Here is a 922,746-nt window from a genome sequence, read left to right on the forward strand (position 1 = left end):
CCAAACCGAAGCCCCGGTAAACGGCGGCCGTAACTATAACGGTCCTAAGGTAGCGAAATTCCTTGTCGGGTAAGTTCCGACCTGCATGAATGGCGTAACGACTGGGCCGCTGTCTCGGGGAGGGACCCGGCGAACTTAAGCAACCGGTGAAGACGCCGGTTACCCGCAGCTAGACGGAAAGACCCCGTGCACCTTTACTACAGCTTGGCAGTGAGTTCTGGCAATACATGTGTAGGATAGGTGGGAGGCTATGAAGCAGGAACGCCAGTTCCTGTGGAGCCGTCGGTGAAATACCACCCTTGTGTTGTTGGGGCTCTAACCGTGAGCCGTTATCCGGTTCCGGGACACTGCCTGGCGGGTAGTTTGACTGGGGCGGTCGCCTCCTAAAGAGTAACGGAGGCGTCCAAAGGTCTCCTCAGGCTGGACGGAAACCAGCCGTTGAGTGCAAAGGCATAAGGAGGCTTGACTGTGAGGCTGACAAGCCGAGCAGGGGGGAAACCCGGGCTTAGTGATCCGGTGGCTCTGTGTGGAAGGGCCATCGCTCAACGGATAAAAGGTACGCCGGGGATAACAGGCTGATCGGTCCCAAGAGTTCATATCGACGGACCGGTTTGGCACCTCGATGTCGACTCATCGCATCCTGGGGCTGAAGTAGGTCCCAAGGGTTGGGCTGTTCGCCCATTAAAGCGGTACGTGAGTTGGGTTCAGAACGTCGTGAGACAGTTCGGTCCCTATCTGCTGTGGGCGCAGGAGACTTGAGGGAGGCTGCCCCTAGTACGAGAGGACCGGGGTGGGCGGACCTCTGGTGTTCCAGTTGTCGCACCAGCGGCAATGCTGGGTAGCTATGTCCGCAAGGGATAACCGCTGAAGGCATCTAAGCGGGAAGCCCATCCCAAGATTAGGTCTCCCGTCCTGAGGAAACTCAGGACCTAAAGGCTCCTGGTAGACTACCAGGTTGATAGGCTGGAGGTGTAAGCATCGTGAGGTGTTTAGCCTACCAGTACTAATAGGCCGTGAGTCTTGACTTACTCTTTTATTTCTTCTTGTCAAAAAATATTTTATAGAAAGAGGAAGGGTTAATTCCCTTTCTCTTTTTTATTTATTTTTTTATTTAAATTATTAAAAAGGGGTTGAATTTTTTTAAAAAATTAGTAAGATTGAAATATAAAATATTTTATAGAGGATTAATATGAAGGAAAGAGATATTTTTGAAGAAATTGTAAATCTTGGCAAAAAAAGGGGAAAACTCACATATGATGAAATTAATGAAGCCCTGCCGTCAGAATACTATTCTCCTGAGGAGATTGAGGACCTAATAGATGTTTTAAGTGATATGGGAGTGAGAGTAGTTGATGAAGACGAAGAAGAAGTATTTTTAGAAGAAGAGGAAGAAATTGAAGAGGAAGAACATGTAGAGGATTTAGTTCAAGCATATTTTAATTCAATGGGAGATATTCCAATACTTACCAAAGAAGAGGAAGTAGAACTTGCTAAAAAACTTCAGGAAGGAAAAAGTATAATTAAAGAGACGGTGATGGGACTATCTCTTTATCAAAAAATTTTAGAAGAAATAAATAAGGAGGAAGATTCTGAAACTTTAACTGAAGAAGATAAAGCTGAAGAAGCATTAAGCAGAACAATTATTCGTTTAGAAAATTTAATAAATGATATTGAAAAGATAGAACAAAAAATCAAAGAGTATGGTTCTTTAAAAGAGTTGCGTAAACAAATAAATGAGAAAAAGAGAGTAGGTGAAAATACAAAACAATTAGAAAATCTTTATAAAGAAATTCATGCAGAGATTAAAAAAATTGAAAATGAATCAGGACTTAAGATAGATGAATTAAAAAATATTTGGCAAAAGATATATAAAGCTAAATGCCTTGTTGAAGATACAAAAAATGAATTAATTACGAGAAATTTAAGACTTGTTGTGAATATTGCAAAAAACTATGTTGGAAGGGGACTTCCTCTTCTTGATTTGATAGAGGAAGGCAATATAGGACTTATGAAAGCTGTTGATAAATTTAAGTATGAAAAAGGATTTAAGTTTTCTACTTATGCAACTTGGTGGATTAGACAGGCTATTACGAGAGCTTTAATTGACCAAACTAAGACAATAAGGGTGCCTGTTCATATGATGGAGTTCTATAATAGAGTTACTAAAGCTTCCCGTGAACTTACTCAACAACTTGGTAGAGAACCAAATAATGAGGAAATTGCTGAAAAACTCGGAGTTCCTGTAAGAAAAGTAGAAGAAGTTTTCAGAGCTATACAGGATCCTATAGGACTTCAAACGCCTATAGGAGACGAAGATACAGAGTTAGAAGATTTTATTGGAGATAAAACATCCCCTTCTCCTGTTTCAGAAGCTGAAAGAACAGAGCTTAGTGAGCATATTCAGCGAATTTTGAAAACTCTAACCCCAAAAGAAGAAAAAGTAATAAAAATGAGATTCGGAATTGGTGAAGATAGAGATCATACACTTGAAGAAGTTGGAAGATATTTATCTATTACAAGAGAAAGAGTGCGGCAAATTGAGACAAAAGCTTTGAGAAAACTTAAACATCCAAGTAGAATGAGACTTCTTAAGATGTTAACAAGTGATATTGTAGAAAACAAAAAGTGAGTTATCTAACAGAAATAGCAAAGCTTTTAAGGTATTATATTCTCAAATCAACAACTCAGGCAGGTTCAGGACATCCCACAACCTGCCTTTCATCAGTAGAACTCATGGCAAGCCTCCTTTTCGGAGGCTTTTTTCATTTTGATGCAGACAATCCTGATGCTCCAAACAATGATAGACTAATATTTTCAAAGGGACATGCTGCGCCACTTCTTTATTCTCTCTGGACAGTGGCTGGTAAACTCACAGAGGAAGAGCTTCTTACCCTGAGAAAATTCGGCTCTCCCCTTGAGGGGCATCCTGTAAGAGCATTTCCATATTCAGAGGCTGCAACAGGCTCACTTGGACAGGGACTTTCAATCGGAGTTGGAATGGCAATAAATGGAAAATACATTGATAGACTTCCTTATAGAGTATTTGTTTTGCTTGGTGATAGTGAAATGGCTGAAGGCTCTGTATGGGAGGCAATTCAGCTTGCCGCGTACTATCAGCTTGACAATCTCATTGGAATAATTGATGTAAACAGGCTTGGTCAGCGCGGTGAGACAATGTATGGACATGACCTTGATGCCTATGCAAAGAGAATTTCTGCATTTGGATGGAAAACAATATGCATTGATGGACATGAGTTTAATGAGATTTTTAAAGCCTATGAGGAAGCATTAAAAAGCGATGCTCCTACAATGATTATAGCTAAAACAATAAAGGGTAAAGGAGTCTCTTTTCTTGAAGATAAAGAAGGCAGACACGGAGTGGCACTGACTGAGGCGGAGTTTAAAGAAGCTATAAAAGAACTCGGTGAAGTAAAGAAAGTTACAGCTTTAATAAAAAAGCCTGAGGAGTTGAATCCTAATCCTAAACCCATAGAAATAAAGGAATTCAGCAAAAGATACAGTTTCGGTGAAATGGTTGCAACGAGACGTGCCTATGGTGAGGCTCTGGTTAAGATATTTCCTGAGTTTCCAGATATAGTTGTTTTAGATGCAGAGGTAAGTAACTCAACATATGCAGAGATATTTAAAAAATATTATCCTGAAAGATTTTTTGAATGCTTTGTGGCAGAGCAGAACATGGTAGGTATGGCTGTAGGGCTTGCGTTGAGAGGAAAAATTCCCTTTGTCTCAACCTTTGCAGCTTTTCTTGCCCGTGCCTTTGACCATATTAGAATGGCTCAATACAGTGAGGCAAATATTAAGTTTGTTGGCTCTCACGCTGGTGTCTCAATTGGCCAGGACGGACCAAGCCAGATGGGGCTTGAGGACATAGCAATGATGCGAAGCATTTTAAATAGTGTGGTGCTTTATCCAAGTGATGCAGTATCAACAGAAAAGCTTGTAAGAGAGGCTGCTAAACACAATGGAATTGTTTACATTAGAACTACACGCTCTGCCACACCTGTGATTTACAGTTATGATGAAGAATTTCCTATCGGAGGGTCAAAAGTTTTGAAAGCATCAGATAAAGATTTATTTACAGTTGTAGGAGCAGGAATCACACTACATGAGGCATTGAAGGCTTATGAAGAATTAAAAAACAAAGGGATTTACATTAGAGTAATTGACCTTTACAGTGTAAAACCATTGGATACTAAGACTCTGAAAAAAGCACTTTCTGAAACAAAGGCGATAATAACAGTTGAAGACCACTATCCAGCAGGTGGAATCGGAGAGGCTGTAAAAGCTGAGATAGGCTCTGACAGAGTTTATAGCCTTGCTTGTAGGAAAACCCCAAAAAGTGGTACACCCGAAGAACTTCTTGATTATGAAGAAATTTCAGCAAAAGCGATAGTGAGCAAAGTTCTTGAGCTTACGAATAAGATTTCTTAAATTTGGTAATTCTATAGGGCTTTCTTCTATATCTTCCATAAGTAATTTTATTGCTTGAGGAATGAATTTGAGGAAGTTTCTTTTGCCTCTCTTTAGGGATAAAAAGCCGTAAGCACCAAGTGCTTGCATGTGTCTTTGGATTCTGCACAGGGAGAGTTCCTCAAGAAAGGCTAAAGGCGGAAGGTTGGCTAAAGAATTAAAAGCTCTCTCAATGTAGTAATTTACAAGTTCCTGCCTTATCTTATCATTTAACTCTACATAAGGGTCCCAAAGCAAAGAGGCTATATCATATGCTGCTGGTCCACATCGGGCTGATTGATAGTCAACAAAGTAGACTTCATAATTGAGAGAAGATTTCTCGGCACTTTGTGCCTCGGAATGACAGGAATTGAGTGACTTAAGCATAATGTTTTGGCTTTGCAAGTCTCTGTGAAGGATTACTTTTTTTGCTTTTGAGAGTTTTTCTGCGATGAGATGTAGTTCTTGCTGTAAGTCAGCCAGATATGTGTCTCCAATGGTTGATAAATTGAGTTTAAAAACTCCCTCCACGCATTCTTTCAAAAAATACTCACTTTCCCATATGAAATAGGTATAGTCAAACTCTGGCAGATTTGCTTTTAATTCTGATGCTTCAAAAGAGATTTTCCAGTGCAAATTTGCGACGTGTTCAATTATTTTTTTGTATACATTGAGTATTTCTTTTATATTTCTCTTACACTGTAACCAACTGTAAAGGGTTAGGTCTCCTAAGTCTTCAAAGATAATTAATTTTTGTTCTTTACTTACATTAATTATTTCAGCAACAGGAAAGCCTTTTTGTTTTAGGAACTTTCCAATGGTAACGGTTTTATCAAACTCTTGATTTATCTCATTCCATTGGCAAAAGACATTATCATTTTCTCTAAAATAATTTCTCGTAGAGCCTCCATGAGTGAGTATCTCTTTTTTACCCTGCCAGTTAGAGATGGAAAGCATAAAATCTTTACCTACTATGCAGTTTGAAATCAGGGTAGTTTCAGGTGAAAAATCTGTCTCAGGCAGAATGATAATGTTTTTACCTATAAAAGATTTTTTGATTCTTACATTTCTTTCAATTACTATGTTTCCCTGAGGTTCTATAAGTTCACATCCAGTTGAAGTAGGATGAACATAGAGGGATGTAAAATTTCTCTTTAATTTATCAAAGACTGCACGGGCAAACCCTTTCGGAGTGCCTATGTCATACCAGAAGCTATATTTTGCTGGAAAGACTTTTACTTTCAATCCCTGAGCCTTAGCTTTTAACCATAAATCAATGACTGATGAATGACCCTCTGGCAGAAGTTCTAAAACTTCAGGATTGTATATAGCCACTCCTGTGAAGGCAAAAAGAGACTGAAGGCTGAAGGCTGAAGAGTTAATTCCAATTAAATTGTCTTCTTCATCAACAATTAGTTTGTTGTCTGGTGGACAGTTATGCACTAAGAGAGTAATACTATTCCCTGAATCTATATGCCACTTTATTGCCTCTTTTAGATTTCCATCCCAGTAAATATCACCATTGTGAACGAGGAAAGGGCTGTCTTTGAGAAAATTCCTTGCATTATAAAGTGCTCCACCTGTGTTTAAAATTTCTTTTTCATGAAAAACTGTAAGAGAAAAGCCTCGTTCTTTTATGTCTTTTATGTATTGTTCAATCTCTTTCGCTTTATAGTGAAGATTTATCCCTATGCGTTCTATACCTGAAGATTTCAAAAAATTGTAAACATAATCAAGTAAAACCTCACCTGCGATGGGGAGAAGTGGTTTTGGAATATGCTCTGTGATTGGTCTTAGTCTTTTTGAAAATCCAGCAGCAAGAATGAAGCCCTTTATGCTTTGAGTTAAGAATTCGCTGTCTTTCGCTCCTGAGATATCTTTTGACATTTCTAAACTCGCTCCGCTACAGCCGCAAAACTTGCCTTTCAGGCTCAAACAGTTGTGACTGTTTTACACTCCTCTCGTTAAGAAATGTTACCAAAAAATATCTAAACTCTATCAATCCAGCTCATCCTCAAATCTAAAGTTATTCATAAAGCAAATATCTATTCCTAACTTTTTCAAAGGCTAATACTTCCTCGTTCCACCAGTCTTCTATATCTTTCAATGGCGTTCCTTTTTCAATATTTTTTCTTAATCTATCAGAGCCAGAAAGTATGTCAAAGGGAAGCTTTTCAAATTCATACTCATAGGGAGGTTGTCTCCATAAATTCACTTCTGGATAAAGTTCATGTATGGCAAGCAAAATCGCAACAGCGGTTTTAAAAGGTTTAAACTTTTCTCTATCAATAACATGTATTTGCGCACCTCCACAGAGTTCACCTGAAAATTTATTGAAAGTAGGAGTAAAGTAAAGGGGTCTAAAGATTACACCTTTTAGTTTAAAATCTTTAAGCCTTTTTACAAGTTTTTCAGGCTCAATAAAAGATGCACCGAATATTTCAAAGGGTCTTGTTGTTCCTCTTCCCTCACTGATTATTGTTCCTTCAAAAAGGCACATTCCGGGATAAACTGTTGCTGTATCCAAAGTTGGCATATTTGGTGAGGGCATTACCCACGGAAGTCCTGTTTGATCAAACCATTGATTGCGTTTCCAACCTTTAAGGGGTATAACAGTGAGGTCAAGCTTTGGATAGAAATTGTCCTTAAAATACAAAGCAATCTCGCCAATTGTCATTCCGTGCCTCACTGGCAGATGATGAAGTCCAACAAAGGATGAAAAATCTGGCTTGAGCACAGGTCCTTCAGTGAGATGCCCCCCAATTGGATTTACTCTGTCAAGAACTACTAAGGGTTTTTCAGCTTCCTCACAAGCTTCCATGCATAAAGCCATTGTCCAGATAAAAGTATAGTATCGAGCTCCTACATCTTGAAGGTCTATTATGAAAATTTCAATATCTTTAAGCATTTCAGCAGTAGGTTTCCTTGTTTTTCCATAAAGACTATAAACAGGTATTTTTGTGTTTTTATCAACAAATCCTTCCCACTCAATCATGTTGTCCTGAGTATTACCGAATATTCCATGTTGTGGTCCGAATAAGGCTGTTATTCTTACTTTTTTGCTTTCAAGCAAAATATTCTTTGTATGAACAAGTTTTTTATTTACAGAAGCAGGGTGGATTAGCAGACCCGCCCTGAGTCCATAAAATCTTTTAGGAAGTATATTTTTAAATCTGTCTATTCCTGATTTAATCTTTTCTATTCTCATTTTGAGCAGTATGGAAGATATCCTATAGTCAATGGCTTTTGAATTAATCCGTCTTGACTTATAAGATATATTTCTTTTTTGCCTCTTCTATCTGACATGATTGTTAAAAAATTGCCATCAGGACAAAAAGAAGGTTGTTCATTATTCCCTTCTTTTGTTATTTGATTTTGTGTTCCTGATAGTAAATCAAGAATATAAATTTGGAAACCTCCTACGAGAGAGGAAAAGGCAAGCTTGCTTCCATCAGGGCTTATTGAAGGCTCAGTATTATATCTTCCTTGAAAAGTTATTCTTCTTGCTCCTGCTCCCTCAACGGCTTGATAAATCTGGGGAGAGCCTGCTCTGTTTGAAACAAAAAATATCTGGGATGCGTGCCATCGCGGAGAAGACTCAATCCAACGGGAAGAAGCAACGGTTCTGCTTTTCCCTGAAAGATCAGTTATCTTTATTTGTGATATTTCTCCATCATTTTCAAGATAGATAAACTGAGAATCTCCAATTACATCTCCAAGTTGAAGTAATGCCTTGCTTTTTATTATTTCTTTGTTTAATCTTGTTGAAAGGTCATAAATTTCTATATGCCAAAACTTTCCTTCAAGGGATGAATAAAAAATTTTATTTCCTCTCAGTACAACTCTTGAAATTATATCCCTTCTAATTCCTGTATCATGAATAGTTTTTCCATTCCAATTACTTATAAATATTCCCATTGATTTAGAAAATTTTTTTATAAAGATAAAACGATTAAAAAAAGGTGCTTTTTTGCCTGTCAATAGCTTGTATATATCAGAAGAAATGAGATTTCCTGTATATTCATTGTCATTCAGAGGATATTCTTTTGCGAAGATTGGTGAGGAGGCGGTAACCGTAAACACTTGAATTGAAATTTTATTTAAAGTTTCTGCCCTGACAACAATTTCAACATCAGAAGATTTCCATAAAGAAGGATCAAATCCTTCCCCTTTATACGGGAAAGGTCCGTAAATTCTGAAATACTCGGTAAATTCAAGATTTTCCTTCACTGTATTAAATAAAACAGGAACTTTTTCAAATCCTTCCATTGCTAAAGTAAGTTTTTTTATGCTAGGCTGTGTTATGTCAAGATAAATTTTTTCTGCAAATACTGGACCAATAAAAACAATTGAAATAATAAGAAATAGAGTTGCTATCAATCTTAATTTCATGGTTTAAACCTCAATCCAACCACTACTTCACCCTTAGGAGGAGGAAGCGGTGAAGAGTTTTTAAGAGCTTTGATTACGGAAGAATCAAATAATGTATTTCCTGAACTTTTTTCAAACCCTTCAATAACAATTTGTCCATTTAGAAGAATTCTGACTGAAATCACTGCTTCAAGATTTTTAGGAATAGTATCAGGAATGTTCCAGTGATGCCTTATTAAGCTTGAAATTACTGTTAAATAACTTGATGAAATGCCTTCACCTTTAATATTTTGTTGACCCTTTAATTCAATAGAACCTGATTGAATTTTATCAAGAATTTTCTTTTTAGCTTTAAGGGCATCAAGTCTTTCTTTAAGGAGTTGTTCATCTTCTTTTGTTATTTTCCGTGTTTTTTCAGTAGAGTTCTCTGAAAATGTTTTTTGTTTTATCTGTGCAATGTTTTCTAAGGAGTTTTTTTCATCTGTTGAGGAAACTGTCTGCAATGTATTGTTTGTTTCTTCAATTAAAGTTACGTAGGTTAGATTTTTAAAATCCTTAACTGAGTTTCTTATGCCGAATATTAATAATAAAATAAATAAGCCATGAAAAAAAATTGATAAAAAAAGAGAGGAATAAATCTTATTTGTCATCGAGTTTCTTTTGGTTCTGTTACCATTCCTATTTTTTCTATACCTGAAGCTTTAATTTCTCCCATAACTTCAGCTACAATCCCATATGGAACATCTTTATCAGCTCTTAAAAGTACAGCAGCATTAGTTTCCTTGTATGTGGAAAGCAATCCAGGCAGGTCATCCTTATGGATTATTTTATCATTTAAAAATATCTTCCCTTCTTTGTTGATAACAATATTGATTTTTTCAGTTTCTTCCAAGCTTTTTCCTTTTGCTTTTGGAAGATTAACATCGATACCTTGTTTTAAAAGAGGAGCTGTAATCATAAAGATAATGAGCAATACAAGCATTACATCAACTAAAGGAGTAACATTAATGTCTGCTATTGATGACCTTCTGCGTGGTGTTAATCCTGCCATGGGTATTTTAAAAGAGTTTCAGAAAAGTCTTGAACTTCATTTATTATTTTGTTTGCCTGTGATGTAAAGTAATTATAGGCAATTACTGCCGGTATCGCTGCAAAAAGACCAGCAGCGGTGGTAATTAGTGCCTCTGCGATGCCTGGCGCAACAGTTGCAATAGAGGCAGAGCCTTTGATCCCTATACTTCTGAAGGCATCCATGATTCCCCACACAGTGCCAAAAAGTCCTATAAAAGGAGTTGTTGAACCAGTTGTTGCAAGAAAGCCGAGATAACTTTCAATTTTATTTGCTTCATCAGAGGAATATTTTTTTACTATAGCGTCAAGATTAACGGAATTCCTACCTTGCGTTTCAGCAAAGACTGCTCTATAAAGAGATGCTATAGGACTTAATTCAAATCTTTTAGCTAAAGAAAAAAGTTCCTTTGTTCCATTAGAATTAATAAAAGCATCAAAGAATTTTTGATTTTCTTTTTTCATGTTTTTGAATATTTTCCATTTATAGAATATAATAGCCCAAGAAAATATAGAAAAGAAAAGAAGAATCAGTAAAACAGATTTTGCAATAAAGCCAGTTTGCTTTATAAGGTCAATTACTGTAGGTTCCATAAACAAAATATTAGAACATCCAAATCATAAAAGTCAAATATAGCTGGCAAACAGTTTAAATCTTTGACTTCTCCTTGTTTTTTATGTTAATTTTTAAAAAGAAGGAATTTAAAAATTAAGCTTTTAAGGGGGGTGTATATATGCATACATTGAAAACTCTTGTTTTAATGGTTTTTCTTTCTGTATTCTTTATCTTTGTAGGTTCACTGATTGGAGGTAAACAGGGGGCTACTTTTGCTTTAATTATGGCTCTTGGAATGAACTTTTTTGCTTATTTCTTCAGTCATAAAATAGTGCTTGCTATGTATGGTGCAAAAGAAGTTTCAGAAGCTGAAGCCCCTGAACTTTACAACATTGTAAGAAGACTTGCACAAAAGGCAGAACTTCCTATGCCAAAAGTTTACATAATAGATTCTGAACAGCCAAATGCTTTTGCAACAGGACGTTCACCAAAGCATGGAGTTGTTGCAGTTACAACAGGCATTATGAGAATACTCTCTCGTGAAGAACTTGAAGGAGTTATTGGTCATGAGCTTGCCCATATTAAGCATAGAGATATACTAATAAGCACAATTGCTGCTACTATTGCAGGAGCTATTTCATATCTTGCACAGATGGCAATGTGGGCAAATATTTTTGGCGGAAGACATGATGACGAGGAAGGTGGAGGGCATCCAATCGTTGCGCTATTAATGATGATAATAGCTCCATTAATTGCTATGATAATACAGCTTGCAATAAGCAGGTCAAGAGAATACGCCGCAGACGAGGACGGTGCAAGGATTGCAGGAAATCCACTTTATTTATCAAATGCTTTACGTAAACTTCATTATGCATCTCAGGCAATACCTATGGATGCAAATCCAGGCACTGCACATATGTTTATTGTGAATCCTCTTTCTGGAAAAACATTGATGAAGCTTTTCAGCACCCATCCACCGATTGATGAAAGAATTGCTCGTCTTGAGGCTATGGCAAGGAGATACTAATGGCAAAAGTATTGATTTTAATGGGTAGTGACAGTGATTACGATATAATGAAAAAAGCTGTAAAGGTTTTTAAAGAGATGGATATCTCATTTGAAATTGATATATGTTCTGCCCATAGAACACCAGACAGAGCTAAAAAGTATGCTGAAGAAGCTGAAGAAAAAGGCATTGAGGTAATCATAGCAGCTGCTGGCATGGCTGCACATCTTGCAGGGTTCATTGCAGCTCATACAGTTATTCCTGTTATTGGCGTTCCTGTTGCAAGTGGTGCATTAAACGGGTTTGATGCATTGCTTTCAACTGTACAAATGCCTCCGGGAATACCTGTGGCAACAGTGGGAATAAATGGTGCTGAAAACGCAGCATATCTTGCATGTGAGATTTTATCTTTGAAATATCCAGAAATAAGAGAAAGAGTTAAACTGAAAAGAAAAGAAATGTATGATAAAGTTCTTGAGAAATCCGAAAAAATAAGAAAAGATTTAACAAATATTTAAGCTCTCTAAATTCAATATTTTCTTATCTTTTATCGTCATACACATAAAAAATCCATAGAAAATCTATAAAAAATCTCATTAATTTAATCCAATATAACTTATTTATATTTTTAAAATTTAATAAAAAAATATTGACAAAGTTTTATTTTTTATTTAAAATTAGACTATTAAAACTTTATTAAAATAATAAAACAAGGAGTTTAAGATGAGCATTCTATTACTTGGAGGAATGGACAGACTTGAAAGACACTATTTAAATGAAGCAAACCAGAGAGGTATTAATCTCAAAGTGTTCACAAAACCGACAAAAGAGATAGGCAGGAAGATTGGCAAGGTTGATGCAATAGTCATATTTACTGATAAGGTATCGCACTCCATTAAACATGAAATTATAAGTTTTGCCCGGGCAAAAGGAATACCTTTTTTTATGTATCACAGTTGTGGACTTTGCACCCTCAGAAAATGTCTTGATTCCATTAAAAATCTAAAACAAAAGGGAGGATTGGCATGAGAAGTTTAAGGTATGTTTTTGCAGTTTTTTGTATTTTATTTGTTCCTTTTAACTCTTATGCAGTAGACATCACGGACAAGCTATCTATTTCAGGGGCAGCAACGGGAGTTTACCAATGGTTAAACAAAGCTCAAGGGGATGTGCATAACAAAGACCGTGGTTCAGCAGTAATTGATTTTAATGTATCATTCAAACCAACTGAAAATGATGAATTTTTCCTAAGGGCAAGCTTTGCAAAAGGAAGCGGATTTCATTCAGAAAACTCAGGATATCCCTTTAAATTATCGCCAAATGCTGATGACCTTTTTGTTGACTTACGAAACATGAATGGGCACTCAAGAGACCATCTACAGGAGCTATGGTATTCCCATAAGTTCCCTATTCAGAAAGATATCTCACTAAAGCTTACTGCAGGAATAATTGACTCTACAACCTTAATTGATGACAATGCCTATGCAGCAGATGAAATAACTCAATTCATGAATGAAGCATTGGTTCACAATCCTCTTGCAAATCTTCCAAGCTATGATGGAGGTGTTGCAGCAGAGTTTGAGTGGGACAAGTTTCATGTGAGATTAGTTGGTATGCGTTCAAAAAATGACAATGAAGACATGGATGTAAGGCACTACAACTGGTTTGGAGCGCAGGTGGGATACAAACTTGAGACTCCTATTGGAGAAGGAAATTACAGAGTTTATGCATATACAACGAACAAAAGATTTGAAAACTGGGATACTGATGCATACAAGGCACTAAAAGGCATTGGAGTATCCTTTGACCAGCAATTGATAAAGGATATATTGGGAGCTTTTTTCAGGGCAGGATGGCAGGATGACTCTGCAAAAGTAAATTATAACAGAATGTATTCAATTGGATTAAATCTCAATGGAAGTGTATGGGGAAGGAAAGATGATGAAGTAGGAGTTGGTTATGCCTATCTTAAGAGTCCATCAAAGAATGAAGAACTCAACAACAGTCAGGTTTTTGAGGGATATATTAAATTCAAGCTATTCAGTTATAAATCTCTTAGTTCAGACATAACCTTTGATTATCAATATATCCGTGACAAAGATAGAGACTCCGAAAACACAAAAGCAGGCAATGTATACGGTGTTAGATTAAACTTTAACTTTTAATGGAGGAGGTAAAAAAATGATGCCACTTGCTTTAGTAGCTGATGGTGAAAAGGTGGAAATTGTTGATTTTATAAAAAAGGGGAAATCTTTATTTTGTCATCTAAGAGACATAGGACTAATTACTGGAAAGGTTGTTGAAGTAGTAAAAAATCAAAAACACGGTCCTATACTTTTAAGGATTGATGAATCAAGATTAGCCATTGGCAGAGGAGTAGCTATGAAAATCATGGTAAGGAGGATAAAGTGAAACTAAGTGAGTTAAAGGTAGGTCAGAAAGCCAGAATATTATCCATAAACACGAAAGGTGTTATCAGAAGAAGACTTATGGATATGGGTGTTCTCAGTGGAGAAATTCTGAGGGTTGAAAAGATTGCTCCCCTTGGTGACCCGATTGATATAGTGATCAAAAATTATCATCTATCATTGAGAAAAAACGAATCAGAAGGAATTGAGGTGGAGGTGTTAGATTGAGAAAAGTAACAGTAGCAGTTACAGGAAATCCAAATTCAGGAAAGTCAACTTTAATAAATGCCATTGCAGGCATAAGCCTTCAGATTGGTAACTGGCCTGGAGTGACTGTAGAGAAAAAGACAGCCACTCTTAAAATTGATGAACTTATGGTAAACCTTGTTGACCTTCCTGGAACATACAGTTTAAGCCCCTACACACAGGAAGAGGTTATTGCAAGGGATTTTCTTGTACAGGAAAAGCCTGACCTGATAATTGATGTTGTTGACTCCACAAATCTTGAAAGAAACCTCTATCTTACGGTCCAACTTCTTGAGCTTGGGATACCTATTGTTGTTACACTTAATATTTTTGATGAGGCAAAGAAAAAAGGTTATGAATTTGATATTGAAAAACTCGAGCAACTTCTTGGAGTGAAGGTTATTCCTACAGTAGCAACCAAGAAAGAAGGCGTAAAAGAGATTCTCAATTACATAAAGGAGTTTGCCAATGGAAACTATGCTGTGGTACAGCAAAAAATTAATTACGGAGAGGACATAGAGAATTCAATAAAAATAATAGAGGATGAATTGAGGGTAAAAAATCCAGCATTGCTCAATGAATATCCTTCAAGATGGCTTGCTATAAAGCTCCTTGAAGAAGACGAGCTTGTTCTCAAAGAGACAGGAATAAAAAAAGATGAGTCTTTTTTAAAAAAGGCAAAACAGCATTTTGTCAGTGCTCATAATAAAGATATTGAATCCATCCTTGCTGACATAAGATACGGAATAGCGAGTGGAGTTACGAGAGATGTTTTCAGAAAAAGGGAGGTCAGGAGGCTTGACCTCACTGAGAAAATTGATAGCGTGGTGCTTAACAGATATCTGGGAATACCGATTTTTCTTCTTGCCATGTGGCTTGTCTTTAAGATCGCCTTTGATTTTTCAACGCCTCTAAGTGACTGGATTGATTCAACAGTAAGCGGTCCCGTTACAAAGTGGAGTAATTTTGTCCTTAAGAGTGTTGGAAGTCCAGAGTGGCTTGTATCCCTATTTACAGAGGGGGTCATTGCAGGTGTTGGCGCAGTTTTGGTATTCGTGCCTGTAATTGCAATGATAATGTTAATTATCACTCTTCTTGAAGGAAGTGGTTACATGGCAAGGGTTGCCTTTGTGATGGATAGGCTGATGCACTCTATAGGGCTTCATGGTAAATCATTCATACCCATGCTTTTAGGCTTTGGATGCAATGTGCCCTCTATTTATGCTACCCGTGTTCTTGAAACAGAAAGAGACAGAAAGCTTACAGCCATGCTTGTGCCACTTATGTCATGCGGTGCGAGACTTCCCGTTTATGTGATATTTATTGGTGCTTTCTTTACTCAGAATGCTCCTACGGTGTTGTGGTCCCTCTATGTGCTCGGAATATTCATGGCGGTGTTACTTGGATTTGTCCTAAAGAAAACTTTCTTTAAAGGTTTTGCACCTGTTTTCATAATGGAACTTCCTCCCTACAGAGTTCCAGTTTTCCGAGACCTGATGGTTCATACATGGCAAAAACTCAAACATTTTGTAATAAAGGCTGGAACCTATATTTTTGCTGCATCAGTTATAATGTGGTTTATGCTAAACACTCCCTATGGAGTTGAAAAAGAAAACTCTGTGCTTGGTAGAGTTGGAAAAACAATAAGTCCTGTCTTTGCACCTCTCGGATTTGGTACTTGGGAAGCTTCATCAAGCCTTGTTGCAGGCTTGATTGCAAAAGAGGTCGTGGTAAGCACAATGGCACAGATATATGTGGGAGAAAATGAGGGAGAAAAGAAAAAAGCTTTAGAAGAAGGCACTTCTGAGACTCCTCAAAAGGAAGAGGCAAAAGGATTTTTTGAAGATTTGAAAGATACTGTGATGTCCTTTGCAGTTTCAATTAAAGATGCTTTTTTGAGTTTGTTTTCAGGATTTGGTATACAGAGTTTGTCAACTGTAGAAGGTGAGGAACAAAGACCGCTTCAGTCAAAGCTGCAAGGAATTTTTACCCCTCTTACTGCCTATGCTTTTCTGGTGTTTGTTCTTCTTTACTGGCCCTGCGTGGTTGTGGGAATTGCCATGAAGCATGAGTTTGGAAGTTGGAAGCTATATGGACAAGCATTACTTATTCATTCAGTGATGGCTTGGTTTGTTGCTTTCATTATCTATCATGGAGGAAAAATTCTTGGTTTTTAGGTTTTTTAATGAAAAAAGGAATTTGATTTCTAAAGGTTACTATGAGGCTAAAGCAAGGGGTCTTTCCCTGTTGAACGTGGAGGAGACTCAAAGAGAGCAAAATGGTATGGAACAGAGGTCTTTTTTGTTTACGAGAGCAAGCAACCCTTCCAACCTAAAAAACTCAAGTCTCCTCCTATTGAGATTTATGGAAATTCCTTACTCTGCTTACGCTCTGTTCGGAATGACAGTAAAAAAGGAAGAATAGTCTTAATAAAAAATAGGAGGAGGGAAGAAATGCCTTTAACTGATATCTTACTGGCTGTCATTATTTTCGGAGGAGCAGTATATCTTCTTTACCGTTCCATCTGGAAGAAGAAAGGGCACTGCTCTGGCTGCAGGAGTACATATTGTAAAATAAAGGGAAAAATTTTGTTATAATTTAATGTGACTGATGAAATAAAGTTAGAGTTGACTGAAAATCTGGAAGATTATTTATATGATATTTTTGAGATTTTAAAAACTGCTCCTATTGTCCGTATAAAGGATATTGCAAAGAGAAGAAATGTTAAGCTTTCAAGCGTAGTTGTTGCTGCTAAAAGTCTTGCAGATAAGGGTCTTATAAATTATCAAAAATATGGCTATATAACCTTAACTGAAAAAGGACTTGAAACAGCAAAAAATATAGAGGTAAAGAAAAATATACTATATAAATTTTTAACTGAAATCCTGAGGGTAAGTCATGAATCAGCTCAAAAAGATGTCCATAAAATGGAACATGATCTTTCAGAAGAAACAATAAAAAAAGTAATTGAATTTACTCAATCCTTTGGTAAATCTGCTTAATTTAGAAGTCTAAAAATTAAAAATCATATTACGGTGGGCATTTACTGCATATTGATGCAAAAAGAGAAGTTGAAAGGTATCTATCTCCTCTGTCAGGCAATATTACAACAATAACGCCACTTCTTATTTCACTTGCTTTTTTAAGTGCTATATGCATTGCAGCACCTGATGACATTCCAACAAAGACACCTTCTTTAAATGCTAATTTTCTTGTTGTATCAAATGCTTCTTCATCATTTACATAAATTCTTTCATCCAGCTTTGAAGGGTCAAAAATTTTAGGCACTATTGACTCAGACATATTTTTTAATCCCTGAATTCTGTGCCCGGGAACAGGCTCAACTCCGATTATTTGAATGTTACTATTAAATTCTTTAAGACGCTTGCTAACTCCCATAACTGTTCCTGTTGTTCCCATTCCTGCTACAAAGTGTGTTACTTCACCTTTTGTTTGTTCTATAATTTCTTTAGCTGTTGTTTCATAATGAGCTATCACATTTGCTTCATTATCAAACTGATTTGGCATAAAATAAAGTTCAGGCGCATCCTCATAAATTTGGTGTGCAAGCCTTATTGCTCCATCTGTGCTTTCTTCCGCAGGAGTAAGAATAAGTTCTGCACTTAAAGCTTCAAGAACTCTTCTACGTTCAACACTGACACATTTGGGCATAACAAGTTTTATTCTGTATCCCTTAGCTGCAGCAATCATTGCAAGTCCGATTCCAGTGTTTCCAGATGTAGGTTCAAGTATTATTTTATCTTTAGTAAGAAATCCTTTTTCTTCAGCTTCTTTTATTAAGTAAAGAGCTGTTCTGTCTTTGATTGACCCTCCAGGATTTGCTCCTTCAAACTTTCCATAGAGTATAACTTTTGGATTAGGATTAATTCTGTCAAGTCTGATTAAAGGCGTATTACCTATAATATCTATAACACTCATAAATTTAATTATATCACAGGCTTTTAAATTTTTTCCTTACTTTCTCAATTTCTCCGCAACTGAATTTTCCCTCAGGACATTTTCCTGTTATACAGGCTGGTCCAGCATTTTTAAAAAGTCTTGGTGCAATTTTTTTTACAAGCTTTAACATCTCTGTTGCAAGTTCTCTTATTTCCCACTGGGCACGATTGCAACATCTTACTTTAAAAAAATGCAGTAACTCTCTTGCATTCATTGTTATCACTATTTTTGTCTCTGCGGCATTTGGAAGAACAAATCTTGCATCCTGTCTTGCAAGTTCTCCTTTAAGTCCTTGCTTTTCCAGTGCGTGAAGGATTTTACAATAATATTCATGGGACTTTTTCATCGCTTCAATAAATAAAGATTGTATTTCACTATCTTTTTTAATTGTATCAGGGATTATATAATCAAATCCTTTTTCTTCACTTACATATCTTTGAGACTGCTGACTATAAGAAGCTATTCTGTGCCTTACAAGTTGGTGAGAGCATGCACGTGAAATTCCTTCTACTGCAAATGTAAAGGATGCATGTTCAAAGGGACTCAAATGTCCGCTGTTAATAAGAAGGTTTATTAGATTATCTTTATCATTGTCAGATAGCTTCTCTTTCAATTCTTCTATCCCGACAGGACTGTAACATAGTCTTGCAGAAAGAGCAACCACATTTTCAGGTTCTGGAGTATGGGTAAGAATTGAGACTTTTAAAGAAGCCTCTTTCATATCACTCCCTTTGTAGAAGGAAGTTGTTGTCCATAAATCCGAGATGCATCACTTAGTGCTTTTGCAAAAGCCTTAAAAACTGCTTCTATTATGTGATGTAAGTCTTTCCCATAGAGGACATTGATATGAAGGGCGATTTTTCCATGATTAGAGACTGCTCTAAAAAATTCTTCAAACAGAGAAATATCAATATCTTTAATATATCCATCAAATTTAACATTATAAATAAGAAATTCTCTTCCTCCGATGTCTATTGAAACCTGTGCAAGAGCTTCGTCCATTGGAATGGACGCAAACCCATATCTTTTTATTCCATTTCTATCTAATAAAGTTTTATCAATTGCTTTACCCAAAACAATTCCTAAATCTTCAATTAGATGATGATAATCTACATGTATATCTCCTTTTGCTTTAAGCTTTATATCAAAGTTTCCATGAAATGCTAAAAGTTCAAACATGTGATCTAAAAAGCCTACTGAGGTATTAATATCACTGTTACCAGTGCCATCTAAATTAAACTCCAACTTAATATCTGTTTCTTTTGTTTTTCGGCTTACTGAGGCTTTTCTCAAAACTATCCTCCCAATATGTTATTTAATACTTTTAAAAACTCTTTATTTTCTTCCTTGGTGCCTACAGTAACCCTCAGTGCATTTTTGATAGTTGAAGACATATCTCTTATCAAGATCCCCGATTTTATCAATTTGGTATAGACATTTTGACTGTTTTTTACTTTAAAAAGAATAAAATTAGCTTCTGAAGGAAAAACTGTCACACCTTTTATTTTTGAAAGTTCTTTTTGTAGCCTAATTCTCTCTTTAACTATTTCAGTTATAAAATTTTTTATCTGAGCATAGAACTTACTGAGGGCTGCTGTTGCAATATATTGAGTAAGAACATCAACATTATAAGGAAGTCTTACTTTGTTGGCTTCACTTAGTAAATTTTCATTCCCGATAAGATATCCTACTCTTAATCCAGCAAGTCCGATTTTACTCAAAGTTCTAAGTATAGCTAAATTATCAAAATCTTTTAAAAATGGTAAAAAGCCTCTATCACTACAGAAAGGCTGATAAGCTTCATCAATAACTACAATTGAAGGATTTTTTCTTGCTGTATCAATGATTTTTAAAATTTTATCAGTAGAAAAAGTATTGCCTGTAGGGTTATTTGGAGAACTAATAAAAATTAAACGAGGTTTTTCTGTTTTTATTAGATTTATCATTTCTTCCTCGTTTATGTCAAAATCGCTGTCAAGCTTAGATTCAAATTTTTTGACTCCGACTGATTGAGCTATTATTCCATACATTGCAAAAGTAGGTATAGGATAAAGAACAGGACCTCCAAAAGTAAGTATTAAGTAGTATATTAATTCATCTGAGCCATTGCCTATCATTATGTTTGTATAGGAAATTTTCATTTTTTTTGCTAAAGCTTTTCTTAATTTTAAAGCCTCAGGGTCAGGATATCTGTTAAGAGGAATATTAACTTCTGAAATAAAATCAGATAATTTTACAGGAAACGGTGATTCATTAGCATCAAGTTTAATTTTGCAGGGAATTTCTTTAGCCTGATATGGACTTAGTTTTTTTATGTTTTCTCTCACAATAAATGCAGGATTAAACTTATTCATAGATTTTTATCATAATTGGTTATTAAAAGATTGTCAACTCTGATATTTTAAGGGTATAATAATGCCTTATGGATATAGAATTTATAAGAAATATTGGACATGAGTTGTTTAAAAAGATTTCCACTGTAAGACCTCAATTAAATAAAACATCTTTAGGGCAAGGGGCTTCAGGAGATATAACTTATCCAGTTGATAGATTAGTAGAAGATATGATAATTGATTTTTTTGAAAAAGAAGGCATTAATGTAAACATCATAACAGAAGAAAAAGGCGTAAAAACAATAGATGCTAACCTTCTTACTCTCATAATTGATCCAATTGATGGGAGTAAAAATGCTATTTCAGGTATTCCATTTTTTTCTACGTCAATTGCAATAGCTGATGGTAAAACATTAAAGAGTCTTCAACTTGGTTACATCATTAATCTTGTGAATGGAGATGAGTTCTGGACAAAAAGAGGTGAGGGTGCTTTTTTTAATGGAAAGAAAATCAAAACTGATAAAAAAAGTAAACCCTTAATAATTGGTTTTGAAGCATCAAATCCATATATAGCTATAAAAAATATTCTACCTTTGTTTAAAATGGCAAATAGGGTAAGATGTTTTGGAAGCACGGCTTTAGACCTTGCATATCTTTCCATAGGAGCTTTGAGTATTTTTGTTACTCCTACTCCTTCAAGAATTTTTGATTTTTCAGCAGGAATTTTAATTGCAAAAGAATCAGAAGCAACTATAACTGACATTAAAGGTAATTCAATTGAGGAGCTACCAATTGCTTTTGATACAAAGACAACCCTTGTGGTATCTGCAAGTGAACTGCTTCATAAAAAAGTATTGGAATTAATTGATAGAGAATAAGTAATGGAGTATTCATCTACAAAAAAACTGACTCTCACACTCGGTATAACTTTTTTTATATTTATAGCTGAGCTTATAGGTGGCATCATCAGCAATAGTCTTGCCTTACTAAGTGATGCAGGACATGTTTTTACAGATTCTTTCGCAATAATTTTAAGCTTGCTTGCATCAATTATTGTAAGAAAACCTTCAGGTAAAAAAGCTACTTATGGGTATCATAAAATTGGGATTCTTGCAGCTTTTATAAATGGAGTAAGCCTCATTGTGATTGCGGGACTAATATTTTTTGAAGGATATAGAAGACTGATAAATCCTCCTCATATTGATTTTAATATAATGCTTCCTGTGGCTTTTTTTGGTTTTATTGGCAATCTTGTAATGGCTTGGATTTTAGGACATAAACATGAAGATTTAAATATTAAAAGCGCTTGGCTTCATGTTCTTGGAGATACAGTTTCCTCTGCAGGAGTAATTATAGCTGGTTTAATAATAAAATTTACAGGATGGCTTATAGTTGACCCTTTAATAAGCTGGTTTGTAGGTTTTATTATCATTTTGGGTGGAATAAGAGTTGTTAAAGATTCACTCTGGATTTTTCTTGACTTTGTTCCAAAGGGTTTTGATATAGAAACCATATCAGATGAAATTAGAAAAATCAAAGGGATTATTGATATCCATGATGTTCATATATGGTCAATTGGATATGGAGTTACTGCATTTTCAGCTCATGTAGTGGTGGATAACTGCCTCCTAAGTGAAGCTGATATAATAAGAAAACAGATTGAGAATAAACTTACAAATATCGGAATTAAGCACAGTGTTATTCAGATAGAATGTATTAGATGTGAAAATAGTTCAATTTACTGTGATCATAAAAAATCAATGAATCACGGTCACCACTAATTTGTTTAAGTATCTGTTCAAGTCTGAACTGTAATTGGAGATGTAGCCCTTCAAGTTCTCTCAGTCTTTTCAATTTTTCTAAGGGTATTTTTTCTTTTATTTTATCGCATATAAAATTAATACAAAAAGCATCTCTTGCAAAAAGAACGCATCCTGAAGTTGTAAGGAAAAAACACATATCAGGAAATTCTGGTTCATCAGGGAACTTTGTTCCTAATAAAATATTTATCAGAAGAAGTTCATCCGTATATTTAAATTCTATTGCACTGCCACAACAGGCTTTACCCTCTTTGCCACATTTAGCGCATATTTCAGTCATTCCAGAGAGTAATCTTTCTTTATCTTCTTGAATTATAAACTCTTTTAGTTGTTTAAGTAATTCTTCTATCCTGGATAAGATGCCTTTTTTTTCTAATTCTTTAACTCTATCTTTAAGGATATCTATTTTTTCATTCATTAAATGCATAATTAATTTTAAACCTTGTGGTTAAAAAGTTGTGATAAAATATTTAAATGAGAAATTTAATTTTAATTATTTTGTTTCTCCTTATTCCCACTCTGCTTTCCGCTAGTGAATCAGCCTATGTTTTTGTTATTGATGAAAATTCAAATCCTTTTCAGGGTTATAGACTTCTTGAAACTCAAAGGGATGATATTTATATGACAAAAATACAGCCTATAAAAAAGTGGATTACTGTTCCACGTTCTCAGTTAATTGTTGTGCAGGATGGATATGTTTATCCTGTAAAGGATTCTATAATTATTGATAAACTAAAAGGGATTGCGTTGTTATTAATTGATTTTTCTCAGAGAAAATCTCTTTATTTTAATCCAGAAGAAATATTGATAGATAAAGATATAAAATTGCTTATTGAAAATAAGAAAAGAATTCTTCCAAAGGTTAAAGAACTTTTTCCATCTGAATTTAAAAAAATAGAGATTAAACAAGAAAAAATCCTTTTATCTGATTATGTTGCATTAGCTGAGCAATATGAAAAAAATGCGCAGTGGAGTAAGGCGTTATCAATTTATGAAGAATTGCTCAAACAGGAACCAAAAAACAAAAAAATTATAAACAAAATTGGACTTATTTACTACTATCTCAGTGATTTTAAGAAAGCAAAGGAATATTTTGAGATGCTACCAAAAGACGAAGAACAGACAATCATAAAGCTTGTTGGAATTTATATCATTGAAAAGAATTTTGAAGGAGCATTGAGAGTTATTAATAACTCAGGATTGAATTCTCCATATTTGCATTATCTTAAAGGTGTAGTTTACTATTTAACAAATAGAAAAGAAGAAGCTTATAAACAAGTCTCAATATTATTTTATATGGACAATAATCTTGCTCAAAATTTGAGAGATCTTTTGAGATAGTCTAATCAATAATCCTTACATCTATGATTTTTTCAACATTAAAATGTCTTTCCTGGTTTCTTAACATGCAGAATGCCTTTAAACCAAGAAATGTTTTATTTGCATATTCCATATCTCCAATGTAAACAGGCTTAATTAATCTTTTTGTCTTTATATCAGTTGATTTCAGGTAAACTATTTCAATTTCTTTCCCCTCATTTATTGCCGTTTCAATTATTGAAATTTTTTCTTGGAGTGGGAGATTTTTTTCTGAATGGTTATATTGAAATTCTGTAAGAAATTTTACTATTCTTCTGTCAAGAAGGACATTTTTCGGATAGACAGGCTTTTTTAATATCAATCCTTCAAGTGAACGACATCTTGAAAGAGCTACATATAGCTGTCCATGAGAAAATGTCCCTCTTCCAATGTCAAGTAATACTTTATCAAATGTAAGTCCCTGACTTTTGTGGATTGTGATAGCCCATGCAAGTTTTAAAGGATACTGCGTGAACCGACCAATGACGTCAGTTAAAATTTTTTTTCTATTTTTGTCATAGTAAAATTCATACATCTCCCATGTAAATGGAGTGACTTCAACAATTTCTCCATTTGTAAGTTCAACCAGTATTACATCAGGTTCAGCTTTTTTTGTGTTTATCTCAACAATTTTACCAATATCTCCATTTATCCACCTTCCTTTTGAATCATTATTAAGAAGCATTACCTGCGCGTCAACCTTGAGTATAAGTTCCTGAGAAGTTGGAAGGTCTTGTTCACTAAATTCTCCATCAACAAATCCGTAATATTTAAATTCTTTATTTTTAATTCTTGAAAGTTTATCAAAGTTTACTTCTTCTGCCATTTTATTGGTTGTTGTAAGATAAATATAAAAGTCATCTTCCGGAGGATTAAAATCAGGGTTGACTTTTTGATTCAATTTTTCAATAATCTCATCTGTAACAGTATTATTCCTTATTGAATTAAGAATTTCAAGGAAAGCACTATCTGACTGTCTGTAAACCTTTTCAAGTTCAATAAATTCAAAATCGCATTTTTGAAAAACATTAGAGCTAAAAAAATATGGAGTTTTATAGAGTTCTTTGAATACCCCCTTTTCTTTGGATGTAACAACAGGAGGAAGTTGATATAAATCACCGATAAATATCATCTGAATACCACCAAAGGATTTCTTTTTATTTGGTCCATGAATTTTTAAAAAACTATCAATACAGTCAAGAATATCAGCCCTTACCATTGATATTTCATCAATAACAATGCAGTCAAGTTTTTTATAAAGATTTGGATTTTTGGGTTTAATTTCTTTTACTTTATACAAAGTAATATCAGGTTTAAAATTAAAAAAAGAATGAATTGTCTGTCCCTTAACATTTACTGCTGCTACGCCTGTTGGTGCAATTACTGCAATATTCTTTGTTGTATTTTCTCTGAAGTAATTTAAAAATGTTGATTTTCCTGTCCCTGCTTTTCCAGTTATAAATAAGTTCTTCTCTGTATTTTCAGCTAAATGGAAAGCTTTAACGAATTCTTCATTTAAATCAAGCTCTATCATGGTAGAATTTCTATTGGGGTTCCATCAGGTACAAGCTTCCATATTTCATCCATCTCTTCATTTGTTACAGCAATACAGCCTTCTGTCCAGTCATCAATTATGTGATATTTACCAAGATATTCAACATGTTTTGAAAGTCCATGTATCATAATTCCACCACCAGGATTTACATGTAACTTTATTGCTTGTTCAATATCTTGTTCATTTGGATATGATATTTTTAGGGCTTTATAAAAATTACTGTTTGGATTTCTTCCTATTATGTAATATCTTCCTTCAGGTGTTTTGCCATCTCCTTGCGAAACCTTTTTCCCTACAGGAGTTTTGCCAAGCGCAACTTTATAAGCTTTAACTATTTTCCCTTCTTTCATTAGAAACATAGCTCTTTTTGATTTAATAACAACTACTAAATCAACAGTTTCATACGCTAAAGAGGTATTAACAGAAAAAATAAAAATTAAAATGCTAAAAAGAAGCATTCTTGAGAGCATGTTTGCAGAGACATTTCCTTTCTTCAGGTAATTTTTTTATGGTTTCTTTTATAAGGAAACCAACTGCATCAAGTGAATCCTCCATCGTTTCAATAACTTCTTTAACTGTAAGAGGAAATTTTGATATTCCTGCAGCATAATTGGCAACAACAGCCACTGCTGCATAACAAATTTCAACTTCTCGTGCTAAGGAAGCCTCGGGCATAATTGTCATACCAATAATATCAGCACCAATATTTTTAAAGAATTTTATTTCAGCAGCGGTCTCAAGTCTTGGTCCATTGACACATATATATGTAGCATGAGAGATTACATTAATGCCGATTTTCCTGGCTGTTTCTAATAAATAATGTCTTATTTCACTGCAGAATGGTTCTGTAAAATCTATGTGAACAACCTTTTTCTCTTCATAGAAAGTATTAGCTCTCATTCCTTGAGTAAAATCTATAATTTGATTGGGTATTACAATGCTGCCAGGTGGTATGTTTTCAGTTAGTGAGCCTGTAGCAAAAACTCCAAATATTCTTTCAATTCCAAAATTTTTAAATCCGTAAATATTGGCTCTATAATTAACTTTATGGGGTGGTATGCTGTGTTTTTGTCCATGTCGTCTGAGAAATAAAACTTCTATATCATCAATTTTTTCTATTTCATAAGGGCAGGAAGGTTCACCATAAGGTGTTTTTATGGTAATAATTTCTTTTTTTGCCTCTGATTCACTGAGTCCGCTGCCGCCAATTATTCCTATTTTCACCTGTTGTTTGTTATGCATTTTTCCCAAATGCGCCCAGGAGGATTTGAACCCCCGACCTACGGATTCGTAGTCCGCCGCTCTATCCTACTGAGCTATGGGCGCTAAAAATATTATAACATAGTTTATTTACACTCAGAGGAAACTTTTATTATAGTTTTCACATTCCCTCTTGGATTAAAATCACCTATTACTTCTAAATTTCTTGGCTTAAGAAGATTATGTAGATCCTCATAAATTTTATTTGTAACAGCTTCATGAGAAATATATTTGTCCCTATAAGAATTAAGATAAAGCTTTAAAGATTTAAGTTCAACAATTTTTTTATCAGGAATATAGCTTATTTTTATTGTTGCGAAATCAGGATATCCAGACCTTGGACATAAACAGGTAAACTCAGGAAAACTTATTTCAATCTTATAATCTCTATCAGGGTATGGATTGTCCCATGCTTCAAGTAATGCTTCTTTTATGGCTTTTTCCCCATATAACATTAATTTTCCCCCTTATACAGATTCTAATACAAGATTTTTTAGAGCTTCAATAAATTTCGGTGAAGTATTCAATGAATCAACTCTATGGAGTTGTATTCCAAAATCATTTGCCTTTTTTTTATAAACAATATCAATTTCATATAAAGTTTCTATATGGTCAGAAACAAAACTCACTGGAACAACTAATACTTTTTTATTTCCATTTTTAGCCAGTTCTTCAATTATTTCTTCAGTTGATGGTTTAACCCATTTAACAGGTCCTGTTCTACTTTGATAACCTATTTTAAATTGTTGTAACTTCATTTTATTGGCAATAGCTTTGACGCTTCTTTCAACTTCCAAAATATAAGGGTCTCCTTTTTTATAAAGTGAAAGAGGGATACCATGAGCACTAAAGAGAACAAAGCAGTCGTTTCCAAATTTTTCAAAGGATTTTTCAATCTGCTCAATCCATGCATCAATAAATAAAGGATAATCACACCATGAACTAATAATTTTGAACTCAAAATATCCATTTGCACATTGTTTAAATTTTTCAACTACAGATGATGTTGTGGCACTGCAAAATTGTGGATAAAGCGAAAGTGCAATAATCTTTTTTATATCTGATTTTTTTAATTCATTTAGAGATTCTTCAATAAACGGGTGCCAATAACGCATTCCAGGAAGAACTTTGAAATTGTTACCCAGAGCTTTTTCAACTGCTATTGCTTGGGCAGTTGTGATTTCTTTTAATGGAGATTTTCCTTTAATTTTTTGATATGCTTTTTTTACTTTCTCGGCTCTGAAGAAAGAAATGAACCATGCCAGTGGTTTCTGCATAAAACCAAAGTTTGCTATGTATGGATCACTGAAAAGATTATAAAGAAAAGGCTTTACTGCTGTAAGACTATCAGGTCCTCCCATGTTGAGTAATAATACCCCAATTTTATCCATTCCATCTCCTGTAAAGATTATTCTCAATTTCTATGCAATCAAGAAGTTTACCAACAACAAAGTTGACTATATCATCAATACTTTCTGGATTATTATAAAATGCAGGAATTGGGGGTGCTACAATAACACCAATTCTTGCAAGTTTAAGTAGATTTTCAAGATGAATTATACCAAGAGGCATTTCTCTTGGTGAAATAATAAGTTTTCTACCTTCTTTAATTGTTACATCAGCAGCCCTTGTAATTAGATTATCTGCGTAACCGTGAGCAATTGCTGAGACAGTCTTCATAGAGCACGGAACGATAAACATGCCACGAGTTTTGTAAGAGCCGCTTGCTATAGGAGCATCAATTTGGTTTTCAGAATAAAATTTTATTTTAGGATTATTGAACCTTTCTTTAAACTCATGAAAATTTTTAATTTCTGTTTCCAGTTTCATCACATATAAGGCTGAATTAGATAAAATTAAAGATATTTCAAAATTTTTAATAAGTTCTTCAAGAAGTCTGATTCCGTAAATTATACCTGAAGCTCCTGTTATTGCTAAAATAAATTTCTCCATTATTTTATATAGTAACATATTGATGTAATGTCATAAAGATGGATTAAAATAGGAAAAAATTTTTGTAGGAGGATAAATGATGAAAATAGGTTTTATAGGACTTGGAAATCTTGGAAAGGCTATGGCAAAAAGGTTAATTTCAGAAGGTGTTGAATTGATTGTCTGGAATAGAACTATTGACAAAGCAAAGGAATTAGGATGTCTTATAGCTAATACTCCGTCGGAGCTTATATCTCAAGTAGATATGCTTATTCTTAATCTAAAAGACAGTATTGCTGTAAAGGATGTGCTAATCAATCAAAATGGGCTTATTTATGGTAATTGTGAAAATAAAATAGTTATTGATACCACAACAAATCATTTTGAGGAAGTTTTAGAATTTTATAGTCTTCTAAAGGAGAAACGTGCTTATTATCTTGAATCTCCTGTATTGGGAAGTGTAATTCCAGCTTCTCAAGGACTTTTAACAGTACTTGTCAGTGGTGATAAAACTGCTTTTGAAAGAGCAAAGTTCATACTGGAGAAAATTGGTAAAAGTATATTTTATCTTGAAAAAGAGGGAGTTGCAACAAAAATGAAGCTGATAAATAACCTTGTTCTTGGCAGTTTTATGGCAACTCTGGCAGAAGCTATTGTATTTGCTGAAGAATCGGGTATAGATAAAGAGAGGGCAATTGAAATATTACTTTCAGGTGCGGGAAATTCTATGGTTCTCAATGTAAAGAAACAAAAGATTATTGATGAAGATTTTACACCACATTTTACAAACGCTTTGATTTACAAAGATTTAGACTATATTCATGATTTAGCAAAACTCCTGAAAAGACCATTATTCACTGGAAGCATTCTCAAGGAGATTTATGCTACAGCTCTATTAAAAGGAGTTGAAAATGAAGACTTCTCCAGCATTTATAAAATTTTTAAAAACTTCTAAAAGTAACTGAAACTAATAAAACTTTCCGATAAGGCTTTTAATCTTTTCAAACGCAAGTTTTTGCTCAACAAGAGGCTTTTCCTTAATCACAGGAATTTGTTCTTCAAATACAGGTCTTGATGTTTTATAAACAACTCCTATAGGGATACTATCACCCCATTCAAGGGATTTTTCAAAGGCTTTAGCTCTGTCAAAAGGATCATAATTTTCAGAAAGCCTGTATACTCTCTGTCTGTACCATTCAAAGGTGTTTATTTTATTAAAGCTAACACATGGCTGAAGAATGTCAATTAGACTAAATCCCCTGTGAGTTACTGCTTCTTTGATTAGTGCTTTTAAATGCTCCATATCACCGGCAAAACCTCTTGCAACAAAACTACAATTAAGCGCAACTGCCATTGCCAATGGATTAAACTGCTCTGAAAAAACCCCAAAAGGCTGAGTTTTTGTAATCATTCCTTTCATAGAGGTGGGTGATGCCTGTCCCTTAGTAAGTCCATAAATCTGATTGTTATGGATAAAAAGTTTCACATCTATATTACGCCTTATGGCATGAATAAGATGATTTCCTCCTTCACCATAGCAGTCACCATCACCTGCCACAGCAAATACCTTCAATTTATGATTGGCAAGCTTAATTCCTGTTGCAACAGGTAGTGTTCTTCCATGAAGTCCATTGAAGGTATTACATCTCGTATAATGCGGAAATTTTCCAGCCTGTCCAATGCCTGAGACTATTACAAATTCATGAGGGTTCAGTCCAAGTTCTGCCATTGCCTCATTGAAAGCTTTAAGTATTGAAAAATTACCACATCCTGGACACCAGGCAGGTTTCTGTCCACTATAATCTTGTAAGGTAGACATAAACTTTCTCCTTTAGTTCCTCTACTGTAAAGGGTCTTCCATCATAGCGATTTATGTGATTTTGAATGCTAAATCCTGTTTCCATTCTTACGAGTCTTGCAAATTGACTCGTAGCATTTTGCTCAATACCTATTGATAACTTTGCATTTTTTAGCACATTTATCCAGTTTTGTTGTTCAGGAAAAGGATATATCTCACTGAAATGAAGCATAGCAATTTTAAATTTATCAGAGAGTTCATCAACGACTTCCTTTGCAATTCCATACATTGAGCCCCAACAAACAATTACAATATCTGGAGATTGAATTCCATAAAGTTGGGGTGGAGCAATTTCTTCCCTGATAAGAGGCATTTTTCTAAAAAGTCTCTTTTCAACCATCTTTACTCTGGTCTCTGCATCCTCAATAATATGTCCTTCCTCATCATGCTCATCACTGTCTGTTACCACAAGATGAGAGGAACGTCCAGGAATCCCTAAGGGTGAAATCCCTGTTTCTGTAAAGGTATGACGCTTGTATTCTTTTAGCTTTTGAAATTCTTCTCTAATTCTATAATCAGTATATTTCAAACTTGTAAGGTCAAAGTCTTTATAGCTCCATTGACTGTCTGCAAGATATTGATCTGTGAGAATTATGACAGTAATCTGATACTTTTCAGCCAAGTCAAAAGCTTTATTAGTAAGATAAAACGCTTCTTCAGGACTTCCCGGCGCAAATATGACTTTTGGAAACTCTCCATGTCCTGCAAAGAGAGCATACAGTAAATCAGCCTGTTCAGTTCTTGTAGGCAATCCAGTTGCAGGACCAGGTCTCTGAGCGAGGGCTATTACAAGAGGAGTCTCAGTCATCGCTGCAAGAGATACTCCCTCAACCATCAAAGCGAAGCCACCCCCTGAAGTTCCAGTCATTGCCCTTACTCCAGCAAAGGATGCACCTATTGCCATATTTATGGCAGCAATTTCATCCTCAGCCTGCTCAACCACTATGCTGAAATCTTTTACGTTTTCTGCAATAAAATTAAAAATTCCCGTTGATGGAGTCATTGGATAGGCTGAATAAAAATTTAATCCTGACGCAATTGCACCGGCGCCAATTGCTTCATTGCCTGTAATCAGCATTTTGGAAGTCTCCAACCCTGATATCACGAATGAACAGGTAAGGCATCGCTCCTTTGCAAATTTATAACCTGCTTCTGCTGTCTTTAAATTTGCTGATATAACATCATCACCCTTTTTCTTGAAAGTTTTCTTTATAAGTTCATACATAATCTCAGGAGACATTCCAAGCATTCCAATTACTGCACCAACTGCAACGGTATTTGCCATTATTTTGCTTCCACCATAAGTTACTGCTAATTCAGATAGTGGAATATCAAGAAAATTAGATTTCTCAAATTTTTGTCTTAAAAATGAGGAATCATAAAGGACATGTCCATTTGGTTTTAATTCTCTTTCATGCTGGGTTATGCTTTCATTGTCAAGGGCAACGAGAATGTCAATGACACTTTTTGAGGCAGTTACGGGATTATTGGATATTCTAATCTGATAAAAATTGTGTCCACCTCTTATGCGGGATTCATAGTCCTGATGGGTGAAAACATAGTAACCTGCCCGAGCAAATATGCGGGACAGGGTCTCACCTATTGTCTGGATTCCCTGTCCCGCTTCACCACCTATTTTTATTGAATAATCCATTATGTAGGAGTTACGCCATATTTGACGATGTTAATTAAATTGTCATCAGGCTTTGGAAGACCTGCAATTTTCCATGCAACAATCGGGTCTATTAGTTTTTCTGCAATGCAATCCTTTGGTTGATTAATGTTTTTACAGACATGGCTTAAAACAGGGAAATAATTGTAAATTTTATAGTACTCATGAATGAATTTAACTATATCAAGTTGCTCTTTTGTGAGAGTTCCCACGCCTTCTTTTATTGCAATCATCTGAGCTACTTTTTCATTCCAATCATTGATGTTTTTTAGGTATCCTCCTTCATCAAGGGCGACTGTCTTCTCAATTGCTTTGTACTGAGCCACTTCTTCAGGTTTTTCCCTTTCAAATCGTTCCTTTTCGGTGAAGTTTTTAATGAACTGTCCAATCTGCACTCCAAGATAAACACATTTTACATTATTCATGCAATCGTCTGCATCTTGCTTATCAAGATGGGTTATTAGTTCAGATGTTCCCTTTTGAAATCTAATTATGTAGGATTGTTTTTCTTCACTGTAATAAATGTTAACGTTGAAACTCTGTTGTTTTACTTCCGGGTACATCTCAAATATTTTATTTTTTAAATCTTCAATTGTGTAAGCCATTTTTAGCTCCTATCTAATTCTTTTTTCTACTTCTTTCCAGTTTATGTTTTTAAAGAAGGCTTCAATGTAATCTGCTCTTTTTAGTCCATAATCAATCATGAATGCATGTTCAAAAACGTCCATTATTAGAAGGGGATTGCAGCCAGCTGGATGCCCTACATCATGTTCATTAATCCAGAAATTAATTAATTTTCCTGAGAGGATATCCTGATATAGAATTATCCAGCCTATACCACGCATTGTGCCTGTGGCTTTAAAATCCTTAAGCCAGTTTTCAAAACTTCCGAAGTTTTCATTGATAAGTTTTGCTAATTTCCCATCCTTTGGAAATACTCCATCTCCACCAAGATTTTCAAAGTAGTACTCATGAAGTCTAACACCATTCCATTCCCAGCCAAGCCTTCTTTTAAGTTCTGCATACTCGGGTATGGTTGTTTTGCCTTCCTTTAACATTGTTTCAAGAATCTCAAGAACTTTATTTGTGTTTGTAACATATCCCTGGTATAGTGTGAAGTGATTTTTAAGAAGTGTCTCACTAAAACCTGGCATGCCAATCAGTTTTGAATAATCCTTTGCCTCATATGGCATAATTACCTCCTAAATTATAGATTTGAGACTGTTCAAAAACTTGTAATTTATTGAAAATCAACAAATTACAAGTTCTAAAATTTTTCAATTACCTCCACTGTCATTCCGAGCCGAGCGAAGCGAGCCCTGAGCTGCAGGCGAAGGGTCTGCGAGGAATCCTCAGATTCCGATTTAAGGAGGAGATCCTTAGGCTTCGCTTCAGGATGACCCTTTGGGTCAGATTCCTCGCGCCCATTGAGGGTGCTCGGAATGACCTTTAGTAATTAAACAGCCTCTGTAAATTTTATAATCAATATTAACAAATAAAATTTTAATTGTCAATATCTCTTCTCTCTAAGGTTAAGAGACAGTATCCGGAGATGAAAAATTTTTTTATTGAATAATATGATGGATTAAAAAATTCTTTAGAATCTCAGCTGTATTTAAAACTTTTTCACTCATTGGTTTGCCAAAATTGGTATTTTCAGGCTGAATACCGATTATGAGAACTTTACCTTTGATTCTTGATTTTATATATTTTATACACATTTTAAGATTAGTCTGATGACTTGAAATTTTAATGTTTTGTAAATCTTCTTCTTTTAGAAAAGCTACAGAGCCTGGTTCTTGTTGCATATGGAAAGCATCAATAAAAATAACAGTGTCTGGCTGTTTCTGAATTATTTTTTCAATAAATCTTTCAGGTTGTTCTTCGCAATCAATTAAAATTGCATTTGTTTTCCTATTGCTAAGTTCTTTAACGATATATGAGCCAACAGCGTCATCTCCTCTAAGAGGATTACCTATTCCTGCAATTAAAACTTTTCCCCTAATGTTATTTAAAAATTCATTTAATTCCAATTTGTTCAGCTACGAGAGGCTTTATTTTCTTTTTTGATATACCAAGTGCTTGGGCAATTCCAAAAAGAATTGCTTCAGGACGTGGAGGACATCCTGGTATGTATAGATGAACAGGTATTATTTTATCAACTCCGCCAACTACATTGTAACTGTCAAACCATATTCCGCCTGCTGTGGCACATGAGCCAAGAGCAATAACAATTTTTGGTTCAGGAGTTGCCTCATAGACTGATTTAACAAATTCTACAGTAGGTCTTGTTACAGGACCTGAAATAACCAATGCATCTGCATGTCTTGGTGAACTGACCGCTTTCATCCCAAACCTTTCAATGTCATAATAAGGTGTGAGTACATCAAGAAGTTCTATATCGCAGCCATTACATGCTCCAGTATTAACATGAAATATCCATACTGATTTTTTGAGTGCTTTCTCAGCTAATTTTTTAAGCAAGGACATTTTAGCCCCCTTAGTCTATAATTTTAATAATCCCCCTTGTTGCACTGTCAATTATAGGATAAATAATTTCTGGATATATTCCAAAAATTATTAGCAATACAACAAATAATCCAGTACAAAATATCATCAGAAATGGTACTGAACTATTAGAAACTTTACTTTTGTCATTTTTCTGCCAGAATATTGATATAGCAGTTTTTAAAAGAATGACAACACTTAAAAACTCTGAAACAATTAACAATATAGATACTAATAAAAATCCTTCATTTGTAAGCGCCAAAAATATTGTAATTGAACTTAAAAAGCTTGCAAAGAGAGGCATCCCTCCTACTGCTAAGGTTCCTATAAAAAATGATATTGTAATCGCAGGCATTTTGATTATTAATGTTTTTATTTCTTCAATCTTTCTGCTTCCACATGTATAAATTATTGCACCTGTAGCAAAAAATAATGCTCCTTTCATGAGAGTGTGATTGATAAGATGAAATACTCCTCCGAATATTCCTTCATATGTTTTTAAAACTAAAGCCGATGCAATAAATCCCATTTCACTGATACTTACATATGCTATAAGTTTTTTGATATCTTTTTGATTAAATGCAAGAATAGCTCCAAATAACATACTCAATGATGAAAGAGTTATTACCAAAATCTTTATCTCTTCATAGTTAAACGAGAATATTGTTACTGTACGAACCAATCCATAAAATCCGAGTTTTGTTACAGCTCCGGTTAAAAATACTGTAACTGCTGAAGGAGATTCTGCATATGAGTCAGGTAGCCATAGATGGAATGGTATCAAGCCTACTTTTGTAAAAAATCCTATAATAAATAAAAATGCTGACAACAAAGCAATATTTCTGGGTAAGCTTTTAATAACTTCTCCAATATTGGTTATCATTACAGGATTTCCAGCCATATAGAAAAGTAAAATAATCCCCAACAAGCTAAAAAGAATTCCTACATTAATTAAAATAAGATATTTAAATCCTGCTTTCAGTGATTCTTTATTTAAATTAAAGACAATAAGATAAACCGAAAGAATGCTACCGAGTTCAAGTGTAATATACAACCAGAAAAGATTATTCAAACTGAATGTGAGATTCATAAATCCTGTTGAAAGAAGTATAACACTATAGTAAATATGAAAGTTTTCTTTTCTATGGCTGTATGCTTTGGAAATATAAGCTGATGAATATAAAATTACCATTAGAGCAACAAACTCAACCATTAATTGCATAATTATACTGAATCCATCTATATAAAATGTTTGAGTAAGCAACAACGCCTTTTTATCTGATAGATTTAAGGCATTCCAGCATGAAGCTGTAGAGAATATAGCTAAACTTATTGATAAAATTGAAATTAACTCTTTTATAAATCTTTTTTTACCGAAAAGAAAAACTATCAAAGATGCCAAAGAAGGAGCTATGAAACTAAAGAAATATATCAACCATTCAAAGCTCATAGTTGACTCCTTTGAGAGTTTGATTCTTTAAATTTTTTAATCTCTTCTTTAACAAATACTTCATTTAGTCTGATAATAAGATAAACAAAAAATAGTATAGCTATAATGAAATTAAAAGTTAGAGAAATCTCAATAAATTTTGGCATATGTGGAATCATGCTTATTATTAAAAAATGGATGCCGTTTTCAATAATAAAAAAGCTTATTATCATTTTTACAATGTCTCTTTTAGACATAAAGAGACAAAAACCATAAATAAAAAGAGTCAATCCACATGAAAAGCTTGAAATTACATAAGGGAGATAGAATGATTTAAATATTTCAACAAAATGATAACCAACAGAAAGCACAACTATTGATAAAGCTATAGAAAGAGGATGAGATATTGATGGTTTTGTTTCTATTTCAAGTCTATTTTTTAGACATTTAAGTAAAAGAATTGGCATTAAAATGGCTCTTACAACTAAATCTAATATTCCTATGAGATAAAGAGATGATATTTCATTGATGTATCCGATAGTAAAAACTGCAATAACAATAAACAGAGAATGAGGGACAAGACTTAAAACTGAAAATTTTAAATTTTTAGCTTCGCCTGTAAGAAAAGTAAAAAATAAAATTGCGATGTAGATTATTTCCATATTACACTCCTAATAGAGCTAAAAGTATAGATGTTAATGAAAAAAGAGCAAGAGTTAAATTATATTTCAATGCTTGGTCAATCCTGAGTCTTGGATTTAAAGCCTCAATAAGTGTACTTATAAAAATAATTGCTGTGACTTTTACTAATGCAATTAATATATTCAGTAAATCGTTTTCTAAAAAGGGCCAAGGAACAAAAATTTGTGTAAATACAAGGCAGAAAAGAACCTGTCTTGACATGTTTGCCCATTTAACGCACGCATACTTAGGACCACTTAATTCAATTAAAACACCTTCTGCGATTTCCTGTTCAGCTTCAGATATATCAAAAGGAATTTTACCAATCAGTGCCTGAAGTGAAAGAAATACGCATACTGTTGACAAAAGCATTGAAACATTTGGACCATTTGAATAATACCATAAGACTATATCTCCAATTTTAAAAGAACCAGCGTTTATAGCACCTGTTATAAGAGCAATTGCGAGAATTGGTTCAACTGAAAGATGAAGCATCATTTTTCTTGAAGCTCCGATATAAGCAAAGGGATTTTCTGAGGCAGAGGCTGTAATAATTATTGCAATTCCAACAACTGTGATTATATAAATAAAAAGAAATATATCGCCCCAGAAGTTTAATGGTGGAGTTAATTCTGTTATGGGGATTAAAAGAGATGCCATACCGATACTTATAATTGAAAGATATGGTGAAAGTCTGAAAAGCGGATTTATTGTTGACTTTAAATCTTCTTTGCCCATTAATTTGATAATATCGTAGTAAGATTGAAGGGGAGGAGGTCCGATTCTGCTTTGTATTAATGCTCTTACTTTTCTTGTAAATCCATCAAAAAATGGGGATAAAATTAAAACAATTAATATATTCACAATGGATGAAAAAATTACAAATTCAGGATTCATTACCTTCCTCCTGAAAAATAAAAAAGTAAAATAAAAATGAAGATGCTACCAAATATTAGCCATATAATATATTTTTCTGTTATTGAATTATAAATCTGAGCTAAAAATTCAAAAAATTTTGTCAGTTTATCTACAATGGGATAGTAAAGCCATTCATCAACTCGAAGAATTTTTAAAAAGCTTTCTGGTACCGAAAATTTAATTGCTGGAATTCCAACTGGATAAAATCCTTTAAATTGAATCTTTCCTATTTTGAAGCTCACGAGATCTTTAAATGGCTGATAAAAACTATGCCCCTTGTATACCACTTCTTCAGGAGCATGTTCTTTACCGCCATACCATGTTTCTACATCTCTCTTTGGTGCTTTAGCATATCGTTCAAAAGAAAAAATTAAAATAGTCAGAATTATTAAAGGAATCATGATAAAAATAGGAAACCAGGCACCTTGGGAATAATTTTCAACAAAATTGATACCAACTCCTAACATATTACCAACAAATACTGAGGAAAATTTTGGTAATGAACCAGATGAAGCAATTACCGCGTTATAAATAATTTTTAAAGGAATAAAAGGAAATAGCCCTGCTAAAAGGCAAATAAATGCAAGTATTATTTGAGATAAAACCATACTCCATGGTAGATTCCTTTTTTCATCAATTGTACCTTGAAGCTTTCCCATAAAAGCTGAGTTTACAAATTTAAGAAAAGATGCTAAGGTTACGGCAGAGATAAAAACAGAGATAATTCCAAAAACTATAAATGCTCCCCTTATCAAGAAGAATACTTCTGACTGTTTTGCTGACCAGATTGATGATTCAAAAATCAGCAGTTTTGATATAAAACCATTAAAAGGTGGAACTCCCGCTATTGATAAAGAACCAATCAGCGCGGTGATTGCTGTAAGAGGCATTACTTTCATCAATCCTGAGACCTTATTCAGGTCAGTAGTTCCTGTTTTATAAAAAATAGAGCCAGCATTGAGAAACAAGAGACTTTTATAGATAGAATTATTAAAAACATGAAATAATCCTCCAACTAATGCAATAGAAGCAAGAAAAGGATTAATTCTTATAAAATAAAGTCCTACTCCTATCCCAAGGAACATATATCCAACCTGTCCAATGGCATGAAATGACATAAGTCTCTTAGCTTCATCCTGTGTTAGAGCAGCAATTGTTCCCACAAAGATTGAAAAAACTCCGAAAGATGCGATTATAAATCCCCATATTTGAGTATGAAATGAAAAAGGTATTACTGAGCAGAAAAATCTAAAAAGTGCATAAACTGCAAGCTTTGACATTACTCCACCAAAAAAAGAAGAAGCTGATGATGGAGGTTGAGGATATGTATTTGGTAACCAGAATCCAAAAGGAAGAACACCAGCTTTTGTCACAAAAGCTATGAAAATACAGAATAAAATAAAATGAGATAGATAAGGTTGATTTTTTATTATTAATGAAAAACTTTTATTGATTTCTTTAAAAGAAAAATCATTGCTATATGAATAAAGTATTACAGAAGCAAGAATTAAAAAAGCTGTTGTCACATGTGTTGCAATAAAGTATTGAAGTCCTCCTTTAAGTGCTGATTTCTTTTCTCTTTCAAAAATAACAAGAAACCATGAACTTAGTGTCATCAACTCCCAGAACACTATGAAAAAGAGAAAATCTTTTACAGAGACTACTCCAATAGAGGCAATAAAAAGTAGTATTAAAAATGGATAAAATCTTTTTGGCGAGTTCGTTTTATATACATCAAGATATTTCCATGAAAATAAAGATACACAAAAAGAAACCAGAGATATTATCAACAGAAATAAAGCAGAGAGAGAATCAATACTTATAGTAAAAGAAGAGTTCAGTAGTGGTTTAAGTGAAAAGATTTCCTGTTCAATAAATTTGTTTTCAATTATTACATCTAAGGAAAAATAAAAAATACAAAATGAAGAAAAAATCATCATAATTAATGTTATAAATCCAGAAAAATTTTTATTTTTAATAAAAGATGTTAAAACCATCCCTGAGATTAGAGCTAAAAAGGAAACATCAATATATTGCATTTAATATCCTCCTAATAATGCTTTAATAAAAGGATAGCCAATTATAGGAGATACAATGTTCAGAACTAAAAGACATATTAAGCTAAGTTTCATAGATAAAGGGATTTTATCAGCAGCGTTCAATACCTTTTGTGATGCTTCACCGAAAAAGACTTTGTGTCCGACAAAAATATACCAGCAAAAAGCAAGAATGCTTTCAAAAATAGCAATTAAACCAAAGAGATTTGTAGTCACATTTTTAAGCTCAAAAGCTCCCGTAAAAATCATAAATTTACTCCAGAATCCTGAAAAAGGTGGAATCCCAATTATCGCAAACATTCCTGTAAGAAAACATGCCGTAAAAAGAGGAAATCTTTTTGAGACTCCTTGAAGTTCTCTAATACTTTTTGAGCCAGTGGCATAGGCAATTGCACCAACTGAGAGAAAAAGTAATCCTTTAGCAAACCCATGATTTATTATATGAAAAATTCCTCCTATTCCCCCTGTTTTTGAACCATAAATTCCGAGAGATATACCAAAAAGAATATATCCAAGATGACCGATTGTTGAATAAGCAAGCAGTTTTTTTAAGTCATCCTGGAAATAATATAAAATCACTGAAACCATCATTGTTGAAATAGCAATTATTCCTATGACAAAAGCTTCACTTTCTGCCAAAGAAGCATTTGAAAGATAAATTCTTGCCATTAAATAAACTCCTGCCTTAACCATTGCTGCTGCATGAAGATAAGCACTTACAGGTGTTGGTGCAACCATTGCATCTGGTAGCCATGTAAAAAGAGGTATTTGAGCAGATTTTGCTGATGCTGCAAAAAATAAAAGGATAAAAACAAGAGACTTAGTAGATAATGACCCGATTACAGAAAAATCAAATGATTTTGCTTCAGAATACATTAAAGCAAGAGCAATCAAGAAACTAAGTCCTCCAATATGAGTCATTATAAAGGCTTTTAATCCAGAAAAGAGAGCTTTTTGTTCTTTTGTATATGAAATTAATGCCCACGAACAAAGAGTTGTTATTTCCCAAAAGAAAAATAGCTGTAAAAAATTAACTGCTGTAACAATTCCAACCATTGCACCTATAAAAAGAAGCATGAAGAAATAATAATTTCCGAGGGGTTTATAAAATTGATGATCAGCATTTAAAGGAGACATATATCCAGCGGAATATAAAATGACCAAAAAGCCAATTACAATTATAAGAATAAGCAAAATTGATGTTAAAGGGTCACAAATAAGTCCGAAATTTATTTCACTATTTAACCATTTAAAGAGTGAAAAATTGTAATAAATCTTAATTTTTGAAATAGAAATCTCAAAAAAATTGAACAGTCCAAATAAAAGCGTAATTAAAGAAAAAATAGAAGCCATAAATCCAGCTTTATTTTTGCATATGTAAGCAAAAAATGCTCCTATAAATGGTGTAATTAGTGTTAATATAAGAAAATCCATAGATAATCCTTAAACATTTCCTTTTCTTTTACATTCAGCACATATTTTAAGTTTGTTAATCTGCTCTTCACTTTTATCTTGAAGTCTTTCTATTTGTTTATTCAACATATTCAATGAAGTAAACGGCTTGCCACAAACAATGCATTTAACCATTTTTATTTTTATAGTAATCTCAAGATCTTTTTTATTATCAGTTGCAAGTTCATACTCATGGGTAATACAAATTGCTTTTTCAGGACAGGCAGCAGCGCATCTTCCGCAATATATACATCTTCCTGACGAAAACATTACTATTCTTTCATCTTTGTAATTTTCAATAGTTATTAATCTTGAAGGACATGTTCTCACGCAATTGCCACATCCTATGCATTTATTAGGGTCAACCTCAAGCCTTCCTCTTAGATTTTCCGGTGGAGTAACCGGAACAAATGGATAGGGTCTTGTGATTTTTTTATGTCTTGATGATAGTAAAAGTGCTTTTATCTTGCTTTTAAACATTTTTTAATTCCTCTGCTGTATAGACCTTTATAGAATTTGTTTTTAAATCAACAATTTCATATCTTTCAGTGCAGGAAAAACACGGGTCAATGCTTCCAATAATTAAAGGAGCATCAGCTATTGAAGCCCCTTTAAGCATAACTGAGAGAGCCTGATAATTTTGATATGATGGAGCTCTTACGCTCCATCGGTAAGGTCTTCCCTCTGGTCCTGTCATGACATAATGAAAAAGTTGTCCTCTTGGTGCTTCAATATATGAGACTGCCTCTTTCCATGGCTCAATTTTTGAGATTTTTATTGAAGTTGGTCCCTCTGGAATATTCTCAAGAATCTGTCTGATAATATTTATTGAAATTAAAATTTCCTCTAACCTTACGATGGTTCTTGCCCATACATCTCCTGATTTGTTCAAAGGAATTCTAATATTTAACATCGGATAAGCAGCATATGGGAAATTAGTTCTCATATCAATATTTATTCCTGAACCTCTTGCAACAGGACCGCATACACAGTACTTTTTAGCATCATCGTATTTTAAGACCCCTACATTTTTAAATCTTAATTGTATTACCTCATCATCAAGAATAATTTCTCTGAGTTCTCTTACTTCCTTTTCAATTTGAGAGATTACCTTGTCTATATCTTTTAAGTGCTGGTTATGAACATCTATTGTCACTCCTCCAACAATATTTATGCCATAAGTTTTTCTATTTCCTGTAATAATTTCACAGATATACATTACTGGTTCACGAATTCTCCAAGCCTGCATAAAAAGCGTATCAAAACCAACAATATGAGCTGCTAAACCTACCCATAAAAGATGACTATGGAGTCTCTCAAGTTCGAGAAAAAGGCTACGAATAAATTTCGCTCTTAAAGGAATCTCAATACCAGCAGCTTTTTCAACTGCTTGACAGTAAGCACATGAATGAACGAATCCGCAGATACCACAAATTCTTTCTGCAAGAAACGGAATCTGTTGATAATTCAAAACACTCTCAGCAAGTTTTTCAATACCTCTATGCACATAAAAACCTCTGTAGTCAAAATCAGCAATTTCTTCTCCATCCACAATCAATCTAAAGTAAGCGGGTTCTTCAAGTGATGGATAAAATGGTCCAATTGGAATAACTGTTTTACCTTCTTCAGGTTTTTTAAGTGGAGCAGGTTGTTTTGATTCAGGTGGTTTACTGTTGTAAGAAAAATTTTTTCTTAATGGATGAACTTCTTGGGGCCAATTATCTGGTAGAACAAGTCTTCTTGGATCAGGATGACCTTCAAAATTTATACCAAATAAATCATTACATTCTCTCTCAGACCATATAACTGCAGGAATTATTTCGGAGATTGAGGATATTGAAAGTTCTGAGGCTTCCAGAGGAATTTTTACAATAACATTCATGCTGTCATCAATAAGTGAAAAAAAGTAGTTAAGTTCAATTTGATTTTTTTGATTAATGAAATCAATTGCTGTAAGATGAGCAAATCTTGCTCCTTGCATTACAAGCAGTTTTGCAACTTCTTTTATTTGGGAAGGCTTTGAGTATACAATAAGGTTCTCATCTGTCGTTTCAACCTTATCGGTTATATTTACTATAGTTTCCCTGATTTCACTCATAATAAAAGATTATATATAAAAAAGTAAATTAGATTCAAATAATAATTACTAATACTCAAATAATATTTTTTTGCTATAATTTGAATATGTGGAAAAATTATGAGGCTGTTCAATTACTGAAGGTCATTCCGAGCACCCTCAATGGGCGCGAGGAATCTGACCCAAAGGGTCATCCTGAAGCAAAGCCTAAGGATCTCCCATTAAATCGGAATCTGAGGATTCCTTGCAGACCCTTTGCCTGCGGCTCAGGGCTCGCTTCGCTCGGCTCGGAATGACAGAGGGAGGTAATTGAAAAAATTTAGGACTTGTAATTTATTTAATTTCAATAGGTTACAAGTTTTTGAATAGTCTCAAAATTATTCGTAGGAGGAGGTATTATGGAAATAGATGCAAGAGGTCTTGAATGTCCTAAACCCATTATACTTGCTGAGAATGCATTATCAAAAATTGAAGAAGGGGTATTAACTATAATTGTTGACAATGAAGGGTCTTTAGAAAACTTAAAAAAATATGCTACAAGATTCGGATATTACTATGAAGTTGAAAAAAATGAAAATTACTGGAAGCTAAAAATAGTTAAAGGTTATACATGCCAGCTCAATAACATATCTGAAAAAGCAATTAAAAAAAATTTACTTGTTATTATTTCATCAGATGTGATAGGAAAAGACGAAAATCTCGGAAGGATTCTTATGAAAGCCTTTTTTGATACAATGATAGTAACTGGGCAGTTACCTCAAATGATTTTTTTAATGAATACAGCTGTCAAGTTATCAACCATAGATGAAGAATTTATATCCATTCTTAAAAAAGTTGAACAAATGGGAACGGAAATATTTACATGTGGAACATGTCTTAAATATTACAATCTTGAGGATAGTTTAAAAGTTGGATATAGAGGTACAACAAATCATTTTGTTGAAGGAATGTTTGATTTTCACAAAACTGTGTGGATTGGTTAACCATTGTTGAAATAAAAATATAAAACAAAATAAAATTTAAATATGCCTCAACAATTAAATAAAAATTTAAAATTTATAAGAAGAAAAAAGCATGATATTGCTATTTCCAAATATACAAAAATCATAGAAAAAGAACCTGATAATTATCAAGCATATAAAGAAAGAGGAAATGCATACTACAGAAAAAAACTTTATCATCTTGCAATAGCAGACTATACCAAAGCTATAGAGTTAAATCCTGAATATTTTCTTGCATACAATAATCGCGGAATAGTTTATTCTGTTCTTGGACTTTATGAATTAGCTATTGCTGATTATAATAAAGCTATTGAATTAAAACCCCATAATGGTATGCCGTATAACAATAGAGGATTTACTTATTTATTAATGGGTAAGATTGAAGAAGCTGAAAAAGATATAAAGAAATCAGTGGAGCTTAATCCTAATAATATATATGCATTAAATAGCATGGCAGAGCTTTTTGCTATAAAAGGAATGCCTGAGGAAGCTTGTAAGTGGTTAAAAAAAGCAATCACAAAAGGCTATAATAATTGGAAATATCTTAAAACATCAAAAACATATGATTCTATAAGAAACCATCCATGCTTTCAAGCTATTCTTGAAAAAAGTTTTTAATATCTTCCCACACAGAAATATTTAAACCCTAACTGTTTTATTTTCTGCGGATCATAGATATTTCTGAAATCAAAAAAGAGATTACCATTCATAAGATTTTTTATTTTTTCAATATCCAGGTTCCTAAATTGATTCCACTCTGTAACAATTACTAATGCATCAGCATTTTTTGCAACGGAGTAGGGATCGGAACAGTAGATTATATCAGGAAAAATATTTTTAGTATTTTCCATTGCTGCAGGATCATAAACTTTTAGTAATGCTTTTTTGTTTAAAAGAGTGTGAATTATGTATAGTGCTGGAGATTCTCTAATATCATCAGTATTTGGTTTGAATGATAAACCAAGTATACCTACTGTTTTCCCTTGGATATTGTTATCAAATGCATTTATTATTTTTGCAGTTAATCTTTCTTTTTGTCTCTGATTAGCCTCAATTGCAGCCTTAACAATACTGAGTTCAACTCCTTTTTCCTCAGCAATTTTAACAAGTGCCATTGTATCCTTTGGTAAGCATGAACCTCCAAAACCTATACCTGCATGAAGAAATTTAGAACCAATTCTTCCATCAAGTCCCATTGCCTTAGCAACAGTATTTACATTTGCTCCAACTGCTTCACATAATGCTGATATTTCATTGATAAAAGATATCTTAGTGGCGAGAAAACTGTTAGTAGCATATTTTATTAATTCAGATGTTGCTATGTCTGTAATTACAAAGGGAGTTTCAATTAAATATAGGGGTCTATACAGATCTTTCATTATTGCAATTGCCTGTTCACTTTCTGCTCCGATTACAACTCTATTGGGACGCATAAAGTCTTCAACAGCCGAGCCTTCTCTTAAAAACTCAGGATTTGAAACAATATCAAATTCAACAGGTTTTTCAAGATTTTTTTTGATAATTTCTTTTATCATTAATCCTGTTCCAACAGGAACTGTGCTTTTTGTAACAATAACTTTATAACTTTTCATATTTTTTGCGATTTCTTTTGCAACTTCTTCAACATATTCAAGATTTGCAGAGCCATCTCCACGAGGTGGTGTTCCTACAGCAATAAATACTACAAGAGATTCATTAATAGCTTCATCAATACGAGTTGTAAATTTTAATCTATTTTCCTTTAAATTTCTTTTTACAATATCTTCAAGTCCTGGCTCAAAAAATGGGATAATTCCTTTTTTAAGTTTCTTAATTTTTTCATGATCTTTATCTACGCAAGTTACAAAAACTCCGAATTCAGCAAAACATGCACCTGTAACAAGTCCAACATACCCTGTCCCAATTATAGCTATATGCATGAATAATCCCCCTTGTTATATAAATTTTGTATTTAATATTATACCTTATCTATATATTCTGTCTGAAATTACTAAAAAATATTATTTCCCAGAATTGTTGTTCCTTTCTAAATAAAGCATGTCTTTGAATGACTTCTTCAAAATTAGTTTTAAGTTGAAATTGACTTTATAAAAATTTTAATTTAAAATAATTCTAATTTAGAATGATTATTAAACAATAAAGGAGGGATGTAAAAATGGCAACTTTTAAATGTAGTAACTGCGGAACAACGAAAGAGGGGAAATGTAAACCGAAAAAATGTCCAAAATGTGGTAAAACAGGTACAATGGAAAAAGTTTAAAAAATTAAAAATGCATGCCCTATTTGTAAATTTAAAAAACCTGGCTTCTACGCTGTAAAATAAAAAAGCCGTGGCATAAACCACGGCTTTTTTATACGTCCCCAAGGGGATTTGAACCCCTGTTACCGCCTTGAAAGGGCGATGTCCTAGGCCTGGCTAGACGATGGGGACATTAAAATGAGCCGCGTTGGATTCGAACCAACGACACCCGCCTTAAAAGGGCGGTGCTCTGCCTGCTGAGCTAGCGGCCCATTAAATACTTTAATAATCTAAACTTTTAAAGAAATTTTTGTCAAATATCATTAGAGTTTTACATTTTAAATGGGCAGGGACGGAATTGAACCGCCGACACGGGGCTTTTCAGGCCCCTGCTCTACCGACTGAGCTACCTGCCCATTTAAAGCAACGAAGATTATTTAAAAATAATACATTTTGCCCTAAAAAGTCAAATAAATTCCTCTTTCTCGTGGAGAGGGATGGTGGGAATTGAACCCACTGCACGAAATCTTCGTGCATCACTGGTTTTGCAGACCAGGAGAGACACCAGTCTCGCATCCCTCCTGATAACTTTAAAATAAATATTTCCGAAAAGTAAAATAGATTTTTCCTATTAAAACCACATTAGTTTATCAAAATCATATGGGGGAATGTGAATTTTTATAAAACCAATAATTGGAGCGCGATCAATTAAATAACAATTTTTAAAAATCTCTATAAAAAGATATATATTTTCTTCCTGTTTTATATCTATAATTTCAAAAGGCAGTTCTATTTCAAATATTTCATTAAAAACAACACTTTCAATTTCTTTCTTTTTTATCCATATTTCATTTTCTTGAAAAAATACTTCTGCTAATTGAGCTTTTATATTGTCACAAACTATCTTTATTCTCTTGGGTTCAATAATTTGTATGTGTAATTTTAAATCTTCAAAATCTTTAAGCGAAGAAAAAGGGTCAAGCCTAAGAAAAAGACTCTGTCTATTAAATCCGTAATAAAGATATGAAAACAGGCTTTCTGCCCTATGCATGCTTCCACCCATTCTTTGTAAGTTAAACCTTCCTGCCTCAAGCCATTCAAAATAACCTGTTATTTTTCCATCAATTTTTGGATATATAAATCCCTTCGGCTCTATTTCTGGCTTAATCTCTCTCATTTTTTTACTTATAGGAATATAGAGAAAAGATGGAGGTTCTTTGCCAATTTTTAAATATACACTCATTAGATGATGTCTATAAATATCATCAAAAACATCTTTTGTTTCTGTATAATGTTCATCACCATACCACCAGTTCCAATCACTTCCTTCTGAAATGTATATTTCTTCCCATGCCTGAGATGTATTTTTATTAGGATTTTCTTTTTGATAAGAAAGTAGTTCCTGCCTCACTTTATAAAGATAATCCCATGAGAGATTGTCTTCTTCATGTCCTATCCATATTGAAAAATTTGCATTAATCCAAGAGCCAGGGAAAATTTTTTTTAATGTTGTTGCATAAGGATTTTGTCTAAGATAATCTGAAAATGTAATAGTTTTTATATCTTTACTTTTTTGTAGACTTCCGTATAGTTTTTCAAGAAAAATATTTCCATCATTTTCATAATATTCCCAGGCATTTTCTCCATCCAGAATTACAGAAACTATTCCAGAGGTCGTTGAGGAACGAACTCTTTTTAAAAAATCATCTACTGCTTTCTGAGCATCCCAGCTTGAATAAACAAATCCTATTAAATCTGAAAGAATTCTATCTCTAAAAAAAATTTTTACTCCTTCAAATTCATACATCTGATAAAGCATTGAGGGATTAATTAAATTTTCACCAACTCTAAATTTCTCATTTATTGATTTGCTCAAGATTTCTTCATCTGTTGCTATCCATTTAATTCCTGCTTGTGCAATCAATTTTATTATTTCTTCACTTACTGAGCCTTCAGATGGCCACATTCCATAAGGTTTAAAGCCAAATATTTCCTCAAAATAGGAAATGGCTTTATTTATTTGAGTCTGAGCATCTTCAGGTGCTTTGAAATTATACTGAGGTAATAATGCATAAGGCATACATTCTTTTGCTTTATAGTTATCATAAATTAAAGGAAGTATAGGATGATAAAATGGAGATACTGAAAGTTCAATCTGTCCTGATTTAGCCATTTCTTTATAAGATGGAATTATCTGTTTGATAATTTCAATATGTTTGTCAAGAAGGAGTTTTTTTTCTTCTTCTGTGAAATTGGCTTCTTTGTTCTGTAATTCTTTTAGAAAAAAATCTTTTTCTCTATGTAAAGGGTCTATCCATACAAGATTAAAAAGAACTTGAATATCTCTAAATTCCTGAGGTGTAAATTTCTTTGATATTTTTAAAGGATCACCATAAATTTTCCCCCTTTTTTCAAGTAATTCTCTGTATCTTTTAAATGGATATATCATGTTTTTCCAGTTTGCAAGGAAGAAATTTTCAAGAATAAAAACTTTTTGCTCTTCATTGAGTTCTTCTGCAGGAATAATAGTGTGTTCAAAGAATATGTCAGTTGCTCCATTTTCATACTCTTTAAGTTGTTTTAATAAAGAAGGCACTAAATTAAAGGTAATCTTTAATTCAGGAAATTTTTTTAAAATAAGAAGCATATCAAGATAATCTTTTGTTGCATGAAGCCTTACCCATGGAAGCATAAATTTATTCTTCAATGGGTCATAATAGTATGGTTGATGCATATGCCAGAGAATTGCTAAATTAATGCTCATTTTTCTTCTTTTTGGAATTGAAAAACCATTTCTCCCGGCTTTACAAGCCCAAAATTTTCTCTGGCATATTTTTCTAAATAAGAACGATCATTTTTTAAAAGTTCTATTTCATTTTTAAGAAGCTTATTTTCTGTTGAAATTTCATTAATTTCTTTCAGAATTTTCTGTTCATTCTTTTTTAATTGTCTATATTTTAAATAGCCCATATCTCCAAAGAAAAAACTATAACCAAGAAAGAGAATAATCAATAAAAACAGGAAAAAGAATATTTTATCTTTTTTCTTTCTCTCTCTTAAAAGTTGTTCCTTAAGAGAATATTTTTTCATCTTAAAAGCCAAGATTATAAAAAGCTGAAAGCCCCTTGAACTGAGCTACATCATTTAGCTCTTCTTCTATCTGTAGAAGCCTATTATATTTAGCAATTCTCTCACCCCTTGAAAGAGAACCTGTTTTTATGAAGCCTGTATTACATGACACTGAAAGGTCTGCTATTATTGTATCTTCTGTTTCACCAGAACGGTGGGACACAACCGCGGTGTATTTATTATTCTTTGTAAGTTCAATGGCTTCCAGAGTTTCAGAAACTGTTCCAATCTGATTAAGTTTAATAAGGATTGAGTTTGCAATTCCTCTTTTCATTGCTTCTTTAATTATTTTGGGATTTGTAACAACAAGATCATCTGCCACAATTTGAATTTTATTTTTAAGTCTCTGACTTATTAATTCCCATCCTTCCCAGTCTGCCTCACTCATTCCATCTTCTATTGAAATTATTGGATATTTATCAACCAGAGCTTCATAATAATCAACCATGTCTTTTGAATCAATCTTTTTACCTTCAACAGTATAAAATCCTTCAGCAAAAAATTCTGATGCAGCAGGATCTAAAGCTATATAAATATCTTTTCCAGGTTCATATCCAGCCTCTTTTATTGCATCAATAATTAGTTTAATTGCATCTTCATTTTTTTCAAGCATTGGAGAAAATCCGCCTTCGTCACCAACTGCTGTGTTTAGTCTTTTCTTTTTGAGAATTCCCTTTAAACTATGGAAAACTTCAACCCCTGCTCTTAGGGCTTGAGAAAACTTTACAAAACCAGCAGGAACAATCATGAACTCCTGAATATCAAGATTGTTATCTGCATGAATTCCGCCATTTATTATATTCATCATTGGAACAGGTAAAACCTTTGCATTAGTACCACCGAGATATCTATAAAGTGGAAGTCCAACTTCTTCTGCAGAAGCTTTGCAAACAGCCATTGATACTGCTAAAATCGCATTTGCACCGAGTTTACTTTTATTTTCTGTCCCGTCAAGTTCTATAAGAAATCTGTCAATGCCTTCTTGATCAAGAGATTCCATACCAATGATATTTGGTGCAATTTCATTTATTATGTTGTCAATAGCCTTTTGCACTCCCTTACCAAAATATCTCTTTTTATCACCATCTCTTAACTCAAGAGCCTCTCTTGTTCCTGTAGAGGCTCCTGAGGGTACGGTAGCTCTTCCCATAACTCCGCTATCAAGGTAGATATCTACCTGAACTGTTGGATTTCCTCTTGAGTCAAGTACCTCTCTTGCGATTATATCAATAATTTCTCCCATAATAAAACCTCCTTTTAGATAAAGTTTAACTATAATATCTCAAAATGGCAAATTCAATCAACGCAGTAAAGAATAGAATTACACACCCTGGAATAATTTTTTTATAAATTCCCAACATATCTGCTTTGAAATACTCTCTTGTAAGGATTAAACAAAGATGAAGTGGAGAAATAAGAACACCTACATATCCTGAAACAAAGGCAATAGAGATTTCATAAGCCAATGTTTCTTTTAAATGTAAAAGCAGAGGGAAAGTGCTTCCTACAAATCCTACACTTATTCCTGTAATAAGTCCAATAAATAAAGGGAGTGTTATAAAAATAACTAAGTAAGGAATCCCCGATTGTGTAATTGTTTTAGCTATCCCATCTACAGCACCTGAAATTTGAAGCATTTCTTTAAAAATAATTACTCCAGCTACAAGGATAAAAACATCTGATGTAAAACCATATCTTATGATTGATAAAATTTCTCTAAGGTTCTTTTTATGATATAAGCATACTATTAGAATATTTATAATAAGAGCGATGTAAAGTTCAATTTTAAAGATTATTACAGTCAAAAGAACAAGCAATATTGGTGTAAAGCTGAATAAATTTTTCATATGATTTTTGGTTTTATCAAATTTTTGTTCATTTTTTAAATTATGCATACTTAAAATAAAACCTGTAATGAAGAGTATTAAGGCAATAGGAAGATTTAATAATATTAGTTTTCTTAAAGAAACACCACAGATTGCTGATGCAAGAATTATCCCAGGATAAAGTGGTAAAATAAGTTCCCATGGATGTCTATACCAGTAGTTTATAAATGCTTTTTCCTCTTTTGATATATTTAGATTTCGCGTAGCTGAATCAACCATTGGTGCTGAAAGATATGCTCCACCAAGAGAAGGTAACATACCAATTATCAAAGGCATTGATACTATTGAAAGCTTTTTATTATTAAGCATTGACTGAGAGGTTTCTGTCATTTTCTGCATTAATTCTGTTTTTCTTAGAGCATACTCAAAAGATTTAATTAAAGTAAGAGATAAAAAAAGATTTATTGAGGTATGTGAACTAATACTTTTTAAAAGCGTTAATGATAAATTTTGAAAATCAAACCGATAAAAAATCAAGAATATTACAGAACTTGCAAAAAGAGCATATCCCACATTTACTTTTTTACGAAGTAAAAATAGGATAAAAATAAAGATAAAACAAACTTTGACAATATCAATCATTTTATTTTGTGAATTGCTTCACCAGATATGTCTTTAATTGCTTCTCCTATACACTCAGAAAGAGTAGGATGGGAATGAATTAATTCTTTTAAATCATTTATCTTTATCTTAAATTTTACAGCCATTGCAAGTTCATGGATAAGTTCAGAAGCATCTGCACCAACTACATGAGCACCAACTATAATGTCAGAGTCTTTATCTGCAATTACTTTTATAAAGCCTTCAATCTCTCCAACTACGTGAGCTTTGCCAATCGCTCTAAAAGGAAAAATTCCTTTTTTAACGTTAAATCCTTTCTGTATAGCATCAGCTTCTTTTAATCCAACTGAGGCAACTTCAGTTACTGTAAAAATTGTTGAAGGGATAACAGTATAATCCATCTTTTTGTTATCTCCCATGGCATTTTTTGCTGCTATTTCTCCTTCTTTGTAGGCAACATGAGCAAGTAACCAATTTCCTATAACATCACCTGCTGCAAAGATATTTTCAATATTTGTTTGCATTCTTTCATTTACAATAATTTCTTTTTTATTGCCAAGCTTGATTTCAGAAGTTTTAATACAGTCAGTATTGAAAGCTCTGCCAACAGATACAAGAACAATCTCAGATGTTAATATTTTTTCATTTGAAAGAGTTATCTGAACTGAATTATCAAAAATTTTTAAGTCCTGTATTCTGACTCCGGTATAAAACTGTATTTTTCTTTTTTTGAAAAGTTTTTCTACTTCTTTTGAGATATCTTCCTCTTCCATTGGTAAAATTTTGGGCATTAATTCTATTAAAGTTACTTTACTTCCTAAAAGATGGAATATCCATGCGAACTCACATCCAATAGCTCCTGCTCCAATAATTGTAATTGATTCAGGTATTTTTTTTAGATTCCATAAGTCATCGCTTGAAAGAATTTTTTTACCATCAAAACTAAGCATTGGAAGTTTAGCAGGTTTTGAACCTGTAGCAATGATTATTCTATCAGCCTGAATTTTTTCTGAAGTTTCTTTTAAAAATACTGTTTGTGGATTAATCAATTCTGCTTCTGATTTAATAATTTTTACCCCCGAATGTTTTAAAAGCATCAGTAGTCCCTTTTTTTGAGTATCTACCACATTATCTTTTTTTTGCATCAAAGTTTGTAAATCAACTGAAATGTTGGGATAATTTATCTCATTAATGATTTTTTGATTTTTAATCTTTTCCAGTAATCCAAGAGAATGAATTATTGTTTTTGTAGGAATGCATCCTTTATTAAGACAGGTGCCACCAAGTTCTTCTCGTTCAATTAATAATACCTCTGCACCTAATCTTTTCAAGGAAAGAGCAGCAACGTAACCCGCAGGACCCCCACCAATTACAACTGCTTTCATTCTCTTTCTTCTTCAAGGTAACTTTCATAATCCTCATAATCCATTAAGTCTTCTAATTCACGAGGATTATCCATCTCAATCACAGCAATCCAGCCTTTTCCATAGGGGTCTTCATTAATAATCTCTGGGTGGTCAATTAATTCTTCGTTGATTTCAACAATTGTGCCACTAACAGGAGCTATTACAGGTGAGGAAGTTTTTGTTGACTCAATTTCTGCCATTTCTGTATCTGCTTCAACATGGTTATCAATCTCAGGCAGTTCAATATAAATAATATCTCCAAGAGATTCCTGGGCGTAATCAGAGATTCCAACTTTTACTTTTTTAGTTTTACCTGAGATTTTTACCCAGGTATGCTCTTTGTGAAATTTGTAATTTTCTAAACTCATTTTTCCTCCATTTTTAAAAAGTTTTTCATTTTGATTATTTAATTTGATAGAAAACAATTTGTCAAGTAAAAAACAAAAATTATTGTTTTTTCTCAAATAAATTTTTATTTTTTGAGGATTTATTTTATTCTTTGTATCCTTGCACCAAGTTGAATAAGTTTTTTATCAAGTTCTTCATATCCGCGGTCAAGATGGTAAATTCTATCAATCAGTGTTTCTTCTTCAGCAATTAATCCAGCAATTACAAGGGATGCTGATGCTCTTAAATCAGTTGCCATAACTGGTGCGCCTTTTAATTTTTTTACTCCTCTAATAGTAGCAGTATTTCCTTCTACTGTTATATCTGCTCCCATTCTTCTAAGTTCAGCTACATGCATAAATCTGTTTTCAAAAATTGTTTCTTTTATTACACTTGTTCCATTTGCTACAGTCATCATTGCCATAAATTGTGCCTGCATATCTGTTGGAAATCCAGGATAGGGCATTGTTTTTATATCAACTGCTTGAAGTCTCTTAGGACCGATAACCCTTATTCCGTTTTCTATTTCTTTAAAACTTATTCCTGCATCCTTCATTTTTAAAATTATAGCATCAATATGGTCAATTCTGCACCCTTTTAAACTTATATCACCCCCACATGCACCAGCAATTGCTATAAATGTCCCTGTTTCTATCCTATCAGGTATAATTTCATATTCTTGAGGAGGCTTAAGTTCATCTACTCCTTCTACTTTAATAATACTTGTTCCAGCACCTTCAATTTTTGCGCCCATCAATATTAAATAATTTGCAAGGTCAACAATTTCAGGTTCTTTTGCAGCATTTTCAATAATTGTAGTTCCCTTTGCTAAGGTTGCAGCCATCATTAAATTTTCCGTTCCTGTTACAGTTGGAATATCAAAATATATTTTAGTTCCCATAAGTCGTGAAGCTTTTGCAATTATATAACCTTCCTGAAGAGATATTTTAGCGCCCATTTTTTGAAGTCCGTTAATATGAAGATTTACAGGTCTTGCACCAATAGCACACCCACCTGGCAAAGATACTTTTGCTCTACCAAATCTTGCTACAAGTGGACCAAGCACTAAAATTGATGCTCGCATTGTTTTAACAAGGTCATATGATGCTTCAAATTTATTTATCTTTATAGTATTGATTTTGCATAATTCATTAAATTCAACTATGCCTCCCATTCTTTTTATAAGTTCAGTCATTGTAAAAACATCTCTTAATTTTGGAATTCTTTTAAAGATATGCACCCCTTGAGCCAGGAGAGTAGATGCCATAATTGGAAGGGCTGCATTTTTAGCTCCGCTTATTGTAACTTCACCTTTTAAGGGTAATCCTCCAAAAATAAGTAGCTTATCCATGTTAAATATATTAAACTAAAATAAGAGGATAAGGAAATATGCTTACAATAGAAAATGTAATAGAAAAGGTTTTGCAATATAGGCCCAATGCCAATGTTGAGCTGATAAAAAAGGCTTATATTTTTTCAAGAGAAGCTCATTGTGCACAAAAAAGAAAAGAAGGTATTCCATACATATATCATCCTTTAGCTGTTGCAGCAATACTTGCAGATATGAAACTTGATTCCACTACCATAGCAGCAGGGCTTCTTCATGACACAGTAGAAGATGCTGAAATGACAATTGATGACATTGGTGAAATATTTACTCCAGATGTTGCCTTTCTTGTAGATGCTGTGACTAAATTAAGCAAACTTCAGTTTTCAACTGTTGAAGAAGCACAGGCAGAGAGTTTCAGAAAAATGTTTCTCGCTATGTCAAAAGATATAAGAGTTATTTTAATAAAATTCGCTGATAGGCTTCATAATATGAGAACAATTGAGTTTCTTCCTCCGGATAAACAAAAAAGAATAGCAAAAGAGACTCTTGAAATATATGCTCCACTTGCAAATAGACTTGGAATTGGATGGATGCGTTCAGAGTTTGAAGACCTCTCATTTAAAGTACTTTACCCTGATGAATATGATGACCTTGTCAAAAAAGTGGCAAAAAGAAAAGAAGACCAGCAGGCATATATTGATAATGTAATAAATATCCTTTCTGAAAAAATTTCAGCAATGAATATTCCATTCAAGATATATGGGAGAGTGAAACACTATTATGGAATATATCAGAAACTTATTAAACAAAAAATTCCTTTTGAACAGGTTTACGATGTTATAGGAATAAGAATTATTACAGACACAGTTCCACATTGTTACGATATTCTTGGGATTATTCATTCATTATGGACACTGATACCGGGTAGATTTAAAGATTTTATAAGCCTTCCAAAATCAAATTATTATCAATCACTTCATACAACTGTTATAGGACCTGGTGGTGAAAGGGTAGAATTCCAGATTAGAACAGAAGAAATGGATATAATTGCAGAAGAGGGTATTGCTGCACATTGGAGATATAAAGAAAGAAAAGATTTAACTGAAAGAGAAGCAAAAATTGTTTCAAGGCTTAGAGACCTTATTAAAGAAATATCTGATCCTAAAGAATTACTTGATGCTGTAAAAGCAGAAGTTGTGCCTGATACAATTTATATTTTTACTCCTAAGGGAGATGTAAAAGAACTTCCAGTAAATTCTACTCCAGTAGATTTCGCATATGCTATACACTCTGAAGTAGGAGCAAGATGCGCTGGTGCAAAAGTTAATGGTAGAATAGTTCCTCTTAATTATCAACTCCAAAGTGGTGATGTAGTTGAAATAATAACAAGCCCTCATCAGAAACCCAGAAAAGACTGGTTACAGTTTGTTGTTACTCAGAGAGCAAGAAATAGAATAAAACATTTTCTCAGACAGGAAGAAAGACAGCAGGGAATTGATATAGGAAAACAATTGCTTGAAGCAGAATTACGTAAACAGGGCATTCAATCATCTATTCTTAAAACTGAAAAAATGGAAGAAATTTTACAAGCTTTTTCTGTTCAATCTATTGAGGATTTATATCTTCTTATCGGACATGGGAAAATATCTGTTCATCAGGTTGTGAATAGACTTTCTCCTGAAATTCCGCAGGATGAAATAGTTGTCCCCAAAAAAGTCATTCCCAGAAAAGAGCATAAGCAGTTTATTTCTCTTAAAGGAGTTGATGAGGTTCTATATCATATAGCAAAATGCTGCATGCCTGTGCCAGGAGATGAAATCATAGGCTTTATCACAAGAGGGAAGGGCATATCAGTACACAGAAAGGATTGTTTAAACATTCAACATTTGGAACATGATAGATTAATAGAGGTTTTTTGGACAGCCGATGATAACTCAAAAGTTCAAACAAAGATAAGCATAGAATGTATTGATGCACCCGGGATTCTTGCAACTATCACAGCTCTTTTGTCAGCAAATCAGGTTAACATTACTGCAGTAAAGGCTAATTCAACATCAGATAAAAGGGCATTAATTGATTTCACTATTGAAGTAAAGGACAGAACGCATCTTTCAGATATCATCAATAAAATTTCCCAAATTGGTGAAGTTATATCAGTAAAAAGATAAATCAACCTCTATAGCACCTTTTCTTATTAATTGAGGAGGATCAACAGTAGCATCAACTATTGTTGAAGGTATTCCAGGAAGCTTTCCTCCATCAATTAATAAATCAATAAATGAATCTTTGAAGTATTTCATTACAGTTTCAATGCAATCTGCAGCAGGATAGCCTGATATATTTGCAGAAGTTGCGGTAATCGGAAACTGAGATAGTTGAATCAGCTTCAAAGCAAATGATTCTCCAGGCATTCTCACTGCTATTTTATTGTCTTTTGTTATTCTTTTAGGCAGATTTTTTTTTGCAGGAAGAAGTAAAGTTAAAGGTCCAGGCCAGTATTTTTCTATAAACTTTTTTGCTATAGAAGGTATAAATTCAGTAATTAAGTCAAGATGTTGTAAATTTACAATCAGTGGAAAGCTTTTTTCTTCAGGACGTTTTTTTATTTCAAATAGTTTTCTAAGAAGTTTTTTGCTGTCATATTTTACACCTATTCCATAAAGAGTTTCAGTAGGATAAATTATTATTCCATCATTTTCAAGTATTTTTAACACTTCTATTATATCTATTTCTTCAGCTTTTACGATTTTCATCTAATTCTTCAAGTAATGCATGAAGTTTTTTTAACTCTTGTTTTCCAATTTCTTTATCTTTAAAATAAATTTCTTGATATTCTTTAATAAAGCTTTCTGCTTTTTGTTTTAAGGTTGAATCATTTATTATTGAAATAAACTCTTCCAATCCTTGATATTTTTTTCTTTCAAATCCGTATTTTTTCATTATACTAAAAAATCTGTTTAAAGGGCTTCTCTTTTCTTTAACATAACAATAAATTTTAAAAGATACATACAAAATAATTAAAAATAATGGAATAAAAAAAGTTTTTATATCAAATTTAATCGCTGGGATTTTTATAGATTTTGCTAATTTAAGCTGGGCTTTTATATCATAATCAAGCACAATACTATTCCATAGATAATCAATAAGGTGAAAAATAACAGGCTCTATATCACGAGATATTTTACCTGACGGATCAAATCTAAGCCATTTTCCATCAATCCATGCTTCAACCCATAAATGAGCATCAGAAGCCCTTACAATGTAATAGCCCCCAAAAGAATTATATGTTCCTCCTTTAAATCCGCCAACAACTCTTGACGGTATACCCTTAATTCTCAACATCAAAGCCATAGCGGTTGCAAAATATTCACAGTTTCCTTTCTTTTTTTTGAATAGAAAATCTTCAATTGAATTTTCACCTGTGGGCAGATCTCTAAGAGAATACTGATAGTTACTTAAAAATTTTAATATTCTGTCTATAATTTCTTTTTTATCTGATGCTTGAAAGGTAATTTCTTTTGTAAGCATTTCAATTTTTTTTGAAGTATCAGGAGGAACTGTAATATAAATAGATGAAGGGTTATCTTCCTTAAGTTGGTAGTTTATAAAAGAAGTGGCAGAATATTTTATGTTTTTTTCTAATGGAAAACCTATCCTGTAAGTTCCAGGATATTCATATAAAACATTTTTTAAAGAAACATTCAAGGGATAATCAAGAGTTGGCAGATACTGTTCTGTTAAAGGCTCAAGGGTTATAGTATAATTTATTTTTTCTCCATAAATATTTGATTTATCTGCTCCAGAAACTTTTTTTTGCCATACCTTGCCATTAAATGTATCAAATGTAATAACTCTCCAGTAAAGTTCTTTTTCTGGTAATTTATTCATTTTTATTCTCATTACTATTGTTCTGTCTTCTTCTATATCCCTGATAGAACCAAGATTTACAGTTGATGAAAAACCAGTTTTAGTTTTAGTAAAACCTACGTCCATTAAGGGAACAGGAGTTCTCGGTAAAATAATAAAAAAGAACGCACTTAAGGGGATTGCTGCAATTGAAATAAAAATTGCAATCTTCATAAGATTTAAGAGTCTTTCAAAATTTATAGATTCCTCTTTTATTTCTTTGATGTATGTAAGCAATAATATTGCAAAAATCGTAAAAATAAGCATTAAAAGAAGTCTTAAAAGAAATATCCACGAAAAATTAAAAAGTGAAGAACTCCCAAGCAAAAGCAATGAAAGGAGATAAATTTGAAAATATTCTCTTGAACTTTTTTTACTCAGAAATCTTACAGAAAGAATTAATGTTAAAGATTCTATTGATGGCAAAAGAATATCTTCTGGAGAGGAAATCATAAATGGCATAATAATCAGAACAACAGAAATAATATTTAGAATCCATACTGGTAAAAAAATTTTTCTGATATGTAGCAATATAGAACTGATAATTATTAAAACAAATATAAAATTTACATAATAAGAAATATAAGGGAAAATTGCAGTAAAAGGTATTACTGCAATCAAAATACTCAAGGCAAAGATACTATTCTGAACTTTACTCAGGGTTATAAATTGCAAGAGCATAAAGCATTCTCCTTAGATGAGGTTGTCCTGTATCTGGAGGATAAAAGTCTTTACCAAGTTTTAATCCTATAGGATTTCCCATTTTTGAAAATTCAATCAGTGCATAAACTGTTTTGCTAATCTTTTCTTCAATGTTTCCGTGGAAGTCATTCAAGCTGATAATAATAGGACTTCCCTGTGGAGGTGAAAACTCTTTTGTTTTGAGAGAAGATGTTTTTGCTGTTGCTTTCCAGTGGACATATTTTAAAGGGTCCCCCTGGACATAGGTTCTTACTCCTGTAACTTCACCATCATAAGATTTTCCTCTTGAAATACTTGATTCTTTAAGAGTTTTACCTTCTAATGTTAAAAATGATAAATCACACTTTAAGGGATGTGGAAGCACTATTATTTCAAAATTTATTGGGATAGTGGTTGATCTTTTAAAAAAATAAAAAGGAAAGAAAGATGAAATTATTATTTCTTCAAGAATATATTTGCCTCTCTTAGGAAATATTAGATTTATATAAAAGATGCCTTCACCTTTCAGGTAGGGTATGACTATTTCATTCTGAAGTGCTTTAATTCTTAAAAGAAAAAGTCCAAAAAAATATTTATTTTTTGCTTTAATTTTTAACTTCGCAGGTTTTAATGCAAAAATATCTTGTGATTTCATAATTGAAATTTCAATATTTTTTAGATTAAAAAATGAAACAATGCCACTTAAAGTCATAATACTTAAAAGGAAAGACACCATCAGAAACAATAAATTGTTTCCTGTATTTACTGCTCCGAAGCCTATTAAAAGAGTAATTGCTATATATATCCACCCAGTATTTGTAATTTTTACGGAGGAGTGGAAATAGTTTGAAGGATTGATGATATCACCTCTTCTTTTGATACAATTTCTTCTTTAAGTATTATGCGATGGGGAACAACAAAAGGAATCATTTCTTTAACATCCTCTGGAATTACGTAATCTCTTCCACGAAATTTTGCATAAGCTTTAGCAGTGTATGTAATTGCAAGTCCTCCTCTTGTAGAAAGACCCAATAAAATACGGCTGTCTTGCCTTGTAATATTTATAAAATCAAGTATCCAGTTAATAATTTTATCCGATAAATAAACCTGTTTTATTTCATCTTGAAGCCTGATTATTTCCTCTTTATCCATTACAGCGGTGAGTTTATACAGTTTTTCTCTTGAACTTCCTTCTTGAAGTATCTTTTTCTCAGCTTCTTTTTCAGGATATCCTATACTTATTTTCATCATAAATCTATCAAGCTGACTTTCTGGTAACGGAAATGTTCCATAAATTTCAATCGGATTCTGGGTTGCTATCACAAAAAAAGGCTTTGGAAGTTTATATGTTTTTCCATCTACTGTAACCTGTTCTTCTGCCATTGCTTCCAGAAGAGCAGACTGTGTCTTAGGAGTTGCTCTGTTTATTTCATCAACAAGCACTATATTGTTTAAGAGAGGACCTGCTTTGAACTCAAATTCACCTGTATTTTTATTGTATATTGAAAGTCCTGTAATATCGGTTGGCAGCAAATCATTTGTGCATTGGATTCTTCCAAAGCTTAAATTAAGTGCTTTTGATAAAGAAATTGCAAGAGATGTTTTACCAAGTCCTGGAAAGTCTTCAATTAGGAGATGCCCCTTTGAAAATATGGAAATAAGAGAAAGAATTATTGCTGTTTCTTTACCCTGAAGATACTCTCCAAGACAGTTGATAATCTGAAGTATTTTTTGATTTTTTATCTTTTCAATCATAAAGAGGGGGACAATGCCCCCTCTTTTATTTTAACCTTCTAAATAAACCTTTTCAACAGGTGGTGCTACTTGTTTCTTACGGGACAATACTCCAGGTAACCAAACAGAAGGACCTGATACTTTTACATTAAAGGCTTTTTCAATTTTTGAAGCATCTCCTGAATAGAAAAGTTCGGTGCCTTCCTTTACTATGTCTGTTGCCATAAAAATAACCATGTCATAGCCTTTGCTACTCTTTAAATCATTGAGATATTTAACAAATTCATCTTTTCTTTCATAGACTTCTTCAATATCAACAACTTCTGTCTGTCCAATACCAACTTTTAGTCCTTTGAAGTCATAGTCTTTGAAGTCAACATGAACAACATCGGCAATTGGTTTTCCTTTGATGCTTGCTTTAGCTTTTTTGAGGTCAACGCCGAATTTTGTTATATCAGAAATCCCAGCAACTTGGGCAAGCTCTGCAGCAATTTTTTTGTCTTCTTCTGTTGTGGTAGGAGATTTAAATATTACTGTATCAGAAAGAATTGCAGAAAGAAGCAAACCAGCATATGCTTTATTTGCTTTTACTTCATTAGAGAACATTTTTGCAAGAATTGTTGCTGTGCTTCCTACTGGTTCAACATGAATGAAAATAGGGTCAGGATAGTTAAAGTTCATTTTGTGGTGGTCAATAATTGCGAGTATTTTCTCTGCTCCGTCAACTCTTTGTTTTTCTTCGTTGTGGTCAACAAGAACAAGTGTTTTCCCTGCAGCGTTCTCTAAAATTTCAGGGGCTGGAACACCGAACTGTTTAAGTGCGAATTCTGTTTCCTCATTAATTGGACCTGCTGTTGCTGCTTTGTACCCCTTAATGCCAGCATAAACAATTGCTGAACAGACTGTGTCTGTGTCTGGTGCCTTATGGCCGATTACATAAATATCGCTCATCTTTTCCCTCCTAAAAAAATTTTTTTAAAATTGTAAAATTTTGACAATTTCATACTTAAAATGTCAAGGAAAGAGCCATTAAAATTTAAAATAGAGTTATTAAAGCTTTTCAAGTAATTTTCTTACTGATATTTTTAGTTCTGGATGAACAAAATCAGGTGCAATTTCGCAAAGAGGTTTTAATACAAAATCTCTTTCATGCATCAGTGGATGGGGTATGGTTAGTTCATCACTTTTGAAAATCAAGTCATCATAGAATATTATGTCAATATCTATAATTCTGGGTCCATATCTCACAGTTTTCTTTCTCCCAATCTTCTTCTCTATTTTTTTTATCTCTTTTAACAATTCAAGAGGCTCCAAAGAAGTCAGGCATTCAAGTGCCTGATTTAAAAACTCAGGCTGTTCAGTATATCCCCAGGGCGAAGTATTATACAGAGAAGACTTTTTTGAAATCATTAACCCGCAGGCTTTCAGTTCATTTATAGCATTATCAATATTTTTTCCCCTGTTCCCTAAATTTGAACCAAGCAAAAGATAAACCTTATGCATAAAAGATATTTTAATGGTATAATTAGAAAAATTCTATAGTAATTTAATTGATAATTAAAGGGACAAAAAAACTTTAAATATTAATTAATAATTTATGCCACTTGAAATTGAATTTAGCAAACATTCATTATTAAAAATAGATATACTGAAATCTCATGGGATTGAGATAACTAAAGAAAAAATTGAAGAAATTATCAAAACTCCTGATAAAATAGAATTAGGATATAAGGAAAGACTAATAGCTCAGAAGGTTATTGATGAAATCCATGTTCTCAGAGTTGTTTATGAATCCAGTTCAGAAAAGATTTATGTAGTAACAGTTTATCCGGGAAGGAGGTTAAGGTATGAGAAAGATTAGGTACAGTAAAGATGTTGACGCTCTTTTGATAGAACTTTCTGATAAACCTATAGACTATGCAGAAGAAGAAGGACAAATAATTATTCATTTTTCAAAAGATGGAGAACCAGTTCTTTTGGAAATACTTGATGCAAAAGATTTTATTCTGAATTCTCTTTCAAGCGTTGTAAAAGAAAAAGTAATAGCTATTCCATAAGAAAATAGACCATTAAGAATTTGTTGTGGTATATACAAAATGAAAAGATCACTGATGCTGCTCAATTAATAACGGTCAGATTCCTCGCCTTCGGCTTGGAATGACATATAGAGGTAATTGAAAAATTTTAGGGCTTGTAATTTATTGAATTTCAATAGGTTACAAGTTTTTGAGGAAGTCTCATAACCAAAAAGGAGGTTTTCATGCTTAAGGCAAAGGTAAAATGGACTGGTGGTTTACAGTTTGTGGGACAGTCTGGAACAGGTCATGCAATTGTTATGGATGGAAGTCCTGATTATGGTGGTGAAAACTCTGGAATGCGTCCAATGGAGCTTTTGCTTGTGGGTTTGGGTGGTTGCAGTGGTATGGATATTGCTTCAATTCTTGCAAAGAAAAAGCAGGATGTAAGAGGCATAGAGATAAATGTAAATGGCAAGCAGCCTGATGAATATCCAAAAAGATTTACAGAAATAGAAATAGAGTTTATTGTGAAGGGGAAAAATTTATCAGAAGAGGCAGTAAAAAGGGCTATTCAGCTTTCAATGGAAAAATACTGTTCTGTTAAGGCAACGCTTGAACATTCAGCAAAAATTATTCATTCATACAAGATAGTTGAGGTGGATTAACTGCGTCCGTATTTGTAATAGGCTGCGCAGCTTCCTTCAGAACTTACCATACAGGCGCCAACAGGATTTTCCGGAGTGCATATTTTCGCAAATAAGGGGCATTCGGTTGGTAGTTTAACACCTCTTAAAACAAGCCCACATTTACATCCCTGTGGTTCTCTTACTTTAATCCCTGAAATACTGAATATTTTTTGAGCATCTCTATAAGCATATTTTTCTTTTAGCTTAAGCCCGCTTTTTGGGATTATTCCAATGCCACGCCAGTTACTGTCAGCAGGTTCAAAGTATCTGTTTATAAATTCAATTGCTTTAGGATTTCCATCTGGTTTCACCGCATCCTTGTATTGTATCTCAACCTTTGGTTCATTATCCGAGATTTGTTTTAATAGCATTGCGATTGCATGAAGAATATCGTCAGCATCAAATCCTGTAATTACGCATGCTTTTTTATACTGTAAAGGAATGAACTCATAAACTTTGCTACCGATTATTGTGCTTACATGCCCTGGAAGAATAAAACCATCAAGTTTAAGCTCCTCTGTATTTACAAGGACTTCTAATGCTGGAGGAACTAACTTATGCACAGAATAAATATAGAAATTTTCAATGTTTTTCCTGTCTGCCTCAAAAAGAGTACCAGCAATAAGTGGAGAAGTAGTTTCAAATCCTACAGCAAAAAAAACAATTCTTTTATTTTTATTGTTTTCAGCTATTTTTAAAGCATCAAGAGGGGAATAAACCATTCTTATATCAGCTCCTTCAGCTTTGGCTTTATACAGAGAACCATTACTTCCAGGGACTCTCATCATATCTCCAAAAGTTGTAAGAATAACATCAGGTTGTTTTGATATATAGAGCATTCTATCAACATCTTCAATCGGAGTTACGCATACAGGACATCCTGGTCCACTTAGTAGTTTTATATTTGAAGGTATCAGGCTTCTAATGCCATGCCTAAAAATTGAGACAGTATGAGTCCCACATACTTCCATTAAATTTATCTGTCTTTGGATTTTTTTTGAAAGTTTTTCAATGACTCCTATAAACTCTTTCAATTCATTCCTCCCTCTTCAAATATTTTATCTGTTAAATTTTTAACTTCTTTAAATCCGTATATATTAAAAGTATTTAATATCTTTTCAAGATTGTTTTTCCATTTATTAAATTCATTGACTCTTATTTCTTCTATCTTTTGCCAATCATTTAATATCAATGCTTTTTCAATTTGATGCATAGTAATTTTCAAAATTTTTTTCTGATATACTCCCTGTGACAGAATATATAATCCAAGAAGCTTTCTATCCTTTTCAATAAATGCTCTATGAACAGGTCCATTTTCAGATAAATCAGCAACAAAATCTTTAATTCCTCTCAGAATATGTTCGGTTTTAGAGGTGTCACAATATTTTATAATTTCATTCCACTGAAGAGTATTTTCTTTTTGTTCTGCAATCTCATGATAAAGCACGATTTTAGAATATTTATCAACAATATTTTTAAACTTTTCAAAGGGATATTTCCATTCATTGGGATTACCAAATTCTGATAAAATAATTTCGTATATCACTCCTTTTTTACTAACCCAACTCTGTAAATTTTCCCATAACCTGTATTTTATATCAGTTAATCTTATAAAAATATTTTCCCCAATACTCATTCCGGGTGATGAGAAGATATCTCTTACAACTTCCTTATCAATAAAATAGACATTATAACCATCAATCTTTTCAAATCTATGTATTGAACCAATAAAAAAGCTCGGTTTCATAAATAAAGCATATCCTGCGCCATAAACAAAACCATTTTTTACAGTAATACTATTTATACTATCAATATCAAAGGGAGAGTAAAAATTGCCATTAATTTTAATTGGGATTAATTTAGCATTCTCAAGCTCTTTCCATCTTTTTTCTTTTTTTTCAATCCAGGGGAATATTTCCTCATTTTTTATATTTTCCCATGGTTCAAGCTCTCTTTCAATTTTAAAGAGTTCTCTAAGACGCAAAAGTAACGTACAGATTGAAAAGTATCCCCAATAATTAGCATCTGAAACATCACAATTATATTTAACAGTATTAAAAAATTCAGGATTTAACATAGTTTTATCATATCATATTAGCAGGTTTTTCTTGAACAAATAGGTTACTGTGGTTTAACATACAAATATGGTTAAAATTTTAGAGAAAATTTTTGGCACAAAAAATGAGAGGGAGCTTAAGAGGTACTTTACAATTGTTGAAGACATAAACAGATTGGAGAGTCAGATATCCTCTCTTTCAGATGAAAAACTAAAGCAAAAAACAGATGAATTCAGAGAAAGACTTGCCAAAGGTGAAAGCCTTGATGACATTTTAAAAGAAGCTTTTGCAGTTGTTCGTGAAGTTGCAAAGAGAACTCTTGGAATGCGACATTTTGATGTTCAACTTGTTGGTGGACTGGTTTTGCATGAAGGCAAAATTGCTGAGATGAAGACAGGTGAAGGTAAAACCCTCGTTGCAACTCTTGCTGCCTATTTAAATGCCTTAGAAGGCAAGGGTGTACATATTGTAACTGTAAATGATTATCTTGCCAGAAGAGATGTTCAATGGATGGGAGCAATATACAATTTTCTTGGATTAAGTGTTGGTGTAATTCAGCCGGATGCTTCATTTCTTTATGATCCTAATTACAGATTACCTGATAGACGTTTTGATAGACTTCGTCCTTGCAGTAAAAAAGAAGCTTATCTTGCAGATATAACTTATGGAACGAATAATGAATTTGGATTTGACTATCTCAGAGATAATATGCGATACAGCATAGATGAACTATGTCAGAGAGAACTTAATTATGCAATTGTTGATGAGGTTGACAGCATTCTTATAGATGAAGCAAGGACACCCCTTATTATCTCAGGTCCATCAGAAGAATCAACAGATATTTATTATGCTGTAAACAGAATTATTAAATATTTAAAGCCTGAAAATGACTTCAAGCTTGACGAAAAACTTAAAACAGTTGTATTGACTGAGCAAGGCTCTCAAAAGGCTGAAAAACTTCTCGGAATAGATAATTTATATAATCCTTCAAATATACAGGTTGTTCATCATATAAATCAGGCAATTAGAGCTCACTATTTCTTTAAAAAAGAGGTTGATTACGTTGTTAAGGATGGAAAGATCGTCATAGTTGATGAATTCACAGGAAGACTTTTAGAGGGAAGACGCTGGTCTGATGGACTGCATCAGGCAATAGAAGCAAAAGAAGGCTTAAAAATAGAAGCAGAGAATCAAACCCTTGCAACCATAACATTTCAGAATTATTTCAGAATGTATAAAAAACTTGCAGGAATGACAGGAACTGCTGATACTGAAGCATCAGAGTTTGCAGAGATATATAATCTTGAAGTTGTTGTTATTCCAACGCATAAACCAATGATAAGAGAGGATTATCCAGATGCAGTATATAAAACAGAAAAAGCAAAATATGAGGCTGTTGTAAAAGAGATTGAAGAATGTTATAAAGTTGGGAGACCTGTACTTGTTGGAACAACGTCAATTGAGAAATCTGAATTAATAAGTAAAATGCTCAAGAAAAAAGGAGTTCCTCATAATGTTCTCAATGCCAAATACCATGATAAAGAAGCCGAAATAGTAGCTCAGGCAGGAAGAATTGGTGCTGTGACAATTGCTACAAACATGGCAGGTAGAGGAACAGATATACTTCTTGGTGGAAACCCGGAATTTCTTGCAAGAGAAATGCTTGCGGGAAAGGACTATACAGAAGAGGAATATAAAAAAGCTTTAGAAAAAGCGAAAGAAATCTGTAAAGAAGAACATGACAAAGTTGTATCCCTTGGAGGATTGCATATTATTGGAACAGAAAGACATGAATCCCGTAGAATTGACAATCAGCTAAGGGGTAGGGCAGGTAGACAGGGTGACCCTGGTTCATCAAGGTTTTATCTTTCTCTTGAAGATGAACTATTAAGGCTTTTTGGAGGAGAAAGACTTCAGAGTCTTATGCATTTTTTAAAGATTGAAGATGATACTCCCATTGAAAATAAAATGGTTTCAAAAGCCATTGAGAACGCTCAAAAAAGAGTTGAGGCTCACAACTTTGATATAAGAAAACATTTACTTAAATATGATGATGTAATGAATAGTCAAAGGAATGAGATTTATTCTTTTCGTAAAGAAGTATTAGAAAGTGATTCTTTAAAAGATAAAGTTTTTGAACTTCTTGAGATAGAAATTGATGAAATGGTTGATTTTTATTTAGCTCAAGAAAGTGAAGGAGTTGAAAAATTAAAAGAACAGCTAAGTGCAAGATTTGATATAGAAGTTGATTTAAGCAACAAATCAAAGGATGAGATAAAGGAATATTTACTTGAAAAACTTAGAGAAGCTTATGAAAAGAAAGAGCAAAAAATTGGACAAGAACTTATGCGTGATGTGGAAAAGATGATTTTCCTTCATGTAATAGATACAAAATGGAAGGACCATCTCTTAGGAATAGACCATATAAAAGAAGGAATAGGTTTAAGAGGATATGCTCAAAGGGATCCTCTTGTAGAATATAAAAAAGAGGCATTTGAACTTTTTGAGGAAATGTCAAGAAATATTATATCAGACATCCTTACAAGGCTGTTTAAGATTCAGATAAAAGAGGAATCTCAGGTCAAAGTAGCAAGGGCTCAAAAAATTCAGAGAAGTGACGGAGATGGTGCACGCCGTCCTGTAGAAAAACCTAAAAAAATTGGACGCAATGACCCATGTCCTTGTGGAAGCGGGAAAAAATATAAAAAATGCTGCGGTAAAAATAGTTAATCTTTAATTTCCACTGGTTTATCTCTTTCTTTATCAACAATACATAAAAATCCAAAAGGTTCTTTATAGGGATTTAAAAGTTGATGAATTTCATTTGGTGCAATATAGGCTATATCAAGATATTTTAAAACTTTATATTTATTTCCTAATCTAATCTTACCCTTACCCTTAAGGCATATAACAACATGAGCATGCTTATGATACTCCAAAGAAGAGCATCCTCCTTGAGCTATTTCAAAATATCTCACCTCAAACTTAATTGCATTGCTTGCTATAAGGGGAAATCTTTCAATTAAAGCCCAGTTTCCAGATTTATCTTTATAAGGAATGCTTTTTATCGTATTCCATTGATTGTTTTTAAATCGTATAATTTTATTTTTTGATAAATTTTTTTTATTTTGAATATCACAAAAATTGTTTTGCTTTTTTATCTTTTCCATGTTATATAATTATAATCCAAAATTGAAAATAATAAAAATTCTAAAATAAAAAGGAGGGGATTATGTTTGAAAAGCTGGTGAATTTTTTTAATTCTTTCTCGTTGAGTAAAAAAGTCTTTATTCTTGCTGTTATCTCAATCCTTATTGTTTATTCTATTGTGGCATTGGTTATTTATCTTCAAACAAAATCCAAAATTGAGTATTATAATATTCAAGCACTAAAGAGAGAAGTAGCACTTATTAAAGAGCAGATTAGTTGTTTTGATGAAACTGCAAAGGATTCAGCGGAAAAATTTATGAAGATTTTCCAAAGCATGGCTCCAGGCATTAAACCTAATAATGATGTATGTGATAAATTCACTTCATTGACAGGTGGTTCAGTAGCAACAATTTTTGAGAAAAAAGGAGATGACTTTTTAAGAATTGCTACATCTCTTAAAAAAGAAGATGGAACAAGAGCGGTAGGAACAACACTTGATAGAAATCATCCTGCTTATCCTTTGCTTCTTAAAGGTGAAACTTATGTTGGGAAAGCAACTCTTTTTGGTAAAGATTACATGACCAAGTATGTGCCTGTTAAAGATTCTTCAGGTAATGTAGTGGGTGTATATTTTATAGGATTTGATATATCAAAGACAATGAAGCATCTAAAAGATTTTATTCGCTCTATCAAAGTTGGTAAAACAGGATATATGTATGTTATTGATACATCTGAAAAAAATAAAGGTACACTAATTGTTCATCCTGCTTTAGAAGGGAAGAATATTATTGATAGCAAAGATGCCAAAGGAAAAGAGTTTATAAAAGAAATGATACAAAAGAAAGAAGGTTTAATTTATTATCCATGGAAAAATCCAAATGAAATATTTGCAAAGGAAAAAGTTGTTGCTTATACTCATTATCCTGCATGGAACTGGTTAATTGGTTCAGGGACATATGTAGATGAAATAGCAAGCGAAGTCGCGACTGTAAGAAATATAATGTTAGCAGTAAATATTCTTGGTGCTATTTTAGTATCCTTACTTATATTATTTGTCACGCAGAGGTCTTTAAAACCATTACCTGATATGGCATATAAGCTTGAGGATGTAGCAAGAGGAGACTTTAGTAAAATAGGTTTTGGAAAAGGCTACAGAAACAGAAAAGACGAGATAGGACTTATTGCAAGAAGTATAATTAAAGTTCAAGAATTTACTCAGGCATTGGTTAAAGAAATAAAAAATTCAGCTACAATGGTCAATAGTGTTATAGGATCCTTAGAGCAAAACATTGATAATGTAAAGACTAAGACAGATGAACAGACAGCTCAGGCACATCAGATTGCTACCGCTGCTGAGGAGATGAGTCAGACAATTACTGATATTGCTAAAAATGCAGCCAGTGCTTCTGACCTTGCAAATGAGTCAAGAAATGTTTCAAATGAGGGTGTTGCCCTTTCTGATAGTGCCATGAAAACAGTTCAATCTGCAAATAAATCAACAGTACAGTTAAAAAAGACAATGGATGCTTTAAATAGCAGAGTTGAAGAGATTGGTGATATCGTAACAGTTATTAAAGACATAGCAGACCAGACAAATCTTCTCGCCTTAAATGCAGCAATTGAAGCAGCAAGAGCAGGGGAGCAGGGTAGGGGCTTTGCAGTTGTTGCTGATGAGGTAAGAAAACTTGCTGAAAGAACAATCAAAGCAACAGATGAAATAACAGAAAAAATTACAGCTGTTCAGAACGAATCCCGTGAATCCCTTAAAAGCATGGATATTACTGCAAAGGAAGTTGCAGAGGCTTTAAAGTCTTTAAATGAAGTGAAAAAATCTCTCAACAAAATTGCTGATTTTTCCCAAAAAGTTAAAGACTCTATTACACAGATTGCAACGGCAACTGAAGAACAATCCTCAGCCAGTGAAGAGGTAGCGCGTTATGCAGAACGTTCAAGTGCACTTGCACAGGAAGTTAAAGGAACAACAGACATGGTGGTTCAGGAAGTTGAAAATCTCAATGATGTGATACGGAAACTTACAGATTCAATAAAAGGTGTGAAAATATAATTGCGAGTAGCAAAACTTTATAAATTTGGAGATATAAGAATAGAAGAAATACCCTTACCAGAACCTTCACCAAAAGAGGCTCTGGTAAGGGTAAAAGCATGCGGAATATGCTCTGGTGATGTAATGCCTTGGTATATTGAAAAGAAAGCACCTTTAGTTTTAGGACATGAGATTTCAGGAGAGATTATAAAAATTGGAGATAAAATTAAATCAGAAATATCTTTGAAAGAAGGAGACAGAGTAGCGGTTCATCATCATGCGCCGTGTATGAGCTGTTTTTTCTGCAAAAGAGGTGACTTTGTTCAGTGCGAAACATGGAAAAAATCAAAGATTATTCCTGGAGGACTCGCTGAATACATAGTTGTTCCAGAAGTTAATTTAAAAAATGACACTTTAAGGCTTCCAGATTCAGTATCCTTTGAAGAAGGAGCACTTGTTGAACCAGTTGCATGTGTTGTTAAGTCTTTAAAAAGAGCAAACATAAAAAAAGGTGATACTATAGTTGTAATCGGGCTTGGCGTAATGGGACAGATACATATAATGCTTGCTAAAGAATTCGGTGCTGAGAGAGTTATTGGTGCAGATATGGTAAGTTTTAGGCTTAAAAAAGCTTTACAAGCTGGTGCTGATTATGTAATTGATGTTTCACAGAAAAATATTTATGAAGAAATAAAAAAAATAACAGATGGACTAATGGCTCAAGAAGTAATTGTTGGTCCAGGAAATGTAAATTTAATTACGGATTCTTTGAAACTTGTTTCACGGGGTGGTACGCTTTTAATATTTACTCCAACACCACCTGAAGAAAAATTAAGTTTCTTTGTAAATGATATTTACTTTAATGATATAACTATTACCACAAGTTATTCATGTGGCTCTGATGATATGAAAAGAGCATTAAATTTTATAGAAACTGGTATAGTGCGTTCTAATTTGCTTATTACTCACAGATTCAAGCTTAACGAAACTAAAAAAGCATATGATATTACATCACTTGCCAAAGATTCCCTAAAATGCATGATATTATTTTAATTAATTGAATTTTTGTCTGTTAATTATATTGCTAAACTGTATTGCTGAATGTCTTTTAAATAGTTTTGCCTGTAATTTTGAATTATATTTTTATTTCCGTAATATTTGCCATTAATTGTTATAAAATGCTTTGCTCTTTTTATTACAACTCCAAGATTTTTCAATCCATCAAGTGTTAACATTGTATTTTTTCTTTCTTTTAAAATTCTTTTTGCAGAAGTAGGTCCTATTCCTGGAACTCTCAGAAGTGTTTCAAAAGAAGCTTTTTGAATTTCAATAGGAAATAAATTAATATTTTTTAATGCCCAATCAAGTTTGGGGTCTATTTTTTCATCTAAATAAGGCTTTTCATCTGAAACTATTTCTTCTGTATGAAATCCATAATATCTTATGAGCCAGTCAGCTTGATAGAGTCTATGTTCTTTAAGAAGTGGCGGTTTTGAAATTTGAGGAAGTCTCGGATCATCATTTACTGGAATATATGCTGAGTAATAAACTCTTTTAAGTCTACTGTTATTTCTATAAAGATTTTCAGATAGTTTAAGAATTTGATAATCTGTATCTGGAGTGACTCCAACAATTAATTGAGTTGTCTGACTTTTTGCACCTATGGGCTTACTTTCAATAATTTTATTAATCTTTTCAATTGCATTGACAATAGAAAGCAATCTTTTTTCAGGAGCAATTAATGAAAGAGATTTTTCAGTTGGCAATTCTAAATTTATGCTTACTCTATCTGCTAATGTGATTGCTTCAGTGATGGCTGTTTCATCAGAATCTGGAATAATTTTTAAATGAATATACCCCTTAAATTGATATTTTGTTCTTAAAATTTTAACTGTATCTACCATCATTTCCATTGTTTTATTGGGATTACCAATTATTCCAGAACTTAAAAAAACTCCTTCAATCTGTTTTTTCCTATAAAATTCATAAGCAATTTTTGCAAATTCTTCAGGTTTTAGAACTGTTCTTGGAATATCGTTTCTTTTTCTATTTATGCAATAAGCACAATCATTTACACAAAAATTTGTAAGTAATACTTTAAGAAGAGCTACACATCTTCCATCAGATGTCCATGTGTTATGTATTCCAAATTTAGAAAAACTTTCTTTTTTTGAAAAATTTTTTCTATCAAATGATGGTGAACAAGAAACATCAAATTTTGCACCAGTTGCAAGAAGGGATAATCTCTCGTAGATATCAGGAATTTTTTTTACAATCATTTCAATTTATATATTAACATTTTTTAGGTTTTTTATTGACTAAAATAATCTTTTGCTGGTAAAGTATTTATTAAAATTCTAAAAAGAGAGGAGGGGAGAAACTGGATGCCCTCTGTAAATGTTAGGGATATGGATTCATTTGAGGCAGCGCTGAAAATGTTTAAAAAGCAGTGCGAAAGAGAAGGAATACTTTCTGAAATTAAAAAAAGAGAACATTATGAAAAGCCAAGTGTTAAAAGAAAGAAAAAAGTTCTTGCTGCCAGAAAAAAATTAGCAAAAAAAATGAAAATGTTATCAAGGTAATTTCTGTCTACTAATATGCGGGAGATTCTGTGAAAGCAGAATCTCCTCAATTTTATTTGATAACCAGGAGGATTCATGAAACTGATAGAGCTATATAAAAAAGCCATTCAAACAGGAATTGAAAATGATCCAAGAGGTAAAGAAGAAGTTTTAAAAGAACTTGAAAAAAGAAAAAAGGATTATGAGGGAATTCCTGATAAGAAAAAAGAATTTTTTGATACAGAATCTCTTGAAAATCCTTATAGCGATTCAAGAATTCTCTTTGGTACAGGTGATGAAGAGATAAAGACAATAATTGCTGGAATAGATATGGAAGTAGGGGAATTGGTTTTAGCGGATTCTTTAAGGAAAAATGGCACTCAGGTAGATTTAGTTCTCTCACATCATCCCGAAGGCGGAGCTTATGCACGACTTTTTTCTGTAATGTATATGCAGGCAGATATTCTTGGAAGATTTGGTGTCCCAATAAATATAGCTGAAAGCCTAATGGAAGGTAGAATAAAGGAAGTAGAAAGAAGATTAATGCCTGTTAATCATACAAGAGCTGTGGATGCAGCAAGATTACTCAATATACCTTTTATGTGTCTGCATACACCAGCAGATAATATGGTTGCTACATATTTACAAAAACTTTTTGATGAAAAGAAACCTTATACATTGGACGATGTTATAGAATTACTTTTAGAGATTCCTGAATACAGAGATGCAGAAAAAAATAATGCAGGACCTAAAATTCTCATTGGAAGTAAAGAAAGAAAAGCAGGAAAAATATTTGTAGATATGACAGGTGGAACAGAGGGCTCAAAAGATATCTTCCAGAGTATGGCTTTAAGTGGTATAAATACAGTAGTTGCTATGCATTTAAGTGAAGACCATCGTAAAGAAGCAGAAAAAAATCATATAAATGTAGTTATTGCTGGACATATAGCCAGTGACACTGTTGGACTAAATTTACTTCTTGATAAAATAACTGAAGGGGAAGATATCAAAATTTTAGAATGTTCTGGATTTAAACGTATTAAAAGGCATTAAGCCTTTGGAATGGATTATCAGAAAGTTTTAGAAGAAATAAAACACAGATTAGATATAGTAGAACTTATTTCCGAATACATAGATTTAAAAAAAACAGGTCAAAATTATAAGTCTCTTTGTCCTTTTCATTCAGAAAAAACTCCTTCATTTTTTGTAAACCCTTCAAAACAAATTTTCCATTGTTTCGGATGCGGAAAAGGTGGCGATATTGTCACTTTTGTGATGGAATATGAAAAAGTAAGCTTTCTTGAAGCTATCTCAATTCTTGCCCAAAAAACAGGTTTAGAATTTGAATCTGTAAAAAAAAGTATATCTCATATTTCCAAAGAAAGGCTTTATGCAATATACGAGAGTGCTACACGTTATTATATGGAACAGTTGAACAATTCTGAAAACGCCAAGCAATATCTTATAAAAAGAGGAATTAATCAAAAAACTATAGAAATTTTTCAAATTGGATATGCTCCTGCAGAAAAAAATTCTTTATATAATTTTTTAAAAGAGAAAAATTTTGATGATATCTTAATTAACTCATCCAGACTGGTTAGCAACTCTTATGATTTTTTCAGAAACAGAATTATTATCCCAATTCATGATTTAACAGGTAGAGTTATAGGATTCGGAGGAAGACTGATAGATTCATCATCTGAACTCCCAAAGTATATTAATTCTCCAGATACGCCGATATTTAAAAAAGGAGAAAATCTTTTTGGATTATGGCATTCAAAACAACACATTAGAGAAAAAGGATATGTAATTGTAGTGGAAGGATATATGGATGTAATCCTCTGTCATCAATATGGATTTAAAAATGTAGTTGCTCCTTTGGGAACTGCTCTTACCCAAGAACAGTTAGAAAAAACAAAAAGAATTTTGAATAATTTAAAAAAATTCACCAATAAAATATTATTAATATTTGATGGAGACGAAGCCGGAATTCATGCCGCACAAAGATCATTATTACCACTTTTTTATGGTGGTTTTATAGCCAAGATAGTTTTATTACCTGAAAAAGAAGACCCAGCCAGTTTTTTACAAAAATATGGAGATAAAGCATTCAAAAATTATATTTCAAAAGCTCTGTCTCCTATTGATTTAATTATAAAAACCTATCCAAAAAATAAATTGAATGAAGGAATTCACAGTTTTCTTAATAGTTTAAGCTATCTCAAAGACCTAATTTATAGGGATGAGCTTTTAAAAGAACTTTCAGAAAAAACGGGCATTAATGAAAAGACCCTCAGAGATGAACTTAAGCAAATTGTTCATAATAAAAACTTTAAAAAAGAAAAAATTAATATTAAAAATTATTTAGTCTCTAAAGAAGAAGAAATTCTTCTTCGTATAGCATTATCTTATCCTGAAAAAATCAATTATATATTGCAAAAAATTAATATTGAAGATTTTGAAGTGACGATAATAAGGAATATTTTTTCTAAAATAGAAGAGTTACAAAAACATGGTCAATTTTCATTGAATAAACTTTTAAATATAATTGATGAAGAAGAAAAGACATTTATTTCAAAATTGATTATGACTTCTGAAATTGATGAAGAGTTAATAATGCAAAATATGAATGATTGTCTTAAAAGTCTTGCTATTAAATCTATTGATAAAAAAATCAAAAAAATTGCAAAATCAGGAGATGAAAAAACTCTTCAGGAACTAATTAGAATGAAAAAAAATATTATAAAAAATCACAATGGATAAAAGTAAGAATTTTTCAGAGGAACTTGCAGAAAAAGATCAAATAGTGAATAAAACTTCACCAACCTATGATTCTTTAAACCTTTATTTTAAGTGTATTAGTTCATTTCCGGTTTTGTCAAAACAGGAAGAAAAAAATCTTGCCAAAACTATAACTGATAAAAAAATGGAGCTCATAAAAGAACTGCTTCATATACCTTTTGTTCAGAAAAAAATTTATGAATTAAGTAATGTCTTTTCAAAAAATCCTGAAAAAGCTAAAGAAATGCTGGATGATGAAGAAGAGATTGATATTGAACAAATTAAGGAAAGATTTATTAAAGTTTCAGAAAACATAAAAAAAATTATGAGAAGGAAAAAAACTACAAAAGAATTTTTGAAAAAAATTTTTGATATTCCCTTAAGAGATGAGTTAACAAATATGTTTGTAGAAGAACTTGATAAATTCAGAAGAGAAATTATAAAAGGTGAGAATTTACAGCCTATTACAGGGATGACAAATGAAGAATTTCTTGATCATTTTATGACTATAAAAAAGATATTCAATGAATTTACTGAGGCTAAAAATAAGATGATAGAATCAAATCTTAAACTTGTTGTAAGCATTGCTAAAAAGTATACAGGAAGAGGATTAAATCTTGAGGATTTAATTCAGGAAGGGAATATAGGACTTATGAAAGCAGTTGAAAAATTTGAATATAAAAAAGGATTTAAATTCAGCACATACTCAACATGGTGGATAAGACAATCAATCAATAGAGCAATTGCAGAACATTCAAAAACAATTAGAATTCCTGTGCATGTCATAGATAACATATGCAAAATAAATAAAATATATCGTGAGTTATATCAAAATTCTGAAAATGAACCCGATATTGAAGAAATCTCATTAAATTTAAATATACCGAGCGATAAAATTGCAGATTTTCTTGCAATAAGTAAAGAACCTGTATCAATAGACATGTCACTCAGAGATGATGATTCTTTGCTAAAAGAGTTTATAGAAGATATGAATTCTCCGAATCCCTATGAAGAAGCATTACATGATGATCTAAAACATTTAATTGAAAAAGTTTTTTCTTTATTGAGTAAAAGAGAAAAAGAAATATTGATGAGAAGATACGGAATAAATGAAGAAAAACCAAAAAGTCTTGATGAAGTTGGTAAGGAATTCTCAGTATCAAGGGAACGTATAAGACAGATTGAATTAAGAGCAATGAGAAAATTAAAACGGTTATGCAGGCTCAAATGGTTGCGGGAGTTTATTAGAGAATCTTGACTAATCTGCCTTTGTAAGGTTATAGTAATTTTGTAGCAAGTATTTAAAGGGCCCATAGCTCAGCTGGCCAGAGCTACCGGCTCATAACCGGTTGGTCCCAGGTTCGAATCCTGGTGGGCCCATATTTTATAAGGAGAAATGCAACGTGAGTGAGGAATTAAACACTCTTATAAAGTTACAAAAAATTGATTCTCTTATCATTTCTTTAAAACAAAAACTTGAAATAATTCCTCTGGAAATTAAAAAACTTGAAGAAAAAATACAAGAAATTGATAAACAGTTTGAAAATGAAAAGAAAAAAATTATAAATTTAGAAAAAAATAAAAAAGAAAAGGAAAGAGAAATAGAGGATATAAATGAAAAAATAAAGAAACTAAAAGAAAAAACATCACAAATAAAAACAAATAAAGAATACCAAGCACTATTAAAAGAAATTGAATTGATTGAGGAAAATTTAAAAAAAGAAGAGGAAAACCTTCTTTTAATTCTTTATAATCTTGATGAAACCCAGAAAAATCTTAATGAAGTTAAATCAAATCTTGAATTAAAGAAAAAAGAGATAGATGAACAGAAAAAAGAATTGGAAAAAGAAAGAAATATTATTAATCAAAAAATTGAAGCCCTTAAAGAAGATAGAAAAAAATTAATAAATGAATTGCCCCCAGAATTTTATGAAGAATATAGAGAATTGATGAAAAAACATAAAGGACTGGCAGTTGTTGAGGTAAAAAACTTCATCTGTCAAGGTTGTTTTCTTCATATACCCCCCCAGCTTTATGTAGAAATAAAAATAAATCAATCCATTTATCACTGTCCTCAATGTGGACGATTTCTTTACTACAAACCTGAAGAAAAATTAGAGGAAGCTCAGGTTCAGTCTTAAATGAAAGCAAAGATTTACTGCGACGGTGCCTCGCGAGGAAATCCTGGAGATGCTGGTATCGGGTGTGTAATTATTTTTGATAACAAAAAAGTAGAAATCTCAGAATATATTGGTAAAACTACCAATAATGTAGCAGAATACACAGCATTAATTAAAGGACTGGAAGAAGCATTAAGACAAAAGGCACAGGAAATAGAGATTTTTTCAGATAGCGAACTTCTTGTCCATCAAATAAATGGAATTTATAAAGTTAGAAACAAAAATTTGGTTCCACTTTATGAAAAAGCTAAAAAACTTCTGAGTAACTTTAAAAAATATCAGATATTTCATATCTATAGAGAAAATAATTTTATAGCAGACAAACTTGCTAAAGAAGCTTCATGGAAATCAAAAAAATAAGATGTAATTTCTGCGGATTTTTAAAGAAAGGACTTGTTTTAAAACACTATAATTTAAAAGTCTGCTTAGAATGTTTTCCTGCTTTTTTTAAAAAAAGAGTTCAAGAAACAATAGAAAAATTCAAAATGTTTAGTAAAAAAGATAGTATTTTAATTGCTGTTTCAGGTGGAAAAGATAGTATGAGCATTCTTAAAGCACTAAAAGATATGGAATATAATATAAAGGCATTGCACATAGATGTTGGAATAGGAGAAGTTTCCAAAAAATCAAAAGAGTTTGTTCAAGAATTCTGTGAAAAAGAAGATATTTCATTAAAAACTATAAAATTACAGGAAGAAATTCAGTTACCACTTAAAGAACTATCAAAAATATCAAAAAGGCCTATTTGTGCAGTATGCGGAATGCTCAGAAGATATATTTTAAACAGGGAATCCTCAGGTCAAACAATTGTAACAGGTCATACTCTTAATGACGAAGTCGCTTTTATTTTGAAAAACATGATTTTTTGGAACGATGAACTTCTTGCAAGAATCTATCCTGTTTTGCATGAAAAAGAAGGTTTTAGTAGAAAAGTTAAACCCCTTTGCCTTATTACAGAAGAAGAAACCAGATTTTTTTGTGAAACTTTATCTATAAAATATATTGACGAACCATGTCCATATAAATCAGAAGTTTATGAATTATTTAAAAAAGTTGTTTATGAAATAAATTATGACTTTCCAGGTTCAATTATAGGATTTTATAAAGGCTATTTAAAAAGAGCAAAAAGATTCTATCCAGAGAATATAAACAATATATCTCTTCAGTCATGTAAAAATTGTGGATATATGACAATTTCTGAACTGTGTAGCATTTGCAGACTTAAAGAAAAGTTGTTACAATATAAACATGGATGAAGTTTTAAAGGCAGTAAAAGAGAGAAGAAGCGTCAGATCTTTTCTTAAAAAAGATATCTCCGAAGATTTAGTCAAAAAGCTCATTGAAGCCTTAATATGGGCACCTTCTGCTGGTAATCTTCAGGCAAGGAAGTTCTATTTTGTAAAGAATAAAGAAATGAAAATTAAGCTCGCTCAGGCAGCATTAAGTCAGATGTTCATTGCAGATGCTCCTCTTGTTATTGTTGGATGCATAGACAAAGAAAAAATCTATCCAAGATATGGAGAAAGAGGTGTAAATCTTTATGCAATTCAAGATGTTGCCTGTAGTATTACAAATGCTATGCTTGTAGCACATGAAAATGGTCTTGGTACTGTATGGGTAGGAGCTTTCAGAGAAGAAGAAGTTTCAAAAATTTTAGAATTACCAAAACATTTAAGACCTGTCGTAATTATGCCTGTTGGTTATCCAGGTTATGTACCTTCAGTTCCTCCAAGAGTTTCAATTCATGAGGCTATAGAGTTTATTGAATGAAAAATTTTCTTTTAGTTGCTATAGAAGCTGCAAAACAAGCAGAAAGTGTTATTAAAAATAGAATTGGCACAATTTCAAAGGAAGAAATAACACAAAAGAGCATTTCAGACTATGTCACAAAAGTTGATGTTCAATCAGAAAAAATAATAGTTGAGTGCATAAAAAAACAGTTTCCAACACATCAGATAATGTCTGAAGAATCATCAAATGACTATAAAAAAGCAGAATACCTATGGATAGTTGATCCTCTTGATGGAACAACAAATTTTATTCATGGATTTCCTGTCTTTGCAATATCTATTGCTCTAATGTATAAAGGAGAACTTGTTTTAGGAGTTGTTCATGACCCGATAAAAAATGAGACTTTTTATGCTGAAAAAGGCAGTGGTGCATTTTTAAATGAACAAAAAATTAAAGTATCATCAATGAAAGAGCCTGCTCTGAGTCTTATTGCCACAGGGTTTCCTTTCAGACATAAACAATACATTGATACCTATATAAAAATATTTCGAGAACTACTTTACTCGGTCAGCGATCTTAGAAGAGCTGGTGCTGCGGCAATTGACCTTGCCTATGTTGCATGCGGAAGAGTTGATGGATTTTTTGAATTTGCACTGAGTCCTTGGGATATTGCAGCAGGTGTAATCTTAATAAAAGAAGCTGGTGGAGTGGTTTCAGATTTTAAAGGAGAAAATGATTATTTAAAAACAGGGCATATAATTGCTGGTAATAGAGAAATTCATTTATTTTTGGTTGAAAAAATAAAAAAAGTTTTAGATTTTAAGTAAAATTTTTAATAAATTCTAAAACTTTTCTAACTCTTTCAGGAATATCAATATCTGGATTTTTTTCTTTTATTTTGAGCCATTTCCATAATCCAATAGGGCAGATTGTAGCAAAGCTTATTTTGAAATTCCGGCACACATCAGGACGGCTTTCATAAATTTTGCAAAATGCTTCTGTCCATTGATTTCCATTTTTTGATATGTTAACCAAATATGGACATTCTTGATTTTCTGCTTTCTTTTTTCCATCAGGAAGAGGTACAGCCCATTGATAACAACACTCAGCGCATCTAAGACATATAAAATTTTGTTCAACTGTCCCAAGAATTTCATTCAGTAATTTATCATTCAGACTCATATCTGTCCTCCAAAATGTTTAAAATATATTGAATGTCATCAGGCAAGGAAGCCTCAAACTGAAGAAGTTTTTCAGTTATTGGATGTATTAGTTCAATTTTATGAGCATGAAGCATCTGTCTTGACACAGGTATTTTTTTATTTCCTATTTCAATATATGTTTTTCTTCCATAAGTTTTATCTCCTATAACAGGATGTCCGATTGATGAAAAGTGAACTCTTATCTGATGAGTTCTACCTGTAAGAATTTTTACTTTCAAAAAAGTATAGTTTTTAAAATTTTTTATCACTTCCCACTCAGTTATTGCTTCTTTAGCTTTTTTTGATTTTATAGACATTTTTTTTCTATCATAAATTGCTCTTCCTACTGGAGTTGTTATTTTACCTGAACCTCTTAGTTGTCCATATACAAGAGCAAGATATTCTTTTTTTATTTCTCTTTTTTTAAAGGCTTCCACTAATTTATAATAAGTTTCATCATCCAATGCAACAACCATTACGCCTGATGTATCCTTATCAAGTCTATGAACAATTCCAGGTCTAAAAGGAGCACCAACATTTGCAAGCTTCTTTACATGATAAGCTAATGCGTTCATAAGTGTTCCATCAGGATGCCCTGCGCAAGGATAAACAACCATTCCAGCAGGTTTTGATAAGACAATTAAGTAATCATCTTTATAAATAACTTGAATTGGTATATTTTGTGGAATTAGTTTTTCAGAGTTTTCTAATTTCAGAGAAAATTCATCTGAAACTTCAATTAAATCATTAAATTTTATCTTATAACTCTTTGTTTTAACATAATTATTAACTTTTACAAACTTCTTTTCAATTGCTTCTTGAGCTTTTGCTCTACTTATATTTAATTTGTCAGAAATAAAAATATCAAGTCTTTTACCTTCATCAGCTTTTTCAGTCTGTAACAAAATGCTCATAACCCTAATTTTTCTTTTAAAAATTTTCCAGTATATGAATTTGGATTCAAAGCCACCTCTTCAGGAGTTCCTTTTGCTATTAGATAGCCTCCTGATGAACCACCCTCAGGTCCGAGGTCTATTATATAATCTGCACATTTTATTATTTCAAGGTCATGTTCAATAACTATAACAGTGTTTCCCATATCAACAAGCCTTTGAAGTATATTAAGCAGTCTTTCTATATCAACCATGTGTAGTCCAGTTGTAGGTTCATCAAGTATGTAAAGAGTCTTTCCTGTTGGCTTTTTACTCAGTTCTTTAGCAAGCTTAACTCTTTGGGCTTCTCCTCCTGAAAGTGTTGTTGCTGGCTGTCCAAGTGTTATATATCCAAGTCCTATATCTTCCATTATTTGGAGTTTTTGATTAAGCTTTGGTACAGCAGAGAAAAATTCAAGAGCTTCACTTACTGTCATTTGAAGCACTTCACTTATATTTTTCCCTTTATACTTAATTTGAAGTGTTTCTTCATTGTATCTTTTTCCTTTACAGTTGTCACAAACAACATAAACATCTGGTAGCAGATGCATCTTTATTTTTTTTATTCCATCACCTTGACAGGACTCACATCTTCCACCCAGAAGATTGAAGCTAAAGCGAGATTTTGAATATCCACGAACTCTTGCGTCTGGAAGAAGTGAAAAAAGTTCTCTAATTTCAGTCATAACTTGAGTATATGTAGCAGGTGTTGAACGAGATGTTCTTCCAATTGGAGATTGATCAACGCATACAACTTTGTCTATCTGTTCAATCCCCTCAATTGCTTTATAGTTACCAGGATAAACATTTGCATTATAAAGTTTTTTTACTAAAGCCTTATATAAAATTTCAAATATTAATGTGCTTTTACCAGAACCTGCAACACCTGTAACACATACAAATACTCCAAGAGGAATTTCAACATTTATATTTTTAAGATTGTAGGCTTGTGCTCCGATAATTTTTATAAATTTCTGAGATTTTCTTCTTTCTTCGGGTATTGAAATCTTGCTTGAACCTGTTAAATACTGAGCAGTAATTGAATTTCTACTTTTTAAGAGCTTATCAGGAGGGTATACTCCAGTTAGATATCCTCCATCTCTTCCTCCTCCTGGACCAAGTTCAACTACTAAATCAGCATTCATTATTGTACTTTCATCATGCTCAACAACAATAAGAGTATTTCCTCTTATTGAAAGTTCTTTCATGCTTTCTATGAGTTTTAAGCAATCTCTTGGATGAAGTCCTATGCTTGGCTCATCAAGAACATAAAGAACTCCACTTAAATGTGATCCGAGCTGGGTTGCAAGTCTTATTCTTTGGGCCTCCCCACCTGAAAGACTAAATGAAGGCCTATTTAAGCTTAAATACCCAACTCCAATTTTTTGGAGAAAATCAATTTTTATAAAAATTTCTTTTAGTATTCTTTCCGCGATTGGAGCGTTATAAGAAGAAAATTTTAATCCATATAAAAAATTTTTTAATTCATCAATTGAAAAGGTTGATAGCTCTGCTATGTTTTTTCCATTAATTTTTATTGCAAGACTTTCTTCCCTGAGTCTTGTGCCTTCGCAAAGTTTACAAGGAATTAAACTTAAAACATCTATTTCCTCCTCTTCTTCAATATTTTCATAACCCAATCCTTTACATCTCGGGCAAGCACCGTATTTGCTATTAAAAGAGAAAAGTCGTGGGTCAATGTCCGGTAAACTTATTCCACAATTGGGACAGGCAAGCACACTGCTAAAAATAATATCTCTATTTTCATTAACAATATTTACAACAACTGTCTGTGTATATTTCATTGCAAGTTCTAATGCTCTTTTTATTTGATTTTTGTATTTTTCTTTAACAATAATTCTATCAACAATGAGTTCAATCGTATGCCTTACATGTTTTTTTAGAGAAAATTCCTGTGTAAGTTCAACAATATTTCCATCAATTCTTGCCCTTATAAATCCTTCAGCTTTTGCTCTATCAAAAATTTCCTTATGTTCTCCTTTTTTTTCAATAACCACAGGTGCAAGAATCTGAATTTTAGTTCCTTCAGTCAAACTTAATATAAAATCAAGCATTTTATTTATATCCTGAGAAATAAGTCTTCTGCCGCATCTTGGACAGTAAGGTATTCCAATTTTAGCGTAAAGAAGTCTCAAATAATCGTAAATTTCGGTAATTGTTCCCACTGTTGAACGAGGACTTTTTGATATTGTTTTTTGGTCAACAGAGATTCCTGGTGAAAGTCCCTCAATAAAGTCAACATCTGGTTTTTGTAACTGATCAAAAATTGTTCTTAATTCTATTGGAAGACTTTGAAGGTATCTTCTATGGGCTTCTGCAAAAATCGTATCCATAGCAAGAGATGATTTTCCAGAGCCAGAAGGTCCTGTAATGACAATAATCTTATTTCTTGGAAGTATTAAATCAATATTTTTAAGATTGTGTTGTCTTGCTTTTTTTATTACAATGTTTTGCTGCATAGTTATTCTTTTTTGTATTCTTTTAACTCAGCAGTCACTCTTCCAACAGGAACTTTTGTCTCAATTTTTAGTGGAATTTTACTGTCATCTTTGCTGAGCCAGATAATAATGTCTCCTTTTCTTTTGAAAAGTCCTTCTGTATCAAGCAAAGGTTTTATAACAATTGCATCAATTTCTTTTTTATTTGATAATTCTATCTTTTCTTCTTTAATTGGTTGAACCTGGACAGTCGTAAACTTATTACTATCAAAAATATCTACTGATACAGGTTCTTTCAGGCTTATTGGTAATGTTCTAAGATAAAAAAATCCTGAAAGAACATCCATGAATACTTTATCTATTCCCTTGTGATATGTTGTATTATTTTTAAGGTGATTAATAAAGATTATTTCCTTCTGATTATAATCAAATATGGTTTCTTTATTGCCTCTATATTTACCTTCTACTTGAACTAATTTAAAGTGTTTCGGTTTACCATATTCTATTTTACTTTCCGCATGGTCATTTACATAGTAAAAATTTGAAATAAAGCTCGCTGATTTAACCATAGAAGTTATCGTAACCTCACTTGAATCTCCCTTAACAGAAACAATTGCTGAACCGACATAAATTCCCATCCAGTATATATCAAATTTCATTGACTCATTAATAAACCGATTAAAAGGATTATTTTTTATTTCAGATTGTATTTTTTCATTTTCTTGACTAAATTCGGTCTGAGAAGATTCTTCTGTATTTTTTGTAAAATTTTCAGGTTTAACATTTTCAGAAACTTTTTCATTATTATTTTCTTTTTTATCTAAGTTTTTTAATTGTTCTGTATTGGGAATAATTTTATGCTTCTCGCTTTCTTTTTTGCTTTCAAAGATATATGTATCTATAAAATCTGTAAAAGATAGATTCAACTGAATTTTACCAAGAGCCATCATTATACTTATATGAACAATTATTGAAATTAATATTCCTGCTATAATCCATTTGGGTTTCATAAAAATAGTATAACACTTAGTTGACCAATAGATTAAAACATATATAGAATGAAAAGATTATAAAGGAGGCTATGTTTTGAAAAAAAAGATTTTAATATTGCTGATAATTTCAGCTCTTATAATTTTTTTTATTATCGGCAAAGCTGATGTTTCCTCTATTTTTCTTAAACCAGCTATTAATGAGCTTAAAGATATACTTGGAATGGAAGTATCAATTGATAAAGTTTATATACATTTTATACCTCTTTATTTTGAATTTAAAAATGTCACTACATTTAATTCGGTAACAGATGAAAAAGATAATTTTAAGTTTAAAAAAGTAAAACTTTATATAGGTTTAACCAAAATTTTCAATAAAGAAATAGAAATAAGAAAAGCAGTTCTGTATTCAGCTGATTTTTCAGTAAAATACTCAACATTAAACAGATATATAGAAAATATTTCTGAATACTTGAAAAAGCCTTCAAAGTTTCCATTAAAAGTGAAGATTAATTCTCTTGAAATAGAAAACTTTTCTGGTTCAATTTATGACAGTGATTTAAAATTAAATCTGAAAGATCTTTATGGAAGAGTAATTCTAAAGGGAGAACCTGACATCTCAGTCCTTTCCAACATAAAACTTATCTCATTTAAATATCCTAATATTGATACTAATCTAAAAGCATCTTTTAAAATTAAAAATCAAGAAGTAATTCTTGAAGAACTTAAATTTTTTGATATTAACTCTTTGTTAAAAGCTTCTGGAAGAATAAACTACAGCAATTTCTTAGGAGAGTTTGTTGTTTCAAGTAAGATATTTTTTAAATCTCTCATGAAAATTTTTGGTATAGATAGAGAAGGTTATGGAGAAGTTAACATTGATGGGAAGTTAATATTTGATAAAGGTAAAAAATGGCAAGATAGAATAAGGTTAAATTTAACATTCAATAGTTCATTTTTTCTTGAAGAATTAATGCAGATTTTGAAAGTTTCTGAAAAACTAAGTGGATTCACTGAATCTGAAGGAAAAGTAGAAGGCACAATTTCTTCGCCTCAAATTTCTGCCAAAGCAAGTCTAAAAAAAGGAAACATTCTTGGAGTGAAAGTAGATGAGATAAATACTCAAGCTTTTTACAAAGATGGAATATTAGAGTTTAAAAATGGGAAAGTAAGGCTTTACGGAGGAGTTGCACAGGCGTATGTCTGGATAACTCTTCCTAAAGTAATAAAACACTATGTTTTTATAGACATGGATAATGTATCAAGTAATGGAATTTTTGAAGTTATTCATTGGAACCCTAACATTGCAGAAGGAACAGTAAAAGGATGGTTGATATCCGAGGGAGAAAATTTTTCTCCCAAAGGTTCATTTGTTTATTTAAGAAAATCTCAAAAACCTGATGATTTAAGAGGGAAAATTGAATGGATAAAGGGTGATTTTAGCTCAATAAATGAAATTTATAAATTTAGTTCATTAGAGATTGCTTTATCTAAAACTATGGCAAAAGCAAGTGGATATATAGATGTGCATAATAATCATCTTAACATTGAGTTTATTGCATTCAGTAAAGATATAAATGAACTTTTAATCCCATATCAAAAGGGTATCTATGGAGATATGAATATTAAAGGTAGGCTGTATGGAAATACTGAAAATCCAGAAATAGCTATTAACTTTTCATCAGAAAAAATTCATATCCTGGCACATGAAATTGAAAAATCTATTCCAGAACATCCAGTTACATTTGACCATCTTAAAGGCGACATTGTCTATAAAAAGAATCTTTTACTAATAAATAACATTGCGGGAAAGGATATTTCCATAAAAGGAAAAATTTTATTTCCTCAGGCAAAAAATATGTTTGAGATAACAAATCCTATATATGATATTTTATTTTCAGCAAAAAACATACCTATCCGAAATTTATATATAGAAGGTATTGATAAAGAAGTTAATACTTACATATCCGTGGATGGTTCCATAAAAGATAAAGGGAATATTACAGGAAAAATTATTTTTAGTCCGATATTTTTTAGAGATAATAAAATTATTGATAAACTTACTGCATTGATTGTATTTGATAGAAATTTTATTTTTATAAAAAATCTGGATATTAATAATAATGGAAATATATTAAATGCATCAGGGTATGTAGATTTACGCGGGGAACTAAATATTTCAGGCAAATCAAAAGCTTTTGATATAACAAATATAACAAAAGATTATGTCAAAAAATTAGGTATACACTACATGGAAAAAATGAATCTAACTAATTTGCATTTTAATATTTTGGGTTCAATAAAAAAACCAACAGTCACTGTAAATACAGGACTAATAACAAAACTTAAAAATGGTAAAAAAATAGATGGATTAATTAGTCTTAATTATGAAAAAAATCATTTGATTGCTAAGGCTAATATTACAAAGGGTATTTTGTTTAGCCTTGAAGGTTTTACAGATAAAAAAGAATGGAATATAGCAGGTAATTTTAGTTCAGCAAGAGTAGACCCATTAGTTGGACTTTTCATTAATAATCTTCCAGAGGATTTAGTAATCTTAATTGATGGAAAAATAAAAGCTTCATTGGTCAATCAAAATCTAAATGCTCAGATTGATTTAAAACAAATATTTACAAGACTCTATGGAATAGGACTTAATAATAAAAATCCTGTAAACATAAATATAGAAAAGGGAAATGTATATTTTAATCCTATAACTCTTTTAGGACAATCTACAGAACTAACAATAAAAGGTAAAATAGTTGATTACTTTGACATCCTCATTGAGGGCTCTACTGATTTGAGACCCCTTAAAGCTTTATTTAAAGTTGATGACATAAAAGGCAGAGCATCAATGCAAGTTTATATTTATGAGAGCAGAAAAAATCCTGAAATAGCAGGAGAAGTTGATATAGACAATGCATCAATCACTTTAAGGAAGGATATTCCCAGTTTAAATAATTTGAATGCTATTGTATCTTTCAATGAGAATAAAGTTGTGATAGAAAAAGCTTATGGCACATTTTCAGAAGGTAATATTCAGATGGACGGAACTGTATATCTTGAAAAGTTTGCTATAAAACAGCTTGCTCTTTCAGGAAAAATTTCTCAAGTTAGATGGATTTTTGCTCCCAGATGTTGGGCATATCTTAATGGACAGATTTATCTTTCAGGCTCTTATAATCAACCTTTTTTATCAGGTCAGGTAAATATTCAAAATGGTGTCTATACAGAAAGATTTGATTGGACAAAACTGGCTCTTAAATCAAGTTCTTCAAAAACAGTTGTAACAAAAGACAGCTGGTTTAACAATTTAAGATTTAATTTGCGTGTCCAGACCAACAATTTTTTTGTTAATAATAATCTTGCTACGGTAAACCTTAATAGCGATATGGTTTTAAAAGGAAGCATTCCTGAACCTTCTTTAATTGGTTGGATAAATGCCAAAGATGGATGGATTTATTTTAGAGGGAATAAATTTGAGATTTCAAAGCTTTTTATCCAGTTCAATGATCCTACTTCAATAAAACCATATCTCAATATTTCCGCAAGAACAAGCATATCTCAATACAATATAAATTTGAATATTAATGGATATATTGACCAATTTAATCTTATACTCAGCTCAAATCCACCTCTTTCAGAATCAGAACTACTTAATATGTTGGTATTGGGACAAAATGGCGTAACAGGCAAAGGAATTCCAGGAGCTTCCGAAGCTGCTTCATTTATTACAGGACAAATGCAAGAAGTCATAGAAGAAAGAGTTAGAGGACTAACAGGGCTTGATGTTATGACAGTTGAACCAGGGATATCAAAAACAACAGGTTCTATCGGTCCAAGGGTAACAGTTGGTAAGAAACTTATGGATGGGAGAATGACAGTTACTTATTCAACCACAACAGGAACCACAGCTGAACAAATTATAAAAATAGAATATTTAGTGAAAAAGGGTATTTCTCTTGTAGGAACAAAGGATGAAATTGGAGGGCTTTCAGGTGCAATTAAGTTTCGTTTTGAGTTTCATTAGTATTTTTTTAATCTTATTTAATGTTGCTTACGCAGAAGAGATTATAAAAAAAATTGAAATTGAAGGTTTAAAATCTATATCAAAAGAAGAGTTCCTTTATCTTTTCGGAATAAAAGAAAATGAACCCTTTACTCAGGATCAAATAACTCAGGGAATCAAAAGAGTTTTTTTAAAAAATTTATTTGATGATATCATTGTTGAGCATAAAGAGCAAATAATAAAAATTTTAATTAAAGAAAAAATCGTGATCAATAAAATAGAAATACAAGGTAATGAACATTTTTCAGAGAGCTTTTTTAGAAAACTACTTACTTTCAAAAAAGGTGATAGATTAAAAGAACTGGAGATTAAAAAAACAAAGGATAACATAGAAAAAGAACTCAAAAAACATGGATTTACAAACTCCAGTGTCCAGATAAATAAAAACTTTAATGAAAACCATGTCAATATAGTAATTTATATACATGAAGGGGAACCTTTGAAAATAAAAAATATAAAATGGGAAGGATATTTTGAAGATTACATTACAAATTTTCTCTCTTTGAATGTTGGAGAACCTTTTGATGAAGTGTTACTTGAAGATTTTATTAATAAAGTAAAAAAATACTTTACTAAACAAGGGTTAATTGGCTCAGACATTACATATTCCTTTAAAGATGGAGAACTCATTTTAAAAATTAAAGAAGGTAAAAAACTAAATATAGAATTTAAAGGAGTTAATTCTTTAAATGAAAAAGACTTAAAAGATATAACAATAGCTCATTTTCAGGATAAAATAAATGAGAACATTATAAAAGATAGTATAAATAGTTTAATCACTTTTTATAAAATAAACGGCTTTCTTGAAATAAAAGTCATTCCTCTTATAGAAGAATCAGAAAAGGAATGGAAAATAACATACTTTATAAATGAAGGTGACAGGAAGTTTATTGAAAAAATTGGAATAGACACAGAATTTCCTAAAGAAGAATTGAAAAATATTCTTGTAAACAAAGAAGGGTTACCATTTAATCCAGAAGAGTTAGATAATGATAGACAGAGAATAGAAGAATATCTTAAAACAAAAGGATATTTTTATGCTAAAGTGTTTCCTCCTCAACTAAAAGATGAAGATAACAAAATAAACATTTTATTTAAAATTCAAGAAGGTAAGCAAGTTAAAATAAAACTAATAAATATTGAAGTAAAAGATAATTTATTAAAATCAGAAGTATCAGAAGTATTAAAAACATATAAAGATTATCCATTTAGCGAGACAATTTTTCTTGAAATAAAAAGAAAAATCAGAGAAATATATATCAAAAATGGATATTCTGATGTGTATATTGAAGGGAAGTATGAAATTAAAGAAGCTGATGCATATATAAATTTTAAAATTGACGCAGGTAATAAAAAATATTTTGGTAAATCAATTATTCTTGGTAACGAAAAAACAAAAACTAAATTTATTTATAAAAGACTCCTACCAAAAGAAGGCAAACCTTATAATCCATATACCTTAGAAGAAGAAAGACAGATGCTTTATAAAACAGGACTTTTTTCACGAATAGAACTTCAACCTGAATCTAAGGATGAATCAATAGATTTAATTTATAACTTTGAAGAAATGCCAGCAGGAGCGTTTGAGTTTGGACTTGGATATGGAGAATATGAGAAAGCAAAAGGTTTTATAGACTTATCTTATATAAATCTCTTCGGTATGAATAAACAAATATTTTCAAGAATTGAATTAAGTACTCTTGAAAATAGAGCTTACATAACCTATGTTGACCCTTGGTTATGGAAAGATCTGACATTTAAATCATCTTTGCTTTTTGAGAAAATGGATGTTAAAAACATTGATACTAAAGATATTATTTATAAAATAAGGAGATATAATGCTTCTGCAGGTTTTGAAAAAAAGTTTTTTGAATCTTTTAAGGCTGAACTTCTTTATGAAGCAACTTATTCAAAAACATGGGATGTTATGCCTGAAGTCGTTATTTCTGATCAAGATATTGGAGAATTATTCATAAGTGGAATAAAAGCCTCATTAATTTATGATAACAGGGACAACCCTTTTGATCCAACAAAAGGATGGCTTGCTGGAGTTACATCAAAACTTAGCAATGAGTTCTTAGGTTCTGATATTAATTTTATAAAATCATCATTCTACATTAATAAATATACAGAAATAACAAAAGGACTGGTTTTAGCAACATCTTTGAGAGGAGGGTGGGCATGGCTTTATGGAGGTACAGACAATTTACCAATATCTGAAAGATATTTTCTTGGTGGAAGAGATACTGTCAGGGGTTATGCTCAAAATACACTCGGTCCAAAACAGAATAATCAACCGACTGGTGGAAATGCTTTTTTTATGGGAAACTTTGAGTTTAGAACTTACTTAGGCAAAAACTTTTTTATAGTTAATTTTCTTGATTTTGGTAATGTATGGAAAAGGGTAGGAGATATAGATATTTCAAACCTTAAATATACCACAGGAGCTGGGTTAAGATATAAAACCCCTGTTGGTCCAATAAGAATAGATTATGGATACAAATTAAATAGACAGGCAGGTGAATCACATGGTGAAATTCATTTTAGTATTGGTCATGCTTTTTAATATAGTTGTTGTTTCATCAGTTTTTCCTGAAACTATAGATAGAGTAATTGCTTATGTAGATTCCAATGCAATAACACTCAGGGATTTTGAAAAAGTAGCTTCTAAGATGAAAGAAAAAATCCCACAAATTAAAAATGAAGAAATATTAGAAACGATGATTAACAGGGTTCTTCTTCTTAGGAAAGCTAAGGAACTTTTTATTGAAGGGAAAGATGAGGAATTGATTAATAACTATGTTGATTTAAAAATAAAATCAGGCATTATAATTCCAGAAAACAAAATAAGAGAATATTACGAAGAAAATAAAATTAAATTTAAAGATACACCCTATATATACATAAGAGATGAGATAGAAAAATATTTGTTTGAAAAAGAGTTTAATCAAAAACTTAAAGAATATATTGAAGAATTAAGACAGAATACAGAGATTAAAATAATTTTTATACCTTAAATTCATAAATAAGAGCTACTTCGTCACATTCTGGGAATTTTGGACATCTTATGCAATCACCCCAAATTTTTTGTGGAAGCTTTGATTTATCCAATTCCATAAATCCTGTTTTTTTAAAAAATTCTGGAATGTATGTCAAAACAAAAACTTTATTAACACCAAGTTTTTTAGCTTCATTAAGACATTTTTTAACAAGAAGACTTCCGATTCCCTTTTTCTGTGACTCTTTTTTTACAGCAAGAGATCTTATTTCAGCAAGGTCCTCCCATAATATATGTAAAGCACATACTCCTTTTATTTCATTGTCCTGTTCAGCAATTAAAAAATCTCTAATATTTTCATAGAGTTCATTCAAAGAACGAGGAAGCATTTCACCTTTTTTGGCAAATTCATTGATTAGTTTGTGGATCAATTTTATATCAGATACTGTTGCTTTTCTAATCTTCAATAATGGAAAAACCTCTTAATATAAGATTTTTATTTATTTCAATCATTGTTTTTCTTTTGGCAGGAATTATTTCTTCAATGGTTTCAATGATTTTTTCAATGTTTAGTATTTTAGATATTTTTATAAAAGCTCCAAGAAGAATCATATTAGCAAGTTTTGGATTTGCAATTAAAGAGGCTTCCTTAGAAGCTTCAATCGGATACACATTAATATTATTCTGATATTTAGAATCTTTTATTATTGACGCATCATAAATAAGACAACCATTTTTTGCCACTCTATTAATAAATTTATTATAAGAAGCTTCATTCAAAACTATAAGATAATCAGCATTTTTGACTATTGGTGAACCTATAAGCTCATCAGAAATAACAACTATACAATTAGCTGTTCCTCCGCGCATTTCTGCACCATATGAAGGAAACCATGTTACTTCTTTATTTTCCTTCATAGCAGCATGGGCAATGACCTTGCCTAAAAAAAGAATCCCTTGTCCACCAGAACCTGCTATTATTATGCGTTGCTCCATTTATCCTTAAATATTCCTAATTTAAATTCATTCATCATATTTTCTCTAAGCCATTTTAAAGCTTCTTCAGGTGACATACCCCAATCAGTAGGGCAGGGTGAAAGCATCTCAACAAGGCTAAATCCTTTTCCTTCAATCTGATATTTAAAAGCTTTTTCAATATATTTTTTAGCCATAACAATATTTTTATAACTGTCAAGAGCTCCTCTCGCGACAAAAGCTGTGCCTTCAAGGACAGCAAGAAGTTCTGATACATGAATTGGATATCCTGCAACCTTAGGATCTCTACCCAATGGAGTGGTTGTAGTTTTTTGTCCTTTAAGAGTTGTAGGAGCCATTTGTCCGCCTGTCATTCCATAGTTTGCATTATTTATAAAAAATATTGTTATATTCTCTCCACGATTAGCAGCATGAATTATTTCAGCAGTTCCAATTGCAGCAAGATCGCCGTCTCCTTGGTAGGCAAATATCACTTTATCAGGACATGCTCTTTTCATGCCAGTTGCTGCTGCTGGCGGTCTTCCATGAGGAATTTCAAGTATATCTATATCAAAATAGTCATAGGCAAAGACAGCACATCCAACTGGTGCTATTCCAATTGTTATCTCTTTTATTCTGAGTTTATCAATAACTTCTGCAATAAGTCTGTGAGCAATACTATGTCCGCAACCAGGGCAGTATCTAAAAGGAACATTTTTTAGTGATTCAGGTCTTGAAAAGATTTTTTTCATAACAAATCATTATAGCAGAAATTCTTATATTTTTTCATTATTCCCTCAAGAATTCCATTTTCACTTATGATCACTTTATCTATATTCAAATATTCTATAATTTGTCTTAAAATAAGCAATCCAGAACATATTATGTCTGCTCTATTAGATGGTATTCCTTTAATTTTTTTTCGTTCTTCCAGAGAAATAGATAGTAATTTTTTAAGTATTTCTTTAATTTTATCAGTACCAATTTCGCTCATATGAGTTTTTTCAGGGCAATAGTTAGATAATTCCATATTAATCATACCAAGAGTTGAAGCTGTTCCACCTATTGCTATAAACTTGTCACTTTTTATTTTGGGTAAAGATTTTTCTATTTCTTTTTTTATGAATTCTTCCGCTTTAGATATAGATTCGTGAGAATAGGGGTCTATATTTAAAAATTTCTCTTTGATTTTTAATGCGCCTAAAAGTAAAGAGCCACTATTAACACTTTGCTTTTTCCAGTAAACCCATTCTGTACTTCCTCCTCCTATATCAAGTAGAAAAATAGAATCTTCTTTGTTAAATTTTTCATCCATAACTCCACATAGAGTATAATATGCCTCTTCTTTTCCGGAAATTATATGGATATTAATTCCCATGAGTTTTTTTATAGTTTCACAAAAATCTTTACTATTTTTTGCTTCTCTTAAAGCGCTTGTTCCAATGGCAATAATGCACGAAACATTGAATTTTTCAGATATTTTTTTGAATTTTTTTAAAGTATTAATTGATTTTTTTGATGATTCAGCTGAAAGAAGTCCACTTTTAATAATATTCTTGCCCAGACGAGTTACTACTCTATCAGAATAAAGCTTATTAATTTTATTTTCTTTTAAATTTCCTATTAACAGTCTTAAAGTATTACTTCCAATATCTATAACTGCAATATTTTCAATATGTTTCATAATAGCTGTTGACTATTTCAACAACTGCTTTATTCACAGAAACTTTTTTAGTTTCTTTTGTCCTTCTTTTTTTGATTTCCACTTTATTTTCTTTCAATCCCTTTTTTCCTATTACAATTTGAATCGGTATTCCGATTAAATCAGCATCTTTAAATTTAACTCCTGGTCGTTCATCTCTATCATCAATTAAAACTTCCATATGTCTGTCTGCAAAACTATTATATATTTCAGTAACTTTTTCATATAATTCTTCTGCTATACTAACGGTTTTTTCATCATCCATATTGAGAGGAATAATCTCAATGTCAAAAGGAGATATGCTTTTAGGCCATATTATTCCATCACTGTCATGATTCTGTTCTATTGCAGCTGCAGCAACCCTTGCTGGTCCTATTCCGTAACTTCCCATGATAATTGGTTTTTCCTTTCCATCTTTATCTAAAAAATAAGCATGCAAAGGCTCAGTATATTTTGTGCCAAGTTTAAAGATATTTCCAACTTCAATTGCTTTCTCAATTTTTAAAGAGTTGCCACATTTAGGACATCTGTCTTCTTCTTTAACTCTTCTTATATCCGCCCATTGAGCATCAAAGTGAATCCCTGGAATAATTCCCTGTAGATGATAATTCTTTTTATTTGCTCCTGAAATATAGGAAATTTCCTTTTGAATTGAAAAATCTGCTATTTTTTTGATTTTATGTCCTACAGGTCCGACAAATCCAAGTTCTACACCAAGTATTTCTAATGCCTGTTCTGATGTGGCAAAGCTGAATTCTCCAATAATTCTTGCAAGCTTTTTTTCATTTAACTCTTGGTCTCCTCTAAGCATAACCAATACAGGACCGTTTTTTTCAGATATAACTATAAGAGTTTTTATAAAATATTTTTCACTTAATCCTAAAAAATCCGATACTTCTTTTACTGACTTTTTCTCTGGAGTGTATATTTCTTTGTATTCAAAATTTAAAGAAGGTAGGGTAGGTAATTCAGATTTAGCTACTTCTATATTGGCAGAATATCCGCAGCTATCACATAAAACAATTTCATCTTCACCAGCTGGAGTTGGAGCCATAAACTCATGAGATTCCATGTCACCCATTATTCCAGGATCTGATTCAACTTGATAGTATTTTAACCCACATTTTGTAAAAATTCTATGATATGCTTCTGCATGAAGATTATAACTTTTATCCAGTCCTTCCCAGTCAATATCAAAACTGTAACTGTCCTTCATGATAAATTCTCTTGTCCTTAAAACACCCCCGCGCGGTCTTGCTTCATCTCTTAATTTTGTTTGAATTTGATACCATATTTGAGGTAGTTGTCTATAGGACTTTATTTCTTTAGAAGCTATCCATGTCATAATTTCTTCATGAGTCATTCCAAGACACATATCTCTACCAGTTCTATCTTTGAGTCTGAACATTTCCTCTTTTATGGTATACCATCTACCTGTTTCTTGCCATATCTCTGCTGGATGGAGAATGGGCATTGAAATTTCTTGTGCACCAATTCGTTCCATTTCTTCTTTCAATATCATGTTTATTTTATTTAAAACACGCCAACCAAGTGGCAAAAAAATGAACAATCCTGCAGCAAGCTGCCTTACATATCCAGCCTTAAGCATTAAAATATGAGATATTGCATTGATTCCAGAAGGAATTTCTCTCATTGTAGGAATAAACAACTTAGAATATCTCATCAAATCCTCCCATACATTAAAGTAATAAATAAGTATAGCACATTTTTAAAAACAACAACAGCATAAACCAGAATTTATCTACAAAATTATAAAATTTAACATAATATACATTATCAGACATAATTTCAATAATAAAAATTGTTGAAAAGTTGTCAGTATTTTTGTGTGAAAAATTCAAAAGTTAATAAATTTTTTGGAAAAATCTTAAATTGAGTATTAGTTAGGCAAATTGATTTTTTAGATGTTATCTATTCTTAATTAAACTTGTTAAAGCATATTCTCCTTTAATATTATTTACAATGACTTTAAAAATATTTCCAGCGACAAGTTTCTTATTATCAACAAAACATTTTATGTAATTATCAGAAGTTCCTGAGAAAAACCCATTTTTCTTATTTTCAATAATAACTTCAAGCTCAGAACCTATAAATTTTTTAATATATTCTAATTTTTTTCTTTTCCCCACTTCTATCAAGCAGTCAGCTCTTTGTCTTTTTATATTCTCAGGAATTTGTTCAGTCATTTCGGATGCTTTTGTAAAAGGTCGTTTTGAATATGGAAAGACATGTAAATATGAAAAGCCTATCTTTTCAATTAGTTGCAATGTTCTTTTAAAATCATCTTCAGTCTCTGAAGGAAAACCTACCATAACATCAGTTCCAATTGAAATATCAGGATAAAGTTTAAAAATTTTTTCTATTATTTGACTAAATTGAAAAGCATCATATCGTCTATTCATTAACCCCAAAATTCTATCACTACCATGCTGAAGCGGAATATGAAGATGCTTACAAATTCTATTATCAGATATTATTTCAAGAAATTCCTGATCAATATGATTAATTTCAATAGAACTTAATCTTATTCTAAACCCAGAGGTTTCTTTAAGTATTGCTTTAAGAAGTTTATTTAAACTTATTTTATTCTCATAATCTATTCCATATAATCCTATGTTAATTCCGCTTAACACAACTTCTTTAATTCCAATTGATTGATAATCTTTTATTTCTTTCATAATTTGTTCAATTTTATAACTTCTTGGTTTTCTTCTCAAATATGGAACAATGCAATAACTACAATACTGATTACATCCATCTTGAACCTTAATAATAGCTCTATGCCTTGATATTTTTAAGGTGTCACTTTTATTTAAATTTTCAAAGTTATTGATTATACTGTCTTTTTCAAAATTTGAAAAAACTTTTAAATTTTCTGAATTTTCAATTCTACAAAGCTCTACATAGCAACCCGTAACAAAAGCTTTTTTACCAAGTTTTTTCGCTTTATTTATTATATGTCTTGACTGAACTTCTGCTTTGTGCGTAACAGCACAGGTATTTATAATCCAAAGACTTGCTTCTTCTGGATTGCTGGTAACAACATATCCCTTAGTTGTCAAAAGTTTTTCCAATCTCTGAGCCTCTGCCTGATTAACTCTGCATCCATAAGTGATAAAACATACTTTCATGTGCTGATAATGTCTCCCTCTAAGGAGTGTCTGTGAGTTTTTGCAATTTTAACATTAACAATTTCACCAGCTTTAATATCTGAATAAATTTTTACAACTTTATTTGTTCTTGTTTTACCTGTTGTAAATCCTTCTTCATCTTTCCCTTCAACCAGAACTTCTTGGATTTTTCCTTCTAATCTTTTGTTTTTTCTTTCAGTTATTTCATCCTGAAGCTTTAAAACCTCTATAAGTCTTGCGGCTTTAACTTCTTCTGAAATATGCCCATCAAGTTTTGCAGCAGCAGTTCCAAGTCTTGGTGAAAATTTGAAAGCAAAAATGCCATCAAATCTAATTTCTTTTAAAGCATTAATTGTTTTTTCAAAATCTTCATGCTGTTCTTGAGGAAATCCGACGATAATATCTGAAGTAATTGCAATATCTGGAATTGCCTCACGAAGCCAGCAGATTTTTTCAAAATATTCTTCATATGTATATTTTCTGTTCATAAGTTTAAGAATTTTGTTTGAACCTGCTTGAAGTGGAAGATGAATATGTTCGCATATCTTTTTATAATCTTTCATTACATCAACAAGTTCTTTTGATAAATCCTTAGGATGTGAGGTTATAAAACGAATTCTTTTAATACCTTCAATTTTTTCAACTTTTTCAAGTAATAAAGGGAAATTAGTATTTCCATCTTTATAAGAATTTACATTTTGTCCAAGAAGTGTGACTTCCTTGTATCCTTGTTCTGCAAGAAGACTGATCTCTTTAATAATATCATCTACAGGTCTGCTTCTTTCTTTTCCTCTGGTATATGGAACAACACAGTAGGTACAGTAGTTATTGCATCCATAAATTATATTCACCCATGCTTTTACACAGTCTTTTCTTTTCACCGGTAGATTAATGTTAGCTACTTCAGGATTTTCATCAGTAAATATTCTATGCGAAACTTGATTTTCAATAATATTTTCAATAACATGAAGATTGTCAGGTCCTATAATATAATCAATATATGGTAATTTATTTAAAAGTTTTTCACCTTGAAGTTGAGCTGAACATCCTGCTACTATAATCTTTAATTGAGGATTTTTCTTTTTAAGATGTTTTACTCTTCCAAGACTGCTAAAAAATTTTTGTTCAGCTTTATGTCTTATTGCACAGGTATTAAAAATAACAATATCTGCTTTTTTAGGTTCATCAACTTCAATAAATCCTTTAGTCCCAAGAATACCAAGCATTCTCTCACTATCATGTTCATTCATTTGACAGCCAAATGTTTTTATATAAACTGCCCTACCCTTCATGTTTTATTATAACAGGCAAGAATACTACGTTTTCAAACTCTGAATATTTGAATGATTTTTCATACTTAAAGCATAATATAAAAATGATTTATGAATTCTTACAAGCCATACTTATTATCTTCGGTATTTCTGGTGTAATTATTTATATTCTTAGACAACTTAAAATCCCTTCCATTGTAGGATTTTTAATAGCAGGAACAGTTATAGGTCCTTATGGTATGGGATTAATAAAAGATCCTAATGAAGTAGAAATAATCGCAGAAATAGGCGTAATTCTACTTATGTTTACTATAGGTATTGAATTCTCTATCCCAAGACTTATGGCATTAAAAAAAGAAGTCTTTTTATTAGGAAGTCTTCAAGTTGCATTAACCATAATTGTTATAAGCATTATAAGTGAATTGGTATTGAATGTTTCTTTAAATAACTCAATTTTTTATGGGTTTATAATTGCTTTGAGCAGTACTGCCATTGTTATGAAACTTCTCTCTGACAAAGGAGAATTAAATTCTCCTCATGGTAAAATCTGTCTTGGAATCCTTCTTTTTCAAGATATTTGTGTTGTCCCACTTATGCTTTTTACTCAATTGCTTGCTGGACAAGGAGAAAGCTATTATAACTTTTTTACGGTCATTTTAAAAGCATCTATAATACTTTCAATAGTTTTTATATTTTCCAGGTTAGCTGTGCCTTATATTCTTCATGAAATTGTTAAAACAAAAAGCAGAGAACTTTTTATAATCACAACCATTTTTATATGTCTTGGAACTGCTTATTTTACCTCTAAATTAGGGCTTTCCCTTGCTCTTGGAGCTTTCTTAGCTGGAATAGTCATATCAGAGTCTGAATACTCAGCTCAGGCTGTATCAGACATATTGCCCTTTAAAGAAACTTTTTCAGGGATATTTTTTATCTCTGTTGGAATGCTTTTGAATATTGATTATATAAAAGCTCATCTATTAGAAGAAGTTATTCTTGTCGGTAGCATTTTCTTTTTTAAAGCCTTGGTCATTATTGTTATTGCTTACATTTTTATTCACTCATTAAGAGTATCGTTAAAATCTGCTCTATCATTATCTCAAATAGGTGAATTTTCATTTATACTGGCATTCACAGGAAAATCCTTAGGTCTTTTAAATGAAAATGCTTACCAAAGCTTTATTTCTGCTTCTGTAGTTACCATGTTATTTACTCCTTTGATAATTAAATATTCTCCAAAATTAATTGATTATTTAGTTCAGATGAAACCATTTAAAAGTCTTGAAAAGACGAGGAAAATAAAAGAATCAGATATAATTGTAAAAAAATCAAATCATGTTATTATTATTGGTTTTGGATTAAATGGAAGGAATCTTGCAAGAGTTCTTAAAGAAACTAATATACCTTACATAATTTTAGAGCTTAATCCTGATACAGTAAGAAAAATGAAAAAGAAAGGTGAGCCAATATATTATGGAGACGGAACAAGTCAGGAAATATTACATAAACTTGGTATTAAAAGAGCAAATGTCCTTGTTATTGCCATATCCGATCCTTCTGCGACAAGAAAGATAGTTCAACTTGCAAAGACTGAAAATCCTAAAATACATATAATTGTCAGAACTCGTTTTATTGCTGAAATTGAAGAATTGAAAAAATTAGGTGCAGATGAAGTTATACCAGAAGAGTTTGAAACATCACTGGAGATTTTTGCAAGAGTATTACATCATTTTGGGATACCCAGAAATCAAATATTACAAATGATAGAAAAAATTAGAGCTGAAGGCTATGAAATTTTAAGAATTACTGATATACCAAAAACCAGGGCTGGGGTTGAATGCGTAATATTTGAAGGTCTTGATATGGATAGTTTTTTAGTAAAAAAAGGCTCGTGGCTAATTGGACATTCTCTTAAATCTCTGGATATAAGACACAAAGCCAAAGTTACAGTAATTGCTGTTCAAAGGGGGGAAGAGACGATTCTAAACCCTTCTGCTGATTTTGTTCTAAAAGAGGGAGATATAATAATTTATGTGGGTAGCAAGAAACAATTAATTGATGCATTTAATTTTTTCCAGAAAAAAGATTAAATCCTCTCCCAAAAGTTATCGTATAAAATTAGTGAATATTTTAGCCTCTCTTTCAGGATTTATTATTTTGTCTTTTCCATTTTCAACAAGTTTTAATGTCCATGCCATATTTTTTCCAAATATTCTCATTATCTGCATTCCTTCCTCATCCTTTAAAACCTCTCCTGGATTCATTCCGTATATGACGTTCCAGTAATTAGAAGATGGAACAATCATTTCTGCATAATGTAGATAATGTAAAAGTTGATCAAAGGTTGTTACACCTCCAGAACGTCTATCAGCTACAACCGCTGCTCCAACTTTGTGTCTGAATAGTCCATCATTAACAGATGCAACCAAAAAAGCTCTATCTAAAAAGCATTTAAATGTACCTGCGATTCCTGAAAAGTAAACTGGAGAACCTAATATTATGCCATCAGATTCTTTTATTTTTTGAATCCATTCATTAACTTCATCATTAATACTACATTTCTCATTTTTATTTTTAGCACATTTATAACAAGCTATGCATCCTCTTATTCTTTTATTTCCCACTTGAATTATTTCTACTTTTATATTTTCTTTTTTAAGTTCTTCAGCTACAACTTTAATAGCATGATAGGTATTGCCATTTTTTCTTGGACTTCCATTAAAAGCTACTACTTTCATTTTGCCCTCCTACTTCATTTTTTTATTAATATATTAAATTTATCCTACTTTTGTCACTCAGCACTTTTGCAGGGAATTTATTTTAATACAGTCTTTTTAATTTATTTTTTCAACAAATCAATAACAGTAATCTCTGGTGGAGCAAATATTCTTACTGGTGGTCCCCATGTGCCTGTGCCTCTACTTATATAAAGATAAACATCTTTGTTAATTTTTGTTAATCCAGAATCATTATTATTGTAGTGTAGCTTTGTTGCTATACTAAAAGGAAAAAACTGCCCTTTATGAGTATGCCCTGAAAGTTGCAAATCAAAATATTCTATTAATTCTTTATCAATCAATGGTCTATGTTTAAGAAGTATAGTAAAACCTTTATTTTTGAAATAGTTTAAAAGAGAGACTTTATCTTGATTTACCTTTAAACCATATCTTTCAGATTCTGTATCATCTAATCCTGCTATATTAATGTTTAACTCCTTTATTTTCGCTCCAGCATTCCTTAAGACCTTGAATCCAGCTTTTTCAGTGAAAAAAAGAGCCTTATTTAAGCCAGCGTAAAACTCATGATTTCCTGTAATTGCAAATTTTCCATAGGGGGTTTTTATCTCTTTTAATAGTTCCGCTATATGATTCATTCTATCTATCTGCGCATCAACAAGATCGCCAGTTGAAACAAGAATATCAGGATTAACTTCTTTAATTTTTTCAACAATCTTTTTAATTCTTCCCTCTCTCACGATTAAACCAATATGCACATCTGATATCTGAACAATTCTTACATTTTTTGTTATTTTGTCAGATTTGATATAAAATCTCTCAACTCGTATATTCATTGCTTCCAAATAACCATAGATTAGAAAAATAACTGATAAACCTAAGGGGAATAAAAAGTACACTGTTTTAGGAATTTTTTGTAATATAATAAATAAATTCTTTCCTGATATTTTTGATATTACAAGCATTGATAATCTTCCAAAATCAGTTAGAATTCCAAAAAATAAAAATAGAACAACAAAAGCCATCCATAGATACCCAATCCATGAAAGCCCTATTGCAAAAGTCTCATAACCATTTTTTTCAGATACTCTAATAATTAATGGAGAAAATATCATCAGTAATAAAAAAACGCTTATAATTAGCTGAAATTGCCATCCAAAATTTAAAATTGATTTCAGTTTAACAAAAAAATAGAAATTAATTATTCCATAAATAGTAAAAAATATTATGAAAAACATCCTTCTTTAACTCCTCTGTTAAAAAAATGTTAGTTCAAAACTTTTATTTTTCATTATAACAATTATTTAGTTGGAGATAAATTTTTAATTTTCTATTGACTTTTATCTTTTATTAAATTATAATAATTATAAAATAAATTTTGGAGGTGGATTTATGGAAACAAAAATGCCTTTATTAGGAGAAAAAGTGGATGACAGAAAAATTAAAACTACTCACGGTATCATCAATTTCCCTTCTGATTATAAGGGGAAATGGGTAATTCTTTTCAGTCACCCTGCAGATTTTACTCCTGTTTGCACAACTGAATTTGTAGCTTTTCAGAAAAGAATTGATGAATTTAAATCGTTAAATTGTGAGTTAATTGGACTATCTATTGATCAAGTTTTTTCTCACATCAAATGGGTTGAGTGGATTAAGGAAAAACTTGGAGTAGAGATTACTTTTCCAATTATTTCTGATGATATGGGAGAGATTGCAAAATCATTTGGGATGATAAGTCCAGCTAAGGGAACTAATACAATAAGAGCAGTATTTGTTATTGATCCAAATGGAATATTGAGAGTTATTCTCTATTATCCACAGGAAATTGGAAGAAATATTGATGAAATCGTAAGAACTGTAAAAGCATTGCAGATTTCGGATGCAAATAAGGTAGCTATTCCAGCTGGTTGGCCTAATAATGAACTAATCGGAGACAAAGTTATAGTTCCTCCTGCATCAGATGTAAAGACAGCACAGGAAAGACCGAAGCAATTTGAATGCTTTGATTGGTGGTTTTGTTATAAAAAACTATAATATTTTTTAAGAGAGCTCGTTTATCGGGCTCTCTTATTTTTCATGAATAAGAATTCTTCGGAGAGACACCGTAAATCTTCCAGATAAAAAACGGAGAGGGAGGGATTTGAACCCTCGGTGGAGCTTTTAGACCCCACACGCGATTTCCAGTCGCGCCCGTTCGGCCACTCCGGCACCTCTCCACAGATTTTTTTATTTTAGCATTTAGAGGGTTATATTTTCAAAGAATTTTAAGAGTTTTTCTTCATTTTTCTTTAAGAACTGTTCAAGTTCTTCCTTTGTAAGAGGAGAACACTCATCTGGATTTTCTTTGTTTAGTTTAACTAACATTATTCTTTTAATTTTTCCATTAAGTACAGCAACACACATAACAATATCATCTATTAAAAATTCAATTTCTTCAAACTCTTCTATTTTCTCAGGAATGTTTTGACAACAGATTGAAAGACTTTTTAAGAATTCAGGATTTTGAATATATTCTAATTTAAAAGGTTTACCAATAAACTTTTTGAATTTTTCCATTCATTCATTCTCCATAAAAAAGCCGGGAATTTCATTTCCCGGCTTTTTTAAGCATATTAAGACAATATTATCCTTTCTTATGACATTCATTACATTTTGTTGGAGCAGCTTTACCTTCCTCAACCGCTTTTTTATGGCAGTCTATACAATTTTTGTGATAAGCGTCCATAGCTTTTGATGCTCCATTTTTAGCTTCTGCAGGATCATGACAATCAGTGCATTTTTGGACTTTTACCTTAGGGTCAGCTTCTTTGTGATGGCATACTTTACAGTCTACTTTATAATCTGTGGAATGTTTAGCATGTGAAAATTTTACAGGTGGAAATTTTGCACCTTCAAGCTTTAAATCGTATACATCCTGAGGTTGAGCATATACAAAAGAAATTGCAAACAGAAAAGTGACAGCAATAAGAACTATCAAACCTTTTTTAGATTTCACTTTTTTCACCTCCTTTCATTTATTTTTATATATCAATGCTCTTCATGTTCCTCTTCATAACCTGTAAACATGGCTTTAATATGAGCCATAGGGGTATGTCCTAATGTAGCAAGATAGAAATGCACTATTATAAAAGCACTGAAAAATATCCACAATCCTGTATGAATAAGAGTAGCAATCTGAATTCCTCCAATTAAACTGATTATTGAGCTAAATAATTGAGGATCCCAAAGCATTAATCCAGTAATAATTTGTAGAGGAATAAGAAGAACCATAATCATTAAATAAGATATCTGCTGCATTGGATTAAATTTATGCTCTGGCGTTGGATGATGAGGATTCTTATCGCCAACCATTATTCCATATCCGTAATATTTTGCCTGTCTGATTGAATTCTTAATAAATTCTACAGGCCTCCAAAATGGTGGAATATATATTTTGAAAAGTTTACCTGTAAAAAGATAGTAAAGAAGCCATATAAAATAGTTAGCAAGAAGAATAAATCCAAGCCAACTATGAACATCTACCGCTGTTTCAAAACTCATAATTCCCATGTTCTCAGCAAATCTAATTTGTGCTCCTGTTATTATTAAAATTATAAATCCTAATGCATTTATCCAGTGCCATATTCTAACTGGCAACGGATGAAGATAAATCTTTTTCATTATTTGCCCTCCCTTCTCTTTCTTCTAATTGGAGCTGTTAAAATTCTGAGCGTTAAATGTCCCACAGGAACTGCCACACCGCCTAATAAAGCTATGAAGAATAAAATATCAAGTATTTTTATTTTTGTCAGTCCTAATACATAAAAATCTTTAATATTTGGAATTGCATAGGCTGAGTTTATTGCACTTCTTTCCAAATCAAATTTAACAGCCTTTCCCCCTTCCCTATTAATTTCAATCTTTGCTGCAAAAGAAGCTGAAGGATCGTGACAGGCTGCACAGTCTTTAATAGCTTTAGATTTTGGTTCAATTTTATGAGCATCATTAGAATTTATAACATCAATTCTTCCAGAAAGATTTGCCTTTGCTTTTGCCTTAACTGAAGACATAAACTGCCAGAGTTCTTGTTCTTGAATTTTCCCGTCATTATTGTAATCAATTTTACCTTTAACCTCTTTTGGATCAACACCAAAAATTTTAGCAACTTCAGATTCTGTTAATGGTTTTTTCTTAGCTCTATCAAAAAGTGTAAGATAAATAGCTTTATTAACTGTGGTATGACATGCAGCACAGGATGCTGAATTAAAGTGAGCATCTACAAATGTAGTGAGTTTTACAGGAGGATTCCAGAGCCATTTGTTATGGCTTGTTTTGACATCTTTATGGCATTTAACACATGAATTACCAAGTTGAGCAATATTTGCTGCAAGAACATCGTGAGAATTATGGCAGGATGCACAGGTTGGAGCATTCTGCTTACCATCATTTATGGCTTTCTGATGAACGCTTTCTTTAAATGCCCGTCCTGACTCATTGTGACATTTTACACAAAGCTCTGAGCTTGCAGATTTATCTTTAGTGATTAATACAACTTTATGATAATCATGACATTTTAGGCAATCTGGTGATTGTTGATTTCCTTTCTTAAGAGCTTCAGCATGAATGCTAATATCGTATTTTTTAACTGCATCTTGATGGCAGTTGTTGCAAACATCTTTTGCCTTTGCTCTGTAATTCGCCACAGACTCAAAGCTTCTCACCGGATGTTGCGTTGTAGAAAATTCTTTATGACATTCCGTACATTTAAGTTTCTTATGAACCGAATTTAAAATATCTGTCTCTTTTACCTGAACTGATAATGTTTCTCCATTTTTCATTTTCATTGAAATAGGTCTGCTATGGCAGTTTAAGCAATATTGATTTTCTGGAAGTGTCTTGGCAACCTTAGTTGGCTTTACACCGTGATAGCCATGACATTCAATACAGGATGTTGTCTTAGTAAGAGCATAATGAGCTGGATTTTTCTGTAATTCTTTGTCTGTATGACATTTTGTGCATATTCTTGTCATTTCTTTTCTGTATTGATTTTTATCTTTATAATTATATATAGGATGGTTTACCTTTGAAAAATCATCGTGGCAGACAAGACATTGAAACTTGGCATGGACTGATTTTTTAATTTCGGACTCATTAACTTTAAGAGAAATCTTTTCTTTGCTTGGCAAAGTTTTAGTAATGTTAGACTGATGACATGTTAGACAATATTCAGAAAAACTTGCTTTCTTTTTCCAATCCTTCATTGAAGTTATGTAATGTGAACCATGACATTCAGAACAGAAAACTTCACCTTTTTTCACTACTTCTCCATGAACTTTAGGTTTCATTAATGAATCTTGAGGGTGACAGTTCAAACAGTTTTTAGAAAATTCTTTAATATATACCTTCCTGTCAGTTATTTTTTTGGGTTTTGGATGATTTTTTAATGTGATATCTGGATGACAGGATGAACAATCCATCGCGCCATGAACAGATTTTTCAAATTTGTTACCATCAATATAAAGGGAAAGGGATCCACCACTATCTAACGCTTTCTGTAATGTTTTCATTCCATGACATCGTAAACAAGCTTTAGTATCATCCGAAATTGCATCATTTAAAGGAACTAAGTAGGAGATTAAGAAACACAATATTACTACCCCACTAATAACAATTGCCCTCATCCCTCACTCCTTATGTATAGATTTTAAATTAAATTGCAAAATTATAACACAAATGAGTGAAAGAATATCAATGTATTTTAATGAGAAGAGCTATAAAAATTTTTTAAAGAATTAATTAATACTTTTTATAAAAAAGAGGGTCTTCGCAGGTCTTTTTAAGGCATGATTTTAAAATTAGTTCAATTTTTGAAGCAATTTCCTCATTAAACCCAACAAAACTTTTGTCGCCTATGAAAGTAACAGGTACTCCTGTTGGACTTATACCATAAGACCTTGACATTGTCATTAAAAGTTCTCTGGGAGCTTGATTATGTATAACCTCATAATCTTTTATTTCAAGTCTTGGATATTTCTTTTTTAGGGTAGTCAAAAAAATTTTTTCCTTCGCACAGTAAGGGCAACCCTCACCCCAGAAAAAATAAAGAATTACAGATTTTTTGTTTTCAGCAAAAGAGAGATTAGAGGAAAAAGTCAATAAAAATACGAATGTTAATATTAAAACATACCAACTTTTGACCTTAATCATAGAAAAATATAGCATATATATGATAAATTAATCAATTCATAGTCTTTCACAACTATTGTATTTAGGAGGCTTTAATGTCAAAAATTGATAGATGGAATGAAAAGATTTGGAATTTCTTCGCATCAGTTGATCTTGCCATAGCTTTGTTTATTATTATCTCAATTGGTGCAGCAATCGGAACAATCATCCCACAACAAACAGACCCTGAAGCAATAGTAAGGTTTTTTTCTAAATTTCTTCCTCCTGTAAGTGCTATGAAAGCTTATGAGATAGTAAACCTTTTAGATTTGAATAATCTTTATCACAGTTGGTGGTTTACTTTTTTACTTTTTATGTTTGCTTTAAACTTAATTGTTTGCTCTACGGACAGACTGCCTTCACTTTTAAAATCATTTAAAACCTCTTCCCATCCTCTGCCGGCTCAAGTTTTAGAGAAAATGCCAATAAAGAAAAAAATAGATAATATTCAACCTAATATTTTGGATAAAATTAATGGAATATTAAAAAATAAAGGTTTTTCAATACATGTTTTTGAAACCCAAGAAGGGATACAAATTCAAGCTCAAAAATGGAGTAAAACAAGATTAGCTGTATATTTAACTCATTTGAGCATCCTTATTATACTTGTCGGAACTCTCATGGGAACTTTTTGGGGTTTTAGAGGCTCTATGAATATAGTAGAGGGAACAGGATTAAACTTTGCAATTTCTGATAGTGGCAAAGCAATTCCTTTAGATTTTGAAGTTAGATGCGATAAATTTGAAGCTGAATACTATGAAAATTCTTCTATACCAAAGGCTTATAGAAGTTACATAAGAATTTTAGAAAATGGACAAGTTATAAAATTTGATAATAAAGAAAATGTTATAATTGAAGTTAATCAACCATTTTCATATAAAGGAATCACTTTTTATCAGGCAAGTTATGGTTTTCAACCTTCAGAACATGCTGAATTTAGATTCACCTATTTTGATAAAACAGGTAAAGAACATAAAATAAATGCCCGCTTTGAAGAGAAATTTAATATTCCTGGTACATCTGCTATCGCTTCTGTTATTGATTTTTCACCTGCATTAGGGATTGATGAACAGGGAAAACTTTTCAATATGGATACAAATATGATAAATCCTGCTGTTTTAGTGCAATTTGATGACAAAGGCAAGAAAACTGAACAATGGATACTAACAAGAATTCCTGAAACATGGGTAACCCCTTATGGAAAACTAAAGTTTAATGAACTATGGGGAGCACAATTTACAGGACTTCAGATAAGAAAAGACCCTGGAATTCCTTTAATTTATATAGGTTCAATCTTTCTGTGTATAGGTCTTTTTATTTCTCTTTTTTTACGACCTATTACATTATTTGTAACCATAAGTAAAGATAATTTAATATTTTATTGTCCATCTTCAAAAACTTCTTTAATAATTGAAAAACAGATTAATGAAATTATCAACAAACTGAAAGGAGAAAATATATGAGCTATCAAACAATCTCAATTGCGGGATTACTTTACATACTTGCAATGCCTATTTATATTGTTTACGTTCTAACTAAAAATAATAAAGTTGGATACATTGCAACTGCTACATTGTCTTTTGGCGCTTTAATTCATATTTATGGATTTATTCAAAGATTTAAGGAAATGTATGCAATAAATCATTCAATTATGAGAAGCATTCCTATTACAAATCTCTACGAAAGTTTGATTTTCTTTGTTTTGTGTTTAATAGTGGGATATTTATTTATTGAGTGGAAATATAAAAAGAAAAGTTTTGGAGTTTTTATCTCTATAGTAGCAGGAATTACAATTGGACTTACAGACCTTCTTGGAATTTCAAAAGAAGTTCAACCTTTAGTGCCTGCATTAAAAAGTAATTGGCTTCTTGCACATGTAACGCTCAGTTTTATATCCTATGCTGCCTTTGGAATAAGTTTTATAACAGGACTGCTTCATGTTATTATGGAATCGCAGGATAAAAAATCCTTTAAATATATCTTCTCAACAACTTTGCTTGGATTTATGCTGTTTATGTTTATATCTGTGATAATTGATATCATTACTGCATCAAATCCAAAAACTGTTAAAATTTTTCATTCTACAATTGGCAATCCGTCAGTTTTCATATCAATAATAAGCTGGATGATATTAATATTTTTGATTTTTATTACATGGAAATTTGGTCATATATTAAATAAAATTCTCAATAGTTTCAAAATAGATTCAAATTTTCTTGAAGATATAACCTATAAAGGAATAGCTTTCGGCTTTCCTATATTTACTATTGGTGGACTTGTTTTTGGAGCAATATGGGCTGATCAGGCATGGGGAAGATACTGGGGATGGGACCCAAAGGAAACATGGTCTTTGATTACATGGTTTGTCTACGCCTTTTATTTTCATGCAAAATTTATCAGAGGATGGCGGGGAACAAAAACTTCAATGATTGCTGTAGTCGGATTTATTGTTACAATATTCACATATCTTGGAGTAAATTTATTTTTAAGCGGACTCCACTCTTACGGAAGCATGTAGACCCATGCTTATACTTGGAATTGACACATCTTGTGATGATACTTCTGTCGCAGTACTTGAAAATAGAAATATCTTGAGTAATATTGTTTCATCACAGATAAAATTTCATAGCAAATACGGAGGAATTGTCCCAGAGATTGCCTCACGAAAGCATATTGAATGGATATGGGATGTGACAGAAAAAGCTCTATCAGAGGCAAAGACTGATTTAAAAGATATTGATTTGATTGCAGTTTGTTATGGTCCTGGACTTATTGGTTCGCTTTTAGTAGGGCTTTGTTTTGCAAAATCTTTAAGTTATGCTTCAGGAAAACCATTAGTTGGAGTAAATCACATTGAAGGGCATATTCAGGCAATCTTTCTTGAAAAATCTTATCCAGAATATCCATTCCTTTGCCTGATTGTTTCAGGTGGACATACAAGTCTGTACAGAGTGAATGATTTCGGTGCTTATAAAGAACTTGGAAGAACCCGTGATGATGCTGCTGGTGAAGCCTATGACAAAGTAGCAAAAATGCTTGGACTTGGATATCCAGGAGGACCTGTAATTGATGCATTAGCAAAGGAAGGTTGTAATGAAAAATTTAATCTTCCAAGACCGTATCTTCATGGAAGTTTGGATTTTAGCTTTAGTGGTTTAAAAACAGCTATTAAAGTTCTTTTAAAAAATCTTGGATATAAAGAAGGTAATGTCCCAGATGAAATAAAAAAAGATATTGCAGCATCATTTCAAACTTCAGTTGTTGATGTATTGATTGAAAAAATAAAATGGGCGATATCTTCAGAAAAGTTAAATAGAGTTGTTATCACAGGAGGAGTTGCTGCAAATAGTGAATTACGAAGACGTGCTGAAATGTTAAAAGACAAAGGAATAAATGTTTATCTTCCTTCTAAATCTTTGTGTACAGACAATGCTGCCATGATAGCTATTACTGGATATAATAAATTTTTAAAGGGTGAAATTTCTGATCTTTTTCTTAATGCCAGAGCTTATTTACCTTTATAAGAAGCTGTTCAATTACTAACTATCATTCCGAAGGGATGATGCCCCGAGGAATCTGACCCTAAAGGGTTATCCCAAGGGCATTGCCCGAAGGATCTCCTTTGTTGAAAAATGAAGGAGATTTCTCGCTTTCGCTCGGAATGACAAATGGAGGTAAATAACAAACATTATGAGTTAAAATATTAAATACGTTGTAATTCATTGATTTATAAGAAGTTGTAAATTTTTGAACAGGCTCATATAAAAAATTAGGAGGGTAAAATATGAAAATTATTCTTGCATATTCAGGAGGTCTTGATACCTCTGTTGCAATTAAATGGTTAAAAGAAAAATATGGTGCAGATGTTATTGCTTTCTGTGCAGATATTGGACAGGAAGAAAACTTTCAAGAAATTGCTGAAAAGGCTATTAAAACAGGTGCTTCTAATGTATATATAGAGGATCTTAAAGAAGAATTTATCCGGAATTTTGTGTTTCCAATGTTGAGAGCAAATGCAGTATATGAAACAGGATATCTTATGGGAACATCTATTGCCAGACCTCTTATTGCAAAAACACAGATTGATATAGCTATAAAAGAGAAAGCTGAAGCAGTTGCTCATGGCGCTACGGGAAAAGGAAATGATCAGGTAAGATTTGAATTAACTTATTATGCTCTGAAACCTGACATAAAAGTAATTGCACCATGGCGTGAATGGGAGTTTGACTCACGAAGCTCTCTTATTGAATATGCTCAAAAACATAATATACCCGTGCAGGCAACAAAGGAAAAACCTTATAGTATAGACAGAAATCTTTTTCATATAAGCTATGAAGGTGGAATTCTTGAAGACCCATGGAATGAACCACCCCAGGACATGTATACAATGGTAATACCACCTGAGAAAGCTCCAGATAAACCTGTTTATATTGAAATAACATATGAAAGCGGTAATCCTGTAGTATTAAATGGTGAAAAACTTTCAAGTGTAGAATTGTTTAATAAATTAAATAAAATTGCAGGAGAAAATGGGATTGGAAGAGTAGATATTGTGGAAAATCGTTATGTTGGAATAAAATCAAGAGGAGTATATGAAACTCCTGCCGGGACGGTTCTTCATATTGCTCATAAAGCAATTGAATCAATAACAATGGATAGAGAATTAATGCATTTAAGAGATAGCCTTATTCCACGATATTCTGAACTAATCTATTATGGATACTGGTTTTCACCTGAAAGAGAAGCTTTGCAGAAGTTAATTGACGAAACTCAAAAAAATGTAACAGGAACTGTAAGGCTCAAACTTTACAAAGGTAATTGTATTGTTGTCGGAAGAAAATCCCCCTACTCTCTTTATAGTATAGAGCATGCGACCTTTGAAAAAGACAGGGTTTATAATCAGAAAGACGCTGAAGGATTTATAAAAATTAATGCATTAAGATTAAGGATGTTAAAAAAGAGTAATGATTAGTGAAGAAATAAGATATTGTCTTGCTTTAAATGAGATAAAAGACATAGGTCCTGTTCTTCTAAAAAGGCTTTTTTCAAGGTTTGGTTTAGCAAAACAGATTTTTAATGCAACCATTGATGAACTTGCTTATGTTGAAGGAATAGGTATAGAAAAAGCAAAAAGAATAAAAAATTTTGACAAATGGAATGTTATAGAAAAATTAATAAAACTCTGCGAAAATAGAGATATAGCAATTTATTCATTTAGTGATGAGAAATATCCCAAGCTTTTAAGAGAAATCTATGATCCACCTGTAGTTTTATTCTGCAGAGGGGAACTAATATCAGAGAATGATGCTGCCCTATCCATTGTTGGTTCAAGAAGACTAAGCGAATATGGCAGAAGAATAACAGAAAGATTAGCATATGACCTTGCATGTCTTGGGATAACCATAGTAAGCGGGCTTGCAAGAGGAATTGACTCAGTTGCTCATAACTCCACTCTTTCAGCAGGAGGAAGAACTATCGCTATTCTTGGAAGCGGAGTTTCATGTATATATCCTCCTGAAAATAAAATGCTTGCAGAAAAAATTATAAAAAATGGTGCCATTATAAGTGAATTTTATCCAGATGAAGGACCAAGAAAAGAGAATTTTCCAAGAAGAAATAGAATAATAAGTGGATTATCATTCGGAACTCTTGTTACAGAAGCTACGATAAATTCTGGTGCATTAATAACAGCATCTTTTGCTTTGGAACAGGGTAGAGAAGTTTTTGCAGTTCCTGGAAACATTACTTCAAAAAACTCTGAAGGAACAAATTATTTAATACAAAAAGGAGCAAAACTTGTAACAAAAGTAGAAGATATACTTGAGGAGATTGAACAATTTATTCCATTATTAAAAAAAATAACAACTGAGTTATCAAACGAAACAACTAAAACTGACAGGCTTGATAATGATGAAAAAATAGTATTTAATATATTGAATGAGCCTTTGTATCTGGATGAAATAATATTAAAAACAGGCATGAATACAGCTAAGGTTCTTGAAATACTTCTCAGCCTTGAAATAGATGGATTAATCAATAAAATAGAAGGCAAATATGTAAGGAGGATATGAATGAAGCTTCTTGATTTTCTGAGAGTTCTTGCAAGAGAGCTTATTGATAACGATTATAACGATGAAACATTAAAAGATTTCTCTCTTCTGGACATTGATTTACATCAGATTAAAGAAGAACTGAATTTCATTGAAGGAAGCGAACTTCTTGACCGTGAAGAAATTGATATGATTAGAGCACTGCTTGTTTATTTACTCATGAGGGAAACAGAACTTCATGATGATGACATATATAGTTTCATTTTTAGTAAAGGGAAACAGATAGTATGGAATTGAAAGGAAAAAATCTCATAATTGTTGAATCACCTGCAAAAGCAAAAACAATTAATAAAATCGTTGGGAAAGATTTTCAGGTGAAAGCATCTATTGGACATATAAAAGACCTCCCAGAAGACAGACTTGGTGTTGATATAGAAAAAGGATTTCAGCCTGACTATATCATAATTCCAGGTAAAGAAAAAATTGTAAAAGAACTCAAAGATTCAGCAAAGAATGCTCAAAAAATTTTTATTGCTACTGACCCTGATAGAGAAGGCGAAGCAATAGCCTATCATATTGCAGAAGAAATAAAAGTGCCAGAAAATAAAGTTTATAGAGCCATTTTTCATGAAATAACTCCAAATGCTGTGAAAGCAGCGATAGCAAATCCCTCAAAAATAGATATAAACAAAGTATATTCACAGCAAGCAAGAAGAATTCTGGACAGACTTGTAGGTTATAATCTAAGCCCATTTCTATGGAAAAAGGTAAAAAAAGGACTTTCTGCTGGAAGAGTTCAGTCTGTTGCCTTAAGAATGGTTGTTGAGAGAGAAAAAGAGATTCTTATATTTCAGCCAGAAAATTACTGGACCATTGTTGGTAATTTTAAAAATGATGAAAATCTAAAAGAACTTCGTGCAAATCTTTATAAATATAAAGGTAAACTGATTATTGACCGTAAAGAAGAAAAAGCAAAATTTTTAATTACTGATGAAGAAACTGCTCAAAAAATTATTGAAGAACTTAAAAAATTAAATTATATACTTACAAAAGTAGAAAAAAAGAAGAAAAAGAAAAATCCACCAGAACCTTTCAGAACAGCAACACTGCAAGCACAGGCTTCTTCAACTTTGGGTTTTTCTCCTAAAAAAACCATGATGCTTGCACAACAGCTTTATGAAGGCATAGATATAGAAGGTACAAGGATCGGTCTTATCACGTACATGAGAACTGACTCAACAAGAGTTGCTGAAGAAGCAAAAAAATGGGCAAAAAATATCATAGAAAAAAATTTCGGCAAAGAGTTTGTTGGTAATCATAAAATCCACGAAACAAAAAAACAGAAAACTCCAATACAAGATGCTCACGAATGTATAAGACCTACTTATCCTGATAAATCGCCTGAAAGCATTAAAAAATATCTTACAAAGGAGCAGTATAGTCTTTATAAGCTTATATGGGATAGGTTTCTGGCAAGCCAGATGTCGCCAGCTGAAGTAGAGCAAACTACATATATAATTGAAGATTTGGATAGTATTGCTCAATTTAGAGTAACTGGCTCTGTAATTACATTTCCAGGTTTTCTAATTATCTATAAAGACGAAGAATCCGAAGAAGATACTGTTTTACCTCAATTGAATGAAAAAACTTCACTCAAAATTTCAGAACTTGAAGCTCAAAAACATACAACAGAGCCACCTCCAAGATATACAGAAGCAACTCTTGTTAAAGCACTTGAAGAAAAGGGAATCGGAAGACCATCCACTTACGCGACTATATTAAGCACTATTCAGGAAAGAGGATATGTAAAAAAAGTTAAACAAAAGCTTCAGCCCACCTACTTAGGCTTTGTTGTTAATGACCTTCTTGAAGAAAAATTTCCAGAACTGATGGATTATAGCTTCACTGCAAAGATGGAAGAAGATCTTGATAAAATTTCATTAAATGAAGCAAAGTGGAATAAAGTAATAGAGGAATTTTATAAAGAATTTGAAAATGACCTTGACCAAGCATCCAAAATATCAAAAGTAATAAAACCAAAGGAAATAAAAACCTCTTTTAAATGTGAAAAATGCGGCAAAGACATGGTTATAAGATGGAGTAAGGGAGTGCCATTTTTAGCATGTTCTGGATATCCTGAATGTAAAAATACCAGATCTTTAAATAATAATGAAAATGGATCTACAAAGAAAACCTTAGATAAAAAGTGTCCTCAATGCGGAGCTCAACTTGTAGTTAGAAATGGTAAAAGAGGAGAATTTATCGCATGTTCAAACTATCCTAAATGTAAATTCACCCAATCAATAACTGCACAAGTAAAATGTCCCCAATGTGGAGGTGATATTTTAAAAAAACAAACTAAAAAAGGTAGAACTTTCTGGGCATGTGCAAATTATCCAAAATGTAAATTTACACTTTCAAATGAACCAGTTCCTGCAGAATGTCCTAAATGTAAGTCTTCATATATGTTAAAAAAGAAAGATAGAAATGGAACTGAATTTTTAATTTGCCATAATAAAGCATGTAAAGGTAAAATAGAAATAAAAGAACATTCAACTGGGACCGACCCTGCGCAACAGAAGGATGCAAACCCCGCCAGGTCCGGAAGGAAGCAACGGTAAGCATTTAATTCTGTGTGCCGCAGTAAGTCGGTCCCTTTATTAAAGGAAACAATATGGAATATCTTGGACTTGCAAGAAAATATAGACCACAAAAATTTTCAGACCTTACAGGACAAGATGTTGTTATAAAAATTCTTCAAAACTCATTGCAAACTGGTAAAATTTCTCATGCCTATGTTTTTTCAGGACCAAAAGGTGTTGGTAAAACATCAACAGCAAGAATTCTTGCAAAAGCTTTAAACTGCATAGACTCCCAAAATAAGCCATGTGATAAATGTCCTTCATGTGTTGCAATAAAAGAAGGTAGAGCAATGAGTGTTATAGAAATAGATGCCGCATCCCATACTTCTGTAGAAAACATAAGAGATTTAAGAGAAAATATTCGTTATGCTTCTGCGGAAGGATTTTATAAAGTTTATATAATTGATGAAGCTCATATGCTCAGCCAATCAGCTTTTAATGCCTTTCTTAAAACCCTTGAAGAGCCTCCTCCACATGTAGTATTTGTTTTAGCAACAACTGAACCAAGAAAAATTCCCCTTACTGTGTTAAGTCGTTGTCAACATTTACAATTTAAAAGAATTCCGATTAATTTAATAAAACAAAGACTTCAATTTATCTGCAATCAGGAAAATATAAATGCTACAGAAGAAGCACTTTATACTATAGCTTCAAATTCTGAAGGAAGTATGAGAGATGCATTGACAATGCTTGATCAAGTTACATCATTTACAGAAAATGTAACACAGGATAATGTAAATTTATTAATTGGTGGCACAGATGTGAATGTGCTTTATGAACTTACAGAATGTTTAATTGATGGTAATAGAGAAAAAATTATTCTAAAAGTAGAAGAACTTAATAATTTTGGAACAGATTTCAAACGACTTGTAGGTGACCTAATCAACTTTATAAGAAATACTCTTATTAGTAAAATTACAAAAAGTTTTAAACTTTACATAAGCGAATCAGAGGCATCTTTGATAGAAAAGTTGAATAAAAAAACATCTGAGGAGCATTTAGTTGTTCTTTTAAAAGAATTGATTAATTCAGAATTTGCAATCAGGAGTTCATTTTTTCCCAGAGTTATTTTTGAAATAACTCTACTCAAACTCAGTTTTCTTGCTCATTTTAAAAATATAGATGATATTATAGAGGAAGCGAAAAAAAAATCACCATTACAGCCTCCTTCTCTCCCTTTAAATAATAATGATGATATATCTTTATCTCAAAATTGGTTTAAATTTCTTGAAAAACTTGAAGCTCAAAATCATTTACTTGCTATGAAAATCAAACATGCTAAAGTTAACTTTGCAGACAAAGAAATCCAACTTATTTATAATGGAGGAGCGTCATTTTATGCTGAATCAATAAAGGAAAATTTATCAGAAATTCAAAACATATTGAAAGAATTTATTTCTGATGTTAAGATAACTATACATTCTTATGAGGATATGAGCTCAAAGGATTCAAAACAGACAGAAAATTTAAAACAGGAGGCAATTAACCATCCAATTGTAAAAAAAACATTACAACTTTTTGAAGGAAGAATTTTCAATATAATACCTAAAAAAGGAGGCAATAATGTCTAAAAAAATGTTTGGTGAAATAATGAGACAGGCTCAGAAAATTCAAGAAGAAATTCAGAAAAAACAAGAAGAAGTAAAAAAAATGACTGTTGAAGCAACATCAGGTGGTGGCATGGTTACTGTTCAAGCAAATGGTGCTGGAGAGATAGTTTCAATAAAAATTGATAGAGAAGTTGTAAACCCTGATGATATTGAAATGCTTGAAGATTTAGTTCTTGCTGCTGTAAATGAAGCAATAAAAAGAGCTCATGAACTCGCCCAAAGTGAAATGGCTAAGGTTTCCATGCCATTTAATCTTCCTGGCATGCCTGATTTAAGCAGTCTTTTTGGCAAACTATGAGCAATCCCTTAGAAAATCTTATTGAAAACCTGTGTAAATTGCCAGGCATTGGCAGAAAAACTGCTCAAAGACTGGCATTTTTTATAATGAATATGCCTGAAAACGAAGCTCTTGAAATTGCTGAGGCAATTATAAATTTGAAAAAGAAAGCCAAATTTTGCTCTGTTTGTTTTAATATAACTGAAAATGAAAAATGTAACATATGCAGTAATTCTATAAGAGACCATTCAATTATCTGCGTGGTAGAAGAACCGAGCAATATAATTTTATTTGAAAAAACAGGTTATAAAGGTGTATATCATGTTCTTGGTGGAAATATATCACCTGTTGATGGATTAACTCCTGATAAACTAAAAATAAAAGAACTGGAAGAAAGAGTTAAAACAGGACAAATCCGTGAAGTAATTATTTCAACAAGTCCAAACACCAAAGGAGAACTTACAGCTCAATGGATTGCTGATTTATTAAAAAAATACAATGTAAAAATTTCAAGAATTGCTTATGGACTTCCAATAGGTATTGACATTGAATTTGCAGATGAAGTAACATTGTCAAAGGCTTTGGAAGGAAGGAAGCCAGTTAATGTATGAAGAATTAAAAAAAAGAAGATTAGAGCTTAAAAAAACATTAGAAGAAATTGCTGAAAAAACAAAAATAAAAAAACATTGTCTACAGTTAATAGAAGAAGGTAAATTTGATGAATTACCAATTGAAGTTTACACAAGAGCATATATTAAAACATATGCTGAAAGCATCGGAATTGATCCATCTATTATCTTAAAAGACTATGAAGAATACCTTAAAACAAAAAAACAAAATGTGCAACAAATTGAACTTAAACCTAAATTTGAATCTGAACCTGAACCTAAACCTGAAATTTTAAAAAAATCCTCAGATAAAAAAATTTTTTCTCTTAAAAAATTTCCTGCTTGGGCAATGACTGCGGGGATTATTTTTGCTGTTATTTTTGTTATAATTTTTCTTATTCAATTTGACAAAAAAGAATATGAAATACCTCCACCTCCCTCTATAAAACAAGAAGTAATATCAGAAAATACGAAAGTTCAAGAAAAAATAGATAAAAATGAACAAAAACAAGAAATATCTGTACATCAACAAAGTCTTAAAATTGAAGCTATTGATAAGGTATGGATGAGAATTACAATAGATGATAAAGAAAAAAAGGAGTTTCTCCTCAATCCAGGACAAAAAATAGAACTTCAAGCGGATAAATCTTTTAAACTCCATATAGGAAATGCTGGAGGCGTCAAAATCTTATTTAATGACAAAGATTTGGGAAAACTTGGAGAAACAGGACAGGTAGTATACCTTAATCTTCCACAGGACAAAAATTGAAACCCGAAGAAGTTTTAGATTTCATAAAAAAATCTGGAAGACCTTTGAGTTTTAGAGAAATATCAGAGTCCTTTGGTCTTAAAGCCTCGGAAAGAAAAAAACTGAAACGTATGCTTAAAGAACTTCTCTCGCAGGGAAAAATTTTAAGAAATAGAAAAGGACTCTATCTAACCATTAAAGAAGCAAAATTAATAACAGGATTTTTTGAGGCTCACAAAAATGGATTTGGTTTTGTCATTCCTGATTCTCCCAAAGAAACGGACATATTTATCCCTCCTCATGCAACTATGGGAGCAATGCATGGAGACAGAGTAGTAGCGAGGGTAGAACAGAGAAAAAAAAGAGAAGGGAGAATAGTAAGAATTCTTGAAAGAGCTACAAGAAGAGTTGTTGGGATAGTTGAAAAATCAGGTCCTATTTTTTACATTCAACCCCGGAAAAAAAATATAAATCAGCAAATAGTTATTGCTTCAGGAGATATTAAAGTAAATCCAGGAAGTCTGGTACTTGCTGAAATAGTTACATATCAAGCAGTAAATAAACCTCTTGTTGCAAAGATATTGAAAGTTTTTGAAAAACCTAAAACTCCTAAAGAGGACATTGAAATATTAACATATGAATATGAATTACCCAAAAAATTCTCTAAGGAAGTTTCAAATTTTTCTGAAGAACTTTCTCTTAAAGGCATTTCCAAAAAACAGTTTAAAAATAGAGTTGACTTGAGAGAACTGCCAACTGTAACCATAGATGGAGAAAATGCAAAAGATTTTGACGATGCTGTATCAATTAAAAAAATACGAAATGGGTTCATTCTTTGGGTTCATATTGCAGATGTAAGTCACTATATAAAATGGAATTCTACAATAGATGGCGAAGCAAGACATAGAGGAACAAGTGTTTATCTTCCAGACAGAGTGATACCAATGCTTCCTCCTGAATTAAGTGAAAATCTTTGTAGTTTACTTCCAAAAATCCCAAGACTTACCTTTACAGTTGAAATGCATTTTAGTAATTCAGGAGAAAGAAAAGAATCTCTTTTTTATCCGAGTATCATTCAAACAGCTGAAAGAATGACCTATACTTCAGTAAAAAAAATATTAATAGATAAAGACAAAGAGGAAATTAAAAGATACAAACCACTTGTACCTTACTTTGAAAAAATGGCTGAACTCTGTGAAATTCTTAAAAACAAAAGAAAAAAAAGAGGTAGCCTTGACTTTGATTTACCTGAACCTGAAGTTTTACTTGATATAAAAGGAGATCCTCATGCAATCATCAAAGCTGAAAGAAATCTTGCTCATTTTATAATAGAAGAATTCATGATAGCAGCTAATGAAGCAGTAGCAGAGTTTTTATACTCAAATAACATCCCATCTCTTTATCGCGTCCATGAAGAACCGGAAACTAATAAAATTCAGTATATCACACGAATTGTAAAGAATCTCGGAATTTTGAAGCAAGATTTAAAACCATCTGATTTTCATGAATTTATTGAAATAATTAAAGGAACACCTTATGAAGAAATAGTAAACTATCTAATTTTAAGAAGTCTAAAACAGGCACGTTACAGTTCAGAAAATGTTGGACACTTTGGACTGGCTTCTGAATGTTATACTCATTTTACCTCTCCAATAAGAAGATATCCTGATCTTGTTGTTCACAGAATTTTAAAAGAGTTTTTACAAAAAGGAAAAATAACAAAGGAAAGACAAAAAGAGCTTAAAGAAATTTTGCCTCATATCGCAATACACAGTTCAAGAATGGAAAGAAGAGCTGATGAGGTTGAAAGGGACGCTATTCAGATAATGAGAGTTTGGTTTATGAAAGATAAAGTTGGTGAAGAATTTGAAGGTAGGGTTACAATGGTTACTCCTGAAGGCTTGCGAGTAAGACTTGAAGAATATTATATTGAAGGATTTCTACATCTTTCTCACATGATTGATGATTTTTATCAATTTGATGAGAAGAGATACTGTTTAATAGGACTAAAAAAGAAAAGAAAATTCACAATAGGAACCAAGCTTAATGTAAGAGTTTCAAAGGTTAGCCTTGAGGAAAGAGAGATAATTTTTGACCTTCTATAAATAAAACTTCATAGGTAGCATAAATTCCCTCATGATTACCAAAAAGTCTTTTATATGTATCGCAAAAATTTTTAAATGAATTTTTTCCTGAAAATTTACTATTTTTCGTATAATTTGTGCCCGTGAGCTTATGTGTAAGAAGCAAATCTGTAGGAGAATCATAAACTTCTCTGTAAGTTTTTATTTTATAATCAAAATGAAATCCTGTTTTTTGAATTATTTTCAAATAAAAATCTGCTTCTTTTAAAGGATATACTGAACCAAATCGTGTAATTTCTGAAACTTCTTTAAGTTCTTTCAAAGTACCTGAAGTAAAAATTGAAAAATGAAATTTTCCATTTTTTTTAAGAACATCAAAAAGTTTGATAAAATTTTTTTCAGGATTTTGAATCCAGTGAAGTGTTGATGAACTTATCAATAAATCTGCCAAACTATCTTTAATTGGCATAGCCTCAGCACAGGCATTTATAAAAAAATGTTTGTTTATTGAATTTGTTTTCAGTCTTTTAAGGAATTCAAAAGATATATCAACATGTATAAATTTTTCAAATGAGAGAGTCTCTGAGAGAGGAATAGTTAAAAATCCTCTTCCGCTTCCAATTTCAATAATAGTTGAATAATGTTTTTTCTCAATTTTTTTTAAAACTTCCTCAGCTACTTTTTTTTGTATTTTGCCTGCTTTCTCATAAGTTTCTACTGCTCTGTCAAAGTAATATTTAAGAGGTTTCATTTTTAATTTTAACACAGCCTAACCTTTATGAGTTTTAACAATGTTTAAAAGACTTTCACTTTTGAGTGAATCTATTGAATGATATGTTGCTTGAAGCCATTCTGCAATCTCAATTGCTAAATCCATTTTCATAAATTTGTCCTTTTTTTCTGTATCAATAACAATGAAATCTGTTAACGGAAAATCTTTTAACATAAAACAAACACTTTTAAGTTCTTCCAAAACAGGTTTATCACTCAAGGATACATTTGGTTTTCCATCTGTAATAATCAAAATTAATAATCTATTTTCAGGATACTTAAAATGTGTTATTTTCATTAATTTATAAGCCTCCATAAGTCCAGCTGAAAGAGGAGTTTTACCTCCAGTCGGAATCTCTCTCAGACGTTTTAACGCGAGTTCCACTGAAGATGTAAGCGGAAGTAATATCTCAGCTTTATCTTTTCTGAAAACAATCATAGCCACTTTATCACGCTTTTTATAGCAATCTATAAGCAACGAAAGCACTGCTCCTTTTGTTGCCTTCATTCTCTGCTCTACACCCATAGAACCTGAACCATCAACAACAAAAATTACATTATGGCTCATTCTTCTCTCTTTTTCTTTGTATCTAAGGTCATCATCAAAAATTACTACATTATCCTTCATTGCTCTGAGTTTTTGAAAAGGTGCTGCGGCTCTCAGAGTTGCATCAATTGCAATATCTGGTCTTTTTTGCATAAGACTTCTTACATATCTACCTCCCCTACCCTTTGTTTTAGTCTTTGTTCTTCTTCCTGTTGTTTGCCTTACTATTCTATCTTTCTTGAAAATAAATCTCTTTACTTTAAATTTTTCACCAATTGGGAAAATTTCCTCTTTTTCAGAAGAAGGAATACTCTGAGATTTACCATCATGGGATTCTTGGCTTTGGGAAAGAGGAGTTTTTTGTTCTCTGTCTTTTTGCTCTTGTCTGTTTTCTGAATTATTTGAACTGTCGGTTTCATGTTCTTGTTCGTGTTTCTTTTCTTCAGGCTCTGGTTCAATAGCTCTTCTTCTATGATTTAAAACAAGGTGTGCCACTGCTTTAACATGCTCCTCAGTAACAGTCTCCTCTTCCCTGTATGCAGCAAAGGCTTTAGAGGCATAGTAAAGATAAATATCTCCTCTATGCCCAGAAACAGCTTCATTTAAAATCAAATTTGCAATAAATTCTTTTATCTCATCTGAAACTTTAACTTTTTTTATAAACTCTTTGTATTTTAATATTTTTCTAAATAATTGATGTTGCTCTGTAAAATGGCATTCATCTAAAGCATTTAACTTCAATATTTCGACTTTTTTATCTTTATCCCTTACTTCATCCATAATCACGCACATGCCGAATCTGTCAAGAAAGTGAGATGAAAAATCAGCCTCTTCAGGATTCATGGTTGCAATAATCTGAAACTGAGCAGGCTCTCTCAAAGTAATTCCTTCTCTTTCAATGATATTTTCTTCTCTTGCCTGAACTTCAAAAACAATTGAGAGAATATCCTGTGGAAAAAGATTAATATCTTCAACGATAAGAAAACCTCTGTTTGCCCTTGAAAGAAGTCCTTTCTGAAAAACTCTTTTCCCAGTTTTTATAGTTTCTTCAATATCAATTCCACCCAAAACCGCCTCTTCAGTAGAATTCATTGGAAGTAGAACAGAGGGAATTTTCAGCTGTCTCAACATATCGCAAAATGCTCTAAGAAGAGTTGATTTTCCTGTGCCTCTTTTTCCAGCCAGTAAAACACCGCCAGATTTTGGCTCAATTAAATTAAGTAAGAGAGCAAGTTTGGCATTTTCCTGATTTACGAAGTTAAAAAAGTTTATTTTATATTCTTTCAAGGATTGCATGAAGTTTCTCTGCCTCTTGCGAGATATCCTCAAAGGGAAGCCTTTTAAGTCTGTGTCTCAGAGCAAGCGGAGCAATCTTTTTTATATCTTCCTGGGTTATTTCAGCTCTTCCACTGAATGCAGCAAAAGCTCTTGCAGCCTTAAGCATGACTATGTCTGCCCTGTGACCATCAAGGTTTAGCTCCGCGGTGATATCCACAACAGCTGAGACTGATTCTTCATTGATAGTTACATCTTTAAGTCTTTCTTTTGCATTGATTATCTTTTCTGCAAGCTCTGCCTGAGCATTCTGCCACTTTTTATGGAATCCCTCGTGGTCATCATCAAACTCTGCTTTTCTTTTTAAAATTTCAACCCTTAGTGCTTTATCCCTTATTGAATTAACCTGAACACAGAGACCAAATCTGTCAAGAAGCTGAGGTCTCAGCTCTCCTTCCTCAGGATTCATAGTGCCTACAAGAATAAATCTTGCAGGATGAACAAAGGAAACACCTTCTCTTTCAACTGTATTAATTCCCATAGCAGCAGAGTCAAGCAAAAGGTCAACAATATGGTCTTCAAGCAAATTTACCTCATCAACATAGAGAAAATTTCTGTTTGCATCAGCAAGAATTCCTGGCTCAAAGCGTTTCTCACCTCTTTTTATGGCATGTTCAATATCAAGGCTGCCTACAACTCTGTCTTCTGTAACACCCAAAGGAAGCTCCACAACCCGCATTTTTTTCTTTTCATTCTCTAAGGCTTGATTTTTTTCAATCTTATCCAAACAATCACTACAAAAAGGTCCCTGAGGTGAGCAACAGAATCTACATCCTTTAACAGCATCAATTTCAGGAAGTAAATCAGCCAAAGCACGCACTGTTGTTGATTTAGCTGTGCCTTTCTCTCCCATTATTAAAACACCACCAATACTTGGGTCAATAACATTCAAAATAAGAGCAAGCTTCATCTCCTCCTGGTCAACAATAGCAGTAAAGGGAAAAATCATTTCATTACCTCCTTCATCTTGTCTCTCCAGAACTGAACTTCCTCTGCTGTTACTATATCAATACTTCCTCCTTGAAAACTTCCCTTTGTCTCACCTATTTTCTCCTCAATCCAGCCTTCAATCTCAAGATAAATTGCTTTCAATGCCTCTTTTACATCCTCTGCAGGGGTCCACAGTTCTCTTTCCATTGCCTCAATAAGTCTCCGGGCAATCTCCTCCATTGCCCATGGATTATGCTCTTCAAAGAATTTTCTGTTTTCCTCATTCATCATGAATGTTCTTGCTATGTCATCAAAAATCCAGTCATCAACCTCCTGTGTTGTTGCCTCCCATCCGTAGACTCTACCGATTCTTTTTGAGATATCTCCAGCACCTTTGTATCCATGTCTTTTCATCCCCTCAATCCATTTTGGATTTAAAAGCTTTGTTCTTACAACTCTTCTTATTTCGTCAGCAAGGTCCCTTACCTCTACATTATCTGGATTTCTTGTATCTCCGTAATAGGTTTTTACCTCTTTACCGCTTAAATGCCTTGCAGCAGCAGTCATTCCTCCGTGTGTGCCAAAATAGCAGCAACATCCAAAAAGGTCGTATTCATCGGAGACAACTTTGTTATAAGTAATGTCAACACTTTTAAGAATATCTGCAAATTCTTTATGTTTGCTTTCGCCCCATATGCCTTTTCCGTAAGCATAACCGTTCCAGTAAAGAAAAACCTCTGCAAGGTCTTTTTCTTCCTTCCAAGCAGAAGCATAAACTGCAAGCTGAGTTCCAGCCTGATATGTTCCAGGCATAGAGCAAAATATTCTCAATGTGGCAGCCCGCATATCAGCACCATTCTGAGCCATTTGCTCTAAGGCATGTTTCCGAATAAAGTTCAATTCTTCTGGCTCATCAAGGGCTGCAACTTGCTGCACTGCTTCATCAATAAGCTCAATACACATAGGAAAATTATCTCTTGTAATACCAGAAACCCTTATTGTAACATCAATTCTGGGTCTTCCAAGTTCACTAAGTGGAATTATTTCAAAGCCCTTCACCCTTCCATTTGAAAGCCATTTGGGTTTTACACCAAGAAGATACATAATCTGACCCATTCCCTCTCCATCTGCCCACATTATGTCCGTGCATTGCCAGTATACCGCCACATTTTCAGGGTATCTACCCTCTTCAGAAAGATGCTTTTCAATCAGCTTCTGAGCAAGCCTTTTGCCTATCTCAAAGGCAGTTCGTGTGGGAACTCTATAGGGGTCAAGACTGTAAAAATTCCTTCCTGTAGGCAAAACATCATCTCTTCCTCTTGTTATAAGTCCTGATGGACCTGGGGGAATGTAACTACCATAAAAACCGCTAAGAAGTGAATCAATTTCTTTTGATTCTTCAATCTTTCTGTTAAGCTCAAGAATCTTTTCTTTTATTGCTTTCCATTTTGGGTCCTGCCAGTTTATTCTGTCCAGAATTTTCATACTGAGACCTCCATTAATACTTTCTTTACAAGTTCTTTGCCGATTTTATCTATCTCTTCAGAAATGGCTCCAAAGGCTTTACCAGTGAGAGGGTCAATTTTTTGAGAATTTGCCAAAATTTCTTCCCAATCATATCCAAGCAGTTTTGCTATCTCCTTTCTAAGGGAAAGCTCCTGTCCAGCATCATATCGCATTATTGAGTATATAAAATCTACTCTTCTGTCACCTTCAGGCAGTTTTCCAAATATATGCATCCCATCCTGAATCTGGGAGTTTCTTATTAGAGAAAGCTTTATGTGGGTTTCTTCAACTATTTTTTCAAAGGGAATCTGATGTAGCTCCTCATGACTTAGCTCAGAAAGACACACTTTTTTACCATGCCAGAGGATTTTTATCTCCTTGTCAAGCTTTGCTTTAGCTATTGCATGGATTATCATATGCTCAAGCGTATGAAGTCTTGCAGGCTCTTTTCTTTTCGCCTCCTCATATTCACCAAGAAGCCTGTCAAGCTCCATTAACTCATCATAAAGCCCCCCTTCAGTAAGCACTGTCTGCATGTGATTAACAAGCACTGCATAACTACGCCTCTTTGCAATAGTGCCTTCTGGAGGATTATCAGCATTGTAAATATAAAGATGAGGCATGGTATCTATGGTAATATCAGGAAAGCAGGCTGAACTTAAACCAACACCTTTCCCCGGCAAAAATTCTAAGTTTCCATGTGTTCCTACATGCACAACTGCATGGGCTTTAAACTCACGACTTAGCCACTTATATGTTGCAACATACTGATGTGGTGGAGGAGTGTCAGGGTCATGGAGAATTCTACATACTTGACCATCACATCTTGCTCCTGCACAACCGCGTTTTGGCTGAACCATTATGAGCACATTTCCGAATCTTAATCCAGTTATCACAATCTTGCCATTATAAACCATTGCAGGAGGTATTCCGTTTTTATGCTCCCCAGGAGGTTCACCCCATGAATCAATCATACGTAAACGGGTTTTTTCAGGAATTTCGTTAAACCACTCCATGTATTTTTCTTTATCAATAAAAGCTATGGCACCACCTTTTTCAACGATTTCTTCCACTGTTGTCCATCTGAACTCTGATATTGCCTTTTTGTTCATTATCTCATCAATCAGTGCTTTGCCACTTTCAGGAGGGTCTACAATGTATCCAACCTCTTTCATTTTCTTCATAATTTCAGCAACGCTTTCAAGGCTGTCAAGATGGGCTGCAGAGCCAACTGTTGCCTCCACAGAAGCACAGGGATTGTTATGGAGGACGAAAGCAACCTTTCTTTCATTAACCGGGGTTCTTTTAAGTTCAATCCATCGGCAGATTCTATCAACAAATTTGTTTACTCTTTCCCTAATAGGCATTTTTCTTCTTTCAGACTCTTCTCCTTCAACCTGTGCTGATACTATTACTGGCTCAATAACTCCCTCAAACTCTGGCAAAGCAATACTCCAGCCTATGTCAAGATTGAGTTCCTCTTTTTCCCACTCATCAATAGTTTTGTAATAGGAACTTACAGGACAAAAAACAGGCACATTAAGCCTCTTGAGTATCTCAACTCCGTCAGAGGCTACATCGGTGTTGTCCATTCTTTTCTCTCTGCTTGTTCCAAGAAAGAATGAGATTAACTTAATAAATCCATCTATTCTTGGTTTTCCTTTTCTGTCAATAAACCACTCAAGCACAACTTCTCCGCTTCCCTTTGTGCCAAGAGCATTATCTTTTACAGAGTAAGCAAATGCAGCAATTACATTGAATCCCCTTTCCTCAAGCTCTTTAATCAATAAATCTTCAACCTCTGTGTTTCCATTTATCCAGTAATGTCTGGAAAAGAGAATGCCAATTGTAGGTCTCTCAGTTAGTAGTGAGTCAGCATCTTGACCCTTAGGATAAGACGAAAGAATGTCATTCCGAGACACTTTAGTGCCGAGGAATCTCCTACTTCCATACCATTCTAAGTATTCATCAACATTAGTAAAAATTCTATCTGCATCAGGATGATAAAGTCCTTCCCAGGGAATTTGTTCAGGCTCTTCGTAGGAAATATCATTATCTAACAGCTTATTTACAAGAAATCTGAACATGTTGGTAATGTTTTTTTCACCATTTATAACAAGATAGCTGTATGCCTTACTCAGAAGTTCAGGCTCTACATTTGAGAGCATCCAGTATGATGGGTCATGTCCGAGACAGACAACTTTTGCCTTTGTCTGTTCGCTCTTTATTCTTTTCTCAATCTCTTCCCATACTGCCTCATTTGAGCGATAAAGAAAGATAATCTCAGCCTCTTCCATATCTTTGAAAACTTCTTCAAGCCTTTCAGGTTCAGCATCCAGAACTCTTGCTGAGTATACTTTCAGAGATAAATCTTTTATATTTTTTGATACCTGAAGAACAATATTGTAATAACTCTGCCATATAACTGCTAAAATTTTAAGCATCTGTTACCTCCATTGAATATTTTGAAAAATGGCTTAATTTCGTTATAATATTTTCAAAAAGGGAGGTGTTTTGATGAAGAAATATTCTTTCCCTGTAATCATTGAAACAGATGAAGATGGTTTTTTTATAGTAAGCTGTCCTTTGTTTAAAGGTTGTCATTCTTACGGAAAAACAATTGATGAAGCGCTTAAAAACATAAGAGAAGCTATAGAGCTTTGTTTGGAAGAGGCAAAAGAAGAAGACCTTAAAAGATACATAGGCACAGAAACCATAGAAATACCTGTTAATGCATAAACTTCCAGCTATTACAGGCAAAGATTTAATAAAATTTCTTGAATCAATTGGATTTAAGGTTATTCGTATAAAAGGTTCACATGTAAGGCTAAAAAATGAGGAAGGTAAAGCCACCACAGTGCCTTTGCATGGCAGTGAAGCTTTACCTAAAGGACTTTTAAGAAAAATAATAAGAGAAGATTTAGAAATGTCACTTGAAGAATTCCTTATCTTATTCAATAAATTCAAATGTTAAACCTCCTAAATCACAGGGCATATTATGCCCTGTCCATTAATGTTGCTTTTTATTACTTCTATATCATAGACCTTTCGTATGAGCTCCTCTGAAATAATCTCATCGGGGTTACCTTCTGCTATCTTTGTTCCAGAATTTATAACCACCACCTTATCAGAAAAAAGCCCGGCAAGATTTGGGTCATGAAGGGTCATTACAACTACTAAAGCCCGATTTTTCGCAATCTCTTTAATCTTCTTAAGCACATTTATCTGATTTCTAAAATCAAGGTGACTTGTTGGTTCATCAAGTAACATCACAGGTGTATCCTGAGCAAGTGCTCTTGCAATCAAAGTGAGTTGACGCTCTCCACCACTAATTTTTGTATAGGGGATATCCTGCAAATGTTCAATTCCAACTATTGTCAAAGCCTCTTTAACTTTTTCATAATCCCTCTTTCCAGGAGATGAAAAAACTCCCACATAGCTTGCCCTTCCCATTAATACAACATCAAATACTGAGTATGGAAATGGAGGTTCGTGTTCCTGTGGAACCATGGAAAATACTTTTGCTCTTTTTCTGAATGAGAGTTTATCAATCGGGTTTGCATCAAAGAAAATCTCACCCTGGTGATATTTCCATAACCCCGCAATACATTTAAAAAGTGTTGTTTTCCCTGAACCATTAGGTCCGAGAATTGTGGTAATAGAGCCCCTTTCCGCATTAAAGCTAATACCTTTAAGAACATCGTCTTTTTTATCTTTATGCCTAAAATATATATTTCTTACACTAACCATAATTTATTCCTTTTATACCCTCTTCCCTTTTTCTGTCATTCCGAGCAAAGCGAGGAATCTCCTCCCTCGCTCCGAGTGATAGAAGAAAATATCTACTTCCCCCATGCCTCTTTACCGCCACGCTTCATGAGATATATAAAAAAGGGTGCACCTGTAAGTGCGGTGATTATTCCTACGGGTATATCAAAAGTTGTAAGTGTCCTTGAAACCGTATCTGCAGCAATCATAAAGGCTGCTCCTGCTGCAATACTTAAAGGAACAAGGCTTTTATGGTCCGGTCCTGTAAGCATCCTTACAAGATGGGGAACCATAAGCCCCACCCATCCAATTATTCCACAAAGGGAGGTAGCCACTGCTACCGCAAAAGTTGAAAAGCCTATGAAAAGCAATCTCTCCCGTCTTATATTCACCCCCAATGCCTTTGCCTCCTCTTCTCCCATGCTCATTACATTAAGCCTCCATCGCATAAGAAAAATGGGTACAACTCCAGCTAAAACTCCAGCTCCAGCTATTTTTACTGCTCTCCAGTCTGCAAGGCTAAAGCTTCCCATGAGCCAGTAAACAATGCTTTGAAGCTTATGGGGGTCAACAAGAAACTTTACTATTGAAACCATAGCTGTGAAAAAGGCAGATACAATCACTCCTGATAAAATCAAGGGAAGACGGGAGACTTCTCCCTGAGTTCTTGCAACACCATAGGCAACCATTACAGCAACTGTAGCAAAAACAAAAGCTGTAATCTGAAGGGGTAAAAAGCTCAAAAAACCTATTGTTATAGCACATCCGAATGCTGCACCTGCTGAAATACCAAGTATGAATGGGTCAACAAGGGGGTTTCGGAAAATTCCCTGAAGCGTAACTCCAGCCGAAGACAATGCTGCACCTACAAGCCCTGCAAGAATCACTCTTGGAAGCCTTATGTCAATGATTATCGCTTTCTCAGGTATATCTCCGATATCAAAGATGTGAAGAGTTTCATTCAAGAGTATTTTTATCACCATAGTGGGTGTTACTCCATATGCACCAAGAAAAAGAGATGCCCATGTGATAAATACCGGCGAGATAAAAATTAATATACTCCTAAAACCCTTCATACTGTCTCACTTTATAATAAGATATTCCGAATACTTTTTTATAAAAATCATCTATTACCTTTTCAAAATTAATATCCCTAAATACTTCAGGATAAATCTTCATTGCCATATAAAGAGCAATTGGTGCAAGACGGGGTGACCATGTAGACCACTTTGGAAGCTTATAAACTTGCTTTGTCTGCACAGCCTTGATAAACCTCCATTGACTGTTATTGTATAACCAAGACTCATCATATCCAGCAGAACCCCAGATAAAAATAAGGTCTGGATTCCATTGAACTATTTTTTCTACGGATACATCAATATTCCTTTGCATAATTGTTTCAGCCGGATTAATAGCACCTGCTATCTTTATAATATCATTTGTAACTCCCAGAGCTGCTGAAACCCTTGTTGGTGCTCCTCCAAGATGAATAACCTTTTTTCTTTTTTGTGGAGGTATTTTACTAACTTTCTCACTGATGAGCTTAAATATTTTCTCCATCTCTCTGATTACTTCTTCCACTCTTTTTTCTTTTCCGAAAATAATTCCATGCATTCTCATGTCTTTGTATAGCTCAGCGAGACTTTCAGGATACATTCCGATTACTTTTATTCCCTTTTCTTCAAGGAATTTTATCGTATCTGGGTTGTATGTCCAAGTAATTACTAAATCAGGATTTAGCTTCATTACAGCTTCTACATTAACATCGCTTCCTGTGCCTACCAATGGTTTTCTTAAATTTTTATTATCAGTCACGATTGCCTTGTAAAGTCCACAGTTTTCCTCTGCCCAGCGAGAAACTCCTGAAACCTGACTCCATAAATTTAATGCAGGTATTAACTCGTATGAGATAACAACAACAGCTCTTTTAACAGGCACATTGAGAGACACTTTTCTTCCAAGTTTGTCAGTTATAGTGATGGTAGAGGCAGAGGCTACCCCCACCATCACCAAACTCAGTAAAATTACTAAAACTTTAATGTAAGCTCTGTAAACCATGACCTACCCGGTGCTTTGTAGTATTGATAGTATTTTCTGTCAAAGATGTTATCAACTGAAAAACTGAGCTTTGCAAACTTTGTAAATTGATAGCCAATTTTTCCATCTACAACAAAATAAGGATCGTAGGAACCATAGACATTGTTTGCATAATCTCTGTTCCTATCATCAGCATACATTTTACCGACATATCTTCCTACTATATAGGCTGAAAAACCTGATTTTTCAAATTCTGCACCAATATTTGCTTTCCAGAGAGGATTATAAGTAAGTCTTTTCCCCACAGAAAGAGGTTCTGCTGTATTTTCTTTGATTTCAGAATCTGTATAAGTAAAATTAGAAAAAAGCCTCAACCATTTTTCTAATCTCTGCTCAATTTCAAACTCAACTCCTCTGGATTCTGCTTTTCCAACATTGATGTAGTCCCTGTTTGTGCCTGTAGATTTTCTGTATATTAAATCATTCATATGGTTTTCAAAATAGGTTAATGAAGCTTTTGCATCTTTCCATAACTTTTGCTCAATCCCCAAGTCCCATGACACAGCAGTTTCAGGATCTAAATAAGGATTGGGAAGATATATGGTTCCTGTAGAAGATCTCCATGTTCTATAAAGTTCATAAACCGTGGGTGGTCTGAAAGCTTTTCCAATAGAACCACGAAGAGTCGTCGTGTCAAAAGGCTTATAAACTATTGCAAACTTTGGGCTGAAAGAAGACTTGGATTTTGAAGGATAGGATTCTATTTTTGTTGGAGTCTGGGTTGTATCATAAGCATATCCTTCATAGGTCTTCCACCAGTCCTCTCTAAAACCTACATAGACTGTTAAATTGTTAAGAAACATTATTTCATCCTGAATAAAAACAGAGTAAATTCTGCCTTTACCTTTTGATTCACTTCTTAGAACTCCTGTCTTTGAATCCTCATCTTTCCAGTTACTAAGATATTCATCTTTTGTCTTTGCATAATCGTGCTTAAAGGAGCCACCAAATGTTAGAATCTGGTTATTAAAAATCGGAATCGTAAATTGTATATCTCCCATATATGACTCTGCAGGTGTATTTGTTACATAGCTACATGTTGAACCCGGAGTTGTACATCCCCAGATTTTAGCAGAAGTAGAAGGAGTTACATACCAGTCTTTTTCTATATCAAGATATGAAAGATTAAGTTTCATTTTCATGTCTTTGTAAAGATTTGTCTCAAACCCTAAGGCATAGGTATTCTGGGTTCTACCACCTGCACCATTGAGAAAAGTATACTCACTTGTGCCTAAATAATAAGGGTTTCCAGAGGCATCTTTTAAGTAAGTATGTGGGTTATCATAATTATATTCATAACGATTTCTCATGAATGAAAGATTTATTTTTGTATCTTTTGTAAACTCATACTGTGCTTTAAATGTTATTCCATCATCCCACCAGCGATTGTCTCCTTTATCACCCACAAGGTAGCCAGTACTTACTCCATAGGTGGAACTATAATAAGTAACATATTCTCCCCCAGTATATGTGCCTGAAGGCTTTGATGATCTTATATTCAAATCATTTGGATAACCATTAGTTCCCTGCCAGCCGTAGCTTAAGAAGATGCTTAGTTTATCCCAGAGTTTGTCTCCATAGGATGTATAAGTTCTCCGTAAGTCATCCATTGCCTCGCCTCTGTTCCAGCTTGAGCCATAGCCTGTTTTAAAAGTGAACTCTCTTTTTTCAGGCATCTTCGTAATAAAGTTCACTACTCCACCCATTGCATATCCACCATAAAGAGAGGAAAAGGGACCTTTTACAACTTCCACTCTTTCAAGGTCTTCTGGATAGTATCCCCCCATTCTTACATTTCCAGTATATGGATTATTTAAAACAATTCCATCCATAAGAATTAGTGTTCTTTTTTGATCTGGTATCCCTCTTAAGGTTATTGCTGAGAGCGTATCCATTAATCCCTTACCTCTTCTTACAAATACACCTGAAACATCATTCAATGCCTGATCAATTGTTTTAGGTGCTTTAAGTTCAATTTTTTCTTTTGTAATAACACTCACACTTGCAGGTGCTGACTCAATAGGCGTCTCAGTTCTCGTTGCTGTCACAACAATTTCCTCAAGCTTTACTTCCTCCTTTTGCTCTGCCTTAGCAGGACTGAAAAAATATAGAACACAAAATAACATAAATACCATTAAATAAATCATCTCAACCCCTCCACAATTCAGTTTTCATGAATTTCATCCTGTCATTCTGAGTCTGCGAAGCAAGCGAGGAATCTCCTCCTTTTTATTAAACTTCGGAAGAGACCCTTCGGGGCTACATCCCTCAGGATGACAGTTTTTGCTCCCTTCAGAGAGGTTTGAGACCCTTCATGAGCCTAATTCATAAAAAAAGCCGTGGTAAGGCTTCCGCCTTCCACGGCCTTCATGACCAGTTTTACCCTTCGTGGGTAGAAAAATTAAAACAAAAAATGGTAGGTTATGTCAACTATTCTCTTTCAAATCCGTACTTATCAGCATTCTTTAATAATTCCTGATAATAAATGTAGAATTTTAAAATATCCTCAAAATGTTGATTTATAACTGTGTATAATTCTTCAGGAGTTACTTCCCAGTAAATATGAACAAGCCTGTTACGATATCCAGCAAGATTTTTATTTTTTTCAGCAAAATCTACTGGAATAAGTCCATGTTTGCCAAGACTTACTATTATATCCTGATAATCTTTTGTTCTTGCTCCCAATCTTGAAAGAAAGTGACTCCCTACTGTCAGTATACCTTCAAGTGCTCTTCTTAGATAGTATTCTGCAATAATGTAATTTTTTTTATTCTTGACAAATTCATCTATATCCATAGTTTTAAAAGATTCCATTTCTTTTAATGCCTCTTCAATCTGGAAAAGTATGCTTCTTATCTTAGAAATATTTATCGGCTTTTTTTTAATCATTTGCAATTAAAGCCTCATTAAATATGTTTTCAAAGTATTTGAAATCAAGATATTGCATTACAATTTTGTCTTTGTATTCGTAGAAAAATTCTATATCAGAACAAAAAAGCAATTTTCCTTCTGTAACTGCATTAAATTGAAGACTCAGAGGCGATTCATGTAAATAGACTATATCAATCTTGCCTTTAAAATTTTCCGAAAGTTCATCATAAATTTCTCCATATATTTTGACTGGATCTTTTAATATTACAGTTTTGTCTTTAAATAACACAGCAAAATCAATATCGCTTCCTTTATGAAATGTGCCATCTATTACAGAGCCAAAAATTAGTATGGCAACCACTCCAAGAGATTCGAGCTTTTCTTCATCAAACTTTGGTTTTTTCTTCAAATGCATAACATATTATAACAAATAGCCTGATTTTATTTTTTTATGCTTCTATGATAGCAAATTGAGATTAAATATTAAGAGGATAAATCATATTTCTTGATATAAAGCTTTAACTTATGGATTTATTCCTTTTTACTAAAAGCAGAAAGGTTTTATATCAAGAACAGGTGTTCCATCATACATATCAAGCCTTTTAACTTTAATTACATTGTCTATCACATCCAATACCTCAAGAACTGATAGCCCGATAGGATTGGGTCTATGAGGTGAGCAGGTGCTGAAGACTCCTTTTGTTTCATTTAAGTGAGGTGGTTTCTGAATGAGTTTATCAGAAGTAAAAGGAGGAGACTTATGAAACACAAAAAGCACTACAATTTTATCTCCTGTCTTAATATCTCTTATTCCAAGCTTGTATTCAGGCTTAATTACAATCTCGCCTTCCACATCAGAAACACTCCAGTGTCTGGGGAGATCTTTAGCCTCTGTTCTTACATATCCTATTGGCTTAAATTTATACTCTTCCATATATTTTCTCCATAAAATTTTCAACTTCCTTAAAGGCAATCAGAATTTTTAAGGCTTTTACCCTTAACAGATGCCTTTCTCTATAAATAATAATTTTTTAATGAAATATTCTACCAGAAATTTAAGACAAATGGGGCATGAAGACTGGAACAAAGTTTGAGTTTTGATTATTGATTTTCAATAAAAAATATGCTATTATTTGGGAAATCCTATTTGCAAGTTTACAGAGGTTGAAATGGAAAAAGTGATGAAGGGGAATTCTAATTTATATCGGAGATAAGTGTGAGACTAATTCTTACACTAAATTCAAAGAAAGAAATAATCTTACCTTTATACTACAATGAAATCCTGCAGGGATTGATTTACAAAAATATTGAAAAAAGCATTGCAGAGGAAATTCACAACAGAGGATTCCTTTTTGAGAAAAGAAACTTCAAACTCTTTACCTTTTCAAGACTCATTGGAAAAACAAAGATTGAAAAAAGCTTTTTTAAAATCTTTACACCTTCTAAACTTATAATTTCATCACCATATAATGAAATGCTCCAAAGCCTTGCAGAGAATCTTATAAAATGGCATGAACTTAAACTTGGCAACAATACACTTTACATTGAAAGTATCAGCATTCACTATACTCCTGAAATAAAGGAAACTGCATTTATTAGAATGCTCTCTCCAATAACCATATATAGTACTCTTAACACTCCCGATGGAAGGAAGAAAACCTACTACTACAATCCAAAGGAAAAGGAGTTTTCAGAACTTATCAGAGAGAACATTATCAAAAAATACATAGCCTTTTACAGAAAAACTCCTCTTTCTAAGGAGTTTACAATAGAGCCATTGAAAGTAACAAGGGAAGACGAAAAGATTGTATCCTACAAGGGATTTATCATAAAGGGATGGATGGGAAAATACAGACTGAATGGCTCTAAAGAGTTGCTTCAGCTTGCCTATGATGGAGGCATAGGAGCAAAAAATTCTCAGGGATTTGGATGTTTTGAGGTAGAGGGATGAAGTGTGAGGAGTTTTATAAGAATTACTTTGGTATTGAGAGCCCTTATGAATATCAGGTTAAGGTGTGGGATGGTATTTATAGTTTAAAATATCCTTTACTTATTAAAGCTCCTACTGGTTCTGGTAAAACCGAGGCAGTTCTTGCACCATTTTTGTCACAATTTATTAATAATAGCTTCTCTATTGCTCCAAGGCTTATCTATTTATTACCCATGAGGGTATTGGTTAATAATGTAGCTCAAAGAATTAAAAAATACTGTGAAAAAGTCTCTCCATATATTTCTGTTGAAATTCAGCATGGTGATTTACCCAGTGCACCTTTTTTCATTGCAGACATAATTGTAACAACCCTTGATCAGTTTCTTTATGGCTTTGCAAGAGCAAGCAAACAGGTTGGAAGGCATATTGATGTACCAGCAGGTGCTATTGCTTCTTCAATGGTTGTATTTGACGAAGCCCATATGTACAGAGATGAATTCACCTTTTCCATAACGCGCGCCTTAATGGAGATATTGTATAAGAGCAATATCCCCTTTGTAGTTATGACTGCTACCATGCCTGAAAGTTTAGATAAAAATCTGTTCGAGAATATCTCAATGGATAGCGAAAGAAGAATCTTTGGGGATATAGACTTAAAATCCCATTTAGAGATAACCATAAAAGAGGAACCCCTTATCAAGAATAACGAAGTAAACATCTCAGATGAGATATTAGAAGAAATCAAACACAAAAAGACCCTTATAGTTTTAAACCAGGTTGGAAGAGCTCAAAGGGTTTATGAGGAGATTAAAAATAGGCTTGATTTAAATAATGGTAAAATTGTTTTACTTCATTCCAGATTTACAAAGTCAGATAGAGAGAGGCATGAAAAAGAGGCAGTCTCTATTATTCCTCATAAGGAAGATGGAATGATTATAAGACCAGAAAAAAGAGGTATAGTCGTTTCAACTCAGGTGCTTGAAGCTGGTATAGACTTTTCATCAGAGCTTTTGCTTACAGAATTAGCACCAGCAGACTGTCTTGTCCAGAGGGCAGGAAGGTGTGCAAGATATGAAGGTGAAAATGGGAAAATGATTATCTTCCCAGTAGAGGATGATAAAGGACATTTACCCTATAAAAAAGAACATCTGGAGAAAGCACTTGAATGGCTAAAAATTAATTCTGTTTTTAATATTAAAGATTTTAATCAAGTGTGTTTCTTTGCTGATCAAACACTTGATTATCAAGCCAATGACTATGAGGCAAGGGATACATTGATAGACCTTTATGAATGTGTTTTGTATGCAGATGAAAAGCCAGAAAATATTCAGTTAAGGGAAGGTAAGCCAATAACACTGGTAATTATTGATTTGTCAATAGGTGAAGGTAGGAAAAAGGAAGACAGAATTAGAAATGTTCTACAAAAAACAAATATCAGAGCTAATTCTATAAGTGTAGATTTTAAAGTGGGATGGAAATTGTTAAAAGATGGGATTTTGAAATACAGATTGACTTTTGATGCAGAAAAAGGCTTATGGGACTTTGTAGAAACACAAGATATATCACCTTTTAATTACTATCTGCTTGAAAAGGATAACTACGATCCATATAAAGGGGTAATACCAGATGCCAGCAGTTTCATTATATAGTGCTCCAGAAGAAGGGTATTCAGAACACATTCAAAGATGTAAAGAAAAATTTGAATATCTTTTTCCGTTATTTGAATCTTCAATTTCCAGAGTTATGCAAATGGATAACTTAAAAGATGCTGCTTTAAGCATGATATTATTTCACGATCTTGGAAAACTCACTAAAAAATGGCAGGATAATGTGAGAACAAATAAAAAACTTCCATCACATGCCACTATTGGTGCAGCATATATTTTTAAAATTTTACCTGAAGGTCTGCGGGAGCCAATAAGTTTTGCTATTGCAATTCATCACACAGATAGAGGACTGCTTGGTGAAAATATAGAAAGACCTGATGTACAGGCAATATTAGAGGGTATAGTTGATTATGATGGAAAAATAATCTGGCATGAAGAGGCATATAAATTAGCAGATGATTTATTTCCAGAGAAAGCAAGAACTCTAACTGTTAATGACTTAAAAGAGATGGCAAGAGGCTTAAGGATATGGGCAAGGGGATGTGGTTTATTAGAACAGCATCAAAGAAGAATGCAAGCGTCCTTAACCCATCATATTCTAAAGCTTTGTGATATCTCAGCAGCCACAGATAGAAAGGAATACCACAAAAAAGATGACCAGGATTATTACGGCGGATGGCTAATGGTGAAGAATATAAGAGATTATGTGGAAAATATTAAAAAAAGAGGTGAGAAACATGAATGAAAGTCTGCTTCTATTAAAATTAATTACTCCCATTTGGACTGGTGATATTGATTTAAAAAGTGATTTTATTCGATCCACCGGGATTATAGGTTCTTTAAGATTGTGGACGGAAGTAATTTTGCGAGGAATGGATTATTATATATGTGATCCAACAAGTGATAACCGTTGCCCTGAGAAAATTAATAATGACCTTGCATATTGTCCTGCTTGCCTCATTTTCGGAGCAACTGGGATAAGGAGACTCTTCAGAATGGAAATTAATGGAATAGATATAAAAAAAGTCTTTGAGGGTGAAGTAATAAACATCAGACCATCTGGACGAAATAGGGGTTGGTATTTGGGAAATGGGCTAATTGGGAATGCAGCATTGAGGGTAACTACTTTAGACAGAGAGGGTGATGATATTCTTTTGATACTACCACTATCAATTGCTGCTAAATGGGGTGCTATAGGAGCAAAAACACAACATGGCTATGGTGTTGTTAGCTTGGTAAATGAGCAACAATTAAATATTGAGACTTTTATAAATTCATTAGAGAAAATTCTTGGAGAAGAAAGACTAAAAAGATTAAATATTGAAAAAAAAAGAAGAAGCACAGACAATAATACACTACCAAATCTTAGGGAGATGTTTTTTGCAAAGGTTCAATTTAGCGTAAATGAGGCAAATTGGTGGGAGGAAATAGATGGAATAAAACAGGCATTAGAGCCTAAAAATAAAAAGGGAGAAATTGACCAGAAGTTGAAAGAAAAAAATTACCAGATATTAAAAGCTTGGTACAATTCAGGTTCTGTCCCAATTGCTCCTGCAATAAAGAACTGGTTGAGATATGGGGATGGAAGAACACTTTGGCAAACTCAAAATAATATTATAAACCACCACATAGAGAATTGGCTCTTTGGCACAGCAAGGGATAAAAAATCTGTTTCTAAAATAAATATCTCCTGTGCCTATCTAAAAAACGATAATCAGTGGGAATTTCGTATTTGGGGATGGATTCCGTCTCAGGAGAATCCATCAGGTTTTAATAAGCAGAGTTTCTTGGAAAACCTTAAAAACTCACTAAATGGAAAGGGTTCAATAAATATACCATGGACAAATCTTTTAGGTAATCATATAGGAGAACATAAACTATTGGATTGGCATGAATATAATTCTCCAAAAGATACTAAAACACCCAATGAAAGCAATTTAAAAAAATTCCTTCAAAGCCTTTTAGAAGGATAGATAGGGAGGCATTTATGAGTTATGATTTCTTCGTGGATTTTAGGATAGAGAAGAAAGAAGATGTTGATGAGCTTACCTCATGTTCTGGAAAATATACTGAAGTTAAAGAGCCAATGGCAAGAATACTACTCTTAAATACTGCTTTTGCCACTAATGAAGAGCTGATGGTTTATGCGAAAGTTGGTGAAAGAAATACACCTGCTGGGCTAAAAGCTATTATCCATTCAAATGGAAACTATAACGATTCTATGGTATGCAAGTTATCAATGCTTGATTTTTTAAAAATAAATTACTCTATAGATATATCTAATTTGCCTAAGGGAAGTTGGCTTCTTGAATTTCAGCTCACTCTCAAACATCCCTTCATATCAAGAGATGATATTCCATTTTATATTATTGAAAACCCTATGAGGAAGGATAAGGTCTTCGGGATTCCCGTAACATCAGCAATGGCATGGAAGGGTAATTTGAGATGGACAATGATGAAGGTTCATTTGGAACCCGAAGTTAATAATCCAGAAGATTTTGCTAATGTTCGTTATCAACATACTTTATTGTTTGGAACAGAAAAAGGAATGGAAGAAATGGCAAAAGGATGGACAAAATATTTAGATGAGATCTGTCCTCGTGCAAAAGCAATTTACAGAAATAAAGTTATGGAAAGATTTAGAAGTCATGAAATCCCTTCCTTAACAGGCATGCTTTATTTTTATCCTACTTTCTGGGATAGGATTGATATGGAAGTCATTAATCCACATGATAGAAAAACAAAAACTGGCAAAAATCCGATTTATTATGAGGTTGTTCCAAGAGGCGCAAAAGGAATTTTTAAGCTTCTTTATATTCCATTTTATTATATTAATGAGAGAGATATCAAATCTAAAGTCTTGGATGATCTTGCTAATGTTGCAACAGCCCTTAAAAAAATGATGCTCAATTATGGTTTTTCAGCAAAGAAATCTTCAGGGTATGGAGTAATTGAAGAAAATTGGGATAAAACAGCGAGTAATCTTCTAATAATTAATGAAATACAAAAAAACATCAAATTTATAAATTTTGAAGAATTAGAAATCGCGATTAAAGATTTGCAGGAGGAGAATAAATGAACTCTCTCCTTGAAAAATTGAAAAACAATAGAACAGCTATACTATTAGCAGAAATAGGAGCATATCTGCATCTCTTAGGAAGATTCTCAAAGGAGTTCATTTATAGCAATGCAGAAGATGCGGATCCAAATTGTGACAATTTTGATTATCAGAATATATGTAATGATAACAGATTCTTTGGAAATTTTAGCCTTAAGGATCTATTGCAAAATGATATTTGGAAAACTTATTTGAACAAATTTATAAGTGATAAAGATTTAAAAGATTTGAAGCAAAATCTAACTACTTTTTGTGACTTTATTAAAAAACACACATGGACTCAAACTCCACAAGGACTTTGTAAAATTCTTGCTGATGCACATGGGATAGTCTCGGGTATAGACAAAGCTTTAGCAGGAAGAGGGAAAGGTGGAAAGCAAAGGAAAAGGTATACTTTTAAAACAAGTGCTTTTGGTTATGGAGAAAAAATAGAACTCTTGGAAAATAATAAATTAAAGGAAGAATTTTTCAATGCATTGGGAGAAGTATTAGAAAAGATCAAGAATGGTCTGCCAGACATTTCTTATGAGGATTATAGAAACTTCATTAGCCTTATCATGAATTATTATTCTAAAACAATAGGTGAAACACGAAGACCAATCAATGAAATTTCTCTATTTGATTACGCCCACATGATTGCTTCTCTCCTGAAATCAAACCTTGTAAAAATTATTGGATGTGGCTGGTATGAACCAAGGGGTAACTCCAAATGGAGAGTTATGAGAATAAATATTGATGTAATTGGTCTCATATCCAAAGGTCTAAAGATAGGTGATATTAGCGGGTATAAAAATGAACTGGATAGTGTATATGATAAACTTAAGAAAATTATTGAATATATATATCCTCTTGGGAATGAAATATATAGAGATTCAACAGGAATATATTTTTCCTCTCCAGATATGGATATTTCAGAAGTCATATCGAAATTAAGGGAAGATTTAACTTGCGTTGATTTTGAGCTTCAAATTTCTCAATCTCATAGCAGCAGGAGTTTGGTGAGTTTGGCAAGTGAAAGAGAAAAATCTTTAAGTGAGATTGTATTTCCCCATATAAGCAAAACAAAAGTTAGTGCGTCTATGGATCATGAAGGAAAGGATATTTGTCCTGTGTGCAGAATAAGATTAAAAGAAGAGAGTAAAGATAGGTGTATAAGATGTCAAGAAAGGTATGAAAAAAGAGCCAGAAGCTGGTTAGATAAAAATGAAAGGAGTAAAGAAACTATTTGGATAGATGAGGTGGCAGACCATAATGATCGCGTTGCATTGATTTTTGGACAATTTGATTTAAGAAAATGGCTTTCTGGAGAGTATTTGGATACTTTTATCTCCCAGACTTTTGAGAGCTGGAGAAACGAAAATAATAGTATATGTAGTAAGCTTTCAATAAATAAAATTGAAGATTTAGAGAAACAGTTTGAATCTATGTTTTTTAAAACGATTAATGATAATCAAAAAGAATTATGCAAATCATTTATTGGAATAAAACCAGAAAATTTCACTAAAAACTTCTGGGAACCAATAGCTGAAAGGGATGCTACTGGGCAGGCTATGAATCTTACCAATAATCCAGATAAGGCTAAGTATCTGATTAAACTCTTGTTTAGAAAACATCCGTCACCAGCCCGTATCAGGCGAATCTGGAATACTACCGAAGATTTTATCAAGAATACCCTAATAAACAATATTCTCAGTAAACATTCTTATGGAGAAGCTTCATCTCATGTAAATCTCAGAAATAAAAGAATCCAGTTAATTATCTCGCCATCACCAAACATTCCTATAGGTTCAACAATTGATATAGATATTGATGGGGTTAGATTGAGCCCAGTATGTGTTGATAAATCCAAAGGTATCTTCATAACTACCACTAATCTTCAGATTTTATCCATTAAAGGTAAAACTCCAGAAGAGATTTCTTTATGGATGAAAGAAAAACCAATAAAAGTAAAGAAAGAAGGAGATGTTCAATGGGTTGGAGGCTATCGTATAACCAATGTTATTCCTCCTAATGAAGCTTTTCAGGATTATTATCCTTATATACCGATATATAATTATCCAGACCAGTTTATGTTACTTATCCCAGCCTATGATGCCCTAAATATTGCACAAAAAATATTTGAACAGTATGAGGTTCAATTTTCAAAAGTGATGGACAGGCTACCATTTCATTTAGGCATCATTGCATTTCATAGAAGGACTCCTCTTTATATTGCAATGGATGCAGCAAAAAGATTGATCAAGGCATTTAACACAAAGACTAAAACAATAAAAGCAAAGGTGGAGTCAATTGAGGATACTCCAGAAAATAAACATAGAAAACTTACAATAACTCCAGATCAAGATTTTTCTTCAGTTCCATTAGAATGGCAAATATCTTATTCCACAGGTGACCCAAATCAAGAGGATGAATGGCATCCATATATCAGAATAGAAAACAAGCCTTCGCATACAGGTGGTTATTTCTTTGATTATGACGGCATGGGTAATTATGTAGTGCACGTTAAAGGGCTTAAATCTAACGATTGTATAAAAATTGAAACCTCATATTTTAAACTTGTTTTTTTAGAAAGTGCATCAGATAGATTCAGGATTGATGATAACCTTAGAGCACTTGATGATATTAAACGAATTGATGATCTCTGGAATGATATTCAGAATTTGGTTAGGAATAGAAATATCGGTCTTGCCCAAGTATATGCTTTCTGGCAAGAAACTAAGAAACGATATGAAGATTATAATGGAGATTCTATATGGAAGAAATTTGTGAGCTCATCTCTTATAAATATTTTTAAACTCTCTCCTACAAGAGATAGAGATTTATTTAAAAAATTCTTTCAAGCCACAAAAGATGGCTTATTGGATATTTGTATACACTGGAATCTTAAGGTTAGGAAACAAAAACCTTAAAGGGGGTTAAAATATGAGTGAATTTGAATTCAAAAAATACTGCGCAATAGCTCTTGATCCAATTCATATTGGTTCAGGTGGCTCAAGACTTGGAAGGGTAGACCTGCCAATAGTTAGAGAGCCTGGGATAAATCTTCCTAAAATTCCTGGCACAAGCATCAGTGGACCAGCACGAGCATATACCGCACTACAAACAAACAAATATTTATGGAAACATGGTGAACAAGAATTTTCCTGTGCTGGTCGTGGTGGAGATGGAGGAGAGAAACACTGTGGAAAGATAAATCCAGCTTGTCCTGTCTGTATTCCCTATGGCTTTTCTAAAGGAACTGGGAATAGTATACATGGGCTTGCTCAGTTCTTTGATGCTCATATTGTCTTCTTTCCTGTTGCTTCAATGATAGGACCTGTATGGATCACTTCTCCTATGGCTTTAGAAGGTTTAGGTCTACAAAGAAATTTTGCTGTCAATGATAATAGTTTTTATCCATTAGGGACTCAAATCCAAAGTGATAAATTAAATTTCGGATGGCTTATGTTGAAAAAAGATAATAGCGGGCAAGGAAACTTAAACAATTTGTCTCCAGAAATATCTTCTGATATTATAAAGCAGAGAGCCGTTCTTGTTTCAGACAGACTTTTTAGTCATGTTGTAAACAGGAATCTTGAAGTAAGAACCTCTGTAAGCATTGATCCACAAACAGGAACCGCGGAAGAAAAAGCACTTTTTACCTATGAAGCCATTCCAAGAGGTACTGTATTAGCTTTTGATATTATCTATAATTCTGGCAAAGCACTCAGGATTGGCGGGAGAGAACTCAAAACAGAAGGAAATGCAGATGTGGGCACAGCTTGGGTTAAAGCACAAGTTGAAAAAGGATTGAAATTATTTGAGATACTCGGAATTGGGGGGATGGGGACAAGAGGGATGGGTAGAATTAAAATATTGAACATATAAAAATGGAGGTCTGATATGGAAAATTTAGATAGACTCTGTGCTGAATATGGATTTAGATTCGCAGAACAAATAACAGAAGCTTTTAATGATGCAAAAAAGGCAGAGTCATTGATAACTAAAGCATTGAATGTTTTACAGGAACAAGGTCTTTATGCCTTTGCACTTTTTTGTGAATCAAGGGGGGAAAAGGAGAAAGTAGGAGCAAATAAATTAGAAGAAATCACTAAGGAATTATTGAAAGAGGGTTTACAGGTCATTCAAGGAGATGAGCTACTTGAAGAGATTCGCAAGGAAGATGGGCTTGCATCAGATCTTGATAGGTTGATATTCAGTATAGAAGTTATCGAAAGTTCTCTTATATATGCCCGATATCATGCAAAAGCACTTTCAAAAGAGAGTGAAAATCAAAAAACAGATGATATATCCATAAGTTAATAAGGAGAGGCTATGGAATGGCGTTTATATAAATGTATTTTTCGTTTGAAATCCTCACTTTACATAGGATTTCATAAAATTTTCCATTTTTATAGAACAAGGTACTATGTGCCAGGAAAGATTATCTGGGCTTCTTTAACTTATAAATTAAATGGTTTACTCGGAATCAATCATTATAATAAAATAGGTGAGTTTTTAAAAAAGGCAATGAGGTTTGGCTATCTTTATCTATATGTTGATAATCAGTTGTATCTTCCGTCCTATACCAAAGAGGGGCTTAAATTAGGTCAAAACCTCCAATATGAATTTGAGAAAAAATTTATCAGTTCGCAGGCATTTGCAACAATAGATCCCCACTCTTTCACTGCAGAAGAGGGAATGCTCCATGAAGTAGAGTTTATAAAACCATATACAATTAATGAAGGAAAACCTGTTTTTTTAAAAGGACTGATATGGATTAGGAATATCTACGAAGAAAACCTAAAAATTTTCATAGAAAACAATACTCTGAAAATTAAGGCAGGGGAAAAGGAGATAGATTTTAGGAAACAATTGATAAATTATCTCCAGCTCGGAGGAGAAAGAAAATATGGATTTGGGCTAATTGAAATAAACAACTTTGAAGAGATTTCTGATATGGTCTCGGAAGGATTTTATGGTAAGTGGGCGGTGAAAAATGAAGATATTATAATTTATTTACCTAAAGATATGCCTATCTTTGCTCATGTGAAATATTCTGATTCTTTAGAATTAAAAGGTGATATAGAATTACTGGTTGAAAGAGAGTGGGATTTAGAAAAGGGTGCTGGTAGAAACATAAGGTCACATGGTCTATGCTGGGTTCCTGGCTCTCTCTTGAAAGAAGACGAAAAATTCAAAATTACTGAATTCGGGATCTGGGGAAAAAAATGCTAACCCTCTACACACCTGCCACCGGTTTTCCTGATTTGGATGTAAAGATTGCCTACGGGCTGACGAGGGTAGGGATTGAGGCATTTGGAATTGAAAGTGTCGCTATACATTATGAAGGTGGTTTCTACAGGGTTACTTTTGATATAGATAAAAATGATTTTGAAAAGTTGAACAAAATGTTCAATCTACTTTGTCAAAGATTGCTTTTTTCAACATATATCCCTTTTAGTACCCCTGGAATTGCTGGCAGAAGCGCAGAGAGTGTAACCGTTAATGAAAATGAATCATTCTCATTGGACTTCTATAAATCATTTACAATTATTGCTAAAAATAAAAAAGGAGAAAATGTTTGCAGGCATGAATTTGACCATATAGGAAATGTCATAGGTTTTACAGTGGCTACTTCCTTTCACAATAAAAGAGATGGAGTAGATATACAGTTACAATATAAAAATCCCAAAGACAAAAATTCTCCCAAATTACCAAGAAGGCCAACAAATCCAAAAAATATCTGCAAAACTTGCGGGTTACTTGCCTTACTTGGTATATGGTATACCTCTTTTATTTTTAATGTAGCACGCAAAGAAGTTATAGTTATTCCAATCCCTAAAGGCAATGTCAGTGGCAGGAAACTTCAAGAAATTTTTGCCTTACAGCATCAGATAAGAAAGGAGTGGTTTAATCAAGACATCCCTCAGGTATTAATCCCTTTGGTGTTCCTTTCTAAAATCCCCTCCTCTGCTGATATTCTGAAAGGCTTTGATTTATTTATTGCAATTTTAAGCCGAAAACAGGGATACCATGTTGACAGGATTTTTTTAATACCAATTGAGAATTACTTAAAATTTATAAGAGGGACACCTTATAATATTGCAACGATAGATAATATATTAACCCAAAAAGCGTATGCTGCCCTTCAAGAATTAAACAATACTATTTATAATCTAAATAAGACTTCTATCCTAAAATTTGCCCGTCTTTATGTTCAAGAAACATCACCTAAAAAGGGTGATTGGGTAAATCTTTTATACCCAGAAACAGTAAGATATCTTTTAAAGGAGGTGGCTATGATAAGTCTTGAGATTATTGAAAACCCTGCATTAGGTAGCCTTGCAAGAACATTGAGATACTTCATTAGAGAAAAAAAATACGGATATGCCGATGATATAAGAAATGCAAGAAAAGAATCAAGAGATTTTGAGGAAACAATAGCAAAGATGTTGAGAGAGGGCAGGTTGAGGCTTGAACAAAAAGAACAAATTCATCTTCCAACAGATGAGGAAGTAAAGAAAGTCTTCAGGCTTGCAAATGAAGACTTTGAATCCACAAAATTAGCCCTTGTTATGCTTGCCTTTTCATTCCCATCAAGGACTGAAGAAACCATGGAAACATTAGAGGAGATACAAGGTGTCAAATGAAATGACAGAAATACTTAAGAGCCATGTGAATGAAATAAAAAAACGCTTTCATGTTAAAGAGATCGGAATATTTGGCTCACATATAAAAATAAAGGCAAAAATAGAAGCAATATTGATATACTTGTTGAATTTGAGAAGGGGAAGAAAACTTTTAATAATTATATGGAACTTAAGTTTTATTTTGAGAAGTTATTTCATTGTAAGATTGACCTTGTGCTGAAGAATGCCTTAAAAGAAGAATTTAAGCTATACATTCTGTCAGAGGTTGTTTATGTCTGAAAGAAGCATTGAGGTTTTAAATGAAAAAATTAAATCTGGAGGTGTAAGGTGCTTAAATTTATAACATTTTCAGTAAAAGTGCAATTAAATGTCCATGATCTCAATAATGAGGCAGTGGCGGGTAATGTAACTGATATAAGGATTATGGAGTTTCTTGATGAAATGGGTGGAAAAGTTGAAGCAACAGCAGTATCAGGCAGGATGCTCAAGCACTGGCATTATGAGGGAATGAGAAAGTTAGGCTCAGCACAAGGCTTACCTTTCTGTGATGCCTGTAAAATTGGTGAACCTGTAAGACCAGCAAAATTGGAAAACAATATCCTTTCTCATAAAAATGCTGTTGCTGAAGGACAGGTAGCTGTTATTCAGAAATGTGCTATTTGCGATATTCACGGGTATCTTGCAGCAATTGCAGGAGAAGGAAGAGGTGGAAGAAGAACATCTGAAGAAGGTGAGGAAGAGCAAGAAGGTGTTTCTGAAAGAAGGAGTTCAAGAGTTATGTTCTCATGGCTTATGCCCGTTTTAGGTGGCGAATTCTCTTCAAGACAAGTGATTCATTCAAGGGTCAAGAGCGGGATTAGTTTTGATGACAAAAATCTTACTTCTCAAATGCCATTCCACAAATCCTATGGCTCTGGTATTTATGCATTTGTATCTGCCCTTGATATTGATAGAATTGGGCTTGTGGAATTAAATCTTGGAAGCCCGAATCCTTATGCTGTTGATGACAACTCCGGCCGTAAACAACGAATCAAGGTTGCCCTTGAAGCATATCGCTTGATGCTTTCAGGCCAATTAGGCGCAAGCCTCTCTCATGCTGTTCCTCACGTAAATCCTTTAGAGATTCTTGTTGCGTATTCTGAAACAGGACCACTACCCTTCCCTGTATCGCCCATATATCCAGACTATATTTCAAAAACAGTGGGGCTAATGCCTGAGAATACAACTCTTCTTTACTTGGGAAGCGAAACGCCAACAGGGGTTGTAAAGAAGAACACTATTAACGAAGTCTTTGATGAAATTCTAAGTAAAGTAGCCTGAGAATGAAAGCTCTGGTATTTCACATAAGGCTGAATTCCCTTTACTCTATAAGAATTCCCTTTACTTGGCAGTCTGCTTTGACTTATCCTGTGCCACCTCCTTCTGCAGTGATTGGAATGCTCGCTAATGCCCTGCAGCGATATAAAAATGATAGGCATCCTTTGCAATATCTTGAAAAAATTGAAAATGAATTAATCTGGGCTGGCTCAAAACTTCTTTCTCCTTGTATTATCAAAAGTTATACAACTTCTGCGATTGTTAAATGGGACGATACTATGCCATGGAAGTTTACAAATGCAATTGGTAGGCAGTTTGCCTATGCACAGCAAATTCAGATAGCCACAATATTTAAAGATGAAAGCATTGTAAATGAAATTGTCAAAGCCCTTAAGATATCACCTCTTACCTGTGGTGATAGTGAGTCTCCCATAACAATTGAAGACGAAGTTTTTATAAAGAATGTATATGAAATTGATAAAGAAACTATTACAACAGGCTATCCTTTACCTTTCAGTAAAGATACAAAAATAAAAGATGGCAATGGCCGGGTTTATCTAATGCATGAAAGGTGTAAAAAAAGGCACATCAGTTTATATTTAAGAACATATCTTATACCAATTGTAGAAATACAGGGAATATGCCATCCCTCCACTATTAAGATAGAGAGAACTAACGAGAAATTTTTTAAAATTGACGAGATAGATTTTGTAGTTGCTTACGATTCATCATCAGAAAGTAGATTAGAGAAAAAAACTAACAAAAAGAGGAAAAAATGAATTTTAATCTAAAACCCTCCCCTACCCTTATCTGGTATTACTTCATATGCGAGCGTGAAGTATGGCTTCTGTCAAGACAGCTTGAGCCCTATCAAGCAAATCCTTTTATTGAGATTGGAAGGCTCATTTCAGAGGAAACTTATAAAAGACAGTTAAAGGAAATCCATCTTGAAAACATGGTCATAGACCTTTTAAAAACAGAGGGGAAAGACATAGTAGTGGCTGAAGTGAAGAAAAGTTCAAAATACGAAAAAGCCGCAAGGATGCAACTTGCTTATTATCTTTTAAGGCTTAAAGCCATGGGAATAGAAGCAAAAGGCGAGCTTTTATTTCCTGTAGAAAAAAGGAAAATAACTGTTGAGCTTACACCTGAAATACAGGATGAACTTAAAGAGGCTCAGGATAAAATAAAGCAGATAATATTACACGAGACAGCTCCTCTTCCTAAAAAAATAAAATTTTGCAACAAATGCGGTTATCAAGAACTATGTTGGGCTTAATAGGCTGAAAAATTATGAAAAAATCATTATACATAATCTCTGATGGAGAGCTAAAAAGAAAAGATAACACACTTTATTTTGAAACCAGTGAAGAAAGAAAATATATTCCTGTTGAAAATACACGGGAAATATTGATATTTGGTGAAGTATCAATGAATAAGCGTCTTTTGGAGTTTCTTACAGAAAGTGAAATTATTATTCATTTCTTTAACTACTATGGCTACTACATAGGTTCTTTTTATCCAAGGGAACATTTAAATTCAGGTTATATGATACTTAAGCAAGCAGAGCATTATTTGGATACAGGAAAACGACTTAATCTTGCTGAGAAATTTGTATCAGGAGCCATTGAAAACATTAAAAAGGTTTTAATCTATTATCACAATAGAGGTAAGGAGCTTTCAGAAATAATTAGCAAAATACAAGAGATTGCAACAAACATTCCCGACTGTTCAACTACCGATGAACTAATGGCAATAGAGGGAAATATTCGTGATTACTATTATCAATCATTTGACATAATTTTAGACAATGAACACTTTATCTTTGAAACAAGAACAAAGAGACCGCCAAAAAACAGAATCAATGCTCTTATAAGTTTTGCCAACTCTCTTGTTTATACAACCTGTCTAAGTGAAATTTATCAGACTCATCTTGACCCAAGAATTGGATATCTTCATGCCACCAATTTCAGAAGATTTACTCTTAATCTTGATGTTGCGGAGATATTCAAACCAATAATAGCAGACAGAGCAATCTTCAGCATTGTAAACAAACGAATTGTAAAGCCGCAACACTTTGAAAAGAAGCTTGATGGTATTGTGCTTAATGATAAAGGAAAACAGATTCTACTCCAAGAGATGGATGAAAGACTTAGGAGTACTATACAACATAAAAAGCTTGGCAGACATGTATCTTATCGGCAACTCATAAGGCTTGAATTGTATAAAATTCAGAAACATCTCATGGAAGAGGAAGAATATAAACCTTTTGTAACAGGCTGGTAATTCGAAAAAAGTTATTTTCTGTAATTCTGAAGAACTATTTTTCCATCCTGAGCACCCTTTCCCCATTCTGTCATTCTGAGCACCTCTAATGAGTGCGAAGAATCTCTTCAAAATTTTAATAAAAACTCAACTCCATTTCCCCATACAGGCATATCCCTGAAAATTCTCACGAGAACTGACCCAGATTTCTCATGAAAATTTTCAATTCCCATGATATTGTTATTTCTGAAACTCAAGATTCTGATTTATCATAACAACGAACACTACCTTTGTCTTATATTTTTGATTATTTTTATTACTCAAAAAACGAAATAAAAAGAGAGCCTTTCATGACCACATTAGGTAAATTAGAGCAATTCATCCAAGTCAACGAAAAATGATAAAATAACATATCTCGAACAAATCGAAGGCATAAAATTTATGCAGATTAATGCAAACAATAAATTAAATATCACCTCAAGCTATACCTAGGGGCATATGTCTTAGCAATCGGACAATAAATGAGAGTTATACTCGTATACGATATTAATGAGAAAAGAGTAGCCAAAGTACTTAAAACATGCAGGAAATATCTCCACTGGGTACAAAATTCTGTATTTGAAGGAGAAATTTCTGAGGCAAAACTCGAAAAATTGAAGATAGAGCTGAAAAAAATAATTAATCCAGAAGAAGACTCTATAATCATATACACATTTCGCAGTGAATGGTATACCAGAAGAGAAATAATAGGAATTGAGAGAGGAGGAGAAGAGATAATAATTTAATTTTTTACATTTCTCTTTATTCTCGTCAACCTTCAATGGTGCAAAAAACTCCAGCCTTAGACGACTGAAATTATATTGAAAAATTAAAGATTTTTTGTTAAAATTCAAAAAATAACCAATGATCTTTGACAAGCGGATCAGATTGATTTTTTCACATTTTAAACGGGTTTTGAGCCTACCTATGAGGAATTGAAACTTGTTTTGCCAAATTGATATTTCCAACCAGTTCCTCCGTTTTGAGCCTACCTATGAGGAATTGAAACTTGTATTCAGACAATAATTCTGTTCCTTCAAGCTTTGTTTTGAGCCTACCTATGAGGAATTGAAACAATAATCAAAATTATCAAGATTATCAGAGTTGTTATTGTTTTGAGCCTACCTATGAGGAATTGAAACGTTTTTTGGTGCATTTTCAAGACTTTTTATTGTTAGTTTTGAGCCTACCTATGAGGAATTGAAACGGTAAGTTATGTTCAGCCTTATGACCTTGTTAGAACGTTTTGAGCCTACCTATGAGGAATTGAAACTTGTATTCTTCTTTAAAAATCACATAGCCATTTATGTTTTGAGCCTACCTATGAGGAATTGAAACGTATCAGCTGTTGCATCTGCTGTTACAACAAACTGCGTTTTGAGCCTACCTATGAGGAATTGAAACGTTTGATACAGCTGCAGGATAGCCATTGACCTCTCGTTTTGAGCCTACCTATGAGGAATTGAAACTTAAAACTTCTCCATCTCTGGCTACGGTTCTAAGAAGTTTTGAGCCTACCTATGAGGAATTGAAACAACTATTTGTGGAGCAAGATATGCAGACAGCACTGCTACGTTTTGAGCCTACCTATGAGGAATTGAAACTTCAACTTCAACCCCGTATCTTGGAGTTGTTTCAGGTTTTGAGCCTACCTATGAGGAATTGAAACCGCATTTACTTATAACAATTATCATTTCATTTCCTTGTTTTGAGCCTACCTATGAGGAATTGAAACCATTTAAGCCCCACCAATAAGCATAGAATAAATAAAGTTTTGAGCCTACCTATGAGGAATTGAAACAAGCTCTCAGAGATAACATATGATGCAGTCGTCGGGTTTTGAGCCTACCTATGAGGAATTGAAACCGAGGCTCAAACAGGTGGAATACTTCAAACACAAGGGGTTTTGAGCCTACCTATGAGGAATTGAAACACTGTATTCTGTTTTTGTATCATTGAAGTGTGAAAGTTTTGAGCCTACCTATGAGGAATTGAAACATTTCTCTCTTAAAATACCTTTTAAAAATTTTTTTTGGTTTTGAGCCTACCTATGAGGAATTGAAACCTTTACACTCCATTGCAACTTCATAAACCATATTATTGTTTTGAGCCTACCTATGAGGAATTGAAACACATTTTGCCTGAACAGATATGTTTGCTCTAAGATGAGTTTTGAGCCTACCTATGAGGAATTGAAACTATCTATACCTTAACTCTCTCATACCTACCCTCTTTGTTTTGAGCCTACCTATGAGGAATTGAAACCCATGACGGCTTCAACACATCTTCAATTCTCGTTAAACCGTTTTGAGCCTACCTATGAGGAATTGAAACTTCAATTTCTAATTTTTTATTGTGTTCCATTTTTCTCCGTTTTGAGCCTACCTATGAGGAATTGAAACCTTGAAAAAACTTTTTTAAATCAATAACTTCATTATCCCGCGTTTTGAGCCTACCTATGAGGAATTGAAACTATTCTATAACTTTACCACCCTCATCCACACACACGTTTTGAGCCTACCTATGAGGAATTGAAACACTTTAATACTTCAAATTTCCTTTTACCTTTAGACAGTTTTGAGCCTACCTATGAGGAATTGAAACGTATTATTTGACATACCGCAAGCAAGCAAGAGATAGAGTTTTGAGCCTACCTATGAGGAATTGAAACTTTTATAACGCTCCCACACCATCTCCGCACTCGTCGTTTTGAGCCTACCTATGAGGAATTGAAACAACAAAATCGAACGAGGTTTAACGCTTTCATCAAACTCGTTTTGAGCCTACCTATGAGGAATTGAAACCCATACAAACCACCTTGCCCCAAAACATCGCATGGGTTTTGAGCCTACCTATGAGGAATTGAAACCTTTGTCAAGAACAAGCTCTTTCCATACTTTTGCACATTGTTTTGAGCCTACCTATGAGGAATTGAAACACAACAAACTCATACATTTGAAGTGCTCCCTGAGCCCGTTTTGAGCCTACCTATGAGGAATTGAAACAGAGAAGTTCATGCCTGAAAATTTTTCACTCCACACCCCATACAAAAAATGTATGATAAAATAATTAATGAACTTCCTTTCAAATCAGCCGTCTAATATTAATACTGCTTTATTAGAAGAAGTAAAAAAAATCACCTCCCTCATCAAAACTAACAATGAAATTTATAACCTTTCTATAACCTCCTTTTCATTATTTATTTGTTTTTATAAAAACAACTTTATAGTATTTGAAGAAAATGAAGACCAAGCAGCTAAACTTTACGCGGCTTTTAAAACTTTTTCATCTTTTTTCAATACTACTGATGAAATAGTTTTCTTACCATCTAAGGGCACAGAAAGAATGATTGCAATATTTAAAATTCTGAATGAGAGAAATAAAAAAATAATAACAACAGTTGATTCTGCTAAAATTCCTCCCCATATTGAAACCATTAATATAAAAAAGGGAGGGACTATTGAAAGAGAATTTCTGGCAAAAAATCTTATTAACTTAGGATACAGTAAAGTTGAATTAGTTACACAGGAAGGAGAATTTTCTGAACATGGATGGGTATTTGATATATGGGGAATTGGAGAGGAATATCCTGCGAGAATTGAATTCTTTGGAGATGAAATAGAAGAGATAAAGTTATTTTATCCAGATACGCAACGCTCATTTAAAGATAAAAATGAGATATGGATAATACAGGCAGAAGAAAAAGAAATAAACAACATAGAGTTACTTGAATTATTTGAATTCGATAATATTTTTACGGTTGACAAAAATTTCACCAACAAAAAGTTCAATATAGTGAAAATATCACATTTACCTGTTAAATTTTCCACCAAATCAGTTGATGCAGGAGATAAAACATTTTATGGATTGGGAATATTGCCAAATGAAAGAAGCTCTATTTTAGATTTTCCCAGAAATTTAAAAAAACTGGGAATTCCTATAATCTTTTCTATAAGTTCTCGGGGAAAAGCTGAAACAATAAAAGAAGTTCTTTTTAACCACGATATCATCGCTCCATTAATTCATAAAAACGAGATTGGAACATATTCAGGCAAATATGCAATAACGATATCAGATCTTCAGGAGGGATTTTATAGAGAAAATCTTATGATAATTACAGATTTTGAACTATTTGGCGAGAAAACCCTTAAGAAGAAAAAACTTGCCATCCAGAAATTACCTATTGATGGACTTGAAATAAATGAAGGTGATTATATAGTTCATAAAGAGCATGGAATAGGGATTTTTCGTGGTATAAAAAGACAGAAATACGAAGGGACTGAAGAAGATGTGCTTGTTTTGGAATATAAAGATGGAGATATTCTTTACGTCCCTACTTGGAATATTGGAAAAATCTATAGATATTCTGCAAAAGAAGGTTTTATTCCACCGATTGATAAACTGGGAAGTAATAGGTGGCAGAAAGCAAAAGAAAGAGAAAGAAAAAGAATACATGATATAGCTGATAAACTTATTAAGCTTTATGCTCAGAGAAAAACTGAGCGAGGATTTATTTATTCAGAAGATACTGAAATTCATAAAAATTTTGATGACTTTTTCCCCTATGAAGAAACTGAAGACCAGCAAAAGGCTATTGATGCAATACTAAAAAAAATGAGGGAACCTTTCCCTATGGAGGTGCTTCTTTGTGGGGATGCTGGATATGGGAAGACAGAAGTTGCTATGAGAGCTTCATTCAGAGCGGTTTATGATGGGAAACAAGTTGCAGTTTTGGTGCCAACAACTCTTTTATGTGAACAACATTACAGGACATTTAAAAAAAGATTTGAAGCATTTCCTGTAAAAATTGAATATTTAAGCCGATTTCGTTCAGAAAAGGAAATTAAAAAAGTTATTGAAGATACAAAATTGGGGAAAGTTGATATTCTCATTGGCACTCATATAATTATTTTGAAAGAAGTTGATTTTTTTGACCTCGGGCTTTTGATTATTGATGAAGAACAGAAGTTCGGGGTAATTCATAAAGAGAAAATAAAAGAAAAATATCCAAAAGTTGATCTCATTACAATAACTGCTACTCCTATACCAAGAACTCTTCAAATAGGATTAAGCGGACTGTGGGATATATTCGTAATACAGACTCCACCTAAGGAAAGACTTGCTGTTAAAACATTTGTCATTCAGGAAAATGAATTAATAATTAAAGAGGCAATTGAAAAAGAAATTCAAAGAGGAGGACAGATTTATTTTCTTCATAATAGAATCCACGATATAGAATTAGTAAAATCAAAAATTCAAAAACTTGTTCCTATGGCACGAATTGGAGTTGCGCATGGTAGAATGAAAGAAAAAATGCTTGACAAAATAATGCTTGATTTTATTTATGGGAAAATTGATATCTTACTATGTACATCTATTATAGCCTCAGGACTTGATATTCCAAATGTAAATACAATTATTATTGATCAGGCTCAAACTTTTGGATTAAGCGATCTTTATCAAATAAGAGGAAGAGTTGGCAGGTCATACAGGCAGGCAAATGCTTATTTAGTCATTCCTCCTGAAGAAATTCTTAGTGAAGATGCAAAAAAAAGAATAAAAGCTATTCAAGAAATGAGCTATCTCGGAGCAGGTTTTCATATTGCTTTAAGAGACCTTGAAATAAGAGGTGCAGGAGAGCTTCTTGGTGTTGAACAATCAGGAGTAAACAGATTAGGTTTTGATCTTTATATAGAAATGTTAAATGAAGCTGTCAAAGAAATAAAAGGCGAAGTTTTGCCAGCACTGAAACTACCAGAAATTAAATTTTCTATACCAGCTTTTATCCCCGAAGAATACATAAAAGAGACTCCTATGAGAATAAGAATTTATAGAAAATTGAGTCAAATTTCAGAAGACTCTGAGATAGAAAAACTTTATGATGAAATTATTGATAGATTTGGAATGCCTCCAAAGGAGGTTGAAAATATCTTCAAAATCGCTCGCATAAGACTCCTTGTTTCAAAAATTAAAGCCTCAGAGGTTAAACAAAAAAAGAATACATTTAAATTTAAAATGGAGGAAAATCTTGATACAGGTTTTGTAAACCGCTTATTACATATATTAACAGGATTTAAAAACAGGGGCATAATAAAAAATCTGAAATTTTATCAAGATGGCTTTGAAGTTAATATTGAAGAACTTGACGGTTTAATTTTATTTCTTAAAAGACTTATTGCAAAGGTTGAAGATAAAAAATGATATACTATAAAACTATGAGGTCCAAATTTCTGGGAGTCTTGATTGCTTTTATTGTTATTGCATGCACATCTGAAGAAAGAATCAGACAGATGAACGAATCTGATTTTCATAAAGAAATTGGATTTGCTTACTATATTGAAAAAAACTACCAGCTCGCATACTCAGAGTTTCATAAGGCTCTTCAAATTGACCCTGATAATAAAGACGCACTTCATGGGTTGGCTCTTGTTCATATGGAATTTCAAGAATATGAGATGGCAAAAGATTTGTTTTTAAGAACACTTTCTCTTGATAACAACTATGCTGATGCATGGTTTAATCTCGGAGTATGCTATCAAAAACTCAATATGCATAAAGAAGCCATTGATGCTTTCCAAAAAGCATTGAATAATCCTTTATTTGTTACTCAAGATAAAGCTTATTTTGGGCAGGGACTTTCTTTATACAGAGTTGGGCAATATGAAGAAGCTAAAAATGCCTTTGACAAGGCAATAAAAAGAAACGTATTACTTATTCCAGCCCATCTTTATCTTGCTCTCACATATCAAAAGCTTAATCAATATTCAGAAGCAGTAAAAACATTGAAAAATTCCATTAAACTTGATCAGTCCTTTAAAGGAGATATAGATAAATTTATAAAAAATCTTGTAGATGATTTAAAAAAAGGACAGACTAACATGCCTAAGGAAGACATTCTTGACCTTCTTGAAATTCTAAAATACTAAAATGGCAAAAAGTAAAATAGTTAAAGCTGCTGGAGCTATCTCATTAGCTACTACATTTAGTAGAATTCTTGGATATATAAAAGACATGATTCTTGCCAAATATTTTGGTGCAACTGGCATAAGTGATGTATTTTTCGTTGCCTTTCGTATTCCTAATCTGTTAAGAGAACTTTTTGCAGAAGGCTCAATGTCTTCGGCTGTTATTCCTGTGTTGAAAGAATCCCAGATAAAAAATGGTCAAGAAGAAACCCAAAAAATTGTAAAGAGTTTATTTACATTCATAATGATAGTTGTAGGAATTATTACTATTTTAGGAATAATTTTTAGCCCTCTTATTGTAAAACTAATTGCCCCAGGATTTGTTGAAAATCCTCAAAAATTTGACTTAACAGTGTTACTGACAAGAATAATGTTTCCATTTCTACTCTTTATCAGTCTTGCAGCACTTACAATGGGTACTCTCAATACAAATAATATTTTTTTTATACCAGCTCTTGCTCCATGTTTTTTAAACATTGCAATAATTATTTTTATAGTTGGATTTAGCTCATTATTTTTCAATCCAATAATATCTGTTGCAGTAGGTGTAACTGTAGGAGGTGCTCTTCAATGGCTTGTTCAAACACCTACTTTTTATAAAAATGGCTTCAAATTTGGAATAGCGCCATTTCATTCTGCTTTGAAAAAAATTGCTATTCTTGTAATTCCGACAACAATAGCAATGGCAGTAAACCAGATAAATATATTTGTAAGCACAATTATTGCGAGTTTCCTTCCCGAAGGAAGTGTTACATATCTTTATTATTCAATGAGACTTATTCAGCTTCCAATTGGTATTTTCGGTGTAGCTGTTGGAATGGCTGTACTTCCAACCCTTTCTCAACATGTAGCTGAAGGTAAAAAAGATATCTTTACAAAAGACTTTACATTTTCCCTTAAATTCTTATTCTTTCTAACTATTCCTTCTACATTAGGATTGATGATGTTAAAAGAACCAATAATAAACACTCTTTTTCAAAGAGGTGTTTTTGATATAACAGCTACAATAAATACTGCTCAAGCTTTACTATTTTATAGCATAGGAATCATTGGTACAGTTGGGTCAAGAACAATCACTGCTACTTTTTATTCTATTCAAGATACAAAAACACCTGTAATATGCGCTGCTACAGCAATGTTGACAAATGTGATAGTTTCTATTGCTCTTATGAATTCAATGCAACACAAGGGACTGGCACTTGCTTATTCAGTGGCTGCTACTGTCCAGTTTTTTATGTTAGGATATTTTATAAAAAGAAAAATTCCTCAGATTTCCTTCAATTCAATAATTTCATCTTTTTTAAAAAGCTTTGTAGCTGCGTTTATTAGTGTAAGCATAGCTAAACTTATTTGTGAGATTAACCCTTCCTTGTGGTTACATAGTGAAAAAATGTTTCTAAAATTTATATGGCTTGCCTGTGCAATTTCTGTCGCTGCATTTTTCTATTTAGTTCTATGCTATTTGCTCAAACATGAAGAACTGGGTTATATTTTAAAAAAGATACGGAGGCAAGGATGAAAATAAAAAAATTTGAAGTTGGACCACTATTTGTAAACTGTTACATTATATATGACGAAAGGACAAAGGAAGCAGTTGTAATTGACCCTGGCGATGAACCTGATTTAATTCTTGATTTCATAAAAGAAGAAAATCTCAATCTTAAATATATACTTTGCACACATGGACATTTTGACCACATAGGCTCAGTCAAAGAATTAAGGGATGAAACAGGCGCAAAAGTTGTTTTACATGAGAAAGACATTGAAATATATAGGAATTCTCCTCAAATAGCCATGCAATTTTTTGGCATAGAAATAGAACCTCAACCTGAACCAGATATTCTTATTAAAAATGGCGAAATATTAAATACCGGAAATATTCAGCTAACAGTAATACATACCTCCGGGCATTCTCCTGGAAGTGTATGCTTTTATACTGACGGATATATATTCACAGGAGATACGCTTTTTGCAGGCTCTGTTGGAAGGACAGACATTATTGGAGGCAGTATGAATGAACTGCTTAATTCGCTCAAAAAGATAGCTTCTTTACCTGATGAAACCATAGTTTTCCCAGGTCATGGACCTAAAACTAAAATAGGAATTGAAAAGAAAACAAATCCCTTTTATCATGAAGTTATTTAAATTCTTATTAATTGTATTTCTTTTAATCTCCTTATCTTGTAGCAAAAGTTCAAAAAATGAAAATGCAAAAACTTCATCTCAATATTCAGAAGGGACATCTATTATTATTGGTGTTTTACCTGAAGAATCTCCAAAAGTAATATATGAAAAACTTTATCCTTTGAAAAAATTCCTAAGTGAAAATTTTAAAAGACCTGTCTTAATTGATATTGCAAGAGATTTTAAAGATTTAGAAAAGAAAATAAAAGAAGACAAAATTAATTTAATCATTGTTGACCCTGCTACTTACTGTGAACTTAAATGGAATATGAAAAATAAAATATTTCCTTTGATTAAACCAGAAGGTGGTATAGCTGAAACAAGAAGTGTTTTTGTAACAAAACAAGGTAATAATATTGAAAAAATTTTTGATTCTCTTGGGAAAAAACTTGCGCTTGGTGAAGAAAAATCTTCATTTAGCTATCTTATTCCTCTGTCAATGCTTAGAGATGTTGACATTTCAATAAAAGATTTCAAATCCGTTGATATGTTACAAAAGGAACAAAGGATTGCCCTTTCCATATTAATCGGAAACCATGACATAGGAGCTATGAGCGAAATAACTGCAAACAAATATCTTAAAGACGGGCTTAAAATAATAAGATATTCTGAACCCACTCCAAGATTTTTAATAGCATACATTAATAATTTAAAAAAAGATGAAGTGGAAACTATTAAAAATAGCATCTTAACCAGAGCAGATAGAGAACTTCTTGAAGCCATAGGTGTTGAAAAATTCAGTCTGGCTGAAGATAGAGATTTTGATTATATCAGAGTACTAATTAAAAATCTCAAAGGCAAAGATTATATTGATTACGGATCAAAAACAATAAAAGTAGCCATATTACCCTTATACAGTCCTCTTACAATCTATAAAAGATATGACCCTCTAATGAGATATCTTTCTGAAAAAACGGGTTATGAGTTTAAACTTGTAATACCTAAAAATTTTGAAGAATTTATAAACATTGTTAGTCAAGGTAAAGTTCATTTTTCATATCAAAATCCCTATGTATTTTCCATCGTTTCTAAAAGGTATTCAATAAGACCTCTTGCAATAACAGTTGGCGAAGATTGCACCACAGACGAAGGTATTTGCGGTAATGAAAAATTCAGAGGTCTAATAATAACAAGAAAAGACAGCAATATACATAAACTCACTGACCTTAAAGGAAAAAAAATAATGATTGTATCTCCTACATCAGCAGGAGGATATTTGTCTCAGAAGCTTTATCTTGAGAAAAAAGGTTTTAATTTACAAAGAGATTTTAAACTTATAGATGCAAAAAGGCAGGAAAAAGTTATTATAGGGGTTTATAAAGGTGAAGCAGATGTAGGATTCATAAGAGAAGCTGCTTTAAGTGTCTGGTCCAACGAAGTAGATATCTCAAAAATAAAAATTCTTGATTACGGAGACTATCTACCAAACTGGCCATTTGCCGTTGTGAATAATCAAAATAAAGAATTAACAGAAAAGGTCAAGAAATTAATTACTAACATAGATAACCCTTTAATACTTAAAAAAGCTAAGATTAAAGCATTCAAAGAGGCAACAGATGAAGATTTTAAAATACTTAAAATACTTAGTAACTGAAAGAATTATCAAAAAACTTCAAAGAACAAGCATCGGAATAAAAATATTTCTATCATTTTTACTTCTATTTTTAATCATTATGATTTCAATTAATCTGTTAATTCTTAACTATCAGAAAAGCTCTCTAAAAAATCAGATTAACACAAATATTACGGTCCTGCTTGAGAATGTTTCAAAGGATGTTATAGACCATCTTGTCTTTTTTGATCCCTTAGCTATTGATGAAAAAATCTCTATTGTTATGAACAATCCAGGAATTGATTACATAATGCTTGCTGATAAAAATGGCAAAATTGTTGGGCATAGTGATAAAAGTCAGCTTGGCAGTTATATAAAAATGGAACCGTCAATTTATAAAAGATGGCAAAAATCAGACACAGATGGAATTAATCATATAAATTTACCAGTTATTGTTGGCGATAGCTATTTTGGAATCTTAAGGGTTGGTATATCTGAAGACAAAATAAATGCTTACATTGAACAGTCCACCAGAAATTTGAAAAATTATATTTATATTTTAAGTTTAATATTTTTTCTTTTAACTGTTATTATGGCATTTATGCTTTCAAAAACACTTATAAAACCTTTGCAAAGACTTAAAAATAAAATGTCAAGTATTCAGGCAGATAAACTTGAAATATGTGAAAATCCATCAACTGTTTTTTGTAAAGATATCTTTAACTGTGAAAAAAGTGACTGCCCTGCCTATGGCAAAGAAAGATGCTGGTTTATAACTGAAGCAAAGGAAAACTGTAAAAAATGCCATAACATTGATTGCAAGGATTGTTATGTTTATAAAATTTCTTGTGGTGATGAAATCGGATATCTAATTGAAACATTCAATGAGATGATATTAAAACTTAAGCATTCACTTGAAGAACTTGATAGAACAACAAAAGAAAAACTAAGACTTGAAAAATCCTCTGCGATGGCAGAGATGGCAATGACCGTTGCCCATGAGATAAAAAATCCTCTTAATGCAATAAAGGCTTCTACCTCTTATTTAAAGGCAAATTTTCAGGGAGAGGTTTTAAAAGAGTTTCTTTCAATTATTGATAAAGAAACAGAGAGATTAAATGAATTGATAACAAGTTTTCTATCTTATGCAAGACCTGTACCCCTTAAATATGAAAAGGGAAACATCAACAATGCACTAAAAGATGTGATAAAACTCGTGGAAACAGAAATCAAAGAGGAGAATAAAATTCTTCAAACTGACTTTGACCCCTCAATACCTGAATTTTATTTTGACCATCATCAAATAAAACAAGCTGTGCTGAATCTTTTAGTAAATGCTACAGACGCCACTGAAAAGGGAGACACAATAATGATCAAAACAGAGAGAATTGATGGAAAGATAAAAATTACAATAAAGGATTCAGGAACTGGAATCCCTGAAGAACTTATGGGTAAAATATTTGAGCCCTTTTTTACCACAAAGACTACAGGTTCAGGTCTTGGACTTGCCTGTGTTGAAAGAATAATAAAGGACCATGAAGGCAATATAAAGGTTACGAGTAAACTTAATGAAGGAACCGAATTTACAATAGAGTTGCCAATTAAAGAGGGTTAAATATGGCAAATATTCTATACATAGATGATGAGATAAGTGCCTTGAAAGCTATTTCAGCAATTCTTAGGAAAGAAGGATATACTGTTTTCACCTCAACTACTGCTGAAGAGGGAATGGAAGTTCTTAAAACTACCACTATTGAGTGTATTCTTCTTGACTACAGATTGCCCGGAATGGATGGAATAGATTTATTAAGATGGCTCAAACACTGTGAAATGTCAATTCCAACTGTAATGCTTACAGCCTATGGAACAATTGAAAAAGCAGTAGAAGCAATGAAACTTGGTGCTTATCATTATTTGATAAAACCAGTAGACACAGAGTTGCTTTTAAATGTGATAAAAGAAGCCATTGAAAAATCAAAGGGAATTCAAAAATTAGAAAAAATAGAAACCCCCTTTCCAGAAATAATTGGTAAAAGTAAAACAATACAGGAAATATTTTATATAATGCAGATGGTTGCAGAAAGTAACGCCAATGTACTTATTACAGGCGAATCAGGCACAGGTAAAGAACTTGTAGCAAGGGCAATACACAAAAATTCTCTTAGAAAATCTAAACCCTTTATTATAGTTGACTGTACCACAATACCTGAAAATCTACTTGAGAGTGAGCTTTTTGGACACGAAAAGGGAGCTTTTACAGGAGCTACTGAGAGAAAAACAGGACTTATTGAACTTGCCAATGAAGGCACTGTTTTTCTTGATGAGATCGGGGAATTACCAATGCTTTTACAAAAAAAACTTTTAAGATTTCTTCAGGAAAAAGAGATACAGAGAATTGGAAGCACACAAAGAATCAAAGTGGATGTAAGAGTAATCTCAGCTACAAACAAAGACCTTGAAAAAGCTATTAAGGAAGGTTCATTCAGAGAAGACCTTTACTGGAGATTGAATGTTGTGAGAATAAATCTACCTCCACTAAGAGAAAGAAAGGAAGATATTCCTTTGCTTGTGAATCATTTTCTAAATAAATTTTCAAAGGAAAACAACAAACCTATCCCTCAACTTGAGCCAGAAGTTATGAATGCTCTTATAAACTATTATTGGCCTGGAAACATAAGAGAACTGGCAAATGTCATAGAGAGAGCTGTTGTGCTCTCACCTTCAGGATTAATTTCTATAAAACATCTACCAAGAAGAATACAGGAAAACACTGGATGGACTATTATTAAAGAAAATACCTTCAATCTTCTTGAAGTTGAGAAGGCTTTGATTCTTAAAGCATTAAATTCCACAGGATGGAATCAAACAAAAGCTGCTGAAATACTTGGCATTTCAAGAAAACAACTTCGCACTAAGATGAAACATCACGGATTTCTCACACAATCTGAAGAAGAATAAAAATTAATAAGGGCTTGGAAATCCTATATCCAAGCCCTTATTAAAGGAGGGTGGGGTGTGGGATGAGAGGTTTACTCAAACTTTAAAATATTCAACGCTCTCATCAAGAGCTTTTGTCTCTGCAGACAATTTAGTAGTAATATCTCTTACAAATTCAATCATTTTTACTGTATTATTAATGTTTTCCCTTATAGTATCCATATTTTGTGCAATTTCCTCACTTGTTGCAGACAACTCTTCTGTAGCAACTGCAATTCTCTGTATCATATCCATTGCCTTTTCTGTAGCAGATACAATCTCATCAAGAGCGCGCATTGCATCATTTGCTAAAGCGACTCCTCCTTCTGCCTGAGAACTGCTTGCATTCATTGCATTTACAGAAGCGTCTGACTTTGACTGAATATTTCTAATCTTGTCAGCAATCTCCTCTGTTGCTTTCGCAGTGCGTTCTGCAAGCTTGCGAACTTCATCGGCAACAACCGCAAAGCCCCTTCCCTGCTCACCTGCTCTTGCTGCTTCAATTGCTGCATTTAAAGCAAGAAGATTAGTCTGATCAGCAATGTCCTTTATGGTAAGCACAATCTCGCCAATTTCCTGTGAACTTTGTCCAAGTTCTTCAATTGTGCCAGCAGCTGCTTTGATTGAGTTAGCTATATCTATCATAGCCTTTACTGCTTTATCCACTGCAGTCTTGCCTTTTTCAGCAGTTTCATTTGCCTGTTTTGCTGAATCAGAAGCATGAGCTGCATTTTTAGCTACATCAATTATTGTCTGCGATATCTCTGTAGAGGCAGATGCCATCTGGTCTATACGCGATAACTGTTCTCGAGAGTTTTTCTCTAAATCATCTGTCTCTTTTGAAAGAGAGGCAACCATGGTATTGGTATTTTTTACCACTTCTCTGATTTTACCTATTGTTGCCCTTAAACTTTTTGTAATTCTCTGATATATATCTCCAATTAAATCACAGGCTTGTGTTTTTTCCTCCCTAAGGTCTCCCTGTTCAAGTCTATTAAAACATCCTAAAGCTGAGGACATATTTTTTTCATAGGATTTATATGAATAATAAAGCATTCCACTCAAGCCTGCAAGAGAAATAAAAAGAACAATTGAATAAATTATCGCATTTCTTTTTCTTACCTCTGAAATTTCTTTGTTAGTTTTTTCAAATTCTTTCTGATGAGTATCTGTTATTTTGAAAATCATATCCTTTATTTCTCTCCATACCTTTGTCTCTTCAACTATCTTCTTAACTGCCTCATCCTTTTTACCTTGTTCTGCTAATTGTTGAATTTCCATTTTCATAGAGTGATCTTTCTGCCACATTTGTTGGATTGTTTTCAATTGTTCCTGCATTTCTCCTTTTGTTAATTTTATAGCTGCTTCATTTGATTTCATAAATTCCTGATGCGCCTTTTGATAGTTTTTCTTTGCCTGCTCATCCTTTGGATTAATAAAAACATTTCTTGTTGCCTGACCTGTCTGAAGTCCCTGGGCATACATATCATTTAAAGCAACAAGGAGCATTATGTCCTTTTTTGTTAATTTTTCAACTCTTTCCTGAAATCCCTTCTCATTAAAATAAGACAGAATAAAAAGTCCAGCAAGAACAAGCAAAATCATAATATTAATAAATTGAAGCAATCTTTTTACATTCATTTTATCCCCTCCATTTCTTTATACTATTTAAAAAATTAATAACAGATTTGGGAAAAGTCCCAAAAAAATTAACAATAAAGCTCCTGATAATGCCATGCTGTTATTCAGAGGATGATTATAAATATCTATAACTAAAGAATCTTTATAAAGATAAAAAACTGGTCTTAAATAGTAAAAAGCGGAAAATATGCTCATTAGTAATGCAAAAAAAACTAATGAACCGTATCCATAAGAAAGAAGATTTTTAAAAAGATTAAATTTTACAATAAAACCTGCGGTAGGAGGTACTCCTGTAAGAGAAAACATTATCACTATAATGCAGAAAGAAAGAAGAGGATTTTTTCTTCCCACTCCTAAATAATTCTGAATACTTTCACCATTTTTTATGTTCATAATAAAAGCAAAAGCGCTGAGATTCATAAAAACATATACAATCAAATAGGGGATCAGTGATATTAGAAGTTCTTTCTCTGGAAGTAAAAATGCCATAAACATATAACCAGCATGAGCAATTGAGGAATACGCAAGCATTCTTTTTAAATTATTCTGCCTTAAAGCAAGAACATTACCAACTAACATTGAAAGAGCTGATATGATAACTATCAAATCTTGAATGTTAAGTTTTAAATTAATTGAAAGAAAAATATTAATTAAAGCTCCAAAAACTGCTACTTTAGGTGCTGTTGATAAAAATGCTGTTACAGCAGTGGGTGCTCCTTGATATACATCTGGTGCCCATGCATGGAAAGGTGCAAGAGACAGTTTAAAGGCAAATGCAGAGATTAAAAAAACAACACCCAATAGGATATTTAAATTCTCTGTCTTCAATAATTTAAAAGTTTCATAAGATGTGCTTCCTGTTTGAGCATAAAAGAAAACAATTGAACCAAGAAGAATAATTGAAGACAGAGTTCCAAGAATAAAATATTTCATACCAGCCTCAATACTTAGACTTTCCTTTCTGTAAAAGCCTGCAAGAATATAAAGAGATAGGGAAAAAGTCTCAAGAGCAAGATAAAGAATAAGAAGATCATTAGCAACTATCATTAGATTCATTCCAAATAGTGATAAAAGAAGCAGAAAAACATACTCTACCGATTTACTACTTTTTAATTTAAGGTCACTGTAGGATAATCCAATGATAAAAACTCCTATAAACAAGACTAAAATCCTTAAGGTCTGTCTGTACAAGTCAATTTTTATTAATTCCGAAGTAAATTCCTTTTGTCCAAAATTAAATACCGATAATATTATAGCTGTAAGTATGCTTAAAAAACTCAAAATATAGGTTGTTCTATAATTTCTACTGATAAATCCATAAAAAAAGGAAATTATTGCTAAGATTAGCAGGCTTATTTCTGGTATCAAAACCTTGTACTGAATCATCCCTTACCTCCAAAGCTTACGATTTCATTTACTCCAGAAAGCACATAATCTGGATTTAATCCGAGGTAGATGGATATAAGTAGAAGTATTGCCAAAAAAAATAATTCCCAGGAGATTACATCCCTTACATAGGTAGAAAGCTCTGCTCCTGGCTTTCTAAGATATACTCTATAAAAGAACCAGGATAGATAAACTACTCCCAGAGCAACACCGAATACACCAATAAAACCAAGAAATAAATTTTCCCTAAATATACCACTAAGGAGTAATAACTCTCCATTAAAGTAATTAAGTCCGGGAAATCCACCCATTGCCATGATTAATGAAAAAGTGAAAAAAGTTAAAGCCGGAACCCTTTTTGAAAGAGCTCCGAATTTTTCCAAATCAAAACTTTTTGTCTCTCTATTTAAAAGTTCAGCTACATAAAAAAGGGCTGCTGCAAGAATGCCATGATTTATACTCTGAAGAAGAACTCCCTGGTATCCCTGTAGATTACCCGTAAAAGCTCCTGCTGTAATTATTCCCACATGACTGAGGCTCATATATGCAAAAAGAACTTTAATGTTTTTAGAGTTTAAGGCAAGAAAAGCAGAGTATACAAAAGAAATAAGGCAAGTAAGAATTATCCACTGATTCACGACTGATAAAATATCATTAAAATAAGGTATTACCCTCAGGATTCCATAAATTCCCATTTTCCCAAGCACTGCGGACAAGAATATTGTAACTGGCATAGCTGCCTCATAGTAGGCATCCTTTAGCCATCCATGAAGGGGAACTATGGGAATTTTAACAAAGAAGGCAAGTATAAAACCAAAAAGGAGCAATAGTTTTGCAGTCTCGCTTATTTTTAAATTTTCAAGAGATGTAAAAGAGAAGCTTCCTCCGTAATAGTAAGTAGCTATGATTGCAAGAAATAGAAATATACTAAAACCGAAAGTATATATCAAAAATTTAATAGAAGCCTGAAAGGAATTCTCACCACCCCATCGCTGAATAAGTAAAACTGCCGGGATTAACATAGCTTCATAGAAAAAAAAGAACTGCAAGAAATTGGTTGACATGAAAAAAGCATTAACTGAGACAGAGAGTAATAATAAAAGACTCATAAAAGATGAAATTTTATCTTTTATTGTCTTAGTTGCTAAAAGTATAATCGCCAAAGTTATAAAGGTAGTAAGCAAAACAAAGGGAGAATTTATATGGTCAAAACCAAGAGTAAAATTAAGTTGCCATGCAGATATCCATTCGTAGGAAGTTAAAAATTGAAAACCTTTCTTTGTTCTGTCAAAATTAAGGTAATAAATTAGAGCCATTATGAACGACAGCGAGGATGACATTAGGGCAATTAAGTTAACAATTTTTCTGATACCTATTTTCCAAATTAAAAAGGCACCAAGCAAAGGAAATATTAGTATTAATTCAATTCCTACCATATTACTCTCCTAAAACAAAAGATATATCAAAAGCACAAGCCCTATAAAACTTAACATATAAAAAGCATAGTCCTGAATCTTACCAGTATGAAAAATTGCTAATCCATCACTCATAGTCTTTGCTAAATTGGACATAAAAGTAGGTATCCCATTCATTTTTCTGTCTTCATAAGCCATAATTTTGGATGAAAGAGGTAAAATTATTCGGTCTATTAACCATCTCCATATTTTGTTTATAAATCCATACTCTGCAGGGACAACAGTTTTATTTAGAGATTTTAATGAGTATTTTGCCCCCACCCTATAGAACCAATCTATGTCAAGATTGATATATGATTTTGGCTTAAGTGTCTTAAGAAACATGGCAAAAACAAGCCCTGTAAAACTGAATATTCCCAATGTGTCAAGAATATGCTGGACTGTATAAGGCTCATAATCTATTGGATATGGCAAGAAATTGTAGAAGAACTGTGGGAAAATTCCAATTAATATACATAGTGCTGATGTTGTGAGCATAGCAATCTTCATATTTAAAGGAATCTCTTTGACCTGATAGTCTGCCTTTTTCTCTGAAAAGAAAGTATAGTATCCCATTTTACAGATAATGCTTATAATAGTTCCGCATGTTGCCACATTGAGCATAATGTAGGCAAAGGCATTTTTGAGTTCACCTGCGGCAGAGATGATTGGTGATTTTCCAATAAATCCGTTAGTAAGCGGAAATCCAGCAATTGAAAAAGCACCTACAAAAAAGCTTATGGCAGTAAGTGGTGCATATTTTCCAAAATCACCAAGTTCTGTCATCTTTTCCTTTCCTGTGGCATAAATTACTGCTCCTGCAGACATGAAAAGAAGGCATTTATAAAGTATGTGGTTGAATGCATGTGAAGCTGAACCATTAAGCCCCAAAGTAATGGTACCGAGTCCTACTCCAGCAACCATATAGCCAACCTGACTTACTATGTGGTATGAAAGTAGTCTTCTTAGATTATTCTCAAGTAACGCATATATGACACCATAAACTGCCATAACAGAGCCAAGGTATATCAGTATCTCTGCTCCAGGAAATCCTCTTATTAAAGCGTAAACTGCTGCTTTGGTAGTAAATGGATTAAGGAAAACACTTCCATAAATTGTTGCAGATGGATAGGCATCTGGTAGCCACGCATGCAAGGGTGGTACCGCAGCGCAAAGTATAAAGCCAATAAGAGTAAGCCACCAGAAAAGCTCTCCAGAGTAGCTCATAAAGGAGTCAAACTGAAAACTTCCTGTTTGAGAGATATAGATCATTATGCCTGCAAAAAGGGAAAGACCACCCGCTACATGAACAAGAATGTATCTGTAGCCTGCCTCTGTTGCCTCTTTTGTTCTCTGAGACCAGATAAGTAAAACCGCGCAAAAAGACAACATCTCCCAGAAAAGATAGAAGCTTAAAATATCTGCTGCAAAGCTAACGCCTACTGATGCACCTGTATAGAAAAGTCCAGCCAACTGTTGAATCCAATCATCTATATGATAGCAATAGATTATCCCAATCAAACCAATAAAACTAAATATATAGGCAAAAAGAAGGCTCAGTTTGTCCACCCTAACAAGAGGCGATATATCCATACCAAACAAACTCATATAACCATAAAATCCCTGCTCGGCTATTAATGTAAGGAAAAAGCCTACTGTAGCGATGAGAACACTGTAGGGTCCTCTCATATTCTTGGGTAATGCTGGCAACAAAAGAGCTCCGAAGATCAGAACCACTCCCGGATGAATAAAATCAGTCATAGTAGTCCTCCTTCTTTGTTACTACTTTACTTAATGACTTAGCAACAATGATGATAAAGAGAGTCCCTAAAAGACCTACCAATGCACCAAAGGCAGGAAGTTCTTCAAATTCAAAATAGCCGTGTCCAAGATGCATCACCTTTAGAAATAATACCTCTAAAATAACCACAACAAGACATGCAATATAGAGAGCTTTTTTATAATTCATTGCATCACTCTCCTTATAATTTCCATGAGAAAATCTGGATATACTCCAAGAATAATCGTAAATAAAGCAGTAATGAGCAAAGGTATGGCACAGAAGTAGTTTTCCTTAACATTTTGCCATCTGTTTTCCTGTAATGGTTTTCTAAAGAAAGCTTTATAGGAAATCGGAAGAAAATAGACTGCATTAAGAAATGAACTGGCAATAAAAATTCCAAGAAGTTCGGGTCTGCCTATCTGCAAAGCTCCCATCGCAAGATTATATTTGCTTATAAAGCCTGCAAAAAGAGGTATTCCTATCATGCTCAAAGTAGCAAGAAAAAAGGAAAACATGGTAATTGGCATAACCTTACCTATTCCATCAAGTTCGCTTATTCTCTTTACATGAGTTGATACATAAACAGAGCCTGCCACAAAGAACATGGTTATTTTAGAGAAAGCATGCATACTTATATGAATAAGTCCTCCCATTATTCCTAAAGGCGAAAACATGGCAACTCCGATAATTATGTATGAAAGATTTGCCACTGTTGAAAAAGCAAGTCTTGCTTTGAAATCATCTCTTGTAAGAGCAATAAGTGAGCCCATTATTATAGTAAAGCCTGTGAGGAAAAATATTAAATCCTGCATTCCGATTGCCTTTATCGTTGCTTCTCCATAGATATTAAGCAAAACTCTTGAAACAGTGAATACACCTGCTTTAACAACAGCAACAGCGTGAAGCAATGCACTAACAGGAGTAGGAGCTACCATTGCTGCAGGCAGCCAACTATGAAGAGGCATCACAGCAGATTTATTAAACCCATAGATGAAAAGTATAAGCAATATTTGTAGAATAAGTTTATTTTCTTCAACGATTTCAGGCGCAAAGATTCCACCTTTTCTAAAATCAAGTGTTCCTGTAAGAATATAAGTGATAACTATGGCAGCAAATAGGAAAATTTTCGCTGTACCTAAGAGATACACAATATACTGTCTACCACCCTCAAGTCCTTCTCTGTCTTCGTGATGGGCTACAAGAGGATAGGTTACAATAGTTAATGCTTCATAAAAGATAAACATTGTAAATAGATTTGCAGCAAAGGCAATACCTATTGCAGAACTTAGAGAAAGGGCAAAACAGGTAAAATATCTTGTCTGAGCATGCTCTCTAAGAGTTCGCATATAGCCGATTGAGTAAAAAGTTGTTAAAATCCATAGGAATGAAGCGCCGAAGGCAAAAAGTAAACCCAATCCATCAACCCTGAAGGAAAGCTCTATTCCAGGTAAAATTGTAGCAATTTTTAATCCTATAGTTTCCCCTCTTAAAAAAGGAGGAATAAGCATACAGACAAAGGAAAACTTTAAAACTCCTGCTATTACAGATGTGGCTTCTCTCAGGTTTGGATTCCTCTCTCCAATTAGAACAATTATTACAGCTCCTATAGCAGATACTAATATAGCTAAAAGCGGTAGTAGCTCTATCATTCTTTACTCCTCTTTAAGTTCTCTTATTTCTTCTGTGTCCACACTTTTTTTCAGATTAAAGTGAGCGATAAGGAGAGAAAGTCCTACAGCAACAGAACCTGCAGCAACAGCTATTGTAAATATTGCCAGCACTTGTCCTCTAATGTCATTCATGTAGTGAGAGAGTGCAACCAAGGCAAGATTAACTCCTGCAAGCATCACTTCAAGCGATACGAAAACAATTATTAGATTTCTGTTTATAAGGAGATTGATCAATCCCATACTAAAAATTAATCCAGCAAGTATGAGATAAGCTTCAAGAGGTATCATCTTTTCTCCTCCATGCTAATACCGAGACCGCAATCATCGGAATGAGTAAAATAACTCCAAGAATGAGCACAGCCAGAGAATATTCATTAAAAAGCATTGCACCGATGGCTTTTGTGTTACCCACATCATGAACGTATTTTATTGTATATTTTCCACTGTATTCAGCTTTAATAGATGAAAAAACAGCTAATAGCGTAGCAGTTATAGAAAGTCCAATAAGTAATCTTCCTTCAAGTATTGATGTATATCTTTTATGCTTTGGAAGTTGCCTCGCTCCAAGTAAAAACAAGGTAAAAAGAAACATAACCAGTATAGCACCTGCATAAACAATAACCTGAACCATAGCTAAAAATTCTGCATTAAGAAACAAGTATATAACTGCCACATGAAGAAAAAGAAGCAAAAGCCAGAGCACTGCATGGACAGGATTTTTTCTTGTAAGTGACATTATGGAAATGCCTAAAGTAGCAAGACAAAAATATGCAAATATAAAATATATCATAATGCAAACCTCTTGAATATAGCGATTATTATAATATTCAAAATTCCCGCAGGAATTAGCACTTTCCAGCCAATGTTTAACAGCTGGTCAAACCTGTATCTTGGAAATGTTGCTCTAACCCAGATGTATAGGAATATGAAGGCATACACCTTTATAGCAAACCAGATTATTCCTGGAACTTTATCTAAGAATGGAAGTATATCAGTAATGAATTTTGGAATTGTCCATCCACCAAGGAAACAGAGGGCACATAGAGAAGCCATAATGTACATGGCAACATACTCAGCAAGGAAGAATAGAGCATATCTAAAGGCACTGTATTCCGTAAGATATCCTGCTACAAGCTCTGTCTCTGCCTCTGGTAAGTCAAAGGGTGCACGGTTAGTCTCTGCAAAGGCAGCAATGACGAAGACAACAAAACCAATTATCTGCGGAATTGCATAGACTCCTAAGGCTGTATTGTGTTGGGCTATAACTATATCTCTTAAATTGAGGGAGCCTGCGGCAAGAACAACTCCAGCAAGGCTTAGTCCAAGAGCTATCTCATAGGAAAGAACCTGACTTGCCGAACGAAGTCCACCAAGGAAGGAGTACTTGCTATTCGATGACCATCCAGCAAGTATTATTCCGTAAACAGAGACTGAAGCAGAGGCTAATATAAAAAGTAAGCCCACATTTAAATCGGCAAGGATAAAGTTAGAAGTAAAAGGGATAACTGTAAGATTAATCATTGTGAAGATTAAAACAATAAGGGGTGCAATTTGGAATATAAACTTTTCAGCATTTATAGGAACTATGTCCTCTTTAAAGAATATTTTTATGAAGTCGGCAATTGGCTGAAGCAGTCCATGAGGTCCTACTTCCATAGGTCCCATTCTTGCCTGTGCTCTGCCGATTATCTTTCTTTCTGCATAGGTTGTGTAAGCAACATGGGTAAGAACTATTCCAAAGACCACTGTTGTTTTAATTACCATTATGAGAAGCTCAATCATTTATTCTCCTCCACTGAAGAACTTTCAATAATCTCTCTAAAGCCTCTCCAAAGCTCTTTACCCTTAAGGGGATAATCTTTCCTTAGTGGATATCCATTCCAATCCTCAGGCATAAGTATTCTTCTAAGGTCTGGATGCCCAATAAATCTTATTCCGAACATGTCAAAGCATTCTCTTTCATGCCAGTTTGCACCTTCCCATAAATCTGTAACTGAATCTAATTCTGGAGTCTCTTCGTTAACCTTTGCTCTAACTCTTATATGAAGCCTTCTCCAAATGCTATAGAGATTGTAGACTATCTCAAACCTTGGTTTTTCAGGAGAATAATCAACACCGCATAGGTCTTGAAGATGATTGAATCCCTGTTGATTTTTTAAATATTTTAAAATCTCTTTAATTTTATTTGACTTTACAATTACAGAAACCTGTCCTCTGAACTCTTTTATTTCGATTACTTCCTCTGGAAATTGCTCTTTCAACTTATATGCAATCTTAAGAGATTCCTCGGTCGCTCTCGCTCCCTCGGAATGACACGAAGAAAAAGTGCTTGGCTCAGATACTAAGGGCTCTTCCTCTAAAACTCTCTCTATTTCCTGTGCCATGTGAGTGCTCCCATAAAGATTTCATAGATATATCCAATAAAAATCAGCAAGATAAATATAATCATCATCCAAAATCCCTCAAGGGATATGGCGTCAAAGGCAACTGCCCAAGGATAGAGAAAAATGACTTCCACATCAAAGACCACAAAGAGAATGGCAAGAAGGAAAAAGCCAATATAAAACCTCTCCTTTGGTTCACCACTTGGTGGGTTTCCAGATTCATAGGCAATAAACTTGATAGGATTAAATTTCCTTGGAGCGACAATCTTATTAACAATAAGTCCTCCTAAGCCAAAGACCGTGGCAAATATCATGGCAATTAGAACAGGTAGATATTTGTAAGGTATGTATGAACCTGGCTCCATTATTGACTTTCCTCCCTTCCAATGATTGGATTGGGCTGTCTTTTACCAACGGGAAGTCTCTCTCTACCAATTCCAGGCAAATGCCAGAATTTATTCAGATATTCCTTTCTCTCATACTGTCCAATAAATTCATCCCAGTTAATAAGAAGTCTATCTCTGTTAAAGTAGTTTTCCTCTCTTGTGTAAGAGGCATACTCAAAATACTCAGTAAGAACAATTGCATTTACAGGACAGACTTCTTCGCAGTATCCGCAGAAGATACATCTTAGTGCATCTATCTCATACTTCGTTAAAACTCTTGCTCCTGTTTCAGGGTTTATTGAATAGTCAATGTATATGCACTGGCTTGGGCATACCTGAGCACACTTTGTACAGGCAACACAACGCTCCTTCCCTGTTTCAGGATCACGAACAAAGGCATGCCTTCCCCTGAAACCATCTTCAAGAGGTCTTTTCTGTTTTGGATATCTTATTGTTACAGGTGTTGTGAAAATTGTCTTGAAAGTAATTAATAATCCCTTAATTAGGTCAATGAAGAGTATCTTTTTCAGTAAATTGTTCATCGGTCAGCCTCTCCCATAACTATGTCCAGAGTTCCAATTATTGCTATTACATCTGCAAGAAGATGTCCCTCACAAAGCTTTGGAATTGCAGATATGTGAATAAATGAAGGCGCTCTAACTCTCATTCTGTAAGGTCTTCCTGAACCGTCACTCACTATATAAAAGCCAAGCTCACCTTTCGGTGCTTCTATGGCTGAATAGATTTCTCCTTTGGGCATTATTTCCTGTTTTTCCTCTGAAAATGCAATAAATCCATTCCAGAGAGAATCCCCTGGTTCAATCTTTCTTTTTGCCTGATGGGGCAAATCAATATCAGGAGATTTATCTGATAAAATTTTTCCTTCTGGCATCTTTTCAATACATTGTTTTACAATCAGTACAGACTGTCTCATTTCCCTTATTCTGCATAAATACCTATCATAAGTATCCCCTTTTTCTCCAAGAGGTACTTCAAAATCAATTTCGCTGTATGCATCATATGGTATTTGTTTTCTTATATCGTAGTAAACTCCAGAACCTCTCAAAGCAGGACCTGTAAGTCCTAATAGAACTGCATCCTCTGGTGCGATGACTCCAACCCCTCGAGTTCTCGCAATCCAGATACGGTTTTCTGTAAGAAGTGTTTCATATTCATCAACTCTGATGAGCATTAAATCCATAAACTTATAAATCTCATCAAGAACATGCTCTTTTATATCAACCCTTACCCCTCCAATTCTTGGATAGCTAACCGTAAGTCGGGCACCACATATTTTTTCAAAAAACTGCAATATCTGCTCTCTCTCTCTGAATGCATAAAGAAACACGGTCATTGCACCGATGTCTAAGGCATGGGTAGCAAGCCAGAGAAGATGACTACTTAATCTGGTCATTTCAGATACCATTGTTCTTATAAATTTTGCCCGTGGTGGTGGTTCTATTCCCATAAGTCTCTCAACGGCAAGACAGTAACCAATATTGTTGGTCATACTTGAGATGTAATCAAGCCTGTCTGTAAGAGTCATTGCACCTGGATAGGTCTTACTTTCAGAGAGTTTTTCCACACCTCTATGTAAATAACCAACATCTGGCTTTATATTGATTACCCTTTCACCCTCAAACTCACAGAGAAGTTTCAGCACCCCATGAGTAGCAGGATGATGTGGTCCCATCTGAAGAACAAAGGTTGTGTCACTTACTTTTTCTATTTCAGTCTCCCCCATCTTCCTTCTTCCCTCATAATTTTTTCTTTCAATTTAAGCACACCATACATCAATGCTTCAGGTCTTGGTGGACAACCAGGAACATAGACATCTACAGGTAAAAACTGGTCAGCACCTTGAACAGTGCTGTAGGTATTAAATATTCCACCTGTGCATGCACAACTTCCCATTGCTATGACATACTTTGGTTCTGGCATCTGGTCATAAACCCTTTTAACAATAGGTGCCATTTTGTATGTAACTGTTCCAGCTATGATTATTACATCTGCCTGACGTGGTGAGGCTCTAAAGAGTATTCCAAAACGGTCAAGGTCTAAATGGGATGCGCCTGCTGCCATCATCTCGATGGCGCAGCAGGCAAGACCAAAAGTGAGGGGCCAAAGAGAGTTTGACCTACCCCAGTTTACGACTTTGTCAAGAGTAGTAATTATGACATTGCTACCCTTGATTATCTTTGTTCCTTCTTCTACCTCAATAAGCTGTTTATCATTAGTAGAGGGAAGCATAGGTATCCTTCACAAACCTCTCTCTCTTGAGTTTTGAAGCCTCATCAGCAGAGACAAACTTCAATGCCTTTGTTGTGCACTTTGTAACACAAGCAGGCTTCAAACCCTGGTCTACCCTGTCCTTACAGTAATCACACTTTACAACTTTGCCAGTCTCAGGATTCCACTGAGGTACTCCCCATGGGCAAGCCGTAATGCAAGATTTACAGCCAACGCAAAGAGACTGCTCAACAAAAACTATTCCATCCTTTGAACGCTTCTGCATTGCACCTGTGGGACAGGCTTTTACACACCAGGGGTCTTCACAGTGAAAACAGGGCATAAAGACAAATCTTTGTCTTGGAAGTCCTCCGATTAGTTTTATATCTGTTTCAATTATTCTACAAAGTCTCGGTCCTACGGGAAGTTCATTTTTTGTTTTACAGTGCACCTCACAGGCATAACAACCTATGCAACGGTCATGGTCTTGATATATATAGTAGATGCTCATATCTGTCCTCCCTTAAGCCTTCTTCACTCTTACAAAGTTTTCAAAAAGCGCACCTGTGTGGCTTCCATGTGCCATTTTGTCAAAAGCTCCGCTAAGAAGTCTACCTTCATTTAGTCCTTTACCGAAGGAACGGGTCTTCCAGGGCACTTCATTCTCAAATCCTCTATACATAAACACAGCCTCTGGGTGAATAAACGGAGTAACTTTAGCTCTAATTTTCCCAGAAAAATCTCCAGAAGATACCTCTACCCAGTCACCATTCTTTATTCCAAGTTTTGCTGCAGCTTTATCGTTTATCCAGAGTTCGTTTTCAGGAACAATCTCATTGAGATATCTGTTGTTATGGGTCTGCACATGGGTGTGCACTGCCATTCTTCCAAAGACAAGTCTGAACTCGCCCTCTTCAATGTTAGGCTTTGCAGGTGTTTGATGTTCATAGAAGAATGGAACTTCTCTTTCAGCCATCTTGCTTGAGAGAATTTCTACTTTACCTGAAGGAGTCTTGAATTTGAGCTCATCTCTTGAATACATTTTAGCATCTTTACAGAGAGCAACCTGTCCAGATTTATCGAAGTCCTCAATCTTAACTCCTGTTCCTTCAAGCTGATAATTCCAAAGATCTTCAATGGTTTCAAAGGGCATGTACTGTCCAACACCATAGGCATATAGAAGTCCCTTTGTTATCTCCCATTTACCCTTTGTATCATAGATTGGCTTAATTGCCTTTCTTCTCATTATGAATGCAGGCTTTGCACCTCTCTGAAGCCCTATCATGTCATCTCTTTCAAGATAGGTTGACTCTGGCAATACAACGTCGGCATACCAAGCCGTTGATGAATAGTTGGTGTCTATTGCCACTAACAGGTCAAGTCCATCAAGGACTTCTTTAATATCTTTTAGGGTAATTCCTGCAAAGGGATCGTAACGAACTACAAAGAGAGCCTTCACAGGATAGGGCTCGCCCTTTTTAATTGCTCTGTAAAGATGGAGAATGTGTCCTGCTCCATCGTAGAGAAATCCTTTACCTGCCTCAGCCTCAACTCTTTTTTCCTCAGGTGCAGGAATTTTTTCAAGTAGGCTGTTTAACCCTTTTGCTCCCACTTCCTTTGGTGTCTTTGCAAGAATCAAACCACCCTTCTGCTCTATGCTACCAAGTAGTGCATTAAGAATAATTACAGAACGGGCAAAATAGAAGGCATCCATATACCTTGCAGAAAACCAACCGGGATAGAGTATTACTCTTGGTTTTGCAGCACTCAAAGCCTTTGCTAAGTTAACTATTTCATAGGCAGGAATTCCTGTTTCCTTTTCAGCCCACTCAGGAGTGCAGTTTTTTACAAAGTTTTCAAGTTCTACAGTTCCATCAAAGAATTTATCAACAAAGTCTTTGTCGTAAAGATTTTCTTTTAAAATTACATGAATTAAAGCAAGATTGAAGGCATAGTCAGTGCCTGGTCTTATCTGATAGAACCTTGTTGCCTTTGTTGCAGTCTTTGATACTCTCACATCTAAATATGTGAGATCTGCTCCGTTTTCAAGAGCCTTAACAATATTGTTAACCTCTCTAACACCTAAGGCTTCAATGGCATTTCTGCCATAGAATACCATGTGTTTAGTATTGGCAAAGTCATATCCTACCTCCGGTCTACCGTAGCCAAGCAGAGTTTGATAGGCAAGGTCAACATTTTTTCTGCAGAAGTCGTCATGACTAAAGTAATTGGGAGAACCCATTCCTCTTACAATCAATCTCTGCATTTCTCCGAAAAGACCAGCTCCTCTGTCTAAAAGGGCTACGGTTCTTTTACCATACTTTGCCTGTATATCCTTGACTTTGTCTGCCACGTATTTGAAGGCCTCTTCCCAGCTTACCCTTTTAAACTGGCCCGAGCCTCTTTCGCCAGTTCTAATCATTGGATACTGAAGCCTTTCGGAGTCATAAAGAAGGGCAATTCCAGCAGAGCCCCTGGCACAGAGGCTTCCCTCCATGCCAGGAACGTAAGGATTCCCCTCTATCCATTTAACTCTACCGTCTTCTACTTCAACCCGAATGGGGCATCTTACGGAGCACATTCCACAGTTGCTGAATACTGAGTTCTTCATGTTAAACCCCTTTTAAAATACGCCAAGCAATTGTAAGGCTAATATTAAGAGACCGACGCAAGCAACCCTTTTTACCATTACAGGATTGAGTTTCTTTGCAATCTTAGGTCCTATATAACCACCAAGAATTGCCGCAGGAAACATTATTAAGAAGAATATTAAGTCAAAGTTTCCAAAGCCATAATGTCTAAACGTTCCCATAAGGGTATTGAAGAATATGGCAAGCAAAGAGCTACCCACGATAACATACATGGGAAGTCTTAAACCAACTGCCATGAGAGGAACCATAAATGGCCCACCACCAAAGCCAAACATAGATGATGCAATTGCTATAAGAAATGCACCTGGAATACCTATTGCAAGATTTACTTTAAATTCCTGTCCCCAAAATTCTATTTTCATAGTTATTTACCTCCTTCTGCCTTTTTCTTTGCTTCTTCTTCTGCTCTCTTTCTAAACTCTTTAAGAATTGCCTGTTCTTTCTTGTTTTTCTCTAAGTATCTTGGAGTTGTCTGCCAGAACATAAGAAGTGAAAGTATTATAAGAACCCATCCAAAAAGGAATTTATACTGGTCAAGGGTTATAAGCTCCGTCAGTTTTGGACCAATAAATCCTCCGGCAAGCATGGCAAGCCCGAGAGTAACTCCAAGCTTCCAGTTGATAAATTTAATTTTTGAGTAGTTGTAAATTCCTGTGCCTTGGGAGAAAAGAACTGTTGGCATGACTGTTCCTGCTACAACTGTATGAGGAAGTCCAAACATTACAAGTATCGGGTTAAGAATAAATCCACCACCAGCACCCATCAAAACTCCAAAAGTTGTAATTGCCGCAGTAAGAAGGAATGGCCATATTACATTAACAGTCCTACCAGCATTTGGTAAATATACACTGGGAAATGTAACTGAGTTTTCAACTACAACCGGTTCACTCTTTATATCCTTGTCAACCTTTGCAACGACAAAATATTTTCCAGGAGCAGTGTTTGCTGGAAGTTCAATTGTAGCCTTAAATGTGCCATCTTCTGCTATTTTTAAGTTTGAAGAAAATACGTTACCAACGCTACGAAATCTTGCTTTAAGTAGCTGCATAGACCTGCGCTTATTCTCTTTTTCATCCATTGGTTCAAGCTTTGTTCCTCTTGAACCAATTATGCTTGCCCACAAAGACGTCTGATACCTATCAATTTTCAACTTTGCAGGATAACCGTAAACAGCATCGGCACCGGCATTTTTTATAACTTCAGAAACACTCCACTTTCCACCCTTTGCCTTAGCATCCTCTAAAACGGGCTTATATTTTTCAGGAACAATTAATCTGTAAAAGGCGGGCATATCATCAGTCATATAAAATATGTATGGCCTCTTACCAGTTTTGGGATCTGGGTCTGCGTCAAGCCTTGCAGCTCTTACAGTTTTTTCAGCCCAGACTTCAATGTATACATCTTTGCCAGCTGGTACTTTACCAGTGATTGTAAGTTTACCTCCGCCTGAAAGATTTGTTTTATCAACGCTTACTGTAACAGTCTCTGCTGACTGTGCTTCCTTCGGAGCTTCAACGGCTTTCTGTTCAGCAGGCTTCTGAGCAAAACCAGTAGAGACAAAAACCGTTAAAACAAGAATTACTGTAAAAAGAGTTAAAAATCGCTTCATACAATTATCCTCCTCCTATTATCTAATTATCAAAACTGATTGAGTAGCATTTGCTGCCACTTTTTGTGTGACACTTCCAAAAAGTGTTCTTTCTGTTGCATCCTTACCTTTTGAACCAATAACAATTAAATCATAGCCATTTTTGGCATAATCAACAATTACATCAGCAGGCGAACCTTCAAGAATTATTGTCTCTCCTTTCACCCCCTTTTCATTTAAAATTTCCTGTGCTTTTTTGAGGTTTCCCTCAAATTCTGCCTTAAAAATCCCCTCAACTGTTGCACAGTCTACCCCAATCTCTAAAAAACAAACTTTCGGAACAACCGAGATAACAGTTATCTGAGAACCAAATTTTTGTGCCAGCTTGATAGCTTCGTTCAAAGCTTTTTTCGACCACTCTGAGCCATCAAAACATACTAAAATTTTTTGCATGGTAAACCTCCTACGAATAATTTTTCAAAAAAGAAGTAATTGCAAAATATTTGCCAAAAGATAAGTTATTGAAAATATTAGAAAATGGACAGATTAAGGTGTGCCATTAGGGACAAAAGTGACAAACTGCTGTCCCATTTGGGACAGCAGTTCTAAGTCACTGGATTACCTTTTTTCTTACATAAGGAAGAAGTCCGCCACTTAGGAGAAGGTCTCTTTCTCTTTCATTTAAGTTCGAATAAACCTTAAAAGAGTTCTTTTTCGATAAGTTTATAACTTCATATTGCTGTTCACTTTTAATTGCTTCAATCAAGCCATTGAGTTTTAAAATATCTCCCTGCTCTACTTTTTCATAATCCTCTGGATTTGTAAAAATTAGAGGCATGATTCCAAAGTTGATTAGATTGGCTCGATGAATTCTCGCAAAAGACTTTGCTATGACAGCTTTTATTCCAAGATACATTGGTGCTATTGCTGCATGTTCACGGGATGAACCCTGTCCGTAGTTTTCACCACCCACAATAATACCGCCGCCTTTATTTTTCGCATTCATAGCTCTTTCATAAAAGGTTTCGTCGAGATTTTTAAATGTGAACTTGGAAATCTCTGGAATATTAGACCTGTAAGGCAATACCTGCGTTCCTGCCGGCAAAATATCATCTGTTGTTATATTGTCACCAAGTTTTAGCAAAACTTCTGCCTCAATGCTCTCCTCAAGGGGGGCTTTTACGGGGACTTCTTTTATGTTCGGTCCCTTAATTATTTTTGCCTCCTTTTCTTTGCGGGGCGGAATAAGCATATTATCATTTATTAAAAATGTCTCCGGATCGCTAACTTCATTTATTCCTAAGTCTGTCTCTAAGGGATTTACTATCTCTCCATTTAATGCTGCAAGAGCACATACTACCGGTGATGCAAGATATACAAAGGCATCCTTTGTTCCTGAACGACCTTTAAAATTACGATTGTAGGAGCGAATTGAAACTTGGCCGCTACCAGGAGCTCCGCCCATTCCAATGCAGGGACCACAGGCAGATTCAAGTATTCTTGCACCTGCTGAAATCATTGCCTCAATATCGCCTTCCCGAGCAAGCATCTGATATACCTGCTTTGAGCCGGGATTTATAAAAAGAGTAACCTCCTCATTTACAGTCTTTCCTTTAAGAATAGATGCAACTGTTTTCATCATCTTGTAGGAAGAGTTTGTGCATGAACCAATGCAGACCTGATTAACCTTCATACCTTTAAGTTCTCTTACAGCAACCACATTGTCAGGGCTATGAGGTTGGGCTATCATTGGTTCAATCTCTGAAAGGTCAAGCTCGATTATCTCAGCATATTCAGCATCCTCATCGGCCTCAAGGGGAATCCATTGATAATCTCTTCCCTGAGCTTTGAGAAATTTTAGTGTGTTTTCGTCGCTTGGGAAAATTGATGTTGTTGCACCAAGCTCTGCTCCCATGTTTGTAATTGTTGCCCTGTCAGTGACAGAGAGGTCTTTTACACCCTCACCACCATATTCAAATATCTTTCCCACACCTCCCTTAACAGTGAGCATTTTAAGGAGAGTAAGTATAACATCCATCGCTGTCACATAAGGTCTTCTGAGCTTCCCATAGAGATTTATTTTTACCACTTTCGGCATGGTAAACTCAAAGGGCATTCCTGCCATAACAGAGGCTGCTTCAAGTCCACCAACTCCGATTGCAATCATTCCCATGCCTCCGCCCGTAGGAGTATGGCTGTCTGTTCCGAGGGCAATTAGTCCAGGTGCAGCAAATCTCTCAAGATGAACTTGATGACATATTCCATTGCCTGGCCTTGAAAAATAAGCTCCAAAGCGGGCTGCAGCGGTTCTCAGAAAGAGATGGTCATCGGCGTTCATAAAATTGCTCTGAAGCATGTTATGGTCAACATATGAGACAGCAAGAGGCACTCTTACCTTATCCAAACCAATAGCCTCGAATTCAAGCCATGCCATTGTGCCAGTTGCATCTTGTGTGTAAACTTGGTCAACTCTTACGCCAATCAGTTCTCCTTCTTTTACTTTTCCAGATACAATATGAGCTTCCAGTATTTTCTCTACAATATTCTTACCCATTGACTCCTCCTTGTAATAAATAGAAACTGTTTAAAAACTTGTAATTTATTGAAAATCAATAAACTACAGAACAGCCTCTTTCCAATATAAAGAATCGCCTTCAGCCATGCCTCAGGATAACTCAAAAAAGGATTGTTCCTTACTTTATTAAAAATTAGTATAATATTATATCTTATAAAAATTCAAAAGGAGGATACTGTGCACTTTTTCAGCCACAAAAAAGGAGAACTTTATGCAGAAGATGTGCCAGTAAAGGAGTTAATCAATAAATTTGGAACTCCTCTTTATATTTACAGTTATGGCACTTTAATAAGACACATAAGAGCCTATGAGGAAGCTTTCTGTGAAGTTCCGCATATTATATGCTATGCTGTTAAGGCAAATTCTAACCTTGCCATCTTGAGAATTTTTGCTGAACTTGGTATTGGTGCAGATATTGTATCGGGGGGAGAACTTTTTAAAGCATTGAAAGCAGGAATAAAACCATACAAGATTGTTTTTGCAGGTGTTGGTAAAACAGATGAAGAGATAGAATATGCTTTGAAAAATAACATACTTATGTTCAATGTAGAATCTGAAGCAGAACTTCATAAAATTAATGAGAAAGCTAAAAACCTTAAAAAAGTAGCTTCAGTTGCCTTAAGAGTGAATCCTGACATAGACCCAAAAACTCACAAATACATTGCTACAGGACTAAAAAGCAGCAAATTTGGAATCCCTATTGAAAAAGCTCTTGATTATTATAAACTCGCTAAATCAATGAAAAATATAAAAGTTATAGGAATTCACAAACACATCGGTTCTCAAATTACAGAAACTTCTGCATATGTGGAGGCTTTGAACAAAATTCTTTCTCTCTATGACCAGCTCGCAAACTATGACATGGAAATTGAATACATTGATATTGGAGGCGGACTGGGAATAACCTACAGAGACGAAGAACCTCCTCATCCAAAGGAACTGGCAGATGTATTAATACCTCTGGTAAAAAATAAAAAAGGCAAACTAATAATTGAGCCTGGAAGATCAATTGTAGGAAATGCAGGAATCCTTGTTACAAAGGTTCTTTATACCAAAGAGACAGAGCAGAAAAACTTTATCATAGTAGATGCAGGTATGAATGACCTCATAAGACCAACTCTTTATGGCTCTTATCATGAAATTCAACCTGTAACTCCCGGGAAAAAAGAGAAAATAGTAGCAGATATTGTTGGACCTATATGTGAATCAGGTGATTTTCTTGCAAAAGACAGAGAAATTGAGAAAGTATCTGCTGGAGAGTATCTTGCAGTTATGAGCGCAGGTGCCTATGGATTCAGTATGTCCTCTAACTATAATAGTCGTCCAAGAGTTGCAGAAGTTCTTGTTAAAGGTGACCAATATGCACTTATAAGAAAACGTGAAACCTATAAAGATTTAATAAGGAATGAAATTGTACCGGAGGAGTTACTCTAATGGAAAAGATCAATTTTGTAAAAATGCATGGACTTGGTAATGACTTTATATTGATTGATTGTCTTAAAAATGATTTGCCAAAACCTCAAGAATTCGCAATTCATTACTGTAATCGTCGTTTTGGCATTGGTGCAGATCAACTCCTGCTTTTGTATCCATCTCAGATAGCAGATTTTAAGATGAAAATTTTTAATGCCGACGGCTCTGAAGTTGAAATGTGCGGAAATGGTATAAGATGTTTTGCAAAGTACATATGGGACAGAGGACTATCAAATAAAGATGTTCTTGAGGTGGAAACTCTTGCCGGAATTATTAAGCCAAAGAAAGTTGGAGAACTTGTTCAGGTTGATATGGGAAAGCCAGAGTTTCATCCTAATAAAATTCCAGTTGATGTAGAAGGAGACTCTGCCTTTGATTTAATGCTTGAAGTATCTGGATGGCATGCAAGAATAAACTGTGTAAGTATGGGAAACCCCCATGCTGTGATATTCCTTGATGAAGAGCCTAAAAACTTTGCTGTTACAAAATACGGACCACTGATTGAAAACCATCCAATTTTTCCCAAAAGAACAAATGTTGAATTTGCTTATGTAAAAAACTCTTCTGAGATTGTGATGCGTGTCTGGGAAAGAGGAGCAGGAGAAACTCTTGCCTGCGGGACAGGAGCCTGTGCTACTGCAGTAGCCGCTATGGTTAAGGAATTTACAAACAAAAAAGTCACTGTACATCTGCTTGGTGGAGACCTTTTAATTGAATGGGCTGCTGATGGACATGTTTATATGACAGGACCAGCTCAGGAGGTTTTTGAAGGAGTTGTAAAAGTTCCACAAATTGGCTGAAAATCACAAAATTTACATTTATTTTTAAAATCAGAGGTTGGTTCAAAAGGTGTATTTTTATCTTTAATCTCATTAAGCAAGGTTTGCAAAATAATTGAAACAATTTTTATACCTTCTTCTTGATCTATCTGAGTAAACGGATCAAATCTAACTTTTTCATCATTTATTAAAGATTTTCCAAGTAAAAAATAATGCCCCTTCAAATTAAGAGGATTAATGCTATATTTTCTTGAATATAGAAGCATGTATATAGGAATTTGAAGACTGCCAATATATTTTGACCAACTTTGTCTATCTGATATATCAAGTTTATCAAATTTTATTTTATAGTTATTTTCATTTCCTGATGTTTTATAATCAACAATTATAATAGAGCTATCAATGTTTTCAACCAAGTCTATCCTGTATTTAAAGCTTGTGTCAAATAGGCTTTCTTCTATAAGTTCTTCCACTTCAAGAATTTTCAATTGATGTTCTTTAGCCATTTTTCTGTAGTATTCTATTAATTCAGATAGTCTTTGAAGTATCTGAAATTTTATTAAATAGAGATTGCCTGTTATTTTACTACCATACTTTTTCAAAAATATATCGTTGACAATTAGTTCAATATCATTTCCAAAATCTCCTGGATGAAGTTTTTTCCCTTTTCTTAATTTAAAATATTGTTTAAGTGATTCATGGACAATTATGCCGATATCAGAATGTTCAATCTCTGTAGAAATATCTTTTTTCTTTATTAACTTAAGTATGTAAAAGTAGTAAAACTTTAACCCACAATCAAGATAGACATCAATGGCTGATGGTGAGAGACAAAGACTGTTTATAATTGTCATTATTTGTTCTGTTTTATAAATTTCTGAAGGTCTTTTTGCTGCCAGATTTACTGACCATGAAATTGATTTTATTGGTATATTAAGTTTCTCGGAAACACTTTTTTCTATTTCCCATATAATTTTTTCAATAAATCTTGACCTTTCATTTTTATCATTCTTTATGTAACAAAGATGCACCTCTTCTGCATTATTAACTAAAAGGGAAAAGTAGTAATAAATAAGCTTTTCTCTATCTTGATAGACAGGTAAGTCAATAATTTTTCTTACGCTATAAGGTAGTAGATAATCTTCAGAAAGATCTGGGAAAACACCTTCATTTAAATCAAGGAAAATAACTTTTTTAAATTTGATATTCCTCGTCTCAAGAAATCCTAATATTTGCAACCCTTTTAATGGTGTTCCATGGAAAGGGACATTTTCAAATATTACAAGATTTTTAAAAAAATTGAAATAAGACTCTATATGTTCAAATTGAAAAGATTTTATTGTAGAGTTAGCTATTTTTTCAAATTGAGCAATAAAAAATTCAACATAAGGATAAAATAAATAATGAAATCTTGCTGTAGTTTTCTCATAAATAAAAAGCAAAACATCCTTGCAGTTATTTATAAATTCTTCAATGTTTCTAATTATTATAAATTTCTTTATTGTATTGTTATGAATTAGCTTGATATGCTCTTTTATATCATCAACTGTAAGATTAAAATCTTTCAAATTTGCTGATATTATTTCAGGCACTTCTTTTTCTAACCATTCAAGCTCAACAAATGGAGGAATTTCTTCAGATCTGAATAAATCTTCTATTTGATGAAAAATTATTCTGCTTAGTTCAGCGCTGTTTTTCACAAGAACATTTTTTGTATATGGATGGAGTACAAACTTAAAATAAGCTGGAACGTAAATTTGATTATTTTCCATTGAGTTTACTGCTTCAAAAAGATTATTAAAAAAACCATAAATTGGAGTTCTTGATAAAGGATATCCCATTGATATGTTATAATCCTCATCTTTTAAAAATGTAATACCCTGTCTTAATAAGGGGAAAAGTGTATCAGATTTTGGTAAAACTATCACTGTTTTTTCATCAATTGGAAAGTTTTCTATAAGGTGTCCAACTACTTTGACTTCTGCATGAGTATCAGGACAGCTATATAAATTGATCTTATCAAAAAGTTTTTTATTAAATTTCACTTCTTCTTGGAAAAGAAAATAGAAATTTTTTAAAGTCGCTAATTTTTGTAATATTTTTTTTTCAGAAGCTGTAAAAGCAAAAAAACCAGCATAAATTAAGTTGTTAAATTTTAAATAACTTTCTAAATCATCACTATCTGCTAATTTTCTATATCTTAATGCTCTTGTGCATAGATTTCTATCTATTAATTCCTTATAAAAGTCTTCATAAACAATAGATAGAAATCGTAATTTTTCCTGAGATTTAGCTGGAATATCAATAAGCGTTTCTACTTCTTTAAGTTGATGTATAGAGATTCCCTCTATATATAGTTCTTCAAAAAGATTAAAAAGCTTAAATCCAAAGGAAATAAAATTGTCAAATTTTCTAAAAAATGTTGTCAATAAATCATGTCTTAAACAAATTTCGTAAATAATTCCAACAGCTTCAACTGCTTCAATAAAACAGGCATTGCTTATTTTCTTAAATAAAAAGTTTACAAATTCATCTGCTGAAAAAATCAAAGGTGGAATAAAAGAGTGGTTTAGTCTCTGAGCAAGGGCTTTTTTTAAATAATATGAAGGTCTCTTACCAGGGAAAACAACGAGATTTTTAGAATAGTCATAGTTTTGAAATTCAAGCATTTCTATAACTTTTTGAATTAAATCATCAGAATGACCAACTACAACAATTTGTTCATCTTTCAGGAAACTTAGTTTCAATGTATTACTCAATCTGTTTAACCTCTCTTAAATCAAGATAGTAAAGATATCCATTGATTTTTTTATCTTTGAAAATTTCTGATAGTATATTCATATAAAGTTTTACTTGTAAAAAATGCTCCTTCTGAGGATGACCTGTTTTGTAATCAATTACAGTAACACTTTCTTTATCCTCAACAACTCTGTCAACTCTGTGAATGACACCGTTTTTGTCTATAATTTCAAATTCATTCAAGACTTTTTCATGCATTAAACTGAAAAATTTTTTTATATCAGGATGATTTATCATATCAATTATCAATTCCTTTATCTCTGAAGCTGAAAAATTACCATAAAACTCTTTATTCAATATTTCTATCTGACTATTTAGTTTTTCCAAAACTTCTTCGTTAGCATATTCTATTTGTTCAAGAATTTTGTGTATAAACTCGCCTCTATTCTTTTCAGCGAAATGAACTATCTCATTTGACACGGAAAAATCAAATAATACTGGATAATGACTAGCCCGAATTTCTAAAGATTTAGGTAGTATTACTGATTCATCTTTAAATAATTTATTACCGATGTTACTATTAAGGTATTCTGAAAGAATATCAAATGGAAATTTATCTTCATTATCAGTCCTGCATAAAATATATAATTCATCTTCTGCTCTTGTAAATGCAACATAAAGAGTATTCAACATCTCTGCAAGTTCTGATTTTTTCAAATCCTCTTTTATCTGTAAAAGAAATTCATTTTTCTCTGCCATCTTATCAGTAACTTTTAAAATATGTATGCCCTCTTCTACGTCATGGAGAACATATCTATTTTTTGGAGTATGTTCATTCTTTAAATAGACAAAAACAATGGGGAAGCCTAATCCTTTGGCTTTATGGATAGTCATAACCTGTATAGCATTTATATCTGTTCCAAGATTTATGTTCCATATAGTTTCGTCATCCCCGGGACTTTCAAAAAAGTCTATCAATGCTTTAATATTGCTGTATCCTTTTTCTTCAAAATTTTTGATAAGCTCAAGTAGTTTAAGAAACGTTGCCTCTTCATCTGGCATAGTCTCAAACACTTTAAAAGTACTTAACGCAACAGAAAGTAAATCATAAACTGGCAAATATCCTGAAAAACGAAAGAGGTCTTTAAAATATCTGCCCCAAATATGAGGAAAATCTTTTTCAAAAAATTTATAAAGTGGAGATTTATCCCTATATTTTAAGAGAAATTCATCAGGGCAGAAATCTATTCCTTCATTGTTAATTAAATTTTTGAATATATCACTCAACAAAAAAGCTGAAAAAGAAAAATCATCTATCGGAGAATCAAGAAATTGAAGAAAGCTTAAAATCTCTGAAGTAACTTTCCTTTTTCTAACATCAAGACTGCTGTAAGATATAAATGGTAATTGTAAATCATTTAACCATTGTGTTATGTTAACAACCTGTTCATTTTTAAAAGCAAGAATTGCTATATCTTTGAAAAGATAACCCCTATTAGTGACATCATATATGGTTTCAACAAGATATTTTTTTATATTGGTTTCTTCCTCTTCATCTTCACTGAATGTTTTAAGCTCAACATAGCCTTTTTCAAAAAATTTCTCTTCTGCAATCTGCTCACACTCATGAAGTCCTGTATATCTGGCAGGTTCACTATAAATAGGATGGTTTGAAATTTTATCTTTAAAAATTTTCATTATAAAATCAATAATTACTTTCTTGCTTCTATAATTTTTATCAAGTGTTTTAACTATCTTGTTTGCTGATGGGAACACTTCATTTTGCTCCAATGTTTTCATTATTTTATAATCTGCACCCCGAAAATTATATATAGCCTGCTTTGTATCACCAACAACAAAAAGACTTCCATTTTCAGCAAGTGCATTTTCAATTAAAAATTTTATGTTATTCCACTGCAATGGAGATGTATCCTGATATTCATCTATAAAAAAATGATGTATTTTTTCTCCGAGTCTAAAATATATATCAGGAACAATTAAGTTATTAAGATATTTAGAAAGCATTTTATTGATATCTTCAATAAAAATCTTAAACTCTTTTTGTTTTATTTGACTCAGTAAATTTTCAAATCCTTTGTAAACTTCAAGATATGGTAAATAAAAAGTTAATGCATAATAAAAAGCATATTTACTTAGAATATCAATAAAATCGCTCCACAAGTTAACGATTTTTTCATATTTCGGTAATAGAGTTGAATTTTTAGGTTTATTTACAGGTGCTTTCTTAATCCCCCTTTCTAAAAGTTCTCTAAAATTTTTATTTTCAATTATTCTATCAAAATCATCCAGAATCTTAGTTGAACGGGTTAGTTCAAGCCCTGAATCATTAATTTCTTTCTTCAGAAGTTGCATCATTTTTGTGAGTTCAACCTCAATATTATTTTTCATTTCTATATATTCCCCGGCAACTATAAACTCCTTGTCAGTACTATAAATTTTGGAATGTAATCCTTTAATTTCATTAAAAATTGCATCCGCTGGGTTCCAGAGGTATGTTTTACTGTTTAAACTTATAATTTTTATAACCTTTTCAAAAAAATCGGCTTTAATAGAATTTTCTTCAATATCCTTTAAAAACAAATCATAACTGTATTGCATGAGAGATTGATTATTCATAAGAATTTCAAAATCTGGATTATAATCAAAATCAATTGCTGAAGCTTTAAAAACTGAAGTCATAAAACTATCAATAGTTTTTACTTGAAAATCTGAATAATTGTTGAGTATTTCATCAAGTATTTGTCCAGCTTTAAGGGAAAGTTCTTCAGGAGATAGACTTAGAAGTTCTGACAATCTATTTAAAGAATTTTCTTCTTTGCAATATAAATTCTTGAGCCATTCTATTATTCTATCTTTCATTTCATAGGAAGCATTGTTAGAAAAAGTTATGGCAAGAATATTTTTTAATGAATTATTTGGAATATCATCTGAAAGCAAAAAATATACAAATCTTTCGGTCAGGGCTGTGGTTTTTCCCGAACCAGCAGATGCTTTCAGAATAATATAATGTGGAAATTGGAGCTCTAAGCTCTTTGTCATTAATTTAGTTTAATACATTACAAATCCCTTAATCTATTAAGAACTAAACTGAAGCTCTTATAACTTCCCTCCCTTTTTCTTTTAATTTTGCATGTGCTGCTGCAAGTTTAGCTATTGGAACTCTATAAGGAGAGCAACTCACATAATTAAGACCGATTTTATGACAAAATTCAATTGATGCAGGGTCTCCTCCATGTTCTCCACAAATACCAAGCTTGAGATTTTTATTCGTTTTTCTTCCCCTTTTAACCGCGATTTCCATAATCTGGCCAACACCCTCAGTATCTATTGATATAAATGGGTCTTCATCAATTATTTTATGGTCAATATAAAAAGGCAAAAATTTACCTGCATCATCTCTTGATAGTCCATAAACAGACTGGGTTAAATCATTAGTTCCGAAAGAGAAAAACTCCGCTTCCTGAGCAATCTGGTCAGCTGTTATAGCAGCACGGGCAAGTTCTATCATGGTACCTACAGAATATTTGATTTTGACATTATAAGCTTTCATAACTTCTTCAGCTGTTCTTACTGTTAAATCTTTCATTATTTTGAGTTCATTGACATGGGCAACAAGAGGAATCATTATTTCTGGAATTACTTTTATCTTTTTCTTTGCCAATTCGCAGGCTGCCTCCATTATTGCTCTTACCTGCATTTCATAAACTTCTGGATAAGTTATTCCAAGACGACAGCCTCTATGTCCAAGCATAGGATTGAATTCTTCAAGAGATTTAATCTTTGCTTTTATTCTTCTTACAGAAACTCCCATATCATTTGAAAGCCCTTCTATTTCTTCTTCTGTTTTTGGTAAAAATTCATGAAGTGGTGGATCAAGAAGTCTTATTGTTACAGGCAATCCCTTCATCTCCTTGAAAATACCAATGAAATCTTCTTTCTGATAAGGTTTGATTTTATCAAGAGCTTTTCTTCTCTGTTCAACAGTATCTGAAACAATCATCTCTCTGAATGCTTTAATTCTTTCTGCATCAAAAAACATATGTTCAGTTCTACAAAGCCCTATTCCTGTAGCACCAAAATCTCTTGCAACACGAGCATCCTTTGGAGTATCAGCATTTGCCCTTACCTGAAGTCTGCTAATTTCTTCAGACCATTTCATGATTGTATAAAACTCCTGTGGAAGTTTAGGCATTACAAGAGGTGCTTCACCAAGAATAACCTCTCCTGTTGTTCCGTTTAATGTTATATAATCACCTTCTTTAACTTTAATATCTGAAACTGTAAAATATTTTTCTTCTTCATTAATATTGATCGCTCCACAACCAACAACACAGCATTTCCCCATTCCTCTTCCTACAACTGCTGCATGAGATGTCATACCTCCCCGTGCTGTTAAAATCCCTTGAGCTGCAGCCATTCCTCCAATATCTTCTGGGGAAGTCTCATTTCTAACGAGAATAACTCTCTCTCCTTTTTCTGCCCACTCTTCAGCATCCTGCGCAGAGAAAACAACCCTACCAACTGCTGCTCCAGGGCTTGCTGGTAAACCTTTAGCAATTACTTTAACATTTGCTGTTGAATCAATTGTAGGATGAAGAAGTTGATTCAACTGTTCAGGTTCAATTCTTAAAAGAGCTGTTTTTTTATCAATAAGTTTCTCATTAACCATATCTACAGCAATTTTTATAGCTGCTGCTGCTGTTCTTTTTCCAACTCTTGTCTGAAGCATGTAGAGTTTTCCTTCTTGAATAGTAAACTCTATATCAAGCATATCCCTATAATGTTTTTCAAGCTTCTCGCATATTTTTTCAAGTTGTGCATAAATTTTAGGCATTCTTTTCTTAAGTTCTTCAATTTTAAGAGGCGTTCTGATTCCTGCTACAACATCCTCACCCTGTGCATTAGGTAGAAACTCTGCAAAAAATCTCTTTTCACCTGTAGATGGATTTCTTGTGAAACCTACACCTGTTCCAGAATTTTCACCCATATTACCATAAACCATTGCAACTATATTACAGGCTGTGCCAAGATCATCTGGTATTCCATGAAGTTTTCTATATGTAACAGCTCTGTCACCATACCATGAATCAAAAACTGCTTTAATTGCCATTTTAAGCTGTTCATAGGGGTCTGATGGAAATTCTTTGCCTGTTTCCTTTTTATACAGCTCTTTATATTTTTTTACAATTGCTTTAAAATCTTTTGCATCAAGCTCTGTATCTAATTTGACACCTTTTTTCTCTTTAACTTTATCAAGTAAATCTTCAAATTTCTTCCTATCTATATCAGTAACAATACTTCCAAACATTGTTATAAATCGTCTATAGGTATCATAAGCAAATCTTTCATTATTGGTTTTATCTATAAGCCCCTTTAAAGTATCATCATTAAGTCCAAGATTGAGGACAGTATCCATCATTCCAGGCATTGAAAATTTTGCACCTGATCTTACTGATACAAGCAGAGGATTTTTGGGATCGCCAAATTTACATCCCATAGATTTTTCAACTCTTTTAAGATGAGTTAAAACCTCCTCCCACATTCCATTGGGAAATCTTTTTCCCTGCTTGAAATATTCGCGACAAGCTTCGGTAGTGATAGTAAATCCTGAAGGAACAGGAATGCCTAAATTGGTCATCTCTGCAAGTCCAGCTCCTTTACCTCCTAATAAATCTTTCATCTGAGCTGTTCCTTCTGCTTTCCCATCTCCGAAGTAGTAAACATATTTTTTGTTAATCTTTGATTGTTTGGTTTTTGAAACTTTTTTTAGAGGCTTTGTTTGTTTTTTAGTCTTTGATGCCATTTGTAAAGTCCTCCTAAGTGAAAATTATTTATGTAGCTATTCATATTACAATGATAAAGAAATTTTTTTCAAGAAAATCTTGACTTTTTTAAAAAACTATTTTCAAACTAAGCTTCATGGAAAAAATATTTGTTAAGCCTTTAAAAAGACACGGTAGTTTATGGATCTATCAAAATGAAATTTTGTCAGATATTACACATATCAATGCTGGTAGTTTGGTAAAAGTATTTGAAGAAAAAACAAATAAAATCATAGGCACAGGTTACATAAATCCTCAATCAGTTATAGCAGTAAGGCTTCTCAGCTTCGGAGATGAACAAATTAATAAGAATTTTCTACGTGAAAGAATTCAAAAGAGCCATAAATACAGAGAAGACTTTTTGGGTTTAAAGGAAAGCTATAGATTAATCTTTAGTGAATCCGACTTTTTACCAGGATTAATAGTTGATAAATACGGTAAATGCCTTGTCATTCAGATATTAACTGCAGGAATGGAAAGATTGAAGGATTTAATTGTAGAAATACTTGATAAATTGCTTGTTCCTGAAGTAATTATCTTAAGGAATGACGCTCAACCAAGAGTCAAAGAAGGATTAAAGGTTGAAAAAATGGTTATAAAGGGTTGTGTTGATAACCTAATAATGACCAAAGAAGACGATTTAAAATTTTATTTTGACCCTTTGCATGGGCAAAAAACAGGTTTTTTTCTTGACCAGCGAGAAAATAGACTCTATCTTAAAAGCCTCATAAGTTCAGGCGAAGGACTTGATTTATTCTGTTATGTAGGTGCATGGAGTATACATTTAGCTAAAAGGGGAGCAAACATAACAGGCATTGACAGTTCTGAAAAAGCAATTGAAATTGCAAAACAGAATGCAATGCTGAACAATGTGCAAGATAAATGCAGATTCATAAAAGCTGATGTCTTTGATTATCTCAGATGGGAAGCAAAAAAGGGTAAAAAATATGATTTCATCGTGGTAGACCCACCTGCCTTTGTTAAATCAAGACAGGAAAAGAAAGATGCTATTGAAGGTTATGTTAATCTAAACAGGATGGCTTTAAAGCTGTTGAGAAAAAACGGTATTTTAGCGACTTCTTCTTGTTCTCAACATATTTCTGAGACTGATTTCTTAGAAATAATTAAAAAGACGTTTAAAGCTTCTAAAAAAACAGGAATACTTCTGTATAAAGGAACACAAAGCAAAGACCACCCGATTCTTCTTACAATGCCCGAGACATCCTACCTAAAGTGTTTAATGCTTAGAGTATTTTAGAAGGGGCTCAGAACCATTTATTTATAACGCTGAAAACCAATTTCTGAACAGTATCCCATTAGAAATAGTAAAAAATTATAATTGAAAAATTTTATATAGATTAAAACTATTGGACATATTAAATTTTCCTTTTTTAAAATTTCCGAAAAACTGGAGGAATAACCATGTCCAAAGACTACACGACATTATGGAAAGAAATAGGATTGAATTTAGGTAAACATGACGGGCTTCTCTCAGTTCTTTCCGATGCCTATAAAAACATTTATCTCTCCCAGAAAAACAGACCTGAGGGAATGAAGTATTTTGATTTTGTCATATCTGAAGTTCATGGATTAAGAATTGAAGAGCTCTATGAAGCAAAGAAAGAAAAAAGAAAAGTAATCGGCACATTTTGCGTATATGTCCCTGAAGAACTTGTTCTCGCAGTAGATGGAGTTTTTGTAGGGCTTTGTGCAGGTGCAGAAGTTGGATTTGAGGAGGCGGAAAAATATGTTCCGAGAAACACTTGTGCTCTAATCAAGGCATTTATGGGATTTAAGCTTTCAGGACTCTGTCCCTATGTGGAGCTAACTGATTTAATTGTGGGAGAGACGACCTGCGATGGAAAAAAGAAAGCCTATGAAATATTTGATGAAATTACAAGAAAGATGTACGTTATGGAAATCCCTAATATGAAAAATGACTCTGATAGAAAACTTTGGCTTGAGGAAGTAAGAAAATTTAAAGATAAAATTGAAGAAATCTCGGGCAAAGAGATAACGCTTAACCTTCTTAAAAAAGCGACAGAAATTGTTAACCAAAAAAGACTTGCCCTGCAAAGGCTTAGCAAACTAAGGGCATATGACCCTTCTCCAATTTCAGGACTTGATGCATTGCTTGTAAATCAGATTGCCTTTTACGATGACCCTGTAAGATTTACCATGAAAGTAAATGAACTCTGCGACGAACTTGAAGAGAGGGTCAGGAAAGGTAATGGTATCGCGCCAAAAGGAACACCGCGAATTCTTATATCAGGTAGTCCATTTGCAATACCTAACTGGAAACTTCATGCAATAGTGGAAAACAGCGGTGCTGTTGTTGTCGGTGAGGAGTCCTGTGTGGGAAGCAGAAATTTTAGAGAGTTGACCGATGAAAACTTTAACTCCCTTGAAGAAGGATTGGAAAAAATTGCAATGAGATATATGGGAATTGATTGTGCCTGTTTTACTCCAAACAAAGAGAGAATTGACAATGTTAAAAGTCTCTTCAAAGAACTCAAGGCAGATGGTGTGATTCACTGTGCCCTTCAGTTCTGCACTCCCTATATGATGGAAGCATTCAAAATTGAGAAAAAGATTGATTTTCCCTACATGCGTATTGAAACAGACTACAGCATGGAAGATTTTGGCCAACTTAAAACAAGAGTTGAAGCTTTTATTGAGACGCTCAGATGAGCTTTCTTGGTATAGACATTGGTTCAAGATACATTAAAGCTGTTCTAATTGAAAAAGGGACGGTTATAGATTGGTTTAAAATTGAAACATCCTACGAACCTCTAAAGAGAAGTTTAGAAATTTTAAAAAAATACAGTCCAATTAAAGCTGTTGCCACAGGTTATGGGAGACATCTTTTGAGTTTCAATGGAAATATTCCAACAATCACAGAAATTAAAGCCTTTGCAATTGGTGCAAGGGCTTTAATGCCTTCTTGCAGAACCATAATTGACATAGGAGGACAGGATACAAAAATAATAAGTCTTGATGAAAGGGGAAATATAAAGAAATTTGAGATGAATGACAAATGCTCAGCAGGAACAGGTAGATTTCTTGAGATAATGGCATCGGCATTGGCATACTCAATTGACGAATTTGGGAAAATAGAAGGAGAAATTGAAAGTCCCTTACAAATTAGCAGTATGTGCACTGTTTTTGCTGAATCAGAGGTTATTTCTCTTATATCAAAGGGGATATCCCGTGAAGAAATTGCCATAGCAATTCATAGAGCCATAGCAAAAAGGGTCATATCAATGCTTAAAAAGATATCCTTAGAGGAAGATATTGTCTTTGCGGGAGGATGTGCAGGAAATAGACTTCTTAAAAAACTTATTGAAATTGATATCGGAAAGAGAATACTAATTCATGAAAAACATCATTTTGCCGGTGCTTTAGGCGCTGCAATTTATGCAGAAAAAAGCCTTATAGAAGAAGGAGGAGAGAAGGAGAATGAAAAGGTTTATTGTTAAAATTTTTATCTTACTATCAATAAGTTTCATGGGCTTCAATTTTTCACAGGCTTCTGAACAGTTTGATATTAATGACTCAATAATCAATGATAAATTCGAAGTTCCCCAAATATCTACAAATGAAATGAAAAAAGCATTAAAGAATGGTGCATTAATCATTGATAACAGACCATACTTTGAATGGGCAGTAAGTCATATTCCAAGTGCAGTAACAGTATCACCAAAGCCCGGTATTAGTAAAGCTCTATATACCTCTGACAAAGAGGAGATAAAGAAATTAGCAAATAATGACAAAAGTAAACTAATCATCTTGTATTGCGATGGCATATACTGTGGAAAAACAAAGCGAGTTTCAAAAGAACTCGTCCAAGAAGGATTTAAAAATGTTTACAGATATCAACTTGGTATTCCTGTATGGAGAGCTCTCGGCAATCTTACACAGTGCGAGATTGAGGGCATAAGGTATATTTATGAAAAAGACGGAACAGCATATTTCATTGATAGCAGAAAAGAAGAGGAATTCAAATTTAAAGCTCTAAAGAACTCCAAAAACATACCTTTTGATAAAGTGATTGAAGGAAAGGATGTGGGTGAAATTTTCAAGGCAAAGGAAGATGGTAGATTACCTGTTGAAGACAGAAACGCAAGAATAGTAGTTTTTGGTAAAGATTTAAAACAAACTCTTAAAGTTGCTGAGGGATTGACAAAAGAGGCATTTCATAATGTTTGTTACTATACCGGAAACCTTGAGGATATTTTAAAAATTGAGGGAAATAAGAATTAAAAACTTATAAAAGTCCTTTGTTATCAACTAAAAAAAGAAAAAGGAGGAGCATTATGAAGTATGGAGCAAGAAACGCAATCAATGCAAAGGTAAAGTCAGTGAAGAAAGGAGATGTAATGAGTCTGGTTAAATATGAGATTTTGGTTCCTGCTGAGATGGCATCTGTTCTTACAACTGAATCCTGCGAAGAACTAAACCTTCAACCAGGAGACAATGTAAAACTAATCATAAAAGCCATACACGTGTTACCTGTAAAAGAGTAGACTTTTATTAAACTTTATGATTATAAGACCTTTAGATACAAAAAGGGAGGATTTTAAAAACAAAAGATTCTAAAATTTGACTAAAACTTCTTTTTTTAATTAAACTGTTTAATTATGCCTAAGAAATTTATTGTTGCCAACTGGAAGATGCATAAAACAGTGAGAGAAGCTCTTGCATTTCTGGACGAATTTATTCCAATTACTAAGGGGTTAAACGGCAGAGAGATAGGTATCGCACCAACTTTTATTTGTATTGAAAGCGTTGGCAAAGTTTTGATAAATACCAGCATAAAACTCTGTGCACAAAATGCTTTCTATGAAAACAAAGGAGCCTACACAGGTGAAGTATCTCCGGCAATGCTAAAGGATTGTGGTGTTGAATATGTAATAATCGGACATTCGGAAAGAAGAAAGTATTTTTATGAAAATGATGACATTATTAATAAAAAGATTCATGCTTGTATTAAAGAAGGATTGAAAGTGATTTTCTGTATTGGTGAAACCTTTGAAGATAGACAGAACAATAAAACAATGGAAATTTTAAAAACTCAAATCAGAAATGGACTGTTGGAAATAAATTCTCCAGAAGCCCTTACAATTGCCTATGAGCCTGTATGGGCAATTGGAACAGGCGTTGTAGCCACTGAAGAGCAAATAAAACAATCACACTTGTTCATAAGGAATCAGCTTAAGGAAATCTATGGTGAAAGAGCTAATGAGGTTAGGATTCTTTACGGGGGGAGTGTGACTCCAGAAAACATCAAGTCTATTATGGCAATTGATAATGTTGAAGGAGTTCTGGTTGGTGGTGCAAGTTTAGATCCTTTAAAGTTTGCAAAAATTGTAAAGTATTAATTATAAATTAAGGAGGATGTGATGAAAACCTTACTTTTAATATTTCACATAATACTTTGTTTTGTAATGATTGCAGTAGTGTTACTTCACAGAGGTAAAGGAGCTGAACTTGGTCCTGCATTTGGTGGAGGGTCTTCACAGACACTGTTTGGACCAAGAGGTGCTGCCACATTTCTTAACAAGGTTGCAACCATAGTGGCTGTTTTATTTATGCTTTCATCATTCTTTCTGACCTACATCACTACAAGAAGTAAATCAGTCGTATCCGATGTAAATGTTCCTGTTCAAACTCAGCCAGTTCAACCAGCACAGCAACCAGTAGGAGAACAGCCTCAACAAAAATAAATGTTAAGAAAATATGTTGGCTTTTTTCTGCTTCTAACATTATTTACAGTTTCATGTGAAAAAGCTCCTGATGTAAAAGAACCCTTTTGTCTGACAGGAGCTTCCTCTGCTGATGCCAAAAGGCTTCTTCCACTATTTGCTTCTGATAGCGCAAGTGCTGATATTAGTGGAAGAATTTTTAATGGACTTACAAAGTATGACAAAGATTTAAACATAGTTGGTGACCTTGCTGAAAGCTGGACAATATCAAAGAATGGTAAAGAAATAATTTTTCATTTACGAAAAGGAATAAAATGGCATGATGGTGTTGATTTCACCTCAGATGATGTTGTTTTCACATATAAAGCAGTCACAGACCCTAAAAATCCAACACCTTACAGCAGCAATTACGGTCCTGTAAAAGAAGTAAAAACAATTGATAAATATACGATAAAGGTAGTTTATGATAAGCCTTTTGCTCCTGCTCTTGAGTCATGGGGAATAGGTATACTACCCAAACATTTACTTGAAGGCAGGGAGTTATTCTCGTCTCCTCTTAATAGAAATCCGATTGGAACAGGTCCATATAAAATGAAAGAATGGATTACAGGACAAAGGATTATTCTTCAAAAAAATGAGGATTATTATGAAGGTGCGCCTTTTTTTGAAAAATTTATCTCACGAATTATCCCGGATCCTTCCACAATGTTTCTTGAATTAAGATTTGGTGGAATAGATTTTATGGGACTTAATCCTGCCCAATATAAATATTACGGTGAAAAGTCATATTTTAAAAAATATTTTAATGTTTATAGATATCCTTCTTTTGGATATACATATATTGGATACAATCTTAAAAATCCTCTATTTTCTGAAAAAAAAATCCGTCAGGCAATTGCTCATGCAATAAACAAAAAAGAAATAATTGAAGGAGTTTTACTTGGTTATGGAACTCCATGCACAGGTCCTTTTCCTCCAACTTCATGGGCATTTAATCCTGATGTAAGAGATTTTGAATACAATCCTGAAAAAGCAAAAAAAATTCTTTTTGAACTTGGCTGGAAACAGGATACAGATGGAATATTAACAAAAGATGGCAGAAAATTTTCGTTTATTTTGCTTGTTAATCAGGGAAATGAGGCAAGGCTGAAAACAGCCCAGATTATCAAGGAACAGCTTAAAAAAATAGGAATTGAACTTAATATAAGAGTTCTTGAATGGCAAAGCTTTCTTGAACTTGTTACAAAAAGGCAGTTTCAGGCAGTCTTGCTTGGATGGTCACTTTCTCGTGATCCTGATTTATATGATATTTTCCATTCATCTAAAACTAAGCCAGGAGAGTTTAATTTTGTAGGTTATAGTAATCCTCAGGTGGATAGACTTATTGAAAGAGCAAGAGAGATTCTTAGTAGAGAAGAAAGAAAAAAACTTTACAGAAAAGTTCATGAACTTATTACTGAAGACCAGCCTTATACATTCCTTTATGTTCCAGATACAATAATTGCTGTTAATAAGAGGATAAAAGGTATTGAATTAGCTCCTGCGGGAATCTGGTATAACTATATCCACTGGTATGTGCCAAAAAATCGTCTGGACTGGTATAATTAAAAATATGAAAATTCTATTGATAAATTTATTTATTTTTCTATTTGCTAATCTTGTCTTTGCTCAGGATAACGCAATTACAAAGCTCAATAATGCTTACAAAAATATAAACGATGCAAGTGGAACTTTTATTCAAACAAGCTACATCAAAGACTTAGATAAAACTCAAAAATTTAAAGGGAAATTTTTTATAAAAGCTGATAGAATCAGATGGCAGTATGAAGGACAATTTCCTCAGATTATTTATCTTAATAAAGAAACTCTCATTGTATACGACAAAATAAGAAAACAGGCAATACAGAGCAGTTTTTCAGAAGAAAAATATGGACAACTTCCTCTTGCTCTTTTATCACGAATGGCTGACATTGAAAAAGATTTTGAAATTACAGAAAAATCAGAAAACACTTTAATCCTCATCCCTAAAACTAAAATGGGGAATATCAAAAAAATTGAACTTATCATTCATGAAGAAGACTTTCCAATAAAATCTCTCAAAATTACTGATAATGCATCAAATACAGTGAAGATAGACTTTTATTCAGTAAAAATAAATATCAATCTTAAAGATTCTATTTTTAAATTCGTTCCCAAAAAAGATGACACAGTTCTAAAATATTAACAATTCTATCAATTTCTTGGAGGTAAAAATGGCTAAAAAAAGAATTGCTATTACAATGGGAGACCCTGCAGGAGTTGGACCTGAAATAATTGTTAAGGCATTTGCACAGGAAGATATATATAAAATTTGTAATCCTATTGTAATAGGAGATAAAGCCGTTATTAAAGAATTGATAAAGGTAATTGGAATGGATTTTGATTTAGATAACATTGAGATGTTAAATCTAAATGAAATCAAAAATCCATCAAAATTATTAAAAGGGACTCCTTCTGAAGAATCAGGAAGAGCTTGTTTTTCTTATATAAGAAAAGCTGTAGAACTATACAGACTCGGAGTAGTACAGGCAATTGTAACATGTCCAATTACAAAAGTAGCTTTAAAAATGGCAGGACTTCCATGGCTTGGGCATACAGATATGCTTGCAGAACTAACAGATACAGAAGATTATGCAATGGCTTTTTATAGTGAACATCTAAAAGTAATTCTTGTAACAATTCATGTGCCTCTGAAAGAAGTTCCCTATTTAATAAAGAAAGAAAATGTAATAAAATCAATCTGTTTTGCAAAAAAAGCCTGCGATATGCTTCGTATAGAAAATCCTCGTATTGCAGTATGTGGACTTAATCCCCATGCAGGAGAAGAAGGGATTATTGGAAGAGAAGAAATTGAAGAAATCACTCCAGCAATAAAAGAAACAAAAGCTTTAGGCATAAATGTTTCAGGACCTTATCCATCTGACTCTCTTTTCTGGCGAGCTTACAAAGGAGAGTTTGATATGGTTGTTGCTATGTATCATGACCAAGCACTTGCACCTTTTAAACTTGTTGCCTTTGACAAAGGAGTAAATTTCACAGTAGGTCTTCCATTTATCAGAACATCTCCTGACCATGGAACAGCTTATGATATAGCATGGCAGGGAAAGGCTGAGCCAACAAGCCTCCTTGAGGCTATTAAACTTGCAGTAAGGATGGAGGTTTAATGAAACTTTTTTCTCCTTTTGAGATTAAAACAATTAAAATGAAAAACAGAATTGTTCGTTCAGCAACCTATGAAAAAATGGCTGATGAAGATGGTTTTGTAACTGAACAGTTGATAAATTTTTATGTGAATCTTGCTAAAGGCGGTGCTGGACTCATAATTACAGGGAATGCTCTTGTACATGTATCTGGCAGAAGTGCTCCTAAAATGCTCTGCATTCATAATGATTTTTATATTGATGGCTTTAAAAAACTCACTTCTTCGGTTCATGAAGTAGGCGGTAAAATTGTAATTCAACTTAGTCACGGTGGAAGACAGTGTGCATCTATTTTTCTCTATGGAAATCCTCCTGTAGCACCATCAGCAGTCTATGAACCTGTGTATAAAGTGATGCCGAGAGAGCTTACTCAAGAAGAAATATGGGAAATAATTGAATCTTTTGGTAAAGCTGCAAGAAGAGCAAAAGAGGCAGGATTTGACGGAGTTCAAATTCATGGAGCTCATGGATATCTTATTAATCAGTTTCTTTCTCCATACACAAACAGAAGAAATGACTACTGGGGAGGAGATGAAGAAAGGAGATTTCACTTTCTTGAAGAAGTATACAATAGCATAAGAGACAACGTTGGATATGACTATCCTGTCATGATAAAACTCAATGCCTGTGATTTTGTAAAAAATGGACTCACTCTCGAAGAAAGCCTAAGAATAGCAAAACGTCTTGAAAATATGGGAATTGACGCAATTGAAGTAAGTGGAGGAATTGTAGAATCAAAAATAGAAGAAAGACCTGTGAGAATGAAGATTGACTCACCTGAAAAAGAAGCTTACTTCAGAGAGTTCTCAAAAGAATTCAAAAAAAATCTAAAGGTTCCTATAATGCTTGTAGGAGGGATACGCTCTCGTCAAGTAGCAGAAGATATTTTGCAGAAAAATGACGCGGATTTAATATCTCTTTCAAGACCATTAATCCGTGAACCTGATTTACCAAATAAATGGATGAAAGGTAAAGAAAAATCTGATTGTATTTCTTGTAATGAATGTATGCGATTTATAAAATTAGACTATGTAAAATGCACCCAACTTGAAAAAAAGAGATAAAATGCTTTAATTTAGTTGTTAAATTTAGCAATGGTCATTTTGAGGGAGGAAGTCCAGAGAAATCTGTGCTAAAAGGGATATATTGAGCAAAAGCGAAGGGTTTCCTTATTTTTTTGTCATTCCAAGCACCCTCAATATGTGCAAGGAATTTCGCTTTTGTTCAACAGAAAAAAATAGATGGGATTCTTCGACTGATTATGCAGCCTCGGAATGACACTTTTACTGTCACCCCGAGCTTTAGCGAGGGGTCTCCTGTAAAAAAGGAGGGGATTCCTCACTTCGTTCGGAATGACAGAAAGAAAGTAGAATAACAGAAGAGAAACGCTTCTCGGAACAATAGAAGAGCATTGAAAGACGAAGAAAGGTTTTGAATGATAACAGGAAAAGCAAGAAATGACAGCACGTAAGGCAAAGTGGCAGATAAAGGTAATTGAAAAATAAGAGGACTTGTAGTTTATTGATTTTCAATAAATTTTAAGTTTTTGGATGGTATCTCATAAAAGAAGAAGGAGGTAAATTTTGGAACTGAACAAATTGAAATTGACAGAGCTTGTCCCGTTAATCTCCAAGGGAGAAGTGAGACCACACGAAATAATAATAGATGTTTTCAAAAGAGTTCAGGAAGTTGAAGGTAAAGTTAAAGCTTATATCACTCTTACTGTTGAAAAAGCCTATGATATGGCAAGAGAGGCTGAAAATGCAATTTTTTCTGGAAAAAAAAGTTTACTAACAGGAATTCCCATAGCAGTTAAAGACAATATCTGCACAAAAGGTATCCTTACTACCTGTGCCTCAAAAATACTTTACAATTTCTATCCTCCCTATGAAAGCACTGTAACCTCAAAACTTTTGAATAATAAATATATCCTTATAGGCAAAACTAACATGGATGAATTTGCCATGGGTTCTTCCACCGAAAATTCAGGATTTCATGTTACAAAAAATCCCTGGGATTTAGAAAGGGTCCCTGGTGGAAGTTCTGGTGGTAGTGCTGCTGCAGTAGCAGCTGATGAATGTATTGCTGCACTTGGCTCTGATACAGGTGGCTCAATAAGGCAACCTGCTTCATTCTGCGGAGTTGTGGGATTAAAACCAACATACGGAAGAGTTTCCAGATTTGGACTTGTTGCGTTTGCATCATCACTTGACCAAATAGGACCAATTACAAAATGTGTAGCTGATGCTGCTTTGTTAATGAATGTGATATCAGGACATGACCCTATGGATTCAACATCTGCTCCTATTGAATCATCTGATTTTACAGAATATCTTGGCAAAGAAGTAAAGGGAATCAAAATAGGAATTCCTAAGGAATATTTTATAGAAGGGATGGATAAAGAGGTTGAAGAAAGGATAAAAGATGCAATTAAGGAACTTGAATCTCTTGGTTGCATACCTGTTGAGATTTCATTGCCTCATACAGAATATGCTGTAGCAACCTATTACATTATAGCTACATCTGAAGCTTCCTCTAATCTCGCCAGATATGATGGTGTAAAATATGGGCTAAGAGTACAGGGTAAAGATTTACTTGAAATGTATATGAAAACTCGCAGTAGAGGTTTTGGAACAGAGGTTAAAAGAAGAATCATGCTTGGAACTTATTCACTTTCAGCTGGATATTATGAAGCATACTATAAAAAAGCCCAGCAAGTAAGGACTCTAATCAAAAATGATTTTGAGAAAGCCTTTGAAAAAGTTGATTTTATTGTAACTCCAACAGCACCATCTCCTGCATTTAAAATTGGTGAAAAAATAGATGATCCACTTCAGATGTATCTTTCTGATATTTTTACAATTTCTGTAAATCTTGCAGGAGTGCCTGCAATATCCCTACCCTGTGGATTTAGTGAAAAGGGATTACCAGTAGGACTACAAATAATAGGAAAACCATTTGATGAAGCAGGGATTTTACAATTAGCCTATGCCTATGAACAATCAACACCATGGCATAAAATGAAACCTCTTTTATAAAGGAGAGAAAATGCAATACGAAGCAGTGATTGGATTAGAAGTCCATGCTCAACTTTTAACTGAAAGTAAAATATTCTGTGGTTGCTCCACCCAGTTTGGAGCAGAACCAAATACACAGGTATGCCCTGTATGTCTGGGAATGCCAGGGGTGCTTCCTGTGCTTAATAAAAAAGCTGTAGAATACACGGTGAAAACAGGACTGGCTATGAACTGCAAAATTGCTCCTTACAGCAGATTTGCAAGAAAAAACTACTTTTATCCTGACCTTCCAAAAGGTTATCAGATAAGTCAGTATGAGTTACCTCTTTGCGAAGATGGATATCTTGAAATAATGCTTAATGGTACAAAAAGAAAAATTCGCATAAAAAGAATCCATCTTGAAGAAGATGCTGGTAAAAATATACATGACCCATCTGGATACAGTTTTGTTGATTTCAATAGAACAGGAGTGCCTTTAATGGAAATAGTTTCTGAGCCTGATATTCGTTCACCTAAGGAAGCTGCTTTGTATATGAAAAAATTAAGAGCGATACTTAGATATCTCGGAGTCTGTGATGGAAATCTTGAACAGGGCTCTCTTCGTTGCGATGCAAATGTCTCTGTCAGACCCGTTGGCTCAACCGAGTTTGGAGTAAAAACAGAGATTAAAAACATTAATTCCTTTAGATTTGTTGAAAAAGCACTTGAGTATGAAATTAAAAGGCAGATAAAGCTTATAGAAAATGGTGAAAAAATTATACAGGAAACAAGACTTTGGGATTCTCAAACAGGCACAACTCAGTCTATGCGTTCAAAAGAGGAAGCACATGATTATAGATATTTCCCTGAACCAGACCTTGTTCCTGTTGTAGTTTCAGAAGATTGGATTGAAAAAATAAAAAAAGATATGCCTGAACTTCCAGACCAAAAAATTGAAAGATTCATTAAGGAATACGGATTACCTCAATATGATTCAGAGATATTAACCGAGGAAAAAGCACTTTCCGAATGGTTTGAAGAAGCAGTAAAACTTGGTGGAAAGCCTAAGGAAGTAGCTAACTGGATAATGGTTGAACTGTTAAGATTACTCAATGAAGAAGGAAAAGATATAAACGAATGTTCATTAAAACCTATACAACTTGTTGAATTAATTGAGTTAATTAATAAAGGCACAATAAACAGAAATACTGCTAAAGAAGTTTTTGAAGAAATGTATAAAACAGGTAAAACAGCTGAAGCCATTGTCAGGGAAAAAGGACTTACTCAAATATCAGATGATAGTGTTATAATTGAGGCTATAAAAGAAGTTATGAATAAAAATCCTAAAGAAGTTGAAAGATTCAGAAATGGAGAGGAAAAATTGATAGGATTTTTTGTAGGACAAGTGATGAAAATTACCAAGGGGAAAGCAAATCCGAAACTTGTTAATGAACTTATTTTTAAAATTTTAAAAGAATAAAATAATGAAAACTATTATAGCGATTTTAATTACAACCTTGATTTTATCAAATAATGCCTTTGCATTAAAGTGTGATAAATGTCATAAGGATGACAAATCTATTGAAAATATGTTGAATCAACGTGGTATCAAAACAAAACAGGAATTAATAAACACATTACGTAATGGTCCCAAAGCAAAACTCCATAAAAACTTAACAAATGAAGATATTGAAGAAGCAGGAAAACAGTTAAATCTAAAATAGATTTTTAAACAAAATCCAGCCAGCGTTGATATTTAGAATTTTTACCTTTAACGATATCAAAAAATAAATTTTGAATTTTTTCAGTTATTGGTCCCCGACTTCCAATTCCTATTGTTCTATCATCAACCTCTCTGATTGGAGTAATTTCAGCAGCAGTCCCTGTAAAAAATGCCTCATCTGAAATATAAAGTTCATCTCTTGTAAATCTTTCCTCTTTTGTCTCTATACTTAAATCTTTAGCAATAGTTAGAACTGTATCTCTTGTTATTCCTTCAAGAATTGAAGTCAAAGGTGTTGTTTTTAAAATCCCTTTTCTAACAATGAAAATGTTTTCACCACTTCCTTCAGATACATATCCTTCTGTATCAAGCAATACAGCCTCATCATATCCACATGAAATTGCTTCAATTTTTGCAAGTTGACTGTTAACATAGTAACCTGCCACCTTACCTCTTGACAGATTGGAATTAACATGGTTTCTGATAAAAGATGAGGTTTTTACTCTGATCCCCTTTTGAAGTCCTTCTTCACCAAGATAAGCACCCCAACTCCAAACAGCTATCGCAACCTGAATAGGATTATTTTTAGGATAAACCCCCATATTACCGTAACCAACAAAAACTATTGGTCTGATATAACAAGAGTTAATTTTGTTAACTCTAATAGTTTCCTTAACAGCTTCAAAAATTTCTTCTTCTGTAAATGGAATCTTAAGAGTAAAAATATGGGCAGACTTAAAAAGTCTTTCAATATGATCTTTTAATCTAAAAACTGCAGGTCCCTGTTCAGTATTGTAACACCTTATTCCTTCAAACACTGCTAAGCCGTAATGAAGTGAATGGGTTAGAACATGAACCTTTGCATCATCCCAATTTACAAACTTACCATCCATCCATATCTTGTCTGTCTTAGGAAACATAGGTTATATTAAACCTCATTTTAAATTTATAAGTCAAGTTTTAAATTAAGTTCAGCTTAAACGATTTTAGAAATATCAAGAAATTAAAGTATTTTGTAAATAGAAAATTTTAAAGGGAGGGTGAAATTCCCTCCCTTTTTATTCATTAACAACCTTCAACAGCTTTCTTTTTCTTTGAGCCAGAAGTTCCTTCTTTACCTTTATCTTTTGTTACAACACCATCCTTAACTGTAACTTTGTCTCCAACCTTAATCCCTTTTACATCTTTTACCTCAACTGTAACTTCTTTACCATCAGCCTGTTTGATGGTAAGTTTTTTACCTTCAATCTTTGTAACCGTTCCTTTTACTTCAGATGCTTTTTTAGCCTCAGCAGCAAAGGAAACAAAAGCAACTCCTAAAAGAAATGTCAATACAACAATTAATGCAATAGCCTTCTTCATCATATCACCTCCTTTCTCTTATGAGAGACTGTTCAAAAACTTGTAGTTTATTGAAAATCAATAAACTACAAGCCCTGCTATTTTTCTATACCCCTAACTGTCCCGAAGGGTTACAGCAAAAATTGTCATTCCGAACGAAGTGAGGAATCTCCTCTGTTTTTAAGAGAACCCTCGGGCAATGACTCTTTGAGTCAGATTCCTCAGGCTCATTGAGACCCTTCGGAATGATAGTTAGTCAATTGTTTACAATTATATCAATATGGTGACAGTTTTGTTAACTGTCCTGCATAAACTATTGCTGCTCTTAAAATCAGTGTTCCGGCAAGAACAAGCACTGCTGCAAAATTCATTCTAAAAATCTGAGCCTTAGTAAACTCTCCATGAAATCCGTCTTCAAACTCTTTTAGTTCACCAAGTTTGATTCTTAATGCAAGAGGTAATAGTAGAAATATAGCTATCAGCGCTATGCTAAAAATAAAATGTTCACTTGTTAGTGAAAAGAAAGGCTCAATTGCTTTCTTGTATGGTGCTGTTGATGTATAAAGTCCATAAAAGAAAAGAAGTATAACCACAAGCTCTGCAACGATTAACCATATATCAATCTTTGTAAAAAGAAACTTTATTTCTGGCTTTTTTGCAATAATAACTATCATAGCTGCACCAGAAGAAAGAGCAGAGACTAAAAAGAGAATTGGTAGTGTTGCATTATTCCAAAGAGGGATCGCTGCAAAAGAGCTTAAAAGCACACCTGTATAAATTCCAAGAAATATTCCAAGAGCAAAATTCAATTTTGCAATTGTCCTCATTTTTGGAGCAAACTTTTCTGCAAGTTTTATTAAAAATGGTAATTTTAAGCGATGCCTTTGTTCCTTAGGAATTACAGCTAAGATATAAAGTGCATTTCCCAATAAAACAGCTGGAACTCCCCATGTACCCCAAGACATGAGAGAAAGAGGTTGAAACGTTAAAAAACCCCAGATAAGACTTTGAGGTTTACCGAGGTCTATCATTATGAACTGAGCACCAATAGCAAGAGTTATAAAAGCAATAAGAGGAGCTCTCACACACTGGGCAAGCTCTTCCACAGGTTGTTTTGGAATTCTTAAGTTAGCAATTGAACACATAACAAGCATTCCTGCAGAAAGTCCACCAAGAAATAAATATATTACTATTCTCCAATCCCAAACCTCTAAATGGGGAAAGGTTATTGCATTTGTTCCAGTTATACTTAGTTCTATCATCATAGACCTCCTGCAAATTTCTTTTTAATGTAAAAAACTCTGGGGCGCGTTCCAGCAAACTCAAGTCTCACAGATGAATCATATTTTCTTAACAATTCCGCTACTTCACTGTTTGAGTCTTCAAGATCTCCAAATATTCTTGACTTTCCAAGACATGTTTCAACACAGGCAGGTTTTTTGCCTTCCTTAAGTCTATGTTCACAGAAGGAGCATTTATCTGCATATCCCTTAGGATGAGAATATCTTGCATCATAAGGACACGCTAAAATACAGGCTTTACAGCCTATACATTTTTTTCTGTCTATCTGAACTGTTCCATCCTTTGCCCTGTGAGATGCTCTCGTTGGACAAGCATCTATGCATGGAGCTTCTTCACAATGATTACAGAGTTCACTTCTTAATTCCATTCTAAGACTCGGGAATTCTCCTCTTACTTCTTCTACAACGCGGGTTCTGAAATGCTCTTCAGGCACATTGTTTTCTTTTTTACAGGCAATTACACAAGCCATGCATCCAATACATTTTTCCACGTCTATTACCATGACATACCTTGGCATATTAGACCTCCTTAGTAATCTTCACAAAGTTCACCCTCATACCTACACTTCCAGAAATTGGGTCAATTGCATATTTTGTTATCAACTGCTGATCATCAGCACCTCTTAAATATGCTCTGTGAAGAAGTTTTGATGTTGAACAAAATCCATGAACAAGATAAATGCAGTCTGGTCTAATTCTTTCTGTCACCTTTGCTCTAACTTTGTTACTTTTTACTCCATCCTGATTTACCAAAACAATGTAATCTCCATGCTTCAGTCCCATTCTTTTTGCAACTTTTGCATTTATCCAAGCTACATTTTCTTCCATAAGTTCCCAAAGTGAAGGATTATTTGTTGTTCGTGAAAATGTATGAACTGGTGCTCTTCCATATATGAGCCTAAACCACCCTTCAGAAGGTTGTTCATGTTTTGTATATTTTGGAATAGGATCAAAGCCATGTTTTTTCAATTCATTACTGTAAAGTTCAATTTTGCCTGAAGGCGTTTTAAATTTATAATCCTCTCCTTGAGAAAGATAGGGTTTAGCACTCTCTGGGAAGTCAATATATCCCTTTTGGCCAAGTTCAGCGTAATCAATTCCCCAAGCTTCAGCTTTTGCTTTCAAAAAGTCATCAAAGGTATTCCATGGAAAGTATTCTTCAAGACCAAGCCTTTTACCAAGCTCTTTTGCTATCCACCAGCCAGGTTTTGTATCATACATTGGCTGAACCACAGGCTGACGGAAAGATATTCCAAAACTTCTTTCTTTCACTGTAAAAAAGTCATCATGTCTTTCCAGATAGGTGCACTCAGGAAGGACCACATCAGCAAGCATGACTCCGTCATAAGGCATCATGTCAACTGCCACAAGCAAGTCAAGCCTTTGGACAGCATTCAGAGTATCCCTTTGATTTGGCATAGCCTTCATTATGTTTGTTCCCGTTATAAACCATGCTTTTATTGGATAGGGATCCTCTGTAAGAGTTGCCTTTACAATAGCATGTGTTACTCCCTCTTCTCCTGCAAAAGGATAGTTTCCCTTATTTATCGCTGGTTTTTGTGGCTCAGGATAATCTTTGTCTGAAAGAAATACAGGTTCAAGTTTTTTCTTTGGATTTAGATATATGCCTCCAGGTCTTCCATAGGCTCCAAGAATTGCTGTCAAAATAGCAACAGCACGTTGTCTCTGAACATTATCAGAATACCAAGCAGTGTGTCTACCCGGATGTATTAAAACATTGGGTTTATTTTTACCTAATACTCTCGCGGTCTCAACAATACGTCCCGCAGGAATTTCTGTCTCTTTTTCTGCCCATTCTGGAGTATATTCCTTTACTGCTTGCGAGACTTCATTAAAGCCTGTGGTGTATTTTGCTACATAATCTTTATCATAGAGTCCTTCATTTATGATTATATTAATCCATGCAAGTAAAATTGCTAAATCAGTTGTAGGTTTTATTGGTAACCAGTATTTTGCCTTACCTGCTGCAGTTGAAAATCTTGGGTCAAGAACAATAACTGTAGCACCTTTTCCTACAGCTTCAGCAAATTCTTGACATTGAGAATTGTGGGCATTTTCACCAAGATGACTTCCTATGAGAACAATTGCTTTGCTATTTTGTAGGTCAAGTCTTTCCGGATTTCCTACATCCTCTCCAAAGGTAAGTTCAAAAGCAACACCTCTTGCACCTCTACAGAGAGCAAATGAAGGCATGGCAAAATTTGGTGAGCCAAAAGCCTGAAGTAAATGCATAAAATATGTTGATACAGTTCCATGAGTTAGTAATCCTACTGATTCTGCTCCGTATTTTTCTTTAATTTTCTGCATCCTGTCAGCCACATATCCTAAGGCTTCATCCCATGATGCTTTTTTAAATTTAGCCTCACCTCTTGAGCCTGTATTAATTAGCGGAGTTTTTAGCCTGTCAGAATCATAAAGAAGTCCTATACCGCCATGTCCTCTTGCGCAAAGCTTTCCACGAGAGTTTGGATGTAGAGGATTGCCATCAAGTTTAACAACTTTGCCATCCACAACCTTGGCTATCACGCCACAGCGCCAAAAACACATTTCACAGGTAGTAGGAACATACTGGGGCAAAGAAACAGGTTTTTTGCCAAGAGCTAATACAGATTTTACAACTGGGGTGCTTGCTGCCGCGACACCGCCTGTTACAGCTGCAATTTTGAGAAAATCTCTCCTGGTAATACTCATACCCTCACCCCCTTATATTTGTTATACTAATAGTTAAATACTACATAAAAATTTTTATTTTGTCAATAGTTTTTCAAATAGGCTATGGGGGTATAATATAAGTGTGATAATTGATAAAGAAAAAATGGATATAAAAAGAAGGTTCTTTCTAAAGAAAATGCTAAAACTATTTTTTACTTTTGTAGCATTAATATTTTCTTTTTTAGGGCTATCACTCTTAAAACCTGCAAATCCTAAAAAAAAGGAATACAGTTACTATGAAATACCAGAGGATAAGATTCCGAAAGAAGGAGTAAAAAAAATTAATATAGAAATTGGAAACTTGCAAAAATCCTTAAAAATCTATCTTGTAAATGACGGAGATTCAATAATTGCTCTTTCTCCTGTATGCACCCATCTCGGCTGTTTTGTAAATTTTGATAAAAATTCCAATGAATTTATATGTCCATGCCATGGTGGAAAATATGACAGTGAAGGGAAAGTCTTGAAATGTCCACCCAAAGAGCCTCTTCAAAGACTTCCTGTTAAAATAGAAAATAAAAAGATTTTTGTGGGAATAAAAATATGAACCTCATTGATTGGTTTCTTGATAGATTCAGACTTAAATCTACTCATAGAGGCATTTTTGATAGAGACATCCCTGAAGGAATCAATTATTTTTACTGTTTCGGTGGTATTGCCTTTACTGCCTTTCTTATATGTCTCGTATCAGGGTTATTCCTTTCCTTTCATTATATTCCTTCTGAAAAAGAAGCCTATCAAAGCATTTTAAGAATTCATGAAGAGGTTTTCTTAGGAAAACTTCTCAGAGGAATTCACAAGTGGTCTGCCAATGTCTTGATTGTAAGCATAATTATTCATTCAATTAGGGTTTTTGTAACTAAAAGCTATCGTCCACCAAGAGAGCTTAATTGGATTGTGGGTTTAATTACCTTTGTTATTGTAATGCTTGAGGGCTTTACAGGATATCTACTACCATGGGATCAAAAGGCATATTGGGCTACAGTGGTTGGAACAAACATAGTAGGTAGTATTCCTTTTGTTGGTCAAGCTTTGCTACTGATTGTAAGAGGAGATTATGAGGTATCAGGTGCTACTCTTTCAAGATTTTATAGTCTTCATGTGCTGTGGTTTCCAGGTCTCATCATTCTTCTGCTTTGGGCACATTTTCATATGATTAAAAAACTCGGAATATCAAAGCCTCTATGAAAAAGAAATTTTATCCCGATTACTTGATTGAGATTTTGTTTGTTGCCATTCTGACTTTTGAGTTAATACTGATTCTCACTTTTCTTTTTACACCCCTAATAGGTAGAGAGATTGATTTTATTGCTGCCTATCAGCCAAGACCAGAATGGTATTATCTATGGCTTTTCTGGCTATTAAGATTCTTCTCTACTGATACAGTTTTTATAGGTGGCGTTTTATTACCATTAGGCATACTATCATTTTTAATCTTGATTCCCTGGATTGATAAAAAGATAGGCTGGAAATTGACAGCTTTGATAGCTTTTGCTTTTTTGTTGATATTTTTAATAACCACCATTATTGAAGCTATTTCCTAATAGCCCTAAGGGGTATAAAAAATTTAGTAAAGGATTTAACAGGACTCTCATCCTTTTTAGGAGAAACAATAAAGTTAGTTGGAGTAGGTTTTACCTATCTGTCAACTCTTATATTTGGCCTTTTTCTGGTTATCTATCTTACGAAAACAGTAAAATATTGGAATCAAGTAAAAGCAGAATTCCACCATCCCGTTAAATCAAACTTCTTTCCAACAATATCTATCTCTCTTCTGTTGTTGTCCATTGCATATGATTCAATAAATCAAAGCGTGGCATACTCTATGTGGATTGTCGGTGTGATTTTATACTTTGTTTTTCTTATAAGAATTCTAACTTACAGGGTTATTTTTCTATAAATTTTTAACATCTTTAGCTTTGATACTGACAACTTTAGTAATTGGAGTTGTAAGCATTAGGACAATTTATGCTATATCAAAGAGAGAGATTTGTGTAGAGGAGTCTTAGCTGTAAAGTTTTTTAATGAGAATCAATCTTTCAAAGTGATTCACTATGGGTTTATGGTAAGGCAGTCTGTGGGTTAAAGGATCATGTAGCATAAAACTTGGTAGTTTCTTTAGTGAGGGTAAATACTTCTTTATAAATTTGCAGTCAGGATCAAATTTTTTAGCTTGAATTATAGGATTAAAGATTCTTAAAGGTTTAGGATCTGGACCTACAGAGGCATTCCACTGCCAATTTCCTACATTTACCACTTCATCATAATCAATGAGATGCTCCATAAAAAAGCTTTCTCCCCATCTCCAATCAATCATTAAATCCTTAGTTAAGAAGGATGCGACTATCATTCTTGCTCTGTTATGCATCCAGTTTTCCTGCTTTAGCTGAATAATTGCTGCATCAATCAAGGGATAACCTGTTTTTGCCTCAATAAAGGCTTTGTAAAGTTTTTCATCGTTTTGCCATCTTATCTTTCTTCTTTTTTCCTGAAACTCTAAGTTTTTAAATTGAGGGAAATTTAGCTTTATATGATACCAAAACTCTCTCCAAGCCAGCTCCTTTATGAATTGACAATCCTGCCCAGCAGCCTCTGAGGCTACTCTGTAGATTTTTCTTAAGGAGATTAATCCAAATCTTATATAGGGTGAAAGCTTTGATGTTCCATCAATATCCAATCTATCGCGCAACTCTTCATATCTGTTAAAATCAAATTCCTTAAGTCTTCTTATCCCAAAATCTGGCTTCCACACTATGTTTTTTTCATGGCTTATCTCAGAGGCTACTATATCAATCTCTGGTTCATTAAGCTTAGGTGTATTAATTCTTTCTGGAGAGGATACCTCTGTGAGCCTAAGATTCTGTTCCCAGTATCTGTAAAATTTTGAATATATTTTCCTGTAAGGAATCTTATCTATTTCAGCAAGAAAGTTATCATTAAAGGTTACAAAATCAACACCTTCATTTAAACAGAGTTTTTTTACTGTTTCCTCTACTTCTTCCCCACTCCAGGAGAAAGCCCTATTTGTAAAAATAGCCTGAATTCCATATTTTCTTATTAAAGTAAGAAAAACCCTTTGTGGTTCATCATGAAAGCAGTACAATCTTCCACCCTTCTTCTCTATCTCTTTGCTTAAGTGTTTGAGGGATTCTATTAGAAATCCAGTTCTTCTATCATAACTTTTAAATCTTTCAAGTATGCTCGGGATAAAAATAAATACAGGTATTACCTCAAATGAGTTCTGACATGCTTCAAAGAGGGCTCTGTTGTCATCAATCCGTAAGTCTCTTTTAAACCAGAAGATGACTCTCCTATACACTTAAATCCTCTGGAAAAGGCTCAAGGTATTTCTGAAGTAGAATGTAATCATTTTCAAATCTGTAGGCAAAGTTTCTGAGAAGCTCAATAAGAACTCTTCGTTTAATCATGTTTTTTCTATATTTTTCCATAAGCTCTAAAAAGTGTGCACGTTCTCTCTGACTTAGATATCTTGATATATGCCCAAAAATATGGGTAAGTGTGTTTATATGTCTTGCTTTTGTTGGCTTTTTTCTAAAAACCTCAATAAATACTTCACCATACTTAGAAATTTTTTCAGTTATATTGATTTTTCCATCCGCAACAATTCTTCCAAGAATTTTCAGATGTTGTTGGCTATATGTCATAAGAAGATATTTGTATTTCGTATGAAATCTCACCAAATCTGACTCTTTAAGATTTTTACTAAGAGCTTTAAATTCACAGAGAGCAAAAATTCTTGTTAAGAAATGATTTCTTATGTTTTCATCTCTTAGTCTTCCCTCATCCTCTATTGGAAGTAATGGAAAGGCTTTTTTTAGGCTTTCAGCAAGAAATCCGTCTGTTTTACCTATAACTACACCATCTCTGTAAAGTTTTGTTGATGAGACTCCACAGGAAGGAGACTTTGCCTTCAGGACAGCGCCATCTATTTTGTTTAATTGTTTAATTACATTTTCAACATAACTAATCATTTTATCGGTTAAATCTAATCCAGTTTCCTGTTGGATTAATCTCTTTTCATTGTTATTTTGTATAATGATTACAGGAACTCTTGGCACACCAAGTCCTATCTCAACCTCAGGACATAAATATACACAGTCAACATATCTCTTTAAATTTTCAACAAACTCATCAACAACCAGTCCACTATTGTATCTTACAGGCTCAAAAAAACATCTGCTGAATAGAATTTTTGGCTTTAGCATAATTTATATTATAATGATTGGAAATGTTTGAACAAAAAATTCAAGCAATATCTCCAATTATACTTGCTCTAATTGCAGGTATTTTTACTTGGTTTATGACTGCTCTGGGTGCTTCAATGGTTCTGATGATAAAGAGAGTGAATCAAAAGATTTTTGATTTAGCACTGGGTTTTGCAGCAGGAGTTATGATTGCTGCAAGTTTCTGGTCACTCCTTCAGCCTGCAATTGAAATGTCTGAGAAATTAAACATAGTTTCTTGGTTACCACCTGCTGTAGGATTTATTCTGGGTGCTATTTTCCTTAGATTATTTGATATGATTATTCCTCATCTTCATCTCCAATCACCAATTCATGAAGCAGAGGGACTAAAAGTATCTTTAAGAAGAAGCACTCTTTTGGTTTTAGCAGTTACCCTACATAATATTCCTGAAGGATTGGCTATCGGTGTTTCATTTGGAGCTCATGCATTAAAACCAGAGGATGTAAGTTTAATCTCATCTGTTGTACTTGCCTTTGGAATAGGTATTCAAAATATTCCTGAGGGATTTGCCATTTCAATTCCATTAAGAGCTGAAGGTTTTTCAAGACTAAAAAGCTTCTCTGTTGGTCAAATCTCAGGAATAGTTGAACCAATATTTGCAGTAGTAGGAGTTCTGATGGTTGAAGTCATGCAAAATCTCCTACCCTATGCCTTGGGATTTGCTGCTGGAGCAATGATTTTTATCACAGCAGAGGAGTTGATTCCAGAATCACAGAAAAAGGGAAATTCCGATATTGCAACAGCAGGACTCATTATAGGATTTACACTTATGATGATTCTTGATGTTGCCTTTAAGTGATTAGGTGCTTTTAAGCCTTTTTGCTATCTCTGTAAGTCTTCTTCCAAAAGCTTTACAAATATTTGCCTCATTCTGATCAATCTCTCTTTTATTTTCAGCCTCTGCAATATGTCCTGGTCCATAAGGAGATCCTCCTCCCTTTGTTAGATATAAATCAGAAACTGAATAAGGAACTCCAACAATGATACAACCAAGATGAAGCAAAACAGTCATAAAAGTAAGAATTGTAGTTTCTTGACCTCCATGAAGTGTACCTGTTGAAACAAAAACTCCTGCTGGCTTCCCTTCAAAAACTCTCTGTATCCATAAAGGACCGAGTTGATCAATAACATTCTTAAGTTGCGCAGACACATTTCCAAACCTCGTGGGCGTTCCAAAGGCGTATCCATCCGCTTGTTTAAAATCTTCAAGAGTTACCAAAGGAACATCTTTCTGCATCTCTGCCCCTGCTTTCATGTCTGGCCTTGACTCTATAATATTTTCAGGAATTAATTCTGGGCATCTTCTTATTATAGGCTCTCCACCAGCTTCTTTAACACCATCTGCTATCAGTTGTGCCATCTTGTAAGTATTCCCAAAAGTGCTGTAATAAACTATAAGAATTTTCATCTTTGCACCTCGTTTAAAAGTAGTTATCTAAATTATATCAAAATCAAGCTAAAACTTATGCTCAGGATTATGCAAAAGAATCTGTCTCAGTGTTTTCAATTCCTTATCACTAAATCTGCCTTTAAGTCTTTCAAGTTTTACAAGATTTTTTTTGTAAAGCCTCTCATACTCTTTATACTTTTTCTTATCAAATCTAATACTAAAATCTCCGGGGATAAACCATTTATCAGTTAGATAGAGCCATGAGGCAAACTGAGATAGCTCAAAGCCCTTCAATACCTTTATCTTACTGTGCCAGAAATCCTTTAATCTTAACCCTTTTTCATCGGCAACTATTTTATATCCTCCTTTAAATGGTTCTGCTCCCTGAATGTCTTCATACTGCCATGTTGAAACAGAAGTTTGAATGCTACTGTGGCAACTTTTACAGTCCCTTGCTTTTCCAAATGGATGTGCTACTTCCTCAATTTGTAACCAAAGCAGATGTTTATCTCCTGAAGGAAGTCCATCAAAGGTACCGATAATTGCATACATATCCCTTGTTTCACCATTGGACCATCTAAATTTTATCTCTGTTGGTGCTACATCTTTCTTAATATTACTTACACTATGGGGAAAAATCTTAACGGGAAACCATATGCCTTTTTGGTCTTTCATTAATATAAGAGGCTTTTGAATTCCGTAATAGAGAGAGTATTTTTTAAACGGATTAGGCTTTTCACCTATGTATCCCTTACCCCAGACTGTTATCTGATATCCACCTGCCTCTGTTACATGACAGGCTGTACAGGTGAGATTCCTATGAACTGAGTTTGTAAGGGCTTTCTCTATCTCAATATGACAGTCTCCACAGGTTGCCTTACGTTGCATATCACCCATTCCTTTTTTACCTGTTTGGTGACAGTCTACACAGTGAATTCCCTTTGTAAAATGAATATCTGGCTTTCTTCCTTGAGGAATTGAATAAAACTTCCCTATATAGGTTTCTCCTCTTCTTGAGTGCCCTGAGCCGGTATGGCAGACTGAATTTCCTCTTCCTCTTCCCATGCAACTCAATGAATCTGGAACTTTTATGAAGGCATGAGTGCCTCTTTCTCTGCTTGGTGCATAGTGGCAGTCAACACATCCAGCATGGCATACATTGCAAAGTCTCTGTTTTGCAATTGCTTGTTCGGTAGTAAATGAAACATTTATTTCCTTTCTTATCTTTTCAGTATTTGTGAAATCAAACTCTGCGATTTTAAGTATTTCCTCTGGAGGTAAATCTGCAAAGGATGGACCACAGTTGTGTGGTCCATAGGGTTCAAGCCATGTCTGCATAGTTCTTTGACGATAGTTTGTCGCCATTGTTGTGCTTCTGAATTGTTTTAACTCTTCTTGGTGACAACCTCTCTTTCCACATGTTTTTTCAGCTATTTTAGGATCAAAATTAAAAGTATAAGGATTTCTATCATGCCAGAGAATATTTCGCACCTCAGGATGAAGAGATACTCCATCATTTTCTCTCTTTTTTGGAAGAAGCTCAAAAAGAGCATTTCCCCCCATTGGAAATATTTTGTTTAGCTCTATCTCTTCCTTGCTGTAAACTTTGCTTCTCTCCACTGGTTCCGCACTTTCATTGACAAAGATTGCTTTTAACATTCCCTTATGTGCTTCATCTTTATCGTGAGCTCTTCCGTTACCTAAGTGACAGTCCCTACATTGAACTGTTTTATGTCCTGTCTGTTTTCTTACTTCTCCAAGTGTAACATAAAATTGAGGATATCCAAGCTCAGCCATTTTTTCCTTTGAACTGTGGCAATTTATACAACTTTCAGATGAATCCATGTAGTATCCATAGCCTAAAAAGCCAACTATAAGTAGAAACTGAAGAAAAAAAACTGTTACAGTAAAAGGAGTAGCGAGATCACTTATTTTACCAAGTTTGAAGGACATTTAAAATTATAGCAGAGAAAGGGAGCAGGTTGCTCCCTCCTCTTGTAATTTTTAGTTTTCTGTTATTTTATATTTGCCGCCTTTTTTAATCTGAATGGTTGCATCAAGGAATTTTACATTGTATCCTGCTTCTTTAAGTATGTTGTAAGCCATTTCTGCTCTCATTCCAGTTGCACAGTGAACAACTATTTCTTTATCCTTTGGTAGTTCATTAAGCCTATCCTTAAGCTCGTTTACTGGTATGTTTTTAGCCCCTTTTATAATACCCATCTGTGTTTCCTCAGGATCTCTTACATCAAGTATAATCACATTGGCTGGAATTTTTCCTATAATCTTCTTGAATTCCTCTATACCAATTGTCCCGTGTTTTGGCTTTGGAATATATACAATCTCTTTCTTTAACTGTCCGGATAAAACCTCTCCACCAGCTTTCTTCCATGCTTCTATCCCACCTTCAAGATAAGAGGTATTTACATATCCCCATTTTCTTATAATGTCAAAAGCTTTAAGTGAAAGTTTATCCTGTGTGCAATAAATTATAATCGGTGCATTTTTCTGTTTAGGGAATAATTTTTTTGCCTTGTCAAGTTCCGCGAGAGATATATTAATAGCACCCTTTATATGTTCCTTTTCTGCTTGCTCTCTTGGTCTTACATCAACCAATACATGAGGAATGTCTTTACTGATAAGTTCTTGTAAATACTTGACTGTTGAGGCAACAGGATAACCTTGTTTTTTCCACTCAGGAAGTCCATCTACAAATTGCTTTACATTGGTGTAACCTAATGCTTCTGCTCTCCGAGCAGATGAAGGCGTAAGAGCTCAAGTAGGACCTTGACAGTAGTATACAATTGAACTATTTTTATCCTTCGGTAATTTATCAATATGTTTATCAAACTCTGCAAACCAGATGTTAATTGCACCAGGTATATGTCCCTCATTATATCTACCAGCAGGTCTACAATCAATTATGAGTGCACTTTTTGCATCATAAATTTTTTTCATTTCATTAACTTTTATAACCTTTGAAGGGTCCACGGCAACTGGCGGTTTTACATTAATTAAAGTGGCGTAGAATTCGCCATTTTTCTCTACATAAGTAATAGCAATCTCTTTTTCTTTTGGTAATTTATTAAGGGGTTGATTCCAATTCTTTAGTTTGGTATTTTCGTCAAATTTGACAGTCCATAAAGCACCTGTATCAATTTGAATCATCGCAGCTTTTCCAGAGACAGTCTTCAAATTACCCCAAAGTTCTCCTTGCTTTGCAGTGTGACAACCAGGCAAAGAACATCCCTTAGCTATGATAGGCTTTTGTTGAGATATACCCTGAGAGGCTAAAAAAGCTAAACATAAAGCAAAAATCAAACAAGTCAAAATCAAAGTTCGCCCTTTTTTACTCATAAAACACCTCCTTTTTTCTATAAGTGTAACTTTATTTATAGATTTTGTCAATATATACCCATAAGCCCTTAAAGCTATACTATATTTAACTTGACATTAAATCACTTTATTGTTTATACTCCCTTAGAGTATCCTGCTTTGCAGGAAATAATTCTGTAAGATGGAGGGGTTCCCATGAAAAGATGGAGCAAGATTCTAATTGTAATCAGCCTTGTATTAATGTTAAGTAACTTTACTTTTGCAGCTACCCCATTAAGCGATGAGAGAGTTAAAGAAGCTAAACAATGTGGAATTCAGGAAGTTGATGTAAATTCCGCTAAAGAGTTGATTAAAAAAGGTGCAGTGATTTTAGATGTTAGGGAATATACTGAGTATGTTGCAGGTCATATTCCAGGTGCAATTTGGGCTCCAAGAGGATTATTAGATTTTCAGGCTTATGATTGGTTGCCAGATAAAGAAAAAACATATTTAGTTTATTGTAAGACAGGAGGAAGAGGAGCGGTTTCAAGTTGTGATCTTAAAAAACTTGGATATAAAAATGTCTACAATTTAAAAGGGGGATTTAATGCCTGGTCAAATTCTGGAGAGCCTGTAGAAAAAGGAGAGCCTCAAGGAATGGGTAAAGGTATAAAAAAATAGGAAGGTGTTAAAATGAAAGTCTTATTAGCAACTTTAGTAACTGTCTTATTGTTTACCTTATCGGCTTTTGCTTATGATGTAGAGATGGCAAAAAAATTTGATGTCATGTTTTCTCAGATGACCCCAGAAGTTCTCGCAATGAGACCTTGTCAGATAACAACAAAAGATATACTTGAAATGATCAAAAAGAAAGAAGATTTTGTAATTCTTGACATAAGAACACCTGCAGAACAAAAACTTATAGCTCCTGTATGGAAAGACTCTCTTCTAATCCCAATGCATGAACTTTTTAAACCTGAAAACCTTGCAAAACTTCCAAAGAACAAAAAAATTGCAGTGCTGTGTCACACAGGGGATAGAGCTGCTGCTGCCACAATTGCCTTAAGAGCAGTTGGATTTTCCAATGCCTTCCAATTCAAAGGTGGAATAGCTGAATTTGCTAAAGAAGTAGGCAGGCTTGCAACAGAATATGTGAAAGAATAAAGAAAAGAGGGGCACTGTCCCCTCTTTTGTCTCTCACGCAATATGATTAATAAAAAACCATTAAGTTTTTTTATCTTTCCTTGACAAAATATAATATTTTAAGTTAATTTAAATTGTTGATGGGCCTATAGCTCAGCTCGGTTAGAGCGCACCCCTGATAAGGGTGAGGTGGTTGGTTCGATTCCAACTAGGCCCATGTAAAATGTGGGGGTGTAGCTCAGTTGGGAGAGCGCCTGCTTTGCACGCAGGAGGTCGTGGGTTCGAATCCCTTCACCTCCACTTTATTTTTCAGATTTGTTAAAAATTATGATATTCTTTCAAGATTCTCTTCAATTAAATCTTTAATTACATAAACTAATTTTTTACTTTTTCCCAATGGGTTTGTGCATAAAACTTCAAGTTGTGGATAAAGTTTTTTTATATTTTCAATAATCTTAGGAATATCAAAAGAAACATGACTTCCTGAAGATAAAAAAAATGGATGTATTATTATTCTTTTTGCGCCTTCTTCTACGCATTTAGTTATAGCCTCATCCACTGAGGGGCTACCATATTTAAGATAAGCATATTTGATATCTTCAACCTTTTTGCCGAGAACAATTGCTAAGTCTTCAACCATAGAGTCTAAATTATTTATCTCTTTTTTAGGGCTTCCATGAGCTATGATAATTATTTTATCCATGTTTTTGCCTTATTTGTCATTTCTTCAATTCCTTCTATGATTCTTGGACTTAAATGATAAATTTTATCACTTATATAGTAAACTTTACCATTTTTTACTGCATTAGTGTCTTTTAGTTTTAAAATCAAATTCTCTGATACAGAGGATTTGTGTCCGACACCAAAAAAAATAATATCTGGATTCATTTTAATTATTCTTTCTATGTTAATTGATGAAAACTCGGCAATGTTTGTAAGCCCTAATAGATTCATGACTTCATTTATATGAGATGTCTTGCCTGCAACAGTGAGTGGATCAGCCCATATTATAAATAACGCCTTTTGCCCTTTAAAAACCTTCCTTATTTTTCTTAGTTTTTTTTGAAATTCATAGGCGATACTTTTTGCTTCCTTTTCTTTGCCAATGACAATTCCAAGTCTTATTAATTCATTAGATATATCTTCAAGACTTTTAGGAGCATAGACATGTACCTTGATGCCGAGTTCTATTAGTCTGTTGTAAACTTCCTTAGGAGTAACATCTTTTGAAATTACTACAAGATCTGGTTTTAAAACTAATATTTTTTCATATGATGGATTGATCATACCTCCTACTTTCGTTTTGTTTTTAATTTCCTCGGGCCATTTACAATAGTTTGATACAGCAACCAATCTGTCAGTGGCATTTAGATAATAAATTGCTTCTGTAACTGACGGTGCAAGGGAAATAATTCTTTGAACCTCAGCAAAAGATGATGTGGAAAAGAATAAAAATATTAGAAAAAATACCAGAATCTTCACTTTATTCTCAAAGGCACTCCAGCAACCATTAAATAAGCTCTATCGCATATATCCATTACTTTATGATTGACAGTCCCTGCAAGGTCAACAAATTTTCTTCCAAGCTCATTTTCAGGAATTATGCCCAAACCAACTTCATTTGCCACAATAAATAAATGAATTTCATCTCTATATTTCCTCAATAAATCAAAAAATGCTTCTACAAATTCACAAAAATCATAGCCTTCAACAAGAAGATTTGTAAGCCATGTAGTTAAGCAATCAATTACCACAGATGAGTTCTGAGTAATTTTCATAATAGCCTCATTTAAGTTTATTGGCTCTTCTATAGTAATCCAGTGACTGCCTCTTTCTTTCTTATGCCTTTCTATGCGTTCCTTCATCTCCTCATCAATAACTCTTGCCGTTGCAATATAATAAAAATTTCTGTTTCCTGTTTTTTCTCCCTCTTTGAGTGCAAAATTGCTTTTTCCGCTTTTTATTCCACCGATTATAAATGTAATCATGTCAACTCTCCAAAAACTTTTTTAGTTCTTTGAAAAATATTTCATTTTCAAATCTGGTTTTTACTGAAACCCTTATAAAATTTTCATTGAGTCCATAGAAATTTGAACAATCTCTAATAAGAATTCCTCTTGCTAACATATATTGGAAAATACCTTTTTTGTGAATTTCAATAAGATAAAAATTTGCCACAGATGGAAAATATCTGAGTTTGAGTTTATTCAATGAATATTCAAAAAAATCTTTTTCCATAAGGAAAAAATCATGACTCTGCTTTTTAAACTCTTCATCTTTGATTATTTCTTCTGCTATACACTGCGATAAACTATTTATACTCCATGGCTGTCTATATCTCTTTATTCTTTCAATAGTTTTAAAAAAAGCAACAGCATAGCCGAATCTAAGTCCTGCAAGTCCGTAAAACTTTGTGAGAGAGCGTAAAACAATAATATTTGATGATATTGAATCTCTGAGCAGAGTTTCATCGGGAGCAAAATCTATAAAAGCTTCATCTAATACAAAAGTTGAATCCTCATAATGATTAGCCAGTTCCAAAATTTCTTTTTTATCTATTAACCATCCTGTTGGATTATTGGGATTGCAGATGAAAATCATCTCATACTTTCTTTTTTGCATTTTTTTGTTAATCATTTCAAAAATTTCTTCTTTATTCAAAGTAAAAACTTTTTCTACATCATCTATCTCATTTACTCTACAAGCTTTCTCATATTCAATAAATGTGGGTTCTAAAATCAAAACAGAGTTAGGTTTTAATGCCTTTACTATTAGATAAATCAGTTCTGTTGAGCCATTTCCACAAACTATATTTTCAGGTGGAATTCTATAAAGTTCTGAAAAAGTTTTTATGAAAGCTCTTGCTTCAGTATCAGGATATTTATGTAGAAGTGGAAACCTTTCAAGAGCTTTTCTTTTTATTTTTTCTGGTAAATGTAGAGGATTAACAGAGGAGCTCATGTCTATAATTTCACAAATGGCTTTGCCTGTAATTTCTGAAGCAGTATAAATATCACCTCCGTGTCTCACCTATTTACCTCCTCCACCGAAATAACCTCATATAATAGCCTCTCTAATTATGATTGATAACAAAACAAAGATAAAACTACTTAAAATCACAAATTTAATGCAAAGATGAACATGATTTGATTTCACAATTTCTAAATCATCTCCAATATAGGGCTTTTTAAAAAGTACGCCTCCATAATAATTAGGACCTCCTATTCTTACTCCAACAGCTCCTGACATTGCTGCTTCAGGTATTCCACTGTTTGGACTGCTGTGATTTTTTCCATCTCTCAGCATAATTTTCAATGCCCTCTTCCCAGATGAAAAACCAAGCATTATAAAGGCGATTAAAACAATCAGGAGTCCTGTTATTCTTGCCGGAATATAGTTAAAAATATCATCCATTTTAGCTGAAAACCACCCAAACTTCCTATATATTTCATTTTTATAACCAACCATTGAATCAAGGGTATTTACAGTTTTATAGAGAAGTAGAAATGGAAAGCCTCCTATTAAAAAATAAAACAACGGTGCAATAACTCCGTCAGATAGATTCTCAGCAAGACTTTCAATAATTGCGATTCTTATTTTGTCTGCTGAAAGATTATCCGTATCCCTTCCAACGAGGGCTTTCAATGAAATTCTTGCCTGCTCCAAACTTTCTTCATTTAAAAGCCTATTTATCCTTTTAGCCTCCTCAATTAGCCCTCGTAAAGCAATAAATAAGCTTCCAGCTACTGCTAAAAGAATACATGAAAATAACCATGTTATCTCTGATAGACTGCTCAGCTTATTTAGAAAATATACGAATATAACGGAAAATAAAAAAACAGAGACTGCAACGAATAAAAAGAGCAAAAAACCACCAAATCTACCATTGAGTTTTCTTTTTCTTAAAAAATTTTCAGTTTTTTCAATAAGTTTGCCTATTGTCTTGACAGGATGATATTTTTTGGGATCTCCAATCAAAAAATCAATTAAAAATGCTGAAACTATTATCCAACTGTCAACAAATAATATCTTCATAGTCCAGCTATTTCCCATACTCTATTTATATCCAGATTTTTTTCAATAGTGTTTGCAAGAGTATCTATAAATGATTCTTTGAGTTTCTTCCATGAAAAACTATAATCAATTGGATTTAATCCCTTTTTAACTCTGTGTCTATTTATAAGCCATCTTCTAAGACTGTCACTCTCAAATATTCCATGAATATATGTTCCCCAGACATTCCCACAGACTATTCCATCAAATAAAGTCTGATTCATTGAAGTCCTTGTTATTTTAAAAAGCCCGAGATGTCCGTAAGTTATTCCTTTATGAATTTCATAACCTGTAATTTTTATTGAAGGTTCTGAACATAAACAGCCTTCAACCTGAGTTGTTATTTTTTCAGGATAAAATAATGTTTCAACAGGAAGTAAACCTATTCCATCAAACTCTCTGAGTGAACTTTCAACCATATAGGGATCTATTAACTTTTCACCAAGCATCTGAAATCCACCACATATTCCAATGATTTCAACTCCGTTCTTAGCAAGCTCTCTTAATGTTTGGTCAATCTTAAGCTCTCTCAAAAGTTTTAAGTCTTCAAATGTTTTCTTTGAACCAGGAATTATTATTATATCAGCACTCAGCAGATCTTCTTTTTTTAATGAATACATCAACTCAGTATCAGGCTCAAATCTCAAGGGCTCAAAATCATTGAAATTTGAAATATATCTTAGTCTGAGAACAACAATCTTAACTGGTGCATTAACTTTTTGGGCAAAAAAGTTGATTAGTCTCATAGAAACTCCATCTTCATCAGAAATTCCTGTTTCATCTAAATATGGAACAACTCCTAAACAGGGCTTGTTTATCAATTCTTCAAGTTTTTTAATTCCAGGCGAAAGAATATCCACATGGCCTCTGAATTTATTAATTATGAAACCTTTAAAAAGACTGTCATATTTTTCAAGAAGCTTCACAGTTCCATAAAGAGAGGCAAAAACCCCTCCCCTGTCAATATCACCTACAAGAATAACTGGTGCTTTCAGATACTCTGCTACAGCCATATTCACTATGTCTTTTTCAAGAAGATTTATCTCAGCAGGGCTTCCAGCTCCTTCAATTATTAAAAAATCATGTTCTTTAAGTAAATAATTCAATGAATCTGTGACATTTTCCCAGAGTTTCTTTTTTTCAGAGTAAAAATCAATTGAGTTCAAGGTCTTATAAAGCTTCCCATGAACAACTATCTGAATACCCTGTTGCCCTGAAGGTTTAAGCAAAACAGGATTCATATGAACATTAGGAACTACACCCGCTGCCTCTGCCTGAATTGCCTGAGCCAGACCTATTTCTCCTCCATCTTCTGTAATAAAACTCTGAAGGCTCATATTTTGAGCCTTAAAAGGCGCAACTTTTATACCCCTGTTTTTAGTGATTCTACACAAAGCAGTAACAATTAAACTTTTCCCACAGTTTGAAGATGTCCCTTGTATCATTAATAACTTAGCCATAATTTTTCACCTAATAAAAAACAAATGAGAAAAACTATCTCTGTTATTTCAACGGTTGCTCCAAGATGATCTCCTGTTATTCCGTTAAACTTTCTTTCAAAAAATTTTTTCAAAATATAAGAAATAAAAAAGAGAAAAAGCGCAATTAAAGGCAAAAAAATAAAATTTTTTTCAATAGTAAAATAAACCAGCAAAAAAATAGGTAAAACAGTAGAAATAATAACTTGCCATGAACTAATTTTCCCTATAAACAAAACCCCAAGTCCTGTAGTTCTTGCAGGTTTTCCATAATACATTAATGGAATTACTATCCATCTTGAAAAGCAAAACATAAATAAAAATATCAAAAATTGATTAATATCAATAAGTTCTTTTACAAAAGCAAATCTACAAAGTACATCTAAAACTAAGGCAACTGCTCCAGCAACTCCTATTACGCTGTCTTTCATTATTTGTAGTCTTTGCTGGAGGTCTTTTTCCTTCTGTCCCGTTCCTTTATAAAAAAGAGCATCAAAAGTATCTGAAAGCCCGTCAATGTGAAATATTCCTCTCACTGAAAATAAAAATACCAGTAAAATAATTGAAATAACTGAAGATGAAAAAATTTGTTTGAAGATGTTCACTAAAAAAATACAAAAAACTCCTTCTAAAAAACCTATAAAAGGGAAAAAAATAATAGAGCGAATAAGCTCTTTTTCGTTTATTTCTTTGAATTTCAGAGGTAAAACTGTCAAAAACGAAAGAGCTATCAAAAATCTATTTATCATTTTTAGATACACCCGCTTCCTCAAAAGTTGACATTTCACGATAAATTTTAAGGCTTGCTTCAATAACTGTCATTGCAAGAGTTGCGCCAGTTCCCTCCCCGAGCCTGAGATTTAGATCAAGCAAAGGCTTAAGTCCCATAAAATCAAGAGCTTTTTTATGTCCTTTTTCAACAGAATTATGGGAAGCAAAAATATAATCTTTAACAAGTGGATTTATGCAATAAGCAATCAGAGCTCCTGCAGTAGAAATAAAACCATCAACTATAACTGGAACTCTCAACGATGCACAACCTAAAACAACCCCTGCTATTGCACCTATCTCAGGACCTCCAACCTTTGCTAAAACATCAATGGGATCTGATGCATCAGGTTTATTTATTTCAATTGCTCTTTTGATTACTTCAACTTTTCTTTTAAAAGTCGTTTCATCTATCCCTGTTCCTCTACCTGTGACTTCTTCAACATCTGAATTTGTAAGAACGCTTACAACAGCAGATGAAACAGTTGTATTCCCAATTCCCATCTCTCCTGTGGCAAAGAGATTATAGCCTCTGGAATAGCATTCTCTCACTAATTCAATTCCGATGTCTACAGATTTTATTGCATCATCACGACTAAGTGCATAGCCTTTTGCAATATTTCCTGAACCTTTTACAACTTTTTTTTTGATTAATCCATTAATCTCACTAAAATCATAATCAACACCAACATCAACAACTAAAACATCTGCTCCTGCATGCCTTGCTAAAACATTTATTCCTGCTCCACCTCTTAAAAAATTAAAGACCATCTGAGCAGTAACTTCCTTTGGATAGGCGGATACATTCTCTTCTGTGACTCCATGGTCAGAAGCAAAAACAAGCACAGCTTTTTTCTTTATTTCAGGCATAGCATCTTCATAGATAGCAACAACCCGCGATGCAATTTCCTCAAGCCTTCCAAGACTTCCCTGAGGTTTTGTTAGATTATTTAACCTTTTCCACGCAATATCAATAAATTCTTTTTTTAATGGCTCTATTTTAAGATTTAACATAGTCTACATTCCTCCTTCTATAAATTTATTGGCACTCCTTTAGTTATCCTTATAAGTCATCCAGGATTTCTCTATTCTGTCATTCCGAGGAGCATTAGCACTGAAAAATCTTCTCGTTTTCAAATCATAGAGATTTCTCAGAGGGCTTGATAAGCCACTTGGGATAACAATAAAGGAGGAGACCCTTCGGGCAAAGCCCTCAGGGTGACAGAAAAAGATGTAATTCCATCCCTTTCTATAATTCCACTCCATTCTATCATTCCAAATCAAGCGAAGTGAGCCCTGAGCTGTAGACGAAAGGTCTGCGAGCAATACCATTCGCTTTCTCCCATCCCTGTCATTCCGAGGAGCATTAGCGACGAGGAATCTCATCTCTTTACTCCCTTTCAATCTTGAGAAACCATTTTCCATCCTTAATAACCCTATCAACTATACGAAACTTAACTGCTTTCTTAAAAATAGGACCATCATAGACAAAGGTATGATACTCACCTTTTTCACCACAGATATCTATGTTACCTAAGTTTTTTAAATCTTTAATGAAATCATCATCTATCTGCCTACCCAACCATTCCTTACCCAAAAATTCAGAATTTGTTGAACAGACTATAGCTTTAAAACCTAAATCAATAAATTCTTTGAGAAGTTTTTCTCTTGCTTCATTCCATAATGGCAATATTGCTTTTATTCCTGTCTCTCTGCATACCCTCTCAACCCAGTCTCTGTGCTCCTGAAGATCAATATCTCCAAATACGCCTGCCTTAATATCTTCTTTTTTCAGTTGCAAGATAGTATTCTTAAACTCTTTTTCATAGCTTTCCCATGTGGTTTTTCTTTGAATAATAGGGATTCCAATTGCTTCAGCCTGTAATCTCAGTAATTCTGAACCTATCCCGTGAGATCGTGAATAAATCCCATCTTCTGAAAGCATATTGACAAGACAAACAACTTGCCCACCCTTTGTCATTGCTCTATAACAGGCTAACGAGCTTTCCTTCCCTCCACTCCATGAGATAAAAGCCTTTAAAATATCCATTTAAGTCCTCCTATGATTGTTCTTCTTGGCATTGGATAATACAGAACATACTCATACCCTTTATCAAATAAATTTTCTATGGATATTGTCAGTTCACAATTTTTTAATGGTCTGTATGAACCTTTGAGGTTTACAACAGTAAAATCATTTTTAGTAATCACCTTCCCATAGTTTGAAGACGAAGGATTCCAGTCAACAACTTTTTCATCTCCAGCATAATTTGCAATCAATCTTAAATCCCATTTATCTTTTCCTGCTTTTATTCCAAAAGCAGCAGTGGACTTTGGAATATATTGAAGAGTTTTTCCATACTTTTGTATCTCACTTTCATCTTTACTTGAATATCTTGTATGATAGGTAAAGTTTAAAAAAGGTTCAAGAGAAAAATTTAAACCAACAAATAACCCAATATCATATGAAAAATTTCCTTCTATACCCTGAATTATAGCTCCTTCAACATTTTTAAAAGTCTGAGCTTTAAGGGTGCTATCGTAATAACTCAAGATTTTATCTTTGAATATTGAGTGAAAAAATGTAAGTTCACTCTTGAATAAATCCTTTGTACATGCAACTCCTACATCATATGATTTACTTTTTTCCGGTTTTAAATCTGAATTTCCTATGTAACGGGTTCCCCATGAAGAAACATAATCAGTTGCAAGCTCATCAGGAGCAGGAGCTCTGAATGCAGTTCCAGCATTGCTCTTTATGGAAAGATTATCTGTAAGTTTGTATATAATGCCTCCTCTTACAGTGACATGGTCAAGATTCTCCTTTCTTGGCTTTAAGCTTGTGATACCCTCTGTAGGCAGTATTTTATCTTCAAAATAGTCATAGCGAACCCCCGCATTTACTAAAAGTTTTTTATTGAATAAACTTAATCTTCCTTCAGAAAACAAACCATAACTATCATACTCCGAGTTTGGATTATAAGGAGCACCTGTGCTTCTTGAGCTTTTAACCTCTATCCTATCCCATTGCGCTCCAATAATAATTCTTTGTTCATTCATTGAAAATATTTTCTGAAGGCTTAAACCCTGTGTAGTTGTTTTTTTCAATGTAAGTTCCGAATTCCCTGTACTTCCTTCATGGTCTTCATCACTTATTTTCGTGAAATAATATCCTCCTTTAAAAGTCTCTGTTTTATACTCCAGATCAAATCTATTTCTTTCAATATCTTTGTAATCATCAAGATCTGGTGAGTATCTTGCTCCGGGAGAACCAATATCCCATCCCATCCAGTGTTGAAATCCGAAAGATATATATTGCTTATCAAAAAAACTGTATCCAAAACGAGCTGACACAGTTTCATCATTATATCCTGTGTTTTTTATTTTTCCATAATCTCTGGTAGAATATTCATCCATTGAAGACCTGTTGGCTGAAACATAAAAATCAAACACACCTTTTTTACCATTCAAGTCACCTTTTGTTTTCCAGTATTTCCATGAACCTGCTTCACTTCCAATTGAACCATATATACCCTCTTGTTTCCCCTGCTTTGTAATTATGTTTATTACACCACCCATTGCTGAAGAACCATAAAGCACTGAAGCTGGTCCTTTGACAATTTCAATTCGCTCAATATCATCCACAGGAATTGTTGCAAGATTTACTGTTCCAGCTCTGTTCCCATTTATAAGTATTAGAACTCTGCTTTTAAGGTCATCAAAAAGGTCCGTTCTAAATCCTCTCAATCCAATACTGCTTGTAGATAATCCGGGATATTTGTGAACATGACCAATTGATGATTCCACAATTAAATCCCCTGCATTTTTAGCGGTGGAATTTTTAATATCTTCCTGGGTTATAACCTGAATAGAATAAGGTACATCTTTTTTCGGTTCTTCAACTCTTGTTGCTGTTACAATGATTTCTTCAAGTTGGGATTCTTCTGCTAAGGCTGAATTGACAAGAAATATAAGACAGAAAAATAGAATAAAGAAAACCATTTTCCCCTCCCGCGAGGTTTTCTGGAAGTCTAAGACTTCCAACTGGATAGGTCTTCCGGCTTTGGGCTTCCTTTACCTACTTGCCCGCCTTCCCATCATGGTCTTACCCATAACAGTGGCTTATGCTTCAAATTCTCCGAATGCTTTGAGACATCTGAAGCTCGGGCTTTCGTTCCCTACACGGCTGCGGGGCAGCGGGGGATTCTCACCCCTCTTCCCTTAATCCAGTTAGGTTAAAGTATAACAAATTATATCCAGAGGTTTCAAAATGACTATTGCTTTGATTTCAAGGAAATTGCCCGTAGTGAATATTTTTTAGAAAAAACTCAGGTATATAACTGCTTTAATATTGTCTATTTTGATTCTTGTCTCCCTATAGTTTGCTTCTGTTTATATCAGAGATTCAGTATTTTTTAGAACTTTGTAAAATTAAGGATAGAGTTTTTGAAAGAAAAATAATTGATTTTCAAGGTTTTTTTGGGAGGCAGCGGGAATCGAACCCGCTGAAAGAGGGGATAACTTATTGAATTTATTGGATTTTATTTTTGAATCGGATAGAGTTCGGAGAGAGTTGCAAGAATTTAATTTGTAAAATATTGCATAAATTCAATCTTAAAAATGCGAAAGGGAAAAAACATGACAGAAAAAATAAATTGAAGAAGTTTTTCCGATTAGATAAAATAGAAAAAGATAAATTTTATACTTTAAAGCTAAATATTAGGTAAAATGAGCAAAAAAGTTAAAACATTAAAAGAAATTAGGACAATCTTAGAAAACCTTAAACCTGAATTAGTAAAAAAGTACAAAATTAAAGAGATTGGAGTGTTTGGTTCTTGGGTTCGCGGAGAACAAAAGAAAAATAGCGATATTGATATTCTTGTTGAGTTTGAGGAAAATGCAGGAATTAGCCTTTTTGACTTTATTGAAATAGAGGATTATTTAAGAAAAAAAGTGGGCATAAAAGTGGATTTGGTTGAAAAAAAAGCATTAAAACCTTATATAGGTAAGAATATATTAAGGGAAGTAATCTATTTATGAAAAGAGAGATAAAAGATTATTTGAATGACATTGTGGACGCAATGGACAAGTCAATAACCTTCATATCTGAAATGAATTATGAGGAATTTGTCAAAGATACAAAAACTGTTTATGCGGTTATCAGGGCTCTTGAGATAATAGGCGAGGCTGTTAAAAAAATCCCTGGAAATATAAGAAAAAAATATTCTCAAATTCCATGGCAAAAAATGGCTGGGATGAGAGATAAACTAATTCATGAATATTTTGGTGTGATTTATGAAAGAGTCTGGGAAACAGTTAAAAGAGACATTCCTCAAGTAAAACCTTTAATTGAAGAAATTTTAGATATTATGAAGAAAAATAAATAGGAAAAGGGCATAGGACTTAATAACCAACACATTTGTAGATTAGTTTGATAAAGATAATTTCAACATTTTTCTGAAATTCAATTATCTATTCGAATTAACAAAAAATTTGATAGACTATATTGCGTAGTGGCTAAGCATTTTAAAAATGAAGGATTTTTAATAACAGCTTACCCCACAGATAAAGTAAAGGAAGATGATGTAATATGGGCAAAGTAGTAGTGTACTACAACAAAGATTCAGATACACTTGACATCTGGTTTGGAAATCATGAAGATGAGGTAATCTGCGAAGAAGCAGGAGAAAAAATAATTTTTAAGAAAGATAAAGAAGGAAAAGTAATCGGTATTGAAAAACTCTATGTTAGTAAAACTCTATGCATCAGTAAATCAATTTCTGTTGAGGTAGTGGTAGCCTAAAAATTTAGATTTATCTTATCTTTTCTTGGCAATCCATCTAACGATATCTACCAATGATTTAGTGAATCTGAAAGCCAATCCTAAAAGCCCCAGTGCAAAAAGTAATTTTCTCATAAAATATAATAACACTTTTTAAAATGCAATTAGCGCCTGATATCGTTGCTCTGGCTTCAATGGAAATCAAAGTAAATCTGTTGGGTTATGGTGTTTAACTTACGAAAAGAAACAAAAATTTCTTAGCAATAAGAGTGTTGCTATCAATGAAAACTTTATGCACTCTTTCCCATTTTTTTGATTATCTTTTTCTCTCTACGAGATTATTTTTATTTTCTTTGGAGTGTGAGATATTTTAGAATATTTTTATGAAAAAGATTAAATCTATACCAAATTTTGATAGACCGCGTGAAAAGATGGAAAAGAAAGGTGCGAAGGCATTATCTGATCTTGAATTACTGGCTGTCTTGCTTGGGAGTGGAATAAAAGGCAAGGATGTCTTTGAAGTAGCAAGGGATATTTTAAAGTTGACTCAGGAAGACTTCAATAACTTGAATTTAGATAATCTGAAAAATATAGAAGGTGTTGGACTTGCAAAGGCATGTCAGATTATGGCAGCCATAGAATTTTCAAAGAGATTTCTGCTAAAAGAGGGAATAAAGATTAAAAATGTTGATGATGTCCTTAAAATAACTGAAGAATTAAAGGATAAAAAGCAGGAGTATTTCCTCAGTCTTACTTTAGATGGTGCATCTAATCTAATACAGAAAAGGACTGTTTTTATAGGCACATTAAACCATAGTATTGTTCACCCAAGAGAGATATTTGCTGATGCTATAAGCGACAGGGCTGCAGGGATTATATTTGTTCATAATCATCCCTCTGGTGACTCTGAGCCAAGCAAACAGGATATTGAAATAACAAAGAGATTGGTTGAAATCGGTAAAATGTTAGGAATAGAAGTAATTGACCATATTATAATTAGTAAGAATGGTTACTACAGTTTTCAGGCTGAGGGGATGTTAAAAAAGGAATGATTTAAAGGGAAATTAGATAATTAATAAGGCATGAGTAAGCTATGCACAAAATTTATCTTGATACCAACGTTTATAATCGTCCTTTTGATGATCAAGCACAAGTAAGAATTAGACTGGAAACGATAGCTATCTTTTCTATATTACAGAGTATCAAAAATAGAGAATATTCTCTTTTGTGGTCTTTTATGATTGACTATGAAAATAGTTTGAATCCTCATAATGATATTAGAGAAGAAATAGAAATGCTTTTTTTTCTTGCTGAAGAATTTATTTCACCAGATGATTTTATTTTTAATAAGGCAAAGGAATTTGAAGCTACTGGTATAAAACCAAGAGATGCTATTCATCTTGCCTGTGCATTGAAAGGTGGAGCTAACTATTTTTTGACTTGTGATGATAAACTAATAAAGAAGACATCTGAACTCAAAATAAATCTTAGGGTAATAAACCCTTTAAAATTTATTGAAGAGATGGAGGTGAAATAAAATGGCTGAAATGGCAAGTGATTTGGAAATAAGAAAGAAAGGATTGAGTATTTTATTCAAGACTCTTGGAGAGGTAGATGCTTTGAGATTTCTTTCTCTGATTACCTATGAAAAGAGAGATTATTTGAAAATTCAGGATGAATTGTTTGCAGGAATGACAGTGGAAGAAATATATAAAAAAGCAAAAGAGCATTTTGAGAAAAAGTAAAATTTCTCAAGTGTAAATGAAGAAAAACTATAGGATAAAATCATGCCAAATTTGACAGATTATGACATTCAATTTCTCATAGAAAAACTCCAAAAAGGTGAACCGATACCTGAAGATTATAAGTATAAGCTTTTTCCTATAAAGCAAAAGGAATATGAGCTTGTATATGCTGGCAAGATGCGGAAGGAAGATGTTCTTGCTAATGAGGATGGTGTTTTCCCAGTTCCATTGCAGGTTGAAAAGGTCTTCAATAGTGATGAGCATCCAGCAGGTGATAAAGAATGGCGTAATATGATAGTTTTTGGTGATAATCTTCAATTCTTAAAAACCGTCTACGAAAATAAAGATCCTCTGATTAAGGATAGGGTAAAAGGTAAGGTAAAGCTTATTTATATTGACCCACCTTTTGGGACAGGTGATGAATATGATGCAAATAGAGGGCAGAAGGCATACAGTGCGAGGGCAAAAGGCGCTGAGTTTGTGGAGTTTCTTCGAAGACGCTTAATACTTGCAAGAGAGATATTGGCAGATGATGGAAGCATATTTGTTAGGCAGGATTATCACTTTGGGCATTATGTGAAAGTGATAATGGATGAGGTTTTTGGTAAGGAAAACTTTCTTAATGAAATTATTGTAGCAAGAATTACAAAAAAAGGATTTGGAGCTAATAGATATCCAACCGCAAATGATTATCTGTTTTGGTATTCTAAAACATCCGATTATTTCTTCAAACCTTATAGAAAACCACTAAATTCTAAAAAAGAAAAATGGCATTCTATGGACTCAATGTCAGGAGGTAGAAAGACTGGGGAACCCCGATTTATATTAGGTGAGATGCGATATCCTCCCAAGGGACGCGTTTGGACTTTTAGTCAAGAACGAATATTTGAAATGGAAAAAGAAGGGTTAATAAAATTGAATTCGAAAGGGCGACCAATATATAAAGTACTTACACAAGAAGGAGAACCTTTGGATTCAAACTGGACAGACATACCTGGCTATTCTTTCACCACTGATTACCCCACTGAAAACTCCGAACAACTTCTTGAAAGAATTATTAAATCAACTACCCAACCCAATGACCTCGTCCTTGATTTCTTTGCTGGTTCTGGCACAACTGCTGCTGTAGCAGAAAAACTTGGCAGGCGTTGGATTGTCTGTGATATTGGGAAGCTCGCCTTTTACACTATGCAGAAAAGGATTCTTACTATTCAGGATAGCAAAGATTTAGAGAATCCAAAGAAGAAGTACGGGAAGAAGGCAAGGAGTTTTATAACTGTCAACACAGGACTTTATGATCTCAAAAAAGTCTTTGAACTTAAAAAAGATGATTATATTAAATTTGTTATGAATCTCTTTGAGGTTGAGCCCATAGAGAAAAAAATCGCTGGTATTAAGATAGATGGTCAAAAAAAGGATGGTTATTATGTCCTAATATATCCCTACTGGCAGTTCAAGGATGCAGCAGTGGATGAAGAGTACATTGAAGATCTCCATTCACATATTGGCAAAAGGATTGGTGGTAGGCTTTATATCATAGCGCCTGCAAATTACGTGGACTTTATAAGTGATTATCATGAGATAGAAAAGACAAGATATTACTTTCTTAAGGTGCCTTATCAAATTATAAAGGAACTTCATAAGGTGCAGTTTAAGAAATTCAGACAACCTCAGAGTAAAAGAAATGTCAATGACCTTGATGATGCTATTGGTTTTCATTTTATTAGACAGCCAGATGTTGAATCAAAAGTAATAAAGAAAAATGGCAAACTTGAAATCAACATAACCAAATTCTTATCAAACTATCTTGAAGAAGAAACAGGAAATGAGTTGAAAAACTTTGAATCTCTTGCTATGGTGCTTATTGATAAAGATTATAATGACAAAGAATTTGTAATGGATGAGTTTTATTTTGCTGAAGATCTCCTATCAGAAAAAAAAGAGGATGAGACAGAAGATGAAATAAAAGAAGAGTTATCACATCAGGAAAAAATAGTCATTCCACTAAATAAAGATGAGTGCGGTGACACGATTATGGTCATCTATATTGACATCTACGGTAATGAATTTAAAGAAGTATTTCAACTGAGGGAATAATCATGATTGAGATAAAGACATACAAGACTAAAGACCTTGTATTAGAAGTAAGCAAATCCTATGACCCAATAAAACTTGACCTTTCAAGATGGGATAGGTTTATTGATGTGCTTTGCGGTGATAGGCAGTATCAAAAAGAGGCTATTGAGAATGCAATTGTATATCTTGCATCGGGTAGGTATAAATCAATTGAGGACTTAGTGGAAGAAAACTGGGAAAAAAATCCTGAGCTACATACGAGATATAGAAGCCTTGATGAATATTTTCATCACATTCAATTGCCTCACAAACTTTCAGCAACCATAGACCTTGCCACAGGCACAGGAAAGAGTTATGTAATCTACGGTATTGCTCAGATAATGCTTGGATTAGGACTTGTTGATAAGGTGCTTGTTCTGTGTCCATCACTTACTATTGAAAAGGGCTTAATGGAAAAATTTATCTCATTGAGTGGTGATAGCAAACTCAAACAGACACTTCCACCTGATGCAGTATATAAAAATCCCCGTATAATTGATGCAAATAGCACAATCAAAGATGGTGACATCTGCATTGAAAATATCCATGCTGTTTATGAAAAGACAGGCTCATCAATAAAGGATAGCTTGATAGGTAATGGTGAGAGAGTGCTGATTTTAAACGATGAGGTGCATCATGCTTATAACAAAGTAACAGGAAGGGATAAAGAGAGTCAATCAATAAAAAAGTGGAAAGATTTTCTCTTAAATCCTGATTATAACTTTAAATACATGCTTGGTTTTACAGGCACAGCCTATGTTGAAGATGAATATTTTAACGATGTTATCTATAGATACTCTTTAAGGCAAGCAGTTGATGATAAGGTAGTAAAGATGGTTGATTATGTAAGTAAAGACGAAAGTATTGACCAGTATGAAAAATTTCAAAAAATATATGACAATCACGTAGAAAATCAGAATAAATATAGAAGAATTAAACCTCTTACCATCCTCATTACAAAGGATATAACTAATGCAAAAAGGCTCACAGAAAATCTTAAAGAGTTCTTATCTAAAAAAGAAGGTCTTCCTATGGAAGAAATAGAAAAAAAGGTTTTAATAGTAACCTCTGCTCAGGAACACAAGGCAAATGTAGCAAGACTTAAAGATGTAGATGACAAAGAAGACCCTATTGAATGGATTGTATCTGTATCAATGCTTACGGAGGGCTGGGATGTAAAAAATGTCTTTCAGATTGTTCCATGGGAAGATAGGGCATTTAATTCAAAACTTCTTATTGCACAAGTTTTAGGAAGAGGGCTTAGAGTGCCTCCAGAATATCAATCCCCTCAACCAAGGGTAAAGGTTTTTAACCACGATGCATGGAGTAGAAATATAAAAGGACTTGTGGATGAGATTCTTGAAATAGAGATGAAGCTTGTAAGCTCTGTTTTAAAAGAAGGAGAGAGGGCAAAATATAACTTTACCCTTTATAACATTAATTATGATAAAGAGCCTCAGGAAAAGGAAGCTAAAAAGGAGACCGAAGTTTTTGATTATACAAAGGGATATATTGAACTCATATCCCAGGTAGAAGATATTGAAAAAGGCACTGAATATGCAAGTCTTGCCGGTGAGGTTTATTCTAAAAACACTCTAATTGAATATAACACTTATACAGTAGATGAAATTGTAAACAAGATTTATGAAGAATTCAAAACAAGGGATTGGGAAGGCAGAATCCTCCAGCTACTTGATGGTGAATATACCAAAAATAATCTTCCACCTAAGGATATTATAAAAAGCATCATAAGAAAATCTATGGATAGAAGGGGGATTAAAGGCGATAGGCTTGTTGAAAAGAATAGACAAAGGATACTTCAGGCATTTGGAACATTACTAAGGAAAAAAGGGAAAACCGTAGTTAATGTTAGAAAGGTTAGTGAGCCGATACCAATTAATACAGATAGTATGGACAGAGAGTCTCTTGCTGTAGGTAATTTAAGACACGGAGCAACAGTTTTTTACACAGATAATTTTGAAAATGAAATTAGTGGTGAGGTAAAAGATATTCTTATAGAAGTTAAGAAAGATGAGAGTCTTCCTAAGAGTGCTGAAAAAGAGATTAATCAATTCTTGTTCAAGACGCCTCTTGATCTTGTATTAACCAAAGGGGAGCCTGAGAGAAAGTTTGTTGAACAATTGGTCAAACGAGAAAATGCTGAAAAGATTGATGCTTGGATAAAATCGCGAGACCAGGGTTTTTACAGTATTGAATACTCATGGCGTAAAGGAGAACATCCTCAGAAGAATCAGTTTTTTAATCCAGACTTTTTTATAAAAATTAAAAAGGAAGACACAGAACATATTATTGTTGTTGAAGTTAAAACAGATGGTGATGATTCCATTGAAAATAAGGCAAAACTTAGATGGGCAAAACAGCACTTCTCAGATTTGAACAAAGAGTTAGAGAATGCAGATATTAGGCAAAAGTATATATTTCATTTTTTAAGTCCCATTAGTTATGAAGAATTTTTCCAGTATTTAAGAGATGGAAGACTGATTGCAGGAATGTTCAGGAGTGATATTGAAGATAAACTTGAAAGGAATGGACAGAATGAATAGCCTTTTTGGTGGAGGCGGCGGGAATCGAACCCGCGTCCGAAGGTGCTACTTCTAAGCATCTACATGCTTAGTGGAAGTTTTAGGATTCGGAAGTTAGCTCGCCCTTCCACAGGCTCTCTAAGCTCCTACAACCCTTAGCTCTCCCTAAGGCATCGGGTTTGTGCCTTAGGATAGCTCTGATTTATGACGCCTTGCCCAAGCCTCAGAGCAGAACTTGGGAAGACGGCTGCTTTTAATTAAGCAGCGAGTGCCAATTCGTTGTTGGCAGTTGTGTTTTCCCTACCTGTTTTACGTGGTGGCAGGAACCACGGCATGCAGCTTAGCCCTCACTACCTCCGTCGAGTCCTTTCGCCCCCTTGTTAAAGATCATTTGTTTTTTAGGGCACGCTCAATTTCTCTTTGAGCTTCTTTCTTTTTAATTATATCTCTTTTTTCGTATTTCTTTCTACCCCTTGCAAGAGCTATTTCAACTTTTACATATGGTCCTTTGAAATATATCTTAAGCGGAATCAGTGTATAGCCCTGCTGCTGAATTTTGCCTCTCAATCTTTCTATTTCTTTTTTATGTAAAAGCAGTTTTCTTGTTCTCAAAGGGTCATGATTGAAAATATTTCCGTGACTGTAAGGACTTATGTGACAGTTGAGGAGCCATGCCTCATTGTCTTTAATTATGACGTAACTGTCTTTAAGATTTGCTTTGCCCTGTCTTAGAGATTTTACCTCTGTTCCTGTAAGAACTATTCCTGCTTCAATTGTTTCATCAATGAAGTAATCAGCATAAGCTTTTTTATTCTGGCAGACTATTTTTATGGACATTTTTGATTTACTCTGCTTACAGCAGAGGATTTCTTCTTCAGGCGATTACTCTGCTTTGCTGTAATATACACTTTTCAGTTACAACACCATTGGGAGTGAATATCTCAAACTTCCCATCCTCAATCATATCAACGACTTTTAGAGCATGAAGTATTTCCAATAATGTTTGCTGTATTTTCTCTACAGGTATTTCTTTAAATTCTATTTCTAATTTTGCTTTCATAAAAAATATTATATCAGAAGAATACCTTTTTCAAGAATTTTTATCTCTTCATTTTTATCAGTGAGCCCAAAAACTGTTGGTTCAAAGAAAATAAAATCCTGATGAAATGGAGTTCTCACTTTTCCTCCAAAAGAAGAATTATCACCCAAAGCGATATGAACTGTGCCGAGTATTTTTTCTGATTCAAGTATGTTGTCTGGCTTGCTTGCTTTATCATTTGTACCTATTCCCAGTTCGGCAATATTTTTATTTTCTTCTCTCTCATTAAGTTTCTTTTCAAGCTCTTCTTTATAAGGCTCTGTTCCTTCAATGGAAGCAACTTTTCCCTTTTTCACACTCATAATCAAAGGGCTTTCAAGTTTTCTTGTTGGTGCCCACTCTACTACAAGTGTCCCTTCAGCAGTATTTTCAATTGGTGCAAGAAATACCTCTCCTGCAGGGAGGTTACCAAAAGAGCCTTTACGGGTTAAAATTCCTGAATCCACATGAACTTTTCTATTTCCTTTTTCAAAGGTTATATTCGTTCCATTCGGAGTTTCTATCCTTATTTTTTTTACTCTGTCAAGAAATTTCTTTATTTCTTCAGATCTTTTATGAACTTCTTTCCAGTCTGCTTTCATAGCACCATCAAGCATTGAAGGGTCAAAAAGAGGCATGCTTGCATATCTTGTTCCGCAACATTTTGTTAAAAGGTCTCTAAAGTTTGTATGGCTTGTGGAAAAATTAGAAAGTGCGATTACAGCATTTACAGCATCGGCTTTATGTTGCCTTATAACTCTTTTAACTTCAGAAAGTTCCCTTTTTGATATCTTCTTTAAAATCAGTTTATTAAAAAGCCCTTTATCATTAAGTTTATCTATAATTTTCTTTCCAAAAGCAAGATTCCACAACTCTTTAGGCGGTTCAATTCCATGAGAGCCTGTGGCTGGATACTCAAAATAAACTATTTTTTTGCAGAAATTGTTCCCTATATCTTTCAACTTTAGAGCAATATCCCTGAGAGCTTTTCTTCTATCTTTTTCATATCCGGAAAGAGTTTCATCGCATCTTATCAGGTCTGTAAACAGAAGAACTTTTTCATGGGATTTCACTTTTAAATTTATCCTGAATATATTTTCAAGAGGTTCAAGATTCATTCAAAAAGCTCCAGTTGACTGACTTTTTTAGATTGGAACTCAATTGGATATTTGCAGTTAAAACAGGCCATGCAGTAAATATCAGAATTAGGAATTACCTTTCTTAATCCTTCAATACTTAGATAACCAAGAGAGTCCGCTGTTGTGTATTTTCTTATTTCTTCAATTTTATGAGATGAAGCTATCAGTTCCTGTCTTGTTGGAGTATCTATTCCGTAAAAACAAGGACCTATTGTAGGAGGAGAGCTAATTCTCATATGAACTTCTTTCGCACCCCCAAGTTCTCTAAGCATTTTTACTATTTTTTTTGAAGTTGTTCCTCTAACAATTGAGTCATCTATAACTATAACTCTCTTACCCCTCAAAGCATCTCTCACTGGATTAAGTTTTACTTTAACTCCAAAATGTCTAATGCTTTGTTTTGGCTCTATGAATGTTCTTCCAACATAGTGATTTCTTATTAATCCAAACTCAAAGGGAATTCCGCTTTCTTCAGCATATCCCAAAGCTGCCGGTACACCTGAATCAGGAACAGGAATAACCAGATCAGCTTCAACCGCATGTTCTCTTGCAAGCTGCCTACCAAGTTCTTTTCTTACTGTGTTTACACATATATGATCAAAAATATAACTATCTGGTCTGGCAAAATATATAAATTCAAAAACACAGTGAGCTGGTTTAACAGAATTAAATATCTTGATTGAGTTTAATCCATTTTCATTGATTATCAGCATCTCCCCTGGATTAATGTCTCTTATATAATTTGCTCCAATTAAATCAAAAGCACAAGTTTCAGAAGCAACCACATAAGAATCTTTAATTTGCCCTAAGGCTAAAGGTCTAATTCCATAAGGATCTCTAATAGCAATTAATTCTGTTTCAGTCATGAGCAAAAGGGAAAAAGCTCCTGATATTTGTCTTACTGCATTTGCAATCCTTTCTCTTGGCTCACCGCTTTTAGCTCGTGCAATAAGATGAAGAATTATCTCGCTATCAGATGTGCTCTGGAATATAGCTCCGTCTCGTTCAAGCCTTTGTTTCAGAGGGTCAATATCAATCAAATTTCCATTATGGGCAATTGCAATACTTCCAAGACTATATGTAGCCATTAGCGGCTGAACATTTTCTATAGTGCTTGAACCTGTTGTAGAGTATCTATTGTGACCTATTGCAATGTGTCCAGGTAGTTTTTTTATAACCTTCTCATTAAAAATATCCGCAACAAGTCCTAAGGATTTTTCAAGAAAAAGCTTCGTTCCATCAGAAGAGCATATGCCAGCTCCTTCTTGTCCTCTGTGCTGAAGCGCATAGAGTCCAAGATAAGTTAAATTGGCAGCTTCAGGATGTCCAAAGATGCCAAATACACCACATTCTTCATGGATATTGTGAAAAAGGTTATCGTTATTCATTTTATAAAAAACCTTTTATTAAATTTTAACATACAAGAACTTTTGATTCCTATAAATTTTTGATATAATTAAATGGAAATGAAACAGGTCATCTGGAGAGAGCTTGAAAAAATAAGCAGTATTTTTTCTTCCTATCCTGGAGTTCTGAAAAATGCCGTAAATTTAATTGAAAAATTAAAGCATTCAACTTATTCTCTTACAATAGCACAGGAAATAGAAAATCATTATATAAAATACGCAGGCTTTTATTTAAAAAATTCTCATGGATATGAGGCAACTTGCACATTAATTAATTATTTAATTCAGGGTTTTCAACAAAGTGATGAAAAACAAGCATTTTTAAAGGCTATTTTGAAAATTATCATGAAACTTCTTGAAGAAGAAGAGGTGGTTAAAAACTGCTCTTACAGAAAAATTATTTCAGATATTTTTGAATATTTAAACACCATTGAACTCTACCATTATATCCCTCAACTTGGAGTTTTGAAAAATATAGGCAAAGAAATCATAAAAAAAGAAATCAAAGATTCTCAATTAATGAATTCCTTTATAAAACTTTATCAAAAGTATATTCAGACATTTTATTCATTGTGTCTGTCAATTCCTTCCCCTGATGAGTATTTTAAAAAATTCTCTATTGAAGGAATAGATTTAATAAAGCCATTCTGTGAGTCTTTATTTAAGGAAATTAAAACAACAGTTGAAGAAATTTCAAAAATTACTGACATTAATAGACTTCTTAGTCTTCCTTCTGATAAAGAAATTTTCAACAAATTCAGAGAAATTCCTAAAAAACTTTCAGATTCTGGTAATTCTTGGCTTAATCTGAAAGTTACAGCCTATTACTTACTATGGATAATGGAAAATCAACAGTTAAGAGAAATTCACGAGTTTTCTCTTAGAGAACTTGGAAGAATTATAAAAAATTTCTTACTACAGTCACAAAAACTTGATATTAAAAAATTTCTTACTTTTTTTGATATTGTTTTTTCTCAATTTGATAAATTTTTCTATATATTTCCCGATGCTGTAATGTTTTCACTTGAAGATATAGGCGATGCTGTTTATAAATCAAACAATAAAGAAATTCTAAATTCTTATATAGAACATCTGATATTACTCGGATTTCATGCCCCTCAATTTAAAGGCTTTTATAACAATTACACGATAAATGTTAATCGTTATCATTTAATTAATTTAAAATTATGGTTTAATTTAATTTCAAAAAATCCTGTAGACTCAAAAGACCTCATATCAGCCCTGTGTATTTATTTATTTTTTGGAGGTATTCATGTAAAGGATACAGATCTTTTCCAAAGAGAAATAACAAAATTTCTTAATTCAGATATCTCTCAGATATTTTATTTAGTCAAACCACTTTTAAAAAAAATTCCTGTTTATTTTAATGAAATAAATGCAGAAGGACACTTAAGAACAGTTTCTACACAGGTTGATGAAATTTTTAAAAGAAAAGATCCTCTTATGCATTTTATAAGAAAACAAATTCATGTAGAAAGCAGTCCTTTGCTGGTTGATGTAATGGAAAAAATAATAGAATTCTGGATTACAGGTGAAAGAAAAATTTTGGTAGACTATATTCCAGAAGAAGTTTTAAGAGAGCTTGATTTTATAGATGAGCATTTCAAGGAACTTCAGCATTTATTTGAAAGGCTTTTGAATTCAAAAGAATTTGGGTCTATAGAGAAAATTCTTTCAACTTCAATAGATGTAATAGTCAATAAAATAGAATCTTATCCTGTCACAGATATCATTAAAACTAAAGCAGTTTTAGCGATAAGGCTATATCAGCTACTTTATGCAAAATATAAAACAGACTGCAAAGAAGTTGAAAGTTTCTTAAAAGAAGCTTTTTATCATGGATTACCTGATGCGAGTTTTTTAATTGAAGTTTTATCAGAACATTCTTTATTCAAAAAAGTGGAATCTACTGTAACATATCTTGAAATCCTGAAAAATATTATAGTTTCACCTGAAAAATATGAAGCCTTTGAAGACATAACCCACAAAAGACATATAGTTGCAGGAATCCCTTCTGTATCAGGAAGATATAGCGAAAGAAAATTTAATGCTCTATCTGTTTATTTACGACTTGAAAGCTTGCTTAATACACTCCTTGATGAGCTTGAACAGTCTATAGACCTTAGCTTCATTACAAGAGCGACTCTTTTCAGAATAGAAAAATATCTTAAACTTTTCGGAAAAATTCTTGAACTTAATGGGATTTCTTCTCAAAAATACATTAATACTCTTTCAATGCTTTCCGTAGCTCTGGAGATAAGGAGATTCACATTTTCGCAATATATGGACATTTTTAGAAATTTTACAGAATCAGTAAGCGACATAGTCAATACTTACTGCACCGCGCCCTATAAAAAATGGCTTAAAAAAATAGTGATAAAAATTTCAAAAAATATTAAAAAAACTGAACTTGAAGAGTTTGAGCTAATAAATGCTCTTTCAGAAAAATTTTTAAGAGAAATGGTGGTCCAGTATCCTGGTTTAAGCCAGCTTGACAGACTTATCAGTAGAATTATAAAAGCTTCATACAATCAGGCAGAAAAACTTGAATACAAAGACCTTGACCTTTTAATGACTTATGACCCTAAAAAAATTCTGTGTGACATTTATCATCCGAGAGAAGAAATTAATGATAGAATTCATCTCGGCAACAAAGGACATAACTTAATTAAACTTGCATCTAAGGGAATCTCTGTGCCACCAGGATTTATTCTAACAACAGAAGTTTTCAGATGCAAGGAAGCAATAAATAATTTTGAACCCGTTAAAGAACATTTAAATAAAGAAATTCACTCAGCAATTAAAAGACTGGAGGCATTTACGAAAAAAACTTTTGGTGAAGCATCAAATCCATTATTGGTCTCTGTAAGAAGTGGTGGAGCAATATCAATGCCTGGAATGATGAACTCTTTCTTAAATGTTGGAATTAATGAAAAAATCATAGAAGGACTTATAAAGCAAACAGGTAAACCGTGGTTTGCCTGGGATAGTTATAGAAGATTTTTGCAGTGCTGGGGAATGTCTTTTGGATTGGATAGAGATGAATTTGACAGTATAATCAATGAGTTCAAGAAAAAATATAAAGCAGAACTTAAAATTCAATTTGCTCCTTTGCAGATGAAAGAAGTTGCCATAGCATATAGAGACTTTATTTTATCTAAGGGTATTTACATAGAGGAAGACCCATGGAAGCAGCTTAAAATAGCAATTTCTCAGGTTTTTAACTCATGGTATTCAAATAAGGCTAAAGCTTATAGAGAAATTCTTGGGATTTCTGAAGACTGGGGAACAGCTGTTGTAGTTCAAAAAATGGTATTTGGCAATCTTGATATAAACGCAGGCTCAGGTGTTTTGTTTACAAGAAATCCAAAAGAATCCATGGATAGACTTGTATTATGGGGAGATTATACTACAGGAGCTCAAGGTGAAGATATTGTTTCAGGACTGGTGAAAACTTATCCGATTTCAATAGAACAAAAAATAATTGAAGGAAGAATAAATGAAAAATCCCTTGAAGAAGCTTTCCCTGAAATTTATGAATCTTTAATAGAGATTGCGGAAAGACTGATTTATAAAGAAAGATGGGATCATCAGGAAATAGAGTTTACCTTTGAGGGAAGAGGTAAAAATGATTTATATATTCTTCAAACAAGAGAGATGAGTTATGCTAAAAGAGAGCTTATGACAGTGTTTATTCCGACAGAATCGCTGAATGAAAACAGACTTGGAACAGGGATAGGCGTAAGTGGTGGAGCAACATCTGGAAGAATTGTTTTTGATGTGGATGATATAAAAGAGTTTAAACAACAGGATGCGCAAACTCCTGTTATTCTTGTAAGAGCAGATACTGTTCCTGATGATATAGTGCATATTGCTTCTGCTGATGGAATACTTACAGCCAGAGGAGGTTCCACATCCCATGCGTCTATAATAGCTACAAAACTTGGCAAAACATGTGTGGTTGGTTTTTCAAAAATGACAGTATATCAGAGTGATAAAAAGTGTAGAATTGGCAAGAGAATACTTAAAAAGGGAGATTTTATAAGTATTGACGGTAGAAATGGTATGGTTTATCTTGGTAAACATTTAACACAAACCATTTATCTTTCATCTGAGTATTTTTAAATTAAACAAGGAGGTTTAAAATGACTGAATCTATTCTGGGTATTAATGGATTGGGACGAATTGGTAAACTTACCCTATGGCATCATATTGGTAGAAAGCATTTCTCTCAGATTGTTGTTAATCTTGGTAGAAAGGTTGGTAAATCATTGCAGGATGTGGCTTTCTATATTGAGCATGACTCTACATATGGCAGGCTTCATAACTATCTTTATGGCTATCATTCAAAATCAGTTATAGAAAAAGTAGATGAAGCAAATTCCATAATTGTTATTGATGGAGTTCCAGTAAAGATTCTTACAGAGAATAGAAATCCAAAGGATATAGGATGGGGGAAATACGGCGTAAGACTTGTGGTTGATACAACAGGAAAATTTCTTGATCCTACGCTGCCATCGGATTTAAAGGAAGGTTCTGTAAGAGGACATCTTGAGTCAGGAGCATATAAAGTATTGGTTAGCGCACCTTTTAAAATAAAAGATAAAGCTAAGGAAATTCCAGATGATGCAGTAACAGTAATAATGGGAATAAATGAAGAAATGTATGAAAGTAAAAAACATTTAATCATCTCAGGTGCTTCTTGTACAACAACATGCCTTGCCCATATGATGAAACCACTTCTTGACTATTTCGGTGCAGAAAGAATTCTCAGTGTTTCAATGGCAACAGTTCATGCAGTAACAGCATCTCAGCAGGTGCTTGATAGGGTACCTAAAACTGATGCAAAGGATTTAAGAAAAATACGTTCTGCTATGAACAACATAATACTTACAAGCACTGGTGCAGCAAAAACGCTTGCACTTGTTTTACCTGAGATGAAAAATATTGGTTTTATAGCTCAATCAGTGAGAGTTCCTGTTGTGACAGGTTCATTGATAATACTCGTTGTAGCTTTTAGAGATGAAGAAAGCAATATTATTGATGGAGACCTGATAAATAAAATCTATCAGGAGGCTGCTGAAAGAGAAAAAAGAGGATATCTGCTTTTCACTGATGATCAGAAAGTATCCACGGACATAATTGGATTTTTCGGACCAGCAGCAATAATTGAAGGTAGCGAAACACACACAAGAACCGCCATGATTACACTTGATATATCAAAAATGTGTAACATTGGCTCACCTGTTACTGATAAATTACAAATTCCTGTAACCCAGGCAGTGATATATGGCTGGTATGACAATGAACTTGGTAGTTATACAAACATGCTTGGGGACTTAACAGTAAAAGTTTCTGGAGATGTTTATTAGGAATATGTTAAAGTTCTAAAGGAGGTAAAAAATGATTGCACAATTTAGTATAATTCCTTTAGGAGTTGGGGTAAGTGTCAGTCAATATGTAGCAAAAGTTATAAAAGTAGTTGATGAAAGCGGACTTCCCTACAGACTTCATGCAATGGGAACAATTATTGAGGGAGAATGGGATGAAGTAATAGGACTGATAAAAAAATGTCGGGATATATTAATGAATGAAGTGGAAAGAGTGGTTATTGATATAAAGATTGATGATAGAAAAGGTGCTAAAGGAAGAATTGAAGCAAAAATTAAGTCAGTTGAAGAAAAGCTTGGGAAGCCTTTGAAAACATGAATATAGAAAGAATTTATGTTGCCATAGATTTTAAATCAGCTACACCTCTGGTGCTTTCGCATGCAGTATGGCTTTCTCAAACTTTTGATTGCAGGAATCTCTGCCTTTTTCATATTATGGAATATACACTGACTCCACCAGCATATTTAACACCTTACATTAATAAAGAAAAGAAAAAAATAGAAGAAAAATTAAAAAAACTGGCAGAACAACTTGTTCCATATATAACTAATATTGACGTCAAAGTTGTTTTTGGCAGACTAATTGAAAGCATTAAGGAAGTCATAAAGAATGAAAACAGTTTTGCTGTAATAGGGTTTAAAACACATATTACAAGACCTTCTACTTCTGAAAGAATTCTTAAAGGACTTAAAGTGCCTGTTCTTATTGTAAAAGGAGAAGATTTTAAAGAAATAAATCCAGAATATATCAAAATAAAAAAGATTCTATGTCCTATTGATTTTTCTGAACATTCTTTAAGAGCCTTAACTATCGCTCAAACTATAGCGAAAAAATGGCATAGTGAATTGAGAGTTTTACATGTTGTGCCTGAACAAAAAGTTAAAGGCATTATTGAAGAACCTGAAGAAATAGAAAAATATATTGATTACTTAAAAGAAAACGCTCAGGAACAATTTAAAAAAGTAAACAAAACTTTAAATTATGAAATTCTTTCAGGAATTCCTGCAGATGAAATAATCAAGAAATCCAAAGATGTAGACCTTGTTGTAATAGGTTCAAAGGGAAGGTCTTATACTGAAGCAATTATAATCGGAAGTGTAGCTGAGTCAGTTATAAAGAATTCACTAAAACCTGTTTTGCTTATTCATTAGTTGATATTTTATAATTGTGATATGTCTGCAAAAGTAGTCTCAATAAACATCAGCCAAACAAAAGGCACAACAAAAAAGCCTATTGGAGAAGCCATAGTTGTTGAAAACTATGGAATAAAGGAAGATGCCCATGCAGGCTCTCACTGGCATAGACAGATAAGCCTTTTATCTCAGGAAAGTATCCAAAAAATGAAGGATAAGGGCTTAAATCTTAATTATGGAGACTTTGCCGAAAACATTACCACCGAAGGTATTGATTTATCAACTCTTCCAGTGGGAACAAAACTCAAGATTGGTGAGATAATTTTAGAGATAACTCAGCATGGCAAAAAATGCCACAGCAAATGTGAGATTTTTAAAATAGTGGGAGATTGCATTATGCCAAGAGAAGGAGTATTTGCCAAAGTAATAAAAGGTGGGAAAATTAAAGTGGGAGATGAAATAATAAAACTATGAAATACAAAGTTGCAATTATAACTGTTTCTGACAAAAGTTCAAAAGGACAAAGAGAAGACTTAAGCGGGAAAGTTATTGAAGACATGGTTTCATCATGGGCAGAAGTTATTTCCTACAAAATTGTTCCTGATGAGAAAGATTTAATAAAAAAGGCAATAATTGATGAGCTTGATAAAGTAGACCTCATATTAACTAATGGTGGAACAGGGTTACATCCACGAGATGTTACACCTGATGCAACTCTTGAGATTATTGAGAAAGAAGTTCCAGGTATTGCTGAGGCAATGAGATTGGTGGGGCTTGCTAAAACAAAAACTGCCATGCTTTCAAGAGCAGTAGCAGGAATTAAAGGAAAAACTTTGGTAATAAATCTTCCGGGTAGTCCAAAGGCTGTTAGAGAATGCCTTGAAGTTATCATAGATGCCCTTCCCCATGCCATTGACAAACTTAAGGGAGACCCATCTGAGTGTAGTAGATGAATGAAGTAACTTTTACAGCTGCTTTCTTAGGTGGCATTATAAGCTTTTTTTCTCCCTGTATTCTCCCATTACTTCCTGTTTACATTTCACTTTTTTCAGGACTTTCTACAGCTGAATTGTCAGTGGGCAATTCTCGTTTGCGTATTTTTATTTATACTCTAATATTCATTGCTGGTTTTTCTACAGTTTATCTTGCTCTTGGAGTCGGAAGTTCTTTCATTGGAACACTTTTTTTTGATTATCAGGATTACTTAAGAATAATAGGTGGAGTTTTTCTTATTTTATTTGGATTAGTTCTCATAGGTCTAATAAAGTCAGGTTTTTTTGTGAGAGAATTCAGATTAAATGTTAAAGCGCAGAAATTTGGTACTCCCGTAGGAGCATTTCTTATAGGAGTAGGATTTGCCGCTGGTTGGTCTCCCTGCATTGGTCCTGTGCTTGGCAGCATTCTTATTTATTCAAGCATGAGTGGCAGTATTGTGTCAGGAATAAAAATGCTGGGAGCTTACTCTATGGGAATAGCCATACCTTTCCTGATTTCTTCATTATTAATTGATACAGTCATGCGATATCTAAGAAAATTCATGAAAATTTTTAGGTGGATTAATTATCTCATAGGAGTCTCTCTGATAATTCTTGGATTATTAATGATTTCAGGTATCTTCACTGTTTGAATTTTTGTGATTTTTCTCTATATAATACTGCAAATAATACATTTATGGAGGTGTGATGAACCAGAATTACGATTTCAAAAATATAGAGACTAAATGGCAGAATGAATGGCTAAAAAATAAACTTTTTGAAGTAAATGAAGATAGCTCAAAACAAAAATTCTACTGCCTTGAGATGTTTCCTTATCCATCAGGAAGAATTCACATGGGACACGTTCGTAACTATGCAATTGGTGATGTTATTGCAAGATACAAGAGAATGAAAGGCTTAAAAGTGCTTCATCCGATGGGATGGGATGCTTTCGGACTTCCTGCAGAAAATGCTGCAATAAAACATGGAGTGCATCCTGCGAAGTGGACATATGAAAACATAGATTATATGAAAAACCAGCTCATAAAACTTGGCTTAAGCTATGACTGGAGGCGTGAGGTTACTACTTGCAGTCCTGAATACTATAAGTGGAATCAATGGATATTCCTTAAACTTTATGAACGAGGTCTTGCATATAGAAAATCATCCTTTGTTAACTGGTGTCCTTCTTGTGCAACTGTGCTTGCTAATGAGCAAGTGATTGATGGCGCTTGCTGGAGATGTGAAACTCAGGTTGAGCAAAAGGAACTTGAGCAGTGGTTTCTGAAAATCACGGCCTATGCTGAAGAACTTCTTAAAGACTGTGATAGACTTACTGGTTGGCCCGAAAAAGTGCTTACCATGCAGCGTAACTGGATTGGGAAAAGTGAGGGAGTTGAAGTTGATTTTCCAATTGAAGGCTTGAATGAGGCTTTAAGAATCTTTACAACAAGACCAGATACAATTTTTGGTGTAACATTCATGTGTCTGTCTCCAGAGCATCCTTTGGCTGATAGACTCTGTGAAGATAAAGAGGCATTAAGAAGAATAAGGCAGTTACAGCGCGAGCCAGAGATAAAAGAAGGAATTTTTACAGGTAAATACGCTATAAATCCTCTAAATGGAGAGAGAGTCCCCATCTGGATTGCCAATTTTGTTCTTATGGAATACGGAACAGGAGCAATAATGAGTGTTCCAGCCCATGATCAGAGAGACTTTGAGTTTGCTGTAAGATATGGAATTCCAATAAAAGTTGTCATAAAACCTAAGGATTCTGAACTTTCAGAGCCTCTTAACGAAGCATTTGAAGATGAAGGTGTAATGGTTAATTCAGGAGAGTTTTCAGGGCTTCCATCCTCTGAAGGCAAAAAAGCAGTTGCAGATTACATTGAGAAAAAAGGGCTTGGTAAAAAAACTATTAATTACAGACTTCGTGACTGGGGAATTTCAAGACAGCGATATTGGGGTACCCCTATCCCCATAATTTATTGCGAAAAATGCGGAATAGTTCCAGTGCCTGAAAAAGACCTGCCAGTGATTTTGCCAGAGAATATAAGCTTAACAGGTAAAGGTGAGTCTCCTCTTAAGTATGTTGAGGAGTTTTATAAAACTAAATGCCCCCGTTGTGGTAAAGAGGCAAGAAGAGAAACTGACACTATGGATACATTTGTTGATTCCTCATGGTATTTTGTAAGATACTGCTCCCTGCAAAATGAAGATGCATTTCACAAAGAAAAAATAAAATACTGGATGCCTGTTGACCAATACATTGGTGGAATTGAGCATGCAGTGCTTCATCTACTTTATGCAAGATTTTTTACAAAGGTGCTCAGAGACATTGGTATTGTTCCTTTTGATGAACCATTTGAAAGACTTCTTACACAGGGAATGGTTTGCATGGAAAGTTACCGTTGTCCTGAGCATGATTATCTCTTTCCAAAGGAAGTAAAAGATGGAAAATGCATTCATTGTGGAAGTTCTGTCACAGTTGGAAGAGTTGAGAAAATGTCCAAATCAAAGAAAAACATTATTGACCCTGATGAAATGATTGAGCAGTATGGAACAGATACAGTAAGGGTCTTTACCCTCTTTGCAGCACCTCCTGAAAAAGACCTTGAATGGTCTTCTCAGGGAGTTGAAGGTGCTCACAGATTTTTAAAAAGAGTGTATGCTCTTATTTTTAAACACAATAAATGGATAAGAGAGATACATATAAGTGAGTCAGAGGCAAGCTCCATCGGAATGACAGAGGAAGGTCATGCTGAACCTGCTTTTTATTGTCATTCCGAGCCCAAACGTAGTGAGAGCGAGGAATCCCCTATCTCACCTATTATCAGCCTAATCCACCGAACAATTAAGCGTGTTACTCTTGACATAGAAAAGGAATACCAATTCAACACAGCAATCGCTCGTCTGATGGAATTTGTAAATGAAGTTTATGGATATGAACCAAAAACTGAGGAAGAACGCAAAGTATTCAAGTTCGCCATAAGAAACTTTCTTATACTTTTAAGTCCCTTCGCTCCTCATATTGCAGAGGAACTCTGGAGAGAAATTGGTGAGGAGGGTTTTATTTTAAATGAACCCTGGCCCACATATGATGAAGCACTTGCCCGTGAACAGATGATAGAGCTTGTGGTTCAGATAAACGGCAAAGTTCGTTCAAAAATAATGATTCCTCAAGGTATGAGCGATGAGGAAATAGTGAAAATAGCCCTTGATGACGAAAAAGTAAAACAGTGGGTTAATGGAAAAGAAATCCTCAAAGTCATCCCTGTAAAAGGCAAGCTTGTAAACATCGTGGTAGCAAATTGAAAATTCAATATTCCAAACACGCTCTTGCCAAAATAGAGGAGAGAAAAATTGATAAAACTTTAATTGAGAGAGTTTTGATTAATGCAGAGCTAACCTTTTATGATATTGTAAATCGTACTTTCGTAGGCATCTCAAAGGTTAAAATTCAGGAATTTGAAACTAATCTTGTAGTAGTTTATACTAAAAGTGAAGAGAATTTTAAAATAGTTACTGTTTATCCTTGTAAAAACATAGAGAAAGAGATAAAAGCTAAGGAGAAAAACAGATGGATAAGAATATAAAAATATGGTTTGATGAACAAGAGGATATTCTTTATTTATCCCTGAAAGAGGGAATTGCAATAGATTCTGAAGAAGTAGCCGAAAATATCAGAATTGAGTATGATGAGAAAGGTAGTATGATAGGTATTGAAATTTTAAATATTTCACGAATGTTAGCAACTTCTATTGCGAAACATCTCAAAGACATTATAATAATTAAAGCTGAAAATCCTGTTTGATTTTATGAAGCTCATTAATGAAATCGCAGAAAAATATAAAATTTCCTTGATTTATCTTTTCGGTTCACAGGCTGAATTAGGTGAGAGATATCTTCATGGTGAAGATATAAAACCTGAGCCTTATTCTGACCTTGACATAGCAGTGCTTTTTGAAGAAATTCCTGAAAACATTATAAAAACCTACGGTGAACTCTATCGTGACCTTTGCTTTGTCTTTGAACCCTTTGAGATAGACCTTGTTTTTATGCATGAACAGGATTCACTTTTTCAGTATGAAATTATAAAGGGCGTACGCATCTATGCAAAAGATGAAGATTTTGCCGATGAGTATGAGGAGCTTGTAATGAAAAAGGCTTCTGATTTAAGTTTTAAACAAAAAGAATTCATAAAAGATGTATTAGAGGCAATTGAAGATGGTTATTTCCAGTTTGAATATAAAGCGAATAGTTGATTTAATTGGCTTTATAGAGGAATGTCTTAATGAATTGAAAATTTTTCAAAGCATTTCAGAAGAGGAATTTCTCTCTGATAAAAGAAACCCGGCTTATGTAGAGAGCTATTTAAGGCGAACCCTTGAGGCTATGTTTGACATTAGCAGACATATCCTTGCTAAAACTTATGGATATAAAGAGCTTGAATACAAAAAAATCGCCAAAGAATTAGGCAACAAAGGAGTAGTTAATCAGGAACTGTCAGAAAAACTTTTCTTGATGGCAGGTTATCGTAATAGAATGGTACATTTTTATAGAGAGATTACTCCATCTGAACTGTTTAATATTGTAAGGAATAATTTAACTGATGTGGAAGAATTTATAAGACAGATAAAACATTTTATAGAGTCATACAGCAAGGAGATTAAATTATGAAAAAAATTTTTATCACGGCATTACTATTTTTAAATCTTTTAACACTAAGTTGCGGATATACCATTCACACAAAAGCTGACCTGCCTTTTCAGGAAATATATCTGAGAAAAGTTGACAATCTCACCCTTGAGCCAGGGTTACAGGATAAAATGAGAAAGATTGCTTATCAGGCACTTGTTGACAATGGTTTTACAATCACTTCTTCCGCTGACAGAGTGCTTGACATCCAGATAAAAAATTATCGTCTGGTTACTCTTTCAGAGATAGGGCTTAATACAGTTGAATATCAGATTATAATTGATGTTAAAGCAATTCTTTACGAAGGAAAGGAGATAAAGAAAGAATTTGCACCGGCTTCACCATTTACAACATTCTTCAGAACAACAAGAGACTTACAAAGCATCATTGCAGACAGAGACCTTGCAATTGAGTCTTTAATAAGGGATATATGCGATGATATGGTAAGAAAACTTATTTTTGAGACAGAGGAAAACAAAAAAGAAGAAAATCTTCAAGAAATTCAATAAAAATTATGCTTGAAATAGAAAAACTTGAACAGGAAATAAAAGAAAAACTCCCAAAAAGAATGTATTTTTGCTATGCTCAGGATACTTTTCTTCTGTTTGAGGTTACAAGGCTTGTCCGTAAAAACTTTGACCCAGTAGTAATTGAGACCTATGAATCTCCTGAAGAACTTGATATCACATCTTTCGCCTCACCATCTTTATTTTCTTCAAAAACAGTTCTGCTAATTTACAACTTTGAAAAAATAAAAAAGACTGAAAAAAGAATTGAATGGCTCAAAAAAATTACATCACAGGTGCATAGCTCTATCAGTCTTATTCTTCTTTGTAATGCTTCATATAAAGAAATATCTGATGAGATAGCCTATTTAAAAAAAGATAAAAACTCTCTCCTTTATAATCTTGATCTAAAGAAAGAAGATTTACCAACATGGATAGCGTATAAGGCAAGTCAGAATGGCATCACGCTAAAGCAGGATGCAATTTACTATTTGATAGACATAACAGGAGGGCAGCCGGGTTTAATTTCGTCTGAGATAGAAAAAATATCGCTTTTGACAGATAAATCTCACATTGGGCTTTTTGATATTAAAGATATTTTGACAGAACTTGGTGAATTCACAGCCTTTGATCTTATTGATGCAATAAAGAAAAAAGACAAAGAAAGAGCATACAGGTTGATTGATAAACTCCAAAATACAGAGCCAGATATGATTTTGGGTGCATTAAACTGGTATTATACAAACAGAGTTAATGCAGACCCAAGTGTTTATAATCTGCTTTACAGAACAAATCTTTCATTAAGGCAGGCTCGCTCTTGCAGCCTTGAGATGCTTTTATATGAGTTGCTTAAAGATTAAGATTTATGCTACTTTAACACATGGAAATGGAAGCAAAATTAAAAAAAGCGTTTATAAATTTAGAAAACTACCATGATAAACTTCAAATAGAATTCGCCTATTTATTCGGCTCTTATGCTGAAGGTAATTATGCTCCAACAAGTGACATTGATCTGGCAGTTTATTTTGTTTCAAATCCTTCCTTGGATGAAGAGCTTTCCTTACATGTTTTTTTAACAAAGCAGCTTAAAACTGACAAAATTGACCTTTTAGTATTAAATCGGACAAAAAATTTGATTCTTCTTGAAGAAATTATAAGAAAGGGTAAAGTTATTTATGACAGAATTTCAGAATTACGAAAAATGTTTGAATGTAAAGTTATTCACAATTCAATTGATTTTAAAATCCAGAGAAAAGTTTTTGCAGGAAGATGAGAGAATCAATCAGAGTCAAGATTGAAAGAATAGAACGTTCTTCAAAATGACACTTCATTTTGTCATTCTGAGGGGGCTCAACGCCTCCGAAGAATCTCTGATTTACTCCGTTATAGAAAAAAGAAAAGATTCCTCGGCACGGATGTGCCTCGGAATGACCAAAAAACATAATGATTAGGAAAAAGGAGAGATTCCTCTTTCCGCGGTCACTCTATTAGGAATGCCCCCTCTTGTCACCCCCAGCGATAGAGAGGGGTCTCCTCATTGGAAACGATGTGGATTTTGCGCTCCGTTCGGAATAAGAATTTGTGAAGAAATTCTTAAAAAGCTTCCTGATGTAAATAAATATTTAACTTATATTAAAGACTTTATGAATTTCTGATTCTCTCAGCCCACCAGATAGCTTTGTCAATCAGTTCATCCTCATCAATAAACTGATGCCTTCCGTTAAGGATTACTAGAATACCATTAACAAAGACATCTTCAATGTCTGAAGCTTTTGCAGAGTAAATTATTGTGGAATATATATCATAAACTGGCTGCAAATGAGGTTTTCTAAGATTCATAAGCACCAAATCCGCCCTTTTACCAGTTTCTATGCTTCCAATTTCTTTTTCAACTCCCAGTGATTCTGCTGCCCATATTGTGAGCATTTTCATGCAGGTTTTTACATCAAGCACAGTCGGGTCTGCTGTTATTCCCTTTTGCACCTTTGCAGCTATTGAGATTTCTTCAAGGAGGTCAAGGTTGTTATTGCTTGCTGCACCATCTGTCCCCATGCTAACTTTCACACCTTTTTTAATCATTTTTGCCACAGGTGCTATCCCACTTGAAAGCTTAAGATTGCTTTCTATGCAGTGGGAAACTCCTATATTTCTCTCTGCCATAATGTCAATCTCCTCATCATCAAGCCACACTGAATGGGCTGCGGTTATTCTGCCTTCAAGAAATCCTATATTCTTCAGATATTTGACAGGTCTTTTACCATTATTTTTAAGGCATTCTTCAACTTCATGAAATGTTTCACTTAAATGAATATGAATGGGCACATTATTTTTCAATGCAAGTTCTTTTGATTTAAGAAGTGTTTCCCTGCTACACGTATAAATGGCATGAGGTGCAACTGCTGGCAGTATGAGTTCATCACTTTTGTATTTTTCAATGAATTCCTTTGCCTTGGCAAGATAATCATCAGCACCTTTGCCTGAGGCTGTGGGAAAATCAAGAACCCCCTGCCCTACAACAGCTCTTATTCCAAGCTTTTTTGCTGCCTGAGCAATTGCCTCAGTGAAGAAATACATATCATTGAAAGTTGTTGTTCCACTTTTTAGCATTTCAATGCATGCCAACGATGTTCCATCATGGACAAACTCAGGACTTAGAAATTTTGCCTCCTTAGGCCATATATGCTCTGTAAGCCACTGCTTAAGAGGCAGGTCATCGGCAATCCCTCTGAATAAAACCATAGCAGCATGGGTGTGGGTGTTTATAAATCCTGGCATCAGTGCTGAATAGGAATTGCCATAAACAGGAATTGAAGGGTCTTTATATTTCTTTAAAATTTCTGTAAACTCACCAACATCCTTAATTCTTCCATCTTCAACAACCAAAGCACCATTTTCAATTACTTCATCTTTCTTATTCATAGTAAGCAGATACTGTGCTCTGACTATAAAGGTTTTTCCCACACCAACCTCCTAAATTTTTATCAGAATAGCCATTGCAGTAAAGATGAATACAGTTATGCTTATATAGCCATTCATGTTAAAAAAGGCTATGTCAAGTTTTGAAATATCATGCGGCTTTACAAGAGAATGCTCACGAATAAACAAAAGGGCAACTAAAGCCATTCCAATCCAGTAAAATATGTTAAGCTTAAAAATTAAACCTGTTATAGCGAGAAAACCCCACGCAATAAAATGAAATAGCCTTGCAAAGTATATCGCCTTTTTAACACCAAAAATTCGGGGAATTGAATATATCCCGTATTTTTTATCAAACTCCACATCCCAGAGTGCATAAAGAGTATCAAATCCTGCAAGCCAGAATATTACTGTAAGCACCATTGAAATAATTTCCCAGTCAAAACTTCCCTTTATGGCAATCCATGCTCCAAGAGGAGCAAGTGCAAGAGCCAAGCCTAAAACAAAATGGCATGCCCATGTAAATCTTTTTGTATAGGAATAAATAAAAAGTATAAAGATTGCTACAGGTGAAAGTTTAAAACACAGGGGATTAAGCATCCATGCAGAATATATAAAAACTGCAAGACTGACAACAGTGAATAAAAAAGCCTCCCAGAGTTTAATTTTTCCTGCTGGAATTTCTCTCTGAGCAGTTCTTGGATTGAGGGCATCAATTTTTCTGTCAATTATCCTGTTAAATCCAAAGGCAGATGCCCTTGCTGTAACCATTGCCACAGTAATCCAGAGAACTTTTTCAAGTTCTGGAATTCCTCCTGCAGCAAGCAACGCACCTGCAAAAGCAAATGGAAGGGCAAAAACACTGTGCTCAATTTTTATCATTCTTAGATATAAAACAGCCTTATTTAGCATTGACATAAATAAATTATAACATGATTTATTTTTTACCACTCACCCACTTTTCCAGTAATGGAACAACTCAGAGATTCTGAGGGGTCATTGAGACCCCTCAGAATGACAAAAAGAGAATCCTTCCGTCTTCTTTTGTCATCCTGTTAATGCCCCTCCCGCGCATTATTCTGAGTGCATCCAATTTCCTATTATTCCGCCTGTTCCTGTTATTCCGAGGAACCCTTTTTCTGTCATTGCAAAGAGCGTTCCCTTTTCTGTCATTCCAAGGATTGTTTTTTCTTGTCATTCCGAACGGAGTGAGGAATCTCCTCCTCTATGTCTCTATAATTCAACAAAGTGTATTCAAAAGGATACATTCAACCAGAACAAAAATCCTTAAAATTCAATACTCGCCCTCTGGCAGAAAAATTGCATAGTACATTAATGTTGTTCTTTAACAGTTTTTTCTGTCATTCCGAGGCACGAAGTGCCGAGGAATCTCCTCCCTCTGAGCAGAAGAGACTCCTCGCTATCGCTCGGAGTGACAAAATGCGCTGTCATTCCGAGGAGCGACAGCGACGAGGAATCCCCTCTTGACAGGGGAGGAGAAGTGTGATAAACTATTCAAAAACTTACTCAAAAAGGAGGTGAGAGGTAAACACGGTGCAAGCAGTAGGGAGACTCTTCGGGACGATGTCCCTCAGAGTGACAGAAAATAGAGTAATTCCGAAATGAGTTACCTATCCTGTCATTCCGAGGAACGACGAGGAATCTCCTGCAGGAGTCATCCCGAGCGATAGCGAGGGAACTCCTAAGCGTCCTTGTGAGACGATAGGCAGTTTGTCATTCCTAGGGCTTTAGCCCGAGGAATCTCTTGTCTTACCACCGTCTTTGACGGTGTAACTGAACTAACCGATGGAGGTTAGGAAGTGAAAAAATATGCAAGTATTTTAGCTGTATTGGTTCTTATTCTTGGCTTTGCAGCCATTTCTTACTCTGCACCAGCAGAAATTCCCTCAGACACAACAGCAGTAATCGCAAAAGGCAAAACCCAGATAACCCTCGGCGGTGAGTTGAGATTCAGAGGAATGTATGGAAGCAATTTAGCAGTTGTTGATGACAAAGAGGCAAAAGAAGGGACAGGTACAAAGAATGGTGTTGAAACAGGCAACACTTCTTACTATGATTACCGCGTAAGACTCAATCTTGAAGCAAAGGTATCTCCTAATACAACAGGATATGTAGAAATTGAAAGTAACAGAACATCAGATAACAAGAGTGAAAATGTTAATTGGGGTTCTGGAGCTAATGGACCAAGGGGTGTTTATGGTGTTGGTAACTGGCATGATGAAAGCAATCTCTACATTCGTCAGGCATGGATTCAGTATCAGGGTAGTGGACTTCTTGGTGTTCCAGCCGGTGTAAAGGTCGGAAAACAGCTCATTAAGCTTGGTTATGGACTCTTCTTTGACCACACCTACTATGGTGACGACGCTATTCTTGCATTCGTTCAGCCAGTAAAAGAGCTCACCATTGCCGCTCACACAATAAAATTTAAAGAAGGAACAATCAACTATAATGATGATGCCACTGCATATGGAATTCTTGCAGCCTATGCAGGAAAAGGCTGGGGCTTAAGCGCTGATATTACCTACATTGATCATCAACAGTACGGAAATACTCTTAGTTCTCCGAGTGATAATACCCCACTTCATCTATGGAATTTTGGTTTAAGAGGAAACTATGATGATATTGCAGGAACAGGTCTTGGCTTCAGAGCAGATGTTGAGTTTCAGACCGGTAAAGTTGATTATCCTACAGTAGATGATACAAAACTCAAAGGCTGGGCAGCATTAGCAGGTCTTGACTACAAATTCAAGAGTATTCCATTAACTCTTACAGCTGAGTACGCAATTGGTAGTGGTGATAAGAAGGAAGGTAGCAATGATAATAAAAATCAAGCATTCATCACAGCACTCGGACCAGAACAGCACTACACATTTGTTTACGAATATTTAACTCCATCAGCATGTAATTTTGGTTCTTCTTATAGTAAGTTAAATGGTCTCTGCAATACTCAGTATGTAAAACTTGGCGGTGCCTATGACATTACAAAGGACCTCAAAGCTGAGCTTTATGGTTACTGGTTAAGAGCTCATAAGGCAGTTGCTATCAATGGAGCAACTGACGCAAGTGGTAACGCTCTTACAGACAAAGATCTTGGCTGGGAAGTTGATGCAAAGGTAACCTATAAGATTGACAAAGGTCTCACTTACTGGGTAGAAGGTGGATACTTCTGGGCTGGTGATGCTTACAAGCTCGGCACAGGTGGAAACAACAGAGACGCTGATGATGCCTGGGCAGTAAGACACGGTATCCAGCTCAACTTCTAATTGACTTAAAGAGGGGCTTCCCTCTTTAAGTCATCCCGAGGCGTAAGCCGAGGGATCTCAAACACTGCACCGTGTTTGCCAACCATAAAGGCGGGGAATTCACCCCGCCTTTTTTATTTGCTCTTTTTCCTTTTTCATTCCAGTCACTTATTTTTTGTCATTCCGAGGGGCTCAATGCCCTGTACTGCACCCCATTTTTGAGGACACTTTTTAGTCTTCCAATTTATAGAGCCTCATGCAACATTTCTCTGCTGCTCCCTGTAGTATTTTAACTCATACTCCTCTGGTGATAAATATCCTAAAGCACTGTGCACATAAAGCCTGTTGTAACAATTCTTTATCCAATACTTTATTATTTTTCTTGCTTAATCAAGGCTTCTAAACTCATTTAGCCATATCAATTCCTCTTTTATCGTCCTTATTACCCTCTCAGTGTCAGCATTCCCTTTAGGATTGTCATAAGATGTAAATATTTGCTCTATTCCAAGCACTGCCATTTCCTTCATAAATGCTCGGCTTGTTGGTTGACTGCCATTATCACTAACAAGCTTTAATCCTCTGCTTCTTACCCCGTCTTGAAATTCAGCCTGTAATGCCTTATCCAATGCAGCCATCCATTCAGCCGTCCTTCCCCTTAATGATACTTCCCAACCCACTATTTTCTTCGTATACCAGTCAAGCACCACTACTAAATATGCCCGTCCAATACAAGGTATCATAAATTTGGTCATGTCAATTCCCCAGATTTCTTTCGGTCTTTGAGCTCTGGGCTTTCTTCCCTCAGATTTCCTTTTAGCTTTATGAACTGTCTGGCTTGCAAGTAATCCATGCTCCTTCATTATCTTGCTTACTGTCTTATGATTAATCAGAACTCCTTCCCTGTGCCTTAACCATGCTGTCACTCTCCTGTATCCCCAAAATGGATGCTCACTTTTTATAGCTTTTATTTCCTCTAATATCTCTAACTCATTTATTTTATTAGATTTTTCAATCTCTCTGAGATTAATAAAACTATAATACCTGCTTCTTGATAATCCCGATGCTTTACAAGACTCTTTCACTGTATAGCCTTCTTTGAGTAATTGCTTAACCAATTCTATTTTCTCCCTAACAGTTCTTCTGTTTTTTTTAATATCTCTATCTGGATTGCCTGTTTCCCTATGATTCTCTGAAGCTTGTCTATCTCTGCTCTGTAAATGCTTTCATCAGCACTACCACTGTTAAGAGCTTTTTTTCCACCTTCCAAAAATTTGTCTCTCCAGCGATAATAAAGTCCTTGACTTATTTTGTGCTCCATGCAGATGTCAGCTACAGATTTGACTCCTTTAATTCCTTCCAAAACTATCGCCATTTTTTCTTCTGCTGTCCACTTCCTTTGTTTCATTTATACTGCCCCCCTATAAAGTCTTTTCTTTCTGCTTATGCAGAAAGTTTAACCTCTACTAATTGACCGTGTCCACTTTTGAAGGGGTTCAGTATATGTAATTCAGCATAGACCCACCCAGAGGCATCATCAACCATCGCTACAAGCCACCAAGGCTCACTTACTCCCTCAATCCAACGGTGTTGTGATGAATCCATCTGGACAAGCATTCCCTCTCTTGGCATCCTTCTACGTCTCCTGTACATCCTCTTTCTCTTGTTCTCTTCATGTAATCCTGCATCAATCAGTATCTTCCTTACTGTCTCATAACTTAGGTCAATTTCATGATTCTCCTTAAGTTTATCCTTAAAGTGGAGTATGTTAAAGTCCCAATAGAGTTTCTCTCTCAAATTCAGAATACTTTGTCTTAGTTCCCCAGTAACTTTAAGAGCATTTGCATGAGGAGTACTCTTACGAAATAGTCCTTCAAATCCTTCATTCTGAAATCTCTCCTTCAATCTCAAACATTGTCTGTAACTAAGTCCAAGAATCTCTGATGCTTGCCTAAGAGTGATACAGCCTCTTAGAGCTTGAGTTAAAACTTCATATCTTTTCAACTCTTCCTCCGAGATTAAATAATACTTTTTCACTTTTTCTTCCTCCTTTAGTGTCAAATCCTAAAAGAGGAAGAATAACACTAATGTGACATTTTAATTTAGTAATAACGTGTGACATTTTATTATTGTAACCACAATGACAGAGAAAAAGGTTGACAAAATAAAGAGAAAACAGTTATATTGCAAAAGTTTTAGGCGCGTAGCTCAGTGGGAGAGCGCTTCCTTGACGCGGAAGAGGTCGTGGGTTCGATCCCCTCCGCGCCTACTCAGTAAAATAAAAGCTTCCTCTGTTCTCTCAGAATTTAACAGCTTTTATGTGCAAAAATTGAAATCCTCTCCAAGTTTACAAATTGAGAAATTTCAATGGTATATCGGATGAGATTCCTCACTTTGTTCGGAATGACACCCCCTTTCTGTAACCCAAAACAATAGCAAGGGGGACTACTAAAAGGAGTAAATTCCTCGCTGCATATTGGAATGAGAAGAAAGGCGTCGCCCCGTATTACATAGCAATATCACTGCTCTCTGAACTATTCACCCCTGAAAATTTTAAACACACCTTTAGCATATTGAACCACAAAAGAATTTGCTTAAAATTTTTGTTTAATGTTAAATTAAAGAAATTTTTGAAAGGAGAAGAAGCATGAAGTATTTAAAAATTTTTGTTATCTTTACAATTTTTTCACTTTTTTTTGCATGCAGTAAAAGTGATGAAGTAGTTGTAAAAGCAGGCTCATCAAAACTTACAAAAAAAGAACTTCAGGAAGATATTAAAAGTCTTCCACCACAGACAAAAGCATTTCTTGCCTCACCTGAAGGCGTTAATCGTCTGAAAGACGAACTGATTAAAAGAGAAGTTTTATATGAAGAAGCAAAGAAAAAAAATCTGGCCAAATCAGAAGAATTTAAAAGAAGAATGGAAGAATTCAAAAAGATTACATTAATCAATATGTTACTTGAGCAGGAAATTAAAACACTCCAGCAGGTCACTGAACAGGATGCTAAGGAATACTATGAAAAAAATAAAGACATGTTTATTAAGCCGGTTGAAGTCAGATTAAGTCAAATTGTAGTAAAAAATGAAGATGAAGCTAAGAAAGTTTATGAAAGAATAGATAAAGGTGAAGAATTTAGCAAAATAGCAAAAGAACTTTCAAGAGATGAGAAAACAAAAGCATCTGGTGGAGATATTGGATTTTTTAAAAAAGGTCAACTTAATCCCCAGATTGAAAATGTTGCATTCAGCCTAAGAAAAGGACAGGTCAGCATGCCTCTTACTTTCAAGGGAGAGCTTTATATTTTTAAAATTACAGATGTCAAGGGTAATCCAATTGATTTTGAACAAATAAAAGGACAACTCATTGAACAACTTAAAGCAAAAAAACAGCAGGATTGGTTTAACACTTATATTGATGATTTGAAAAAGAAACATAAAGTAGAGATTAATGAAAAAGCTTTACAAGAAATACTTAATCAGTCCTTAATTGGAGGGAAATCTATACAACCACAGCAAAATAAATAATTATTTTCCAATGCAAAACTCACTAAAAATTAAATTTAGAATTTCTTCAGTAGTAACAACTCCAATAATCTGACCCAGAAAGCCAAGAGCCTCTCTGAGAAACATAGCAGTAATCTCAAGAGGCTCTTTATTTTTAAAACTTTGAAATGCGTTTTCTAAAGCATTCAATGCACTATCAAGGGCTAATTTGTGCCTTAGTTTTGTTACCACTAATCCCTCTTGCTCATACTTGCCTGAAATGGTTGTCTTAAAAATAAGCTCTTTTAATTCTTCTATTCCTTCTCCTTTTAAAGCAGAAATTTCCACAGTTGGCTTATTTTTAAGAAAATCAGGCAATTGAAACTCTTTGTTTTTTATGTCTTTTTTGTTTATTACAACAATTAATCTTTTTTGAGTAATCCTGCTTATTATCTCTTCATCAAGACTATCAATAGGTCTACTTGCATCAAGAACAAGCAAAACAAGCTCAGCTAACTCAACGGCTCTTAATGTTCTTTTAATTCCTTCAGCCTCTACAAGGTCATGAGCTTGCCTTATACCTGCTGTATCAACAATCTTGAGCGGCATTCCTTTAATATTCACATATTCTTCAATAATATCCCTCGTTGTTCCAGGAACCTCTGTCACAATTGCTCTGTCTTTCATTAAAAGAGCATTTAAAAGCGATGATTTACCAACATTGGGTTTCCCAACAATTGCAGTTGTAAGTCCTTCTCTATAAATCTTACCTTCTTCATATCCTTCAATAAGTTTTTTTATCTCATCTTTTATATGGGTTATTTCCTTTATAATTTCTTCTTCTGTGAATCCATCAATATCTTCTTCCGGAAAATCAATGTATGCTTCAATATGCGCACAAACTCTCATGAGAGCATCTCTCAACTCATTTATTTTTATTGAAAGTCTTCCACTAAGATGTTCCAGTGCAATCTTTTGTGCCTGTTCAGTTTTAGCTCTAATGAGGTCAATCACAGATTCAGCCTGACTTAAATCTATTCTGCCTCTTAAAAAAGCTCGTTTTGTAAATTCACCTGGTTCAGCAAGTCTTGCACCTTCATATAAAACTATGTCAAGAATTCTTTTTAATGTAATATATCCTGCATGACAGTTTATCTCTACAATATCTTCTCTTGTGTAAGTATTTGGGGCTCGCATAACAGTAACCAGTACTTCATCAACTCTTTCTTGGGTAGAAGGATCAATTATGAAACCGTAATGAATTGTATGTGTTTTTACATTTTGCAAATTGATTCCTTTAGGAGAATGAAAAATTTTGCTTGCAATTGAAATAGCCTGTCTGCCACTTATGCGAATTATTCCAATACCTCCTTCTCCTAAAGGAGTGCTTATAGCAGCAATTGTGTCAAATTCAGATGAGATCACACGGATTTTTTGATTTTTTTATTAATGTAAAACTGTTGAGCAATTCCAAACAAGTTATTTATAAGCCAGTAAAGAACAAGTCCTGAAGGAAAGCTCAGGAATAAAAATGTAAATACTACTGGCAAAAGTAACATTATCTTTTGCTGCGTAGGATCTGCAGTTGATGGAGTCATTTTTTGTTGAATCAACATTGTAGCACCCATAATAATAGGAAGCACATAATAAGGGTCTTTTGCTGAAAGGTCATGTATCCAGAACATAAAAGGTGCTTGCCTTAATTCTATAGCTATTGTGAGAATCTTATATAAAGCAAAAAATACAGGAATCTGAAGAAGCATTGGGAGACATCCGCTCATTGGATTAATTTTGTATTTTTTATAAAGCTCCATCATCTCTTTTTGAAGTCGCTGAGGGTCATTCTTGTATTGTTCTTTTAACTGCATTAATTTTGGTTGAAGTTCGCTAAGTTTTTGCATTGACTTCTGCCCACGATTCACTATAGGTATAAAAGGAATTCTTACAAGAATTGTAAGTATTATTATTGCTATACCATAATTCCCTATCAAGCTATATAAAAGTTTTAGAAACCAGAAAAGAGGACGAGCAATAATTGAAAAAAATCCAAAATCAACTATATGTTCAAGCCCTACATTAAATTTTTTGAGATAATCGTACTCCTTTGGAGCGGCAAATACTCTATAGCTATTAATACCATCATTAAATTCTACTCCTGTAAGAGCATCGCCATTATAAGGCAAAACAACAAATTGATTTGCCTTGGTTACAGGCACAATAGCTGAAAAGAAGTATTTATCTTCTTGGGCAATCCATTTTACACCTTCTTTGTATGTGTTAGTTTCTTTTATTTTTGAAGGATTCAACTCAATCCTGTCAGCTTCTTTCAAAATTACAGGTCCCCAGTGAGGTGAGTCTTCTTTTTCAAAAATTCCAAAATCTTTCCCAAGTGTCACATAGTAACTGCCAAAGCCTTTAACTTCCTCCTTTATGTCTATTACATAATCAGTTTTGTTAAAAAAGAACGTTCTTTTTAAAAAAATATTGCTGTCATTATAGGTGAATACAACAACCGCCTGATTAGAGTTTTTAAAAGAGACATTTGAATCATCTATATTAAACATGACTTTTGAATAATTGAACTTACCATCTTTTGAAATTGAAAGTGGAAGAATATCAGATGAAGTTAAAATAATAGGTTTACCACTGTTGTCTTTATATTTCTTAAGTTCTACAGATTTGATGGTTGCGCCCTCATTTGAAAGAATTACTTTAAAAACATCATTTTCAATAGAAACTTCTCTATATTTTATATCCTTAGAAATCTGCTTTGGTTCTTCTTTTTTTAAAGGCTCAGGTTGGACTGATTGAGGAATTTGTTTCTTATCTTCTTTTTTTACTTCCACAGGTTGTTGTTGAACTTCTGAAGGTTTGTAGTACTTTGTATATAAATACTGACTACCAAATAAAATAGCCATACTTAAAATAACTGCTAAAAATGCTCTTAATCCTGTTTTTTCCATAACCTCACCTTAATGGATCATATCCTCCTGGATGAAAAGGATGACATTTAAGTATTCGTTTTATTGCAAGAAAAATACCCTTTATCCCATATTTTTTTATAGCTTGTTCAGCATAATCTGAACATGTTGGAATAAATCTACATGTAGGAGGCATAAATGGAGAGACAAACCTCCTGTATATTTTTATCAGAATTAATAAAATTTTAGAGATTATGGAGTTAATCTCCATCTACCCTTTGCTCTTCTTCTTTTTATAACTCTTCTTCCACCCGGAGTGCTCATTCTTTTAAGAAAACCATGTGTTCTTTTCTTTTTAAGCTTATGTGGATGATAAGTTGTATACGCTCCCAATTTTTACCTCCTGTTAAAACTTATATGGAATAAGCATTCTTATTGCCTTATATTGAGTCTCATCAACTTGAGCAATCTGTCTTAAATGTCTTGTTCTTTTTGAAGGCTTCCCTGTAAGCAAGTGACTTTTATTGGCTCTTCTTCGCATAATTTTTCCTGTTCCTGTAACTTTAAATCTTTTCGCTGCTCCTCTGTGAGTTTTAAGTTTTGGCATAAATAACCCCCTTCACAAGTTTAGACAACTATTTTAATAAATTTTATCCAAAATTATCAATCTTTACCGGGAGCTATAATCATACTCATACTGTTGCCTTCAAGACGGGGCTCTTGTTCAATTTTATGTGCAAATCCTACAAGAAGGGCTTTTATTTTATCAAAAACTTTCATTCCCATTTCAGAGTGAACAATTTCTCTGCCTCTGAAAAAAAGAGTTATCCTTGCTTTATCCCCATCTTCAAGAAATCTTTTAATATGTTTGACTTTAAGCTGAAGATCATGGTCTGAAATCTGAGGTCTTATTTTTATTTCCTTTACAGTAGAAGGCTTTTTAGAAGAACCTTTTTTTTCAAGTTGATACTTATATTTTCCATAATCCATTATTCTGCAAACTGGAGGACTTACATTTGGTGCTACTTCTACAAGATCATAACCTCTTTCACGAGCTATTTGAATAGCTTCTTTTGTATTTACTACTCCTATTTGCTTACCATTTTCATCAACAAGTCTTACTTCCTTTGCCTTAATTGCTTCATTTACTCTGATATCCTTTGTTGCTATTTTCCCACCTCCTTGAATTATTTTTTATCTTTTATATCGTTAACAAGAAACTCTATAAATTTTTCAAATTTTATAAGTTCAAAATTTTCTCCATCTCTTTTACGAACAGTTATAGCATTATTTTCAATTTCTTTATCGCCAATTATTACCATATAAGGAACTTTGTTCAAGGTTGCATTTCTTATCTTGTATCCTATTTTTTCATTGTCAATATTTAACTTAACTCTGAAATCATTATTTATCAGTTGTCTATAAACTCTGGCTGCATAATCAGCATGTTTTTCAGAAATAGACATCACTTCAATCTGCACAGGAGCAAGCCATAGGGGGAAAGCACCCGCATAGTGCTCAATCAACACTCCCATAAATCTTTCAAGTGAGCCCATCAGAGCTCTATGTATCATAATTGGCCTGTGTTCTTTGCCATCTTTTCCTCTATATGTGATGTCAAATCTTTCTGGAATATTAAAATCAACTTGAATTGTGCTACATTGCCATGACCTATTAAGAACATCTTTTATTTTTATATCAATTTTGGGTCCATAAAAAACTCCTTCACCTGGGTCAATCTGATATGGAAGATTTCTTGTTTTAAGTGCTTCTTCTAAAGCAAATGTTGCTTTTTCCCAATTCTCAATGCTTCCAACATATTTTTCAGGTCTTGTGGAAATATATATATCATAAGCAGTGAAACCAAATGTTGAAAGAATGAACACAGTAAAATCAAGAACTTTTTGAATCTCTTCTTCCAGCTGTTCTTCTGTACAGAATATATGAGCATCGTCTTGTGTAAAACCTCTCACTCTTAAAAGTCCATGAAGAACTCCTGACCTTTCATATCTGTAAACTGTTCCAAGTTCTGCAAATCTTAATGGAAGTTCTCTATAACTCCGAAGTTCGGATTTATAAACCTGAATATGAAATGGGCAATTCATAGGCTTAAGCTGATACGCAATTTCGTCAATTTCCATAGGTGAATACATGTTTTCTCTATAAAAATCTAAATGTCCACTTTTTCTCCATAAATCAAGCCTTGCAATATGTGGGGTATAAAGAAGTTGATATCCTGCTTTTAAATGTTCGTCCTTCCAGAAATCCTCTATTATCTTTCTAACGATTGCTCCATTAGGAAGCCAGATTATAAGACCAGGACCAACTTCTTCACTTATTTCAAAAAGTCTGAGTTGTTTACCAAGTCTTCTATGGTCTCTCTTTTTAACTTCCTCAAGAAAATTAAGATAGTCCTGTAACTCTTCTTTAGTGGGAAAAGCAGTGCCATATATCCTCTGAAGCATCTTGTTTCTTTCATCCCCTCTCCAGTAAGCTCCAGCAACACTTAAAAGCTTGAATGCCTTAACAATACCTGTATGAGGGATATGAGGACCTCTACATAAATCTATGAATCCACCTTCTTCATATATGGAAACTTTCTCATCCTCTATTTCATTTATTATTTCAATTTTATAAGATTCACCAAGACTTTCAAAAAGCTTTATTGCTTCATCTTTTGATATTTCTTTTCTTATAAATGGCTGCCTTGATTTAATTATTTCATGCATTCTTTTTTCTATTTTTTGAAGGTCTTCTTCTGTAAAAGGAGTATCTCTATCAAAATCATAATAAAATCCATCTTCAATTGCTGGTCCTATGGTAACTTTCACATCTGGGAATAAATCTTTTACAGCATGAGCCATTATGTGAGCTACCGAATGTCTAAGTATTTCAAGCCCTTCTTTGCTTTGAGGAGTAATTATTTCAATTTCTTCATCTTCATTAAGAGAAGATATGAATGATAGATCTTTTATTTCTCTATTTATTTTGAGGGCTATTGCCTGATTTTCTTTCAATAGTTTCTTTAGTTCTTCAGGCATCAACTCAACAATATTGTCTTTAATTTTTACTTTTATGCCTAACCTCCTTAAAATTTTAAATCTATATTAATCTAAAAGCAATACAATAATCAATATCTTATACTAAAACTCCATCAATCATTCTCAGTTTTCTTGTGCATTGCTGTGCAAGAGATTCATTATGAGTAACAATTATAAAAGTTGTGCCAATTTCTGAATTAATTTTTTTAAAAAGCTCAAAAAGTTCCTTGGCAGAGCTTGAATCAAGATTTCCTGTGGGCTCATCAGTAAGTATAAGAGGAGGATTTTTAAATAAAGCTCTTGCAATTGCAACTCTTTGCTGCTCTCCTCCTGAGAGTTCACCTGGACGATGAAAAGCTCTTTCTGCTATCCCTAATTTTTTTAGTATTTCAAGAGCCTTTTCCTTGAGTGATTCATAAGTTTGTCTCGCCCTTTTATGTTCATTTGCAATTAATTCAGGCATTACAATATTTTCAATAACATTAAATTCAGGTAAAAGATAGTGAAACTGAAATACAAAACCAATATTTCTATTACGAAACTCTGAAAGGGCATCTCTTGAAAGATTGAAAGGATTTATTTCACCATCAAATTTATACAAAATTTCACCTGATGTTGGAATATCAAGAGTGCCAATTACATGAAGAAATGTGCTTTTGCCAACTCCACTTGCTCCTGTAATTGCAACAATTTCACCATGATAGGCTATAAAATCAATTCCCTTTAATACTTCTATTGAGCCAGCCTTTGTCCAGTAAGTTTTTTTAAGGTTTTTTGTTATTAGTATCTCTTTTTTCATCACGAAAAGGTTTTCCAAACTCTTCTATTTTCTTCAATATAAATTGATGAATACTGTCTGCTTTATCTGCAGCATAGTGAAATCCTTTTTTAACAATTCCTGTTGTTTTATCTCCAGCTTGTCTAATTTTTTCTCCACCAAAAAACAATGCTACAACAAAAAAAATAATAAAAACAATTATACTCAGACATCCGATATTTCTTATGAATTTAAACACCTATTCATACCTCAAAATCTCAACAGGATTTATTTTTGAAGCTCTGTGAGCAGGATATATAGTGGAGACAAGGCTGATAAATAAAGCACTTGCACATATCAAAACAATATCAAGAACCTTAACCTTAACAGGTAATTTACTCAGATAGTAAACATCTGCTGGAAGTTTAACAATATCATAAGACCTAACAATTTCGCATAAAATAAGACCTCCTGTTAAACCCACCAAAATTCCAATTAACCCAATAATAAGTCCCTGACACATGAAAATTAGTTTTATCAACCTGTCGGTTGCACCCATTGATTTAAGTATAGCAATATCTCTCTGTTTTTCAGTTACATTTACCATTAACATGCTTATTATATTAAATGAAGCAACAAGAACAATCAATATTAGAATAATGAACATTGCGAACTTTTCAAGTTTAAGAGCAGAAAAAAGATTTTTATTCATCTGCATCCAATCTTTAACATAAAACTCTCCATCAAGCTCCTTAGTAATAGCCTGACTGATAAAGTTTGCTTTGTAAACATCTTTAAGTCTAAGCTGAATACCTGTTACTTTGTTTCCATATTCAAAAAAATCTTGGGCTATCTTCAGGTCTGTTATAACAAGATTCATATCATATTCAAACATTCCTATCTCAAAAATCCCAGTAACAATAAATTTTTTAACCTTAGGAATTATGCCAAGCGGACCCATTGTTCCCATTGGAGATATAACTGTAATTGTATCGCCAGGCAATACTCCGAGCATGTTAGCAAGCTCTTTGCCTATTATTATCCATGGTAACTCTGTATAATTTTCGTATTTATATTTGATATATTTGAATATTTCTGTAGTCTTTCTATCATATTCTGGAATAATACCCCTAAGATAAACTCCATGAGCCCTTTTACCTGATGAAATCAATACCTGTCCCATTATAAAGGGAGAGCATGCTTGAATTTCATTTTTTTTTGATAAAAAATCCATCATAGTTTTATAATCACTGATACCTCCAGAGTAACTCAAAAGCACAGCATGCGCTTGGGTGCCAAGAATTTTTTTCTGTAAATCCTCATGGAATCCACTTACTACAGATATAACAACTATCAGAGCCATAACACCAAGCGCAATCCCGCTTATAGAAATTACTGCCCCGAATGAAAGCCCTTTTTTTCTACTTTTCAAATATCTTAAAGCAATAAAAAAGGGAAGTCTCATTTTGTCTCTGGTCTTAAAAGAGGAAAGAGAATAACATCTCTTATTGATTGATTGTTAGTCAAAATCATGACAAGTCTATCTATTCCAATGCCTTCACCTGCTGCTGGAGGCATACCAATTTCAAGTGCTCTTACAAAATCTTCATCCATTTCTGGAACTTCTTCATCACCCTTAAGTCTTTCTTCAAGTTGGCGTAGAAATCTCTCTTTTTGGTCAAGAGGATCATTCAACTCTGAGAAGGCATTAGCCATTTCTCTGCCTGCGATAAAAAGTTCAAATCTTTCAACAAGTTCTGGATTATCCTTTTTCCTCTTTGCCAATGGCGAAAGCTCAACAGGATAATCAATAATAAATGTTGGTTGAATCAACTCTGGTTCAACGACTTCCTTAAATATCTCATCAAGCACCTTACTAAGACTACTTCCTTCAGGAATCTCTATACCTTTTGCCTTAGCCCATTTAAAAGCAAGATTGCAATCTTTCATCACTTCTTCAGGTACACCTTTATTCTTCAATGCATCAAACATGGTAATTCTTTTAAAGGGCGGAGTAAAATCAATTATATAATCTCCATATTTTACCTGAAGACTTCCACAAACTTTCTGAGTAATGTAACTTAAAAGTTTTTCTGTAAAATCCATAAGCCAGTTGTAATCTTTATAGGCTACATAAAACTCTATCATTGTGAATTCAGGATTATGTTTTGTTGAGATTCCCTCATTACGAAAGTTTTTTCCTATTTCAAAAACTCTTTCAAAGCCTCCAACCAAGAGTCTCTTCAAATAAAGTTCAGGAGCGATTCTTAAATAAAGCTCCATATCAAGAGCTTCATGATATGTTTTAAAAGGCTTTGCTCTTGCTCCACCAGCTATTGTATGCATCATAGGAGTTTCAACCTCAAGAAAACCCTCATTTTCAAGGAACTCTCTTAAATACTTTATAATTAGCTGTCTCTTTACAAATGTTTCTTTTACTGATGGATTTACAATAAGGTCAACATATCTTTGCCTGTACCGTGCCTCAATATCTTTAAGACCATGCCATTTTTCTGGAAGAGGTCTCAAAGACTTGCTTAAAAATACAAAATTATGAACTTCTATGGTTAATTCATTAGTTTTTGTTCTAAAAAGCCTTCCTTCAACTCCTACAATATCTCCAATATCAAGATTTTTAATTAATGAAAACTTTTCTCCTAATATATCTTTTCTTAAATAAATCTGAATTTTCCCCTTTGAATCCTGAACATGAGCAAAAGCTGCTTTACCAAAATCTCTTAACAGAATTACTCTTCCAGCAACTGATATGGTTATATTTTCATTTTCTAAATGTTCTTTCTCAAATTCTCCAAATTTTTTAAAAATATCTTCAGTGCTATCTGAAGGTTCAAATGTTCCATTATAAGGCTCTATACCAAGACTTCTTAATGCGGTAAGTTTTTTAATCCTCTGTTGAATCAACTCTGAAAGCGGCGTTTCCTGCATAGTTATAAGTTATACCCCCTTCAATTTTTATTTCATTAAAAAATCGGGGCGAGCCGATTTGAACGGCCGACCACTCGCACCCCAAGCGAGTGCGCTAACCAGGCTGCGCTACGCCCCGATTCAGGAAAGCATCCTCAAAATCTCTTTAAGCTTATATCTTATTTTTTCTATTATATCTTCCCTTGAAAATCTTTCACAGGGAATTAATCTATTTCCCAATTTCTGTCTTACACCTTCTACTGTGTATCTATCTTCATAAAGCATCTTTTTTATTAACAAAATAATTTCAATATCTTTTTTAGTATACAATCTTTGTCCAGTCTTTGTCTTCTTAGGCTTTAAAAAAGGAAATTCTGTTTCCCAATATCTTAAAACATAAGGCTCTACACCAACAATTCTACTTGTCTCGCCAATTTTATAAAAAATTTTAAAAGGTAATTCTTTTTGTAATGCTTCCCCCATTTCAGCTTATGTTTTTCTGAATGGACTGCTTCAACTGTTCACTTGGTCTAAAAGTCACTACCTTTCTGGGCTTGATCTCAACAATCTGCATAGTTTTTGGATTTCTACCTATCCTACTTCCTTTCCTTCTTACTGTAAAAACCCCAAAACCTGATATTTTTACTACCTCTTCTTCCTGTAAAGCCTCCTTCATTGTCTCAAACACTGTTTCCACAATCTTGTGTATCTCTGTTCTCGGCAATCCCACTCTTTCAAAAATAAAATTAACAAGGTCTGCTTTGGTCATTACTGCCTCCTGTCTACTTGTAATTCATTGAATTTTATCCTATTATATTGCAATATTGTCAAGTTATTATAGGTTCTTCTGAAAATCAAAAAACTAAAGAGTTGTTATATTAACCAACAAAAGTGAAATGCTATATTTATTTAAAAGAGCTTAAAAGTTTTATAGAAAAATTTTTCAAAATCGTGTATAATTTAATGATTTTAGGTTTATAATCTCTCACTATGGAAAAAGAACTTCTCAATGAACAGGAAATAGAAAGAATCCTTAACAGGATTACCCACGAAATATTAGAAAGGAACAAGGGAGCTGAAAATATATGTTTGATAGGTATTGTAACAGGTGGTGTATATCTTGCTGAAAGAATCAAAAAAAAGATAGAACAAATAGAAAGTATGAATGTTCCATTAGGAAGCCTTGATATATCTTTTTACAGAGATGATATAAATCTTTCAAAAAAGCGTAAGGCAATAAAACCTACTCATATTCCTTTTAGTATTGATGAAAAGAAGGTCATACTTGTAGATGATGTTCTCTATACAGGGAGGTCAACCAGAGCTGCAATGGATGCATTGATGGATTTTGGAAGACCAGCCGAAATTCAACTTGCTGTTTTAATTGACAGAGGGCACAGAGAATTACCAATAATGGCTAACTATACAGGTAAATACATACCTACCTCAAGAAATGAGAAAATTAAAGTATATCTCAAAGAAATTAAGGGGAAGGATTCAGTAGTTTTGATTACACAATGAAAGACCTTATTGGAATAAAAGAGCTTTCAAGGCAGAATATTGAGGAAATTCTCAATACAGCTAAAGCTTTTAAAGAAGTTCTTAGCAGAGATATCAAAAAAGTTCCTACACTACGTGGAAAAACAGCCATTAATCTTTTCTTTGAACCATCAACAAGAACAAGAACATCCTTTGAACTTGCTGAAAAACGTCTTAGCCTTGATGTGCTTAATTTCTCAATAAGTACAAGCAGTGTTGTAAAAGGAGAAACTCTTTATGATACCCTGAAAACCATTGAGGCATATAATGTTGACTATATTGTAATTAGACATTCCTCTTCAGGAGCAGCCAAGTTTGTTGCAGAACATACGCCTGCTTCTGTCATAAATGCTGGAGATGGCACAAATGAACATCCAACTCAAGCTTTGCTTGATGCTTTCAGTATTCTTGAAGTAAAGGGCAGACTTGATGGGCTTAAAATAGCTATTGTAGGAGATATAATTCATAGTAGAGTTGCTCGTTCAAATCTCTATCTTTTAAGCAAATTTGATACTGATATAAGATTTGTAGGTCCACCTACTCTTCTACCAGAAGATGCACCTGATAATGTGAAAATTTTTTATGACCTAAAAAAAGGTATTAAAGATGCTGATGTAGTAATGCTTCTTAGAATTCAACTTGAAAGGCAAAAAGGTGCTTTTATTCCCTCCTTAAAAGAGTATTTTCATGTTTGGGGGTTGAAGAAAGAAGCATTCTCCTATTTAAAAAATGATGTAATTATAATGCATCCAGGACCTATGAATAGAGGGGTGGAAATTTCAACAGAGGTTGCAGATAGTTCTCGTTCAATAATCCTCAGACAGGTAACAAATGGCATTGCTACAAGAATGGCTGTAATTTATCTTTTAACACCAAAGGAGGCTTAGTTGTTTATAAAAATTTACAATGCATATATAATTGACCCTTTTACAAATAAAGAAGGCATTGCTGACATATTTATTGATGACGGCATTATTTCAAAAGTTAAGTTCAAAAGGAAAATCACACCTATTGCCTTAAGTCTTCAACCTTCAGTCTCTATTTTAGAGATAGATGCGTCTGGACTCTATGTGTTCCCAGGTCTTATAGATATGCATACTCATTTGAGAGAACCTGGATATGAATATAAAGAAACTATTCGCACAGGAACACTCGCTGCAGTAAGAGGCGGATTTACTTCAGTTTGTTGCATGGCAAATACAAATCCTGTAAATGACAACCCTGAGGTCACATATTACATTCTTGCAAAAGCCAAAGAAGAAGGTAGTTGCGATGTATATCCAATAGGAGCTATTACAAAAGGGCTTAAAGGTGAGGAACTTTCAGAAATGGCAATGTTAAGGGAAGCAGGATGTGTTGCCTTTTCAGATGATGGAATGCCAGTTATGAATTCTCTAATTATGAGAAGAGCCCTTGAGTATTCAAAAGCAGTTGGTGCACCGATTATATCCCATTGTGAAGATCTCTCATTAAGCGAAGATGGAGTAATGAATGAAGGGAAGCTCTCTTTCTATCTTGGCTTAAAAGGAATTCCTAAAGCATCAGAAGAAGTAATGGTTTCAAGAGATGTGATACTGAGTAAACATTTTAAAACATCCGTTCATATTGCCCATGTATCAACAAAAGGTTCAGTAGAAATAATAAAAAAAGCAAAGGAAGAAGGAGTATCTGTCACAGCTGAAACTTGTCCACACTATTTTACACTTACAGAAGAAGCGGTTTCAGGCTATAACACAAATGCGAAGGTAAATCCTCCTTTGCGATCTGAAGAAGACCGTGAAGCTATCAAAAATGCTTTGAGCGATGGAATAATTGATGTTATTGCGACAGATCACGCGCCCCACCACATTGATGAGAAAAAAGTTCCGTTTCAGGAAGCTCTAAATGGAATTTCAGGACTTGAAACAGCCTTTGCCATTAGTCTTAAACTTGTGCATGATAAAATCTTAAATTTAAGGAAACTCATTGAAAAATTAACACTTAATCCTTCAAAAATACTAAACCTCAAAAAAGAGGGAATAAAAGAAGGTGCTCAGGGTGACTTAATTCTTGTGGATATAAATAAAAATTGGACAGTAAAAAAAGATAAATTTGTATCACTTGGTAAAAATACACCTTTTGATGGCTGGAAACTAAAAGGAAAAGTCTTATTTACAGTTAAAGGTAAGAAAATTTTTGATATGAGGGATCAGTAATGAAAAAAGCTATTTTAGTTCTTAAAGACGGAACTGTCTTTGAAGGTTTTTCCTTTGGAGCAGAAGGAGAGTCCATAGGAGAAGTAGTATTTAATACCTCAATTACTGGATATCAGGAAATATTGACAGACCCTTCATATAAGGGACAAATTGTTGTTATGACCTATACACAGATGGGAAACTATGGAGTAAATGAAGAAGATGTTGAATCTTTCGGCGGACCCAAGGTAGAAGGATTCATTGTAAAGGAATATAAAAACTATCCAAGCAATTGGCGATCAAAAGGAAGTCTCGGAGATTATCTAAAAAATTATGGAATTGTTGGCATACATGGTATTGACACCCGTGCACTTACAAAACATTTAAGAGATAAGGGAGCTCAGATGGGAATTATTTCTACCTTAAACCATGACCCTGTAAGTTTACATAAAAAAGTTCTTGCCCATCCAGATATTTCAGAGATAGATCATGTGAGCGATATGATGTGTAAGGAGCCTTATTGGTATCACAATGGAAAAGATTTACCACTATGCATAGTCTATGACTATGGTGTTAAATTAAACATTTTAAGAAATCTTAAAAGAGTCGGATTTTCAGTCTATGTTGTTCCTGGCAAAACACCCGCTGAGAGTTTGCTTGAGATGAATCCTTCGTGTATAATGCTTAGTAATGGTCCTGGTGACCCTCAGATTTTAAATTATGCAGTGAAAAACATTAAAAAGCTTATTGGTAAAAAACCTCTTTTTGGAATATGTCTTGGGCATCAACTCTTAGGACTTGCCTTAGGAGGAAAAACATATAAACTTAAATTTGGACATCACGGAGGTAATCATCCTGTTAAGGACTTAAAAACAGGAAGGATTTCAATTACAGCACAGAACCATAACTATTGTGTTGATATTTCATCTCTTAAAGGACAAGTAAGGCTTACCCATAAAAACCTTTATGATGGAACAGAAGAAGGAATGGAACATGTAGAGTATCCAATTTTTTCAGTTCAACATCATCCAGAGGCAGGACCAGGTCCTAATGATGCTTTAGATGTTTTTGAGAGATTTAGAGAAATTGTTAGGGAATATGAAAATGTTTGATCTTTCTATTAACTTAAAGCGCTGAAATAACGAAAAGGTTGGAGGTAGTTGAATGGCTATAACTTACGATGAAGTATGGATATCTACAATGAGAGAGATAAATATCTGCAAGGATTACATTAGGAATTATGAAAAAAAGATTCTGTCTCTTGAGAAGGAGCTTGGAATCAAGGCTTCTCAATTGAATGAGGATATGTTGAAAGATAAAAAAATAAGAAAACTTTATGAGACTAAACTTGCCCTTGAAAGAGAACAAGAAAGACTTAAAGGATTGGAGGAACTTTTAAAATAGTATGCCAAAGAGAACTGATATTAAAAAAATACTCATTATAGGCTCAGGACCCATAATTATTGGTCAGGCTTGTGAGTTTGACTATTCAGGAGCACAGGCTTGTAAAGCTTTAAAACAGGAAGGTTACCAGGTTGTTTTAGTCAATTCTAATCCCGCCACTATCATGACAGATCCATCAATGGCAGATAGTACTTATATTGAACCTCTAACTGCAGAGATTCTTGAACTTATCATAAAAAAAGAAAGACCAGATGCGCTACTTCCTACACTTGGTGGACAGACTGCTTTAAATCTTGCTGTCCAGCTCGGTGAGGCAGGTATTCTTGATAGGTACTCCGTTGAACTTATTGGAGCGAACCTCCACGCTATAAAAAAAGCGGAAGATAGAGAGCTTTTTAAACAGGCAATGACAAAAATAGGACTTGAAGTCCCTCGTTCAGCTGCAGTTCATAGTCTAAAAGAAGGACTTGAAGCAATTGATTATATTGGCTTTCCTGCGATTCTGAGACCTGCCTTTACCTTAGGAGGAACAGGAGGGGGTGTAGCATATAACATTGAAGAATTTAAAGAACTTCTTGAAAGAGGACTTAAACTAAGCCCTGTAAGTCAAGTTCTTATAGAAGAAAGTCTTCTTGGATGGAAAGAGTTTGAGCTTGAAGTAATGAGAGATAAATCAGACAATGTTGTTATTGTTTGTTCAATTGAAAATTTTGATCCTATGGGTGTTCATACAGGAGACTCTATTACAGTTGCACCAGTTCAAACTCTTACAGACAGAGAATATCAAATTATGCGTGATAACGCAATCAAAGCAATCAGAGAAATTGGTGTTGATACAGGTGGAAGTAACATTCAGTTTGCTGTAAATCCTAAAAATGGACGTATGGTTATAATAGAAATGAATCCAAGAGTATCCAGAAGTTCAGCTTTAGCAAGTAAAGCTACAGGATTTCCTATAGCAAAGATAGCTGCAAAACTTGCTGTTGGATACACCCTTGAAGAGATTCCTAATGACATAACAAAGGTAACACCTGCAAGTTTTGAACCCACTCTTGATTATGTTGTGATTAAAATTCCTCGTTTCACTTTTGAGAAATTTCCTGAAGCTAATCCAATTCTTACCACTCAAATGAAGTCTGTGGGAGAGGTTATGGCTATAGGAAGAACTTTCAAAGAAGCTCTTGGTAAGGCAATTCGTTCTCTTGAGATAGGTTCTTACGGACTTGAAGAAATCAATGCAAGCGAAGATGACATAAGATGGCATATTAAAAATCCAACTGCTGAAAGACTTTGGTATATTGCGGAAGCGTTCCGTAAAGGTTTCACTATAGAAGAAATATATGAATTAAGCGGGATAGACCCATGGTTTTTAAATAATATAAAAGAAATTATTGAAATTGAGGAAAATCTCAGATTTGCACAAAACTTAAAACTAAAAGACAAAGAACTTAAAGAAATTATTTTCAATGCAAAACAGAATGGCTTTTCAGACAGAAGAATTGGTATTCTTCTTAAGAAAAAAGAGGAAGAAATAAGAAGTCTAAGGAACAAGTTAAATATTAAGCCTGTCTATAAACTTGTTGATACATGTGCAGCTGAATTTATTGCCTACACTCCTTATATGTATTCTTGCTATGAAAGGGAATTCTATGTGTTGGAAGGTTCTTCTTTGTTTCAGAATGAAAAATCAGATATTAAAACTTCAGCCTTAAGCCTTCAGCCTAAACCCTGTTGGGACTCTGATGCTCCACCTACTGAAAATAAAAATAAGGTTATTATTCTTGGCTCTGGACCAAACAGAATAGGTCAAGGAATTGAGTTTGATTATTGTTGTGTGCATTCAGTCTTTGGTTTGAGAGAACTTGGCTATGAAACAATTATGATAAACTGTAATCCTGAAACAGTAAGTACAGATTATGACACATCAGACAGACTATATTTTGAACCACTTACCCTTGAAGATGTCTTACACATTGTAGAAAGAGAAAAGCCTCTTGGAGTGATACTGCAGTTTGGAGGACAAACACCTCTAAAACTTGCAAAAGCTTTGGAGTCTCATGGAGTAAACATTCTTGGGACCAGTGCAGATGCTATTGACAGAGCAGAAGACAGAAAACGATTCAAAGAATTAGTAGACAAGCTAAACCTGAAACAGCCTCCAAGCGAAACAGCCACATCACTTGAAGAAGCATTGAAAATAGCTGATACTCTTGGCTATCCAATTCTTGTAAGACCTTCCTATGTTCTTGGTGGAAGGGCTATGGAGATTGTTTACGATGAAGAATCTTTGCGTAGATATATGAGAGAGGCAGTCAAAGCCTCTGAAGACCATCCTGTGCTAATTGACAGATATCTTGAGGATGCGATAGAAGTTGATGTTGATGCAATCTCTGATGGTGCAGATGTAGTTGTTGCAGGTATCATGCAGCATATTGAGGAAGCAGGAATTCATTCAGGAGACTCCGCTTGTTCTTTACCACCCTATTCCCTTTCACAGGAAATAATTCAAAAAATTAAGGAAGAAACAATATCAATTGCGAAAGAGCTTAAAGTTAAAGGACTGATGAATGTTCAATATGCTGTAAAAGACTCTGAGATTTATGTTCTTGAGGTAAATCCTCGTGCATCAAGAACCATTCCCTATGTTAGTAAAAGCATAGGAGTACCTTTAGCTCAGATGGCATCAAAGATTATGGTAGGAAAAACTTTAAAAGAACTTGGATTAACAAATAACATAAAACTACCATATGTTACAGTTAAAGAAGCCATCTTCCCGTTTGATAAATTTCCTGAAGTAGATGTGATACTTGGTCCAGAAATGAAATCAACAGGTGAAGTAATGGGCATAGATGAAGATTTTGGGCTTGCCTATGCTAAAGCACAAATGAGTGCAATGGGTAAAATTCCATTAAGTGGAAAGGTTTTTATAAGTGTGAAAGATAAAGACAAAGCCCATGTGTTTCCAATTGCAAAAGAGTTTATAGACCTTGGATTTACGATTATAGCTACACGTGGAACCGCAAAATATTTAATAGAACATGGCTTAAATGTAGAAATAGTTAACAAACTTCAGGAAGGAAGACCAAATGTCCTTGATTTAATCAAAAATAAACAGGTTAGCTTTATAATAAATACAGTATTTGGCAAAAGAGCGCAAAGAGACTCCATGTACATAAGAAGAGGAGCATTGCATTACAAAATTCCTTACACAACAACTATTTCAGGAGCAAATGCTATTGTTAAGGCTATAAGAAGACTAAAAGAAATGCCTTTAAAAATTAAATCTATTCAAGAATACCATAGGGAGGTGTCAGGGTGATAAAAAGAGCATTAATAAGTGTATCGGATAAAAGAGGTTTGGTGGATTTTGCAAAAGAGCTTGATAAATTGGGTGTTGAGATTCTTTCAACAGGTGGAACTGCAAAAACATTAAGAGATTCAGGAATTAAGGTAATAGATGTATCCCAGTATACGGGTTTCCCTGAAATTATGGATGGTAGAGTAAAAACTCTTCATCCTCTAATACATGGAGGAATTCTTGCAAGAAGGGATAATAAAGAGGATATTGAGGCAATGGAAAGACTTGGAATAAAACCTATTGACATGGTGGTAGTTAATCTCTATCCCTTTGAGTCTGTTGCAAAAAAACATTTATCTCAAATTCTTCAACCTTCAGACCTCAACCTTCAGGCTTTCTTAGAAGAAGCTATTGAAAACATTGATATTGGTGGACCTACACTTTTAAGAGCCTCGGCAAAAAACTATAAAGATGTAATTGTAATTGTTGATCCTGATGATTATTCTTCTATAATTGAAGATATTAAGAAAGGTAGCGTATCCATTGAAAAAAAATTTGAACTCGCAAAAAAAGTTTTTTCTCATACCGCAAGATATGATGCATTAATTGCAGATTATTTTGAAAAAATCAGTCCTTCAGGCTTTAAAAAAGATTGGACATTGCCTTTAAAGATGACAAGAACACTGAGATATGGAGAAAATCCTCATCAGAAAGCAGCACTTTATGCTCTCAATGAAAGCCCTTCTTTAATAGATGCAGATGTGCTTCAAGGAAAAGAGATGTCCTTCAACAACTATCTTGATACCCACTCTGCTGTTCTTCTGGCAACTGAATTCAGCGAGCCTGTATGCGTAATTGTAAAACACAATAATCCATGCGGGGTTGCCATAGGAGAAAATATTCATACTGCCTATAAAAAAGCCTTTGAATGTGATCCTGTAAGCGCATTCGGTGGAATAATTGCATTTAACAGAGTTGTTGATAAAGAAACAGCTTCGGAGATTATCAATACTTTTTATGAAGTAATTGTCGCACCAGATTTTGACAAAGATGCACTTGAGGTTTTTGAAACAAAGAAAAATCTCAGACTGTTGAGATTCCCCTCTCTATCTGATAAAATTCAACCGTCAGGATTTGATCTGAAAAGAATTCTTGGAGGGTTTATAGTGCAGGAGTGGGATAAGGTTGATAATGAATTTTCTCAAGCAAAAGTGGTAACCAAAAGACAACCAACAGATGAGGAATGGAAGGCTTTGAAGTTTGCATGGAAGGTTTGCAAACATATAAAATCAAATGCCGTAGTTTATGCTAAAGAAGACAGAACAGTAGGACTTGGCATTGGTCAAACAAGCAGAGTATTTTCAGCAAAAATAGGTGCAATGCATGCATTAAGTTCGCTAAAGGGCACTGTTGTAGCATCTGATGGATTTTTCCCATTCAGAGATAACATTGATGTTCTTGCTCAAAATGGAGTGACTTCTATTATTCAGCCAGGTGGTTCTGTTAGGGACCAGGAAGTAATAGATGCGGCAAATCAGTATAATATAGCTATGGTATTTACAGGAATAAGGCATTTCAGACATTAAAATGAGACCATTTAAAGAAATAAAGGCAAATTATTATTTTACAAAAGAAGATGAAGCAAGACTTATAGAGCTTAAACCTCTTATGGAAAAAAGAGCTGAGAAAGTAGTAGGAGCTCTTTATCAATGGATCATTCAAACAGAGTCGGCAAAAAGAGTTTTTAAGAACGAATCATTAATAAAGCATGTAATGAGACTTGTAAGAACATGGTTTATAGCTCTTTTTTCAGGTAAATATGATAACTACTTTTATGATTTTCTTATTAGAATTGGGCAAAGACATGAAAGAGTCGGAGTTGACCCTCATTTTATGACAAGAGCAATAAATATTATAAGAAATGCTTGTGTTGACATACTTTGCGAGGAAATAGAAAAAGACAGAGAAAAATATATAATTTCCATAAATAAAATACTTGATATAAATCTTGATATTATAACCTCCTCCTATCTTGAGGAAGAAATAAAAGGTTATTCCCCAGCCTATAGAATAAAAATCCAACTTGTAAGATACGGTGAAATATTTTCTCAGCTTGTAAGCCTTGTCCTTATAGTTGGATTAAGCATTCTTACTTTTGCTGTAATTTATCTTTGCGGAAAAGATATATATGAAATATTATCAGGTAAACTTGAACAGACAATTGTAACTGCCCTTGGTTCAGTACTTATTCTGTGGGTTATGCTTGAACTTTTAAATACTGAGATTGCCCATCTTAAGGGAGGAAAATTCAGAATAAGCGTTTTTGTTGGAGTTGCTCTTGTTACTGTAATAAGAGAGACTATGATAGCAACACTAAAACATGAAACAATTGATTTTATAATCTCACTTATAGCTGCCATTCTCATAATTGGTATAGTATACTGGTTGGTTAAAAGAACAGAGGAGGAAAAAAGATGAAAGTTCTTGTTATAGGTTCAGGAGGAAGAGAACATGCTATTGTATGGAAACTTGCTCAATCAAAAGTGGTAGACAAAATTTATTGTGCTCCTGGAAATGCAGGAATTTCTGAAATTGCTGAATGTGTAGAAGTTGAAAGCAAGAATTTCTCTGCTCTTTTAGACTTTGTAAAATACGAATGGATTGATCTCACAGTTGTAGGACCGGAAGAGCCTCTTGCTAAAGGAATTGTTGATATATTTCAGAAAGAGGGAAGAAAAATAATAGGTCCTACAAAAGCTGGGGCACAAATTGAAAGCAGTAAAGTATTTGCAAAGGATTTCATGAAAAGACATAAAATTCCGACATCAGAATATAAAGTTTTCACATCTTATACACATGCAGAAGAATATATCAGGTTAAAAGGAACACCCATTGTAATCAAAGCAGATGGACTTGCTGCAGGCAAAGGAGTTTTTGTGTGCCAAAGTTATGACGAAGCGGTTGATGCTCTAAAACTAATTATGAAAGAAAAAGCTTTTGGCTCTGCTGGAGACAGAGTTGTAATTGAAGAGTGTCTTCAAGGTAAAGAAGTTTCCTATCTTGTTTTTACTGATGGCAAAACCATTATACCAATGGTTACATCTAAGGATCATAAAAGACTTTTAGATAACGATGAAGGTCCAAATACTGGCGGCATGGGAACATTCAGCCCTAACCCAATAATTACTCCAGAACTTGAATATGAAATTCTTGAAACTGTAATAAAGCCAACTATTAAAGGATTAAAGCAAGAAGGAATAGTTTACAAAGGAATTCTCTATGCAGGGCTTATGATTATTAACAACAAACCCTATGTGCTTGAATTTAACTGTAGATTTGGAGATCCTGAAACTCAGGTAATTCTTCCAAGACTTGAAACTGATATTATGGACATCTTTATGGCAATAGCAGAACAAAAATTAAATAAAGTAGATGTGAAATGGAAAAATGAAGCCTCTCTATGTGTTATTCTGGCATCAGAGGGATATCCAGGAAAGTATAAAAAAGGGATACCTATTTATGGACTTGAAATGTTCAAAGGATTAAAGGATATTACAGTATTTCATGCAGGCACTAAATTTGATGATGATGGAAAAATTGTAACTAATGGCGGAAGAGTTTTAGGAATAACGGCTTTGGGCAAAGATATAAAAGAAGCAAGGCAAAAAGCGTACTCTGCTGTTGAGTTTATAAAATTTGAAGGAATGCAATATAGAAAAGACATTGGATTGAATCTTTAAAATTCTTTTAAAATAAAATATTGCGAGAGTGGCGGAATGGCAGACGCGCTGGACTTAGAATCCAGTGGGGAGACCCGTGAGGGTTCAAATCCCTCCTCTCGCATTTGAGTTTTCTTGCAGGATTTCAAAAACAGGGAAATATATTTCAAAAGTTGTGCCTTTTTGCAGTTCACTATAGACATTTATATAGCCATTATGTTGTTGGACTATATTGTATACAACCGATAAACCAAGTCCTGTTCCTTTATCTCCCTTTGTTGTAAAAAATGGTTCAAATATTCTCTGTTTGACCTCTTCATCCATACCATGACCTGTATCACTAATTGAAAGTAGCACATACCTACCTGGTTTACCATAGCCATGTGTATTAACGAATGTTTCATCAATTTCTATTAATGATGTTGATATCTTTAAAATCCCACCTTCTGGCATAGCGTCTTTCGCATTAGTTACAAGATTCATTATTACCTGTTCAATCAAGTTTTTATCAGCAAAAATTTGAATAGTGCCAACATTTAAATCTGTTATTATTTTAATATCCTTTCGCAGAATAGGATGAATAAATTCTAAAAAATCTTTCAGTAAATCATCCAAATACAAAGGTTTAAATTCAGTAGTATCTTTTCTACTGAAAGAAAGAAGTCTTTTTATAAGCTCTTTTGCTTTCTCTGCGGATGAATGGATATGTTCAACATAAGGATACAAAGGATGATTTGCGCCAAGCTTAGATTCAACTAATCCTGAAAAACCTAAGATTGGAGTCAATAAATTATTAAAGTCATGAGCAATTCCATTGGCTAACAAAGCTGCTGCTTCTATCTTCTGCGCTTGAATTAATTGTTCCTCTGTTTTTTTTCTGTTTTGTAACATCTCTGATTAAAACCATAACCTTTGAAACCTTATGATATTCATCAAATATGGGCACAGCTCTTATGTTGAAAATTGATCCTGAAAGATAAGTTATAGTTTCCTCTACAAGACAAACATTTTCAAAGGCTTTCTTTACAGGACATACTTCGCAGATAACATTTTTTTTATAAAAAATCTCATAACAGTGCATATTAATTCCTTCATGAATTTTTTTATCCAACAGTTTTTCAACTACTGTATTCATCCATAAAATTTTAAAATCCTGTGAAATAATAACAATGCCATCTGGTATTAATTGGATAAAGGAATTGAGCTCACTATAAAGTTCTTTTATTCTTCTCTGAGAGTTTATTAACTTCCACGTGTATCCCTTTATCAAGAAATAAAGTAATAATCCTGTGATAGAAACATAAAACCATCCTTTATAGGTCTGAAATTTGGTCAATTCAGAAACATCTTTGATAAAATATGAAAGTATCGTATCGGAAAATAGTATCCACATACTTCCAATAAACAGATAAATCAAAACTATGCCTGAAATTCCTTTAATTATCACGCTGATAAATTATAGCAAAAAAAATTCACGCTCATTCAAATTTTTTATAATTTCAAATAACTTTAAGTAAAAATCACAAAACATAACGTTTCTTTAACAAAATAAACGGAAATGGAGCGAGAACAAATAGATAAATAACAATCACTATTAAATCATAAATAAAACTATATGGAATCTTCCCATAGCAAAATGCCCTTGAAATATTTACAAGATGCATCAAGGGATTTGCCTGAGATAGTTTAATTACAATCTCAGGCATGTCTTCAAGAGGGAAAAAAATTCCTGAAAATAAAAAAAGAGGAGTCAGAATAAGAGTATAAAAGTAATTAAACGAATCAATTCCTGGAACTATAGCTGTTGCAATTAAAGATAAACTGGCAAATATTAAGCCACACATAAGAATTAATGGAATAAGAAAAACTACATAAGAAGATTTGACCAGTCCAAACAATGAAATAACAAGAATTATAACAGTACCATAAATCAGGCTTTTTGTTGCTCCCCATAGGAGTTCTCCAAGTATAAGTTCATTAAAAGTTATTGGAGTTGCTAAGATTGCGTCAAATGTTTTTTGATAAACCATTCTAACATAAGTTCCGTAAGTGCATTCATAACAAGCAGCAAACATGGCTGAAGACATTATAATTCCAGGAGCAATAAACTCAATATATGTCATTCCATTTATCTCTTTTATAAATCCTCCAAGCCCGTAACCAAGAGCGATTAAATAAAGCATAGGTTCAAAAAAATTAAGTGTAAGACTTGAACGATAAAGTTTTTTATAAACTGTTGCATTCCTTTGCCATACCCTAAATGCTCTTTTAAAGTCCATTTTATCCCTCAGTCATATTTAAATAAACATGCTCAAGATTTCCACCAAATTTAATTGAAAGGTTCTGGGGGGTATCAATAATCAATATTTTACCTTTGTCCATAATTGCAAGCCTGTCACAGAGTTTTTCAGCTTCTTCCATGTAATGAGTTGTAAGGATAAGTGTTTTACCAGAATGCTTTAAAACTTCAATTTTATCCCATATCTGTCTTCTGCTACGAGGGTCAAGACCTGTTGTGGGTTCATCAAGAATTATTATGTCTGGGTCATTTATTAAACCTCTTGCAAATATAAGCTTTCTTTGCATCCCTCCTGAAAGTTTCCTAACATTGATTTTGCTCCATTCCTCAAGTTTTACAAATTTAAGAAGTTCCTTGGCTCTTCTAATAGCTTCGTTCTTAGATATATCAAAGTATCTTGCATAAACGATCAGATTTTCAAGGACATTGAGATCAGGGTCAAGATTGTTGTCCTGAGGAATAACTCCAATTCTTCTTTTAAGTTTTGGAAGGGTTTTTTCGTCTATTTTTATACCAAATATTTTTATCTCCCCTTCAGACAGAGTAATAAACCCGTAAATCATTCCCATTATTGTTGTTTTTCCAGCACCATTTGGACCAAGAAATCCGAAGCATTCACCTTCTTTTATCTCAAAATTGGCTGAATCAAGGGCTTTAAATTTTTTGTAATATTTTGTTAAATTTTTTCCTACAACTACATCCACAATTTTTAGTATAATATTTTTTATGAAGTTGACTAAAATATTAATATTTTTAACACTGCTTATTATGCCGATAAATCTGCAAGCAGAGGTATCTCTTAAGCAATGCAATGAGGCAGATATAAAGGGAGTCTTTAACTTAATTATTTACTCAAATTCATTTATAAATGATCCTGAAACATTCATCATTCTTGATAAAGTTGATGATAAAATCAAAATAGTTCCCTATGCACCAGCTTTTAAATACAGAATAATTGAAAATTTGAATGAAAAAGAAGCACTAAAAATTGTAAATGAGATTTTAAGGAACCCTTCATTTGTTAGTTCTATAAAATGTTCTGTGATAGATGAGGGAGAAAATATTCTGGGTTACGAGCTAAAACCATTATATTTTCCATGGATATTTGGAATTTTAGAGCCTGTTGAAACTGTTTATAAAAAAGAGGGCAATTCCATTATTATTTTTATAAGACTTAATCCTATGGTGGAAAGGCAGCTTAATTCTGGAGGAGATTCAAATAAAGAGGATTAGGTTCTAACAAACTCACCGCTTTTACCTCCTGCTTTATAAACAAGCTTTATATCTCCAATTATCATTTCTTTATCAACAGCCTTGCACATGTCATATACTGTAAGAGATGCCAAAGATGTTGCAACCATTGCTTCCATTTCAACTCCTGTTTGAGCAGTTGTCTTTACAGTAGTTTTTATTTTTACCTGAGAGTTATCTTCATCTGGTTCAAAATCAATTTCAATAGACGTAATTGGAAGAGGATGGCAAAGTGGAATAAGATGAGGTGTCATTTTTGCAGCCATAATTCCAGCAAGGCGGGCAACCTGAAAAACATCGCCCTTTACAATTTTTTTGTTTAAAATCATTTTCAAAGTTTCTGGTTTCATTTTTACAATACCTTCAGCAATAGCAATCCTTTCTGTTACAGGTTTGCCTGTAACATCAACCATCCTTGCCTGTCCTTTTTCATCAAAATGAGTAAACATTTTCTTGAAAACCTCCTTAGACATCAAAATTATCTTTCCTGTTCTGTTGGTCTTATAAGCAATTCATTTATAGAAACATGCTCAGGTTGAGTTACAACATAGTATATTGCCTCTGCAACATCTTCAGCCTTTAAAGCTTTCATTGCACCCCTACTTTTTATCCATTCTTCAGGCATATTTTCGCCCCACTGTGTTGCCACGACTCCTGGCTCTATTACTGTAACACGGATATTGTATTTTATCAATTCTTTGCGAATTGATTCAGAAAATCCTACAACTGCCCATTTTGTAGCACAGTAAACTGACCATCCTGGAATTCCAACCCTTCCAGCTACTGAAGAAATATTAACAATATGACCACTTCTTTGCAAAATCATCATTTTTGCAGCTAAATGGGTACAGTGAATAAGTCCTGTAAGATTTAAATCAATAACCTCTTTCCACTCTTTTGATGAACCGTTCTCAATATAGTTAAAAATTCCTCTTCCTGCATTATTAACTAAAATATCAAGTTTACCAAAATGAGATTTCAATGTTTCAAATACTCTTTCAACTTCGTCAGTTTTGGAAATGTCAGCAGGTATACTTAAAACATTCACGCCAAACTGCTTTTTAATTTTCTCCGCAATGCTGTTTAATAATTCTTCAGACCTTGATACAAGAGCAAGTTGAGCTCCTTGATTTGCGAATTTCTGAGCAGTTGCTAATCCTATACCTTTTGATGCACCTGTTATAAGTGCAATCTTTCCTTTAATGGACTGCACCAGCATTTCCTCCTTTCTTTTTATAAATCGGCTTACGGAAAAACATGATGGTCACAATCATTGAAATCATTGCAATACTTAAAATCCAGAATGCTTCATTAAAAGCTATTGTCTGAGCCTGCCTTATAAGTTCTCTGTATATCGGGTTTTCTGGTGGAAGAAATGTCCTTATAGATAAATATTCATTTAATTTTTCAATTATAATCTGATAAGGAATGTCATAGGGAGTAAGATTTTCTACAAGTCTTGCCTGATGAAACTGTGTTCTCTGCGATACAATCGTTGTAACTATCGCTGTGCCAACAGAGCCTCCAATGTTTCTTATAACACCATTTAATGGAGTAGCGTCCTGCATTTTTTCTTTTGGAATATACGCTACTGTCATTGCCGCTAAAGGAGTTATAACAAAAGCCATACCAAGAGCTAAAACTGCTCTCGGATAAACAAAATCCCAGAATCCTGCTTGAAGATTAAATAAACTCATAAGATGAGTTGAATATGCACACATTATGATACCGAATGCAAGAGGTATTTTAGGATTTATCCTATCAACTATTTTACCACTTATGGGAAAAGCTATAAACTGAACAATTCCAGCAGGACCAAGAACTAATCCTGCCAAAAATGCTGTGTATCCCATTAAATTCTGAACATAGATTGGTAAGAGAATAATACTTCCAAAAAGATTAACAAAAGTAAAAAACATCACAAGATTACCAAAAAAGAAATTTCTATCTTTAAAAAGCCTGAAATTAACAATTGGATGTTCTGCTCGCTTTAGTTCCCACCATAAAAGAGTTGCAAGGCTTAAAATGCTTATGACAAAAAGAGTTATTATAAACTTTGATTCAAACCAATCTTCCCTCTCGCCCTTATCCAGCATTATTTGAAGACATCCGATACCTAAGGCTAAAAAAATTATTCCCGGATAATCAATGCGTAGTTTTTCTCTCTTTAAATAGTGAGGGTCCTCTATAATAAGATAAGTCATTAAAATAGATATGATTCCAACTGGGATATTTATGTAGTATATCCATCTCCACGAGAAATTATCAGCAATCCATCCTCCAACTATCGGACCAAGTATTGGTGCCATAATTATACCCATTCCATAAATTGCCATTGCTGTGCCATACTTTTCTTTTGGAAATGTCTCAAGAAGTATACTCTGACTTAAAGGCTGTAACCCTCCTCCCCCAATTCCTTGAAGAACTCTGAAAAATATCAAAGATGTAAGACTCCAAGCCATACCACATAAAAAGGAAGAAATTGTAAAAACTGTTATAGAAAAAATTAAATAATTTTTTCTCCCAAAAATCTTGCTCAACCATCCAGCCATTGGAATTACTATGGCATTTGAAACAAGATAAGAAGTAATAATCCATGTTGATTCATCAACTCCTGCTGAAAGACTTCCCTGAATATGTCTCAATGCAACATTATTTATGGTTGTATCAAGAATCTCAATAAAAGTAGGAAGCATTACAGTTAAAACAATCCAGAACCGTTTCATTCAAATATTATATAAAAAATAAAGTGTAAGTTAGCAATAACTTTATTAATAGAGCCTTAAAAATAAAAAAGAGTTCAGGTATTGTCCTGAACTCTTTTTAGCTAAAAAGAAGCAGATAACAGATTAAATTAGTTCATAGAACTTGAAGAAATTAAAACAGTATTAGCTTTTTTGGTCAATCTTGATATTTTTCTGGATGCTGTATTTTTATGAATAATCCCTTTTGATGCAGCTTTGCTGATCACTTTTATTGCCTCATTTAATACTGCTTGAATTGAATCTTTATTATTTTGGGCAATAGTTTCTTCAACTTTTTTTATACATGTCTTTATTTTTGTTTTCCATGCCTGATTTCTTAATCTTCTTTTTGCATCCTGCCTTATTCTTTTTAATACTGATTTACTTCTTTTTTTTACTGTTGATCTTTTAGTTGCCAACTTTATTCCCTCCTATATAAAAGTATTCATTTTTAAGCCTACTCAAAAACTTACAATTTATTGAAAATCAATGAATTACAAATTAATTTAATTTTCAATCACTACAAATATATCTCAAAACCTTAGTTTTTTAAATTAGCATAGTTTCCATAAATGTTTCAATATCTGGTAAAATTATTTCTATGTTAAAGTTTGGAATATCTCCATGTCCCAATGATATATTCATATTTTTTGGAATAATAGAAAAAAAGATAAAAACTGAAGGATTGGACTTTGATTTTGTCATTGAAGATGTAGAAACTCTAAATAATCTGTGCATGGAAAAGGCTCTTGATATCTCAAAAATTTCAGCTCATGCCTTTTATTATCTTCAAAATGATTATATTATGCTGTCCTCAGGTGGAGCTTTATCAGAATATGGACCTGTGGTGATAACAAAAAACTTAGAAAAACTTAAAAATCTTTCAAATATTAAAATTGCTCTACCTGGCAGATTAACAACCGCTTCTGCTCTCATGTGGTTTTACTGGCAAAAAAATTTCCCCAATAAAAAATATATAGTTGAGTTTATGCCTTTTTATAAAATTATTGATAAGATTATTAAAGAAGAGGCAGATATAGGAGTCGTTATTCACGAGGGAAGGTTTATATATTCCTTAAAAGGACTTGAATTAGTTGAAGATCTTGGGAAATTTTGGATACAAGAAACTTCATTGCCAATTCCTCTCGGTTTAATCATATCCCAAAAATCATTGAATATAAAAAAAGCTCTTGAAAAAATTATCCAAGAAAGTCTCAATTATGCCTATTCTCACTTTGATGAAGCCATGAAGTTTATTAAAAAATATTCTCAGGAACTTGATGAAGATGTTATAAAATCCCATATTCAATGCTATGTAAATAAATTTACTTTTGATATGGGTGAAAAAGGTATACAGGCAATAGATGAATTAATCAAGAGGATAGAGAGGCATGCCATATGGTCATAGATGAATTTATTAAAGAGCCAAGAATTGCTTACTTTTCAATGGAAATAGGAATAATACCAGAAATGCACACATATAGTGGTGGACTTGGTATTTTAGCTGGAGATACTTTAAAATCAGCAGCTGATTTAAGAATTCCAATGATTGGTATTACACTAATTCATAGAATGGGATACTTTAGACAGGAACTTGATCCATTTGGAAGACAGATTGAACATCCAGATCCATGGGACATTGAAAAATATTTAAATAAACTTGATGTAATGGTTGAAGTAAAAATAGAAAATAAACCTGTTTATGTAACTGCTTGGCTATATGTTATACAGAGCACAACAGGCGGGAAACTTCCTATCTTATTTCTTGATACAGACATTCCGGAAAATGATCCTCAATATAGAACTCTTACTCACTATCTTTATGGCGGAGATTTAGAATATCGTCTTAAGCAAGAAATTGTTCTTGGTATTGGAGGCATAAAAATTCTTAATGAACTTGGTTTTGAAATCAAAAAATATCATATGAATGAAGGACATTCAAGTTTTTTAACTCTGGAACTTCTTCAGAGATTTAAAAGACCAATTGAAGAAGTCTGGTCTGAGGAACTTGTATGGAATATTGAAAAAGTAAAAAATTTATGTGTTTTTACAACTCATACTCCAGTTGCTGCAGGACATGACAGATTTCCATATGAACTTATTCAAAAAATAGCTGGAGAAATAGTTCCACTATGGCTTTTAAAAAAGCTCGCTGGAGACGGAATGTTAAATATGACTTTGCTGGGATTTAATTTGAGCGAATTTATCAATGGAGTCTCTAAAAAACATGAGGAAGTCTCTGAAAAAATGTTTCCTGGTTATGAAATACATGCAATAACAAATGGAATACACTCCTATACATGGGTATCAGAGCCTTTCAAAACTCTTTATAATAAATATCTACCAGGATGGGCAAATGAGCCTGAAATATTTGTAAGAGCATGGAGAATTCCTGAGGATGAACTCTGGGATGCACATATTCAGGCAAAGAAACATTTAATTGACTTTGTTAACAGAATAACGGGTGCTAATTTAAACTATGATACCTTCACAATAGGTTTTGCAAGAAGAGCAACTCCTTATAAAAGAGCAGATTTATTGATTTCGGATATTGAAAGACTTGCGATGATTGGAGAAGGAAAAATTCAAATAATATATGCTGGTAAGGCTCATCCAAGAGATGAAGGTGGGAAAAAACTTATTCAGAAAATTTTTGAAGTCAAAGAAAAATTAAAAAATAAGGTCAAAATAGTTTATTTACCAAATTATGACATGGCAATGGCAATGAAACTTGTTGCAGGAGTTGATATCTGGCTTAATAATCCTCTAAAACCATATGAGGCATCAGGTACATCTGGAATGAAAGCCTCTCATAATGGTGTCCCTAATTTAAGCGTTCTTGATGGATGGTGGATAGAAGGATGGATTGAAGGTTATACAGGCTGGGCTATTGGAACTCTTGAAGAAACTTCAGATCCCAAGAAAGATGCGGAAGACCTCTATTATAAACTTTCAAGTGAAATCTTACCTTTATTTTATGAAAACCGTCATATATGGATAAAAATAATGAAAAATGCCATAGCAATGAATGCCTATTATTTCAACACTCATAGAATGGTCAGATTTTATGTAACTGAAGCTTATATAAGATAATTTCTATCCAAAATACCAATTCAATATTTTTTCACCTAAAAATAAACATATCAAGGCACCAATTGAAAGAAACGGACCAAATGGGATCTTGCGGTTTCCTGTTTTTTTAAAAATTATAATACCAACTATTGAACCTATTAAACTTCCTATAAAAATTGTGAGTAAAGCTGCTTTCCATCCAAGAAATGCCCCAACCGCTGCATTCAATTTTATATCTCCTCCTCCCATGCCTCCTTTGCTTATTATTGAAACAATCAAAAGACTTCCTCCACCAACAACTATGCCAATCAAAGATTCTTTAAAATCTGAGACAAACCCTGTATAACCATGTGAAAACAGAGAAAAAATAAAACCGATAAAAATCAAAGGGACTGAAATTTGATCAGGAATAATTTGAAAATCAATGTCAATAAATGAAACAACTATCATGGCTGAAATAAAAATTAGAATGAATAACAAATATGGTGTTAAACCAAAACTTAAATATGCTAAAACATAAAGAATACCATTTAATATCTCAACAAATGGATATCTGAATGAAATTCTCGAGCCACAGTAAGCGCATTTGCCTTTAAGCAATATAAAGCTTAAAACTGGAATATTATGCCATAGTTTAATTGAATTTCCACAGCCAGGACAAAATGATGCAGGCTTGATTATAGAGATTTTTCTTGGGATTCTATAAATACACACATTAAGAAATGAGCCAACAATTAGACCAAGAACAAGAAATATCAGAACTTCCACTGACTCATATCCTCAAGTTCTTTAAATTTATTTCTTTTGTCTTCTATTTCTATTTCTATTTCTCTTATCTGTCTTACTAAACTTGATATTTTTTCATTTTCTTTAACTTCTAAATCTCTGTCCCATGAATCATATATTTCTTTGCCAATAGATTTAAGAAGTTCATCTTTTTTTAGATTAAGTTTATTCATTTCTCTGATAAGTTTTAAAACATTTATCTCAATCTTGATTCTTTCAGAAATAACTGTAGACCAGAATTTAAAAGTTTTAAGCCCTTGCAAAAAATCTCTTTTAATTATTTCAAGCATTTACCCAACCTCATCAAGATGTCTTACTTTAAACTTAACACCCAATGAATTGGCAATCTCCTCACACTTTTTAATATCAACTTCTTTAAGATTAACCACTGTTATCTGCACAAAGGGAACATATTTTTTAGCATCCTTGATAAATTCTATAACTGCCTCAAAGGCATTTGGCTTAACAGGATTACAAATTTTGTTGTAGGTTTCACTATCATGTGCATTAAGACTTATTGACATTGAATCAATGAGTCCAGCAAGTTCTGGAAGTATCTTTCTTTCATGAATTAGATTTCCCTGTCCATTTGTGTTGACTCTCACCCTACCACCTTGTTCTTTTATCCATTTTGCCACTTCTTTAATTAAATCAAGTCTTAGAAAGGGTTCTCCATAACCACAAAAAACAATCTCTTTATAATTTTTAGGATCGCCTATTGTTTGTATTAAATCCTCTGCCGAAGGTTCTTTTTCAAGCCTTAAATTATGTCCTTTAACATAATCAGTATGAAATCTAACACAGAATCTGCATACATTTGTGCATCTATTTGTTACATTTAAATAAAGAGTATCCCTGATTTTATAAGCAATCTCACCTTTTGGAAGGTCCCCAATACGAAAAAGCCTATTTACATTTACAGTAGTTATTCTATCAATGTCTTCAATAGTTACCCCCCTTAAGTCTGCTAAAGCCTTAGCTGTGTAAATTAAAAAAGAAGGCTCATTTCTTTTACCCCGCATTGGTTCAGGTGCAAGATATGGAGCATCTGTCTCAATCATCAAATATTCATCTGGAACAAACCGAGCAACTTCTTTAATAGTTTTTGCATTTTTGAATGTAACAACGCCTGATATTGATATAAAAAATCCAAGTTCAATAGCTTTCTTTGCCTGAGATAAGTTTCCGCTGAAACAATGCATAACTCCTTTATGAACATTTTGTTCTTTTAGAATTTTTATTGTATCATCAAAGGCTTCTCTTGAATGAATAACTACTGGCAGTCCTATATCACGGGCAAGTTTAAGTTGTAAGGCAAAAGCTTCACGCTGAACTTCTTTCGGTGAATGTTCATAATGATAGTCAAGTCCTATCTCACCTATACCAACTACTTTTGGATGTCTACTCAGTTCAAAAAGCTTTTTTAATACCTCGCTGTTTAACTCCTTTACATCATGCGGATGGATACCAACAGTTGCATAAACCATCGGATATTGCTCAGTTATTTTCATGATTTCATCAATACTTGCAATATCTGAGCTAATTGTGATAATAGTACTTATTCCTGCATCATAGGCACGTTTTAATACTTCTGAAATTTCTTCTTCAAACATTTCAAGATGACAGTGGCTATCAATCATGCCCCAAACTTCCTTAATCTCAAAGTATTTGCCAGAACAAGTGGCATAATTGATGTAGCATGAATTATTCCAAGTTCTCCCTTAAGACACTCCCTTTCTGTGAAGGAATTAACCGTAGCACCAAAAACATAGGGTGATTTAATAAGCAATGGAACAGGATGCCAGCTATGTGTTTTAAGAAGACATGGAGTGCTGTGGTCACCTGTAATAACCAATGTATCAGGATTTAATGAAAGAATCTCTGGTATAAAACTATCAAATTCTTCAATTTTTTTTATTTTACCTTCAAAATTCCCGTCTTCACCAAAGGAATCAATCTTTTTTATGTGAAGAAAAACAAAATCATAATCTTTGTAAACCTTTTTAAGTAACTCCATTTCCTCTTTAATATCACCCTCTACAGGCAATATATCCATACCAAGTAATTTTGTAATACCACGATACATTGGATATACTGCTATGGAACATGCTTTAAGACCATATTTCTGCTCAAAAGAAGGTATATCTGGTAACGCAGAAAAACCCCTTAAAAGAACATAATTGGCTTTTTCCTCATTTTTTAAGATTTCTTCTGCTTTTTTAATAAATTTTTTAGCTATTTCTGCAACCTCAATAGACTCCTTATTTAAAGCAATGGGCTCAGCAGGTGGTTTTCCTTCTTTTTGAGGGTCTGTATCTGTAACCATCGCCTGTTTTTCTGTAATATTTTTTGAAAATCTCATTACAAGACAAAATCTGTGTTCCTTTCCAGGTTTCAGAATAATTTTTACTCCGTCAATCTCCTTTATATTTTCTGAAAGCATATTGGTAAGCTCTATATTTTTTTCTGTAGGTATTCTTCCTGCTCTTCTATCAACTATCAAACCATTTTTAATAGTGGCATAGTTACACCTTAAAGCTACATCAGTTTTTTGAAGTTCTATATCAAGCCCTAATGCCTCAAGAACACCTCTACCAATCTCATACTGAAGAGGATCATATCCAAAGACTCCAAAATGACCAGGTCCGCTTCCTGGCGTAATCCCATAATCTACAGGAATATGCAATCCACATGCTGATACTCTTGCAAGACTGTCAAGATTTGGTTTATTTGCCATCTCAAGCTCTGTTTTTCCATTAATAGGAAGCCCACCAAGTCCATCAAGAATTACAAAAATTATTTTTGTATTATTTTTTTGAATCAAAGAAGACAAATCCATAAATGCACCTCTTAAAATCAGAATAAGTGAATAATAAACAATTAAATAATAACAAAAAAACATTTAAAAATAGAACAATAATTGATAAATTGAAATTTTTATGGATAAAATATAATTTATGCAAATAATTGATTTTCATACTCATGCTTTCCCAGATGAAATTGCAGAAAGAGCAATAAAGAAACTGGAAGAAAAAAGTCAGGTCAAAGCTTGTCTTAATGGAACACTTGATAATCTCCTTCGTTCAATGGACAAAAGTCAGATTGCAAAGTCTGTATTATGCAATATTGCGACAAAACCAGAACAGTTTAACTCAATTATTAAATGGAGTGATAAAATCCGCTCTGAAAGAATTATTCCTTTACCATCAGTCCATCCTGATGATAAAGAGGCCAAAGAACATATTAAATTGATTAAAAAATCAGGTTTTTATGGGATAAAAATGCATCCATTCTATCAAGATTTTTCAATTGATGATGAAAAGATTTACCCAATATATGAAGCACTTATTGAAAATGATATGCTGATTGTTATGCACTGTGGCTATGATATAGCCTTCCCTGAGTGGGATATTGCTTCCCCCAAAAGAATAATAAATGTCATAAATAGGTTTCCAGAGCTCAAGTTTATTGCAACTCATCTTGGGGCATGGAAAGAGTGGGATAAGGTAGAACAATTAATGATCGGTAAAAATATTTTTATGGAAATATCTTTTTCATTTGGATGGATGCCCGATGAAAAAATTAAAGAACTAATTCTTAAACATCCATCAGACTATATTCTTTTTGGAACTGACTCTCCATGGGCAGACCAAGGCAAGGAAATAGAAAACCTTAAAAAACTTGGTCTTTCAGGAGATTTTATGGAAAAAATATTTCATCGTAATGCAGAAAAGTTGCTCCGATGCTCATAAAGCTTCCGAAGGCTTTTATTATAAGTTTAAAAGATTTTTATAATGATGAAGGAGTTTTTTTAAGCTCTTCACTTGCCTTTTTTTCAATTTTATCAATTATTCCCCTGAGCATGTTTATTGTTAACATTCTGATGAATATACTACAAGAAGAAAGAGTTGTAAAATTTGTATATTCAAAATTAATCACATTTTTTCCTGCAATAGAACTACATATGATTAAAGAACTCCGAAAAATTTTGGCATCAAAAGAAATAAGCAGTATTTCATTAATTCTTTATGGTGTCTTTTCTTTACAACTTTTTACAGCAATTGAATTTTCACTTAACAAAATTTTTAAAACTGCAAAAAAGAGACATTTTATAATGTCACTTCTGATGTCATTTTTTATAATTCTTCTTATAACATTTACAGTAGCAGCCTCATTTGCTTTTACCTATCTTATAAGAATTTTTCAACCCATGATATTTTCTGAACTAAGTATTCTATTAGGCTTTTTTCTGAAGTATCTTCTGCCTTTTGTATTGATGTTTGTTATTACAACCTTGCTTTATAAAATTTTACCAAACAAAAAAATTAAACTTAGTTCAATTTTAATAGGAGCTTTAATTACAACAGTACTAATTGAGATTGCCAAATATGTTTTTGCTTTTTATGTTGTCAAAATAATCAAAATAAATACTCTTTATGGTTCTTTATCAACCTTTCTTGCGCTTCTTATGTGGCTTTTTTATGGTTGGGCAGTTTTTATTTACGGAGCAGAATTAATAAAAAATATTGAAAAAAAATGAAAATAGCTTTAACTATAGGAGCCTCAGACCCAACATCTGGAGCAGGAATCCAGATGGATTTAAAAGTTTTTCATTCTTTAGAAGTCTATGGATTAAGTATTCTAACTGCTGTTACTGCTCAAAGTACAATAGAATTTTCCTCTGTTTTCCCTCTACCAGAAGAAATTATAAATAGTCAGTTTGAAACTCTCTTAAAAGATTTAAAACCTCATGGAACAAAAATAGGTATGATTTACAGTAAAGAGGCTTTTCAGTGTGTAATCAGCAATATTAAAAACTTAAATATAAAAAACCTTGTGATTGACCCTGTAATGACTTCTACATTAGGAGCTAAATTATTAGAAAATAATGCCCTAAAAACTCTAAAAGAAGAACTTATTCCTCTTTCAATGGCTGTTACAGCAAATATTCCTGAAGCAGAAGCACTCACAGAACTAAAGATTGAAAGAATTGAAGACTTATATGAAGCTTCAAAGCAACTCTATCAGATGGGAACAAAGTTTGCTATAATTAAAGGTGGACATTTTGAAAAAAAAGCAATTGATATACTTTATGATGGGAAAAATTTTTACAAAATAGATGGGAAAAAAATTCCTGGACAATTTCATGGAACAGGATGCGCTTTTTCATCAGCTTTTGTTTGTTTTTTATGTAAAGGATATAATCCATTGGAGGCATTTAAGGCATCTAAGGACTTTGTAAGAAAAGCAATTGAAAATTCTTTAAAATTAGGGCAAGGAATAAATCTATTAATAATTTAAGGGAGGAGACACGTGAAAAATGTGGTTCTTGAAACAAATCTTAAAGGAGTAAAACTCCTCAGAAGAGGTAAGGTCAGAGATATTTATGAAATTGAAGACTATTTACTCATTGTTGCAACAGATAGAGTTTCTGCTTTTGATGTTGTATTGCCAACAGGAATTCCTGAAAAAGGAAAAATACTAACTCAGATATCTTTATTCTGGTTTGATAAAGTAAAAGATATTGTTGAAAACCATCTTGTTTCAGCAAATGCAGACGAATTTCCTGAGCCTTTACCTGCTTATAAAGAAATTCTTGAAGGAAGAAGTATGCTTGTAAAAAAAGCTAAACCTCTTCCTGTTGAATGCATTGTTCGTGGATATCTAAGTGGTTCAGGATGGAAAGATTATCAAAAAACAGGAATGATTTGCGGAATAAAACTTCCTGAAGGACTTGTTGAATCTGCCAAACTGCCAGAACCTGTTTTCACCCCAAGCACAAAAGCAGAACAAGGACATGATATAAATATAAGTTTTGAAGAAACTATTCAAATTCTCGGAGAAGAAACTGCTCAAAAAGTTAAAGAGCTTTCATTATCTATTTACAAAAAAGCTGCTCAGATTGCTGAAAAAAAAGGTATTATAATTGCTGACACAAAAATGGAATTTGGATTTTACAATGGAAAACTTATTCTTATTGATGAGTTATTAACGCCGGATTCTTCTCGTTTCTGGTCATTAGAAAATTATAGGATAGGCTATCCTCAAGACAGCTATGATAAGCAGATTGTAAGAGATTATCTCCTTTCAATAAAATGGGATAAAAAACCACCAGCACCACAACTACCTGAAGATATAGTTAATAAAACTGCTGAAAGATATAAAGAAATCTTCAGGATTCTAACTTCTTAAGAATTTCTCTTACAGCAGTAAGATTTTTTATATCATCTTGAGGAGATTTTTTTGGGGTCTCAAGAATTAATGGGACATGGGATATCTCTTTTATTTTAAAAAAATTTTCAAATCCTTTAATGCCAATATTTCCTCTACCTATATGCTCATGTCTGTCTATTCCTGAGCCAACAGATGCCTTTGAATCATTTAAATGAATGAGTTTTATGAGATTAAAATCTCCAAAATTTTTAACTTCTTCAATAAATTCTGAAATTACCTTTTCATTAGAAATATCGTAACCCGCGGCAAACAAGTGACAGGTATCAATACAAACTCCACTAACATTTTCTGTATTAATATTTTTAAATGTGTCAAAAAGATCTGAAATTCTGGCAGTTATTTTGCTTTTTGCTGTATTTTCAATAAGAATTTTACATTTTTGAAGTTTTCCAATTTTACTGAAAGCTTCTCTGACTTTGTCAAAAATTTCTTCATTTTGCATTTCCCGATTATCCTTTAAGTGGATTACATAATAATCAGCACCAAGCAAATCTGACATTAAAACTTCTCTTTTAAGAAGATATTTTGAGGAGTTTATAGTTTTTGGATTAGATGAAATAAGATTTATTAGATAAGACGCATGAACAACAAAAGGACTGAGGTTGTTTTCCTGAATCTTTTTTTTAAATTTTTCAATAATCTCTTCTTCAAATTCAGGAATCTTCCATATTCTTGGACTATGAAGAAAAATTTGGAATGTTTCACATTGAAGATTTTTTGCCTCTTCAATTGCATTAAGAATACTTTCTTTTATTGAAGTATGAACACCTAATGGCCTCATTTTCCTCTCGGATTGAGTTTGATTTTTTTATTATTCTGAAAAGCGATGCGAAAAATTTGTTCATTTTTATTATGAATATATCGTTCTAAGATACTCAATTAACAGAAAGAATCTTTGAATTTTGATAAAAGTTAAGGGAGAAAATATCTATAAACCTATTACAAAAGGCGACGGCCGGATTCGAACCGGCGAATGGCGGTTTTGCAGACCGCTCCCTTAGCCACTTGGGTACGTCGCCAATAAAAAAGCGGGCGACGGGATTTGAACCCGCGACCCCAACCTTGGCAAGGTTGTGCTCTACCAGCTGAGCTACACCCGCATTAATTGATTCTTTTCTTAGGATCAAGTGAATCTACAACTTTCTCAAAGACCGCCAATTGCTCTTCCATATAATTTATTTTTAATTCTAACTCTTTTATCCTTCTATTTGCAAATTCCTCAAGTACCTCTGCCCTTTTTAATAAATTTTCACGCATTTCTTCAAAATCTTTTATTAGTTTATTAAATTTTTTTAATTGTCTTTTCTTTCTCCATTTTCTTAAAAATGACAACATGTAAAAAATTATCATAAAAGCTTTATACATGTCAATCTTTAGACCTTTTCTATTCAAGACAGATTGAGCTACATTAGAGATTTGGAATTTTCAACTCTTCAGAAAACAATTGAAGTGATGTTATATTAAATACATGTCTAAAATTAAGAAAATAAAGATAAGCTCTTTGTTTTATCTATCTGGTTTCTTATTTATATTAGCTGAAACCATTCTTCATATTTATGGGAAAAGTGTTTGCTCAACCGAAGGATGCAAAGTTGTAGAAAGCTTCGTCAAAGGTGGAAATCTTGTCCTTCTTATTGCAGGCTTAATTTTATTCGGAACACTGTTTTTTATTTCATTTCATAAATTTTCTGAATCATTAATTAGTTTTGTTGAAAAAGTTCATTCAGGCATTCTTATTATAGCTTTATCAATAGAAGGTTATTTATTAGGATTCCAGACTTTCATAATAAAAGAATTTTGTGTTTTTTGCTTTACTGTATTTGGAATCCTCTTTCTAAGTAGTTTATTTAGAATTTTTGAGAGGCGATTTGAAATAATTCTTGCATTTGCTGGTTTTATCTCTGTATTTTTCATGACTTATATTATAAATCCTGAAATTAATCAAATACCTTCTAACCAGTATGTCCTTGTTTACTCTAAAGGATGTCCTCACTGTGAGGAAGTAATTCAATTTTGCAAAAGTCATTCAATTTCAATTCAGACTGTTGAAGCAAAAAAACTTGCAGGTATTCTTAAGTCTTTGAAAATAGAACATGTTCCAATTTTAGTCTGTGATGAAGGTGAAACAAAAAAATTTATTATTGGTCAGGATAATATAAAAGAATATTTGCTCACAAAAGCTTCAACAACAAATACCGAACAAGGGGTTTGCCCTATTTTTGAGAAGGAGAAATGTCAGTGAGCAGTTCTTTAAGTTTTAATGCATTTTTTACAGCATATCCCATATAGTCGTTGTCAAAGTAAATATATGCAGGTTTATTCCATATTTTAAGTTTTTGAACCCATTCACTGAGTTCTTTATCTGTATACTCTGAAGCATAAAGCCTCTGTGAACCGTGAAGTCTCACATAAACAAAATCTGCTGTAATTACCTCGTAATAAGGAAATCTTCCAGCAGAGTCTGCTATGCAAAAAGCAATATTATTCAATTTCAGAATCTCAAAGAAAATATCATTAATGAATGTTTTATTCCTCGCTTCAACTGTATATCTATATGTTTTATCTAACATGGAAATAAAATTATCAACCACCACCTTGTCAAATTTTAGTCCTGGTGGAAGTTGAATTAGTATAACTCCGAGTTTTCCTTTCAAAGTTGAATACTTATTAATAAAATAATCAATTGTAGCTTTATCAATTTTGAGTTTCTTAAAATGTGTTATCTGTCTTGAAAGTTTTACTGAAAATAAAAAATCTTCTGGTGTTAGATTATACCATTTTTGAAATGTTGAAGGTTTTACATCTCTGTAAAAAGTTACATTTATTTCAACTGTAGAAAAATGTTTACAGTAATAAGAAAGCCACTCTGAATATTTTAATTTTTCAGGATAAAAAATACCTTTCCAATGCCCATACTGCCATCCAGATGTGCCAATATGATAATCTAATCCTCTTTGTATAGCCTGCTCCATAAGTCTTCATAATAAAACAACTTCTTAAAAAGCCACGTTCTATTATTCAAATTCCACTCTATTGTAGATTTTAAACCTGATTCAAATTTTGTTGTAGGTGACCAGCCTGTAGTACTTTTTATTTTTTCACTACTAATAGCAAACCTTTTTTCATGTCCCGGACGGTCAGAAACAAATTTTATCAGATTTTCAGGCTTGTCAAGAATTTTCAATATTTGTTTTACAATATCAATTACTTTAAATCTTTCTCCACTACCTACATTGTATACCTCACCCGGTTTTCCTTTCTCAAGAAGAGCAAAAACTGCTCTAATACAGTCGCACAAATAAAGCCATTCTCTTATTATGTCGCCTGTTCCATGAATTGGAATCATTTCATTTCGTAAAGCTTTCAGGATTGTCATTGGAATAAGTCTTTCAGGATTTTGCCAAGGTCCGTAAATACTGCATAACCTGACAGTAATAACAGGAAGCTTTAAAGCTCTCCAATAAACCTGCCCAAGCATATCAGCAGAAGCCTTGCTCACAGCATAGGGTGAGCGAGGATTTAAAGGACAGTCTTCGTCTCTTTCTCCCTCTTTAATATCTCCATATTCTTCATAAGATGTGATATTTATAAACTTTTCCACCCCAAGCTCCTTAGCAAGTTCAAGAAGATATATTGTTCCTATAATATTTGTTTCCATAAAAACGCTTGGTTCTATAACTGACCTATCTATGTTTGTTTCAGCTGCGAAATGTAACACAGCCTCTGGTTTTTGTTTTTCAAATATTTTTCTTAATTCTTCTTTATCAAGGATATCAACATTATAAAAATCCAGTCTGTCTTGAATTGGTTTAAGTCTTTCCATATCGCCTGCATATGTCAATTTATCAACAACTGTAACCTTCCAGCCTTTTCTTGCAGCTAATCTCACAAAATCACTTCCTATAAAACCGGCTCCACCTGTAACAAGAACTTTCATTTTTGAAGCCTCCTAAAAAATTTTTTACTTAATTATACCAAAAATAAAGAATGATGTTTTAAAATAAAATTTATTAATATATTTAGGTTAAGGGGGTGCATTAGAAATGCCAATTTATGAGTATGAATGTATGCAATGTCACAAAATTCACGAAGTTATTCAGAGATTCACTGAAGAACCCCTAAAAAACTGCCCTGTTTGTGGGGGAGAGGTTAAAAAACTTATCTCTCAGTCTTCCTTTATTTTAAAAGGCAGTGGTTGGTATGTAACTGACTATGCAAGAAAAAATAACTCAGGCAATAGTTCATCTAACTCAAACAAAACATCTAAAAAAGTAGAAGGAAAATCAACATAGATGGTAAAGTCTCATATCCATGTGCCATATGATAAAATCTATGACTATATAGATATTATTACAAGGGAGAGATTCAATCTTGAAATATATTTTAACTCTCAAACTCTTGATAATATCTCAAAAAAAGACATAGAAAAACTTAAGAAGGCTTTTTTCAATGAAACTTCCTTATCTTTTCATGCACCATTTATGGATTTATCCCCCGGTGCAATTGATTCAAGAGTAAGAGAAGTAACAATTGAAAGATTTAATCAAATTTTTGATATTGCTACTTTATTAAATCCCAAATCAATAGTTTTTCATTCAGGCTATGAAAAATGGAAATATGCTTTTAAAGTAGATATATGGCTTGAAGCAAGTCTTAAAACATGGGAAAGAATTTTGCCAAGAGCTGAGCAGTTGAAAATTAAAATCGCAATAGAAAATATTTTTGAGGAAGAACCTGAAAGTTTAAGAATGCTTGTAGAAAAAATTTCCTCTCCATATTTTGGAATATGTTTTGATACAGGGCATTTTAATCTTTTCTCAAAAAAGAGCATTGAAGAATGGATGTTCTGTCTGAATGATTATATTGTTGAAATTCACCTACATGACAATAATAAAAACTTTGATGAACATCTTGCTATAGGAAGCGGTTGTTTTGATTTTGAAAAATTTTTTGAATTATTTAAAAATAAAAATTGTATCTATACAATTGAGGCTCATTCACCTGAAAACGTATTTAAAAGCCTAAAAATGTTGGACAAATTGATTAAATAAAAATTATTATGGTATTTTATTGTTTAAAATTTATAATATAAGGGTATAGCCATGGCAAAGATGAAAGGTGCGGAAATTTTGATTGAATGTTTAAAAAGGGAGGGGGTAAAACATATTTTCGGATACCCCGGTGGAGTAATTCTTGACATTTTTGACCTTCTTTATGATGACCCAGATATAAAACTAATTCTCACCAGACATGAACAAGGAGCAACGCATGCAGCTGATGGATATGCAAGGGTCAGTGGCAAACCAGGTGTTGTTCTTGTAACAAGCGGACCTGGTGCAACAAATACTGTAACAGGAATCGCAAATGCATATATGGATTCTGTTCCACTGGTTGTCTTTACAGGACAGGTTCCAACATTTCTTATTGGAAATGATGCTTTCCAAGAGGCAGATATAGTAGGAATTACAAGACCATGCACTAAATATAACATTCTTGTTAAAGATGTTAAAGACTTAGCAAAACAAGTAAGAGAAGCTTTTTATATTGCAACTACTGGTAGACCAGGACCTGTTCTTATAGACCTTCCAAAGGATGTTACACAGGGAAAAACAGAGTTCATTTGGCCTGAAAAAATTCATATAAGAAGCTATAATCCTACTTATGAAGGCAATGTTTATATGATAAAAAAAGCAGCACAGGAAATAGCAAAAGCAAAAAAACCTGTTATTATTGCTGGTGGTGGTTGCATTATCTCCAATGCTCATGAATATTTAAAAGAACTTGCAGAGTTTACACAGATTCCTGTTGCAAATACTCTCATGGGATTGGGAAGTTTTCCAGGCACACATGAACTTTCACTTGGAATGCTCGGTATGCATGGAACATACTATGCAAATATGGCAGTTCAAAATTCAGATTTGATAGTTGCAATTGGAATGAGATTTGATGACAGAGTTACAGGCAAAACAGATGCTTTTGCACCTAATGCTAAAATTATTCATATTGATATTGACCCTACGTCTATTCGTAAAAATGTGAGAGTAGATATCCCTATAGTTGGTGATGTAAGTAGAGTTTTACAGGTCTTAAATAAAATCTTAAAAGAAGAAGTTAAACCTCAATGGAAAGAAATAAGACAAGCATGGCTAAAACAGATAAATCAGTGGAAAAAAGAAAGACCTTTAACTTATGAATTTGACGAAGCAGTAATCAAGCCGCAATATGTTATTGAAAAAATATATGAAGTTACAAAAGGTGATGCTATTATTACAACAGAAGTTGGGCAAAATCAAATGTGGGCAGCACAGTTTTATAAATTTGACAAACCCCGCAGATTAGTAACATCAGGAGGGCTTGGGACAATGGGTTATGGATTTCCTGCTGCAATTGGTGCTCAGCTTGCTTTTCCTGACATGACTGTTATTGATATTGCAGGAGATGGAAGTATTCAAATGAACATACAAGAACTCGCTACTGCTGTGATTTATAATCTGCCAGTAAAGGTTGCTATAATTAACAACAGTTATCTTGGAATGGTAAGGCAGTGGCAGGAAATCTTTTATGGGGAAAGATATTCACATACTTACTTAAGCACTGCTCCTGATTTTGTAAAAGTTGCAGAATCTTACGGAGCAGTTGGGTTAAGAGCTACAAAACCGAGTGAAGTTGAACCAGTTATAAAGGAGGCTCTATCAATAAGAAAACCAGTATTTATGGATTTCGTTGTTGACTGGAAAGAAAAAGTCTATCCCATGGTTCCACCAGGAGCTCCTATTGACCAGATGATTTTTGAAGAGAAGAAAAAAGAGCGTAAACTCAAAGCAGTGAAATAGGAGGCAACTGTGAGACATACAATCTCTGTGCTTGTAGAAAATAAATTCGGTGTTTTAGCAAGAATAGCAGGTTTATTCAGTGGTAGAGGCTATAACATAGAAAGTCTATCAGTTGGTGAAACCATAGACCCTAATATTTCAATAATGACAATTGTTACAACAGGCGATGACAGAGTTATTGAACAAATTACAAAGCAACTCAATAGATTGGTTGATGTAATTAAAGTTGTTGATTTAACTGAAATAGACCATGTGGAAAGAGAAATGGTATTAATTAAGGTTGCACCAAGAAAAGAAAATAGATTGGAGCTATTGAAAACAGTAGAAATATTCAGAGGTAGAGTAGTTGATTCAGGTCCAACAACTTATACAATAGAAGTTACAGGAGATGAGAAAAAAATTCAGGCTTTTATTGAACTAATGAAGCCTTTGGGAATAAAAGAGTTCGTTAGAACAGGCAAAGTAGCTATTCCACGAGAAATATCTCAAAAAAAACAATAAAAAATTATTCGTAGGAGGAATAAATGATAACTAAAGGTAAAGTATATCTTATTGATGTAACAAATAGAGATGGCGTTCAGACTTCAAGAATATTACTTCCAAAGCTTTCAAAAACTCTACTCAATCTATACCTTGATGAAATGGGAGTGTATCAAAGTGAAATTGGTTTCCCAACATTAAAGCACGAAGTTAATTACATCAATGCTAATTTAGAACTTGTTGAACTTGGTGCATTCAAAAGAATTCATCTTGAAGGATGGGCAAGAGCAATTCCTGAGGATGTTGAACTGGCTTTTAAAAATTGTCCAAAAATAAAACATCTTAATCTTTCAGTTTCTACATCTGAGATAATGATACAGGGGAAATTTCAGGGAAGAAAAACATGGGATGACATTGTAAAAGGAATGTATAATGCTGTAAAACTTGCCAAAGAACTGGGAGCGGAAACAGTTGGATTTAATGCAGAAGATGCTTCTCGCACAGAATTAAGCAGATTAATTGAATTTATTTTAGCAGGAAAAGAAGCAGGGGGAGATAGATTCCGCTACTGTGATACACTTGGCTGTGAAGACCCGATTACCATTTATGAAAGAATCCATACTCTTGCGCTGGCAACAAGATTTCCGATTGAAATGCATTGCCATAATGACCTTGGAATGGCAGAAGCAGTTTCTGTTGCAGGAGCACAGGGAACAATAGAAGCAGGAGTTGACAGTTATATAAATACAACAGTTAATGGATATGGTGAAAGAGCAGGAAATGCTGATTTGGTTTCAACAATTCTGGCATTAAAATTTTCTCATGGTTTAAAAGAAAAATGCCCTCTTGACGAACATGTTAATCTAAAAATGGCATGGAAAATAGCAAAATATGCATCATATGCTTTCAATATTCCTATTCCTATAAATCAACCAGGTGTTGGTGCAAATGCTTTTGCTCATGAATCGGGAATTCATGCTGATGGGGTTCTTAAAGACAGAGCTAACTATGAGCTTTATTCTCCTGAAGATGTAGGACGTGGTGAGCCTGAACTTCTTGAGACAGGCAGAATTATAACAACAGGAGAATATGGTGGAATTAAAGGCTTCAGATATGTATACAGCAAACTTGGAATAGAATTTCACGATGATAATGAAGCAAGAAATATACTTGAGCTTGTTCAGTATGCTAACCTTCACACTCAGAAGCCTCTTACCGATGACGAATTAAAATTCATTGCAACCTATCCTGACATTGTCAGGCAGATTCTAACAGTAACACCCTAAGGAGGACATAACTAATGTATAATATTACCCTAATTCCTGGAGACGGAATAGGTCCTGAAATTTCAGAAGCAATGAAAAAAGTTGTTGAAGCCACAGGAGTTCAAATTCAATGGGAAATTCAAAACGCAGGTGAAGAGGTATATTTAAAAGAAGGTAATCCTCTCCCTGAAAGAGTTATTGAATCAATAAAAAAAAATAAAATTGCTATAAAAGGACCTGTAACAACTCCTGTTGGAACAGGGTTCAGAAGTGTTAATGTATCATTAAGACAGGCTCTGGATCTTTATGCATGTGTCAGACCATGTAAGAGCTTTAAAGGTGCAAGAACATTATATGATAATATTGATTTAGTCATTGTAAGGGAAAACACAGAAGATCTATATGCAGGCATAGAGTTCAAAAAGAACGAGCCTGAAACACTTGATTTAATTAGATTTATTGAAGAAAAATCAGGCAAAAAAATTAGAGAGGATTCAGGAATAAGTATTAAGCCAATTTCAGTTTTTGGAAGCGAAAGGATTGTCAGATTCGCTTTTGAGTATGCAAGAAAAAATGGCAGAAAAAAAGTTACAGCAGTTCATAAGGCAAACATTATGAAACACAGTGATGGACTTTTCCTTGAAGTTGCAAGACAAGTTGCCACACATTATCCTGATATTGAGTTTGAAGACAAAATTGTTGACAATATGTGTATGCAGCTTGTTCAGAAGCCTGAATTATATGATGTTTTAGTTTTGCCAAATCTTTATGGAGATATCATCAGTGACCTTGCAGCAGGACTTATTGGTGGACTCGGATTGGCACCGGGTGCAAATATAGGAGATGAATATGCAGTTTTTGAACCAACTCATGGAAGCGCTCCAAAATATAAGGGATTGAATAAAGTAAATCCTTTTGCAATAATATTAAGTGCAGTAATGATGCTAAAACATGTAGGAGAAGAAAAAGCTGCAAATAAAATAGAAAAGGCAGTAGCTGAAATAATAGAAGAAGGTAAATTTGTTACCTATGATATGAAATCACCTGATAACCCGGTTCCCCCTGTTGGAACACAAGAGGTGGCAGAGGCATTGGTAAAAAAGATAAAAAGTTATTAAAATGTTTAGTGTGCAAAATAAGCCTCTGCAAAATCTCCTATGTCAAATTGACAAGAAAAGTATTTTTAGGTATTCTATGACAACATCTGAGATGAGGGATTATAATTTTATCCTCTTTTTATTAATATGAATGAAATTTTTTTAATAATTTTTCTCATCATTTTAAATGGTTTTTTTGCTGCAGCTGAAATTGGAGTAGTTACATTAAGAAAAACAAGACTTAAACAGCTAATAGAAGAAAAAAGACCGAATGCTGAAATAGTTCAGAAATTTAAGGAAAACCCAGATAAATTTCTTGCAACAATCCAGGTTGGGATCACTCTCATAGGAAGTCTTGCTTCAGCATTAGCAGGTGCATATGCAGTAAAAAATATAAAACCCTTGATTGAGATTTTGCCATTTAGTTTTTTAAAAATTTCTGCGGAAGTAATATCTATAGCAATAGTTGTAATATTGGTAACGTACTTTTCAGTTGTAGCTGGTGAACTAATTCCCAAATCCATTGCACTGTCTCATCCTGACTGGATAAGCTTAAAAACAGCAAAATTTATTGATAGATTTTCAAAATTAACCTTCATTTTTGTAAAAATTCTTACTATTAGCACAAACTTTCTTCTTAAACCTTTCGGACTCAGAGCATTTTCACAGAGAGGTTTCATTTCTCAGGAGGAATTAAAACTTTTAATTGAAGAGGGAGAAGAAAAAGGAATATTTGAACCCGATGAAAGACAACTTATTCATAGTGCATTCAGTTTCGCTGAAATAACCGTTAAAGAAATAATGGTGCCTGCACCTCAAATGGTTACTGTTAGCATTTATATGAGTGTTAATGAAATTAAAGAAATTATAATGGATGAAAAATTTTCAAGATATCCTGCCTTAGGCAAGGACCTGAATGATATTAGAGGAATACTTCATGCAAAAGACTTCTATAATGCACTCATTAAAAATCCTGACTTATTGGATATAAAAAGACTTCTTAAGCCTCCAATGTTTGTTCCTGAAACAATGAAAATAAATATACTTCTTAAAGAGATGCAGAAAAAAAGAGTCCATATGGCAATAGTTGTTGATGAATATGGTGTTGTAACAGGACTTGTAACCCTTGAAGATATTCTTGAGGAACTTGTAGGCGAAATCAGAGATGAGTATGACATTGAAATGCCTGTAATTACACTTCCTGATGGTTCAATGATAATTGATGCTACAATCTCCATAAGAGATTTAAAGGAAGACTACGGAATAGAAATTGAAGAATCAGAAGAGTATGATACTTTGGGAGGATTTATTCTTACATCACTTCAGAGAATACCGCATGTCGGTGATACTGTAGATATGGATGGAAAAATTTTCAAAGTAATAGAAATGGTAGGACAAAGGATATCAAAAATAAAGTATGAAGCTATAGATGTTAAGAAAGAATAGGCATTCTTCTTACAATAAATCTGTAAAATAGTATTATCAAAACTACAACTCCTAATGAGAGAGCAATTTCCATCCATGTAGGATAATACTTTTCTGAAAATGGAATATACCAGTTGTATGCAATTAAACTTACATTGAATCTATTAATTATAACTCCCAATGCTATAAAGAAAGCCATAATCCGCACCAATTTAGCAAATTTTATTTTTATTGCATAAATTAAAATAATTGCAGGAGCAAAAACAAAACCAATATTTTCAAAAAGATACCATAATCCATAATCAGTAGTTAAATAATGCCAGTTGTCATAATGAGTAAGATCAAAAATTTTAAGAATTAAGTATATAAAAAGGGCTAAAACAAGCACTTTAGCAAGTCCTATGGTTTTACTATCAAAATCTTCTTGATCAAAGTTTTTGATTCTGTCTCTGAAAAATTTATGTGATATCGTGCTTTCTATTATTACCATTGATATCCCAGCAAAAATTGCGGAAATAAGGAAAAACAGTGGAAGTAATGCTGAATACCAAAGTGGATGCACTTTGGTAGGAGCGACAAGGAAAAGCCCTCCAAGTGCCGATTGGTGTCCACCAGCTATAATAACTCCAAAAACTGTTGCCCATATACCAAGTTTTGAAAAAAATTCTCTTAACTTTTCTCTACCAAGCCATTCAAAAAATGAAGGAAACATCTCAATAAAGCAAATAATAATATATAAAAAGAAATGCCATGCGATCAGAAAAAGTATTGAATTTAAGCCCCAAGACCAGCCAATTACATAGACAACACGATAGTATCTACCGAGGTCAAACATTAAAGCAAAGACTGCAAATACATAGCCAAGAAGGCTTGAAAGAATTGCTGGTTTAGCAAAGTGTTTGTAATCCTTTATTCCAAAAAGGTAAACCGCAGTTCCTACTGCAAGTCCTGGTGCAGCAAGAGCAATTCCTGCAAGGATGTCAAAACTAATCCATAATCCCCATGGATAGGTATCTGAGAGATTTGTTGCAGGTCCGAGTCCGTAAATAAGCCTGTATATCATTGAGTAAAAAGATGCAATGAGCACAATTAAAGCAATAATATTCCAGAAAGTTGTTCTGCTTAATATATATTCTTTAAATGTCATACCTAAAAGAATTTTTTCTCTGAACCAGCTATTCTTTCTCATGGCTTTTATCTTTACTTTTTTTGTTTTTTGAAATCATATAGTAAGCTCCCCAGACAAGTGGAGCAGCAGCAACTATTTCAAAAACTTTGACAGTGAAAAGAAAACTTTTACTAACCTTTGGAATCAGAGTTTTATCAAGTTTTGGAAATCCAAGCTTTTCAAAGGATGTTCCTGAAATATAAAGCCAGCTTGTTCCTCCAGCTTCATGTTCTCCATAAACATGAGGAATGTATCTCTGAGGATTATTATTTATTGTTTCATAAGCAAGTTTAAGCATTTCACTCCTTAATCCGAATTTCATAACATCAGCTGAACATATTTCAATACAGGCAGGGAGTTTGCCCACTGTGATTCTATCAAAACACATTGTGCATTTTGTAATCTGTGGAGTAATAGGATCATAATATTCATAGGCTGGAATATCAAAGGGACATGCAATCATGCAGTAACGACAGCCTACACAAAGTGATGGATTATAAAGAACAGCACCTTGTTCAGTTTTCTTAAATGCGTCAACAAAACAGGCAGACTGACAGGCAGCATCAATACAATGCATGCATTGTTTTTTAACGTATACAGGAGCATTGTTTTCATAAAATCTATTAACTACTGTAAATGAACCAGCAGTAGGTCTCCGAACTTTATCAAAAACTGAAGGCTTTTTATCTTTTGATTCCTCAAACTCTTTAATAGGGCTATTAGGATTTTTATTCCATTCGTTGCATGCCCATTCGCATCTACGACAACCAATACATTTTGTTAGGTCAACTAAAACAGCATAGGGTTCTTTTTGTAATACACCTGCTTTTTTTACTTCCTCATACTTTTCCCAGTTTTTTCTGTTTGCCAGATTTCCTGTAGAGTAAGTAGAAGAATCTGTACCAAAAGCATTTTTGCCTATAAGAGTTAATCCTGTAATCGTAAAAGCTTTTTTTATGAACTCTCTCCTATTCATAATATCCTCTAATACTTTTTCTTTTCTCTAATCATGTTACAAATTACTATAAAAGCAAATATTGAAATTATAGCAACTAAATATTCATATCCATGATGTGAAAAAAGTTGCTCAATTATGGGCATTTCCTTTGCTCCCTTTTCTTTCATGACATTCATGACATTTTCTTGGTTTTTCAAGTCCCATATTTTCATGACATTTTATGCACATACTGTGATATGCTGATTGAAGTCTCGGTCTTCCCAAAGCCTTTGAATCAAAAGAAATGCTATGACAACTTGCACATAGAGGAGGCTTGTTTTTTTGAGCTTCAGCATCTTCTTTGCTTTTATGATGGCATCCCTTACACATAGTCTGTATATCTTTATGAAAGTATGTTGCCATAGAACTTTTGTTTGATATATCAGTAAGCTTTTTAACCATTTTATAATGAGGGATTTTTGCAGGTTCAAACTCCTTTTCAATATGTTTGATTATTACCTCTTCTTTTACTTTATCTGATGAAACAGTAAATGATTTTATTTCTTCAGGTTCTTTTTTCCCTGTATGACAACGATTACAAATTTCTCTGTTACCCACTTCTGTTTTAATTGGTGCAATAAAGTAATGGCAACCTGAACACTCTTTTTTTGAAGTCATCTGTTTATGACATCCCTGACAACTTATTTCTGAATTAAGTGAATGGAAAGCTGTAAGAGTATTTACAAATCCACCTTCTTCTTTACCTTGTAAACTATGGCAATCTCTACAAGCCTTTAATGTCTCATGGTGACAGACTCTACATGTTTTATTATTTTTCTCATGGAAGTTATGTTTAAAAGCAACACCTTTCATTCTCCCTTCTTCAACATTAAGGAATACTTTATCTGGTTGATCTCTTTCAGGTCTTGAAACTTCTTTAAGCTCCTCAGTTGTTTTATATTTTCCTGTATGACACTTTGAGCACTCTAAAGGACCTGCGTTTAATCCCTGTAGTTTATTTTGCATATGACAGTTTAAACAAAGTTTATGGCAAGAATTTTCCATATTTAAATTCTTTTCTTTTGCTACTTTGACTATTTTTGACAGTTCAGGACCTCTTTTTTTAGTAAAATCATGGCAGTAATAACATGACTGCTCAGTTCCTTTCTCATATACAAGTGCAAGTTCCTTATTTTTTTCTTCCATGTCATAGATATGATGACAGAGGCTACAGTCTTTTTCATGTTTTTTAACATGCTTGTCATGAAGGTAAAAATCAAACTCAAATATAGGATATTTTACTTCAAATTTCTCATTTACCTTTTTATGACAATCCCTGCAGGAAAGAATTTCAGGACCTGTTTTTTTACCTTGAGCACTTATTTTTTGATGACAGATAAGGCACTTACTATGATAGGCATTTTTAAGATTTTCAGGATTTTTTATGTTTTCTTGAAAAGAAAAAACAAAATCATTATATTTATCCTTTAAGTGACATTCCTGACAGACTAATTCTTGAGGTTTATTAAGTATTTTTGCCATAGAATCAACATGTTTTTGATGTTCAAATATTACTTTACCATACTGAAGAATGCCAAACACCTCTTTATGGGCTATTTCTACACGATTTTCAGGCTCTTTTAACACTACTTGACTTTTAGAGTAAATTGTCATAGCCAGAAAAATAAATACTGATAAAACTAAAAGAAACATTTTTTTCATGGTTTCATCTCTTCTGGAATCTCTATTACTTCAGCGATAATATCAGTTAAAAATTTAACATGCACTCCAAGTTTATAGTAGTCATTTAAATCTTCAATTCCTTTGTGACAGGTATGACACGGAGCTATCACTATTTTTGCACCTGTATCTTTTATCTGTTCTGCTTTTATTTTTCCCCCTTCAATCCTTGCCATCTTCCATGGAGGTCCTGCATCTATCATCCCTCCACCTGCGGAACAGCAGTAGTTATATTCATATCCAGGATTTATATCAATAAAGTTTTCACATGTGGCTTTTACTATATATCTAATCATATCTCCCAATCCTCTATATCTTACGATATTACAAGGATCCTGAACTGTAACCGGTTCTTCAATTTTTTTTGCGATTTTAATTTTTCCATATCTGATTAGTTCATAGAAAAACTCAACACCGTGAATGTAAGGAATGGGAGAATCTTTCCAGCCAAGAAATCTTACTCCCTCATAAACTCCAGTTCTAAATGCATGTCCACACTCACCCATTACAATCTTTTTCACATTTAATTTAAAGGCAAGCTCATAATGTCTTCTTACAACCATACCCATTGTTTCTGAATCCTGAGCATAAAAAGCTTTATTTGTATAGTCCCATCCATCAGTATCCGGCATGGTCCAGTCAACTCCTGCAACATTCATTATTTTTGCCATGTTTGTAAGAAGTCCTGTCATATATTTTGCTTCAAGTCCATGAGCAAGATAAAGAATTTCAGCATTTTTCTTACCAAGAGGAATTCTTGCATTTTTAATTTCTGCCCTTAATTCATCTTCAAGCCACTGGACCGTATCAAGCCATTCATCCTGTCTAAACCAGAGCATATTTGTTGTTTGCATATGGCTCAATGCCTGATCCTGTATATACTGCGGCACTGCTCCAATAAGGCAGCATATCCTTCTTACAAGAGAGATTAAATAAGCAATGTCTATACCAAAAGGACAAAACTGTACACATCTCCGACAAAGATTACATTCGGAAAAAGCAATTCTGGCATACTTTTTAATATCATCCTTGCTAACATTTCCATTTTTATTAAGCATATCCCAGACTGTCTGTTTTACTTTAGCTGCAGGAGCATAGGTAGGATCATTATTATGAGCAAGATAGTGATGACAAGAATTTGTGCACATTCCGCATCTCATGCAGGTTTCAACAAAAATCTTAAGTCTTGCAGATGCTTCATTTTTTAAAACTTTATCAATAGCTTTCTTTATTTCTGCTTCAGAGATATTTTCTAATGTTTTATCTATGCCTATATCTGTAACTGGCTTTCTATTAAAGGGAAAAATCTTTTCAGCCATATTAGTAATCCTTTGAATGTCTTACAGCACCAAATTCAGAGCCCGTATGAGCTCTTGTTAACCAGAATAAAAACATATGGCTTAACCTTGTGAAAGGAATTGAAATGAGCATAATCTCTCCAGCAATAAAATGAATTACAAGCATAACTTTATATTCAAATAAAAGCTCATAATGGGCAAGAAATCCTGTTATAAAAGGCAAGGAAACAATGAATAGAGATAGATAATCGGCTTTGCCTGACAGAAATTTTACATCTGGCTGTAGCATTCTGCGTATCAGGAGTAAGAGCACACAAACTATAACAATGATTGTCATCGCATCCGCTAAACCTTGAGGTAGACTCCACCAACTAATTTTCCATGACTCATACCATAATTCAATATGTCCTATTAAAAAAATCGGAGTAATAATAAGGCATATATGAAAAATAAATGTAATCATTGTAAACCATGGATGTTTTTTCATGCTTATACTTCCATAAGGCATAAGCCAGTGAATAACAGAACGAAGGGTGTATTTTAAGCTTAGATAGGGATAAATAACTCTTTCTTTTTTTGCAAGCTGGAGAAATTTCCATATCCGATAAAACATTCCAATAAAAAACACTGCAAAAGCAAACCATACAAGAGGACCTCTTGCCAATGTATAAATTGAAGGATCTTTAAAAAACTGTTCCATTACCTTAAAATCTCTCCAATTGTTAAAATTTTTCTGTAATACCTGCCATTTTTAATACATCTTACAAGAATTTTTTCACCATCAGGGCTAAATTGAGGTTCCCACAGTATATCAAAGGTATCTTTTCCTATTTCTCCATCTAAAACTATAAAATAGACTCCTTCTTTCTCTGCCTTTGTTATAATATGAGAACTGTCAGGACTAAATTGAGGTGACCAGACTCTCTCAAATCCTCGTTTCCATGGTATCCCATCAACAGCTACAGTCCACTGATTATTTTCCCTTACAACCGCAGCCACTTTTTTCCCGTCAGGACTGAATTGAGGAGGTAAAACAGCCTGAGAAAATGTCCTATTCCACGGTATCCCATCAACTGCAATAGTCCATTTTCCAAAATCCGTGGCAACTACCGCAGCAATTTTTTTCTTATCTGTACTTACTCTTTGATTCCAAAGTTGAACAAAGTATTTATCCCAAATTGTTTTACCATTCATTGCAAGTGTAAAACCTTTTTGAGTTTTCACTGGCACACAAATATGATTTTCATCTACAAACAACGGTTCCCAAGCATAAGGAAAAATTTCATTCCATATTTCACCATTAGCAGCAACAGAAAATTCCTGCTGTGAAAGCCTTACTGTTGCTGAAACTTTTTCACTATCCGGACTAAAATTGCATCCGTAAACTGAAATAAAATTTTTATCCCATGCAACGCCATCAACTACTACAGTCCATACACCTTCTTTAAAAGTGAATATATCAAGAACCTGAGGATTCTTTGTTCTGACATAAGATGCGGTTTTTTTACCATCAGGAGAAATAAATAAATCTCTTGTATCAAAAAATAAGTTCTCCCATACTTTACCATTTATACAAACTCCGTAAGAGTCTCCTTTTTTTATGTTGAATGCTATTGTTGAAGCATCTTTACTAAACTGAAGATTCCATGCATAATCAAAAGTTTCTTCTAAAAGGTTTTCCTCTACTGCCAATGTCCATTCATAGTTTTGTAAAACAAGACAAGCAATGGAATTGTCAGGAAGAAAATTTAGAAAGCAAATCCTTTCATATGAACTATTCCATGTTTTTCCATTTATACATGGTGTAACCTTTTTATCTTCTATCTCAACTGTTGCAGCTAATTTTTCTCCATCTGGGCTTGCAAGCAACTCATGGACAAAAGAGAACTTCTTTTTATATTCATTAACATCACAGATAAATTTTTCTTTAGTTTCCCAATCCCAGTTGAACATGTTAATCGTTATCTATTAAATAACAGACTAAAAAAAAAGTCAAGTATTCGCCTTTACTCAAAAATAATCTCTCTAAAAACGCATTGTTTACACATAATTGACAAAGGAGGCAAACATCCATTATCTCCTACTATTTTGGCAATGAATAAAAAAGTTAGGAAGATATATTGCTGGTTACCACATGTCTAAAGAAGTACACACTATAAAGGACAGATTAGTCTATACTGAACCTTTAAAGAGTGGACATGGTGTACATCAGGGAGTTGTTGCTAAAATAAAACCCCAAAAAACAATCAGTCTTGATGAAGCTTTAAAAAATATCTGCATATAAAAATGAACCTGCTTTTTTTCTTATTCTTGATTTAATTGAAGATCCTCAAAACTTTGGAGCAATTCTGAGAATTGCTGATGCAGCAGGTGTTCATGCAGTTATATATAAAAAAAACAAGGATTAAAATATTTGCTGCAAAGACTCAAGGAAAATATATTTTTTGTAAAACTGATTTTTACTCAACTTTTAGCTATAATATTTAGCTCTGAGAAAAAAGGGATAAGATAAACATTAATACCTTTCTGTGATGAAATTATTCAAATTGCAATGAAAGGCAAGATAAATTCTTTAAATATAGCTGTAGCCACATCTTTACTTGTTTATGAAGTTTTAAGTCAGAGAAAATTATCTAAATAATGAGATTAATATTTTTAATGTGAAAATTACCTTGACATGTGATTTTTTAACTGATATACTTTGTCTAAAAGCTTCAATGCAGAATCGCCATTAATTTTAAGGAGATGAATTAATGGAAAAAATGCTTAACTTAAATGATATTCATCTTTTTTCTATTAGAGATGAGCATTTTCTACTTGATGTTGAAGGCAATAAAATTTTCTCCATCAGTCCTGAAGCATATGAAATAGCTCTTTCGTTAATGTCAGGTAATAAATCAACAAATAAACTTTCTCTACGATATATTCGCGCTGAACGCGAACTTCGTAAAATATTTGATTCTTTTGAGCCATTAAATTCTGAAGAAATAGAGCATAGAAGCAAATTACTTGAAGAGAAACCTTATAAATTGAATGGATTATGGCTTGGACTTGCTCATGCGTGTAACTTGGGCTGTTCTTACTGTTTTGCTAATACTCCCAATTATCTTCAGAATCATCGTCCTTTTATGTCTGAAGAAACTGCTAAAAGAGCTATTGATTTTCTTATAAACCAATCACCTGATATTGAAGAGTATGACATTATTTTCTTTGGTGGAGAACCTCTTTTGAAATTTGATTTACTTCAAAAAGTTGTAGACTACGCTTCATCTTTTCTAATTAATGGTAAAAAGTTTGAATATTCTATTACAACAAATGGAACTCTTTTGACACCTGATGTGTTTAGTTACCTTGTAAAAAATCAAGTATCTATTATGGTTAGCATAGACGGAACCAAGGAAATGCATAACAAGAATAGACCTTACAAGAATGGAAGACCATCTTGGGATGATATAGTTAAGAATATTTCAAGTATTCAGGATGTTGGAAACTGGATTATGGCAAGGGTTACCATAACTTCAACAGATATTCCTCTTATTGAAATTTATAAAACTATGCGTTGTCTTGGATTTATTGATATTGCACTTGTTGAAGTATGTCCGAATTCTGGTGAAATGCCAGTTTTTCCATCAGAAATCATTCCTATATGGAAAGAACAATATCTTGAGCTTGCTGAGCATATTATTGAGACAGAACCAGATGCTTATGAAAGAGGACTTAAATGTCTCACAGTTAACATGCAGGCTTTGAGAGAACGAAGACGTTCTTTTTACTGTTGCTCTACAGGAATCACTTCTTTATATTTAACTCCTGATGAAGAATTTTATCCCTGCATGAGATTAATAACAGAAAAAGGTGAAAATCGTATGGGGGATCTTAAATCAGGCATTGATATGATGAAAGTTAGTCACTTTATTCAAAATCATATTTTTAATAAACGCTGTAAAGAATGTTGGGCAAGATATCTATGTGGAGGAGGCTGTTACGGAGATTCCTTTGCTTATGCAAAGGATATAAGAGCAACAATAGACACATACTGTATTATGACCAAACATAAAATTCATGTTGCCGCATATGTTTTAAAAAAGTTAAAAGACAGAAAACTAATTCCTAAAAATAATACAAAAATCTCAGGTATTCTTACAAAAATTCGGCGTTTCGCCGGATTGTAAGGATTTTAGAAAATAAAGTTGGAAAGGAGGTGAAAAATAATGAATGATGATCGTCGTTCTTTTCTGAAAAAATTAGGATTTATTGCTTTAGGTGCTGTTGCTTCCATGATTTCTATTGGTTCAAATCGTAATGTAAATTTATTGAGCCTTGCTGATGAAGTTCATGCTCAGGACCCTGATAATATGCCAGACCGTTGTCGCTCTGGTTCAAAAGGTTTGACCCGTTGTAGAAATCATTGGGGTGCCTGCGATGGTGAATGGCATGCCTGCAGTGGGCATCAAAGTGGTGGTCGCGGTAGTGGATGTAAAAAAACAGTCCAGTGTAGAGATCATAATTTTAACCGGGGACCAAATCGTTAAGTTAAATGCCTTGTCTAATAAGGTGTTCATTACAGAGATGAACACCTTATTTAATTTAATACTGAATGTTAAAATAAAAGTGGTTAATCCCAAACACTGCATAAATCCATAATAATAGTTGAAGGATTAGATTGTTTTTTTCTTGACATTTTATTTAAATTTACGTAAATACGTTATACTATGACTCATTCTGAATAGGCATTAAAGCATAAAAGAAAAGAAACCGAGATAAGGTTCCTAAATGGCACTTACTATCCATATGGAGTGACCAATAAATGTAATTCTCAAAAAAAAGACACAAATAAACTCTGTTGTTGAAAGGTATTCTTAAAATGTTTTATTATTAACAATGATTTTTAATTAATTTTGGAGGTAGCAGTGAAAACATTAGTTAATATAGATAATGGGAAAAAAGTCAGAATTTTAAAAATTTCAGGAGGCAGAGGTGTTCGCCAACATCTTCAATGTCTTGGATTACATGTTGGTGATATTGTAACTTTAAAAAAAAGCTCCTTTTTAGGCGGGCCTGTGCTTTTAGAGGTTAATGGCTATGATGTAGCAATTGGTAAAGGAGTGGCTTCAAAGATAGAGGTTGAAGAAGTAGAATGAAAATTGCTTTTATAGGACAACCAAATGCTGGTAAAAGCACAATATTCAATGGTCTTGCAGGATACAAAACAGTAACAGCCAACTTTCCTGGACAAACAGTCCACTATACAGTAAGCAAAGTAAAAGTCGGAAACGAAACTTTTGAAATAGTTGATTTACCAGGTATTTATTCCCTTACAGCCATTGACATGGCTGAACTGGAATCAAGAAAATACATTTTATCTGGACAGGCAGATGTTGTTATAAATGTAATTGATGCTTCTACTCTTTCAAGAAGTTTGGAACTAACGCTTCAACTTGCGGAACTACAGGTTCCAATGGTTATCTGTTTGAATATGATAGATGAGGCTCGTAGAAAAGGCGTTGAAATAAGCCAAGAAAAACTTTCTCAAATTTTTGGAGTGCCTGTTATTGAAACTGTTGCAAATAAAGGAATTGGTCTTGATAAAATTTTTAGTTCTGCAAAACAGGCATATTATGAAAAACTTATTCCAAAAATTCAATTTTTTCACAAAGATATAGAAGAAAAAATTGAAGAAATTGAAAAAATTATTCCTTATGAATTCTTAAAAAACATTCCCAGAAGATATATAGCTATAAAATTATTAGAAGGAGATAAAGAACTTTTTGAGATAATTGGAAAATATCCTGAAATCTTAAAAAAAATTAATGATTTGAGAGAAGAAATTAAAACAACACATGGAAGACACGCTGATACTGTTATATCATCTGAAAGGCATGCCCTTGCAATGAATTTATTTGAAGATGTAGCAAAGGTTGGAGAGCCCTTGAAATCATTTAGAGAAAAGGTTGACGATCTTCTTACAAATAAATATCTCGGTTATCCTCTATTGTTTTTAATTCTATTTGGAATATTTTTTATAGTATTTGAAGTTGGAAAAATTATAGAAGAACCTCTCACAGAAATCTTCAATTCTTTAATTAAAAGACTTCCAGAATTTGTTCAGGAAAACTCTCTACTATTTTTTATTTTTAAAGGATTGCTTGAAGGCTTCTCAGGAGGCTTAGGAGTTGCTATTCCCTATTTAATCCCATTTTTTATAGGGCTAACTATTCTTGAAGACATAGGATATCTACCAAGAATGGCTTTTTTAATGGATACAGTAATGCATAGAATTGGTTTGCATGGTAAAAGCATCCTTCCTTTTGTTATTTCCTATGGATGCAATGTTCCAGGAGTTATGGCAACAAGAATACTTGAGTCTCCAAGAGACCGTTTTATTACTGCAACACTTTCTGTTTTAATTCCATGTGCAGCACGAACAACAGTAATATTCGGATTGATTGGAGCATATATCGGAGGATTTGCTGCAGCAGGGCTTTATCTTTTTAATATGTTTGTAATCATGATTTTAGGTGCAATATTAACAAAATTTATTCCAGAAACAGCAGGATTAATAATGGAAATTCCACCATTGAGAATTCCAGCAATAAAAAATGTTTTTATGAAAACATGGCTTAGATTAAAAGATTTTATGGTTGTTGCCTGGCCTCTGCTCATTATAAGCAGCATTATTCTCAGTTTTCTTGAGTATTTAGAGCTTGATCTAATTCTGAATAAAATTTTTTCTCCAGTAGTTAGTTGGCTACTTGGGTTACCAGAACAAACTGGTATAACGCTTCTTTTTGGTATTCTCAGAAAAGAACTCTCAATGATAATGCTTTTTCAGGCAATGCACACAACTCAGTTAAATACTGTTATGTCAAATTTGCAATTGATTGTTTATACAATATTCACGATATTTTATATACCCTGCGTTGGAACAATGGGAGCATTGCTCAAAGAATTAGGCTTTAAAAGAATGATTTTAATAACTATTTTAACCATTGCTTTGGCATTAATACTGGCTTTGACTTCAAGAATAGCTCTGTCTATTATCATTTGAGAAAAAGTTTAAAATTTTGATATCCTTAAATTAAGGAGGCAAATCAAAATAGCTAAAGTTTACGGTAATACAACAGGATTAAAAAAAAGTATAATTAATACATTAGAAAGACTTTATAGAAAAAGACAATCCTCTGAATTCTTTATAACTCCAGAATTGGCAAAATCTTTATGCTCTATATCCTACGAACTCAACAGGCAAATTGGAGTATTAATTGATAGGTCAGGCAATATAACTCATGTCATAATAGGAACTGCTCACTCAATTTTTATTCCTCCACTGGAAGATTTTCCTATCGGAAAAAAGCAATTAAGAGGTTTAAGATACATCCATACTCACTTAAACAAAGAGATGCCTGACAGAGAAGATATAACTGACCTAAGACTTCTCAGATTTGATCTTGTTGCTGTTTTAACACATGAGAAAGGAATACCTGAAACTGTTCATATTGTTCATCTTTTACCTTATGGAAAACAAAACCAATTTGAAATCATTTCATCAAATCTTTATTCTCTTAAACACAATTTTAAAGAATTCATAGATAATCTTGAAGCAGAAATGGATAGAGCAAGAGTTATTGATATGCAAGACCCTCGAGAAAAAGCTATTCTTATCAGTGTATCTACTGCTCCAAAATATATTCTTGAGGAACATATGGAAGAATTAAAAGACCTTGCAGAATCAGCAGACCTGATTGTAATAGATAAAATTATTCAAAGAGTAAAACAGATAAATCCAAAATATCTTCTTGGTGAAGGAAAACTCAGAGAATTAATTATTAAAGCAATGGATATGGGAGCAACACTTTTGGTATTTGACCAGAATTTAACTCCATCTCAGATAAGAGCAATAACTGATATGACAGAGTTAAAAGTAATAGACCGTAGCCAGCTTATACTTGATATTTTTGCTAAAAGAGCTCATACAATGGATGGAAAAGTTCAGGTAGAACTTGCTCAACTCCGTTACATGCTTCCAAGACTTACAGGTAAAGGAACTGCTATGTCAAGACTTGCAGGAGGCATTGGAGGAAGAGGACCTGGAGAAACAAAGCTTGAATTAGATCGCAGAAGAATAAATAAAAGAATCCATCATCTTGAAAACGAACTTGAAAAACTCACGCTGGCAAGAATTGAAAGAAAAAAACGCAGAAAAGAACTTTCAATCCCTATTGTCTCAATTATAGGATATACAAATGCTGGTAAATCCACACTTCTTAATGCTCTTACAAAAAGTTCAGTCTTTGTTGAGGATAAAATGTTTGCAACCCTTGATACATCCTCAAGAAGACTGAAATTTCCTGAAGAAAAAGAGCTTATAATTACTGATACAGTAGGTTTTATCAGAGACCTCCCCGATGACCTTGTAGCAGCATTTAAAGCTACATTGGAGGAACTACAAGACGCATCTTTGCTTATTCATCTTGTTGATATTTCTAATCCTCAATTTGAAAATCATATTGAGTCTGTAAATAGAATTTTAAGTCAATTAGGGCTTGATATAAAACCTGTTATTCTAGTATTTAACAAAATTGATAAACTCTCATCATTGGAAACAAAGCAAATTTGTAATAGATACAATGCAATCGGAATCTCTGCAATAGATAAAAAAACTCTTATCCCACTAATAGATGAAATAAAAAATAGACTCTGGGAAGAAAAAGTTACTTGTAACGCTCCACTTTGAATCTGTAAATTTCCACATCAGAATCATACGGGTCAATACCTGCTTTTAGTTTAGCAATTCTTAGTTGTTCATCTACTGTATTAACACCTTCTATATCTGGAAGCAATAATCCCCTTTGCCATCCCTTTACAACAATTACTCCGTATTTTTTAGGGTCAAGTTCATCAAGACTTTTAACAGGTTCAGGTGGGCTGAGTATATCAACTGAATATTCCAATTCTTGAAGTTCCTGAGGATGAACAGGAGGAAAGCGAGGATCTTCTGTTGCTGAAGCTATAGCATTTCTAACTATTTCTGTGTATATATTTTCAGTGGTAGGAACAAATGTTCCTATACAGCCACGAAGTTGACCTTTTTTCTTAATTGAAACAAATACCCCTGCTTTTTTATTCATCTCAGGGGGAATCTTATCAGGGATTGTGGGTATTTTTCCGGTTTTTACATATTCTTCCACAGTCTTCTTAGCAAGTTCTACAAATGGATGCATAGTAAAGTATACACTAAATTATTCATACAAATCCAATAAAACATCTGGAAAAGTTTGACAATTTAAACATTTTTGTGATATATCTTTAAAAGATTGGGGAGTCGTCTAACGGCAGGACGGCAGACTCTGGATCTGCTTGTAGGGGTTCGAATCCTCTCTCCCCAGTATTTTTAAAGGTCCCATCGTCTAGCCAGGTCTAGGACGTAGCCCTCTCAAGGCTAAAACACGGGTTCGAATCCCGTTGGGACCGTTTTAATTTAGACAATAAATTTGACATATGAAAAAATGTTTTTATTTAACAATTATATGTTTCATATTGCTGAATTTTAATATCTCTTCTGGTGAGACATTTTCGGTCTCACAGGATACAACAATTATTGGAAAACTCCAAACTCATATATTAAAAAACAAAGAATCACTTATAGAAATCGCAAGACATTACGATTTAGGTTATAATGAAATCGTAGATGCCAATCCTAATTTGGATCCTTTTGTGCCCGGAGATGGAAACAAAGCAATAATTCCCACTTTCTGGATTCTACCTGATAGAGTGAACAACTTTCAGGGAATTATCATAAATCTTTCTGAAATGAGACTTTATTATTTTCATAAAAAATCCAAGGAACAATTAGTTACAACATTTCCAATTGGTATAGGTGATGATGGAGTTGAAACTCCAATGGGTAAATTTAAAATATCTCATAAAATTGTTAATCCTCCATGGTATGTTCCAGAGTCAATAAAACAGGAAAGACCTGAACTTCCAGCAGTTGTTCCACCAGGTCCGGAAAATCCACTGGGAACACATGCAATGAGACTTTCTGGTTTAAGCTATCTGATTCATGGGACAAACAGACCATGGGCTGTTGGCAGAAAGGTTACTCATGGTTGTATAAGACTTTATCCAGAAGACATTCCAAAACTATTTGATATAGTTCCTGTTGGCACAGAAGTAATAATTGTAAGACAACCTGTAAAGGTTGGTAGAGTCGGCAATGAGGTTTACATTGAAGTCCACAGAGATGACCAATTAAAAGACTATGATTATCTTAAAAACGCAATAGAACAGCTTGCTAAGAAAGGACTTTTAAAACATGTGGATACTTTCAAACTTTACTATGTAATAAAACAAAAAAGTGGAATTCCCACCTCTGTAAGCATCAAAAATAAAGAGCCACAAATCCTGCCTTCGGATTCGTGGCTCTAAAAAAATCTAAACTACTTCTTCTGCTGAAGCTCAAATGCTTTTCCTGCTTTTTGTGAAGCAGCTTCTGCTCTCTTTGCTGCATCCTCTGCTCTCTGAGCAGCAGCTTCTGCTTTCTTTGCTGCTTCATCAGCCTTTGTGCAGCAGTCATCAACCTTCTTATCAATAGCGTTAACTTTTGATTCAAGATTATTTACTTTGCTTTCAAGTTTTCCTATTCTGTCAACCAGAGGGTCAATTTCCTGTTTAACATAGTCCTTTGTTGCGCAACCAAAAGCAAAAATAAACATAGCAGATACTACAACTAATAAAAACTTCTTCATCCTTTCTCACCTCCTTTCTTGAAAAAATTCCAATTAATACAACTTTAGCTCAAAATTAAAATTTTTTCAACCCTTTTAAATATCCTTCTATAAAAATATCTCCTCCAAACATTCTTATTTTTAAATCTTTGATTTCAAAAGCTTCATCAAGATTTTTATAAATATTACCTCCAATGCTTGGATAAGATTGTGCACCGCCTATTATCTTTGGTGCAATAAAAATCATCAGTTTATCAACTATCCCGCTCCATAAAGCATAACTATTTAGTGATGAACCTCCTTCTATCATTAAAGAAGTTATCTGTCTTTTTCCTAATTCTTCCATAAGCCATTGAAGGTCTACTTTTTCTGAAGAAAAAGATACAATTTCTATCCCTCTATGTATAAGATGTTTTATATTTTTATCATTTAATTTTTTCTCATGCACTACAGCTATGGTATTTGGAGGAGGATTATAGACATGATAATTGAGAGGAATCTTGAGTTCTGGGTCTATTATAACTCTCAAAGGATTTTTTCCACCTTTTATTCTTGATGTAAACATCGGATTGTCTTTCAACACGGTTCCGTAAGCAGAAAGCAAAGCATCAACTCTTGAACGTATCAAATGCACAAATTTTCTTGATTTTTCTGATGTAATCCACTTAGACTCACCTAAGGGAGTGGCAATTTTGCCATCAAGAGTCATTGCTATTTTAAGAATTACAAAAGGACGGCTGGTTGTTATGTATTTTATATAAAACTCATTTAGTTTCTTGACTTCTTCTTCCAGCACTCCTTCTATAACTTTAATTCCATGATTATTTAAAATTTCTACACCCTTTCCTGATACCTTCGGATTAGGGTCCCTCATACCAATAACAACTCTATTAATTCCTGAGTTTATTATAGCGTCTGTGCATGGAGGTGTTTTTTTATCTTTATGACAGCATGGCTCAAGAGTCACATAAAGAGTTGCACCTTTTAAAGATTCATTTGCATTCCTTATAGCTTCAGCTTCAGCATGGGGTAAACCTGCTTTTTTATGATAGCCTTCTGAAATAATTTTTCCATTTTTGACAATCACAGCACCAACCATTGGATTTGGAGACGTTCTCCAGTTTGCCTTTTTTGCCAAAAGCAATGCTTTTTTCATAAAAAATTTATCGTCTAATATATTGCTTTGCATTGTTTAATTGTAACATATTTAAACCATTTGTAAGCATTAGAGGTATGGTAATTAATAAATAAAAATTGATTTTTTTAATCTGATTCTGTATAATATGGAAGCTATGAATCTCTTCAATAAAAAAGAACAAATAAAGGGAATTATAGAATCTTTATTGTTCATTGCTGAAAAACCTATTTCTACAAAAATCCTGCTTACAATACTAAATATATCTGAATCGCATCTTAAAGAAATTATCTTTGAACTTATGGAAGAATATAAATTAAGGAATTCAGGGATTATCATTATTAAAATTGAAGATTCTTATCAAATGGTTACAAATCCTGAATATGCGGAATGGATAAAAATATTTCAAAAAATACATACACATAATAAACTTTCTGAACAGGCACTTGAAACACTCGCTATCATAGCTTATAGACAACCTATTACCAAGGCAGAAATAGAAAAAATAAGAGGTATAAACTCAGATTATGCAATAAAAAGCTTAATAGAAAAAAAACTTATAAAAATTGTAGGTAAAAAAGAATTACCTGGTAGGCCTTTTCTTTATGGAACAACAAAGGAATTTTTAAAACTTTTTGGTATTTCAAGTTTAAACGAATTACCGGGGTTGACTGATTTTCAAAAGATAAATGCTGCATAAGGAGGTGATTTATATGGGTAAAATATTTATTTTTTTAATTAGTTTAATGATTTTTCCCTGTCTTGTGTTTGCTCAGACATATACAGTAAAAAAAGGTGACAATATCTGGCAGATTTCAAAAAAATTTAATGTTTCAATTAGTGATATTAAAAAAGCAAATAATTTGAAAAATAATAAATTGCAAGTAGGTATGAAATTAGAAATCCCTCAAAAAAATGAAAAAATTACAAAACAATCAAAATCAAATGAAGCAGAATATCACATTGTCAAAAAAGGCGATACACTATTCAGAATTGCAAAGAAATACAATATATCAGTAGAAGAACTGAAAAATCTTAACGGTTTAAATAGTAATAAACTTAGCAAAGGACAAAAACTTATTGTAAAAGCTCCAGAAAAACCTAAAGAAAATATCTCCATAAGAGAGAATGAAAAAGTTCCTGTTTTAGCTTCGGCAAAATTAGATATAGATGAAAAAGCAGAAGAAATAGAAGAGATTAAAGCATCAGAAGATCTTTCCCAAATGAGTCTCACAGAAAGGCTGCTTTTATTTGCAAAAAAAATGCTTCATCTCCCATATAGATTTGGTGGAAACAGTTTTAACGGACTTGATTGTTCCTTTTTTGTCAAAAAAGTATATTCAATGGTTGGTATAGAACTGCCAAGAAGTGCAAGAGAACAGTTTACAATGGGAATTCCAGTTAAGAAAGACGAACTTCAGCCAGGTGACCTTGTATTTTTCAGAACCTATGCAAAATTTCCATCGCATGTAGGAATTTATCTTGGAGACAATCTATTTATTCATGCATCAACAAGATCAAAAAAAGTAACGATTGATAGTTTAGAAGCTCCCTATTATCTGAGCAGATTTATTGGTGCAAAAAGGATTCTGGGTATTGATAAAGAAACCATTGAAAAAGCTATTGAAGAGCTTAAAAATAATCAAAGCTAATTAGAATAAAATATTTTCCCCATATCTGTAGTATCATAACCACCGAGTTTTTCAACTGCTTTTCTAAATTCTTTGTCTTCCTGTATTACCCTTAAAACTGCTTGAATTATTTTAAGCTCAAGAAATTCATAGGGAATCAAAATATCGTATCTTTCCTTAGCTACTGGTATAAAATCAAGATCAAGTGCCTGTGCAGCAGCAAGAATACCCAACCCTACATCAGCTCTACCTGTAAGCACAGCTGAAGCAATTCCCATGTGAGTATATTCATCTGTATCATAGCCTTTTATCTGAGATGGTGATATTCCCAGTTCTTTTAAATGTTTATCAAGTAATAGCCGTGTTCCTGAACCTGCCTGCCTATTTATGAAAACTACATTTTCATTTGTAAGGTCATTAAATCCTCTAATGTTTTTAGGATTTCCCTTTTTCACAATAAATCCCTGTATTCTATAAACAAGATTTATAAGAACAACTTTTTTATCAGGCATAAGTTTTTTTATAAATGGAATATTATACTCACCAGTTACTTCATCAAGAAGATGAGTGCCTGCCATATGGGCTTCTCCTTTTTTAATTGCAACAAGACCACCCATTGAACCAACATGAGCAGAGGAAAGAGTAACGTCAGGATAACTTTTTCTTAAAAAATTGTATAAAACATCAAGCGTATTATCATGACTACCAATGCATACCACAGTATTGTCAATTTCTTCTTTATTTCGCCATAAGTTAACTTTTACTTCCGCCCCTTGTGAAAATCCTTCAGAACCTTTGGGAATAACAATATATCCATCAGCTCTTACAACAGACATTAAAAGTCCTGCTCCTCTTCCCATGGGCGTTACTGTATATTTTCCCCCTACCCTACCTACTTTTACTCTAACAAACTCATCAACTCCCATATTTGAAGAAATTTGTCTTGACAGTATTGCTTTAAGTTTTTCTTCCTTTTTTACAGATATACCTAAAAAAAGTTCAATTAAGGGTTTAACAAAAAGGTCAAAACATAGAAATGCTGATACAGGATATCCAGGAATTCCTAATATGGGTTTATTTTTGATAAATCCTGCAATAAAAGGTTTACCAGGTTTTATTGCTACACCATTTATAATGACATTGCCAAGCTCATTAATGACTTTATATGTAAAATCTTCCTTTCCGTATCCAGAACCTGCATTTAAAAGCACTATATCACATTCTTTGATAGCATTTAAAATAGCATTCTTTATTTCCTTTTCTTCATCTGGAACTATTGGATAAACCTTTGGCTCTGCTATAGCCTCTTTAATCAAATTTTCTAAAACAGCTGAGTTATATTCAATCAGTTCTGGTGGTTGTGGCATTCTTTCTTTAAGTTTTTCTGGCTGAATTAATTCTGAACCTGTAGGAATAATCCCTATAATAGGCTTCTTTCTCACCTTTATTTCAATAATTCCACTTGCTAAAATAGCTCCAATATCAACAGCTCTGACTACATGGCTTTCGGGAATTATAAGTTCTGTTGCAACAATGTCTTCTCCAATTGGTCTTACATCATTATAGGGAGGTACAGAGGAATAAATCTCTATAAATCCATCTCTAAGTGTTACATCCTCAACAGGGATAACAGCATCAAAGCCATCAGGGAGAGGGTCTCCTGTTTCAATCCATTGAGCATCAACACCTATTTGAAGTCTTACAGGCTCTCGTTCTGTTGCTAAGAATGTTTTTTGGGATTTAACTGCATATCCATCCATTGCAGCTGAATGGAAATAAGGAGAAGAAAATTTTGCTAAAACAGGCTCTGCTGTAATTCTTCCTAATGCGTTTTTAACTAAAATAGTTTCAGATTCAGTAGGAACAGGTATTATTTTTTTTAAGTTGTTAAAAAGTTTTTCCTTTGCTTCATCAAGTGATATAAGCTCGTGAAAAACCTTTTTCCCCATTACTTTATTACTCTTAACCCAATAAAATTAGGAGATCTTCTTATATATCCTTTTTTTTGAGCTACTATGTCAAGAGGTAAACTAATCAGGTCAATCAAAAATGGATCTCTGTATTTAATATAGTGATTTTCTCTGAAACTTTTTATATAAGTGTTACATTCAAGACAAACTTCTGCTCTTATTTCTTCATCATCAAGAAGTATTTCAATTTTACTTGAATCCTTATTAAAGCAATAAGGACATCCTATTCTGAAAAAGCTTCCACCATGTTCACAAAGTGGACAAATCATTATTTTTTCATTATTCTCTGTAATCATAGCAAGAGATGAATCTGTTCCACAAACAGGACATTTACCTGTATCCATAAATGATGCCTGTTGTCCTTCCTTCCTCAGAAATACAAAAAAAGGTTTACTCAATATAAAAAGCATCCTTTCCAGTTCTTCTTTTGAAAGTTCCTCACTTTGTATGGGAAGAAACCAGAGACTATCAGGCTCTTTTATTATGTCTTTGCCAGATTTTATAATTTCATCCTTTAGAAAAGATATGGATTCAAAAGGAATATTAAAAATAGAGGAAAAATTTTTAAGAACAATATCAATCAAGGCAATATCATTGTCAAGTTTCACTCTTTCTTTTTCTTGTTTACATTGCTCTGTTAAATTTTTTATTTTTTCATAAAGCTCAAGTGGGCTCTGTAAATGAGGCTTCTCTTTTATTATTTCTTCAATTTTCATAAATCCTCCTCAATAGAAATACTTATGGAATATCAGGTGGTTTTATTTTTAAATCTTCGCCACTCAGGGCTTCAACAAGAAATGTTTTTAAAACTTTTTTCTCTTCTTCAGTCAAGTTAAGAGGTTTCAAAACTTTATTACCTTCTCCTCCACCCTTATTAAAAAAGTCTATAACTTCATCAAGACTCTTGAATATACCATTATGCATATATGGAGCAGTTTTTGCAACCTCTCTCAATGTAGGTGTTTTAAACGCTTTATAATCTTTTTGTTTTTTGGTTTTGAAATATCTCCCGAGGTCTTCCTTGATATTCATGTAGTCTGGATATTTATTTATCTTTGCTACATATCTTCTTGTAACAATAAATTTGTCTTCATTAGCATATTTTGGATTTTCAGGAACCATAAGCGCATGAAATTCCTGATCACTTAAGTAATAACCATAATGACAATCTATGCATTTTCCTTTACCTGTAAATATTTCAAGTCCTTTTTTAGCTTCAGAAGATAATGCGTTTTTATCTCCTTTGAGGTATCTGTCAATAGGTGCATTTTTTGAAATTAGAGTTCTTTCAAAAGCAGCAATAGCCTTTGCAATCAATTTAATATTTACATCCTGCCCAAAAATCCTCTTAAATGCTTCCCTGTATTCAGGCACTATTCTAATTTCTTCCTCTACAAAATCAAGATTTTGATTCATTTCAAAAGGTGACATAATGGGAAACTCTGCCTGTTCTTCTAATGTTTTAGCTCGTCCATCCCAGAAAAGATGTTTAGCATAAGCAGAATTCATAAGAGTCGGAGCATTCCTAAAGTTTCTTGTGGTGGGATAACTTAGAGATATCTCAGAGGCATCTGTAAATGCCTTCTCAGGGTCATGACAGCTTGCACAACTTGTTGTTCCATCGCCTGAAAGTCTTCTGTCAAAAAACAGCTTTTTACCAAGTTCTATTTTTTCCTGAGTCATTGGGTTATTCTCAGGAACAGGCACCGCTGGCAAAGGCTGAATTTTCTTTTTCTTTTTTTCAGAAGCAAAGCCTTCAATATTAAAAAACAAGGCAATCAAGCATAAAAAAATTAAAATACTATTTCTTCTTAACATTTTTAAGTTCTCTGAAAATTATCTCTTTAAAGTATTCGCTGTCTCTAACACCAAGCACTTTTATACCGTTAATATAAAAAGCCGGTGTTACATAAAGATCAAGCTCTTTTGCAAGCTTTAAATCTTTATCAATTATTGATGCACCTTCCTGATTATCTATTGCTTTTATAAATTTTTCTACGTCCATATTCAGCTTCTTTGCGTAATTTATAAGTGATTCTCTGTCAAGTCTTGGAGAGTTTTTTATTAATAAATCATGCATTTCAGTGAACTTTCCCTGTTTCCAAGCCTCTACTGCTGCTTCAGCTGCAATCCTTGAATAATCTCTATACCGATAAGGGAAAAATTTTATAACAAGCTTAACCTTGCCTTCCAGTTCTTTTACCAATCTATCTATGGTCGGACCGACCTCCACGCAGTGTGGTCACTGATAATCAATAAATTCTATAATTGTAACAGGTGCATCCTTATTACCAATGACAGGAGAGTTTTCAATAGATAGATTATATCTCTGGTCAGCAGCTATAGCAAAAGAATAAAAATAGAAAATAAAAAAAAGCATCACAAAAATTCTAAATTTTTTCATAATCTATTCCCTTTAAAGTTATTTTGAAACAATTATAACAGAATTAAGATGAAATAAAAAAGGAACAGAATAAAAAAATTTAAAAATAAATGCCCCCTGCAGGGATCGAACCTGCGACACCAGGTTTAGGAAACCTGTGCTCTATCCTACTGAGCTAAGGGGGCTTAAAAAATTATAGCAAAAAATTAAATCAAAATGCCAAGTCTATACTTTGTATTTATAAGCACTTGACAAAATTTTTAAAAGTGGATAAAATTAGTCAACAATAAAATTTAGGAGGGAAGTATGGACACAGTTTTATTAAGCAGGCTACAGTTTGCTGCAACTGCAGCCTTTCATTTTATCTTTGTTCCTCTTACTCTCGGACTATCCATTCTTGTAGCCTACATGGAAACAAAGTATGTAAGAACTGGAGACAAAGACTACTTAAGAATGGCAAAGTTCTGGGGGAGGCTTTTTGTTATTAATTTTGCCTTAGGGGTTGTTACGGGAATTACTATGGAGTTTCAGTTTGGAATGAACTGGGCAGAATACTCCCGCTATGTAGGCGATATTTTTGGTTCACCACTTGCGATTGAAGCAACTGTTGCCTTCTTTCTTGAGTCCACTTTCCTTGGTGTCTGGATTTTTGGCTGGAATAAAATATCTCCAAAACTTCATGCCCTTTCCATCTGGCTTGTGGCTTTAGCTACCAATCTGTCTGCTTTATGGATTTTGATTGCCAATGGCTGGATGCAGCATCCTGTGGGATATGTAATAAATAATAACCGTGCTGAGATGGTTGATTTCTGGGCAGTTGTAACAAATGCCTACGGGCTTCTTAAATTTGCCCACACTGTTCTTTCAGGCTGGGTAGTAGCAGGATTTTTTGTGCTTGGAATCTCAGCCTACCATCTGCTCAATAAAAATGAAACCGAATTTTTCAAAAAGTGTCTAAAAATTGGTGCTATATTCGCTCTTGTAAGCTCCATATTGGTTGCTGCAGTTGGTGATTTTCATGCAAAGGAAGTAGCACATACTCAGCCAACAAAGCTTGCAGCAATGGAATCTCTTTGGAACACCACTACGAACGCACCTATGTATTTACTCCTTATCCCAGACCCTGAAAATGAAAAAAACTCAGTTGAGGCAATAGGAATACCTTCAATGTTAAGTATACTTGCTGGAAAAAAGGAAATCAAAGGCTTAAAAGAGTTTTCACCCTCTGAAAGACCTCCTGTTACTCTTACTTTTGTGAGCTTTAGACTAATGGTTGGATTAGGTTTTCTCTTTATTCTGCTTACTCTTTTGGTTTTGATAAAGTTTAGATATATTGAAAACAGTACAATTTTTTTAAAATTACTTCTTTGGTCAATTCCTCTTCCCTATATTGCAGGTCAGCTTGGCTGGATTGTGGCAGAAGTAGGGAGACAGCCATGGATTGTTTATGGACTTCTAAAAACAACTGATGCTGTATCAAAAGCTGTTGAGCCCTCACAGGTTTTAGCATCCTTAATTGGCTTTACAGTCTTTTATGGTGCATTAGGCATAATTGATATATACCTTCTTGCAAAATATGCAAGAAAAGGTCCTGAACCAAAGGAGGTGTAATCATGGAGTTTCAAATTATATGGTTTATTTTATGGGGATTGCTCTGGGCGGTATATTTTGCTCTTGATGGATTTGACTTTGGAGCTGGTATTCTTTATCCATTTATTGCAAAAGATGAGATGGATAAAAAAGCAGTAATTCATGCAATAGGACCTGTATGGAATGGTAATGAAGTATGGCTTATAACTGCTGGAGGTGCAACTTTTGCTGCATTCCCTACTACCTATGCCTATATGTTTAGTTATCTTTATACGCCGCTCCTTATAATCCTTTTTGCTTTAATTTTACGGGGTGTTGCTGTAGAGTTCAGACCAAAAGCCGTAACAGACACACAAAAAAAACTGTGGGATATTGGTATTTTCTTAGGAAGTCTCATTCCCTCTTTACTTTTCGGTGTTGCCTTTGGAAATATATTTATGGGGCTAAAATTTGATGATTCTGGTTACTATGGAACACTATTTAGCCTTCTTAATCCCTATGGATTACTTGTAGGTTTGTTATTTCTTTTCACATTCATAGTTCATGGAGGATTATGGATATCTCTCAAAGTTCAAGATACCTTAGCAGAAAAAGCAATGGCAAGAGCCAAAAAATTCTGGTATCTACAGGCTATATGCGCTGTCTTATTTCTTATTCTTACAGCAGTATTTACAAATCTTTACGATAACTTCCTCAAACTTCCCTTTTGGTTTGCTGTGCCTGCATTGGCTGTAACATGTCTGCTTGTAACAGGCTTTTATATAATGAAAAACAAAAGAGGTAGAGCTTTCATTTCATCAGCCTTGTTCATTATATCTCTTGTATTTAGCGGTGTCATAGGGCTTTATCCAAATCTTATTCCTTCTTCAATTGACTCTAAATACAGTCTTACGCTATTTAACTCTTCCTCAAGCCCTTACACTTTGAAAATAATGACAATTGTTATTATAATTTTTGTTCCGATTGTTCTTTTTTATCAGGCATGGACATATAAAACATTTATGTATAAAATTACAGAAAAAGAGCTTAAGGAGGAAGGCTATTAAAGGACTACAGATTACAAGGGAAACAGATTATGCAATTAGAACTGTGCTTTATCTTTCAGGTAAAAAAGATTACTCTGCACGGGCAGAGGAGATATCACAACAGATGCAAATTCCAAAAAGCTTTTTAAGGAAAATACTGAAACAGCTTGAAAAAGTAGGATTAGTTCAACTTAAAAGAGGGGTAAGCGGTGGCATAAAACTTTTAAGAGAGCCTGTAGAGATAACACTGTTTGATGTAATAGTTGCAATGGAAAAAGCAGTAGCTTTAAACAGATGTGTAATAAATGACAAAATCTGTGGACTAATCTCTCACTGTCCTGTACATCCTGTCTGGTTTAAAGTTAGAGAAAGGCTTATTCAGGCTTTACAGGAAATTAAATTTCAAGAATTAGCTAAGGGGGCTGCTTCATAAGGCAGTCCCTTCAAACATATTAATCCATTCCTTAAAAATTCTGACCTTTTCTTCACCGTATCTTGAAAGGTCTTTGATAATCTCATCAACTGTTCTTACTCTTACTGAACCATCAGATTCTTTTGAGAAAAATTTATCTGCATAGGCAATTATTTTTTCCTCTAATGTAATGGGGATCATGTCTCTTTGAGGTAAAGGAAGATTTTTTTTAACTATTTCTTCCTTTGTTATTCCTACGCCAGTGTGTCTCTCGCAAACAAGAGCATGATTAGGATATCCCTCCTTTTCAAGTATTTCTTTTCCAAGATAACCATGAGCTAAATAGGGATATTTGCCATGACAATCAAATTTCGGAGTATTTGTCATAAAAATTCCTATGTCATGCAACATTGCTGCCTCATAGATAAACTGTTTATCTGCATTTAAATTTTCCGCTATTTTTACTGCTTTTTCTGCAACTTTCTGTGAATGATTAACAAGAATAATAAATGCCAAACTTTGAGGACTATAGTATTTTTTTATGACTTCTAATGGATCCATTTTTTCATTATATCATGAAATTCTAATACGAGTTGCAGGTAAAATTTTAAGAAAAATAATTCCTCCAGCTAAACATATTAAAGAATAAAGTTCAAGCACTGGGTTAACGCCAAATCTGTCAACAAGAATTCCCGCAAGTAAATTCCCAATTGGAGTAAATCCTAAAAAAACAAACGCAAAAAAACTCATTATTCTTCCTCTGAGTCTTTGTTCTGTCTGATGCTGAATAAAGCTGTTACTCACAATAAAAAAATTAACTAAGGCAAAACCTATTATAAAAGCAAATGAAATTGTAATGTAAAATTCATTGAAAAATGCAATTCCGAAAATAGCAACAGGAAATAAAAGCGATGCTCTAAAAATGTGATTTAGCTTTTCTTTAATATCTTTTTTTAATGCTATGAGAATGCCAGCTAAAAGTGAACCTGCTCCTATAGATGAGACAATTATACCAAAACCCTTAGCTCCAACATTTAAAACCTCTCCAGCTATTATAGGCAGTATTGTCATAAAGGAAAGGCCAAATAATGTAAAAATTCCCACTGCACAAATTGTATACAAAATTTGTTCATTTTTAAGAAGAAACCTAAATCCTTCTTTCAAACTTTTTCTGAAAGACCTATTTTCTGAAGCACTTAAAGGAAAGTCTGGTTTAATGCTCAGAAGAATTAAAATAAGAGGTATAAAACTCAATGCATTAAGGTAAAAACACATATAAAAACTCAAATGAGTCACAATAAATCCTGCAAAAACAGGTCCTGCAATTCTTGCGATATTAAAAGATATTGATTGCATTGCTACAGCAGTAGTAATCATCTCATGAGATACTATTTCAGTTATAAAAGCCTGCCGAGCCGGCATATCAAAAGCAGTAGCTACTCCAAGAATGAAAGATGCTGCGGCAATATGCCAGATATTTATAACATTTAAGTGAATAAGGATACCAAGAATCACAGCAGGTAAACATGATAAACACTGGGTTACAATTAAAATATTTCTCCTTGGATATCTGTCAGCTATTACACCTCCAAATAATGTGAAAAGAAGCGCAGGGAATGAAGCAAGAAAAGAAATCAATCCGAGATAAAAAGCGGATTTAGTAAGAACATAAACAAGCCAACTCTGTGCTATTTGCTGCATCCATGTGCCACTTAAAGAAATTATCTGACCTATCCAGTAAGCTCTGAATTCCTTAATTTTCAATGGATGGGACATCTTTTATTATATCATTTTATGTTCTTTTGACTTGCCTTATAGTATGAAGAACTTTTTATTTTTGAGTTAAAAAACATTTATGAGAGCTTTATTCAAGTTCTTGTTTAATTATTTCAATAGTTTCCATGACTTCATCAACCGTTGTAAATTTTCCTGTGCTTATTCTTATTGAGGAGAGAGCATCTTCAGGAGAAACACCCATTGCAAGCAAAACATGGCTTGGTTTCCTTGTTCCTGCATGGCAAGCAGAACCTGATGAAATTGCGACTTTGCCAGATAACCTCTCAACGAATTCATCTGCCAATATACCTTTGATTGAAATATTTATTGTGTTTGGAAGTCTTGGAGCTTTCTTTCCGTTAAACTTAACATTATGAATCTCAAGAAGTCCGTTAAGTAATGGCTCTGTAACATGATGAAGATGTTCGGTTATTTGAGAAAACTCTTGAGAGATTATTTCACTTGCTTTTCCTAATCCTGCAATATAAGCAGTATTTTCAGTCCCTGGTCTTAAGCCTTTTTCATGAGATGCGCCCAAAAGCACAGGCTTTATAATAAAATTTTTTCTTATATAAAGCGCTCCAATTCCTTTAGGTGCATAAAATTTATGCCCTGCTAAACTAAGCATTGTAACAGGAAGTTCATTTACAGAAACAGGAACTTTTCCAATACTCTGAGCGCAATCTGTATGAAAAGGTATTTCTTTTTCAAGAAGAATCTCTCCAATTTCTTTAATTGGCTGAATTATACCTGTTTCATTATTTGAGTGCATTATAGTTACAAGAATCGTATCCTTTTTTATTGCTTTCTTTACATCTTCTGGATCAACAATGCCTCCAGGACTTACAGGAAGAAAAGTTACATCATATCCCATGCGAAGAAGTTGTCTGCATGGATTAAGCACTGAAGGATGTTCAATTGAAGATGTTATTATATGCCCTTTGCTAAAACATAAAGCTCTTCCAAATATTGCAAGATTGTTTGACTCTGTGCCTCCTGAAGTAAAAATTATCTCTTCAGGTTCTGCTTCAATAAGTTCTGCTACTTTCTTTCTTGCAGTTTCAATGATTTTTCTTGCGTTTTTACCATAGCTATGAGAGCTTGAAGGATTTCCGAACTCCTCAAAAGTTCTTATTATTTCTTCTTTTACTCTTGGTTCTAAAGGAGTTGTTGCATTGTAATCAAGGTAAATCATGTTATATAAATTTATCAAAAAATATATTTTTTATGCTATTATTTATTTCATGAAAATTCAGTTTTTCGGAGCAACAAAAACTGTCACAGGTTCATGTTTCCTCCTTGAAATAGAAAAACAAAATATTCTCATTGAGTGTGGACTTTTTCAGGAAAATGATAAAGAATTCCTAAATTATGAACCTTTCCCATTCAATCCAAGAAAAATAGACCTCGTTATTCTTACTCATGCTCATCTTGATCACTCTGCTCTTATTCCAAAGCTTGTCAAAGAAGGACTAAGATGCAGAATTATCACAACTCCTGCCACAAAAGACCTTCTTGAAATAATGCTCTTTGATGCATTAAAAGTACAAAAAAATGAGAATCATAAACAACTTCTTTATGATGAAGAAAATATATACAAAGCTTTGAAACAGATAGAAACTTTACCCTATCAAAAAACATTAAATTTTAATGGAATAAGCATAAGATTCCTTGATGCCGGACATATTCTTGGCTCAGCAACTGTTGAAATAAAAATTAATAATAAAACGATTGTATTCTCAGGAGATATTGGAAGAACAGGGAATCCGATTTTAAAGGATCCTATCCCTCCAACTGAAGCAGACTACCTTGTTTTAGAGTCAACCTATGGAAACAGACTTCATAAAAATCTTGAAGAAAGTATTAAGGAGCTTATTCAAGCGATAAAAGATACATTTAAAAAAGAAGGGAATGTTATAATACCAGCTTTTGCTGTTGGAAGAACCCAAGATTTGCTTTATATTCTCAATAAATCTGTAAGGCAGGGAATTTTAGAACCAATAGATGTCTATCTTGACAGTCCTCTTGCAGAAGAAGCCACAAGAATATATCTTTCACATCCAGAACTTTTTGATGATGAAGCCTTAAGAGAAATGAGACACCCGAATCGCTCATCCATAAAGCTTCATTTTATAAAAAGTGTTGAAGAATCAAAAAAACTTAATACAATTAACTCAAAGGCTGTTATTATTGCTGGAAGCGGAATGTGTCAGGGTGGAAGAATAATATATCACCTTTATCATAATATTTACAGAGAACAATGTAGCATTATCTTCGCAGGATTTCAGGCTAAAGGCACACTTGGAAGAAAAATTGTTGATGGAGAAAAAGAGGTTTTGATACTTGGTAAAATGCTTCCAGTAAAAGCTAAAATTTACACTATTGGAGGTTTTTCAGCACATGCTGACAGAGATGAACTTCTTGAATGGCTTAAAGCTATCAAAACAAAGCCTGAAATTTTTATTGTGCATGGTGAACCAGAAGTCATTGATATTTTTAAAAAATCAATAGAAGAAAGATTCAACTTTAGATGTCATTGTCCAGAAAGGCTTTCCACTTATGAAATTGGGTAAGTATTATCTCAATGAAAAAATCTTTATAAAACTAATTGAGTTTCCTGCACTTTATAATATAAAAACAGATGAAATTTACTGTATTGATAAAAGGGCATTAAAAATACTCAGTGACATATCAGAAAGTAATGCTCTACCCAATACACTCAATAAAGGGGAAAAAGATGACAAAAAATTCATTGAATACTGCTTAAATGAAGGAATTTTAACTAAAATCCCTCAAAAAAGAATTAAAACTGCAATAGAGCAATCACCAATTCCATCTCTAAGATATCTTGAGCTTCAGATTACAAATCGTTGCAATCTAAGATGCAAACATTGCTTTGTAAATTCAGGTACATGTCAGAAGAAAAAATTTTCGCATTTTGTAGATATAGACAAGTCTCAGGAACTTTCTTTTGAAAAAATAAAAAAAACTCTCAAAGAGTTTGAAAAAATGCAAGGATTAAGAGTTCTGATTACAGGTGGAGAACCTTTATTACATTCAGAATTTAAAAAAATTAATAATTTTATAAAAGACCTCGCTATAAGGAAAATTCTTTTTACAAATGGACTATTACTCAATGATAACATATTAAAAAATCTAAATTTTGAAGAAATCCAGATAAGCCTTGACGGAATGAAAAGAGGACACGAAATATTAAGAGGACAGGGAACATTTGATAAAACTTTAAAAGCAATTAAAAAATCCATTGATTACGGATTTCAAGTAAGTATCGCAACAGTTATTCATAAAGAAAACATAGAAGAGTTTGATGAACTTGAAAACCTTATCAAAACTTTAAAAATAAGGGAATGGACCATTGATGCCCTTACAATTACAGGAAATTTGAAATTAAATAAAGAACTCTGGGTTTCTCCAGAAAAAACCTACACAATCATGCAGAAATATGGGTTTTCCGTAGAAGACCATCCAAGAGCAGAAGGATATGGATGTGGTGCCCATCTTATGGCAATCCTTGCAACAGGTTCAGTTGCTTTTTGTTCTTTCTATGAAAATGAACCTATTGGACAAATTGATGAAGGGTTAGAAAATCTATGGAAAAAGAAAAAACAGATTATTTTAAAAGAACTTGAATGTTCTGAAATAAACTGCGCATTTCTTCAGGAATGTAGAGGCGGTTGCAGATTTAGAGCCAGAACTTTAAGTGGAAATGAAAAATCTCCTGACCTATTTAAATGTTATCAGTTTGGCAGGCTATAGCTATTGCTTTTTCGTACTCCTTCCACAAAGCCTCTTTGCTTAATCCTTCATGTTCAATAAAATCCCATGGGAGATAATCATTAAATGATTTTATTTCATAAAGGCTATCCTGTATTTCATCAAAAAAATGCCAAAAATTTTCTCCCTTTGAAAGTCTCTCAATCACTGAAATTGCTTTTCTTGGAGCCTTTGCAAAATAACCTTCCATGTAAGAATACTTCGGGACTTCATGAACAAGTTTAAATCCTTTAATCTGCAATGTGTCTTTTTTTAGTTTTTTCAGTTTCTCTTTAACTATTTCATATTTCTCCATTCTATGCCATTGAAACGGAGTAAAAGGCTTTGGAACAAATATACTGACACTTGCTGTTATCTTGCGTTGAAAAACACTCCGAATTTTTTTAATAAGATTAACTATTTCATCAATCTCTTCGTCCTTTTCAAAAGGAAGACCTATCATGAAATAAAGCTTGAGAATTTCAAGTTCTGTTTCATTAAGCTCTTGAGCAATAAGCAATAAATCATTTTCACTTATTTCCTTTTTTATTATCCTTCTGAGTCTGTCAGTCCCTGCTTCAGGAGCTAAAGTGACGGTTTTACGTAATGCGAGAGTTTTTAAAATTTCAATAGTAGATTTATCCGCCCTTAAGGAAGTAAAAGACAATTCAACATCAGAAATTTTTAATAATTCTTTTAGTTCCTTATAAGCTGTAATTGAGGGAGCTATTAAACCTGCCTGAAAAGGTTTAAGTTCCTCAATTTTTGATTTTAAATCTTCAATGTTAGCCTTTCTGACAGGTTTATATACATGTCCTACAAGACAAAATCTACAACTAAAAGGACATCCACGCATGGTTTCAACAAGAAACATATTAGAAAATACAGCTTCTTGTGTTATTATTTGAGAAAAACTAAATTTTTTTGTAAATTCTTTACAGTAAACTCTTTTTATCTTTTCAGAAGCATTGTTCCAGACGGGTTGTCTTCCAATCAATTTTCCATGTGCATCATGTATTTCCTCATAAGCCTCTGGAACATAAAATCCATCAAGTTTTAAAACTTCTCGTTTAAGATTTTCTTTAAAATCCTCTTCATAGGAATTATTCTTAACAAACTTATAAACTTCAATAAATTTATCAATAAGTCCTTCAGCCTCACCAATGAAAATAATATCAAAAATTTGAGCTACAGGTTCGGGATTAGTAAAACATAAAACTCCACCTGCTATTACCAAAGGATGATTAAAATTCCTTTGAAAACTATAGTAAGGAACCTTACCGAGTTCAAGGATTTTTAAAATGGATGGATAATCATTTTCAAAACAAAGACTGAAAGCCAATATATCAAATGCATAAATAGGAGTTTTTGATTCAAATGAAACAAGGGGATATTTTTTATAATCCTCTATATCTTTTGGAAGAAAAACTCTCTCACAGACAATATCTTTTCTTTGATTAAAAAGCCTGTAAACAGTTTGAAATCCTAAATTTGATATTCCAATCGGATATAAATTTGGATATATAAGACATATTCTTATTCTGCCACCATGTTCTTTAAAAATTGTGCCCTTTTCTTTCTCTAATAGAGCATTAATCTTTTCAAATATTTTTCTCATTCAGTATTTTATGTTTCTTTCTTAAATAAGCTGGAATATCAATTTCATCTTCAATCTCTGGAGGAATATCTTTGGAAGGTTCTTTAAGAAAGATAACTGAATTTTCATGTTCTACAGGCTCTGTTTTTTGTTTTTCATCAGTAGGCTCTAATTTTGTTTCAGAATGTTTAGTATTTTCTTGAGCTGAGACTGAAGATACTAAATGCTCATCTGTTTCTTTTTTCAAAGAAGTTTCTGATGCGGTCATATCTAAATCTGACTGTTTACTGGAAAAATTTGAAACTGAATCAAGACTTAATGAAGAAAGAGATTGAATATCTTTTGAAATAATTCTCTTTGTTTCTTTCAAAGAAATGCTGCTACTTTTAGGCATCCATTTCTCAGTGGAGCTTAAAGTTATCTCTTCAGATTTATCCTCAAAACCTGTTGCAATGACCGTGACAAATATCTCATTTTCTATTTCAGATTTTATTACAGTTCCAAATATTATATTTGCGTCTTCATGGGCAATATCATATACAGTCCCAGCAATTTCTTGAACTTCATCAAGAGTAAGATCAAATCCTCCAGTGATATTTATGAGAATTCTTTTAGCACCTTCTATGGATGTTTCTTCAAGCAGTGGATTATTAATTGCCCGGCGAGCTGCCTCAGTTGCTCCTTCCTGTTTTGTGCATGTTCCAAGTCCTATCACAGCCTTACCAGAGTTTTCAATAATAGTCCTTACATCTGCAAAATCTCTATTTATAAAGCCTGGACTTAAAATAAGATCTGAAATTCCCTGAACAGCCTGCCTTAAAATATCATTAGCAATTGCGAAAGATTTCACAAGAGGAGTTCCTTTTTCAACAACCATGTAAATTCTATCATTAGGAATAACAATTATAGTATCTACATATTTTTTAAGCTCTTTTATTCCAACAACTGCATTATGAAGCCTTTTTTTACCCTCAAAATAAAAGGGCTTAGTAACAACTGCTACTGTCAGTATTCCAAGTTCTTTTGCTAAAGAAGCAATCACAGGTGCAGCACCAGTTCCTGTTCCTCCACCCATTCCAGCAGTTATAAAAATCAAATCAGAACCTTCTATGCAAGAAAGAAGTGTATCCTTGTCTTCAAATGCTGATTTCTTGCCAAGTTCTGGATCAGAACCTGCACCAAGACCTTTTGTAAGCTCTTTTCCAATCTGCACTTTAACAGGAGCTAAGGAAATTTCAAGATGTTGTATATCTGTATTTACTGCTATAAATTCAACTCCATAAATACCAGAAGAAATCATTGTATTTACAGCATTCGTGCCTGCTCCTCCAACTCCTATCACCTTTATCTTTGCTACAGGTCTCTCTACTTCTTCAATTTCAAACATTTTGCTCCTCCTCCCTTCTAATTTTATTTAAACTTTCTTAAGGTTTTTTCCATTATCCATGTTCCAATTTTACTAAATAATTTCGCTAAACCAGAGTATGACTCACTAAAACCTCTTGTTTTAATTGCATAAATTATTGTTCCTATGGTTGAAGCAAATTCGGGAGTAAAAATTTCTTCAAATTCCTCTTTCTGCTCCATTATACTTTCATCTAAACCAAACTCGGAACAAACTGTCATGAGTCCTGTATCTGGTTTTCCTATTCTTGCAGGTATTGATAAAAATCCTTCAGCTAAGGAGATAAAACCCTGCATCAATGATGTCCCACCTGTAAAAACTACTGAAGATATAGAAATATCCTGAGGGATAGAGGTAAATTCCTTTTTTAAGACTTCCAGTATTTCTTCACATCTTGCATAGATTATCTCTTTTATCACATTAAGAGGAATTTTAATAGAATGCTTATCCAGTCCAACAATTTCTATATCTTTTTCATTTTCTTTGAACTTCAAACTACCAAATCTGATATCAGGCAATGCAACTCCGAATTGCGTTTTTATTCTCTCTGCTTCATGGAATGGAATTTTTAATCCTATTGCTAAATCATTTGTAATGTGATTACCTCCGATACCATATGTTGCAACATGTCTTAAATAACCATCATAAAATACTGCCATGTCTATGCTTCCTCCACCTATATCAACAACCAGTGTTCCCATTTCTTTATCATGTTCTGAAAGTGTAGCCTCCGAAGAAGCCACACTCTGAAGCACAATGTCTTCAACTTCAATGCCCGCTTTATTACAACATGTAATAAGATTCTGAATATGTGACGATGAAGCAGTTATAATATAAACCTTAGACTCAAGCCTTAATGCCTTCATTCCAACAGGATCTTTTATCCCGTTTACTCCATCCACAACAAATTCAACAGGTAGAATATGAACTGCCTGTCTATCATAAGGAATCTGCATAGCAGTTGCTGCTTCAATTGCTAAATCAACATCCTGTTCTGTTACTTCTCTCTTCTTTACTTTTACTGCTGCATTACTACATATACCTTCAATATCACTTCCAGAGGAACAAACAAAAGCTTTTTTCAATCTTATTCCTAAGGTGCTCTCTATATCCTGTAAAGATTTCTTAATAGATGAAATCATTGCTTCCATGTCAACTATTTTGCCTCTTTTTAAACCAGCAGATGGATAACTCTTTAAAAAATCAATTACTAATTTTCCACTTTCAATTTTTGCTCCTGCAAATGATATTTTTGTTGTTCCAATATCAATTACTTTAATCATTTCACTCATTTTTAAAATCCTCTATTCAACAGGTTTTACTATCACTCTATCGGGAACTCTTAGGTCAATGTATTGAACATTTAAACCTCTTTTTTGAATCTCGCCATTAACTACAAGATATTTCGCAAATTTTGCTTCAAGCTCTCCTTTGCCTACAATAATTGGGAAATTATTTATATAAAGAGTCAGGTCATCTGGATTATTGCCTGTTATTATTATTTTATCATCAGCTTTTACAAAACCTTTATGATTAATGAAATTGAGTAGTTTGACGGCTTCATTAAGAGTTTCTTTGTTTTTGAATGGATCAATATTTTTTATGATAGGTAAAAAAATGGTTGGGTTTGTTTCTTTGGTGTCTACTTCAGAAACATGCTTATCCTTTTGAATCTTTTCAGTGAAATTCTCAAGAACCTGAGCTTCGTAATCAACCAAATAATAATTTTCATTAAACATAGCAATAGCAACCGGAGTGGATTCCTTTATATAAATTGTCATTGTTCCGTTTAAATCTTTTCTTATAATTGCATCTTTTATCCATGGCGTTTTTTTTAGTCTTTCATATAAAGTCTTTGATGACGGATAAATGATAGAATTCCCTTCTTTTATTGACAGGATTGCTCTGATTTCTTTATCAGTTAGATGTTTATTACCAATAATAACAACATTCCTTACAGTAAATTCCTCAAAAGCCAAAAAACCAACTAATACAACAAAAAAAACGCATATTAAAATTATCCATTTCTTACTTTTCATTATTTTTAAGTGAAAGTTCCAGAATCTCTTTAACTAAACCTTTAAAATCATAACCAGCAAGTGAAGCTATTTTAGGTAAAAGAGATGTTTCTGTCATGCCAGGAATTGTATTTACTTCAAGAACATAAGGATTACCTTGTTGATCAACTATCATATCAACCCTTGTACCCCCTTTACAATTTAGCGACTTATGAGCTTTGAGTCCAAGTTCTTTGAGTTTCTCATAAAGAGCATTATCTATCTCAGGAGGCAGTATATATTCAGTCAAACCTTTTGTATACTTTGCTTCATAGCTGTAAAAACCTTTTTTAGGTCTTACTTCAACTCCTCCAAGAGCTTTATCTCCTAATACTCCAATATGTATTTCTCTGCCTTCAATAAATTTCTCTATAATTACTCGTTTCCCAAATTGGAATGCTTCATTAATTGCATTCTTAAACTCTCTCTCATTTTTAACAATGTTTACTCCTATAGATGATCCTTCCTCTGCAGGTTTTACAACACAGGGAAAACTAAAAGATGATAGACTAACGGCTGAACTTATATAATCTTTTTTATTAAGCACTTTAAAAGGAGGAACAGGAATACCGTGATAAAGAAATATCTTCTTTGATGCTTCCTTATCCATTGCCAGAGCAGAAGCAAGAACTCCTGAACCAGTATATGGAATACCCATAACTTCAAGCATCCCCTGAACTGCTCCATTTTCTCCCCATCCACCATGAAGAACAAGAAAAGCTATATCAATTTTTTCTATTTTTATCTTCTCACAAAGGTCTATTCCTGCATCTATAAATACCACATCATATCCAAGTTCTTTTAAGGCATTGAAGACCGCCTGTCCACTCCTAAGAGAGACTTCTCTCTCTGAGGAAATTCCTCCCGCGATTACTCCAACTTTCATATTAAGCCTCCAAAATTTTTATCTCAGGCACCAATTCTATTGAAAAAAGCTTGAATACCTTTTCCTTAACAATATCCATTAACTTTAAAAAATCATTTGCCTTACCTTTACCAACATTAATGAAATAGTTAGCATGGAGATGACTTATAAGTATATCTCCAACTCTGAATCCTTTTAGTCCTGCTTTTTCTATTAAATAACCTGCTGATTGTCCTTCTGGATTTTTAAATACGCATCCTGCAGAATACTCTCTTAAAGGTTGAGTCTGTTTTTTTCTTTGGAGAAACTGTTTCATCCTGTTAAAAGCCTCTCCATCATCTTCCTTTAAACTAAAGGTTGCAGATTTTATAAGCCATGTTTCAACCAAATTTGAGCTACGATATTGAAAAGTAATATCTTGTTTTTTTAGAATTTTAGTTTCCAGTTTATCGGTTATAATTTCAACTTCTGCAAGGCAATCACTAATTTCATATCCAAAAGAGCCTGCATTGCCTTTTATTGCACCTCCAACTGTTCCTGGTATACCAATAAGACCTTCTATTCCTGAAAGCTTTATTTTTAAAACAAAAGCAAGAAGTCTTGGCAACATTACGCCAGCTGAAGTCCTTATGGTAAATCCTTCAAGATTTATTCTCTTCATTTGCTTTGTATTGATTATCACTCCCTTAAATCCTTCATCATGCACAACTAAATTACTGCCTCCTCCTATAACATAGTATGCTGTTCCTTCATTTCTTATAATTTCAAGCAATTTTAAAACAGAGTCTTCATCTGGAAATACAACAAAGTCTGCATATCCTCCAATTCTAAGAGTTGTATATTTAGCCAAAGACTCATATTTTTTATAAGGTATCCTATTTTCTTTTAAGAAAATTTCAATATTTTTCATAACTTCTCTTTAATGCTTTCCCCAACTTTGTATACATCTCCTGCTCCAATCGTAAAAACAAGGTCTCCTTCTTTTAATTCTCTTAAAATATCAATTTTTATATCTTCTTTGTCAGGATTGAATATCACATTAACTCCTACATTTTTCAATTTTTCATATAAAATCTCTGCACTTACTCCTTCAATAGGAGGTTCACTTGCGGCATATATATCCATGAGAAATAAAACATCATTTTTTCTTAATGTTGTCTTAAAAACCTGAATAAACTGTTCCATCAAATCTCTTGTTCTTGTATATCTGTGAGGCTGAAAAATTACGCAGAGCCTTTGTGGTTTTAGCCATAAAGCAGTTTTTATTACAGCCTTTATCTCTGTTGGATGATGTCCATAGTCATCATAAAATTTTACACCATTTTTCTCACCTTTAAACTCAAATCTTCTGCTAATGCCTGTAAAATTCTCAAGGGATTCTCTTACTTTTTCAATAGGTATGGAAAGCTCCTTTGCCACAGCTATAGTTGCAAGAGCATTTAATACATTGTGATTTCCCGGAACAGTAATTGCAAATCTTCCAAGAAACTTATTTCTAAAAAAAGCGTCAAATAAGACTTTTGAGGATGAATATTCAATATTTTTCGCGCAAAAATCAGATGCCTCATCAAAACCATAGGTTACATATCTTCTTGTTAGATGAGGAATTAAATCTCTTATATGTCTGCACTCTCTGCAAAGAACTGAAACACCATAAAAAGGAACTTTATTTGCAAACTCAAGAAAAGCTTTTTTAATTCTTTTAAGATTTTTGAAATAATCAAGATGTTCTCTGTCAATGTTTGTAATAACAGAAACAGCAGGTGAAAGTTTAAGAAAACTTCCATCACTTTCATCAGCCTCTGCCACAAGAAATTCACCCTGACCTAATTTTGCATTTGTTCCTATAGATTTAAGTTTCCCTCCAATAACAATTGTAGGATCAAATCCAGCATCACTTAAAATAGTGGCAATAAATGAAGTGGTTGTTGTCTTACCATGTGCACCTGCAACTAAAATGGAATATTTAAGTCTACAAAGTTCAGCAAGCATCTCAGCTCTTGGAATGACTGGAATTCCAAGTGATCTTGCTTTAATAATTTCAGGATTATCAGGTTTTACCGCAGAAGAAAAAACCACCACTTCTGTGTTATCAATATTATCACTGCTATGTCCTATGAATACTTTTATCCCAAGTTTTTTTAATCTTCTTACAGTGTCAGACTCTTTTATATCAGAGCCTGAAACTGTATAACCCATGTTATGAAGAACTTCCGCTATACCGCTCATTCCAATTCCGCCAATTCCAACAAAATGAATTCTTTTGTATTGATACATTTATCTTTTCCTCCTGAGCAAACTTTCTGCAATTTCTATAATTTTCTCTCCTGCATAAGGTTTTCCAAAAGCAAGTGATGCCATTTCCATCTCTTTCATAATTTCTGGTTTATTTAAAATTTTATTAATCTTTTTTGCAAGAACCTCCCCATTTAACTCCCTGTCAAGAATAAGTTCACATGCACCTCTGCTAAGAAGTCTTCTTGCATTCATTTCCTGATGATTATATGCAGCATATGGATATGGAATAAGAATTGATGCCTTACCAATAGCTGTGAGCTCTGCAACAGTGGATGCACCCGCCCTTGAAATAACTAAATCTGCTACTGAGTAAGCTTCTACCATATCATATATAAATGGCAATACAGTTGCTCTAAATGATAAGTTTCTATACTCATTGTAAACCCAGTTATAGTCAGCCTCACCTGTTTGATGAATTATCTGTATCCTGTTTTTTAAAGGAAGCAAATATGAAAGTCCTTCTGTCATAGCCTTGTTTATCTTTCTTGCTCCAAGACTACCTCCCAAAATCAGTATTGTAATTCTTCCTTCTTCAATATCAAAAAGTTTTTTTGCCTTTTCCTTATTTCCTTCTAAAATTTTCTTTCTAATTGGAGTTCCTGTTAAATATGTCTTCTCCCTTGAGAAATACTCTATTGTCTCTGGATATGTTATCGCAACAGCAGAAGCAATTTTGCCAAGTAATTTATTCGCAAGCCCTGGAACAGTATTTTGTTCAAGAATAATCGTAGGAATTTTTTTCAAAAAAGCTGCTAAAACAACTGGAAACGATGCATATCCTCCAACTCCGAAAACAATATCTGGAGCAAATGAATTTATAATATTTTTTGATTCAAACATGGATTTTAAAAGACTCTTCAGCGATTTTGCCTTTTCACTAAAAGACTTTCCAACAAATCCCTGAATTGAAATAAAACTTAACTCATAGCCTGTTTTAGGTATTACCTTTGCCTCCAGTCCTTTTGGAGTTCCCACAAAGATAATTTGAGCCTCTGGATATTTACCTATCAAACTCTCTGCAAGAGCAATGCCAGGGAAAAGATGTCCCCCTGTTCCTCCACCTGCAATAATAACTCTCATGAAAATTTTCTTCCTTTGTAGTAATATCTATATGTTCTTAATTTATTTTTTTTCTGTAATGTTAATTCTGTAAAATCTGCCTTATAATCAAATCTTGAAAGATTAAGCAAAACTCCCACTGCTATAAGATTGACAACAAGGGAAGAACCACCGTAACTAATAAAAGGCAAGGGAAGTCCTTTTGTTGGTGCCAGACCTGTTACAACTGCAAAGTTTATTAATGCCTGAATTGAAATCATGATTGTAATTCCCGAAGCAAGAAAATAACAAAAAGGGTCAATCTGCTTTGCTGCAATATTTAGTCCTCTCATACATATGAAAAAGAAAAGAATAACAACTACGCAAACACCAATAAATCCCATTTCTTCACCGATGTGAGCAAATATAAAATCTGTGTGTATCTCAGGTAAAAAAGCAAGTTTCTGCTTTCCTTCGCCAAGACCTTGTCCTGTAAGCCCTCCGCTTCCAAGTGCAATAAGTGACTGAACAAGCTGAAAACCGCTTCCCTGAGGATCTGACCAAGGGTCAAGAAATGAAGTTATTCTTTTCCATCTATAAGGTTCTTTTGCAAGATAAAATAAAACAGGAATTGCAAGCAAAATAGTAAGTCCCAAAAATCTTAAACTTACACCTCCGATAAAAAGCATCACAAAGGTGATTATTCCAAGTGTCATAACTGCACCAAAATCTGGTTGTTTAAGAAAAATTATCTGAAATACTCCCATTAAACTTATCGGAATTACAAAATCCTTGATACTTTCTTTATTATAACTTTCTCTGCTCATATACCATGCAAGGAAAAAAACCATTGCAAGCTTTACAAGTTCAGAAGGTTGAAAAACACTGGGCCACAGTCTGAGCCATCTTCTTGCACCTCCTGCACTTACTCCTAATGGACTAAAAACAGCAATAAGCATTATAAAAGAAATAATAAGCAGAGGAAAAACAAGTTTTTTTAATTTTGTAACAGGTAAAAATATAAATACAACTATGAAAAAAAAGCCTATAATCAATGTAAATAGTTGCTTCTGTAAGTAAATCATTCCACCTTTATCAGCATATTTTGCCTTAACAGAAGCTAAAACAGAAGTAGAACTATAAACTGCAATTAATCCAATTATTACAAGAATAGTTACAGCTATTATAAGAGTTTTATCAATAGAACCTTTTTTCATAAAGAGTTCACAATATCTTTAAATACTTCTCCTCTATGTTCAAAGTTTTTGAACATATCAAAACTTGCGCATCCAGGAGAAAGAAGCACTACATCACCAGCACGAGCAATTTCCTTTGCTTTAATCACAGCAGACTTCATATCACTTTCTAAATAGCATGGAACCAAATCTCCAAGAGCATCTGCTATCTTATGCTTTGCCTCACCGATAAGTAGTAAAGCCTTTACTTTTTCTTTTACAATACTTTTCAAAGCAGAAAAATCTCCATCTTTATCTCTTCCACCAGCAATCAATATCACATTACCGGGAAAACTTTCAAGAGATTTCTTAACTGCGTCAACATTAGTGCCCTTTGAGTCATTTATATAGATTACTCCATCTATTTCTCTGACAGGCTCCATTCTATGTGGAAGACCTGGAAATTGCTGAACAACGTCTTTTATACTTTGCCCCTTGCATCCAGAACATAAAGCAAGTAAAGATGCTGCCATTATATTTTCAACATTATGAATACCCTTTATTTTAAATGTGGAAACAGAAAGAACCGTGTTTTCCATCTCTTTCTTTATGTCATCAGAGACTTCTTCTCTGGCATTAAAATAAATAGAATCATTCTTTAAATAGGCACCATAGACATTTTGAACCCTGCTAAAATAAAAAACATGAGGAAGTTTACCTTTTTTTAAATATACATTTCTTAAATATTCAATAGCTGATATAGTATTTTCATCATCCATGTTAAGAATTAAATAATCATCTCCGTTTTGATTCTGAAAAATTTTTGCCTTTGCCTCAATATATTCTTTCATGTCTGAATATCTATCCATATGGTCTGGAGTAATATTCAGAATTGCTGCAAAATCAGGTTTAAAAGTTTTGATTCCTTCAAGTTGAAAGCTGGAAAGTTCCAGCACAAGATATTCCATATCAATTTCTTTATTTAAAAGTTTTAAAACAACTTCTGCCATAGGATATCCAATATTTCCTGCAAGTTGAACCTTTTTACCATCTCTTTTTAAAAATTCATATGTAAGCGTTGAAGTAGTAGACTTTCCATTTGCACCTGTAATACCTATTATTTTTACATTCTCTTTTATTAAACTCAGAATCTGCCAACTAAGTTCTATCTCACCAATAACTGGTATGCCTTTATAAACTGCTGAAACAATTGAAGGTGTGCTTAATGGAACTCCTGGACTTACAACAACAATATCAGCATTTTCAAGGGCTTCTGGTGGATGCCCCTCTCCTATGATTCGTTCTATTTTCCCGTTTACTGTTATTAAATCCTTTAAAATTTCCTCTTTGCTTTTTTTATCATTTATTATCAATTTTGCGCCAAGACTGCAAAGTAACTTAGATGCTGCTATACCACTTTTACCAAGACCAACAACTGCTACTGTTTTATTCTCCAGTTCAGATAGTTCTTTTATTATTTTTTGCATTCGCTGCCCTCTTTGTTTTTGAGATTTTCTTTACTTTCTTTTTATCTGTTTTAACTTTTTTATTCAATTTCTGATTTTTCTTATAGGAAACAGGCATTACTGATTTTTCTTCTGAAAGCTTAACAACAGGTTCATCTTTGCCTGTAAGAACATATTCTGCCTTTTCTACTAATTGTTGAGTATCTTTCCAAAGTTGCTCTCTATTTGTATCTCCTAAGATTGCTGTATAAACAAGTCTTCCATTAACTTTATAGGCACTTACAAAACAATGTCTTGCTCGCCTTGTATATCCTGTTTTGCCTCCTATCATATTATCTTCTGCCCATAAAAGCTGATTTGTATTCTGAATAAAATGCTCTTTTCCATTTTCAGACCTGATTAAATAAACACGAGTATGCACAGCCTCTTTTATTAATGGATAAGCAAGAGCATGAGACATTATTTTTGTTAAATCGTAGACTGTTGTATATTGACCTGCTCCAGGTAAACCTGATGCATTTATAAATCTTGTATCTTTTGCTCCAATTTTCTGCACTTTATCGTTCATAAGCTTTACAAAATTCTCCTCCCTTCCTGCAGTAGCTTCTGCAAGAGCAACTGCTGCGGAATTTACAGATCGCATTAATGCAAGATAAACAAGGTCACGGACTTTATAAACTTCTCCTTCCACCAACTTTGGTGAAACACTCGGAGTTCTTGCTGCTTTTCTTGATATGGTTACTTTATGTTCAGGATCAAGTTTCTCAAGAGCAACCATCACTGTTACAAGTTTTGTTGTGCTTGCTGGAGGAAGTTTTATATGCGGATTCTTGCCGTATAAAACCTTCCCTGTCTGAGCATCAACTGCAACAGCACTTGGAGCATCAATATCAACTTGTTTTTTAGTTTCCTGAGCTAAAGCTTCAGGAGAGTAAACTAAGACATAAATAAACAAAATAAAACACATAAAACGCATTCCTTTACATGTAAAACGAGTGAAACTGTTAAAATATCCTGTCATAATATCACCTCAGTTTTAATGTTAAAAGACTCAAAAGGGCAAGTATAATTCCTATTATCCAAAATCTAACAATAACCTTAGGTTCGGGCCATTTTTTTAATTCAAAATGATGGTGAAGCGGTGCCATTCTAAAAATTCTTTTTCCATTTGTTAATTTGAAATATCCTACTTGAAGGATAACAGAAAGAGCCTCTACAACAAATATGCCTCCAACAAGAGCTAAAACTATTTCATGCTTTGTAATAACCGCAAGACTACCGAGTGCTCCACCAAGACTTAAAGAACCAACATCTCCCATAAAAACCTCAGCAGGATAGGAATTATACCATAAAAAGCCAAGACATGCACCAAGCATTGCACCGCAAAAAACAGCTAATTCTCCTGTTCCGGGGATATAAAGAACATAAAGATATTTAGCAAATACAGCATGCCCTGATATATAGAGAAGAACAGCATTTACAATAGATGCAATACCTACAAGACCTGCTGCAAGTCCATCCATTCCATCTGTAAGATTTACAGCATTTGAACTACCTACAATCACAAAAATAGCAAAAGGCAGATAAAATATTCCTAAATCAATAAGCCACTGTTTGAAAAATGGAATACTTAAAACAGTTGTATAAGGGTCCTTTGGGTTGAAATAAAGAAAAAGAGTTACAGAAGAAGCAAGTAATAACTGAGCAAACAATTTATATCTACCTGGTAATCCTTTGTAATTTTTTCTTGTAATTTTTAGATAATCATCTATAAATCCTATTAAGCCAAAACCTAAGAAACTAATTATCATAATCCACATATAGTGATTCTTTAAATTTCCCCACATAAGCACGGCAACTAAGACTGAAGCAGTTATTATTATACCGCCCATTGTAGGTGTGCCTTCTTTTTTAAGATGTGTTTTAGGACCATCATCTCTTATATGCTGTGTAAGACTTAATTTTTTAAGCCATCTTATGCATGGTGGAGCAATGATGAATGTAAAAAAGAAAGATGTAAGGATAGCAAGCATTGTTCTGAAAGTAATATATTTGAAAACATTTAATCCAGAAATATAGTCACTTAAACTGTAAAGAATCTCATAAAGCATTACTATCTCCCTTCTTTCAAAATCTCAAGAATCTTCTCCAGCTTCATAGCCCTTGAACCTTTGATTAAAACAATTTCAGAACCCTTGAGTTCTTTTTTTAAAAACTCTGCCGCCTGTATAGGATCGTTAAAAACATATCCATTAACATATCTTAATGCATTTTTTATAAACTTTCCCACTCCAATAAAAATATCTATCCCCATCTCATTTACCCATTTACCAACTTCTTCATGAGCTAAATCTGTAAATTCTCCAAGTTCGAGCATATCTCCTAAAACAGCAACTGTCCGTCTACCTTTTTTCCTTCTTGTAAGCTCCTGCAATGCGACTTTCATTGAAGAAGGATTGGCATTGTAAGCATCAAAAAATATTTCAACTCCATTAATTTTGATTATTTCTCCACGCATCTTCACAGAAGTGAAACTTTCTGTAATCTGTTGTATAGAACATTTAGATATACCTAAAAAAGTAGCAACAGCAATCGCTCCTGTAAGATTGTAAATATTATAAATCCCCACTAAAGGAGTTTTAACTGCAAAGGCTGCAATATCACTATAAAAATCAAATTCAACATGATCATTATAAAAATTAATGTTTTCAGCTCTAAAATCACATTCTTTGCTCATTCCGAATGTCAAAATTTGTCCGCTGTATCTTTTAAGCCCATCCATTAGGAATTTATCATCTCCATTGGCAAAAACTGTTTTAACATAAGGAAGTATTTCTAATTCTCCCTCTCTTACTCCTTGAATTGAACCAAAGCCTTCAATATGTTCATATCCAATATTTGTAATCAATGCATAATCTGGATATACTATATCGCAAAGCTCTTTTATATCACCAGGTCTATTTGTTCCAAGCTCAAGAACCATAATTTCAGTATTGTTTTCAATCCTGCTGATGCAGAGCGGAACTCCGATGTTATTATTAAAATTTCCCTCAGTTTTAAGAATTTTGTATTTTTTTGATAAAAAACTGGCAATCAATTCCTTTGTTGTTGTCTTACCATTGCTTCCTACAACTGCGATAATCTTTCCCTTAAATTTTTTTCTTAAATATCCTGCTAAATTTTGTAAAGACTTAAGAGTGTCATCCACTATAACTACTGTTTTATTTTTAAAATCCATGCCTTCATTTTTTGAAACTACTGCACCAGAAGCCTTAATCAAAGCTTCATCTACAAATTCATGTCCATCTTTTTTTGAACCTTTCAATGCAAAAAAAAGATCATTCTTGCCAATTGTTCTTGTATCAATTGATGCTTCTTTAAATATCTCATTTCCTTTTGAAACTAATTTTCCTCCTGTAGCTATCAATAAATCGTCAAGGGTAAACATAATGAATTACCTCAACTCTCTTAAGGCTTTTACAAGAATTTCTCTATCGCTGAAAGGATATCTTTTCCCTTTTATTTCCTGATAATCTTCATGTCCTTTGCCAGCAACAATTAGAATGTCTCCCTTTTTACATATCTTTGTTCCTATATATAAACTCATGGTTCTGTCAGGAACAACAATGTAGTTGTCTTTTAAAATACCTTCTTCAATTTCTTTGATTATTTCTCTTGGTTCTTCCCATCTCGGATTGTCTGAGGTAAGAATTACATAATCACTTAATTCAGTAGCAATTTTACCCATCTGGGGTCTTTTTCCTCTATCCCGATTTCCACCACAACCGAAAACTGTTACTATCTTTCCATTTTTTGATATCTCTTCTTTAAGTTTTCTTACACTTATAAGCAATCTTTCAAGAGCATCTGGTGAATGAGCATAATCAACAAAAACAAGAAAATCCTGTCCTTCATCAACTCTCTCAAATCTTCCATCTGGAGAATGAGCATCTGAAATCGCAGATTCAATAATATCAAAGGGAATATTCAAAGCTACAGCAACTGATACTGCGGAAATAACATTATAAATATTAGGAATACCTAAAAGATGAGTTTTTACAACTAATTCCTTTTCCTTCTTAATATGAAGATTAATCTCTGTCTCTTTAAAGTTTAGTCTGTAGTTTTTAACATAAATATCTGCCTGAGGATTTTCTATTGAGTAAGTAATTTTTTTAGTGTTCAACTGTTCTGCCAACCTTCTTCCATAGACATCATCAAAATTGATAACCGCAACTCCTTCGTTTTTAAGCAACTCAGTAAATAGCCTTTTTTTAGCATTGAAGTAATCTTCCATATCTTTATGAAAATCAAGATGGTCCCTTGAAAGATTTGTAAATACTGCGATATCAAATTTTGTGTAATCAACTCTCTTTAAAGCAAGAGCATGCGAAGACACCTCTGTAATGACATATTCTACGCCTTTGACGAGCATTTCATGGAGAAGCTCTTGAAACTCAGGAGCTTCTGGAGTTGTGTGAACAGCAACTTTCTCCTCATTGTCAATCAAATATTTTATTGTTCCAATAACTCCGGTTTTTTTGTCATATCTTTTGAGTATTTCTCTTATAAGATATGATGTTGTTGTTTTTCCATTTGTGCCTGTTATTCCAATAATTTTAAGTCTTTCAGATGGATTTCCATAAAATTTTGAACTAATCCATGAAAGAGCGTCTCTTGAATCATTAACACCTATCCATGTAACATCTGCATACTCGGAAGGCATAAAGTGTCCTGTCTCATAAACAACAGCTTTTGCTCCTTTTTTTATTGCTTCCTCAATAAAAAAATGCCCATCTGCTTTCTGTCCTGATACTGCAAAAAAAAGACTTGCTTCTTTTACATCCTTAGAATTATAGGTTATGTAATCTATATTTTTGTTTATATCTCCCTTAACATTAAAATCACTCCTTAAAAGTTCTTTTAAAATCATTCTTTTGCTACCACAACCTTTCTATTGGTTTCATTTTCAAATGTAACAACAAGTCCTTTTTCTTTAGCATCATCTCTTGGAATATTAAGATAAGCCATAGCTTCATCAGAAATTGCTTTAAATACTGGTGCAGCAACAACTCCTCCATAATGAGCTCCCTTAGGGTCATGAATAACAACTATCATTGCTATACGGGGATTATCTGCTGGAATAAATCCGACAAAAGAGCTTACAAATCTATCTTTTGAATATCTACCTGTTTTAGGGTCATACTTCTGAGCTGTTCCTGTTTTCCCTGCAACATTATTACCATCAAGCTTTGCTTGAGTTGCTGTTCCGCCTTCTTCTGTAACTTTTTTCAATATATCTCTCATTATCTTTGCTGTTTTTTCAGATACTATTTTTTCTCTCTGTATAACAGCCTTATACAGAATATTTCCTTCTGACGAACGAATTTCAGAAACTACAAATGGCTTTACAAGATAACCACCATTTGCAATAACAGAATAAGCTCTCAAAACCTGAATGGCTGTAACTGCCACTTCCTGCCCGATTGGAATAGCTCCTATTGATGTGCCTGACCATTTTTGAGTAGGTCTTATATAACCTGCCATTTCTCCAGGAAGGTCTATCCCTGTCTTTTCACCAAAACCAAATTTCTTTATATATTGATAAAGCTTTTCCTTACCAAGCATCATCGCAATTTTTATTGTACCAACATTTGAAGACTTTTGAATAACTTCTTCAAAAGTAAGAACTCCGTGTCTGTGGGCATCTTTTATTTTTTTACCCCATACTTCTATATATCCCTGAGAGCAATCAAATTTAGTGTATGGCTTTACAATACCTTCTTCTAATGCTGCGGTTGCTGTAACTATCTTAAAGGTTGAACCTGGTTCATATAAATCTGTTAATGCACGATTTCTTATTATACCAATATTTTTTATGAATTTTAAATTATTTGGATCATATGTTGGTCTGTTTGCTAAGGCAAGAATCTCTCCTGTAAATGGATCCATCATTATGGCAATTCCTGAAGAAGCTTGCCATTTTTTTACTGCTTCCTCAAGATATTTTTCAACAATGTATTGCAATCCTTCATCAATGGTTACAAAAATATCATTTCCTTTTATATCTTTCAAGCTTCCATCAGAAAGTTTTTTTCCTCTGGCATCTACTGAAACTACTTTTGAGGATTTTTCTGCTTTAAGATATTTGTCATACTGCCTTTCTAATCCTTCCATGCCTTGTTCATCAATATTGACAAAACCAATAACATGAGAAGCTAAAAATCCATTAGGATAAAACCTTGCTCCTTCAGGAACAGAACCAACTCCTTCAATCTTTAAAGCTTTAATTTTCTCTGCCACAGCATGATCAACTTTTCTTTCAAGCCATAGAAATCTTATATTTTTTTCTGATTGAGTTTTTATCTGTTCAGCATTAACTTTTATATAACTTTTTAAAATATTTATTGTTTCATCTGACTTTAAAGATGAAGGGTCAATGAATAAAGATTCTTTTTCTAAAGAAACCGCTAATTCCCGTCCCATTCTATCATATATATTCCCTCTTTTTGGAATGATTTCTTCCTTTTTTATTTGTTGAATTTTTGCTCTTGAGAAATAAACCTGATGTTCAACAAACATGATTAAACCAAGACGAAAAATAATAGAAGCGAAGCAGACTAAGAGCATTATTTTCAGTAAAATAACTCTCTTTTGCATTTTAATTCTTTTTATTGAAACTTACTGCTTTTACTAAACTCTCAGGGTTTCCAGATATATAAACAATCTTTCTTCTATCAGGAAATACGAGAAAATGCCCATCAGCATTATTAATTCTTACGAATGAAGTTAAAGATGCCTTTTCAGCAAGTAAAAGCCTTCTTTCATTAAGCATTTCCTTTTTTTTCTCTTCAAGACTACTTAATCTGTACTCTACAGAAATTACATTTGACCTTACCCATAAAATTGCAAAAATTGCGAATAAACTGAAAACTATTAAAACAATCTGCTTCATATTTTTTCACCCCCTCTTAGCCTTGCGCTTCTTGCTGATGGATTTTTAGCAACTTCTTCAAGAGATGGTAAAAGAGGTTTTTTAGTAAGAATACGCAGATTTCCTTTTTGTTCTTCCTCTCTGAAAAAATTTTTTACAACTCTGTCTTCACCTGAATGATAAGAGATTACACAAATTCTTCCACCAGAGTTTAATAATTCAACTGCCTGCAACAATCCTTGTCTAAGTTCTTCAAATTCCCTGTTTACTTCAATTCTTATTGCTTGAAAAATCTGAGTGGCAGGATGAAGCCTCCCATGTCTTGGAACAGTTTTTTTTACTAAATCTGCAAGCTCTTTACATGTATCAATAGTTTTTTTGCCTCTCTGTCTTATAATTTCTCTTGCTATTCTCCTTGCAAAAGGCTCATCACCATAATCTCTAAAAATTTGAGTTAACTTTTGCTCAGGATATTTGTTTACAACATCCCATGCTGTCAATGGTTCTGTCTGATCCATTCTCATATCAAGTCTTTCCTCAGAATGAAAACTAAATCCTCTTTCAAAATCCTTAAGTTGAAGCATTGAAACACCAAGATCAAAAATTATCCCGTCAATTTTTTCAATATTTAACTCTGACAAAACTTCTTTAAGATGAGAAAAGCTTGCTTTTCTTAAAATCACCCTTGAATCATCCAGAATTCTATTAGCATAAAAAATAGCAGACTCATCCCTGTCAATGCCGATTAATCTGCCATCTGGGCTAAGCCTTTTAAGTATCGCTAAAGAATGCCCACCACAGCCTAAGGTGGCATCAACATATATACCTCCGTAAGGATTCAGAAGTTGAATAACTTCCTTAACCATTACAGGAATGTGTATTTTTTTATAATCCATACTTAGCAAGAGCATCTTGTATCCTCTTTATATCTACCTTTGTGGGATCAGTAATGCTATCCCAAGTAGCCTTATCCCATATTTCAATTCTTTCAATCTGACCAACAATAACAACTGCAGAGTTAATACCAGCATCTTGTCTATGTTCATAAGGAATCAATATTCTTCCTTGTTTATCAAGTTCACATGGTATTGCAGAAGCGATAACTCTCCTTAAAAAATACATTACAGATTCATCAGACTTAGGTAGCCCTCTTATTTTTTCTTCAAGTTTCAACCATTCCTCAAGAGGATAAAGATGTAAGGCTTTATCAAAAGGAGCATTCGTAAGATAGAGTTCGCCCGAAGAATATTTATTTGTCAGAACCTCCCTAAGGGAGGCTGGCATTATAACTCTTCCCTTTTGATCAAGATTATGGTAATATTTTCCTATGAAAGATATCATATTCCACTTTCTACCACTATTTACCACCAATATTATACGAATACGAAAATTTTGTCAAGGGGTATTTTGAATGTCTGAAAAATTTTTTGAAATTTTTGAAAAAAAGCTTGAAAAACTTAAAGAACAAAATCTTTACCGTTCAGTAAAAGATATGGAATCAAGGCATGGAATGGAAATTACAATTCAAGGTAAAAAATACATAAATTTTGCATCAAATGACTATCTTGGACTAAGTCAACATCCACTGGTCAAAGAAGCTGGTATAGATGCAATCAAAACATTTGGCGCTGGGGGAGGAGCTTCAAGACTTTTAAGTGGAGGCACTATTTTACATAGAAAACTTGAAGAACTTTTATCCGAATTTAAAAACACAGAAAGCTGCCTTATTCTTAATTCTGGCTATACAGCTAATACTTCTTTAATTCCTGCATTAGCAGGAGAAAATGATATTATTTTCAGCGATGAACTTAATCATGCAAGCATAATAGACGGTTGCCGACTAAGCAGAGCAGAAAAAATTATCTACAAACATGCCGATATTGAGGATTTAAAAAAATTAATTAGAAATATATCTTGCAAAGGCAAGAAAGTAATCATAACAGACACAGTTTTCAGTATGGATGGAGACATAGCGCCAATCAGAGAACTTTATGAATTATGCAAAGCTGAAGGGGCTTTACTTTATATTGATGATGCTCATGGAACTGGAGTATTGGGTAATGGTTACGGCATATTGAAACATCTGGGACTACAGACAGAGGCTTTTGTAATTCAGATGGGAACACTTTCTAAAGCAATCGGAGTTTTTGGAGCATTTGTCTGCGGCGATTCATCCATTATTGACTGGTTTATAAACTCTGCAAGAGGTTTTATTTTTTCAACTTCTTTACCTCCAAGCACTGTTGCTTCTGCTTATGCTTCTTTAAAAATTATTATGGAAGACAAAGAATTGATTAAAAGGCTCTGGCAGAATATTGAAAAAGTTATGGAGATAATAAAAAATCTTGAACTTAAAACAACAAAAACACAAACTCCGATTATTCCCATTCTTTTTGAAAACATTGAACAAGCAATAAAGGCTTCAAGGATTCTATATGATTCAGGTATTTATGCACCTGTTATCAGACCTCCTACTGTAAAAACTCCAAGAATCAGAATAACAATAACTGCAGGGCATTCTGATAATGATATTGAAAAACTATCTGGAGCATTAACTTTATTAAATTCAATTTTTTGAATTAGTTGAATCTTTGAATCTCTTTAATTCATAATATGCAGTTGTATGGAAAATTTAATGAATTTAATCATAGCAAGGCTTGATGGTGAAAAAATAAATGATTCCCTATACACACACTATATTGAAAAACTTGTTAAAGAAGGAATTGCAGGTTTCATAGTTTTTGGTGGAGACTATGATGAAATAAAAAATTTCATTGACTATCTTCAAAGCATAGCATCAGAACCATTAATCATTGCTTCAGACATTGAAAGAGGTGTTGGACAGCAGATAAAAGGTGGAAGTTTGATTCCCTCACAGATGGGAATTGCCGCAGGATTTGATTTGAAGGAAAACAGACAGGAACTTGAATCTCTGTATTCAATTGTAATAAAAGAAGCATTGGATGTGGGAATAAATCTTGCACTTATTCCTGTTTTGGATGTGAATAGAGAGCCTAAAAATCCAATAATATGCACAAGAGCTTTTTCAGATAATCCTGAAATTGTTTCGGAATATGGCAAATTTGTTATAAAACTCTTTGAATCTTACGGATTATCAACATGCGGAAAACATTTTCCAGGTCATGGTGGAACACAAATAGACTCTCATCTGGAACTTCCTTATCTTATATATGAAATTGAAATACATCTTAAACCATTTAAGGAAGCAATTAAAGCTAAGGTTTCTTCAATTATGGTTGGTCATATAGTTGCTGATGATATGAAACCTGCGTCTCTTTCGGAAAATGTGATCAATAAATTGCTAAAACAGAACATGTGTTTTAATGGAGCAGTTCTTACAGATGCGATGAATATGAGAGCTTTAATAGATTATGAAAATCCTCATGCTTTAGCTCTTATAGCAGGAGCAGATATAATTCTACATCCAGAACAACCATATACTGCTTTAGAAGAGATAAAAAAAGCTTATATGCAGGGCTTAATTAGTGACAGAAGAATAAAAGAAGCTTACAGAAGAATTAAGAGGTTAAAAAAGCTCAAAACAAAAAAAACGATTATTAATAATGAAGATATTTCCTTAATTCATAAAGCATTTAAAAAAACAGTTACAGTTATAAAAAATGAAATAAATGATTTGAATTCTAAGAAAATCGTCCCTTATCTTACAGGAGTCTATACTGAGGAAATAAAAAAAGTATTTCAGAACTATTTTGGTTCTGCCTATGATTTACAGGATTATAGAAAATCAAATGCAATACCTTTAATTGCAGCATTCACAAATATTAAGGCTGCTGGAAAGGAATACGTATTAAAATCGCAACAAAACATGATAATTAAGGAAATCATATCAAATACAGATGCAATTGTTGTATCTTTCGGTAATCCCTATGTTTTAAGACCTTTTAAGAAAGCAAAGGCTATAATTTCACTTTATGATTCCCATGAACACGCTGTGCTTGCTTTTCTGGATGTATTCAATGAAGGGTTCAAAAATACGGGCAGACTCCCTATCAAAATAGAATGGCTTGATGACTAAAAGAACAAAGGATATAGCAGTTGTAACAGTTCTTGGTTTTGCTTCTGGACTGCCTTTTCCACTTATAGGTGGGACACTACAGGCATGGCTTACAACTGAAGGAATTGATATAAAAACAATAGGCATTTTCACAGTTCTTACCTTTCCATACAGTTTTAAATTTCTCTGGTCTGCTATATTTGACAGATTCAATATTGTAGGACTTGGAAGAAGACGTGGTTGGATTATCATTTGTCAAATTTTAATTCTATTTGGCACCTTTTTAATGATAACATTTACTCCTGAGCATCTTTTAATTTTCAGTATATTAGCAGCAATGATTGCTTTTTTTTCAGCATCTCAGGACATCTCAATTGATGCTTATAGAACAGAAATACTCAGACCAGAAGACAGAGGAATCGGAGCAGCATTTTCAGTAACTGCATACAGAATTGCATTGATTGTTGCAGGCGGTCTTTGTCTTTTGCTTGCAGACTATCTTGGATGGCAGATTGCTTTAACAATAATAACTTCACTTTTAGTTTTAGGAATAATTACCACTTTCTGGGCAGATGAACCAAAGGGAATAAAAAAACCGACTACATTTAAAGAGTCATTTATTGAACCCTTTAGAGATTTACTTAAAAGAGAAAAAAGCATTATTTTGCTATTATTTATTGTTTTATATAAAATTGGCGACGCCTATGCAAGCTCTCTCAGTACAGCCTTTTTTATTAGAGGCATAGGATTTTCCCTTACTGAGGTGGGTACAGTTAATAAAATTGGCGGGCTTATTTCAGCAATTGCAGGTTCAATATTAGGAGGATTTTTACTCAGAAAAATAAGCCTTTATAAAGCATTAATTTCATTTGGCATACTTCAGGCAGTATCAAATATTATGTTTATGGTTTTAGCAATAGAAGGAAAAAACTTTTCATTGTTTGTATCCACCGTAGTCATTGAAAATCTAACAGGTGGAATGGGAACCACGGCATTTTTAGCTCTTTTAATGGGATTATGCAACCGTAGTTTTGCTGCAACTCAGTATGCGCTGCTTTCATCATTAGCATCTCTTGGAAGAGTAATTATAAGTCCAACAGCAGGTTTTATTGTTGAAAGCATTGGCTGGGCAGCTTTTTATTTTCTCACTTTCCTTGTGGCAATTCCAGGGCTTTTTTTAATCATTAGTTTAAAGAAAATCATATTTAATGTTTCTGAAAAGTAACATCTTAAGCTATTCAAGTAAGTGTTTGCTTAAATTTTTAAAAATTCAAAGTTTTTGAAAAATCTGAGAATAAAAGAGGGGGAATAGTCCCCCTCTGAATTAAAATGGTGGATGTTTTGTAGTTTTATTAATTTTCCCATCAAAATGACAAGTTCCACATTCCATATTCCCTTTTGTATTATTGAGAGCATCCTTTTTATCATGACAGTCCATACATGTTTTAGTTTTTGCCTTAATAGGATAAGCTCCTTTAAAACTTCCCTTATATTCAGCTTCTAATAACTTAAGAGCATAAAGAACACAATCAGCGGTAATTCTTGCACATCTCTCATCTCGTTCCTTTGAAGCAGCTTTAAATTTAGTTACTGCACACCATTTTGAAACAGAGATATGACAAATTGGTGAATTGGCAACAGTAGCTTTCATCTGCATGTTTAATTTTGGTTTTTCAGGAATATACTTAGGGAGTGCTTCTTGTTCATAGAAACGAAACACATCCTGTATAATTTTATAGGCTCTATCCTGCTTTTCTTTGTCTACACCACCTGTAAGAAGAAAAATAGCACCAGCAACTCCTATTAGAGCTCCACAAGTAGAACCAGTTTCAGCTATCCCGCTTCTACCAAAAACAAAAAGTTCTGTTGGGATTCCAGTAAAAGGAAATCCAACTTCATCTTGAAGAGTTCCTATAATGGCATCAAATGCTCCGTAACAGCACCTACCTTTGTAAAAACCAAAGTAAGCTCTTTCAGCAGCTTTTTTAGGATCAATAGATTTGTAAGTCCATGGAAGTTGAGGAAGCTTATTGGGCTGAGAAGCATTTAAGTTATCAGCTATCCAGCTACTGCTCGTCAAAAGTAAACCTCCACCTAAGATTCCTCCAAAAATTTTTAATGCATCTCTTCTTTTCACAACTCCTTCCTCCTTTAAAGAAAATTTTTTTAAACCCTGTCTTATTAAGAATTAAAATCAATAAAAAGCAAAGTTTATGCCAGAGAAATTGAGTATTTATAAAAAGAGGAGATCACTCAACTGTTTATGCAGCCAAGGAATGGCAGGAAGTTTTTAAACAGGCTCAAAAAATACATCGGAGACGAAAAACAACTTAATTTTATATCAGGAATTTTAAAATGTTACTTGGCATTCACATTTTTGAAAAATATGTTACCCAATCGTAACAACTAAAAATTCATATGAAAATCTGATTATTTGTCTTATTTTATCTTCCTTTCACAGGAATTCTTATTATAAATGTGCTACCTTTTCCGGGTTCACTTTCAACTGAAATAAAACCTTTATAATACTGAACAATTGTAAGAGCTACAGATAACCCAAGCCCTGGTCCGTATACCTTTGAGGTAAAAAATGGATCAAATATTTTCTTAATCAGTTCTTTTGGAATTCCTTTACCTGTATCAGAAATTCTTATCTCTATCTCATTTTTCACTTGTTCAAGAGAAATTTTTAACAGACGTTTTTCGGATTTTTCCATTGCTTCTATTGCATTCTTAATAATATTGCGAAGAACAATTTTAAAATGTTCCTTATCTATATAAAAAGATGGCACATCTTTAAAGTCTGTTTCCACCTCTATTGCTTTATCTTCTATCTCCTTTTCAAGTTCTTCTAAAATCTCTTCTATGGCAATTTTAGGATTAACATTTTCCAAAAAACCTATGGCAATCATTTTAAGATTTAAAATTTCTTTTAAAAGTCTCTCAAGTCTTTCTGCCTCCTGAAGTATGGTCATTAGATATGGTTTATTTGGATCACCAGGTGGTAAATTGTCATATACTTTTTTTGTAAATCCTGCGATACTCACAATGGGATTTCTTATTTCATGAGAAAGACTGTCAATAAGTTTTCTTACTGACTCAGTTTTCTCTTCTTCTATTACTTTCTCTGCTGTTTCTTTTCTTGTAATCAGAGAACGAACTCTTGCTGAAAGTTCTCTATAATCAAAAGGTTTCGGGACATAATCATCAGCGCCAATGTCAAATCCTTTAACTTTACTTTCCACATCAGATTTAGCTGTAAGCATAATTATAGGAATAAATTTTGTTCTATCATCTGTTTTGAGTCTTTGACAAACTTCATAGCCGTCCATTTTAGGCATCATTACATCAAGAATTATTAAGTCTGGGTAAACTTCATATACTTTCTTTAAAGCTTCTTCACCATCATAGGCTTCTTCCGTATTGTAGCCTTCAGCTTTCAGTCTTTTTCTCAAAAGTTCCACTGTATCTATGTTATCATCAACAATTAAAATTGTCTGATTTGAGTTATTCATTTTTCCTTTAAATAAATCTTTATCTGTTCTGGGAACTCTCTGACATTAATTGGTTTTGATATATAACCATTACATCCAGCCTGAAGAGCTTTTTCCTGATCTCCTCTCATAGCATGGGCAGTAAAAGCTATTATAGGAGTATCTTTGAAATCGGGTCTCTCTTTTAATCTTCGTGTAGCTTCATAGCCATCAATCTTTGGGATTGAAATGTCCATAAGAATTAAGTCTGGTCTATATGCTAAAGCCTTTGCTATAGCATCTTCTCCATCAACTGCTTCTATTACTTCATATCCGTGTTTTTTTAATATCTTTTTCACAAGCTCTCTTGAATCTTCATTATCATCAACAACAAGGATTGTTTTCACACTTAACCTCCTATTTTCTTCAAACTATTTTTAAGTTCTGTTATAAGTTCTTCTTCTGAAAAGAGAGCCTTGTTTATTATATCTTTTATTCTACCATTTAATGCTTCCTTTTCTTGCTCACTCAATTCTTTATTTGTAAGAGCAATAATTGGAATATCCCTTAATTCAGCAGATGTTTTAATAAAATCTATAAAATCAAAAGCGCTGCTGTCTGGGTCTGTAATATTAACAATTAGCAAATCTGGTTTTTCACTCTTGACCAATTCCATTGCCTGTTTACTACTATTAGTTGCATAAACTTCGTAACCGCTTTCTTTAAGTATTTTTGAAATATCATAATTAGTTCTTTCATCTCTTTCAAGCAAAAACACTTTTTTTATTGGACGATGAATGCCTATATTTTTAATTCTTCTTAATAAAGAATATCCATCAAGCGGCTTTACAAAATAGTCAGCTGCACCAAGACTAAAAGCTAAAGTCTTATTTTCAATAATAGAAACAATAATAACAGGAATATTCTTGGTTTCTTCATCTTCTTTAAGCTCTTTTAATACCTGCCAACCATCTTTCTTAGGCATCATTATATCAAGTGTTATTGCAACCGGTTTTATTTCCTTAGCTTTTTTAACAGCCTCCTCACTGCTAAGTATTCCTATAACCTTGTAATCTTTTTCAAGATATTTTTTTATTAAATCAATAGCATCAGGATTATCATCAATTGCTAAAACAACTTTCTCCTTTTCAGAAATCTTTGATATATCTGGAGATAAAGGTTCTTTATGTAAAACAAGGTCTCTTACAACTTCGCATAGTTTACATGCATCTGCTTTTTCTGGATAAGACCCTATTTTCATGCCTTTACAATGTGTTCCTACAACAAGCCAGCATCTTTTCTCTGGAGAACCATACTCAGGGCAGTTTACATGACCACACTGAGTATAATCCCAGCATCTTACCAATTTACCTTCATAAGATGGGTCTTGTAAAAAAACTTCCTTCGGTACTTCAAAATATTCTCCAAGTGCTTCAGCCATCTCTTCTTCTATAACAGGACCTGTCTGCTCAAAAACTTCCTTTTTAAAAGGTAACAAAACATAGAAAGTGCTTCCTTTTCCTACCTCACTTTCAGCCCATACCATGCCTTTGTGTAAAGCTACAAGCCCTCTTACAATGCTTAAACCAAGACCTGTTCCTTCATACTGTCTTGTGGTAGATACATCAGCTTGGGCAAATTTATCAAAAATCTTATCAAGGTCTTCCCTCTTTATTCCTATTCCAGTATCACTTACTGAAATTTCTATAAATTGAGGACTTCCGTCTTTGGCTTTACCTCTTTCTGAAACTTTTGCCTTTATTGTTATTCCACCCTGATGTGTAAATTTTACAGCATTGGATATTAAATTTATTAAAATCTGTTTTGTTTTATCCTCATCAACATAAAGCTTTTCAGCTCCTGACTCAATATTTAGAGTAAAACTTAAACCCTTTTTAGCAATTAATGGTTCAAATGTAACCATTATTCCGTCTATTAGTTCTTTTAAATCTATTTCTCTTGGATGAAGTTCAATCTTTCCTGATTCAATCTTAGATATATCAAGAACATCATTTATTAATTGCAATAGATGCCTTGCATTTGCAGCCACTTTTTTTAATGAAGTCTTCTGGTCATCATTTAAAGGACCATCAACTTCATCAAGTAATAAATCAGTATAACCAATTATTGCATTCATTGGTGTTCTTAGTTCGTGAGACATATTTGCTATAAATGCAGATTTAAGCGTATCAAGTTCTTTTAACTGTTTATTTGCCTTCTGAAGCAATGCCACAAGCTCGTCTCTTTCTTCAAGAAGTTTTGCTCTACGAGTAAGTTCTTTTTCAAGTTCCATTTTTGACTTAGCAACTTCATTAACCATGTAGTTAAATGTTTCTGTAAGGGTGCCTATCTCATCAGGAGGATATTTTATTATTGTACTCATCTCGCCTTTTGCAAATCTATGTGTAGCATCAACAAGATTACTTAGAGGTTTTCTTATGAATTTGCTTACAACAAGATTTGTTATAAAAATTGCGAGTAATGAAGCAAAAGCTGTCAAAGCAAGGGACCTATTTCTTTGAGCAATCACTGTTTTATAAACGTCCTCAACATCTGTTTTCATAATCAAAGCACCAAGAATTTTTCTTGATGAACCATGACAATGAAAACACTCAGGTGCATTTTTTATAGGAAGAACTGAGATAAGATTTCGCCTTTCTTTAATATTAAAAACTAATGATTTATACTCATCTCCATTCCCCTTAAAGCTTTCATTAAGATTATCAATAAAATCTTTATTATTTATTATCTGGTCTATCTTTGTATTTATCACTTTTTTATCTGTAGAAAAAGAGATATCTCTATTGAAATCGCAGAGATAAACACTTATATTTTTATATTTCTGCCCAATTTCGTCTAAATCTCTATGAATTGTATCACTATCTCCAACTGTCAAAGGATGTTTCATTGTTGCATAGATAGTATCCATTACCTCTTTGTTGCCCATTTCTGCAATTCTAAGTCTGTCCTGCACTCCAAAATAAATTCTAAATGTCATTTCAATAATCATCACAACCAAAATAATTCCAATAAATGTAAGCATCAACTTGTTTCCAATTTTATTGGTTATGAATTTAAACATTAATGAGCACCTCCGTAAAGCAGAGGTTTAAATCTGAATGCTTTTATTCTTTCTTCTGTATGACATGGTTCACACACTTGAAGTGTGAATTTTCTTTTGATATATTTTTTGTCTATGGTTTCTACATGTTTTTTCCCGGGACCATGGCAAACTTCGCATCCTGTATTTTTCAAATATGGTGTTTTTTCTATAGAAACAAAACCACCTGCTTTACCATACCCTGTTGTATGGCAGTAGTAACAGCTTTTTAATTCCTCGGGAGTTATTTTATTTTTCATCTTTTCCACTGCTTCAAAAGAGCGAGACATTCTTGAATATTTAATAAAATTCTCATATTGTTTAGGATGGCATTTTTTACAGGTTTCTGTTCCGACATATTCAGAAAAAACTACGAAAGGATAAAATAATATCAGGAGAATTATAAAAAAAGATTTCATATTAAAAGATTATCAGAAAAAAGAATATTTGTAAACTGATACAAGAATAAAAAATTTTTTGGAAACTATAAAAAATTCTAAATCTAACTTTGGCTAAGCATTAATCTTTCTATTTTTTTTGCCAGTCCTGTGGAAGACTCCACTTCAATATAAACTGCTGATAGGATAGAAGGTCTTGCAGGAACATCAAATTTCTTGGGCAATTGATAAAGAAATTTTTCTATAACTTCATCTTCTCTAAATCCAATAACAGAATGTTCGGGACCAGTCATCCCTACATCAGTTATATAGGCAGTGCCTTTTGGTAAAATTTTTTCATCTGCTGTCTGAACATGGGTATGAGTTCCTATTATTGCACTTACCTGACCATCTAAATAAATGGCAAATGCTATTTTTTCTGATGTAGCCTCTGCGTGAAAATCTATTAAAATTACATTAGTCTCCTTTTTGATTCTTTCAACCTCTTTTTTTGTGATTCTAAAGGGACAATCAAGAACATTCATAAAAATTCTACCAGAAACATTGATTATACCAACAAGATTATTTTTTCTTGTTTTCATTAAAAGACTTCCTGTTCCAGGAACACCCTCAGGATAATTTACAGGTCTCAGTATTCTTGATTCTTTTGCAATATAAGGAATGGCTTCCTTTTTATCCCATACATGATTACCTGTTGTAATTATATCTATACCATAAGAAAAAAGTTCCTCTGCAACTCTTTCTGTTATTCCAAATCCTCCTGCTGCATTTTCTCCATTTGCTATGACTAACTCAACTTTATATTGATCAATTAATTTTGGAAGAAGTGATTTGACAATCTGTCTTCCTGCTTTACCAACAATATCTCCTATAAAGAGAAAATTAACTGTATCATTACTTTGCATATTCTATGAATCTTGACTCTCTTATTACAGTTACTTTAATCTGTCCAGGATAACTTAACTCCTTTTCTATCCTTCTACTTAATTCTCTTGCAATAAAAGCACATTCTTCATCAGTTACAATATCAGGTCTTACAATAAGTCTAACTTCTCTTCCTGCCTGAATTGCATAACAGTTTTGAACTCCCTGAAAAGACATGGCAAGTTCTTCAAGTTTTGTAAGTCTCTTAATATAACTTTCTATGGTTTCTCTTCTTACCCCAGGACGAGCTGCAGAAAGAGCATCTGCTGCCGCAACCAATGCGGACTCAACACAACTAAACTCCACATCTTCATGATGACTGAGAATTGCATTTATAACTTCTTCGCCTTCACCATATTTTTTTGCAAGCATAGCACCTATTTCCTGATGAGAGCCTTCCATTTCATGGTCAACTGCTTTTCCTATATCATGCAGAAGTCCTGCTCTCTTGGCAAGCTTTACATTAACTCTGAGTTCACCTGCCATAATTCCACTAAGCCATGCTACTTCTTTTGAGTGTTGTAAAACATTCTGTCCGTAAGAGGTTCTATATTTTAACCTGCCTATAAGTTTTATAATCTCTGGGTGAATTCCGCTCAGTCCAAGTTCAAATACTGCTTTTTCTCCTTCATCCCTTATGGCAATATCTACATCTCTACGAGCCTTTTCCACAACTTCTTCTATTCTTGCTGGATGAATTCTTCCATCAACAATTAATCTTTCCAGTGCCATTCTTGCAATCTCTCTCTTTATTGGATCAAAAGAGGAAAGAATAACAAGTTCTGGTGTATCATCAACAACAAGGTCAACACCTGTTAATGATTCAAAAGCTCTTATGTTTCTGCCCTCTCTGCCTATTATTCTTCCTTTCATTTCATCATTTGGAAGACTTACCGCTGTAACAGTAGCATCAACAACATAATCACTTGCATATCTCTGTACTGCCAAACTTAGTATTTCTTTCGCTTTTTTGTCTGCTTCCTGTTTAACCTCATCTTCTATCCTTTTAATAAGTCTGGCCGCCTCAAAACGAGTTTCCTGTTCTACTTTTTTGAAAAGTTCCTGTTTTGCTTCTTCTTCTTTCATTCCTGCTATTTTTTCAAGAAGCTGTTGTTGTTCCGAAATAAGCTTATTATAATGATTTTCTTTTTCCTGTAAAATTCTTTCCTTTGAAACTATCTCTTTTTCTCTTTTATTTAGTTCAATCTCCCTTTTTTCTACCTGCTCAATTTTTCGGTCTAAAAGCTCTTCCTTCTGTCTTAGCCTTTTTTCCTGATAATTAATCTCCTTTGTTTTTTCCTTTATTTCTTTTTCTGCTTCAAATTTTAATTGGTATATGACTTCTTTTGCTGAAAGATGTGCTTCTTTTTTTACTGTCTCTGCTTCCTTTTTTGCATCTTCAAGAATTTTTTGAGCTTCTTCATGAATTTTTATCTTTTCCTCTTTAAGCCTGCTCCTATGGAAAAGATAAACTCCATATCCAGCAACAGCACCGAAGATAATTGCAATAAAAATATATAAAAACTCCATTAAGATACCTCCAAGAAATTTATTTAAAAGGCTTGCTGGGGTTATGATGATGTGGATAGAGACAGTTTTTTATAAAAAAGTTTATGAAAGTGCTATTTTAAAAATTAAACTATTTTTACATCTATCTCAAAAATCTACAACATCATCATAACCCCGCCCTGCCGTGTGATAAGGAAAGTTAGATCCCCCTCGGACAGGTGGGTGCCTTGTAGGCAGGTTAGGCTTCCTCCGAAGAGGCATGCACACCGCTACCTACGCTGGCTCCCTAACGGACCTAACTGCCGGATCCCCTTTCCCTTCCATCACGGACAGGGCAGGAAGCCTGTCTAATTATTTTATAACAAAAATAGGAATGGATATGCAATCTTTATTTTTATGTATAATTATATAAAGATGTTATTTTATCTATTGGACATAGATGATTCTCAAGAAGGCATTCTTCTTTTCGGAATATTAGAAAATGGAAAATGTGAAAAATTTATAGATTCTTCATATAGACCTTATTTTTTTGTGCTTCCCATAGATAAAAAAAAGGCTATCAAAGAAATTGAGGAAATTGTAAAGAAAAATTCCCTTCCAGTTACTGAAATAACAGAAGACAGGCGCATACTTCATGGCGAAGAGAAAGAGTTTATAAAAATTTATGCAAAAAGACATCAGGATATGCAGAAAATAAGGGATGCAATAAAAGTTCTTGAAGAAAAAAGAGGAGGCTCTGGTTCTATAATTGATGAGTTTGAGTATCAAATTTCTGCATATAGAACCTATCTTGCAGAAAAGGGACTGTCCTGTCTTAATTGGTTTGAAATAGAAACCAAAGGGAATCAAATTAAATCAATTAAAAAAGTTGAAATACCTCCACCAAAACTTAAAATTCTCGCCTTTGATATGGAAGTTCTTGAGGTTCAGAGAGGAACTCCTTCAATTGTCATGATTTCAGTGTTTGGAGAAGGATTATCAAAAGTAATCACTTATCAGGAAGCAAAATATACTGTTGACTCTAATGTTGTCAATGACGAAAAAGAACTTATAAAAAGCTTTCTTGAGATTGTTCAAGACTATGACCCTGATATAATTGCTGGTTATAACACAGATCTCTATGATATGCCTATTTTGAGAGAAAGAGCAAAACAACTTAAAGTTGACATCAGTATTCTTTCAAGGGATAACTCTGGAATAACTCTCTCAAAAAGAGCAAGATTTACAACTGCAAGACTCATTGGTAGAGTTCATATTGATATATTTAACTTTGTCTTCAATATTCTTTCACCTATGCTTCAGAGTGAACAACTGACATTGAAAAATGTATCACATGAACTTCTTGGAGATACAAAACTTGACATGGAATATGAAGACATACTTCAAGCATGGGATAAAGGTCATGAACTTGACAAACTTGCAAGATACTGTCTAAAAGACAGTGAACTTGTCTATGAACTTACGAAGATGCTTTTGCCAGATATTGAAGAACTGACAAAAATTACAGGACAATCACTTTTTGATACATCAAGGATGCCTTACAGTCAGCTTGTTGAATGGTATTACATTAAAAAGTCCAAACAGCAAAACAGGGTGATTCCAAATCAACCAAAGTTTGATGAGATAAAAGAACGGCAAAAAGCTACATATGAAGGAGGATTTGTAAAAGAACCAGAGGTAGGACTTCATAAAGGAATTGTTGTTGTTGACTTCGCATCTCTTTATCCATCAATAATTGCAACATACAACATCTCAATTGAGACTCTCAACTGTAGTTGCTGTAAAGATAATGGATATAAAATTCCAGAATTTCCTTACTGGTTTTGTAAAAATAAAAAAGGTTTTGAATCTCAAGCAATTGAAGAACTTTTAATTGAAAGACTTAAACTTAAAAAGGAGTTAAAAAAACTTGATCCACTATCTCATGAATATATCCTTCTTGATACAAAACAAAGAGCTCTGAAAACAATTATAAATGCTTCCTATGGTTATTATGCATATCCTGCAAGCAGATGGTATTCAAAGGAATGTGCTGAGTCGATTACAGCACTCGGAAGATACTGGATTAAAGAAGTCTTAAAAAAAGCTGAGCAAAAAGGATTTCATGCAATATATGGAGATACAGATTCAGCCTTTTTGAAAATTGGAGACAAGAAAGAAGAAATTAAACAGTTTATTAAAGAAATAAATCAGAGTTTACCAGGTCTTATGAGGCTTGACCTTGAAGATTTTTATGTTAAAGGACTTTTTGTTCCAAGAGAAGCAGGTGGAGTTGCCAAAAAAAGATATGCTCTACTTGATGAAAATGGAAGGCTTAAAATAAGAGGGCTTGAAATTGTAAGAAGAGATTTATGCAGATATGCAAGACAGACACAACAAGAAATACTGAAGTTCTGTCTAATTGATGAAAACATTGAAGGAGCTTTTAAACATCTTAATGAAAGAATTAAAGCTTTACAGGAAAACAACTACGACTTTAAAGACCTTGTTGTGTATGAACAGCTTTCAAAGCCTATTTCAGAGTATAAATTAATCTCACCCCATGTGATAGCTGCTAAAAAACTTATTGAAAAAGGAATTCCTGTAGGTGAAGGAAGTGTTATAGGTTATATAATTCAAAAAGGTTCTGGCTCTATAAGTGAAAGAGCATATCCTGTAGAACTTGCTGATGCATCAAAAATTGATATTAATTATTATATTGAAAATCAGGTAATTCCAACTGCAATGAGAATTTTAAGAATTTTCAAAAAGGAACATACGTTATTTTAGCTTTTTTAAAATTTCCTTTTTTATTTTGTCTATTCTGTCCTTATGAGTTCCGTGCCAGTAAATTTTGCCACAGGCTTTACAAATCATAAACTCCTGATTGGAAAACGCAACATAATCAGGTATTTCTCCTTTAAGTTTTTCTTTCATAATACTTTCTGTTTCTCCATTACAAACAGGACATCTTGGTCTAAGACTCAATAAATCAAATGAAATCGGAATTGTAGATAGCACTTCTTTAATCTGTTCCTTAATAGTTTCGGATTGAATTAGTAAAACTTTTTTTAATAATCTTGACATAGCAAGAGCATTATCTCTGGTCAATACTATTCTATCTTCCTGTAGAGAGATTTTTATTAATTCCCTGTCTGTAAAATCATTTCTGTATAGAGTATCAAAACCAAAAAGCCTGAGCCATCGGCTCAGGCTTCCAAGCATTACATCTGCTACAAAACGCGGAAGAATACTCAATTTTCTTCAATACTTTCTTCGCTGAAATGCTCTATCTGCATACTGTAAAACTCACCTTTTATCAATGTATCTTTATATACTGGAGAACCTGTTCCAGCTGGAATAATTCTTCCCATTATCACATTCTCTTTTAATCCTCTTAATTCATCAATCCTTGCCTCAATTGCTGCATCAGTAAGAACCCTTGTAGTTTCCTGGAATGAAGCTGCCGATACCCAAGATTCAGTTGAAAGAGCTGCCTTAGTAATTCCAAGTAAAAGAGGTCTTGCCTGAGCAGGTCTACCTCCACGAGCTATAACTTTCTCATTTTCCTCAATAAATATAAATCTATCAACCTCATCACCTATCAGAAAAGATGTATCACCAGGGTCTTCTATTCTTACTTTTTTCATCATTTGTCTGACAATAACCTCAATATGTTTATCATGTATTGAAACTCCCTGAAGTCTGTAAACTTTCTGAATTTCATCCACAAGATATCTTTGTAGTTCTGTCGGACCTAATATCTCAAGTATACTGTGCGGATTAATAGAACCATCTATCAAAGGTTCGCCTGCTTTCACCCAATCTCCATCATGAACTATGACATGTTTACCTTTTGGAATAAGATACTCTCTTGTTTCATCAGCTCCTCTAACAACTATAACTCTTGAGCCCTTCTGGCTTCCTTTAAACTCAACTATTCCATCTATTTCACTGACAATAGCTGCTTCTCTGGGTCTTCTTGCTTCAAAAAGTTCTGCTACTCTTGGAAGTCCACCTGTTATATCCTTTGTTTTAATTGTTTCTCTTGGGATTTTTGCTAAAATATCTCCTGGTTCTACAATATCTCCTTTATCAACTACCAAAATTGCACCTGCTGGCAGAAGATATCTTGCAGCTGTTCCTGAAGGAAGTTTTGCTGTTTTACCATCCTTATCTTTTATCGTAACACGGGGTCTATAAGTTGCTGGATAATCAATTATTATTTTGTGTGAAAGACCCGTTGTTGGATCAGTTTCTTCCTTAAATGTTACTCCTTCTACCATATCACCAAGAGCTATTTTACCACCTATTTCAGTAATAATCGGTGTTGTATAAGCATCCCACTCAGCCAGTCTCTGACCTGATTCAACAATCTGTCCTTCTTTAACAATAATTTTAGCTCCGTATACGAGATTATATTTTTCCCTCTCCCTTCCAGAAGAATCTGTGATAACAATCATAGCATTTCTATTAAGAACAACAAGAGAACCATCTTTTCTTTCTACATAATGGATATTTTTAAATCTTACTGTTCCTGAACCCTTAGCCTCAAGCACAGCCTGTTCAACTATCTTTGTAGCTGCTCCTCCGATATGAAATGTTCTCATTGTGAGCTGTGTACCTGGTTCTCCAATAGACTGCGCAGCAATAACTCCAATTGCTTCTCCTATTTCAACAGGTTCACTTCTGGCAAGATCCATTCCATAACATTTTGAGCAAACACCAAATTTTGTTCTACATGTAAGCACTGAACGAATTTTTAATCTATCAATTCCTGAATCTACAATCTTCTTAGCAAGTGCCTGGTCTATTACAGTATCCCTTTTTGCGATTATTTCGCCTGTAAGTGGATCTTTTATGTCTTCTGCCAGTGTTCTTCCATATATCCTTTCTTCAAGAGGCATTACTATTTCTCCACCTTCTATAAGGGCTGTAATATATATCCCGTCTTTTGTTCCACAATCATGTTCTATAAGAAATATGTCCTGTGCAACATCAACAAGTCTTCTTGTTAGATATCCAGCATTTGCTGTTTTTAAAGCTGTATCTGCCAGACCTTTTCGGGCACCATGTGTGGATATAAAGTATTGCAGTGGAGTAAGTCCTTCTCTAAAATTAGCTGTAATTGGGGTTTCTATAATTTCGCCAGATGGCTTTGCCATAAGTCCTCTCATACCAGCAAGCTGTCTAATCTGTGCAATACTACCACGAGCACCAGAGTCAGCCATCATAAATATGCTATTAAAAGACCTTCTCTCTGCAAGTTCTTCTGGAGTAAACTCTTTACCTCTTTCTGCTCCAAGTTCTTTCATCATCTCATCAGCAACTCTTTCTGTCACATTTGCCCAGATATCTATGACTTTATTGTATCTTTCACCCTGTGTAATCAATCCTTCAGCATACTGTCTCTGGACTTCCATTACTTGAGCTTCTGCTTCTTTAATCAATTCAGTCTTCTTTGAAGGTATATGCATATCATCAATACATATGGAAATACCTGACTGGGTAGCAACTTCAAAACCTAACTTTTCAAGTTTATTCAAAAATAAAACTGTATCTCTTTTTCCAAAATTATAATGAATATATTCAATCAGTTTGCCAAGTTCTTTTTTTGTCAGTTCTTTATTAATCATCTGAAATGGAACACCTTCTGGAACAATTTCTCTGAATAAAATTCTTCCTACTGTAGTATTTACAAACTCTCCGTTCAGCTTGACCTTTATAGGAGCATGTTTTTCTACAGCTTTGCACTGATAGGCAAGAATAACTTCTTCAGGGTCTGAAAAAACTTTGCCCGCTCCCTTTGCATCGTGCTTTTCTTTTGTAAGATAGTAAATTCCAAGAACCATATCCTGTGTTGGAACAACTATCGGTTTTCCATTAGCAGGAGAGAGAAGATTTCCAACAGACATCATCAATACTCTTGCTTCAACTTGAGCTTCATATGAAAGAGGAACATGAACCGCCATCTGATCACCATCAAAATCTGCATTAAAGGCTGTGCATACAAGAGGATGAAGTTTTATTGCTTTTCCTTCTACAAGAACAGGGTCAAAAGCTTGAATTCCAAGCCTATGAAGAGTTGGTGCACGGTTAAGCAAAACAGGATGTTCCTGAATTACTTCTTCAAGGGCATCCCAGACTTCTGAACGTTCTTGTTCAACAAGTCTTTTTGCCTGTTTTATTGTTGTTGCATATCCTTTTTCTTCAAGCTTATTAAAAACAAATGGTTTAAATAGTTCCAGTGCCATAGACTTAGGCAATCCACATTGATGCATATCAAGTTCAGGACCAACTACAATAACTGACCTACCAGAATAATCAACCCTTTTACCAAGAAGATTCTGTCTGAACCTTCCCTGCTTACCCTTTATCATGTCGCTTAAAGATTTAAGGGGTCTGCGAGTTCCTGCTTTTAAAGCTTTGGAACGTTTTGTATTATCAAAAAGCGTGTCAACTGATTCCTGAAGCATTCTTTTTTCATTTCTGATAATTACACTTGGAGCTTTAAGTTCCATGAGTCTTTTAAGTCTGTTATTTCTGTTTATAACTCTTCTGTAAAGGTCATTTAAATCCGAAGAAGCAAATCTTCCGCCATCAAGGGGAACAAGAGGTCTTAGTTCTGGTGGAAGAACTGGAACAATATCAAGAATCATCCATTCAGGACGATTTCCTGAATTTTTAAATGCTTCAATAACTTTAAGTCTTTTTGTAAGCTTTCTTTTAATACCTGTGGAAGTTGCAGCTTCTATTTTTTCTTTAAGTTCTTGTGCAACTATATCAAGATCAATTTTTTTAAGAAGTTCTCTTACAGCTTCTGCTCCCATGCCTGCTTTGAATTTGTTTCCGTACTGAGAAATACATTTCTTGTATTCATCTTCTGTGAGAATATCTTTTTCCTTTAAAGGTGTATCTCCTGGGTCTATAACAATATAGTCTTCATAGTAAATAACTCTCTCAAGCTGTCTAACAGAAAGGTCAAGCAGTAATCCCATTTTACTTGGGACTCCTCTGACAAACCATATATGTGCTACCGGTGCAGCAAGTTCAATATGCCCCATTCTTTCTCTTCTTACTTTACTCTGAATTACCTCAACTCCGCATTTGTCACATATAACACCTTTATGCTTCATTCGTTTATATTTACCACACAAACATTCCCAATCTTTTATAGGACCAAAAATTTTAGCACAAAAAAGCCCTTCTGGTTCTGGCTTAAATGTTCTATAATTGATTGTTTCAGGCTTCTTTACTTCTCCATATGACCATTCCCTTATCTTTTCAGGCGAAGCAAGCTTTATTCTTATAGCATCAAAATCTCTCGGATTTTTAGGTTTTTGAAAAAGTGAATAAATATCTTCTGTCAAGGCTTATACCCCCTATTTTAAAATATTAAAATCATTGAAACCGTTCAACTTTTTTCTTTTTCTCCAGAAGATCTACATCAAGACATAAACTCTGGAGCTCTTTTATTAAAACATTAAATGATTCAGGAACTCCTGGCTCCAATACAGGATGTCCTTTAACAATAGCTTCATACATACGTGTTCTACCTGTTATATCATCACTTTTTACAGTTAAAAATTCCTGAAGCGTATATGCTGCTCCATATGCTTCCAATGCCCATACTTCCATCTCACCAAGCCTCTGTCCTCCAAACTGTGCCTTTCCTCCAAGAGGTTGCTGGGTTACCAAGGAATAAGGACCTATGGAACGAGCATGAATTTTGTCTGCCACAAGATGATGTAACTTAAGCATATACATATATCCGACTGTAACAGGTCTTTCAAAGGGTTCTCCTGTTTTTCCATCATAAAGCGTTACCTGTCCTGTTGTTGGGTAGCCAACTTTTCTGAACATTTCCTTTATTTCATCCTCTTTTGCACCTTCAAAAACAGGGCTTGCAACATAAAGACCAAGAGCCTTTGCAGCAAGACCTAAATGAGTCTCAAGAATCTGTCCCACATTCATTCTTGAAGGAACTCCAAGAGGATTAAGTACTATATCAACAGGTGTTCCATCTTCAAGATACGGCATGTCCTCTTCAGGTAGAATCATGGAAACAACGCCCTTATTTCCGTGTCTGCCTGCCATTTTGTCTCCAACTTGTATTTTTCTTTTCATAGCAATGTAAACTTTAACTATTTGATTAACACCTGGTGGAAGTTCATCGCCTTTTTTAATTCTTTCAATTTTTTCATTGTATTTTGCATAAATCTGTTTTATATTCTGTTCCACCTCCTTGTTAACTCTGCTTACTTCCGCTTTAACATCAGGGTCTTCTACTTTAAGTTTGAGCAGTTGATTTACATCAAGGAGATTAACAACTTTTTCTGTAAGTGCTTTTCCTTTAGGACATATTATCTTTTCACCTTTTTTTACATCTTCAAGTATAATCTTACCTTTAAGAATTTTTCTGATTCTACTTGCCTTTGTCTCTTTAAGAATCCTGATTTCATCTTCTCTATCTCTTTCTATTCTTTTTATTTCTTCTTCTTCTATAGCATTTGCTCTTCTGGATTTTTCTTTACCCTTTCTTGTTAGAATTTTTACATCAATAACAACTCCCTCAATACCTGGTGGAACATAAAGACAGCTTTCCTTAACATCTTCTGCCTTCTCACCAAATATTGCATATAAAAGTTTTTCTTCAGGAGTAAGAACCCTTTCTCCTTTAGGTGTTACTTTTCCAACAAGAATATCTCCAGCTTTTACCTTTGCACCTATTCTTATAATTCCATCTTCATCAAGATTTTTTAACAGTTCTTCATTAACATTTGGAATTTCTCTTGTAATCTCCTCTGGACCGAGTTTTGTATCTCTGCATTCAATCTCAAATTCGTCTATGTGAATGGAAGTATAAACATCCTCTTTGACAAGTCTCTCACTGACCAGTATAGCATCCTCAAAGTTATATCCACCCCATGGCATAAAAGCAACAAGAACATTTCTGCCAAGAGCCAATTCACCATTGTCCATGCAAGGACCATCAGCAAGGATTGTTCCTCTTTCTACTGTCTGTCCCACTTTAACAATAGGCTTTTGAGTCATGCATGTGCCTTGATTGGATTTATGAAACTTCACAAGATTGTATATATCAACTCCTCCACCTTCTTCAGTAACTCTTATAACAATTCTTCTTGAATCAACATTTTCTACTATTCCTGCTCTCTTTGCAACCACAAGCCAACCTGAGTCTCTTGCTGCATACAATTCCATTCCTGTTCCAACTATAGGAGCTTCTGTATGAATTAAAGGGACAGCCTGTCTCTGCATATTTGATCCCATTAAAGCTCTGTTTGCATCATCGTTTTCAAGAAATGGAATTAAAGAAGCAGATAAGCTAACTATCTGTTTCGGAGATACATCCATGTATTCTACTTCCTCGCGGGATACCATTTTAAAATCACCCTTAACCCGTGCTGAAACAGTCTCTCCGATAATATTTCCCTCTTCATCAACAGGAGTTGTTGCTTCTGCAATAACATAGTTTTCACTTTCAAGAGCGCTTAAAAAATGCACATCATTTGTCACTTTTCCATTAACAACTTTTCTGTAAGGAGATTCTATAAAACCAAAATCATTGATTCTTGCATAAGTTGCAAGAGAAGTTATTAGACCGATATTGGGTCCTTCTGGAGTCTCAATAGGACATATTCTTCCATAATGAGTTGGATGAACGTCTCTGACCTCAAATCCTGCTCTTTCGCGGGTAAGTCCTCCTGGTCCAAGAGCACTCAATCTTCTTTTGTGTGTAATTTCGCTTAGTGGATTAGTCTGATCCATAAATTGACTTAACTGGCTGGTGCTGAAAAACTCTTTGACAGCTGCCATTACAGGTTTTGTATTTATTACATCATGGGGCATTGCTGTCTCAACATCTGTTATGGTCATTTTCTCTCTGATTGCCCTTTCCATTCTTACTAATCCGATGCGGAACTGGTTTTCTAAGAGTTCACCAACTCCTCTTACTCTTCTGTTCCCAAGATGATCAATATCATCAACCTCTCCCTTGCCTGTTCTGAGATTGAGTAAATATTTAACAATTTCAATAATATCTTTGTCAGTAAGAACCCTAACATCAAGAGGAATATCAAGTCCTAATTTTTGATTTAATTTAAGTCTTCCTACAGAAGAAAGGTCATATCTTTTAGGATCAAAAAACAAACCATAAAAAAGTTCTTCAGCTGCTTCTTCAGTAGCTGGTTCTCCAGGCCTCAATTTCTTATATATTTCTCTTAAGGCATGCTTTTTATTCTCAACTTTGTCAGTTAGCAATGTTTCACGTAAAGATGGAAGATAGTTAATATTATCTATGAAAAGCAGTTCTAATTTTTGAATTCTGGCAGATATAATTCTATGAAAGGATTCTTCTGTAATCTCTTTATTACTATCAACTATTACTTCACCTGTTTCAGGGTCAACAATATCTGAAAGAGTTATCCTGCCTATTATTTCACTTTTAGAAATTGGTATTTCCTGAATTCCAAGTTCTTTCATTTTCTTTAGTGAGTATCTTGTAATCTTACTTCCTTCTTTTACTATGATATCTTTCCCATCAGCACTGCAGATGTCAACTTTTGTTCTAACTCCTGTCAATATATCACTCACAACTCTTGTATAGGTGGTTTCATCTTTAATTCTTATTTCTTCTATGGGATAGAAAATTCTTAATAAATCTTCATTTGTATATCCAAGTGCCTTAAGAACAATTGTGGCTGGAAGTTTTTTCCTTTTATCAATTCTTACATAAAGAAGGTCTTTTGAATCAAACTCAAAATCAAGCCATGAGCCTCTAACAGGTATAATCCTTGCTGAATAAAGAAATCTTCCACTTATTCTGCTTTTACTTCTATCAGGTGCAAAATAAACACCAGGGGATCTGTGCAACTGACTTACAATAACTCTTTCAACTCCATTTATTATAAAGCTCCCTGTCTCAGTCATCATGGGAAGGTCGCCAAGAAAAACTTCTTGTTCTCTGGATTCTTTAAGAAACTTTCTCCCTTCTTCATCTTTGTCCCATATATTTAACCGAACTTTCATTTTTATTGGGACTGAATAAGTAAGACCCTTAACCATGCATTCATAGGGAGTTAATTTTGGTTCTCCAACTGAGTATGAAATAAATTCTATTGTAGTTGTTCCGTTGTAATCACTTATAGGAAAAACACTGTTTAAAGCAGACTGAAGACCCTCATCGGCTCTTTCCTCTGGTGGAATATCTTTTTGAAGAAACTTATCAAAAGATTTTCTCTGAAACTCTAAAAGATAAGGCACCTCCACAAGTGGAGGCACCTTTCCAAAGTTTATTCTCTCTCTTAAAGGCTTTATCATAGTTCTCCTTCTCTATTAAAATTATTTTATTTTTACTGTATTTCTACTGTAGCACCTTCTGCTTCAAGTTTTGACTTAATTGTATCAGCTTCCTCTTTAGACACGCCTGTCTTCACTGGTTTTGGCGCACCATCAACTAAGTCTTTAGCCTCTTTAAGTCCAAGTCCTGTGAGTTCTCTTACTACTTTAATGACCTGAATCTTCTTATCTCCTGCTGCCTTTAAGATTACATCAAAACTTGTTTTCTCTTCTGCTGCTGGTGCTGCCTGAGCTGCTGGTGCTCCTGGTGCTGCTGCAACTGCTACAGGAGCGGCTGCTGTTACACCATATCTTTCTTCAAATTCTTTAATAAATTGACTCAGTTCTAAGATTGTAAGATTATCAAAAAACTGAAAAACCTCTTCTTTTGTAATTGCCATAACTTTTCCTCCTTTTATTAAGCTTTTTTATTTTTTAATGCTTCTAATGCGTAAAGAAGTTTAAGATTTACTGCCTGAAGTGCACATGCCATCTTTGACAATGGAGAACTCATGCCACCAACAAGCATTCCAAGTAAAACATGCTTTGAAGGTAGTTTTGAAATCTCTTTAAGTTCTGCTGGTGAATAAACCTTGCCTTCAACAACACCTTGTTTTAATTTAAATTTTTCATTTTTTTCAGAATACTCAATTGCCCTTTTAACTGTCACAACAGGGTCATCATAACCAAAAACCACACCAGTACATCCTTTTAAAGAGCTTTCCAGTTGTTCTTTAAAAGCAGCATCTCCCAATGCTATCCTGAAAAGAGTATTTTTACAAACCTTATACTCTGCTCCAGAGTCTTTCATTGTTTGTCTTAACTCTGAAATTTCAGCTACAGTAAGCCCCTGAAAATTAGTCAAAATAAAAGACTTGGACTTAGATAGCCTTTCAACAAGCTCTTCAACCCTTTTTTTCTTTGTTTCTTTTGTAGTGCTCAGATTATACCTCCTTTCTTGGACAGCAGTGCAATATGATAGTTTATATTGTTCAATCCGTTCAATCTCGGCAGGCGAACAATCATTAAGCCATCTGGCACCTGCTGTCTCAGATTATTAATAACAGGCAAAGCCTGTTTTAAAATTTCAGCTTTGATATATCTATTTTCAAACCAGGTCCCATTGTAGAAGATATAGATACTTTCTTAATATATTTTCCTTTTGATGTCGGTGGTTTTGCCTTTATAACTGATTTAAGAACTGCTATAGCATTTTCAATGAGCTTTTCTCTGTCAAAAGAAAGTTTGCCTATTGGAACATGAACAACTCCACCTTTATCGTTTCTATATTCAATTTTACCTGCTTTTGCTTCTTTAACTGCTTTACCTATGTCAAAAGTCACTGTACCAAGCTTAGGATTAGGCATTAACCCTCTCGGTCCGAGGATTTTACCAAGCTTACCAACTTGTCCCATCATGTCAGGCGTTGCAATGGCTCTATCAAATTCAAGCCAACCTTGCTGAATTTTCTCAATCAAATCTTCAGCTCCAACATAGTCAGCTCCTGCCTCTCTTGCCTCCTTTTCTTTTTCCCCCTTAGCAAAAACTAAAACTCTCACTTCCTTACCTGTTCCATGAGGAAGAACAACGGTGTTTCTCACAACTTGATCAGATTTTCTGGGATCAATTCCTAAATTTATTGACATTTCCACTGTTTCATCAAACTTTGTGAAACTATTTTCTTTTAAAATATCTATCGCTTCATCAAAGGTGTATTCTTTTTGAAGATCAATTTTTTCTTTTACTGCAACCAATTTCTTTCCCATTTATTTTACCCCCTTATCTCCACACCCATGCTTTTTGCTGTACCAATTATCATTTTCATAGCAGCTTCCAGCGATTTTGTATTTAAATCAGGCAATTTTGTTTTTGCTATCTCTTCTACCTGCTTCATTGTAAGAGAACCTACTTTTTCCTTGCCTGTTGCACCAGAACCTTTTATTATTCCAGCAGCTTTTTTAATAAGTTCAGATGCTGGAGGAGTTTTAAGTATAAAAGTGAATGACCTATCCTTATAGATAGTTAATACAACAGGGATAAGAGTATCTCCCATATTTTGTGTCTGAGCATTAAATTGCTTACAAAATTCCATAATATTAATGCCGTGCGGACCAAGTGCAGGACCTACAGGTGGTGCAGGATTTGCTTTACCTGCTGGTATAACAAGTTTTACTTGTGCTGTTACTTCTTTTTTTGCCATATTTTATTCCTCCTTTAAACCTTTTCAACCTGTGAAAAAGCCAGTTCTACAGGCGTTTGTCTGCCAAAGATACTTACCATAACTTTAACTCTTTCATGTTCAGAGTCTACTTCATCAATATATCCTGTAAAATTAGTAAATGGACCATCAGTAATTCTAACAGTCTCTCCTTTTTCAAAATGAGCTTTTATTTGAGGAGCTCTGCCTTTTTCCAGTTGCTGAAGAATCATCTCAACCTCTTCTTGAGGGATAGGTGCAGGTTTTTTACCGCCAACAAACCCTGTCACCCGTTGAGTCGTGCTTATTAAATGCCATGTATCGTCATTAAGTTCCATTTCTACAAGAATATATCCAGGATAAAATTTCTTTTCTTGTTCTTTTTTCTTTTTACCTTTGACTTCAATTATCTTTTCAGTTGGAATCAAAATTCTTGAAATTTTATCTTCAAGTCCTTTTGTCTTAACTCTTTCTTCAATTGAAGCCTTTACTTTTTCTTCAAAACCTGACATCGTATGCACAACATACCATTGTTTTGCCATATTTTTCACCCAATAAATGCACTTATAATTCTTGATAGTACAAGGTCTATTAAACCGAGAAAAAATGAAATTAAAACTACTGTAACAATAACTACCCATGTAGAAGCTATTACTTCATCTTTTTTAGGATAGTTAACTTTTTTTGCTTCTATTTTTACTTCATTAAAAAAATTTTTAAGCCTTGCTATCATTGTTCACCTCAAAAAACATAATGAACAGGCCAGGAGGGATTTGAACCCCCATCCCCCGGATTTGGAGTCCGGTGCTCTATCCGTTAGAGCTACTGGCCTATTCTTATGCTTTTGTTTCTTTATGTAATGTATGTCTTCTACAGTGCCTGCAATATTTTTTTAACTGCAATTTATCAGGCGTAGTTTTCTTATTCTTGGTTGTTGAATAATTCTTACTTTTACACTCAGTACACTGAAGCAGTATTATATCTCTCATCTTTTACTCCAGCACCTCTGTAACAACACCTGCACCTACTGTTCTTCCACCTTCTCTTATCGCAAATCTTAATCCCTCTTCCATCGCTATCGGTGCTATCAACTCTACACTTAAATTCACATTGTCACCTGGCATTACCATCTCTACTCCATCTGGTAACTTTATCACTCCTGTCACATCCGTTGTCCTAAAATAAAACTGTGGCCTGTATCCATTGAAAAATGGTGTATGCCTTCCTCCCTCTTCCTTTGTCAATACGTATACTTCTGCCTTAAACTTCGTATGCGGGGTTATGCTCCCAGGCTTTGCTAATACCATCCCTCTCTCTACTTCATCTTTGCCTATTCCCCTTAATAACACTCCTATGTTGTCTCCTGCTCTTCCTTCATCCAGTATCTTACGAAACATCTCTACTCCTGTCGCTACTGTCTTACGGGTCTCCCTTAATCCCACTATCTCTACTTCGTCTCCTACTTTGATTATTCCTCTTTCTACTCTCCCTGTTACTACTGTTCCTCTACCTGATATTGTAAATACATCTTCTATAGGCATTAAAAATGGCTTGTCTATTGGCCTTTCAGGCTCTGGTATGTAGCTGTCTAATGCATCCAATAATTCCTGTATCGGCTTATACTCTTCTGCATTGGGGTCTTTGCTGCTACTTTCTAATGCTTTCAATGCTGACCCCTTTATGATTGGTATCTCATCACCTGGAAATCCATACTTGCTCAATAATTCCCTTACTTCAAGCTCTACTAAGTCCAATAACTCTGGATCATCTACCATGTCTGTCTTGTTCATAAATACTACTATGTATGGCACTCCTACCTGCCTCGCAAGCAGTATGTGCTCTCTTGTCTGTGGCATGGGTCCATCATTCGCTGCTACTACTAATATTGAACCATCCATTTGCGCTGCTCCTGTTATCATGTTCTTTATATAGTCTGCATGACCAGGACAGTCTACATGCGCATAATGCCTCTTGTCTGTCTCATACTCTACATGCGCTGTGTTTATCGTTATCCCCCTCGCCTTCTCCTCAGGTGCATTGTCTATCTGATCATAACTCCTATACTGCGCCATACCCTTCAATTCCAAATACTTCGTTATCGCTGCTGTAAGCGTGGTCTTGCCATGATCAATATGCCCTATCGTCCCTACATTTACATGCGGCTTCTTCCTCTCAAATTTTGCCTTTCCCATTATCTTCCTCCTTAAAATTCTCCTTAAACTTTTATTGTTCTTTCATCTAAAGCCCATGACCGGGATCGAACCGGTGGCCTCGTCCTTACCAAGGACGTGCTCTGCCGACTGAGCTACATGGGCATAAAAAAGCGGGAAACGGGATTTGAACCCGCGACCCTCAGCTTGGAAGGCTGACGCTCTACCGCTGAGCTATTCCCGCATATATGGAGGGGGAAGGATTCGAACCTTCGAAGGCTGACGCCAACAGGTTTACAGCCTGTCCCCTTTGGCCACTCGGGTACCCCTCCGCTTCAATATTATATCTTTTTATTTTCAAGCAATGCAAGCCACCGAAGGGACTCGAACCCCCGACCCGCTGATTACAAATCAGCTGCTCTACCCGCTGAGCTACGGTGGCATCTATAACTTATAATATAAGAATTTTATAAAAGGATTGTCAACTTTCTAAGAAAACTGTATAATATTTTAACAAAAAACCAATATTTGGAGGAAAAAAAATGAATACTAAAGTAAAAGAAATAATGAATACCAAACTTGAAACAATAAAACCAGAGGCAACTGTTTATGACGCTATTGAAAAACTTGTTGACAAGAGAATGAGGTCTTTAATTGTAATCCCTAAAGATGAAAAAGATGTATATGGTGTAATAACAGTTAGAGATATTGTATTTAAAGTGGTTGCTCAACATTTAGACCCCCACAAAATTAAAGTAGAAGAAATAGCTTCTAAACCTGTTATCAGCATAGACAAGGAAACAGAACTGGAGCATCTTATTAAGCTTATGGAAAAATTTAATATTGCAAGAGTCTTTGTTCATGAAGGAAAAGAAATTGTAGGAGTTGTGTCTCTTCTGGATGTAATGAGTGCTTCTTTGATAGAAAGGGCAAGGAGAGGCTAAATGCTGAATAAAATTATTTCTGGTGGAAAATTAGAAAAAAAAGTAATAGAAAATATAAAGATTCATTTAAAAATTTTATGTTCAGCAACTGAATGCTTTAAAAATGCTATAACAACTGGTAACAAAGAATCAACATTCTGTGTGGCAGACCTTGAAAGAGAAGCAGATTCTATCAGAAGACAAATAATATCTACAATACATGAAGGAGCTTTTTTACCATTCATAAGGCCAAATATTTGCAGATTTGTAGAGATGGTAGACGAAGCCTTTGATATTCTTGAAGATGCCGCATTTGAATTCAGATATCTTAATAACGAAATCTATAAACTTATTGAAAATGAATGTGCAAAAATAGCAAAGATTAACTCAGAAATATGTGAACTTCTTTCAATAGCTTTTGATAGTCTGCTAACTAAAGGAGACCTTAAAGAAAAAAATCTTGCCATAAGAATATATGAAAAGCAGGTAGATGATCTTAAGTTTGATATTACAGAAAAATTAAGGAAAATAGATATAAAAAACTTCTGGGATGGTAAGATTATAACTGATTTTGTGTATTATCTAACAAACCTGAGTGATTTAATAGAGGATGCAAGCGATTATCTTTATATTATTGAAGTAAGCCTTAAATAATAGCTCTGCACTAAAATTAATAAATTAAGGAGAACAATGGTTGAAGTTGCTGTTGTAGCAAGTCTTCTTATCGCTTTTGGAATAGGCTCAAATGATGCATCAAATGCTCTTGGTATCTGTATAGGAGCAGGAATAATAAAACTAAAAAGAGCAATATTTTTATTTGGAATTCTTGTGTTTCTTGGCATTCTTCTGCAGGGGCAAAAAGTCATGAAGACAGTTGGTAAAAATATAGTTGATGTAAATATGTCAATTGTTATAGTAGTGCTCGCCATATCTGCCATATTAATAATAATTTCTAACTGGAGAAGACTTCCTCTATCTACTCATCAGGTTATTATAGGAAGTCTCATAGGTGCTGCTGTTGCATCTGATAGCGCAGTGAATATTGTATCTATCATAAAAATAGTAGTTTCTTGGATAATATCACCTTTTGTGGCAATGGGTTTTTCTTTTCTTTTATATAAAACTCTTGAAAAAACCATCTCAAAGTTCCCATTCTTTCAGATTGAAAAACTTTTAAGAGCATTCCTAATTTTTAGTGGCATGTTAATCTCTTATAACACTGGTGCCAATGAACTTGCCACCGTGCTCGGTCCTTTGATGCATTCAGGTATAGAAATTAATAAAATTCTTTTATTTTCAATTGCTTCAGTTATGGTTTTCTCTGGCGCTATTCTTCTAAGTCATAGAGTTATTGAAACTGTGGGAAAAGGAATCACTACATTAGACCCTTACTCTGGCTTTGCTGCTCAATTTGGAGCAGGTGGATGTGTTTTATTTTTTACTTTTCTTGGTATGCCTATATCAACAACTTACTGCATTATTGGGGGAATAAGCGGAGTTGGACTAACAAAGGGCATTAGTACAGTCAAATTTGGACTTTTGAAAAAAATTGCAATTAATTTTGCAGTTACTCCTTCTTTGGCTTTTTTATTTGGATATCTTGCTCTTAAATTAATTTATTCCTAAGTATTCCTTTATTTTTGACACAGCCTTTGGAATTGCGTCCTCAACAGAAGGGCTACACTGTCTGCTTAATGTTTCCACATCTTCTACTTCTACGCCGATGATTTTAATCTCCTTAGGCATTTCCTCAGGAAACACTGAGTATCCGATTCTTATTATTTCAAATATGGAAAAATTATGAGTCCCGCTGGCATAAACATCTCCCCAAAACTCAGCATTAAATTCAATAATGCTTCCAGGCTCTTTCCCTGTTTTTACTCCATCTACAATTACTGCTTTATCATATCCTAATAATGAATCTATAAGATTAAAACCAATATTTAAAAGCGTGACAGTATCCACTACTCCTTCAAAATATTCAACTATTTTTAAACCAACTCCATCATCTTTAAAATTAGGATTTCCGATACCAATAATTACGCTTCTCATTTTTCCCCACTGAAATAATTAAATTTAGAAGGCGGGGCAATAATCACCCCGCCTTATGGAAATGCTTTTAGGATAATTCGTAGTTTCTGAGGCTTTTTACAAGTTCGCCATGATGGTCTATTATATCAATCCTCACAGGAATTCTTCCAGGTAATGTATGAGTTGAACATGCAAAGCATAGGTCATATGGACGATAGGCAATTTCAACAAGATTAAGAATTCCCTCATCCACCTTTCCATTCTTAATGAAACTCTGTGCTGCTCTCTTTACTGCTATGTTCATTGGACCTTTATTGTGAGTTGTTGCAACAATGAGATTAGCATCTGTAACAATACCTTTATCATCGGTTTTATAATGATGAATCAGTACACCTCTCGCAGCTTCAACAATTCCTACACCTTCACCAACTGGAGTGCCAAGTTCCTGACGAACGTTAGGGTCTGTAATGCTTTCATCGGAAGCAATCTTCTTAACTGTTTCTGCAGCATGCATTAACTCTATTGCTCTTGTCCAATGATATGCCAATGTGTGGTGAACTGGTTTTCCACCAAAAGCTGCAAGCATCTTTTCATAGGCTTCCTGTGCAAGGGGTGTATCAAATCCGCTTCCCACATTAAATCTTGCAAGTGGTCCTACGCTATAAATGCTTGTGCCATCACCATCAACAAGACCATTCCAACCAAGCTTCTTTAAATAGGGTGCTTTCTGATAGCTCCATGGTAATGTTCTTTCAGCAATATAATCTAAATACTGGATTCCCTTGAATCTGCCTAATTCATTTCCTTTTGTATCAACAATTTTCTGTGTTCCATCGTAATATGTAACCTTATCATTCTCATCAACTGTTCCTATATAATTTGTTACTACTTTGTATACATCTCCAGTTACAAGAGCCATGTATTCTTTGTTCTGTAATACAACTTTATCAAAAACATCTAAGGTTAATTTTGCAAGCTCTATGCAGTCATCAGCACAGGCAAGAATTTCTTTTCTTTCTTCCTCTGTAATTCTCTTTGACCATCCACCTGGCAATGCAGCAACTGGATGACTTGGCCTCCCAGAGGTTAGTTCAAAAATTTTAACTGCTGAATATCTTTTCTTTAGGACAAGCTTTCCAACATCTGCTCCGACTTTAAGAACAAGACCTACGAGATTTCTCTCAGCAGGTGATGCAGTGGGACCACATACAAAATCTGGAAAACCAAGTGCATAAAGAATACCTGTATGGTCTTCTACATAATGAGCATTATAGAAAAGTTCTCTAATTTTCTTAGCTGTTGGTGTGGGTTCTACACCGTAAACTGCATCGGCAGCCTTCACTGAGGCTGTATAATGCACACCCCTTCAAACTCCGCATATGGTGCTTACAGTTCGGGGAACCTCTTCAATAGGCATTCCTATCAGAAACTTTTCATAACCCATGAATTCAACAACCTGCATAAATGCATTATCAACATTTCCCTGTTCATCAAGGAAGATTGTTATTTTTCCATGGCCCTCAAGCCTTGTCATCGGATTAATCTCAATTTTCTTCATTCCCTTTCCCCCCTTCTGGGTTATTTTTTTTATTATATCTATCAAACTCATTTTTTAGCCCTTTAATCTTTTATAAGGAAAAGAACTTGGCAGCGTGTATCTGTAAAAGAGATGAACCGGGTCAGGAATCTGGTCAACAAGTTCTTCATTATCAAGCATACTTGCAATAGCACTGATTGCACGTAAGCTATAATCTTTAACTCCAGGAATTGGTCCACCACAACCTCTACAAGGTATGTTTGCTGCTGGGCATTTAGCTCCACAGTCTCCCTGTGTTACAGGACCTAAACAGAGATATCCCTCCTCAAGAAGGCAACCATCTTCACTTGGTGCGCCATCAATTGTTCTTTTCACTTCAGTTGCCAGTTTCTTTGGTTTACCTTTCAATACAGGGTTTCTATCACAGACTTCGCATACAGCTTTACCCATTGTAATCCATGAACCAGGAGGAGGAAGCTGTCCAGAAAGTAATGCTGTGAATGCTGCTTTTACGTGTTCATAATGAGGTGGACAGCCGCCAATATAGTAGTCAACCTTGACTACTTCATCAAGAGGTCTTGCATACATCAAAGTTGGAAGAGTTAACTCATACTTCCCGTCTACAACACAGGTTGTTTGAGGTAATTCCTTGTTAGGATTGTCAGTGCTGAATGTATTCACATAAGCCTTGTCAAGAAGTTCATCTGTTGTATGCAAGTTAACAAGTCCTTTTATACCACCACATGCAGCGCAGATTCCAAAAGCTATTAAAACTTTACATTTATTTCTCAAAACCTTTGCAATGTGCTCATGCTCTGAGTTTCTAACATTTCCTGTAAAAAGTCCTACATCAATTGAGCCATCTGGCATGGCTTCTAAGTCTTTATATTTAACATCCGCCACTGTCGGTGCCCAAAATACGATATCTACGGCAAGGGCAACATCTACCAGCATTTCTGATATATCTACTACTGCTATATCACAGCCTCCGCAGCCGCCGGCTAAATAATATGCAAGCTTAGGTTTGCTCATTGTGCCCCTCCTTTCATTGGATTTGGTCCAAGTTCTCTAATTCTGGCATCAAAAGCGGTCATAGACTCAGCAAACTTTTTACCTTCACTTCCAGAAATCCATTCAAGCTGAACTCTATCTGGCTCAACTCCCAGGTCAGTAAGAACTCTTTTTAGAAGTTTAAATCTTCTTATTGCCTTGTAATTACCTTCTTTATAGTGACAATCACCAAAGTGGCATCCACCAACAAATACTCCATCAGCTCCTCTTTTAAGGGCTTCTGCAATAAATTCAGGTTCAACTCTTCCGCTACAGGGCACTCTCACTATATGCACCGTGGGCGGATAGGAATAACGCAAGCTTCCTGCCAGGTCTGCTCCTGCATAAGTACACCAATGGCAGGCAATAACAATGAGTCTTGGCTCCCATGCCATATTAATTCCCTCCTTTTATCTTAGTTATTACTCCATTCAATGGAATTGATGCCATTGCTGTGGCTTTTTCCACATCTGCACCTAAAGCAATTGCTGTAATTTGAGCAAGATGAAGAGCAGGAATCTTATAATTTAATTTCTTCTGCTCAACTAAAAGTGCCTGTCCTGCATCAAACTGAAGAAGACAGGAACTACAGCCAATTACTGTAACATCTGGGTCTATTTCTTCTTTTATTACATCAAGTTTCTTTTTAAACAAAGCAAGAGATTTTTCAGATGCTGTTGACCTTAATGCACCCATTCCACAGCAATCTGTTATGGTGCTATAATGAGGTGCAACCCCGCCCATGGCTTCACATAGTTGTCTTAGTCTTGTTGGGAAAAAGGTGTTATCTTCATTAGTTGGATATGCTCTGCTTGGCCAAAGATTGTGACATCCTGTCTGTACAGCACATTTTAATCCATTGAGATTATATTTTATCTTAGACTTAAGATTATCAGGTCCTACATCTTCATAAAGTAAATTAATAAAATTCCATACTTTTGTTGTACCCTTATATTCTTTGCCTACTTTGGCAAGAATTTTATTAACCTGTTCCTTTATTTCTGGATGTTTTTCCATATGATATCTTGCTTCATTTAGGGAACCGTAACAGGAACCACAACCTGTAACTATGTCAACCCCTTTTTCCTCTGCAATGGTCAGATTCCATGCTGATGCCGCTGCCCAGCCTACTAAATCAAGTGATGGCATTGTTCCAAAAGCAGGACAGCAGGTAGCTCCTTCAAGCTCTACTATTTCATATCCGAGCTCATTGAGAAGAAATCTTGCAGAGTATTCTACATCTGGTCTATTAAAAGGTATATTACATCCAAGAAAAAATCCTATCTTTTTCATTCTTATCCTCCTTAGTCAAGCGGAAATGGTGCTATTTCTTCCAGGATTGTATTTCTAAGTACTTCCTGGAACTTTTTTCTTAACTCTTCATTACTAATAGCTGTTGGTGGTTTCTCTGGCAAACCCGCTTTCTTTCTTCTTTCCTCATATCCTTTTGGATACACTGCATGTCCAAATCTATAAAGATTTCTTAAACCTTCATATGTATTTGCTGGACATGATTCAACCTTCACTGCTGCTCTTCTAACTGCTTGAATGACTTCATAGGGTTTTATATCCATTGGGCAAACTTCTACACAACGATTGCAAGACTGACATCCCCATACAGATGAGTCTTCAAGAAGAATATCTCTTAAGCCAAGATTGGCTGCATGAATTATTCTTTTGATGAAAAATTCTAAACCAGCTAAAGCCATTGGACATGTGGATGCACATTTTCCGCACTGTATGCACTCTCTAAGTTCATCTGCTCCTAATCCTTCAAGCTCTTTTACAAAACTTTCATCTGCTTGGGTAAGGTCAATTACATTTACGCCACCCTCTTCCATTTTTTCCTCCTTTTATTTTTTATGCCTCTGTTAATGCATCAATCTGTGCCATTATTTGTTCAGTTGTAAAGCCGTTGAATTTAATAGCTCTTGATGGACATGCACTGGCACAGACTCCACAACCTGCACAGAGTGCTGGTTCAATATATGCCTTTTCTTTGCCTTTGTATTCTTCAATTCTTATAGCGCTGTATGGACAAAGTGGTACACAAACACCGCAGCTACTACATTTATCTCTATCAACCTCAGAAACTATTGCTTCAAATTTAATTTTACCAGGAATTATTAAAGCTGCTGTCGCTGCCGCAGCTGCTCTGGACTGAGCAATTGATTCAGGAATATCTTTCGGTCCCTGTACACATCCTGCAATAAATACACCCCTTGCTGAAGTCTCAACAGGATAGAGTTTTGTATGGACTTCCCTTAGGAATCCTTCTCTACCGCAAGTTGCACTGAACATTCTTCCAAGTTCATCAACACCATCAGGAGGTTCAATAGCAGTTGCAAGAACAACTAAATCAGCATCAACTTCAACAGGCGAACAAAGATCAACATCAAAGCCTCTTACTCTGAGTTTTCCATTAGGTTTCACATCAACTGCTGATACTCTTCCACCTCTTATAATTTTTGCTCCAAGTTCTCTTGTATAAACATAGAACTCTTCAAAATCTTTACCTGCTGTTCTAACATCAATAAAGAAAAGATAAAGTTTTATATCAGGATACTTTTCTTTAAGAATTCTTGCGTGTTTAAGCATGTACATACAGCATACTTTTGAACAGTATCTATGATATCTTTCATCTCTACTTCCTACACAGGAGATCATTGCAATTGTCTTGGGTTTTGTGCCATCTGATGGTCTCTTTAATTCACCACCTGTTGGTCCTGTTGCAGAGAGTATTCTTTCAAATTCCATAGAGGTTATAACATCTGGACAGTGAGGTGAGTATTCTTTAAAGTGAACCTTAGACATTGGCTTGAAGCCTGTAGCAATGATAACTGCTCCAACTTTAAGATTTATATATTCATCCTTGTCATCAAATTTTATTGCATCAGCTGGGCATCCCTGTATTCCCTTTGGTGGAATACCTTTTTTACATATTTCACAAGCGGGTTTACCTGTTTTTTTCATTGATTTGAAGTATAAGCAATTTGGCTCATCTATAACTGCTTTTTTGGGAACAGCCTGAGGATATTCAATATAAGCTGCTCTTCTCTGATTTAATCCCATATTATATTCATTCGGGACTCTTGATGGACAAATTTCTGTGCAAACACCGCAACCTATGCATTTATCCCAATCAATATATTTTGCTTTTTTCTTTATGCGAATATCAAAATTACCAACATATCCTTTAACATCATCTACTTCTGCATAGGTAATAAGCTCTATATTTGGATGCTGGGCGACCTCGCCCGTCTTAGGTGTGAGTATTCAAGCCGAACAATCCATCGTAGGGAAGGTTTTATCAATTTTTGACATATTACCGCCAATTGACGGCTGTCTTTCTACAAGATAGACCTTCAGCCCCATATTCGCAAGGTCAAGGGCTGCGAACATTCCTGCTATTCCACCACCAATGACCAAAACGGATTTTTCCATATCTCCATAGCGATCTTCAAGAGGCTCATTAAGTCTTACTTTAGCAACAGCGCTTCTTATAAGTCTTTTTGCTTTTTCAAGAGCACCTTCTTTATTATGCCAGTGTGGCCAGCTATCTTGGTCTCTGATATTAGCCATTTCCAAAAGATAGCCATTAAGTCCTGCGTCTTCAACTGCTTTTTTAAAGATAGGACCGTGTGTTCTTGGTGTACATGCTGCAACCACTACACGGTCTACTGCTCCACTTTTAATATCTTGTTTAATTAAATCCTGCCCTGGATCAGAACACATAAAAACATAATTTCTAACTAATGCAACATCTGGAAGTGTTTCAACATACTTTTTCAGTGCTTCAATGTCAATGGCGCCTTTGATGTTCTCTCCACAGTGGCACAGATAAACCCCTACTTTTGCCATTTTAAGCCCTCCTTTGAATGGATTTTTATTGTGGTTTACCCTTTTTACCATTTTTTGCAAAATTTGTCAAGAGGTATTTTTGAGCATTTGCAACCTGTTGATTTTTTTTAATTTTTTATGCTATCGTTTCTTTATTGCCGGTGTGGTGGAACGGCAGACGCGGCGGACTCAAAATCCGCTGGGAGCAATCCCGTGTGGGTTCAAATCCCACCACCGGCATATTACTTTAAATTTTCATAAAACTTCAGGTAAAATTATTTATGAAGATAATTCAATCCTTATATATAGGTTGGATAGCTGGGTTTGCAATTCACTATTATAACAAGCTAAAATTTTATTTACCCCCCCCCCCCCCCGAATGTAGTATTTTCGGGCTTTTTGATATTTTTTAATAGAAAATTAATTTCTCCTCCATGGAAAAACTAAATTTTAAATTAATAGAAAAAGCTCTCCCTTTTATTTTTGATAACATTGAACACAATCTCTCTATTATGGATAAAGATTTAAATGTTCTCTGGAGCAACAAAGCTTATATTGAAAGAATGGGTATGAATGCCGATGATATTCTTGGCAAAAAATGCTATGCTTTATGGCATAAAAGGACTATTCCCTGTGAAGGCTGTCCCTGTGTTAAAGCTTTAAAAACAGGCAATATTGAAACAGGAGAAAAAATATCAGATGAAGGAAGACATTATGTTCTAACAGGAATTCCTTTTAAAGAGAATGAAGAAATTAAAGCTGTGTTTGAAATTGGAAAAGAAATCACAGAGAAAAAAATAGTTGATGAAAAATTTAAAGAAGTTATAAAACTTGAAGCAGCTTATGAAATTATTGATAATCTTGCACATCAATTTAATAATATATTTAATGGAATTTATGGATTTGCACAGCTAATAAAAGAACGAACAGAAAACAAAGATACTTTAATTTTTATTGAGAAATTAATTGAATCCGTTGAAAAAGGTTCTAAGTTTATTAAAGCTTTACTTGAATTAAAAACATCTCCTTCTGCAATGAAAGTTTTTGATTTGAATTTCTTACTCATTTCAATGAAAGAAATGCTCAAAGACATAGCAGGTGAAAAAATAAAGCTTGAATTTTCTCTTTCTAAGGAAAATCTATTGATTAAAGGTGACCCATTGCAATTAAAAGAGGTTTTAAGTGAGCTTTTACAGAATGCAAAAAATGCAATATTAGACAATGGAGTCATTTTAATCTCAACTGAAAAAATAAAAAGGGAGTCAGAAGAAAAAATTCTTCTTACAATTTCTGATACAGGACATGGAATGGATGAAGAAACAATGAAGAAATGTTTTGAACCTTTATTTACCCATGATCCAAGAAAATTTGGATTAGGACTTTCAATAGTAAAAAATATAGTTCAAAAACATAACAGTGTTATTGAAATAAAAAGTTCTCCAAACGCAGGGACAACAGTAAAAATATTTTTCCCTTCAACTACTTTACAACAAGAACTGGACACTTAGAATATTCAACGACCTTGGCAGATACGCTTCCAATTAGAAATTTTTTTGTTCCATGTTTTCCATGAGAGCCTGTAACAATTAAATCAACCTTCATTTTATGAGCAGTCTCAAGAATTTTTTCAGCTGGGTCTCCTTCTCTTACAAGAAACTTAATCTCAATAGGTTTTCCTGAAAGAGATTTTCTTATTCTTTCCATATTGTCTTCTGTTTCTCTTTTAAGTACTTCTGTAATCCTCTGTCTGTCTGCATCAGAAAGTTCTGTAAGATAAAGTTCTGGAACAACCGCAAGCACAGTAAGTGATGAATTCATGCTTAAAGCAATCTCCAATGCTTTTCTTAATGCTTTGTCAGATGCCTTTGAGCCATCATGGGCTACCAAAATTCTCTGCATTCCCTTCCTCCTTTATATCTTTATGTCCTTTAATAAGTCTCTATTTTCTTTAAACCACTCAACTGTTATTCTGATACCTTCCTCTATTGAGATTTTTGGAGACCATCCTATGTATTGTTTTGCTTCAGAGATGTCTGCCCATGTTGCATAAATGTCTGCTGGATGTCTTGGTTGCCACTGGATTTTTGCTTTTTTGCCAATGAGCTCCTCTATTAAATTTATGACATAAATAAGCTCAACAGGTCTGTCATTGCCAAAATTCATAATTTTATATCCTTCAAGATTCAAACATAATACTGTTGCCTCTGCTATATCTTCAACAAATGTAAAATCTCTTTTCTGCTTTCCATCTCCGTATACAGTTATTGGCTCACCGTCATTTATTTTCTTAATAAATCTGAAAATACTCATATCAGGTCTTCCAAAAGGTCCATATACTGTAAAATATCTTGGAATTATTGTATTTATACCATAAAGATAGTGGTAGCTATAGCAAAAAAGCTCTGCAGATTTTTTTGAAGCAGGATAAGGAGCAAGAGGTTTATCTGTAATATCAGAAACCTTAAAAGGCATCTTTTCTGTATCACCATAAACGCTTGATGTTGAAGCAAGAACAAAATTTTTAATTGCATACTCTTTGACGCATTCAAGCAGATTGATCGTTCCCCTAACATTTGTATCAAGATATCCCCAGGGATTTTCAACCGATGCTCTTACACCAGCTCGTGCAGCAAGATTTATAACACCATCTATTTTATAACTCTTAAAAATGTTTTTCAGATTTTCAAAATCCTCAATATCTGCTTTATAAAAAATAAAGTTCTGAAATTTTTTTAGATCCTGCAGTCTTAGTTCTTTAATCTTGGGGTCATAGTAGTCATTTATGTTATCAATTCCTATAACTGTAAAACCTTTATTTAAAAGTAGTTTGCATGTCGCCCATCCAATAAAACCAGCACTTCCTGTTACAAAAATTGTTTGCATAGTTTTTTATTTTAACATAAAAAATTATTTTCTTTGTTTGATTTTTATGTTTATTGGAGAAAATTTAAAGTGAAATGTTTCCCTCAGAAGTTTTTCAATAAATTTGATATGATGTTGCTTGACTGCTGATTGGTCATTGACAAAAACAACAAATGTGGGAGGTGCTACATTAACCTGAGTTATATAATAAAATTTTAATTCCTTGCCATGAGAAGACATTATCACATCTTTTAGTTTTTCACTAAAAAGTCTATTCAATTCAGATGTTGATACTCTTTTGGAGTACTCTTCTAAAATCTGGTCAATGAGAGGAAATATTTTGGTAAGTCTCGTTTTATCTATAGCGGAAACAGTCAAATATGGTGCATAATCTACAAACCATAGTTTATGTTTTATTTCATCTGTAAAAAATTTTGCTTTTTTGTCTCTTTCATTCGCTGGAATCAAATCCCATTTATTAATTAAAATTATCAATCCTTTCTTCTGTTCCGCAACAATTCCTGCAATTTTCTGGTCCTGATTGACAATTCCTTCAAGGGCATCTATAACCAGAATAGCCACATCAGCTCTTTCAATGCTTCTTAATGCTTTAAAATATGCAAGTCTTTCTACATAAATTTCCTGAGATATCTCTTTTTTATAATAAGAAAGTCTTTTTATTCCTGCTGTGTCAATCAGCAAATATTTCTTTCCGTAATATGTGCAGATAGCATCAATTGTATCCCTTGTTGTTCCAGGGATAGGGCTAACAATCATTCTTTTTTTACCAAGTAAAGCATTGATAATTGTTGATTTACCAACATTGGGACGACCTACAACAGCTATCTTTGGTAAGTTCTGTTGTTCTAAGTTTACTGGTTGAGTATCAGGGATTTTTTCAATAATTTTATCAATAAGTTCATCAAAGCCATATCCTGTAATTCCTGAAATTGGTATAAGTTCTTCAGTGCCTATGCTATAAAAATCATATATTCTACTGAGCTTTGAAGGATCATCTATTTTATTAACAACCCACAAAATATCTTTACCTGTTTGTCTTAACTGCCTTGCTGTTTCAATATCATCTGGAAGTAATCCTTCTTTACTGTCAAGAAGATGAATTATCAAATCTGCATCAGATATTGCCATCTCTATTTGTTCCAGCATCTGTTTCTGAATTATGTCTTCTATCTTTTCTTCAGGGAAAAAGCCTCCTGTATCAACCACTATAAATTCTTTATCATCCCATTTCGCAACTCCATAGTTTATATCTCTTGTTACTCCTGGAAATTTGTCTGTAATTGCTTTAATTTTCTCATCAGATTTAATCATTCTATTAAAAAGTGTTGATTTTCCAACATTTGGTCGCCCTACAATAACTACAGTAAACATTCTAAACTCCTTTTAATTTTCTGAAAATTCTTTTGGAAGAGTTATTCCGAGAGATTTGATTTTCTTATAAAGATTGCTTCTTTCTATTCCTATAATTTCTGCTGTTTTTGTCATGTTCCAATTATTTTCTTTGAGTTTTTTCAAAATAAAATCCCTTTCAAAAGCATCCCTTGCTTCTCTTAATGTGGTATAAGAAAAATAAGATTCTTCTTTTAATCTATTTCTTATTATTCCTGTGTTTTCAATATCTAAAGCTTCTATTGTTTCTTGTGGAATCATTATCATTAATCTTTCTACAGCATTCTTCAATTCTCTTACATTTCCGGGCCAGTCATAATTCTTAAGAATCCGCATCGCATCATCGCTAATCTTTTTTCTTCTCCATCCTTTTTCTCTGCTAAATTCATCCATAAAGTAGTTTACAAGCTCTGGAATGTCCTCTTTTCTTTCTCTTAAGGGAGATATATAAACTGGAACAACATTAAGCCTGTAATAAAGATCTTCACGGAAGTTACCTTTTTTAATCTCTTCGGTAAGGTCTTTATTTGTTGCTGAAATAATTCTAACATTGACTGTTATATCCCGTGTTCCTCCAACTCTTTGAAATTTCTGGGTTTCAATTACTCTTAAAAGTTTTGCCTGAGTAAGTAATGACATATCTCCAATCTCATCAAGGAAAAGAGTTCCTTCATTTGCAAGCTCAAACTTACCAATTTTTTTATCTATTGCTCCGGTAAAAGCACCCTTTTCATGACCGAATAATTCACTTTCTATAAGCTCCTGAGGGATCGCTGCACAGTTTACCTCAATAAAAGGAGCATTCGCTCTTGGGCTCAATGAATGAATCATTCTTGCTACAAGTTCTTTGCCTGTTCCACTTTCGCCTAATATTAAAACTCTTGAATCACCTCTGGCAATCATTTCAATCTGAGATTTGATTTTTTTCATTGCCTGAGAATTTCCAACAAGCTCATATTTTTTTAGTATGCTACTACGAAGTTTTATATTTTCTTTTTCAAGACTCTTAAACTGTAATGCTCTTTCTGCAGTGAGTATTATTCGTTCCATTGACAGAGGTTTTTCAAGAAAATCAAATGCTCCAAGTTTAACAGCCTGAACCGCTACTTCAACATTTCCATGCCCTGAAATCATAATAACTGGAATATGAAAATCTTTTTCCTTTATTTTTTTTATTGCTTCAATTCCACTCATTTTAGGAAGCCAGACATCAAGAAAAACTAAATCTACATCTTCTTTATCAAGAATCTCAATTGCAGTCTCAGCATCCTTTGCTGTAAGCGTTGTATATCCTTCATCTTCCAAAATTCCAGAAACTGTATCAAGTATTCCAACTTCGTCATCAATAATAAGAATTTTACCTTTCAAGCAGGCACCTCTATTTTAAAAATTGTTCCTGAAGGTTTATTATCCATAACAAATATCCTCCCATCATGTTCAGTAATAATTTTCCTTGCAATCGTCAATCCAAGCCCTGTCCCTTCCTTTGTCTTTGAAAAATAAGGTAAAAAAAGTTTTTCTTTTATTTCATCATCAACCCCTGGACCTGTATCAGCAATTTCAATCTGAAGACTATTATTTAGTTTAACAGATATTGTTATTTCACCTTTAGCATTCATTGCCTTTATAGCATTGTCAATTATATTTATCAAAACTCTTTTAAACTCATGATAATCAAGTAAAACAGGCTTAATTTCTCCATCAGATATAAAATTTATCTTAACATCCTTGTATCCTCTGTAAAGCTCTATCACATCTTGTATTAAATCTACTGGATTTACAGGTTCTTTTTTAATCTCAGGGAGTTTGCCCAGTTTCTGGAAAGCATCAATGAGATTTTTAAGAGACTCAACTTCTGAAATAATTCTCTGGGTTGACTTTTCAAATACTTTATCAAATTCTTCATCTTTATTTTTCCATTTTTTAACAAGCCTCTCAGTAGCGAGTTTGATAGGTGTAAGAGGATTTTTTATCTCATGCGCAAGTCTTCTGGCTACTTCTTCCCATGCAACTGCCTGCTGAGCTTTAACAATATCTGTGATATCATCAAATACTACAAGAATTCCTGTAGCTTCACTTTCCTCAAATTCTCTTAATGAGACAATTCTTGCTTTTATCATTTTATTTCTACCTTTTATTTTAATATTCAAATCTTTGGAAATCTCATAAATTCGCTCTTGAGAGAGTTTTTTTATAAACTCTTTTAATTCATCAGATTCAACAAATTCCAGAATTTCTGAATAATGTCTACCTTGAAGCTTATCTGCTGAAATTTGCAGTATCTCCTCCCCTGCTTTATTTATTTTTAATATTTTACCGCTGTTCCCAACAAAAATAATTCCTGAAGTTATATTGGAAAATATTCTTTCAAGCAAAATATGTCTTTCCGATAACTCAATATAGGCTTTGTCAAGCTTGCTTATCATTTCATTAAACGAATTTACAAGTATTCCAATTTCATCAGAACTCTTAGTAAGAATTTTTACCTTAAGATCACCTTCAGCAACTCTCTGAGTTGCCTGAACAAGTTCTTTTAAAGGATTCGTAATTTCCTGAGAAATTTTTAAGGATGCCCAGAGTGCAAGAAATATTATAATAAGACTTAAAAAACCAAGAAACATAAAGTAGTTTGATTTAACAGCCTTTCTAAAAGAACCCATTTTAAGATACTCTTCATGATATGCTTTAACTTCTTCAACTTTTTTGGTTACATAAGAAGGAATGCTCATTTTTAAAACAATAACTCCTTGTTTTTCAGGTAATGCAGCTATAATTACATCTCCATCTGAAGAAGATATAACCTGTGTTGATTTTTTACCCTGAAAAGCATCCCGTATTGATTCTGGCATATCTTCCTGAGGATTTTTGAGTCTCTCAACAGAAATCCCATCTGGAAGCCCTTTTATTTTACCTTCATTGAAATCTTCAGCAAATTTAAGCAGTCTTGCTTTTTCAAAATCATAAAAAGACTTAACTGTATCTATTGTTTTTGAGATAACTTCTCTATTTGATTTGGAAAAAATTCTCTCTATTGAACTTTCAAGAACCCCGCTGAAAGCAATAAATAAAAGTGCTGAAGGAATGAGCACCAATCCTACAAAAATAGTGACTATTTTTATCCTGAATCTATAACCAGGAACTTCTCTATGTTTTTCAAGATAAAGCCTGAATATACTTCTTATAACAAAAAATCCTAAGGTTATAATGGAAATTATATTTATTACAAAGAGTGAGACAATTATGAATCTTGTAGGAATCTGCTCAGGAGGTAGTCTTAAAAGATAAATTTCAAATCCAAGCACAATAAAAAGCAAGACTGTAAGGAAAATAGGGAAAAAATATTTTTTCATTTTCTCTTTCATGGCAATCTAAAGTATTCTGATTCCTTTGTTATCTTTTTCTCATATGTTGGTATAAAAAACAAGATGTGCTCAAGAACAGAAGGAAGCTTTTTTATATTTGATTCAACTGTAATTTTTATATAGTATTTTCCTCTATCCACATTATTAATATTTGCTATTTTTATAGGCTCTGTCTTTAATGCCCAATCTAATGCCTCCTGCCAGTTTTTAAATCTCTTCTCTGTTAGTTTATCTCCTTCTAAGGTTTTTATAATAAATTCATCTTTTATAGGATCAGGAATCAAAATCCTCTGTATTTGAACTCCACTTATAAACTCATCAGGAATAATTGACCATCTTCGGTAAAGTTCCACAAGTATAAGAATGTTTTTACTTAAACCATTTTTAAAATCATCAATAAACTCCTGAGAGGGAATAATATGAGCTTTAACTGTCAAAAAAGAATTGTTTTTCTGGATTTCCATGTTAATATTTTCAATTGCATGTGCATAAAACGCATGAAAAAGCAAAAATCCAGCAGTAAATAACATATTTCTTGCAAACTTTTTCATCAGTTTTATTATATTATTTTTGCTTTACTTTTTATTAATCTTTATGATAAAAACAAAATTAAAATCTTGTGGAGGTGCACCATGAAAAGATTTTTAATTATTACAGGAGCAATTTTTGTTTTTCTCACTGGTTGCGCAACAAAAGAATATGTTAAAGAACAAACTGACCCTATCAATCAAAAACTTGAGAGAATTGAAAAACAACTTGAGAATATGAACAAAGATATTTCTTCTCTTAGAACAGACATCAAAGCTGTTAGCTCAAATGTAGAGTCTGTTAACTGGACAGCAAAGGAAGCATTAAAAAAATCCGAAGAAGCAGTTAAAGAATCTAAGGCTGCAGTAATGCAAGCACAGGATGCAGCAAGAAAAGCTCAGGCTGCAGCGGAAACTTCTAAAAAGGCTTTTGAACTACAACAGAAAAAGTAATTTGACATTTTAGATTGATAAATATTAAATTTTCTGATTATGAAAAGCCGATTTATTCATTCTCTATGGATTGGGCTTGTAGCAGGTTGTTTTGGCGGTCTTGTTGGGCTTGGTGGCGGTGTAGTCATGATTCCTCTTATGGTAGCTGTTCTCAAAATTACTCAACATAGAGCTCACGGAACAAGTCTATTTGCTCTTGTATTTACAGGAATTACAGGTGCAATTACATATGGAATGAAAGGCTCTGTTGATTTTATCGCATCTTTGATTCTCGCTGTCACAGCAATTTTTACAGCAAGAATAGGCGCTAAATTTGCACATAGTCTGCCAGAGTGGAAACTTAAAAGAGCTTTTGGTGCTTTTTTAATTTTCGCTGCCTTAATTTTAATAGCAAAACCTTACCTTGCTGAGTTATATCATTTTGAATTTGGAGGCACTGCAAAAATTATTACCCTTCTTGTAATAGGCATATTTGCAGGTTTTCTTGCTGGAATGATGGGTATAGGTGGTGGAACTGTTATGGTTCCAGCGCTTGTTCTTATATTAAACTATGGACAACATATAGCACAGGGAACATCTCTATTATGTATGGTTCCTGCAGGTGCTGTAGGTGCATATACACATCTGAAACTTGGAAATGTCATAAAAGAATTGCTTCCAGGATTGATTGTTGGAATAATTTTAGGAACATATATTGGCTCTAATATTGCACATGCTCTTGCAGATGCTTATCTAAGGGTTATATTTGCTTTTATTATTATATGGACAGGAATAAGATTCTTAAAAACACCAAATCCTGCTAAATGATAAAAAAAACAGTTTTTTTAATATTTTTAATCTTATCGGTCAATGTTAATGCACAAGATAATCTCCATAAAATAGTTATAAAATATGGGAAACATCAAGATTTTCATAGATTTGTTTTTATATGTGAGAAACCTGAGATTGCCTATTCAATAAATGTAAATTTATTAAAAGATGGAAAAATAAAGCTGAGTTTTATAAGCCCATTTGAAATTGAATTTGATGGAAAAATCTTATCAGCACAGGACAGTATAAAAGATTTAAAAATTTTAAAAGAAGATAAAAATCTTATTATCGGAACTTCAAACATTGATAGAATAAAAGTTTCAAGATATGAATCTCCTTCAAGGCTTGTTATAGATGCCTATTTAGAAGAAACAGCCCTTGAAGAAAAAACTAAAACTGTTTCAGTATTAATTGATCCAGGACACGGAGGAGAAGATTACGGTTTACAAGGGAAAGACAATAATGAAAAAAATATGGACTTGTATATCTCAAAAGAAATAGCATCAAGACTTGCACAAAAGGGTATAAAAACATCTCTAACAAGAGGGATTGATGAATATCTATCATTGAAAAAAAGATTAAAACTGGAAAACAAACTAAAGCCCTCTTTATTTCTGAGTATTCATTTATCAACCGGAGACTATTTTGTCATCTATACATCTCCTATAAAGAAAAATATATCAAAGGATGATCCTTCAAAAGTTTTCTTCACTGAAGATAACTTAGTAAAAAGTTTTACAAACAAATTAAAGGAGAAATTTTCAGAACCTCTTTATACTGAAAAATTGCCTGCAACTCTTTTGAAAGAAGCTTACACACCTGCATTGATGATTGAAATTCCTAAACGAGTTTTGTTTTCTGATAAAAACTATACAAACAAGCTTATAGATGTAATGGTTCAAGTAATTTTAGAAAATTTTAAATCAAAAATCAAACCGGAAAAGGCTAAAAATGAATAAAAAACTTATTATAGTTTCCTTCATATTGATAGCTATAATAGCAGGAATTATAATTTATTTTTCTTTCCTAAAATACGATAAAAAGGCATTTTCTGAAAAATTCAAAACTGAAGAAGCTATTGAAACCTTTAAAATATATATACCTTCTTCTACTTCTTTGGTAACAAAAGAAATATACTTACAAAAAGACGAATTAGAGTTAAAAAATCTTGAAAAAATTTTGGAAATTTTTTTAGTAGAGCTACCATCCCCCTTAAAAGAAACAAAAATTCTTGGAATATATAGAGATAAAGAAAACATAATTTATTTAGATTTATCAAAAAATTTTGCTGCACCTCAGAGTATGCGGGAAGAATATTTTGTAATTAAATCACTTTATAAAACTTTGAAAGAAAACTTCACATGGATAAAAGATATTAAGATTCTCATAGAGAGCAAAGAAATTGAAACTCTCTCAGGTCATATATCAATTGACTCATCTTTAAAGGAGGTAATGGAGGAAAGTTAATGAGAGAAAAACCTGTAGGCATTTTTGACTCCGGAGTTGGAGGATTAACTGTTTTAAAAGAAATAGCGAAATTGCTTCCTAATGAAGAATTGATCTATCTTGGAGACACAGCAAGAGTTCCTTATGGAATCCGTTCTGCTGAAACAGTTATTAAATATTCTATTGAATGTGCGAGTTTTCTTTTTAAAAAAGGAATTAAAATCCTTGTTGTAGCCTGCAATACATCTTCATCTGTAAGCCTTGAAGTTTTAAAAGAAAAGCTACCAATAGCTGTTATTGGTGTTATTGAACCAGGTGTCAGAGCAGCATTAAAAGCTACAAAAAATGGGAAAATCGGCATTATTGGAACAGAAGCAACTATTCAGAGTGGAGCCTATCCAAAAAAAATTAAATCAATAGAACCAGAAATAGAAGTCATTTCAAAAGCCTGCCCGTTATTTGTGCCATTAGTTGAAGAAGGAATTTTAGAAGGCAGTATTGCTGAACTAATAGTTGAAAGGTATCTAAAAGAATTAAAAAATAGCGGGATTGATACTTTAATTCTTGGATGCACACACTATCCTCTGCTGAAAAAGACTATTCAGAAATATATGGAAGGAATTCAACTTGTTGATTCTGCTGAAGAAATATCTCGTGAAGTAAAAGAAATGCTTTCTTATCAGGGACTTATAAATGAAAAAACAAATTCAGGAGGAAAAACATTCTATGTAACTGATTCTCCTGACAGATTTAAAAAAATTGGTGAAATATTTTTAGATTGTAAAATAGATAACATTTTTAAAGTTTCTCTTGAGGAGGGAAAAATTAAATGAGGCCAGATGGAAGAAAAAATGATGAACTTAGACCAATAAAAATTGAAAAAAACTTCATAAAAAATGCAGATGGGTCAGTTTTAATAGAACTTGGCAATACACGTGTAATATGTACAGCTTCAATAGAAAACAAAGTGCCTCCCTTTTTAAAGGACCAAAAAAAGGGATGGATCACAGCAGAATACGGTATGCTTCCTCGTTCAACTCCTGTTAGAATGCTTAGAGAATCAACATCAGGGAGAGTTGGGGGTAGAACACATGAAATTCAACGACTTATTGGAAGAACATTAAGAGCGGTTGTTGATCTTGAAAAACTCGGTGAAAGAACTATATGGATTGATTGCGATGTAATTGAAGCAGATGGTGGAACTCGTACAGCATCAATAACAGGAGGCTATATTGCATTAGTTGAAGCAGTAAAAAAAGCAATGAATGCTGGAATGATTACAGAAAATCCTATAAAAGACAGTATCGCAGCAATAAGTGTTGGCATTGTATTAGGAGAACCAAGACTTGACCTATGCTATGCAGAAGATTCCCAAGCAGAGGTTGATATGAATATAGTAATGACAGGTTCAGGAAAATTTATTGAAATTCAAGGAACAGCTGAGATTTACCCTTTTTCAAAAGAAAATTTACTTCAACTTTTATCTTTAGCAGAAAAAGGTATAAGGGAGATAATAAGGGTTATAAACAATCTTGATTGAGTATGTATCATGTATTAGTTTTACATTTTGATGATACATACATTTATCAAGAAAAATTATAGATGTTTATGGAGAACCAGATTTGATATGGAAAAACTGAAAAAAGTGAAAGATTAACCTTTCTATCATAGAGTGGATAACAACATTAAACATCAGAAAGTCTGCATAATTAATTTACTAAAATAATTCTAATTATATATAATACTCAACATGAAGATTGCAATTGGTGCTGATCATGCAGGTTTTGAATTAAAAGAACTAATTTCCCAAATTGTTGAAGATGCAGGGTATGAAGTTATTGATATGGGAACTGGTTCATCCTGTTCTGTTGATTATCCAGACTATGCAGAAGCAGTTGCACAGGCAGTATCTGATGAAAAAGCTGAAAGAGGCATTTTAATATGCGGCACAGGAATAGGAATGTCAATAGTTGCAAATAAATTTAAGAATGTAAGAGCAGCCTTATGTAATGACCTGTTTACTGCAAAAATGTCAAGACTTCATAATGATGCTAATATTCTTTGTATGGGCGCAAGAGTCATTGGAAAAGGACTTGCAATAGAGATAGTCAAAACATGGCTTAGCACACCCTTTGAAGCTGAAAGACATTTAAAAAGGGTTGAAAAAATAAATATTATAGAAAGGAAGGTTATTAATAAATGAAGATGAAATCTTTAAGAGAAGTGGATGCTGAAATTTATTCTTTGATACTTCAAGAGAAGAAAAGAGAGACGAATAAAATTCTAATGATAGCCTCTGAAAACTATGCAAGTAGAGCTGTTATGGAAGCTCAGGGTTCACTATTTACCAATAAATATGCTGAAGGTTATCCTGGTAGAAGATATTATGGTGGTTGTGAGTATGCTGATGAAGTAGAAAGACTTGCCCAGGAAAGAGCAAAACAACTTTTTAATGTTGAACATGTAAATGTACAGCCACATTCTGGAACACAGGCAAATATGGCTGTTTATTTTGCAATGCTACAGCCAGGAGATACAATAATGGGAATGAGTCTAACTCATGGTGGACATTTATCACATGGCTCACCTGTCAACTTTACAGGCAAGTTATATAAAACTGTATTTTATGGAGTAAATAAAGAAACAGGCTATATTGACATGGATGAAGTAAGGAGACTTGCACAGGAACACAAACCCAAAATAATTATTACAGGAGCAAGTGCCTATCCAAGAACTATTGATTTTAAAGCATTTAGTGAGATAGCAAAAGAAGTTGGTGCTTATTTAATGGCAGACATTGCACATATTGCTGGCTTAATTGCAACAAGTATGCATCCAAGCCCTGTCCCTTACTCAGATTTTATTACTACCACAACCCATAAAACCCTTAGGGGTCCAAGAGGTGGTGTAGTAATGTGCAAAGCTCAGTATGCAAAAGCCATTGATAAAACAGTTTTCCCTGGGATTCAGGGTGGACCTCTTGTCCATGTAATAGCAGCTAAAGCTGTTGCCTTTAAAGAAGCGCTTTCAGAAGATTTCAAAGAATATCAAAAAAAAGTTATAAAAAATGCGAAAACACTCGCTGAAGCATTAAAAAAGAAAGGTTTTAAACTTGTATCTGATGGAACAGATAATCACCTCATGCTTGTTGACCTTACTAATTTTAATATAACAGGGAAGGAAGCAGAGGAAGCTCTTGACAAAGCTGGAATAACAGTTAATAAAAATACTATTCCCTTTGATACAAAACCTCCTACAGTTACATCTGGTATAAGAATTGGAACTCCTTCTGTAACAACTCGTGGAATGGGTGAAGAGGAGATGGAAAAAATTGCTGAAATAATTGAAAGGGTTATAAAGAATATCTCAAATGATTCAGTTATAAAAGATATGCAAAAAAAAGTTCAAGAACTCTGTAAGAAATTTCCAATCTATTAATCTTCTCTTAATTCTTTAAAAAATCTTTTTAAAATTACACGGCATTCTTCCTCAAGAATGCCGTTTGTTATTTCAACTTGATGATTAAGCCTTTTATCATTAAGAATATTATAAAGACTTACTACTGCTCCACCTTTTGGGTCATTACAACCATAAACCAATCTTTTTATTCTTGAATTAACTATAGCACCGGAGCACATTATACAAGGCTCTTTTGTTACATACAAAGTAGCATCTGTAAGTCTCCATGCACCAAGAATCCTTGCAGCTTCTCTTATTGCAAGTATTTCAGCATGAGCTGTTGGATCAAAAGTTGTCTCTTTAATATTATGAGCCTTTGATATTATTTCACCATTTACAACTATTAGAGCACCAACCGGAATCTCTCCTTTTTCGTATGCTTTCTCAGCTTCCTTAAGTGCTTCTTTCATGAAATATTCGTCATAAGCCAGTTGGTCCACTCATCAATTCCCTGCCCGGTTTTACATGATACTTCAAATATTTTTATTTTGGGATTTAAAAATTGAGCATCTTTTTTTATTTTATCCACGCTTACATCAAGTAAATCTTTAAGGTCAATTTTGTTAATAATTAATACAGAAGATTCCTGAAACATTAAAGGATACTTAAGGGGCTTATCATCTCCTTCAGTTAAACTTAATATCATCACTTTAACATCTTCACCAACTTTAAATTCCGCTGGACATACAAGATTACCCACATTTTCTATAAATAAAAGGTCCAAATCTTTTAAGGGTAAATCTTTTGCTGCATCAGCTATCATATTTGCATCAAGATGACATGCTCCTTCTGTGTTTATCTGAACTACAGGAACTCCGAGACGGTCAATTCTTTCAGCATCATTAGTTCCAGTTATGTCTCCCTCAATAACGCCTACTTTAACTTTGTCTTTGATAACACTGATTGTTTTTTCAAGAAGAGAAGTTTTTCCTGCTCCAGGAGAACTCATAAGATTTATTACATAAACTCCAGCTTCTTTAAACATTTTTTTGTTTTCTTCTGCTATTCTTTCATTTGCATCAAGAATTTTTGTTGTTAATTTAACTTTCATTGACTGACCTCCATTTCGGTAATATTAAGTTCTTTTCCAGAAATTATATTTACTGAAAAGCTTCCACAGCTTGGGCATTCAAAAATAAGATAGTTTTCATTACTTTCAAACTCTTTGCCGCAATCTTTACAGACTCCTCTAACAGGAATTTCTTCAATTATTAAATTCGCTTCCTTAGCAAGAGTGTCTTCTTTTAAAACATTAAATGCAAAAAGCAGGGCATCTGTCATGACTCCAGTTGCCCTGCCAACTATAACTTTTATTGAGTCTATTTTTGTATAACCGTTTTTAGAACATTCATCAGAAGCTATTCTAAGGAGTTCCGTAACAATGGACGCTTCATGCATTAAGCTTCTTGCTCCTTCTCTTTAGAGACTTCTTTTTCGTAAGCCTCTTTACCTGCCTCAACAGCTTTAGTAATAGCTGATTTTTTCTCTTCTAATGTTTCTTTGGCTTTATCAAGAGTTGATGAAATTTTTTCTTTAGCTTCTTTTATATAGCTTTCAGCTTTTTCTTTTACATCCTCTGCTGTTTCTTTAATCCTTGCTCTTGTTTCCTTTCCTGCTTGTGGAGCTAAAAGTAATGCTAAACCAGCACCTACTATTCCACCTAATAAAAATGAAATAAATACTGACTTTGCACTAAATCCTCTTTCCTCATCCATTTTTACTTACCTCCTTTCTTTATGTTTTCTAAAAAAACATTTGCTGCAACAGTTATGGCTGTTTTTAAAGCACTACTTTTTAGTGAAAGCGAGCTTTTTACTTTTTCAACAGTTGTGACAAGTTCAGATACAATAAAGTTTAATTTTTCCACAGTTTTTGAAAGTTCTCTTATTTTATAAGTTACTTCATTCACATCCTCAACTGACTCTCTAACTCCATGAATAACCTTTTCAGCTTCATTAATAGTAGGATCTAATTTTGTCTTTGTAACATTAAGAAACTCTTTAAAAGCATTAATGCCTCTTCTTAACTCAATTGCTACAACAATAAGAAAAATTAAAGCAGCTATTAAACTGAGTGTGGCAAGAAAATAACCAATGCTTAAGATAATTATCCATGTCTCATTCATATAAGCCTCCTTCTTTAAAAAAGGATAACATTTTAAATCTTATTGATGCAAATTATTGAACTGTTTTTTGGCATGGAAAATTCTCTGAATTACAGTAGCCCAACTGAGAATTGTAAGAACTAATAATATCGGGAACAAAAGACCTGTTAAACACCCAAAGGCAAGAAAAATCAGCCGTTCAGGTCTCTCTATTATTCCCACATTACAGGATATTCCCAATCCTTCTGCCCTTGCTCTAACATAGGAAATCAAAAAAGAGGCTATCATACATAAAATTGTTAAATAAAGAGCAATATCATCATTGATATTAAAAAAGTGCCATGCTATACCAAGAAAAATAAATCCATCTGCAATTCTGTCAAGAGTTGAATCAAAAAGAGCTCCAAATTTTGTTGTCCTGCCATTAACCCTTGCAACTATTCCATCTATTAAATCAAATACACCACCTGCAAGGATAAGAATACCACCTAAAAAGAGATTGAAAGGGATTACAAAACCTGAAGAGGAAGTTATAATCATTCCGATAAAAGTAATAATATTTGGATTTACAGGAAAGGCTTTTGCTAAAGGTGAAAGGGGTTTATCTAAAAAATGGCTGAATTTCTCACTTAGCAAGTTATCTTTCCCTCTTGCCTTCTATAAACTCCTCCACCATATTTCTTGCCACTTCATCTGGATACTGAACTCTTGGATGCTTCATAAAATAGGCTGAAGGTGATATAAGTAATCCACCTATACCTCTATCAAGAGCTAATTTACAGCATCTTATAGCATCAATAACAACACCTGCGCTATTAGGAGAATCCTCTACAGAAAGTCTGAGTTCAAGATTAATTGGAATGTTTCCAAAAATTTCACCCTCTATTCTTAAAAAGCATACTTTGTTATCATTCATCCATGGAATATAATCAGAAGGACCTATATGAATATGATCAGCAGTAATATCATGAGAAATTTGACTTGTTACTGCTTCTGTTTTAGAAATCTTTTTTGAAGCAAGTCTGCTACGATTTAGCATATTGAGAAAATCAGTATTTCCACCTACATTAAGCTGATAAGTATTTGTTATCCTTACCCCTCTATCCATACAAAGTTTTGTAAGAACTCTATGAACAATTGTGGCACCAATTTGGCTTTTTATATCATCTCCTATTATTGGAATATTTTTTTCTTCAAATTTCTTTATCCATTCATCATTTGATGCTATAAAGACAGGAATACAGTTAATAAATGCAACTCCTGCATCAAGGGCAGCCTGAGCATAAAAGCGAGTTGCCTCTTCTGAGCCAACAGGAAGATAGCTAATCATTATTTCTGCACCTGATTTTTTTAGGATATCTACTACATCTACAGGTTTGGCATCGGATGGGATAAACCTCTTATCATCAGGGTAATCCCTCATATGTTCTGCAACTCCATCAAGTACAGGACCCATTGACACTCTGACAGAATAATCTGGCAGTTCTGAAAAAAATACTTTTGTGCAGTTAGGTTTAGCAAAGACAGCTTCTTTTAAAGGTTTATTTACTTTTCTTTTGTCTATATCAAAGGCAGCTACGATTTCTATATCTCCTGGTAGATATCCTCCAAGATTAAAATGCATTAAACCAGGAACCTGTTCTGGTGAATTATGCTTTTTATAATACTCAATTCCCTGGATGAGAGCACTTGCACAATTTCCTATACCAACAATAGCAAGCTTTATTTTCCCCATTAGCAACTCCTTGTTTTTTATCTGAAAAAATGCTAAAACAAAATTTTATAAACTAATAAATGCCTTTATGTCAAGCACTTTGATTTATTTTTAGTCAAATCAAAGTGTTATAAAATGGAGTCAAGTTACGATAATGATAGATTTTTTATATGAATTTGGAAGCTAAAATTAAAGAAAATGCTCCCAAACTCTGTCCAGAGTATAAACGAAGGAGAAGTGAAAGGTCTGCAAAGAATTTCCACCGTTCTGAGAAGAAGACTCATCGGCTTTGCTTAGGGTGGCAGCAAAACTGTCATTCCGAACCGAGCGAAGCGAGCCCTGAGCCGTAGGCGAAGGGTCTGCGAGGAATCTCCACTTTCCGGAATGGAATAGTAGTAGAGATTCCTCGCACCCATTGAGGGTGCTCAGAATGACAGCGAAAGGCTGAAAAGGAGCAATGCCCTCGGAAAAACCCTTTCGGGACAGATTACAAGGGGTTTTAATCTCCTCTCGGAATTACAGTTAGTGATTAAAGAACCTTTGTAATTTCAAAATAAATTTCTCTTGTTGATTAAATTTAGCTATTGATTTTACAATATTTTTTGAGCATGACAAATACTCAATTTTATATAACCAATTTTTTAAATCACATAAAGCTCCAGAAAGGGGATTCTTCTCATACTCTTAGAGCATATAAAAATGATCTGGAAGAGTTTTTCAATTTTGCTAAAGTTGAGCCTGAAAAAGTTGAGCCTATAGTTATCAGAGGGTTTATTTCAGAGCAAATCCTAAAAGGCAAATCAAAAACAACAGTAGCGAGAAAACTTTCCACTTTAAGGTCTTTTTTTTCCTATCTTTATTCAGAAGGATTTATAAAAATCAATCCTGCAAGAGTAGTGTCTTCTGTGAAGATAAAAAGAGCCCTACCCAAATTTCTTACTGTTGATGATGCTTTTAAACTTGTGGAAGCACCTTCTGAAGATAAATTTACTGTTCAAAGAGACAAAGCAATTCTTGAACTTTTTTATAGCAGTGGTATTAGAGTAAGTGAACTTTGCGGATTAAATCTTGAAGATTTAGATTTAAAGGAAGGACTAATAAAAGTAAGAGGAAAGGGTAAAAAAGAAAGAATTGTTCCAGTAGGGCAAAAAGCAAAGGAAGCTTTAAAGAAATATCTTGCCATAAGGCAAATACTCAGGATTAAAAAAAAGCTTTCCTTAGATGAAACTCCTCTGTTTATAAATAATAGAGGTCAGAGAATTTCTGATAGACAGGTAAGAAGGATTGTTGAAAAATATGCAAAATTTATAGGAGTTCTTGAGAAAATAGGCCCTCACACTCTCAGACACACCTTTGCAAGTCATCTTCTTATGGAAGGAGCTGATTTGAGAGTTATTCAGGAACTGCTCGGACATGCATCTCTTTCAACAACTCAAATTTACACACATGTTGATTTAAAACATTTAATAGAAGTTTATGATAAATCTCACCCACTTTCAAAGGAGGATGAATAATGGATTTTCATGGTACAACTGTTTTATGCGTAAAAAGAAATGATTCAGTGATAATAGCCTCTGATGGGCAGGTTACAATGGGAAATACAGTTCTTAAACATAACGCAAAAAAAATAAGAAAACTTTATAATGGTCAAGTGCTTACAGGTTTTGCTGGTTCTACAGCAGATGCTTTTACACTTTTTGAAAGATTTGAAGGAAAACTTGAAACTTACAAAGGGAATCTATTAAGAGCTGCTGTTGAACTTGCCAAAGACTGGAGAACTGACAAAATTTTAAGAAGACTTGAAGCATTGCTGATTGTTGCAGATAAAGAACATATTTTAATTATTTCTGGAAATGGTGATGTTATTGAACCTGAAGACCAGGTTGCTGCAATAGGTTCAGGAGGACCTTTTGCCTTTGCAGCAGCAAAAGCATTATATGATAATACTGAACTTCCAGCAAAAGAAATCGCTATAAAAGCAATGGAAATAGCATCAAAAATATGTATCTACACAAATAACATAATAATTACGGAGGAATTAAGCTGATGGAAAATCTTACTCCCAAGAAAATTGTTGAAGAACTTGATAAATTCATCATAGGTCAAGAAAGTGCTAAAAAAGCTGTTGCAATAGCTTTAAGAAACAGATTTCGTAGACAACTTCTTCCAAAGGAACTAAGAGATGAGATACTTCCCAAGAATATATTAATGATAGGTCCGACAGGAGTTGGAAAAACAGAAATCGCAAGAAGGCTTGCAAGACTTGTAAATGCACCTTTTGTCAAGGTTGAAGCATCAAAATTTACAGAAGTGGGATATGTGGGCAGGGATGTAGAATCCATAATAAGAGACCTTACAGAAGTTGCAATGAATATGGTTAAACAGGAACATACTGAAAGAGTTCAGGAAAAGGCAAGACAGCTTGCTGAAGAAAGAGTTCTTGACATACTTCTACCTCAACCAAGATATACAAGGGATATGAATGAAGCAGAGGAAAGAACACGATATAAAGAAACAAGAGAGAAACTCAGAAAACAACTCAGAGAAGGCATACTTGATGAAAGATACATTGAGATTGATTTAAAGGAAAAAGTTGTGCCTTTTGGCATTATCTCTAATGTAGCAATGGAAGAAATAGAGATAAATCTTAAAGAAATGCTTGGAAGTTTTTTGCCAGAAAAAGTAAAAAGAAAAAAAGTAAAAATTCCAGAGGCTATTCAGTTATTTACACAAGAAGAAGCAAATAAATTGATTGATATGGAAAAGGTAACAAAAGAAGCCATTGAGAGAGTAGAGCAAACAGGAATTGTTTTCATAGATGAGATTGATAAAATTGCATCTCGTGGTAGTTCCTACGGACCTGATGTATCTCGTGAAGGAGTTCAAAGAGACTTACTTCCAATTGTAGAGGGTTCAACTGTTACAACAAAGTATGGTCCTGTAAAAACAGACCATATTCTTTTTATTGCTGCAGGAGCTTTCCATGTGGCAAAACCTTCTGATTTGATACCTGAGCTTCAGGGTAGATTTCCTATTAGAGTTGAACTTAATTCTCTTGGCAAGGAAGAATTTGTAAGAATTCTTACAGAACCTGACAATGCACTCATAAAGCAGTATATTGCTCTTTTAGCAACAGAAGATGTTTATCTTGAGTTCACACAGGATGGAATAGAAGAGATTGCGGATATATCTCAACAGGTAAATGAAAAAACAGAAAACATTGGTGCAAGAAGGCTACACACAGTAATGGAAAAACTTCTTGAAGACATCTCATTTAATGCTTCAGAGTTAAAGGGGCAGAAAATAACAATTGATGCTAAGTTTGTAAGAGAAAAATTGAGCGAAATAATAAAAAGTGAAGACCTTAGCAGATACATTCTTTAGACTTGAGGCTAAAGGTGTAAGGCTTAAGATAATTAGCTTATGTATGTTGCTGATAATTTCCTGTGCTCCTGTAAAAAAACCTCCTTCAGTTGAATATGCTCCGACAGAAGCACGGAAAGGTGTTGCTTCATGGTATGGACCCGATTTTCATGGAAGACCAACAGCCTCAGGAGAAATTTACAACATGTATGATTATACCTGTGCTCACAGAGAATATCCTTTTGGAACCAAACTAAAAGTTGTGAATCTTCAAAATGGTAAGAATGTTACATGCACAGTAAATGACAGAGGACCATTTGTCTCTGGAAGAGACCTTGATTTATCATATGCCTCAGCAAAAAAGATTGATTTAATAGGTCCAGGAACAGCAGAGGTTTTAATGGAACCAGTTGGAAGGGATATGAATTATGTAAAATATGTAAGATATACTCCTCTATCTGGAGCATTAACAATACAGGTAGGTGCTTTTAAAGAAATTGACAATGCATTACGATTAAAACAAGCTTTAAGTTTTAAATATCAGAATGTTTACATAAATAAATCAAATATAAAAGGAGAGATTTTTTACAGAGTTAGAGTTGGAAAGTTTACAAACTATGACGAAGCCTTCAATTTAGCTAAATCAATGGGACAGGAAGGATACAAAGTAATAATTACAAATTTTGTTGGAGGGAAAGATGAAATTTAGTTTTGAAGATGTCATAAAGTTTCATGGTCATAGTTGTCCTGGTCTTGCACTTGGTTATAAAGTTGCAGTAACAGCGATTGAAGAACTCGGATTGAATGAAAGAGCTCATGATGAAGAACTTGTATGTATTGTTGAAAATGACTCATGTGCTGTAGATGCTATTCAGGTGATCACAGGATGCACCTTTGGCAAGGGAAATTTGATATTCAGGGATTATGGTAAACAGGTATACACATTTTTTAATAGAAAAGACAATAAAGTAGTAAGACTTTCAGTTGACTTTGAGTTTAAAGAATCTGAGAAAGAAAAAACACTGTGGCAAAGATTTATGCAAGGAGATAGATCACGAGAGATTGTTGAATTTATAGAAAAAAGAAAGGCTCAAAAAATAAACCAGATATTAAAAGCTAAAAAAGATGAAATTTTAAAGATAACCTATCCCCAAATAATACCACCAAAAGAAGCAAGAATATTTAAAAGTCTCAAATGTGAAAACTGCGGAGAAAAAGTAGCAGAAGTAAAAGCACGTTTACTAAAAGGTAAAATACTATGCATTCCTTGTTTTGAGGAACTTCTATGAGTGAAATTGAAATTACCCTTACAGGAATTGCCCATCTTGGTGAGGCTATTGGGAAACATAATGGTAAAGTAGTCTTTGTGCCATATGCTATCCCTGGTGAAACGGTTAAAGCAAAAATAATAAAAGACGAAAAAGATTACTGCAGAGCAGAAATATTAGATATTATTGAGCCTTCCTTTTTTAGAGAAAATCCCTCTTGTAAATTATTTGGTATTTGTGGTGGATGCAGCTTTCAACATGTTGCATATAGTTATCAAATAAAGCTCAAAGAAATAGTTGTTATGGAGCAACTAAAAAGAATTGGAGGTTTTGAAAATCCTGAAGACTTCACAAATCTTACCTTAAAAGCTGAAAGCCCTTATAACTATCGTAACAGAGCAGATTTTTCAATAAACAGACAAAATCTTTTAGGATTTAAAATCAGAGGTACTCATAAATTTCTTCATGTAGAATGCTGTCACATAATGCATGATAAGATAAATAAAATGCTTTCACTTCTTCAAGGCAAAAAGCCAAAAAGAAAAAGCCACAACATAACAATAAGATACGGGATAAATACAGGCACATGGCTAATTCAACCAGAAATGGATACAGTAGAAATAGAAACAGGTCAAAAATTTTATTATGAAAGACTTCTTGGAAAAGATTTTATAATATCTGCACCTTCATTTTTTCAGGTTAATACTTATCAGGCAGAAAAACTAATTCAAACTGTCTTAAACTACATAACACAAGAAGATAAAACAGTTATAGATGCCTATGCAGGAGTAGGAACATTTACAGTATTTTTAGCTCAAAAAGCAGAAAAGGTAATTGCAATTGAAGAAAGCCGCTCTGCATACAAAGATGCGCAGATAAATATAAAAAATTTTGATAACATCACCTATTTATGCAAAAAAACAGAAGAAGCACTTTTTGAATCAAAAATAAATGGTGATGCAATAGTCATTGACCCACCAAGAGTAGGCTGTATGAAAGAAGTTTTGCAGGCAATAGCAGAAAAAAAGATTAAAAAAGTAATTTATGTTTCCTGTGAGCCTTCAACACTTGCAAGAGACTTAAAATATCTAAAGGAAATGGGATATAAACTCAAAGAAATTCAACCTGTTGATATGTTTCCCCAGACATATCATATTGAAAATGTAGCTTTAATGATACTTGAATAAAAAAGGAGGGCAAAAATGGCATTAAAAATCAATTTAAACGAAGTTCAGATGAAACCACATCCTAAATTTGAAGGAGTTAAGGTTGGTTATGTTATTACAAAAGAAAAACATCCTGAATTAAGTATTATAATTCTTGAGCTTGACTCAGGAGTTGAAATCCCTTTACATACTCATGAAAAAGAAGTTGACAGCATATTTATAATTGAAGGTGAAGGAGAAATGTATATGGCAGACAGCTGGCAAACAGTAAAAAAAGATGATATTATAGCCATCGCAAGCAAAGAACTTCATGGATTAAAAGCAAAAAAACCTCTAAAATGCTATGTAGTTCATGCCCCGGCTTTATGGTAAAAACTATGGAAACTTGAAAATTTGTAAGATAACATCTTTAATTTTTCAAAAAGTCCTGAATTACCATATTACTACATCTTTTTTTCTCACTTTAAATAATACTTACAGCTTACAATATTCTGAGGCGGAGGGGATTTATCGCTCCGTTCTGAATGATAGAAAAGGAAGACAAGAAATAACAGATAAAGATAAATGAAAAATATCAGACTTGTAGTTTATTAATTTACAAGAAATTATTTGAGCAGTCTTATATATTATTGAAAAAGTTCAAATTTATAGCCTGCACCGTATACAGAATATATCACTTCTTTTTCAGGACTTATTTCTTTAATTTTTTTCCGTAACTTTTTTATATGACTATCAATTGTTCTGTCACTTACAATTCTGTTATCGGGGTACATTATATCCATAAGTTGACTGCGAGTAAAAACTCTACCAGGATTAGAAATAAGAATTTTTAAGAGCCTAAATTCAACAGTTGTAAGATGAAGTTCTTGACCATTAAGAAAGGCTTTTAAACTATTCTCATCAAGGTAAAACCCTGAAGGAAAGCTGATTGCTTTGTCATCTTTAAAATTCATACGGCGGAATATAGCTTTTACTCTTGCAATTAATTCTCTCGGACTGAAAGGCTTACATATATAATCATCAGCACCTAATTCAAGACCAACAATTCTATCCACTTCCTCAATTCTTGCTGTTACCATAATAATAGGGATAGTAGAAAATGAACGTATTTCCCTGCATATTTCAAATCCGTCTTTGTTAGGAAGCATGACATCAAGAATAATCAGATCAGGGCAGTTTTCCTTTGTCCATTGTATAACTCTTGCACCATCATCAAGCCAAAAAGCTTCAAATCCTGAGGCTTTTAAATAGTCTATTAAAAGATTTGCAAGCTTAGGCTCATCTTCTACAACTAAGATTTTCTTTTTCATAGTTCATTCTGAGGCAGTATTATTTTTATTAAAACTCCACCTATAGAGGAAGGAAAAGCTGAAATTGTTCCACCATGTGCCTCAACAATATTTTTACAGATAGCAAGACCAAGTCCAGAACCCCCTGTTTTTCTACTGCGGGAGGTTTCTACTCTATAAAATCTTTCAAAAATTTTATTCAATTCTTCTTCACGTATTCCTGGTTCAGAATCCTCAAATTCAATAGTTGTTTGTTTTTTATCTGAAACTAGACGGATTATCAATTGCCCTCCAGAATTTGTATATTTTAAAGAGTTATCAAATAAATTGGATAAAAGTTGTTGCATTCTTTCTTTATCAGCATATATATTGACAGGCTCTTGCGCTACCTCTATTCTTATTTTAATATTCTTTTTGTTGAACTCTTGGAAATAAGTTTGCACAGACTTTATAAGTAAATTTTTCAAATCAATCTTTTCTTTATGGTAATTTAATGTTCCAATATCTGAAATGGCAAGTTGATAAAGGTCTTCTACAAGTCTGTTAAGTCTTAAAATTTCGTTATGGATTGAGTTAATAGTTTCAAGATTAAGGGGTCTGATACCGTCTATTATAGCTTCCACTTCTCCTCTTAGAATGGTTACAGGAGTTCTTATTTCATGAGAAATATCAGCTATCCATTGTCTTCTCGCCTTTTCATTCTTTTCAAGTGCCAGAGCCATCTCATTAAAATTTTTGGCTAATTTTCCTATCTCATCAGCAGAGGATACAGAAACTCTTGCAGAGTAATTGCCTGCAGTAATCTTATTTGTCGCTTTAGCCATTTCCTTTAAAGGATATATCAAATATTTAGAAATAGATATTGAAAATATTCCTACAAATAATAATACAGAGGCAACTATAATCAATAAAGCGGTTTTTTGTTTTTTTAGAAAATCTATTTGAGGTGGCGATAAAAAATGCTTTGGTGATCTTATCCCTATATAACCAATTATTTCCTGTTCATAAAAAATTGGCTTGCATTTCAAATTTTTAATGTCAGAACTATCTCCAACGACAGGATTTTTATCCATATCTAAGACCACAAAAGGGGGAAACGGAAGATGAGGACGTGGAGGAAATTGCAGAGATGGCTGGTTATTGTTGATATTCTCTAAAAGTTGATAAAACATTTCAGGGCTATCTTTTAGAAATTGCCAGTTTTTGCTTTGAGCATATAGAGTTGAAAGTCTCATTCCTAATTGCTCAAGCCTGCTTTGTTCAATTTGATTTAAATATTCAAAAAAACCGTAATTAATACTCCAATAGACAAAAAAGAAAACTGATAAAAGAGCCATTGCCGTTGCACCAAAGATTGAAAGAAATAATTTCTGTCTTAAAGAAAGCTTCATAGTCTTATTTTACAACCAAAATATTATTAAATGTTTATTTTCAAAATATTTCCTTATTTTATTCACATTTTTTACACAGACAGAGGCGATATTTCTATATAGAGATAAATAAAAAACAGGAGGTGATGTATTATGAGGGTTTAAAGTAAGGTAAAAAAATTTTTGAATAGAAAAATTAACAAGGAGGGACAAAATGGAAATCAATTTAAGCAGTATCGGAAATTATGCCTATATTATGAATTCGCAATCAAGGCAGAAAAGTTTTGATGGATTGTTTTCTAAAATTGACACTAATTCTGACAACACAGTTGATGAAACAGAACTTTCTTCATTCTTAGAAGATATTTCAACTATTTCGGGTAAATCATTCGATATCAAGGATATTCTTTCAACTTATGATGCAGATGAAAATGGCTCATTAAGCAAAGATGAACTTCAGAGTTTTATGAAGGAAAATGTCCCACCACCTCCACATATGAAACAAAGAGAAGATATTTTCAGTAAAATAGATACCAATGGGGATGACAGCATTGATGAAACTGAGTTTGAAGAATTTACAAGTAAGATGTCTGAAATTACGGGTAAATCCACTGATACAGATTCCTTCTCTCTTTATGACACAGATGGAGATGGAGTATTAAGTAAAGATGAATTGAACAATTTTATGAAAGAAAATTTTCAGCCACCACCGCCACCACATAATATGAACTCAGCTGCCTCTGCTTACTCTTCAGTAAATGAAAGTGACCAGATTAGTTCTGCGATTGATTCATTAATCAATCAGTTAAGTAGCAATGGCTCTGATTCCTCCTTTAGTTCTACATTGTTAAAGCTATTTTCTACATGGAATTCACAACGAGAAAGCGGATATAGCAATTTGCTAAACATTGAGGTATAAACTAATGCAGAGAGGGAAGGTAGCAGTATAATCCCTCTCTGCATTTTGTAAAATTCATATTTATTTCAAATTTGTTTCAAATTTTTATGTCATATTTTAATCTATGATATTTTTTAGAGATTCCTTTACTTTCAAGATAATTTTTATCCTTTGCTATTTTTTTATTTTCCTTTTACTTTATGGCTGTTTTCCAATGGAGAAAAACCATATTAGTCCTGAGATTTCATTTTCTAATGAATGGAATAATAATAAAATGATTGATATGCAAATTAACAATGATACAGAAAATTTAGCTAAATGGTGGGAATCTTTTAATGACAAAACATTATCCCAACTCATTGAAATTGCTATAAAAAATAATCTTGACCTTAAGCAGGCTCAGGCAAGAATAAAAGAAGCAAAAGCCAGAAGAGAAGTTGCAGGAGCTAAGTTATTTCCATCAATTGATGCAAAAAGTTCAGCCAGTTACAGTAAAACAAGAGGGACTAAGATAGAGGATAATACAGTAGAACATCTTTACTCAGCAGGTATTGATGCAAGCTGGGAGGCTGATATTTTTGGAGGAAAAAGAAAATCACTGGAAGCATATCAGGCAGAATTTGAAGCTTCTCAATGGGATTTTAAAGCGACAATTGTTTCATTAATCTCTGAAGTAGCACTAAATTATATAGAGTTAAAAACATACCAGAATAGGATTGAGATAGCTGAAAAAAATTTAAATTCCCAAACTGAGACTTACAATTTAACAAAGTGGAAATATATGGCTGGACTTAATGATGCTATAGATGTTACACAGGCTGAATACTCAATGGAAAATACAAGAGCTCAGCTTCCCTCTTTGCGAACAGCTATAGAGGAAAAAATTAATACAATAGCAGTTTTACTTGGAAAGCAACCTCAACAAATAAGTGAAGAATTGAAAAAATCACATACAAAACCCCTAATCTCTGAAAAAATCTCTTTAAGAATTCCTGCAGATGTTTTAAAAATGAGACCAGACATAAGAAAAGCTGAAAGACAGCTTGCTGCACAGTCTGCAAGAGTGGATGAAGCCATAGCTGGATTTTATCCTAAATTTACTCTGAGCGGTTCATTTGGGATAGAAGCTCTTTCTCTGAATTCACTTGTAAAAGCTGCTACTAAAATTATAACAGGTGATTTTCTGATAAGCCTTCCAATTTTTCATGCTGATGAAATACGACAGAATGTAGAGATTCAAACAGCACTGCAGGAACAGGCTTTACTTAATTATGAAGCGACGGTTTTAAATGCTATAAAAGAAGTTGAAAATGCCCTTGTTGCTTATGCTGAGGAACAAAAAAGAAAGCAGGCACTGGAAAAAGCAGTTGAAGCATCACAGTTGAGCTTTGCATTGGCATTGCAGAAATATGAAGTAGGATTGACTGATTTTAGCACAGTTCTTGAAACACAAAGGTCTCTTTTAAATCTTCAAGATCAGCTGGAACAAAGCAAAGGAAATATTTTTATCTATTTGATAAAACTTTATAAAGCATTCGGGGGAGGATGGGAAAGTTTTGCCAATGAAGAAGAAAATTAAGGAGGAAACTGTGGAGGCAAATAAGGAAAAAAAATTAAACATAGAAAAAATCAAGCAAATAGGAGGAACTTTCATAGGCAAGAAAACCATGCTCATGATAGCAGGGATAATTATTCTTGTATTGATTATAATGGTAGTTTTATTTTCCAGAGATTCATCCGCCATAAAATATAAAACCGAAGAGATAAAGAAAGGGAATTTAACAGTAATGGTTACAGCTACAGGAACACTTGAAGCGAAAAAAACAGTGACTGTGGGAAGTGAACTGTCAGGAATTATAAAAACAGTATATGTTACTTATAATGACAGAGTAAAGGCAGGACAGATTCTTGCAAAGATTGATACATCAAAACTGGAAGCACAACTCGCTCAGGCTGAAGCTTCCCTTGAATCTGCCAAAGCAAAGCAATTACAGGCACAGGCAACAGTGGATGAAGCTCTGTTAAAACTTAAACAGCTTCAGAAGGTTAAGGAATTGAGTGGAGGCAAAATGCCATCTCAAACAGAGATGGATTCAGCAGAGGCTTCTTACAGAAGAGCTCTGGCAGAACTTGCATCAGCAAAGGCTTCTATAATGGAAGCACAGGCAAAAATAAAAGAGTATAAAACAGAGATATCAAAATCTTTTATACGGTCACCAATTAGAGGGATAGTACTCAAAAGAAATGTTGAGCCTGGTCAGACCGTGGCAGCAACTCTTGAAGCACCTGAACTCTTTACGATTGCTGAAGATTTAACAAAGATGGAACTACATCTTAATATAGATGAAGCTGATGTTGGCAAAATAAAAGAGGGACAAAGGGCAACTTTTAAAGTTGATGCATATCCAGAACAAACCTTTGATGGGAAAGTTATTCAGGTAAGATATGCATCAAAAACTGTATCAAATGTAGTGACCTATACAGCCATTCTTGAAGTCAGCAATCCAGAACTTCTATTAAGACCCGGTATGACAGCCACTGCCGATATTCTGGTAAAGGAAATTAAAGATACTCTCTTAATTCCTTCATCTGCTCTGAAATTTACTCCTTATACTGAAAACCAAGAGAAATCCGAAAATGGATTTATTAGTAAACTATTACCAGGACCACCTCGCTCTATTACTCAGAAACAAGAAAGTTTCTCCAAGACAGAGAAAAAAATATGGATTTTAAAAGATGGGAAAGCCTATCCTGTTATTCTTACTATAGGCGAGACAAGTAATGGCTGGACTCAGGTAATAAACGGTGATATAAAGTCTGGAATGAAGGTAATAGTAGAGGCTGTTACTAAGGGTAAATAATGAACAATTTTTCTGAGTACTTAATAGAACTTACAGGAATAAAAAAAAATTATGGCAAACCTCCCGCTCTTATTCAGGCACTCAGAGGAATAGACCTCAAGGTAAGAGAGGGAGAATTTGTTGCCATAATGGGACCAAGTGGATCAGGAAAAACAACCTGTCTTAGCATAATAGGCTTGCTTGACACTCCCACTGAAGGGAAATACTTTTTCAATGGAGTTGAGATAGGAGAACTTAATCGTTTACAACGCGCTTTGTTAAGAAGATATTATATTGGTTTTGTATTCCAAAGCTTTAATTTATTGAAACGAGCAACAGCTCTGGAAAATGTGGAACTCCCATTGATTTATCATGGAATTTCTACAAAAGAAAGAAAACATCGTGCGCTGAAAGCTTTAGAAATTGTAGGATTGAAGGGAAGAGAAAGCCATACTCCAGGTGAACTTTCTGGTGGACAGCAGCAGAGAGTAGCAATTGCACGTGCGCTTGTAACAAATCCTTCTGCAATACTTGCAGACGAACCAACAGGAAATCTTGATACAGCCATGAGTCAGGAAATAATGAATTTGTTAACAACGCTTAATCAAACTCAAGGTATAACAATAATAATGATTACTCATGAGCCAGATATAGCATCATATGCAGAGAGAATAATAAATTTCAGAGATGGACTTATTGTGTCAGAGACCATTAACAGGAGACAATAAAATGCTATGGAACATGATTAATGTTGCATTACGAGAAATAAAAAGAAATCTTTTAAGGTCAATCCTAACAGTGCTTGGTATTGTAATTGGTGTATCTTCTGTCATAACAATGGTGACAGTTGGTAATGGAGCTACAGAACAGGTAAAACAGCAGATTGCCAGCATGGGAAGCAATATATTAATGATAACACCAGGGAAAAGATTCGGTCCTGGGCAAGCAGGTGGAACAATTCAGTTTAAAGAAATAGACATGCAAGCAATAAAGAATGAAATCTTATCAGTTGAAAATGTTACTCCAGTTACAAATGATTCTTTAATAGCTGTATATGGCAATCAAAACTGGACAACGCAGGTTACAGGAACAGACAACAACTATTTCAAGGTTTCAAACAGAATCATTAAAGAGGGAAGACTTTTCAGTGATAGTGAAATTAGGAGTGGAACATCAGTTTGCATAATTGGAGAAACTGTTAAAATAAAACTTTTTGGAGGGCAGAATGCACTGGGAGAAAGAATTCGGATTGGGAAACTCTCCTGCGAAGTCATTGGGCTACTTGAGGCAAAAGGACAGTCAGCAATGGGAACTGATCAGGATGATATTATTATTATCCCCCTAAGAACTTTTCAGAGACGGATATCAGGTAGTCAGGATATAGCGATGATAATGGTCTCAATAAAAAAGGATATCTCCACAGAAAAAGCTCAACAGGATATAAGAGAACTAATGAGAGAAAGAAGACATCTTTCTCAAAATGAAGATGACAACTTTACAATTATGGACATGAAGGAAATATCAAAAATGCTTACCGAAACTACAAGACTTCTAACAGCTTTACTTGGAGCTGTGGCTGCTGTAAGTCTTCTTGTAGGTGGCATAGGCATAATGAATATCATGCTTGTCTCTGTAACTGAAAGAACAAGAGAAATAGGCATAAGGCTTGCAATTGGAGCAATTGAAAGAGATATTCTTATACAATTTCTGGTGGAAGCAACAGTTTTATCATCTTCAGGTGGATTGTTAGGAATTTTTATTGCTTTAATAGCATCTTTTTTAGTTTGCAATTTTATACAAGTTCCATTTAATTTTAATGTTGGAATAAATTTAATATCTTTCCTTTTTTCAGCATTTGTGGGAATAGTATTTGGCTTTTTCCCGGCAAAAAAAGCAGCAAGGCTTGATCCTATGATAGCACTAAGGAATGAGTAAAATTGTAAAAAAACTTTTTAGTATTCTTAATTAAAAAAAAATCTTATAATACTAAGCTTACTTACAATATTAGAAATTGAGATGAGAACTGCCAGAAAAATATTCAAACATAAAAAAACAAGCAAAACAACTAATCATTACAGTCATCTTATCCTGTTCATCAAAAACAACCAGTATTTATCTTTAAATTCATAAAAATAATGATCAATGGAGGTTTTTTAGGAGTGTGTCACTTAATGGAAAGCCTTGACAATTCTGGATGGGCGATGAGGGATTTGAACCCACGACCTCTTCCGTGTGAAGGAAGCGCTCTCCCCCTGAGCTAATCGCCCGAACTTTTTGAAATATAACTATTTTTATCCTTCCATGTCAATTCATAAGTAAAAATTTATGGTTGCAATGGCTTGAAATACTTTTATTACAATTGCTATTATAAAATATATTCGTTGACTATACAGTCCTGAAATCTCAAACAGGGATTGAACACGAATTCAATAATCTTGATTTCTTTAAGTTTTTTAATGTAATTTTTATATCTTTTGTTCCTTGAAAATTTTGTTTCTCAAAATGGTATTTTAGAAGCAGAGGAAATCCGCCTGCTGGGACATCCTCTGCTTTCAAGGGCGGAATAAAAATAACCCAGCCTACAGGCTTAAATGCCTGAGTTAGGAGGGATTTATGCATGAAAGCCCCAAAATATCCATTGATATGGCTACTCTGATTGCATACCTTCCTGAAATTGTAAAGTGTCTTCATTCACCATCTGAAGATTTTCAAAATTGTCAGACATGCCAATTCAAACAGGAATGTATGATTATTTCGGCAGTAGGCTTTATGGTTACAAGATTTATAAATGGAGAAAAAGTAAATTTTGGTTCTGAGAAGTTGAATTAAAATAAGTAATAAAGGGGCTCGTTTGAGCCCCTATTTTTTAAAAAGGATTTTTAATGCTTTCTTTAGAAGAAAAAGAGTATATTAAAACATATGCCTACATACCTGAACATCTTCCAGATTATGTTGTCAGTATCTCTCAATCTGAGCCTTTTTTATTTGATGAATATATATTCTACTTTAAAAATTCACATCTAATTTTTATTGGATACCCTCTTGGAAAAATTCACCATAAAGAACAGACACAGAAAATTTTAGATTTAATTATTGAACAATTTAGACCTAAAAGTGTTGCTGTGATAGTTCCTTTCTCTTTAATGTCCCAAGAAAAATTCCTTCAAAAAAGCTCAGATTTTTATTACCAGCTTGACCTATCTAATTTTATGCTTAATTCTTCTTTAAAAAACAGTATTAAAAGAGCTCTTAAAGAAGTAAACACCGAACAAAATAAAGTTATAACAGAAGAACATATTGAGTTAATAGATGAATTTATAAAAATACATGAGATTGATGAATATACTCAATTTATTTTTAAAAAAATTCCAGATTATGTGCATTCATCAAAGACCGCGATGGTATTTAATGCAAGGGATAAAAAAGGTAGTCTCTCAGGATTTAGTGTGGCAGATTATGGAGCTAATAACTATGCTTTTTATATGTTTAATTTTCCATCTCGTAAATATTATGTTCCAGGAGTCTCTGATCTTTTGCTATATGAAATTGTTAAAGTATCAATAGATAAGGGGAAATTATATATAAATCTTGGTTTGGGAATTAATAAAGGTATAGAGTTTTTCAAAAAAAAGTGGTCAGGTAAGCCTTTTTTGCAATACGAATTTTGTTTTTACAAAATTTCATACAAAACTTCTATTCTGAAAATTTTAAAAAAATTATTTATTCAATGATATGAAATCCATCTTTAATAGCTCTATCTATAATTCCGGCTATATGTGTAATTCCTACAAGAATAAGGGAATCACCTCGCTCTAAGAATGGATACATTCTTTCATATAAAACAGGATCACGTTTATTAATTATAGATTCACATCTTGTTGGAAATTCCTGAGTATGACTGATCAGGTTATTCAGGTCTCCTTTTAAATATATTTTCTCATAGTTTTTTATATAACTTTCCCAAAAATCTATTTTTTTGATGAAGTTAACAGTTTTAATCAGTGGAATGCTTTCTAAAGCCTCTATCTGTTCATCTATTTTTTCAAGATAATAAACCTTTTTTTTAAGTTTATGAGCTATTTTAAATGCATCTAAATCCATAGAATACTTCCAATCCATAAGATTTAAAAAGAGATACCACAAACTGAAAAAAGCCATCCAGTGTCTATAATTTTTCAAAATATCTTTGATTGATGTATTATAATAAGCTCTCAAATAAGGCTCTGAAAATTCTCTTATAGAGGGAATAACCTTTTCTAAGGAAATATTTATAAACTTTGTAATCATAAGTTCTACAGTTTGTTCATCAAGAATATCATGGAGAGATGACTCTGAACTTTGTATCCCTGTTTTTACAACCTTTTCCATTTCTTCTTTATCAAGCGGTCCTTCTATTACTACCGATTCAGTTTTAGAAATATGGTATTCTAAGAAATCTCTAAAACTATGTGAAAATATATGGGATGTACCAATTAAATAGGATGTTTTACCTTTTCCCTTAATTCCCCATATCATTTTTAGTTTTTTTCTTTTAAATAGCATGTGAAACCCTAAAATTATGGATTTATTAAGAAATAATCTAAAAAATTAACTCTACTATATTCATATGTCCTATACTTTAAAAATGGAATACCTCCCCATTTCTCCTTAAATCTTCTAATTCCTTCATTGACTCCTATACCTAAATTAATATACTTTTTCCCTTCTTTTTGAGAGATTTTTATTAACTCATACATTAAGAGATCTGAAGAGTATGAAACATAATTTATTTTTGAATTACACCCAATCAAGTAAGCTGAAAACTGCTCAGCTTCCATTTCAATGATATAATAAGCTGTAAGTCGTCCTTCTTTGGTATAAGTGCTTAATAAAAAAGTGGTTTCTGATTTTTTAAGATATTCTGGCAATTTAATATATAATTGCCTTACATTTTTGGATACCTCTCTGGTTTTTAAAAATTCATTTGTAAGGTCTTTATGCTGCTCTGTATATATCTTCTCTACTACAACTTTAAGTTTATCGGAAGCTTTTTCCACAACTTTTATCAGTTTTTTATTAATAACCAAATTTTTTATATCAAGTTTATAATAGTAATCATCCTCTAACTTTTTAAACTTTTCTTGTAGAAAGTCAGGAATTTCATCTGTTAAAAGCCATAAAGTTTCAGGTTTGAATTTTTTTAAAACTTGCTGAATACTATTTCCAAACTCATTAATATCAAAGTTTCTGTCTAAAGGATAACCAATAAAGATAAGCCAGTTTTCCCCTTTAAAATACAGATAATTTTTATTCAAAAGTGCAGGATCTCCTCCTGACAAAAAACTCATTAGCTTAGGTATATGTTCAGGAACATATGCTGCTGACAGAATATATTTTTCATCCAACATCTCTATTTAATTTTAACAAAAATAAAAATCTATAAATATCAGTTAATTAAAAGGAGTTTTTATGATAAAATTAAAAAAATGGTTAGCAGGAGAAAAAAATGAAAGAAATGAAAATTTTTATTGAAGGAATGAGTTGTGCTCATTGTATTAAGAGGGTTTCCCATGCACTTGAAGAAGCTGGAGTTACAGAAGCAGATGTAAAAATTGGAGAAGCTAACATTATCTTTGATGAAACTAAAACAAACCTTGACAAAATTGCAAAAGCTCTTGAAGAAGCAGGTTATAAACTAAAAAATTAGATTCTGAGGGCAGCTCCAGTTTCAGCTATAATTTTTCCAATCAAATTATTGTGAATATTTTCAACTTCCTCTGCTGTTAATGTTCTGTCAGATGCTCTATAGGTTATTCTGAATGCAATACTTTTTTTGCCCTCAGGAATTCCTTTACCTTGATAGACATCAAAAATAAAAACATTCTCAATAAGTTCGTTATCAAAGGACTTTATAATATCAAATATTCTCTGAGATTCAAAATCAATAGGCAGTATCAGGGCTGTGTCTCTCTTAACAGCAGGATATGTTGAAAATGGTTTATATTTTATTTCTGCCTCAGCAAAACTAAACAATCTATTAAGATCAATTTCTGCCATGCATATAAATGGTTTTGTTTTAAAATCAAGCTTTGAGAGAACTTCTGGTGATATAACTCCAATAAAACCTATTTTTTCTCCTTTGATTAAAATATCTGCTGACTGCCCAGGATGCAGGAATACTTCATTAGACCTTATATAACGGATATTGTTTATTTTAAAATGTCTGAAAACTCCCTCTATCAATCCTTTTAACGCATAAAAATCATATGGGTCATCCTTAAATGAAGATTTAATTTCTTCCTTTTTTGTAATTATGCCAAGATGAACAATTTCCTGTGGAAGAGAAGCTCCTTCTTGGGCTATAAATACTTTCCCTATTTCAAAAAGTCTTAAATTTTCTATACCACGTGCAGTATTTTTTTCAGTATTTTTTAGCAGACTTGGCAATAGCATTGTTCTCATTATTGATTCTTCCTGCCTTAAAGGGTTAACAAGAGAAATATAATGCCTTCTTATATCATTTTCTGATATACCGAATACATTAAGATCATCTGGAGACATAAAGCTGAAATTAACAGCTTCACTATAACCCAGTGAAATTAAATAGTCTCTTATAAGATTTAAAAATTTTCTTTTTTTGGTAAGTTCATGATTTTCAGTAACATATTTAAATGCTGAAGGCATCTGAGCAGGAATTGTATCATAGCCATAAATTCTTGCAACTTCTTCTGCAATATCTTCTTCTATTGCCAGGTCTTGTCTGTGTGTGGGTATACTTGCAATATAAAATTTTTCATCTTTCTTTGTAACATTTATTTCAAGAAGTTCAAGAATTCTCAAAACTTCTTTATCCTTCAAAGTAACTCCGATAAACTTACATATCTTTTCCATGCTGAATAAAATTTTCTTCTCTGGAATTTTCACAGGATACACATCTATAGCCTCATAGACAGTCCCACCTGTAAGCTCCTGAATAAGAAATGCTGCTCTGTCAAGAGCTTCCTTAAGAGTTTCTATGTCTGTTCCCCTTTCAAACCTGTAAGAAGCTTCTGTTGATATTCCAAGTCTTTTGGATGTTTTTCTTATTCGCTCTGGTTTAAAATAAGCACTCTCAATTAAAATATTTGTAGTCTTATCAGTAACCTCTGTATTCGCTCCTCCCATAATTCCAGCAACTGCAACAGGTTTTACTCCATCCCATATTAAAAGGTCATCATGGTTTATTTTTCTTTTTACTCCGTCAAGCGTTACAATCTCTTCTATGCTTTTCCTAAAAGCTTCTGGAGTTCCTACTCTGATCTGATATCCTTCAAGACGGTCAAGATCAAAAGCATGAAGAGGATGCCCATATTCAAGCAAAACATAGTTAGTTATATCAACTACATTGTTTATTGAACGAATACCTGATGCCTCAAGTCTTTTTTTAAGCCATTGAGGAGATGGAGAAATTTTTACATCTCTTACAATTCTTCCTGCGTAGCGATAGCAAAGCTCAGGATTTGCAATAGAAATGGTAAACTTATTATCTTTTAATTCTTTCTTAATTTTAAAGGAAGGTTTTTTAAGTTTTAGTCCAAATATTGCTTTAATTTCTCTTGCTATGCCAATAATACTTAGGCAATCTGCTCTATTGGGAGTTATTTCAAGGTCAAGAACTGTATCACTATCAAACTCTTCAATCGCTCCTACTTCAAGCCCTGCCATTGTAAGAGCATCAGAAGTTCTTTTTAGTTCTATCTCACCTTCAATATATTCCGTTAACCAACTGAAAGGAACTTTCATCAGAATTGCCTCAAAAATCTTATATCATTTTCAAAGAATAGTCTGATATCATCTATCCCATATTTAAGCATCGTAAGTCTTTCAACTCCCATTCCAAAAGCAAATCCTGTGTACCTACCCTCTGGATACCCAGCAAATTTGAAAACATTTGGATGAACCATCCCAGCGCCAAGAACTTCAAGCCATCCTGTGCCTTTACAGACTCTACATCCATTCCCGCCACAAATAATACATCCTATATCTATCTCAGTTGATGGTTCTGTAAAAGGAAAAAAACTTGGTCTAAATCTTACAGGAATATCTCCAAAAAGTCTCCTCAAAAAATAGACAAGCACACCTTTTAAATGTGAAAATGAAACATCTTCATCAACCATCAATCCTTCAACCTGATGAAACATTGGCGTATGAGAAACATCTGAATCGCAGCGATAAACCTTACCAGGAGAAATAAATCTTAAAGGAGGCTTTTTATTTTCCATAACTCTTACTTGAACAGGTGAAGTATGTGTTCTTAAAACAACGTCTTCACTCACATAAAAAGTGTCCTGCATATCTCTTGCAGGATGGTCCTTAGGTATGTTTAATGCTTCAAAATTATAGTAATCAAGCTCTACTTCAGGTCCTTCTTCAACTGTAAAGCCGAGTTCTCTAAAAATGTCTATAATTTCCAGAAGAGTCTTATTTACGGGATGACTACCACCAAAATAGAAATCTTTTCCAGGTAAGGTTATATCAATAAACTCTTTTTTTAAAATCTCTGAGATTTCTTTCTGTTTTAGTTCTTCTTCTTTATTTTTAATAGTTTCTTCAATGAAACCTTTTAGTTCATTAAGAATTTTCCCTTGCGACCTTCTTTCTTCAGGTGTTAGTCTCCCTAAATTTTTAATTTTCTCTGTTATGATTCCCTTTTTACCAATGTATTTAGCTTTCAGATTAACAAGTTCCTGAATAGAACTGATATCATTTATATCTTTGAGAAAAGACTGTTTTAAAGGGTCTTGCATTTATGCTGCTTTTACAAAAGGTTTTACCTTTTCAACCAACTCTCCGAACACATTTATATCATTGTATGCGATATCAGCAAGAGCCTTTCTGTTAAGAGAGATATTCGCTTTTTTCAATCCATCAATAAACTGATTATATGTGAGTCCAAACATTCTTACAGCTGCATTTATTCTTGTTATCCAGAGTGACCTAAGATCTCTTTTCTTAAGTCTTCTATCTCTATAAGAATGTTCAAGTGCCTTTTCTACTGCTTTAGCTGCAACTTTATAACAGCGACGTCTTCCACTGTAGTAGCCCTTTGCCATTGAAAGAATTTTTTTATGATACCTTCTTGTTTTAAATCCACCCTTTGCTCTTGGCATCTATTCCTCCCTCTTTTATCATCCTGAGGATGCGAAGCATCCGAAGGAACCATTGTCATAAAAAATTTAAACTCCTGGGGAGGGATTCGAACCCCCGACCAAGTGGTTAACAGCCACCCGCTCTGCCGGCTGAGCTACCCAGGAACTAATTAAAATTATCAAATTTAAAAGATTTCTGTCAAACTAATTTGCTTTTTTCTCTTCTTTATCGCTTTCTTTTTCAGGCTTTGCGTAGTCAACAAACTCAAGAATTGCTTTAGGAGCACTGTCTTTTATCCTGAATCCAGTTTTAATAACCCTTACATATCCTCCGTTTCTATCGCTAAAACGAGGAGCAATCTCATTAAAAAGTTTTTTTACAAGTTCTCTATCAGGTAGATAAGAAAGCGCAATTCTTCTTGAATGAAGATCCCCTTTCTTACCGAAAGTAACAAGTCTGTCAGCAAGCTCTTTAACTGCTTTTGCCTTTGCAACAGTTGTTTCAATTCTTTCATATTTAATAAGAGAAGCTAAAAGCCCTCTTAAAAGTGCTTTCCTCTGGTTAGCTGTTCTTCCAAAGTGTCTTCCAGAAACTCTATGTCTCATTCATTACCCCCTGTGAGCTTTTTCCTTAAATTTTTCAAGCAATTCAGGATTTATTCTCATTCCTAACTTTAAGCCCATATTTGTAAGCACTTCCTTTATTTCCTCTAATGAACGTCTGCCAAAATTCTTTGTTTTCATAAGTTCTCCTTCAGTTCTCTGAACAAGTTCCGCAATTGTGTTTATTCCAGCACTTTTCAAACAATTATATGCCCTAACAGATAATTCAAGGTCTTCAATAGGTTTTAAAATATTTTCGTTCAACAAATCAAAATTTAAATCTTCTTCAGGGTTAGGAACAGTTTCATGAATTTCTTTATTCTGAAGTTCGGCTTCTTTGAAAAATATTAGATATTCAAAATGTTTGATCAATATACTGGAAGCATCGCTGATTGCTCTTTCAGGGGTTATGCTACCATCTGTCCATATCTCTAAAATTAATCTATCATAGTCAGTAAGTTCTCCAACTCTTGTCTTTTCAACTCTGAAATTCACCTTTTTAACTGGGCTGAATATAGCATCAACAGTAATTGCATCCACGGGTAACTCATCATCCTTAATTGCCTCTGAAGGAACATATCCTCTTCCTTTTCTTATGTAAAGCACCATTTCCATTTGAGCATCCTGATCCAGGGAACAAATATACTGTGATTTATTCAAAACCTCGTAAGTTCCATCTGTCTGAATAGATTCTGCTGTAACATCAGCTGGTCCTTTTATTTTAATTGTAGCTATTTTTTTATCAGAGTCCTGCGCATAGTATTTAAATCTTAATTTTTTAACATTTAAGATAATATCTAAAATGTCTTCCTTTACTCCTTTTATTGAGCTAAACTCATGTAAAGCATCGTTTATTCTTATTGCATAAACTGCTACTCCATCAAGAGAAGAAAGCAATACCCTTCTTAATGAATTGCCAAGCGTTATTCCGTATCCTCTTTCAAGAGGTTCTATTACAAGTTTTCCATATGTATCTGTTAAACTTTCTTGGTCAAATTCAACTTTTTTTGGCATCTGAAATTCTTTATATAAATTCATTTACTGCCTCCCAATTTTATCACTTTATAAATTATTTTGAATAAAACTCTACAATCAACTGCTCCTGAACCGGAAGCTGCATCTCTTCTCTCTCTGGAAGTCTAACAAATTTTCCTTTCATTTCTTCAGCATTGACCTCTAACCATACTGGGAAACCTCTCTGTTCAGCTAAAGCAAGGCTTTCTTTAATTATCTCTAATTCTTTGCCTGATTGAACAATCTCAATTATATCTCCAGGCCTTACTAAATAAGATGGAATATCCACTTTTTTACCATTAACCGTGAAATATCCATGTCTTACTAATTGTCTTGCTTGCCTTCTATTCATAGCAAATCCCATTCTATAAATAACATTATCAAGTCTTCTTTCAAGTAACTTAAGCAAATTTTCACCTGTTACGCCCTTCATTTTTGTAGCCTTTTCAAAATAATTCTTAAACTGTCTTTCCATAACACCATAAATTCTTTTAACTTTTTGTTTTTCTCTTAGCTGTAGTCCGTAATCAGATAATTTACCCCTGTTATGTCCATGTTGTCCCGGAGGATATTTTCTTCTTTCAAAAGCACATTTCTCTGTATAGCATCTTGTGCCTTTGAGGAACATTTTCATGCTCTCTCTTCTACATAATCTACAAAGTGAACCCGTATATCTTGCCATTTAAACCCTCCTTCTCTTCGGAGGTCTGCACCCATTGTGAGGCACAGGTGTTACATCTTTAATTAAATTAATTTCAAGACCTGCTGCCTGCAGAGCCCTTATTGCTGTTTCTCTTCCTGCTCCCGGTCCTTTAACCAAAACATCTATTTGCTTCATTCCCATGTCTATAACTCTCTTTGCAACAGCCTCTGCTGCTATCTGAGCTGCATAAGGAGTTCCTTTCCTTGAACCCTTAAAACCACAACTTCCTGAAGATGCCCATGCTACAACATTACCATTTGGGTCTGTTATAGTTATTATTGTATTATTAAAACTTGTCTGAACATGAGCCACTCCATAAGGAATATTTTTTTTAACCTTTTTTATGCCTTTTCTTTTCTGTGCCATTAATCTATATAACCTCCTTCCAAATTTTTATTTTTTCTTCATAATCTTTCTTCTCGGACCCTTACGAGTTCTTGAATTTGTCCTTGTTCTCTGTCCTCTTACAGGCAAATTAGCCATATGTCTCAACCCTCTATAACAACCTATATCCATTAATCTTTTTATATTCATGGATATTTCTTTTCTTAGTTCACCTTCAACTTTGTAATTTTTTTCTATCTCGCTTCTTATTTTTACTATTTCGTCATCTGTAAGGTCTTTTACTCTTTTATTTGGTTCTACGCCTGTTTCTTTCAATATTTTATTTGATAGACTTCTGCCTATGCCAAAAATTCTTGTTAGCCCTATCTCAACTCTTTCATTTTTAGGTATATCAACACCTGCTATTCTTGCCATATTATACTCCTTTCTTAGCCTTGTCTTTGTTTATGCTTTGGATTTTCACAAATAACTCTAATAACTCCTTTTCTTTTAATTATCTTACACTTTGCACAAATCTTCTTTACTGAGGCTCTTACTTTCAATGAACACCTCCTATTTAAATCTGTAAATTATTCTACCCTTAGTAAGGTCATAGGGAGATATTTCAACCAGAACTTTATCGCCCGGTAAAATTTTTATAAAATGCATTCTCATTTTCCCAGAAACATAAGCAAGGATAACATGACCATTTTCCAACTTTACTCTAAACATAGCATTAGGTAAAGCTTCCTCAATAGTACCCTGCATCTCTATATGTTCTTCTTTCGGCATATAACTTGTTAATATATCTATAATTTCATAATTTAGTCAAGATTTCAGGTTCACCTTCAGTAATTGCAATAGTATGCTCAAAATGAGCAGAAAGGGAACCATCCTTAGTAACCGCTGTCCATCCATCAGAAAGAATTTTTACATCGTGTTTTCCTGTGTTAACCATAGGTTCAATTGCCAGTGTCATACCTTTTTTTAACATTGGACCGATTCCTTTTGTTCCAAAATTAGGAATTTGAGGTTCTTCATGAAGTGACCTTCCTATTCCGTGCCCCACAAATGCTCGCACAACTGAAAATCCGTTGTTTTCAACGTGCATCTGTATAGCATGAGAGATATCACCAATTCTTTTGCCTTCCATTGCCTCAGCAATCCCTTTATATAAGGCTTCTTCTGTAATTTTGAGTAATTTTTCAGCTTCCTTACTAATTTTGCCAATAGGGTATGTATATGCAGCATCTCCATAAAAATGTTCACAAAGAACACCAACATCAACACTTACTAAATCTCCTTCTTTAATAAAAACTTTTTCTGATGGTATTCCATGAACAACTTGCTCATTGATAGATATACAAACACTTGCAGGATAACCTCTATAACCTTTGAATGCCGGAATTCCTCCCATTTTTATTATCAGATTCTCAACAAATTGCTCTATCTGTTTTGTTGTCAATCCTTCTTTTATGTATGTTTTAAGCTCTTTAAGAACCTTTGCCACTATCTGGCAGGATTTTCTCATTTTTTTTAATTCTTCAGGACTCTTTAATATAATCACTACTTAATTAGTCCTTCCTGCCCTTTATTCTGAACTTTTTGAAGAATCCTTCATAAGACCTGCTTATCATGTGGGTTTCAATCTGAGAAACTGTATCAAGAGCTACGCCTACAGCAATAAGGAGGGATGTGCCACCAAAATAAAAAGGAACTTTAAATTTAGCAATAAGAATTTCCGGCAAAACGCACACCGCACTTAGATAAAGAGCTCCAATAAATGTAAGACGGGAAAGAACTCTGTAAATATACTCAGATGTTTTCTGCCCTGGTCTTATTCCTGTAATATATCCTCCATTTTTCTGAAGATTTTCAGCTATTTCCACAGGATTGTAAATAACAGCAGTGTAAAAATATGTAAAAAAGATTATTAAACCAACGTAGAGTATAACGTGAAGAAAACTCCCAGGAGACATCTGTTTAGCCAGTGCTTGAACCCATGGAACAGCTATAAATCCAGCAACTGTCGCAGGAAACATCAATACTGAAGAAGCAAAAATTGGTGGAATAACCCCTGCTGAATTAATTTTCAAAGGAAGATATGTTGTGTATCCGCCATACATTTTTTTCCCAACAACTCTTTTTGCATATTGAATAGGAATTCTTCTCTGACCTCTCTCAATGAATATAATACCTGCCACTACACCAACCATGACAACAATTAAAATTAACACAAAGAATATTGATAACTCACCTGTTCTAACAAGATTATATGTATAAAAAATAGCATTCGGAAATCTTGCAACAATTCCTGCAAATATTATTAAAGAGATACCATTACCAATTCCTTTTTCAGTTATCTGCTCTCCAAGCCACATTAGAAAAGCTGTTCCAGCTGTAAGAGTTATCATTGTTATTATTCTAAATGACCAGCCTGGCTCTTGAATAAACTGGCCTCCTCCCATACTTTCAAGCCCAACAGCTATTCCAAATCCCTGAATTGCTGCTATGACTATGGTTGCATACCTGGTATATCTCGTAATTTTTTTTCTACCTTCTTCTCCTTCTTTTGCAAGTTTTTGCAAAGAAGGAATAACAACAGTTAAAAGCTGAAAAATAATAGATGCACTTATATAAGGCATTACACCAAGAGCAAAGATAGTAACCTTGGAAAGTGCTCCACCTGTAAAAATATCAAAAAAGCCCATAACAGCACCACCACGCTCAAGCAAAAACTTGCTCAATGCTTCACCGTCTATACCTGGCGTGGGTATATGTGCTCCAATTCTAAATACAGCAAGCATTGCAAGAGTGAATAAAACCCTTGCCCTCAACTCAGGTATTTTAAGAATATTTCTGAAGGCTGTTACAAGTCCCACTATATAACCTCTACCTTACCACCTACAGACTGAATTTTTTGCAGTGCGGATTTACTTATGGCATTGGTTTTGACTGTGATAGATTTTTTTATTTCTCCATTGCCAAGAATTTTTAATCCATCTTTTAGGTCTTTTACAATACCTTTTTGTAAAAGAGTTTCGGGAGTAATAATATCAACTTCATCAATAATTTTATTTAGGTCTTCAAGATTCACTATTGCGTATTCTTTTTTAAAAGGTGCATTTGAAAAACCACGTTTTGGAACTCTTCTCTGCAGAGGCATTTGTCCACCTTCAAATCCTGCTCCTTTAGCACCTCCTGAACGAGATTTCTGCCCCTTGAGCCCTTTTGTTGCATATCTGCCATGCCCAGAACCTAATCCTCTTCCGATTCTCTTTGCTTTCTTCTTACTTCCTGGAGCTGGTTTTAAATCATTTATTTTCATAAAACCTTTTCCTCCTCACTTACTGTCTGATTTTCTTCAGATGATTCTATCTCCGAAGGCTTTGTTCTGAGTTTAGCAACAGAAGAAGGCTCTTTTAATCTATTCAATGCTCCTATTGTTGCTTTTACTGAATTGAAAGGATTATGACTTCCAAGAACTTTTGCAACAATATCCTGAACTCCTGCAACTTCAAAAACCGCTCTTGCTGGACCACCAGCTATTATTCCTGTTCCTTTTGGTGCAGGGTTTATTACTATCTTTGTAGCTCCGTATTTATACTCTACACGATGAGGAATTGTAGTATCTTTTAAAGGAAAAACTATAAGATTTTTTTTAGCTTTATCTATTGCCTTTCTTATTGCATCAGGCACTTCTGCTGCTTTTCCCTTGCCTACGCCAACAATACCAGCTTCATTTCCTACAACAACCAAAGCACTGAAAGAAAATCTTCTGCCACCCTTTACAACCTTGGCAACTCTATTTATATAGACTACTTTATCTTTTAAACTCAATTCATTAGCATTTATTCTTTCCTGCTTCATTACTCCTCCCTAAAATTGTAGTCCCCTTTCTCTTGCAGCATCTGCAAGAGCCTTAACACATCCATGATATTTATATCCTGCTCTATCAAAAACAACTTTTGTTATACCAAGTTTAATTGCCCTTTCTGCAATCAATTCTCCAACTTTTTTAGCAAATTCTTTATTACCTTTATGTCCTTTTAAATCCTTTAACTCTTTATCAAGAGTAGAAGCAGCTACAAGTGTGTGTCCCTTTGTGTCATCAATAATCTGGGCATATATATGATTAAGACTCCTGAATATACAAAGCCTTGGTCTTTCAGAAGTTCCAAAAACCTTTTTTCTAATTCTTTGACGTCTTCTGTCTCTTAACTCTGTTTTGTCTCGCAAAGTTTAACCTCCTTATTTCTTTCCGGTCTTTCCAGGTTTTAATTTTAAAACTTCATCAGTATATCTAATTCCTTTACCTTTATATGCATCTGGAGGTCTAATAGCTCTTAAATTAGCAGCTATCTGTCCAACAAGTTGTTTATCTATGCCATGCAGTGTAATAGTTGTCTGCTTTTCATCAACAGTAGCTTTAATGCCTTCTGGAAGAACAAACTCCACAGGATGTGAGTATCCAATGTTAAGTATGATTTTATTTCCGCTTACCTGAGCTCTGTAGCCAACTCCGTAAATTTGAAGAGCTTTTGTAAATCCCTGAGACACACCTGTAACCATATTTGATATTAGACTTCTTGCAAGTCCATGTAAAGCTCTTTGTTTAGAAAGGTCAGACTCTCTTGTAATTAGCATTGTTTTATTATCAATTGTTATTCCTATTCCTTCAGGCAGACTATAACTTAACTGACCCTTTGGTCCTTTCACAATTATCTGTCTGTTTTCTACTGTTACGTTTACATTGTCTGGTATTTGAATTGGCTTTCTTCCTATTCTTGACATCCTATCACCTCTTACCATATATAACATATTACTTCTCCACCGACTCCCTTATGTCGGCATTCTTTGTCAGTCATGACACCCTGAGATGTGGTTAATATAGCTACTCCAAGTCCTCCCATTACATGCGGAATTTCATCTTTACTAACATATACTCTTCTACCGGGTTTACTAATCCTTTGCAAGTTTGAAATTACAGAATCTCCTTCTGATGTATACTTAAGATTTATTCTTATAATACCTTGCTTTTTATCTTTAATAATCTTATAAGACTTAATAAAACCCTCTTCTTTAAGTATTTTGGAAATCTCAATCTTCATTCTTGAAGCAGGAATGTCAACCTTATCTGCTTTTACTTTTATTGCATTTCTGATTCGAGTTAGCATATCTGAAATTGGATCAGTTATCATTCTGTCACCCCTTTACCAGCTTGCTTTTACAACTCCAGGGATTTTCCCTGAGTTGGCTAAAAATCTAAAACAAATTCTACAAAGACCAAAATCTCTCAAGTATCCTCTTGAACGTCCACACATTTTACAACGATTTCTTACCCGGACTTTAAATTTTGCTGGATACTTTGCTCTTTCTATTTTACTTTTTCTTGCCACAACCCCTCCTTATTTTCTGTATGGCATTCCAAATTCTTTTAATAAAGCTAAAGCCTCTTCATCTGTTTTCGCTGTTGTACAGATAGTTATATCAAGCCCGTGTATCATTTCAACTTTATCATAATCTATTTCAGGAAATATAAACTGTTCTTTTATTCCAAAAGAATAATTTCCCCTTCCATCAAAAGATTTTGGAGAAATTCCTCTAAAATCTCTTATTCTTGGTAAAGCAAGAGAAATTAATTTATCTAAAAATTCATACATTCTTTCCTTCCTTAAAGTAACCTTACAACCCAAAGGCATACCTTTTTTTAATTTAAAAGCTGCCAGAGCTCTTTTAGCCTTTGTAACCAGAGGTTTCTGCCCGGTTATTAAAGCTAATTGCTTCTCTGCAGCATCAAGAAGTTTTATATTCTGGATAGCCTCTCCTAAGGTAACATGCACAACTATTTTTTCAAGTCTCGGAACTTCCATTATATTCTTATAATTAAACTTCTTCATTAATGCGGGGATTATCTCCCTATCATATTTATTTTTAAGACGAGGCACGTATTTACTATCAACTTTCGCAGTCATCAGTCAATAACCTCCTTACACTTCTTGCAAACCCTGACTTTTCTGCCATCCTCTAAAATTCTCGCACCTATTCTCGTAGGTTTATCACACTTAGGACACACAAGCATTACCTTTGAGATATAAATCGGAAATTCTTTTTCAATAATTCCACCTTGTGGATATTTACGAGAGGGTTTCTGATGTTTTTTTACAATATTAACCCCCTCTACAACAAGTTTTTCTTTTTTAGGCATAATCACAAGAACTCTTCCCTTTTTATCCTTGTCTTTGCCTGATAAAACCATAACTGTATCACCTTTTTTAATCCTTAAACTCACTTTATTCCTCCACCTAAATAACTTCTGGTGCAAGTGAAACTATTTTTGTAAACTCTTTCCACCTCAGTTCCCTTGCAACAGGACCAAATATTCTTGTACCAATTGGTTCAAGTTGATTATTAACCAGCACGACTGCATTCTGATCAAATCTTATATAAGAACCATCATTTCTTCTAACACTTCTGCGTAATCTAACAATAACAGCCTTAGCTACAGAACCTTTTTTTATGTTGCTGTCAGGTAAAGCCTCTTTGACGCTTACTATGATAACATCTCCTAAACTTGCATATTTTCTGTTAGAACCCCCAAGTACTCTTATGCACTGCACTCTTTTTGCGCCTGAATTATCAGCAACCTCAAGAATGCTTCTTGGCTGAATCATTGAGTATCACCCTCCTTAACAATTCTTAAAACCTTCCATCTTTTGGTTTTACTTATTGGACTGCTTTCAATTATTTCTACCATGTCACCAAGCTGACAAATATTTTCTTCATCATGTGCTTTGTACTTCTTTCTTGTTTTAATAGTCTTTTTGTAAAGAGGATGCTGAAAAACTCTCTCAACTGAAACAACCACTGTTTTGTCCATTTTATCACTTACAACTGTGCCCTTTAATATCTTTTTCGGCATATCCTTAACTCCTTATACCTCTTTCTTTTAATTCTTGTGGGCTTCGCCCTTAGAAGACATCATAGTTTTTTCTGTAATTATAGTTAATATTCTTGCAATATCTTTCTTAACCGCTTTCATTCTTTTTACATTCTGTAGCTCACCTTTAGCAAGTTGAAATCTTAAATTGAACAATTCTCTGCGTAATTCTTTCTCTTTTTTCCTTAGTTCTTCTATTGAAAAATTTCTTAATTCTGTAGCCTTCATACAAAACTCTCCTGCCTCTTTACAAATTTTGTTTTCACTGGAAGCTTATGAGATGCAAGCTCAAATGCTTCTTTTGCAATTTCTTCTGAAACTCCTGACAGTTCAAAAAGAATTCTACCAGGTTTAACAACAGCAACCCAAAACTCAGGATTTCCTTTTCCTTTACCCATTCTGGTTTCAGCAGGCTTACGAGTAATAGGTTTATCAGGGAAAATCCTTATCCAGAGCTTACAACCTTTTTTAGCATGTCTCATTATCGCTACTCTTGCTGCCTCAATCTGTCTTGCTGTAATCCATGCAGGCTCAAGAACCTTAAGTCCATATTCCCCAAATGATACAGTACTACCTCTGTAAGCAATACCGTTCATTCTGCCTTTTTGCATTTTACGAAATTTAACTTTTTTAGGAGCTAACATAATTTATTCCTCTCCGCAAATTAATAGTTATAATTTATATATTGCCCTGGCTGAACTTCACCCTTAAATATCCAGACCTTGACACCAATTATTCCATATGTAGTCTTTGCCTCTGCAAAGCCGTAATCAATATCTGCTCTAAACGTGCTTAAAGGCACTCTTCCTTCCCTGTACCATTCAGTTCTTGCTATTTCTGCTCCTGCCAATCTTCCAGCACATGATACTTTAATACCTTTAGCTCCAAATCTCATTGAAGACGCCACAGCCCTTTTCATTGCTCTACGATAAGCAACTCTTTTTTCTATCTGAAGTGCTACATTCTCAGCAACTAATTGAGCATCAAGCTCAGGTCTTCTTACTTCCTTTATTTCAATATTTGCCTGTTTACCTGTTTTTTCTTCTACTTCTTTTTTCAATCTTTCAACTTCCGCGCCCTTTTTACCAATAATTATTCCTGGTCTGGCTGCAAATATTAAAACTCTAACTTTTTCTCCAACTCTTTCTATCTCAATCTTGGATATTCCAGCATGATAAAGTTTGTCTTTCAACATTTTTCTAAGTTTAAGGTCCTCTATTAACTGATCCGCATATCCTTTTTTAGCAAACCATCTACTTTCCCATGTCCTGATTATTCCTAATCTGTTGCCTATCGGATTTGTTTTTTGACCCAACTCAACACCCCCGCTTTAATTTTCTTCAATACCAACATATATTGTAATATGTGAAGTTTTCTTTTTAATAATATTCGCTCTTCCCATAGCTCTATGCTCAATTCTTTTCATCATCGGACCCTGATCAACACAGGCTTTGACTATTTTTAAATTATCAATATCCAATCTTGGATTTTTTTGCTCAGCATTTGCTAAAGCAGATCTTAAAACTTTTTCAATTATACGAGCGCCTTTATGAGGCATGTACTTCAAAGTCAATAAAGCCTCACCTGCTTTTTTCCCGCGAATTAAATTCATAACTCTTCTTGCCTTAGTTGGAGTTATACGAGCATATCTTAATATAGCCCTTGCTTCCATTTTCTATTTCCCCTTAGCCTTTTTCTTTTCTTCGGAGCCTGCATGACCTTTAAAAGTTCTTGTAGGTGCAAATTCTCCGAGTTTATGTCCAATCATATTTTCAGTCACATATACAGGAATAAACTTTCTTCCATTATGAACTGCAAACGTAAGTCCAATAAATTCTGGAATAATTGTTGACCTTCTTGACCAAGTCTTTATAGGCTTTTTATCTCCTGACTCCAGAGCTTTTTTTACTTTTTCCATAAGTTTAACATCCACAAACGGACCTTTTTTAAGCGATCTTGGCACCTTTAACCCCCTTTACTTCCGCCTCTTTATTATAAACTTATCAGTTCTCTTATTTTTTCTTGTTTTCACTCCTTCAGGTTTACCCCATGGTGTACATGCAGCTCTTCCTCCTGAAGATTTACCTTCACCGCCTCCTAAAGGATGATCAATTGGATTCATTGCAACTCCTCTAACTGAAGGACGCCTGCCCATATGTCTTGTTCTTCCAGCTTTTCCTATTATTACATTCTCGTGTTCAAGATTGCTTACCTGTCCTATAGTGGCAAAACAATTCACATTTATCAATCTTACCTCTCCTGAGGGCAGTTTTACGTGAGCATATTTACCCTCTTTAGCCATTAGCTGAGCTGCTGTCCCAGCACTTCTTACAAGCTTACCTCCTCCATTTGGGAAAAGTTCTATATTGTGTATCATCGTTCCCAGAGGTATTTCCTTAAGAGGCAAAGCATTTCCAACCTTTATGTCTATACCAGAACCGCTCATTATTGTATCCCCCACCTTTAATCCATCTGGCGCAAGAATATATCTATATTCTCCATCCATATACTTCAAAAGAGCTATTCTGGCTGATCTGTTGGGATCGTACTGTATGCTTTCTATTTTTGCTGGAATGCCATGTTTATTTCTTTTAAAGTCTATAATTCTGTAAAGCTTCCTATTCCCTCCGCCTTTTAACCAAGAGGTTATTCTACCCTGATTATTTCTACCTTTTCTCTTTTTGATACATGTAGTTAATGGCTTATAGGGCTCATCTTTTGTTATTTCACTAAAATCATGATACGTTACAAATCTTCTGCCTGCTGATGTTGGTTTACATCTTCTTATACCCATTTATACACCCTCTATCAAATCTAATTTCTCCCCTGCTTTCAGGGTAACTATTGCTTTTTTTGTTTTTTTTGTCTTCGTGAAATGAAGTCCAACTCTTTTTATTTTCGGCTTCACATTAATAATGCTCACACTGTCAACCTTAACTTTAAATATCTCCTCAAAAGCTTTCTTAACCTGAACCTTGTTTACATCAGGATGAACCTCTATAACAACCTTATTTTGACTTTCTTTGAGATTCAAAGCTTTTTCTGTAAAAACAGGTTTTTTTATTATGCTGTAAATATCCATCAAGAAACCCCCTTAATACTGAGCAACTTATCAAGTCCTGCAACTGTAAATACTACCTTATCAAACATTGCTACATGATAAGCATTCAGATCTTCTGCTCTTACAACACCTATATATGGAATATTTCTTGCTGAAAGAAGCACTTTTTCATCCTTCTCTGGAAGAGCTATCAGGACAGAGCTTTCTTCAAGCTGTAAATTCTTTAAAATTTCTACCATATCCTTTGTTTTTATCCTATTGAGAGATAAATTATCAAGCAACAAAATCTCATTATCTCTATATTTCATTGTAAGCGCCTTAAATAATGCCGTATCCTTCATCTGCTTAGGAAGTTGAATATAGTAATCTCTTGGCTTAGGTCCGAATACTATTCCGCCTTTTCTCCACAAAGGTGATCTAATGCTTCCATGTCTTGCTCTTCCTGTATGCTTCTGCCTCCATGGCTTTTTACCTCCGCCTGAAACTTCAGACCTTGTCTTTGTACAATGTGTCCCCTGCCTCTGATTTGCCATATAGGCAACCACTGCTGTATGAACCACAGATTCAGAAGCGGAATTATTGAAAACAATATCAGGAACTTCTTTTTTACCAACTATGTTGTTATTAATATCTCTTATCTCAATCTCTATCATGCTTCTACCTTCCATATTTGTAGAATTCCATTTTCACCACCCGGAACAGCGCCTTTCACAAGAAGCAAATTCTGTTCCGGAATAACATCAACAATTGTTAAATTTTTCACTGTGACCCTTTCATTTCCCATATGACCAGCCATACCCTTACCCTTCCATACTCTTGACGGGAAAGAACTTGCACCAATAGAACCAGGTGCTCTGTTAAACATAGAGCCATGCGTGTCAGGACCACCTGCAAAATTATGCCTTTTCATGACACCTTGGTATCCCTTTCCTTTTGAAATACCAGCTATACTTACCACATCACCCTTTGTAAATATCTCTACAGTAACCTTATCACCCACATTAAATCCTGTCATTTTAAATTCCTTTAAAACCCTACATGGAGGAATTCCTGCTTTTTTAAAAATTCCAAGCAAGGGTTTGGGTACATTTTTTTCTTTCTTGATCTCCTGAAAACCAAGCTGAACTGCTTCGTAACCATTCTTTTCCTTACTTCTTACCTGCACAATCCAGCACGGGCCTGCTTCTATTACTGTCACAGGAATAATTCTACCTTCTTCATCAAATATTTGAGTCATTCCTATTTTTTTACCTAAAATTGCCTTCATAGCTTTATCTCCACATCTACCCCTGCAGAAAGCTCCAACTTCATAAGAGCCTCCACTGTTTCGGGGGTGGGATCATGTATATCTATCAATCTTTTATGCACTCTTATTTCAAATTGTTCTCTTGATTTTTTATCCTGATTTGTTGACCTTAAAACAGTATACTTACTTATTTTTGTTGGCAAAGGCACAGGACCTGAAATCCTCGCACCTGTTTTTTTGACAGTATCCACTATCTCCTTAACAGACTGATCCAGAACCCTGTTGTCATAAGCTCTTAATTTTATTCTAATCTTTTGGTCCATTTTACTCCAGCACCTCTGTAACAACACCTGCACCTACTGTTCTTCCACCTTCTCTTATCGCAAATCTTAATCCCTCTTCCATCGCTATCGGTGCTATCAACTCTACACTTAAATTCACATTATCACCTGGCATTACCATCTCTACTCCATCTGGTAACTTTATCACTCCTGTCACATCCGTTGTCCTAAAATAAAACTGAGGCCTGTATCCATTGAAAAAGGGTGTATGCCTTCCTCCCTCTTCCTTTGTCAATACGTATACTTCTGCCTTAAACTTCGTATGCGGGGTTATGCTCCCAGGCTTCGCTAATACCATCCCCCTCTCTACTTCATCTTTGCCTATTCCCCTTAGTAACACTCCTATGTTGTCTCCTGCCCTTCCTTCATCCAGTATCTTACGAAACATCTCTACTCCTGTCGCTACTGTCTTACGGGTCTCCCTTAATCCCACTATCTCTACTTCATCTCCTACTTTGATTATTCCTCTCTCTACTCTCCCTGTTACTACTGTTCCTCTACCTGATATTGTGAATACATCTTCTATAGGCATTAAAAAGGGCTTGTCTATTGGCCTCTCAGGCTCTGGTATGTAGCTGTCTAATGCATCCAATAGCTCCTGTATCGGCTTATACTCTTCTGCATTGGGGTCTTTGCTGCTACTTTCTAATGCCTTCAATGCTGACCCCTTTATGATTGGTATCTCATCACCTGGAAATCCATACTTGCTCAATAATTCTCTCACTTCAAGTTCTACTAAGTCCAATAACTCTGGATCATCTACCATGTCTGTCTTGTTCATAAATACTACTATGTATGGTACTCCTACCTGCCTCGCAAGCAGTATGTGCTCTCTTGTCTGTGGCATAGGTCCATCATTCGCTGCTACTACTAATATTGAACCATCCATCTGTGCTGCTCCTGTTATCATGTTCTTTATATAGTCTGCATGACCAGGACAGTCTACATGCGCATAATGCCTCTTGTCTGTCTCATACTCTACATGCGCTGTGTTTATCGTTATCCCCCTCGCCTTCTCCTCAGGTGCATTGTCTATCTGATCATAACTCCTATACTGCGCCATACCCTTCAATTCCAAATACTTCGTTATCGCTGCTGTAAGTGTGGTCTTACCATGATCAATATGCCCTATCGTCCCTACATTTACATGCGGCTTCTTCCTCTCAAATTTTGCCTTTCCCATTATCTTCCTCCTTAAAATTCTCCTTAAACTTTTATTTATTATTTCCTTTTATCTTAGCAATTATCTGCTCTGTAAGATTCTTGGGGACCTCGTCATAATGTGAAAACTGCATTGTGTATGTACCTCTACCCTGCGTTTTTGATCTTAAATCAGTCGCATATCCGAACATTTCTGCTAATGGAACCATTGCCCTAATAACTTGGGCTTTTCCTCTTTTTTCCATAGATTGAATCTTTCCACGCCTTGAATTTATGTCTCCTATTACCTCACCCATATAATCTTCAGGAACAACAACTTCCACATCCATAATTGGTTCCAGCAAAACAATTTCACCTTTTTTACAAGCATCTTTAAATGCCATTGAAGCAGCAATTTTGAATGCAAGCTCTGAAGAATCAACCTCATGATATGAACCATCAAAAAGTGTTACTCTAACATCAACCACTGGATATCCAGCAAGAACTCCTCCTTCCATTGCTTCAACAATTCCTTTTTCAACAGCTGGAATAAACTCCCTTGGAATGGTTCCGCCAACAATTTTATTTACAAATTCAAAACCCTTGCCTCTCTCTAATGGCTCTATCTCAATCCAGACATGTCCATACTGACCACGTCCACCTGTCTGCCTGATAAACTTACCCTCTGCTTTGGCAGGCAGTTTAATTGTTTCTTTATAAGCAACCTGTGGTTTGCCGACATTTGCTCCAACTTTAAACTCTCTTGTAAGCCTATCAACAATTATCTCAAGATGCAGTTCTCCCATTCCTGAAATAATTGTCTGTCCAGTCTCTTCATTAAAACTCACCCTAAAAGAAGGGTCTTCCTGAGAAATCTTTTGCAATGAAAGAGATAATTTTTCCTGATCAGCTTTTGTTTTAGGTTCTATAGCAACAGAGATAACAGGCTCAGGAAATTCTATAGCCTCAAGAACAACAGGATTACTCTCATCGCAAAGAGTATCTCCAGTTAAAGTATTTTTCAAACCTACAATCGCAGCAATATCTCCTGCGCAAATTTCTTTTATTTCTTCTCTACGGTTTGAATGCATTCTAAAAATTCTTGCGACTCTTTCTTTTATATTTCTTGTAGAATTATATATATAACTACCAGATGTTAAAACACCAGAGTAGACTCTTACATAGGTAAGACTACCCATGTATGGATCTGCCATAATTTTAAATGCTAAAGCTGTCAATGGCTCATCTACTGAAGGCTTCCTTTCCACTTCAGTCCCATCTAAAGGATTCACTCCTCTTACAGGAGGAACATCAAGAGGAGAAGGTAAATAATAAACAATAGCATCAAGAAGCATCTGAACCCCTTTGTTTTTAAATGCAGAACCACAGAGAATAGGAGTAATTTTCATTTCCACTGTACCTTTTCTTATTGCAGCCCTTATTTCATCAGATGAAATAGGTTCGCCAGAAAGATATTTTTCCATAATCCTGTCATCTATATCACAAAGCGTCTCTATCATTTTGTCTCTGTATTTTTTTGCCTCTTCAATATATTCAGAAGGAATTTCATCTTCTACAAATTTAGCTCCAAGAGTTTCATCATCAAAATAATAAGCTTTCATTTCAACTAAATCTATAGGACCTCTGAATGTATCTTCTTTACCTATCGGAATCTGAACAGCAACAGGATTTGCACCGAGTTTTTCTATCATGCTTTCTACAGACATGAAAAAATCTGCTCCTATTTTATCCATCTTGTTCATAAAGGCTATTCTTGGCACTTTATATTTGTCTGCCTGTCTCCATACAGTTTCACTCTGAGGCTCAACTCCTGCTGAGGCATCAAATACAGCAATAGCACCATCAAGAACCCTTAAAGATCTCTCAACTTCAATTGTAAAGTCAACATGTCCTGGAGTATCTATTATATTAATTTTATGTTCCTTCCACATACAGCTTGTAGATGCCGCAGTTATTGTTATACCACGTTCCTGTTCCTGAGGCATCCAGTCCATTACCGCTGTGCCTTCATGGACCTCTCCTATTTTATATGTAACGCCGGTATAATACAGAATTCGCTCAGTAGTTGTTGTTTTACCGGCATCAATATGCGCCATAATACCAATATTTCTCGTTTTTTCAAGTGGGAATCTTTCCATATACTCCTCTAAATTACCACCTATAATGAGCAAATGCCCTATTGGCTTCTGCCATCTTGTGGGTTTCTTCTCTCTTTTTTATTGAAGAACCTACATTATTGTAGGCATCTAATATTTCGCCAGCAAGCCTTTCTTTCATAGTTTTTTCTTTTCGCTGTCTGGCATATGTTGTAAGCCATCTCAAAGCAAGACTTAATCTTCTATTAGGTCTTACCTCCATTGGAACCTGATATGTAGCACCTCCGACTCTGCGAGGCCTTACTTCAAGAACAGGCTTAATATTTTCAATTGCCTGCTTAAAGACCTTTAAAGGGTCCTGACCTGTTTTTTCTTTAATTATCTCAAATGCACCATAACATATTTTCTCACTAATGGATTTCTTTCCATCTTCCATAATTACATTTATTAATTTTGATACAAGTTTACTCTGATATTTTGGATCAGGCAAAACTTCTCTTTTTGGTACATAACCTCTTCTTGGCATCTTATACTCCTACTTATTTTGGTCTTTTAGTGCCGTATTTTGAACGACTCTGTCTTCTATTATTAACGCCTGCACAATCTAAGGTTCCCCTTACAATATGATATCTAACACCTGGTAAATCCTTCACTCTTCCACCTCTTACAAGAACTATTGAATGCTCCTGTAAATTATGTCCTTCTCCAGGTATGTAAGCTATTACCTCAACTCCATTTGTAAGCCTAACTTTTGCAACCTTTCTTAAAGCTGAATTAGGCTTTTTAGGAGTTGTAGTGTATACTCTTACGCACACCCCTCTTTTTTGAGGACATGACTGCAAAGCAGGTGATTTTGTTTTCTTTTCAACCTTTTCCCTGCCTTTTTTTACTAATTGCGAAATTGTCGGCACCTTTTCACCTCATATAATATACTTAAATTTACTTTAACAAAGTTTTAACATTTGCAGACAAGACTTTTTAGTTTATCAAAAAATAAAAACTCTGTCAAGTAAATAAATAGCCTAAAAATTGAAATATGTAAAAAATAATTTAACTAATTTTCCTTTAAAAAAGCAACTGGAAAATATCTAATAAAAAATGAGCTGACACTTAAAAGTTTTTGAACAGTCTTATTTAATTGTTTGGAGGAAGATTAATTATTTTTGAATGCTCTGTATTATTTAATAATTCTATCATTGCAGATAAAGATTTAAAATGCAATGATTCAAATAATTCTACATTTTTCAACTCTCCAGTATTAAAGGCTGAAAGAAATATTAAAGATTTGTAAATTTTTGTGCTTGTTTTTAAAGACAAAAATGATTGTGCAACAGCTTGTTCAAAAAATTTTTCGCTTATCTTTTTAACTTTTTTATTGATGGACATAATTTGAATCCAGTAATATCTATCAATAACTCTGTCTGCTTTGAGCTCAAACAATGCATGTTGAAGAGTTGTCAAATTTTTAATATCATTATGAAGCACAGCATCAGCAGCTAAATGCGTTAAATATCCGTAGGCAAAGGATTTTTCCTCTGGTGTTTTTGCTTCATTAAGAAGACAAAGCCCTGTTTTCCATGAATGAGGATTTTTATCCTCTGGTAAATATTTTTTGCCAAATACAGTATCTGGAATAATATTACCGTACATAAAATATTCTTTATAAAGTTTGATTATTGTTAATACTCCTGCAGGAACTAATCCTGAAAAAGAAAATATTTGCCCTGAAAGATACGCATGAGTCAGTGGTCCCCATGCATAGGAATTTTCTGGAAATATAAAAATTATAAAAAACAACAAAAACCAGACCATCCTCACAACCTGTTATAAATATTCATGGCTTTATTCACACCTTCATTAATTATAACAACAATTGACTCTACTGCCTCAGAAATTTTTTCTTGAATTTTAGCTCTTTGTTCTGATGTAAATGGACTCAAAACATATTCTGAAACATCTTGATAAGGGTTTTTGCCAATTCCTATCTTTATTCTTATAAAATCTTTAGTTCCGAGACTATCAATGATTGACTGAACTCCTTTATGCCCTCCTGAAGAACCATTTTTCTTTATTTTTATCTTCCCTAAAGGCATGTCCACATCATCATGAATTACAATTAAAGATTCAGGCAAATTCTTCAGAATCTTTTCATTTACAACCTTTTTTACAGCAGTTCCACTTAAATTCATATATGTAGTCGGTTTTATAATAGTAATATCCTTATTTTCTAATCTCCACTCTGTGATATAGTAATCATTTTTTTCTTTAAATACCAATCCATATTTTCTTGCTAACTCATCAACAACCATGAAACCCACATTATGTCTTGTTTTTGCGTATTTTCTACCGGGATTGCCAAGTCCAACAATTACAATCATTCAGTTGTTTATTTTTCTTCCTCTTCTTCAGCTTTTTTACCTTTCTTTATAACTTCGGGTTCAACAGTTTCTTCTATAGAAGGAGCAACTTCTGCCTCCTCTTCTTCCACAGTCACTGTGGCAATAACCTCTTCAGGATTGGATATAACTTTTATTCCTTCTTCAAATTTAATGTCACTTACATGAACCGCATCTCCAACCTCTAAGTGAGAAACATCAACTTCAATATGACCAGGTATTTTCTCGGGAATTGCCTCAATTTCAATCTCTGAAATTCCGTGCTGAAGAACTCCTTTATCCTGTTTAACTCCTATAGGTTCACCAATAAGAACAACAGGAATGGTAACTCTAATTTTTTCAGTTGCGCTTACTTCCATAAAATCAACATGCAAAAGTTTTCCAGTTACTGGATCAACTTGATAATCCTGAAGTATTGCCTGTTTTTCTTGCCCATCCAGTTTAAGAGTGACAAATAATTTTTCCCTCGTAGCAATATTCATAAATGTGTAAAGTTCCTTTGTAGGTATCTGAACAGGAGTTGATTGTCCATTTTTATAAATCACGCAGGGTATAATTCCTTTACTTCTTAACTGTCTTGCAATACCTTTTCCTGTTCTTTCTCTTTTTTCTACATTTAGAATAAATTTTTCCATCCTACCTCTCCTCCTTATACAAATAATGAACTTATTGAAGTTTCTTCATGTATTCTTTTTATTGCTTCACCTAAAAGATGAGCAACAGTAAGAACTTTTATTTTTGGACATTTATCTTTTTTATCATAAACAGGAATTGTATCAGTAACTATAACTTCTTCAAGCACAGAATTATTAAGCCTTTCAATTGCTGGACCCGAAAGCACTGCATGAGTACATGCAGCAAATACTCTTTGCGCACCTTTTTCTTTCAAGGCATTTGCAGCCTGGACCAATGTTCCACCTGTATCAATCATGTCATCAATTATTAGAGCATCTCTATCTTTAACTTCTCCAATAACATGCATCACCTTTGAAACATTTGGAGCATCTCGTCTTTTATCTATTATTGCAAGAGGTGCGTTAATTTTTTTAGCAAAAGCTCTTGCTCTTTCTGTTCCACCTGCATCAGGCGAAACAACAGTAATGTTGTTTAAAAGATTGTTTTTCTTTAAATAATCTAAAATTACTGGAATCGCAAAAAGATGGTCAACAGGAATATCAAAAAATCCCTGAATCTGACCTGCGTGTAAATCAATAGATAAAACTCTGTTTGCTCCAGCAACTGTGATTAAGTTTGCAATCAACTTTGCTGATATAGGAACTCTAGGCTGAACTTTTCTATCCTGTCTTGCATATCCATAATAGGGAATAACAGCGGTAATTCTTCCAGCAGATGCTCTCTTTAATGCATCAATAATTAAAAGTAACTCCATAATATTGTGATTGACAGGAGTACAAGTAGGCTGTATAACAAATGCATCAGAGCCTCTAATATTCTCTTTGATCTGGACCATTATTTCACCATCGCTGAAAGTGCTAACCATGGTTTCAGTTAAAGGAATTTGCAAGTAATCACTAACCTTTTTTGCAAGCTCAGGATTTGCATTTCCTGTTATCAACTTGATACCATCAGGCATTCTCAACTCCTTAAAAATAAAATTACCCTCTTTCTGAGGGTTTATCTACTGGGGAGGCAGGATTCGAACCTGCGGATGGCGGATCCAAAATCCGCTGCCTTGCCACTTGGCGACTCCCCAAATTAAAATATTTCAATATTATTCATCTCATTTCAAGGGTTCAACAAGGGTCTGAACTACCCTGCACCAGTATCCTTCAAAAAATTTTAAAGCTTTTTGAGCATCTGTTTTATTGTTAAATAAACCAAATACTGTAGAGCCACTTCCACTCAAGAGACTGCTTTTCGCTCCAGCTTCTATTAGTTTTCTTTTAATTTTATCTATTTCAGGATATTTCTCTAAAACAGATTTTTCTAAATCATTCCATAAATAAAAATTATCAACATCTCCACTGTAGAGATGATTATATAATTGCCAAATATTATTATTTATTTTTTCATATTCTGTTGTCAATTCAGTTTTTAAATCTAAAGTTTTATATGCCCATTCTGTAGAAATACTGAAATCAGGTTTAACTAATAAAAGTGTATAAGATTTTGAAATTTTTAAAGGTTTAACTACATCACCCCTTCCTTCAACAATACAGATTGGAAGATAAAAGAAAAAAGGTATATCACTGCCAATTGAAGCACCTATTTCATGTAATGTTTTTATATCCAGATTAAGTTGCCATAACTCATTTAAAGCTTTTAAAGTAGTAGCTGCATCAGAACTCCCTCCTCCAAGACCTGCTCCTAAAGGAATTTCTTTTTTAAGAATAACAGTTACTCCTTTTTTTATTCCCGTATAATTCTGCAAAGCTTTAATTGCTTTGTATACTAAATTGTTTTCTTTTTTTATAAGTAAATCTGTTTCAATTTCTATCTTCTGAGAAGATTTAAAAATCAGAGTATCATGCAAATCAATGGCTTGCATTAGTGAAATAATATCGTGATATCCATCGTCTCTTTTTTTTAGGACTGAGATTGCCCAGTTTATTTTTGCAAATGCCTTGCAGGTGAGCATTATTTTTTTATGAGTGCTTGGACTTCCTTTATCTTTTTTTCCAATCTTTCTTTTAAACCTTCTTCTTTTTCATGATACTTCATAGCTTCTTGCCATGTCTGTAAAGCCTCTTTATAATTACCAAGCTCTTTATATATATCTCCAAGATGTTCAAGAATAACAGGGTCATCTTTTACATATTTTATCGCTTCAAGAAGATATTGCAAAGCATTTTTTTTATCACCAAGTTTGAAATAAACCCATCCAAGACTGTCAAGATAATATCCATTGTTTGGTTTTAATTGAACTGCTTTTTGTATCAGAGATAGTGCTTCTTTAAGATTAATACCTCTATCAGCATAACTATAACCAAGATAATTAAGAGCTTCTGCATGGTCAGGTTTTAAAGACAAAGTTTTTTTCATTAATTTTTCAGTTTCCTCAAACTTTCCAAGTTTATCAAACACAACTCCTGCTATAAAATTTACATCTGGATTTTCAGGAAACCTTGACAAAGCATTTTCAATATATTGTCTTGCCCGTTGATAATCTTTTAAATCCATAGCAGTCTCTGTAGCATAAATATAAATTTCAGGTACATCACCAGCAAACTGAAGAATCTCATCGTATATATTTAAAGCCTCTATAAGTTTTTTCTGTTTTAAATAAACTGTAGCAAGATTCAGAAAAGCATTAACCTGTTTTGGATTTATTGAAATAATCTGTTTTAATAAATGTTCTGCTTCACTTAATTTCCCTGTTTCAATATAGATTAAAGATAGATAATACATAAGATTCAAATCTTTTGGATGTTTTGAAAGAAGATATTCAAGCTCTTCAGTAGCTTTATCATACTGCTTTATTTGCAAATAAAGCAGTGCAAGTTTTTCATGAATCTGTTCTGACTCTGATTTTTGTTCTTTTAGTGTTTCAAGTTCTTTTATCGCTTCTTTATATGACTTCTGAGAAAGATACAGGTTTATTAAACGTTCTCTTGCAAAAAGATTTTCAGGATTTAGTTCTAATGCTTTCTTAAAATACAGTTCTGCGTCTTTCAAGTTACCCGCAAGTTCTTCAACTGCTCCGAGATTTGTATATGCAGGTTCATAATCAGGATTAAGCTTAAGAATTGTCTTAAAACTTTCACGTGCTGATTTAAAATCCTTTTTTTCAATATAAATTATCCCAAGAAAATGCAGAGCCATTATGTTTTCTGAGTCTTCTTTCAGTATTTTTTTAAATGTTTCAATGGCTTTATCATACATACCTGAGATAAGATATAAATTTCCAATTTTTGAAAGCATTTCAATTTTATTTGGTGATTGTTGAAGAATCTTTTCATAAACTTCAATAGCTTCTTTAACTTTCTTTTCTTTTACATAAACAGAAGCAAGCACCTGTAAAGCGTCTATATTTTCGGTATCTTCTTTTAATACATCAGTAATATAGTTTTTTGCTGTTTCCAGTTCATCAATTTTTAAATAAGTATCAGCTAAAATTATTTTTAGAAATTTTGATTGAGGATTTTCTTTTAATGCTTCTTTGTAAAAGACAATTGCTTTATTTAAATCTCCATTTATACTGGCATAATATCCAGCCATAAAATTAAAATAGACATTTTCTTCTTCAGCAGTTGCTGAAAAAGGCATAAAAAAAAATGAAATAAAAACAAACAATAAAATATAACGCATAAAATATTATGGCACACTCTGGAATAATAAAGAAAGGGGGAGAAATTCTCCCCCTTTTCAATTAGCAGGAACCTTTGCACTTACAGGTAGGCATTGGCTTCCCTGAAACTTTCTTAATCATCTTCAGCACCTCCCTTTCATAGGGATTTAAACCCCTTCATGAGGTTTTTTTTCAGAGCTTCATGCTCCAATTGAATTATATCAATTTTTTTACAAAAAAATGGAGATTTTTTATGACAGTCATTTTGAGAGTGCGTCCTATGAAAAATGGAGGATATTCCTCGGCTGCTTACGCAGCCTCGGAATGACAGGCATGGCAGGGAAAAGTTCAGACTCACAGATGGAGATAAATAAAAAATTGTTCAATAAAACATTGAGGGAACTTTTTTATAACCCCCTTGAAAATCAATAAACTGAAGAATTCAATTAGAACTTAAACAGGCTTTCTATCAAAGAAAATATTTTTACCCTTTATACTTAAAGGAATACCAAGTATTATTTGAGCATCCATAAGTCCAAGTTTTTTAGCAGTAGCACCTATAGAATACATTACTCTATTGTCAACTCCGAGTTCTTTGGCAACAGAAACCAGTGAACCTATTGCAATTCCTAAATCTATTGCTCTTATTGTGCATATAGGTCCTGAATATTCAACTTTAAATGTTTTTTGCTTAAGAATTGTATTACAGTCATAGCCACATGCTCCACAGTTTACTCCTGCAGGTTTTGTAAAATTAAGTCCAATAAGTATTACTGCTTCAGCATCCCTTACATTTTGAGCATCTCTTTTGAAAAATTTATGAGTTTCCTTTTGCCCAATTAATTCCATCTCCTGAGCAATTGCTTCTTTTTCTTCTTGGGATACAATTCCTGTAACAATTTCATCATCTCCCTTTGCTTTAGGTGCTGTCCTTGCTGAAATAAGCATTAATTTTGCGACAGTTTCAATTGCTTCTTTTTCTGGATTAAGCTTCATTATTACACCTCCTCAAACAATATTGATTTAATATTTTATCATACAGTTAGAATAAAAGATGCACAATAGCAGAAAAGAAGACTATCTCATAATAAAAGGAGCCAGACAAAATAACTTAAAGAATATAGACGTTATCATTCCTCATAACAAATTAACTGTAATAACTGGAATCTCTGGTTCTGGCAAATCATCTCTTGCTTTTGATACGATTTATGCTGAAGGACAGTGGCGATTTATTGAATGTATGTCAAGTTATGCAAGGGTTTTCATTGAAAAACTTCCAAGACCTGATGTTGATCTGATTGATAACTTAAGACCTACAATAGCACTTGAGCAGAGAAATCCGATTAAAGGCTCAAGGGCAACTGTTGGAACTCATACTGAAATTTATGATTATCTGAGAATAATTTTTTCAAAAGTAGCAAAACCTGTTTGCCCTAAATGTAATGAAGAAATAAAATCATGGAATTCCTCAAAACTTACCCAGGAACTTTTAGAAAAATATGCTGGCAAAAGAGCATTCATAGTATTTGAAACTGACGAATCTAAAGAAAAACTTATTCAACTTGGATTTTCAAGAGTTTTGATATTTGAAAATAACAATCCCATAGTAAAAGAACTCACAAAATCTGATGAAAAATTGAAAATGGTAATCGTTGATAGATTAGTCCTCAGCAATGCTTCAAGACTCAATGACTCACTTGAGATAGCATTCAGGATGGGTCAAGTAAAGATTTATATTGTTGAAGATGCTAATTTGCTTCACTTTTTTTCTGAACCAATATGTCCTTATTGCGGAATGAAAACCTCAGAACCCTCTCCTCTTCTTTTTTCATTCAATCATCCGCATGGAGCATGCCCTCAGTGTAAAGGATTTGGTTATCTCTTAAAATACGATGAAAGCATCATTGTTCCTGACAAAGAGCTTTCACTTGCTGAAGGAGCTATTGAGATATGGGAAAAACCAACACTTAAATGGTGGAAACAGCAACTTCTAAAAGGAGCAAAGCTTTCAGGTATAAATGTAAATATTCCTTATAGAATGCTGTCTCAAGAGCAAAAAAATCTCATCTTTACAGGAAATCAATATTTCTATGGAGTGAACGATTTTCTTGAAGAACTTGAAAAGAAGAGATATAAGGTTCATGTAAGAGTTTTCCTTTCAAGAATTAGGAAACCTGTTGTGTGTCCTCATTGTAAAGGCAAGCGACTTAAAGATACCGCACTGATGTTTAAAATAAATGGATTGGACATTGGAGATATAAATTTTATGTCCATAAGCCAACTAAAAGAATGGATTCAATCATTAAAGCTTTCTCAGGAAGAAGCAAAAATTTCAGAAGAACCTTTAAGGCAGATTTCTGAAAAACTTGAGTTTCTTGAAAGAGTAGGACTGAGTTACTTAACATTGGATAGGCAAATTAAAACTCTTTCTGGCGGTGAATATCAAAGGCTTAATATATCAAATCAGCTTTCAAATAGGCTTACAGCAACTCTTTATGTTCTTGATGAACCAACTGTAGGACTTCATCCAAAAGATACAGACAGAATTATTGCAGTTTTAAAGGATCTTACAGAGTATGGAAATACAGTTGTAGTGGTTGAGCATGATAAAGATGTAATCAAAAATGCAGACTGGTTAATTGAACTTGGACCTGGGGGTGGTAGTCTTGGAGGCGAAGTGGTTTATTCTGGAGAATTAAAAAAGTTTTTAAATCTTGATACTGTTACGGCTAATTACCTGAAAAAATCTGAATGCCTTGCAATTAAAAATTATAAAAATTTATTTAAAAATTTCATCACTTTGAAAAATGCTCATGGACACAACCTTAAAAATATAACAGTTCATTTTCCAATGAATGCCCTTACAGTAGTAACAGGAATTTCTGGTTCTGGCAAAAGTTCACTTGTAGTTGATACGTTTTATAAAGCGGTGGCAAATCAGCTCGGAATAGATACTCAAAAAGCTCTTGCTTTTGAAGACATTGAAGGTGTAAAAAATATTAAAGCAATAAAACTCATTGATCAGTCTCCTATTGGAAGAACACCAAAATCCATGCCCGTTACATATCTTGGACTTTATGGTAAGATTAGGGATATTTTTGCCTCTCAAAAAGAAGCTAAACTAAGAGGATTTTCTTCAGGAGCTTTTTCTGTAAACAGTCCACAGGGTTATTGCCCTCAGTGTAAGGGAGAAGGTTATATAAGAGTTCAGATGTTTTTTTTTGAGGACCTTTTTTTGCCCTGTGAAGACTGTGAAGGCAAAAGATTTAGGAAAGAAGTGCTGGAAGTAAAATATAAAGATAAAAACATACATGAAGTTCTGTCAATGAGTTTTGATGAAGCTTATGAATTCTTTTATGAGGATAACATTTTAAGAGAAAAAATAAATCTTATCAGAGAATTAGGTCTTGGTTATCTCAGATTAGGGCAGCCTGCAACAACTCTTTCTGGAGGAGAAGCACAGAGAATTAAAATCTGTGAAGAAATTCTTAGTTCTATCACAGGAAAAAAATCAACTCTTAAAGGGGTTGTTTATATACTTGATGAACCTACTGTTGGACTACACTATGAAGATATTAAAAAATTTCTTAACATCGTAAAAAGATTGCTTGATAAATCAGCAACAGTAATCATAATTGAACATAATCTTCAGGTAATTTCAGAGGCTCAGTGGATAATTGACCTTGGACCTGAAGGTGGAGATAAAGGAGGCCACCTTCTTTATGAAGGCGACCTCACTGAATTTTTAAAACTTGAAAACTCCTATACTGCTAAATATTTACGAGAATATTTAAAATCTTAAAAAAGCTCCTATACCACCATATTCAAGAAGTCTTTGTCTGTCTTTTTCATCTTTTATAACTTCAACTAAAGCAGACTGCTCAATTGCCATCTCTGTAGCTTTTTCTACAAGGTTATCGTTTTTCATAACACAACCTCCACATTCCATGCAGCATTCAACATTTTGAGTTGTTGCAAATCCACAATTCTGACAGATAAAACCTTCTACTATGTAATTTTTTGCGATAACGAGTTTCATAACTCTTCTATCTCTCAGATATTTAAATACATCATCAATTCCCATAACTGCATTATTATTTTTCAATGACCTTGTAATAAGCTCAGAAACTGTTTCTTTTTCTTTAGACCTTTCATATTCTTCAACGATTGGAATTACTTTTTCTAAAACCTCTTCTTTTGAAGCATATTTTTCAATGTTTGCTCTTCCCACTATTTTGAGCTTTATTTCATCATTGAGTATATTCATTAATTCAGAAATCGCCTCGTCAGGCCCTGCAACAATAAGTCTTCTGATATTTTTATCCTTAAGAAAGCTATCAAACTTATCAACTGCATCCTTTAGATGCATCTTTACATGATAATCAATATGTCTTTCATATCTTTTTTCTGCAAGAGCAAACCATCCACCTTTTTTGTGCTTTCCCGGGACATCTTCATGTTGAACCATTCCGTATTCCTCAATATCACCCAGAAAAACTAAAAATACTCTGGCTGCGCGTTTATCAACAAGAAGAACGCCATATTTCTGATAATTATCAAGTAAATCAAAAAGAGGGCTTGTACAAGGAGTTCTATCAACAACTAAATCATCCTTAAGCTCTACATTTAAATCATATCTTATCCAAAGGTTTTTAGCCGTGCAACTGTAAATAACAATAGATTTTTTAAAAGATTCTCTTTCACTTTGTAAAAAAGCTTCCATCTTGCCAAGATCATCTTTGCAAGCATTCTGAATATTTTCTGGTAAACTCTTTACAAGATTTTTAAACTTTGATAAGTAAGCCTGTTTTTTCCTTTCATTTGGAGAAACATTAAGAAAAAGGCTTACAACATAAGCATCGTTAAAATTAAATTTTTCAAGTTTTTCTAAATCCTTCCTTTCAAACATTTTCACTACCTCCTATAAAGTTCTTTAAAATTTCTAAGAATGAGACAAAAAGGCTAAAAACAAGAGGTCCAATTATAAAACCAATAAGTCCAAAAATTTTAATTCCACCAAGAACAGAAAGAAATATAAATATAAGGGGCAATTTAACTTTGCCTTTTATAATTAGAGGCTTCAAAACATTATCAATAAGGCTTATTATAAATGCTCCTACCATTGCAAGAATCAACCCCTTTATAATTAATCCCTTAGCCAGTAAATAAATAGAAGCCGGTCCCCATACAGCAAAAGCTCCTAAAACAGGTATGAAGGACGCAACCGCAGTTGCAAAGCCCCAGAGTGTTGATGAAGGCATATCAAGAAAATAAAAAGTTATTCCAAGAATTGTTCCCTGAAGCATGGCTATCAAAATACCACCATAAAAAGTTGTATAAATTATATTTCTAATTTGATTTCTGATAGAAGTTTTATCAACTTCCGCGAAAGGCAAGAATTCTTCAATTTTTTTTACAAAATGATGTCCATCTTTCAGAAAGAAAAAAGCAATAAAAAAAGTCAGTATCAAATTAAGAAAAAGGCTCAGTATATCACCAAATCCATGAGCAATTCTAAGTGCCCCTTCTTTCAATAATCCGCTGAGTTCATTTTTAATTATAATCTCAAGTGATGCAATGTCACCTCCTGTAATAAAACTTAATTTCTCAAGAATTTTTGAAAGTAATGGGTGAGACATTATTTCATTTATAAGCTCAGGAAGATTAACGCCTTTTATGAGTTCTCCTGCTTCAAGAATGATCTGATAAGAAACATAGACAAAGGGGAAAAGAAAAAGAACTATTACTAAAATTATCGTTACTACAGCTGTAAGTCCTCTGTATTTTAGAAATTTTTTTAAATAATCAAAAACAGGATGAAACACTAAAGCAATCACTATAGCCCACCCTGCAGAAGCAAAAAAAGATTTAAGTATTTGATAATTAAGATAACCCAGAATGCCAATAAAAAGTAGTAAAATCCAGATGTAAAAGCTTCTTTCAAGAGAAATTCTATATTTTTTGGATGGACTCATATTCTATTTTATCTTTTTTGCAAAACTCTTCCAAAGGTTTAAAGAAATTTCTCCCATGTGTCTTTCTGGATGCCATTGGACCCCGACAAAAAAAGGATGTTCTTTAAGATAAACACCTTCTATAACTTCATCCCTTGCCATGCAAAATATTTCAAGTCCATTGCCTAAAATTTTAATAGCCTGATGATGAGAACTATTTACAATATACTGCCCTTTTTCAAATAAAAAATTATCAGTTACTTGAATTTCATGATTATCTGAACTATGTTTTATCTGTGTCTCAATATTCTGGTAAAGATTCCCACCTAAAAATATATTCATAAGTTGCATTCCATAACATATTCCTAAAATTGGTTTCCCTGTTTCAATAAATGCTTTGAGAAGTTTCATTTCTGATAAAACTCTTTCATCAGGCACAAGATTTTTACAGGCTTTATTTTTTTCTCCATAAAAATTAGGATTTATATCTCCTCCTCCAGAAATTATCAAGGCTGAGATTTTATTAATATGAGTTAGTATTTTTTCTATCATATCAGGCGAGATTATTAGTGGAATAAAACCAAGATTAATAATAACTGTGGTATAATCCCTGTTTAGATAAAGTTTTTTTTCATCAATGCTACATGTGATTCCAACAATTTTCATAAAAGAACTCTTCCGTTTCTTCTCCCTGTCATTGAGCCTTCCAATACAGCAATTTCTCCGTTTACAATAACATATTTAATTCCCTTTGAAACATTGAATGGTTTTTCAAAACTGGCTCTGTCTTCAATCTCGGCTGGGTCAAAGATAACAATATCTGCAAAATAGCCTTCTTTTATAACTCCTCTTTTTTCAATCCTGAAGGTTCGTGCTGGTAAAGATGTTATTTTTCTTATTGCTTCCTCAAGTTTTAATAATCCCTTGTCTAAAATATATTTTTTTATAAATCTCGGGAAACTACCAAATCCTCTTGGATGTGGTTTACCATTTCTGGTAATTCCGCTTGTACATCTGGCAGAACTATCAGTGCCTATCATAACATAAGGTTGAGATAAAATTTTTTCAAGATTTTCTTCACTCATTCCAAAATATATTACTCCTACCATAAGATTTGAATGAATCAATAAATCACATGTAAATTGAGCAGCATTTTCAAGGGTAACAATTTCTCCTAATCTTTTACCTTCTAATGATTTATATTTATCAGAGGCAATATCAGAAATCAAAAGACTGTTTAGAAAATCTTCTCCTCGCTCTTTAAAATATTTTTTAATTTTGAGTCTTACATTTTTGTTTTTTAGTCTTTCTATAATATCCTCTCTGTTTCCTTCAATTATCCATGAGGGCAAGAAAGCATCAAGGTCTGTTTGAGAAGCAATATAGGGATATCTGTCCGCTGTTATTTGTATCCCTTTATTTTGTGCGTCTTTTATTATTTTTAAAATTACATCAATCTTCCACCAGTTGTCTCTACCAGATGTCTTGAGATGGGAAATATGAACAGGTATTTTTGCTTTCTTCCCAATTAAAATAGTTTCTTCTAAAGCTCCGATCACTCTATCACCTTCGCTTCTCATGTGAGTTGTGTAAATACCTTTGAATTGTCTTAAAGTCTTTGCAAGTTCAATAATCTCTTCTGTATCAGCAAAAATTCCTGGGGATATATTAATCCTGTTGAAAGCCCCTTTACATTATAAGAAAGCATTGTTTTTAAAAGTTCTTTCATTTTGTTTATTTCTTTTTTCCGCGATTTTACATCTTTATAACCAACCACAGCCCCTCTCAGATTTCCATGACCCAACATGGTAGCAAAGTTGATTGCAGGCTTAGCTTTTTTCAATAATTTTATATATTCCTGACAGGTATTCCAAGGACTAAGTCCAAGACTTTTTAGCTCAGGCAGCCTTCTTTCAAAAGCTTCACCAAGCATTGGAAAGCCTGATATTCCGCAGTTTCCATTTATTTCAGTAGTAATACCCTGGGTGATTTTTCCTTCTGCATTTGGGTCTGCAAGAATTGTAAAATCAGAATGAGAGTGTGTATCAATAAAACCTGGCGTGAGTACTAACTCCTTTGCATTTATCTTTTTTGTTGCACGGAATTTTTCCTTGCCAATGTATATAATTTTATCCTTTTGTATGCCTATATTGGCTTTAAATGGAGAATTACCAAGCCCGTCAAATATAAAAGCATTCTCTATGAATAAATCCATTTATAGATTCGCCTTCTGTCGCGTATTTTTGACTTTTTTGATATTTACTTTATTTGTTGTAGAGTTATTTTTTGTATATTTCACTTTCTTAATCTGCTCTGTTTTAAGAAAATAATTTTTGATTCCATCAACAATTGATTGGGCTATTTCCATTCTGTATGATTCTTGATTAAGAAGTCTTTCCTCTTCAGGATTACTTATATAAGAAACTTCAAGCAAGCATGATGGCATCTGAGCACCAACTAAAACATAAAAAAGAGCCTGTTTTACTCCATTGTCATGTCTTAAAAAAGAGTTTTTTAAACTGCCTGTCATAGAATTATGGACATATCCTGCGAGTCTGACAGAACTATCTCTTTTTGCTTCCCTTTCTAATGAAGCAAGCATAAAGCCAAGTTCTCCCTTTAACTGTTTCATCTTTTTTATAGAAATTGCATTTTCTCTTGCTGCAACTCTTATTGCTTCTTCATCATCTGTCCAGTTCAAAATATATGTTTCTATACCCCGAGCATATGAGTTTGGAGAAGCATTTGCATGAATTGAAATGAAAAGGTCAGCACCAACTCGGTTTGCAATTTCTGTTCTTTCGTTCAGTGGTATAAAGATATCTTTGTCTCTTGTTAAAATTATTTCAAAGGAGGGATCAGTTTTTAAAATTTCTCTAACTTTTAGAGCAATATCAAGTGTGACATCTTTTTCTTTTAATCCTGACGGACCTATTGCACCGGGGTCTTTACCTCCATGTCCTGGATCAATAACAATTTTCCGCTTCAGTGTAATTTTTGTTTCCTTTTCTTCAAGATTTTTTGATGATTTAAGGCTTCCCTGTGAATATATATCAATCACTATTCTAAAAGGATCTTCAAGTTGAATAATTTTGAACTCATAGCCAGACTTTTTAAGATCAAAGACAATTCTTACTGTATTAATATCAAACTGTCCAATTCGGATTTTATTTACAATAGGGTCATTTACTAAATATTCTTTTTTTATCTCCTTGTTGAGTGTAGCATTTTTTATATCAAAAAAAAGTCTTTCTGGGTTTTTAAGTTCTCCCTTTATAAATTCAGTAACTCCACTTGTTTCAATTACTACTCTTAATCCTTGAGAGAGTTCATAATATCTTATATCCTTAATTTGAATTTTATCTTCTGCCCATGTTAAAGACAAAGAAGACAAAATTAAAGGAAACAGAAAGTTAAATAAAATGATTAAAAATTTAAACATTACCTTAAACAGCTACAACTTCTTTAACCTCTGGAATTTCACTTTTTAGTGTCTTTTCAACCCAGTTTTTAAGTGTTAGAGTCGCCATCGGACATGTTCCACAGGCTCCCTTTAACTTCACATAAACTATATTATCTTTAATATCAACAAGGTCAATATTACCTCCATCTGCCATAAGACCAACTCTAATTTTACCTAAAACCTGCTCAACTTTGGCTTTTTCAATCATCAATATCCTCCTGCTGTTTTTAAATTAATTATACATCATTTAGATTTTATTTTCTCAAGAGTGTTGATATTTGCCAAAAAAATACTGATTTTGATATATTAGTATTGTTCGGCGGCGTAGCTCAGTTGGTCAGAGCAGACGGCTCATATCCGTCGTGTCAGGGGTTCAAATCCCTTCGCCGCCATTTTTTATTTTATAATGGGCTCCATCTCTAAAGCAGGATGCTCTATTCGGCTAAGATAATCAAGAAGGCATTCAATATCTTCACAAACTGTTTCATCAGCAATTTTTTCAATTAGTTCAGGAATTCCTTCTTCCTCTGCTCTTTTCTGAAAACTCTCTTTTATTCTTTCCTTAAGTTCCTTCGGCATCCAGACAATTCTTCTGATACCTCCGTCACCTTTAAGAAACTTCCTTGAAGTAATATAGTTTACACCAACTCCCATAAATCCAGGAGTCTGAATACCTCCCCCTATCATTCCTGCAATGGTAGAAAACTTCATCCCAATCGGAGTCATTCCACTGTAGCCTCTGTTTACAATTAAAACCCCATTTGCCTCGGGAACAACTGCTACAATGCATTCAAAACAACCGCAGGAAGTCATAGGATTTTCCATAATTGAGTAAAGATTTATTGTTTCTATTTCTCCTCCTGAGTGTTTCTTTACATATTCATCAACTCCGCTATATCTTCCATAAATTGGGTCAAATAATTCACCTTTTTGAACAGGCTGATTTCCACCCGTTGGCTCAATCTCGTATGCTGCTTTTGCATCAAGCCATGTAAATGCACCACAAAGTCCTGGACGTTCTGGTGTAATTACGCATACATGCTTCGGTGCAAAACTTTGGCAGAGAAGACATGAATAAAACTCTTTAACCTCCTCATCTGTTAGTGTAGCGAGCCTTAAATCTCTCTGTCTGTATTCTTTCCTTGCCTGTTCCCTTAATTCTAAAACTTCTTTTTCATCAACATAAAGATAAACCTCTACTTTATCAACAATGCTACGAAATTTTGACTTAATCATGCTTGATATTATTATTCCCAAATGGTTGAGGGTTATGCCTGACTCTTTTGCTTTTTTGCTAATTCTTATCCAGTTTATATCTCTCTGCCCTATATGCCAAAGACCTTCTGCCTCATTTATGAAAGTATGAATCTGTCGCTCAATAACAGGCTCAAAATCCTTCTGCATCTTTTTCCCTGCAACATTTACAACGATTCCAAGAGGCATTTTCCCACCTGCCTCATATTTTGCTTGCCAATCAGCACCCACTATCTCAACTTTTTCATCCTCAAGCTCTTGTATCTCCTTCATTCTAACCCATTCAAAAGCTGGTGTTTTTTGCCCTCCAAACTCTATAAAAGTATCCTCTTTTCTTACTCTTTCACCTTCAAAAGCCGGTCCATAAGCTACAGGAATTGGTGGTTTTTCAACAATTATTTTTAATCCTCTTGTCTCAATTGCTTTTTTAACAATCTTTTCGTAATTAGGTTCTGATACAATAAGGGGATATGCAGCAATTTCAGGGATTGAAATTTCTGGAAGACTCTGATCTGTTATAACAGGAATTGCAAATACTGCTGCACCCAGTGCTACTGCTACTGCCTTTTCATCAATGCTTCCAAAAGCGATAGCAAAGGTATTTACTCTCTTTCTTACATAATCAATTATCGCATTTTTATCTCCAGCTGTCTGTCCTCCGAAAATTAGAGATGCTCTTACTGCCCAGTCAATGACATAGACTGTCTCTTCTATTTTTGTACCTACAGGAACTACATAAGCTTCAAAACCTTGTCTTTCACCTGTTTTTATAAACTCTTCTGCCAGAGGACCTATAAGAAAAGCAAGAATTCTTTTTTCCTGAAGTTCTTTTATAATTGGCAAAAGCTTTTCTTGCTCAATTTTCCCAACTAAAACTGCTACAGCAGGGATTCTACCATCAACAAGCTGAACTCCGAGAGTTCTCTGAATTGTGTCACTGAGAAAGCCATAAAAAGGAGATTCCTCGTTTCGCTCGGAATGACAAAACAGCAAAGCAAGATAAATCTCTGCAAGATAAAGGTAGTTTAATGCAAGATTCATCGCATCAAGGGACTGAGAAAATTTGTCTTTTATCGTTTCATAAAACTTTTCAAGCTCTGAAAGTTCTGTTATTTTTAATCCCTCAAGGGCATAAATCAGAGGAAGACCATAGGCTGTATCTGGAAGCTCAAAAGAAAAAGTCTTACCTTTTTCTGATATTGTGTTATTTAAAAGTGCCTCTGTTTCCTTTAACAATTCTTCTGATGCTTTTTTTGTAAATTCTACTAATTTTTCTATCATTTTTTACTCCTTACATAGTTTCTTAAGAATGCTGGAATTCCACTTGCCTCCTTTGTCCCCACTATTACCTTCCAGCCAGGAAGTTTATCTTCAACTGCTCCTTTAAGCATCGCAACATATCCTGGAATTATAAGCTCTTTATGATTAAGCTTTTCTTCTATCCCACTTTCTTTTATAAACTGAGCAATCTTGCTTGCAGAAAACTTTCCAGCTGCCCAAGCAGTCAAGACACTCAGTCCATCGCAATCCATAATAGCAAGCCATGCAGGGACTTTGCTGTTTTCAATCTCCCCTTTTACAAGAAAATAAGTCAAAGCAAAATTAGTAGTAACTATTATTGGACTATTTTCATCAGGCTCTCCAACTTTGTATATATCCTGCTTTACCTGCATAGGAACCTGCGGATCTGAGTAGATATTTTGTTTCAATGTGAAAAGCACAAGATTTTTCCATTTGGGAATGCTACTTAATACAACAATTGAAGAATATTTTAAAATTGCTAAAGAAGCAATAACAGTTTCATAAAAATTATCATCCCTATTTGCAAATGTTATTATTGGATATCCCAATAATCTGATGCCTTTTTTAAGTGATGCTCTTCTTATTAATGTGTTATCCATAAGAAGTTCTTTAGCACTGTTTGGCTGAGTATCAATTACTAAATCCTGAACACCCACTGAATGAGCAATTTCTACAAGTTTTAGAACTTTTTCTATCCCTTTATCACTTATAATCAGAGGAACGTTGTATTTTTTGGCTATTTCAGACATTTCATTAATATTTTCAGGGGTTGCTCCTGAAAGTATTGGTCTGCTTTCTTTCAGCTTTTCAAGTGCCTTAGCTGCTACTTCAGGCTTTGATATCCCAAGAATAAGAGGTAAATCAAAAGCTTTATTTATTATTTTATCTAACACCTGATTGAATATTTCAGAATTCTCTGATTCGTTCTTTAAAAATATTGCATCAACTTTAAGTATTTGACCAACTCTTTCAATGGAAGACTCCAAAACTTCATTTATAAATCCATCTATGTTTGATTCTGTATCTTTAATTTCAAGGGCTAAAACAGTAGGATTGAAAAACTTTTTTTCATGTCTGAATAAAACTGTTTCTTCTCCGATTTTAATTTTTGTATTTTTTGAGCCAAAAACAAATCCACGAATAGGAGGCGTAGCTGCTTCCTTAAGTTTTGCTTTAACTTCCTCAGATGCTTCAGGACATTGTTCAATATCTGCTTGTCCTTGTGCAACCTTCATAGCAAAAGCAAGACATGTTGGAAATCCGCATTTTTTACAATTCGTCTTTGGAAGAAGCTTAAAAATTTCTATTCCTGTAATTGCCATTTTTCACTCCCTTTAGGAAAATAAATCACCGATAAATCTTTTGACAGTATTTATAGCTTCAGGATGTCTCATTATCAATAGTTCTGCCCCTGAAAGCAAAAATGAACAGGCTGTTACTGCTTCCCACATAACAGCTCTTTCATGTAAGCTTCCCCACTCAGGAATATCAGATTCAGATGCCTGTGATTCCTTTGTTTTCCAGACATAAAAACCAACATCAGCAACCATTGGAACACAAAGCATGTTATCTCCCTGAATTTGCCCTGCAATTCTGATTCTTTCCATTACTGAATAGGTATATTCAAAGCCGTATCCCAGAGCAGAGCACATAGGGTCTATGATTATTTTTTCTCTTGGAAAATCCATCTGGGTAATTAAAATATTAAGCTGCTTTGCAAGATTTACATCAAGTTCAGACATTGCAATAAGACTATGACCTCCAGCCATTGCAGAAGCAGTAATAGTTTTATAATTGCCTTCCTGAGCTTTTCCAATTATACAGTTATATCCCCTTGAAGCATCTGATACCACAGGAAGAACCTCAGCATCCTTCTCAGAATGATTACTTCCCAAGATTATCAGAGGTAAATCTATTTCAGAGAGAATTTTTTTTACTTTATCAGCAGCCTCTTCTGGTTTGGAATCTTTGCTATCTGGGTGTGTACTCATAAGCCGTAAAGCAATTGCTTCTGCACCAAGAGTTTCGCAAAATTTTGCCCATTTTACTGGACTATCCCACACTGAAGAATAAACCTTCGCAAGTTCTTCTGGATAATCTTCAGGAATATCATCCTGAATCTCAAAAGCAATCAAGGGCTTATGTGGAAATTCTCCCTCAAAAAAATGGAAAGGTAGCGCAGATTCCCCCCCAAAATAAGCCTTTTTCTCTTTTCCAAAAACAATTTCAGGAATTTTTCCTGTATATGTTTCTTTTGGTATTGAAAATTTCATTTTTTAACCCCTAAATTTCAAGATAGGAATGAGCATAAAGAGTTTTGCCATTGATTATACTAATTGTTTTCACTACTTCTATTATCTCAGCAGGATTTGCAATTGCAGCGTTGAGCCCTTCATACATTAAAAGAGCAAAAAAATATTTATTTAAAATAGGTCTTAAATGCTTTGGACATCCATTTGAAATATTACTCAGTCCAACTATTGTTTTCATAGGAGGATCATTGAGTTGCTGAAAAAGTTTTATGGCACGCAAAACCTCCTTAGCCTGCTCTTGAGAAGTTGATATTTGAAGCACCAGTGGGTCAAGGTATACATCTTCAAGTGACACTCCAAATTCTACAGCCTTTTCAATGAGCTGAACAGCTATTTCAACCCTTTCTTCAGCATCTCTTGGAAGTCCACTTTTACCAACAGTAAGTGCAATGATTGGAACACTATATTTTGCTGAAAGTTCAAACATAACAAATCGTTCAGGATCAAGAGAAGTTGAATTAATTAAAGGTTTGCCCCATTGATTATTATGCACTTTCAGTCCTGCTTCCATTGCCTTAGAATTTGTTGTATCAAGTGATACCGGAAGAGGAACAACTTCTTGAATAGTTGTTACCATCCACTCCATTACTCCCTCTCCATCATCCTCTGCAGGACCAATGTTTGCCTCTATCATATGAGCACCAGCCTTCCACTGCTCAGTAGCTATCTCATGAATTGGCTTTTTGTCTTTTTTTAAAATGGCTTCACGAACTTTTCTTGAAACAACACTTAAACGCTCGCCAATAATAAGCATAAGTTCCTCCGGTAGAAGTTTAATAAAAAATTTTAACATAATTTATTAATTTCCTAAAATTTTTCAGTAATTTTGATTGCAGTTGGATGTGAGTTTAAAAAATCTCTATTTACTAAAAAGATTGCAAAATAAACAATATTCATTTAAAATTATAAATAAGCAAAATATGAAAGAATCTGTTCAATTTTTTCTGTCATTCCGAAGGGTCTCAATGACCCGAGGAATCTCTAATTTGTTCCAGTATGGAAACAGAGGAGATTCCTTGTCGCTAACGCTCCTTAGAATGACAGTTCTATTGTCACCCCGAGGCAAAGCCGAGGGGTTCTCCTCTGGAGGCTATGGGATTCCTCGCAGACCCTTCGCCTACGGCTCAGGGCTCGCTTCGCTCGGCTCGGAATGACAGAGGAAAAGGCGAATGACATTTATCTCTGTCACCCGAGCGTAAGATAAGGGTCTCCTACATTGGAGGCGAGGAATGACAAAAAGAAAGGCGGAATAACATGAAAAAGCCTTGGTAGATAGATGGGTAATTAAAAAATAACAGAACAAAGACTCTAATAAAAAATAAAAAGGAGGGTTAAATCATGTTTAAGAACCTTACAATTGGTAAAAAACTCATGGTAGGGTTTGGAACTATTATCTTTCTTTTAGTAATTCTTTCAGCCTATACTCTGTACTCTATAATTTCATCAGCTACAAAAGTTCATGACCTTGAAGAAAGATTTGATAAACTTCTTTATGCTGCTGAAATCCAAAGAGAAGTAAATGCCATACATCTAAAAGCAAGAAAAATGTTTTTGATTAATGACATATCAAAGAAACAAGAGATAATGAAAGAAATTGAAGAACATAGGAAATATTACAGAAAAAGAATGGAAGAATTAGGAAAAATTACCCGTAATCAGGAAGGAAAACAAAAACTTCAAAACCTTATAAATGCCTCTAATGAAACAAGAGATGCTAATAATAAAGCATTTCAACTTGCTCTTGCTGGTAAAAATCAGGAGGCTATAGAACTTTATCTCAAGGAAGTTGAATCAAAGGCAGGTAATAGAGAAAAGGCTTTGAATGAGTTAGTGAATTATTATCATAAAACTGCAACCAAAACAACAGTTGATATCAATCAGTCTTTTAATTATGAATTAATCATTTCAATAATTCTGTCAGTTATAAGTATAGCTATCGGAATTTTCTTTGCTCTCTTCATCTCCCGTTCAGTCAAGAAACCTGTAACAGAGCTTAAGGGAGTTTTAGGGAAAGTAGCACAGGGAGACCTCTCAGTTGATATAAAAGTAGAAAGCAAAGATGAACTTGGAATGATTGCACAATCAGTGCATGAAGCAATAACAAGCATAAAGCGCCTTATAGCAGAATCAAAAACCATCTCAAGCTCCCTTGCATCATCTTCTGAAGAACTTTCAGCAACAACAGAGGAGATATCAAGGAATCTCAAATCCCAGACAGAAAGAGCAAGCCAGATAGCATCTGCAGCAGAAGAAATGAGCCAGACAGTAGTAGACATAGCAAAGAACGCATCAAACATAGCAGAAGTAAGTGTAACAACAGCCAGTGTTGCAAAAGAAGGAAAAGACATGACGATGAACACAGCACAAGAGATAAAAGTAATTGAAGGAGCAATAGGGAAACTTTCAGAAGTAATCAATGTATTAGGAGACCGTTCTCGTCAGATAGGAGAGATAGTCACAGTAATAAAAGACATAGCAGACCAGACAAATCTACTTGCATTGAATGCAGCAATAGAGGCAGCTCGGGCAGGAGAGCAAGGAAGAGGCTTTGCAGTAGTTGCAGATGAAGTAAGGAAACTTGCAGAGAGGACAACAAAGGCAACAGATGAGATAGCAGAGATGATAAGAGGAATACAGACAGAGGTAGATGTAGCAGAGGGTTCAATGGAAGATGCAACGAAGAAAGTGGCAAGTGGAGTTGAGCTAAGCAACAAGTCAGCAGAGATACTTGGGCAGATACTGAGCAAAGCACAAGAACTTCAGTCAATGATACAGCAGATAGCATCTGCAACAGAACAGATGTCTTCAGTAACAGACCATATAACACAGGATATAGGAAGCATAGCAGAGGGTTCAAAGGAGATATCCCTTGCAGTGGATCAGTCAGCCCAGACAGCAAGTGATATAGCAAGATTGGGTGGAGAACTAAAAACAGCCATTGATAAATTTAAAGTATAAATCTGAAAGAATTACAAAATAATTTTGTAGCAATGCAAATTAGATAAGTAAAAGGAGGAGTTTATGTTTTTTGAAACATCGCTTTTAACTTTAATTGTAATTATTTTTTTAGCTGTTTACATTCTTAGCAGCGCAATTAAAATTCTGAAAGAATACGAAAGAGGAGTTGTTTTTAGACTGGGTAGAGTTATTCCAGTTAAAGGACCAGGACTTGTTCTTATATGGCCAGTGATTGACAAAATGGTCAAAGTAAGCCTGAGAATTGTTACAATGGATGTTCCTGCTCAAGACATAATTACCAAAGATAATGTCTCAGTAAAAGTCAACGCTGTTGTTTATTTCAGACCAATTGATCCAATCAAGGCAGTAACAGCAGTTGAAGACTTTTATTATGCTACAAGCCAGATTGCCCAAACAACCCTTAGAAGCATTCTTGGACAGAGCGAACTTCAGGATTTGCTCACAAACCGTGAACAGATTAATGCTGAATTGCAGCAGGTTATTGATTCACAAACCGAACCATGGGGAATTAAAGTCACAGCAGTTGAGGTTAAAAATGTTGACCTTCCACAGGAAATGTTAAGAGCAATGGCAAGACAGGCTGAGGCTGAAAGAGAAAGAAGAGCTAAAATTATTCATGCAGAAGGTGAACTTCAGGCTGCGGAAAAGCTTACAGAAGCAGCAAGAATTATATCATCTGAACCAGCAGCTCTTCAATTAAGATATTTGCAAACATTAAAAGAAATCGCCTCTGAAAAAAATTCAACAATTCTCTTTCCGCTACCAATAGATTTAATAACTCCATTCATGGAGCTCATATCTCGTGACAAAAAATAAACTAACCTTTAAAGCACTGCTAAGATTTTCTGCTTTAGCAGTGCTTATTGCTTTATCTGTATTTTTAGCTTATGAATTTGGAATTATTGAATTATTCCTGAATGAAGAAAAACTTAAGAATTTTATTAAATCCCTCGGACCTTTCGGTGTTGTGGGATTTGTTCTTTTACAGGCTTTTCAGGTTGTTGCAGCTCCTATTCCTGGTGAAGTTACAGGATTGCTCGGTGGATATTTGTATGGAACATTTTGGGGAGTAGTTCTTTCAACAGCAGGACTTACACTTGGTTCAGTAATTGCATTTATTCTTGGAAGAATTTTCGGAAAACCCTTTGTTGAAAGAGTTGTTGATCCAATGGTATTAAATAAGTTTGATTATTTACTTCATCATAAAGGTGCTTTTTTAGTATTTTTTCTTTTTCTTATCCCAGGTTTTCCAAAGGACTATTTGAGCTATTTTCTCGGATTAAGCAGACTTTCTTTGTTGGAATTTACAGTAATTGCAGGAGTTGGAAGACTTCTCGGAACTATTCTGCTTTCTTTTGGCGGAGATTACCTCAGACACCATGAGTATGGAAAATTTTTAGGACTTGCCGGTATAGCAGCAGTAATAATGGTGATAGTTTGGTTATTTAAAGATAAAATTGAACGATTACTTAGAATCTGGCATATAAGTAGATACAGAAAAAATAAGCAGAAAAAGTAGCTACCACTTTATCAAAGATGCACCCCATGTAAGTCCTGCACCAAATGCAGCAAGCATTACATAATCACCTCTCTTGATTTTACCCTGCTCATTTGCTTCATCTAATGCAATGGGAATTGATGCTGCAGAGGTATTACCGTATTTATTGATATTTACCATCACTTTTTCCATCGGTAGAGAAAGTCTCTTAGCCATTGCCTGAATAATTCTTATGTTTGCCTGATGAGGAACTAAAAGGCTAAGTTCCGAAGATGTAATACCAGCTTTTTTTAATGTAGCATCCACAACTTCTTCAAGAGTTTTTACTGCAACTTTGAATGTTTCATTGCCTCTCATCTTTATAAAATTAAGTCTCTTTTTAATTACATCTTCTGTAACAGGCATCTGTGACCCACCTGCAGGCATGTGAATAAAATCCCACATTGTCCCATCTGAAAAAATATCTATTATCTGAATTCCTTCATCTTTTTTTGTTGGCTCAACTATGACTGCTCCAGCACCATCAGCAAGTAAAACACAGGTGCTTCTGTCAGTCCAGTCTGTAAATCGTGAAAGCATTTCAGCACCTATAACAAGAGCTCTTTTTGACGCACCTGTTTTTATAAATTTTTCTGCAACAGATAAAGCATAAATAAAGCCTGTGCATGCACCATTAATATCAAAAGCTACTGCATTACTTGCTCCGAGTTTCATCTGAAGAATACAGGCAGCAGATGGAACAAGCATATCAGGAGAGACTGTTGCTACAATTATCAAATCAATATCCTTTGCAGTTAAGTTAGCGTTTTTCAATGCTTTTATTGAAGCCTCAAAGGCAAGGTCACTTGTTGCCTGCTCAGGTGCTGCTATTCTTCTTTCTTTTATTCCTGTTCTCTCAGTTATCCATTCATCTGATGTTTCAACCATTTTTTCAAGGTCATGGTTTGTTAAAATTTTTTCAGGAACATAAGAGCCTGTTGACACTATTCTGGCTTTCATCTCTCTCCTCCGTCTGGTTTAAGCTTTCTGAAATTCTTGTATATATCTGTTTTTTTACCATTTCTGTAGCTACTTTTATTGCATTTTTTATTGCTTTTGCTGAAGACCTTCCATGACATATTATGCTTGTGCCATTAATGCCAAGTAATAAAGCACCACCATATTCAGAGTAGTCTACTTTTTTACGGAAACTTTTTATTGCAGGCTTTATCATCATATAGCCAAGCTTTCCTGTTATTATATCTGCAATTTCTCTTTTAAGCATCTTCATCAATGCTTCAGCAAGTCCTTCACCGACTTTTAGCACAATGTTTCCAACAAATCCATCACATACCACCACATCAGCCTGTCCGAAGAAAATATCTTTTCCTTCAATATTTCCAACAAAATTTAACCTTGAAGACTTGAGGAGTTTAAAGGCTTCTTTTGTAAGTTCATTTCCCTTTGAACCTTCTTCTCCTATGCTTAAAAGAGCTATCTTGGGGGATTGTGAATTAAAAAGTGCTTTATGATAAGCTTCTCCCATGAAAGCAAATTGAACTAAATGTTCAGGTTTGCAATCAACATTTGCTCCTGCATCAAGTAAAATAAAATGTCCCTTTAGACAGGGCATTACAGTAGCTATTGCAGGACGTTCCACATTTGGAAGTTTTCCGAGTAAAAGAAAACTTAAAGCCATCATAGCACCTGAATGTCCAGCACTTATAACAGCATCTGCTTTGCCTGCTTTTACCAGTTCCACAGCTTTTCTCATTGAGGTATTTTTTCTTCTAAGTGCTGAAGATATATTTTCATCCATTTGGATTACATCATCAGCTGGAATAACAGATATGATACCTTTTGTTTCTTTCTTTTCGGGCAAGAAACTTTTTATTTTTTTTTCATCCCCAACAAGAATAATCTCAACTTCAATATCCTGCACTACTTCATAGGCACCTAAGATATTTACTTCAGGGGCGAAATCGCCCCCCATTGCATCAACAGCAATTTTTAACATTTTTAGAATTACTCTTCAACCTCTAAAATTTTTCTGCCTTTATAGGTGCCACAATTAGGACATACCCTGTGTGGAAGCTTGGGCTCCTTACATTCAGGGCATAAAGCAAGATTGGGAGCTGTTGCCTTCCAGTTAGCTCTTCTTTTATCCCTTCTTGAAGGGGTATGACGATGTCTTGGATTAGCCATTTTTCTTCATCCTCCTTAAAAGTGATTGTAATACTGCCATTCTTGGGTCTATTTCTTTAACTATACAGCCACAGTTAATTTCATTTAAATCTGTACCACAGACAGGACATATTCCCTTACAATCTTCAGAACATAAAGGCTTCATAGGTATACTGAGCAAAATCTGGTCACGAATTATGTCTTCTGTATCAATTAATCCCTCTCTGTAGAAATCTACCTCCATCTCATCTCGTTTTAGTTCAACGAGTTCTTCTTTATTCAATTCTTCTATAGGATGATAGCTCAATTCTGTTAAACTTCTAATTGGCATTTTATAGTCCTTCAAACATCTACTGCATTGAAGTTCAACTTCTCCACTGATAACTCCTTTTACAAATACTTCTTGCCCGTTTTTCTCTATTCTTAAAACAGCTTTGAATGGCTGGGTGATTTTCACACCGTCTATTTTTGGAGTTTCCTCCAGCTCAATATTTAGTCCTTCTTCAGGTATTTCAAAGACCTCAATTTTCATCTAAAAACCTCAAAAATAAAATTCTCCCTTACGGGAGTTAAACTATTTTAACAAAAAATTAAACTTTCTTTATAGTCTCTATGCTGCTTTTTTCATTTTTTCCATTATTTTCCAGCTCTTTAAAATATCAATAGCTCTTTGCAGTTGGGTATCTTCCTTTTCATCAACTTCCTGTGGAACTTTTTCCTGGGGTTCAACTTTTTCTCCCTTCAAATGTTGTTCAAGGTCTTTTTCTCTAATTACAGGAACTTCTTTGCCATTTTTAGTTTCAAGTTTTACAACTATATCAGGCATTATTCCAACTGCATGAATGCTTCTTCCTTTGGGTGTGTAATATTTTGCTGTTGTAAGTTTTAATGCTGAACCGTCACTTAAAGGAATAAGACTTTGAACAGAACCTTTACCAAAAGTTTGAACTCCAAGAATTAAAGCTCTTCCCCAATCCTGTAACGCTCCTGCAACAATTTCTGAGGCTGAAGCAGAACCCTGATTTACAAGAACAATCATAGGAATCTCAGTATATGAAGGTCTCAATTGTTCTGTATAATACTGCATTTTTTCCCCAACTCTTCCCTGTATTGATACAACAAGATGCTTTGGAGGTAAAAACTGCTCAGAAACATCAACAGCACTTTGAAGAAGTCCTCCAGGATTATTTCTTAAATCAAGAATAAGACTACGCATTCCTGAATCTTTAAGGTTCTGTAATGCATTTGCAAGGTCTTGTGCTGTTCCTTCCTGGAATTGAACCAGTTTTACATAGCCGATTTCCTTATCAATCATTTTATATTTTACGCTCTTGATTTTAATGATATCTCTAACAATGGTTATGTCCCTCGGCTCTTTCCACTCATCTCTCTGAATTGTGAGAATAACAGATTTTCCTTTAGGTCCTCGCATCTTTGATACAGCATCATTTATATTCATATCCTTTGTTGATTGCCCATCAATTTTTATTATTTTATCACCCGCTTTGATTCCTGCTTTCCATGCAGGAGTATCCTCAATTGGAGCAATCACTGTTAAAATCCCCTCTTTTATTCCTATTTGTATTCCAATCCCACCAAATTCTCCTTTTGTTTCAGTCTGAAACTCTTTGTAAGCCTCTGGGGTTAAATATGCAGAATGCGGGTCCAAAGAATTAATCATTCCTTTTATTGCTGAACGAATAAGTTCTCTTGGATTAATATCCTCTACATAACTCTTCTTGACTGTGGTAAAAACCTCAGTAAATGTTCGTAAATCCTCATAAACAGAATCTGTATTCTGAGCTGCTGACCATCTTCCTATTATTATTCCCATAAAGGCAATAATCAAAATCAATGCTGAAATCGTAATTTTTTTCTTCATTTTTTTATTTTTTCCTCCCTTTTATCTTCTTAACCACTGTTCTGGATTGAGTGGTTTTCCTCTATATCTTATTTCAAAATAAACTGCTGTTGTATCTATACTGGATTTTTCTCCAACATTACCTAAAATCTGTCCTGTTTTTACATAAGCTCCTTCTTTTACTCCTATAGAACCAAGATTTCCATATACTGTATAATATCCATCTCCATGACTTATTATAACAAGGTTTTCATATCCTTTAAAATATTTCGCATAAACAACCTTGCCTTCAGCAGATGCTTTCACTTGTGTGCCAGGTGATGCCTGAATATAAATTCCACTTCTAAACATAGGAACATTAAAAACAGGGTCTTTCTGACTACCATAATGTGCAATAACAGGACCGCTTACAGGCCATACAAGAGTTCCCTTTCTTTTTGTAAACTCTCCTTCAGGTAGAGAAATTCCTGGTTTCCCAGTTCTTTTTTCTTTCTTTTCAGTTTCCTGAAGAAGCCTTGCAAGTCTTTTTGCATTTTCTTCAAGTTCTTTTATTTTTTTCTCATATATAGCTTTATTTTGTCTAACTTTAGCAAGTAAAATTTCCTTTTCTTTTTTCTTTTGTTTTTGAGTCTCTTCTGCTGTTTTAAGAGCTTCTTCTTCTTGTTTTAATGACGCGTAAAGCTTTTTCAGTTCTGCCTGTTGAACAATTAGAATATTAAGTTCTGCTTTGTATTGCTGGATAAGTTTTTTGTCAACATTCATAATTTTCTGAGTATTTCTCATAAGGCGAAATGCTTTTGTAGTATCTTCTTCCATTAAAATTATTAAAACAGGATCAGGTTGATTGTTTAATCTCTGGATTCCTTTTATTCTACTTATAAGATAATTTTTTCTTGTTTCAAGCTGATTACTATAAGTTTTTATCCCTTTTTCTGTTTGACTAATTTTTATTTGCAGATTTTTTATTTTCATACGATGACTCTTTATTTTTGTTTCTATCTCATCAAGTTCTTTTGAAACTTTTTTTAAATCTTCAAGAACATTCTGTTCAACTTTTTTGGTTTCTCTCAGCTTTTTTTTATGAATATCAAGCTGTTTTTTTATCTGTTGTAATTCCTCTTTTGGCTGAGCAGCTAAAGTGGGAAAACTTAAAGCAATAAAAAATAGAATTATTATAATCCTTATTTTTTTTAGCATTTTTATTGATACTTTATCTTACCAAGTGCAAAAAATGAAGAAATTATACCAAGAAACATACCCAAAACAGGTAATAGCCCAAAAATCTCAACAGGAAACTCTATCTGAGTAACTGCAGGTAAAAATTCTGAAAAACTTTTTGAATGTAAAACAAAGTATACCAAACAGATTAAAATACCTGCGAAAATAGTTCCTCCGAGTCCTATAATTCCACCTTCAACTAAAAATGGAAATCTTATATAGGAAGGAGTTGCACCAAGAAGTTTTAAAATCTCAATTTCCTCAGTTTTTTTCCAGTAAAAACTTTTTACAGTGGCATAGATTATAAACAAAATTGCAATTGAAATAAGACAGAATCCTGCAATAGCAAGATTCCATAAAGTTACTCTTATTGTTTTTAAACCCACTATAATTTTAGCAGGATAATAAACATCATCAACAATTTGCATTTTTTTTATATTTTTCGTAATCTGTTCAATATTTTGAAGACTTTCCTCTTTTATAAAAGCTTCTATTGTATCAGATAGAGGATTATATCCGATAAGCTCTATAAGTGCAGGATCAATAAGATTTTTCATTTCTTTTATAGCTTCATCCTTTGAAATATATTGAATACGAGAAAAAACTCCCATTTTTTTAAGTTGTTCAATCATTGAAGAAATTTCAGTTCTGCCCGTGTCATCTTTTAAATAAATAACTATAGCAGCTTTTGTTGAGAGCTTTTTTGTAAAAATTTCAACATTATACAGGAGCAAAAAAAATCCTGTAAAAATAAAAAAACATATGCCTATACTGATTATGGATAAAAGAGTTGACCATCTATTAAACCATAGTCCTTTAATTGCTGAATGAAGATGCATCTTCATGGATTTTTCCCTCTTTCAAAGTTAAAACTCTATATTGTTTATTTCTAAAAAAATCTGAATTATGGGTTGCAATTACAACAGTGCATCCTTTGGTATTTATTCTTTTAAAAAGAGCAATAACATCCTGTGATGCTTCGGGGTCCAGATTTCCAGTGGGTTCATCCGCAAGGACAATCTGAGGATTTGTTATAATCGCTCTTGCTATCGCAATTTTTTGCTGTTCTCCACCTGAAAGGGTTTTAACAATGCTGTCTGCTTTGTGCCTGAGAGCAACATCTTTGAGTGCATCCATAACTTTTTGTTTTATATCTTTTTCCTTCTCTCCAATAACTCTCAAAGGAAGAGCTACATTATCAAATACTGTTAAATCCTGTCTTAATCTAAAATCCTGAAAAACAAAGGTAACAGCTCTTCTTAACTGTGGTATTTCTCTTTGCTTTATGTTAGAGAGTTCAAAATTTGCAACTTTTATTTCACCTTCATCTGGAAATTCACTTCCAAAAATTAATTTAAGAAGTGTGGTTTTTCCAGCTCCAGAAGGGCCTGTTATGAATACCAGTTGCCCTTTTTCTATATTAAACGAAACATTTTGTAGGACTGCTATGCCACTGTAATATTTATAAACTCCCTGAAATGTTATCATTTTTTAAAAAATTCTCTGACTGTATGAATGATATTTTCAGATGTAAGTCCATAAAATTTAAGCAATTCTTTCCAAGAACCTGAACAACCAAATGTATCTTTTATCCCGATTCTTTTTATAGGAACAGGATGATTTTCACAGACAAATTCAGCCACAGCAGAACCAAGTCCGCCAATTATAGAATGTTCTTCTGCTGTCACAATCAATTTTGAAGATTTAGCAATTTTCAATAATGCTTCTACATCAATAGGCTTCACTGAAGAAAAATTTGCAACCCCAGCATCAATTCCTTCTTTATTTAAAATCTCTGAAGCTTTTAATGCTTCTGCAACCATTAATCCATTGGCTATTATATTGACATCTTTGCCAAGTTTGAAAATATGAGCCTTACCAATCTCAAACCTATAGTCTTCAGGCATTACTGGTGAAACTTTTGCTCTTCCGAGCCTGATATAAACAGGTCCATAATATTCTGTAGCCGAAACTATGACCTGTGCAGTCTCATATGCGTCTGCCGGAACAATAACAGTCATGCCAGGTATAACTCTCATAAGTGCAACATCCTCAAGTGCCTGATGTGTTGCTCCATCCTCTCCTACTGTAATCCCTCCATGTGTAGCAACAATTTTTACATTAGCATTTGAATAGCAAACAGTCTGTCTAATCTGTTCCCATGCTCTTCCTGTAGCAAATATTGCAAATGTTGATGCAAACGGAATTTTACCTGTAAGAGCCAATCCTGCAGCTACACCAATCATATCCTGCTCAGAAATTCCCATATTGAAAAACCTATCTGGAAAAGTTTTTGCAAACTTTGCGGTTTTTGTGGAACAGCTTAAGTCCGCATCAAGAACAACAATATCAGGATTTTTCTTTCCCATTTCAACAAGTGTGATACCATAAACATCTCTTGTTGCCATTTCTTTTGAATAGAATTCAGACAGTTCATTTAATGCGCATGTGCATTCAATTTTTCCCATTTTTTAACTCCTTAAGAGCGATTTCAAGCTCCTCCTGTGTTGGAGCAACTCCATGATATTGAACTTTTCCTTCAAATATTGAAACCCCTTTACCTTTAACAGTGTTTGCTATAATCATTGTTGGTTTTCCTTTTGTTTTTTCAGCTGCCTCAAGAGCATCAACAATTTCCTGCATATTGTGACCATCAATTGTAAACACATTCCAACCAAAAGCAATAAATTTATCTTCTATTGGCTTAATATTCATTACATCAGAGCAATGTCCATCAATCTGCAGATTATTATGGTCTACTACTGCACATAGATTATCTATTTTATAGTGAGAAGCTGTCATCGCAGCTTCCCAAACTTGTCCTTCTTGAAGTTCTCCATCTCCTAAAAGGCAGTAAACTCTTGAGTTTATCCCGCTAAGTCTTAGCCCTAAAGCCATTCCACATGCAACAGATAGTCCCTGTCCAAGTGAACCTGTAGAAACCTCAACACCTGGTAAATTCTTACAACAGGGATGTCCCTGTAAAGGTGAGCCAAGTTTTCTTAAGCTATTAAGCAAGGATTTATCAAAATAACCAGAAAGAGCCAATGCTGCATAAAGAACAGGTGCAGCATGTCCTTTTGAAAGAACAAATCTATCGCGTTCTTTCCATTGAGGATTTTTTGGATTGTGCTTCATCTTGTAAAAATATAGAGCAGTTACAATATCCGTAGCTGAGAGACTTCCTCCTGTATGTCCAGAACCTGCATTCGTCAACATTTTAACAATTTCAATTCTTATTTGTCTTGCTTTCTCTTCTAAAAATTCTATATCTACCACCATTCCACCTCAAATTTTTAATTAATTTTTTAATTATAAATCAAAATCATAAAAAAAGACATCTCGTATGGTATTCTAAAAATATGCATGAAATTTATTTAGTTGATGGAAGCTGTTTTATTTACAGAGCCTATCATGCCATAAAAGGATTAAGCACATCTCGGGGTATTCCAACGAATGCTATTTATGGATTTACAAGGATGCTTCTTAAACTTCTCAGGGAAAAAAATGTCAAATATATACTATGCGCCTTTGACAGCCCTCATCCAACAAAAAGACACAAAATCTATGAAGAATACAAAATAACAAGACCCGAGACACCCAAGGACTTGCCAGTTCAGATTGATTATATAAAACAGATTATTGATGCTCTTGGTATTACAAGAATAGAGGTTCCAGGATATGAAGCAGATGATATAATAGCTACCGCAGTTGGGGTTATTAATCAGTTTGCACCTTTGAACTTTATAATAATTAGCATTGACAAGGATATGCTTCAGCTTGTTTCTGATAATGTAAAGATTTATGACCCTATTAATGAACTTATTATTGATAGAGAATATGTGATAAAAAAATATGGAGTTCCACCTGAAAAACTTAATGATTTTATGGCTCTGGTTGGTGACGCAATTGATAACATACCAGGAGTCAAAGGAATCGGAGAGAAAACAGCTGCAAATCTTATAAAAAGATACGGCTCTATTGAAAATATATTAAAAAATCTTGATATTATAAAACCTTTAAAAGTATCGGACATTATAAAGAAAAATATTAAATCTCTTCAGCTTAGTAAGGAACTTGTAATATTGAGAAAGGATACGCCGATTGAGATTAAACTTGATGATTTGAAAATAAAACAACAGGATAGAGAAAAACTTGTTCAGATTTTCAGAGAGCTTGAATTTAACACGCTTCTAAAGCAGATAATAAAAGATTTTCCAAACCATTCGTCTTGTTCAGTCCTTCAACTCAACTTGGCGTCAGAAAATAGAAGAAATACTATTGAACTAATTGAAAAAATAAAGGAATATGGAAAATTTTCAGTAACATTTAATAAAGACAGCATAATTGCAGGCGTTAATGGAACTCTTTACGAGATAGCTTTTAATGATACAAGAGTTAATGAGATTTTATCCTCTGAAATATTAAAAATTATATATAATGCAAAGGAGGCATTAAAAAAGCTTAAGAATTCGGGACTTAAACTTTCACCTCCTTACTTTGATCTTATGATAGTTGCATATCTTATAAATCCAAATAGAGGCAAATATAATATTGATGAACTTATCCTTGAATACACTGGAAAGTTTTACGAAAACGCTGAAAATATAAATTTTTACATGTTTGAACTTTATGAGAAATTAAATAAAGAACTAAAAGAAAAAGAGCTTGAAAATCTTTATTTTGATATTGAAATGCCTCTCATAGAAGTCCTTTTTGATATGGAGGAAACAGGTATAAAGGTTAATATTGAAAAACTTGAAACTCTTACCAAACATATATCTATGGAACTTGATAAAATTAAAGAAAAAATTTACACAATTGCAGGCACAGAATTCAACATTAACTCACCAAAACAGCTTGCAGAAGTTTTATATGACAGACTGGGACTTAAAACCAGAAAAAGAGGTAAAAAAGCCCGTTCAACAGAAATGGAAGTACTTGAAGAACTTGCTATTCAACATGAACTGCCTCATGAAGTAATTAATTATCGGACTCTTAATAAACTTTTAACAGGTTATTTGATTCCACTAAGAGACTATATAAATCCTGAAACCAAAAGAATTCATACAAAATGGTCTCAAACTGTAGCAGGAACAGGAAGAATAGTAAGCAGTGAGCCAAACTTACAGAATATCCCTGTAAAAGGTGAATGGGCAGAGTTTTTAAGAGAAGTTTTTATTCCTGAAAATGGATATATGTTTCTCAGCGCTGATTATTCTCAAATAGAGTTAAGACTTTTAGCACACATGAGTGAAGACCCTGCTTTAATCAAAGCATTTTTGGATGGGAAAGATATTCATACTGCTACAGCATCTGAAATTTTTTCAATACCTGAGAACGCTGTTACAGATGAACATAGAAGAATTGCAAAAACTGTAAACTTTGGTATCTCTTATGGAATAAGTCCATTCGGACTTTCTGAGTCAATTAAAATTCCATATGAGAAAGCCGAAGAACTAATTGAACTTTATTTTTTAAGATATCCAATGGTTAGGAAATTCATTGAGGAAACAATCAGTTTTGCCCAAAAAAATGGTTATGTAAGAACACTTTTTGGAAGAATTCGTCCCCTTCCAGAAATTAACAGTCCAAATCAATTCCTGAGAATGCAGTCAGAAAGAATGGCAGTAAATGCAAGAGTTCAAGGAACAGCAGCAGATATTATAAAAATTGCAATGATAAGAATATATAATCGCTTAAAAAAAGAAAAACTAAATGCAAAAATCATACTTCAGATTCATGATGAAATTGTGCTTGAAGTTGAACAAAAAGTTATTGAAAAAGTAAGTGAAATTGTTCAAAATGAAATGAAAGATTTTTCCCTTTCAGTTCCTCTTGAAGTTAATGTATTCTCAGGCAATAGTTTGAATTTATAAAAATGTAAAATTTCAATCTTTTCCTACAACTACAACAATATATGAGTCAGTATTGAGAATTCTTCGGGCAACCTTTTTAATATCTTCCATTGTTACTTTTTCAATATATTCCGAATATTTATTTATATAGTCATCTCCAAGTCCGTAAAAATCTATAACTGGTAGAAATTCACTTATTTTTTTCATCGTATCAATTCTCAATGGAAAACTTCCTGAAAGAAATGCTTTTGCCTCTTTCATTTCCTCAGAAGTTACTGCCTTTTCTTTCATTTTTTTTAGTTCTTCCATAATCAATTTTATGACATTCTGAGTATTCTCATTTTTTGTTTTTACTTCTATATAAAAAGCTCCAGGGAAAAGATATGGATAAAATGTACTGTAAATTGAATAAGCAAGCCCTCGTTCCTCTCTAACCTGTTTTGCAAGTCTTGATGTAAGCCCTCCTCCGCCAAGAATGTAGTTCATTATACTTAAGGCATAAAAATCAGTATCCTTTCTTGAAATTCCTTCAAATCCAAGAACTATGGTTGATTGAGTTAAATCATCTCTTTTTATAAAAATTTTTAAAGGCTCATTCCTTTTAACAAATAAAGGAGGATTTATATTTCGTGTTATCGTATTACCATGCCACATTGTAATAGGATTTTCAATTAAATTTTTCAATTCATTTTCATCTATATATCCAACAACTGAAAAAATCATATTGTTAGGACTGTAGTATTTGTTATAGAAATTCAATATATCCTGCCTTGTTATATTTTTGAGTCCCTCAGGTTCGCCTTCAACTGCTCTTCCATAAGGATGCTGCCCAAAAAGTTCCTTAAGAAAAGTTTTATGAGCTATGAACGAAGGGTCTTGTTCCATCTGTTTTAATGATTTTTCAACTCTGGAAACCTCTTTTTTTATTTCTTCCTCAGGGAACACAGGATTTATAAGAATATCAAAAAATAGATTTAACGCTTCTTTTAAGTGCCTCTTGGTAGTGCTCAGAGTTAGTATTGTATAGTCATGAGTAACTTTTTTATCAATTGATATTGCTAAAAAATCAATCTCATCTTCAATCTGCGTTGCAGTGCGTGTTTTTGTTCCATGAGTAAGCAAATGAGCTGTAAGATAAGCAATTGAAGGTTTTGCTTCATCAAGAGGAGAAGCAGGAATTAAAACAGACACATAGACAATGGGAATATTATCACGATAAAGATATTTAATTTTTGCTCCGTTTTGTAATTTAAATGTTTTAAAATCCATCCTCTCAGCTCCTGCAATAGAATTAAAAAATAAAACAATGAAACAAAAAACTGCAAAGAAAATATTCACTCTGTTCATTTTGGTAGAAGTTCTCCTACTGTTAAATTATCAAAATTAAAGTATTTTTTAGCTACTTTCTGAACATCATCTGCTGTCACTTTCATTATATCTTCTCTGTATCTGTCAATCATTTTCCAACTTCCAAGAATCTCAAATTTGCCTATATAAAGAGCATGTCCAAAAACAGAATCCTGACTAAAAAGGAAAGAAGCCTCTACCTGATTTCTTGCTTTTTCAATTTCTATGTCAGAAGGAGCTTCGTTTTTTATTTTTTCAATCTCTTCTTTTACAATTTTTTCCACTTCATTAATTTTACCCACGTCTTTTACTGATACAACAATAAAAAATAAAAATCCATCCCTGCTTAATGCTGAATTACCTGTTGAGACATCAACTGCTAAAGCAGTTTCATTTACAAGCTTTCTGTAAAGTCTTGAGCTTTTACCTTCTCCAAGTATTGTGCTCAAAACCTCAAGATAAAGACTATCTCTATTAGGATAAGCAGGAACCTTATAAGCCATTACAAGCATTGGCAGATGAGTTTGTCTTTTCAGGATAACTCTCTTTTCTCCGTATTGCTTTGGTTCATAAAGAATCTTTCTGGAAGGAACATCACAAGAAGAAATATTTTCAAATTTTTCTTTTATTTTTTCTCTGACTTCGGTTACTTTTATATCTCCTGCAACAATAATAAATGCATTATGAGGGCAGTAATATTTATGATAATAATTTTTTATGTCATTAAGAGTAATAGTTTGAATGTCCTCGCTCCAGCCAATCACAGGCTTGCGATATGGATGTTGTTTGAAGGCTATTCCAAGAACTTCTTCAATTATAAGGCTTTCAGGATCATCTTCATATCGCTGTCTGCGTTCTTCAAGAACAATCTTTTTTTCAAGTTCAAAATCTTCAAGATTAAATAGCAAATTTGCCATTCTGTCAGATTCAAGGTCAATTGATGTTTGAAGCTTTGAAGGAGAAAGTTTTTGAAAATAAACAGTATAATCCTTTGTTGTAAAGGCATTATCAATTCCACCCTGTGATTGAACTATTTTTGAGAAAACATTGCCTGGGTAATTTTTACTTCCCCTGAACATTAAATGTTCAAGAAGATGACTTATCCCTGATTTGCCTTCTGGCTCATCTATAGCTCCAACTTTATACCATACCTGAAAAGTTGCAACAGGCGATGAATGGTCTTCAATATATATCACCTTCAGACCATTGTTTAAGACTTCTTCCTTAATCTCAGAGAATCCCATAAATGGAAATATTAAAATAAAAATCAAAGATAATACAAGATGTTTCATTTTATTCCAAATTTTTCTGCAATTTCTTTAATCGTCTCCTTCAAAGGAGTCAAATCAGATGATTTAACAACATAGGCATCTGATGCCCATATGGAAAAATCATCTCTGTAATCATAAGCAGTAAGCATTATTACAGGAATATTAGGATTTTTCTGCTTTAACTGTCTTAGAACTTGAATTCCATCAATGTCTGGCATCATTATATCAAGTGTTACTATATCTGGATTCTGAGTTTCAAAAAGTTCAATAGCTTCTTTGCCTGAGTTTGCTGTAATAACTTCATATCCTTCATCTTCAAGCTCAGCTTTATAAAGCATCAATATGTTTTTTTCATCATCAACCACCAAAATCTTCATTCTCTCCTCCTTCTTTATGTAATGGCAAATAAACTCTGAATATTGTTCCTTTATTAATTTCGCTTTCTACTTTGATTATACCACCATGCTCCTCAACAATTCTTTTTGAGATAGCAAGCCCTAATCCTGTTCCACTAATTTTTGTTGTAAAAAATGGGTCAAAAATTCTTTTCAGATTTTCTTTCTGTATTCCGCATCCTGTATCTTCAACTTCAATTAAAAGATACTCTTTTTGGATATCGGGTATTTCTACTGGTAGTTTATCTGCTTTTTCTATTTTTAGTGTTATTAATCCATCTTTTGTTGCTTCATTTGCATTAGAAATCAAGTTCAAAAGCACTTCTTTCAATTTATCATAATTACCAGGCACTGAAAAATCTTCTTTAACTATGACTTTAAATTCGTTATTATTCTCTTTTAAGGTGGACTCAACAAAATTAATTACATTATCCACAAGTCCCTTAATCTTAAATGATTCCTTGCCGATTGGATAAGGTTTTACAAAGCTTAAAATTTCATTTAAAATTCTTTCAAGTCTTTTTACCTCCTCAATTATGACTTTTATATACTCCTTAGACTTTTCCTCTTTCAAGTCTTTATCAAGTCTTTTTGCAAAACCACCAATTGCAAGCAAAGGATTTCTTATCTCATGAGCAACCTTTGCTGCCATTTCTCCAAGAGCTGCCATTTTCTCCATTGATATGATTTTTTCTTTTAAGTTTCTGAGTTCTGTTATATTTTTTGCTACATTGATGGTTCCTATAACATTATTGTTTTTATCAAATATTGGAGAGCTTGATATGAGATAAACCCCTTCAAGATAATTTTCTTCAAGTTCTCCAACCTGAGGTCTGCCTGTTTCAATGGCTTTTCTATGTGGACACTCCTGTAATGGGGAATTAGTTCTGTGAATGAGTTTAAAACATTTCTTGCCAACTACTTCATTTTCCTTTAGTCCAATTGCATTTAGAAATGAGTGATTTACTTTTTTGATTGTATAATTTTCGTCAGTGTAATAAATTAGGTCTGTTATTGAATTGAAAAGCATTTCAAGCTCTTTTTCTGCCTTTTCTATTTTGTCAAATATCCAAGCATTCTCTATTGCACCTGCTACTTGGTCAGCAAATCCCTTTAAAAAATGAATATCCTGTTCAGTAATCGGTTTTCTTGTATACAAATTGTCAACCCAGACCGCTCCTATTGCTTTGTCCTTTGAAAAAAGCGGGATTACAGCATAAGCAAAACTTCCAAGTTGCTGAATTATCACTGGGTCTGCTTCTTCTTTGTGAACATCTTTGATATTAAAAATTTTCCCTTCTTTTACAGCTCTCACAATTGGCGTGTTGTCACTCAAAGGAATTGAAATATTCCTGCAAAGTCTTTCAAGGAAACTATCTTGTTCAAACTCTCTTTTATTCAATTCATCAAGAACTTCAAAGAGAGTTTTCTTTTCCCTTGCCATACTTGACCATATCTGCCATGCTTCTTCGTAACTTGAAGGACCTACAGCCATAATTCCTTTTAAAACATTATTTTCCTCATCTACAAGAAAAAGAACTGCCCTGTTAAAGCCGAGTCCTTCACCCATTGTAATTACTGTAAGTATCATTCTTAAAAGTTTATTGAGGTCTAAGGTGCTTCTTACAGCAGAGCTTATAAAAAGAATTTTTGTAAGTTCTTCATTTCTTCTTATTAAGTCTCTTTCAAGTCTTTTCTTTTCTGTAATATCTCTTATTATTCGGCTGACACCTATTATTTCTCCATTTGAGCTTTTTATAGGCGACATAGTAAGGCTTACCTCTACGAGTTTGCCCTCTTTGGTTACCATTATTGTTTCTATGTCTTTTAAGATTTCATCATTCTTAATCCTTTCAAAATATATTTTTTCCATTTCTCGTAAAAAATCAGGGATAATAGGCAGAGGTTTTTCAATAACTTCTTCATTTGTATAACCAAAAATATTCTCTGCACCTTTATTCCACGCTGTTACAATATTATCCATATCAGTAGCTATAATAGCATCAGCAGAACTCTGAATAAGGCTCTCAAGATAACTTTTGAGTTCCTCAATTTGAGCCATTACTTTCATAGTGTGAATTTCTCTTTCTCTTAACTCATTAAATTTTAAAGATTTAAGAATGATTAGAGAGGCAATTGCTGAAAAAAGTTCTCCAATTGCTACGTCTTCTTCATCAAATTCACCAAAATTTTTTTCAGAAACAGTTAAATTCTTTGTAACTGTGTCATCAGAAAAATATTTTTGCATTTTATTGTAAACAGCAATTGTTCCAATATTTTCTTCTTTTATCTTTAATGGAATACATATTGCTGAATAAGCAGGAATGTCAAGTTGTTTTCCTTCAAGTTGAGCTTTATTAAATGTTTTTACTTTACCTTCTTTTAAAACTTCGCCACATATTCCTTCATCAGATTTCAGGATAGTTTTGTCTGAGCTAATGTTATAGGTGGCAGTAATATGTAAATATCCGTTTTTGATAAGTCTTATAATCCCTCCCTGAGCATTCATTAATTCACAAACATAATAGATAAGTCTTTCAAGCAGAATATCAATATCTTCATATATCTCAAGGAGTTTTAATAATTCAAATAGTGCCTGTCTTTCTTTCTCTTTCACCTATCAGTCCTCTGTATAGTTCAATATATTTTTTGCTGGAATTACTCCAGGAAAAATCTCTTTTCATAGCTTCACGAATCATCTCCAAAAATTTCTGTTTATTGTTATATATTTCAATAAAACGAGAAATTGCATGAGTTAAAGCACTACTACTGTATTCACTAAAAAGAAAACCTGTTACCTTGTCTTCAACTGTGTCTGAAAGACCACCTGTTTTTCTGCATATAGGAATAGTTCCATATCGCATGGCAATAAGTTGGCTCAAACCACATGGCTCATATCTTGATGGAACAAGTAAGCTATCTGCACCTGCATATATTTTATGAGCTAAAGCTTCATCAAATCCAATAAATGCAAATACCTTTGAAGGATAACTGTTTTGAAGTTCTCTAATTTTGTGCTCATAATAACTCTCTCCAGTTCCTTCAAATATAAAACTTATTCCATTTTTAATTAAATTCGGCATTGCATCAACAACTATATCTATGCCCTTTTGATAAACCATTCGCCCTATAAATGCAATGATGGGATCTTGTAAAGAAGAGTTTATCCCTGCAAGGGCTATCAAATCTTCTTTATTTTTCTGTTTATCATTGATGTTTTGTAAACCATACTTTTTAGCAATAAACGGATCTTCTTCAGGATTCCATATTTTATAATCAATGCCATTTATTATACCTACAAGATTTTCTTTTCTTTTCCGCAAGACTCCATCAAGTCCTGCTCCATAATCTGGAGTTAATATTTCCTTTGCATAGGTAGGACTTACAGTAGTAATAATGTCTGCATTGAAAAGACCCCCTTTAAGAAAATTTACCATCCCATAAAATTCAAGTCCGTCTATATGAAACATCTCCTGTCCAAAACCTGTCAGTTCAAGTTTCTCGCGAGGGAATATCCCCTGATATCCAAGATTATGAACTGTAAGGACGGTTTTTGTTTTTTCAAAGCATGAACATTCTCTGTAAAGCGTTTTTAAATAAAGAGGAATTAAAGCTGTATGCCAGTCATGGCAATGAATAACATCAAAATTTAAATTCATAATTTTGCATATTTCAAGAACTGCTCTTGAAAAAAATACAAATCTTTCAGCATTATCAAGATACTCACCATGGTTTGTTCCATAAAGTTCGTTTCTATCAAAAAAATTATTATGTTCAATAAAAAATAAGTTTCCTTTTTTGGAAGGCTCAATAATTAAATTATCATCAGAGTCAACAGAAACCTTTGCAACTCTTACAGCACCAAAAAGAGTGTTCAAACCGATAGGAGCGCCATAAACTATTTCAGCATTTACTACGGAATTGGAAAAATTATCTCTTGTTATTTTATAAAATGGAAGAAAAAGGGTAACATCAATACCTGCTTTAATAAACTCTTTAAAGAGTGAACCCACTACATCACCAAGTCCTCCTGTTTTTGAAAAAGGATAGGCTTCTGCAGAAACAAGAGCTAATTTCATATTTTAGCCTCCCGCATAAACTTAGCAGCTTCTTCGGGCGGAGTTGGATTTATAAAAAATCCTGAACCCCATTCAAATCCTGCTGTCTTTGTAAGCTTTGGAATTATCTCAATATGCCAGTGATAGTATTCATTTATCTCATCCTGAAAGGGAGAAGTGTGAATTACATAGTTATATGGAGGAGTTTCAAGAACTGCATCCAGCTTTTTAAGAGTTGTCTGAAGGGTTTCTGCAAGAAGGCTAAAGCTTTTTTCTCTTGGTTCAAAACGGGATTCGTGTCTTTTGGGTAATATCCATGTTTCAAATGGTTCTCTTGGTGCAAATGGTGCTAAAACAATATAAGCATCATTTTGATAAATTATTCTTTTTTCAAACTCAAGTTCCTGCGCTATTATGTCACAGAATATACATCTGTCTCTTAATTCAAAATATCTTTTAGCTGAATTCATTTCATCTTTTACAATATGAGGAATAATTGGTAAAGCAATTAACTGGCTATGAGTATGTTCAATTGATGCACCTGCTGCTTCACCTTCATTTTTAAAAACAAGAACATATTTAAAACGAACATCTTTTTTAAGGTCTGTAATTCTAAAATAGTAAGCCCATAAAACATCTTCAACTGCTTTAAGTGACATTGTAGAAAGAGACAAAAGATGGTCAGGTGTTTCTATAATTACCTCATGAGCACCGATACCGTTCATCTTATCATAAATCCCTTCACCTCTTTTGTTAAGTTCTCCATGAATCTGCAATGCAGGAAATTTATTCGGAACCACCCTTAATGTCCAGCCAGGTGTATTTGGAGCTGTATTTGGTGGTCTGAAAGCAATTATTTCCTGTGGTGCTGTATATTCATTACCTGGACAAAAAGGACAGAATCCTTTAATTTTTCTTTTTTGACTTACGGATGCAAAATCAGAAGGTCTTTTACCTCTTTCAACTGCAATAATAACCCATCTTCCAGATATAGGATCTCTTCTCAGTTCTGACATGTTGTCCTCCAAATTAATAAAATCTATAGTTAATTTTGTATAATTATACCATTGTGGCAAGACTTTTTCATTATAGAGTTATAAACAATGCCTTTGGAGACCCTTGTGTTTTTTTGCGACTTCTTAGAGAAAGAAGAGCCTTCCTGTTTGATGTAGGAGATATAAGAAAAATTCCATTTAATGAAATTCTTAAAGTAAGTGATATCTTCGTTACCCATACTCATATTGACCACTTCATAGGATTTGACCAAGTTATACGAGCTGTTTTAAGAAGACAGGAACCTCTTAGAGTTTTTGGACCTAAAAACCTCATTGAATGCGTTCATGGAAAGCTTAAAGGATATACATGGAATCTTGTTGCTGATTATCCCCTTCAGATTGAAGCCTATGCTATTACAGAAAATAGGCTTAAAAGAGCAAAATTTGTAGCTTCAAATAGTTTTAAAATTGAAAAACTAAAAGATTTGTCAATAAAAGATAATATAATAGTTCAAGAGCCTTTGTTTAAAGTTAAAGCAATTGAGCTTTCTCATGGCATACCTGTTATTGCCTATTCCATAGAAGAAGATTTTCATATAAATATCAACAAAGTAGAACTTCAAAATTCAGGATTTCAGATAGGACCATGGCTTGGAGAGTTAAAAAAATTAATAAAACAGAATTATGAATATGAACCAATAAAAATGCTTGAACCCAAAAATAAATCTTCAAATATCATAGTAGAAACTCCAAAGGGAAAGTTTAAAATTGAAGAACTTTTTTCTCTTTTAAAAATTACAAAGGGTGAGAAAATTTCCTATGTCATGGATGTCTCTCCCACAGAAGAAAATATTGAAAAAATAGTTGAATTTGTAAAAGGCTCTGATATCCTTTTCTGTGAAGCATATTTCCTTAATAAAGACAAAGACAGAGCACTTGAAAGAAATCATCTAACAGCAGCAGTTGCAGGAACAATTGCCAGAGAAGCAAAGGTTGAAGAGCTTGTAATACTTCATATTTCTCCCAAATATATTGAAAATCCTCAAGAGATTTATAAAGAGGTGGAACTATCAAGATCAGGCGTTTTACTGTAAAAGCATTGATTTTAATTATTGTTCTGCTTTCCTCCGCAAGCCTTATTATAAGCGGATATCTTCTATATAAAAATGCACATAAAGCCACAGAAGAAGCACTTAAGATGCAGGCATTGGGGATAACTATAACTCTAAATAGCTTAATACAGAATTTAAGTATGGAAAAATTACAGATTGAAGGAAGCCTAATAATGTCTCAAATACTTCTTGACGAAAGATGGCAGGGTGTAGCTTTTCTTTCCCTTTATGATAAAAAAGGGAAAATTGTTCTTCATTCAAATCCCAATCTTATTGGAAGCAAGATTAATGGAATAGAGGATTTATTCAATAAAGAAAGTCCATACTATCACAAAGTTATACTTGGGACAGGAGAAGAAGTTTTTTTATCTGATACAAAAATCAATATAAATAAGAATCAATACATATTAAGAGTTGCCCTTCATCTTTATCCAGCAGAAACCCTTTTGAGAGCCTCAAAAATACATCTTATTTTTATATTCTTGTCCGCATTTATTGTAATTTTTGCAGGCATAACCACAATATTCATATTTAAGAAGATTGAAAAAATGCAAATTAAAATGAGAGAACTTGAAAATCTTTCACTTCTTTCAAAAGTTTTAGCTCATGAGATAAGAAATCCTCTTGGAAGCATAAAAGGTTTTGCTCAGTATCTTTTTAAAAAAATTCCAGATATTTCCTTAAAGGAATACTTAGATATCATCATTAAAGAAAGTATGCGACTTGAGAGGTTGACAAATGAACTTTCAATATATGCTAACCCAGAAAATGTCAATCTAAAAGAAGTTAATCTCAAGGAGATTATTCATGAAGTTATCTTGCCCTTTATAAATCAGCATGAAGAAATAAAATTTATACAGCAGACAGACAACATTTATTTTAAAACAGACATTGATAAAATGAAACAGATTCTTAGCAATATTATTCAAAATTCCGTTGATGCATTGACAGATACAAAGGACAAAATAATTACTATCAGGGCATATAAAACCAATGGTAAAATAAAAATTGAGATTGAAGACAGCGGAATCGGGATGGATGAACAAACATTGAAGAGGGCATTAGAGCCATTCTTTACAACAAAACCAAAAGGAACAGGGCTTGGTCTTGCAATAGTAGAGAGACTTTGCGAAGTTTTAAAGATTGATTTACAGATAAAAAGCAAAAAGGGGCAGGGAACAAAAACATGCTTAATCATCTCCGAGTAGCCATAGTTGAAGATGATACTTCTTTTGCTTCTTTCTTAAGGACTATTCTTGAAGAAGAAGGTTACGATGTAGCAGTATTTCATGACCCTGAAACTGCTTTAAAAAACATACTAAATTTTTCCCCCATTCTTATAATCACAGATTTGAAAATGCCTAAAATGGATGGGATAAAGTTTATTGAAAAAGCAAAGGAAATTCTTCCTCACACTGAGTTTATAGTAATTACAGCTTTTGGAAGTATTCCATCCGCAGTTGAAGCAATTAAGAAAGGGGCTATAGATTACATTACAAAACCTCTTCCTTCACCAGAAGATTTGTTAGAACGTGTGAAAAAATTTTTAACTAAAAAAGCTACGCCATACTATACTGAACATCCTGACCTACCTCCATATGAAATCCTATTTGCAGGGATTGAAGATGTTTACAAAGCAATCAAGGAAGTCGCAAAAACTGATACAACCTTAATACTTTATGGAGAAACAGGCACAGGAAAATCAGCAATTGCTAAGGCAATTCATATTATGAGTGCTAAAAAAGGTGCTTTTGTTGAGATAAACTGTGCTTCAATTCCAGAAAGCTTAATAGAAAGCGAACTTTTTGGATATGAAAAAGGTGCCTTTTCAGGAGCGATAAAACAGAAACCAGGTAAAATAGAGCTTGCTCATAATGGAACCCTTTTTCTTGATGAAATTGGAGAGCTTACTGCCAATGTTCAGACAAAATTTTTAAAAGTTTTACAGGACAAAAGCTTTGAGCGTCTTGGCGGACTTGAAGTTATTAAAACAAATGCAAGATTTATAACTGCTACCAATAAAGATTTAAAACAGATGGTCAGAGAGGGTAAATTCAGAGAGGATTTATACTTCAGACTCAATGTTTTCCCAATCACTATTCCTCCATTACGTGAAAGAAGGCATCATATAGTTAGAATTGCAGAATACTTGATAGAGAGAATTTCTGCTAAACTTGGAAAGCCAGTTAAAAAACTTAGCAAAGACTCCATAGAAACAATAATAAATTATCAATTTCCAGGGAATATTAGAGAGCTTGAAAATATCTTAGAAAGAAGCATCATTATGTCTAACTCAGAGGAGATAGAAGTAAAAATTGAAGAAAATTTTACTGAAAATGAAGATTTAAAAAGCATAGAAAAAAAGGCAATAATAGAGGCATTGAAAAAAACAGGAGGAAACAAGAAACAGGCTTCTCAACTTCTGGGAATTTCTCTGAGAACTCTTTACTATAAAATTAAAGAATTCGGTATTGAGTAGTCACTCCTCTTTCCATCCATATTTACCAATTAATGGAACAAAGGCTACAGGAATAAGGTAATGTCTTTCAAGTTCTTTACCTTTCTTAATTGCTTTGAGCATATACTGAGAGTATCTTTCTCCAACAGGAGCAACAATAATCCCACCTTCTTTAAGCTGCTCAATCAATGGTTCGGGTATATCAGGAGTTGCTGCTGTTATTATTATTCTATCAAAGGGAGCTTCCTCTGGTATCCCTTCTGTACCATCTCTGACATAAACTTTTATGTTTTTAATACTAAGTTTTTCAAATTTTTTCTCTGCTTCCTTTGCAAGAGGCTCTACCCTCTCTATTGTGTGAACTTCTTTTGCAAGTTCGGCAAGAATTGCAGCCTGATATCCTGAGCCTGTCCCTATTTCAAGAACCTTTTCATCGCCTTTAAGTTCAAGAAGTTCTGTCATCAGAGCAACAATATAGGGTTGAGAAATTGTCTGTCCATAGCCAATTGGAAGAGCTCTATCATCATAAGCATCATCCATAATGTTTTCAGGGACAAAAAGATGTCTCGGGATTTTCTTCATCACTTTAATCACTCTTTCATCCCTTATACCTCTTTCAACAATCTGAGTATCAACCATCCATTCTCTTAGTTTTTTATATTTATCTATCATCTTAACTCCCGTTTTAATATCTCTCTTGCTACAAGAATACCAGATACAGAAGCTTGAATCAAGCCCCTACTTACTCCTGCTCCATCTCCTGCTGCAAAAAGGTTTTCTATTTCTGTCTCCAGATTTTTGGTAAGCTTAAGTCTCATACTGTAAAGCTTAACCTCAACTCCATACAAAAGGGTATGATTAGAATTAATCCCAGGCATTACACTGTCAAGAGTTTCAAGCATTTCAACAATGTTAACAAGATAACGATAAGGTAAAACAAAGCTTAAATCTCCTGGAGTTGCATCCTTAAGGGTTGGCTGAATAGGATTTCTTATAATTCTTTCTTCAGTTGACCTTCTGCCTTTTTTAAGGTCTCCGAGTCTCTGTATTAAAACTCCCTGACCGAGATAATTCGCAAGTTTTGCAATGCTCTGTCCATAAAGAATTGGTTCACGGAATGGTTCTGTAAAGTATGTACTTGAAAGAATCGCAAAATTTGTGTTATTTGTTTTGTGATCGTAATAACTGTGCCCATTTACAGTCCATATCCCATTTATATTTTCTCTTACCACTTCTCCATAAGGATTTACGCAGAAAGTCCTTACTGTATCATCAAAGGTTTTTGAATAATAAATAAACTTTGGTTCATAGCAAACTCTGGTAAGCTCCTCACAAACTATTGCAGGAACTTCAACTCTGACACCTATATCAACAGGATTGAGTTCTGTAGTTAATTTAAGTCTTTTCGCTTCTTTACTTAGCCAGCTACTTCCAGCTCTTCCAGGTGCAATAACAATATATTTTCCATAAATTTTTCTTCTATCATTTAGTTCAACTCCTGAAACTTTGCCTCTGTTTACAATAATTTTTTCTACTGAAACATCAAAAAGTATATCAATTTTTTTTGACAAGTCATCTTTTAATGTTTTAAGCACCTGTGCACATCTTTCTGTGCCAATATGTCTTATCTTTGACGGAATAAATAAAAGTCCATTTTTTGCAGCCTGAGCTTTTATTTTTTCAACCATTTTATAGTCAGGTTCGTAAACTTTATCTGGAGCACCATATCTAAGATAAATTTTATCAACATAATCAATAAGCTCAATAAGTTTGTCTCTATTTACATATTTATCTAAAAAACCGCCTATTTGAGGAGATAAATTTAGTTTTCCATCGCTGAAAGCACCCGCTCCTCCCCAGCCACTTAGAATATCACACACAGAGCAGTTGAGACATCTTTTATGGTGTTCCATTGGGCAGACTCTTTTTTCAATGTCTTTGCCTTTTTCAATAATTAAAACTGTTAGGGATGAACTCTGAACTATCTCTAAGGCTGTAAATATACCTGCGGGTCCTGCACCAACAATAACAATATCATATTTATTCTTCAATACCATGTTTTCTTAGATAGTCTAATGCCTGATAGTTTGTCAAATCAATATGAAGGGGAGTTACTGATGCGCAGTTTTCCATTATTGCCTGAATATCTGTTCCCTCCATTTTTTGCCATGATACAACTCCTCCTCCAATCCAGTATTGTTTCTCTCCCCAAGGGGAGAAAATTTCATGGATTGAGTTTTCGTAGGACCTCTTTCCCTGTTTTGTTATTTTTATTCCTTTGATCTCCTGTAAAGGTTTATTGGGCAGATTAACATTTAAAAGTGTATCTGGGGGGAGTCCTTTTTCAAGAATAAATTTAGCAATTTTAATTGCATAATAACTTGCTGTTTCATATCTGAAAGGTCTTTCTCCAACAAGGGAAATTGCAAAAGATGGTACACCAAGAATTGTTCCTTCAATTGCTGCTGAAACAGTTCCAGAATATGTAATGTCTTCGCCAAGATTTGCACCCTTATTTATGCCAGATACAATCAAATCAGGCTCACGGGGTAAAAGCTTTTTAACTCCTACAACAACGCAATCTGTTGGAGTGCCATTAACACTGTAACAATTTTCTCTTATCAAATCTACACGCAAAGGTCTATGCATAGTTAAAGCATGACTTACTGCAGAGCGGTCTCTGTCTGGTGCAACAATATAAACTTCACCGAGTTCTTTTAAAGCTTCTGCCAGATATTGAATTCCTTTTGAGAAAAAACCATCATCATTTGTCACCAAAACAAGTGCCACTATTTACTCCTTAGAAGAATATAATCTGCGATTCTAAAAAGTCTTTGTCTGGCATCTGAGTCTGGAAATATTTCAAGTGCTTTTTTTGCTTTATCTACATAGTTTTTCACTATTTCCATGGATGATTCAATACAATTGTATTGTCTTAGATAGTTTAAAATTTTCAAAAGATTTTCTTCTGAAAAGCCATCAGATTTTATTGTATTAATGATTTCTTCTTTTCCCTGAGTTTTTTTAATCAGTTCAATTAGTGGAAGAGTGATTTTCCCTTCCATTAAATCTTTGCCGAGTTTTTTACCAAGCTCGGATTCATCTGCAACATAGTCAAGAATATCATCTATCATCTGGAAGGCAACTCCAATATTATGTCCAAAATCTGTTAAAGCCTGTATTTTTTCTTCTGATAGCTTTGCCAGAATTCCTGCTATTCTGCAAGCAGCTCTAATTAAACCTGCTGTTTTCCCTGTTATAATTTTTATGTATTCATTAAAAGTTATTGTCGGATCTCCTGCTTTCATCAATTGAAGAATCTCTCCTTCAGCCATCTGAGATGTTGCCCAAGAAAGAGCCTCCATTATCTGAAGACTTTCCTGTGCAACAGAAACATGCAGCGCCTTTGCATATAGATAATCACCAAGCAAAACTGTAACCTGATTCCCCCATATTCTGTTTGCAGAAACCTGACCTCTTCTTAGTTCTGCTTCATCAACAACATCATCATGTAAAAGACTTGCTGTATGAAGTGCCTCAATTACCGCAGCCATAATAACTCTTTTATATTCCCTGTAACCAGCAAGGTCTGCACTGATGAGTAAAAATAAGGGGCGAAGCCTTTTCCCACCTGAATTTATAATATATGCTCCGATTGTTGGTATAAGTGTTGCGTCTGATTTAAATATATTTATAAGTTCTTTTTCTACCTCTCTTAATTCAGCTTCATATGTTTTGAATATATCCTGAAAATTCACTGTCTGAGCCTCAAGTGCTTTATCTCTGAAGGTTTAAAAATACCTTTTTCTGTAATTATTGCTGTTACATACTTTGCGGGTGTTACATCAAAGGCAAAGTTTATCACTTTAATTCCTTCAGGAGCAATTTTAACGCCTTTGATTGTGGTAACTTCTTCAAAGCTTCTTTCTTCAATAGGAATCATATCTCCTGAAGGAATGCTTAAATCAATGCTTGAAGTAGGTGCTGCAACATAAAAAGGAACATTGTTTTCTTTGCAAAGAACAGAAAGAGAATATGTTCCAATCTTATTTGCTACATCTCCATTTCTTACAGTTCTGTCTGTCCCAACAATTGCAAAATCAATCATTCCCTTTCTAAGCAGTGCTCCAGCAGTATTGTCACATATAAGTGTAACATCTATACCTGCTTTCATAAGTTCAAAAGCTGTAATACGAGCACCCTGTAAAACAGGTCTTGTTTCGCAGGCAATGACTTTGAACTTTATTCCTTTTTCTTTTGCAAGATACATTGGTGCAGTGGCTGTTCCATAACCTCCTGTTGCTAATGCTCCAGCATTACAATAAGTTATAACAGTGCATCCTTCTTTAAAAAATGCTAAAGCATATTCACCTATTCGTTTATTTACCTGTATATCTTCATTGTGGATTCTTATTGCTTCATTCAGTATCATATCTTTAAGTTCTGAAACAGGGAGAGAAAGATTATTTTTAATTAAATTTTGCATTCTATCAATAGCCCATTTTATATTTATAGCCGTAGGTCTTGTATTGATAAGTCTCTGGAAAACAGGATTTAAATCTGAAAAAAGCTCCTCAGAAGATGATGCATTTAAACTCATTGAAGCAACTGCCACTGCCCATGCTGTCGCAATTCCTATTGCAGGTGCGCCTCTTATTGATAGATTTTCAATTGCTCCTGCTATCTGTTCATAGTGAGTACATTTCAAATATTCAACTTTATCTGGCAGCAATCTCTGGTCAAGTATATAAACAGTATTATTTTCCCACTTTATAGATTGAAGCATAGGCATATTATAACAATTTTTTACATGCTAAATCTTTATGAGGTTGTTCACTTAATAACTCTCATTCTGATTAGACTGATGCCTGGAAGAATCTGAACTGAAAGGTCTCCTCCTCTCTCTTTCATTCCGAACACCCTCAATTGGTGGGAGGAATTTCTCTATTCCTTTGGAGAAAAAAGATGAGATTCCTCACTCCGCTTCGCTCCGTTCAGAATGACAACTCTCTGTCACCCTGAATGCCCATACTGTCACCCTGAGCTTAAGCGAAGGGTCTCCTCCTTTTAATCGGAAGAGATTCCTCGCCTTCGGCTCGGGATGACAGAATAAGAGCGCTCATCGGAATGAAAAAAAGAAGCTCCGTTTGGAATGACAAAAAAGCATTGGAAGACAAAGAAAGGGTCGTAATTACCACAAAATGATGTCTTATAAAAATTTGAAAATGCTTGAAAAAAAGGACTTTTTTATTATATAAAAATTTATGTTACCTCGTATAAAAAATCAGGGATTTACTCTTATTGAACTTGCTATTGTTCTCATAGTAATTGGTTTACTTATCGGGCTTGGGGCAAGCCTTATAGGTCCACTTACAAAAAGAGCAAAAGTAACAGAAACAAGAGAGGCTGTAAAACAGGCAAAAGAAGCAGTGTTAGGTTATGTTGTGAAGAACGGTTATCTGCCTTCAACTCTTGAAGAAGCAGGAGCAAGAAAACTTGATGCATGGGCAAGGGATATTCAGTATTTTAAAGCTTCTGAAATAGTTTCTGGTGATATATGTGGTAAAAATACAACTTCTATTCAAATAAATGAATGCACAAACACAAATTGTTCAGTATATCTCACAAAATCTAATATTGCTTTTATAATCTATAGCACAGGCGAAGATGGAAATGGTAGTTGCACAGGAACTTCTTCTCCTTTTTATGTGAGAGAACAGGGTATGCCGTATAATCCTCCATGTAGTTATACCTTAACTAATCCTCAATATAATTATGATGATATTGTAGCTTATGTTTCCCTTGATGAAATAAGAGCATTAAGAGGATGCCCACAGCCTCTAACAATTGTCTCACCTACTGTATTACCTGAAGGACAGGAAGATTCCTTTTATTCCTATTCATTGCAGGCAATTGGAGGAAAACCCCCATATACATGGACAGGTTCAGTTGGTAACGGATTAACCATTTCACAATCAGGATTAATCTCAGGAACTATAAATGTTAATAATCAACCTCCAAATACAGGAGAACTTACAGATTGTTCTTCTTCTCTAACCATAAATGCCACAGTAAATGATTCAGCTGGTTCACAATCTCAAACCTATACAGGCACAATACCTGTTAAACCAAAGCCTTTAAAGATAATAACAGAAAATTTACCAACAGGATATATGGGGACTACCTATAATGTTTCACTTTCAGGTTCAGGAGGGCGAAGTAACTATATATGGAGTTTATATAGTGGAAGTCTACCAAGTGGATTAAATCTTTCAACAAATGGAATAATTTCTGGTTCAATTAGCAATCCTTCTACAGGTTGTGACTCCTCTTATATATCAAATTTTGTTGTTAAACTGGATGATAACTGCGGACAACCTACTTATAAAGCTTTTTCTATAACTGTAAATGACTCAGATTGTGGGGGTGGCAGTGGAGGAGGCGGCGGTGGTGGCGGAGGTGGTGGCTGTGCCTCATATTCTCTCAGTATTTCCAATCAAGGAAATGAAAAATCTTTTAGAATTGATTCAGGAACATGTATAAATTTAGAAAATGGGGGAAGTAGTTATTTGGGAGGTCTAAGCGGAGGAAGTATATTAACGATATACAGAAATTCCTGGTGCTGGGATACTATTTTATTACAAGGCACAATACAGAGTCTTGACTCTAACGGAAATTGTATTGTTAATGTATCATGTTCAGGTAGTAGTTGCACTGCTAATTAATAGAAGGCTATTTAATTATTAAGGGTCATCTGAGGTGTCCGATGCCCTGAGGAATTTGACACGAAAGGGTCAGATTCTTCGCAGATCCTTCGCCTACAGTTCAGGGCTCGTTTCGCTCGGCTTGGAATGACAGTCTTATTCTGTCACCCCGAGCGTAAGCGAGGGGTCTCCTCCTTAGGAGGCAAGGAGATTCCTCGTCGCTTATTCTCCTCGGAATGACAAGAAGAAGGACGACAGACGGAGGTAATTGAAAAATTATAGAACTTGTAATTTATTGAGTTTCAGTAAATTGCAAGTTTTTGAACAGTCTCTAATAAAATTAGGAGGATAGAGGAGATAAATGTTATCCAAAACTAAAAAGGATATACCGCCAGGTCTTATAGCAACCATAAGAACAGAAAAGAGTTCAAAAAAAACCCTCCTTTTAATGGGGGCTTCAGCATTGATTGTTGCTATAGGCTTTGTTGCTGTTTTTGTTTATAACTATTACCTAATACCAGAATTTAAAAAATCTAATAAACCTGTCCAGCAAAATTCAATGGCACAGATTGAAAAAACTCAGCAAACAGAACCTGTTCAAGCTAAGATGGAACAAACCTCAACACAGGTAAAATCTGTAGAACCAGAGGTTCCTGAGCAAACTACTAAAACAAAGCTTACCGAACCACCTACCAAAAATGTAAAAAACCCTATAGAAAAACATGAAACTTCAACTCAAGAAAAATCATTAAAACAAACTGCTTCAGAAAAAAAAGCAAATAAACCTGCTGAAATTCCATTGGAACAGTTTAATACAGAAACAGTCCGGGCAGCAGATTATCTTTACAGAGCTCAAGATTTGGAAACAAAAGGGAATTATAGTGAAGCAATCTCTGAGTATAAAGAATATCTTAAAGTCACAGGCAAACAAGAACCTAAAATTTTAAACAAAATTGCAACGCTTTATCTTTTAATTGGTAATCTCACAGAAGCGTCTCATTATGCTGAGATAGCTTTACAGCAAGCCCCTGATAGCTTAGCAGTGCTCCTTAATTATGGAGTAATTCATGCTAAAATGGGAAATCTATTAAAGGCAGAAGAATGTTTTAGAAAAGTTCTTTCTGTCTCTCCTGAAAATAAAATTGCACTTTATAATCTTGCCCTTTTAAAAGAAAAGAAAAAAGAATATAAAGAAGCATTAAAACTATACGAAAAACTATATCAGCTTGGCGATTCTCAGGCAGCAGAAGCAATTGAAAGAGTAAGGTCATATATAAAATAATTTAGAAAACATTGTTTAAATTATATTAAGTGCTGCTTGGGGAATTAATTTTATAATGTCTGAGATCTGAGTTGAAGGGTCTGGATTGGCAAGTTTACCAGCAATTCTGTTAATTTTTGAAGCAAATACGCATGCTGTCTGTATCTCGTAGCCAGAATCAATTAAAGCAGATACAATACCTGTTATGCTGTCTCCTGTGCCTCCAATAGGCTCAAGTGCTTCTATAACAGGCTCTGATACCATATCTACAACTTCCCCTTTTTTTACGATGTAATCTGTTTTCCCTTTAACAAGAAGATATTCTGGCGCATTTTCATACTCATAAGCTCGCCTAATAAGTTCTTCAACTCTGCTTTCATCTTGGAGAAGAAAACCTCTTGTATAAAAAGGATGAGGTGCTTCTTCATCAGCCAGAAAAGCAAGCTCTCCGGTGTCTGGTGTAAAAAGGTTAAAATATTTAGCGTTTCCGCTCATCTTTGCTGCATACATAAAACCTGCATCAGCAATTAAAAAAGGATGTTTATGCAATTCCTCAATAACAAGCAAAATTTTATTACACCAGTCAGCATCAGGCATAAGATAGTGAAAGGTAAGTGTTTGAAATTCTCTTTGTCTTATATCCTTGATAAAATATTCATAAAGCTTCTTACTGCCTGTTCCTTTTCCGATGTCTCCTGCGAGATATACATAGGGATAATCTTTTTTTAAAACTTCAAAGATTTTACATGCAGAAGCAACAAGAGCTGGTGTTCCTCTTTGGACTGGGACTCTTTTGCTATCAATAAATAAAAAATCGTTTTCTAACTTGGCTTTTCCGAAAGTAATGGGAAAATCTTCCTCTGGCACAGTTCCTATGATTGCAAGCATAATTCTTTTATTTTATCATAGGCTAACTGAAGAGCATATCCACATAAAGTATGCCCAATTTCATTGGGCTCTGGAACTTCATAAATATTTTTACCAACTAACATGGCAGCTAAATAAGGAACATCCGGGCAACCACCACCTGAAACATTGACAATTGTCAAGCTGCCTTTATGAACAGTTATTTTCATATTAGCTGCCCTGACCATTATAAATCTTCCAAAATCTTTTATATGAAAAAGGTCAACAGGCTTTAAATTACCATCGTTTAAAGGCATATAATCAATCGGTGACAATTCGTAATTTTTAAGAAGCTTTAAAATTCCTACGGTCTCAACGATTGGAAAATCTATTGCAAGGTCACAGCCTTTTCTTACATGTGGAGGTGGTCCAACAACTTTAATCTCATATCCATGCTTTTTAAGAATGTTTTCTGCTCTTATTACCTCAGAGGTATTTTCAAAAATGAGAATTCCTCTATTATAGGAAAGTTTTTTATTATTTCTGAATAATTTTTTAAAAAATTTCATCTAATCCTGCCTGAATATTTGTCATTATAAATTGTTTCTTTTTAATCTTTGCTTATTTTAACCCTATACCATGCCTCTTCCTGTTGAACTTCAACGATTTGCCAGCCCATTGATTGAGCTGCACGGGATACATTTTCTCTTGAAGTATCGGTATCAACAAGAATCTCTATCTCACCCTTACCAAGTTTTTTTATTGTTTCAAGAGTTAAAAGCACAGGCTCAGGACATGAAAGTCCTCTTGCGTCAACAATTTCAGCCATTTTTACCTCCTTCTCATTGTTAATCCAATAATTACACAGACTATTAACCCTATTATTGTTGCCACTGCCCCATTTGGACCTATACCAGCTGGTGAGCTCGCAAGACCAAAGTTATGAGCAATTCCTGCACCGACAATCATACCAGATGCAAAAACAGCAGCATCTGCATCACCTTCTCCAGACATAAAAAGCTGTCTACCAGGACAACCACCCGCCAGAGTGAATGCTAAACCCGCAAGTGTCATACCCAGAAAATTCCAGAGCTGCATTGTATGAGCAATTGGTTGTTTCTCAAATCCTGGATGAAATTGACCAAGTATTAGATTTGTTATCAATGCTGCTATAAAAAATGCTGCCACACCTGAAAATAAATGCCCTTGTTTGAAAAGTAAAAGGTCTCTGAAAGCTCCCATAGTGCAAAATCTGCTCCTTTGAGCAAGAACACCTATTAATAAACCCACAACAAGTGATATAAATAAAGGTGCATGCTGAGCCCCTGGTCCTTTTAAACTATAAAAAAGTAACATTCCCCTTCCTTCTCCTTCTGGTTGAGGATCAATAAATAGAAGAATAAGAAATCCGAGCATCAAAAGAGGAAAGGCAAGCCCTGCTGCCTTTGACGGAGCTGTTTGAGTTCTTCCCAGAGAGTAACCAGCCTTTAAAAATCTTGTTCCAACCCATATACCAAAAATAAGACCGAGCAAACCAAAGATTGCATTTCCGTCTCCACCAGCAAGCCTAAGGAGAGTTCTCCATGGACAGCCCAAAAACACTAACGCACCTATCATTGCAAAAACACCTAAAATGAATCTTATAAATGGTGCAGAGCCTCCGCGAGGTCTATATTCCTTAAATGCCAATGCAGACAAAAATGCTCCGAGCACAAACCCGAGTATTTCAGGTCTCATATACTGAACAACTGCTGCTCTGTGAAGTCCCAATGAGCCAGCAATATCCCTTTCCATACAGGCAACACATATACCCATATTAGGTGGATTTCCAAGATTCTGAAGCACAGGAGCAAGAACCCCAATAACTAAACCAACAAAAATAATACCTCCCCGCGTGGCAAGAAAATTTTTAAAACCCTCCATACCCTCCTCCAGAATTTTTTGAATATTTTACTTAGATATCGCCAATATGTAAAATTGTTTTTTTCAATAAATGATTTAAACTTTCATAGATTTTCCCGATTGCCATTCCAAGCCTTTTCCCCTGTCATTCCGATAGCCGTTCCTTTTCTGTCATTGCAAACGGAGCATTCCTATCCTGCCATTCCGAGGCTGCGTAGGCAGTAGAGGAATCTCCTCAGATTTAAAATGAGGAGACCCCTCCTAACGCTCGGGGTGACAGAATAGGACTGTCATCCGAGCCTTTTATCTATCATTCCGAACGAAGTGAGGAATCTCCTCCTTTTTTTCTGAAACAGCAAGAGAAATTCCTCGGCACATCACGCCCCCTGAATGACAGAAAGAAAGTGAACAACCTTTCTGGAAAATTTCTAAAATTGACAGTTTTTTTTGCTATTCTATAGAATTTAAAATTATGCGAAAAAAAATTCTGAAAAATGCAAAATGTAAATATTGCAAAAACACAGTTTTAATATTTTTTTATTGAAGTAGAGTTGTGCTCTGCTGTAGTGAATGCGGAGCAGAATTCAAAGTGTCTGAATATCTTGAGGATATTGATGAAGAAACATGGGAGATTATTTCAAGACGTTCCTGTGACAGAACTTAGGATACAGACAGTAGGAATCTCTCAAAGTTATCCCAAATAATTTTTCCCCACTTGAATAACCTTTAACTGCTCTGCAAGATTGTTCTTTTTTTCCTCAGCAAGTTCTCTAAGGTAATTAAGAAGAGCACCTATTGCCTGTAATTCTTCAAGATTAAGAGTTGACATATCTTCAACGCTTATCCCTGACAACATAGCAAGGGCTTCCTCAAAGCGATTTTCTTTAAGAGCAAGTTCTGCTTGTATGAGCAGGCTCCTTATCTTAGACTGCTCCTGCAAAGGTTCTCTTTGGTTCATTCTGTTTTTCCTTTAACTGATTTCTTACATCTTCCCATGCTGATTTAATGTTATTCAGAATTTCTATAGATTTTGAAATAATTTCCGTATCGTTAAAAAGATTCGCCTTTACGAGCTCACCTGCAAGAGTTGTATATATGAGGCTTAGATTTTCTGCAATCTGTCCACCTCTTTGTTTATCAAGGATATCATTCAGATAATATAAAATATCAGTTGCTCTGCTTAGTTCTACAGCTTTTTTCTTAACAAGTTCTGGGTCATCAAGTCCTTTCATTATTGAATCTTTAGCAATATTGAGAGAAACAATTGCCCTGTCATAGAGCATTGTTATCAACTCAACTCCATCTGCGCCCATAACTTTGCTCTGCAGATAGGAATCTACATAGGTCATTTCTATTTACCTCCTGATGTCATTTTTGAAAGTGAAGTCATAAAATCTTCAAGCCTTGAACTGATTTGGTTCATCTCATTTATAAATGATTCAAGCTGAGCATATTCTTTACGAAGTTGTTCTTCATATTTGGTAAGATATTCCTGAAGATTTGTTATCTTATTATTAATATTTGTAATTTGGTTCTCGCCAATTTTTTTATAGGTATTTATAGCACCTGTCCAACCATTGAGTTGATTAGTAAAAGAGTCTTTTAAGGTTGTCAATATTTCATTCAATTTTTCAGGATTTGATGATTTAAGTGAACTCAATGTATCACTGTTTATAGAGATTGTTCCGTCTGTATCAGAATAGTTAATTAATCCTGCATTAATTAATGGATTAAGCATTCTTACCATACCTGTCTTAATCGTAGTAATTGTACTATCACCCTGAAACTGTGCTCCCTTGCCTGTCATTGAGTTTATCAGAGATATGATAGAATTATAGTTTGATACAAAGCTATTGAGTGTACTGTCTATCTGGGAGTAATCCTCGCTTATGGTCACTGTCGCAGAACCTGTATCCTTTACAGTTATATCAAGTCCTGTTACGATATTGCTAAAAGTATTTGAGGCAGATGTAACAGGCGTGGTTGAACTACCAATAGTTAATGAAGCATTTTGAGCATTTTGAAGGGTTTCAAGGCTATTAAGCTCTGTGGGCAATCCGCTTGCTTCAATAACATAGGAAGAACTTGCTGTATCAGTCTCTTTGGTTGAATTTGAAGCATCTGATTCTGTTAAAAGCAGGCGATAACTTGTACCTGTATAGTAAATTGATGCTTTAATATCATTCTGTGCTGAATTTATACTGTTTACAAGGTCTTGGAGAGTCTGCCCTGCTGAGTAATTTACATCGTAAGTAACAAAGTTTGAATTGTCTTTCCAGTATTTAAGTGTTATTGTTCCAGAGGATGTAAATGTATCTGTAAGGGATGACATCCCATCTGTACTTGCTCTCATCTCTGTCTGAGCAAGTTTATTAACAGTAAGGCTCATTGTAAGATTTGGTGTATCAGAAGTTGCTGTTGCTGTAAGAACTGATGTATTTGATGAAGTTGCTTTCTTTGTTGAGAAAATACTACTTATATTAAGATTAGTAAAAAAGCTCTGCATTCCATTGAGAGCACTGTAAAGATTAGTCAGGCTTGAAACTTTTGCCTGTGTTAAAGCTTTTTGCTGTGTAAGTTGCGTTAAAGGCTGTTGTTTTATCTTTAAAAGATTGCTTATTATGGTCTCTGTATCTAATGCTCCAGTAAGTCCTGACACATAAAGATCAGCCATGATCAAACCTCCTCATAATAAAAAACGCCCTTTAATTCTTCCATTCTTTTTAAAATATCAACAAGCCATTCTGGAGGAATCTGCCGAATTACTTCTTCTGTTCTCATATCAATAATCTTTGAAATAGGCATTTTTAGCTCTGCATCAATGTCTATTTTAAGATATTTTTCAAGCATGCTAAATTTATGTTTTATCTCATCCATTATTCTGTTAAGTTCTTCCTGAGACATTGTTATTTTTCCAAAATTATCTGAATTCTCTTGTAACAGATTTTTCTGATTGTTCAAATTACTTGAACTTTCTTTCTGGAGGGACTGAGGGTATATAATATCTGACTTAGCCTGTCTGTAAGGATTTATCATTATAACTTCTTTTTCTATCCCGTCCAGCTTCATTTTCTATTCTCCTAAAAAATTTTTGGGGAGGGTAGACCCTCCCCTTTCTTATTAACGAAGAAGCTGAAGCACAAGCTGAGGTAAGGCATTTGCCTGAGCAAGCATTGCAACACCTGCCTGCATTCTAATCTGCATTGTGGTAAATGTGCTCATTTCAGCTGCGAAGTCTGTGTTACGAATGACGTTTTCAGCTTCCTTTGTATTGTCATAAGATGTTTTTTGTCCATCATATATAGCCTGTAGGTTATTGATTACAGAACCAATCTGAGTCCTGACCTTATCAACCTTCTTTATTGCAGTATTAACAATATCTATAGCCAACTCCGCTCCTGAATTATCTGTAACATCAATACTATAAAGATTATAGAAATTTCCTGAACCAGTAGCTGCTACCCCGAGTCCTGCTGATGCAGTGCTTATTCCTGTAAAATCATAGTTATATGAGTCTGTTCCTGTTACTATAAGATTGCCGACTTTAACAGCGGAACCTGTATTACCAACTGCTACAGTACCTGTCGCACCCTGGAGAAACTGTGCCATATTAACAGCCACAGCACCTGTAGCAGATGCAATTTCAAGTCCTATAGTTTCACCTTCTGTTGTAAGAGCAAGCTTATTCCCTGAATTTGTTGCTGTTATATTGAGAGATTTTGTGGATGCCTGTGTATTAATCTGAGAAACTAACTCATCAAGAGTAAGGGTTTCTCCTGCAGCCACTGTAATAGAAATAGCACTTGCAGAAGCTGTAGATGAACCAACATAAAATTTTATAGTAACCGCAGCTGTCCCTGAACTATTGTCAATATTACTCCATTCAGTAGTTGCTGTGCTGGTATTTACAGCTCTTGCTGAAATACCAACTCCCTGTAATGTAGCGTTATTGTTTATTGCATCTGCAATTGATTTTGCATCAACTGCTCCTGTTACACTTGAAAGCGCGCTATAATTCTTTAAATTAACTCCAGCAACTGTCACTGTATCAGAAGCAGAATTATACTGCCAGTCTCCAGCAATCAATGATGTATAGGCTGATGTAGCACTTGATGTAACCTGTCCACTTCCCTGAACAACAAATGCACCAATATTTGTTGCTTTTACATTGCCTATACTTGTTGTAATTGTCTGGTCTGCTCTTGCTCCGTAATGAATAACCTTGTTTGCGAATGTTCCATCAAGAAGCTTAATTCCATTATATTCTGTGTCTGTCCCAAGTTTTTGAATTGCATCAACAAGATTTGCAATATCTCTCTGTAAAGCTGCACGGGCATTCGGGTCATTGATGTCATTTGCTGCAGATTGAGCTTTTGTGTAGATTGTCTGAAGTTTGTCAAAAATCTGTCCTACATTTGTTTCTGCAATCTGGAGAGCACTGATACCGGTCTGAATATTACGATTACCTTGGTCAAGTGCTGCTCCAACTGTTGCAAGCTGGTCTGCAATAAAAAGACCTGCTGCATCGTCAGCTGCTGAAAGAATTCTCTGCCCTGTTGAAATTCTTAAAAGGGACTTGTTCATTGCCTTCTCGTTTCTGAGAAGGGCTGTGTGTGTTGTTGCGGCTTCTGCGTTAAAATTAACTCTTAATGCCATGGTTTAAACCTCCATGTTTTTTATTAAGGATGCCTCCTGCATCCAGACAGCACTGGATGAATATCTGGACTCTTTCACCTCCTTCCCATCCTGCTGTCTTAATTATGTAAATCGGTGGATTCCATAAAAAGTTTAGTGAAAAAAATCAGAGTTCAGGCAAATTGTTGATTTTATTGAGGCATTTGGAGAAACAACCCCCTATGATGTCATCGCGAGCATCCGAAGGTGAGAGACAATCCTAATATCTTATACCTTTTTTACCAATTAGGCAAGTAAAATCTCACTTTTAAATTACCAACAGATAATAATTTATCCTGTTGCCCATCTTTGCTTGGGAAATTTGGGTAGTATAACGTCTATTGACCTAAATATCAATTTTTTGTATCTTATATAAAACTTATTTAAGGAGAATTAGCCTAAAAATGGTGGGTAAATATGATGTAGGACAAATTATTAAATACAAAGAAGGCTCTAATTTAAGATTTGGGCTCATAATTTCAAAACCTACTAAAACAAGTTATATTACTGCCTCTGTGGAAACAAAATCTGATTATAATGACATAGATTTTTTCTTTGAAATTTTAGCGGATGACATGATTGCAGGTATTCTTAATGAACCTCTTATCGCAAAAATTGACGAAATTAAGACAATTAAGAGAGCAGAGATTGTTGAGACAGTAGGACTTCTTAAGCCTCAAAAGATAGGCTTAATTCTTAAATATTGGGGAAAAATGCTTGCAAAAACTTACTATGAAACAATTCATGTTCCAATGCAATCGCATTTTCCTACTGACAAGATAAAGATAAACTACGGTGGAAGAGTTTTTAATGAGCAAGAGATTTCTAATTTAGTTGATAGTGCTCTTGATTTCTGGTTGACTGCTGGAAAATATGCTCAAGCTTTTGAGCATAAATTTGCTCAGTTTTTGGGAGTAAAATATTGTAGCCTTGTTAACTCAGGTTCATCAGCAAATCTTTTAGCTTTCATGACACTCACTTCATCAAAACTGGGAGGAAGAAAAATAAACAGAGGAGATGAAATCATTACTGTTGCTGCGTCTTTTCCAACAACAGTGTCACCCATAATTCAGTATGGTGCTATCCCTGTTTTTGTTGATATAACACTTCCCACATATAATATTGATTGCTCAATGCTTGAAAAAGCTATTTCTCCAAAAACAAAGGCTTTAATGCTTGCTGACACAATGGGAAATCCCTTTGATATTGAAAAGGTCAAGGCTTTTTGCGAAAAATACAACCTCTAGCTCATTGAGGATAACTGTGACTCTCTTGGAGCAAAATACTGAAATGAGAAAGACGGTAAAGAGTATAGAGTTGTAGGAGACCTCAAATGGACAGATAAAACAATGAAAGATACTTTTTGGGTTGGAGTATATCCTGGGATTACTGAAGAAATGATTGATTACATGGTTGAAAAAATTAAAGAATCTGTAAAAAACAAAAAATAAGACGATATAAAAGGTGAAACTATGAAAAAACTATGTTTTGCAATTCCTACATGGAACAGGGCAAAAAAGCTTGAGATATGTGTAAGAGAAATGGCACGGCAGATCATTGAACTTGGCAAACAGGATGAAATTGGAATATTTGTTTCTGATAATTGTTCCGATGATGATACTCCAAAAGTGCTTGCAAAACTGAAAAAAGAGTATCCTTTTCTGGATTATTGCAGATTGGAAAAACATGTTGATTCCGCTGACAGCATTGAAGCTGTAATGCGTCGTGCAGAAGGAGAATATTTATGGCTTTTTGGCGATGATGATATTTTATTAAAAGACGGATTAAGAATTGTCTGGCACAATGTAAATACAAAACCAGCAACTGTAATTCATGCTGGAAACGGCTGGCTAAAGCCTCACAGTCACAAAATTTATGAAGGAAATGTCTTGGAATTTGCTAATAAAATGGGATTCAATCAATTTATTGGGTGGGCAACTTCAGTAATATTAAAAAAGGAAAAAATTAATGAAATGGTTGAACTGCCTAATTATACTAAATATAAAGAAGCCGCATATACACATGTTCTCGGCATCCTTCATGTAGCTTATCATGAACCTGCTGTTGTTATTGACTTTCCCATCTGTCAGCCTATGGAGACTCAAACAACAGAAGATATTAAAAGATGGGAAATGGAAAACATTGGATGGAGATATTTCATTACTGTGGAGGGATTACAGATACTTTTTCAACTTGGCATACTGAAGGAGAAACTGAAACCTATGTTTTTTAAGTATCTTACCTATTATTTGTGGGATAGATTCATTACCAATATGATAGCTCAGGAACTAATAGGAAAACCTTTTCCTTCAAAGGGATGGGATCTTATACTTGCTATGGCAGATATGATTGATGACCCTGACATGGCAAAAAGAATCAGAAGTAATACAATCTCTGCCTATCAACTCTGCGCTACAAGAAATACTCTTATTAATCAGATTACAGCAATAAATACGATTCTGAATGGTATAATTAATGAAACAAATAAACAAATATTTGAGATGGGCTGGGCAGGAGGACAAAAATGAAGGCTGTAATCCTTGCAGGAGGGCTTGGGACAAGAATAGCTGAAGAAACTCACCTTAAGCCAAAACCAATGATTGAAATCGGTGGTAAGCCAATCCTCTGGCATATTATGAAAATATACTCTGCTCATGGAGTTAATGATTTTATTATCTGCTGTGGATACAGGGGATACATGATTAAAGAATACTTTGCAAACTACTTTCTTTACATGGCAGATGTTACGTTTGATATGAAATTTAACCAAATGATTGTTCACAACTGCGAAGCAGAACCATGGAAAGTTACTGTTGTAGATACAGGAGAACACACTCAGACAGGGGGAAGGCTCAAAAGAGTTGCAAAATATCTTGAAGGAGAGGAACTGTTTTGCTTTACATATGGTGATGGAGTAAGTGATGTAAATATCAAGGACGAAATAACCTTTCATCAAGCTCATGGAAAACTGGCAACAGTTCTTGCTGTTCAACCGCCTGGAAGATTTGGTGCTCTCGTTACTGATGGAGACTATGTCAGGGATTTTATGGAAAAGCCCTCTGGAGACGGTGGATGGATAAACGGAGGATTTTTTGTTCTTTCACCAAAAGTAATAGAGCTTATTGAAGGAGACCATATGAGCTGGGAAAGTAAACCTATGCAAACACTGGCTGAAAAAGGAGAGCTTGTTGCTTATAAACACACAGGTTTCTGGCATCCCATGGATACTTTAAGAGATAAAAACTATCTTGAAGAACTATGGAAAAGTGGCAAGGCACCATGGAAAGTATGGTAAATAAATCTTTCTGGATTGACAGACCCACCTTTGTCACAGGTGGGACAGGACTTCTTGGAAGCTGGCTTGTAAAGAAGCTTTTAGAGTTAAAAGCAGATGTTGTCTGTCTTGTGAGAGACTGGGTACCTCAAAGTGAGTTAGTGCTTTCAAAAACTATAGAAAAAGTTAAAATAGTCAGAGGTGATATAAGGGATGAAACCCTGCTTGAAAGAGTCCTGGGAGAATATGAAATAGACACAGTTTTTCATCTTGCAGCTCAGACAATTGTCACAATTGCAAATCGCAATCCTATCTCAACACTTGAGACAAATATACAGGGAACATGGGCTTTACTTGAGGCATGCAGGCGTTCTCCCACTGTAAAACAAATTATTATTGCATCCTCTGATAAAGCTTACGGAGAACAGGGAGTGTTACCCTATGATGAAAATACACCCCTACAGGGCAGACATCCCTATGATGTGAGTAAATCTTGCGCTGATTTAATTTCTCAGATGTATGCCTATACATTCAACCTTCCAGTTGTAATAACAAGATGTGGAAACCTCTATGGTGGAGGAGACCTAAACTGGAATAGGATTGTTCCTGGAACAATCCGCTCAGTGTTAAAGGGAGAAAATCCCATTATTCGCTCTGATGGAACTCTCGTGAGAGACTACTTTTATGTGGAGGATGCGGTATTAGCATACATAATGCTTGCTGAAAAATTAGCAGAAGACAGAAAACTCACCGGTGAGGCTTTTAACTTTTCCAATGAAGAACCGCTAAGTGTATTGGAAATTACAGAGAGAATTTTAAGGCTTATGAAGTCAGAATTAAAACCTGTGATACTAAATGAGGTTTGCTATGAGATACCAAAACAGTATTTGAATGCAAAAAAAGCAAGGGAAATTCTTGGGTGGAAGCCGATTTATAGCCTTGATGAAGGACTAACTCTTACAATAAAATGGTATAAAAAAATGGGGTGCATTAATGAAAGAAATTTTAAATTGTAAGTGTAGAATATGCGGTTCAAAAAGATTATACGAAGTTATTACCTTAGAAAAAATGCCATTGACAGATGAATTTATTACACAAGATGATTTTGGGAAAGAATTTTTATCAGATATAGTTATTGGAATATGTAGTAATTGCGGGATAACTCAAAATTGTAATGATCTGAATATGTCACTATACTATGATAAATATGAATATTCTGTTGGATATTCTCCATTATTTAATCATTTTATGGAAAAATTGGTTGAAAAAACAATAAAATTTTTTTCTAAAAAAAACTTACAATCTGTTAAAGTATTAGAAATTGGTTCAGGTAGTGGTGAACTGTTAGAGAAGTTTAAAAGATGTGGGGTTTCTGTTTTGGGAATTGAGCCTTCTTCATCCTTATGTAAATTTGCCAATAAAAAAGGTATTCCAACTTTAAACAGCTTTTTTTGTTACGATATGGTAGAAAATATCCCTGCAGATTTCAAAACTGTTGATTGTATCATTTCATGTTACACATTTGATCACTTGCCAGATATTAATGATGCACTCCAAGCATGTAGAAAAATACTCAATAAAAATGGCAAACTCATTATAGAAATTCACGATTTAGACCTAATAATAAAACGTAAAGAATTCTGTTTGTTTGAACATGAGCATTACTTTTATTTAAATAAAGAAACAGCTGAGTTTGTATTTAATAAAAATGGGTTTAACATAATTGATTTTAATTTACTAAGAAATGAAGAAAGAAGGGCTAATTCACTTCTTATTGTAGCTGAACCAAAATATGATGATAATTATATTAATCTAAACCTTGAAATTGAATTAAAGAAAGTTTCAGGATTAAAAGAGAATATTACTGAACTGATTAATAAAATTGATGCCTGGCTTCTTAATAATTCTAAGTATAAAATAGTTGCCTATGGTGCTGGTGGACGGGGAGTTATGACCATTGCAGCATTAAAAAATTATAAATATTTCAATGTAATTATTGATAAAAATCCTAAAGGTGACAATATTTATTTACCAAAAACTCATATTCCTATAAAAAAACCTGAATTTTTAATCAATACCAGAGTTGATTATATTTTTGTTTTTAGTTATGGTTATTTTAAAGAGATTATTCAAGAACTATCTAAATACGGTTACAGTAAAAAACAATTTGTTTCGTTACTGGATTTTTCATGAATCCCAAAATTATTATACATGGTGCCAGTAGTTTTTTAGGCAAAAATTTTACAAAATCATTAATAGAGAACGGATATGAAATTTTTATTTTATCACGGCCTTCTTCAAATCTTTCATTTTTGCCCAATAAAAAAGAAATTAAAATATTTAGATATAACCATATTGAAGAAATATTACAGAAAAAAATATTGAGCAACCTAAATTATAATATTTTTTTTGAATTTTCCTGGTATGGTGTTTTTAATGATAAAAGAAATGATCCACAACAGCTTACTATTAATATACCCTTAATCATAAATTCAATCAAAATAGCAAAACATTTACATTCAAAACATTGGATAGGATTTGGTTCACAAGCCGAGTATGGTATTCATAACTATAAAATTTCAGAAGAAACACCCTGTAATCCAACAACACTTTATGGAAAAGCAAAATATATTTGTTCACAAATTGCTAATATACTTTGTACTGCATATGGAATTGAATATACTTGGTTAAGAATATTTTCACTTTATGGTCCCAATGATAATCATAAATGGTTTATCAATTATTTAATTGAGAAATTATTGTTAAATGAAGAAATTGATATGACCTTAGGAGAACAAAAGTGGGATTACTTATATATTGATGACGCAGTTGATGCGTTGATGAAATTAATCACCGTTGAAAAGGGTTTAGGAATAATCAATCTAGCATCTGGTAATAGTATTAGACTAAAGGATCTTGTTTTATTGGCGAAAAAATTGACACAATCGGATTCTAAAATTAATTTCGGCAAAATACCTTACAGAGAAGACCAAGTAATGAATATGGAAGCGGATATTTCAAAAATATCTCAACTATTAGGTTGGAAACCTAAATATGATTATTGGCAAGGATTACTTAAAATGATAAATGAGTATAAGAAAGAATGGAACTTGAGCAAATAGCCCGAAACATAAGACGAGAGATAGTTATTATGCATGCTCGTGCAAATGCATCTCATATCGGTTCAGCACTTTCAATAGTTGACATTTTAACTATTTTGTATTTCAAAGTAATGAATATTGATCCTAAGAATCCCAATTTTAAAAATAGAGACAAATTTATTTTAAGTAAAGGACACGCCAGTTCTGCATTATATGCAACATTAGCTGAAAGAGGTTTTTTTGCCAAAGCTTTATTAGAGAGTTTTTATATGGATCATGGGCAATTGCCAGGGCACTTGGATAAAGAAAGTGTGCCAGGTATAGAAGTTTCTTCAGGTTCTTTGGGACATGGTTTATCAATTGGGGTTGGTTTTTCAATTGCAAATAAAATTGATAATCTTGACAGTCATGTTTATGTATTATGTGGTGACGGAGAATTAAACGAAGGCTCTGTCTGGGAAGCAATCATGTTTGCTTCTCATAAAAAGTTAAATAACCTAACTTTAATAGTGGATTATAATAAACTCCAAGCTTTTGGAAAAACAAATGAAGTTGTTAATTTAGAACCTTTGAAAGATAAATTTTTAGCATTTAACTGGTACGCAATTGAAATTAATGGTCATGATTTTAAAGAAATAGAAAAAGCATTACTCATAAAACTTGATAAACCAAAGGCAATTATAGCTCATACTATAAAAGGGAAAGGAGTTAGTTTTATGGAGAATAAATTAGAATGGCATTATAAATCCCCTAATAAAGAACAATTACAACAAGCATTATATGAACTTAATGATAAGTAAATATATTTTCAGTGAGGAGTAATTGAGAGATACATTCATTAAAACTTTAATTAAATTAGCTGAAAAAAATGAAAAAATATTTTTACTAACACCAGATTTGGGTTTTTCAGTTTTAGAAGAGTTTGAAAAAAAATTTCCGGATAGGTTTTTAAATGTAGGAATAGCAGAAGCAAATGCAATAGGTATTGCCGCGGGTTTAGCCTTGAGTGGCAAAATAGTATATGTATACAGCATAATACCTTTTGTTACAATGAGACCGTTTGAACAAATTAGAGTAGATGTGGCGTATATGAACACTAATGTTAGACTTGTAGGTGTAGGTGCTGGTTTAACTTATGGTGCTCAAGGAGCAACACATCATGCTATTGAAGATATTGCTATCATGCGAGCTTTACCTAATATGACAGTTTTATGTCCTTCAGACCCTTATGAAGTGGAAAAATTAACCATCCAAACCATTGAGCATAAAGGTCCTATTTATATGAGATTGGCAAAAAAAGGCGAGCCTATTATAAGTAATATTTCCAATAAAATAAAAATTGGTAAGGCAAATTATATTCAAAAGAATAAAAATAGTAATATAGCAATTTTATTCACAAGTAACGCTTCTGATATTGCTATAGAAGTAAATAAAAAACTTAAAAAATCCGCTTTCGAATCAGATTTAATTAGTATGCATACTATAAAACCGTTTGATTATAAAACCTTAGAAACTATTATTTCTACCAAAAAATACGTATTTACAATAGAAGAACATAGTAGTATCGGTGGATTAGGTAGCATTGTATCTGAATATATTGCAGAATCTAAATATAAACCCATTTTTAAAAAATTTTCTTTACCTGATGAATATTCCCATTATATTGGAACTCAATACCATATTAGAGATAAATTTGACTTAAATTCTGAATTTATTTTTAACACGATATTAAATTTTTTAAGTAAAAATAAATTATAATACTAAGTTAAGTAAAAATAAATTATAATACTAAGTCAATCAATTCCTTTTATTCTCTTATTTCTTCAAAGTTTAAAATATCCATGTAATCCCAATTTCTCCAGCCCATTACATAGATGCCCTGTTTGCTTGCATATTTGATCACTTCTTCTGGAAAAGTTATGCTTCCCAATATTAAATAAAGCTTTTTAGTCTTAAATTCAGGGAAAAATTCAAAAAATCTCTGGCTTTTCTCTTTTATTTCATCTATATACTGTATTCTTGGTGTAGACCTTACCTCTATCATAAATACCTTGTCCTTGCATGCTGCTATTGCATCTACTTCATAGTTTTCTCCCTTCTTCCTTCTCAGCATTCTCTGCCCTTCAAGTATTGCTTCACAATTGAAGTACTTGGAAAGCACTGAATCAAGAGCAGGTGCGATAAGGTCTTCATAGAGGGTACCAAGCTTTTTTGCAAGATTGCTCCATTCTTTATTTTTGCGTCTGTTTTCCTCTTCCTGATTTTTCTTAAATTCAAGCATTTCATCCTTGAAGGCTCTCATCTCTTCCTTAAAGGCTTTCATTTCATCCTTGAAGGCTCTCATCTCTTCCTTGAAAGCTCTCATCTCAGCCTCAGTGCGCATCTGAGAATTATATAGTTTATTAAACTCTATACCAACACTTAATATAAAGTCTTCAAGCACTTTTTCTAATCTGTAAACTCTTTCTTCAACAGTTTGCATTTTTCCCTCCAAAACATTTCTCTTTTTTAGAATATCAAAACATTCTCAGCATGTCAACCAAAAGGCATTATAAATGAATTGCTTATTTAGTCTATTAAAATAATAAGAAAACACACCATCTCTTAAAGAAATTTATCAACTTTCAATTTCTATTGTAAAATTTTCAGCAATTTTTACATAATAAATAACACTTAACTTTATATCGGAGGCATAAATATGCTAATTGTTCAAAAATATGGTGGCACTTCTGTTGCAAATATTGAAAGAATAAAGGCTGTTGCTGAAAGAGTTTCAAAAACAGCAAAAGAAGGAAACAAAGTAGTAGTTGTTGTCTCTGCAATGGCTGGAGAAACTGATAAACTTATAGGTCTTGCCCATCAGGTATGTTCAGACCCACCAGAAAGAGAAATGGACCTTCTTCTTTCTTCAGGAGAAAGAGTTACAGCTGCATTGACTGCAATGGCTTTGTATGGACTTGGACATAAAGCTATTGCTCTTACTGGAAGGCAGATGGGAATAATTACAGATGCAGTACATACGAAGGCAAGAATTGAGAAAATTATTGCAACAAGAGCAGTCAAAGCTCTTGAAGAAGGATATATTGTTGTGGTTGCAGGATTTCAGGGTATTACAGAAGATGAAGATGTAACTACACTTGGAAGAGGCGGTTCAGATTTAACAGCCGTAGCAATAGCAGCAGCATTAAATGCTGATTTATGTGAAATTTACACAGATGTTGATGGCGTATTTACAGCTGACCCTAATATTGCTCCAAATGCTCGGAAACTTGAGAAAATTTCCTATGAAGAAATGCTTGAGCTTGCTTCTCTTGGAGCAAAGGTTTTACAGACTCGTTCTGTTGAATTTGCTATGAAATACAATGTTCCTGTAGTAGTTCGTTCAAGTTTTAACTGGAATCCTGGAACATTAGTTACAAAGGAGGATAAAGATATGGAAAAAGTTGTAGTTTCAGGCATTGCCCATGACAAAAATCAGGCAAAGATTACAATTCTTAAAGTCCCTGACAGACCTGGAATAGCAGCAAAACTTTTCAAAGCGGTTGCAGATGCCAATATTGTTGTTGATATGATTGTTCAGAATATAAGTAGTGATGGCAAAGCAACTGATATTTCTTTCACTGTTCCAAAAACAGATGCTAAAAAGGCTTTAGAACTTACTGAAAAAATTTCTAAAGAACTGGGAGCTGAAGGTGTTCTTTTGAATGAAGACATAGCAAAAATTTCCATTGTAGGAGTCGGAATGAGAACTCACTCAGGTGTTGCAGCACAAATGTTTGAAGCTCTTGCAAATCATGGGATAAACATAATGGCAATAAGCACATCAGAGATAAAGATTTCATGTCTTATCAATGCTAAATATACTGAACTTGCTATAAGAGTGCTTCATGATACCTTTAAATTGGGTGAACAGTAATGGATATTGTTTCACCAAAGGGTTTTTTGTATTCAATAGCAAAAGCTCAAATTAAATATCCTGATAGATATGATATTGCATTAATTTATTCTAAAAAACCCGCTCAGATAGCAGGAGTTTTTACTACAAACCAAATCAAAGCTGCTCCTGTAAAAATTTGCATGAAAAGAATACGTTCAGGAATCGCTCAGGCAGTGGTTTTAAACAGTGGAAATGCCAATGCATGCACAGGCAAAAAAGGAATTGAGGATGCCTTAAAAATAACAGATTATTTAGCTGAAAAACTTAACATCAATACACATTACATATTCCCTCTTTCTACAGGAGTTATTGGAATGCCCATGCCAGTTGATAGAATACTTAACGCATTGAATGACCTTATAAAAAATCTTGGTAATGCCCAACCAATGCAGGTTGCAGAGGCAATAATGACCACTGATACTTTTCCAAAGATTACATTCAGGCAAATTCAAACACCATCACCAATAACAATTCTTGGGATATGTAAAGGCGCAGGAATGATTTCTCCAAATATGGCAACAATGTTATGCACAGTTTTAACCGATGCAAAAATCAGTTCAGATTTAATGAAAGAAGCATTAAAAGATGCTGTGGCACAGAGTTTTAACTCAATCACAGTTGATGGAGATATGTCAACCAATGATACAGTGCTAATGCTTGCAAATGGAGAATCTGATATCAAGATAGAAAGGAAAACTGCTTTATGGAAACAGTTCAAAAGTGCTCTTAGCGACCTATGTAGTGAGCTTTCTAAGATGATAGTAAAAGACGGAGAAGGAGCAACAAAGTTTGTGACCATTATTGTCAAAGAGGCTAAAACAACTCAAGAAGCAAGAAGAGTGGCAAGAGCAGTAGCTAACTCTCTTCTTGTTAAAACAGCTCTTTACGGGAATGACCCCAACTGGGGAAGAATAATTGCTGCAGTTGGATACTCTGGAGTTCCTGTGAAAGAAGAAAGAATTGAAATTTATATAAATGGCATATGCCTTTTTCAGAAAGGACTGCCAACAATGAAAGAAGAAGAATTAAAAGAATCTTTAAAACAAAAAGAGATTGAAGTTTTGATAAACCTGAATTCAGGGAAAGGACAGACAAAAATATTTACAACTGATTTATCAGAAGAATATGTCAGAATAAACTCAGCATACAGAACATAAACTGATACATATGGAAGAAAAAATCTTCTTTGATGAAAAAGAAGAAATTTCAATTGACAGACCAGAACTCTACAGAGTTTATCTTCTAAATGATGATTACACTACAATGGATTTTGTTGTGTATGTTTTAATGACAATTTTTGATAAATCAAAAGTAGAAGCCACTGCAATTATGCTTCATGTTCACAAACACGGAAAAGGTCTTGCAGGTATATATCCAAAGGAGATCGCAGAGACAAAGGTATATCAGGTTGAAAGCCTTGCAAGAGCAAAAGGTTTTCCGTTAAAATGCAGTATAGAAAGAAATGATCAATAAAGATTTACAAATCATAATATCAGCTACTGTTGAAGATGCCATTGAAAGAGGACACCAATATCTTACAGTTGAACATCTTCTTTATGCTATTCTTCATGATGAATTTGGTATAGAAATCATTAAAAACTGTGGTGGAGATCCTGAGCAAATTAAAAGAAATCTTGAAAGATTTCTTGAAGAACAGATTCCTAAGAGAAAAAATAAAGGACAGACACATCCAACAGTAAGTTTTCAAAGGGTAATGGAAAGAACACTGAATCATATAAAAAGTGCAGAAAAAAAAGAAGCTGATGCAGGAGATTTTCTTGCTTCCATGTTCCTTGAAGAAGATGCATATGCTGTAAATCTTCTTAAATCATATGGCATAACAAGAATTGACATTTTAAATTACATTTCTCATGGAATTCCTAAAACAGGATTTGAAGAATCTCTTAAAAAAGAGGATAAAAAAGAAGACCCTCTTAAAACCTTTACGATAGAACTTGTAGAAAAAGCACGCAAGGGTGAAATTGACCCAATAATTGGAAGACATCTTGAACTTGAAAGAGTTATTCAAGTTTTAAGTAGAAGAAGGAAAAATAACGTTGTTCTGGTTGGAGAACCCGGAGTTGGCAAAACAGCAATTGTAGAAGGACTTGCTCTAAAAGTCGCTGATGGAGATGTTCCATCACATCTTAAAAATATCAAAATCTTTGCACTTGATATGGGTTCTTTGCTTGCCGGGACAAAATACAGAGGAGATTTTGAGGCAAGAATGAAGGCTTTAATAAACTCTCTTTACAAAATCAAAGACTGTATACTTTTTATAGATGAAATTCACACAATTGTTGGTGCAGGTTCCGCAAGTGGAAGCACAATTGATGCATCCAATCTTTTAAAACCTGTTTTGATTGAGGGTAAAATTCGTTGCATTGGAGCTACAACTTATGAAGAATACAGAAACTACTTTGAAAAAGACAGAGCCCTTTCAAGAAGATTTCAAAAAATAGATATTTCTGAACCATCAGAAGAAGAAACATTTGAAATTCTTAAAGGACTTAAATCTTACTATGAAGAGTATCATGAAGTTAAATATACTGATGAAGCATTACGCTCAGCAGCGCATCTTTCAGCAAAATATATAAATGAAAGGTTTTTACCTGATAAAGCAATTGATGTTATTGATGAAGCAGGTGCGGTTGTAAGACTCTATCACAATGAGAATCCCGTGGTTGATGAGAAAATAATTGAGCAAGTAATTGCAAAAATAGCAAGAATACCCTCTCAAGAGGTAACTTCAAATGAAGTTGAGCGTTTAAAAAATCTTGAATCTGAATTAAAGTCTGTAATTTTTGGACAGGATGAAGCAGTCAAAGCAGTTGTAAGGGTAATTAAACTTGCCAAAGCTGGACTAAAAGAACCTCAGCGACCAATAGGTTGTTTTCTTTTTACAGGTCCAACAGGTGTTGGTAAAACAGAACTGGCACGTCAACTTGCAAAGATACTTGGCATTGGTTTTATAAGATTTGATATGAGTGAGTATATGGAAAAACATTCCGTTGCAAAGCTTATAGGTGCTCCGCCAGGATATATTGGTTTTGAACAAGGTGGGCTTCTTACAGAACAAATCAGGAAAAATCCTCACTGTGTGCTTTTGCTTGATGAGATAGAAAAAGCTCATGAAGAAATATTCAATATATTACTTCAGGTTATGGATTACGGAACCCTAACAGATAACACAGGAAGAAAAGCAGATATGAGAAATGTTATCCTTATTATGACTTCAAATGTTGGAGCAAGAGAAATGGAAAAAGCTGTAATAGGCTTTGGAGATAGAACTTCTGAGCAACTTCAAAAAACTAAAGATGCAATAGAAAGACTTTTTAGTCCTGAATTTCGTAATAGATTGGATGCAGTAGTGACATTCAATTCATTGCCTGAAGAGACTGTTTTAAAAATAGTTGACAAGTTTATAAATGAACTTAATGAGCAGCTTTTATCAAAAAATATTTATGTTGAAATTACTGACGAAACGCGAAAGTGGCTTGCTCAAAAAGGATTTGACATAAAATTTGGAGCAAGACCTCTTCAAAGACTTATACAAAAAGAGATAAAAGCACCTTTGGTTGAAGAGATTCTGTTTGGAAAACTTAAAAATGGTGGTAAAGTTCTTGTAAATATCCATGAAGACAGGCTTTTCTTTGAGATAGATGACAGCATATTTGCTTCATGATGAATTAATTTTTCCTCATCCAGAATACGCAGACCCTGATGGATTGCTTGCAATTGGAGGAGACCTCAGTCCCGACAGACTTATACTTGCATACAAATCAGGAATTTTCCCATGGTATAATCACAAACCAATTCTCTGGTGGTCACCCTCTAAAAGGCCACTGATATTTCCGAGACTCTTTAAGATGTCAAGAAGTCTTTATCAGACTTTAAAAAAAGATATTTATAGAGTAAGCTTTGATAAAGACTTTGTCACTGTTATTAAAGGATGCGCCACTGCTCCAAGAAAAGATTCAACAGGAACATGGATTACAGAGGAAATGATAGAAGCTTATACACTACTTCACAAGCTTGGATTTGCACATTCAGTAGAAGTGTGGTTTAATGATAAAATTGTTGGAGGACTTTACGGAATCTCTATTGGAAGAGCCTTTTTTGGAGAGTCAATGTTTACACTCATGAAAGATGCTTCAAAGGTTGCTATCTCATGTCTTGTTGAGCATTTGATTTTAAATAATTTTTATTTTATTGACTGCCAGATTACAAATAAACATCTCATTCGGCTTGGAGCTTACGAAATACCTCGTTCAGTTTTTCTCATTTTGCTGAAAGAGGCGGTCCAGAAGGAAACCCTTACAAACAAATGGGATAGAGATTTTGAATTTACATCAAAAACAGCAAAGTTTTTAAAAGAAAAACTTATACCGAGGTAAAATATGAAGCTAATTCTTTTTGATATTGATGGCACTTTAATTAGCGCTGGTGGCGCTGGAACGCGTTCGCTTAATAAAGCCTTTGAAGAAATTTTAGGAATTAAAGACGCGTTCAAAAACTTTGAAATGGCAGGCAAAACTGATATCCAGATAATAAAAGAAGGGCTCATGTTTGCAGGAATTGAACCTTCCATGTCTTTGGTTAATGAACTAATTGAGAGCTATCTTAATAATCTCAAAGTTGAAATTAATAACAACTCAAAACACCTAAAACCTGGAGTAAAAGAATTTATAGAGTTTATTTATTACGAATTAAATTATCCATTAGGACTTCTTACAGGCAACCTTGAAAAAGGAGCGAGAATCAAACTTGAACCATTCGGACTTAATTTATTTTTCCCTGTGGGTGCCTTTGGAAGTGATCATGAAGATAGAAATCAGCTTTTACCTATAGCAATTGACAGATTTTCAAAAAAATTTAAATATTCCATAGATTTTCATCAATGTATTGTTATCGGCGATACCCCAAGAGATGTAGCCTGTGCAAAGCCATACGGAGCAAAGGTGATAGCTGTTGCTACAGGTCCTTATAGTGTAAAAGATTTACAAACAACAGATGCAGACATTGTGGTTGAAAGCCTATCGGAAACCACTAAAATTTTAACACTGCTTTCTTAAAATGGGGAAATTTCCTGTAACTGAAAAAAAAGAAAAAGAGCTTTTAGAAGAAATGCAAAAGCTGGGCATAAAGGAATCAGATATTGAAGAGAAATTTATCAAATGTTCAGGACATGGAGGGCAGAAACTTAATAAAACATCAACAGGAGTTTATTTAAAACACATACCCTCTGCCATTGAAGTAAAATGCACAAAAGAAAGATCGCAGGGATTAAATCGTTTTTTTGCGCGCAGAATGTTGGTGGAAAAAATAAAAGAATTCATAGGGATTCCTACAAAAAAGCAAATAGAAATAGAAAAAATAAGGAAGAAGAAAGTTAAAAAGCAAAGAAATTCACAACTGTAGCTAAAAGTCTTAGCCCTTTAAATAAAAAGGGGGATTCCTCAGGCTTTCAATAAAAAAGGGGAGCAAATTTGCTCCCCTCTGCAAAAAATAAGAAAAATTACTTTACAAAAGGATTTGCATAGAAGGTAATAAGAACAAATACGAGAACATAAATAACCAGAGACTCAATTAATGCAAGACCTACGATAAAGAGTGTCATGAGCTTTCCTGTGACTCCAGGATTTCTTGCAGAACCCTCAAGAATACCTCTAAGACCCTGTCCCATTCCAGCTCCACCACCACCAGCTGCTGCACCAAGTCCAATCAATGCACCGGCTGTAGCATATCCATAATAGTTAAGCTTTGCAGGATCAGAATCAGCTGCAAATACTGCTGAGGCTGTTAAAACAACCACAAGAGCTACCATAAGAATTACGAAAAATTTTCTCATTGCTTCTTCCCTCCTTTCTTTTTATTATTTAGTGAGCTTCTTCAACTGCACCTGCTATATAAACAGCGGTTAATAACATGAAAACATATGCCTGAAGTACGCTAACCAGTGTTCCCAAACACAGAAAAGCAACTGGCACTATCAATGGAGCAAGAATTCCCAGTACCATTAACAGTAGATGTTTTCCAAACATGTTACCAAAAAGTCGGACACCCAGTGTAAGAGGTCTTGCTAAATGGGTGATCCACTCAACAACAAACATAAACAACATAAATGGAATAGCATAAATACTTCTTATTGGACCAAAGAAAAATTCTAAATAACGAATGCCATGTACTTTAAATCCCATATACTGATAAATAAAAAATACAGGAATAGCCATTGAAAAAGTAACATTAACATTAGAAGTCGGAGACTCAAATCCAGGAATAAGACCAAAAAGATTGCCGACTAAAATATAAATAAAAAGAGTCCCCAAAAGAGGTAAAAATTTGTCTCCCCAATGATGTCCTATGCTTGTTCTTGCCTGTCCTTGAAGAAATTCTACCAGAACTTCCATCAAATTCTGCAGACCTGCTGGAACCATTTTAAGATTACTTCTAACAATTAAAGACACAATAATAATTAATATAATTGCTAACCATGAATAACTAACAAAGGGAGGAATTGAGGGTATTAACATTCCTAAAAAAGTTGGTGCTTCCCTTTAAGCCTCCTTTCTTATTTTTTGATTAAGTTATAATACATAAAAATTTTTCAAATGTCAAGCATAAAATAAGACTTCTTTTATTTATTTGATTTTCTTATTCTTCGGCTTCATCTCGAGAAAATTCTTCAAATTCTGTTACAATTTTTTATGGATCCTGTTACACATACTCTTTCTGGATTTGTCTTGAGTAAAACTATAACTAAAAATAAAACCATTCTTGCCATCATTCTTGTTACTTCATTAATTCCTGATTTAGATATCCTTTTAAGATTACATAGTAAAGAGCTTTTTCTAATGCATCATAGAGGAATTACTCACGGAATTGGAGCTTTATTTTTATTTCCTCTTTTACCTGCAATAATTTTTCGCAGAAAGTTAGGTTTTTTTAAAGCATATATCACCTCTTTCATAGCTTATGCACTTCATATCTTTTTTGACCTTACAAATCAATATGGAACAAAAATTCTTTCTCCCTTTGATTGGAACTCTTATAATCTTTCTTTAACTTTCATAATTGACCCTTATGTTTTATTGCCTCTTTTATTAGCAGTTGTATTTTCAATCAAATTCAAAAAGCAGGCAAAATTTCTGTATATATTCTCAATGATATTTATTACCGTATACATAGGAACTAAGGCATATCTTAAAACAGAGGCAAAAGATTTTCTGAAACAAAAAATAGAAGCCCATCAATACAGAGTTTATCCTCTTCCAAATGATTTTTTAAGATGGTGGTTTATAGCAAGACATTCAGATGAATATATAACAGGATTTGTTGACTTGTTTACAAAAAAAGTGTATTTTGATGAAAGATATAAAATTAAGAATGACCCTGCAATTGTAAAATCAAAAGAATCCGAATCTGTAAAAGCATTGCTTTCCTTTGCAAAACATCCAGTGGCAGAAATTAAACATGAAGGAGATGTGACTGTAGTGCTTTGGCGAGAGCTATCCTATGGATTTTTACCTGATGACAGATTTACTGCTAAGGTCTGGCTGAAAGAATCTCCACAAGGTTATAAAATAATAAATGCTAACCTAAGAATATGAAAGTCTGCGAAATCTTTACAAGTATTCAGGGAGAGAGTTCTCTTGCTGGAATTCCAATGGTTTTTGTAAGGCTGACTGGATGCAATCTCAGATGTAGTTACTGTGATACAAAATATGCCTATTATGAAGGAGAAGAACTTTCAATAAATAAAGTTTTAGAGAAAATTCACTCTTTTCCCTTTCAATATGTTGAAATCACGGGAGGAGAACCTCTTTTACAGGATGAAACATACAAGCTCATAAATGAACTTGTAAAAAGTCATAATGTCCTTATTGAAACAAATGGTTCTATCCCTATTGAAAAAGTCAATCCTGAAGTAAAAATAATTATGGATATAAAAACTCCAGGAAGCGGAATGAGTGAAAAAAATTACATTGAAAATTTGAGATTTCTTAAAAAAATTGATGAAGTTAAGTTTGTCTTAACAAACAGGGATGACTATGAATGGGCAAAGAATTTTATAAAAAATCACGAAATAAAAGCTAATGAAATTCTATTTTCTCCTGCTTATGGAATACTCAATCCAGCAGAGCTTGCAAAATGGCTAATTAATGACGGAATTTCAGTAAGGTTAAATCTTCAGATTCATAAATACATTTTTGGTAATATAAGAGGTGTTTAGGGTTTGTAATATTTTTTCTTTTCAGGAAGATAATTCTGTTCTACATATCCTCCATAATCATGTGGATATTTATAACCTTTCCCATGACCGAGCTTTTTAGCTCCTGGGTAATGAGCATCCTTAAGATGTTCTGGAACAGCAAATGTCCGTTCTTTTTCTACATCCTTTAGAGCTTCTTCAATTGCTCTGTAACAGGCATTGCTTTTAGGTGCTAAAGCAACATAAATTGCTGCATGAGAGAGAATTATTTTTGCCTCTGGCATTCCAACAATTTCAACAGCTCTTGCAGCAGAGGTTGCCAAAATCAAAGCCATAGGGTCAGCATTTCCAACATCTTCACTTGCTGCAATTATTATTCTCCTTGCAATAAAACGGGGGTCTTCTCCAGCATATATCATCTTTGCAAGCCAGTAGACTGTTGCATCAGGATCACTGCCTCTCATACTCTTGATGAATGCTGAAGCAGTATCATAATGTTCATCTCCTGCTCTATCATAAACAATATGTTTTTTCTGAATGCTTTCTTCAGCAACCTTAATATCAATTCTGATAACACCCTCTTTATCAGGCTCAGTAGTCAATACAGCAATCTCAAGAGCTGAAAGAGCTTTTCTTGCATCACCATCTGAAGATTTTGCAAGATGTGATAGAGCTTCAGATGTAATTTCAACTTTTAAGCTTCCAAATCCACGCTCTGTATCAACTATAGCTCTTTTGAGAATCGTAATAATTTCTTGCTCAGTCAAAGGTTTAAGCTCAAATACGTGGCTACGTGATAGCAAAGCTGAATTAAGATAGAAAAAAGGATTTTCAATTGTTGCTCCAATAAGTATAATAGTGCCCTCTTCAATATCTGGAAGTAAAGCATCCTGAGAAATCCTGTTAAGCCTATGAATCTCATCAATAAAAAGAATTGTTTTTTCACCTCTACTAAGTCTCTGTTTTGCCAGTGAAACTTGCTTTCTTATTTCCTCAATATTCAGTGTTGTTGCATTTAGCCATTGAAAATATGCTTTTGTTTTATTAGCGATTATTCTTGCAAGTGCTGTTTTTCCAGTTCCTGGAGGTCCGTATAGAATAAGCGATGTTATTTTATCCGAATCAATTGCTCTACGAAGAAGCTTTCCTTCTGAAATAATATGAGACTGCCCAACATACTCGTCAAGATTTCTTGGTGCCATTCTATAAGCAAGAGGCTCTGTTTTGTAAGTCTCTGAAGGACTATCAAATAAATCACTCATTTTATTTTACCAAGCATTTTTATAAAAGTTTTTAAAAGTTCAGGGTCATGGTCTCCTTTTTCTCTGACAACTATAGAGAGTGCAAAATAGGGAGTTAATGCAGGTTTATATGGTCTCTTGGTTGTTAAAGCATCATAACAGTCTGCGATTGCTGTAATCCTTCCCAAAAGCTTTATCTCTTCTGCCTTCAACCCAAAAGGATATCCTCTACCTGAAAGCTTTTCATGATGTTGAAGCACTGCTGGCAATGATTCTGTAGGAAATTCTTTTTGTTTCTCAAGAAGTTCATGACCTAATACAACATGCTGTTTTATAATGTTGTATTCTGTATCGGTCAATTTACCCTGTTTATTGAGTATTTCATGAGGAATCTGGGATTTTCCTATATCATGCAACATCGCACCAATTCCCAATTTATATAAATTATCTCTGTCCATGCCTATCTGTATTCCAAGTCCTATTGATAAAACTCCCACATTAACAGAGTGAATATAGGTATAATAATCATAGTTTTTCAAATTTAAAAGATTATAAATTGAATCAGGCTTATTAAGCATAATTTCTATAACACTATTTACAACTTCACCTACTTTTTTTATATTTTCTCCGCTTCTTGGCTCATTTAAAACTTCGGTCATCAAAATTTTTGCAGATTCTCTTATTACTACGTGTCTGATTTCTTCATCATTTTCTTCAGCTATCTTATCAAGCTTTTTACTTAAAAATTCAATGTATTCCTTATATAAAGGCAAGTCCTTTTTTTCAATTAAAATATCGCCTTCTTCAGGAATTGTATCTTCATAAATCATAAACAGTTTTTCTGGTGAAGCATCAACAATCTTGGTAATTTTAAAATTTTTTAATAGGTAAATAGAAAAATCAACTTCCATCCCTGGTATTAGAAACATTCTCTCTATCTGATATAGATTTTCTTTATAGAAAGAATAATTTTTAAAATCTATAGGTGATTCTAAGGCTGTTTCAGATAATAATTTTGACGAGTAAGCTTTTAATTGTTTTTTCTCTGACTCATATATATAAACACTGTCTATATTCTTTTCTTTCAGTATCTCAAGAAAAATATTTGAAAATACAATCCCTTTATTAAAAAATTTTTTATATGTCCCTGATTCCTGGATATAAACATCAAATGGAAGGGGTTTATTTAATTGTAATCTGTTAACATCAATTTTAAACAACTCTTTTTCAGGAACTTCTATTATTTTTGATTTATATGCCACTATCTAATTATTTCAAAAAATGCCTATAAAATGGAATATGTTTTTATTAACTATGTATAATAAGACATGATAGAACATCCAGAAATATTTAAAGGGCATCAAATAGAGGCTTTCTTCACAAAAAAGATAAAAGAATTTGAAGATTTTAAAAAGCTCTTATCCTTTAAATTTTATATACCAATTCAAAAACATACTGACAATATACAAATCCTTAATAATTATACCGAGCCCGTTATAGCAGATGCTGTAATTACAGATAAAAGAAATTTATTTATAGCTATAAAAACCGCAGATTGTTTACCTGTATTGATTTTTGATCCTATAAATAAAGTGATTGGAGCAGTTCATGCTGGCTGGAGAGGAACAGCCAGAGGAATTTTAAAAAAAACAATTAACAAGATGAAGGAAATTTACAGATGTGATTCTAAAAATCTATTAATTGCTTTTGGACCTCACATTAAAGGATGCTGTTATGAAGTTGGTGATGAAGTAATTGAAGAAATAAAAAAAGAAACCCCTGAGGAAGAATATATTTTTAGAATAAATGGTAAAAAACATATTGATATTGGTATAGCAAATTTTATTCAGGCTCTATCAGCAGGAGTAAAAAAAGAAAATATATGGATTTCAAAAGACTGCACTTACTGCAAACATGATGAATATGCCTCTTACAGATTTCATGGTAAAAAAGCAGGAAGACAATACGGAATAATAGGAATGTTATAATAAAAAAAACGGGGTGTAGCGCAGTTTGGTAGCGCGCACGGTTCGGGACCGTGGTGTCGGAGGTTCAAATCCTCTCACCCCGATAGGAATCAAAAAGGGAGATTGAATGCCACACAAAAATTATTATTTCTGTTTTAGCTTTTACTTTAACTAATCTGCCTCTGGCAGTTTAGTCTGGCTTAAATATTTCAAGGCAGACAACACAGGGGCGGATTTAGCCTCTGTATTGTCTGCCTTTTTATTTGAAACCATTGATAATAAAAAAACTGGAGGTTTTAAGATGGTAATTGTAATGAAACCAGAAGCAACAGCAGAGCAGCTTCAAGAAGTAATATCCAAAATTGAGGAACTTGGGTATAAACCCCATGTAATCTATGGCACTACAAGAAGTGTAATTGGAGCTGTAGGCGATGAAAGAGGCAAGTTTGTTCTTCAAAGCCTTGAAGTTATGGACGGAGTTGAATCTGTTATCCCCATATTAAAGCCGTACAAATTAGCCTCAAAGGAAGTAAAAAAGGAAAAAAGTATTATCAAAGTTGGAAATGTATCAATAGGCGGAAAAGAACTTATTATAATTGCCGGTCCATGTGCTATTGAAAATGAAGAACAGATTATTAATACTGCAAAAGCTGTAAAATCAATGGGTGCACATATTTTAAGAGGTGGTGCATACAAACCAAGAACCTCTCCCTATACCTTCCAGGGACTTGGAGAAGAAGGGCTAAAACTTCTTAAAAAAGCAGGAGAGATAGCTAATATGCCTGTGGTGACAGAAGTCGTAAACCCTGAACATGTTGATCTTGTTTGTGAATATGTTGATATTCTTCAGATAGGAACACGTAATTCTCAAAATTTTGAGCTTCTAAAAAGAGTTGGACAGACGGATAAACCTGTTATTTTAAAAAGAGGAATGTCAATGACTATTAAAGAATGGCTTATGAGTGCTGAATATATCCTAAGCGAAGGCAATAGAAATGTTATTTTGTGCGAAAGAGGAATCAGAACTTTTGAGACTGCAACAAGAAATACTCTTGATTTATCAGCAATTGCTGTACTTAAAGAAGAAACACATCTTCCTGTAATTGTTGATCCATCTCATGCAACAGGTTTTGCAAAATATGTTCCTTGTATGGCTTATGCTGCGGTTGCTGCTGGAACAGATGGATTAATGATTGAGGTTCATCCACAACCTGAGAAAGCTTTTTCAGATGGTCCACAATCTTTGAATTTTAACTCTTTCGGTAAAATGGTTGAAAAGTTAAGGCAGTTTGCCTCAATAGCAGAAAAGATTTAGCCATAACGGATTTTCATAAAAATAATTAAAAAAATTAAAATTAAAGAAATTAGGTTTGCTAAAATTACGGGAATCTCTTTAATCAAAACTCCGTAGAAAAACCAAAGTGTTATTCCTATTGCCATAAAAATAAACATTGCAAGAGAAACATCTCTGGCAGATTTTGTTTTATAAATTTTTAATGCCTGCGGAATAAGAGCAGAAGTTGTAATAGCTCCTGCTATGATTCCAATTAAATTATTTAAATCTATTGAAAACTCCATAGTTTATATTGTATTATTTAGAATAATTTTAAAGCAAGAAATAACAATGAATTCATCAACTCATGACATAAGAATTGATATTCAAAAACTCAAAAAACTTCCAACGCTTTCTTATACTGCTGAAAAAATAATTAATCTCACTTCAAAAGAACTTACACATCTTGACGAGCTTGTAAATATTATTGAAAAAGACCCACCAATCATGTCAAAAGTTTTAGGAGTTGCCAATATAGTTTATCTTGGGCTATATAAACCTATTACAACTGTTAAAGATGCGCTGTTAAAAATAGGGTTCAAAACTTTAAAAAATATTGCTTTAAGTGTGTCAATATTTAGCCTCTTTAAATCATCTGAAGAAAAAGAAAAAAGTTACATGAACCTTTTTAAACACTCTATTGCTACAGGAACAATATCTCAGATTATTTCGGAAAAATTTTTGAAAGAACCTTCAGATGAAAATTTTACAACTGGAGTTCTTCATGATATAGGTCTTTTTGCCCTTCATTATGCTTTCTACGACCAATTTAAAAAAATTGAAGAAACTCTTACAGAAGAACATTCTTTAAAAAAAGCAGAAGAGAAAATTTTGGGAACAACTCATTCAGAAATAGGAAAATGGCTTGCTGAGATATGGGGGTTACCTGAGATAGTATGTGATGTTATTTTTTACCATAATGATTTCCCTCAGAAATCTATAAAATATTCAAAAACTGTTGCATTGGTTCATCTTTCAAATTTTATTGCTAACCAACTTGATTATTATCCTTTGGAGGTTAAGATTGAGTGTCCATTCTATAAAGAAAGAGTTTACAAAATTTTAAATCTGCCAGATGTGGATGAGCTCATTTTAGAATTTAAAGAAATTATCAAAGAAGTAGACAAGCTATGAGAGATTTACTATTAAAAATTGGTAATGTTTTAGAACTTAAAAATCTTGAAAAATTTGATGATGAGCAATTGAGCAATTTAATATTACAACATATTACAAAAAGACTTATTCTTGAAAAATCTCTTTTTCAATTAAGTGAAGATTTTTCTTGCGGTGCTGAACTCTCAATAAGAATTATGTCTTCTATTAATCGCATTATTGACAGAATTTATACTGAGAAAGATATCTATAGTTTTATCTCATACTGTTTTGATGAGTTTATAAAACTTCTTCCAGCTGAAAATATATCATTCATGGAAAAACATCCTGAATGGAACTGGCTTATTTTAAAGGTTGCTTCAGGTAAAATTAAACTAAAAGATTTTAAAAGTAAATTATTTAATATTAACAACACACTTGCAGGAGAGGTTTTTAAAGAAGGAAATTTTATTTATATCCCTGATATAACAAAAGATAAAAAATATAATTCAAAGCTATCTACATTAGTTTCAATAAGGTCAGTTCTTGCAGTTCCTGTAAAAATACAAAATAAAATCATTGGAGTAATAAACTTTTCCCATCCAGAAGTTAATGCCTTTGATGAATTTTGTATTTTCTTTTTTGTTTCAATGGTTCAATTATTCTCTGCCATAATAACGCTTTTTAAGCTTTATCATGAAAACTCAACATTTAATGAACAACTACAAAAAGAAGTGAACAGAAAGACATTGGAGTTGCAAAAAATAAACAAAAAACTTTATAAAGCCTCTATAACAGATTCTCTTACAGGAATATACAACAGAAGATTCTTTTTCCAACGGCTTGAGGAAGAATATGCAAGGACTTTAAGATATGGAAACAGTTTCTGCCTTATTCTCTTTGATCTTGATAATCTCAAAAAAATCAATGATACATTCGGACATCCTGAAGGAGATAGACTTATCAAGCTTTTTGCTAAGATTTTAAAGACCAATAAAAGAAAAGAGGATATTGCTGCAAGAATCGGTGGAGATGAATTTGGATGCATCTTTATTGGAGCTTCTCTGGAAGGAGCAAAAAAAACTGCGGAAAGAATAAAAGAAGAACTTAAAAAAAGATATAAAAAAGCTCCTGTTAGTGTTAGCGGTGCTTTATGCTGTATTGGTAAGGGCGAGCTTTTCAAGTTCTATAAAAACTATAAAGACTTCTTTAAAGAATTAGATAAAGGGCTCTTTAAAGCAAAAAAAATCAGAGACACAATAGAAATAATTGAAACAAAATAAAAAAATATGATAAATTTTAAACTTAATGTAAAGAGTCTTTGACTCTTATAAAACACACGCCTTAAAAATTCTCCGATGGTCCTTTTAGGGTTAAGGAGAAAAGGCGGAGGAAAAACCATTTTGGGAGGTTTTTATGTCAGTAGTCACAATGAAAGAGCTTCTTGAAGCAGGTGCTCATTTCGGACATCAGGTCAAACGATGGAATCCGAAAATGAAAAAGTATATTTTTGCAGAGAGAAATGGTATTCACATTATTGACCTTCAAAAAACTGTTAAAGGCATTGAGGAGGCTTATGAATTTTTAAAAACTGTTTCAGCAGAAGGAGGAAGCATTCTTTTTGTTGGCACAAAAAAACAGGCTCAAGACGCAATTCAGGAGGAAGCTAAAAGAGCTGGAGTTTTTTATGTAAATCATCGCTGGCTTGGAGGAATGCTTACTAATTTTGCCACAGTAAGAAAAAGTGTTGAAAAATGGCAAAGAATTGAACAGATGAAAGAAGACGGGACATTATATTTACACACTAAAAAAGAGATTGCAAAATATGAGAAAGAAAGACAGAAACTTGAATTAAACCTGATCGGAATTAAAGACATGATGGAGATTCCAAAGGCAATCTTTATTGTAGACATAAAAAAAGAAAAAATAGCTGTTGAAGAAGCAATAAAACTTGGAATTCCCATAGCTGCAATAGTTGATACAAACTGTGACCCTGATCTTGTTGATTATGTAATACCTGGCAATGATGATGCGATCAGAGCAATAAAGCTCATTACATCAAAGATGGCTGATGCTATATTGGAGGGCAAAGAAATTTTTATGAAGAAACTTGAAGAAGAAGCTGAAAAAGCAGCAATAAAAGAAAAGATACTTCAGGAAGAGGAGTATCAAAAATCAATGGATGAATACATTGAAGAATAAAGGAGGAATTATATGGCAATAACTGCTCAGATGGTAAAAGAACTCAGAGAAAAAACAGGTGCTGGAATGATGGAATGTAAAAAAGCACTTGAAACCTCAGGAGGAGATTTTAATAAAGCAATTGACATTTTAAGACAAAAAGGGCTTGCAACTGCGCAGAAAAAAGCATCAAGAGAAGCTAAGGAAGGAATCATAACTTCTTATATTCATATGGATAAAATTGGGGTAATGCTTGAACTTAACTGTGAGACAGATTTTGTTGCAAGAAATGAGGAATTTCGTCAACTTGCTAAAGATATTGCAATGCAAATAGCAGCATCAAATCCTCAATATATACAGAGAGAAGATATCCCTCAAGAGGTCATAGAAAAAGAAAAAGAGATTTATAAATCTCAAATAAAAGGCAATAAACCACCCCAGGTTATTGAAAAAATTGTTGAAGGAAAACTTGAAAAATTCTTTGAAGAAATGTGCCTTCTTGACCAACCTTTTATCAAGGAACCTGAAAAAAAGATAAAAGACCTTATTACTGAAAAAGTTGCCAAATTTGGTGAAAATATCATGGTAAGAAGATTTGTAAGATTTCAAGTAGGACAAACACAGGATGAATAAACCTTTCTACAAGAGAGTGCTTTTAAAACTCAGTGGAGAAGCCCTTATGGGAGAAAAGGGATATGGTATTGATCCCTTTACTGTAAACTACATGGCAGAAGAGATAAAAAAAGCTTATCAACTGGGAGTTGAAATAGCTGTTGTAATAGGTGGAGGAAATATTTGGAGAGGCTCTGAAGCTCAGGCACAGGGAATTGAAAGAGCAACAGCAGACTATATGGGAATGCTTGCAACAGTAATCAATGCACTGGCACTTCAAAATGCTCTTGAAAAGCAGGAAGTTGATACCCGAGTTCAGTCAGCAATTGAGATGCGAGAGCTTGCTGAACCCTACATAAGAAGAAAAGCTATCAGACATCTTGAAAAAGGTAGAGTAGTAATATTTGCTGCAGGCACAGGCAATCCTTATTTTACAACTGATACAGCAGCTGCCCTAAGAGCAATTGAAATCGGTGCGGACGTTATTATGAAGGGAACAAAGGTAGATGGCATTTATTCATCAGATCCTGTCAAGAATTCTAAGGCAAAAAAATTTGATATACTTACTTATATGGATGTAATAAGAAATTCTCTTAAAGTGATGGATTCTACAGCAATTACCCTTTGCATGGATAATAATCTTCCTATTATTGTATTTAATATCCGAAAATCAGACAATTTAAAGAAAATAATTTTAGGGCAAAAAATAGGGAGTATTGTTTTAAAAGAGGTGAAAAATGATACAGGAATTCAAGAAGAAAGCTAATGAAAAAATGAATCAAGCATTGGAAGTATTTAAAAAAGATTTATCTACATTTAGAACAGGAAGGGCTTCCTTAGGAATTCTTGACAACATTAAAGTTGAATATTATGGCAGTACAGTACCACTTAATCAGGTTGCAACGCTTGGAATTCCTGAACCAAGAATGATTACAATTCAGCCATGGGAACAAAAAATGATATCTGAGATAGAAAGAGCTATAATGAAATCAGATCTTGGACTTACACCAATTAATGATGGAAAAATGATTAAAATAGTTATTCCGCCCTTAACAGAAGAAAGGAGAAAACAGCTTGTTAAAGTTGTCCGCAAGAGAACTGAAGAAGCCAGAGTAGCTATACGAAATATTCGTAGAGACATAATTGAAGAAATAAAAAAAGCTGAAAAAGAAAAAAAATTGAGTGAGGATGAGTCTCGCAGAATACAGGAAGAGATACAGAAAATAACAAACTCCTTTATTGAAAAGATTGACCATGCTCTTGAACAGAAAGAGAAAGAAATTATGGAGGTTTAAATGAATATAGAACAGGAAAGAAAAAATAGACTTAAAAAGATGCTCAATCAAATGAAAGAACAGATTCTGAAAGAAGCCCGTGAAGAGATAAAAAAATTTCAGACAGGAGAAAAAAGACAAATTGTGGAAGCTGTGATGGATGATGCTGATTTAAGCGTAATTGATCTTTCAGAAGATATAAGTTTAAAACAACTAAGTACGCACAGAGATATTCTTAAAAAAATTGAAGAAGCTTTAAGAAAGCTTGAGGAAGGCACATATGGAATATGCGAGATGTGCGGAGATGAGATTCCCGAAGAAAGGCTGAAAATTCTTCCCTTTGCAATATATTGTAGGGATTGTCAGGAAAAGATAGAGATGATAGAAAAATTTGAAAGTGAAGAAGGTTAATAAATTACTTTCTCTAAGAAAAGACCATTTGAAGGGGCTGTCTGCATAGTAGATGGCCTCTTTCCTGACTCAAAAGCCTCTTGAATTGATTCAATCCTTAATTTTCCTTTTCCAATTTCAATAATACATCCAACTAAGTTTCTTACCATGTATCTTAAAAATCCATCTGCTTCTATGCGAAATTTGATAAAATTACCATTCAGACACATATCCATAAAGCAAAGCTTGGTAAGTAGTTGCATTGTAAAATCATGCACAGTTCTTATTTTATTTTTAACATCAGTGCTACCTGAAAAAGCTGTGAAATCCTTTGTCCCTGTAAATAAACTCAAAGCCTCCTCCATTAAAGACAAATCCAATTTCCAGGGATAATGCCATACATATCTTTGGATAAAACAGGAACATTCTTCATCAAAGCATAAGTAGTAAATATAAGACTTTCTTTTTACTGAATGCTGAGGATGGAAACTGTCTTCAACGTTCTCAAGTTTTATTATTTTTATATCATTAGGCAACAAAGAATTTAAAACCTTTTTAAGAATATCCAATGACATTTTAAGCTCAGCTTTAAATGTAGCAACCTGTCCTAAAGCATGAACTCCTGCATCTGTTCTTCCAGCACCGCGAATTTTAATCTCTCTTTGAAAAATTTTTCTTAAACATTCTTCTATAGTCGCCTGAATAGTCCGACCTTTTCTTTGCCTCTGCCATCCAAAATAGTTAGTTCCATCATACTGAATGGTCATCTTAATGTTTACCATAGTTTAAAATTATAACATCAATTTTTAATGCTAATTAAGGCACTCTCAGGTTAAACAGTTTTAAAAAGCTGTTCAATTGCTGACTGTTACTGTCATCTGGAGGTGTTGATGCCATGAAAAATCTGCCCCATAAGAGTCACTCTGAGGCTGTTAGAGATACAAAAGTTTAATAAGTTATAATTAAATAATGTATAAAACTGGCGTTGCAAATCTTCCCCTTCATAGTGGAAAAGCTCCTCAGTGGCTTTTTAAACGAATGATTGCACTGTCAAGAGCTATTATGGAATTAATGGTTATTGAACTTGGAAAAGAAGAAGTTTTAAGAAGACTTTCAGACCCTTTCTGGTTTCAGGCTTTTGGATGTATTTTAGGGTTTGACTGGCATAGTAGCGGAGTTACTACAACTGTAACTGGTGCTATAAAAGAGGGATTGCGCGGCATTGAACACGAATTAGGTTTATTTGTTGCTGGAGGAAAAGCAAAAAGAGCACTCAACACACCTCATGAGATAATGCAATATGCTGAAAAAATTGGCTTTAATCCTGATAGTTTCATTTATGCAAGCAGACTCTCTGCAAAAGTAGATAATGTAGCTGTGCAGGATGGATTTAATTTATATCATCATACAATCATCTTCACTCAAGAAGGACACTGGTGTGTTATTCAGCAGGGAATGAATGAAAATCTTTCAACAGCAAGAAGATATCACTGGTTAAGTTTTTCTCTTAGAAGTTTTGTTGAAGAGCCTCATGAAGCAGTTTGCTGTGACATAAAAACTAAAACATTAAACTTTACAGCAAAGGAAGCATCAGAACTTAGAAAAACCTCAGTGATGGTTTCGCAAGAAAATCCTGAAAAAATAATAAGAGAAATTAAAAAGTTCAGAGAACTTAAACTCCCGCGAAGACATTCTATAATAATCAATGATGTAAACCCAGAAAATTTCTATAAGATTTTTTTAAGGACTTATGAAAAACAACCTGCTAATTTTGAAGAACTCCTTGAAATCAAAGGACTTGGAGCAAAGGCTTTGAGAGCAATTGCACTAACATCAGAACTTATATATGGAACTCCTATCACCTTTAAAGACCCTGCCAGATACAGTTTTGCTCATGGTGGTAAAGACAAAATTCCATATCCAGTTAACAGAAAACTTTACGACAAAACAATTGATGTAATGAAAAAAGCTATTGAAGATGCAAAGATTGGCAGAATAGAAAAACTCTCAGCATTGAGAAGAATATCAAAAATTACACCATTCCACTCATAATTCTATTGTTGATAGTATTTTTATCACTTCTTCAGGTTTTATATCAAAAAGACAGTTGCTTATTTTAGTTCCTTTACAGCCATCCTGTCCACATGGAATGCACTGCCAGTCTCTCTGGATAACTATGTTTTTACCAAATTTCTGGATTCCATTTCTTTCTGGGTACGCATCCTTTTCAGCACTATTATCCCATGGACCCCAATGAAATGCTCCACTTGGGCCAAAAAGAGCAACTACTGGTTTTCCCAATGCTGCTGCTATATGCATTGGTGCGGTGTCTATCCCAAAATACATGTCACAGACAGATGAGACTGCTATTAGTTGTCTTAATGTTAATTTGCCTGCAAGGTTGATTAAAAAAGGAAACTCCTTACTACACTCAAAATGACATAGGTTATCTTGGGTGTTCACTATTTGAGAGTTATTACAGGAATTGAACTCAGTAGATGTCCTCAAAAAATTAAGTATAGAATTAACTTTATTTATCTCTTTTTCAGCGTGAGCAGAGGTGATTACCACGTTAAAGCCTTTATCCATAAACCATCTTATAACCTCAGCCATGTATTCATCTTTCCAGCATTTAAAAAGCCATCGGGATGTGGGATGAATATGAACAACTTTTTTTATATAGGGAGATTTTTCGGTATTAAGTTTGCTTGGAACAGGCTGAATATATGTCTCAGAATGACAAGAAAAAATCAATTCTCTTGCCCATTTTTTCTCATTTTCTGTAACATTAAGAATAACTTCAGGTCTTGTAGTTTTTATTCCAATCCTTGCAAGTACTTCAAGATTCTGTAATACAGTATGTTTACATCCATCTATCTCAAAAAGTTTAGTATAAAAATATTGTTTACCTAAAAACCCTCTGGATTTTATACCGATTCTTATTTTAGCACCTGATAAATATGATATCACTGCTGCTCTATCCCCTCCTGTAAGGTCTATGCTGGTATCAAATCCCATTTTCCGTATTTTCCTTAAAAATTTTACTTCCTCTAAATACCTTTTAAAAGCTGGTAATTCTTTTATGCTTCTATCATAGGTAATAATTTCATCTAAATAAGGATTATTTTCAAGCACATCCTCTGTTCCTTTGTTTACAAGAGTGGCAACAAATGAATCAGGGAAGTTTTCTTTTAAGGCTTTGAAAACCGGAGTTGTGAGCAAAACATCTCCTATATGACGAAGTTTTATTACAAGAATCTTTTTATACACTCCATAAACTCCTCTGTAGCTCTTTCAATTGGAAATTGTTCTGCCTTTTTTCTTGCAAAATCTCCCATTCTTTCAATATCCTTTAAAGCGAGATTTATCTTATCTGCAAGTTCTAAATGGTTAAATGGATCTTCCAGACTGAACCCTTCTTTACCTTCTTCAATTAATTCTGAAGCACCATTATTTTTCGTTGTAATAACAGGAAGTCCTGTTGCCATTGCCTCAAGAGTTGCATTGCTAAAAGGATCATAAATTGTGGGAAGTATGAATAAATCAGCTAATGCATAAAAGTTTTCAATATCTTTTCTAATACCCAAAAATAACACTTTTTTTTCAATATCAAGATTTTTACACATTTTTAAATATTGTTTTATATCACCTTTTCCTATAACAATAAGAAAAATTTCCTGATCTTTCAAAATTGTCAAAGCTTTAAGAAGAGTATCAACTCCTTTTCTTTTAAATCCTGAGCCAACAAAAAGTAGAATCCTTGATTTAAGTGGTAAATTAAATTTTTGCTTAAAATAGTCCTGTTTTTTTCTATTTTTTGGTGAAAAATTCTCAACATCAACCCCATTATAAATTACTGTAATTTTCTCTGGAGAAACACCATAATAATTAATTATTTCATTTTTTACCATGCTGGAGTTTGCAATAATTATGGGAGTTTTCTCAAAAATTTCTTTTTCAAGTTTGAGATAGTATCTGTGTAAGGGATTTATCTTCAATGAAATCCGTTTAAACATAGGTTCAATCTTAGAGCGTAATTCAAGCCATCTGATATGACAGCCCTCCCCAGCTCTATAAATATGTTGAGATGTTGTTCTTTCAAAACTTATTACACAGTCAAAATCCTTAAAATTAACTTTTTTAAGATTATGGTTAAATGTATAAGCCTTTAATAAAGAACCAAATTGTAAAATTGGCACTTTATGAAATACAATCTCCTCATTTTTTATCCACTTATTTGAATAAATATGAATTTCGCATTTCTTTTTTTTTAAAGAGTTTATAAGTGTAGCAAGATATCTCTCTGCACCACCATGATATGAAAAGTTTCTTTTTATGAAAGCTATTTTCATCAAAATCTTATTTTAGAATATATTTTTGTAAGCAGTGAAGAGTTGTATATCATTAACTTCTTATTGAGCCATCTTCTACCTTTACATTTTACAGCTAATCTTTTTATATGAAATGTGTCATATACATTAGCTCCTCTCTGAGTTGTATAAAGAGCCTTAAATCCAAGTTTTACTGCAATTCTCATTACTTTATCATTATAAACGCCTTTAGGCCATGCAAGATGAAGAGGTTGCTTATTGAGATACTTCATTAAAAACTCTTGCCCCAAAAATAAATCATTTTCAACTGCTGCATAATTCGCTTTTTCTATAAAATCAGGAATTTTATGAGTGTGTCCGTGACTCTGTATATCAAAAACTCCTTCAGATTCCATCTCTTTAAGTTCATTCCATGTGCACATAACCTCATAGTTTCTTTCTGAAAAAGCAATTTTCCACATTTGTTTGTGAGGCATTGCTATAAAATTTTCTCGTTTAATGTCTAAGTCAGTTATAAAATCAGTTGCTATAAAAAGTAGTGCTTTCATTTTATATTTCTTAAGAATTGGATATGCATAAAGATAGTTGTCCACAAACCCATCATCAAATGTTAAAAGAACGCATTTTTTTCTTGATTCTTTTGGATTTTGCAGGAAATATAAAAACTCTTTACTGTCAAGTGTTTTCCAGCCATTTGTTTTTAATCCACTCAACTGTTCTTCAAAAAGCTCTGGAGTAATATTGAGTGAACTTGTAACAGGCATTACGTGATGATACATTAAAACAGGTATAGAGTCGTAGAGAATCAATTTATTTGGTTATATCTTCTATGTTTTTTTCTTCAGTCTCTACGAATTCATCTGAATGGGTATAAATCTCTATTCCAAGCTTTTCTGCCACAGGTTTAGCACGAGGATCTACCATAGGTGAAATTACTATAACTCTATCAACTTTTCTTTGATGTTTCCTCTCGTAAAACTCCTTTTCCCGCCATAAAGTATACATATCAGATTTGCTCATAGAAGATTTGATCTCGCATGCAATTACCATTCCGTTTCTTATTATTAAATCAAGCTCTATTTGATCAGGATGACCGAAAACTTCACCCGTATGATCATAATCAATGTATCTCATAACTTCTATACGGAAAGACTCCTCAATGATTGCTTTAAGTCCGTTGCGGAAGGACTCTTCTGAGTAAAGTCCCCATCTTGCACCAAGTGCCCCAATTGTATAGAGATGTCTTCTATCAATTTTTTCCAGTCTCAGTAAAATTTGATTAATTGTTTTTTGGTTCTCTTCCCATTTTCTATTCCATTCTGCTTGTGTCTCTTCCCATCTCTTCTGACTCTCTTCCCATTTTCTATTCCACTCTGCTTGTGTCTCTTCCCATCTCTTCTGACTCTCTTCCCATTTTCTATTCCACTCTGCTTGTGTCTCTTCCCATCTCTTCTGACTCTCTTCCCATTTTCTATTCCACTCTGCTTGTGTCTCTTCCCATCTCTTGCTCCACTCTTCCCATTTTTTCTCAAATCTTTCTTCAACCTGCAAGATTTGCTGATAAATCTGTTCTATTCTGTCTTCTGTTTTTTTCTTGGGAGGATAATACAGTTTTGTTACTTGCAGAATATACCTGCGGAAAGAGGGATCACTCTTTAAAATTTTAGGCAACTCATTCTTAATTATTTTTTTGACTTCTTCAATGTTCATCTCAACCATAAACTTATAATATCATACAATTCTGTCAGCTTCCAATCTTTTTTGCAAACTCTATCTCTTCTTCCTTTGATAAAAGTCTTCCCTGAAGTTTTTCTCTTAGTATACTTTCTAAAATTTTTCTATAAACTGGTCCTGGTTGAATTCCAAGTTTTTTTAAATCTTCTCCTGTTATTAAAGGTTTTATGTCTTTAAGTTTTGTTAAATAATTGAAAATTGCTTTTTTTTGCCACTCCTTCGCATAAATCATCATCAAAATAATTGTTTCTATATTCAAAGGCTTTAAAAGATTATATATCTGCACATTAAACTCCTGAGAGTTCTCTGCAGTAAACAATTGCAAAGCTTTCTGAGCAGAACTAATATTTTCAATAAGTTCTCTCTTAATATTAACAGGTGCGCATATTCTATGAAGGAGTTCTTCTCTTTCAGATAAGTTAAGATTCCAAAGAATAACCATTAGATAAATAAATTCTTTCCTGTATTCTTCTTTTAAGAAAAGAAGTTCTATGCCTTGTATTGTTTCATAAGCCTTCGCAAGATCATTATAAATTGTTCTTTCTTCAATAGCTGGATGGATTAATTTAAGCAAACCATAATCTCCGAGTCTCTTTATTGAATGATGCGGTAAAGTTTCTTTTAATAATAAAATAAGCTCTTCATAAAGTCTTGGTCCTTTAAGCTTTTCAAAAATGTTCATTTTAACCGCAAGTTTTATAAGATTTTCAGTATGTTTTGATATTTTAAATCCTAATTTCTCTGAAAATCTTATAGCTCTTATAGCTCTGGTGGGATCTTCAACAAAACTCAAATTGTGAAGCACTCTTATTTTTTTATCTTTTATGTCTCTCTGCCCTCCAAAAAAATCTATGAGCAATCCAAAATCTTTTGTATTGAGTTTAACTGCGAGAGCATTTATTGTGAAATCTCTTCTGTATAAATCCTTTTTTATTGATGATGTTTCAACTTTTGGCAAAGCCGCTGGTGATTCATAGTATTCTGTTCTTGCAGTTGCAATGTCTATATAAAATCTTTTTATTTCACCATCTTTTTTTATTTCCTTTAAAATTTTTGCTGTAGCAAATCTTGGATGTGGAGTCACCTTGCCATCTATTTTTTTTGCAAGTTCATGCGCAAAAGCTATTCCATCTCCTTCAACTACAATATCTATATCTGGACTGGGTCTTCTCATAAGGAGATCTCTTACTGTTCCACCTACTAAATAAGCTCCAGATCCCATCTCTTCAGCAAGATTTCCAGCAATGCGCAGGATTTCATAAACTTCCTCAGATAAAAATTCTTTCATTAAATTCGCCACATTTCTTCTGGATTCTTCAGATTCTTCCTTAGGCTTTGAAATCTTAAATTTTCTTATAAGTTCTTCATATAAATTTCGTAATATATCAGTTCTTGTAATCACTCCAACTACTTTTTGTTCTTTTAAAATTGGAACAAATCTCTGATTGAGTTCAACCATATTTTTTTCTATTTCCCACAAAGGTGTATCCTCTTCCGCTGTATAAGCATCTGTTGTAGCAAAATCTACAACCTTTGAATTTTTAAGTCCATGAAATATAGCTTTTTCAACCACTCCTCTGGTTATTACTCCAATAAAACTTTCTCCTTTAAGCACAGGTATAGCATTTATCCCGTATTTTGTCATCATTTCTTCAACTTCTTTTATTGTTCTGTTCCATTGCACAGATATTACAGGAGTTGTCATCAAATCTCTGGCAATGCTCTGAGGTTTTATATATCCCTTTATAAATTTCAAAAGTTCCTCAATCAATAAAGTTACAGGCATCTCTTTCAAAGTAGCACTACCAGCAGCCCAATGTCCTCCACCGCCAAACTGACTCAGTATCAGACCAACATCAACCTGAGGGGTATTACTTCTTCCAATTATTAAGATTTTATCCTGCATCTCAATGATAAGAAAAAGAGCTTCTGTGTCAATAATATCCATTACTTTGTGTGCAATATGAGAAATATCCTGAGGCTCTTCCTGAACACCATATCCTATATTAATTCTTACTCCATTGATTAGATGCTCCTGTAAAGAGTTGAGTAATTCATTAAGTAAGAATATTTCTTCTCTTGAAAGTTCTTCTTTAAGAAATTGAGAAACAATATTTAAATTTGCTCCTCTTTTAAGTAAATATGCCACCGCTTCTACATCTCTTGATGTTGTAGACGGGAAAAGAAGGCAACCTGTCTCCTCATATATTCCAAGACATAAAAGTGTTGCCTCAAGAGGTGTTATTGATATATTTTTTTTCCGAAAAATCTCTGTAAAAAGTGATGCAAGCGCTCCGATTTGCTCTGTTATTTCAAAGTCTGCTTTTATATCATCCTCACCCCTTGGATGATGGTCATAAAGATGAACCTTTACTCCTTTTTTTAAAAACTGAGAGAGTTCTCCAATTCTCTGAATACTTCTTGTATCAACAACTATCAGAGTTTTAACTTTATCTGGCTCAATCTCTTTAATTTTTTTTATTTCAAAGGGATGGAAACTTTCAAAAAAAAGCTTTACTCTCCTTTCCATTGAACCGGGCAGTACAACAACTGCCTCTGGATAAAGTTTTTTAGCTGACATACAGGATGCGATAGCATCAAAGTCTGCATTAAGATGAGTAGTAATTATCTGCATCTATTTAAATTTTTCTAAAACTTCTTCAAAAACAACAAGTTCTCTACAATCATAAAGAACTGAAATAGCAGTTGTATATGTCTGAATATTATTCTCTTCAATTGCAGCAATTGGATTAAGTCCTCCAACAACTATAATACCTACTCTATCCATTCCTACAGGGATATCAAGTAGAGGCTGATTTGGTTCGCCAAACATCATTATTCCCTGAAAGCCTCTTTTTTGCATAATTGAGTAAATCTCTTTCACTTTATCAAGACATACAATCGGCACCTCTCTGAAACTTGCAAGGACTCGACCAAAACCATTTTTTATAGTTCCTAAAACATCTGTCATCTTACCTCTTATAAATATTTCAAGAGGGTCTAATGAAGTACCATCATAACTTATAAGTGCTCCGAATCTATATGATTCACCTTCTCTTATTTCAAGTACCCCTCCAAATCTTGATATTATAGGAATGCCATGTTTTAATAAAATAGCATTTAAAGTTACACTACAAACAGTACCAATGCATACATGGTCCTCTGGCACAAGTATGTTTTCGCTGTCTTTCTCAAGAACAAGAATTCTATCACTCATAACATAAGGAGAAGTAAAAACATTCTCCATTGCTTTAAGAGCTTTTCTAAATTTATTTTTATGTATATATGTGATATTTAAAATAAGACGGCCTTTCATAGCATTTATATCAAAATCTGAAAGATAGCTTAAGGTCTCAATTTTATTTATTATAAAACCAACTTTTTCAACTGTACTTGCTGTTTCAAGTTCCTTTCTGCCTCTCTCAGTAATTCTTCTTCCTTCTTTTCCATAAACTTTTGTTAGTCCTCTTTCATCAAGAATTTTTAAATGATACCTTACTGTCCTTTCTGATAAATTTACCCCATACATTTTAAGTTTTTTGGCAATTTCCTTTGAACCAATAATTTTATTTTCTTTTGAAAGGATTTTTAAAATAGAAAGCAGTGTACGATTCATAATTCCTCCCTTTTATACTTATCTAAAATTATAACATGGGTTGATTTTTATTATAAAAAATTGTTTAAAATATCACGTTTTTTAATTTCTCAAAACTTTTCTGGAGTCAACTATGAAAAATGCACCTCCTTACATACATGGTGAAGGCAAATGAGAAACTTTAAAGGTTGTTTTCTTCTTAAGCATAGCATAGATTACTCTCAAAAGCTTATGAGCAACAGCAAGGATTGCCTTCTTGTAAGGAAGTCCCTGTTGCCTTCTACGGTTAAAGTACTCCCTGAAGTAACTGTTATACATCACTACAGAGACAGCCATAAGCCAGAGCACTCTTCTGAGATGTCTATTCCCTCTTTTAGAAAGTCTGCTACTACCTTTGAACTTTCCAGATTCATAAACCGTGGGGTCAACTCCACAGTAGGCAATCAGTTTCTTCGGAGAGCTAAATCTATTGATATTTTCAATTTCAGCAATAAAATGCATTGCAGTAGTGTCACCTATTCCTTTGATAGATTTAAGAATTTCAATATCCTGACAGAGGGCTGCTTCCTCACAGGAACGTTTAAGTTGCTCAGTAATTACCTCAAGCTGCTCTTCAAGGAAGAAAAGCTCTTTAATCTTACTCTGAAGAAGTATCTCTCTTACAGGGAAGAACTGAGCAATAGAGTCTTGAGCCCATTGTTTAATCTGTTGAGCAGTAACACTCAGTGCTCTACCCCTCTTAAAGCAAAGGAGTCTTTCTATATCAGAGGTTTTAGCAGCTTTAAGTGCCCATGCAGAAGGATATTTTTCAAGAAGCCTCAGGATGCCTTCAGTGTAGATATTTACTCTTCTTTCAAGCTCAGGGAAGAGGACAACCAGAGCTTTTTCGATATCATTTTTAAGCCTTGCAATCTGCTGAGAGAGTCTTTCTCTTTCACGAGCAAGCTCACGAAACTCATGAGACAGGAAGGACTTCTGAGGAAGGCTATGTTGAGCAGTATAAAGAGCAAAGGCAATTCTACGGGCATCGGAGCGGTCAGTCTTGGTTTTTCTGATTTCCATACTCTGAACACCTTTAACGATAAGAGGATTAAGAACAACGCAACTGAAACCTTTGTTACTGAGGTAGACAAAGAGATTCACATAGTAGCAGCCAGAGGATTCTTTACCGATAAGAATAGACTCCTTAGGGAAAGCACTAAGTTTGCGGATAAAAGCCTTAAATCCGTGGGAGTCCATAGGGAATTTTTCTTCAAAGATGATTTCCTCTGGGGAGTGGATAGCACAGGCAGAGAAACTTTCTTTGGAGATATCAATACCGACAAAAACTTTAAAATTGCTCATATGGGCACCTCCAATTTAAGTAATAAAGCAGAGAAGGGCATCTGCCTACCAATCCTCCATGATGACGAGGGCTACAAAGCCCAACCAACTTATCATGATTTAGGCAGAGAGGCAACAAACTCCCGAAAGGACTTAAAAGTCCAGGTGAAATGGAGCTGTCCTTCTCTGCCAGCATCTTATCTGGGTAAAACCCATACATATAAAGTTTATAACAAAAATTATTCGTAGGAGGTTAAAATGGATTTCTTTTTATCGCTTTTCCCGATTCTTGTTGTTCTGATCGGTATGCTTGTTTTTTATCGTTCAGGCAGTTTTGTTTCTGTTATTGGATGGATTCTTGCTGTAATTGTAGCTGCTTACTACTTTAAAACTCCATGGAATGTTATAATGGGTGCCACACTAACAGGAATTGTTAAAGCATTTGGAATCTCTCTTGCTGTTGTTTTTACAATGTTTCTTATATTTTTAATGAGAGAAACAGGAGCATTAAAGAAAATTATTGAATACGTAAAAGGAATTGCCCGAAACAAAGAAGAGCAGACTCTTTTCATTGGTATGGGATTTGGTTCTTTAAGTACATCATTGGGTATGGTAACTCCTGCAATGTTTCCACCAATTTTTTTATTGCTAGGATTCTCTCCTATTGCAGCCATTGGTGTAAGCATACTCTGTTATGACCCTCTTACTTCATTTGCTCTTTTTACAATTCCTTTAACATTACCTTCAAAAGTTGCAATGGCATTTGGCATTAAACCTCCAGGAATAGAAAATTTAAATGAATTTATTTGGGATTATACTTTTAAAGTAACGGTTCTTTTACCTGTTATATCCATAATATTTGCTTTTTTAATGTTGAAAGTTGTTGGCGGGAAACAAGCTATAAAGAAAAACTGGAAAGCAGCATTGATTTCAGGGCTTGTGTTATCAGGTTCTGCTTTAGTAATTGCTGGTTTCAGAATTCTTCCTGTAGAGATAATAGGAATTATATCAGGATTAATCACCATGATTACAGTTTATTTTATTTATCGCAAGCATAATAATAGAGCAACAGATACCAATCTTCCTTTTAATAAAGAAATGTTCAAAGCTTGCCTACCATTTATTTTGCTAATAATAATATCTCTCATTGTGAATATCCCTTCTTTAAAAATGAATCTTGAAAACATTTTAGGTCAGACAGAAGTAATCAGAATCATAGCAGATAAAAAGGAAGACTTGAATATTCTCGGAAATGTATGGTTCTGGATAATGGTTGTTTCATTTATTTCAATATTTATATTGAAACCAACAGGCAAACAATTAGGCAATGTTTTCAAACTTTGGATAACAAGAATATGGGGACCTTTTCTTGCATACTCTCTTTTCTTTGCTGTAGCATTTATTATGGCATGGTCTGCAATGGAGGTGGTTAATGGAAAACTTGTTCCATCACAGTATTTTGCCCAATATAACATGGATAGAATAATAGGAATAACACTTGCAAATATTTTTGGTCCTGCCTATCCCTTTATAGCTCCGTTTTTGGGATTGTTTGGAGCCTTTGTTGGTGGAAGTGAGACAGCTTCAAATGTTCTTTTTGCAAAGATTCAATGGGAAGCAACTCTTTCAACAGTTGGAGCAAATGCTTTTATGTGGATTTATGCTGCTCATGCAGTAGGTGGAGGTATAGCATCCGCTATAACACCGTCCAAAATAACAAATGCTGCTGCAACAATAGGAGTAGGTGGAAAAGAAGAAGCGCAGTTTATCAAAGCAGTTTTAGTACCTGTCTTGCTCATGTGTGTTATTACAGGAGCTATGCTTATGGTAATTGTCTATTTATAACAGGTATAAAAGAGGCTCATACATCTTAAAAAAATAGATTGCTCACCTTTTTCAGAGCTTCAGAATAACAAACAGAGGTGGACGATTACTCACGGAATTCATTCTGAGCATTTAACCATGCTCAGAATGACTATTTATTTAAATGAAAATACTTATGACATCTACTTTTAATTTCAAAGGAGAGAAAACTAAAAGGTTTTCCAAGTTTTGTAAAAAGTAAATAAAATAAATTATCATTAACTCATGAAGCCAAAATTAAAAAGAGTTTTTCAATGCCAAAGTTGCGGATATATTTCACCTAAATGGATAGGCAAATGCCCTGATTGCGGAGCATGGAACAGTTTTGTTGAAGAAGTTATAGAAGCTGAAAGCATAAGTAAGAAAGCAGAAACAGCGAGATTGAAAACTTTAGAAGATATTCAACCTGTTCCTATTAGTTCAATCAAAATCACTCTCTCAGACAGACTATCAACAGGCATTTCAGAACTTGACAGAGTTCTTGGAGGAGGAGTTGTAAGAGGTTCTCTTGTTTTAATTGGCGGAGATCCTGGAATTGGAAAATCCACTCTACTGCTACAAGCAACTGATAATCTTGCGAAAAAATATGGTAGGGTTCTTTATGTATCAGGAGAGGAATCTCTCACACAAATTAAATTAAGGGCTGAAAGACTTGGAGCTATTTCAGAAAATATTCTTCTTCTCAGTGAAACCCTTGTGGAAAAAATTCTTGATTGGGCTTCAGAAGAAGAATTGAATGCTTTAGTAGTTGATTCAATTCAGACAGTTTATACAGAAGAGGCTATGTCAGCACCGGGTTCAGTGAGTCAGATAAGGGAGTCTGCTACAAAATTCATAAATTTTGCTAAACAGAAAGGTATTCCTGTTTTTCTTATAGGACATGTAACAAAAGAAGGAGCAATTGCAGGTCCGAGAGTGCTTGAGCATCTTGTAGATACAGTTCTTTATTTTGAAGGGGACAGAGGATATGCATACAGAATTTTAAGAAGCGTAAAAAACAGATTCGGACCAACAAATGAAATAGGTGTATTTGAGATGACAGGAACAGGATTAATTGAGGTGGAAAATCCTTCACTAATTTTTCTTTCCGAGCATTCTCAAAACAGTGGTTCTGCTATCACAGCAACTATAGAAGGAACAAGAGCAATTCTTACAGAAATACAGGCACTTGTTGCTCCGTCAAACTTTGGTATGCCAAGAAGAAATTTTATTGGAGTTGATTATCAGAGAGTTAATCTACTTGTAGCTGTTTTAGAAAAAAGGGGCAGAATTAATCTCGCAGGAGCAGACATATTTGTAAATGTTGTCGGTGGACTTAAAATTACAGAACCGTCTTCTGATTTAGCTGTTATTTCAGCAATTGTTTCTTCTTTCAGAGATATTCCTTTACATGAAGGAATGGTTATTTTTGGTGAGGTTGGATTAAGTGGAGAGATTAGAGCAATCTCTCAAACAGAAATGAGACTAAAAGAAGCCTCACGAATAGGAATGAAACATGCCATAATACCTAAGAGTAATCTTGAAAGACTTAAAGAAAAATTCAATTTAAAAATAAAAGGTGTAGGGTCAATAAATGAACTTATTGAAATTATTGGCAGTTAGCCTGATTATCTTTCTATTTTGGGGCTGTGCTGAAAAAAAGCCTATTACAGTCAAGGAATTTTATGCTGAAAATATTGCAGATTTCATTAAAAAAATGCAGATTTATGATTCTCTTGAGGGAGTATTAAATCTTCAGTATGAAACAAAAAACAGTGTGTTAAATGGGGATGCCTCATTAAGGATTTCAAAGAATGAGCTTCTGCTAAGAGTTTACTATATGGGGTTTCCAGCAGGTGAGATTTATGAAGAAAATGGAGAAGTTTCATCAAATCTTCTGATTGAAAAAGACCGATTAAAGCAACTCGCAATTGGAATCAGAAAAGGCTTTATATGGTGGAATGGTAATTTTACAGTAAGTGAAGACTCTGAAAACTTTTTTTTAAAGGATGGAGAAAGAATTATTATTTTAAAAAAAGATGGCTTTATGCCTTTAAAACAAACCCTTACTGTTGATAATCAGACAATATTAATCATCTATAATGAATATAAAAAAATTCAAACTGAAGATGGCACTACACTTAATATGCCTTCAAGCATATCTGTTTATTACAAAAATAGAACTCTCAAAATAAAAATAGAGAAAATAAAGATCAAAAATGCATAAAACTATAAGCAAGAAAAAACCAAAACTTGGACAGCATTTTTTAAGAAATGCTGAGATTCTTGAAAAAATAGTAAAAGTTTCAGAAATCAATAGCAATGACAAAGTTGTTGAAATTGGAGCTGGAATGGGAGATTTAACAGAAATTCTATTAAAAAATGCTAAAGAAGTAATTGCAATAGAAATTGACCCTGTTCTTTATAAAATTCTTAAAGAGAGATTTTATGGAAAAGAGAATCTTGTGCTTATCAATGAGAATGCTTTAAAATTCCCATACGAAGAAATTGGACAATTTAAAGTTGTTGCTAACATCCCTTATTACATTACAAAACCTATAATTTTCAAACTTCTAAAACTAAAGAATCTAATATCTATGACTCTTACCATTCAGAAAGAAGTCGCAGAGAGATTGGCAGCAAAACCATCTACAAAAGCTTACTCTGCTTTAAGCATAATAGCTCAGTATTATACACAGGCTGAGATAAAGTTTTATATTCCTGCAAGTTTTTTTAATCCTCCTCCTGAGGTTGAATCTGCTGTAATAAAAATGGACAGAAGAGATAAATCACCTGTTGAAGTGATAGATGAAAAACTTTTTTTCAAAATTATAAAATCAGCTTTTGGGCAAAGAAGAAAAATGATATCCAACTCTTTGAAATCAATTATTGATGAACCTAAGGAGTTTTTAATAAAAATTGGAATAAACCCAATAAAAAGACCCGAAGAACTTTCAATTGAGGATTTTGCTTTTATTTCCAATGAGCTTTGCAAAATTTGCAAAAAATAATGCAATTTTTGCAAAAATAAAGTCTTCTCTATACTAATAATTTTAAAAATCCTTTTAAATTCAAAGCATTTCAATTCTGGCATATAAATTGTTATTTAATAAATAAAAAAAATTCATGAAAGGAGGTGAAGGATGATGAAAAAAACACTTACAATGATAATGGTGGTCGCATTTATAGTTGCACTGATAGGTGGAGCAGCTTACGCATGGAAAGGTGCTGGGTATAGTGGATATGGTTGTCCTGCTTATACGTCAGTTGATCCTCAAAAAGCTCAAAATTTTTATAATGATACGCTCCCTCTCAGACAGAAGCAGCTCCAATTAAGAGGAGAGTTGATGCAGCTTTATGCACAGCCAAATCCTGACTGGAATGCTATATCTCAGAAAAAACAGGAAATGGCAAAAGTTATGACAGAGTTTCAGAAGAAAGCACAGGAATACGGAATTGGATATGGACCAGGATTTGGTAGAATGCACGGATTTGGAAATTGTGGTAAATGTTGGTAAAATAAGAGGGGCTTTGCCCCTCTATTAAAAATTTAAGGAGGCTTAAAGATGAAAAAGTTTTTAACAGTATTTACACTAATGGCTATATTAACAGTATTTGCAGTTGGTGTATCCTTTGCTCAGAAAGGAATGATGGGACCTCAGTATCCTCCTGGCATTGACTCTGCTAAAGCACAGCAATATTGCAAGGAAGTTCAACCACTTTATCAGAAAGACTTACAACTAAGAGGAGAGCTTTTAACCCTCTGGGCACAGCCAAATCCTGATTGGAATGCTATCAAGCAAAAAGAGCAAGAAAGAGCAAACTTAAGAGTTGAAATGCACAAAAAGGCTTATGAAATGGGTCTCCCATATGCACCCGGTGGTAAAAAAGGCTTAAATATCAGAAGAATCTGTGGATGGTAAAAATAAAGGGGGCATAAAGCCCCCTTTTAAAGGGCTAAAATGATGAGATGGAGTATATTCATAATGTTTTTCTTAATAACCATAGGAAAATTTGCAATGGCTCAGCAATTTGAGGAAAGTTATGATCTAAATACAGAAATAACTATTAAAGGTAAAATTGCTGAAGTTATTCAAAGACAGCATGGACCTATAGTGATAGGTATTTTAAAGCAAGATAAAATATATCATGTTTTGACAGCTCCAGGCTGGTATATTGCGCAGGAAAAAATAGAACTTAAACTTGGTGATGAAGTAGTAGTGCATGGTGCAAAGTTTTTTTCAAAAAATGGAGAACTTTTTCTCATCGCAAGGTCAATTCATAACATATCAAACGGGAAAATATATTCTTTCCGTGACGAATTTATGAAACCATGCTGGCGAGGCAAAGGAAATAGAAAATTTATCCCTCAATAGCCGCTTTTTCTGTAGCCTCAACCATTCCTTCAGTTTCTTCTTTGCCAATAAGTTTATCCATATCAAGCAATATGATAAGCCTGTCTTCAAGTTTTGCAATACCCCATATAAATTCTGAACTTACAGAATAAGTCATCGGAGGTGGTGGCTCAACTATATCAGTTGATATTCTTAAAACTTCAGAAACTGAGTCAACAATAAGTCCGATAGTTATACCCTGAATATCCATTATCATAATTCTCTGTTTTGAAGTTTCTTCTTCTTCAGGCAATCCAAATTTTTTTCTTAAGCTAATAACAGGAATAACTTTACCTCTAAGATTAATCACTCCTTCAACATAGTATGGAGCATTTGGAACTCTTGTTATTTCTTTCATTCTGTTTATTTCCTGAACTTTAAGGATATCAACAGCATATTCTTCACCACCAAGAGTAAAAGTGACAAGTTGAAGAATTTTTGTATCTCCGCCTGTTTTTTTCTCGCTTACTACTAATGCTGTATCCATAATGCCCTCCTTAAAATTTATAAAGCAATTTATAATGAAGTGTAACCTATTTTTTAATAAGAGTTCAATACTTTCTTGACATAATCAATTTTTTTCTGATAAACTGAACATTAGTTCACATGAACAGATGTTCAGTTGTATGAGTACAAAATGAAGAACTAAAATTTTTGAAATAAATGAGGATGTTCAATTACTAATGATCATTCCGAGCACCCTCAATGGGTGCGAGGAATCTGACCCTTAGGGTCACCCTGAGCGAAGCGAAGGGTCTCCTCCTTAAATCGGAAAGAGGAGATTCCTCGTCGCTAACGCTCCTCGGAATGACAGATGGAGGTAAATGAAAAATATTAAATTCTAATTCCTTGATTTATAAGAAACTGGGAAATTTTGAACAGTCTCATATAAGAAAGGAGGGCTGAAATATGGAAAGCAAAATAGCAAAGGCTTTAAAAATGGAATTAAATCCTGTGGCAATCATATGGTCAGATAAAAGACCAGAAAATGCCTTGCAATTTAAAGAAGGTAAATGGGGATGCGTTATGTGGTTGTTTGCAAATGCTGTAAAAGGTAAAATAGTTGTTTTTGATAGAAACACGTACGGTTGCTGGGGTGGAGGCGTTGGTCTTGGTTTTGGTAATACATATTTAGATATGGTTGGAGGAATAGAATGTTTTTATTATTTCCTTTCATCAGGTAACAAAGAATGGGAGATTGGGAAAAATGTAGCTGAACAAATTAAACCCCATGTAACTAAAGAATTCTATGAGGAGTTTCTTGAAGGAGAGAGATATTTAAAAACTCCTGAACATGTTAAAAAATTTGTTGAACAGTTACCTATCATTGAGATTCCTACAAAATATGTTATTTTTAAACCTTTAAAGGAAGTAAATTTAGACGAAGAGGAGCCAATAGTTATAGTATTTCCTGTAAATCCTCCTCAGCTTTCTGCCCTCGTTGTTCTTGCAAGTTATGGAAGAGAAAGTTTTGAGAATGTAATAGTTCCATGGGGTGCAGGCTGTCAAACAATGGGAATATACGCATATAGAGAGGCAAAATCAGATTTCCAGAGAGCGGTTATTGGTCTTACAGACCTTTCAGCAAGAACACATGTAAAAAAACAGCTTGGAGATAATCTCCTTACTTTTACTGTTCCTTTTAAAATGTTTCTTGAGATGGAAGAAAATGTTGAGGGAAGTTTTTTTGAAAGAAATGTATGGCAATATCTTATAAAAGAAATCTAAAAAGTAATTTTTAAAATTGGAGGTAGTTAACATAAGCAGGCGTTCAGGATATCAATCAAAGAAAAGAATAATTGATGCAGCCATAAAAGTATTCTCCCAGTATGGCTACAGTGGTGCTACTATGAGAATGATTGCAAAGGAAGCAGAAATAAGTGTTGGAGGAGTTTACCTTTATTTTAGGAATAAGGAAGAACTTTTCCTGTTTTTAATGAGAGAAAAAATAAAAGATTTAGAATTAAAGCTCTCTTCTATTTTGAACAGAGTAAGAAGTTCTAAAGAAGCACTTAAAGAGTATGTCAAAAGTGTTATTGCGCATGCAACAGAAAATAGAGAATTAATACTTATACATACCAGAGAACTGGGTTTTACCTTCGGAATGGAAATTAAAAAGGAGTTTTTTGAGAAACAAAAAAAATTACTAAAAGGTGTAATTGAGAAAGGTGTTCAGTTAGATGAGTTTAAAGAATATAACTCAGAGGAGGCTGCAAAGCTGATAATGCATATCATAAGAGGATATGTATTGTCAGTGGTTGAAGATCCTGAAAATCTCATTGACCCCGATGAATGCGTAAAGATTATTTTCAATGGGTTGCTGAAAGTAAAAGGGGATTCTTCGCCCTCGCTTTGCTCGCGCTCAGAATGACATGAGGAAAATAAAAAGCTATGCTGAGAATGGCAGAAAAAGTTGAAGCTTAAATAAAGAGGTGTTAGAATGCGGATAAAGTTAATGTTAATTTTGTTTCCACTTTTGTTTGCCTTATTTCTTTTAGGATGTGAAAAGAAAAAGCCCATGCCTCAGATACCTGAAGTATCGGTTATTAAAATAGACACAGAGGAGATTCTTCTTACCACAGAGCTTCCTGGAAGGACGTCTCCCTATAAGATTGCTGAGATTAGGCCTCAGGTAAGCGGCATAATTCTTAAAAGATACTTTACTGAAGGAAGCAATGTTAAGGCTGGAGAGGTTCTATATCAGATTGACCCTGCTCAATACAAAGCAGCCTATGACAATGCCAAAGCAGCACTCTCACGGGCAGAGGCAAATCTTCAATCAGTCAAGGCAAAATATGAGCGTTATCAGGAACTCATAAAGGTAAATGCCATAAGCAAGCAGGAGTTTGATGATGTTAAAGCTCAGTATGAGCAGACCCTTTCTGAGATTGAGGCATTGAAAGCACAGGTAAGAAACGCTCAGATTAATCTCGGATATACAAAGATAACTGCTCCTATATCAGGAAGAATCGGCAAATCAAATGTTACAGAAGGTGCTCTTGTCACTGCCTATCAGGCACAGGAACTCACGAGGATTCAGCAACTTGACCCAATTTACGTTGACATTCCTCAGTCAACAAAAGAACTAAGAGAGCTTGAGAAAAGGCTTGAGCAAGGAAGGCTTAAATATGCTGGCAAAGAGCAGAATAAAGTTAAGCTCATTCTTGAAGATGGAACAGACTATCCTCTTGAAGGAACATTGCAGTTTAAGGATGTAACTGTTGACCCGACAACAGGCTCGGTTACTCTGAGGGCAATATTTCCAAATCCAAAGGGTATTTTGCTTCCTGGAATGTTTGTAAGGGCAGTTATACGGGAAGGTATTAACAAAAAAGCTATTCTTGTCCCTCAGCAAGTTGTTTTTCGTGATACAAAGGGTAATCCCTTTGTGTATATAGTTGACAAAGAAAACAAGGTTCAGATAAGGCCAATTCAGGTTGACCGTACTATAGGTGACAGATGGCTTGTCTCAGAGGGACTTGAGGTGGGTGAGCAGGTTGTTATTGAGGGAGTTCAAAGAATAATGCCTGGTGCACAAGTTAAACCTGTGCCTTATACCGAACAAAAGAAGGAGCAGAGCAGATAATGCTATCTAAATTCTTCCTTGAAAGACCAGTCTTTGCATGGGTTATTGCCATTGCTATTATGGGTGCTGGTTGCCTTGCCATTTACAATCTTCCTATTGCCCAGTATCCATCCTTAGCTCCTCCGTCTATTTATATCCAGGCAACCTATCCTGGTGCTTCTGCTGAAACAGTTGAAAACAGTGTCACGCAGATTATTGAAGAGAAAATGACAGGACTTGACAGACTCCTCTATATGTCTGCTGTGAGTGACTCTTCAGGTTCTTGTCGAATAGAGCTTACCTTTGAACCAGGCACAGACCCAGACCTTGCATGGGCAAAAGTTCAGAACAAGCTTCAGCTTGCTATGCCAAGCCTGCCAGAGGCTGTTCAGAAAACAGGAATAAGTGTAGGTAAGGCAACAAGAAACTATCTTTTGATTGTCTCACTCATTTCAGAGGATGGAAGGCTTGATGCCTATGACCTGAGAGACTATCTTAAATCCAATGTAGAAAAAGTTCTTGCAAGAATAGAGGGTGTTGGAGAGGTTGAAACTTTTGGATTTCCCTATGCAATGCGAATATGGATAGAGCCTCACAAACTTGTGAGCTATGGGCTTACAATAAGCGATGTAATTTCAGCAATAAAAGCTTACAATGTGGAGGTTTCAGGCGGACAGCTCGGAGGTGCGCCAGCAAAGGAAGGGCAGAGACTTAATGCTCCTATAATCGTTCAGAGCATGCTTAAAGAGCCCGATGAGTTTGCATCAATTCCTGTAAGAATTAATCCAGATGGTTCATCAGTAAAGATAAAGGACGTTGCAAGAGTTGAGCTCGGCACAGACTATTACGATATAGAGGCTTTTTACAATGGTAAACCCGCTGCTGCCTTAGCTGTAAGACCACTTCCAGGAGCAAATGCCCTTGATGTGGCTGATAAAGTAAAGAACAAGATAAATGAATTAAGCAGAAATTTTCCAGCGGGTGTAAAGGTTGTCTATCCCTATGATACAACGCCTTTCACAAAGGTTGCTATAAATGAAGTTGTAAAGACACTCATAGAAGCGATAGTTCTTGTTTTTCTCATAATGTGGCTTTTCTTGGGAAGCCTGAGAGCCACCCTCATACCTACAATTACTGTTCCTGTTGTGCTTCTTGGCACTTTTGCCGTCCTTGGATTAGCGGGCTATTCAATAAATATGCTTACCATGTTTGCCATGGTGCTGGCAATTGGGCTTCTTGTTGATGACGCTATAGTTGTAGTGGAAAATGTGGAGAGAATAATGCGTGAGGAGAAGCTTCCTGTAAGGCAGGCTGTCATAAAATCAATGGAACAGATTACCAGTGCCTTGATAGGAATAGGTGTGGTTCTTTCTGCTGTTTTTGCACCAATGGCATTTTTTACAGGTTCAACAGGCATAATTTACAGACAGTTTGCCATAACCATTATCTCTGCTATGTTGCTTTCTGTTTTTGTTGCTCTTACCCTTGCACCAGTGCTTTGTGTTACCTTTCTTAGACCTCACAGTGAAAAGCAGAGGGAAAGAAAAAATATTTTCTACTACTTTAACTTGATTTATGAAAAATTTTATGGCTTCTTCTTCAAATCCCGATTTGTTTATACAAAGGTAGTTGAAAACTCCTTCAGAAAAGTGCCTGTCTATATCTGTGTTTACATTATCATTGTTGTGGCGTTAGGGATTATTCTAATGAAGCTTCCTACTTCCTATTTGCCTGAGGAAGACCAAGGGATGATGCTTGCACAGGTCATTCTGCCTTCTGGTTCAACTCTTGAGCAAACAGAAGAGATTTTGTCTGAAGTGAAGGATTATTTTCTACAAAAAGAAAAAGATGCAGTAGATTCAATAATTACACTCGCTGGTATGAGTTTTTCAGGCAGGGCACAGTCTGCAGGGATGGCATTTATAAAGCTTAAAGACTGGCATTTAAGAGATAGTTCAACTCTGAGGGTTAAGGCTATTCAGGCAAGGGCAATGATGCATTTTTCACAGAATAAGAAAGCTATGATATTTGTTTTCCCTCCTCCTTCAATTATAGAGCTTGGTAATGCAACAGGTTTTGACCTTCAACTTATGGATATGGGAGGGCTTGGACATCAGAAACTGATGGAAGCACGAAATCAGTTCTTGTATCTTGCCAATCAGGACAGAAGACTTAAAAATGTAAGACCCAATGGTATGGATGATATCCCCGAGTATAAGGTTGATATAGACTGGCAGAAGGCTGGAGCACTTGGCGTGCCTATTAATTCAATCAATAACACCATATCCGCAGCCTTTGGAAGCAGCTATGTTAACGACTTTATAAAAGGTGGGAGAGTTAAAAGAGTTTATGTGCAGGCAGATACTCCTTACAGGATGCTACCAGAAGATATGAACCGCCTTTATGTGCGTAATAACGATGGGAAAATGGTTCCCTTTTCCTCCTTTGCCTCGGGCAAATGGATCTATGGTTCACCGAGACTTGAAAGATACAACGGCTTTCCCTCTATGAATATATGGGGTGAGCCTGCTACAGGGACAAGTTCAGGAGAGGCAATGAAAGCAGTGGAAGAGATCGTCTCAAAACTTCCAAAGGGAGTAGGTTATGCATGGACAGGTTCATCCTATCAGGAAAGACTTGCCACAGGACAGGCACCAATTCTCTATGGTTTCTCAGTTTTTGTCATTTTCCTATGCCTTGCAGCCCTTTATGAGTCATGGACAATTCCTATTACAAACTTAATACTGCTTCCTCTTGGTATATTTGGTTCTGCAGTAGCAACATGGCTTATGGGACTTTATAACGACGTTTATTTTCAGATAGGATTTCTTGTAACAATGGGGCTTTCGTCAAAAAATGCAATTCTTATTATTCAGTTTGCAAGAGATAGAATCAAGCAGGGAGAGGAATTTCAGAGAGCAACAGTTGAGGCAGCAACAATAAGATATAGACCGGTAATAATGACCTCCCTTGCACTTTTCTTTGGAATTCTTCCACTTGCCATAGCAAGAGGCGCAGGTTCAGGAGCGATGAATGCAATCGGAGTTGCCATTGAAGGTGGAGTTCTTGCAGGAACCTTCGTAAGCATAGTGTTTGTTCCCCTTTTCTTCGTGCTTATTTTGAAGCTCTTCAAAGTAAGGACAGTGAAATGAAGTTAAGAAAGATTAAGGAAAAGATTCTTCGACTGCTTTGCAGGCTCAGAATGACAAAACAAGCCTTAATTTTAATGCTATCCCTGTTGCTTCTTTCCTGCACAATGATTCCCGAATACAAAAGACCTGATGCACCTGTGCCTAAAGAATGGCCTCAAGGTGATGCTTACAGTTCCATTAATTATGAAAAATCACCAAAAGCAACAGAAATTAAATGGAATGAATTTCTCACTGAAACAAAACTTCAGAAAATAATTGAAAAAGCTTTATCTAACAATAGAGACCTTCGACTTTCAGCCCTTAATGTTGAGAGAGCCGCTGCCTACTATGGTATTCAAAGAGCAGAGCTTCTTCCAGCAGTGGATGCAATAGGCACGGGTTATAGAGAGAGAACCCCTGCAGACCTTTCACGGACAGGCAGGGCAGAGACAACTTCTAAATACAGTGTAAGTCTTGGGATTACCTCTTGGGAGATTGATTTATTTGGAAGGCTTCGGAGTCTAAAAGAAATGGCACTTGAGCAGTATCTTGCCCAAGAACAAACTCACAGGGCAGCAAGACTCTCTCTTATTTCTGCTGTTGCTACTGCCTATTATACCTATGCAACAGATAAAGAGAATCTCAAACTGGCAAAAGAAACCCTTAAAAATCAGCAGGAATACTATGAATTAATGAAAAAACGATATGAAGTTGGAGTAATCTCAGAAATAGACCTTCACAGAGTGAGGACACAGGTAGATACAGCCCGTGAAGCTGTAGCACGATATACTCAGGCACTGGCTCAGGATAAAAACACCCTTGACCTTCTTGCTGGTGAGATACTAACTGAAGAACTTTTGCCAGAAGGACTTGAGGTCTTAACCTCTCCAAAGGATATTTCACCAGGGCTTTCTTCTGATATACTCCTTAATCGTCCTGATATTATGGCAGCAGAGCACACACTTAAGGCATACAATGCTCAGATAGGTGCAGCAAGAGCAGCTTTTTTCCCGAGGATTTCACTTACGACGCTTTTTGGAACAGCATCAGCTGAGCTTTCAGGATTGTTTGAATCAGGCTCTAAGGCATGGAGTATTCAGCCCCAGGCAATAATGCCAATCTTTGATGCAAGAGTATGGGCAGCCCATGAAGCTGCAAAGGTCGAAAGACAACTTGCTCTTGTTAATTATGAAAAGACCATTCAGACAGCTTTCAAAGAAGTATCCGATGCCTTAGCAGTGAAAGGCACAGTAGATGAACAGCTACAGGCAATTGAATCTCTTGTGCACTCTCTAAGGGAGACCTACAGGCTTGCAAAAATAAGATATGAAAATGGAATTGACAGCTACATGAGTGTTCTTGATGCGCAGAGGTCTTTGTTTCAGGCACAACAGCAGCTTAACAGCCTTAAGCTTCAAAAATATGCAAATCTATTAACCTTATATAAAGTTATTGGAGGAGGAGAATAAAAATGAAAAAATGTTTTTTTGAAAAAATTTTACTTCCTGTGGACAGAAGTGAGCATTCAAGAAGAGCAGTTAATTTTGCTGGATTATTACTTTCAAAAATGGAAAATATTCTCCCTGAAGTAACTCTTTTTCATGTCATTACAGGTCAACATTTAAGTGAAATTTTAAAAAGTATACATTTGAAAGAAAAGGATATTAAGGATTATGAATTTTTTAAAAAAAGCAAAGAAAAATATATTAAAGAATTCATTGAGCCTTTTTTAAATGAATATGCAGAAATATTAAAAGAAGCAGGTTTTAAAGGAGAAATAAAACAAGAAATAGAAGAAGGAGATGCAGGAAACAAAATAATTGAAATTACAAAGGAACAAAAATTCTCTGCTATCATGATGTCCCGAAGGGGTATGTCAGAAATAAAAAGTCTTATTCTTGGCGGTGTTTCAAACAAAGTTATCTGCAGTCTAAAAAATCAAAATATATATATCGTAGGACAAAAAATTTATGAAGAAAATCATTGCCCAGTTCCTTATATCCTTATTCCTGTTGATGGCTCGGAATATTCTATGAAAGCAGTTGAGCATGGTGCATGTCTTGCAAAATTTGTTAAAGGAATAAAAAAAATTACCATTTTACGAGTAGTCAATATTTCTTTATATCTTGAAAGAATACGACAGGGTATAGACCCAGAGGAAGAAGCAAAAGATATTCTCATAAAAGCCCAAAATGTTTTTCTTAAAGAAGGTATCTCTCCTGAATTGATTAAAACTAAAATCCTCGTTGGATTACCTGCTGAAGAAATCGTCAGAGATATACAGGAACATAATTACAATCTTGTAATCATGGGAAGAAAAGGTCGCTCTGCATTAAAAAGTTTAATTTTTGGCGGCGTAAGTTCAGCAGTGATAAATAGATGTCTTGAGCCGACAGTTGCAATTATAAATATGTAAACAATAAGACAGTCATGAACACAATAATTGTAATTGGCTTAATTGGGAAAGAAGGTTCAGGAACAGTTTGCATAAATTTTTTAAATATTTTTTAAATCTGGTATGATTATCTCATACCAGAAGGGAGGTGTTATGTGCCAAAAGTAGTAAAAAAAAACGATTTCTCTTCCATTTGATTTAGCAAAGGAAGTTGAAAAAAAGGTATCTTTCTTGAGAGTAATTTTTGATGCAAATATTTACATTTCAGCTTTTGTTATTCCAGGCAGTTTAGCAGAAAAAGTTATTTTAAAAATATTAAGAGAAAATTACACACTTTTTATTTCTAAGGAGATTATTGATGAGATTCTTTCGGTTCTTTCAAAAAAATTTGATTATCATAAAGAAATTTTGAGTAGAACTGCACTTTTTCTTACAGAGATAGCAGAAATAATTCATTCCAATAAAAAGATTAATATTTTACAAGATGAAGCAGACAATAAAATTATTGAATGTGCTATTTTAGCGAAAGCAAATATGATTGTTTCAGGTGATAAAGAATTGTTATCACTTAGAGAATATGAGGGTATCAGAATAATAACTTTAAGAGAATTTTTAGAAAGCACTTAATTTTACTTAGCAAAGGTTTTTCTGAAACGGTAAACGGAAAAACCAAATAGAATAACACCAAGAAATACAATTCCCACTATATCATGCCAAACATATTTTATTCCGTTTCCCTTAAAAAGCACACTGTAGCCGAAATCAATAAAATATCTCATTGGAGAAACAAGGCTTAAATACTGCATAATAGGCTGCATTGACTCTGGAGGTGTCCATGCACCTGAGAGCATAAGCATTGGTGTAAGAATTACAAGCATAAGCATCATTGACTGAGCAAGATTTCTCGCAACAGTTGCAATGGCTATACCTAAGGATGACATGGTGAAAACATAAAAAAGCATCACAGGATAAAACAAAAATAAACTACCTCTTATTGGAACTTTAAAAATTCCTTTAATCACGAAAAAAATGCTTAAAAAAGACAGAACCCCCACTGCAAAGATTGTAGGAGTTATCTTTGCAAAAAATATCTCCCATGTCCTGGCAGGTGTTACAAGAAGCTGCTCAATGGTTCCGTATTCCTTTTCTCTTACAAGGGCTGCTGCAGTTACAAGAAGGGAAACCATAGTGGTTACATTAAAGAATTCAAGAAGGCTCATAAACCATGCCGTTAAAATATTTGGGTTAAAATGAACCCTTGTTCTTTCATCTATAAATGGAATTTCATTGAAGAATCTATTAGTTATTCCCATTTTTCTTTCAAAAACCTCTATGGCATAGTTATATGTTATTGATGATACATAACCAACAGCCATAGTTGCTGACATAGACATAGTTCCATCAATAATTACCTGAATTTTTGCTCCTCCACTGTCAATCTTTCTTTTAAAATCAGGTGGAATTACAACAGCCATGGAGGCTTTCCCGCTGTCAAGCCAATCAATGATTTCTCTGTCAGTCTGGACAAAGGCAAGGATTTTAAAATAGGGTTTTTGAAACCTGCTAATCAGTTCTCTACTTTCAGGACTATGGCTCATGTCATAAACAATTGTTGGAAAATTTCTTACTTCCATTGATACTCCATGCCCCGCAGTATATATCATGCCTGTGAATCCCCATAGAAGAATAAAAAGTAAAACCTTATCACGCATAAGATGGGTCATCTCTTTTTTTATAAGTGAAAGAAGTCTCATCCTATTCTTTTCCTGAAAAATAGAATTGTTAAAGAATATACAAAAACAGCATAGAGAAAAAGTGACAGAAGATTAGGCAGATAGTAACTGAACCCAAGTCCTTTAAGATATACCCCTCTTACAACTCCGATAAAGTATGTTGCAGTAATAAATTTGCTCATTATTTGACCTGTAAGTGGCATGCTTGTAACTGGTGAGAAAAATCCTGAATACATAAATGAAGGTGTAATTGTGCCCAAGAATGCAATAAGCATTGCTGAAATCTGAGTCTTTGCTATCATTGATATAAATATCCCGATTCCGATTGTGCATGAAAGATAAAGCAGAGTAGCAAGGGTAAGTAAGAAAAAGTTTCCAATAAATTTTGCTTTAAAAAAAACAACTGTGATAATGAAAAGTATGATATATGTGAGAAAAGATACAGTTATGTAAGGAATTGCTTTACCAAAGACAACCTCCCATTTTTTTACAGGTGAACAGTAAAGATTAAAAATACTGCCTGACTCCTTTTCCCTAACAACAACCAATGAGGCAATCAAGACAGGGTAATACATAAGAGTTATGACAAGCATTCCAGGAAGTATAAAGTTTTTACTTTCAAGTGCTGGATTATACCAGGCTCTCATTTCAGTTTCTATTGGAAAACTTATTGACATTCCCTTCATTGAAGTATAATTTTCAAGAATTTTTTGATTGAACTGATTGTTAATTGCAGATACATATCCTTTTATTACTTCTGCACGAGATGGGAATGAGCCATCAATGAGAAACTGCACCTGAGTTTTCTGTCCGCTATAAAGTTTCCTTGAAAAATCAGGAGGTATCACTACAACAACTCTGCATTTACCTGATTGAATTAACTCATAAGCTTCATCATAACTATCTATAAGAGCATAAAACCTGAAATACTCCGAGTTTGTAAATGAGTATCTATAATCCCTGCTTAAAGCTGAACGATCAAAATCAAGAAATGTCACAGGAATGTTCTTTACATCAAGAATCAATCCATATCCCATCAGTAACATGATTACTACAGGCACAAAAAGAGCCAAACTAAGATAAAGAGGGTCACGAAGTAATTCCCTGAACTCTTTCTTAAGTATGGCAAGCAGACGTTTGGGCATTTTCATAGGTTTTAGAGTAATGAATTTTGATATAATAAATCAATTTAAATACATGAAATCCCATACTAAAATAATCATCGGGGACAGTAGAAGGATGTTTGAAATTGAGGACAGCAGTATTGATTTAGTTGGCTTATGATATACTTTAAATATGAATGCTTCAGACAGGGAAAAATTTGAGGAACTGGCAAAAAAATTCAGAATCCATTTTATCCTGCTTTTTGGCTCAAAGGCTGAAGGCAAAGATACATCTGAAAGCGACACTGATATAGCTGTATATGCAGATCATGTGCTTTCTGAGGATGAAAAAATAAATATCATCTTTGAACTTTCCTCTATCCTAAGGACTGAAAACATTGATCTTGTTGATTTAAAAACTGCTTCACCATTACTTAAAAAGAAAATTTTTGATAATTATAATGTCCTGTTTGTAAAAGATAGTTTTCTACTATATCAAGCTGAACTGTCCACTTTACATGAATATGAGGAAAGTAAAATACTCCGTGAAATATTGAATGAAAGACTTAAAGAGTTTGCCCGTGATTGATAAGGAGTTCATAAAAACAAAACTTTTTCTGATTAAATCATATTACGAGGAGCTTGAACAGATACTTTCCTTCTCTGATTCAGAAATAAAAGAGGATTTTATAAAATTGAGAGCTATAGAAAGAGTAATTCAGCTCATTGTAGATGAAATTATTGATATTAATAATCATATTGTGAGATATCACCCATTAAAATTACCCAATGACTTTCAAAGTAGTTTCTTGATTCTTGCCGAAAATAATATTCTTCCAGAGTCTTTCGCAAAAAAAATCGCACCAGTTGTTGGATTGAGAAACAGGCTTGTTCACAGATACGAAAAAATTGATCTGGATCTCCTCTTGAATTTAATCAGAAAAAATAAAGACGACTTTATTGAATATGTCAAACATATTCTGGATTTTATTCAAAAATCCTAATCTTTTTCACTCTCCTTTATATAATCAACAAAGGCTTCTTGAAGGGGAACATGACTAAGGGTGGTTTCAAACTGTTTAATCCCTGCATTTTTTAATGTCTCATTGATCTTTTGTTGGGTAACCTCAGGTTCAAAGCTTCTTATGAATATTTTACTACCATAGATTGAGATTTCTTTAAAATTTTTCGTGAGTAAATCATACACTTCCATAAATCTTTCACTCTTTATCTGAATAAGGCTTCCAGAGATTTTTTCAGAGTTTTTCTTTATTTCTTCAGGGCTTCCTTCTGCTATTACTCTTCCCCGATGCATAAGACAGAGGCTATCACAGTTTTCAGCTTCATCCATGTAGTGAGTTGAAACAATCACTGTTACATTTTTGTCTCTTGAAAGCTTAAAAATAATCTTCCAGAAACTTCTCCTTGCAACTGGGTCAACTCCGCTTGTTGGTTCATCAAGAAATAATACAGGTGGTTCATGTAAAAGTGCACAGGCAAGAGTAACTCTCTGCCTTATTCCAAGTGGTAGGTCTTTGGTTAGTCTTTCCTCAAATCCTTTCAGTCCAAGCATTTCAATTACTCCGCTGAAGTCATTATTTTTTACACTGTAAAGTCCTGCATAAAGCCTCATGTTTTCCTTTACTGTAAGGTCTCTGTAAAGAGAGAATCTCTGAGACATATAGCCGATAATACCCCAGACTTTGCTTCTGTCCTTTTTTACATCATAGCCAGCAATTTTAATTTCTCCCTCTGTTGGCTCAAGTAGTCCACACATCATCTTTATTAGAGTTGTTTTGCCTGCACCATTTGGTCCAAGAAGTCCAAGTATCTCTCCCTGCCCTACTTCTAAGTTAACTGAGTCAACCGCCTTAAACTTTCCAAATGTTTTTGTTACTGAATGGCATGAAATGATAATTTTTCCACCCTCTATGGAGATTCCTCGCAGACCCTTCGCCTGCGGCTCAGGGCTACGCTTCGCTTCGGCTCGGAATGATGAAGGATAACTAATATTCAGTTCAGCCTTTTGCTTTGCTTCTGCTACTTTCTCTATGAAAACCTTTTCCAGATTACCCAGTTCCTCAGGTCTGTCCTGAAGAAGTATCCTTCCTTCATGCATTAAAGCAATCCTGTGGCATCTCTCTGCCTCATCCATGTAGGATGTGGAAAGCAAAACAGTCACACCTCTTTGTCTTACAAGTCCGTGAATAATATTCCAGAAATCCTGCCTTGAAAGGGGGTCAACTCCTGTTGTTGGTTCATCAAGAAGAATTATGTCTGGTAGATGTAGCAGAGTACATACAAGGGCAAGCTTTTGTCTCATTCCACCAGAAAGTGCCTTTGCCTGTCTTTGAAGAAATAGAGTTAGCCTTGTTATTTCAAGTAATGTTTTTTTGTTTTTTTCAAATACCTCATCAGGAATTAGTCTAAGTCCTCTGAAAAACTCAATATTTTCCTCAATTGAAAGGGAGTCATATAGATTAAGTCCCAATCCCTGAGGCATGTAGCCGATAAGAGCTTTAACTTTCTCAGGATTTTTGGTAACATCTATGTCATTGACAAAGGCTTTGCCACCATCTGCCTTAAGCACCCCCGCTAAAATCTGTATTATTGAGGTTTTTCCAGCACCATCTGGACCAATAAGACCAAAAACTTCGCCTTTGTTAACAGAAAAAGAAACATTATCAACTGCTTTGATTTTTTTATAGCTTTTACAGAGATTTTCAACTTTTATGACAAAATTTTTCTCAATCATGTGCCACTTTTTTATTATTCTTATGGCATGAAAAACTTAAAGGATGCTCTTTTTTTGTTAGAGATTCCTCGGGACATTTAGTCCCTCGGAATGACAAAAAAGGATGTGGACATTTGCTTTTGATAAATATTATCGTGGCTTTATCCAAGGTGCGTCATCTTTCCACTTTATTACAACATCAGCAGGCATTCCTGGCTTAAGCAATCCTTCAGGATTTTCAACTGAAACTTCAACTCCAAAAACAAGTTTCACTCGCTCTTCTTTTGTTTCAACATTTTTCGGAGTAAACTCTGCTTGCTCATAAATTTTTGTGATTTTGCCATTGAAATATTTGTCAGGATAGGCATCTATATACACTCTTGCTGGTAGCCCTATCTTTAGCTTTCCTATTTCTGGTTCAGGAATATAAACCTTGACATAAAGCTTGTTTAGGTCAACCATTACATAAAGCACAGTCCCTGGATTTACAACCTCGCCAACCTCTACAGGTCTACTTAAAATCACTCCTCCAGCTGGTGAGTAAATCTTTGTCTCATTCAAATCAGCCTGAGCTTCCTTTATTCTTTGTTCAGCTGCTCTGTAGCTTGACTCTGCTTGAGTTATAGCTTTAACTGCTGCCTCAACTTCAGCCTGTGCTGATTCATACTGCATTTTAACTCTATCAAAATCGCTTTTTGAAACAAGTTCCTCTTTAAGAAGGCTACTGTAACGGTCATAATCCTTCTTTGCCTTCTCATAAGAAGCCTGAGCCTTTATAAGATTTGCTCGAGCCTGAGCAATTGAAGAATAATAAGCCTGAGCCGTCTCAACCGCATTTCTATATCTTGCTGTAAGTTGTTCGGAGTCAATCTCGCAAAGAAGTTCTTCCTGTCTGGCAGTATCTCCTTCATCTTTGTAAAGTTTAGTAATTCTACCCTGAATTTTTGGGGATATATTTGTTTCTCTGCCTTCTATTCGTCCACTTAGGATAATAAGTCCTTCTGGAAATTTGGTTGTTTTTGTTATGACTATGTAAACTAAAGAAAAAATAAAAATCAAAATAACAAAAACTATTAAGAGTTTTTTGAGATTAATTTTCACTGTTTTTATTATATAGATTGTTTTTTCGGAAATTCAATCTGATTTGACATTTATAGAGTTTTTTCTGGCATCATAAAATATGATGAATATATTTGAAAAAATTGCTGAAGAAAAAATTCGTGAAGCAATGGAACAGGGGCTATTTGATGACCTTCCAAATAAAGGAAAGCCCCTGAAATTTGAAGACATGAGCTTTGTTCCTGAAGACTTAAGACTCGCATATAAAATCCTTAAAAATGCAGGATGCATACCTCCTGAGATGGAGATAAGAAAAGAGATAATAGACTTAAAAGATTTACTCAAAACAATAGATAACGATGAGGAGAGAATTAAAAAAATCAGAGAACTCAATTTTAAACTACTCAAATTCAATATAGGCAGAAAGCGTCCCTTTTATCTTGAGGATTTTCCAGAATACGAAGACAAAATACTTCAAAAATTTATCGGATAACGGAGAGGGAGGGATTCGAACCCTCGGTGAGGTTACCCCCACAGCGGTTTTCGAGACCGCCCCAATCGTCCACTCTGGCACCTCTCCAGAAAGTTTATAATAAATTATATCACCAAAAGCTGACTTATGGAAAAAGTTCTATTAGCAATGAGTGGAGGCATTGATTCATCCGTAGCAGCCTATTTACTGAGAGAAAAGGGAATGGCTGTGGAGGGAGTTTTTTTTATTCTCTTTGATGAACCTGCAAATATTGAACTCGCAAAGCAGACAGCTAATTTCCTCAATATAAAGCTTCATATAGAGGATTTAAGAGAAAAGTTTAAAGCTGATGTAATTACACCTTTTTTTGAAGGCTATAAAAAAGGAATTACACCAAATCCCTGTGTGATATGCAATAAAAAGATAAAATTTCCCCTGCTGAAATTCTTAGCAGAAAAAGTTAAGGCGAATTACATAGCAACAGGTCATTATGCAAGAATTGTAAGAATAAACAATATTCCCCTTTTAATGAAGGGAATTGACCCCAAAAAAGACCAGTCCTATTTTCTCTATGGAATTGAAAGGACTTTGTTATCTCATATTATCTTTCCTTTGGGAGAATACACGAAATATAAGATAAGAGAAATAGCAGAAAAAGTGGGGATTCCATCAAAGGTAGCAGAAGAAAGCACAGAGGTATGCTTCCTTAGAGATAAAAGGTACTACGAAAGTATCAGACCTACAAAAGGAGGCCCAATAATTGAAATGTCTACGGGAAAAATCATAGGGCAACACAGGGGAATTCATCTCTATACTATTGGGCAAAGAAAAAGATTAGGTATTGCCTCACCCCATCCTCTTTACGTTGTCAAGATAGAGCCTTCTGAAAATGCCGTTTATGTGGATTCTAAGGAAAAGGCTTTTATGAGAGAGTTTGTTGTAAATGAGCTTAACTGGCTTTGTGATATAGAAAAAGAAGAATTTAGCTGCCAAGTAAAAATTCGCTATGCAATGAATCCAGAAAAAGCTACAGTTACCCTAATTAATAAAGACAGAGCCAATGTTGTTTTTGAAAAACCTCAATTTGCACCTACCCCTGGTCAGAGTGCAGTTTTTTATAATGGGGATATTGTTTTAGGGGGAGGAGTAATTAAGGAGATAATGCAAGGTTTTTAAGGGCTTTTGTCTCATCAATTCCGAACATGATATTCATGTTTTGAACTGCCTGCCCTGAAGCCCCTTTTACAAGGTTATCTATCGCAGAGATAAGAATTATTCTTCCTGTTCTTTGATTAACAACAACGCCTATGTAGCAGTAATTCGTGCCTTTTACATATTTTATAGCAGGAACCTGTCCCTCTGGCATAATTTTAATAAAGGGCTCATTTTGATAGGCTTCTTCCAATACTTCTATGGCTTCTTTGGTTGTGATATTTTTGTTTAATTTTCCGTAGATAGTTGATAAAATTCCTCTGTTTAATGGTAAAAGATGGGTGGTAAAATCTATTGTTATGTCTTTGCCAGAGGCAAAGCTTAACTCTTGTTCAATTTCAGGAGTGTGTCTGTGTTTTGCCACATTGTAAGCTCTAAAATCCTCATTTACTTCGCAGTAGCTTAAAGTTACCTCCGTTTTTCTCCCAGCCCCAGAAGTTCCAGATTTTGAATCCACCACTATTGTATCTAAGTTAATCAGCTCTTTTTTCAAAAAAGGATAAAGGGGTAAAATTGCGCTTGTAGGATAACAGCCAGGATTGGCAATAAGTCTCGCTTTTTTTATTTTATCCCTGTATATTTCTGGTAATCCATACACTGCTTCTTTAAGGAGTTCAGAATAGGAATGGGAAGTTTTATACCATTGTTCATAAACCTTTGAATCTTTTATCCTAAAGTCAGCAGAAAGGTCTATGACTCTTTTGTTAGCCTCTACAAGTAATGCTCCTACTTCCTGAGATTTTCCATGAGGAAGAGCAAGAAAGTAAACGTCAGCTCTATCTTTTATTTTTTCAATATGAAGGTTTTCAAATTTAAGGTTCTTATAGATAAAAAAAGCAGGGAAAAGCTCTGAAACGCTTAACCCTGCTGATTTTTCACTTGTAACACCTACTATTTCAACTTCATCATGTCCTGCAAGAATTCTCAGGAGTTCACTTCCTGTATAACCACTTCCACCACATATGAAAGCTTTAAGCATTTTATCTCTTGGAGAACTGGAATCTCTTTCTTGCCTTTGGTTGACCGTATTTCTTTCTCTCTACCTCTCTTGGGTCTCTTGTAAGAAGTCCTTCCTTTTTAAGTTTTGGCTTGAGGTCTGGATTAAGATTAACAAGAGCTCTTGCAATGCCATGCCTTATAGCACCTGCTTGCCCACTCAAACCACCACCACTTACATTAACCACTACATCATATTTACCTGTTACACCAGCTACATGAAATGGTTGATAAAGAAGCATTCTTAATGTTTCTCTTGAAAAATACTCTTCAATTGGCTTGTTATTTACTGTAATTTTACCTGAGCCTGGTAATAAAATAACTCTGGCAACTGACCTTTTTCTTCTTCCTGTGGCTAAATTCTCAGACATTCCTATCACCTCAAACTTTAACTTAATTTAAGAGGTTCAGGTTTTTGAGCAATATGAGGATGTTCCGAACCTCTGTAAACTTTTAGTTTTTTTATCATTTTTCTACCCAATCTTGTTTTAGGAAGCATACCCCAGACAGCATCAACTATAACTTCTTCAGGTTCTTTTTCAAGTCTTTCCTTTAGAGTTTCTGCTTTCAAATTACCCATGTAACCGGTATGATGATAATAAATCTTATCGGTAAGTTTTTTCCCTGTTACTTTAATTTTTTCTGCATTGATAACCACTACAAAATCACCATTGTCTACATTTGGAGTGTAGGTTGGCTTATTTTTACCCATTAAAACCTTTGCAATTCTTGAGGCAAATCTTCCCAGCGTTTGCCCATTAGCATCAAAAATAAACCAACGTCTGTTTACTTCTTCCTTTTTTACAAAAACTGTCTTCATATTTATCCCTCTCTTCAGAAAAATTATTAACCAAGACTTAAAATTATAAATTACCTTAAAAAATATTTATTTGTCAAATTTAGAACTCTTTTGTCCTTGTTTCAAGGAAAATAGCTATCTATTTGTCTAAGCCGCAGACATATTCAATTATGGAATTGTTTCAATAAAAGCATATTTTGGTTCATGAAGAGGGATTAATATATCCGCCAGTTCCTTAGTTTTCAATAAGATATCATAGGCTTCATAGGAATTCACCAGAGTTCCAGGAGGTATTACCTCCATACCCATCCCGAGTATTTTAGGTGGTGGATTAAGATTTTCCTCAATTACACAAAATCCTGTTATTAATGCCTTACCTTTTTCAGTATCTATAAGAATGGACATTCCACCTGGAGTATGGGCGGGTGCTTGAATCATTTTTATTCCAGGAAGAATCTCTGCATCTTCTTTTAAAGCAATAATCTGCTCATTGTTTTCAACTTCTGATATAAAGTCTTCGTTATATCTAAAATCAAGAGCATGAGGATTATGAATTTGTTCTAATTCTTTTTCGTGAACATAAAATCTGGCATTAATGCACTTTGAGTCATTCTCACAATGGTCATTATGTAGATGGGTATGAAGCACAATGTCAATATCTTCAGGCTTTAAGCCATATTTTGCAAGCCCTTCTTCAAAGGTGTAAACTTTGCCAATAGCTTTTTCAATTTCAGTAGAACTTCTGGGCGCGAACTCTCCTGTATCAATCAAAATATTTTTATCGCCACCCTCTATATACCATGAAAATATAGGTATTACAAAAGGTTTTCCATAATCATGCTGATAAGTCATCATACCCTTATCAAATATCTTTGCACCCATAACAATTGGATGTATTTTATAAATCATGTTTTTATACTAAATAGTTTTGATAGAATTATGTCAAGCTATTTTATACCTCAAACGACCATTGAGCTTGTTAATCTGAATTGAGTTATTTTTAAAGTTTATTTTGTCTTTTATAAAAGTTTGAAACATAGCTTAACTTTTATATCGGTAATTTTAAATTGAAAGCTATCTGATTTGTGAGGTATAATTTTAATTTAAACTTCTGTGCAGAGCTTTATCTGCCAAAAATTGGAGGTGCTAATGAGGATTATCGTATGTATTAAACAAGTTCCAGATGTTACGGAAGTAAAAATTGATCCAAAAACAAATACCCTTATAAGAGAAGGCGTTCCAAGTATTATGAATCCCTATGATTTGCATGCTATTGAAGCCGCATTAGAGCTTAAAGAAGCCACAGCTGGTAAAGTCACAGCAATAACAATGGGACCTCCTCAGGCTGAAGAGGTGCTGAGAGAAGCAATATCTATGGGTGTTGATGATGCTATTTTACTTACAGATAGAAGATTTGCGGGAGCAGATACATGGGCAACTGCTTATACCCTTTCAATGGCAGCACGAAAAATTGGTTTTGATTTAATAATATGTGGCAAACAGGCAATTGACGGTGATACTGCTCAAGTAGGACCTGAAATGGCTGAATTTCTCAATATCCCTCATGTCTCTTATGTAAGAAAGATTCATAACGTCTCCTCTCAAGAAATGATCATTGAAAGACTTATGGATGACTGTTACGAAAAAATACAGGTCTGTTTACCAGCATTGATAACAGTAGTAAAAGAATTAAACAATCCCCGCCCACCCTCAATAAGAGGTAAAATGGCAGCTAAAAAAGCTGTAATCCCAAGATGGAATGCTGATGACATTAATGCAGAGGAAGAAAAAATCGGACTTAAAGGCTCTCCCACAATGGTTAAAAATATCTTTGCTCCACCACCGAGAGGTGAGAGAAGAATTTTAGAAGGTTCTCCTGAAGAACAAGTTGATATACTTCTCAAAGAACTAAGGAGGTTAGGATGCTTATAAAAATTAACATAGAAAAATGCACAGGTTGTGCAACATGTGTAAATGTATGTCCTTTCGGAGCAATAATAATTAAAGAAGATAAAGCTTTTATTACAGAAAGCTGTACACTTTGCGGTGCCTGTGTTGAGTCATGTTCTGAAGGAGCAATTATAGATGCAAGAGATAAAGAAGTTGAAAAGCCTAAGGATTTTAAAGGTGTCTGGATATTTGCTGAACAATCACAGGGCAAGATTGCATCTGTAGCTTATGAACTTCTTGGAATAGGAAGAAAGCTTGCTGATGAACTAAAATCAGAACTCTGTGCCGTGCTTTTCGGTAATTCAGATGAAGTCCAGGAACTTATTAAATGGGGAGCAGATAAAGTTTACTATGTTAACTCTCCAGACTATATATGTCTTGATGATGAACTTTATTCAAAAACACTTGTAAAACTTGTTAATGATTATAAACCAGAAATAATGCTTGCTGGTGCCACTGCTATAGGTCGTTCATTTATTCCAAGAGTTGCAGCAAAACTAAGAGTTGGCTTAACAGCAGACTGCACAGGGCTTGAAATTGACAAAGAAACAGGGAACTTGCTCCAGATTCGTCCTGCCTTTGGCGGAAATATTATGGCAACAATTGTTTCTCCTAATAGTCGTCCTCAAATAGCAACTGTAAGACCACGAGTCATGAAACGCGGTGAGTATAATCCAGAGCGTAAAGGAGAAATAATAGAAGTAGAGCCTTTGAAACCTTCTGGAAGGATTAAAATTCTTGAAAGAGTTGAAGACACTTCTTTTTGTAAAGTTAATCTTCAGGATGCAAAAGTCATTGTCTCAGGTGGTAGAGGTATCGGTGGTCCTGAAGGATTTAAAGCACTATGGGAGCTTGCAAATCTACTTGGTGGAACAGTTGGAGCATCTCGTGCAGCGGTTGATGAAGGATGGATACCCTATGCTCATCAGGTTGGGCAAACAGGAAAAACTGTCTGTCCAAAGCTTTATATTGCCTGCGGTATTTCAGGTGCTGTTCAACATCTTGTAGGAATGCAATCCTCTGATATAATCGTAGCAATCAATAAGGACCCAAATGCTCCTATATTCAATATTGCTACCTACGGAATAGTTGGTGATGTTAAAATTATCCTGCCACTTTTGATCAAAAAGATTCAGGAAGGAGTGTCACTGTGATAGCTTTTGTTTTTCCTGGACAGGGTTCACAGTATGTTGGAATGGGGAAGGAACTTATTTCAATAGCAAAAGACTTATTTGATAAAGCAAGTGAGTTTGCTGGATTTGATATTTACAAACTCTGCAATGAAGGACCGGCTGAAGAGTTACAAAAGACAGAAAATACTCAACCAGCAATTCTTACGGTTTCATATACTTTGTTAAGAGAAACATTAAGATTTGGTATCAATCCACAGTATGTAGCAGGGCATTCTCTTGGAGAATATACAGCAGCAGTTGCAGCAAATGTTTTAGATTTTGGTGACGCAGTAAAAATTGTAAGGCAGAGAGGCTTACTGATGGCACAAGCTCAACCTGAAGGCAAAGGAGCAATGGCGGCTGTTTTAGGACTTGACAATAATATTGTTAAAGAAATTTGTAAAAATGTTACCGCAGGATATGTTGATGTAGCAAATTTTAACTGTCCAGGACAGGTTGTTATCTCAGGTGAATCAGAAGCGGTTAAAAAGGCTTCTGAGGTAGCTAAACAAAAGGGTGCAAAGAGAGTAATCATGTTGGGAGTAAGCGTGCCAAGTCATTGTTTACTTATGAAGGAAGCTTCTGAGAAATTGAAAGAGTTTATTTCCCAATTTAAATTCAATGATGCAAAAATTCCAGTTGTCACCAATGTTGATGCAAAAGAAAAATCCGGTGCTTCAGAAATTGTTGATGCTCTTATAAAACAACTTTATAGCCCTGTTTACTGGCAGGACTCTGTAAAATATATGATTTCAAAGGGAGTTAATACCTTTATAGAGATTGGACCAGGAAAAGTTTTGGCAGGACTTATAAGAAGAATTGATGAGACTGTTAAAGTTTTCAACGTAGAAAATATGAATGATTTGGAAAAAATCTTGAACAATGTTGAATTATAATAATGCGGGAGGACTAAAATGAGAAAAAAATTAGGGATTGTAGGAGCTGGCAATGTTGGTGCAACTCTTGCACTTTTTGCTGTAAATAGCGGATTAGCAGATGTTGTTCTTTATGACATTGTTGAAGGAATGCCTCAGGGTAAAGCTCTTGATATCCTGCAAAATACTGCTGTAATTGGAATCAAGGCAAATATTTCAGGGACGAACAATCTTGATGACCTTGCAGGCTCTGATATTGTTGTAATTACTGCAGGGCTTGCAAGAAAACCCGGGATGAGAAGAAAAGACCTTCTCATGGCAAATGCTGAAATTGTTGGGAATATTGTAAATAAACTTGCTCCAATCTGTCCTGATACAAATTACATAGTTGTTACTAATCCGATGGATGTAATGGCTTACGTAACAATGGTAATATCAGGCACAAAAAGACAAAAAGTTCTTGGAATGGGAGGAATTCTTGATTCATCAAGATTCAAAACATTTATCTCAATGGAATTGGGAGTATCTCCTAAGGATATAGAAACAACTGTTCTTGGAGGACATGGACTTTACATGGTTCCACTTGTAAGATTTACCACTGTAAAAGGAATTCCTCTCTCAAAATGGCTTCCACAGGACAAGATTGAATCACTTGTTCAGAGAACCCGTGAAGGAGGTGCTGAAATTGTTTCTCTTCTTAAAACAGGCTCAGCCTATTATGCTCCTGCTCAGTCCACATTTGAGATGGTCAAGGCTATATTACTTGATGAAAAAAGAATTTTGCCATGCTCAGTCTATCTTGATGGAGAATATGGTGCAAAAGATGTATTTAACGGAGTTCCTGTTGTGCTTGGCAAACAGGGACTTGAAAAAATAGTTGAGTTAGAGCTTACAGAAGAAGAAAAACAAGCCTTTGAAAACTCTACTGAAGAAGTGAAAAATATGATAAAAATTCTTAAAGAGGAGGGCAGAATATAATGGAAAAAACTCTTGTTATTATCAAACCAGATGCTGTCAAGAAAAATCTTATTGGAGAAATAATCTCAAGATTTGAAAAAAACGGATTAAGGGTTGCAGCAGTTAAAAAGATAAAAATGACAAAAGAAGAGGCAAAAGGCTTTTATATTGTTCATAAAGATAGACCATTTTACGAATCCTTAACTGATTTTATGTCTGAAGGACCGATTGTTGTAATGGTCTTGGAAGGCGAAAATGCCATAACAAAAGTAAGAAAAATTATGGGAGCAACGAATCCTGCTCAGGCAGAAGAAGGGACAATTAGGAAAGATTTTGCAGAAAACATTGAAAGAAATGCTGTGCATGGTTCTGACTCCCAACAGTCAGCAGCCTATGAGATTCCCTATTTCTTTTCTGCCTTAGAAATTCTTTAAAAAATTCGGGTCTCCTGAGAATAAGGGAGACCCTGTCAATTCCTTCAACGAATTGCTAAACCAGAAAGGCATGAATCCATAAATTGAAAGATACCTCAAAAATTCATATTTGAAGTTATCACTAAAAAAATCAAAATTCAACAATTGCTGCATTTTCTCAATGCTCCAGAAGGCAATCTCCTCAATCTCATTTTTATTGAAACTAAAAGGTCCTTCATGAACTGTGCAGTAAGTATAAACCAATTCACTTTCGTAATTGTTTGAATGAATATATGTATAAAGAAAATGAAGATTTTCTGAAACAATACCCAATTCTTCAAGCATTTCTCGTTTTGCTGCAGTGAGAATATCCTCTCCAGGCATTATATGCCCACCAACAGATGTATCCCATTTGCCTGGTGCAACATCTTTATGAGATGCCCTTTTTTGAAGAAGTAACTCGCCTTTTGAATTAAATACAAGCACATGAACTACTTTATGAAGCATTGATGGATTACCATGAATAATACTTCTTGGAGCTATAGATATAATTCTGCCGTCTCTATCAACAACTTCAAGAAATTCTTCCATCATGCTCCTTTTAAGGCATATCAATATTACAACATGCGAATATTTTACATATTGTTTGCATATTTTTCAATGTTTATTTTAAAAAATTTGAAATCGGGTGGCTGTTGAATCCACCCAATTTCTCCAACGTTATTCTGATAGATATTTTGTAGGCGCATCTTTCATAAATGTCTCTTCTGTCTCCTTAATTAATGGAGTTCTACCACTCAGGATACCTATCCATACTCTTACAGAATCTGCAACAATCAATACAACCATTACAATCATCACTGCAGAGATTACAGCAAGCAGATAGTTATTCTTCGGAAGATAATTATTTACAATATTTTGATAACCAGCAACAATCGTAGTCACAAGGAGAAATACCATAGGTACCATTGTTACCCAAATATATTTTGCTTTGCCCATCCTCAAAAGAAATGTTGTTGCTATTGCTAAAGCCATGCCTCCAAGAAGCTGGTTATTTACACCAAAAAGAGGCCAAATTGTGGATATTGTTCCTGTATAAAGGAGATATCCCCAACAAAATGTGAATATTCCACTTGTTGCAATTACTCCGGGCCACCATTTATAATCTCTAAGTTTTGGATAAAAAGCTCCACCTATTTCCTGCATAAGATATCTCCCAACTCTTGTGCCAGCATCAATAAGAGTAAGAATAAATAAAGCTTCAAACATGATTGCGAAATGATACCAGTAACTCATTAAATGCCTTAATCCACCAATTCTTGAGAAAATATCAGCCATACCAACTGCCAGAGAAACTGCACCACCGGGACGACCTGCAAGTTCTTCACCTACAAGTGCAGAAAGATATGGAAGGTCTTGAACCTGCATACCAAGTTTCTGAAACACAGCAGGCGGACTATTAATAGCAAAATAGTCTGCTGTAGGCAACACTGTTGCTGCTATTAATGCCATAAGTGCTACAAAACTTTCTGTAAGCATAGCACCATAGCCAATTGTTCTTATATCTTTTTCGTTTGATACCATCTTTGGTGTTGTTCCTGATGACACAAGAGAGTGAAAACCTGATATAGCACCACATGCAATTGTAATAAACATAAATGGCCAAACCTTACCTGGTATCACAGGACCTCCACCAGAAATAAACTGCGTTGCAGCAGGCATCTGAAGCACAGGATTAACAAGAATTACACCAATAGCAAGTAAAAACATCGTTCCGAATTTCATATATGAACTAAGATAGTCTCTTGGGACAAGAAGTAACCATACAGGTAAAACAGCTGCAAAAAAGCCATAAACAGGAATTAATACTGAAAGCTCTTTTTTACTGAATGTAAAATAAGGTGCAAGGGCTGATTCTTTAATGACAGGACCAAGAACAACGGCAAGAATAATAAGTGCTACACCAATAATACTACCTTCAACAATTTTACCAGGTCTTAACCATTTAAGATAAGCTCCTATGAAAATCGCTATTGGTATCGTTACACCAACCGTAAAAGCTCCCCATGGACTGTTAAAAAGTGCATTTACAACAGCAATAGAAGCGCCAGCAAGAACAATAATCAACAAAAACAAAGTTGCTACAAGAACAAGCCAGTAAGACACAGGTCCTATCTGAGCCTTGGCAACTTCAGCAAGAGATTTACCATTATGTCTTACAGATGCAAATAGAACAACCATATCATGTACAGCACCAGCAAGAACTCCTCCAATCAAAATCCATAGAAAACCAGGGAGATAACCAAACTGAGCTGCAAGGACAGGTCCTATTAACGGTCCTGCACCGGCTATTGCTGCAAAATGATGCCCAAAAATAAGCCATTTATTAGTTGGAACATAGTCTCGTCCATCATTAAGTCTCACTGCAGGAGTTGGACGATTAGGATCAAGGGCAAGAACTTTTGCAGCAATAAAGGCGCTGTAAAACCTGTAGGCAAGCACAAAAACGCACGCTGCTATGATTACCAGCACCAATGCATGCATAAAAATACACCTCCTTTTTTATTTTTGAGACTGTTCAAAAACTTGTAACCTATTGAAATTCAATAAATTACAAGCCCTAAAATTTTTCAATTACCTCCATCTGTCATTCCGAGGAGCGTTAGCGACGAGGAATCTCCTCTTTCCGATTTAAGGAGGAGACCCTTCGCTTACGCTCAGGGTGACCCTAAGGGTCAGATTCCTCGCACCCATTGAGGGTGCTCGGAATGACCTTCAGTAATTGAACAGCCTCTATTTTTATGAAATAATTCTATAGGCAAATGAAGCTATCAACAATAAAAAATTGATGAATAGAAATAATTTCGGGATGAACTGAATATATTTAGGTTGAATAGAAATTAACTGCTAAATTTTATTCCAAGAACTTCTTTGAGTTCTTTAATAATTGATTTGCTTACAGGGAGTTGGATTTTTTTGCCTTCAATCACAAGCCAGTATGTCCCTTTAAACCATGGTAATACTGCCTCAATTCTTTTTAAATTTACAATATAGCTTTTATGCACTCTCATAAATCCCTCTTCTTTGAGCCTCATTTCAAGCTCTGAAAGAGTTCCATCAAAATAATACTCATCTTTTAATGTAAAAATTTTTACTCCTCCTTCGTATGCCTCACAGTAAAGAATGTCCACATAAGGAATGAAACTGATAACACCTGCCTTTTGTTGAACAGGAAGTTTTTTAAAAACTTTTTTCTTTCCAAGAAACTGAGAAAGCTTATTTACAGCGTTATTCCATTCAGTCTGATTATTTTTAAGATTTTCTATTCTCATAATTGTTTTAGCAATTCTTTTTTCTTCAAAGGGTTTGAGAATATAATCAATTGCTCCAAGTTCAAAAGCTTCTATGGCATAATCATCATAAGCTGTTGCAAATACAATCAAAGGAGGTTCATTAAAAGTTGAAAGCATGTTTGCAATTTCAAGTCCTGACATATCAGGCATTTCAATATCAAGAAAAACTACATCTGATTTAACCTTTGAATATAAAAATATACAATCTTTTGCGCTACCAGCCTCTCCAATTATCTGGCATGTAGGAAAATGGGAAAGAATATATATTAATTCTTCCCTTGCATATGGTTCGTCATCAACTACTATGGCTGAAAACAACATCTTTTAGAATAGATTTTTTAGGGATTTTAAATGTCACCTTTGTGCCTAAATTGGGATAACTTTCTATATGAAGCATGCTTTCTTCTCCATAAAACTTTTTAAGTCTCTCATTTACAAGATATAATCCTAATCCAGAATCTTTTTTATCTGGCATTCTATTTGGATGAGTATTTATTCCTATACCATTGTCTTCAACTGAAATTACTGTGCTATCCTCATCATCCAGAATATTAATTAAAATCTCACCACCTTCAAGTTTGGGTTTTAATCCATGCTTTATAGCATTTTCCACAAGGGGTTGAATTGTAAATGGTGGTAAGGTTACATTAAGATCTACTGTGGGTTCTATATAATAATTAACTGTCAATTTATCCCTGTAACGAGCCTGTTCTATTGCAAGATATGATTCTACGTATGAAAGTTCCTCTCTCAACGGAATTTCTTTTTCTTTTTTTAAACTATATCTTAAAAATGTCGCCAAATTAAGAAGTAAATCCTTAGCTTTCAGAGAGTCAATTCTTATAAGAGATATAATTGTATTCAAAGCATTAAATATAAAATGTGGATGAATTTGTGCCTGAAGTGATTTCAACTCTGCCTCTGTCTTAAGTCTTGCAAGGGTTTCAAGTTCAACTATTTCAAGCTGAGTTGAAAATATATGAGCAAGTCCTCTCGCTACCTCAAGATTAACAGTGGTGATACTGTTTTCTCTGTCATGATAAAGTTTTAATGTGCCTATAACTTCGTCCCTTCTTTTCAGAGGAACAATAACAGCGGAGCTTAATTTACATTTGGAATTTCTACAGCCAATTTCTTCTTTTTTATTTGCAATCTGTATTTCCCCTAAACTAATCGCATTCAATGTTGCTTTAGTAAGTAAAGGAGTTCCGGCATGATGATGGTCACTACCTATTCCAACATGGGCAAGTATTTTTTTCTTGTCAGTTATTGCCACAGCTACTACACCAAGACTGTCCATTATAATTGTTGCAATCTTGTTTGCAGAGTATTCATTCAATCCTTGTCTTAAATGTGGTAAGATAAGATTGGTAATATTCAAAGTAGCTCTTGCCTGATTTGCTGCCACTCTTTCCTGATGTTCAACAGCGGATTTTATGATTAGCATAAATATTCCCACTCCTATAGAGTTGACTGTAATCATAGGTAAAGCTATAATTTTTACAAGCTCTAAAGCTTCTGAAAAAGGTTTTGAAAAAGTAAGAATAATAAGCATTTGAACAATTTCACCCACAAAACCTGCTAACCATGCAACATGCCATGGAATCAAACCTTTTTTCCAGTATCTGTAAACAACTCCTCCTAAAAAACCTTCAACAACCGCTGCTAAACCACAGGAAAAAGCTGTAAATCCTCCTATAAAATATCTGTGAATACCTGCTATCAATCCAGCTCCAGCACCTACAACAGGACCACCAAGCAGCCCTCCTACCATAACACCAACAACTCTTGAATTAGCAAGTGCTCCATGAATCTCCACTGCTCCAAAAGTTCCAAGAATGCCAAGACCGCCACAAACAAATGTAAGAATGAATTTATCTTTAATGGTAGGTTTTCTTGATAAAACTCTTCCAAATACAGGCATTCTTGAAACAATAAAAGCCACTGTAGCTATAATGCCAAGCCTTTGTGACAAAATTAACGTTAACTCAAGAATATCCATTTTTTTAAGTATAAAATAAATCTGAAATTGACAGCCACTGTTTCATTCATTATATTTTTTCATTAAAATTGAACCAATAAGAAAAAAGCAAAAACAGTAAAACACTATAACAAACAAGGAAACTATTGCCTCCATATCCAAAAAATTTTTCCTTATTAGAATGTTTGTATGTGTTAAAGGCATTACATAAATAATTGGTTTAAATATCATCGGAATTCTATCAATAGAAAAAAAAGTTCCGCTGAAAAAAGCCATTGGCATTATAAAAAAATTAGAATAGGTAGCAGTATCTTCATGTGATTTTGTTATCATTCCTGTTATCACACCAAGACTGGCAAACATAAAACAGTTTAAAAGTAAAGTTATGACAAAAATCAGAGTTATTGCAAAACTTGATGGAACTACGAAACCTACAGCAATTATAAGCAAAGATGCAAAAAGTCCCTTTACCATACCAGCCATAACCTCTCCTATCATTATTGAAGAAGGTTTTATCGGTGACTGAATATAAACCTGAAATGTCTTAAAATAGAGCCTGCTAAGATTGAGCGAGCTTGCAACCCAAGAATATGAATTATTCATTGAACTCATAGCAACAAGCCCTGGCAGAAGAAATGTTAAATAATCAATCCCTTCACTCAATCTTACTGTTCTTCCTAAACCAAGTCCGAATGTAACAAGATAAATAATCGGTGACATCATTGCTGAGAAAATATATCCTAATCTCAGCAGTTTTCGTTTAAACTGAAGCATCTCTTTGAGGAAAACAGGATACCAGTTTATCATTGTTCTTCCTTAATCTCCTTAATCCTTTCTCCTGTTAGCTTCACAAACACATCTTCAAGATTGGATTTTCTAATCATCACTCCATCACTTCTCTGTCTTGCAATCTCATATGCCTGTTCTCTACTATGACATATTTCACTAATTAGCCTTCCTTCTTTATCAATAAACTCTACAACATATTCGCCAACATCTTTTTTAAGTTCTGCAGGGGTCCCGAGAGCAATTAATTTTCCGTGCGACAGAATCCCTACTCTATCGCACAGTGCTTCTGCTTCTTCAATGTAGTGTGTTGTAAGAAGCACTGTTCTGCCTTCAGTTTTTATTTTTCTTATGATCTGCCAGAGTTCCCTTCTTATATGAGGGTCAAGTCCTATAGATGGCTCATCAAGAAACAATACCTTTGGTTCAGGCAATAAAGCTCTTGCAAGAAGAGTTCTTCTTTGAAGTCCTCCTGAAAGAGTTGATACCACAGAGTACTTTTTCTCTGTAAGTTCCATAATCTTAAGTATTTCATCTATTTTCCTTTTCAAATCCCTGACTTTGTGAAGCATTCCGTAAATTAAAAGATTTTCATAGACCGTAAGTTCCCTTTCAAGATTGTTTTCCTGTGGCACAACCCCTATGATTTTTTTTATCTCAAAAGGGTTATTGATAACATCTACCTCATCAATAAAGCATGTTCCTTTATCAGGCTTTGTAAGAGTGGTGAGAATTTTTACAGTAGTAGTCTTACCTGCACCATTGGGTCCGAGAAGTCCAAATATTTCACCTCTTTTTATATCAAAACTCAGTAAATCCAGTGCCTTTACTTTTCCATAACTTTTTGAGATACTGTCAATCTTTATCATACTGCATCATGAAGTTTTGTTATTCTTGGTGCTCTTCCTTTAACTTCGCAGCATTCTGCAAGATGAGCATCGCTTATTTTAAGAAGTGTTCCCCTTTTTGAGCCATATCTGAATATCGTAATTCCTTTAAGCCCCTTTTTATAGGCAAGAATAAATATTCTTGCGACATCTTCTTTTCTTGTTCTTTGAGAAAGATTGATTGTTTTTGATACGGCATTATCTGTATATTTCTGAAATGATGCTTGCATCTGAATATGCTCTTCAGGAGTGATTTCAAGGGCTGTTTTAAAAAGTCTTTTTATTCTTAAAGGAACTTCTTTCATACCTCTAAGAGTTCCTTTTTGTCTGAGTTGATTTATAAAATCTTCACTGTAAAAGCCTTGTTTTTGTGCAATCTCTATAAGATATTTATTTATTATCTCAAACTCTGTATCAAGTATTCTCTGTTTGTAAGCAAGTAAAAAATATGGTTCTATTCCGCTTGAACAGTCTGCAATTATTGATATTGTTCCTGTTGGAGCAATCGTTGTTGTGGTAGCATTTCTCATTGGGATACCTTTTTTCTCCCATACAGAACCCTTAAAATTAGGAAAAACACCTCTTTCTTGAGCAAGTTCCTGAGATGCTTTGTGAGACTTTTCACTGATAAATTGCATTACTTGTTCAGCTAAGGCAAGGGCTTTTTTATGATTATATGGGATTCCAAGCTCAACAAGGCAATCTGCCCAACCCATTATTCCAAGCCCTATTTTTCTGTTTCCTTTGTGCATTTTTTCAACTTCAGGTACAGGATAATGAGTAACATCAATTGCGTCATCAAGAAATCTCGTAGCTGTTTTTACATCATGCTCAAGCCTTTCAAAATCAATCTTACCTTCTTTAACATACTTTGATAAATTAAGTGAACCAAGAATGCATGCCTCATAGGGAAGTAGAGGCTGCTCTCCACAAGGATTTGTGCTATCTATCTGACCAATATGCGGAGTTGGATTAGACCTGTTTATGGTATCTATAAAAATAACTCCTGGGTCCCCTGTTTCCCATGCAGACTCAACAATTTCATCAAAAATATCTTTTGCTTTCACCTTTCTTACAACTTCTTTAGTTCGTGGATTTATCAACGGAAAATAATCATTTTTAAACAAAGCTTCCATAAATGAATCTGTAACAGCAACAGATATATTAAAGTTGCTAAGACTTTCTATCCTTTTAATTCTTATAAATTCAAAAATATCAGGGTGGTCAACTCTTAAAACTCCCATATTTGCTCCTCTTCTTGCTCCACCCTGCTTTATTATGTCTGAAGCCTTATCAAATATCTTCATAAATGAAACAGGACCGCTTGCAACTCCACCTGTGGAACGAACAACATCACCCTTAGGCCTTAAACTGGAAAAATTAAATCCTGTTCCACCACCGCTTTGAAGAATTAATGCAGCATCCTTAAGTGTCTTAAAAATGGACTCTATTGAATCTTCTATGGGAAGGACAAAGCATGCAGCAAGCTGAGCTTTTGGTTTGCCTGCATTCATTAATGCAGGAGAATTAGGCAAAAATCTCAAGGAACTTATAAGTTCATGAAACTTTTCTTCCCACTCAAAAGAATTTTTTTTATAAATCTTTTCTGCCTGAGCAATATAACTTGAGACTCTCTGAAAAAGTTGTTCAGGATTTTCAATAGGTTCTCCTTTTTCATTTTTTAAGAGATACCTGATTTCAAGAACTGTTTTTGCTCTATCTGTAAAAATCATTTATTATAGTCTATCATATTAAGTTGCAACTTTAGGATATGAAAAATTAAAATTAAACATGAAAATTAAATGTCCTGTATGTGGAAAAGCTGTAGAATATGAAAACAATCCATGGAGACCTTTCTGTTCAAAAAATTGTAAAATTATTGACTTATGGAATTGGTTTCATGAGCACTATTCAATAAAAGTTGAGGAAGTTGATGAAAAAATAAATACAGAGGAGGAAAAAGATGATAAAAATAGCAGTATGTGGCGCAGCAGGAAGAATGGGCAGTAGAATAGTTGCCCTTTCAAGGGATTACCCTGAATTAAAACTCACTGGAGCTATAGAATCAAAAACAAATCCCAAGATAGGCACAGACGCCGGAATAATAGCTGGAATAGGAGAAATAGGTGTAAAAATAGATGATAGATTAGAAAAAGCTATTGACAATGCCGATGTAGTTATTAATTTCACATCTCCTGAAGCTACATTAGAGCATCTGGAAATAGTTAAAAAATTCAAAAAATCAATGGTCATAGGAACAACTGGTTTTAGCAATGAACAGCTTTCTATTATTCAGAAAGCATCAAAGAAAATTCCTATAGTCTTATCTCCTAATATGAGCATAGGAGTGAATCTTTTATTCAAAATCCTAAAAGATGTGGCAAAAGTTCTCGGAGACGACTATGATATTGAAATTGTTGAAGCGCATCACAGAATGAAAAAAGATGCACCAAGTGGAACTGCTATAAAAATGGCAAAAGTTATTGCTGAAGCATTGAATAGAAATTTTGATGAGGTGGCTGTATATGCAAGGAAAGGAATTATCGGAGAAAGAACAAAAAAAGAAATTGGAATCCAGACAGTCAGAGCAGGAGATATTGTTGGTGAACATACAGTTATTTTTGGAGGATTAGGAGAAAGAATTGAGATAATTCATAAAGCATCCAGCAGAGATACTTTCGCAAGAGGTGCTTTAAGAGCCGTTATATGGCTTTATGGAAAACCTGCAGGGTTTTATGACATGGGAGATGTTCTGGGAATTAAATAAAAGGGAGGGTTGTCCCCTCCCAAATTTAGCCTTCAACAATTGAAAACTCTTTCCACATGAACCAATTGCCTGTATCCTTAAGGAAATTGTAGGTTTCAGAAAAAATCTTGTGATGTTGTTCTTCCTCAAAAATTAATCTTTCAAAAAGCTTTTTTTCTTTTTCCGTATTAACTTCCTTCTGAACTTTTTTATAAAACTCTATCCCTTCCTTTTCCATCTCCATTGCAATTTTGAATGCTTCAAGGTCATCGCTCTGAGCTTTAATTCTTTCCATCATTTTGTCTTTCATATCTTCAAATATTGTTTTGACTGTTTTTATTGGATTAGCCTCTTTTATCGTAAGATCAAGTCCTTTAATAACTTCTTCAATCATTTTTATATGATTCTTCTCATCCTCTGCGATTGTAAGAAACATTTTTTTGCCAACAGGATGGGAAACTTTTTCAGATGCCTCTGTATAAAATTTTACGGCGTCTGTTTCCATCTTTAAGGCAATTTCAATGGATTTCATGATATCCTCCTAAATTATTCCTCTGGCTCAAACATATCTTTGGTAGCTCCACAAACTGGACAACTCCATGTATCTGGTAAATTTTCAAAAGCTGTTCCCGGAGCCACTCCATTGTCAGGATCACCCTGAGCCGGGTCATAAACATAACCACATACACTACATTTGTACTTTTTCATAATATCCTCCCTCTTTAATTAAAATTAAATTAGAATTATTATAAATTATTTCGCATCAATTTATCAAAAACTTCATCATGTTATAATATAATTTATGAAACTTAAGATAATCATAATTACCGTAATTGTAATGATTGCTTTTCTTGCGGGTGCAGGTTTTGCATTATTCAGAGATATTCCTTCAATAAAAGATTTTGATAAAGTAAAAACTCCTCATGGAACAAAGGTTTATGCTGAAGATGGAACTTTAATTGGAGAGTTTAAAATTCAAAAAGGCATTTATATTCCCATAAAACAAATACCAAAACATTTAATAGATGCGGTTATAGCAGTAGAAGACTCACGTTTTTGGAAACACAAAGGAATTGACTACATCGGAATAGGCAGAGCTCTAATTACTGATGTTCTTCATATGCAACTTAAAGAAGGAGGAAGCACTATTACTCAGCAGCTTGCTAAAATAATGTTCCTCACTCCAGAGAAAACTATTTCAAGGAAAATTAAAGAAGCCTATTTAGCAATGAAAATAGAAAAAGAGCTTAGCAAAGAAAAAATACTTGAACTTTATCTTAATAACGTTTATTTTGGGCATGGAGCTTACGGAGTTGAAATGGCATCAAGAATTTATTTTGGTAAATCTATAACTCATATAACTCTTCCAGAGGCAGCTTTACTTGCAGGTTTAATAAGAGCTCCTAATTCATACTCTCCTTATAATGATTTAGTTAAAGCAAAACAGAGACAGGAAATTGTTCTTGAAAGAATGGAAAAAGAAGAATTAATTACTCCTCAGGAAAGAAAAAGAGCTTCCTTACAAGCAATTCATTTAAGTTCGTTAAGGATTTCAACTGAAAACTATAACTACTTCCTTGAATATGTAAGAAAACAGCTTGAAGAAACCTTTGACATAGAAAAAATTTATAAAGGCAACTTAAGAGTTTACACTACTCTTGATACCCATGCTCAGGTATCTGCACAAAGAGCATTACAGGAAGGGCTTAGAGATGTTGATAAAAGAAATGGGTGGAGAGGTCCTGTTGGGAAAATATCAATCAAAAATGAAGAAAAAGAAGAAAAAGTATCCTTTACTCCATCACAAGGAGATATTGCAAAAGGTGTGGTTTTATCGGTAACACCTAATCAAGCAATTATTAAGGCAAGAGGGTTAAAAGGTAAATTAAACTTACAAGATGCTCAATGGGCAAATAAGGTAGTTGATTCTTCAGGTAAAATTAAAACATTCAAAAATTTTAAGCTTTCTGATATTCTGTCACCCGGTGATGTAATAATGGTCAGATTTAAATCTGTTGGTAAAGAAATCTTATTTTCTCTTGAACAGGAGCCCGAAATAGAAGGAGCATTGGTTGCAGTAGATCCTCAAACAGGTTATATAAGAGCAATGGTTGGTGGATATAGTTTTCAAAGAGGAGAGTTCAACAGAGCAATTTATGCTAAAAGACAACCCGGAAGTTCTTTTAAACCTTTTGTATATGCCACAGCCATTGAAAAAGGATTTAAACCAGAGGATACTATAGTTGATGAGCCAATTAGTTATAAAACAGGACTTAAAGAATGGTCACCATCAAACTACGATGGAGAATTCTGGGGAGAAATAACTTTAAGAAGAGCATTAGCTTTCTCAAGAAATGTTCCTACTGTAAGATTAGCTGAAATGATAGGAGTTGATTCAATAATAAATCTTGCCAAAAGAGCAGGGATAACATCAGAAATGCCAGCAGACCTAACTATAGCGCTTGGTAGTCTAAGTGTATCACCATTGGAACTAACCTCGGCATTTGCCATATTCGCAAATGGAGGCAAAAAAATAAAACCTATAGCAATAAAATATGTAACTGATGCTTCAGGAAAGATTTTGCTTCAAAATGAACCTGAACTTCAGGATGTAATTTCACCTGAGGTTTCTTATACAGTCACTGATATGCTTAAAGATGTTATTAGTTACGGTACAGGAGCAAGAGCAAACATCGGAAGACCTGTAGCGGGAAAAACTGGAACGAGCAATGATTTTAAAGATGCATGGTTTATTGGTTATACTCCTCAACTTGTCGCAGGAGTCTGGGTTGGCTATGATGATATGAGAAAAAGTCTCGGACATGGAGAAGCAGGGGGAAGAGTATCTGCGCCAATATGGGCACAGTTTATGAAAGAAGCTCTCTCAAACAAAGAACCTCAGAATTTTACTTTATCGCCAGGCTCTGAAGAACCAAAAAATAATTTAAAAACTCCTGAATCATCTAAAAATCCTTCTAATCAAACGATTAATCCTATTGATAAAAGGAATTGAATATGAAAATACTGATTTTTGGATTGGGTGCATTAGGAACAGTTTTTGCCACTTCACTAAAGGCATCAGGCGAAACTGTTTTTGGAATAACAAAAGATAAATACATCGGAAAAATTAACAATAAAACATTAGAAATAAAAGGACTCTTCGGAGAAAAAAGAGCACAACTGGATAATATTTTTACAAGCTCTGAACAAATTCAAGATAGAGATTTAGACCTCATCATTGTTTCAGTTAAAGCCTACGATACTGAGACTGTTATAAATCAAATTAAACACTTACTTGGGCAAAATACTCTTGTTTTACTTGCACAGAATGGGTATGGAAATTATGAAATAGCAAGCTCAGTTATAGGTAAAGAAAGAGTTATACTTTCAAGAATAATATTCGGTGCAAAAATAGTTGAACCTGCAATAGCTGAAGTAACTGTTTTTGCTGATGATATTGTCATTGGACAACCTGACAATATGATTTCAGAAAAAAAATTAAATGAAATTGCTGATATCTTCAATAAAGCAGGACTTCCTACAAGGGTATCTAAGGAGGTTTATGCAATACTTTGGGATAAAATTCTCTATAATTCAGCATTAAATCCCTTAGGAGCAATTCTTGAATGCAATTATGGTACACTTGCCAAACATGAAGAGACAAGAAAAATAATGAATAAAATAGTTGAAGAAATTTTCAATGTTGCAAAATTTAAGAAAATAAAACTTAACTGGGCAGATTATAAAGAATATCTTAATTACTTCTATGAGAAACTTGTTCCCCCAACAGCAAAACATTTTCCTTCAATGTATTATGATATAAAAAACGGTAAAAAAACAGAGATAGATGCATTCAACGGAGCAATTGTAAAACTTGCAAAACAATGCAATTTATCCGTGCCTGTAAATGAAACAATTACAAACCTTGTAAAGGTAAAAGAAAATCTTATATAAAAATAAATAAATTTTCTTTCCATCAAACCTTTTTTTGTGATAGATTATTATATGATTGATTTTATTTTTAATCCATCCTCCATTGCTGTAGTTGGCGCTTCACAAGAAGAAAAAAAAGTGGGCAATGCTGTCCTTAAAAATCTTATTAATGGTTATACAGGCAAAATATATCCTGTAAATCCTGGAAGAACTGAAATACTTTCTCTACCCTGCTACCCTTCTGTATCAGCAATCCCTGACAGAGTAGACCTCGCTATAATAGTAATTCCAGCTAAAGCTGTTGCAGACTCTTTAAAAGATTGTGCAAAAGCAGGAGTAAAAGGTGTTGTTGTTATTACAGCAGGTTTCAAAGAAGTCGGTGGAGACGGAGTTGCAAGAGAAAAAGAAATTGTAGAGATTGTAAGAAGTGCAGGAATAAAAATGGTTGGACCAAACTGTCTTGGTGTTATGAATACAAAAAACAAGATGAATGCTTCTTTTGCTGCTGAGTTACCTCCTGAAGGGAGAGTTGCTTTCTTTTCTCAATCAGGAGCTTTAGGTGTTGCAATCATAGACTGGGCAATAGAGAACAACTTTGGTTTTTCAAAATTTGTAAGCTTCGGAAATAAAGCTGACTTAAATGAAACAGATTTCCTTGAATACTTTGCAAAAGACCCAGACACTGATGTAATTCTGGGATATATTGAAGATGTTATAGATGGCAAAAGATTTATTGAAATAGCTAAAGAAGTTACAAAAATAAAACCTGTAATATTAATCAAATCTGGTGCAACAGAAGCAGGTGCAAGAGCTGCCTCTTCACATACAGGCGCGCTTGCAGGGTCTGATAGAGCTTTTACAGAAGCTTTTAGAAAAACAGGAATAATCAGAACTTCAGGTATTCAAGAACTATTTGATACAGCAGAAATGTTTATTTCAAGAAAAACCCCAAAGGGCAGAAAACTTCTCATTATTACAAATGCTGGTGGTCCTGGAATTATTGCAGCGGATACAGCAGATAGACTCGGGATAAAACTTGATCCAATGACCAGAACATCAATAGATACAATAGCTGAAAAACTTCCTTCAACTGCTTCTCTTTATAATCCTGTTGATATAATTGGAGATGCTACCTCAGAAAGATATAAAATTGTTCTTGATCAAGCTATAAAAGATAATTCTGTAGAAGGAATCTGTGTAATTCTTACTCCTCAGGCAGTAACAGATGTTGATAATATTGCAGATGTTGTAATTTCTTCAGCAAATAATACAGATAAACCCGTTTTTGCAACCTTTATTGGTGGTCAGAGAGTAAGAAATGCGATAAACAAACTTAAAGGGTTTAGAATTCCATGTTTTACTGACCCTTCTATTGCAATTCATGCCTATAGAAAACTTGTTGATTTTGTCCAACTTAAAAGCAAAGAAATATCTGACGAACTTCAGATAAAAATACCTGAACAAAATATTGAAGAAGTGAAAAAGATTATTCAAAGTTTGCAATCCCAGGGAGTTTCTGAAATTGGTGGAGAAGAGGCAATGCAAATACTCTCTCTTTATGGTTTTTCTTTCCCAGAAAGAGCATTGGCAAAAACACCAATGGAAGCTGTGGCAATTGCAGAAAGAATTGGCTATCCAGTAGTCATGAAGGTTTCATCACCTCATATTCTTCATAAAACAGATGTTGGTGGAGTTAAGCTTAATCTTAACAACGATAAAGCTGTTTACAATGCTTTTGTAGAAATAACAACAAATGTCAAAAGAGTTATGCCAGATGCATACATAGAAGGTATAATGATTTATGAAATGGTTACAGGTGGCAAAGAAGTTATTTTTGGAGTAAGTTATGATAGAACATTTGGACACATGATTATGTTTGGACTTGGAGGAATTTATGTGGAAGTTCTGAAAGATGTTTCTTTCAGAATAGTTCCTGTATCAGAACAGGAAGCACTTGAAATGATAACTGAAATTAAAGGTAGCAAAATACTTGATGGAGTAAGAGGTGAAAAACCTTACGATAAAACTGATATAGCTAACTGTATAAGAAAACTTTCCAAGTTGGTTATGGATTTCCCTATAATTAAAGAGATTGATATTAATCCTTATATGGTATTCAATAATGGTGGGATAGGACTTGATGCAAGAATAATAATTTAGTAGCAAAAACAGGGAGGACAAACATGATACCCATTTTTATAATATCAAATCGAGCCTTTACAGGAAAAAACTTTTTTGCTTTAGGACTATCTCTCACTCTTCAAGAACGAGGTTATAAAACAGGTTATATAAGACCACTCGGAAGAATTCCTTTAAAAAAAGGTGAAGAAATATTTGATGAAGAAGCTGTTTTTATAAAGGAGTTATTAGGACTTGAAGAACCATTAAGTGTAATATCTCCTTTCGTTTTTACTTATGAAACACAGTATAAACTTCTTGAAGGCACTGATTTAAAAATAAAAGAAAAAGTTATTAACTCCTTTTCACAGCAAAGTAATAAAGATTTTGTAATAGTTGTCGGACCTAACAACATATTTGAAGGATTTACACTTGGAATTGATGTTATAAGCTTACTACAGGAGACAAATGGAAAGGTTATAGCTATTCAACACTGGGATAGCGAACTTGCAATGGATGACATATTCGGTATAAGACAGTTAAGCAGTGAAAAATTTATAGGTGCAGTTATAAATAAAGTTCCTCCTGAACAGTTTCATTATGTAAAAGAAAAGGTAGTTCCATTTATTGAAGGAAGGGGAATAAAAGTCTTGGGAGTTTTCAAAAAAGATAAATTTCTGGAAGCTGTTACAGTAAGAAGGCTTATGGAAGCAGTAAATGGTGGGCTTGTCTGCTGTGAAGACAAACTTGATGAATTTGTTGATAATCTATCCATCGGAGCAATGGATCCTGAAACAGCACTTTCCTATTTCTTAAGAATTCCGAACAAAGCGGTTATAACAGGCATTCACAGAACAGATATCCAGATAGTTGCAATGGAAACTTCCACAAAGTGTTTAATACTTACTGGCGGAATGCATGTTAATGAAACTGTAACAGGAATTGCTAAAGCAAAAGGTATTCCAATTATTGTTACTGGTATGGATACATTTACAGCAGTTGATAAAATGGAAAAACTTATGGGCAAGGCTGTCATAAGAGAAAAGGATAAAGCATTAAAAGCAAAAGAAGTTGTTAGCACTGCATTTGATATAGAAGAGTTTCTGAGAAGAACTAAATGAATGAAATAGAACAAACACTTCTTGAAAAGGCAAATATCCTTGTTGAAGCACTTCCGTATATAAGAAAATTCTATGGAAAAACCTTTGTAATAAAGTATGGAGGCGCCGCTCAAAAAGACCCTTCTCTTAAAGATGCCTTCGCTCAGGATATTGTTTTGCTCAATTTTATAGGCATAAAACCTATTGTTGTACATGGAGGAGGACCAAAAATTACAGAATTTATGAAAAAACTTGATAAAGAGCCTCAGTTTATTCATGGGCACAGGGTAACTGATAAAGAAACAATGGAGATTGTTGAGATGGTTCTTGGTGGAGTAATAAACAAAGAAATTGTTCAACTTATTAATTCTCATGGTGGAAAAGCTGTTGGACTTACAGGAAAAGATGGAAATCTCCTGAAAACAAAAAAGAAATATTTAAAAATCAATAATGAAGAAACAGATATCGGATTTGTTGGTGAAATAGAAGAAGTCTGTGTAGATGTGTTGGAGAGTTTGCAGGATAAAGGCTTTATTCCTGTTGTTGCACCCATAGGATTTGACAAAAAAGGTCAAAGTTATAACATAAATGCTGATACAGTAGCCTCTGCAATTGCTGTAGCAGTAAAAGCTGAAAAACTTATACTTCTTACTGATGTTAAAGGAATAACCGATGAAAACAACAATCATATTCCTACTCTTAAAAATGAGGAAGCTTTAAAATTGATAGAACAACAAATTATTAGCGGAGGGATGATTCCGAAGGTTTATGCCTGCCTTAATGCACTTAAAGGAGAGGTCAGAAAAACTCACATAATAGATGGAAGGATTCCTCATAGTTTACTTCTTGAAATTTTCACTCAAAAAGGTATTGGCACTGAACTAATTTTCTAATGAGTCAAATAAGACTTTGTGTTCAACACTGTGAATTTTTTCCAGGGAAAATTTTAGAACTTTCAAATGAAGACAGAAAATATCTTTTCAATGTTTTAAGATGCCATCCAGGAGATACTCTCTCAATTTTTAATGGTAAAGGAAAAAGCTTTCATGCAAAAATAATTGACTTAAAAACTATAGAGATTCTTCAGGAAGAAGAACTTCATACAGAAGATGTATTTTCAATAACTTTATGTCAAGCTCTACTTAAAGGTGAAAAAATGGATATGATTATACAAAAAGCAACAGAGCTTGGTGTAAAAAAAATTATCCCATTTGTTAGTGACAGATGTATTGTAAGACATACTCGTAAAATTGGAAGATGGGAAAAGATTGCTAAAGAAGCTTCAGAACAATCACATAGAAGCATCGTTCCTGAGATAAGCAATGTGATTAATTTCTCTGAATTGATTAAAAACATAGACAATGGAATTCTTTTCTGGGAAAAGGCTACATCACCTTTAATTCAAACAATATCTGAAGTAAATCATGATAAAAACATATTTTTATTGATAGGACCCGAAGGAGGATTCAGTCAGGAAGAAGTAAGCCAAGCAGAGAAAATGAATATAAAAACAGCTTCCTTAGGCAAAAGAATTTTAAAAGCTGAAACAGCTTCTATAGTCTCAGTTGCATTAGTGAGTTTTTTGCTTCAATGGAAATTGTAATTTTTGAAATTCAATAAATTATGATATAATTAAAACAATGGATTCAAAAGAAAAGGCTTTAAAAACAGCAGAATTCCTTCATGACAAAAAAGCGCAGGATATAAAAATTCTTGAGCTGAAAGAGCTTACCATAATAACTGATTACTTTGTAATCTGTTCTGCTGAAAGCACAACCCAAGTGAAAGCACTGGCAGAATATTTACAAGAAACAATGCAACAGGAAGGGTATAAGCTTTACGGAATAGAAGGTTTTTCACATGCTCACTGGGTTTTAATGGATTATGGTGATGTGATTGTTCATATATTTCTTGAAGAAACAAGACGTTACTATGACCTTGAAAGATTATGGCTTGATGCACCAAGAATTCAAATTGAAAAGATTACCTCAGATAAAAGCCGTGCAGTGTATAGATAAAATGTCCTGTTATTGTAAGAGTATTTTTCTGCCAGTCATCAGGTAATGGCCAGAATGGTTCAGCATCTTTCAGTGCTTTAATTGCTGCATCATCAAGCATTCTATAGCCGGATGTTCTCAAAAGTTCTACAGAAACGAGTTTGCCTTTTTTATCAATTGTAAATCTCAAATAAAGGTCACCATATATACCTCTCTGAGCAGCCTGAGGAGGATACTGCCAGACTCTTTCTATTTTCTCCTTAAGTCTTTCAAGGTATCCCCAATCATTGAATTCTTTTGCAGAAAAACTTAAACCGCGTGATGTTTCTAACTCTTGCTTCTCCTTTGATTTTCTTGAAAGTCGGGCAATTACATCTTTATCAAAAATATTAGGAGACTGCTTAGGAGTTAATTCTGTAAAATGTTTCTCTGTTTTTAAATTCCCTGTGGAAGCAGTTTCTTTCTGTTTATCTTCTTTCTGCCCTTGATTTCCTTTTGGAATAGCACTTAAATATTTTGGTTGTTTTGATTCTCTTATAGGAGGAAGTTTTTCTAATGTCTTAGGTGGAAGAGCTTTTACAGAAGGTGGCATTTTAGGCATCTGCGGAGCTATAGGTACAATTATAATTGAAACAGGCTCTGAAGGTTGTTGAGACTTAAAATAATCCTGTAAAAGCAGCATAAAAATAAATAGTAAAATATGGAAAATACAAGAATAAATTAAAGCTTTTTTCACAATTTTATTTTATCTTAAATGTAGCGATTCTTGAAATAAGACTTCCAAAAGCTTTTAAATAAAGAGGAATAAGTTTACTACCATGTTCTTTCCTCAGCCATAAAGCCATCGCAAGTTCCTGAATAGCAGGATTTCTGTGAATATTAAGCCAGTTGTCTATTCTTTCATCATTGCCAAACATGTAATCCTGAAATTTTTTCATTATGCTAAATTGCTTTAGAAAATTTTCATCCCATAATTTTTTGTAAAGATTTAAATCTTTTTGCACTATTGCTTCAGAGGCAAATTGAGCAGATTTCATAGAATAATATATCCCTTCAAATGAAATAGGCATCACCGTTCCAAGAGTATCACCACAAAAAATAACATTTTCTTTAAAAAAACTTCTTCTTCCCCATTTTGGTATTTTATAAGCTCTTAGCTTGAAAGAATTAATATTTAACTTACCTGCAAACCTTTTTTCAACAAAGTTATCAATAAGAGTTTTTAGTTTTTTAATATCTTCTGCTCCTGTTCCCACTGAAAAATAGTCTACACCGGGGAAAACCCATGAATAAAAAAATGAAGCATGAGAATTACCAAACCAGAATTCGCATGTATCTTTTGTATCTATAAAGTTTTCAAGGACATGTAGACTAACTGTCCAGTAGTATTCAGGTTTTGACCACCCTTTAATAGAGCATACTCTTGAGTTAACTCCATCAGCAGCAATGATATATTTAGAATAAATTTCCAGAACTTCACCAGTTTTTTTTCTAACTGTTAATTTACTATTTTCTATATTTATTAGTTCTGCCTCAATAATTTTTACTCCACTTTTCTCAGCTAACTTTCTCATAAATGAATCAAAGCTCTGGCGATTAAAAATCAGTATTTCTCCACCTTGTAGTGAAACCTCTATTGGTTCTGAAAAAGGAGGGAATATTTTCACCTTTGTTACTATGTTAAAAGGTATCTGATTTTGAAGTTTATTTAAAATATTAAATTCTTTCAGCCCCGCAGACGGAATCCCTCCTCCACAGGGCTTGTTAAATGTAAGGTCTTTTTCAATTAAAACTGTTTCTATTCCCTTTTCTGCAAGTAATCTTGCAGCAGTGCTACCAGCAGGTCCACCACCAACAACTAAAACTTCACACTGCATTCTTACTATTTTTTAGTTACAACAAGAACAGGACAAGGAGCATTTCTTATAACTCTTTGTGTTGTACTTCCAACAAAAAATCTTTCTACTCCACTTCTTGGAAGTGTTCCAATAATAATCAAATCAATACTATTTTCTTTAGCAAACTTTATAATTTCCTCATAAGGAATTCCTCTTAAAACAGCTGTTTCAACATTTTTGAAATCTTCACGAATATCAATACCAAAAGAATCAAGATTTCTTTTGGCATGAGATTCTAAGTCCTTATAAAGTTCGGTTATTGACGGATGAGGAATATGAAGATTTGATGCTTTTTCAATATCATAGATAACATGAAGAAGATATAATTTTGCATTAAACATTTTCGCAAAATCTACAGCATAAGAAAGAGCGTACAAAGACTCATCTGAAAAATCTGTTGGTAAAAGAATCTTCTGAAATTTCATAACACCCTCCTAATTTTTAATGTTTTTTAAGTATATCAATCTCATACCCTCAATTACAAGATATTTATTCAATAAATGTTTTTTATGCATGTATTTTGATAATAACTTAGAATATCCACCCGTTAAAAGAATTATAAGGTCACGGTTTATTTTTTTCTCAATTTCGCTTATTATTCCTTCAACTGCATAAATTGTTCCTAAAACTATTCCACTTAGAATTGCTGAATGAGTATCTTTGCCAAGTACTTCAACATCCTTATTTAAATCAATCAGTGGCAAACTTGATGTTTTTTCATTAAGAGCATAATTCATTGTGCCTATTCCTGGCATTATTGCTCCACCAACAATCTCTTTTTCACTGGTAACGACTGTGATTGTAGTAGCTGTTCCAGCATCTACAACCGCGATATTTTCTTTGAATAATTCATAGGCAGCCACAGAAGCAACAAGTCTGTCAACTCCAAAACTTTCTGGTTTATTAAGATTAAGCTTTAATCCTGAAGGAGTTTTGTAATCTATAACAATTGTTCTATGAGAGATATTTGTAAAAAAATCCAGAAATTTCTCTGTAATTTCAGGTACAACAGAACATATTATACAGTCAAAATTATAATTATCACTGAGAAATGGACAATTAAGGAGTTTCTGATTATCAGTCCAGCTTGATACTTCCTGTGTATCAAATGAAACAATTCTAAAATCAGATTGATAGGGATCTTTGAAAAAAGCAAGATTAATAGTGGAATTTCCTATTTTAACAGCAACAAGCATTATTTTGCTCGGAGTAAAGTAACATCCCCTGCGCAGATTTTTTCATATGTTCCGTCAGTTAGCTTTACAATTAGCCTACCTTCCTCATCTATAGCTTCAGCTGTAGCAATAAGCTCTCTGTCAGATAAAACAATTTTAACTTGCCTTCCTATGGTGCCACTCAACTGCATCCATCGGTCAATAATTGTTTTTCTCTGCCTCTTTTCAAGTAATTGATACCACTTATCAAATTCTTTGATTATTTCCACAGCAAGAAGACTTCTTGAAAAATCTTCTCCTTTACATATCTTAAGAGAAGAGGCTATTTCTTTAATCTCTTCTGGCATATCTTCTTCTGTCATATTTACATTAATACCAATGCCTACTACAGCAGACTTTATTTTTTCTCCTTCAATCTTCATTTCTGTAAGAATTCCACCAACTTTTTTATCATCCACAAGCATATCATTAGGCCATTTAATCAATACAGGCACATCTGCATATCTTCTCAAAGCTGTTGTGCATGCTACAACACTGGTTAAAGTAAGTAATGTAGCATATTTTGGAGGAATAGTCGGTTTTATACCAATGCTCATGTAAAGATTTTTCCCTGAAGGCGAAATCCATTTTCTGCCCAATCTGCCTTTGCCTTTTATTTGTCTATCTGCTACAACAACTGTTCCTGAGGGATATCCCTGTTTTAAAAGTTCATTTGCCTTGCTGTTAGTTGATTCAACCTCATCATAAACTACAATTTCTTTACCAATTTCCTGAATTTTTGAAGACAATAACTTTTTTAACTCTTCTCCTGTAAATTCCATAGTTTACCTCTCTGGTTGAAGTATTATAACATCTATTTTGCCCTTGAGTTTTTCAGCAAAATACTGAGCATCCTTTTCAGAACCAACAATGCTTCCATAATGCATTGGAATTGCTATCTTAGGATTAATATCCAACGCAGCCTGAACTGCTTCTTCAGCAGTCATTACATAAGTTCCTGAAACTGGAAGCAAAGCAATATCAATATCTTTAAAAGACTTCATTTCTGGAATATAATCAGTGTCTCCTGCAATATAAATTCTTTTCCCCATTACTTTGAAAATATATCCAACCCAACCTTTCTCCTTTGGATGAAACTTTTTGTTCAAATTATAAGATGGAACAACCTCTATCTCCACACCTTCTATATTAATTTTATCTCCTGGTTTAACAATAACTTCTTTTGCCTTAATCTTGCCTGAACAATCCTTTGGAAGAGCAATAACTGTGTGAGGAGCTAAAAGTTTTTTTATATCATCAGGACTGAAATGGTCATAATGCTCATGAGTAACAAGAATAATATCAGCCTTATCAGGCTTTTTAATTTGAAAGGGATCCGTATAGATAACTTTTTCTCCTGTAATTTTAAAGCTGTCATGCCCAAACCATTTAATATTTTCTAACATAATACACCTCCGGAAAGGTATTTGATATATAATACTAAATTTTAAGCACAGATAACAATTTGACTTTTTTCAAGGATTTCTATTAGATTAAAATTTATCGGGGCGTAGCGCAGCTTGGATAGCGCACCTGCCTTGGGAGCAGGGGGTCGGTGGTTCAAATCCACTCGCCCCGATAAGTATTTTCAAGGGGTTACAGAGTTTCACTCCTGTGTAAGAGTCTCCAACGATAATAAGTGGACTAATTTTGTGCTATCTGCAAATGTCAGCTACAGATTTACCGCATTTAATTCCTTCCAAAACTATTGCCACTTTTTCTTCTGCGGTCTGTTTGATACTTTCGGACATCCTCCCCAGGAAAATGCTTTGCATTGTTTTGTTTTATTTATACTGCCCCTATAAAATTTTTTCTTCCTGCTTATGCAGAAAGTTTAACCTCTACTAATTGACCGTGTCCACTCTCTATTGAATAAGGTTTATTCTTTTATTTTTTCAACTTTCAATTGAAAAAATTTATGTTAATCATTATACTTGAGGGAAAAGGAGAAACTTGAGGTTAAAGTGATAGAAAGGAAAATTTTTTTATTTTCAACTCTTTTCTTTTTACTAATCGCTTTTTATTGCAACTCGTCAGCTCAATCACCCATTGAAGAAAAAAACAAATTTAATCTTTTCGCTCAAGAAACAATAGATTTTAATGAACTCATGCAAAAATATAAGGAATCTATAATTACTATTGATGAAGCTAATATAAAAACTGAAGAAATTTTAGGAATTCCCGTTATTACATCAAGACCTGCCGACACCCCGGAGAAGGAAATTAAGAGGCGGAGAGATATATTAAATATGCAGTATGGACAGGCAAAACAAAGGTTTGAAGATTTAGAAAACCAGGAAGAAGAACCTCAAATCGTAGAAGCTATTCCAGTTGAAGGTTATATAGTAATTAACGGAGGAGAAAAAAGGTTTTATGACAGTAGTCATATAGAAAAAGAACTATTTTACCGAATTAAAGAGACCTTTGTAGGTAATATATTAGTTGTTCGCAAATATAATACTTATAAAAAAGAGTTTGAGAAAAATAAAGAATATGAACTTGATAGCCTTTCAACAAACATAAAAGTGGAGAATTTTTATGGAAAAACCTGTATAAAATGGAGTTATTTTGTGCCAAAATTTTGCACAAGATATGCAAATTTTATTCACTACGAAATCAATAAAGGAGAAATTTATCCTAATTTCTACTCGGGAGTGGTGGACATAGATCAATTAGAGAAAGACCAATTAGAGATAGTAGCCAATACTCCAGAAATAATATTCTATACAAAAGATGGACTTCATTATTCAGACTCTACCAAAGTAGGTTGCACAAGTGGAAGGTGGAAATTAACTAATCATGAACTTGAAAAATTATTAAACATAGGTAGCTTTAAAATAACTAAAAATATCGGAAATGTTGACAAATCGTCAAGCTGCATAACTGGTTCCACCATCACTCTGTATCTCAAAGTCAAAAAGGATGAACCTGAAAAATGCAAAGAACCCAAAAGCGTTAATATAGAAATATTATCCCCTTCAGAGGGAGAAAGGTATATTTTTACAGAACAAAATCCAGGAACTCTTACCCTTGAACTTAGAGCAAAAACTACTCCTGTTAAATATGAAGAATCAATAGAGTGGGAAATTCCTGAGATGGAAGGCTCACATAAGGTATTTCAACCATCTTCGGGTTTGTCCAAACCAAAAGGTCCGACTGTAAAGGTAACATATAACGGATTACCAACACACAGTGAATCCTTCGGTAAACAGAAAGTTAAAGCTCGTCTGAATATTGACGGATGCTCACTTGAGAAGACAAGGGAGATTCTAATTTTTTATCCTCGTGACGAAAAAAACAATCCTCAAGGCAGATATCCCAACTGGTTTTATTACTGGAAGCAGACTCCTGCAGCAATGCCCTTTGGACAAAATGTGAGATTGGCATTTCATTGTGATAGTATTCCAATTGATAAATGCGTTTGTTTGCATGGAGGAGTGGTAGGACAATATAATCCCTATTACTCTGAGCATAAAACAATAAATGTCTGCGATTTAAATAAAAATCTTGAACCTCAAGACAGGCAGAATTTTACTATTAGACTACCAGCGATAAAACTCTCAATTCCATCAACATTAACCAGTAGAAATTTTCTCACATATACGCACATAGATACCTTTGCAGTGATAATCATGCATGAGTTTACCCATTTCAACAATGCACTAACTTTCTGGACAGATGGATACAATCCCGAAAAGGACAAAGATGGAGATACTCTACCTGATCATATTGAAGCTGAACTGGGACTTAATCCTGAGGAGAAACTTTCTCATTGGAAAGATACTCTCCAAGGAACTGACGATGAAGAACTTTTAACTCTTGAAGCCACCTATGACTATCCTTCTGGTAAGTTTGATAAATATGACTGGGGAAAACCAGGAAAAAACTGGAAATAAAATGCCCTCGTTTCCTTTTTTGAATCACAAGCCTGATTTTCAGACCAAAATCCCTGACAGACTAATGCCTACTTTTTTGTTGATTCAAAGCAGCAATTTATACACAAAAAAGTGATATAATATGTGTATAAAAGAGGCTGTTCAATTACTGAAGGTCATCGTATATTAAATAATGGAGGTTAAAGATCGTGGTGATGGTTTACAATTATAGAGGAGGAGTAAAAGTGAAGGAGAGGAAGAGCGAGTTGTCATTGGTCATGCAAGACCGTTCGGAATGTTGCTCCCTCTCCTTGCGCTTCCTGAACCTGAACGGGAACATCAGGTCTGGAACCTGTATTACTTACCACGATGATAGGTTAAAGGAAGTCCTCCGAAAAAATCAATATACTAATAAGGAGGGGTTTATAATGAGCACTTACAAAGTTTTCATAGGTATTGATGTATCAAAGAAGTATCTTAATGCAGCGATACTCAATGGAGACACTACAGTAACGTTTAAGAGCTTATATTGTCCAGAGGAATTTGAGAAGGAATTGAATAGGCATTTGAAAGAGATAGAAAAATCGGAGTTACTAATTGTTATGGAGCATACAGGGGTCTATCATCTAAGATTGGCTCATTATCTGTATGAGAGCGGATATAATGTAGGAGTGATTAATCCTTATTCAATGAGGAAATTTTTTGAGGCAAAGGGCAAGAGAGCAAAGACAGACAAAGTAGACTCCATAGTGATAGCTGAGTATGGGAGGCAATTTTTTGATGGGAAGCTATATAGACCTAAGACAGAGGCTCAGAAGCAAATAGAAACCCGGTTGAGGTTACTTGATGATTTTCAGAGGCAGATAAACATGGTTAAGAACCAGAGGGAAGCATTGAGCCATGTTCCTATGGAAGGCATCAAGAAAGTGCTAAGGTATTATGATGGGATAATAAAGGCACTGAGCAGTAGCATGAAAAAGGTAGAGAAAGAAATACAGAAGCTTTGCAGGGAAAAATTTAAGAAGCAGAGGGAATTACTTGAGAGCATACCTGGGATAAGTGACAGAGCGATAAGTGTAGTAGTATCAATGCTTAGGGGATTTGAGGGGTTTAGCAGAGCGAAGGAAGTAGGGAGTTTTGTAGGGATATGTCCCTCGCCGTATGAGAGTGGAGATACAGTGAGGGGGAGGGGAAGCATAATGAAGAGGGGCAACAGTTATGTGAGGAAGGTTTTTTATATGTGTACACTGTCAGCGATAAGGGTGAATGTATATTGCAAGGGATTATATGAGAGATTATTGAAAAAAGGGAAGTCAAAGAAGTTGGCATTGGTGGCAGTGGGGCATAAGTTGCTCAGGCAGTGTTTTGGAGTATTGAGAAGTGGGAAAGAATTCAATCCCAGTTTGGTAAAAAGCACTTGACAAAAGAACACGGAACATTCCGAGTACCCTCAATGGGTGTGAGGAATCTGACCCTTAGGGTCACCCTGAGCGTAAGCGAAGGGTCTCCTCCTTAAATCGGAAAGAGGAGATTCCTCGTCGCTAACGCTCCTCGGAATGACAGATGGAGGTAAATGAAAAATATTAAATTCTAATTCCTTGATTTATAAGAAACTGGGAAATTTTGAACAGTCTCATATAAGAAAGGAGGGCTGAAATATGGAAAGCAAAATAGCAAAGGCTTTAAAAATGGAATTAAATCCTGTGGCAATCATATGGTCAGATAAAAGACCAGAAAATGCCTTGCAATTTAAAGAAGGTAAATGGGGATGCGTTATGTGGTTGTTTGCAAATGCTGTAAAAGGTAAAATAGTTGTTTTTGATAGAAACACGTACGGTTGCTGGGGTGGAGGCGTTGGTCTTGGTTTTGGTAATACATATTTAGATATGGTTGGAGGAATAGAATGTTTTTATTATTTCCTTTCATCAGGTAACAAAGAATGGGAGATTGGGAAAAATGTAGCTGAACAAATTAAACCCCATGTAACTAAAGAATTCTATGAGGAGTTTCTTGAAGGAGAGAGATATTTAAAAACTCCTGAACATGTTAAAAAATTTGTTGAACAGTTACCTATCATTGAGATTCCTACAAAATATGTTATTTTTAAACCTTTAAAGGAAGTAAATTTAGACGAAGAGGAGCCAATAGTTATAGTATTTCCTGTAAATCCTCCTCAGCTTTCTGCCCTCGTTGTTCTTGCAAGTTATGGAAGAGAAAGTTTTGAGAATGTAATAGTTCCATGGGGTGCAGGCTGTCAAACAATGGGAATATACGCATATAGAGAGGCAAAATCAGATTTCCAGAGAGCGGTTATTGGTCTTACAGACCTTTCAGCAAGAACACATGTAAAAAAACAGCTTGGAGATAATCTCCTTACTTTTACTGTTCCTTTTAAAATGTTTCTTGAGATGGAAGAAAATGTTGAGGGAAGTTTTTTTGAAAGAAATGTATGGCAATATCTTATAAAAGAAATCTAAAAAGTAATTTTTAAAATTGGAGGTAGTTAACATAAGCAGGCGTTCAGGATATCAATCAAAGAAAAGAATAATTGATGCAGCCATAAAAGTATTCTCCCAGTATGGCTACAGTGGTGCTACTATGAGAATGATTGCAAAGGAAGCAGAAATAAGTGTTGGAGGAGTTTACCTTTATTTTAGGAATAAGGAAGAACTTTTCCTGTTTTTAATGAGAGAAAAAATAAAAGATTTAGAATTAAAGCTCTCTTCTATTTTGAACAGAGTAAGAAGTTCTAAAGAAGCACTTAAAGAGTATGTCAAAAGTGTTATTGCGCATGCAACAGAAAATAGAGAATTAATACTTATACATACCAGAGAACTGGGTTTTACCTTCGGAATGGAAATTAAAAAGGAGTTTTTTGAGAAACAAAAAAAATTACTAAAAGGTGTAATTGAGAAAGGTGTTCAGTTAGATGAGTTTAAAGAATATAACTCAGAGGAGGCTGCAAAGCTGATAATGCATATCATAAGAGGATATGTATTGTCAGTGGTTGAAGATCCTGAAAATCTCATTGACCCCGATGAATGCGTAAAGATTATTTTCAATGGGTTGCTGAAAGTAAAAGGGGATTCTTCGCCCTCGCTTTGCTCGCGCTCAGAATGACATGAGGAAAATAAAAAGCTATGCTGAGAATGGCAGAAAAAGTTGAAGCTTAAATAAAGAGGTGTTAGAATGCGGATAAAGTTAATGTTAATTTTGTTTCCACTTTTGTTTGCCTTATTTCTTTTAGGATGTGAAAAGAAAAAGCCCATGCCTCAGATACCTGAAGTATCGGTTATTAAAATAGACACAGAGGAGATTCTTCTTACCACAGAGCTTCCTGGAAGGACGTCTCCCTATAAGATTGCTGAGATTAGGCCTCAGGTAAGCGGCATAATTCTTAAAAGATACTTTACTGAAGGAAGCAATGTTAAGGCTGGAGAGGTTCTATATCAGATTGACCCTGCTCAATACAAAGCAGCCTATGACAATGCCAAAGCAGCACTCTCACGGGCAGAGGCAAATCTTCAATCAGTCAAGGCAAAATATGAGCGTTATCAGGAACTCATAAAGGTAAATGCCATAAGCAAGCAGGAGTTTGATGATGTTAAAGCTCAGTATGAGCAGACCCTTTCTGAGATTGAGGCATTGAAAGCACAGGTAAGAAACGCTCAGATTAATCTCGGATATACAAAGATAACTGCTCCTATATCAGGAAGAATCGGCAAATCAAATGTTACAGAAGGTGCTCTTGTCACTGCCTATCAGGCACAGGAACTCACGAGGATTCAGCAACTTGACCCAATTTACGTTGACATTCCTCAGTCAACAAAAGAACTAAGAGAGCTTGAGAAAAGGCTTGAGCAAGGAAGGCTTAAATATGCTGGCAAAGAGCAGAATAAAGTTAAGCTCATTCTTGAAGATGGAACAGACTATCCTCTTGAAGGAACATTGCAGTTTAAGGATGTAACTGTTGACCCGACAACAGGCTCGGTTACTCTGAGGGCAATATTTCCAAATCCAAAGGGTATTTTGCTTCCTGGAATGTTTGTAAGGGCAGTTATACGGGAAGGTATTAACAAAAAAGCTATTCTTGTCCCTCAGCAAGTTGTTTTTCGTGATACAAAGGGTAATCCCTTTGTGTATATAGTTGACAAAGAAAACAAGGTTCAGATAAGGCCAATTCAGGTTGACCGTACTATAGGTGACAGATGGCTTGTCTCAGAGGGACTTGAGGTGGGTGAGCAGGTTGTTATTGAGGGAGTTCAAAGAATAATGCCTGGTGCACAAGTTAAACCTGTGCCTTATACCGAACAAAAGAAGGAGCAGAGCAGATAATGCTATCTAAATTCTTCCTTGAAAGACCAGTCTTTGCATGGGTTATTGCCATTGCTATTATGGGTGCTGGTTGCCTTGCCATTTACAATCTTCCTATTGCCCAGTATCCATCCTTAGCTCCTCCGTCTATTTATATCCAGGCAACCTATCCTGGTGCTTCTGCTGAAACAGTTGAAAACAGTGTCACGCAGATTATTGAAGAGAAAATGACAGGACTTGACAGACTCCTCTATATGTCTGCTGTGAGTGACTCTTCAGGTTCTTGTCGAATAGAGCTTACCTTTGAACCAGGCACAGACCCAGACCTTGCATGGGCAAAAGTTCAGAACAAGCTTCAGCTTGCTATGCCAAGCCTGCCAGAGGCTGTTCAGAAAACAGGAATAAGTGTAGGTAAGGCAACAAGAAACTATCTTTTGATTGTCTCACTCATTTCAGAGGATGGAAGGCTTGATGCCTATGACCTGAGAGACTATCTTAAATCCAATGTAGAAAAAGTTCTTGCAAGAATAGAGGGTGTTGGAGAGGTTGAAACTTTTGGATTTCCCTATGCAATGCGAATATGGATAGAGCCTCACAAACTTGTGAGCTATGGGCTTACAATAAGCGATGTAATTTCAGCAATAAAAGCTTACAATGTGGAGGTTTCAGGCGGACAGCTCGGAGGTGCGCCAGCAAAGGAAGGGCAGAGACTTAATGCTCCTATAATCGTTCAGAGCATGCTTAAAGAGCCCGATGAGTTTGCATCAATTCCTGTAAGAATTAATCCAGATGGTTCATCAGTAAAGATAAAGGACGTTGCAAGAGTTGAGCTCGGCACAGACTATTACGATATAGAGGCTTTTTACAATGGTAAACCCGCTGCTGCCTTAGCTGTAAGACCACTTCCAGGAGCAAATGCCCTTGATGTGGCTGATAAAGTAAAGAACAAGATAAATGAATTAAGCAGAAATTTTCCAGCGGGTGTAAAGGTTGTCTATCCCTATGATACAACGCCTTTCACAAAGGTTGCTATAAATGAAGTTGTAAAGACACTCATAGAAGCGATAGTTCTTGTTTTTCTCATAATGTGGCTTTTCTTGGGAAGCCTGAGAGCCACCCTCATACCTACAATTACTGTTCCTGTTGTGCTTCTTGGCACTTTTGCCGTCCTTGGATTAGCGGGCTATTCAATAAATATGCTTACCATGTTTGCCATGGTGCTGGCAATTGGGCTTCTTGTTGATGACGCTATAGTTGTAGTGGAAAATGTGGAGAGAATAATGCGTGAGGAGAAGCTTCCTGTAAGGCAGGCTGTCATAAAATCAATGGAACAGATTACCAGTGCCTTGATAGGAATAGGTGTGGTTCTTTCTGCTGTTTTTGCACCAATGGCATTTTTTACAGGTTCAACAGGCATAATTTACAGACAGTTTGCCATAACCATTATCTCTGCTATGTTGCTTTCTGTTTTTGTTGCTCTTACCCTTGCACCAGTGCTTTGTGTTACCTTTCTTAGACCTCACAGTGAAAAGCAGAGGGAAAGAAAAAATATTTTCTACTACTTTAACTTGATTTATGAAAAATTTTATGGCTTCTTCTTCAAATCCCGATTTGTTTATACAAAGGTAGTTGAAAACTCCTTCAGAAAAGTGCCTGTCTATATCTGTGTTTACATTATCATTGTTGTGGCGTTAGGGATTATTCTAATGAAGCTTCCTACTTCCTATTTGCCTGAGGAAGACCAAGGGATGATGCTTGCACAGGTCATTCTGCCTTCTGGTTCAACTCTTGAGCAAACAGAAGAGATTTTGTCTGAAGTGAAGGATTATTTTCTACAAAAAGAAAAAGATGCAGTAGATTCAATAATTACACTCGCTGGTATGAGTTTTTCAGGCAGGGCACAGTCTGCAGGGATGGCATTTATAAAGCTTAAAGACTGGCATTTAAGAGATAGTTCAACTCTGAGGGTTAAGGCTATTCAGGCAAGGGCAATGATGCATTTTTCACAGAATAAGAAAGCTATGATATTTGTTTTCCCTCCTCCTTCAATTATAGAGCTTGGTAATGCAACAGGTTTTGACCTTCAACTTATGGATATGGGAGGGCTTGGACATCAGAAACTGATGGAAGCACGAAATCAGTTCTTGTATCTTGCCAATCAGGACAGAAGACTTAAAAATGTAAGACCCAATGGTATGGATGATATCCCCGAGTATAAGGTTGATATAGACTGGCAGAAGGCTGGAGCACTTGGCGTGCCTATTAATTCAATCAATAACACCATATCCGCAGCCTTTGGAAGCAGCTATGTTAACGACTTTATAAAAGGTGGGAGAGTTAAAAGAGTTTATGTGCAGGCAGATACTCCTTACAGGATGCTACCAGAAGATATGAACCGCCTTTATGTGCGTAATAACGATGGGAAAATGGTTCCCTTTTCCTCCTTTGCCTCGGGCAAATGGATCTATGGTTCACCGAGACTTGAAAGATACAACGGCTTTCCCTCTATGAATATATGGGGTGAGCCTGCTACAGGGACAAGTTCAGGAGAGGCAATGAAAGCAGTGGAAGAGATCGTCTCAAAACTTCCAAAGGGAGTAGGTTATGCATGGACAGGTTCATCCTATCAGGAAAGACTTGCCACAGGACAGGCACCAATTCTCTATGGTTTCTCAGTTTTTGTCATTTTCCTATGCCTTGCAGCCCTTTATGAGTCATGGACAATTCCTATTACAAACTTAATACTGCTTCCTCTTGGTATATTTGGTTCTGCAGTAGCAACATGGCTTATGGGACTTTATAACGACGTTTATTTTCAGATAGGATTTCTTGTAACAATGGGGCTTTCGTCAAAAAATGCAATTCTTATTATTCAGTTTGCAAGAGATAGAATCAAGCAGGGAGAGGAATTTCAGAGAGCAACAGTTGAGGCAGCAACAATAAGATATAGACCGGTAATAATGACCTCCCTTGCACTTTTCTTTGGAATTCTTCCACTTGCCATAGCAAGAGGCGCAGGTTCAGGAGCGATGAATGCAATCGGAGTTGCCATTGAAGGTGGAGTTCTTGCAGGAACCTTCGTAAGCATAGTGTTTGTTCCCCTTTTCTTCGTGCTTATTTTGAAGCTCTTCAAAGTAAGGACAGTGAAATGAAGTTAAGAAAGATTAAGGAAAAGATTCTTCGACTGCTTTGCAGGCTCAGAATGACAAAACAAGCCTTAATTTTAATGCTATCCCTGTTGCTTCTTTCCTGCACAATGATTCCCGAATACAAAAGACCTGATGCACCTGTGCCTAAAGAATGGCCTCAAGGTGATGCTTACAGTTCCATTAATTATGAAAAATCACCAAAAGCAACAGAAATTAAATGGAATGAATTTCTCACTGAAACAAAACTTCAGAAAATAATTGAAAAAGCTTTATCTAACAATAGAGACCTTCGACTTTCAGCCCTTAATGTTGAGAGAGCCGCTGCCTACTATGGTATTCAAAGAGCAGAGCTTCTTCCAGCAGTGGATGCAATAGGCACGGGTTATAGAGAGAGAACCCCTGCAGACCTTTCACGGACAGGCAGGGCAGAGACAACTTCTAAATACAGTGTAAGTCTTGGGATTACCTCTTGGGAGATTGATTTATTTGGAAGGCTTCGGAGTCTAAAAGAAATGGCACTTGAGCAGTATCTTGCCCAAGAACAAACTCACAGGGCAGCAAGACTCTCTCTTATTTCTGCTGTTGCTACTGCCTATTATACCTATGCAACAGATAAAGAGAATCTCAAACTGGCAAAAGAAACCCTTAAAAATCAGCAGGAATACTATGAATTAATGAAAAAACGATATGAAGTTGGAGTAATCTCAGAAATAGACCTTCACAGAGTGAGGACACAGGTAGATACAGCCCGTGAAGCTGTAGCACGATATACTCAGGCACTGGCTCAGGATAAAAACACCCTTGACCTTCTTGCTGGTGAGATACTAACTGAAGAACTTTTGCCAGAAGGACTTGAGGTCTTAACCTCTCCAAAGGATATTTCACCAGGGCTTTCTTCTGATATACTCCTTAATCGTCCTGATATTATGGCAGCAGAGCACACACTTAAGGCATACAATGCTCAGATAGGTGCAGCAAGAGCAGCTTTTTTCCCGAGGATTTCACTTACGACGCTTTTTGGAACAGCATCAGCTGAGCTTTCAGGATTGTTTGAATCAGGCTCTAAGGCATGGAGTATTCAGCCCCAGGCAATAATGCCAATCTTTGATGCAAGAGTATGGGCAGCCCATGAAGCTGCAAAGGTCGAAAGACAACTTGCTCTTGTTAATTATGAAAAGACCATTCAGACAGCTTTCAAAGAAGTATCCGATGCCTTAGCAGTGAAAGGCACAGTAGATGAACAGCTACAGGCAATTGAATCTCTTGTGCACTCTCTAAGGGAGACCTACAGGCTTGCAAAAATAAGATATGAAAATGGAATTGACAGCTACATGAGTGTTCTTGATGCGCAGAGGTCTTTGTTTCAGGCACAACAGCAGCTTAACAGCCTTAAGCTTCAAAAATATGCAAATCTATTAACCTTATATAAAGTTATTGGAGGAGGAGAATAAAAATGAAAAAATGTTTTTTTGAAAAAATTTTACTTCCTGTGGACAGAAGTGAGCATTCAAGAAGAGCAGTTAATTTTGCTGGATTATTACTTTCAAAAATGGAAAATATTCTCCCTGAAGTAACTCTTTTTCATGTCATTACAGGTCAACATTTAAGTGAAATTTTAAAAAGTATACATTTGAAAGAAAAGGATATTAAGGATTATGAATTTTTTAAAAAAAGCAAAGAAAAATATATTAAAGAATTCATTGAGCCTTTTTTAAATGAATATGCAGAAATATTAAAAGAAGCAGGTTTTAAAGGAGAAATAAAACAAGAAATAGAAGAAGGAGATGCAGGAAACAAAATAATTGAAATTACAAAGGAACAAAAATTCTCTGCTATCATGATGTCCCGAAGGGGTATGTCAGAAATAAAAAGTCTTATTCTTGGCGGTGTTTCAAACAAAGTTATCTGCAGTCTAAAAAATCAAAATATATATATCGTAGGACAAAAAATTTATGAAGAAAATCATTGCCCAGTTCCTTATATCCTTATTCCTGTTGATGGCTCGGAATATTCTATGAAAGCAGTTGAGCATGGTGCATGTCTTGCAAAATTTGTTAAAGGAATAAAAAAAATTACCATTTTACGAGTAGTCAATATTTCTTTATATCTTGAAAGAATACGACAGGGTATAGACCCAGAGGAAGAAGCAAAAGATATTCTCATAAAAGCCCAAAATGTTTTTCTTAAAGAAGGTATCTCTCCTGAATTGATTAAAACTAAAATCCTCGTTGGATTACCTGCTGAAGAAATCGTCAGAGATATACAGGAACATAATTACAATCTTGTAATCATGGGAAGAAAAGGTCGCTCTGCATTAAAAAGTTTAATTTTTGGCGGCGTAAGTTCAGCAGTGATAAATAGATGTCTTGAGCCGACAGTTGCAATTATAAATATGTAAACAATAAGACAGTCATGAACACAATAATTGTAATTGGCTTAATTGGGAAAGAAGGTTCAGGAACAGTTTGCATAAATTTTTTAAATATTTTTTAAATCTGGTATGATTATCTCATACCAGAAGGGAGGTGTTATGTGCCAAAAGTAGTAAAAAAAAACGATTTCTCTTCCATTTGATTTAGCAAAGGAAGTTGAAAAAAAGGTATCTTTCTTGAGAGTAATTTTTGATGCAAATATTTACATTTCAGCTTTTGTTATTCCAGGCAGTTTAGCAGAAAAAGTTATTTTAAAAATATTAAGAGAAAATTACACACTTTTTATTTCTAAGGAGATTATTGATGAGATTCTTTCGGTTCTTTCAAAAAAATTTGATTATCATAAAGAAATTTTGAGTAGAACTGCACTTTTTCTTACAGAGATAGCAGAAATAATTCATTCCAATAAAAAGATTAATATTTTACAAGATGAAGCAGACAATAAAATTATTGAATGTGCTATTTTAGCGAAAGCAAATATGATTGTTTCAGGTGATAAAGAATTGTTATCACTTAGAGAATATGAGGGTATCAGAATAATAACTTTAAGAGAATTTTTAGAAAGCACTTAATTTTACTTAGCAAAGGTTTTTCTGAAACGGTAAACGGAAAAACCAAATAGAATAACACCAAGAAATACAATTCCCACTATATCATGCCAAACATATTTTATTCCGTTTCCCTTAAAAAGCACACTGTAGCCGAAATCAATAAAATATCTCATTGGAGAAACAAGGCTTAAATACTGCATAATAGGCTGCATTGACTCTGGAGGTGTCCATGCACCTGAGAGCATAAGCATTGGTGTAAGAATTACAAGCATAAGCATCATTGACTGAGCAAGATTTCTCGCAACAGTTGCAATGGCTATACCTAAGGATGACATGGTGAAAACATAAAAAAGCATCACAGGATAAAACAAAAATAAACTACCTCTTATTGGAACTTTAAAAATTCCTTTAATCACGAAAAAAATGCTTAAAAAAGACAGAACCCCCACTGCAAAGATTGTAGGAGTTATCTTTGCAAAAAATATCTCCCATGTCCTGGCAGGTGTTACAAGAAGCTGCTCAATGGTTCCGTATTCCTTTTCTCTTACAAGGGCTGCTGCAGTTACAAGAAGGGAAACCATAGTGGTTACATTAAAGAATTCAAGAAGGCTCATAAACCATGCCGTTAAAATATTTGGGTTAAAATGAACCCTTGTTCTTTCATCTATAAATGGAATTTCATTGAAGAATCTATTAGTTATTCCCATTTTTCTTTCAAAAACCTCTATGGCATAGTTATATGTTATTGATGATACATAACCAACAGCCATAGTTGCTGACATAGACATAGTTCCATCAATAATTACCTGAATTTTTGCTCCTCCACTGTCAATCTTTCTTTTAAAATCAGGTGGAATTACAACAGCCATGGAGGCTTTCCCGCTGTCAAGCCAATCAATGATTTCTCTGTCAGTCTGGACAAAGGCAAGGATTTTAAAATAGGGTTTTTGAAACCTGCTAATCAGTTCTCTACTTTCAGGACTATGGCTCATGTCATAAACAATTGTTGGAAAATTTCTTACTTCCATTGATACTCCATGCCCCGCAGTATATATCATGCCTGTGAATCCCCATAGAAGAATAAAAAGTAAAACCTTATCACGCATAAGATGGGTCATCTCTTTTTTTATAAGTGAAAGAAGTCTCATCCTATTCTTTTCCTGAAAAATAGAATTGTTAAAGAATATACAAAAACAGCATAGAGAAAAAGTGACAGAAGATTAGGCAGATAGTAACTGAACCCAAGTCCTTTAAGATATACCCCTCTTACAACTCCGATAAAGTATGTTGCAGTAATAAATTTGCTCATTATTTGACCTGTAAGTGGCATGCTTGTAACTGGTGAGAAAAATCCTGAATACATAAATGAAGGTGTAATTGTGCCCAAGAATGCAATAAGCATTGCTGAAATCTGAGTCTTTGCTATCATTGATATAAATATCCCGATTCCGATTGTGCATGAAAGATAAAGCAGAGTAGCAAGGGTAAGTAAGAAAAAGTTTCCAATAAATTTTGCTTTAAAAAAAACAACTGTGATAATGAAAAGTATGATATATGTGAGAAAAGATACAGTTATGTAAGGAATTGCTTTACCAAAGACAACCTCCCATTTTTTTACAGGTGAACAGTAAAGATTAAAAATACTGCCTGACTCCTTTTCCCTAACAACAACCAATGAGGCAATCAAGACAGGGTAATACATAAGAGTTATGACAAGCATTCCAGGAAGTATAAAGTTTTTACTTTCAAGTGCTGGATTATACCAGGCTCTCATTTCAGTTTCTATTGGAAAACTTATTGACATTCCCTTCATTGAAGTATAATTTTCAAGAATTTTTTGATTGAACTGATTGTTAATTGCAGATACATATCCTTTTATTACTTCTGCACGAGATGGGAATGAGCCATCAATGAGAAACTGCACCTGAGTTTTCTGTCCGCTATAAAGTTTCCTTGAAAAATCAGGAGGTATCACTACAACAACTCTGCATTTACCTGATTGAATTAACTCATAAGCTTCATCATAACTATCTATAAGAGCATAAAACCTGAAATACTCCGAGTTTGTAAATGAGTATCTATAATCCCTGCTTAAAGCTGAACGATCAAAATCAAGAAATGTCACAGGAATGTTCTTTACATCAAGAATCAATCCATATCCCATCAGTAACATGATTACTACAGGCACAAAAAGAGCCAAACTAAGATAAAGAGGGTCACGAAGTAATTCCCTGAACTCTTTCTTAAGTATGGCAAGCAGACGTTTGGGCATTTTCATAGGTTTTAGAGTAATGAATTTTGATATAATAAATCAATTTAAATACATGAAATCCCATACTAAAATAATCATCGGGGACAGTAGAAGGATGTTTGAAATTGAGGACAGCAGTATTGATTTAGTTGGCTTATGATATACTTTAAATATGAATGCTTCAGACAGGGAAAAATTTGAGGAACTGGCAAAAAAATTCAGAATCCATTTTATCCTGCTTTTTGGCTCAAAGGCTGAAGGCAAAGATACATCTGAAAGCGACACTGATATAGCTGTATATGCAGATCATGTGCTTTCTGAGGATGAAAAAATAAATATCATCTTTGAACTTTCCTCTATCCTAAGGACTGAAAACATTGATCTTGTTGATTTAAAAACTGCTTCACCATTACTTAAAAAGAAAATTTTTGATAATTATAATGTCCTGTTTGTAAAAGATAGTTTTCTACTATATCAAGCTGAACTGTCCACTTTACATGAATATGAGGAAAGTAAAATACTCCGTGAAATATTGAATGAAAGACTTAAAGAGTTTGCCCGTGATTGATAAGGAGTTCATAAAAACAAAACTTTTTCTGATTAAATCATATTACGAGGAGCTTGAACAGATACTTTCCTTCTCTGATTCAGAAATAAAAGAGGATTTTATAAAATTGAGAGCTATAGAAAGAGTAATTCAGCTCATTGTAGATGAAATTATTGATATTAATAATCATATTGTGAGATATCACCCATTAAAATTACCCAATGACTTTCAAAGTAGTTTCTTGATTCTTGCCGAAAATAATATTCTTCCAGAGTCTTTCGCAAAAAAAATCGCACCAGTTGTTGGATTGAGAAACAGGCTTGTTCACAGATACGAAAAAATTGATCTGGATCTCCTCTTGAATTTAATCAGAAAAAATAAAGACGACTTTATTGAATATGTCAAACATATTCTGGATTTTATTCAAAAATCCTAATCTTTTTCACTCTCCTTTATATAATCAACAAAGGCTTCTTGAAGGGGAACATGACTAAGGGTGGTTTCAAACTGTTTAATCCCTGCATTTTTTAATGTCTCATTGATCTTTTGTTGGGTAACCTCAGGTTCAAAGCTTCTTATGAATATTTTACTACCATAGATTGAGATTTCTTTAAAATTTTTCGTGAGTAAATCATACACTTCCATAAATCTTTCACTCTTTATCTGAATAAGGCTTCCAGAGATTTTTTCAGAGTTTTTCTTTATTTCTTCAGGGCTTCCTTCTGCTATTACTCTTCCCCGATGCATAAGACAGAGGCTATCACAGTTTTCAGCTTCATCCATGTAGTGAGTTGAAACAATCACTGTTACATTTTTGTCTCTTGAAAGCTTAAAAATAATCTTCCAGAAACTTCTCCTTGCAACTGGGTCAACTCCGCTTGTTGGTTCATCAAGAAATAATACAGGTGGTTCATGTAAAAGTGCACAGGCAAGAGTAACTCTCTGCCTTATTCCAAGTGGTAGGTCTTTGGTTAGTCTTTCCTCAAATCCTTTCAGTCCAAGCATTTCAATTACTCCGCTGAAGTCATTATTTTTTACACTGTAAAGTCCTGCATAAAGCCTCATGTTTTCCTTTACTGTAAGGTCTCTGTAAAGAGAGAATCTCTGAGACATATAGCCGATAATACCCCAGACTTTGCTTCTGTCCTTTTTTACATCATAGCCAGCAATTTTAATTTCTCCCTCTGTTGGCTCAAGTAGTCCACACATCATCTTTATTAGAGTTGTTTTGCCTGCACCATTTGGTCCAAGAAGTCCAAGTATCTCTCCCTGCCCTACTTCTAAGTTAACTGAGTCAACCGCCTTAAACTTTCCAAATGTTTTTGTTACTGAATGGCATGAAATGATAATTTTTCCACCCTCTATGGAGATTCCTCGCAGACCCTTCGCCTGCGGCTCAGGGCTACGCTTCGCTTCGGCTCGGAATGATGAAGGATAACTAATATTCAGTTCAGCCTTTTGCTTTGCTTCTGCTACTTTCTCTATGAAAACCTTTTCCAGATTACCCAGTTCCTCAGGTCTGTCCTGAAGAAGTATCCTTCCTTCATGCATTAAAGCAATCCTGTGGCATCTCTCTGCCTCATCCATGTAGGATGTGGAAAGCAAAACAGTCACACCTCTTTGTCTTACAAGTCCGTGAATAATATTCCAGAAATCCTGCCTTGAAAGGGGGTCAACTCCTGTTGTTGGTTCATCAAGAAGAATTATGTCTGGTAGATGTAGCAGAGTACATACAAGGGCAAGCTTTTGTCTCATTCCACCAGAAAGTGCCTTTGCCTGTCTTTGAAGAAATAGAGTTAGCCTTGTTATTTCAAGTAATGTTTTTTTGTTTTTTTCAAATACCTCATCAGGAATTAGTCTAAGTCCTCTGAAAAACTCAATATTTTCCTCAATTGAAAGGGAGTCATATAGATTAAGTCCCAATCCCTGAGGCATGTAGCCGATAAGAGCTTTAACTTTCTCAGGATTTTTGGTAACATCTATGTCATTGACAAAGGCTTTGCCACCATCTGCCTTAAGCACCCCCGCTAAAATCTGTATTATTGAGGTTTTTCCAGCACCATCTGGACCAATAAGACCAAAAACTTCGCCTTTGTTAACAGAAAAAGAAACATTATCAACTGCTTTGATTTTTTTATAGCTTTTACAGAGATTTTCAACTTTTATGACAAAATTTTTCTCAATCATGTGCCACTTTTTTATTATTCTTATGGCATGAAAAACTTAAAGGATGCTCTTTTTTTGTTAGAGATTCCTCGGGACATTTAGTCCCTCGGAATGACAAAAAAGGATGTGGACATTTGCTTTTGATAAATATTATCGTGGCTTTATCCAAGGTGCGTCATCTTTCCACTTTATTACAACATCAGCAGGCATTCCTGGCTTAAGCAATCCTTCAGGATTTTCAACTGAAACTTCAACTCCAAAAACAAGTTTCACTCGCTCTTCTTTTGTTTCAACATTTTTCGGAGTAAACTCTGCTTGCTCATAAATTTTTGTGATTTTGCCATTGAAATATTTGTCAGGATAGGCATCTATATACACTCTTGCTGGTAGCCCTATCTTTAGCTTTCCTATTTCTGGTTCAGGAATATAAACCTTGACATAAAGCTTGTTTAGGTCAACCATTACATAAAGCACAGTCCCTGGATTTACAACCTCGCCAACCTCTACAGGTCTACTTAAAATCACTCCTCCAGCTGGTGAGTAAATCTTTGTCTCATTCAAATCAGCCTGAGCTTCCTTTATTCTTTGTTCAGCTGCTCTGTAGCTTGACTCTGCTTGAGTTATAGCTTTAACTGCTGCCTCAACTTCAGCCTGTGCTGATTCATACTGCATTTTAACTCTATCAAAATCGCTTTTTGAAACAAGTTCCTCTTTAAGAAGGCTACTGTAACGGTCATAATCCTTCTTTGCCTTCTCATAAGAAGCCTGAGCCTTTATAAGATTTGCTCGAGCCTGAGCAATTGAAGAATAATAAGCCTGAGCCGTCTCAACCGCATTTCTATATCTTGCTGTAAGTTGTTCGGAGTCAATCTCGCAAAGAAGTTCTTCCTGTCTGGCAGTATCTCCTTCATCTTTGTAAAGTTTAGTAATTCTACCCTGAATTTTTGGGGATATATTTGTTTCTCTGCCTTCTATTCGTCCACTTAGGATAATAAGTCCTTCTGGAAATTTGGTTGTTTTTGTTATGACTATGTAAACTAAAGAAAAAATAAAAATCAAAATAACAAAAACTATTAAGAGTTTTTTGAGATTAATTTTCACTGTTTTTATTATATAGATTGTTTTTTCGGAAATTCAATCTGATTTGACATTTATAGAGTTTTTTCTGGCATCATAAAATATGATGAATATATTTGAAAAAATTGCTGAAGAAAAAATTCGTGAAGCAATGGAACAGGGGCTATTTGATGACCTTCCAAATAAAGGAAAGCCCCTGAAATTTGAAGACATGAGCTTTGTTCCTGAAGACTTAAGACTCGCATATAAAATCCTTAAAAATGCAGGATGCATACCTCCTGAGATGGAGATAAGAAAAGAGATAATAGACTTAAAAGATTTACTCAAAACAATAGATAACGATGAGGAGAGAATTAAAAAAATCAGAGAACTCAATTTTAAACTACTCAAATTCAATATAGGCAGAAAGCGTCCCTTTTATCTTGAGGATTTTCCAGAATACGAAGACAAAATACTTCAAAAATTTATCGGATAACGGAGAGGGAGGGATTCGAACCCTCGGTGAGGTTACCCCCACAGCGGTTTTCGAGACCGCCCCAATCGTCCACTCTGGCACCTCTCCAGAAAGTTTATAATAAATTATATCACCAAAAGCTGACTTATGGAAAAAGTTCTATTAGCAATGAGTGGAGGCATTGATTCATCCGTAGCAGCCTATTTACTGAGAGAAAAGGGAATGGCTGTGGAGGGAGTTTTTTTTATTCTCTTTGATGAACCTGCAAATATTGAACTCGCAAAGCAGACAGCTAATTTCCTCAATATAAAGCTTCATATAGAGGATTTAAGAGAAAAGTTTAAAGCTGATGTAATTACACCTTTTTTTGAAGGCTATAAAAAAGGAATTACACCAAATCCCTGTGTGATATGCAATAAAAAGATAAAATTTCCCCTGCTGAAATTCTTAGCAGAAAAAGTTAAGGCGAATTACATAGCAACAGGTCATTATGCAAGAATTGTAAGAATAAACAATATTCCCCTTTTAATGAAGGGAATTGACCCCAAAAAAGACCAGTCCTATTTTCTCTATGGAATTGAAAGGACTTTGTTATCTCATATTATCTTTCCTTTGGGAGAATACACGAAATATAAGATAAGAGAAATAGCAGAAAAAGTGGGGATTCCATCAAAGGTAGCAGAAGAAAGCACAGAGGTATGCTTCCTTAGAGATAAAAGGTACTACGAAAGTATCAGACCTACAAAAGGAGGCCCAATAATTGAAATGTCTACGGGAAAAATCATAGGGCAACACAGGGGAATTCATCTCTATACTATTGGGCAAAGAAAAAGATTAGGTATTGCCTCACCCCATCCTCTTTACGTTGTCAAGATAGAGCCTTCTGAAAATGCCGTTTATGTGGATTCTAAGGAAAAGGCTTTTATGAGAGAGTTTGTTGTAAATGAGCTTAACTGGCTTTGTGATATAGAAAAAGAAGAATTTAGCTGCCAAGTAAAAATTCGCTATGCAATGAATCCAGAAAAAGCTACAGTTACCCTAATTAATAAAGACAGAGCCAATGTTGTTTTTGAAAAACCTCAATTTGCACCTACCCCTGGTCAGAGTGCAGTTTTTTATAATGGGGATATTGTTTTAGGGGGAGGAGTAATTAAGGAGATAATGCAAGGTTTTTAAGGGCTTTTGTCTCATCAATTCCGAACATGATATTCATGTTTTGAACTGCCTGCCCTGAAGCCCCTTTTACAAGGTTATCTATCGCAGAGATAAGAATTATTCTTCCTGTTCTTTGATTAACAACAACGCCTATGTAGCAGTAATTCGTGCCTTTTACATATTTTATAGCAGGAACCTGTCCCTCTGGCATAATTTTAATAAAGGGCTCATTTTGATAGGCTTCTTCCAATACTTCTATGGCTTCTTTGGTTGTGATATTTTTGTTTAATTTTCCGTAGATAGTTGATAAAATTCCTCTGTTTAATGGTAAAAGATGGGTGGTAAAATCTATTGTTATGTCTTTGCCAGAGGCAAAGCTTAACTCTTGTTCAATTTCAGGAGTGTGTCTGTGTTTTGCCACATTGTAAGCTCTAAAATCCTCATTTACTTCGCAGTAGCTTAAAGTTACCTCCGTTTTTCTCCCAGCCCCAGAAGTTCCAGATTTTGAATCCACCACTATTGTATCTAAGTTAATCAGCTCTTTTTTCAAAAAAGGATAAAGGGGTAAAATTGCGCTTGTAGGATAACAGCCAGGATTGGCAATAAGTCTCGCTTTTTTTATTTTATCCCTGTATATTTCTGGTAATCCATACACTGCTTCTTTAAGGAGTTCAGAATAGGAATGGGAAGTTTTATACCATTGTTCATAAACCTTTGAATCTTTTATCCTAAAGTCAGCAGAAAGGTCTATGACTCTTTTGTTAGCCTCTACAAGTAATGCTCCTACTTCCTGAGATTTTCCATGAGGAAGAGCAAGAAAGTAAACGTCAGCTCTATCTTTTATTTTTTCAATATGAAGGTTTTCAAATTTAAGGTTCTTATAGATAAAAAAAGCAGGGAAAAGCTCTGAAACGCTTAACCCTGCTGATTTTTCACTTGTAACACCTACTATTTCAACTTCATCATGTCCTGCAAGAATTCTCAGGAGTTCACTTCCTGTATAACCACTTCCACCACATATGAAAGCTTTAAGCATTTTATCTCTTGGAGAACTGGAATCTCTTTCTTGCCTTTGGTTGACCGTATTTCTTTCTCTCTACCTCTCTTGGGTCTCTTGTAAGAAGTCCTTCCTTTTTAAGTTTTGGCTTGAGGTCTGGATTAAGATTAACAAGAGCTCTTGCAATGCCATGCCTTATAGCACCTGCTTGCCCACTCAAACCACCACCACTTACATTAACCACTACATCATATTTACCTGTTACACCAGCTACATGAAATGGTTGATAAAGAAGCATTCTTAATGTTTCTCTTGAAAAATACTCTTCAATTGGCTTGTTATTTACTGTAATTTTACCTGAGCCTGGTAATAAAATAACTCTGGCAACTGACCTTTTTCTTCTTCCTGTGGCTAAATTCTCAGACATTCCTATCACCTCAAACTTTAACTTAATTTAAGAGGTTCAGGTTTTTGAGCAATATGAGGATGTTCCGAACCTCTGTAAACTTTTAGTTTTTTTATCATTTTTCTACCCAATCTTGTTTTAGGAAGCATACCCCAGACAGCATCAACTATAACTTCTTCAGGTTCTTTTTCAAGTCTTTCCTTTAGAGTTTCTGCTTTCAAATTACCCATGTAACCGGTATGATGATAATAAATCTTATCGGTAAGTTTTTTCCCTGTTACTTTAATTTTTTCTGCATTGATAACCACTACAAAATCACCATTGTCTACATTTGGAGTGTAGGTTGGCTTATTTTTACCCATTAAAACCTTTGCAATTCTTGAGGCAAATCTTCCCAGCGTTTGCCCATTAGCATCAAAAATAAACCAACGTCTGTTTACTTCTTCCTTTTTTACAAAAACTGTCTTCATATTTATCCCTCTCTTCAGAAAAATTATTAACCAAGACTTAAAATTATAAATTACCTTAAAAAATATTTATTTGTCAAATTTAGAACTCTTTTGTCCTTGTTTCAAGGAAAATAGCTATCTATTTGTCTAAGCCGCAGACATATTCAATTATGGAATTGTTTCAATAAAAGCATATTTTGGTTCATGAAGAGGGATTAATATATCCGCCAGTTCCTTAGTTTTCAATAAGATATCATAGGCTTCATAGGAATTCACCAGAGTTCCAGGAGGTATTACCTCCATACCCATCCCGAGTATTTTAGGTGGTGGATTAAGATTTTCCTCAATTACACAAAATCCTGTTATTAATGCCTTACCTTTTTCAGTATCTATAAGAATGGACATTCCACCTGGAGTATGGGCGGGTGCTTGAATCATTTTTATTCCAGGAAGAATCTCTGCATCTTCTTTTAAAGCAATAATCTGCTCATTGTTTTCAACTTCTGATATAAAGTCTTCGTTATATCTAAAATCAAGAGCATGAGGATTATGAATTTGTTCTAATTCTTTTTCGTGAACATAAAATCTGGCATTAATGCACTTTGAGTCATTCTCACAATGGTCATTATGTAGATGGGTATGAAGCACAATGTCAATATCTTCAGGCTTTAAGCCATATTTTGCAAGCCCTTCTTCAAAGGTGTAAACTTTGCCAATAGCTTTTTCAATTTCAGTAGAACTTCTGGGCGCGAACTCTCCTGTATCAATCAAAATATTTTTATCGCCACCCTCTATATACCATGAAAATATAGGTATTACAAAAGGTTTTCCATAATCATGCTGATAAGTCATCATACCCTTATCAAATATCTTTGCACCCATAACAATTGGATGTATTTTATAAATCATGTTTTTATACTAAATAGTTTTGATAGAATTATGTCAAGCTATTTTATACCTCAAACGACCATTGAGCTTGTTAATCTGAATTGAGTTATTTTTAAAGTTTATTTTGTCTTTTATAAAAGTTTGAAACATAGCTTAACTTTTATATCGGTAATTTTAAATTGAAAGCTATCTGATTTGTGAGGTATAATTTTAATTTAAACTTCTGTGCAGAGCTTTATCTGCCAAAAATTGGAGGTGCTAATGAGGATTATCGTATGTATTAAACAAGTTCCAGATGTTACGGAAGTAAAAATTGATCCAAAAACAAATACCCTTATAAGAGAAGGCGTTCCAAGTATTATGAATCCCTATGATTTGCATGCTATTGAAGCCGCATTAGAGCTTAAAGAAGCCACAGCTGGTAAAGTCACAGCAATAACAATGGGACCTCCTCAGGCTGAAGAGGTGCTGAGAGAAGCAATATCTATGGGTGTTGATGATGCTATTTTACTTACAGATAGAAGATTTGCGGGAGCAGATACATGGGCAACTGCTTATACCCTTTCAATGGCAGCACGAAAAATTGGTTTTGATTTAATAATATGTGGCAAACAGGCAATTGACGGTGATACTGCTCAAGTAGGACCTGAAATGGCTGAATTTCTCAATATCCCTCATGTCTCTTATGTAAGAAAGATTCATAACGTCTCCTCTCAAGAAATGATCATTGAAAGACTTATGGATGACTGTTACGAAAAAATACAGGTCTGTTTACCAGCATTGATAACAGTAGTAAAAGAATTAAACAATCCCCGCCCACCCTCAATAAGAGGTAAAATGGCAGCTAAAAAAGCTGTAATCCCAAGATGGAATGCTGATGACATTAATGCAGAGGAAGAAAAAATCGGACTTAAAGGCTCTCCCACAATGGTTAAAAATATCTTTGCTCCACCACCGAGAGGTGAGAGAAGAATTTTAGAAGGTTCTCCTGAAGAACAAGTTGATATACTTCTCAAAGAACTAAGGAGGTTAGGATGCTTATAAAAATTAACATAGAAAAATGCACAGGTTGTGCAACATGTGTAAATGTATGTCCTTTCGGAGCAATAATAATTAAAGAAGATAAAGCTTTTATTACAGAAAGCTGTACACTTTGCGGTGCCTGTGTTGAGTCATGTTCTGAAGGAGCAATTATAGATGCAAGAGATAAAGAAGTTGAAAAGCCTAAGGATTTTAAAGGTGTCTGGATATTTGCTGAACAATCACAGGGCAAGATTGCATCTGTAGCTTATGAACTTCTTGGAATAGGAAGAAAGCTTGCTGATGAACTAAAATCAGAACTCTGTGCCGTGCTTTTCGGTAATTCAGATGAAGTCCAGGAACTTATTAAATGGGGAGCAGATAAAGTTTACTATGTTAACTCTCCAGACTATATATGTCTTGATGATGAACTTTATTCAAAAACACTTGTAAAACTTGTTAATGATTATAAACCAGAAATAATGCTTGCTGGTGCCACTGCTATAGGTCGTTCATTTATTCCAAGAGTTGCAGCAAAACTAAGAGTTGGCTTAACAGCAGACTGCACAGGGCTTGAAATTGACAAAGAAACAGGGAACTTGCTCCAGATTCGTCCTGCCTTTGGCGGAAATATTATGGCAACAATTGTTTCTCCTAATAGTCGTCCTCAAATAGCAACTGTAAGACCACGAGTCATGAAACGCGGTGAGTATAATCCAGAGCGTAAAGGAGAAATAATAGAAGTAGAGCCTTTGAAACCTTCTGGAAGGATTAAAATTCTTGAAAGAGTTGAAGACACTTCTTTTTGTAAAGTTAATCTTCAGGATGCAAAAGTCATTGTCTCAGGTGGTAGAGGTATCGGTGGTCCTGAAGGATTTAAAGCACTATGGGAGCTTGCAAATCTACTTGGTGGAACAGTTGGAGCATCTCGTGCAGCGGTTGATGAAGGATGGATACCCTATGCTCATCAGGTTGGGCAAACAGGAAAAACTGTCTGTCCAAAGCTTTATATTGCCTGCGGTATTTCAGGTGCTGTTCAACATCTTGTAGGAATGCAATCCTCTGATATAATCGTAGCAATCAATAAGGACCCAAATGCTCCTATATTCAATATTGCTACCTACGGAATAGTTGGTGATGTTAAAATTATCCTGCCACTTTTGATCAAAAAGATTCAGGAAGGAGTGTCACTGTGATAGCTTTTGTTTTTCCTGGACAGGGTTCACAGTATGTTGGAATGGGGAAGGAACTTATTTCAATAGCAAAAGACTTATTTGATAAAGCAAGTGAGTTTGCTGGATTTGATATTTACAAACTCTGCAATGAAGGACCGGCTGAAGAGTTACAAAAGACAGAAAATACTCAACCAGCAATTCTTACGGTTTCATATACTTTGTTAAGAGAAACATTAAGATTTGGTATCAATCCACAGTATGTAGCAGGGCATTCTCTTGGAGAATATACAGCAGCAGTTGCAGCAAATGTTTTAGATTTTGGTGACGCAGTAAAAATTGTAAGGCAGAGAGGCTTACTGATGGCACAAGCTCAACCTGAAGGCAAAGGAGCAATGGCGGCTGTTTTAGGACTTGACAATAATATTGTTAAAGAAATTTGTAAAAATGTTACCGCAGGATATGTTGATGTAGCAAATTTTAACTGTCCAGGACAGGTTGTTATCTCAGGTGAATCAGAAGCGGTTAAAAAGGCTTCTGAGGTAGCTAAACAAAAGGGTGCAAAGAGAGTAATCATGTTGGGAGTAAGCGTGCCAAGTCATTGTTTACTTATGAAGGAAGCTTCTGAGAAATTGAAAGAGTTTATTTCCCAATTTAAATTCAATGATGCAAAAATTCCAGTTGTCACCAATGTTGATGCAAAAGAAAAATCCGGTGCTTCAGAAATTGTTGATGCTCTTATAAAACAACTTTATAGCCCTGTTTACTGGCAGGACTCTGTAAAATATATGATTTCAAAGGGAGTTAATACCTTTATAGAGATTGGACCAGGAAAAGTTTTGGCAGGACTTATAAGAAGAATTGATGAGACTGTTAAAGTTTTCAACGTAGAAAATATGAATGATTTGGAAAAAATCTTGAACAATGTTGAATTATAATAATGCGGGAGGACTAAAATGAGAAAAAAATTAGGGATTGTAGGAGCTGGCAATGTTGGTGCAACTCTTGCACTTTTTGCTGTAAATAGCGGATTAGCAGATGTTGTTCTTTATGACATTGTTGAAGGAATGCCTCAGGGTAAAGCTCTTGATATCCTGCAAAATACTGCTGTAATTGGAATCAAGGCAAATATTTCAGGGACGAACAATCTTGATGACCTTGCAGGCTCTGATATTGTTGTAATTACTGCAGGGCTTGCAAGAAAACCCGGGATGAGAAGAAAAGACCTTCTCATGGCAAATGCTGAAATTGTTGGGAATATTGTAAATAAACTTGCTCCAATCTGTCCTGATACAAATTACATAGTTGTTACTAATCCGATGGATGTAATGGCTTACGTAACAATGGTAATATCAGGCACAAAAAGACAAAAAGTTCTTGGAATGGGAGGAATTCTTGATTCATCAAGATTCAAAACATTTATCTCAATGGAATTGGGAGTATCTCCTAAGGATATAGAAACAACTGTTCTTGGAGGACATGGACTTTACATGGTTCCACTTGTAAGATTTACCACTGTAAAAGGAATTCCTCTCTCAAAATGGCTTCCACAGGACAAGATTGAATCACTTGTTCAGAGAACCCGTGAAGGAGGTGCTGAAATTGTTTCTCTTCTTAAAACAGGCTCAGCCTATTATGCTCCTGCTCAGTCCACATTTGAGATGGTCAAGGCTATATTACTTGATGAAAAAAGAATTTTGCCATGCTCAGTCTATCTTGATGGAGAATATGGTGCAAAAGATGTATTTAACGGAGTTCCTGTTGTGCTTGGCAAACAGGGACTTGAAAAAATAGTTGAGTTAGAGCTTACAGAAGAAGAAAAACAAGCCTTTGAAAACTCTACTGAAGAAGTGAAAAATATGATAAAAATTCTTAAAGAGGAGGGCAGAATATAATGGAAAAAACTCTTGTTATTATCAAACCAGATGCTGTCAAGAAAAATCTTATTGGAGAAATAATCTCAAGATTTGAAAAAAACGGATTAAGGGTTGCAGCAGTTAAAAAGATAAAAATGACAAAAGAAGAGGCAAAAGGCTTTTATATTGTTCATAAAGATAGACCATTTTACGAATCCTTAACTGATTTTATGTCTGAAGGACCGATTGTTGTAATGGTCTTGGAAGGCGAAAATGCCATAACAAAAGTAAGAAAAATTATGGGAGCAACGAATCCTGCTCAGGCAGAAGAAGGGACAATTAGGAAAGATTTTGCAGAAAACATTGAAAGAAATGCTGTGCATGGTTCTGACTCCCAACAGTCAGCAGCCTATGAGATTCCCTATTTCTTTTCTGCCTTAGAAATTCTTTAAAAAATTCGGGTCTCCTGAGAATAAGGGAGACCCTGTCAATTCCTTCAACGAATTGCTAAACCAGAAAGGCATGAATCCATAAATTGAAAGATACCTCAAAAATTCATATTTGAAGTTATCACTAAAAAAATCAAAATTCAACAATTGCTGCATTTTCTCAATGCTCCAGAAGGCAATCTCCTCAATCTCATTTTTATTGAAACTAAAAGGTCCTTCATGAACTGTGCAGTAAGTATAAACCAATTCACTTTCGTAATTGTTTGAATGAATATATGTATAAAGAAAATGAAGATTTTCTGAAACAATACCCAATTCTTCAAGCATTTCTCGTTTTGCTGCAGTGAGAATATCCTCTCCAGGCATTATATGCCCACCAACAGATGTATCCCATTTGCCTGGTGCAACATCTTTATGAGATGCCCTTTTTTGAAGAAGTAACTCGCCTTTTGAATTAAATACAAGCACATGAACTACTTTATGAAGCATTGATGGATTACCATGAATAATACTTCTTGGAGCTATAGATATAATTCTGCCGTCTCTATCAACAACTTCAAGAAATTCTTCCATCATGCTCCTTTTAAGGCATATCAATATTACAACATGCGAATATTTTACATATTGTTTGCATATTTTTCAATGTTTATTTTAAAAAATTTGAAATCGGGTGGCTGTTGAATCCACCCAATTTCTCCAACGTTATTCTGATAGATATTTTGTAGGCGCATCTTTCATAAATGTCTCTTCTGTCTCCTTAATTAATGGAGTTCTACCACTCAGGATACCTATCCATACTCTTACAGAATCTGCAACAATCAATACAACCATTACAATCATCACTGCAGAGATTACAGCAAGCAGATAGTTATTCTTCGGAAGATAATTATTTACAATATTTTGATAACCAGCAACAATCGTAGTCACAAGGAGAAATACCATAGGTACCATTGTTACCCAAATATATTTTGCTTTGCCCATCCTCAAAAGAAATGTTGTTGCTATTGCTAAAGCCATGCCTCCAAGAAGCTGGTTATTTACACCAAAAAGAGGCCAAATTGTGGATATTGTTCCTGTATAAAGGAGATATCCCCAACAAAATGTGAATATTCCACTTGTTGCAATTACTCCGGGCCACCATTTATAATCTCTAAGTTTTGGATAAAAAGCTCCACCTATTTCCTGCATAAGATATCTCCCAACTCTTGTGCCAGCATCAATAAGAGTAAGAATAAATAAAGCTTCAAACATGATTGCGAAATGATACCAGTAACTCATTAAATGCCTTAATCCACCAATTCTTGAGAAAATATCAGCCATACCAACTGCCAGAGAAACTGCACCACCGGGACGACCTGCAAGTTCTTCACCTACAAGTGCAGAAAGATATGGAAGGTCTTGAACCTGCATACCAAGTTTCTGAAACACAGCAGGCGGACTATTAATAGCAAAATAGTCTGCTGTAGGCAACACTGTTGCTGCTATTAATGCCATAAGTGCTACAAAACTTTCTGTAAGCATAGCACCATAGCCAATTGTTCTTATATCTTTTTCGTTTGATACCATCTTTGGTGTTGTTCCTGATGACACAAGAGAGTGAAAACCTGATATAGCACCACATGCAATTGTAATAAACATAAATGGCCAAACCTTACCTGGTATCACAGGACCTCCACCAGAAATAAACTGCGTTGCAGCAGGCATCTGAAGCACAGGATTAACAAGAATTACACCAATAGCAAGTAAAAACATCGTTCCGAATTTCATATATGAACTAAGATAGTCTCTTGGGACAAGAAGTAACCATACAGGTAAAACAGCTGCAAAAAAGCCATAAACAGGAATTAATACTGAAAGCTCTTTTTTACTGAATGTAAAATAAGGTGCAAGGGCTGATTCTTTAATGACAGGACCAAGAACAACGGCAAGAATAATAAGTGCTACACCAATAATACTACCTTCAACAATTTTACCAGGTCTTAACCATTTAAGATAAGCTCCTATGAAAATCGCTATTGGTATCGTTACACCAACCGTAAAAGCTCCCCATGGACTGTTAAAAAGTGCATTTACAACAGCAATAGAAGCGCCAGCAAGAACAATAATCAACAAAAACAAAGTTGCTACAAGAACAAGCCAGTAAGACACAGGTCCTATCTGAGCCTTGGCAACTTCAGCAAGAGATTTACCATTATGTCTTACAGATGCAAATAGAACAACCATATCATGTACAGCACCAGCAAGAACTCCTCCAATCAAAATCCATAGAAAACCAGGGAGATAACCAAACTGAGCTGCAAGGACAGGTCCTATTAACGGTCCTGCACCGGCTATTGCTGCAAAATGATGCCCAAAAATAAGCCATTTATTAGTTGGAACATAGTCTCGTCCATCATTAAGTCTCACTGCAGGAGTTGGACGATTAGGATCAAGGGCAAGAACTTTTGCAGCAATAAAGGCGCTGTAAAACCTGTAGGCAAGCACAAAAACGCACGCTGCTATGATTACCAGCACCAATGCATGCATAAAAATACACCTCCTTTTTTATTTTTGAGACTGTTCAAAAACTTGTAACCTATTGAAATTCAATAAATTACAAGCCCTAAAATTTTTCAATTACCTCCATCTGTCATTCCGAGGAGCGTTAGCGACGAGGAATCTCCTCTTTCCGATTTAAGGAGGAGACCCTTCGCTTACGCTCAGGGTGACCCTAAGGGTCAGATTCCTCGCACCCATTGAGGGTGCTCGGAATGACCTTCAGTAATTGAACAGCCTCTATTTTTATGAAATAATTCTATAGGCAAATGAAGCTATCAACAATAAAAAATTGATGAATAGAAATAATTTCGGGATGAACTGAATATATTTAGGTTGAATAGAAATTAACTGCTAAATTTTATTCCAAGAACTTCTTTGAGTTCTTTAATAATTGATTTGCTTACAGGGAGTTGGATTTTTTTGCCTTCAATCACAAGCCAGTATGTCCCTTTAAACCATGGTAATACTGCCTCAATTCTTTTTAAATTTACAATATAGCTTTTATGCACTCTCATAAATCCCTCTTCTTTGAGCCTCATTTCAAGCTCTGAAAGAGTTCCATCAAAATAATACTCATCTTTTAATGTAAAAATTTTTACTCCTCCTTCGTATGCCTCACAGTAAAGAATGTCCACATAAGGAATGAAACTGATAACACCTGCCTTTTGTTGAACAGGAAGTTTTTTAAAAACTTTTTTCTTTCCAAGAAACTGAGAAAGCTTATTTACAGCGTTATTCCATTCAGTCTGATTATTTTTAAGATTTTCTATTCTCATAATTGTTTTAGCAATTCTTTTTTCTTCAAAGGGTTTGAGAATATAATCAATTGCTCCAAGTTCAAAAGCTTCTATGGCATAATCATCATAAGCTGTTGCAAATACAATCAAAGGAGGTTCATTAAAAGTTGAAAGCATGTTTGCAATTTCAAGTCCTGACATATCAGGCATTTCAATATCAAGAAAAACTACATCTGATTTAACCTTTGAATATAAAAATATACAATCTTTTGCGCTACCAGCCTCTCCAATTATCTGGCATGTAGGAAAATGGGAAAGAATATATATTAATTCTTCCCTTGCATATGGTTCGTCATCAACTACTATGGCTGAAAACAACATCTTTTAGAATAGATTTTTTAGGGATTTTAAATGTCACCTTTGTGCCTAAATTGGGATAACTTTCTATATGAAGCATGCTTTCTTCTCCATAAAACTTTTTAAGTCTCTCATTTACAAGATATAATCCTAATCCAGAATCTTTTTTATCTGGCATTCTATTTGGATGAGTATTTATTCCTATACCATTGTCTTCAACTGAAATTACTGTGCTATCCTCATCATCCAGAATATTAATTAAAATCTCACCACCTTCAAGTTTGGGTTTTAATCCATGCTTTATAGCATTTTCCACAAGGGGTTGAATTGTAAATGGTGGTAAGGTTACATTAAGATCTACTGTGGGTTCTATATAATAATTAACTGTCAATTTATCCCTGTAACGAGCCTGTTCTATTGCAAGATATGATTCTACGTATGAAAGTTCCTCTCTCAACGGAATTTCTTTTTCTTTTTTTAAACTATATCTTAAAAATGTCGCCAAATTAAGAAGTAAATCCTTAGCTTTCAGAGAGTCAATTCTTATAAGAGATATAATTGTATTCAAAGCATTAAATATAAAATGTGGATGAATTTGTGCCTGAAGTGATTTCAACTCTGCCTCTGTCTTAAGTCTTGCAAGGGTTTCAAGTTCAACTATTTCAAGCTGAGTTGAAAATATATGAGCAAGTCCTCTCGCTACCTCAAGATTAACAGTGGTGATACTGTTTTCTCTGTCATGATAAAGTTTTAATGTGCCTATAACTTCGTCCCTTCTTTTCAGAGGAACAATAACAGCGGAGCTTAATTTACATTTGGAATTTCTACAGCCAATTTCTTCTTTTTTATTTGCAATCTGTATTTCCCCTAAACTAATCGCATTCAATGTTGCTTTAGTAAGTAAAGGAGTTCCGGCATGATGATGGTCACTACCTATTCCAACATGGGCAAGTATTTTTTTCTTGTCAGTTATTGCCACAGCTACTACACCAAGACTGTCCATTATAATTGTTGCAATCTTGTTTGCAGAGTATTCATTCAATCCTTGTCTTAAATGTGGTAAGATAAGATTGGTAATATTCAAAGTAGCTCTTGCCTGATTTGCTGCCACTCTTTCCTGATGTTCAACAGCGGATTTTATGATTAGCATAAATATTCCCACTCCTATAGAGTTGACTGTAATCATAGGTAAAGCTATAATTTTTACAAGCTCTAAAGCTTCTGAAAAAGGTTTTGAAAAAGTAAGAATAATAAGCATTTGAACAATTTCACCCACAAAACCTGCTAACCATGCAACATGCCATGGAATCAAACCTTTTTTCCAGTATCTGTAAACAACTCCTCCTAAAAAACCTTCAACAACCGCTGCTAAACCACAGGAAAAAGCTGTAAATCCTCCTATAAAATATCTGTGAATACCTGCTATCAATCCAGCTCCAGCACCTACAACAGGACCACCAAGCAGCCCTCCTACCATAACACCAACAACTCTTGAATTAGCAAGTGCTCCATGAATCTCCACTGCTCCAAAAGTTCCAAGAATGCCAAGACCGCCACAAACAAATGTAAGAATGAATTTATCTTTAATGGTAGGTTTTCTTGATAAAACTCTTCCAAATACAGGCATTCTTGAAACAATAAAAGCCACTGTAGCTATAATGCCAAGCCTTTGTGACAAAATTAACGTTAACTCAAGAATATCCATTTTTTTAAGTATAAAATAAATCTGAAATTGACAGCCACTGTTTCATTCATTATATTTTTTCATTAAAATTGAACCAATAAGAAAAAAGCAAAAACAGTAAAACACTATAACAAACAAGGAAACTATTGCCTCCATATCCAAAAAATTTTTCCTTATTAGAATGTTTGTATGTGTTAAAGGCATTACATAAATAATTGGTTTAAATATCATCGGAATTCTATCAATAGAAAAAAAAGTTCCGCTGAAAAAAGCCATTGGCATTATAAAAAAATTAGAATAGGTAGCAGTATCTTCATGTGATTTTGTTATCATTCCTGTTATCACACCAAGACTGGCAAACATAAAACAGTTTAAAAGTAAAGTTATGACAAAAATCAGAGTTATTGCAAAACTTGATGGAACTACGAAACCTACAGCAATTATAAGCAAAGATGCAAAAAGTCCCTTTACCATACCAGCCATAACCTCTCCTATCATTATTGAAGAAGGTTTTATCGGTGACTGAATATAAACCTGAAATGTCTTAAAATAGAGCCTGCTAAGATTGAGCGAGCTTGCAACCCAAGAATATGAATTATTCATTGAACTCATAGCAACAAGCCCTGGCAGAAGAAATGTTAAATAATCAATCCCTTCACTCAATCTTACTGTTCTTCCTAAACCAAGTCCGAATGTAACAAGATAAATAATCGGTGACATCATTGCTGAGAAAATATATCCTAATCTCAGCAGTTTTCGTTTAAACTGAAGCATCTCTTTGAGGAAAACAGGATACCAGTTTATCATTGTTCTTCCTTAATCTCCTTAATCCTTTCTCCTGTTAGCTTCACAAACACATCTTCAAGATTGGATTTTCTAATCATCACTCCATCACTTCTCTGTCTTGCAATCTCATATGCCTGTTCTCTACTATGACATATTTCACTAATTAGCCTTCCTTCTTTATCAATAAACTCTACAACATATTCGCCAACATCTTTTTTAAGTTCTGCAGGGGTCCCGAGAGCAATTAATTTTCCGTGCGACAGAATCCCTACTCTATCGCACAGTGCTTCTGCTTCTTCAATGTAGTGTGTTGTAAGAAGCACTGTTCTGCCTTCAGTTTTTATTTTTCTTATGATCTGCCAGAGTTCCCTTCTTATATGAGGGTCAAGTCCTATAGATGGCTCATCAAGAAACAATACCTTTGGTTCAGGCAATAAAGCTCTTGCAAGAAGAGTTCTTCTTTGAAGTCCTCCTGAAAGAGTTGATACCACAGAGTACTTTTTCTCTGTAAGTTCCATAATCTTAAGTATTTCATCTATTTTCCTTTTCAAATCCCTGACTTTGTGAAGCATTCCGTAAATTAAAAGATTTTCATAGACCGTAAGTTCCCTTTCAAGATTGTTTTCCTGTGGCACAACCCCTATGATTTTTTTTATCTCAAAAGGGTTATTGATAACATCTACCTCATCAATAAAGCATGTTCCTTTATCAGGCTTTGTAAGAGTGGTGAGAATTTTTACAGTAGTAGTCTTACCTGCACCATTGGGTCCGAGAAGTCCAAATATTTCACCTCTTTTTATATCAAAACTCAGTAAATCCAGTGCCTTTACTTTTCCATAACTTTTTGAGATACTGTCAATCTTTATCATACTGCATCATGAAGTTTTGTTATTCTTGGTGCTCTTCCTTTAACTTCGCAGCATTCTGCAAGATGAGCATCGCTTATTTTAAGAAGTGTTCCCCTTTTTGAGCCATATCTGAATATCGTAATTCCTTTAAGCCCCTTTTTATAGGCAAGAATAAATATTCTTGCGACATCTTCTTTTCTTGTTCTTTGAGAAAGATTGATTGTTTTTGATACGGCATTATCTGTATATTTCTGAAATGATGCTTGCATCTGAATATGCTCTTCAGGAGTGATTTCAAGGGCTGTTTTAAAAAGTCTTTTTATTCTTAAAGGAACTTCTTTCATACCTCTAAGAGTTCCTTTTTGTCTGAGTTGATTTATAAAATCTTCACTGTAAAAGCCTTGTTTTTGTGCAATCTCTATAAGATATTTATTTATTATCTCAAACTCTGTATCAAGTATTCTCTGTTTGTAAGCAAGTAAAAAATATGGTTCTATTCCGCTTGAACAGTCTGCAATTATTGATATTGTTCCTGTTGGAGCAATCGTTGTTGTGGTAGCATTTCTCATTGGGATACCTTTTTTCTCCCATACAGAACCCTTAAAATTAGGAAAAACACCTCTTTCTTGAGCAAGTTCCTGAGATGCTTTGTGAGACTTTTCACTGATAAATTGCATTACTTGTTCAGCTAAGGCAAGGGCTTTTTTATGATTATATGGGATTCCAAGCTCAACAAGGCAATCTGCCCAACCCATTATTCCAAGCCCTATTTTTCTGTTTCCTTTGTGCATTTTTTCAACTTCAGGTACAGGATAATGAGTAACATCAATTGCGTCATCAAGAAATCTCGTAGCTGTTTTTACATCATGCTCAAGCCTTTCAAAATCAATCTTACCTTCTTTAACATACTTTGATAAATTAAGTGAACCAAGAATGCATGCCTCATAGGGAAGTAGAGGCTGCTCTCCACAAGGATTTGTGCTATCTATCTGACCAATATGCGGAGTTGGATTAGACCTGTTTATGGTATCTATAAAAATAACTCCTGGGTCCCCTGTTTCCCATGCAGACTCAACAATTTCATCAAAAATATCTTTTGCTTTCACCTTTCTTACAACTTCTTTAGTTCGTGGATTTATCAACGGAAAATAATCATTTTTAAACAAAGCTTCCATAAATGAATCTGTAACAGCAACAGATATATTAAAGTTGCTAAGACTTTCTATCCTTTTAATTCTTATAAATTCAAAAATATCAGGGTGGTCAACTCTTAAAACTCCCATATTTGCTCCTCTTCTTGCTCCACCCTGCTTTATTATGTCTGAAGCCTTATCAAATATCTTCATAAATGAAACAGGACCGCTTGCAACTCCACCTGTGGAACGAACAACATCACCCTTAGGCCTTAAACTGGAAAAATTAAATCCTGTTCCACCACCGCTTTGAAGAATTAATGCAGCATCCTTAAGTGTCTTAAAAATGGACTCTATTGAATCTTCTATGGGAAGGACAAAGCATGCAGCAAGCTGAGCTTTTGGTTTGCCTGCATTCATTAATGCAGGAGAATTAGGCAAAAATCTCAAGGAACTTATAAGTTCATGAAACTTTTCTTCCCACTCAAAAGAATTTTTTTTATAAATCTTTTCTGCCTGAGCAATATAACTTGAGACTCTCTGAAAAAGTTGTTCAGGATTTTCAATAGGTTCTCCTTTTTCATTTTTTAAGAGATACCTGATTTCAAGAACTGTTTTTGCTCTATCTGTAAAAATCATTTATTATAGTCTATCATATTAAGTTGCAACTTTAGGATATGAAAAATTAAAATTAAACATGAAAATTAAATGTCCTGTATGTGGAAAAGCTGTAGAATATGAAAACAATCCATGGAGACCTTTCTGTTCAAAAAATTGTAAAATTATTGACTTATGGAATTGGTTTCATGAGCACTATTCAATAAAAGTTGAGGAAGTTGATGAAAAAATAAATACAGAGGAGGAAAAAGATGATAAAAATAGCAGTATGTGGCGCAGCAGGAAGAATGGGCAGTAGAATAGTTGCCCTTTCAAGGGATTACCCTGAATTAAAACTCACTGGAGCTATAGAATCAAAAACAAATCCCAAGATAGGCACAGACGCCGGAATAATAGCTGGAATAGGAGAAATAGGTGTAAAAATAGATGATAGATTAGAAAAAGCTATTGACAATGCCGATGTAGTTATTAATTTCACATCTCCTGAAGCTACATTAGAGCATCTGGAAATAGTTAAAAAATTCAAAAAATCAATGGTCATAGGAACAACTGGTTTTAGCAATGAACAGCTTTCTATTATTCAGAAAGCATCAAAGAAAATTCCTATAGTCTTATCTCCTAATATGAGCATAGGAGTGAATCTTTTATTCAAAATCCTAAAAGATGTGGCAAAAGTTCTCGGAGACGACTATGATATTGAAATTGTTGAAGCGCATCACAGAATGAAAAAAGATGCACCAAGTGGAACTGCTATAAAAATGGCAAAAGTTATTGCTGAAGCATTGAATAGAAATTTTGATGAGGTGGCTGTATATGCAAGGAAAGGAATTATCGGAGAAAGAACAAAAAAAGAAATTGGAATCCAGACAGTCAGAGCAGGAGATATTGTTGGTGAACATACAGTTATTTTTGGAGGATTAGGAGAAAGAATTGAGATAATTCATAAAGCATCCAGCAGAGATACTTTCGCAAGAGGTGCTTTAAGAGCCGTTATATGGCTTTATGGAAAACCTGCAGGGTTTTATGACATGGGAGATGTTCTGGGAATTAAATAAAAGGGAGGGTTGTCCCCTCCCAAATTTAGCCTTCAACAATTGAAAACTCTTTCCACATGAACCAATTGCCTGTATCCTTAAGGAAATTGTAGGTTTCAGAAAAAATCTTGTGATGTTGTTCTTCCTCAAAAATTAATCTTTCAAAAAGCTTTTTTTCTTTTTCCGTATTAACTTCCTTCTGAACTTTTTTATAAAACTCTATCCCTTCCTTTTCCATCTCCATTGCAATTTTGAATGCTTCAAGGTCATCGCTCTGAGCTTTAATTCTTTCCATCATTTTGTCTTTCATATCTTCAAATATTGTTTTGACTGTTTTTATTGGATTAGCCTCTTTTATCGTAAGATCAAGTCCTTTAATAACTTCTTCAATCATTTTTATATGATTCTTCTCATCCTCTGCGATTGTAAGAAACATTTTTTTGCCAACAGGATGGGAAACTTTTTCAGATGCCTCTGTATAAAATTTTACGGCGTCTGTTTCCATCTTTAAGGCAATTTCAATGGATTTCATGATATCCTCCTAAATTATTCCTCTGGCTCAAACATATCTTTGGTAGCTCCACAAACTGGACAACTCCATGTATCTGGTAAATTTTCAAAAGCTGTTCCCGGAGCCACTCCATTGTCAGGATCACCCTGAGCCGGGTCATAAACATAACCACATACACTACATTTGTACTTTTTCATAATATCCTCCCTCTTTAATTAAAATTAAATTAGAATTATTATAAATTATTTCGCATCAATTTATCAAAAACTTCATCATGTTATAATATAATTTATGAAACTTAAGATAATCATAATTACCGTAATTGTAATGATTGCTTTTCTTGCGGGTGCAGGTTTTGCATTATTCAGAGATATTCCTTCAATAAAAGATTTTGATAAAGTAAAAACTCCTCATGGAACAAAGGTTTATGCTGAAGATGGAACTTTAATTGGAGAGTTTAAAATTCAAAAAGGCATTTATATTCCCATAAAACAAATACCAAAACATTTAATAGATGCGGTTATAGCAGTAGAAGACTCACGTTTTTGGAAACACAAAGGAATTGACTACATCGGAATAGGCAGAGCTCTAATTACTGATGTTCTTCATATGCAACTTAAAGAAGGAGGAAGCACTATTACTCAGCAGCTTGCTAAAATAATGTTCCTCACTCCAGAGAAAACTATTTCAAGGAAAATTAAAGAAGCCTATTTAGCAATGAAAATAGAAAAAGAGCTTAGCAAAGAAAAAATACTTGAACTTTATCTTAATAACGTTTATTTTGGGCATGGAGCTTACGGAGTTGAAATGGCATCAAGAATTTATTTTGGTAAATCTATAACTCATATAACTCTTCCAGAGGCAGCTTTACTTGCAGGTTTAATAAGAGCTCCTAATTCATACTCTCCTTATAATGATTTAGTTAAAGCAAAACAGAGACAGGAAATTGTTCTTGAAAGAATGGAAAAAGAAGAATTAATTACTCCTCAGGAAAGAAAAAGAGCTTCCTTACAAGCAATTCATTTAAGTTCGTTAAGGATTTCAACTGAAAACTATAACTACTTCCTTGAATATGTAAGAAAACAGCTTGAAGAAACCTTTGACATAGAAAAAATTTATAAAGGCAACTTAAGAGTTTACACTACTCTTGATACCCATGCTCAGGTATCTGCACAAAGAGCATTACAGGAAGGGCTTAGAGATGTTGATAAAAGAAATGGGTGGAGAGGTCCTGTTGGGAAAATATCAATCAAAAATGAAGAAAAAGAAGAAAAAGTATCCTTTACTCCATCACAAGGAGATATTGCAAAAGGTGTGGTTTTATCGGTAACACCTAATCAAGCAATTATTAAGGCAAGAGGGTTAAAAGGTAAATTAAACTTACAAGATGCTCAATGGGCAAATAAGGTAGTTGATTCTTCAGGTAAAATTAAAACATTCAAAAATTTTAAGCTTTCTGATATTCTGTCACCCGGTGATGTAATAATGGTCAGATTTAAATCTGTTGGTAAAGAAATCTTATTTTCTCTTGAACAGGAGCCCGAAATAGAAGGAGCATTGGTTGCAGTAGATCCTCAAACAGGTTATATAAGAGCAATGGTTGGTGGATATAGTTTTCAAAGAGGAGAGTTCAACAGAGCAATTTATGCTAAAAGACAACCCGGAAGTTCTTTTAAACCTTTTGTATATGCCACAGCCATTGAAAAAGGATTTAAACCAGAGGATACTATAGTTGATGAGCCAATTAGTTATAAAACAGGACTTAAAGAATGGTCACCATCAAACTACGATGGAGAATTCTGGGGAGAAATAACTTTAAGAAGAGCATTAGCTTTCTCAAGAAATGTTCCTACTGTAAGATTAGCTGAAATGATAGGAGTTGATTCAATAATAAATCTTGCCAAAAGAGCAGGGATAACATCAGAAATGCCAGCAGACCTAACTATAGCGCTTGGTAGTCTAAGTGTATCACCATTGGAACTAACCTCGGCATTTGCCATATTCGCAAATGGAGGCAAAAAAATAAAACCTATAGCAATAAAATATGTAACTGATGCTTCAGGAAAGATTTTGCTTCAAAATGAACCTGAACTTCAGGATGTAATTTCACCTGAGGTTTCTTATACAGTCACTGATATGCTTAAAGATGTTATTAGTTACGGTACAGGAGCAAGAGCAAACATCGGAAGACCTGTAGCGGGAAAAACTGGAACGAGCAATGATTTTAAAGATGCATGGTTTATTGGTTATACTCCTCAACTTGTCGCAGGAGTCTGGGTTGGCTATGATGATATGAGAAAAAGTCTCGGACATGGAGAAGCAGGGGGAAGAGTATCTGCGCCAATATGGGCACAGTTTATGAAAGAAGCTCTCTCAAACAAAGAACCTCAGAATTTTACTTTATCGCCAGGCTCTGAAGAACCAAAAAATAATTTAAAAACTCCTGAATCATCTAAAAATCCTTCTAATCAAACGATTAATCCTATTGATAAAAGGAATTGAATATGAAAATACTGATTTTTGGATTGGGTGCATTAGGAACAGTTTTTGCCACTTCACTAAAGGCATCAGGCGAAACTGTTTTTGGAATAACAAAAGATAAATACATCGGAAAAATTAACAATAAAACATTAGAAATAAAAGGACTCTTCGGAGAAAAAAGAGCACAACTGGATAATATTTTTACAAGCTCTGAACAAATTCAAGATAGAGATTTAGACCTCATCATTGTTTCAGTTAAAGCCTACGATACTGAGACTGTTATAAATCAAATTAAACACTTACTTGGGCAAAATACTCTTGTTTTACTTGCACAGAATGGGTATGGAAATTATGAAATAGCAAGCTCAGTTATAGGTAAAGAAAGAGTTATACTTTCAAGAATAATATTCGGTGCAAAAATAGTTGAACCTGCAATAGCTGAAGTAACTGTTTTTGCTGATGATATTGTCATTGGACAACCTGACAATATGATTTCAGAAAAAAAATTAAATGAAATTGCTGATATCTTCAATAAAGCAGGACTTCCTACAAGGGTATCTAAGGAGGTTTATGCAATACTTTGGGATAAAATTCTCTATAATTCAGCATTAAATCCCTTAGGAGCAATTCTTGAATGCAATTATGGTACACTTGCCAAACATGAAGAGACAAGAAAAATAATGAATAAAATAGTTGAAGAAATTTTCAATGTTGCAAAATTTAAGAAAATAAAACTTAACTGGGCAGATTATAAAGAATATCTTAATTACTTCTATGAGAAACTTGTTCCCCCAACAGCAAAACATTTTCCTTCAATGTATTATGATATAAAAAACGGTAAAAAAACAGAGATAGATGCATTCAACGGAGCAATTGTAAAACTTGCAAAACAATGCAATTTATCCGTGCCTGTAAATGAAACAATTACAAACCTTGTAAAGGTAAAAGAAAATCTTATATAAAAATAAATAAATTTTCTTTCCATCAAACCTTTTTTTGTGATAGATTATTATATGATTGATTTTATTTTTAATCCATCCTCCATTGCTGTAGTTGGCGCTTCACAAGAAGAAAAAAAAGTGGGCAATGCTGTCCTTAAAAATCTTATTAATGGTTATACAGGCAAAATATATCCTGTAAATCCTGGAAGAACTGAAATACTTTCTCTACCCTGCTACCCTTCTGTATCAGCAATCCCTGACAGAGTAGACCTCGCTATAATAGTAATTCCAGCTAAAGCTGTTGCAGACTCTTTAAAAGATTGTGCAAAAGCAGGAGTAAAAGGTGTTGTTGTTATTACAGCAGGTTTCAAAGAAGTCGGTGGAGACGGAGTTGCAAGAGAAAAAGAAATTGTAGAGATTGTAAGAAGTGCAGGAATAAAAATGGTTGGACCAAACTGTCTTGGTGTTATGAATACAAAAAACAAGATGAATGCTTCTTTTGCTGCTGAGTTACCTCCTGAAGGGAGAGTTGCTTTCTTTTCTCAATCAGGAGCTTTAGGTGTTGCAATCATAGACTGGGCAATAGAGAACAACTTTGGTTTTTCAAAATTTGTAAGCTTCGGAAATAAAGCTGACTTAAATGAAACAGATTTCCTTGAATACTTTGCAAAAGACCCAGACACTGATGTAATTCTGGGATATATTGAAGATGTTATAGATGGCAAAAGATTTATTGAAATAGCTAAAGAAGTTACAAAAATAAAACCTGTAATATTAATCAAATCTGGTGCAACAGAAGCAGGTGCAAGAGCTGCCTCTTCACATACAGGCGCGCTTGCAGGGTCTGATAGAGCTTTTACAGAAGCTTTTAGAAAAACAGGAATAATCAGAACTTCAGGTATTCAAGAACTATTTGATACAGCAGAAATGTTTATTTCAAGAAAAACCCCAAAGGGCAGAAAACTTCTCATTATTACAAATGCTGGTGGTCCTGGAATTATTGCAGCGGATACAGCAGATAGACTCGGGATAAAACTTGATCCAATGACCAGAACATCAATAGATACAATAGCTGAAAAACTTCCTTCAACTGCTTCTCTTTATAATCCTGTTGATATAATTGGAGATGCTACCTCAGAAAGATATAAAATTGTTCTTGATCAAGCTATAAAAGATAATTCTGTAGAAGGAATCTGTGTAATTCTTACTCCTCAGGCAGTAACAGATGTTGATAATATTGCAGATGTTGTAATTTCTTCAGCAAATAATACAGATAAACCCGTTTTTGCAACCTTTATTGGTGGTCAGAGAGTAAGAAATGCGATAAACAAACTTAAAGGGTTTAGAATTCCATGTTTTACTGACCCTTCTATTGCAATTCATGCCTATAGAAAACTTGTTGATTTTGTCCAACTTAAAAGCAAAGAAATATCTGACGAACTTCAGATAAAAATACCTGAACAAAATATTGAAGAAGTGAAAAAGATTATTCAAAGTTTGCAATCCCAGGGAGTTTCTGAAATTGGTGGAGAAGAGGCAATGCAAATACTCTCTCTTTATGGTTTTTCTTTCCCAGAAAGAGCATTGGCAAAAACACCAATGGAAGCTGTGGCAATTGCAGAAAGAATTGGCTATCCAGTAGTCATGAAGGTTTCATCACCTCATATTCTTCATAAAACAGATGTTGGTGGAGTTAAGCTTAATCTTAACAACGATAAAGCTGTTTACAATGCTTTTGTAGAAATAACAACAAATGTCAAAAGAGTTATGCCAGATGCATACATAGAAGGTATAATGATTTATGAAATGGTTACAGGTGGCAAAGAAGTTATTTTTGGAGTAAGTTATGATAGAACATTTGGACACATGATTATGTTTGGACTTGGAGGAATTTATGTGGAAGTTCTGAAAGATGTTTCTTTCAGAATAGTTCCTGTATCAGAACAGGAAGCACTTGAAATGATAACTGAAATTAAAGGTAGCAAAATACTTGATGGAGTAAGAGGTGAAAAACCTTACGATAAAACTGATATAGCTAACTGTATAAGAAAACTTTCCAAGTTGGTTATGGATTTCCCTATAATTAAAGAGATTGATATTAATCCTTATATGGTATTCAATAATGGTGGGATAGGACTTGATGCAAGAATAATAATTTAGTAGCAAAAACAGGGAGGACAAACATGATACCCATTTTTATAATATCAAATCGAGCCTTTACAGGAAAAAACTTTTTTGCTTTAGGACTATCTCTCACTCTTCAAGAACGAGGTTATAAAACAGGTTATATAAGACCACTCGGAAGAATTCCTTTAAAAAAAGGTGAAGAAATATTTGATGAAGAAGCTGTTTTTATAAAGGAGTTATTAGGACTTGAAGAACCATTAAGTGTAATATCTCCTTTCGTTTTTACTTATGAAACACAGTATAAACTTCTTGAAGGCACTGATTTAAAAATAAAAGAAAAAGTTATTAACTCCTTTTCACAGCAAAGTAATAAAGATTTTGTAATAGTTGTCGGACCTAACAACATATTTGAAGGATTTACACTTGGAATTGATGTTATAAGCTTACTACAGGAGACAAATGGAAAGGTTATAGCTATTCAACACTGGGATAGCGAACTTGCAATGGATGACATATTCGGTATAAGACAGTTAAGCAGTGAAAAATTTATAGGTGCAGTTATAAATAAAGTTCCTCCTGAACAGTTTCATTATGTAAAAGAAAAGGTAGTTCCATTTATTGAAGGAAGGGGAATAAAAGTCTTGGGAGTTTTCAAAAAAGATAAATTTCTGGAAGCTGTTACAGTAAGAAGGCTTATGGAAGCAGTAAATGGTGGGCTTGTCTGCTGTGAAGACAAACTTGATGAATTTGTTGATAATCTATCCATCGGAGCAATGGATCCTGAAACAGCACTTTCCTATTTCTTAAGAATTCCGAACAAAGCGGTTATAACAGGCATTCACAGAACAGATATCCAGATAGTTGCAATGGAAACTTCCACAAAGTGTTTAATACTTACTGGCGGAATGCATGTTAATGAAACTGTAACAGGAATTGCTAAAGCAAAAGGTATTCCAATTATTGTTACTGGTATGGATACATTTACAGCAGTTGATAAAATGGAAAAACTTATGGGCAAGGCTGTCATAAGAGAAAAGGATAAAGCATTAAAAGCAAAAGAAGTTGTTAGCACTGCATTTGATATAGAAGAGTTTCTGAGAAGAACTAAATGAATGAAATAGAACAAACACTTCTTGAAAAGGCAAATATCCTTGTTGAAGCACTTCCGTATATAAGAAAATTCTATGGAAAAACCTTTGTAATAAAGTATGGAGGCGCCGCTCAAAAAGACCCTTCTCTTAAAGATGCCTTCGCTCAGGATATTGTTTTGCTCAATTTTATAGGCATAAAACCTATTGTTGTACATGGAGGAGGACCAAAAATTACAGAATTTATGAAAAAACTTGATAAAGAGCCTCAGTTTATTCATGGGCACAGGGTAACTGATAAAGAAACAATGGAGATTGTTGAGATGGTTCTTGGTGGAGTAATAAACAAAGAAATTGTTCAACTTATTAATTCTCATGGTGGAAAAGCTGTTGGACTTACAGGAAAAGATGGAAATCTCCTGAAAACAAAAAAGAAATATTTAAAAATCAATAATGAAGAAACAGATATCGGATTTGTTGGTGAAATAGAAGAAGTCTGTGTAGATGTGTTGGAGAGTTTGCAGGATAAAGGCTTTATTCCTGTTGTTGCACCCATAGGATTTGACAAAAAAGGTCAAAGTTATAACATAAATGCTGATACAGTAGCCTCTGCAATTGCTGTAGCAGTAAAAGCTGAAAAACTTATACTTCTTACTGATGTTAAAGGAATAACCGATGAAAACAACAATCATATTCCTACTCTTAAAAATGAGGAAGCTTTAAAATTGATAGAACAACAAATTATTAGCGGAGGGATGATTCCGAAGGTTTATGCCTGCCTTAATGCACTTAAAGGAGAGGTCAGAAAAACTCACATAATAGATGGAAGGATTCCTCATAGTTTACTTCTTGAAATTTTCACTCAAAAAGGTATTGGCACTGAACTAATTTTCTAATGAGTCAAATAAGACTTTGTGTTCAACACTGTGAATTTTTTCCAGGGAAAATTTTAGAACTTTCAAATGAAGACAGAAAATATCTTTTCAATGTTTTAAGATGCCATCCAGGAGATACTCTCTCAATTTTTAATGGTAAAGGAAAAAGCTTTCATGCAAAAATAATTGACTTAAAAACTATAGAGATTCTTCAGGAAGAAGAACTTCATACAGAAGATGTATTTTCAATAACTTTATGTCAAGCTCTACTTAAAGGTGAAAAAATGGATATGATTATACAAAAAGCAACAGAGCTTGGTGTAAAAAAAATTATCCCATTTGTTAGTGACAGATGTATTGTAAGACATACTCGTAAAATTGGAAGATGGGAAAAGATTGCTAAAGAAGCTTCAGAACAATCACATAGAAGCATCGTTCCTGAGATAAGCAATGTGATTAATTTCTCTGAATTGATTAAAAACATAGACAATGGAATTCTTTTCTGGGAAAAGGCTACATCACCTTTAATTCAAACAATATCTGAAGTAAATCATGATAAAAACATATTTTTATTGATAGGACCCGAAGGAGGATTCAGTCAGGAAGAAGTAAGCCAAGCAGAGAAAATGAATATAAAAACAGCTTCCTTAGGCAAAAGAATTTTAAAAGCTGAAACAGCTTCTATAGTCTCAGTTGCATTAGTGAGTTTTTTGCTTCAATGGAAATTGTAATTTTTGAAATTCAATAAATTATGATATAATTAAAACAATGGATTCAAAAGAAAAGGCTTTAAAAACAGCAGAATTCCTTCATGACAAAAAAGCGCAGGATATAAAAATTCTTGAGCTGAAAGAGCTTACCATAATAACTGATTACTTTGTAATCTGTTCTGCTGAAAGCACAACCCAAGTGAAAGCACTGGCAGAATATTTACAAGAAACAATGCAACAGGAAGGGTATAAGCTTTACGGAATAGAAGGTTTTTCACATGCTCACTGGGTTTTAATGGATTATGGTGATGTGATTGTTCATATATTTCTTGAAGAAACAAGACGTTACTATGACCTTGAAAGATTATGGCTTGATGCACCAAGAATTCAAATTGAAAAGATTACCTCAGATAAAAGCCGTGCAGTGTATAGATAAAATGTCCTGTTATTGTAAGAGTATTTTTCTGCCAGTCATCAGGTAATGGCCAGAATGGTTCAGCATCTTTCAGTGCTTTAATTGCTGCATCATCAAGCATTCTATAGCCGGATGTTCTCAAAAGTTCTACAGAAACGAGTTTGCCTTTTTTATCAATTGTAAATCTCAAATAAAGGTCACCATATATACCTCTCTGAGCAGCCTGAGGAGGATACTGCCAGACTCTTTCTATTTTCTCCTTAAGTCTTTCAAGGTATCCCCAATCATTGAATTCTTTTGCAGAAAAACTTAAACCGCGTGATGTTTCTAACTCTTGCTTCTCCTTTGATTTTCTTGAAAGTCGGGCAATTACATCTTTATCAAAAATATTAGGAGACTGCTTAGGAGTTAATTCTGTAAAATGTTTCTCTGTTTTTAAATTCCCTGTGGAAGCAGTTTCTTTCTGTTTATCTTCTTTCTGCCCTTGATTTCCTTTTGGAATAGCACTTAAATATTTTGGTTGTTTTGATTCTCTTATAGGAGGAAGTTTTTCTAATGTCTTAGGTGGAAGAGCTTTTACAGAAGGTGGCATTTTAGGCATCTGCGGAGCTATAGGTACAATTATAATTGAAACAGGCTCTGAAGGTTGTTGAGACTTAAAATAATCCTGTAAAAGCAGCATAAAAATAAATAGTAAAATATGGAAAATACAAGAATAAATTAAAGCTTTTTTCACAATTTTATTTTATCTTAAATGTAGCGATTCTTGAAATAAGACTTCCAAAAGCTTTTAAATAAAGAGGAATAAGTTTACTACCATGTTCTTTCCTCAGCCATAAAGCCATCGCAAGTTCCTGAATAGCAGGATTTCTGTGAATATTAAGCCAGTTGTCTATTCTTTCATCATTGCCAAACATGTAATCCTGAAATTTTTTCATTATGCTAAATTGCTTTAGAAAATTTTCATCCCATAATTTTTTGTAAAGATTTAAATCTTTTTGCACTATTGCTTCAGAGGCAAATTGAGCAGATTTCATAGAATAATATATCCCTTCAAATGAAATAGGCATCACCGTTCCAAGAGTATCACCACAAAAAATAACATTTTCTTTAAAAAAACTTCTTCTTCCCCATTTTGGTATTTTATAAGCTCTTAGCTTGAAAGAATTAATATTTAACTTACCTGCAAACCTTTTTTCAACAAAGTTATCAATAAGAGTTTTTAGTTTTTTAATATCTTCTGCTCCTGTTCCCACTGAAAAATAGTCTACACCGGGGAAAACCCATGAATAAAAAAATGAAGCATGAGAATTACCAAACCAGAATTCGCATGTATCTTTTGTATCTATAAAGTTTTCAAGGACATGTAGACTAACTGTCCAGTAGTATTCAGGTTTTGACCACCCTTTAATAGAGCATACTCTTGAGTTAACTCCATCAGCAGCAATGATATATTTAGAATAAATTTCCAGAACTTCACCAGTTTTTTTTCTAACTGTTAATTTACTATTTTCTATATTTATTAGTTCTGCCTCAATAATTTTTACTCCACTTTTCTCAGCTAACTTTCTCATAAATGAATCAAAGCTCTGGCGATTAAAAATCAGTATTTCTCCACCTTGTAGTGAAACCTCTATTGGTTCTGAAAAAGGAGGGAATATTTTCACCTTTGTTACTATGTTAAAAGGTATCTGATTTTGAAGTTTATTTAAAATATTAAATTCTTTCAGCCCCGCAGACGGAATCCCTCCTCCACAGGGCTTGTTAAATGTAAGGTCTTTTTCAATTAAAACTGTTTCTATTCCCTTTTCTGCAAGTAATCTTGCAGCAGTGCTACCAGCAGGTCCACCACCAACAACTAAAACTTCACACTGCATTCTTACTATTTTTTAGTTACAACAAGAACAGGACAAGGAGCATTTCTTATAACTCTTTGTGTTGTACTTCCAACAAAAAATCTTTCTACTCCACTTCTTGGAAGTGTTCCAATAATAATCAAATCAATACTATTTTCTTTAGCAAACTTTATAATTTCCTCATAAGGAATTCCTCTTAAAACAGCTGTTTCAACATTTTTGAAATCTTCACGAATATCAATACCAAAAGAATCAAGATTTCTTTTGGCATGAGATTCTAAGTCCTTATAAAGTTCGGTTATTGACGGATGAGGAATATGAAGATTTGATGCTTTTTCAATATCATAGATAACATGAAGAAGATATAATTTTGCATTAAACATTTTCGCAAAATCTACAGCATAAGAAAGAGCGTACAAAGACTCATCTGAAAAATCTGTTGGTAAAAGAATCTTCTGAAATTTCATAACACCCTCCTAATTTTTAATGTTTTTTAAGTATATCAATCTCATACCCTCAATTACAAGATATTTATTCAATAAATGTTTTTTATGCATGTATTTTGATAATAACTTAGAATATCCACCCGTTAAAAGAATTATAAGGTCACGGTTTATTTTTTTCTCAATTTCGCTTATTATTCCTTCAACTGCATAAATTGTTCCTAAAACTATTCCACTTAGAATTGCTGAATGAGTATCTTTGCCAAGTACTTCAACATCCTTATTTAAATCAATCAGTGGCAAACTTGATGTTTTTTCATTAAGAGCATAATTCATTGTGCCTATTCCTGGCATTATTGCTCCACCAACAATCTCTTTTTCACTGGTAACGACTGTGATTGTAGTAGCTGTTCCAGCATCTACAACCGCGATATTTTCTTTGAATAATTCATAGGCAGCCACAGAAGCAACAAGTCTGTCAACTCCAAAACTTTCTGGTTTATTAAGATTAAGCTTTAATCCTGAAGGAGTTTTGTAATCTATAACAATTGTTCTATGAGAGATATTTGTAAAAAAATCCAGAAATTTCTCTGTAATTTCAGGTACAACAGAACATATTATACAGTCAAAATTATAATTATCACTGAGAAATGGACAATTAAGGAGTTTCTGATTATCAGTCCAGCTTGATACTTCCTGTGTATCAAATGAAACAATTCTAAAATCAGATTGATAGGGATCTTTGAAAAAAGCAAGATTAATAGTGGAATTTCCTATTTTAACAGCAACAAGCATTATTTTGCTCGGAGTAAAGTAACATCCCCTGCGCAGATTTTTTCATATGTTCCGTCAGTTAGCTTTACAATTAGCCTACCTTCCTCATCTATAGCTTCAGCTGTAGCAATAAGCTCTCTGTCAGATAAAACAATTTTAACTTGCCTTCCTATGGTGCCACTCAACTGCATCCATCGGTCAATAATTGTTTTTCTCTGCCTCTTTTCAAGTAATTGATACCACTTATCAAATTCTTTGATTATTTCCACAGCAAGAAGACTTCTTGAAAAATCTTCTCCTTTACATATCTTAAGAGAAGAGGCTATTTCTTTAATCTCTTCTGGCATATCTTCTTCTGTCATATTTACATTAATACCAATGCCTACTACAGCAGACTTTATTTTTTCTCCTTCAATCTTCATTTCTGTAAGAATTCCACCAACTTTTTTATCATCCACAAGCATATCATTAGGCCATTTAATCAATACAGGCACATCTGCATATCTTCTCAAAGCTGTTGTGCATGCTACAACACTGGTTAAAGTAAGTAATGTAGCATATTTTGGAGGAATAGTCGGTTTTATACCAATGCTCATGTAAAGATTTTTCCCTGAAGGCGAAATCCATTTTCTGCCCAATCTGCCTTTGCCTTTTATTTGTCTATCTGCTACAACAACTGTTCCTGAGGGATATCCCTGTTTTAAAAGTTCATTTGCCTTGCTGTTAGTTGATTCAACCTCATCATAAACTACAATTTCTTTACCAATTTCCTGAATTTTTGAAGACAATAACTTTTTTAACTCTTCTCCTGTAAATTCCATAGTTTACCTCTCTGGTTGAAGTATTATAACATCTATTTTGCCCTTGAGTTTTTCAGCAAAATACTGAGCATCCTTTTCAGAACCAACAATGCTTCCATAATGCATTGGAATTGCTATCTTAGGATTAATATCCAACGCAGCCTGAACTGCTTCTTCAGCAGTCATTACATAAGTTCCTGAAACTGGAAGCAAAGCAATATCAATATCTTTAAAAGACTTCATTTCTGGAATATAATCAGTGTCTCCTGCAATATAAATTCTTTTCCCCATTACTTTGAAAATATATCCAACCCAACCTTTCTCCTTTGGATGAAACTTTTTGTTCAAATTATAAGATGGAACAACCTCTATCTCCACACCTTCTATATTAATTTTATCTCCTGGTTTAACAATAACTTCTTTTGCCTTAATCTTGCCTGAACAATCCTTTGGAAGAGCAATAACTGTGTGAGGAGCTAAAAGTTTTTTTATATCATCAGGACTGAAATGGTCATAATGCTCATGAGTAACAAGAATAATATCAGCCTTATCAGGCTTTTTAATTTGAAAGGGATCCGTATAGATAACTTTTTCTCCTGTAATTTTAAAGCTGTCATGCCCAAACCATTTAATATTTTCTAACATAATACACCTCCGGAAAGGTATTTGATATATAATACTAAATTTTAAGCACAGATAACAATTTGACTTTTTTCAAGGATTTCTATTAGATTAAAATTTATCGGGGCGTAGCGCAGCTTGGATAGCGCACCTGCCTTGGGAGCAGGGGGTCGGTGGTTCAAATCCACTCGCCCCGATAAGTATTTTCAAGGGGTTACAGAGTTTCACTCCTGTGTAAGAGTCTCCAACGATAATAAGTGGACTAATTTTGTGCTATCTGCAAATGTCAGCTACAGATTTACCGCATTTAATTCCTTCCAAAACTATTGCCACTTTTTCTTCTGCGGTCTGTTTGATACTTTCGGACATCCTCCCCAGGAAAATGCTTTGCATTGTTTTGTTTTATTTATACTGCCCCTATAAAATTTTTTCTTCCTGCTTATGCAGAAAGTTTAACCTCTACTAATTGACCGTGTCCACTCTCTATTGAATAAGGTTTATTCTTTTATTTTTTCAACTTTCAATTGAAAAAATTTATGTTAATCATTATACTTGAGGGAAAAGGAGAAACTTGAGGTTAAAGTGATAGAAAGGAAAATTTTTTTATTTTCAACTCTTTTCTTTTTACTAATCGCTTTTTATTGCAACTCGTCAGCTCAATCACCCATTGAAGAAAAAAACAAATTTAATCTTTTCGCTCAAGAAACAATAGATTTTAATGAACTCATGCAAAAATATAAGGAATCTATAATTACTATTGATGAAGCTAATATAAAAACTGAAGAAATTTTAGGAATTCCCGTTATTACATCAAGACCTGCCGACACCCCGGAGAAGGAAATTAAGAGGCGGAGAGATATATTAAATATGCAGTATGGACAGGCAAAACAAAGGTTTGAAGATTTAGAAAACCAGGAAGAAGAACCTCAAATCGTAGAAGCTATTCCAGTTGAAGGTTATATAGTAATTAACGGAGGAGAAAAAAGGTTTTATGACAGTAGTCATATAGAAAAAGAACTATTTTACCGAATTAAAGAGACCTTTGTAGGTAATATATTAGTTGTTCGCAAATATAATACTTATAAAAAAGAGTTTGAGAAAAATAAAGAATATGAACTTGATAGCCTTTCAACAAACATAAAAGTGGAGAATTTTTATGGAAAAACCTGTATAAAATGGAGTTATTTTGTGCCAAAATTTTGCACAAGATATGCAAATTTTATTCACTACGAAATCAATAAAGGAGAAATTTATCCTAATTTCTACTCGGGAGTGGTGGACATAGATCAATTAGAGAAAGACCAATTAGAGATAGTAGCCAATACTCCAGAAATAATATTCTATACAAAAGATGGACTTCATTATTCAGACTCTACCAAAGTAGGTTGCACAAGTGGAAGGTGGAAATTAACTAATCATGAACTTGAAAAATTATTAAACATAGGTAGCTTTAAAATAACTAAAAATATCGGAAATGTTGACAAATCGTCAAGCTGCATAACTGGTTCCACCATCACTCTGTATCTCAAAGTCAAAAAGGATGAACCTGAAAAATGCAAAGAACCCAAAAGCGTTAATATAGAAATATTATCCCCTTCAGAGGGAGAAAGGTATATTTTTACAGAACAAAATCCAGGAACTCTTACCCTTGAACTTAGAGCAAAAACTACTCCTGTTAAATATGAAGAATCAATAGAGTGGGAAATTCCTGAGATGGAAGGCTCACATAAGGTATTTCAACCATCTTCGGGTTTGTCCAAACCAAAAGGTCCGACTGTAAAGGTAACATATAACGGATTACCAACACACAGTGAATCCTTCGGTAAACAGAAAGTTAAAGCTCGTCTGAATATTGACGGATGCTCACTTGAGAAGACAAGGGAGATTCTAATTTTTTATCCTCGTGACGAAAAAAACAATCCTCAAGGCAGATATCCCAACTGGTTTTATTACTGGAAGCAGACTCCTGCAGCAATGCCCTTTGGACAAAATGTGAGATTGGCATTTCATTGTGATAGTATTCCAATTGATAAATGCGTTTGTTTGCATGGAGGAGTGGTAGGACAATATAATCCCTATTACTCTGAGCATAAAACAATAAATGTCTGCGATTTAAATAAAAATCTTGAACCTCAAGACAGGCAGAATTTTACTATTAGACTACCAGCGATAAAACTCTCAATTCCATCAACATTAACCAGTAGAAATTTTCTCACATATACGCACATAGATACCTTTGCAGTGATAATCATGCATGAGTTTACCCATTTCAACAATGCACTAACTTTCTGGACAGATGGATACAATCCCGAAAAGGACAAAGATGGAGATACTCTACCTGATCATATTGAAGCTGAACTGGGACTTAATCCTGAGGAGAAACTTTCTCATTGGAAAGATACTCTCCAAGGAACTGACGATGAAGAACTTTTAACTCTTGAAGCCACCTATGACTATCCTTCTGGTAAGTTTGATAAATATGACTGGGGAAAACCAGGAAAAAACTGGAAATAAAATGCCCTCGTTTCCTTTTTTGAATCACAAGCCTGATTTTCAGACCAAAATCCCTGACAGACTAATGCCTACTTTTTTGTTGATTCAAAGCAGCAATTTATACACAAAAAAGTGATATAATATGTGTATAAAAGAGGCTGTTCAATTACTGAAGGTCATCGTATATTAAATAATGGAGGTTAAAGATCGTGGTGATGGTTTACAATTATAGAGGAGGAGTAAAAGTGAAGGAGAGGAAGAGCGAGTTGTCATTGGTCATGCAAGACCGTTCGGAATGTTGCTCCCTCTCCTTGCGCTTCCTGAACCTGAACGGGAACATCAGGTCTGGAACCTGTATTACTTACCACGATGATAGGTTAAAGGAAGTCCTCCGAAAAAATCAATATACTAATAAGGAGGGGTTTATAATGAGCACTTACAAAGTTTTCATAGGTATTGATGTATCAAAGAAGTATCTTAATGCAGCGATACTCAATGGAGACACTACAGTAACGTTTAAGAGCTTATATTGTCCAGAGGAATTTGAGAAGGAATTGAATAGGCATTTGAAAGAGATAGAAAAATCGGAGTTACTAATTGTTATGGAGCATACAGGGGTCTATCATCTAAGATTGGCTCATTATCTGTATGAGAGCGGATATAATGTAGGAGTGATTAATCCTTATTCAATGAGGAAATTTTTTGAGGCAAAGGGCAAGAGAGCAAAGACAGACAAAGTAGACTCCATAGTGATAGCTGAGTATGGGAGGCAATTTTTTGATGGGAAGCTATATAGACCTAAGACAGAGGCTCAGAAGCAAATAGAAACCCGGTTGAGGTTACTTGATGATTTTCAGAGGCAGATAAACATGGTTAAGAACCAGAGGGAAGCATTGAGCCATGTTCCTATGGAAGGCATCAAGAAAGTGCTAAGGTATTATGATGGGATAATAAAGGCACTGAGCAGTAGCATGAAAAAGGTAGAGAAAGAAATACAGAAGCTTTGCAGGGAAAAATTTAAGAAGCAGAGGGAATTACTTGAGAGCATACCTGGGATAAGTGACAGAGCGATAAGTGTAGTAGTATCAATGCTTAGGGGATTTGAGGGGTTTAGCAGAGCGAAGGAAGTAGGGAGTTTTGTAGGGATATGTCCCTCGCCGTATGAGAGTGGAGATACAGTGAGGGGGAGGGGAAGCATAATGAAGAGGGGCAACAGTTATGTGAGGAAGGTTTTTTATATGTGTACACTGTCAGCGATAAGGGTGAATGTATATTGCAAGGGATTATATGAGAGATTATTGAAAAAAGGGAAGTCAAAGAAGTTGGCATTGGTGGCAGTGGGGCATAAGTTGCTCAGGCAGTGTTTTGGAGTATTGAGAAGTGGGAAAGAATTCAATCCCAGTTTGGTAAAAAGCACTTGACAAAAGAACACGGAACATTCCGAGTACCCTCAATGGGTGTGAGGAATCTGACCCTTAGGGTCACCCTGAGCGTAAGCGAAGGGTCTCCTCCTTAAATCGGAAAGAGGAGATTCCTCGTCGCTAACGCTCCTCGGAATGACAGATGGAGGTAATTGAAAAATTTTAGGGCTTGTAATTTATTGAATTTCAATAGGTTACAAGTTTTTGAACAGTCTCTATAAAATTAAAGGAGGTTTAATTATGCGTAGAACCAATATTGAATTAGACGAAAAAATTTTAAAAGAAGCAATGGAATTAACAAAGATGAAAACTAAAAAAGATGTGATTAATTTTGCAATCAGTGAACTTGTTAAAAAGCTTAAGAGAAAAAAAATACTTGAACTTGAAGGTAAAGTCCAATGGGAAGGGAATCTTGATGAAATGAGAGAGGGGAGATTTTGCTAATTGTAGATACAAGTGTCTGGATTGATTTTCTTCGTGGAGAAAAAACAAAAGCCTGTGAAACCCTGCGTGAACTTATTAATTCTGAAGAAGAGATTTATATTACAGAAATAATACTGACTGAAATTCTTCAGGGCATTAAAGATGATAAACTTCATCATATTACAAAAGAATATCTCCTTTATTTTCAAATACTGAGACCGAAAGGAATAGAAACTTATATTAGAGCATCAGAGATTTTTAGAAATTGTAAGAAAAAGGGTAAAACAGTAAGAAAAACCATAGATTGCATTATTGCCTCTATAGCTATTGAAAATAGAGCTACAATTATTCATAAAGATCATGATTATGAAACAATTAGAGAATTCTCTGAACTTAAAACTATAAATATGGGAAATTTTTGTTAAACATCGCTGTAAAAAATGTTAAATCAAAGTTCCGCCGTCTTGAACTTTAAAAAATTTTTTGATATTATTTTATATGTTTCACATTACTAAATCCGATCCAATTCGGGATTCAAATAAAAATCTATTACCCCCCCCCCCCCCCCGAAAAAATCTAAATAAATCAAATAGTTATATTCATGATGTTTTTATATTTACCATTGCTATACGTTTTTTCATAGTTGTTCAATTATTAACTATCATTCCAAAGGGTCTTAACAACTCCGAAAAATCTACCCTGCGAGAATTACTAAAGCAAAGCCGAAAGGTTTCCTGCTCATCATTAAAGGATGAGATTCCTCACTTTGTTTGGAATGACAAAAAAAGGTGTAAGAATAACAGAAAGAGAGGTTGGAATGACAGTCCTATTATGTCAATCTGAGCTTAAGGAAGAGTCTCCTCCTTTTAGCGGAGGAGATTCCTTGTTTGCGGCTTGCAATAACAGAAAAAAGGCGAACAATGGCAAATGAAGGTAAATGAAAAATATTCTGAGTTGTAATTCTTTGATTTATAAGAAATTACAAGTTTTTGAACAGGCTCAAATCAGATTTTGTCAACTATTTTTAAAAAGTGATATAATCAAATCAATCAAATCTCCGGAGGTTAAGTATGGTTATTTTGGGCGTAAATGTTGACCATATTGCAACTGTAAGACAAGCAAGAAAAACTTTTGAACCAGACCCTGTAATGGCAGCAACACTGGCAATTCTTGGTGGTGCTGATGGCATAACCATCCATTTGAGAGAAGACAGAAGACATATACAAGACAGAGACTTAAAAATTCTTAGAGAAGTAGTTCCCTGTGAGCTAAATTTAGAGATGGCTGCAACAGAAGAGATGATTAATATTGCTTTAAATATTAAACCTGATATGGTCACAATTGTTCCTGAAAAAAGACAAGAGCTTACCACTGAAGGAGGACTCAATGTAATTGAACTTAAGGATTCTCTCAAAGAAGCAATAAAAAAAATAAAGGACGCTGGAATTCCTGTGAGTCTTTTTATAAATCCAGAGCGTAATGACATAGAGTGTTCAAAGGATATCGGAGCAGATATGGTTGAGATTCACACAGGATATTACTCTGAATCCAGAGGAGATGTTCAACTTAAAGAACTTGAAAGGATTAAAGACGCAGTAGCTTACTCCATAAGTCTTGGACTCAAAACAAATGCAGGACATGGATTAAACTATTACAATGTAAAATCTATAGCAGCAATAAAAGGACTAAGAGGACTTTATATTGGTCACAGTATAATTGCAAGAGCTGTTCTTGTAGGAATTGAGAAAGCTGTAAGAGAGATGAAAAATCTCATCAAAGAGGCATGTATTAATGCTTAAAACAGATGTAATTTATCAAACTCTTTCCCAGTATTTAACCGAAATCAAAGAACTTATTCAGGAAGTTTCTGATTATCAGTGGATTATTGCTGAGATAGCAAAAATAGATTGTGATAAAAATGGACATTACTGGATTGAACTTGTTGAAAAAAAAGACAATGAAATTATTGCCCAATGTGGTGCGGTTATATGGCGTGGTAATGTTGAAACAATCTCTAACTTTTACCTTAAAACAGGAATTGAAATCCAAAAGGGTATAAAAATTCTTTTCATTGGAAAAGCTACATTTCATGAGAAATATGGTTTTAAACTAAATATTCTTCAAATTGACCCGTCCTTTACCATTGGAGAAATGGCTCTAAAGAAAAAAGAAACAATTGAAAGACTCACCAAAGAAGGACTTATTGATAAAAATAAGTTTATTAAGATTCCACTTATTATTCAAAAAATTGCAATTGTATCAAGTAAATCTGCGGCTGGATACGAAGATTTTTTAAAGATTTTAAAAGAAAATAAATACGGATTTAAATTTTATACTAAACTCTTTGATGCTTTTGTTCAGGGAGAAACTGCCGTGAATTCCTTAATAAATGCTTTTCAGAGATGTAGTCTTGAATTTAAAGATTTTGATGCTATTATTTTAATTCGTGGTGGAGGCTCTGTTGCTGACCTTGCAATTTTTAATGATTATGAACTTGCAAAAACAATGGCTTTAATGCCTATACCAGTGTTTACAGGGATAGGACATACAAGAGATGAAACTGTTGCAGACTGTGTTGCTTCAATGTCTTTTAAAACACCCTCTGAGGTAGCAAAATTTATTCTTGACAGAGCATTAGATTTTGACTCAAAAATTGACAATCTCAAACAGAGAATTCTTCATAAAGTTGAGGCTTTTTTAAATACTGAAATTTCAAAAAATCAGAGTCTTCAGGAAAGATTTAAACTGGCAGTGAAAAACTCAGGAGAAAAACTGTCTCAAAAGATGAACTTGATTGTAAGCGAGATTCATAATGGTATCTTGAAAAAAGTTCACAGCGAAAAGGAGTTCTTATTCTCACTTAAACAGAATCTTCATAAAAAGACAAATTATATACTAAAAACAAAAGAAGTTGAAATCACAAATCTCAGTAACAGAGTAAAAATGAAAATGAGAGAGAATATTACACGAGGAAATTTCACGATAAAATCTTACAAAGAAAAGCTTTTTACAAAATTAAAAAATACTCTTGCATTAAAAAATATTGAGATAGAAAGACTACGGGAAAAACTTCATCTTCTAAGCCCAGAAAATATTTTAAAAAGAGGTTACAGCATAACTTATTTGAATGGAAAGGTTTTGAAAAACTCTCAAGAAGCTTCCATTGGCGTAAAAGTTCAGATTCAACTTTATAAAGGGAAAATATATGGACAAGTAATAAATAAGGAGGAAGATTATGGAGAACCTAAGCTATTCTAAGGCTATTGAAGAAATAGAAGAAATTTTAAAGTACATAGAGTCTCAAGAAGTTGATGTAGATGTGCTTGTTGAAAAAGTAAAAAGAGCAACTGAGCTTATTCGTTTTTGTAAAAGCAAACTTAAAACTGCTGAAGAGGAACTTCACAAAACTCTTATTGAGCTTGAAGGTTCTAATCTGACGGAGGAAGAACCATTTTAAATGCCTACCCTAAATCATTCCTGGAAAGAAAATGTTTATTTTGTTTTAGTTGAACCAAAGGAATCAGGAAATATTGGCGCTTCTGCAAGAGCAATAAAAAATATGGGTTTCACAAATCTTACACTTATCAATCCTGTCCCACTTCAGGATGAAGCATACTGGATGGCATGGGCAAGCAAAGACGTTCTTGAGAAAGCTCAGATTTTTAGAGAACTTGATGAATCATTAAAAGATAAAGCATTAATCATTGGAACAACTCGTAGAAGAGGAGCAAAAAGAGGAGCAATTATTGATGTAAAAGATGGCGTAAAAAGAGTTTATGAAGTAGCTCAGAATAATAAAGTTGCTATACTTTTTGGGAGAGAAGACAAAGGGCTTTTCAATGAAGAAGTTGAAAAATGTGGATATCTTATAACTATTCCTACATCGCTGTTACAACCCTCTTTAAATCTTGCACAGGCAGTTTTAATTGTTGCATATGAACTTATGAGGTGCGAGGAGTTGAAAGATTTTCATATGAACCGTCAGTTTTATGTAAGTCAAACAGAGCTTGATAAACTTTATGAAAGGCTCTTTAAGCTTTTGAAAAAAATTGACTACATACCTGATAACCCTGACATTGAAAAAAGAATAATAAATAATTTTAGGCATTTTTTCGGACGAACTGGACTTACATTCTGGGAACTTAAACTCCTTCACGGACTTTGTACTCATATAGAAGAATTAATAGCTAAATGTCAAACCAACCCAAAAGCCTGAAATTTGCAACTTCTTGAAAGTTAAGACTGTAGAGTCAGTAAAGTTTGATTTTTTTATAAAAGAAAGGTTTAAGAGTTTTCAAAGCTAAGATTGATAAACAAGGTTTTAAAAGCCACGAAAGTAATGATTTACTTCCAATGCATCTTTTGCAGTAAGGATGAATAACTTTGAATTTTTTAAATCCTTCAACTATTTCTCTTAAGTAATCGGATGAGAGAATTTCTTTTAATGACGATTCTTTAACATTCCCGATTTTTGTGTTTCCATCAAAATCTACACAACACAGGGTAACATCACCATTGTAAAGAATACTGAAATGATCTCTCATACCAAAACAGTATCCTGCCCATGCTTTGTATATTTTGCCATCATAAAAAGCATTTCCCCAGTCTTCAAGTATATAGGTTTCAAAAAAAACATTTGAATAAACCTCTACAACATTCCATTTATAAGAGACCAGTTTATCTATTTTTTTGTATGCATTTTCTATTAAGCTTGTATTAACATTCAAAGCTTCATAAATCTTTCCTGCCCAGTATTTAAAAGTATTTCTCAGTTCATCTGTAGATGAAATAACTCTTATTGGTCCTATTTTTCTTTCCATATCCTTTTTCCGAAAGCTTGTATTTAAAAAACGAAACTTAAAAATAGTATCACTATGCTTTGAGTAATATGCTGTGAAAAAATTAAAAATTCCTTTTAAATAATCATCAAATGTAAGGTGAGCCTTTCTTAAATTAAAGGATTTTGCATCCGGTGTTTGAAGTGAAATATCTATCTGATAAAGCGGATAATCAAGAAGCTTTTCACCGACTTCTCCTCCGAGACCTGCTCCATTAGTTGTAAGCCCTACTTTTATTCCTGTTTTATCTGAATACGATAAAATCTCAAAAAAATCTGGATGGAGTGTAGGCTCGCCCATTACATGGAATGTTATTTTGTCACAGATATTATTTTCATGAATCTCTGAAATTAATTGTATTGCAAGTTTTTTATCCATATATCCCCGATTTCTCTTCATAACAGATTTTGGACAAAAAATACAGTTAAAATCGCATATATTTGTAAGTTCAATATGTACTCTTTGAAGAGGAATATCTATATGCCCAAATTTTTGTTTTCCAAAATTGTTCATGCTTTAAACTATCAAAACCACATCTTTAATGTCAAAAATTATAAGTTAAGACAAGACATTTCAAAAGCCTATTATTTATTGAACAGCCTAATTTTATGGTAAGATATTTTTGTTTCATATGAAATCAACAATACAAATTCAAAAAATAATATCTGACCTACAGGATTTTTATATTCTCTGTGTAAATTCAATAATTAGACTTTTTAGGAAACCTCTTTACTTTGATGATATTGTAGAACAAATGGAATATGCGGGTTCTTCTTCAGTTTTTATTGTTTCTTTAGTATGCCTTTTTGTCGGGATGGCTCTTTCTCTTCAACTAAGCGCTGAACTCAGTGGACTCGGATTAAAAATGTATACAGGCAAAATTGTCGGGATTGCAGTAATCAGAGAAATAGGTCCTCTTGTGACAGCACTTGTTTTCATTGGACGAGTCGGAGCTGGACAGACTGCAGAAATTGGCTCAATGATACTGGGACATCAGATAGATACACTAAGAGTATATGGGATTGATCCGATAAAAAAAGTGGTAGTTCCAAGAGTAGTTGCTTCTGTTGTTATGTTGCCATGTCTTACAATTATAGGTGACTTAGTATGTCTTTTTGGTGGTTATTATATAGCAGTATTTGTAAGTAATCAAAGTGGCTCTTTTTACTGGTCAAGCATAATCAAGGAACTTACATTTCAAAATGTGCTCTCAGGCTCAATAAAGCCTTTTATTTTTGGATATTTAATTTCATGCATAAGTTGCTTTTACGGACTTACAACACGAGGAGGAGCAAAGGGTTTGAGAACATCCACAACCAAGGCAGTGGTTACATCAATTGTGGTTGTTATTGCAATGGATTTTGTGCTTACACGAATTCTGCTTTATGCATTGGGATTTAGCGTATGATAGTGTTTGACAATGTTTGGTTCTCATATGGTGATAGAGAAGTCCTAAAAGGAGTTAGTTTTTCCGCTAAATTTAATGAACGTATAGCAGTTCTTGGAGAAAGCGGAGAGGGAAAAACAACCATTTTAAAACTTATCTTAGGCTTAATTTCTCCAGACAGAGGGAAAATTTTTATTGATGGAGTAGATATAACCAAATTAAACGAGGAAGAATTAATTCCGATAAGAAGAAAATTCAGTATAGTCTTTCAGGAAGGAGCACTGTTTGACTCATTGCCTGTTAAGGAAAATGTAGCTTTTTTCATGAGAGAGATTTTAAAGCTTCCTGATGAGCAAATTTATAAACGGGTAAGAGAACTACTTAATAGAGTTGGGGTAACAGATGCAGAGGAACTTATGCCAGAAGAGCTAAGTGGGGGAATGCACAGAAGAGTGGCAATTGCAAGAGCTCTGGCTATAGGAAAAACAAAGATGTTTTTATATGATGAGCCAACCGCAGGTCTTGATCCCATAAATTCAGAAAGGATAATGGCATTAATAAAAGACCTTGCAGACAAAGAAAACATAGGATTTATGATAATAACCCATGTTGTATATGTGGCATGGCAACTCTGTAATAGATTCATCTTCATCAAAGATGGGACTATTTTATTTGATGGTAACAGACAAGAGTTAATTTTAACAGACATTCCTGCAGTGAAAGATTTCATAAAGGAATTGTTTTTCAAGGTCAATAGATAATTTAATTCAAAAACAATAGCCATATTTCACCTTTTTGATTTAAAATAAAAAATTAATTTTTAAAATCGGAGGTGGGAAATGAAATATGTAAAGGGACTTAAATGCAGGGAGTGTGGAAGAGAATACCCTGTTGAGCCCATATACGTATGTGAATTCTGTTTCGGACCCCTTGAGGCAGTCTATGATTATCCAAAAATAAAGAGAGCTTTATCAAGAAAAGTTATAGAAAAAAGACCAAAAACACTCTGGAGATATAAAGAACTTCTACCCATAGATGGAGAACCACAAGCGGGGCTTAATTCAGGATTTACACCTCTTGTTAAAGCTGAAAATCTTGCAAAATTTCTTGGTGTAAAGGAACTTTATATAAAGGATGACACAGTTGCCCATCCAACCCTTTCTTTCAAAGACAGGGTTGTTGCAGTTGCTCTCACCAAGGCAAAGGAGTTCGGTTTTGATACTGTTGCCTGTGCTTCAACAGGTAATCTTGCCCATGCTGTATCTGCGCATGGTGCAAAATCAGGTTTTCATAGATTTATTTTTATTCCTGCTACCCTTGAACAGAGCAAAATTCTTGCATCCATTGTTTATGAGCCAAATTTAGTTGCTGTAGACGGAAACTATGATGATGTAAACAGACTATGTAGTGAAATTGCGAATAAATACAGATGGGCATTTGTAAATATAAATATTCGTCCTTTTTATGCGGAAGGGTCAAAAACTATAGGATTTGAAATAGTTGAACAACTTGGATGGGACACACCTGATAGCATTGTTGTTCCCTGTGCAAGTGGTTCACTTCTTACAAAAGTATGGAAAGCTCTTAAGGAATTTAAAGAAATTGGCATTATTAAGGATGTAGACACAAAAATATACGGTGCTCAAGCAACTGGATGTTCACCTATATCAACAGCCTTCAAGCAGGGTACAGACGTAATAAGACCTGTAAAACCAAATACAGTAGCCAAGTCTCTTGCTATTGGTAATCCCGCAGATGGATACTATGCTTTACAGGCTGTGAGAGAAAGCGGAGGAGCAATGGAAGATGTATCTGATGATGAAATAATTGAAGCAATCAAAATACTTTCCAGAACTGAGGGAATTTTTGCAGAAACTGCAGGAGGAGTAACACTTGCAACATATATTAAACTTTTGAAGGAAGGCAAAATTGATAAAAAGGATTGCACGGTGCTCTGTATCACTGGCAATGGACTTAAAACAGCTGAGGTTTTAAATGGTAAAACAGCTGAGGTTTATCAGATTAAACCAAATCTTGCTTCCTTTGAAGAAGCCTTAAAGAGAATCAAACAAAAGGAGGAGAAATAAAAATGGCAGTAAAAGTTTTGATACCAACACCACTTCAAAAAATCACTGGTGGCAAGGATGTTGTTGAAACACAACCGGGTAAAATAATAGATATAATCAATGCTCTTGATAAAAGTTTTCCCGGACTTGCAGAGCGACTCTGTCAGGATGGTAAGATAAGAAGGTTTATCAATGTTTATGTAAATGAGGAAGATGTAAGATTTCTTCAGGGAGAAGAAACTATAGTTAAAGACGGCGATGAAGTTTCAATTGTTCCTGCAATAGCAGGAGGCAGACTCTAAAGGAGGACATCATGTCTGAAGTCAAAAAATTAAGAGTAAGGCTCACATTTCCACAAGAATTAATCAAAGAGCCTGTGCTTTTCAGAATGGCAAAAAAATATGATGTTATGCCAAATATTCGCAGAGCAAGGGTAACAGATACATTTGGAGAGATGATTCTTGAACTTGAAGGACTTGAAGAAAATCTTGAAAAAGGAATTAACTCCCTCAGAGAGCAGGGAGTTGTTGTTGAATTAATAGAAGGAGATATTATTGAATAGCCATGAATACCAAATCACATTGGAAAGGAATAATTAGTGAGTATTTTGAGCATTTCCCAGTAAACGAAAAAACTCCTATAGTTACTCTTTTGGAGGGCAATACTCCTCTTGTAAAAGTAAACAATCTCACAAAGAAACTCAATATAGATTTGGAATTATATCTTAAATTTGATGGTGCTAATCCTACAGGCTCATTTAAAGACAGAGGTATGACTTTAGCAATCTCTAAGGCAGTTGAAGAAGGCTCAAAGGCAGTTATATGTGCTTCTACAGGAAATACCTCTGCCAGTGCTTCTGCTTATGCAGCAAGGGCAGGAATTAAAGCAATAGTGCTTATTCCAGAAGGTAAAATTGCAACAGGAAAGCTTGTTCAAGCAATGATTCATGGTGCTAAGGTTATTCAGATAAAGGGAAACTTTGACCAGGCATTAAACATTGTAAGAGCTATAGTTAATGAATATCCAATCACTCTTGTTAATTCCATAAATCCATACAGAATTGAAGGGCAAAAATCAGCAGCATTTGAAGTATGTGACCAGTTAGGAAGAGTTCCTGATTATCATGCTTTACCTGTAGGAAATGCAGGCAACATATCTGCCTATTGGAAGGGATATAAAGAATACAGAGAAAAGGGAAAAATAAACAGCTTGCCAAAGATGCTCGGGTTTCAGGCATCGGGTGCAGCTCCAATTGTGCTTGGTCATCCTGTTGAAAAGCCTGAAACAGTAGCAACAGCTATAAGGATTGGTAATCCAGCAAGTTGGAAAACAGCAGTAGCAGCAAGGGATGAATCAGGTGGAACAATAGATATGGTTACAGACGAAGAGATTCTTTATGCTTATAAAATGATTGCTTCTTGTGAAGGAATCTTTTGTGAACCTGCCTCTGCTGCTTCCGTAGCTGGTGTAATAAAACTATATAAACAAGGATATTTCAAAAAGCAAAGCACAGTAGTATGCACTCTTACAGGTAATGGACTAAAAGATCCAGACATTGTTTTTAAAGTTGCTGATGAGCCTCTTGTATTGCCTGCTGATTTAGAAAGTGTTAAAGCCTTTGTGGAGAAAATTTTATGAAATATATTGTAATAATCCCCGATGGTGCAGCAGATTATCCAATTGATGAACTTGGAGGAAAAACTCCCCTTCAGGTTGCCCATACACCTAATATGGATTTTCTTGCTTCAAAGGGCATAGTGGGAACAGTAAGAAACATTCCTCAAGGATTTTCTCCCGGCAGTGATGTTGCCAATCTTAGCATTCTTGGCTATGACCCGAGAGTCTACTATACTGGCAGAGCACCATTAGAAGCTGTTAGCATGGGACTTACACTTTCTAAGGATGATATAGCTTATAGATGCAATCTTGTTACTTTAAAATTCTCTGACAAAAAGCAGATTATTATGGATGATTACTCAGCAGGACATATAACAAGTGATGAGGCAAAAATTTTAATAGAAGAAATTGATAAAAAGCTTGGAAATGATTTATTGAGATTTTATCCTGGTGTAAGCTACAGGCATATCATGATTTGGAAAGGAGGCACAGAGGATGTGGAATGCACTCCACCACATGATATTACTGGCAAAGAGATTTCAAGATATCTTCCTATTGGGAAAAATGCTAATTTTCTCAAGGAGCTTATTTTTAAATCCGTAGAAATATTGAAAGACCACCCTATAAATAAGAAAAGAATTGCTGAAGGGAAAAAATCTGCAAACAGTATATGGTTATGGGGACAGGGAAGAACTCCAAATCTGCCAACCTATCAGGATAAATATAAGCTCAGTGGTGCATTAATTTCAGCAGTTGATCTTACCAAAGGGCTGGGAATTCTTGCAGGTTTTCATATAATAAATGTTCCAGGGGCAACTGGCTGGATTGACACCAATTATGAAGGTAAAGCAGAATATGCACTTAATGCTCTTGAGCGTGTTGATTTTGTTTATCTTCATATAGAAGCTCCTGATGAAGCAGGGCATCAGGGAGATTATAAACTCAAAATTAAAGCTATTGAGGATATTGATAAAATTGTAGTAGGTAAAATTCTAAGACAAGCTCCTGAGAGATTTAAAGAATTCAAAATATTACTTCTTCCTGACCATCCTACACCGATAAAACTAAAAACTCATACCTCTGATCCTGTGCCTTTTGTCATTTATGATGGAAAAAAGGAAGTTACAGATATAAAAAGAGGTTTTTCAGAAGAGATTCTAAACTCTCCAGATATAAAAATAGAAGAAGGGTTTAAGCTTATGGATTTTTTCCTTAAAGGCAATGTCTGATTTAATAGATATTCTCCTTCATATTGATATTTACCTTGAGGCTTTATTTTCCCAGATTGGTATTTGGATATATGTGGTGCTTTTTTTCATTATTTTTTCAGAAACAGGATTCGTAATAACACCATTTCTTCCGGGAGACTCTCTTTTGTTTGCCGTAGGAGCACTTTCATCAAGAGAGTTTATTTGTCCATGGAGTTCCTTTATTCTTATAAGTATTGCTGCTGTCTTAGGAAATACTCTAAATTATCACATTGGCAAGTTTATAGGACCGAAAATATTTCATAAAGAAAACTCCCTTTTATTCAATAAAAAACATCTGCAAACAACTGCGCTTTTTTATGAAAAGCATGGAGCAAAGACAATAATAATTGCAAGATTTTTGCCTATTCTAAGAACCTTTGCACCTTTTGTAGCAGGTATAGGAAAAATGAGATATCCAAAATTTCAGATATACAATATTTTTAGCAGCATGCTTTGGAGTGGTTCATTTATCTTTGCAGGATACTTTTTTGGAAATCTTCCCTTTGTAAAGCAAAATTTCTCAATGTTCATACTTGGTATAATTATAATCTCAGTTATACCAACTATCTGGAAAGCTTTGATGATTAAAAGGAGTGAAAAAACATGATACCAATAAGAGACTGTCTTCCAAGAAGATATACTCCTTATATGACATGGCTAATTATATCTTTAAACTGCTTTGTTTTCCTTTTTGAGCTCATGTTCAGCAAAGAAGATTTAGACTATCTTTTCCATATATTCGGTGTAATTCCAGCAAGATATATGCTAATAGATACTCTGCCTATTGATCCCCTTTACTATCTTCCTTTTCTAACAAGTATGTTTTTGCATGGTGGGTGGTTCCATCTTATAAGTAATATGTGGATTATGTGGATTTTTGCTGACAATGTGGAAGATAAAATGGGTTCTTTTAGATTTTTAATATTTTATCTCCTATGTGGATTTGGAGCTGGATGGATTCACTGTCTTACTAATCCTGCATCAACTATACCAACAGTTGGTGCTTCTGGCGCCATATCTGGTGTCTTAGGTGCCTATATGATAATGTTCCCTTATGCAAAAGTTATAACTCTATTCCCAATTTTATTTTTTCCCTTCTTTTTTGCACTTCCTGCAATTTTTTATATACTTATGTGGTTTTTCATTCAACTTTTTTCAGGACTCGGTTCATTGCTTAGCCCAACTGATGTTGGTGGAGTTGCTTGGTGGGCTCATGTAGGTGGCTTCATTTTTGGTATAGTCCTTCATAGGCTATTTGTTATTAAAAAGAGACTTCATATGTATGATGACCATTTTGACTACTACTGTGCATGGGGAAGATGGTAGAAGATAGGGGGACGATTTATGTCACCCCTATCCTTCAGAATTATAGAATTGGGAGATATCTTTCTAATTCATAGGGGAAAATTCTTATACGATAATCATCCCATTCTTTCTTTTTACTTTCAATTAGGTTTGTAAAAATATGTTCTCCGAGTGTCTCTTTTAAAATTGTACTCTTTTCAGCATACTCAATAGCTTCAATAAGGCTACCAGGAAGGCTATCAATACCGAGAGACTTTCTTTCTTCAGGAGCAAGATGATAAACATCTTTTTCAATAGGTTCAGGTAACTTATATTTCTTCTCAACACCAGTTAATCCAGCATTAAGCATACATGCAAAAGCAAGGTAGGGATTACATGCTGGGTCAGGACTTCTTAATTCAATCCTTGTTGCTTTTTCTTTTCCGGGCTTGTAAAGAGGCACTCTTATAAGAGCTGATCTATTTCTTCTTGCCCAGCAAATATAAACTGGAGCTTCATATCCTGGAACAAGTCTCTTATAGGAATTAACCCATTGATTAAGCACTAGCGTAATTTCTTTAATATGTGTTAGGACACCTGCTATATAACTCTTGGCTATATCTGAAAGATAATATGGATCCTTTGGATTGAAGAAAGCATTTTTATCACCTTTAAAAAGTGACTGATGAGTATGCATTCCGCTTCCATTCTCACCAAAAAGAGGCTTTGGCATGAATGTGGCATAGACACCGTGTCTTTTTGCTATTTCCTTAACAACTACTCTGTAAGTCATCACTATATCTGCCATATTCAAAGCTTCAGCGTATCTAAGGTCAATCTCATGCTGAGAGGGTGCAACTTCATGGTGTGAGTATTCTACCTTAATTCCCATCTGCTCAAGTGCTAAGATAGTATCTCTTCTAAGATCCTCAGCTGCATCTAAGGGATAATCAAAATAACCCCCTTCATCTAAAATTTCTGGGTCCTTATCGGTTTTAAAATAGAAAAATTCAAGTTCTGGACCAAGATAGAAAGTAAAGCCTTTCTTCGCTGCTTTTTCAAGATTTGTCTTGAGAATATATCTTGGATCACCTTTATATGGTGTTCCATCTGGTTCATAGATGTCGCAGAACATTCTTGCAACAGGACTTTCTTTTGGTCTCCATGGCAAAACTGCAAAAGTTGTCGGATCAGGTCTTGCAATCATATCAGACTCATCAATTCTTGCAAATCCATGAATTGATGAACCATCAAATCCCATCCCCTCAGAGAAAGCAACCTCAAGCTCTTCCACTGGAACTGCAAAACTTTTAAGCTGGCCAAGAATATCTGTAAACCAGAGCCTGACAAATTTAACATTCATTTCTTTGACCAGTTTCATAACATCTTTTTCATCTCTTGGCTTTGAATAAGTCATAACATCCTCCATTTTTTTATTTTCTATGAGGCAAAGCCTCTTTAAGATTAACCCCAAAAATTAAACTAAATATACTTTAACAAACTTTTCTAAATATCTTCTATTCAATCTATCATTTTTTAATTTAACGGCTAACGGTTGCCATATAGCATATCATAGCAATAATAAAAATTTTTGTCAACAATTTTGTAGGAAAAAATATCATTTTTAATCTGTCCACATATTATTTTAATTTTTTATACTTCTTATTTTTTCACCTTTTTATGTCTTGAAAATCAAGACATGACAAAGAGGTTAAATTTTCACTTGCCTCAATCCTTTATTCTAAGCTAAGCAATGCAAATCCTGAGCTTATGGGCGAAGACAGCGAAGAATCTCTTTCCTTTTCTCTCCATAACAGAAAAGGACCTTCACCTTCGGCTCAAAGTGACAGAATAGGACTGTATTCAGAGGCATTTCTTTATCTGCCATTTCAGTCATACTTTCTGCCATTCCGAACGAAGTGAGGAATCTCCTAATAAATAAGCTTACTACATAAAAATTTGACTTTAGTAAAATTAAAACATAAAAATTGACAAAAATGTATTGCTTTATATATTCTAAATTAGAAGGCAACCTTTTGCCGATGAATATAATTAGTTTTGGAGATTTTGAATGTGTAGATTAGCAGCTATAACTTCATCCAAATATTTTTCTCCGATGGAGAATATACTTGCTCTTGAAACAATGAAAGAAGGGCATGATGGCTCTGGGCTTGGGCTTACTCTTAAAGATCTCGGAGGAGAGTTTAAAGACCTGAAGGAATACCCTATCCTTTCAGGAATATGTTCAAGAAAGGGCAGAGAAATTCTTGATGCCTATATGGAAGAGGCAGGCTTTAAACTCATCCATAAATGGAAACCCAAAATTAAGCCTGTGAAAGGAATTATAAAAAGAGATTATTATTTTGCAGCAGTGTATGACTATCCTGATGAATGGAAGGACAAATCGTTTAGGGAAAAAGAAAACCTTCTTATGAACACGAGATTAACTCTTAGGAAAATGGGAGAAGCTGATGAATCTATTTTCGTTTTTTCTTTTTATCCTGATGTGATCACACTTAAAGAAGTGGGAGACCCCCTTGAAATTGGCGAGTTTTTTGGACTTGACAAAGACATTCTTAAAGCAAAGGTTATTTTTGCACAGGGCAGACAAAACACCAACTACCAAATTTATCTTTATGCCTGTCATCCCTTTTTCTTACAGGGTTACTGCACAATGACAAATGGTGAAAATACAGCCTTTGTTCCCATAAGAGAATTCTTAATGAGTAGAGGTTTCCCGGGCTATATGGGATATAATTCAGACAGTGAAGTTTTCTGCCACATACTTCACTACACTAATAAGAGGCTCGGTTTCCCGCTTACATATTATAAAGACGTTATCACCCCCCTCAAATGGCAGGAAATTGAACAAAGACCTGATAGAGAAGCACTATCACTAATAAAGCAATCACTTAGACCTTTATGTATCGATGGACCTAACATGGTTATAGGATTTATCCCTGATGGAACATGCTTTATGGTGCAGGATGCAAAGAAGCTGAGACCCGGTGTTGTCGGAGGAGTAAAGGGCAAATATGCCCTAATGTCAGAACTCTGTGGTCTTGATAAAGTTATTCCTGAAAGAGACAAATCAAAGGATATATTTCCAATGAAGTATGACATGGTGATTGTATCACCTGATGCAAAGGAGGTAAAGGTATGGAACCAGCTACAGGCTTAAAGCTTGACTATAACCATAAATTAACTATAAAAGAGTTTCCTTACATTGTTAGATGGAGAGAAGACCGTTGCAAACGTTGCGGTCAATGCACAGCAGTATGTCCAAATGGTGCAATAAAGCCTGCTGTTAAATACACAAGGGTTATTGAATCAGGGGGAGACACACCTAAGCCAAGACCTGTAAGAAGAATCATTCATGTGATTGAACAGGTTAACAACATGGAAAACTATTGCACAGGCTGTGCCATGTGTGCCCTTGTATGTCCCAATAATGCCATTGAACCTGAATACAATCCTCAAAATAAATTTCTCTTTTACAAAAACCGTGGCGGTGAAGGATACAAAAGGGGTGGAAGAAGAAATGACCCTGGAGTTTCCACTCTTGACAGAATTAAATTTACAAGAATATCCATGCTGACTGACCCTGCCTTAGATGCAGGAAGGCATGAATTTAGAGTCCGCTCATACATTGGAAGAATCTTACCACCAGAAGAGTTACCTCTCAAAGTTAAAGATGGTAAACTTGTTGTTGATAAATCTTCAGGTAAGTTCATTCCACCTGTTAGAGAAATATTCCCCATAATGATTGGTAGCATGTCCATTGGAGCTCTCTCACCTCACATGTGGGAAGGGCTTGCCATGGGTGTAGCTTATCTGAATGAAGTTGAAGGAATTCCAGTAGTTATGTGCTCTGGTGAAGGAGGATTCCCTCCAAGACTTCTTAAATCAAGATATGTGAAATATTTTGTCCTTCAGATTGCTTCAGGTTATTTTGGATGGGATAGCATAATTCATACATTGCCTTACATGACAGAAGACCCAGCAGCAATAGAGATAAAGTACGGTCAAGGTGCAAAACCAGGTGATGGTGGACTTCTTATGGCACCGAAAGTAATTAAGCTTATTGCCGAAATAAGAGGTGTTCCCAAATATGTTGACCTTCCCTCTCCTCCAACACATCAGACAAAGTATTCTATTGAAGAGGCAGTTATGAAGATGATTCAGTCCATGTCTATGGCTTTTGGATTCAGAATCCCAGTATATCCAAAAATTTCAGGAACAAAAACAGCAAAAGCTGTATTAAACAACTTAGCCCGTAATCCTTATGCTGCTGCATTATGCATAGATGGAGAAGACGGTGGAACTGGTGCAGCATACAATGTCTCCCTTGATAAAATGGGACATCCTATCGCATCAAACATTAGAGAATGCTACCTTGACCTTGTAAAGCAGGGTAAACAGAATGAACTTCCTTTGATTGCTGCAGGAGGCATTGGTAAAAAAGGTAATCTTGCAGCAAATGCTGCAGCACTTATAATGCTTGGTGCATCAGCTGTTGCAATAGGAAAATACATAATGCAGGCAACAGCTGATTGTCTTGGAGATGAGTATAATAGATGCAATCTATGCAACACTGGTAAATGTCCGAGAGGGATAACAACTCAAGACCCTAAGCTTTACAGACGTCTTGACCCAGATAAAGTAGCAGAAAGAGTGGTGGAGATATTCAAAGCTGCGGATGTAGAGCTTCGTAAAATTTTTGCACCTATGGGAAGAAGCACAGAGCTTCCAATTGGAATGTCTGATGGTTTAAGTATAGATGATAAAGCAATGGCAGAAAGGTTGGAGATAAGCTATGCCTGCTAAGAAAAAAGAACAAAAAGAAATGCCAAAAGTTGGCTTACACGAATCAGTGATTTCCTATCAAGATGCTGTGAGATGGATTGATGACAGAACTGTCACCATATACGGCAATATTAACGGAAAAAGAGTTCCCTCACGAATTCTTGAGGAGTTTATTCAGGAATCAGTAAGGGATGGGGCAAGAAATCTTCATATATATGCAGACGGACAGCACGGAATTGGCGGAAGAATATATCCTCAGGGTGAGCCAATAAAGATTACAATTGAAGGTCCTGTTGGGCAGAGATGCGGCTCAATGGGGATGTTTGGAACAGAGATAGTTGTAAAGGGTGGTGTCTCCGATGACGTGGGATGGCTTAACTGTGGAGCTAAGATAACAGTGCTTGGTGATGCTACAAACGGAGCATGGAATGCTGCTGCACAGGGAATTCTATATGTTCAGGGAAGTGGTGGTGCCCGCTGTGACACAATGACAAAACACAATCCCCGTTTTGACCCACCGCAGTCATGGTATCTAAGAGATGTGGGAGACTCTTTCGCTGAGTTTAAGGCAGGAGGAATAGCTGTAGTGTGCGGCGTAAATCCCCGTAATTCAAGAAGTGTTCTCGGATACAGACCCTGTGTTGGAATGGTTGGTGGTGTTATTTATTTCCGCGGGAGAATAGACGGGTATTCTGAAAGAGATGTGAAACTTCTTGAGATAACTGAGCAGGACTGGCAGTGGCTCTGTGAACATTTAAAGCCCTATCTTACAGCAATTGAGAGAGTAGAACTCTATGATGAACTTACAAAAAGCCCGAATGAATGGCACAAGCTTATTCCCTATACTCCTCAGGAAAGAAGACAGAGACGGTGGTTTAAAGTCTCAATGGAAGAATTCAGAAAAAACTACTGGGAAAAGGAAGTAGGCAAAGGAGGAATTTTTGCCGAATACATTGACCATGAACCAACGATAATCCCATACATTGTAACAGGCGAATATCGTAGATATAAACCAGTTTGGGCAAATGAAAAGTATGCACCACCCTGTGCATACAGTTGTCCAACCCATATACCAACTCATAAAAGAACCGCACTTATAAGGCTTGGAAAAGTAAAAGAAGCCATTGAGATGGTTCTTGAATATAGCCCCTTACCTGCAACTGTCTGCGGAATGATATGTCCTAATCTATGCATGCAGGCATGCACTCGTGGCATAATTGACATGCCAATATCGGTCAAAGAGTTCGGTAAAGCTTCACTGGAGCTTCCAGCACCTAAGAAGCCAAAACCTACAGGTCATAAAGTAGCAGTAATTGGTGCAGGACCTGCTGGAATGTCTGTGGCATGGCAACTAAGCCTTAAGGGACATGAGGTTACCATATATGAGGCAACAGATAAAATTGGAGGTAAAATAGAACTTTGCATACCAGAGCATAGACTTAATAAAGAAATTCTTCATAAAGAAATAGAGAGATTCAAAGAAGTTGTTCCTGATATAAGGCTTAACACAAAAGTGACAAAAGAGCTTTTTGAAGAAATTTTAAAGGAATATGAGTTTGTAGTAATTGCCGTTGGAGCTCACAAACCAAGAAAAATACCTTTCCCCGGCTCAGAGCACACAGTTTCTGCCTATGAGTTCATGAGAGATATAAACAGAGGAAAGACCTATGACCTGAAGGGGAAAAAAGTAGTTATAATTGGTGCTGGAAATGTGGGAATGGACACAGGAGTTGAAGCATTTCTTTGTGGTGCATCATCAGTGGTAGCTGTTGATATACAAAAACCAGCTGCCTTTGGTGCTGAGTTTCAATATGCAAAGCAAAGGGGAGTAGAGATTATATGGCCTAAGGTGACAGAAAAATATGTTCCCGAGGAAAAGAAAATCTATTTTACTGATGGAACAAGCTTAGATGCAGATTTCGTTATAGTTGCAATAGGTGATATGCCTGACTTAGACTTTGTTCCTCATCAGATTCATACTGAGAGAGGCTGGGTTGTGATAAATGAGTTTTTCCAGACATCAAATCCAAAAGTATTTGCCATAGGAGATGTAACAGGACTTGGACTTGTAACCCATGCAATAGGACATGGAAGGCTTCTTGCAGAATATCTCCATGGAGAACTCATGCATGCACCAATAACAAGAGATTTAAGACCAAGAATACCCTATGAAAAAGTTAAAATTGACTATTATGAAAGATGTCGTGCTGTAACAAGCCTTGAACAAGAAGCAGAAAGATGTCTATCCTGTGGTTCCTGTAGAGACTGCCACATGTGTGAGATGACATGCTATTGGGGTGCTATAAGCAGAGTAGAAAAGCCCGATGGCAGATATGAATACGTAGTAGATGAAAATAAATGCATTGCCTGCGGCTTCTGCGTAGGAATCTGCCCCTGCGGCGTCTGGGAGATGGTAGAGAATATTTAAAAATACTATCTGTTTTCTAATTCCTCATAGATACTGCTGAACTGCTCAAGGGCGGATTGAAGATTTTCTGTTATCTCCCTTGCGAGTATATCTGGCGAAGGAAGGTTTTCTGAGTCTTCAAGGCTTTCATCTTTAAGCCAAAAAATGTCAAGACTCACCTTATCCCTTTGAATTAATTCCTCATAGGTAAATGCCCTAAATCTTTCTGTCTCCTCTCTGTTTCTTCTATTTTCAGGATTATAGCACCTTATGAAATCCTCAAGATGTTCATATCTCAATGGATTTGTCTTTAGTGTAAAATGCATATTTGTTCTCAGGTCATAAATCCAGAGTTTCTCTGTCCAGGGCTTTTCACTGGCAGGTTTTCTGTCAAAGAAAAGAACATTTGCTTTTACTCCTTGCGCATAAAATATTCCTGTTGGAAGCCTCAAAAGTGTATGAACATCGCATTCAGCAAGCAACTTTCTTCTAATAGTCTCTCCAGCACCTCCCTCAAAAAGCACATTGTCAGGCACAACCATGGCAACTTTTCCATTAATCTTTGTGATAGTTTTTACATGCTGAAGAAAATTCAATTGTTTATTTGATGTAGTTGCCCAAAAATCCCGCCTTTCATAAGTGAGGGATTCTCTATCAGCCTTCCCCTCTCCATTTACAATAGTAATACTGCTTTTCTTTCCAAAGGGTGGATTTGTAAGAATAATATCATAACGCTCTCCTGTATCAGAAATCAGGGAATCTCCTGTAGCAATAGGGCTTTCCTCTCCACCTATGCCATGGAGATAAAGATTCATCACACAGAGTCTAACAACACTATCAACTATATCCCTACCTGAAAAAGTGTTATATTTCAGAAATCTCTTTTGTTCCTTGTCCAGCCTATAATTCTTTGAGATGTACTCATGGGCAGCAAGCAAGAAACCGCCTGTCCCGCAGGCAGGGTCATGAATGGTCTGTCCTGGCTCAGGACTTATACATTCTACAATTGCCTTAATAAGTGGTCTCGGAGTGAAGTATTGTCCAGCACCACCCTTGACGTCTTCTGCATTCTTCTGAAGTAATCCCTCATATATCTCACCCTTTATATCAATATCAAGTCCAGTCCAAGTCTCATTATTAATAAGCTCTATGAGACGTTTTAGTTTCGCAGGGTCTTGAATCTTATTCTGAGCCTTTCTGAATATTACTCCAAGCATGCCCTTTTCTTTTCCCAAACTCTCAAGGATATGACGGTAGTGAACCTCAAGACTGTCTCCATCCCTCTCAATAAGGCTCTGCCAATCAAGCTCTTTTGGAATAATTGAAGGCTTATTAAAAGGTGGCTTTGTCTGTTCATCAGCCATTTTTAAAAAGAGTAGATAGGTAAGCTGTTCTACATAATCTCCGTAGCTTACACCATCATCTCGAAGGACATTACAGTAATTCCATAATCGTTGTACTATGGTTGAAGATTCATTGGGCATGACTTTTTTGGTCGTTTACTTTTAAATTACCTCTCCTTTTTCAGCATAATCAACAATCATTGAATCCCTACTTTCCCACTCTTCAGGTGTCATAGCTACAGCCTCAATTGGCTCAAATATCTCATAAATAGCATCGGAAAGAATCTCTATTCTTTCCCAGTAACTTTTTTCTCTAAAGTCTTCAGATATAACTACTATATCAATGTCACTCCCTTCATGATAAGTCCCAGTAGCATAGGAACCAAAAAGAATTATTCTATCCACTTTTATTCCCTTAGACTCTATGGCTTTTTTGAATCTATATATAATCTCTAAAACTGCTTTTTTTTCCATTCAAGTGCCTCAATACTTTTCTCAATTAAAGCTTTTGTAATAGGCTCGGTGAAGTGTTTTTGAAGTTTTTCTATATCCTCGGGATACCTTGTAACCACATGGGCTTCATTCAGTTTTACGAGAAATTTTCCAATTTCCTCAGGTGGTTTAACACCTATCTTGTTTAAAAGATAAACAAGATTATGAACCTTTGGAGGTATTTCTTTTAATTTTTCTTGATATAGTCCCTTTAATGCCTTCTCAATAGATAGGTGACACATGAAGACAGCATAAAAATATCTGCCTCCACTAAACATAAATTTCGCTGTATCTATGTCATACTCAGCTTGTTTTAACCACTCTGAAGCTCTTTTATTCATACATTCCTATTCTAACAGATTTAATTTTATTTTTATTTGTCTGTTTTGCTTTATCAATTTTTATCCTTTCCAGCAATTTCTCAGCAGGTTCGTCATTAGGGTCTTGTGGCACAAGCTTGCCCTCAAAGGCTTTCTTTAGGATGCTCTGCCTGAGCCTCTCTGCCTGCTTAAGACTCTGGTCAACAATCCCTTCTATCTGCTCAACCACAGAAAATCGCCTCTCTATCTCTGAAACAATCTGCTGCTGCTCTGGAAGAGGGGGAGGGGGATAAATAGATTTGAGATTTGAGATTTGAGATTTGGGATTTGGAGATTGCTGAAAATGTGCTCCCTGTTCCAATCTTACTAATTTCTCTTTCAACATTTCGCAGATAATAAAAAAGGAATTTATAAAGCCCTCCAAATCTAATTGCGGCTAATCCACGGCCTATGCATGAAGTTTCAAAACAGATATTTGTCGGACCAACTGGTGCTCTGATAGATAGTAAGATATCATTTTTCTCAGCAATCTTTTTGGGCTTTGAGCACCATTTTGATGGAATTGGATAGATAAGACCAAATTCGGCTTTCCCTTGATAAAATGGCAATCCAATTCTAACAGTATTGTATGTTTTGGAAGGAGGGGATTGTCCCATGATAATTTCTGCTGCCTCCCCCAACTTTACCCATCTCCACCCCTCAGGCAATTCAGGAAGGTCATTGTTAGCAACTGAAGGTTGCGTGACAATCTCTGAGATTCCTTCGCCACTTCTTTGCTCGGAATGACAGGATGAAGAATTAGTCAACTTGCCCTCAAAGGCATACTTTAAGACAGCCTGGCGATAACGCCTAATCTGAGCCTTTACCTTTTTCAAAGCCTCAACTCCAGCCTCAAGCCTCGTAAACAACTCCTCAATCTTCGCAACAATCCGCTTTTGCTCATTGAGAGGAGGGAGAGGGATAGGTATTTGTTGCATTGATGATTGATTTAATTTAAGCCTTGTTGTACCAGTAACATATCCATGATAATCAAAAATATTTAGGTAATGACATATAAAAGAATTCAAAATAACTCCATTAATTCCTCTTAAAACATGTGCATGGTTATTTACCCAACTTTTTCCTCTGATGATATATGCTTTGTTTTTTGTAGGCTCAAAAAAAGGAGCTCCATCTTCCCCTAATAAAACAAGTTCTTCATCAAATATATAATCATCAATCCAACCAACTTGTCCTGTAGCACCATAGTAAGGTATTAATTCTGACGGAGATTTACCAGAAATTCTTTTTTCTCTCTCATCCGTATTAACAGGTATCCTCTTATTATCTAAGATTTCTACAACCTCCCCCAACCTCGTCCACACCCAGCCATTTGGAAGAGTTTTAGAAACTTCATCATGCAAATCCATATTTCTGTTCTCTTTTCTCGAAAGCATCCTTCCCACCTTCTAATATTTCACAGACATGCTCTCTAATACCCTGTTTCTCTAATAGAAGATTTGATGCATCATCTTTAAATGTATTTTCAAGAGAACCACTGACATAGGAAACTCTTGATTCCTGACTTTCTAAACCTCTATCAAAATTAGCCACGATAACTTGTTCTGAGTCTGTATTCACAACAAGATTGGGATTATGTGTGGCAATAATTACCTGTCTTCTTTTCTTGGCATTCCTGAAATATCTAACGAGCGTATGATAAACAGACCTATTATCAAGATTCTCCTCCGGCTGATCTATTAGAATAGGTCTTTTATCTTCCTGATCAAGTTCTAAAAATAAGATAATAAGTGCTAATCCTTTTAAGCCCGGCGATAAATGATTAAGCTCAATATCATTAAACTTAATTGAATAACTAATATTGTAGTATTTTGTTGAATAGAGCCAATTATAAAAATCTAGTTCAATATATCTTCTTTTTTTTAATTGAGAGGCAAGGGTTCTATCATTTTTAGTAAATAACTCCTCAACCTCTTTTAAAAATCTTCTGATAGATTCCTTATTGCTATCCGATATTTTTTCACCTTCTAAATCTAAATTAAACTTCAACTCTTCTAATCTTTCTTTAAGCGCCTCAGGTCTTGATTGGCGAAACACCCCATCTGCCCTTAAATCAATCAATTCATGCCCATCACTTGACATAGAGTTTAAGTCAAAATCAAATTTAACTGTAAAATCAAATAATTTTTCGTTTATTTCTCCGCTTGCCTTTAAGACTTTCTCTAACGGCGAATAAATATTTTTAAGAACATCTTTTTCCTCAAATAATAGTTCAAAGAACTTTATAAAAATATTTTCTCTTTCCTTTAATAATTGTGGCAAAAGATGTTCAGCAGTTTCTATTTTTTGTATATCAGAAATTAAAGATTCTCTCTTTTTTTTCAGTTCTGATAAAGACTTATTTATTTCTTCAATTTTATTCTGCTTTGATTTCTCAAGTGCTAATTTATCTTTTTCTTTTTCAAAATTAGTGTTAACTACTTTTAATTCTTCTTTTTTTTCTTCTATATCATTTTCAAGAAGTTTTTTCCTGGCAATCAGTATCTGCTCTAAATCTTCAGGATATAAAACAATCTTTATTTCATCAATTTGATCTTTAGTAACTCCTACAGCCGAAAAGTCAAGTTTCAATTCATTTAAGAATTTTTTAGAATCCTCATGGAAGTTAGATACCTTATTATTTATCTCCTTTATTTTTAATAGCTTACTTTCAATTTCTGAGATTGTCTTCTCAAGGTTTGACTTTTGTTCTGTAAGAGATTGAATTTTTTGGAGAATTTGTTTTTGTTCATCAGAATCTTTTATAGCATCAGATATTTTCTTAATTTCATTCTCTAAGTTTTCTATTTCTTCTTTAGCTTTTCTAATATTTTCCTCTTTGGAAGGCTTAGAGTTAATTAAATCATTATAGTTATATATTTGCACATTTATGCTCTGTATCTGTTTAGTGACTCTTTCTTTATTGCTATGAATAATCTTCAATTGAGCATCTTTATAACTTTTGAAATTTACGTATGTTGCCTTAAGTTCCGATGGTATATTCTGAAAAATTACATCTTCAATTTGCCTTTCAAGTTCATTTTTACCAACTTCTGAACATAGTTGCTCAACATAATCTTGTGGCAAATATCTTACTTTGCCTTCTTTATCGAATTCTTCCAATTTGTCTTTAATCTCTTCTTCAACAGAACTTCCATCATCCCACTCGAGTTTTATTTTCGTTCCTTTTAAATCTCTAAATGCTCTTTTCAAAAATGACTTAGATTTATTCTCATCTTTCTCATAACACTTGTAACTTCCTGCTGCGTACGCAATTAAATCTAAAATAGCGGTTTTACCGGTTCCCTTTCCTCCAATGATACTGACTAAACCATCATTTAATAAAATAGGTTTGCTGTCAAACCACTTATTCGAATTAGAAATAGTAATTGATTTAATTATTTTATTCCTTTCTATTTTTTGTGGAGACTCCTCGCCTATGTAAACCCTCTCCTCAGGCTCATAAATTATCTGTTTTAAACCTTCAAATGTAGGATCAGCCTTAATCCAGCAATATCTTAATAAACAATTCGATTGATTGTTGCAATTATGACCAGGTTCACTTCTCTTTATACAAGGATAGCATATTTCAATGATTTTGTGAGCATCTGATCCATGAATACATGGTTTCAATCTACCATATTTTCTAGTTATCACGTCTGAATTATCACTTTTTTTCCCTAAAAAATAGTCCCTATCATTTGGATTAGATGAAAAAATACAGTCAGCAAATCTGTATATATTCTCTCTTGTAGCAGCAAGGCTTGAATGTTGAATTCCCGATGCACCATCTCCACTTCTGTTTGATACAACAATTATTGAATTATCACGCAACGCCTTATCTTTCTTTATTATATCTTCTACTTTCTCAAAAGAAACCTTAAATTGTTCAATTCCAATCTTATATGCAATATTTTCCTGAAGACTGTTGTCATTTCTATATTTTCTTCCAAGTTTTATTAGATCGTTTCGGATACACTTATAGACCTCATTTTGATAGTTAAATTCAAGGCTTGAAAAAAATTTACTGTCAAGATCATCAACAATTTCTGGCGAAAAAATTATATGCAAATTGATTGGAGAATCAGTAGAGGTTACAGGAATGATTCTAATTTCTACATTAGGCAGTAAACACTCAATATTATTCAAATTGCCTGCATCTTTATATTCCTTTACTTTTTTGTATCCTTCTATGGAAAAATAATCAGTTAATCCTATTACAGAAATATCTGTAAGAGATTCTAATTTTTCCAAATACTTTTCCCACTTTTCGTCATCATTTATACCGTCAAATTGGTTGTTTAATACAGATGCTGGAGTATGTACATGCAAATCCCACTTACGCCATTCAGAGCCCTTGGGATATCTAAAAAATGACATATTACTCCCCCCTCACCCCAAGATTTCCATCTCCCTCCTTATATAATCCACCCCATTTTTCTCAAACTCTGTGAATTCTGGGAAAACTTTATCAACAGCAGTCATTAGTCTTTTCTGGTCATTCCTGCTAAGACAATCAAGGCTTTCCAAAACAGTAACACTTCTGAACTTTAACTTTTCTATAATAAATTTCTGACAGGAGATTATTGTTAACCTCGCTGTTGATGAATTATTCACACCAAAAAGATAAACTGGAACTCTACTGTGGTTAAAACAATAATTTACTTCATACTCAGGCATATCAGGTAAAGGATGAAAGTTTTTTTTCGGTTCATATTGAGCAAGATTTGTAAAAACAAAATCATCAAGCATCTCAAAAAAGAGGCTCTGGATAACCTCTCTTTTATAAAGTTTCATATTACTTACTTTTAATATAACGCCTATAAATTGCATTAATGCAGGATAAAGATGTTCTAATTCTGTATCAAGAAATAAAATTCCTCTCTCGTTCTGTATATTATATGATGAAATTATTGAGTTAAATATACGTTCTTTATTCGGTGTATCAATGTCATATGAATATGATAATCTCATTAATGTTAAACCATAATCTGATATCCTAAAGAGGTTATTTCCAAGTGGAGTAATAAAGACCTCAACCATATCTCCATCTTCATGATAAAAAGGTATCAAAACCTGCCAGACATTAGGTCTTTTTTCTCTTAAACCAATCTTCTGACTACATTGTTTCTGAAGTATCTCCAGTATTTCTCTCATAAGTCACCAAATAAACTCTTTTGAAAATCAAAATAATCATTAGCGTTTATAATATTTGTCCTTTTAATAAAATAATCAAGAGCCTCTTTATAAGAATTATATCTATCAGTTATCTCAGCAAAAGAGAGTTTACGAATATCCTTTTCAATATCGTCATTTTTTATCATATGAATGTGATAATCATAATGAGGAGAAGGTTTTAAGATGTCTTCGGTCACATAATGAGGTCCATTACACCTAATTAAAGGCATTCCTTTATCAGGAGAGGGAAGAAGATCAAGTCCTATGGAAAAATTTTCCTGAAATTCCTTGTGTTTTCTTATGAACATCCTGAATTTATAATTTCCATCAATAGATTGGAGTTTAAAATCCCTTCTGAAGTGTTGATATTCTTCACTAAACTCCTTTGAAGAGCTCTCAATAATTCTTTTGGGCATTATTATTAATCTCTCAATTTCTCTTTCTATCATATACTTTCATCCCACCAATACCTCATTTAATTCCTCTAAAATTATATCAGATTCTGTCCCAAAGAGGTAGTGGAATCTCATGAGTCCGCCCTTTTCGTAAAAGGGGGCGTAATCAAAGTCTTCTAATTCTATGGAGCATGAGGTGGCTATATGGTCTTTTATCATTGTGAGCCATTCAAGTTGTTCAGGTGTAAAGGTTTTGCCAGAGCGTTGCTGTTCTCTTAGCCAATCGCTAAATCTCTCCTCAACTATCTCTGGAAAGGGCTCAAGAAACTCGGTGCTGCCGAGAGTAAAGCGGAGGAGGGAGATTATATCTGTAAGCAGTCTCTGAGGACCTGCCTTTTTGACCTTTGACCTTTCAAGTTGCTCATAGGCTTTCCATACAAGCTCTGTTGTAAGGTAATAGGGTGGTTTCTGAATTGCATCGGCAAGCCTCTTTATCTCTTCATAGGTTATGTGCCTTCTACCATAGGGCTTTTTGTAAAGAAGTTCAATAGCAATAAGCTCGTCTTTGTTTTCTTCAATAAATCTCTTGAATGTATCTATGATTGTCTTTGCCTTCTCCTTAGCAGAATCATCAAATCCAGCAAGTATGACCCTGTCTTTACTTATTGTATCAATAATCTGTTCATTCCTCTTTTTTATTGTAATGAGTATCTCTCTTAGGTCAGGGTTATCAAAGGGCTTGCATGCCTCATCAACAAGATTCTCTAAGGCATTCTTTATTTGCTCATTAGAGGGATTATCCGTATTAAATATCTCCTTTGCCTTTTCAATCTTTTTGTCAGGGTCTATGGCATCAATAAGCCTGTTAATAATCTCTTTTATTTTTCTTCCACCTGCTAAAGCTTCAATCTCCCTTCTGTCCTTTTCATTAAGTTCTCTGTCAAGCTTGCTCAAACGGGCTACAAGCGAGCTGAGGGTATCTTCATCCCTGTTTCCGAGAGCTACTGAATGAATCAGCTTATCAAAGGGAATACTTCTTTTTCTCTCAAGGGGGCGGGAGTCTGTCTTATCATTCTCACATACACCAACGGCATCTACAATAATAAAATGTGTTTTATGAAGGGCATCGGGTGTAACAGCCTGAAGGTCATCAGGGGAAATAACCCTCGTACCCCTTCCCTTCATCTGTTCAAAATAAACACGTGATTTTACATCCCTCATGAAAATGAGGCATTCAAGGGGTCTTATGTCTGTGCCAGTGGAAATCATGTCAACTGTCACAGCAATCCTTGGATTATAGGAGTTCCTGAAGCTTACTATAAGGTCTTCGGGTTTTTCTCCTGTTGTCCTGTAGGTAATCTTTTTACAGAAGTCATTTCCCTTTCCAAACTCCTCTCTCACAATATGAACAATGTCTTCTGCATGGGAATCATCTTTTGCAAAGATAAGGGTCTTTGGGACTTCTGTCCTTCCAGGAAAAAGTTCTGTAAATAATTTCTCCTTGAAGGTTTTTATAATTGTCCTTATCTGGTCTGGTGCAACAATATCTCTGTCTAATTGGGAGGGAGTGTATTCAAGGTCTTCATCAAGCTGTTCCCATCTAAGCTGCCTTGTTAATTTATCTCTTTTGTCAACATAAAAGCCCGCTTCAACTTTACTCCCCTTCTCTGTAATCTCTGTCTTTATGCGATAAACGTCATATCCCACATTCACTCCATCGGCAACTGCTCTTTCATGGCTGTATTCCATAACAAGATTCTGATTAAAAAATCCGAGCGTCTGTTTTGAGGGCGTTGCTGTAAGTCCAATGATATAGGCATCAAAATACTCAAGAACCTGTCGCCATATATGGTAAATTGACCTATGGCATTCATCTGTAACAATAAAATCAAAGGTCTCTATAGGAATCTGAGGGTTGTAGGATATCTCCTTTGGTTCATCTGCTGAAGGATATTCAAAACCTGAAAATTCTTCAAGTTCAGGGGAAAACTCTGTCTCTCCCTTGAGCATTGAATAGAGTCTCTGAATGGTAGTGATGCATACACGGCTTACAGGGTCAATGGTGTTTGAGGTAAGATGCTGAATATTGTAGAGTTCTGTAAATTTTCGTCCATCATCAGGTGTTATGTATTGCTGAAACTCATTTCTTGTCTGTCTGCCAAGATTGCTTCTGTCAACAAGGAAAAGAACTCTTCTCGCGTTTGCAAACTTGATAAGTCTATAGATGAAGCTCACGGCTGTAAAGGTTTTCCCTCCACCTGATGCCATCTGTATAAGTGCCCTTGGTCTGTCTTCTGAAAGAGACTTCTCAAGATTTTTGATTGCTTCAATCTGACACTCTCTCAGTCCTTGAGTGTATAGTGGCGGCATCTTTTTCAGTCTGCCTCTTAAGGTATCTTTTTCATTAAACCATTCAAGCAATGTTTTTGGTTGATGAAAGGCAAATACTCTTCTTGAGCGTGGTTCAGGGTCTTTTAAATTCCTGAAAAATGTCTCTGTACCTGTGCTTTCGTAAGCAAAGGGCAGGGTTTCTAATATTATCGGAAGATTGTTGGTAGGGTTTAATATGTATTTCGCAGTTTGTTCTGCAACTCCGCTTAGGGTTGTCCCTTCAGGCTTTGCCTCAATGACACCAACAGGAACCCTATTTACAAAGAGTAGATAATCAGCGATGCCCTCACTCAAGGGAAATTCACGAACAGCAACACCTAAGGAATCGCTAAGATTTACTCTACGATAATCCTGAACAACCCAACCAGCTTTTTCAAGAAGATTATCAATCCTTTCTCTTGCCTGTTGTTCTGGCGTCATAACATTCCCTTAAAGTTTCATATGAACATTATAACAGAACATTTAGTTAACTAATAAGTGTTCTAATTTAATTTCATGCTAAAAAGTGTATAATTAATCATAGATTCCATCATTCAGGAGGCTAAGATGAAGGGAAAAAACTTTACAAGGAGGGAATTTATAAAGGCTGCTGGAGCTGGTGCCACTCTTTTGCTTGCTAACAAATTTGGAATTCATTCTTTAGCATGGGCTGATAGTAAAAAGAAAACTTTAAAAATGGTGCTTGTTGACTATACTAAATGCACTGGATGTAGAACCTGTGAGGCAGTCTGCTCAGCCTATCACAATCCTGTTATAGTTAATGGTAAAAGTCTTCCAGGGCTTGGAAACCCTGTGTATTCAAGAATACGTGTGCATAGCTTTAATCCAGACGTGGACATCCCCAATGTGTGCAACATGTGTCCTGATGCACCCTGCGTTAAAGCCTGTCCTGTTGAGCCAGAGCCAAAGACAGGGCGGAGAGCCATTTATAGGGATGAGAAAACTCAAACCATTCAGAATGACCCCAAACGCTGTATTGCCTGCGGAAGCTGTGCAAAAGCCTGTGCTGAGCAAAGAACTGGTGTTATTGAGCTTGACCCTCAGACAGGAAAACCTCGCCCCACATGTAACCTCTGTGGAGGAGAGCCTCAATGTGTAAAACACTGTCCCTTCAATGCTCTTTCTGTTGTTGAGGTTAAAACCAGTAGCAAATTTTACGGTAAATCACCCAAAAAGATTGCCACTGAGCTTTCAAAACAGTGGTATGGCAAAGTAATTTAGGAGGCGTAAAATGAGTTCAATTAAGGGATATTATGGTAAATTGCTTTACATAAACCTTACGACCGGCAAGATTGAAAAAAGGGAAATCCCTGAGGAAGACCTTGCCAAATTTATCGGAGGACGGGGTTTAGGAGTAAAAATTTTATGGAATCATCTGCAAAAACCCGGAGTTGACCCACTTTCCCCTGAAAATCCTCTCATTTTCATGACAGGTCCCTTTTCTGGATTTCCTGTTCCTTCTTCATCAAGAACCTGTGTGGTTACAAAATCACCTATAACATCTCCTGTGCATTCTCCCTATCCACATGCATCAACTCTCACATACTCAAATATTGGTGGATTCTTCGGTCCTGAGCTTAGGTTTGCAGGTTATGATGGAATTGTAATTACTGGTAAAGCAAACTCTCTCTGCTACATTGTGATAGATGACGATAAGGTAGAAATTCGTGATGCTAAGAAATTTAAAGGCATGCGGACAGATGCCTTTGACAAGGCAATTTTGGAAGAACTCAAAGATAGAAGATATAAAACAGTATACATTGGACCAGCTGGTGAAAATCTTGTCCGATATGCCTCCATACTTCACACTTCTACCCGTGCAGCAGGTCGTGGCGGGGTGGGATGTGTTATGGGTTCAAAAAATTTAAAAGCTATTGCAGTAAAGGGAAGTAAGCAGCCCGATGTTGCTCATCATAAAAAATTTATTGAAATTCTTGAAAAAGCCAGATTAGTGTTAAACAACTCTCCTAATACAAAAAACTGGAGATCCTATGGAACAGCTGGCTATATTGTAAAAAGTAGTGATCAAGGCACAGAAACAGTGCGTAACTTCAGAGAAGGCACTTTCCCGGAAGCATATAAAATTGGTGCAGAGGCAGCAAGAAGGGATGTCTGGGTAAGGGATATTGCCTGTATGTATTGCCCACTTGCCTGCAAAAAGAGCGGCCGCACAAAGGGTAAATATGGTGGTATTGTTCATGATGGGCCAGAGTATGAAACCGGAACAATGCTTGGCTCTAATCTTTTAATATCAGACATGGCTGGTTTACTCAAGATAATCTATAATGTTGATGACCTTGGTTTAGACGCAATTTCAACTGGAGCAGTTATCGGATTTCTAATGGAAGCCTATGAAAAGGGAATGATTAATAGAAAATTCCTTGACGGAATTGAGCTTAAATGGGGAAGCGTTGATGCAACCCTTGCCATAGTACAAAAAATTGCATACAGAGACGGGATCGGAGACCTTGCCTCAAAGGGTGTAAAGGCATTATTTCAAAAAATTGGTCAGGGTAGTGAAAAGTTTGCCATACATGTAAAAGGACTTGAGCTTGCTGCCCACAACATTCAAGCAAATCCGCCAAGAGCACTCTGCTATGCTACTGCAAACAGGGGTGGATGTCACTTAAATGGTGACAGTGTTGAAGCGCAGAATTTTAGGGCTATGATTGACTCAACAGGAGTATGTTTATTCGCTGCCATGGATAAAGTCTATGAAGAACCAATAATTTCCATGCTCAGTGCAATAACAGGAGTTGAATATGACAGAGCACAGTTTCTTAAGGCAGGAGAGAGAGTCTTTAACTTAGAAAAGCTCTTCAACTACTGTGAGGGCTTCCGAAGAGAAGATGATTGGTTACCTGACCGCTTTTTTGAAGATGCCTTCACAATAGGACCGAAAAAAGGTGCTGTACTTGATAGGGCTAAGTTCCGTGACATGCTAACTCAATATTACAAAGAAAGAGGTTGGGATCCTGAAACCACCAAACCTACGGAGGCTAAATTAAAGGAACTTGAGCTGGATAAAATTATTAGTTAGTAGATTATTTTATTTCTTTTTTTATTTCAGAAGTTCTTTAGGCTCGGGCTGGCATTAAAGTTTTATCTTGCCATTCCAAAAATAAATATAGTATATTTATTAATAAAACTTTTATGGAGGTGTTAATTTGTTAATAGTGGAAGAAAAAAAAGAGTTTACGTTGCGGGGAAAAAAAATAACTATATGTAAAGATGATGTTTTAAAAATTTTATCAAAATACAAAGAAGAATCTTATCCGCAAAAAGGGCAAACTTCCAATTATTATCTTGTTTTAGAAGGAAAACTTATTCCTATTAAAAAAGCTTTGTTATTTGTTTTAGAAGATTTAGGACATGATTTTACTATACTTGATTTTGTTACACATGATGCTGTTCGTATTTTTCGCGCCTTAGGGTTTCCGATAGTTGTTGGTAAAGGCAACAAAAATCTTTTAAAATCCTTTATCGGTAGCCTCAGTCTTCAAGGGAATGCGATAGAGGACAAGAAAAATATATATGAATGAAAATTTCTATCTTCTTGATACCTCTTTTATTGTTGCTTTTCTGTCTTCAAAAGATGTTCACCATAAAAGAGCTTTAGAACTTTTTGTGCAAACTGAAGGTATATTTGCTTCTAATTTCTTAGTTTTTCAAGAAACAGTAACTGTTATATGCAGAAGAGCAAGAGAACAAAATATGCTCTCATCAAATTTATTCAGAATAATTAATGATTTTTTCAATACAATAATGATAATTAATGAAATACCACCTAGGGAAGAAATATTAAAAATCATGGAAAATTCTCAATTTCTTTTAAGTTTTACAGATGCTTCATTAATTTATTATTCTGGCAAACTTAAAGCAGAAATTCTCACATTTGACAATAACCTGCTTTCAATCAAATAAAATTTATTCGCCCCAGAAAGCTTTATAAAAATTCTTTGCTCGCTGAGAGTATTCGGAGAGCATTTTTTCTGCTTCAGTAAGAATCTGCTCTTTTAAAGGATGGTCTTCAAACCATTCAATTAGCATCTCTTTTGTTACTTCAATATGAAACTGCAAAGCATAGACATTATCTTTGTATCTAAATGCCTGATTTTCATAGACTGAAGACTTTGCAAGATGCACTGCCCCAATAGGCAAATCAAAGGTATCTCCGTGCCAGTGAAATACTTTAAATTTTCTCCATACATCACCAACAGAAGGATGCTTTGCAAGAGAAATCATTACAGGGTCCCTTAAACCATCACCGGTAAGTTCTATATCATGCCAGCCTATTTCTTCGCCATGTCCTTTATATACCTTTGCACCGAGTGTATAGGCAATGAGCTGAGCGCCAAGACATATTCCAAGCACCTTTAGATTTCTATTTATTGCCTCTCTTATAAGCCTTGAAACCACCTTAAGATGGGGATATTTATCCATCTCATAAACCCCCATAGGTCCACCCATTACTATTAAACCGCTATAGCCCTCAAGAGTTGAGGGTGTATCGCCATCTTCTGATTCAAAAATTTTATAAGGCGTGGAATTCTCAACTAAATAATTCTCTATACTGCCAGGACCTTCTGTCTTTATATTCTTAATTATCGCTATCATGTAAATTTACTCCCTTTTTTATAATAATTCCGTATTTTTTTATTCTATAATTAAGCTGCCTTTCAGTAAGACCCAAAGCCTGTGCGGTTTTTCTTATATTGAAATTAAATTTTGGCAGCGTATCCATTATTCTAATTCTTTCAAGTTCCTCAACCTCTGTGGGAAGCTTTAAATCTCCTAAGGAATAGGGCTTTAATTTAAAAACCCCTCTAACAGTATCAGGAAGGTCGTAGACCTTTATTTTACTACTCTCTGTCATGACAACAAGCCTTTCTATAGTGTTTGCAAGTTCTCTTACATTTCCGGGCCAATCATAGGAAACAAGCACTTTTAAGGCTTCTTCATCAATTGAAACAGATTTTCTATAAATATTGCAGAAACTCTTAAGATAGTACTCCACAAGCAGAGGAATATCCTCTTTTCTTTCTCTTAGAGGTGGAATATAAATTGGAATAACATTAAGCCTCCAGAATAGGTCTTCCCTGAAGTTTCCCTTTCTTATTTCCTCTGAGAGGTCTTTGTTTGTAGCTGATATGAGTCTTACATCTACCCTAATAGTTTTTGATGAACCAAGAGGCTCAACTGTTCTTTCCTGAAGCACCCTCAGTAGCTTTGGCTGAAGTGAGAGTGGTAACTCTGCTATTTCATCAAGAAAAATAGTGCCTCCATTTGCCTGTTCAAATTTACCAATTCTTTTTACAGCACCTGTGAATGCACCTTTTTCTGAACCAAAAAGTTCTGCCTCAAGAAGATTTTCTGGAATTGCTGCACAGTTTATTGCAACAAAGGGTCCCTTTGCTCTTTTACTTTGAAAATGAATTGTCTTTGCTATAAGCTCCTTACCTGTGCCAGATTCTCCAAACAGTAGCACTGTGGCATCTGTTGAAGCAACTTTCATTACTGTTTTAAGAACTGCCTGAAAAGAAGGTGACTGTCCAACAAGATTGGGAAAATTGTATCTGTCCTTAAGCTGAGCTCTCAGAATAATATTTTCATCTTCCATGATTTTATAGCTTTCCCATAATTTGATAAACTGTCCAATTAAAGAGGCAACCACAGAAAGCACTCTTAAGTCATCATCCACATCTCCTTGCTCTTCAGCATAAATTCTGTCAGCAGATATAACACCAAGTATTTCATCCTCTATTCTTATAGGAACACAAAGAAAAGAAATGCCTTTTTTATTAGGTCTACTTCCTGTTTTATTAAGAAACTGAGGTTCTTTCTCTATATCTGGAATAAACATCGGCAACCCTGTCTCTATAACTTTGCCTACAATACCTTCACCAATTCTATATCTTCCTCTGCTCATCTCTTCTTGAGTTAATCCATAGGCAGCAACAATACTGATTTCTTCTGTCTTTTTATCAAAGATAAAAATACTACCTCTTCTCATATCAAGCTCTTTTGATAAAATTTCAAGGACAGAATATAGATTTTGCGCAAGGTCAAAGGAAGACGTTAAAACTCTGCTTACCTCAAAAAGTGCCTTCAATTCTATGTTTTTATGTCTGGTCATACATTGGACGGCAAACAATTGCCGATAAACTATTATAACATTTGCGGTTAAGAAATGGAAGAGACAATAGATATAGGAGTCAATTTACCATCTATTTAATATTCATCCAAAGCCTCTTCAAAATATTTATCAAATAAATATTTAACATCTGGATACTTCCTTAAAATCTGCATTTCGTAATTTTCTTTGAATTGGTCTGAAATCTTATAGATACACTCACCTTCAATTGCTTCCATTTGTAGTAAGCTATGGCATTCCTAAAGAAAAACTAAATCTAATGTATAAGGCTTAAAAAATTCAGATAGTTCATTATATAAATCTGAATAAAGTATTTATAGCCCTTTTCTTTTGAGAACCAAACACATAGGCAAGGGCTACGTTATATTTTCTAAAAAGTCCTGAGAGTTTTTTAATTTTCTCCATACTATAAAATTATAGCACAATAAAAAATTGTAAGCAGAAAGCAATAAAAAAGGCAGGCATGGTAGAGCCTGCCTTGTAATGCAAAGACCGAATATCAAACTGCCTGTTCACCCTTTTCCTTTGTTCTGATTCTTACTGCATCTTCAACAGGAATAATAAATATCTTACCATCACCCACATTGCCAGTGTATGCTTTTTCCTGTATGACTTTAACTACCTTTTCTACAAGGCTATCTGGCACAACAACCTCAATCTTTATCTTGGGTATAAATAAAACCTCAAGTTCACTACCTCTATAAATCTCTACATGTCCTTTCTGCCTACCAAAACCCTTTACATCTGTAACTGTCATTCCCTGAATACCTGCGAGAACAAGGGCTTCTTTTACTTCTTCAAATTTAAAGGGTTTAATTATTGCCTCAATCTTTTTCATCGTATTCCTCCTTTTTATAGGTTATACGCCCTTTCACTATGCTGAGATGAATCAAGTCCTATAATTTCCTCTTCCTCAGTAACTCTAATCTTCATGAATATTCTAATCACTAAGAATATTAACGCAGTCATTATTGCTGTGTAAACTATTGTTACTAACACTGCAATTGTCTGTGTCCATAGCTGTTCTGGATTTCCGTAAAGAAGTCCTTTACCAGCCTCATTAATTGCAGGGTCTGCAAAAACTCCTGTTAAAATTGCACCAATTATTCCTGCAACACCGTGAATTCCAAATACATCAAGGGCATCGTCATAACCAAGCTTTGGTTTCATTGCTGTTACGCTGAAGTAGCATATAAATCCTGCCAGAGCTCCAATTATTATTGAACCAATGATATTTACAAAGCCTGCAGCAGGAGTAATTGCAACAAGACCTGCTATCATACCTGATGCAAGTCCAAGCACAGTAGGTTTCTTTGTCACTGCCCACTCTGTAAACATCCAAGCAAGTGCTGCTACTGCTGTAGCTGTATTTGTGTTTATGAATGCCTGTGCAGCAAGCCCGTTTGATGCAGCTGCACTTCCCGCGTTAAATCCAAACCATCCAAACCAAAGAAGCGCAGCACCAATTGCAACCAGAGTAAGGTTATTTGGAACAAGCAGAGTATTTTTTCTTTTACCAAGTATGAGAACTCCAACTAAAGCAGCGACCCCTGCATTAATATGAACAACTGTTCCACCAGCAAAATCAAGAGCTCCCATCTTTGCAAGAAATCCTCCACCCCATACCCAGTGAGCAATAGGAACATAGACAAGGCTCATCCAAAGAATTGTAAAGAGCACCCATGCTGAAAACTTCATTCTTTCAATGTAGGCTCCACTAATCAAAGCTACTGTAATTGCAGCAAAGGTAAGCTGAAATATTGAGAACAAAACCTCTGGTATAGTTCCCTGCAATGAATCAATCTTTACCTCGCTCAAAAAAGCTTTATTAAACTGTCCAATTATTCCACCAATATCACCTGAGAAAGCTAAGCTGTATCCATAGGCTATCCATAGGAAACTTGCCAAGCAATAGGCTACAAAGCTCATAGCAATAGTGTTAAGCACATCCTTTCTTTTAGCCAAACCACCGTAAAACAGTGCAAGTCCTGGCACTGTCATCAGCATAACAAGAGCTGTTGCTACAATCATCCATGCAGTATCACCTGTATCAAGCTTTGGCTGAGGCTGTGCTGTCTGCCCTGTTAGCCCAGGTTGGGCTTGCGGCTGAGGAATATCTCCTTCAGCAAATATTATGTTTGTTGATAACGCTAATACCATCAAAATAAGTAAAAATATTGTAATCAATCGTTTCATTTTTTCCCTCCTTTAAAAGCTAAAAGTAATACCTACGCCTGCTACCCATGTGTCATCAAGATGTCCATTGTGATTATAAGAACTGCCATCAACAACTCTTTTTGCCTTGTTTGAAAGAGGAAACCAGTATTGAACCACTGGCTGAACAGTTACATTTTTCATAACTGGTATTGTAAAGCCTGCCTGAAGCTTTCCATCGTGAAAAGCACTGTATTTTTTGCCTGTGTATTCTCCTGTGCTACTGTCATAGGTTCTCCAGTAAGAATCATCGCCCTTGAAATAGCCAAAGGATGCTGCAAGGTCAAGGGTTATGTCTTTGTAAACCTCAAAAGAATGAGAAAAGGACAGATTCACATAGGTGCCTGGATATGCAGAGATGTCACGGTAAATTGTAAGTGTAGGTTTTGAAATAATATCATAACTTGCACTTAAAAAAACTTCCTCTGTTTCATCAGTATATTTTGTTCCATAGTAGATATAACCACCTGTCAAAGAAAGTTTATCAATTGGATAAGTATAACTCAGTGTAAGGTCAGACTCATTAAAGCTTTTTCTGCTTGGTCTGTCTGGAACAAAACTCTGGGTTTGTCTTTCATTTGTATCAATGTTTCCCCAGTAATTCACAGAAAAACCCTTGTAAGAAACTGTAACAGATGGTTGAATTACAACGCTACCTGAACTAAGTTCATAACCACGAAATATGTACCTGCTGTAAATTCCTGCAGAAACACTACCCGTTACTTTGTCCTCCTGTTTTGGTTCTTCTTTTTTAACTTCCTCTGCCATTGCCAAGGAAAAAGAAAAGAAAATAACCAAGACTACCGATACTAAATACTTAAAATGTCTCATAACAGCACCTCCATTGAGTTTTTTTATTTATAAAAGCTAAATTCGTGCCAGATAAAACTCTTTGAAATTTAAAGATTTTTTAAAACAAAAGAAATTACAATTATGTAGAACTTTACAATTTTGTAAATATCTTCATAGAGGCTATTCAATTATATTAACTATTCCATTTCGTCCCCCTTGATGAATACGAAAACTTGTCCTGAAAGAGTCATACTGAGGTAAAGCGAAAGGTCTTTTCCCTTGGACGTGAAGAGATTCTTCACTTCGTTCAGAATGACAAAGGGAAGATAAATGAAAAAATATTGAAGATTCAGGCGCTTTTCATAATAATAGAGAAAGCATTCTTTTATTAAACTATTCTCTGATTTCCAAACTCAATTATTTTTCTTAAATCAACATCTGCTCCTAAAACTCCTATAAACTCTCCTTTTTCATTAAATATGGGAGAAGAGACTGTAAAGCAGTAAGAATTTGTAGCAACTGAAATATAAATATCGGAAATATAAGTTGAAAGCCTTTTTTTTGCCTCTATAAACCATTTTCTATTTGACCAGTCTTCACCATATCCTGTAGAACCATATTGGGCTTTGAACTCTCCTCTTGACACATTTTCAGTTATTTGAACACCTTTTTCATCTGTGACATAGAGAAGTTCAAAAATATCATATTGATAAATTAATTCTCTAAGATATTGCTCCATAGTGAAATGAAACATTGATTTAAGCTCCCTTGAAAGAGTTGCGTTTTCTACAATCTCTCTGGCATATTTATGAATTCTGCTTCTTACTTTTCCTATATCTAAAATCTGTTCTTCCGATAATGTATGGAGTTTATTTGCAAATCCTTTTAGATTATTTGAGGAAAGCACGGCATTTTTTACGAAATTCGACAATACATATAACGATTGTTCCACATTGTCAACTGTATTTTTTAAATTATCTGACACATTTTCTAATTTTTCAGCATTTCGGACAAGCTCTTCAAGAGGAGTATCTATGGATTCAAATTTCTTTCTATTTTCAGTAACCTTAACATAGGTTTTCTGCACCTGTTTTTCAATAATATTAGTTTCAATCTTTATTTTTTCAATAAGAGAGAATATATTTTTGGTTTTTGATGAAACATCTTTTGTTGCTGACATAGTTGCATGGGCGAGTTTTCCTACTTCCTCTGCTACGATTGCAAAGCCTCTACCATGTTCGCCAGCACGAGCAGCTTCTATAGATGCATTAAGGGATAATAGTTCGGTTTTATCTGCGATTTCCTTTATTGTTGTGGCAAGAGATGAAATCATTTTAATAGCATCGTATACACTCAATGTAGTAGATACCAGAGTTTCAACAGCCTGTTTAATTGAAAGCATGCTTGTTTCTGTTTCCTTAAAACTCTCCTTAGTAAGGGTTATATTTTCACTTACCCTGAATACTCTTTTTAAATTTTCGGTAGCAGAAATGGAAACTTCCTCTAATACTGTCCTGACTGCATCCATCTCCTTTGAAACAAGATTAACTACTCCATCAATTTTTTCTGTGCCTGATTTTAAAACCTCTGCTTCTTTTTCAATTAGAGGAGAAAGATCAACAAGTTCAATAGATTTACTTAAAATTTTTTCCATTAATTCATTATTATTTCCTTGTTGATTTTGATAGCTTTTTCCATTTCTTTTATTCATTAATTTTGATAAAGTTCCAAACATTTTAGCCCTCCTTTAAAATTTCATACATTTTAAAAACTTCAAATATTTCTTTTTTTTATTTCAATTGTTATGCCATATAAAAAATTAAGAAATTCAAGAAGATTAGTAGTGAAAAATTCTACATTTTTGTATGAATTTGCATTTTTGTAAAATTAAATACCTGGCATAAAGGATAAAAGATTGGAGGGAAGAGGTTTTAAAATTTATCCTTTTATGCCTGGTAAAATACTAAACTGATTCACAGTAGTCAAAAGCTAAAGCATTATTTATTAATTCAAGCTCAATATCTTTATCTTCTTCAAGACTACCAAAAGCATCTGCTCTGCATTGCCTGCAGTGTCTGATCTGTCTTATATGTTTTTCGCAAACCTTTCTAATATCTTCTAATACCTGACAGGATGGCTTTTGTAAATTAATCATTTTCCCGTTTGGTATAAGAGGAATGATGTTCATCACTTTAGCTTTAAGCCTTCTTGCTCTTTCGGCAATATTTTCAATCTCTCTCTCATTTACTCCTGGAATTAACACAGAATTTACCTTTACACAGAAACCTCTGTCCGTAAGCATTTCCAAGCCATTCCATTGGTTCTCAAGAAGATATTCAGAAGCTTCTCTGCCCTTCATTAACTTCCCATCGTACAAAATCCAAGCATAAATCTTTTCTGCAGTAGAAGGATTAATGGCATTAATTGTCACTGTAACCGTAAAAATTCCTAAATCCTGTAAAACTTCTACTTTCTTAGGTAAAAGAAGTCCATTGGTTGAAAGACAGAGAAAAATATTAGGAAACTCTTTCCTTACAAGTTTAAAAAAATTAAAAGTTGACTCATTAGCAAGAGGATCCCCTGGACCTGCTACTCCAATAACAGAGATTCTATCTCTCTCAGTTGCTACTAACACTCTTTTTAAAGCTTCCAATGGTGTAATAATTCTACTTGATACTCCAGGTCTTGATTCATTTACGCAATCATAATTTCTATTACAGTAATTGCAACTTATGTTACAGACTGGTGCTACAGGAAGATGCAATCTTCCATATCTTTCATGACCTCTCTCTGAAAAGCAGGGATGTGTATTGATTACTCCTTCCTCAAGAGATTGCTTTTTCATTTTCCTCCCCTGTTCTTATTCTAACTGTCTTTTGTATTGGACATATAAATATTTTTCCATCTCCGTGCTTTCCTGTTCTATTAACTTCAATTATTTTCTTTATGATTAGTTCCACAACTTCATCTGGAGCAATTATTGTAAGCATTCTCTTAGGCACAAAAAGGGCTACCTTAGGAAGACTGTGTTCAAGGGCATAGGTTGAGGGAGTTGGTTTCAGTTTCACAGCAGTGCAGTAGCTTTCAGGCAAATCAGAGTCAAGCTCTTCTATGCAGGCATCACCTTTCTGTTTTCCTCTACCTTCAACACCTTGAAGAGTAAGAGATGGAAAGCCAAGTTCCTCCAGTGCCTTCTTTGTTACAGGTGTTTTATCTCTTCTTATTATTGCCACAATCTCTTTCATAGTCCCTCCTTTCCTGTTCTTATTGTAAAGGCTTTTTCAACAGGGCTTATAAAAATCTTTCCATCACCAATGAATCCTGTGCGAGCCTTATCTTCAATAATTTTTACTACTTTATCGACATCCTCATCGTCTACAACCATCATTAGAAGCGTTTTTGGAAGTTCATCGTAATGAACTGGTCCAACCTGCAGTCCCTTCTGCTTACCTCTTCCAAAGACTGGCATCTTTGTTAGAGATGGATATCCTGCGCCTTCAAGGGCAAGGACTACTTCCTGCTCTTTCTCTGGTCTTATGAATGCTCTAATCATTTTCATAGTTATTCCTCCTTTTTATTGAGTAATTTTTTTAGCCATGGTGGCGGCGATGTTTTTATTGTTTCGTAAAGTTTTTCAAGGCATTCTTCAATTGAGCTTCCCTCCTTTACTTTAAGGGGCATAATTCCCTTCTGAGAGAGCCTTGCAGCAGAAGGCGGTCCTATCTCAGTCATGTAAATGATTTTACAGTCCGATAGAGCCTTCACTTTATCCCATACAAGGTCATTGTGAACTTCTGGAGTATCCTTGCTCTCCTCTATTGCCCTATCTCTACCTTCTGAAAACTTTCTTATCTCCATAAATTTATATCCCTCTTCCTCAACTTCATAGACCACAAACTGACCAGAACGTCCAAAGTGCTCATTCACCCTTATTCCGTCTGTAGATGCAAAGGCTACTTTCATCAGTGCACCTCCTTTCTTAGCAACAAATTAGCCATTTCGTTTATAAGATTCAGGCTACCCCTGTAACCAATTGTGACCTTGTGAGTTAATCCCAAGCTCTTGTAAACAGGAAAACCTATCTCAAGTAGCACTACTTCCAACTTCCTTGCTTTCTCCTCGGCATGACTGTTTGAAAGAAGGAGTTCAAAATCACCTTCAAGGTCATAGAGACTTCCAATTAGGACTTCCTTAGACTGAATTTTCTCTAAAATTTCACCGCCTATTGGAAGCACAACAAGCTCTAAATCTAATCCTGCTTCATTTAGAATTTCAGAAAGCCCTAATGCCAAATCAGGCTCTGTAGCTACTGCAGCCTTCCTTCCTGCCACATAAAACTGGGCATCTCTCATACCGTCAATTAGTATTCTTCTTTGTCTTTTAATCTTCTCAGGTACCTCCCTGCCGCTTAAAAAGGAAAGAAACTCGAAAAATTCATCATTTGAGTTTACTCCCATAAGGCTATCGAAGACTTTGTATTCAATTCCAAATTTTTCTTTAAGTATCTCTCCTGCACCCTTCAAGCTTCTTCCTATTACTACGGTAAATTCTGAGGAAGCCATATCTTCTATCTCTGAGAGAGTTATACCTCCCTTAGTAATTCCTGAAAAGCCTCTGCTTCCATCAAGCTGAGAAAGGTCTGGTAAAATAAGAGGTTTTAAGCCGAAAAGTTCAACAATCTCCCTTAATTCGGAAAAATCAGCAGGTGTAAGATGTCCTCCTGTAACAACGTTTATCTGTCCCCTTTTCTTTCTGCAAGCACACTCAGGAATAAGACTCAAAATTCCTTCAACTGCCTTTGCATAACCATACTCAAGAGAACCCTCATAATCAGGAATTGGTATGTGTGGGACTTTAAAGGTCTCATCCCTTAGTGGAGTTATTACAGCCTCAATGTCCTCTCCTTTCATGTGGGATAGAGCTCCGGTAATTACAGCAACTAATTGGGCACCCTTATTTTTAAAGTTCAGAATATTGCTCTTTAGCTTTTCCTCTCCTCCCATGACCACTTCTTCAGTAAAGAGCTTTGTTGTGTTCATCACTATCGGTTCCCGAAAATGCTTTATAAGCAATACCTTTCCAATGAAGTTACATCCCTGTGCAGTATGTAGAAGTGGCACCGTCCTGTCTATTCCCTGCAAAGCCATAGCAGCACCAACAAAAGGAGAGTTCTTAAGGGGGTCTATAAAGCCCTTCTTTAACTTTATTGATAGTGGTCTCCTATTACTTTTATCTTTTGAGTAAAATTCAATGGCTCTACTTATATCTTCGGCAAGATTAAGGAGTCCTCTGTAGCCTGCGTATGCCCTATGACGTTCCTGATTGACGTCAACAAAAGGAATTCCCTCTTTAACGCCGAGATATAGGTTTCTTCCACCGGCAACAAGAATCTCTGCCTTCTTATCTTTCATAATTTTCAAAATATTTGCCGGCGAAGTATCCTCAAAGAGCAGGCAGTCTTCACTTACAAGTTCCTTTATCTTCTCTTCATCGTCATAGGTGCTCTTTTTTGTGCCTACTCCTACAACCTCTATACCTATGTCCTTTAAAGCTGAAACCATAGACCAGGACTTAACTCCACCTGTGTATAGGACTGCCCTTTTACCAATCAGGTTTCCATATCTCTTTAAGCCCTCTTCAAGCTTTTCCTCCTCCCTCTGAATCAGTCTCTCTACTTTTTCAGTTAAAGTTCCCTCTTTATCGAGAAAACTCGCTATCTTTCTTAATGCCTGAGTAGTCTCGGTTTTTCCGAAAAAGGAGACTTCCACATAGGGAATTCCATATTTTTTCTCCATTTCAATTCCAATGTTTACAAGGGCTCGGCTACAGACAATCACATTTAGCTTTGCTCTATGTGCCCATTTTATCTCTCTGTAGGTAGAGTTACCAGTTATTCTTGAAAGAATCCTAAATCCAGCTTCCTCAAGTAGGGGTTCAATAAGGTATTGGTCTCCGGCAATGTTATACTCGCCAATTATGTTAATGTCTCTATCAGTTGTAAAGGATGGCTCTTCTCTGCCTATTACGTAATCGAGCAAAACCTCTCCGGCAATACGGTTTCCCAAGTTCTTAGGTCCGATGAAACCAGGTGCATTGACGGGGATTATGTCTACTCCAAATTTTTTCTCGGCATCTCTACAAATTCTCTCTAAGTCCTCACCGAGTAAACCTGTAACACAGGTTGAGTAAACAAATACTGCCTGAGGATTAGTCTCTTCTATAATCTCCTCTATTACTTTAAGAAGCCTCTGCTCACTTCCTACGATAAGGTCAAGCTCCCTTAGGTCTGTGGTAAATCCCCTTTTATGGAAAGAACCCCTGTCTGATAGAGTTCCCCTTCCTTCCCATGAGTTAGCTGAGCAGGATATGGGACCGTGAACTAAATGGACTGCATCGGCAATGGGCTGTAGCACAATCATTGCTCCATCAAAGGCACAGGACTCACCACCCCTTGAGCGACATACTTTGTGTTTCCGCTGTTTTTCTTCGCTCTTTTTTTCTATTGTCTCAAGATACACAGTATCCTCCTATCTAATTACATCAAAGCTTGGTGAATCCTTTGTTTCCCTGTCGAGCTCATCAAGAACAGTGTTTACCATTAATGTAAGAAGGTTGAGGGCTCCCTGATAACCGAGGATTGGATATCTATGCATATGATGTCTGTCAAAAATCGGAAAGCCTACTCTGATTAATGGTATTCCAGTGTCTTTCCAGAGAGCTTTACAGTAAGAATTACCAATCAGAAGGTCAACAGGTTCAGTAAAAAGAAGAGACCTAAGATGCCACATGTCCTTTTTTATGTAAACCTTTCCTTCTGAACCAAAGAGTGGTTCTCTCTTAAGAATTTCATAGGCTTCCCTTTCAAAGTCTTCGTCTCCATTAGTGCAAACAATATGAACAGGAATTCCTCCAAGTTCAAGAATAAAGCTAAGGAGTCCAAGAAGTAAGTCAGGGTCTCCAATAAGGGCAAATCGTTTTCCATGAATATAGGCATAGGAGTCAATAATTGCATCAACTACTCTACCTCTCTCCTCAATTAGTTCCTGAGGAATCTCTTTTCCTGTGAGTTCTTTCACTGTATCAATAAATAGGTCTGTGTTTCTAATTCCTACAGGATAGGGAATGTTTACAAAGGACTGTCCCCAGGATTCCTTTATGAATTCACCTGTTTTAAGGGTTGAATACTTCTGAAGGGCGATGGTCGCCTTTGAGTTTATAGAATCCTTTAATTCTTCGAGAGAAGTTCCACCTGGATACATTTCGTAATCACCGTAGTTTGGAGAATCAAGGCTATCGCTTATGTCTGCAAGAATTATATGGGGAACTTCCATTAAATTTAGCATTCTCCTTATTTCTCTGTAGTTTCCTGAATAGGTGTCAAAGCCAAGAATTAGGTTAATTTTTTCTCCCTTTATAGTCCTCAATCCCTGTGTGGCGTAACTCAATATCCCTTTAAGCATGGCATCATAGCCGTTTATGTGAGAGCCTGTAAAACTTGGAGTATTTGCATAAGGAGTTGGTAAGTCTTCGGGAATAATACCCTGCTGCTTTGCCTTTTTTATGAAGGCATTAAGGTCATCCCCTATTACCTCAGCCATACAGGTTGTAGAAATTGCAAACATCTTTGGTTTATATAGGGCATAGGCATTCTCAAGCCCCTCAATCATGTTACTTAAGCCGCCGAATACGGCAGCATCCTCAGTCATTGACGTAGAAACTGCAGGCACAGGCTCTTTAAAATGTCTGCTTAAGTGGCTTCTAAAGTAGGCAACACATCCTTGGGAGCCATGAACAAAGGGCATAGTGTCCTTAAATCCTAAGGCACATAGCACTGCACCAAGGGGTTGGCATGCCTTAGCTGGATTGATTGTAAGCGCCTTACGGTTAAAGTTTTTCTCTTTGTATTCCTCTGTCTTTGTATACTCGTCAACCTTCTTTACCTCCTCTTCAGAGTAAGGGCATTCAAACTCCCTTTTGTCTCTGAAGAGTTTTTCATAGTCTTCTCTCCTGTATAGTTTTACATGGTCTTGAACTTTCATCTTCCTTTCCTCCTTATAAGCTTCCATGAGGGGTTATTTACTGCCATGTCCATGTCTCGGGCAAAAACAGGAAAACCATCAAAGCCGTGATAGGGACCAGAGTAATCCCAAGAATGCATCTGTCTGAAAGGAATTCCCATCTTATGGTAGACATATTTTTCCTTTATTCCCGAGCCTACCAAGTCAGGCTTCAATGCATCGGCAAAGTTCTCAAGTTCGTAATGGGGAGGGTCATCGTATATGAGAGAGTTCTTAGGAAGCTCTGGATAGGTTCTTTCATAGTCATCTCTGTGGGCAAACTCATAACCTGTGGCAACAACAACCATTCCCAAGTCCTCATAGGCACCGACAATGTGTCTTGGACGGAGTCCTCCCACATAGAGCATGACTCTTTTTCCTTCAAGGCGTGGTCTATACTGTTCAATAACTGAATCCATTAGGGGTTTATATCTTTCAATGACCCTTTCAGTCTGCTCAACTATTTTGTCGTCAAATCTTTTGGCAATCTTTCTCATGCTTTCGTATATCTTTGTGGGACCAAAGAAGTTATACTCCATCCAGGGAATTCCAAAATTCTCCTCAAGATATCTGGCAATGTAGTTTGTTGACCTGTAGCAGTGAACCAGAATAAGCTTCGGTCTTGGCATGTTTGTAAGCTCATTGAGAGTGCAATCCCCTGGAATCTGGGCAATAACTCTCAATCCCATCTCCTCAAGAATCTTTCTTGAAGACCATGCCTCACCACCAATGTTGTAGTCCCCAAGAATAAGAACATCATAGGGAGTCTCCTTTTCAAGAATTCCCTTAACCTTACCCAAAACCCAATCTCTAATGCTGTCATTGGCAATGTGATGTCCAAGGGACTGACTTATCCCACGGAAACCCTCGCATCTTACAGGAATCACAGGTATTCCAAGTTCCTTTGTCATTTTACGGGCAACACTTTCAATATCATCGCCGATTAGACCTACTGGACATTCGCACTGAATGCTAATACCTTTAGCTAAAGGAAAAATCTCCCTAATCTCTCTGCAAAGTTGTTCAAGCTTTTTATCTCCTCCAAAGACAATGTCATTTTCCTGAAAATCAGAGGTAATATGCATTGCACCAAAGGCATTTATACCTGTTTTACCAGTGTAATAATTTCTCCTTGACCACCAGCTATACTGACCGCAACCAACAGGACCATGACTTATGTGAATCATATCCTTTATAGGACCCCATACAACACCCTTTGAGCCTGCATAGGCACATCCACGGGAGGTCATTACACCAGGACGGCTCTTTACATTTGATTTTATCTGGCAAATAGAAGAGGTACATTCAGGATCGTTATAGATTAGATGTTTTTTCCTTTCTTTCTTTGTTTTTTCAGGATAATTTTCAATAATTTTTTCTATTAATTTTTCTGTATCCTGCTCAATTACTCTTAGCATTTTCTCCTCCTACTTTTCTATTCTAAAAATCCATACTTTGCTAATAACCCCTCAAGTTGATCCATTGTAAGAGGAGTTGGAATGTACAGATTCTTATTTTCAGCAATTTTTTTTGCCAGATCTCTGTATTCATCAGCTTGGGGATGGGCAGGTGCATACTCAACTACAGTCATCCTGTTAAGTTCTGCCTTCTGAACCATATTGTCTCTTGGAATAAAATGAAGAAGTCGAGTTCCAAGTTTCACTGCGAACTCAGAAACGAGGTCATATTCTTTATCTACTTTTCTTGAATTACAGATTATGCCTCCAAGTCTTACCCCTCCACTCTGGGCATACTTTAAAATACCCCTTGAAATATTGTTTGCTGCATAAATTGCCATCATCTCACCTGATGTGACTATGTAAATTTCCCTTGCCTTTCCCTCTCTTATGGGCATTGCAAAGCCTCCACAAACAACATCACCAAGAACATCATAAAAGACAAAGTCAAGCTCGGGGGTATATGCTCCATTTTCCTCAAGGAAATTAATTGCCGTTATTACTCCTCTACCAGCACAGCCAACTCCTGGCTCAGGTCCACCTGATTCAACGCATTTAACCCCTTTAAATCCTTCAAGTAATACTTCATCAAGTTCAAGATCTTCTACTGAGCCTCTCTCTCGTGCTAAATCCATCACTGTTGCCTGACTTTTTTTGTGAAGAATCAGCCTCGTAGCATCTGCCTTAGGATCACAACCTACAATCATGCATTTATATCCTGCTTCTGCTAAAGCAGCAACAGTATTTTGAGTGGTTGTTGATTTACCAATACCACCTTTTCCGTAAATTGCTATCTGTCTCATTTTTGACCTCCAAATAACTTTTTATTAGATTTGGTGATCAAACTCCATGCCAGCATATAAATGTCTGAAATTATTCATTTCTCAGAATATATGGAACAAAATTATCTACATTTTTGTAGAGTATAAAGGAGTTTTTTGTAGGAAAATACAATTTTGAATAAATGTTATTGATTTGATGATTTAATAAAAATAAAATTCTATATCTACATATCTATATAACCATGCTTTCTTAGTTTATCAACGCAAATACTTCTGATACTTTTAATACATAGATGCCATCTACTTTTGTCTTATCTCTTTTAAAATTACCGAGACTGCTCAAAAACTTGTGATTTATTGGAAATCAATAAACTACAAGAGTTTTTGAAGAGGCTTAAAATGGAAATGATACTTATGAAACATCTCTTCCTACGCTCTTAAGAGTGTCTTTCCAGTATGAGTAAGAGTTTTTACCTTGAGTTTTGCCCGGATATATTTCATAGAGATTTCTATATATTTCAGAAGTGACATCAGGCATAATAACATTTGCTCCACAGTAAAATGCCTTAATCCTCATACTGGAGGAAAGACTTCCAAGTGCTGTGGTTGCTGGTAAATTTGCTTTGGGAAGGATAAGCCTCGTGATGGCTAAAACTTTTAGAGTTAAGAGGGGATCACCAAAAGGATATGAGGTTAAAGGTGTGTCTGGATGAGGGATAAATGGTCCTATGCCAATCATGTCAAGTTCAAGCTCCTTCATAAGAGCTATATCCTCTGCAAGGGACTCAATGCTTTGTCCCGGAAGTCCTACTATGATGCCTGAGCCTGTTTCATAGCCGAGCTTTTTAAGCCATCTGAGACATTGAATTCTTCTGTCTAAGGTTGTATCAGGTTTGAGTCTTCTGAAAAGTTTTTCATCGGAAGTTTCAAACTTAAGTAGGTATCTATCTGCGCCAGCCTCTCTGAGGACCACGTAATCATTGTAACTTAACTCACCTACAGACAAAGTTACTGCCACATTGAGTTTTTTAATCTCTCTTACAACTTTACTCAGTCTTTCAGCATTCCAGAAGGGCTCTTCTCCAGATTGTAAAACAATAGTTTTGAAGCCTTCCTTTACAGCCTCTGTAGCTACCTTAACTATTTCTTCTTCTTTCATCCTGTAACGAGGGAGTTTCCTGTTTTCCCTTCTTATTCCACAGAAAAGACAGTTACACTTACAGTAGTTTGAAAACTCTATTATTGCTCTAAGATGGACTGTATCTCCGTGAACCTGCTTTCTCACATCATCAGCCATCCGAGCCAATTCCTCAAAAGGAAGCTCTCTTAAAAGATAAAGTATCCAGTCTTTAAGAGAGGTCTTATTTTTACTTGATGTTAAAGCCGAAATTTCATGGCTATTCATAAATTGCTCTTTCTGTTATTTTCTTTAAAATTTCTATCTCTGCTTTTACCTCCTTTTCTGCTTCATCTATCATTCCCTGAAGGTGTGGAAAAGGAGAAAGTGCCCTATGAAGAACTCCGTGAATGTGAGCCATTATCACACCATAATTGACAATAGGAACACCAGCCCGCTTAGCCTGTAGAATTCTACTAAGCATCTCCTTTCGATTGAGCATGCAGGCACCACAATGAACAATGAGACTGTATTCAGTGAGATTATCAGGAAGTGGACCACTACCAGCTTTTACCTCAATCTCAACCTCACCTCCAACCTGTGCCCTTAGCCAGCGGGGAATTTTTACTCTTCCAATGTCATCCTCCACAGGATGATGGGTGCATGCCTCTGCTATGAGCACTTTATCTCCTGGCTTTAGTTTTTTTACAGTTAGAACACCCTCAACAAGTGTCTGCAAATCTCCTTTGTAACGGGCAAAAAGAATTGAAAATGATGTAAGCCTTATGTCTGCGGGTGTATCTGCTGCAACTTTATTGTAAACAGAGGCATCAGTAACTACAAGTGAAGGTCTTTTATTGAGTAAACTTAGGGCATAAAGCAACTCTCTTTCTTTTACAACCATAGCGATTGCCTCGTTGTCAATAATGTCTCTTATCACAATCTGCTGAGGAAGAATTAGTCTTCCTTTGGGTGCAGCCTTGTCAACGGGAATTACGCATATTACTACATCTCCGGGATTTATCAAGTCTCCCAAGACTGTAGGAAGAGTCCAGTCTTTTGGAGCATTGTTTACTATAGTCTGTTTAAGCTCAACTATGCCTTCAGCTGTCAGGGCACTTACAAAAACCTTAGGTTCAGGCAACTCATACTTCTTAGCTTCTGGATGGATATCTATTTTATTTACAACATAAATCAAGGGAGTCCCTGTTTCTTCTGCTTTTTTCACTATATCCCTTTCAAACTCTCCAAACCCTTTTTCAGGGTCAATTACAAGTAAAACAAGGTCTGTCTTATCAAGCACTTCATAGGATTTCTTTTTTCTTAATTCACCAAGTTTTCCCACATCATCAATTCCTGCTGTATCAATAAGAACAACCGGTCCAAGAGGAAGAATCTCCATGGCTTTTGCTACAGGGTCTGTAGTTGTTCCGGGAACATCAGATACAATCGCGAGAGACTGACCAGTGAGAGCGTTTATAAGGGATGATTTTCCTGCATTTGTCCTTCCAAAGAGAGCTATATGAAGTCTCTGACTTTTTGGCACACTCATGGAGTTGTCTCCTTTGAAAGCAGCATTTTTATGGTTGATATGATTTCATCTTTCTCGGTGATTCTCTCCCATTCATTGGAGACAGCAGCGTATCTGTCATTGATATAAATTAACTCTGGTGGAAGAAATGAGTCTTCTTTGTGTCCGGCTATGTATGAGTGTCTCTTTCCCATTATTTCTACAAACCAAATGTGGGCATTGTATTTTTCTTTGACAAACTCTGCTATTTTGTTTAATTCAAGAAGGAGATTCTTAGCCTTCGGCTCAGAATGACAAATGGATGGCTCAGAATGAAGAGTCTCCTTAGAAATATAGGTCTCTTTCGCCATTTTTAATCCTCCCGTAGTATTCAATGAGCTTGTTGTAAACTTTATGAGGCACTTTTGCCTTTAACTCGTCAAGCTCCTTCTGAATAACTTTCTCTCCTGCCTCCTTTGTCTGCTCAGAGGCAAAGTCATCAAGCCATTCTCTGAAAGTAAGCACTGCATTGAGTTTACAGAATACTGCCTCTTTTCCTGTCTTAAGCAAACTCATTATTCTATCTCCTGTTCTTCCACATCTGTAACCGGCTGTGCAAAAGCTTGTAATAAAACCCATCTCTGCAAGTTCTCTGATTACTTCGTCAAGGCTACGGGGGTCTCCAATCTCAAACTGCTGTCGCTCAAGCTCCTGTTCTGTGTAACGGTCAGAGTATGCACCAATTCCTATTTTTGTGGATGCATCTGTCTGGGTTATCATTCCTGAAGCTATGATTTCTCTTCTTATGTGAGCAGGCTCTCGGGCAGTAAGTATCATGCCTGTGTAGGGAACAGAAAGTCTTATCACTGCAATGAGTTTTTTGAAGTCCTCATCGGAAACTTTATATCTTGTCTCCTGCACAAAGGGAGTGTTTGCTGCAGGCTCAAGCCGTGGGAAAGAAATTGTATGGGGACCGATTCCAAAGCGTTTCTCAAGCTCCCTTGCATGATAGACAAGTCCCATAACCTCAAATCTCCAGTCATAAAGTCCAAAAAGTACTCCCAATGCCACATCATCAACTCCCGCTTCAAGGGCTCTGTGATGGCAGTAAAGCCTCCATTGATAGTGGTGTTTAATTGTTCCCTTAGGATGAAGCTTTGCGTATGTGTCATGATGATAGGTCTCCTGAAAGACCTGATATGTGCCGATTCCAACTTCCTTAAGCATCTTTAACTCATCTATGCTCATTGGTGCGGCATTCACATTAACCCTTCTTATCTGCCCGTATCCGTTTTTTGTTTTTACCTTGACAGAGTAAATAGTCTCTATCGTATCTCTTATGTAATGAACTCCTGTTGCAGGATGCTCACCGTAAACAACAATAAGTCTTTTATGTCCTATCTCACCAGCAAGCACCTCTGCCTCTCTTTTTACTTCTTCAAGAGTTAGCACCCTTCTTTTAATCACATGATTGTCTCTTCTGAAACCACAGTAAACGCAGTTATTCACACATAGATTTCCACAGTAAAGAGGTGCGAATGTGACAATTCTGTTGTCATAAACCTTTTTCTTTACCTTTGCTGCTACATCAAAAACCTCTTGCCAGAGTTCCGGGTCTTTAAGATTAAGCAAAGCTGCTGTCTCATCGGAAAGAAGTGTTTCAATTGAAAGGGATTTCTGAAGTATATCCCTTATTCGGGATGGTTCTGGATTCTGATTTTGCTTTAGTTTTTCCCAGATTTCCTCATCGTCTATGAAGTCCCTCCCGCCTTCCATATACTTTTCTATCTCTTCTTCCTTAATCACGCTGTTTATCCAGTTTTTTTCCTCTTTTGCTAAAACAGCTTTCATTTTAAAAGCCTCCTTAAGTATTTAATCCCGGCAAAGCCGGGAGTTGTTAATTCCTGTGGTTGAGTTATGCTCTCAATCTCTTCCTTTGTGAAAAATCCTCTCTCAATCAGGATTTCTTCAACTCTTTTGCCTGTGCTTAAAGCCTCTTTGTAAATCTCTGCACAGACTTCATAGCCAAGATAGGGAGAAAAGGCAGTTATAATACAGGAGCTTCTATCAAAAAGCTCTCTACATCTTGCCTCATCAACGGTTATTTCTGAGATGCATCTCTCCCTGAAAAGTGTTGAACAGCTCTTAAGCATCTTTAAAGAACCAATAAGTTCGTGTGCTATAAGCGGTAGAAACGGGTTAAGCTCAAGATTTCCCATGCTACAGGCAAAGCTTACTGCATGGTCTGATACAATCACTTTTATTCCAACCTGTGTAACCATCTCAGGAATAACGGGATTTACCTTTCCAGGCATTATTGATGAGCCAACCTGAACAGCAGGAAGCCTTAACTCACCTATTCCTGCTTTTGGTCCAGAGCTTAAGAACCTTAAATCTGAAGCGATTTTTATAAGGTCTGAAGCTAAGGTTTTAAGATATCCTGATACTTCAGATAGAGAGTCGGTATTCTGAGTTGCCTCAAAGAGATTCTCTGCTTTTGCAAGGGGAAGCCCTGTAAATTCTCGAAGTTTCTCTATTGCCATATCAATGAAAATTTTGGGACAGTTAAGTCCTGTGCCCACAGCAGTTCCGCCGAGACTGACCTGACGAACCCTTTCTACTGCCTTATTCAGCCTCCACCAGTCCCTGTTTAAAGCCTCTGCCCATGCAGAAAACTCCTGCCCCACTGTAACAGGAACAGCGTCCTGGAGTTCAGTTCTTCCAACCTTAAGAATTTTTGCATATTCCTTTTCTTTTTTCTGAAACTCACCTTGAAGTAAAGCAACCTCATCTGCGAGCTCTCTCAGAAGCCTTACAATCGCGGTTTTTACAGCTGTGGGGAAAACATCGTTCGTTGACTGATTTAGATTTATGTGAAGGAGGGGATGAATTACATCGTAGATACCTTTTTCAAATCCCATAAGCTCAAGGGCTCTGTTGGCAATAACCTCGTTAATATTCATATTAAGTGTTGTGCCTGCTCCACCTGAAAGAGCATCAACGATAATCTGTCCATCTAAGTTACCTACTGCCAGCTCATCGCAGGCTTTAAGAATTGCCTCTGCCTTGCTGTTTTCAAGCATTCCAATCTCTCTGTTAACCCATGCACAGGCTTTCTTGACAATAGCCATTGCCCATATGAGCTCCCTGTGAGGAGGCTGTCCTGTGACAGAAAAGTTTTCCTTTGCTCTTAATGCATGAATACCGTAGTAGGCATCCTTCGGAATAGAAAGCTCACCAAGAGAGTCCCTCTCTATGCGTATCATTTCTTCTCCTTTTCAGAGATAAGAAGGCTTTTTACAGTTACACCTTTTATCATTCCAAGCTTTCCTGTAAGAGAGCCTATTCGGTCTGTGTTTCCTTCTACAAAAAGTGAGATAAAGCCAGTGTCTGTCTCTTTTTGAGGTATTCCCATTCTGGCAAGAATTATCTCTGCATGCTCAGATAGGATTTGGTTTACTAAAGGAGCATTTTTATTTCTTTCAGCTACGATTATTCCAACAATTCCAATCTTTCTATTCATCCCTTGACCTCAGATTTTTCCTCTGTCTCAGGTTTTATTTAACTTTTCTAAACCCTCTCCTCAGGAGTTTCTCCCTTGGATAAGGCATTTTTATCCGAAAACTACGCTTCCGCCGTCAAAAACTTCTTTCAAAGCCATGAGGTCACATAAAAGCTCCTCATCTTTAATCTCACTTGCGCATTCTTCAATTATTTCGCTTATCTTGCTTATGTATTTTTCATCAAGAATAAACCAATCATTATAGGTAGTCTTTACAGCCTCAGTGTTATGAAGAAGATAGCTTTTCTTTGAGAGAACTTCTGAGATTTGCATCAGCCTTTCAATTGTTGTAAACCAGTATTTTCTGTTGCCGAGACTATAATAAACCACCATTTTAAACTCTCCTCTAAGCCCGGGCATTAGCCCGGGCTAATACTATACCCTTGCCTTGTAATGCGTATGCAACAATGCTTCACTTACTTCACTTAAAGGATGATGAGCAAACTCAGAGTAAAACCTTTTTATCATCGGGTTTTCATGGGATGCGGCCATTTTAAATTTCTCTCTTGATATAACGTCATCCTTATACTGCCCGGACTGTCTTGCTTTTATGAGTTTAAGTCTTTCTTTTCCGACCTTTGTCTCAAAAAAGTTTTTCTCTGCTGTATCACCAGCAAAAGATGGCTTTGTAAAGGAAAGGCTGATAATTCCAGCACCTGCTAATTTTAGAAAAGACCTTCTTGTAAGCTTTCTGATTTTCATAGTTTGCCTCCTTCAAAGTTTTTTACAAGAGAATAAAAAAGCTGGTCTAAGAGAGAAAGTTCAATTGGATGAACTGGCTGTCCACCTCCGTTAATACAGCCACCAGGACAGTTCATTACCTCTATGAAGTGATAGGGGCTTTTACCTGCTAAAACTTCTTCAACAATTGGCTTCAGATGTGCTGCATCTGTTCCTATGCCATTTACTACACAGACCTTGACCTGAAGTTCTTTTGTTCCGAAAGCCTTCTGATATTCTTCTCTTAGAGGAACAGGAATAGTTGCTGAGACAACAGGTTTTGTAAAACCTCTCACACCTTCAAAATCCCATTTAGGACTCATTGCCTGTGGCTCCTGCCCGGAGAGAACATGAAAGGCAAATCTTACAGCTGCTTCCATAACTCCACCGCTTGTGCCAAATATAGTAGCACCACCTGAGTAAAATTTGAACATCTCAGGTTTTCTGCTTGCATCCTCAGACATTTTCATTGGGTCTATGTTCATACGCTTTAGAAGTTCTGCAAGGTCTCTTGTTGTTAGAACTGCATCCACATCTCTCATACCTGACTTCTTTAAATACTTTCCTGCAGAATCAAATTCAGGACGGGAGGCTTCAAATATTTTTGCTGTACAGGGCATTACTCCAACGGTGAAAATATTCTCAGGTTTCGCTCCCCAAAGCTTTGCACCGTAGGTCTTTGCTGTTGCTCCTGCCATCTGCTGGGGTGATTTGGCTGAAGAAAGGTAGGGAATAAGTTTTGGATAGAAAACTTCTACATATCTTACCCATGCGGGACAGCAGGAAGTAAACTGTGGTAGGGGATGATGAGAGAACTCTTTGATATCAAGAGTTATTTTTTTCCCCCAGAGTTCAACAGGTAACTGTTTAAGCCCTGCATGGGCTGCTACTTTTGCAAGTAACTCTGTGCCTTCCTCAAGAATTGTCTGGTCAGCGGCAAAGTTGTTGTCATAGATTAAAAAACCTGCTTTTTCCAAAGCAGCCCATAGTCTTCCCACTGTAAGTGTGCCTGGCTCAGCACCAAACTCTTCTCCAATGGCAACTCTCACAGCCGGAGCAATAATTGCAACAACCTTAGTTTTTTTGTCTTTAAGTTTTGCCATTACCACATCAACAAAGCTCATCTGTTCAACTGCACCAAAAGGACAGTTAAGCAGGCACTGACCACAGTTGATACATTTGTCAAGGTCAATGCTGTGTTTGTCTCCGAAGGAGCCTTTTACTGCTCCTGCAGGACAAACACTGCTACAGGTATGACAGCCAACACAATTACCCTCGTTGATTTTGATTATTCCTCTTAGCTCTCCTGCTCTGTAAGTTCCTGTCTGTGACTTCACTGCACCGTTACCCTTGAATGTGTTTACTTTTCTTACCATACAACCCCCCTTTATTAGTTATTTTTTTCCTCTCGGTGTGTAATGAGTGTGAAGTAACTCATGTGATAGATGACCGAGAGGTTCCTTAAGGAATTCTTTGTAGATTGCCTGAATTTCAGGATTTTCATGACTTTTTCTGAGAGGCATCTTTCTATCTCTTTCATAAATTCCAGCAATTCGCATCTCCCTCTTTTCAACAGTTGTGGGAATAGGCTGTCCGCCGCCACCAATACATCCACCAGGACAGGTCATAACTTCAATAAAATGATAATCCTTGAGCTCACCTCCTCTTACCTTTTCTATAAGTTGTCTTGCTGCACCAAGGGAGTGAGCAACGAGAACTTTCACTGTTAATCCATTCATGCTCACAGAAGCTTCTTTAATATCTTTCATTCCTCTTACATCTTCAAAGTCAAGCTTCTGAAGGGTTTTGCCTGTCACCACCTCATAGGCTGTTCTTAAGGCGGCTTCCATAACTCCACCTGTTGCTCCAAATATCTGGGCTGCACCTGTTCCTTCTCCCATAACAGGGTCATAGGCTGAGTCTGGCAGTTTGGCAAAATCAATCCCTGCTTCACGTATCATTCTTATTAGTTCTCTTGATGTAAGAACTACATCTACATCCCTTGAGATATTGGGATTTTTCCAGAATTTTGCCGCTGCGTTCATCTCAGGTCTGGCTGCTTCATATTTTTTAGCTGTGCATGGCATTATTGAGACAACAAAGATATCTTCAGGAGAAATGCCTTTTTTCTGGGCATAATAGGTTTTTGCTATTGGACCGAGCATTTGTTGAGGAGACTTACAACTTGAAATATGAGGAATCAGGTCAGGGTAAAACTCCTCAAGAAACTTAATCCATCCAGGAGAACATGATGTAAACTGAGGCAGCACTCCTCCGTTTTTAATTCTGTGGATAAGCTCGTATCCCTCTTCCATTATGGTGAGGTCTGCAGACCAGTTTGTATCAAAGACTGCATCAAATCCAATTCTTTTGAGTGCACTGACCATTTTACCGGTAATATCTGTTCCAACAGGTAAGCCAAAGGCTTCACCTATGCTGACGTGGGTTGCCGGTGCGGTCTGAACAACTACGTGTTTCTTCGGGTCTGCAATTGCTTCCCATACCTTCCATGTATCATCCCTTTCAACAATAGCAGCAGTGGGACAGACAAGGGCACACTGTCCGCAGGCAACACATTGAGTTTCAATAATTGGCTTTCCACCTAAGGGACGAACTACCGCATCATAGCCATTTCCGTAGAGTTCAAGGATATCAACGGACTGAAGAACCTTGCATGCAGTTATACATCGCTGACATATGATACACTTGTTAGGATTTCTAACTATTGATGGAGATGAGTCATCAATTGGCAAATCTTTTTTCTCACCCTGCGGTCTTATCTGTCTTACATTAAGCTCTGCACAAACTGCCTGAAGTTCACATATGCCGTTTTTCGGACAGGTTGGACAGTCAAGATGATGTTCACTCAGCATCATTTCAAGATTTAGCTTTCGGGCAGCTAAAATCTTAGGAGTATTGGTTCTTATGACCATGCCTTCTTGAACAGGCGTATTACAGGATGAAACAAAATCTCCCTTTCCCTCTACTTCTACTACACAGACCCTGCAAGCTCCTATATCGTGTTTGATATGCCTTAATCCGACATGGTCAAGAAAACAGAGAGTTGGAATTTTCACGCCTACCTGTTCAGATGCTTTAAGTATAGTAGTTCCCTCTGGCACAGTGACCTTTTGTCCATCAATTGTGATTGTTACGTTAGCCATATTTATCCTCCTCAGAAATTATTTAAGCATTACTGTCTGCCAGCCTGGATTGGCTGGAATACTATGACCACAGCTTCCTTTCAAGTGAGCCTCTATATCGCTTTTGCAGTGTTGAAGAGCAAATTTGACTGCTTTTCCTGCCATTAATCCAAGGTCACATTTGCTTGATGCTCCAATATCATCTGCAAAGTATTCTAAAAGAGAGAGTTCTCGTGTAGATATGGAACCGTCAAAAATCTTTTTTACCATCTCTTGCATTCTCTTCGTGCCTATTCTGCAAGGAATGCACTCTGCACAGGAGTTTTCTTGGGCGTAGCTCAGGAAAAAGTCAATCATCTCAGCCATGCATTTGTCTTCCTCCCAGAATAGTTTTCCTGCGGAGCCAACGGTTGCTACAGTACGCGAAAGAGTCTGCCAGTCAATATCAACAGGAGTTTTGAGAGATAGAGGACCGAGGCTTTGAATCTTTTCAACAAATTCCTTTGCTACCTGAGAAAACTTAAGCCCTTCTGAACCAGAAATCCATTCAAGTCTTACTCTTTGTTTCGGAATTCCAATTACTTCAAGAAATCTTGTGAGAAGATTAAATCTTCGGTTTGCATAATAGTTTCCTGTTTTGTAATGACAGTCTCCGGGATGACATCCTGCAACTAATACACCATCTGCACCTGACAGAAAGGCTTTAATTACAAACTCTGGCTCAACTCGTCCTGAACAGGGAACTCTAACAGGATACAAGTAGGGTGGATAACTATACCTTAAAGAACCTGCCATATCCGCTCCTGCATAGCTACACCAATGACATAAAAAGGCAATAACCTTAGGCTTGAAGCCCTGCTCCATAGCAAAACCTCCTAAAAATTTTTTAGTTTTTTGCTTTCTTAGCTTTTAGCCAGCCTTCGGGCAGGCAGGTTCAGTTGAATTTTTTAGGGCTTCAGCCCTTGTAAGCCTTCCTGGCGGGTTAGTTGATAGATATTTTAAATTTGTTAACAACAAACATATCACAAAATTTTTATTTTGTCAAGACCCTAAAATGCCTTATAAAAAATCTAACAGAAATAAAGACTCTGGAGACTGATATAATTAAGTTTAGATTTTCTAAAGCTTTTTTACTGTATTATGAATCTCAAGCAAAGTTAAGATGAGATTTTTAAAATCTTTCAAAGGAATCATATTGGGTCCATCACATAGAGCCTTTTCTGGTTCAGGATGGACCTCAAAAAATAGTCCATCAACTCCGCAAGCAACAGCTGCTCTGCTCAAATAGGGAATGAATTCTCTCTGCCCTGATGAGCATGTTCCAGCTCCGCCAGGGAGTTGAACAGAGTGTGTAGCATCAAAAACTACAAAAACTCCCATAGAACGAATTATTGGAAAACTTCTAAAATCAACAACAAGATTATTATAACCAAAGCTTGTGCCTCTTTCTGTAATTATTATTTTTTCATTTCCTGTGGATTTAATCTTTTCAATTATATTTTTCACATCCCAAGGTGCAAGAAACTGTCCTTTCTTAACATTTACAGGCTTTCCTGTTTTAGCAACTTCCACAATGATATCTGTCTGTCTGCATAAAAAAGCAGGAATTTGAATAATGTCAAGAAAATCTTTTGCAATCTGTACCTCTTCTACTGAATGAACATCACTCAGAACAGGCACTTCAAATTCTTTTTTAACCTTATTTAATATTTCAAGTCCCTTTTTTATTCCAGGACCTCTGTATGAGTTGATAGATGAACGATTTGCTTTATCATAAGAAGACTTAAATATAAAAGGAATTTTTAGATTTTGGGAAATCTCTTTCAAAGCAAAAGCGGTTTTAAATACAATTTCTTCACTCTCTATAACACAGGGACCGGCTATAAGAAAAAGCTCATTTTTTTGTATTCGTGTGTTATTAATAGAAAAAGTCATTTTTTCTGTTGCAATTCAAAAGCTTTTTTAGCAGCCTCAGCAGCACGCTTTGCTTCTTCAGCTGCTCTCTTTGCCTCTTCTGCTGCTTTTTTAGCTTCTTCGGTGTCTTTTTCTTCTTTCTGTTTTTCTTCTTTTATCTCAATTTTCTTAACAGTTGGTGGGATTATATCAAGCTTATAATTATTCTTATCTTCAGAGGGAATACCTCTGTCACTTGTTGTTACAATATAACCTGAGTTTCTATCAGAAATCCATAACCTGCCATCAATCCACACCATTCCTGCTGGATAGGAGATATATCTGGAAGGAAGCACTTCTTCCACAACTTTACCAGTTATACTATCAAGTTTAACAATTTTTACATTATCTGAAGATGTTGATGGTTTATTAAAATTTATACCAGCAATAATCAAATATTTACCGTCCCATGTAATTGCGGTTGGTATTGGTACAGGGGAAAGATATTCTGATAGAATAGAGCCATCTTCTGTTGAAACTTTATATATTTTATTTCTTTTTGAATCAGCAATCCATAAATGGTTTTCTTTAAAAGCTATGTCTTCTGGATAAATTGAAGTCAGTGAAATTTTTCTTATAACTTCTCCCTGTGGTGTGATTTTTAAAATTCTTTTATTTGCTGCATCAGCAACCCATATAAATCCTGTATTTCCTGATGTTTGTTGCCATGCAATCCCTGTTATATACGGTGGATTTTCTTTTGAAGTTATTGTTACAGGATAATTATTAAAAAAATAATTGCCTTCATAACCAATAATAGAACCAGCTGTTGCTGTATCAATTTCATCTAAAAAAACAATTATTCCCTCTTTTGCTACTATAAGGTTTTTACCATCCCATGTAATTGCTGAAACTCCTGAAGGAATTGATTCTCCAACTCCTGCTATATCCATTTTTACCTGTTCTGTGCACCCTGCAGAAATTATTAACAATATTAATATGGTTAAATATTTTCGCATATTGCCTCCTCATTCAACTATTTCAATAGTTCAAACCTATTATACAACCTTTTATTACCTCAAGCAACCTTTCAAGATTTTCCTCTGATATAACCAGTGGAGGCATTATCACAATAACATCTCCAAGAGGTCTTAGCCATACTCCGTATTTCCTTGCAGATTTAACAATTTTCCAGCCAGTCTGCTCAAAATAGGGGAATGATTCTTTATTTTTTTTATCTTTTACAATCTCAACTCCTGCAATCATTCCCTTTTGACGAACATCTCCTACATAAGGAAGTTGAGCTATCTCTAAAAGTTTATTTTTCAAAAGTTCAATTTTTGGTAAAAGTTTCTCAACAGTCTTTTCTTTTTCAAATATTTCAAGATTTGCCAGCGCTGCAGCGCAGGCTAAGGGATTTCCTGTATAAGAATGACCATGATAAAAAGTTTTTTTCTCTTCAAGCTCACCGATGAATGCATTGAAGATTTTTTCATTAACTGCAGTAATAGCTAATGGCATATAACCATTAGTTATTCCTTTACTTAGGCATATAATATCTGGACTTACTTTTTCATGTTCACAGGCAAACATTTTACCAGTTCTGCCAAAACCTGTAGCAACTTCATCAGCAATAAGAAGAATGTTATATTTATTACAAAGTTCTCTTAATCCTTTCAAATAACCTTCTGGCCAGACAATTATTCCACCCGCACACTGAACAAGGGGCTCAACAATGACTGCTATAACCTTTTCTTGGTTTTGGGCAATAATCTTTTCCATTTCATTGAGGCAGCCAAGTTCGCAGGCAGGATATGTATGATTAAGCTCACATCTGTAACAGTATGGTGCTGGTGCTTGAATGGATTTGTTTAAAAGGGGTTTGTAGACCTCATGAAATAGTTCTACTCCGCCAACACTAACTGCTCCTATTGTATCTCCGTGATAGGCTTCCTTAAGACTTACAAATGTGTCTTTACCTTTTATTCCCTGATTAATCCAATATTGATAGGCAATCTTCATGGCAATCTCAACAGCTGTTGAGCCATTGTCAGAGTAAAATATTTTAGTTAATGGCACGCCGTTTTCAGTGAGTAAGTCTGCGATTTTTTTTGCAAGTACTATACTTGGCTCATTACAGGCACCAAGCAAAGTTGAGTGAGCAAGCTTGTCTATTTGACTCTTTAATGCTTCATCTATCTCCTGTCTTCTATGTCCATGAATATTTACCCAAAGAGAAGACACTCCATCAAGATACCATTTACCATCAATGTCCTTAAGAAAACAGTCTCTGCCTTCTATAAAAATTGTTGGTTCATCATCAAGCCAATTTTTCATTTGAGTAAAAGGATGCCAAATATATTTTTTATCCCATTCAATAAGAATAGTCTTATTCATCATTCCTCCTTCATTGACTTTTCACTTTTTTATTATAAAATATATAAAATTATTTTTTTGGAGGATAATATGAAAATTGGAATACTTATTTCAAACAATGACGCAGAAACTCTATGGAATGCCTTCCGTTTTGGAATTCTTTGCTTAAATATGGATTATGAAAATGAAGTAACCATATTCCTTAACTCAAAGGCAACAGCTTATGAAGATGCTGATTCTGAAAAATTCAATATCAAAGAGTTAGTTAAAAGTTTTGCACTTGGCGGTGGAAAAATTATAGGTTGTCAAAAAAGCATGGGGATGAGAGGACTTGAAGGAAATGAGATTTGTCAAAAAGGTGGGCAGAAAGATTTATATGAACTGATGGTTAAAAGTGATAAGTTTATCTGTTTTTGACGTTTATAATTTTTCAGCTAAACTATAAAGGTATGTCTGAAACTCCTGAGATGATAAATTTTCAGGAATATTCTCATTTATCAACATTGCTCTAAGCATTTTTCTTAATAACTCTGAGGGAGCAAACTTCTCTATCTTTTCACCTAACTGCTGAGAGTAGTTATGTATCAAAAAAGACTCTGTATACCAGAGGTCTTCATTGAGAGGTTTTATCTGCTGACATAGAAGATTTTTAATTGTTTCAGGAGTAGCATTATTTTCAATAACTATTGCTCTGATATCATTGTTAAGAGTCTGAAGTCCCTTCACTGCCGGGTTCTGTCCAAGTCTGTGCCTTCCTTTTGTAATTGGAGAAAATTTTGTAAGATTCACACCCGAGCAGTAAATGTGTTTTTGTTTATCAACAGGTCTTATAACAAAATACATGAAATTATTGATATATTCCATTTATTTCCTACCACAAATAGGGCAAGATGGGTCCTTTTGAGCTTTAAAAGTTTTAAAGTCTGCGCTCATACCATCCCAGACAAGAAGTTTGTTTTTTAGAAGTTTACCAATACCTACAAGATATTTTAGCGTCTCTAAAGCCTGTAAAGCGCCTATAACTCCAGGAGTAGCTCCAACAACTGGAAAGGTTTCCTTTGGAGGTGCTTCAGGAAAGAGACATTTAAGACAAGGAGTTTCAGGGGAGTGAATAAAGCTCAGCATTCCCTGAATTCCATAAATTGCACCAAATACAAGGGGTATACCCTTTTTTATAGCAACTTCATTGAGTATATACCTTGTCTCAAGATTATCCATACAGTCAAGAATAATTTGTGAGTCTTCTATAAGCTCAAGGGCATTTGTCTCGGTTATTTTTTCACTAATAGGAATAACCTCAACTTCTGGATTTATTGCAGTGAGAGTTATCTTTGCTGATAGTGCTTTATTTATACCAATTCGTGTATGACAGTGAAGTATCTGTCTATTTAGATTGGTGATTTCTACGCTGTCAAAATCACATATAATTATTTTACCAACTCCAGCAACAGCAAGATAGATTGAAACAGGGCTTCCAAGTCCTCCTGCTCCAGCAATAAATACAGTTGAATTTTTAAGTTTTCTTTGTCCTTCCTCTCCCCAACCTTCAATAAGCATTTGACGGCTATATCTTAAGAAATCCATCCAATAACCTCCTTCATTCCCTTAAGGGTTTCTCCAGCAACTTTTCTTGCTTTTTTAGAACCTTCTTGGGCAATTTCTATAAGAAGTGAAGGATTGTCTATCAGTTTTTGTCTTTTTTCCCATATTGGTTTAAGTGTATCAATAACATGGTTTATTAGTATTTTCTTACAATCAATACATCCAATTGATGCCGTGGTACAGCCACTGGTTACCTCTTTCCTTTCTTCTTCTGTTGAAAATATTTTATGTAAATCAAAAACAGGGCATTTTTGAGGGTCTCCTTTGTCTGTTCTTCTTTTACGAGCAGGGTCTGTAACCATAGTTCTTATTTTTTCATTAACTGTTTTTTCATCATCGCTAAGATAAATAGCATTACCATAACTTTTAGACATTTTTCTCCCATCCACACCGGGTACTTTGGGAAACTCTGTGAGTAGTGCCTCAGGTTCAGGGAAAAACTCTTTTCCATAAAGATAGTTAAATCTTCTTGCAATTTCACGAGAAATCTCAAGATGAGGAACTTGGTCAACTCCAACAGGAACATATTTTGCTCTGTAAATGATAATATCAGCTGTTTGAAGCACAGGATATCCTAAGAAGCCATAAGTGTCAAGATCTTTATCTTTAATCTGCTCTTTTTTTTCTTTATAGGTAGGAACCCTTTCAAGCCATCCAAGTGGTGTTATCATGCTTAAAAAAATATGAAGTTCTGCGTGTTCCGGAACTTGAGACTGTATGAATATAGTTGATTTTTCAGGATCAAGTCCCGCAGAAATAAAATTCATAAGAAGGTCAACAGTATATTCCTTTATCTGTGACGGATTGCCATAGCCTGTGGTTAAAGCATGCCAGTCAGCAACAAAAAAGTAGCATTCATATTGAGTCTGAATTTTCACCCAGTTTGAAAGTGCACCTATAAGATTCCCAAGATGAAGTGGTCCGCTTGGCTGCATTCCACTTAATACTTTATCCATTAAAGCCTCCTAAAAAAGTGAAAGTATTTTAAAGAAAAATTTTACTAAAGGCCATACAAAAACGCTGGTCAATCCTGTAATAATCATAAATATAACAATTAACGAACCAAAAGGCTCAATTTTTTCCATTAGTTGAGAATATTTTAGAGGTAATACTCCCATCAAAATTCTTCCACCATCAAGCGGTGGGATAGGAATTAGATTGAATGCTGCCAGAATAATATTAATCATAATTGTTGCTTTAAGAATCACAACAAGAGGGTCAAAAATAAACCCCGGGATGACTCCCATAAACGGTAATAAAATCCACTTAATTATTATTGTGCAAAATATTGCTACAACAAGATTTGCAAATGGTCCAGCTGCTGCACACAGAGCCATGCCACTTCTTGGATTTTTGAAGTTGTAGGGATTTACAGGAACAGGTTTTGCGTATCCAAAAACCCATTGACCATTTGTAAGAATTAGAAGCATAAATGGCATTATTATTGTTCCGAAGAGATCTATATGAGATACAGGATTGAGAGTTAGTCTTCCAGAAAGCTTTGCTGTATTGTCACCAAGTTTGTATGCTACCCATCCATGCGCAAGCTCATGAAATACTATTGCAATCAATATGGCTGGTGCTGAAATTATTATCTGCCTGAAAATTCCTGTGAAATCCATTATTTTATCCTTATCATTACTTCATCTGGGTTGACCATGTCACCCTCTTTTATATAAATTTCTTCAACTGTCCCATCAATAGGGGAGTGAATTTCGTTTTCCATTTTCATTGCTTCAACTATCACCACTGTGTCACCTGCGCTGACTATGTCACCTTTCTTAACTTTAATTTTTACTACAGTGCCCGGCATTGGTGAAGTAATATCCCCAGGTTCTGAAGGTCTCGATCTGACAGATTCTTTTGGTTTAATCTCCACTTTACCTTCCTCACTTGGCACAATTTCCTGAAGAGGTTCAACAATAACTTCCACAAGTTGGTTATTGATGTAAAGGAAATAGGGTCTTTTGCCATCAACTTTATGCCCTTTACCTCCAACTTTAACATGATAAGATTCACCGTATAAATTTATAACAAATTCTGTTGGCGCAAGAGATGTGGCAGCGGGTTTTGCTTCCTCTTTTTTTGAAACTGGAATTTCTTCTTTAATTCCCTTTTCTTTTGCTTCAAGGAATTCAAGATATATTTTAGGGAAAAGACAATAACTAAGAACATCCTCATCAGAATGGGCTTTATCTTTTAACTCAGTTTTAGCTTTTTCAAACTCTGGCTCAAGCAAATCAGCAGGTCTACAGGTAATGAATTCTTCTTCTCCAAGAATTTTCTTTCTGATTTCTTCATTTACAGGAACTGGAGGCTTGCCATAAAGTCCCTTAAAGTAATTCTTTGTCTCTGTTGTTACCATCTTGTATCTTTCTCCTGTAAGAACATTCAAAGTTGCCTGAGTTCCAACTATCTGGCTTGAAGGAGTAACTAAAGGAGGATATCCAAAATCTTCTCTTACACGGGGGATTTCCTCCATAACTTCTTTTATCCTATGAAGAGCATTTTGTTCTCTTAGCTGGTTTACAAGGTTGCTTAACATTCCTCCTGGAACTTGATAGACAATAACCTTGGGGTCTGGTCCTATGTATTCGCTTTCAAGAGTTTTATATTTTTTTCTTGTTTCATAAAAATAATCTGCAATCTCGTCAAGAAGTTCCATATTAAATCCAGGGTCTCTTTCAGTTCCTCTGAGTATGTGACATATTGTTTCAAGGGAGGGCTGAGATGTTCCTCCAGCCATTGTAGAGATTGCTGTATCAACAATATCTACTCCTGCTTCTATTGCTTTAATTGTTGTTGCTACAGCCATTCCGGCAGTATCATGGGTATGAAGATGAATGGGCAAATTTATTTCTTCTTTTAGCCTTTTTATCAATTCATAGGCTGTATAAGGATCAAGCAGTCCTGCCATGTCTTTTATGCAGATAATATGAGCTCCCATGTCTCTTAGATTTTTTGCAAGCTTAATAAAGTAGTCAACTGTATAAATCGGTCCAATGGTATAACAAAAAGCTGCTTCTACGGTCCCTCCATACTTAAGAGTTGCTGAAATTGATTTTTCCATGTTTCTAAGGTCATTGAGAGCATCAAATATTCTAAGTATGTCTATACCATTTTCTATTGTTTTCTCAACAAATTTTTCTACAACATCATCAGGATAATGCCTGTATCCAACAAGATTCTGTCCTCTTAGAAGCATTTGAAGCTTTGTATTTTTAACAAGTGCTCTTATTGTTCTTAATCTTTCCCATGGGTCTTCTCTTAAGAATCTTAGACAACTATCAAAAGTTGCTCCGCCCCATACTTCAAGAGAATGAAACCCAACCTGATCCATTTTTTCAGCAATTGGGACTATGTCTTCAAGCTTCATTCTTGTGGCATGAAGACTTTGATGAGCATCCCTGAATGTTGTATCCATAATTTTTACCGGTGACTTAGACATTTTTACACCTCGTCAATTTATTTAAACTCTACTATGAGCGACAATAGCAGCGGATAAAATTACTGCCAGGTCAAAGGGGTCTTTTTCTTCCGTATAAAGAAGGCTATGGAGTTTTTCTTCTATGTATTTTGTGCTGAAGTTGCCCTTACGGAAGTCTTCATCTTCCATGATTTTTATGTAAAGAGGTATTGTTGTTTTAACACCCCTTATTACGTATTCACTTAAGGCACGGTGCATTCTTCTTACCACTTCATCCCATGTACGACCCCGAGCAACAAGTTTTGCTAAAAGCGAATCATAATAAGGAGGAACATGATATCCTTCGGTTACGTGTCCATCAATTCTGATTCCAAATCCTCCTGGAGAGTAATAGGCAGTAACTATGCCAGTGGAAGGTAAAAAATCATTTAGGGGGTCTTCTGCATTAATTCTACATTGAATTGCATATCCACTGAGGGTTACTTCATATTGCTTTATGTTAAGGGGTTCACCATAGGCAATTTTTATCATGTTTTGCACAAGATCAATTCCAGTGATTTCTTCTGTAATTGTATGTTCTACCTGTATCCTTGTATTCATTTCAAGAAAATAGTAGTTAAGAGATTCATCCACAAGAAACTCTACTGTCCCAACATTGTCATAACCAACTGCATAGGCAAGCTTTTTTGCTGCTTCACCCATTTCACATCTTATTCTCTCTGGAAGCAGTAATGAAGGAGCAATCTCTATTAACTTTTGATGTCTTCTCTGAATTGAGCAATCTCTCTCTCCAAGATGAACCATATTCCCATATTTATCTGCCATAATTTGAATTTCAATATGATGGGGTCTCTCAAGATATTTTTCTATAAAAACCCTCTCATCACCAAAAGCTTTTTTCGCCTCTGACATGGCAATGGGAATTTGCCTTCGGAGAGATTCTTCATCATAGCAAATTCTTAAACCCCTTCCTCCACCACCTGCTGTTGCCTTAATCATCACCGGATAACCAATCTCATCGGCTGACTTGACTGCCTCATCAAGACTATTTAATGGTGGCGTACCAGGTAGTAAAGGGATGCCAAGTTCTTGGGCAATTTTGCGAGCTTCATCTTTGAGTCCCATTTTTCTTATTGCTTTAGAATTAGGACCAATGAAGGTTATTCCTGCCTGAGCACAGGCTTCTGCAAACTGGGGATTTTCTGCTAAAAAGCCATATCCAGGATGTATAGCATCGCATCCTGCATTTTTAGCGAGTTCTACTATTCCATAAATATTGAGATATCCTCTTAGTGGTCCAGGTGTGACAAGATATGCCTCATCAGCCTTTTTTACATATCTTGCTGTTGCATCAGGCTCACAATATATGGCAACTGTACGGATTCCAAGCTCTTTGCAGGCACGTATAATTCTTAATGCTATTTCACCTCTGTTTGCTATCAAAACTTTTTTAAACATTGCTTGCCTCTCAATGGTAAATATAAAAATTTTAAATGAAATCTTAAAATAAATCAATAAATCGCCTTTCCTCAAAAATAATTTCTTAAATATGATGGTAATTTTCACTTGACGATTAAACATTCGTATTTGTTAAACTTTGGCAGAATGATAAAACATTTAGTATTTTTTCTAATATTTTTTGGAAGTTTAAGCTCTGTTTATGCTGAAAATTATTTTCTTCCAAAAACTTTTCTTATCCTACCAGAGGGAAGTAACGTAAAAATTAGATGGATTTTACCACCAGAGCAAAGAAGTAGTATCTCAACTGATAAAATTCATTTTGTGATTGACTATAAAAATGAGCCTTTGGTTATATATGAAAACAAACTTCTTTTTAATCCCTTGAAAGGCTACATCGTTAAGTTGACTCAAACAGTAAAAGATGTAATATGCCTTGACAGTGGCGTCTTACTTTTCTCTGACGGTATAAACATGGGATATCTTGAAATGGAAAGAGACTCTGATATAATCCCCAATGTAAAATTAAAGATGATCGCAAAGTTGCCTTTAGCAGACTCTAAATTATTCAAGGGTGATAATACAGTTTACGCAGCTGGCTTTAACAAAAAGACAAAAAAATATGAAGTCTATCTATTCAATAGACAAAAAAGCCTTTTTCAAAAAATTGCATCCCTTGATGAACCAGTAAATGCTATGAGTGGCAAACAAGAGCATATATTTTTTAGTAATGAGAGACTAATAAAAGAATACAAAAATGGCAGAATTTCTCTAATTTATGAACATCCAAGACAGAAGATTGAGGAACTTTTTTATAATGAAAAGACTGGATTAATCTACAAAACATCAAATGGTGCAGGAATAATAAAGGATAAAGCAGCACTTGAGTTTTTACAGACAGAAAATCCTTTAGTTTTTCTTAAAGGGACGAGTTTATATGTTTTCTTCAGCTCAGTATCAGGATTACTTGAGATTATGAATGTTGATGACTTAAGAAACTTTGCTTTTAAGGTGCAAAAAATTATAGATATTCAGCAAACTTTTTAGGAGGTCTGCCATGAGGCAGAGAATCGTGATTTTACTTACAATTTTTAGCTTTATGCTTCAGCCAACTTTAATTCAAGCAGGAAGTATCCCGATGCCTACAGGAATATCCTGTGAAGGAAGCCAGATGCCTGATGGAACTTATATCCCTAAAGGACAGGTCAGAGAGATAACCTACGGTGGTGTTAAATACAGATGTGTGGGTTGTGGAGGTTGCACTCCGATGAACAGTGGCAATACCCCATCGTATACTCCTTATGTTCCCTCTGCTGGCACTACATCTCAACAAATGGCAATAGGGCTTATGGGCGCCTTTATGAGTGGATTCTTCAGCAGTCTCATGAGTGGAATGTTTGATGATAACGCTAACTATAATGCCCAAAAGCAAAAAGATTATGAGGAGCAGCAAAGAAAACTTCAAGAGGAGAAAAAGAAGCAGGAAGAAAAGAAAAAACAACTACTTGCCCAATATAACTCTTTGCTTTCACAGGCAAAAACTCAAACTCAAAGCCCTCAAAGCAGCAGTTCACCTTTTACATTCCAGACACTTGGCAGTCAACTTACAGCCTTTCAGTGGCAGTCTCCTTCAAGTAATACTTCCCTTAACAGTCAAGATGAAAAATTAGTGACAGCCTCTGATATTAACAGCATTCTTGGCAATGTTATTCAGGAAAAAATAACTGAGAAAATTGAAGAAAAAATTGATGACTATGGAGAAAAGATTGTTGAAAACCTTGATAAAAAATATGGTAAGGAATGGGGTTCAAAATACTATGAAAAGGGCTTGCCTATCATAAAAATCGCAGTAACTGCAAAAACTGAAGGCTCTGTGGCAGCAGGTGCTGAAACTATTAACTACGGTATTTCTATTATTCCCATGCCAACTCTCTCAGCAGAAGTATCAGATATTGGAAGAAAAATATATACAAAGATTGCTTTCTCTACGATTGACAAATTCCTTACTGAAACAGAAAAAGCTTCTAATGCGCTTGGCTTTAATTTTAATAAAGAAGAATTTATGCAGAGCTTTGAAGATGATATGAATACAGGACAGAAAATCATCTATAAATGGCTTAAAGGAGATTAAAAATGATAGTTATCAGGCTTTTACTTTTTATCCCTATTATCTTTGCACTTATAAGCTGCGAGCCTATAAGAATAACAACAAAAGTAGCACCTTTTGAGGTAGAACCTCCGAAAGAAGTCCCTTCAGTTAAAAAACTTCCATATGAAGCTATTGTTATAGTTGATGATTCAAAAATTTATACTGCAACCGAATACACAGCAGATGTTATCCATACTGTTGAGTTTCCCGCAGGTAACCTTTTAAGACAGGCACTTCCTGTATATTTTGACATGATGTTTAGTAAAACAAAATACGAAAGGAGTCTCTCATCATTAATTCCTTCAAATAGCTTGCTTATACATGCAATTGTTGATAATATTAATTTTTCTGAGCAGTGCTGCGCTCCTACGGTTTTAAATATTAATGCAAGAACACAGTTTGTAATGTATGATAGTGATTTGATAGAGATAGCATTACCAGTTTTTGCTACGGGCTCAGGAAAGATTTCAAAATCGGGACTTTTCTCTACAATTAATGAAAAAGAATATGGTGTAACTGCCTATCAAGCAATACTCAACTCAGTAAAGAATGCCACAGATGCGATTTATGAAGCAGTTAGTAATCCTAAAATTCAGATTTCAGAGGTAAAACAACTTATAAATAAAGAGCCTTCAAACATTCAAGCTTATAGGGTTGTGGCAAATCTGTCGCTTAAAAACAATGATATTCCAGAGGCTCTGGCAGCATCACAAATGCACGTTCAGCTTGCACCAAAAGACCCAAATGGCTATCTGCTTCTTTACAAATGTTACTTAGCTCAGAGAAAGTATAAGGATGCCATTGCCCAGCTTGAGCAAGCAGTATCCTTAGCACCAAAAAGTGCAATTTTATTGATAAAACTCCATGACATTTATATTGAAAGAAGCAAGTATGAAAAAGCAATTGAAGCAGTAAAAAGATATATTGAGCAGAGACCAGATGATCATTACGCTCCACTTAGGCTTGCTTTGCTTTATTTTAAACTTGGTAAATACGATGAGGTAATCAGAATATCAGAAAAAGCCATAAATACACTTTCTTTCTCAGGAATTGGAGCAAGCATAATAAAGAATGAAGGTGAATACACCAAAATTAAATCAATTGAGCTAAATAGCCCTGCTCAGAAAGCAGGACTTAAGCCAAATTATGAAATAGTTGAAGTTGATGGAAAATCAACCCTTGAGATGAGCCTAAATGAAGTAGTTCAGAGTCTTAGAGGACAGGAAGGAACTAATGTAAAACTAAAAATTAAAAAACCAGACTCTGATGAGACTTTCACAGTAGTTCTTATCCGTGAAAAATTCTATGCAAATCCTGTTGTAGCTTCCTACATAAGTCTCATTGCTCTAAGTAGTATTGAACTCAATAATAAAACAAATGCAAAAAAATACATGGAAGAGGCTGAAAAAATCTCACCTCAAGATGACTATTTAAAACTTGCTAAGTCAGCTTTATATTTAAAAGAAATGCAGTATGAAAAGAGTTTAGCTGAAGCAGCTTCAGTAAAAGACAGCGATTATGCTCAACTTCTTCAATCAATAGCCTACGCAAAATTGGGAAAATATGAGGAAAGTATAACTCTTTATAAAAAGACAAAAAAATCCAAAAGCCTCTTAATCTCGGAAAAAACAAAAGGAGACCTCTTTTCTGCCTTATCCCCTTATTTAGCAGAAATTGAAAATAAAGCCATTGAGTATGAAAGAGCAGGACAATATACTCAAGTGATGAAAATGTATGCACAACTACTTGAAATATCCCCTCCTGAGAAAGCTCAATGGATTAGAGGTAGAGTTGCAAGAATTATCTCTCTAAATCCCTCATTGGTGGAACTAAGGGATGAGGCAAGAAAACATTTTCTTAATGCAGAGGTTTTATTCACAAACAATAAGTTTGAGGAAGCAGCAGAAGAACTTGAAAAAGTCTCTCAACTACAGCCTTTTAATCCTCAGATTTACTTTAACAGAGCAATTATCTACGAAAAAATATCAGACTATGCAAAGGCTATTGAAAACATGGAGGTCTATCTTCAGTTAAATCCAAATGCACCAAATGCACAAGCAATAAAGGATCAGATATATAAATGGAGGTTTGTGGTTGAAAAGGAGATTTAGTTCTGCAAATGTTATAATAATTTATGTTTTCAGAGATTGAAAGAAAAATAATAAATGGAGAAAGACTTAACAGACAGGAAGCCCTGTTTCTTTTTAAATCTGAGGATTTGCACAGGATTGGTGAGCTTGCAGAGGAAGTTTCAAAAAAAATTAATCAAAACAGAGTTTATTTCATTGTAAACAGGCATATAAATCCAACAAATATATGTGTAAATCGCTGTCGTTTCTGTGCTTTTTCTCGTTCAAAGGGTGAGCCTGATGCCTATGAGATGAGCATTGATGAGATTATAAAAAACCTTAGGGAAGCTAAACAATCTCTTGACTATCTCAGTGAGGTTCATATTGTCTCAGGGCTTCATCCTGACTGGCAGTTTGAGCATTATTTAGATATAATCCAACAGATAAAAAAAGAATTCCCATCTATTGGAGTAAAGGCATTTACAGCAGTTGAGGTTGATTACTTTTCAAGGATTTCAGGATTAAGTATTGAAGAGACTCTTATTAGGCTCAAAGAGGCAGGAGTTGATATAATGCCAGGAGGTGGTGCTGAAATCTTTAATTCAGATGTAAGAGCTAAGATATGCCCAGAAAAGATATCTGGCGAAAGATGGCTTGAGATTATAAAGACTGCCCATAGTCTTGGCATAAAAACAAACGCAACAATGCTTTACGGACATGTTGAATCCTATGAGGACAGAGTTGATCACCTGTTGAGACTGAGAGAGCTACAGGATGAAACTGGAGGATTTATTGCATTTATTCCCCTTAGTTATCAGCCTGAAAATACACAGATTAAAGTCCCCTATCCATCAGGGATTGATGATTTAAAAACAATTGCAATTTCAAGGCTTGTGCTGGACAATATCCCCCATATTAAAGCTTACTGGATAATGCTCGGTGAAAAACTTGCTCAGCTTGCCCTCCTTTTTGGTGCTGACTGCCTTGAAGGAACAGTGATTGAGGAAAAAATTGCCCATGCTGCAGGTGCTCGTTCAAAAAAGGGAAATACAATTGAAGAGTTGGTTTATCTGATTAAGGAAGTTGGAAAAATTCCTGTAGAAAGAGATAGTTTTTATAATATAAAAAGAACATTTTAATTTAGTTTGGAGGTTTTAAAAATGACTACAATAAGTAAGGACAAAATTAAGGACCTATATTTCATAAATCTCTTATATGAAATACATAGAGTCATGGAAAAAATAAAACTATTTGAGAATAAGTATCAAGTCAAATTTAAAGAATTTGAAAAATTAATAAAGTCTCAAGAAGAAAACTTTACACTTTGGGATGATTATATGGAGTGGAAAGCATACGAGAAAAAACTTCATGAATTGAAAAAAGAGAAAGATAATCTGGATGCTGGAAATTATACATTGTCTTAGAAATAGTAAGATTGTAAAGGAGTTTAGTATCCAAACTTTTGAGACCTTTGAAAAGGGTTTTTTTATAAAGATTAAGGCAATTCTAATTAATGATACAGAACTATTCAATAGAGAATATATAGATAGTGTGGAGAGAAATTACTCCTATCATTGGCAAGATAAAATGGGCAATTTAATCGTAAGATGGGATAATGCATGTCACCATAGAGGTTTGTCTACCTTCCCACATCATGTCCATATCAATAATGAAGTTTTACCAACAGATAAAATTCTATGTAGTGAAATATTAGAAGAAATAGAAAGAAAAATCTTAAAGGCTTAATTTGAGAATATGGTAAGAGTTAACAGAAAACAGGCACTTCAGATGATTAAAGAAGCCTCTATTTATGAGCTTGGAAGGGAGGCAGACAATATTAGAGAGAGTTTGCATCCCGAAGGTATTGTTACATTTGTAGTTGATAGAAATATAAACTACACAAACATATGCATAAATCGCTGTAAATTCTGCGCATTCTGGAGGCCAAAGGAGCATAAAGAGGCTTATGTTATACCCCATAAAGAACTTGCAAAGAAAATTGAAGAAACAATACAGAAAGGAGGGACTCAGATACTTCTTCAAGGTGGAGTTCATCCTGAGCTTGGGCTTAATTTTTATGTTGATATACTCAGATTTATCAAAGACAATTTCAGAATTCATGTCCATGGATTTTCTCCCCCTGAAATCTCTTTTCTTGCAAAAAAGGAGGGTTTGTCAGTGAAGGATGTTCTCCTTAAACTTAAAGAGGCAGGGCTTGATTCTATTCCTGGGGGTGGTGCTGAGATACTCTCTGATAGAGTAAGAAAAATTCAATCACCGAATAAGATAAGCTCAGCAGAGTGGCTCGGTGTTATGCGTGAGGCACACAGGCTTGGAATGAAAACATCAGCTACAATGATGTTTGGTAGCATTGATACCGAAGAAGACATAATTGAGCATCTTGACTCCATAAGAAGTCTTCAGGATGAAACCGGCGGATTTACAGCCTTCATTCCCTGGAGCTTTCAACCTTGGAATACAGAGCTTAAAAAAGAAAATCCTGAACTTATGCCTGCTGGTGCTGTAAAATATTTAAGAGTGCTTGCTTTAAGTAGGATTTATCTTGATAATTTCAAAAATATTCAGGTCTCCTGGGTTACCCAAGGAATTAAGATCGCTCAAGTTGGACTTCGTTTTGGTGCCAATGATTTTGGCTCAACAATGCTTGAGGAAAATGTAGTAAGAGCTGCTGGAGTCAGTTACAGGGTAACAATGGAAGAGATTATTGAGGCAATTCGCTCCGCAGGCTTTAGACCTGCTCAGAGGGATACTTACTATAATGTTTTAAGAATGTTTTAATGAGAATTAAATGGGATTATTTTAGTAAAGTTCAGATTCCTGAAAAGTTTGCCAGATATCTGTGGGACTACAAAGAAGAGTCTCCCCTTGAGATATTAATTCTCAGAGTCTTAAAATATGGTAGTTTTGAGGAAGTTAATGCGATTTTTGAACTTTATCCCGAGGAAACATATAAGATTGCTATGAAATATCCTGAAATAAAAAGAGGTGTTAAATTTTGGATAAAAAGATGGAAAATTGAAACTCTTTTAAAATTTTTATAAGTGAGGGGTAAAAATGAGTGAATTTTATGATGTAATCATAATTGGAGGAGGACCTGCGGGACTTACTGCAGGAATCTATGCTTCAAGGGCAAATCTGAAAACCTTGATATTAGACAAATCAAAAACCGCAGGAGCTCTTGCCTATGCATCTTTGATTGAGAATTATCCTGGTATGGAGAAACCGCTTACAGGTAAGGAACTCCTTGAGAGGATTCGTGCACAGGCTCTCTCTTTTGGTACAGAATATAGAGAGGAACAGGTTGTTGGAGTTGATTTAGTCTCGGAAACAAAGGAAGTTATCACCATGAGTGATAGTTACAGGGGTAAAACTGTAATAATTGCAACAGGCTCCATGGGAAGAAAGCCAACTATAAAGGGTGAGGGAGAACTTCTTGGAAGAGGTGTAAGCTACTGTGCAGTGTGTGATGCACCATTTTTTAGAGGAAAGACTGTGGCGGTGATTGGAGACAGTGAAGAGGCAGCAAAAGAAGCGGTCTATCTTACAGAGTTTGTTGAACTCTGCTATATCGTTACATCTTCATCAAAGCTTAAGGTAGAGGAAAGCCATCCCGTATTTTCAAACAGCAAAATCAGGATTCTTACAGGCTACACAGTTAAGGAGATTATAGGAACTGATTTTGTTACAGGGCTGCGCATAAATAAGGATGAAGGTGAGGAAACCTTAGAGGTAAGTGGAGTTTTTGTATTTATTCAGGGCTCTCAACCAGTTACTGATTTTCTCAGTGAATCATTGAAAGTTGATGAAAGAGGCTTTATTATGGTAGACAATTTTATGCAGACAAGCCTTCCAGGAGTTTTTGCAGCAGGAGATGTGACAAGCCCGTATTTTAGACAGGTTGTTATAGCCTGTGCTCAGGGAGCAGTTGCTGCACTCTCTGCTGAAAAATACATTAGAGGAAGAAGTAGAATAAAGGCTGATTGGCATGGGTGAAAGCATGAGTGATAATGGTAAGAATTTCAGTAATTGGGAAGGCGAAGCCTTTGAACAGATGCTTTTTGACTATCTTGATAATGGCTATCTTGAAAACATCATAACTTTTTTTGAACATGAACCTGAACAGCTTAGTTTAATTCCTAAGATGCTTTCTGATGAAAGACTTAGACTCAAAGTAGGAGCATTTGCCATAATAGAAGAGTTAAAAGAAAAGAATGCTGAAGCTTTAAAATCTATTGTTCCATCTTTGATTGAACTTCTTAATTCTCCAGAAAAAAATATTCGTGGTGATGCTGCTTACGCACTTGAGATAATTGCAGACGTAGATGCAAAACCCGCTTTGATTAAAGCCTTAAAGAAAGAGCAAGACCCTCAAGTAAAAGAGTTTATTGAAGATGCAATAAAAAAACTTCAATGAAATATAAAGTAATTGATGTAGCTGGAGACGTAGGGATAAGGGCAGAAGGCGCAAGTCTTGAAGAATGTTTTATTAATTCCGCATTTGGGCTTTATAGTCTCATAACCGATTTAGCTCAAATAGAACCTGCAGAGGAGATAGAAATTATCATAAATGAAGATAATCTTGAAAATATGCTTGTAAGTTTTCTTAACGAGCTCATTTTTCAGTTTGATACTTATGGATTTCTTGGTAAAGCCATATCCATAGAGATCAAAGATAATTATCTAACAGCAAGAATTAAAGGTGAAAAATTCAATCCTGAAAAACATGAAAGAAAACTTCTTGTTAAAGCAGCGACTTATCATAATCTTGTTTTAAAACAGGAAGACTCTTTCTGGATAGCAGAGATTATTTTTGATATCTGAGGATATAATAAATTTATAGGCTTGTGAGAGGTTGTTCAATTTCTATGTCTTATTCCAAGGAGATTTAAAAACCCAAGGAATCTGACCTGGAAGGGTCATTTCCTTTGTCATTCCGAGCATCCTCAATGGGTGCGAGGAATCTCTGACCTTAAAGGGTGACCGTAGAAATGAGAAGATTCCTCGTCGTTTACACTCCTCGGAATGACAGGAAGAAGGTTTGGAATAACGGATGGAGGTAATCGAAAAATAGCAGTACTTGTAATTTGTTGAAAATCAATAAATTACAAGTTTTTGAACAGACTCAATTATTAAGAGGAGGTGCTCTATGCCAAAAATTGAAGGAACAGAAAGAATAGACCTTTATAGAATAAGAGTTCCCAAAGGATTTGTGCCTGGGATGAAAACTGAGGGAATTATCTTTGTTGATGAAACCCTTGAGCAAGAGCTTGAGCTTGAATCAGTACGTCAGGTGGCAAATGTTGCCACATTACCGGGAATAGTTGGGAAATCCCTTGCAATGCCAGATATTCATACAGGCTACGGATTTCCCATAGGAGGTGTTGCTGCCTTTGATGTAGAAGAGGGAGTGATATCACCGGGAGGAGTCGGATACGACATTAACTGTGGGGTGCGGTTATTAAAAAGCAATCTTACTAAGGAAGAAGTGGAGCCAAAAATCCGTGAACTTATTGATCTTCTCTATGCTCACATTCCCTCAGGAGTTGGCTCAACAGGAAAAATAAAGCTTTCGCCAAAGGATGAACGAGAAGTAATAAAGAAAGGTGCTATCTGGGCAGTTGAGCAAGGGTTTGGTGATGCAGAAGACCTTCAAAGGATTGAATCTCATGGATGTCTTGAAGGAGCAGACCCTGATGCCATAAGCCAGAAAGCCTATGAGAGAGGAAGAGCTCAGCAGGGCACACTTGGTTCAGGAAACCACTTTCTTGAGGTTCAGTATGTGGCAGAGGTGTATGAACCTGAGATAGCCACAGTTATGGGGCTTTCAAAGGGACAGGTTACAGTCATGATTCATACAGGTTCAAGAGGATTTGGACATCAGATTTGTGATGATTATGTAAGGGTGATGCTTCAGGCAGCAAAAAAATACGGAATAGAACTTCCTGATAAAGAACTTGCCTGTGTTCCTTTCCGTAGCAGAGAGGGACAGCAGTATTTTTCCGCAATGAAAGGTGCAGCTAACTATGCTTGGGCAAACAGACAGTGTCTTATGCACTGGACAAGGGAAGTATTTCTCAGGCTTTTTAACCTTTCACCAAAAGACTTAGGCATGAAAGTTGTTTTTGATGTAGCACACAATATTGCAAAAGAAGAATTCCATTTTATAAATGGTGAACGAAAGAGGCTTATTGTTCATAGAAAAGGTGCTACAAGGGCTTTTCCTAACGGACATCCTGAGTTGCCTGATTGCTATAAAGACATTGGACAGCCAGTGCTAATTCCAGGAGATATGGGAAGAGTTTCTTTTGTTCTGGTAGGACTTCCAAAGGCAATGGAAGAAACCTTTGGTTCAACTTGTCATGGAGCAGGTAGGCTTCTAAGTAGAAATCAGGCAATTAAGCAAGCAAGGGGACGTTCAATAAAACAAGAGTTGGCTGAAAGAGGTATAATAGTTAGGTCTGCTGGCAAAGAAACTCTTGCAGAGGAAATGCCTGATGCTTATAAAGATGTATCAAATGTTGTTGATGTAGTTCACAATGCTGGTATAGCCAGAAAAATTGTAAAACTAAAACCAATGGGAGTAATAAAAGGATGAAGCTTAAAGTTGGATGGATTCAGTATGCTAATGTTTATCCCATATTTTACGTGCTTGAAAAAGAAGGTTTGCTTACAGAAGAAATTCATCTTGTAAAAGGAGTGCCTTCTCAACTAAATTGGGCTTTGAGAAATGATTTAATTGATGTGAGTCCTTCATCCTCTGTAGAGTATCTGCTAAATAAGGAACTTTATGATTATGTTGATGGAATCTGTATAAGTTCAAAAGAATATGTGGGAAGTGTTCTTTTTTTCAGTGACCATGATTTAGAAAGGATTGATGGAGGTAAAATTTTACTTACTGATCAGTCAGCAACTTCTCACCTTCTTCTAAGAGTAATTCTTGAAAAATTTATGGGTTTAAATCCTGTTTATGATATCTCTTCCGCACCTCATACAGGAGAAAGTTTCCTGTTAATTGGTGATGAAGCATTGAGATATAGAAAGTTGAATAATGGCAAAAAAGCATATGATCTTGCCAATCTGTGGTATCAGAATACAGGACTTCCTTTTGTATTTGCTCTCTGGATTGTAAGAAGGGAAATCACAAACTCTGAAAATGAACTTTATCCCAAATATATTCAGCTAAAAGATAGGCTTCTTTATGCTCGTAAAAAGTGTAGAGAATATTTCTCAGAAATGTTGAAGAATTATTATTTAAGAGATTTCATGACAGAGGAAGAGATTCTTTACTACTGGCAGGAAAATATGGATTATGAGCTAACAGAAAAACACAAAGAAAGCCTTAATTTATTTGATAAATACTTGAGGGAATTAAGTTAAACCGCCTATACCTTCAAGGCATATTTTCTTTGTTAAAATTCTTGCTTCTTCAATGAATACTTCTTTTTCTTCTTTATTTTTAGTCTCTATGTATATACGAACTTTAGGTTCTGTTCCCGATGGTCTTATCATAATCCAAGAACCATCATTAAAAATAATTTTTACTCCGTCCAAATCTACTATTGAGGCTATTTTTTTCTCTAAATCACCGATTTTAAAAGAATCCCCTATCTTAAAATGTTTTGATAGTGCCATTATATTTTCTTTTACATGCGGACCAAAGCTTTCACGTGGAATTTCTATTCCTGTTCTGTCAGAATAATATTTTCCATAGGATTTTTCTATTTCTTCAAGATAATCGCTAAGATTTTTATTGAATGTTGCAATCATTTCAAGAGCGAGCAAAACTCCTAAAATAGCATCCTTTTCAAGAGTATGATTTTGAATGGATATACCATCTGATTCTTCAAAAGCAACTATAGCTTTTTTTGTAGCATTAGGTAAAAGATAGGGTCTAAAATTTTTAAATCCAACTTTTGTTTCAATAACTTCAACTCTAAAAGCTTCTGCAATGCTGTTAACAAAATTGCTCGTGCCTACACTTTTTACCACAACTCCTCTTAGTCCTTTGTAATTATAAAGATAATGAAACGCCATTGCACCGAAGTAATTCATAGGTATCTGTCTCTTTAAATCGGCAAACCTAACCCTGTCTCCATCAGGGTCTATGATTGCCGAAAATCCAAGAGTATTTTCTCTTAGATGAGAAAGAGCAAGCTTCAGATTTTCTTCACTTGGTTCAGGTGATAGTCCTTCAAAGAGAGGATCATCTTCTCTTCTAAGACATATAAAAGTACCTGGACTAACAGAAAGTATTTTCGCTAATTTACCCCTCGTAGCACCATGCATGTGATCAACAGCAATAGTGTGGGGGTTATTGGACAAGAAATTTTTTATCTTATCAATGTCTATCATGTTTCTTTTCTTTATAAAATTAATATATAGTTCCGTAGCATCTATTTTATTGATTGCAACTGGTGGACAAGATTTAATAGAATTTGCATTTTTCATTAGTTCGTTCGCAATTCTTTCAATAGGTTTTGTTAGTTCCTCAGAAGCAGGACCTCCATCAGAGGGATTAAGTTTTAGTCCACCGTAATTTGGAGGATTATGGCTTGGAGTTAAATTTATTGATGCAGAGGCAGATAGCTCTACCACAGCAACTGAAAATTCTGGTGTTGAAGCTTCACCAGCATAATAACAATTTATTCCTTCAGATTGGAGAATTCCAATCACTTCATACGCAAATTCCTTTCCAAGCAAACGATTGTCATGTCCTACAATAACTCCTCTTTCTTTAAATTCATTAAAAGATTTTATACCAAAGGAATTGAGAATCTGCCTGTCTTCTCCCTTAACTGCTTCAATTATTGCTTTAGTTATTACTCTAACATTCTGCATAGTAAAATCTGAGCCAATTTCACCCCGCCAGCCTGATGTGCCAAAGTGAATCAGAGCAGGTTCAGTGTTTTCTTTTGCAAACTTTTCAATATCTTTTAACAGATGCTGATTTTTATTTGGAGCTTTAAGTACTTCTTGCCAGAGATTGGATGCTTTCATATGCTTCTCCAATGTTTTATTTTAATTATAAAATATTAAACAATTCAAATTAAAAAAACATCTCATCTATGGCTTTTTCAGACATTTGGAAAAGTATTAGCAATTTAAAAAATTAATGGTATAATATGAAAAAATATGAAGCTGTTCAATTACTAACTGTTATTCCGAGGGGGACTTAATGACCCTGAGGAATCTGATCCGTAAGGGTCATCTTTTTCTTTTGCCATTCCGAGCACCCTCAATGGGTGCAAGGAATCTCTGACCTGAAAGGGTGACAGTGGAAATGAGGAGATTCCTCGTCGCTCACGCTTCTCGGAATGACAGATGGAGGTAATTGGAAAATAATAGGACTTGTAGTTTATTGATTTTCAATAACTTGCAAGTTTTTGGATAGACTCAAAAATATAACAAGGAGGCAAAAATGGCAATAAAACTTCGGGCAGAGGACGTTTACAAAAAATGTGATGATAATATATTTGATTTTGAGACAACTCAAGAACTTTCACCTCTTACAGGAACAATCGGACAAGACAGAGCAATAGCTTCTTTAGAATTCGGTTTAAATTTGCCTGCAAAAGGATTTAATATATATGCTCTTGGTGCACCTGGAACAGGTAAAATGCGTGCAATAAGAACACTTCTTTCTGAAAAAGTAAAACAAGAATCTGTTCCACCTGATTGGTGCTATCTTTATAATTTTAAAAATCCTGACGCTCCAATTGCTGTTAGTTTACCCGCAGGTAGAGCTACGGAATTTCAAAAAGATATGGAAAATCTTGTTAATACATTGAAAGTAGAAATTCCAAAAGCTTTTGAGTCAAAAGAGTATGACAAACAGAGAAATAAAATTCTTGAAGATTTTCAACAAAAACAAAAAGAATGGTTTTCTACAGTAGAAGAAGATGCAAGAACAAAAGGTTTTGCAATTCGTAAAGCTCTTGCAGGACTTATAATCGTTCCGGTTAAAAGAGACGGAGAACCGCTTACAGAAGAAGAGTTTCAGGCACTTGACATTGAAACAAGAAAACGAATTGACGAACTTGGCAAAATGCTTCAGGACAAACTTGATGATGTGGTAAGAGCTGTTAAAGAAGCAGAAAAAATCGTTAAAGACATGCTTCTTAGACTTGAACGCCAGATTGCTCTTGATGTAATAGAACAACCAATCGAAGAACTTAAAAAGAAATATTCTTTCAATGAAAGAATTGTGAATTATCTGGATGCTGTAAAAGAGGATATACTTAATAATGTTCAGGACTTCAAAATACAAGAAGAGACAGTTCCTCCAATGCCTCCTTTTATGAAAATTCAGAGAGAGGTTTCTTTTGCCAAATACAGCGTAAATGTTCTTGTTAACAACTCTGCAACAGAGGGTGCTCCTGTTGTTTATGAACCCAATCCAACATATCTTAATCTTTTTGGAAGAATTGAATATAAGATTCAGTATGGTATGGCAATTACTGATTTTACAATGATCAAACCAGGTTCACTACACAAAGCCAATGGAGGATATCTTGTAATAGATGCTATGGCTTTGATAAAAAATCTTTTTTCCTATGATTCTTTGAAAAGAGCTCTGCGAAGCAAGGAAATTCGGATAGAAGATGTGTGGGAACAATACAGGCTTATTACAACAACTACTTTAAGACCTGAACCAATTCCTTTGAATGTTAAAGTAATTCTCACAGGAACACCGTTTCTTTATTACATACTTTACAACTATGATGATGAATATAGAGAATTATTTAAAGTTAAGGCAGATTTTGATATAAGAATGCCAAGGAATGAAGAAAACATAATAAAATATGCTCAGTTTGTTGCTCTCTGTCAAAAAGAAGAAGAACTTTTACCATTTCATCGCTCTGCTATTGCAAAGATTGTTGAGTATGGTTCAAGACTTGCAGAACATCAAGAAAAGCTTTCAACTCAATTCAGTAGCATAGCAGACCTGATAAGAGAGTCTCATTTTTGGGCAAAAAAAGACGGAAAGGACATTGTTTATGCTGTGCATGTTAATAAAGCCCTTGAACAAAGAGTTTATAGATCAGCAAGTATAGAAGAAAAATTAAGAGAACTAATTCTTGAAGATGTTTTAATTGTAGAGACATATGGCAAAAAAGTTGGACAGATAAATGGACTTGCTGTCATTGACCTTGGAGACTACAGCTTTGGGAAACCTTCTCGTATCACCGCAAGAACATATCTTGGTAAGGCTGGAATAGTAAATATTGAAAGAGAAACAAAAATGTCAGGGAAAATACATGAAAAAGCAGTTATGATTCTTTCAAGCTATCTTTGGAGCAAATACGCAATAAAAAAACCAATAAGCCTCAGCGCCTCCCTTACATTTGAACAACTTTATGAAATGATAGAAGGTGATAGTGCTACATGCGCTGAACTTTACGCACTTTTAAGTAGTATTGCAGATATTCCTCTTAAACAGAATATTGCTGTCACAGGTTCAATGGATCAAAAAGGAGAAGTTCAGCCAGTTGGCGGAATAAATGAGAAAATTGAGGGTTTTTTTGAGCTTTGCAAAATTAGAGGACTTGATGGAAGTCATGGAGTAATAATCCCAAGAAGAAACATTAAACATCTGATGCTCAAAGAGGAGATACAAAAGGCGATTGATGAAGGCAAGTTCCATATTTATGCCATTGAATACGCAGAAGAAGGACTTGAGATACTGACAGATATGAAAGCAGGTGAACTAATGCCAGATGGGACATATCCAGAAGGAACTATAAACTATCTTGTTATGAAAAAGCTTGAAGAGATGTCAGAACTCCTGAAGAAAAAAGAAAAAGAAGAAGAAAAAAAGAACGAAAAATAAACTATTATCATTTAAACTTAAATGCTTTAATAATAAAAGAAATCACAAAAAAAACAACTAAAATAGTTGAAATTGATGCACCAAGAGGAATCCCTGAGTAAAAAGAAAGGAAAATTCCTGAATAGGACGATAAAAGAGAAATAATAATTGATACAATAACCGTATTTTTAAGGCTTCTACATATATGCATAGCAATCAAAGGTGGAATTATCATCAGAGAGCCAATTAAAAGAGCTCCCATTGTTTTTATTGATATAGAAATTGATAATGCAACAGTTGTTGCAAAGAGCATTTTAATGACTGCTACATTAATTCCAGAGGCATGAGCAAGCTCTTCATCAATGCAGAAACTAATCAGTTTTTTATAGTATTTTAAGATAAAAACTCCACATACAAAAGCTCCAGATAAAATAAGATAAACATCTTCCTTTGTCACAGTAGAAAGACTTCCAAAAAGTATATTTATTATGGAACCCGTGCTGCCAGAAAAAGTTATAAAGACCACTGAAAGAGCAACTCCTGAATACAGAAAAAAAGAGAGAGAACCTTCTGCTGGAAGTCTGTCTTTAGTCCTGAGTTGTTCAACAGAAATAGACACCCCTATGCTCAATAAAATAAGCAAAACAAGAGAGTTTATTTTGAAGAAAAGGCTTAATGCAAGTGCTAAAAAACCTACATGAGCAAGGGTGTCTGCAAAAAAAGCATATTTACGAAAAAGCAGAAAAATTCCAAAAATCGGAGATAAAGGTGCTATAAAACTAACAACTAAAAAAGCTCTTTTTATTATGTTGAATTCAAAAATTTCAAGCATTTTTGTGCGGGAAAACAGTAGATTCAGGATATAACATAGCCATATACTCATCTTTAAGAATTTTCTGGGGTTCTCCAAGACATACAACTCTTCTATTCAGACACAGAATACATCTCGCTTCATGAGCAAAAGTCCCTATATCATGAGTAACTACAAGGATTGTAATTCCAAAATCTCTGTTGAGAATCTCAAGCATTTTAAGTAATTCCTCCATTGAATAAGGGTCTATGCCTGTAGTTGGTTCATCAAGAAGTAAAATTCTCGGCTGCGAAGCAATAGCTCTGGCAAGAAACGCTTTCTGACGCTCTCCTCCAGAAAGTTCCCTGAGGATTTTTTTTCTTAAATGAGAAATTTTAAAAACATCCAATGCCCAATCAAGATTTTCTTTTTTAATCTTTTCATATCCACTTTTAACAAGTTCTTCTACTGTAACTGGAAATTCATAGATTGTCTGAGATATTCTCTGAGGTAGATATCCAATAGGTTCTGATTTTATGTAATCTTCTGGATTCTGCCCATAAATCAATACCTGACCTCTGTGAGGCTTTATTATACCTAAGATTAACCTTAGTAAAGTTGTTTTCCCTGCTCCGTTTGGTCCTATAATTCCAAGATAGCATCCCTCTTCTATTTCAAGATTAATATTTTCAAGCACAAAAATGCTATCAAAAGAATAATAAACATTTGTTAAACTTATCGCTTTCATTTACAATTTAAAGCAGTTTTTAAAACTTCAAGATTATCTCTCATTGCTTGAAAGTAATCTATTGTAGATATTTGATGAAATGTATTGAATTTTAATATCTTTACACCAGTTTCCTCTGATAAAGTTTTCGCAATTTTTTCTCCCTCTGGCTCACAAATGATGTATCCAATAGAGCTTTGCTTTATTAAATTTTTCAGTTTTTGAATTTTCTTTAATGGCGGCTCTTCTTCAGGTTCATGAACAATAAAGTGAAAATTAAATCCATACCTGGCACTAAGATAATTTAAAAATTCATGACTTCCGATAACTTCTTTCAATGAACAGTTTGACAAAGCTTTTTTATAGTCCCTATCAAGTTCTTTAAGCTTTTCACTGTACAGAGAAAAATTCTTCTCATACATATCTTTTTTATCAGGATAAAGTTCCTGAGCTTTATCTTTGATTACTTTAATAATTTCCAAAACTAAAATAGGGTCTAACCATATATGCGGGTCTATTTCACTACCTAATGAATATTTTTTAAATGCAATATAATCTTGAAGTCTCACTACCTTTATGCCTTTTAGAGTAAGCTCGTCTTTTATTTTGTCTATCCATCGGTCAATATCTGTATTTCCAAGATAGACTACCATGTTTGCATTAAAAAGTTTTTGAATATCCTTTAAAGAAGGCTCAAAATTATGTGGATCAATCTGAGAAGGAATTAATACCTGAATCTGAGCTTCGGGCATTATCCATTTTGTAAAATGCTGAAGAGGATAAAGGCTTGTATAAACTGAGATTGCAGATTTTGAAACTATCTCACTCTTTTGTGAACAAGATATGAAAACTAACATAATGCATACAAAAACAAGAAAGATAAAATTATTCCTCTTCATATATCTCCTAACACACCTCAATTCTACATTGAAAAAATATCTTTTAATTTATCTTTCAAGCCTTTTGAACCTTTTTTTATTTCTTCTCCAGATATCCTGGCAAACTCTTCAAGAAGTTCTCTCTGACGTTCATTTAGTTTTTTGGGAACATCAATGTAAACAGTTACAATCTGGTCTCCTCTGTGAGTACCTCCTACTCTTGGAAGCCCTTTACCCCTGAGCTTAAAAACTCTACCTGATGGAGTTCCTGCTGGTATTTCTATTTTTTCTTTTCCATCAAGTGTAGGAACTTCCACTTCTCCGCCAAAAACTGCTCTAACAAATGAAATAGGAATGGAACAATAAAGATTTATACCTTCTCTCTTGAAAAATTCGTGTTCTTTAACATTGACAAAAATATAAAGATCGCCTCTTGGTCCACCAAATTCACCTATTTCTCCTTCACCACTGACCTTTAATTTACTTCCGGAATCAACACCTGGAGGAATTTTTATTGTTAATTCATGTTCTACTTTTATCTTTCCATTTCCTGCACAATCAAAACAAGGATCTCTGATAATTCTTCCTGTTCCACCACATTTTGAACATGTCTTTGACACTGAAAAAAATCCTTGATTATATCTGATATATCCGCTGCCACCGCAAGATGAACATATAATTGGCTCACTACCAGGTTTTATTCCAGAACCATTGCATGTTCCACATATTTCCCAACGGGGAAATTTAATTGTTTTTTCAACTCCTCTGGCTGCTTCTTCAAGAGTGATTGTAATGTCATATCTTAAATCAGCACCTTTTGTAGGTTTATTTTTTCTGAACCCAAAACTTCCAAAAAATCCTTCAAATATGTCTTCAAATATATCTGTAAACGTTGTATAAGTTTCAAATCCAAATCCGTTCCCTGTAGGTCCTTCTGCTGTTCCATATCTATCATAGTTAGCTCTCCTTACAGGGTCACCAAGACAAGCATATGCTTCGTTTATTTCTTTGAATTTTTCTTCTGCGGATTTATCTCCTTGATTTAAATCAGGATGATATTTTCTTGCAAGGCGCCGGAACGCCTTTTTTATCTCTTCCTGAGAGGCGTCCCGGCTTACACCAAGAATGCTATAGTAATCTTTCATTTATTATCTTTATCCTCTACCTCAGCTTCTATTACATCTTCCTCTTTTTTTGACTGTGTTGTACTACCTGCTCCTTGCTGGGATGCTCCTGCTTTTTTATAAAGTTCCTCAGCCACTCTATGAGAAGCTTTAGCTAACTCTTCTACAGCTGCTTTTATCTCATTTACATCATTGCTTGTATCCTTTATCCTACGACACTTTTCAATTGCTTCTTCTATTCTTTTCCTTTCATCTTCTGAAATCCTATCACCCATATCTCTTAATGTTTTTTCAACAGTATATATCATGTTGTCTGCTTCATTTCTTGCTTCAGCAATCTGCTTTTTGCGCCTGTCTTCCTCTGCATGTGCTTCAGCTTCTCTAATCATTTTCTTAATCTCTTCCTCACTGAGACCACTTGAAGCAGTAATTCTTATTGACTGTTCCTTACCAGTAGCAAGGTCCTTTGCAGAAACATGCAAAATTCCATTGGCATCTATATCAAAGGTAACCTCTATCTGAGGAATTCCTCTTGGGGCAGGAGGTATTCCAACAAGTTCAAATACTCCAAGAAGCTTATTGTCTGCCGCCATCTCTCTTTCACCCTGATATACTTTAATTGTAACAGCTGTCTGATTATCAGCAGCAGTTGTAAATATTTGAGACTTCTTAGTGGGTATAGTTGTATTACGCTCAATAATCTTAGTAAATACACCACCAAGTGTTTCAATTCCAAGTGAAAGAGGAGTTACATCAAGAAGTAAAACTTCTTTTACCTCTCCCTTTAAAATTGCTGCCTGAATCGCTGCTCCAACAGCAACAACTTCATCAGGATTAACACCTTTATGAGGTTCTTTCCCAAAGAAATCTTGAACAACTTTCTGCACTTTCGGAGTTCTTGTCTGTCCACCAACCAAAATTACCTCATCTATCTGACTTTGAGAAAGTCCTGCATCAGAAAGAGCTTTTTTGCAAGGCTCAAGGCTTTTCTGGATTAAATCATCAACAAGCTGTTCAAGCTTGGCACGAGTTAATTTCATGAGTAAGTGCTTTGGACCTGAAGCATCAGCTGTTATAAAAGGAAGATTTATCTCTGTTTCCATTGCTGAACTTAATTCAATTTTTGCCCTTTCTGCTGCTTCTTTCAGTCTCTGAAGTGCCATTCTATCTTTTCTTAAGTCAATACCTTCCTGTTTTTTGAACTCCTCTATAAGCCAGTCCATAACTCTTATGTCAAAATCATCTCCACCAAGATAGGTATCTCCATTGGTTGCCTTTACTTCAATAACTCCTTCTCCTATCTCAAGAATTGAGATATCAAATGTTCCACCACCAAGGTCATAAACAGCTATTTTTTCTTCTTTTTTCTTGTCAAGCCCATAGGCAAGTGCTGCAGCGGTTGGCTCATTTATTATTCTCAGAACATTAAGTCCTGCAATTCTTCCTGCATCCTTTGTTGCCTGACGCTGACTATCATCAAAATAAGCAGGCACTGTAATAACAGCTTCTGTTACAGGCTCGCCAAGATAGTCCTCAGCAGCCTGTTTAAGCTTTTGAAGTATCATCGCAGAGATTTCAGGTGGAGAGTATCTCTTTCCCATTATTTCAACGTGTGCATCACCATTTGGAGCTTCAACAATTTTATAGGGAAGTCTCTTCTTTGCCTCCTGAACCTCCTGAGAGTTGTATTTTCGTCCCATCAATCTTTTTATAGAAAAGATAGTATTTTCAGGATTAGTTATTGCTTGCCTTTTTGCAACCTGTCCAACCAATCTTTCACCTTTATCAGTAAAAGCAACTACAGAAGGTGTTGTTCTTTGTCCTTCCTGATTCGGTATTACTACAGGCTCACCACCTACAACTACTGCAACAACAGAGTTTGTTGTGCCAAGGTCTATTCCTATTGCTTTTCCCATAATTAATCCTCCTTTTCAATTCTGTCATTCTGAACACCCGATGGGTGCGAAGAAGAACCTCCCTCTTCAGAGGGCTTAGCTTTCTTAGAAACAGCTACAAGAGGCTCTCTTAGTAGCTTATTTTTATACAAATATCCTTTACGCAATTCTTCTACAATGATGTTATCTTCTATATCTTCTGTTTCAACTGTAGATACAGCATGATGCACCTCCGGATTGAAAACCTGGCCAACTGTTTCAATTTGTTTTACTCCGTATTTTTCTAATATTCGCAAAAATTCCTTTAATGTATTCTCAACACCTTTTTTCATACTTTCAAGCCAATCAGAATTTAGGTCACTACCTGCATGTTTGATAGCTAATTCAAAATTATCTATAATTGGCAATAAATCTTTGATTAATTTTTCATTGGCATAATTTACTAACTCTTCTCTTTCTTTTTGAATCATTCTTTTGTAGTTTTCAAATTCAGCATAAAGTCTAAGATATTTCTCTTTCTGTTGAGATAGTTCATTTTGAAGATTCTCAACAACATCTCTTGGTTTATCTTCAATTGCTGAACCTTCATAAGAAATTTCTTCAGTTTCTTTGTTTTCAGTAGATGTATCTTTTTTTATTTCATCCATTTAAATAAACCTCCTAATCTGAAAGTGTTCTTGTTAATGACCTTGCAAAGGCATTAACTAACATAATTGCCCTTTGATAGTTCATTCGCTTTGGACCAACAAGAGCAATAACACCAAGTGATTTGTCTTTTTCTTTATATGGTGAAGCAATTATACTAAAACTTCTAAATTCTTCTACAGGATTTTCCTGCCCTATAATTACTTTTACCTCATCGTCTTCAGAAATATTTTCAAAAAGTTTAAGCAAAAGATGCCTGTCTTGTATTGTTTTTGCAACCTCTCTAAGTTTTTCTATATCAGAAAAATCTGGCAAGTGCATTATATGATAAAATCCTGATACATAAACATCTTCTCTGGAGAAATATAATGCTTCCTGACACATTTTTAAAATCTTGGAAATTAATCTATCCCAGAAAATTTTTTCCTTTTTTATCCTCACAATCAGGTCATCTCGTATTTCGTCAATGGTTTTTCCGTGATAATTTCTATTAACAAAATCTGCAAGACTGTTAAGTTCCTTCTGGGTTATTTCAGGATAAACTTTTATAATCTTATTTTTAACAATACCTTTATCATTCACAACAACAGCTATTACAAGGTCATCTTTAAATTTTATAAAATCTACCCGATGAAGAGCGGTTTTTTCTGTTGCTGGCAAAAGCGCCAAACCAAGATATCTGGTAGCCTGAGATAAACTCTGAGTTGTTTCTAAAAAGAGAGAGTTCATGTTGTTTCTGAGTTTTCTTAACTTTTTTGTTAAATTTTCTATAACTCTTTTAATTTCCAATGATTGAGAAAACAATTCACTCTGAAATATATAGTCAACATAAAATCTATATGCCTTATCTGTTGGCACTCTTCCAGCTGAAGTGTGAGGTTGGGAAAGAAATCCTGCATCTTCTAAATCTGACATTATGTTCCTTATTGTAGCAGAACAGACATCAAATCCATATTTTTTCATAATATAACGCGAACCTACAGGTTCAGGTTTTTCAATGTAACTTTCCACAACCGCGTAAAGCACCTTTTTAGTTCTTTCATCAAGCATTGTATCTCTCATTTTAGCACTCCTCATATTTAAGTGCTAATGTTTAAAATTATCACGATAACCTTAAAAAAGTCAAATATTCTACCAGATAAGCTCTTTATTTAAAAGTTTTTTATAAATATCTCGGGGCAAAAAGCAGGATTTATGCAAATCTGCTGTATAAAGTTTTGTCTCTATTTTTACAGGTTTTCGTATTTCGCGAGGGTCTAAAGATTTTGAGCCAACAGAAAAGCTCCACCAGTTTCCAGCATAAGTTGCTATGCTTGCAGTGTAGAGTTCAACAATCGGGAATATTAGCTTCATAGAATTTTGCACTTCATATACAAGCTCTCTATGAAATATAAGAGACTCTGAAAGTGTCACAAACATTCCATTTTCAGTGAGTGCGTCTCTTACAAATTTAAAAAACTCAACTGTAAAAAGGCTCTTTGCAAAACCTATTATATCTGTTGAATCAACAATTATTACATCAAGAGAGTTTTTCATCTCTTTTATAAACTCTGCTCCATCCATACATCTAATCTCAACCCTTGAGTCATCTATGGCTGAAGAAACAGATGGAAAAAATTCTTTTGAGACCTTTATAACCTCTTCATCAATCTCAATAAAGTAAAGTTTTTTTACAGAGCCATGTTTAAGAACTTCCCTTACTGCACCACCATCTCCGCCTCCTATAACAGCAACATTTTTAGCTTCAGGGTGAGCGTGCATAAGAACATGGGTTAGCATTTCATGATAAATAAACTCATCTCTTTCAGTAAGTTGGACAACACCATCAAGGACAAGAATTTTTCCAAAATAAGGATTTTCAAAAACCATTATCTCCTGAAATTTACTTTTACCCTTATAAAGAACTTTTTCCACTTCATATACATACTGTATCGGAGCATAAGGGTCCTTCTCAAAAAATTTAATCATGGCAAACCTCCTAAATTAAAAATGTTTTTGGCGTGGAAAATCCATTAAACTCTGATGCATAAGATATCGTATATGCACCTGCGGATAGAATAAGAATAAGGCTTCCAACATCTGGCTCAGGAAGCACAACCTCTCTGTCTATTACATCAAAACTATCACAGCTTGGTCCTGCAATTGTCCATTCTTTTTCTTCTCCTCTGCTTCCTACGATATACTGATACTTAATACCTCCTATGCTTTCCATTAATCCGTTAAAGACACCCACATCTATATAAAGCCAATTTTCATCTCCTCTCTGAGCCTTACCAATAATTCTTGATACAAAAACTCCAGCATCTCCTACAACAGCTCTTCCAGGCTCTATAAAAATTTCTGTATCAGGAAAATATTCTTCAAGAATAGAGTTAATTTTTGTCTCTATTGTCTCTATAGAAGGAACTTTTTTTGTGTACTCTATAGGATAGCCACCGCCAATATTCAACATTTTTATTTCAATTCCATTTTTTCTCACAAGTTCTTTTAATTGTCCTGCTTTGTGTATCGCTGTATGCCAGTTATAAACATTACTACATTGAGAACCTACATGGAATGTTATTCCTATAGGGTCAAGTCCTCTTTGTTTAGCGTAAATAAGCAACTGGGCAGCTTCTTCCATCTCAACACCAAATTTTTTACTCAATGGCCATTCACTTCCTTCATTAGGAACAGTCAGTCTCACATAAACTTTTTTACGTGGTGTATACTTCGCAAGTTTTTCAACTTCTGCTATAGAATCAAAAGCATAATACTCAATACCATATTCAACCGCTTCTTTAAGAAATTTAAAGGTTTTTACAGGATTACTTGTTATAATCCTTTCAGGCTCAACATTCAACTGCTTTAAGATTGCCAGTTCACCCTCTGAGGCTATTTCAAAACCTACATTAAAACTGTTTAGATACCTAATAACATCTATATCTGGGTTAGCCTTAACAGCATAAAAAACTTTTGAGTTTTTAATTCCTCTTCCAATCAGTGAAATCTTTTCTTTTAATATTTCTCTATCAAGAAGAAGATAAGGAGGTTCATCATCGTGAGAAGCTATCCAATTCAGTATTCTATCCATAAGAGTATTTTTGTGATTTGTCATAATTTTAAAATTTTATCATATTCTATGATAGAATAAAAAATGGAAAATGAAAAACTACAGAATTTAAGGGATAAAATTGACAAAATTGATAAAGAAATTCTTAAACTTTTAAACGACAGAGCGAAACTCGCTATAAAAATAGCCGAAATAAAAAAAACTCAGGGACTTTCTTTTTATGACCCCGTAAGAGAAAAAAATATCATAAATAAAATTCTAAAATTAAATAAGGGACCTTTCTCTGATGAGGTAATTAAAACTCTATTTAGAGAAATTCTCTCAGCAACTCTTGCTCTTCAGGAATCACAAAAAATTTCTTATCTTGGTCCTGAAGGAACATTCACTCATCTTGCAGCAATAAAGTATTTTGGAAGCTTTGCACAGTTTGAACCAGAGGATAATATTAAGAATATTTTTGAATCAGTAGAAAAAGGCATAACAAAATTCGGGGTTGTGCCAATAGAAAACTCAAATGAAGGCACTGTTACCTATACTCTTGATATGTTTATGCAGTATGAAGTAAAAATTGCTGGAGAAATAATAATCCCAATAACGCATAACTTACTCTCCCTTACAGGAGAAAAAGAAAAAATAAAAAAAATATATTCACACCCTCATGCAAGAGCACAATGTAGAGAATGGCTACGAAAAAATATGCCTGATATTCCAGTTTATGATGTGGCATCCACTGCTGAAGCAGCAAGACAGGCTTCTTTAGATGAAGATGTCGCAGCAATAGCAAGTGAGTTTGCAGCAAATATTTATGGACTTAAATTTGTTGCAAAACATATAGAAGATTACAAAAACAATTATACAAGATTTTTCATTCTCGGAAAAACATTTCCGAATAAAACTGGTTCTGATAAAACCTCTATAATGTTCTCACTTCAAGATAAACCAGGAACACTTTACAATGCCTTAAAACCTTTCAAGGATTCAGGGTTAAATCTTACAAAAATAGAATCTCGTCCAGCAAAAATGAGAAAATGGGAATACATATTCTTTGTTGATTTTATGGGACATATTGAAGATGAAAAGGTTCGTAAAACCCTTGAAGAAGTAAAAAATTACTGCATAGAGCTTGTACATCTTGGTTCATATCCAATGTTTAAATAAATGGAGGAGCGATTATGATTAAACCGCTATCTTACGTGAAAAAGATTCAACCATATATTCCAGGCAAGCCAGTTAAAGAAGTAGAAAGAGAACTTGGTATAAAAGAATGCATAAAACTTGCTTCTAATGAAAATCCTGTTGGTCCTTCGCCAAAAGTTATTGAAGCAATTAAAGATTTAATATCTAAACCAGTTGAGCTTGCAAGATATCCAGAAGGAAGCGGATACTATCTGAAAAATGCTTTATGTGATTTATTCGCAAAAAAAGGAATAACTCTAACGCATGATGAGATAATTCTTGGTAATGGCTCAAATGAGCTTATAGATATCGCGGTAAGGACATACATAGGACCGGGAGATGAAGCAGTTATGGCTAATCCCTCTTTTGTTGTTTATGCCATGAGTGTAATATCACAGGGAGGAGTTGCAAAAGAAGTACCATTGAAAAACTGGAGACATAACCTTGAAGGAATGCTTAATGAAGTAACAGATAAAACAAAAATTATATTCATAGCCAATCCAAATAATCCAACAGGCACTATAAACTACAAAGAAGAGTTTGATAAATTTATTAAGGCTCTTCCAGAAAATATATTGATTATCATGGATGAGGCTTATTATGAATATGTTACAGACCCCGAATATCCAGATACCTTGAAATATTTTAAAGAAGATAAAGATATATTAATTTTAAGGACTTTTTCAAAAGCTTATGGGCTTGCAAGTTTAAGAATAGGTTACGGAATTGCAAAAAAAGAAATCATCACAGAAATGAACAGAATCAGAGAACCTTTTAACACAAATACCATAGCCCAAATTGCTGCAGAATCTGCATTAAAAGATGAAGAACATTTAAAAAAAGTGCTTGAAATAAATGAAAAAGGTAAAGACTATCTCTATAAAGAGCTTGATAAAATCTCATCTATTAAGTATTTACCTACTCAAACAAATTTCATCTATATAGTTTTACCTGAAAATACAACATCAAAGGAAGTTTTTGATTTCCTTCTAAAACAAGGAGTCATTGTAAGACCTGTTGGACCAAAACAAATAAGAGTAACTATAGGATTACCTGAAGAAAATAAATCCTTTATTGAAGCATTTAAAAAATTTTTAGGAGGTTAAAATATGGACATTATTGTATTAAAACCAGATGTAAGTGATGAGCAGATTGAAAAAATTGTTAAAAAACTTGAATTAAAAGGATTAAAACCACATATTTCAAAAGGAACTGAAAGAACAATTATCGGCGTAATTGGAGATACCTCAAAAATAACAGAAGATGAAGAAAATGCAATAAGAGCAATCCCTGGTGTTGAAGAAGTAGTAAGAATTCTTAAACCATATAAACTTGCAAGCAGAGACTTTAAAAAAACAGATACTGTCATTAAAGTTGATGATCTTGAAATTGGTGGCAAAAAAGTTCATGTTGCAGCAGGTCCATGTGCAGTAGAAAATAGAGTTACCCTTATTAATATTGCTGAAAAAATAAAATCTGCAGGAGCAACTTTTTTAAGAGGCGGTGCATTTAAGCCTCGTACATCACCATATTCTTTCCAAGGACTCGGAGTTGAAGGATTGAAATATCTTGCAGAAGCAAAGGAAAAAACAGGACTCCCTGTAATAAGTGAAATAATGGACCCAAGAGATATAGACATAATGATTGATTATGTTGATATTCTTCAAATCGGCACAAGAAATATGCAGAATTTCAAACTTCTTATGGAAGTAGGCTCAGTGGACAAGCCAGTTTTGCTTAAAAGAGGAATGTCTGCCACAATAAAAGAACTTCTTATGGCAGCAGAATATATTCTTTCAAGAGGAAACGAAAAAGTTATACTTTGTGAAAGAGGTATTAGAACATTTGAAACCGCAACAAGAAATACACTTGACCTCAGTGCTGTTCCTCTCTTAAAGTCCTTAAGTCATCTTCCTGTTGCAGTTGACCCAAGTCATGGTGTAGGAAAGCGTGAACTTGTCAGCCCGATGGCAGTTGCTGCGGTTGCAGCAGGTGCAGACATGCTTTTAATTGAGGTTCATACAAATCCTGAAGAAGCTCTCTCTGATGGCGAACAATCCTTAACTCCGGAACAGTTTAAAGAAATGATGAAAAAAGTTGCAGCTGTTGCAAAAGCTGTTGGCAGGGAAGTTTAAGAATGGAGGATGGATTTAACACTGTATCAATTCTTGGAGTTGGCTTAATTGGAGGTTCATTAGCTTTAGCATTAAAAGAAAAAAAGTTAGTCAATAAAATTATTGGCTATGGAAGAAATGAACAAAGGCTTAAAGAAGCCTTAAAACTTGGAATTATAGATAGCTATACCACATCATTAAAAAAAGCCTCTCAGGCAGAGCTTATTGTTTTGGCAACTCCTGCTGGTATATTTGAAAAAATTATCATTGAAATGCTTAATTATCTTAAAAAAGGAACAATCATTATTGATGTTGGCAGTGTGAAAGAAAGCGTTGTAAATAGTTTTGAAAAAATTTTACCCGCTGGAGTCTTCTTTGTTGGAACTCATCCTATTGCTGGTTCAGATAAAACAGGATTTGAACATGCAAAGGGAGATCTTTTTAAAAAAGCAAAAGTTATTATAACTCCTACTGAAAATACGGATAAATCAGCTCTTGAAAAAGTTTCTAATCTATGGCAAAAAATAGGTGCAGTAGTTGAGTTTATGAGCGCGGATAAACATGATAAAATTTATGCTCTTGTAAGTCATTTACCTCATTTAATTTCTTTTTGTATGGTAAATACAGTAGCAGAAATGGACAAAAATTTTATAAAATATGCTGGTTCAGGATTTAAGGATACAACAAGAATTGCTAAAAGTTCTCCAGAGGTCTGGAGAGATATTTTTATAATGAATGATAAAAATATCTTACAATGCCTTGAAATTTTCGCCAAAAATCTTAAAGAAATAAAAAAAATGCTCTCTAAAAAAGACTCAGAAGGAGTCAAAACATTTATAGAAAAAGCAAAAAATTTAAGAAAAGAAATTGATTCATGAATAGAATAATTAAAAAAGCTAAAACCCTCAAAGGTGAGATAACACCTCCACCTGATAAATCCATATCTCACAGAGCAGTTATGTTTGCTTCTTTAGCAAAGGGACAGTCAAGAATAAAAAACTTTCTCTGGGCAAAGGACCCATTAAGCAGTCTCAACGCAATGAAATCACTTGGTGTAGAAATCACGATAACTGACTCAAAAGAAATTATAGTTAATGGAAAGGGCTTGCATTCTTTAAAAGAGTCTGACAATGTTATTGATTGCGGAAATTCTGGGACAACAATAAGACTATTAAGCGGAATAGTCGCAGGGCAACGATTTCTTACTGTTCTTACAGGAGATGACTCTTTAAGATATAGACCTATGAAACGCATAATTAATCCTCTATCACTTATGGGCGCAAATATTATGGGAAGGGCAGAAAATAAATTCCCCCCTATTGTTATAAAGGGCGGTTTTTTGAAAGGAATAAGCTATGAAATGCCAATAGCAAGTGCTCAGGTAAAAAGTGCTATCTTACTTGCAGGACTCTATGCTAAAGGAGAAACGACTTTAACAGAACCTCATAAAAGCAGGGATCACACAGAAAAAATGCTAAAAAACATGGGCGTGAATATTATCATAAATGATAATACTGTAAAACTCTCTCCTGTAGACCATGAACTTAATTGTTTTGATATCACTATCCCAAATGATTTTTCTTCAGCTGCTTTTTTTATAGCAGGAGCTTGCTTAGTGCCAGACTCAGAAATATTAATTAAACAGGTTAACCTCAATGAAACAAGAACAGGTTTTATTGAGGTTTTAAAAAACATGGGAGCAACTATAGAAATTTTTAATATAACTGAGCAAGGAGGCGAGCCTGTTGGAGACATTTTTGCAAAAAGCTCATCTGAGCTTAAAGGTATTAATGTTCAGGGAGATATTATCCCTAAACTGATAGATGAATTTCCAATTCTATGTGTTGTAGCAACGCAGGCAGAGGGTAAAACCGTTATAAAAGATGCCAAAGACCTGAGGGCAAAAGAATCAGATAGAATTAAAGCAATGACATCAGAGCTAAAAAAAATGGGAGTTAAGATAAAAGAATTTGAAGATGGAGTAGAAATAGAAGGTCCTTGCAAACTTATTGGCACAGAGGTTTACTCTTATAAAGACCACAGAATAGCAATGGCATTAAGCATAGCGGGAGTTATTGCAGAAGGTGAAACTACAATAAAAGACGCAAACTGCGTTGATATATCATTCCCTGAGTTTTATAGCTTACTGGAGATGCTTCAGAAATGAAAAAAGTAGTTGCAATTGATGGACCTTCAGGTGCTGGCAAAAGCACTGTTTCAAAGGAAATAGCAAAAGCTTTGGGTTTTCAATATCTTGATACAGGTGCTTTATATAGGGCAGTGGCATACTATTTTTCTATAAAATTCAATTACATTGATGATTTTTCATTGCTAACTGAGCAAGAAATAGAAGAAGAGCTTAAAAATATAAAAATTCACTATAAAAATGGGAGAGTTTTTTTATCAGGAGAAGATGTCTCAGATTTTATCAGAGATCCTAAAATTGGAGAGATTACTTCTCAGCTTTCTACTCAAAAAGTTGTGAGAGATTTTCTGATGCCATTACAGAGAAGTTTTGCAGAAAAAGTAGATATTGTGGCTGAAGGCAGAGACATGACAACAGTTGTTTTCCCTGATGCATGGAAAAAGTTTTATCTTGATGCATCTCCTCAAGTAAGGGCTAAAAGAAGATTTGAACAATTGATACAATCTGGTAAAAAAATAAGTTTTGAAGAAGCACTAAGGGATGTAATAGAAAGAGATAAAAGAGATTGTTCACGGGAGAATGCTCCGTTAAGGCTCAGTAAAGATGCTTTTTATATTGATACATCAGAGCTTACACTTCAAGAAGTTATCTCAATAGTGTTAAAAAAAGTTGCAGAGGATGCTTGATATCATGTATTATCAAAAACAGTATGCAAAAAAATATTGTTCTGGCAGAAGGCGCAGGATTTTGTTTTGGGGTAAAAAGAGCAATTGACATAGCCTTTGATGTTGCTCAGAAACATAAAGATGGTGTTTTTACCTTAGGTCCTATAATTCACAATCCTCAAGTTGTAGAAAGGCTAAAAGATTTAGGCGTATATCCTGTAGATGAAATTTCTCAAAAAACTATAAAAACATTAATAATAAGAGCTCACGGAATTCCTAAAGAAAAATTTAATGAATTAAAACAGCTTGATTGTGAAATCATAGATGCTACCTGCCCATTTGTTAAAAAAGCTCAAAATCTTGCTGAAAAATTAGCTTCTGAAGGCTATCAGGTTTTAATTATTGGAGATAGAGAACATCCAGAAGTTAAAGGCATTTTTAGTTATGCAGGAGAAAAAGCGATTGTAATTAATCATGCAGACAATGAACTCAAAGAATCTAAAAAAATTCCGATTCTTAATAAAAAAATTGGTATAATTCAACAAACAACCCAACCAATGTCAAAAGTTAAAGAAATAATGAATAAAATAATAAATTCTCTTAATGAATTTGAAGAGATAAGAATTTTTAACACTCTATGTAATTTCACATCAAGAAGGCTGGAAGCAACAGAAAAAGTTGCAAAAGAAGTTGATGTCATGATTGTTGTAGGAGGTAAAAACAGTGCAAACACGACTCAGCTTGCTAATCTTTGCAGAAAAATAGGGGTAAAAACATATCATATAGAAGATGCTCAGGAAATTGACAAAAAGTGGGTTAACTCTGCTAAAAAAATTGGAGTCACAGCAGGAGCATCAACCCCTCAGTGGATAATTGATGAAGTTATTGATAAAATTAAAAAGTTTACAAATTAAGGAGGAACAGGACCATGCAGAATCAGCTTAGCGAAAAGCAAGAATTGGAAAGTCTCTATGAGGGATCACTTTCTCACATAGAAAGGGGAGAAATTATAAAAGGAAAAATAATGGGAGTAAGAAATGATGGAGTAATAGTAGATGTAGGATATAAATTTGAAGGAATTATTCCACTTAATGAGTTTTCAGAAGAAGAACTGAAAAATATAAAGGAAGCAGATGAAATAGAAGTTTTTATTGAAAAAATAGACGATGCACAGGGAATAATATCTTTATCAAGAGATAGAGCATTAAAAATAAAAGGCTGGGAAATTCTTATGGATGCTTATGAAAAAGCATTACCGGTTGAAGTAAAGATTACAGGGAAAACAAAAGGAGGTGTTCTAACATCCTTTTATGGTATAAACGGTTTTATACCTGCATCATTACTTGAGATTAGAAAACCTAAAAATCTTGATGAATATGTAGGAAAAACCTTTAAAGTAAAAATAGAAAAAATTGAACCCCCCAAGAATCTTTATGGACAGTGGAGAAATCTTAAAACTTCCTTAATTTTGTCAAGAAAAGCATATCTACAGGAAGAAAAAGAAAAAATGAAAAAAGAAATATCTGAAAAAATTAAAGAAGGGCTAAAAATAAAAGGTACTGTAAAAAATATAACCAACTATGGAGTTTTCGTTGATTTGGGTGGATTAGATGGTTTTCTCCATATTTCAGATATATCCTGGGGTAAAGTTAGACATCCTTCTCAGTTTTTTGAAATAGGCTCTGAATATGAATTTATAGTTTTAAAGGCTGATACTGAAAATGAAAGAATAACACTTGGATACAAGCAAAAGAAGGCTGATCCGTGGGAAAATATTGACAAAAAATATCATCCAGGCATGAAAGTAAGAGGTAAGGTAACAAGAGTTGAAGACTTTGGTCTTTTTGTTGAACTTGAAGAAGGAGTTGAAGGACTTGTTCACGTAAGCGAACTTGACTGGATAGCTCCAAAGCATCCTACATACTATGCAGAAGTAGATGAATGGATAAATGTAAAAGTTCTTGATATTGATAGGGAAAACAGAAAAATTTCTTTAAGTTTTAAGCAACTGAAACCAAAACCATGGGAAGTTGTTGCTAAAAAATACAAAGTGGGTGATAGAATTTCTGGAAAAGTCAAAACAATAACAGATTTTGGCATATTTGTTAGACTTCCAGAAGGAGTTGACGGACTTATTCATATTTCTGATATATCATGGACAAAACATATTGACCATCCTTCTCAAATTTTTAAAAAGGGACAAAAGGTTGATGCTGTTATTTTAAGTCTTGAACCTGAAAAAGAGAAACTTTCCTTAGGAATAAAACAACTTTCCGAAGATCCATGGATTAAAGAAATTCCAGAAAAATTCAAAATCGGTGAAATTTATAATGCCAAAGTTATTAAAAAGACAGAACATGGATTATTTGTTGATATTGAAGGCATCGTAGAAGGGCTGGTTTATAATTCGGAAATTGACAAAAATCGAACTGTAAAAGAAGGAGATGAAATAAAGGTAATTGTTGTAAAAGTGGACAAGGAAAAAAGAAAAATCGGACTCAGTATGAAAAAGATAGACGAAAATGAGGAATAAAAAACTTAAATTTTTCTTTATTATTATAGGAACGCTTATTTTAATAAGCTTTTTAATAACAATCATGGAAAGCAGCCTTACTGCAGGTAAGGTAGCTATTGTTAACATTAAGGGTATTATTGTTGATTCTAAACCATCAATAGATGAGATTAAACAGTATAGAAAAGACCCTTCAATAAAAGCTATTGTCTTAAGAGTGGATAGCCCAGGAGGCGCTGTTGTTCCATCACAGGAAATATACGAAGAAATAAAAAGAACAATTAAATCCAAACCAGTTGTTGTATCTATGGGTTCTATTGCAGCATCAGGAGGCTATTATATTTCTTGTCCAGCCACAAAAATTATTGCTAATCCGGGGACACTTACAGGCTCAATAGGCGTATTAATAGAAATACCCAATATTAAAGGATTACTTGATAAAATAGGAGTTAAGGCAGAGGTAATAAAAAGTGGTAAATACAAAGATATTACATCACCTTTCAAACCTTTACAGAATGAAGAAAAAGAAATTTTACAAAAATTAACAAATGATGTGCATGAACAATTCATTAAAGCTGTTGCAGAAGGGAGAAAAGTTCCTGTTGAAGATATTAAAAAAATAGCAGATGGAAGAGTATTCACAGGATTAAAAGCAAAAGAACTCGGACTTGTGGATGAGATAGGTGATCTTGATTATGCTATAAAGATAGCTGCTCAACTTGCTAAAATAAAAGGTGAGCCAGAGATAGTAACAAAGAAATCAACACTATTAATTGACTTTTTAAAAGGGAATACTGAGTCATTGGTAAAAAAGATTTTACCTTATATGCAGGTATATTATCTATATTCACCAACATCACAAAACTGATAAGGAGGATATGTATGAAAAAATCAGAATTAATTGAAAGGGTTTCTAAAAAAGTGGATATTTTAACAAAAAAACAAATTGAGACAATAATAGATATGATTTTTGATTGCATGATAGAAACTCTGTCAAGAGGGGAAAAGATTGAAATAAGAGGATTTGCTAATTTTAAAGTGAAACAAAGGCCCGAAAGAATTGCAAGGAATCCTAAAACAGGTGAACAGATTAAGGTCCCTACACAGAGAGCAATAAATTTTAAAATGAGCAAAGCTCTTAAGGAAGCTTTAAATAAGTGAAGTGCTTCTGCAGGTTCAAAATCTTAAGATTTTTTATAAAAATTCAATTATTATAGACAATATCAATTTTTGTATTGAAAAAGGCGAGATATTTTCTATTGTTGGAGAAAGTGGTAGTGGAAAAACTCTCACTGGCTTATCAATAATAAATCTTTTACCTGAACATTTCAGAATTAATGGTAGATTAATATTTAAAGATAAAGATATTCTAAATCTGAATACATCTGAAATTAGGAAACTGCGAGGAAGACATATTTCCTGTATATTTCAGGACCCAATGACTTCTCTGAATCCCGTCGTTAAAGTTGGCTCTCAAGTTGCAGAAATGTTTATTTATCACTACCAATTATCCAAAAAAGAAGCTCTGGAGAAAACAAAAGAGTTATTTCATAAACTTAAAATATTGCATACAATTAATAGTTATCCTCATCAGCTATCAGGTGGAATGAGACAGAGAGTAATGATAGCAATGGCTGTTGCATGTGAGCCAGAGCTTATCATAGCTGATGAACCTACAACTGCATTGGATGTAACTGTCCAAGAAGAAATCCTTGATCTTCTTTATTTACTCGTTAAACAAGAACACAGAGCATTGCTTTTGATAACTCATGACATTAACATACTTGGTGAATATGCAGACAAAGTTATGGTTCTATATGCAGGTAGAATTATGGAAATGGGTTCAACTGAAGAAATTTTTAAAAATCCTCTACATCCTTATACTAAAGCTCTTTTGAATTGTTTACCAAGAGAGGGTAAAAAGATAGAAGGCATTCCTGGAAATATCCCAGACCTTAAAAATTTACCAGAAGGATGCGTATTTTACCCGCGATGCAGTTACAAAAGAAATGAATGTATAGCTGAACCTCCATACCTTCATGAAGTAGCATCTGGACATTGGAGTAGATGTTGGTTAGATTGATTTTCTATTTCTGCCTTGACATAAAATCTTCAAGACAAAGTTTATGAATTTCTTCTGTAACAAATGTATGTCTAATCATTTTCCCTTCTACCATATAAATTACCATTTCTGCAATATTTGTTGCATGGTCTGATATTCTTTCAAGATATTTTGCGATAAACATTCTTTTAAGAGCAAGAGGAATAATATCTGGATTTTTTACCATGAGTCCGAATAATTCATTGTGATTATTCTCCAATAATTCATCAACTTGGTCATCTCTTTTAATAACCTCATAACATAAATCCACATCTTCCTTTACAAAGGCATTAATGGCATCCTCTACCATGCTTTCAGTTATCTCTGCCATTTTGGGAATATTCACAAAGGGCTTTAAAAAAGGCTCCTGTGCAAGTTCAATTGCTCTTTCTGCTATATTTACTGCAAAATCTCCCATACGCTCAAGGTCTGTGCATATTTTCATTGCAGTAGTTATAAATCTTAAATCTTTAGCCATTGGCTGTCTTAGTGCAATAAGTCTGATACATTCTTCATTTATTTCAACCTCAAGTCCATTAATTAGATTGTCTCTTGATATAACCTGCTTAGCAAGGTCTATATCTCTATCAATTAATGCCTTAACAGATTTTCTGATTCCCTCTTCAACAAGACATCCAAGAATAAGGATTTTTTCCTTTAATTTTCTTAATTCATTGTCTAAAATTCCCATCTCTACCTCCTTATCATCTTTTGCTATTATACCAATTTAGCCTTTTTATTGGATAGCATTGAATCTATAAATATTTCTATATTTAGTCATAAAAATATGAAATCATCGGAAGAGAAATAGAAGTTTATTTTTTAATCAATTGTTTTGTAACAAAAATTTAACATCATTGTAAATTCCCTGTAACATTAGAATTCTATACTATAAAAAATAAAAAAAATTTAATAAGGAGGGCTTCATGAAATGTTTAAAAAGTCTAACTTTAAGTAAGTTTTTTATTGTAATTGCAGTAATGTTTATTCTGTTAAGCTTCTCTATATCTTCTTTTGCTCAAATGCTCAATGGCGCAGGTGCATCTTTTCCCTATCCTCTTTATTCAAGTTGGGCTGCCGCTTATCATAAGGAAACAGGTATCCAAATTAATTATCAATCAATTGGTTCAGGTGGTGGAATAAGACAGATTACTGAAAGAACTGTTCATTTTGGTGCTTCAGACTTACCTCTTAAACCTGAAGAGCTTGAAAAAGCAGGACTTATTCAGTTCCCTGCTGCAATAGGTGGAGTTGTTCCTATAATCAATGTCCCTGAGATTAAAGGTAAAAAAATTACCTTAGATGGAATTACACTCGCAGAGATATTTCTCGGAGAAATTACAAAATGGAATGACCCTAAAATTAAAGCATTAAATCCAAAAATTAATTTACCCGATCAACCTATTACTGTGGTTCATAGGTCAGACGGCTCAGGAACCACTTCCATATTTACTCATTATTTAAGTAGCGTATCCAAAAAATGGGCTGACCAAATTGGTTATGGAACTTCTGTAAACTGGAAAACTGGTTTAGGAGGAAAAGGAAATGAAGGTGTTGCAAACTATGTTAAAAGAACTCCTTACTCAATTGGATATGTAGAATTTGCTTATGCTGTCCAGAACAGATTAGACACTGCAAAAATGAAAAATTCTGCTGGACAGATTGTTGAAGCCAATTTTGAAAGTTTTGCCAATGCAGCAGCTTCTGCTCATCTTGATGCAAAAAATCATTTCTATGCATGGATGACAAATGCACCAGGCAAAAAAGCTTGGCCTATCACAGGTGCAACTTATATTCTGCTTGCAAGAGAAAAAAATGATGTTAATAAATCCGTCATAAAATTCTTTGACTGGGCATTTAAAAATGGTGATAACACTGCAAAAAAACTTGATTATGTCCCACTGCCTCAAAATGTAAAAGACAAAATAAGAGCATACTGGGGACTTTATATCAAATAAAAAAGAGAAAGCCCGAAGCAAAATAATGCTTTGGGCTTTCTCTTTTATTTCAGGAAATCTCCTGTTTATTTAATTTTTACTTCTTTCAAAACTTGTTCATAGTTTTTTCATAAAGCAGGATAATACTTTGTAATTATTCTGGTAGTTCCTCCAAGTTCAAAAATGGTGGTATTGTTGCAATAGCATTAACAATCAACTCTGCAAGTCCCGAGTAGTTTATTTTAAATCTATCAAATAATCTGTAAGTGTGTATCATGTCTCTTATAGCGCCTTTACAATTTGAGCAAGTAGCAACTACAAGCTTAGGAATATTCTTATCTAAAACATCATCAAATGTTTCTAAAATCTGTTTTGTCTTTAATCTTATTGAAACCTTATTTTTCCACACAGGGAAATTCAATGATCTTATTATTGCAAATCCACTTCCGCCACCACAGCAGTAGTTATATGAACAGTTAGGATTCATCTCTCTGAATGTCCCGGGTGTAAGAGCCTTAATAATCTGCCTCTGCGGATTCATAATTCCCATAAGTCTCACAATATTACAAGAATCGTGCATTGTAACTGGAAAATTATTTCTCATAGGATCAAACTTTATTCTTCCACTTTTTACGATTTCCCACATAAGTGGTAAACAGGATTCTCTCTGAATATTCCATAAAGGAGAACTCGCAGGCAAAATTCTATCAAAAATGATAGTGTAAACCTTATGAGAATGTCCGCATTCTCCTATTACAAGTTTTTTTACCCCAAGGTCATAAGCAATCTGGAGATGTCTTAATCCAACTCTCGCAAGTTCCACATCATCATACCATGCTCCATAATTTACGCCATCGTAACCAAGAGTTTCGCTACTTAAAGTATAGTTTATCCCAGCTAAATCAAATAATATAGAAAATGCTGCAATATGGTCTGGCCAGGCAAGATATTCACCTCCATTGTGAAGCAAAAGAATATCAGCTCCTTTTTTATCAACAGGAATAGTAATCTTTTTGCCTATTTTCTCATGTATTTCCTCTTCAATAAATTTAATTATATCCCTAAATGCCGTTGGTCCCATCCCTGTTGATGAGCCTGTCTTAAGATGCAATCTTGTCCCCTTTTTATAAACTTCTACAGGTGCCATTCCAAGTTCTTGACTGAACAACTTCCTCAGTTCTCTTGCAATCAATCCATTGTCTATTCCAACAGGGCAGTAAAGAACGCATCTTCTGCACAGTGTGCAACGATAAGCAAGCTCTAAAAGTCTTCTTATTGCTGTGTAAGTAGCTTCAATATCAGCTCCTACAAAAGATTTTAATAGTTTTCCGCTGGGAGTGAAATATCTCTTATAAATTCTTCTTAGAATTTCAGAACGAAAATTTGGTCTATATATTTCTTTCTTCCCGCTTCCTATATAAACATGGCAAGCCTCAGCACAAGTATTGCATTTAACACAATATTTTAAAGATAGGGAAAAAGGTTTAAGAAATGTCCAGTTTGATTCAGGATTTAGAAGTTTTTCTATACCATTGAGAAATTTTTCTATTATCTTTGTTTTTTCTTCCTCAGAAGGCTCGGGAAAAGGAAATCCAGAAAATCCATCTAAGGAAAGATTATATTTTTCTCTCCATTCATCTGGTGGATTATTAAAATCATTCTCTTCATCTATATATGGAGCTAAAGAAATTAAGTTCTCTTTTTCTATTTTTACTAAAGACTCCTTTGTTTCCTTTGCAAACTCTCTTAATGATTCCATCTTAATCCTCCTATTTTTCATGAAGATTTGTATTTCTGGCATTTTCAAGCCATGTTTGTTCTGGCAGAATATGAGGACCAGCCCAGTTAACCTTATAATTTAGCTGTTGCAATATTTTCTTTTCTTCAGGAGAATCTTTCTTTTGATAATAATCATCCCATAAAATCTTATGGAATGTAAAAAATTTTACAGGACCGTGAAAAAATTTTGAAAAGGGTATATAAATAAGAAAAATTTCAAAGAGCAAAAAATGAATTAATGTAAAAGGATGGAATTCTGATATGGAAAGATTAAAACTTAATACACTTTCTACATACAATAAAGCCTCCAATGTAGAATTTTCTCTATAAATCATCAATAATCCACTGATAAAAATAACAAATAAAAAGATTAAATTAAAGTATTCAATTCCAGAGGTATAGAGTTTTAATTCTTTATTGTTAATTCTTTTTAGAATAAGTCCGACAGTCCCCACAATACCAAGAAAGCATGATAAATAAGGTAAAAAAATAATTTTTGACAGATTCATACTATTAGACACAAAGGCTATTAAAATCAGAATGTTCCACAAAAACAACAACCAGACACCCCAATGAAGAGCAATTGACCAAGTCCATATTCCATAAAGATTGAATTTTTTTACTCTATGAAGAAAAAATATTTCTTTAAAAGGTTCAATAAACTCACCAAATAAACCTTTTTCATGCTTCTTTTTTATCCAGTCAACTTCTTCCATATAGGAACCTTGACATCTTTCCCTTTTTGCAGATGGAAGAGGATATATCTCCCATCTGATATTTAATGGCATTCTTGAGATCTTAAAAAACTTCATACCAATACCTATTACCAATACAAATGGGGACAACAATGCTATCAAATTGAGCAATGTAGCCATATTTCCCTCCATATAAAATTTTTATATAATTTTATTAATTAAATAAATAATATAATAAACTTTTTTTAAAAATCAATATAATTTTTAAGCAATAGTATAAGCGGCATAAATAAAACCTTAACTGTGTCCTTATTGACTAAAAAATACCTATGAATTCATTTTTAAAAGGGCAAAAGAAAGCTACAGCTATGTGATAAAATAAAAAAATATCAATATTTGAGGAGGATTTCATGATTAAAACAAAATTGGCTTTATTGGTTTTATTGTTTATTTTATTAAGCTTCTCTATCTCTTCTTCTGCTGAAATGATTAATGGCGCAGGTGCAACCTTCCCCTATCCTCTTTATTCAAGTTGGGCTGCCGCTTACAATAAAGCCACAGGAATTAAGGTTAACTATCAATCAATTGGTTCAGGTGGTGGAATAAGACAGATTACTGAAAGAACTGTTCATTTTGGTGCATCTGATATGGCATTGAAACCTGAGGAAATTGAAAAATCAAAACTTCTTCAGTTCCCTGCGGTAATAGGTGGAGTTGTACCAATTGTAAATATTCCAGGAGTCTCTTCTAATGCATTGGTTCTTGATGGAACTACAATGTGCGAAATATTTCTTGGTGAAATCAAGCAATGGAATGACCCTAAAATTAAAGCACTTAATCCCAAACTAAATCTACCAGCAAAGCCCATCACAGTTGTTCATCGCTCCGACGGTTCTGGAACAACTGCTATATTTACTCATTATCTTAGCAGTGCATGTAAAAAATGGGCAAATAATGTTGGATACGGAACTTCAGTAAGCTGGAAAACAGGACTTGGTGGTAAGGGTAATGAAGGAGTAGCTAACTATGTAAAAAGAACTCCCTATTCAATTGGTTATGTTGAGTTTGCCTATGCAAAACAGAATAAACTCTCTGTAGTAAGGCTTAAAAATTCTGCTGGACAGATTGTTGCTCCAGACTTTGAAAGTTTTGCAGAAGCAGCAGCTTCTGCTCATCTTGATGCAAAAAATCATTTCTATGCCTGGATGACAAATGCACCAGGCAAAAAAGCTTGGCCTATTACAGGTGCAACTTATATTCTGCTTGCAAGGGAAAAAAATGATGTCAATAAATCCGTCATAAAATTCTTTGACTGGGCATTTCAAAATGGTGACAACACTGCAAAAAAACTTGATTATGTCCCGCTGCCCAAGAATTTAAAAGATAAAATAAGAACATACTGGAAATCTTATATAAAATAAAGAATTTTCAACCTGAAGCGGAGTTTCGCTTCAGGTTACCCTCTTAATCCCATAACTTTAAAAATATGAACCATATCTTTTAAATGAATCTGCCCTGGAGCAGAAATTTCATTAAGACTTGCATATGTTATCATTGAGCCAAAGACAGGATTTATTATTCTTGATGGGATTCCTTTCTGCCCCATCCCCAGAACAATTATTCTATCCAGTTTATGTCTAAGAGTAAAATATAACAAAGTTTCTATGTCTTTCTTTTCATTTACCATAGTAGCTATTTTTATGATGTCCATTCCCATGGTTTTGCCTCTATCAAAAACTTCTTCCAGCTGCTCCATAGATGGAGTATTTATAAAATTGTGATAAGAGCCGATTAAAGTTATATTGTTTTTAATACTCAATTGTCTTAAAAAAGGAGCTTCATTGGAAAAAATCTCAATATCAAAAAAATTGCAAAAGGGTATAACTGCCTGATATATTTCAACTCTATTCTTTATTTCTCTTTTGCCTCCTTCCTCTGGTAATCTTATTGTACAAAGCAGAGGTAGGTTATATTTTCTTTTTGCTGTCTCAAAAATATCGCTAATGTTTTCTGTCTTTTCAAACATATCAACCCTGAGTTCAATAAGATCAGCACCTTTTAACTCTTCCTTAGGAATAGACAAAACATCCTTGTCTTTGAGCACAACTGCTATGGCAGGTATATTTTGCAAAAGCATTTTAAAGTTTAACAGCTAAGAAAGCTATAATTCAAATTATTAAGCCCTGAGCATTATTTAAAGCCCAGGGCTTTCTGTAGGAGGGGTGGGGCTGCTAACCGCTTTTCAGTTAAACTGTTGTTTCTTTTTGATATAAAGCGATATCTTTTTGTAAAGCTGAAAAATATCACCTTTAATAATGTAATCTGTAACACCCTTCATAATTTTAAGTTTTTTAAGATGCGTCTCATCAATAGAAGAGTAAAATAAAACTGGAATTTTTTGTGCTTTGATATAGGTACTTATCAAATCATATAAACTATCACCTGATAATGCAGGCATGTTTACATCAAGAAGCACTAAATCAGGATTTAAAAATTTAATACCCTTTGTAACACCAAGCCAACCTTGATTTTCTAATACAGTATAACCGACTTTCTCAAGAAGAATTTTTGTTAAATGTAAATCAACTTCATTGTCATCAATTAAAAGAATCTTACCTCTTTTCATTTTTAAGCCTCCTTTATTTTCCTAATAGAAATTTTTGCCAAAGTATGGCTGAAAACCTGGAATCTCATGTTCAATCAGAAAATTAACTACTTCATTTACAAAAGGCGCATAATCTCTTAAATCACCAAGATGATAAATCCTTTCAACGCCTTCATTAATGGCTGTTTCATGAGCAACTTTTAATGCTTCAATGTTACGATGAATATCACTAAGAATAGCTATTTTCATATATTTACTCTACTAAACCTATGATATGTGAAGTCTAAGATGTCTTTCCCATTCCATATAACTTATAGCCTTAACATAGGCTATAGCATCTTGTCTGTCCATTTTTGGATTTAAGTAATTGAATGCTAAATAATTACACATTAAATTGTAAAGTTCAGTATTATCTATAAGGTTTTTTAACTCTCCTTCGTAAAATTTTTCTCCGTAAACAATAACAAGCTGGTCTTCGGCAGTATGATTTGTTGAAGTAAAACCCACATTACCTCTTCTTTTTTTAGCTGGTTTTATGAGTTTCTCGTTTTCATACTCATATATACTTTTTGCCAGAATTCTCCCCATTGTATATTCTGGCTCATACCATATGTCATTGATAACTACCATTCTTTTTTCATTTAATTTTTTATAAATTTCTTCTGCTTCCTCTGAAGCGATTTTTTGTTGAGTATAGTTCTCAAAAATTTCTTTCACAGCTTTCAGATCCTGATTTTTCATCGTCTTAATCATATATTCAAAAGAAGCCCTGTTTTTATAATTCATCAAAGCCTCTGTGGCATCATTGTATTCAGGACCTGTGCCGTTTATTCCATAACCTGAGTTACCATGATCTGAGGTAACTATCAATAAAACATCAGGATTTTTGTTAATAAAATCCACAACTACTCCGATAGTTTTATCCAGTTCATAACAGTCCATCATAGCAGCATAAGCATCATTTGCATGACAGGCATGGTCAATTCTTCCAGCCTCAATCTGAAGAACAAATCCTTTTTTATTTCTGGATAATTTTTGGAGTGCCACTGCGGTCATCTCAGGTAAAGATGGCTCTTTTTTGTTCAGTTTTTCATCATTTACTCTATCAACAAAGTAACTTATGTGAGATGAACTGAAAACGCCAAGAATAGGGCGTTCATCGGAAATGCTGCTAATCAATTCTTCCTTAGATTTAACTACTCTATACCCCTTTGAAGAAAACATCCCATAGAGATCTTTCTTGTCCTTTCTTTTATCTCTATTAAAGAATCTATCACCACCACCCATTGCTACTTCTAAATCCGCATTTAGTAAATCAATAGCGATACTATCCTCATCGTCTCTATTAGAATTATGACTATACCATGCAGCAGGCGTGGCATGAGTTACTCTTGTTGTGGTTACAAATCCACAGGAAAGCCCTTTTTCCTTCGCAAGCTCAAATATAGTTTTTAAATTTCTTCCATCGGGTAAAACTGACAAGCTTCTATTAACCGTCTTTGAACCTGTTGCCCAAGCAACAGATGCAGGAGCAGAATCAGTAACAACTGAAGATAAAGAAGAAGTATTCTGAAGTAAAATTCTTGTCTTAGGATTTTTAATAAGAGTTGAGAGGTTGCTTTTTTCTTTAAACTTCATCTCCATAAATTCATTCATAGCTTTCATCACTCCCAATGGCCAGCCATCTCCAACTACGAATATTACACCTTTTGCACCAGAATTGGTTGAATCAGTAACTTTTGCAAAAATTTCTTCTGATGAAGCCATAAGAGCTATAAAACTTGCTAAAGAGACTTTCAAGAAATCTCTTCTTTCCATTATTGCACCCCCTTTAATTTGTTATTGCTGTTCTGAGTTTATTAAAGATAAGTTTTAATAAAAAATTGCTCTCGTAGGGTATAATTTTCGTTTCCTTGCCAATTTTATAAGTGTTTCCTCTCCAGTTAAGTTTGCAACTTATCAAAGGAGTAAACCATATAAGTCCTGTTATAAAATCTTTCAATGGAATTAAAATCCCTGAAAGTCCAGTAGAAGACTTCATTAATCTATTTATATAAAGATCAAAGGCAATTTTGATTGTCACCACAGCAATAAATATTGTTATAGAATTTTTTGAAAAGCCATCTAAAATAAGCATTATTGAAGATATAAAAACAGGATTACTAAGAGGCTCAATAAAATATTTTGAACCAGCTATTTTCCATCTTATCTTTGCCCATCTGGTATGTCTATTTAAAAATCTTCTAAGTGACCAGTATTCATTAATATTTTTAATAATATAGCTACAAAGCGCAACTTTCTTACCCTTTTCGTGCATCAATTTTCCAATCATATAATCCTCTGCCAAAACATCCTTTACTGCATTAAATCCACCTATTTCTTCAAAATCGCTCTTTCTCATAAGCATTGACTTGCCTATGCTACAGGGCATCTTAAGAAATTTATCAAGAAAACAGACACTTATAATTACGAAAGAGTTTAGCTGAAGGTTTTCAAGTTTAGCTCCTAAGGTTTTCCCTCCCGCTCCCATAATAAGATTGGTAACAAGTCCTGTATCATGCGTCATAGCAGAAACAGTCCTCTTTAAATAGTCAGGTTCAACATAGACATTACTGTCACTTATGAGAAAATAATCATGTTTTGATTCCTTGTAAGCGGAAATCATATTTTTTACTTTTGGATTTAAAGCACTATATGAATTATTCAGAATAACTTTTACAAGCTCAGGATATTTATTTCTTATTTTTTCAGCAACTCTATAAGCAGGGTCATTGTAGTCTTGAAGTGAAAGAATTACTTCATATTCAGGATAGTCCTGTTTGCAGAAGCTTTCAAGATTGTCAAATAGATTATCATCAAGACCTTTAAGTGGCTTAATTATTGAAATGGGAGGGAAATTAATAAATGCATATTCTTCCCTGAGCTTTCTTCTTAATGCTATAACTTGCAAAGCGTAAACTGCTAAACTCATAAAAACTAAAAATAAAACTATCCATAGAATCATTTTTTTACCCCCTAAAAAGTGTTATTGCCACACCTTTATTGTGTTTTATACATTTTTTTACTGAAACTACATTTTTCTCGCAATTAAGCAGAGTTTTCCATGAATACAAATGTCTTGCTTTATGAAAATCGCTGTTTGCTATGTATGGATATTTCTTAAGACTTACTACATTGAAGACATCATCTCTATTTGCAATTTCCCAAGCATCAATATATTTTCCGTATTTGTTTCTGTTATTCCAGAGATAAAGCGTATTGCGTATCTCTCCCTTAATATGATGTGGATGACAGGCAACCACAACTGCATTTTGTTTTTTTGCCTCAAGAAATATTGCTTCATAAGATTCACAAGCAGGTATAAAATCTTTTATATCAATTATTAAAATATGGGATGATTTGTCAGAAGAAAGATAATTTTTACTTATCTCAACTCCCGGGATAACAAGCATCTCATATTTATTCCATGCTCTTTCTGATTCATATCTTACATTTTCCATATATTCATTGAAATTTTTTTCAGTAATTGTAAATCTGAATCTATATGCAAATTTTCCAATCATACTATCTCCATTTACCACATGGTCTGTTATGGCTATAACATCAAAGCCCGCTTGTCCGAAGAGATCAACTACCTTTCTAAGTTCCAGTGAACCATCTGAGTATTTGGTATGTATGTGAAAGTCACATAAAAGCATATTTTTAATTTAATGATAGCTCTGCAAGGTTACAGGAAAGTTAAAAGTTTTTTAAATTTCTGTTAAATTTTTACCTAAAATTTAACAATGCTTTAACAGTTCCTTAATTTTCTTGTAACAAAGTTATGCAATACTTTTTATTAAGAAAATTTAAATTGGAGGATGAACAGTGCTACAAACAGAGAATAATCTTAACCAAAGTAAATTAGGTCTATTATACTCAAAGCTTACAGTTCATTTTCAACCCATATTTTCTTCAAAAAGTGGAAAAATTTTTGGCTATGAATCTTTAACAAGACATATATCCATGAGTTTGAATATAAAAGATCTCTTTCTTGAGGCAAAGAAAAATGGCTCAATATTTATACTTGATATGATATGTAGAAGAAATGCAATTAAAAAAGCCTCAGAACAGAATATTAATAGTTATTTATTTATTAATATCTGCCCTGAAACTCTTTTTTATCCTCAACATGAGATTGGTATAACAGATAGATTTTCTGAAGAGTTTGGCTTTCCAAAAGACAAGATAGTACTTGAGATAACTGAACAGTCAGCAATAGAAAATTATGAAGTATTTATTAAATCTGTCTCATACTATAAAAAGAGAGGTTACAAGATCGCTATAGATGATTTTGGAGCAGGTTTTGGAGGACCTAAACTTCTAAGCATTCTTGAACCAGATATTGTAAAAATAGACAGACATTTTATAAATACTATGGAAGAAAATCATTTTTCAAAGTCCTTTATAGAATTTACTGTGTCAGTATGTCACAGATTGAATATAATGGTTGTGGCTGAAGGAATTGAAACAGCCATTCAACTCAAAGAAACTGTTAATGCTGGAGTAGACCTTCTTCAAGGATTTTATCTTGGAAAGCCTCAAGAAAAAATTCAATACAATTATGTTACCACATGATTTGAAATCATTTAAATGCGATATAGAACCATCAATTTTGGATTTATCAATAGGAGATATTGCAATTAGAGTAGAACCACTATATAAAACATCTAAAATCATGGATGCTTTCTTTAAATTTATGAAAGATGAAGAACTGAGCCTGATTCCTGTGTTAGATAATAATATTGTAATTGGACAGATTCATAGAAACAGGTTTTTGGAACATACAGTGCTTGGGAGATTCGGCTATGGCATCCATTTAAATGCCCAGAAATCCATCTTTGAAGTTATGGAAAAACCCAATCTTGTTATTGATTATCATATGACACTTGAAGATGCTTCTATGATAGTTCAGAAAAGAGAATTAAGAAATCTATATGACGATATAATTGTTAGCAGAAATAACGAGTATTATGGAATTGTTCCCATAAATGTTTTACTTGAAACAATAACCCAAAGATCACTGATAATAGCGAGGGATGCAAATCCCCTTACTGGATTGCCTGGAAACTGGGCTATTCAAAGAGAGATAGAAAGAAAAATTAGATGCAAATGTCCTTTTAATGTGTGCTACATAGACATAAATCATTTCAAGCCTTATAACGACTACTATGGATTTGAAAAGGGAGATAAAGTAATTTCAAGTATTGGTAATATACTTAATAAAATAAAAAAAGACTTTCCTGAAATCTTTATAGGACATATTGGAGGCGATGATTTTATAATCATCTGTAATAATGAAGTTTCTGAATTAGTATGTAAAAGAGTGATTAAAGAGTTTGAAGAGCTTTTGCCATATTTTCATGAAGGGGATTTCATAAAAGGATATTATGTCTCAAAAAATAGAAAAGATGAGCAAGAGGCTTTCAATCTTCTTTCGCTTACATGCGCAATTGTGAGTACAGAAACAAGAAATATAACCTCTTTTGCTCATCTTGCCTCAATTGCTTCTGAAGTTAAAGCTGAAGCTAAAAGACTTTCAAGAGTGAGTAAAACTTCTGTTATATTCAAGGACAGAAGAAATGAATAAAGCACAAATCCCCTATTTATCAATTTTTTTCCATGAGTTAAAATCGCCTCTTAGTGCTATAGCCAATACTGCTAAACTAATTGAATTAAGTCTTGATAAACCAGATGTAGAAAAAATTAGAAAATATACCTCTTTAATTATTTCACAGGCATTTTTTTCTCAAAAATTACATCTCAAATACCATTCAACTTGGTAAACTTCAATCAGGCAAGGAAGAGTTAATAATTGAAGAATTTAATCTTGAAGAAATTCTTAATGAAATTGTAGAAATAACAAAAATTCTTATAGAAAATAAGCCTATAAAAGTAAAAACAGCCTTACACTCTGATAAATTTATAATACGCTCTGACCCTGTTAAAATAAAACAAATTCTTTTAAATATTGCATCAAACTCTGCAAAATTCACCCAAGAGGGTTACATTTTATTTGCGTTGCAAAAATTGAATAATAATGTTTTAGTCAAAATTAAGGATACAGGGAAAGGAATTCCTAAGGAAAAACAAAAAAAGATATTTAATCCTTATTGCTCAACAGAATCTTTTTATGAAAAACTATATGAAAGCTCAGGACTTGGGCTTTACATAACAAAGAAATTAATAAGTATACTCAACGGTAATATTTCAATAGAGAGCAAATATGGAAAAGGAACAACAGTTTACATATCAATCCCATTCAAAAATGAGGAATAAAGATTTTCTCTGGGGTGTAGCTACTTCTGCATTTCAGCTTGAAGGCTCTCCTTATGCAGACTGGTCTACCTGGGACAGTATTTTTAGTCTTAATCCTAAGATTACAAATCACTATGAACTTTACAGAGAAGATATAAGGCTAATAAAAAATCTTGGGGTCAATTCCTATAGATTTTCAATTGAGTGGAGCAGAATTCAACCCTCTGAGGATTACTGGAATAAAGAAGTTGTAAGACATTATCAAAAAATTATAAATCTTTTAAATGAAAACAATATAAAACCTATGATTACAATACATCATTTTACACACCCCGTATGGTTTATAACAAAATATCCCTGGCACAAGAAAAAATCCATAGATAAATTTATGGAATATGTTGAAAGACTGATTGAAAATATTAACAATGTTGACTACTGGCTCACTTTCAATGAGCCTTATTTATTAATACTCGGTGGATATATTGAAGGATGCATTCCACCAGGATATCAGAATTTAAATTTAGCCTTGAAAGCAATGAAAAACATATTTATATGCCATAGACAAATTTATGACCTACTTCATTTAAAAAACAAAAATAGCATGGTAAGCATAGCCCATAACATGGCTGTATTTGCACCGTGGATAAAATGTAATCCTTTTGACAGACTTCTGGCAAAAATAGCAAAAAGATTTTATAATCACTCCATCATTGAAGGCTTTATGGATGGAAAAATCAGTCTTCCTATTCCTTTTAGAAAAACAATGGAAATTGAGGTTCCTATAAAGGGAAAGCTTGATTTTTTTGGAATTAACTATTATACAAGAGTTCATATGCGATTTAATCCTCTAAGGAAGCTTTTTATTGAATTCAGACACAGAGATATAGATGGACATGGGCTTACTGATATGGGATGGGAGATATATCCAAAGGGATTAAAGAAGGTTCTCAAATACGCTTCTAAATTAAATGTTCCGCTAATTATAACAGAAAATGGTATAGCTACAAAGGATGACAATAAAAAAATGAAATTTATCAAAGCTCACGTGGATGTTATTGAAAACGCTATCTCAGAAGGAATAGATGTAAGGGGATACTTTTATTGGTCATTGATAGACAACTATGAATGGCTTCATGGACTTGATGCAAGATTTGGACTTTACAGGGTTGACTTTAAAACATACAGAAGAATTCCAACAAAAGCAGCAGCTTTTTATTCATACATAATAAACTCAAGAAACTTTCGGAGTTAGATTTAATATTGCAATTAACATAAGGTATAATATGGAATAATGAAAAAACAAAAGGGTAAATTAACGGATATAGTATTTTTATCTATTACTGCCTTTACTGCTTTCAGTATAATCGCTATTTCATTTGGAATTTTTGTAGTGTTATTCAAAGAATCCCTCCCTGCAATGAATAAATTCGGGTTTGAAGGATTCATTTTTTCAACTGAATGGGATCCGGTTCAAGAAACATTTGGTGCTGCTCCTGCGTTAATAGGAACATTGATAACTTCCTTTTTTGCTTTGCTTTTAGCAGTCCCTATTGCCACAGGAATTGCAATTTTTATAACAGAAATTGCTCCTTCCTTTTTAAAAGGGATTATAGGAACTGCTATAGAACTACTTGCTGCTATTCCAAGCATAATTTATGGAATGTGGGGTCTTTTTACCCTTGCTCCCATAATGAGCCGATACATAGAACCTTTCTTACAATCAACAGTTGGCAAATTACCACTTTTAGGCAAGCTTTTTGAGGGAACTCCTCTTGGAGTTGATCTTTTTACAGCAAGTATTATTCTAAGCATAATGATAATTCCCTTCACAGCTTCAATAGCAAGAGATTCTTTTAATTTAACTCCTTCTGTACTTAAAGAATCTGCCTATGCAATTGGAGCAACAAAGTGGGAAGTTGTAAAAAATATTGTTTTGCCATATTCAAAACTTGGTGTTCTCGGTGGTGTAGGACTTTCATTGGGGAGATCTCTTGGCGAAACAATGGCAGTTGCCTTTGTTCTTGGCAATTTAAATCAAATTCCTACATCACTCTTTGATGCTGCAGCGACTGTTACAGTAAAACTTGCGAATGAGTTTACTGAAGCTGATAAAGATATATATCTTAGTTCTCTTTATTATCTTGCTTTCTTACTTTTTATAATGAGTTTTACTATTCTTGCACTTGCGAAGGTATTCCTATTGAAGGCTGAGAGAAAATGATATTAAAAAAGAGAAAAATAACCAGCGCTATCGCACTTTTTATATGCTTTCTGACTGCCTTATGGGGTATATTCTGGCTTTTTTTTATAATTATTGACGTTTTAAGACATGGGATTACATCCATAAATCCTTCTTTATTTTTAAATGATCCTGCTCCGCCAGGAGAAGAAGGCGGAGGATTAAGAAATGCCTTTGTAGGGCATCTACTCATTACAGTATTTGCTACTTTGATTGGAGTTCCAGTTGGTGTTCTCGGCGGGACATTTCTTGCTGAGTATGGAAGAAAATATCAAATATCAAAAATCATAAGCACTCTTGCAGATATTATGGTTAGTGTTCCTGCAATAATTGTTGGTGCTTTTGTCTACGCAATAATTGTTAAACCTCTCGGACACTTCAGTGGATGGGCAGGTGCTGTATCTCTCGGTATCATTATGATTCCTACAGTGTTAAGAACGACAGAAAATATGCTTTCTCTCATCCCCTGGACATTAAGAGAAGCTGCTTTTGCACTTGGAGCACCTTATTACAAGGTAATTATTCAGGTTGTCTACAGAGGTGCTGCCACAGGTATTCTTACAGGAATTATTCTTGCTATTGCAAGAGTAACTGGAGAAGCCGCTCCATTGTTATTTACATCATTTAACAATACATTCTTCTCTACAAACATGAATGCACCTATAGCATCCCTTACAGTAACCATATTTCAATATGCCATGGGACCATATGAAGACTGGCATACTCAGGCATGGGGTGCATCCTTAATGATAACTGTCTTTATTCTTTTTGCAACAATCATTGGAAGAATTCTTATAAAAAGGAGGTATAGAGATTGAATCCTGAAATTGAAGTAAGAAATCTTAATTTTTACTATACCGGTAACATTCACATTCTTAAAAATATAAATATGACTGTTTATAAATACAAAGTTACAGCACTAATTGGGCCAAGTGGATGCGGAAAAACCACGCTTTTAAGATGTTTTAATAGAATGCATGACCTATATGCAGGGAATAGATATGAGGGTGAGATAATTTTTCAGGGACAGAATATACTATCAAAAGATACAGACCTCATTGAACTGAGAAGCAAAATTGGAATGGTATTTCAGAAACCTACCCCTTTTCCAATGTCAATATTTGAAAACATTGCCTATGGATTAAAGCTTAAAGGTATAAGAAACAAAACAGAGTTAAAACAAAGAGTTGAAAAAGCCTTAAACAATGCTGCTCTTTGGGATGAAGTAAAGGATAAACTAAATACAAACGCATTTGGACTAAGTGGTGGACAACAGCAGCGACTTTGCATTGCACGAGCATTGGCAGTTGAACCTGAAATTATATTATTTGACGAACCTACATCTGCTCTTGATCCCATATCAACAGCAAAAATTGAAGAGTTAATTGTTTCATTAAAAGATAAGGTAACAATTATAATTGTCACTCATAATATGCAGCAGGCAGCAAGAATATCAGACTGGACAGGTTTTATGATGCTCGGAGAACTTATTGAGTATGATAAAACAGATAAAATATTCACAGTTCCCTCAAACAAACTTACAGAAGACTATATCACAGGAAGATTTGGTTAATCAGGGTATCTGAAAGGATTACCTCTAACGATTTTTTCAACACGTGGAGGATTTCCCTTTATTAAAAAAATTGCAAGTCCTCTCTCTTCTGTTTCATTTCCAAGATAACTCCACTTTCCATTCCATGAAACATACAGTCTATAACCGTCTTTTTCCATCTCAGCAAGCACAGGAGTGAATTCAACTTCTGCCTTATCAAAGGGTCTTATTGACGCAATTATCTCTCTGTATGCGGACTCTGAACAGTTTTTTCTTATCCCAGAGTTATCTTTATTTTGATAAGACTGCCTTATTTCATCAACAACTTTAAATGCTTGTGTTGTATAAGAGTATTCAGGAGATGGCTGTTTAACCTGTTTTTTACCTCCGCAACTAAAAAGTAGTAACACTATCATAACAATTATAATCTTCCTCATATCTGCCTCCAAAATAATATTATACTCTGTATTTTACAACCTCTTCTTCAAGGATTGCATCATAAATTTTCCTCTGTTCCTCTGTTTCTGATTTAATTACTATTTCGGCATTTTTTCTTTTTGAATAGTAAACACATATTGATGCTGTTATATCAATCTCCTTTTCTGAATAATCTCCAGATAATAAAACAACAGGACCTTTCAAGTCAGAAGGATAAAGGAAAAGCCCTTTGTATTTGCTTAGTATGAGTTTGTTTTCTTTCTCATCCCTGCCTACAATTGCCTTACATTTTTCAGAAATTCTGAAATGTCTTCCCACTTTGAGCAATTCAACATTTTTTAATGTAAGTTCATTGTGAGCCATAAGGTCTTTAACTTTTTTACAAAAAGAAGGATCAGTAAGAAGACATCCACCTGCTGGCTGAGGAACTTTTTCTATACCATACTTTTTTGCTAAGGCTATTTGAGGTTTTCTCGTTCTTCCACTGATGTCATATAACAAATTTCTGTTAATGACTCCTTCTATTTCAGACTTAGTAGGAGGGAAAAGTTTTGCAGACAATGGTCTTAAAATCATGCCTTGCAAAGATGATTCTTTTTCAATAACTGTGAGTAACTCTTTTTTCTGACTCATTGGCCTTTGAGATATAACCTCTCCTGTGATTATGAAAGATGCTTTGTAGGCTGACATCAACTCTTTTGCCTCTTTGAGCATAAGAATTTTGCAGTCAATGCACGGATTTAGATTTTTTCCATATCCATGTTTAGGCTTTTTTAGAATCTCAATAAATTTCTCACTAATATCTATTTCTCTTATTTCAAAATCAAATTGTTTGGCATAATTGAAATCATCTTCTTTTAAAGGACTTACAAATCCAGTTAAAAATTTTAAAGCGATCACATCAACTTTTTGTTCCTTTACAATAAGGACAGAGAGAAGACTATCAAGTCCACCAGAATACAAAGCTAAAGCTTTATGCATAGGGATGTGCTTTCAACACTTCCATTATCTCTTCCTTTGTAGCTGCGGCAGTTCCAATTTTACCAACCACTATGCCTGCTGCTACATTAGCTATTTTTGCAGCATCAACTAAGGATGCACCAGCTACATAAGCAAGTGTTATAGTCGCAATTACTGTATCTCCCGCGCCTGTTACATCAAATACTTTTTTAGCAACAGTAGGCAGATGAGTAACATTTACATCAGAATTCTGTTTTTCAAAAAGACTCATGCCTTCTTCACCTCTTGTTATTAAAACAGAATCACAGGCAAGCTTCTTTAAAAGATTAAAACCTGCTTTTATAAGCGTTTTTTCATCTTTAATCTCAACTTCTGCTCCATGAGAGGCTTCAACAATATTCGGAGTTATAAGGGAAACCTGCTTATAAAGTCTGAAATGACCCACTTTAGGATCAACTGCAACAAAACTGCCGTTTTTCTTTTTATGGTTTACTAAAATACGAAATAATTCTTCAGAAACAACACCTTTTTTATAATCAGATACAATTACTGCATCAAAATTATTTAATCCATTTTTTATCATAGAAATAAAAGTTTCCTTTGCTTTTCCTTCAAGTCTTTTACGGTCCTCTATATCAAATCTTACAATTTGCTGATTTCCTCCGATTATTCTTGTTTTCACTGTTGTTCTTCTTATATCATCAAAAATGAAATCCTGCTGTATTCCTCTTTCCGTAAGCAAATCCCTTACAATTCTACCAGCAGAACCCTTACCTATTATCCCACAAAGATATACTTTGCCTCCCAGAGCAATTATGTTATTTGCTACATTTGCTGCTCCACCAAGTCTGTATTGCTCTTCATAAACCTCTACAACAGGAACAGGTGCTTCTGGTGAGATTCTCATTACCTTTCCAAAAATATATCTATCAAGAATAATATCACCAATAACAAGAATTTTTTTATCTTTAAAGTTTCCAAAAATTTTCTCCACATTACTCAGTGTCATATTTCCTCCTGATTAATTCTAATAGTTCATTTAAAGAAGCTTCTCCCTGTGAACCATCCTTCATATTCTTCCATATATAAACTGATTTTTTGATTTCATCCTCGCCAATAATTATAACTATATTTGCTCCAACTCTATCAGCTTTCCTTAACTGACTTTTTAACGAGAGTTTCTCATAAGCAGTTTCTGTAGGTATATTATTATTTCTTAAAAAATTCACAACTTTTTTTGCTTCTTTTTCAACACTACTACCAATATATGCAACATATACAAAAGGTTTTTTAGGCTTTATTAATAATGAATTTGAACATATCTCTATCAATCTTTCCATGCCAATTGCAAACCCTGCCGCAGGAGTTGTTGGACCTCCAAATAACTCAACGAGGTCATCATATCTTCCTCCTGCTGCTACCGCATTCTGAGCACCGAGCATTGTGGTTGTCACCTCAAAAACTGTTCTTGTGTAATAGTCAAGTCCTCTTACAATTTTTGGATTAACAGCATAGGATATATTCATTTCATCAAGTTCTTTCTGTAAACTAAGAAAATGCTCTTTACAATCTTGACATAAAAAATCAACAATCAAAGGCGTGTTTTTTAAAGATTCTTTACAAGAAGGCACTTTACAGTCCAGTACTCTTAAAGGATTCTTCTCAAATCTTCTTTTACAATCAATGCATAGTTGGTTTACTTTGTCAGCTAAAAAACTAAAAAGAACTTTTCTATATTGAGGTCTGCATCTCTTACATCCCAGAGAATTTATCTCATAGGTTAAATTATTAATATTCAATTTTTCTAAAAATAGTTTAAGCATATAAATTAATTCAGCATCTATCCAAGAAGAACTTACTCCAAAGCACTCTACACCAATCTGATGAAACTGTCTGAATCTCCCTTTTTGGGGTCTCTCATATCTGAACATTGGTCCGATATAGTAGAATTTTTGAGGAGGCGGATTATTAAAAAAATTGTGTTGAATATAAGCTCTTACTACAGAAGCAGTTCCTTCAGGTCTTAAAGCAACCTTTCTTCCTTTTTTATCCTGAAAAACATACATCTCTTTTTCAACTATATCGGTATCCTCACCAATACTTCTTAAAAATAATTCAGCATTTTCTACAATAGGTGTACGAATTTCTTGAAAGTTGTAATTCTCAAGTATCTTTCGGGCATGTTCTTCAATGTGTTGCCACAGATATATCTGTTCAGAAAAGATATCCTGCATCCCTCTTAGTAAACTATACTTCACCTTCTTCCCCTTCTCTTTCTTTATCAAATTCAAGCATTCTCATATGTCCTTCTATAAGTCTCCTTATTTCTTCTTTAAAATGTCTCCTAATACCCTTTAAATCAACGATATCTTCATGAATTTTTACAACTTTTTCCTGTGCTTCCTTGATGATATTTTCTGCTTTTAATTCTGCTTCTTTTATTATTAGTTCAGCTTCTTTTCTGGCATTTGTTTGATAATCTTCAACAAGTTTCTGTGCAGTCATTAATGTATCTCTAATTGATTGCTCAATTTTTCTATATTCCTCTAATTGATTCTCAAGAATTGCAACCTTTTCTTTTAACATAGAATTTTCCTTTAAAAGTTCCTCCAACTCTTCCCTTACAAGTTCAAGGAAAGAGTATACTTCCTCCATGTCAAAACCTCTTAATTTAACTTTGAACTGCTTTTGCTGAATATCCAGTGGTGTAATTCTCATAGTATTCCTCCTTTAATTCTATAGCCAAGCTCAACGAGGCTTGTAATCAAAAATTTCTGTAAAAAATATATTATAAGTAAAAGGATTAATGGTGAAATATCTACGGGCAATCTGAAAGGCAATAATTTTCTTATTGGACGAAGCAGGGGTTCTGTAACTCTATATAAAAATCTAACAATCGGATTGTAGGGGTCAGGATTTACCCAGCTAATTACTGCTGCGATAATCACAATAAAGGAGTAAATTGTTAAGATTATATCCAAAATATTTGCTATCGCAATTAAAAAATTCCCAATTATAAACATTTAGCCTCCTAATTTATTAGATTTCAACATTACACAACACTAAGTTGTTGAGCTCTTTTAGTTGCTTCTTGTAGTGTTTTAAAAAATATTCCCCTCAGAGCACCATCTGATAAAACCTTAAGACCTGCTTCTGTTGTACCTCCCGGTGATGTTACTTTTTGCCTAATTTTATCAGGAGGCAGTCCGCTATCAAGAAGCTTTGCTGTCCCAATAAATGTTTGGACTATGAGTTCCTTTGCTATATCTTCAGCAAAACCAAGCTCTGTTGCCACATCTATAAGCTGTTCAACTATATAACATAAAAATCCTGGTCCACTGCCTGATAGAGCAGTAACAAGATTCATATAATGTTCTGGAAGAGTTATTACCTTCCCAACGCTCATAAATATATCTCTAACTGGAGCTATAATTTTCATCTCAAGACATTCACACAAAGCTAAAACAGTCATTGCCTCTCCTACTATAGCTGCAAGATTAGGCATTGCCCTGATTAATTTATCTGTTTTAAGATATTTTTGAATAAATTCAAGAGGAATTCCAGCAGCTATGGAAACCACTGTATGTCTTTCAGAAACAGCATCTTTAATTTCTTCAAGAACCTCTTTTATATTTTGAGGCTTTACTGCCAATACAATAATTTCGGATAAATTAACCACGTCAGTGTTTGAAGGTGTTGTTTTTACTCCATAACAGTTCTCAAGATATCTTCTTCTTTCATCAATTGGCTCGGATACAATAATATTCTTTTTCCCCTCTTTGACAAGCCCCCTGATAAGGGCTTCCGCCATATTACCTCCTCCAATAAAACCTATCATTTTATATCCTCCTGTCAATTGGTCTCTGCCCAAAAAGGGCAGTACCTATTCTTACCATTGTTGCACCTTCTTCAATTGCTACTTCAAAATCATTTGACATTCCCATTGATAGTTCTTTGAGACAGTAGCCTTTTTGAGATAAAATCTCTTTTATTTGTCTGAGGTTTTTAAAATATGGTCTTGAATCTTCAGGATTTTCAAAATACGGTGGAATAGTCATAAGTCCTTCTACTTTAAGATTTGGAAGATTTGTGCAAAATTCCATCAATTCTTCTATCTTATCAATGTTCACTCCATATTTAGACTCTTCTTGTGAAAGTTTTACTTGAATTAAAACTCTTTGAATTTTACCAACTTTTTCTGCTTCTTTATTTATTAGTATCGCAAGTTTTTCTGAATCCATTGAATGAATTATTTCAAAAAGTCTAACAGCCTCCTTTACCTTATTACTTTGTAAATGCCCTATCATATGCCATTCAATGCTCATCTTCCACTGAGCTATAAACTCCTTTAAAGCCTCTATTTTAATTTTTGCTTCCTGAACTCTATTTTCTCCAAAAATCCTTAAACCAAGCTGAGATGCCTCTTTTATTTTATCAATGGGTTGAGATTTTGTTACAGCAATGAGTTTAATCTCCTCTGGATTCCTTCCTGTTCTTAAAGCAGCATAAGTTATTTTTTTAACAACAGATGATATTCTTTCTGAAAGCATACTATAATACATTATACATGATTATGAATATCCTTGATAGGCTCTCTCTGAAGTGGAAGCTGATAGTGCTTTTGCTTTTGCTTAATTTTACTTTAATGTCCACACTTTATGCATTTTATACTCAGACTGAAAAAAAACTATTAAAAGAAATAGAAAGTCAAACCGCAGACCTTACAAAAGCTATTCAAATAGGAGTTGAAGAGGTCACTCGTGGAGGGGCAAATAAACTTACAGATTACTTAAAAAAGCTTAATACAAAGGGAATAAAAGAAGTTTCTATAATTAGCAATACACAGGAAATTATTGCAAGCACTAATCCCCAAAACATAGGTAAACCAATAACACACAGAAAAAAAGAATTAATCATCAAGGCAGAACTCGGTGAACCGGTATTTGAAGAGGAAAATGTTTACAATGTAATAGTTCCTGTAATAGCAGGTAATGTGCAATATGGATATATTCACCTCAGAATTAATAAAGATGATTTTTCAAAAATTTTAAAAACCAATGCACTTAAAAGAATGCTAACAACCTTAATTATATTTTCCATAGGCATAATCGTAACTTATCTTATTTCTTTAAGATATACTAAGCCAATTGATACTTTAACTGAAGCTGCAATAAAGGTTGCTCAGGGAGATTTTCATCATAGACTAAATATCAATAGAAAAGATGAAATAGGTAAAATAGCAGAAAGTTTTAACTTCATGATTCAGAAACTTCAGGAAAATCAGATTCTGCAGGAAAGGCTTAGAGAAGCAGAACATCTTTCCGCAATCGGCCAACTTAGCAGAACAATTGCACATGAAATCAGAAATCCACTTAATTTTATAAATTTAAGCATTGATCACCTTATAGAAAAACTAAAGAAAGAAGAACAGAATGCTAACAATTATACAAAACTACTTGAAAGCATGAAACAGGAAATTTACAGGGTAAATAATCTTATTACAGAATATCTTGAATATACCAGACCGCTAAAACTTAATAGAAGATTTGCAAGTATTATAGAAATAATAGATGATGTTGTTTCAATCATTGAAGCCACAGCAGAAAAACAAGGAGTTAATATTTACAAAGATTACACAATTGATTTTACTCTTAATCTTGATGTAGATTTGATAAAAAGTTGTTTTCTAAATATAATTACTAATGCTTTACATGCAATGAAGGATTCTGAGACAAAAAATCTTTTTATCAAAACAGAACTCATAGAAGATAATCTCTTAATACAAATAGCTGATACAGGTTCTGGAGTGCCCGAAGAATTTATAGATAAGATTTTTGAACCATTCTTTTCTACAAAAAAAGAGGGACTGGGACTGGGGCTTTCTTTAGCAAAGAAAGTTATAGAAGAACATGGTGGAAAAATAGAATTTTTAAGCAAAACAGGGCATGGCAGCGAAGTAAAAATCTATATACCGGTTTAATATGTGCCAATGACAACATTACTAATAATAGATGATGAACCATTACAAAGAGAAATTCTCTTAACTATCCTTTCAGAGGAAGGTTATAATGTTTACACTGCTTCTTCTTTAGAGGAGGCGTCAAAGATAATTAATGAGATTTTGCCAGAAATAATTCTTACTGACTTAAAATTAGGAAATCAAAATGGGATTGAAATTCTTAATAGTCTACCTGAAGAGCCCTTCAGACCTGCTGTAATTGTTATTACTGCTTTTGGAACTATATCTTCTGCAGTTAATGCTATTAAACAAGGAGCATTTGATTATCTAACAAAACCTCTTGATAAAGAAGTTCTTCTTGTTACTATTAGAAAAGCAGAAGAAAGAATGAATCTTATTAAAGAAAATTTGATGTTAAGAAAGGAACTATATGAAAAATTTAAAATGGATGGCATCATTGGAAAATCCAGAAAGATGCTTCAGGTCCTTGATATAGTTAAAAAAGCAACCCCAACAAACGCAACCGTGCTTATATACGGAGAAAGCGGAACAGGAAAAGAACTTATAGCAAGAGCAATTCATTATAATTCACCAAGAAAAGATAAACCATTCATAGCTATAAATTGCGCAGCCATACCAGATACTTTAATTGAAAGTGAACTTTTTGGATATGAACCTGGAGCATTCACAGGAGCGAATACAAGGAAAATAGGACTTATAGAATCTGCAGACAAAGGAACTCTTTTCCTTGATGAAATTGCTGAAATTCCCTTATCAACACAGTCTAAACTGCTCAGAGTGCTTCAGGACAAAGAAGTTAGAAAAATCGGCAGCAAAGATACAAATAAAGTTGATGTAAGAATTATCGCTGCAACAAACAAAAATCTCTCCGAACAAGTAGAAAAAAACAAATTTAGAGAAGACCTTTATTATAGGCTAAAGGTTATAACAGTTGAAATTCCTCCATTAAGAGAAAGGAAAGAAGATATTCCAGATCTCGTACATTTTTTTATAGAGAAATACTCTAAGGAATTTGGTAAAAGAGTTAATGGAATTGAAGAAAAGGCATTGGAAGCTCTTTTAAACTATTCCTGGCCAGGAAACATAAGAGAACTTGAAAGCGTTATTGAAAGAGCAATAATAATATGTGAAAAAGACAAAATAACATTCAATGACATTCAGGATGAATTAAGAGTAATAACACCAAAAAATCTATTTGATATAGATATTCCTGACGAAGGCATAAACTATGAAGAACTTGAAAAGGAACTAATTAAAAAGGCTTTAATTAAATCAAATTTTGTCATTGCAAAAGCTGCTCGTTTACTTGGCATGAGTTATGATACATTTTGGTACAGACTTAAAAAATTTGGACTTTCTGATAACATTCGTGAAATGACGAAAAATTTCGTGAAATGACGAAAAATCTTGAGCTTACATTTTAAAGTAACATTGAAAATACAATCTTTTTACAATGGCATGTAATTTGCTTCTTTATTTAGAGCTAAAAACTGAAATCCCTTGTAAAAAACATAAGAGAAAGGAGGTGAACAAAAAGGATGAAGAAAATTTTAGCAATAGTAATGGCTTTGGTATTTGCTCTCACAGTAACAGCAGCATTTGCTCAGCAGCCTGCTGCAAAACCAGCTGAACCTGCAAAGAAGGCTGAGCCAGCAAAACCAGCCGAGCCAGCAAAGAAAGCTGAGAAACCTGCTAAGAAAGAAAAAGTAAAACAGATTACTGGTGAGGTTACAGCTGTTGACACAGTTGGCAAAACCATCACAGTAAAAAGCAAAAAGCAGGAACTCACAGTTGCAGTAACAGATGAGCAGATTAAGGATGTAAAGGCTGGAGATAAGGTTGTAGTAAAATACACCGAGAAAGATGGCAAAGCAACAGCAAAGAGCGTAAAGAAAGTTGCAGCTAAAGCTGAGAAAAAGGAAGTAAAGAAAGAAGAAAAGAAAGCTGAAAAGAAAGAAGCAAAACCAGCTGAAAAGAAACAGTAATCTTCTTTCATTTTATAAGGTGGGGGAACATTCCTCCACCTTTTTTATTTTATACCTCTATTCCTCTTTTTCTTAGTTCTTCTAATTTTTTCTCTCTACAGGTTTTACATCTAAACTGTGGTTCTGGGTCATGAAGTCTATCATAGTTTTTGGTTTTAACAACTCTATATCCCTCACAAACAGTTCCGCAATCAGCGCATCTAACATTTTCCCTTATCTCCCAAAGGGGATAAAAAGCAGGAATCTTGAAGTGTGACTTAAATATTGCTTTGTCTACAAACCAGAATACATTGGCAAGTAAAAACTGATTAAGTAAAAATGCGGGTATGGTGTGAATTTTTAAGTAATCGCTCAGCACAAACTGAAGCAGTGCACCGGCAATTCCAGAAAGAACAATCCACCGGCCAAAAACATATACAAACCATGTTTTCATATTTAATCCTCCATAATTTCTTTATTCTTTCTGTGCTTCTTTATATACTCTCTTTGAAAATTCCTCAAAAACTCTTGTACATTTCTTAATTTTCTCAATAGCTTCCTTTTTAAGGGGGGCATTTACAAAATCTCTTTTTTCTACTTTTTTTAACCAAGCTTTAAGTTTTTCAAGCTCCTCTTCGTTTTCTTCAACTTCTGCAAATATAAAATTCTGCCGTTCTATCTCAAAGGATATCTCTTTAAAAAAATCCTCGCATTTTTCAATTACTTCCTGATACTCTTTATTTCTTGCTTCAACAAAGGCATTGAGAATTTTTTCTTCATCTTCCTTGTTCAATACCTTACCCTCTGCTAAAAGAACCTGCCCACCATAGTTTTCTATAGTTTTTTCAAGATTTTGAACCTTCTCTATGATTTCCTTTGAATATGGCAAAACCCAGACAGTCTGATAGTTTATTGCACCAAGTTTTTTCAATTCTCTCCATATAAAAACCCTTGCTCGTGAAGGATTTGAGGGCACAGTGTATGATATAAAAAGCCATTTCATTTAATTTTTAGTGTAACATTTTTCTTACTCTCAGTAGAAAGGGTATTGCTGCAAGCTGTAAAATCACTGAGAAAACTATCAAAGCTGAGATTGAAAAATCATACAATACTCCCAAGATAACACTACCTAAAAACCAGAATAAACCATATCCTGTATTGAAAACTCCATATCCAATACCTCTTTTTTCTCTTGGAACTAAGAGAGCAACCGCTGCTCTCATTATAGACTCCTGAGCACCCATGCCTATTCCCCAAAGAGTCATCCCTATCAAAGCAGAGTAAAATCCTCCGAGAAAACAAAGAGGTGCGAATCCCGCTGAAAGAGCTACAGAAATAATAAGAACTGATAGCCCTTTTCTGTCAAAAAGATAGCCAAAAAGCAGAGCTGCCAATGCATCAACTCCCATAGCCACTGCATAAAAAACTGGTATCCACTGTTCAGAAACCGTCGCCACCTTTTTAAAATGATATGCAATAAGGGGAAAATCAGCGTATCCAGCTCCATTTAAGGCAACAGCGATGAGATAAATCCAGTAAACTTTGCTTAATCCTTTTGTTTCAATATGAAGCTTGCTTATCTCTAAATCTCTTGGTGAGGGATAGAGAATCCGGGCAAAAAGAAGAATTAAAATAGCAATAGCTGCAGGAATGAGTAGCACACCGAAAGCTTCTCGGTATCCTCCATGAAAATAAAAAACTCCTGCAACTATCAATGGTCCAATCATAGCACCAATCTGGTCCATTGCCTCATGAAGTCCAAATCCCCATCCCCGACCAATCTCTACTGTTGCGTGGCTTAGCATGGCATCCCTGGAAGGATTTCGTATTGCCTTACCAATTCTTTCAGCCATAATTAGAAGTGCTGCAAGTTGCCATTGTCCTACCAGAGCCAATGCAGGAACGCTTAAAAGATTTATGATATAGCCGATGATTGTTATGCTCCAGTATTTACCTGTCTTGTCAGCAATCCAGCCTGAGATGAGTCTCAAAGCATATCCTAAAAACTCTCCAAGACCTGCGATTAGACCTACTAAGGCAGCAGAAGCACCCAAGACTTCAAGATATGGACCTGTGATACTTCTTGCAGCCTCATAGGTCATATCAGAAAAAAGGCTTACAAAACCAAGTAAAACAATAAATATGGTAGCTGGTTTCAATTCTTTCCTCCTATATCAATTATAGACTCTGGCAAAAAATTGTAATTTATTGAGAATCAATAAACTACAAGTTCTGATATTTTCCAATTACCTCCATCTGTCATTCCTTTTCTTGTCATTCCGAGGAGCTTTAGCGACGAGGAATCTCATTCCTATTTTACAATGAGCACAGAACGATCACTGTATTCCAGAACCCTCTGGGAAACACTACCTATAAGAATCCCTTTTATAAATCCCTTGCCATGACAGCCCATCAAAATAAGAGAAGCATCTTCTTGAGAGGCAAGATTAATAATTTCTTTGTATGGTTTGCCCTGAATTAAATTAGAGTTCACCTTAAATCCAGTTTTCTCAATCTCTTGCTTTAAAGCATTTAATTTTTTCTTATTTTCTTCCTTGCTTCCATCTTCCATCACATGAACAATTACTGCTTCCCTTGCTCCTGCATTATATAAAAGGGGTATGTATTTTTTTGCACGTTCTGAATGCTCTGACCAGTCAGTGGTATAGAGGATTTTTCTGAAAAGATTTGGGCAGAATTGCTCTGTGAGCTTACCTTCAATCATCCTAATTGTATGATATTTTACCACTAAAACAGGCAAAGAAGACTTCTTAACAACTCCATCTGTGGTGGAGCCAATAAATAACTCATCAATCATATGTCTTTTATGTCTTCCTGTTACGATAAGGGAAACATTTTCAAGGGCTGCTTCGTTGACAATCTCGTTTACAACCTTACCTGAAGTTATTTTTGTCTTTACTGACAATTCGTTTGATTTAAGATAATCTAAATATTCTTTCATTTTTTCATTTGCAGACTGTTTAATCTGCTCAATATCAACAGGCAATCCTGATTCCTTTGCATAATAAATAGCCTCTTCATCTATAACATAAAGCAATACAATCTCTTTCAATCCTGCTGATTTTAAACATGTGAGGCTTTTTAAAATTGGAAAAGAAAGCTCATCAAACTTTGTAGGATAAAGAATCTTTGAAAACATTTTAATCCCTCCTATTTTATTTGGCTCCTAATAGCCATGAAAAAATTTTGTATAGAAAATATGCAGTGAATCCTGAAACAATCAGAGAGACAAACCAGTTTATTACAATCTCCTTTACAACTTTAAGCTGAATGTATTTTACTCCTCTTGCAAGCCCTGCACCACCAATTGCTCCCACAATTGCCTGATTCATTGATGTAGGATAACCAAGTAGCGCTGCAATATAAGCTGTTGTTGCCTGTCCAAACTGTGCTCCTATGGCACTGTTTATCTCAAGCTGAACAATATGAAGCCCTACTTTTTCAAGTAAGGGTCTACCCCAAGTTAAAGCACCTATTGCAACAACAACTCCTCCTATGAAACCAGCTAATAAAAGAGATTTCACAGTTCCGCTTCCATAAAGGACACTTACAGCCAATCCGCTGTTGTTAGCTCCCAATGTAAAAGAGGCATAACAGCAAGCAAGTATAAGAACAGCTCTTTTTATTTTTTCTGCTTTCTTAACTGCTCCCACTGTTTTAGTAAAAATAAAACCTAAGAGACATCCAACCAGTGGAGTTCCAACCCATGTAATAGCAAGAGGAAGCATTGTTTTTTCCCATGCGACTGGAGCATCTATTGCAAGACCAACTCCAACAATTGAAAAACAGGCTAATTGAGCTGTTGATATAGGCAGCTTAAGCCATGTGTTAACAGCAGTAACGAGCGCTGCATTAAGCATCATGATCATTGCTCTGAAAGGCGTAAGATACTCAATAGGAATAATTCCTGCACCAACAGTTTTAATAACCTCATGGCTCTGAAGCGTGGCGCCCAACAAAGCACATACTGCCATTATTAGTGTGGCAGTTCTGATATCAAATATTTTTGCTCCATAAGCTGTTCCCATCACTGCACCAGTATAATGGGAACCAATGGTCCATCCAAAAAACAATCCAGCAATAATCATCCCTACAATGTAAAAAGTCTCCATATATTCACCTCCCATTTTAATGTAACTATTGTTACATATTATAAATAAAATGTCAAGTAAAATTTTAGTGACTATTGTTACATCAAAATATATTTGAAAATTTACATTTTTCTTTTATGCTATAATTTGATATGAAGGTGCTAAAAAGAAATAACAAACTTAGACATTTACACTATTTTGAAGAAAGGTTTTTAAATGAACTTATTGAAAAAATAAGGGTATCATATCCCCTAATAAAAAAAATCATTCTTTACGGTTCAAAGGCAAGAGGTGATTTTACTGAAGAATCAGACATTGACCTTCTTTTCATCACAAAAAAACCCCTTAATAAGCAAGAAAAATATGAAATTTTTGATTTCATTTCTGAACTTGAGCTTAAGTATAATGTTTTAGCATCTGCTTTATTTATAAATGAGAAAGAACTTAAAGAGAGAAGTTTATTCAGAGAAATAAAAAAAGACGGGATTACACTATGGTTGAGAGAATAAGTAAGAAAGAGGCTTTAATAAGAGCTAAGGATGAGTTCAAAAGAGCTGAAGAAGAATTAAAAGCAGCTAATATTTTACAAGAAAAAGAGTTTTACTATAAGAGTATTGTGTCAGCTTACTATACAGTTTATCATGCCGCAAAAGCACTTCTACTTATTAAATGTGTTGATCCAAAGACCCATGAAGGGGTTGAAAGAATGTTTGGATTATACTATATAAAAACTGGTGATTTTGACACAAAAATAGGGAAAGTAATTGGAAGACTTAGAAAAATGAGAGAGGAGGCTGATTACTATCCAGAAATTCCTTTTGATCGCGAAGATTCAAAAGAAGCAATAGTTTTAGCCAGAGAATTCTTAGAAAAAGCTAAGAATATCATAAAAATTTAATTATCATTGACAGATTAACTCAAAATTTTTTATTTTAAAAAAGGCGATGGAGTTCGCCTGTAAGTGCCTCTGATTTTCAGGGGCTGATAACTCCTACCTTAAAGGTAGAGTTATACCCTGAAAAGGAGGCGTATTATGTTGGAGATCCTTCTTCAAGCATCTTTTTGGTTTTTACTTGCTTTGATTTCTACAATCATTGCAACAAAGCTCCGTTTAGCCACAGCTTTAACTGAAATAGCAGTTGGAGCAATTGCAAGTCTTGCTATTACTGGAACAGGAATATCAATTGGAGAAAATGACCTCTGGATTAAATTTATTGCCTCTGTTGGAGCTATAATGCTTACATTTTTAGCTGGAGCAGAGCTTGAGCCCGATGTATTAAAGTCTCGCTGGAAAGAGACAATGGGAATTGGTTTAATCGCCTTTATTGCTCCTTTTCTTGGATGCACAGCAGTTGCTCACTATATTCTTGGCTGGAGTGCAAAAGCAAGCTGGCTTACAGGAGTTGCTCTTTCTACAACTTCTGTAGCAGTAGTTTATGCAGTTATGCTTGAACTTGGACTTAATAAAACAGAATTTGGAAAAGTCATTCTTGCAGCTTGTTTTGTCAATGATCTTGGAACAGTAATAGCGCTGGGACTAATTTTCTCTCCATTTACCACTAATTCTCTTATTTTTATGGTTGTGATGATAGTAGTTGCTATTTTAGTTCCCTTTATTACTCCAAAAATATTTAAAAAATTCGGAAATAAACCTTCAGAGTTTGAAACAAAGTACCTACTATTTATTCTCTTTGGTATCGGTGCTCTTGCACTGTGGTCTGGTAGTGAAGCAGTGCTTCCAGCCTATATTATCGGTATGGTTTTAGCTGGAACTGTTGGTAAGGATAGCCAACTTATAAGAAGGCTTAGAACTCTTACAATAGGTTTTTTAACTCCAATTTATTTCTTAAGGGCTGGATATTTTGTTTCAATTCCTTCAATTATTGCTGCACCTATAGCTCTTTTGGTATTATTAAGTGGAAAAATGATTACTAAAATTGCTGGAGTTTATCCTGTGACTAAACTATTTGAATTCAGACATAAAGAAGGAATGTATACAACTCTTCTTATGTCAACAGGTCTTACCTTTGGCTCAATCTCAGCACTCTTTGGCTTAACCCACGGAATAATTGACCAGAATCAGTATTCACTTTTAATTGCAGCAGTAATTGGTAGTGCTGTTATTCCAACAATCATAGCAAATGCCTTTTATCTACCAAAATATCTCTTACCTAAGACAAAAAAGGAGGGCTAAATATGCTTAAAAAAATTTTAGTTGCCTTTGACGGCTCTGAGGAATCTGTGAAAGCTTTTAATTTTGCTTTAAGCCTCGTAGATGAGTTTGCTTCAAAGGATAAAGAAATCCTTCTTCTTTCTGTAGCACAGCCGCCAGAACATGGCGAGATAGTAGAAACTAAAGCAGTTATTGATAGCGCCACTGAATACTACAAAAGAGAGTTTGAAAAAATATTGCCAATAGCAAAAGCACATTCAGTAGAAGTAAAAACTGATATTGCAGTAGGACATCCAGCTGACCAGATTGTAAGATACGCCTCAGAAAATGGCTTTGATATGATAATAATGGGGCAAAGAGGTATGTCAAAGATTGAAAGATGGTTGCTTGGTTCAGTATCCCGTAGAGTTGCTACATACGCTACATGTCCTGTGGTGATTGTGAAATAGCACAGTATTTTTAATTTTTAAGTTCAATATCAAAAAATATTGAAAACTTAAATATTAGTGTTGTATATTGTTAATTAGATTTAAATCTAAAGGGGGCATAAGATGCTTAGTTATCAAGATTTATTTCTTTTTTCAATAATTATAATTGTTCTTTTTGGTTCATCAAAGCTACCTGAAATTGGTAAAGGACTGGGAGAAGCTATAAGAGGATTCAAAAAAGCAGTATCAGACTCAGAGTCAAATTCAAATAAAGATATGGACGAAACTTTAAAAATTGAACATAAGAAACAAAGTTAAACATTACCTTGCTTTTGCTTTGAATAAAATTTAAGTAATACCAGCTTACCTATAATTATTCCTAAAACAGTTCCTGCTATCACATCAGAGGGGAAATGAGCAAAGTCCTCAACTCTTTCAAATCCAACCCAACCTGCAAGAATATAGAAAAGAATACTATATCTCGGATAGTAATTTGATAAGACCGTTGCGACCATAAATGCAAAAGTAGTATGCCCTGAAGGAAAGGAAGAATAAGTATAGCCAAAAGAAGGTCCATTAAAGAAACAACCATCAACTGAAGCTGAAGGTCTTGCCCTGCCAAAGATATGCTTAATCTGGACAAATATACCTGTAAGAACCATCCCTACTGCAAGAGATTTACCAAAATCCTTTTTAGTAATTAAACCATAAATTGTAAAAATCACTGTAACCACAAATATGCCATAATAGAAGAATTTCATTCCTGCATCTAAAATCTCAAAGAAAGAATGAATAGCTGGGTAAGTTGATTGAAAATCTTTTATAAAAAACATAATTTTTTTATCAAAGAATAAGATAAACAATAAGATTAAAAAAATAACAAAAAAAATCTTTTTATAGTTTTTCAAGAACTGCATACCCTTCTCCCTCCCACAAAATCTTTAAGCCTCTGTCTTTTAAAAAACTTAAATCTTTAACAGAGGTAATAATCATTATTTTATCATTTTTTTGAATCCTATTAAGTAACTCTTCTTCGCTATCAATCTTGGGAATTTTTCTATCTGAATAGAAAACAATGCTTGGTTTGTTGATTTTATATGTAAAAACTATTCTATCTTTTAAATTTTCTTTTACATAAAGGCTGCATCTGTAAAGACTTTCTTGTAGTGTTTTATTTACATAGGGGATTATTTTTAAAGAGATTATCATAAGAAATACAAATGTCAAACAAGCCATAGATAAAAATATGTTTTTTCTTTTTAAAATGCCATAAAAGCTAACCACTGCAAATAAAAGCATTACAATAGTAATTACATACAACCATGTAATATCAAAATCGGGTAGATATAGTCTTATCTTATTGACTCCGATTAAAAATGCAGCAGCAAACAAAATAGATAAAAATCCGATGATAATCAACGGAACAGATGAGGGTTTTTCTCTAAACTCAGCCATTCCATGAGAGATTATAATTGAGACTGCCGGGATAGCAGGTAAAATATAGTTTGGAAGCTTTGTTGTTGAAAAAGAGAAAAATATGAGGATAAATGAAAACCAGATTAATGAAAAAAACCTCAAATTATCCTTTCTAATATTTCTCAATCCCTGAGATAAAAAGGATATCCAAGGGAAAAGTCCTATTATCAAAACAGGGATAAAATAATAAAATGGTCCTTTATGCCCTGAAATAACTCCTGTATATCTCATAAAATGATGTTTTATAAAAAACTGCTGAATAAAATCCTGTCCATTTATTGCTATTTGGGTAACATACCACGGAAGGGAGATTAAAAGAAAAACTATAAAAGCCTTAAAATTAAAAATTCGCTTTATACCATTTATTCCTTCCATAAAAATAATGTAAATTCCAGCAATTGAAAAAGGAAAAACTATTCCAATTAATCCCTTGGTTAGGAAAGCAAGAGCAGAAAAAATATAAAAGCCGTAGATATATTTCTGGTTCTTGTATATTGCCAAATAAAAAGAAAAAAGAGATAAACTAATAAACAATGCAAGAGCCATATCTGTAACTGCTGCATGAGTGTAAACTAAATAATAAAGTGAAAAGGCAAAACATAAAACTACATAGATGGCTTCACGCTTTCGGTTTAAAATATTTAAGAATATAAAAATGCTTAAACAAAGAATAAATCCAGCCAAAGCAGAGGGAAATCTGGCTGAAAATTCGTTTATTCCAAAGATTTTATAAGAGAGCGACATTAACCAGTAAAAAAGTATTGGCTTATCATATCGTGGTTCATCATTATAAGTTGGCGTTATCCAATTACCACTTTGTAACATCTCCTTAGTTGCTTCTGCAAATACTGCTTCATCAACATCAAAAAGTGTTACAGAGCCAAGTCTAAAGAGAGCTATAAATAGAGCTATAAGAATAATAAGATTTCTTATCATATTTTCAAGTATAAAACTTCATATCGCCTTACTTCAATTTGTTCATTTTGCATACATTTCTACATTTCAACTCTTGTTAAAACTCCATGAAGCTTTCGTGAAGGGAGTCTAAAAAAGCTTATAAATGTAGGAGTTACTCTCTTTAAAAAAGCAAAAATCTTCCAATGACCTCTTGCAATAATCTCTTCAAGCCCATAAAATATCGCTCTCTCATCTATCCCGTTTTCTCTCAATATCTCTTCAATATTTACAACTTCCATATATCCCATCTGAATCTCAAAAACTCTAACGCCTTTACAGAGATTTTCTTTAAAGTATCCTGTTACTCCGAAAGGATCGGGTCTTATTACAATTGATAAAAATATATTATCTTCATAAATTATTCCATGATAAAACATTGTTTCAACTATATAGGGAGAGATTTTATTTTTATCTCTGATGAAAAAAATCGCTGTGCCTGGTATCTTTGGATTTGTTTCATAAACTCTCTCAAACTTAAGAATAAAATCATCTAAAGGCATAAACATCATAAATCTGTAAAGTCTTTTCTGCCCTCGCATATAAATAAACATCGTTAAAAAAGGAAATAATGCAAGAATAATTGACCAGTATCCACCATGTGGAATTTTATATAAACAGGAACTGAAATAAACAAAGTCAACAAAAATTATGAAAATACTTGCCAGCATAGCATAATAATTTCTTTTTAGAAAAAAGATTGAAACCAGAAGCAATCCTGTTATGCACATATTTCCTGTAACCGCGAGTCCGTAAGCTGCTGCAAGATTTGAAGAGCTACCAAAATCAATCATTATTAAAATAACCGCTAAAAGTAAAAACCAGTTGACACTTCCAATATATATCTGGGACTTAAGCTCCTTTGAAGTGTAGTCAATTTTTAACATTGGCATTATTCTTGTTGTTATAGCCTGATAGACAACTGAAAACATTCCACTTATCATTGCTTGGGACGCGATAACTGTAGCTAAGAGACTTAAAATTAAAAATGGCACATAAAGAAAAGATGAAAAATTAAAAGCCATCTCAAAGAGTATATTTTTAACCTGCGGATTTTTTAAAAGAAAAGCACCCTGCCCAAAATAGTTTATAAAAAGAGCAAAAAATACCATTGCCCATGCCTTTCTTATTGGTTTTGCACCGAGATGTCCCATATCAGCGTACATTGCCTCAGCGCCTGTTGCACAGAGAATAATCTCTCCAAGCACAAGATAGCCTTTCCATCCGTTGTGCATGAGAAACTCTACTGCATAATAGGGGTTTATTGCCTTTAAAACCTGAGGATTTAAAAAGACTGAATGAATTCCTATGACTAAAATAGATAAAAACCAGATACACATAATTGGACCAAAAGCTGAAGAGACCTTTTCCGTCCCTTTTTTCTGAAAGAGAAATAAAGTAAAGGCAATTATAATTGCAATGAACACCATGGAAGCCTGCGAAATTCCTTCAAGTCCTGGAATAAAAGCAGTTCCTTCAACAGCACTTAAGATGCTTATCGCAGGTGTTATAACCCCATCGCCTATTAAAAAAGAAACTCCAATAAGAGCTAAAAAGGTAACAAAGGCTTTTGTTTTATTTGATTTTGAAAGAGATTTAAATATCTCAGAGAGAACTATTGTGCCACCCTCACCCCTTATACTTAGATTCATGGCAAGGAAGTTATATTGTATTGTAGGAAGTATGATAAGGGTCCAAAATATGAGAGATAGAACGCCTAAAACATTTTCATAAGTTGGCTCAAGTATTAAGAAAGCAACTGTTAGAGTATAAATAGGGCTTGTACCAATGTCTCCGAAAACAAGTCCGAGTGCTTTAATCACTCCACTCATGAAGGTTTATTATATATCAGTAGTAATTTTTTAGCAAATCCTTGTATAATCTCTTATGCAAATTATAAAAGACAAAAAAATATTTGAAAAATTTGTCAAAAAATTGCAAAAAAGGTCATTTTCTGAACCTAAAATTGAAGATAGTGTAAGAAAAATTTTAAATGACATAAAAAAAAGTGGAGATAAAGCATTAGCCAGATATACAAAACTATTTGATAAGCATAGCCTTCCTCTTAAGATCGGTAAAAAAGAGATAGAAAAAAAAGCTAAAGATATATCAAAAGACGTCTTTAATGCTCTCATTTTTGCAGAGGAAAGAATCCGTAAATTTCATGAAAAACAGCTTGAAAAATCATGGCAGTATCAGGAAGGAGATATTATTCTTGGACAAATAATAAGACCATTAGAGAGAGTTGGGGCTTATGTTCCTGGAGGAAAGGCATCCTACCCTTCAACAGTGCTTATGAACATTATTCCTGCTCAAGTCGCAGGAGTAAAAGAAATAGCAGTATGCGTTCCAACTCCAAATGGAGAACTTAATCCAATAGTCTGCGCTGCTTTAAGTATTCTTGGAATAAAAGAGGTTTACAGAATAGGTGGTGCTCAAGCAATCGCAGCTATGGCTTATGGAACAGAAACAATAAAAAAAGTTGATAAAATTGTAGGACCTGGTAATATCTATGTGGCAACAGCAAAAAAGCTTGTCTTTGGAGAAGTTGATATAGATATGATAGCAGGTCCGAGTGAAATTCTCATTATCGCTGATAATTCAGCAAATCCTGCTTTCGTTGCTGCTGACATGCTTAGTCAGGCTGAGCATGATGAAATGGCATGTAGCATTCTTGTAACAAATTCTGAACAATTAGTTAACTCAGTAAAAAAAGAGATTACAAGACAACTTAAAAAACTTCCTAAAGCATCCATAGCAAAAGAATCACTCAAAAATTTCGGCGCGATAATTATTGTAAAATCCTTACAAGAAGCCTGCAATATTGCAAATACAATAGCACCAGAACATCTTGAAGTTATGACTGAAAATCCTGAAAAGCTTCTGCCGCTTCTTAAAAATGCAGGAGCAATATTTTTAGGGCAATTTACACCAGAGCCAATAGGAGACTATGTAGCTGGTCCAAATCACACACTACCTACTTCAGGAACTGCAAGATTTTTCTCACCTCTTGGTGTTTATGATTTTGTAAAGAAAAGTTCTTTAATTAAAGTGGGAGAAAACGGGTTCAATAAGCTTGCTCCTTATGTTGAAGTGCTTGCAACCCTTGAAGGGCTGCACGCACATGCTAATACAGTAAAAGTAAGAAAAACTACTTAACAGATGCGATAAATTCTTCAATTTTTACAGATGGAGCAATTTTTGACACTTTTTCAAAAATTTGTTTCTTTTCTTCCTCATTCTTTGCAACTTTGAATTTTTCTCTGAGCTTTCTTAATTTTTCTCTGCGAAGTCTTCTTTTTCTTAGTTCTCTGTCAACAAGTCTTCTTGACATAACAACCTCCTGCGTTTAGATATTTAGATAATCAAATAGTCTGCTGATTATTAAATATCCTCCACACGGAACCTCGCTTTTATTTATAAAAAAATCACATCCATCTTCTCTAAAATCGCATTTATCACATATAAAGGACAAACCGTGGTTTGCCAATTTTTCATTATTTAAATGAAATATTTTAATTATTCCATATAACTCACGAGATGTTATATATTTTCGGAGATAAAAATATCCTCCGCACAACTCTGTTTCTTTATTGGGCTTATAGTAATTACAGAATTTTTTGCAAATTAAAGAAGTGTAAGCCTCTTCTTTCATTTTGTAACTTCGCTAATCCAATTTAAATAGCTTTCAGAACCTTTTTTTATTTTTATTCCGATAATTTCTGGCACAGTATATGAATGAAGTGATTTTACCTTTTTTTCAAGTTCTTCAAAAAGCTCTGACTTTGTTTTTACAATCATCAACACTTCTTGTTCATCTTCAATTTTACCTTGCCAAAAATAAATTGAACGAATATCTTTTAGAATATTTACACAAGCTGCAAGTTTTTCTTCAACAAGAATTTTTGATATTTTTACTGCCTCATCTTCATTAGGTGCGGTTATCAATACTACTATGTAATCCATAATTTAATTATAAAAAATTTACAAAAAAATTGGTATAATTGAAAAAACTACAGGAGGTGTTGTATGCCTTACTATGTTATTTTAAGTACACTTACAGATGAAGGGAGAGAAACATTAAAAGAAAAGCCTGAAAGAATTCTTGAAGTCAACAAAGAAATTGAAAAAATGGGAGTTAAAATTATTCAACAATACGCTGTTCTTGGTCCATATGATTTTGTAAATATCGTAGAGGCTCCAGATAATATTACAGTGATGAAAATGTCTGTACAACTCGGTTCAAGAGGCACTGTTCAACTAATGACAATGCCTGCAATTGAGGTGGAGGAATTGATTAAAAATTTAAAACAATAAAAATTTTATAAATCAGAACCAATTGAGCGTTTTATTTATAAAGAAATAAAAGACACAATTTCAGGACAATAAAGAATTTTGACTAAGCCAGAAATAGGAATACGAACTTTTTTTTCTGAAAGAGTAATAAAATTATCAAAAGAAAAATAACAGCCTTTTTTAATTTTGAGCCATTTATCTTCTTCAATATAATCTCTTTTTAGTTTTTCAATATCAATAAGTTTTCCATCCCAACATCCCCACAGTCTGCTTTTGCCTTTTTCTTTAAGAAGGTGAGAAGTGTTTTTTATAACTATATCATCCTCAGGAAAAGTATCTTTTATATTCAATCCATCCTTTCTTAATATCACATAACTGAACTTAAGATAATTGATTTGTAATCCTATTGCACTTAAAAAAGATAGATATTCAGGTGGAATCCATTTTCTTTCTTCGTAGCACCAATTGTTAGCCTTAAGTGCTGGACATGGAAAGTTATTAATACAGGGACTGTATGGATAAAGGTGTAGTTCTCTAATCAAACTATCTCTTAGCCCGTGAAGCCTTGAGGCTGATTTTTTTGTTCCTGGCTCTATAATAATTAAACTAAATCTTTCGTTATGATAAGTAAAATATTTTATAAATTTTATAAAATCTTCCTGTCTAAGTCCTTTGTTATCAAATATTTCTCCCAAAGAATTTGAAAAAATCATTATGTCAGGTCTTAATTCTTTCAATTCAATATATGTTTTTACATCTGCTGCATCAGCTTTTAAAAATTCGTAATTAATAGACAAATTTTTAGGTTTAAATCTTTCAATAATTTCTCTTCCAAACTGTATAGCCCTTTCTTCTAATTCAACTCCTATATATCTAACATAGCTTAAGGAAATTATTCCTTCTTCAAAGAGCTTAAAAACTGGCAAAATTGCAGGAGAAGGACCACAGCCTATATCAACTATTTTGAGGTCTTTATTTGAGGAAATTAAGGGATGTCTGAAAAGCTCCTTTAAAAGGCTATATATTTTTGCCAAATTAACAGGCACAAAATATGCGAGATAACCTCTGAGAAAATCTTGATTTTTCATATAATCTTCAGGTCTTTTAGAATCTAAAAAAGTAAAAAGATCAGAAGCCTTTAAAATTAGATTTTTTAATTGTTGTTTTGTGGGAGTTTTGTCCTTAAAAATCAGTTTTAAAAGAAATTCAGGTAAATCTTGCACTTTTAAAAATATTTAGGGGGAGAAAACTCCCCCTAAAATAAATTTTCAAAAATTACTTTACTGCTTCTTTTAAAGATTTTCCTGCTGTAAACTTGGGAACTTTTGTTGCAGGGATTTTAATTTCCTGTCCAGTTCTTGGATTTCTTCCCTTTCTCGCCTTTCTCTTTGAAACATAAAAACTCCCAAACCCTACAAGCGTAACCTTGTCACCTTTCTTGAGAGCTTCCTTAACAGCTTCAATTGTGGCATCCAGTGCCTTTGCTGCCTCTGCCTTTGTAAGCTCTGCTTTGCTTGCAATCTTGCTTACCAATTCTGCCTTTGTCATACCTAATACCTCCTTTTTTTATTGATAAATTAAGGATTTGATGTAAACAATACCAAATTTTTCGTATAATGTCAAGTATTTTTTTATAATAAAATAATGAAATTTAAATTTTTACATATCTCAGACCTTCATTTAGGTTTAAAAATCAAAGGTATAGATAGGCTTAAATACTGCAAAAAAGCACTATTAAAGACAATTAATATTATTAGAGACAACAATCTTGATGCTATGATAATTGCAGGAGATTTTTTTGAAAATGATAAAATTTACAGGGAAGACATAGAGTTCTTAAATGAGATTTTTGAATTAATTTATCCAAGACCTGTAATTATTTCACCTGGAAATCATGATTTTTTAGGTTTTAACTGTGCTTATGATGAAAGATTTCTTAACATACTAAAACTTAAAGCATGGAAAGAAAATGTAAAAATTTTTAAAAAACCAGAATTCTCTCTTTTTTCATTTGGCGATGTAAAAATTTATGGCAAACCATGTTTAAATAGAGAAACCCAGGCTTTTGATAAAATTCTCAATATTAATCCATTTAAAATTAATATAGCAGTTATTCATGCATCAAGAATTAAATTTTCTCCTCAAGGCAAAGAAATCTGGCATCCCTTTGAAGATAATGACATCCTAAAATCTAATTTTGATTATGTTGCTCTTGGACATTATCATAATTATTCAGAAATTTCTGATGGTTCAATAATAAAATCAGCCTACCCAGGCAGTATGGTACCAGCTTCAATATCTGAATATGGTAAAAGAGGTGGGTTGATTGTTGAAGTTTCAAAAAAGGACAGCAAAGCGACTATTGAAATAGAATTCGTTGAATTAAGTGATTTTTCTATAAAAAAAATTGAGATTTCAACATCTCAAGGTATTGAAAAAATTAAAAACATAATATCTTCGGAAATCTCTGAGAGCAGTAATCCTGACGATACACTTTTTATTTTAAAGCTCAAAGGTATGGGTGATTTGAGCATAATTCATTTAAAAGAGCTTTTTTCTGAATATAAGATTCTGTTTGATACTTCTGAGTTTACAAAATTTGATATTGAAAAATTAAAAGAAACTTCACCAGAAACAACCGTTGGGGCATTTATTAATGAAATGCTCAAACTTATTGAGAATGCAGACAATAGAGAAAAACAAATTCTTGAAGATGCTTTAATTTATGGGCTTGATGCTTTTGCTGGTAAACAGATAATACCAAGATTTTATGATGAAAATTAAAAGAATATTAATAGAAAATATAGGACCTTATAAAAACAAAGAATTCATTTTTGAACATTCTTGCAGTCTGATAATTGACAAAAATGAGGCTGGTAAATCCGTTCTCGCAAAATCTATACTGGAAGCTCTTTATCCATCAAAACAGCCTTTAATACCTTTAAACAATGGAAAAATTACATTGGAAATTGAATCAGACAATGAATTTTTTCAGATTACAAGAAATTATAGGGGATACCAGATATTTAAAAATGGGAATCCTATAAAACATGAAACTAAAACTAAAGGAAGAATAATCAAAAAATTACCTGGAGAAATTATTTTTAACATTCCAAAAGAAATTTTTATTAACAGTTCTTATTTAGCTCAAAAAGCAGGAATAAATACCAAAGAACTCTATTCGGTCACTTCTTTTTTAGAACAGGCTATTGATACAGGTTTTCAGGATACATCAGCATCTTCAGCTTTAACGAAAATAAAAGAAGCACTTTATGATAACATTCACAGCGGTGCGATATTTCCTTTTAATACAAAAGGGAAGTTGGATACAGCAATAAAAATATGGAAAGAAAAACTTACTGAATATGAAGAGAAAAAAGCATATCTACAAAATTTAGTAGAGGAACAAACTGAAATTATTAAAAATTATATTGAATCACTTTCCGAATTTGAAAATATAAATCATGAAATTATAAAACTTGACAGTGATTATGCTACATGGAAAATTCAACAAAATAATTTTTACTTGAGAGAAATCCAAATTCTTGAAAAAAGAAATGATGAATTAAAAGAATTTGAAGGCATGGTTGAGTTTTACAAAAATTTTGAAAATCTAAAGCCTGAGGAACAACGATTTATAATTCTTTATGAAAATGAAATACAGTCCTTACAGGAAGATTTAATGTTAAAAGAAGAGAAAAAAAAGAAAATAAAAAAATTATTGAAAAAACTATCTTTGATAAATATTCTGACAGTTATTTCCAGTATTCTGGGAGGAATTTTTATAGATAACATATTCTATATTGGAGTTATTTTTTGCCTTTTTGCCTTTTTTTATCAACTTAAACTTAATAGTGAAAATAAAAAATTAAACCATGATATAAAAACTTTAAACTTAAAACATGACGAGATTTCTAAAAAAATAGACTACATAATTTCTAATTTTACTGCTCCTATAAATAGCAAAAATGAATTCTTCAGTCTTTTTAAAAAAGTGAGTACACATAAAAATGAAATTAAAGAATTTATTGAAAATTCCAGAAAAATTGAAGAGCTAAAAAAACTTCTCCTTTCAGAAAAGGAAATAGATTTCTATGAATCAAAAATTATTTCCAGAAATAAAGAATTTAATAATTTAAATATTGAAGACTATGAACAAAAAAAAGAAAAACTTCTCAACCTTAAAGAACAAATAAACGATAAAATCCATAAATTACAAGCAGATTATGACAAAATTATACAGCATAGAAAAGAAATAGAAAAAATAACTGACCATATACAAGTTGCTGTAAAAAACTTGGAAATTCTGGAAAAATTTAAAGAAGCTTTGCAAAAGTCTTTTGAAGTACTGGAAAACATTACAAAAAAACATCATGAACTTTGGTCTCAAAAATTAAATGAAAAAGCTTCAAAACTTTTAAGTAATATAACAGACAAAACAGTACATATCTCTTTTGGCAAAGACCTCTCTTTTAATATAAAAGTTCCAGAAATTGAATATCCCTTACCTGAAAAAGAAATTGAAAACAAGCTCAGCGGCGGTATAACAGAACAAATATACCTTACTGTAAGACTAATTCTTGCTGACATCCTGAGCAAAGGCATGAAAATTCCTTTTATACTGGATGAACCATTTGCACATTCAGATGATGAAAGATTTTTTAAAGGCATGAAATATTTAATACAGGAGATTGCAAATTCAAATCAGGTTATTATTCTAAGTTGTCATCAAAATAGATTAAAACTCATTGAAGAATTGAAAGGCTTTTTCTGCCTAATTTCAGTCAGTAATGAGGCTTAAAACTTTACTAAATTCTTAATTTTATGTTAATTTTTAAAATCAATCCTGTTAAGAAAGGTGGTGAAAATAATGGGAATATCTCCTGAAAGAAAAAAAGAGATTATTGAAAGTTTTAAAATGCATTCTTCTGATACAGGCTCTCCTGAAGTACAGATTGCTTTGATGACTGAAAGAATTAATTATTTAACCGAACATTTTAAAACTCACAAAAAAGATCATCATTCAAGAAGAGGACTCATTAAATTAGTCGCTCAAAGAAGAAAGCTTTTAAATTATCTTAAAAAAATTGATAAGGAACGATATGGTAAACTCATTGAAAGACTTAGTATCAGAAAATAAATCTGGAAAAGAGGTAGAATGTGGAAGTAGAACTTGAAATTAAAGGGAAAAAACTTGTTTTACAAACAGGCATTTTTGCAAAGCAAACAAATGGCTCTGTTTTAGCAAAATATGGAGACACATATGTATTATGCACCGTGGTTGCAGAAAAAACACCTAAAGAAGGATTAGATTTTGTTCCGCTGACAATTGATTATCAGGAAAAAGCTTACTCAGCAGGTAAAATACCTGGAGGTTTTTTTAAAAGAGAGGGTAAACCAACTGATAGAGAGATTCTGGTTTCCCGTTTAATTGACAGACCTGTAAGACCTCTTTTCCCTGACGGATTCAACTATGAAACTCAAGGAATAGCATCTGTTCTTTCCTACGGAGATGAAAATATTGCTGATATTTTAAGTATAATCGGGATTTCATCTGCTTTAACCATATCTGATATTCCATTTAATGGACCTGTTGCAGCTGTAAGAGTTGGAATGGTTGAAGAAGAATTCATTTTAAATCCTGACAATGACGAAGCTGAAAAAAGCATCCTTAATTTAGTAGTTGCAGGTACAGAAGAAGCAGTAACCATGGTTGAAGGAGGAGCTGCAGAATGCTCTGAAGAGACTCTTGTAGAAGCCTTGAAATTTGCTCATACTCATATAAAAAAAATAATAGCCCTGCAAAAAAAACTTCAACAATTATCAGGCAAACCAAAAAGAGAAATTATTTCACTTAATGGAGATGAAGAGATTCAAAAAGCAATCTTAAATATCATTGGAGGAAAAATTGAAAATGCCTTGTTTCTTCCCAAAAAAGTTGAAAGGCAACAAGCCCTTGATGAACTCCTTAATGAATGTCTGCAGAACTTAAATACAGAAGAGTTTCGGCAGAAATTATATGGTAATTTTGACAAAGATATATCATTAGAAATCACTAATGCTTTTGATAAAGTAATCAAAAAATTTATGCGTGAGTCAATTGTAAAAAAAGGGATAAGAGCGGACGGCAGAAAGTCCGATGAAATAAGACCTATTACATGCATGATTGGAATCTTGCCAAGAGTTCATGGTTCTGCTTTATTCACAAGAGGAGAAACTCAAGCTCTTGTTGCAACTACTCTTGGTACATCAGAAGATGAACAAAAAGTTGATTCTCTTGAAGGAGAAATATTTAAAACCTTTATGCTACATTACAACTTTTTACCTTTCAGTGTTGGAGAAGTTAAACCTTTACGGGCACCAGGAAGAAGAGAAATTGGGCATGGTTATCTTGCAGAAAGAGCATTGAGCTATGTAATTCCTTCTAAGGATGAATTCCCGTATACAATAAGAGTTGTATCAGATATTCTTGAATCAAATGGTTCATCATCAATGGCAACTGTATGCGGAGCAACTCTTTCTCTCATGGACGCTGGAGTTCCTATAAAAGCACCTGTTGCAGGAGTTGCGATGGGGCTTATCAAAGAGGGAGACAAAACTGTTGTGCTTACTGATATTCTCGGAATGGAAGACCATTATGGTGACATGGATTTCAAAGTAGCAGGAACTGAAAAAGGTATAACAGCCTTCCAGATGGATGTAAAAATCTCTGGAATCAGTTATGAAATATTTAAAAAAGCTCTTAAACAAGCAAAACAGGCAAGATTATTCATACTTAAAAAAATGGCTGAAACTATTTCTGAACCTAAAAAAGAGCTTTCTTTATATGCTCCAAGAATATACAAAATACAGGTTAAACCTGAAAAAATTAGAGATATTATTGGGACAGGTGGTAAGGTAATTAAAGGAATTATAGAAGAAACAGGAGTTAAAATAGATATTGAAGACAAAGAAGGAATTGTTAAAATAGCTTCTTCTAATGAATCTGCTGCACAAAAAGCAATTGAAATTATCAAAGGAATCACTCAAGAAGCTGAACTCGGAAGAATCTATATGGGTAAGGTAACAAGAATAGTAGACTTCGGGGCATTTGTTGAAATCATGCCAGGAGTTGAAGGATTACTACATATATCCCAAATTGCTGATAAAAGGATTCAAAAAGTATCAGAGGTATTAAAAACAGGAGAACAAATTCCTGTTAAAGTAATTGAAATTGATGAACTCGGAAGAGTTCGTCTCAGTAGAAAAGAAGCACTCCGAGAAATAGAAAACAGAACTGCCACAAAAACATAATTCTGATGATAAAAAAAACTTATCTTTCCTCAAACCTCCCTGTAATAATGAATAAAATGAATTATTACAGGTCTTTTGTTCTTGGTATATGGATAAAGCATGGAGCCAGGCATGAAAGTTCTTCAAAAAATGGATTATCACATTTTATAGAACATCTCTTCTTTCAGGGAACTTCAAAGAGAAATGCTCGGGACATATCTTTTGAAATTGACAGCATGGGTGGAGATATAAATGCTTTTACATCAAGAGAATTTACAGCGCTATATATAAAAGTCCTTGATTCATCTATATGCAAAGCTATAGAACTAATTGGAGACATTTATTCAAACCCTCTATTTCCTGAACAGGAAATAGAAAAAGAACGTTCAGTTATACTTGATGAAATCAGAACAATAAATGATACTCCTGATGAATTGATTCATGATCTTTTTATGGAAAACTCATTTCCTGATGGCTTAGGACAACCAATTCTTGGTAAAGAGTCCACAGTATCAGAAATAACCAGAAAAGATATCATTGACTGTTATAACAATTTCTATGGAATAAACAACTGTATAATAAGCTGTGCTGGAAATTTTGAAGAAAAAAAATTAATTGAATGTCTTGAAAAAAATATTACAGCTAAAACTTCTAATAAATCTCCAGTAATTAATAATGCAAATTTCTCTTCTTGTCTTAAGGTACATGAGAAGGATTTAAATGAAATCCATCTGTGCATAGGATTTGATACTTTCCCCTTTAAAAGTCCTTACAGGCATGCTTTAACCCTACTTAACTGCATTATTGGCGGAAGTGTTAGTTCAAGACTATTTCAGGAAATAAGAGAAAAACAAGGGTGGGTCTACAATATTTATTCTTTTACTTCATTCTATTATGATGCAGGTGTATTTGGTATTTATACAGCTTGTGACCGTAAGAAAATAAATAAAATAATTGAAACAATCTTTAAAATACTAAAACAGATTCCTGAAAACTTAAAAAAAGAAGAAATGGATAGAGCAAAAACTCAAGTTATATCTCAAATTCTTTTTTCTTCTGAATCACCAAGCTCTATTATGCATAATTTAGCATATCAGGAATTGTATCTTGAAGAGTCTTACAGCATTGAACAGCAAATAAAACAAATTGAAACAGTCTCATTTAAAGAACTGAAAAATATAGCTTCCATTTTAAAGGAGAAAAATTTCTCAATAACAATTCTTGGTCCTATAAGTGAAAAAGAAATTTACATTGAAAAATAAAAAGGGCGGATAACCCCGCCCCTACTTTAAATCAATTAAGCAGCTTCTTCTTGTTTAATAGCTTCTTCTCTTAAAGAAGCCTTTGCAAAAACCATTGCTGTAGCTCTGTAAACCATATGAGCCATCTTTGAATGAGGAGCATATGCAAAGAGAGCAAATACAAATACAAGATGAGCAATGTAGGATGCATATCCAAGAGTTTCCGCTTCAGCAAGTCTCAAAATTTCTGCAAGAAATCCTGTAACTCCTACTCCTGCAATTATAGTAATCAATAACCAGTCAAAATAGCTTCCCATACCCTGTTTTACAGCATTTTTACTTCTGTTGACGATAACCAGAAACATTCCAATAATAAGAGCTATTCCGCTAATATTGCCTATAATTTTTACAATATTTGTTTGTGGATATGGAGACTCCCATCTCAGAACCCATTCATAGAAAGCAGCTATACCTGTTGTTATCGCCAGTCCGATAAAAGCATAAAGAACAAGAATGTGAGCTGTATATCTACCTTTATTTACACCGCAGAGTTGAAATTTTTTGTGCAACAATACGTCTTTTATAGTTTCATATATACAGCCATATATATCCTTACGTTTAACCTCTGCTACAGATGCAAGATCAAGCCAGTATCGTTTAACTCCATTGTAGAAACAGATTATTGCAAATGCTGCTAATGCCATAAATGGAACATCTATCCATGGAACAGCAGGCAAAAATGCTACGTAAGAAATCTCACCATTCTCACCCCTGGGAATCTCAGTTCCACTAAAGTATCCAAGAATAGCCATCTCTCCAAGAAAAAGTAAAAGCGGAATCAGAAATATAAGAAGTAGATATTTTGGGTCTGATACCCATTTAGCAAGAAAGCTCGGTGGCGAATAGTTTTGTATCATCAATTTTCTAACAGCACCTAAAACTTCACCAGGTTTTGCTCCTCTGGGACAGTATGCAGTACAGTCTCCACAGTGGTGGCATAGCCATATATCAGGATTCTGGAAAAGCTTCTCTTTAATTCCCCATTGGGCATAAAGCATCTCTTTTCTGGGAAAAGGTGCTTTGTCAGGTGAAAGCGGGCATACGACAGTGCAAGTAGAGCATTGATAACATTTTTTCAATGACTCTCCGCCTGCTTTTATAATCTCTTTTGCAAAATTCAAATCTGGTTTTACTGGTTTGTCCATGTCTTCCCTCCTTAGAAGCCCTTAAATGGATTTGGACCGATTTGTCTGATTTTCTCCATAAACTCATCTATTATTGATGGAATTCTCCAGTACTCATCAATTGCCACTTCATACATCTGCACTCTGTCTGATTCAAGCTGAAGCCTATCAAGAGTTTCCTGAACCTTACCAAGTCTGTATTTTGCAAGCTCGCTTCCTTTAGCAAAATGACATTGATAATTTTCACCGAACTTACATCCAAGAAGGAGCATTCCATCAACTCCTTTTGATAAAGCGTCTGCGATCCAGACAAGATTCATAGAACCAAGACATCTAAGCTGGATAAATCTTAATGCAGGATCAAGCTTAAGTCTATGAAGCGCTGCTGTCTCTGTTGCTGGGAATGCGTCATTTTCGCAACAAAGCACTATAATACGAGGTCTATCATCCTCGCTTGGAACTGAAACATTCTTTAGCATTGTTCCAATCATGTCAACACTATAGTCTTTAAAGGAAACGATTCTCTCTGGGCATGCACCCATACATGTTCCGCATCTACGGCATCTATTAGGCTTGTAAAATGGAACACCTTTTTCATCCTCATCAATTGCACCAAATGGGCACTCTTCTGTACAACGCTTACAGGCTGTGCACTTTGTAAGATTTGGCTCAGGGAATGAAGTATCCCACGCTCTTGGATGAACTGCTATTCCCTTTGCGACATGCTCCACACACTGAATTGCCTTCAATGCAGCACCCTTTGCATCTTCCTGTGCCTCAGTCATGTTCATAGGTTGACGAACTGGTCCAACTGCATATATACCTGTTCTGCGGGTTTCATATTGGAAACAGATAAAGTTGGAATCAACAAAGCCAAATCCTCCTTCCAAAAAAGGAAGTTCAGGACCTTGGCGATATCCCAAGTTAAGAATAAACTCTGGCTTTTTAGTTGTTTCAATGTATTTTGCCTTTGCTTCATCTCCTTTCGCAGCTGCCTCTGCAAGTCCTATGAGATAATCCTGTGGCTCTTTTGTTGTTGGAACCATTCCTGTTGCAAGAACAACCATCTCTGCTTCTATTTCTGCTTTATCTCCAAGAAGAGAATCCTCTACAGTAACCACTAATTTGTCGTATTCTTCTCTTATCCCTGTAACCTCTCCTTTTGCAAGCATGACTCCTGGGGTGTTCTGAGCTTCCTTATAGTAATATTCAAGTTTTCCAGGTGTTCTTATATCCTTGTAAATAACCATTGCTGTAGCATCTGAATTACCGTCTGTTACATATCTTGCCTGCTTAAGAGTTGTTGCGCAACACATTCCTGAACAGTAAGGAATATGCTCAGGATCCCTCTGCCCAGCACACTGAACAAATAAAACTGTTTTAACCACTCTTTCATCAGAGGGTCTCTTAATTACTCCTTTATTCTTCTTTGCAAGTTCTTCAAACTCAAAGTTTGTTACCACATCCTTGAATTTACCATATCCATATTTCTTTGTAAGTTTCTTAGCATCGTATGGCTTCCATCCAGTTGCCTGAATTATTGCACCTATTTTTATAGTTTCAGTGGAGCCATTTTTAGATATTGTTACATCAAAATCTCCTGGTTGCCCATCAATCTTTTCAATCTTTGAGGAGGTATAAACCTTAATTTTTGGATTTGATGTAACTTCATTTATAAGCGGCTCAAGATTGACGTCACCAAGAACTCCTTTTGTATAATCATCAGTTGGCACTCTTTTGTAAAGTTTTCTTGCAAATCCGCCAAGTTCAGACTCCTTCTCAACAAGAACAACATCATATCCTGCTTTTGCTGCCTCTGTAGCAGCTGTCATCCCAGAAATTCCGCCGCCAACAACGAGTATTGATTTAACAGTCTCAATAATATAAGGCTCTGGAATTTCTCCTTTTTGAGCTTTAATAACTCCCATTTTGATATAATCTTCAGCGGCAAGCTGTTTTTCTTCTGGAGCTTCAATTGTCCATACAGCAAGCTCTCTTAATGGAACTCTCTCAACAAAACAACCGGGGAAACTAAACTCATAAGTTTTAACTCTTGGAGAACAGCCAGCAATTACTATGGAGTTTACACCCTGCTCAGCAATATCTTTTTTTATTAAATCAATACCTTCACGGCTACAAAAAACATCATGTACCTGTACAACAGGAACTCTCAAAGCATTTTTACCTATGTTTTGAATTTTTTCAACATCAACTGCTTCTCCTATACCACAGCCTTTGCAGATATATAGACCTATTTTCTTTTCCATAATTACCTCCTTACTCCAGTCTGAATTGCCTTGAGGGCAGCAGATGTTGCATCCTTTCCACAACCTGCCACATCCATTGGAGCTTTTGCACAACCTGCAGAGTATATACCTTCAGCATCAACCACAAAGCCATCTATTGCATATTTAAGCCCCGGAACTTTTATTTCAATGCCCTCTGGCTGCATCCCTGTGGCAAGAACTACCATATCTACTTTCTTTCTTATCTTTTCTCCATTCAGCATATCTTCTGCAGTTACAATAACATCATCTGAATCCTTATCCTGTTCAACTGCAGCCACCTTACCTTTAATAAGATTAACCCCAGATTGTTCTTTAACCTGATTGAAAAATTTCTCATATCTACCAGGTGTTCTTATGTCAATATAAAAGATATTCACCTCTGCGTCAGGATTCTGCTCTTTAATATAAAGAGTATGTTTTAAAGAGGCAAGACAACAGATATAGGAACAGAAAGGCAGATGATTTTCATCTCTACTACCAGCACACTGAACAAAGGCTATTTTTTCAACAGGTTTTCCATCAGAAGGTCTTAAAATTTGTCCTCCAGTAGGTCCATTTTTAGATGCAAGTCTTTCAAGCATCATATTTGTTATTACATTTTTAACCTTTCCAAAATTAAGATTATCTATCTTTGTAGCATCATAGGGTTTCCAGCCTGTAGCAACAACAATAGAATCAACCTTAACTTCTATTGTTTCAGGTTGCATATTTAAATCAATAGCATTATATTTGCAGGCTTCAACACATGGAGCAGGACAATCTTTTGGACAAGCTGTTCTATCAACAACATATCTTAAAGGAAATGATTGTTCAAAAGGAAGATAGATAGCCTTTGTTTTGTTTAAACCAAAATTAAAATCACTATCTTTTTCAACAGGACAGACTTCTGCACATGCATTACATGCTGTACAGTTTTCATTCACATATCTTGGATTAAGTTTAATTTTTACAGTATAGTCACCAGGGTTACCAGAAATAGATTCTACTTCAGCCATTGTATAAAATGTAACTGAAGGATTTACTTTGATACGACGGAAATTAATCTCAAGTCCGCATAATGGTGGGCATATTTTCGGGAAATATTTATTTAACTGGGCAACTCTTCCGCCGAGATAAGGATTTTTTTCAACTATAATAACTTCAGCACCTGTCTCGGCAGCCTCTATGCCAGCAGTTAAACCACTGAACCCGCCACCAATTACCAAGATGCGATTTGTTTCAGCACTCATACTCAGCCTCCTTTATTTGATTCTTAAACATAAAAATTCGTAATACAGTTTTAACTGCATTACGAATTTTTATTATCATGTGTTTTCAATTGTTTAAAATTAAAGGGAGGGGAAATCCCCCTCCCTAACTCAACTGTATTAGTCTGGGAATATCTGAACGTATGGAACTTTCTTAAGAGTAAATGTATCTGTTGCTGGATCATAAACTGAATTGACAAATGCACGCCAGTTATTGTCATCAACAAAATCAAAATCACCTCTGTAGTAGTAGCCAGGATAACGGGATTCTTCTCTAAAGAGAATGTGTCTTGCATGAGCCTCAAGTGAGAGTGTTCTGTGAACATTCTCCCAACAACGGAGAAGTTCATGGAGATTTGCTGCTGCAAGTCTTGAAGCATCTTCTTTGAGAAGTTGCAGCTTATTAAGACCTTCCTCTATCATTGTTTTTGAGGTCATATACCATGTTCCACATCCACCGAAGTATTCGTCAGCAATTTTCTGAAGTCTTGCCTGATACATGTCAGGTTTGATGTAGTATGGATTGACCTTTGGATCAGTGGAATAGGTCTTGTATTTTTCATAAAGCTCAAATGGCAGATAAAGTTCTGCTGCAAGAGCATTAATATCTTCTGCTATTGTTGGTGTATATCCTGAGTTATCAAGAATAAATGCAATTGCTGCTTTTGCAGCAATTCTACCCTCTGCATGTGAACCAGAGGAGAATTTGTGTCCTGATGCTCCAACAATATCACCAGACATGAACAAGCCTTTTACTGTGCTCATTCTGTTGTAGCCCCAGAACCACTCAGCTGGTGTTCCAGGAATGTCTCCAGGTCCGCTTACCCAGAAGCCTGCGCAACCAGCATGTGAACCAAGAAGATAAGGCTCTGTTGGCATAATCTCAGATGGTACTTTATCAGGTTCTACATTTTGAGCTGCCCACAGGCCTGCCTGACCAATACACATATCAAGGAAGTCTTCCCATGCTTCTGCTTCAAGGTGTTTGAGTCTCTTGGCATCCATCTGTTTTGCAAGTTCCTGCATTGCAGTATGGGTATTCATAAGGATTGGTCCTTTACCCTGTTTCATGCTCTGCATCATAAGATGGTTTCTGATAGCTGTTCCAAGAGCCTCTGCCCATTTACCATACTTCTGGACTGCTTCTTTAAATTCAGGGATATCTTTTGCACAATAATCCTCTCCAAGAGCATTTGTTGCTTTTGCTTTAAAGAAGAGGAACCATGCACCAACAGGACCGTATCCATCCTTAAATCTTGCAGGAACAAATCTGTTCTCCATCATTGTCATCTCAGCACCAACGGTCATTCCGAGATAGTATCCAGAACCAGAGTTCCATACTGGATACCATGCTCTACCCTGACCTTCTCTGCTTGATCTTGGTCTGAATACATTAACTGCGCCTCCGCAGCCTGCAAGAATTGCTTTTGCCTTGAAGAGATATATTTTATTTTCTCTTACGCTAAAGCCAATAGCACCTGCTACTCTATTTGGCTCTTTTGCGTCTTTGAGAAGTTTTACTATAAATACTCTCTCATAAATATTCTGAGCCTGTCCTGTTGCCTTTCTGTTGAATTCAAGGGCAGCTTTTGCAGCCTCAGCAACTATTACTTTATAGGATTCACCATTAATCATTATCTGCCATTTTCCAGAACGGCATGGCACTCCACCATCTTTGAGTGCTGGTTTTCCAGCATCTCTTGCCTGGAATCCATCAAGAGAAAATCCATCATCTCCCTTTTTCCAAATTGGGAGACCCCATTCCTCAAAAAGATGAACAGAATTGTCAACATGTCTTCCAAGGTCATAAACAAGGTCTTCACGAATAATTCCCATTAAGTCTGCACGGACATATTTTACATAGTCAACAACTTTGTTCTCACCAATATAGGTGTTAATAGCACTAAGACCCATTGCAACTGCACCAGAACGGTCCATTGCTGCTTTGTCAACAAGTGTTACCTTAATTCCTTTTGGTGTTGCCCATCTTGCAGCTTCATATGCAGCACCGCAAGCAGACATTCCACCACCGATGATTAGAAAATCAGTTTCGACCTCAACAACATCAGGTCTCTGACAGTATGAAAATGTGCAAGTCTCTTTTTCCATGTTATCCCTCCTTATACTTTATTTTTACTCTTTTCTGGCTTCATAGTTAAAGTAGCCAGGTCCTTTAATCTTTCCATAATCAGGATCAGGAAGTCCTGCATAGATATTGTCTGCATTCCAATAACCTTCTGGGGTAAGTCTGATTGGGAATTTGAATCTCTTGATAGAGCCATTTCTGAATTTAATTGTCCACATGATTGCATCCTGACCTCTCATAGGAATAACGCTTGCACCGAGAGGGCAGAAATCTGCATAACCTCTTACCTCAATTGCCTGCTGGGGGCAAATTTTTACACAGTTATAGCACTCCCAGCACTGGTCTGGCTCCTGGTTGAAAGCCTTCATCTTTTCCCTGTCTAAGGTCATAAGGTCATTGGGACAGATGTACTGACATGCAGTCTTGTCCTGTGCTTTGCAGCCGTCACACTTTTCTTGAATTACAAAACTTGGCATAGCTTAACCTCCTTTTTTTGTTTTTATTATGCTGGTTTTTGCACTGGATTTTTTTGTAATTCCAGCACATCACTTATGTCAATATCAGGAACTGGAAGCTCTTTGTCTTCCTTTGCAACATCATCCTTAATTGATGGAATCTCTGCAACAGCTTTTTCCATAACTTCAGGTCCTAAAGACTTCAACTCAACTATTTTCTTAAAAACTAATCTTTTGAATGCTGCAGGTGTTTCTTCAATGAATCCTCTTGCATCAAATCTTGCTTTACCAAACTGCTCAATTACTTTCTGTCCAAGTTCATCAGGAACTTCAATAACCAAACGCTTTAATGCTCCACCAAAAATTGGTTCAACTTTTTCTTCAAGGGGGGTTCCCTTTATAGCTGCTAATCTTTTCTCATCAATTATTACGCCAAAAAATTTAGCCATTATTCACCTCCTTTATTTTTTTAAGTGAGCTGGAAGTTCCATATGAGGGAGATCAACTTCTAATCTCTCCTCTCTCTCTTTAAGATACTTCTCATTATTAAATGGATATCCAAACTTCTGCCACCATTTTACAACAACTTTATAAACCTCAGGTCTGTAAATCTGTGGTGGTGGTGTTACTCCTTCATTTATAAGTCCTCTGATGAAGCTTCCTGAATATCTTGAGTAAATACCTTTATGATTACAATTTGCAGAGTATGCGAATTCAAGGCACTTTGGACAATACCAGAATTCAGCAATATTCTGTGGTCTTAGATAGAATCCACCTTCAACTGCATAAGGTGGAGCATCAAATCCAAAGCTTGGAATGCCCTTAGACCAGAGAATTTGAGTTGCATAAATATCATAATACTCACCCAATGCTGCATGGTCTCTTCCAAACATATGGAAGGAAATTCCCATGTTCTGTCTGATTACTGCATGAATGAGAGACTCTATTGGATTACCATATCTCATATCCCAGAGTGTGAAGGTTACAAGATGACGCTCTGGCTTAATGTAGCCAGCAAGATGAACCATTTCATGACCTTCTACAATTGCTTCATCTGGAAAATCACCAATTCTTTTCGCACCGACTATTGCATTAACAACAATACCATGAGAAGGCTCTATATCACCTATGTATGCAGCATTTTTCATTAATGCTTCATGCCCTGTATGAGGCACATTTCTTGTCTGGTGAGCAATAACTGTTGTCCATCCTCTTTTCTCAAACTCTTCTCTTGATCTCTTTGGTGGATACCAGAACCTATCAAATGGTGGTCTTATTTTAGGCTCATTAATTATCGTATATTTTCCAGCAAGAATAATTGGATTCAATGAGCAATAAATGTTATATCCTGTATGTTTCTGATCAAATGGAACTTTAACAACCTCAGGATTATGCTCAGGAGTTCCAAAAGTTCTGACTGCTACTTCACCAGGAGCAATCTCATAAACCTCTTCAATTTCAAGGATTGCAAAGGGTTCACCCTTAAGTCTGAGCAAGAGCCAGTCACCTGCTCCAACCCCAAGTTTTTTAAAGTCTTCCTCTGAAATGTCAAAAAGAATTGGATAGGGGAATACCCATCCACTTGTGAGTCTTCTTTTTTCAAGAACACTCTCCAAATCAGCTTTTGTCATGGAACCTTCAACAGGACTGAAGAAACCATAACATACTGACATAATTTCCCTGTAAACATTTCTTACAGGATTGCCCTTAAAAAGAGTAGGCTTGATGTCGTAAACTGCAGAACATTTTTGCATTAACTTCCTTGCCATTTCAGGGTCACGGACAACCCTCTCAACAAGCTTCCCACCATGTGGCGGTGGCAGTGTTTTAATTCTTACATCTGGCATACCTTTCCCTCCTTTAATTTACTTTTTTTCTAAGATTGCACAGATACTGTTAAATATCTCATCTATACTACCTGTGCCCGAAACACTTTTAAGAATTCCTTTTTTTGAATAATAATCAATTAAAGGCTCTGTCTGAGCTCTGTAGACTTCAAGTCTTTTTCTAATTGTTTCTTCTTTATCATCATCTCTCTGGAAAAGTTCTCCACCACATTTATCACATTTACCCTCTACCTTGGAAGGCGAATAATATACATTATACATCTGTCCGCAGGACTTACAGGTTCTTCTTCCTGTAAGCCTCTTCATAAGATCATCAAAAGGAACATCCAGATTCAATGCTAAATCCAAAGGCATATTCATTTCAGAAAGCATTTTATCAAGAGCTTCTGCCTGTGCAACATTTCTTGGAAAACCATCAAGAATAAAACCTTTTTTGCAGTCATTCTGAGAAAGTCTCTCTTTAACCATTCCAAGAACAACTTTGTCAGGAACAAGTTCTCCTCTATCCATATAAGCTTTCGCTTCTTTACCAAGCGGAGTTCCTGCTGCAACTGCTGCCCTGAGAAGATCTCCTGTAGAAATCTGAGGTATACCATATTTTTCCACTAATCTTTTTGCCTGAGTACCTTTGCCTGCTCCTGGAGCACCCAAGAATACTAATCTCATTGAAGCCTCCTTTTTGGGTTAGAATTAAACTTTTGGTTTATAATTTAACCTATTATGAGTTAAAAAGCAACTTAATTTTTATAATTTTATAATAAGTTTTGCTTATAAATTGGGGCAAATTTTATCAAAAAATCTCTTAATTTGTCAAGTGCTTCTTTACGATGACTTATCTTATCTTTTTCATGGGGGGACATTTCAGCAAATGTTTTTTTAAATCCTTCGGGTATAAATACAGGATCATATCCAAAACCCTGAGTTCCTCTTGGAATCTCTGAGATTTTACCTCTAACATATCCCCAGAAGATATACTCTTTCCCGTCCGGAAAAACCAGCGCAATGCAACACACAAATTGCGCAGTTCTCTTTTCTGAAGGAACTCCTGCTAATTCTTCAAGAAGTTTTTTGATGTTATCATCATCACTTGCCTCATCTCCTGCATATCTTGCTGATCTGACACCTGGTCTGCCTCCTAATGCCTCAACTTCCAAACCTGAATCATCAGAAAGAGCAGGCAATCCAGTTTGTTGACAAACATATCTTGCTTTTTTTAAAGCATTTTCATCAAAAGTTAATCCATCTTCCTTAACTTCTTCAAGTTCAGGAAAATCATTAACAGAAAGAATAGTAATTTCAAGTCCTTGCAAAATTCTTTTTAACTCTTCTATTTTTTTTCTGTTTCTTGAAGCAATAACTATTTTCATATAGATTTGACAATTCTCCGAAATTTGAGTTATATTAAAATTGTTCGCGGGGTGGAGCAGTCTGGTAGCTCGTCGGGCTCATAACCCGAAGGTCAGAGGTTCAAATCCTCTCCCCGCAATTTTCAATCAAACAAAGCTTCTACAAATTCTTGTGGAATAAATTCTTTTAAATCATCAATTCCTTCGCCTATTCCGATTAACTTAATAGGAATTCCTATCTCTTTTTTTATGGCAAAAATAACCCCACCTTTTGCTGTTCCATCAAGCTTTGTAACAACAACACCAGTTAGTCCTATAGCTTCATTAAACAAAGAGGCTTGTCTTATAGCATTCTGCCCTGTTGTAGCATCTACAATAAGTAAAGTCTCATGAGGTGCTTCAGGAATTGATTTTTTCAGTACCCTGTTAATTTTTCTCAGTTCTTCCATAAGAGGGGATTTTGTATGTAGTCTTCCTGCTGTATCTATAATCACTATGTCTTTGTTTTGTGCTTTAGCATGTTCCAATGCATCAAAAGCAATAGCTGCTGGATCAGCACCACTTTTATGCTTAATAATATCCGCTCCTACTTTTTTTGCCCAAATTTCAAGCTGCTCTATAGCCGCAGCCCTAAATGTGTCCGCGGCTGCAAAAACAACACTTTTACCTTCATTAACAAATTTATAACCCAGTTTTCCTATTGTTGTTGTTTTTCCAACTCCATTTACACCTACAACAAGAATAATTGAAGGAGTATTTTTCAAATTTAAAGAAGTATTGTTTTTAAGCAAATTTATAAGCTCTTCCTTAAGAACTATTTTGACATCTGAAGCGTCTTTAATGCCGCCTTCTTTGATTTTTCTTCTTAGTATACCTGTTATTTCTTCTGTTGCTTTAACTCCTACATCTGAAGAAATAAGAATTTCTTCAATCTCTTCTATGGTTGATTCATCTATTTTCCCTCCTATAGGGATTACTGCTTCTATTTTTTCAACAATATGTTGTTTTGTCTTGCTTAATTTTTCTTTGAGTTTATCAAGAAAACCCATTAACCTCTCCTGAACTCTACGATGAGTTCATCCTTCTTCTTTAAAAGACGATATTTGAGAGGTTTTTTGAGAGCTATATTTAATAAAATTTTATTTTGGTCCTCAGATACAGAGACCTCTTTTATAAACTCTGAGTCAATCTTTACAGGTGTTTCTAATTTATTTCTCACTGGATATACTTCCAGTATAACTGACATAGTACTGCCTACTTTTTTTGTCCTGGGATAATAGCCTCCTTGTTTCTCTATATTTGGAATAAATAAAGTCAATACACAACCATTCTTTGTTTCAACAAGGGAGATATTTTTAAGCTCTAAAACTTGACCTTTTAATGCAACAATCTTTTTTTTACCTTTGCTATCTTTTGTTTCCTTCTTTTTAACTACTTTTTTCTTCGGTTTTTCAACTTTTTTCTCTTCGCTAATTTTGATTTCTTTAGAAGGAATTTCCTTCTCTTCTAATGTTGCAAAGATTTCAAATTTTTCTGCTTTATCATACATTACCTCTACTGTTGCAACTCCATTTACAAATTCTGATGGCGGAACTTTGTTTGGAGTAAGTGTTCCTGAGCCTGATGATTTTAAAATAACTGTATTGCCATATAAATTATAGTTTGACATAACCTTATCAAGATGATTATAGGCTACAATTTTTATTTTAAATTTCTGCCCTGCAATAATTGTATTAGGAGAAATTACTTCAAATCTTTTTACTTTCGGCGGCACGATTTTTACAATATTGCTTTCTCCTCTAATTGAGTTATCATTGGCAACCTTAGCTACTATTTTTATGTCTTCAGGTCTATCATAACGAAGGCTCAATTTTGCTTTTCCATCTGAAAAAGCATAAGATGTTAATTCAGAGGGGAAAATATATCCCTTACCCTGTGCTTCTATAATTATTTTTTCTCTTTGAGCCGCAAAATCTTTAACAAAATTATTAAACTGGTCAATTGCTAATATTGTTATATCAAAAGGCTCATCCACCACAGCTTCTTCAGGTGCATTAATAATAAAAGCTCTTACTGTGCCATTTAAAATTTCTACTTTATCACTTTTACCTGTAACTTTTTTATTTAATAAATCTGCTTCAATATGAAAAATTCCAATTTTCTCTGAAAAAAGTTTAACCCTAACATAGCAACTATCAGGAAAGTACTGAATGTCTTTTATCTGTGGAGAAACATCGCCTTTAAGAAATAGATTCAACTCTTTTGGATTAAATTCTTTGCAAACAATATTACCAAATCTATCATTACCTGAAATCAATGCTTCAAAATCATTGCCGACTCTTACTGAAGGTGGAACTTTTATATTAAGTATGGATATTTCTGCTGGCAAAATCTTTATTCTTTTCTCAATTATAGGGAAAGGACTATTAACCTCATAAAGTGATATTACTGCCTCTTCTGCTTTCTCATCTTTAAATTTAATTACAAAACCTGTTTGAGTTATTTCATTTGATTTAACCTGAGAAGGAGATATTACTGCCGAACCTTTTATGGTTAGCTTATATTCTTTAATGCTATCCGAAGGCATGCTAACAGGATTACCAAAGGCATCAAGTGCATAAATAAGTATTTTATATTCATTACCAGCTATTAATACATCTGGAGCATCAATCTGGAAATGATCAAAAGTTCCTGGTTTAGCAACAATTTCTCCGTGAGCCAATGTTATACAGTAAAAAAACAATAAAAAAATACTACAGCACAGCCAGCAACTTCCCCTTAAAATTTTATTGCCCATTTTACCCTCCTCTGTAATTTCTATTCATGCTTTTGCTTTATCAATAAATTTTATTGTATCCTATCATAATTGTTTATACAAAAAAGAGGCAAGTGCTAATATATTATAGAATATTTAAAATAATAATAGAATAATAAAAATGGTTAATAATCAGCCCAAAAATAGTATTATTTTTTTTAGAGGGATTGCCAAATTAATTGATTTAATTATTGTTATCGTCCTTTGGAAAACCTTTCGTGAAGCAGGAATATTTTTAGGAATTTTCTATTTATTGATAAGTGATGGTTTATTTAAAGGCTGTAGTGTTGGGAAAAAATTTCTACGCTTACGGGTTATTAATATTGAAAGACAGCGTAATGCTGATTTCAGAGATTCTATCGTCAGAAATTTAGTAATAGCTTTTTCGTTATTTTTCTTACTTATACCTATCATTGGTTGGTTAATTTGTATCATAATTTTCGCTTTTGAATTTATTATCATTATAGGTGACTCTGAAAATAAAAGATTGGGTGATTATCTGGCAAAGACTTCAGTAATAGAAGAATAACTCTAAAATATTTTAAAATAATCTAAAATTCATGTTCAGGAGGATGATGTGCTTCTTGAGAAATTAATTGGAAAATTTTCTAATGATTTAGCAATTGACCTTGGAACAGCAAATACATTGGTTTATGTAAAAGGCAAGGGAATTGTATGTGATGAACCATCAGTTGTGGTTGTAAGAAGAGATAATAAAAAAGTTATTGCTGTTGGTAGCGAAGCAAAAGAAATGATGGGAAAAACTCCAGCCAACATTATAACAATAAAGCCCCTTAAAGATGGTGTTATAGCTGATTTTGACGCCACTGGAGAAATGCTTAAATATTTCATTACAAAAGCCCATAATAGAAAATGTTTTATTTCCCCAAGGATTATAATTGGAGTACCTTCTGGAATAACTCAGGTTGAACAGAGAGCTGTTAAAGATGCTGCAATTGCGTCAGGTGCCAGGGAAGTATATCTTATAGAAGAACCTATGGCTGCAGCGATAGGAGTAGGACTTCCTGTAGGAGAGCCTTCTGGAAATATGATAGTTGATATAGGTGGTGGAACCACGGATGTGGCTGTAATTTCTCTTGACGGCATTGTATGTTCAAAAGCCGTAAAAGTTGGCGGAGACAAAATGGACGAAGCAATAATAGCTTATATCAAAAGAAAATATAATCTTATGATAGGAGAAAGGACTGCTGAACTAATAAAAATAAATATCGGCAGTGCTTATCCTATAAACTCTGACAAAACAATGGAAATTAAAGGTAGAGATTTAATAACTGGAATACCAAAAGCTATAAACATTACTGAAGAAGAAATCAGAGAAGCTTTGCAGGAACCTGTCTCAATTATTCTTGACACAATAAAAGTTACTTTGGAAAATACCCCCCCTGAGCTTGCTTCTGATATAGCAGATAAAGGAATAGTATTGGCTGGTGGAGGAGCTTTGTTAAGAGGTCTTGATATTCTCATAAGAGAACATACCGGAGTTCCTGTAATAATTCCTGATGACCCTCTTAGAGCAGTTGTTAAAGGATGTGGTGCAATGCTTGATAAGCTTGATTTACTCAGAAGAGTTTCCCTTAATGTTAACTGATGACAAAAAAAACAACTATTTTGATTATAGCTGTCATATGTTTAGCATCTTTTTTTCTTATAAGCTACCAAGCTAAAGGACTTATAAGTTTTGCTAAAATTGATTTTTCAAACTTAATATCCCCTTTTCAATATTTAAAAAATTTTTTCTCTGAAGTATTAGATTTAAAAGAAGAAAATAAAAAATTAAAAGAACAATTATATCAGATGATTCTTCAACAAAAATCTTATTATGAACTTATTGAAGAAAATAAAAGATTAAAGGGACTGCTAAATCTAAAAGAAAAGAAAAAGGAAGTAATAACTATAGCAAAGGTAACAAGAACAGGTTCAAATAAATTCCTTAAAACTTTCTGGATAGATAAAGGATATGATCAGGGAATAAAAGCAGGTATGCCTGTAATAACTTTAAATGGATTAGCAGGAAAAATCATATTTACATCATCAAATTTCTCTGAAGTGCTTTCATTAACTGATCCTAATTTTTCTGTGTCCGTAAGAGTTGAAAGAACCAGAGTAGAAGGTGTAGTAAGTGGAACTGGAACAAATCTTTGTGTTCTCAAATATATCCCGTTAGAAGAAGACATAGTAGTTGGAGATATATTAATCACTTCAGGCACAGATGGCATCTTTCCAGAAGGCATTAAAGTTGGTGTAATAAGAAAAGTTGAAAGGAAAAAAGGATTTTTTCAAAATATAGAAGTTATCCCATATCAATCAGACTCAAAAATTGAAGACGTTGCAATAATTAAAAGCTTGATATGAAATCTATACTTAAATGGAGCATATTCATATTTTTTACTTTTTTTGTTGAACAAATTTTTATAATTGATGGTATAAACTTTAATTTTTCATTTTTATTAATCTATCTTTTTGTTATACACTATTTTTTCCCTGATATAGAACAAAAAAAAATAGCCCCTTCAGAATTTTTACCTATCTTATTCTTTATTACAATTGGATTAATAGAAGATTTATTTCAAGGAGTAATCGGTCCAGCAATTATATCCAAAACTCTTACAGGTTATTTATTAATCTTATTGATTAAACAACTTTTTTTTCACTGGACAGAACTATTCAAAGCTATTATTATTTGCATTTTTACTATAATAGATGAAATCATCTACAGTTTTATCATGATATATTTTTTCAATATTAACATCGGATATTTTATGCTTTTAAAAGTATCTTTCATAAAAGGACTCCTAAATATCCCCTTTGGTTTGATTTTAAGCTGGAGAAAACCATGAAAATTAAAAATCGGATATTCATAGGCATAATTTTTCTAATATTTATCATTATTTTGTTAAGACTCTGGCAACTTCAGATACTTAATACAGAAAAATATAAAAAACTTGCTGAACAAAATAGAATTAGAATAATAAAAATTCCTGCTCCACGTGGAATTATTTATGACAGAAATGGTATACCATTAGTTGAAAATATTCCTTCCTTCGCTGCTTTAATTTCTCCTGAATATATAGATAAGGTGGATGTAAATCTTTTAGCCAAAATTCTAAATATATCCACAGAAGATTTACAAAAAAAATTTAAAAAGAAGTCTGAAAGCATTTACATGCCAATCCGAATAAAAGAAGACCTGACATTTAAAGAAATCGCCATGCTTGAAGCAAGGCGTTCAGAAATACCTGGATTAATAATAGAGACAGAAATAAAGAGATATTACCCCTTTGGTCCAGCAACAGCTCACTTATTAGGATATCTCGGCAAGATTACAGAACAACAAATAAAAAATAATCCTCAATATCAAAACTTACCTTCTTATTTCTTAGTTGGACAAACTGGATTAGAAAAAATATTTGATGACAAACTGATAGGCATACCTGGAGAAAAAATTATAGAAGTTGATGCTCTTGGCAGAGAACTAAGGCTTATAAAGGAAGCACCTCCTGTAAAAGGTGAAGACATTTACTTAACAATTGATGCACTTTTACAGGAAGCAGCTTATAAAGCTTTTGAAGGTCATGCTGGAGCTTTTGTTGCATTGAAACCTGATACAGGAGAAATATTATCATTATTAAGTTCTCCATCTTTTGATCCGAACATATTTGTTGAAGGGGTTTCAGGAACTTATTGGAATGAGTTGATAAATAATTCACAGAATCCTTTGCTTAATAGAGCAATTCAGGGATTGTATGCACCAGGGTCAACATTCAAAATAATTACCGCAATTGCAGGGCTTGAAGAAGGAGTCGTAACACCTGATAGAATTCTTGCTAACTGCACTGGAGGCATAAGCTTTGGGACTTGGACTTTCGGATGCTGGAAAAAAGAAGGACATGGTCCAGTAAATTTAATAAGAGCACTTATAGAATCTTGTGATGTTTATTTTTATGAACTTGGCAGAATTCTTGGCATAGGGAAAATATATAAATATGCTACTTTATTAGGGTTAGGTAATTCTACAGGTTTTAGTTCTGAAGAAAAGTCAGGACTTGTTCCTGATGAAGAATGGAAAAAAAAGATAAAAAAAACTTCATGGTTCCTAGGCGATACATTTAATACAGCCATAGGACAGGGATTTCTTAAAGTTACTCCATTACAGATGGCTAATGTTATGGCTACAATGGTAAATGGAGGAACAAAAATTACTCCCTATATAATTAGAGGCACAGAACCTTATAAAGAGAATCTGAATCTGAATCCTAAAAACCTTGAAATAATCAAAGATGCATTGTCAGGAGTTGTAAATGAGCCAAACGGAACAGCATCAAGTGCTCGCTCTTATATGATAAAATTTGGTGGGAAAACAGGAACAGTTCAAGTAGTTAGCAAAAAATTGAAAGAAAAGGTATCATATAAAAATATTGAACATCATGCTTGGTTTATTGGTTTTGCTCCTGTAGAAAAACCTGAGATAGCTTTCTCTGTTATTGTTGAACATGGAGGAAGCGGAGGAGCAGTTGCTGCACCGGTGGCAAAGAATATTCTTGAAGGATACATTCTTAAAAAAAGGCAATTAAATGTTAAAAATTGACAGAAGGCTGATTAGCTCTTTTGATTGGGTTACCTTAGGAGTAGTTCTTTTTATATGCATTATTGGCATACTCACAATTTATAGTGCTACAAGACCACCTCTTGATGAGGGGGAACAACCTCCTTTTTATGTAAAACAGTTAATATGGCTGATAATAGCTATAATAGCGTTATGTGTTTTTATAACATTTGATTATATAAAACTTAAGGATTTCTGGTTAATATTTTACATTACTGGAATTTTGCTTCTTATTATTGTTCTTTTTACAGGTAAAACAGCAATGGGAGCAAAAAGATGGATAAATCTTGGATTTTTTTCATTCCAGCCATCAGAGATATTTAAAATAATTTTTATAATTAGTATTTCAGCATTTCTTGAAGATAAACAATCTCCTTTATCAATAAAAGATACCCTAAAAACATTACTCATTTTTGGCATAATACCTTTTTTACTTATTGTTAAACAGCCTGATCTCGGAACTGCAATCTTAATCCTTACAATTACATTTATAATGATAATTTACAAAGGATTACGCACAAGATTGATGATACTAATTCTCGCTATATTGATTATTTCAGTATTTTTCTTATGGGAAATTCTATGGGAGGGGTTAAAGGAATACCAGAAAAATAGATTAATTGCTTTTATTGACCCTAATATAGACCCAAAAGGAATTGGTTATAATATTATGCAATCTGTAATTACTGTAGGCTCTGGCGGACTGTTTGGCAAAGGATTCCTTGAAGGCACACAGGGACCTTTAAAATTTCTTCCAGAGAGACATACGGATTTTATTTTTCCAATTTTTGCAGAAGAATGGGGATTTATAGGTTGTCTTATACTTTTATCACTTTATTTTACCTTTTTTATAAGATGCTTTCAGACATCTATAATTGCTAAAAATAACTTCGGCAAACTCCTTGCATTAGGTTTTACTTCAATTTTTATTTTATACTTTTTTATAAATATTGGAATGACTCTTGGAATTATGCCTGTAGTAGGAATTCCTTTACCATTTATGAGTTATGGTGGCACAACTCTTCTTGCTAACTTTATAGGAATTGCTCTTGTAATAAATGTTAGAATGAGAAGATTTGAATTATTTTATCCATAGGAGGAGGAAAAACATGAAAATTATTGAAGGAAAACTTGAAGCTCAAGGTTTAAAGTTCGGAATTATTGTAAGTAGATTTAATGAATTTATTACTTCACGTCTTCTTGAAGGTGCTATTGATGCTTTGATAAGACACGGAGCTATAGAAAAGGATATTGAAATTGTAAGAGTTCCGGGTTCATTTGAAATTCCTTTGATTGCGAAAAAATTAGCTCAATCTGGTAGATTCCATGCAATTATCTGTCTTGGCACCTTAATTAGAGGCGCAACTCCTCATTTTGACTACATAGCAGCTGAAGTATCAAAAGGAATAGCCCTTGTCAGCTTAGAAACCAGTATTCCTGTTTCTTTTGGAATAATTACAGCTGACACAATTGAACAAGCAATAGAAAGAGCAGGTTCAAAATCAGGTAATAAAGGCTGGGACGCAGCATTGGTAGCCATTGAAATGGCAAAGGTTATGGGACAATTAAAATAGTCGTAAAAATATAACGGTAATAAATAACCAATGAAAAGAAGAAAAGCAAGAGAATATGTTTTACAATTTTTATATGCTTGTGAAATGAATGAAAATACCCAAAAAATATGTAATTATAATTTTTTACAAGAAGAAATTGAAAAATTCTGGGAAAGAAATTATGAAGAACAAAACTCTGATATAAAATCATTTGCAAATCAGTTGATAGAAGGGACAATTGAGCATATTGATATTATTGATAAAATTATTCAAAAGTATGCTGATAAATGGAATATAGAAAGGATGATAACAATTGACAAAAATATTCTAAGATTTTCAATTTATGAAATACTATATCGTCAAGATATTCCTTATCAGGTAACAATAAATGAAGCAGTAGAAATAGCGAAAAAATACTCCACAAAAGAAAGTGCTGCCTTTATTAATGGGATTCTTGACAGAATTGCAAAAGAAGAAATTTGCCATAATAAGTCTGCTGAAAAATAGCAGAAGTTCTTAAAAGCTTATATTTTAAATATAGTTTGCCTTACTACAGTCATAAAACTCATCTTTTGTATTTCAAACAGTTGTGAATATTTCATGCTTTGCTTAATTTGTTTTACTTTCTCATTCCGAACGAAGTGAGGAATCTTCTCCTTTCTATAGTCACCCTTTAAGTCCAGAGATTCCTCTCACCCATTGAGGGTGATCGGAATGACAAAGGAAAAAGATGCCCCTTCGGGTCAGATTCCTCTGGGTCATTGAAACTCCTATGGATGGACTTTACCTATTAAACAGCCTCAATAAAACGAAAACTTGACAAAAAAATTTAGTATTACTAAAATTTAATTCTAAGAGGCAACCGTTTACCGTGGAAAAACTATCTTCTGGCATAAGTGGATTAGATAATCTTATTGATTATATCTATTCTGGTGATAATGTTGTATGGGAAGTTGATGCAGGAACTTCCTATGAAATCTTTATTAAGAAGTTTATTGAAGCTGCTTGTGCGGAATCAAACGATATTGTATATATTAGTTTTAACAAATCAGTTCCCACTCTTTTAAAAGAATTTGGCAACTGTATAAATGAAAAATTCCATATAATAGACAGTTTTACCTCAGGAAAAGGGAAAAATGATGCTACTTTTTTAAGAAATTATGAAGAACTAAGCAAGAAAATTCATATTGTTAAACTTTCAAATCCATCCAATCTTGATGAGCTTACAAATGCAATAACTATGGTTGAAAGCAAGATATCCTCTCCTACAGCTTATATTTTTGATAGTCTTACAGGAATGCAGAATCTTATTAAAGATGAAAGTCTAACCTATAGCTTTTTTACATATATGTGTCCAAGACTTTTTGATCTTGATAGCGTAGCTTATTGGATCGTAGAAAGAGATGCCCACAGTCAGAAATTTAAAGCAAATATCAGGCATATAACTCAAGTAGTTCTGGAACTATATAGACGTAAGGACAGTCTTTTCCTTAAAGCATTGAAACTATCAAGAAGAAAAAATCGTGAAGCCTTCAAACCTCATATGTATGAAGTAACTGACAACGACGAAATACATATTAAAGCAACTGAACAAACACTTGTCTTAGATATTGGTAACAAGTTAAGAGAAATAAGAATTTCAAGGAACATAAGTCAGAAGGAACTCGCAGAAAAAGTTAATCTCACGCCAGGATTCATCTCCCAGATGGAAAATAACCAAATTGCTCCATCTATTGTATCTTTCATGCAGATTTGTGATGCCCTTGGAGTAAAAGCAAGTGAGATATTAAATGAAACTAAAACTGAGGAGAAGTTTCTCATTAAGAAAAAAGATATATTGGCAAAACTTCCACAGAAGATATCCTCTGCAGATATTTATAGAGTTTTATCTGATGAAAATTTTCAAGCCTATCTTATTATGATACCTCCAAATTCTTCTATAAAAGGACACTTTTTAACAAAAAAAGAACCTGAGATTGTATTTTTAATAAAGGGAGAAGTCTCTGTGAGAATAAATAATTCTATTCACAGTCTCCAAGAAGGAGACTTTTTTTATATTAAAAAATCCATGCCAGAACAATGGCAGAATAAAGGAGGTGATAAGGCAGAACTTTTAGTTATAAGTAGATAATTATTCGTTTTCAAAATTTTTTAAAATGGGCAAAAATTATCGTGGATATTTTTTTGCCCAAATGAGTTAGTAATACTAAACTAATCTCATCAAAATTTACTATTACTTTAGGAGGTTTATTATGAGCGTAAATCCTGGTCAACCAAATGCAAGTTCTGCAACAGGAACTCGTAACAGGGTATCTGACCCTGCACCCTATTCAGGAATCTGTGCAGTATGTCTTGACGGATGTCCTGGCTTTTGTGAGATAGGAAAATCCTCTTTTAGAGGAAGAGAAGTAGTTTATCCCGGACCTTTTGGAAAAGTTACAGCAGGAGCAACCAAAAAGTATCCTGTTGATTATTCTCATCTCAATATTCAGGGAACATGTGTTGGTGCGGTTGGCGTTGAACCTAACCCTGACAAAGCAACATTTCCAGCTGTTAACATTGAAAGAGAAATTGGCAAAAACTATAAAATTAAGATGCGAATACCGATATTTACAGGCGCTCTTGGTTCAACAGATATTGCAAAAGACAATTGGGAAGGATTAGCAATAGGAGCTGCAATTTCAGGAATTATGGTTGTTATCGGTGAGAATGTTGTTGGAATGGATCCTAAAGCTGAATTTGACAAAAACGGTAAAGTAACAAAATCTCCTGAACTTGAAAGAAGAGTAAAATGCTTCAAAGAATGGTATGATGGTTATGGTGAAATAATTCTCCAGCAAAATGTTGAAGATACTCGTCTTGCCTCTGCTGAGTATGCTATTGACAAACTTGGCGTAACATGCATTGAGCTTAAATGGGGGCAGGGAGCAAAAGATATAGGCGGAGAAGTTAAACTTAAAAGCCTTGAAAGAGCTCTTGAACTTAAAAGAAGAGGCTATATAGTCTTGCCAGATCCTGAAGACCCAGTTGTGCAGAAAGCTTACAAAGCTGGTGAATTTAAAGAGTTTGAAAGACATTCAAGACTTGGCATGGTAGACTACGAAAGTTTTGAAAAATCAGTAAAACATTACAGAAAAGCTGGTGCAAAGTTTGTTTCTTTAAAAACAGGTGCATACAGAATCACAGACCTTGCAAGAGCTCTTAGATTCGCCTCTGATGCAGGAATTGACCTTGTTACAATTGATGGTGCTGGCGGTGGAACAGGCATGAGTCCATGGAGAATGATGAATGAGTGGGGCATTCCAACCATTTATCTTCAGGCAATTGCCTACAATTTTGCAAAACAGCTTGCAGCAAAGAAAAAATATGTGCCAGACCTTGCAATTGCAGGTGGATTCTCTCTTGAAGACCACATTTTTAAAGCATTGGCACTCGGCGCACCTTACTTTAAAGCTGTCTGTATGGGAAGAGCTTTAATGATTCCAGCCTTTGTTGGCAAGAACATCCATAAATGGTATGAAGACGGCAAACTTCCGGCTGATATAGCAAAATATGGAAACTCTGTAGAAGAAATATTTATTACCACGGAAGTACTTAAAAATAAGTATGGTAAAGCCTTCAAGAAGCTTCCATGGGGTGCTATTGCAATGTATACATTCGTTGACAGACTCACTCTTGGACTCAAACAGCTTATGGCTGGTGCAAGAAAATTCTCCATTGAATATCTTGATAGAAATGATATTGTTGCACTTACAAAAGAAGCCTCTGAAGTAACAGGCATTCCTTATGTAATGGAAGCTGATATGGAAGAAGCCCAGAAAATTCTTTTAAGCTAATCTTCTTAAGGAGAGGCTCTGCCTCTCCTTCATTTCAAAATTAAAATTTTATACGGCAGTTTTTTGCCGTATATTGACAAAATATTTTTAAAAAAAGTATAATGCCATATCTTTATATTTTGAGACATTAATTTATGAAAATTGAACAATATAAAGTAATTGAAAAAGCAGAAATCAACGATTTCATAAATAGTCTTATCTCAATATCTAAAGTAGTTGCTCCTGTTCACAAAGGTTTTAAAAATTACGTATTTCAAGAAATAAAATCTGCTAACAGTGTAAATCTTAAATATATACCAACAATAATTCCACCTAAAAAATATTTTATGCCACAGAAAGAAACGATATTGAAGTTTGATATAAATAAAGATTTACAAATTGAACCTGTTGTAGATTATGAAAACCTAATCCTTTTTGGTGTTCATACCTGTGATATAGCTGGAATAAAATGCCTTAATATGGTTCTTTCAGATAAACCCAAAGACACAGGCTATCTTATCAGAAAAAAACATATAACAATTATAGGAATTGAGTGTAATGATTACTGCGATGAATATGCAAGTTGTTCATTTGTAGGTGCTCACATACCTACCACAGGATATGATTTGATGTTCACAGAACTCAATGATTATTTTATAGTGCATATTCATTCCTCTAAAGGAATGGATGTTATTGAAAAAACAGGATTTTTTAAACAAGCTACTGAAAAACAGATTGAAGAACTAAAAAATATGAGAAATACAAAGTTAAAAAAATTTAATAATGAAATTCCAACAGAAAGAAGATATCTTCCAGACTTATTTGATCGTTCATTTAATGCATCAGTATGGAAAGAACTTGAACAGAAGTGTCTAAGTTGCGGCAACTGCACAGCTGTTTGTCCTACCTGTTACTGCTTTGATATTAAAGAAGATGTTGATTTAAGTTTAAAAGCAGGCGAAAGATACAGAATCTGGTTTTCCTGCCAACTTGACCCATTTGCAAAGGTTGCAGGTGGAATAGATTTTCGCAGAGAACGTTCAGCAAGACAGAGACATCGTTTTTATAGAAAATTCAGGTATCATATTGACCGCTATGGTATGGTTTTCTGCACAGGCTGTGGTAGATGTTCCCGCACATGCATGGCAAAAATTAATCTTAAAGAAGTTTTAACTTCACTAATCAGAGAATCAGAGGCAAAAATATGGCGCAAGTGGTTATAAAAGATTCCCCTTATAATCTAAAAAAAGCAAAGATTTTAGATATAAAACCTCTAACAGATAAAGAAAAGCTTTTCAAATTAGTCTTTGAAGACCACACATGGCTTGATTTTGAGCCAGGACAGTTTATAATGGTTTCTTTGATGGGAATAGGAGAAATTCCTGTTTCTATTTGTTCTTCTCCTTTAAATAGACATTATTTTGAAATATGTGTAAGAGCTGTAGGTAAAGTTACAAACTCACTACATAAATTAAATGTAGGAGACATTATTGGGGTTAGAGGACCTTATGGCAATGGATTCCCAATCAAAATTATAGAGGGGCATGATTTATTAATAATTGCTGGAGGATTAGGTCTTGCACCCTTGCGCTCATTAATACTTTATGCCATTGACAATCGCAGAGATTTCGGAGAAATCCATATACTTTTTGGATGCAAAACTCCCGGAGAACTTCTTTTTGAAGATGAAATTGAAGAATGGGGTAAAAGACTTGATATACACTTTGCCTGCACAGTTGACAGAGCAGACCCAGACTGGAAAGGAAATGTAGGATTAATTACCTCTCTTATTCCTGGCGTTGATATTGACCCCTTAAGAACCTATGCAGCAGTAGTAGGACCTCCTGTAATGTATAAATTTGTCATAAAAGAGCTTTTAGCAAAGGGTTTACCGGTGGACCAGATTCTACTTTCCTTTGAAAGACATATGAAATGCGGTATGGGAAAATGCGGTAGATGTCAAATACAGAATCTTTATTGCTGCAAGGATGGTCCTGTATTTACCTTTAAAGAAATAATGGATATGGCAGAGGCACTATAATGAGTAAACCAAAGGTTGCTTTTTTTGATTTTGCCTGCTGTGAAGGATGCCAGCTTCAGGTCGCCAATATTGGTGAACCTCTGCTTGATGTTCTTGATATTGTTCAGGTTGTTGAGTTCAGAGAAGTAATGTCAGAGAAGTGGGATGGGGAGTTTGATGTTGCTTTTATAGAAGGGAGCATCACGGATGAGCATGCTGTTGAGAGAGTGAAAAAAATTAGAGAGCGCAGCAAAATCCTTGTTGCCCTGGGTTCCTGTGCCACAATTGGCGGTGTTAACGGCATGAAAAACTCCTTCCCCCTTGAAGAAGTCGGTAAATATGTCTACGGAGAGTCCTATAAATTCTTCCCAACACTGCAAACAAAAGCAGTTCATCAGGTTGTGCCCGTTGATTACTTTATAAATGGTTGTCCTATATATCAGCCAGAGTTTATTTCAGTGCTCAAATGCATTCTCCAGGGGATTCCTTATTATGTGCCTGAGTATCCCGTATGTGTTGAATGCAAACTAAATGAAAATGTATGCATGTATGATAGAGGCCTTACCTGTATGGGACCTGTTACAAAGGCAGGATGTAACTCCTGGTGCATAAATAATGGAAATATCTGCTATGGTTGTAGAGGGCTTACGATAAATCCAAACACTGAAGGATTTAAAGAAGTATTAAAGAAATACAATATCCCTGAAGATTTCTTAATGAAAAAAATAGAAATGTATAATAAGTGCAAGGAGTTAGATAAACAGTGAGTCAAAACATTAGCATCAACGTTAACTATCTAACCAGAGTTGAAGGACACGGAAATATTGTAGTTGAAGTCAAAGATGGAAAGCTTGAGATTTGCAGACTTGAAATTGTTGAATCCCCCCGTTTTTTTGAGGCTTTCTTAAGAGGTCGTTCAATCTACGAAGCACCGCATATAACATGCAGAATTTGCGGAATATGCTCATGCGGACACACACTTGCATCAATTCAGGCAGCAGAGGATGCTTTAGGAATAAAACCTACTGAGCAAACAGTGCTTTTAAGAAAGCTCTTATTACATTATGAACAACTTGACAGCCACATTCTTCACATATATCTTCTTGTTGCACCAGATCTTGTCGGAGTTCCAAGCTTTGTGCCTCTTATAAAGTCTCATCCTGATGTTGTAATACGGGCTCTGCGAATGAAGAGGCTCTGTAATGAACTCTGTGATATACTTGTTGGTAGACATGTTCATCCAATCTCAGCAGTTATAGGTGGATTTACAAAGCTTCCTTCTGAGATAGACCTTGAAGAAATGCACAAAAAACTCTTAGCACTTCAGAAAGATATAGAAGTAACTATTGAGCTATTCAAAGATTTAAAGTTTCCAGAGTTTGAAAGAGATACAGAATATATCGCACTTGTAAATGATGAAGATGAATATCCACTTCTTTATGGTGATATTGGCTCAACAGACGGATACAGGGTAAGCAAGTATGAGTATAAGAATGTGACAAATGAATTCATAGTTCCCTATGCCTCAGCAAAAAGGACAAAGTGGCATAGAGAATCCTATGCAGTAGGTGCTCTTGCAAGATTTAATCTAAATTATGAGAAACTTCATCCAAAAGCAAAAGAGGCTGCAGCAACTTTAGGACTTAAACCAAAATGCATAAATCCCTATCTAAACACCGTTGCCCAGATAGTTGAGTGTGTTCACTGTGTTGAAGATGCTATAAGAATTATTGAAACACTCTGGCAAAAAGGCATTAACTACGATGAAGTAGTTGTGCCAGATATCAATGAACATGGTCTTTTACCTCAAAGGGCTGGAGAAGGCGTTGGTGCAGTAGAAGTTCCAAGAGGATTGCTGATTCATCATTATGAGTGTGATGAAAGAGGTATATTCAGAAACGCAAACTGTATAATTCCAACAAATCAGAATACACACAACATAGAGCTTGACATGCTAAAACTTGTCCCTGAAATAATTAATCAGTCTCCTGAAGAAATAAGGCTTTCCCTTGAAATGCTTGTTCGTGCCTATGACCCCTGCATTTCCTGTTCAGTGCACATGGTGGAAGTTAAATTAGGGGATAGAGATTAAGGATTTACCCCCTCTCTTCTTATTACTTTTGCGATTAATTTTCTGTTGAGTATTCCTGTCAGCTCTTTGAGAAAACTCTTCTTGCACCCTCTCGTTTTTCTCTCTCAGAGATACAACAAGCTCTAAATCTAAGACTTTTGCTATTTTTCTTAGGGTATTAAGGGAGTAATTATCATAAAAAGGGTCTTCAAGCCTTGCTATTGTAGACTGAGAAGTTCCAAGCATTTTGGCAAGTTGAACCTGAGTGATCCCCCTTTTTTCTCTATAATAGGCAATTTCAGTGGCAATCCTCGTCTTTTCAAGTCCTCTGTAAAAATCCTCTTTGAATTTTTTATCCTTAAATTGCTCTTTTAGAATATCCTTTAAATTTCTCACCTTATTTCCTCCTTTTTCATTCTTTCCAGAGCCAGTTCAATTTCTCTCTTTGGAATTTTCATAGTTTTCTTAATAAATCCATGCCAGATTTTCATCGTGTTACCCTCAATTGAATAAAATAATCTACAATTTCTTATCCTCAATTCCCAAAGATTCTCCGTTACTTTCTTTAACCATTCTGAAGAAACCTCTAAATTGCGTTCTCCTAATACACATAAAATCTGTAAAATTTTATTTCTGTCTCTTTCCTGCAAATTTAATATAAACTCTTCTACTTTTTCATGTAGAACTATTTCTATTTTCTTTTTCATAATTTTATCTCAATTTTGAGATATTGTCAACAAAAAATTTCAATACTTACTGAAAAGGATTGAAATATAATAGCAAAATGGGAATTTGATTTCAATGAATTGGCAATTTTTAAATAAATAGACCCTTTAAAGCATTCTTCGGTGTAGGGCAAAAATTTAAGAAAAACTTAGGAAAAAATATTTTGTATCAAACTTTCTATTTCCTTAGATAATTTCCCCTGCGAAAACTCAAGAAATGGAAACCCTTTTTTTACGGAATAAAGAATCTCCTCTGAAAAAGGTATTCTGCCTGCTAACTCAATTTCAAATTTATTTAATTCTTCCTCTATGTTTTCACTCATCTGAGGATTGAGGTCAAACTTGTTTATTATGACTTTTAAAGGTATTTTAAAATGTTTTGCAAGTTCAATAACCCTGCCTAAGTCATGCATTCCTGAAAGGGTTGGCTCGGTAACTGCAACAACAAGGTCAACTCCTGTCATTGAAGCCATAACTGGACAGCCTACTCCAGGTGGTCCATCAATTATTATGTATTGGCAACCCGTTATCTCAGCAGTCTCCTTAGCAATTTTTCTAAGCTTTGTAACAAGTTTTCCCGAGTTTTCCTGAGCAATCCCAAGCCTTGCGTGAATTAGTGTTCCATATTTTGTCTCTGAGATAAAATACTGCCCAGAAACTCTATCTCTAAGAATAATAGCCTCTTGAGGACATATATAACTACATATGGTGCAACCTTCACAGGAAAGCTCATCAACCTGAAAATCCTCTCCTATTGCATTAAATTTACAGTTTTCTCTGCATAGTCCACACTCTATGCATTTTGTTTTATCTATTTGAGCGAGCTTTCCACCTATGAATTCATAGGATTCTTTGATTTCCGGATGAAGCAGTAAATGAAGATTTGCAGCATCCACATCACAGTCAACCAACACCTTGTTTTTAACTGCTACAGCAAGGCATCCTGTAAAAAATGTCTTTCCTGTTCCACCTTTCCCGCTCGCAACTGAAATTATCATTTTGTAAGTTCTACACAGACAAAGCCGTAAGAGCTTATGTCATCAGCTATTGCCTCAGACTCTTCAGGAGATGGCTCATCAAAGGGAGATTTTTTAAGAGTTCCAAAAACTCTTTTTATTTTTAATCCTACTAAACTAACAATTTTTTTGAAATTTTCAAAACTATAAAAGTTTGCAAGCTTGTAAAAGAGATGTCCTTCTTTCTTTTTTTGCGCATAAAGCTTTCCCCATTCTGAATCTAAAAATACATCTCCGATAATAACTTTACCCTCTTCTTTTAATACTCTTTTTGCCTCTTTCAAAGCAAGCAGAGGGTCTTTAACAAAACATAATGTTACAATAAGCATTACGCAGGAAAATACCTTGTCTCTGAATGGCAACTCTTCAGCCTTTGCCTTAATAACTCTTATACCCCTTAATTTTGCTATCCTAAGAGGTGCTTCTGCCACATCAACTCCAAATGCCTCTTCAGCAAGCACAGCAAATCTACCAGTGCCAACTCCCACTTCAAGAACTTTACCATTGCAGTCGTTAATGAGTTTTTTAAGGCATTTCTTTTCATTTTCATAGAGTATCTTCCCTCTTTCAGAGTCATACCAAGCATCATACTGGGTAGCATAACTCTCAAAAGGCTCATCAATACTCACAACTTCCTCCGATGTAGATGCGACTGCCTGCTCCTGCTTCAATAAAACCTGAATGGAAAGACTTTTTAAAGAGCCTTCTTGCAAGGTCTCCTGTACAGTGGGATGGTGCTATGTATCTTACTCCTTCACTTTTTAGAAACTCTATTAACTCATGGATTTCTTCTTCTTTTTTATCTTTTAGATGAAGCCCTCCTACCAGCGCAAAAATTTTATCATTAATTATCTCTTTAGCTTTTTTAAAAATTTCTTTTAATCCTGCATGAGCACAGCCTGTTATTACAACCAGTCCTCCACCTGTATCCATAAGGAGAGATATTTCTTTAATGTTTTCACCGAGTTCACCTGTAAGATAAACGCCATTCATTATTTCTACACACTCTGAATTTACAAAGGTAAGATTGACATTTTTTAGTTCTTCCCTATTTAAAAGGGTTTCTGCACAAGATTTACCTGCATAAATGTTGAAATCTTTTTTAAGATTAACTATGCCTGTCAATCCTTGTGTATGATCTTTATGACAATGAGATAAAACCACTCTTGTAATCATCTGTGGCTTTATTTCTGCCTTATTGAGATTATGAATTAAAATCTCATTGTCAGCTCCTGTATCAAATAAAATGCCTCCATAACCCTTTTTTATAAAACAGCTATATCCAAACCCTGAACGAAAACCAGACTCACCTTCATAGTTATCAAAAAGTATTCTGATGTCAATAAGCATATTAAACCTTTAGCTTTTCAGTTATTTTTTCAACTACTTGAGCAAATGCTTGAGCAGGTTTAGCTTCAGGGAAATAAATCATCATCGGTTTTCCCTCATCTCCTGCTTTGACTATCTGAGGGTCAACGGGAATTTTACCAAGAAATGGAACTTTATATTCTTCAGCCAGTTTTTCTGCACCACCTGTTTTGAATATTTCAACGGTATTGCCACAATGAGGACATACAAAACCACTCATATTCTCAACAATGCCAATTATGGGAATAGAGGCTTCCTTACAGAATTTTATACTCCTACGAACATCAGCCAGAGCTACCTCTTGAGGAGTTGCAACAATAACTGCGCCATCAACATTGTCAAGCAACTGAACAATTGATATTATCTCATCTCCTGTTCCAGGAGGGGAGTCAACAACAAGATAGTCAAGTTCACCCCAGCGAACATCACTTAAAAACTGCTCAATCATTCTGTGTTTTAGGGGACCACGCCATACAACAGGTGTGTCTTTTTCTTCAAGGAAAAAGCCTATAGAAATTACCTGCAAATTGTCAAAAACTTTTAAAGGGAAAAGCCCCATATCAGTTACTAAAGGAGAATGTCCTTGTAGACCAAGCATATTCGGAATATTAGGACCGTGAATATCAATATCAAGAAGTCCTACATGGTATCCTTTCTTTGCAAGTCCTGTAGCAAGATTTGTTGATACTGTGCTTTTGCCAACTCCACCCTTGCCTGAAAGGACAAGAATCTTCTTCTTAATTGCTGATACATTTGCTTTAAGTGTTAATTCTCTTCTTCTCTGTTCTTTTTCTGTTTCACAGGAACAGGATTTTTCTTCTGCCATTACGTCTTCCTCCTTTTAAAAAATTGAGACTGTTCAAAAACTTGTAACCTATTGAAATTCAATAAATTACAAGCTCTAAAATTTTTCAATTACCTCCATCTGTCATTCCGAGCCGAGCGAAGCGAGCCCTGAGCCGTCGGCGAAGGGTCTGCGAGGAATCTCCTCTTTCTGATTTAAGGAGACGACCCTTCGGCTTCGCTTCAGGATGACCCTCCAGGTCAGATTCCTCGCACCCATTGAGGGTGCTTGGAATGACCTTTAATAATTGAACAGTCTTTAAAAAATTATGGATTCAATATTTTTTAATTATATCATCAACTTTACCGCTTGCTTCAACAATTTCAATGCCAGCTTTCCTCAAAACCATTTCGGCATTTGCTCCAACTCTTCCTGTAAAAACTTTTTTTACACCTTTCTGAATAACAAACTGGGCTGCCTGAATTCCTGCACCTCCGCTTGCCTCTTTCCAGGAGTTTTCTACCGCCTCATATTGTTTTGTATCTGTATCGTAAAAAATAAAAAAATTGCAACGCCCAAATCTTGGGTCAATATCTGAATTCAAATTCTCACCCGAGGATGTAATACATATCTTCATCTTAATTTTCTTCTCCTTTCAATTTAGTGTTTGCAACCTTCATGCTCGTGTTGTCCATGCTCACAAAGGCTTTCACCACCTTTGAGAGAGCCGTTTAAAAATTGCTCAATTGTTTCATCAATGCTTCCAGTTATCCCTACAATAACTTTTATGCCTGAAGCCTGAAGGTTCATCACAGCATTTGGTCCCATTCCACCAGCTATAACACAATCAACATTCTGATTCCTTAAAAACATAGGAACAGCACCAGGCTGGTGTGCTTTATATCCAGGATTTTCAATAAAATTTTTACTGTTAATCTTTCCATTCTCAATATCCACTACTGTAAAACCAGGGCATCTTCCAAAATGTTGAGCTACATGTCCATTTTCAGTTGCTATTGCTAATCTCATCTTTACCCTCCTAATTACCAAAAATTGTTGGTGGTGCGTATTTATGCGTTCCTTCTATTATTTCTATTCCTGCTTTTTCCTTTACTGCTGCAATAATATCATCTTTCCTTGGACAGAACTTCATCATACATGTGCCAATATGAAGTACATCAATGTTCTCTTTTAGTGCTACAAGCTGGGTTTTAAAAAGAAGGAGACTACAAATAGCCCTTGTTTTATTACCTTCACAGCCTCCACAATCCATAATACCAAGAATTGAAACATCATCATTTTTATACCGCTCAAACTCTCCTTCCTTACGCGACAGAGCAACTAAACATTTTGCATCTGCAGGACACAAATTTTGCTCTCTAATCATCTTACATGCTAAAATTGCTATCTTTTTCATAACACATCCCTCCCTAAAATTAACCGGAGGAAAGCCTCCGGCTTACTCTGCCTTTTCCTTTTCAATCTCACTTAAACGCCTCTGTACAGCCTCAAGTTCTCTTTTAAGAATTTCTGCCTCTTCCTTGAGCCACTCCACCTCCTCTCTGGAAGAGGCTCCTCCGAAAAAAGGCATTCTCCATAACCACCTAAATCTTCTTCTAAATCCACCTAAGCATCTAAAGCCTCTGCCAAATCCGAACCTTCTACCTGATGCAGAATTCATATATCTTGATGCGCCACCACAATAGCCCATTCCTCTACCTGTCATTGGACCCTGCCCAAAAGGTCCTGTTCTGTCAAATCCTGGCATTTTATCACCCCCTAAATTTATTCTGAATTTATATTAATGAAAATCATTATCAATTGTCAATTAAATTTTTTCATTATTGTTATAAAATATCTCTTGACGAAGAGAGATATATTGTGGTATAAAATTACAATTTCGTGAGAGGTTAGAGGTTAAATTAGCTTTCGCTACAGTATCAACGATCTTTGACAAGTTTTAGACTTTAAAAAGTGGTAAAAATTTGAAAGTATTCACTTACATTTTAGCCCTCTCTGAGAGAGGTTACGGAAAAAGGCACTAAAAAGCCATAAAAATCAGTAAGTTACAAAGGCTACCGTTGGAAAACAAGACCTCATTTAAAAGGGATTGCGACAAACTTAAATTTTTCATGTCTTTCTCCTTTGAAGTTAGTTGGAAAACAAGACCTCATTTAAAAGGGATTGCGACTTATAAGCAGCTGCCTGAGCTTTGGTCAGACCGAATCGTTGGAAAACAAGACCTCATTTAAAAGGGATTTCTAAAAAAGCAACACCAAGCCCAAGTATTTCTGAAACAAAGGAGAGCATCACAAGTCCTACAATAATATTCTCTTGTATAGAAAAAATTTTATAAACTTGACATATAACCTACCAATAATCTTGGGCTTTCTTGCTATCAAATATTCAAATTTTTATAGATTGCCAAAAATTTCTTGTTACGTTATAATGAAAAAATAATTGTTTAGGAGTTTATTATGCCTTTTGGACAAGGATGGGGATGCAGAGGAAGATTTAAAGAATGTGGATTAAAATGGACACAAACAAGACAAGCTGTTATTGATATACTTTCATCAAAAGGCGGACATCTTAGCGCAGAAGAAATCTTTCTTGAAGTAAAAAAGCTTCTTCCAGGAATAGGACTTGCTACGGTTTATAGAACACTTGAACTTTTAACAGAGCTCGGAATAGTAAGGAAATTTGACTTTAAAGATGGAAGGTCTCGCTACGAATTCGTTGCCGGCAAAGAAGGTATTGAACATTATCACCTCATTTGTAGAATCTGTGGAAAAATAATTGATTATGAAACAGAAGCTGATAAAGATGCAGACCCTCTTAAAGATTTTAAAAAATCTCTTTCAGAAAAATTCAAATTTTCAATTGAACGGTCAGATATTCAGTTTTTTGGTCTTTGTGAGAGATGTAAGGGTTTAATGGAGAAAAAGGACTGAAAAAAACAAAAAGTTCCATTACTTTATTAAATCCCATATCATTTTAGCAGCAATAATATAAAGCACTATACCAATAACCTTTTTTACCTGCGGCGCAGAAAGCTTTTTTCTCATAAGATAATTTCCCAATACAGCTCCTGCAACTGAAGCAATAGCACAAACTATTAAGAGATTGTGGTCAATATTGCCAAGAGAAATATGTCCTAAGAAACCTGCAAAAGAAGAAAAAATAACAATAAAAGATGTTGTGGCAGAGGCTTTTTTAGGGTCAAATCCAAGCCATACAAGTGCTGGAACAATTAGATTACCTCCACCTACCCCCAAAAGCCCACCAATAAAGCCTGCAAATCCACCAACTCCCGCACCATAACTGATTAATTTTTTAGAGTCTGAAATCTCTCTTTTTTTTGGTTTATACCATAACATCATTGAACCTGCAAAGAGAAGAAATCCAATAAAAAGCCATAAAAGAAATGTTCTTGAAAGATGCTCTGCTGTAATCGCACCAAGTGGTGAAAGCAAGGAAGCAATTATTAAAATTGGCAAGGCTGTTCTATAAACAATCAGCCCTGCCCGTGCATTATAAAAGGATGCAACAGCCATAGCAAAGCTATTTAGCAATAAAGCTGTTGACATGGCTGTAAGAAGAGGAATTCCTAAGGCAACAAACACAGGAATAAGAATAAAAGCAGCTCCAACCCCTGCTATTGTAAGAACAGTTGTAAAGAAAAAAGTAATAAGAGAAGCTAAAAGATAAGTCATTTTTCAAAACCTTCCTCATAGCCTGAACAGTCAATGCAAACTTTTTTAAGTTCTACAACCTCACAAGCTTGTGCTTTTCCAATCAATCTTAGGTAAGGTCTTGCCACCATCTCTCCACAAATATCACAAACTCCCATTCCCATAACTTCAGTAGGTGTTTCAAAATATGAATCTTCCACTTTTCCAACTAAAAGCACCTCTTCCATAGGAGACTCAAGCAGCAGATTTATTACTTCCATAACTTCTTCCTCAGAAATCTCAGTTGGAGGAACCCCTGCTGCTCTTTTTTTCATAAAAGTTGAATTTGCAATCTTTTCCCTTATTTTTGGGTTAAAACATAGCCTTATCTGTTTACCCTGCTTAGGGTCTATCAATGTAAACGCAAGTTTTCCTCTTGGTTTTTTAATAAGATTTCCTTTACCAGCAGTGCAGCCTGTTGCAAATTGAACTCCATCTCCAAAACATCCTGCACCATGATTATATCCTGTCTCAAGAATTACAAAAAGTTCCTTCACATTTGCTCTCTTTACTCCCAGGTTTTCTAAAGCAATCTGTCCAGCCCTGAACCCTAATGCAGAAGCCCAGCATTTGTGACCATGAAACCCAAACAATTTGTCTAAAGTTTCTCTGTCAATCATTTGATGCCTCCTATTTTACTTTTGAGACTGTTCAAAACTTGTAACCTATTGAAATTCAATAAATTACAAGCCCTAAAATTTTTCAATTACCTCCATCTGTCATTCCGAGCCGCAGGCGAGGAATCTCCAGATTTTTCAATATCTTCAGAGATTCCTCGCACCCATTGAGGGTGCTCGGAATGACCTTCAGTAATTGAACAGCCTCTACTTTTTTACTTTGTTTCTTCCATTTTATAACATTAAGTCTTAAATTTGTCAAGAACAAATAAAAAAATTTTTTTATGAGAAAAATTTTCAATAAAAACTTCATCTATAAACCAAAGTAAAATCTTATTTTAAAATTCATTGAGGTCATATTATCAAAAAGAACCATAAACTTTTTTATTGGGCAAATTCTATTGTATGAGCTTAAATTATATTTTCATAAACAATGGGTTTCAAGTTATGATATCAACTTTTCTGTATAACTTCATTTACAGATGCCCTTTCCTTTTTTATTTTTGTTTAAACCACTATTACAAACCAGTAAAATTTGACATAACAGAAAAAATCTTATTATTATTAAAAATATTCCATCCTATAGGAGGTTATGTGGCTGGTCATTCCAAATGGGCACAAATCAAACATAAAAAAGCTCAGGTTGATGCAAAAAAAGGCAAAATTTTTACAAAACTTGTAAAAGAAATATCTGTAGCAGCACGTCTTGGAGGAGGAGACCCCGAAAAAAATCCCCGATTGAGAGTTGCTATTGAAAAAGCAAGAGAAGTCAATATGCCAATGGATAACATAAAAAGAGCAATAATGAAGGGAACAGGAGAACTTGCAGGCACAACATATGAAGAGGTTATTTATGAAGGCTATGGACCAGGTGGAGTGGCGATTTTAATTGAAGCAATGACAGATAATAAAAACAGAACTGTTTCTGAAATAAGGCATCTTCTTTCAAAACATGGTGGCAGTCTTGGAGAGTCTGGATGTGTTTCATGGATTTTTGAGAAAAAAGGATATATCCTTGTTGATAAAAAAACCATAGATGAAGACACTCTTATTTCTGTTGCTTTAGAAGCAGGAGTTGAAGATGTAAAAAATGATCCAAAAGAAGAAAACTATGAAATTATTGTATCTCCTGAACAATTAAATCAGGTAAAAACTATTATAGAGAAAGCAGGGATTCCTGTTTCTTTTGCTCAGGTAACTATGTTGCCTAAAAACTATATTTCCATAGAAGGAGAAGATGCAGAAAAAATGCTGAAACTCATGGATGCATTAGAAGACCATGATGATGTTCAAAATGTTTATGCAAACTTTGATATTCCAGAAGAGGCAATGAGCAAGGCAGAAGTATAGTATGGAACCATCTATTAGACTTACTTTTAAGAGAAAATTTATTGCAGGTCTAATAGTAACAATTCCTGTAGCAATAAGCATCTTCATACTGATTCAACTTTTTAAAATTATTGATGGGCTTTTGGGACCAATTTATGATTATATTTTTGGAAGACATATTGCTGGATTAGGTTTTCTGACAGCTTTAATATTGGTATTTGTTGTTGGTGTTATATCAACAAATGTATTTGGGAAAAAACTTTTGGATCAGATTGAAAAATTGCTCTTTCTTAAAATTCCGATTTTTAAAAGTCTTTATTCATCCTTAAAGCAGTTGATTGATGCTTTTTCTCCTGAAAATAAAACATCTTTTCAGAAATTTGTAATTGTAGAGTATCCAAGAAAGGACAGCTTTGTTTTTGGATTTCAGACAAAAGAGTGCATTTTAAAGGAAAATGATATGGAGAAAAAACTTATTGCAGTTTATATACCCACTAATAATCTTTATCTTGGAGAGGTTGTGCTCTTTGAACCTGAAAGTGTTATTCACACTAATATTCCAGTTCAGGAAGGTATAAAAATAATTCTTTCAGGTGGAATAGCTGCACCCCAAATAATAAGAGGTGATAAATAGTGGATGTGGTAATTTTGGCAGCAGGACTTGGCACAAGAATGAAGTCCTCTAAGCCAAAAGTTCTCCACAGAATCTTGGAAAAGCCAATTATAGATTATGTAATAGATTGTGCTAAGAGTTTAAATCCTTTTAATTCATTTGTAGTTATAAATCCTTCATTGAAAGAGGTGGCTGAACATTTAGAAAAATATAACATAAAAATTGTTTTTCAGGATGAACCTAAGGGAACAGCTCATGCCTTACTTTCAGCTTTGCCTTATTTGAGCAGCGATAAAATTCTTATTCTCAATGGAGATACTCCTCTTTTAAGGAAAGAAACACTTGATAGTTTTATTGAACTTTTTAATAAAAATGGACTTGATATGGCATTACTGTCTTTTTATCCACAAAGAGAGCATTCTTATGGAAGAATTTTGAGAGATGGAGAACAAAAAATTAAAAAAATTGTTGAAATTACAGATTTCAAAGATGAATTAATGCTATCATCAGAGGCAAATAGCGGTATTTATATTTTAAAAAGAGAGGTTGCAGAGCTTGTTAAAGAAATTAAGCAAAATCCAAATAAAGGCGAATTTTATCTCACTGATATTGTGGAAATAGCTGTTAATAAAGGATTTAACATAGAAGCCTACCCACTTGCAGAGGAAAATGAACTAATAGGAATAAATACAAGAGCAGAACTTTCTCTTGCGATGAGATATTTAAGAGACAGAATTGTTAAGGGATGGATGGAAAAAGGTATTACATTCTATGATCCTGCTTTGGTATGGATTTCTCCATCTGTAACAATAGGACAGGATACAATAATTTATCCCAATGTTTTTCTTGAAGGAGATACAAAAATAGGTCAGAATTGTCTCATTTGTCAAGGTGTTAGAATAAAAAATAGCATAATTGAGGATAATGTTCAGATTAATGATTGCACAGTTATAGAAAACTCACATATCAAATCAGCTTCAAAAATAGGTCCATTTGCGCACCTAAGACCTGATAGTATTATCGGCAAAGGATGTAGAATTGGTAATTTTGTTGAAGTAAAGAATTCTACAATTGGTGATGGCACAAAAGCTGCTCATCTGAGCTATATTGGTGACTCTGAAATTGGCAATAATGTGAACATAGGAGCGGGGACTATTACATGCAATTATGACGGACAGAAAAAGCATAAAACAATTATAGAAGACAATGTTTTTATAGGCAGCGATACACAACTTGTAGCACCAGTAAAAATATGTAAAGGTGCATATATCGGCGCTGGTTCAACAATTACAAAAGAAGTGCCTGAAGACTCTCTTGCCATAAGCAGAACTCCGCAAAAAAACATTTTAGGTTGGGCTAAGAAAAAGAGGAAACAGTAATGTGCGGAATAATTGGATATATAGGAGATAAAAATGCTATTCAGATAGTCCTTGATGGATTAAAAAAACTTGAATACAGAGGATACGATTCAGCCGGGATAGCTTGCCTTTTAAATGGAAAAATAAAAACAGTAAAGTGTAAAGGTAAAATTAAAAATCTTGAATCTCTGGTTGATGATAGCTTAAAACAATCAAAAATAGCTATTGGACATACAAGGTGGGCAACACATGGAAAACCTTCAGATGAAAACGCCCATCCCCATTGTTCAGGTTCAATTGCATTGGTTCACAATGGAATAATAGAAAATTATGCAGAAATAAAAAAAGAATTACAGACAGAGGGTTATAAATTTGTCTCACAAACTGATACAGAAGTTATTGCTCATTTAATAAGAAAATACAGGGAGAATAATTTATCACTTGAAGATTCTATTAGAAAAGCTGTTAGTAGACTCAGAGGTTCTTATGCAATAGTTATAATGGATGATAAAGAACCAGATAAACTTATTGGAGTAAGAATGGAAAGCCCTCTTGTTGTAGGAATCTCTGATGGCGAAAAATTTATAGCTTCAGATGTTCCCGCTTTTCTCAATCACTGTAACAAAGCATTATTCCTTGAAGACGGAGAAATGATTGTTTTAAATAAAGAAGGTTTTAGAGTTTACAATTTAGAAGGCAAAGAAAAGAAAAAAACACCTATTACAATAACATGGACAGCTTCTATGGCTGAAAAAGGTGGATTTAAGCATTTTATGTTAAAAGAGATATATGAACAGCCAAGAGCCTTGTCTGACACAATTAGAGGAAGAGTTTTGTCTGATCAAGGCAAGATAGTTTTTGAGGAATTTGGATTAACAAGAGATGAAATGAGAAGGATAGAAAAAATTTATCTTGTTGCCTGTGGAACATCATACCATGCCTGTTTAATCGGAGAATATATAATAGAAAATATAGCGCAGATACCTGTTGAAGTAGATATAGCTTCTGAATTTAGATATAGAAACATACCTTTTGAAAAAAACTCTTTATTTGTTGCTATAACCCAGTCAGGAGAGACAGCAGATACGCTTGCAGCTTTAAGATATGCAAAAAAGTTTGGGGTGAAAACATTAAGCATCTGTAATGTGCTTGGAAGTACAGCATCAAGGGAGGCTGATGCTGTATTTTATACTCATTCTGGTCCAGAAATAGGAGTTGCCTCTACAAAGGCTTTTACTTGTCAGATTGTTGCACTTTATATCTTAAGTATCGGACTTTCAATCGCAAAAGGAGTTTTCCCAAAAATCTTTATTAAAAATTTATTAGAAGAACTCCTGCTTTTACCAAGAATGGCTGAAGAAACATTACTGTTAGATAAAAAAATTCAGTTACTGGCAAAAGAAGTTTATAGAAAACCAAACTTTCTCTATCTCGGAAGAGGAGTAAACTATCCTGTTGCTTTAGAAGGTGCTCTTAAGCTAAAGGAAATCTCATACATACATGCTGAAGGTTATGCAGCAGGCGAGATGAAACACGGACCCATTGCTCTTGTAGAAGAAGGATTTCCCGTGGTTTTTATTGCTTCTGATGATTTATATCTTGAGAAAACGATTTCAAATATAGAAGAAATAAAGGCAAGAGACGGTTTTATCATAACTATTTCAAGCAGTAAAGAAGAAAAGCTTAAAAAATTATCAGACAGATTTATTTATGTGGAGGGAATTAACAGCTATCTTAATACAGTACTGTTCAGTATTCCCCTTCAGTTACTTGCTTATCATGTAGCTCTTTTAAGGGGGTGCGATGTGGATCAACCAAGAAATCTTGCAAAAAGTGTTACTGTTGAATAGTTTATTTTTAAAAATAAAAATTAGAGGGGTATAGCCATGAAAGATTTCCCCTTAAGGGATTTGAATCCCGCCCAACAAGAAGCAGTGGTTTATTGCGAAGGTCCACTTCTTGTACTCGCAGGTGCAGGAAGTGGAAAAACAAGGGTCATTACTTATAAGTATGCCTACCTTACCAAATCAAAGGGACTTCTTCCATCGTCAATCTTCACTGTAACTTTTACGAATAAGGCAGCTGATGAGATGAAAGAAAGAATTTTCAAAATGTGTAATGGAAACTGGAAAAATACATGGATTGGGACATTTCATTCTCTTTGTGTCAGGATTTTAAGAGCCCATATTGACAACATCGGTTATAAAAGAGATTTTATCATCTATGATGACGATGATCAGGCAGGACTTATAAAAAGAATTTTAAAAGACTTAAACATGCATGAAGCTTTATGTAAATGCGTTGTCACAAAAATAAGCAACTTGAAATCAAATTTGATTACTCCTGAAGACTATATTTCAAATATTGAAGGTTATGAGTTTGAAGAAAGACTCGGTAGAATATATATGCGATATCAGAATGAACTCAAAAGATATAATGCTCTTGATTTTGATGATCTAATCCTCTGTGTAATAAAACTATTTAATGAGAATGAAGATTTACTGAGGCGATATTCTGAGCAATTTAAGTATATTCTTGTGGACGAATTTCAGGATACAAATAAATCTCAGTATATGCTTTTACAGTTACTTTGCAGATATCATAAAAATATCTGTGCTGTTGGTGATGATGACCAGAGTATTTATAAATTCAGAGGTGCGAATATCCATAATATACTAAATTTTGAAAAAGACTTTCCTGATACAAAAATAGTTAAACTTGAACAAAACTATCGTTCTACAAAACATATTATTCTCGCTTCCTCTGCGATGATTTCAAGGAATACAATGAGAAAACCAAAAATTCTCTGGACAGAAAGAGATTGGGGAGAAAAAATTTTCTACTGTCAGTTAAATAACGAAGAAGAAGAAGCAAAATACATAGCAAAGAATATCAAAGAACTATATCTTAAAGGAGATTATGAATATAAAGATTTTGCTATTCTTTACAGGTTGGTTCTTCAGGCAAGAGCTTTAGAAGAAGCTTTGCGAATGGAAGGAATTCCTTATCAGGTTATAAGTGGAGTTAGCTTTTATCATCGTAAAGAAATAAAGGATGTGCTTGCTTATATGCGTTTTATTTTAAATAAAGAAGACAATGTAAGTCTTATGAGAATCATCAATACTCCTCCAAGAGGGATTGGAGCATCAGCAATATCAAAAATTGAATCCGAAGCAAAAAAGTATATGATATCAACCTTTGAGGCAATAAAAAGAATAATAAAGGAAGATACTGTTTCAGCTACTTTAAAGGAAAAGCTTGTATCTTTTGTAACATTGATAGATGAGCTTTCAGAAAAAGACTATAAAGATGCTGCCTCTATGATCAAAGATATATTGAATTTCACAGGATATCTTGAAGAAATTGAAGAAGACAGAATCCAGAATGTTTTAGAGTTTCTGTCTTCTGCTGAAAAAATGCCTGTTAGAGAATTTCTTGACAAAGTTGCTCTTTTTTCAAATGTAGATACATGGGAAAACAAAAAAAACTATGTCTCTCTTCTTACTCTTCATGCAGCAAAAGGACTTGAGTTTCCTGTTGTTTTTATAGCAGGCTGTGAGGAAGGAATTTTACCATACTTTAAAGCACTTGAAGATCCTTTTGAATTACAGGAAGAAAGAAGACTGTTTTATGTAGGAATGACAAGAGCTAAAAATCTTCTGTTTATTACAAGTGTAAAGCAGAGAAAGCTTTACTCAAAAGTTCAAAAACAGGAGACATCAAGCTTTATTAAAGATATTCCACCTGAATACTGTATATGTATAAGAAAAGATTACTCAACCTTTGCTCCTAATAAAAAAGAACCAGAAACTTCTAAAATTAAACCTCCATTTGTAATAGGATGTAAGGTTAAACATCCTACTTGGGGTGTTGGTGTTGTGAGAGACTGTTATGGAGAAGGAGATGATTTAAAGGTTATTGTTAACTTTCCTGGTATAGGAATTAAAAAATTAGCGCCAAAAATTGTAAACTTAGAGAGGGTCTAACTATGAAAATTTCAAAAGAAGAAGTAAAACATATTGCAATGTTGAGCAGACTTGAACTTAATGAAGAGGAGATAGGTGTTTATCAAGAACAACTAAGTAGAATACTTGACTATATAGAGAAGTTAAATGAGATAGACACGACATTAGTTGAACCTACATCCCATGTAATTGAATTAAAGAATGTCTTTAGAGATGATAATGTTAAAGGCTCTATCTCAAGAGATGAGGCATTAAAAAATGCACCTGACCAAACAGATAAATTTTTTAGAGTACCCAAAATTATTGAGTAAAAAATGTTAAGAAGTTTTTTAAGAGCCAAACTACACTTGGCAAAAGTAACAGAGGCTAATTTATTCTATGAAGGCTCAATAAGTGTTGATATTGAACTACTTGAGCTGGCAGGTATATTGCCTTATGAAAGAGTCTGGATAAGCAATATGAATAATGGAGAAAGATTTGATACCTATGTCATACCTGCTGCCAAAGGTTCAAGAACTATTGGATTAAATGGTCCTGCTGCTAAAAAAGCTAAAGTTGGAGACAGAATTGTTATTTTTTCTTATGGTTATCTTTTAGAAAACGAAATTCCATTGCATAAACCAAAAATTATAATCCTTGACGAAAATAACAATCCTGTAAAGATTTATTCTGCTTCTATTTATCCTGAATCTGTATAATTTTACAGGGAGATTAATGCTTCAATATCAAAATTTTTGATAGCTGTTTCTCCTATTTTGTCTTTATTTAATTCAGTTAGATATGGCAGTATTCCCAGACATGGGACATCAACTAATTCTTTTAAAACCTGAGGATTTGTTTTTTCAGCAATATCATTTTTTGCAGGCTCAGAAAAGTTAATAATATAGCCCTTTACAGAAATTTTCTTGTTTTTTAATGCTTCCAGTGTAAGAAGAGTATGATTAATTGTGCCAAGTGTTGGTCTTGTTACTAATATTACAGGTAATCCCATATCTTTAATCAAATCTCTAACAAAATAAAACATTGATTTCTTTTTCTCTTCTTTATTAAGAGGAACCATTAAACCTCCAACGCCTTCAACTAAAAGATAGTCATATTTTTTCTGGAGAGTTTCAAATGCCCTGAAGATTCTCTCAATATCAACTTCAATCTCTTCAATTCTTGATGCAACAAGTGGACTTAGAGGGTTTTCAAGCTTTATAGGCGTTATTAAATCAAGAGAGTCATTCATTTCAGCCATATCCCTTAAAAGCATTCCATCGCTTGGAAGCAATATTCCATCTTTGTTAAGGCATCCAGTTTCAATAACTTTCATAGCACCAACCTTTAATCCCTTTTTTATAAAGCTTCTAAGTATCGCAGATGTAACAATAGTTTTTCCAACTCCTGTATCTGTTCCTGTGATAAAGTATCCAGCCTTCATAACAAATCCTCCTTTTTAAAGAATCATATCGTTATATGGTATAATGTTATATAAACTAAAGGCAACCTGATAAGGAGGAATAGTGATAAGATTTGAAGAATTACAGATGAGAATAATGGATGCAGCAAAGAATTATCTGGATGTTTATGAGATGTCCACATTGATTGAACAGTATTCATTAAATAAAGAGAGCAGACTTTCAATGACTTTGCCTGAAATTAAACCTCCCTATCCAATAAGTGCTACAGTTTCATTTTCTTATAATGCTCATCAAACAAGCTTTTCTATTCTTTTTGATGAAGATGAAGTTGAAGATGAATCTGAAAATTTTGAAAATATGGTAGAGGTTGAGGTGGTTATTAATCTCCCTTTTCTTGAGGGCTATAATCAGTTAAGAGAGCTTTTTGAAGAAATAGTTAATGAATATCCTGATTTAGATATTATTTTAATAAGAAAGGAATTTTTTAGAAAGGACTTGATTGAAGGTGAAGAATATGAAATTGTTTACTCCTACATGGTTGGAGGAGAGGAATTAAAAGACTTACAGTTTTATGAAGAAATATTCTTTGAGTTGAGTAATATGTTACGTACAATTTATGAAAAAACTAAGTTTTATATTGATATGTCCTGGTACAGAGCAGAAGAAGATGATACCTTTTAATGAAATAAAGACAGTCTTTTTAGACATGGATGGAACAATACTGGATAAGTATTATGATGATTATTTCTGGGGAAATTATGTTCCTCAAAAGTATGCTGAAAAAGAACAGATAAGCATTGAAGAGGCTCAGAAAATACTGTTTTCAATGTATAAAGCAGAAGAAGGCACTCTTAATTGGACAGACATAGATTTCTGGTCAAGAAAAACAGGATTAAATATATTTCAACTAAAGCAAGAAGTAGCATATCTTATAAATCCTCATCCAGATGCGGAAGACTTTTTGAGAAATGTAAGTTCCAATGGCAAAAAAGTTTATCTTGTAACAAATGCCCATAATAAAGTAATGGAACTCAAACTCAAGAAAACAGGTTTTGATAAATATTTTCACGATGTTTTTACATCATTTGATATGGGATATCCTAAAGAAAAACTTGAGTTTTGGAAAAGGCTCAAAGAAAAGATTTTCTTTGAGCCCGAATATTCAATTTTTGTAGATGATACAGAGGAAATTCTTCATACAGCTAAACTTTCAGGTATAAAACTACCTATTTTAAGAGCAGTTTCAAGCTCTCGGTCTATCCCTAAAAAATCTGAGGAATTTTTAACAATAATGAATTTTCAAGAGATTATTGATTTATAAAATTCCCAACTCTTTTTTGAGCCACTGTTTGATTTTTTCATTAATAGGGCACATTCCAAAGCATATTTTGTCCTTGTTTTCATTTACTGCTTCAATAAGCATTTCCTCTGGAATTTCATCTATTCTTGCTATAGTTTCTCCATAATCCATCTCAGTATGTCTCATTATAAAAAGCAAAGGTTTTTTGCCAGTGGTGTCAATATATGGAATATAGCCTTTAATTGAACCTTTATAAACAAGCTTATCTCCTTCTTTTAAACATCTCGGCGACATAAGTTCCTGTGGTTGCATATCCCATAACATATGTTCTCTGAAAAATGGGTCTTCTTTAAGCTCTTTAAGTGTTATTAATTCACTGAAAATCATTAAATCACCTCCATCTTTTATTTTTTTCTTCTTTCAGGGACAATTCTTTCTTCTATTTTCCCCTGATTGTATTCCTCTGTTACATAAAGTCCACAATAACATCTCCCATACTCTTTTATATCATCTATACTGTAAACACAAGGACAGATTATATCAGCATCTCTTTGTTTATCTCCTGAAGCCAATCTACACGGACATGACCTATAACCATAACGTTCTTCATTTTTTAGCAATCCCTTTAAAAGTTCAAAAACAAAATTTTTATCTTTGTTCAATTCCAAACCTTTTGACTTAGCATATCTATCCAAAACTTCATAAAGTTTTTCAGGAGTCATAATTAATCTTTTACTTCAAGAATTTTTTTGAGTTCTTCTTCATTTAAGCCTACTACAGCTGTTTCAACTACCAATGTTGGGAATGTCTCATCAGGATTAATTTTTTTTAGCTCTTTCATAGCAAGCCATTGCTCTCCGCTGTCAAGAGTATCAACTTCAATTATTTCAGTCTCAATAGAATTATTTTTCAAAAACTCTTTAACTTTTTTACATACGGGGCAAGTGCTTAATGAGTATAGCCTAACTCTTTTAAGCATTCCCACTCCTTTTTTTGTTGAAAGTATTATTAAGAGTCAGATTTACATCCTCAAGCATTTCAAGATTTGCTGTTCTTATTGTATCCAGTGGAAGTTTTAACATATTTGCCAATTCTTCAAATGGTATTTTAGATACATAACAGAGTTCAGCAATAAGAATCTTTAATGCATCATCTTCTATCAAAGATTTTAATTCATTATCCTTTACATCAACACTATCAACCGCTTCTCTAAAGGACATCCCGTCTTTAATGTTCTGAATAATTTCTTTCATGGCTTTTTCATAAATTTTACTTTCTTCTTCTGAGTAGTCCTTAAAAACAAAATTAAAATCTGTCATAATAAGCTCCTTAATCTTTATTTACCTTCTTCCAATATGCATGGTGAACAGAAGATATTTTTTTATTAAACTTTCAGTTATTATTCTGATTTCGCTGTCTTTTATATTTTTCATTATGTCTTTCAACCACTCTTGCTGCTCTGAGGATAAACTCATAGCATTTTCTTTTTCTATCTTTTCTTTTTGGTTTCTGTAAATTCGTCCAAAACGAAACTCTATGTCTTTTACTCCATAGGAACGAAGTTGTTTTAAAAATTCATCCTTTAGCAGTTTTAACTGAGTCAGCCATAGATGTGAATTAACAGTCACAAAAAGAGTTCCATTTTTCAACTCCTTAGGAAAAGAATGTTCTGATACAGGAGGAGTGAAGATATCATTCCAGCTTTTTCTTAAAAATTTTAGCAGTACGGCATCTTCTATACCATAATTACCAAATAAAGAAGGTAAAATTTTCCCAACTCTTTGCATATTTAAACTGCTTTTTTGACAAAGCCTGAACGAAGACATCTGGTGCAAACATGAACTCTTTGGGGACCTCTTTCAGTAATAATCTTCATTCTCTGAAGATTTGGGAAAAAATATCTTTTTGTTTTGTTGTTTGCATGACTTACATTATTGCCTATCACTTTTTTCTTACCACATACATAGCAGCTTGCCATTTTAACCTCCTTCAGTTTGCATATACTTAATTATTTATGATAACATTTTATTGATTTGGAGACAAGGAGGGAAGAATCAATTTATGTCAACTAAAGCAGTTAGAAGTATAGAGTTAGCAAGAGAGCTTGGAGTAAAACCCTTAGAGATTGTAAAATTTATTGAAAAAATAAGGAATATTCAATTTAAAAAGGGAACTACAAACATTAAGGTAGAGCCAGATGAAATTGACAAGATAATCCAACACTTTAAGAAAGAAGCTAAGTTAGAAAAAATAAAAGAGAAAGAAGAAAAACCTGTTGAATTAAAAAAGACTGAAGAAATAAAAGAATTAGAAGAAAAAAAACCAATAACACCTAAGATTATTGAAGAAGAAATAAAGGAAGAAGAAGAGCTTCAGCTACCTGGCAGATTTAGAAGAGAAATATCCTTTGAAAAAATTGAAAAAATAAAACCCAAACCCGTACCTACAAAAATTCCGCCCAAGAAGTTTGAACCTAAAAAATGGCTTGATATAAAGGAACAGAAAAAAGTTAAGGATAAAAATAAGAAAGAAGAACCTGCTGTAACACCATCAACAGCTCCAAGAAAAAAATCAATTAAGATAGAAGAAGGCACAACAGTAAAAGAATTTGCCGAACTTATTGGGCAAAAAGTCCCAGATGTAATAAAAAAATTTATGGAACTTGGCTATATGCCAACAATTAATCAACCTGTTGATATAGATGCAGCTCAGCTTGTCGCAGAAAGCTTTGGAATAAAAGTAGAATTTTCTCAGACACAGGAACTTGATATTATTGAAGAAGTGGAAGATTCTCCAGAATTACTTCAACCAAGACCTCCAATTGTAACTGTTATGGGACATGTTGATCATGGTAAAACATCACTACTTGATGCAATAAGAAAAACAAAAGTGACAGAACAGGAAGCAGGAGGCATTACACAACATATAGGTGCATATAAGGTAACACTTCAAGGTAAAGATATTACTTTTCTTGACACTCCAGGGCATGAAGCATTTACAGCATTAAGAGCGAGAGGTGCGAAAGTAACTGATATTGTTGTTCTGGTTGTTGCTGCAGATGATGGAGTCATGCCACAGACGATTGAAGCAATAAACCATGCGAAAGCAGCTAATGTTCCAATAGTTGTTGCTGTAAACAAGATAGACAAACCAGAAGCAAATCCTCAAAGAGTAAGGACTCAGCTCAGTGACTATGGAGTTATTCCAGAAGAATGGGGCGGGCAGAATATATTTGTTGATATTTCAGCCAAAAAAAGAATAGGAATAGAAAATTTACTTGAAATGATAGCTCTTCAAGCAGAAATAATGGAGCTTAAGGCAAATCCCAATAAACCCGCAAGAGGAACAATCATTGAATCCCGACTTGATAAAGGACGTGGACCTGTAGCAACAGTAATTGTTCAGAATGGAACTCTAAGGATAGGAGATGCTTTTGTTGCAGGAGTGACATATGGCAAAGTAAGAGCAATTATTGATGATACAGGGAAAAGAATTAATGAAGCTCCTCCGTCTACTCCTGTTGAAGTTGTAGGATTTGAAGAAGTTCCTCAAGCAGGAGATAGTTTCACAGTTGTTGAAGATGAAAGGATAGCCCGCCAGATAGCAAACACACGAGCACAAAAGAAAAGACTTGCAGAAATGCAAAAGGCGCAAAGGCTGACACTTCAGGATTTATATGAAAAAATTAAAGAGGGAGAAGTCAAAGAACTTAATTTAGTTATAAAAGGTGATGTTCAGGGTTCTGTTGAAGCACTTAAGAAAGCAGTAGAGGATATTACCCATCCTGAAATTAAAGTTAAGGTTATACATACAGGTGTTGGTGGTATAACAGAGTCTGATGTAAATCTTGCAGCTACTGCTAATGCAATAATAATAGGATTTAATGTCCGTCCAGAAACAAAGGCTCAGGACCTGGCAGAACAACTTGGAGTTGATATAAAGCTTTATAGCATTATTTATGAAGTAATTGACGATGTAAAGAAAGCTCTGCAAGGAATGCTTGAACCAGAAATTAAAGAAAGAGTTATAGGTAGAGCAGAAGTAAGGGCAGTATTTAAAATATCCAAAATCGGTACAGTTGCAGGCTGTTATGTTTTAAATGGAACAATATCAAGAGCAAGCGACGGTGTAAGGGTAATAAGAGATAACATTGTAGTTTATGAAGGTAAGATCAGTTCTTTAAAAAGATTTAAAGAAGATGTAAGAGAAGTTCAGGCTGGTTATGAATGTGGAATAACCATAGAGAACTTCAATGACATAAAAGAAGGCGATATACTTGAAAACTATGTTCTTGAAAAAGTTCCTGTGAAAGGTCTGTAAAATGCAACCCTATAAAAGGGCACAAAGGCTCAAAGTTCTTTTAAAGGAAGAAGTAGCTGAGATAATCTTGCATAAAATAAAAGACCCAAGACTCGGTTTTATTACAGTAACTGATGTTGAACTTTCAGATGATTTGCGAATAGCAAAAGTTTTTATTTCAGTGCTTAAAACAGAAGACAGACAGCTTACGCTTCAAATTTTAAATGACGCAAAGGGTTTTGTGCGAAGTGAAATTGCAAAAAGACTCAGAATTAAAATAATACCTACATTTGAGTTTTTATTTGATGAATCTATAGACCGTGGATTCAGAATTGACCAACTTTTAAAAGAGATAAAGAAGACTTCGGAGGAGGTTTGAGACCACCTGAATATTTAATTGATGCTATTAAAAAAAATAATTCTTTTTTAATACTTACACATACAACGCCTGATGGAGATGCTTTTGGTTCCTCTATCGCTTTAAAGTTTCTGCTTGAACAATTCAATAAAAAAGCAGAAATTTATGCAGAGTATCCAATCCCTGTGCAGTATCAATTTCTTCCAGGAAGTGACTCTATTAAAAATATTGAGCTTCTAAAAGTTGAAGATTTAGTTTTTTCATGCAATTGTGCTAAAGAGAATAGTTTGCCTTTTGATATTTTAATTTTGGTGGATTGTAATAATTTGTCAAGAATTAGCTATAAGAAGGAAATTATTGAAAAAATTAAAACTTTTTCGGGTACAAAGCTGATTATTGACCATCATGTTGAATCTAACCTTCCAGACCATAACTCTTTGAAATGGATTGACCCACAAAAGGCAGCAACAGGTATAATGGTTTTTTATCTCATTAAAGCATTCAATGGCGAAATCACACCACAGATTGCAACAAATCTTTATACAGCAATAATCGTTGATACAGGTAACTTCCAATTTGAAAATACAACAAAGGAAGTTTTATCAATTGCATCAGAACTGGTAAGCTACGGAGCAAAACCTTCCTATATTTATCAACATAGTTTTGAGTCATGGAGTCAAAACAGATTCAGACTTTTTATAAAAATGTTGAACAATATTGAGTTATTTCCTCCTATTGCAATATCGTTTATAAGTAAAAAGGATTTTGATGAAACTCTCACCCAGGAGTCTGACACTGAAAGATTTGTAGAGTTTTTGAGAATTTTAAAAGAAGTTAATATCACAGCTCTTTTTAGAGAAATTCAAGAAGGTTTTCTAAAAGTCAGTCTTCGTTCAAAGGGTGATTTGGATGTAAGCAAAATTGCAGAAGAATTTGGTGGAGGAGGGCATAAGAATGCCGCTGGATATAGAATTTCAGCATCCTTTGAAGAGGCACGAAATAAACTTATTGAAAAAATGAAGGTTTATAACATGTTGAAATAAATGGGAAAAATTATAGCAATAGCAAGTCAAAAAGGTGGTGTAGGTAAAACAACAACAGCTATAAATCTCTCAGCCTGTTTGGCAGTAAAGGGCAGAAAAATTCTTGTAATAGATTCAGACCCTCAAGCAAGCCTTACATTCGGCTTGGGGATTAGAAAAAATGGAGAAAAAATCAAAGGATTATATGAACTTTATGCGGGCAAGGCAACACTACAGGAAGTTTTGAGCCAGCCAATAGAAAATCTTTATGTAATTCCTTCAAGAATAGATTTATTTATGGCAGAACTTGAAATATTTGAAACTGAACAAAGGGAAAAAAGGTTAAAATTTTTACTTGAAAGCTTTAAAGATGAATTTGATTATATTTTTATTGATTGTCCTCCTTCATTTTCTTTTCTTACACTTTGCGCCCTTGTAGCTTCAGAGTCTGTAATAATTCCTGTTCAATGTGAACAGTTTGCATTAGAGGCTTTAAGAATATTTATCAAGCTCTTATGGAGAATAAAAGGAAGTTTTAATGAAGCTCTGGAACTTGAGGGAATTCTTCTTACAATGTTTAGTAAACATATTAACTTAAGCAGGACTATCGCAGAAGATATAAAAAGAGTTTTTCGCTCAAAAATTTTTGAGACTTATATCCCAAGAAATATAGCTTTATCTGAAGCTTCAATGAATGGAATCCCTGCTATTTTTTATGCACCAGATGCTTACGGAACAATTGCATATAGTGAACTTGCTCAAGAAATAATTTCTCGCCACAGTCCTTCATAGATATAAAATATGATTGCCATCATAGTTTTCCTCTGTTTTTGCAAGATAAAATAAAACTAAGCTAATCAATACTAAAGGAGGAAAGATGACAAAAAGGTCAATAGTTCAAATTGATCAAGACAGATGTGATGGCTGTGGAGCATGTGTAAATGCCTGTGCAGAAGGAGCAATTCAAATTGTTAATGGTAAGGCACAACTTATTAATGAAATTTATTGCGATGGACTCGGTGCATGTCTTGGAAGTTGTCCAAAAGGAGCAATTACAATAGTTGAAAAAGAAGCACAACCCTTTGATGAAGAGGCTAATAAAAAGCATCTTGAATTAATAAAAATCAAGGAAGTTCCGTCTTGTGAATGCCTTTCTTTCGCGAAGAACCACAAGCTTAATAACTGGCCTATTCAACTTAAGCTCATCTCTGTAAATGCATCATTTTTGAAGGATGCTCATTTGCTAATTGCTGCTGATTGCACTGCTTTTTCATACCCTAACTTTCACAAAGAGATTTTAAAAGATAAAAAATTAATAATTGCCTGCCCAAAACTTGATGATGCAAAATTTTATATTGAAAAACTTACAGAGATTTTTAATCTAAACAATATTAAAGCAATTACTGTTTTAAGAATGACAGTTCCCTGTTGTGCTGGACTTACGTGGATTATTAAAGAGGCTTTAAATAAGTCAGGTAAAAGTATTTCATTTGAAGAAAATATTATTGATATTGATGGCACTATGAAATCTTATTGAGTTCCTCTATCACTTTTCCTGCAAGCCGAAGATTAAATCCCTGAAGAGATGCTATTTCTTCAACTGTAGCAGCCTTTATCTTTGATATGCTTCCAAAGTGTTTTAGCAGTGTAAGTCTTCTTTTTTTACCAATTCCTTGAATTTTTTCAAGTAATGATTCAAAGGTAGCTTTTTTTCTGAGTTTTTTATGATATGATATAGCAAATCTATGGGCTTCGTTTCGTATTTTTTTTAACAGAAGTGAAGAAGGTTTTTTATCTTCAAGAACAAGCTCTCTTCCATCAGGGAAAATAAGTCTATCAGGGTCTTTTGCAATTGCGAAAACATTGAGTTTTTCTTTTAATTCATTAATAACTTTGATTGCAGCATTTAAATGTCCCAAGCCTCCATCAATTAATATTAAATCAGGTTCTGGTAACTCTGCATTAAATTTCTTAACTACTCGGTGGACAATTTCTTTCATTGCTGAGTAGTCATCAATACCTTGAATTTCCTTTATTCTCAAGTGTCTGTATAAGTTTTTATCAAAGAAGCCATCCTGCCAATAGACAAAACTTCCAACTGAATAAGAACCAAAAAGGGTTGATACATCAAAAGCTCCGATTTTAGAAGGAATTTCGGAAAGATTTAGTCTTTGTTTTAATTCTTTAAGTGATGTTTCCAAAGGTGAAATCTTTGATTGTAAATGAATTTTTGCATTATTTAATGCCATGTCAAGAAGGGCTTTTTCTTCTTCTAAGGAAGGAGTTTTGAGTTCAACAAAATCTCCTCTTTTCTCCTTTAACCACTCTTTTATTTCTGTTAAACTTTCTGGCAAGTTTTCTAAAACAATGATTGGAGGAGGAATCAGGGCTTCTTTTGAATAAAGAGCTTCAATTACTGCATGAATAAGCTCTCCTTCACTTTCATAAAAAGCCTTTTTGACTGTCCAATCATTTGAACCAACAAGTAATCCATTCCTTACAAATAAAGTATTTACAGATATTTTAGAATTTTCAATATATACTCCTATTACATCCATATCATCAAGCGTTTGAGAAACTACTCTTTGCTGTGTGAATATTTTTTCAAGTCTTCTAATCTGATCTCTAATCTTTGCTGCTGCTTCAAATTTAAGCTCATGAGAAAGCTTTTGCATTTTTTCATAAAGAATATTCAATAATTCAGTTTTTTGTCCTTTTAAAAATAATACAACCTCATTAACTCCCTTCATATAATCCTCTCTGCTAATAAATCCAGCACATGGAGCAGGACATCTTTTCATTTGATATTGAACACAAGGACGTATAGGCTTATTTAGTCTGTATTTACATGTTCTTATTGGAAAATTTCTTCTGATAAAAGATAAAGCCTCCCACATAGACTGAGCAGGAACATAAGGACCAAAATATAAATTGCCGTCTTTTTTAGGTTTTCTAACAACATCTATTTTAGGCCATTCCTCTACAACTGTTATTCTAAGATATGGATAGCTCTTGTCATCTCTAAGCAAAACATTAAATGAAGGTTTGTGTTGCTTTATCAGATTTGCTTCAAGAACAAGAGCTTCAAACTCATTTGATGTAACAATATATGAAAAATCTTTAATAAGTTTAACCATTTTTGATTTTCTTGGGTCAAGGTCATCTGATTGAAAGTAACTTTTAAGCCTGTTTCTTAGATTTTTAGCTTTCCCAACATACAAAACCTTTCCTTTACTGTCTTTAAATAGATATACTCCCGGTAAAGAAGGAACAGTATTTAAATCAATCATAATAATATTGTATCAGATTACTTCTCTCGGGCAGTATAGACTCTGTCCCAATCTGAAGGAGGAGGATTTAAAATATAATCTTTACATCTTTCTTCATAAATTGAAGAGACTTGATCACTGAATTCTTCATGAATATAGGTAAATATTTTTAAGGCTTCTTTGAACATGCAGTTTCTATACAGATGTAATGCTTTCTCAAAATCTTTTACAACAGAAATTAAAGGAGAATCTTCTTCCATAACTTCATAGATTTTTACAGGTTCTTTTTTCCCTTTAACTCTTATTAAATCAAGCTCTCTTATAAAGATTTGTTCTTTATTAACAATACCATTAAAGGTGCTTTCGCTTATTATTATTTTTGTCCCATAAAACTTATTCAATCCTTCAAGTCTTGATGCTAAATTTACTGTGTCTCCAATTGCAGTATAGTCAAATCTTTTTTCTGTCCCCATATTTCCTGTAATTGCCTCACCTGTATTTATTCCTATACCAATGCCTATTTGAGGAAATTTCATCATTGCAAACTTTTCATTCAATGATTTAAGCTCCTTAAGCATTTCAAGGGCTGTTAATACAGCTTCTCTGGCATGTTCTTTTAAATCAACAGGTGCATTATAAACTGCCATTATGGCATCTCCAATGTACTTGTCAAGCATTCCTTTATGTTTAAGCACTATTTTTGTCATAGGGTCAAGATAATTATTAAGTAATGTAACAAGCTGCTCAGGATTAAGGGATTCAGAAATGGTTGTGAAATTTCTTATATCAGAAAACATTACTGTGATTATTCTTTTTTCGCCTCCAAGCCTTAATTTATCAGGATTTTTAATTATGATTTCTACAAGTTCTGGTGCAATGTAGCTTGAAAAGGCTTTTTTTATAAATTTGCTTTTTTTCTCAATAATTAAATTCCTGTATGCCTCTGATGCTAAATAGCATATAGAAAGGGATATGAAGGGATAAATAATTGAAAGATCAAGAAAATAGGCTTTAAAAATAAAGAAATTACTTAGATAGGTTAAGAAAGTAATTCCAGAAAAAATAAACAAGGAAATTAAAGTTTTGGAAGCCTTTGTAAGAAACAAACAAAGCAATAAAACAGGGATAGCTATAAATGCAATATCAAGCAGTGTTACCCATGCATTGTGAATCAAATATTGTTGTTTGAGAATATTAGATAATACCGTAGCTGATATTTCAACTCCAGGCATCACTGGATCAAATGGTGTATTGCGAATATCAGATATTCCCATCTCGGTTGCACCTATAAAAACAATATTATCCGATGACAATTTTAGATTACCATTTATGATATCAACAGCTGATACAGTTTGAAATGAACCACCTTTACCATAGTAATTGATTGTCAGTCTCCCTGATTCATCAACAGGTATAAGTTCATTACCTACCCACAAACCTTTTATTCCATAATTAGTAATTCCGACAATCAAAGGACTATTTTTGAATTTTTCTAATGTTTTAAGTGATAGATGTGGATAGAGTTCTCCATTATAAAGAACAAGCAAATTTATTTTTCTGTAAACTCCATCATCATCAGGAAATATATTGAAAAATCCTGCTTGAGCTTTTATTAATGGGATATTAAGTTCAGCATAAGGGAATTCTTTTACTGGTAAAATTTTTACATCTTCTAATATCTTAACTATTTTTATTTTTGAGTGCATGAGATTTAAGTAGGATTGAGGATGAATTTTAGTTTCCTCATCTCTAAAATAGTAACCTGTAACTACATTGTTTTTATTTACAGCATATGAAAGAAGCTTATCAGAATAAGCATTTGAAGGTTCTGAAAAAACAATATCAAGAGCAATGACTCTGACTTCTTTAAGATTTTCAATAAGCTTAGCTATAATTTTTCTATCCCAGGGCCATCTTCCAAGTCTGTCTATACTTTTTGAATCTATTGCAACAATTACTATTCTTTTATCAGGCTCAATATCTCCTCGTAATCTAAATCTTACATCCTTAAGTTTCAAATCTATGGAGTTTAAAAAGTCTATTTTACAAAAATAACTAATAATAACAACCAGTATAGAACAAAATCCTATACAGAAAAATATAAATAACTTACTTTTCATTCTCTAAAAGTCTGATAATTGTTTCAACATTCGTTATATACTTTCCTTCGGGATAAGTTTTTTTGTATTGATAAAGTCTTTGTTTTGCCTGTTTTTTTAATCCAAGTTCATAAAGTGTCATTCCTGTAAGATAAAGCGATGTTTCTTTCTGCGGAATCTCAGGATATTCTTCAAGAATAAGCAAATACTCAGCTAATGCAGCCTCAGGATTTCTAAGAAATCTTGAATATACAGTGCCTCTTTCAAGCCTTGCATCAGCTCTTATCTCTGGTTTATCACTAAGGTCAAGAGCTATCTGAAATATATAAAGAGCTTCTTCATATTTGCCGCTGTCAGCAAGATAATGCCCGTAATTTATATCCCACCTTGCTATTATATTTGGCAAAGCACCTGATATTTCCCATTCCTTAGGTGGAACTGCTGCTGTAAGCATGGAGAGTCCTTTTTTTGCGTCCTCAAGAAGACTACCATGCTCTACTTTAACAGGTTCTGCAGGTGTTAATCCTCTTGTATTCTGAATCATGGTATCAGGAATAAGGATTTTTTCTGGCGTATCATGTCCAGTTATGTAAACTGTATTTTCATTACCAAAAAATACATTTGCCTGTCCCTTAGCAAGCATTAAAAATTCAGTTCCTTTTATACCTGCTACTGCTGTAGGAGTTTTAACTTTATAGTTAGTAGTCTGTCCTGTAATTTTTACCACAGTTGCTCTGATTTTCCCCTGCGCTACATAAAAAACTCCATTTTTCTTCCCTTTATCAAGCAAATATTCTGAAATTTCAAGTTCTGTGTTATCAGAAAGAGTAAATTTGCTTCCATCAATTAGTTTAATAATTGTCCAGCTTTTTGGCTCTGTTTTTATCCAGTAGCCAGTGTTTATTGTAAGTCCTGCCTTAGCTTTTTTATAGGGGATACCTGCTTGTTCTCTGTAAAGAACCGTTCCATCAATTTTTTCAATCTCTCCAATTGCTCCATAGGCAAGTGATGATAAATATAAATATAATATGAATAGACTAATAAGAATTACTATTTTCATAAATACCTCCGATGTTTAAAGGCTTTCAATCTCTTTTACAGCTTTTATTTCAAACTCTTTTTTGCCAAGCCCTTTCCATATTTCAAGTGCTCTTATAAAATACTCTTTTGCTTTTTGTTTTTCACCCATATTTTTATAGAATATGCCAAGAGTCTCCATATCAAGAGCTATTTTTTCTGGTATTGCCAGTTCTTTATCAATTTCAAGTGCTTTCAGGAAATATTGCCCTGCCAATGCGTTATCTTTATCTAAATAAACATGCCCAAGAAGTCTTAATGAATTAGCTTCTTCAATTCTATTTGTTTTCTGATTTATTATCAGAGCTTGATTGAGTAATTTTTCTGCCTCCTCATATTCATGCTGTTTGATTTTAAGTCTTGCAATAAGATTTAATGATTTTATTCTAATATTGGTGAAATTAGAAAAGCTTAGTTTTCTCAATAGTTGTTCAACATTTTCATTCAGCAGAAAACCTATTCTTGCTTTCTCAAAATTTAGCTCTTCAAGAGTATCTTCAGGTAAAAATGCTCTATTAGAAAGCTCAGTTGCTGAATCAATAAGTTTTTTGGCTTCTTCTATCTGCCCAGTTGAGGTATAAAGCCTTGAGAGACTTATTAAAACTATCACAGTCGCATTATCATCCTGAATTATACGAGATTTTTTAAGAGCTTCATGATATAAACTTTCTGCTCTTTCAGATTGTCCTTTTTCAAAGGCTTTATTTGCCTGTAAAATCAAATTGTTAAGTTCATTTATTCTATATGGCTGTTCCAGAGGAGGTTTGTAACATCCATGCATCAGAGTTAAACAGACGATTGCAATAAGACTAATCAAAATTGATACAGGTCTTGGTTTGTGTAATCTTTTTTTATGGTTCATAACTATCGGACTCTAAAGGCTTGATTTCTTGTTTTTTAATCCCTTCTCTTATGGGCCAAAGTCCTTTTATACTCTGAAGTATCTCATCAGCATCCTGCATACTTTTTTTTGTTTGCTCAATAATAACTGGTATGTCCTTTTTTGTCGCTGATTTAATTGTAGTTGCTGTTTCATTTAGCTCTTTTGAGAGTTTTTGTAAAGATTTGATAAGTTCTGTGAGTTCTTCAATAGTTTTTTCTGTTTTTTGAGTTATCTGCGGAGTTTTGCTGTTAAGCTCTTTAAGAAGTGCATTAAGTTCTTCAGTTGTATTTATTAAATTTTTGGAGATTTTTTCAATATTTTCAAGACTTTTCTTAACACTGCCTTGTGGTTCATTGACGTAATTTATTGTCTCTTTTATTCCTTTGAGAATTTCTGAAATCTCTCCTTTCAGCTCTGCTGCTATTTCCTCAATTCCTGCTTGTCTAAAAAACTTTATTGCTTCTCCAGATTTAAGAGGTTGTCCTTTGCCAGGTAATATCTCAATATAAGACTCACCTATAAAACCTTCCTTTGTAAGCACTGCTACAGAACCTTCTCTAAACCATTTTGCATGAGACTGCTCTATGGAAAGAATAATTTTCACAGTGCCGTCATCCTGTAAGTTCATATTTTTAAGCCTCCCTATCTTAAAACCTGAAACCTTAACAGGCATTCCATTGTAAAGTCCTGTAGCTTTTGTTGTTATGAAATAAAAATCTTCTGTTTTTATAAACATTCCTCTCTGTTTCCCAATAAAAAAAAGAAGAATGATGATTCCAATAAGAGCTATTGCAATAAATAGAAAAATTTTTCCTTTAAGGAAAACAAATCTCGGATCTGTTTCTTTAATTTTCTGCATTTTTAATTATATTTGCTTTCTCAATTAATAAGCCTTCTTTTTCTGAACCAAGAATATATAGAATAGTAGCTTTATCTCTTAACTTTTCTATCTTTTCAGTAAGCCATTTTTTTTCTGATTCTTCAAGCCCATCAAATGGATACTCAAAAATAATAATCTCAGGCATCATTAAAAAAGCTCTTGCAATCCCGATAAGCCTTTTTTCAAACTTTGTAAGTTGGGATATACTGCACATTGGTTCTCTTTTAAATGCAAGTTCTTTTAGAATTTCAACTCCCCTTTTAGTAATACTTTCCTCATCAGCAATTTTATGATAAAGAGCAGGAAGCATAAGATTTTCCCATGTCTTTAAATTACTTATAAGACCTCCTGTTTTAAAAACTATACTGATTTTTTTTCTTAGTTCAAAAAGCTCGTCTCTTGTAAGCTCATTAAGTCTTCGTCCCATTAAAATTACTTCTCCTCTATTAGGGCTTTTTATGCCTGTAACTATTTTTAAAAATTCACTTCCCTGTTCATCTTTTTCAAAGATAAAAACAGTTTTTGAACCTTTTTCAACTTCAAAGTTCATCTGTTTATTAATAAATTCACCAGTTAAGCCGATAACTTTTATCATTCAATAATTTTCGCAATAACATCAATTATAACATCAATTAGAAACAATGAAAAAAGACTTCCTGTGACAGCTTTTGTTGCTCTCTGAGGTATCTCCGTAGGACTTTTCATAACAGAAAGACCCTGCCATATACAGATTAAAGAGATTAAAAAGCCAAAAATCAGTGATTTTAAAAAAGATATTACAATTTCTTTAATAGAAAGATGAAAAACAATTGCGTTCGCATAATCTGAAAAAGGTATTCCGCTCATTAAGGTTGCCAAAAAAACACCTCCAAACATGGCTGTAAGCTGAAAATATATAGACAGAATAACAGCAGAACAAACAACTCCATAAAGCCGTGGTTTTATTAAATAAACTTCAGGTTTTATTCCCATCGCCTCAAGATACTCAATCTCTCTGCCCAGTTTCATTGTTGCAAGTTCTGTTGCAATTGCTGAACCACTCCTTGTAAGAATTATGAGTCCTGTAAAAAATGGCCCGATTTCTTTTAAAACCAGCCATAAAAGTATTTTACCAATCATATTACTTGAGCCTGTTCCAGCTATTGAAGCCGTCTGAAGAACTATTATTAAACCTATAAGTAATCCTGAAATTGTTACTGCAGGAACTGCCTGAATTCCTGTAAAGTAAATTTGTCTTAAAAAAACTTCTGTAACAGGTGACATTAGTTTCTTTTTGCTTTTATTTTGAATACAAAATCATAATTAAGTATATCTTCCCATTTATAACCTTTAAGAGTTGAGCGAGTATCGTCAACATCTCCATAAGGATTACCCGGGATATAAAACCAGTTCATTATTACATCTCCTGAATATCTAAGAACAATCCAGTATCTTCCTTTGTTTATCTTTATTTTATCAGGAAATGTAAAGTCAACCCAGTAATAACCTGGTTTTCTCTGAATATTTTCAAGAAATACAGGATTTGATCTGAATCCTTTAAATCCTGGTTTCCCTTCTTCATCATAAATCAAATCAATATAAATAGTGCCATCCCCACCAAATTTTCTCATTGCAAGAGATATTTTCTCAATCTCCAAGAATTCATCAATTCTGAATGCTTGAGCATAGATATATCTTGAAGTAACATACTCTGCGGTTTCTTTATCCAGAATTTTTATCGCTCTATCACCAGAGACCTGATAAAGTTCAACAAGATTAGGGAAATCCATATTACCAAACTCAAAAACTTTCTCTTTTGGCAAAGAAGGAGCAGGTGGTGGAAGAGGTTTTTCAGGCATAGGAGGTTTTTCAACCATCTCCTTTTTAATAACTAATTTATTACTTAAAAGATATGATTTCGGTGCGGCTTCAGATGCTTTTGGTGATATATGAATACTGTCAGAAATAAACTTTGCATTAATTGTTTCACTGAATGGAGGCAGATATGGATAAGCCCTCCATGTGTCATTAACTTCATCTGACTCAAGAGCATGGGTTTGCTTTATATGTCTTGTTGAGGTAAACTGCTTTGACTGCTGAGGATCATAGCTCAACCATCCAAGATCGGGAAAATAAATCTCTATCCAGGCATGTCCTCCTTGTCCCATGCTCTGCACAAGGAAACTTTTACCAAGAGGAATCTTCCATTGTTCTTTAAGGGTTATCCCCCCCACAACTCTTGCAGGAATTCCAGAAGCTCTAAGAAGTGCGATTGCAATGTGAGCAAAGTTCTGACAGTTGCCTTTCCCTGTTTTAAGTGTCCACAAAGCATCAAACTGTGGTGGATTGTATGTGTATTTTACATTGTCAACAACCCAGTTAAGAATTCTCGTAACCGCTTCATACTCTGTCTGAGAATTTTTTGTAAGTTCTCTGGCAAGCTTTATAATATCAGGATGCTCTGATTGAACAAGTTCTGTTGATTTAAGAAAAAATTTTTCAGATTCAGGAATGTTTTTTAATGGGAACTCTGAAGTAGAAGTTTCTGCTCTTAATTCTGAACCAACAGAGGCTTCAAAGGTAACAGTCACTTTTACCGATTTTGTGAGATTTTTCCAGCTTGCAACTGCCCAATGATTTCCATAAATATCAGTTACTTTTTGAAATTGCTCTGGTTTTGGTTCAATTTTTATATCAAGATTATAGATTTTCTGTGAGACGAACTTATTTGAAAAATCCTTCGGAAGAGCGAATCTGAAACTTAAAGTTTCAAGGGACTGAGGCACAGCAAAATCCATTTGCTGGGTCACTTTTATCTTACTGTAAAGACTGCCTTCCAGAATAAGAGTTTTGGGAAAAGCAGTATAAGCGGTTAAAAGAGAGCAAAAAATTATTATTAAATATATCAAAATCTTTAGTTTTTTCATTGAATTTCAATTTTAAGGGCAGGACTGAGCCTGCCCTTTTTTAGTTAATCACATACATTATTTGTGCATCTTCCGCTACAGCACTGGCCGCTGGATGTGCACCACCATCCAGAGGGTGTGCAGGGTTTTGCAGAAATCATGTTCTCCATTTTTCCATCAACATTCATTGCAAGGCAGTAGTCAACTTTTTGAAAAGCGGTAGAATTATCCTTATTCTGAGCCACTGCAAAACCAACAACCAAAAATGCAAAAAGCAGGACAATAATGAGATATAGTTTTTTTCTCATTTTAAAACCTCCTTAGAGTTATATAAGCTCCTCAAGGAGCTCCACTAAATTGTATATATAGTGAGAAAAGTTTTCAAGGTAATTTTCACATTATTTTGTTTCCACTTTAAGCATTGTCTCATAAAACTCTGATGCCTTACTCTGTCCTTTCTGAACAATCTGAACACCTCTTGTTTTATTCTCTACTTCTTCAAGCCTCGTCTTTATCTTGTAAACCCCTCCTGCTTCCTCAAGCTCAACACTGCCAAGCTCACCTGTGCTTGCATAAACAATAACATTCTCTTCACCAAATGGTGGTGTTACTTCAAGCTCAAATCTGTCAGGACCTGAAGGTATTTCATAGATGACTCCTCCCTGAAAGTAGTTATCTTTTCTGTAAGGATTGGGAAGAATCTGGACAAGACTTCCATCTGCCTGCCTGTAAACAATCCTTGCATAAAAGGGCTTATTTCCTCTTAGAAAAACCTTTATCTTCTCTCCCGCCTTATACTCCCTTTTTTCTGTCCATATTTGAACCTTAAGGGGTGCTGAAGGGTCATCAAGAGAAACTGCCCCTGATATCTTTTTCATAGCAGTCTCATCAGGAATTACCTCTGCCTTAATCTTTACTTTGTAACAATCACCAACCTTTGGGGGTTCACTGTCCCATATACCTTTCTGCTCAATAATTCTTACCTTTGCATTTGCATAGGCATTTACTATGTCTTTTTGCAGTTCAAAATCTTTAACCTGAGTTTCTGCCTGAATATAAGTTGATACCTGCTCAATTGCCTTTCTTTTAGCATCCTGAAGTGCTGTCTCTTCAGTCTGCCTTTTTGTCCTGTCTTCACCCATGCAAGCATAACCTTCTGATTCTGTGATTGCAGACTGGGATGCATAGACAGTAGAAGCTAAAATTAAAATTAATAATGCAATATAAAAAATTTTTTTCATGAACATCTTTAACACTTAACTTTGTATGCTACACATTTACCGCTTTTGTCAGGACAGCATCTTTCACACCAGTGCTGCCCATTTTTGTCACAACAGCAAACTCTCTCATAACATCCATTTGGCTGAAGATTCCAAGGTGCGCAGTTTGCTGAAGCTGCAAGTAGAATATTTTCTGAACTAATATTGCATGAACCTGATGACTCAGTGGGTTTAGTTAATGATAAGCTTGAAGAAGCAAAAGCAAATACAAGCCCGATTAAAAAAATTGATAATACTAACCTTTTCATCTTAATCTCCTATTTTTGTTTCTTTTTCTTTAATTTCACTAATTTTAGCAGTATTCTCCTCTATCTTAAATAAAACAACTGTTAATTCAAGAAAAACTCTTGACCATATTATACCCAGAAGAGCAATCAATGGCGCTAAAACTATCTGCAGAAACCCTGCACCAGGTGAATATTTCATAGTGCTTACACCACCTATTAAAAGCATTAAACCAATAAGTCCTGAACCGATGATTGCAAGAATATAGAGAAGTTTGATTATTTTTACAGTGATAAAACTTTTAAATGATAAATCAAAAAGCTGTGCAAAAAAGCCTTTTTCTGTCTCCATAAATCCTCCTTTTTTATTTATTTATCAATCTTTCCATTAAAAACCTAACCTGCCTGTCCTCAGGGTTTAGCCTTAAAACTTCTTCAAAAACTTTTTTTGCTTCATCTTCCCTGCCAGCTTGATAGTAAATCAAACCCAATGACTTCTGCAAAGTTGAATCTTTTGGAAATTTTTCCACCCCCTCTCTAAGATATTTCAATGTTTTTTCTTCTTCCTTCATTTCCTGATAGCAGATGGCAAGATAATAATAAATCTCTGGAGTAGGTTGAGCTTTCAGAGCTTCCTCAAAAAGTGTTACTGCCTTACCATAGTTTCTCTGCCTAAAGTATTCTCCTGCCTCAATTACAAACTCTGTTGCTTTTCTCTGCCTTTCTTCCTGAGAAAGTTTTGCATAGGGATTTGTAATCGGATTTACAAGTTTTCCTTCAGGTAGTTTGGCATCATAAACACTGCTTATTTGAATGTTCCTAAGCCTCATTTCATCGCTATTTATTGAACCAAAGTAATTTGGAGCAATTTTTAAAAATGTTTCTGAATAAATATTAAGATTATTATCGTAGATGTTATTATCTCTTATCTCGCCTGAAAATCCAATAATTTTAATGCCTGTTTCATTCTGGAACAGACTGTTAAGATAAATTATTGAATTTGTTTTGACAAGTTCAATCCCTGTTTTATTTCCTGAAATTGTTAAATTTTTAATGGAAGGTGACGGTATTCCTAATACTGAAATTCCTTTGTCATTATCAGAAATTATTCCATTTTCAATAACGCCTCCTGAAGAATTCAAACTTATCCCTGTTTCAGCATTTTTAATTCTAAATCCGTTCATTTCTATATATCCGCCTTCTAACACGATTCCCTTCCACTTTTTATTACCAACGGGGACAAATTCAACAGGAAAATCCTTTGCATTTATGACAATTTTCCCTTCCACTTTAAGTTGAGCATTTTCATCAAACATTAATCTTGTCTCAGGCTCAATTGTAAGAGTTAATCCCTTAGGAATCCACAGGCTATTTTTTACAATATAGTTGCCTGAAAGAACTGTATCCTTTTCAATACTTCCTGAAATTATCTGAGGCTCTTTTGCAGTAAGAAATGCTTTTTTTGCATCCTGTATCTCTGACTCATTACCAGCAGTATCATAGGCAACAACTCTGTAGTAATAAACCTTTCCATACTCTACGGTTTTATCTTCAACGAAATTAAACTCTGTTGTTGTAATCTCTTTAAATCCACTTAAAGGCTGTTCACTTCTTAAAACTCTGTATCCTTTAAGATCAGGAACATTTTTCAGAGCCTGCCAGCTTATCTCAATCCTGTCATGAAAACCCTTTGCTCTTAATCCTGTTACCTGAGGCGGCGGGGTAGTATCAATCGTTACAAATCCGCTTACATCAATCCATTGAGTGTCATAACCTCCAGGTTTTCTTAAAGATACAATTATCGGTGCTTCTTTTACATTATCTCCGGGCATAACCACATACTCACCAATATAGATTCCGGGCTGTGTTTCTTTCATTGGGACGCCTTTCTTAAAATTACCAATATCAAAGGTAGCAACCATTCCTCTGTCACCTTCTGCTCCGACCTGTATTACCTTGCCTTTACCAAAAGGTGAATCTTTCGCATTTGTGAGAACCTCTTTAATTACAGGTCTTTGTTCAATAAGTCCTTCAGGAGATGGGATTTTTTCATTGAATTTGTAACAGAGTTCATTGAGCATTCTTACCTGCTGAATGTCTCGTATGTTCATTGCAGTAGATATTGCTGTCATGACTGCACTCAAAGGAGAAAGAGGCACTCCACCTTCATGATATCTTACTGAATCCTTTAGCCTGAAGACTTCTTTCCCTGTTTTTGTGTTTATCATCCACACTTCAGCTTCAATTCCAAGCTGAGAGTAAGCAACTGCATAGATTTTTTTATAATCTATAACTTTTCCATAAATCAATCCATCACATCCTAAGGCTTCGCATATATCTTTTGGTGGAATTTCAAGAATGCTTTTACCTGAGCTTTTTTCAAGCTGAATTATTTTTTCATCAACCACAGTGAGTTCAATGTCTCTGTAGGGTTTTGAGCTAAAGTGATTGTAAAAAGCTTTTCTTACCTGATTTGCAATCCCCATCTCTTCTGTTTTGTTTTCAAAGGGAAGAATTGCAACAGTCTTTGGAAGCTCTTCATCAGAGATTTTTGACTCAGGGGTTTCTTTTTTAATTTCGGGCAAGGTGGCACAGGAAGCAATAAACAGGAGAATTGCCAAAAGGAAGAAAGACTTCTTCATAATTTACTCCTTAGGCTTTTTTCAAATTATAATGTTTTACTTAAATGATTTCAAGGTAATTTTCACATTTTTTAAAAAATCGGGCTGATTTGTTCAGCCCGATTGAAATTTACATGAATGGTAATGTATCGTCACCTTCTCGCAAAACTTTTGTGAATGGAATTATTTTGTCTCAACCCATCCTGTTACGGTTGTATACTTTATAAATGGACCGTTGAGCACTTTAACTTTTACGTAATCTTTGGTCATTTCAAAGTTTTTGTTCAACATACCTGTGCTGTCATCTGCTCCACCCTTTTTATAAACAAACCATTGATGTTTTGAAAAATCGTATACAGCAACCTCATGAAGCCCGGCTGCAAGGGCAAAATTGTCATTAATCTGGTTAACATATCCTTCAACTTTGTGACGGGTTATGGTGGTCATTTTGTAAAATTGCCATTTTTTTAATGCATTATCATATACTGATGCTCCTTTGAATCCGTATTTTAGAGTCATGGTTTTGCTTGATATTGGCTTGAAAGCTGGCAAACCAACATCTGAGGAATCCTGTGCCATTAATGAAAAACTTCCTGTTAAGATAAAAAATCCAATCAAGATTAAAATTAAGCCTTTGTGTTTCATTTTTTTCTCCTTTTTTTATTATTGCATACACTGAATGCTAAGAAACCTGATTTTCCCATCTCTTGTTGCCCACCCAGCACCTTCAGCTCCTACAAAGTCTATATAAACAGGTTTCGGATAAAGAGTCATCAAATCAAATGTATAGGTATACCACTGTCCTTTTGGAACTTTTGTTCCGTATGCAGTGATGCTTGGAGATACAGGATCAGCATAATAAAACCCATGCCAGAACATTCTTCTTGCTGTATCATTCGGATTTTCACTTAAAAAATTGTGCACAACTCCATTGGCATCTGTGTACGCCATAAAAACTGCAACAGGTGCTTCTCTTCCTTGCCATCCTGTTCCTGTAAGCGTCTGATAGTCTGCCTTTACAGTAGCGGTGAGAATAAGAGATTTACATGTGGAGACACTGACATTTAATTTCTGCATGATTCCTATCCTGTGATTTCCTGATGTGCTTCTAAATCTTATACCATCTGGTTCTGATATAACCTCACCTTTACCATTAGAAGGTTTATACCATTCATGTATAGTCCATCCTGAAAGAGCCTTTAGTTGAGTGTTATTTATTAATTCCTTTTTTGTTATCTCAGGTTTCTTATCAGTTGGAGTTCCAGTTGAATCTTGTGGAGGCTTTTGAGGAGGTGGTGAAACTCCCATACATTTTTTTAGCAAATTTTCCTGATGTTGAAGATCATTATTAATAGAAGTTCCAAGAGTTTCTTTACAGCGGTTGTAATGCCTATTGTAATCGTATTCAAGTAACTGGGATGTCATACTTAATTTTTGTCTACAGTTGTTGGCAATCCATTGCTGAGTATTTTGAGCTGCTTTTGCTGCATATGCTCTACAAGCACTTTCAAGTTCTCCACCGCTAAGAGGTTTCACAGCCATACTGTTTTGAGGATAAACTAACAGCAAAAATAACATAAAGAGACAAATTTTGATACAAATTTTAAAAGTTCGGAAGATTTCCATTTCTTTCTCCTTTTATAAATTTTTGAGGCTTCTTACAATATAGTGAATCACTGATAATTGTAAGAAAATTAAAATTCCCTATCCTTAAAATCATCCATATTTTAACTCTTAATCAATCATCTTAAATAAAATTTGCCTTTTAACTTTTCAATATCTGGAGTAATATTCGGACTTTGATTTATATTTAAACGTTTAGCTTCGTCCTCTACCAGAGGCTTTATATATTGATAGATGTCCACTATAGCTTTTTTGCCTTCTTTCAATGCTTTCAGAAAATAGTATGTGAATATCCCGTGTCCTAACTCTGGAGAAGATGTGCTTATTTGATTGCCTTGAGAGGCTGAAATAACAACCATATTTTTTGATATCATAGGCATATCTGACATGATCACAAGAGGTCGTGCACCTTTTGCAAGCACGCTTCTACCGCCTATCCCTGAAAAACACGAGTCAAGAACCACAATCACCTCTGTAGCCCTTAATTTAGCAAGTTTCTCATAAAGTCTTTTTAATGAATACCCTGTTACATCAAGATAATTAGGGTCTCCATCATAAGGCACTATATAGGCATCTCCTGTTTTTGGCTCAGGTGCACCATGTCCTGAGTAATAAATGAAAACTTTACTATCAGCCTTTACATGATTTGGAAGCCATGCTTCTATAGCTTTTTCAATACCTGATTTTGTTGCCTTTTCATTTATAAGAACCTCTATATTTCTTTCTTGAAAACCCAAAGCTTTAAGATAGTTTCTTATAAGTTTTGCATCGCTACTTGAAAAATCCGATTTTGGCAAATCTTGATATTCTTCAATACCAACTATAACAGCAATATCATTTGGTCTTGATTTTACTTTAAACTCTGGCACAGGTTCTATTTCTGAAGTAGCAGGCTTTATCTGTGATTTATATGTTATTTTCTTATCAGTCTCCTTTTGAGGCTGTGACATAATCTTCTTACCTTTATCTTCTGGGGAAACATACTGAACTTGTAATTGAGCACCCGTAGGATCTTTAAATTCATACATGCTGCATCCAGCAAACACAAAAGCATAAGAAAAAATGAAAATAAATATTCTGAATCTACTAAACATTTATATCACTCCTCTTTAATATTCCAGAGTTTTGATTATCTCTGGTATAGCCTGTTGCATAGCAGATTGCAATGCTTTTTTTAAAGAAATCCCTTTTGTTTCTGCTGAACCCATTACAGACCTTTCATCACCTTTTGCCATAACATTGATTATTTTTACTTTAACGCCATTTTTCCATATTTCTACTGTGAATTGAATATCACTAATTGCACCAACAGTCCAGAATCCTACATCTTGATCAACAAATACTCTCAAAAGAGTTAAATCAATACCATTGGGAACATCGTCAGGTAATTCTATAACAGGCATAACTGTGTATCCAGCAAAAGAAAGTTCTTGTATAAGAGCTTTTACTATCCAGTCACCTATATCATTACTTGTTATAACATCTGCTGTTTTCATACCATAGGTATTTTTCACTGTCCCGATAATTATTTCTCCAGAAGGTTTCTTGCTAAGACCTGTGTTATCTTTAGGTTTTGCAATATATACTTCCCCTGTTCCACCTTTTGCATTAACAGTTCTTTCATAAGTCAAATCAACTCTCTGATCAACAAAAGCACAGCCTGTAAATAAAATAGCTCCTGTTAAAATAATAGCTATTGTTTTTAACATAAACATACCTCCGCTTTAATAATCCAAATTCAAGCTATTTGCATGTTATTTTTTCTTTATTCTATAAACCACTGTTGCTTCTGTCCATTCATCTGGTTCAAGCTGATTGAGTCTTCTTATAAGATCGCTTATCATTCCTGTGGATTTTGCATCGTAAACCTGAAACATGCCTTCTTGAAAACCAAGAGAAATAAGATTTTCCTTCTTCTTTGTAGCTATAATCTTGATGCTTTCTTCTGCAACATTACCGTTAAAATCAGGTAATAACATTGCCCTAAGTTTTATTGATTCACTCGGGAAACTATAAATCTCTTGCCCTCTGATAAAATTGTCTTTCATAATTGAATTAGGTAGTAGCAATGTTACAGAACCATCAGCAGCAATTGAAAATATATATACATAACAGTCTTTGTTTGCCTGATAGAATATTTTCACTTCATCGCCTTCTTTTAAATCCGCTTTTGAAAGAGAAAGTTTAACAGATAATCCATGTTCCTTTTCAGGATATATAGGCTCAACAAATGCTCTAAGGCTCACTTTATAAATGTTTCTATCCTTCTCATCCCAGCCTTCTTTTATAATTTCAACTTTATTGATTTTTCCTCTTACAGAGGCATAAATAAGGTCTTCTGCAAGCTGGCTGTTTGAAACTATAGTATGGGACTTTAAGAATACACCAACTGCCTGTTCAATTGCTTTTCTTTGTGCATCTGCCTTTGCTCTTGCTATAACCTCTTTCGGAGTATCTATTTCACTCATATATGCTTCACCCGTTGCCTCAACCCAGACAGACTTTTCTGAAGCATAAGAGAAGGACATTAAAAATAAAGCTACGAAGGCAAAGAGAAAAAGCGAGGATGTTAGCAAAAGGAAATTTTTAAAAGAAAACTGTTTCATAATGGAATTATACCTGATTTTTAAAAAATTCAAGACTTTTTTCTGATTTAAGCCTACCTTTAAAATTATTTTAATCTCCTCCTTCTGCCAACTATAAAATAAGATAAAGATAGAATAATCGGGATCAAGCCAAATAGAAACTCTAAAGAAGCACTGGAGTCAGAAAGTTTTTTTACCAATATCCCTATCATTCCTATCATTATGGCAGCAAGAATAATAACTATCCAGATTACCTTTTCATTTTCTTTGAATTTCCCTGTAACTACATCAATGAAGGCAAAAACAGAAAGAATTATTCCTATACCTATTGCTCCTGCGTCAACAGATGCTAACACAATCCAGAGTATTATACCTATAAGAATGAAAAATATTATCTTCATAAACTTACTCATTGTCCCTCCACATTGCTCCCTGTATGCGATATAAACACAGACAGGGTTTTTAATTCAACTGTTTATCATGCAATACTCTCTTTATTTCATCTAAAAGCACTCTATAAAGTGTATTTTTCGTCTTCAGAAGTTCCTCGGGGATTTCTCTATAAAGCTCCTTTGCCTTATTTACCTGTCCAGCTTTTGCATAAACAAGTGGTCTTATGAGCAGGATAAGACTACCATGAACATCCTTACCAGCCTTTTCTAAAAATTCTAATGCTTCATTGAAACTTCCTGTATCTGTTTTTAAAAGTGCCATTGCAATCTCTGCTAATTTATCCTCGGGATTTAATTCGTAGGCTTTTGTGGTAAGATTTTCAAATTCAGGGTAATTCCCTTTCACTCTCAAAATTATTGCCTTAAATGCTAAAGCCTGTGAGGCTTCTGGTTTTAAAAATTCTTCAGGTTTTAGCTCTATTTTTTTTAAATCAGTGGAATTATCACGATGTATCGTTAGTTTCACTGTATCGTTACTACTTATATAATCAACCAGCATCTGTATGATATCTTTGCTCTCTCTGTAAAGCCTTAAATCTCTATCTCCAATGTTTATTATCCTGTCTCCTCTTTTTAAACCTGCTTTCTCCGAAGGAGTATTTCTGTCAACAGAGACAACCATAGGATAAATCTCGCCCATTACAATATTTGCACCTATTCCTTTTCTTTTAAGTAATGAGATGGCTTTATCAGATGCATCAATTGCTTTTTCAAAATCTCCCGTACCAGCATATATAAAAGAAAGATGTCCGAATATGTAAGGATTGTCTTGTTTTTTAGATAGAATTTCTTTTGCCATCTTTTCAGCTTCTATGAAATCTTCAAGTTCAGTTAGACTGTATATTGTCTTTAACTCATAGGGTAAAGCTTGAAGTTCACAATCAACTATTTCAGTATCTTTTTTAAAGAAATCCATCAATAATTTCTGCTGCTCACATTCTTTTTTGAAAAGTTCTGAAGCCTTTTTAAAAGATAAAATAGCCCCCTTAAAGTTCCTCTCAGCAATATATACCTCACCGAGAATTCCATAGGCTTTGTATTCTCCTTCTTCAAATCCCAGCTTTAAAGCTTTGGTAATAAATAATTTTGCCCTGTCATATTCGCTCTTATGTAAGTAAAGGTTTGCCAGTGATATATATAAACGGGCATCATAAGGCGATTCATCTATTTTTTTAAGAAGTATTTCTTCTGCCTTTCTGTATTGGTTTGTAGTGATATAGAAAGATAAAAGCCCTTCATAATCTTCATTGTTAGACAGCTCCATCAATTTTTTGTATGCCTTTTCTGCTTTTTCATAATCAAGTCTTTTAAGGTATTTCTCAGCAAGAGCTTTGATTGCTACGGCATCATTATTTTTCATATGAATATCAAGAACCTGATCAAAACTATACAGACATTTATCCTGCAAGGGCTTTTTTGCGTGGCTTTCATCAATGTAACAGAAAAACTCATGGGAAGCCCCTCCAGAACGATTTAAGATGACAAATGTCCTGTGTGGTGTCTCAAGATTAACTTTTTCAGCAGTTTGTTTAAGTGTGGGATATAGAGAATAATCAGGAGTAATAAGAGGAGTGATTTTCCCAAGATGGAATCTGTAGTTTCTGCTATTGAGATATTTAATATACTCAGCTTGGTTTGTAATACGATAGTGGTATAAATCTTCCTCAAAAAAAGGTTGATAACATTCAAATGCAAAGAGGTCATTTTTCTCTATCCTTCCATCTTCAACAAGTATCTTTGATTTTTCATAGGTGAATTTTTTGTCTCCTACATGAATTTTTAAACTTTCAGGAAGGCAGTTTTTCAGGATAAACTCTACAGAATTTTCTCTTTTAATGCTGTATTGAATTTTATCATCCACAAGGTCTGTTCTTACTTCAATGCATCTGTATTTTTCAATTTCAGACTGAGCATAGGCAAATTCTACTAAGCATAAAAGCATAACTGAGATAAAAAATTTTTTCATAAACCCACCTCTATTTCTTCTTTAACTCAGGATGAGCCTCAAAATAATCACTGAGTTCATCAAGAGTGAACTCATCAAGAAAATGTGGCTCATATCCATAGTAGAACCGTTCTATTTTTCTTGCATATGGTGCAATCTTTGATATATCAAGATTGAGGTCATCCTTAAACTCATATTTTCCACTGTAACGAAGCATCTGAAGATAAATCTTACTTTTTTCATTAAAAATCTCCTCTGCCTTTTCGTATATTGGTTTTAATTCTCTTAGATAAATCTTAGAAGAACTGCTTAATTCAGGTCTGAAGTAGTAAGGAAAAATTTTTAGTATTTCCATCATTTCATTTTTATTTATACCAAGAGTTCCCGGAAGTATAAGCACAAGCTCAACACTACCCCCTCCACCTATTATGTTTGATGTTTTCAAGGGATAGTAAAGCTTGTCTGTCTTAAATCTGTAAATAAGAGGCTCAATGAATCTTGGGGCATTCTTTACCTCCACATAGTCAAATACAAAATACTGAATTCCTCTTTTAATATAATCTTCTGCAACATCAGAAAAATTCTTTAGTGCTTTAAGTTCAATCTTTTTGATTCCTTTTTTATCAAGAAAATCAATTACCCATTTATTAAAGCCATTAATATCATTTATCTTTATCACCGTTACATCGTGAAGCCCTATTTTCTGACTCAGTCTTATCTCTACGGGCTCTGCTGAAGAGCCTCCCTTTGTGAACACTGCAAACTCTATTCTCTTCTTCTGAAGAAGTTTATTTATCTCCTCAAAGGGATTTCCCTTAGCAAGGCTAATTTCTGGCTCTGAAGGGAAAGGAATGAATTCTAAAATTCCTGTGTCCTTACTTGCTTTGAGCTCCGTTCCCAAAATTAAGACTTCTTCCTTAAAGTTATGAAGTATTATTGCCTTCTGAGAGTCCTGACTGAGCTCAGCATCCATAGTCCACCAGAAAAGTCCTTTATCTGCCATCAAAATAGCTGGGCAAAATAATATAAGCAAATATATGGCAAATAATATTTTTTTCATTGTTGACTCCTATTTTTTCAATCTTTCTACATTTTTGCATGCCTCATCAATTTTAAAGGTATTGCAGAGATAAAGGTATTCTTCAAGTGCTTTCAAAGGTAAATCAAGTCTCTCATATATTTCTGCCTTTTGATGTGAAATCATAAATGCAAATTGAAGCCAGTGGAAGGCTTCAGCCTGCTGTCTATTAAGTTTAGCAAGTTTTTTCATAACGTTGAACCCTTCAATATCACTTTTTGCTTTTTCCATTTCAGAAATTAGCAACCTGAATTCATCCATGCTCAATACCTTCTGTGCCTGAGCAAAATTTCTGTCAACAACCGCTTTTGCCTTGTTTAAATAGTTTAATTTCACATCATCATTTTGCATAATTGTTCCATCAAGATAAAACTGAACCAATAAAATAGCATCTACTCCCTGAGAATTTCTCTTTTCATATAAAGCTATACCTCTGTCAAAGTAAGCTTTTTTTGTTTGTGGATTTTCCTCAAAATAAGACATTAAAATGTATTCTTCAGCAGATGCCTTACCTGAAGAAATTTTTTGTCTGATTGTAGTCTCCATTTGATTAAATATTTTCTGTTGCTCCTCTCTACTTTTTTCTTCTAAATCTTTCAAAGAAATACCTGTTACTTTCTCTTTCCATCCTTTTTCAAGTTCATAGACTATTTTGCCGAATTCAGTCTGGTATAAATCTTTTATTTGTTCCTGGAGTTCTTTATCAAATTTCTCTTCCTGTTGTATTTTCTGCTTTTCTATTTCATCAGCTTTCTTTAAAAATTTATCTCTCATTGAAGTAAATTCTTTTGTCTTAGCTATATCTTCTCTGCGTAAATAGTAATTTATTATGAAGATGTGAGCATAAGCCTTTCGTCTGTAGTAGTCAGCCAAACACTTTTCCTCCTTACAAAGAGAGCCTGCATTGTCAATTTCATTCAAGGCTTTATTGAAATATTCCTCAATTACTCTGTAGTCAAATTGATCTGCTTTTGCCTGTTCTAATTCAGCATTTTGAAGCTCATCCAGATACATGGAAGCACGCAGATAATATAACTCAGCTTTATTGGACGCATTTAATGCTAAAGCTCTGTTTATATCTTTCAAGATTTTGTCATTATAATCCTTTTTTTCAGCTATATCTTCCAAATTTCCAAGATAGCTCAGTATTTCCGCCCTTAAAGCATAAGCATCTGCATAGTTTTCATCAAGGGATATTGCTCTGTTGATATTTTCAAGAGCCTCTTTTAATGCTCTAAGAAGTTTTTCCTTTTGAGTATCATCTTCCAGCAACCCATACTTAAGAACATTGGTTTTATAAAGAGTTTTTGCTAAACCAAAGTAAGCCTGTGGAATATCAGGATTAAGCTCTAATGCTTTTTTATAAGCTTTAATAGCTTCTTCTGGTTCAATAATATCCTTTTGCTGTGCTCTCTCAAGCCAGAGATTTGCTTTGTATTTCTTTTCTTCTTCCGAAATCAGTTTCGCAATTTTTTGTTTATCTCCACCTGTAGCAAGCTCAAGCTGTCTTTTCAGCTTTTCCATTTCCCTGTTTTGCTTGTCAAAGTCAGCTTTAAGTCTATTGTATTCCTCAACAATGCTTTGGTCTTGCCTTACCTTTTTAAGATTTGCCTCTATATCTTCCTGTGACATGGTAGCTCTGATTTTTACATAAAACTTTATTGCATCAATATCACCAACAACTGTTTTCTTTCTGTCTAAAACTTCAATTTTCATTGAATGATTTGCTATAACCTCAATAACGTCACTTTCAAGGGCAAGATTTTTCACCTTTGTATAGCTTTTAACATATGCACCAGCTTGTTCTGCTGCTTTTTGGACTGCTATTCTTTTTGCCTTTTCCTCAGATACTTCCATGCTTTCACCCGCACCCATTACATACTCACCATCAGCAATTATTACAACAGGCTCATAGGCAAATGAGTTTTTAATTAAAAACAATAAAATCAAAAATATAAAATTAATAATGTTTCTTTTGAACATGTTTACTCCTCCTTATATTTCAAAACATATCTTGTCTTTTTTGTTTTTTAAAAGCCCTCATCAACTCTATGCCTTTATATTGAGTTGTACTGGCAAAGGATTTGATTATAAGACTTATGGTATCTCCTTCAGCAGATTGGCTGATATTTTTGATGTCTTCTTTTTCATCTATAACACCTGTATAGGAACAACAAATGCTAAATAATTTAACTGCTTGATTACTCTCTAAGGTAAGTTCCAATGAGCATTCTTCTCTATCAAATTTATATTCTGTTGGGTTTGATGTCCTACAATTTTTAAAATCCTCATCGCATATTTCTGGGTATTTTCCATTTTTTATGTCCTTTTCCAGTGGACATGGTGTGGGTTTCATTTTCTGATAAAGTTCTAAACTTTTTGCTTTTAATTTTTCAAGATAAGGAGTTGTTTCAGGAGATTTAGGTTGTTTAAATGTAATTACTATTGGACTTTTTGAACTGTTTAACACATAAAAATCCGTTATCCATGAACAGGATTGAAGTAAAAACAGAATAAAAAGAGGGATCAAAATTTTTTTAGTCATAAAATATCCTTTAAATGTTCATTTAAACATCTCCCTCTCCATGAAAAATAAACACAGCCCAGTAAAAGGGGCTTGGATATTTTGTTTTTATCTCTGCCCTTGCAAGTTTCATTGCCTCTGCTCTGCTTTTACCAGATTTGAGATAGTTATAAAATGTCTTCATATACTCCACTGCTGGTTTGCTTGCCACTTCCCATAAACTTACAACTACAGCTTTTGCACCTGCTTGCTGGAATGCTCTCGCAAAATTAACCACACCTTCACCCTCAACCTCTTTACCGAGACCTGTTACACATGCGGATAATACCACCATATCGGCATTGAGCATCATAGCGGCTACTTCACTTAGCGTTAAGAATCCATCATCTCCATGATTTTCTACCTGCCCAAGAAGTATGAATGGCTCATTTACTTCCTGAATTATTCCGGGAAGGGATGCATGGGTTGCAAAATGGATGTATCTATATTTTTCAAGCCCTGCTTTTCTAAGATTTGTCTCATTTGCCATTACTGAAAGTAAAATCTGTGGAGGCTCAGGTTTTACTCCCATAATGCGTGCTATTTCTCTAACTTCATCCTCTGTCTCTGGAAGCGGAGGAAACTCAACCCTTCCAGATTTTTCATCCTCTGTTACTGCTCCCCATTTTGCCTTGACTGCCAGTCCTCTTAAGGCATACTGGTTTAAGTTTGCAAAATAGGTTTCTTTTTTCCCCTGCTTCCATGCTATGTATCTTGGGTCATTTGCGGCATAGACAGGATTTCCCAATGCAAAAAGTGGCTTTTCAGGCTCAGGAGTTTTAAAAACTCTGTTTAATGCAAGGATTGTTGCTGACTGGTAATAAGTGATTGTGTATCTGTCTGCCACGTATGTGCTATCTTTCAGGTTTGTTCCTTCTTTTATAACAAGTGCTTCTAAAGGAAGAAGCCCAAGTATTCCATCAGGCACAATGACTATCTTTTCATCTGCCCTTACTTCCTTTAATGCTTCAGAAAGAAGTATGTCATAAAGCCTTTTAGCATCTCTGACAGAAAATCTGTCTGGTTTCCTGAGATTCATTGGCTCTATGAAAGACTTTACCATCTCTTCAAGGTTGTCTCTGGCAACATTAATTTTTATAATTCTTTTCACACCGCCCTTTCTTACAACAAAAAGATAAGTTGCCTCATCTGTAACTGCATACTCTAACAAAACTTCGTTTTCCTTAAGTGGCAATTTTTCTGCATGCACAGGCAAAGGATAGTTAAGGGCTGCATATCTTGGATATTCTTTCCTGAAAATATCAATTAATTCATTAAGCGAGCGTTTAAGAACTTCCCTTCTTGTCTGTAATTCCTTTACAGCCTGCTCACCTTTTTTCAATGCATCTTCCCATCTACTGTCAAGATAGGAAAGCTCCTGCAGTATGCGGTTTTCCTCTTCTTTCAATTCTTGAGGAATCTCGGTATATTCAATCCCTTTCTTTGCACCTGCGATTACTTCAAGAAGGCTTCTTGCTTTGGTGAGTTCTGAGAAATAAAAGGCAACTGACAAAGGATTCTGCTCATAGGTTACATAGGTTAAATACTTAAAGATTATTCTTTTTCCAAGATTTAGACTTATACCTCTCTCAGCCATTTCAGCCATCACTGAAATTATTGCCTTATATGGAGTAAGCCTGTTGTAATACCCTCCACCAGCAAAGAATTGCCCTCTTTCAGTAACAGACTGTCTCATCTCTTCTGTCAAATCAATCGCATTCATAAGATTAACTGCTGCTTCCTGTAGATTACCTTTACCCTTAAGGGCAAGCCCAACCTGTGTGTAGTATTCAATGTGTCTGTTTTTGCTGTCTTGCCATGAAGGTGGTATTTGATTGGCAAGCTTTAATGCTTCATCATACCTTCCTGTCTTAAGATATACTTCCACAAGACCTGCATGAAGCAACCTGTTTGGTTTTATTCTATCCTCAAGTTTTTTTCTTTCAAGAAATATCTGTTCTGCATCCCTGTAACGACCTTGTTTTAGATAAACTGCTCCAATGCAATTAAGTCTTGTTTCAAGAAGATGAGGATTATTAAGTTTTTTGTCAATTTCAAGAGCTTCTTTTAGATATTTAAGAGCATCATCATACTTTCCAACCCTGAAATACTCCATTCCAATATTATTTAAAACATAGACAAGTGATGCAGGCCTTTTTAATCTTTTTTCAAGTTCAAGTGACTGCTGATAATACATGATGGCTTTGTCAGTTCTACCAAATTTTGCATATACATGTCCGATATTATTAAAAAGAGTAGCAGTTGTTGGTAGGTCATTTTGCTCCTTTGCGATTTTTAATGCTTCCTGATAGCTCTGAAGTGCTTTTTCATACTGAGCTAAATCCATATACATTGAGCCAAGATTGTTAAGTGTCACTCCCAGTTCTTTTCTTAAGTTATTTTTCTTCTGAATCTCAATTGCCTCTTGATAATAAGAGATTGCTCTATCACGCTGGTAAAGGTCTGAGTATATATCCGCAATTTCTCTTAAAACAATTGATGTGCCTTCAGGGTCATTATGTTTTTTTGCAATTTTCAGTGCCTCTTCAAAATAAGAAAGAGCCTTTTTAAGCTGTCCCATTTTTGAATAAACCAAACCAATCAGAGAAAGATTTGCTCCTACTGAGTTTTCATCTCCTTTTTCTCTATAAAGCTTAAGAGATTCATTAAAGCTTGAAAGAGCCTTTTCGTATTTACCAAGAGATAGAGCAGCCTTTCCAAGCTCATGAAGCACTATTGTGAGAGAATCTTTAGCACCTATTTCAGTGAAGAGTTTTCTTGATTCTTCAAGGTATGCAAAGGCTTTTTCATAATCCAGCGATTTTCTGTAGTATATTGAGCCAGCAAGAAAAAGGTCATCAGCAAGCCATTCCTTATTTCCAAGCTTCCGTGCTACATCAATTGCCTTTTCGTAATAAAAAAGGGCTTTGTTTTCATCTCCCATATCTTCATAGGAAGAGCCAAGTCCATTGTAGTTTGAGGCAAGGCATTCATAATCATTTCCACAAAGAGCAAGAGATTTCTCATAATAGTAAATTGCTTCTTTATATTTCTTTTCCTTATATGCTTTATCCCCAAGCTCCCATAGCCTTTCTGCCTCACTTTTTGGCTGGGCATAGGCAATGACTGGTAGGATAAAGATAAGGATTATAAATATAAACTTCCTCACTTGCATACCAATCCTACCGAAGCTTTTACATTAACTACTTTATCCTCCTTTTTAGGTTCTGGAGCTTCAATCATGGCTTTCTCCATCATGGGAGCAGTTTTATAAAATACAGGTGGTTCCCATATAGGTCGTCTCACATCATAATTAATATTTGAAATTGAACATTTTCTGCCAAGCTTTTCTCCTGCTTTCTTTGCAAAATTAACTGCCGTATCAATTATTTCAAGTTTAAGTTCGTTTTCTGTCTCCTTAGCTTTTTTCTCTGAAATAAGCCATTGAGGATGGGAGACAGTGTAATTCAGTTTTTCACCATATTTTTCTTTAAACTCATCAATCACCTCAAGAATCTTATTCTGTTCCTTTGAATCCTTTAACTCAAAGGAATAGCCAAGTTCTCCCTTATATCCAGAGCATTTTCTTTTATCTTTTTCCCACCAGCAGTTTTTATAAACTGAATAACTTCCTCCCTTGTAGTTTAAATTAAGAACTCTTATAGCTTTATCAATGCTACCAAGCATGTTTATAACCTCTGTCTCCTTAGCTGCATTAGCATTAACTCCAACAGTCATGCTGAGAATATCAGGCATTAGTTCTTTTCTTTCTTCAAGAGTTATAGAAATACGAGTTATATCATAATCCTTTTCTTCAGCATACAATGAGGTCAAACCTAACACAAATATACAAAAACCGATTAATAATATCATCCTTCTCATTTTTCCACTCCTACTTCAATACAAAGGCTACTTTTGCAGAGGCAAAGAAGTTAGCCTTCTGATTGGCAGAATAAATCTTTACAGCATCCTCATCTGAGACCTGAAGATCACTGGGATTTATTGTGCCAGAAGCTTTGATTATCAGAGGATTTTTTACTCCTCTTTTTTCAAGTGCAGCCTTTGCTTTTTCAATGCTATTTGTATACTCTCCGCAACCCTGCTCAACAAGGACTTTTTGACTTATCTTTGAAGGGTCATAAATAATCTCTCCCTTTGAAGTAAATATCCTGTTTATAAGCGCGGGTCTGAAGTTAACTTCTGTTGCATCAATTATGAGCCCATCATATTTTTCTTCAATAGTAACTGGCTTTGGCTTAAACTGTGGTTGAGGTTCAATAATTTCCTTTTTAATCTTCGGTTCTCCCAATATTTTTTCATAAAGAAGTGAGCCAAATCCCTTAGGTCCAGACATTCCCACCTTTATAATAACAAGTGCTGATTCTTCCTGAGGATTCCATTCTTTATAAACAATCTGAGCGCCTTTTACAAAGCCCGCAACTGCTGTTCTTACTACATCATACTGAAGCTCAGCATCCTTTACAAGGGTATCTCCAACAACGGCAACTCCTTCAAGAATCTCTGCAAGCTGCCTATACGCAAGCGCTGTTGCAGCGCGTTCAGCAGTAAGTCTTTTTTGAGCAGGGGTTCTTGCTGTGGCTGAAGGAAGTCCTTCTGCTGCGACGAGAATATAGTCATTTAAAAATGCCTGCTCAGGAGAGGTAGTAAGTGAAAGGTTGTTTCTCTGAAGCCACTCATTCGCTTTTTGAAATACTGGTGAAATCTTATCCTGTGTAGAATCTTGCGAGTTTGCATGACCTGTAAATAAAAATCCTGAAAATAAAAATAATGATAAGATAAAAACAGTAAGTTTTTTCATTTCTGTCCTCCTACTAATAAATGTTTAATTTTTGTTTTAACATTCTTATTGCAAGAATCGCTTCTGCACCGTTAACTGCTCTTTCAGGATTAAACTCTCCTGAAAGCTCTGGCTCCATTATCCCTCTGGTAACCATATTCATTACAGCATTGTAGATGGGAGATGTTGTTCTTACATCTAAAAATGGTGATTTTTCGTGTCCTAAAAATGCTGTAGCTATTTTTTCATCTGCTGTTAGTTTAATAAGCACATCCTCAAGTATTAAAGCCATCTCTCCTCTTTTAACAACCTCCTCAGGTTTAAAAAGATATGCCTTTACTGTTTCATCATATTTTGGCTCAAGCCCTCTTATTTTCAATTTAAGAACTGTTAGAATCTCCTGCTTGAAGGGATTATTGATTATATCAGCAGGTATAAACTCTGGCTTTGCCTTTTCAATCTGGCTCTTAATCGGAATTCTTCCAGCAAAGAGACTGTCAATTTTTAACTCATCCACAAGAAGAGCTGAAAGATCAGCTCTTGTGATACTTTCCTGCACCGCAATTTTTTTACCCACATCTCCAACTGTCACTCCTGCCATTGCACGGGTGATTTTATCAGCCTTTTTCCATGCTTTTTCAGCTTTTTCATGCCATTTTCCTGTTGTCTTTGAGTTTAAAACAGCTCTGAACTTGTCCTTTGCCTTTTCAAAATCAAGGGCATTCATGTAGGCAACTCCCATAAAGTAATGGGCAGATTCTTTTCCTTGGTAGTAAGTTAGCTTTGTTTCATCAACCTTTAGATCAATAGCATTTAAGTAAGCTTTTTCCCCTTCTTCAAGCCAATCTTTTGTTTTAAGGGCAGTGTAAACTCTTATCTTTGCAAGATAGTAGTCAAATTCATCAGAGATAGTTTCTGCATATTTTTTTGCCAGCTTTAAATCCTTTTCAATTCTTTCAATTTCAATCTTTCTTATATCAGCATCCTTAATCATTTTTGCTTTTTCAGCCTTTGCAATTGCTTTTCCTGAATAAGCCTTTGAAAACTTTTCATCGCAGTAAAGAACTCTTTCAAACTTTAAAATTGCCATATCTACTTTACCTTCTTCAAGAACTCTCATCCCTGCAAGATAGTGATATTCTGGATTGTCTTCAGGAAGTGTGCATTTTACAACTTCTTTTGGAGTGCATCCAAAAACTAAGGCAATAATTAAACACGGGATTAAAAACTTTAAATGTTCCATCTCATACCCCCTTGATTTTTCTTAACTCAAGAATATCAGAAGAGAAAACATATGTAAAGGTATTTTTCACATATTTACAATAAAATCATGAGCAATGTCTAATCTCAAATCTCTATGTCAGGTGATATAAAAAAATGTCCATTTTTTTCAAAAATAATGCCTTTGAACTTTAAAATTTTTAAAGCTTTTGTAACTGCTTCACGAGATGCTCCTGTGCAGGAAGCTAATTCTCTATGGGTTATTTTGTTTATTTTTATATAACCTTCTTCTGTTTTTTCTCCTTCTTTTTGAGCTATATTTAAAATATATTTTAAAATTCTTCTACTTACATCTAAGAATGCCATTGCACCAAGCATCTCATCTGTCATTCTTATTCTTTCAACAAGTGCTGAAAGAAGAGATATGGCAATCATTGGATTATTTTTGAGCAATGTAAGAAACTGCTCTCTTTTAAGAATGCCAACAACAGAATCCTTTAGAGCAATAACTGTTGCAGAGCGAGGTTTACCATCCAGAAGACTTAATTCTCCAAAAAAGTCACCTTTTTTAAATATGTTAAGAATGAGCTCTTTGCCTTCAGGGTCTAAAAGACATGCTTTAACAGCGCCATCAAGAATAATATAAAGGTCTGTGCTTTCCTCTGATTGATAAAAGATAAACTTCCCTTCTTTTACTTTATTTATGCTAAAACCTTTGGAAATAAGCAAAAGATGTTCATCTGAAAGGTTTTGAAAAATAGGCATTTCTTTTAAAATTTTAATAACTTCACTATCTGACATACTAAACTTTATCAAAAATTTTTGAGGTAGTCAAGTTTGCAAGAAGGAAAAAGTTGACTATTGAATTTAGGCTTTGATATAATTGTCCAAGCCACGAAGGCGATTAAGGCTCAGAAGAGCTAAAATGCTTTCGTGGCTTTTTTATTTTAAAAGGGAGGCGGAATATGAGAAAGTTTTTGCTTTTTCTTATTATTTTACTTTTTCCTGTATCAGTTTATGCAGTAGACATCACGGACAAGCTATCTATTTCAGGGGCAGCAACGGGAGTTTACCAATGGTTAAACAAAGCTCAAGGGGATGTGCATAACAAAGACCGTGGTTCAGCAGTAATTGATTTTAATGTATCATTCAAACCAACTGAAAATGATGAATTTTTCCTAAGGGCAAGCTTTGCAAAAGGAAGCGGATTTCATTCAGAAAACTCAGGATATCCCTTTAAATTATCGCCAAATGCTGATGACCTTTTTGTTGACTTACGAAACATGAATGGGCACTCAAGAGACCATCTACAGGAGCTATGGTATTCCCATAAGTTCCCTATTCAGAAAGATATCTCACTAAAGCTTACTGCAGGAATAATTGACTCTACAACCTTAATTGATGACAATGCCTATGCAGCAGATGAAATAACTCAATTCATGAATGAAGCATTGGTTCACAATCCTCTTGCAAATCTTCCAAGCTATGATGGAGGTGTTGCAGCAGAGTTTGAGTGGGACAAGTTTCATGTGAGATTAGTTGGTATGCGTTCAAAAAATGACAATGAAGACATGGATGTAAGGCACTACAACTGGTTTGGAGCGCAGGTGGGATACAAACTTGAGACTCCTATTGGAGAAGGAAATTACAGAGTTTATGCATATACAACGAACAAAAGATTTGAAAACTGGGATACTGATGCATACAAGGCACTAAAAGGCATTGGAGTATCCTTTGACCAGCAATTGATAAAGGATATATTGGGAGCTTTTTTCAGGGCAGGATGGCAGGATGACTCTGCAAAAGTAAATTATAACAGAATGTATTCAATTGGATTAAATCTCAATGGAAGTGTATGGGGAAGGAAAGATGATGAAGTAGGAGTTGGTTATGCCTATCTTAAGAGTCCATCAAAGAATGAAGAACTCAACAACAGTCAGGTTTTTGAGGGATATATTAAATTCAAGCTATTCAGTTATAAATCTCTTAGTTCAGACATAACCTTTGATTATCAATATATCCGTGACAAAGATAGAGACTCCGAAAACACAAAAGCAGGCAATGTATACGGTGTTAGATTAAACTTTAACTTTTAATGGAGGAGGTAAAAAAAATGAAGAGATTTTCAACTTTTTTAATCAGCATCATTGCTGTTTTATTTTTCACAGGAATAGCTTTTGCTCATTTTGGAATAATTCTGCCTTCTGATGACATCATTGGTGAGAAAGACCCAAAGAAAATTACTCTTAAGGTTTACTTCATGCATCCTTTTGAACAAGAATGGCTAAATATGGAAAAGCCAAAGGCATTTGGAGTCATGCTTGGAGATGAGAAAACAGACCTGCTTAATACGCTTATAAACAAAAAAATAAAGGGCAGAAATATTTGGGAAACTCAATTTACAATTAAACGTCCTGGGGACTACATCTTTTATCTTGAACCAGAGCCTTACTGGGAACCTGCAGAGGAAAAATTTATTGTCCACTATCCAAAAGTCGTGGTGCAGGCATTAGGCAAAGAAGAAGGATGGGACAAAGAAGTAGGACTTCCAATTGAGATTGTTCCACTTACAAGACCTTATGGTCTTTGGGCTGGAAACGTTTTTCAGGGAGTTGTAAAGGTTAATGGAAAGCCGCTTCCTTTCGCAGAGGTAGAAGTTGAATATTTTAATGAGGGGGTAAAAGTAAAAGCACCAAAGGAGTCTTATATAACGCAGGTTATAAAGGCAGATGCAAATGGAGTTTTTACCTTTGGTATACCAAAAGCTGGCTGGTGGGGATTTGCTGCATTGACTGAAGCACCATATAAGCTTAAAAAAGACGGAAAAGAATACCCAGTTGAAATAGGAGGGATTATTTGGATTAAGGCAAGGGAGATAAAATAATGCATATCTCAGAAGGAGTGCTTTCTGCGCCGGTTCTTCTTACCGGCGCTGTTTTATCCTTAATAGGACTTACCTTAGGATTAAGGAAAATAAAAAATGAAGACATCCCTAAGGTTGCGGTTCTTTCATCAGCCTTTTTTGTCGCATCTCTTATTCACATTCCCATAGGACCAACATCTGCACATCTTGTATTAAACGGACTTGTGGGAATGCTTCTTGGGTGGGCAGCCTTTCCTTCCATATTTGTAGCATTGGTGCTTCAAGCTCTTTTATTTCAATTTGGTGGACTTACTACCTTGGGTGTGAATACTTTTGCAATGGCAATGCCAGGAGTTTTATTATATTATGTTTTCAGAAAAATGCTACAAAAAGGCAAAAACTTAGCTTTTTTAGGTGGCTTTTTAGGCGGATTTTTAGCTCTGCTTGTAGCAGCATTTTTTATAAGTATTGCTCTGATGGAAACTGAAAAAAGTTTTGTAGGCATTGCAGGAACTCTTCTTGTAATGCATCTTCCAATTGCTTTAATTGAGGGAATTATTACAGGATTTGTTGTAGTATATCTTAAAAAAGTAAAACCGGAGGCATTGATATGCTAAACTATAGACAACAAAATTACTGGTTTGCACAGCATAAAATAAACCAGAGGAGATTCCTCACTTCGTTCGGAATGACAGGCAAAGGTTCGGAATTAAAGAAAAAGAATTCGGAATTAGATAAAAAGAATTTGAAAATAAAAAAAGGGATTATATTTATTTTGGTCATACAACTTTTAATTTTCATCTCTACCTCTGCCTATGCCCATAAAGTAAGTACTTATGCATACAGAGAAGGAGATAAAATTTTTGGAGAATGTTACTTTGTAGATGGCTCACCCTGCAAAAACAGCAAGGTAGAAATTTACGATTTAAAAGGGCAGAAGATTCTTGAAGCTGTAACAGATGAAAAGGGTAAATACAGTTTTACAACAAAAGAAAAGGGGACATTAAGGATAATAATTCCTGCAGGAGAAGGACATCGAGCAGAGTATAAACTTGAAGGGATAGCGGAAAAACCCGAAAAAAAAGAAAATAAGGAAACCATGACGGCAAAGACTCCAAATAAACCTGTGCAGTCTGAGGCTACAGTGAACAAAGATGAAATCAAACAGATAATTGACGAAGTTATGGATGCTAAATTACAGGGATTAAGGGCTGAAATAATGGATTTACGGAAACAGATGGATAAAGTTAGTCTTAGAGATATAATTGGAGGCATTGGATATATTTTCGGAATCTGGGGGATAATAATGCTTCTTAAAAGAAAAAAAAATGCATCTTGAAGAGTTCTCAGAGGGAAATAGCTTTCTTCACAAAGCAGACCCAAGAGTAAAAATTTTGGTTTTTGCTTTATTCAGTATACTCTGCGCGATATCATCAGGTATAAAAACACCAATGCTTTATCTTTTCTACTCATTAACTCTTCTTTTAATTACCCGAATTAAAGCAAAACCCTTAATTTCAAGACTTCTCGCAGCGAATTTTTTCATTGCTTTTATATGGCTTTTTATTCCTCTAAGCTACCCTGGAAATCCTTATATTACTTTAGGCTTCATAAAAATCAGCCATGAGGGAATTAACTATGCTCTTTCAATCACTATTAAATGCAATGCCATAATTATTGCTACAATAACTCTTCTTTCAACATCCTCAGTGTTTTCTCTTGCTCATGCAATGCTTCATTTAAAAATGCCAAAAAAACTTGTTACAGTCTTTTTTCTTTTTTATCGCTATATTACTGTAATTCATGAAGAATATTTAAAAATAAAGAGAGCAGTTGCTTTAAGAGGATTTATTCCAAAAACAAATCTTCATACTTATAAAACCTATGCATACATTGTTGGTGGAATGCTTATAAAAAGCTATGAAAGAGCAGAGGAGATATACAGGGCAATGCTTTGCAGAGGTTTTCAGGGTTTTTTCCCATTATTTGAGCATTTTCAAATTAGAAAAAGTGATATAATATTTGGTGTTATTTCTACAGCAATTTTTATTTTATTCTGGGTTAAGAGTTGAAAACACCAATTATAAAACTAAGAAATATCTCCTTCAGCTATGACAGAAGGATAGTCTTAAATTCCCTAAATCTTGATGTATATGAGGGAGATAAAATAGGCTTAATTGGACCTAATGGCTCTGGGAAAACAACACTCCTTCATATTATAATGGGGCTTCTTAAGCCTCAATCAGGAACTATAGAGATATTCGGAAAAATACGAAATAAAGAAAAAGATTTCATTGAAGTAAGACAGAAAATAGGTTTTCTTTTTCAGGATTCAGATAGTCAGCTCTTTTGTCCTACAGTTAAGGAAGATATAGCCTTTGGTCCCTTAAATCTTGGAAAGACAAAAAAAGAAGCAATGGAAATAGTAAGGGACACATGCAATATCTTGGGCTTAAAAGATTTTGAAGACAGAGTTACTTTTAAACTTTCAGGAGGGGAGAAAAAACTTGTTGCCTTAGCAACAATTATTGCGATGAAACCAATATGCTATCTATTGGACGAACCTTCTTCAGGGCTTGATGAAAATACAACAGAAAAACTTTTGAGCTATTTAAAGCATAATACAAAAACTTATCTAATTGTTTCTCATGACAGAGATTTTATAACAAAAGCAACAGATAAAGTCTATACATTGGATAGCGGAAAAATTTTATTTTAAGATTTAAAATGGAAAAATCTTTGGCAGTTTAAATCCTTTCCCATGTTTTAGCTGTTTCATCATTTTTTTCATTTCATGAAATTGTTTGATAAGTCTGTTAACATCTGTTACAGTTGTTCCACTTCCTTTTGCAATTCTTATCCTTCTGCTTGCATTTATAATTTTAGGATTTTTTCTTTCTTCAAAAGTCATTGAATTAATTATTGCTTCCACTTTAACAAACTCTTTTTCATCTATTTTAATGTTTTTCAAAAATTTATTTGCCCCAGGAAGCATGGAAAGGATATTTTCAATAGGTCCCATTTTCCTCATTTTTCTG

At 34.2% G+C, this 922,746-nt stretch carries 922 protein-coding genes, 33 tRNA genes, 1 rRNA gene, 3 other RNA genes, 6 pseudogenes, 1 CRISPR repeat array and 2 riboswitches (2 of these 968 running past the window's edge); of the genes and pseudogenes, 417 read left to right on the forward strand and 548 right to left on the reverse strand.

What is annotated here, in order from left to right; translation table 11 throughout:
• The 3 genes from THEYE_RS04695 to THEYE_RS04705 all read left to right on the forward strand — a co-directional run.
• Nucleotides 1-1,028, forward strand: a 23S ribosomal RNA gene (locus THEYE_RS04695); it begins 1,929 nt to the left of the window's first position.
• Nucleotides 1,029-1,189: 161 nt separating this feature from the next.
• Complete coding sequence (locus THEYE_RS04700; RefSeq protein ID WP_012545267.1) at nucleotides 1,190-2,629, forward strand: sigma-70 family RNA polymerase sigma factor; 1,440 nt, start codon at nucleotides 1,190-1,192, stop codon at nucleotides 2,627-2,629.
• Nucleotides 2,626-4,452 (forward strand): transketolase, encoded by a 1,827-nt coding sequence (locus THEYE_RS04705; protein WP_012546388.1) that lies wholly within the window; start codon nucleotides 2,626-2,628, stop codon nucleotides 4,450-4,452. Before THEYE_RS04700 ends, THEYE_RS04705 begins: the two co-directional genes overlap by 4 nt.
• Here THEYE_RS04705 and THEYE_RS04710 read toward each other — a convergent pair.
• From THEYE_RS04710 to tolQ, 6 genes are all read right to left on the reverse strand, one after another.
• Nucleotides 4,399-6,357: a sugar phosphate nucleotidyltransferase gene (locus tag THEYE_RS04710; RefSeq protein WP_021013192.1), complete on the reverse strand. Its 1,959-nt coding sequence runs from the start codon at nucleotides 6,355-6,357 to the stop codon at nucleotides 4,399-4,401. The two genes, THEYE_RS04705 and THEYE_RS04710, sit on opposite strands and share 54 nt — an antisense overlap.
• Before the next feature lie 139 nt (nucleotides 6,358-6,496).
• A complete protein-coding gene (locus THEYE_RS04715; protein WP_012545899.1) occupies nucleotides 6,497-7,678 on the reverse strand; it encodes an exo-beta-N-acetylmuramidase NamZ family protein in 1,182 nt (393 codons plus the stop codon).
• Complete coding sequence (locus tag THEYE_RS04720; protein ID WP_012544982.1) at nucleotides 7,675-8,862, reverse strand: beta-propeller domain-containing protein; 1,188 nt, start codon at nucleotides 8,860-8,862, stop codon at nucleotides 7,675-7,677. The genes THEYE_RS04715 and THEYE_RS04720 overlap by 4 nt, the downstream gene beginning before the upstream one ends.
• The gene (locus THEYE_RS04725) at nucleotides 8,859-9,491 is read right to left on the reverse strand and encodes an energy transducer TonB (protein WP_012545642.1); all 633 of its coding nucleotides are present in this window, start codon (nucleotides 9,489-9,491) and stop codon (nucleotides 8,859-8,861) included. Before THEYE_RS04725 ends, THEYE_RS04720 begins: the two co-directional genes overlap by 4 nt.
• Nucleotides 9,488-9,892, reverse strand: coding sequence for a protein TolR (tolR, locus tag THEYE_RS04730; RefSeq protein WP_012546534.1), 405 nt, complete (start codon nucleotides 9,890-9,892; stop codon nucleotides 9,488-9,490). The genes THEYE_RS04725 and tolR overlap by 4 nt, the downstream gene beginning before the upstream one ends.
• Nucleotides 9,880-10,503, reverse strand: coding sequence for a protein TolQ (tolQ, locus tag THEYE_RS04735; RefSeq protein ID WP_164924836.1), 624 nt, complete (start codon nucleotides 10,501-10,503; stop codon nucleotides 9,880-9,882). The genes tolR and tolQ overlap by 13 nt, the downstream gene beginning before the upstream one ends.
• A 140-nt stretch (nucleotides 10,504-10,643) precedes the next feature.
• Between tolQ and htpX the strand changes: the two genes are divergently transcribed.
• The 10 genes from htpX to THEYE_RS04785 all read left to right on the forward strand — a co-directional run bounded on the left by htpX (nucleotide 10,644) and on the right by THEYE_RS04785 (nucleotide 17,127).
• On the forward strand, nucleotides 10,644-11,492 hold the full coding sequence (gene htpX / locus THEYE_RS04740; protein WP_012545548.1) for a zinc metalloprotease HtpX: 849 nt from the start codon (nucleotides 10,644-10,646) through the stop codon (nucleotides 11,490-11,492).
• Nucleotides 11,492-11,989: a 5-(carboxyamino)imidazole ribonucleotide mutase gene (purE, locus tag THEYE_RS04745; RefSeq protein ID WP_012544997.1), complete on the forward strand. Its 498-nt coding sequence runs from the start codon at nucleotides 11,492-11,494 to the stop codon at nucleotides 11,987-11,989. The genes htpX and purE overlap by 1 nt, the downstream gene beginning before the upstream one ends.
• 205 nt (nucleotides 11,990-12,194) lie before the next feature.
• Entirely contained in the window at nucleotides 12,195-12,500 is a 306-nt protein-coding gene (locus THEYE_RS04750) for a DUF2325 domain-containing protein (RefSeq protein ID WP_012546147.1), read from the forward strand.
• Complete coding sequence (locus THEYE_RS04755) at nucleotides 12,497-13,636, forward strand: carbohydrate porin (protein ID WP_012546257.1); 1,140 nt, start codon at nucleotides 12,497-12,499, stop codon at nucleotides 13,634-13,636. Before THEYE_RS04750 ends, THEYE_RS04755 begins: the two co-directional genes overlap by 4 nt.
• 16 nt (nucleotides 13,637-13,652) lie before the next feature.
• Nucleotides 13,653-13,883, forward strand: a complete 231-nt coding sequence (locus THEYE_RS04760; RefSeq protein ID WP_164924837.1) for a FeoA family protein — start codon at nucleotides 13,653-13,655, stop codon at nucleotides 13,881-13,883.
• Nucleotides 13,880-14,107: a FeoA family protein gene (locus THEYE_RS04765; protein WP_012545730.1), complete on the forward strand. Its 228-nt coding sequence runs from the start codon at nucleotides 13,880-13,882 to the stop codon at nucleotides 14,105-14,107. The genes THEYE_RS04760 and THEYE_RS04765 overlap by 4 nt, the downstream gene beginning before the upstream one ends.
• Nucleotides 14,104-16,302, forward strand: a complete 2,199-nt coding sequence (gene feoB / locus THEYE_RS04770) for a ferrous iron transport protein B (protein WP_012546775.1) — start codon at nucleotides 14,104-14,106, stop codon at nucleotides 16,300-16,302. The genes THEYE_RS04765 and feoB (THEYE_RS04770) overlap by 4 nt, the downstream gene beginning before the upstream one ends.
• Nucleotides 16,292-16,549: a hypothetical protein gene (locus THEYE_RS04775; RefSeq protein WP_028842793.1), complete on the forward strand. Its 258-nt coding sequence runs from the start codon at nucleotides 16,292-16,294 to the stop codon at nucleotides 16,547-16,549. Before feoB (THEYE_RS04770) ends, THEYE_RS04775 begins: the two co-directional genes overlap by 11 nt.
• 29 nt (nucleotides 16,550-16,578) lie before the next feature.
• Complete coding sequence (locus tag THEYE_RS10660; protein WP_141266355.1) at nucleotides 16,579-16,722, forward strand: FeoB-associated Cys-rich membrane protein; 144 nt, start codon at nucleotides 16,579-16,581, stop codon at nucleotides 16,720-16,722.
• A gap of 6 nt (nucleotides 16,723-16,728) precedes the next feature.
• Nucleotides 16,729-17,127: a metal-dependent transcriptional regulator gene (locus tag THEYE_RS04785; protein ID WP_012545915.1), complete on the forward strand. Its 399-nt coding sequence runs from the start codon at nucleotides 16,729-16,731 to the stop codon at nucleotides 17,125-17,127.
• Nucleotides 17,128-17,155: 28 nt separating this feature from the next.
• Here THEYE_RS04785 and THEYE_RS04790 read toward each other — a convergent pair whose 3' ends face one another.
• Genes THEYE_RS04790 through hisC (THEYE_RS04805) form a run of 4 tightly spaced genes read right to left on the reverse strand, consistent with a single transcriptional unit; the run spans nucleotide 17,156 to nucleotide 20,439 of the window.
• Nucleotides 17,156-18,064 (reverse strand): PLP-dependent cysteine synthase family protein, encoded by a 909-nt coding sequence (locus tag THEYE_RS04790; protein WP_012546059.1) that lies wholly within the window; start codon nucleotides 18,062-18,064, stop codon nucleotides 17,156-17,158.
• Nucleotides 18,065-18,077: 13 nt separating this feature from the next.
• The gene (gene thyX, locus THEYE_RS04795) at nucleotides 18,078-18,806 is read right to left on the reverse strand and encodes an FAD-dependent thymidylate synthase (protein ID WP_012546288.1); all 729 of its coding nucleotides are present in this window, start codon (nucleotides 18,804-18,806) and stop codon (nucleotides 18,078-18,080) included.
• Nucleotides 18,803-19,378, reverse strand: a complete 576-nt coding sequence (gene hisB / locus THEYE_RS04800) for an imidazoleglycerol-phosphate dehydratase HisB (RefSeq protein ID WP_012546516.1) — start codon at nucleotides 19,376-19,378, stop codon at nucleotides 18,803-18,805. The genes thyX and hisB overlap by 4 nt, the downstream gene beginning before the upstream one ends.
• Before the next feature lie 2 nt (nucleotides 19,379-19,380).
• Complete coding sequence (gene hisC, locus THEYE_RS04805) at nucleotides 19,381-20,439, reverse strand: histidinol-phosphate transaminase (RefSeq protein WP_012545615.1); 1,059 nt, start codon at nucleotides 20,437-20,439, stop codon at nucleotides 19,381-19,383.
• Between the two features lie 68 nt (nucleotides 20,440-20,507).
• Between hisC (THEYE_RS04805) and THEYE_RS04810 the strand changes: the two genes are divergently transcribed.
• Nucleotides 20,508-21,296, forward strand: coding sequence for an inositol monophosphatase family protein (locus THEYE_RS04810; RefSeq protein WP_012546481.1), 789 nt, complete (start codon nucleotides 20,508-20,510; stop codon nucleotides 21,294-21,296).
• Nucleotides 21,297-21,299: 3 nt separating this feature from the next.
• On the forward strand, nucleotides 21,300-22,199 hold the full coding sequence (locus tag THEYE_RS04815) for a cation diffusion facilitator family transporter (RefSeq protein WP_012544946.1): 900 nt from the start codon (nucleotides 21,300-21,302) through the stop codon (nucleotides 22,197-22,199).
• Here the strand turns inward: THEYE_RS04815 and THEYE_RS04820 are convergent.
• Entirely contained in the window at nucleotides 22,135-22,656 is a 522-nt protein-coding gene (locus tag THEYE_RS04820; RefSeq protein WP_028842791.1) for a hypothetical protein, read from the reverse strand. The two genes, THEYE_RS04815 and THEYE_RS04820, sit on opposite strands and share 65 nt — an antisense overlap.
• Before the next feature lie 56 nt (nucleotides 22,657-22,712).
• Between THEYE_RS04820 and THEYE_RS04825 the strand changes: the two genes are divergently transcribed.
• The gene (locus THEYE_RS04825; protein ID WP_012546087.1) at nucleotides 22,713-23,579 is read left to right on the forward strand and encodes a tetratricopeptide repeat protein; all 867 of its coding nucleotides are present in this window, start codon (nucleotides 22,713-22,715) and stop codon (nucleotides 23,577-23,579) included.
• Between the two features lies 1 nt (nucleotide 23,580).
• Here the strand turns inward: THEYE_RS04825 and THEYE_RS04830 are convergent, their stop codons facing one another.
• The 7 genes from THEYE_RS04830 to THEYE_RS04860 all read right to left on the reverse strand — a co-directional run bounded on the left by THEYE_RS04830 (nucleotide 23,581) and on the right by THEYE_RS04860 (nucleotide 28,365).
• Nucleotides 23,581-25,131, reverse strand: a complete 1,551-nt coding sequence (locus tag THEYE_RS04830; protein WP_012546127.1) for an AAA family ATPase — start codon at nucleotides 25,129-25,131, stop codon at nucleotides 23,581-23,583.
• Nucleotides 25,128-25,610: a L,D-transpeptidase family protein gene (locus tag THEYE_RS04835; protein ID WP_012545184.1), complete on the reverse strand. Its 483-nt coding sequence runs from the start codon at nucleotides 25,608-25,610 to the stop codon at nucleotides 25,128-25,130. Before THEYE_RS04835 ends, THEYE_RS04830 begins: the two co-directional genes overlap by 4 nt.
• Nucleotides 25,597-26,394 (reverse strand): S-methyl-5'-thioadenosine phosphorylase, encoded by a 798-nt coding sequence (gene mtnP / locus THEYE_RS04840; RefSeq protein WP_012546405.1) that lies wholly within the window; start codon nucleotides 26,392-26,394, stop codon nucleotides 25,597-25,599. The genes THEYE_RS04835 and mtnP overlap by 14 nt, the downstream gene beginning before the upstream one ends.
• 10 nt (nucleotides 26,395-26,404) lie before the next feature.
• Nucleotides 26,405-26,478, reverse strand: a tRNA-Arg gene (locus THEYE_RS04845).
• A gap of 20 nt (nucleotides 26,479-26,498) precedes the next feature.
• Nucleotides 26,499-26,867: a preQ(1) synthase gene (gene queF, locus THEYE_RS04850; RefSeq protein ID WP_012546535.1), complete on the reverse strand. Its 369-nt coding sequence runs from the start codon at nucleotides 26,865-26,867 to the stop codon at nucleotides 26,499-26,501.
• A 12-nt stretch (nucleotides 26,868-26,879) separates the two neighbouring features.
• A complete protein-coding gene (hemH, locus tag THEYE_RS04855; protein ID WP_012546394.1) occupies nucleotides 26,880-27,803 on the reverse strand; it encodes a ferrochelatase in 924 nt (307 codons plus the stop codon).
• A complete protein-coding gene (locus tag THEYE_RS04860) occupies nucleotides 27,796-28,365 on the reverse strand; it encodes a UbiX family flavin prenyltransferase (RefSeq protein ID WP_012545244.1) in 570 nt (189 codons plus the stop codon). Before THEYE_RS04860 ends, hemH begins: the two co-directional genes overlap by 8 nt.
• Nucleotides 28,366-28,444: 79 nt before the next feature.
• Here THEYE_RS04860 and THEYE_RS04865 point away from each other — a divergent pair, with 79 nt between their 5' ends.
• Complete coding sequence (locus THEYE_RS04865; RefSeq protein ID WP_028842785.1) at nucleotides 28,445-29,299, forward strand: NAD(P)-dependent oxidoreductase; 855 nt, start codon at nucleotides 28,445-28,447, stop codon at nucleotides 29,297-29,299.
• A 12-nt stretch (nucleotides 29,300-29,311) separates the two neighbouring features.
• On the opposite strand, the gene THEYE_RS04870 is transcribed toward THEYE_RS04865, so the two are convergent.
• From THEYE_RS04870 to THEYE_RS04930, 13 genes are all read right to left on the reverse strand, one after another.
• On the reverse strand, nucleotides 29,312-30,163 hold the full coding sequence (locus THEYE_RS04870; protein WP_012545968.1) for a 2-oxoacid:ferredoxin oxidoreductase subunit beta: 852 nt from the start codon (nucleotides 30,161-30,163) through the stop codon (nucleotides 29,312-29,314).
• Nucleotides 30,141-31,856: a 2-oxoacid:acceptor oxidoreductase subunit alpha gene (locus THEYE_RS04875; protein WP_012545733.1), complete on the reverse strand. Its 1,716-nt coding sequence runs from the start codon at nucleotides 31,854-31,856 to the stop codon at nucleotides 30,141-30,143. The genes THEYE_RS04870 and THEYE_RS04875 overlap by 23 nt, the downstream gene beginning before the upstream one ends.
• Complete coding sequence (locus tag THEYE_RS04880; RefSeq protein WP_012546864.1) at nucleotides 31,856-32,479, reverse strand: TusE/DsrC/DsvC family sulfur relay protein; 624 nt, start codon at nucleotides 32,477-32,479, stop codon at nucleotides 31,856-31,858. Before THEYE_RS04880 ends, THEYE_RS04875 begins: the two co-directional genes overlap by 1 nt.
• A gap of 9 nt (nucleotides 32,480-32,488) precedes the next feature.
• Nucleotides 32,489-33,067 carry a superoxide dismutase gene (locus tag THEYE_RS04885; protein WP_012545523.1) on the reverse strand — a complete coding sequence of 193 codons (579 nt, stop codon included), beginning with the start codon at nucleotides 33,065-33,067 and terminating at the stop codon, nucleotides 32,489-32,491.
• A gap of 372 nt (nucleotides 33,068-33,439) precedes the next feature.
• Nucleotides 33,440-33,907 carry a hydrogenase 3 maturation endopeptidase HyCI gene (locus tag THEYE_RS04890; RefSeq protein ID WP_012546218.1) on the reverse strand — a complete coding sequence of 156 codons (468 nt, stop codon included), beginning with the start codon at nucleotides 33,905-33,907 and terminating at the stop codon, nucleotides 33,440-33,442.
• On the reverse strand, nucleotides 33,894-34,364 hold the full coding sequence (locus THEYE_RS04895; RefSeq protein ID WP_012546559.1) for an NADH-quinone oxidoreductase subunit B family protein: 471 nt from the start codon (nucleotides 34,362-34,364) through the stop codon (nucleotides 33,894-33,896). Before THEYE_RS04895 ends, THEYE_RS04890 begins: the two co-directional genes overlap by 14 nt.
• Nucleotides 34,365-34,374: 10 nt before the next feature.
• Entirely contained in the window at nucleotides 34,375-35,832 is a 1,458-nt protein-coding gene (locus tag THEYE_RS04900; protein ID WP_012545435.1) for a complex I subunit 5 family protein, read from the reverse strand.
• Nucleotides 35,829-36,473, reverse strand: a complete 645-nt coding sequence (locus THEYE_RS04905; RefSeq protein ID WP_012546771.1) for a hypothetical protein — start codon at nucleotides 36,471-36,473, stop codon at nucleotides 35,829-35,831. The genes THEYE_RS04900 and THEYE_RS04905 overlap by 4 nt, the downstream gene beginning before the upstream one ends.
• A 1-nt stretch (nucleotide 36,474) precedes the next feature.
• The gene (locus tag THEYE_RS04910) at nucleotides 36,475-37,389 is read right to left on the reverse strand and encodes a respiratory chain complex I subunit 1 family protein (RefSeq protein ID WP_012545098.1); all 915 of its coding nucleotides are present in this window, start codon (nucleotides 37,387-37,389) and stop codon (nucleotides 36,475-36,477) included.
• Complete coding sequence (locus tag THEYE_RS04915) at nucleotides 37,389-39,449, reverse strand: complex I subunit 5 family protein (protein ID WP_012545958.1); 2,061 nt, start codon at nucleotides 39,447-39,449, stop codon at nucleotides 37,389-37,391. The genes THEYE_RS04910 and THEYE_RS04915 overlap by 1 nt, the downstream gene beginning before the upstream one ends.
• A complete protein-coding gene (locus THEYE_RS04920; RefSeq protein ID WP_012545947.1) occupies nucleotides 39,450-40,901 on the reverse strand; it encodes a hydrogenase 4 subunit D in 1,452 nt (483 codons plus the stop codon).
• A 9-nt stretch (nucleotides 40,902-40,910) separates the two neighbouring features.
• Nucleotides 40,911-41,399: a 4Fe-4S dicluster domain-containing protein gene (locus THEYE_RS04925; RefSeq protein ID WP_012546832.1), complete on the reverse strand. Its 489-nt coding sequence runs from the start codon at nucleotides 41,397-41,399 to the stop codon at nucleotides 40,911-40,913.
• Nucleotides 41,392-43,017, reverse strand: coding sequence for an NADH-quinone oxidoreductase subunit D-related protein (locus THEYE_RS04930; protein ID WP_012545774.1), 1,626 nt, complete (start codon nucleotides 43,015-43,017; stop codon nucleotides 41,392-41,394). The genes THEYE_RS04925 and THEYE_RS04930 overlap by 8 nt, the downstream gene beginning before the upstream one ends.
• A 377-nt stretch (nucleotides 43,018-43,394) precedes the next feature.
• On the opposite strand from THEYE_RS04930, the gene yedF reads away from it, so the two are divergent.
• Nucleotides 43,395-43,979, forward strand: a complete 585-nt coding sequence (gene yedF / locus THEYE_RS04935) for a sulfurtransferase-like selenium metabolism protein YedF (RefSeq protein ID WP_012546665.1) — start codon at nucleotides 43,395-43,397, stop codon at nucleotides 43,977-43,979.
• Nucleotides 43,980-44,021: 42 nt separating this feature from the next.
• Nucleotides 44,022-44,615, forward strand: a complete 594-nt coding sequence (locus THEYE_RS04940; protein WP_012546473.1) for a tetratricopeptide repeat protein — start codon at nucleotides 44,022-44,024, stop codon at nucleotides 44,613-44,615.
• Here the strand turns inward: THEYE_RS04940 and THEYE_RS04945 are convergent.
• On the reverse strand, nucleotides 44,612-45,916 hold the full coding sequence (locus THEYE_RS04945; RefSeq protein WP_012545232.1) for a UDP-glucose dehydrogenase family protein: 1,305 nt from the start codon (nucleotides 45,914-45,916) through the stop codon (nucleotides 44,612-44,614). The two genes, THEYE_RS04940 and THEYE_RS04945, sit on opposite strands and share 4 nt — an antisense overlap.
• A 236-nt stretch (nucleotides 45,917-46,152) precedes the next feature.
• On the opposite strand from THEYE_RS04945, the gene THEYE_RS10630 reads away from it, so the two are divergent.
• Nucleotides 46,153-46,257: an RCKP-type rubredoxin-like domain-containing protein gene (locus THEYE_RS10630; RefSeq protein ID WP_028842779.1), complete on the forward strand. Its 105-nt coding sequence runs from the start codon at nucleotides 46,153-46,155 to the stop codon at nucleotides 46,255-46,257.
• A gap of 96 nt (nucleotides 46,258-46,353) precedes the next feature.
• On the opposite strand, the gene THEYE_RS04955 is transcribed toward THEYE_RS10630, so the two are convergent.
• The 11 genes from THEYE_RS04955 to murA all read right to left on the reverse strand — a co-directional run bounded on the left by THEYE_RS04955 (nucleotide 46,354) and on the right by murA (nucleotide 54,956).
• Nucleotides 46,354-46,428, reverse strand: a tRNA-Glu gene (locus THEYE_RS04955).
• A 7-nt stretch (nucleotides 46,429-46,435) separates the two neighbouring features.
• Nucleotides 46,436-46,508, reverse strand: a tRNA-Lys gene (locus THEYE_RS04960).
• Between the two features lie 71 nt (nucleotides 46,509-46,579).
• Nucleotides 46,580-46,652 (reverse strand) — tRNA-Phe (locus tag THEYE_RS04965).
• Between the two features lie 72 nt (nucleotides 46,653-46,724).
• A tRNA-OTHER gene (locus THEYE_RS04970) sits at nucleotides 46,725-46,817 on the reverse strand.
• 50 nt (nucleotides 46,818-46,867) lie between these two features.
• On the reverse strand, nucleotides 46,868-49,000 hold the full coding sequence (locus tag THEYE_RS04975) for a glycoside hydrolase family 57 protein (RefSeq protein ID WP_012545008.1): 2,133 nt from the start codon (nucleotides 48,998-49,000) through the stop codon (nucleotides 46,868-46,870).
• A complete protein-coding gene (locus THEYE_RS04980; RefSeq protein ID WP_012546062.1) occupies nucleotides 48,997-49,326 on the reverse strand; it encodes an FtsB family cell division protein in 330 nt (109 codons plus the stop codon). The genes THEYE_RS04975 and THEYE_RS04980 overlap by 4 nt, the downstream gene beginning before the upstream one ends.
• A 1-nt stretch (nucleotide 49,327) precedes the next feature.
• Nucleotides 49,328-50,608, reverse strand: coding sequence for a phosphopyruvate hydratase (gene eno, locus THEYE_RS04985; RefSeq protein WP_012546738.1), 1,281 nt, complete (start codon nucleotides 50,606-50,608; stop codon nucleotides 49,328-49,330).
• 25 nt (nucleotides 50,609-50,633) lie between these two features.
• The gene (locus THEYE_RS04990) at nucleotides 50,634-51,833 is read right to left on the reverse strand and encodes a DUF401 family protein (protein ID WP_012545901.1); all 1,200 of its coding nucleotides are present in this window, start codon (nucleotides 51,831-51,833) and stop codon (nucleotides 50,634-50,636) included.
• Entirely contained in the window at nucleotides 51,830-53,197 is a 1,368-nt protein-coding gene (gene lpdA / locus THEYE_RS04995; RefSeq protein ID WP_012545965.1) for a dihydrolipoyl dehydrogenase, read from the reverse strand. The genes THEYE_RS04990 and lpdA overlap by 4 nt, the downstream gene beginning before the upstream one ends.
• The gene (gene gcvH / locus THEYE_RS05000; RefSeq protein ID WP_012545115.1) at nucleotides 53,194-53,586 is read right to left on the reverse strand and encodes a glycine cleavage system protein GcvH; all 393 of its coding nucleotides are present in this window, start codon (nucleotides 53,584-53,586) and stop codon (nucleotides 53,194-53,196) included. The genes lpdA and gcvH overlap by 4 nt, the downstream gene beginning before the upstream one ends.
• Before the next feature lie 119 nt (nucleotides 53,587-53,705).
• Nucleotides 53,706-54,956, reverse strand: coding sequence for a UDP-N-acetylglucosamine 1-carboxyvinyltransferase (gene murA, locus THEYE_RS05005; RefSeq protein ID WP_012546097.1), 1,251 nt, complete (start codon nucleotides 54,954-54,956; stop codon nucleotides 53,706-53,708).
• Nucleotides 54,957-54,994: 38 nt separating this feature from the next.
• Here murA and THEYE_RS05010 point away from each other — a divergent pair, with 38 nt between their 5' ends.
• Nucleotides 54,995-57,103, forward strand: a complete 2,109-nt coding sequence (locus THEYE_RS05010) for a RelA/SpoT family protein (protein WP_012546134.1) — start codon at nucleotides 54,995-54,997, stop codon at nucleotides 57,101-57,103.
• Here the strand turns inward: THEYE_RS05010 and THEYE_RS05015 are convergent.
• The 6 genes from THEYE_RS05015 to folK form a co-directional block, all read right to left on the reverse strand.
• The gene (locus tag THEYE_RS05015) at nucleotides 57,089-57,688 is read right to left on the reverse strand and encodes an L-threonylcarbamoyladenylate synthase (protein ID WP_012544944.1); all 600 of its coding nucleotides are present in this window, start codon (nucleotides 57,686-57,688) and stop codon (nucleotides 57,089-57,091) included. The genes THEYE_RS05010 and THEYE_RS05015 overlap by 15 nt on opposite strands.
• Nucleotides 57,669-59,522, reverse strand: a complete 1,854-nt coding sequence (locus tag THEYE_RS05020) for a transglutaminase TgpA family protein (RefSeq protein WP_012544993.1) — start codon at nucleotides 59,520-59,522, stop codon at nucleotides 57,669-57,671. Before THEYE_RS05020 ends, THEYE_RS05015 begins: the two co-directional genes overlap by 20 nt.
• On the reverse strand, nucleotides 59,494-60,177 hold the full coding sequence (locus tag THEYE_RS05025; protein ID WP_164924838.1) for a DUF58 domain-containing protein: 684 nt from the start codon (nucleotides 60,175-60,177) through the stop codon (nucleotides 59,494-59,496). Before THEYE_RS05025 ends, THEYE_RS05020 begins: the two co-directional genes overlap by 29 nt.
• 170 nt (nucleotides 60,178-60,347) lie before the next feature.
• Nucleotides 60,348-61,277, reverse strand: coding sequence for an AAA family ATPase (locus THEYE_RS05030; protein ID WP_012545673.1), 930 nt, complete (start codon nucleotides 61,275-61,277; stop codon nucleotides 60,348-60,350).
• 30 nt (nucleotides 61,278-61,307) lie between these two features.
• Entirely contained in the window at nucleotides 61,308-62,207 is a 900-nt protein-coding gene (locus tag THEYE_RS05035; protein ID WP_012546629.1) for a manganese-dependent inorganic pyrophosphatase, read from the reverse strand.
• 99 nt (nucleotides 62,208-62,306) lie between these two features.
• Nucleotides 62,307-62,759, reverse strand: coding sequence for a 2-amino-4-hydroxy-6-hydroxymethyldihydropteridine diphosphokinase (gene folK / locus THEYE_RS05040; RefSeq protein ID WP_012545434.1), 453 nt, complete (start codon nucleotides 62,757-62,759; stop codon nucleotides 62,307-62,309).
• A gap of 94 nt (nucleotides 62,760-62,853) precedes the next feature.
• On the opposite strand from folK, the gene THEYE_RS05045 reads away from it, so the two are divergent.
• The 3 genes from THEYE_RS05045 to THEYE_RS05055 all read left to right on the forward strand — a co-directional run bounded on the left by THEYE_RS05045 (nucleotide 62,854) and on the right by THEYE_RS05055 (nucleotide 63,939).
• Nucleotides 62,854-63,117, forward strand: a complete 264-nt coding sequence (locus THEYE_RS05045) for a DUF4258 domain-containing protein (protein ID WP_012545476.1) — start codon at nucleotides 62,854-62,856, stop codon at nucleotides 63,115-63,117.
• Nucleotides 63,104-63,313 (forward strand): DUF2283 domain-containing protein, encoded by a 210-nt coding sequence (locus THEYE_RS05050; protein WP_012546452.1) that lies wholly within the window; start codon nucleotides 63,104-63,106, stop codon nucleotides 63,311-63,313. Before THEYE_RS05045 ends, THEYE_RS05050 begins: the two co-directional genes overlap by 14 nt.
• A 203-nt stretch (nucleotides 63,314-63,516) precedes the next feature.
• Nucleotides 63,517-63,939 (forward strand): OsmC family protein, encoded by a 423-nt coding sequence (locus THEYE_RS05055; protein WP_012546540.1) that lies wholly within the window; start codon nucleotides 63,517-63,519, stop codon nucleotides 63,937-63,939.
• On the opposite strand, the gene hypD is transcribed toward THEYE_RS05055, so the two are convergent.
• Complete coding sequence (hypD, locus tag THEYE_RS05060) at nucleotides 63,936-64,994, reverse strand: hydrogenase formation protein HypD (protein WP_012545661.1); 1,059 nt, start codon at nucleotides 64,992-64,994, stop codon at nucleotides 63,936-63,938. The two genes, THEYE_RS05055 and hypD, sit on opposite strands and share 4 nt — an antisense overlap.
• Nucleotides 64,991-66,037, reverse strand: a complete 1,047-nt coding sequence (locus tag THEYE_RS05065; protein WP_012545890.1) for an Sfum_1244 family protein — start codon at nucleotides 66,035-66,037, stop codon at nucleotides 64,991-64,993. The genes hypD and THEYE_RS05065 overlap by 4 nt, the downstream gene beginning before the upstream one ends.
• Before the next feature lie 67 nt (nucleotides 66,038-66,104).
• Here THEYE_RS05065 and secA point away from each other — a divergent pair, with 67 nt between their 5' ends.
• Nucleotides 66,105-68,747, forward strand: a complete 2,643-nt coding sequence (gene secA, locus THEYE_RS05070; protein WP_012545108.1) for a preprotein translocase subunit SecA — start codon at nucleotides 66,105-66,107, stop codon at nucleotides 68,745-68,747.
• Here secA and THEYE_RS10575 read toward each other — a convergent pair.
• The gene (locus tag THEYE_RS10575; protein WP_012546757.1) at nucleotides 68,744-69,187 is read right to left on the reverse strand and encodes a cupin domain-containing protein; all 444 of its coding nucleotides are present in this window, start codon (nucleotides 69,185-69,187) and stop codon (nucleotides 68,744-68,746) included. The two genes, secA and THEYE_RS10575, sit on opposite strands and share 4 nt — an antisense overlap.
• Nucleotides 69,188-69,249: 62 nt before the next feature.
• On the opposite strand from THEYE_RS10575, the gene THEYE_RS05080 reads away from it, so the two are divergent.
• Both THEYE_RS05080 and THEYE_RS05085 read left to right on the forward strand, forming a co-directional pair.
• Nucleotides 69,250-71,232, forward strand: a complete 1,983-nt coding sequence (locus THEYE_RS05080; RefSeq protein WP_012546024.1) for a methyl-accepting chemotaxis protein — start codon at nucleotides 69,250-69,252, stop codon at nucleotides 71,230-71,232.
• Nucleotides 71,233-72,264, forward strand: a complete 1,032-nt coding sequence (locus THEYE_RS05085; protein WP_012545362.1) for a zinc-dependent dehydrogenase — start codon at nucleotides 71,233-71,235, stop codon at nucleotides 72,262-72,264. It begins immediately after the preceding gene.
• Between the two features lie 23 nt (nucleotides 72,265-72,287).
• On the opposite strand, the gene THEYE_RS05090 is transcribed toward THEYE_RS05085, so the two are convergent.
• The gene (locus tag THEYE_RS05090; protein ID WP_012545641.1) at nucleotides 72,288-73,490 is read right to left on the reverse strand and encodes a putative DNA modification/repair radical SAM protein; all 1,203 of its coding nucleotides are present in this window, start codon (nucleotides 73,488-73,490) and stop codon (nucleotides 72,288-72,290) included.
• A gap of 105 nt (nucleotides 73,491-73,595) precedes the next feature.
• Between THEYE_RS05090 and rpsU the strand changes: the two genes are divergently transcribed.
• From rpsU to THEYE_RS05140, 10 genes are all read left to right on the forward strand, one after another.
• Nucleotides 73,596-73,793: a 30S ribosomal protein S21 gene (rpsU, locus tag THEYE_RS05095; protein WP_012546110.1), complete on the forward strand. Its 198-nt coding sequence runs from the start codon at nucleotides 73,596-73,598 to the stop codon at nucleotides 73,791-73,793.
• Nucleotides 73,794-73,868: 75 nt separating this feature from the next.
• Nucleotides 73,869-74,825 (forward strand): hypothetical protein, encoded by a 957-nt coding sequence (locus THEYE_RS05100; protein ID WP_012545019.1) that lies wholly within the window; start codon nucleotides 73,869-73,871, stop codon nucleotides 74,823-74,825.
• Nucleotides 74,826-74,834: 9 nt separating this feature from the next.
• Complete coding sequence (dnaG, locus tag THEYE_RS05105; protein WP_012546187.1) at nucleotides 74,835-76,535, forward strand: DNA primase; 1,701 nt, start codon at nucleotides 74,835-74,837, stop codon at nucleotides 76,533-76,535.
• A complete protein-coding gene (locus THEYE_RS05110; RefSeq protein WP_012545571.1) occupies nucleotides 76,528-77,811 on the forward strand; it encodes a sigma-70 family RNA polymerase sigma factor in 1,284 nt (427 codons plus the stop codon). The genes dnaG and THEYE_RS05110 overlap by 8 nt, the downstream gene beginning before the upstream one ends.
• Before the next feature lie 48 nt (nucleotides 77,812-77,859).
• Nucleotides 77,860-77,933, forward strand: a tRNA-Ile gene (locus THEYE_RS05115).
• Nucleotides 77,934-77,956: 23 nt separating this feature from the next.
• Entirely contained in the window at nucleotides 77,957-78,694 is a 738-nt protein-coding gene (locus THEYE_RS05120; protein WP_012545753.1) for a zinc ribbon domain-containing protein, read from the forward strand.
• Complete coding sequence (locus THEYE_RS05125; RefSeq protein WP_012546858.1) at nucleotides 78,695-79,093, forward strand: ribonuclease HI family protein; 399 nt, start codon at nucleotides 78,695-78,697, stop codon at nucleotides 79,091-79,093. It abuts the gene before it with no gap.
• Nucleotides 79,075-79,989, forward strand: coding sequence for a PP-loop family protein (locus THEYE_RS05130; RefSeq protein WP_012545940.1), 915 nt, complete (start codon nucleotides 79,075-79,077; stop codon nucleotides 79,987-79,989). Before THEYE_RS05125 ends, THEYE_RS05130 begins: the two co-directional genes overlap by 19 nt.
• A complete protein-coding gene (locus tag THEYE_RS05135; protein WP_012545049.1) occupies nucleotides 79,982-80,503 on the forward strand; it encodes a nitroreductase family protein in 522 nt (173 codons plus the stop codon). Before THEYE_RS05130 ends, THEYE_RS05135 begins: the two co-directional genes overlap by 8 nt.
• A complete protein-coding gene (locus THEYE_RS05140) occupies nucleotides 80,500-81,291 on the forward strand; it encodes an inositol monophosphatase family protein (RefSeq protein WP_012546263.1) in 792 nt (263 codons plus the stop codon). Before THEYE_RS05135 ends, THEYE_RS05140 begins: the two co-directional genes overlap by 4 nt.
• On the opposite strand, the gene THEYE_RS05145 is transcribed toward THEYE_RS05140, so the two are convergent.
• Genes THEYE_RS05145 through THEYE_RS05160 form a run of 4 tightly spaced genes read right to left on the reverse strand, consistent with a single transcriptional unit; the run spans nucleotide 81,284 to nucleotide 86,067 of the window.
• Nucleotides 81,284-81,646, reverse strand: coding sequence for a YkgJ family cysteine cluster protein (locus THEYE_RS05145; protein WP_012545146.1), 363 nt, complete (start codon nucleotides 81,644-81,646; stop codon nucleotides 81,284-81,286). The genes THEYE_RS05140 and THEYE_RS05145 overlap by 8 nt on opposite strands.
• Nucleotides 81,633-82,580 carry an RluA family pseudouridine synthase gene (locus tag THEYE_RS05150; protein WP_012545382.1) on the reverse strand — a complete coding sequence of 316 codons (948 nt, stop codon included), beginning with the start codon at nucleotides 82,578-82,580 and terminating at the stop codon, nucleotides 81,633-81,635. The genes THEYE_RS05145 and THEYE_RS05150 overlap by 14 nt, the downstream gene beginning before the upstream one ends.
• Nucleotides 82,577-85,078, reverse strand: a complete 2,502-nt coding sequence (gene uvrA / locus THEYE_RS05155) for an excinuclease ABC subunit UvrA (protein WP_012546498.1) — start codon at nucleotides 85,076-85,078, stop codon at nucleotides 82,577-82,579. Before uvrA (THEYE_RS05155) ends, THEYE_RS05150 begins: the two co-directional genes overlap by 4 nt.
• Nucleotides 85,079-85,080: 2 nt before the next feature.
• Nucleotides 85,081-86,067, reverse strand: a complete 987-nt coding sequence (locus tag THEYE_RS05160; RefSeq protein WP_012546441.1) for a DUF3108 domain-containing protein — start codon at nucleotides 86,065-86,067, stop codon at nucleotides 85,081-85,083.
• Nucleotides 86,068-86,143: 76 nt separating this feature from the next.
• Here THEYE_RS05160 and THEYE_RS05165 point away from each other — a divergent pair, with 76 nt between their 5' ends.
• Genes THEYE_RS05165 through THEYE_RS05175 form a run of 3 tightly spaced genes read left to right on the forward strand, consistent with a single transcriptional unit; the run spans nucleotide 86,144 to nucleotide 93,132 of the window.
• Nucleotides 86,144-90,076 carry a translocation/assembly module TamB domain-containing protein gene (locus THEYE_RS05165; RefSeq protein ID WP_012545562.1) on the forward strand — a complete coding sequence of 1,311 codons (3,933 nt, stop codon included), beginning with the start codon at nucleotides 86,144-86,146 and terminating at the stop codon, nucleotides 90,074-90,076.
• The gene (locus tag THEYE_RS05170) at nucleotides 90,045-92,681 is read left to right on the forward strand and encodes a BamA/TamA family outer membrane protein (RefSeq protein ID WP_012546673.1); all 2,637 of its coding nucleotides are present in this window, start codon (nucleotides 90,045-90,047) and stop codon (nucleotides 92,679-92,681) included. The genes THEYE_RS05165 and THEYE_RS05170 overlap by 32 nt, the downstream gene beginning before the upstream one ends.
• Nucleotides 92,644-93,132, forward strand: a complete 489-nt coding sequence (locus THEYE_RS05175; RefSeq protein ID WP_012546023.1) for a hypothetical protein — start codon at nucleotides 92,644-92,646, stop codon at nucleotides 93,130-93,132. The genes THEYE_RS05170 and THEYE_RS05175 overlap by 38 nt, the downstream gene beginning before the upstream one ends.
• Here the strand turns inward: THEYE_RS05175 and THEYE_RS05180 are convergent.
• The 7 genes from THEYE_RS05180 to miaB form a co-directional block, all read right to left on the reverse strand.
• Nucleotides 93,122-93,580 (reverse strand): N-acetyltransferase, encoded by a 459-nt coding sequence (locus tag THEYE_RS05180; RefSeq protein ID WP_012546022.1) that lies wholly within the window; start codon nucleotides 93,578-93,580, stop codon nucleotides 93,122-93,124. The two genes, THEYE_RS05175 and THEYE_RS05180, sit on opposite strands and share 11 nt — an antisense overlap.
• Nucleotides 93,570-94,109 (reverse strand): 2-oxoacid:ferredoxin oxidoreductase subunit gamma family protein, encoded by a 540-nt coding sequence (locus tag THEYE_RS05185; protein WP_012545226.1) that lies wholly within the window; start codon nucleotides 94,107-94,109, stop codon nucleotides 93,570-93,572. Before THEYE_RS05185 ends, THEYE_RS05180 begins: the two co-directional genes overlap by 11 nt.
• Nucleotides 94,094-94,840 (reverse strand): thiamine pyrophosphate-dependent enzyme, encoded by a 747-nt coding sequence (locus tag THEYE_RS05190; protein ID WP_012546413.1) that lies wholly within the window; start codon nucleotides 94,838-94,840, stop codon nucleotides 94,094-94,096. Before THEYE_RS05190 ends, THEYE_RS05185 begins: the two co-directional genes overlap by 16 nt.
• Nucleotides 94,837-95,772, reverse strand: a complete 936-nt coding sequence (locus THEYE_RS05195) for a Ppx/GppA phosphatase family protein (protein ID WP_012545527.1) — start codon at nucleotides 95,770-95,772, stop codon at nucleotides 94,837-94,839. The genes THEYE_RS05190 and THEYE_RS05195 overlap by 4 nt, the downstream gene beginning before the upstream one ends.
• Nucleotides 95,759-97,474, reverse strand: coding sequence for a proline--tRNA ligase (locus THEYE_RS05200; protein ID WP_012545094.1), 1,716 nt, complete (start codon nucleotides 97,472-97,474; stop codon nucleotides 95,759-95,761). The genes THEYE_RS05195 and THEYE_RS05200 overlap by 14 nt, the downstream gene beginning before the upstream one ends.
• A gap of 244 nt (nucleotides 97,475-97,718) precedes the next feature.
• The gene (gene mtaB / locus THEYE_RS05205) at nucleotides 97,719-98,942 is read right to left on the reverse strand and encodes a tRNA (N(6)-L-threonylcarbamoyladenosine(37)-C(2))-methylthiotransferase MtaB (protein ID WP_012545970.1); all 1,224 of its coding nucleotides are present in this window, start codon (nucleotides 98,940-98,942) and stop codon (nucleotides 97,719-97,721) included.
• The gene (gene miaB, locus THEYE_RS05210) at nucleotides 98,939-100,234 is read right to left on the reverse strand and encodes a tRNA (N6-isopentenyl adenosine(37)-C2)-methylthiotransferase MiaB (RefSeq protein ID WP_012545886.1); all 1,296 of its coding nucleotides are present in this window, start codon (nucleotides 100,232-100,234) and stop codon (nucleotides 98,939-98,941) included. Before miaB ends, mtaB begins: the two co-directional genes overlap by 4 nt.
• Before the next feature lie 83 nt (nucleotides 100,235-100,317).
• Here miaB and THEYE_RS05215 point away from each other — a divergent pair, with 83 nt between their 5' ends.
• Entirely contained in the window at nucleotides 100,318-102,303 is a 1,986-nt protein-coding gene (locus THEYE_RS05215) for a monovalent cation:proton antiporter family protein (protein ID WP_012546696.1), read from the forward strand.
• Nucleotides 102,304-102,318: 15 nt separating this feature from the next.
• Here the strand turns inward: THEYE_RS05215 and THEYE_RS05220 are convergent, their stop codons facing one another.
• Together THEYE_RS05220 and THEYE_RS05225 are read right to left on the reverse strand one after the other, a co-directional pair.
• Entirely contained in the window at nucleotides 102,319-102,951 is a 633-nt protein-coding gene (locus THEYE_RS05220) for a flavodoxin family protein (RefSeq protein ID WP_012545224.1), read from the reverse strand.
• 101 nt (nucleotides 102,952-103,052) lie between these two features.
• The gene (locus tag THEYE_RS05225; protein ID WP_012545564.1) at nucleotides 103,053-104,186 is read right to left on the reverse strand and encodes a metallophosphoesterase; all 1,134 of its coding nucleotides are present in this window, start codon (nucleotides 104,184-104,186) and stop codon (nucleotides 103,053-103,055) included.
• A gap of 154 nt (nucleotides 104,187-104,340) precedes the next feature.
• Between THEYE_RS05225 and THEYE_RS05230 the strand changes: the two genes are divergently transcribed.
• Nucleotides 104,341-104,982 (forward strand): peroxiredoxin, encoded by a 642-nt coding sequence (locus THEYE_RS05230; protein WP_012545081.1) that lies wholly within the window; start codon nucleotides 104,341-104,343, stop codon nucleotides 104,980-104,982.
• Between the two features lie 91 nt (nucleotides 104,983-105,073).
• On the opposite strand, the gene THEYE_RS05235 is transcribed toward THEYE_RS05230, so the two are convergent.
• The 6 genes from THEYE_RS05235 to THEYE_RS05260 form a co-directional block, all read right to left on the reverse strand.
• A tRNA-Ser gene (locus THEYE_RS05235) sits at nucleotides 105,074-105,164 on the reverse strand.
• Nucleotides 105,165-105,186: 22 nt separating this feature from the next.
• The gene (locus THEYE_RS05240; RefSeq protein WP_012545928.1) at nucleotides 105,187-105,504 is read right to left on the reverse strand and encodes a hypothetical protein; all 318 of its coding nucleotides are present in this window, start codon (nucleotides 105,502-105,504) and stop codon (nucleotides 105,187-105,189) included.
• A 67-nt stretch (nucleotides 105,505-105,571) separates the two neighbouring features.
• Nucleotides 105,572-105,943: a cytochrome c3 family protein gene (locus THEYE_RS05245; protein WP_012546815.1), complete on the reverse strand. Its 372-nt coding sequence runs from the start codon at nucleotides 105,941-105,943 to the stop codon at nucleotides 105,572-105,574.
• A 32-nt stretch (nucleotides 105,944-105,975) separates the two neighbouring features.
• Complete coding sequence (locus THEYE_RS05250; RefSeq protein ID WP_012545712.1) at nucleotides 105,976-106,608, reverse strand: cytochrome b/b6 domain-containing protein; 633 nt, start codon at nucleotides 106,606-106,608, stop codon at nucleotides 105,976-105,978.
• Nucleotides 106,608-108,494 (reverse strand): multiheme c-type cytochrome, encoded by a 1,887-nt coding sequence (locus THEYE_RS05255; RefSeq protein WP_164924839.1) that lies wholly within the window; start codon nucleotides 108,492-108,494, stop codon nucleotides 106,608-106,610. Before THEYE_RS05255 ends, THEYE_RS05250 begins: the two co-directional genes overlap by 1 nt.
• A 229-nt stretch (nucleotides 108,495-108,723) precedes the next feature.
• Complete coding sequence (locus THEYE_RS05260) at nucleotides 108,724-108,978, reverse strand: thioredoxin domain-containing protein (RefSeq protein WP_164924840.1); 255 nt, start codon at nucleotides 108,976-108,978, stop codon at nucleotides 108,724-108,726.
• Between the two features lie 230 nt (nucleotides 108,979-109,208).
• On the opposite strand from THEYE_RS05260, the gene resB reads away from it, so the two are divergent.
• From resB to rnr, 13 genes and pseudogenes are all read left to right on the forward strand, one after another.
• On the forward strand, nucleotides 109,209-110,615 hold the full coding sequence (gene resB / locus THEYE_RS05265; protein ID WP_012546737.1) for a cytochrome c biogenesis protein ResB: 1,407 nt from the start codon (nucleotides 109,209-109,211) through the stop codon (nucleotides 110,613-110,615).
• On the forward strand, nucleotides 110,612-111,670 hold the full coding sequence (gene ccsB, locus THEYE_RS05270) for a c-type cytochrome biogenesis protein CcsB (protein WP_012544936.1): 1,059 nt from the start codon (nucleotides 110,612-110,614) through the stop codon (nucleotides 111,668-111,670). The genes resB and ccsB overlap by 4 nt, the downstream gene beginning before the upstream one ends.
• Before the next feature lie 4 nt (nucleotides 111,671-111,674).
• Nucleotides 111,675-112,676: a tRNA (adenosine(37)-N6)-threonylcarbamoyltransferase complex transferase subunit TsaD gene (gene tsaD / locus THEYE_RS05275; protein ID WP_012546527.1), complete on the forward strand. Its 1,002-nt coding sequence runs from the start codon at nucleotides 111,675-111,677 to the stop codon at nucleotides 112,674-112,676.
• A gap of 260 nt (nucleotides 112,677-112,936) precedes the next feature.
• Nucleotides 112,937-114,124: an argininosuccinate synthase gene (locus THEYE_RS05280; protein ID WP_012545761.1), complete on the forward strand. Its 1,188-nt coding sequence runs from the start codon at nucleotides 112,937-112,939 to the stop codon at nucleotides 114,122-114,124.
• Nucleotides 114,117-115,223: a DNA-processing protein DprA gene (gene dprA, locus THEYE_RS05285; RefSeq protein WP_012546585.1), complete on the forward strand. Its 1,107-nt coding sequence runs from the start codon at nucleotides 114,117-114,119 to the stop codon at nucleotides 115,221-115,223. The genes THEYE_RS05280 and dprA overlap by 8 nt, the downstream gene beginning before the upstream one ends.
• Nucleotides 115,224-115,499 carry a serine/threonine protein kinase gene (locus THEYE_RS05290; RefSeq protein ID WP_012545446.1) on the forward strand — a complete coding sequence of 92 codons (276 nt, stop codon included), beginning with the start codon at nucleotides 115,224-115,226 and terminating at the stop codon, nucleotides 115,497-115,499. It begins immediately after the preceding gene.
• Nucleotides 115,490-117,709: pseudogene (gene topA, locus THEYE_RS10665) on the forward strand (type I DNA topoisomerase); the annotation flags it as partial. The gene THEYE_RS05290 and the pseudogene topA, both read left to right, overlap by 10 nt.
• 52 nt (nucleotides 117,710-117,761) lie before the next feature.
• Nucleotides 117,762-117,860: signal recognition particle sRNA small type (gene ffs, locus THEYE_RS05300), an RNA gene on the forward strand.
• A 16-nt stretch (nucleotides 117,861-117,876) separates the two neighbouring features.
• Complete coding sequence (dnaX, locus tag THEYE_RS05305; RefSeq protein ID WP_012546399.1) at nucleotides 117,877-119,415, forward strand: DNA polymerase III subunit gamma/tau; 1,539 nt, start codon at nucleotides 117,877-117,879, stop codon at nucleotides 119,413-119,415.
• Nucleotides 119,408-119,752, forward strand: a complete 345-nt coding sequence (locus tag THEYE_RS05310; RefSeq protein WP_012546807.1) for a YbaB/EbfC family nucleoid-associated protein — start codon at nucleotides 119,408-119,410, stop codon at nucleotides 119,750-119,752. The genes dnaX and THEYE_RS05310 overlap by 8 nt, the downstream gene beginning before the upstream one ends.
• Nucleotides 119,749-120,342, forward strand: coding sequence for a recombination mediator RecR (recR, locus tag THEYE_RS05315; RefSeq protein ID WP_012545737.1), 594 nt, complete (start codon nucleotides 119,749-119,751; stop codon nucleotides 120,340-120,342). Before THEYE_RS05310 ends, recR begins: the two co-directional genes overlap by 4 nt.
• Complete coding sequence (locus tag THEYE_RS05320) at nucleotides 120,335-121,108, forward strand: helix-turn-helix domain-containing protein (protein ID WP_012545129.1); 774 nt, start codon at nucleotides 120,335-120,337, stop codon at nucleotides 121,106-121,108. Before recR ends, THEYE_RS05320 begins: the two co-directional genes overlap by 8 nt.
• Nucleotides 121,105-123,192, forward strand: a complete 2,088-nt coding sequence (rnr, locus tag THEYE_RS05325; RefSeq protein WP_012545022.1) for a ribonuclease R — start codon at nucleotides 121,105-121,107, stop codon at nucleotides 123,190-123,192. The genes THEYE_RS05320 and rnr overlap by 4 nt, the downstream gene beginning before the upstream one ends.
• Here the strand turns inward: rnr and THEYE_RS05330 are convergent.
• The 4 genes and pseudogenes from THEYE_RS05330 to cobN form a co-directional block, all read right to left on the reverse strand.
• Complete coding sequence (locus tag THEYE_RS05330) at nucleotides 123,152-123,922, reverse strand: methyltransferase domain-containing protein (protein ID WP_012545994.1); 771 nt, start codon at nucleotides 123,920-123,922, stop codon at nucleotides 123,152-123,154. The two genes, rnr and THEYE_RS05330, sit on opposite strands and share 41 nt — an antisense overlap.
• An 18-nt stretch (nucleotides 123,923-123,940) precedes the next feature.
• On the reverse strand, nucleotides 123,941-125,785 hold the full coding sequence (locus THEYE_RS05335) for an AAA family ATPase (protein ID WP_012546102.1): 1,845 nt from the start codon (nucleotides 125,783-125,785) through the stop codon (nucleotides 123,941-123,943).
• Complete coding sequence (locus THEYE_RS05340) at nucleotides 125,763-126,773, reverse strand: magnesium chelatase ATPase subunit I (RefSeq protein ID WP_012545241.1); 1,011 nt, start codon at nucleotides 126,771-126,773, stop codon at nucleotides 125,763-125,765. The genes THEYE_RS05335 and THEYE_RS05340 overlap by 23 nt, the downstream gene beginning before the upstream one ends.
• Nucleotides 126,770-130,704 (reverse strand): annotated as a pseudogene (cobN, locus tag THEYE_RS10700) (cobaltochelatase subunit CobN). Before cobN ends, THEYE_RS05340 begins: the two are co-directional and overlap by 4 nt.
• 73 nt (nucleotides 130,705-130,777) lie before the next feature.
• Between cobN and THEYE_RS05350 the strand changes: the two are divergent.
• On the forward strand, nucleotides 130,778-130,999 hold the full coding sequence (locus tag THEYE_RS05350; protein WP_012546765.1) for a type II toxin-antitoxin system HicB family antitoxin: 222 nt from the start codon (nucleotides 130,778-130,780) through the stop codon (nucleotides 130,997-130,999).
• Nucleotides 130,992-131,234, forward strand: a complete 243-nt coding sequence (locus THEYE_RS05355; RefSeq protein ID WP_012545521.1) for a type II toxin-antitoxin system HicA family toxin — start codon at nucleotides 130,992-130,994, stop codon at nucleotides 131,232-131,234. Before THEYE_RS05350 ends, THEYE_RS05355 begins: the two co-directional genes overlap by 8 nt.
• Nucleotides 131,235-131,239: 5 nt before the next feature.
• Here THEYE_RS05355 and THEYE_RS05360 read toward each other — a convergent pair whose 3' ends face one another.
• The 7 genes from THEYE_RS05360 to tsaA all read right to left on the reverse strand — a co-directional run bounded on the left by THEYE_RS05360 (nucleotide 131,240) and on the right by tsaA (nucleotide 137,930).
• The gene (locus THEYE_RS05360; protein ID WP_012546427.1) at nucleotides 131,240-132,010 is read right to left on the reverse strand and encodes an ABC transporter ATP-binding protein; all 771 of its coding nucleotides are present in this window, start codon (nucleotides 132,008-132,010) and stop codon (nucleotides 131,240-131,242) included.
• Nucleotides 132,011-132,102: 92 nt separating this feature from the next.
• Nucleotides 132,103-133,104, reverse strand: coding sequence for a FecCD family ABC transporter permease (locus THEYE_RS05365; RefSeq protein ID WP_012545600.1), 1,002 nt, complete (start codon nucleotides 133,102-133,104; stop codon nucleotides 132,103-132,105).
• Complete coding sequence (locus THEYE_RS05370) at nucleotides 133,091-134,086, reverse strand: ABC transporter substrate-binding protein (RefSeq protein ID WP_164924841.1); 996 nt, start codon at nucleotides 134,084-134,086, stop codon at nucleotides 133,091-133,093. Before THEYE_RS05370 ends, THEYE_RS05365 begins: the two co-directional genes overlap by 14 nt.
• Nucleotides 134,056-136,272 carry a TonB-dependent receptor plug domain-containing protein gene (locus THEYE_RS05375; RefSeq protein ID WP_012545674.1) on the reverse strand — a complete coding sequence of 739 codons (2,217 nt, stop codon included), beginning with the start codon at nucleotides 136,270-136,272 and terminating at the stop codon, nucleotides 134,056-134,058. Before THEYE_RS05375 ends, THEYE_RS05370 begins: the two co-directional genes overlap by 31 nt.
• Nucleotides 136,273-136,555: 283 nt before the next feature.
• Nucleotides 136,556-137,014, reverse strand: a complete 459-nt coding sequence (hepT, locus tag THEYE_RS05380) for a type VII toxin-antitoxin system HepT family RNase toxin (RefSeq protein ID WP_012546056.1) — start codon at nucleotides 137,012-137,014, stop codon at nucleotides 136,556-136,558.
• Nucleotides 137,007-137,411: a type VII toxin-antitoxin system MntA family adenylyltransferase antitoxin gene (mntA, locus tag THEYE_RS05385; RefSeq protein ID WP_012544930.1), complete on the reverse strand. Its 405-nt coding sequence runs from the start codon at nucleotides 137,409-137,411 to the stop codon at nucleotides 137,007-137,009. The genes hepT (THEYE_RS05380) and mntA (THEYE_RS05385) overlap by 8 nt, the downstream gene beginning before the upstream one ends.
• Nucleotides 137,412-137,540: 129 nt before the next feature.
• Nucleotides 137,541-137,930 carry a tRNA (N6-threonylcarbamoyladenosine(37)-N6)-methyltransferase TrmO gene (gene tsaA / locus THEYE_RS05390; RefSeq protein WP_012546312.1) on the reverse strand — a complete coding sequence of 130 codons (390 nt, stop codon included), beginning with the start codon at nucleotides 137,928-137,930 and terminating at the stop codon, nucleotides 137,541-137,543.
• Nucleotides 137,931-138,212: 282 nt separating this feature from the next.
• Here tsaA and cas6 point away from each other — a divergent pair, with 282 nt between their 5' ends.
• From cas6 to THEYE_RS05510, 23 genes are all read left to right on the forward strand, one after another.
• The gene (cas6, locus tag THEYE_RS05395) at nucleotides 138,213-138,947 is read left to right on the forward strand and encodes a CRISPR-associated endoribonuclease Cas6 (protein ID WP_012545251.1); all 735 of its coding nucleotides are present in this window, start codon (nucleotides 138,213-138,215) and stop codon (nucleotides 138,945-138,947) included.
• Nucleotides 138,944-140,575 carry a CRISPR-associated helicase Cas3' gene (gene cas3, locus THEYE_RS05400; RefSeq protein WP_012545630.1) on the forward strand — a complete coding sequence of 544 codons (1,632 nt, stop codon included), beginning with the start codon at nucleotides 138,944-138,946 and terminating at the stop codon, nucleotides 140,573-140,575. The genes cas6 and cas3 overlap by 4 nt, the downstream gene beginning before the upstream one ends.
• Complete coding sequence (locus THEYE_RS05405; RefSeq protein WP_012546870.1) at nucleotides 140,553-141,278, forward strand: CRISPR-associated endonuclease Cas3''; 726 nt, start codon at nucleotides 140,553-140,555, stop codon at nucleotides 141,276-141,278. Before cas3 ends, THEYE_RS05405 begins: the two co-directional genes overlap by 23 nt.
• Nucleotides 141,271-142,506: a type III-B CRISPR module RAMP protein Cmr1 gene (gene cmr1 / locus THEYE_RS05410; RefSeq protein ID WP_200855653.1), complete on the forward strand. Its 1,236-nt coding sequence runs from the start codon at nucleotides 141,271-141,273 to the stop codon at nucleotides 142,504-142,506. Before THEYE_RS05405 ends, cmr1 begins: the two co-directional genes overlap by 8 nt.
• Before the next feature lie 14 nt (nucleotides 142,507-142,520).
• Nucleotides 142,521-143,612: a CRISPR-associated protein gene (locus THEYE_RS05415; RefSeq protein WP_012546434.1), complete on the forward strand. Its 1,092-nt coding sequence runs from the start codon at nucleotides 142,521-142,523 to the stop codon at nucleotides 143,610-143,612.
• Nucleotides 143,609-146,560 carry a CRISPR-associated protein Csx11 gene (locus tag THEYE_RS05420; RefSeq protein WP_012545561.1) on the forward strand — a complete coding sequence of 984 codons (2,952 nt, stop codon included), beginning with the start codon at nucleotides 143,609-143,611 and terminating at the stop codon, nucleotides 146,558-146,560. Before THEYE_RS05415 ends, THEYE_RS05420 begins: the two co-directional genes overlap by 4 nt.
• Before the next feature lie 13 nt (nucleotides 146,561-146,573).
• Entirely contained in the window at nucleotides 146,574-147,518 is a 945-nt protein-coding gene (gene cmr4 / locus THEYE_RS05425; protein ID WP_012546538.1) for a type III-B CRISPR module RAMP protein Cmr4, read from the forward strand.
• A 15-nt stretch (nucleotides 147,519-147,533) separates the two neighbouring features.
• Nucleotides 147,534-147,953 (forward strand): type III-B CRISPR module-associated protein Cmr5, encoded by a 420-nt coding sequence (locus THEYE_RS05430; protein WP_012546344.1) that lies wholly within the window; start codon nucleotides 147,534-147,536, stop codon nucleotides 147,951-147,953.
• 12 nt (nucleotides 147,954-147,965) lie between these two features.
• Nucleotides 147,966-148,868, forward strand: coding sequence for a hypothetical protein (locus THEYE_RS05435; RefSeq protein WP_012545127.1), 903 nt, complete (start codon nucleotides 147,966-147,968; stop codon nucleotides 148,866-148,868).
• Nucleotides 148,862-150,283 carry a type I-A CRISPR-associated protein Csa5 gene (gene csa5 / locus THEYE_RS05440; protein ID WP_012546006.1) on the forward strand — a complete coding sequence of 474 codons (1,422 nt, stop codon included), beginning with the start codon at nucleotides 148,862-148,864 and terminating at the stop codon, nucleotides 150,281-150,283. Before THEYE_RS05435 ends, csa5 begins: the two co-directional genes overlap by 7 nt.
• Before the next feature lie 117 nt (nucleotides 150,284-150,400).
• Nucleotides 150,401-150,562 (forward strand): hypothetical protein, encoded by a 162-nt coding sequence (locus THEYE_RS10670; RefSeq protein WP_373877461.1) that lies wholly within the window; start codon nucleotides 150,401-150,403, stop codon nucleotides 150,560-150,562.
• Nucleotides 150,563-150,610: 48 nt separating this feature from the next.
• Nucleotides 150,611-151,603: a DevR family CRISPR-associated autoregulator gene (locus THEYE_RS05450; RefSeq protein WP_012546660.1), complete on the forward strand. Its 993-nt coding sequence runs from the start codon at nucleotides 150,611-150,613 to the stop codon at nucleotides 151,601-151,603.
• Nucleotides 151,604-151,605: 2 nt separating this feature from the next.
• A complete protein-coding gene (gene cas5 / locus THEYE_RS05455) occupies nucleotides 151,606-152,379 on the forward strand; it encodes a CRISPR-associated protein Cas5 (protein WP_012545301.1) in 774 nt (257 codons plus the stop codon).
• The gene (gene cas4, locus THEYE_RS05460; protein WP_012546197.1) at nucleotides 152,376-152,879 is read left to right on the forward strand and encodes a CRISPR-associated protein Cas4; all 504 of its coding nucleotides are present in this window, start codon (nucleotides 152,376-152,378) and stop codon (nucleotides 152,877-152,879) included. Before cas5 ends, cas4 begins: the two co-directional genes overlap by 4 nt.
• Nucleotides 152,880-152,893: 14 nt before the next feature.
• Nucleotides 152,894-153,886, forward strand: a complete 993-nt coding sequence (gene cas1b, locus THEYE_RS05465) for a type I-B CRISPR-associated endonuclease Cas1b (RefSeq protein ID WP_012545370.1) — start codon at nucleotides 152,894-152,896, stop codon at nucleotides 153,884-153,886.
• A gap of 500 nt (nucleotides 153,887-154,386) precedes the next feature.
• Complete coding sequence (cas2, locus tag THEYE_RS05470) at nucleotides 154,387-154,650, forward strand: CRISPR-associated endonuclease Cas2 (RefSeq protein ID WP_021013193.1); 264 nt, start codon at nucleotides 154,387-154,389, stop codon at nucleotides 154,648-154,650.
• Nucleotides 154,651-154,816: 166 nt separating this feature from the next.
• Nucleotides 154,817-156,909: direct repeats of the CRISPR family, unit length 30 nt; unit sequence GTTTTGAGCCTACCTATGAGGAATTGAAAC.
• A 67-nt stretch (nucleotides 156,910-156,976) separates the two neighbouring features.
• Entirely contained in the window at nucleotides 156,977-160,105 is a 3,129-nt protein-coding gene (gene mfd / locus THEYE_RS05480) for a transcription-repair coupling factor (RefSeq protein WP_012545077.1), read from the forward strand.
• Nucleotides 160,102-160,830, forward strand: coding sequence for a tetratricopeptide repeat protein (locus THEYE_RS05485; protein WP_012546196.1), 729 nt, complete (start codon nucleotides 160,102-160,104; stop codon nucleotides 160,828-160,830). The genes mfd and THEYE_RS05485 overlap by 4 nt, the downstream gene beginning before the upstream one ends.
• Before the next feature lies 1 nt (nucleotide 160,831).
• Nucleotides 160,832-162,388: a murein biosynthesis integral membrane protein MurJ gene (gene murJ, locus THEYE_RS05490; protein ID WP_012544918.1), complete on the forward strand. Its 1,557-nt coding sequence runs from the start codon at nucleotides 160,832-160,834 to the stop codon at nucleotides 162,386-162,388.
• Nucleotides 162,385-163,014, forward strand: coding sequence for an MBL fold metallo-hydrolase (locus THEYE_RS05495; RefSeq protein ID WP_012545606.1), 630 nt, complete (start codon nucleotides 162,385-162,387; stop codon nucleotides 163,012-163,014). The genes murJ and THEYE_RS05495 overlap by 4 nt, the downstream gene beginning before the upstream one ends.
• A complete protein-coding gene (locus tag THEYE_RS05500) occupies nucleotides 163,001-164,647 on the forward strand; it encodes a phosphate/phosphite/phosphonate ABC transporter substrate-binding protein (protein ID WP_012545055.1) in 1,647 nt (548 codons plus the stop codon). The genes THEYE_RS05495 and THEYE_RS05500 overlap by 14 nt, the downstream gene beginning before the upstream one ends.
• Nucleotides 164,610-166,220 carry an ATP-binding protein gene (locus tag THEYE_RS05505; protein WP_012545672.1) on the forward strand — a complete coding sequence of 537 codons (1,611 nt, stop codon included), beginning with the start codon at nucleotides 164,610-164,612 and terminating at the stop codon, nucleotides 166,218-166,220. The genes THEYE_RS05500 and THEYE_RS05505 overlap by 38 nt, the downstream gene beginning before the upstream one ends.
• Before the next feature lie 2 nt (nucleotides 166,221-166,222).
• Nucleotides 166,223-167,563, forward strand: a complete 1,341-nt coding sequence (locus THEYE_RS05510) for a sigma-54-dependent transcriptional regulator (RefSeq protein WP_012546410.1) — start codon at nucleotides 166,223-166,225, stop codon at nucleotides 167,561-167,563.
• 75 nt (nucleotides 167,564-167,638) lie between these two features.
• On the opposite strand, the gene THEYE_RS05515 is transcribed toward THEYE_RS05510, so the two are convergent.
• The 20 genes from THEYE_RS05515 to THEYE_RS05610 form a co-directional block, all read right to left on the reverse strand.
• Nucleotides 167,639-169,222, reverse strand: a complete 1,584-nt coding sequence (locus THEYE_RS05515; RefSeq protein WP_012545005.1) for a methyl-accepting chemotaxis protein — start codon at nucleotides 169,220-169,222, stop codon at nucleotides 167,639-167,641.
• A gap of 27 nt (nucleotides 169,223-169,249) precedes the next feature.
• Nucleotides 169,250-170,608 carry an NADH-quinone oxidoreductase subunit N gene (locus tag THEYE_RS05520; protein ID WP_012546600.1) on the reverse strand — a complete coding sequence of 453 codons (1,359 nt, stop codon included), beginning with the start codon at nucleotides 170,606-170,608 and terminating at the stop codon, nucleotides 169,250-169,252.
• Nucleotides 170,605-172,044: a complex I subunit 4 family protein gene (locus tag THEYE_RS05525; RefSeq protein WP_012545513.1), complete on the reverse strand. Its 1,440-nt coding sequence runs from the start codon at nucleotides 172,042-172,044 to the stop codon at nucleotides 170,605-170,607. Before THEYE_RS05525 ends, THEYE_RS05520 begins: the two co-directional genes overlap by 4 nt.
• A gap of 9 nt (nucleotides 172,045-172,053) precedes the next feature.
• Nucleotides 172,054-173,823, reverse strand: a complete 1,770-nt coding sequence (locus tag THEYE_RS05530; protein ID WP_012545738.1) for a Na(+)/H(+) antiporter subunit D — start codon at nucleotides 173,821-173,823, stop codon at nucleotides 172,054-172,056.
• Entirely contained in the window at nucleotides 173,816-174,031 is a 216-nt protein-coding gene (locus tag THEYE_RS05535; protein ID WP_012546651.1) for a hypothetical protein, read from the reverse strand. The genes THEYE_RS05530 and THEYE_RS05535 overlap by 8 nt, the downstream gene beginning before the upstream one ends.
• Nucleotides 174,028-175,494: a monovalent cation/H+ antiporter subunit D family protein gene (locus THEYE_RS05540; protein ID WP_012545971.1), complete on the reverse strand. Its 1,467-nt coding sequence runs from the start codon at nucleotides 175,492-175,494 to the stop codon at nucleotides 174,028-174,030. The genes THEYE_RS05535 and THEYE_RS05540 overlap by 4 nt, the downstream gene beginning before the upstream one ends.
• A gap of 3 nt (nucleotides 175,495-175,497) precedes the next feature.
• Nucleotides 175,498-175,803: an NADH-quinone oxidoreductase subunit NuoK gene (gene nuoK / locus THEYE_RS05545; protein WP_012545269.1), complete on the reverse strand. Its 306-nt coding sequence runs from the start codon at nucleotides 175,801-175,803 to the stop codon at nucleotides 175,498-175,500.
• On the reverse strand, nucleotides 175,790-176,305 hold the full coding sequence (locus tag THEYE_RS05550; RefSeq protein ID WP_012546215.1) for an NADH-quinone oxidoreductase subunit J family protein: 516 nt from the start codon (nucleotides 176,303-176,305) through the stop codon (nucleotides 175,790-175,792). The genes nuoK and THEYE_RS05550 overlap by 14 nt, the downstream gene beginning before the upstream one ends.
• Nucleotides 176,302-177,297 (reverse strand): NADH-quinone oxidoreductase subunit NuoH, encoded by a 996-nt coding sequence (nuoH, locus tag THEYE_RS05555; RefSeq protein ID WP_012545198.1) that lies wholly within the window; start codon nucleotides 177,295-177,297, stop codon nucleotides 176,302-176,304. The genes THEYE_RS05550 and nuoH overlap by 4 nt, the downstream gene beginning before the upstream one ends.
• The gene (locus tag THEYE_RS05560) at nucleotides 177,294-177,899 is read right to left on the reverse strand and encodes an NADH-quinone oxidoreductase subunit C (RefSeq protein WP_012546804.1); all 606 of its coding nucleotides are present in this window, start codon (nucleotides 177,897-177,899) and stop codon (nucleotides 177,294-177,296) included. Before THEYE_RS05560 ends, nuoH begins: the two co-directional genes overlap by 4 nt.
• Nucleotides 177,884-178,264: an NADH-quinone oxidoreductase subunit A gene (locus THEYE_RS05565; protein ID WP_012545140.1), complete on the reverse strand. Its 381-nt coding sequence runs from the start codon at nucleotides 178,262-178,264 to the stop codon at nucleotides 177,884-177,886. The genes THEYE_RS05560 and THEYE_RS05565 overlap by 16 nt, the downstream gene beginning before the upstream one ends.
• Nucleotides 178,264-178,827 carry an NADH-quinone oxidoreductase subunit NuoI gene (nuoI, locus tag THEYE_RS05570; protein ID WP_012546584.1) on the reverse strand — a complete coding sequence of 188 codons (564 nt, stop codon included), beginning with the start codon at nucleotides 178,825-178,827 and terminating at the stop codon, nucleotides 178,264-178,266. The genes THEYE_RS05565 and nuoI overlap by 1 nt, the downstream gene beginning before the upstream one ends.
• Nucleotides 178,824-180,029, reverse strand: a complete 1,206-nt coding sequence (locus THEYE_RS05575; RefSeq protein ID WP_012545708.1) for an NADH-quinone oxidoreductase subunit D — start codon at nucleotides 180,027-180,029, stop codon at nucleotides 178,824-178,826. The genes nuoI and THEYE_RS05575 overlap by 4 nt, the downstream gene beginning before the upstream one ends.
• A complete protein-coding gene (locus THEYE_RS05580; protein WP_012545381.1) occupies nucleotides 180,011-180,535 on the reverse strand; it encodes an NADH-quinone oxidoreductase subunit B in 525 nt (174 codons plus the stop codon). The genes THEYE_RS05575 and THEYE_RS05580 overlap by 19 nt, the downstream gene beginning before the upstream one ends.
• Complete coding sequence (locus THEYE_RS05585) at nucleotides 180,519-181,025, reverse strand: 4Fe-4S dicluster domain-containing protein (protein WP_012545501.1); 507 nt, start codon at nucleotides 181,023-181,025, stop codon at nucleotides 180,519-180,521. Before THEYE_RS05585 ends, THEYE_RS05580 begins: the two co-directional genes overlap by 17 nt.
• 12 nt (nucleotides 181,026-181,037) lie before the next feature.
• Complete coding sequence (locus THEYE_RS05590) at nucleotides 181,038-183,125, reverse strand: molybdopterin-containing oxidoreductase family protein (RefSeq protein WP_012545814.1); 2,088 nt, start codon at nucleotides 183,123-183,125, stop codon at nucleotides 181,038-181,040.
• Between the two features lie 12 nt (nucleotides 183,126-183,137).
• Nucleotides 183,138-183,527, reverse strand: a complete 390-nt coding sequence (locus THEYE_RS10590) for a sulfite exporter TauE/SafE family protein (protein ID WP_012546829.1) — start codon at nucleotides 183,525-183,527, stop codon at nucleotides 183,138-183,140.
• A 2-nt stretch (nucleotides 183,528-183,529) separates the two neighbouring features.
• Nucleotides 183,530-184,774: a sulfite exporter TauE/SafE family protein gene (locus THEYE_RS10595; RefSeq protein ID WP_012545007.1), complete on the reverse strand. Its 1,245-nt coding sequence runs from the start codon at nucleotides 184,772-184,774 to the stop codon at nucleotides 183,530-183,532.
• A gap of 18 nt (nucleotides 184,775-184,792) precedes the next feature.
• The gene (locus tag THEYE_RS05605; RefSeq protein ID WP_012546154.1) at nucleotides 184,793-185,206 is read right to left on the reverse strand and encodes a universal stress protein; all 414 of its coding nucleotides are present in this window, start codon (nucleotides 185,204-185,206) and stop codon (nucleotides 184,793-184,795) included.
• A 157-nt stretch (nucleotides 185,207-185,363) separates the two neighbouring features.
• Nucleotides 185,364-187,307 (reverse strand): aconitate hydratase, encoded by a 1,944-nt coding sequence (locus tag THEYE_RS05610; RefSeq protein WP_012545950.1) that lies wholly within the window; start codon nucleotides 187,305-187,307, stop codon nucleotides 185,364-185,366.
• Nucleotides 187,308-187,505: 198 nt separating this feature from the next.
• Here THEYE_RS05610 and lysA point away from each other — a divergent pair, with 198 nt between their 5' ends.
• Nucleotides 187,506-188,762, forward strand: a complete 1,257-nt coding sequence (lysA, locus tag THEYE_RS05615) for a diaminopimelate decarboxylase (protein ID WP_012545292.1) — start codon at nucleotides 187,506-187,508, stop codon at nucleotides 188,760-188,762.
• An 8-nt stretch (nucleotides 188,763-188,770) separates the two neighbouring features.
• Nucleotides 188,771-189,601 carry a diaminopimelate epimerase gene (gene dapF, locus THEYE_RS05620; protein ID WP_028842728.1) on the forward strand — a complete coding sequence of 277 codons (831 nt, stop codon included), beginning with the start codon at nucleotides 188,771-188,773 and terminating at the stop codon, nucleotides 189,599-189,601.
• On the opposite strand, the gene THEYE_RS05625 is transcribed toward dapF, so the two are convergent.
• From THEYE_RS05625 to ppdK, 3 genes are read right to left on the reverse strand one after another with little or no spacing between them, the layout of a single operon-like run.
• Entirely contained in the window at nucleotides 189,556-192,339 is a 2,784-nt protein-coding gene (locus THEYE_RS05625) for a PD-(D/E)XK nuclease family protein (protein WP_028842727.1), read from the reverse strand. The two genes, dapF and THEYE_RS05625, sit on opposite strands and share 46 nt — an antisense overlap.
• Complete coding sequence (locus THEYE_RS05630; RefSeq protein WP_012546637.1) at nucleotides 192,332-195,379, reverse strand: UvrD-helicase domain-containing protein; 3,048 nt, start codon at nucleotides 195,377-195,379, stop codon at nucleotides 192,332-192,334. Before THEYE_RS05630 ends, THEYE_RS05625 begins: the two co-directional genes overlap by 8 nt.
• Nucleotides 195,380-195,422: 43 nt before the next feature.
• Nucleotides 195,423-198,077 (reverse strand): pyruvate, phosphate dikinase, encoded by a 2,655-nt coding sequence (gene ppdK / locus THEYE_RS05635; protein ID WP_028842726.1) that lies wholly within the window; start codon nucleotides 198,075-198,077, stop codon nucleotides 195,423-195,425.
• Nucleotides 198,078-198,259: 182 nt separating this feature from the next.
• Between ppdK and THEYE_RS05640 the strand changes: the two genes are divergently transcribed.
• The 14 genes from THEYE_RS05640 to THEYE_RS05705 all read left to right on the forward strand — a co-directional run bounded on the left by THEYE_RS05640 (nucleotide 198,260) and on the right by THEYE_RS05705 (nucleotide 211,826).
• Entirely contained in the window at nucleotides 198,260-199,420 is a 1,161-nt protein-coding gene (locus tag THEYE_RS05640; RefSeq protein WP_012545840.1) for a class I SAM-dependent rRNA methyltransferase, read from the forward strand.
• 164 nt (nucleotides 199,421-199,584) lie between these two features.
• The gene (locus THEYE_RS05645; RefSeq protein WP_012545072.1) at nucleotides 199,585-200,853 is read left to right on the forward strand and encodes a double-cubane-cluster-containing anaerobic reductase; all 1,269 of its coding nucleotides are present in this window, start codon (nucleotides 199,585-199,587) and stop codon (nucleotides 200,851-200,853) included.
• Nucleotides 200,850-201,641 (forward strand): acyl-CoA dehydratase activase, encoded by a 792-nt coding sequence (locus THEYE_RS05650; RefSeq protein WP_012546386.1) that lies wholly within the window; start codon nucleotides 200,850-200,852, stop codon nucleotides 201,639-201,641. The genes THEYE_RS05645 and THEYE_RS05650 overlap by 4 nt, the downstream gene beginning before the upstream one ends.
• The gene (locus THEYE_RS05655; protein ID WP_012546447.1) at nucleotides 201,622-202,425 is read left to right on the forward strand and encodes a rhodanese-like domain-containing protein; all 804 of its coding nucleotides are present in this window, start codon (nucleotides 201,622-201,624) and stop codon (nucleotides 202,423-202,425) included. The genes THEYE_RS05650 and THEYE_RS05655 overlap by 20 nt, the downstream gene beginning before the upstream one ends.
• Nucleotides 202,426-202,478: 53 nt before the next feature.
• Nucleotides 202,479-202,688, forward strand: a complete 210-nt coding sequence (locus THEYE_RS05660; RefSeq protein WP_012545599.1) for a TOBE domain-containing protein — start codon at nucleotides 202,479-202,481, stop codon at nucleotides 202,686-202,688.
• A gap of 114 nt (nucleotides 202,689-202,802) precedes the next feature.
• Nucleotides 202,803-203,543 (forward strand): triose-phosphate isomerase, encoded by a 741-nt coding sequence (gene tpiA, locus THEYE_RS05665; protein ID WP_012545593.1) that lies wholly within the window; start codon nucleotides 202,803-202,805, stop codon nucleotides 203,541-203,543.
• A gap of 21 nt (nucleotides 203,544-203,564) precedes the next feature.
• Nucleotides 203,565-203,888, forward strand: a complete 324-nt coding sequence (gene secG / locus THEYE_RS05670; protein WP_012546661.1) for a preprotein translocase subunit SecG — start codon at nucleotides 203,565-203,567, stop codon at nucleotides 203,886-203,888.
• Entirely contained in the window at nucleotides 203,889-205,475 is a 1,587-nt protein-coding gene (locus tag THEYE_RS05675; RefSeq protein ID WP_012545811.1) for a peptide-binding protein, read from the forward strand.
• A gap of 4 nt (nucleotides 205,476-205,479) precedes the next feature.
• Nucleotides 205,480-206,091, forward strand: coding sequence for a LolA family protein (locus tag THEYE_RS05680; protein ID WP_012546180.1), 612 nt, complete (start codon nucleotides 205,480-205,482; stop codon nucleotides 206,089-206,091).
• Between the two features lie 28 nt (nucleotides 206,092-206,119).
• Nucleotides 206,120-207,070, forward strand: a complete 951-nt coding sequence (gene pdxA / locus THEYE_RS05685; protein WP_012545509.1) for a 4-hydroxythreonine-4-phosphate dehydrogenase PdxA — start codon at nucleotides 206,120-206,122, stop codon at nucleotides 207,068-207,070.
• Entirely contained in the window at nucleotides 207,070-208,170 is a 1,101-nt protein-coding gene (locus THEYE_RS05690) for an oxidoreductase (protein WP_012546390.1), read from the forward strand. The genes pdxA and THEYE_RS05690 overlap by 1 nt, the downstream gene beginning before the upstream one ends.
• A gap of 519 nt (nucleotides 208,171-208,689) precedes the next feature.
• Entirely contained in the window at nucleotides 208,690-210,144 is a 1,455-nt protein-coding gene (gene gatA, locus THEYE_RS05695) for an Asp-tRNA(Asn)/Glu-tRNA(Gln) amidotransferase subunit GatA (RefSeq protein ID WP_012546781.1), read from the forward strand.
• Nucleotides 210,145-210,154: 10 nt separating this feature from the next.
• On the forward strand, nucleotides 210,155-211,582 hold the full coding sequence (gene gatB / locus THEYE_RS05700) for an Asp-tRNA(Asn)/Glu-tRNA(Gln) amidotransferase subunit GatB (protein ID WP_012545415.1): 1,428 nt from the start codon (nucleotides 210,155-210,157) through the stop codon (nucleotides 211,580-211,582).
• 4 nt (nucleotides 211,583-211,586) lie between these two features.
• Complete coding sequence (locus tag THEYE_RS05705) at nucleotides 211,587-211,826, forward strand: hypothetical protein (RefSeq protein WP_012546051.1); 240 nt, start codon at nucleotides 211,587-211,589, stop codon at nucleotides 211,824-211,826.
• A gap of 4 nt (nucleotides 211,827-211,830) precedes the next feature.
• On the opposite strand, the gene THEYE_RS05710 is transcribed toward THEYE_RS05705, so the two are convergent.
• The 5 genes from THEYE_RS05710 to THEYE_RS05730 form a co-directional block, all read right to left on the reverse strand.
• Nucleotides 211,831-212,745: a branched-chain amino acid transaminase gene (locus tag THEYE_RS05710; RefSeq protein WP_012545688.1), complete on the reverse strand. Its 915-nt coding sequence runs from the start codon at nucleotides 212,743-212,745 to the stop codon at nucleotides 211,831-211,833.
• A 145-nt stretch (nucleotides 212,746-212,890) separates the two neighbouring features.
• Nucleotides 212,891-213,190 (reverse strand): selenite/tellurite reduction operon protein ExtJ, encoded by a 300-nt coding sequence (gene extJ / locus THEYE_RS05715; protein ID WP_012546369.1) that lies wholly within the window; start codon nucleotides 213,188-213,190, stop codon nucleotides 212,891-212,893.
• A 251-nt stretch (nucleotides 213,191-213,441) separates the two neighbouring features.
• Nucleotides 213,442-214,428 carry an NrfD/PsrC family molybdoenzyme membrane anchor subunit gene (gene nrfD, locus THEYE_RS05720; RefSeq protein ID WP_012544981.1) on the reverse strand — a complete coding sequence of 329 codons (987 nt, stop codon included), beginning with the start codon at nucleotides 214,426-214,428 and terminating at the stop codon, nucleotides 213,442-213,444.
• A complete protein-coding gene (locus THEYE_RS05725; RefSeq protein ID WP_012545481.1) occupies nucleotides 214,428-214,985 on the reverse strand; it encodes a 4Fe-4S dicluster domain-containing protein in 558 nt (185 codons plus the stop codon). Before THEYE_RS05725 ends, nrfD (THEYE_RS05720) begins: the two co-directional genes overlap by 1 nt.
• 1 nt (nucleotide 214,986) lies before the next feature.
• Complete coding sequence (locus THEYE_RS05730) at nucleotides 214,987-217,179, reverse strand: molybdopterin-containing oxidoreductase family protein (RefSeq protein WP_012546592.1); 2,193 nt, start codon at nucleotides 217,177-217,179, stop codon at nucleotides 214,987-214,989.
• Between the two features lie 103 nt (nucleotides 217,180-217,282).
• Between THEYE_RS05730 and THEYE_RS05735 the strand changes: the two genes are divergently transcribed.
• The 4 genes from THEYE_RS05735 (at nucleotide 217,283) to THEYE_RS10675 (ending at nucleotide 219,100) form a co-directional block, all read left to right on the forward strand.
• Nucleotides 217,283-217,747, forward strand: coding sequence for a QcrA and Rieske domain-containing protein (locus THEYE_RS05735; RefSeq protein ID WP_012545888.1), 465 nt, complete (start codon nucleotides 217,283-217,285; stop codon nucleotides 217,745-217,747).
• The gene (locus THEYE_RS05740; RefSeq protein ID WP_012546179.1) at nucleotides 217,744-218,388 is read left to right on the forward strand and encodes a cytochrome b N-terminal domain-containing protein; all 645 of its coding nucleotides are present in this window, start codon (nucleotides 217,744-217,746) and stop codon (nucleotides 218,386-218,388) included. Before THEYE_RS05735 ends, THEYE_RS05740 begins: the two co-directional genes overlap by 4 nt.
• On the forward strand, nucleotides 218,385-218,744 hold the full coding sequence (locus tag THEYE_RS05745; protein WP_012545895.1) for a cytochrome b family protein: 360 nt from the start codon (nucleotides 218,385-218,387) through the stop codon (nucleotides 218,742-218,744). The genes THEYE_RS05740 and THEYE_RS05745 overlap by 4 nt, the downstream gene beginning before the upstream one ends.
• Nucleotides 218,745-218,854: 110 nt before the next feature.
• Entirely contained in the window at nucleotides 218,855-219,100 is a 246-nt protein-coding gene (locus tag THEYE_RS10675; protein ID WP_422640667.1) for an SLAC1 family transporter, read from the forward strand.
• A gap of 105 nt (nucleotides 219,101-219,205) precedes the next feature.
• Here the strand turns inward: THEYE_RS10675 and THEYE_RS05755 are convergent, their stop codons facing one another.
• Both THEYE_RS05755 and THEYE_RS05760 read right to left on the reverse strand, forming a co-directional pair.
• Nucleotides 219,206-220,519, reverse strand: a complete 1,314-nt coding sequence (locus THEYE_RS05755) for a cryptochrome/photolyase family protein (protein WP_012546848.1) — start codon at nucleotides 220,517-220,519, stop codon at nucleotides 219,206-219,208.
• Complete coding sequence (locus THEYE_RS05760; protein ID WP_012545560.1) at nucleotides 220,512-221,426, reverse strand: YbgA family protein; 915 nt, start codon at nucleotides 221,424-221,426, stop codon at nucleotides 220,512-220,514. The genes THEYE_RS05755 and THEYE_RS05760 overlap by 8 nt, the downstream gene beginning before the upstream one ends.
• Nucleotides 221,427-221,449: 23 nt before the next feature.
• Here THEYE_RS05760 and THEYE_RS05765 point away from each other — a divergent pair, with 23 nt between their 5' ends.
• Nucleotides 221,450-222,265 carry a ZIP family metal transporter gene (locus tag THEYE_RS05765; RefSeq protein ID WP_012546694.1) on the forward strand — a complete coding sequence of 272 codons (816 nt, stop codon included), beginning with the start codon at nucleotides 221,450-221,452 and terminating at the stop codon, nucleotides 222,263-222,265.
• On the opposite strand, the gene wrbA is transcribed toward THEYE_RS05765, so the two are convergent.
• The 4 genes from wrbA to THEYE_RS05785 form a co-directional block, all read right to left on the reverse strand.
• Nucleotides 222,266-222,874, reverse strand: a complete 609-nt coding sequence (wrbA, locus tag THEYE_RS05770) for an NAD(P)H:quinone oxidoreductase (protein WP_012545384.1) — start codon at nucleotides 222,872-222,874, stop codon at nucleotides 222,266-222,268.
• A 48-nt stretch (nucleotides 222,875-222,922) separates the two neighbouring features.
• Nucleotides 222,923-224,809 carry a cytochrome c3 family protein gene (locus tag THEYE_RS05775; protein ID WP_012546624.1) on the reverse strand — a complete coding sequence of 629 codons (1,887 nt, stop codon included), beginning with the start codon at nucleotides 224,807-224,809 and terminating at the stop codon, nucleotides 222,923-222,925.
• A 51-nt stretch (nucleotides 224,810-224,860) separates the two neighbouring features.
• Nucleotides 224,861-225,472 carry a rhodanese-like domain-containing protein gene (locus tag THEYE_RS10680; protein WP_164924842.1) on the reverse strand — a complete coding sequence of 204 codons (612 nt, stop codon included), beginning with the start codon at nucleotides 225,470-225,472 and terminating at the stop codon, nucleotides 224,861-224,863.
• 159 nt (nucleotides 225,473-225,631) lie between these two features.
• The gene (locus THEYE_RS05785; RefSeq protein WP_051345881.1) at nucleotides 225,632-226,213 is read right to left on the reverse strand and encodes a rhodanese-like domain-containing protein; all 582 of its coding nucleotides are present in this window, start codon (nucleotides 226,211-226,213) and stop codon (nucleotides 225,632-225,634) included.
• A 174-nt stretch (nucleotides 226,214-226,387) separates the two neighbouring features.
• On the opposite strand from THEYE_RS05785, the gene THEYE_RS05790 reads away from it, so the two are divergent.
• The 4 genes from THEYE_RS05790 to THEYE_RS05805 all read left to right on the forward strand — a co-directional run bounded on the left by THEYE_RS05790 (nucleotide 226,388) and on the right by THEYE_RS05805 (nucleotide 227,614).
• Entirely contained in the window at nucleotides 226,388-226,852 is a 465-nt protein-coding gene (locus THEYE_RS05790; RefSeq protein ID WP_012546528.1) for a rhodanese-like domain-containing protein, read from the forward strand.
• Nucleotides 226,853-226,864: 12 nt separating this feature from the next.
• Nucleotides 226,865-227,335: a rhodanese-like domain-containing protein gene (locus THEYE_RS05795; protein WP_012545460.1), complete on the forward strand. Its 471-nt coding sequence runs from the start codon at nucleotides 226,865-226,867 to the stop codon at nucleotides 227,333-227,335.
• Nucleotides 227,336-227,456: 121 nt separating this feature from the next.
• Nucleotides 227,457-227,531: transfer RNA gene (locus THEYE_RS05800), tRNA-Ile, on the forward strand.
• Between the two features lie 10 nt (nucleotides 227,532-227,541).
• Nucleotides 227,542-227,614, forward strand: a tRNA-Ala gene (locus tag THEYE_RS05805).
• Between the two features lie 25 nt (nucleotides 227,615-227,639).
• Here the strand turns inward: THEYE_RS05805 and THEYE_RS05810 are convergent.
• From THEYE_RS05810 to THEYE_RS05855, 10 genes are all read right to left on the reverse strand, one after another.
• Nucleotides 227,640-228,017, reverse strand: a complete 378-nt coding sequence (locus THEYE_RS05810) for a sirohydrochlorin chelatase (RefSeq protein WP_012546612.1) — start codon at nucleotides 228,015-228,017, stop codon at nucleotides 227,640-227,642.
• Nucleotides 228,005-228,796 carry an ABC transporter substrate-binding protein gene (locus tag THEYE_RS05815; protein WP_012545710.1) on the reverse strand — a complete coding sequence of 264 codons (792 nt, stop codon included), beginning with the start codon at nucleotides 228,794-228,796 and terminating at the stop codon, nucleotides 228,005-228,007. Before THEYE_RS05815 ends, THEYE_RS05810 begins: the two co-directional genes overlap by 13 nt.
• Nucleotides 228,793-229,302, reverse strand: coding sequence for a bifunctional adenosylcobinamide kinase/adenosylcobinamide-phosphate guanylyltransferase (gene cobU, locus THEYE_RS05820; protein WP_012546718.1), 510 nt, complete (start codon nucleotides 229,300-229,302; stop codon nucleotides 228,793-228,795). The genes THEYE_RS05815 and cobU overlap by 4 nt, the downstream gene beginning before the upstream one ends.
• 1 nt (nucleotide 229,303) lies before the next feature.
• Entirely contained in the window at nucleotides 229,304-230,344 is a 1,041-nt protein-coding gene (locus THEYE_RS05825; RefSeq protein ID WP_012545158.1) for a pyridoxal phosphate-dependent aminotransferase, read from the reverse strand.
• 27 nt (nucleotides 230,345-230,371) lie between these two features.
• Nucleotides 230,372-231,349: an adenosylcobinamide-phosphate synthase CbiB gene (cbiB, locus tag THEYE_RS05830; RefSeq protein ID WP_012546383.1), complete on the reverse strand. Its 978-nt coding sequence runs from the start codon at nucleotides 231,347-231,349 to the stop codon at nucleotides 230,372-230,374.
• Nucleotides 231,346-232,827, reverse strand: a complete 1,482-nt coding sequence (locus THEYE_RS05835; protein WP_012544966.1) for a cobyric acid synthase — start codon at nucleotides 232,825-232,827, stop codon at nucleotides 231,346-231,348. Before THEYE_RS05835 ends, cbiB begins: the two co-directional genes overlap by 4 nt.
• On the reverse strand, nucleotides 232,812-233,594 hold the full coding sequence (gene cobS, locus THEYE_RS05840) for an adenosylcobinamide-GDP ribazoletransferase (protein WP_012545455.1): 783 nt from the start codon (nucleotides 233,592-233,594) through the stop codon (nucleotides 232,812-232,814). The genes THEYE_RS05835 and cobS overlap by 16 nt, the downstream gene beginning before the upstream one ends.
• Complete coding sequence (cobT, locus tag THEYE_RS05845) at nucleotides 233,584-234,627, reverse strand: nicotinate-nucleotide--dimethylbenzimidazole phosphoribosyltransferase (RefSeq protein ID WP_012545250.1); 1,044 nt, start codon at nucleotides 234,625-234,627, stop codon at nucleotides 233,584-233,586. The genes cobS and cobT overlap by 11 nt, the downstream gene beginning before the upstream one ends.
• A gap of 376 nt (nucleotides 234,628-235,003) precedes the next feature.
• A complete protein-coding gene (locus tag THEYE_RS05850; RefSeq protein WP_012546873.1) occupies nucleotides 235,004-235,663 on the reverse strand; it encodes a Dph6-related ATP pyrophosphatase in 660 nt (219 codons plus the stop codon).
• Nucleotides 235,651-237,615, reverse strand: coding sequence for a TonB-dependent receptor (locus tag THEYE_RS05855; protein WP_012545775.1), 1,965 nt, complete (start codon nucleotides 237,613-237,615; stop codon nucleotides 235,651-235,653). The genes THEYE_RS05850 and THEYE_RS05855 overlap by 13 nt, the downstream gene beginning before the upstream one ends.
• Before the next feature lie 28 nt (nucleotides 237,616-237,643).
• Nucleotides 237,644-237,858: riboswitch (cobalamin riboswitch) on the reverse strand.
• Between the two features lie 483 nt (nucleotides 237,859-238,341).
• Here THEYE_RS05855 and THEYE_RS05860 point away from each other — a divergent pair.
• The 8 genes from THEYE_RS05860 to THEYE_RS05895 all read left to right on the forward strand — a co-directional run bounded on the left by THEYE_RS05860 (nucleotide 238,342) and on the right by THEYE_RS05895 (nucleotide 245,819).
• On the forward strand, nucleotides 238,342-238,653 hold the full coding sequence (locus THEYE_RS05860) for a nucleotidyltransferase family protein (RefSeq protein ID WP_012546611.1): 312 nt from the start codon (nucleotides 238,342-238,344) through the stop codon (nucleotides 238,651-238,653).
• Nucleotides 238,650-239,000, forward strand: coding sequence for a HepT-like ribonuclease domain-containing protein (locus tag THEYE_RS05865; RefSeq protein WP_012546363.1), 351 nt, complete (start codon nucleotides 238,650-238,652; stop codon nucleotides 238,998-239,000). The genes THEYE_RS05860 and THEYE_RS05865 overlap by 4 nt, the downstream gene beginning before the upstream one ends.
• 203 nt (nucleotides 239,001-239,203) lie before the next feature.
• Nucleotides 239,204-239,416: a DUF2283 domain-containing protein gene (locus THEYE_RS05870; protein WP_012546825.1), complete on the forward strand. Its 213-nt coding sequence runs from the start codon at nucleotides 239,204-239,206 to the stop codon at nucleotides 239,414-239,416.
• Nucleotides 239,417-239,778: 362 nt separating this feature from the next.
• Nucleotides 239,779-240,447 (forward strand): RadC family protein, encoded by a 669-nt coding sequence (radC, locus tag THEYE_RS05875; protein ID WP_012546157.1) that lies wholly within the window; start codon nucleotides 239,779-239,781, stop codon nucleotides 240,445-240,447.
• Between the two features lie 41 nt (nucleotides 240,448-240,488).
• Nucleotides 240,489-240,932: a type II toxin-antitoxin system VapC family toxin gene (locus THEYE_RS05880; protein WP_021013196.1), complete on the forward strand. Its 444-nt coding sequence runs from the start codon at nucleotides 240,489-240,491 to the stop codon at nucleotides 240,930-240,932.
• 1 nt (nucleotide 240,933) lies between these two features.
• A complete protein-coding gene (locus tag THEYE_RS05885; protein ID WP_012546436.1) occupies nucleotides 240,934-241,140 on the forward strand; it encodes a hypothetical protein in 207 nt (68 codons plus the stop codon).
• A 42-nt stretch (nucleotides 241,141-241,182) separates the two neighbouring features.
• Entirely contained in the window at nucleotides 241,183-243,237 is a 2,055-nt protein-coding gene (locus THEYE_RS05890) for a site-specific DNA-methyltransferase (protein ID WP_012545530.1), read from the forward strand.
• A gap of 2 nt (nucleotides 243,238-243,239) precedes the next feature.
• Nucleotides 243,240-245,819 carry a DEAD/DEAH box helicase gene (locus THEYE_RS05895; protein ID WP_012545345.1) on the forward strand — a complete coding sequence of 860 codons (2,580 nt, stop codon included), beginning with the start codon at nucleotides 243,240-243,242 and terminating at the stop codon, nucleotides 245,817-245,819.
• 6 nt (nucleotides 245,820-245,825) lie between these two features.
• Here the strand turns inward: THEYE_RS05895 and ssrA are convergent.
• From ssrA to purF, 5 genes are all read right to left on the reverse strand, one after another.
• Nucleotides 245,826-246,175, reverse strand: a transfer-messenger RNA (tmRNA) gene (gene ssrA, locus THEYE_RS05900).
• Nucleotides 246,176-246,185: 10 nt separating this feature from the next.
• Entirely contained in the window at nucleotides 246,186-246,665 is a 480-nt protein-coding gene (smpB, locus tag THEYE_RS05905) for an SsrA-binding protein SmpB (RefSeq protein WP_275574678.1), read from the reverse strand.
• A gap of 7 nt (nucleotides 246,666-246,672) precedes the next feature.
• Nucleotides 246,673-246,858 carry a hypothetical protein gene (locus tag THEYE_RS05910; protein ID WP_012546234.1) on the reverse strand — a complete coding sequence of 62 codons (186 nt, stop codon included), beginning with the start codon at nucleotides 246,856-246,858 and terminating at the stop codon, nucleotides 246,673-246,675.
• An 8-nt stretch (nucleotides 246,859-246,866) separates the two neighbouring features.
• The gene (locus THEYE_RS05915) at nucleotides 246,867-247,994 is read right to left on the reverse strand and encodes an aminopeptidase (protein ID WP_012545303.1); all 1,128 of its coding nucleotides are present in this window, start codon (nucleotides 247,992-247,994) and stop codon (nucleotides 246,867-246,869) included.
• Nucleotides 247,991-249,403 carry an amidophosphoribosyltransferase gene (gene purF, locus THEYE_RS05920; RefSeq protein ID WP_012546301.1) on the reverse strand — a complete coding sequence of 471 codons (1,413 nt, stop codon included), beginning with the start codon at nucleotides 249,401-249,403 and terminating at the stop codon, nucleotides 247,991-247,993. Before purF ends, THEYE_RS05915 begins: the two co-directional genes overlap by 4 nt.
• 72 nt (nucleotides 249,404-249,475) lie before the next feature.
• On the opposite strand from purF, the gene THEYE_RS05925 reads away from it, so the two are divergent.
• The 15 genes from THEYE_RS05925 to mntA (THEYE_RS05995) are packed head-to-tail and all read left to right on the forward strand — an operon-like array spanning nucleotide 249,476 to nucleotide 263,417.
• Complete coding sequence (locus tag THEYE_RS05925; RefSeq protein WP_012545209.1) at nucleotides 249,476-253,567, forward strand: PEP/pyruvate-binding domain-containing protein; 4,092 nt, start codon at nucleotides 249,476-249,478, stop codon at nucleotides 253,565-253,567.
• A gap of 20 nt (nucleotides 253,568-253,587) precedes the next feature.
• Nucleotides 253,588-254,814, forward strand: a complete 1,227-nt coding sequence (locus THEYE_RS05930; protein WP_012546756.1) for a type I glyceraldehyde-3-phosphate dehydrogenase — start codon at nucleotides 253,588-253,590, stop codon at nucleotides 254,812-254,814.
• Between the two features lie 31 nt (nucleotides 254,815-254,845).
• Entirely contained in the window at nucleotides 254,846-255,151 is a 306-nt protein-coding gene (locus THEYE_RS05935; RefSeq protein WP_012545454.1) for an MTH1187 family thiamine-binding protein, read from the forward strand.
• Nucleotides 255,148-255,984, forward strand: coding sequence for a universal stress protein (locus THEYE_RS05940; protein ID WP_012545028.1), 837 nt, complete (start codon nucleotides 255,148-255,150; stop codon nucleotides 255,982-255,984). The genes THEYE_RS05935 and THEYE_RS05940 overlap by 4 nt, the downstream gene beginning before the upstream one ends.
• A gap of 21 nt (nucleotides 255,985-256,005) precedes the next feature.
• Nucleotides 256,006-256,440, forward strand: coding sequence for an MOSC domain-containing protein (locus THEYE_RS05945; protein WP_012545911.1), 435 nt, complete (start codon nucleotides 256,006-256,008; stop codon nucleotides 256,438-256,440).
• Nucleotides 256,437-256,919, forward strand: a complete 483-nt coding sequence (locus THEYE_RS05950; protein ID WP_012545311.1) for a MogA/MoaB family molybdenum cofactor biosynthesis protein — start codon at nucleotides 256,437-256,439, stop codon at nucleotides 256,917-256,919. Before THEYE_RS05945 ends, THEYE_RS05950 begins: the two co-directional genes overlap by 4 nt.
• Complete coding sequence (locus THEYE_RS05955) at nucleotides 256,916-257,593, forward strand: cytochrome c biogenesis CcdA family protein (RefSeq protein WP_012546387.1); 678 nt, start codon at nucleotides 256,916-256,918, stop codon at nucleotides 257,591-257,593. Before THEYE_RS05950 ends, THEYE_RS05955 begins: the two co-directional genes overlap by 4 nt.
• Nucleotides 257,594-257,648: 55 nt before the next feature.
• A complete protein-coding gene (gene leuS, locus THEYE_RS05960) occupies nucleotides 257,649-260,255 on the forward strand; it encodes a leucine--tRNA ligase (protein ID WP_012546871.1) in 2,607 nt (868 codons plus the stop codon).
• The gene (locus tag THEYE_RS05965) at nucleotides 260,252-260,536 is read left to right on the forward strand and encodes a DUF4258 domain-containing protein (RefSeq protein ID WP_012545735.1); all 285 of its coding nucleotides are present in this window, start codon (nucleotides 260,252-260,254) and stop codon (nucleotides 260,534-260,536) included. The genes leuS and THEYE_RS05965 overlap by 4 nt, the downstream gene beginning before the upstream one ends.
• Nucleotides 260,521-260,754: a DUF2283 domain-containing protein gene (locus tag THEYE_RS05970; protein WP_012545314.1), complete on the forward strand. Its 234-nt coding sequence runs from the start codon at nucleotides 260,521-260,523 to the stop codon at nucleotides 260,752-260,754. Before THEYE_RS05965 ends, THEYE_RS05970 begins: the two co-directional genes overlap by 16 nt.
• Before the next feature lie 4 nt (nucleotides 260,755-260,758).
• A complete protein-coding gene (locus THEYE_RS05975) occupies nucleotides 260,759-261,205 on the forward strand; it encodes a nucleotidyltransferase domain-containing protein (RefSeq protein ID WP_012546607.1) in 447 nt (148 codons plus the stop codon).
• Nucleotides 261,168-261,620, forward strand: a complete 453-nt coding sequence (gene hepT / locus THEYE_RS05980) for a type VII toxin-antitoxin system HepT family RNase toxin (protein ID WP_012545150.1) — start codon at nucleotides 261,168-261,170, stop codon at nucleotides 261,618-261,620. Before THEYE_RS05975 ends, hepT (THEYE_RS05980) begins: the two co-directional genes overlap by 38 nt.
• On the forward strand, nucleotides 261,617-262,147 hold the full coding sequence (gene lptE, locus THEYE_RS05985) for an LPS assembly lipoprotein LptE (RefSeq protein WP_012545934.1): 531 nt from the start codon (nucleotides 261,617-261,619) through the stop codon (nucleotides 262,145-262,147). Before hepT (THEYE_RS05980) ends, lptE begins: the two co-directional genes overlap by 4 nt.
• Before the next feature lie 5 nt (nucleotides 262,148-262,152).
• Nucleotides 262,153-263,004 carry a DNA polymerase III subunit delta gene (holA, locus tag THEYE_RS05990; RefSeq protein ID WP_012545757.1) on the forward strand — a complete coding sequence of 284 codons (852 nt, stop codon included), beginning with the start codon at nucleotides 262,153-262,155 and terminating at the stop codon, nucleotides 263,002-263,004.
• Nucleotides 263,005-263,024: 20 nt separating this feature from the next.
• On the forward strand, nucleotides 263,025-263,417 hold the full coding sequence (gene mntA / locus THEYE_RS05995; RefSeq protein WP_012545157.1) for a type VII toxin-antitoxin system MntA family adenylyltransferase antitoxin: 393 nt from the start codon (nucleotides 263,025-263,027) through the stop codon (nucleotides 263,415-263,417).
• Between the two features lie 368 nt (nucleotides 263,418-263,785).
• Here the strand turns inward: mntA (THEYE_RS05995) and THEYE_RS06000 are convergent, their stop codons facing one another.
• Together THEYE_RS06000 and THEYE_RS06005 are read right to left on the reverse strand one after the other, a co-directional pair.
• Nucleotides 263,786-265,105: an amidohydrolase family protein gene (locus THEYE_RS06000; RefSeq protein WP_012545535.1), complete on the reverse strand. Its 1,320-nt coding sequence runs from the start codon at nucleotides 265,103-265,105 to the stop codon at nucleotides 263,786-263,788.
• A 9-nt stretch (nucleotides 265,106-265,114) separates the two neighbouring features.
• Entirely contained in the window at nucleotides 265,115-265,978 is an 864-nt protein-coding gene (locus THEYE_RS06005; RefSeq protein ID WP_164924843.1) for a UbiA-like polyprenyltransferase, read from the reverse strand.
• A 902-nt stretch (nucleotides 265,979-266,880) separates the two neighbouring features.
• Between THEYE_RS06005 and THEYE_RS06010 the strand changes: the two genes are divergently transcribed.
• A complete protein-coding gene (locus THEYE_RS06010; RefSeq protein ID WP_012545756.1) occupies nucleotides 266,881-268,344 on the forward strand; it encodes an alginate export family protein in 1,464 nt (487 codons plus the stop codon).
• Between the two features lie 233 nt (nucleotides 268,345-268,577).
• Here THEYE_RS06010 and THEYE_RS06015 read toward each other — a convergent pair.
• Together THEYE_RS06015 and THEYE_RS06020 are read right to left on the reverse strand one after the other, a co-directional pair.
• Nucleotides 268,578-269,728 (reverse strand): annotated as a pseudogene (locus THEYE_RS06015) (IS3 family transposase).
• A gap of 35 nt (nucleotides 269,729-269,763) precedes the next feature.
• Nucleotides 269,764-270,357 carry a helix-turn-helix domain-containing protein gene (locus tag THEYE_RS06020; RefSeq protein WP_012546271.1) on the reverse strand — a complete coding sequence of 198 codons (594 nt, stop codon included), beginning with the start codon at nucleotides 270,355-270,357 and terminating at the stop codon, nucleotides 269,764-269,766.
• Nucleotides 270,358-270,517: 160 nt separating this feature from the next.
• On the opposite strand from THEYE_RS06020, the gene THEYE_RS06025 reads away from it, so the two are divergent.
• A tRNA-Val gene (locus THEYE_RS06025) sits at nucleotides 270,518-270,589 on the forward strand.
• Nucleotides 270,590-270,967: 378 nt separating this feature from the next.
• Nucleotides 270,968-271,846, forward strand: coding sequence for a peptidylprolyl isomerase (locus THEYE_RS06030; RefSeq protein ID WP_012545595.1), 879 nt, complete (start codon nucleotides 270,968-270,970; stop codon nucleotides 271,844-271,846).
• Here THEYE_RS06030 and mnmE read toward each other — a convergent pair whose 3' ends face one another.
• The 14 genes from mnmE to THEYE_RS06100 form a co-directional block, all read right to left on the reverse strand.
• Nucleotides 271,847-273,229: a tRNA uridine-5-carboxymethylaminomethyl(34) synthesis GTPase MnmE gene (mnmE, locus tag THEYE_RS06035; protein ID WP_012546495.1), complete on the reverse strand. Its 1,383-nt coding sequence runs from the start codon at nucleotides 273,227-273,229 to the stop codon at nucleotides 271,847-271,849.
• Nucleotides 273,226-274,767: a membrane protein insertase YidC gene (gene yidC / locus THEYE_RS06040; RefSeq protein ID WP_012545913.1), complete on the reverse strand. Its 1,542-nt coding sequence runs from the start codon at nucleotides 274,765-274,767 to the stop codon at nucleotides 273,226-273,228. Before yidC ends, mnmE begins: the two co-directional genes overlap by 4 nt.
• Nucleotides 274,768-274,771: 4 nt before the next feature.
• Nucleotides 274,772-274,996 carry a membrane protein insertion efficiency factor YidD gene (gene yidD, locus THEYE_RS06045; protein ID WP_012546583.1) on the reverse strand — a complete coding sequence of 75 codons (225 nt, stop codon included), beginning with the start codon at nucleotides 274,994-274,996 and terminating at the stop codon, nucleotides 274,772-274,774.
• Nucleotides 274,978-275,118 carry a 50S ribosomal protein L34 gene (rpmH, locus tag THEYE_RS06050; protein WP_012545609.1) on the reverse strand — a complete coding sequence of 47 codons (141 nt, stop codon included), beginning with the start codon at nucleotides 275,116-275,118 and terminating at the stop codon, nucleotides 274,978-274,980. The genes yidD and rpmH overlap by 19 nt, the downstream gene beginning before the upstream one ends.
• Before the next feature lie 13 nt (nucleotides 275,119-275,131).
• Entirely contained in the window at nucleotides 275,132-275,332 is a 201-nt protein-coding gene (gene rpmI, locus THEYE_RS06055) for a 50S ribosomal protein L35 (protein WP_012545453.1), read from the reverse strand.
• Between the two features lie 56 nt (nucleotides 275,333-275,388).
• Nucleotides 275,389-275,916: a translation initiation factor IF-3 gene (gene infC / locus THEYE_RS06060; protein WP_200855693.1), complete on the reverse strand. Its 528-nt coding sequence runs from the start codon at nucleotides 275,914-275,916 to the stop codon at nucleotides 275,389-275,391.
• Nucleotides 275,913-277,766, reverse strand: coding sequence for a threonine--tRNA ligase (thrS, locus tag THEYE_RS06065; RefSeq protein WP_012545243.1), 1,854 nt, complete (start codon nucleotides 277,764-277,766; stop codon nucleotides 275,913-275,915). Before thrS ends, infC begins: the two co-directional genes overlap by 4 nt.
• Nucleotides 277,767-277,863: 97 nt before the next feature.
• Nucleotides 277,864-278,565 carry an ABC transporter ATP-binding protein gene (locus tag THEYE_RS06070; RefSeq protein ID WP_012546122.1) on the reverse strand — a complete coding sequence of 234 codons (702 nt, stop codon included), beginning with the start codon at nucleotides 278,563-278,565 and terminating at the stop codon, nucleotides 277,864-277,866.
• On the reverse strand, nucleotides 278,531-278,782 hold the full coding sequence (locus tag THEYE_RS06075; protein WP_012545980.1) for a hypothetical protein: 252 nt from the start codon (nucleotides 278,780-278,782) through the stop codon (nucleotides 278,531-278,533). Before THEYE_RS06075 ends, THEYE_RS06070 begins: the two co-directional genes overlap by 35 nt.
• The gene (locus THEYE_RS06080) at nucleotides 278,783-279,988 is read right to left on the reverse strand and encodes a lipoprotein-releasing ABC transporter permease subunit (RefSeq protein ID WP_012545027.1); all 1,206 of its coding nucleotides are present in this window, start codon (nucleotides 279,986-279,988) and stop codon (nucleotides 278,783-278,785) included. It lies immediately after the preceding gene.
• Nucleotides 279,985-281,469 carry a lysine--tRNA ligase gene (gene lysS / locus THEYE_RS06085; protein WP_012545717.1) on the reverse strand — a complete coding sequence of 495 codons (1,485 nt, stop codon included), beginning with the start codon at nucleotides 281,467-281,469 and terminating at the stop codon, nucleotides 279,985-279,987. The genes THEYE_RS06080 and lysS overlap by 4 nt, the downstream gene beginning before the upstream one ends.
• 43 nt (nucleotides 281,470-281,512) lie before the next feature.
• Nucleotides 281,513-281,587: transfer RNA gene (locus tag THEYE_RS06090), tRNA-Pro, on the reverse strand.
• Between the two features lie 2 nt (nucleotides 281,588-281,589).
• On the reverse strand, nucleotides 281,590-281,931 hold the full coding sequence (locus tag THEYE_RS06095) for a MerR family transcriptional regulator (RefSeq protein ID WP_012546816.1): 342 nt from the start codon (nucleotides 281,929-281,931) through the stop codon (nucleotides 281,590-281,592).
• 1 nt (nucleotide 281,932) lies between these two features.
• Nucleotides 281,933-282,217 (reverse strand): integration host factor subunit alpha, encoded by a 285-nt coding sequence (locus THEYE_RS06100; protein ID WP_012545173.1) that lies wholly within the window; start codon nucleotides 282,215-282,217, stop codon nucleotides 281,933-281,935.
• A 221-nt stretch (nucleotides 282,218-282,438) separates the two neighbouring features.
• On the opposite strand from THEYE_RS06100, the gene pyrR reads away from it, so the two are divergent.
• From pyrR to THEYE_RS06150, 10 genes are all read left to right on the forward strand, one after another.
• Nucleotides 282,439-282,969, forward strand: a complete 531-nt coding sequence (gene pyrR / locus THEYE_RS06105; protein WP_012546581.1) for a bifunctional pyr operon transcriptional regulator/uracil phosphoribosyltransferase PyrR — start codon at nucleotides 282,439-282,441, stop codon at nucleotides 282,967-282,969.
• Nucleotides 282,966-283,874, forward strand: coding sequence for an aspartate carbamoyltransferase catalytic subunit (locus THEYE_RS06110; protein WP_012545982.1), 909 nt, complete (start codon nucleotides 282,966-282,968; stop codon nucleotides 283,872-283,874). Before pyrR ends, THEYE_RS06110 begins: the two co-directional genes overlap by 4 nt.
• Entirely contained in the window at nucleotides 283,875-285,182 is a 1,308-nt protein-coding gene (locus THEYE_RS06115; protein ID WP_012545202.1) for a dihydroorotase, read from the forward strand.
• Nucleotides 285,182-286,273 (forward strand): glutamine-hydrolyzing carbamoyl-phosphate synthase small subunit, encoded by a 1,092-nt coding sequence (gene carA / locus THEYE_RS06120; protein ID WP_012545700.1) that lies wholly within the window; start codon nucleotides 285,182-285,184, stop codon nucleotides 286,271-286,273. Before THEYE_RS06115 ends, carA begins: the two co-directional genes overlap by 1 nt.
• Nucleotides 286,274-286,325: 52 nt before the next feature.
• The gene (locus THEYE_RS06125; RefSeq protein WP_012544959.1) at nucleotides 286,326-286,565 is read left to right on the forward strand and encodes a hypothetical protein; all 240 of its coding nucleotides are present in this window, start codon (nucleotides 286,326-286,328) and stop codon (nucleotides 286,563-286,565) included.
• Nucleotide 286,566: 1 nt separating this feature from the next.
• A complete protein-coding gene (gene carB / locus THEYE_RS06130; RefSeq protein WP_012546879.1) occupies nucleotides 286,567-289,884 on the forward strand; it encodes a carbamoyl-phosphate synthase large subunit in 3,318 nt (1,105 codons plus the stop codon).
• The gene (gene purH / locus THEYE_RS06135) at nucleotides 289,881-291,449 is read left to right on the forward strand and encodes a bifunctional phosphoribosylaminoimidazolecarboxamide formyltransferase/IMP cyclohydrolase (protein ID WP_012545749.1); all 1,569 of its coding nucleotides are present in this window, start codon (nucleotides 289,881-289,883) and stop codon (nucleotides 291,447-291,449) included. Before carB ends, purH begins: the two co-directional genes overlap by 4 nt.
• A 1-nt stretch (nucleotide 291,450) precedes the next feature.
• Nucleotides 291,451-292,341: a protoglobin domain-containing protein gene (locus THEYE_RS06140; protein ID WP_012546656.1), complete on the forward strand. Its 891-nt coding sequence runs from the start codon at nucleotides 291,451-291,453 to the stop codon at nucleotides 292,339-292,341.
• Nucleotides 292,338-293,603: a phosphoribosylamine--glycine ligase gene (purD, locus tag THEYE_RS06145; protein ID WP_012545691.1), complete on the forward strand. Its 1,266-nt coding sequence runs from the start codon at nucleotides 292,338-292,340 to the stop codon at nucleotides 293,601-293,603. The genes THEYE_RS06140 and purD overlap by 4 nt, the downstream gene beginning before the upstream one ends.
• Nucleotides 293,604-293,625: 22 nt before the next feature.
• Nucleotides 293,626-293,706 (forward strand) — tRNA-Leu (locus tag THEYE_RS06150).
• Here the strand turns inward: THEYE_RS06150 and THEYE_RS06155 are convergent.
• The 4 genes from THEYE_RS06155 to THEYE_RS06170 form a co-directional block, all read right to left on the reverse strand.
• Nucleotides 293,688-294,473: a sensor histidine kinase gene (locus THEYE_RS06155; protein ID WP_012545364.1), complete on the reverse strand. Its 786-nt coding sequence runs from the start codon at nucleotides 294,471-294,473 to the stop codon at nucleotides 293,688-293,690. The two genes, THEYE_RS06150 and THEYE_RS06155, sit on opposite strands and share 19 nt — an antisense overlap.
• On the reverse strand, nucleotides 294,382-295,029 hold the full coding sequence (locus THEYE_RS06160) for a PAS domain-containing protein (RefSeq protein WP_164924844.1): 648 nt from the start codon (nucleotides 295,027-295,029) through the stop codon (nucleotides 294,382-294,384). The genes THEYE_RS06155 and THEYE_RS06160 overlap by 92 nt, the downstream gene beginning before the upstream one ends.
• A 73-nt stretch (nucleotides 295,030-295,102) precedes the next feature.
• The gene (locus THEYE_RS06165) at nucleotides 295,103-295,861 is read right to left on the reverse strand and encodes an ABC transporter permease (RefSeq protein WP_012545091.1); all 759 of its coding nucleotides are present in this window, start codon (nucleotides 295,859-295,861) and stop codon (nucleotides 295,103-295,105) included.
• 1 nt (nucleotide 295,862) lies between these two features.
• Complete coding sequence (locus THEYE_RS06170; protein ID WP_012546224.1) at nucleotides 295,863-296,585, reverse strand: ABC transporter ATP-binding protein; 723 nt, start codon at nucleotides 296,583-296,585, stop codon at nucleotides 295,863-295,865.
• Between the two features lie 22 nt (nucleotides 296,586-296,607).
• Between THEYE_RS06170 and THEYE_RS06175 the strand changes: the two genes are divergently transcribed.
• Nucleotides 296,608-297,114 (forward strand): hypothetical protein, encoded by a 507-nt coding sequence (locus THEYE_RS06175; RefSeq protein WP_164924845.1) that lies wholly within the window; start codon nucleotides 296,608-296,610, stop codon nucleotides 297,112-297,114.
• Here THEYE_RS06175 and moaC read toward each other — a convergent pair.
• The 4 genes from moaC to rpsT form a co-directional block, all read right to left on the reverse strand.
• Nucleotides 297,111-297,581, reverse strand: coding sequence for a cyclic pyranopterin monophosphate synthase MoaC (moaC, locus tag THEYE_RS06180; protein ID WP_012545678.1), 471 nt, complete (start codon nucleotides 297,579-297,581; stop codon nucleotides 297,111-297,113). The genes THEYE_RS06175 and moaC overlap by 4 nt on opposite strands.
• Before the next feature lie 29 nt (nucleotides 297,582-297,610).
• Nucleotides 297,611-298,351 carry an SDR family oxidoreductase gene (locus tag THEYE_RS06185; protein WP_164924846.1) on the reverse strand — a complete coding sequence of 247 codons (741 nt, stop codon included), beginning with the start codon at nucleotides 298,349-298,351 and terminating at the stop codon, nucleotides 297,611-297,613.
• Nucleotides 298,332-299,858 (reverse strand): DHA2 family efflux MFS transporter permease subunit, encoded by a 1,527-nt coding sequence (locus THEYE_RS06190; RefSeq protein ID WP_012546639.1) that lies wholly within the window; start codon nucleotides 299,856-299,858, stop codon nucleotides 298,332-298,334. The genes THEYE_RS06185 and THEYE_RS06190 overlap by 20 nt, the downstream gene beginning before the upstream one ends.
• A 128-nt stretch (nucleotides 299,859-299,986) precedes the next feature.
• Nucleotides 299,987-300,295 carry a 30S ribosomal protein S20 gene (gene rpsT, locus THEYE_RS06195; protein WP_012545489.1) on the reverse strand — a complete coding sequence of 103 codons (309 nt, stop codon included), beginning with the start codon at nucleotides 300,293-300,295 and terminating at the stop codon, nucleotides 299,987-299,989.
• Between the two features lie 182 nt (nucleotides 300,296-300,477).
• Here rpsT and THEYE_RS06200 point away from each other — a divergent pair, with 182 nt between their 5' ends.
• The gene (locus tag THEYE_RS06200; RefSeq protein WP_012546231.1) at nucleotides 300,478-301,284 is read left to right on the forward strand and encodes a 1,4-dihydroxy-6-naphtoate synthase; all 807 of its coding nucleotides are present in this window, start codon (nucleotides 300,478-300,480) and stop codon (nucleotides 301,282-301,284) included.
• Nucleotides 301,275-302,969, forward strand: coding sequence for an alpha-glucan family phosphorylase (gene glgP / locus THEYE_RS06205; protein ID WP_012545636.1), 1,695 nt, complete (start codon nucleotides 301,275-301,277; stop codon nucleotides 302,967-302,969). Before THEYE_RS06200 ends, glgP begins: the two co-directional genes overlap by 10 nt.
• A gap of 3 nt (nucleotides 302,970-302,972) precedes the next feature.
• On the opposite strand, the gene THEYE_RS06210 is transcribed toward glgP, so the two are convergent.
• The 4 genes from THEYE_RS06210 to THEYE_RS06225 are packed head-to-tail and all read right to left on the reverse strand — an operon-like array spanning nucleotide 302,973 to nucleotide 306,573.
• Nucleotides 302,973-303,716 (reverse strand): prepilin peptidase, encoded by a 744-nt coding sequence (locus THEYE_RS06210; RefSeq protein WP_012546828.1) that lies wholly within the window; start codon nucleotides 303,714-303,716, stop codon nucleotides 302,973-302,975.
• On the reverse strand, nucleotides 303,704-304,024 hold the full coding sequence (locus THEYE_RS06215) for a hypothetical protein (RefSeq protein ID WP_012545773.1): 321 nt from the start codon (nucleotides 304,022-304,024) through the stop codon (nucleotides 303,704-303,706). Before THEYE_RS06215 ends, THEYE_RS06210 begins: the two co-directional genes overlap by 13 nt.
• Nucleotides 304,025-305,374, reverse strand: coding sequence for a TatD family hydrolase (locus THEYE_RS06220; protein ID WP_012545153.1), 1,350 nt, complete (start codon nucleotides 305,372-305,374; stop codon nucleotides 304,025-304,027). It lies immediately after the preceding gene.
• Nucleotides 305,371-306,573: a 2,3-bisphosphoglycerate-independent phosphoglycerate mutase gene (locus THEYE_RS06225; RefSeq protein WP_012546020.1), complete on the reverse strand. Its 1,203-nt coding sequence runs from the start codon at nucleotides 306,571-306,573 to the stop codon at nucleotides 305,371-305,373. The genes THEYE_RS06220 and THEYE_RS06225 overlap by 4 nt, the downstream gene beginning before the upstream one ends.
• A 118-nt stretch (nucleotides 306,574-306,691) precedes the next feature.
• Between THEYE_RS06225 and THEYE_RS06230 the strand changes: the two genes are divergently transcribed.
• Genes THEYE_RS06230 through THEYE_RS06245 form a run of 4 tightly spaced genes read left to right on the forward strand, consistent with a single transcriptional unit; the run spans nucleotide 306,692 to nucleotide 309,926 of the window.
• Nucleotides 306,692-307,486 carry an amidohydrolase family protein gene (locus tag THEYE_RS06230; RefSeq protein WP_012545351.1) on the forward strand — a complete coding sequence of 265 codons (795 nt, stop codon included), beginning with the start codon at nucleotides 306,692-306,694 and terminating at the stop codon, nucleotides 307,484-307,486.
• The gene (locus tag THEYE_RS06235; protein WP_012546621.1) at nucleotides 307,477-308,274 is read left to right on the forward strand and encodes a YihY/virulence factor BrkB family protein; all 798 of its coding nucleotides are present in this window, start codon (nucleotides 307,477-307,479) and stop codon (nucleotides 308,272-308,274) included. The genes THEYE_RS06230 and THEYE_RS06235 overlap by 10 nt, the downstream gene beginning before the upstream one ends.
• Nucleotides 308,271-309,035: a bifunctional hydroxymethylpyrimidine kinase/phosphomethylpyrimidine kinase gene (thiD, locus tag THEYE_RS06240; RefSeq protein WP_012546315.1), complete on the forward strand. Its 765-nt coding sequence runs from the start codon at nucleotides 308,271-308,273 to the stop codon at nucleotides 309,033-309,035. The genes THEYE_RS06235 and thiD overlap by 4 nt, the downstream gene beginning before the upstream one ends.
• A 12-nt stretch (nucleotides 309,036-309,047) precedes the next feature.
• On the forward strand, nucleotides 309,048-309,926 hold the full coding sequence (locus THEYE_RS06245; RefSeq protein ID WP_012545457.1) for a phosphoribosylaminoimidazolesuccinocarboxamide synthase: 879 nt from the start codon (nucleotides 309,048-309,050) through the stop codon (nucleotides 309,924-309,926).
• Here THEYE_RS06245 and THEYE_RS06250 read toward each other — a convergent pair.
• The 4 genes from THEYE_RS06250 to THEYE_RS06265 form a co-directional block, all read right to left on the reverse strand.
• On the reverse strand, nucleotides 309,907-310,749 hold the full coding sequence (locus THEYE_RS06250; protein WP_012544906.1) for a deoxyribonuclease IV: 843 nt from the start codon (nucleotides 310,747-310,749) through the stop codon (nucleotides 309,907-309,909). The genes THEYE_RS06245 and THEYE_RS06250 overlap by 20 nt on opposite strands.
• Before the next feature lie 165 nt (nucleotides 310,750-310,914).
• Nucleotides 310,915-310,987: transfer RNA gene (locus THEYE_RS06255), tRNA-Cys, on the reverse strand.
• A gap of 8 nt (nucleotides 310,988-310,995) precedes the next feature.
• Nucleotides 310,996-311,068 (reverse strand) — tRNA-Gly (locus THEYE_RS06260).
• A 1-nt stretch (nucleotide 311,069) separates the two neighbouring features.
• Nucleotides 311,070-311,333 (reverse strand): hypothetical protein, encoded by a 264-nt coding sequence (locus THEYE_RS06265; protein ID WP_028842443.1) that lies wholly within the window; start codon nucleotides 311,331-311,333, stop codon nucleotides 311,070-311,072.
• Nucleotides 311,334-311,436: 103 nt separating this feature from the next.
• Here THEYE_RS06265 and THEYE_RS06270 point away from each other — a divergent pair, with 103 nt between their 5' ends.
• Nucleotides 311,437-312,210, forward strand: coding sequence for a vitamin K epoxide reductase family protein (locus tag THEYE_RS06270; protein WP_012545025.1), 774 nt, complete (start codon nucleotides 311,437-311,439; stop codon nucleotides 312,208-312,210).
• Here the strand turns inward: THEYE_RS06270 and THEYE_RS06275 are convergent.
• On the reverse strand, nucleotides 312,182-312,940 hold the full coding sequence (locus tag THEYE_RS06275; RefSeq protein ID WP_012546323.1) for a DUF72 domain-containing protein: 759 nt from the start codon (nucleotides 312,938-312,940) through the stop codon (nucleotides 312,182-312,184). The genes THEYE_RS06270 and THEYE_RS06275 overlap by 29 nt on opposite strands.
• On the reverse strand, nucleotides 312,913-313,905 hold the full coding sequence (locus tag THEYE_RS06280; protein ID WP_012546066.1) for a dTDP-glucose 4,6-dehydratase: 993 nt from the start codon (nucleotides 313,903-313,905) through the stop codon (nucleotides 312,913-312,915). The genes THEYE_RS06275 and THEYE_RS06280 overlap by 28 nt, the downstream gene beginning before the upstream one ends.
• A gap of 106 nt (nucleotides 313,906-314,011) precedes the next feature.
• On the opposite strand from THEYE_RS06280, the gene THEYE_RS06285 reads away from it, so the two are divergent.
• The 7 genes from THEYE_RS06285 to THEYE_RS06315 all read left to right on the forward strand — a co-directional run bounded on the left by THEYE_RS06285 (nucleotide 314,012) and on the right by THEYE_RS06315 (nucleotide 321,089).
• The gene (locus THEYE_RS06285; protein WP_012545694.1) at nucleotides 314,012-314,260 is read left to right on the forward strand and encodes an FmdB family zinc ribbon protein; all 249 of its coding nucleotides are present in this window, start codon (nucleotides 314,012-314,014) and stop codon (nucleotides 314,258-314,260) included.
• Nucleotides 314,261-315,019 carry a sugar phosphate isomerase/epimerase family protein gene (locus tag THEYE_RS06290; protein WP_012546451.1) on the forward strand — a complete coding sequence of 253 codons (759 nt, stop codon included), beginning with the start codon at nucleotides 314,261-314,263 and terminating at the stop codon, nucleotides 315,017-315,019.
• A 51-nt stretch (nucleotides 315,020-315,070) separates the two neighbouring features.
• Nucleotides 315,071-316,801, forward strand: a complete 1,731-nt coding sequence (ilvB, locus tag THEYE_RS06295; RefSeq protein WP_012545836.1) for a biosynthetic-type acetolactate synthase large subunit — start codon at nucleotides 315,071-315,073, stop codon at nucleotides 316,799-316,801.
• A 9-nt stretch (nucleotides 316,802-316,810) separates the two neighbouring features.
• Nucleotides 316,811-317,302 carry an acetolactate synthase small subunit gene (ilvN, locus tag THEYE_RS06300; protein WP_012545180.1) on the forward strand — a complete coding sequence of 164 codons (492 nt, stop codon included), beginning with the start codon at nucleotides 316,811-316,813 and terminating at the stop codon, nucleotides 317,300-317,302.
• A gap of 23 nt (nucleotides 317,303-317,325) precedes the next feature.
• Nucleotides 317,326-318,567: a LeuA family protein gene (locus tag THEYE_RS06305; RefSeq protein WP_012545541.1), complete on the forward strand. Its 1,242-nt coding sequence runs from the start codon at nucleotides 317,326-317,328 to the stop codon at nucleotides 318,565-318,567.
• A gap of 14 nt (nucleotides 318,568-318,581) precedes the next feature.
• Nucleotides 318,582-319,664, forward strand: coding sequence for an isocitrate/isopropylmalate dehydrogenase family protein (locus THEYE_RS06310; RefSeq protein ID WP_012546683.1), 1,083 nt, complete (start codon nucleotides 318,582-318,584; stop codon nucleotides 319,662-319,664).
• 126 nt (nucleotides 319,665-319,790) lie between these two features.
• Entirely contained in the window at nucleotides 319,791-321,089 is a 1,299-nt protein-coding gene (locus THEYE_RS06315) for a hemolysin family protein (protein ID WP_012544945.1), read from the forward strand.
• On the opposite strand, the gene nrfD (THEYE_RS06320) is transcribed toward THEYE_RS06315, so the two are convergent.
• The 6 genes from nrfD (THEYE_RS06320) to tmcD all read right to left on the reverse strand — a co-directional run bounded on the left by nrfD (THEYE_RS06320) (nucleotide 321,076) and on the right by tmcD (nucleotide 328,164).
• Complete coding sequence (nrfD, locus tag THEYE_RS06320) at nucleotides 321,076-322,257, reverse strand: NrfD/PsrC family molybdoenzyme membrane anchor subunit (protein WP_012545584.1); 1,182 nt, start codon at nucleotides 322,255-322,257, stop codon at nucleotides 321,076-321,078. The genes THEYE_RS06315 and nrfD (THEYE_RS06320) overlap by 14 nt on opposite strands.
• The gene (locus THEYE_RS06325) at nucleotides 322,244-323,212 is read right to left on the reverse strand and encodes a 4Fe-4S dicluster domain-containing protein (protein ID WP_012545831.1); all 969 of its coding nucleotides are present in this window, start codon (nucleotides 323,210-323,212) and stop codon (nucleotides 322,244-322,246) included. The genes nrfD (THEYE_RS06320) and THEYE_RS06325 overlap by 14 nt, the downstream gene beginning before the upstream one ends.
• 111 nt (nucleotides 323,213-323,323) lie before the next feature.
• On the reverse strand, nucleotides 323,324-324,895 hold the full coding sequence (gene hmcA / locus THEYE_RS06330) for a sulfate respiration complex hexadecaheme cytochrome HmcA (protein ID WP_012546279.1): 1,572 nt from the start codon (nucleotides 324,893-324,895) through the stop codon (nucleotides 323,324-323,326).
• The gene (locus THEYE_RS06335; RefSeq protein ID WP_012545635.1) at nucleotides 324,892-326,232 is read right to left on the reverse strand and encodes a (Fe-S)-binding protein; all 1,341 of its coding nucleotides are present in this window, start codon (nucleotides 326,230-326,232) and stop codon (nucleotides 324,892-324,894) included. The genes hmcA and THEYE_RS06335 overlap by 4 nt, the downstream gene beginning before the upstream one ends.
• A 1-nt stretch (nucleotide 326,233) precedes the next feature.
• On the reverse strand, nucleotides 326,234-326,911 hold the full coding sequence (gene tmcC / locus THEYE_RS06340; protein ID WP_012546704.1) for a TmcC family electron transfer complex membrane anchor subunit: 678 nt from the start codon (nucleotides 326,909-326,911) through the stop codon (nucleotides 326,234-326,236).
• Nucleotides 326,911-328,164: an electron transfer complex subunit TmcD gene (tmcD, locus tag THEYE_RS06345; protein WP_012545304.1), complete on the reverse strand. Its 1,254-nt coding sequence runs from the start codon at nucleotides 328,162-328,164 to the stop codon at nucleotides 326,911-326,913. The genes tmcC and tmcD overlap by 1 nt, the downstream gene beginning before the upstream one ends.
• Before the next feature lie 181 nt (nucleotides 328,165-328,345).
• Here tmcD and THEYE_RS06350 point away from each other — a divergent pair, with 181 nt between their 5' ends.
• The 7 genes from THEYE_RS06350 (at nucleotide 328,346) to hflX (ending at nucleotide 334,945) form a co-directional block, all read left to right on the forward strand.
• A complete protein-coding gene (locus THEYE_RS06350; protein ID WP_012546444.1) occupies nucleotides 328,346-328,495 on the forward strand; it encodes a hypothetical protein in 150 nt (49 codons plus the stop codon).
• Nucleotides 328,496-328,517: 22 nt separating this feature from the next.
• Nucleotides 328,518-328,619, forward strand: a complete 102-nt coding sequence (locus THEYE_RS10685) for a TrmH family RNA methyltransferase (RefSeq protein ID WP_422640668.1) — start codon at nucleotides 328,518-328,520, stop codon at nucleotides 328,617-328,619.
• A gap of 345 nt (nucleotides 328,620-328,964) precedes the next feature.
• Nucleotides 328,965-330,383, forward strand: a complete 1,419-nt coding sequence (locus tag THEYE_RS06360) for a radical SAM/SPASM domain-containing protein (RefSeq protein WP_012545100.1) — start codon at nucleotides 328,965-328,967, stop codon at nucleotides 330,381-330,383.
• Between the two features lie 39 nt (nucleotides 330,384-330,422).
• Entirely contained in the window at nucleotides 330,423-330,743 is a 321-nt protein-coding gene (locus THEYE_RS06365; RefSeq protein WP_012546242.1) for a hypothetical protein, read from the forward strand.
• Nucleotides 330,744-331,121: 378 nt separating this feature from the next.
• Nucleotides 331,122-331,352: a FeoA family protein gene (locus THEYE_RS06370; RefSeq protein WP_012546008.1), complete on the forward strand. Its 231-nt coding sequence runs from the start codon at nucleotides 331,122-331,124 to the stop codon at nucleotides 331,350-331,352.
• Entirely contained in the window at nucleotides 331,349-333,259 is a 1,911-nt protein-coding gene (gene feoB, locus THEYE_RS06375; protein WP_012545132.1) for a ferrous iron transport protein B, read from the forward strand. The genes THEYE_RS06370 and feoB (THEYE_RS06375) overlap by 4 nt, the downstream gene beginning before the upstream one ends.
• Before the next feature lie 156 nt (nucleotides 333,260-333,415).
• Nucleotides 333,416-334,945 (forward strand): GTPase HflX, encoded by a 1,530-nt coding sequence (gene hflX, locus THEYE_RS06380; protein ID WP_012545622.1) that lies wholly within the window; start codon nucleotides 333,416-333,418, stop codon nucleotides 334,943-334,945.
• On the opposite strand, the gene amrA is transcribed toward hflX, so the two are convergent.
• Entirely contained in the window at nucleotides 334,923-335,432 is a 510-nt protein-coding gene (gene amrA, locus THEYE_RS06385; protein ID WP_012546745.1) for an AmmeMemoRadiSam system protein A, read from the reverse strand. The genes hflX and amrA overlap by 23 nt on opposite strands.
• Nucleotides 335,433-335,526: 94 nt before the next feature.
• On the opposite strand from amrA, the gene THEYE_RS06390 reads away from it, so the two are divergent.
• From THEYE_RS06390 to THEYE_RS06400, 3 genes are all read left to right on the forward strand, one after another.
• A tRNA-Gln gene (locus tag THEYE_RS06390) sits at nucleotides 335,527-335,597 on the forward strand.
• A 10-nt stretch (nucleotides 335,598-335,607) separates the two neighbouring features.
• A tRNA-Glu gene (locus tag THEYE_RS06395) sits at nucleotides 335,608-335,682 on the forward strand.
• A gap of 66 nt (nucleotides 335,683-335,748) precedes the next feature.
• Nucleotides 335,749-336,639, forward strand: coding sequence for a L,D-transpeptidase family protein (locus THEYE_RS06400; RefSeq protein WP_164924847.1), 891 nt, complete (start codon nucleotides 335,749-335,751; stop codon nucleotides 336,637-336,639).
• 11 nt (nucleotides 336,640-336,650) lie between these two features.
• Here THEYE_RS06400 and THEYE_RS06405 read toward each other — a convergent pair whose 3' ends face one another.
• Both THEYE_RS06405 and ribD read right to left on the reverse strand, forming a co-directional pair.
• The gene (locus tag THEYE_RS06405) at nucleotides 336,651-336,959 is read right to left on the reverse strand and encodes an Lpp/OprI family alanine-zipper lipoprotein (RefSeq protein ID WP_012545357.1); all 309 of its coding nucleotides are present in this window, start codon (nucleotides 336,957-336,959) and stop codon (nucleotides 336,651-336,653) included.
• Between the two features lie 55 nt (nucleotides 336,960-337,014).
• Entirely contained in the window at nucleotides 337,015-338,094 is a 1,080-nt protein-coding gene (ribD, locus tag THEYE_RS06410) for a bifunctional diaminohydroxyphosphoribosylaminopyrimidine deaminase/5-amino-6-(5-phosphoribosylamino)uracil reductase RibD (RefSeq protein ID WP_038059103.1), read from the reverse strand.
• A 136-nt stretch (nucleotides 338,095-338,230) separates the two neighbouring features.
• On the opposite strand from ribD, the gene scpB reads away from it, so the two are divergent.
• Nucleotides 338,231-338,773 (forward strand): SMC-Scp complex subunit ScpB, encoded by a 543-nt coding sequence (gene scpB, locus THEYE_RS06415; protein ID WP_200855655.1) that lies wholly within the window; start codon nucleotides 338,231-338,233, stop codon nucleotides 338,771-338,773.
• A gap of 13 nt (nucleotides 338,774-338,786) precedes the next feature.
• Nucleotides 338,787-339,725 carry a C40 family peptidase gene (locus THEYE_RS06420; RefSeq protein WP_012546752.1) on the forward strand — a complete coding sequence of 313 codons (939 nt, stop codon included), beginning with the start codon at nucleotides 338,787-338,789 and terminating at the stop codon, nucleotides 339,723-339,725.
• Here the strand turns inward: THEYE_RS06420 and THEYE_RS06425 are convergent.
• From THEYE_RS06425 to THEYE_RS06450, 6 genes are all read right to left on the reverse strand, one after another.
• Complete coding sequence (locus tag THEYE_RS06425) at nucleotides 339,722-341,653, reverse strand: molybdopterin biosynthesis protein (protein ID WP_012545932.1); 1,932 nt, start codon at nucleotides 341,651-341,653, stop codon at nucleotides 339,722-339,724. The two genes, THEYE_RS06420 and THEYE_RS06425, sit on opposite strands and share 4 nt — an antisense overlap.
• Complete coding sequence (locus THEYE_RS06430) at nucleotides 341,653-342,390, reverse strand: formate dehydrogenase accessory protein FdhE domain-containing protein (protein WP_012544950.1); 738 nt, start codon at nucleotides 342,388-342,390, stop codon at nucleotides 341,653-341,655. The genes THEYE_RS06425 and THEYE_RS06430 overlap by 1 nt, the downstream gene beginning before the upstream one ends.
• Before the next feature lie 22 nt (nucleotides 342,391-342,412).
• The gene (locus tag THEYE_RS06435; RefSeq protein ID WP_012546373.1) at nucleotides 342,413-343,492 is read right to left on the reverse strand and encodes a cytochrome-c peroxidase; all 1,080 of its coding nucleotides are present in this window, start codon (nucleotides 343,490-343,492) and stop codon (nucleotides 342,413-342,415) included.
• Nucleotides 343,476-343,907: a DsbA family protein gene (locus THEYE_RS06440; protein WP_164924848.1), complete on the reverse strand. Its 432-nt coding sequence runs from the start codon at nucleotides 343,905-343,907 to the stop codon at nucleotides 343,476-343,478. Before THEYE_RS06440 ends, THEYE_RS06435 begins: the two co-directional genes overlap by 17 nt.
• Before the next feature lie 9 nt (nucleotides 343,908-343,916).
• Nucleotides 343,917-344,078, reverse strand: coding sequence for a hypothetical protein (locus THEYE_RS06445; RefSeq protein ID WP_164924849.1), 162 nt, complete (start codon nucleotides 344,076-344,078; stop codon nucleotides 343,917-343,919).
• 90 nt (nucleotides 344,079-344,168) lie between these two features.
• Nucleotides 344,169-344,242 (reverse strand) — tRNA-Arg (locus THEYE_RS06450).
• Between the two features lie 121 nt (nucleotides 344,243-344,363).
• Between THEYE_RS06450 and THEYE_RS06455 the strand changes: the two genes are divergently transcribed.
• Genes THEYE_RS06455 through THEYE_RS06465 form a run of 3 tightly spaced genes read left to right on the forward strand, consistent with a single transcriptional unit; the run spans nucleotide 344,364 to nucleotide 347,105 of the window.
• Nucleotides 344,364-345,668, forward strand: coding sequence for a cytochrome ubiquinol oxidase subunit I (locus THEYE_RS06455; RefSeq protein WP_012545853.1), 1,305 nt, complete (start codon nucleotides 344,364-344,366; stop codon nucleotides 345,666-345,668).
• Between the two features lie 2 nt (nucleotides 345,669-345,670).
• Nucleotides 345,671-346,693 carry a cytochrome d ubiquinol oxidase subunit II gene (gene cydB, locus THEYE_RS06460; RefSeq protein ID WP_012546753.1) on the forward strand — a complete coding sequence of 341 codons (1,023 nt, stop codon included), beginning with the start codon at nucleotides 345,671-345,673 and terminating at the stop codon, nucleotides 346,691-346,693.
• The gene (locus THEYE_RS06465; protein ID WP_012544996.1) at nucleotides 346,611-347,105 is read left to right on the forward strand and encodes an RrF2 family transcriptional regulator; all 495 of its coding nucleotides are present in this window, start codon (nucleotides 346,611-346,613) and stop codon (nucleotides 347,103-347,105) included. Before cydB ends, THEYE_RS06465 begins: the two co-directional genes overlap by 83 nt.
• On the opposite strand, the gene THEYE_RS06470 is transcribed toward THEYE_RS06465, so the two are convergent.
• The 3 genes from THEYE_RS06470 to THEYE_RS06480 form a co-directional block, all read right to left on the reverse strand.
• Nucleotides 347,100-347,645 (reverse strand): HD domain-containing protein, encoded by a 546-nt coding sequence (locus THEYE_RS06470; protein WP_012546058.1) that lies wholly within the window; start codon nucleotides 347,643-347,645, stop codon nucleotides 347,100-347,102. The genes THEYE_RS06465 and THEYE_RS06470 overlap by 6 nt on opposite strands.
• A 12-nt stretch (nucleotides 347,646-347,657) precedes the next feature.
• Entirely contained in the window at nucleotides 347,658-348,848 is a 1,191-nt protein-coding gene (locus THEYE_RS06475) for an MFS transporter (protein ID WP_164924850.1), read from the reverse strand.
• A 100-nt stretch (nucleotides 348,849-348,948) separates the two neighbouring features.
• Nucleotides 348,949-350,055 (reverse strand): cysteine desulfurase family protein, encoded by a 1,107-nt coding sequence (locus tag THEYE_RS06480; protein ID WP_012545327.1) that lies wholly within the window; start codon nucleotides 350,053-350,055, stop codon nucleotides 348,949-348,951.
• Nucleotides 350,056-350,104: 49 nt separating this feature from the next.
• Between THEYE_RS06480 and THEYE_RS06485 the strand changes: the two genes are divergently transcribed.
• Nucleotides 350,105-351,433 carry an MBL fold metallo-hydrolase RNA specificity domain-containing protein gene (locus tag THEYE_RS06485; protein ID WP_164924851.1) on the forward strand — a complete coding sequence of 443 codons (1,329 nt, stop codon included), beginning with the start codon at nucleotides 350,105-350,107 and terminating at the stop codon, nucleotides 351,431-351,433.
• Entirely contained in the window at nucleotides 351,420-352,637 is a 1,218-nt protein-coding gene (locus THEYE_RS06490; RefSeq protein WP_012546061.1) for a radical SAM/SPASM domain-containing protein, read from the forward strand. The genes THEYE_RS06485 and THEYE_RS06490 overlap by 14 nt, the downstream gene beginning before the upstream one ends.
• Here the strand turns inward: THEYE_RS06490 and THEYE_RS06495 are convergent.
• The 18 genes and pseudogenes from THEYE_RS06495 to mraZ form a co-directional block, all read right to left on the reverse strand.
• Nucleotides 352,609-354,252, reverse strand: a complete 1,644-nt coding sequence (locus tag THEYE_RS06495; RefSeq protein WP_012545178.1) for a radical SAM protein — start codon at nucleotides 354,250-354,252, stop codon at nucleotides 352,609-352,611. The genes THEYE_RS06490 and THEYE_RS06495 overlap by 29 nt on opposite strands.
• A 277-nt stretch (nucleotides 354,253-354,529) precedes the next feature.
• Nucleotides 354,530-355,618, reverse strand: a pseudogene (gene ftsZ / locus THEYE_RS06500) (cell division protein FtsZ); the annotation flags it as partial.
• A 23-nt stretch (nucleotides 355,619-355,641) separates the two neighbouring features.
• Entirely contained in the window at nucleotides 355,642-356,928 is a 1,287-nt protein-coding gene (ftsA, locus tag THEYE_RS06505; RefSeq protein WP_012546083.1) for a cell division protein FtsA, read from the reverse strand.
• A gap of 12 nt (nucleotides 356,929-356,940) precedes the next feature.
• A complete protein-coding gene (locus THEYE_RS06510) occupies nucleotides 356,941-357,675 on the reverse strand; it encodes a cell division protein FtsQ/DivIB (protein WP_012545598.1) in 735 nt (244 codons plus the stop codon).
• Nucleotides 357,665-358,579, reverse strand: a complete 915-nt coding sequence (locus THEYE_RS06515; protein ID WP_012546449.1) for a D-alanine--D-alanine ligase — start codon at nucleotides 358,577-358,579, stop codon at nucleotides 357,665-357,667. The genes THEYE_RS06510 and THEYE_RS06515 overlap by 11 nt, the downstream gene beginning before the upstream one ends.
• Before the next feature lies 1 nt (nucleotide 358,580).
• Nucleotides 358,581-359,468, reverse strand: coding sequence for a UDP-N-acetylmuramate dehydrogenase (gene murB, locus THEYE_RS06520; RefSeq protein ID WP_012546287.1), 888 nt, complete (start codon nucleotides 359,466-359,468; stop codon nucleotides 358,581-358,583).
• A complete protein-coding gene (murC, locus tag THEYE_RS06525; RefSeq protein WP_012546590.1) occupies nucleotides 359,465-360,835 on the reverse strand; it encodes a UDP-N-acetylmuramate--L-alanine ligase in 1,371 nt (456 codons plus the stop codon). The genes murB and murC overlap by 4 nt, the downstream gene beginning before the upstream one ends.
• On the reverse strand, nucleotides 360,836-361,936 hold the full coding sequence (murG, locus tag THEYE_RS06530; RefSeq protein WP_012545433.1) for an undecaprenyldiphospho-muramoylpentapeptide beta-N-acetylglucosaminyltransferase: 1,101 nt from the start codon (nucleotides 361,934-361,936) through the stop codon (nucleotides 360,836-360,838).
• Entirely contained in the window at nucleotides 361,933-363,111 is a 1,179-nt protein-coding gene (gene ftsW / locus THEYE_RS06535; protein ID WP_012545997.1) for a putative lipid II flippase FtsW, read from the reverse strand. Before ftsW ends, murG begins: the two co-directional genes overlap by 4 nt.
• Nucleotides 363,108-364,556, reverse strand: coding sequence for a UDP-N-acetylmuramoyl-L-alanine--D-glutamate ligase (gene murD / locus THEYE_RS06540; RefSeq protein ID WP_012545218.1), 1,449 nt, complete (start codon nucleotides 364,554-364,556; stop codon nucleotides 363,108-363,110). The genes ftsW and murD overlap by 4 nt, the downstream gene beginning before the upstream one ends.
• Complete coding sequence (locus THEYE_RS06545; RefSeq protein WP_012546749.1) at nucleotides 364,528-365,556, reverse strand: D-alanyl-D-alanine carboxypeptidase family protein; 1,029 nt, start codon at nucleotides 365,554-365,556, stop codon at nucleotides 364,528-364,530. Before THEYE_RS06545 ends, murD begins: the two co-directional genes overlap by 29 nt.
• Nucleotides 365,557-365,560: 4 nt before the next feature.
• Complete coding sequence (mraY, locus tag THEYE_RS06550; protein ID WP_012545877.1) at nucleotides 365,561-366,646, reverse strand: phospho-N-acetylmuramoyl-pentapeptide-transferase; 1,086 nt, start codon at nucleotides 366,644-366,646, stop codon at nucleotides 365,561-365,563.
• A gap of 2 nt (nucleotides 366,647-366,648) precedes the next feature.
• The gene (locus THEYE_RS06555; RefSeq protein ID WP_012545266.1) at nucleotides 366,649-367,983 is read right to left on the reverse strand and encodes a UDP-N-acetylmuramoyl-tripeptide--D-alanyl-D-alanine ligase; all 1,335 of its coding nucleotides are present in this window, start codon (nucleotides 367,981-367,983) and stop codon (nucleotides 366,649-366,651) included.
• Nucleotides 367,984-367,989: 6 nt separating this feature from the next.
• Nucleotides 367,990-369,468, reverse strand: coding sequence for a UDP-N-acetylmuramoyl-L-alanyl-D-glutamate--2,6-diaminopimelate ligase (locus THEYE_RS06560; RefSeq protein ID WP_012546153.1), 1,479 nt, complete (start codon nucleotides 369,466-369,468; stop codon nucleotides 367,990-367,992).
• On the reverse strand, nucleotides 369,465-371,195 hold the full coding sequence (locus THEYE_RS06565; protein WP_012545621.1) for a peptidoglycan D,D-transpeptidase FtsI family protein: 1,731 nt from the start codon (nucleotides 371,193-371,195) through the stop codon (nucleotides 369,465-369,467). The genes THEYE_RS06560 and THEYE_RS06565 overlap by 4 nt, the downstream gene beginning before the upstream one ends.
• Nucleotide 371,196: 1 nt before the next feature.
• A complete protein-coding gene (locus THEYE_RS06570; RefSeq protein WP_012546201.1) occupies nucleotides 371,197-371,490 on the reverse strand; it encodes a hypothetical protein in 294 nt (97 codons plus the stop codon).
• The gene (gene rsmH, locus THEYE_RS06575; protein WP_012545268.1) at nucleotides 371,487-372,365 is read right to left on the reverse strand and encodes a 16S rRNA (cytosine(1402)-N(4))-methyltransferase RsmH; all 879 of its coding nucleotides are present in this window, start codon (nucleotides 372,363-372,365) and stop codon (nucleotides 371,487-371,489) included. Before rsmH ends, THEYE_RS06570 begins: the two co-directional genes overlap by 4 nt.
• Complete coding sequence (gene mraZ, locus THEYE_RS06580; protein ID WP_012545651.1) at nucleotides 372,355-372,810, reverse strand: division/cell wall cluster transcriptional repressor MraZ; 456 nt, start codon at nucleotides 372,808-372,810, stop codon at nucleotides 372,355-372,357. The genes rsmH and mraZ overlap by 11 nt, the downstream gene beginning before the upstream one ends.
• A gap of 70 nt (nucleotides 372,811-372,880) precedes the next feature.
• Here mraZ and bioF point away from each other — a divergent pair, with 70 nt between their 5' ends.
• The 3 genes from bioF to THEYE_RS06595 are packed head-to-tail and all read left to right on the forward strand — an operon-like array spanning nucleotide 372,881 to nucleotide 376,730.
• Nucleotides 372,881-374,047 (forward strand): 8-amino-7-oxononanoate synthase, encoded by a 1,167-nt coding sequence (gene bioF, locus THEYE_RS06585; protein ID WP_012545441.1) that lies wholly within the window; start codon nucleotides 372,881-372,883, stop codon nucleotides 374,045-374,047.
• Nucleotides 374,048-374,092: 45 nt separating this feature from the next.
• Nucleotides 374,093-375,526, forward strand: a complete 1,434-nt coding sequence (locus tag THEYE_RS06590) for a glycoside hydrolase family 3 protein (protein WP_012546580.1) — start codon at nucleotides 374,093-374,095, stop codon at nucleotides 375,524-375,526.
• On the forward strand, nucleotides 375,519-376,730 hold the full coding sequence (locus THEYE_RS06595) for an AmpG family muropeptide MFS transporter (RefSeq protein WP_012545724.1): 1,212 nt from the start codon (nucleotides 375,519-375,521) through the stop codon (nucleotides 376,728-376,730). Before THEYE_RS06590 ends, THEYE_RS06595 begins: the two co-directional genes overlap by 8 nt.
• Nucleotides 376,731-376,829: 99 nt before the next feature.
• Here THEYE_RS06595 and THEYE_RS06600 read toward each other — a convergent pair whose 3' ends face one another.
• The 8 genes from THEYE_RS06600 to ssrS form a co-directional block, all read right to left on the reverse strand.
• On the reverse strand, nucleotides 376,830-377,642 hold the full coding sequence (locus THEYE_RS06600; protein ID WP_012546663.1) for a C-GCAxxG-C-C family protein: 813 nt from the start codon (nucleotides 377,640-377,642) through the stop codon (nucleotides 376,830-376,832).
• 307 nt (nucleotides 377,643-377,949) lie between these two features.
• Nucleotides 377,950-379,020: an ATP-binding response regulator gene (locus THEYE_RS06605; protein WP_012546841.1), complete on the reverse strand. Its 1,071-nt coding sequence runs from the start codon at nucleotides 379,018-379,020 to the stop codon at nucleotides 377,950-377,952.
• Nucleotides 379,017-379,385 (reverse strand): response regulator, encoded by a 369-nt coding sequence (locus THEYE_RS06610; RefSeq protein ID WP_012544974.1) that lies wholly within the window; start codon nucleotides 379,383-379,385, stop codon nucleotides 379,017-379,019. The genes THEYE_RS06605 and THEYE_RS06610 overlap by 4 nt, the downstream gene beginning before the upstream one ends.
• A 2-nt stretch (nucleotides 379,386-379,387) precedes the next feature.
• Nucleotides 379,388-382,060 (reverse strand): response regulator, encoded by a 2,673-nt coding sequence (locus tag THEYE_RS06615; protein ID WP_012546240.1) that lies wholly within the window; start codon nucleotides 382,058-382,060, stop codon nucleotides 379,388-379,390.
• Nucleotides 382,060-382,497 (reverse strand): cytochrome c family protein, encoded by a 438-nt coding sequence (locus THEYE_RS06620; RefSeq protein WP_012545087.1) that lies wholly within the window; start codon nucleotides 382,495-382,497, stop codon nucleotides 382,060-382,062. Before THEYE_RS06620 ends, THEYE_RS06615 begins: the two co-directional genes overlap by 1 nt.
• An 83-nt stretch (nucleotides 382,498-382,580) precedes the next feature.
• Nucleotides 382,581-383,381 carry a TIGR00282 family metallophosphoesterase gene (locus THEYE_RS06625; RefSeq protein ID WP_012545500.1) on the reverse strand — a complete coding sequence of 267 codons (801 nt, stop codon included), beginning with the start codon at nucleotides 383,379-383,381 and terminating at the stop codon, nucleotides 382,581-382,583.
• On the reverse strand, nucleotides 383,371-384,930 hold the full coding sequence (gene rny, locus THEYE_RS06630; RefSeq protein ID WP_012546866.1) for a ribonuclease Y: 1,560 nt from the start codon (nucleotides 384,928-384,930) through the stop codon (nucleotides 383,371-383,373). The genes THEYE_RS06625 and rny overlap by 11 nt, the downstream gene beginning before the upstream one ends.
• Nucleotides 384,931-385,076: 146 nt before the next feature.
• A non-coding RNA gene (gene ssrS / locus THEYE_RS06635) (6S RNA) lies at nucleotides 385,077-385,253 on the reverse strand.
• A gap of 85 nt (nucleotides 385,254-385,338) precedes the next feature.
• On the opposite strand from ssrS, the gene THEYE_RS06640 reads away from it, so the two are divergent.
• Nucleotides 385,339-387,678, forward strand: coding sequence for a DNA-directed DNA polymerase (locus THEYE_RS06640; protein ID WP_012546245.1), 2,340 nt, complete (start codon nucleotides 385,339-385,341; stop codon nucleotides 387,676-387,678).
• On the opposite strand, the gene THEYE_RS06645 is transcribed toward THEYE_RS06640, so the two are convergent.
• The 16 genes from THEYE_RS06645 to THEYE_RS06720 all read right to left on the reverse strand — a co-directional run bounded on the left by THEYE_RS06645 (nucleotide 387,670) and on the right by THEYE_RS06720 (nucleotide 401,035).
• Nucleotides 387,670-388,146 carry a Mut7-C RNAse domain-containing protein gene (locus tag THEYE_RS06645; RefSeq protein ID WP_012545624.1) on the reverse strand — a complete coding sequence of 159 codons (477 nt, stop codon included), beginning with the start codon at nucleotides 388,144-388,146 and terminating at the stop codon, nucleotides 387,670-387,672. The two genes, THEYE_RS06640 and THEYE_RS06645, sit on opposite strands and share 9 nt — an antisense overlap.
• Complete coding sequence (gene rpoC, locus THEYE_RS06650; RefSeq protein ID WP_012546248.1) at nucleotides 388,143-392,258, reverse strand: DNA-directed RNA polymerase subunit beta'; 4,116 nt, start codon at nucleotides 392,256-392,258, stop codon at nucleotides 388,143-388,145. The genes THEYE_RS06645 and rpoC overlap by 4 nt, the downstream gene beginning before the upstream one ends.
• 31 nt (nucleotides 392,259-392,289) lie before the next feature.
• Nucleotides 392,290-396,228 carry a DNA-directed RNA polymerase subunit beta gene (rpoB, locus tag THEYE_RS06655; protein WP_012546627.1) on the reverse strand — a complete coding sequence of 1,313 codons (3,939 nt, stop codon included), beginning with the start codon at nucleotides 396,226-396,228 and terminating at the stop codon, nucleotides 392,290-392,292.
• A gap of 32 nt (nucleotides 396,229-396,260) precedes the next feature.
• The gene (gene rplL, locus THEYE_RS06660; RefSeq protein ID WP_012546672.1) at nucleotides 396,261-396,647 is read right to left on the reverse strand and encodes a 50S ribosomal protein L7/L12; all 387 of its coding nucleotides are present in this window, start codon (nucleotides 396,645-396,647) and stop codon (nucleotides 396,261-396,263) included.
• Between the two features lie 17 nt (nucleotides 396,648-396,664).
• Nucleotides 396,665-397,252 carry a 50S ribosomal protein L10 gene (rplJ, locus tag THEYE_RS06665; RefSeq protein WP_164924917.1) on the reverse strand — a complete coding sequence of 196 codons (588 nt, stop codon included), beginning with the start codon at nucleotides 397,250-397,252 and terminating at the stop codon, nucleotides 396,665-396,667.
• Nucleotides 397,253-397,325: 73 nt separating this feature from the next.
• Nucleotides 397,326-398,012 carry a 50S ribosomal protein L1 gene (rplA, locus tag THEYE_RS06670; protein ID WP_012545797.1) on the reverse strand — a complete coding sequence of 229 codons (687 nt, stop codon included), beginning with the start codon at nucleotides 398,010-398,012 and terminating at the stop codon, nucleotides 397,326-397,328.
• A gap of 5 nt (nucleotides 398,013-398,017) precedes the next feature.
• The gene (gene rplK / locus THEYE_RS06675) at nucleotides 398,018-398,446 is read right to left on the reverse strand and encodes a 50S ribosomal protein L11 (RefSeq protein WP_012546433.1); all 429 of its coding nucleotides are present in this window, start codon (nucleotides 398,444-398,446) and stop codon (nucleotides 398,018-398,020) included.
• Nucleotides 398,447-398,460: 14 nt separating this feature from the next.
• On the reverse strand, nucleotides 398,461-398,985 hold the full coding sequence (nusG, locus tag THEYE_RS06680; RefSeq protein ID WP_012546677.1) for a transcription termination/antitermination protein NusG: 525 nt from the start codon (nucleotides 398,983-398,985) through the stop codon (nucleotides 398,461-398,463).
• 5 nt (nucleotides 398,986-398,990) lie between these two features.
• Nucleotides 398,991-399,176 carry a preprotein translocase subunit SecE gene (gene secE / locus THEYE_RS06685; protein WP_012545907.1) on the reverse strand — a complete coding sequence of 62 codons (186 nt, stop codon included), beginning with the start codon at nucleotides 399,174-399,176 and terminating at the stop codon, nucleotides 398,991-398,993.
• A 25-nt stretch (nucleotides 399,177-399,201) separates the two neighbouring features.
• A tRNA-Trp gene (locus tag THEYE_RS06690) sits at nucleotides 399,202-399,275 on the reverse strand.
• Between the two features lie 4 nt (nucleotides 399,276-399,279).
• Nucleotides 399,280-399,432: a 50S ribosomal protein L33 gene (gene rpmG / locus THEYE_RS06695; RefSeq protein WP_084205613.1), complete on the reverse strand. Its 153-nt coding sequence runs from the start codon at nucleotides 399,430-399,432 to the stop codon at nucleotides 399,280-399,282.
• A gap of 3 nt (nucleotides 399,433-399,435) precedes the next feature.
• Nucleotides 399,436-400,635: an elongation factor Tu gene (gene tuf, locus THEYE_RS06700; protein ID WP_012545401.1), complete on the reverse strand. Its 1,200-nt coding sequence runs from the start codon at nucleotides 400,633-400,635 to the stop codon at nucleotides 399,436-399,438.
• Between the two features lie 50 nt (nucleotides 400,636-400,685).
• A tRNA-Thr gene (locus tag THEYE_RS06705) sits at nucleotides 400,686-400,758 on the reverse strand.
• Nucleotides 400,759-400,765: 7 nt separating this feature from the next.
• A tRNA-Gly gene (locus THEYE_RS06710) sits at nucleotides 400,766-400,837 on the reverse strand.
• Nucleotides 400,838-400,842: 5 nt separating this feature from the next.
• Nucleotides 400,843-400,925, reverse strand: a tRNA-Tyr gene (locus THEYE_RS06715).
• 37 nt (nucleotides 400,926-400,962) lie between these two features.
• Nucleotides 400,963-401,035, reverse strand: a tRNA-Thr gene (locus THEYE_RS06720).
• Between the two features lie 100 nt (nucleotides 401,036-401,135).
• Between THEYE_RS06720 and THEYE_RS06725 the strand changes: the two genes are divergently transcribed.
• The 3 genes from THEYE_RS06725 to THEYE_RS06735 are packed head-to-tail and all read left to right on the forward strand — an operon-like array spanning nucleotide 401,136 to nucleotide 403,142.
• Nucleotides 401,136-401,537 (forward strand): CBS domain-containing protein, encoded by a 402-nt coding sequence (locus THEYE_RS06725; protein WP_012546014.1) that lies wholly within the window; start codon nucleotides 401,136-401,138, stop codon nucleotides 401,535-401,537.
• Entirely contained in the window at nucleotides 401,538-402,170 is a 633-nt protein-coding gene (locus THEYE_RS06730) for a TIGR00153 family protein (protein WP_012546415.1), read from the forward strand. It abuts the gene before it with no gap.
• A gap of 36 nt (nucleotides 402,171-402,206) precedes the next feature.
• Complete coding sequence (locus tag THEYE_RS06735; protein ID WP_012545868.1) at nucleotides 402,207-403,142, forward strand: inorganic phosphate transporter; 936 nt, start codon at nucleotides 402,207-402,209, stop codon at nucleotides 403,140-403,142.
• On the opposite strand, the gene THEYE_RS06740 is transcribed toward THEYE_RS06735, so the two are convergent.
• The 7 genes from THEYE_RS06740 to THEYE_RS10490 all read right to left on the reverse strand — a co-directional run bounded on the left by THEYE_RS06740 (nucleotide 403,128) and on the right by THEYE_RS10490 (nucleotide 409,995).
• Entirely contained in the window at nucleotides 403,128-403,568 is a 441-nt protein-coding gene (locus THEYE_RS06740; protein ID WP_012545540.1) for a hydrogenase maturation protease, read from the reverse strand. The genes THEYE_RS06735 and THEYE_RS06740 overlap by 15 nt on opposite strands.
• Before the next feature lie 67 nt (nucleotides 403,569-403,635).
• Nucleotides 403,636-405,105 carry a Ni/Fe hydrogenase subunit alpha gene (locus tag THEYE_RS06745; RefSeq protein WP_084205617.1) on the reverse strand — a complete coding sequence of 490 codons (1,470 nt, stop codon included), beginning with the start codon at nucleotides 405,103-405,105 and terminating at the stop codon, nucleotides 403,636-403,638.
• A 54-nt stretch (nucleotides 405,106-405,159) separates the two neighbouring features.
• On the reverse strand, nucleotides 405,160-406,116 hold the full coding sequence (locus THEYE_RS06750) for an NADH-quinone oxidoreductase subunit B family protein (RefSeq protein WP_012545939.1): 957 nt from the start codon (nucleotides 406,114-406,116) through the stop codon (nucleotides 405,160-405,162).
• Nucleotides 406,113-406,535 carry a hydrogenase iron-sulfur subunit gene (locus THEYE_RS06755; protein WP_028842401.1) on the reverse strand — a complete coding sequence of 141 codons (423 nt, stop codon included), beginning with the start codon at nucleotides 406,533-406,535 and terminating at the stop codon, nucleotides 406,113-406,115. The genes THEYE_RS06750 and THEYE_RS06755 overlap by 4 nt, the downstream gene beginning before the upstream one ends.
• Nucleotides 406,531-407,427 carry a CoB--CoM heterodisulfide reductase iron-sulfur subunit B family protein gene (locus THEYE_RS06760; RefSeq protein WP_012546292.1) on the reverse strand — a complete coding sequence of 299 codons (897 nt, stop codon included), beginning with the start codon at nucleotides 407,425-407,427 and terminating at the stop codon, nucleotides 406,531-406,533. Before THEYE_RS06760 ends, THEYE_RS06755 begins: the two co-directional genes overlap by 5 nt.
• Before the next feature lie 11 nt (nucleotides 407,428-407,438).
• Nucleotides 407,439-407,975, reverse strand: a complete 537-nt coding sequence (locus tag THEYE_RS06765; RefSeq protein WP_012546510.1) for a 4Fe-4S dicluster domain-containing protein — start codon at nucleotides 407,973-407,975, stop codon at nucleotides 407,439-407,441.
• A gap of 19 nt (nucleotides 407,976-407,994) precedes the next feature.
• Nucleotides 407,995-409,995 carry a CoB--CoM heterodisulfide reductase iron-sulfur subunit A family protein gene (locus THEYE_RS10490; RefSeq protein ID WP_012546462.1) on the reverse strand — a complete coding sequence of 667 codons (2,001 nt, stop codon included), beginning with the start codon at nucleotides 409,993-409,995 and terminating at the stop codon, nucleotides 407,995-407,997.
• A gap of 136 nt (nucleotides 409,996-410,131) precedes the next feature.
• On the opposite strand from THEYE_RS10490, the gene THEYE_RS06775 reads away from it, so the two are divergent.
• Nucleotides 410,132-410,214: transfer RNA gene (locus tag THEYE_RS06775), tRNA-Leu, on the forward strand.
• 194 nt (nucleotides 410,215-410,408) lie between these two features.
• A complete protein-coding gene (locus THEYE_RS06780; protein ID WP_012546687.1) occupies nucleotides 410,409-411,482 on the forward strand; it encodes a two-component system sensor histidine kinase NtrB in 1,074 nt (357 codons plus the stop codon).
• Here the strand turns inward: THEYE_RS06780 and THEYE_RS06785 are convergent.
• The 6 genes from THEYE_RS06785 to THEYE_RS06810 are packed head-to-tail and all read right to left on the reverse strand — an operon-like array spanning nucleotide 411,454 to nucleotide 418,159.
• A complete protein-coding gene (locus THEYE_RS06785) occupies nucleotides 411,454-411,873 on the reverse strand; it encodes a universal stress protein (protein ID WP_012545588.1) in 420 nt (139 codons plus the stop codon). The two genes, THEYE_RS06780 and THEYE_RS06785, sit on opposite strands and share 29 nt — an antisense overlap.
• Nucleotides 411,874-411,885: 12 nt before the next feature.
• Nucleotides 411,886-412,857 (reverse strand): SDR family NAD(P)-dependent oxidoreductase, encoded by a 972-nt coding sequence (locus THEYE_RS06790; protein ID WP_012545846.1) that lies wholly within the window; start codon nucleotides 412,855-412,857, stop codon nucleotides 411,886-411,888.
• Nucleotides 412,858-412,881: 24 nt separating this feature from the next.
• Complete coding sequence (gene der, locus THEYE_RS06795; protein ID WP_012546282.1) at nucleotides 412,882-414,228, reverse strand: ribosome biogenesis GTPase Der; 1,347 nt, start codon at nucleotides 414,226-414,228, stop codon at nucleotides 412,882-412,884.
• A gap of 12 nt (nucleotides 414,229-414,240) precedes the next feature.
• Nucleotides 414,241-415,614, reverse strand: coding sequence for a sigma-54-dependent transcriptional regulator (locus THEYE_RS06800; RefSeq protein WP_012546604.1), 1,374 nt, complete (start codon nucleotides 415,612-415,614; stop codon nucleotides 414,241-414,243).
• Complete coding sequence (locus THEYE_RS06805; protein WP_012545337.1) at nucleotides 415,611-417,608, reverse strand: sensor histidine kinase; 1,998 nt, start codon at nucleotides 417,606-417,608, stop codon at nucleotides 415,611-415,613. The genes THEYE_RS06800 and THEYE_RS06805 overlap by 4 nt, the downstream gene beginning before the upstream one ends.
• On the reverse strand, nucleotides 417,605-418,159 hold the full coding sequence (locus THEYE_RS06810) for a DUF4390 domain-containing protein (RefSeq protein WP_012546074.1): 555 nt from the start codon (nucleotides 418,157-418,159) through the stop codon (nucleotides 417,605-417,607). The genes THEYE_RS06805 and THEYE_RS06810 overlap by 4 nt, the downstream gene beginning before the upstream one ends.
• Before the next feature lie 81 nt (nucleotides 418,160-418,240).
• Here THEYE_RS06810 and THEYE_RS06815 point away from each other — a divergent pair, with 81 nt between their 5' ends.
• The 8 genes from THEYE_RS06815 (at nucleotide 418,241) to THEYE_RS06850 (ending at nucleotide 424,282) form a co-directional block, all read left to right on the forward strand.
• Nucleotides 418,241-418,588, forward strand: a complete 348-nt coding sequence (locus THEYE_RS06815; protein WP_012545139.1) for an alanine-zipper protein — start codon at nucleotides 418,241-418,243, stop codon at nucleotides 418,586-418,588.
• Nucleotides 418,589-418,627: 39 nt separating this feature from the next.
• Nucleotides 418,628-419,395 (forward strand): sulfite exporter TauE/SafE family protein, encoded by a 768-nt coding sequence (locus tag THEYE_RS06820; RefSeq protein WP_012546071.1) that lies wholly within the window; start codon nucleotides 418,628-418,630, stop codon nucleotides 419,393-419,395.
• Entirely contained in the window at nucleotides 419,392-420,357 is a 966-nt protein-coding gene (locus tag THEYE_RS06825) for an N-acetylmuramoyl-L-alanine amidase (RefSeq protein WP_012545910.1), read from the forward strand. The genes THEYE_RS06820 and THEYE_RS06825 overlap by 4 nt, the downstream gene beginning before the upstream one ends.
• Nucleotides 420,350-420,865, forward strand: coding sequence for a GerMN domain-containing protein (locus tag THEYE_RS06830; protein ID WP_012546501.1), 516 nt, complete (start codon nucleotides 420,350-420,352; stop codon nucleotides 420,863-420,865). Before THEYE_RS06825 ends, THEYE_RS06830 begins: the two co-directional genes overlap by 8 nt.
• Nucleotides 420,865-421,677 (forward strand): glutamate racemase, encoded by an 813-nt coding sequence (gene murI, locus THEYE_RS06835; RefSeq protein ID WP_012545640.1) that lies wholly within the window; start codon nucleotides 420,865-420,867, stop codon nucleotides 421,675-421,677. The genes THEYE_RS06830 and murI overlap by 1 nt, the downstream gene beginning before the upstream one ends.
• Nucleotides 421,674-422,384 (forward strand): ribonuclease PH, encoded by a 711-nt coding sequence (gene rph, locus THEYE_RS06840; protein WP_012545252.1) that lies wholly within the window; start codon nucleotides 421,674-421,676, stop codon nucleotides 422,382-422,384. The genes murI and rph overlap by 4 nt, the downstream gene beginning before the upstream one ends.
• A gap of 210 nt (nucleotides 422,385-422,594) precedes the next feature.
• Nucleotides 422,595-423,047 carry a ribose 5-phosphate isomerase B gene (gene rpiB, locus THEYE_RS06845; RefSeq protein WP_012546357.1) on the forward strand — a complete coding sequence of 151 codons (453 nt, stop codon included), beginning with the start codon at nucleotides 422,595-422,597 and terminating at the stop codon, nucleotides 423,045-423,047.
• A 2-nt stretch (nucleotides 423,048-423,049) separates the two neighbouring features.
• The gene (locus tag THEYE_RS06850; RefSeq protein WP_164924918.1) at nucleotides 423,050-424,282 is read left to right on the forward strand and encodes a serine hydroxymethyltransferase; all 1,233 of its coding nucleotides are present in this window, start codon (nucleotides 423,050-423,052) and stop codon (nucleotides 424,280-424,282) included.
• On the opposite strand, the gene tadA is transcribed toward THEYE_RS06850, so the two are convergent.
• Genes tadA through THEYE_RS06885 form a run of 7 tightly spaced genes read right to left on the reverse strand, consistent with a single transcriptional unit; the run spans nucleotide 424,279 to nucleotide 428,142 of the window.
• A complete protein-coding gene (gene tadA, locus THEYE_RS06855; RefSeq protein ID WP_012545402.1) occupies nucleotides 424,279-424,743 on the reverse strand; it encodes a tRNA adenosine(34) deaminase TadA in 465 nt (154 codons plus the stop codon). The genes THEYE_RS06850 and tadA overlap by 4 nt on opposite strands.
• On the reverse strand, nucleotides 424,710-425,354 hold the full coding sequence (gene hypB / locus THEYE_RS06860; RefSeq protein ID WP_012545559.1) for a hydrogenase nickel incorporation protein HypB: 645 nt from the start codon (nucleotides 425,352-425,354) through the stop codon (nucleotides 424,710-424,712). The genes tadA and hypB overlap by 34 nt, the downstream gene beginning before the upstream one ends.
• Nucleotides 425,351-425,701, reverse strand: a complete 351-nt coding sequence (gene hypA, locus THEYE_RS06865) for a hydrogenase maturation nickel metallochaperone HypA (protein ID WP_012546565.1) — start codon at nucleotides 425,699-425,701, stop codon at nucleotides 425,351-425,353. The genes hypB and hypA overlap by 4 nt, the downstream gene beginning before the upstream one ends.
• Nucleotides 425,701-426,018 (reverse strand): YtxH domain-containing protein, encoded by a 318-nt coding sequence (locus THEYE_RS06870; RefSeq protein WP_012545864.1) that lies wholly within the window; start codon nucleotides 426,016-426,018, stop codon nucleotides 425,701-425,703. The genes hypA and THEYE_RS06870 overlap by 1 nt, the downstream gene beginning before the upstream one ends.
• A 2-nt stretch (nucleotides 426,019-426,020) precedes the next feature.
• Entirely contained in the window at nucleotides 426,021-426,428 is a 408-nt protein-coding gene (locus THEYE_RS06875; protein WP_012546728.1) for a DUF948 domain-containing protein, read from the reverse strand.
• A gap of 39 nt (nucleotides 426,429-426,467) precedes the next feature.
• Nucleotides 426,468-427,043: a CDP-alcohol phosphatidyltransferase family protein gene (locus THEYE_RS06880; protein WP_012545889.1), complete on the reverse strand. Its 576-nt coding sequence runs from the start codon at nucleotides 427,041-427,043 to the stop codon at nucleotides 426,468-426,470.
• Nucleotide 427,044: 1 nt separating this feature from the next.
• Nucleotides 427,045-428,142 (reverse strand): inositol-3-phosphate synthase, encoded by a 1,098-nt coding sequence (locus THEYE_RS06885; protein ID WP_012545936.1) that lies wholly within the window; start codon nucleotides 428,140-428,142, stop codon nucleotides 427,045-427,047.
• A 587-nt stretch (nucleotides 428,143-428,729) separates the two neighbouring features.
• On the opposite strand from THEYE_RS06885, the gene xerC reads away from it, so the two are divergent.
• Genes xerC through THEYE_RS06920 form a run of 7 tightly spaced genes read left to right on the forward strand, consistent with a single transcriptional unit; the run spans nucleotide 428,730 to nucleotide 434,290 of the window.
• Nucleotides 428,730-429,635, forward strand: a complete 906-nt coding sequence (xerC, locus tag THEYE_RS06890; protein WP_012545085.1) for a tyrosine recombinase XerC — start codon at nucleotides 428,730-428,732, stop codon at nucleotides 429,633-429,635.
• Nucleotides 429,635-430,168 carry an ATP-dependent protease subunit HslV gene (gene hslV, locus THEYE_RS06895; protein ID WP_012546241.1) on the forward strand — a complete coding sequence of 178 codons (534 nt, stop codon included), beginning with the start codon at nucleotides 429,635-429,637 and terminating at the stop codon, nucleotides 430,166-430,168. The genes xerC and hslV overlap by 1 nt, the downstream gene beginning before the upstream one ends.
• Nucleotides 430,168-431,505, forward strand: coding sequence for an ATP-dependent protease ATPase subunit HslU (gene hslU, locus THEYE_RS06900; protein WP_012546464.1), 1,338 nt, complete (start codon nucleotides 430,168-430,170; stop codon nucleotides 431,503-431,505). Before hslV ends, hslU begins: the two co-directional genes overlap by 1 nt.
• Nucleotides 431,477-432,193 (forward strand): septal ring lytic transglycosylase RlpA family protein, encoded by a 717-nt coding sequence (locus THEYE_RS06905; RefSeq protein WP_164924852.1) that lies wholly within the window; start codon nucleotides 431,477-431,479, stop codon nucleotides 432,191-432,193. Before hslU ends, THEYE_RS06905 begins: the two co-directional genes overlap by 29 nt.
• On the forward strand, nucleotides 432,183-432,773 hold the full coding sequence (locus THEYE_RS06910; RefSeq protein WP_012545142.1) for an FmdE family protein: 591 nt from the start codon (nucleotides 432,183-432,185) through the stop codon (nucleotides 432,771-432,773). The genes THEYE_RS06905 and THEYE_RS06910 overlap by 11 nt, the downstream gene beginning before the upstream one ends.
• Nucleotides 432,770-433,939 carry a 23S rRNA (uracil(1939)-C(5))-methyltransferase RlmD gene (rlmD, locus tag THEYE_RS06915; protein WP_012546143.1) on the forward strand — a complete coding sequence of 390 codons (1,170 nt, stop codon included), beginning with the start codon at nucleotides 432,770-432,772 and terminating at the stop codon, nucleotides 433,937-433,939. Before THEYE_RS06910 ends, rlmD begins: the two co-directional genes overlap by 4 nt.
• Nucleotides 433,940-433,954: 15 nt before the next feature.
• Nucleotides 433,955-434,290 (forward strand): cupin domain-containing protein, encoded by a 336-nt coding sequence (locus tag THEYE_RS06920; RefSeq protein ID WP_012545383.1) that lies wholly within the window; start codon nucleotides 433,955-433,957, stop codon nucleotides 434,288-434,290.
• 254 nt (nucleotides 434,291-434,544) lie between these two features.
• Here THEYE_RS06920 and THEYE_RS06925 read toward each other — a convergent pair whose 3' ends face one another.
• Together THEYE_RS06925 and THEYE_RS06930 are read right to left on the reverse strand one after the other, a co-directional pair.
• Nucleotides 434,545-435,228 (reverse strand): response regulator, encoded by a 684-nt coding sequence (locus THEYE_RS06925; RefSeq protein ID WP_012546865.1) that lies wholly within the window; start codon nucleotides 435,226-435,228, stop codon nucleotides 434,545-434,547.
• Complete coding sequence (locus THEYE_RS06930) at nucleotides 435,225-436,598, reverse strand: ATP-binding protein (RefSeq protein ID WP_012545118.1); 1,374 nt, start codon at nucleotides 436,596-436,598, stop codon at nucleotides 435,225-435,227. Before THEYE_RS06930 ends, THEYE_RS06925 begins: the two co-directional genes overlap by 4 nt.
• A gap of 193 nt (nucleotides 436,599-436,791) precedes the next feature.
• Here THEYE_RS06930 and xopAW point away from each other — a divergent pair, with 193 nt between their 5' ends.
• From xopAW to THEYE_RS06955, 5 genes are all read left to right on the forward strand, one after another.
• Nucleotides 436,792-437,496 (forward strand): EF-hand domain-containing protein, encoded by a 705-nt coding sequence (gene xopAW / locus THEYE_RS06935; RefSeq protein ID WP_012546423.1) that lies wholly within the window; start codon nucleotides 436,792-436,794, stop codon nucleotides 437,494-437,496.
• 103 nt (nucleotides 437,497-437,599) lie between these two features.
• The gene (locus THEYE_RS06940) at nucleotides 437,600-439,054 is read left to right on the forward strand and encodes an efflux transporter outer membrane subunit (protein ID WP_277915628.1); all 1,455 of its coding nucleotides are present in this window, start codon (nucleotides 437,600-437,602) and stop codon (nucleotides 439,052-439,054) included.
• Nucleotides 439,038-440,336 carry an efflux RND transporter periplasmic adaptor subunit gene (locus tag THEYE_RS06945; RefSeq protein WP_164924854.1) on the forward strand — a complete coding sequence of 433 codons (1,299 nt, stop codon included), beginning with the start codon at nucleotides 439,038-439,040 and terminating at the stop codon, nucleotides 440,334-440,336. The genes THEYE_RS06940 and THEYE_RS06945 overlap by 17 nt, the downstream gene beginning before the upstream one ends.
• Nucleotides 440,336-441,043, forward strand: coding sequence for an ABC transporter ATP-binding protein (locus THEYE_RS06950; protein WP_012546252.1), 708 nt, complete (start codon nucleotides 440,336-440,338; stop codon nucleotides 441,041-441,043). The genes THEYE_RS06945 and THEYE_RS06950 overlap by 1 nt, the downstream gene beginning before the upstream one ends.
• 1 nt (nucleotide 441,044) lies before the next feature.
• Nucleotides 441,045-442,250, forward strand: a complete 1,206-nt coding sequence (locus THEYE_RS06955) for an ABC transporter permease (protein WP_012545925.1) — start codon at nucleotides 441,045-441,047, stop codon at nucleotides 442,248-442,250.
• A gap of 260 nt (nucleotides 442,251-442,510) precedes the next feature.
• Here THEYE_RS06955 and THEYE_RS06960 read toward each other — a convergent pair.
• Nucleotides 442,511-442,582, reverse strand: a tRNA-Val gene (locus THEYE_RS06960).
• Nucleotides 442,583-442,928: 346 nt separating this feature from the next.
• Here THEYE_RS06960 and THEYE_RS06965 point away from each other — a divergent pair.
• Together THEYE_RS06965 and THEYE_RS06970 are read left to right on the forward strand one after the other, a co-directional pair.
• Nucleotides 442,929-443,144: a hypothetical protein gene (locus tag THEYE_RS06965; RefSeq protein ID WP_012545837.1), complete on the forward strand. Its 216-nt coding sequence runs from the start codon at nucleotides 442,929-442,931 to the stop codon at nucleotides 443,142-443,144.
• 53 nt (nucleotides 443,145-443,197) lie between these two features.
• The gene (locus THEYE_RS06970) at nucleotides 443,198-444,046 is read left to right on the forward strand and encodes a hypothetical protein (protein WP_012545016.1); all 849 of its coding nucleotides are present in this window, start codon (nucleotides 443,198-443,200) and stop codon (nucleotides 444,044-444,046) included.
• Here the strand turns inward: THEYE_RS06970 and THEYE_RS06975 are convergent.
• Both THEYE_RS06975 and THEYE_RS06980 read right to left on the reverse strand, forming a co-directional pair.
• A complete protein-coding gene (locus THEYE_RS06975; protein WP_012545953.1) occupies nucleotides 444,036-444,857 on the reverse strand; it encodes a TraB/GumN family protein in 822 nt (273 codons plus the stop codon). The genes THEYE_RS06970 and THEYE_RS06975 overlap by 11 nt on opposite strands.
• 14 nt (nucleotides 444,858-444,871) lie before the next feature.
• Nucleotides 444,872-445,702, reverse strand: a complete 831-nt coding sequence (locus THEYE_RS06980; RefSeq protein ID WP_164924855.1) for a hypothetical protein — start codon at nucleotides 445,700-445,702, stop codon at nucleotides 444,872-444,874.
• 98 nt (nucleotides 445,703-445,800) lie between these two features.
• Here THEYE_RS06980 and THEYE_RS06985 point away from each other — a divergent pair, with 98 nt between their 5' ends.
• Complete coding sequence (locus THEYE_RS06985) at nucleotides 445,801-446,001, forward strand: heavy-metal-associated domain-containing protein (protein ID WP_012545426.1); 201 nt, start codon at nucleotides 445,801-445,803, stop codon at nucleotides 445,999-446,001.
• Here THEYE_RS06985 and pheT read toward each other — a convergent pair.
• The 45 genes from pheT to THEYE_RS07210 form a co-directional block, all read right to left on the reverse strand.
• The gene (gene pheT / locus THEYE_RS06990; RefSeq protein ID WP_012545282.1) at nucleotides 445,998-448,076 is read right to left on the reverse strand and encodes a phenylalanine--tRNA ligase subunit beta; all 2,079 of its coding nucleotides are present in this window, start codon (nucleotides 448,074-448,076) and stop codon (nucleotides 445,998-446,000) included. The genes THEYE_RS06985 and pheT overlap by 4 nt on opposite strands.
• The gene (gene pheS, locus THEYE_RS06995; RefSeq protein WP_012546774.1) at nucleotides 448,076-449,080 is read right to left on the reverse strand and encodes a phenylalanine--tRNA ligase subunit alpha; all 1,005 of its coding nucleotides are present in this window, start codon (nucleotides 449,078-449,080) and stop codon (nucleotides 448,076-448,078) included. Before pheS ends, pheT begins: the two co-directional genes overlap by 1 nt.
• Nucleotides 449,081-449,443, reverse strand: coding sequence for a 50S ribosomal protein L20 (gene rplT, locus THEYE_RS07000; RefSeq protein ID WP_012545766.1), 363 nt, complete (start codon nucleotides 449,441-449,443; stop codon nucleotides 449,081-449,083).
• A 71-nt stretch (nucleotides 449,444-449,514) separates the two neighbouring features.
• Nucleotides 449,515-449,587: transfer RNA gene (locus tag THEYE_RS07005), tRNA-Asn, on the reverse strand.
• A gap of 39 nt (nucleotides 449,588-449,626) precedes the next feature.
• Nucleotides 449,627-450,028: a 50S ribosomal protein L17 gene (gene rplQ / locus THEYE_RS07010; RefSeq protein ID WP_012545032.1), complete on the reverse strand. Its 402-nt coding sequence runs from the start codon at nucleotides 450,026-450,028 to the stop codon at nucleotides 449,627-449,629.
• Nucleotides 450,029-450,031: 3 nt separating this feature from the next.
• Entirely contained in the window at nucleotides 450,032-451,063 is a 1,032-nt protein-coding gene (locus THEYE_RS07015; RefSeq protein ID WP_012546042.1) for a DNA-directed RNA polymerase subunit alpha, read from the reverse strand.
• Nucleotides 451,064-451,094: 31 nt separating this feature from the next.
• The gene (gene rpsD, locus THEYE_RS07020; protein ID WP_012545818.1) at nucleotides 451,095-451,721 is read right to left on the reverse strand and encodes a 30S ribosomal protein S4; all 627 of its coding nucleotides are present in this window, start codon (nucleotides 451,719-451,721) and stop codon (nucleotides 451,095-451,097) included.
• Entirely contained in the window at nucleotides 451,722-452,108 is a 387-nt protein-coding gene (gene rpsK, locus THEYE_RS07025; RefSeq protein ID WP_012545788.1) for a 30S ribosomal protein S11, read from the reverse strand. It abuts the gene before it with no gap.
• A 27-nt stretch (nucleotides 452,109-452,135) separates the two neighbouring features.
• On the reverse strand, nucleotides 452,136-452,501 hold the full coding sequence (gene rpsM, locus THEYE_RS07030) for a 30S ribosomal protein S13 (RefSeq protein ID WP_012544955.1): 366 nt from the start codon (nucleotides 452,499-452,501) through the stop codon (nucleotides 452,136-452,138).
• A gap of 14 nt (nucleotides 452,502-452,515) precedes the next feature.
• Nucleotides 452,516-452,629 (reverse strand): 50S ribosomal protein L36, encoded by a 114-nt coding sequence (gene rpmJ / locus THEYE_RS07035; protein WP_028842799.1) that lies wholly within the window; start codon nucleotides 452,627-452,629, stop codon nucleotides 452,516-452,518.
• 10 nt (nucleotides 452,630-452,639) lie between these two features.
• A complete protein-coding gene (gene infA, locus THEYE_RS07040) occupies nucleotides 452,640-452,858 on the reverse strand; it encodes a translation initiation factor IF-1 (protein ID WP_012546095.1) in 219 nt (72 codons plus the stop codon).
• Between the two features lie 25 nt (nucleotides 452,859-452,883).
• Nucleotides 452,884-453,633 carry a type I methionyl aminopeptidase gene (gene map, locus THEYE_RS07045; RefSeq protein WP_012545375.1) on the reverse strand — a complete coding sequence of 250 codons (750 nt, stop codon included), beginning with the start codon at nucleotides 453,631-453,633 and terminating at the stop codon, nucleotides 452,884-452,886.
• A 7-nt stretch (nucleotides 453,634-453,640) separates the two neighbouring features.
• Nucleotides 453,641-454,948 (reverse strand): preprotein translocase subunit SecY, encoded by a 1,308-nt coding sequence (gene secY, locus THEYE_RS07050; protein ID WP_012545307.1) that lies wholly within the window; start codon nucleotides 454,946-454,948, stop codon nucleotides 453,641-453,643.
• The gene (gene rplO, locus THEYE_RS07055) at nucleotides 454,948-455,394 is read right to left on the reverse strand and encodes a 50S ribosomal protein L15 (protein WP_012546521.1); all 447 of its coding nucleotides are present in this window, start codon (nucleotides 455,392-455,394) and stop codon (nucleotides 454,948-454,950) included. Before rplO ends, secY begins: the two co-directional genes overlap by 1 nt.
• Complete coding sequence (gene rpsE / locus THEYE_RS07060; RefSeq protein WP_012545629.1) at nucleotides 455,391-455,936, reverse strand: 30S ribosomal protein S5; 546 nt, start codon at nucleotides 455,934-455,936, stop codon at nucleotides 455,391-455,393. The genes rplO and rpsE overlap by 4 nt, the downstream gene beginning before the upstream one ends.
• Nucleotides 455,937-455,945: 9 nt before the next feature.
• A complete protein-coding gene (gene rplR / locus THEYE_RS07065; RefSeq protein ID WP_012545340.1) occupies nucleotides 455,946-456,305 on the reverse strand; it encodes a 50S ribosomal protein L18 in 360 nt (119 codons plus the stop codon).
• A gap of 12 nt (nucleotides 456,306-456,317) precedes the next feature.
• Nucleotides 456,318-456,860, reverse strand: coding sequence for a 50S ribosomal protein L6 (gene rplF / locus THEYE_RS07070; protein ID WP_012546082.1), 543 nt, complete (start codon nucleotides 456,858-456,860; stop codon nucleotides 456,318-456,320).
• A gap of 11 nt (nucleotides 456,861-456,871) precedes the next feature.
• Entirely contained in the window at nucleotides 456,872-457,267 is a 396-nt protein-coding gene (rpsH, locus tag THEYE_RS07075; RefSeq protein ID WP_012545222.1) for a 30S ribosomal protein S8, read from the reverse strand.
• A gap of 12 nt (nucleotides 457,268-457,279) precedes the next feature.
• The gene (locus THEYE_RS07080; RefSeq protein WP_012545654.1) at nucleotides 457,280-457,465 is read right to left on the reverse strand and encodes a type Z 30S ribosomal protein S14; all 186 of its coding nucleotides are present in this window, start codon (nucleotides 457,463-457,465) and stop codon (nucleotides 457,280-457,282) included.
• A 9-nt stretch (nucleotides 457,466-457,474) separates the two neighbouring features.
• The gene (gene rplE, locus THEYE_RS07085; RefSeq protein WP_012546533.1) at nucleotides 457,475-458,041 is read right to left on the reverse strand and encodes a 50S ribosomal protein L5; all 567 of its coding nucleotides are present in this window, start codon (nucleotides 458,039-458,041) and stop codon (nucleotides 457,475-457,477) included.
• Complete coding sequence (gene rplX / locus THEYE_RS07090) at nucleotides 458,041-458,358, reverse strand: 50S ribosomal protein L24 (RefSeq protein ID WP_012546700.1); 318 nt, start codon at nucleotides 458,356-458,358, stop codon at nucleotides 458,041-458,043. The genes rplE and rplX overlap by 1 nt, the downstream gene beginning before the upstream one ends.
• A 13-nt stretch (nucleotides 458,359-458,371) precedes the next feature.
• A complete protein-coding gene (rplN, locus tag THEYE_RS07095) occupies nucleotides 458,372-458,740 on the reverse strand; it encodes a 50S ribosomal protein L14 (protein WP_012545550.1) in 369 nt (122 codons plus the stop codon).
• Nucleotides 458,737-458,988 (reverse strand): 30S ribosomal protein S17, encoded by a 252-nt coding sequence (gene rpsQ / locus THEYE_RS07100; protein WP_012546149.1) that lies wholly within the window; start codon nucleotides 458,986-458,988, stop codon nucleotides 458,737-458,739. The genes rplN and rpsQ overlap by 4 nt, the downstream gene beginning before the upstream one ends.
• Before the next feature lie 27 nt (nucleotides 458,989-459,015).
• On the reverse strand, nucleotides 459,016-459,234 hold the full coding sequence (gene rpmC / locus THEYE_RS07105; RefSeq protein ID WP_012544971.1) for a 50S ribosomal protein L29: 219 nt from the start codon (nucleotides 459,232-459,234) through the stop codon (nucleotides 459,016-459,018).
• A complete protein-coding gene (rplP, locus tag THEYE_RS07110) occupies nucleotides 459,231-459,650 on the reverse strand; it encodes a 50S ribosomal protein L16 (protein WP_012545254.1) in 420 nt (139 codons plus the stop codon). The genes rpmC and rplP overlap by 4 nt, the downstream gene beginning before the upstream one ends.
• A 20-nt stretch (nucleotides 459,651-459,670) precedes the next feature.
• Nucleotides 459,671-460,321, reverse strand: a complete 651-nt coding sequence (gene rpsC / locus THEYE_RS07115) for a 30S ribosomal protein S3 (protein ID WP_012545204.1) — start codon at nucleotides 460,319-460,321, stop codon at nucleotides 459,671-459,673.
• A gap of 15 nt (nucleotides 460,322-460,336) precedes the next feature.
• Nucleotides 460,337-460,678, reverse strand: coding sequence for a 50S ribosomal protein L22 (gene rplV, locus THEYE_RS07120; protein ID WP_012546606.1), 342 nt, complete (start codon nucleotides 460,676-460,678; stop codon nucleotides 460,337-460,339).
• 3 nt (nucleotides 460,679-460,681) lie between these two features.
• A complete protein-coding gene (gene rpsS / locus THEYE_RS07125) occupies nucleotides 460,682-460,969 on the reverse strand; it encodes a 30S ribosomal protein S19 (RefSeq protein ID WP_012545511.1) in 288 nt (95 codons plus the stop codon).
• Between the two features lie 12 nt (nucleotides 460,970-460,981).
• Complete coding sequence (gene rplB, locus THEYE_RS07130) at nucleotides 460,982-461,800, reverse strand: 50S ribosomal protein L2 (RefSeq protein WP_012546860.1); 819 nt, start codon at nucleotides 461,798-461,800, stop codon at nucleotides 460,982-460,984.
• Nucleotides 461,801-462,088: a 50S ribosomal protein L23 gene (gene rplW, locus THEYE_RS07135; protein ID WP_012546250.1), complete on the reverse strand. Its 288-nt coding sequence runs from the start codon at nucleotides 462,086-462,088 to the stop codon at nucleotides 461,801-461,803.
• Entirely contained in the window at nucleotides 462,088-462,720 is a 633-nt protein-coding gene (gene rplD / locus THEYE_RS07140; RefSeq protein WP_012546805.1) for a 50S ribosomal protein L4, read from the reverse strand. The genes rplW and rplD overlap by 1 nt, the downstream gene beginning before the upstream one ends.
• Entirely contained in the window at nucleotides 462,717-463,334 is a 618-nt protein-coding gene (gene rplC / locus THEYE_RS07145; RefSeq protein ID WP_012545966.1) for a 50S ribosomal protein L3, read from the reverse strand. The genes rplD and rplC overlap by 4 nt, the downstream gene beginning before the upstream one ends.
• Entirely contained in the window at nucleotides 463,331-463,636 is a 306-nt protein-coding gene (gene rpsJ, locus THEYE_RS07150) for a 30S ribosomal protein S10 (RefSeq protein ID WP_012545341.1), read from the reverse strand. The genes rplC and rpsJ overlap by 4 nt, the downstream gene beginning before the upstream one ends.
• Nucleotide 463,637: 1 nt before the next feature.
• Nucleotides 463,638-464,837, reverse strand: a complete 1,200-nt coding sequence (gene tuf, locus THEYE_RS07155) for an elongation factor Tu (RefSeq protein ID WP_012545401.1) — start codon at nucleotides 464,835-464,837, stop codon at nucleotides 463,638-463,640.
• A 31-nt stretch (nucleotides 464,838-464,868) separates the two neighbouring features.
• Nucleotides 464,869-466,953: an elongation factor G gene (fusA, locus tag THEYE_RS07160; protein ID WP_012545225.1), complete on the reverse strand. Its 2,085-nt coding sequence runs from the start codon at nucleotides 466,951-466,953 to the stop codon at nucleotides 464,869-464,871.
• Between the two features lie 13 nt (nucleotides 466,954-466,966).
• Entirely contained in the window at nucleotides 466,967-467,437 is a 471-nt protein-coding gene (rpsG, locus tag THEYE_RS07165) for a 30S ribosomal protein S7 (RefSeq protein ID WP_012545233.1), read from the reverse strand.
• Between the two features lie 13 nt (nucleotides 467,438-467,450).
• On the reverse strand, nucleotides 467,451-467,822 hold the full coding sequence (gene rpsL, locus THEYE_RS07170; protein ID WP_012545079.1) for a 30S ribosomal protein S12: 372 nt from the start codon (nucleotides 467,820-467,822) through the stop codon (nucleotides 467,451-467,453).
• Between the two features lie 223 nt (nucleotides 467,823-468,045).
• A complete protein-coding gene (locus THEYE_RS07175; RefSeq protein ID WP_164924856.1) occupies nucleotides 468,046-468,708 on the reverse strand; it encodes a zinc dependent phospholipase C family protein in 663 nt (220 codons plus the stop codon).
• 17 nt (nucleotides 468,709-468,725) lie between these two features.
• The gene (pth, locus tag THEYE_RS07180; RefSeq protein ID WP_012545410.1) at nucleotides 468,726-469,289 is read right to left on the reverse strand and encodes an aminoacyl-tRNA hydrolase; all 564 of its coding nucleotides are present in this window, start codon (nucleotides 469,287-469,289) and stop codon (nucleotides 468,726-468,728) included.
• 8 nt (nucleotides 469,290-469,297) lie between these two features.
• Entirely contained in the window at nucleotides 469,298-469,942 is a 645-nt protein-coding gene (locus THEYE_RS07185; RefSeq protein WP_012546254.1) for a 50S ribosomal protein L25, read from the reverse strand.
• Nucleotides 469,943-469,956: 14 nt separating this feature from the next.
• Complete coding sequence (locus THEYE_RS07190) at nucleotides 469,957-470,901, reverse strand: ribose-phosphate pyrophosphokinase (RefSeq protein ID WP_012546354.1); 945 nt, start codon at nucleotides 470,899-470,901, stop codon at nucleotides 469,957-469,959.
• A 48-nt stretch (nucleotides 470,902-470,949) separates the two neighbouring features.
• Nucleotides 470,950-471,021, reverse strand: a tRNA-Gln gene (locus THEYE_RS07195).
• Nucleotides 471,022-471,048: 27 nt separating this feature from the next.
• Complete coding sequence (ispE, locus tag THEYE_RS07200) at nucleotides 471,049-471,906, reverse strand: 4-(cytidine 5'-diphospho)-2-C-methyl-D-erythritol kinase (RefSeq protein WP_012545467.1); 858 nt, start codon at nucleotides 471,904-471,906, stop codon at nucleotides 471,049-471,051.
• On the reverse strand, nucleotides 471,906-473,576 hold the full coding sequence (locus THEYE_RS07205) for a tetratricopeptide repeat protein (RefSeq protein ID WP_164924857.1): 1,671 nt from the start codon (nucleotides 473,574-473,576) through the stop codon (nucleotides 471,906-471,908). Before THEYE_RS07205 ends, ispE begins: the two co-directional genes overlap by 1 nt.
• 433 nt (nucleotides 473,577-474,009) lie before the next feature.
• Nucleotides 474,010-474,552, reverse strand: a complete 543-nt coding sequence (locus THEYE_RS07210; protein WP_012545519.1) for a ferredoxin domain-containing protein — start codon at nucleotides 474,550-474,552, stop codon at nucleotides 474,010-474,012.
• A 58-nt stretch (nucleotides 474,553-474,610) separates the two neighbouring features.
• Between THEYE_RS07210 and uvrA (THEYE_RS07215) the strand changes: the two genes are divergently transcribed.
• Nucleotides 474,611-477,358 (forward strand): excinuclease ABC subunit UvrA, encoded by a 2,748-nt coding sequence (gene uvrA, locus THEYE_RS07215; RefSeq protein ID WP_012545482.1) that lies wholly within the window; start codon nucleotides 474,611-474,613, stop codon nucleotides 477,356-477,358.
• Here uvrA (THEYE_RS07215) and THEYE_RS07220 read toward each other — a convergent pair.
• Genes THEYE_RS07220 through THEYE_RS07250 form a run of 7 tightly spaced genes read right to left on the reverse strand, consistent with a single transcriptional unit; the run spans nucleotide 477,347 to nucleotide 483,181 of the window.
• Nucleotides 477,347-478,465 (reverse strand): baeRF10 domain-containing protein, encoded by a 1,119-nt coding sequence (locus THEYE_RS07220; RefSeq protein ID WP_012546631.1) that lies wholly within the window; start codon nucleotides 478,463-478,465, stop codon nucleotides 477,347-477,349. The genes uvrA (THEYE_RS07215) and THEYE_RS07220 overlap by 12 nt on opposite strands.
• Nucleotides 478,458-479,531, reverse strand: coding sequence for an AI-2E family transporter (locus THEYE_RS07225; RefSeq protein ID WP_012546360.1), 1,074 nt, complete (start codon nucleotides 479,529-479,531; stop codon nucleotides 478,458-478,460). The genes THEYE_RS07220 and THEYE_RS07225 overlap by 8 nt, the downstream gene beginning before the upstream one ends.
• A gap of 3 nt (nucleotides 479,532-479,534) precedes the next feature.
• Complete coding sequence (locus tag THEYE_RS07230; RefSeq protein WP_012545256.1) at nucleotides 479,535-480,176, reverse strand: gamma-glutamyl-gamma-aminobutyrate hydrolase family protein; 642 nt, start codon at nucleotides 480,174-480,176, stop codon at nucleotides 479,535-479,537.
• A complete protein-coding gene (locus THEYE_RS07235; RefSeq protein ID WP_012546137.1) occupies nucleotides 480,173-481,090 on the reverse strand; it encodes an N-acyl-D-amino-acid deacylase family protein in 918 nt (305 codons plus the stop codon). The genes THEYE_RS07230 and THEYE_RS07235 overlap by 4 nt, the downstream gene beginning before the upstream one ends.
• 29 nt (nucleotides 481,091-481,119) lie before the next feature.
• Nucleotides 481,120-481,725: an amidohydrolase family protein gene (locus tag THEYE_RS07240; protein ID WP_012545021.1), complete on the reverse strand. Its 606-nt coding sequence runs from the start codon at nucleotides 481,723-481,725 to the stop codon at nucleotides 481,120-481,122.
• Nucleotides 481,726-482,952 (reverse strand): N-acetylmuramoyl-L-alanine amidase, encoded by a 1,227-nt coding sequence (locus THEYE_RS07245; RefSeq protein ID WP_012545784.1) that lies wholly within the window; start codon nucleotides 482,950-482,952, stop codon nucleotides 481,726-481,728.
• A 4-nt stretch (nucleotides 482,953-482,956) separates the two neighbouring features.
• A complete protein-coding gene (locus tag THEYE_RS07250; RefSeq protein ID WP_012545802.1) occupies nucleotides 482,957-483,181 on the reverse strand; it encodes a NifU family protein in 225 nt (74 codons plus the stop codon).
• Nucleotides 483,182-483,291: 110 nt separating this feature from the next.
• Here THEYE_RS07250 and THEYE_RS07255 point away from each other — a divergent pair.
• Nucleotides 483,292-483,365, forward strand: a tRNA-Met gene (locus tag THEYE_RS07255).
• A gap of 4 nt (nucleotides 483,366-483,369) precedes the next feature.
• Here the strand turns inward: THEYE_RS07255 and acsB are convergent.
• The 4 genes from acsB to THEYE_RS07275 are packed head-to-tail and all read right to left on the reverse strand — an operon-like array spanning nucleotide 483,370 to nucleotide 488,595.
• Nucleotides 483,370-485,508: an acetyl-CoA decarbonylase/synthase complex subunit alpha/beta gene (gene acsB / locus THEYE_RS07260; protein WP_012546472.1), complete on the reverse strand. Its 2,139-nt coding sequence runs from the start codon at nucleotides 485,506-485,508 to the stop codon at nucleotides 483,370-483,372.
• Nucleotides 485,505-486,851 (reverse strand): acetyl-CoA decarbonylase/synthase complex subunit gamma, encoded by a 1,347-nt coding sequence (acsC, locus tag THEYE_RS07265; protein ID WP_012545537.1) that lies wholly within the window; start codon nucleotides 486,849-486,851, stop codon nucleotides 485,505-485,507. The genes acsB and acsC overlap by 4 nt, the downstream gene beginning before the upstream one ends.
• Nucleotides 486,852-486,863: 12 nt before the next feature.
• Entirely contained in the window at nucleotides 486,864-487,802 is a 939-nt protein-coding gene (locus THEYE_RS07270; RefSeq protein WP_012545620.1) for an acetyl-CoA decarbonylase/synthase complex subunit delta, read from the reverse strand.
• A 10-nt stretch (nucleotides 487,803-487,812) separates the two neighbouring features.
• A complete protein-coding gene (locus THEYE_RS07275) occupies nucleotides 487,813-488,595 on the reverse strand; it encodes a dihydropteroate synthase (protein WP_012546439.1) in 783 nt (260 codons plus the stop codon).
• 584 nt (nucleotides 488,596-489,179) lie between these two features.
• On the opposite strand from THEYE_RS07275, the gene THEYE_RS07280 reads away from it, so the two are divergent.
• The 3 genes from THEYE_RS07280 (at nucleotide 489,180) to THEYE_RS07290 (ending at nucleotide 492,339) form a co-directional block, all read left to right on the forward strand.
• Nucleotides 489,180-490,799 carry a methyl-accepting chemotaxis protein gene (locus THEYE_RS07280; RefSeq protein ID WP_012545536.1) on the forward strand — a complete coding sequence of 540 codons (1,620 nt, stop codon included), beginning with the start codon at nucleotides 489,180-489,182 and terminating at the stop codon, nucleotides 490,797-490,799.
• A gap of 63 nt (nucleotides 490,800-490,862) precedes the next feature.
• Nucleotides 490,863-491,636, forward strand: coding sequence for a slipin family protein (locus tag THEYE_RS07285; RefSeq protein WP_012546761.1), 774 nt, complete (start codon nucleotides 490,863-490,865; stop codon nucleotides 491,634-491,636).
• Complete coding sequence (locus tag THEYE_RS07290; RefSeq protein ID WP_012545867.1) at nucleotides 491,623-492,339, forward strand: TVP38/TMEM64 family protein; 717 nt, start codon at nucleotides 491,623-491,625, stop codon at nucleotides 492,337-492,339. The genes THEYE_RS07285 and THEYE_RS07290 overlap by 14 nt, the downstream gene beginning before the upstream one ends.
• On the opposite strand, the gene THEYE_RS07295 is transcribed toward THEYE_RS07290, so the two are convergent.
• From THEYE_RS07295 to THEYE_RS07340, 10 genes are all read right to left on the reverse strand, one after another.
• Nucleotides 492,340-493,317, reverse strand: coding sequence for a beta-ketoacyl-ACP synthase III (locus THEYE_RS07295; RefSeq protein ID WP_012545989.1), 978 nt, complete (start codon nucleotides 493,315-493,317; stop codon nucleotides 492,340-492,342).
• Nucleotides 493,277-494,314: a phosphate acyltransferase PlsX gene (gene plsX, locus THEYE_RS07300; RefSeq protein WP_012545117.1), complete on the reverse strand. Its 1,038-nt coding sequence runs from the start codon at nucleotides 494,312-494,314 to the stop codon at nucleotides 493,277-493,279. Before plsX ends, THEYE_RS07295 begins: the two co-directional genes overlap by 41 nt.
• 8 nt (nucleotides 494,315-494,322) lie before the next feature.
• The gene (rpmF, locus tag THEYE_RS07305) at nucleotides 494,323-494,502 is read right to left on the reverse strand and encodes a 50S ribosomal protein L32 (protein WP_012545520.1); all 180 of its coding nucleotides are present in this window, start codon (nucleotides 494,500-494,502) and stop codon (nucleotides 494,323-494,325) included.
• On the reverse strand, nucleotides 494,495-495,013 hold the full coding sequence (locus THEYE_RS07310; protein ID WP_012545391.1) for a YceD family protein: 519 nt from the start codon (nucleotides 495,011-495,013) through the stop codon (nucleotides 494,495-494,497). Before THEYE_RS07310 ends, rpmF begins: the two co-directional genes overlap by 8 nt.
• A gap of 78 nt (nucleotides 495,014-495,091) precedes the next feature.
• A complete protein-coding gene (locus tag THEYE_RS07315; RefSeq protein WP_012545828.1) occupies nucleotides 495,092-496,363 on the reverse strand; it encodes a S41 family peptidase in 1,272 nt (423 codons plus the stop codon).
• A 21-nt stretch (nucleotides 496,364-496,384) separates the two neighbouring features.
• Nucleotides 496,385-497,539: a murein hydrolase activator EnvC family protein gene (locus THEYE_RS07320; RefSeq protein ID WP_012546667.1), complete on the reverse strand. Its 1,155-nt coding sequence runs from the start codon at nucleotides 497,537-497,539 to the stop codon at nucleotides 496,385-496,387.
• Between the two features lie 2 nt (nucleotides 497,540-497,541).
• Complete coding sequence (locus THEYE_RS07325) at nucleotides 497,542-498,405, reverse strand: cell division protein FtsX (RefSeq protein WP_012546092.1); 864 nt, start codon at nucleotides 498,403-498,405, stop codon at nucleotides 497,542-497,544.
• Nucleotides 498,377-499,048: a cell division ATP-binding protein FtsE gene (gene ftsE, locus THEYE_RS07330; protein ID WP_012544942.1), complete on the reverse strand. Its 672-nt coding sequence runs from the start codon at nucleotides 499,046-499,048 to the stop codon at nucleotides 498,377-498,379. Before ftsE ends, THEYE_RS07325 begins: the two co-directional genes overlap by 29 nt.
• A complete protein-coding gene (locus tag THEYE_RS07335) occupies nucleotides 499,045-500,028 on the reverse strand; it encodes a transketolase family protein (protein WP_012545386.1) in 984 nt (327 codons plus the stop codon). Before THEYE_RS07335 ends, ftsE begins: the two co-directional genes overlap by 4 nt.
• Nucleotides 500,015-500,842: a transketolase gene (locus tag THEYE_RS07340; RefSeq protein ID WP_164924858.1), complete on the reverse strand. Its 828-nt coding sequence runs from the start codon at nucleotides 500,840-500,842 to the stop codon at nucleotides 500,015-500,017. The genes THEYE_RS07335 and THEYE_RS07340 overlap by 14 nt, the downstream gene beginning before the upstream one ends.
• 80 nt (nucleotides 500,843-500,922) lie before the next feature.
• Between THEYE_RS07340 and polA the strand changes: the two genes are divergently transcribed.
• Entirely contained in the window at nucleotides 500,923-503,439 is a 2,517-nt protein-coding gene (polA, locus tag THEYE_RS07345; protein WP_012545544.1) for a DNA polymerase I, read from the forward strand.
• A gap of 12 nt (nucleotides 503,440-503,451) precedes the next feature.
• On the opposite strand, the gene THEYE_RS07350 is transcribed toward polA, so the two are convergent.
• From THEYE_RS07350 to galT, 6 genes are read right to left on the reverse strand one after another with little or no spacing between them, the layout of a single operon-like run.
• Nucleotides 503,452-504,765 (reverse strand): M16 family metallopeptidase, encoded by a 1,314-nt coding sequence (locus THEYE_RS07350; protein WP_012546417.1) that lies wholly within the window; start codon nucleotides 504,763-504,765, stop codon nucleotides 503,452-503,454.
• Nucleotides 504,762-506,057 (reverse strand): M16 family metallopeptidase, encoded by a 1,296-nt coding sequence (locus tag THEYE_RS07355; RefSeq protein WP_012545053.1) that lies wholly within the window; start codon nucleotides 506,055-506,057, stop codon nucleotides 504,762-504,764. Before THEYE_RS07355 ends, THEYE_RS07350 begins: the two co-directional genes overlap by 4 nt.
• Complete coding sequence (locus THEYE_RS07360) at nucleotides 506,054-506,413, reverse strand: response regulator (RefSeq protein ID WP_012546385.1); 360 nt, start codon at nucleotides 506,411-506,413, stop codon at nucleotides 506,054-506,056. Before THEYE_RS07360 ends, THEYE_RS07355 begins: the two co-directional genes overlap by 4 nt.
• Nucleotides 506,394-509,048 (reverse strand): PAS domain S-box protein, encoded by a 2,655-nt coding sequence (locus tag THEYE_RS07365; RefSeq protein ID WP_012544939.1) that lies wholly within the window; start codon nucleotides 509,046-509,048, stop codon nucleotides 506,394-506,396. Before THEYE_RS07365 ends, THEYE_RS07360 begins: the two co-directional genes overlap by 20 nt.
• Nucleotides 509,017-510,510, reverse strand: coding sequence for a glycogen synthase GlgA (glgA, locus tag THEYE_RS07370; protein ID WP_012546609.1), 1,494 nt, complete (start codon nucleotides 510,508-510,510; stop codon nucleotides 509,017-509,019). Before glgA ends, THEYE_RS07365 begins: the two co-directional genes overlap by 32 nt.
• On the reverse strand, nucleotides 510,507-511,505 hold the full coding sequence (gene galT / locus THEYE_RS07375) for a galactose-1-phosphate uridylyltransferase (RefSeq protein ID WP_012546259.1): 999 nt from the start codon (nucleotides 511,503-511,505) through the stop codon (nucleotides 510,507-510,509). Before galT ends, glgA begins: the two co-directional genes overlap by 4 nt.
• Before the next feature lie 53 nt (nucleotides 511,506-511,558).
• On the opposite strand from galT, the gene THEYE_RS07380 reads away from it, so the two are divergent.
• Genes THEYE_RS07380 through THEYE_RS07390 form a run of 3 tightly spaced genes read left to right on the forward strand, consistent with a single transcriptional unit; the run spans nucleotide 511,559 to nucleotide 515,075 of the window.
• Nucleotides 511,559-512,578, forward strand: coding sequence for a ribonuclease Z (locus THEYE_RS07380; RefSeq protein ID WP_012546428.1), 1,020 nt, complete (start codon nucleotides 511,559-511,561; stop codon nucleotides 512,576-512,578).
• Between the two features lie 5 nt (nucleotides 512,579-512,583).
• Nucleotides 512,584-513,804, forward strand: a complete 1,221-nt coding sequence (locus tag THEYE_RS07385; RefSeq protein WP_012546003.1) for a sensor histidine kinase — start codon at nucleotides 512,584-512,586, stop codon at nucleotides 513,802-513,804.
• Entirely contained in the window at nucleotides 513,783-515,075 is a 1,293-nt protein-coding gene (locus THEYE_RS07390; protein ID WP_012545133.1) for a sigma-54-dependent transcriptional regulator, read from the forward strand. The genes THEYE_RS07385 and THEYE_RS07390 overlap by 22 nt, the downstream gene beginning before the upstream one ends.
• On the opposite strand, the gene THEYE_RS07395 is transcribed toward THEYE_RS07390, so the two are convergent.
• The 5 genes from THEYE_RS07395 to mtnA are packed head-to-tail and all read right to left on the reverse strand — an operon-like array spanning nucleotide 515,076 to nucleotide 519,846.
• Entirely contained in the window at nucleotides 515,076-515,726 is a 651-nt protein-coding gene (locus tag THEYE_RS07395; protein ID WP_012545748.1) for a protein-L-isoaspartate(D-aspartate) O-methyltransferase, read from the reverse strand. It lies immediately after the preceding gene.
• On the reverse strand, nucleotides 515,723-517,111 hold the full coding sequence (locus tag THEYE_RS07400) for an NAD(P)/FAD-dependent oxidoreductase (protein WP_164924859.1): 1,389 nt from the start codon (nucleotides 517,109-517,111) through the stop codon (nucleotides 515,723-515,725). Before THEYE_RS07400 ends, THEYE_RS07395 begins: the two co-directional genes overlap by 4 nt.
• Nucleotides 517,095-517,844: a 5'/3'-nucleotidase SurE gene (gene surE, locus THEYE_RS07405; RefSeq protein ID WP_012545452.1), complete on the reverse strand. Its 750-nt coding sequence runs from the start codon at nucleotides 517,842-517,844 to the stop codon at nucleotides 517,095-517,097. Before surE ends, THEYE_RS07400 begins: the two co-directional genes overlap by 17 nt.
• On the reverse strand, nucleotides 517,844-518,812 hold the full coding sequence (locus THEYE_RS07410; protein WP_012546623.1) for a polyprenyl synthetase family protein: 969 nt from the start codon (nucleotides 518,810-518,812) through the stop codon (nucleotides 517,844-517,846). The genes surE and THEYE_RS07410 overlap by 1 nt, the downstream gene beginning before the upstream one ends.
• The gene (mtnA, locus tag THEYE_RS07415; RefSeq protein WP_012546184.1) at nucleotides 518,809-519,846 is read right to left on the reverse strand and encodes an S-methyl-5-thioribose-1-phosphate isomerase; all 1,038 of its coding nucleotides are present in this window, start codon (nucleotides 519,844-519,846) and stop codon (nucleotides 518,809-518,811) included. The genes THEYE_RS07410 and mtnA overlap by 4 nt, the downstream gene beginning before the upstream one ends.
• A 472-nt stretch (nucleotides 519,847-520,318) precedes the next feature.
• On the opposite strand from mtnA, the gene THEYE_RS07420 reads away from it, so the two are divergent.
• Together THEYE_RS07420 and THEYE_RS07425 are read left to right on the forward strand one after the other, a co-directional pair.
• Nucleotides 520,319-521,779, forward strand: coding sequence for a putative Ig domain-containing protein (locus THEYE_RS07420; RefSeq protein ID WP_012546121.1), 1,461 nt, complete (start codon nucleotides 520,319-520,321; stop codon nucleotides 521,777-521,779).
• Nucleotides 521,780-522,119: 340 nt separating this feature from the next.
• Nucleotides 522,120-523,040 carry a tetratricopeptide repeat protein gene (locus tag THEYE_RS07425; RefSeq protein ID WP_012544991.1) on the forward strand — a complete coding sequence of 307 codons (921 nt, stop codon included), beginning with the start codon at nucleotides 522,120-522,122 and terminating at the stop codon, nucleotides 523,038-523,040.
• 15 nt (nucleotides 523,041-523,055) lie between these two features.
• Here THEYE_RS07425 and THEYE_RS07430 read toward each other — a convergent pair whose 3' ends face one another.
• From THEYE_RS07430 to yedE, 4 genes are read right to left on the reverse strand one after another with little or no spacing between them, the layout of a single operon-like run.
• Complete coding sequence (locus THEYE_RS07430; RefSeq protein WP_012545741.1) at nucleotides 523,056-523,907, reverse strand: NAD(P)H-hydrate dehydratase; 852 nt, start codon at nucleotides 523,905-523,907, stop codon at nucleotides 523,056-523,058.
• Nucleotides 523,892-524,434, reverse strand: a complete 543-nt coding sequence (locus THEYE_RS07435; RefSeq protein ID WP_012545577.1) for a putative Se/S carrier protein — start codon at nucleotides 524,432-524,434, stop codon at nucleotides 523,892-523,894. Before THEYE_RS07435 ends, THEYE_RS07430 begins: the two co-directional genes overlap by 16 nt.
• 41 nt (nucleotides 524,435-524,475) lie before the next feature.
• Nucleotides 524,476-524,694: a sulfurtransferase TusA family protein gene (locus THEYE_RS07440; protein ID WP_012546446.1), complete on the reverse strand. Its 219-nt coding sequence runs from the start codon at nucleotides 524,692-524,694 to the stop codon at nucleotides 524,476-524,478.
• Between the two features lie 2 nt (nucleotides 524,695-524,696).
• Nucleotides 524,697-525,788: a YedE family putative selenium transporter gene (gene yedE, locus THEYE_RS07445; protein WP_012545330.1), complete on the reverse strand. Its 1,092-nt coding sequence runs from the start codon at nucleotides 525,786-525,788 to the stop codon at nucleotides 524,697-524,699.
• 532 nt (nucleotides 525,789-526,320) lie between these two features.
• On the opposite strand from yedE, the gene THEYE_RS10690 reads away from it, so the two are divergent.
• Entirely contained in the window at nucleotides 526,321-526,431 is a 111-nt protein-coding gene (locus tag THEYE_RS10690; protein ID WP_422640665.1) for a hypothetical protein, read from the forward strand.
• A 27-nt stretch (nucleotides 526,432-526,458) separates the two neighbouring features.
• Here the strand turns inward: THEYE_RS10690 and THEYE_RS07450 are convergent, their stop codons facing one another.
• The 5 genes from THEYE_RS07450 to THEYE_RS07470 are packed head-to-tail and all read right to left on the reverse strand — an operon-like array spanning nucleotide 526,459 to nucleotide 530,423.
• Entirely contained in the window at nucleotides 526,459-526,725 is a 267-nt protein-coding gene (locus tag THEYE_RS07450) for a hypothetical protein (RefSeq protein WP_164924860.1), read from the reverse strand.
• Nucleotides 526,691-527,116, reverse strand: coding sequence for a flagellar export chaperone FliS (fliS, locus tag THEYE_RS07455; RefSeq protein WP_012546221.1), 426 nt, complete (start codon nucleotides 527,114-527,116; stop codon nucleotides 526,691-526,693). The genes THEYE_RS07450 and fliS overlap by 35 nt, the downstream gene beginning before the upstream one ends.
• Before the next feature lie 2 nt (nucleotides 527,117-527,118).
• On the reverse strand, nucleotides 527,119-528,441 hold the full coding sequence (fliD, locus tag THEYE_RS07460) for a flagellar filament capping protein FliD (protein ID WP_012545149.1): 1,323 nt from the start codon (nucleotides 528,439-528,441) through the stop codon (nucleotides 527,119-527,121).
• Between the two features lie 2 nt (nucleotides 528,442-528,443).
• Nucleotides 528,444-528,836, reverse strand: a complete 393-nt coding sequence (locus THEYE_RS07465) for a flagellar protein FlaG (protein ID WP_012546026.1) — start codon at nucleotides 528,834-528,836, stop codon at nucleotides 528,444-528,446.
• 51 nt (nucleotides 528,837-528,887) lie between these two features.
• Nucleotides 528,888-530,423, reverse strand: a complete 1,536-nt coding sequence (locus THEYE_RS07470) for a flagellin N-terminal helical domain-containing protein (protein WP_012546715.1) — start codon at nucleotides 530,421-530,423, stop codon at nucleotides 528,888-528,890.
• Between the two features lie 770 nt (nucleotides 530,424-531,193).
• Here THEYE_RS07470 and THEYE_RS10695 point away from each other — a divergent pair.
• From THEYE_RS10695 to THEYE_RS07510, 8 genes and pseudogenes are all read left to right on the forward strand, one after another.
• A pseudogene (locus tag THEYE_RS10695) lies at nucleotides 531,194-531,685 on the forward strand (DegT/DnrJ/EryC1/StrS family aminotransferase); the annotation flags it as partial.
• 228 nt (nucleotides 531,686-531,913) lie between these two features.
• Complete coding sequence (locus tag THEYE_RS07480; RefSeq protein ID WP_012546658.1) at nucleotides 531,914-532,969, forward strand: glycosyltransferase family 2 protein; 1,056 nt, start codon at nucleotides 531,914-531,916, stop codon at nucleotides 532,967-532,969.
• Nucleotides 532,966-533,736, forward strand: a complete 771-nt coding sequence (rfbF, locus tag THEYE_RS07485) for a glucose-1-phosphate cytidylyltransferase (RefSeq protein WP_012545825.1) — start codon at nucleotides 532,966-532,968, stop codon at nucleotides 533,734-533,736. Before THEYE_RS07480 ends, rfbF begins: the two co-directional genes overlap by 4 nt.
• Entirely contained in the window at nucleotides 533,721-534,731 is a 1,011-nt protein-coding gene (locus THEYE_RS07490) for a GDP-mannose 4,6-dehydratase (RefSeq protein WP_012546520.1), read from the forward strand. Before rfbF ends, THEYE_RS07490 begins: the two co-directional genes overlap by 16 nt.
• Nucleotides 534,709-535,908: a class I SAM-dependent methyltransferase gene (locus tag THEYE_RS07495; protein WP_012545547.1), complete on the forward strand. Its 1,200-nt coding sequence runs from the start codon at nucleotides 534,709-534,711 to the stop codon at nucleotides 535,906-535,908. Before THEYE_RS07490 ends, THEYE_RS07495 begins: the two co-directional genes overlap by 23 nt.
• A complete protein-coding gene (locus tag THEYE_RS07500) occupies nucleotides 535,905-536,837 on the forward strand; it encodes an NAD-dependent epimerase/dehydratase family protein (protein ID WP_012545190.1) in 933 nt (310 codons plus the stop codon). Before THEYE_RS07495 ends, THEYE_RS07500 begins: the two co-directional genes overlap by 4 nt.
• A complete protein-coding gene (locus THEYE_RS07505) occupies nucleotides 536,819-537,616 on the forward strand; it encodes a transketolase (RefSeq protein ID WP_012546302.1) in 798 nt (265 codons plus the stop codon). The genes THEYE_RS07500 and THEYE_RS07505 overlap by 19 nt, the downstream gene beginning before the upstream one ends.
• A gap of 22 nt (nucleotides 537,617-537,638) precedes the next feature.
• On the forward strand, nucleotides 537,639-538,574 hold the full coding sequence (locus THEYE_RS07510; RefSeq protein WP_012545278.1) for a transketolase family protein: 936 nt from the start codon (nucleotides 537,639-537,641) through the stop codon (nucleotides 538,572-538,574).
• A gap of 49 nt (nucleotides 538,575-538,623) precedes the next feature.
• Here THEYE_RS07510 and THEYE_RS07515 read toward each other — a convergent pair whose 3' ends face one another.
• Entirely contained in the window at nucleotides 538,624-539,298 is a 675-nt protein-coding gene (locus tag THEYE_RS07515) for a hypothetical protein (protein ID WP_012546133.1), read from the reverse strand.
• Between the two features lie 216 nt (nucleotides 539,299-539,514).
• On the opposite strand from THEYE_RS07515, the gene THEYE_RS07520 reads away from it, so the two are divergent.
• The 7 genes from THEYE_RS07520 to THEYE_RS07550 are packed head-to-tail and all read left to right on the forward strand — an operon-like array spanning nucleotide 539,515 to nucleotide 546,174.
• A complete protein-coding gene (locus THEYE_RS07520; RefSeq protein WP_012545682.1) occupies nucleotides 539,515-540,732 on the forward strand; it encodes an aspartate kinase in 1,218 nt (405 codons plus the stop codon).
• Nucleotides 540,732-541,910, forward strand: a complete 1,179-nt coding sequence (gene argJ, locus THEYE_RS07525) for a bifunctional glutamate N-acetyltransferase/amino-acid acetyltransferase ArgJ (RefSeq protein WP_012546755.1) — start codon at nucleotides 540,732-540,734, stop codon at nucleotides 541,908-541,910. The genes THEYE_RS07520 and argJ overlap by 1 nt, the downstream gene beginning before the upstream one ends.
• A gap of 10 nt (nucleotides 541,911-541,920) precedes the next feature.
• A complete protein-coding gene (gene clpS / locus THEYE_RS07530) occupies nucleotides 541,921-542,226 on the forward strand; it encodes an ATP-dependent Clp protease adapter ClpS (RefSeq protein WP_012545154.1) in 306 nt (101 codons plus the stop codon).
• The gene (clpA, locus tag THEYE_RS07535; RefSeq protein ID WP_012546336.1) at nucleotides 542,216-544,438 is read left to right on the forward strand and encodes an ATP-dependent Clp protease ATP-binding subunit ClpA; all 2,223 of its coding nucleotides are present in this window, start codon (nucleotides 542,216-542,218) and stop codon (nucleotides 544,436-544,438) included. The genes clpS and clpA overlap by 11 nt, the downstream gene beginning before the upstream one ends.
• On the forward strand, nucleotides 544,416-545,150 hold the full coding sequence (aat, locus tag THEYE_RS07540; protein WP_012546338.1) for a leucyl/phenylalanyl-tRNA--protein transferase: 735 nt from the start codon (nucleotides 544,416-544,418) through the stop codon (nucleotides 545,148-545,150). Before clpA ends, aat begins: the two co-directional genes overlap by 23 nt.
• Nucleotides 545,151-545,153: 3 nt before the next feature.
• The gene (locus tag THEYE_RS07545) at nucleotides 545,154-545,828 is read left to right on the forward strand and encodes an HAD family hydrolase (RefSeq protein WP_012545169.1); all 675 of its coding nucleotides are present in this window, start codon (nucleotides 545,154-545,156) and stop codon (nucleotides 545,826-545,828) included.
• 1 nt (nucleotide 545,829) lies between these two features.
• Nucleotides 545,830-546,174 (forward strand): peptide chain release factor family protein, encoded by a 345-nt coding sequence (locus THEYE_RS07550; RefSeq protein WP_012545585.1) that lies wholly within the window; start codon nucleotides 545,830-545,832, stop codon nucleotides 546,172-546,174.
• Between the two features lie 97 nt (nucleotides 546,175-546,271).
• Here the strand turns inward: THEYE_RS07550 and THEYE_RS07555 are convergent, their stop codons facing one another.
• Both THEYE_RS07555 and atpB read right to left on the reverse strand, forming a co-directional pair.
• Nucleotides 546,272-546,604 (reverse strand): ATP synthase subunit C, encoded by a 333-nt coding sequence (locus THEYE_RS07555; protein WP_012546507.1) that lies wholly within the window; start codon nucleotides 546,602-546,604, stop codon nucleotides 546,272-546,274.
• A 28-nt stretch (nucleotides 546,605-546,632) separates the two neighbouring features.
• Nucleotides 546,633-547,286 carry a F0F1 ATP synthase subunit A gene (gene atpB / locus THEYE_RS07560; RefSeq protein WP_012546836.1) on the reverse strand — a complete coding sequence of 218 codons (654 nt, stop codon included), beginning with the start codon at nucleotides 547,284-547,286 and terminating at the stop codon, nucleotides 546,633-546,635.
• Nucleotides 547,287-547,460: 174 nt separating this feature from the next.
• On the opposite strand from atpB, the gene THEYE_RS07565 reads away from it, so the two are divergent.
• Together THEYE_RS07565 and THEYE_RS07570 are read left to right on the forward strand one after the other, a co-directional pair.
• Complete coding sequence (locus tag THEYE_RS07565) at nucleotides 547,461-548,363, forward strand: metal-dependent hydrolase (protein WP_012544987.1); 903 nt, start codon at nucleotides 547,461-547,463, stop codon at nucleotides 548,361-548,363.
• Nucleotides 548,360-548,986 carry a radical SAM protein gene (locus tag THEYE_RS07570; RefSeq protein WP_012545638.1) on the forward strand — a complete coding sequence of 209 codons (627 nt, stop codon included), beginning with the start codon at nucleotides 548,360-548,362 and terminating at the stop codon, nucleotides 548,984-548,986. The genes THEYE_RS07565 and THEYE_RS07570 overlap by 4 nt, the downstream gene beginning before the upstream one ends.
• Here THEYE_RS07570 and THEYE_RS07575 read toward each other — a convergent pair.
• Both THEYE_RS07575 and THEYE_RS07580 read right to left on the reverse strand, forming a co-directional pair.
• Nucleotides 548,983-550,227, reverse strand: a complete 1,245-nt coding sequence (locus THEYE_RS07575; protein ID WP_012546821.1) for a replication-associated recombination protein A — start codon at nucleotides 550,225-550,227, stop codon at nucleotides 548,983-548,985. The two genes, THEYE_RS07570 and THEYE_RS07575, sit on opposite strands and share 4 nt — an antisense overlap.
• The gene (locus tag THEYE_RS07580) at nucleotides 550,224-551,468 is read right to left on the reverse strand and encodes an HD-GYP domain-containing protein (RefSeq protein ID WP_012546548.1); all 1,245 of its coding nucleotides are present in this window, start codon (nucleotides 551,466-551,468) and stop codon (nucleotides 550,224-550,226) included. Before THEYE_RS07580 ends, THEYE_RS07575 begins: the two co-directional genes overlap by 4 nt.
• Nucleotides 551,469-551,534: 66 nt before the next feature.
• Between THEYE_RS07580 and pgeF the strand changes: the two genes are divergently transcribed.
• The 3 genes from pgeF (at nucleotide 551,535) to aroF (THEYE_RS07595) (ending at nucleotide 553,488) form a co-directional block, all read left to right on the forward strand.
• Complete coding sequence (gene pgeF, locus THEYE_RS07585) at nucleotides 551,535-552,194, forward strand: peptidoglycan editing factor PgeF (RefSeq protein ID WP_012545414.1); 660 nt, start codon at nucleotides 551,535-551,537, stop codon at nucleotides 552,192-552,194.
• Nucleotides 552,195-552,203: 9 nt separating this feature from the next.
• Nucleotides 552,204-552,277: transfer RNA gene (locus THEYE_RS07590), tRNA-Pro, on the forward strand.
• A 197-nt stretch (nucleotides 552,278-552,474) separates the two neighbouring features.
• Nucleotides 552,475-553,488: a 3-deoxy-7-phosphoheptulonate synthase gene (gene aroF / locus THEYE_RS07595; protein ID WP_012545770.1), complete on the forward strand. Its 1,014-nt coding sequence runs from the start codon at nucleotides 552,475-552,477 to the stop codon at nucleotides 553,486-553,488.
• On the opposite strand, the gene THEYE_RS07600 is transcribed toward aroF (THEYE_RS07595), so the two are convergent.
• Nucleotides 553,485-553,751 (reverse strand): SemiSWEET family sugar transporter, encoded by a 267-nt coding sequence (locus THEYE_RS07600; protein ID WP_012546808.1) that lies wholly within the window; start codon nucleotides 553,749-553,751, stop codon nucleotides 553,485-553,487. The genes aroF (THEYE_RS07595) and THEYE_RS07600 overlap by 4 nt on opposite strands.
• Here THEYE_RS07600 and THEYE_RS07605 point away from each other — a divergent pair.
• From THEYE_RS07605 to THEYE_RS10615, 7 genes are all read left to right on the forward strand, one after another.
• Nucleotides 553,711-554,640, forward strand: a complete 930-nt coding sequence (locus tag THEYE_RS07605; RefSeq protein WP_164924861.1) for an HDOD domain-containing protein — start codon at nucleotides 553,711-553,713, stop codon at nucleotides 554,638-554,640. The two genes, THEYE_RS07600 and THEYE_RS07605, sit on opposite strands and share 41 nt — an antisense overlap.
• Nucleotides 554,637-555,881 (forward strand): sensor domain-containing diguanylate cyclase, encoded by a 1,245-nt coding sequence (locus THEYE_RS07610; RefSeq protein WP_012544948.1) that lies wholly within the window; start codon nucleotides 554,637-554,639, stop codon nucleotides 555,879-555,881. The genes THEYE_RS07605 and THEYE_RS07610 overlap by 4 nt, the downstream gene beginning before the upstream one ends.
• Nucleotides 555,882-556,014: 133 nt before the next feature.
• Nucleotides 556,015-556,800 (forward strand): 30S ribosomal protein S2, encoded by a 786-nt coding sequence (rpsB, locus tag THEYE_RS07615; RefSeq protein WP_012546300.1) that lies wholly within the window; start codon nucleotides 556,015-556,017, stop codon nucleotides 556,798-556,800.
• 12 nt (nucleotides 556,801-556,812) lie between these two features.
• Nucleotides 556,813-557,412 (forward strand): translation elongation factor Ts, encoded by a 600-nt coding sequence (gene tsf / locus THEYE_RS07620; protein ID WP_012545220.1) that lies wholly within the window; start codon nucleotides 556,813-556,815, stop codon nucleotides 557,410-557,412.
• Nucleotides 557,405-558,157, forward strand: coding sequence for a UMP kinase (gene pyrH / locus THEYE_RS07625; protein WP_012546671.1), 753 nt, complete (start codon nucleotides 557,405-557,407; stop codon nucleotides 558,155-558,157). Before tsf ends, pyrH begins: the two co-directional genes overlap by 8 nt.
• Nucleotides 558,129-558,686 (forward strand): ribosome recycling factor, encoded by a 558-nt coding sequence (frr, locus tag THEYE_RS07630; protein WP_012545660.1) that lies wholly within the window; start codon nucleotides 558,129-558,131, stop codon nucleotides 558,684-558,686. The genes pyrH and frr overlap by 29 nt, the downstream gene beginning before the upstream one ends.
• On the forward strand, nucleotides 558,687-559,076 hold the full coding sequence (locus tag THEYE_RS10615; RefSeq protein WP_012546011.1) for a TraR/DksA family transcriptional regulator: 390 nt from the start codon (nucleotides 558,687-558,689) through the stop codon (nucleotides 559,074-559,076).
• Here THEYE_RS10615 and truA read toward each other — a convergent pair.
• Entirely contained in the window at nucleotides 559,073-559,837 is a 765-nt protein-coding gene (gene truA, locus THEYE_RS07640) for a tRNA pseudouridine(38-40) synthase TruA (protein ID WP_012544911.1), read from the reverse strand. The two genes, THEYE_RS10615 and truA, sit on opposite strands and share 4 nt — an antisense overlap.
• A 187-nt stretch (nucleotides 559,838-560,024) precedes the next feature.
• Between truA and THEYE_RS07645 the strand changes: the two genes are divergently transcribed.
• On the forward strand, nucleotides 560,025-561,107 hold the full coding sequence (locus THEYE_RS07645) for a DUF763 domain-containing protein (protein ID WP_012546236.1): 1,083 nt from the start codon (nucleotides 560,025-560,027) through the stop codon (nucleotides 561,105-561,107).
• Here THEYE_RS07645 and THEYE_RS07650 read toward each other — a convergent pair.
• The 7 genes from THEYE_RS07650 to THEYE_RS07680 all read right to left on the reverse strand — a co-directional run bounded on the left by THEYE_RS07650 (nucleotide 561,102) and on the right by THEYE_RS07680 (nucleotide 570,059).
• Nucleotides 561,102-562,325, reverse strand: coding sequence for a glycosyltransferase family 9 protein (locus THEYE_RS07650; RefSeq protein ID WP_012545405.1), 1,224 nt, complete (start codon nucleotides 562,323-562,325; stop codon nucleotides 561,102-561,104). The two genes, THEYE_RS07645 and THEYE_RS07650, sit on opposite strands and share 6 nt — an antisense overlap.
• Nucleotides 562,304-563,407 carry a glycosyltransferase family 4 protein gene (locus THEYE_RS07655; protein ID WP_012545557.1) on the reverse strand — a complete coding sequence of 368 codons (1,104 nt, stop codon included), beginning with the start codon at nucleotides 563,405-563,407 and terminating at the stop codon, nucleotides 562,304-562,306. The genes THEYE_RS07650 and THEYE_RS07655 overlap by 22 nt, the downstream gene beginning before the upstream one ends.
• A complete protein-coding gene (locus tag THEYE_RS07660) occupies nucleotides 563,407-564,195 on the reverse strand; it encodes a polysaccharide deacetylase family protein (RefSeq protein WP_012546450.1) in 789 nt (262 codons plus the stop codon). Before THEYE_RS07660 ends, THEYE_RS07655 begins: the two co-directional genes overlap by 1 nt.
• 1 nt (nucleotide 564,196) lies before the next feature.
• A complete protein-coding gene (locus THEYE_RS07665; RefSeq protein WP_012545765.1) occupies nucleotides 564,197-565,105 on the reverse strand; it encodes a PD-(D/E)XK nuclease family protein in 909 nt (302 codons plus the stop codon).
• A gap of 25 nt (nucleotides 565,106-565,130) precedes the next feature.
• Nucleotides 565,131-567,755 carry a CBS domain-containing protein gene (locus THEYE_RS07670; RefSeq protein ID WP_012546426.1) on the reverse strand — a complete coding sequence of 875 codons (2,625 nt, stop codon included), beginning with the start codon at nucleotides 567,753-567,755 and terminating at the stop codon, nucleotides 565,131-565,133.
• Nucleotides 567,756-568,736, reverse strand: coding sequence for a DUF128 domain-containing protein (locus THEYE_RS07675; protein WP_012546211.1), 981 nt, complete (start codon nucleotides 568,734-568,736; stop codon nucleotides 567,756-567,758).
• 129 nt (nucleotides 568,737-568,865) lie between these two features.
• On the reverse strand, nucleotides 568,866-570,059 hold the full coding sequence (locus THEYE_RS07680; RefSeq protein WP_012544973.1) for an IS110 family RNA-guided transposase: 1,194 nt from the start codon (nucleotides 570,057-570,059) through the stop codon (nucleotides 568,866-568,868).
• A 237-nt stretch (nucleotides 570,060-570,296) separates the two neighbouring features.
• Between THEYE_RS07680 and THEYE_RS07685 the strand changes: the two genes are divergently transcribed.
• The 7 genes from THEYE_RS07685 to THEYE_RS07715 all read left to right on the forward strand — a co-directional run bounded on the left by THEYE_RS07685 (nucleotide 570,297) and on the right by THEYE_RS07715 (nucleotide 576,256).
• A complete protein-coding gene (locus tag THEYE_RS07685; RefSeq protein WP_012546296.1) occupies nucleotides 570,297-571,883 on the forward strand; it encodes an L-lactate permease in 1,587 nt (528 codons plus the stop codon).
• 243 nt (nucleotides 571,884-572,126) lie between these two features.
• Entirely contained in the window at nucleotides 572,127-573,503 is a 1,377-nt protein-coding gene (gene radA / locus THEYE_RS07690) for a DNA repair protein RadA (protein WP_012545683.1), read from the forward strand.
• Entirely contained in the window at nucleotides 573,475-574,107 is a 633-nt protein-coding gene (locus THEYE_RS07695; protein ID WP_028842469.1) for a hypothetical protein, read from the forward strand. Before radA ends, THEYE_RS07695 begins: the two co-directional genes overlap by 29 nt.
• Nucleotides 574,100-574,891, forward strand: a complete 792-nt coding sequence (gene rsmA / locus THEYE_RS07700) for a 16S rRNA (adenine(1518)-N(6)/adenine(1519)-N(6))-dimethyltransferase RsmA (RefSeq protein ID WP_012546868.1) — start codon at nucleotides 574,100-574,102, stop codon at nucleotides 574,889-574,891. Before THEYE_RS07695 ends, rsmA begins: the two co-directional genes overlap by 8 nt.
• A 132-nt stretch (nucleotides 574,892-575,023) precedes the next feature.
• Nucleotides 575,024-575,398: a Spy/CpxP family protein refolding chaperone gene (locus tag THEYE_RS07705; protein ID WP_012545690.1), complete on the forward strand. Its 375-nt coding sequence runs from the start codon at nucleotides 575,024-575,026 to the stop codon at nucleotides 575,396-575,398.
• Nucleotides 575,399-575,446: 48 nt separating this feature from the next.
• A complete protein-coding gene (locus tag THEYE_RS07710; RefSeq protein WP_012546564.1) occupies nucleotides 575,447-575,803 on the forward strand; it encodes a Spy/CpxP family protein refolding chaperone in 357 nt (118 codons plus the stop codon).
• A 63-nt stretch (nucleotides 575,804-575,866) separates the two neighbouring features.
• Nucleotides 575,867-576,256 carry a MamS/MamX family magnetosome protein gene (locus tag THEYE_RS07715; RefSeq protein ID WP_012546030.1) on the forward strand — a complete coding sequence of 130 codons (390 nt, stop codon included), beginning with the start codon at nucleotides 575,867-575,869 and terminating at the stop codon, nucleotides 576,254-576,256.
• On the opposite strand, the gene THEYE_RS07720 is transcribed toward THEYE_RS07715, so the two are convergent.
• Nucleotides 576,243-576,761 (reverse strand): chemotaxis protein CheW, encoded by a 519-nt coding sequence (locus tag THEYE_RS07720; RefSeq protein ID WP_012545419.1) that lies wholly within the window; start codon nucleotides 576,759-576,761, stop codon nucleotides 576,243-576,245. The genes THEYE_RS07715 and THEYE_RS07720 overlap by 14 nt on opposite strands.
• A gap of 422 nt (nucleotides 576,762-577,183) precedes the next feature.
• On the opposite strand from THEYE_RS07720, the gene THEYE_RS07725 reads away from it, so the two are divergent.
• The 7 genes from THEYE_RS07725 (at nucleotide 577,184) to THEYE_RS07755 (ending at nucleotide 585,992) form a co-directional block, all read left to right on the forward strand.
• A complete protein-coding gene (locus THEYE_RS07725) occupies nucleotides 577,184-578,002 on the forward strand; it encodes a DUF169 domain-containing protein (protein WP_012544947.1) in 819 nt (272 codons plus the stop codon).
• 16 nt (nucleotides 578,003-578,018) lie between these two features.
• The gene (locus THEYE_RS07730; protein WP_012545597.1) at nucleotides 578,019-578,645 is read left to right on the forward strand and encodes a TetR/AcrR family transcriptional regulator; all 627 of its coding nucleotides are present in this window, start codon (nucleotides 578,019-578,021) and stop codon (nucleotides 578,643-578,645) included.
• A gap of 69 nt (nucleotides 578,646-578,714) precedes the next feature.
• Nucleotides 578,715-579,860: an efflux RND transporter periplasmic adaptor subunit gene (locus tag THEYE_RS07735; protein WP_012545408.1), complete on the forward strand. Its 1,146-nt coding sequence runs from the start codon at nucleotides 578,715-578,717 to the stop codon at nucleotides 579,858-579,860.
• Complete coding sequence (locus THEYE_RS07740; protein WP_012544956.1) at nucleotides 579,860-582,991, forward strand: efflux RND transporter permease subunit; 3,132 nt, start codon at nucleotides 579,860-579,862, stop codon at nucleotides 582,989-582,991. The genes THEYE_RS07735 and THEYE_RS07740 overlap by 1 nt, the downstream gene beginning before the upstream one ends.
• Nucleotides 582,988-584,439 carry an efflux transporter outer membrane subunit gene (locus tag THEYE_RS07745; protein WP_200855661.1) on the forward strand — a complete coding sequence of 484 codons (1,452 nt, stop codon included), beginning with the start codon at nucleotides 582,988-582,990 and terminating at the stop codon, nucleotides 584,437-584,439. The genes THEYE_RS07740 and THEYE_RS07745 overlap by 4 nt, the downstream gene beginning before the upstream one ends.
• A gap of 2 nt (nucleotides 584,440-584,441) precedes the next feature.
• On the forward strand, nucleotides 584,442-585,386 hold the full coding sequence (locus THEYE_RS07750) for a universal stress protein (RefSeq protein WP_012545334.1): 945 nt from the start codon (nucleotides 584,442-584,444) through the stop codon (nucleotides 585,384-585,386).
• A gap of 210 nt (nucleotides 585,387-585,596) precedes the next feature.
• Nucleotides 585,597-585,992, forward strand: coding sequence for a putative toxin-antitoxin system toxin component, PIN family (locus THEYE_RS07755; protein ID WP_012545933.1), 396 nt, complete (start codon nucleotides 585,597-585,599; stop codon nucleotides 585,990-585,992).
• Between the two features lie 2 nt (nucleotides 585,993-585,994).
• Here the strand turns inward: THEYE_RS07755 and THEYE_RS07760 are convergent, their stop codons facing one another.
• Both THEYE_RS07760 and THEYE_RS07765 read right to left on the reverse strand, forming a co-directional pair.
• On the reverse strand, nucleotides 585,995-587,119 hold the full coding sequence (locus tag THEYE_RS07760; RefSeq protein ID WP_012545052.1) for an ABC transporter permease: 1,125 nt from the start codon (nucleotides 587,117-587,119) through the stop codon (nucleotides 585,995-585,997).
• Nucleotides 587,116-588,249, reverse strand: a complete 1,134-nt coding sequence (locus THEYE_RS07765; RefSeq protein ID WP_012545696.1) for an ABC transporter permease — start codon at nucleotides 588,247-588,249, stop codon at nucleotides 587,116-587,118. Before THEYE_RS07765 ends, THEYE_RS07760 begins: the two co-directional genes overlap by 4 nt.
• Before the next feature lie 145 nt (nucleotides 588,250-588,394).
• Between THEYE_RS07765 and mntA (THEYE_RS07770) the strand changes: the two genes are divergently transcribed.
• Together mntA (THEYE_RS07770) and hepT (THEYE_RS07775) are read left to right on the forward strand one after the other, a co-directional pair.
• Nucleotides 588,395-588,790, forward strand: coding sequence for a type VII toxin-antitoxin system MntA family adenylyltransferase antitoxin (mntA, locus tag THEYE_RS07770; RefSeq protein WP_012546076.1), 396 nt, complete (start codon nucleotides 588,395-588,397; stop codon nucleotides 588,788-588,790).
• Nucleotides 588,783-589,205 carry a type VII toxin-antitoxin system HepT family RNase toxin gene (gene hepT / locus THEYE_RS07775; RefSeq protein WP_012545804.1) on the forward strand — a complete coding sequence of 141 codons (423 nt, stop codon included), beginning with the start codon at nucleotides 588,783-588,785 and terminating at the stop codon, nucleotides 589,203-589,205. Before mntA (THEYE_RS07770) ends, hepT (THEYE_RS07775) begins: the two co-directional genes overlap by 8 nt.
• Here the strand turns inward: hepT (THEYE_RS07775) and THEYE_RS07780 are convergent.
• Both THEYE_RS07780 and THEYE_RS07785 read right to left on the reverse strand, forming a co-directional pair.
• Nucleotides 589,202-590,956, reverse strand: a complete 1,755-nt coding sequence (locus THEYE_RS07780) for an ATP-binding cassette domain-containing protein (RefSeq protein WP_012546649.1) — start codon at nucleotides 590,954-590,956, stop codon at nucleotides 589,202-589,204. The genes hepT (THEYE_RS07775) and THEYE_RS07780 overlap by 4 nt on opposite strands.
• A gap of 129 nt (nucleotides 590,957-591,085) precedes the next feature.
• Nucleotides 591,086-592,036, reverse strand: coding sequence for an HlyD family secretion protein (locus tag THEYE_RS07785; RefSeq protein WP_012545543.1), 951 nt, complete (start codon nucleotides 592,034-592,036; stop codon nucleotides 591,086-591,088).
• 82 nt (nucleotides 592,037-592,118) lie between these two features.
• Here THEYE_RS07785 and THEYE_RS07790 point away from each other — a divergent pair, with 82 nt between their 5' ends.
• Nucleotides 592,119-592,487 carry a DnaJ family domain-containing protein gene (locus THEYE_RS07790; protein WP_028842486.1) on the forward strand — a complete coding sequence of 123 codons (369 nt, stop codon included), beginning with the start codon at nucleotides 592,119-592,121 and terminating at the stop codon, nucleotides 592,485-592,487.
• Here THEYE_RS07790 and THEYE_RS07795 read toward each other — a convergent pair.
• Nucleotides 592,488-592,574: transfer RNA gene (locus THEYE_RS07795), tRNA-Ser, on the reverse strand.
• A gap of 39 nt (nucleotides 592,575-592,613) precedes the next feature.
• On the opposite strand from THEYE_RS07795, the gene mnmA (THEYE_RS07800) reads away from it, so the two are divergent.
• Nucleotides 592,614-593,642, forward strand: coding sequence for a tRNA 2-thiouridine(34) synthase MnmA (gene mnmA, locus THEYE_RS07800; RefSeq protein WP_012545186.1), 1,029 nt, complete (start codon nucleotides 592,614-592,616; stop codon nucleotides 593,640-593,642).
• Here mnmA (THEYE_RS07800) and argC (THEYE_RS07805) read toward each other — a convergent pair.
• The 4 genes from argC (THEYE_RS07805) to THEYE_RS07820 all read right to left on the reverse strand — a co-directional run bounded on the left by argC (THEYE_RS07805) (nucleotide 593,617) and on the right by THEYE_RS07820 (nucleotide 596,382).
• Complete coding sequence (argC, locus tag THEYE_RS07805; protein WP_012546077.1) at nucleotides 593,617-594,657, reverse strand: N-acetyl-gamma-glutamyl-phosphate reductase; 1,041 nt, start codon at nucleotides 594,655-594,657, stop codon at nucleotides 593,617-593,619. The genes mnmA (THEYE_RS07800) and argC (THEYE_RS07805) overlap by 26 nt on opposite strands.
• Before the next feature lies 1 nt (nucleotide 594,658).
• Nucleotides 594,659-595,051: a 30S ribosomal protein S9 gene (gene rpsI, locus THEYE_RS07810; RefSeq protein WP_373920408.1), complete on the reverse strand. Its 393-nt coding sequence runs from the start codon at nucleotides 595,049-595,051 to the stop codon at nucleotides 594,659-594,661.
• Between the two features lie 11 nt (nucleotides 595,052-595,062).
• Nucleotides 595,063-595,494, reverse strand: coding sequence for a 50S ribosomal protein L13 (gene rplM, locus THEYE_RS07815; RefSeq protein WP_012544931.1), 432 nt, complete (start codon nucleotides 595,492-595,494; stop codon nucleotides 595,063-595,065).
• A gap of 147 nt (nucleotides 595,495-595,641) precedes the next feature.
• Entirely contained in the window at nucleotides 595,642-596,382 is a 741-nt protein-coding gene (locus tag THEYE_RS07820) for an N-acyl homoserine lactonase family protein (protein WP_012545445.1), read from the reverse strand.
• 240 nt (nucleotides 596,383-596,622) lie between these two features.
• Between THEYE_RS07820 and THEYE_RS07825 the strand changes: the two genes are divergently transcribed.
• The 5 genes from THEYE_RS07825 to ndk (THEYE_RS07845) are packed head-to-tail and all read left to right on the forward strand — an operon-like array spanning nucleotide 596,623 to nucleotide 600,861.
• Nucleotides 596,623-597,405: an electron transfer flavoprotein subunit beta/FixA family protein gene (locus THEYE_RS07825; RefSeq protein WP_012546330.1), complete on the forward strand. Its 783-nt coding sequence runs from the start codon at nucleotides 596,623-596,625 to the stop codon at nucleotides 597,403-597,405.
• Complete coding sequence (locus tag THEYE_RS07830) at nucleotides 597,396-598,577, forward strand: electron transfer flavoprotein subunit alpha (protein WP_012545166.1); 1,182 nt, start codon at nucleotides 597,396-597,398, stop codon at nucleotides 598,575-598,577. Before THEYE_RS07825 ends, THEYE_RS07830 begins: the two co-directional genes overlap by 10 nt.
• Nucleotides 598,574-599,491, forward strand: a complete 918-nt coding sequence (gene fabD, locus THEYE_RS07835; RefSeq protein ID WP_012546099.1) for an ACP S-malonyltransferase — start codon at nucleotides 598,574-598,576, stop codon at nucleotides 599,489-599,491. The genes THEYE_RS07830 and fabD (THEYE_RS07835) overlap by 4 nt, the downstream gene beginning before the upstream one ends.
• 18 nt (nucleotides 599,492-599,509) lie before the next feature.
• Nucleotides 599,510-600,448, forward strand: a complete 939-nt coding sequence (mdh, locus tag THEYE_RS07840) for a malate dehydrogenase (RefSeq protein ID WP_012545039.1) — start codon at nucleotides 599,510-599,512, stop codon at nucleotides 600,446-600,448.
• On the forward strand, nucleotides 600,448-600,861 hold the full coding sequence (ndk, locus tag THEYE_RS07845; RefSeq protein WP_012545240.1) for a nucleoside-diphosphate kinase: 414 nt from the start codon (nucleotides 600,448-600,450) through the stop codon (nucleotides 600,859-600,861). Before mdh (THEYE_RS07840) ends, ndk (THEYE_RS07845) begins: the two co-directional genes overlap by 1 nt.
• Here ndk (THEYE_RS07845) and THEYE_RS07850 read toward each other — a convergent pair.
• The 7 genes from THEYE_RS07850 to THEYE_RS07880 all read right to left on the reverse strand — a co-directional run bounded on the left by THEYE_RS07850 (nucleotide 600,847) and on the right by THEYE_RS07880 (nucleotide 609,580).
• Nucleotides 600,847-601,434, reverse strand: coding sequence for an NUDIX hydrolase (locus THEYE_RS07850; protein ID WP_164924863.1), 588 nt, complete (start codon nucleotides 601,432-601,434; stop codon nucleotides 600,847-600,849). The genes ndk (THEYE_RS07845) and THEYE_RS07850 overlap by 15 nt on opposite strands.
• Nucleotides 601,435-601,560: 126 nt before the next feature.
• Nucleotides 601,561-603,384: a carbon starvation CstA family protein gene (locus tag THEYE_RS07855; protein WP_012545972.1), complete on the reverse strand. Its 1,824-nt coding sequence runs from the start codon at nucleotides 603,382-603,384 to the stop codon at nucleotides 601,561-601,563.
• A gap of 356 nt (nucleotides 603,385-603,740) precedes the next feature.
• A complete protein-coding gene (locus THEYE_RS07860) occupies nucleotides 603,741-604,514 on the reverse strand; it encodes a LytR/AlgR family response regulator transcription factor (protein WP_012545056.1) in 774 nt (257 codons plus the stop codon).
• Complete coding sequence (locus THEYE_RS07865; protein ID WP_012545703.1) at nucleotides 604,489-606,195, reverse strand: sensor histidine kinase; 1,707 nt, start codon at nucleotides 606,193-606,195, stop codon at nucleotides 604,489-604,491. The genes THEYE_RS07860 and THEYE_RS07865 overlap by 26 nt, the downstream gene beginning before the upstream one ends.
• 42 nt (nucleotides 606,196-606,237) lie before the next feature.
• On the reverse strand, nucleotides 606,238-606,981 hold the full coding sequence (locus THEYE_RS07870; RefSeq protein ID WP_012545759.1) for an ABC transporter permease: 744 nt from the start codon (nucleotides 606,979-606,981) through the stop codon (nucleotides 606,238-606,240).
• Entirely contained in the window at nucleotides 606,978-607,829 is an 852-nt protein-coding gene (locus tag THEYE_RS07875) for an ABC transporter ATP-binding protein (protein ID WP_012546238.1), read from the reverse strand. The genes THEYE_RS07870 and THEYE_RS07875 overlap by 4 nt, the downstream gene beginning before the upstream one ends.
• Nucleotides 607,826-609,580 carry an adenosylcobalamin-dependent ribonucleoside-diphosphate reductase gene (locus tag THEYE_RS07880; protein WP_012545097.1) on the reverse strand — a complete coding sequence of 585 codons (1,755 nt, stop codon included), beginning with the start codon at nucleotides 609,578-609,580 and terminating at the stop codon, nucleotides 607,826-607,828. Before THEYE_RS07880 ends, THEYE_RS07875 begins: the two co-directional genes overlap by 4 nt.
• A gap of 58 nt (nucleotides 609,581-609,638) precedes the next feature.
• Here THEYE_RS07880 and THEYE_RS07885 point away from each other — a divergent pair, with 58 nt between their 5' ends.
• Entirely contained in the window at nucleotides 609,639-609,857 is a 219-nt protein-coding gene (locus THEYE_RS07885) for a DNA gyrase inhibitor YacG (protein WP_012546012.1), read from the forward strand.
• Nucleotides 609,811-610,614, forward strand: coding sequence for a 4-hydroxy-tetrahydrodipicolinate reductase (gene dapB / locus THEYE_RS07890; RefSeq protein ID WP_012545687.1), 804 nt, complete (start codon nucleotides 609,811-609,813; stop codon nucleotides 610,612-610,614). Before THEYE_RS07885 ends, dapB (THEYE_RS07890) begins: the two co-directional genes overlap by 47 nt.
• A 25-nt stretch (nucleotides 610,615-610,639) precedes the next feature.
• On the opposite strand, the gene THEYE_RS07895 is transcribed toward dapB (THEYE_RS07890), so the two are convergent.
• On the reverse strand, nucleotides 610,640-611,125 hold the full coding sequence (locus THEYE_RS07895) for a ferritin-like domain-containing protein (RefSeq protein WP_012546005.1): 486 nt from the start codon (nucleotides 611,123-611,125) through the stop codon (nucleotides 610,640-610,642).
• Nucleotides 611,126-611,139: 14 nt separating this feature from the next.
• Nucleotides 611,140-611,301: a rubredoxin gene (gene rd / locus THEYE_RS07900; protein ID WP_012545616.1), complete on the reverse strand. Its 162-nt coding sequence runs from the start codon at nucleotides 611,299-611,301 to the stop codon at nucleotides 611,140-611,142.
• 94 nt (nucleotides 611,302-611,395) lie between these two features.
• Between rd (THEYE_RS07900) and THEYE_RS07905 the strand changes: the two genes are divergently transcribed.
• The 7 genes from THEYE_RS07905 to rsfS (THEYE_RS07935) are packed head-to-tail and all read left to right on the forward strand — an operon-like array spanning nucleotide 611,396 to nucleotide 619,762.
• Complete coding sequence (locus THEYE_RS07905) at nucleotides 611,396-613,606, forward strand: penicillin-binding protein 1A (protein WP_012546286.1); 2,211 nt, start codon at nucleotides 611,396-611,398, stop codon at nucleotides 613,604-613,606.
• A gap of 2 nt (nucleotides 613,607-613,608) precedes the next feature.
• Complete coding sequence (locus THEYE_RS07910) at nucleotides 613,609-614,547, forward strand: ketopantoate reductase family protein (RefSeq protein ID WP_012545174.1); 939 nt, start codon at nucleotides 613,609-613,611, stop codon at nucleotides 614,545-614,547.
• A 51-nt stretch (nucleotides 614,548-614,598) separates the two neighbouring features.
• Nucleotides 614,599-616,686: an acetate--CoA ligase alpha subunit gene (gene acs / locus THEYE_RS07915; protein ID WP_012545569.1), complete on the forward strand. Its 2,088-nt coding sequence runs from the start codon at nucleotides 614,599-614,601 to the stop codon at nucleotides 616,684-616,686.
• Nucleotides 616,687-616,709: 23 nt separating this feature from the next.
• Nucleotides 616,710-617,765, forward strand: a complete 1,056-nt coding sequence (locus THEYE_RS07920; protein WP_012545048.1) for a DRTGG domain-containing protein — start codon at nucleotides 616,710-616,712, stop codon at nucleotides 617,763-617,765.
• Entirely contained in the window at nucleotides 617,762-618,637 is an 876-nt protein-coding gene (argB, locus tag THEYE_RS07925) for an acetylglutamate kinase (protein ID WP_012544977.1), read from the forward strand. Before THEYE_RS07920 ends, argB (THEYE_RS07925) begins: the two co-directional genes overlap by 4 nt.
• Nucleotides 618,637-619,347, forward strand: coding sequence for a 16S rRNA (uracil(1498)-N(3))-methyltransferase (locus THEYE_RS07930; RefSeq protein ID WP_012546112.1), 711 nt, complete (start codon nucleotides 618,637-618,639; stop codon nucleotides 619,345-619,347). The genes argB (THEYE_RS07925) and THEYE_RS07930 overlap by 1 nt, the downstream gene beginning before the upstream one ends.
• 37 nt (nucleotides 619,348-619,384) lie before the next feature.
• Nucleotides 619,385-619,762 (forward strand): ribosome silencing factor, encoded by a 378-nt coding sequence (gene rsfS, locus THEYE_RS07935; protein WP_012546466.1) that lies wholly within the window; start codon nucleotides 619,385-619,387, stop codon nucleotides 619,760-619,762.
• On the opposite strand, the gene THEYE_RS07940 is transcribed toward rsfS (THEYE_RS07935), so the two are convergent.
• The 6 genes from THEYE_RS07940 to THEYE_RS07965 are packed head-to-tail and all read right to left on the reverse strand — an operon-like array spanning nucleotide 619,728 to nucleotide 624,259.
• The gene (locus THEYE_RS07940) at nucleotides 619,728-620,477 is read right to left on the reverse strand and encodes an energy transducer TonB (RefSeq protein WP_012545592.1); all 750 of its coding nucleotides are present in this window, start codon (nucleotides 620,475-620,477) and stop codon (nucleotides 619,728-619,730) included. The genes rsfS (THEYE_RS07935) and THEYE_RS07940 overlap by 35 nt on opposite strands.
• A gap of 4 nt (nucleotides 620,478-620,481) precedes the next feature.
• Nucleotides 620,482-621,618 (reverse strand): geranylgeranyl reductase family protein, encoded by a 1,137-nt coding sequence (locus THEYE_RS07945; RefSeq protein WP_012546404.1) that lies wholly within the window; start codon nucleotides 621,616-621,618, stop codon nucleotides 620,482-620,484.
• Nucleotides 621,619-621,623: 5 nt separating this feature from the next.
• On the reverse strand, nucleotides 621,624-622,064 hold the full coding sequence (locus tag THEYE_RS07950; RefSeq protein ID WP_012546571.1) for a universal stress protein: 441 nt from the start codon (nucleotides 622,062-622,064) through the stop codon (nucleotides 621,624-621,626).
• Between the two features lie 9 nt (nucleotides 622,065-622,073).
• Nucleotides 622,074-622,835 (reverse strand): type III pantothenate kinase, encoded by a 762-nt coding sequence (locus THEYE_RS07955; RefSeq protein ID WP_012545475.1) that lies wholly within the window; start codon nucleotides 622,833-622,835, stop codon nucleotides 622,074-622,076.
• Nucleotides 622,835-623,635, reverse strand: a complete 801-nt coding sequence (locus THEYE_RS07960) for a biotin--[acetyl-CoA-carboxylase] ligase (protein WP_012545308.1) — start codon at nucleotides 623,633-623,635, stop codon at nucleotides 622,835-622,837. Before THEYE_RS07960 ends, THEYE_RS07955 begins: the two co-directional genes overlap by 1 nt.
• Nucleotides 623,636-623,638: 3 nt before the next feature.
• Entirely contained in the window at nucleotides 623,639-624,259 is a 621-nt protein-coding gene (locus tag THEYE_RS07965; protein WP_012545344.1) for an MBL fold metallo-hydrolase, read from the reverse strand.
• Nucleotides 624,260-624,357: 98 nt separating this feature from the next.
• On the opposite strand from THEYE_RS07965, the gene THEYE_RS07970 reads away from it, so the two are divergent.
• From THEYE_RS07970 to THEYE_RS08015, 10 genes are all read left to right on the forward strand, one after another.
• Nucleotides 624,358-624,432, forward strand: a tRNA-Pro gene (locus THEYE_RS07970).
• A gap of 385 nt (nucleotides 624,433-624,817) precedes the next feature.
• Nucleotides 624,818-626,749 carry a hypothetical protein gene (locus tag THEYE_RS07975; protein WP_164924864.1) on the forward strand — a complete coding sequence of 644 codons (1,932 nt, stop codon included), beginning with the start codon at nucleotides 624,818-624,820 and terminating at the stop codon, nucleotides 626,747-626,749.
• 407 nt (nucleotides 626,750-627,156) lie between these two features.
• Nucleotides 627,157-628,149 (forward strand): IS110 family RNA-guided transposase, encoded by a 993-nt coding sequence (locus tag THEYE_RS07980; protein WP_428985663.1) that lies wholly within the window; start codon nucleotides 627,157-627,159, stop codon nucleotides 628,147-628,149.
• A gap of 237 nt (nucleotides 628,150-628,386) precedes the next feature.
• A complete protein-coding gene (locus THEYE_RS07985) occupies nucleotides 628,387-629,205 on the forward strand; it encodes a DUF169 domain-containing protein (protein WP_012544947.1) in 819 nt (272 codons plus the stop codon).
• 16 nt (nucleotides 629,206-629,221) lie between these two features.
• Nucleotides 629,222-629,848, forward strand: coding sequence for a TetR/AcrR family transcriptional regulator (locus THEYE_RS07990; protein ID WP_012545597.1), 627 nt, complete (start codon nucleotides 629,222-629,224; stop codon nucleotides 629,846-629,848).
• A 69-nt stretch (nucleotides 629,849-629,917) separates the two neighbouring features.
• Complete coding sequence (locus THEYE_RS07995) at nucleotides 629,918-631,063, forward strand: efflux RND transporter periplasmic adaptor subunit (protein ID WP_012545408.1); 1,146 nt, start codon at nucleotides 629,918-629,920, stop codon at nucleotides 631,061-631,063.
• Complete coding sequence (locus THEYE_RS08000; protein WP_012544956.1) at nucleotides 631,063-634,194, forward strand: efflux RND transporter permease subunit; 3,132 nt, start codon at nucleotides 631,063-631,065, stop codon at nucleotides 634,192-634,194. The genes THEYE_RS07995 and THEYE_RS08000 overlap by 1 nt, the downstream gene beginning before the upstream one ends.
• Nucleotides 634,191-635,642, forward strand: a complete 1,452-nt coding sequence (locus THEYE_RS08005) for an efflux transporter outer membrane subunit (RefSeq protein ID WP_200855661.1) — start codon at nucleotides 634,191-634,193, stop codon at nucleotides 635,640-635,642. The genes THEYE_RS08000 and THEYE_RS08005 overlap by 4 nt, the downstream gene beginning before the upstream one ends.
• 2 nt (nucleotides 635,643-635,644) lie before the next feature.
• Nucleotides 635,645-636,589 (forward strand): universal stress protein, encoded by a 945-nt coding sequence (locus tag THEYE_RS08010; protein WP_012545334.1) that lies wholly within the window; start codon nucleotides 635,645-635,647, stop codon nucleotides 636,587-636,589.
• Nucleotides 636,590-636,799: 210 nt separating this feature from the next.
• Complete coding sequence (locus tag THEYE_RS08015; protein WP_012545933.1) at nucleotides 636,800-637,195, forward strand: putative toxin-antitoxin system toxin component, PIN family; 396 nt, start codon at nucleotides 636,800-636,802, stop codon at nucleotides 637,193-637,195.
• A gap of 2 nt (nucleotides 637,196-637,197) precedes the next feature.
• On the opposite strand, the gene THEYE_RS08020 is transcribed toward THEYE_RS08015, so the two are convergent.
• Both THEYE_RS08020 and THEYE_RS08025 read right to left on the reverse strand, forming a co-directional pair.
• A complete protein-coding gene (locus THEYE_RS08020) occupies nucleotides 637,198-638,322 on the reverse strand; it encodes an ABC transporter permease (RefSeq protein WP_012545052.1) in 1,125 nt (374 codons plus the stop codon).
• Nucleotides 638,319-639,452 (reverse strand): ABC transporter permease, encoded by a 1,134-nt coding sequence (locus THEYE_RS08025; protein WP_012545696.1) that lies wholly within the window; start codon nucleotides 639,450-639,452, stop codon nucleotides 638,319-638,321. The genes THEYE_RS08020 and THEYE_RS08025 overlap by 4 nt, the downstream gene beginning before the upstream one ends.
• Nucleotides 639,453-639,597: 145 nt before the next feature.
• Here THEYE_RS08025 and mntA (THEYE_RS08030) point away from each other — a divergent pair, with 145 nt between their 5' ends.
• Nucleotides 639,598-639,993, forward strand: a complete 396-nt coding sequence (gene mntA / locus THEYE_RS08030) for a type VII toxin-antitoxin system MntA family adenylyltransferase antitoxin (RefSeq protein WP_012546076.1) — start codon at nucleotides 639,598-639,600, stop codon at nucleotides 639,991-639,993.
• Nucleotides 639,986-640,408 carry a type VII toxin-antitoxin system HepT family RNase toxin gene (gene hepT, locus THEYE_RS08035; protein ID WP_012545804.1) on the forward strand — a complete coding sequence of 141 codons (423 nt, stop codon included), beginning with the start codon at nucleotides 639,986-639,988 and terminating at the stop codon, nucleotides 640,406-640,408. Before mntA (THEYE_RS08030) ends, hepT (THEYE_RS08035) begins: the two co-directional genes overlap by 8 nt.
• Here hepT (THEYE_RS08035) and THEYE_RS08040 read toward each other — a convergent pair.
• Complete coding sequence (locus tag THEYE_RS08040; RefSeq protein ID WP_012546649.1) at nucleotides 640,405-642,159, reverse strand: ATP-binding cassette domain-containing protein; 1,755 nt, start codon at nucleotides 642,157-642,159, stop codon at nucleotides 640,405-640,407. The genes hepT (THEYE_RS08035) and THEYE_RS08040 overlap by 4 nt on opposite strands.
• 129 nt (nucleotides 642,160-642,288) lie before the next feature.
• Nucleotides 642,289-643,239 carry an HlyD family secretion protein gene (locus THEYE_RS08045; RefSeq protein WP_012545543.1) on the reverse strand — a complete coding sequence of 317 codons (951 nt, stop codon included), beginning with the start codon at nucleotides 643,237-643,239 and terminating at the stop codon, nucleotides 642,289-642,291.
• An 82-nt stretch (nucleotides 643,240-643,321) separates the two neighbouring features.
• Here THEYE_RS08045 and THEYE_RS08050 point away from each other — a divergent pair, with 82 nt between their 5' ends.
• Nucleotides 643,322-643,690 (forward strand): DnaJ family domain-containing protein, encoded by a 369-nt coding sequence (locus THEYE_RS08050; protein ID WP_028842486.1) that lies wholly within the window; start codon nucleotides 643,322-643,324, stop codon nucleotides 643,688-643,690.
• On the opposite strand, the gene THEYE_RS08055 is transcribed toward THEYE_RS08050, so the two are convergent.
• Nucleotides 643,691-643,777 (reverse strand) — tRNA-Ser (locus tag THEYE_RS08055).
• A gap of 39 nt (nucleotides 643,778-643,816) precedes the next feature.
• On the opposite strand from THEYE_RS08055, the gene mnmA (THEYE_RS08060) reads away from it, so the two are divergent.
• Nucleotides 643,817-644,845 (forward strand): tRNA 2-thiouridine(34) synthase MnmA, encoded by a 1,029-nt coding sequence (gene mnmA / locus THEYE_RS08060; protein ID WP_012545186.1) that lies wholly within the window; start codon nucleotides 643,817-643,819, stop codon nucleotides 644,843-644,845.
• Here the strand turns inward: mnmA (THEYE_RS08060) and argC (THEYE_RS08065) are convergent.
• The 4 genes from argC (THEYE_RS08065) to THEYE_RS08080 form a co-directional block, all read right to left on the reverse strand.
• Nucleotides 644,820-645,860, reverse strand: a complete 1,041-nt coding sequence (gene argC / locus THEYE_RS08065) for an N-acetyl-gamma-glutamyl-phosphate reductase (RefSeq protein ID WP_012546077.1) — start codon at nucleotides 645,858-645,860, stop codon at nucleotides 644,820-644,822. The two genes, mnmA (THEYE_RS08060) and argC (THEYE_RS08065), sit on opposite strands and share 26 nt — an antisense overlap.
• Before the next feature lies 1 nt (nucleotide 645,861).
• Nucleotides 645,862-646,254 carry a 30S ribosomal protein S9 gene (gene rpsI, locus THEYE_RS08070; RefSeq protein WP_373920408.1) on the reverse strand — a complete coding sequence of 131 codons (393 nt, stop codon included), beginning with the start codon at nucleotides 646,252-646,254 and terminating at the stop codon, nucleotides 645,862-645,864.
• Nucleotides 646,255-646,265: 11 nt separating this feature from the next.
• Nucleotides 646,266-646,697 (reverse strand): 50S ribosomal protein L13, encoded by a 432-nt coding sequence (gene rplM, locus THEYE_RS08075; RefSeq protein ID WP_012544931.1) that lies wholly within the window; start codon nucleotides 646,695-646,697, stop codon nucleotides 646,266-646,268.
• A gap of 147 nt (nucleotides 646,698-646,844) precedes the next feature.
• Nucleotides 646,845-647,585, reverse strand: coding sequence for an N-acyl homoserine lactonase family protein (locus THEYE_RS08080; protein WP_012545445.1), 741 nt, complete (start codon nucleotides 647,583-647,585; stop codon nucleotides 646,845-646,847).
• A 240-nt stretch (nucleotides 647,586-647,825) separates the two neighbouring features.
• On the opposite strand from THEYE_RS08080, the gene THEYE_RS08085 reads away from it, so the two are divergent.
• The 5 genes from THEYE_RS08085 to ndk (THEYE_RS08105) are packed head-to-tail and all read left to right on the forward strand — an operon-like array spanning nucleotide 647,826 to nucleotide 652,064.
• Nucleotides 647,826-648,608, forward strand: coding sequence for an electron transfer flavoprotein subunit beta/FixA family protein (locus THEYE_RS08085; protein ID WP_012546330.1), 783 nt, complete (start codon nucleotides 647,826-647,828; stop codon nucleotides 648,606-648,608).
• Nucleotides 648,599-649,780, forward strand: a complete 1,182-nt coding sequence (locus tag THEYE_RS08090; RefSeq protein WP_012545166.1) for an electron transfer flavoprotein subunit alpha — start codon at nucleotides 648,599-648,601, stop codon at nucleotides 649,778-649,780. The genes THEYE_RS08085 and THEYE_RS08090 overlap by 10 nt, the downstream gene beginning before the upstream one ends.
• Nucleotides 649,777-650,694, forward strand: a complete 918-nt coding sequence (gene fabD / locus THEYE_RS08095) for an ACP S-malonyltransferase (RefSeq protein ID WP_012546099.1) — start codon at nucleotides 649,777-649,779, stop codon at nucleotides 650,692-650,694. Before THEYE_RS08090 ends, fabD (THEYE_RS08095) begins: the two co-directional genes overlap by 4 nt.
• Before the next feature lie 18 nt (nucleotides 650,695-650,712).
• Nucleotides 650,713-651,651, forward strand: a complete 939-nt coding sequence (mdh, locus tag THEYE_RS08100) for a malate dehydrogenase (protein WP_012545039.1) — start codon at nucleotides 650,713-650,715, stop codon at nucleotides 651,649-651,651.
• Nucleotides 651,651-652,064, forward strand: a complete 414-nt coding sequence (gene ndk / locus THEYE_RS08105) for a nucleoside-diphosphate kinase (protein WP_012545240.1) — start codon at nucleotides 651,651-651,653, stop codon at nucleotides 652,062-652,064. Before mdh (THEYE_RS08100) ends, ndk (THEYE_RS08105) begins: the two co-directional genes overlap by 1 nt.
• On the opposite strand, the gene THEYE_RS08110 is transcribed toward ndk (THEYE_RS08105), so the two are convergent.
• From THEYE_RS08110 to THEYE_RS08140, 7 genes are all read right to left on the reverse strand, one after another.
• Complete coding sequence (locus THEYE_RS08110; RefSeq protein WP_164924863.1) at nucleotides 652,050-652,637, reverse strand: NUDIX hydrolase; 588 nt, start codon at nucleotides 652,635-652,637, stop codon at nucleotides 652,050-652,052. The genes ndk (THEYE_RS08105) and THEYE_RS08110 overlap by 15 nt on opposite strands.
• 126 nt (nucleotides 652,638-652,763) lie before the next feature.
• Complete coding sequence (locus THEYE_RS08115; protein WP_012545972.1) at nucleotides 652,764-654,587, reverse strand: carbon starvation CstA family protein; 1,824 nt, start codon at nucleotides 654,585-654,587, stop codon at nucleotides 652,764-652,766.
• Nucleotides 654,588-654,943: 356 nt separating this feature from the next.
• Nucleotides 654,944-655,717, reverse strand: coding sequence for a LytR/AlgR family response regulator transcription factor (locus tag THEYE_RS08120; protein WP_012545056.1), 774 nt, complete (start codon nucleotides 655,715-655,717; stop codon nucleotides 654,944-654,946).
• Nucleotides 655,692-657,398 (reverse strand): sensor histidine kinase, encoded by a 1,707-nt coding sequence (locus THEYE_RS08125; RefSeq protein WP_012545703.1) that lies wholly within the window; start codon nucleotides 657,396-657,398, stop codon nucleotides 655,692-655,694. The genes THEYE_RS08120 and THEYE_RS08125 overlap by 26 nt, the downstream gene beginning before the upstream one ends.
• Nucleotides 657,399-657,440: 42 nt before the next feature.
• Nucleotides 657,441-658,184 carry an ABC transporter permease gene (locus THEYE_RS08130; protein ID WP_012545759.1) on the reverse strand — a complete coding sequence of 248 codons (744 nt, stop codon included), beginning with the start codon at nucleotides 658,182-658,184 and terminating at the stop codon, nucleotides 657,441-657,443.
• Nucleotides 658,181-659,032, reverse strand: coding sequence for an ABC transporter ATP-binding protein (locus THEYE_RS08135; protein WP_012546238.1), 852 nt, complete (start codon nucleotides 659,030-659,032; stop codon nucleotides 658,181-658,183). The genes THEYE_RS08130 and THEYE_RS08135 overlap by 4 nt, the downstream gene beginning before the upstream one ends.
• The gene (locus THEYE_RS08140; RefSeq protein ID WP_012545097.1) at nucleotides 659,029-660,783 is read right to left on the reverse strand and encodes an adenosylcobalamin-dependent ribonucleoside-diphosphate reductase; all 1,755 of its coding nucleotides are present in this window, start codon (nucleotides 660,781-660,783) and stop codon (nucleotides 659,029-659,031) included. The genes THEYE_RS08135 and THEYE_RS08140 overlap by 4 nt, the downstream gene beginning before the upstream one ends.
• 58 nt (nucleotides 660,784-660,841) lie before the next feature.
• On the opposite strand from THEYE_RS08140, the gene THEYE_RS08145 reads away from it, so the two are divergent.
• Both THEYE_RS08145 and dapB (THEYE_RS08150) read left to right on the forward strand, forming a co-directional pair.
• Entirely contained in the window at nucleotides 660,842-661,060 is a 219-nt protein-coding gene (locus THEYE_RS08145; RefSeq protein ID WP_012546012.1) for a DNA gyrase inhibitor YacG, read from the forward strand.
• The gene (gene dapB / locus THEYE_RS08150) at nucleotides 661,014-661,817 is read left to right on the forward strand and encodes a 4-hydroxy-tetrahydrodipicolinate reductase (protein ID WP_012545687.1); all 804 of its coding nucleotides are present in this window, start codon (nucleotides 661,014-661,016) and stop codon (nucleotides 661,815-661,817) included. The genes THEYE_RS08145 and dapB (THEYE_RS08150) overlap by 47 nt, the downstream gene beginning before the upstream one ends.
• Before the next feature lie 25 nt (nucleotides 661,818-661,842).
• Here dapB (THEYE_RS08150) and THEYE_RS08155 read toward each other — a convergent pair whose 3' ends face one another.
• Entirely contained in the window at nucleotides 661,843-662,328 is a 486-nt protein-coding gene (locus THEYE_RS08155; RefSeq protein WP_012546005.1) for a ferritin-like domain-containing protein, read from the reverse strand.
• A gap of 14 nt (nucleotides 662,329-662,342) precedes the next feature.
• Entirely contained in the window at nucleotides 662,343-662,504 is a 162-nt protein-coding gene (gene rd / locus THEYE_RS08160) for a rubredoxin (RefSeq protein WP_012545616.1), read from the reverse strand.
• 94 nt (nucleotides 662,505-662,598) lie between these two features.
• On the opposite strand from rd (THEYE_RS08160), the gene THEYE_RS08165 reads away from it, so the two are divergent.
• Genes THEYE_RS08165 through rsfS (THEYE_RS08195) form a run of 7 tightly spaced genes read left to right on the forward strand, consistent with a single transcriptional unit; the run spans nucleotide 662,599 to nucleotide 670,965 of the window.
• Nucleotides 662,599-664,809 (forward strand): penicillin-binding protein 1A, encoded by a 2,211-nt coding sequence (locus THEYE_RS08165; protein WP_012546286.1) that lies wholly within the window; start codon nucleotides 662,599-662,601, stop codon nucleotides 664,807-664,809.
• A gap of 2 nt (nucleotides 664,810-664,811) precedes the next feature.
• Nucleotides 664,812-665,750 carry a ketopantoate reductase family protein gene (locus THEYE_RS08170; RefSeq protein ID WP_012545174.1) on the forward strand — a complete coding sequence of 313 codons (939 nt, stop codon included), beginning with the start codon at nucleotides 664,812-664,814 and terminating at the stop codon, nucleotides 665,748-665,750.
• A gap of 51 nt (nucleotides 665,751-665,801) precedes the next feature.
• Nucleotides 665,802-667,889, forward strand: coding sequence for an acetate--CoA ligase alpha subunit (acs, locus tag THEYE_RS08175; RefSeq protein ID WP_012545569.1), 2,088 nt, complete (start codon nucleotides 665,802-665,804; stop codon nucleotides 667,887-667,889).
• A gap of 23 nt (nucleotides 667,890-667,912) precedes the next feature.
• Nucleotides 667,913-668,968 (forward strand): DRTGG domain-containing protein, encoded by a 1,056-nt coding sequence (locus THEYE_RS08180; protein WP_012545048.1) that lies wholly within the window; start codon nucleotides 667,913-667,915, stop codon nucleotides 668,966-668,968.
• A complete protein-coding gene (gene argB / locus THEYE_RS08185) occupies nucleotides 668,965-669,840 on the forward strand; it encodes an acetylglutamate kinase (protein ID WP_012544977.1) in 876 nt (291 codons plus the stop codon). Before THEYE_RS08180 ends, argB (THEYE_RS08185) begins: the two co-directional genes overlap by 4 nt.
• Entirely contained in the window at nucleotides 669,840-670,550 is a 711-nt protein-coding gene (locus THEYE_RS08190) for a 16S rRNA (uracil(1498)-N(3))-methyltransferase (protein ID WP_012546112.1), read from the forward strand. The genes argB (THEYE_RS08185) and THEYE_RS08190 overlap by 1 nt, the downstream gene beginning before the upstream one ends.
• A gap of 37 nt (nucleotides 670,551-670,587) precedes the next feature.
• The gene (gene rsfS / locus THEYE_RS08195) at nucleotides 670,588-670,965 is read left to right on the forward strand and encodes a ribosome silencing factor (RefSeq protein WP_012546466.1); all 378 of its coding nucleotides are present in this window, start codon (nucleotides 670,588-670,590) and stop codon (nucleotides 670,963-670,965) included.
• Here rsfS (THEYE_RS08195) and THEYE_RS08200 read toward each other — a convergent pair.
• The 6 genes from THEYE_RS08200 to THEYE_RS08225 are packed head-to-tail and all read right to left on the reverse strand — an operon-like array spanning nucleotide 670,931 to nucleotide 675,462.
• Complete coding sequence (locus THEYE_RS08200) at nucleotides 670,931-671,680, reverse strand: energy transducer TonB (RefSeq protein WP_012545592.1); 750 nt, start codon at nucleotides 671,678-671,680, stop codon at nucleotides 670,931-670,933. The two genes, rsfS (THEYE_RS08195) and THEYE_RS08200, sit on opposite strands and share 35 nt — an antisense overlap.
• 4 nt (nucleotides 671,681-671,684) lie before the next feature.
• Nucleotides 671,685-672,821, reverse strand: a complete 1,137-nt coding sequence (locus tag THEYE_RS08205; RefSeq protein WP_012546404.1) for a geranylgeranyl reductase family protein — start codon at nucleotides 672,819-672,821, stop codon at nucleotides 671,685-671,687.
• A 5-nt stretch (nucleotides 672,822-672,826) separates the two neighbouring features.
• Complete coding sequence (locus tag THEYE_RS08210; RefSeq protein ID WP_012546571.1) at nucleotides 672,827-673,267, reverse strand: universal stress protein; 441 nt, start codon at nucleotides 673,265-673,267, stop codon at nucleotides 672,827-672,829.
• A gap of 9 nt (nucleotides 673,268-673,276) precedes the next feature.
• Nucleotides 673,277-674,038 (reverse strand): type III pantothenate kinase, encoded by a 762-nt coding sequence (locus THEYE_RS08215; protein ID WP_012545475.1) that lies wholly within the window; start codon nucleotides 674,036-674,038, stop codon nucleotides 673,277-673,279.
• A complete protein-coding gene (locus tag THEYE_RS08220) occupies nucleotides 674,038-674,838 on the reverse strand; it encodes a biotin--[acetyl-CoA-carboxylase] ligase (RefSeq protein ID WP_012545308.1) in 801 nt (266 codons plus the stop codon). The genes THEYE_RS08215 and THEYE_RS08220 overlap by 1 nt, the downstream gene beginning before the upstream one ends.
• A 3-nt stretch (nucleotides 674,839-674,841) precedes the next feature.
• Complete coding sequence (locus tag THEYE_RS08225) at nucleotides 674,842-675,462, reverse strand: MBL fold metallo-hydrolase (RefSeq protein WP_012545344.1); 621 nt, start codon at nucleotides 675,460-675,462, stop codon at nucleotides 674,842-674,844.
• A 98-nt stretch (nucleotides 675,463-675,560) separates the two neighbouring features.
• Here THEYE_RS08225 and THEYE_RS08230 point away from each other — a divergent pair.
• From THEYE_RS08230 to THEYE_RS08270, 9 genes are all read left to right on the forward strand, one after another.
• Nucleotides 675,561-675,635 (forward strand) — tRNA-Pro (locus THEYE_RS08230).
• Between the two features lie 385 nt (nucleotides 675,636-676,020).
• On the forward strand, nucleotides 676,021-677,952 hold the full coding sequence (locus THEYE_RS08235) for a hypothetical protein (protein ID WP_164924864.1): 1,932 nt from the start codon (nucleotides 676,021-676,023) through the stop codon (nucleotides 677,950-677,952).
• Between the two features lie 407 nt (nucleotides 677,953-678,359).
• The gene (locus tag THEYE_RS08240; RefSeq protein WP_428985663.1) at nucleotides 678,360-679,352 is read left to right on the forward strand and encodes an IS110 family RNA-guided transposase; all 993 of its coding nucleotides are present in this window, start codon (nucleotides 678,360-678,362) and stop codon (nucleotides 679,350-679,352) included.
• 240 nt (nucleotides 679,353-679,592) lie between these two features.
• Nucleotides 679,593-679,796, forward strand: coding sequence for a type II toxin-antitoxin system VapB family antitoxin (locus tag THEYE_RS08245; RefSeq protein WP_012545607.1), 204 nt, complete (start codon nucleotides 679,593-679,595; stop codon nucleotides 679,794-679,796).
• Nucleotides 679,790-680,200: a type II toxin-antitoxin system VapC family toxin gene (gene vapC / locus THEYE_RS08250; protein WP_012546499.1), complete on the forward strand. Its 411-nt coding sequence runs from the start codon at nucleotides 679,790-679,792 to the stop codon at nucleotides 680,198-680,200. The genes THEYE_RS08245 and vapC overlap by 7 nt, the downstream gene beginning before the upstream one ends.
• A gap of 645 nt (nucleotides 680,201-680,845) precedes the next feature.
• A complete protein-coding gene (locus tag THEYE_RS08255) occupies nucleotides 680,846-681,574 on the forward strand; it encodes a pyridoxine 5'-phosphate synthase (protein WP_012546437.1) in 729 nt (242 codons plus the stop codon).
• Nucleotides 681,567-683,033 (forward strand): exodeoxyribonuclease VII large subunit, encoded by a 1,467-nt coding sequence (gene xseA, locus THEYE_RS08260; RefSeq protein ID WP_012546335.1) that lies wholly within the window; start codon nucleotides 681,567-681,569, stop codon nucleotides 683,031-683,033. The genes THEYE_RS08255 and xseA overlap by 8 nt, the downstream gene beginning before the upstream one ends.
• Nucleotides 683,011-683,232, forward strand: coding sequence for an exodeoxyribonuclease VII small subunit (xseB, locus tag THEYE_RS08265; RefSeq protein ID WP_012545195.1), 222 nt, complete (start codon nucleotides 683,011-683,013; stop codon nucleotides 683,230-683,232). Before xseA ends, xseB begins: the two co-directional genes overlap by 23 nt.
• Nucleotides 683,233-683,991 carry an RNA methyltransferase gene (locus tag THEYE_RS08270; protein ID WP_012544934.1) on the forward strand — a complete coding sequence of 253 codons (759 nt, stop codon included), beginning with the start codon at nucleotides 683,233-683,235 and terminating at the stop codon, nucleotides 683,989-683,991.
• Nucleotides 683,992-684,025: 34 nt separating this feature from the next.
• Here the strand turns inward: THEYE_RS08270 and THEYE_RS08275 are convergent, their stop codons facing one another.
• A complete protein-coding gene (locus THEYE_RS08275) occupies nucleotides 684,026-685,126 on the reverse strand; it encodes a radical SAM/SPASM domain-containing protein (RefSeq protein ID WP_012546289.1) in 1,101 nt (366 codons plus the stop codon).
• 118 nt (nucleotides 685,127-685,244) lie between these two features.
• On the opposite strand from THEYE_RS08275, the gene THEYE_RS08280 reads away from it, so the two are divergent.
• The 9 genes from THEYE_RS08280 (at nucleotide 685,245) to THEYE_RS08320 (ending at nucleotide 692,259) form a co-directional block, all read left to right on the forward strand.
• Nucleotides 685,245-686,021: an MlaE family ABC transporter permease gene (locus THEYE_RS08280; protein ID WP_012545754.1), complete on the forward strand. Its 777-nt coding sequence runs from the start codon at nucleotides 685,245-685,247 to the stop codon at nucleotides 686,019-686,021.
• Nucleotides 686,018-686,761 (forward strand): ABC transporter ATP-binding protein, encoded by a 744-nt coding sequence (locus tag THEYE_RS08285; RefSeq protein ID WP_012546084.1) that lies wholly within the window; start codon nucleotides 686,018-686,020, stop codon nucleotides 686,759-686,761. The genes THEYE_RS08280 and THEYE_RS08285 overlap by 4 nt, the downstream gene beginning before the upstream one ends.
• Before the next feature lie 78 nt (nucleotides 686,762-686,839).
• A complete protein-coding gene (thrC, locus tag THEYE_RS08290; RefSeq protein WP_012546459.1) occupies nucleotides 686,840-688,087 on the forward strand; it encodes a threonine synthase in 1,248 nt (415 codons plus the stop codon).
• A 2-nt stretch (nucleotides 688,088-688,089) separates the two neighbouring features.
• Nucleotides 688,090-688,368: a MoaD/ThiS family protein gene (locus THEYE_RS08295; RefSeq protein WP_012545583.1), complete on the forward strand. Its 279-nt coding sequence runs from the start codon at nucleotides 688,090-688,092 to the stop codon at nucleotides 688,366-688,368.
• An 11-nt stretch (nucleotides 688,369-688,379) separates the two neighbouring features.
• Nucleotides 688,380-688,628: an NIL domain-containing protein gene (locus tag THEYE_RS08300; RefSeq protein ID WP_012545388.1), complete on the forward strand. Its 249-nt coding sequence runs from the start codon at nucleotides 688,380-688,382 to the stop codon at nucleotides 688,626-688,628.
• Between the two features lie 2 nt (nucleotides 688,629-688,630).
• The gene (thrC, locus tag THEYE_RS08305) at nucleotides 688,631-689,704 is read left to right on the forward strand and encodes a threonine synthase (protein WP_012546273.1); all 1,074 of its coding nucleotides are present in this window, start codon (nucleotides 688,631-688,633) and stop codon (nucleotides 689,702-689,704) included.
• A complete protein-coding gene (locus tag THEYE_RS08310) occupies nucleotides 689,701-690,912 on the forward strand; it encodes a cofactor-independent phosphoglycerate mutase (RefSeq protein WP_012545558.1) in 1,212 nt (403 codons plus the stop codon). Before thrC (THEYE_RS08305) ends, THEYE_RS08310 begins: the two co-directional genes overlap by 4 nt.
• On the forward strand, nucleotides 690,905-691,540 hold the full coding sequence (locus THEYE_RS08315) for a DedA family protein (protein ID WP_012546518.1): 636 nt from the start codon (nucleotides 690,905-690,907) through the stop codon (nucleotides 691,538-691,540). Before THEYE_RS08310 ends, THEYE_RS08315 begins: the two co-directional genes overlap by 8 nt.
• Nucleotides 691,537-692,259, forward strand: coding sequence for a rhomboid family intramembrane serine protease (locus THEYE_RS08320; protein ID WP_012545876.1), 723 nt, complete (start codon nucleotides 691,537-691,539; stop codon nucleotides 692,257-692,259). The genes THEYE_RS08315 and THEYE_RS08320 overlap by 4 nt, the downstream gene beginning before the upstream one ends.
• A 40-nt stretch (nucleotides 692,260-692,299) precedes the next feature.
• On the opposite strand, the gene glnA is transcribed toward THEYE_RS08320, so the two are convergent.
• Nucleotides 692,300-693,634, reverse strand: a complete 1,335-nt coding sequence (gene glnA, locus THEYE_RS08325) for a type I glutamate--ammonia ligase (RefSeq protein WP_012545065.1) — start codon at nucleotides 693,632-693,634, stop codon at nucleotides 692,300-692,302.
• Between the two features lie 654 nt (nucleotides 693,635-694,288).
• On the opposite strand from glnA, the gene THEYE_RS08330 reads away from it, so the two are divergent.
• Genes THEYE_RS08330 through THEYE_RS08340 form a run of 3 tightly spaced genes read left to right on the forward strand, consistent with a single transcriptional unit; the run spans nucleotide 694,289 to nucleotide 699,451 of the window.
• Nucleotides 694,289-695,398 (forward strand): class II glutamine amidotransferase domain-containing protein, encoded by a 1,110-nt coding sequence (locus THEYE_RS08330; protein WP_012545929.1) that lies wholly within the window; start codon nucleotides 694,289-694,291, stop codon nucleotides 695,396-695,398.
• Complete coding sequence (locus THEYE_RS08335) at nucleotides 695,377-697,044, forward strand: glutamate synthase-related protein (RefSeq protein WP_012545407.1); 1,668 nt, start codon at nucleotides 695,377-695,379, stop codon at nucleotides 697,042-697,044. The genes THEYE_RS08330 and THEYE_RS08335 overlap by 22 nt, the downstream gene beginning before the upstream one ends.
• Nucleotides 697,034-699,451, forward strand: coding sequence for an FAD-dependent oxidoreductase (locus tag THEYE_RS08340; protein WP_012546258.1), 2,418 nt, complete (start codon nucleotides 697,034-697,036; stop codon nucleotides 699,449-699,451). Before THEYE_RS08335 ends, THEYE_RS08340 begins: the two co-directional genes overlap by 11 nt.
• A gap of 5 nt (nucleotides 699,452-699,456) precedes the next feature.
• Here THEYE_RS08340 and THEYE_RS08345 read toward each other — a convergent pair whose 3' ends face one another.
• The 9 genes from THEYE_RS08345 to THEYE_RS08385 are packed head-to-tail and all read right to left on the reverse strand — an operon-like array spanning nucleotide 699,457 to nucleotide 710,008.
• A complete protein-coding gene (locus THEYE_RS08345; protein ID WP_012545613.1) occupies nucleotides 699,457-700,914 on the reverse strand; it encodes a type I restriction-modification system subunit M in 1,458 nt (485 codons plus the stop codon).
• Between the two features lie 21 nt (nucleotides 700,915-700,935).
• A complete protein-coding gene (locus THEYE_RS08350; protein ID WP_012546474.1) occupies nucleotides 700,936-701,247 on the reverse strand; it encodes a nucleotidyltransferase domain-containing protein in 312 nt (103 codons plus the stop codon).
• Nucleotides 701,226-701,606 carry a HEPN domain-containing protein gene (locus THEYE_RS08355; RefSeq protein ID WP_012545820.1) on the reverse strand — a complete coding sequence of 127 codons (381 nt, stop codon included), beginning with the start codon at nucleotides 701,604-701,606 and terminating at the stop codon, nucleotides 701,226-701,228. Before THEYE_RS08355 ends, THEYE_RS08350 begins: the two co-directional genes overlap by 22 nt.
• Nucleotides 701,599-701,814, reverse strand: a complete 216-nt coding sequence (locus THEYE_RS08360) for a hypothetical protein (RefSeq protein ID WP_200855664.1) — start codon at nucleotides 701,812-701,814, stop codon at nucleotides 701,599-701,601. The genes THEYE_RS08355 and THEYE_RS08360 overlap by 8 nt, the downstream gene beginning before the upstream one ends.
• Complete coding sequence (locus THEYE_RS08365) at nucleotides 701,807-702,994, reverse strand: restriction endonuclease subunit S (protein WP_200855665.1); 1,188 nt, start codon at nucleotides 702,992-702,994, stop codon at nucleotides 701,807-701,809. The genes THEYE_RS08360 and THEYE_RS08365 overlap by 8 nt, the downstream gene beginning before the upstream one ends.
• Nucleotides 702,981-706,004, reverse strand: a complete 3,024-nt coding sequence (locus THEYE_RS08370; RefSeq protein ID WP_012544913.1) for a TrlF family AAA-like ATPase — start codon at nucleotides 706,002-706,004, stop codon at nucleotides 702,981-702,983. Before THEYE_RS08370 ends, THEYE_RS08365 begins: the two co-directional genes overlap by 14 nt.
• Before the next feature lie 12 nt (nucleotides 706,005-706,016).
• Entirely contained in the window at nucleotides 706,017-706,781 is a 765-nt protein-coding gene (locus tag THEYE_RS08375; protein WP_012546132.1) for a DUF1828 domain-containing protein, read from the reverse strand.
• A complete protein-coding gene (locus THEYE_RS08380; protein ID WP_012545772.1) occupies nucleotides 706,778-707,251 on the reverse strand; it encodes a hypothetical protein in 474 nt (157 codons plus the stop codon). Before THEYE_RS08380 ends, THEYE_RS08375 begins: the two co-directional genes overlap by 4 nt.
• Nucleotides 707,252-707,257: 6 nt before the next feature.
• The gene (locus THEYE_RS08385; RefSeq protein WP_012546856.1) at nucleotides 707,258-710,008 is read right to left on the reverse strand and encodes a type I restriction endonuclease subunit R; all 2,751 of its coding nucleotides are present in this window, start codon (nucleotides 710,006-710,008) and stop codon (nucleotides 707,258-707,260) included.
• 126 nt (nucleotides 710,009-710,134) lie between these two features.
• Between THEYE_RS08385 and THEYE_RS08390 the strand changes: the two genes are divergently transcribed.
• From THEYE_RS08390 to THEYE_RS08405, 4 genes are all read left to right on the forward strand, one after another.
• A complete protein-coding gene (locus tag THEYE_RS08390; RefSeq protein ID WP_012545542.1) occupies nucleotides 710,135-710,809 on the forward strand; it encodes a 4Fe-4S dicluster domain-containing protein in 675 nt (224 codons plus the stop codon).
• A 10-nt stretch (nucleotides 710,810-710,819) separates the two neighbouring features.
• Entirely contained in the window at nucleotides 710,820-712,628 is a 1,809-nt protein-coding gene (locus tag THEYE_RS08395) for an aldehyde ferredoxin oxidoreductase family protein (protein ID WP_012545213.1), read from the forward strand.
• Between the two features lie 136 nt (nucleotides 712,629-712,764).
• Nucleotides 712,765-713,130, forward strand: a complete 366-nt coding sequence (locus THEYE_RS08400) for a hypothetical protein (RefSeq protein WP_164924865.1) — start codon at nucleotides 712,765-712,767, stop codon at nucleotides 713,128-713,130.
• Nucleotides 713,123-713,512, forward strand: coding sequence for a PIN domain-containing protein (locus THEYE_RS08405; RefSeq protein ID WP_012546554.1), 390 nt, complete (start codon nucleotides 713,123-713,125; stop codon nucleotides 713,510-713,512). Before THEYE_RS08400 ends, THEYE_RS08405 begins: the two co-directional genes overlap by 8 nt.
• A 3-nt stretch (nucleotides 713,513-713,515) precedes the next feature.
• Here THEYE_RS08405 and THEYE_RS08410 read toward each other — a convergent pair whose 3' ends face one another.
• From THEYE_RS08410 to bioA, 30 genes and pseudogenes are all read right to left on the reverse strand, one after another.
• Nucleotides 713,516-714,205, reverse strand: coding sequence for a type 1 glutamine amidotransferase (locus tag THEYE_RS08410; RefSeq protein WP_012545422.1), 690 nt, complete (start codon nucleotides 714,203-714,205; stop codon nucleotides 713,516-713,518).
• Nucleotides 714,189-715,724 carry a sigma-54 interaction domain-containing protein gene (locus THEYE_RS10620; protein ID WP_012546159.1) on the reverse strand — a complete coding sequence of 512 codons (1,536 nt, stop codon included), beginning with the start codon at nucleotides 715,722-715,724 and terminating at the stop codon, nucleotides 714,189-714,191. Before THEYE_RS10620 ends, THEYE_RS08410 begins: the two co-directional genes overlap by 17 nt.
• 95 nt (nucleotides 715,725-715,819) lie before the next feature.
• The gene (locus tag THEYE_RS10435) at nucleotides 715,820-715,960 is read right to left on the reverse strand and encodes a hypothetical protein (RefSeq protein ID WP_012546560.1); all 141 of its coding nucleotides are present in this window, start codon (nucleotides 715,958-715,960) and stop codon (nucleotides 715,820-715,822) included.
• Nucleotides 715,961-716,241: 281 nt separating this feature from the next.
• The gene (locus THEYE_RS08425; RefSeq protein ID WP_012545312.1) at nucleotides 716,242-716,580 is read right to left on the reverse strand and encodes a P-II family nitrogen regulator; all 339 of its coding nucleotides are present in this window, start codon (nucleotides 716,578-716,580) and stop codon (nucleotides 716,242-716,244) included.
• A gap of 14 nt (nucleotides 716,581-716,594) precedes the next feature.
• Nucleotides 716,595-717,938, reverse strand: coding sequence for an ammonium transporter (locus THEYE_RS08430; RefSeq protein WP_012545822.1), 1,344 nt, complete (start codon nucleotides 717,936-717,938; stop codon nucleotides 716,595-716,597).
• 12 nt (nucleotides 717,939-717,950) lie between these two features.
• Nucleotides 717,951-718,787: a TorF family putative porin gene (locus THEYE_RS08435; protein ID WP_012546145.1), complete on the reverse strand. Its 837-nt coding sequence runs from the start codon at nucleotides 718,785-718,787 to the stop codon at nucleotides 717,951-717,953.
• A 349-nt stretch (nucleotides 718,788-719,136) separates the two neighbouring features.
• A complete protein-coding gene (locus THEYE_RS08440) occupies nucleotides 719,137-720,483 on the reverse strand; it encodes a methyl-accepting chemotaxis protein (protein WP_012545572.1) in 1,347 nt (448 codons plus the stop codon).
• A gap of 228 nt (nucleotides 720,484-720,711) precedes the next feature.
• The gene (gene nifB / locus THEYE_RS08445; protein WP_012545348.1) at nucleotides 720,712-721,593 is read right to left on the reverse strand and encodes a nitrogenase cofactor biosynthesis protein NifB; all 882 of its coding nucleotides are present in this window, start codon (nucleotides 721,591-721,593) and stop codon (nucleotides 720,712-720,714) included.
• A complete protein-coding gene (locus tag THEYE_RS08450; RefSeq protein WP_012545421.1) occupies nucleotides 721,574-721,993 on the reverse strand; it encodes a P-II family nitrogen regulator in 420 nt (139 codons plus the stop codon). The genes nifB and THEYE_RS08450 overlap by 20 nt, the downstream gene beginning before the upstream one ends.
• On the reverse strand, nucleotides 721,990-722,307 hold the full coding sequence (locus THEYE_RS08455) for a P-II family nitrogen regulator (protein ID WP_012546547.1): 318 nt from the start codon (nucleotides 722,305-722,307) through the stop codon (nucleotides 721,990-721,992). The genes THEYE_RS08450 and THEYE_RS08455 overlap by 4 nt, the downstream gene beginning before the upstream one ends.
• 2 nt (nucleotides 722,308-722,309) lie before the next feature.
• Nucleotides 722,310-722,711 carry a nitrogen fixation protein NifX gene (nifX, locus tag THEYE_RS08460; protein ID WP_012545689.1) on the reverse strand — a complete coding sequence of 134 codons (402 nt, stop codon included), beginning with the start codon at nucleotides 722,709-722,711 and terminating at the stop codon, nucleotides 722,310-722,312.
• Nucleotides 722,711-725,266: a nitrogenase iron-molybdenum cofactor biosynthesis protein NifE gene (gene nifE, locus THEYE_RS08465; RefSeq protein WP_012546796.1), complete on the reverse strand. Its 2,556-nt coding sequence runs from the start codon at nucleotides 725,264-725,266 to the stop codon at nucleotides 722,711-722,713. Before nifE ends, nifX begins: the two co-directional genes overlap by 1 nt.
• A gap of 9 nt (nucleotides 725,267-725,275) precedes the next feature.
• Complete coding sequence (gene nifK, locus THEYE_RS08470) at nucleotides 725,276-726,787, reverse strand: nitrogenase molybdenum-iron protein subunit beta (protein ID WP_012545394.1); 1,512 nt, start codon at nucleotides 726,785-726,787, stop codon at nucleotides 725,276-725,278.
• On the reverse strand, nucleotides 726,784-728,223 hold the full coding sequence (gene nifD, locus THEYE_RS08475) for a nitrogenase molybdenum-iron protein alpha chain (protein ID WP_012546033.1): 1,440 nt from the start codon (nucleotides 728,221-728,223) through the stop codon (nucleotides 726,784-726,786). The genes nifK and nifD overlap by 4 nt, the downstream gene beginning before the upstream one ends.
• Before the next feature lie 17 nt (nucleotides 728,224-728,240).
• Entirely contained in the window at nucleotides 728,241-729,065 is an 825-nt protein-coding gene (gene nifH, locus THEYE_RS08480; RefSeq protein WP_012546613.1) for a nitrogenase iron protein, read from the reverse strand.
• Nucleotides 729,066-729,456: 391 nt separating this feature from the next.
• Complete coding sequence (gene hydE / locus THEYE_RS08485; protein WP_012546274.1) at nucleotides 729,457-730,449, reverse strand: [FeFe] hydrogenase H-cluster radical SAM maturase HydE; 993 nt, start codon at nucleotides 730,447-730,449, stop codon at nucleotides 729,457-729,459.
• A complete protein-coding gene (gene hydF, locus THEYE_RS08490; RefSeq protein ID WP_012546707.1) occupies nucleotides 730,442-731,713 on the reverse strand; it encodes a [FeFe] hydrogenase H-cluster maturation GTPase HydF in 1,272 nt (423 codons plus the stop codon). The genes hydE and hydF overlap by 8 nt, the downstream gene beginning before the upstream one ends.
• Nucleotides 731,710-732,042 carry a hypothetical protein gene (locus THEYE_RS08495; RefSeq protein WP_012545578.1) on the reverse strand — a complete coding sequence of 111 codons (333 nt, stop codon included), beginning with the start codon at nucleotides 732,040-732,042 and terminating at the stop codon, nucleotides 731,710-731,712. The genes hydF and THEYE_RS08495 overlap by 4 nt, the downstream gene beginning before the upstream one ends.
• Nucleotides 732,017-733,522 (reverse strand): [FeFe] hydrogenase H-cluster radical SAM maturase HydG, encoded by a 1,506-nt coding sequence (gene hydG / locus THEYE_RS08500; RefSeq protein WP_012546878.1) that lies wholly within the window; start codon nucleotides 733,520-733,522, stop codon nucleotides 732,017-732,019. The genes THEYE_RS08495 and hydG overlap by 26 nt, the downstream gene beginning before the upstream one ends.
• Nucleotides 733,519-734,937, reverse strand: coding sequence for an aspartate ammonia-lyase (locus tag THEYE_RS08505; protein WP_012545781.1), 1,419 nt, complete (start codon nucleotides 734,935-734,937; stop codon nucleotides 733,519-733,521). Before THEYE_RS08505 ends, hydG begins: the two co-directional genes overlap by 4 nt.
• On the reverse strand, nucleotides 734,934-735,194 hold the full coding sequence (locus tag THEYE_RS08510) for a TM1266 family iron-only hydrogenase system putative regulator (RefSeq protein WP_012545214.1): 261 nt from the start codon (nucleotides 735,192-735,194) through the stop codon (nucleotides 734,934-734,936). Before THEYE_RS08510 ends, THEYE_RS08505 begins: the two co-directional genes overlap by 4 nt.
• 90 nt (nucleotides 735,195-735,284) lie before the next feature.
• Complete coding sequence (locus THEYE_RS08515; RefSeq protein WP_012544923.1) at nucleotides 735,285-735,566, reverse strand: hypothetical protein; 282 nt, start codon at nucleotides 735,564-735,566, stop codon at nucleotides 735,285-735,287.
• Nucleotides 735,567-735,608: 42 nt separating this feature from the next.
• Nucleotides 735,609-735,935 carry an iron hydrogenase small subunit gene (locus tag THEYE_RS08520; protein ID WP_012546035.1) on the reverse strand — a complete coding sequence of 109 codons (327 nt, stop codon included), beginning with the start codon at nucleotides 735,933-735,935 and terminating at the stop codon, nucleotides 735,609-735,611.
• Nucleotides 735,932-737,329, reverse strand: a complete 1,398-nt coding sequence (locus tag THEYE_RS08525; protein WP_012545114.1) for a [Fe-Fe] hydrogenase large subunit C-terminal domain-containing protein — start codon at nucleotides 737,327-737,329, stop codon at nucleotides 735,932-735,934. The genes THEYE_RS08520 and THEYE_RS08525 overlap by 4 nt, the downstream gene beginning before the upstream one ends.
• Nucleotides 737,330-737,347: 18 nt before the next feature.
• On the reverse strand, nucleotides 737,348-739,117 hold the full coding sequence (locus tag THEYE_RS08530; RefSeq protein WP_012546840.1) for an NADH-dependent [FeFe] hydrogenase, group A6: 1,770 nt from the start codon (nucleotides 739,115-739,117) through the stop codon (nucleotides 737,348-737,350).
• Between the two features lie 18 nt (nucleotides 739,118-739,135).
• Complete coding sequence (locus THEYE_RS10515; RefSeq protein ID WP_307722229.1) at nucleotides 739,136-739,462, reverse strand: NADH-ubiquinone oxidoreductase-F iron-sulfur binding region domain-containing protein; 327 nt, start codon at nucleotides 739,460-739,462, stop codon at nucleotides 739,136-739,138.
• A 90-nt stretch (nucleotides 739,463-739,552) separates the two neighbouring features.
• Nucleotides 739,553-739,960: pseudogene (locus tag THEYE_RS10520) on the reverse strand (hydrogenase iron-sulfur subunit); the annotation flags it as partial.
• Nucleotides 739,961-740,215: 255 nt separating this feature from the next.
• Entirely contained in the window at nucleotides 740,216-741,031 is an 816-nt protein-coding gene (gene kdsA, locus THEYE_RS08540) for a 3-deoxy-8-phosphooctulonate synthase (protein ID WP_012545456.1), read from the reverse strand.
• Nucleotides 741,028-742,008, reverse strand: a complete 981-nt coding sequence (locus THEYE_RS08545) for an NHL repeat-containing protein (protein ID WP_012545549.1) — start codon at nucleotides 742,006-742,008, stop codon at nucleotides 741,028-741,030. The genes kdsA and THEYE_RS08545 overlap by 4 nt, the downstream gene beginning before the upstream one ends.
• Nucleotides 742,009-742,030: 22 nt before the next feature.
• On the reverse strand, nucleotides 742,031-743,386 hold the full coding sequence (gene bioA, locus THEYE_RS08550) for an adenosylmethionine--8-amino-7-oxononanoate transaminase (protein WP_012546209.1): 1,356 nt from the start codon (nucleotides 743,384-743,386) through the stop codon (nucleotides 742,031-742,033).
• Between the two features lie 69 nt (nucleotides 743,387-743,455).
• Between bioA and THEYE_RS08555 the strand changes: the two genes are divergently transcribed.
• A complete protein-coding gene (locus tag THEYE_RS08555; RefSeq protein ID WP_012545882.1) occupies nucleotides 743,456-743,782 on the forward strand; it encodes a DsrE family protein in 327 nt (108 codons plus the stop codon).
• A 3-nt stretch (nucleotides 743,783-743,785) separates the two neighbouring features.
• Here the strand turns inward: THEYE_RS08555 and THEYE_RS08560 are convergent, their stop codons facing one another.
• Genes THEYE_RS08560 through THEYE_RS08585 form a run of 6 tightly spaced genes read right to left on the reverse strand, consistent with a single transcriptional unit; the run spans nucleotide 743,786 to nucleotide 749,852 of the window.
• A complete protein-coding gene (locus THEYE_RS08560) occupies nucleotides 743,786-744,229 on the reverse strand; it encodes a hypothetical protein (protein WP_012546456.1) in 444 nt (147 codons plus the stop codon).
• Nucleotides 744,230-744,949: a HesA/MoeB/ThiF family protein gene (locus tag THEYE_RS08565; RefSeq protein WP_012545472.1), complete on the reverse strand. Its 720-nt coding sequence runs from the start codon at nucleotides 744,947-744,949 to the stop codon at nucleotides 744,230-744,232.
• Nucleotides 744,937-745,923 carry a tryptophan--tRNA ligase gene (trpS, locus tag THEYE_RS08570; RefSeq protein WP_012546811.1) on the reverse strand — a complete coding sequence of 329 codons (987 nt, stop codon included), beginning with the start codon at nucleotides 745,921-745,923 and terminating at the stop codon, nucleotides 744,937-744,939. The genes THEYE_RS08565 and trpS overlap by 13 nt, the downstream gene beginning before the upstream one ends.
• Before the next feature lie 9 nt (nucleotides 745,924-745,932).
• The gene (locus THEYE_RS08575; RefSeq protein WP_012545727.1) at nucleotides 745,933-746,589 is read right to left on the reverse strand and encodes a site-2 protease family protein; all 657 of its coding nucleotides are present in this window, start codon (nucleotides 746,587-746,589) and stop codon (nucleotides 745,933-745,935) included.
• Nucleotides 746,589-748,415 carry a sodium-extruding oxaloacetate decarboxylase subunit alpha gene (gene oadA, locus THEYE_RS08580; RefSeq protein ID WP_012545036.1) on the reverse strand — a complete coding sequence of 609 codons (1,827 nt, stop codon included), beginning with the start codon at nucleotides 748,413-748,415 and terminating at the stop codon, nucleotides 746,589-746,591. Before oadA ends, THEYE_RS08575 begins: the two co-directional genes overlap by 1 nt.
• Before the next feature lie 21 nt (nucleotides 748,416-748,436).
• Nucleotides 748,437-749,852: an acetyl-CoA carboxylase biotin carboxylase subunit gene (locus THEYE_RS08585; RefSeq protein WP_012546372.1), complete on the reverse strand. Its 1,416-nt coding sequence runs from the start codon at nucleotides 749,850-749,852 to the stop codon at nucleotides 748,437-748,439.
• A 147-nt stretch (nucleotides 749,853-749,999) separates the two neighbouring features.
• Between THEYE_RS08585 and THEYE_RS08590 the strand changes: the two genes are divergently transcribed.
• The 13 genes from THEYE_RS08590 (at nucleotide 750,000) to THEYE_RS08650 (ending at nucleotide 761,468) form a co-directional block, all read left to right on the forward strand.
• Nucleotides 750,000-750,899: a hypothetical protein gene (locus THEYE_RS08590; protein ID WP_012545018.1), complete on the forward strand. Its 900-nt coding sequence runs from the start codon at nucleotides 750,000-750,002 to the stop codon at nucleotides 750,897-750,899.
• Between the two features lie 10 nt (nucleotides 750,900-750,909).
• Nucleotides 750,910-751,983 carry a hypothetical protein gene (locus THEYE_RS08595; protein WP_012546230.1) on the forward strand — a complete coding sequence of 358 codons (1,074 nt, stop codon included), beginning with the start codon at nucleotides 750,910-750,912 and terminating at the stop codon, nucleotides 751,981-751,983.
• A 2-nt stretch (nucleotides 751,984-751,985) separates the two neighbouring features.
• Complete coding sequence (locus tag THEYE_RS08600; protein WP_012545361.1) at nucleotides 751,986-754,112, forward strand: tetratricopeptide repeat protein; 2,127 nt, start codon at nucleotides 751,986-751,988, stop codon at nucleotides 754,110-754,112.
• A gap of 23 nt (nucleotides 754,113-754,135) precedes the next feature.
• On the forward strand, nucleotides 754,136-755,209 hold the full coding sequence (gene mqnE, locus THEYE_RS08605; protein ID WP_012546001.1) for an aminofutalosine synthase MqnE: 1,074 nt from the start codon (nucleotides 754,136-754,138) through the stop codon (nucleotides 755,207-755,209).
• Between the two features lie 21 nt (nucleotides 755,210-755,230).
• Nucleotides 755,231-755,494, forward strand: a complete 264-nt coding sequence (locus tag THEYE_RS08610; RefSeq protein WP_012546126.1) for an MJ0235 family protein — start codon at nucleotides 755,231-755,233, stop codon at nucleotides 755,492-755,494.
• The gene (locus THEYE_RS08615; protein ID WP_012546106.1) at nucleotides 755,469-755,816 is read left to right on the forward strand and encodes a toxin-antitoxin system TumE family protein; all 348 of its coding nucleotides are present in this window, start codon (nucleotides 755,469-755,471) and stop codon (nucleotides 755,814-755,816) included. The genes THEYE_RS08610 and THEYE_RS08615 overlap by 26 nt, the downstream gene beginning before the upstream one ends.
• Nucleotides 755,817-755,825: 9 nt before the next feature.
• The gene (gene mqnC / locus THEYE_RS08620; protein WP_012545015.1) at nucleotides 755,826-756,869 is read left to right on the forward strand and encodes a cyclic dehypoxanthinyl futalosine synthase; all 1,044 of its coding nucleotides are present in this window, start codon (nucleotides 755,826-755,828) and stop codon (nucleotides 756,867-756,869) included.
• Nucleotides 756,869-757,132 (forward strand): hypothetical protein, encoded by a 264-nt coding sequence (locus THEYE_RS08625; RefSeq protein WP_012546397.1) that lies wholly within the window; start codon nucleotides 756,869-756,871, stop codon nucleotides 757,130-757,132. Before mqnC ends, THEYE_RS08625 begins: the two co-directional genes overlap by 1 nt.
• A gap of 13 nt (nucleotides 757,133-757,145) precedes the next feature.
• A complete protein-coding gene (locus THEYE_RS08630) occupies nucleotides 757,146-758,084 on the forward strand; it encodes an NAD(P)/FAD-dependent oxidoreductase (protein ID WP_012546588.1) in 939 nt (312 codons plus the stop codon).
• Nucleotides 758,077-758,505: a HEAT repeat domain-containing protein gene (locus THEYE_RS08635; RefSeq protein WP_012546797.1), complete on the forward strand. Its 429-nt coding sequence runs from the start codon at nucleotides 758,077-758,079 to the stop codon at nucleotides 758,503-758,505. The genes THEYE_RS08630 and THEYE_RS08635 overlap by 8 nt, the downstream gene beginning before the upstream one ends.
• Nucleotides 758,502-758,912 (forward strand): archease, encoded by a 411-nt coding sequence (locus tag THEYE_RS08640; protein WP_012545771.1) that lies wholly within the window; start codon nucleotides 758,502-758,504, stop codon nucleotides 758,910-758,912. The genes THEYE_RS08635 and THEYE_RS08640 overlap by 4 nt, the downstream gene beginning before the upstream one ends.
• A gap of 325 nt (nucleotides 758,913-759,237) precedes the next feature.
• Nucleotides 759,238-760,686 (forward strand): RtcB family protein, encoded by a 1,449-nt coding sequence (locus THEYE_RS08645; RefSeq protein ID WP_012546530.1) that lies wholly within the window; start codon nucleotides 759,238-759,240, stop codon nucleotides 760,684-760,686.
• Entirely contained in the window at nucleotides 760,683-761,468 is a 786-nt protein-coding gene (locus THEYE_RS08650; protein WP_012545998.1) for a menaquinone biosynthesis protein, read from the forward strand. Before THEYE_RS08645 ends, THEYE_RS08650 begins: the two co-directional genes overlap by 4 nt.
• Here THEYE_RS08650 and THEYE_RS08655 read toward each other — a convergent pair.
• Nucleotides 761,460-763,088, reverse strand: coding sequence for a phosphohexomutase domain-containing protein (locus tag THEYE_RS08655; protein WP_012545176.1), 1,629 nt, complete (start codon nucleotides 763,086-763,088; stop codon nucleotides 761,460-761,462). The two genes, THEYE_RS08650 and THEYE_RS08655, sit on opposite strands and share 9 nt — an antisense overlap.
• Nucleotides 763,089-763,509: 421 nt before the next feature.
• Between THEYE_RS08655 and THEYE_RS08660 the strand changes: the two genes are divergently transcribed.
• Nucleotides 763,510-765,921, forward strand: coding sequence for a Lon protease family protein (locus THEYE_RS08660; protein ID WP_012545339.1), 2,412 nt, complete (start codon nucleotides 763,510-763,512; stop codon nucleotides 765,919-765,921).
• Between the two features lie 7 nt (nucleotides 765,922-765,928).
• On the opposite strand, the gene THEYE_RS08665 is transcribed toward THEYE_RS08660, so the two are convergent.
• The 9 genes from THEYE_RS08665 to THEYE_RS08705 all read right to left on the reverse strand — a co-directional run bounded on the left by THEYE_RS08665 (nucleotide 765,929) and on the right by THEYE_RS08705 (nucleotide 775,056).
• The gene (locus THEYE_RS08665; protein ID WP_012545164.1) at nucleotides 765,929-766,732 is read right to left on the reverse strand and encodes a metal ABC transporter permease; all 804 of its coding nucleotides are present in this window, start codon (nucleotides 766,730-766,732) and stop codon (nucleotides 765,929-765,931) included.
• The gene (locus THEYE_RS08670; RefSeq protein ID WP_012546339.1) at nucleotides 766,725-767,438 is read right to left on the reverse strand and encodes a metal ABC transporter ATP-binding protein; all 714 of its coding nucleotides are present in this window, start codon (nucleotides 767,436-767,438) and stop codon (nucleotides 766,725-766,727) included. The genes THEYE_RS08665 and THEYE_RS08670 overlap by 8 nt, the downstream gene beginning before the upstream one ends.
• Nucleotides 767,435-768,274: a metal ABC transporter substrate-binding protein gene (locus THEYE_RS08675; RefSeq protein WP_164924866.1), complete on the reverse strand. Its 840-nt coding sequence runs from the start codon at nucleotides 768,272-768,274 to the stop codon at nucleotides 767,435-767,437. The genes THEYE_RS08670 and THEYE_RS08675 overlap by 4 nt, the downstream gene beginning before the upstream one ends.
• Nucleotides 768,275-768,339: 65 nt before the next feature.
• Nucleotides 768,340-769,440: a molecular chaperone DnaJ gene (dnaJ, locus tag THEYE_RS08680; protein ID WP_012545807.1), complete on the reverse strand. Its 1,101-nt coding sequence runs from the start codon at nucleotides 769,438-769,440 to the stop codon at nucleotides 768,340-768,342.
• Nucleotides 769,437-771,335 carry a molecular chaperone DnaK gene (dnaK, locus tag THEYE_RS08685; RefSeq protein WP_012545409.1) on the reverse strand — a complete coding sequence of 633 codons (1,899 nt, stop codon included), beginning with the start codon at nucleotides 771,333-771,335 and terminating at the stop codon, nucleotides 769,437-769,439. Before dnaK ends, dnaJ begins: the two co-directional genes overlap by 4 nt.
• 2 nt (nucleotides 771,336-771,337) lie before the next feature.
• The gene (gene grpE, locus THEYE_RS08690; protein WP_012546170.1) at nucleotides 771,338-771,961 is read right to left on the reverse strand and encodes a nucleotide exchange factor GrpE; all 624 of its coding nucleotides are present in this window, start codon (nucleotides 771,959-771,961) and stop codon (nucleotides 771,338-771,340) included.
• A 13-nt stretch (nucleotides 771,962-771,974) separates the two neighbouring features.
• Nucleotides 771,975-773,021: a heat-inducible transcriptional repressor HrcA gene (gene hrcA, locus THEYE_RS08695; RefSeq protein WP_012545755.1), complete on the reverse strand. Its 1,047-nt coding sequence runs from the start codon at nucleotides 773,019-773,021 to the stop codon at nucleotides 771,975-771,977.
• A gap of 69 nt (nucleotides 773,022-773,090) precedes the next feature.
• Nucleotides 773,091-773,927: a polyamine aminopropyltransferase gene (gene speE / locus THEYE_RS08700; protein ID WP_012546389.1), complete on the reverse strand. Its 837-nt coding sequence runs from the start codon at nucleotides 773,925-773,927 to the stop codon at nucleotides 773,091-773,093.
• Between the two features lie 10 nt (nucleotides 773,928-773,937).
• Complete coding sequence (locus THEYE_RS08705) at nucleotides 773,938-775,056, reverse strand: type III PLP-dependent enzyme (protein WP_012545474.1); 1,119 nt, start codon at nucleotides 775,054-775,056, stop codon at nucleotides 773,938-773,940.
• Between the two features lie 39 nt (nucleotides 775,057-775,095).
• Here THEYE_RS08705 and pheA point away from each other — a divergent pair, with 39 nt between their 5' ends.
• From pheA to THEYE_RS08760, 11 genes are read left to right on the forward strand one after another with little or no spacing between them, the layout of a single operon-like run.
• Nucleotides 775,096-776,169 carry a prephenate dehydratase gene (gene pheA, locus THEYE_RS08710; protein WP_012546845.1) on the forward strand — a complete coding sequence of 358 codons (1,074 nt, stop codon included), beginning with the start codon at nucleotides 775,096-775,098 and terminating at the stop codon, nucleotides 776,167-776,169.
• Nucleotides 776,170-776,183: 14 nt separating this feature from the next.
• Complete coding sequence (gene hisC, locus THEYE_RS08715; protein WP_012546009.1) at nucleotides 776,184-777,293, forward strand: histidinol-phosphate transaminase; 1,110 nt, start codon at nucleotides 776,184-776,186, stop codon at nucleotides 777,291-777,293.
• A 3-nt stretch (nucleotides 777,294-777,296) separates the two neighbouring features.
• Nucleotides 777,297-778,322, forward strand: coding sequence for a 3-deoxy-7-phosphoheptulonate synthase (gene aroF / locus THEYE_RS08720; protein WP_012546648.1), 1,026 nt, complete (start codon nucleotides 777,297-777,299; stop codon nucleotides 778,320-778,322).
• 2 nt (nucleotides 778,323-778,324) lie between these two features.
• Complete coding sequence (locus THEYE_RS08725) at nucleotides 778,325-779,179, forward strand: prephenate dehydrogenase (protein ID WP_012545810.1); 855 nt, start codon at nucleotides 778,325-778,327, stop codon at nucleotides 779,177-779,179.
• Complete coding sequence (gene aroA, locus THEYE_RS08730; RefSeq protein ID WP_012545275.1) at nucleotides 779,176-780,468, forward strand: 3-phosphoshikimate 1-carboxyvinyltransferase; 1,293 nt, start codon at nucleotides 779,176-779,178, stop codon at nucleotides 780,466-780,468. The genes THEYE_RS08725 and aroA overlap by 4 nt, the downstream gene beginning before the upstream one ends.
• A complete protein-coding gene (cmk, locus tag THEYE_RS08735; protein ID WP_012546614.1) occupies nucleotides 780,465-781,133 on the forward strand; it encodes a (d)CMP kinase in 669 nt (222 codons plus the stop codon). Before aroA ends, cmk begins: the two co-directional genes overlap by 4 nt.
• A gap of 23 nt (nucleotides 781,134-781,156) precedes the next feature.
• The gene (gene ispH, locus THEYE_RS08740; RefSeq protein WP_012544912.1) at nucleotides 781,157-782,026 is read left to right on the forward strand and encodes a 4-hydroxy-3-methylbut-2-enyl diphosphate reductase; all 870 of its coding nucleotides are present in this window, start codon (nucleotides 781,157-781,159) and stop codon (nucleotides 782,024-782,026) included.
• 14 nt (nucleotides 782,027-782,040) lie between these two features.
• A complete protein-coding gene (locus THEYE_RS08745; RefSeq protein WP_012546647.1) occupies nucleotides 782,041-783,645 on the forward strand; it encodes a 30S ribosomal protein S1 in 1,605 nt (534 codons plus the stop codon).
• Nucleotides 783,635-784,492, forward strand: coding sequence for a signal peptide peptidase SppA (gene sppA, locus THEYE_RS08750; protein WP_012545082.1), 858 nt, complete (start codon nucleotides 783,635-783,637; stop codon nucleotides 784,490-784,492). The genes THEYE_RS08745 and sppA overlap by 11 nt, the downstream gene beginning before the upstream one ends.
• Before the next feature lie 14 nt (nucleotides 784,493-784,506).
• Nucleotides 784,507-784,785 (forward strand): HU family DNA-binding protein, encoded by a 279-nt coding sequence (locus tag THEYE_RS08755; protein WP_012545969.1) that lies wholly within the window; start codon nucleotides 784,507-784,509, stop codon nucleotides 784,783-784,785.
• Between the two features lies 1 nt (nucleotide 784,786).
• Nucleotides 784,787-785,707 (forward strand): ABC transporter ATP-binding protein, encoded by a 921-nt coding sequence (locus THEYE_RS08760; protein ID WP_012546165.1) that lies wholly within the window; start codon nucleotides 784,787-784,789, stop codon nucleotides 785,705-785,707.
• 4 nt (nucleotides 785,708-785,711) lie between these two features.
• On the opposite strand, the gene phoU is transcribed toward THEYE_RS08760, so the two are convergent.
• Complete coding sequence (gene phoU / locus THEYE_RS08765) at nucleotides 785,712-786,416, reverse strand: phosphate signaling complex protein PhoU (RefSeq protein WP_012545517.1); 705 nt, start codon at nucleotides 786,414-786,416, stop codon at nucleotides 785,712-785,714.
• Between the two features lie 235 nt (nucleotides 786,417-786,651).
• On the opposite strand from phoU, the gene pstS (THEYE_RS08770) reads away from it, so the two are divergent.
• On the forward strand, nucleotides 786,652-787,683 hold the full coding sequence (pstS, locus tag THEYE_RS08770) for a phosphate ABC transporter substrate-binding protein PstS (RefSeq protein WP_012545952.1): 1,032 nt from the start codon (nucleotides 786,652-786,654) through the stop codon (nucleotides 787,681-787,683).
• Nucleotides 787,684-787,816: 133 nt separating this feature from the next.
• Here pstS (THEYE_RS08770) and THEYE_RS08775 read toward each other — a convergent pair whose 3' ends face one another.
• Both THEYE_RS08775 and THEYE_RS08780 read right to left on the reverse strand, forming a co-directional pair.
• Nucleotides 787,817-789,421 (reverse strand): (Fe-S)-binding protein, encoded by a 1,605-nt coding sequence (locus THEYE_RS08775; protein ID WP_012545333.1) that lies wholly within the window; start codon nucleotides 789,419-789,421, stop codon nucleotides 787,817-787,819.
• Between the two features lie 10 nt (nucleotides 789,422-789,431).
• Nucleotides 789,432-790,253 carry a respiratory nitrate reductase subunit gamma gene (locus THEYE_RS08780; protein ID WP_164924868.1) on the reverse strand — a complete coding sequence of 274 codons (822 nt, stop codon included), beginning with the start codon at nucleotides 790,251-790,253 and terminating at the stop codon, nucleotides 789,432-789,434.
• A gap of 293 nt (nucleotides 790,254-790,546) precedes the next feature.
• On the opposite strand from THEYE_RS08780, the gene pstS (THEYE_RS08785) reads away from it, so the two are divergent.
• Nucleotides 790,547-791,557 carry a phosphate ABC transporter substrate-binding protein PstS gene (gene pstS / locus THEYE_RS08785; protein WP_012545084.1) on the forward strand — a complete coding sequence of 337 codons (1,011 nt, stop codon included), beginning with the start codon at nucleotides 790,547-790,549 and terminating at the stop codon, nucleotides 791,555-791,557.
• 35 nt (nucleotides 791,558-791,592) lie between these two features.
• Here the strand turns inward: pstS (THEYE_RS08785) and aroD are convergent, their stop codons facing one another.
• The 6 genes from aroD to THEYE_RS08815 form a co-directional block, all read right to left on the reverse strand.
• Entirely contained in the window at nucleotides 791,593-792,273 is a 681-nt protein-coding gene (gene aroD / locus THEYE_RS08790; RefSeq protein WP_012545528.1) for a type I 3-dehydroquinate dehydratase, read from the reverse strand.
• Between the two features lie 105 nt (nucleotides 792,274-792,378).
• Nucleotides 792,379-792,762, reverse strand: a complete 384-nt coding sequence (locus THEYE_RS08795; RefSeq protein WP_012546202.1) for a response regulator — start codon at nucleotides 792,760-792,762, stop codon at nucleotides 792,379-792,381.
• Nucleotides 792,763-792,783: 21 nt separating this feature from the next.
• Nucleotides 792,784-792,990 (reverse strand): metallophosphoesterase family protein, encoded by a 207-nt coding sequence (locus tag THEYE_RS08800; protein ID WP_012545045.1) that lies wholly within the window; start codon nucleotides 792,988-792,990, stop codon nucleotides 792,784-792,786.
• Between the two features lie 18 nt (nucleotides 792,991-793,008).
• Nucleotides 793,009-794,559: an alkaline phosphatase gene (locus tag THEYE_RS08805; protein WP_012545801.1), complete on the reverse strand. Its 1,551-nt coding sequence runs from the start codon at nucleotides 794,557-794,559 to the stop codon at nucleotides 793,009-793,011.
• A gap of 13 nt (nucleotides 794,560-794,572) precedes the next feature.
• A complete protein-coding gene (locus tag THEYE_RS08810) occupies nucleotides 794,573-795,745 on the reverse strand; it encodes a ceramide glucosyltransferase (RefSeq protein WP_012545796.1) in 1,173 nt (390 codons plus the stop codon).
• Nucleotides 795,746-795,749: 4 nt separating this feature from the next.
• Complete coding sequence (locus tag THEYE_RS08815) at nucleotides 795,750-796,439, reverse strand: PHP domain-containing protein (protein ID WP_012546642.1); 690 nt, start codon at nucleotides 796,437-796,439, stop codon at nucleotides 795,750-795,752.
• A gap of 169 nt (nucleotides 796,440-796,608) precedes the next feature.
• On the opposite strand from THEYE_RS08815, the gene THEYE_RS08820 reads away from it, so the two are divergent.
• The 8 genes from THEYE_RS08820 (at nucleotide 796,609) to pstB (ending at nucleotide 802,850) form a co-directional block, all read left to right on the forward strand.
• Nucleotides 796,609-797,358 (forward strand): EAL domain-containing protein, encoded by a 750-nt coding sequence (locus THEYE_RS08820; protein WP_012545502.1) that lies wholly within the window; start codon nucleotides 796,609-796,611, stop codon nucleotides 797,356-797,358.
• On the forward strand, nucleotides 797,312-798,370 hold the full coding sequence (locus THEYE_RS08825; RefSeq protein ID WP_051345828.1) for a GGDEF domain-containing protein: 1,059 nt from the start codon (nucleotides 797,312-797,314) through the stop codon (nucleotides 798,368-798,370). Before THEYE_RS08820 ends, THEYE_RS08825 begins: the two co-directional genes overlap by 47 nt.
• Nucleotides 798,363-798,566 (forward strand): histidine kinase, encoded by a 204-nt coding sequence (locus THEYE_RS08830; RefSeq protein WP_012546085.1) that lies wholly within the window; start codon nucleotides 798,363-798,365, stop codon nucleotides 798,564-798,566. Before THEYE_RS08825 ends, THEYE_RS08830 begins: the two co-directional genes overlap by 8 nt.
• 184 nt (nucleotides 798,567-798,750) lie before the next feature.
• Nucleotides 798,751-799,059, forward strand: a complete 309-nt coding sequence (locus THEYE_RS10525; protein ID WP_242341333.1) for an ATP-binding protein — start codon at nucleotides 798,751-798,753, stop codon at nucleotides 799,057-799,059.
• Nucleotides 799,007-800,290 (forward strand): glycoside hydrolase family 1 protein, encoded by a 1,284-nt coding sequence (locus THEYE_RS08840; protein WP_164924869.1) that lies wholly within the window; start codon nucleotides 799,007-799,009, stop codon nucleotides 800,288-800,290. Before THEYE_RS10525 ends, THEYE_RS08840 begins: the two co-directional genes overlap by 53 nt.
• A gap of 39 nt (nucleotides 800,291-800,329) precedes the next feature.
• A complete protein-coding gene (gene pstC, locus THEYE_RS08845; RefSeq protein WP_012545177.1) occupies nucleotides 800,330-801,259 on the forward strand; it encodes a phosphate ABC transporter permease subunit PstC in 930 nt (309 codons plus the stop codon).
• On the forward strand, nucleotides 801,256-802,095 hold the full coding sequence (gene pstA / locus THEYE_RS08850; protein ID WP_012546243.1) for a phosphate ABC transporter permease PstA: 840 nt from the start codon (nucleotides 801,256-801,258) through the stop codon (nucleotides 802,093-802,095). The genes pstC and pstA overlap by 4 nt, the downstream gene beginning before the upstream one ends.
• Nucleotides 802,092-802,850, forward strand: coding sequence for a phosphate ABC transporter ATP-binding protein PstB (gene pstB, locus THEYE_RS08855; protein ID WP_012546432.1), 759 nt, complete (start codon nucleotides 802,092-802,094; stop codon nucleotides 802,848-802,850). The genes pstA and pstB overlap by 4 nt, the downstream gene beginning before the upstream one ends.
• On the opposite strand, the gene THEYE_RS08860 is transcribed toward pstB, so the two are convergent.
• The 8 genes from THEYE_RS08860 to THEYE_RS08895 are packed head-to-tail and all read right to left on the reverse strand — an operon-like array spanning nucleotide 802,847 to nucleotide 808,777.
• Nucleotides 802,847-803,266: a lipoprotein gene (locus tag THEYE_RS08860; protein ID WP_012546448.1), complete on the reverse strand. Its 420-nt coding sequence runs from the start codon at nucleotides 803,264-803,266 to the stop codon at nucleotides 802,847-802,849. The two genes, pstB and THEYE_RS08860, sit on opposite strands and share 4 nt — an antisense overlap.
• A gap of 19 nt (nucleotides 803,267-803,285) precedes the next feature.
• The gene (locus THEYE_RS08865) at nucleotides 803,286-804,248 is read right to left on the reverse strand and encodes a DUF814 domain-containing protein (RefSeq protein WP_012545808.1); all 963 of its coding nucleotides are present in this window, start codon (nucleotides 804,246-804,248) and stop codon (nucleotides 803,286-803,288) included.
• Nucleotides 804,241-805,236 (reverse strand): D-glycero-beta-D-manno-heptose-7-phosphate kinase, encoded by a 996-nt coding sequence (rfaE1, locus tag THEYE_RS08870; RefSeq protein WP_012546729.1) that lies wholly within the window; start codon nucleotides 805,234-805,236, stop codon nucleotides 804,241-804,243. The genes THEYE_RS08865 and rfaE1 overlap by 8 nt, the downstream gene beginning before the upstream one ends.
• Nucleotides 805,223-806,485, reverse strand: a complete 1,263-nt coding sequence (hisS, locus tag THEYE_RS08875) for a histidine--tRNA ligase (RefSeq protein ID WP_012545147.1) — start codon at nucleotides 806,483-806,485, stop codon at nucleotides 805,223-805,225. Before hisS ends, rfaE1 begins: the two co-directional genes overlap by 14 nt.
• Nucleotides 806,475-806,945 carry a DivIVA domain-containing protein gene (locus tag THEYE_RS08880; protein WP_012545060.1) on the reverse strand — a complete coding sequence of 157 codons (471 nt, stop codon included), beginning with the start codon at nucleotides 806,943-806,945 and terminating at the stop codon, nucleotides 806,475-806,477. Before THEYE_RS08880 ends, hisS begins: the two co-directional genes overlap by 11 nt.
• On the reverse strand, nucleotides 806,942-807,250 hold the full coding sequence (locus THEYE_RS08885) for a YggT family protein (RefSeq protein ID WP_012545961.1): 309 nt from the start codon (nucleotides 807,248-807,250) through the stop codon (nucleotides 806,942-806,944). Before THEYE_RS08885 ends, THEYE_RS08880 begins: the two co-directional genes overlap by 4 nt.
• Nucleotides 807,251-807,279: 29 nt before the next feature.
• Nucleotides 807,280-808,065: a pyrroline-5-carboxylate reductase gene (gene proC, locus THEYE_RS08890; RefSeq protein ID WP_012546562.1), complete on the reverse strand. Its 786-nt coding sequence runs from the start codon at nucleotides 808,063-808,065 to the stop codon at nucleotides 807,280-807,282.
• 1 nt (nucleotide 808,066) lies between these two features.
• Nucleotides 808,067-808,777, reverse strand: a complete 711-nt coding sequence (locus THEYE_RS08895) for a YggS family pyridoxal phosphate-dependent enzyme (RefSeq protein WP_012546351.1) — start codon at nucleotides 808,775-808,777, stop codon at nucleotides 808,067-808,069.
• A gap of 23 nt (nucleotides 808,778-808,800) precedes the next feature.
• Between THEYE_RS08895 and THEYE_RS08900 the strand changes: the two genes are divergently transcribed.
• From THEYE_RS08900 to THEYE_RS08910, 3 genes are all read left to right on the forward strand, one after another.
• Nucleotides 808,801-810,207 carry a sensor histidine kinase gene (locus THEYE_RS08900; RefSeq protein ID WP_200855666.1) on the forward strand — a complete coding sequence of 469 codons (1,407 nt, stop codon included), beginning with the start codon at nucleotides 808,801-808,803 and terminating at the stop codon, nucleotides 810,205-810,207.
• A gap of 9 nt (nucleotides 810,208-810,216) precedes the next feature.
• Nucleotides 810,217-811,605: a sigma-54-dependent transcriptional regulator gene (locus tag THEYE_RS08905; protein WP_012546113.1), complete on the forward strand. Its 1,389-nt coding sequence runs from the start codon at nucleotides 810,217-810,219 to the stop codon at nucleotides 811,603-811,605.
• A 140-nt stretch (nucleotides 811,606-811,745) separates the two neighbouring features.
• Complete coding sequence (locus THEYE_RS08910; RefSeq protein WP_012544938.1) at nucleotides 811,746-812,192, forward strand: hypothetical protein; 447 nt, start codon at nucleotides 811,746-811,748, stop codon at nucleotides 812,190-812,192.
• A 49-nt stretch (nucleotides 812,193-812,241) separates the two neighbouring features.
• On the opposite strand, the gene THEYE_RS08915 is transcribed toward THEYE_RS08910, so the two are convergent.
• From THEYE_RS08915 to THEYE_RS08935, 5 genes are all read right to left on the reverse strand, one after another.
• Nucleotides 812,242-812,625 carry a hypothetical protein gene (locus THEYE_RS08915; RefSeq protein ID WP_012546268.1) on the reverse strand — a complete coding sequence of 128 codons (384 nt, stop codon included), beginning with the start codon at nucleotides 812,623-812,625 and terminating at the stop codon, nucleotides 812,242-812,244.
• Between the two features lie 21 nt (nucleotides 812,626-812,646).
• On the reverse strand, nucleotides 812,647-813,174 hold the full coding sequence (locus tag THEYE_RS08920; protein WP_012545718.1) for a Chromate resistance protein ChrB: 528 nt from the start codon (nucleotides 813,172-813,174) through the stop codon (nucleotides 812,647-812,649).
• A gap of 7 nt (nucleotides 813,175-813,181) precedes the next feature.
• On the reverse strand, nucleotides 813,182-814,330 hold the full coding sequence (locus tag THEYE_RS08925; RefSeq protein ID WP_012545988.1) for an MFS transporter: 1,149 nt from the start codon (nucleotides 814,328-814,330) through the stop codon (nucleotides 813,182-813,184).
• Between the two features lie 152 nt (nucleotides 814,331-814,482).
• Complete coding sequence (locus THEYE_RS08930) at nucleotides 814,483-815,331, reverse strand: universal stress protein (protein WP_012545447.1); 849 nt, start codon at nucleotides 815,329-815,331, stop codon at nucleotides 814,483-814,485.
• A 16-nt stretch (nucleotides 815,332-815,347) separates the two neighbouring features.
• On the reverse strand, nucleotides 815,348-816,304 hold the full coding sequence (locus THEYE_RS08935; protein WP_012546725.1) for an inorganic phosphate transporter: 957 nt from the start codon (nucleotides 816,302-816,304) through the stop codon (nucleotides 815,348-815,350).
• 131 nt (nucleotides 816,305-816,435) lie between these two features.
• On the opposite strand from THEYE_RS08935, the gene THEYE_RS08940 reads away from it, so the two are divergent.
• The 5 genes from THEYE_RS08940 (at nucleotide 816,436) to tatA (ending at nucleotide 819,202) form a co-directional block, all read left to right on the forward strand.
• Entirely contained in the window at nucleotides 816,436-816,792 is a 357-nt protein-coding gene (locus tag THEYE_RS08940; RefSeq protein ID WP_012546212.1) for a nucleotidyltransferase domain-containing protein, read from the forward strand.
• Nucleotides 816,777-817,181: a HEPN domain-containing protein gene (locus tag THEYE_RS08945; RefSeq protein ID WP_012546762.1), complete on the forward strand. Its 405-nt coding sequence runs from the start codon at nucleotides 816,777-816,779 to the stop codon at nucleotides 817,179-817,181. The genes THEYE_RS08940 and THEYE_RS08945 overlap by 16 nt, the downstream gene beginning before the upstream one ends.
• Nucleotides 817,182-817,214: 33 nt before the next feature.
• Nucleotides 817,215-817,284: riboswitch (Fluoride riboswitch) on the forward strand.
• A 32-nt stretch (nucleotides 817,285-817,316) separates the two neighbouring features.
• Nucleotides 817,317-818,477 carry a cation:proton antiporter gene (locus THEYE_RS08950; protein ID WP_012546088.1) on the forward strand — a complete coding sequence of 387 codons (1,161 nt, stop codon included), beginning with the start codon at nucleotides 817,317-817,319 and terminating at the stop codon, nucleotides 818,475-818,477.
• Nucleotides 818,478-818,479: 2 nt separating this feature from the next.
• Nucleotides 818,480-818,905, forward strand: coding sequence for a universal stress protein (locus THEYE_RS08955; protein ID WP_012544986.1), 426 nt, complete (start codon nucleotides 818,480-818,482; stop codon nucleotides 818,903-818,905).
• Nucleotides 818,906-819,007: 102 nt separating this feature from the next.
• Nucleotides 819,008-819,202, forward strand: a complete 195-nt coding sequence (gene tatA, locus THEYE_RS08960; RefSeq protein WP_012546776.1) for a twin-arginine translocase TatA/TatE family subunit — start codon at nucleotides 819,008-819,010, stop codon at nucleotides 819,200-819,202.
• Here tatA and THEYE_RS08965 read toward each other — a convergent pair.
• From THEYE_RS08965 to THEYE_RS08975, 3 genes are read right to left on the reverse strand one after another with little or no spacing between them, the layout of a single operon-like run.
• Nucleotides 819,199-819,801: a phosphatase PAP2 family protein gene (locus THEYE_RS08965; RefSeq protein ID WP_012545448.1), complete on the reverse strand. Its 603-nt coding sequence runs from the start codon at nucleotides 819,799-819,801 to the stop codon at nucleotides 819,199-819,201. The two genes, tatA and THEYE_RS08965, sit on opposite strands and share 4 nt — an antisense overlap.
• Nucleotides 819,779-821,296 carry an ArnT family glycosyltransferase gene (locus THEYE_RS08970; RefSeq protein WP_012546376.1) on the reverse strand — a complete coding sequence of 506 codons (1,518 nt, stop codon included), beginning with the start codon at nucleotides 821,294-821,296 and terminating at the stop codon, nucleotides 819,779-819,781. Before THEYE_RS08970 ends, THEYE_RS08965 begins: the two co-directional genes overlap by 23 nt.
• Before the next feature lie 59 nt (nucleotides 821,297-821,355).
• Nucleotides 821,356-823,146: a KUP/HAK/KT family potassium transporter gene (locus THEYE_RS08975; protein ID WP_012545274.1), complete on the reverse strand. Its 1,791-nt coding sequence runs from the start codon at nucleotides 823,144-823,146 to the stop codon at nucleotides 821,356-821,358.
• A gap of 55 nt (nucleotides 823,147-823,201) precedes the next feature.
• On the opposite strand from THEYE_RS08975, the gene hisD reads away from it, so the two are divergent.
• Nucleotides 823,202-824,473: a histidinol dehydrogenase gene (gene hisD, locus THEYE_RS08980; protein ID WP_012546313.1), complete on the forward strand. Its 1,272-nt coding sequence runs from the start codon at nucleotides 823,202-823,204 to the stop codon at nucleotides 824,471-824,473.
• Here hisD and THEYE_RS08985 read toward each other — a convergent pair.
• The 3 genes from THEYE_RS08985 to cutA are packed head-to-tail and all read right to left on the reverse strand — an operon-like array spanning nucleotide 824,466 to nucleotide 825,280.
• A complete protein-coding gene (locus THEYE_RS08985) occupies nucleotides 824,466-824,648 on the reverse strand; it encodes a DUF6800 family protein (RefSeq protein ID WP_012544915.1) in 183 nt (60 codons plus the stop codon). The genes hisD and THEYE_RS08985 overlap by 8 nt on opposite strands.
• A 15-nt stretch (nucleotides 824,649-824,663) precedes the next feature.
• Nucleotides 824,664-824,969 (reverse strand): hypothetical protein, encoded by a 306-nt coding sequence (locus THEYE_RS08990; RefSeq protein ID WP_012545893.1) that lies wholly within the window; start codon nucleotides 824,967-824,969, stop codon nucleotides 824,664-824,666.
• Nucleotides 824,966-825,280 (reverse strand): divalent-cation tolerance protein CutA, encoded by a 315-nt coding sequence (gene cutA / locus THEYE_RS08995; RefSeq protein WP_012545706.1) that lies wholly within the window; start codon nucleotides 825,278-825,280, stop codon nucleotides 824,966-824,968. The genes THEYE_RS08990 and cutA overlap by 4 nt, the downstream gene beginning before the upstream one ends.
• Nucleotides 825,281-825,343: 63 nt before the next feature.
• Between cutA and THEYE_RS09000 the strand changes: the two genes are divergently transcribed.
• Nucleotides 825,344-825,631 carry a GYD domain-containing protein gene (locus tag THEYE_RS09000; protein WP_012546546.1) on the forward strand — a complete coding sequence of 96 codons (288 nt, stop codon included), beginning with the start codon at nucleotides 825,344-825,346 and terminating at the stop codon, nucleotides 825,629-825,631.
• 35 nt (nucleotides 825,632-825,666) lie between these two features.
• Here THEYE_RS09000 and THEYE_RS09005 read toward each other — a convergent pair whose 3' ends face one another.
• Complete coding sequence (locus THEYE_RS09005; protein WP_012545487.1) at nucleotides 825,667-826,833, reverse strand: small ribosomal subunit Rsm22 family protein; 1,167 nt, start codon at nucleotides 826,831-826,833, stop codon at nucleotides 825,667-825,669.
• 52 nt (nucleotides 826,834-826,885) lie between these two features.
• Nucleotides 826,886-827,158 carry a non-specific DNA-binding protein Hbs gene (locus THEYE_RS09010; protein ID WP_012546355.1) on the reverse strand — a complete coding sequence of 91 codons (273 nt, stop codon included), beginning with the start codon at nucleotides 827,156-827,158 and terminating at the stop codon, nucleotides 826,886-826,888.
• 96 nt (nucleotides 827,159-827,254) lie between these two features.
• Between THEYE_RS09010 and THEYE_RS09015 the strand changes: the two genes are divergently transcribed.
• The 5 genes from THEYE_RS09015 to THEYE_RS09035 all read left to right on the forward strand — a co-directional run bounded on the left by THEYE_RS09015 (nucleotide 827,255) and on the right by THEYE_RS09035 (nucleotide 834,144).
• Complete coding sequence (locus THEYE_RS09015; protein ID WP_012545188.1) at nucleotides 827,255-828,394, forward strand: metallophosphoesterase family protein; 1,140 nt, start codon at nucleotides 827,255-827,257, stop codon at nucleotides 828,392-828,394.
• Nucleotides 828,384-830,411 (forward strand): ATP-binding protein, encoded by a 2,028-nt coding sequence (locus THEYE_RS09020; RefSeq protein WP_012546036.1) that lies wholly within the window; start codon nucleotides 828,384-828,386, stop codon nucleotides 830,409-830,411. The genes THEYE_RS09015 and THEYE_RS09020 overlap by 11 nt, the downstream gene beginning before the upstream one ends.
• Nucleotides 830,412-830,480: 69 nt before the next feature.
• Nucleotides 830,481-830,750, forward strand: coding sequence for a 30S ribosomal protein S15 (gene rpsO / locus THEYE_RS09025; RefSeq protein ID WP_012546801.1), 270 nt, complete (start codon nucleotides 830,481-830,483; stop codon nucleotides 830,748-830,750).
• A gap of 20 nt (nucleotides 830,751-830,770) precedes the next feature.
• Nucleotides 830,771-832,903, forward strand: a complete 2,133-nt coding sequence (pnp, locus tag THEYE_RS09030; RefSeq protein WP_012545734.1) for a polyribonucleotide nucleotidyltransferase — start codon at nucleotides 830,771-830,773, stop codon at nucleotides 832,901-832,903.
• A gap of 56 nt (nucleotides 832,904-832,959) precedes the next feature.
• A complete protein-coding gene (locus THEYE_RS09035; protein WP_164924871.1) occupies nucleotides 832,960-834,144 on the forward strand; it encodes a M16 family metallopeptidase in 1,185 nt (394 codons plus the stop codon).
• A 35-nt stretch (nucleotides 834,145-834,179) separates the two neighbouring features.
• Here THEYE_RS09035 and qmoC read toward each other — a convergent pair whose 3' ends face one another.
• The 9 genes from qmoC to THEYE_RS09080 form a co-directional block, all read right to left on the reverse strand.
• Entirely contained in the window at nucleotides 834,180-835,328 is a 1,149-nt protein-coding gene (gene qmoC / locus THEYE_RS09040) for a quinone-interacting membrane-bound oxidoreductase complex subunit QmoC (protein ID WP_012545389.1), read from the reverse strand.
• Between the two features lie 11 nt (nucleotides 835,329-835,339).
• A complete protein-coding gene (locus tag THEYE_RS09045) occupies nucleotides 835,340-837,574 on the reverse strand; it encodes an FAD-dependent oxidoreductase (RefSeq protein WP_012545086.1) in 2,235 nt (744 codons plus the stop codon).
• Between the two features lie 2 nt (nucleotides 837,575-837,576).
• Nucleotides 837,577-838,824 (reverse strand): CoB--CoM heterodisulfide reductase iron-sulfur subunit A family protein, encoded by a 1,248-nt coding sequence (locus THEYE_RS09050; protein ID WP_012546111.1) that lies wholly within the window; start codon nucleotides 838,822-838,824, stop codon nucleotides 837,577-837,579.
• 138 nt (nucleotides 838,825-838,962) lie between these two features.
• The gene (gene aprA / locus THEYE_RS09055) at nucleotides 838,963-840,951 is read right to left on the reverse strand and encodes an adenylyl-sulfate reductase subunit alpha (RefSeq protein ID WP_012545315.1); all 1,989 of its coding nucleotides are present in this window, start codon (nucleotides 840,949-840,951) and stop codon (nucleotides 838,963-838,965) included.
• Between the two features lie 24 nt (nucleotides 840,952-840,975).
• Complete coding sequence (aprB, locus tag THEYE_RS09060; RefSeq protein WP_012546160.1) at nucleotides 840,976-841,404, reverse strand: adenylyl-sulfate reductase subunit beta; 429 nt, start codon at nucleotides 841,402-841,404, stop codon at nucleotides 840,976-840,978.
• Between the two features lie 26 nt (nucleotides 841,405-841,430).
• Nucleotides 841,431-841,832 carry a DUF6955 family protein gene (locus THEYE_RS09065; protein ID WP_012546578.1) on the reverse strand — a complete coding sequence of 134 codons (402 nt, stop codon included), beginning with the start codon at nucleotides 841,830-841,832 and terminating at the stop codon, nucleotides 841,431-841,433.
• Between the two features lie 12 nt (nucleotides 841,833-841,844).
• A complete protein-coding gene (gene sat, locus THEYE_RS09070; RefSeq protein WP_012545431.1) occupies nucleotides 841,845-843,230 on the reverse strand; it encodes a sulfate adenylyltransferase in 1,386 nt (461 codons plus the stop codon).
• A gap of 18 nt (nucleotides 843,231-843,248) precedes the next feature.
• A complete protein-coding gene (locus tag THEYE_RS09075) occupies nucleotides 843,249-843,896 on the reverse strand; it encodes an adenylate kinase (protein WP_012546790.1) in 648 nt (215 codons plus the stop codon).
• Between the two features lie 86 nt (nucleotides 843,897-843,982).
• The gene (locus THEYE_RS09080) at nucleotides 843,983-844,597 is read right to left on the reverse strand and encodes an XTP/dITP diphosphatase (protein WP_012545768.1); all 615 of its coding nucleotides are present in this window, start codon (nucleotides 844,595-844,597) and stop codon (nucleotides 843,983-843,985) included.
• 45 nt (nucleotides 844,598-844,642) lie between these two features.
• On the opposite strand from THEYE_RS09080, the gene THEYE_RS09085 reads away from it, so the two are divergent.
• Nucleotides 844,643-844,716: transfer RNA gene (locus THEYE_RS09085), tRNA-Met, on the forward strand.
• A 3-nt stretch (nucleotides 844,717-844,719) separates the two neighbouring features.
• Here the strand turns inward: THEYE_RS09085 and ftsY are convergent.
• On the reverse strand, nucleotides 844,720-845,625 hold the full coding sequence (ftsY, locus tag THEYE_RS09090) for a signal recognition particle-docking protein FtsY (protein ID WP_012546073.1): 906 nt from the start codon (nucleotides 845,623-845,625) through the stop codon (nucleotides 844,720-844,722).
• The gene (locus THEYE_RS09095) at nucleotides 845,625-847,373 is read right to left on the reverse strand and encodes a hypothetical protein (RefSeq protein WP_012545003.1); all 1,749 of its coding nucleotides are present in this window, start codon (nucleotides 847,371-847,373) and stop codon (nucleotides 845,625-845,627) included. The genes ftsY and THEYE_RS09095 overlap by 1 nt, the downstream gene beginning before the upstream one ends.
• Before the next feature lie 139 nt (nucleotides 847,374-847,512).
• On the opposite strand from THEYE_RS09095, the gene THEYE_RS09100 reads away from it, so the two are divergent.
• The 14 genes from THEYE_RS09100 (at nucleotide 847,513) to THEYE_RS09165 (ending at nucleotide 861,495) form a co-directional block, all read left to right on the forward strand.
• Entirely contained in the window at nucleotides 847,513-847,920 is a 408-nt protein-coding gene (locus tag THEYE_RS09100; protein WP_012545996.1) for an RDD family protein, read from the forward strand.
• 48 nt (nucleotides 847,921-847,968) lie between these two features.
• Nucleotides 847,969-849,000, forward strand: a complete 1,032-nt coding sequence (locus THEYE_RS09105; RefSeq protein ID WP_012545439.1) for a rod shape-determining protein — start codon at nucleotides 847,969-847,971, stop codon at nucleotides 848,998-849,000.
• Nucleotides 849,000-849,764, forward strand: a complete 765-nt coding sequence (gene mreC / locus THEYE_RS09110; RefSeq protein WP_012546337.1) for a rod shape-determining protein MreC — start codon at nucleotides 849,000-849,002, stop codon at nucleotides 849,762-849,764. Before THEYE_RS09105 ends, mreC begins: the two co-directional genes overlap by 1 nt.
• A complete protein-coding gene (locus THEYE_RS09115) occupies nucleotides 849,761-850,249 on the forward strand; it encodes a hypothetical protein (RefSeq protein ID WP_012546136.1) in 489 nt (162 codons plus the stop codon). The genes mreC and THEYE_RS09115 overlap by 4 nt, the downstream gene beginning before the upstream one ends.
• Entirely contained in the window at nucleotides 850,246-851,997 is a 1,752-nt protein-coding gene (mrdA, locus tag THEYE_RS09120; protein ID WP_012545126.1) for a penicillin-binding protein 2, read from the forward strand. The genes THEYE_RS09115 and mrdA overlap by 4 nt, the downstream gene beginning before the upstream one ends.
• Nucleotides 851,984-853,111: a rod shape-determining protein RodA gene (rodA, locus tag THEYE_RS09125; protein ID WP_012546334.1), complete on the forward strand. Its 1,128-nt coding sequence runs from the start codon at nucleotides 851,984-851,986 to the stop codon at nucleotides 853,109-853,111. The genes mrdA and rodA overlap by 14 nt, the downstream gene beginning before the upstream one ends.
• 13 nt (nucleotides 853,112-853,124) lie before the next feature.
• On the forward strand, nucleotides 853,125-853,589 hold the full coding sequence (gene ribH / locus THEYE_RS09130) for a 6,7-dimethyl-8-ribityllumazine synthase (protein ID WP_012545200.1): 465 nt from the start codon (nucleotides 853,125-853,127) through the stop codon (nucleotides 853,587-853,589).
• A gap of 30 nt (nucleotides 853,590-853,619) precedes the next feature.
• Nucleotides 853,620-854,075, forward strand: a complete 456-nt coding sequence (gene nusB, locus THEYE_RS09135) for a transcription antitermination factor NusB (protein ID WP_012546543.1) — start codon at nucleotides 853,620-853,622, stop codon at nucleotides 854,073-854,075.
• A gap of 364 nt (nucleotides 854,076-854,439) precedes the next feature.
• The gene (locus THEYE_RS09140) at nucleotides 854,440-855,699 is read left to right on the forward strand and encodes a helix-turn-helix domain-containing protein (RefSeq protein WP_012545483.1); all 1,260 of its coding nucleotides are present in this window, start codon (nucleotides 854,440-854,442) and stop codon (nucleotides 855,697-855,699) included.
• Nucleotides 855,700-855,820: 121 nt separating this feature from the next.
• Complete coding sequence (locus THEYE_RS09145) at nucleotides 855,821-857,404, forward strand: FMN-binding glutamate synthase family protein (RefSeq protein WP_012546886.1); 1,584 nt, start codon at nucleotides 855,821-855,823, stop codon at nucleotides 857,402-857,404.
• Between the two features lie 134 nt (nucleotides 857,405-857,538).
• Nucleotides 857,539-858,606, forward strand: coding sequence for a 4Fe-4S dicluster domain-containing protein (locus tag THEYE_RS09150; protein WP_012546086.1), 1,068 nt, complete (start codon nucleotides 857,539-857,541; stop codon nucleotides 858,604-858,606).
• Nucleotides 858,588-859,424 (forward strand): FAD/NAD(P)-binding protein, encoded by an 837-nt coding sequence (locus THEYE_RS09155; protein ID WP_012546652.1) that lies wholly within the window; start codon nucleotides 858,588-858,590, stop codon nucleotides 859,422-859,424. Before THEYE_RS09150 ends, THEYE_RS09155 begins: the two co-directional genes overlap by 19 nt.
• Nucleotides 859,424-860,170, forward strand: coding sequence for an NADH-quinone oxidoreductase subunit B family protein (locus THEYE_RS09160; RefSeq protein WP_012546316.1), 747 nt, complete (start codon nucleotides 859,424-859,426; stop codon nucleotides 860,168-860,170). The genes THEYE_RS09155 and THEYE_RS09160 overlap by 1 nt, the downstream gene beginning before the upstream one ends.
• Nucleotides 860,167-861,495, forward strand: a complete 1,329-nt coding sequence (locus THEYE_RS09165; RefSeq protein ID WP_012544964.1) for a Ni/Fe hydrogenase subunit alpha — start codon at nucleotides 860,167-860,169, stop codon at nucleotides 861,493-861,495. Before THEYE_RS09160 ends, THEYE_RS09165 begins: the two co-directional genes overlap by 4 nt.
• On the opposite strand, the gene THEYE_RS09170 is transcribed toward THEYE_RS09165, so the two are convergent.
• The 10 genes from THEYE_RS09170 to THEYE_RS09215 form a co-directional block, all read right to left on the reverse strand.
• Nucleotides 861,478-861,870, reverse strand: a complete 393-nt coding sequence (locus THEYE_RS09170; RefSeq protein WP_012546378.1) for a helix-turn-helix domain-containing protein — start codon at nucleotides 861,868-861,870, stop codon at nucleotides 861,478-861,480. The two genes, THEYE_RS09165 and THEYE_RS09170, sit on opposite strands and share 18 nt — an antisense overlap.
• Nucleotides 861,867-862,181, reverse strand: coding sequence for a type II toxin-antitoxin system RelE/ParE family toxin (locus tag THEYE_RS09175; RefSeq protein WP_012545451.1), 315 nt, complete (start codon nucleotides 862,179-862,181; stop codon nucleotides 861,867-861,869). The genes THEYE_RS09170 and THEYE_RS09175 overlap by 4 nt, the downstream gene beginning before the upstream one ends.
• A 167-nt stretch (nucleotides 862,182-862,348) precedes the next feature.
• Nucleotides 862,349-863,197, reverse strand: a complete 849-nt coding sequence (locus tag THEYE_RS09180) for an ATP-binding protein (protein WP_012545247.1) — start codon at nucleotides 863,195-863,197, stop codon at nucleotides 862,349-862,351.
• The gene (locus THEYE_RS09185; protein ID WP_012545742.1) at nucleotides 863,194-863,844 is read right to left on the reverse strand and encodes a class I SAM-dependent methyltransferase; all 651 of its coding nucleotides are present in this window, start codon (nucleotides 863,842-863,844) and stop codon (nucleotides 863,194-863,196) included. Before THEYE_RS09185 ends, THEYE_RS09180 begins: the two co-directional genes overlap by 4 nt.
• The gene (locus THEYE_RS09190) at nucleotides 863,834-864,565 is read right to left on the reverse strand and encodes an MBL fold metallo-hydrolase (RefSeq protein WP_012546862.1); all 732 of its coding nucleotides are present in this window, start codon (nucleotides 864,563-864,565) and stop codon (nucleotides 863,834-863,836) included. The genes THEYE_RS09185 and THEYE_RS09190 overlap by 11 nt, the downstream gene beginning before the upstream one ends.
• A gap of 1 nt (nucleotide 864,566) precedes the next feature.
• Nucleotides 864,567-865,409 (reverse strand): Mrp/NBP35 family ATP-binding protein, encoded by an 843-nt coding sequence (locus THEYE_RS09195; protein WP_012545002.1) that lies wholly within the window; start codon nucleotides 865,407-865,409, stop codon nucleotides 864,567-864,569.
• Nucleotides 865,410-865,701: 292 nt separating this feature from the next.
• Nucleotides 865,702-866,004 carry a NifB/NifX family molybdenum-iron cluster-binding protein gene (locus THEYE_RS09200; RefSeq protein ID WP_012545235.1) on the reverse strand — a complete coding sequence of 101 codons (303 nt, stop codon included), beginning with the start codon at nucleotides 866,002-866,004 and terminating at the stop codon, nucleotides 865,702-865,704.
• 23 nt (nucleotides 866,005-866,027) lie between these two features.
• Nucleotides 866,028-866,396: a NifB/NifX family molybdenum-iron cluster-binding protein gene (locus tag THEYE_RS09205; protein WP_012546602.1), complete on the reverse strand. Its 369-nt coding sequence runs from the start codon at nucleotides 866,394-866,396 to the stop codon at nucleotides 866,028-866,030.
• A 10-nt stretch (nucleotides 866,397-866,406) separates the two neighbouring features.
• Nucleotides 866,407-866,784 carry a CGGC domain-containing protein gene (locus THEYE_RS09210; protein ID WP_012545480.1) on the reverse strand — a complete coding sequence of 126 codons (378 nt, stop codon included), beginning with the start codon at nucleotides 866,782-866,784 and terminating at the stop codon, nucleotides 866,407-866,409.
• Between the two features lie 42 nt (nucleotides 866,785-866,826).
• A complete protein-coding gene (locus THEYE_RS09215) occupies nucleotides 866,827-867,135 on the reverse strand; it encodes a DUF5320 domain-containing protein (protein ID WP_012546690.1) in 309 nt (102 codons plus the stop codon).
• 709 nt (nucleotides 867,136-867,844) lie between these two features.
• On the opposite strand from THEYE_RS09215, the gene THEYE_RS09220 reads away from it, so the two are divergent.
• Entirely contained in the window at nucleotides 867,845-868,318 is a 474-nt protein-coding gene (locus tag THEYE_RS09220) for a Fur family transcriptional regulator (RefSeq protein ID WP_012545679.1), read from the forward strand.
• Between the two features lie 18 nt (nucleotides 868,319-868,336).
• On the opposite strand, the gene THEYE_RS09225 is transcribed toward THEYE_RS09220, so the two are convergent.
• Nucleotides 868,337-869,080 carry a sulfite exporter TauE/SafE family protein gene (locus THEYE_RS09225; protein WP_012545035.1) on the reverse strand — a complete coding sequence of 248 codons (744 nt, stop codon included), beginning with the start codon at nucleotides 869,078-869,080 and terminating at the stop codon, nucleotides 868,337-868,339.
• Nucleotides 869,077-869,718, reverse strand: a complete 642-nt coding sequence (locus THEYE_RS09230) for an FmdE family protein (RefSeq protein WP_012545946.1) — start codon at nucleotides 869,716-869,718, stop codon at nucleotides 869,077-869,079. The genes THEYE_RS09225 and THEYE_RS09230 overlap by 4 nt, the downstream gene beginning before the upstream one ends.
• Nucleotides 869,719-870,309: 591 nt before the next feature.
• Between THEYE_RS09230 and THEYE_RS09235 the strand changes: the two genes are divergently transcribed.
• The 7 genes from THEYE_RS09235 to panD are packed head-to-tail and all read left to right on the forward strand — an operon-like array spanning nucleotide 870,310 to nucleotide 877,678.
• Entirely contained in the window at nucleotides 870,310-871,065 is a 756-nt protein-coding gene (locus THEYE_RS09235; RefSeq protein ID WP_012545318.1) for a YebC/PmpR family DNA-binding transcriptional regulator, read from the forward strand.
• A 1-nt stretch (nucleotide 871,066) separates the two neighbouring features.
• Nucleotides 871,067-871,678: a DUF502 domain-containing protein gene (locus tag THEYE_RS09240; RefSeq protein ID WP_012546603.1), complete on the forward strand. Its 612-nt coding sequence runs from the start codon at nucleotides 871,067-871,069 to the stop codon at nucleotides 871,676-871,678.
• Entirely contained in the window at nucleotides 871,678-873,036 is a 1,359-nt protein-coding gene (gene glmU, locus THEYE_RS09245) for a bifunctional UDP-N-acetylglucosamine diphosphorylase/glucosamine-1-phosphate N-acetyltransferase GlmU (RefSeq protein WP_012545497.1), read from the forward strand. Before THEYE_RS09240 ends, glmU begins: the two co-directional genes overlap by 1 nt.
• Nucleotides 873,036-874,865 (forward strand): glutamine--fructose-6-phosphate transaminase (isomerizing), encoded by a 1,830-nt coding sequence (gene glmS, locus THEYE_RS09250; protein ID WP_012545099.1) that lies wholly within the window; start codon nucleotides 873,036-873,038, stop codon nucleotides 874,863-874,865. Before glmU ends, glmS begins: the two co-directional genes overlap by 1 nt.
• Nucleotides 874,866-874,901: 36 nt before the next feature.
• Nucleotides 874,902-877,001 carry an ATP-dependent helicase gene (locus tag THEYE_RS09255; protein ID WP_012546392.1) on the forward strand — a complete coding sequence of 700 codons (2,100 nt, stop codon included), beginning with the start codon at nucleotides 874,902-874,904 and terminating at the stop codon, nucleotides 876,999-877,001.
• A gap of 2 nt (nucleotides 877,002-877,003) precedes the next feature.
• The gene (gene gatC / locus THEYE_RS09260) at nucleotides 877,004-877,291 is read left to right on the forward strand and encodes an Asp-tRNA(Asn)/Glu-tRNA(Gln) amidotransferase subunit GatC (protein WP_012544984.1); all 288 of its coding nucleotides are present in this window, start codon (nucleotides 877,004-877,006) and stop codon (nucleotides 877,289-877,291) included.
• Nucleotides 877,292-877,294: 3 nt separating this feature from the next.
• A complete protein-coding gene (gene panD / locus THEYE_RS09265) occupies nucleotides 877,295-877,678 on the forward strand; it encodes an aspartate 1-decarboxylase (protein WP_012546573.1) in 384 nt (127 codons plus the stop codon).
• A 2-nt stretch (nucleotides 877,679-877,680) separates the two neighbouring features.
• Here panD and bioD read toward each other — a convergent pair whose 3' ends face one another.
• Nucleotides 877,681-878,403: a dethiobiotin synthase gene (gene bioD / locus THEYE_RS09270; protein ID WP_012545503.1), complete on the reverse strand. Its 723-nt coding sequence runs from the start codon at nucleotides 878,401-878,403 to the stop codon at nucleotides 877,681-877,683.
• Nucleotides 878,404-878,485: 82 nt separating this feature from the next.
• Here bioD and THEYE_RS09275 point away from each other — a divergent pair, with 82 nt between their 5' ends.
• Nucleotides 878,486-879,064, forward strand: coding sequence for a hypothetical protein (locus THEYE_RS09275; RefSeq protein WP_012546784.1), 579 nt, complete (start codon nucleotides 878,486-878,488; stop codon nucleotides 879,062-879,064).
• The gene (locus THEYE_RS09280; RefSeq protein WP_012545041.1) at nucleotides 879,051-879,704 is read left to right on the forward strand and encodes an HAD-IA family hydrolase; all 654 of its coding nucleotides are present in this window, start codon (nucleotides 879,051-879,053) and stop codon (nucleotides 879,702-879,704) included. The genes THEYE_RS09275 and THEYE_RS09280 overlap by 14 nt, the downstream gene beginning before the upstream one ends.
• On the opposite strand, the gene THEYE_RS09285 is transcribed toward THEYE_RS09280, so the two are convergent.
• From THEYE_RS09285 to rpmB, 6 genes are read right to left on the reverse strand one after another with little or no spacing between them, the layout of a single operon-like run.
• Nucleotides 879,699-880,070 carry a DVU0772 family protein gene (locus THEYE_RS09285; protein ID WP_012545676.1) on the reverse strand — a complete coding sequence of 124 codons (372 nt, stop codon included), beginning with the start codon at nucleotides 880,068-880,070 and terminating at the stop codon, nucleotides 879,699-879,701. The two genes, THEYE_RS09280 and THEYE_RS09285, sit on opposite strands and share 6 nt — an antisense overlap.
• Nucleotides 880,071-880,087: 17 nt before the next feature.
• Nucleotides 880,088-880,405 (reverse strand): ferredoxin-thioredoxin reductase catalytic domain-containing protein, encoded by a 318-nt coding sequence (locus THEYE_RS09290; protein ID WP_012545927.1) that lies wholly within the window; start codon nucleotides 880,403-880,405, stop codon nucleotides 880,088-880,090.
• Nucleotides 880,406-880,407: 2 nt separating this feature from the next.
• Nucleotides 880,408-880,662 (reverse strand): glutaredoxin family protein, encoded by a 255-nt coding sequence (locus tag THEYE_RS09295; protein WP_012545047.1) that lies wholly within the window; start codon nucleotides 880,660-880,662, stop codon nucleotides 880,408-880,410.
• Nucleotides 880,655-881,002 (reverse strand): hypothetical protein, encoded by a 348-nt coding sequence (locus THEYE_RS09300; protein WP_012546297.1) that lies wholly within the window; start codon nucleotides 881,000-881,002, stop codon nucleotides 880,655-880,657. Before THEYE_RS09300 ends, THEYE_RS09295 begins: the two co-directional genes overlap by 8 nt.
• Nucleotides 881,003-881,023: 21 nt before the next feature.
• A complete protein-coding gene (locus THEYE_RS09305) occupies nucleotides 881,024-881,470 on the reverse strand; it encodes a DciA family protein (RefSeq protein ID WP_012545189.1) in 447 nt (148 codons plus the stop codon).
• A 2-nt stretch (nucleotides 881,471-881,472) separates the two neighbouring features.
• The gene (rpmB, locus tag THEYE_RS09310; protein WP_012546135.1) at nucleotides 881,473-881,661 is read right to left on the reverse strand and encodes a 50S ribosomal protein L28; all 189 of its coding nucleotides are present in this window, start codon (nucleotides 881,659-881,661) and stop codon (nucleotides 881,473-881,475) included.
• 83 nt (nucleotides 881,662-881,744) lie between these two features.
• On the opposite strand from rpmB, the gene infB reads away from it, so the two are divergent.
• The 5 genes from infB to THEYE_RS09335 all read left to right on the forward strand — a co-directional run bounded on the left by infB (nucleotide 881,745) and on the right by THEYE_RS09335 (nucleotide 886,899).
• The gene (gene infB, locus THEYE_RS09315) at nucleotides 881,745-884,003 is read left to right on the forward strand and encodes a translation initiation factor IF-2 (protein ID WP_012546130.1); all 2,259 of its coding nucleotides are present in this window, start codon (nucleotides 881,745-881,747) and stop codon (nucleotides 884,001-884,003) included.
• A 1-nt stretch (nucleotide 884,004) separates the two neighbouring features.
• Nucleotides 884,005-884,361: a 30S ribosome-binding factor RbfA gene (rbfA, locus tag THEYE_RS09320; protein ID WP_012545236.1), complete on the forward strand. Its 357-nt coding sequence runs from the start codon at nucleotides 884,005-884,007 to the stop codon at nucleotides 884,359-884,361.
• Nucleotides 884,358-885,383, forward strand: coding sequence for a DHH family phosphoesterase (locus tag THEYE_RS09325; RefSeq protein ID WP_012546380.1), 1,026 nt, complete (start codon nucleotides 884,358-884,360; stop codon nucleotides 885,381-885,383). Before rbfA ends, THEYE_RS09325 begins: the two co-directional genes overlap by 4 nt.
• Nucleotides 885,384-886,154, forward strand: coding sequence for a ParA family protein (locus tag THEYE_RS09330; RefSeq protein WP_012546470.1), 771 nt, complete (start codon nucleotides 885,384-885,386; stop codon nucleotides 886,152-886,154).
• An 85-nt stretch (nucleotides 886,155-886,239) separates the two neighbouring features.
• Nucleotides 886,240-886,899 (forward strand): ATP-binding protein, encoded by a 660-nt coding sequence (locus THEYE_RS09335; protein WP_012546635.1) that lies wholly within the window; start codon nucleotides 886,240-886,242, stop codon nucleotides 886,897-886,899.
• Here the strand turns inward: THEYE_RS09335 and uvrC are convergent.
• From uvrC to THEYE_RS09475, 28 genes are all read right to left on the reverse strand, one after another.
• Nucleotides 886,883-888,652 (reverse strand): excinuclease ABC subunit UvrC, encoded by a 1,770-nt coding sequence (uvrC, locus tag THEYE_RS09340; protein ID WP_012545436.1) that lies wholly within the window; start codon nucleotides 888,650-888,652, stop codon nucleotides 886,883-886,885. The two genes, THEYE_RS09335 and uvrC, sit on opposite strands and share 17 nt — an antisense overlap.
• Nucleotides 888,653-888,669: 17 nt before the next feature.
• Nucleotides 888,670-890,751 (reverse strand): CHASE2 domain-containing protein, encoded by a 2,082-nt coding sequence (locus THEYE_RS09345; RefSeq protein WP_164924872.1) that lies wholly within the window; start codon nucleotides 890,749-890,751, stop codon nucleotides 888,670-888,672.
• Nucleotides 890,741-891,790, reverse strand: coding sequence for a FecR domain-containing protein (locus THEYE_RS09350; protein ID WP_012546851.1), 1,050 nt, complete (start codon nucleotides 891,788-891,790; stop codon nucleotides 890,741-890,743). Before THEYE_RS09350 ends, THEYE_RS09345 begins: the two co-directional genes overlap by 11 nt.
• Nucleotides 891,791-891,805: 15 nt before the next feature.
• Entirely contained in the window at nucleotides 891,806-892,669 is an 864-nt protein-coding gene (locus THEYE_RS09355; protein WP_012545926.1) for a tetratricopeptide repeat protein, read from the reverse strand.
• Nucleotides 892,659-893,549, reverse strand: a complete 891-nt coding sequence (locus THEYE_RS09360) for an MlaD family protein (RefSeq protein WP_012546869.1) — start codon at nucleotides 893,547-893,549, stop codon at nucleotides 892,659-892,661. The genes THEYE_RS09355 and THEYE_RS09360 overlap by 11 nt, the downstream gene beginning before the upstream one ends.
• Nucleotides 893,536-894,165 (reverse strand): ATP-binding cassette domain-containing protein, encoded by a 630-nt coding sequence (locus tag THEYE_RS09365; RefSeq protein WP_012546346.1) that lies wholly within the window; start codon nucleotides 894,163-894,165, stop codon nucleotides 893,536-893,538. The genes THEYE_RS09360 and THEYE_RS09365 overlap by 14 nt, the downstream gene beginning before the upstream one ends.
• Nucleotides 894,162-894,833, reverse strand: coding sequence for an ABC transporter permease (locus THEYE_RS09370; protein ID WP_012545061.1), 672 nt, complete (start codon nucleotides 894,831-894,833; stop codon nucleotides 894,162-894,164). Before THEYE_RS09370 ends, THEYE_RS09365 begins: the two co-directional genes overlap by 4 nt.
• Complete coding sequence (locus tag THEYE_RS09375; RefSeq protein WP_012546350.1) at nucleotides 894,833-896,476, reverse strand: transglutaminase-like domain-containing protein; 1,644 nt, start codon at nucleotides 896,474-896,476, stop codon at nucleotides 894,833-894,835. Before THEYE_RS09375 ends, THEYE_RS09370 begins: the two co-directional genes overlap by 1 nt.
• A 44-nt stretch (nucleotides 896,477-896,520) precedes the next feature.
• On the reverse strand, nucleotides 896,521-896,763 hold the full coding sequence (locus THEYE_RS09380) for a LapA family protein (protein ID WP_012545183.1): 243 nt from the start codon (nucleotides 896,761-896,763) through the stop codon (nucleotides 896,521-896,523).
• Between the two features lie 90 nt (nucleotides 896,764-896,853).
• Nucleotides 896,854-897,696 carry a DUF4384 domain-containing protein gene (locus THEYE_RS09385; RefSeq protein WP_012546601.1) on the reverse strand — a complete coding sequence of 281 codons (843 nt, stop codon included), beginning with the start codon at nucleotides 897,694-897,696 and terminating at the stop codon, nucleotides 896,854-896,856.
• 8 nt (nucleotides 897,697-897,704) lie between these two features.
• Nucleotides 897,705-897,983 carry a hypothetical protein gene (locus THEYE_RS09390; RefSeq protein WP_012545522.1) on the reverse strand — a complete coding sequence of 93 codons (279 nt, stop codon included), beginning with the start codon at nucleotides 897,981-897,983 and terminating at the stop codon, nucleotides 897,705-897,707.
• Between the two features lies 1 nt (nucleotide 897,984).
• Complete coding sequence (locus THEYE_RS09395; RefSeq protein WP_012546872.1) at nucleotides 897,985-898,311, reverse strand: DUF4282 domain-containing protein; 327 nt, start codon at nucleotides 898,309-898,311, stop codon at nucleotides 897,985-897,987.
• A 13-nt stretch (nucleotides 898,312-898,324) separates the two neighbouring features.
• Entirely contained in the window at nucleotides 898,325-900,601 is a 2,277-nt protein-coding gene (locus THEYE_RS09400) for a GNA1162 family protein (RefSeq protein WP_012545518.1), read from the reverse strand.
• A 162-nt stretch (nucleotides 900,602-900,763) separates the two neighbouring features.
• On the reverse strand, nucleotides 900,764-901,225 hold the full coding sequence (locus THEYE_RS09405) for a hypothetical protein (RefSeq protein WP_012546827.1): 462 nt from the start codon (nucleotides 901,223-901,225) through the stop codon (nucleotides 900,764-900,766).
• Between the two features lie 18 nt (nucleotides 901,226-901,243).
• Nucleotides 901,244-902,116 (reverse strand): hypothetical protein, encoded by an 873-nt coding sequence (locus tag THEYE_RS09410; protein ID WP_164924873.1) that lies wholly within the window; start codon nucleotides 902,114-902,116, stop codon nucleotides 901,244-901,246.
• A gap of 206 nt (nucleotides 902,117-902,322) precedes the next feature.
• A complete protein-coding gene (locus THEYE_RS09415; RefSeq protein ID WP_012545144.1) occupies nucleotides 902,323-903,297 on the reverse strand; it encodes a caspase family protein in 975 nt (324 codons plus the stop codon).
• A gap of 15 nt (nucleotides 903,298-903,312) precedes the next feature.
• Nucleotides 903,313-903,912 (reverse strand): lipoprotein, encoded by a 600-nt coding sequence (locus tag THEYE_RS09420; protein ID WP_012546278.1) that lies wholly within the window; start codon nucleotides 903,910-903,912, stop codon nucleotides 903,313-903,315.
• Between the two features lie 45 nt (nucleotides 903,913-903,957).
• Complete coding sequence (locus THEYE_RS09425; protein ID WP_012545313.1) at nucleotides 903,958-904,809, reverse strand: DUF4384 domain-containing protein; 852 nt, start codon at nucleotides 904,807-904,809, stop codon at nucleotides 903,958-903,960.
• A 65-nt stretch (nucleotides 904,810-904,874) separates the two neighbouring features.
• Complete coding sequence (locus THEYE_RS09430) at nucleotides 904,875-905,201, reverse strand: hypothetical protein (protein ID WP_012545589.1); 327 nt, start codon at nucleotides 905,199-905,201, stop codon at nucleotides 904,875-904,877.
• A gap of 49 nt (nucleotides 905,202-905,250) precedes the next feature.
• A complete protein-coding gene (locus tag THEYE_RS09435) occupies nucleotides 905,251-907,206 on the reverse strand; it encodes a PDZ domain-containing protein (RefSeq protein ID WP_012546195.1) in 1,956 nt (651 codons plus the stop codon).
• 10 nt (nucleotides 907,207-907,216) lie between these two features.
• Nucleotides 907,217-908,245, reverse strand: coding sequence for a DUF2330 domain-containing protein (locus tag THEYE_RS09440; RefSeq protein ID WP_012545827.1), 1,029 nt, complete (start codon nucleotides 908,243-908,245; stop codon nucleotides 907,217-907,219).
• A gap of 9 nt (nucleotides 908,246-908,254) precedes the next feature.
• Nucleotides 908,255-910,246: a tetratricopeptide repeat protein gene (locus tag THEYE_RS09445; RefSeq protein WP_012545059.1), complete on the reverse strand. Its 1,992-nt coding sequence runs from the start codon at nucleotides 910,244-910,246 to the stop codon at nucleotides 908,255-908,257.
• Nucleotides 910,247-910,265: 19 nt separating this feature from the next.
• A complete protein-coding gene (locus THEYE_RS09450; RefSeq protein ID WP_012544999.1) occupies nucleotides 910,266-910,808 on the reverse strand; it encodes a lipoprotein in 543 nt (180 codons plus the stop codon).
• A gap of 22 nt (nucleotides 910,809-910,830) precedes the next feature.
• Nucleotides 910,831-914,001 (reverse strand): tetratricopeptide repeat protein, encoded by a 3,171-nt coding sequence (locus THEYE_RS09455; protein WP_012545943.1) that lies wholly within the window; start codon nucleotides 913,999-914,001, stop codon nucleotides 910,831-910,833.
• Nucleotides 913,992-914,708 (reverse strand): SIMPL domain-containing protein, encoded by a 717-nt coding sequence (locus THEYE_RS09460; RefSeq protein ID WP_012546574.1) that lies wholly within the window; start codon nucleotides 914,706-914,708, stop codon nucleotides 913,992-913,994. The genes THEYE_RS09455 and THEYE_RS09460 overlap by 10 nt, the downstream gene beginning before the upstream one ends.
• A gap of 10 nt (nucleotides 914,709-914,718) precedes the next feature.
• Nucleotides 914,719-915,645, reverse strand: coding sequence for a TP0624 family protein (locus tag THEYE_RS09465; RefSeq protein WP_012546408.1), 927 nt, complete (start codon nucleotides 915,643-915,645; stop codon nucleotides 914,719-914,721).
• A 13-nt stretch (nucleotides 915,646-915,658) separates the two neighbouring features.
• Nucleotides 915,659-916,867, reverse strand: coding sequence for an S-layer homology domain-containing protein (locus THEYE_RS09470; protein ID WP_012545470.1), 1,209 nt, complete (start codon nucleotides 916,865-916,867; stop codon nucleotides 915,659-915,661).
• Between the two features lie 104 nt (nucleotides 916,868-916,971).
• The gene (locus THEYE_RS09475; RefSeq protein WP_012546542.1) at nucleotides 916,972-917,646 is read right to left on the reverse strand and encodes a Crp/Fnr family transcriptional regulator; all 675 of its coding nucleotides are present in this window, start codon (nucleotides 917,644-917,646) and stop codon (nucleotides 916,972-916,974) included.
• 164 nt (nucleotides 917,647-917,810) lie between these two features.
• On the opposite strand from THEYE_RS09475, the gene THEYE_RS09480 reads away from it, so the two are divergent.
• Genes THEYE_RS09480 through THEYE_RS09505 form a run of 6 tightly spaced genes read left to right on the forward strand, consistent with a single transcriptional unit; the run spans nucleotide 917,811 to nucleotide 922,427 of the window.
• Nucleotides 917,811-918,941 (forward strand): carbohydrate porin, encoded by a 1,131-nt coding sequence (locus tag THEYE_RS09480; RefSeq protein WP_012545746.1) that lies wholly within the window; start codon nucleotides 917,811-917,813, stop codon nucleotides 918,939-918,941.
• Nucleotides 918,942-918,958: 17 nt separating this feature from the next.
• The gene (locus THEYE_RS09485; RefSeq protein WP_012546093.1) at nucleotides 918,959-919,729 is read left to right on the forward strand and encodes a DUF4198 domain-containing protein; all 771 of its coding nucleotides are present in this window, start codon (nucleotides 918,959-918,961) and stop codon (nucleotides 919,727-919,729) included.
• Entirely contained in the window at nucleotides 919,729-920,325 is a 597-nt protein-coding gene (gene cbiM, locus THEYE_RS09490) for a cobalt transporter CbiM (protein ID WP_012546305.1), read from the forward strand. The genes THEYE_RS09485 and cbiM overlap by 1 nt, the downstream gene beginning before the upstream one ends.
• On the forward strand, nucleotides 920,319-921,047 hold the full coding sequence (locus THEYE_RS09495) for a NikL family nickel/cobalt ECF transporter subunit (RefSeq protein WP_012545984.1): 729 nt from the start codon (nucleotides 920,319-920,321) through the stop codon (nucleotides 921,045-921,047). Before cbiM ends, THEYE_RS09495 begins: the two co-directional genes overlap by 7 nt.
• Nucleotides 921,037-921,780, forward strand: a complete 744-nt coding sequence (cbiQ, locus tag THEYE_RS09500) for a cobalt ECF transporter T component CbiQ (RefSeq protein WP_012545677.1) — start codon at nucleotides 921,037-921,039, stop codon at nucleotides 921,778-921,780. Before THEYE_RS09495 ends, cbiQ begins: the two co-directional genes overlap by 11 nt.
• A complete protein-coding gene (locus THEYE_RS09505; RefSeq protein WP_012546570.1) occupies nucleotides 921,777-922,427 on the forward strand; it encodes an energy-coupling factor ABC transporter ATP-binding protein in 651 nt (216 codons plus the stop codon). The genes cbiQ and THEYE_RS09505 overlap by 4 nt, the downstream gene beginning before the upstream one ends.
• Before the next feature lie 3 nt (nucleotides 922,428-922,430).
• Here the strand turns inward: THEYE_RS09505 and ffh are convergent, their stop codons facing one another.
• Nucleotides 922,431-922,746 carry the end of a signal recognition particle protein gene (ffh, locus tag THEYE_RS09510; RefSeq protein WP_012546620.1) on the reverse strand. Its footprint extends 1,007 nt past the window's final position, so 316 of the gene's 1,323 nt are visible here — the last part of the coding sequence; the start codon falls outside the window, past its right edge; it ends in the stop codon at nucleotides 922,431-922,433.

Origin of the sequence: Thermodesulfovibrio yellowstonii DSM 11347 (assembly GCF_000020985.1) — a bacterium.
In the GTDB taxonomy this organism is placed as follows: domain Bacteria; phylum Nitrospirota; class Thermodesulfovibrionia; order Thermodesulfovibrionales; family Thermodesulfovibrionaceae; genus Thermodesulfovibrio; species Thermodesulfovibrio yellowstonii.

Bases quoted from the DNA above. Each gene is read 5' to 3' on its own strand.
- THEYE_RS04700 (WP_012545267.1), top strand. From the start codon at position 1,190: ATGAAGGAAAGAGATATTTTTGAAGAAATTGTAAATCTTGGCAAAAAA.
- THEYE_RS04710 (WP_021013192.1), bottom strand. From the start codon at position 6,357: ATGTCAAAAGATATCTCAGGAGCGAAAGACAGCGAATTCTTAACTCAA.
- THEYE_RS04715 (WP_012545899.1), bottom strand. From the start codon at position 7,678: ATGAGAATAGAAAAGATTAAATCAGGAATAGACAGATTTAAAAATATA.
- THEYE_RS04720 (WP_012544982.1), bottom strand. From the start codon at position 8,862: ATGAAATTAAGATTGATAGCAACTCTATTTCTTATTATTTCAATTGTT.
- THEYE_RS04725 (WP_012545642.1), bottom strand. From the start codon at position 9,491: ATGACAAATAAGATTTATTCCTCTCTTTTTTTATCAATTTTTTTTCAT.
- tolR (WP_012546534.1), bottom strand. From the start codon at position 9,892: ATGGCAGGATTAACACCACGCAGAAGGTCATCAATAGCAGACATTAAT.
- tolQ (WP_164924836.1), bottom strand. From the start codon at position 10,503: ATGGAACCTACAGTAATTGACCTTATAAAGCAAACTGGCTTTATTGCA.
- htpX (WP_012545548.1), top strand. From the start codon at position 10,644: ATGCATACATTGAAAACTCTTGTTTTAATGGTTTTTCTTTCTGTATTC.
- purE (WP_012544997.1), top strand. From the start codon at position 11,492: ATGGCAAAAGTATTGATTTTAATGGGTAGTGACAGTGATTACGATATA.
- THEYE_RS04750 (WP_012546147.1), top strand. From the start codon at position 12,195: ATGAGCATTCTATTACTTGGAGGAATGGACAGACTTGAAAGACACTAT.
- THEYE_RS04755 (WP_012546257.1), top strand. From the start codon at position 12,497: ATGAGAAGTTTAAGGTATGTTTTTGCAGTTTTTTGTATTTTATTTGTT.
- THEYE_RS04760 (WP_164924837.1), top strand. From the start codon at position 13,653: ATGATGCCACTTGCTTTAGTAGCTGATGGTGAAAAGGTGGAAATTGTT.
- THEYE_RS10660 (WP_141266355.1), top strand. From the start codon at position 16,579: ATGCCTTTAACTGATATCTTACTGGCTGTCATTATTTTCGGAGGAGCA.
- THEYE_RS04790 (WP_012546059.1), bottom strand. From the start codon at position 18,064: ATGAGTGTTATAGATATTATAGGTAATACGCCTTTAATCAGACTTGAC.
- thyX (WP_012546288.1), bottom strand. From the start codon at position 18,806: ATGAAAGAGGCTTCTTTAAAAGTCTCAATTCTTACCCATACTCCAGAA.
- hisC (WP_012545615.1), bottom strand. From the start codon at position 20,439: ATGAATAAGTTTAATCCTGCATTTATTGTGAGAGAAAACATAAAAAAA.
- THEYE_RS04810 (WP_012546481.1), top strand. From the start codon at position 20,508: ATGGATATAGAATTTATAAGAAATATTGGACATGAGTTGTTTAAAAAG.
- THEYE_RS04815 (WP_012544946.1), top strand. From the start codon at position 21,300: ATGGAGTATTCATCTACAAAAAAACTGACTCTCACACTCGGTATAACT.
- THEYE_RS04820 (WP_028842791.1), bottom strand. From the start codon at position 22,656: ATGAATGAAAAAATAGATATCCTTAAAGATAGAGTTAAAGAATTAGAA.
- THEYE_RS04825 (WP_012546087.1), top strand. From the start codon at position 22,713: ATGAGAAATTTAATTTTAATTATTTTGTTTCTCCTTATTCCCACTCTG.
- THEYE_RS04830 (WP_012546127.1), bottom strand. From the start codon at position 25,131: ATGATAGAGCTTGATTTAAATGAAGAATTCGTTAAAGCTTTCCATTTA.
- THEYE_RS04835 (WP_012545184.1), bottom strand. From the start codon at position 25,610: ATGCTTCTTTTTAGCATTTTAATTTTTATTTTTTCTGTTAATACCTCT.
- mtnP (WP_012546405.1), bottom strand. From the start codon at position 26,394: ATGCATAACAAACAACAGGTGAAAATAGGAATAATTGGCGGCAGCGGA.
- queF (WP_012546535.1), bottom strand. From the start codon at position 26,867: ATGTTATATGGGGAAAAAGCCATAAAAGAAGCATTACTTGAAGCATGG.
- hemH (WP_012546394.1), bottom strand. From the start codon at position 27,803: ATGGATAAAATTGGGGTATTATTACTCAACATGGGAGGACCTGATAGT.
- THEYE_RS04860 (WP_012545244.1), bottom strand. From the start codon at position 28,365: ATGGAGAAATTTATTTTAGCAATAACAGGAGCTTCAGGTATAATTTAC.
- THEYE_RS04865 (WP_028842785.1), top strand. From the start codon at position 28,445: ATGAAAATAGGTTTTATAGGACTTGGAAATCTTGGAAAGGCTATGGCA.
- THEYE_RS04870 (WP_012545968.1), bottom strand. From the start codon at position 30,163: ATGTCTACCTTACAAGATTATAGTGGACAGAAACCTGCCTGGTGTCCA.
- THEYE_RS04875 (WP_012545733.1), bottom strand. From the start codon at position 31,856: ATGGATTATTCAATAAAAATAGGTGGTGAAGCGGGACAGGGAATCCAG.
- THEYE_RS04880 (WP_012546864.1), bottom strand. From the start codon at position 32,479: ATGGCTTACACAATTGAAGATTTAAAAAATAAAATATTTGAGATGTAC.
- THEYE_RS04885 (WP_012545523.1), bottom strand. From the start codon at position 33,067: ATGCCATATGAGGCAAAGGATTATTCAAAACTGATTGGCATGCCAGGT.
- THEYE_RS04895 (WP_012546559.1), bottom strand. From the start codon at position 34,364: ATGTCCTTGCTTAAAAAATTAGCTGAGAAAGCACTCAAAAAATCAGTA.
- THEYE_RS04900 (WP_012545435.1), bottom strand. From the start codon at position 35,832: ATGAGCTTTGAATGGTTGATATATTTCTTTAGTTTCATAGCTCCTTCT.
- THEYE_RS04905 (WP_012546771.1), bottom strand. From the start codon at position 36,473: ATGGAAATAATCTACATCGCAATTTTATTTTTTACTTTTCTTACAGGC.
- THEYE_RS04910 (WP_012545098.1), bottom strand. From the start codon at position 37,389: ATGAATCCTGAATTTGTAATTTTTTCATCCATTGTGAATATATTAATT.
- THEYE_RS04915 (WP_012545958.1), bottom strand. From the start codon at position 39,449: ATGCAATATATTGATGTTTCCTTTTTAGCTCTAATCTCAGGGATGGTT.
- THEYE_RS04920 (WP_012545947.1), bottom strand. From the start codon at position 40,901: ATGGATTTTCTTATATTAACACTAATTACACCATTTATAGGAGCATTT.
- THEYE_RS04925 (WP_012546832.1), bottom strand. From the start codon at position 41,399: ATGTTTAAAAGCAAGATAAAAGCACTTTTACTATCATCAAGACATAAA.
- THEYE_RS04930 (WP_012545774.1), bottom strand. From the start codon at position 43,017: ATGAGTGAAATCAGGGAAACTATAGTAAATATAACCGATAAGGTTGAA.
- yedF (WP_012546665.1), top strand. From the start codon at position 43,395: ATGGAAATAGATGCAAGAGGTCTTGAATGTCCTAAACCCATTATACTT.
- THEYE_RS04940 (WP_012546473.1), top strand. From the start codon at position 44,022: ATGCCTCAACAATTAAATAAAAATTTAAAATTTATAAGAAGAAAAAAG.
- THEYE_RS04945 (WP_012545232.1), bottom strand. From the start codon at position 45,916: ATGCATATAGCTATAATTGGGACAGGGTATGTTGGACTTGTTACAGGT.
- THEYE_RS10630 (WP_028842779.1), top strand. From the start codon at position 46,153: ATGGCAACTTTTAAATGTAGTAACTGCGGAACAACGAAAGAGGGGAAA.
- THEYE_RS04975 (WP_012545008.1), bottom strand. From the start codon at position 49,000: ATGAGCATTAATTTAGCAATTCTCTGGCATATGCATCAACCATACTAT.
- THEYE_RS04980 (WP_012546062.1), bottom strand. From the start codon at position 49,326: ATGAAAAAATATTCTCTTAAGGAACAACTTTTAAGAGAGAGAAAGAAA.
- eno (WP_012546738.1), bottom strand. From the start codon at position 50,608: ATGGGAGAAATTATTGATATAATCGCAAGAGAGGTACTTGACTCAAGA.
- THEYE_RS04990 (WP_012545901.1), bottom strand. From the start codon at position 51,833: ATGATTGATATTGTCAAAGTTTGTTTTATCTTTATTTTTATCCTATTT.
- lpdA (WP_012545965.1), bottom strand. From the start codon at position 53,197: ATGAAAGCAGTTGTAATTGGTGGGGGTCCTGCGGGTTACGTTGCTGCT.
- gcvH (WP_012545115.1), bottom strand. From the start codon at position 53,586: ATGAGTTTAGAAAATTACAAATTTCACAAAGAGCATACCTGGGTAAAA.
- murA (WP_012546097.1), bottom strand. From the start codon at position 54,956: ATGGATAAGCTACTTATTTTTGGAGGATTACCCTTAAAAGGTGAAGTT.
- THEYE_RS05010 (WP_012546134.1), top strand. From the start codon at position 54,995: ATGCTTACAATAGAAAATGTAATAGAAAAGGTTTTGCAATATAGGCCC.
- THEYE_RS05015 (WP_012544944.1), bottom strand. From the start codon at position 57,688: ATGAAAATCGTAAAAGCTGAAGAAATAGATATAATAGAAGTGTTAAAA.
- THEYE_RS05020 (WP_012544993.1), bottom strand. From the start codon at position 59,522: ATGCTCTTGCAATTTATAACCCTGAGTAAAGTTCAGAATAGTATCTTT.
- THEYE_RS05025 (WP_164924838.1), bottom strand. From the start codon at position 60,177: ATGAAATCACAAGATATTTTTGCATTAAAACCTGCGAAGTTAAAAATT.
- THEYE_RS05030 (WP_012545673.1), bottom strand. From the start codon at position 61,277: ATGATTGAAAAGATAAAAAATCAAAAAATACTTCAGATTATCAACTGT.
- THEYE_RS05035 (WP_012546629.1), bottom strand. From the start codon at position 62,207: ATGAGCGATATTTATGTAATCGGCCATAAGGCACCAGACACAGACACA.
- folK (WP_012545434.1), bottom strand. From the start codon at position 62,759: ATGCATAAGGTTTATCTTTTGCTTGGTTCAAATTTAGGGAACAGGGGA.
- THEYE_RS05045 (WP_012545476.1), top strand. From the start codon at position 62,854: ATGCCACTTGAAATTGAATTTAGCAAACATTCATTATTAAAAATAGAT.
- THEYE_RS05050 (WP_012546452.1), top strand. From the start codon at position 63,104: ATGAGAAAGATTAGGTACAGTAAAGATGTTGACGCTCTTTTGATAGAA.
- THEYE_RS05055 (WP_012546540.1), top strand. From the start codon at position 63,517: ATGCTTAAGGCAAAGGTAAAATGGACTGGTGGTTTACAGTTTGTGGGA.
- THEYE_RS05065 (WP_012545890.1), bottom strand. From the start codon at position 66,037: ATGTTAAATCCTGAATTTTTTAATACTGTTAAATATAATTGTGATGTT.
- secA (WP_012545108.1), top strand. From the start codon at position 66,105: ATGGTTAAAATTTTAGAGAAAATTTTTGGCACAAAAAATGAGAGGGAG.
- THEYE_RS10575 (WP_012546757.1), bottom strand. From the start codon at position 69,187: ATGGAAAAGATAAAAAAGCAAAACAATTTTTGTGATATTCAAAATAAA.
- THEYE_RS05080 (WP_012546024.1), top strand. From the start codon at position 69,250: ATGTTTGAAAAGCTGGTGAATTTTTTTAATTCTTTCTCGTTGAGTAAA.
- THEYE_RS05090 (WP_012545641.1), bottom strand. From the start codon at position 73,490: ATGATTGTAAAAAAAATTCCTGATATCTACGAGAGATTATCCCTTCTT.
- rpsU (WP_012546110.1), top strand. From the start codon at position 73,596: ATGCCCTCTGTAAATGTTAGGGATATGGATTCATTTGAGGCAGCGCTG.
- THEYE_RS05100 (WP_012545019.1), top strand. From the start codon at position 73,869: ATGAAACTGATAGAGCTATATAAAAAAGCCATTCAAACAGGAATTGAA.
- dnaG (WP_012546187.1), top strand. From the start codon at position 74,835: ATGGATTATCAGAAAGTTTTAGAAGAAATAAAACACAGATTAGATATA.
- THEYE_RS05110 (WP_012545571.1), top strand. From the start codon at position 76,528: ATGGATAAAAGTAAGAATTTTTCAGAGGAACTTGCAGAAAAAGATCAA.
- THEYE_RS05125 (WP_012546858.1), top strand. From the start codon at position 78,695: ATGAAAGCAAAGATTTACTGCGACGGTGCCTCGCGAGGAAATCCTGGA.
- THEYE_RS05130 (WP_012545940.1), top strand. From the start codon at position 79,075: ATGGAAATCAAAAAAATAAGATGTAATTTCTGCGGATTTTTAAAGAAA.
- THEYE_RS05135 (WP_012545049.1), top strand. From the start codon at position 79,982: ATGGATGAAGTTTTAAAGGCAGTAAAAGAGAGAAGAAGCGTCAGATCT.
- THEYE_RS05140 (WP_012546263.1), top strand. From the start codon at position 80,500: ATGAAAAATTTTCTTTTAGTTGCTATAGAAGCTGCAAAACAAGCAGAA.
- THEYE_RS05145 (WP_012545146.1), bottom strand. From the start codon at position 81,646: ATGAGTCTGAATGATAAATTACTGAATGAAATTCTTGGGACAGTTGAA.
- THEYE_RS05150 (WP_012545382.1), bottom strand. From the start codon at position 82,580: ATGAGCATTTTGTTACAGACTGAAAAAGCTGATGAAGGTAAAAGACTT.
- uvrA (WP_012546498.1), bottom strand. From the start codon at position 85,078: ATGCAGCAAAACATTGTAATAAAAAAAGCAAGACAACACAATCTTAAA.
- THEYE_RS05160 (WP_012546441.1), bottom strand. From the start codon at position 86,067: ATGAAACCCAAATGGATTATAGCAGGAATATTAATTTCAATAATTGTT.
- THEYE_RS05175 (WP_012546023.1), top strand. From the start codon at position 92,644: ATGGTGAAATTCATTTTAGTATTGGTCATGCTTTTTAATATAGTTGTT.
- THEYE_RS05185 (WP_012545226.1), bottom strand. From the start codon at position 94,109: ATGGAGCAACGCATAATAATAGCAGGTTCTGGTGGACAAGGGATTCTT.
- THEYE_RS05190 (WP_012546413.1), bottom strand. From the start codon at position 94,840: ATGAAAAAAATCTTTTCAAGACCTGAATCACTAAAAAATGTTCCTTTT.
- THEYE_RS05195 (WP_012545527.1), bottom strand. From the start codon at position 95,772: ATGAAACATATTGAAAATATTGCAGTTATAGATATTGGAAGTAATACT.
- THEYE_RS05200 (WP_012545094.1), bottom strand. From the start codon at position 97,474: ATGAGATATTCTAAGTTGTTTATTCCTACAATGAGAGAAATTCCTTCT.
- mtaB (WP_012545970.1), bottom strand. From the start codon at position 98,942: ATGAAAGTATGTTTTATCACTTATGGATGCAGAGTTAATCAGGCAGAG.
- miaB (WP_012545886.1), bottom strand. From the start codon at position 100,234: ATGAAGGGTAGGGCAGTTTATATAAAAACATTTGGCTGTCAAATGAAT.
- THEYE_RS05215 (WP_012546696.1), top strand. From the start codon at position 100,318: ATGATTTATGAATTCTTACAAGCCATACTTATTATCTTCGGTATTTCT.
- THEYE_RS05220 (WP_012545224.1), bottom strand. From the start codon at position 102,951: ATGAAAGTAGTAGCTTTTAATGGAAGTCCAAGAAAAAATGGCAATACC.
- THEYE_RS05225 (WP_012545564.1), bottom strand. From the start codon at position 104,186: ATGTTTTTCATAATATTTTTTACTATTTATGGAATAATTAATTTCTAT.
- THEYE_RS05230 (WP_012545081.1), top strand. From the start codon at position 104,341: ATGGAAACAAAAATGCCTTTATTAGGAGAAAAAGTGGATGACAGAAAA.
- THEYE_RS05240 (WP_012545928.1), bottom strand. From the start codon at position 105,504: ATGGAAAAATTCAAAAAGTTTATTGGTAAACCTTTTAAATTAGAATAT.
- THEYE_RS05250 (WP_012545712.1), bottom strand. From the start codon at position 106,608: ATGAAAAAGATTTATCTTCATCCGTTGCCAGTTAGAATATGGCACTGG.
- THEYE_RS05255 (WP_164924839.1), bottom strand. From the start codon at position 108,494: ATGAAAACATTACAGAAAGCGTTAGATAGTGGTGGATCCCTTTCCCTT.
- resB (WP_012546737.1), top strand. From the start codon at position 109,209: ATGTCAAAAATTGATAGATGGAATGAAAAGATTTGGAATTTCTTCGCA.
- ccsB (WP_012544936.1), top strand. From the start codon at position 110,612: ATGAGCTATCAAACAATCTCAATTGCGGGATTACTTTACATACTTGCA.
- tsaD (WP_012546527.1), top strand. From the start codon at position 111,675: ATGCTTATACTTGGAATTGACACATCTTGTGATGATACTTCTGTCGCA.
- THEYE_RS05280 (WP_012545761.1), top strand. From the start codon at position 112,937: ATGAAAATTATTCTTGCATATTCAGGAGGTCTTGATACCTCTGTTGCA.
- dprA (WP_012546585.1), top strand. From the start codon at position 114,117: ATGATTAGTGAAGAAATAAGATATTGTCTTGCTTTAAATGAGATAAAA.
- THEYE_RS05290 (WP_012545446.1), top strand. From the start codon at position 115,224: ATGAAGCTTCTTGATTTTCTGAGAGTTCTTGCAAGAGAGCTTATTGAT.
- dnaX (WP_012546399.1), top strand. From the start codon at position 117,877: ATGGAATATCTTGGACTTGCAAGAAAATATAGACCACAAAAATTTTCA.
- THEYE_RS05310 (WP_012546807.1), top strand. From the start codon at position 119,408: ATGTCTAAAAAAATGTTTGGTGAAATAATGAGACAGGCTCAGAAAATT.
- recR (WP_012545737.1), top strand. From the start codon at position 119,749: ATGAGCAATCCCTTAGAAAATCTTATTGAAAACCTGTGTAAATTGCCA.
- THEYE_RS05320 (WP_012545129.1), top strand. From the start codon at position 120,335: ATGTATGAAGAATTAAAAAAAAGAAGATTAGAGCTTAAAAAAACATTA.
- THEYE_RS05330 (WP_012545994.1), bottom strand. From the start codon at position 123,922: ATGAAACCTCTTAAATATTACTTTGACAGAGCAGTAGAAACTTATGAG.
- THEYE_RS05335 (WP_012546102.1), bottom strand. From the start codon at position 125,785: ATGCAATCCTTGAAAGAATATAAAATAAACTTTTTTAACTTCGTAAAT.
- THEYE_RS05340 (WP_012545241.1), bottom strand. From the start codon at position 126,773: ATGATTTTTCCCTTTACTGCTATTGTTGACCAGGAGGAGATGAAGCTT.
- THEYE_RS05350 (WP_012546765.1), top strand. From the start codon at position 130,778: ATGAAGAAATATTCTTTCCCTGTAATCATTGAAACAGATGAAGATGGT.
- THEYE_RS05355 (WP_012545521.1), top strand. From the start codon at position 130,992: ATGCATAAACTTCCAGCTATTACAGGCAAAGATTTAATAAAATTTCTT.
- THEYE_RS05360 (WP_012546427.1), bottom strand. From the start codon at position 132,010: ATGGTTAGTGTAAGAAATATATATTTTAGGCATAAAGATAAAAAAGAC.
- THEYE_RS05365 (WP_012545600.1), bottom strand. From the start codon at position 133,104: ATGAAGGGTTTTAGGAGTATATTAATTTTTATCTCGCCGGTATTTATC.
- THEYE_RS05370 (WP_164924841.1), bottom strand. From the start codon at position 134,086: ATGGTTTACAGAGCTTACATTAAAGTTTTAGTAATTTTACTGAGTTTG.
- THEYE_RS05375 (WP_012545674.1), bottom strand. From the start codon at position 136,272: ATGATTTATTTAATGGTATTTATGTTATTTTGTGTTCTATATTTTTTC.
- hepT (WP_012546056.1), bottom strand. From the start codon at position 137,014: ATGATTAAAAAAAAGCCGATAAATATTTCTAAGATAAGAAGCATACTT.
- mntA (WP_012544930.1), bottom strand. From the start codon at position 137,411: ATGCATTTGAAGAAAAAACCAAAGTTTGATGAAGAAAAGCTCGAATCT.
- tsaA (WP_012546312.1), bottom strand. From the start codon at position 137,930: ATGGAAGAGTATAAATTTAAGCCAATAGGATATGTAAGAACAGAGGCT.
- cas3 (WP_012545630.1), top strand. From the start codon at position 138,944: ATGAAGTGTGAGGAGTTTTATAAGAATTACTTTGGTATTGAGAGCCCT.
- THEYE_RS05405 (WP_012546870.1), top strand. From the start codon at position 140,553: ATGCCAGCAGTTTCATTATATAGTGCTCCAGAAGAAGGGTATTCAGAA.
- cmr1 (WP_200855653.1), top strand. From the start codon at position 141,271: ATGAATGAAAGTCTGCTTCTATTAAAATTAATTACTCCCATTTGGACT.
- THEYE_RS05415 (WP_012546434.1), top strand. From the start codon at position 142,521: ATGAGTTATGATTTCTTCGTGGATTTTAGGATAGAGAAGAAAGAAGAT.
- THEYE_RS05420 (WP_012545561.1), top strand. From the start codon at position 143,609: ATGAACTCTCTCCTTGAAAAATTGAAAAACAATAGAACAGCTATACTA.
- cmr4 (WP_012546538.1), top strand. From the start codon at position 146,574: ATGAGTGAATTTGAATTCAAAAAATACTGCGCAATAGCTCTTGATCCA.
- THEYE_RS05430 (WP_012546344.1), top strand. From the start codon at position 147,534: ATGGAAAATTTAGATAGACTCTGTGCTGAATATGGATTTAGATTCGCA.
- THEYE_RS05435 (WP_012545127.1), top strand. From the start codon at position 147,966: ATGGAATGGCGTTTATATAAATGTATTTTTCGTTTGAAATCCTCACTT.
- csa5 (WP_012546006.1), top strand. From the start codon at position 148,862: ATGCTAACCCTCTACACACCTGCCACCGGTTTTCCTGATTTGGATGTA.
- cas5 (WP_012545301.1), top strand. From the start codon at position 151,606: ATGAAAGCTCTGGTATTTCACATAAGGCTGAATTCCCTTTACTCTATA.
- cas4 (WP_012546197.1), top strand. From the start codon at position 152,376: ATGAATTTTAATCTAAAACCCTCCCCTACCCTTATCTGGTATTACTTC.
- cas1b (WP_012545370.1), top strand. From the start codon at position 152,894: ATGAAAAAATCATTATACATAATCTCTGATGGAGAGCTAAAAAGAAAA.
- cas2 (WP_021013193.1), top strand. From the start codon at position 154,387: ATGAGAGTTATACTCGTATACGATATTAATGAGAAAAGAGTAGCCAAA.
- mfd (WP_012545077.1), top strand. From the start codon at position 156,977: ATGAACTTCCTTTCAAATCAGCCGTCTAATATTAATACTGCTTTATTA.
- THEYE_RS05485 (WP_012546196.1), top strand. From the start codon at position 160,102: ATGATATACTATAAAACTATGAGGTCCAAATTTCTGGGAGTCTTGATT.
- murJ (WP_012544918.1), top strand. From the start codon at position 160,832: ATGGCAAAAAGTAAAATAGTTAAAGCTGCTGGAGCTATCTCATTAGCT.
- THEYE_RS05495 (WP_012545606.1), top strand. From the start codon at position 162,385: ATGAAAATAAAAAAATTTGAAGTTGGACCACTATTTGTAAACTGTTAC.
- THEYE_RS05500 (WP_012545055.1), top strand. From the start codon at position 163,001: ATGAAGTTATTTAAATTCTTATTAATTGTATTTCTTTTAATCTCCTTA.
- THEYE_RS05505 (WP_012545672.1), top strand. From the start codon at position 164,610: ATGAAGATTTTAAAATACTTAAAATACTTAGTAACTGAAAGAATTATC.
- THEYE_RS05510 (WP_012546410.1), top strand. From the start codon at position 166,223: ATGGCAAATATTCTATACATAGATGATGAGATAAGTGCCTTGAAAGCT.
- THEYE_RS05515 (WP_012545005.1), bottom strand. From the start codon at position 169,222: ATGAATGTAAAAAGATTGCTTCAATTTATTAATATTATGATTTTGCTT.
- THEYE_RS05520 (WP_012546600.1), bottom strand. From the start codon at position 170,608: ATGATTCAGTACAAGGTTTTGATACCAGAAATAAGCCTGCTAATCTTA.
- THEYE_RS05525 (WP_012545513.1), bottom strand. From the start codon at position 172,044: ATGGTAGGAATTGAATTAATACTAATATTTCCTTTGCTTGGTGCCTTT.
- THEYE_RS05530 (WP_012545738.1), bottom strand. From the start codon at position 173,823: ATGACTGATTTTATTCATCCGGGAGTGGTTCTGATCTTCGGAGCTCTT.
- THEYE_RS05535 (WP_012546651.1), bottom strand. From the start codon at position 174,031: ATGAATTATAAAAAAGCTCTCTATATTGCATGTCTTGTTGTGGTTATT.
- THEYE_RS05540 (WP_012545971.1), bottom strand. From the start codon at position 175,494: ATGATAGAGCTACTACCGCTTTTAGCTATATTAGTATCTGCTATAGGA.
- nuoK (WP_012545269.1), bottom strand. From the start codon at position 175,803: ATGATACCTCTTGAAGCTTATCTCATACTTGCTGGATTAATTTTTAGT.
- THEYE_RS05550 (WP_012546215.1), bottom strand. From the start codon at position 176,305: ATGATATATTTTATATTTGCATATTTTTGTCTTGCTACTTTAGGCATT.
- nuoH (WP_012545198.1), bottom strand. From the start codon at position 177,297: ATGATTGAGCTTCTCATAATGGTAATTAAAACAACAGTGGTCTTTGGA.
- THEYE_RS05560 (WP_012546804.1), bottom strand. From the start codon at position 177,899: ATGGCACAGGAAATAGAGAGAGTTTTAGAGGAAGAGCCCTTAGTATCT.
- THEYE_RS05565 (WP_012545140.1), bottom strand. From the start codon at position 178,264: ATGGAGCCAGGTTCATACATACCTTACAAATATCTACCTGTTCTAATT.
- nuoI (WP_012546584.1), bottom strand. From the start codon at position 178,827: ATGAACAATTTACTGAAAAAGATACTCTTCATTGACCTAATTAAGGGA.
- THEYE_RS05575 (WP_012545708.1), bottom strand. From the start codon at position 180,029: ATGGGGGAGACTGAAATAGAAAAAGTAAGTGACACAACCTTTGTTCTT.
- THEYE_RS05580 (WP_012545381.1), bottom strand. From the start codon at position 180,535: ATGCTTCCCTCTACTAATGATAAACAGCTTATTGAGGTAGAAGAAGGA.
- THEYE_RS05585 (WP_012545501.1), bottom strand. From the start codon at position 181,025: ATGAGCATCTACTATATATATCAAGACCATGACCGTTGCATAGGTTGT.
- THEYE_RS05590 (WP_012545814.1), bottom strand. From the start codon at position 183,125: ATGAAGAACTCAGTATTCAGCAACTGTGGAATGTGCTCCGTAAGATGC.
- THEYE_RS10590 (WP_012546829.1), bottom strand. From the start codon at position 183,527: ATGAAAATAGAATTTTGGGGACAGGAATTTAAAGTAAATCTTGCAATA.
- THEYE_RS10595 (WP_012545007.1), bottom strand. From the start codon at position 184,774: ATGAAGCGATTTTTAACTCTTTTTACAGTAATTCTTGTTTTAACGGTT.
- THEYE_RS05605 (WP_012546154.1), bottom strand. From the start codon at position 185,206: ATGCAAAAAATTTTAGTATGTTTTGATGGCTCAGAGTGGTCGAAAAAA.
- THEYE_RS05610 (WP_012545950.1), bottom strand. From the start codon at position 187,307: ATGGGTAAGAATATTGTAGAGAAAATACTGGAAGCTCATATTGTATCT.
- THEYE_RS05630 (WP_012546637.1), bottom strand. From the start codon at position 195,379: ATGACAAAGAGCTTAGAGCTCCAATTTCCACATTATATTATTCTGAAA.
- THEYE_RS05640 (WP_012545840.1), top strand. From the start codon at position 198,260: ATGGAAAAAATATTTGTTAAGCCTTTAAAAAGACACGGTAGTTTATGG.
- THEYE_RS05645 (WP_012545072.1), top strand. From the start codon at position 199,585: ATGTCCAAAGACTACACGACATTATGGAAAGAAATAGGATTGAATTTA.
- THEYE_RS05650 (WP_012546386.1), top strand. From the start codon at position 200,850: ATGAGCTTTCTTGGTATAGACATTGGTTCAAGATACATTAAAGCTGTT.
- THEYE_RS05655 (WP_012546447.1), top strand. From the start codon at position 201,622: ATGAAAAGGTTTATTGTTAAAATTTTTATCTTACTATCAATAAGTTTC.
- THEYE_RS05660 (WP_012545599.1), top strand. From the start codon at position 202,479: ATGAAGTATGGAGCAAGAAACGCAATCAATGCAAAGGTAAAGTCAGTG.
- tpiA (WP_012545593.1), top strand. From the start codon at position 202,803: ATGCCTAAGAAATTTATTGTTGCCAACTGGAAGATGCATAAAACAGTG.
- secG (WP_012546661.1), top strand. From the start codon at position 203,565: ATGAAAACCTTACTTTTAATATTTCACATAATACTTTGTTTTGTAATG.
- THEYE_RS05675 (WP_012545811.1), top strand. From the start codon at position 203,889: ATGTTAAGAAAATATGTTGGCTTTTTTCTGCTTCTAACATTATTTACA.
- THEYE_RS05680 (WP_012546180.1), top strand. From the start codon at position 205,480: ATGAAAATTCTATTGATAAATTTATTTATTTTTCTATTTGCTAATCTT.
- pdxA (WP_012545509.1), top strand. From the start codon at position 206,120: ATGGCTAAAAAAAGAATTGCTATTACAATGGGAGACCCTGCAGGAGTT.
- THEYE_RS05690 (WP_012546390.1), top strand. From the start codon at position 207,070: ATGAAACTTTTTTCTCCTTTTGAGATTAAAACAATTAAAATGAAAAAC.
- gatB (WP_012545415.1), top strand. From the start codon at position 210,155: ATGCAATACGAAGCAGTGATTGGATTAGAAGTCCATGCTCAACTTTTA.
- THEYE_RS05705 (WP_012546051.1), top strand. From the start codon at position 211,587: ATGAAAACTATTATAGCGATTTTAATTACAACCTTGATTTTATCAAAT.
- THEYE_RS05710 (WP_012545688.1), bottom strand. From the start codon at position 212,745: ATGTTTCCTAAGACAGACAAGATATGGATGGATGGTAAGTTTGTAAAT.
- extJ (WP_012546369.1), bottom strand. From the start codon at position 213,190: ATGATGAAGAAGGCTATTGCATTAATTGTTGTATTGACATTTCTTTTA.
- nrfD (WP_012544981.1), bottom strand. From the start codon at position 214,428: ATGATAGAACTAAGTATAACTGGAACAAATGCAATAACCTTTCCCCAT.
- THEYE_RS05725 (WP_012545481.1), bottom strand. From the start codon at position 214,985: ATGCCAAGGTATGTCATGGTAATAGACGTGGAAAAATGTATTGGATGC.
- THEYE_RS05730 (WP_012546592.1), bottom strand. From the start codon at position 217,179: ATGAGTATTACCAGGAGAGATTTTCTCAAAATTGCAGCTGTAACAGGC.
- THEYE_RS05740 (WP_012546179.1), top strand. From the start codon at position 217,744: ATGAACCTCATTGATTGGTTTCTTGATAGATTCAGACTTAAATCTACT.
- THEYE_RS05745 (WP_012545895.1), top strand. From the start codon at position 218,385: ATGAAAAAGAAATTTTATCCCGATTACTTGATTGAGATTTTGTTTGTT.
- THEYE_RS05760 (WP_012545560.1), bottom strand. From the start codon at position 221,426: ATGCTAAAGCCAAAAATTCTATTCAGCAGATGTTTTTTTGAGCCTGTA.
- THEYE_RS05765 (WP_012546694.1), top strand. From the start codon at position 221,450: ATGTTTGAACAAAAAATTCAAGCAATATCTCCAATTATACTTGCTCTA.
- wrbA (WP_012545384.1), bottom strand. From the start codon at position 222,874: ATGAAAATTCTTATAGTTTATTACAGCACTTTTGGGAATACTTACAAG.
- THEYE_RS05775 (WP_012546624.1), bottom strand. From the start codon at position 224,809: ATGTCCTTCAAACTTGGTAAAATAAGTGATCTCGCTACTCCTTTTACT.
- THEYE_RS05785 (WP_051345881.1), bottom strand. From the start codon at position 226,213: ATGAGTAAAAAAGGGCGAACTTTGATTTTGACTTGTTTGATTTTTGCT.
- THEYE_RS05790 (WP_012546528.1), top strand. From the start codon at position 226,388: ATGAAAAGATGGAGCAAGATTCTAATTGTAATCAGCCTTGTATTAATG.
- THEYE_RS05795 (WP_012545460.1), top strand. From the start codon at position 226,865: ATGAAAGTCTTATTAGCAACTTTAGTAACTGTCTTATTGTTTACCTTA.
- THEYE_RS05810 (WP_012546612.1), bottom strand. From the start codon at position 228,017: ATGGATAAAATAATTATCATAGCTCATGGAAGCCCTAAAAAAGAGATA.
- cobU (WP_012546718.1), bottom strand. From the start codon at position 229,302: ATGATTACATTTATAATCGGTGGAATAAAAAGCGGAAAAAGCAATTTT.
- cbiB (WP_012546383.1), bottom strand. From the start codon at position 231,349: ATGAAGATATTATTTGTTGACAGTTGGATAATAGTTTCAGCATTTTTA.
- THEYE_RS05835 (WP_012544966.1), bottom strand. From the start codon at position 232,827: ATGGCTAAGTTATTAATGATACAAGGGACATCTTCAAACTGTGGGAAA.
- cobS (WP_012545455.1), bottom strand. From the start codon at position 233,594: ATGATAAATAGATTTTTGATAGCTCTTTCGTTTTTGACAGTTTTACCT.
- cobT (WP_012545250.1), bottom strand. From the start codon at position 234,627: ATGTTAAATCTTAAAATAGAGCCATTAAAAAAAGAATTTATTGATATT.
- THEYE_RS05850 (WP_012546873.1), bottom strand. From the start codon at position 235,663: ATGGATATTTTAAAGGCTTTTATCTCATGGAGTGGAGGGAAGGAAAGC.
- THEYE_RS05855 (WP_012545775.1), bottom strand. From the start codon at position 237,615: ATGGTTTTCTTTATTCTATTTTTCTGTCTTATATTTCTTGTCAATTCA.
- THEYE_RS05860 (WP_012546611.1), top strand. From the start codon at position 238,342: ATGAGCAAAAAAGTTAAAACATTAAAAGAAATTAGGACAATCTTAGAA.
- THEYE_RS05865 (WP_012546363.1), top strand. From the start codon at position 238,650: ATGAAAAGAGAGATAAAAGATTATTTGAATGACATTGTGGACGCAATG.
- THEYE_RS05870 (WP_012546825.1), top strand. From the start codon at position 239,204: ATGGGCAAAGTAGTAGTGTACTACAACAAAGATTCAGATACACTTGAC.
- radC (WP_012546157.1), top strand. From the start codon at position 239,779: ATGAAAAAGATTAAATCTATACCAAATTTTGATAGACCGCGTGAAAAG.
- THEYE_RS05880 (WP_021013196.1), top strand. From the start codon at position 240,489: ATGCACAAAATTTATCTTGATACCAACGTTTATAATCGTCCTTTTGAT.
- THEYE_RS05885 (WP_012546436.1), top strand. From the start codon at position 240,934: ATGGCTGAAATGGCAAGTGATTTGGAAATAAGAAAGAAAGGATTGAGT.
- THEYE_RS05890 (WP_012545530.1), top strand. From the start codon at position 241,183: ATGCCAAATTTGACAGATTATGACATTCAATTTCTCATAGAAAAACTC.
- THEYE_RS05895 (WP_012545345.1), top strand. From the start codon at position 243,240: ATGATTGAGATAAAGACATACAAGACTAAAGACCTTGTATTAGAAGTA.
- THEYE_RS05910 (WP_012546234.1), bottom strand. From the start codon at position 246,858: ATGAAAGCAAAATTAGAAATAGAATTTAAAGAAATACCTGTAGAGAAA.
- THEYE_RS05915 (WP_012545303.1), bottom strand. From the start codon at position 247,994: ATGAATCTTGAACCTCTTGAAAATATATTCAGGATAAATTTAAAAGTG.
- purF (WP_012546301.1), bottom strand. From the start codon at position 249,403: ATGAATAACGATAACCTTTTTCACAATATCCATGAAGAATGTGGTGTA.
- THEYE_RS05925 (WP_012545209.1), top strand. From the start codon at position 249,476: ATGGAAATGAAACAGGTCATCTGGAGAGAGCTTGAAAAAATAAGCAGT.
- THEYE_RS05930 (WP_012546756.1), top strand. From the start codon at position 253,588: ATGACTGAATCTATTCTGGGTATTAATGGATTGGGACGAATTGGTAAA.
- THEYE_RS05935 (WP_012545454.1), top strand. From the start codon at position 254,846: ATGATTGCACAATTTAGTATAATTCCTTTAGGAGTTGGGGTAAGTGTC.
- THEYE_RS05940 (WP_012545028.1), top strand. From the start codon at position 255,148: ATGAATATAGAAAGAATTTATGTTGCCATAGATTTTAAATCAGCTACA.
- THEYE_RS05945 (WP_012545911.1), top strand. From the start codon at position 256,006: ATGTCTGCAAAAGTAGTCTCAATAAACATCAGCCAAACAAAAGGCACA.
- THEYE_RS05950 (WP_012545311.1), top strand. From the start codon at position 256,437: ATGAAATACAAAGTTGCAATTATAACTGTTTCTGACAAAAGTTCAAAA.
- THEYE_RS05955 (WP_012546387.1), top strand. From the start codon at position 256,916: ATGAATGAAGTAACTTTTACAGCTGCTTTCTTAGGTGGCATTATAAGC.
- leuS (WP_012546871.1), top strand. From the start codon at position 257,649: ATGAACCAGAATTACGATTTCAAAAATATAGAGACTAAATGGCAGAAT.
- THEYE_RS05970 (WP_012545314.1), top strand. From the start codon at position 260,521: ATGGATAAGAATATAAAAATATGGTTTGATGAACAAGAGGATATTCTT.
- THEYE_RS05975 (WP_012546607.1), top strand. From the start codon at position 260,759: ATGAAGCTCATTAATGAAATCGCAGAAAAATATAAAATTTCCTTGATT.
- hepT (WP_012545150.1), top strand. From the start codon at position 261,168: ATGGTTATTTCCAGTTTGAATATAAAGCGAATAGTTGATTTAATTGGC.
- lptE (WP_012545934.1), top strand. From the start codon at position 261,617: ATGAAAAAAATTTTTATCACGGCATTACTATTTTTAAATCTTTTAACA.
- holA (WP_012545757.1), top strand. From the start codon at position 262,153: ATGCTTGAAATAGAAAAACTTGAACAGGAAATAAAAGAAAAACTCCCA.
- mntA (WP_012545157.1), top strand. From the start codon at position 263,025: ATGGAAATGGAAGCAAAATTAAAAAAAGCGTTTATAAATTTAGAAAAC.
- THEYE_RS06005 (WP_164924843.1), bottom strand. From the start codon at position 265,978: ATGTCAATGCTAAATAAGGCTGTTTTATATCTAAGAATGATAAAAATT.
- THEYE_RS06030 (WP_012545595.1), top strand. From the start codon at position 270,968: ATGAAGTATTTAAAAATTTTTGTTATCTTTACAATTTTTTCACTTTTT.
- yidC (WP_012545913.1), bottom strand. From the start codon at position 274,767: ATGGAAAAAACAGGATTAAGAGCATTTTTAGCAGTTATTTTAAGTATG.
- yidD (WP_012546583.1), bottom strand. From the start codon at position 274,996: ATGGAGATTAACTCCATAATCTCTAAAATTTTATTAATTCTGATAAAA.
- rpmI (WP_012545453.1), bottom strand. From the start codon at position 275,332: ATGCCAAAACTTAAAACTCACAGAGGAGCAGCGAAAAGATTTAAAGTT.
- thrS (WP_012545243.1), bottom strand. From the start codon at position 277,766: ATGCCTGAAGAACTAAAGAAACTATTGAAAGAAAATCAGGCAATAGCC.
- THEYE_RS06070 (WP_012546122.1), bottom strand. From the start codon at position 278,565: ATGAAAAAAGAGATACTAATAACAAAAAACCTTAAAAAAACTTACTGG.
- THEYE_RS06080 (WP_012545027.1), bottom strand. From the start codon at position 279,988: ATGAGACTTCCCTTTTTTATTGCTTTAAGATATTTGAAAAGTAGAAAA.
- lysS (WP_012545717.1), bottom strand. From the start codon at position 281,469: ATGCAGGAAACGCCGCTTTCAGAGTTGATTCAACAGAGGATTAAAAAA.
- THEYE_RS06095 (WP_012546816.1), bottom strand. From the start codon at position 281,931: ATGGGGGAAGCATTACAAAAAGAATTACCTTTTAAAATTTTTTATAAA.
- THEYE_RS06100 (WP_012545173.1), bottom strand. From the start codon at position 282,217: ATGACCAAAGCAGACCTTGTTAATTTTATTTTTGAAAGAGTGGGATTG.
- pyrR (WP_012546581.1), top strand. From the start codon at position 282,439: ATGGAAAAAGAACTTCTCAATGAACAGGAAATAGAAAGAATCCTTAAC.
- THEYE_RS06110 (WP_012545982.1), top strand. From the start codon at position 282,966: ATGAAAGACCTTATTGGAATAAAAGAGCTTTCAAGGCAGAATATTGAG.
- carA (WP_012545700.1), top strand. From the start codon at position 285,182: ATGAAAAAAGCTATTTTAGTTCTTAAAGACGGAACTGTCTTTGAAGGT.
- THEYE_RS06125 (WP_012544959.1), top strand. From the start codon at position 286,326: ATGGCTATAACTTACGATGAAGTATGGATATCTACAATGAGAGAGATA.
- carB (WP_012546879.1), top strand. From the start codon at position 286,567: ATGCCAAAGAGAACTGATATTAAAAAAATACTCATTATAGGCTCAGGA.
- THEYE_RS06140 (WP_012546656.1), top strand. From the start codon at position 291,451: ATGAGACCATTTAAAGAAATAAAGGCAAATTATTATTTTACAAAAGAA.
- purD (WP_012545691.1), top strand. From the start codon at position 292,338: ATGAAAGTTCTTGTTATAGGTTCAGGAGGAAGAGAACATGCTATTGTA.
- THEYE_RS06155 (WP_012545364.1), bottom strand. From the start codon at position 294,473: ATGTTACAAAACAGAAAAAAAACAGAGGAACAATTAATTCAAGCGCAG.
- THEYE_RS06165 (WP_012545091.1), bottom strand. From the start codon at position 295,861: ATGGACTTTAAAAGAGCATTTAGGGTATGGCAAAGGAATGCAACAGTT.
- THEYE_RS06175 (WP_164924845.1), top strand. From the start codon at position 296,608: ATGAAGTTGACTAAAATATTAATATTTTTAACACTGCTTATTATGCCG.
- moaC (WP_012545678.1), bottom strand. From the start codon at position 297,581: ATGTTTACTCATTTTGATGAAAAAGGACAGGCAAGGATGGTTGATGTT.
- THEYE_RS06185 (WP_164924846.1), bottom strand. From the start codon at position 298,351: ATGCTGGTGCAGTCCATTAAAGGAAAGATTGCACTTATAACAGGTGCA.
- THEYE_RS06190 (WP_012546639.1), bottom strand. From the start codon at position 299,858: ATGAAACGGTTCTGGATTGTTTTAACTGTAATGCTTCCTACTTTTATT.
- THEYE_RS06200 (WP_012546231.1), top strand. From the start codon at position 300,478: ATGTTAAAGTTTGGAATATCTCCATGTCCCAATGATATATTCATATTT.
- glgP (WP_012545636.1), top strand. From the start codon at position 301,275: ATGGTCATAGATGAATTTATTAAAGAGCCAAGAATTGCTTACTTTTCA.
- THEYE_RS06215 (WP_012545773.1), bottom strand. From the start codon at position 304,024: ATGCTTGAAATAATTAAAAGAGATTTTTTGCAAGGGCTTAAAACTTTT.
- THEYE_RS06220 (WP_012545153.1), bottom strand. From the start codon at position 305,374: ATGATTGATAGCCACTGTCATCTTGAAATGTTTGAAGAAGAAATTTCA.
- THEYE_RS06225 (WP_012546020.1), bottom strand. From the start codon at position 306,573: ATGGATTTGTCTTCTTTGATTCAAAAAAATAATACAAAAATAATTTTT.
- THEYE_RS06230 (WP_012545351.1), top strand. From the start codon at position 306,692: ATGCAAATAATTGATTTTCATACTCATGCTTTCCCAGATGAAATTGCA.
- THEYE_RS06235 (WP_012546621.1), top strand. From the start codon at position 307,477: ATGCTCATAAAGCTTCCGAAGGCTTTTATTATAAGTTTAAAAGATTTT.
- thiD (WP_012546315.1), top strand. From the start codon at position 308,271: ATGAAAATAGCTTTAACTATAGGAGCCTCAGACCCAACATCTGGAGCA.
- THEYE_RS06250 (WP_012544906.1), bottom strand. From the start codon at position 310,749: ATGAGGCCATTAGGTGTTCATACTTCAATAAAAGAAAGTATTCTTAAT.
- THEYE_RS06265 (WP_028842443.1), bottom strand. From the start codon at position 311,333: ATGTATAAAGCTTTTATGATAATTTTTTACATGTTGTCATTTTTAAGA.
- THEYE_RS06270 (WP_012545025.1), top strand. From the start codon at position 311,437: ATGTCTAAAATTAAGAAAATAAAGATAAGCTCTTTGTTTTATCTATCT.
- THEYE_RS06275 (WP_012546323.1), bottom strand. From the start codon at position 312,940: ATGGAGCAGGCTATACAAAGAGGATTAGATTATCATATTGGCACATCT.
- THEYE_RS06280 (WP_012546066.1), bottom strand. From the start codon at position 313,905: ATGAAAGTTCTTGTTACAGGTGGAGCCGGTTTTATAGGAAGTGATTTT.
- THEYE_RS06285 (WP_012545694.1), top strand. From the start codon at position 314,012: ATGCCAATTTATGAGTATGAATGTATGCAATGTCACAAAATTCACGAA.
- THEYE_RS06290 (WP_012546451.1), top strand. From the start codon at position 314,261: ATGGTAAAGTCTCATATCCATGTGCCATATGATAAAATCTATGACTAT.
- ilvB (WP_012545836.1), top strand. From the start codon at position 315,071: ATGGCAAAGATGAAAGGTGCGGAAATTTTGATTGAATGTTTAAAAAGG.
- THEYE_RS06305 (WP_012545541.1), top strand. From the start codon at position 317,326: ATGATAACTAAAGGTAAAGTATATCTTATTGATGTAACAAATAGAGAT.
- THEYE_RS06310 (WP_012546683.1), top strand. From the start codon at position 318,582: ATGTATAATATTACCCTAATTCCTGGAGACGGAATAGGTCCTGAAATT.
- THEYE_RS06315 (WP_012544945.1), top strand. From the start codon at position 319,791: ATGAATGAAATTTTTTTAATAATTTTTCTCATCATTTTAAATGGTTTT.
- nrfD (WP_012545584.1), bottom strand. From the start codon at position 322,257: ATGAGAAAGAATAGCTGGTTCAGAGAAAAAATTCTTTTAGGTATGACA.
- THEYE_RS06325 (WP_012545831.1), bottom strand. From the start codon at position 323,212: ATGAATAGGAGAGAGTTCATAAAAAAAGCTTTTACGATTACAGGATTA.
- hmcA (WP_012546279.1), bottom strand. From the start codon at position 324,895: ATGAAAAAAATGTTTCTTTTAGTTTTATCAGTATTTATTTTTCTGGCT.
- THEYE_RS06335 (WP_012545635.1), bottom strand. From the start codon at position 326,232: ATGGCTGAAAAGATTTTTCCCTTTAATAGAAAGCCAGTTACAGATATA.
- tmcC (WP_012546704.1), bottom strand. From the start codon at position 326,911: ATGGAACAGTTTTTTAAAGATCCTTCAATTTATACATTGGCAAGAGGT.
- tmcD (WP_012545304.1), bottom strand. From the start codon at position 328,164: ATGTTCAACTGGGATTGGGAAACTAAAGAAAAATTTATCTGTGATGTT.
- THEYE_RS06350 (WP_012546444.1), top strand. From the start codon at position 328,346: ATGTCTAAAGAAGTACACACTATAAAGGACAGATTAGTCTATACTGAA.
- THEYE_RS06360 (WP_012545100.1), top strand. From the start codon at position 328,965: ATGGAAAAAATGCTTAACTTAAATGATATTCATCTTTTTTCTATTAGA.
- THEYE_RS06365 (WP_012546242.1), top strand. From the start codon at position 330,423: ATGAATGATGATCGTCGTTCTTTTCTGAAAAAATTAGGATTTATTGCT.
- feoB (WP_012545132.1), top strand. From the start codon at position 331,349: ATGAAAATTGCTTTTATAGGACAACCAAATGCTGGTAAAAGCACAATA.
- amrA (WP_012546745.1), bottom strand. From the start codon at position 335,432: ATGCATCCATTTGTAGAACTTGCTAAGAAGACTGTGGAAGAATATGTA.
- THEYE_RS06405 (WP_012545357.1), bottom strand. From the start codon at position 336,959: ATGAAGAAGTTTTTATTAGTTGTAGTATCTGCTATGTTTATTTTTGCT.
- ribD (WP_038059103.1), bottom strand. From the start codon at position 338,094: ATGAAAAAAGCATTGCTTTTGGCAAAAAAGGCAAACTGGAGAACGTCT.
- scpB (WP_200855655.1), top strand. From the start codon at position 338,231: ATGAATCTCTTCAATAAAAAAGAACAAATAAAGGGAATTATAGAATCT.
- THEYE_RS06420 (WP_012546752.1), top strand. From the start codon at position 338,787: ATGGGTAAAATATTTATTTTTTTAATTAGTTTAATGATTTTTCCCTGT.
- THEYE_RS06425 (WP_012545932.1), bottom strand. From the start codon at position 341,653: ATGGGGAAAAAGGTTTTTCACGAGCTTATATCACTTGATGAAGCAAAG.
- THEYE_RS06430 (WP_012544950.1), bottom strand. From the start codon at position 342,390: ATGAAAATTGAAGAAATAATAAAAGAGAAGCCTCATTTACAGAGCCCA.
- THEYE_RS06435 (WP_012546373.1), bottom strand. From the start codon at position 343,492: ATGTTAAGAAGAAATAGTATTTTAATTTTTTTATGCTTGATTGCCTTG.
- THEYE_RS06445 (WP_164924849.1), bottom strand. From the start codon at position 344,078: ATGAAAAAATTTAGAATTTTTGTGATGCTTTTTTTTATTTTCTATTTT.
- THEYE_RS06455 (WP_012545853.1), top strand. From the start codon at position 344,364: ATGGACACAGTTTTATTAAGCAGGCTACAGTTTGCTGCAACTGCAGCC.
- cydB (WP_012546753.1), top strand. From the start codon at position 345,671: ATGGAGTTTCAAATTATATGGTTTATTTTATGGGGATTGCTCTGGGCG.
- THEYE_RS06470 (WP_012546058.1), bottom strand. From the start codon at position 347,645: ATGGATCCATTAGAAGTCATAAAAAAATACTATAGTCCTCAAAGTTTG.
- THEYE_RS06480 (WP_012545327.1), bottom strand. From the start codon at position 350,055: ATGATTTACCTTGATTACAATGCAACAACTCCTTTAGAACCAAGAGTA.
- THEYE_RS06485 (WP_164924851.1), top strand. From the start codon at position 350,105: ATGAAAATTCAGTTTTTCGGAGCAACAAAAACTGTCACAGGTTCATGT.
- THEYE_RS06490 (WP_012546061.1), top strand. From the start codon at position 351,420: ATGAAATTGGGTAAGTATTATCTCAATGAAAAAATCTTTATAAAACTA.
- THEYE_RS06495 (WP_012545178.1), bottom strand. From the start codon at position 354,252: ATGAGAAAAATATTTGAAAAGATTAATGCTCTATTAGAGAAAGAAAAG.
- ftsA (WP_012546083.1), bottom strand. From the start codon at position 356,928: ATGAGTGAAATGATTAAAGTAATTGATATTGGAACAACAAAAATATCA.
- THEYE_RS06510 (WP_012545598.1), bottom strand. From the start codon at position 357,675: ATGAAAAGTAAGAAATGGATAATTTTAATATGCGTTTTTTTTGTTGTA.
- THEYE_RS06515 (WP_012546449.1), bottom strand. From the start codon at position 358,579: ATGAAAGTTGGAGTAATCGCGGGAGGAATTTCCTCAGAGAGAGAAGTC.
- murB (WP_012546287.1), bottom strand. From the start codon at position 359,468: ATGAAAAATATTGAAATTTTCTTAAAAGAAAATAGGATACCTTATAAA.
- murC (WP_012546590.1), bottom strand. From the start codon at position 360,835: ATGTATCAATACAAAAGAATTCATTTTGTTGGAATTGGCGGAATTGGA.
- murG (WP_012545433.1), bottom strand. From the start codon at position 361,936: ATGAGAGTTATTATTGCAGGTGGAGGAACAGGGGGACATCTTTTCCCT.
- ftsW (WP_012545997.1), bottom strand. From the start codon at position 363,111: ATGAAAAAAGGTTCTATTGATAAAACTCTTATAATAGCTGTAACTATT.
- murD (WP_012545218.1), bottom strand. From the start codon at position 364,556: ATGCAAAAAATAATAAAAGAACTATCTGAACTGGAGAATAAAACAGTA.
- THEYE_RS06545 (WP_012546749.1), bottom strand. From the start codon at position 365,556: ATGACAGGATATTTTAACAGTTTCACTCGTTTTACATGTAAAGGAATG.
- mraY (WP_012545877.1), bottom strand. From the start codon at position 366,646: ATGCTTTATGAGATTCTTTACAGTTTAAGTGACTATATTTCTGGATTA.
- THEYE_RS06555 (WP_012545266.1), bottom strand. From the start codon at position 367,983: ATGTTTACCCTTGACGATTTATTGATAGCTACAGGAGGAAAATTAGTT.
- THEYE_RS06560 (WP_012546153.1), bottom strand. From the start codon at position 369,468: ATGATTTTAAAAGAACTTTTAAGGAGTGATTTTAATGTTAAGGGAGAT.
- THEYE_RS06565 (WP_012545621.1), bottom strand. From the start codon at position 371,195: ATGCAAAAGAGAGTTATTTTACTGAAAATAATGCTCTTAGTCTGCTTC.
- THEYE_RS06570 (WP_012546201.1), bottom strand. From the start codon at position 371,490: ATGAAGCAGATTGTTTTAATAGTTTTCAGTTTATTCGCAATTTTTGCA.
- rsmH (WP_012545268.1), bottom strand. From the start codon at position 372,365: ATGGATTATAAAAAAATACACATTCCTGTAATGGTTAAGGAAGTTATT.
- mraZ (WP_012545651.1), bottom strand. From the start codon at position 372,810: ATGATATCTTTCATAGGAAAATATTACCATAATCTTGATCAAAAGGGA.
- bioF (WP_012545441.1), top strand. From the start codon at position 372,881: ATGTCTGAAAAATTTTTTGAAATTTTTGAAAAAAAGCTTGAAAAACTT.
- THEYE_RS06590 (WP_012546580.1), top strand. From the start codon at position 374,093: ATGGAAAATTTAATGAATTTAATCATAGCAAGGCTTGATGGTGAAAAA.
- THEYE_RS06595 (WP_012545724.1), top strand. From the start codon at position 375,519: ATGACTAAAAGAACAAAGGATATAGCAGTTGTAACAGTTCTTGGTTTT.
- THEYE_RS06605 (WP_012546841.1), bottom strand. From the start codon at position 379,020: ATGAATAACTCAAATCAGACAATTTTAATTGTTGATGATAACATAGAT.
- THEYE_RS06615 (WP_012546240.1), bottom strand. From the start codon at position 382,060: ATGTTTAAATTCATAACCAATAAAATTGGAAACAAGTTGATGCTTACA.
- THEYE_RS06620 (WP_012545087.1), bottom strand. From the start codon at position 382,497: ATGAAATCTTTTTTTATAATTCTCCTGATATTATTTTATCCTTTCGTA.
- THEYE_RS06625 (WP_012545500.1), bottom strand. From the start codon at position 383,381: ATGCAAAGTAATGATACAGTTAATTTTCTCTTTATAGGAGATATTGTT.
- rny (WP_012546866.1), bottom strand. From the start codon at position 384,930: ATGGAGTTTTTATATATTTTTATTGCAATTATCTTCGGTGCTGTTGCT.
- rpoB (WP_012546627.1), bottom strand. From the start codon at position 396,228: ATGATAAAGCCTTTAAGAGAGAGAATAAACTTTGGAAAGGTGCCTCCA.
- rplL (WP_012546672.1), bottom strand. From the start codon at position 396,647: ATGGCAATTACAAAAGAAGAGGTTTTTCAGTTTTTTGATAATCTTACA.
- rplA (WP_012545797.1), bottom strand. From the start codon at position 398,012: ATGGGAAAGAAATTGGTTGCAGTAAAAGAAAAAATTGATCTTCAAAAA.
- rplK (WP_012546433.1), bottom strand. From the start codon at position 398,446: ATGGCAAAAAAAGAAGTAACAGCACAAGTAAAACTTGTTATACCAGCA.
- nusG (WP_012546677.1), bottom strand. From the start codon at position 398,985: ATGGCAAAACAATGGTATGTTGTGCATACGATGTCAGGTTTTGAAGAA.
- secE (WP_012545907.1), bottom strand. From the start codon at position 399,176: ATGATAGCAAGGCTTAAAAATTTTTTTAATGAAGTAAAAATAGAAGCA.
- rpmG (WP_084205613.1), bottom strand. From the start codon at position 399,432: ATGAGAGATATAATACTGCTTCAGTGTACTGAGTGTAAAAGTAAGAAT.
- tuf (WP_012545401.1), bottom strand. From the start codon at position 400,635: ATGGGAAAGGCAAAATTTGAGAGGAAGAAGCCGCATGTAAATGTAGGG.
- THEYE_RS06725 (WP_012546014.1), top strand. From the start codon at position 401,136: ATGAATACTAAAGTAAAAGAAATAATGAATACCAAACTTGAAACAATA.
- THEYE_RS06730 (WP_012546415.1), top strand. From the start codon at position 401,538: ATGCTGAATAAAATTATTTCTGGTGGAAAATTAGAAAAAAAAGTAATA.
- THEYE_RS06735 (WP_012545868.1), top strand. From the start codon at position 402,207: ATGGTTGAAGTTGCTGTTGTAGCAAGTCTTCTTATCGCTTTTGGAATA.
- THEYE_RS06740 (WP_012545540.1), bottom strand. From the start codon at position 403,568: ATGAGAAGCGTAATTATTGGTATCGGAAATCCTAATTTTAAAGATGAT.
- THEYE_RS06750 (WP_012545939.1), bottom strand. From the start codon at position 406,116: ATGAGCAAACCTAAGCTTGCATATTATTTAGCCGGCGGCTGCGGAGGC.
- THEYE_RS06760 (WP_012546292.1), bottom strand. From the start codon at position 407,427: ATGAAAAAGATAGGATTTTTTCTTGGATGTAATATACCTTTTAATAGA.
- THEYE_RS06765 (WP_012546510.1), bottom strand. From the start codon at position 407,975: ATGGAAGAGGGTGGCGTAAATGTAATTGACCTTACCCAAGCAGATGAA.
- THEYE_RS06780 (WP_012546687.1), top strand. From the start codon at position 410,409: ATGGAAAAACTAAATTTTAAATTAATAGAAAAAGCTCTCCCTTTTATT.
- THEYE_RS06785 (WP_012545588.1), bottom strand. From the start codon at position 411,873: ATGCAGAGAATTTTGGTAGCCCATGATGGCTCAAAGGCATCTGACAAA.
- THEYE_RS06790 (WP_012545846.1), bottom strand. From the start codon at position 412,857: ATGCAAACAATTTTTGTAACAGGAAGTGCTGGTTTTATTGGATGGGCG.
- der (WP_012546282.1), bottom strand. From the start codon at position 414,228: ATGTTTACTGTAGTTATTGTAGGGCGACCAAATGTTGGAAAATCAACA.
- THEYE_RS06805 (WP_012545337.1), bottom strand. From the start codon at position 417,608: ATGAAAGAGAAAATGAAAAAATATTTTTTCCCTATTTTCCTTACAGTC.
- THEYE_RS06810 (WP_012546074.1), bottom strand. From the start codon at position 418,159: ATGAAAAAGTTTGCAAGAAATATGTTATTTACTGCTGGATTTTTGCTT.
- THEYE_RS06815 (WP_012545139.1), top strand. From the start codon at position 418,241: ATGAAAAGATTTTTAATTATTACAGGAGCAATTTTTGTTTTTCTCACT.
- THEYE_RS06820 (WP_012546071.1), top strand. From the start codon at position 418,628: ATGAAAAGCCGATTTATTCATTCTCTATGGATTGGGCTTGTAGCAGGT.
- THEYE_RS06825 (WP_012545910.1), top strand. From the start codon at position 419,392: ATGATAAAAAAAACAGTTTTTTTAATATTTTTAATCTTATCGGTCAAT.
- THEYE_RS06830 (WP_012546501.1), top strand. From the start codon at position 420,350: ATGAATAAAAAACTTATTATAGTTTCCTTCATATTGATAGCTATAATA.
- murI (WP_012545640.1), top strand. From the start codon at position 420,865: ATGAGAGAAAAACCTGTAGGCATTTTTGACTCCGGAGTTGGAGGATTA.
- rph (WP_012545252.1), top strand. From the start codon at position 421,674: ATGAGGCCAGATGGAAGAAAAAATGATGAACTTAGACCAATAAAAATT.
- rpiB (WP_012546357.1), top strand. From the start codon at position 422,595: ATGAAGATTGCAATTGGTGCTGATCATGCAGGTTTTGAATTAAAAGAA.
- THEYE_RS06850 (WP_164924918.1), top strand. From the start codon at position 423,050: ATGAAATCTTTAAGAGAAGTGGATGCTGAAATTTATTCTTTGATACTT.
- hypB (WP_012545559.1), bottom strand. From the start codon at position 425,354: ATGAAAGTTAAATTAACAACAAAAATTCTTGATGCAAATGAAAGAATA.
- hypA (WP_012546565.1), bottom strand. From the start codon at position 425,701: ATGCATGAAGCGTCCATTGTTACGGAACTCCTTAGAATAGCTTCTGAT.
- THEYE_RS06870 (WP_012545864.1), bottom strand. From the start codon at position 426,018: ATGGATGAGGAAAGAGGATTTAGTGCAAAGTCAGTATTTATTTCATTT.
- THEYE_RS06875 (WP_012546728.1), bottom strand. From the start codon at position 426,428: ATGAATGAGACATGGATAATTATCTTAAGCATTGGTTATTTTCTTGCC.
- THEYE_RS06885 (WP_012545936.1), bottom strand. From the start codon at position 428,142: ATGGGGAAAATAAAGCTTGCTATTGTTGGTATAGGAAATTGTGCAAGT.
- xerC (WP_012545085.1), top strand. From the start codon at position 428,730: ATGACAAATACTCAATTTTATATAACCAATTTTTTAAATCACATAAAG.
- hslV (WP_012546241.1), top strand. From the start codon at position 429,635: ATGGATTTTCATGGTACAACTGTTTTATGCGTAAAAAGAAATGATTCA.
- hslU (WP_012546464.1), top strand. From the start codon at position 430,168: ATGGAAAATCTTACTCCCAAGAAAATTGTTGAAGAACTTGATAAATTC.
- THEYE_RS06910 (WP_012545142.1), top strand. From the start codon at position 432,183: ATGAAATTTAGTTTTGAAGATGTCATAAAGTTTCATGGTCATAGTTGT.
- rlmD (WP_012546143.1), top strand. From the start codon at position 432,770: ATGAGTGAAATTGAAATTACCCTTACAGGAATTGCCCATCTTGGTGAG.
- THEYE_RS06920 (WP_012545383.1), top strand. From the start codon at position 433,955: ATGGCATTAAAAATCAATTTAAACGAAGTTCAGATGAAACCACATCCT.
- THEYE_RS06925 (WP_012546865.1), bottom strand. From the start codon at position 435,228: ATGAAAAAGAAAATCTTAGTTGTAGAAGATGAGCCTAAGCTTGCAAAT.
- THEYE_RS06930 (WP_012545118.1), bottom strand. From the start codon at position 436,598: ATGAAGCTTTCTTTAAGACAGAAATTATTTCTTTCAATCTTTGGTGCA.
- xopAW (WP_012546423.1), top strand. From the start codon at position 436,792: ATGGAAATCAATTTAAGCAGTATCGGAAATTATGCCTATATTATGAAT.
- THEYE_RS06940 (WP_277915628.1), top strand. From the start codon at position 437,600: ATGATATTTTTTAGAGATTCCTTTACTTTCAAGATAATTTTTATCCTT.
- THEYE_RS06945 (WP_164924854.1), top strand. From the start codon at position 439,038: ATGAAGAAGAAAATTAAGGAGGAAACTGTGGAGGCAAATAAGGAAAAA.
- THEYE_RS06950 (WP_012546252.1), top strand. From the start codon at position 440,336: ATGAACAATTTTTCTGAGTACTTAATAGAACTTACAGGAATAAAAAAA.
- THEYE_RS06955 (WP_012545925.1), top strand. From the start codon at position 441,045: ATGCTATGGAACATGATTAATGTTGCATTACGAGAAATAAAAAGAAAT.
- THEYE_RS06965 (WP_012545837.1), top strand. From the start codon at position 442,929: ATGCATGAAAGCCCCAAAATATCCATTGATATGGCTACTCTGATTGCA.
- THEYE_RS06970 (WP_012545016.1), top strand. From the start codon at position 443,198: ATGCTTTCTTTAGAAGAAAAAGAGTATATTAAAACATATGCCTACATA.
- THEYE_RS06975 (WP_012545953.1), bottom strand. From the start codon at position 444,857: ATGCTATTTAAAAGAAAAAAACTAAAAATGATATGGGGAATTAAGGGA.
- THEYE_RS06980 (WP_164924855.1), bottom strand. From the start codon at position 445,702: ATGTTGGATGAAAAATATATTCTGTCAGCAGCATATGTTCCTGAACAT.
- THEYE_RS06985 (WP_012545426.1), top strand. From the start codon at position 445,801: ATGAAAGAAATGAAAATTTTTATTGAAGGAATGAGTTGTGCTCATTGT.
- pheT (WP_012545282.1), bottom strand. From the start codon at position 448,076: ATGAAAGTTCCTTTCAGTTGGTTAACGGAATATATTGAAGGTGAGATA.
- pheS (WP_012546774.1), bottom strand. From the start codon at position 449,080: ATGCAAGACCCTTTAAAACAGTCTTTTCTCAAAGATATAAATGATATC.
- rplT (WP_012545766.1), bottom strand. From the start codon at position 449,443: ATGCCAAGAGCAAAGGGTGGATTTAAAACAAGAAGGTATCATAAAAAA.
- rplQ (WP_012545032.1), bottom strand. From the start codon at position 450,028: ATGAGACATAGAGTTTCTGGAAGACACTTTGGAAGAACAGCTAACCAG.
- THEYE_RS07015 (WP_012546042.1), bottom strand. From the start codon at position 451,063: ATGAATTTATATAAAGAATTTCAGATGCCAAAAAAAGTTGAATTTGAC.
- rpsD (WP_012545818.1), bottom strand. From the start codon at position 451,721: ATGGCAAGATATACGGGTTCACTTTGTAGATTATGTAGAAGAGAGAGC.
- rpsK (WP_012545788.1), bottom strand. From the start codon at position 452,108: ATGGCACAGAAAAGAAAAGGCATAAAAAAGGTTAAAAAAAATATTCCT.
- rpsM (WP_012544955.1), bottom strand. From the start codon at position 452,501: ATGGCAAGAATAGCAGGTGTTGATATACCTAAAAATGAAAGAGTTGAG.
- infA (WP_012546095.1), bottom strand. From the start codon at position 452,858: ATGCCGAAAGAAGAACATATAGAGATGCAGGGTACTATTGAGGAAGCT.
- rplO (WP_012546521.1), bottom strand. From the start codon at position 455,394: ATGAAAATAAATGATTTAAAACCAGCTCCAGGAAGTAAGAAGAAAGCA.
- rpsE (WP_012545629.1), bottom strand. From the start codon at position 455,936: ATGAAGCAGGAAAGAATAAATGCTAATGAATTGAGTTTAAAAGATAAA.
- rplF (WP_012546082.1), bottom strand. From the start codon at position 456,860: ATGTCAAGAATAGGAAGAAAGCCAATTCAAATACCAGACAATGTAAAC.
- rpsH (WP_012545222.1), bottom strand. From the start codon at position 457,267: ATGATAACTGATCCAATTTCAGATATGCTAACTCGAATCAGAAATGCA.
- rplE (WP_012546533.1), bottom strand. From the start codon at position 458,041: ATGACTGCGAAAGTTGATAGTAAATACGTGCCTCGTCTTAAAAATAAA.
- rplN (WP_012545550.1), bottom strand. From the start codon at position 458,740: ATGATTCAGCCAAGAAGCATTCTTGAGGTTGCTGATAATTCAGGCGCA.
- rpsQ (WP_012546149.1), bottom strand. From the start codon at position 458,988: ATGCCGAAAAAGATATTAAAGGGCACAGTTGTAAGTGATAAAATGGAC.
- rpmC (WP_012544971.1), bottom strand. From the start codon at position 459,234: ATGAAGGCTACAGAATTAAGAAATTTTTCAATAGAAGAACTAAGGAAA.
- rplP (WP_012545254.1), bottom strand. From the start codon at position 459,650: ATGTTAGCTCCTAAAAAAGTTAAATTTCGTAAAATGCAAAAAGGCAGA.
- rplV (WP_012546606.1), bottom strand. From the start codon at position 460,678: ATGGAAGCAAGGGCTATATTAAGATATGCTCGTATAACTCCAACTAAG.
- rplB (WP_012546860.1), bottom strand. From the start codon at position 461,800: ATGGGTATAAGAAGATGTAAACCAACATCAGCAGGCAGAAGATTTGTA.
- rplW (WP_012546250.1), bottom strand. From the start codon at position 462,088: ATGGATATTTACAGCATAATAAAAAAACCTGTTTTTACAGAAAAAGCT.
- rplD (WP_012546805.1), bottom strand. From the start codon at position 462,720: ATGATAGAGATTGAGATAAGAGATATTAATAACAACATAGTTGGTAAA.
- rplC (WP_012545966.1), bottom strand. From the start codon at position 463,334: ATGAAGGCAATTTTAGGTAAAAAAATAGGAATGACTCAAATATTTGAT.
- rpsJ (WP_012545341.1), bottom strand. From the start codon at position 463,636: ATGGACCAAAAGATTAGAATAAAATTAAGAGCTTATGACAACAGGGTT.
- tuf (WP_012545401.1), bottom strand. From the start codon at position 464,837: ATGGGAAAGGCAAAATTTGAGAGGAAGAAGCCGCATGTAAATGTAGGG.
- fusA (WP_012545225.1), bottom strand. From the start codon at position 466,953: ATGGAAAGATTCCCACTTGAAAAAACGAGAAATATTGGTATTATGGCG.
- rpsG (WP_012545233.1), bottom strand. From the start codon at position 467,437: ATGCCAAGAAGAGGTTATGTACCAAAAAGAGAAGTTTTGCCTGATCCA.
- pth (WP_012545410.1), bottom strand. From the start codon at position 469,289: ATGATTGTAATTGTTGGACTTGGCAATCCCGGTAGAAAATACGCAAAA.
- THEYE_RS07185 (WP_012546254.1), bottom strand. From the start codon at position 469,942: ATGGAAAAATTTATTCTAAATGTAGAAAAAAGAGAAAGAACAGGAAAA.
- THEYE_RS07190 (WP_012546354.1), bottom strand. From the start codon at position 470,901: ATGCCTGATGGTATCAAGTTGATAACAGGAAATGCAAATCCTGAGCTT.
- ispE (WP_012545467.1), bottom strand. From the start codon at position 471,906: ATGCTCACCTGCAAGGCATTTGCAAAAATAAACTGGGCAATCTCAGTC.
- THEYE_RS07205 (WP_164924857.1), bottom strand. From the start codon at position 473,576: ATGCGTTATATTTTATTGTTTGTTTTTATTTCATTTTTTTTTATGCCT.
- THEYE_RS07210 (WP_012545519.1), bottom strand. From the start codon at position 474,552: ATGAAGCTTAATCCAGAAAAAGAAGCAATTGAAACTGTCGCAAAATTA.
- uvrA (WP_012545482.1), top strand. From the start codon at position 474,611: ATGCACAATAGCAGAAAAGAAGACTATCTCATAATAAAAGGAGCCAGA.
- THEYE_RS07220 (WP_012546631.1), bottom strand. From the start codon at position 478,465: ATGTTTGAAAGGAAGGATTTAGAAAAACTTGAAAAATTTAATTTTAAC.
- THEYE_RS07225 (WP_012546360.1), bottom strand. From the start codon at position 479,531: ATGAGTCCATCCAAAAAATATAGAATTTCTCTTGAAAGAAGCTTTTAC.
- THEYE_RS07230 (WP_012545256.1), bottom strand. From the start codon at position 480,176: ATGAAAATTGTTGGAATCACATGTAGCATTGATGAAAAAAAACTTTAT.
- THEYE_RS07235 (WP_012546137.1), bottom strand. From the start codon at position 481,090: ATGAGAAGCGAAGGTGATAGAGTGATCGGAGCTTTAGAAGAAACTATT.
- THEYE_RS07240 (WP_012545021.1), bottom strand. From the start codon at position 481,725: ATGGATTTATTCATAGAGAATGCTTTTATATTTGACGGGCTTGGTAAT.
- THEYE_RS07245 (WP_012545784.1), bottom strand. From the start codon at position 482,952: ATGTTTAAATTTTTAATCATTTTATTTAACTTTCTGTTTCCTTTAATT.
- THEYE_RS07250 (WP_012545802.1), bottom strand. From the start codon at position 483,181: ATGATTGAAAAAGCCAAAGTTGAGCAGGTTTTAGGTAAAATTAGAGTT.
- acsB (WP_012546472.1), bottom strand. From the start codon at position 485,508: ATGATAGAAAAATTAGTAGAATTTACAAAAAAAGCATCAGAAGAATTG.
- acsC (WP_012545537.1), bottom strand. From the start codon at position 486,851: ATGGCAATTACAGGAATAGAAATTTTTAAGCTTCTTCCAAAGACGAAT.
- THEYE_RS07270 (WP_012545620.1), bottom strand. From the start codon at position 487,802: ATGAAATTTTCAATACCAAAAGAAACATATACAGGAAAAATTCCTGAA.
- THEYE_RS07275 (WP_012546439.1), bottom strand. From the start codon at position 488,595: ATGCTTATTATTGGCGAGCGTTTAAGTGTTGTTTCAAGAAAAGTTCGT.
- THEYE_RS07280 (WP_012545536.1), top strand. From the start codon at position 489,180: ATGTTTAAGAACCTTACAATTGGTAAAAAACTCATGGTAGGGTTTGGA.
- THEYE_RS07285 (WP_012546761.1), top strand. From the start codon at position 490,863: ATGTTTTTTGAAACATCGCTTTTAACTTTAATTGTAATTATTTTTTTA.
- THEYE_RS07295 (WP_012545989.1), bottom strand. From the start codon at position 493,317: ATGAAAGCCAGAATAGTGTCAACAGGCTCTTATGTTCCTGAAAAAATT.
- plsX (WP_012545117.1), bottom strand. From the start codon at position 494,314: ATGTTAAAAATTGCTGTTGATGCAATGGGGGGCGATTTCGCCCCTGAA.
- rpmF (WP_012545520.1), bottom strand. From the start codon at position 494,502: ATGGCTAATCCAAGACATCGTCATACCCCTTCAAGAAGGGATAAAAGA.
- THEYE_RS07310 (WP_012545391.1), bottom strand. From the start codon at position 495,013: ATGAAAATTGAGGTCTTTGAAATACCTGAAGAAGGACTAAATATTGAG.
- THEYE_RS07315 (WP_012545828.1), bottom strand. From the start codon at position 496,363: ATGAAGAAAAAAATTACGATTTCAGCATTGATTTTGATTATTGCCTTT.
- THEYE_RS07320 (WP_012546667.1), bottom strand. From the start codon at position 497,539: ATGCTAAAAAAAATAAGGATTATAATAATTCTATTTTTTATTGCTTTA.
- THEYE_RS07325 (WP_012546092.1), bottom strand. From the start codon at position 498,405: ATGAAGATGCATCTTCATTCAGCAATTAAAGGACTATGGTTTAATAGA.
- ftsE (WP_012544942.1), bottom strand. From the start codon at position 499,048: ATGATAACATTTCAGGGAGTTTATAAATATTACAGTGGCATAGCAGTC.
- THEYE_RS07335 (WP_012545386.1), bottom strand. From the start codon at position 500,028: ATGGGAAAAATTGAATGCACATGCGCATTAAATGAACTGTCTGAATTC.
- THEYE_RS07340 (WP_164924858.1), bottom strand. From the start codon at position 500,842: ATGGTGGTAGATATAGAATTTTTAGAAGAGAAAGCAAGACAAATAAGA.
- polA (WP_012545544.1), top strand. From the start codon at position 500,923: ATGCATGAAATTTATTTAGTTGATGGAAGCTGTTTTATTTACAGAGCC.
- THEYE_RS07350 (WP_012546417.1), bottom strand. From the start codon at position 504,765: ATGAACAGAGTGAATATTTTCTTTGCAGTTTTTTGTTTCATTGTTTTA.
- THEYE_RS07355 (WP_012545053.1), bottom strand. From the start codon at position 506,057: ATGAAACATCTTGTATTATCTTTGATTTTTATTTTAATATTTCCATTT.
- THEYE_RS07360 (WP_012546385.1), bottom strand. From the start codon at position 506,413: ATGAAGATTTTGGTGGTTGATGATGAAAAAAACATATTGATGCTTTAT.
- glgA (WP_012546609.1), bottom strand. From the start codon at position 510,510: ATGAAATTAGCTCTTGTTTCTGCAGAAGCCTATCCTTTTTCAAAAACA.
- galT (WP_012546259.1), bottom strand. From the start codon at position 511,505: ATGTCAGAACTGAGAAGAGATCCTATATCTGGAAGATGGGTTATTATT.
- THEYE_RS07390 (WP_012545133.1), top strand. From the start codon at position 513,783: ATGCTTAATCATCTCCGAGTAGCCATAGTTGAAGATGATACTTCTTTT.
- THEYE_RS07395 (WP_012545748.1), bottom strand. From the start codon at position 515,726: ATGATAGATAAATATAAAAAACTAAGAGAATGGATGGTTGATACTCAG.
- THEYE_RS07400 (WP_164924859.1), bottom strand. From the start codon at position 517,111: ATGGTATTGAAGAATAAATATGATATTGTTATTGTTGGTGCAGGACCC.
- mtnA (WP_012546184.1), bottom strand. From the start codon at position 519,846: ATGCCTATGCTTCAATCTATAAAGTGGGAAAATAATACTGTTTATATA.
- THEYE_RS07420 (WP_012546121.1), top strand. From the start codon at position 520,319: ATGTTACCTCGTATAAAAAATCAGGGATTTACTCTTATTGAACTTGCT.
- THEYE_RS07425 (WP_012544991.1), top strand. From the start codon at position 522,120: ATGTTATCCAAAACTAAAAAGGATATACCGCCAGGTCTTATAGCAACC.
- THEYE_RS07430 (WP_012545741.1), bottom strand. From the start codon at position 523,907: ATGCTTGCAATCATAGGAACTGTGCCAGAGGAAGATTTTCCCATTACT.
- THEYE_RS07435 (WP_012545577.1), bottom strand. From the start codon at position 524,434: ATGAAATTTTTTAAAAAATTATTCAGAAATAATAAAAAACTTTCCTAT.
- THEYE_RS07440 (WP_012546446.1), bottom strand. From the start codon at position 524,694: ATGGCTGAAATTGTTGACGCAAGAGGACTTTCATGTCCTGAGCCTGTG.
- yedE (WP_012545330.1), bottom strand. From the start codon at position 525,788: ATGGAGGGTTTTAAAAATTTTCTTGCCACGCGGGGAGGTATTATTTTT.
- THEYE_RS07450 (WP_164924860.1), bottom strand. From the start codon at position 526,725: ATGAACCAAAGAGAACCTTTGCAGGAGCAGTCTAAGATAAGGAGCCTG.
- fliS (WP_012546221.1), bottom strand. From the start codon at position 527,116: ATGACCTATGTAGATTCCTATCTGCAGAGCAAAGTTATGGGCGCAGAT.
- fliD (WP_012545149.1), bottom strand. From the start codon at position 528,441: ATGGCTGATCTTTATGTGTCAGGACTTACTGGAGCATTAGATACAGAG.
- THEYE_RS07465 (WP_012546026.1), bottom strand. From the start codon at position 528,836: ATGAAGCTGGACGGGATAGAAAAAGAAGTTATAATGATAAATCCTTAC.
- THEYE_RS07470 (WP_012546715.1), bottom strand. From the start codon at position 530,423: ATGGCATTAAGAGTTAATTTTAACGCAGAAGCCGCAACAACACACACA.
- THEYE_RS07480 (WP_012546658.1), top strand. From the start codon at position 531,914: ATGAAAAAACTATGTTTTGCAATTCCTACATGGAACAGGGCAAAAAAG.
- rfbF (WP_012545825.1), top strand. From the start codon at position 532,966: ATGAAGGCTGTAATCCTTGCAGGAGGGCTTGGGACAAGAATAGCTGAA.
- THEYE_RS07490 (WP_012546520.1), top strand. From the start codon at position 533,721: ATGGAAAGTATGGTAAATAAATCTTTCTGGATTGACAGACCCACCTTT.
- THEYE_RS07495 (WP_012545547.1), top strand. From the start codon at position 534,709: ATGAAAGAAATTTTAAATTGTAAGTGTAGAATATGCGGTTCAAAAAGA.
- THEYE_RS07500 (WP_012545190.1), top strand. From the start codon at position 535,905: ATGAATCCCAAAATTATTATACATGGTGCCAGTAGTTTTTTAGGCAAA.
- THEYE_RS07505 (WP_012546302.1), top strand. From the start codon at position 536,819: ATGGAACTTGAGCAAATAGCCCGAAACATAAGACGAGAGATAGTTATT.
- THEYE_RS07515 (WP_012546133.1), bottom strand. From the start codon at position 539,298: ATGCAAACTGTTGAAGAAAGAGTTTACAGATTAGAAAAAGTGCTTGAA.
- THEYE_RS07520 (WP_012545682.1), top strand. From the start codon at position 539,515: ATGCTAATTGTTCAAAAATATGGTGGCACTTCTGTTGCAAATATTGAA.
- argJ (WP_012546755.1), top strand. From the start codon at position 540,732: ATGGATATTGTTTCACCAAAGGGTTTTTTGTATTCAATAGCAAAAGCT.
- clpS (WP_012545154.1), top strand. From the start codon at position 541,921: ATGGAAGAAAAAATCTTCTTTGATGAAAAAGAAGAAATTTCAATTGAC.
- clpA (WP_012546336.1), top strand. From the start codon at position 542,216: ATGATCAATAAAGATTTACAAATCATAATATCAGCTACTGTTGAAGAT.
- aat (WP_012546338.1), top strand. From the start codon at position 544,416: ATGACAGCATATTTGCTTCATGATGAATTAATTTTTCCTCATCCAGAA.
- THEYE_RS07545 (WP_012545169.1), top strand. From the start codon at position 545,154: ATGAAGCTAATTCTTTTTGATATTGATGGCACTTTAATTAGCGCTGGT.
- THEYE_RS07550 (WP_012545585.1), top strand. From the start codon at position 545,830: ATGGGGAAATTTCCTGTAACTGAAAAAAAAGAAAAAGAGCTTTTAGAA.
- THEYE_RS07555 (WP_012546507.1), bottom strand. From the start codon at position 546,604: ATGAGAAAATTTTTCGTAATTCTTATGGTAGCTCTTGTGGTTGTTTTA.
- atpB (WP_012546836.1), bottom strand. From the start codon at position 547,286: ATGTTAATACCCTCAATTCCTCCCTTTGTTAGTTATTCATGGTTAGCA.
- THEYE_RS07565 (WP_012544987.1), top strand. From the start codon at position 547,461: ATGGATCCTGTTACACATACTCTTTCTGGATTTGTCTTGAGTAAAACT.
- THEYE_RS07570 (WP_012545638.1), top strand. From the start codon at position 548,360: ATGAAAGTCTGCGAAATCTTTACAAGTATTCAGGGAGAGAGTTCTCTT.
- THEYE_RS07575 (WP_012546821.1), bottom strand. From the start codon at position 550,227: ATGAGTGATTTATTTGATAGTCCTTCAGAGACTTACAAAACAGAGCCT.
- pgeF (WP_012545414.1), top strand. From the start codon at position 551,535: ATGATAGAACATCCAGAAATATTTAAAGGGCATCAAATAGAGGCTTTC.
- aroF (WP_012545770.1), top strand. From the start codon at position 552,475: ATGGTAATTGTAATGAAACCAGAAGCAACAGCAGAGCAGCTTCAAGAA.
- THEYE_RS07605 (WP_164924861.1), top strand. From the start codon at position 553,711: ATGATTCCAATTAAATTATTTAAATCTATTGAAAACTCCATAGTTTAT.
- THEYE_RS07600 (WP_012546808.1), bottom strand. From the start codon at position 553,751: ATGGAGTTTTCAATAGATTTAAATAATTTAATTGGAATCATAGCAGGA.
- THEYE_RS07610 (WP_012544948.1), top strand. From the start codon at position 554,637: ATGAGAGATTTACTATTAAAAATTGGTAATGTTTTAGAACTTAAAAAT.
- rpsB (WP_012546300.1), top strand. From the start codon at position 556,015: ATGTCAGTAGTCACAATGAAAGAGCTTCTTGAAGCAGGTGCTCATTTC.
- tsf (WP_012545220.1), top strand. From the start codon at position 556,813: ATGGCAATAACTGCTCAGATGGTAAAAGAACTCAGAGAAAAAACAGGT.
- pyrH (WP_012546671.1), top strand. From the start codon at position 557,405: ATGAATAAACCTTTCTACAAGAGAGTGCTTTTAAAACTCAGTGGAGAA.
- frr (WP_012545660.1), top strand. From the start codon at position 558,129: ATGATACAGGAATTCAAGAAGAAAGCTAATGAAAAAATGAATCAAGCA.
- THEYE_RS10615 (WP_012546011.1), top strand. From the start codon at position 558,687: ATGAATATAGAACAGGAAAGAAAAAATAGACTTAAAAAGATGCTCAAT.
- truA (WP_012544911.1), bottom strand. From the start codon at position 559,837: ATGGTAAACATTAAGATGACCATTCAGTATGATGGAACTAACTATTTT.
- THEYE_RS07645 (WP_012546236.1), top strand. From the start codon at position 560,025: ATGTATAAAACTGGCGTTGCAAATCTTCCCCTTCATAGTGGAAAAGCT.
- THEYE_RS07655 (WP_012545557.1), bottom strand. From the start codon at position 563,407: ATGAAAATAGCTTTCATAAAAAGAAACTTTTCATATCATGGTGGTGCA.
- THEYE_RS07665 (WP_012545765.1), bottom strand. From the start codon at position 565,105: ATGGTTGAGATGAACATTGAAGAAGTCAAAAAAATAATTAAGAATGAG.
- THEYE_RS07670 (WP_012546426.1), bottom strand. From the start codon at position 567,755: ATGCAGATAATTACTACTCATCTTAATGCAGACTTTGATGCTATCGCA.
- THEYE_RS07675 (WP_012546211.1), bottom strand. From the start codon at position 568,736: ATGAATCGTACACTGCTTTCTATTTTAAAAATCCTTTCAAAAGAAAAT.
- THEYE_RS07680 (WP_012544973.1), bottom strand. From the start codon at position 570,059: ATGAGCAATTTTAAAGTTTTTGTCGGTATTGATATCTCCAAAGAAAGT.
- THEYE_RS07685 (WP_012546296.1), top strand. From the start codon at position 570,297: ATGGATTTCTTTTTATCGCTTTTCCCGATTCTTGTTGTTCTGATCGGT.
- radA (WP_012545683.1), top strand. From the start codon at position 572,127: ATGAAGCCAAAATTAAAAAGAGTTTTTCAATGCCAAAGTTGCGGATAT.
- THEYE_RS07695 (WP_028842469.1), top strand. From the start codon at position 573,475: ATGAACTTATTGAAATTATTGGCAGTTAGCCTGATTATCTTTCTATTT.
- rsmA (WP_012546868.1), top strand. From the start codon at position 574,100: ATGCATAAAACTATAAGCAAGAAAAAACCAAAACTTGGACAGCATTTT.
- THEYE_RS07705 (WP_012545690.1), top strand. From the start codon at position 575,024: ATGATGAAAAAAACACTTACAATGATAATGGTGGTCGCATTTATAGTT.
- THEYE_RS07710 (WP_012546564.1), top strand. From the start codon at position 575,447: ATGAAAAAGTTTTTAACAGTATTTACACTAATGGCTATATTAACAGTA.
- THEYE_RS07715 (WP_012546030.1), top strand. From the start codon at position 575,867: ATGTTTTTCTTAATAACCATAGGAAAATTTGCAATGGCTCAGCAATTT.
- THEYE_RS07720 (WP_012545419.1), bottom strand. From the start codon at position 576,761: ATGGATACAGCATTAGTAGTAAGCGAGAAAAAAACAGGCGGAGATACA.
- THEYE_RS07725 (WP_012544947.1), top strand. From the start codon at position 577,184: ATGGAAAGCAAAATAGCAAAGGCTTTAAAAATGGAATTAAATCCTGTG.
- THEYE_RS07735 (WP_012545408.1), top strand. From the start codon at position 578,715: ATGCGGATAAAGTTAATGTTAATTTTGTTTCCACTTTTGTTTGCCTTA.
- THEYE_RS07740 (WP_012544956.1), top strand. From the start codon at position 579,860: ATGCTATCTAAATTCTTCCTTGAAAGACCAGTCTTTGCATGGGTTATT.
- THEYE_RS07745 (WP_200855661.1), top strand. From the start codon at position 582,988: ATGAAGTTAAGAAAGATTAAGGAAAAGATTCTTCGACTGCTTTGCAGG.
- THEYE_RS07750 (WP_012545334.1), top strand. From the start codon at position 584,442: ATGAAAAAATGTTTTTTTGAAAAAATTTTACTTCCTGTGGACAGAAGT.
- THEYE_RS07760 (WP_012545052.1), bottom strand. From the start codon at position 587,119: ATGAGACTTCTTTCACTTATAAAAAAAGAGATGACCCATCTTATGCGT.
- THEYE_RS07765 (WP_012545696.1), bottom strand. From the start codon at position 588,249: ATGAAAATGCCCAAACGTCTGCTTGCCATACTTAAGAAAGAGTTCAGG.
- mntA (WP_012546076.1), top strand. From the start codon at position 588,395: ATGAATGCTTCAGACAGGGAAAAATTTGAGGAACTGGCAAAAAAATTC.
- THEYE_RS07780 (WP_012546649.1), bottom strand. From the start codon at position 590,956: ATGATTGAGAAAAATTTTGTCATAAAAGTTGAAAATCTCTGTAAAAGC.
- THEYE_RS07790 (WP_028842486.1), top strand. From the start codon at position 592,119: ATGAATATATTTGAAAAAATTGCTGAAGAAAAAATTCGTGAAGCAATG.
- mnmA (WP_012545186.1), top strand. From the start codon at position 592,614: ATGGAAAAAGTTCTATTAGCAATGAGTGGAGGCATTGATTCATCCGTA.
- argC (WP_012546077.1), bottom strand. From the start codon at position 594,657: ATGCTTAAAGCTTTCATATGTGGTGGAAGTGGTTATACAGGAAGTGAA.
- rplM (WP_012544931.1), bottom strand. From the start codon at position 595,494: ATGAAGACAGTTTTTGTAAAAAAGGAAGAAGTAAACAGACGTTGGTTT.
- THEYE_RS07820 (WP_012545445.1), bottom strand. From the start codon at position 596,382: ATGATTTATAAAATACATCCAATTGTTATGGGTGCAAAGATATTTGAT.
- THEYE_RS07825 (WP_012546330.1), top strand. From the start codon at position 596,623: ATGAGGATTATCGTATGTATTAAACAAGTTCCAGATGTTACGGAAGTA.
- THEYE_RS07830 (WP_012545166.1), top strand. From the start codon at position 597,396: ATGCTTATAAAAATTAACATAGAAAAATGCACAGGTTGTGCAACATGT.
- mdh (WP_012545039.1), top strand. From the start codon at position 599,510: ATGAGAAAAAAATTAGGGATTGTAGGAGCTGGCAATGTTGGTGCAACT.
- ndk (WP_012545240.1), top strand. From the start codon at position 600,448: ATGGAAAAAACTCTTGTTATTATCAAACCAGATGCTGTCAAGAAAAAT.
- THEYE_RS07850 (WP_164924863.1), bottom strand. From the start codon at position 601,434: ATGATGGAAGAATTTCTTGAAGTTGTTGATAGAGACGGCAGAATTATA.
- THEYE_RS07855 (WP_012545972.1), bottom strand. From the start codon at position 603,384: ATGCATGCATTGGTGCTGGTAATCATAGCAGCGTGCGTTTTTGTGCTT.
- THEYE_RS07860 (WP_012545056.1), bottom strand. From the start codon at position 604,514: ATGTTGTTTTCAGCCATAGTAGTTGATGACGAACCATATGCAAGGGAA.
- THEYE_RS07865 (WP_012545703.1), bottom strand. From the start codon at position 606,195: ATGGATATTCTTGAGTTAACGTTAATTTTGTCACAAAGGCTTGGCATT.
- THEYE_RS07870 (WP_012545759.1), bottom strand. From the start codon at position 606,981: ATGATAAACTGGTATCCTGTTTTCCTCAAAGAGATGCTTCAGTTTAAA.
- THEYE_RS07875 (WP_012546238.1), bottom strand. From the start codon at position 607,829: ATGATAAAGATTGACAGTATCTCAAAAAGTTATGGAAAAGTAAAGGCA.
- THEYE_RS07880 (WP_012545097.1), bottom strand. From the start codon at position 609,580: ATGATTTTTACAGATAGAGCAAAAACAGTTCTTGAAATCAGGTATCTC.
- THEYE_RS07885 (WP_012546012.1), top strand. From the start codon at position 609,639: ATGAAAATTAAATGTCCTGTATGTGGAAAAGCTGTAGAATATGAAAAC.
- dapB (WP_012545687.1), top strand. From the start codon at position 609,811: ATGATAAAAATAGCAGTATGTGGCGCAGCAGGAAGAATGGGCAGTAGA.
- THEYE_RS07895 (WP_012546005.1), bottom strand. From the start codon at position 611,125: ATGAAATCCATTGAAATTGCCTTAAAGATGGAAACAGACGCCGTAAAA.
- rd (WP_012545616.1), bottom strand. From the start codon at position 611,301: ATGAAAAAGTACAAATGTAGTGTATGTGGTTATGTTTATGACCCGGCT.
- THEYE_RS07905 (WP_012546286.1), top strand. From the start codon at position 611,396: ATGAAACTTAAGATAATCATAATTACCGTAATTGTAATGATTGCTTTT.
- THEYE_RS07910 (WP_012545174.1), top strand. From the start codon at position 613,609: ATGAAAATACTGATTTTTGGATTGGGTGCATTAGGAACAGTTTTTGCC.
- acs (WP_012545569.1), top strand. From the start codon at position 614,599: ATGATTGATTTTATTTTTAATCCATCCTCCATTGCTGTAGTTGGCGCT.
- THEYE_RS07920 (WP_012545048.1), top strand. From the start codon at position 616,710: ATGATACCCATTTTTATAATATCAAATCGAGCCTTTACAGGAAAAAAC.
- argB (WP_012544977.1), top strand. From the start codon at position 617,762: ATGAATGAAATAGAACAAACACTTCTTGAAAAGGCAAATATCCTTGTT.
- THEYE_RS07930 (WP_012546112.1), top strand. From the start codon at position 618,637: ATGAGTCAAATAAGACTTTGTGTTCAACACTGTGAATTTTTTCCAGGG.
- rsfS (WP_012546466.1), top strand. From the start codon at position 619,385: ATGGATTCAAAAGAAAAGGCTTTAAAAACAGCAGAATTCCTTCATGAC.
- THEYE_RS07945 (WP_012546404.1), bottom strand. From the start codon at position 621,618: ATGCAGTGTGAAGTTTTAGTTGTTGGTGGTGGACCTGCTGGTAGCACT.
- THEYE_RS07950 (WP_012546571.1), bottom strand. From the start codon at position 622,064: ATGAAATTTCAGAAGATTCTTTTACCAACAGATTTTTCAGATGAGTCT.
- THEYE_RS07955 (WP_012545475.1), bottom strand. From the start codon at position 622,835: ATGCTTGTTGCTGTTAAAATAGGAAATTCCACTATTAATCTTGCTTTT.
- THEYE_RS07960 (WP_012545308.1), bottom strand. From the start codon at position 623,635: ATGGAATTTACAGGAGAAGAGTTAAAAAAGTTATTGTCTTCAAAAATT.
- THEYE_RS07965 (WP_012545344.1), bottom strand. From the start codon at position 624,259: ATGTTAGAAAATATTAAATGGTTTGGGCATGACAGCTTTAAAATTACA.
- THEYE_RS07980 (WP_428985663.1), top strand. From the start codon at position 627,157: ATGAGCACTTACAAAGTTTTCATAGGTATTGATGTATCAAAGAAGTAT.
- THEYE_RS07985 (WP_012544947.1), top strand. From the start codon at position 628,387: ATGGAAAGCAAAATAGCAAAGGCTTTAAAAATGGAATTAAATCCTGTG.
- THEYE_RS07995 (WP_012545408.1), top strand. From the start codon at position 629,918: ATGCGGATAAAGTTAATGTTAATTTTGTTTCCACTTTTGTTTGCCTTA.
- THEYE_RS08000 (WP_012544956.1), top strand. From the start codon at position 631,063: ATGCTATCTAAATTCTTCCTTGAAAGACCAGTCTTTGCATGGGTTATT.
- THEYE_RS08005 (WP_200855661.1), top strand. From the start codon at position 634,191: ATGAAGTTAAGAAAGATTAAGGAAAAGATTCTTCGACTGCTTTGCAGG.
- THEYE_RS08010 (WP_012545334.1), top strand. From the start codon at position 635,645: ATGAAAAAATGTTTTTTTGAAAAAATTTTACTTCCTGTGGACAGAAGT.
- THEYE_RS08020 (WP_012545052.1), bottom strand. From the start codon at position 638,322: ATGAGACTTCTTTCACTTATAAAAAAAGAGATGACCCATCTTATGCGT.
- THEYE_RS08025 (WP_012545696.1), bottom strand. From the start codon at position 639,452: ATGAAAATGCCCAAACGTCTGCTTGCCATACTTAAGAAAGAGTTCAGG.
- mntA (WP_012546076.1), top strand. From the start codon at position 639,598: ATGAATGCTTCAGACAGGGAAAAATTTGAGGAACTGGCAAAAAAATTC.
- THEYE_RS08040 (WP_012546649.1), bottom strand. From the start codon at position 642,159: ATGATTGAGAAAAATTTTGTCATAAAAGTTGAAAATCTCTGTAAAAGC.
- THEYE_RS08050 (WP_028842486.1), top strand. From the start codon at position 643,322: ATGAATATATTTGAAAAAATTGCTGAAGAAAAAATTCGTGAAGCAATG.
- mnmA (WP_012545186.1), top strand. From the start codon at position 643,817: ATGGAAAAAGTTCTATTAGCAATGAGTGGAGGCATTGATTCATCCGTA.
- argC (WP_012546077.1), bottom strand. From the start codon at position 645,860: ATGCTTAAAGCTTTCATATGTGGTGGAAGTGGTTATACAGGAAGTGAA.
- rplM (WP_012544931.1), bottom strand. From the start codon at position 646,697: ATGAAGACAGTTTTTGTAAAAAAGGAAGAAGTAAACAGACGTTGGTTT.
- THEYE_RS08080 (WP_012545445.1), bottom strand. From the start codon at position 647,585: ATGATTTATAAAATACATCCAATTGTTATGGGTGCAAAGATATTTGAT.
- THEYE_RS08085 (WP_012546330.1), top strand. From the start codon at position 647,826: ATGAGGATTATCGTATGTATTAAACAAGTTCCAGATGTTACGGAAGTA.
- THEYE_RS08090 (WP_012545166.1), top strand. From the start codon at position 648,599: ATGCTTATAAAAATTAACATAGAAAAATGCACAGGTTGTGCAACATGT.
- mdh (WP_012545039.1), top strand. From the start codon at position 650,713: ATGAGAAAAAAATTAGGGATTGTAGGAGCTGGCAATGTTGGTGCAACT.
- ndk (WP_012545240.1), top strand. From the start codon at position 651,651: ATGGAAAAAACTCTTGTTATTATCAAACCAGATGCTGTCAAGAAAAAT.
- THEYE_RS08110 (WP_164924863.1), bottom strand. From the start codon at position 652,637: ATGATGGAAGAATTTCTTGAAGTTGTTGATAGAGACGGCAGAATTATA.
- THEYE_RS08115 (WP_012545972.1), bottom strand. From the start codon at position 654,587: ATGCATGCATTGGTGCTGGTAATCATAGCAGCGTGCGTTTTTGTGCTT.
- THEYE_RS08120 (WP_012545056.1), bottom strand. From the start codon at position 655,717: ATGTTGTTTTCAGCCATAGTAGTTGATGACGAACCATATGCAAGGGAA.
- THEYE_RS08125 (WP_012545703.1), bottom strand. From the start codon at position 657,398: ATGGATATTCTTGAGTTAACGTTAATTTTGTCACAAAGGCTTGGCATT.
- THEYE_RS08130 (WP_012545759.1), bottom strand. From the start codon at position 658,184: ATGATAAACTGGTATCCTGTTTTCCTCAAAGAGATGCTTCAGTTTAAA.
- THEYE_RS08135 (WP_012546238.1), bottom strand. From the start codon at position 659,032: ATGATAAAGATTGACAGTATCTCAAAAAGTTATGGAAAAGTAAAGGCA.
- THEYE_RS08140 (WP_012545097.1), bottom strand. From the start codon at position 660,783: ATGATTTTTACAGATAGAGCAAAAACAGTTCTTGAAATCAGGTATCTC.
- THEYE_RS08145 (WP_012546012.1), top strand. From the start codon at position 660,842: ATGAAAATTAAATGTCCTGTATGTGGAAAAGCTGTAGAATATGAAAAC.
- dapB (WP_012545687.1), top strand. From the start codon at position 661,014: ATGATAAAAATAGCAGTATGTGGCGCAGCAGGAAGAATGGGCAGTAGA.
- THEYE_RS08155 (WP_012546005.1), bottom strand. From the start codon at position 662,328: ATGAAATCCATTGAAATTGCCTTAAAGATGGAAACAGACGCCGTAAAA.
- rd (WP_012545616.1), bottom strand. From the start codon at position 662,504: ATGAAAAAGTACAAATGTAGTGTATGTGGTTATGTTTATGACCCGGCT.
- THEYE_RS08165 (WP_012546286.1), top strand. From the start codon at position 662,599: ATGAAACTTAAGATAATCATAATTACCGTAATTGTAATGATTGCTTTT.
- THEYE_RS08170 (WP_012545174.1), top strand. From the start codon at position 664,812: ATGAAAATACTGATTTTTGGATTGGGTGCATTAGGAACAGTTTTTGCC.
- acs (WP_012545569.1), top strand. From the start codon at position 665,802: ATGATTGATTTTATTTTTAATCCATCCTCCATTGCTGTAGTTGGCGCT.
- THEYE_RS08180 (WP_012545048.1), top strand. From the start codon at position 667,913: ATGATACCCATTTTTATAATATCAAATCGAGCCTTTACAGGAAAAAAC.
- argB (WP_012544977.1), top strand. From the start codon at position 668,965: ATGAATGAAATAGAACAAACACTTCTTGAAAAGGCAAATATCCTTGTT.
- THEYE_RS08190 (WP_012546112.1), top strand. From the start codon at position 669,840: ATGAGTCAAATAAGACTTTGTGTTCAACACTGTGAATTTTTTCCAGGG.
- rsfS (WP_012546466.1), top strand. From the start codon at position 670,588: ATGGATTCAAAAGAAAAGGCTTTAAAAACAGCAGAATTCCTTCATGAC.
- THEYE_RS08205 (WP_012546404.1), bottom strand. From the start codon at position 672,821: ATGCAGTGTGAAGTTTTAGTTGTTGGTGGTGGACCTGCTGGTAGCACT.
- THEYE_RS08210 (WP_012546571.1), bottom strand. From the start codon at position 673,267: ATGAAATTTCAGAAGATTCTTTTACCAACAGATTTTTCAGATGAGTCT.
- THEYE_RS08215 (WP_012545475.1), bottom strand. From the start codon at position 674,038: ATGCTTGTTGCTGTTAAAATAGGAAATTCCACTATTAATCTTGCTTTT.
- THEYE_RS08220 (WP_012545308.1), bottom strand. From the start codon at position 674,838: ATGGAATTTACAGGAGAAGAGTTAAAAAAGTTATTGTCTTCAAAAATT.
- THEYE_RS08225 (WP_012545344.1), bottom strand. From the start codon at position 675,462: ATGTTAGAAAATATTAAATGGTTTGGGCATGACAGCTTTAAAATTACA.
- THEYE_RS08240 (WP_428985663.1), top strand. From the start codon at position 678,360: ATGAGCACTTACAAAGTTTTCATAGGTATTGATGTATCAAAGAAGTAT.
- THEYE_RS08245 (WP_012545607.1), top strand. From the start codon at position 679,593: ATGCGTAGAACCAATATTGAATTAGACGAAAAAATTTTAAAAGAAGCA.
- THEYE_RS08255 (WP_012546437.1), top strand. From the start codon at position 680,846: ATGGTTATTTTGGGCGTAAATGTTGACCATATTGCAACTGTAAGACAA.
- xseA (WP_012546335.1), top strand. From the start codon at position 681,567: ATGCTTAAAACAGATGTAATTTATCAAACTCTTTCCCAGTATTTAACC.
- xseB (WP_012545195.1), top strand. From the start codon at position 683,011: ATGGAGAACCTAAGCTATTCTAAGGCTATTGAAGAAATAGAAGAAATT.
- THEYE_RS08270 (WP_012544934.1), top strand. From the start codon at position 683,233: ATGCCTACCCTAAATCATTCCTGGAAAGAAAATGTTTATTTTGTTTTA.
- THEYE_RS08275 (WP_012546289.1), bottom strand. From the start codon at position 685,126: ATGAACAATTTTGGAAAACAAAAATTTGGGCATATAGATATTCCTCTT.
- THEYE_RS08280 (WP_012545754.1), top strand. From the start codon at position 685,245: ATGAAATCAACAATACAAATTCAAAAAATAATATCTGACCTACAGGAT.
- THEYE_RS08285 (WP_012546084.1), top strand. From the start codon at position 686,018: ATGATAGTGTTTGACAATGTTTGGTTCTCATATGGTGATAGAGAAGTC.
- thrC (WP_012546459.1), top strand. From the start codon at position 686,840: ATGAAATATGTAAAGGGACTTAAATGCAGGGAGTGTGGAAGAGAATAC.
- THEYE_RS08295 (WP_012545583.1), top strand. From the start codon at position 688,090: ATGGCAGTAAAAGTTTTGATACCAACACCACTTCAAAAAATCACTGGT.
- THEYE_RS08300 (WP_012545388.1), top strand. From the start codon at position 688,380: ATGTCTGAAGTCAAAAAATTAAGAGTAAGGCTCACATTTCCACAAGAA.
- thrC (WP_012546273.1), top strand. From the start codon at position 688,631: ATGAATACCAAATCACATTGGAAAGGAATAATTAGTGAGTATTTTGAG.
- THEYE_RS08310 (WP_012545558.1), top strand. From the start codon at position 689,701: ATGAAATATATTGTAATAATCCCCGATGGTGCAGCAGATTATCCAATT.
- THEYE_RS08315 (WP_012546518.1), top strand. From the start codon at position 690,905: ATGTCTGATTTAATAGATATTCTCCTTCATATTGATATTTACCTTGAG.
- THEYE_RS08320 (WP_012545876.1), top strand. From the start codon at position 691,537: ATGATACCAATAAGAGACTGTCTTCCAAGAAGATATACTCCTTATATG.
- glnA (WP_012545065.1), bottom strand. From the start codon at position 693,634: ATGACTTATTCAAAGCCAAGAGATGAAAAAGATGTTATGAAACTGGTC.
- THEYE_RS08330 (WP_012545929.1), top strand. From the start codon at position 694,289: ATGTGTAGATTAGCAGCTATAACTTCATCCAAATATTTTTCTCCGATG.
- THEYE_RS08335 (WP_012545407.1), top strand. From the start codon at position 695,377: ATGGAACCAGCTACAGGCTTAAAGCTTGACTATAACCATAAATTAACT.
- THEYE_RS08340 (WP_012546258.1), top strand. From the start codon at position 697,034: ATGCCTGCTAAGAAAAAAGAACAAAAAGAAATGCCAAAAGTTGGCTTA.
- THEYE_RS08345 (WP_012545613.1), bottom strand. From the start codon at position 700,914: ATGCCCAATGAATCTTCAACCATAGTACAACGATTATGGAATTACTGT.
- THEYE_RS08350 (WP_012546474.1), bottom strand. From the start codon at position 701,247: ATGGAAAAAAAAGCAGTTTTAGAGATTATATATAGATTCAAAAAAGCC.
- THEYE_RS08355 (WP_012545820.1), bottom strand. From the start codon at position 701,606: ATGAATAAAAGAGCTTCAGAGTGGTTAAAACAAGCTGAGTATGACATA.
- THEYE_RS08365 (WP_200855665.1), bottom strand. From the start codon at position 702,994: ATGGATTTGCATGATGAAGTTTCTAAAACTCTTCCAAATGGCTGGGTG.
- THEYE_RS08370 (WP_012544913.1), bottom strand. From the start codon at position 706,004: ATGTCATTTTTTAGATATCCCAAGGGCTCTGAATGGCGTAAGTGGGAT.
- THEYE_RS08375 (WP_012546132.1), bottom strand. From the start codon at position 706,781: ATGAGAGAAATACTGGAGATACTTCAGAAACAATGTAGTCAGAAGATT.
- THEYE_RS08380 (WP_012545772.1), bottom strand. From the start codon at position 707,251: ATGATAGAAAGAGAAATTGAGAGATTAATAATAATGCCCAAAAGAATT.
- THEYE_RS08385 (WP_012546856.1), bottom strand. From the start codon at position 710,008: ATGACGCCAGAACAACAGGCAAGAGAAAGGATTGATAATCTTCTTGAA.
- THEYE_RS08390 (WP_012545542.1), top strand. From the start codon at position 710,135: ATGAAGGGAAAAAACTTTACAAGGAGGGAATTTATAAAGGCTGCTGGA.
- THEYE_RS08395 (WP_012545213.1), top strand. From the start codon at position 710,820: ATGAGTTCAATTAAGGGATATTATGGTAAATTGCTTTACATAAACCTT.
- THEYE_RS08405 (WP_012546554.1), top strand. From the start codon at position 713,123: ATGAATGAAAATTTCTATCTTCTTGATACCTCTTTTATTGTTGCTTTT.
- THEYE_RS08410 (WP_012545422.1), bottom strand. From the start codon at position 714,205: ATGATAGCGATAATTAAGAATATAAAGACAGAAGGTCCTGGCAGTATA.
- THEYE_RS10620 (WP_012546159.1), bottom strand. From the start codon at position 715,724: ATGACCAGACATAAAAACATAGAATTGAAGGCACTTTTTGAGGTAAGC.
- THEYE_RS10435 (WP_012546560.1), bottom strand. From the start codon at position 715,960: ATGGAAGCAATTGAAGGTGAGTGTATCTATAAGATTTCAGACCAATTC.
- THEYE_RS08425 (WP_012545312.1), bottom strand. From the start codon at position 716,580: ATGAAAAAGATTGAGGCAATAATTAAACCCTTTAAATTTGAAGAAGTA.
- THEYE_RS08430 (WP_012545822.1), bottom strand. From the start codon at position 717,938: ATGAAACGATTGATTACAATATTTTTACTTATTTTGATGGTATTAGCG.
- THEYE_RS08435 (WP_012546145.1), bottom strand. From the start codon at position 718,787: ATGAGACATTTTAAGTATTTAGTATCGGTAGTCTTGGTTATTTTCTTT.
- THEYE_RS08440 (WP_012545572.1), bottom strand. From the start codon at position 720,483: ATGTTTGGAACTTTATCAAAATTAATGAATAAAAGAAATGGAAAAAGC.
- nifB (WP_012545348.1), bottom strand. From the start codon at position 721,593: ATGAAAAAGCAATCTCTTGAGGAAGGAGTAATCAATACACATCCCTGC.
- THEYE_RS08450 (WP_012545421.1), bottom strand. From the start codon at position 721,993: ATGAAAGAGATTGTGGCAATAATAAGAAGAGATAAAACACCTGTAACA.
- THEYE_RS08455 (WP_012546547.1), bottom strand. From the start codon at position 722,307: ATGAAAATGATTAGAGCATTCATAAGACCAGAGAAAGAGCAGGAAGTA.
- nifX (WP_012545689.1), bottom strand. From the start codon at position 722,711: ATGAAAGTAGCCTTTGCATCTACAGACGGAATAAGGGTGAATGAGCAC.
- nifK (WP_012545394.1), bottom strand. From the start codon at position 726,787: ATGAAAGTTCAAGACCATGTAAAACTATACAGGAGAGAAGACTATGAA.
- nifD (WP_012546033.1), bottom strand. From the start codon at position 728,223: ATGCTAAGAGTAATTGAGCAGGATACAGAAAAATTAATAGAAAAAATT.
- nifH (WP_012546613.1), bottom strand. From the start codon at position 729,065: ATGAGACAGATAGCAATTTACGGAAAAGGTGGTATTGGTAAATCAACA.
- hydE (WP_012546274.1), bottom strand. From the start codon at position 730,449: ATGAATAGCCATGAAATTTCGGCTTTAACATCAAGTAAAAATAAGACC.
- hydF (WP_012546707.1), bottom strand. From the start codon at position 731,713: ATGAGTGTGCCAAAAAGTCAGAGACTTCATATAGCTCTCTTTGGAAGG.
- THEYE_RS08495 (WP_012545578.1), bottom strand. From the start codon at position 732,042: ATGGCGAAAGAGACCTATATTTCTAAGGAGACTCTTCATTCTGAGCCA.
- hydG (WP_012546878.1), bottom strand. From the start codon at position 733,522: ATGAAAGCTGTTTTAGCAAAAGAGGAAAAAAACTGGATAAACAGCGTG.
- THEYE_RS08505 (WP_012545781.1), bottom strand. From the start codon at position 734,937: ATGATACGCATAGAGAGGGACTCTCTTGGTGAGCTTTCTATTCCGAAG.
- THEYE_RS08510 (WP_012545214.1), bottom strand. From the start codon at position 735,194: ATGAATAGAAAGATTGGAATTGTTGGAATAATCGTAGCTGAAAGAAAT.
- THEYE_RS08515 (WP_012544923.1), bottom strand. From the start codon at position 735,566: ATGGTGGTTTATTATAGTCTCGGCAACAGAAAATACTGGTTTACAACA.
- THEYE_RS08520 (WP_012546035.1), bottom strand. From the start codon at position 735,935: ATGAAAATCAGAAAGCTTACAAGAAGGTCTTTTCTAAAATTAGCAGGT.
- THEYE_RS08525 (WP_012545114.1), bottom strand. From the start codon at position 737,329: ATGGTAAGAAAAGTAAACACATTCAAGGGTAACGGTGCAGTGAAGTCA.
- THEYE_RS08530 (WP_012546840.1), bottom strand. From the start codon at position 739,117: ATGGCTAACGTAACAATCACAATTGATGGACAAAAGGTCACTGTGCCA.
- THEYE_RS10515 (WP_307722229.1), bottom strand. From the start codon at position 739,462: ATGGCTGAGATGATTGACTTTTTCCTGAGCTACGCCCAAGAAAACTCC.
- kdsA (WP_012545456.1), bottom strand. From the start codon at position 741,031: ATGACTTTTTCTATTAATAACACACGAATACAAAAAAATGAGCTTTTT.
- THEYE_RS08545 (WP_012545549.1), bottom strand. From the start codon at position 742,008: ATGCGAAAATATTTAACCATATTAATATTGTTAATAATTTCTGCAGGG.
- bioA (WP_012546209.1), bottom strand. From the start codon at position 743,386: ATGAATAAGACTATTCTTATTGAATGGGATAAAAAATATATTTGGCAT.
- THEYE_RS08555 (WP_012545882.1), top strand. From the start codon at position 743,456: ATGAAAATTGGAATACTTATTTCAAACAATGACGCAGAAACTCTATGG.
- THEYE_RS08560 (WP_012546456.1), bottom strand. From the start codon at position 744,229: ATGGAATATATCAATAATTTCATGTATTTTGTTATAAGACCTGTTGAT.
- THEYE_RS08565 (WP_012545472.1), bottom strand. From the start codon at position 744,949: ATGGATTTCTTAAGATATAGCCGTCAAATGCTTATTGAAGGTTGGGGA.
- trpS (WP_012546811.1), bottom strand. From the start codon at position 745,923: ATGGATAAAGTATTAAGTGGAATGCAGCCAAGCGGACCACTTCATCTT.
- THEYE_RS08575 (WP_012545727.1), bottom strand. From the start codon at position 746,589: ATGGATTTCACAGGAATTTTCAGGCAGATAATAATTTCAGCACCAGCC.
- oadA (WP_012545036.1), bottom strand. From the start codon at position 748,415: ATGTCTAAGTCACCGGTAAAAATTATGGATACAACATTCAGGGATGCT.
- THEYE_RS08585 (WP_012546372.1), bottom strand. From the start codon at position 749,852: ATGTTTAAAAAAGTTTTGATAGCAAACAGAGGTGAAATAGCATTAAGA.
- THEYE_RS08590 (WP_012545018.1), top strand. From the start codon at position 750,000: ATGATAAAACATTTAGTATTTTTTCTAATATTTTTTGGAAGTTTAAGC.
- THEYE_RS08595 (WP_012546230.1), top strand. From the start codon at position 750,910: ATGAGGCAGAGAATCGTGATTTTACTTACAATTTTTAGCTTTATGCTT.
- THEYE_RS08600 (WP_012545361.1), top strand. From the start codon at position 751,986: ATGATAGTTATCAGGCTTTTACTTTTTATCCCTATTATCTTTGCACTT.
- mqnE (WP_012546001.1), top strand. From the start codon at position 754,136: ATGTTTTCAGAGATTGAAAGAAAAATAATAAATGGAGAAAGACTTAAC.
- THEYE_RS08610 (WP_012546126.1), top strand. From the start codon at position 755,231: ATGACTACAATAAGTAAGGACAAAATTAAGGACCTATATTTCATAAAT.
- THEYE_RS08615 (WP_012546106.1), top strand. From the start codon at position 755,469: ATGCTGGAAATTATACATTGTCTTAGAAATAGTAAGATTGTAAAGGAG.
- mqnC (WP_012545015.1), top strand. From the start codon at position 755,826: ATGGTAAGAGTTAACAGAAAACAGGCACTTCAGATGATTAAAGAAGCC.
- THEYE_RS08625 (WP_012546397.1), top strand. From the start codon at position 756,869: ATGAGAATTAAATGGGATTATTTTAGTAAAGTTCAGATTCCTGAAAAG.
- THEYE_RS08630 (WP_012546588.1), top strand. From the start codon at position 757,146: ATGAGTGAATTTTATGATGTAATCATAATTGGAGGAGGACCTGCGGGA.
- THEYE_RS08635 (WP_012546797.1), top strand. From the start codon at position 758,077: ATGGGTGAAAGCATGAGTGATAATGGTAAGAATTTCAGTAATTGGGAA.
- THEYE_RS08640 (WP_012545771.1), top strand. From the start codon at position 758,502: ATGAAATATAAAGTAATTGATGTAGCTGGAGACGTAGGGATAAGGGCA.
- THEYE_RS08645 (WP_012546530.1), top strand. From the start codon at position 759,238: ATGCCAAAAATTGAAGGAACAGAAAGAATAGACCTTTATAGAATAAGA.
- THEYE_RS08650 (WP_012545998.1), top strand. From the start codon at position 760,683: ATGAAGCTTAAAGTTGGATGGATTCAGTATGCTAATGTTTATCCCATA.
- THEYE_RS08655 (WP_012545176.1), bottom strand. From the start codon at position 763,088: ATGAAAGCATCCAATCTCTGGCAAGAAGTACTTAAAGCTCCAAATAAA.
- THEYE_RS08660 (WP_012545339.1), top strand. From the start codon at position 763,510: ATGGCAATAAAACTTCGGGCAGAGGACGTTTACAAAAAATGTGATGAT.
- THEYE_RS08665 (WP_012545164.1), bottom strand. From the start codon at position 766,732: ATGCTTGAAATTTTTGAATTCAACATAATAAAAAGAGCTTTTTTAGTT.
- THEYE_RS08670 (WP_012546339.1), bottom strand. From the start codon at position 767,438: ATGAAAGCGATAAGTTTAACAAATGTTTATTATTCTTTTGATAGCATT.
- THEYE_RS08675 (WP_164924866.1), bottom strand. From the start codon at position 768,274: ATGTTAGTTTTCATATCTTGTTCACAAAAGAGTGAGATAGTTTCAAAA.
- dnaJ (WP_012545807.1), bottom strand. From the start codon at position 769,440: ATGAAAGATTACTATAGCATTCTTGGTGTAAGCCGGGACGCCTCTCAG.
- dnaK (WP_012545409.1), bottom strand. From the start codon at position 771,335: ATGGGAAAAGCAATAGGAATAGACCTTGGCACAACAAACTCTGTTGTT.
- grpE (WP_012546170.1), bottom strand. From the start codon at position 771,961: ATGGATGAAATAAAAAAAGATACATCTACTGAAAACAAAGAAACTGAA.
- hrcA (WP_012545755.1), bottom strand. From the start codon at position 773,021: ATGAGAGATACAATGCTTGATGAAAGAACTAAAAAGGTGCTTTACGCG.
- speE (WP_012546389.1), bottom strand. From the start codon at position 773,927: ATGATTAAATTTTTTGAGAAGGACCCTTATGCTCCGATACAGTATGTA.
- THEYE_RS08705 (WP_012545474.1), bottom strand. From the start codon at position 775,056: ATGACAAATCACAAAAATACTCTTATGGATAGAATACTGAATTGGATA.
- pheA (WP_012546845.1), top strand. From the start codon at position 775,096: ATGGAAAATGAAAAACTACAGAATTTAAGGGATAAAATTGACAAAATT.
- hisC (WP_012546009.1), top strand. From the start codon at position 776,184: ATGATTAAACCGCTATCTTACGTGAAAAAGATTCAACCATATATTCCA.
- aroF (WP_012546648.1), top strand. From the start codon at position 777,297: ATGGACATTATTGTATTAAAACCAGATGTAAGTGATGAGCAGATTGAA.
- THEYE_RS08725 (WP_012545810.1), top strand. From the start codon at position 778,325: ATGGAGGATGGATTTAACACTGTATCAATTCTTGGAGTTGGCTTAATT.
- aroA (WP_012545275.1), top strand. From the start codon at position 779,176: ATGAATAGAATAATTAAAAAAGCTAAAACCCTCAAAGGTGAGATAACA.
- cmk (WP_012546614.1), top strand. From the start codon at position 780,465: ATGAAAAAAGTAGTTGCAATTGATGGACCTTCAGGTGCTGGCAAAAGC.
- ispH (WP_012544912.1), top strand. From the start codon at position 781,157: ATGCAAAAAAATATTGTTCTGGCAGAAGGCGCAGGATTTTGTTTTGGG.
- THEYE_RS08745 (WP_012546647.1), top strand. From the start codon at position 782,041: ATGCAGAATCAGCTTAGCGAAAAGCAAGAATTGGAAAGTCTCTATGAG.
- sppA (WP_012545082.1), top strand. From the start codon at position 783,635: ATGAGGAATAAAAAACTTAAATTTTTCTTTATTATTATAGGAACGCTT.
- THEYE_RS08755 (WP_012545969.1), top strand. From the start codon at position 784,507: ATGAAAAAATCAGAATTAATTGAAAGGGTTTCTAAAAAAGTGGATATT.
- phoU (WP_012545517.1), bottom strand. From the start codon at position 786,416: ATGGGAATTTTAGACAATGAATTAAGAAAATTAAAGGAAAAAATCCTT.
- pstS (WP_012545952.1), top strand. From the start codon at position 786,652: ATGAAATGTTTAAAAAGTCTAACTTTAAGTAAGTTTTTTATTGTAATT.
- THEYE_RS08775 (WP_012545333.1), bottom strand. From the start codon at position 789,421: ATGGAATCATTAAGAGAGTTTGCAAAGGAAACAAAGGAGTCTTTAGTA.
- THEYE_RS08780 (WP_164924868.1), bottom strand. From the start codon at position 790,253: ATGAAGTTTTTTAAGATCTCAAGAATGCCATTAAATATCAGATGGGAG.
- pstS (WP_012545084.1), top strand. From the start codon at position 790,547: ATGATTAAAACAAAATTGGCTTTATTGGTTTTATTGTTTATTTTATTA.
- aroD (WP_012545528.1), bottom strand. From the start codon at position 792,273: ATGCTTTTGCAAAATATACCTGCCATAGCAGTTGTGCTCAAAGACAAG.
- THEYE_RS08795 (WP_012546202.1), bottom strand. From the start codon at position 792,762: ATGAAAAGAGGTAAGATTCTTTTAATTGATGACAATGAAGTTGATTTA.
- THEYE_RS08800 (WP_012545045.1), bottom strand. From the start codon at position 792,990: ATGAAAATAGCTATTCTTAGTGATATTCATCGTAACATTGAAGCATTA.
- THEYE_RS08805 (WP_012545801.1), bottom strand. From the start codon at position 794,559: ATGGAAAGAAGAGATTTCTTGAAAGTCTCTTTAGCAAGTTTTATAGCT.
- THEYE_RS08810 (WP_012545796.1), bottom strand. From the start codon at position 795,745: ATGATTCTATGGATAGTTTTATTTTTAGTTTTTATGAGTTTAGCAGTT.
- THEYE_RS08815 (WP_012546642.1), bottom strand. From the start codon at position 796,439: ATGCTTTTATGTGACTTTCACATACATACCAAATACTCAGATGGTTCA.
- THEYE_RS08830 (WP_012546085.1), top strand. From the start codon at position 798,363: ATGAATAAAGCACAAATCCCCTATTTATCAATTTTTTTCCATGAGTTA.
- THEYE_RS08840 (WP_164924869.1), top strand. From the start codon at position 799,007: ATGGAAAAGGAACAACAGTTTACATATCAATCCCATTCAAAAATGAGG.
- pstC (WP_012545177.1), top strand. From the start codon at position 800,330: ATGAAAAAACAAAAGGGTAAATTAACGGATATAGTATTTTTATCTATT.
- pstA (WP_012546243.1), top strand. From the start codon at position 801,256: ATGATATTAAAAAAGAGAAAAATAACCAGCGCTATCGCACTTTTTATA.
- THEYE_RS08860 (WP_012546448.1), bottom strand. From the start codon at position 803,266: ATGAGGAAGATTATAATTGTTATGATAGTGTTACTACTTTTTAGTTGC.
- THEYE_RS08865 (WP_012545808.1), bottom strand. From the start codon at position 804,248: ATGCATAAAGCTTTAGCTTTGTATTCTGGTGGACTTGATAGTCTTCTC.
- rfaE1 (WP_012546729.1), bottom strand. From the start codon at position 805,236: ATGACACTGAGTAATGTGGAGAAAATTTTTGGAAACTTTAAAGATAAA.
- THEYE_RS08880 (WP_012545060.1), bottom strand. From the start codon at position 806,945: ATGAGAATTACACCACTGGATATTCAGCAAAAGCAGTTCAAAGTTAAA.
- THEYE_RS08885 (WP_012545961.1), bottom strand. From the start codon at position 807,250: ATGTTTATAATTGGGAATTTTTTAATTGCGATAGCAAATATTTTGGAT.
- proC (WP_012546562.1), bottom strand. From the start codon at position 808,065: ATGATAGGTTTTATTGGAGGAGGTAATATGGCGGAAGCCCTTATCAGG.
- THEYE_RS08895 (WP_012546351.1), bottom strand. From the start codon at position 808,777: ATGCTTTCAGAAAGAATATCATCTGTTGTTAAAAAAATAACTTATGCT.
- THEYE_RS08900 (WP_200855666.1), top strand. From the start codon at position 808,801: ATGAATATCCTTGATAGGCTCTCTCTGAAGTGGAAGCTGATAGTGCTT.
- THEYE_RS08905 (WP_012546113.1), top strand. From the start codon at position 810,217: ATGACAACATTACTAATAATAGATGATGAACCATTACAAAGAGAAATT.
- THEYE_RS08910 (WP_012544938.1), top strand. From the start codon at position 811,746: ATGAAGAAAATTTTAGCAATAGTAATGGCTTTGGTATTTGCTCTCACA.
- THEYE_RS08915 (WP_012546268.1), bottom strand. From the start codon at position 812,625: ATGAAAACATGGTTTGTATATGTTTTTGGCCGGTGGATTGTTCTTTCT.
- THEYE_RS08920 (WP_012545718.1), bottom strand. From the start codon at position 813,174: ATGAAATGGCTTTTTATATCATACACTGTGCCCTCAAATCCTTCACGA.
- THEYE_RS08930 (WP_012545447.1), bottom strand. From the start codon at position 815,331: ATGTTTTCAAAGATTCTTTATCCTACAAAGTTTGATGAGCTTTCTTTT.
- THEYE_RS08935 (WP_012546725.1), bottom strand. From the start codon at position 816,304: ATGGAGACTTTTTACATTGTAGGGATGATTATTGCTGGATTGTTTTTT.
- THEYE_RS08940 (WP_012546212.1), top strand. From the start codon at position 816,436: ATGAAGGTGCTAAAAAGAAATAACAAACTTAGACATTTACACTATTTT.
- THEYE_RS08945 (WP_012546762.1), top strand. From the start codon at position 816,777: ATGGTTGAGAGAATAAGTAAGAAAGAGGCTTTAATAAGAGCTAAGGAT.
- THEYE_RS08950 (WP_012546088.1), top strand. From the start codon at position 817,317: ATGTTGGAGATCCTTCTTCAAGCATCTTTTTGGTTTTTACTTGCTTTG.
- THEYE_RS08955 (WP_012544986.1), top strand. From the start codon at position 818,480: ATGCTTAAAAAAATTTTAGTTGCCTTTGACGGCTCTGAGGAATCTGTG.
- tatA (WP_012546776.1), top strand. From the start codon at position 819,008: ATGCTTAGTTATCAAGATTTATTTCTTTTTTCAATAATTATAATTGTT.
- THEYE_RS08965 (WP_012545448.1), bottom strand. From the start codon at position 819,801: ATGCAGTTCTTGAAAAACTATAAAAAGATTTTTTTTGTTATTTTTTTA.
- THEYE_RS08970 (WP_012546376.1), bottom strand. From the start codon at position 821,296: ATGATAAGAAATCTTATTATTCTTATAGCTCTATTTATAGCTCTCTTT.
- THEYE_RS08975 (WP_012545274.1), bottom strand. From the start codon at position 823,146: ATGAGTGGAGTGATTAAAGCACTCGGACTTGTTTTCGGAGACATTGGT.
- hisD (WP_012546313.1), top strand. From the start codon at position 823,202: ATGCAAATTATAAAAGACAAAAAAATATTTGAAAAATTTGTCAAAAAA.
- THEYE_RS08985 (WP_012544915.1), bottom strand. From the start codon at position 824,648: ATGTCAAGAAGACTTGTTGACAGAGAACTAAGAAAAAGAAGACTTCGC.
- THEYE_RS08990 (WP_012545893.1), bottom strand. From the start codon at position 824,969: ATGAAAGAAGAGGCTTACACTTCTTTAATTTGCAAAAAATTCTGTAAT.
- cutA (WP_012545706.1), bottom strand. From the start codon at position 825,280: ATGGATTACATAGTAGTATTGATAACCGCACCTAATGAAGATGAGGCA.
- THEYE_RS09000 (WP_012546546.1), top strand. From the start codon at position 825,344: ATGCCTTACTATGTTATTTTAAGTACACTTACAGATGAAGGGAGAGAA.
- THEYE_RS09010 (WP_012546355.1), bottom strand. From the start codon at position 827,158: ATGACAAAGGCAGAATTGGTAAGCAAGATTGCAAGCAAAGCAGAGCTT.
- THEYE_RS09015 (WP_012545188.1), top strand. From the start codon at position 827,255: ATGAAATTTAAATTTTTACATATCTCAGACCTTCATTTAGGTTTAAAA.
- THEYE_RS09020 (WP_012546036.1), top strand. From the start codon at position 828,384: ATGAAAATTAAAAGAATATTAATAGAAAATATAGGACCTTATAAAAAC.
- rpsO (WP_012546801.1), top strand. From the start codon at position 830,481: ATGGGAATATCTCCTGAAAGAAAAAAAGAGATTATTGAAAGTTTTAAA.
- THEYE_RS09035 (WP_164924871.1), top strand. From the start codon at position 832,960: ATGAATTATTACAGGTCTTTTGTTCTTGGTATATGGATAAAGCATGGA.
- qmoC (WP_012545389.1), bottom strand. From the start codon at position 835,328: ATGGACAAACCAGTAAAACCAGATTTGAATTTTGCAAAAGAGATTATA.
- THEYE_RS09045 (WP_012545086.1), bottom strand. From the start codon at position 837,574: ATGGAAAAGAAAATAGGTCTATATATCTGCAAAGGCTGTGGTATAGGA.
- THEYE_RS09050 (WP_012546111.1), bottom strand. From the start codon at position 838,824: ATGAGTGCTGAAACAAATCGCATCTTGGTAATTGGTGGCGGGTTCAGT.
- aprA (WP_012545315.1), bottom strand. From the start codon at position 840,951: ATGGAAAAAGAGACTTGCACATTTTCATACTGTCAGAGACCTGATGTT.
- aprB (WP_012546160.1), bottom strand. From the start codon at position 841,404: ATGCCAAGTTTTGTAATTCAAGAAAAGTGTGACGGCTGCAAAGCACAG.
- THEYE_RS09065 (WP_012546578.1), bottom strand. From the start codon at position 841,832: ATGGCTAAATTTTTTGGCGTAATAATTGATGAGAAAAGATTAGCAGCT.
- sat (WP_012545431.1), bottom strand. From the start codon at position 843,230: ATGCCAGATGTAAGAATTAAAACACTGCCACCGCCACATGGTGGGAAG.
- THEYE_RS09075 (WP_012546790.1), bottom strand. From the start codon at position 843,896: ATGAGATTAGTATTCTTGGGTGCTCCAGGAGCAGGCAAAGGTACTCAG.
- THEYE_RS09080 (WP_012545768.1), bottom strand. From the start codon at position 844,597: ATGAAAATAGTTATTGCTTCAAGAAACAGAAAAAAAATAGAAGAGTTA.
- ftsY (WP_012546073.1), bottom strand. From the start codon at position 845,625: ATGGGTTTTCTTGATAAACTCAAAGAAAAATTAAGCAAGACAAAACAA.
- THEYE_RS09095 (WP_012545003.1), bottom strand. From the start codon at position 847,373: ATGGGCAATAAAATTTTAAGGGGAAGTTGCTGGCTGTGCTGTAGTATT.
- THEYE_RS09100 (WP_012545996.1), top strand. From the start codon at position 847,513: ATGGTTAATAATCAGCCCAAAAATAGTATTATTTTTTTTAGAGGGATT.
- mreC (WP_012546337.1), top strand. From the start codon at position 849,000: ATGACAAAAAAAACAACTATTTTGATTATAGCTGTCATATGTTTAGCA.
- THEYE_RS09115 (WP_012546136.1), top strand. From the start codon at position 849,761: ATGAAATCTATACTTAAATGGAGCATATTCATATTTTTTACTTTTTTT.
- mrdA (WP_012545126.1), top strand. From the start codon at position 850,246: ATGAAAATTAAAAATCGGATATTCATAGGCATAATTTTTCTAATATTT.
- rodA (WP_012546334.1), top strand. From the start codon at position 851,984: ATGTTAAAAATTGACAGAAGGCTGATTAGCTCTTTTGATTGGGTTACC.
- ribH (WP_012545200.1), top strand. From the start codon at position 853,125: ATGAAAATTATTGAAGGAAAACTTGAAGCTCAAGGTTTAAAGTTCGGA.
- nusB (WP_012546543.1), top strand. From the start codon at position 853,620: ATGAAAAGAAGAAAAGCAAGAGAATATGTTTTACAATTTTTATATGCT.
- THEYE_RS09145 (WP_012546886.1), top strand. From the start codon at position 855,821: ATGAGCGTAAATCCTGGTCAACCAAATGCAAGTTCTGCAACAGGAACT.
- THEYE_RS09150 (WP_012546086.1), top strand. From the start codon at position 857,539: ATGAAAATTGAACAATATAAAGTAATTGAAAAAGCAGAAATCAACGAT.
- THEYE_RS09155 (WP_012546652.1), top strand. From the start codon at position 858,588: ATGGCGCAAGTGGTTATAAAAGATTCCCCTTATAATCTAAAAAAAGCA.
- THEYE_RS09160 (WP_012546316.1), top strand. From the start codon at position 859,424: ATGAGTAAACCAAAGGTTGCTTTTTTTGATTTTGCCTGCTGTGAAGGA.
- THEYE_RS09175 (WP_012545451.1), bottom strand. From the start codon at position 862,181: ATGAAAAAGAAAATAGAAATAGTTCTACATGAAAAAGTAGAAGAGTTT.
- THEYE_RS09180 (WP_012545247.1), bottom strand. From the start codon at position 863,197: ATGATAATTTCAGTTGCGAGCGGGAAAGGTGGAACAGGAAAGACATTT.
- THEYE_RS09190 (WP_012546862.1), bottom strand. From the start codon at position 864,565: ATGCTTATTGACATCAGAATACTTTTTGATAACTATGAAGGTGAGTCT.
- THEYE_RS09195 (WP_012545002.1), bottom strand. From the start codon at position 865,409: ATGGCAGAAGAAAAATCCTGTTCCTGTGAAACAGAAAAAGAACAGAGA.
- THEYE_RS09200 (WP_012545235.1), bottom strand. From the start codon at position 866,004: ATGAAGATATGTATTACATCCTCGGGTGAGAATTTGAATTCAGATATT.
- THEYE_RS09205 (WP_012546602.1), bottom strand. From the start codon at position 866,396: ATGAGATTAGCAATAGCAACTGAAAATGGACATGTAGCTCAACATTTT.
- THEYE_RS09210 (WP_012545480.1), bottom strand. From the start codon at position 866,784: ATGAAAAAGATAGCAATTTTAGCATGTAAGATGATTAGAGAGCAAAAT.
- THEYE_RS09215 (WP_012546690.1), bottom strand. From the start codon at position 867,135: ATGCCAGGATTTGACAGAACAGGACCTTTTGGGCAGGGTCCAATGACA.
- THEYE_RS09220 (WP_012545679.1), top strand. From the start codon at position 867,845: ATGCCTTTTGGACAAGGATGGGGATGCAGAGGAAGATTTAAAGAATGT.
- THEYE_RS09225 (WP_012545035.1), bottom strand. From the start codon at position 869,080: ATGACTTATCTTTTAGCTTCTCTTATTACTTTTTTCTTTACAACTGTT.
- THEYE_RS09230 (WP_012545946.1), bottom strand. From the start codon at position 869,718: ATGATTGACAGAGAAACTTTAGACAAATTGTTTGGGTTTCATGGTCAC.
- THEYE_RS09240 (WP_012546603.1), top strand. From the start codon at position 871,067: ATGGAACCATCTATTAGACTTACTTTTAAGAGAAAATTTATTGCAGGT.
- glmS (WP_012545099.1), top strand. From the start codon at position 873,036: ATGTGCGGAATAATTGGATATATAGGAGATAAAAATGCTATTCAGATA.
- THEYE_RS09255 (WP_012546392.1), top strand. From the start codon at position 874,902: ATGAAAGATTTCCCCTTAAGGGATTTGAATCCCGCCCAACAAGAAGCA.
- gatC (WP_012544984.1), top strand. From the start codon at position 877,004: ATGAAAATTTCAAAAGAAGAAGTAAAACATATTGCAATGTTGAGCAGA.
- panD (WP_012546573.1), top strand. From the start codon at position 877,295: ATGTTAAGAAGTTTTTTAAGAGCCAAACTACACTTGGCAAAAGTAACA.
- bioD (WP_012545503.1), bottom strand. From the start codon at position 878,403: ATGAAGGCTGGATACTTTATCACAGGAACAGATACAGGAGTTGGAAAA.
- THEYE_RS09280 (WP_012545041.1), top strand. From the start codon at position 879,051: ATGATACCTTTTAATGAAATAAAGACAGTCTTTTTAGACATGGATGGA.
- THEYE_RS09285 (WP_012545676.1), bottom strand. From the start codon at position 880,070: ATGATTTTCAGTGAATTAATAACACTTAAAGAGCTTAAAGAAGACCCA.
- THEYE_RS09290 (WP_012545927.1), bottom strand. From the start codon at position 880,405: ATGACTCCTGAAAAACTTTATGAAGTTTTGGATAGATATGCTAAGTCA.
- THEYE_RS09295 (WP_012545047.1), bottom strand. From the start codon at position 880,662: ATGCTTAAAAGAGTTAGGCTATACTCATTAAGCACTTGCCCCGTATGT.
- THEYE_RS09300 (WP_012546297.1), bottom strand. From the start codon at position 881,002: ATGACAGATTTTAATTTTGTTTTTAAGGACTACTCAGAAGAAGAAAGT.
- THEYE_RS09305 (WP_012545189.1), bottom strand. From the start codon at position 881,470: ATGCAAAGAGTTGGGAAAATTTTACCTTCTTTATTTGGTAATTATGGT.
- rpmB (WP_012546135.1), bottom strand. From the start codon at position 881,661: ATGGCAAGCTGCTATGTATGTGGTAAGAAAAAAGTGATAGGCAATAAT.
- infB (WP_012546130.1), top strand. From the start codon at position 881,745: ATGTCAACTAAAGCAGTTAGAAGTATAGAGTTAGCAAGAGAGCTTGGA.
- rbfA (WP_012545236.1), top strand. From the start codon at position 884,005: ATGCAACCCTATAAAAGGGCACAAAGGCTCAAAGTTCTTTTAAAGGAA.
- THEYE_RS09330 (WP_012546470.1), top strand. From the start codon at position 885,384: ATGGGAAAAATTATAGCAATAGCAAGTCAAAAAGGTGGTGTAGGTAAA.
- THEYE_RS09335 (WP_012546635.1), top strand. From the start codon at position 886,240: ATGACAAAAAGGTCAATAGTTCAAATTGATCAAGACAGATGTGATGGC.
- uvrC (WP_012545436.1), bottom strand. From the start codon at position 888,652: ATGATTGATTTAAATACTGTTCCTTCTTTACCGGGAGTATATCTATTT.
- THEYE_RS09345 (WP_164924872.1), bottom strand. From the start codon at position 890,751: ATGAAAAGTAAGTTATTTATATTTTTCTGTATAGGATTTTGTTCTATA.
- THEYE_RS09350 (WP_012546851.1), bottom strand. From the start codon at position 891,790: ATGAAAATAGTAATTCTTATTAGTCTATTCATATTATATTTATATTTA.
- THEYE_RS09355 (WP_012545926.1), bottom strand. From the start codon at position 892,669: ATGAACCATAAAAAAAGATTACACAAACCAAGACCTGTATCAATTTTG.
- THEYE_RS09360 (WP_012546869.1), bottom strand. From the start codon at position 893,549: ATGCAGAAAATTAAAGAAACAGATCCGAGATTTGTTTTCCTTAAAGGA.
- THEYE_RS09365 (WP_012546346.1), bottom strand. From the start codon at position 894,165: ATGATAAAAGTTATCGGCTTAACTGGTGAATTTATTAATAAACAGATG.
- THEYE_RS09370 (WP_012545061.1), bottom strand. From the start codon at position 894,833: ATGTCACCTGTTACAGAAGTTTTTTTAAGACAAATTTACTTTACAGGA.
- THEYE_RS09375 (WP_012546350.1), bottom strand. From the start codon at position 896,476: ATGAAAAAACTAAAGATTTTGATATATTTAATAATAATTTTTTGCTCT.
- THEYE_RS09380 (WP_012545183.1), bottom strand. From the start codon at position 896,763: ATGAGAAAAAAACTATATCTCATTATTGTCCTGCTTTTTGCATTTTTG.
- THEYE_RS09385 (WP_012546601.1), bottom strand. From the start codon at position 897,696: ATGAAAAAAATTTTTTATATTGCATTATTAATTTTAATTTTAGCTTCT.
- THEYE_RS09390 (WP_012545522.1), bottom strand. From the start codon at position 897,983: ATGAAAAGGTTAGTATTATCAATTTTTTTAATCGGGCTTGTATTTGCT.
- THEYE_RS09395 (WP_012546872.1), bottom strand. From the start codon at position 898,311: ATGGAGACAGAAAAAGGCTTTTTTGCACAGCTTTTTGATTTATCATTT.
- THEYE_RS09400 (WP_012545518.1), bottom strand. From the start codon at position 900,601: ATGAAGAAGTCTTTCTTCCTTTTGGCAATTCTCCTGTTTATTGCTTCC.
- THEYE_RS09405 (WP_012546827.1), bottom strand. From the start codon at position 901,225: ATGAAACACAAAGGCTTAATTTTAATCTTGATTGGATTTTTTATCTTA.
- THEYE_RS09415 (WP_012545144.1), bottom strand. From the start codon at position 903,297: ATGTTTAGTAGATTCAGAATATTTATTTTCATTTTTTCTTATGCTTTT.
- THEYE_RS09420 (WP_012546278.1), bottom strand. From the start codon at position 903,912: ATGTTAAAAACAATAGCTATTATTTTAACAGGAGCTATTTTATTTACA.
- THEYE_RS09425 (WP_012545313.1), bottom strand. From the start codon at position 904,809: ATGAAACAGTTTTCTTTTAAAAATTTCCTTTTGCTAACATCCTCGCTT.
- THEYE_RS09430 (WP_012545589.1), bottom strand. From the start codon at position 905,201: ATGAGTAAGTTTATGAAGATAATATTTTTCATTCTTATAGGTATAATA.
- THEYE_RS09435 (WP_012546195.1), bottom strand. From the start codon at position 907,206: ATGAAAAAATTTTTTATCTCAGTTATGCTTTTATGCTTAGTAGAATTT.
- THEYE_RS09440 (WP_012545827.1), bottom strand. From the start codon at position 908,245: ATGAAAAAAATATTATTTGCCATATATTTGCTTATATTATTTTGCCCA.
- THEYE_RS09445 (WP_012545059.1), bottom strand. From the start codon at position 910,246: ATGTTCAAAAGAAACATTATTAATTTTATATTTTTGATTTTATTGTTT.
- THEYE_RS09450 (WP_012544999.1), bottom strand. From the start codon at position 910,808: ATGACTAAAAAAATTTTGATCCCTCTTTTTATTCTGTTTTTACTTCAA.
- THEYE_RS09455 (WP_012545943.1), bottom strand. From the start codon at position 914,001: ATGCAAGTGAGGAAGTTTATATTTATAATCCTTATCTTTATCCTACCA.
- THEYE_RS09460 (WP_012546574.1), bottom strand. From the start codon at position 914,708: ATGAGAAGGATGATATTATTAATCGGTTTTTGTATATTTGTGTTAGGT.
- THEYE_RS09465 (WP_012546408.1), bottom strand. From the start codon at position 915,645: ATGAAAAAACTTACTGTTTTTATCTTATCATTATTTTTATTTTCAGGA.
- THEYE_RS09470 (WP_012545470.1), bottom strand. From the start codon at position 916,867: ATGGAACATTTAAAGTTTTTAATCCCGTGTTTAATTATTGCCTTAGTT.
- THEYE_RS09475 (WP_012546542.1), bottom strand. From the start codon at position 917,646: ATGTCAGATAGTGAAGTTATTAAAATTTTAAAAGAAATGCCTATTTTT.
- THEYE_RS09480 (WP_012545746.1), top strand. From the start codon at position 917,811: ATGAGAAAGTTTTTGCTTTTTCTTATTATTTTACTTTTTCCTGTATCA.
- THEYE_RS09485 (WP_012546093.1), top strand. From the start codon at position 918,959: ATGAAGAGATTTTCAACTTTTTTAATCAGCATCATTGCTGTTTTATTT.
- cbiM (WP_012546305.1), top strand. From the start codon at position 919,729: ATGCATATCTCAGAAGGAGTGCTTTCTGCGCCGGTTCTTCTTACCGGC.
- THEYE_RS09495 (WP_012545984.1), top strand. From the start codon at position 920,319: ATGCTAAACTATAGACAACAAAATTACTGGTTTGCACAGCATAAAATA.
- cbiQ (WP_012545677.1), top strand. From the start codon at position 921,037: ATGCATCTTGAAGAGTTCTCAGAGGGAAATAGCTTTCTTCACAAAGCA.